General features: G+C 63.9%; 872 protein-coding genes, 1 tRNA gene, 2 other RNA genes, 10 pseudogenes and 2 riboswitches (2 of these 887 cut by a window edge). Of the genes and pseudogenes, 345 read left to right on the forward strand and 540 right to left on the reverse strand.

All coding sequences use genetic code 11. The features are described from left to right. From AAFG13_RS10615 to AAFG13_RS10625, 3 genes are all read left to right on the forward strand, one after another. Window positions 1-146, forward strand: partial view of a response regulator transcription factor gene (locus AAFG13_RS10615; RefSeq protein ID WP_342711969.1) — the end only. The gene continues 520 nt to the left of window position 1, outside the view; 146 of the gene's 666 nt are visible here — the last part of the coding sequence; the start codon falls outside the window, past its left edge; its stop codon occupies window positions 144-146. Window positions 147-310: 164 nt separating this feature from the next. Beyond that, complete coding sequence (gene purB, locus AAFG13_RS10620; protein WP_212309958.1) at window positions 311-1,618, forward strand: adenylosuccinate lyase; 1,308 nt, start codon at window positions 311-313, stop codon at window positions 1,616-1,618. Window positions 1,619-1,802: 184 nt separating this feature from the next. Continuing rightward, window positions 1,803-2,975, forward strand: coding sequence for a M20 aminoacylase family protein (locus AAFG13_RS10625; RefSeq protein WP_342711970.1), 1,173 nt, complete (start codon window positions 1,803-1,805; stop codon window positions 2,973-2,975). 67 nt (window positions 2,976-3,042) lie between these two features. Here the strand turns inward: AAFG13_RS10625 and AAFG13_RS10630 are convergent, their stop codons facing one another. Together AAFG13_RS10630 and AAFG13_RS10635 are read right to left on the reverse strand one after the other, a co-directional pair. Next, the gene (locus AAFG13_RS10630; protein WP_212309960.1) at window positions 3,043-4,044 is read right to left on the reverse strand and encodes an agmatine deiminase family protein; all 1,002 of its coding nucleotides are present in this window, start codon (window positions 4,042-4,044) and stop codon (window positions 3,043-3,045) included. 113 nt (window positions 4,045-4,157) lie between these two features. Next, window positions 4,158-4,730 (reverse strand): cytochrome b, encoded by a 573-nt coding sequence (locus AAFG13_RS10635; protein ID WP_212310740.1) that lies wholly within the window; start codon window positions 4,728-4,730, stop codon window positions 4,158-4,160. A 172-nt stretch (window positions 4,731-4,902) separates the two neighbouring features. Between AAFG13_RS10635 and murI the strand changes: the two genes are divergently transcribed. The 8 genes from murI to AAFG13_RS10675 all read left to right on the forward strand — a co-directional run bounded on the left by murI (window position 4,903) and on the right by AAFG13_RS10675 (window position 10,767). Continuing rightward, on the forward strand, window positions 4,903-5,700 hold the full coding sequence (murI, locus tag AAFG13_RS10640) for a glutamate racemase (RefSeq protein WP_212309961.1): 798 nt from the start codon (window positions 4,903-4,905) through the stop codon (window positions 5,698-5,700). 60 nt (window positions 5,701-5,760) lie between these two features. Further along, the gene (locus AAFG13_RS10645) at window positions 5,761-6,537 is read left to right on the forward strand and encodes an aldolase/citrate lyase family protein (RefSeq protein WP_342711971.1); all 777 of its coding nucleotides are present in this window, start codon (window positions 5,761-5,763) and stop codon (window positions 6,535-6,537) included. A 307-nt stretch (window positions 6,538-6,844) separates the two neighbouring features. Continuing rightward, window positions 6,845-7,234, forward strand: coding sequence for a cupin domain-containing protein (locus AAFG13_RS10650; RefSeq protein WP_298374840.1), 390 nt, complete (start codon window positions 6,845-6,847; stop codon window positions 7,232-7,234). A gap of 117 nt (window positions 7,235-7,351) precedes the next feature. After that, entirely contained in the window at window positions 7,352-8,137 is a 786-nt protein-coding gene (locus tag AAFG13_RS10655) for an acyltransferase (RefSeq protein ID WP_342711972.1), read from the forward strand. Between the two features lie 268 nt (window positions 8,138-8,405). Beyond that, a complete protein-coding gene (rpsD, locus tag AAFG13_RS10660; RefSeq protein ID WP_092115295.1) occupies window positions 8,406-9,023 on the forward strand; it encodes a 30S ribosomal protein S4 in 618 nt (205 codons plus the stop codon). 133 nt (window positions 9,024-9,156) lie between these two features. After that, window positions 9,157-9,384, forward strand: a complete 228-nt coding sequence (locus AAFG13_RS10665; protein ID WP_212309964.1) for a hypothetical protein — start codon at window positions 9,157-9,159, stop codon at window positions 9,382-9,384. Further along, window positions 9,381-9,659: a type II toxin-antitoxin system RelE/ParE family toxin gene (locus tag AAFG13_RS10670; protein WP_312011458.1), complete on the forward strand. Its 279-nt coding sequence runs from the start codon at window positions 9,381-9,383 to the stop codon at window positions 9,657-9,659. The genes AAFG13_RS10665 and AAFG13_RS10670 overlap by 4 nt, the downstream gene beginning before the upstream one ends. Before the next feature lie 40 nt (window positions 9,660-9,699). Beyond that, window positions 9,700-10,767, forward strand: coding sequence for a threonine aldolase family protein (locus tag AAFG13_RS10675; RefSeq protein ID WP_342711973.1), 1,068 nt, complete (start codon window positions 9,700-9,702; stop codon window positions 10,765-10,767). A 20-nt stretch (window positions 10,768-10,787) separates the two neighbouring features. On the opposite strand, the gene AAFG13_RS10680 is transcribed toward AAFG13_RS10675, so the two are convergent. From AAFG13_RS10680 to grxD, 4 genes are read right to left on the reverse strand one after another with little or no spacing between them, the layout of a single operon-like run. Then, complete coding sequence (locus AAFG13_RS10680; RefSeq protein WP_342711974.1) at window positions 10,788-12,050, reverse strand: serine hydrolase domain-containing protein; 1,263 nt, start codon at window positions 12,048-12,050, stop codon at window positions 10,788-10,790. Window position 12,051: 1 nt separating this feature from the next. Then, on the reverse strand, window positions 12,052-13,338 hold the full coding sequence (locus tag AAFG13_RS10685) for a serine hydrolase domain-containing protein (RefSeq protein ID WP_212309968.1): 1,287 nt from the start codon (window positions 13,336-13,338) through the stop codon (window positions 12,052-12,054). 49 nt (window positions 13,339-13,387) lie between these two features. Continuing rightward, window positions 13,388-13,939: an O-acetyl-ADP-ribose deacetylase gene (locus AAFG13_RS10690; protein ID WP_212310741.1), complete on the reverse strand. Its 552-nt coding sequence runs from the start codon at window positions 13,937-13,939 to the stop codon at window positions 13,388-13,390. Next, window positions 13,936-14,268, reverse strand: a complete 333-nt coding sequence (gene grxD / locus AAFG13_RS10695) for a Grx4 family monothiol glutaredoxin (RefSeq protein ID WP_212309969.1) — start codon at window positions 14,266-14,268, stop codon at window positions 13,936-13,938. The genes AAFG13_RS10690 and grxD overlap by 4 nt, the downstream gene beginning before the upstream one ends. 292 nt (window positions 14,269-14,560) lie before the next feature. Between grxD and egtB the strand changes: the two genes are divergently transcribed. Genes egtB through AAFG13_RS10710 form a run of 3 tightly spaced genes read left to right on the forward strand, consistent with a single transcriptional unit; the run spans window position 14,561 to window position 17,260 of the window. Then, on the forward strand, window positions 14,561-15,814 hold the full coding sequence (gene egtB / locus AAFG13_RS10700) for an ergothioneine biosynthesis protein EgtB (protein ID WP_342711975.1): 1,254 nt from the start codon (window positions 14,561-14,563) through the stop codon (window positions 15,812-15,814). Window positions 15,815-15,867: 53 nt separating this feature from the next. Next, entirely contained in the window at window positions 15,868-16,836 is a 969-nt protein-coding gene (gene egtD, locus AAFG13_RS10705; RefSeq protein ID WP_212309971.1) for an L-histidine N(alpha)-methyltransferase, read from the forward strand. 28 nt (window positions 16,837-16,864) lie between these two features. Next, window positions 16,865-17,260 carry a DUF4345 domain-containing protein gene (locus AAFG13_RS10710; protein ID WP_342711976.1) on the forward strand — a complete coding sequence of 132 codons (396 nt, stop codon included), beginning with the start codon at window positions 16,865-16,867 and terminating at the stop codon, window positions 17,258-17,260. Between the two features lie 9 nt (window positions 17,261-17,269). Here AAFG13_RS10710 and AAFG13_RS10715 read toward each other — a convergent pair whose 3' ends face one another. Both AAFG13_RS10715 and AAFG13_RS10720 read right to left on the reverse strand, forming a co-directional pair. Then, window positions 17,270-18,451, reverse strand: a complete 1,182-nt coding sequence (locus tag AAFG13_RS10715; protein WP_212309973.1) for a low temperature requirement protein A — start codon at window positions 18,449-18,451, stop codon at window positions 17,270-17,272. A gap of 28 nt (window positions 18,452-18,479) precedes the next feature. After that, window positions 18,480-18,716 carry a BolA family transcriptional regulator gene (locus AAFG13_RS10720; protein WP_021077843.1) on the reverse strand — a complete coding sequence of 79 codons (237 nt, stop codon included), beginning with the start codon at window positions 18,714-18,716 and terminating at the stop codon, window positions 18,480-18,482. 222 nt (window positions 18,717-18,938) lie between these two features. Between AAFG13_RS10720 and AAFG13_RS10725 the strand changes: the two genes are divergently transcribed. Next, the gene (locus AAFG13_RS10725) at window positions 18,939-19,298 is read left to right on the forward strand and encodes a DUF427 domain-containing protein (protein ID WP_342711977.1); all 360 of its coding nucleotides are present in this window, start codon (window positions 18,939-18,941) and stop codon (window positions 19,296-19,298) included. A 126-nt stretch (window positions 19,299-19,424) separates the two neighbouring features. On the opposite strand, the gene AAFG13_RS10730 is transcribed toward AAFG13_RS10725, so the two are convergent. Further along, window positions 19,425-19,598, reverse strand: coding sequence for a DUF1328 domain-containing protein (locus AAFG13_RS10730; protein ID WP_342711978.1), 174 nt, complete (start codon window positions 19,596-19,598; stop codon window positions 19,425-19,427). Window positions 19,599-19,784: 186 nt separating this feature from the next. Between AAFG13_RS10730 and AAFG13_RS10735 the strand changes: the two genes are divergently transcribed. Continuing rightward, complete coding sequence (locus AAFG13_RS10735) at window positions 19,785-20,969, forward strand: acyltransferase (RefSeq protein WP_342711979.1); 1,185 nt, start codon at window positions 19,785-19,787, stop codon at window positions 20,967-20,969. Between the two features lie 130 nt (window positions 20,970-21,099). Beyond that, on the forward strand, window positions 21,100-21,360 hold the full coding sequence (locus tag AAFG13_RS10740) for a GlsB/YeaQ/YmgE family stress response membrane protein (protein ID WP_092115308.1): 261 nt from the start codon (window positions 21,100-21,102) through the stop codon (window positions 21,358-21,360). 106 nt (window positions 21,361-21,466) lie between these two features. On the opposite strand, the gene purL is transcribed toward AAFG13_RS10740, so the two are convergent. After that, window positions 21,467-23,698 carry a phosphoribosylformylglycinamidine synthase subunit PurL gene (gene purL, locus AAFG13_RS10745; RefSeq protein ID WP_212309976.1) on the reverse strand — a complete coding sequence of 744 codons (2,232 nt, stop codon included), beginning with the start codon at window positions 23,696-23,698 and terminating at the stop codon, window positions 21,467-21,469. A 186-nt stretch (window positions 23,699-23,884) separates the two neighbouring features. Between purL and AAFG13_RS10750 the strand changes: the two genes are divergently transcribed. Both AAFG13_RS10750 and AAFG13_RS10755 read left to right on the forward strand, forming a co-directional pair. Continuing rightward, the gene (locus AAFG13_RS10750; RefSeq protein ID WP_212309977.1) at window positions 23,885-24,376 is read left to right on the forward strand and encodes a PaaI family thioesterase; all 492 of its coding nucleotides are present in this window, start codon (window positions 23,885-23,887) and stop codon (window positions 24,374-24,376) included. A 344-nt stretch (window positions 24,377-24,720) separates the two neighbouring features. Next, window positions 24,721-26,955, forward strand: coding sequence for an alkaline phosphatase family protein (locus AAFG13_RS10755; protein WP_342711980.1), 2,235 nt, complete (start codon window positions 24,721-24,723; stop codon window positions 26,953-26,955). A 68-nt stretch (window positions 26,956-27,023) separates the two neighbouring features. Here the strand turns inward: AAFG13_RS10755 and AAFG13_RS10760 are convergent, their stop codons facing one another. Next, a complete protein-coding gene (locus tag AAFG13_RS10760) occupies window positions 27,024-27,515 on the reverse strand; it encodes a hypothetical protein (RefSeq protein WP_342711981.1) in 492 nt (163 codons plus the stop codon). Between the two features lie 233 nt (window positions 27,516-27,748). On the opposite strand from AAFG13_RS10760, the gene AAFG13_RS10765 reads away from it, so the two are divergent. Further along, the gene (locus AAFG13_RS10765) at window positions 27,749-28,702 is read left to right on the forward strand and encodes a DMT family transporter (protein ID WP_212310743.1); all 954 of its coding nucleotides are present in this window, start codon (window positions 27,749-27,751) and stop codon (window positions 28,700-28,702) included. A gap of 13 nt (window positions 28,703-28,715) precedes the next feature. On the opposite strand, the gene AAFG13_RS10770 is transcribed toward AAFG13_RS10765, so the two are convergent. From AAFG13_RS10770 to purC, 6 genes are all read right to left on the reverse strand, one after another. Further along, window positions 28,716-29,453: a tetratricopeptide repeat protein gene (locus tag AAFG13_RS10770; protein ID WP_212309979.1), complete on the reverse strand. Its 738-nt coding sequence runs from the start codon at window positions 29,451-29,453 to the stop codon at window positions 28,716-28,718. Window positions 29,454-29,642: 189 nt separating this feature from the next. Then, window positions 29,643-30,623, reverse strand: a complete 981-nt coding sequence (locus AAFG13_RS10775) for a tripartite tricarboxylate transporter substrate-binding protein (RefSeq protein ID WP_342711982.1) — start codon at window positions 30,621-30,623, stop codon at window positions 29,643-29,645. A 5-nt stretch (window positions 30,624-30,628) separates the two neighbouring features. After that, complete coding sequence (gene purQ / locus AAFG13_RS10780; protein ID WP_092115316.1) at window positions 30,629-31,330, reverse strand: phosphoribosylformylglycinamidine synthase subunit PurQ; 702 nt, start codon at window positions 31,328-31,330, stop codon at window positions 30,629-30,631. 4 nt (window positions 31,331-31,334) lie between these two features. Beyond that, on the reverse strand, window positions 31,335-31,910 hold the full coding sequence (locus AAFG13_RS10785; RefSeq protein ID WP_249131607.1) for a hypothetical protein: 576 nt from the start codon (window positions 31,908-31,910) through the stop codon (window positions 31,335-31,337). A gap of 12 nt (window positions 31,911-31,922) precedes the next feature. Further along, a complete protein-coding gene (purS, locus tag AAFG13_RS10790; protein ID WP_029083848.1) occupies window positions 31,923-32,165 on the reverse strand; it encodes a phosphoribosylformylglycinamidine synthase subunit PurS in 243 nt (80 codons plus the stop codon). A 15-nt stretch (window positions 32,166-32,180) separates the two neighbouring features. Continuing rightward, entirely contained in the window at window positions 32,181-32,948 is a 768-nt protein-coding gene (gene purC / locus AAFG13_RS10795) for a phosphoribosylaminoimidazolesuccinocarboxamide synthase (protein ID WP_016843454.1), read from the reverse strand. A gap of 349 nt (window positions 32,949-33,297) precedes the next feature. On the opposite strand from purC, the gene AAFG13_RS10800 reads away from it, so the two are divergent. Then, complete coding sequence (locus tag AAFG13_RS10800; protein ID WP_342711983.1) at window positions 33,298-33,621, forward strand: DUF1476 domain-containing protein; 324 nt, start codon at window positions 33,298-33,300, stop codon at window positions 33,619-33,621. Between the two features lie 26 nt (window positions 33,622-33,647). On the opposite strand, the gene AAFG13_RS10805 is transcribed toward AAFG13_RS10800, so the two are convergent. Together AAFG13_RS10805 and AAFG13_RS10810 are read right to left on the reverse strand one after the other, a co-directional pair. Further along, window positions 33,648-34,040 carry a hypothetical protein gene (locus tag AAFG13_RS10805; protein WP_342711984.1) on the reverse strand — a complete coding sequence of 131 codons (393 nt, stop codon included), beginning with the start codon at window positions 34,038-34,040 and terminating at the stop codon, window positions 33,648-33,650. A 103-nt stretch (window positions 34,041-34,143) separates the two neighbouring features. Beyond that, entirely contained in the window at window positions 34,144-35,100 is a 957-nt protein-coding gene (locus AAFG13_RS10810) for a LysR family transcriptional regulator (RefSeq protein WP_342711985.1), read from the reverse strand. Window positions 35,101-35,213: 113 nt separating this feature from the next. Between AAFG13_RS10810 and AAFG13_RS10815 the strand changes: the two genes are divergently transcribed. Together AAFG13_RS10815 and purB (AAFG13_RS10820) are read left to right on the forward strand one after the other, a co-directional pair. After that, window positions 35,214-36,038: an isocitrate lyase/phosphoenolpyruvate mutase family protein gene (locus AAFG13_RS10815; protein WP_342711986.1), complete on the forward strand. Its 825-nt coding sequence runs from the start codon at window positions 35,214-35,216 to the stop codon at window positions 36,036-36,038. 213 nt (window positions 36,039-36,251) lie between these two features. Beyond that, window positions 36,252-37,685 (forward strand): adenylosuccinate lyase, encoded by a 1,434-nt coding sequence (gene purB, locus AAFG13_RS10820; RefSeq protein WP_342713316.1) that lies wholly within the window; start codon window positions 36,252-36,254, stop codon window positions 37,683-37,685. Between the two features lie 70 nt (window positions 37,686-37,755). Here the strand turns inward: purB (AAFG13_RS10820) and cynS are convergent, their stop codons facing one another. The 7 genes from cynS to AAFG13_RS10855 form a co-directional block, all read right to left on the reverse strand. After that, complete coding sequence (gene cynS, locus AAFG13_RS10825; protein ID WP_092115321.1) at window positions 37,756-38,244, reverse strand: cyanase; 489 nt, start codon at window positions 38,242-38,244, stop codon at window positions 37,756-37,758. Between the two features lie 19 nt (window positions 38,245-38,263). Beyond that, entirely contained in the window at window positions 38,264-39,175 is a 912-nt protein-coding gene (locus tag AAFG13_RS10830) for an ABC transporter ATP-binding protein (protein ID WP_342711987.1), read from the reverse strand. A 2-nt stretch (window positions 39,176-39,177) separates the two neighbouring features. Further along, a complete protein-coding gene (gene ntrB, locus AAFG13_RS10835) occupies window positions 39,178-40,017 on the reverse strand; it encodes a nitrate ABC transporter permease (RefSeq protein WP_342711988.1) in 840 nt (279 codons plus the stop codon). Window positions 40,018-40,177: 160 nt separating this feature from the next. Then, window positions 40,178-41,569 carry a CmpA/NrtA family ABC transporter substrate-binding protein gene (locus AAFG13_RS10840; RefSeq protein ID WP_342711989.1) on the reverse strand — a complete coding sequence of 464 codons (1,392 nt, stop codon included), beginning with the start codon at window positions 41,567-41,569 and terminating at the stop codon, window positions 40,178-40,180. Between the two features lie 106 nt (window positions 41,570-41,675). After that, entirely contained in the window at window positions 41,676-42,554 is an 879-nt protein-coding gene (locus tag AAFG13_RS10845) for a sulfurtransferase (protein WP_212309986.1), read from the reverse strand. A 125-nt stretch (window positions 42,555-42,679) separates the two neighbouring features. Beyond that, complete coding sequence (locus tag AAFG13_RS10850; RefSeq protein WP_212309987.1) at window positions 42,680-43,807, reverse strand: acyl-CoA dehydrogenase family protein; 1,128 nt, start codon at window positions 43,805-43,807, stop codon at window positions 42,680-42,682. Window positions 43,808-43,842: 35 nt separating this feature from the next. Next, on the reverse strand, window positions 43,843-44,385 hold the full coding sequence (locus AAFG13_RS10855; RefSeq protein WP_097675679.1) for an OsmC family protein: 543 nt from the start codon (window positions 44,383-44,385) through the stop codon (window positions 43,843-43,845). Between the two features lie 267 nt (window positions 44,386-44,652). Here AAFG13_RS10855 and AAFG13_RS10860 point away from each other — a divergent pair, with 267 nt between their 5' ends. After that, the gene (locus AAFG13_RS10860) at window positions 44,653-45,312 is read left to right on the forward strand and encodes a TetR/AcrR family transcriptional regulator (protein ID WP_342713317.1); all 660 of its coding nucleotides are present in this window, start codon (window positions 44,653-44,655) and stop codon (window positions 45,310-45,312) included. A gap of 253 nt (window positions 45,313-45,565) precedes the next feature. Further along, on the forward strand, window positions 45,566-46,783 hold the full coding sequence (locus tag AAFG13_RS10865) for a GGDEF domain-containing protein (RefSeq protein WP_342711990.1): 1,218 nt from the start codon (window positions 45,566-45,568) through the stop codon (window positions 46,781-46,783). A 37-nt stretch (window positions 46,784-46,820) separates the two neighbouring features. On the opposite strand, the gene AAFG13_RS10870 is transcribed toward AAFG13_RS10865, so the two are convergent. The 3 genes from AAFG13_RS10870 to AAFG13_RS10880 form a co-directional block, all read right to left on the reverse strand. Further along, window positions 46,821-48,407 (reverse strand): tetratricopeptide repeat protein, encoded by a 1,587-nt coding sequence (locus AAFG13_RS10870; RefSeq protein ID WP_342711991.1) that lies wholly within the window; start codon window positions 48,405-48,407, stop codon window positions 46,821-46,823. A gap of 125 nt (window positions 48,408-48,532) precedes the next feature. Then, window positions 48,533-49,261: an SDR family oxidoreductase gene (locus tag AAFG13_RS10875; RefSeq protein WP_342711992.1), complete on the reverse strand. Its 729-nt coding sequence runs from the start codon at window positions 49,259-49,261 to the stop codon at window positions 48,533-48,535. A gap of 94 nt (window positions 49,262-49,355) precedes the next feature. After that, a complete protein-coding gene (locus AAFG13_RS10880) occupies window positions 49,356-50,246 on the reverse strand; it encodes a LysR family transcriptional regulator (RefSeq protein WP_342711993.1) in 891 nt (296 codons plus the stop codon). An 85-nt stretch (window positions 50,247-50,331) separates the two neighbouring features. Between AAFG13_RS10880 and AAFG13_RS10885 the strand changes: the two genes are divergently transcribed. From AAFG13_RS10885 to AAFG13_RS10900, 4 genes are all read left to right on the forward strand, one after another. Then, a complete protein-coding gene (locus tag AAFG13_RS10885; RefSeq protein ID WP_342711994.1) occupies window positions 50,332-50,793 on the forward strand; it encodes a PACE efflux transporter in 462 nt (153 codons plus the stop codon). 241 nt (window positions 50,794-51,034) lie between these two features. After that, window positions 51,035-52,258, forward strand: coding sequence for an ABC transporter substrate-binding protein (locus AAFG13_RS10890; protein ID WP_342711995.1), 1,224 nt, complete (start codon window positions 51,035-51,037; stop codon window positions 52,256-52,258). A 118-nt stretch (window positions 52,259-52,376) separates the two neighbouring features. Continuing rightward, on the forward strand, window positions 52,377-54,041 hold the full coding sequence (locus AAFG13_RS10895; RefSeq protein WP_342711996.1) for a thiamine pyrophosphate-binding protein: 1,665 nt from the start codon (window positions 52,377-52,379) through the stop codon (window positions 54,039-54,041). 11 nt (window positions 54,042-54,052) lie between these two features. Continuing rightward, the gene (locus AAFG13_RS10900; RefSeq protein ID WP_342711997.1) at window positions 54,053-54,823 is read left to right on the forward strand and encodes a glucose 1-dehydrogenase; all 771 of its coding nucleotides are present in this window, start codon (window positions 54,053-54,055) and stop codon (window positions 54,821-54,823) included. Window positions 54,824-54,858: 35 nt separating this feature from the next. Here the strand turns inward: AAFG13_RS10900 and AAFG13_RS10905 are convergent, their stop codons facing one another. Then, window positions 54,859-55,704, reverse strand: a complete 846-nt coding sequence (locus AAFG13_RS10905) for a cytochrome c (RefSeq protein ID WP_342711998.1) — start codon at window positions 55,702-55,704, stop codon at window positions 54,859-54,861. A gap of 576 nt (window positions 55,705-56,280) precedes the next feature. Next, a complete protein-coding gene (locus AAFG13_RS10910; protein ID WP_342711999.1) occupies window positions 56,281-57,480 on the reverse strand; it encodes a TrmJ/YjtD family RNA methyltransferase in 1,200 nt (399 codons plus the stop codon). A gap of 316 nt (window positions 57,481-57,796) precedes the next feature. On the opposite strand from AAFG13_RS10910, the gene AAFG13_RS10915 reads away from it, so the two are divergent. From AAFG13_RS10915 to AAFG13_RS10925, 3 genes are all read left to right on the forward strand, one after another. After that, window positions 57,797-59,521: an alpha/beta fold hydrolase gene (locus AAFG13_RS10915; RefSeq protein ID WP_342712000.1), complete on the forward strand. Its 1,725-nt coding sequence runs from the start codon at window positions 57,797-57,799 to the stop codon at window positions 59,519-59,521. Between the two features lie 125 nt (window positions 59,522-59,646). Then, window positions 59,647-60,861 (forward strand): NADP-dependent isocitrate dehydrogenase, encoded by a 1,215-nt coding sequence (locus tag AAFG13_RS10920; RefSeq protein WP_092115336.1) that lies wholly within the window; start codon window positions 59,647-59,649, stop codon window positions 60,859-60,861. A 37-nt stretch (window positions 60,862-60,898) separates the two neighbouring features. Beyond that, window positions 60,899-61,399, forward strand: a complete 501-nt coding sequence (locus AAFG13_RS10925; RefSeq protein WP_212309996.1) for a DUF3455 domain-containing protein — start codon at window positions 60,899-60,901, stop codon at window positions 61,397-61,399. Between the two features lie 45 nt (window positions 61,400-61,444). Here AAFG13_RS10925 and AAFG13_RS10930 read toward each other — a convergent pair whose 3' ends face one another. Beyond that, complete coding sequence (locus AAFG13_RS10930) at window positions 61,445-62,695, reverse strand: cyclic nucleotide-gated ion channel (protein ID WP_212310748.1); 1,251 nt, start codon at window positions 62,693-62,695, stop codon at window positions 61,445-61,447. Between the two features lie 11 nt (window positions 62,696-62,706). Then, the gene (gene alaS, locus AAFG13_RS10935) at window positions 62,707-65,394 is read right to left on the reverse strand and encodes an alanine--tRNA ligase (protein ID WP_342712001.1); all 2,688 of its coding nucleotides are present in this window, start codon (window positions 65,392-65,394) and stop codon (window positions 62,707-62,709) included. A gap of 203 nt (window positions 65,395-65,597) precedes the next feature. After that, window positions 65,598-65,686, forward strand: a riboswitch (glycine riboswitch). Between the two features lie 145 nt (window positions 65,687-65,831). Between alaS and gcvT the strand changes: the two genes are divergently transcribed. The 4 genes from gcvT to AAFG13_RS10955 all read left to right on the forward strand — a co-directional run bounded on the left by gcvT (window position 65,832) and on the right by AAFG13_RS10955 (window position 70,871). Next, a complete protein-coding gene (gene gcvT / locus AAFG13_RS10940; RefSeq protein ID WP_212309998.1) occupies window positions 65,832-66,977 on the forward strand; it encodes a glycine cleavage system aminomethyltransferase GcvT in 1,146 nt (381 codons plus the stop codon). 20 nt (window positions 66,978-66,997) lie between these two features. After that, on the forward strand, window positions 66,998-67,363 hold the full coding sequence (gcvH, locus tag AAFG13_RS10945) for a glycine cleavage system protein GcvH (protein ID WP_021077888.1): 366 nt from the start codon (window positions 66,998-67,000) through the stop codon (window positions 67,361-67,363). A 22-nt stretch (window positions 67,364-67,385) separates the two neighbouring features. Then, window positions 67,386-70,259, forward strand: a complete 2,874-nt coding sequence (gcvP, locus tag AAFG13_RS10950; protein WP_342712002.1) for an aminomethyl-transferring glycine dehydrogenase — start codon at window positions 67,386-67,388, stop codon at window positions 70,257-70,259. Between the two features lie 180 nt (window positions 70,260-70,439). Next, window positions 70,440-70,871 carry a thioesterase family protein gene (locus AAFG13_RS10955; RefSeq protein ID WP_212310000.1) on the forward strand — a complete coding sequence of 144 codons (432 nt, stop codon included), beginning with the start codon at window positions 70,440-70,442 and terminating at the stop codon, window positions 70,869-70,871. A 32-nt stretch (window positions 70,872-70,903) separates the two neighbouring features. On the opposite strand, the gene AAFG13_RS10960 is transcribed toward AAFG13_RS10955, so the two are convergent. From AAFG13_RS10960 to recA, 3 genes are all read right to left on the reverse strand, one after another. Then, complete coding sequence (locus tag AAFG13_RS10960) at window positions 70,904-71,353, reverse strand: hypothetical protein (RefSeq protein WP_342712003.1); 450 nt, start codon at window positions 71,351-71,353, stop codon at window positions 70,904-70,906. 39 nt (window positions 71,354-71,392) lie between these two features. Next, a complete protein-coding gene (locus AAFG13_RS10965) occupies window positions 71,393-71,944 on the reverse strand; it encodes a hypothetical protein (RefSeq protein ID WP_342712004.1) in 552 nt (183 codons plus the stop codon). Between the two features lie 89 nt (window positions 71,945-72,033). Next, a complete protein-coding gene (gene recA / locus AAFG13_RS10970) occupies window positions 72,034-73,122 on the reverse strand; it encodes a recombinase RecA (RefSeq protein ID WP_212310002.1) in 1,089 nt (362 codons plus the stop codon). A gap of 422 nt (window positions 73,123-73,544) precedes the next feature. Between recA and AAFG13_RS10975 the strand changes: the two genes are divergently transcribed. Further along, complete coding sequence (locus tag AAFG13_RS10975) at window positions 73,545-73,718, forward strand: RNA polymerase sigma factor region1.1 domain-containing protein (RefSeq protein ID WP_342712005.1); 174 nt, start codon at window positions 73,545-73,547, stop codon at window positions 73,716-73,718. Between the two features lie 100 nt (window positions 73,719-73,818). Here AAFG13_RS10975 and AAFG13_RS10980 read toward each other — a convergent pair whose 3' ends face one another. Continuing rightward, the gene (locus AAFG13_RS10980) at window positions 73,819-74,400 is read right to left on the reverse strand and encodes a hypothetical protein (RefSeq protein ID WP_342712006.1); all 582 of its coding nucleotides are present in this window, start codon (window positions 74,398-74,400) and stop codon (window positions 73,819-73,821) included. A 484-nt stretch (window positions 74,401-74,884) separates the two neighbouring features. On the opposite strand from AAFG13_RS10980, the gene AAFG13_RS10985 reads away from it, so the two are divergent. The 3 genes from AAFG13_RS10985 (at window position 74,885) to AAFG13_RS10995 (ending at window position 78,261) form a co-directional block, all read left to right on the forward strand. Then, entirely contained in the window at window positions 74,885-75,007 is a 123-nt protein-coding gene (locus tag AAFG13_RS10985) for a hypothetical protein (protein ID WP_283815065.1), read from the forward strand. An 885-nt stretch (window positions 75,008-75,892) separates the two neighbouring features. Continuing rightward, on the forward strand, window positions 75,893-76,105 hold the full coding sequence (locus AAFG13_RS10990; protein ID WP_212310003.1) for a hypothetical protein: 213 nt from the start codon (window positions 75,893-75,895) through the stop codon (window positions 76,103-76,105). Between the two features lie 1,949 nt (window positions 76,106-78,054). Then, window positions 78,055-78,261 (forward strand): hypothetical protein, encoded by a 207-nt coding sequence (locus tag AAFG13_RS10995; RefSeq protein ID WP_092115349.1) that lies wholly within the window; start codon window positions 78,055-78,057, stop codon window positions 78,259-78,261. Between the two features lie 30 nt (window positions 78,262-78,291). On the opposite strand, the gene AAFG13_RS11000 is transcribed toward AAFG13_RS10995, so the two are convergent. The 3 genes from AAFG13_RS11000 to AAFG13_RS11010 all read right to left on the reverse strand — a co-directional run bounded on the left by AAFG13_RS11000 (window position 78,292) and on the right by AAFG13_RS11010 (window position 79,231). Then, the gene (locus tag AAFG13_RS11000) at window positions 78,292-78,522 is read right to left on the reverse strand and encodes a hypothetical protein (protein WP_212310004.1); all 231 of its coding nucleotides are present in this window, start codon (window positions 78,520-78,522) and stop codon (window positions 78,292-78,294) included. Window positions 78,523-78,719: 197 nt separating this feature from the next. Then, window positions 78,720-79,025, reverse strand: a complete 306-nt coding sequence (locus AAFG13_RS11005) for a hypothetical protein (RefSeq protein WP_092115351.1) — start codon at window positions 79,023-79,025, stop codon at window positions 78,720-78,722. A gap of 74 nt (window positions 79,026-79,099) precedes the next feature. Further along, window positions 79,100-79,231, reverse strand: a complete 132-nt coding sequence (locus AAFG13_RS11010) for a peptidylprolyl isomerase (protein WP_171947645.1) — start codon at window positions 79,229-79,231, stop codon at window positions 79,100-79,102. A gap of 206 nt (window positions 79,232-79,437) precedes the next feature. On the opposite strand from AAFG13_RS11010, the gene AAFG13_RS11015 reads away from it, so the two are divergent. Beyond that, the gene (locus AAFG13_RS11015) at window positions 79,438-80,913 is read left to right on the forward strand and encodes an amidase (protein ID WP_342712007.1); all 1,476 of its coding nucleotides are present in this window, start codon (window positions 79,438-79,440) and stop codon (window positions 80,911-80,913) included. A gap of 43 nt (window positions 80,914-80,956) precedes the next feature. After that, window positions 80,957-81,418, forward strand: a complete 462-nt coding sequence (locus tag AAFG13_RS11020) for a PaaI family thioesterase (RefSeq protein ID WP_342712008.1) — start codon at window positions 80,957-80,959, stop codon at window positions 81,416-81,418. On the opposite strand, the gene AAFG13_RS11025 is transcribed toward AAFG13_RS11020, so the two are convergent. From AAFG13_RS11025 to AAFG13_RS11040, 4 genes are all read right to left on the reverse strand, one after another. After that, window positions 81,419-81,712, reverse strand: coding sequence for an HdeA/HdeB family chaperone (locus AAFG13_RS11025; RefSeq protein WP_342712009.1), 294 nt, complete (start codon window positions 81,710-81,712; stop codon window positions 81,419-81,421). 199 nt (window positions 81,713-81,911) lie between these two features. Further along, the gene (locus AAFG13_RS11030; RefSeq protein WP_342712010.1) at window positions 81,912-83,936 is read right to left on the reverse strand and encodes a pyrroloquinoline quinone-dependent dehydrogenase; all 2,025 of its coding nucleotides are present in this window, start codon (window positions 83,934-83,936) and stop codon (window positions 81,912-81,914) included. Between the two features lie 72 nt (window positions 83,937-84,008). After that, the gene (locus tag AAFG13_RS11035) at window positions 84,009-85,439 is read right to left on the reverse strand and encodes a caspase family protein (protein WP_342712011.1); all 1,431 of its coding nucleotides are present in this window, start codon (window positions 85,437-85,439) and stop codon (window positions 84,009-84,011) included. Window positions 85,440-85,568: 129 nt separating this feature from the next. After that, window positions 85,569-85,796: a hypothetical protein gene (locus AAFG13_RS11040; RefSeq protein WP_212310011.1), complete on the reverse strand. Its 228-nt coding sequence runs from the start codon at window positions 85,794-85,796 to the stop codon at window positions 85,569-85,571. 160 nt (window positions 85,797-85,956) lie between these two features. Between AAFG13_RS11040 and AAFG13_RS11045 the strand changes: the two genes are divergently transcribed. The 3 genes from AAFG13_RS11045 to AAFG13_RS11055 all read left to right on the forward strand — a co-directional run bounded on the left by AAFG13_RS11045 (window position 85,957) and on the right by AAFG13_RS11055 (window position 88,737). Beyond that, on the forward strand, window positions 85,957-86,409 hold the full coding sequence (locus AAFG13_RS11045; protein ID WP_212310012.1) for a hypothetical protein: 453 nt from the start codon (window positions 85,957-85,959) through the stop codon (window positions 86,407-86,409). A 224-nt stretch (window positions 86,410-86,633) separates the two neighbouring features. Beyond that, a complete protein-coding gene (locus AAFG13_RS11050; protein ID WP_342712012.1) occupies window positions 86,634-87,818 on the forward strand; it encodes a GNAT family N-acetyltransferase in 1,185 nt (394 codons plus the stop codon). A 148-nt stretch (window positions 87,819-87,966) separates the two neighbouring features. Then, window positions 87,967-88,737, forward strand: a complete 771-nt coding sequence (locus tag AAFG13_RS11055; RefSeq protein ID WP_342712013.1) for a transglutaminase domain-containing protein — start codon at window positions 87,967-87,969, stop codon at window positions 88,735-88,737. Window positions 88,738-88,980: 243 nt separating this feature from the next. On the opposite strand, the gene AAFG13_RS11060 is transcribed toward AAFG13_RS11055, so the two are convergent. From AAFG13_RS11060 to AAFG13_RS11070, 3 genes are all read right to left on the reverse strand, one after another. Next, window positions 88,981-89,619 (reverse strand): NIPSNAP family protein, encoded by a 639-nt coding sequence (locus tag AAFG13_RS11060; RefSeq protein ID WP_229169821.1) that lies wholly within the window; start codon window positions 89,617-89,619, stop codon window positions 88,981-88,983. A gap of 85 nt (window positions 89,620-89,704) precedes the next feature. Further along, entirely contained in the window at window positions 89,705-90,370 is a 666-nt protein-coding gene (locus AAFG13_RS11065; protein WP_342712014.1) for a DsbA family oxidoreductase, read from the reverse strand. Between the two features lie 62 nt (window positions 90,371-90,432). Then, window positions 90,433-91,257, reverse strand: a complete 825-nt coding sequence (locus AAFG13_RS11070; RefSeq protein ID WP_097676035.1) for a helix-turn-helix transcriptional regulator — start codon at window positions 91,255-91,257, stop codon at window positions 90,433-90,435. Between the two features lie 100 nt (window positions 91,258-91,357). On the opposite strand from AAFG13_RS11070, the gene AAFG13_RS11075 reads away from it, so the two are divergent. Both AAFG13_RS11075 and AAFG13_RS11080 read left to right on the forward strand, forming a co-directional pair. Further along, on the forward strand, window positions 91,358-91,576 hold the full coding sequence (locus tag AAFG13_RS11075) for a hypothetical protein (protein WP_342712015.1): 219 nt from the start codon (window positions 91,358-91,360) through the stop codon (window positions 91,574-91,576). A 30-nt stretch (window positions 91,577-91,606) separates the two neighbouring features. Further along, on the forward strand, window positions 91,607-92,005 hold the full coding sequence (locus AAFG13_RS11080; RefSeq protein WP_342712016.1) for a hypothetical protein: 399 nt from the start codon (window positions 91,607-91,609) through the stop codon (window positions 92,003-92,005). Between the two features lie 59 nt (window positions 92,006-92,064). Here the strand turns inward: AAFG13_RS11080 and AAFG13_RS11085 are convergent, their stop codons facing one another. After that, window positions 92,065-92,223, reverse strand: coding sequence for a hypothetical protein (locus AAFG13_RS11085; RefSeq protein WP_212310019.1), 159 nt, complete (start codon window positions 92,221-92,223; stop codon window positions 92,065-92,067). Then, on the reverse strand, window positions 92,220-92,681 hold the full coding sequence (locus AAFG13_RS11090) for a group III truncated hemoglobin (RefSeq protein ID WP_212310020.1): 462 nt from the start codon (window positions 92,679-92,681) through the stop codon (window positions 92,220-92,222). The genes AAFG13_RS11085 and AAFG13_RS11090 overlap by 4 nt, the downstream gene beginning before the upstream one ends. Window positions 92,682-92,764: 83 nt before the next feature. On the opposite strand from AAFG13_RS11090, the gene AAFG13_RS11095 reads away from it, so the two are divergent. After that, entirely contained in the window at window positions 92,765-93,199 is a 435-nt protein-coding gene (locus tag AAFG13_RS11095; protein ID WP_212310021.1) for an Rrf2 family transcriptional regulator, read from the forward strand. Window positions 93,200-93,228: 29 nt separating this feature from the next. Here AAFG13_RS11095 and AAFG13_RS11100 read toward each other — a convergent pair whose 3' ends face one another. Beyond that, entirely contained in the window at window positions 93,229-93,966 is a 738-nt protein-coding gene (locus tag AAFG13_RS11100; protein ID WP_342712017.1) for an SET domain-containing protein, read from the reverse strand. Between the two features lie 165 nt (window positions 93,967-94,131). Between AAFG13_RS11100 and AAFG13_RS11105 the strand changes: the two genes are divergently transcribed. After that, window positions 94,132-94,734, forward strand: coding sequence for a hypothetical protein (locus AAFG13_RS11105; RefSeq protein WP_342712018.1), 603 nt, complete (start codon window positions 94,132-94,134; stop codon window positions 94,732-94,734). A gap of 25 nt (window positions 94,735-94,759) precedes the next feature. On the opposite strand, the gene AAFG13_RS11110 is transcribed toward AAFG13_RS11105, so the two are convergent. Beyond that, window positions 94,760-95,482, reverse strand: a complete 723-nt coding sequence (locus tag AAFG13_RS11110; RefSeq protein WP_342712019.1) for a WHG domain-containing protein — start codon at window positions 95,480-95,482, stop codon at window positions 94,760-94,762. 112 nt (window positions 95,483-95,594) lie between these two features. On the opposite strand from AAFG13_RS11110, the gene AAFG13_RS11115 reads away from it, so the two are divergent. The 4 genes from AAFG13_RS11115 (at window position 95,595) to AAFG13_RS11130 (ending at window position 98,789) form a co-directional block, all read left to right on the forward strand. After that, window positions 95,595-96,998, forward strand: a complete 1,404-nt coding sequence (locus tag AAFG13_RS11115) for a carotenoid oxygenase family protein (protein WP_342712020.1) — start codon at window positions 95,595-95,597, stop codon at window positions 96,996-96,998. Window positions 96,999-97,238: 240 nt separating this feature from the next. After that, window positions 97,239-97,814 carry a hypothetical protein gene (locus AAFG13_RS11120; RefSeq protein WP_342712021.1) on the forward strand — a complete coding sequence of 192 codons (576 nt, stop codon included), beginning with the start codon at window positions 97,239-97,241 and terminating at the stop codon, window positions 97,812-97,814. 44 nt (window positions 97,815-97,858) lie between these two features. Continuing rightward, entirely contained in the window at window positions 97,859-98,413 is a 555-nt protein-coding gene (locus AAFG13_RS11125; protein WP_212310026.1) for a septation protein IspZ, read from the forward strand. A gap of 79 nt (window positions 98,414-98,492) precedes the next feature. After that, complete coding sequence (locus AAFG13_RS11130; RefSeq protein ID WP_092115378.1) at window positions 98,493-98,789, forward strand: hypothetical protein; 297 nt, start codon at window positions 98,493-98,495, stop codon at window positions 98,787-98,789. Window positions 98,790-98,799: 10 nt separating this feature from the next. Here AAFG13_RS11130 and AAFG13_RS11135 read toward each other — a convergent pair whose 3' ends face one another. Then, on the reverse strand, window positions 98,800-99,474 hold the full coding sequence (locus tag AAFG13_RS11135; RefSeq protein ID WP_342712022.1) for a DUF429 domain-containing protein: 675 nt from the start codon (window positions 99,472-99,474) through the stop codon (window positions 98,800-98,802). 9 nt (window positions 99,475-99,483) lie between these two features. After that, window positions 99,484-101,139, reverse strand: a complete 1,656-nt coding sequence (locus tag AAFG13_RS11140; protein WP_342712023.1) for a fumarate hydratase — start codon at window positions 101,137-101,139, stop codon at window positions 99,484-99,486. Between the two features lie 234 nt (window positions 101,140-101,373). Here AAFG13_RS11140 and AAFG13_RS11145 point away from each other — a divergent pair, with 234 nt between their 5' ends. The 4 genes from AAFG13_RS11145 (at window position 101,374) to AAFG13_RS11160 (ending at window position 103,454) form a co-directional block, all read left to right on the forward strand. Next, window positions 101,374-101,691, forward strand: a complete 318-nt coding sequence (locus AAFG13_RS11145) for a Kazal-type serine protease inhibitor family protein (protein ID WP_342712024.1) — start codon at window positions 101,374-101,376, stop codon at window positions 101,689-101,691. A 123-nt stretch (window positions 101,692-101,814) separates the two neighbouring features. Then, window positions 101,815-102,258 (forward strand): hypothetical protein, encoded by a 444-nt coding sequence (locus AAFG13_RS11150; RefSeq protein ID WP_223970351.1) that lies wholly within the window; start codon window positions 101,815-101,817, stop codon window positions 102,256-102,258. 152 nt (window positions 102,259-102,410) lie between these two features. Beyond that, window positions 102,411-103,085 carry an isoprenylcysteine carboxylmethyltransferase family protein gene (locus AAFG13_RS11155; protein WP_342712025.1) on the forward strand — a complete coding sequence of 225 codons (675 nt, stop codon included), beginning with the start codon at window positions 102,411-102,413 and terminating at the stop codon, window positions 103,083-103,085. Window positions 103,086-103,094: 9 nt separating this feature from the next. Beyond that, the gene (locus AAFG13_RS11160; RefSeq protein WP_223970270.1) at window positions 103,095-103,454 is read left to right on the forward strand and encodes a GFA family protein; all 360 of its coding nucleotides are present in this window, start codon (window positions 103,095-103,097) and stop codon (window positions 103,452-103,454) included. 118 nt (window positions 103,455-103,572) lie between these two features. Here AAFG13_RS11160 and AAFG13_RS11165 read toward each other — a convergent pair whose 3' ends face one another. Continuing rightward, the gene (locus tag AAFG13_RS11165) at window positions 103,573-104,280 is read right to left on the reverse strand and encodes a glutathione S-transferase (RefSeq protein ID WP_342712026.1); all 708 of its coding nucleotides are present in this window, start codon (window positions 104,278-104,280) and stop codon (window positions 103,573-103,575) included. Between the two features lie 153 nt (window positions 104,281-104,433). Here AAFG13_RS11165 and AAFG13_RS11170 point away from each other — a divergent pair, with 153 nt between their 5' ends. Beyond that, complete coding sequence (locus AAFG13_RS11170) at window positions 104,434-104,841, forward strand: DUF3606 domain-containing protein (RefSeq protein WP_342713318.1); 408 nt, start codon at window positions 104,434-104,436, stop codon at window positions 104,839-104,841. 181 nt (window positions 104,842-105,022) lie between these two features. Here AAFG13_RS11170 and AAFG13_RS11175 read toward each other — a convergent pair whose 3' ends face one another. The 9 genes from AAFG13_RS11175 to flgB all read right to left on the reverse strand — a co-directional run bounded on the left by AAFG13_RS11175 (window position 105,023) and on the right by flgB (window position 113,369). Continuing rightward, window positions 105,023-105,649 carry a lectin gene (locus AAFG13_RS11175; RefSeq protein WP_342713319.1) on the reverse strand — a complete coding sequence of 209 codons (627 nt, stop codon included), beginning with the start codon at window positions 105,647-105,649 and terminating at the stop codon, window positions 105,023-105,025. Between the two features lie 201 nt (window positions 105,650-105,850). After that, entirely contained in the window at window positions 105,851-106,810 is a 960-nt protein-coding gene (locus tag AAFG13_RS11180) for a TIM44-like domain-containing protein (RefSeq protein WP_212310036.1), read from the reverse strand. 249 nt (window positions 106,811-107,059) lie between these two features. Next, complete coding sequence (locus tag AAFG13_RS11185) at window positions 107,060-109,639, reverse strand: ATP-binding protein (protein ID WP_342713321.1); 2,580 nt, start codon at window positions 109,637-109,639, stop codon at window positions 107,060-107,062. Between the two features lie 141 nt (window positions 109,640-109,780). Further along, the gene (flhB, locus tag AAFG13_RS11190; RefSeq protein ID WP_212310037.1) at window positions 109,781-110,854 is read right to left on the reverse strand and encodes a flagellar biosynthesis protein FlhB; all 1,074 of its coding nucleotides are present in this window, start codon (window positions 110,852-110,854) and stop codon (window positions 109,781-109,783) included. Between the two features lie 113 nt (window positions 110,855-110,967). Continuing rightward, a complete protein-coding gene (gene fliR / locus AAFG13_RS11195; RefSeq protein WP_092115392.1) occupies window positions 110,968-111,738 on the reverse strand; it encodes a flagellar biosynthetic protein FliR in 771 nt (256 codons plus the stop codon). Between the two features lie 18 nt (window positions 111,739-111,756). After that, the gene (fliQ, locus tag AAFG13_RS11200; RefSeq protein ID WP_050401183.1) at window positions 111,757-112,020 is read right to left on the reverse strand and encodes a flagellar biosynthesis protein FliQ; all 264 of its coding nucleotides are present in this window, start codon (window positions 112,018-112,020) and stop codon (window positions 111,757-111,759) included. A 63-nt stretch (window positions 112,021-112,083) separates the two neighbouring features. Further along, window positions 112,084-112,395 (reverse strand): flagellar hook-basal body complex protein FliE, encoded by a 312-nt coding sequence (gene fliE, locus AAFG13_RS11205; protein WP_342712027.1) that lies wholly within the window; start codon window positions 112,393-112,395, stop codon window positions 112,084-112,086. Window positions 112,396-112,421: 26 nt separating this feature from the next. After that, window positions 112,422-112,847: a flagellar basal body rod protein FlgC gene (gene flgC / locus AAFG13_RS11210; protein WP_097675999.1), complete on the reverse strand. Its 426-nt coding sequence runs from the start codon at window positions 112,845-112,847 to the stop codon at window positions 112,422-112,424. A gap of 111 nt (window positions 112,848-112,958) precedes the next feature. After that, window positions 112,959-113,369, reverse strand: coding sequence for a flagellar basal body rod protein FlgB (gene flgB / locus AAFG13_RS11215; protein WP_207831093.1), 411 nt, complete (start codon window positions 113,367-113,369; stop codon window positions 112,959-112,961). 371 nt (window positions 113,370-113,740) lie between these two features. On the opposite strand from flgB, the gene AAFG13_RS11220 reads away from it, so the two are divergent. The 4 genes from AAFG13_RS11220 to AAFG13_RS11235 all read left to right on the forward strand — a co-directional run bounded on the left by AAFG13_RS11220 (window position 113,741) and on the right by AAFG13_RS11235 (window position 117,598). Then, complete coding sequence (locus AAFG13_RS11220; protein WP_342712028.1) at window positions 113,741-114,670, forward strand: flagellar biosynthetic protein FliO; 930 nt, start codon at window positions 113,741-113,743, stop codon at window positions 114,668-114,670. Beyond that, window positions 114,667-115,419: a flagellar type III secretion system pore protein FliP gene (gene fliP / locus AAFG13_RS11225; RefSeq protein WP_092115397.1), complete on the forward strand. Its 753-nt coding sequence runs from the start codon at window positions 114,667-114,669 to the stop codon at window positions 115,417-115,419. The genes AAFG13_RS11220 and fliP overlap by 4 nt, the downstream gene beginning before the upstream one ends. Window positions 115,420-115,507: 88 nt before the next feature. Then, window positions 115,508-116,395 carry a hypothetical protein gene (locus AAFG13_RS11230; protein WP_342712029.1) on the forward strand — a complete coding sequence of 296 codons (888 nt, stop codon included), beginning with the start codon at window positions 115,508-115,510 and terminating at the stop codon, window positions 116,393-116,395. A 51-nt stretch (window positions 116,396-116,446) separates the two neighbouring features. After that, complete coding sequence (locus tag AAFG13_RS11235; RefSeq protein ID WP_342712030.1) at window positions 116,447-117,598, forward strand: aminotransferase class V-fold PLP-dependent enzyme; 1,152 nt, start codon at window positions 116,447-116,449, stop codon at window positions 117,596-117,598. Here the strand turns inward: AAFG13_RS11235 and AAFG13_RS11240 are convergent. The 5 genes from AAFG13_RS11240 to AAFG13_RS11260 form a co-directional block, all read right to left on the reverse strand. Further along, on the reverse strand, window positions 117,595-118,836 hold the full coding sequence (locus AAFG13_RS11240; protein ID WP_342712031.1) for a YbfB/YjiJ family MFS transporter: 1,242 nt from the start codon (window positions 118,834-118,836) through the stop codon (window positions 117,595-117,597). The two genes, AAFG13_RS11235 and AAFG13_RS11240, sit on opposite strands and share 4 nt — an antisense overlap. 122 nt (window positions 118,837-118,958) lie before the next feature. Then, window positions 118,959-119,210 (reverse strand): 4-oxalocrotonate tautomerase family protein, encoded by a 252-nt coding sequence (locus tag AAFG13_RS11245; RefSeq protein WP_342712032.1) that lies wholly within the window; start codon window positions 119,208-119,210, stop codon window positions 118,959-118,961. Window positions 119,211-119,232: 22 nt separating this feature from the next. Then, the gene (locus AAFG13_RS11250; protein ID WP_212310043.1) at window positions 119,233-119,943 is read right to left on the reverse strand and encodes an SDR family oxidoreductase; all 711 of its coding nucleotides are present in this window, start codon (window positions 119,941-119,943) and stop codon (window positions 119,233-119,235) included. An 88-nt stretch (window positions 119,944-120,031) separates the two neighbouring features. Next, a complete protein-coding gene (locus AAFG13_RS11255; RefSeq protein ID WP_342712033.1) occupies window positions 120,032-120,991 on the reverse strand; it encodes a LysR family transcriptional regulator in 960 nt (319 codons plus the stop codon). A gap of 26 nt (window positions 120,992-121,017) precedes the next feature. Next, window positions 121,018-121,254 carry a hypothetical protein gene (locus AAFG13_RS11260; RefSeq protein WP_092115402.1) on the reverse strand — a complete coding sequence of 79 codons (237 nt, stop codon included), beginning with the start codon at window positions 121,252-121,254 and terminating at the stop codon, window positions 121,018-121,020. 270 nt (window positions 121,255-121,524) lie between these two features. Between AAFG13_RS11260 and AAFG13_RS11265 the strand changes: the two genes are divergently transcribed. Further along, window positions 121,525-122,370 (forward strand): glyoxalase superfamily protein, encoded by an 846-nt coding sequence (locus AAFG13_RS11265; protein ID WP_212310046.1) that lies wholly within the window; start codon window positions 121,525-121,527, stop codon window positions 122,368-122,370. 12 nt (window positions 122,371-122,382) lie between these two features. Here AAFG13_RS11265 and AAFG13_RS11270 read toward each other — a convergent pair whose 3' ends face one another. The 5 genes from AAFG13_RS11270 to fliL form a co-directional block, all read right to left on the reverse strand. Continuing rightward, on the reverse strand, window positions 122,383-126,252 hold the full coding sequence (locus tag AAFG13_RS11270; protein WP_342712034.1) for a tetratricopeptide repeat protein: 3,870 nt from the start codon (window positions 126,250-126,252) through the stop codon (window positions 122,383-122,385). 466 nt (window positions 126,253-126,718) lie between these two features. Continuing rightward, window positions 126,719-127,531, reverse strand: a complete 813-nt coding sequence (locus tag AAFG13_RS11275; RefSeq protein ID WP_342712035.1) for a flagellar protein FlbB — start codon at window positions 127,529-127,531, stop codon at window positions 126,719-126,721. Next, entirely contained in the window at window positions 127,528-127,989 is a 462-nt protein-coding gene (locus AAFG13_RS11280) for a DUF6468 domain-containing protein (protein ID WP_212310049.1), read from the reverse strand. The genes AAFG13_RS11275 and AAFG13_RS11280 overlap by 4 nt, the downstream gene beginning before the upstream one ends. After that, the gene (gene fliM, locus AAFG13_RS11285) at window positions 127,986-129,188 is read right to left on the reverse strand and encodes a flagellar motor switch protein FliM (protein ID WP_092115408.1); all 1,203 of its coding nucleotides are present in this window, start codon (window positions 129,186-129,188) and stop codon (window positions 127,986-127,988) included. Before fliM ends, AAFG13_RS11280 begins: the two co-directional genes overlap by 4 nt. Window positions 129,189-129,206: 18 nt before the next feature. After that, window positions 129,207-129,695, reverse strand: a complete 489-nt coding sequence (gene fliL / locus AAFG13_RS11290; protein WP_050403480.1) for a flagellar basal body-associated protein FliL — start codon at window positions 129,693-129,695, stop codon at window positions 129,207-129,209. Window positions 129,696-130,078: 383 nt separating this feature from the next. Here fliL and flgF point away from each other — a divergent pair, with 383 nt between their 5' ends. The 7 genes from flgF to AAFG13_RS11325 all read left to right on the forward strand — a co-directional run bounded on the left by flgF (window position 130,079) and on the right by AAFG13_RS11325 (window position 135,391). After that, window positions 130,079-130,843 (forward strand): flagellar basal-body rod protein FlgF, encoded by a 765-nt coding sequence (gene flgF / locus AAFG13_RS11295; RefSeq protein ID WP_092115410.1) that lies wholly within the window; start codon window positions 130,079-130,081, stop codon window positions 130,841-130,843. Between the two features lie 16 nt (window positions 130,844-130,859). Continuing rightward, window positions 130,860-131,648 (forward strand): flagellar basal-body rod protein FlgG, encoded by a 789-nt coding sequence (gene flgG / locus AAFG13_RS11300; protein ID WP_092115411.1) that lies wholly within the window; start codon window positions 130,860-130,862, stop codon window positions 131,646-131,648. A gap of 2 nt (window positions 131,649-131,650) precedes the next feature. Further along, window positions 131,651-132,706, forward strand: a complete 1,056-nt coding sequence (gene flgA / locus AAFG13_RS11305) for a flagellar basal body P-ring formation chaperone FlgA (RefSeq protein WP_212310050.1) — start codon at window positions 131,651-131,653, stop codon at window positions 132,704-132,706. Between the two features lie 5 nt (window positions 132,707-132,711). Next, complete coding sequence (gene flgH / locus AAFG13_RS11310) at window positions 132,712-133,464, forward strand: flagellar basal body L-ring protein FlgH (RefSeq protein WP_092115413.1); 753 nt, start codon at window positions 132,712-132,714, stop codon at window positions 133,462-133,464. Window positions 133,465-133,892: 428 nt separating this feature from the next. Further along, window positions 133,893-134,327 carry a hypothetical protein gene (locus AAFG13_RS11315; RefSeq protein ID WP_342712036.1) on the forward strand — a complete coding sequence of 145 codons (435 nt, stop codon included), beginning with the start codon at window positions 133,893-133,895 and terminating at the stop codon, window positions 134,325-134,327. Window positions 134,328-134,423: 96 nt separating this feature from the next. Next, a complete protein-coding gene (locus tag AAFG13_RS11320; RefSeq protein ID WP_092125805.1) occupies window positions 134,424-134,717 on the forward strand; it encodes an antibiotic biosynthesis monooxygenase in 294 nt (97 codons plus the stop codon). A gap of 266 nt (window positions 134,718-134,983) precedes the next feature. Next, window positions 134,984-135,391 (forward strand): hypothetical protein, encoded by a 408-nt coding sequence (locus AAFG13_RS11325; RefSeq protein ID WP_342712037.1) that lies wholly within the window; start codon window positions 134,984-134,986, stop codon window positions 135,389-135,391. A gap of 48 nt (window positions 135,392-135,439) precedes the next feature. On the opposite strand, the gene AAFG13_RS11330 is transcribed toward AAFG13_RS11325, so the two are convergent. The 6 genes from AAFG13_RS11330 to AAFG13_RS11355 form a co-directional block, all read right to left on the reverse strand. Then, the gene (locus AAFG13_RS11330) at window positions 135,440-136,339 is read right to left on the reverse strand and encodes a phosphatase PAP2 family protein (protein WP_342712038.1); all 900 of its coding nucleotides are present in this window, start codon (window positions 136,337-136,339) and stop codon (window positions 135,440-135,442) included. Between the two features lie 361 nt (window positions 136,340-136,700). Beyond that, the gene (locus AAFG13_RS11335; RefSeq protein WP_342712039.1) at window positions 136,701-137,201 is read right to left on the reverse strand and encodes a GNAT family N-acetyltransferase; all 501 of its coding nucleotides are present in this window, start codon (window positions 137,199-137,201) and stop codon (window positions 136,701-136,703) included. Window positions 137,202-137,241: 40 nt separating this feature from the next. Then, window positions 137,242-137,676, reverse strand: coding sequence for a DUF1801 domain-containing protein (locus tag AAFG13_RS11340; RefSeq protein WP_342712040.1), 435 nt, complete (start codon window positions 137,674-137,676; stop codon window positions 137,242-137,244). Between the two features lie 33 nt (window positions 137,677-137,709). Next, window positions 137,710-137,940, reverse strand: a complete 231-nt coding sequence (locus AAFG13_RS11345) for a hypothetical protein (RefSeq protein WP_212310056.1) — start codon at window positions 137,938-137,940, stop codon at window positions 137,710-137,712. A 178-nt stretch (window positions 137,941-138,118) separates the two neighbouring features. After that, the gene (locus tag AAFG13_RS11350; protein ID WP_092115418.1) at window positions 138,119-138,550 is read right to left on the reverse strand and encodes an SRPBCC domain-containing protein; all 432 of its coding nucleotides are present in this window, start codon (window positions 138,548-138,550) and stop codon (window positions 138,119-138,121) included. Then, window positions 138,547-138,870 carry a metalloregulator ArsR/SmtB family transcription factor gene (locus tag AAFG13_RS11355; RefSeq protein ID WP_050403489.1) on the reverse strand — a complete coding sequence of 108 codons (324 nt, stop codon included), beginning with the start codon at window positions 138,868-138,870 and terminating at the stop codon, window positions 138,547-138,549. The genes AAFG13_RS11350 and AAFG13_RS11355 overlap by 4 nt, the downstream gene beginning before the upstream one ends. Window positions 138,871-139,368: 498 nt before the next feature. On the opposite strand from AAFG13_RS11355, the gene AAFG13_RS11360 reads away from it, so the two are divergent. Then, window positions 139,369-140,121 (forward strand): carbonic anhydrase, encoded by a 753-nt coding sequence (locus AAFG13_RS11360; protein WP_212310058.1) that lies wholly within the window; start codon window positions 139,369-139,371, stop codon window positions 140,119-140,121. Between the two features lie 96 nt (window positions 140,122-140,217). Next, window positions 140,218-140,577: a ClpXP protease specificity-enhancing factor SspB gene (locus AAFG13_RS11365; RefSeq protein ID WP_342712041.1), complete on the forward strand. Its 360-nt coding sequence runs from the start codon at window positions 140,218-140,220 to the stop codon at window positions 140,575-140,577. Between the two features lie 36 nt (window positions 140,578-140,613). On the opposite strand, the gene AAFG13_RS11370 is transcribed toward AAFG13_RS11365, so the two are convergent. Both AAFG13_RS11370 and AAFG13_RS11375 read right to left on the reverse strand, forming a co-directional pair. Then, complete coding sequence (locus AAFG13_RS11370) at window positions 140,614-141,399, reverse strand: fumarylacetoacetate hydrolase family protein (RefSeq protein WP_212310060.1); 786 nt, start codon at window positions 141,397-141,399, stop codon at window positions 140,614-140,616. A 109-nt stretch (window positions 141,400-141,508) separates the two neighbouring features. Then, complete coding sequence (locus tag AAFG13_RS11375) at window positions 141,509-142,537, reverse strand: aldehyde reductase (RefSeq protein ID WP_342712042.1); 1,029 nt, start codon at window positions 142,535-142,537, stop codon at window positions 141,509-141,511. A gap of 98 nt (window positions 142,538-142,635) precedes the next feature. On the opposite strand from AAFG13_RS11375, the gene AAFG13_RS11380 reads away from it, so the two are divergent. Beyond that, complete coding sequence (locus AAFG13_RS11380; RefSeq protein ID WP_342712043.1) at window positions 142,636-143,064, forward strand: helix-turn-helix domain-containing protein; 429 nt, start codon at window positions 142,636-142,638, stop codon at window positions 143,062-143,064. Window positions 143,065-143,094: 30 nt separating this feature from the next. Here AAFG13_RS11380 and AAFG13_RS11385 read toward each other — a convergent pair. The 3 genes and pseudogenes from AAFG13_RS11385 to AAFG13_RS11395 all read right to left on the reverse strand — a co-directional run bounded on the left by AAFG13_RS11385 (window position 143,095) and on the right by AAFG13_RS11395 (window position 145,346). After that, a pseudogene (locus AAFG13_RS11385) lies at window positions 143,095-143,891 on the reverse strand (phytanoyl-CoA dioxygenase). A gap of 255 nt (window positions 143,892-144,146) precedes the next feature. Then, window positions 144,147-144,512: an RNA polymerase-binding protein DksA gene (gene dksA / locus AAFG13_RS11390; RefSeq protein WP_021077973.1), complete on the reverse strand. Its 366-nt coding sequence runs from the start codon at window positions 144,510-144,512 to the stop codon at window positions 144,147-144,149. 222 nt (window positions 144,513-144,734) lie between these two features. Beyond that, complete coding sequence (locus AAFG13_RS11395; protein ID WP_212310063.1) at window positions 144,735-145,346, reverse strand: NAD(P)-dependent oxidoreductase; 612 nt, start codon at window positions 145,344-145,346, stop codon at window positions 144,735-144,737. A gap of 102 nt (window positions 145,347-145,448) precedes the next feature. On the opposite strand from AAFG13_RS11395, the gene AAFG13_RS11400 reads away from it, so the two are divergent. After that, a complete protein-coding gene (locus tag AAFG13_RS11400) occupies window positions 145,449-145,835 on the forward strand; it encodes a helix-turn-helix domain-containing protein (RefSeq protein WP_342712044.1) in 387 nt (128 codons plus the stop codon). Between the two features lie 45 nt (window positions 145,836-145,880). On the opposite strand, the gene AAFG13_RS11405 is transcribed toward AAFG13_RS11400, so the two are convergent. After that, window positions 145,881-146,294: a flagellar assembly protein FliX gene (locus tag AAFG13_RS11405; protein ID WP_342712045.1), complete on the reverse strand. Its 414-nt coding sequence runs from the start codon at window positions 146,292-146,294 to the stop codon at window positions 145,881-145,883. Window positions 146,295-146,559: 265 nt separating this feature from the next. Here AAFG13_RS11405 and AAFG13_RS11410 point away from each other — a divergent pair, with 265 nt between their 5' ends. The 4 genes from AAFG13_RS11410 (at window position 146,560) to AAFG13_RS11425 (ending at window position 149,110) form a co-directional block, all read left to right on the forward strand. Further along, window positions 146,560-147,684 (forward strand): flagellar basal body P-ring protein FlgI, encoded by a 1,125-nt coding sequence (locus tag AAFG13_RS11410; protein WP_342712046.1) that lies wholly within the window; start codon window positions 146,560-146,562, stop codon window positions 147,682-147,684. Between the two features lie 32 nt (window positions 147,685-147,716). Continuing rightward, on the forward strand, window positions 147,717-148,040 hold the full coding sequence (flgJ, locus tag AAFG13_RS11415) for a flagellar assembly peptidoglycan hydrolase FlgJ (protein WP_249131788.1): 324 nt from the start codon (window positions 147,717-147,719) through the stop codon (window positions 148,038-148,040). A 23-nt stretch (window positions 148,041-148,063) separates the two neighbouring features. Further along, on the forward strand, window positions 148,064-148,561 hold the full coding sequence (locus AAFG13_RS11420) for a hypothetical protein (RefSeq protein ID WP_212310067.1): 498 nt from the start codon (window positions 148,064-148,066) through the stop codon (window positions 148,559-148,561). 162 nt (window positions 148,562-148,723) lie between these two features. Continuing rightward, window positions 148,724-149,110 (forward strand): hypothetical protein, encoded by a 387-nt coding sequence (locus AAFG13_RS11425; protein WP_212310068.1) that lies wholly within the window; start codon window positions 148,724-148,726, stop codon window positions 149,108-149,110. Between the two features lie 17 nt (window positions 149,111-149,127). On the opposite strand, the gene AAFG13_RS11430 is transcribed toward AAFG13_RS11425, so the two are convergent. The 3 genes from AAFG13_RS11430 to AAFG13_RS11440 all read right to left on the reverse strand — a co-directional run bounded on the left by AAFG13_RS11430 (window position 149,128) and on the right by AAFG13_RS11440 (window position 151,260). Then, window positions 149,128-149,490, reverse strand: coding sequence for a hypothetical protein (locus AAFG13_RS11430; RefSeq protein ID WP_212310069.1), 363 nt, complete (start codon window positions 149,488-149,490; stop codon window positions 149,128-149,130). Between the two features lie 28 nt (window positions 149,491-149,518). After that, a complete protein-coding gene (flaF, locus tag AAFG13_RS11435) occupies window positions 149,519-149,884 on the reverse strand; it encodes a flagellar biosynthesis regulator FlaF (protein ID WP_212310070.1) in 366 nt (121 codons plus the stop codon). A gap of 206 nt (window positions 149,885-150,090) precedes the next feature. Further along, window positions 150,091-151,260 (reverse strand): flagellin, encoded by a 1,170-nt coding sequence (locus AAFG13_RS11440; RefSeq protein WP_212310071.1) that lies wholly within the window; start codon window positions 151,258-151,260, stop codon window positions 150,091-150,093. 363 nt (window positions 151,261-151,623) lie between these two features. Between AAFG13_RS11440 and flbT the strand changes: the two genes are divergently transcribed. Then, a complete protein-coding gene (gene flbT, locus AAFG13_RS11445; RefSeq protein WP_342712047.1) occupies window positions 151,624-152,055 on the forward strand; it encodes a flagellar biosynthesis repressor FlbT in 432 nt (143 codons plus the stop codon). 134 nt (window positions 152,056-152,189) lie between these two features. Here the strand turns inward: flbT and AAFG13_RS11450 are convergent, their stop codons facing one another. From AAFG13_RS11450 to AAFG13_RS11470, 5 genes are all read right to left on the reverse strand, one after another. Continuing rightward, window positions 152,190-154,070, reverse strand: a complete 1,881-nt coding sequence (locus tag AAFG13_RS11450) for a flagellar protein (RefSeq protein WP_342712048.1) — start codon at window positions 154,068-154,070, stop codon at window positions 152,190-152,192. Window positions 154,071-154,077: 7 nt separating this feature from the next. Further along, complete coding sequence (gene flgK / locus AAFG13_RS11455; protein WP_342712049.1) at window positions 154,078-155,955, reverse strand: flagellar hook-associated protein FlgK; 1,878 nt, start codon at window positions 155,953-155,955, stop codon at window positions 154,078-154,080. Window positions 155,956-156,001: 46 nt separating this feature from the next. Continuing rightward, complete coding sequence (locus AAFG13_RS11460; protein WP_342712050.1) at window positions 156,002-157,837, reverse strand: flagellar hook-basal body complex protein; 1,836 nt, start codon at window positions 157,835-157,837, stop codon at window positions 156,002-156,004. Window positions 157,838-158,162: 325 nt separating this feature from the next. Then, window positions 158,163-158,663: a peptide-methionine (R)-S-oxide reductase MsrB gene (gene msrB, locus AAFG13_RS11465; protein ID WP_212310076.1), complete on the reverse strand. Its 501-nt coding sequence runs from the start codon at window positions 158,661-158,663 to the stop codon at window positions 158,163-158,165. 78 nt (window positions 158,664-158,741) lie between these two features. Then, a complete protein-coding gene (locus tag AAFG13_RS11470) occupies window positions 158,742-160,238 on the reverse strand; it encodes an FAD-binding oxidoreductase (RefSeq protein ID WP_342712051.1) in 1,497 nt (498 codons plus the stop codon). A 94-nt stretch (window positions 160,239-160,332) separates the two neighbouring features. On the opposite strand from AAFG13_RS11470, the gene AAFG13_RS11475 reads away from it, so the two are divergent. Both AAFG13_RS11475 and AAFG13_RS11480 read left to right on the forward strand, forming a co-directional pair. Continuing rightward, on the forward strand, window positions 160,333-160,875 hold the full coding sequence (locus AAFG13_RS11475; RefSeq protein ID WP_342712052.1) for a histidine phosphatase family protein: 543 nt from the start codon (window positions 160,333-160,335) through the stop codon (window positions 160,873-160,875). Window positions 160,876-161,031: 156 nt separating this feature from the next. Next, on the forward strand, window positions 161,032-161,457 hold the full coding sequence (locus AAFG13_RS11480) for a universal stress protein (RefSeq protein WP_021077991.1): 426 nt from the start codon (window positions 161,032-161,034) through the stop codon (window positions 161,455-161,457). A gap of 394 nt (window positions 161,458-161,851) precedes the next feature. Here AAFG13_RS11480 and rpoH read toward each other — a convergent pair whose 3' ends face one another. The 7 genes from rpoH to AAFG13_RS11515 form a co-directional block, all read right to left on the reverse strand. Then, the gene (gene rpoH, locus AAFG13_RS11485; RefSeq protein ID WP_212310079.1) at window positions 161,852-162,799 is read right to left on the reverse strand and encodes an RNA polymerase sigma factor RpoH; all 948 of its coding nucleotides are present in this window, start codon (window positions 162,797-162,799) and stop codon (window positions 161,852-161,854) included. A 20-nt stretch (window positions 162,800-162,819) separates the two neighbouring features. Continuing rightward, the gene (locus tag AAFG13_RS11490; protein WP_212310080.1) at window positions 162,820-163,329 is read right to left on the reverse strand and encodes a hypothetical protein; all 510 of its coding nucleotides are present in this window, start codon (window positions 163,327-163,329) and stop codon (window positions 162,820-162,822) included. A 16-nt stretch (window positions 163,330-163,345) separates the two neighbouring features. Then, entirely contained in the window at window positions 163,346-163,666 is a 321-nt protein-coding gene (locus AAFG13_RS11495) for a hypothetical protein (protein WP_342712053.1), read from the reverse strand. A 72-nt stretch (window positions 163,667-163,738) separates the two neighbouring features. Next, window positions 163,739-164,194 (reverse strand): Hsp20 family protein, encoded by a 456-nt coding sequence (locus AAFG13_RS11500; protein WP_212310081.1) that lies wholly within the window; start codon window positions 164,192-164,194, stop codon window positions 163,739-163,741. A 443-nt stretch (window positions 164,195-164,637) separates the two neighbouring features. Next, window positions 164,638-165,123: an Hsp20/alpha crystallin family protein gene (locus AAFG13_RS11505; protein ID WP_212310082.1), complete on the reverse strand. Its 486-nt coding sequence runs from the start codon at window positions 165,121-165,123 to the stop codon at window positions 164,638-164,640. Between the two features lie 134 nt (window positions 165,124-165,257). Continuing rightward, window positions 165,258-165,488, reverse strand: a complete 231-nt coding sequence (locus tag AAFG13_RS11510; protein ID WP_342712054.1) for a hypothetical protein — start codon at window positions 165,486-165,488, stop codon at window positions 165,258-165,260. A gap of 17 nt (window positions 165,489-165,505) precedes the next feature. Then, window positions 165,506-165,829: a hypothetical protein gene (locus AAFG13_RS11515; protein ID WP_212310084.1), complete on the reverse strand. Its 324-nt coding sequence runs from the start codon at window positions 165,827-165,829 to the stop codon at window positions 165,506-165,508. Between the two features lie 535 nt (window positions 165,830-166,364). On the opposite strand from AAFG13_RS11515, the gene AAFG13_RS11520 reads away from it, so the two are divergent. From AAFG13_RS11520 to AAFG13_RS11545, 6 genes are all read left to right on the forward strand, one after another. Continuing rightward, complete coding sequence (locus AAFG13_RS11520) at window positions 166,365-166,574, forward strand: hypothetical protein (protein ID WP_212310809.1); 210 nt, start codon at window positions 166,365-166,367, stop codon at window positions 166,572-166,574. 236 nt (window positions 166,575-166,810) lie between these two features. Next, window positions 166,811-167,818, forward strand: coding sequence for a MarR family transcriptional regulator (locus AAFG13_RS11525; protein WP_249131627.1), 1,008 nt, complete (start codon window positions 166,811-166,813; stop codon window positions 167,816-167,818). Window positions 167,819-167,962: 144 nt separating this feature from the next. Beyond that, complete coding sequence (locus AAFG13_RS11530; protein ID WP_342712055.1) at window positions 167,963-168,268, forward strand: hypothetical protein; 306 nt, start codon at window positions 167,963-167,965, stop codon at window positions 168,266-168,268. Between the two features lie 36 nt (window positions 168,269-168,304). Further along, window positions 168,305-168,673: a hypothetical protein gene (locus AAFG13_RS11535; RefSeq protein ID WP_212310086.1), complete on the forward strand. Its 369-nt coding sequence runs from the start codon at window positions 168,305-168,307 to the stop codon at window positions 168,671-168,673. Next, window positions 168,670-169,221 carry a hypothetical protein gene (locus AAFG13_RS11540; protein WP_342712056.1) on the forward strand — a complete coding sequence of 184 codons (552 nt, stop codon included), beginning with the start codon at window positions 168,670-168,672 and terminating at the stop codon, window positions 169,219-169,221. Before AAFG13_RS11535 ends, AAFG13_RS11540 begins: the two co-directional genes overlap by 4 nt. Window positions 169,222-169,942: 721 nt before the next feature. After that, entirely contained in the window at window positions 169,943-170,623 is a 681-nt protein-coding gene (locus tag AAFG13_RS11545) for a Crp/Fnr family transcriptional regulator (RefSeq protein WP_342712057.1), read from the forward strand. 440 nt (window positions 170,624-171,063) lie between these two features. On the opposite strand, the gene AAFG13_RS11550 is transcribed toward AAFG13_RS11545, so the two are convergent. Next, window positions 171,064-171,198: a hypothetical protein gene (locus tag AAFG13_RS11550; RefSeq protein WP_283815068.1), complete on the reverse strand. Its 135-nt coding sequence runs from the start codon at window positions 171,196-171,198 to the stop codon at window positions 171,064-171,066. A gap of 655 nt (window positions 171,199-171,853) precedes the next feature. Between AAFG13_RS11550 and AAFG13_RS11555 the strand changes: the two genes are divergently transcribed. Further along, a complete protein-coding gene (locus AAFG13_RS11555; RefSeq protein ID WP_212310088.1) occupies window positions 171,854-172,072 on the forward strand; it encodes a hypothetical protein in 219 nt (72 codons plus the stop codon). A 65-nt stretch (window positions 172,073-172,137) separates the two neighbouring features. Here AAFG13_RS11555 and AAFG13_RS11560 read toward each other — a convergent pair whose 3' ends face one another. Next, window positions 172,138-174,579, reverse strand: coding sequence for an EAL domain-containing protein (locus AAFG13_RS11560; RefSeq protein WP_342712058.1), 2,442 nt, complete (start codon window positions 174,577-174,579; stop codon window positions 172,138-172,140). 377 nt (window positions 174,580-174,956) lie between these two features. After that, window positions 174,957-175,193: a DUF1127 domain-containing protein gene (locus AAFG13_RS11565; protein WP_342712059.1), complete on the reverse strand. Its 237-nt coding sequence runs from the start codon at window positions 175,191-175,193 to the stop codon at window positions 174,957-174,959. Window positions 175,194-175,374: 181 nt separating this feature from the next. On the opposite strand from AAFG13_RS11565, the gene AAFG13_RS11570 reads away from it, so the two are divergent. Further along, complete coding sequence (locus tag AAFG13_RS11570; RefSeq protein WP_342712060.1) at window positions 175,375-176,718, forward strand: PLP-dependent aminotransferase family protein; 1,344 nt, start codon at window positions 175,375-175,377, stop codon at window positions 176,716-176,718. A 104-nt stretch (window positions 176,719-176,822) separates the two neighbouring features. On the opposite strand, the gene AAFG13_RS11575 is transcribed toward AAFG13_RS11570, so the two are convergent. Beyond that, on the reverse strand, window positions 176,823-177,179 hold the full coding sequence (locus AAFG13_RS11575) for a hypothetical protein (protein ID WP_212310092.1): 357 nt from the start codon (window positions 177,177-177,179) through the stop codon (window positions 176,823-176,825). A gap of 89 nt (window positions 177,180-177,268) precedes the next feature. Further along, window positions 177,269-177,889, reverse strand: coding sequence for a hypothetical protein (locus AAFG13_RS11580; RefSeq protein WP_249131633.1), 621 nt, complete (start codon window positions 177,887-177,889; stop codon window positions 177,269-177,271). Between the two features lie 71 nt (window positions 177,890-177,960). Here AAFG13_RS11580 and AAFG13_RS11585 point away from each other — a divergent pair, with 71 nt between their 5' ends. Then, a complete protein-coding gene (locus AAFG13_RS11585) occupies window positions 177,961-178,395 on the forward strand; it encodes a hypothetical protein (protein WP_212310093.1) in 435 nt (144 codons plus the stop codon). Here the strand turns inward: AAFG13_RS11585 and AAFG13_RS11590 are convergent. The 3 genes from AAFG13_RS11590 to AAFG13_RS11600 form a co-directional block, all read right to left on the reverse strand. Continuing rightward, window positions 178,392-180,794 (reverse strand): EAL domain-containing protein, encoded by a 2,403-nt coding sequence (locus tag AAFG13_RS11590; RefSeq protein WP_212310094.1) that lies wholly within the window; start codon window positions 180,792-180,794, stop codon window positions 178,392-178,394. The genes AAFG13_RS11585 and AAFG13_RS11590 overlap by 4 nt on opposite strands. Before the next feature lie 147 nt (window positions 180,795-180,941). After that, window positions 180,942-182,948, reverse strand: a complete 2,007-nt coding sequence (locus AAFG13_RS11595; RefSeq protein ID WP_342712061.1) for a S9 family peptidase — start codon at window positions 182,946-182,948, stop codon at window positions 180,942-180,944. Window positions 182,949-183,026: 78 nt separating this feature from the next. Beyond that, on the reverse strand, window positions 183,027-184,445 hold the full coding sequence (locus AAFG13_RS11600; protein WP_342712062.1) for an MFS transporter: 1,419 nt from the start codon (window positions 184,443-184,445) through the stop codon (window positions 183,027-183,029). Between the two features lie 616 nt (window positions 184,446-185,061). Here AAFG13_RS11600 and AAFG13_RS11605 point away from each other — a divergent pair. Together AAFG13_RS11605 and AAFG13_RS11610 are read left to right on the forward strand one after the other, a co-directional pair. Further along, window positions 185,062-186,138, forward strand: a complete 1,077-nt coding sequence (locus AAFG13_RS11605) for a YbhN family protein (RefSeq protein ID WP_212310097.1) — start codon at window positions 185,062-185,064, stop codon at window positions 186,136-186,138. Between the two features lie 119 nt (window positions 186,139-186,257). Next, window positions 186,258-188,219, forward strand: a complete 1,962-nt coding sequence (locus AAFG13_RS11610; protein WP_342712063.1) for a hypothetical protein — start codon at window positions 186,258-186,260, stop codon at window positions 188,217-188,219. Window positions 188,220-188,283: 64 nt separating this feature from the next. On the opposite strand, the gene AAFG13_RS11615 is transcribed toward AAFG13_RS11610, so the two are convergent. Then, window positions 188,284-188,859, reverse strand: a complete 576-nt coding sequence (locus tag AAFG13_RS11615; RefSeq protein ID WP_342712064.1) for a DUF2147 domain-containing protein — start codon at window positions 188,857-188,859, stop codon at window positions 188,284-188,286. Window positions 188,860-188,986: 127 nt separating this feature from the next. Continuing rightward, on the reverse strand, window positions 188,987-190,015 hold the full coding sequence (locus AAFG13_RS11620; protein WP_212310100.1) for an NAD(P)/FAD-dependent oxidoreductase: 1,029 nt from the start codon (window positions 190,013-190,015) through the stop codon (window positions 188,987-188,989). Window positions 190,016-190,178: 163 nt separating this feature from the next. Here AAFG13_RS11620 and AAFG13_RS11625 point away from each other — a divergent pair, with 163 nt between their 5' ends. Further along, a complete protein-coding gene (locus AAFG13_RS11625) occupies window positions 190,179-190,640 on the forward strand; it encodes a thioesterase family protein (protein WP_028337718.1) in 462 nt (153 codons plus the stop codon). Between the two features lie 105 nt (window positions 190,641-190,745). Here the strand turns inward: AAFG13_RS11625 and AAFG13_RS11630 are convergent, their stop codons facing one another. Then, entirely contained in the window at window positions 190,746-191,066 is a 321-nt protein-coding gene (locus AAFG13_RS11630) for a 2Fe-2S iron-sulfur cluster-binding protein (RefSeq protein WP_092115454.1), read from the reverse strand. A gap of 162 nt (window positions 191,067-191,228) precedes the next feature. Then, window positions 191,229-191,606, reverse strand: a complete 378-nt coding sequence (locus tag AAFG13_RS11635) for an Hpt domain-containing protein (protein WP_342712065.1) — start codon at window positions 191,604-191,606, stop codon at window positions 191,229-191,231. A gap of 380 nt (window positions 191,607-191,986) precedes the next feature. Between AAFG13_RS11635 and AAFG13_RS11640 the strand changes: the two genes are divergently transcribed. Next, a complete protein-coding gene (locus AAFG13_RS11640; RefSeq protein ID WP_212310102.1) occupies window positions 191,987-197,917 on the forward strand; it encodes a negative regulator of septation ring formation in 5,931 nt (1,976 codons plus the stop codon). Window positions 197,918-198,023: 106 nt separating this feature from the next. After that, window positions 198,024-198,386, forward strand: coding sequence for a hypothetical protein (locus AAFG13_RS11645; RefSeq protein WP_212310103.1), 363 nt, complete (start codon window positions 198,024-198,026; stop codon window positions 198,384-198,386). Window positions 198,387-198,424: 38 nt separating this feature from the next. Here the strand turns inward: AAFG13_RS11645 and AAFG13_RS11650 are convergent, their stop codons facing one another. From AAFG13_RS11650 to AAFG13_RS11660, 3 genes are all read right to left on the reverse strand, one after another. Then, window positions 198,425-199,300 (reverse strand): MlaD family protein, encoded by an 876-nt coding sequence (locus tag AAFG13_RS11650; protein WP_176530188.1) that lies wholly within the window; start codon window positions 199,298-199,300, stop codon window positions 198,425-198,427. 121 nt (window positions 199,301-199,421) lie between these two features. Continuing rightward, window positions 199,422-200,192: an ABC transporter ATP-binding protein gene (locus AAFG13_RS11655; protein WP_212310104.1), complete on the reverse strand. Its 771-nt coding sequence runs from the start codon at window positions 200,190-200,192 to the stop codon at window positions 199,422-199,424. Window positions 200,193-200,194: 2 nt separating this feature from the next. Continuing rightward, on the reverse strand, window positions 200,195-201,328 hold the full coding sequence (locus AAFG13_RS11660; RefSeq protein ID WP_212310105.1) for an ABC transporter permease: 1,134 nt from the start codon (window positions 201,326-201,328) through the stop codon (window positions 200,195-200,197). 134 nt (window positions 201,329-201,462) lie between these two features. On the opposite strand from AAFG13_RS11660, the gene dgcA reads away from it, so the two are divergent. Then, entirely contained in the window at window positions 201,463-202,464 is a 1,002-nt protein-coding gene (gene dgcA, locus AAFG13_RS11665; protein WP_212310106.1) for an N-acetyl-D-Glu racemase DgcA, read from the forward strand. Here the strand turns inward: dgcA and AAFG13_RS11670 are convergent. Continuing rightward, on the reverse strand, window positions 202,434-203,633 hold the full coding sequence (locus tag AAFG13_RS11670) for an MFS transporter (RefSeq protein ID WP_212310107.1): 1,200 nt from the start codon (window positions 203,631-203,633) through the stop codon (window positions 202,434-202,436). The two genes, dgcA and AAFG13_RS11670, sit on opposite strands and share 31 nt — an antisense overlap. Window positions 203,634-203,708: 75 nt before the next feature. Between AAFG13_RS11670 and AAFG13_RS11675 the strand changes: the two genes are divergently transcribed. Then, window positions 203,709-204,998 (forward strand): hypothetical protein, encoded by a 1,290-nt coding sequence (locus tag AAFG13_RS11675; protein ID WP_342712067.1) that lies wholly within the window; start codon window positions 203,709-203,711, stop codon window positions 204,996-204,998. 138 nt (window positions 204,999-205,136) lie between these two features. Continuing rightward, window positions 205,137-206,696, forward strand: a complete 1,560-nt coding sequence (locus AAFG13_RS11680) for a caspase family protein (protein WP_342712068.1) — start codon at window positions 205,137-205,139, stop codon at window positions 206,694-206,696. Window positions 206,697-206,770: 74 nt separating this feature from the next. Here the strand turns inward: AAFG13_RS11680 and AAFG13_RS11685 are convergent, their stop codons facing one another. The 4 genes from AAFG13_RS11685 to thiD all read right to left on the reverse strand — a co-directional run bounded on the left by AAFG13_RS11685 (window position 206,771) and on the right by thiD (window position 210,833). Next, a complete protein-coding gene (locus tag AAFG13_RS11685; RefSeq protein ID WP_092115464.1) occupies window positions 206,771-207,760 on the reverse strand; it encodes a threonine/serine dehydratase in 990 nt (329 codons plus the stop codon). A gap of 42 nt (window positions 207,761-207,802) precedes the next feature. Beyond that, window positions 207,803-208,894, reverse strand: a complete 1,092-nt coding sequence (locus AAFG13_RS11690; protein WP_342712069.1) for a glycosyltransferase family 1 protein — start codon at window positions 208,892-208,894, stop codon at window positions 207,803-207,805. Next, window positions 208,891-209,703: a UDP-2,3-diacylglucosamine diphosphatase gene (locus AAFG13_RS11695; protein ID WP_342712070.1), complete on the reverse strand. Its 813-nt coding sequence runs from the start codon at window positions 209,701-209,703 to the stop codon at window positions 208,891-208,893. The genes AAFG13_RS11690 and AAFG13_RS11695 overlap by 4 nt, the downstream gene beginning before the upstream one ends. Window positions 209,704-210,035: 332 nt before the next feature. Next, window positions 210,036-210,833 carry a bifunctional hydroxymethylpyrimidine kinase/phosphomethylpyrimidine kinase gene (thiD, locus tag AAFG13_RS11700; protein ID WP_212310112.1) on the reverse strand — a complete coding sequence of 266 codons (798 nt, stop codon included), beginning with the start codon at window positions 210,831-210,833 and terminating at the stop codon, window positions 210,036-210,038. Window positions 210,834-211,026: 193 nt separating this feature from the next. Between thiD and AAFG13_RS11705 the strand changes: the two genes are divergently transcribed. Next, entirely contained in the window at window positions 211,027-211,272 is a 246-nt protein-coding gene (locus AAFG13_RS11705) for an Lrp/AsnC ligand binding domain-containing protein (RefSeq protein WP_016845986.1), read from the forward strand. Between the two features lie 359 nt (window positions 211,273-211,631). On the opposite strand, the gene AAFG13_RS11710 is transcribed toward AAFG13_RS11705, so the two are convergent. Further along, window positions 211,632-212,561 (reverse strand): cytochrome c, encoded by a 930-nt coding sequence (locus tag AAFG13_RS11710; protein WP_212310113.1) that lies wholly within the window; start codon window positions 212,559-212,561, stop codon window positions 211,632-211,634. Between the two features lie 166 nt (window positions 212,562-212,727). Here AAFG13_RS11710 and AAFG13_RS11715 point away from each other — a divergent pair, with 166 nt between their 5' ends. Further along, the gene (locus AAFG13_RS11715) at window positions 212,728-213,150 is read left to right on the forward strand and encodes a CHRD domain-containing protein (RefSeq protein WP_342712071.1); all 423 of its coding nucleotides are present in this window, start codon (window positions 212,728-212,730) and stop codon (window positions 213,148-213,150) included. Between the two features lie 90 nt (window positions 213,151-213,240). On the opposite strand, the gene AAFG13_RS11720 is transcribed toward AAFG13_RS11715, so the two are convergent. The 6 genes from AAFG13_RS11720 to AAFG13_RS11745 form a co-directional block, all read right to left on the reverse strand. Beyond that, window positions 213,241-213,687: a cytochrome c gene (locus AAFG13_RS11720; RefSeq protein WP_342712072.1), complete on the reverse strand. Its 447-nt coding sequence runs from the start codon at window positions 213,685-213,687 to the stop codon at window positions 213,241-213,243. Window positions 213,688-213,790: 103 nt separating this feature from the next. Beyond that, a complete protein-coding gene (locus AAFG13_RS11725) occupies window positions 213,791-216,100 on the reverse strand; it encodes a xanthine dehydrogenase family protein molybdopterin-binding subunit (RefSeq protein WP_212310115.1) in 2,310 nt (769 codons plus the stop codon). 128 nt (window positions 216,101-216,228) lie between these two features. After that, window positions 216,229-217,758 (reverse strand): murein biosynthesis integral membrane protein MurJ, encoded by a 1,530-nt coding sequence (gene murJ / locus AAFG13_RS11730; protein ID WP_342712073.1) that lies wholly within the window; start codon window positions 217,756-217,758, stop codon window positions 216,229-216,231. Window positions 217,759-217,801: 43 nt separating this feature from the next. Next, complete coding sequence (locus AAFG13_RS11735) at window positions 217,802-218,953, reverse strand: DegT/DnrJ/EryC1/StrS family aminotransferase (protein ID WP_212310117.1); 1,152 nt, start codon at window positions 218,951-218,953, stop codon at window positions 217,802-217,804. A gap of 50 nt (window positions 218,954-219,003) precedes the next feature. Continuing rightward, complete coding sequence (locus AAFG13_RS11740; protein ID WP_212310118.1) at window positions 219,004-220,020, reverse strand: Gfo/Idh/MocA family oxidoreductase; 1,017 nt, start codon at window positions 220,018-220,020, stop codon at window positions 219,004-219,006. Window positions 220,021-220,269: 249 nt separating this feature from the next. Next, a complete protein-coding gene (locus tag AAFG13_RS11745; RefSeq protein ID WP_229168856.1) occupies window positions 220,270-221,682 on the reverse strand; it encodes a mannose-1-phosphate guanylyltransferase/mannose-6-phosphate isomerase in 1,413 nt (470 codons plus the stop codon). 352 nt (window positions 221,683-222,034) lie between these two features. Here AAFG13_RS11745 and AAFG13_RS11750 point away from each other — a divergent pair, with 352 nt between their 5' ends. Next, window positions 222,035-223,021 carry a lysylphosphatidylglycerol synthase transmembrane domain-containing protein gene (locus AAFG13_RS11750; RefSeq protein ID WP_212310120.1) on the forward strand — a complete coding sequence of 329 codons (987 nt, stop codon included), beginning with the start codon at window positions 222,035-222,037 and terminating at the stop codon, window positions 223,019-223,021. Window positions 223,022-223,031: 10 nt separating this feature from the next. Next, window positions 223,032-224,042, forward strand: a complete 1,011-nt coding sequence (locus tag AAFG13_RS11755; RefSeq protein ID WP_212310121.1) for a glycosyl transferase — start codon at window positions 223,032-223,034, stop codon at window positions 224,040-224,042. Window positions 224,043-224,109: 67 nt separating this feature from the next. Here AAFG13_RS11755 and AAFG13_RS11760 read toward each other — a convergent pair whose 3' ends face one another. The 6 genes from AAFG13_RS11760 to rfaD all read right to left on the reverse strand — a co-directional run bounded on the left by AAFG13_RS11760 (window position 224,110) and on the right by rfaD (window position 232,068). Then, window positions 224,110-225,051, reverse strand: a complete 942-nt coding sequence (locus AAFG13_RS11760) for an NAD-dependent epimerase/dehydratase family protein (RefSeq protein WP_212310122.1) — start codon at window positions 225,049-225,051, stop codon at window positions 224,110-224,112. Next, window positions 225,048-226,262, reverse strand: a complete 1,215-nt coding sequence (locus AAFG13_RS11765; protein ID WP_342712074.1) for a glycosyltransferase family 4 protein — start codon at window positions 226,260-226,262, stop codon at window positions 225,048-225,050. Before AAFG13_RS11765 ends, AAFG13_RS11760 begins: the two co-directional genes overlap by 4 nt. Window positions 226,263-226,310: 48 nt before the next feature. Then, entirely contained in the window at window positions 226,311-228,224 is a 1,914-nt protein-coding gene (locus AAFG13_RS11770; RefSeq protein WP_212310124.1) for a nucleoside-diphosphate sugar epimerase/dehydratase, read from the reverse strand. An 83-nt stretch (window positions 228,225-228,307) separates the two neighbouring features. Beyond that, complete coding sequence (locus AAFG13_RS11775; protein WP_342712075.1) at window positions 228,308-229,588, reverse strand: O-antigen ligase family protein; 1,281 nt, start codon at window positions 229,586-229,588, stop codon at window positions 228,308-228,310. 8 nt (window positions 229,589-229,596) lie between these two features. Then, window positions 229,597-231,069, reverse strand: a complete 1,473-nt coding sequence (rfaE1, locus tag AAFG13_RS11780) for a D-glycero-beta-D-manno-heptose-7-phosphate kinase (protein WP_342712076.1) — start codon at window positions 231,067-231,069, stop codon at window positions 229,597-229,599. 18 nt (window positions 231,070-231,087) lie between these two features. Continuing rightward, window positions 231,088-232,068 carry an ADP-glyceromanno-heptose 6-epimerase gene (gene rfaD / locus AAFG13_RS11785; protein ID WP_212310127.1) on the reverse strand — a complete coding sequence of 327 codons (981 nt, stop codon included), beginning with the start codon at window positions 232,066-232,068 and terminating at the stop codon, window positions 231,088-231,090. Window positions 232,069-232,203: 135 nt separating this feature from the next. Between rfaD and waaF the strand changes: the two genes are divergently transcribed. Next, on the forward strand, window positions 232,204-233,268 hold the full coding sequence (gene waaF / locus AAFG13_RS11790) for a lipopolysaccharide heptosyltransferase II (protein WP_342712077.1): 1,065 nt from the start codon (window positions 232,204-232,206) through the stop codon (window positions 233,266-233,268). Here the strand turns inward: waaF and AAFG13_RS11795 are convergent. After that, the gene (locus AAFG13_RS11795) at window positions 233,250-234,290 is read right to left on the reverse strand and encodes a glycosyltransferase family 4 protein (protein ID WP_212310757.1); all 1,041 of its coding nucleotides are present in this window, start codon (window positions 234,288-234,290) and stop codon (window positions 233,250-233,252) included. The two genes, waaF and AAFG13_RS11795, sit on opposite strands and share 19 nt — an antisense overlap. A gap of 137 nt (window positions 234,291-234,427) precedes the next feature. On the opposite strand from AAFG13_RS11795, the gene galE reads away from it, so the two are divergent. Both galE and AAFG13_RS11805 read left to right on the forward strand, forming a co-directional pair. Beyond that, window positions 234,428-235,441 carry a UDP-glucose 4-epimerase GalE gene (gene galE / locus AAFG13_RS11800; protein ID WP_342712078.1) on the forward strand — a complete coding sequence of 338 codons (1,014 nt, stop codon included), beginning with the start codon at window positions 234,428-234,430 and terminating at the stop codon, window positions 235,439-235,441. Between the two features lie 108 nt (window positions 235,442-235,549). Then, the gene (locus AAFG13_RS11805; protein ID WP_342712079.1) at window positions 235,550-237,361 is read left to right on the forward strand and encodes an ABC transporter ATP-binding protein; all 1,812 of its coding nucleotides are present in this window, start codon (window positions 235,550-235,552) and stop codon (window positions 237,359-237,361) included. A 9-nt stretch (window positions 237,362-237,370) separates the two neighbouring features. Here AAFG13_RS11805 and AAFG13_RS11810 read toward each other — a convergent pair whose 3' ends face one another. Continuing rightward, a complete protein-coding gene (locus tag AAFG13_RS11810) occupies window positions 237,371-238,546 on the reverse strand; it encodes a dipeptidase (RefSeq protein ID WP_342712080.1) in 1,176 nt (391 codons plus the stop codon). A 153-nt stretch (window positions 238,547-238,699) separates the two neighbouring features. Here AAFG13_RS11810 and AAFG13_RS11815 point away from each other — a divergent pair, with 153 nt between their 5' ends. After that, a complete protein-coding gene (locus AAFG13_RS11815; protein ID WP_212310131.1) occupies window positions 238,700-239,401 on the forward strand; it encodes a fumarylacetoacetate hydrolase family protein in 702 nt (233 codons plus the stop codon). 61 nt (window positions 239,402-239,462) lie between these two features. Here AAFG13_RS11815 and AAFG13_RS11820 read toward each other — a convergent pair whose 3' ends face one another. Next, window positions 239,463-239,729: a hypothetical protein gene (locus AAFG13_RS11820; RefSeq protein WP_176530158.1), complete on the reverse strand. Its 267-nt coding sequence runs from the start codon at window positions 239,727-239,729 to the stop codon at window positions 239,463-239,465. Window positions 239,730-239,909: 180 nt separating this feature from the next. Further along, window positions 239,910-240,143 carry a hypothetical protein gene (locus tag AAFG13_RS11825; RefSeq protein WP_176530157.1) on the reverse strand — a complete coding sequence of 78 codons (234 nt, stop codon included), beginning with the start codon at window positions 240,141-240,143 and terminating at the stop codon, window positions 239,910-239,912. A 207-nt stretch (window positions 240,144-240,350) separates the two neighbouring features. Between AAFG13_RS11825 and AAFG13_RS11830 the strand changes: the two genes are divergently transcribed. After that, a complete protein-coding gene (locus AAFG13_RS11830; protein ID WP_249131640.1) occupies window positions 240,351-240,635 on the forward strand; it encodes a hypothetical protein in 285 nt (94 codons plus the stop codon). 16 nt (window positions 240,636-240,651) lie between these two features. Here the strand turns inward: AAFG13_RS11830 and AAFG13_RS11835 are convergent, their stop codons facing one another. The 3 genes from AAFG13_RS11835 to AAFG13_RS11845 form a co-directional block, all read right to left on the reverse strand. Beyond that, a complete protein-coding gene (locus AAFG13_RS11835; protein ID WP_342712081.1) occupies window positions 240,652-241,011 on the reverse strand; it encodes an SPW repeat protein in 360 nt (119 codons plus the stop codon). 25 nt (window positions 241,012-241,036) lie between these two features. Next, window positions 241,037-242,395: an MFS transporter gene (locus AAFG13_RS11840; protein WP_342712082.1), complete on the reverse strand. Its 1,359-nt coding sequence runs from the start codon at window positions 242,393-242,395 to the stop codon at window positions 241,037-241,039. A 200-nt stretch (window positions 242,396-242,595) separates the two neighbouring features. Continuing rightward, window positions 242,596-244,293, reverse strand: a complete 1,698-nt coding sequence (locus tag AAFG13_RS11845; RefSeq protein ID WP_212310133.1) for an NAD-dependent malic enzyme — start codon at window positions 244,291-244,293, stop codon at window positions 242,596-242,598. 464 nt (window positions 244,294-244,757) lie between these two features. Here AAFG13_RS11845 and AAFG13_RS11850 point away from each other — a divergent pair, with 464 nt between their 5' ends. Beyond that, entirely contained in the window at window positions 244,758-244,913 is a 156-nt protein-coding gene (locus AAFG13_RS11850) for a hypothetical protein (RefSeq protein WP_198964751.1), read from the forward strand. 88 nt (window positions 244,914-245,001) lie between these two features. Here AAFG13_RS11850 and AAFG13_RS11855 read toward each other — a convergent pair whose 3' ends face one another. Continuing rightward, window positions 245,002-245,931, reverse strand: a complete 930-nt coding sequence (locus AAFG13_RS11855; protein WP_212310134.1) for an aspartyl/asparaginyl beta-hydroxylase domain-containing protein — start codon at window positions 245,929-245,931, stop codon at window positions 245,002-245,004. A 362-nt stretch (window positions 245,932-246,293) separates the two neighbouring features. On the opposite strand from AAFG13_RS11855, the gene AAFG13_RS11860 reads away from it, so the two are divergent. The 4 genes from AAFG13_RS11860 to AAFG13_RS11875 are packed head-to-tail and all read left to right on the forward strand — an operon-like array spanning window position 246,294 to window position 250,807. Further along, entirely contained in the window at window positions 246,294-247,493 is a 1,200-nt protein-coding gene (locus AAFG13_RS11860) for an ABC transporter substrate-binding protein (RefSeq protein WP_342712083.1), read from the forward strand. Window positions 247,494-247,503: 10 nt separating this feature from the next. Next, window positions 247,504-249,222: an FAD-dependent oxidoreductase gene (locus AAFG13_RS11865; protein ID WP_342712084.1), complete on the forward strand. Its 1,719-nt coding sequence runs from the start codon at window positions 247,504-247,506 to the stop codon at window positions 249,220-249,222. After that, a complete protein-coding gene (locus AAFG13_RS11870) occupies window positions 249,219-249,983 on the forward strand; it encodes a glucose 1-dehydrogenase (protein ID WP_342712085.1) in 765 nt (254 codons plus the stop codon). Before AAFG13_RS11865 ends, AAFG13_RS11870 begins: the two co-directional genes overlap by 4 nt. Before the next feature lie 29 nt (window positions 249,984-250,012). Continuing rightward, the gene (locus tag AAFG13_RS11875; RefSeq protein WP_212310137.1) at window positions 250,013-250,807 is read left to right on the forward strand and encodes an IclR family transcriptional regulator; all 795 of its coding nucleotides are present in this window, start codon (window positions 250,013-250,015) and stop codon (window positions 250,805-250,807) included. 354 nt (window positions 250,808-251,161) lie between these two features. Here the strand turns inward: AAFG13_RS11875 and ahcY are convergent, their stop codons facing one another. The 3 genes from ahcY to AAFG13_RS11890 all read right to left on the reverse strand — a co-directional run bounded on the left by ahcY (window position 251,162) and on the right by AAFG13_RS11890 (window position 255,329). Then, entirely contained in the window at window positions 251,162-252,589 is a 1,428-nt protein-coding gene (gene ahcY / locus AAFG13_RS11880) for an adenosylhomocysteinase (RefSeq protein WP_092115494.1), read from the reverse strand. Window positions 252,590-252,716: 127 nt separating this feature from the next. Then, window positions 252,717-253,913, reverse strand: coding sequence for a methionine adenosyltransferase (gene metK, locus AAFG13_RS11885; protein WP_212310138.1), 1,197 nt, complete (start codon window positions 253,911-253,913; stop codon window positions 252,717-252,719). Between the two features lie 60 nt (window positions 253,914-253,973). Beyond that, window positions 253,974-255,329 (reverse strand): hypothetical protein, encoded by a 1,356-nt coding sequence (locus AAFG13_RS11890; protein WP_092115496.1) that lies wholly within the window; start codon window positions 255,327-255,329, stop codon window positions 253,974-253,976. 184 nt (window positions 255,330-255,513) lie between these two features. Here AAFG13_RS11890 and AAFG13_RS11895 point away from each other — a divergent pair, with 184 nt between their 5' ends. Beyond that, a complete protein-coding gene (locus AAFG13_RS11895) occupies window positions 255,514-257,244 on the forward strand; it encodes a caspase family protein (protein WP_342712086.1) in 1,731 nt (576 codons plus the stop codon). A gap of 118 nt (window positions 257,245-257,362) precedes the next feature. Here the strand turns inward: AAFG13_RS11895 and AAFG13_RS11900 are convergent, their stop codons facing one another. The 6 genes from AAFG13_RS11900 to AAFG13_RS11925 form a co-directional block, all read right to left on the reverse strand. Then, entirely contained in the window at window positions 257,363-258,481 is a 1,119-nt protein-coding gene (locus tag AAFG13_RS11900; RefSeq protein ID WP_212310140.1) for a cobalamin-independent methionine synthase II family protein, read from the reverse strand. 19 nt (window positions 258,482-258,500) lie between these two features. Beyond that, complete coding sequence (locus tag AAFG13_RS11905; protein ID WP_342712087.1) at window positions 258,501-259,217, reverse strand: ABC transporter ATP-binding protein; 717 nt, start codon at window positions 259,215-259,217, stop codon at window positions 258,501-258,503. After that, window positions 259,210-259,962, reverse strand: coding sequence for an ABC transporter ATP-binding protein (locus tag AAFG13_RS11910; RefSeq protein WP_342712088.1), 753 nt, complete (start codon window positions 259,960-259,962; stop codon window positions 259,210-259,212). Before AAFG13_RS11910 ends, AAFG13_RS11905 begins: the two co-directional genes overlap by 8 nt. Beyond that, a complete protein-coding gene (locus AAFG13_RS11915; RefSeq protein ID WP_342712089.1) occupies window positions 259,959-260,990 on the reverse strand; it encodes a branched-chain amino acid ABC transporter permease in 1,032 nt (343 codons plus the stop codon). The genes AAFG13_RS11910 and AAFG13_RS11915 overlap by 4 nt, the downstream gene beginning before the upstream one ends. A 7-nt stretch (window positions 260,991-260,997) precedes the next feature. Further along, entirely contained in the window at window positions 260,998-261,867 is an 870-nt protein-coding gene (locus AAFG13_RS11920; protein WP_342712090.1) for a branched-chain amino acid ABC transporter permease, read from the reverse strand. Between the two features lie 103 nt (window positions 261,868-261,970). Next, a complete protein-coding gene (locus AAFG13_RS11925) occupies window positions 261,971-263,152 on the reverse strand; it encodes an ABC transporter substrate-binding protein (RefSeq protein WP_212310145.1) in 1,182 nt (393 codons plus the stop codon). A gap of 378 nt (window positions 263,153-263,530) precedes the next feature. On the opposite strand from AAFG13_RS11925, the gene AAFG13_RS11930 reads away from it, so the two are divergent. After that, the gene (locus tag AAFG13_RS11930) at window positions 263,531-263,809 is read left to right on the forward strand and encodes a hypothetical protein (protein WP_342713322.1); all 279 of its coding nucleotides are present in this window, start codon (window positions 263,531-263,533) and stop codon (window positions 263,807-263,809) included. Here AAFG13_RS11930 and AAFG13_RS11935 read toward each other — a convergent pair. Together AAFG13_RS11935 and purU are read right to left on the reverse strand one after the other, a co-directional pair. After that, complete coding sequence (locus AAFG13_RS11935) at window positions 263,799-264,599, reverse strand: phosphodiesterase (protein ID WP_342712091.1); 801 nt, start codon at window positions 264,597-264,599, stop codon at window positions 263,799-263,801. The genes AAFG13_RS11930 and AAFG13_RS11935 overlap by 11 nt on opposite strands. 65 nt (window positions 264,600-264,664) lie before the next feature. Beyond that, window positions 264,665-265,528, reverse strand: coding sequence for a formyltetrahydrofolate deformylase (gene purU, locus AAFG13_RS11940; RefSeq protein WP_173637658.1), 864 nt, complete (start codon window positions 265,526-265,528; stop codon window positions 264,665-264,667). Window positions 265,529-265,663: 135 nt separating this feature from the next. On the opposite strand from purU, the gene AAFG13_RS11945 reads away from it, so the two are divergent. Then, window positions 265,664-266,506 carry a uroporphyrinogen-III synthase gene (locus tag AAFG13_RS11945; RefSeq protein ID WP_342712092.1) on the forward strand — a complete coding sequence of 281 codons (843 nt, stop codon included), beginning with the start codon at window positions 265,664-265,666 and terminating at the stop codon, window positions 266,504-266,506. A gap of 112 nt (window positions 266,507-266,618) precedes the next feature. On the opposite strand, the gene AAFG13_RS11950 is transcribed toward AAFG13_RS11945, so the two are convergent. From AAFG13_RS11950 to AAFG13_RS11960, 3 genes are all read right to left on the reverse strand, one after another. Beyond that, window positions 266,619-267,575, reverse strand: a complete 957-nt coding sequence (locus AAFG13_RS11950; RefSeq protein WP_342712093.1) for a GDP-L-fucose synthase — start codon at window positions 267,573-267,575, stop codon at window positions 266,619-266,621. Further along, complete coding sequence (gene gmd / locus AAFG13_RS11955) at window positions 267,556-268,656, reverse strand: GDP-mannose 4,6-dehydratase (RefSeq protein ID WP_342712094.1); 1,101 nt, start codon at window positions 268,654-268,656, stop codon at window positions 267,556-267,558. The genes AAFG13_RS11950 and gmd overlap by 20 nt, the downstream gene beginning before the upstream one ends. Before the next feature lie 142 nt (window positions 268,657-268,798). Continuing rightward, a complete protein-coding gene (locus tag AAFG13_RS11960) occupies window positions 268,799-269,473 on the reverse strand; it encodes a Crp/Fnr family transcriptional regulator (RefSeq protein WP_092115508.1) in 675 nt (224 codons plus the stop codon). Between the two features lie 401 nt (window positions 269,474-269,874). Between AAFG13_RS11960 and AAFG13_RS11965 the strand changes: the two genes are divergently transcribed. From AAFG13_RS11965 to AAFG13_RS11990, 6 genes are all read left to right on the forward strand, one after another. Beyond that, window positions 269,875-270,696: an ABC transporter ATP-binding protein gene (locus AAFG13_RS11965; protein WP_106328397.1), complete on the forward strand. Its 822-nt coding sequence runs from the start codon at window positions 269,875-269,877 to the stop codon at window positions 270,694-270,696. Then, complete coding sequence (locus AAFG13_RS11970) at window positions 270,693-272,621, forward strand: long-chain fatty acid--CoA ligase (RefSeq protein WP_342712095.1); 1,929 nt, start codon at window positions 270,693-270,695, stop codon at window positions 272,619-272,621. Before AAFG13_RS11965 ends, AAFG13_RS11970 begins: the two co-directional genes overlap by 4 nt. A 136-nt stretch (window positions 272,622-272,757) precedes the next feature. Further along, window positions 272,758-273,651 carry a branched-chain amino acid ABC transporter permease gene (locus AAFG13_RS11975; protein WP_092115511.1) on the forward strand — a complete coding sequence of 298 codons (894 nt, stop codon included), beginning with the start codon at window positions 272,758-272,760 and terminating at the stop codon, window positions 273,649-273,651. A 3-nt stretch (window positions 273,652-273,654) separates the two neighbouring features. After that, window positions 273,655-274,728 carry a branched-chain amino acid ABC transporter permease gene (locus AAFG13_RS11980; RefSeq protein WP_342712096.1) on the forward strand — a complete coding sequence of 358 codons (1,074 nt, stop codon included), beginning with the start codon at window positions 273,655-273,657 and terminating at the stop codon, window positions 274,726-274,728. A gap of 50 nt (window positions 274,729-274,778) precedes the next feature. Further along, window positions 274,779-276,062 (forward strand): ABC transporter substrate-binding protein, encoded by a 1,284-nt coding sequence (locus AAFG13_RS11985; RefSeq protein ID WP_342712097.1) that lies wholly within the window; start codon window positions 274,779-274,781, stop codon window positions 276,060-276,062. Between the two features lie 158 nt (window positions 276,063-276,220). Continuing rightward, window positions 276,221-277,060: an ABC transporter ATP-binding protein gene (locus AAFG13_RS11990; protein WP_212310154.1), complete on the forward strand. Its 840-nt coding sequence runs from the start codon at window positions 276,221-276,223 to the stop codon at window positions 277,058-277,060. Window positions 277,061-277,124: 64 nt separating this feature from the next. On the opposite strand, the gene AAFG13_RS11995 is transcribed toward AAFG13_RS11990, so the two are convergent. Next, window positions 277,125-278,273 (reverse strand): AGE family epimerase/isomerase, encoded by a 1,149-nt coding sequence (locus AAFG13_RS11995; protein ID WP_212310155.1) that lies wholly within the window; start codon window positions 278,271-278,273, stop codon window positions 277,125-277,127. A 95-nt stretch (window positions 278,274-278,368) separates the two neighbouring features. On the opposite strand from AAFG13_RS11995, the gene AAFG13_RS12000 reads away from it, so the two are divergent. After that, window positions 278,369-279,592, forward strand: coding sequence for an AMP-binding protein (locus AAFG13_RS12000; RefSeq protein WP_342712098.1), 1,224 nt, complete (start codon window positions 278,369-278,371; stop codon window positions 279,590-279,592). Window positions 279,593-279,691: 99 nt separating this feature from the next. Beyond that, window positions 279,692-280,222, forward strand: coding sequence for an HAD family hydrolase (locus AAFG13_RS12005; protein WP_212310157.1), 531 nt, complete (start codon window positions 279,692-279,694; stop codon window positions 280,220-280,222). A 32-nt stretch (window positions 280,223-280,254) separates the two neighbouring features. Here the strand turns inward: AAFG13_RS12005 and AAFG13_RS12010 are convergent, their stop codons facing one another. Genes AAFG13_RS12010 through AAFG13_RS12020 form a run of 3 tightly spaced genes read right to left on the reverse strand, consistent with a single transcriptional unit; the run spans window position 280,255 to window position 282,888 of the window. Then, entirely contained in the window at window positions 280,255-281,352 is a 1,098-nt protein-coding gene (locus AAFG13_RS12010; protein WP_212310158.1) for a DegT/DnrJ/EryC1/StrS family aminotransferase, read from the reverse strand. 10 nt (window positions 281,353-281,362) lie between these two features. Then, entirely contained in the window at window positions 281,363-281,830 is a 468-nt protein-coding gene (locus AAFG13_RS12015; RefSeq protein ID WP_212310159.1) for an acyltransferase, read from the reverse strand. Further along, window positions 281,827-282,888, reverse strand: a complete 1,062-nt coding sequence (locus AAFG13_RS12020) for a Gfo/Idh/MocA family oxidoreductase (protein WP_173637672.1) — start codon at window positions 282,886-282,888, stop codon at window positions 281,827-281,829. Before AAFG13_RS12020 ends, AAFG13_RS12015 begins: the two co-directional genes overlap by 4 nt. Window positions 282,889-283,252: 364 nt before the next feature. Between AAFG13_RS12020 and AAFG13_RS12025 the strand changes: the two genes are divergently transcribed. Further along, entirely contained in the window at window positions 283,253-284,614 is a 1,362-nt protein-coding gene (locus AAFG13_RS12025) for a hypothetical protein (protein WP_342712099.1), read from the forward strand. Window positions 284,615-284,660: 46 nt separating this feature from the next. Here AAFG13_RS12025 and AAFG13_RS12030 read toward each other — a convergent pair whose 3' ends face one another. The 30 genes from AAFG13_RS12030 to asnB (AAFG13_RS12175) form a co-directional block, all read right to left on the reverse strand. Then, complete coding sequence (locus AAFG13_RS12030; RefSeq protein ID WP_342712100.1) at window positions 284,661-285,965, reverse strand: nucleotide sugar dehydrogenase; 1,305 nt, start codon at window positions 285,963-285,965, stop codon at window positions 284,661-284,663. 209 nt (window positions 285,966-286,174) lie between these two features. After that, a complete protein-coding gene (gene wecB / locus AAFG13_RS12035) occupies window positions 286,175-287,224 on the reverse strand; it encodes a UDP-N-acetylglucosamine 2-epimerase (non-hydrolyzing) (RefSeq protein ID WP_342712101.1) in 1,050 nt (349 codons plus the stop codon). Window positions 287,225-287,232: 8 nt separating this feature from the next. After that, window positions 287,233-288,144, reverse strand: coding sequence for an NAD(P)-dependent oxidoreductase (locus tag AAFG13_RS12040; protein ID WP_342712102.1), 912 nt, complete (start codon window positions 288,142-288,144; stop codon window positions 287,233-287,235). 7 nt (window positions 288,145-288,151) lie between these two features. Beyond that, window positions 288,152-289,339, reverse strand: coding sequence for a class I SAM-dependent methyltransferase (locus AAFG13_RS12045; protein WP_342712103.1), 1,188 nt, complete (start codon window positions 289,337-289,339; stop codon window positions 288,152-288,154). Beyond that, on the reverse strand, window positions 289,300-291,162 hold the full coding sequence (asnB, locus tag AAFG13_RS12050; protein ID WP_342712104.1) for an asparagine synthase (glutamine-hydrolyzing): 1,863 nt from the start codon (window positions 291,160-291,162) through the stop codon (window positions 289,300-289,302). Before asnB (AAFG13_RS12050) ends, AAFG13_RS12045 begins: the two co-directional genes overlap by 40 nt. Before the next feature lie 350 nt (window positions 291,163-291,512). Further along, the gene (locus AAFG13_RS12055; RefSeq protein WP_342712105.1) at window positions 291,513-292,460 is read right to left on the reverse strand and encodes a formyltransferase family protein; all 948 of its coding nucleotides are present in this window, start codon (window positions 292,458-292,460) and stop codon (window positions 291,513-291,515) included. Continuing rightward, on the reverse strand, window positions 292,461-293,075 hold the full coding sequence (locus AAFG13_RS12060) for a hypothetical protein (RefSeq protein WP_342712106.1): 615 nt from the start codon (window positions 293,073-293,075) through the stop codon (window positions 292,461-292,463). Between the two features lie 120 nt (window positions 293,076-293,195). Next, window positions 293,196-293,399 carry a hypothetical protein gene (locus tag AAFG13_RS12065; protein WP_342712107.1) on the reverse strand — a complete coding sequence of 68 codons (204 nt, stop codon included), beginning with the start codon at window positions 293,397-293,399 and terminating at the stop codon, window positions 293,196-293,198. Between the two features lie 6 nt (window positions 293,400-293,405). Continuing rightward, complete coding sequence (locus AAFG13_RS12070; RefSeq protein ID WP_342712108.1) at window positions 293,406-294,584, reverse strand: hypothetical protein; 1,179 nt, start codon at window positions 294,582-294,584, stop codon at window positions 293,406-293,408. A 12-nt stretch (window positions 294,585-294,596) separates the two neighbouring features. Further along, window positions 294,597-296,144 (reverse strand): glycosyltransferase family 4 protein, encoded by a 1,548-nt coding sequence (locus AAFG13_RS12075; RefSeq protein WP_342712109.1) that lies wholly within the window; start codon window positions 296,142-296,144, stop codon window positions 294,597-294,599. A gap of 22 nt (window positions 296,145-296,166) precedes the next feature. Beyond that, window positions 296,167-297,564 (reverse strand): glycosyltransferase, encoded by a 1,398-nt coding sequence (locus AAFG13_RS12080; protein ID WP_342712110.1) that lies wholly within the window; start codon window positions 297,562-297,564, stop codon window positions 296,167-296,169. 56 nt (window positions 297,565-297,620) lie between these two features. After that, complete coding sequence (locus AAFG13_RS12085; protein ID WP_342712111.1) at window positions 297,621-299,039, reverse strand: glycosyltransferase family 4 protein; 1,419 nt, start codon at window positions 299,037-299,039, stop codon at window positions 297,621-297,623. Window positions 299,040-299,086: 47 nt separating this feature from the next. Continuing rightward, window positions 299,087-301,033, reverse strand: a complete 1,947-nt coding sequence (locus AAFG13_RS12090; RefSeq protein ID WP_342712112.1) for a glycosyltransferase — start codon at window positions 301,031-301,033, stop codon at window positions 299,087-299,089. A 78-nt stretch (window positions 301,034-301,111) separates the two neighbouring features. Then, window positions 301,112-302,572: a glycosyltransferase gene (locus AAFG13_RS12095; protein ID WP_342712113.1), complete on the reverse strand. Its 1,461-nt coding sequence runs from the start codon at window positions 302,570-302,572 to the stop codon at window positions 301,112-301,114. Between the two features lie 21 nt (window positions 302,573-302,593). Further along, window positions 302,594-303,727, reverse strand: a complete 1,134-nt coding sequence (locus AAFG13_RS12100; RefSeq protein WP_342712114.1) for a DegT/DnrJ/EryC1/StrS family aminotransferase — start codon at window positions 303,725-303,727, stop codon at window positions 302,594-302,596. A 64-nt stretch (window positions 303,728-303,791) separates the two neighbouring features. Continuing rightward, on the reverse strand, window positions 303,792-304,946 hold the full coding sequence (locus AAFG13_RS12105; RefSeq protein WP_342712115.1) for a class I SAM-dependent methyltransferase: 1,155 nt from the start codon (window positions 304,944-304,946) through the stop codon (window positions 303,792-303,794). Between the two features lie 51 nt (window positions 304,947-304,997). After that, the gene (locus tag AAFG13_RS12110; RefSeq protein ID WP_342712116.1) at window positions 304,998-306,053 is read right to left on the reverse strand and encodes an ATP-grasp domain-containing protein; all 1,056 of its coding nucleotides are present in this window, start codon (window positions 306,051-306,053) and stop codon (window positions 304,998-305,000) included. Then, window positions 306,050-306,745, reverse strand: a complete 696-nt coding sequence (locus AAFG13_RS12115) for a metallophosphoesterase family protein (RefSeq protein ID WP_342712117.1) — start codon at window positions 306,743-306,745, stop codon at window positions 306,050-306,052. Before AAFG13_RS12115 ends, AAFG13_RS12110 begins: the two co-directional genes overlap by 4 nt. A 2-nt stretch (window positions 306,746-306,747) precedes the next feature. After that, window positions 306,748-309,285, reverse strand: coding sequence for a GNAT family N-acetyltransferase (locus AAFG13_RS12120; protein ID WP_342712118.1), 2,538 nt, complete (start codon window positions 309,283-309,285; stop codon window positions 306,748-306,750). Then, window positions 309,282-310,109, reverse strand: coding sequence for a class I SAM-dependent methyltransferase (locus AAFG13_RS12125; protein WP_342712119.1), 828 nt, complete (start codon window positions 310,107-310,109; stop codon window positions 309,282-309,284). Before AAFG13_RS12125 ends, AAFG13_RS12120 begins: the two co-directional genes overlap by 4 nt. Beyond that, window positions 310,109-311,428: an ABC transporter ATP-binding protein gene (locus AAFG13_RS12130; protein ID WP_342712120.1), complete on the reverse strand. Its 1,320-nt coding sequence runs from the start codon at window positions 311,426-311,428 to the stop codon at window positions 310,109-310,111. The genes AAFG13_RS12125 and AAFG13_RS12130 overlap by 1 nt, the downstream gene beginning before the upstream one ends. Further along, window positions 311,412-312,275 (reverse strand): ABC transporter permease, encoded by an 864-nt coding sequence (locus AAFG13_RS12135; protein WP_342712121.1) that lies wholly within the window; start codon window positions 312,273-312,275, stop codon window positions 311,412-311,414. Before AAFG13_RS12135 ends, AAFG13_RS12130 begins: the two co-directional genes overlap by 17 nt. A gap of 27 nt (window positions 312,276-312,302) precedes the next feature. Next, entirely contained in the window at window positions 312,303-314,174 is a 1,872-nt protein-coding gene (gene asnB, locus AAFG13_RS12140; protein ID WP_342712122.1) for an asparagine synthase (glutamine-hydrolyzing), read from the reverse strand. Window positions 314,175-314,228: 54 nt separating this feature from the next. After that, the gene (locus AAFG13_RS12145) at window positions 314,229-315,224 is read right to left on the reverse strand and encodes an NAD-dependent epimerase/dehydratase family protein (protein ID WP_176530103.1); all 996 of its coding nucleotides are present in this window, start codon (window positions 315,222-315,224) and stop codon (window positions 314,229-314,231) included. A gap of 5 nt (window positions 315,225-315,229) precedes the next feature. Further along, window positions 315,230-315,823, reverse strand: a complete 594-nt coding sequence (locus tag AAFG13_RS12150; protein ID WP_342712123.1) for an acyltransferase — start codon at window positions 315,821-315,823, stop codon at window positions 315,230-315,232. After that, window positions 315,820-316,758 carry a Gfo/Idh/MocA family oxidoreductase gene (locus AAFG13_RS12155; RefSeq protein WP_342712124.1) on the reverse strand — a complete coding sequence of 313 codons (939 nt, stop codon included), beginning with the start codon at window positions 316,756-316,758 and terminating at the stop codon, window positions 315,820-315,822. Before AAFG13_RS12155 ends, AAFG13_RS12150 begins: the two co-directional genes overlap by 4 nt. A 115-nt stretch (window positions 316,759-316,873) precedes the next feature. Further along, a complete protein-coding gene (locus AAFG13_RS12160) occupies window positions 316,874-317,383 on the reverse strand; it encodes a transcriptional activator RfaH (protein WP_342713323.1) in 510 nt (169 codons plus the stop codon). Window positions 317,384-317,388: 5 nt separating this feature from the next. Continuing rightward, complete coding sequence (locus AAFG13_RS12165) at window positions 317,389-318,027, reverse strand: winged helix-turn-helix transcriptional regulator (RefSeq protein WP_342712125.1); 639 nt, start codon at window positions 318,025-318,027, stop codon at window positions 317,389-317,391. A gap of 136 nt (window positions 318,028-318,163) precedes the next feature. Next, the gene (locus AAFG13_RS12170) at window positions 318,164-319,381 is read right to left on the reverse strand and encodes a glycosyltransferase family 4 protein (protein WP_342712126.1); all 1,218 of its coding nucleotides are present in this window, start codon (window positions 319,379-319,381) and stop codon (window positions 318,164-318,166) included. A gap of 76 nt (window positions 319,382-319,457) precedes the next feature. Then, complete coding sequence (gene asnB, locus AAFG13_RS12175; protein ID WP_342712127.1) at window positions 319,458-321,272, reverse strand: asparagine synthase (glutamine-hydrolyzing); 1,815 nt, start codon at window positions 321,270-321,272, stop codon at window positions 319,458-319,460. A gap of 297 nt (window positions 321,273-321,569) precedes the next feature. Between asnB (AAFG13_RS12175) and AAFG13_RS12180 the strand changes: the two genes are divergently transcribed. Both AAFG13_RS12180 and AAFG13_RS12185 read left to right on the forward strand, forming a co-directional pair. Continuing rightward, a complete protein-coding gene (locus tag AAFG13_RS12180) occupies window positions 321,570-322,874 on the forward strand; it encodes a glycosyltransferase (protein WP_342712128.1) in 1,305 nt (434 codons plus the stop codon). Window positions 322,875-322,919: 45 nt separating this feature from the next. Then, window positions 322,920-324,068, forward strand: a complete 1,149-nt coding sequence (locus AAFG13_RS12185; protein ID WP_342712129.1) for a hypothetical protein — start codon at window positions 322,920-322,922, stop codon at window positions 324,066-324,068. Between the two features lie 219 nt (window positions 324,069-324,287). On the opposite strand, the gene AAFG13_RS12190 is transcribed toward AAFG13_RS12185, so the two are convergent. The 8 genes from AAFG13_RS12190 to AAFG13_RS12225 form a co-directional block, all read right to left on the reverse strand. Then, window positions 324,288-325,535 carry a glycosyltransferase family 1 protein gene (locus AAFG13_RS12190; protein ID WP_342712131.1) on the reverse strand — a complete coding sequence of 416 codons (1,248 nt, stop codon included), beginning with the start codon at window positions 325,533-325,535 and terminating at the stop codon, window positions 324,288-324,290. Beyond that, a complete protein-coding gene (locus tag AAFG13_RS12195; RefSeq protein ID WP_342712132.1) occupies window positions 325,469-326,404 on the reverse strand; it encodes an NAD(P)-dependent oxidoreductase in 936 nt (311 codons plus the stop codon). Before AAFG13_RS12195 ends, AAFG13_RS12190 begins: the two co-directional genes overlap by 67 nt. A gap of 3 nt (window positions 326,405-326,407) precedes the next feature. After that, window positions 326,408-327,259, reverse strand: coding sequence for a methyltransferase domain-containing protein (locus AAFG13_RS12200; RefSeq protein WP_342712133.1), 852 nt, complete (start codon window positions 327,257-327,259; stop codon window positions 326,408-326,410). Next, window positions 327,249-327,818: an acyltransferase gene (locus AAFG13_RS12205; protein ID WP_342712134.1), complete on the reverse strand. Its 570-nt coding sequence runs from the start codon at window positions 327,816-327,818 to the stop codon at window positions 327,249-327,251. Before AAFG13_RS12205 ends, AAFG13_RS12200 begins: the two co-directional genes overlap by 11 nt. Further along, entirely contained in the window at window positions 327,815-328,654 is an 840-nt protein-coding gene (locus AAFG13_RS12210; protein ID WP_212310196.1) for a methyltransferase domain-containing protein, read from the reverse strand. The genes AAFG13_RS12205 and AAFG13_RS12210 overlap by 4 nt, the downstream gene beginning before the upstream one ends. A gap of 148 nt (window positions 328,655-328,802) precedes the next feature. Continuing rightward, complete coding sequence (locus AAFG13_RS12215; protein WP_342712135.1) at window positions 328,803-329,900, reverse strand: glycosyltransferase; 1,098 nt, start codon at window positions 329,898-329,900, stop codon at window positions 328,803-328,805. A gap of 3 nt (window positions 329,901-329,903) precedes the next feature. Beyond that, window positions 329,904-331,742, reverse strand: a complete 1,839-nt coding sequence (gene asnB, locus AAFG13_RS12220) for an asparagine synthase (glutamine-hydrolyzing) (RefSeq protein ID WP_342712136.1) — start codon at window positions 331,740-331,742, stop codon at window positions 329,904-329,906. 2 nt (window positions 331,743-331,744) lie between these two features. Continuing rightward, window positions 331,745-333,298: an oligosaccharide flippase family protein gene (locus AAFG13_RS12225; protein WP_342712137.1), complete on the reverse strand. Its 1,554-nt coding sequence runs from the start codon at window positions 333,296-333,298 to the stop codon at window positions 331,745-331,747. Between the two features lie 306 nt (window positions 333,299-333,604). Between AAFG13_RS12225 and AAFG13_RS12230 the strand changes: the two genes are divergently transcribed. Next, the gene (locus AAFG13_RS12230; RefSeq protein ID WP_342712138.1) at window positions 333,605-334,798 is read left to right on the forward strand and encodes a CoA transferase; all 1,194 of its coding nucleotides are present in this window, start codon (window positions 333,605-333,607) and stop codon (window positions 334,796-334,798) included. Between the two features lie 69 nt (window positions 334,799-334,867). On the opposite strand, the gene AAFG13_RS12235 is transcribed toward AAFG13_RS12230, so the two are convergent. The 9 genes from AAFG13_RS12235 to AAFG13_RS12275 all read right to left on the reverse strand — a co-directional run bounded on the left by AAFG13_RS12235 (window position 334,868) and on the right by AAFG13_RS12275 (window position 345,252). Next, window positions 334,868-336,379: a tripartite tricarboxylate transporter permease gene (locus tag AAFG13_RS12235; protein WP_212310201.1), complete on the reverse strand. Its 1,512-nt coding sequence runs from the start codon at window positions 336,377-336,379 to the stop codon at window positions 334,868-334,870. Between the two features lie 23 nt (window positions 336,380-336,402). Then, a complete protein-coding gene (locus tag AAFG13_RS12240) occupies window positions 336,403-336,945 on the reverse strand; it encodes a tripartite tricarboxylate transporter TctB family protein (RefSeq protein WP_342712139.1) in 543 nt (180 codons plus the stop codon). 76 nt (window positions 336,946-337,021) lie between these two features. Continuing rightward, a complete protein-coding gene (mtnA, locus tag AAFG13_RS12245; RefSeq protein WP_342712140.1) occupies window positions 337,022-338,122 on the reverse strand; it encodes an S-methyl-5-thioribose-1-phosphate isomerase in 1,101 nt (366 codons plus the stop codon). Continuing rightward, complete coding sequence (locus AAFG13_RS12250) at window positions 338,119-338,994, reverse strand: S-methyl-5'-thioadenosine phosphorylase (protein WP_342712141.1); 876 nt, start codon at window positions 338,992-338,994, stop codon at window positions 338,119-338,121. Before AAFG13_RS12250 ends, mtnA begins: the two co-directional genes overlap by 4 nt. Window positions 338,995-339,244: 250 nt before the next feature. Then, window positions 339,245-340,231 carry a tripartite tricarboxylate transporter substrate-binding protein gene (locus tag AAFG13_RS12255; RefSeq protein WP_342712142.1) on the reverse strand — a complete coding sequence of 329 codons (987 nt, stop codon included), beginning with the start codon at window positions 340,229-340,231 and terminating at the stop codon, window positions 339,245-339,247. Window positions 340,232-340,552: 321 nt separating this feature from the next. Then, entirely contained in the window at window positions 340,553-341,350 is a 798-nt protein-coding gene (locus AAFG13_RS12260) for an enoyl-CoA hydratase/isomerase family protein (protein ID WP_342712143.1), read from the reverse strand. A gap of 46 nt (window positions 341,351-341,396) precedes the next feature. Then, window positions 341,397-342,593, reverse strand: coding sequence for an aminotransferase class V-fold PLP-dependent enzyme (locus AAFG13_RS12265; protein ID WP_342712144.1), 1,197 nt, complete (start codon window positions 342,591-342,593; stop codon window positions 341,397-341,399). A gap of 129 nt (window positions 342,594-342,722) precedes the next feature. After that, window positions 342,723-344,006, reverse strand: coding sequence for an MFS transporter (locus AAFG13_RS12270; protein WP_342712145.1), 1,284 nt, complete (start codon window positions 344,004-344,006; stop codon window positions 342,723-342,725). A 43-nt stretch (window positions 344,007-344,049) separates the two neighbouring features. Beyond that, window positions 344,050-345,252 carry an alanine--glyoxylate aminotransferase family protein gene (locus tag AAFG13_RS12275; RefSeq protein WP_342712146.1) on the reverse strand — a complete coding sequence of 401 codons (1,203 nt, stop codon included), beginning with the start codon at window positions 345,250-345,252 and terminating at the stop codon, window positions 344,050-344,052. Window positions 345,253-345,384: 132 nt separating this feature from the next. Between AAFG13_RS12275 and AAFG13_RS12280 the strand changes: the two genes are divergently transcribed. From AAFG13_RS12280 to AAFG13_RS12290, 3 genes are all read left to right on the forward strand, one after another. Then, entirely contained in the window at window positions 345,385-346,137 is a 753-nt protein-coding gene (locus AAFG13_RS12280; RefSeq protein WP_342712147.1) for a GntR family transcriptional regulator, read from the forward strand. A gap of 95 nt (window positions 346,138-346,232) precedes the next feature. Then, a complete protein-coding gene (locus tag AAFG13_RS12285; RefSeq protein ID WP_212310211.1) occupies window positions 346,233-349,211 on the forward strand; it encodes an FAD-binding and (Fe-S)-binding domain-containing protein in 2,979 nt (992 codons plus the stop codon). After that, window positions 349,204-349,632, forward strand: a complete 429-nt coding sequence (locus AAFG13_RS12290; RefSeq protein ID WP_212310212.1) for a heme-binding protein — start codon at window positions 349,204-349,206, stop codon at window positions 349,630-349,632. Before AAFG13_RS12285 ends, AAFG13_RS12290 begins: the two co-directional genes overlap by 8 nt. A gap of 131 nt (window positions 349,633-349,763) precedes the next feature. On the opposite strand, the gene AAFG13_RS12295 is transcribed toward AAFG13_RS12290, so the two are convergent. Further along, window positions 349,764-350,369, reverse strand: coding sequence for a hypothetical protein (locus tag AAFG13_RS12295; RefSeq protein WP_212310213.1), 606 nt, complete (start codon window positions 350,367-350,369; stop codon window positions 349,764-349,766). A gap of 840 nt (window positions 350,370-351,209) precedes the next feature. Here AAFG13_RS12295 and AAFG13_RS12300 point away from each other — a divergent pair. Next, window positions 351,210-352,985: a hypothetical protein gene (locus tag AAFG13_RS12300; RefSeq protein WP_342712148.1), complete on the forward strand. Its 1,776-nt coding sequence runs from the start codon at window positions 351,210-351,212 to the stop codon at window positions 352,983-352,985. Between the two features lie 81 nt (window positions 352,986-353,066). On the opposite strand, the pseudogene AAFG13_RS12305 reads toward AAFG13_RS12300, so the two are convergent. The 4 genes and pseudogenes from AAFG13_RS12305 to AAFG13_RS12320 form a co-directional block, all read right to left on the reverse strand. After that, window positions 353,067-353,264 (reverse strand): annotated as a pseudogene (locus AAFG13_RS12305) (hypothetical protein); the annotation flags it as partial. Window positions 353,265-353,669: 405 nt separating this feature from the next. Beyond that, window positions 353,670-354,449 carry an enoyl-CoA hydratase/isomerase family protein gene (locus tag AAFG13_RS12310; RefSeq protein WP_342712149.1) on the reverse strand — a complete coding sequence of 260 codons (780 nt, stop codon included), beginning with the start codon at window positions 354,447-354,449 and terminating at the stop codon, window positions 353,670-353,672. A 79-nt stretch (window positions 354,450-354,528) separates the two neighbouring features. Continuing rightward, window positions 354,529-356,628, reverse strand: coding sequence for a molybdopterin oxidoreductase family protein (locus AAFG13_RS12315; RefSeq protein ID WP_342712150.1), 2,100 nt, complete (start codon window positions 356,626-356,628; stop codon window positions 354,529-354,531). A 123-nt stretch (window positions 356,629-356,751) separates the two neighbouring features. Further along, on the reverse strand, window positions 356,752-357,822 hold the full coding sequence (locus tag AAFG13_RS12320; protein WP_342712151.1) for an extracellular solute-binding protein: 1,071 nt from the start codon (window positions 357,820-357,822) through the stop codon (window positions 356,752-356,754). Window positions 357,823-357,973: 151 nt separating this feature from the next. Here AAFG13_RS12320 and AAFG13_RS12325 point away from each other — a divergent pair, with 151 nt between their 5' ends. The 4 genes and pseudogenes from AAFG13_RS12325 (at window position 357,974) to AAFG13_RS12340 (ending at window position 361,399) form a co-directional block, all read left to right on the forward strand. Continuing rightward, window positions 357,974-358,945, forward strand: a complete 972-nt coding sequence (locus AAFG13_RS12325; RefSeq protein WP_342712152.1) for a tripartite tricarboxylate transporter substrate binding protein — start codon at window positions 357,974-357,976, stop codon at window positions 358,943-358,945. Window positions 358,946-358,985: 40 nt separating this feature from the next. After that, window positions 358,986-359,684 (forward strand): substrate-binding domain-containing protein, encoded by a 699-nt coding sequence (locus tag AAFG13_RS12330; RefSeq protein WP_212310219.1) that lies wholly within the window; start codon window positions 358,986-358,988, stop codon window positions 359,682-359,684. 11 nt (window positions 359,685-359,695) lie between these two features. Beyond that, window positions 359,696-360,121: pseudogene (locus tag AAFG13_RS12335) on the forward strand (TRAP transporter large permease subunit); the annotation flags it as partial. A 186-nt stretch (window positions 360,122-360,307) separates the two neighbouring features. After that, on the forward strand, window positions 360,308-361,399 hold the full coding sequence (locus AAFG13_RS12340; protein WP_212310220.1) for an amidohydrolase family protein: 1,092 nt from the start codon (window positions 360,308-360,310) through the stop codon (window positions 361,397-361,399). Between the two features lie 15 nt (window positions 361,400-361,414). On the opposite strand, the gene AAFG13_RS12345 is transcribed toward AAFG13_RS12340, so the two are convergent. The 7 genes from AAFG13_RS12345 to AAFG13_RS12375 form a co-directional block, all read right to left on the reverse strand. Next, window positions 361,415-361,684, reverse strand: a complete 270-nt coding sequence (locus AAFG13_RS12345) for a hypothetical protein (RefSeq protein WP_212310221.1) — start codon at window positions 361,682-361,684, stop codon at window positions 361,415-361,417. 139 nt (window positions 361,685-361,823) lie between these two features. Next, the gene (locus tag AAFG13_RS12350; protein ID WP_092115577.1) at window positions 361,824-362,561 is read right to left on the reverse strand and encodes a Crp/Fnr family transcriptional regulator; all 738 of its coding nucleotides are present in this window, start codon (window positions 362,559-362,561) and stop codon (window positions 361,824-361,826) included. 296 nt (window positions 362,562-362,857) lie between these two features. Next, window positions 362,858-363,697 (reverse strand): phosphodiesterase, encoded by an 840-nt coding sequence (locus AAFG13_RS12355; RefSeq protein ID WP_212310222.1) that lies wholly within the window; start codon window positions 363,695-363,697, stop codon window positions 362,858-362,860. Between the two features lie 9 nt (window positions 363,698-363,706). Continuing rightward, window positions 363,707-364,765: an ABC transporter ATP-binding protein gene (locus AAFG13_RS12360; protein WP_342712153.1), complete on the reverse strand. Its 1,059-nt coding sequence runs from the start codon at window positions 364,763-364,765 to the stop codon at window positions 363,707-363,709. Beyond that, window positions 364,762-365,547: an ABC transporter permease subunit gene (locus AAFG13_RS12365; RefSeq protein WP_212310224.1), complete on the reverse strand. Its 786-nt coding sequence runs from the start codon at window positions 365,545-365,547 to the stop codon at window positions 364,762-364,764. The genes AAFG13_RS12360 and AAFG13_RS12365 overlap by 4 nt, the downstream gene beginning before the upstream one ends. Window positions 365,548-365,551: 4 nt before the next feature. After that, window positions 365,552-366,367 (reverse strand): ABC transporter permease, encoded by an 816-nt coding sequence (locus AAFG13_RS12370; RefSeq protein WP_342712154.1) that lies wholly within the window; start codon window positions 366,365-366,367, stop codon window positions 365,552-365,554. Window positions 366,368-366,404: 37 nt separating this feature from the next. Then, a complete protein-coding gene (locus tag AAFG13_RS12375) occupies window positions 366,405-367,409 on the reverse strand; it encodes an ABC transporter substrate-binding protein (RefSeq protein ID WP_212310226.1) in 1,005 nt (334 codons plus the stop codon). Between the two features lie 331 nt (window positions 367,410-367,740). On the opposite strand from AAFG13_RS12375, the gene AAFG13_RS12380 reads away from it, so the two are divergent. Continuing rightward, window positions 367,741-368,754: a zinc-binding dehydrogenase gene (locus tag AAFG13_RS12380; protein WP_342712155.1), complete on the forward strand. Its 1,014-nt coding sequence runs from the start codon at window positions 367,741-367,743 to the stop codon at window positions 368,752-368,754. 45 nt (window positions 368,755-368,799) lie between these two features. On the opposite strand, the gene AAFG13_RS12385 is transcribed toward AAFG13_RS12380, so the two are convergent. The 8 genes from AAFG13_RS12385 to AAFG13_RS12420 form a co-directional block, all read right to left on the reverse strand. After that, window positions 368,800-369,504 carry an ABC transporter ATP-binding protein gene (locus AAFG13_RS12385; RefSeq protein WP_212310228.1) on the reverse strand — a complete coding sequence of 235 codons (705 nt, stop codon included), beginning with the start codon at window positions 369,502-369,504 and terminating at the stop codon, window positions 368,800-368,802. 4 nt (window positions 369,505-369,508) lie between these two features. After that, complete coding sequence (locus AAFG13_RS12390) at window positions 369,509-370,279, reverse strand: ABC transporter ATP-binding protein (protein WP_342712156.1); 771 nt, start codon at window positions 370,277-370,279, stop codon at window positions 369,509-369,511. Beyond that, complete coding sequence (locus tag AAFG13_RS12395; RefSeq protein ID WP_342712157.1) at window positions 370,276-371,262, reverse strand: branched-chain amino acid ABC transporter permease; 987 nt, start codon at window positions 371,260-371,262, stop codon at window positions 370,276-370,278. The genes AAFG13_RS12390 and AAFG13_RS12395 overlap by 4 nt, the downstream gene beginning before the upstream one ends. 7 nt (window positions 371,263-371,269) lie before the next feature. Then, window positions 371,270-372,154 (reverse strand): branched-chain amino acid ABC transporter permease, encoded by an 885-nt coding sequence (locus tag AAFG13_RS12400; protein WP_176530056.1) that lies wholly within the window; start codon window positions 372,152-372,154, stop codon window positions 371,270-371,272. Window positions 372,155-372,208: 54 nt separating this feature from the next. Continuing rightward, complete coding sequence (locus AAFG13_RS12405; RefSeq protein WP_212310231.1) at window positions 372,209-373,462, reverse strand: ABC transporter substrate-binding protein; 1,254 nt, start codon at window positions 373,460-373,462, stop codon at window positions 372,209-372,211. A gap of 65 nt (window positions 373,463-373,527) precedes the next feature. Beyond that, window positions 373,528-375,918, reverse strand: a complete 2,391-nt coding sequence (locus tag AAFG13_RS12410; RefSeq protein WP_342712158.1) for a xanthine dehydrogenase family protein molybdopterin-binding subunit — start codon at window positions 375,916-375,918, stop codon at window positions 373,528-373,530. After that, window positions 375,915-376,400 carry a (2Fe-2S)-binding protein gene (locus AAFG13_RS12415; protein WP_207831432.1) on the reverse strand — a complete coding sequence of 162 codons (486 nt, stop codon included), beginning with the start codon at window positions 376,398-376,400 and terminating at the stop codon, window positions 375,915-375,917. The genes AAFG13_RS12410 and AAFG13_RS12415 overlap by 4 nt, the downstream gene beginning before the upstream one ends. Further along, entirely contained in the window at window positions 376,397-377,278 is an 882-nt protein-coding gene (locus AAFG13_RS12420; protein WP_342712159.1) for a xanthine dehydrogenase family protein subunit M, read from the reverse strand. The genes AAFG13_RS12415 and AAFG13_RS12420 overlap by 4 nt, the downstream gene beginning before the upstream one ends. Before the next feature lie 168 nt (window positions 377,279-377,446). Between AAFG13_RS12420 and AAFG13_RS12425 the strand changes: the two genes are divergently transcribed. After that, window positions 377,447-378,541 (forward strand): LLM class flavin-dependent oxidoreductase, encoded by a 1,095-nt coding sequence (locus AAFG13_RS12425; protein ID WP_212310234.1) that lies wholly within the window; start codon window positions 377,447-377,449, stop codon window positions 378,539-378,541. A gap of 15 nt (window positions 378,542-378,556) precedes the next feature. Then, window positions 378,557-379,432 carry a polysaccharide deacetylase family protein gene (locus AAFG13_RS12430; RefSeq protein ID WP_212310235.1) on the forward strand — a complete coding sequence of 292 codons (876 nt, stop codon included), beginning with the start codon at window positions 378,557-378,559 and terminating at the stop codon, window positions 379,430-379,432. Between the two features lie 6 nt (window positions 379,433-379,438). Here AAFG13_RS12430 and AAFG13_RS12435 read toward each other — a convergent pair whose 3' ends face one another. From AAFG13_RS12435 to AAFG13_RS12470, 8 genes are all read right to left on the reverse strand, one after another. Continuing rightward, on the reverse strand, window positions 379,439-380,125 hold the full coding sequence (locus AAFG13_RS12435) for a TetR/AcrR family transcriptional regulator (protein ID WP_212310236.1): 687 nt from the start codon (window positions 380,123-380,125) through the stop codon (window positions 379,439-379,441). After that, entirely contained in the window at window positions 380,122-380,676 is a 555-nt protein-coding gene (locus AAFG13_RS12440) for a flavin reductase family protein (RefSeq protein WP_212310237.1), read from the reverse strand. Before AAFG13_RS12440 ends, AAFG13_RS12435 begins: the two co-directional genes overlap by 4 nt. Window positions 380,677-380,686: 10 nt before the next feature. After that, window positions 380,687-381,913, reverse strand: coding sequence for an acyl-CoA dehydrogenase family protein (locus tag AAFG13_RS12445; protein WP_212310238.1), 1,227 nt, complete (start codon window positions 381,911-381,913; stop codon window positions 380,687-380,689). 371 nt (window positions 381,914-382,284) lie between these two features. After that, entirely contained in the window at window positions 382,285-382,713 is a 429-nt protein-coding gene (locus AAFG13_RS12450; RefSeq protein WP_212310239.1) for a GNAT family N-acetyltransferase, read from the reverse strand. A gap of 87 nt (window positions 382,714-382,800) precedes the next feature. Continuing rightward, the gene (locus tag AAFG13_RS12455) at window positions 382,801-383,094 is read right to left on the reverse strand and encodes a hypothetical protein (RefSeq protein WP_212310240.1); all 294 of its coding nucleotides are present in this window, start codon (window positions 383,092-383,094) and stop codon (window positions 382,801-382,803) included. 4 nt (window positions 383,095-383,098) lie between these two features. After that, window positions 383,099-383,482 carry a hypothetical protein gene (locus AAFG13_RS12460; RefSeq protein ID WP_342712160.1) on the reverse strand — a complete coding sequence of 128 codons (384 nt, stop codon included), beginning with the start codon at window positions 383,480-383,482 and terminating at the stop codon, window positions 383,099-383,101. Between the two features lie 3 nt (window positions 383,483-383,485). Beyond that, on the reverse strand, window positions 383,486-383,842 hold the full coding sequence (locus tag AAFG13_RS12465) for a hypothetical protein (RefSeq protein ID WP_342712161.1): 357 nt from the start codon (window positions 383,840-383,842) through the stop codon (window positions 383,486-383,488). Between the two features lie 2 nt (window positions 383,843-383,844). Further along, the gene (locus AAFG13_RS12470; RefSeq protein WP_342712162.1) at window positions 383,845-384,549 is read right to left on the reverse strand and encodes a hypothetical protein; all 705 of its coding nucleotides are present in this window, start codon (window positions 384,547-384,549) and stop codon (window positions 383,845-383,847) included. A gap of 133 nt (window positions 384,550-384,682) precedes the next feature. Here AAFG13_RS12470 and AAFG13_RS12475 point away from each other — a divergent pair, with 133 nt between their 5' ends. The 3 genes from AAFG13_RS12475 (at window position 384,683) to AAFG13_RS12485 (ending at window position 387,338) form a co-directional block, all read left to right on the forward strand. Continuing rightward, window positions 384,683-384,931, forward strand: a complete 249-nt coding sequence (locus tag AAFG13_RS12475) for a hypothetical protein (RefSeq protein ID WP_342712163.1) — start codon at window positions 384,683-384,685, stop codon at window positions 384,929-384,931. Between the two features lie 187 nt (window positions 384,932-385,118). Continuing rightward, entirely contained in the window at window positions 385,119-386,474 is a 1,356-nt protein-coding gene (locus AAFG13_RS12480) for an MBOAT family O-acyltransferase (RefSeq protein WP_342712164.1), read from the forward strand. Between the two features lie 9 nt (window positions 386,475-386,483). Further along, window positions 386,484-387,338 carry a hypothetical protein gene (locus AAFG13_RS12485; RefSeq protein ID WP_342712165.1) on the forward strand — a complete coding sequence of 285 codons (855 nt, stop codon included), beginning with the start codon at window positions 386,484-386,486 and terminating at the stop codon, window positions 387,336-387,338. Between the two features lie 143 nt (window positions 387,339-387,481). Here AAFG13_RS12485 and AAFG13_RS12490 read toward each other — a convergent pair whose 3' ends face one another. The 8 genes from AAFG13_RS12490 to AAFG13_RS12525 form a co-directional block, all read right to left on the reverse strand. Then, on the reverse strand, window positions 387,482-388,474 hold the full coding sequence (locus tag AAFG13_RS12490; protein ID WP_342712166.1) for a tail fiber protein: 993 nt from the start codon (window positions 388,472-388,474) through the stop codon (window positions 387,482-387,484). A 60-nt stretch (window positions 388,475-388,534) separates the two neighbouring features. After that, complete coding sequence (locus tag AAFG13_RS12495; RefSeq protein WP_342712167.1) at window positions 388,535-388,735, reverse strand: hypothetical protein; 201 nt, start codon at window positions 388,733-388,735, stop codon at window positions 388,535-388,537. Next, window positions 388,692-389,198 carry a hypothetical protein gene (locus AAFG13_RS12500; protein ID WP_342712168.1) on the reverse strand — a complete coding sequence of 169 codons (507 nt, stop codon included), beginning with the start codon at window positions 389,196-389,198 and terminating at the stop codon, window positions 388,692-388,694. The genes AAFG13_RS12495 and AAFG13_RS12500 overlap by 44 nt, the downstream gene beginning before the upstream one ends. 8 nt (window positions 389,199-389,206) lie before the next feature. Beyond that, entirely contained in the window at window positions 389,207-389,470 is a 264-nt protein-coding gene (locus AAFG13_RS12505; protein ID WP_342712169.1) for a hypothetical protein, read from the reverse strand. An 843-nt stretch (window positions 389,471-390,313) separates the two neighbouring features. Beyond that, window positions 390,314-391,501, reverse strand: a complete 1,188-nt coding sequence (locus AAFG13_RS12510; protein WP_342712170.1) for a hypothetical protein — start codon at window positions 391,499-391,501, stop codon at window positions 390,314-390,316. Continuing rightward, complete coding sequence (locus AAFG13_RS12515; protein ID WP_342712171.1) at window positions 391,491-392,063, reverse strand: hypothetical protein; 573 nt, start codon at window positions 392,061-392,063, stop codon at window positions 391,491-391,493. Before AAFG13_RS12515 ends, AAFG13_RS12510 begins: the two co-directional genes overlap by 11 nt. Then, window positions 392,063-393,133 (reverse strand): tail fiber domain-containing protein, encoded by a 1,071-nt coding sequence (locus AAFG13_RS12520; RefSeq protein ID WP_342712172.1) that lies wholly within the window; start codon window positions 393,131-393,133, stop codon window positions 392,063-392,065. Before AAFG13_RS12520 ends, AAFG13_RS12515 begins: the two co-directional genes overlap by 1 nt. Window positions 393,134-393,240: 107 nt before the next feature. Further along, complete coding sequence (locus tag AAFG13_RS12525; RefSeq protein ID WP_342712173.1) at window positions 393,241-394,182, reverse strand: hypothetical protein; 942 nt, start codon at window positions 394,180-394,182, stop codon at window positions 393,241-393,243. Window positions 394,183-394,210: 28 nt separating this feature from the next. Between AAFG13_RS12525 and AAFG13_RS12530 the strand changes: the two genes are divergently transcribed. Further along, on the forward strand, window positions 394,211-394,759 hold the full coding sequence (locus AAFG13_RS12530; RefSeq protein WP_342712174.1) for a hypothetical protein: 549 nt from the start codon (window positions 394,211-394,213) through the stop codon (window positions 394,757-394,759). A gap of 1 nt (window position 394,760) precedes the next feature. On the opposite strand, the gene AAFG13_RS12535 is transcribed toward AAFG13_RS12530, so the two are convergent. The 17 genes from AAFG13_RS12535 to AAFG13_RS12615 form a co-directional block, all read right to left on the reverse strand. Beyond that, the gene (locus AAFG13_RS12535) at window positions 394,761-394,934 is read right to left on the reverse strand and encodes a hypothetical protein (RefSeq protein WP_342712175.1); all 174 of its coding nucleotides are present in this window, start codon (window positions 394,932-394,934) and stop codon (window positions 394,761-394,763) included. 278 nt (window positions 394,935-395,212) lie between these two features. Next, window positions 395,213-395,836 (reverse strand): tetratricopeptide repeat protein, encoded by a 624-nt coding sequence (locus tag AAFG13_RS12540; RefSeq protein ID WP_342712176.1) that lies wholly within the window; start codon window positions 395,834-395,836, stop codon window positions 395,213-395,215. 999 nt (window positions 395,837-396,835) lie between these two features. After that, a complete protein-coding gene (locus AAFG13_RS12545) occupies window positions 396,836-397,150 on the reverse strand; it encodes a hypothetical protein (RefSeq protein WP_342712177.1) in 315 nt (104 codons plus the stop codon). Continuing rightward, complete coding sequence (locus AAFG13_RS12550; RefSeq protein WP_342712178.1) at window positions 397,147-398,622, reverse strand: hypothetical protein; 1,476 nt, start codon at window positions 398,620-398,622, stop codon at window positions 397,147-397,149. Before AAFG13_RS12550 ends, AAFG13_RS12545 begins: the two co-directional genes overlap by 4 nt. A gap of 144 nt (window positions 398,623-398,766) precedes the next feature. Next, window positions 398,767-399,405, reverse strand: a complete 639-nt coding sequence (locus tag AAFG13_RS12555) for a hypothetical protein (RefSeq protein ID WP_342712179.1) — start codon at window positions 399,403-399,405, stop codon at window positions 398,767-398,769. A 120-nt stretch (window positions 399,406-399,525) separates the two neighbouring features. After that, the gene (locus AAFG13_RS12560; protein ID WP_342712180.1) at window positions 399,526-400,344 is read right to left on the reverse strand and encodes a hypothetical protein; all 819 of its coding nucleotides are present in this window, start codon (window positions 400,342-400,344) and stop codon (window positions 399,526-399,528) included. A 1-nt stretch (window position 400,345) separates the two neighbouring features. Next, window positions 400,346-400,777 carry a hypothetical protein gene (locus AAFG13_RS12565; protein ID WP_342712181.1) on the reverse strand — a complete coding sequence of 144 codons (432 nt, stop codon included), beginning with the start codon at window positions 400,775-400,777 and terminating at the stop codon, window positions 400,346-400,348. Between the two features lie 13 nt (window positions 400,778-400,790). Beyond that, window positions 400,791-401,444 carry a hypothetical protein gene (locus AAFG13_RS12570; RefSeq protein WP_342712182.1) on the reverse strand — a complete coding sequence of 218 codons (654 nt, stop codon included), beginning with the start codon at window positions 401,442-401,444 and terminating at the stop codon, window positions 400,791-400,793. Beyond that, window positions 401,441-401,773: a hypothetical protein gene (locus AAFG13_RS12575; RefSeq protein WP_342712183.1), complete on the reverse strand. Its 333-nt coding sequence runs from the start codon at window positions 401,771-401,773 to the stop codon at window positions 401,441-401,443. Before AAFG13_RS12575 ends, AAFG13_RS12570 begins: the two co-directional genes overlap by 4 nt. After that, the gene (locus AAFG13_RS12580; protein ID WP_342712184.1) at window positions 401,773-402,084 is read right to left on the reverse strand and encodes a hypothetical protein; all 312 of its coding nucleotides are present in this window, start codon (window positions 402,082-402,084) and stop codon (window positions 401,773-401,775) included. The genes AAFG13_RS12575 and AAFG13_RS12580 overlap by 1 nt, the downstream gene beginning before the upstream one ends. Further along, window positions 402,084-402,446 carry a hypothetical protein gene (locus AAFG13_RS12585; protein WP_342712185.1) on the reverse strand — a complete coding sequence of 121 codons (363 nt, stop codon included), beginning with the start codon at window positions 402,444-402,446 and terminating at the stop codon, window positions 402,084-402,086. The genes AAFG13_RS12580 and AAFG13_RS12585 overlap by 1 nt, the downstream gene beginning before the upstream one ends. Window positions 402,447-402,509: 63 nt before the next feature. Continuing rightward, the gene (locus tag AAFG13_RS12590) at window positions 402,510-403,472 is read right to left on the reverse strand and encodes a DUF5309 domain-containing protein (RefSeq protein WP_342712186.1); all 963 of its coding nucleotides are present in this window, start codon (window positions 403,470-403,472) and stop codon (window positions 402,510-402,512) included. Window positions 403,473-404,360: 888 nt separating this feature from the next. Further along, window positions 404,361-405,281, reverse strand: a complete 921-nt coding sequence (locus AAFG13_RS12595) for a hypothetical protein (RefSeq protein ID WP_342712187.1) — start codon at window positions 405,279-405,281, stop codon at window positions 404,361-404,363. Between the two features lie 211 nt (window positions 405,282-405,492). Continuing rightward, window positions 405,493-405,927 (reverse strand): hypothetical protein, encoded by a 435-nt coding sequence (locus tag AAFG13_RS12600; protein ID WP_342712188.1) that lies wholly within the window; start codon window positions 405,925-405,927, stop codon window positions 405,493-405,495. Between the two features lie 69 nt (window positions 405,928-405,996). Then, window positions 405,997-406,302 carry a hypothetical protein gene (locus tag AAFG13_RS12605; RefSeq protein WP_342712189.1) on the reverse strand — a complete coding sequence of 102 codons (306 nt, stop codon included), beginning with the start codon at window positions 406,300-406,302 and terminating at the stop codon, window positions 405,997-405,999. Between the two features lie 477 nt (window positions 406,303-406,779). Next, the gene (locus AAFG13_RS12610) at window positions 406,780-406,980 is read right to left on the reverse strand and encodes a hypothetical protein (RefSeq protein ID WP_342712190.1); all 201 of its coding nucleotides are present in this window, start codon (window positions 406,978-406,980) and stop codon (window positions 406,780-406,782) included. A gap of 396 nt (window positions 406,981-407,376) precedes the next feature. Beyond that, window positions 407,377-407,814, reverse strand: coding sequence for a DUF4279 domain-containing protein (locus AAFG13_RS12615; protein WP_342712191.1), 438 nt, complete (start codon window positions 407,812-407,814; stop codon window positions 407,377-407,379). A gap of 552 nt (window positions 407,815-408,366) precedes the next feature. On the opposite strand from AAFG13_RS12615, the gene AAFG13_RS12620 reads away from it, so the two are divergent. Next, window positions 408,367-408,639: a hypothetical protein gene (locus tag AAFG13_RS12620; protein WP_342712192.1), complete on the forward strand. Its 273-nt coding sequence runs from the start codon at window positions 408,367-408,369 to the stop codon at window positions 408,637-408,639. Here the strand turns inward: AAFG13_RS12620 and AAFG13_RS12625 are convergent. The 5 genes from AAFG13_RS12625 to AAFG13_RS12645 all read right to left on the reverse strand — a co-directional run bounded on the left by AAFG13_RS12625 (window position 408,604) and on the right by AAFG13_RS12645 (window position 413,423). Continuing rightward, window positions 408,604-409,008 (reverse strand): hypothetical protein, encoded by a 405-nt coding sequence (locus tag AAFG13_RS12625; RefSeq protein WP_342712193.1) that lies wholly within the window; start codon window positions 409,006-409,008, stop codon window positions 408,604-408,606. The genes AAFG13_RS12620 and AAFG13_RS12625 overlap by 36 nt on opposite strands. Before the next feature lie 116 nt (window positions 409,009-409,124). After that, complete coding sequence (gene comJ / locus AAFG13_RS12630; protein WP_342712194.1) at window positions 409,125-409,604, reverse strand: competence protein ComJ; 480 nt, start codon at window positions 409,602-409,604, stop codon at window positions 409,125-409,127. Between the two features lie 2 nt (window positions 409,605-409,606). Then, window positions 409,607-410,365 carry a NucA/NucB deoxyribonuclease domain-containing protein gene (locus AAFG13_RS12635; RefSeq protein ID WP_342712195.1) on the reverse strand — a complete coding sequence of 253 codons (759 nt, stop codon included), beginning with the start codon at window positions 410,363-410,365 and terminating at the stop codon, window positions 409,607-409,609. 165 nt (window positions 410,366-410,530) lie between these two features. After that, window positions 410,531-412,186: a hypothetical protein gene (locus AAFG13_RS12640; RefSeq protein WP_342712196.1), complete on the reverse strand. Its 1,656-nt coding sequence runs from the start codon at window positions 412,184-412,186 to the stop codon at window positions 410,531-410,533. Window positions 412,187-413,048: 862 nt separating this feature from the next. Further along, window positions 413,049-413,423, reverse strand: coding sequence for a hypothetical protein (locus tag AAFG13_RS12645; protein ID WP_342712197.1), 375 nt, complete (start codon window positions 413,421-413,423; stop codon window positions 413,049-413,051). A gap of 452 nt (window positions 413,424-413,875) precedes the next feature. Between AAFG13_RS12645 and AAFG13_RS12650 the strand changes: the two genes are divergently transcribed. Further along, window positions 413,876-414,052 carry a hypothetical protein gene (locus AAFG13_RS12650; RefSeq protein WP_342712198.1) on the forward strand — a complete coding sequence of 59 codons (177 nt, stop codon included), beginning with the start codon at window positions 413,876-413,878 and terminating at the stop codon, window positions 414,050-414,052. Between the two features lie 175 nt (window positions 414,053-414,227). On the opposite strand, the gene AAFG13_RS12655 is transcribed toward AAFG13_RS12650, so the two are convergent. Continuing rightward, a complete protein-coding gene (locus AAFG13_RS12655; protein WP_342712199.1) occupies window positions 414,228-414,800 on the reverse strand; it encodes a hypothetical protein in 573 nt (190 codons plus the stop codon). A 204-nt stretch (window positions 414,801-415,004) separates the two neighbouring features. Further along, window positions 415,005-415,934 carry a M23 family metallopeptidase gene (locus tag AAFG13_RS12660; protein WP_342712200.1) on the reverse strand — a complete coding sequence of 310 codons (930 nt, stop codon included), beginning with the start codon at window positions 415,932-415,934 and terminating at the stop codon, window positions 415,005-415,007. A 95-nt stretch (window positions 415,935-416,029) separates the two neighbouring features. On the opposite strand from AAFG13_RS12660, the gene AAFG13_RS12665 reads away from it, so the two are divergent. Further along, on the forward strand, window positions 416,030-416,941 hold the full coding sequence (locus AAFG13_RS12665) for a hypothetical protein (protein ID WP_342712202.1): 912 nt from the start codon (window positions 416,030-416,032) through the stop codon (window positions 416,939-416,941). A 56-nt stretch (window positions 416,942-416,997) separates the two neighbouring features. Here the strand turns inward: AAFG13_RS12665 and AAFG13_RS12670 are convergent, their stop codons facing one another. The 6 genes from AAFG13_RS12670 to AAFG13_RS12695 form a co-directional block, all read right to left on the reverse strand. Then, the gene (locus tag AAFG13_RS12670) at window positions 416,998-418,284 is read right to left on the reverse strand and encodes a phage terminase large subunit (protein ID WP_342712203.1); all 1,287 of its coding nucleotides are present in this window, start codon (window positions 418,282-418,284) and stop codon (window positions 416,998-417,000) included. A gap of 116 nt (window positions 418,285-418,400) precedes the next feature. Further along, window positions 418,401-418,901: a hypothetical protein gene (locus AAFG13_RS12675; RefSeq protein ID WP_342712204.1), complete on the reverse strand. Its 501-nt coding sequence runs from the start codon at window positions 418,899-418,901 to the stop codon at window positions 418,401-418,403. A 316-nt stretch (window positions 418,902-419,217) separates the two neighbouring features. Then, the gene (locus AAFG13_RS12680) at window positions 419,218-419,535 is read right to left on the reverse strand and encodes a hypothetical protein (protein ID WP_212310243.1); all 318 of its coding nucleotides are present in this window, start codon (window positions 419,533-419,535) and stop codon (window positions 419,218-419,220) included. Between the two features lie 618 nt (window positions 419,536-420,153). Next, on the reverse strand, window positions 420,154-420,450 hold the full coding sequence (locus AAFG13_RS12685; RefSeq protein WP_342712205.1) for a hypothetical protein: 297 nt from the start codon (window positions 420,448-420,450) through the stop codon (window positions 420,154-420,156). A 249-nt stretch (window positions 420,451-420,699) separates the two neighbouring features. Then, window positions 420,700-420,954, reverse strand: a complete 255-nt coding sequence (locus AAFG13_RS12690; RefSeq protein ID WP_342712206.1) for a hypothetical protein — start codon at window positions 420,952-420,954, stop codon at window positions 420,700-420,702. Window position 420,955: 1 nt separating this feature from the next. Further along, window positions 420,956-421,117, reverse strand: a complete 162-nt coding sequence (locus AAFG13_RS12695) for a hypothetical protein (RefSeq protein WP_212310246.1) — start codon at window positions 421,115-421,117, stop codon at window positions 420,956-420,958. 710 nt (window positions 421,118-421,827) lie between these two features. Here AAFG13_RS12695 and AAFG13_RS12700 point away from each other — a divergent pair. Beyond that, window positions 421,828-422,013 (forward strand): hypothetical protein, encoded by a 186-nt coding sequence (locus tag AAFG13_RS12700; protein WP_173637755.1) that lies wholly within the window; start codon window positions 421,828-421,830, stop codon window positions 422,011-422,013. Window positions 422,014-422,113: 100 nt separating this feature from the next. Here the strand turns inward: AAFG13_RS12700 and AAFG13_RS12705 are convergent, their stop codons facing one another. Next, window positions 422,114-422,401 carry a hypothetical protein gene (locus tag AAFG13_RS12705; protein ID WP_212310764.1) on the reverse strand — a complete coding sequence of 96 codons (288 nt, stop codon included), beginning with the start codon at window positions 422,399-422,401 and terminating at the stop codon, window positions 422,114-422,116. 211 nt (window positions 422,402-422,612) lie between these two features. On the opposite strand from AAFG13_RS12705, the gene AAFG13_RS12710 reads away from it, so the two are divergent. Next, window positions 422,613-422,873 carry a hypothetical protein gene (locus tag AAFG13_RS12710; RefSeq protein WP_229164047.1) on the forward strand — a complete coding sequence of 87 codons (261 nt, stop codon included), beginning with the start codon at window positions 422,613-422,615 and terminating at the stop codon, window positions 422,871-422,873. A 29-nt stretch (window positions 422,874-422,902) separates the two neighbouring features. Here the strand turns inward: AAFG13_RS12710 and AAFG13_RS12715 are convergent, their stop codons facing one another. Next, window positions 422,903-423,256 (reverse strand): phasin, encoded by a 354-nt coding sequence (locus AAFG13_RS12715; RefSeq protein WP_021080362.1) that lies wholly within the window; start codon window positions 423,254-423,256, stop codon window positions 422,903-422,905. Between the two features lie 254 nt (window positions 423,257-423,510). Here AAFG13_RS12715 and AAFG13_RS12720 point away from each other — a divergent pair, with 254 nt between their 5' ends. Further along, window positions 423,511-423,696, forward strand: coding sequence for a hypothetical protein (locus tag AAFG13_RS12720; RefSeq protein WP_212310248.1), 186 nt, complete (start codon window positions 423,511-423,513; stop codon window positions 423,694-423,696). Window positions 423,697-423,709: 13 nt separating this feature from the next. On the opposite strand, the gene AAFG13_RS12725 is transcribed toward AAFG13_RS12720, so the two are convergent. The 3 genes from AAFG13_RS12725 to AAFG13_RS12735 all read right to left on the reverse strand — a co-directional run bounded on the left by AAFG13_RS12725 (window position 423,710) and on the right by AAFG13_RS12735 (window position 426,380). Next, window positions 423,710-423,913: a hypothetical protein gene (locus tag AAFG13_RS12725; RefSeq protein WP_212310249.1), complete on the reverse strand. Its 204-nt coding sequence runs from the start codon at window positions 423,911-423,913 to the stop codon at window positions 423,710-423,712. Window positions 423,914-424,061: 148 nt separating this feature from the next. After that, complete coding sequence (locus AAFG13_RS12730; RefSeq protein WP_212310250.1) at window positions 424,062-425,195, reverse strand: alpha-hydroxy acid oxidase; 1,134 nt, start codon at window positions 425,193-425,195, stop codon at window positions 424,062-424,064. Between the two features lie 165 nt (window positions 425,196-425,360). Next, window positions 425,361-426,380 carry a DJ-1/PfpI family protein gene (locus AAFG13_RS12735; protein WP_342712207.1) on the reverse strand — a complete coding sequence of 340 codons (1,020 nt, stop codon included), beginning with the start codon at window positions 426,378-426,380 and terminating at the stop codon, window positions 425,361-425,363. Between the two features lie 42 nt (window positions 426,381-426,422). Between AAFG13_RS12735 and AAFG13_RS12740 the strand changes: the two genes are divergently transcribed. The 4 genes from AAFG13_RS12740 to AAFG13_RS12755 are packed head-to-tail and all read left to right on the forward strand — an operon-like array spanning window position 426,423 to window position 429,547. Next, a complete protein-coding gene (locus tag AAFG13_RS12740) occupies window positions 426,423-427,157 on the forward strand; it encodes a hypothetical protein (protein ID WP_249131648.1) in 735 nt (244 codons plus the stop codon). After that, complete coding sequence (locus AAFG13_RS12745) at window positions 427,157-428,449, forward strand: MFS transporter (protein WP_342712208.1); 1,293 nt, start codon at window positions 427,157-427,159, stop codon at window positions 428,447-428,449. The genes AAFG13_RS12740 and AAFG13_RS12745 overlap by 1 nt, the downstream gene beginning before the upstream one ends. Window positions 428,450-428,474: 25 nt before the next feature. After that, window positions 428,475-429,230 (forward strand): YqcI/YcgG family protein, encoded by a 756-nt coding sequence (locus tag AAFG13_RS12750; RefSeq protein ID WP_342712209.1) that lies wholly within the window; start codon window positions 428,475-428,477, stop codon window positions 429,228-429,230. Further along, window positions 429,227-429,547 carry a cupin domain-containing protein gene (locus AAFG13_RS12755; protein WP_212310254.1) on the forward strand — a complete coding sequence of 107 codons (321 nt, stop codon included), beginning with the start codon at window positions 429,227-429,229 and terminating at the stop codon, window positions 429,545-429,547. Before AAFG13_RS12750 ends, AAFG13_RS12755 begins: the two co-directional genes overlap by 4 nt. Window positions 429,548-429,570: 23 nt before the next feature. Here AAFG13_RS12755 and AAFG13_RS12760 read toward each other — a convergent pair whose 3' ends face one another. From AAFG13_RS12760 to AAFG13_RS12780, 5 genes are all read right to left on the reverse strand, one after another. Continuing rightward, entirely contained in the window at window positions 429,571-429,753 is a 183-nt protein-coding gene (locus tag AAFG13_RS12760; protein WP_092115610.1) for a hypothetical protein, read from the reverse strand. 361 nt (window positions 429,754-430,114) lie between these two features. Further along, on the reverse strand, window positions 430,115-431,377 hold the full coding sequence (locus AAFG13_RS12765) for a CoA transferase (protein ID WP_342713325.1): 1,263 nt from the start codon (window positions 431,375-431,377) through the stop codon (window positions 430,115-430,117). A 295-nt stretch (window positions 431,378-431,672) separates the two neighbouring features. Beyond that, entirely contained in the window at window positions 431,673-432,095 is a 423-nt protein-coding gene (locus tag AAFG13_RS12770; protein WP_212310255.1) for a GFA family protein, read from the reverse strand. A 361-nt stretch (window positions 432,096-432,456) separates the two neighbouring features. Beyond that, on the reverse strand, window positions 432,457-433,032 hold the full coding sequence (locus AAFG13_RS12775; RefSeq protein WP_342712211.1) for a DUF6456 domain-containing protein: 576 nt from the start codon (window positions 433,030-433,032) through the stop codon (window positions 432,457-432,459). A gap of 95 nt (window positions 433,033-433,127) precedes the next feature. After that, a complete protein-coding gene (locus AAFG13_RS12780; protein WP_212310256.1) occupies window positions 433,128-433,688 on the reverse strand; it encodes a GcrA family cell cycle regulator in 561 nt (186 codons plus the stop codon). Between the two features lie 127 nt (window positions 433,689-433,815). On the opposite strand from AAFG13_RS12780, the gene AAFG13_RS12785 reads away from it, so the two are divergent. The 3 genes from AAFG13_RS12785 to AAFG13_RS12795 all read left to right on the forward strand — a co-directional run bounded on the left by AAFG13_RS12785 (window position 433,816) and on the right by AAFG13_RS12795 (window position 436,212). Beyond that, entirely contained in the window at window positions 433,816-434,454 is a 639-nt protein-coding gene (locus AAFG13_RS12785; RefSeq protein ID WP_092115615.1) for an XRE family transcriptional regulator, read from the forward strand. A gap of 161 nt (window positions 434,455-434,615) precedes the next feature. Then, on the forward strand, window positions 434,616-434,891 hold the full coding sequence (locus tag AAFG13_RS12790) for a hypothetical protein (protein ID WP_212310257.1): 276 nt from the start codon (window positions 434,616-434,618) through the stop codon (window positions 434,889-434,891). Window positions 434,892-435,057: 166 nt separating this feature from the next. Then, entirely contained in the window at window positions 435,058-436,212 is a 1,155-nt protein-coding gene (locus AAFG13_RS12795) for an OpgC domain-containing protein (RefSeq protein WP_342712212.1), read from the forward strand. A gap of 10 nt (window positions 436,213-436,222) precedes the next feature. On the opposite strand, the gene AAFG13_RS12800 is transcribed toward AAFG13_RS12795, so the two are convergent. Next, window positions 436,223-437,527, reverse strand: coding sequence for a glycoside hydrolase family 3 N-terminal domain-containing protein (locus AAFG13_RS12800; RefSeq protein WP_342713326.1), 1,305 nt, complete (start codon window positions 437,525-437,527; stop codon window positions 436,223-436,225). Window positions 437,528-437,772: 245 nt separating this feature from the next. On the opposite strand from AAFG13_RS12800, the gene AAFG13_RS12805 reads away from it, so the two are divergent. The 8 genes from AAFG13_RS12805 to AAFG13_RS12840 all read left to right on the forward strand — a co-directional run bounded on the left by AAFG13_RS12805 (window position 437,773) and on the right by AAFG13_RS12840 (window position 447,140). Continuing rightward, window positions 437,773-439,260, forward strand: a complete 1,488-nt coding sequence (locus AAFG13_RS12805; protein ID WP_342712213.1) for a DUF4173 domain-containing protein — start codon at window positions 437,773-437,775, stop codon at window positions 439,258-439,260. Window positions 439,261-439,288: 28 nt separating this feature from the next. Next, the gene (locus AAFG13_RS12810; RefSeq protein WP_342712214.1) at window positions 439,289-439,993 is read left to right on the forward strand and encodes a response regulator transcription factor; all 705 of its coding nucleotides are present in this window, start codon (window positions 439,289-439,291) and stop codon (window positions 439,991-439,993) included. Continuing rightward, entirely contained in the window at window positions 439,990-441,582 is a 1,593-nt protein-coding gene (locus tag AAFG13_RS12815) for an ATP-binding protein (protein ID WP_342712215.1), read from the forward strand. Before AAFG13_RS12810 ends, AAFG13_RS12815 begins: the two co-directional genes overlap by 4 nt. A 346-nt stretch (window positions 441,583-441,928) precedes the next feature. Continuing rightward, window positions 441,929-442,960: a TRAP transporter substrate-binding protein DctP gene (gene dctP, locus AAFG13_RS12820; RefSeq protein WP_342712216.1), complete on the forward strand. Its 1,032-nt coding sequence runs from the start codon at window positions 441,929-441,931 to the stop codon at window positions 442,958-442,960. A 17-nt stretch (window positions 442,961-442,977) separates the two neighbouring features. Beyond that, on the forward strand, window positions 442,978-443,538 hold the full coding sequence (locus tag AAFG13_RS12825) for a TRAP transporter small permease (protein ID WP_342712217.1): 561 nt from the start codon (window positions 442,978-442,980) through the stop codon (window positions 443,536-443,538). Next, a complete protein-coding gene (locus AAFG13_RS12830; protein WP_342712218.1) occupies window positions 443,535-444,824 on the forward strand; it encodes a TRAP transporter large permease in 1,290 nt (429 codons plus the stop codon). Before AAFG13_RS12825 ends, AAFG13_RS12830 begins: the two co-directional genes overlap by 4 nt. A gap of 40 nt (window positions 444,825-444,864) precedes the next feature. Further along, window positions 444,865-445,908, forward strand: a complete 1,044-nt coding sequence (gene dctP / locus AAFG13_RS12835; RefSeq protein ID WP_342712219.1) for a TRAP transporter substrate-binding protein DctP — start codon at window positions 444,865-444,867, stop codon at window positions 445,906-445,908. Further along, the gene (locus tag AAFG13_RS12840; protein WP_342712220.1) at window positions 445,905-447,140 is read left to right on the forward strand and encodes a CoA transferase; all 1,236 of its coding nucleotides are present in this window, start codon (window positions 445,905-445,907) and stop codon (window positions 447,138-447,140) included. The genes dctP (AAFG13_RS12835) and AAFG13_RS12840 overlap by 4 nt, the downstream gene beginning before the upstream one ends. On the opposite strand, the gene AAFG13_RS12845 is transcribed toward AAFG13_RS12840, so the two are convergent. The 9 genes from AAFG13_RS12845 to AAFG13_RS12885 all read right to left on the reverse strand — a co-directional run bounded on the left by AAFG13_RS12845 (window position 447,141) and on the right by AAFG13_RS12885 (window position 455,287). Then, the gene (locus tag AAFG13_RS12845) at window positions 447,141-447,995 is read right to left on the reverse strand and encodes a CoA ester lyase (RefSeq protein ID WP_342712221.1); all 855 of its coding nucleotides are present in this window, start codon (window positions 447,993-447,995) and stop codon (window positions 447,141-447,143) included. Window positions 447,996-447,998: 3 nt separating this feature from the next. Further along, entirely contained in the window at window positions 447,999-448,454 is a 456-nt protein-coding gene (locus AAFG13_RS12850) for a MaoC family dehydratase (protein ID WP_018272840.1), read from the reverse strand. Beyond that, the gene (locus AAFG13_RS12855) at window positions 448,455-449,231 is read right to left on the reverse strand and encodes an enoyl-CoA hydratase/isomerase family protein (RefSeq protein ID WP_212310269.1); all 777 of its coding nucleotides are present in this window, start codon (window positions 449,229-449,231) and stop codon (window positions 448,455-448,457) included. It abuts the gene before it with no gap. Beyond that, complete coding sequence (locus tag AAFG13_RS12860; protein ID WP_342712222.1) at window positions 449,228-450,454, reverse strand: CoA transferase; 1,227 nt, start codon at window positions 450,452-450,454, stop codon at window positions 449,228-449,230. The genes AAFG13_RS12855 and AAFG13_RS12860 overlap by 4 nt, the downstream gene beginning before the upstream one ends. Window positions 450,455-450,539: 85 nt before the next feature. Beyond that, window positions 450,540-451,256, reverse strand: a complete 717-nt coding sequence (locus tag AAFG13_RS12865; protein WP_212310271.1) for an ABC transporter ATP-binding protein — start codon at window positions 451,254-451,256, stop codon at window positions 450,540-450,542. Beyond that, window positions 451,253-452,011, reverse strand: a complete 759-nt coding sequence (locus tag AAFG13_RS12870) for an ABC transporter ATP-binding protein (RefSeq protein WP_342712223.1) — start codon at window positions 452,009-452,011, stop codon at window positions 451,253-451,255. The genes AAFG13_RS12865 and AAFG13_RS12870 overlap by 4 nt, the downstream gene beginning before the upstream one ends. A gap of 2 nt (window positions 452,012-452,013) precedes the next feature. Beyond that, window positions 452,014-453,033 (reverse strand): branched-chain amino acid ABC transporter permease, encoded by a 1,020-nt coding sequence (locus AAFG13_RS12875; RefSeq protein ID WP_342712224.1) that lies wholly within the window; start codon window positions 453,031-453,033, stop codon window positions 452,014-452,016. Further along, window positions 453,030-453,932, reverse strand: coding sequence for a branched-chain amino acid ABC transporter permease (locus tag AAFG13_RS12880; RefSeq protein WP_342712225.1), 903 nt, complete (start codon window positions 453,930-453,932; stop codon window positions 453,030-453,032). The genes AAFG13_RS12875 and AAFG13_RS12880 overlap by 4 nt, the downstream gene beginning before the upstream one ends. 95 nt (window positions 453,933-454,027) lie before the next feature. Next, window positions 454,028-455,287: an ABC transporter substrate-binding protein gene (locus tag AAFG13_RS12885; protein ID WP_212310275.1), complete on the reverse strand. Its 1,260-nt coding sequence runs from the start codon at window positions 455,285-455,287 to the stop codon at window positions 454,028-454,030. 169 nt (window positions 455,288-455,456) lie between these two features. On the opposite strand from AAFG13_RS12885, the gene AAFG13_RS12890 reads away from it, so the two are divergent. The 5 genes from AAFG13_RS12890 (at window position 455,457) to AAFG13_RS12910 (ending at window position 461,432) form a co-directional block, all read left to right on the forward strand. Continuing rightward, window positions 455,457-456,953, forward strand: coding sequence for an AMP-binding protein (locus AAFG13_RS12890; RefSeq protein WP_342712226.1), 1,497 nt, complete (start codon window positions 455,457-455,459; stop codon window positions 456,951-456,953). Then, window positions 456,950-457,594, forward strand: a complete 645-nt coding sequence (locus tag AAFG13_RS12895) for a TetR/AcrR family transcriptional regulator (RefSeq protein ID WP_342712227.1) — start codon at window positions 456,950-456,952, stop codon at window positions 457,592-457,594. The genes AAFG13_RS12890 and AAFG13_RS12895 overlap by 4 nt, the downstream gene beginning before the upstream one ends. Then, a complete protein-coding gene (locus AAFG13_RS12900) occupies window positions 457,591-458,364 on the forward strand; it encodes an SDR family NAD(P)-dependent oxidoreductase (protein ID WP_342712228.1) in 774 nt (257 codons plus the stop codon). Before AAFG13_RS12895 ends, AAFG13_RS12900 begins: the two co-directional genes overlap by 4 nt. A 9-nt stretch (window positions 458,365-458,373) precedes the next feature. Next, the gene (locus tag AAFG13_RS12905; protein ID WP_342712229.1) at window positions 458,374-460,296 is read left to right on the forward strand and encodes an NAD(P)/FAD-dependent oxidoreductase; all 1,923 of its coding nucleotides are present in this window, start codon (window positions 458,374-458,376) and stop codon (window positions 460,294-460,296) included. Window positions 460,297-460,802: 506 nt separating this feature from the next. After that, entirely contained in the window at window positions 460,803-461,432 is a 630-nt protein-coding gene (locus AAFG13_RS12910) for a DsbA family protein (protein WP_342713327.1), read from the forward strand. Between the two features lie 39 nt (window positions 461,433-461,471). Here the strand turns inward: AAFG13_RS12910 and AAFG13_RS12915 are convergent, their stop codons facing one another. Together AAFG13_RS12915 and AAFG13_RS12920 are read right to left on the reverse strand one after the other, a co-directional pair. Continuing rightward, window positions 461,472-462,482 (reverse strand): glutathione S-transferase N-terminal domain-containing protein, encoded by a 1,011-nt coding sequence (locus AAFG13_RS12915; protein WP_212310280.1) that lies wholly within the window; start codon window positions 462,480-462,482, stop codon window positions 461,472-461,474. After that, window positions 462,479-463,975, reverse strand: coding sequence for a M81 family metallopeptidase (locus AAFG13_RS12920; protein ID WP_212310281.1), 1,497 nt, complete (start codon window positions 463,973-463,975; stop codon window positions 462,479-462,481). Before AAFG13_RS12920 ends, AAFG13_RS12915 begins: the two co-directional genes overlap by 4 nt. Before the next feature lie 188 nt (window positions 463,976-464,163). Here AAFG13_RS12920 and AAFG13_RS12925 point away from each other — a divergent pair, with 188 nt between their 5' ends. From AAFG13_RS12925 to AAFG13_RS12955, 7 genes are all read left to right on the forward strand, one after another. Further along, a complete protein-coding gene (locus AAFG13_RS12925) occupies window positions 464,164-464,958 on the forward strand; it encodes a class II aldolase/adducin family protein (RefSeq protein WP_342712230.1) in 795 nt (264 codons plus the stop codon). Window positions 464,959-465,070: 112 nt separating this feature from the next. Then, window positions 465,071-466,009, forward strand: coding sequence for a GAF domain-containing protein (locus tag AAFG13_RS12930; RefSeq protein WP_342712231.1), 939 nt, complete (start codon window positions 465,071-465,073; stop codon window positions 466,007-466,009). A gap of 422 nt (window positions 466,010-466,431) precedes the next feature. Next, a complete protein-coding gene (locus AAFG13_RS12935) occupies window positions 466,432-468,021 on the forward strand; it encodes an ABC transporter substrate-binding protein (RefSeq protein WP_342712232.1) in 1,590 nt (529 codons plus the stop codon). 61 nt (window positions 468,022-468,082) lie between these two features. After that, the gene (locus tag AAFG13_RS12940; protein ID WP_212310285.1) at window positions 468,083-469,018 is read left to right on the forward strand and encodes an ABC transporter permease; all 936 of its coding nucleotides are present in this window, start codon (window positions 468,083-468,085) and stop codon (window positions 469,016-469,018) included. Window positions 469,019-469,085: 67 nt separating this feature from the next. Beyond that, window positions 469,086-469,907, forward strand: a complete 822-nt coding sequence (locus AAFG13_RS12945) for an ABC transporter permease (protein WP_229163981.1) — start codon at window positions 469,086-469,088, stop codon at window positions 469,905-469,907. Further along, on the forward strand, window positions 469,904-470,884 hold the full coding sequence (locus AAFG13_RS12950) for an ABC transporter ATP-binding protein (protein WP_342712233.1): 981 nt from the start codon (window positions 469,904-469,906) through the stop codon (window positions 470,882-470,884). The genes AAFG13_RS12945 and AAFG13_RS12950 overlap by 4 nt, the downstream gene beginning before the upstream one ends. Then, the gene (locus AAFG13_RS12955; protein ID WP_342712234.1) at window positions 470,877-471,890 is read left to right on the forward strand and encodes an oligopeptide/dipeptide ABC transporter ATP-binding protein; all 1,014 of its coding nucleotides are present in this window, start codon (window positions 470,877-470,879) and stop codon (window positions 471,888-471,890) included. The genes AAFG13_RS12950 and AAFG13_RS12955 overlap by 8 nt, the downstream gene beginning before the upstream one ends. On the opposite strand, the gene AAFG13_RS12960 is transcribed toward AAFG13_RS12955, so the two are convergent. Then, a complete protein-coding gene (locus AAFG13_RS12960) occupies window positions 471,875-472,549 on the reverse strand; it encodes an invasion associated locus B family protein (protein ID WP_342712235.1) in 675 nt (224 codons plus the stop codon). The two genes, AAFG13_RS12955 and AAFG13_RS12960, sit on opposite strands and share 16 nt — an antisense overlap. A 422-nt stretch (window positions 472,550-472,971) precedes the next feature. Between AAFG13_RS12960 and AAFG13_RS12965 the strand changes: the two genes are divergently transcribed. Both AAFG13_RS12965 and AAFG13_RS12970 read left to right on the forward strand, forming a co-directional pair. Then, window positions 472,972-473,436 (forward strand): GNAT family N-acetyltransferase, encoded by a 465-nt coding sequence (locus AAFG13_RS12965; RefSeq protein WP_342712236.1) that lies wholly within the window; start codon window positions 472,972-472,974, stop codon window positions 473,434-473,436. A gap of 215 nt (window positions 473,437-473,651) precedes the next feature. Next, window positions 473,652-474,686 (forward strand): AI-2E family transporter, encoded by a 1,035-nt coding sequence (locus AAFG13_RS12970; protein ID WP_342712237.1) that lies wholly within the window; start codon window positions 473,652-473,654, stop codon window positions 474,684-474,686. On the opposite strand, the gene AAFG13_RS12975 is transcribed toward AAFG13_RS12970, so the two are convergent. The 7 genes from AAFG13_RS12975 to xoxF5 form a co-directional block, all read right to left on the reverse strand. Continuing rightward, the gene (locus tag AAFG13_RS12975) at window positions 474,683-476,401 is read right to left on the reverse strand and encodes a metallophosphoesterase (RefSeq protein WP_342712238.1); all 1,719 of its coding nucleotides are present in this window, start codon (window positions 476,399-476,401) and stop codon (window positions 474,683-474,685) included. The genes AAFG13_RS12970 and AAFG13_RS12975 overlap by 4 nt on opposite strands. Before the next feature lie 49 nt (window positions 476,402-476,450). Next, window positions 476,451-477,593 (reverse strand): epoxide hydrolase family protein, encoded by a 1,143-nt coding sequence (locus AAFG13_RS12980; RefSeq protein ID WP_212310293.1) that lies wholly within the window; start codon window positions 477,591-477,593, stop codon window positions 476,451-476,453. 76 nt (window positions 477,594-477,669) lie between these two features. Next, window positions 477,670-478,623, reverse strand: a complete 954-nt coding sequence (locus tag AAFG13_RS12985; protein ID WP_342712239.1) for a hypothetical protein — start codon at window positions 478,621-478,623, stop codon at window positions 477,670-477,672. A gap of 153 nt (window positions 478,624-478,776) precedes the next feature. After that, a complete protein-coding gene (gene gfa / locus AAFG13_RS12990) occupies window positions 478,777-479,340 on the reverse strand; it encodes an S-(hydroxymethyl)glutathione synthase (RefSeq protein WP_092115643.1) in 564 nt (187 codons plus the stop codon). Window positions 479,341-479,373: 33 nt separating this feature from the next. Beyond that, window positions 479,374-480,483, reverse strand: coding sequence for an S-(hydroxymethyl)glutathione dehydrogenase/class III alcohol dehydrogenase (locus AAFG13_RS12995; RefSeq protein WP_050405342.1), 1,110 nt, complete (start codon window positions 480,481-480,483; stop codon window positions 479,374-479,376). A 49-nt stretch (window positions 480,484-480,532) separates the two neighbouring features. Then, complete coding sequence (locus AAFG13_RS13000; RefSeq protein ID WP_212310769.1) at window positions 480,533-481,009, reverse strand: c-type cytochrome, methanol metabolism-related; 477 nt, start codon at window positions 481,007-481,009, stop codon at window positions 480,533-480,535. Window positions 481,010-481,133: 124 nt separating this feature from the next. Then, window positions 481,134-482,936 carry a lanthanide-dependent methanol dehydrogenase XoxF5 gene (gene xoxF5 / locus AAFG13_RS13005; RefSeq protein ID WP_212310296.1) on the reverse strand — a complete coding sequence of 601 codons (1,803 nt, stop codon included), beginning with the start codon at window positions 482,934-482,936 and terminating at the stop codon, window positions 481,134-481,136. Window positions 482,937-483,358: 422 nt separating this feature from the next. Here xoxF5 and AAFG13_RS13010 point away from each other — a divergent pair, with 422 nt between their 5' ends. Both AAFG13_RS13010 and AAFG13_RS13015 read left to right on the forward strand, forming a co-directional pair. Further along, window positions 483,359-484,333: a helix-turn-helix domain-containing protein gene (locus tag AAFG13_RS13010; protein ID WP_092125863.1), complete on the forward strand. Its 975-nt coding sequence runs from the start codon at window positions 483,359-483,361 to the stop codon at window positions 484,331-484,333. A 29-nt stretch (window positions 484,334-484,362) separates the two neighbouring features. Then, window positions 484,363-484,779, forward strand: coding sequence for a YkvA family protein (locus tag AAFG13_RS13015; RefSeq protein ID WP_212310297.1), 417 nt, complete (start codon window positions 484,363-484,365; stop codon window positions 484,777-484,779). Here AAFG13_RS13015 and AAFG13_RS13020 read toward each other — a convergent pair. Further along, window positions 484,776-486,140 (reverse strand): histidine kinase, encoded by a 1,365-nt coding sequence (locus AAFG13_RS13020; RefSeq protein ID WP_342712240.1) that lies wholly within the window; start codon window positions 486,138-486,140, stop codon window positions 484,776-484,778. The two genes, AAFG13_RS13015 and AAFG13_RS13020, sit on opposite strands and share 4 nt — an antisense overlap. Before the next feature lie 181 nt (window positions 486,141-486,321). Between AAFG13_RS13020 and AAFG13_RS13025 the strand changes: the two genes are divergently transcribed. Both AAFG13_RS13025 and fghA read left to right on the forward strand, forming a co-directional pair. Continuing rightward, a complete protein-coding gene (locus AAFG13_RS13025; protein ID WP_092115647.1) occupies window positions 486,322-486,942 on the forward strand; it encodes a response regulator transcription factor in 621 nt (206 codons plus the stop codon). Window positions 486,943-486,966: 24 nt separating this feature from the next. Further along, complete coding sequence (gene fghA / locus AAFG13_RS13030; protein ID WP_212310299.1) at window positions 486,967-487,812, forward strand: S-formylglutathione hydrolase; 846 nt, start codon at window positions 486,967-486,969, stop codon at window positions 487,810-487,812. A 151-nt stretch (window positions 487,813-487,963) separates the two neighbouring features. On the opposite strand, the gene AAFG13_RS13035 is transcribed toward fghA, so the two are convergent. Continuing rightward, window positions 487,964-488,443 carry a DUF3280 domain-containing protein gene (locus AAFG13_RS13035; protein WP_212310770.1) on the reverse strand — a complete coding sequence of 160 codons (480 nt, stop codon included), beginning with the start codon at window positions 488,441-488,443 and terminating at the stop codon, window positions 487,964-487,966. A 169-nt stretch (window positions 488,444-488,612) separates the two neighbouring features. Between AAFG13_RS13035 and AAFG13_RS13040 the strand changes: the two genes are divergently transcribed. The 6 genes from AAFG13_RS13040 to AAFG13_RS13065 all read left to right on the forward strand — a co-directional run bounded on the left by AAFG13_RS13040 (window position 488,613) and on the right by AAFG13_RS13065 (window position 493,445). Next, window positions 488,613-489,794 (forward strand): ABC transporter substrate-binding protein, encoded by a 1,182-nt coding sequence (locus AAFG13_RS13040; protein WP_342712241.1) that lies wholly within the window; start codon window positions 488,613-488,615, stop codon window positions 489,792-489,794. 5 nt (window positions 489,795-489,799) lie between these two features. Next, window positions 489,800-490,777, forward strand: a complete 978-nt coding sequence (locus AAFG13_RS13045; protein ID WP_342712242.1) for a YVTN family beta-propeller repeat protein — start codon at window positions 489,800-489,802, stop codon at window positions 490,775-490,777. Then, the gene (locus AAFG13_RS13050; RefSeq protein WP_342712243.1) at window positions 490,774-491,589 is read left to right on the forward strand and encodes an ABC transporter ATP-binding protein; all 816 of its coding nucleotides are present in this window, start codon (window positions 490,774-490,776) and stop codon (window positions 491,587-491,589) included. Before AAFG13_RS13045 ends, AAFG13_RS13050 begins: the two co-directional genes overlap by 4 nt. After that, complete coding sequence (locus AAFG13_RS13055; protein WP_342712244.1) at window positions 491,586-492,434, forward strand: ABC transporter permease; 849 nt, start codon at window positions 491,586-491,588, stop codon at window positions 492,432-492,434. Before AAFG13_RS13050 ends, AAFG13_RS13055 begins: the two co-directional genes overlap by 4 nt. A gap of 38 nt (window positions 492,435-492,472) precedes the next feature. Continuing rightward, window positions 492,473-493,051 carry a hypothetical protein gene (locus AAFG13_RS13060; protein ID WP_342713328.1) on the forward strand — a complete coding sequence of 193 codons (579 nt, stop codon included), beginning with the start codon at window positions 492,473-492,475 and terminating at the stop codon, window positions 493,049-493,051. 103 nt (window positions 493,052-493,154) lie between these two features. Further along, window positions 493,155-493,445, forward strand: a complete 291-nt coding sequence (locus AAFG13_RS13065; protein ID WP_342712245.1) for a copper-binding protein — start codon at window positions 493,155-493,157, stop codon at window positions 493,443-493,445. Between the two features lie 36 nt (window positions 493,446-493,481). Here AAFG13_RS13065 and AAFG13_RS13070 read toward each other — a convergent pair whose 3' ends face one another. Genes AAFG13_RS13070 through AAFG13_RS13080 form a run of 3 tightly spaced genes read right to left on the reverse strand, consistent with a single transcriptional unit; the run spans window position 493,482 to window position 495,198 of the window. Next, complete coding sequence (locus tag AAFG13_RS13070; RefSeq protein ID WP_342712247.1) at window positions 493,482-494,036, reverse strand: PQQ-dependent catabolism-associated CXXCW motif protein; 555 nt, start codon at window positions 494,034-494,036, stop codon at window positions 493,482-493,484. Next, complete coding sequence (locus tag AAFG13_RS13075; protein ID WP_342712248.1) at window positions 494,033-494,914, reverse strand: substrate-binding domain-containing protein; 882 nt, start codon at window positions 494,912-494,914, stop codon at window positions 494,033-494,035. Before AAFG13_RS13075 ends, AAFG13_RS13070 begins: the two co-directional genes overlap by 4 nt. Continuing rightward, the gene (locus AAFG13_RS13080; protein WP_342713585.1) at window positions 494,911-495,198 is read right to left on the reverse strand and encodes a hypothetical protein; all 288 of its coding nucleotides are present in this window, start codon (window positions 495,196-495,198) and stop codon (window positions 494,911-494,913) included. Before AAFG13_RS13080 ends, AAFG13_RS13075 begins: the two co-directional genes overlap by 4 nt. Here AAFG13_RS13080 and AAFG13_RS13085 point away from each other — a divergent pair. Next, on the forward strand, window positions 495,082-496,008 hold the full coding sequence (locus AAFG13_RS13085; RefSeq protein WP_342712249.1) for a quinoprotein relay system zinc metallohydrolase 2: 927 nt from the start codon (window positions 495,082-495,084) through the stop codon (window positions 496,006-496,008). The genes AAFG13_RS13080 and AAFG13_RS13085 overlap by 117 nt on opposite strands. Window positions 496,009-496,051: 43 nt before the next feature. Next, window positions 496,052-496,876: a quinoprotein dehydrogenase-associated SoxYZ-like carrier gene (locus AAFG13_RS13090; RefSeq protein WP_342712250.1), complete on the forward strand. Its 825-nt coding sequence runs from the start codon at window positions 496,052-496,054 to the stop codon at window positions 496,874-496,876. Between the two features lie 123 nt (window positions 496,877-496,999). Here the strand turns inward: AAFG13_RS13090 and AAFG13_RS13095 are convergent, their stop codons facing one another. Continuing rightward, a complete protein-coding gene (locus tag AAFG13_RS13095; protein WP_342712251.1) occupies window positions 497,000-497,359 on the reverse strand; it encodes a hypothetical protein in 360 nt (119 codons plus the stop codon). A 134-nt stretch (window positions 497,360-497,493) separates the two neighbouring features. On the opposite strand from AAFG13_RS13095, the gene AAFG13_RS13100 reads away from it, so the two are divergent. Genes AAFG13_RS13100 through AAFG13_RS13115 form a run of 4 tightly spaced genes read left to right on the forward strand, consistent with a single transcriptional unit; the run spans window position 497,494 to window position 500,261 of the window. After that, a complete protein-coding gene (locus AAFG13_RS13100; protein WP_342713329.1) occupies window positions 497,494-498,426 on the forward strand; it encodes an ABC transporter substrate-binding protein in 933 nt (310 codons plus the stop codon). A 2-nt stretch (window positions 498,427-498,428) separates the two neighbouring features. Further along, the gene (locus AAFG13_RS13105; RefSeq protein ID WP_342712252.1) at window positions 498,429-499,166 is read left to right on the forward strand and encodes an ABC transporter permease subunit; all 738 of its coding nucleotides are present in this window, start codon (window positions 498,429-498,431) and stop codon (window positions 499,164-499,166) included. Beyond that, a complete protein-coding gene (locus AAFG13_RS13110) occupies window positions 499,156-499,866 on the forward strand; it encodes an ATP-binding cassette domain-containing protein (protein ID WP_342712253.1) in 711 nt (236 codons plus the stop codon). Before AAFG13_RS13105 ends, AAFG13_RS13110 begins: the two co-directional genes overlap by 11 nt. A 41-nt stretch (window positions 499,867-499,907) precedes the next feature. After that, window positions 499,908-500,261, forward strand: coding sequence for a hypothetical protein (locus AAFG13_RS13115; RefSeq protein ID WP_342712254.1), 354 nt, complete (start codon window positions 499,908-499,910; stop codon window positions 500,259-500,261). Window positions 500,262-500,264: 3 nt separating this feature from the next. Here the strand turns inward: AAFG13_RS13115 and AAFG13_RS13120 are convergent, their stop codons facing one another. The 4 genes from AAFG13_RS13120 to AAFG13_RS13135 all read right to left on the reverse strand — a co-directional run bounded on the left by AAFG13_RS13120 (window position 500,265) and on the right by AAFG13_RS13135 (window position 502,514). Continuing rightward, window positions 500,265-500,501, reverse strand: a complete 237-nt coding sequence (locus AAFG13_RS13120; protein WP_212310312.1) for a hypothetical protein — start codon at window positions 500,499-500,501, stop codon at window positions 500,265-500,267. A gap of 102 nt (window positions 500,502-500,603) precedes the next feature. Continuing rightward, window positions 500,604-501,452, reverse strand: coding sequence for a hypothetical protein (locus AAFG13_RS13125; RefSeq protein ID WP_342713330.1), 849 nt, complete (start codon window positions 501,450-501,452; stop codon window positions 500,604-500,606). 242 nt (window positions 501,453-501,694) lie between these two features. Continuing rightward, complete coding sequence (pqqA, locus tag AAFG13_RS13130; protein ID WP_009031067.1) at window positions 501,695-501,775, reverse strand: pyrroloquinoline quinone precursor peptide PqqA; 81 nt, start codon at window positions 501,773-501,775, stop codon at window positions 501,695-501,697. Between the two features lie 340 nt (window positions 501,776-502,115). Further along, complete coding sequence (locus tag AAFG13_RS13135; protein ID WP_342712255.1) at window positions 502,116-502,514, reverse strand: EF-hand domain-containing protein; 399 nt, start codon at window positions 502,512-502,514, stop codon at window positions 502,116-502,118. A 200-nt stretch (window positions 502,515-502,714) separates the two neighbouring features. Between AAFG13_RS13135 and AAFG13_RS13140 the strand changes: the two genes are divergently transcribed. From AAFG13_RS13140 to AAFG13_RS13155, 4 genes are all read left to right on the forward strand, one after another. After that, complete coding sequence (locus AAFG13_RS13140; protein ID WP_244549542.1) at window positions 502,715-502,960, forward strand: hypothetical protein; 246 nt, start codon at window positions 502,715-502,717, stop codon at window positions 502,958-502,960. A 229-nt stretch (window positions 502,961-503,189) separates the two neighbouring features. Then, window positions 503,190-504,854, forward strand: a complete 1,665-nt coding sequence (locus tag AAFG13_RS13145) for a methanol/ethanol family PQQ-dependent dehydrogenase (RefSeq protein ID WP_342712256.1) — start codon at window positions 503,190-503,192, stop codon at window positions 504,852-504,854. A gap of 70 nt (window positions 504,855-504,924) precedes the next feature. After that, window positions 504,925-505,218, forward strand: a complete 294-nt coding sequence (locus tag AAFG13_RS13150; protein ID WP_342713331.1) for a cytochrome c — start codon at window positions 504,925-504,927, stop codon at window positions 505,216-505,218. After that, complete coding sequence (locus AAFG13_RS13155) at window positions 505,215-506,156, forward strand: transporter substrate-binding domain-containing protein (RefSeq protein WP_342712257.1); 942 nt, start codon at window positions 505,215-505,217, stop codon at window positions 506,154-506,156. Before AAFG13_RS13150 ends, AAFG13_RS13155 begins: the two co-directional genes overlap by 4 nt. A 19-nt stretch (window positions 506,157-506,175) precedes the next feature. On the opposite strand, the gene AAFG13_RS13160 is transcribed toward AAFG13_RS13155, so the two are convergent. The 11 genes from AAFG13_RS13160 to AAFG13_RS13210 all read right to left on the reverse strand — a co-directional run bounded on the left by AAFG13_RS13160 (window position 506,176) and on the right by AAFG13_RS13210 (window position 516,328). Then, window positions 506,176-507,084: a flagellin gene (locus AAFG13_RS13160; RefSeq protein WP_342712258.1), complete on the reverse strand. Its 909-nt coding sequence runs from the start codon at window positions 507,082-507,084 to the stop codon at window positions 506,176-506,178. Window positions 507,085-507,100: 16 nt separating this feature from the next. Beyond that, window positions 507,101-508,873, reverse strand: coding sequence for a flagellar hook-associated protein FlgK (gene flgK, locus AAFG13_RS13165; protein WP_342712259.1), 1,773 nt, complete (start codon window positions 508,871-508,873; stop codon window positions 507,101-507,103). 27 nt (window positions 508,874-508,900) lie between these two features. Continuing rightward, window positions 508,901-509,356 carry a flagellar protein FlgN gene (locus tag AAFG13_RS13170; protein ID WP_212310318.1) on the reverse strand — a complete coding sequence of 152 codons (456 nt, stop codon included), beginning with the start codon at window positions 509,354-509,356 and terminating at the stop codon, window positions 508,901-508,903. Between the two features lie 19 nt (window positions 509,357-509,375). Then, a complete protein-coding gene (locus AAFG13_RS13175; RefSeq protein ID WP_342712260.1) occupies window positions 509,376-509,630 on the reverse strand; it encodes a hypothetical protein in 255 nt (84 codons plus the stop codon). Next, the gene (gene flgE, locus AAFG13_RS13180) at window positions 509,627-510,916 is read right to left on the reverse strand and encodes a flagellar hook protein FlgE (protein WP_342712261.1); all 1,290 of its coding nucleotides are present in this window, start codon (window positions 510,914-510,916) and stop codon (window positions 509,627-509,629) included. Before flgE ends, AAFG13_RS13175 begins: the two co-directional genes overlap by 4 nt. A gap of 19 nt (window positions 510,917-510,935) precedes the next feature. Further along, on the reverse strand, window positions 510,936-511,607 hold the full coding sequence (locus tag AAFG13_RS13185; protein ID WP_097675462.1) for a flagellar hook capping FlgD N-terminal domain-containing protein: 672 nt from the start codon (window positions 511,605-511,607) through the stop codon (window positions 510,936-510,938). A gap of 225 nt (window positions 511,608-511,832) precedes the next feature. Next, window positions 511,833-512,354: a hypothetical protein gene (locus AAFG13_RS13190; protein ID WP_342712262.1), complete on the reverse strand. Its 522-nt coding sequence runs from the start codon at window positions 512,352-512,354 to the stop codon at window positions 511,833-511,835. Between the two features lie 94 nt (window positions 512,355-512,448). Next, entirely contained in the window at window positions 512,449-512,892 is a 444-nt protein-coding gene (locus AAFG13_RS13195) for a flagellar export chaperone FliS (RefSeq protein WP_176529962.1), read from the reverse strand. Continuing rightward, entirely contained in the window at window positions 512,892-514,598 is a 1,707-nt protein-coding gene (gene fliD / locus AAFG13_RS13200) for a flagellar filament capping protein FliD (RefSeq protein WP_342712263.1), read from the reverse strand. The genes AAFG13_RS13195 and fliD overlap by 1 nt, the downstream gene beginning before the upstream one ends. A 63-nt stretch (window positions 514,599-514,661) precedes the next feature. Beyond that, window positions 514,662-515,486, reverse strand: coding sequence for a flagellin (locus AAFG13_RS13205; protein WP_029080085.1), 825 nt, complete (start codon window positions 515,484-515,486; stop codon window positions 514,662-514,664). A gap of 140 nt (window positions 515,487-515,626) precedes the next feature. Further along, window positions 515,627-516,328: an RNA polymerase sigma factor gene (locus AAFG13_RS13210; protein ID WP_342712264.1), complete on the reverse strand. Its 702-nt coding sequence runs from the start codon at window positions 516,326-516,328 to the stop codon at window positions 515,627-515,629. Between the two features lie 667 nt (window positions 516,329-516,995). On the opposite strand from AAFG13_RS13210, the gene AAFG13_RS13215 reads away from it, so the two are divergent. Genes AAFG13_RS13215 through AAFG13_RS13225 form a run of 3 tightly spaced genes read left to right on the forward strand, consistent with a single transcriptional unit; the run spans window position 516,996 to window position 521,520 of the window. Continuing rightward, window positions 516,996-519,341 (forward strand): hypothetical protein, encoded by a 2,346-nt coding sequence (locus AAFG13_RS13215; protein ID WP_342712265.1) that lies wholly within the window; start codon window positions 516,996-516,998, stop codon window positions 519,339-519,341. A 58-nt stretch (window positions 519,342-519,399) separates the two neighbouring features. After that, entirely contained in the window at window positions 519,400-520,758 is a 1,359-nt protein-coding gene (locus AAFG13_RS13220; RefSeq protein ID WP_342712266.1) for a hypothetical protein, read from the forward strand. Window positions 520,759-520,794: 36 nt separating this feature from the next. Then, window positions 520,795-521,520, forward strand: coding sequence for a formyltransferase family protein (locus AAFG13_RS13225; RefSeq protein WP_342713332.1), 726 nt, complete (start codon window positions 520,795-520,797; stop codon window positions 521,518-521,520). A gap of 93 nt (window positions 521,521-521,613) precedes the next feature. On the opposite strand, the gene AAFG13_RS13230 is transcribed toward AAFG13_RS13225, so the two are convergent. Further along, window positions 521,614-524,667 (reverse strand): adenylate/guanylate cyclase domain-containing protein, encoded by a 3,054-nt coding sequence (locus AAFG13_RS13230; protein ID WP_342712267.1) that lies wholly within the window; start codon window positions 524,665-524,667, stop codon window positions 521,614-521,616. 365 nt (window positions 524,668-525,032) lie between these two features. Between AAFG13_RS13230 and AAFG13_RS13235 the strand changes: the two genes are divergently transcribed. Beyond that, complete coding sequence (locus AAFG13_RS13235) at window positions 525,033-525,449, forward strand: hypothetical protein (protein ID WP_342712268.1); 417 nt, start codon at window positions 525,033-525,035, stop codon at window positions 525,447-525,449. A gap of 106 nt (window positions 525,450-525,555) precedes the next feature. Here AAFG13_RS13235 and AAFG13_RS13240 read toward each other — a convergent pair whose 3' ends face one another. The 3 genes from AAFG13_RS13240 to AAFG13_RS13250 form a co-directional block, all read right to left on the reverse strand. Next, window positions 525,556-525,759 carry a hypothetical protein gene (locus AAFG13_RS13240; RefSeq protein ID WP_249143258.1) on the reverse strand — a complete coding sequence of 68 codons (204 nt, stop codon included), beginning with the start codon at window positions 525,757-525,759 and terminating at the stop codon, window positions 525,556-525,558. Window positions 525,760-526,132: 373 nt separating this feature from the next. After that, window positions 526,133-527,587, reverse strand: coding sequence for a TIGR00366 family protein (locus AAFG13_RS13245; RefSeq protein WP_342712269.1), 1,455 nt, complete (start codon window positions 527,585-527,587; stop codon window positions 526,133-526,135). 51 nt (window positions 527,588-527,638) lie between these two features. Further along, entirely contained in the window at window positions 527,639-531,040 is a 3,402-nt protein-coding gene (locus tag AAFG13_RS13250) for a molybdopterin-dependent oxidoreductase (RefSeq protein WP_342712270.1), read from the reverse strand. A 133-nt stretch (window positions 531,041-531,173) separates the two neighbouring features. Here AAFG13_RS13250 and AAFG13_RS13255 point away from each other — a divergent pair, with 133 nt between their 5' ends. Next, entirely contained in the window at window positions 531,174-531,851 is a 678-nt protein-coding gene (locus tag AAFG13_RS13255; protein WP_342712271.1) for a GntR family transcriptional regulator, read from the forward strand. 38 nt (window positions 531,852-531,889) lie between these two features. Here AAFG13_RS13255 and AAFG13_RS13260 read toward each other — a convergent pair whose 3' ends face one another. From AAFG13_RS13260 to AAFG13_RS13280, 5 genes and pseudogenes are all read right to left on the reverse strand, one after another. Continuing rightward, complete coding sequence (locus AAFG13_RS13260; RefSeq protein ID WP_342712272.1) at window positions 531,890-533,050, reverse strand: acyl-CoA dehydrogenase family protein; 1,161 nt, start codon at window positions 533,048-533,050, stop codon at window positions 531,890-531,892. Between the two features lie 127 nt (window positions 533,051-533,177). After that, window positions 533,178-533,945, reverse strand: coding sequence for a crotonase/enoyl-CoA hydratase family protein (locus AAFG13_RS13265; RefSeq protein ID WP_212310333.1), 768 nt, complete (start codon window positions 533,943-533,945; stop codon window positions 533,178-533,180). 26 nt (window positions 533,946-533,971) lie between these two features. Continuing rightward, a complete protein-coding gene (locus tag AAFG13_RS13270) occupies window positions 533,972-534,754 on the reverse strand; it encodes an SDR family NAD(P)-dependent oxidoreductase (RefSeq protein WP_342712273.1) in 783 nt (260 codons plus the stop codon). An 18-nt stretch (window positions 534,755-534,772) separates the two neighbouring features. Further along, window positions 534,773-536,023: an acetyl-CoA C-acetyltransferase gene (locus AAFG13_RS13275; RefSeq protein ID WP_342712274.1), complete on the reverse strand. Its 1,251-nt coding sequence runs from the start codon at window positions 536,021-536,023 to the stop codon at window positions 534,773-534,775. Between the two features lie 263 nt (window positions 536,024-536,286). Then, a pseudogene (locus AAFG13_RS13280) lies at window positions 536,287-536,550 on the reverse strand (helix-turn-helix domain-containing protein); the annotation flags it as partial. Between the two features lie 225 nt (window positions 536,551-536,775). On the opposite strand from AAFG13_RS13280, the gene AAFG13_RS13285 reads away from it, so the two are divergent. Then, the gene (locus AAFG13_RS13285) at window positions 536,776-536,946 is read left to right on the forward strand and encodes a hypothetical protein (protein WP_212310337.1); all 171 of its coding nucleotides are present in this window, start codon (window positions 536,776-536,778) and stop codon (window positions 536,944-536,946) included. A gap of 838 nt (window positions 536,947-537,784) precedes the next feature. Here AAFG13_RS13285 and AAFG13_RS13290 read toward each other — a convergent pair. Then, window positions 537,785-538,582, reverse strand: coding sequence for a MetQ/NlpA family ABC transporter substrate-binding protein (locus tag AAFG13_RS13290; RefSeq protein ID WP_342712275.1), 798 nt, complete (start codon window positions 538,580-538,582; stop codon window positions 537,785-537,787). A gap of 33 nt (window positions 538,583-538,615) precedes the next feature. Further along, the gene (locus AAFG13_RS13295; protein WP_342712276.1) at window positions 538,616-539,941 is read right to left on the reverse strand and encodes a PLP-dependent transferase; all 1,326 of its coding nucleotides are present in this window, start codon (window positions 539,939-539,941) and stop codon (window positions 538,616-538,618) included. A gap of 402 nt (window positions 539,942-540,343) precedes the next feature. On the opposite strand from AAFG13_RS13295, the gene AAFG13_RS13300 reads away from it, so the two are divergent. Continuing rightward, entirely contained in the window at window positions 540,344-541,747 is a 1,404-nt protein-coding gene (locus AAFG13_RS13300; RefSeq protein WP_212310340.1) for an LLM class flavin-dependent oxidoreductase, read from the forward strand. Between the two features lie 43 nt (window positions 541,748-541,790). On the opposite strand, the gene AAFG13_RS13305 is transcribed toward AAFG13_RS13300, so the two are convergent. From AAFG13_RS13305 to AAFG13_RS13325, 5 genes are read right to left on the reverse strand one after another with little or no spacing between them, the layout of a single operon-like run. After that, window positions 541,791-542,573: a MetQ/NlpA family ABC transporter substrate-binding protein gene (locus AAFG13_RS13305; RefSeq protein WP_342712277.1), complete on the reverse strand. Its 783-nt coding sequence runs from the start codon at window positions 542,571-542,573 to the stop codon at window positions 541,791-541,793. A gap of 60 nt (window positions 542,574-542,633) precedes the next feature. Next, entirely contained in the window at window positions 542,634-543,299 is a 666-nt protein-coding gene (locus tag AAFG13_RS13310; protein ID WP_342712278.1) for a methionine ABC transporter permease, read from the reverse strand. Further along, complete coding sequence (locus tag AAFG13_RS13315) at window positions 543,289-544,413, reverse strand: methionine ABC transporter ATP-binding protein (RefSeq protein WP_342712279.1); 1,125 nt, start codon at window positions 544,411-544,413, stop codon at window positions 543,289-543,291. Before AAFG13_RS13315 ends, AAFG13_RS13310 begins: the two co-directional genes overlap by 11 nt. Window positions 544,414-544,463: 50 nt before the next feature. Further along, window positions 544,464-544,784: a ferredoxin family protein gene (locus AAFG13_RS13320; RefSeq protein ID WP_342712280.1), complete on the reverse strand. Its 321-nt coding sequence runs from the start codon at window positions 544,782-544,784 to the stop codon at window positions 544,464-544,466. Next, on the reverse strand, window positions 544,781-546,409 hold the full coding sequence (locus tag AAFG13_RS13325; RefSeq protein WP_342712281.1) for an FAD-binding protein: 1,629 nt from the start codon (window positions 546,407-546,409) through the stop codon (window positions 544,781-544,783). The genes AAFG13_RS13320 and AAFG13_RS13325 overlap by 4 nt, the downstream gene beginning before the upstream one ends. A 312-nt stretch (window positions 546,410-546,721) precedes the next feature. On the opposite strand from AAFG13_RS13325, the gene AAFG13_RS13330 reads away from it, so the two are divergent. Then, complete coding sequence (locus tag AAFG13_RS13330) at window positions 546,722-548,062, forward strand: LLM class flavin-dependent oxidoreductase (protein WP_342713333.1); 1,341 nt, start codon at window positions 546,722-546,724, stop codon at window positions 548,060-548,062. Window positions 548,063-548,066: 4 nt separating this feature from the next. Here the strand turns inward: AAFG13_RS13330 and AAFG13_RS13335 are convergent, their stop codons facing one another. Together AAFG13_RS13335 and AAFG13_RS13340 are read right to left on the reverse strand one after the other, a co-directional pair. Then, the gene (locus tag AAFG13_RS13335) at window positions 548,067-549,155 is read right to left on the reverse strand and encodes an LLM class flavin-dependent oxidoreductase (RefSeq protein ID WP_342712282.1); all 1,089 of its coding nucleotides are present in this window, start codon (window positions 549,153-549,155) and stop codon (window positions 548,067-548,069) included. Continuing rightward, window positions 549,152-549,346: a hypothetical protein gene (locus tag AAFG13_RS13340; RefSeq protein WP_342712283.1), complete on the reverse strand. Its 195-nt coding sequence runs from the start codon at window positions 549,344-549,346 to the stop codon at window positions 549,152-549,154. The genes AAFG13_RS13335 and AAFG13_RS13340 overlap by 4 nt, the downstream gene beginning before the upstream one ends. 70 nt (window positions 549,347-549,416) lie before the next feature. Between AAFG13_RS13340 and AAFG13_RS13345 the strand changes: the two genes are divergently transcribed. The 3 genes from AAFG13_RS13345 to epsC are packed head-to-tail and all read left to right on the forward strand — an operon-like array spanning window position 549,417 to window position 552,242. After that, window positions 549,417-550,646, forward strand: coding sequence for an acyl-CoA dehydrogenase family protein (locus AAFG13_RS13345; protein WP_342712284.1), 1,230 nt, complete (start codon window positions 549,417-549,419; stop codon window positions 550,644-550,646). A 39-nt stretch (window positions 550,647-550,685) separates the two neighbouring features. Then, entirely contained in the window at window positions 550,686-551,258 is a 573-nt protein-coding gene (locus AAFG13_RS13350; protein ID WP_342712285.1) for a flavin reductase family protein, read from the forward strand. Between the two features lie 18 nt (window positions 551,259-551,276). Further along, a complete protein-coding gene (epsC, locus tag AAFG13_RS13355; protein WP_342712286.1) occupies window positions 551,277-552,242 on the forward strand; it encodes a serine O-acetyltransferase EpsC in 966 nt (321 codons plus the stop codon). Here epsC and AAFG13_RS13360 read toward each other — a convergent pair. The 5 genes from AAFG13_RS13360 to AAFG13_RS13380 form a co-directional block, all read right to left on the reverse strand. Further along, entirely contained in the window at window positions 552,239-553,105 is an 867-nt protein-coding gene (locus tag AAFG13_RS13360) for an ABC transporter permease (RefSeq protein ID WP_342712287.1), read from the reverse strand. The two genes, epsC and AAFG13_RS13360, sit on opposite strands and share 4 nt — an antisense overlap. Then, entirely contained in the window at window positions 553,098-553,967 is an 870-nt protein-coding gene (locus tag AAFG13_RS13365) for an ABC transporter ATP-binding protein (RefSeq protein ID WP_342712288.1), read from the reverse strand. The genes AAFG13_RS13360 and AAFG13_RS13365 overlap by 8 nt, the downstream gene beginning before the upstream one ends. Next, the gene (locus tag AAFG13_RS13370; RefSeq protein ID WP_342712289.1) at window positions 553,964-555,019 is read right to left on the reverse strand and encodes an ABC transporter substrate-binding protein; all 1,056 of its coding nucleotides are present in this window, start codon (window positions 555,017-555,019) and stop codon (window positions 553,964-553,966) included. Before AAFG13_RS13370 ends, AAFG13_RS13365 begins: the two co-directional genes overlap by 4 nt. A gap of 28 nt (window positions 555,020-555,047) precedes the next feature. Further along, the gene (locus AAFG13_RS13375; RefSeq protein WP_212310353.1) at window positions 555,048-555,977 is read right to left on the reverse strand and encodes a TauD/TfdA family dioxygenase; all 930 of its coding nucleotides are present in this window, start codon (window positions 555,975-555,977) and stop codon (window positions 555,048-555,050) included. Between the two features lie 98 nt (window positions 555,978-556,075). Then, complete coding sequence (locus AAFG13_RS13380; protein ID WP_342712290.1) at window positions 556,076-557,512, reverse strand: FAD-dependent oxidoreductase; 1,437 nt, start codon at window positions 557,510-557,512, stop codon at window positions 556,076-556,078. Here AAFG13_RS13380 and AAFG13_RS13385 point away from each other — a divergent pair. From AAFG13_RS13385 to AAFG13_RS13395, 3 genes are read left to right on the forward strand one after another with little or no spacing between them, the layout of a single operon-like run. Continuing rightward, on the forward strand, window positions 557,511-557,936 hold the full coding sequence (locus AAFG13_RS13385; protein WP_342712291.1) for a hypothetical protein: 426 nt from the start codon (window positions 557,511-557,513) through the stop codon (window positions 557,934-557,936). The genes AAFG13_RS13380 and AAFG13_RS13385 overlap by 2 nt on opposite strands. Beyond that, window positions 557,920-558,735, forward strand: coding sequence for a methyltransferase domain-containing protein (locus AAFG13_RS13390; protein ID WP_342712292.1), 816 nt, complete (start codon window positions 557,920-557,922; stop codon window positions 558,733-558,735). The genes AAFG13_RS13385 and AAFG13_RS13390 overlap by 17 nt, the downstream gene beginning before the upstream one ends. Before the next feature lie 28 nt (window positions 558,736-558,763). Continuing rightward, the gene (locus tag AAFG13_RS13395; RefSeq protein WP_342712293.1) at window positions 558,764-560,104 is read left to right on the forward strand and encodes an LLM class flavin-dependent oxidoreductase; all 1,341 of its coding nucleotides are present in this window, start codon (window positions 558,764-558,766) and stop codon (window positions 560,102-560,104) included. A gap of 867 nt (window positions 560,105-560,971) precedes the next feature. Here AAFG13_RS13395 and AAFG13_RS13400 read toward each other — a convergent pair. The 6 genes from AAFG13_RS13400 to AAFG13_RS13425 form a co-directional block, all read right to left on the reverse strand. Further along, entirely contained in the window at window positions 560,972-562,204 is a 1,233-nt protein-coding gene (locus AAFG13_RS13400; protein WP_342712294.1) for an ABC transporter substrate-binding protein, read from the reverse strand. A gap of 77 nt (window positions 562,205-562,281) precedes the next feature. Continuing rightward, complete coding sequence (locus AAFG13_RS13405) at window positions 562,282-563,061, reverse strand: fumarylacetoacetate hydrolase family protein (protein WP_212310359.1); 780 nt, start codon at window positions 563,059-563,061, stop codon at window positions 562,282-562,284. Next, on the reverse strand, window positions 563,058-563,867 hold the full coding sequence (locus tag AAFG13_RS13410) for an alpha/beta fold hydrolase (RefSeq protein ID WP_212310360.1): 810 nt from the start codon (window positions 563,865-563,867) through the stop codon (window positions 563,058-563,060). The genes AAFG13_RS13405 and AAFG13_RS13410 overlap by 4 nt, the downstream gene beginning before the upstream one ends. Window positions 563,868-563,893: 26 nt before the next feature. Then, on the reverse strand, window positions 563,894-565,408 hold the full coding sequence (locus tag AAFG13_RS13415; protein WP_342712295.1) for an AMP-binding protein: 1,515 nt from the start codon (window positions 565,406-565,408) through the stop codon (window positions 563,894-563,896). Between the two features lie 5 nt (window positions 565,409-565,413). Continuing rightward, window positions 565,414-565,896: a hypothetical protein gene (locus tag AAFG13_RS13420; protein WP_212310362.1), complete on the reverse strand. Its 483-nt coding sequence runs from the start codon at window positions 565,894-565,896 to the stop codon at window positions 565,414-565,416. Continuing rightward, window positions 565,889-566,920 (reverse strand): amidohydrolase family protein, encoded by a 1,032-nt coding sequence (locus AAFG13_RS13425; protein WP_312011474.1) that lies wholly within the window; start codon window positions 566,918-566,920, stop codon window positions 565,889-565,891. Before AAFG13_RS13425 ends, AAFG13_RS13420 begins: the two co-directional genes overlap by 8 nt. 143 nt (window positions 566,921-567,063) lie before the next feature. On the opposite strand from AAFG13_RS13425, the gene AAFG13_RS13430 reads away from it, so the two are divergent. The 8 genes from AAFG13_RS13430 to AAFG13_RS13465 all read left to right on the forward strand — a co-directional run bounded on the left by AAFG13_RS13430 (window position 567,064) and on the right by AAFG13_RS13465 (window position 573,713). After that, a complete protein-coding gene (locus tag AAFG13_RS13430) occupies window positions 567,064-568,317 on the forward strand; it encodes an FAD-dependent oxidoreductase (protein WP_342712296.1) in 1,254 nt (417 codons plus the stop codon). 14 nt (window positions 568,318-568,331) lie between these two features. Then, window positions 568,332-569,624 carry an aromatic ring-hydroxylating dioxygenase subunit alpha gene (locus tag AAFG13_RS13435; RefSeq protein WP_342712297.1) on the forward strand — a complete coding sequence of 431 codons (1,293 nt, stop codon included), beginning with the start codon at window positions 568,332-568,334 and terminating at the stop codon, window positions 569,622-569,624. A 10-nt stretch (window positions 569,625-569,634) separates the two neighbouring features. Further along, a complete protein-coding gene (locus AAFG13_RS13440) occupies window positions 569,635-570,120 on the forward strand; it encodes an aromatic-ring-hydroxylating dioxygenase subunit beta (RefSeq protein WP_212310366.1) in 486 nt (161 codons plus the stop codon). Window positions 570,121-570,163: 43 nt separating this feature from the next. After that, a complete protein-coding gene (locus tag AAFG13_RS13445; RefSeq protein ID WP_342712298.1) occupies window positions 570,164-570,895 on the forward strand; it encodes an SDR family oxidoreductase in 732 nt (243 codons plus the stop codon). Further along, on the forward strand, window positions 570,892-571,215 hold the full coding sequence (locus AAFG13_RS13450) for a non-heme iron oxygenase ferredoxin subunit (protein ID WP_212310368.1): 324 nt from the start codon (window positions 570,892-570,894) through the stop codon (window positions 571,213-571,215). Before AAFG13_RS13445 ends, AAFG13_RS13450 begins: the two co-directional genes overlap by 4 nt. 154 nt (window positions 571,216-571,369) lie before the next feature. Next, entirely contained in the window at window positions 571,370-571,948 is a 579-nt protein-coding gene (locus tag AAFG13_RS13455) for a TetR/AcrR family transcriptional regulator (protein ID WP_212310369.1), read from the forward strand. Window positions 571,949-571,986: 38 nt separating this feature from the next. Continuing rightward, entirely contained in the window at window positions 571,987-572,847 is an 861-nt protein-coding gene (locus tag AAFG13_RS13460; RefSeq protein ID WP_342712299.1) for a VOC family protein, read from the forward strand. Window positions 572,848-572,891: 44 nt separating this feature from the next. Further along, window positions 572,892-573,713: a VOC family protein gene (locus AAFG13_RS13465; RefSeq protein ID WP_342712300.1), complete on the forward strand. Its 822-nt coding sequence runs from the start codon at window positions 572,892-572,894 to the stop codon at window positions 573,711-573,713. Window positions 573,714-574,136: 423 nt separating this feature from the next. Here AAFG13_RS13465 and AAFG13_RS13470 read toward each other — a convergent pair whose 3' ends face one another. From AAFG13_RS13470 to AAFG13_RS13505, 8 genes are all read right to left on the reverse strand, one after another. Beyond that, window positions 574,137-574,883 carry a 3-oxoacyl-ACP reductase family protein gene (locus AAFG13_RS13470; RefSeq protein ID WP_342712301.1) on the reverse strand — a complete coding sequence of 249 codons (747 nt, stop codon included), beginning with the start codon at window positions 574,881-574,883 and terminating at the stop codon, window positions 574,137-574,139. A gap of 48 nt (window positions 574,884-574,931) precedes the next feature. Then, on the reverse strand, window positions 574,932-575,894 hold the full coding sequence (locus AAFG13_RS13475) for a sugar kinase (protein WP_342712302.1): 963 nt from the start codon (window positions 575,892-575,894) through the stop codon (window positions 574,932-574,934). Window positions 575,895-575,926: 32 nt separating this feature from the next. Continuing rightward, window positions 575,927-576,619 carry a class II aldolase/adducin family protein gene (locus tag AAFG13_RS13480; RefSeq protein ID WP_342712303.1) on the reverse strand — a complete coding sequence of 231 codons (693 nt, stop codon included), beginning with the start codon at window positions 576,617-576,619 and terminating at the stop codon, window positions 575,927-575,929. Window positions 576,620-576,716: 97 nt separating this feature from the next. Continuing rightward, window positions 576,717-577,373, reverse strand: coding sequence for a hypothetical protein (locus AAFG13_RS13485; protein ID WP_342712304.1), 657 nt, complete (start codon window positions 577,371-577,373; stop codon window positions 576,717-576,719). 126 nt (window positions 577,374-577,499) lie between these two features. Beyond that, window positions 577,500-578,069, reverse strand: a complete 570-nt coding sequence (locus tag AAFG13_RS13490) for a peroxidase-related enzyme (protein WP_342712305.1) — start codon at window positions 578,067-578,069, stop codon at window positions 577,500-577,502. Between the two features lie 15 nt (window positions 578,070-578,084). Beyond that, on the reverse strand, window positions 578,085-580,397 hold the full coding sequence (locus AAFG13_RS13495; protein ID WP_342712306.1) for a molybdopterin-dependent oxidoreductase: 2,313 nt from the start codon (window positions 580,395-580,397) through the stop codon (window positions 578,085-578,087). Continuing rightward, on the reverse strand, window positions 580,394-581,152 hold the full coding sequence (locus tag AAFG13_RS13500; protein ID WP_342712308.1) for a CoA transferase: 759 nt from the start codon (window positions 581,150-581,152) through the stop codon (window positions 580,394-580,396). Before AAFG13_RS13500 ends, AAFG13_RS13495 begins: the two co-directional genes overlap by 4 nt. Then, window positions 581,152-581,961, reverse strand: coding sequence for a CoA transferase (locus AAFG13_RS13505; RefSeq protein WP_212310379.1), 810 nt, complete (start codon window positions 581,959-581,961; stop codon window positions 581,152-581,154). The genes AAFG13_RS13500 and AAFG13_RS13505 overlap by 1 nt, the downstream gene beginning before the upstream one ends. A gap of 247 nt (window positions 581,962-582,208) precedes the next feature. On the opposite strand from AAFG13_RS13505, the gene AAFG13_RS13510 reads away from it, so the two are divergent. The 5 genes and pseudogenes from AAFG13_RS13510 to AAFG13_RS13530 all read left to right on the forward strand — a co-directional run. Next, complete coding sequence (locus AAFG13_RS13510; protein WP_212310380.1) at window positions 582,209-583,363, forward strand: ABC transporter ATP-binding protein; 1,155 nt, start codon at window positions 582,209-582,211, stop codon at window positions 583,361-583,363. Beyond that, window positions 583,360-585,150 (forward strand): ABC transporter permease subunit, encoded by a 1,791-nt coding sequence (locus tag AAFG13_RS13515; protein ID WP_212310381.1) that lies wholly within the window; start codon window positions 583,360-583,362, stop codon window positions 585,148-585,150. The genes AAFG13_RS13510 and AAFG13_RS13515 overlap by 4 nt, the downstream gene beginning before the upstream one ends. Next, window positions 585,147-586,277, forward strand: coding sequence for an extracellular solute-binding protein (locus AAFG13_RS13520; RefSeq protein WP_249131672.1), 1,131 nt, complete (start codon window positions 585,147-585,149; stop codon window positions 586,275-586,277). Before AAFG13_RS13515 ends, AAFG13_RS13520 begins: the two co-directional genes overlap by 4 nt. A 120-nt stretch (window positions 586,278-586,397) precedes the next feature. Next, entirely contained in the window at window positions 586,398-587,147 is a 750-nt protein-coding gene (locus tag AAFG13_RS13525) for an IclR family transcriptional regulator (RefSeq protein WP_212310382.1), read from the forward strand. A 124-nt stretch (window positions 587,148-587,271) separates the two neighbouring features. After that, window positions 587,272-587,372 (forward strand): annotated as a pseudogene (locus AAFG13_RS13530) (oxidoreductase); the annotation flags it as partial. Between the two features lie 96 nt (window positions 587,373-587,468). On the opposite strand, the gene AAFG13_RS13535 reads toward AAFG13_RS13530, so the two are convergent. The 8 genes from AAFG13_RS13535 to AAFG13_RS13570 all read right to left on the reverse strand — a co-directional run bounded on the left by AAFG13_RS13535 (window position 587,469) and on the right by AAFG13_RS13570 (window position 595,797). After that, a complete protein-coding gene (locus tag AAFG13_RS13535) occupies window positions 587,469-588,593 on the reverse strand; it encodes a mandelate racemase/muconate lactonizing enzyme family protein (RefSeq protein ID WP_342712309.1) in 1,125 nt (374 codons plus the stop codon). A gap of 39 nt (window positions 588,594-588,632) precedes the next feature. Next, window positions 588,633-589,670: a tagatose 1,6-diphosphate aldolase gene (locus AAFG13_RS13540; RefSeq protein ID WP_342712310.1), complete on the reverse strand. Its 1,038-nt coding sequence runs from the start codon at window positions 589,668-589,670 to the stop codon at window positions 588,633-588,635. Further along, the gene (locus tag AAFG13_RS13545; RefSeq protein WP_312011468.1) at window positions 589,667-590,560 is read right to left on the reverse strand and encodes a sugar kinase; all 894 of its coding nucleotides are present in this window, start codon (window positions 590,558-590,560) and stop codon (window positions 589,667-589,669) included. Before AAFG13_RS13545 ends, AAFG13_RS13540 begins: the two co-directional genes overlap by 4 nt. Window positions 590,561-590,622: 62 nt before the next feature. Continuing rightward, window positions 590,623-591,696 carry a sn-glycerol-3-phosphate ABC transporter ATP-binding protein UgpC gene (gene ugpC / locus AAFG13_RS13550; RefSeq protein ID WP_342712311.1) on the reverse strand — a complete coding sequence of 358 codons (1,074 nt, stop codon included), beginning with the start codon at window positions 591,694-591,696 and terminating at the stop codon, window positions 590,623-590,625. A 6-nt stretch (window positions 591,697-591,702) separates the two neighbouring features. After that, window positions 591,703-592,707, reverse strand: coding sequence for a zinc-binding dehydrogenase (locus tag AAFG13_RS13555; protein ID WP_342712312.1), 1,005 nt, complete (start codon window positions 592,705-592,707; stop codon window positions 591,703-591,705). A 7-nt stretch (window positions 592,708-592,714) separates the two neighbouring features. Then, a complete protein-coding gene (locus tag AAFG13_RS13560) occupies window positions 592,715-593,542 on the reverse strand; it encodes a carbohydrate ABC transporter permease (protein WP_342712314.1) in 828 nt (275 codons plus the stop codon). A 4-nt stretch (window positions 593,543-593,546) separates the two neighbouring features. Next, a complete protein-coding gene (locus tag AAFG13_RS13565; protein ID WP_342712315.1) occupies window positions 593,547-594,434 on the reverse strand; it encodes a sugar ABC transporter permease in 888 nt (295 codons plus the stop codon). Between the two features lie 61 nt (window positions 594,435-594,495). After that, window positions 594,496-595,797 carry a sugar ABC transporter substrate-binding protein gene (locus AAFG13_RS13570; protein ID WP_212310389.1) on the reverse strand — a complete coding sequence of 434 codons (1,302 nt, stop codon included), beginning with the start codon at window positions 595,795-595,797 and terminating at the stop codon, window positions 594,496-594,498. A 193-nt stretch (window positions 595,798-595,990) separates the two neighbouring features. Between AAFG13_RS13570 and AAFG13_RS13575 the strand changes: the two genes are divergently transcribed. After that, window positions 595,991-597,031, forward strand: a complete 1,041-nt coding sequence (locus AAFG13_RS13575; protein ID WP_212310390.1) for a LacI family DNA-binding transcriptional regulator — start codon at window positions 595,991-595,993, stop codon at window positions 597,029-597,031. A gap of 10 nt (window positions 597,032-597,041) precedes the next feature. After that, entirely contained in the window at window positions 597,042-597,776 is a 735-nt protein-coding gene (locus AAFG13_RS13580) for an SDR family oxidoreductase (protein WP_212310391.1), read from the forward strand. 1,468 nt (window positions 597,777-599,244) lie between these two features. Here AAFG13_RS13580 and AAFG13_RS13585 read toward each other — a convergent pair. The 9 genes from AAFG13_RS13585 to AAFG13_RS13625 form a co-directional block, all read right to left on the reverse strand. Next, on the reverse strand, window positions 599,245-600,093 hold the full coding sequence (locus AAFG13_RS13585; protein WP_342712316.1) for a copper chaperone PCu(A)C: 849 nt from the start codon (window positions 600,091-600,093) through the stop codon (window positions 599,245-599,247). A 13-nt stretch (window positions 600,094-600,106) separates the two neighbouring features. Then, window positions 600,107-600,352 (reverse strand): biotin/lipoyl-containing protein, encoded by a 246-nt coding sequence (locus tag AAFG13_RS13590; RefSeq protein ID WP_212310393.1) that lies wholly within the window; start codon window positions 600,350-600,352, stop codon window positions 600,107-600,109. 46 nt (window positions 600,353-600,398) lie between these two features. Next, a complete protein-coding gene (locus AAFG13_RS13595; protein ID WP_342712317.1) occupies window positions 600,399-600,734 on the reverse strand; it encodes a helix-turn-helix domain-containing protein in 336 nt (111 codons plus the stop codon). A 25-nt stretch (window positions 600,735-600,759) separates the two neighbouring features. Next, complete coding sequence (locus tag AAFG13_RS13600) at window positions 600,760-602,589, reverse strand: ABC transporter transmembrane domain-containing protein (protein ID WP_342712318.1); 1,830 nt, start codon at window positions 602,587-602,589, stop codon at window positions 600,760-600,762. A 134-nt stretch (window positions 602,590-602,723) separates the two neighbouring features. Beyond that, entirely contained in the window at window positions 602,724-604,148 is a 1,425-nt protein-coding gene (gene ccoG, locus AAFG13_RS13605; protein ID WP_342712319.1) for a cytochrome c oxidase accessory protein CcoG, read from the reverse strand. Between the two features lie 5 nt (window positions 604,149-604,153). After that, entirely contained in the window at window positions 604,154-604,468 is a 315-nt protein-coding gene (locus AAFG13_RS13610; RefSeq protein ID WP_212310397.1) for a metal-sulfur cluster assembly factor, read from the reverse strand. Further along, window positions 604,465-604,977: a DUF2249 domain-containing protein gene (locus tag AAFG13_RS13615; protein WP_249131674.1), complete on the reverse strand. Its 513-nt coding sequence runs from the start codon at window positions 604,975-604,977 to the stop codon at window positions 604,465-604,467. Before AAFG13_RS13615 ends, AAFG13_RS13610 begins: the two co-directional genes overlap by 4 nt. Before the next feature lie 3 nt (window positions 604,978-604,980). Then, entirely contained in the window at window positions 604,981-606,318 is a 1,338-nt protein-coding gene (locus AAFG13_RS13620; RefSeq protein ID WP_342712320.1) for a hypothetical protein, read from the reverse strand. A gap of 2 nt (window positions 606,319-606,320) precedes the next feature. Next, window positions 606,321-607,499, reverse strand: a complete 1,179-nt coding sequence (locus AAFG13_RS13625) for an NnrS family protein (protein WP_342712321.1) — start codon at window positions 607,497-607,499, stop codon at window positions 606,321-606,323. Window positions 607,500-607,658: 159 nt separating this feature from the next. Here AAFG13_RS13625 and AAFG13_RS13630 point away from each other — a divergent pair, with 159 nt between their 5' ends. Beyond that, window positions 607,659-607,841 (forward strand): hypothetical protein, encoded by a 183-nt coding sequence (locus AAFG13_RS13630; RefSeq protein WP_212310400.1) that lies wholly within the window; start codon window positions 607,659-607,661, stop codon window positions 607,839-607,841. Between the two features lie 18 nt (window positions 607,842-607,859). After that, a complete protein-coding gene (locus AAFG13_RS13635) occupies window positions 607,860-608,075 on the forward strand; it encodes a hypothetical protein (RefSeq protein ID WP_342712322.1) in 216 nt (71 codons plus the stop codon). 279 nt (window positions 608,076-608,354) lie between these two features. Here AAFG13_RS13635 and AAFG13_RS13640 read toward each other — a convergent pair whose 3' ends face one another. Further along, complete coding sequence (locus AAFG13_RS13640) at window positions 608,355-608,813, reverse strand: pseudoazurin (RefSeq protein ID WP_342712323.1); 459 nt, start codon at window positions 608,811-608,813, stop codon at window positions 608,355-608,357. Window positions 608,814-609,001: 188 nt separating this feature from the next. On the opposite strand from AAFG13_RS13640, the gene AAFG13_RS13645 reads away from it, so the two are divergent. After that, window positions 609,002-609,724, forward strand: coding sequence for a Crp/Fnr family transcriptional regulator (locus AAFG13_RS13645; protein ID WP_212310403.1), 723 nt, complete (start codon window positions 609,002-609,004; stop codon window positions 609,722-609,724). Here AAFG13_RS13645 and AAFG13_RS13650 read toward each other — a convergent pair. Further along, window positions 609,721-609,897 carry a DUF1858 domain-containing protein gene (locus AAFG13_RS13650; protein WP_342713334.1) on the reverse strand — a complete coding sequence of 59 codons (177 nt, stop codon included), beginning with the start codon at window positions 609,895-609,897 and terminating at the stop codon, window positions 609,721-609,723. The genes AAFG13_RS13645 and AAFG13_RS13650 overlap by 4 nt on opposite strands. Before the next feature lie 202 nt (window positions 609,898-610,099). Between AAFG13_RS13650 and nirK the strand changes: the two genes are divergently transcribed. The 4 genes from nirK to hemN all read left to right on the forward strand — a co-directional run bounded on the left by nirK (window position 610,100) and on the right by hemN (window position 614,170). Next, a complete protein-coding gene (gene nirK, locus AAFG13_RS13655) occupies window positions 610,100-611,227 on the forward strand; it encodes a copper-containing nitrite reductase (protein ID WP_342712324.1) in 1,128 nt (375 codons plus the stop codon). Window positions 611,228-611,285: 58 nt separating this feature from the next. Beyond that, window positions 611,286-612,149, forward strand: coding sequence for an SUMF1/EgtB/PvdO family nonheme iron enzyme (locus AAFG13_RS13660; protein WP_212310405.1), 864 nt, complete (start codon window positions 611,286-611,288; stop codon window positions 612,147-612,149). A 109-nt stretch (window positions 612,150-612,258) separates the two neighbouring features. Then, the gene (ccmE, locus tag AAFG13_RS13665; RefSeq protein WP_342712325.1) at window positions 612,259-612,699 is read left to right on the forward strand and encodes a cytochrome c maturation protein CcmE; all 441 of its coding nucleotides are present in this window, start codon (window positions 612,259-612,261) and stop codon (window positions 612,697-612,699) included. 118 nt (window positions 612,700-612,817) lie between these two features. Then, the gene (gene hemN, locus AAFG13_RS13670) at window positions 612,818-614,170 is read left to right on the forward strand and encodes an oxygen-independent coproporphyrinogen III oxidase (RefSeq protein WP_212310407.1); all 1,353 of its coding nucleotides are present in this window, start codon (window positions 612,818-612,820) and stop codon (window positions 614,168-614,170) included. Between the two features lie 635 nt (window positions 614,171-614,805). Here the strand turns inward: hemN and AAFG13_RS13675 are convergent. The 6 genes from AAFG13_RS13675 to AAFG13_RS13700 form a co-directional block, all read right to left on the reverse strand. Further along, entirely contained in the window at window positions 614,806-616,722 is a 1,917-nt protein-coding gene (locus AAFG13_RS13675) for a VWA domain-containing protein (RefSeq protein ID WP_342712326.1), read from the reverse strand. Between the two features lie 4 nt (window positions 616,723-616,726). Further along, a complete protein-coding gene (locus AAFG13_RS13680) occupies window positions 616,727-617,539 on the reverse strand; it encodes a CbbQ/NirQ/NorQ/GpvN family protein (RefSeq protein WP_342712327.1) in 813 nt (270 codons plus the stop codon). Window positions 617,540-617,601: 62 nt separating this feature from the next. Continuing rightward, a complete protein-coding gene (locus AAFG13_RS13685; protein ID WP_212310410.1) occupies window positions 617,602-618,948 on the reverse strand; it encodes a cbb3-type cytochrome c oxidase subunit I in 1,347 nt (448 codons plus the stop codon). A gap of 37 nt (window positions 618,949-618,985) precedes the next feature. Further along, a complete protein-coding gene (locus AAFG13_RS13690; protein WP_212310411.1) occupies window positions 618,986-619,438 on the reverse strand; it encodes a cytochrome c in 453 nt (150 codons plus the stop codon). Between the two features lie 105 nt (window positions 619,439-619,543). Beyond that, complete coding sequence (locus AAFG13_RS13695) at window positions 619,544-619,807, reverse strand: hypothetical protein (protein ID WP_342712328.1); 264 nt, start codon at window positions 619,805-619,807, stop codon at window positions 619,544-619,546. 1 nt (window position 619,808) lies between these two features. Continuing rightward, on the reverse strand, window positions 619,809-620,384 hold the full coding sequence (locus tag AAFG13_RS13700) for a cytochrome c oxidase subunit 3 family protein (protein ID WP_342712329.1): 576 nt from the start codon (window positions 620,382-620,384) through the stop codon (window positions 619,809-619,811). Between the two features lie 137 nt (window positions 620,385-620,521). Between AAFG13_RS13700 and AAFG13_RS13705 the strand changes: the two genes are divergently transcribed. Continuing rightward, window positions 620,522-620,677: a hypothetical protein gene (locus AAFG13_RS13705; RefSeq protein ID WP_212310414.1), complete on the forward strand. Its 156-nt coding sequence runs from the start codon at window positions 620,522-620,524 to the stop codon at window positions 620,675-620,677. Window positions 620,678-620,729: 52 nt separating this feature from the next. On the opposite strand, the gene AAFG13_RS13710 is transcribed toward AAFG13_RS13705, so the two are convergent. The 9 genes from AAFG13_RS13710 to AAFG13_RS13750 are packed head-to-tail and all read right to left on the reverse strand — an operon-like array spanning window position 620,730 to window position 632,489. Further along, window positions 620,730-621,305 carry a DUF2478 domain-containing protein gene (locus AAFG13_RS13710; protein WP_342712330.1) on the reverse strand — a complete coding sequence of 192 codons (576 nt, stop codon included), beginning with the start codon at window positions 621,303-621,305 and terminating at the stop codon, window positions 620,730-620,732. After that, window positions 621,274-621,843: a molybdopterin adenylyltransferase gene (gene mog, locus AAFG13_RS13715; RefSeq protein ID WP_212310416.1), complete on the reverse strand. Its 570-nt coding sequence runs from the start codon at window positions 621,841-621,843 to the stop codon at window positions 621,274-621,276. Before mog ends, AAFG13_RS13710 begins: the two co-directional genes overlap by 32 nt. Next, entirely contained in the window at window positions 621,840-622,178 is a 339-nt protein-coding gene (locus AAFG13_RS13720; protein WP_212310417.1) for a hypothetical protein, read from the reverse strand. Before AAFG13_RS13720 ends, mog begins: the two co-directional genes overlap by 4 nt. 9 nt (window positions 622,179-622,187) lie before the next feature. Beyond that, a complete protein-coding gene (locus AAFG13_RS13725; RefSeq protein ID WP_342712331.1) occupies window positions 622,188-623,012 on the reverse strand; it encodes a peptidylprolyl isomerase in 825 nt (274 codons plus the stop codon). 4 nt (window positions 623,013-623,016) lie between these two features. Next, window positions 623,017-623,745 carry a respiratory nitrate reductase subunit gamma gene (narI, locus tag AAFG13_RS13730; RefSeq protein WP_342713335.1) on the reverse strand — a complete coding sequence of 243 codons (729 nt, stop codon included), beginning with the start codon at window positions 623,743-623,745 and terminating at the stop codon, window positions 623,017-623,019. 8 nt (window positions 623,746-623,753) lie between these two features. Further along, window positions 623,754-624,464, reverse strand: a complete 711-nt coding sequence (gene narJ, locus AAFG13_RS13735; protein ID WP_212310419.1) for a nitrate reductase molybdenum cofactor assembly chaperone — start codon at window positions 624,462-624,464, stop codon at window positions 623,754-623,756. After that, entirely contained in the window at window positions 624,464-625,984 is a 1,521-nt protein-coding gene (gene narH / locus AAFG13_RS13740) for a nitrate reductase subunit beta (protein WP_212310420.1), read from the reverse strand. The genes narJ and narH overlap by 1 nt, the downstream gene beginning before the upstream one ends. Further along, window positions 625,981-629,733 (reverse strand): nitrate reductase subunit alpha, encoded by a 3,753-nt coding sequence (locus AAFG13_RS13745; RefSeq protein WP_342712332.1) that lies wholly within the window; start codon window positions 629,731-629,733, stop codon window positions 625,981-625,983. The genes narH and AAFG13_RS13745 overlap by 4 nt, the downstream gene beginning before the upstream one ends. Before the next feature lie 11 nt (window positions 629,734-629,744). Next, window positions 629,745-632,489, reverse strand: a complete 2,745-nt coding sequence (locus AAFG13_RS13750; RefSeq protein ID WP_342712333.1) for an MFS transporter — start codon at window positions 632,487-632,489, stop codon at window positions 629,745-629,747. Between the two features lie 164 nt (window positions 632,490-632,653). On the opposite strand from AAFG13_RS13750, the gene AAFG13_RS13755 reads away from it, so the two are divergent. Beyond that, a complete protein-coding gene (locus AAFG13_RS13755; RefSeq protein ID WP_342712334.1) occupies window positions 632,654-633,379 on the forward strand; it encodes a helix-turn-helix domain-containing protein in 726 nt (241 codons plus the stop codon). 641 nt (window positions 633,380-634,020) lie between these two features. Beyond that, window positions 634,021-634,194 (forward strand): annotated as a pseudogene (locus tag AAFG13_RS13760) (IS630 family transposase); the annotation flags it as partial. A 203-nt stretch (window positions 634,195-634,397) separates the two neighbouring features. On the opposite strand, the gene AAFG13_RS13765 reads toward AAFG13_RS13760, so the two are convergent. From AAFG13_RS13765 to AAFG13_RS13805, 9 genes and pseudogenes are all read right to left on the reverse strand, one after another. Then, window positions 634,398-634,473, reverse strand: a tRNA-Lys gene (locus tag AAFG13_RS13765). Between the two features lie 165 nt (window positions 634,474-634,638). Continuing rightward, a complete protein-coding gene (locus AAFG13_RS13770) occupies window positions 634,639-635,220 on the reverse strand; it encodes a Spy/CpxP family protein refolding chaperone (protein WP_212310423.1) in 582 nt (193 codons plus the stop codon). 211 nt (window positions 635,221-635,431) lie between these two features. Further along, window positions 635,432-636,715: a TRAP transporter large permease subunit gene (locus AAFG13_RS13775; protein ID WP_092115778.1), complete on the reverse strand. Its 1,284-nt coding sequence runs from the start codon at window positions 636,713-636,715 to the stop codon at window positions 635,432-635,434. Continuing rightward, window positions 636,715-637,287: a TRAP transporter small permease gene (locus AAFG13_RS13780; protein ID WP_092115779.1), complete on the reverse strand. Its 573-nt coding sequence runs from the start codon at window positions 637,285-637,287 to the stop codon at window positions 636,715-636,717. The genes AAFG13_RS13775 and AAFG13_RS13780 overlap by 1 nt, the downstream gene beginning before the upstream one ends. A 225-nt stretch (window positions 637,288-637,512) precedes the next feature. Further along, complete coding sequence (locus tag AAFG13_RS13785) at window positions 637,513-638,517, reverse strand: TRAP transporter substrate-binding protein (protein WP_207831615.1); 1,005 nt, start codon at window positions 638,515-638,517, stop codon at window positions 637,513-637,515. 1,102 nt (window positions 638,518-639,619) lie between these two features. Continuing rightward, a pseudogene (locus AAFG13_RS13790) lies at window positions 639,620-640,048 on the reverse strand (HlyD family secretion protein); the annotation flags it as partial. Between the two features lie 221 nt (window positions 640,049-640,269). Further along, window positions 640,270-640,896, reverse strand: a pseudogene (locus AAFG13_RS13795) (biotin/lipoyl-binding protein); the annotation flags it as partial. An 853-nt stretch (window positions 640,897-641,749) separates the two neighbouring features. Next, window positions 641,750-642,961 (reverse strand): ABC transporter substrate-binding protein, encoded by a 1,212-nt coding sequence (locus AAFG13_RS13800; RefSeq protein WP_342712335.1) that lies wholly within the window; start codon window positions 642,959-642,961, stop codon window positions 641,750-641,752. Window positions 642,962-643,184: 223 nt separating this feature from the next. Continuing rightward, window positions 643,185-643,772: an exopolysaccharide biosynthesis protein gene (locus AAFG13_RS13805; RefSeq protein ID WP_342712336.1), complete on the reverse strand. Its 588-nt coding sequence runs from the start codon at window positions 643,770-643,772 to the stop codon at window positions 643,185-643,187. A gap of 89 nt (window positions 643,773-643,861) precedes the next feature. Here AAFG13_RS13805 and AAFG13_RS13810 point away from each other — a divergent pair, with 89 nt between their 5' ends. Further along, window positions 643,862-644,398 (forward strand): hypothetical protein, encoded by a 537-nt coding sequence (locus AAFG13_RS13810; protein WP_342712337.1) that lies wholly within the window; start codon window positions 643,862-643,864, stop codon window positions 644,396-644,398. Window positions 644,399-644,448: 50 nt separating this feature from the next. On the opposite strand, the gene AAFG13_RS13815 is transcribed toward AAFG13_RS13810, so the two are convergent. The 5 genes from AAFG13_RS13815 to glp form a co-directional block, all read right to left on the reverse strand. Continuing rightward, complete coding sequence (locus AAFG13_RS13815) at window positions 644,449-645,183, reverse strand: substrate-binding domain-containing protein (RefSeq protein WP_342712338.1); 735 nt, start codon at window positions 645,181-645,183, stop codon at window positions 644,449-644,451. A 31-nt stretch (window positions 645,184-645,214) separates the two neighbouring features. Beyond that, on the reverse strand, window positions 645,215-646,009 hold the full coding sequence (locus AAFG13_RS13820; protein WP_249131681.1) for a dienelactone hydrolase family protein: 795 nt from the start codon (window positions 646,007-646,009) through the stop codon (window positions 645,215-645,217). A 61-nt stretch (window positions 646,010-646,070) separates the two neighbouring features. Further along, entirely contained in the window at window positions 646,071-648,857 is a 2,787-nt protein-coding gene (gene fdhF / locus AAFG13_RS13825) for a formate dehydrogenase subunit alpha (RefSeq protein WP_342712339.1), read from the reverse strand. A gap of 35 nt (window positions 648,858-648,892) precedes the next feature. Beyond that, window positions 648,893-650,605, reverse strand: coding sequence for an NADH-ubiquinone oxidoreductase-F iron-sulfur binding region domain-containing protein (locus AAFG13_RS13830; RefSeq protein WP_342712340.1), 1,713 nt, complete (start codon window positions 650,603-650,605; stop codon window positions 648,893-648,895). Between the two features lie 208 nt (window positions 650,606-650,813). Continuing rightward, a complete protein-coding gene (glp, locus tag AAFG13_RS13835) occupies window positions 650,814-652,067 on the reverse strand; it encodes a gephyrin-like molybdotransferase Glp (RefSeq protein ID WP_342712341.1) in 1,254 nt (417 codons plus the stop codon). 195 nt (window positions 652,068-652,262) lie between these two features. Between glp and AAFG13_RS13840 the strand changes: the two genes are divergently transcribed. After that, window positions 652,263-653,147, forward strand: coding sequence for a formate dehydrogenase accessory sulfurtransferase FdhD (locus AAFG13_RS13840; protein WP_212310430.1), 885 nt, complete (start codon window positions 652,263-652,265; stop codon window positions 653,145-653,147). Next, window positions 653,140-653,772, forward strand: a complete 633-nt coding sequence (gene mobA, locus AAFG13_RS13845; RefSeq protein WP_212310431.1) for a molybdenum cofactor guanylyltransferase MobA — start codon at window positions 653,140-653,142, stop codon at window positions 653,770-653,772. The genes AAFG13_RS13840 and mobA overlap by 8 nt, the downstream gene beginning before the upstream one ends. A gap of 55 nt (window positions 653,773-653,827) precedes the next feature. Here mobA and AAFG13_RS13850 read toward each other — a convergent pair whose 3' ends face one another. Both AAFG13_RS13850 and AAFG13_RS13855 read right to left on the reverse strand, forming a co-directional pair. Further along, entirely contained in the window at window positions 653,828-654,820 is a 993-nt protein-coding gene (locus AAFG13_RS13850; protein WP_212310432.1) for a LysR substrate-binding domain-containing protein, read from the reverse strand. A gap of 350 nt (window positions 654,821-655,170) precedes the next feature. Further along, window positions 655,171-656,307, reverse strand: a complete 1,137-nt coding sequence (locus tag AAFG13_RS13855; protein WP_212310433.1) for a helix-turn-helix transcriptional regulator — start codon at window positions 656,305-656,307, stop codon at window positions 655,171-655,173. Window positions 656,308-656,535: 228 nt separating this feature from the next. Between AAFG13_RS13855 and AAFG13_RS13860 the strand changes: the two genes are divergently transcribed. Next, window positions 656,536-657,918 carry an FAD-binding oxidoreductase gene (locus AAFG13_RS13860; protein ID WP_342712342.1) on the forward strand — a complete coding sequence of 461 codons (1,383 nt, stop codon included), beginning with the start codon at window positions 656,536-656,538 and terminating at the stop codon, window positions 657,916-657,918. Between the two features lie 106 nt (window positions 657,919-658,024). On the opposite strand, the gene AAFG13_RS13865 is transcribed toward AAFG13_RS13860, so the two are convergent. Beyond that, window positions 658,025-659,587: a 2-isopropylmalate synthase gene (locus AAFG13_RS13865; RefSeq protein ID WP_342712343.1), complete on the reverse strand. Its 1,563-nt coding sequence runs from the start codon at window positions 659,585-659,587 to the stop codon at window positions 658,025-658,027. Window positions 659,588-659,993: 406 nt separating this feature from the next. After that, window positions 659,994-660,563 (reverse strand): Ada metal-binding domain-containing protein, encoded by a 570-nt coding sequence (locus tag AAFG13_RS13870; protein ID WP_212310436.1) that lies wholly within the window; start codon window positions 660,561-660,563, stop codon window positions 659,994-659,996. Window positions 660,564-660,688: 125 nt separating this feature from the next. Between AAFG13_RS13870 and AAFG13_RS13875 the strand changes: the two genes are divergently transcribed. Together AAFG13_RS13875 and AAFG13_RS13880 are read left to right on the forward strand one after the other, a co-directional pair. Further along, window positions 660,689-661,114, forward strand: a complete 426-nt coding sequence (locus AAFG13_RS13875; RefSeq protein WP_342712344.1) for a nuclear transport factor 2 family protein — start codon at window positions 660,689-660,691, stop codon at window positions 661,112-661,114. A 360-nt stretch (window positions 661,115-661,474) separates the two neighbouring features. Then, window positions 661,475-663,694: a hypothetical protein gene (locus tag AAFG13_RS13880; RefSeq protein WP_342712346.1), complete on the forward strand. Its 2,220-nt coding sequence runs from the start codon at window positions 661,475-661,477 to the stop codon at window positions 663,692-663,694. Window positions 663,695-663,727: 33 nt separating this feature from the next. Here the strand turns inward: AAFG13_RS13880 and AAFG13_RS13885 are convergent, their stop codons facing one another. The 11 genes from AAFG13_RS13885 to AAFG13_RS13935 all read right to left on the reverse strand — a co-directional run bounded on the left by AAFG13_RS13885 (window position 663,728) and on the right by AAFG13_RS13935 (window position 676,188). After that, window positions 663,728-664,672 carry a polyphosphate kinase 2 family protein gene (locus AAFG13_RS13885; RefSeq protein ID WP_212310439.1) on the reverse strand — a complete coding sequence of 315 codons (945 nt, stop codon included), beginning with the start codon at window positions 664,670-664,672 and terminating at the stop codon, window positions 663,728-663,730. Then, window positions 664,638-665,648, reverse strand: coding sequence for a branched-chain amino acid ABC transporter permease (locus AAFG13_RS13890; RefSeq protein WP_212310440.1), 1,011 nt, complete (start codon window positions 665,646-665,648; stop codon window positions 664,638-664,640). The genes AAFG13_RS13885 and AAFG13_RS13890 overlap by 35 nt, the downstream gene beginning before the upstream one ends. Continuing rightward, window positions 665,645-666,526 carry a branched-chain amino acid ABC transporter permease gene (locus tag AAFG13_RS13895; protein WP_342712347.1) on the reverse strand — a complete coding sequence of 294 codons (882 nt, stop codon included), beginning with the start codon at window positions 666,524-666,526 and terminating at the stop codon, window positions 665,645-665,647. The genes AAFG13_RS13890 and AAFG13_RS13895 overlap by 4 nt, the downstream gene beginning before the upstream one ends. Window positions 666,527-666,730: 204 nt before the next feature. Continuing rightward, window positions 666,731-667,435 carry an ABC transporter ATP-binding protein gene (locus AAFG13_RS13900; protein ID WP_212310785.1) on the reverse strand — a complete coding sequence of 235 codons (705 nt, stop codon included), beginning with the start codon at window positions 667,433-667,435 and terminating at the stop codon, window positions 666,731-666,733. A 5-nt stretch (window positions 667,436-667,440) separates the two neighbouring features. Next, entirely contained in the window at window positions 667,441-668,214 is a 774-nt protein-coding gene (locus AAFG13_RS13905) for an ABC transporter ATP-binding protein (RefSeq protein WP_342712348.1), read from the reverse strand. A gap of 21 nt (window positions 668,215-668,235) precedes the next feature. Next, window positions 668,236-669,546: an ABC transporter substrate-binding protein gene (locus AAFG13_RS13910; RefSeq protein WP_212310443.1), complete on the reverse strand. Its 1,311-nt coding sequence runs from the start codon at window positions 669,544-669,546 to the stop codon at window positions 668,236-668,238. 168 nt (window positions 669,547-669,714) lie between these two features. Further along, window positions 669,715-672,825, reverse strand: coding sequence for a multidrug efflux RND transporter permease subunit (locus AAFG13_RS13915; RefSeq protein WP_342712349.1), 3,111 nt, complete (start codon window positions 672,823-672,825; stop codon window positions 669,715-669,717). 11 nt (window positions 672,826-672,836) lie between these two features. Beyond that, window positions 672,837-674,012: an efflux RND transporter periplasmic adaptor subunit gene (locus tag AAFG13_RS13920; RefSeq protein ID WP_342712350.1), complete on the reverse strand. Its 1,176-nt coding sequence runs from the start codon at window positions 674,010-674,012 to the stop codon at window positions 672,837-672,839. Window positions 674,013-674,269: 257 nt separating this feature from the next. Beyond that, window positions 674,270-674,722, reverse strand: a complete 453-nt coding sequence (locus AAFG13_RS13925) for a hypothetical protein (RefSeq protein WP_342712351.1) — start codon at window positions 674,720-674,722, stop codon at window positions 674,270-674,272. Between the two features lie 209 nt (window positions 674,723-674,931). Then, complete coding sequence (locus tag AAFG13_RS13930) at window positions 674,932-675,813, reverse strand: NAD(P)H-binding protein (protein ID WP_342712352.1); 882 nt, start codon at window positions 675,811-675,813, stop codon at window positions 674,932-674,934. A 138-nt stretch (window positions 675,814-675,951) separates the two neighbouring features. After that, window positions 675,952-676,188 carry a DUF2798 domain-containing protein gene (locus tag AAFG13_RS13935; protein WP_092115815.1) on the reverse strand — a complete coding sequence of 79 codons (237 nt, stop codon included), beginning with the start codon at window positions 676,186-676,188 and terminating at the stop codon, window positions 675,952-675,954. Between the two features lie 72 nt (window positions 676,189-676,260). Between AAFG13_RS13935 and AAFG13_RS13940 the strand changes: the two genes are divergently transcribed. Continuing rightward, window positions 676,261-676,812 (forward strand): TetR family transcriptional regulator, encoded by a 552-nt coding sequence (locus AAFG13_RS13940; protein ID WP_092115816.1) that lies wholly within the window; start codon window positions 676,261-676,263, stop codon window positions 676,810-676,812. Window positions 676,813-677,139: 327 nt separating this feature from the next. Then, window positions 677,140-677,706 carry a RidA family protein gene (locus AAFG13_RS13945; protein WP_244549558.1) on the forward strand — a complete coding sequence of 189 codons (567 nt, stop codon included), beginning with the start codon at window positions 677,140-677,142 and terminating at the stop codon, window positions 677,704-677,706. 65 nt (window positions 677,707-677,771) lie between these two features. On the opposite strand, the gene AAFG13_RS13950 is transcribed toward AAFG13_RS13945, so the two are convergent. Next, on the reverse strand, window positions 677,772-678,473 hold the full coding sequence (locus AAFG13_RS13950; protein ID WP_212310448.1) for an NUDIX hydrolase: 702 nt from the start codon (window positions 678,471-678,473) through the stop codon (window positions 677,772-677,774). A 16-nt stretch (window positions 678,474-678,489) separates the two neighbouring features. Beyond that, window positions 678,490-679,515: an ABC transporter substrate-binding protein gene (locus tag AAFG13_RS13955; protein WP_342712353.1), complete on the reverse strand. Its 1,026-nt coding sequence runs from the start codon at window positions 679,513-679,515 to the stop codon at window positions 678,490-678,492. Window positions 679,516-679,682: 167 nt separating this feature from the next. Here AAFG13_RS13955 and AAFG13_RS13960 point away from each other — a divergent pair, with 167 nt between their 5' ends. Together AAFG13_RS13960 and AAFG13_RS13965 are read left to right on the forward strand one after the other, a co-directional pair. Continuing rightward, window positions 679,683-680,132 carry a cupin domain-containing protein gene (locus AAFG13_RS13960; protein ID WP_223975587.1) on the forward strand — a complete coding sequence of 150 codons (450 nt, stop codon included), beginning with the start codon at window positions 679,683-679,685 and terminating at the stop codon, window positions 680,130-680,132. Window positions 680,133-680,357: 225 nt separating this feature from the next. Then, window positions 680,358-681,683, forward strand: coding sequence for a 4Fe-4S binding protein (locus AAFG13_RS13965; RefSeq protein WP_342712354.1), 1,326 nt, complete (start codon window positions 680,358-680,360; stop codon window positions 681,681-681,683). 215 nt (window positions 681,684-681,898) lie between these two features. On the opposite strand, the gene AAFG13_RS13970 is transcribed toward AAFG13_RS13965, so the two are convergent. Both AAFG13_RS13970 and AAFG13_RS13975 read right to left on the reverse strand, forming a co-directional pair. Next, complete coding sequence (locus AAFG13_RS13970) at window positions 681,899-682,624, reverse strand: SDR family oxidoreductase (protein WP_342712355.1); 726 nt, start codon at window positions 682,622-682,624, stop codon at window positions 681,899-681,901. A 19-nt stretch (window positions 682,625-682,643) separates the two neighbouring features. Further along, window positions 682,644-683,534: an SDR family oxidoreductase gene (locus AAFG13_RS13975; protein WP_342712356.1), complete on the reverse strand. Its 891-nt coding sequence runs from the start codon at window positions 683,532-683,534 to the stop codon at window positions 682,644-682,646. Window positions 683,535-683,626: 92 nt separating this feature from the next. Here AAFG13_RS13975 and AAFG13_RS13980 point away from each other — a divergent pair, with 92 nt between their 5' ends. Next, window positions 683,627-684,475 carry a helix-turn-helix transcriptional regulator gene (locus AAFG13_RS13980; RefSeq protein ID WP_342712357.1) on the forward strand — a complete coding sequence of 283 codons (849 nt, stop codon included), beginning with the start codon at window positions 683,627-683,629 and terminating at the stop codon, window positions 684,473-684,475. A gap of 465 nt (window positions 684,476-684,940) precedes the next feature. Here the strand turns inward: AAFG13_RS13980 and AAFG13_RS13985 are convergent, their stop codons facing one another. Continuing rightward, window positions 684,941-685,726 carry an ABC transporter permease gene (locus tag AAFG13_RS13985; protein WP_212310455.1) on the reverse strand — a complete coding sequence of 262 codons (786 nt, stop codon included), beginning with the start codon at window positions 685,724-685,726 and terminating at the stop codon, window positions 684,941-684,943. After that, window positions 685,726-686,541 (reverse strand): ABC transporter ATP-binding protein, encoded by an 816-nt coding sequence (locus AAFG13_RS13990; RefSeq protein ID WP_342712358.1) that lies wholly within the window; start codon window positions 686,539-686,541, stop codon window positions 685,726-685,728. The genes AAFG13_RS13985 and AAFG13_RS13990 overlap by 1 nt, the downstream gene beginning before the upstream one ends. A gap of 207 nt (window positions 686,542-686,748) precedes the next feature. On the opposite strand from AAFG13_RS13990, the gene AAFG13_RS13995 reads away from it, so the two are divergent. Further along, window positions 686,749-687,672 carry a 2-dehydropantoate 2-reductase gene (locus tag AAFG13_RS13995; RefSeq protein ID WP_249131686.1) on the forward strand — a complete coding sequence of 308 codons (924 nt, stop codon included), beginning with the start codon at window positions 686,749-686,751 and terminating at the stop codon, window positions 687,670-687,672. Window positions 687,673-687,705: 33 nt separating this feature from the next. On the opposite strand, the gene AAFG13_RS14000 is transcribed toward AAFG13_RS13995, so the two are convergent. Together AAFG13_RS14000 and AAFG13_RS14005 are read right to left on the reverse strand one after the other, a co-directional pair. Then, entirely contained in the window at window positions 687,706-691,479 is a 3,774-nt protein-coding gene (locus tag AAFG13_RS14000) for a C2 family cysteine protease (protein WP_342712359.1), read from the reverse strand. Window positions 691,480-691,869: 390 nt separating this feature from the next. Continuing rightward, window positions 691,870-692,679, reverse strand: a complete 810-nt coding sequence (locus AAFG13_RS14005) for an IclR family transcriptional regulator (RefSeq protein ID WP_342712360.1) — start codon at window positions 692,677-692,679, stop codon at window positions 691,870-691,872. 135 nt (window positions 692,680-692,814) lie between these two features. Between AAFG13_RS14005 and AAFG13_RS14010 the strand changes: the two genes are divergently transcribed. The 7 genes from AAFG13_RS14010 to AAFG13_RS14040 are packed head-to-tail and all read left to right on the forward strand — an operon-like array spanning window position 692,815 to window position 698,718. Continuing rightward, on the forward strand, window positions 692,815-694,038 hold the full coding sequence (locus AAFG13_RS14010) for an ABC transporter substrate-binding protein (RefSeq protein WP_342712361.1): 1,224 nt from the start codon (window positions 692,815-692,817) through the stop codon (window positions 694,036-694,038). Window positions 694,039-694,096: 58 nt separating this feature from the next. After that, window positions 694,097-695,446, forward strand: coding sequence for an aromatic ring-hydroxylating dioxygenase subunit alpha (locus tag AAFG13_RS14015; protein WP_212310460.1), 1,350 nt, complete (start codon window positions 694,097-694,099; stop codon window positions 695,444-695,446). After that, a complete protein-coding gene (locus tag AAFG13_RS14020) occupies window positions 695,443-696,249 on the forward strand; it encodes an SDR family oxidoreductase (RefSeq protein ID WP_212310461.1) in 807 nt (268 codons plus the stop codon). Before AAFG13_RS14015 ends, AAFG13_RS14020 begins: the two co-directional genes overlap by 4 nt. 31 nt (window positions 696,250-696,280) lie before the next feature. Further along, window positions 696,281-696,874 carry a 3-phenylpropionate/cinnamic acid dioxygenase subunit beta gene (locus AAFG13_RS14025; protein WP_212310462.1) on the forward strand — a complete coding sequence of 198 codons (594 nt, stop codon included), beginning with the start codon at window positions 696,281-696,283 and terminating at the stop codon, window positions 696,872-696,874. Between the two features lie 15 nt (window positions 696,875-696,889). Next, window positions 696,890-697,084: a hypothetical protein gene (locus AAFG13_RS14030; RefSeq protein WP_212310463.1), complete on the forward strand. Its 195-nt coding sequence runs from the start codon at window positions 696,890-696,892 to the stop codon at window positions 697,082-697,084. A 23-nt stretch (window positions 697,085-697,107) separates the two neighbouring features. Continuing rightward, window positions 697,108-697,503, forward strand: coding sequence for a hypothetical protein (locus AAFG13_RS14035; protein WP_342712362.1), 396 nt, complete (start codon window positions 697,108-697,110; stop codon window positions 697,501-697,503). Window positions 697,504-697,509: 6 nt separating this feature from the next. Then, window positions 697,510-698,718 (forward strand): FAD-dependent monooxygenase, encoded by a 1,209-nt coding sequence (locus AAFG13_RS14040; RefSeq protein WP_342712363.1) that lies wholly within the window; start codon window positions 697,510-697,512, stop codon window positions 698,716-698,718. A 33-nt stretch (window positions 698,719-698,751) separates the two neighbouring features. Here the strand turns inward: AAFG13_RS14040 and AAFG13_RS14045 are convergent, their stop codons facing one another. The 4 genes from AAFG13_RS14045 to AAFG13_RS14060 all read right to left on the reverse strand — a co-directional run bounded on the left by AAFG13_RS14045 (window position 698,752) and on the right by AAFG13_RS14060 (window position 701,082). Next, complete coding sequence (locus AAFG13_RS14045; RefSeq protein ID WP_342712364.1) at window positions 698,752-699,021, reverse strand: DUF3551 domain-containing protein; 270 nt, start codon at window positions 699,019-699,021, stop codon at window positions 698,752-698,754. Between the two features lie 75 nt (window positions 699,022-699,096). Further along, on the reverse strand, window positions 699,097-699,369 hold the full coding sequence (locus AAFG13_RS14050; RefSeq protein ID WP_212310467.1) for a DUF3551 domain-containing protein: 273 nt from the start codon (window positions 699,367-699,369) through the stop codon (window positions 699,097-699,099). A gap of 41 nt (window positions 699,370-699,410) precedes the next feature. Further along, a complete protein-coding gene (locus tag AAFG13_RS14055) occupies window positions 699,411-700,121 on the reverse strand; it encodes a hypothetical protein (RefSeq protein WP_249131691.1) in 711 nt (236 codons plus the stop codon). A gap of 124 nt (window positions 700,122-700,245) precedes the next feature. Beyond that, window positions 700,246-701,082: a metal-dependent phosphohydrolase gene (locus AAFG13_RS14060; RefSeq protein ID WP_212310468.1), complete on the reverse strand. Its 837-nt coding sequence runs from the start codon at window positions 701,080-701,082 to the stop codon at window positions 700,246-700,248. Window positions 701,083-701,309: 227 nt separating this feature from the next. On the opposite strand from AAFG13_RS14060, the gene AAFG13_RS14065 reads away from it, so the two are divergent. From AAFG13_RS14065 to AAFG13_RS14075, 3 genes are all read left to right on the forward strand, one after another. Beyond that, on the forward strand, window positions 701,310-701,525 hold the full coding sequence (locus tag AAFG13_RS14065; protein WP_074131807.1) for a hypothetical protein: 216 nt from the start codon (window positions 701,310-701,312) through the stop codon (window positions 701,523-701,525). A 168-nt stretch (window positions 701,526-701,693) separates the two neighbouring features. Further along, complete coding sequence (locus AAFG13_RS14070; RefSeq protein WP_212310469.1) at window positions 701,694-702,482, forward strand: ATP-binding cassette domain-containing protein; 789 nt, start codon at window positions 701,694-701,696, stop codon at window positions 702,480-702,482. Continuing rightward, window positions 702,479-704,032: an ABC transporter permease/substrate-binding protein gene (locus AAFG13_RS14075; protein ID WP_342712365.1), complete on the forward strand. Its 1,554-nt coding sequence runs from the start codon at window positions 702,479-702,481 to the stop codon at window positions 704,030-704,032. The genes AAFG13_RS14070 and AAFG13_RS14075 overlap by 4 nt, the downstream gene beginning before the upstream one ends. A gap of 11 nt (window positions 704,033-704,043) precedes the next feature. Here AAFG13_RS14075 and AAFG13_RS14080 read toward each other — a convergent pair whose 3' ends face one another. Continuing rightward, a complete protein-coding gene (locus tag AAFG13_RS14080) occupies window positions 704,044-705,756 on the reverse strand; it encodes a sulfatase-like hydrolase/transferase (protein ID WP_342712366.1) in 1,713 nt (570 codons plus the stop codon). A 167-nt stretch (window positions 705,757-705,923) separates the two neighbouring features. Beyond that, the gene (locus AAFG13_RS14085; RefSeq protein WP_342712367.1) at window positions 705,924-706,625 is read right to left on the reverse strand and encodes a TetR/AcrR family transcriptional regulator; all 702 of its coding nucleotides are present in this window, start codon (window positions 706,623-706,625) and stop codon (window positions 705,924-705,926) included. A gap of 110 nt (window positions 706,626-706,735) precedes the next feature. On the opposite strand from AAFG13_RS14085, the gene AAFG13_RS14090 reads away from it, so the two are divergent. Further along, entirely contained in the window at window positions 706,736-707,356 is a 621-nt protein-coding gene (locus tag AAFG13_RS14090) for a hypothetical protein (RefSeq protein WP_342712368.1), read from the forward strand. A gap of 12 nt (window positions 707,357-707,368) precedes the next feature. Here the strand turns inward: AAFG13_RS14090 and AAFG13_RS14095 are convergent, their stop codons facing one another. Then, on the reverse strand, window positions 707,369-707,602 hold the full coding sequence (locus AAFG13_RS14095; RefSeq protein ID WP_092115842.1) for a hypothetical protein: 234 nt from the start codon (window positions 707,600-707,602) through the stop codon (window positions 707,369-707,371). 27 nt (window positions 707,603-707,629) lie between these two features. Then, window positions 707,630-708,028, reverse strand: coding sequence for a lysozyme inhibitor LprI family protein (locus AAFG13_RS14100; RefSeq protein WP_342712369.1), 399 nt, complete (start codon window positions 708,026-708,028; stop codon window positions 707,630-707,632). A gap of 131 nt (window positions 708,029-708,159) precedes the next feature. Between AAFG13_RS14100 and AAFG13_RS14105 the strand changes: the two genes are divergently transcribed. Both AAFG13_RS14105 and AAFG13_RS14110 read left to right on the forward strand, forming a co-directional pair. Further along, a complete protein-coding gene (locus AAFG13_RS14105; RefSeq protein ID WP_342712370.1) occupies window positions 708,160-709,179 on the forward strand; it encodes an adenylate/guanylate cyclase domain-containing protein in 1,020 nt (339 codons plus the stop codon). Window positions 709,180-709,361: 182 nt separating this feature from the next. Next, on the forward strand, window positions 709,362-710,468 hold the full coding sequence (locus tag AAFG13_RS14110; protein WP_342712371.1) for a DUF2336 domain-containing protein: 1,107 nt from the start codon (window positions 709,362-709,364) through the stop codon (window positions 710,466-710,468). A gap of 158 nt (window positions 710,469-710,626) precedes the next feature. On the opposite strand, the gene ilvC is transcribed toward AAFG13_RS14110, so the two are convergent. From ilvC to miaA, 8 genes are all read right to left on the reverse strand, one after another. Then, complete coding sequence (gene ilvC, locus AAFG13_RS14115) at window positions 710,627-711,646, reverse strand: ketol-acid reductoisomerase (protein WP_028342350.1); 1,020 nt, start codon at window positions 711,644-711,646, stop codon at window positions 710,627-710,629. 150 nt (window positions 711,647-711,796) lie between these two features. Further along, window positions 711,797-712,405, reverse strand: coding sequence for a LysE family translocator (locus AAFG13_RS14120; RefSeq protein ID WP_212310476.1), 609 nt, complete (start codon window positions 712,403-712,405; stop codon window positions 711,797-711,799). A gap of 7 nt (window positions 712,406-712,412) precedes the next feature. Further along, complete coding sequence (locus tag AAFG13_RS14125; RefSeq protein WP_212310477.1) at window positions 712,413-713,291, reverse strand: EamA family transporter; 879 nt, start codon at window positions 713,289-713,291, stop codon at window positions 712,413-712,415. A 44-nt stretch (window positions 713,292-713,335) separates the two neighbouring features. Then, window positions 713,336-714,031: a class I SAM-dependent methyltransferase gene (locus tag AAFG13_RS14130; RefSeq protein WP_212310478.1), complete on the reverse strand. Its 696-nt coding sequence runs from the start codon at window positions 714,029-714,031 to the stop codon at window positions 713,336-713,338. 3 nt (window positions 714,032-714,034) lie between these two features. Next, window positions 714,035-714,577 (reverse strand): acetolactate synthase small subunit, encoded by a 543-nt coding sequence (gene ilvN, locus AAFG13_RS14135; RefSeq protein ID WP_016841057.1) that lies wholly within the window; start codon window positions 714,575-714,577, stop codon window positions 714,035-714,037. Window positions 714,578-714,598: 21 nt separating this feature from the next. Next, window positions 714,599-715,585, reverse strand: a complete 987-nt coding sequence (locus AAFG13_RS14140) for a threonine dehydratase (protein ID WP_342712372.1) — start codon at window positions 715,583-715,585, stop codon at window positions 714,599-714,601. 14 nt (window positions 715,586-715,599) lie between these two features. Then, the gene (locus tag AAFG13_RS14145; protein WP_212310480.1) at window positions 715,600-717,375 is read right to left on the reverse strand and encodes an acetolactate synthase 3 large subunit; all 1,776 of its coding nucleotides are present in this window, start codon (window positions 717,373-717,375) and stop codon (window positions 715,600-715,602) included. 391 nt (window positions 717,376-717,766) lie between these two features. Then, window positions 717,767-718,696: a tRNA (adenosine(37)-N6)-dimethylallyltransferase MiaA gene (gene miaA / locus AAFG13_RS14150; RefSeq protein ID WP_342712373.1), complete on the reverse strand. Its 930-nt coding sequence runs from the start codon at window positions 718,694-718,696 to the stop codon at window positions 717,767-717,769. Here miaA and serB point away from each other — a divergent pair. After that, window positions 718,695-719,600, forward strand: coding sequence for a phosphoserine phosphatase SerB (gene serB / locus AAFG13_RS14155; protein WP_212310482.1), 906 nt, complete (start codon window positions 718,695-718,697; stop codon window positions 719,598-719,600). The two genes, miaA and serB, sit on opposite strands and share 2 nt — an antisense overlap. Window positions 719,601-719,759: 159 nt before the next feature. Here serB and AAFG13_RS14160 read toward each other — a convergent pair whose 3' ends face one another. The 12 genes and pseudogenes from AAFG13_RS14160 to AAFG13_RS14215 all read right to left on the reverse strand — a co-directional run bounded on the left by AAFG13_RS14160 (window position 719,760) and on the right by AAFG13_RS14215 (window position 730,336). Beyond that, window positions 719,760-721,256 (reverse strand): Do family serine endopeptidase, encoded by a 1,497-nt coding sequence (locus AAFG13_RS14160; RefSeq protein WP_212310483.1) that lies wholly within the window; start codon window positions 721,254-721,256, stop codon window positions 719,760-719,762. A gap of 186 nt (window positions 721,257-721,442) precedes the next feature. Then, on the reverse strand, window positions 721,443-721,643 hold the full coding sequence (locus AAFG13_RS14165) for a DUF2065 domain-containing protein (RefSeq protein ID WP_092115850.1): 201 nt from the start codon (window positions 721,641-721,643) through the stop codon (window positions 721,443-721,445). Window positions 721,644-721,749: 106 nt separating this feature from the next. After that, window positions 721,750-722,649 carry a protease modulator HflC gene (gene hflC / locus AAFG13_RS14170; protein ID WP_212310484.1) on the reverse strand — a complete coding sequence of 300 codons (900 nt, stop codon included), beginning with the start codon at window positions 722,647-722,649 and terminating at the stop codon, window positions 721,750-721,752. Then, window positions 722,646-723,788 carry an FtsH protease activity modulator HflK gene (gene hflK / locus AAFG13_RS14175; protein ID WP_212310485.1) on the reverse strand — a complete coding sequence of 381 codons (1,143 nt, stop codon included), beginning with the start codon at window positions 723,786-723,788 and terminating at the stop codon, window positions 722,646-722,648. Before hflK ends, hflC begins: the two co-directional genes overlap by 4 nt. A 144-nt stretch (window positions 723,789-723,932) precedes the next feature. After that, a complete protein-coding gene (locus AAFG13_RS14180; RefSeq protein ID WP_342712374.1) occupies window positions 723,933-724,445 on the reverse strand; it encodes a dihydrofolate reductase in 513 nt (170 codons plus the stop codon). Then, a complete protein-coding gene (locus AAFG13_RS14185) occupies window positions 724,445-724,930 on the reverse strand; it encodes a GNAT family N-acetyltransferase (RefSeq protein WP_212310487.1) in 486 nt (161 codons plus the stop codon). The genes AAFG13_RS14180 and AAFG13_RS14185 overlap by 1 nt, the downstream gene beginning before the upstream one ends. An 8-nt stretch (window positions 724,931-724,938) precedes the next feature. Then, window positions 724,939-725,733 carry a thymidylate synthase gene (locus AAFG13_RS14190; protein WP_050401897.1) on the reverse strand — a complete coding sequence of 265 codons (795 nt, stop codon included), beginning with the start codon at window positions 725,731-725,733 and terminating at the stop codon, window positions 724,939-724,941. Between the two features lie 175 nt (window positions 725,734-725,908). Continuing rightward, entirely contained in the window at window positions 725,909-726,889 is a 981-nt protein-coding gene (locus AAFG13_RS14195) for a tripartite tricarboxylate transporter substrate-binding protein (RefSeq protein ID WP_212310488.1), read from the reverse strand. 186 nt (window positions 726,890-727,075) lie between these two features. Further along, window positions 727,076-728,590, reverse strand: coding sequence for a tripartite tricarboxylate transporter permease (locus tag AAFG13_RS14200; RefSeq protein WP_342712375.1), 1,515 nt, complete (start codon window positions 728,588-728,590; stop codon window positions 727,076-727,078). A 10-nt stretch (window positions 728,591-728,600) separates the two neighbouring features. After that, a pseudogene (locus AAFG13_RS14205) lies at window positions 728,601-729,050 on the reverse strand (tripartite tricarboxylate transporter TctB family protein); the annotation flags it as partial. A 144-nt stretch (window positions 729,051-729,194) separates the two neighbouring features. After that, window positions 729,195-729,728 (reverse strand): chromate transporter, encoded by a 534-nt coding sequence (locus AAFG13_RS14210; protein ID WP_212310490.1) that lies wholly within the window; start codon window positions 729,726-729,728, stop codon window positions 729,195-729,197. Beyond that, on the reverse strand, window positions 729,725-730,336 hold the full coding sequence (locus tag AAFG13_RS14215) for a chromate transporter (protein WP_212310491.1): 612 nt from the start codon (window positions 730,334-730,336) through the stop codon (window positions 729,725-729,727). Before AAFG13_RS14215 ends, AAFG13_RS14210 begins: the two co-directional genes overlap by 4 nt. A 100-nt stretch (window positions 730,337-730,436) precedes the next feature. Here AAFG13_RS14215 and ssrA point away from each other — a divergent pair. The 6 genes from ssrA to AAFG13_RS14245 all read left to right on the forward strand — a co-directional run bounded on the left by ssrA (window position 730,437) and on the right by AAFG13_RS14245 (window position 734,205). Continuing rightward, window positions 730,437-730,802, forward strand: a transfer-messenger RNA (tmRNA) gene (gene ssrA, locus AAFG13_RS14220). Between the two features lie 143 nt (window positions 730,803-730,945). Continuing rightward, window positions 730,946-731,467, forward strand: coding sequence for a ClpXP protease specificity-enhancing factor SspB (locus tag AAFG13_RS14225; protein WP_173637958.1), 522 nt, complete (start codon window positions 730,946-730,948; stop codon window positions 731,465-731,467). A 177-nt stretch (window positions 731,468-731,644) separates the two neighbouring features. Beyond that, a complete protein-coding gene (gene fumC / locus AAFG13_RS14230; RefSeq protein WP_342712376.1) occupies window positions 731,645-733,060 on the forward strand; it encodes a class II fumarate hydratase in 1,416 nt (471 codons plus the stop codon). A gap of 275 nt (window positions 733,061-733,335) precedes the next feature. Next, a complete protein-coding gene (locus tag AAFG13_RS14235; RefSeq protein WP_097674527.1) occupies window positions 733,336-733,524 on the forward strand; it encodes a DUF4169 family protein in 189 nt (62 codons plus the stop codon). After that, the gene (locus AAFG13_RS14240; RefSeq protein WP_066499077.1) at window positions 733,521-733,796 is read left to right on the forward strand and encodes a ribbon-helix-helix domain-containing protein; all 276 of its coding nucleotides are present in this window, start codon (window positions 733,521-733,523) and stop codon (window positions 733,794-733,796) included. The genes AAFG13_RS14235 and AAFG13_RS14240 overlap by 4 nt, the downstream gene beginning before the upstream one ends. Window positions 733,797-733,851: 55 nt before the next feature. Further along, a complete protein-coding gene (locus AAFG13_RS14245; protein ID WP_212310493.1) occupies window positions 733,852-734,205 on the forward strand; it encodes a VOC family protein in 354 nt (117 codons plus the stop codon). A gap of 69 nt (window positions 734,206-734,274) precedes the next feature. Here AAFG13_RS14245 and AAFG13_RS14250 read toward each other — a convergent pair whose 3' ends face one another. Further along, window positions 734,275-737,985: an AsmA family protein gene (locus AAFG13_RS14250; RefSeq protein ID WP_342712377.1), complete on the reverse strand. Its 3,711-nt coding sequence runs from the start codon at window positions 737,983-737,985 to the stop codon at window positions 734,275-734,277. A gap of 211 nt (window positions 737,986-738,196) precedes the next feature. After that, window positions 738,197-739,429, reverse strand: a complete 1,233-nt coding sequence (locus tag AAFG13_RS14255) for a cytochrome P450 (RefSeq protein ID WP_342712378.1) — start codon at window positions 739,427-739,429, stop codon at window positions 738,197-738,199. A 170-nt stretch (window positions 739,430-739,599) separates the two neighbouring features. On the opposite strand from AAFG13_RS14255, the gene AAFG13_RS14260 reads away from it, so the two are divergent. Then, window positions 739,600-740,211, forward strand: coding sequence for a TetR/AcrR family transcriptional regulator (locus tag AAFG13_RS14260; protein WP_342712379.1), 612 nt, complete (start codon window positions 739,600-739,602; stop codon window positions 740,209-740,211). A 4-nt stretch (window positions 740,212-740,215) separates the two neighbouring features. On the opposite strand, the gene AAFG13_RS14265 is transcribed toward AAFG13_RS14260, so the two are convergent. After that, window positions 740,216-741,508 carry an MFS transporter gene (locus AAFG13_RS14265; RefSeq protein ID WP_342712380.1) on the reverse strand — a complete coding sequence of 431 codons (1,293 nt, stop codon included), beginning with the start codon at window positions 741,506-741,508 and terminating at the stop codon, window positions 740,216-740,218. A 139-nt stretch (window positions 741,509-741,647) separates the two neighbouring features. On the opposite strand from AAFG13_RS14265, the gene AAFG13_RS14270 reads away from it, so the two are divergent. Continuing rightward, window positions 741,648-742,202, forward strand: a complete 555-nt coding sequence (locus tag AAFG13_RS14270) for a hypothetical protein (RefSeq protein WP_212310498.1) — start codon at window positions 741,648-741,650, stop codon at window positions 742,200-742,202. 15 nt (window positions 742,203-742,217) lie between these two features. After that, complete coding sequence (locus tag AAFG13_RS14275) at window positions 742,218-742,895, forward strand: class I SAM-dependent methyltransferase (protein WP_342712382.1); 678 nt, start codon at window positions 742,218-742,220, stop codon at window positions 742,893-742,895. Here AAFG13_RS14275 and AAFG13_RS14280 read toward each other — a convergent pair. The 8 genes from AAFG13_RS14280 to AAFG13_RS14315 form a co-directional block, all read right to left on the reverse strand. Then, window positions 742,810-745,947 (reverse strand): adenylate/guanylate cyclase domain-containing protein, encoded by a 3,138-nt coding sequence (locus AAFG13_RS14280; RefSeq protein ID WP_283815079.1) that lies wholly within the window; start codon window positions 745,945-745,947, stop codon window positions 742,810-742,812. The genes AAFG13_RS14275 and AAFG13_RS14280 overlap by 86 nt on opposite strands. Before the next feature lie 135 nt (window positions 745,948-746,082). Beyond that, window positions 746,083-746,829: an ABC transporter ATP-binding protein gene (locus tag AAFG13_RS14285; protein WP_342712383.1), complete on the reverse strand. Its 747-nt coding sequence runs from the start codon at window positions 746,827-746,829 to the stop codon at window positions 746,083-746,085. Then, window positions 746,810-748,609, reverse strand: coding sequence for an ATP-binding cassette domain-containing protein (locus tag AAFG13_RS14290; RefSeq protein ID WP_342712384.1), 1,800 nt, complete (start codon window positions 748,607-748,609; stop codon window positions 746,810-746,812). Before AAFG13_RS14290 ends, AAFG13_RS14285 begins: the two co-directional genes overlap by 20 nt. Further along, window positions 748,609-749,466 carry a branched-chain amino acid ABC transporter permease gene (locus AAFG13_RS14295; RefSeq protein ID WP_212310503.1) on the reverse strand — a complete coding sequence of 286 codons (858 nt, stop codon included), beginning with the start codon at window positions 749,464-749,466 and terminating at the stop codon, window positions 748,609-748,611. Before AAFG13_RS14295 ends, AAFG13_RS14290 begins: the two co-directional genes overlap by 1 nt. A 19-nt stretch (window positions 749,467-749,485) precedes the next feature. Continuing rightward, complete coding sequence (locus AAFG13_RS14300) at window positions 749,486-750,682, reverse strand: ABC transporter substrate-binding protein (protein ID WP_212310504.1); 1,197 nt, start codon at window positions 750,680-750,682, stop codon at window positions 749,486-749,488. A 162-nt stretch (window positions 750,683-750,844) separates the two neighbouring features. Next, complete coding sequence (locus tag AAFG13_RS14305; RefSeq protein WP_342712385.1) at window positions 750,845-751,828, reverse strand: NAD(P)-dependent oxidoreductase; 984 nt, start codon at window positions 751,826-751,828, stop codon at window positions 750,845-750,847. 12 nt (window positions 751,829-751,840) lie between these two features. Further along, window positions 751,841-753,697 carry a TRAP transporter large permease subunit gene (locus AAFG13_RS14310; protein WP_342712386.1) on the reverse strand — a complete coding sequence of 619 codons (1,857 nt, stop codon included), beginning with the start codon at window positions 753,695-753,697 and terminating at the stop codon, window positions 751,841-751,843. A gap of 9 nt (window positions 753,698-753,706) precedes the next feature. Continuing rightward, the gene (locus AAFG13_RS14315; RefSeq protein WP_212310507.1) at window positions 753,707-754,738 is read right to left on the reverse strand and encodes a TRAP transporter substrate-binding protein; all 1,032 of its coding nucleotides are present in this window, start codon (window positions 754,736-754,738) and stop codon (window positions 753,707-753,709) included. 159 nt (window positions 754,739-754,897) lie between these two features. Between AAFG13_RS14315 and AAFG13_RS14320 the strand changes: the two genes are divergently transcribed. After that, on the forward strand, window positions 754,898-755,644 hold the full coding sequence (locus tag AAFG13_RS14320; protein ID WP_342712387.1) for a FadR/GntR family transcriptional regulator: 747 nt from the start codon (window positions 754,898-754,900) through the stop codon (window positions 755,642-755,644). Between the two features lie 384 nt (window positions 755,645-756,028). Here the strand turns inward: AAFG13_RS14320 and AAFG13_RS14325 are convergent, their stop codons facing one another. Further along, on the reverse strand, window positions 756,029-758,074 hold the full coding sequence (locus tag AAFG13_RS14325) for an adenylate/guanylate cyclase domain-containing protein (RefSeq protein ID WP_342712388.1): 2,046 nt from the start codon (window positions 758,072-758,074) through the stop codon (window positions 756,029-756,031). Window positions 758,075-758,264: 190 nt separating this feature from the next. Here AAFG13_RS14325 and AAFG13_RS14330 point away from each other — a divergent pair, with 190 nt between their 5' ends. From AAFG13_RS14330 to AAFG13_RS14370, 9 genes are all read left to right on the forward strand, one after another. Beyond that, entirely contained in the window at window positions 758,265-758,996 is a 732-nt protein-coding gene (locus tag AAFG13_RS14330; RefSeq protein ID WP_212310509.1) for a cytochrome c biogenesis protein CcdA, read from the forward strand. A gap of 135 nt (window positions 758,997-759,131) precedes the next feature. Continuing rightward, the gene (locus AAFG13_RS14335; protein WP_342712389.1) at window positions 759,132-759,596 is read left to right on the forward strand and encodes a DoxX family protein; all 465 of its coding nucleotides are present in this window, start codon (window positions 759,132-759,134) and stop codon (window positions 759,594-759,596) included. Window positions 759,597-759,693: 97 nt separating this feature from the next. Further along, window positions 759,694-761,484 (forward strand): DUF255 domain-containing protein, encoded by a 1,791-nt coding sequence (locus AAFG13_RS14340; protein ID WP_342712390.1) that lies wholly within the window; start codon window positions 759,694-759,696, stop codon window positions 761,482-761,484. A 302-nt stretch (window positions 761,485-761,786) separates the two neighbouring features. Further along, window positions 761,787-762,050, forward strand: coding sequence for a hypothetical protein (locus AAFG13_RS14345; RefSeq protein ID WP_342712391.1), 264 nt, complete (start codon window positions 761,787-761,789; stop codon window positions 762,048-762,050). A gap of 184 nt (window positions 762,051-762,234) precedes the next feature. Further along, window positions 762,235-762,492 carry a hypothetical protein gene (locus tag AAFG13_RS14350; RefSeq protein WP_021077200.1) on the forward strand — a complete coding sequence of 86 codons (258 nt, stop codon included), beginning with the start codon at window positions 762,235-762,237 and terminating at the stop codon, window positions 762,490-762,492. A 103-nt stretch (window positions 762,493-762,595) separates the two neighbouring features. Then, window positions 762,596-763,495: a DUF692 domain-containing protein gene (locus AAFG13_RS14355; RefSeq protein ID WP_342712393.1), complete on the forward strand. Its 900-nt coding sequence runs from the start codon at window positions 762,596-762,598 to the stop codon at window positions 763,493-763,495. Continuing rightward, window positions 763,492-764,277 carry a DNA-binding domain-containing protein gene (locus AAFG13_RS14360; RefSeq protein WP_342712395.1) on the forward strand — a complete coding sequence of 262 codons (786 nt, stop codon included), beginning with the start codon at window positions 763,492-763,494 and terminating at the stop codon, window positions 764,275-764,277. Before AAFG13_RS14355 ends, AAFG13_RS14360 begins: the two co-directional genes overlap by 4 nt. A 20-nt stretch (window positions 764,278-764,297) precedes the next feature. Continuing rightward, window positions 764,298-765,287: a hypothetical protein gene (locus AAFG13_RS14365; protein ID WP_342712396.1), complete on the forward strand. Its 990-nt coding sequence runs from the start codon at window positions 764,298-764,300 to the stop codon at window positions 765,285-765,287. Between the two features lie 162 nt (window positions 765,288-765,449). Continuing rightward, window positions 765,450-767,138 carry a SulP family inorganic anion transporter gene (locus AAFG13_RS14370; protein WP_342712397.1) on the forward strand — a complete coding sequence of 563 codons (1,689 nt, stop codon included), beginning with the start codon at window positions 765,450-765,452 and terminating at the stop codon, window positions 767,136-767,138. Window positions 767,139-767,265: 127 nt separating this feature from the next. On the opposite strand, the gene AAFG13_RS14375 is transcribed toward AAFG13_RS14370, so the two are convergent. Beyond that, entirely contained in the window at window positions 767,266-767,658 is a 393-nt protein-coding gene (locus AAFG13_RS14375) for a hypothetical protein (protein ID WP_342712398.1), read from the reverse strand. A 32-nt stretch (window positions 767,659-767,690) separates the two neighbouring features. Beyond that, window positions 767,691-769,115, reverse strand: a complete 1,425-nt coding sequence (locus AAFG13_RS14380; protein ID WP_342712400.1) for an FAD-linked oxidase C-terminal domain-containing protein — start codon at window positions 769,113-769,115, stop codon at window positions 767,691-767,693. Window positions 769,116-769,275: 160 nt separating this feature from the next. On the opposite strand from AAFG13_RS14380, the gene AAFG13_RS14385 reads away from it, so the two are divergent. Further along, complete coding sequence (locus AAFG13_RS14385; RefSeq protein WP_342713336.1) at window positions 769,276-769,764, forward strand: thioesterase family protein; 489 nt, start codon at window positions 769,276-769,278, stop codon at window positions 769,762-769,764. A gap of 11 nt (window positions 769,765-769,775) precedes the next feature. Here AAFG13_RS14385 and AAFG13_RS14390 read toward each other — a convergent pair whose 3' ends face one another. Next, complete coding sequence (locus tag AAFG13_RS14390) at window positions 769,776-769,949, reverse strand: DUF1328 domain-containing protein (protein ID WP_212310518.1); 174 nt, start codon at window positions 769,947-769,949, stop codon at window positions 769,776-769,778. A gap of 293 nt (window positions 769,950-770,242) precedes the next feature. On the opposite strand from AAFG13_RS14390, the gene AAFG13_RS14395 reads away from it, so the two are divergent. The 5 genes from AAFG13_RS14395 (at window position 770,243) to AAFG13_RS14415 (ending at window position 776,162) form a co-directional block, all read left to right on the forward strand. Then, complete coding sequence (locus AAFG13_RS14395; protein WP_342712401.1) at window positions 770,243-772,846, forward strand: UvrD-helicase domain-containing protein; 2,604 nt, start codon at window positions 770,243-770,245, stop codon at window positions 772,844-772,846. 89 nt (window positions 772,847-772,935) lie between these two features. Next, a complete protein-coding gene (locus AAFG13_RS14400; RefSeq protein WP_092115892.1) occupies window positions 772,936-773,349 on the forward strand; it encodes a hypothetical protein in 414 nt (137 codons plus the stop codon). Continuing rightward, the gene (locus AAFG13_RS14405; protein WP_212310520.1) at window positions 773,346-774,038 is read left to right on the forward strand and encodes an OmpA family protein; all 693 of its coding nucleotides are present in this window, start codon (window positions 773,346-773,348) and stop codon (window positions 774,036-774,038) included. The genes AAFG13_RS14400 and AAFG13_RS14405 overlap by 4 nt, the downstream gene beginning before the upstream one ends. A 442-nt stretch (window positions 774,039-774,480) precedes the next feature. Next, entirely contained in the window at window positions 774,481-775,404 is a 924-nt protein-coding gene (locus AAFG13_RS14410; RefSeq protein ID WP_342712402.1) for an ABC transporter ATP-binding protein, read from the forward strand. Then, complete coding sequence (locus tag AAFG13_RS14415; RefSeq protein WP_212310522.1) at window positions 775,401-776,162, forward strand: ABC transporter permease; 762 nt, start codon at window positions 775,401-775,403, stop codon at window positions 776,160-776,162. The genes AAFG13_RS14410 and AAFG13_RS14415 overlap by 4 nt, the downstream gene beginning before the upstream one ends. A 102-nt stretch (window positions 776,163-776,264) precedes the next feature. On the opposite strand, the gene AAFG13_RS14420 is transcribed toward AAFG13_RS14415, so the two are convergent. Continuing rightward, window positions 776,265-776,594: a hypothetical protein gene (locus AAFG13_RS14420; protein WP_212310523.1), complete on the reverse strand. Its 330-nt coding sequence runs from the start codon at window positions 776,592-776,594 to the stop codon at window positions 776,265-776,267. A 290-nt stretch (window positions 776,595-776,884) separates the two neighbouring features. Between AAFG13_RS14420 and AAFG13_RS14425 the strand changes: the two genes are divergently transcribed. Next, complete coding sequence (locus AAFG13_RS14425) at window positions 776,885-777,676, forward strand: L,D-transpeptidase (RefSeq protein WP_212310524.1); 792 nt, start codon at window positions 776,885-776,887, stop codon at window positions 777,674-777,676. A gap of 261 nt (window positions 777,677-777,937) precedes the next feature. Further along, on the forward strand, window positions 777,938-778,783 hold the full coding sequence (locus tag AAFG13_RS14430; protein ID WP_229169895.1) for an alpha/beta hydrolase: 846 nt from the start codon (window positions 777,938-777,940) through the stop codon (window positions 778,781-778,783). 48 nt (window positions 778,784-778,831) lie between these two features. Here AAFG13_RS14430 and AAFG13_RS14435 read toward each other — a convergent pair whose 3' ends face one another. Beyond that, window positions 778,832-779,389, reverse strand: coding sequence for a DUF308 domain-containing protein (locus AAFG13_RS14435; protein ID WP_342712403.1), 558 nt, complete (start codon window positions 779,387-779,389; stop codon window positions 778,832-778,834). Window positions 779,390-779,526: 137 nt separating this feature from the next. On the opposite strand from AAFG13_RS14435, the gene AAFG13_RS14440 reads away from it, so the two are divergent. Continuing rightward, on the forward strand, window positions 779,527-780,114 hold the full coding sequence (locus tag AAFG13_RS14440; RefSeq protein WP_342712404.1) for a TetR/AcrR family transcriptional regulator: 588 nt from the start codon (window positions 779,527-779,529) through the stop codon (window positions 780,112-780,114). Window positions 780,115-780,232: 118 nt separating this feature from the next. On the opposite strand, the gene AAFG13_RS14445 is transcribed toward AAFG13_RS14440, so the two are convergent. The 3 genes from AAFG13_RS14445 to AAFG13_RS14455 all read right to left on the reverse strand — a co-directional run bounded on the left by AAFG13_RS14445 (window position 780,233) and on the right by AAFG13_RS14455 (window position 783,720). Then, window positions 780,233-782,497, reverse strand: coding sequence for a fused MFS/spermidine synthase (locus AAFG13_RS14445; RefSeq protein ID WP_342712405.1), 2,265 nt, complete (start codon window positions 782,495-782,497; stop codon window positions 780,233-780,235). A 110-nt stretch (window positions 782,498-782,607) separates the two neighbouring features. Next, window positions 782,608-783,003: a hypothetical protein gene (locus AAFG13_RS14450; RefSeq protein WP_212310528.1), complete on the reverse strand. Its 396-nt coding sequence runs from the start codon at window positions 783,001-783,003 to the stop codon at window positions 782,608-782,610. A gap of 6 nt (window positions 783,004-783,009) precedes the next feature. Next, complete coding sequence (locus AAFG13_RS14455) at window positions 783,010-783,720, reverse strand: hypothetical protein (protein ID WP_342712406.1); 711 nt, start codon at window positions 783,718-783,720, stop codon at window positions 783,010-783,012. Window positions 783,721-783,903: 183 nt separating this feature from the next. On the opposite strand from AAFG13_RS14455, the gene AAFG13_RS14460 reads away from it, so the two are divergent. Next, on the forward strand, window positions 783,904-785,511 hold the full coding sequence (locus AAFG13_RS14460; RefSeq protein ID WP_342712407.1) for an NAD(P)/FAD-dependent oxidoreductase: 1,608 nt from the start codon (window positions 783,904-783,906) through the stop codon (window positions 785,509-785,511). Between the two features lie 277 nt (window positions 785,512-785,788). Here the strand turns inward: AAFG13_RS14460 and AAFG13_RS14465 are convergent, their stop codons facing one another. After that, window positions 785,789-785,953, reverse strand: coding sequence for a Flp family type IVb pilin (locus tag AAFG13_RS14465; RefSeq protein ID WP_212310531.1), 165 nt, complete (start codon window positions 785,951-785,953; stop codon window positions 785,789-785,791). A gap of 171 nt (window positions 785,954-786,124) precedes the next feature. On the opposite strand from AAFG13_RS14465, the gene AAFG13_RS14470 reads away from it, so the two are divergent. After that, window positions 786,125-787,009, forward strand: coding sequence for a 50S ribosomal protein L11 methyltransferase (locus tag AAFG13_RS14470; RefSeq protein ID WP_342712408.1), 885 nt, complete (start codon window positions 786,125-786,127; stop codon window positions 787,007-787,009). A 1-nt stretch (window position 787,010) separates the two neighbouring features. After that, on the forward strand, window positions 787,011-787,517 hold the full coding sequence (locus AAFG13_RS14475; RefSeq protein WP_342712410.1) for a hypothetical protein: 507 nt from the start codon (window positions 787,011-787,013) through the stop codon (window positions 787,515-787,517). An 18-nt stretch (window positions 787,518-787,535) separates the two neighbouring features. Here AAFG13_RS14475 and AAFG13_RS14480 read toward each other — a convergent pair whose 3' ends face one another. Further along, window positions 787,536-787,721 (reverse strand): hypothetical protein, encoded by a 186-nt coding sequence (locus tag AAFG13_RS14480; RefSeq protein ID WP_212310534.1) that lies wholly within the window; start codon window positions 787,719-787,721, stop codon window positions 787,536-787,538. A gap of 187 nt (window positions 787,722-787,908) precedes the next feature. Here AAFG13_RS14480 and AAFG13_RS14485 point away from each other — a divergent pair, with 187 nt between their 5' ends. Together AAFG13_RS14485 and AAFG13_RS14490 are read left to right on the forward strand one after the other, a co-directional pair. Continuing rightward, complete coding sequence (locus AAFG13_RS14485; RefSeq protein ID WP_342712411.1) at window positions 787,909-789,738, forward strand: aminopeptidase P family protein; 1,830 nt, start codon at window positions 787,909-787,911, stop codon at window positions 789,736-789,738. 300 nt (window positions 789,739-790,038) lie between these two features. Next, a complete protein-coding gene (locus AAFG13_RS14490; RefSeq protein WP_342712412.1) occupies window positions 790,039-791,316 on the forward strand; it encodes a multidrug effflux MFS transporter in 1,278 nt (425 codons plus the stop codon). Window positions 791,317-791,479: 163 nt separating this feature from the next. On the opposite strand, the gene ligA is transcribed toward AAFG13_RS14490, so the two are convergent. From ligA to murB, 10 genes and pseudogenes are all read right to left on the reverse strand, one after another. After that, window positions 791,480-793,633 carry an NAD-dependent DNA ligase LigA gene (gene ligA, locus AAFG13_RS14495; protein WP_342712413.1) on the reverse strand — a complete coding sequence of 718 codons (2,154 nt, stop codon included), beginning with the start codon at window positions 793,631-793,633 and terminating at the stop codon, window positions 791,480-791,482. 7 nt (window positions 793,634-793,640) lie between these two features. Then, the gene (gene recN / locus AAFG13_RS14500) at window positions 793,641-795,311 is read right to left on the reverse strand and encodes a DNA repair protein RecN (protein ID WP_212310538.1); all 1,671 of its coding nucleotides are present in this window, start codon (window positions 795,309-795,311) and stop codon (window positions 793,641-793,643) included. Between the two features lie 13 nt (window positions 795,312-795,324). Next, the gene (locus AAFG13_RS14505) at window positions 795,325-796,218 is read right to left on the reverse strand and encodes an outer membrane protein assembly factor BamD (protein WP_092115914.1); all 894 of its coding nucleotides are present in this window, start codon (window positions 796,216-796,218) and stop codon (window positions 795,325-795,327) included. A gap of 273 nt (window positions 796,219-796,491) precedes the next feature. Then, window positions 796,492-797,454, reverse strand: coding sequence for a UDP-3-O-acyl-N-acetylglucosamine deacetylase (gene lpxC / locus AAFG13_RS14510; protein ID WP_212310539.1), 963 nt, complete (start codon window positions 797,452-797,454; stop codon window positions 796,492-796,494). 350 nt (window positions 797,455-797,804) lie between these two features. After that, window positions 797,805-799,589 carry a cell division protein FtsZ gene (ftsZ, locus tag AAFG13_RS14515; RefSeq protein WP_212310540.1) on the reverse strand — a complete coding sequence of 595 codons (1,785 nt, stop codon included), beginning with the start codon at window positions 799,587-799,589 and terminating at the stop codon, window positions 797,805-797,807. 89 nt (window positions 799,590-799,678) lie between these two features. Next, window positions 799,679-800,995: a cell division protein FtsA gene (ftsA, locus tag AAFG13_RS14520; RefSeq protein WP_342712415.1), complete on the reverse strand. Its 1,317-nt coding sequence runs from the start codon at window positions 800,993-800,995 to the stop codon at window positions 799,679-799,681. After that, window positions 800,992-801,999 (reverse strand): FtsQ-type POTRA domain-containing protein, encoded by a 1,008-nt coding sequence (locus AAFG13_RS14525; protein WP_342712416.1) that lies wholly within the window; start codon window positions 801,997-801,999, stop codon window positions 800,992-800,994. Before AAFG13_RS14525 ends, ftsA begins: the two co-directional genes overlap by 4 nt. Further along, window positions 801,939-802,261 (reverse strand): annotated as a pseudogene (locus tag AAFG13_RS14530) (D-alanine--D-alanine ligase); the annotation flags it as partial. The pseudogene AAFG13_RS14530 and the gene AAFG13_RS14525, both read right to left, overlap by 61 nt. A 71-nt stretch (window positions 802,262-802,332) precedes the next feature. After that, a complete protein-coding gene (locus AAFG13_RS14535; protein WP_212310543.1) occupies window positions 802,333-803,319 on the reverse strand; it encodes a D-alanine--D-alanine ligase in 987 nt (328 codons plus the stop codon). Then, window positions 803,319-804,236, reverse strand: a complete 918-nt coding sequence (murB, locus tag AAFG13_RS14540) for a UDP-N-acetylmuramate dehydrogenase (protein ID WP_342712418.1) — start codon at window positions 804,234-804,236, stop codon at window positions 803,319-803,321. Before murB ends, AAFG13_RS14535 begins: the two co-directional genes overlap by 1 nt. A gap of 20 nt (window positions 804,237-804,256) precedes the next feature. On the opposite strand from murB, the gene AAFG13_RS14545 reads away from it, so the two are divergent. Further along, window positions 804,257-804,592, forward strand: a complete 336-nt coding sequence (locus tag AAFG13_RS14545) for a GIY-YIG nuclease family protein (RefSeq protein WP_342713337.1) — start codon at window positions 804,257-804,259, stop codon at window positions 804,590-804,592. Between the two features lie 56 nt (window positions 804,593-804,648). Here the strand turns inward: AAFG13_RS14545 and murC are convergent, their stop codons facing one another. The 11 genes from murC to rsmH form a co-directional block, all read right to left on the reverse strand. Then, a complete protein-coding gene (gene murC / locus AAFG13_RS14550; protein WP_342712419.1) occupies window positions 804,649-806,052 on the reverse strand; it encodes a UDP-N-acetylmuramate--L-alanine ligase in 1,404 nt (467 codons plus the stop codon). 187 nt (window positions 806,053-806,239) lie between these two features. Continuing rightward, window positions 806,240-807,079 (reverse strand): class I SAM-dependent methyltransferase, encoded by an 840-nt coding sequence (locus tag AAFG13_RS14555; protein ID WP_342712420.1) that lies wholly within the window; start codon window positions 807,077-807,079, stop codon window positions 806,240-806,242. A 37-nt stretch (window positions 807,080-807,116) separates the two neighbouring features. After that, window positions 807,117-808,217, reverse strand: coding sequence for an undecaprenyldiphospho-muramoylpentapeptide beta-N-acetylglucosaminyltransferase (gene murG, locus AAFG13_RS14560; protein WP_212310548.1), 1,101 nt, complete (start codon window positions 808,215-808,217; stop codon window positions 807,117-807,119). Window positions 808,218-808,321: 104 nt separating this feature from the next. Continuing rightward, window positions 808,322-809,473 carry a putative lipid II flippase FtsW gene (ftsW, locus tag AAFG13_RS14565; protein ID WP_342712421.1) on the reverse strand — a complete coding sequence of 384 codons (1,152 nt, stop codon included), beginning with the start codon at window positions 809,471-809,473 and terminating at the stop codon, window positions 808,322-808,324. Between the two features lie 433 nt (window positions 809,474-809,906). Next, window positions 809,907-811,307: a UDP-N-acetylmuramoyl-L-alanine--D-glutamate ligase gene (murD, locus tag AAFG13_RS14570; RefSeq protein WP_342712422.1), complete on the reverse strand. Its 1,401-nt coding sequence runs from the start codon at window positions 811,305-811,307 to the stop codon at window positions 809,907-809,909. A gap of 109 nt (window positions 811,308-811,416) precedes the next feature. Further along, window positions 811,417-812,523 (reverse strand): phospho-N-acetylmuramoyl-pentapeptide-transferase, encoded by a 1,107-nt coding sequence (mraY, locus tag AAFG13_RS14575; RefSeq protein WP_016846578.1) that lies wholly within the window; start codon window positions 812,521-812,523, stop codon window positions 811,417-811,419. 10 nt (window positions 812,524-812,533) lie between these two features. Beyond that, window positions 812,534-813,967, reverse strand: coding sequence for a UDP-N-acetylmuramoylalanyl-D-glutamyl-2,6-diaminopimelate--D-alanyl-D-alanine ligase (locus tag AAFG13_RS14580; RefSeq protein ID WP_342712423.1), 1,434 nt, complete (start codon window positions 813,965-813,967; stop codon window positions 812,534-812,536). After that, window positions 813,964-815,421 carry a UDP-N-acetylmuramoyl-L-alanyl-D-glutamate--2,6-diaminopimelate ligase gene (locus tag AAFG13_RS14585; protein WP_342712424.1) on the reverse strand — a complete coding sequence of 486 codons (1,458 nt, stop codon included), beginning with the start codon at window positions 815,419-815,421 and terminating at the stop codon, window positions 813,964-813,966. Before AAFG13_RS14585 ends, AAFG13_RS14580 begins: the two co-directional genes overlap by 4 nt. A gap of 49 nt (window positions 815,422-815,470) precedes the next feature. After that, window positions 815,471-817,228 carry a penicillin-binding protein 2 gene (locus AAFG13_RS14590; protein WP_212310792.1) on the reverse strand — a complete coding sequence of 586 codons (1,758 nt, stop codon included), beginning with the start codon at window positions 817,226-817,228 and terminating at the stop codon, window positions 815,471-815,473. 11 nt (window positions 817,229-817,239) lie between these two features. Continuing rightward, complete coding sequence (locus AAFG13_RS14595) at window positions 817,240-817,692, reverse strand: hypothetical protein (protein WP_212310553.1); 453 nt, start codon at window positions 817,690-817,692, stop codon at window positions 817,240-817,242. A gap of 2 nt (window positions 817,693-817,694) precedes the next feature. Further along, window positions 817,695-818,690 carry a 16S rRNA (cytosine(1402)-N(4))-methyltransferase RsmH gene (gene rsmH, locus AAFG13_RS14600; protein WP_342712425.1) on the reverse strand — a complete coding sequence of 332 codons (996 nt, stop codon included), beginning with the start codon at window positions 818,688-818,690 and terminating at the stop codon, window positions 817,695-817,697. Between the two features lie 479 nt (window positions 818,691-819,169). On the opposite strand from rsmH, the gene AAFG13_RS14605 reads away from it, so the two are divergent. Continuing rightward, on the forward strand, window positions 819,170-820,021 hold the full coding sequence (locus tag AAFG13_RS14605; RefSeq protein WP_342712426.1) for an N-acetylmuramoyl-L-alanine amidase: 852 nt from the start codon (window positions 819,170-819,172) through the stop codon (window positions 820,019-820,021). 253 nt (window positions 820,022-820,274) lie between these two features. Continuing rightward, entirely contained in the window at window positions 820,275-820,499 is a 225-nt protein-coding gene (locus AAFG13_RS14610; protein WP_092115929.1) for a hypothetical protein, read from the forward strand. A gap of 81 nt (window positions 820,500-820,580) precedes the next feature. Here the strand turns inward: AAFG13_RS14610 and AAFG13_RS14615 are convergent, their stop codons facing one another. Then, the gene (locus tag AAFG13_RS14615) at window positions 820,581-821,816 is read right to left on the reverse strand and encodes an RNA polymerase sigma factor (protein ID WP_212310793.1); all 1,236 of its coding nucleotides are present in this window, start codon (window positions 821,814-821,816) and stop codon (window positions 820,581-820,583) included. 69 nt (window positions 821,817-821,885) lie between these two features. Next, the gene (locus AAFG13_RS14620; RefSeq protein WP_021077249.1) at window positions 821,886-822,245 is read right to left on the reverse strand and encodes a YciI family protein; all 360 of its coding nucleotides are present in this window, start codon (window positions 822,243-822,245) and stop codon (window positions 821,886-821,888) included. 147 nt (window positions 822,246-822,392) lie between these two features. Between AAFG13_RS14620 and rnpB the strand changes: the two genes are divergently transcribed. Further along, window positions 822,393-822,807, forward strand: an RNA gene (gene rnpB / locus AAFG13_RS14625) — RNase P RNA component class A. A 109-nt stretch (window positions 822,808-822,916) separates the two neighbouring features. Here rnpB and AAFG13_RS14630 read toward each other — a convergent pair. Continuing rightward, a complete protein-coding gene (locus tag AAFG13_RS14630; protein ID WP_342712427.1) occupies window positions 822,917-824,368 on the reverse strand; it encodes a GntP family permease in 1,452 nt (483 codons plus the stop codon). A 4-nt stretch (window positions 824,369-824,372) separates the two neighbouring features. Beyond that, window positions 824,373-825,392 (reverse strand): patatin-like phospholipase family protein, encoded by a 1,020-nt coding sequence (locus tag AAFG13_RS14635; protein ID WP_342712428.1) that lies wholly within the window; start codon window positions 825,390-825,392, stop codon window positions 824,373-824,375. Between the two features lie 229 nt (window positions 825,393-825,621). Between AAFG13_RS14635 and AAFG13_RS14640 the strand changes: the two genes are divergently transcribed. Next, window positions 825,622-825,801 (forward strand): hypothetical protein, encoded by a 180-nt coding sequence (locus AAFG13_RS14640; protein WP_212310558.1) that lies wholly within the window; start codon window positions 825,622-825,624, stop codon window positions 825,799-825,801. Between the two features lie 153 nt (window positions 825,802-825,954). Then, window positions 825,955-826,482, forward strand: a complete 528-nt coding sequence (locus AAFG13_RS14645; protein ID WP_342713338.1) for a hypothetical protein — start codon at window positions 825,955-825,957, stop codon at window positions 826,480-826,482. Window positions 826,483-826,551: 69 nt separating this feature from the next. Here AAFG13_RS14645 and AAFG13_RS14650 read toward each other — a convergent pair whose 3' ends face one another. Continuing rightward, window positions 826,552-827,283, reverse strand: a complete 732-nt coding sequence (locus AAFG13_RS14650) for an alpha/beta hydrolase (RefSeq protein ID WP_342712429.1) — start codon at window positions 827,281-827,283, stop codon at window positions 826,552-826,554. Window positions 827,284-827,474: 191 nt separating this feature from the next. Between AAFG13_RS14650 and AAFG13_RS14655 the strand changes: the two genes are divergently transcribed. Together AAFG13_RS14655 and AAFG13_RS14660 are read left to right on the forward strand one after the other, a co-directional pair. Continuing rightward, window positions 827,475-828,218: a sulfite exporter TauE/SafE family protein gene (locus tag AAFG13_RS14655; protein WP_212310794.1), complete on the forward strand. Its 744-nt coding sequence runs from the start codon at window positions 827,475-827,477 to the stop codon at window positions 828,216-828,218. Window positions 828,219-828,528: 310 nt separating this feature from the next. Then, the gene (locus AAFG13_RS14660) at window positions 828,529-828,891 is read left to right on the forward strand and encodes a DUF1330 domain-containing protein (protein ID WP_342712430.1); all 363 of its coding nucleotides are present in this window, start codon (window positions 828,529-828,531) and stop codon (window positions 828,889-828,891) included. 152 nt (window positions 828,892-829,043) lie between these two features. Here the strand turns inward: AAFG13_RS14660 and AAFG13_RS14665 are convergent, their stop codons facing one another. From AAFG13_RS14665 to AAFG13_RS14675, 3 genes are all read right to left on the reverse strand, one after another. Beyond that, window positions 829,044-830,843, reverse strand: coding sequence for an ABC transporter ATP-binding protein (locus tag AAFG13_RS14665; RefSeq protein WP_212310561.1), 1,800 nt, complete (start codon window positions 830,841-830,843; stop codon window positions 829,044-829,046). A 365-nt stretch (window positions 830,844-831,208) separates the two neighbouring features. Next, entirely contained in the window at window positions 831,209-832,798 is a 1,590-nt protein-coding gene (locus AAFG13_RS14670) for a DHA2 family efflux MFS transporter permease subunit (RefSeq protein ID WP_212310562.1), read from the reverse strand. 49 nt (window positions 832,799-832,847) lie between these two features. Further along, a complete protein-coding gene (locus tag AAFG13_RS14675) occupies window positions 832,848-834,179 on the reverse strand; it encodes an HlyD family secretion protein (protein ID WP_212310563.1) in 1,332 nt (443 codons plus the stop codon). Between the two features lie 190 nt (window positions 834,180-834,369). On the opposite strand from AAFG13_RS14675, the gene AAFG13_RS14680 reads away from it, so the two are divergent. Continuing rightward, window positions 834,370-835,017 carry a TetR/AcrR family transcriptional regulator gene (locus AAFG13_RS14680; RefSeq protein ID WP_212310564.1) on the forward strand — a complete coding sequence of 216 codons (648 nt, stop codon included), beginning with the start codon at window positions 834,370-834,372 and terminating at the stop codon, window positions 835,015-835,017. Window positions 835,018-835,155: 138 nt separating this feature from the next. Next, entirely contained in the window at window positions 835,156-836,226 is a 1,071-nt protein-coding gene (locus AAFG13_RS14685) for a helix-turn-helix transcriptional regulator (RefSeq protein WP_212310565.1), read from the forward strand. 97 nt (window positions 836,227-836,323) lie between these two features. On the opposite strand, the gene AAFG13_RS14690 is transcribed toward AAFG13_RS14685, so the two are convergent. After that, a complete protein-coding gene (locus AAFG13_RS14690) occupies window positions 836,324-836,680 on the reverse strand; it encodes a PKD domain-containing protein (RefSeq protein ID WP_212310566.1) in 357 nt (118 codons plus the stop codon). A gap of 85 nt (window positions 836,681-836,765) precedes the next feature. Then, window positions 836,766-839,702: an Ig-like domain-containing protein gene (locus AAFG13_RS14695; protein WP_342712431.1), complete on the reverse strand. Its 2,937-nt coding sequence runs from the start codon at window positions 839,700-839,702 to the stop codon at window positions 836,766-836,768. Between the two features lie 369 nt (window positions 839,703-840,071). Here AAFG13_RS14695 and AAFG13_RS14700 point away from each other — a divergent pair, with 369 nt between their 5' ends. Both AAFG13_RS14700 and AAFG13_RS14705 read left to right on the forward strand, forming a co-directional pair. Next, a complete protein-coding gene (locus AAFG13_RS14700) occupies window positions 840,072-840,914 on the forward strand; it encodes a GNAT family N-acetyltransferase (RefSeq protein WP_342712432.1) in 843 nt (280 codons plus the stop codon). A gap of 164 nt (window positions 840,915-841,078) precedes the next feature. After that, window positions 841,079-841,372 (forward strand): hypothetical protein, encoded by a 294-nt coding sequence (locus tag AAFG13_RS14705; RefSeq protein ID WP_212310569.1) that lies wholly within the window; start codon window positions 841,079-841,081, stop codon window positions 841,370-841,372. 77 nt (window positions 841,373-841,449) lie between these two features. On the opposite strand, the gene AAFG13_RS14710 is transcribed toward AAFG13_RS14705, so the two are convergent. Beyond that, the gene (locus AAFG13_RS14710; RefSeq protein WP_212310570.1) at window positions 841,450-844,122 is read right to left on the reverse strand and encodes an alpha/beta hydrolase fold domain-containing protein; all 2,673 of its coding nucleotides are present in this window, start codon (window positions 844,120-844,122) and stop codon (window positions 841,450-841,452) included. Between the two features lie 378 nt (window positions 844,123-844,500). Between AAFG13_RS14710 and AAFG13_RS14715 the strand changes: the two genes are divergently transcribed. After that, a complete protein-coding gene (locus AAFG13_RS14715) occupies window positions 844,501-845,334 on the forward strand; it encodes an IS5 family transposase (protein ID WP_342708636.1) in 834 nt (277 codons plus the stop codon). Window positions 845,335-845,381: 47 nt separating this feature from the next. On the opposite strand, the gene AAFG13_RS14720 is transcribed toward AAFG13_RS14715, so the two are convergent. The 3 genes from AAFG13_RS14720 to AAFG13_RS14730 all read right to left on the reverse strand — a co-directional run bounded on the left by AAFG13_RS14720 (window position 845,382) and on the right by AAFG13_RS14730 (window position 846,866). After that, window positions 845,382-846,086, reverse strand: coding sequence for an SDR family oxidoreductase (locus tag AAFG13_RS14720; protein ID WP_342712433.1), 705 nt, complete (start codon window positions 846,084-846,086; stop codon window positions 845,382-845,384). Window positions 846,087-846,163: 77 nt separating this feature from the next. After that, window positions 846,164-846,484: a DoxX family protein gene (locus AAFG13_RS14725; protein WP_342712434.1), complete on the reverse strand. Its 321-nt coding sequence runs from the start codon at window positions 846,482-846,484 to the stop codon at window positions 846,164-846,166. 1 nt (window position 846,485) lies between these two features. After that, entirely contained in the window at window positions 846,486-846,866 is a 381-nt protein-coding gene (locus tag AAFG13_RS14730) for a DUF4267 domain-containing protein (protein WP_212310573.1), read from the reverse strand. A gap of 122 nt (window positions 846,867-846,988) precedes the next feature. Here AAFG13_RS14730 and AAFG13_RS14735 point away from each other — a divergent pair, with 122 nt between their 5' ends. Further along, window positions 846,989-847,579: a TetR/AcrR family transcriptional regulator gene (locus AAFG13_RS14735; RefSeq protein ID WP_342712435.1), complete on the forward strand. Its 591-nt coding sequence runs from the start codon at window positions 846,989-846,991 to the stop codon at window positions 847,577-847,579. Window positions 847,580-847,665: 86 nt separating this feature from the next. On the opposite strand, the gene AAFG13_RS14740 is transcribed toward AAFG13_RS14735, so the two are convergent. From AAFG13_RS14740 to AAFG13_RS14750, 3 genes are all read right to left on the reverse strand, one after another. Further along, entirely contained in the window at window positions 847,666-847,860 is a 195-nt protein-coding gene (locus AAFG13_RS14740) for a hypothetical protein (protein ID WP_342712436.1), read from the reverse strand. Between the two features lie 140 nt (window positions 847,861-848,000). Next, on the reverse strand, window positions 848,001-848,384 hold the full coding sequence (locus tag AAFG13_RS14745; protein ID WP_212310576.1) for a response regulator: 384 nt from the start codon (window positions 848,382-848,384) through the stop codon (window positions 848,001-848,003). A 111-nt stretch (window positions 848,385-848,495) separates the two neighbouring features. Next, window positions 848,496-849,713 carry an extensin family protein gene (locus AAFG13_RS14750; RefSeq protein WP_342712437.1) on the reverse strand — a complete coding sequence of 406 codons (1,218 nt, stop codon included), beginning with the start codon at window positions 849,711-849,713 and terminating at the stop codon, window positions 848,496-848,498. 207 nt (window positions 849,714-849,920) lie between these two features. On the opposite strand from AAFG13_RS14750, the gene AAFG13_RS14755 reads away from it, so the two are divergent. Next, complete coding sequence (locus tag AAFG13_RS14755) at window positions 849,921-850,199, forward strand: hypothetical protein (RefSeq protein WP_342712438.1); 279 nt, start codon at window positions 849,921-849,923, stop codon at window positions 850,197-850,199. A gap of 135 nt (window positions 850,200-850,334) precedes the next feature. On the opposite strand, the gene AAFG13_RS14760 is transcribed toward AAFG13_RS14755, so the two are convergent. Both AAFG13_RS14760 and AAFG13_RS14765 read right to left on the reverse strand, forming a co-directional pair. Further along, a complete protein-coding gene (locus tag AAFG13_RS14760) occupies window positions 850,335-850,877 on the reverse strand; it encodes a hypothetical protein (protein WP_342712439.1) in 543 nt (180 codons plus the stop codon). Window positions 850,878-850,980: 103 nt separating this feature from the next. Beyond that, window positions 850,981-851,826: a DUF2147 domain-containing protein gene (locus AAFG13_RS14765; protein ID WP_342712440.1), complete on the reverse strand. Its 846-nt coding sequence runs from the start codon at window positions 851,824-851,826 to the stop codon at window positions 850,981-850,983. Window positions 851,827-852,009: 183 nt separating this feature from the next. Here AAFG13_RS14765 and AAFG13_RS14770 point away from each other — a divergent pair, with 183 nt between their 5' ends. The 5 genes from AAFG13_RS14770 to AAFG13_RS14790 all read left to right on the forward strand — a co-directional run bounded on the left by AAFG13_RS14770 (window position 852,010) and on the right by AAFG13_RS14790 (window position 857,000). Continuing rightward, entirely contained in the window at window positions 852,010-852,786 is a 777-nt protein-coding gene (locus AAFG13_RS14770) for a DUF2147 domain-containing protein (RefSeq protein ID WP_342712441.1), read from the forward strand. A 163-nt stretch (window positions 852,787-852,949) separates the two neighbouring features. Continuing rightward, on the forward strand, window positions 852,950-854,053 hold the full coding sequence (locus AAFG13_RS14775; protein ID WP_342712443.1) for a helix-turn-helix domain-containing protein: 1,104 nt from the start codon (window positions 852,950-852,952) through the stop codon (window positions 854,051-854,053). Between the two features lie 144 nt (window positions 854,054-854,197). Next, window positions 854,198-854,812, forward strand: coding sequence for a septation protein IspZ (locus AAFG13_RS14780; RefSeq protein ID WP_342712444.1), 615 nt, complete (start codon window positions 854,198-854,200; stop codon window positions 854,810-854,812). Window positions 854,813-854,967: 155 nt separating this feature from the next. Beyond that, window positions 854,968-855,294, forward strand: coding sequence for a hypothetical protein (locus AAFG13_RS14785; RefSeq protein ID WP_244549566.1), 327 nt, complete (start codon window positions 854,968-854,970; stop codon window positions 855,292-855,294). 71 nt (window positions 855,295-855,365) lie between these two features. Beyond that, window positions 855,366-857,000, forward strand: coding sequence for a FecR domain-containing protein (locus tag AAFG13_RS14790; RefSeq protein ID WP_342712445.1), 1,635 nt, complete (start codon window positions 855,366-855,368; stop codon window positions 856,998-857,000). Window positions 857,001-857,122: 122 nt separating this feature from the next. Here AAFG13_RS14790 and AAFG13_RS14795 read toward each other — a convergent pair whose 3' ends face one another. From AAFG13_RS14795 to AAFG13_RS14805, 3 genes are all read right to left on the reverse strand, one after another. Further along, the gene (locus AAFG13_RS14795; protein WP_342712446.1) at window positions 857,123-857,950 is read right to left on the reverse strand and encodes a class I SAM-dependent methyltransferase; all 828 of its coding nucleotides are present in this window, start codon (window positions 857,948-857,950) and stop codon (window positions 857,123-857,125) included. 112 nt (window positions 857,951-858,062) lie between these two features. Beyond that, window positions 858,063-858,587, reverse strand: coding sequence for a hypothetical protein (locus tag AAFG13_RS14800; RefSeq protein WP_342712447.1), 525 nt, complete (start codon window positions 858,585-858,587; stop codon window positions 858,063-858,065). Next, window positions 858,553-858,858, reverse strand: coding sequence for a nickel-binding protein (locus AAFG13_RS14805; RefSeq protein WP_212310798.1), 306 nt, complete (start codon window positions 858,856-858,858; stop codon window positions 858,553-858,555). The genes AAFG13_RS14800 and AAFG13_RS14805 overlap by 35 nt, the downstream gene beginning before the upstream one ends. 199 nt (window positions 858,859-859,057) lie before the next feature. On the opposite strand from AAFG13_RS14805, the gene AAFG13_RS14810 reads away from it, so the two are divergent. Further along, complete coding sequence (locus AAFG13_RS14810) at window positions 859,058-860,824, forward strand: winged helix-turn-helix domain-containing protein (RefSeq protein WP_342712448.1); 1,767 nt, start codon at window positions 859,058-859,060, stop codon at window positions 860,822-860,824. Here AAFG13_RS14810 and AAFG13_RS14815 read toward each other — a convergent pair whose 3' ends face one another. Both AAFG13_RS14815 and asd read right to left on the reverse strand, forming a co-directional pair. Next, window positions 860,825-861,709 carry an NUDIX domain-containing protein gene (locus tag AAFG13_RS14815; protein WP_342712449.1) on the reverse strand — a complete coding sequence of 295 codons (885 nt, stop codon included), beginning with the start codon at window positions 861,707-861,709 and terminating at the stop codon, window positions 860,825-860,827. 134 nt (window positions 861,710-861,843) lie between these two features. Beyond that, window positions 861,844-862,713, reverse strand: coding sequence for an archaetidylserine decarboxylase (asd, locus tag AAFG13_RS14820; RefSeq protein WP_212310799.1), 870 nt, complete (start codon window positions 862,711-862,713; stop codon window positions 861,844-861,846). 34 nt (window positions 862,714-862,747) lie between these two features. Here asd and AAFG13_RS14825 point away from each other — a divergent pair, with 34 nt between their 5' ends. Continuing rightward, window positions 862,748-864,412 (forward strand): aminotransferase class III-fold pyridoxal phosphate-dependent enzyme, encoded by a 1,665-nt coding sequence (locus AAFG13_RS14825; protein WP_342712450.1) that lies wholly within the window; start codon window positions 862,748-862,750, stop codon window positions 864,410-864,412. Window positions 864,413-864,733: 321 nt separating this feature from the next. On the opposite strand, the gene AAFG13_RS14830 is transcribed toward AAFG13_RS14825, so the two are convergent. The 3 genes from AAFG13_RS14830 to AAFG13_RS14840 form a co-directional block, all read right to left on the reverse strand. Continuing rightward, window positions 864,734-865,351, reverse strand: a complete 618-nt coding sequence (locus AAFG13_RS14830; protein WP_212310589.1) for a hypothetical protein — start codon at window positions 865,349-865,351, stop codon at window positions 864,734-864,736. Window positions 865,352-865,591: 240 nt separating this feature from the next. Then, window positions 865,592-866,281: a methyltransferase domain-containing protein gene (locus AAFG13_RS14835; RefSeq protein ID WP_092115972.1), complete on the reverse strand. Its 690-nt coding sequence runs from the start codon at window positions 866,279-866,281 to the stop codon at window positions 865,592-865,594. 35 nt (window positions 866,282-866,316) lie between these two features. Then, a complete protein-coding gene (locus AAFG13_RS14840) occupies window positions 866,317-867,372 on the reverse strand; it encodes a glycosyltransferase family 1 protein (RefSeq protein WP_173638043.1) in 1,056 nt (351 codons plus the stop codon). Window positions 867,373-867,510: 138 nt separating this feature from the next. Here AAFG13_RS14840 and AAFG13_RS14845 point away from each other — a divergent pair, with 138 nt between their 5' ends. Together AAFG13_RS14845 and AAFG13_RS14850 are read left to right on the forward strand one after the other, a co-directional pair. Continuing rightward, the gene (locus AAFG13_RS14845) at window positions 867,511-868,896 is read left to right on the forward strand and encodes a TAXI family TRAP transporter solute-binding subunit (protein WP_342712451.1); all 1,386 of its coding nucleotides are present in this window, start codon (window positions 867,511-867,513) and stop codon (window positions 868,894-868,896) included. Between the two features lie 91 nt (window positions 868,897-868,987). After that, on the forward strand, window positions 868,988-869,770 hold the full coding sequence (locus AAFG13_RS14850) for a sulfite exporter TauE/SafE family protein (RefSeq protein ID WP_342712452.1): 783 nt from the start codon (window positions 868,988-868,990) through the stop codon (window positions 869,768-869,770). A gap of 25 nt (window positions 869,771-869,795) precedes the next feature. Here the strand turns inward: AAFG13_RS14850 and AAFG13_RS14855 are convergent, their stop codons facing one another. Next, window positions 869,796-871,010, reverse strand: a complete 1,215-nt coding sequence (locus tag AAFG13_RS14855) for an acyltransferase (RefSeq protein ID WP_342712453.1) — start codon at window positions 871,008-871,010, stop codon at window positions 869,796-869,798. Between the two features lie 248 nt (window positions 871,011-871,258). Between AAFG13_RS14855 and AAFG13_RS14860 the strand changes: the two genes are divergently transcribed. The 3 genes from AAFG13_RS14860 to AAFG13_RS14870 all read left to right on the forward strand — a co-directional run bounded on the left by AAFG13_RS14860 (window position 871,259) and on the right by AAFG13_RS14870 (window position 875,227). Then, window positions 871,259-871,948 (forward strand): L,D-transpeptidase, encoded by a 690-nt coding sequence (locus AAFG13_RS14860; RefSeq protein ID WP_342712454.1) that lies wholly within the window; start codon window positions 871,259-871,261, stop codon window positions 871,946-871,948. A gap of 222 nt (window positions 871,949-872,170) precedes the next feature. Next, entirely contained in the window at window positions 872,171-873,739 is a 1,569-nt protein-coding gene (locus AAFG13_RS14865; protein ID WP_342712455.1) for a DUF4403 family protein, read from the forward strand. Window positions 873,740-874,012: 273 nt separating this feature from the next. Then, on the forward strand, window positions 874,013-875,227 hold the full coding sequence (locus AAFG13_RS14870; protein ID WP_212310596.1) for an ABC transporter substrate-binding protein: 1,215 nt from the start codon (window positions 874,013-874,015) through the stop codon (window positions 875,225-875,227). 143 nt (window positions 875,228-875,370) lie between these two features. On the opposite strand, the gene AAFG13_RS14875 is transcribed toward AAFG13_RS14870, so the two are convergent. Continuing rightward, on the reverse strand, window positions 875,371-875,523 hold the full coding sequence (locus AAFG13_RS14875) for a hypothetical protein (protein ID WP_212310597.1): 153 nt from the start codon (window positions 875,521-875,523) through the stop codon (window positions 875,371-875,373). 159 nt (window positions 875,524-875,682) lie between these two features. After that, window positions 875,683-875,985 carry a hypothetical protein gene (locus tag AAFG13_RS14880; RefSeq protein WP_342712456.1) on the reverse strand — a complete coding sequence of 101 codons (303 nt, stop codon included), beginning with the start codon at window positions 875,983-875,985 and terminating at the stop codon, window positions 875,683-875,685. A 590-nt stretch (window positions 875,986-876,575) separates the two neighbouring features. On the opposite strand from AAFG13_RS14880, the gene AAFG13_RS14885 reads away from it, so the two are divergent. The 4 genes from AAFG13_RS14885 (at window position 876,576) to AAFG13_RS14900 (ending at window position 882,453) form a co-directional block, all read left to right on the forward strand. Beyond that, entirely contained in the window at window positions 876,576-877,547 is a 972-nt protein-coding gene (locus AAFG13_RS14885) for an efflux RND transporter periplasmic adaptor subunit (protein WP_342712457.1), read from the forward strand. Next, window positions 877,544-879,895, forward strand: a complete 2,352-nt coding sequence (locus AAFG13_RS14890) for an ABC transporter permease (protein ID WP_342712458.1) — start codon at window positions 877,544-877,546, stop codon at window positions 879,893-879,895. Before AAFG13_RS14885 ends, AAFG13_RS14890 begins: the two co-directional genes overlap by 4 nt. Then, window positions 879,882-880,853 carry an efflux RND transporter periplasmic adaptor subunit gene (locus AAFG13_RS14895; protein WP_342712459.1) on the forward strand — a complete coding sequence of 324 codons (972 nt, stop codon included), beginning with the start codon at window positions 879,882-879,884 and terminating at the stop codon, window positions 880,851-880,853. The genes AAFG13_RS14890 and AAFG13_RS14895 overlap by 14 nt, the downstream gene beginning before the upstream one ends. Before the next feature lie 202 nt (window positions 880,854-881,055). Further along, entirely contained in the window at window positions 881,056-882,453 is a 1,398-nt protein-coding gene (locus AAFG13_RS14900) for a glycerophosphodiester phosphodiesterase family protein (RefSeq protein ID WP_342712460.1), read from the forward strand. 90 nt (window positions 882,454-882,543) lie between these two features. On the opposite strand, the gene AAFG13_RS14905 is transcribed toward AAFG13_RS14900, so the two are convergent. Together AAFG13_RS14905 and AAFG13_RS14910 are read right to left on the reverse strand one after the other, a co-directional pair. Beyond that, window positions 882,544-883,062, reverse strand: coding sequence for a PRC-barrel domain-containing protein (locus tag AAFG13_RS14905; protein WP_342712461.1), 519 nt, complete (start codon window positions 883,060-883,062; stop codon window positions 882,544-882,546). Window positions 883,063-883,441: 379 nt separating this feature from the next. Continuing rightward, complete coding sequence (locus tag AAFG13_RS14910) at window positions 883,442-883,819, reverse strand: PRC-barrel domain-containing protein (protein WP_212310602.1); 378 nt, start codon at window positions 883,817-883,819, stop codon at window positions 883,442-883,444. Window positions 883,820-884,106: 287 nt separating this feature from the next. Between AAFG13_RS14910 and AAFG13_RS14915 the strand changes: the two genes are divergently transcribed. Further along, window positions 884,107-884,844: a response regulator gene (locus AAFG13_RS14915; protein WP_021079973.1), complete on the forward strand. Its 738-nt coding sequence runs from the start codon at window positions 884,107-884,109 to the stop codon at window positions 884,842-884,844. A 2-nt stretch (window positions 884,845-884,846) separates the two neighbouring features. Next, window positions 884,847-886,202: an ATP-binding protein gene (locus AAFG13_RS14920; protein WP_342712462.1), complete on the forward strand. Its 1,356-nt coding sequence runs from the start codon at window positions 884,847-884,849 to the stop codon at window positions 886,200-886,202. Window positions 886,203-886,247: 45 nt separating this feature from the next. On the opposite strand, the gene AAFG13_RS14925 is transcribed toward AAFG13_RS14920, so the two are convergent. Further along, a complete protein-coding gene (locus tag AAFG13_RS14925; RefSeq protein WP_212310604.1) occupies window positions 886,248-886,442 on the reverse strand; it encodes a hypothetical protein in 195 nt (64 codons plus the stop codon). Between the two features lie 362 nt (window positions 886,443-886,804). Here AAFG13_RS14925 and AAFG13_RS14930 point away from each other — a divergent pair, with 362 nt between their 5' ends. From AAFG13_RS14930 to thiC, 6 genes are all read left to right on the forward strand, one after another. Beyond that, window positions 886,805-887,344 carry a lytic transglycosylase domain-containing protein gene (locus AAFG13_RS14930; RefSeq protein ID WP_342712463.1) on the forward strand — a complete coding sequence of 180 codons (540 nt, stop codon included), beginning with the start codon at window positions 886,805-886,807 and terminating at the stop codon, window positions 887,342-887,344. 124 nt (window positions 887,345-887,468) lie between these two features. Beyond that, window positions 887,469-887,612: riboswitch (TPP riboswitch) on the forward strand. Further along, entirely contained in the window at window positions 887,600-888,613 is a 1,014-nt protein-coding gene (locus tag AAFG13_RS14935; protein WP_342712464.1) for an FAD-dependent oxidoreductase, read from the forward strand. It overlaps the preceding riboswitch by 13 nt. Then, a complete protein-coding gene (gene thiS, locus AAFG13_RS14940; protein WP_342712465.1) occupies window positions 888,604-888,801 on the forward strand; it encodes a sulfur carrier protein ThiS in 198 nt (65 codons plus the stop codon). Before AAFG13_RS14935 ends, thiS begins: the two co-directional genes overlap by 10 nt. A gap of 179 nt (window positions 888,802-888,980) precedes the next feature. Next, on the forward strand, window positions 888,981-889,763 hold the full coding sequence (locus tag AAFG13_RS14945) for a thiazole synthase (RefSeq protein WP_342712466.1): 783 nt from the start codon (window positions 888,981-888,983) through the stop codon (window positions 889,761-889,763). Further along, window positions 889,750-890,376, forward strand: coding sequence for a thiamine phosphate synthase (locus AAFG13_RS14950; protein WP_342712467.1), 627 nt, complete (start codon window positions 889,750-889,752; stop codon window positions 890,374-890,376). The genes AAFG13_RS14945 and AAFG13_RS14950 overlap by 14 nt, the downstream gene beginning before the upstream one ends. A 168-nt stretch (window positions 890,377-890,544) precedes the next feature. Further along, window positions 890,545-892,443, forward strand: coding sequence for a phosphomethylpyrimidine synthase ThiC (gene thiC, locus AAFG13_RS14955; protein ID WP_342712468.1), 1,899 nt, complete (start codon window positions 890,545-890,547; stop codon window positions 892,441-892,443). A gap of 939 nt (window positions 892,444-893,382) precedes the next feature. Here the strand turns inward: thiC and AAFG13_RS14960 are convergent. Together AAFG13_RS14960 and AAFG13_RS14965 are read right to left on the reverse strand one after the other, a co-directional pair. Continuing rightward, the gene (locus AAFG13_RS14960) at window positions 893,383-893,811 is read right to left on the reverse strand and encodes a VOC family protein (protein ID WP_342712469.1); all 429 of its coding nucleotides are present in this window, start codon (window positions 893,809-893,811) and stop codon (window positions 893,383-893,385) included. Between the two features lie 127 nt (window positions 893,812-893,938). Next, window positions 893,939-895,612: an NAD(P)/FAD-dependent oxidoreductase gene (locus AAFG13_RS14965; RefSeq protein ID WP_342712470.1), complete on the reverse strand. Its 1,674-nt coding sequence runs from the start codon at window positions 895,610-895,612 to the stop codon at window positions 893,939-893,941. Between the two features lie 202 nt (window positions 895,613-895,814). Between AAFG13_RS14965 and AAFG13_RS14970 the strand changes: the two genes are divergently transcribed. Genes AAFG13_RS14970 through AAFG13_RS14980 form a run of 3 tightly spaced genes read left to right on the forward strand, consistent with a single transcriptional unit; the run spans window position 895,815 to window position 897,272 of the window. Continuing rightward, complete coding sequence (locus tag AAFG13_RS14970; protein ID WP_342712471.1) at window positions 895,815-896,210, forward strand: hypothetical protein; 396 nt, start codon at window positions 895,815-895,817, stop codon at window positions 896,208-896,210. 29 nt (window positions 896,211-896,239) lie between these two features. Beyond that, window positions 896,240-896,719 carry an NUDIX domain-containing protein gene (locus AAFG13_RS14975; protein WP_342712472.1) on the forward strand — a complete coding sequence of 160 codons (480 nt, stop codon included), beginning with the start codon at window positions 896,240-896,242 and terminating at the stop codon, window positions 896,717-896,719. Between the two features lie 37 nt (window positions 896,720-896,756). After that, window positions 896,757-897,272 (forward strand): mismatch-specific DNA-glycosylase, encoded by a 516-nt coding sequence (locus tag AAFG13_RS14980; RefSeq protein WP_342712473.1) that lies wholly within the window; start codon window positions 896,757-896,759, stop codon window positions 897,270-897,272. Window positions 897,273-897,365: 93 nt separating this feature from the next. Here the strand turns inward: AAFG13_RS14980 and AAFG13_RS14985 are convergent, their stop codons facing one another. Continuing rightward, window positions 897,366-897,800 (reverse strand): hypothetical protein, encoded by a 435-nt coding sequence (locus AAFG13_RS14985; protein WP_092116023.1) that lies wholly within the window; start codon window positions 897,798-897,800, stop codon window positions 897,366-897,368. A 207-nt stretch (window positions 897,801-898,007) separates the two neighbouring features. Here AAFG13_RS14985 and AAFG13_RS14990 point away from each other — a divergent pair, with 207 nt between their 5' ends. From AAFG13_RS14990 to AAFG13_RS15000, 3 genes are read left to right on the forward strand one after another with little or no spacing between them, the layout of a single operon-like run. Then, complete coding sequence (locus AAFG13_RS14990) at window positions 898,008-898,445, forward strand: YeeE/YedE thiosulfate transporter family protein (RefSeq protein WP_212310616.1); 438 nt, start codon at window positions 898,008-898,010, stop codon at window positions 898,443-898,445. Between the two features lie 2 nt (window positions 898,446-898,447). Beyond that, window positions 898,448-898,927, forward strand: a complete 480-nt coding sequence (locus AAFG13_RS14995; RefSeq protein WP_342712474.1) for a DUF6691 family protein — start codon at window positions 898,448-898,450, stop codon at window positions 898,925-898,927. 4 nt (window positions 898,928-898,931) lie between these two features. Then, complete coding sequence (locus tag AAFG13_RS15000; RefSeq protein ID WP_229168840.1) at window positions 898,932-899,318, forward strand: RidA family protein; 387 nt, start codon at window positions 898,932-898,934, stop codon at window positions 899,316-899,318. Window positions 899,319-899,622: 304 nt separating this feature from the next. Here AAFG13_RS15000 and AAFG13_RS15005 read toward each other — a convergent pair whose 3' ends face one another. After that, on the reverse strand, window positions 899,623-900,384 hold the full coding sequence (locus tag AAFG13_RS15005) for an SOS response-associated peptidase (RefSeq protein WP_212310619.1): 762 nt from the start codon (window positions 900,382-900,384) through the stop codon (window positions 899,623-899,625). 62 nt (window positions 900,385-900,446) lie between these two features. Here AAFG13_RS15005 and AAFG13_RS15010 point away from each other — a divergent pair, with 62 nt between their 5' ends. From AAFG13_RS15010 to AAFG13_RS15030, 5 genes are all read left to right on the forward strand, one after another. Then, window positions 900,447-900,947, forward strand: coding sequence for a hypothetical protein (locus AAFG13_RS15010; RefSeq protein ID WP_212310620.1), 501 nt, complete (start codon window positions 900,447-900,449; stop codon window positions 900,945-900,947). 38 nt (window positions 900,948-900,985) lie between these two features. After that, window positions 900,986-901,405 (forward strand): NUDIX hydrolase, encoded by a 420-nt coding sequence (locus tag AAFG13_RS15015; protein WP_212310621.1) that lies wholly within the window; start codon window positions 900,986-900,988, stop codon window positions 901,403-901,405. Window positions 901,406-901,490: 85 nt separating this feature from the next. Next, on the forward strand, window positions 901,491-901,868 hold the full coding sequence (locus AAFG13_RS15020; protein ID WP_050424352.1) for a TIGR02301 family protein: 378 nt from the start codon (window positions 901,491-901,493) through the stop codon (window positions 901,866-901,868). Further along, complete coding sequence (locus tag AAFG13_RS15025) at window positions 901,858-902,514, forward strand: HAD family hydrolase (RefSeq protein ID WP_212310622.1); 657 nt, start codon at window positions 901,858-901,860, stop codon at window positions 902,512-902,514. Before AAFG13_RS15020 ends, AAFG13_RS15025 begins: the two co-directional genes overlap by 11 nt. Before the next feature lie 155 nt (window positions 902,515-902,669). Next, window positions 902,670-902,936, forward strand: coding sequence for a hypothetical protein (locus tag AAFG13_RS15030; RefSeq protein WP_342712475.1), 267 nt, complete (start codon window positions 902,670-902,672; stop codon window positions 902,934-902,936). Between the two features lie 83 nt (window positions 902,937-903,019). Here the strand turns inward: AAFG13_RS15030 and AAFG13_RS15035 are convergent, their stop codons facing one another. Then, on the reverse strand, window positions 903,020-903,575 hold the end of the coding sequence (locus AAFG13_RS15035; protein WP_342712476.1) for a dihydroorotase. The gene runs 779 nt beyond the window's last position; the window shows 556 of its 1,335 coding nt (coding positions 780-1,335); its start codon lies beyond the right edge, outside the window — the gene reads right to left on this strand; the stop codon is at window positions 903,020-903,022.

A 903,575-nucleotide genomic window follows, 5' to 3' on the forward strand; every position in this document is an offset into this window, starting at 1 on the left:
ACACCAAGGAGCAGATCGCTGAAAACCTCAACCTCAGCACCAAGACCGTGCAGAACTACCACTATCTGATCAAGGCCAAGACCGGCATGCGGACCGACGCCCAGCTGGTCCGCCTGGCCGTCGAATGCGGGCTGGCGAATTTGTAGCCGCTTTGTAGCCCGGGTGAGCGCAACGACACCCGGGAGCGGCCGCGAGGCCCCGGATATCGCTGCGCTCATCCGGGCTACGGCCACCACGCCGGCTATTTTGGCCGGATTTCCGCACTATATTCCTTGTGAGCGGCCACGCCCCGCTCGATTCGGAGCCCTCGATGATCCCCCGTTACACCCGCCCGGAAATGGCTTCCATCTGGGAGCCTCAGACGCGTTTCAAGATCTGGTTCGAGATCGAGGCGCATGCCGCCGACGCGCTCGCCGAGCTCGGCGTGATCCCCAAGGAAGCCGCCAAGACGATCTGGGCCAAGGGCAAGGATGCCACCTTCGACGTCGCGCGGATCGACGAGATCGAGCGTGAGACCAAGCACGACGTCATCGCCTTCCTGACCCATCTCGCCGAGATCGTCGGCCCCGAGGCGCGCTTCGTGCACCAGGGCATGACCTCCTCCGACGTGCTCGACACCTGCCTCAACGTCCAGCTCAAGCGTGCCGCCGACCTCTTGATCGCCGATCTCGACCGGGTGCTGGCGGCGCTGAAGACGCGTGCCTTCGAGCACAAGATGACGCCGACCATCGGCCGCTCCCACGGCATCCATGCCGAGCCGGTCACGTTCGGCCTCAAGCTCGCCTATGCCCATGCCGAGTTCGCACGCGCCCGCGCCCGCCTGGTCGCGGCGCGCGACGAGATCTCGACCTGCGCGATCTCGGGCGCGGTCGGCACCTTCGCCCAGATCGACCCGCGGGTCGAAGAGCACGTCGCGAAGGCGATGGGCCTGCGGCCGGAGCCGGTCTCGACGCAGGTGATCCCGCGCGACCGCCACGCGATGTATTTTGCCACCCTCGGCGTGATCGCCGCCTCGGTCGAGCGGCTCGCGGTCGAGGTGCGCCATTTGCAGCGCACCGAGGTGCTGGAAGCCGAGGAGTTCTTCTCCGAGGGCCAGAAGGGCTCGTCGTCGATGCCGCACAAGCGCAATCCGGTGCTGTCGGAGAACCTCTCCGGCCTGGCGCGCATGGTGCGCGCCTATGTGACGCCGGCGCTGGAAAACGTCGTGCTGTGGCACGAGCGCGACATCTCGCACTCCTCGGCCGAGCGCATGATGGCCCCCGACGCCACCGTCACGCTCGACTTCGCGCTGGTCCGGCTCGCCGGCCTGATCGAGAAGCTGCTGGTCTATCCGCAGAACATGCAGAAGAACCTCGACCGGCTCGGTGGCCTGGTGCATTCGCAGCGCGTGCTGATCGCGCTGACCCAGAAGGGCGCCAGCCGTGAGGACGCCTACAAGTTCGTGCAGCGCAACGCGATGCCGGTCTGGCGCGGCGAAGGCGACTTCCAGACGCTGCTGAAGCAGGACGCGGACGTGAAGAAATACCTGACGGATGCCGAGATCGAGGAAAAGTTCGACCTCGGCTATCACCTCAAGCATGTCGACGCGATCTTCCAGCGGGTGTTCGGGGAAGCGTGAACATTCTGTAGCCCGGATGGAGCGCAAGCGAAATCCGGGAGTCTTGCCGCGGATGCAGACCCCGGATTGCGCTGCGCTCCATCCGGGCTACGGGCTGCGGATTCGGTGCCATTCCCGCGTGACAAGTCGGCGGGTTAGGCTACGCTGCCCGCCCTACAAAGCTCACAAGAAACGGACGCTCCCTATGCCCATCGTCAATCGCGTTGCCGCCCTCTCGGATGAAATGGCCGCCTGGCGCCATGACTTCCACGAGAACCCCGAACTGCTCTACGAGGTCCACCGCACCGCCGGCATCGTCGCCGACAAGTTGCGCGAGTTCGGCTGCGACGAGGTGGTGACGGGGATCGGGCGCACCGGCGTGGTCGGCGTGATCCGCGGCCGCAAGTCCGGATCAGGCAAGACCATCGGGCTGCGCGCCGACATGGACGCGCTGCCGATCGCCGAGGCCTCGGGCGTCGCCTACGCCTCGAAGATCCCCGGCAAGATGCACGCCTGCGGCCATGACGGCCACACCGCGATGCTGCTGGGCGCTGCGAAATACCTCACCGAGACCCGCAATTTCGACGGCACCGCGGTCGTGATCTTCCAGCCCGCCGAGGAAGGTGGCGCCGGCGGCAAGGCGATGGTCGACGACGGCTTGATGACCCGCTGGGGCATCCAGGAGGTCTATGGCCTGCACAACATGCCCGGCCTGCCCGAGGGCTATTTCGCGACCACGCCCGGCCCGATGCTGGCCTCGTCGGACACCTTGAAGATCGTCGTCCGCGGCAAGGGCGGCCATGCCGGCGCTGCCCCGCACGAGGCGGTCGACAGCGTGCTGATCGGCGCCCAGATCATCAATGCGCTGCAATCGATCGTGTCGCGCAATGTCGATCCGCTGAAATCGGCGGTCATCTCGATCACCATGTTCGAGGCCGGCGCCGCGTTCAACGTGATCCCGGAGACCGTCACGCTCGGCGGCACCGTGCGCACGCTGGATCCCGGCGTTCGCGATCTGGTCGAGCGCCGGATCGGCGAGGTCGCCTCCAACATCGCCAAGGCCTATGGCGGATCGGCAGAGACCGACTATGGGCGCATGTATCCGGTGACGCTGAACCATGCGCGCGAGGCCGGCATCGCCGCCGAGGTCGCCCGCGATGTGGCCGGCGCCGACCGTGTCAACGACAATCTGGTGCCGGTCATGGGCGCCGAGGATTTCGCGTTCATGCTGGAAGCGCGCCCCGGCGCGTTCGTCTTCCTCGGCATGGGCGACGGCCCGATGTGCCACCACCCGGCGTACAAGTTCAACGACAACATCCTCGGCCACGGCGCGTCCTACTGGGTGCGGCTGGTCGAGAAGCAGATGCCGGCGGGCTAGCACCGCTTGCGTCATTAACGAACGGCGAACGGCCCGGCCGCGATCTGTCGCGGCCGGGCCGCTCACATCACGAACGCGGCTGCTGTTGCGTGGTGCAGTGAATGCCGCCACCGCCGGCAGCGATGCCGTCGATGTTGAGCTGGATGATCTCCCGGCCCGGATACAGCTCGCGTAACCTCTCGCACGCGTTGCGGTCGGCTGCCGGGTCGCCGAACTCCGGGGCGATCACCGCACCATTGCAGACATAGAAATTAATATATCCGGCGGCGAAATCGTCCTCATTGCCGTATTTTGGACGGACCGTCGTTGGACCTGGCAGCTCCACAACCTTCAGGCGTCGACCTCTTGCATCCGTCGACGCGCGCAGCATTTTCAGGTGCTCTCTCGTGACCCCGTAGTCGTCGTCAAACGACGGGTCCATCTCAAGGCCTGCGACAACAACGCCTGGGCTGGTGAAGCGTGCATAGAAGTCGGTATGGCCGTCGGTGATCTCCTTGCCGGCGATGCCGGGCAGCCAGATGATCTTGTCCAGCCCAAGCAGGCGAGACAGCTCGGCTTCGCATTTGTCCTTCGACACACCGGGATTGCGATTTGGGTTGAGGACGCAGCTCTCGGTGATGATAGCTGTTCCTTCACCGTCGACTTCGATCCCGCCGCCTTCCAGCACCAGATCGGCTTTCAAGAAGGTTGCCTGCGCGGCTCCAGCCAGATGCTCTGCTACCCTAGCATCACGTGCATAAGGTTGCGGCTTGTTGCCCCAGCCGTTGAAATTGAAACCGACGGCGCCGAGTTGCCCGGCAGGATTGCTCACAAAGACCGGTCCCGTGTCGCGCAGCCACACATCATCGAGCGGTTGAACGACGAGGCCGACCGAGGGACCGCACAGTCGCGCGGCGATGTGGTAATCCTCCTCGCGCACGAGCATCTTCACCGGCTCATAGACCGCGATCGCCTTGGCAACGCTGGCGACATTATTTCTGACGATGGGAAGGAGCTTGGTGCCCCAGAGCTCCACCTCGGCGCCAAAGGCCATCCAGGTGGCAGCATGCGGGGCGCCTTCGTCTGGCATGCGCCATCGTGTTTGATCTCTTACAGTATCATTCATAGGCCCTCCCGCCGAGATAGCCGTTCCATATTCATCGCAAGATTGGCGCAATTCCGCAGCCTTGGCGCGGTGCCGCGCTAGCGGGCCTCTTGAGCTCGATCGGCCTCGCCCGCCCCCAGCATCCGCGCCGCGACCCGGTCGCGCTTGACGAAATGATGGAAGGCGACCGCGGCGAGGTGCAGCACGATCAGCGCGAGCAGCACATAGGCGAAGAAGATGTGGCGACCTTCATAGGCATCCGCCGCCGCCTTGTCAGGCGAGGTGATCTGGGGAACGTGGAACAGGCCGAAGAAGCTCGAATAATCCTGCGCGCGTGATCCGGAATGCGCCCAGCCCAGCATCGCGACCAGGATGGTGACGGCATAGAGCGCGCCATGGCTGACGTGGGCGGCGATCCGCTGCCAGGAGGGCATGTCGGCCGGCAGCGCCGGCGTCGGATTGACGCCGCGCCAGAGCAGCCGCAGCACGGTCAGCAGCAGCACCAGATAGCCGATATCGGCATGGATCGACCGGTAGAAAAACTTGTCCGCCCGTGCCGGGAAGTGGTTCATCCACCAGCCATAGGCCAGCATGCCGATGATGGTGATGCCCAGCACCCAGTGGAACGCGCGGGCGAGCGAGCCCCAGCTCGCGGTCGTATTGCGGATCATGGTCGAGTTGCCCCGTTTGGATTTCGCACGTCGCAGCAATAGTTTGCCGTGATACTTGCAGGGATTGGTCAAGGCCATATGAAATTCCCGGCTTCACCGCCTTTTGTCGGCCGCAGAGGCCGGGTAGCCAAAACAACTGAATGGTAACCCTGCTTCGGATAGACTTTTCACCGTGTCCAGTCCCCCGACCATCCTCATCTTCGATTCCGGCCTCGGCGGCCTCACCGTACTGCGCGAGATCGTTCGGGCCCGGCCCGACGCGCACTATGTGTATGTCGCCGACGACGCCTTCTTCCCCTATGGCCACCATACCGAGGACGAGATCATCGCCCGGGTGGTACCGCTGGTCGGCGAGCTGATCGAGGCCCACGCGCCCGATCTCGTCGTAATCGCCTGCAACACGGCATCGACCCTGGTCATGTCGCACCTGCGCGATGCCTATCGCCTGCCCTTCGTCGGCACGGTGCCGGCGATCAAGCCGGCCTGCGCCTCGTCGAAGACCAGGCGCGTCTCGGTACTCGGCACAAGAGGCACCGTGAAACGGGAATATACCCGCAAGCTGATCTCGGATTTCGCGCAGGGCTGCGAGGTGACGCTGGTCGGCTCCGGTGAGCTCGCTTCGCTCGCCGAAGCCGCGCTCAGCGGCGAGAAGGTGCGCGACGAGGACATCGTGGCCGAGCTCGCGCCCTGCTTCGTCGGCGACGGCGCCAATGACCCCGCCCGCACCGACACCGTCGTGCTCGCCTGCACGCATTATCCGCTGTTGCTGGAACGCCTGACCAGGCTCGCGCCCTGGCCGGTCGACTGGATCGATCCGGCGCCCGCGATCGCCCGCCGCGTCGCCGATTTGCTCGGCCCGGCCGGCATGGAGAGCGATGAGGCCGGCGCCGAGATGATCTTCACCTCGAAGCGCCCGCACAGACTGACCGAAGCGCTGACGCCCTTCTTCGGCGGCCGTGTCCCGGCCTGATCCTTTTCGCCGTCGCCATGTGCTGCTAGCTTCCCCTCGCCTCATCGAGGGAGCACTGCATTGACCTCAGCACCGCTGACGCCGCTCAACCGCCTGCGCAAGGCGTGGCGCGACAAGCGCCCGACCTTCGGCGCGATCGCGACCATTCCGAGCATCCAGACCGTGCAGATCATGGCGCAGTCGCTGGACTGGATCATCGTCGATCTCGAGCATGGCCCGATCGATCTCGGCACCGCGCATGGGATGATCGTGGCCACGTCAGGCACGCCATGCGTGCCGATGGTGCGGATCGCCGCCAACGAGCCGCACCTCGCCAAGGCGCCGATGGACATCGGCGCGCTCGGCATCAACTTCCCGATGATCTGCAACCGCGGCGACGCCGAGAAGGCTGCGCGCAGCGTGCGCTATCCGCCGAAGGGCGACCGGCTCTGGGGCCCGTTCCATGCGCCGTTCCGTTGGGGCGTCTCGATGAACGACTACATGGCGACCGCGGACGACGACATGATCTGCATGATCACGATCGAGCATGTCGATGCCGTCAACCGGATCGACGAGATCATGGCGACACCAGGCATCGACCTCGCGGTGATCGGGCCCGGCGATCTCGCCACCTCGATCAACAAGCGCGGGCTAGCAGACGATCCCGAAGTGGTCGCGCTGATGCAGCGCGCCGAACAAGGCATCATGAAGAGCGGCGTGCCGATCGGCGGCGTCGCGCGCACCGCCGAGCAGGCCAATGCGATGATCGAGCGGGGTTACCTCGCGCTCGCGCTCGGCTTCGACTGGTCGTTGTTCCAGCGCGGCATCGCCGCCGCGTTCGCCGGGATCAAGCGGTAGGCGTGACGCGTGGCTGACCACGCGCTTCGCGCGCTCACCTGCCGACGAGCGGGTTCCAATCACGTCATCGAGGAGCCACAGCGACGCTCAGCGGCGTGCCTTCAGCATCGTGCCTGTGGGTGAGCACGGCAATTGCCGAAGCAGCTTGTAAGCCCCGCGTAATCAAGGCCGCGCATGATTCCACGATAGCCTGCGCTATTGGATGAACGGACTAACTAATCCCAATGTCGAAACCGCAGATCACACAACGCTTGCTTTCCGCCGCAATTCCGCGCTGCTAGGCTTTCGCGCCTTGGGAGGAAAATGCATGTTCAGGAAGTTGCTGCTTGGTCTTACCGTGATTGCCTTTGCCGGTGCCGGCGCTGCCTTTGCGCAGCAGAGCGGCATCAAGCGGACACCGCTGCAGAAGGTCGATTTCCCGGCGGGCTACAACACGGTCACGGCGATTGCCGAGGTTCCAGCGGGGGGTGCGTCGGGTCGTCACAGCCATCCCGGCGCTGAAACCGGCTATGTGCTCGAGGGCGAGCTGGAACTTGTGATCGACGGCAAGCCGCCGTTGAAGCTGAAGGCAGGCGATTCCTACCAGATCCCGGAAGGTGCGGTGCACGATGCCAAAACTTCCGGCGACAAGCCGCTCAAGGTGCTAGGGGTCTACGTGGTCAAGGCCGGCGAGCCCTTGGCCAAACCGGCGCCGTGAGCCGAACCTGTTGGCCTCCGACCAGTTGGTTCATGTTGGCTTCAGGTGCGGCGAGCAACCATCCGCGCTCGCCGGGCTTTTGATTTTTGCCTGATTGCAGGGATATGAACCGAACAGATGCGCGGTAAATTTCGTCGGATTTCATTGCCGCGCCGTCTCGTCGCCGATCTGATGTACGCGTCGGCCGGCGTGCCGTTCGTCTCCCTGACACGCTCGCTGAACGTTCGTACGCTGGTGGAGGCCCGCGCACGCGTGGCGCAGGCGCCAGGCTGGGCCTCGATCTTCGTCAAGGCATTCGCGCTGGTCGCCAAGACCGAACCGACCCTGCGCACGCTGCACGTCAAATGGCCCTGGCCCTGTCTCTACGAGCTGCCGTGCAGCGTCGGCATGGTGGCCATTGCGCGCGTTGAGAAGGGCGAGGAATGCGTGCTGTTCGAACGCGTCCGGGGCGCCGATAAGATGGCGCTTGGCGATGTCGATGCGCTGATCCGGCGCGCCAAGACCGCGCCGCTCCACGAAATCCCCTCCTTCCGCAAAATACTCTGCGTGACGCGCCTGCCGTTTCCGCTTCGACGCCTGGCTTGGGCGATCGGGATGAATTTCGGCCGGCAGCGCGCCAATTTCTGCGGCAACTTCGGCGTGACATCGGTCGCGGCCTACGGCCCGGGCGAATTGCACGCGCTGAGCCCCGGGCCATTCCTGCTGAGCTATGGCGTGATCAAGCCGGACCTGACCGTCGATGTGGTGCTGCGCTGGGACCATCTGGTCTGCGACGCCGCCCTGATCGCCAAAACCCTGACCCGGCTCGAGCAGGTGCTCGGCGGCGAAATCGCCGCGGAACTGGGCGCGATCCGGCCGCAAGCCGACGCCCGACCGGTCCGGGCCGTCGGAACCCGGCTTTGAGCTGTGAAACCGGCTAATTTTGACGCCGATTCGGCCCAAATCGGCCTGCGTTTTGTTTGACAGAGCCGGACTTTCTCCTTAAGACCACCCTTGCTCGCGGGCCGGTTTCGGCCCGCGATGCGTTTCGCGACCCGTGGTTCTCCCCGAGCTTTCGAGGCGGACCTGTCGGTACGGGCCTTTTGGCCGGTACACAGGAGGGCGCGTCTCCTCAAACCTGAAACTGACAAAACGCCGGGCGCTTCGTGCGACGGCTATCAAAGAGGACGCGATGACAAAGCGCAGTGAGGCGAAGTACAAGATCGATCGCCGCATGGGCCAGAACATCTGGGGCCGCCCGAAGAGCCCTGTGAACCGCCGCGAATACGGCCCCGGCCAGCACGGCCAGCGCCGCAAGGGCAAGCTCTCCGACTTCGGCGTGCAGCTCCGCGCCAAACAGAAGCTGAAGGGCTACTACGCCAACATTTCCGAGCGCCAGTTCCACGGCATTTATGTCGAGGCCAGCCGCCTGAAGGGCGACACCGGCGAGAACCTGATCGGCCTGCTCGAGCGCCGTCTCGACACCGTGGTCTATCGCGCCAAGTTCGTCGCCACGATGTTCGCTGCGCGCCAGTTCATCAACCACGGCCACGTCAAGGTGAATGGCCGCAAGGTCAACATCGGCAGCTACAAGCTGAAGGTCGGCGACACCATCGAGGTCAAGGAAGCCTCCAAGCAGCTGACCCCGGTGCTGGAAGCCGCCCAGCTGCCCGAGCGCGACCTGCCCGACTTCCTCGAAGTCGATCATGGCAAGATGACCGCGAAATTCGTCCGCATCCCGGCGCTCGGCGACGTGCCGTTCCCGGTGCAGATGGAGCCGCATCTGATCGTCGAATTCTATTCGCGCTGATCACAGCAGCGTTGCGAGATCCGAAAGGCCCCGGTTTTGCCGGGGCCTTTTTGTTTGAGCGTGAGACGACTATTATACCGAGGACTTGCATGCGCACGACTTGGCAGATCGCTGCCCACGGAGATTCTTGCCGATGACCCGGTTACTCGAACAGGCGTTCGACACAGTCTCAAATTTGCCTGACACGGAGCAGGACGAGCTCGCGCGTATCATGCTGCAGCTTGCCGGTGTCGACCAACCGCCGCTCCAGCTGACGCCGGAAGAGGACGCCGATCTGGCCGAGGCCGACGCCGAGATTGCGCGCGGCGAATTGGCAACGGCCGAGGAAGTTCGTGCGATGTGGACCAAGCACGGGCTGTGAACGTCCGCTATACGCAACGCGCACTTGTTCAGATTGATCGAGCGCTGTCCTATGTCGAGGCACGATCGCCTCAAGGGGCAATCCACATTCGCGACCGCATCCTGGACCTTGTCACGCTGCTGCAGGAACAACCCCGTGCGGGGCGCGCGACAAGCCGTCCAGGCGTCCGCCGGCTGCCGGCCACGCCATATCCGTACCTGATCGACTATCGCGTGACGCCGACCGAGATTATCGTTATGCGGTTTCGTCACGCTGCACGGAGACCAATACGCTAGCAGCGAATCCGCCCACCCAGCGCGGAGCGATGAGGAAAGCATGCACTACACCCCTGCCCGGCCCGATCCCAAGGCGCCCGCCGTCCGCATCAACCTGTTGTCGGACACGCAAACCAAGCCGACGCCGGCAATGCGCGAGGCGATGGCAAAGGCCGAGGTCGGCGACGAGCAAGTCGGTGACGATCCGACCACCAATGAGCTCAACGCCCGCGTCGCCGATCTGCTCGGCAAGGAAGCCGCCGTCTTCATGCCGTCGGGCACGATGTGCAACGTCGCGGCGACGCTGGCCTATTGCCGCCCCGGCGACGAGATCCTGGCGCACGCGACCGCGCATATCATCGCCCGCGAGGGTGGCGCGCATGCCGCGCTCGGCGGTTTCCAGATCACGCAGCTGCCGGGCGACGACGGCCAGTTCACGCCGGAGACCTTCCGCGCCGCACTGCACCCGCGCACCCGCTACCAGCCGCCGCAGGTGCTCGTCAGCGTCGAGCAGACCGCCAATATCGGCGGCGGCACGATCTGGAAGAAAACCGCGCTGGATGAGGTCGTGCGCATCGCCAAGGACCACGGGCTTGTGACCCACATGGACGGTGCGCGCCTCCTGAACGCGACCGTCGCCTCAGGCATCGCGCCGCGCGACATGACGGCGGGTTGGGATTCCGCCTGGATCGATTTCTCCAAGGGACTCGGCGCACCGATCGGCGGCGTGATCGCCGGCACCCGCGCCTTCATCGACGACGTCTGGCGCTGGAAGCAGCGGCTCGGCGGCTCGATGCGGCAGTCCGGCGTCTGTGCCGCCGCCTGCATCTACGCGCTCGATCACCATGTCGACCGCCTCGACGACGACCATGCCAATGCGCGGGCGCTGGCGCGAGGACTGGCGCAGATCAACGGCATCGCGGTGCAGGCGCCCGAGACCAACCTCGTCTTCTTCAGGCCCGACGGCGCCGGCGTCTCCGGCGACAAGATGGTCGCGGAGCTGCGCAAGCGCGGGGTGACGCTCGCAATGATGGACGGCCGGATCAGGGCCTGCACGCATCTCGATGTCACGGCCGCGATGATCGAGGAAGCGGTCGGTCACGTCAGAGATATCGTCCGCGGGGCGTAGATCCGTAGCCCGGTGAGCAGCTAGCGCCCCATCGCCTGATAGATCAGCGTCTTCAGCTCCTGCTGGATCCGGCCGCGCTGTGACGGCGTCTGCACCATGAAGATCCCGAACAGATCGTCGGCGGGGTCGATGAAGAAGAACGTCCCGCCGACGCCGTCCCAGCGATATTCGCCGAGCGGCCAGGACGTGTTCGGCGGCACCGAGGTACGGACCGCGAAACCGAGGCCGAAGCCGGAGTTCGGCCCCGGATAATAGTTCTTGTCGCGCACGACACCGGTTTCGGGACCGATGTGATCGGACGCCATCAGCGCGATGGTTTCCGGTTTCAGGTAGCGCTTCCCGCCATAGCTGCCGCCGTTCAACAGCATCTGCGAGAAGCGCGCATAGTCGCCGACGGTGCCGACCATGCCGCCGCCGCCGGATTCCCGTCGCAGCGGCTGGCGCGGGTCGCTGACGTCGGCGACCGGACTGATGATGCGATCCTTCGGCATCGGCTCGGCGATCAGCGGCCACTTCGCCCGGTCGGCAACATAGAATGCGGTCTCGTTCATGCCGAGCGGGCCGAGCAGCCGCTCCTTCTCGACCTGAAACAGGGATTTACCTGTGATCACCTCGATGATGCGGCCGAGCACGTCGGTGGAATGGCCGTAATCCCATTGCGTGCCGGGTTGCTCGGCGAGCGGCAGCCCGGTGAGCCGCGCCGCGAATTCGGCATTGTCGGGATCGTTGTCGAGCAGGCCGGCATCGGCGTAGGTCCTGTTCACGAGACCGCCGCCATAATAGCCGTAGGGCAGTCCTGCCGTGTGGCGCATCAGGTCTTCGATCGTCACCGGACGCTTGAGCGGCTCGAGCGTCATCGTCGCCTTGCCCTCATCGCCGCGCTTTTCGACGCCGACCTTCATGTCGGCAAAGGCCGGGATGTATTTCGACACCGGATCGCTGAGAGCGAGCCTGCCCTCCTCCACCAGCATCATGGCGATGACTGACGTGATCGGCTTCGACATCGAATAGAGACGGAAGATGGTTTCCGCGCTCATCGACAATTCGGTTGCGACGTCGCGAACCCCGAAATTCTCGTAGTAGACCGGCTTGCCGTGCTGCTGCAGCAGCAGGATCGCGCCGGGGATCTTCCCGCTCGCGATCTCGTTCCTGACATAGTCGGAGACCTTGGCGAGGCCATCCGCCGAGAAGCTGTGCGCGGCCGGCCCCGGGGAGCCGGCCTGCGCAACCGTTGCGACGAGGGCGACCGCGAGTGCCGCGATGAGCGCACGGCACCCATGCATATCAATTCTCCATGGCTTCATAGACGAGCTGCTTCAGCGTCCGCTGGATGCGCTGACGCTCGGTCGGCGTCTGCTCCAGGAGGACGAAGAAGAAGTCCTGCTTGCGGTCGATGATGTAATAGCAGCCGCTGGCGCCGTCCCATTTCAATTCGCCGAGATCGCCTGGAGGCGGCGGCTTGGCATTGCCCGGATCGGTGCGCACCGCGATCCCGAGCCCGAAGCCGAAGCCGTCGCCGGGGAAATAGAACACGTCGCGCGCAACGCCGGAGCCCGGGCCGACACGATCGGTCGTCAATTCCTTGAACGTCTCGGGCTTCAGGATGGTCTTGCCGTCGAGGGTGCCGCCATTGAGCAGCATTTGCGCGAAGCGCGAATAATCCGCCATGGTCGAGACCATGCCGCCGCTGGCGGATTCCCATTTCTTGACCTTGGTCGGATCGTTGACCCGGCCGACCCGGAAGTCGCTGTCGTTCGGCATCGGCTGTGCCATCAGCTTCTGCTTCTCGGGATCGGTGACGAAGAAGCCGGTGTCCTTCATGCCGAGCGGGTCGAGCAGCCTTTCGTGCTCGATCGTCGAGAGCTTCTCGCCGGTAGTCACCTCCATCACGCGCGCCAGAATGTCGGTGGAATGGCCGTATTGCCAGAGCGCGCCGGGCTGGTTGTGCAGCGGCAGCTTGGCGATCCGCTCGGCGAATTCGGCGAGATCGAAATCTCCGCCGTAGATATCGGCGTCCTTGTAGGCCTTGCGGACCAGGCTATCACCATAGAACCCGTAGGTGATGCCGGACGTATGCGTCATCAGATCGAGGATCGTCATCGGCCGCTCTGGCGGCACCAGTTCGAGCGTCTTGGTGCCGTCCTCCGCCTTCTTCTCGACGCCGACCTTCACATTGGCAAAGGACGGGATGTACTTCGAGACGGGATCGTCGAGCTTGTACTTGCCCTCCTCCAGAAGCTGCATCGAGACCACGGCGGTGATCGACTTGGACATCGAGGCCAGGCGGAAGATGGTCTGGTCGGTGATCGGCGCCTTGCTGACCACGTCCTGCACGCCGAAGGCCTCGTGATAGATCGGCTTGCCGTGCTGCTGGATCAGGACGATGGCGCCGGGAATTTTTCCGGTCGCGACCTCGTTCTTGAAGAACTCGCTGATCTTGGCGAGCTTGTCGGGGTTGAAATGCGCGCCCGCCGGAATCTCGTAGGTGCCCTCGGTGTGTGCGTACGCCAACGATGCCGCCAGCAACACCGCGGCTGCTGCGGCGGCGCACGTCAAACGAAATGAATGCATTTGAACTATCCCTCCCCGGAAATCACGGGGAAGTGTAGCGGCGGTATCATCAGGCACAAGGGCTCCCGAAGGCGTCCAGGGCCTCCTGATGCAGCTCGCCGCTCTGGGCCGAGAAGCAGCAGAAGATCACCAGCGTGACGCCGGGTGCGGTTGCCAGGGCGTCGACGACAGTCTTGACCGCAATGCCGGCGGCGCGATCCGCGGGGAAGCGGTAGATGCCGGTGGAGATCGCAGGGAAAGCGACGGACTCAAGCCCGTGCTCTTCGCACAGCTCTATCGAGCGGCGATAGCAGGATGCAAGCAGACTGTCCTCGTCGAGCTTGCCGCCATTCCACACCGGGCCGACCGTATGGATGACGTGCCTGGCAGGCAGCCGATACCCTTTGGTGATCTTGGCCTGGCCAGACTTGCAACCGTGAAGCATACGGCATTCGGCGACCAGGTCCGGCCCCGCGGCGCGGTGGATCGCGCCGTCGACGCCGCCGCCCCCAAGCAGCGACGAATTGGCCGCGTTGACGATGGCGTCAACGCGCAGGGTCGTGATGTCGGTAACGATGACTTCGAGCCGCGCCTTGCCGATCTGGCGCGCCGTCAAGGTCAGGCAACCACGTCGACCGGGATGCCCTTGTCGGCAAACAGCTGCTGCAATTCACCGGCCTGGAACATCTCGCGGATGATGTCGCAACCGCCGACGAACTCGCCCTTCACATAGAGCTGCGGAATCGTCGGCCAGTTCGAATAGACCTTGATGCCGTCGCGCAGCTCGGCCGATTCGAGAACGTTGAGGCCCTTGTAGCCGACACCGATGTGGTCGAGGATTTGCACGACCTGACCGGAAAACCCGCACTGCGGGAATTGCGGCGTGCCCTTCATGAACAGCACGACGTCGTTCGACTTCACTTCGTTGTCGATGAATTGCTCGATGCTCATTTTCGCTTCCTTCGGGGGCGGCGCTCTCAAGCCTTGTGGGCCGGCCCACCCTTCTAACCCGTGACTGGCTATATATGTAGCTCAAACCATTGTGCATCCAAAGCAAAATGGCGGAAATCTGGCATGCGGCGGGGGCCGGACGGCACCGCAAAAAGGGCCGGGATTATCTGACGGGCCCAATATCATCATGGGGGAGGCTTTTTTCCCGTAACGGAGCCCCTATCTAGGACGAACTGTCCGTCTGGAACCAGATTACCGAAGCAACGTTCTCCCCTTGAATCGGAGACCATCGTTGACGAAACCAGCCTCTGCCGCGGCCGCCATTCCCGGCACCTCCCCGTCATTGTCTTCCGAATCCGGATCGCTCGCGCAGCGGCTCGTGGACGCCTATCGCGCGGTCCGCGACGAGACCGAGCGCCGGGCCGCGCCGCTGTCGGCGGAAGACCAGCTGATCCAGTCGATGCCGGATGCGAGCCCCGCCAAGTGGCACCGCGCCCACACGACCTGGTTCTTCGAGCAGTTTCTGCTCGGCGAGCACGACAAGGGCTACACGCCGTTCCACCCGGACTACGCCTATCTGTTCAATTCCTATTACGTCAGCGCCGGCCCCAGGCATGCCCGCCACCAGCGCGGCCATCTGACCCGCCCGACATCAGACGAAGTCACCGCCTACCGCCGCCATGTTGACGACGAGGTGGTGAAATTCTTCCAGGCTGCCCCGACGGACAAGCTCGAGGCGCTGGTGCCGCTGGTCGAGGTCGGCCTCAATCACGAGCAGCAGCATCAGGAGCTGATGTACACCGACATCCTGCATGCCTTCGCGCAGAACCCGATCCCGCCGGCCTACGATCCGGCGTGGCACTTCCCGGCATCGCAGCGCGGGCCCGAGGAATGGGTGACGCTCAACGAGGGCATCCACACCGTCGGCCACGCCGACGACAGCTTCCATTTCGACAATGAGAAGCCCGCGCATCGCGCGCTGGTCGGCCCGGTCAAGCTCGCGAAAAACCTCGTCACCAATGCCGACTGGCTCGCCTTCATGAAGGACGGCGGCTATTCCACCGCCACGCTGTGGCTGATGGATGGCTTCGGCACGGTGACCAACGAGGGCTGGCAGGCGCCTGGTCACTGGCGCGAGATCGACGGCGAGTGGAAGATCATGACGCTCGGCGGTCTGCAGCCGATCGATCCGCAGGCTCCGGTTTGCCACGTCAGCTACTACGAAGCCGACGCCTTCGCCCGCTGGGCCGGCAAGCATCTGCCGACCGAGATGGAATGGGAGGTCGCCGCCCGCGCCGGCCTGCTCAACGACGCCTACGGCATCGTCTGGCAATGGACCCGCAGCGCCTATGCGCCCTACCCCGGCTATCGCGCCATCGAAGGCGCGCTCGGCGAATACAACGGCAAGTTCATGGTCAACCAGCTCGTGCTGCGCGGCTCGTCGCTGGCGACGCCGGCCGGTCACAGCCGTGTCACCTACCGCAACTTCTTCTATCCGCACCATCGCTGGCAATTCACGGGGTTACGCCTCGCCGACTATGCCTGATTGAGTCCTGTCGACATCGATGACGCGTCGGTAAGCGCGTTCGGGAGAGTATCATGAATGTGCATGCCGCCGCTTTGGCCAAAGCGTATCCGTTCGACGAAGCGACCTCGGCGTTTGCCGGCGATGTGATCGGCGATCTCGCCCGTCACCCGAAACGGCTGTCGCCGAAATATTTCTACGACGCCACCGGCTCGGAGCTGTTCGAGCAGATCACGGTGCTGCCGGAATATTATCCGACGCGCACCGAGCTCGGCATCCTGCGCGACCGCGGCAGCGAGATCGCCGCGATCATTCCGAACGGCGCGGCGCTGGTCGAGTTCGGCGCCGGCGCGACCACCAAGGTGCGCCTCTTGCTCGAGCACTGCGAATTCGCAGCCTACGTGCCGGTCGATATCTCCGGAGATTTCCTGAAAGCCCAAGCCGATGGGTTGCGCCGGGATTTTCCGGGTCTCGGCATCTATCCGGTCGCGGCCGATTTCACCACGCCGTTCGCGCTGCCCGAGGCGGTCGCGGACATGCCGAAGGTCGGCTTCTTCCCGGGCTCGACGCTCGGCAATTTCGAGCCAAGCGAGGCCTTGGCCTTCCTGCGCAGCGCGCGCAAGATCCTCGGCCACGGCGCGCAGATGATCATCGGCGTCGATCTCGAGAAGGACGAGCGCGTGCTGTACGACGCCTATAACGACGCGGCCGGCGTCACCGCGCGCTTCAACCTCAATGTGCTGGTTCGGATCAACCGCGAGCTCGGCGGCAATTTCGACCTGTCGGGCTTCACCCACCGCTCGATCTACAACCGCGACCGCCATCGCATCGAGATGCACCTGATCAGCCGCAAGGCGCAGACCGTGCGCATCCTCGGCAACACCTTCGCGTTCCGTCCGGGCGAGAGCATTCACACCGAGAACAGCTACAAATACTCGCTCGAGCGTTTCACCGCGCTCGCCCGCAGCGCGGGCTGGACGGTGCGCGACAGCTGGACCGACGCCAACACCATGTTCTCGGTGCACGCTTTGGTCGCGGACTAAAACCAAAACCGGGGGATGGGGCATAGTCATGGGCCGGCGTGCGCTGCAGATCGCAACAGTGCTGCTCGCCCTCGTCCCTGTCCTGACCGGCATCATCACCATGCTCGGCGTGAGCGACCCGCTCTACGCCTCGTCAGGCGTTCCGGCGCTGCCGGTGCTCGACAGCAATCTGCGCTTCTTCGGCGGGGTCTGGCTCGGTCTCGGCCTTGCTCTGCTCTGGTTGGTGCCGCGCATCGAAAGCGAGAGCGTGCTGTTCCGCGTGGTCTGGGGCGGCATCTTCCTCGGCGGCATCGGCCGGCTGCTGTCGATGGTGATGGTTGGCCTCCCGCCGCTGCCCTTCGTGGGCTTCACCGCGCTCGAAGTGATCGGCGCCCCGCTGTTCGTCTACTGGCAGCACCGCGTGGCCACGGCCGGTCGCAGGTAGCGACCCGCGCTATTCTTCCTCCCCGCTCGACCGCAGCGAGATCGATTCCCACGCCGCGACCACGATCATGATCGCGGTGGTGACGATCGAGAGCACCAGCGGCGACATCTCGCGGGCGAAATAGGCCGTGATCGCCAGTGCCGCGATGCCTATGCCGTGCGAGAGCTGCAGGAAGTTGCGGATCACGTATTTGAACAGGATGGTCCCGACCAGGAACAGCGCGGGGCCGCCGACCGAGCTCACGATCGTCTTCAGGTCGGAATGGCCGGACGGGTGCTTCAGCACCAGCTCGTCGGCGACTGCGGTGAGGATGATGCCGCCGACGATCGGCATGTGCAGATAGGTGTAGGCGATCCGCGCCACGCGGCCGGATTCCTCCGACCTGGAGATCATGTCCGCGCCGGCCTCGGCGCCCTTGTGGAAATAGATCCACCACATCGCGATGCTGCCGACCAGCGCCGAGATGAACGCCGCGACATTCTCCGGCGTCCAGGTCAGATCGGCAAAGGTCGCGCCGTCGACCACGATCGCCTCGCCGAGCGCAATGATGATGAAGCCGGCGCAGCGCTCGGCCATATGGCCGCCCTCGACCGACCAGGCCTCCATCGAGGAGAAGCCGAGCCCAGGGGTCCAGAACCGCAGAGCCGGCGCGACGTACTCGATGGCCAGCGCCGCGATCCAGAGCCACATCCGCGTCTCGTGCTCGGCAAAGCCACCGAGAACCCAGAGCACGGCCGAGCAGGACAGCCAGGTCAGGATACGGATTGCGTTGTGGCGCACCGCGGTCCGGTGCCGCGGCGTCGCCAGCAGCCAGAACGCGGTGCGGCCGACCTGCATCGCTGCATAGGTCCCGGCAAACCACAGCCCGCGGCCCTCGAAGGCCGACGGGATCGAGGTCGACAGCAGCAGCCCGCCCAGCATCAGCACGAACAGCAGCAGGCGGACCGGCGTCAGGTCAGGATTGAGCCAGTTGGTGACCCAGGTGGTGTAGACCCACACCCACCACACCGCGAGGAACAGCACCGTGACCTGCACCGCGCCCAGCGGGGTGAAGTGGTGCAGCAGCGTGTGCGACAGCTGCGTGACGGCGAAGACGAAGACGAGGTCGAAGAACAGCTCGGCATTGGTGACGCGGCTGTGCTGGTTCGGCACGATAACGCGAAACATCGCGCCGCGCGGATTATCTGCCATCGCTTGGGCCCCCGCGCGGTTGCCGGGGCTAGCCTTCCGGCACGCCGGTCTGCAGGGCCAGCGCGTGCAACACGCCGCCCATCTGGCCCTTCAGCGACTGGTAGACGATCTGGTGCTGCTGAACGCGGGACTTGCCGCGGAATGACTCGGAAACGACAGTGGCCGCGTAGTGGTCGCCGTCGCCGGCCAGATCACGGATCGTCACCTCGGCATCAGGGATCGCTGCCTTGATCATCGATTCGATATCACGGGCGTCCATCGGCATCCCAGTCCACCTCCGTCAGGTCATTCGAATCAGGGCCGATTCGGCCAGGAAAACCAAGACAAAACCCAAGATAAAACCCAAGATAAAACCTCAGATAAAACCCGGCGCTTGAGGTCTTCTAGGTCATCCTGGGGCACACTATATTCCCATTCCTAGCGATTTAAACCTGCATCAATCGGTCACAAGCCATCACGCCGAAATGACCAGAAGAGGCGCAGAATCATGAAGCTCCCCGGCCCCGACCATCCGATCACGATCACGCCCAATGCCAGGCGCGTCCGCATCACCGCCGACGGCGTCGTCATCGCCGAGACCATCCATGCGCTGACCTTGAAGGAAGCGAGCTATCCGGCCGTGCAATACGTCCCCCGGCAGGACGCCAACATGGAGCTGTTGACCCGCACCGAGCGGACCACGCATTGCCCCTATAAGGGGGATGCGAACTATTTCAGCATCAAGGCCAACGGCAAGACGCTGGACAATGCGATCTGGACCTATGAGGAGCCCTTTCCGGCCATGACCGAGATCGCCGGCCACCTCGCCTTCTATCCGGACAAGGTGAAGATCGAGGAAGTCGCCTAGACCGTCACGCCTGCCGCAAACCGCCGGGCCTCGACCGGCGGTTTTGGCTCGTGCCATCCAAGCTGAAAACGGAAATGCCCGGGCGAGGCCCGGGCATGACGACGGAAGCGTTCGGCCGGATCGCCGCTAGGCCCTGAATATCGTGAGCCCAAGGATCAGCAGCACCAGGAAGATCACGACGAACACGTAGAACAGGAAACGCGCGATGTCGGCGGAGGCGGCAGAAATGCCGGTGAAGCCGAGCAGGCCCGCGATGATCGAGACGACAAGGAAGACAAACGCCCATTTCAGCAGTGTCATTGCTCGCTCCACAAACCGCGCGCGCCTTGCGCGTCCGCCCGACAACGCCCGCCACCGACCCCGGTTCCAGAACGAAACAGATCCACTGAAATGACCGACCTCGACACCACGGAATCGGGACGATTGGGCCTTGCTGAATCGGGTTCCGGATTGCAACATCCGGCTGCAGACCCGGCTGGGGGCACCATGAAATCGATTGCTCACGCGGCTCCGGCCGTCGACGTGCAGGCAGCACCGAAGCTCCACAAGCGCAACGTCGCCCTGGACCGTGCACGCACCTTCCTGACGCTGGTCGTGCTGCTGCATCACGCGGTGATCCCCTACACCCATTTCGGGCACACCGACCCGACGTCCTGGATCGGCTTCGACTGCGTGGTGCTCGCCACCGACAGCTTCTTCATGGCGATGTTCTTCTTCCTGTCGGGGCTGTTCGTCTGGCCCGGGCTCGGCCACAAGCCGTGGCTGATCTTCCTGCGCGACCGGCTGCTGCGGCTCGGCCTGCCCTTCGTGATCTGCGCGTTCACCGTGATTCCGATCGCCTATTACGCGATCGCGCTGCGTGCGACGCCGGAGCTGACCTTCTCCGAATTCTGGTGGAAGACCATGATTTTCGGGCCCTGGCCGAGCGGCCCGATCTGGTTCGTCTGGGTCTTGATGACCTTCGACGTGACGGCGAGCGTGCTGTACCGGGTGTCGTCGCACCTGCTCGAGCCGATCAACCGTCTGTCGATCAAGGGATTTGAACGTCCCTCGAAGTTCTGGCTGTTCCTCGTCGTCGTCAGTGCCGCCGCCTATCTGCCGATGCTGGTCCATTACGGCCAGAACTACTGGTTCGAGCTCGGACCGTTCTCGGTGCAGGCGAGCCGGGTGCTGCTCTATGCGTCCTACTTCTTCATCGGTGCGGGGATCGGGGCGGCGAACCTCGAGGGCGGCCTGCTCAGCGCAAACGGACGGCTGACCGAGCGGCGCTGGTTCTGGACCGGCATCACGCTGATCCCCTACTGCTTGATGTGGGTGATGATCTACATCAAGCGCGGGGTCATCGGTAACCCCGACCCGCTGCCGGGCTGGTATCTCGCGTCCTACGGCACCTTCTACGTGCTGTTCAGCGCCTCGATCCTGTTTGCGATCCTTGCCTACTTCCTGCAATCGAAGGCGCAGGGACCGACGCTGCTCGACCGCATGCAGGGCGACGCCTACGGCATGTTCCTGGTGCACTATCCGATCGTGCTGTGGCTGCAATACTGGCTGTTCGATATGGAATTGCCGGCAATCGCCAAGGCCGCGATCGCGTTCTTCGCCACCGTGGCGCTGAGCTGGGCCGCCACCGCCGTGCTGCGCAAGGTGCCCGGCTCGAAATACGTGCTTTAGCTTCGGTTACGATGCGTCGTCGCATCATGACCTCGCGGCCGACAAGTTGCGCACAACCTGCCATTGGTCACATGCCGCGACGTGATTCTCGGTTATGCTGGTCGAACTGCTGACCTCAAGGAGTCCTCGGATGAACGACCCTCAAGTTGGATGGATCGCCGCAATCATCGTCGGCGGATTGGCCGGCTGGCTCGCCGAGATGTTCATGAAGACCGGAACCGGCATCTTCATGAATATCATCCTCGGCATCGTCGGCGCCACGCTGGCGAACTGGCTATTGGGTCTGCTCGGCGTGTCGCTCGGCGGCGGATGGATCGGCTTTCTCGTCGCCGGCTTCATCGGCGCCTGCATCATCATCTTTGCGTGGCGCGCGATCCGCGGCGCGACGTAGGCTTGATCCGCAGGGATCGCGGTCGAACAGAAGAAAATAGCGCGACGATGGATTCATCGCGCTATTGAAAGGGTTGCTTCGCGCCGCAGCGCCTGATCCTGCCGGATCAGGCGGCGGTGTTGTGCATATAGTTCGGCAGCCAGTGCTCGAAGGCGCGGGACAGGCTTTCGATCGTCACAGGCGGCTCGCCGGCGACCGCAATCGCGTCGCCGCCGGTGGTGCCGATGCGCGCGCAGGGCACGCCGGCGCCCTTCATCTTGGCCAGCACGAGACCGGCGTCGGCCGCGGGCACGGTGACGATGTAACGGGCCTGGTCCTCACCGAACCAATAGGCATGCGGCACGATCGAGGACGGCGCCGCCAGGAGCTGCGCGCCGATGCCGCTTGCGATCGCCATCTCGGCGAGCGCGATCAGCAGCCCGCCGTCGGAGACGTCATGCACCGCGGTCGCGGTGCCGGCGTGGATCATGCCGCGCACCACGTCGCCGTTGCGCTTCTCGGTGGCGAGATCGACCGGCGGCGGGGCGCCCTCCTCGCGGCCGCAGACGTCGCGCAGGTAGACCGACTGGCCGAGCCAGCCTTGGGTGTCGCCGACCAGCAGGATCGCCTCGCCGGCCGCCTTGAAGGCCAGGGTCGCGGATTTGGTGAAGTCGTCGAGCAGGCCGACGCCGCCGATCGAGGGCGTCGGCAGGATGCCGCGGCCGTTGGTCTCGTTGTAGAGCGAGACGTTGCCGGACACGACCGGGAAATCCAGCGCGCGGCAGGCTTCCGAAATACCCTTCAGGCAGCCGACGAACTGGCCCATGATCTCGGGCCGCTCCGGATTGCCGAAGTTGAGATTATCGGTGATGGCGAGCGGCCGGCCACCGACCGCGGTGATGTTGCGCCAGGCTTCCGCCACCGCCTGCTTGCCGCCCTCGAACGGATCGGCCTCGCAATAGCGCGGCGTGACGTCGACGGTGAGCGCAAGCCCCTTCGGCCCGTCCTCGACGCGGACCACCGCCGCATCGCCGCCGGGGCGCTGCATGGTATTGCCCAGGATGACGTGGTCGTACTGCTCCCAGACCCAGCGCTTCGAGCACAATTCGGGCGTACCGATCAGCTTGGTCAGCGCCTCTGCGATCCCGAGCGGCGGCTTGACGTCCTGGCCGCGGATCACCGGCAGCGCAGTTGATGCGACGTGCGGACGGTCATAGACCGGCGCCTCGTCACCGAGCTCCTTGATCGGCAGATCGGCCATCACGTCGCCGCCATGCTTGACGACGAAACGCTTGCTCGGCGTGGTGTAGCCGACGATGGCGAAATCGAGCCCCCATTTGCGGAAGATCGCTTCGGCCTCTTTCTCCTTCTCGGGCTTGAGCACCATGAGCATCCGCTCCTGGCTCTCCGAGAGCATCATCTCGTAGGCGCTCATGCCGGTCTCGCGGGTCGGCACCGCATCGAGATCGAGGTCGACGCCGAGATCGCCCTTGGCGCCCATCTCGACCGCCGAGCAGGTCAGGCCGGCCGCGCCCATGTCCTGGATCGCGACCACGCAATCGGCCGCCATGATCTCGAGGCAGGCTTCCAGCAGCAGCTTCTCCGCGAAGGGATCGCCGACCTGCACGGTCGGGCGCTTCTCCTCGGAGGCGTCGTCGAATTCGGCCGACGCCATCGAGGCGCCGTGGATGCCGTCGCGGCCGGTCTTGGAGCCGAGATAGACGATCGGCATGTTCACGCCGGAGGCCGCCGCGTAGAAGATCTTGTCGGCGTCGGCGAGGCCGACCGCCATCGCGTTGACCAGGATGTTGCCGTCATAGCGGGTGTGGAAGCGCACCTGGCCGCCGACCGTCGGCACGCCGAATGAATTGCCGTAGCCGCCGACGCCCGCGACCACGCCGGACACCAGATGCCGGGTCTTGGGGTGCTCGGGCGCGCCGAAGCTCAGCGCGTTCAGGCAGGCGATCGGGCGGGCGCCCATGGTGAAGACGTCGCGCAGGATGCCGCCGACGCCGGTGGTCGCGCCCTGGTAGGGCTCGATGTAGCTCGGGTGGTTGTGGCTCTCCATCTTGAAGACCACGGCCTGGCCGCCGCCGATATCAATCACGCCGGCGTTCTCGCCGGGGCCCTGGATCACCCAGGGGGCCTTGGTGGGCAGCCCGCGCAGATGGATGCGCGACGACTTGTACGAGCAATGCTCGTTCCACATCGCCGAGAAGATGCCGAGCTCGGTGAAGGTCGGAACCCGCCCGATCAGCTTCAGAATGCGCTCATACTCGTCCGGCTTCAGCCCGTGGGCGGCGACCAGTTCGGGGGTGATCTTGGGTTCGTTCTTAGGCTCGTTCTTGGGCGCGGTCATGGGACCCTTAATAGGTAGATCGAACGGGGGCGAAAAGGCCTTTTACGGCCCATTTCCGGCCTGTCCAGAGCTTTGCGGCGGTTGGACGCGGCCCGGGATTTGCAGCCCGGAATTGCACCTGGGATTTGCACAATGGGGATGGATCGGATTTAAGGTCCCGAACCCGATAATTGAAGGCCAGATTTCGTGAACGAGCTCGCCAAGACCGCACTCACCACGGCATTCAACCGCCGCCCCGACCTGCACGTCGAGACCGAAGGCGAATTCGCCGGCTGGCGAACCTGGACCCGGGACAGTTACGAGACCCATACCGGCCCATTCTACCACCGCATGGACGAGAACGGCCGCATCGCCTGCGCGTTCCGCGTCGGCCCGAAGCACCTCAACGGCTCCGGCAACGTCCACGGCGGTTGCCTCATGACCTTCGCGGATTACTGCCTGTTCGCGCTCGCCTCCCCGGTGCTCCAGGGCCCCGGGGTCACGGTCTCGTTCGCTTCGGAATTCCTCGACGCCGCCCGCGAGGGTGCCTTGATCGAATGCACCGGCGAGGTCACGCGCGCCGGCGGATCGCTGATCTTCGTGCGCGGCATGCTGACATCGGCCGAGCGGCCGCTGTTCAGCTTCTCCGGCACCATCAAGCGGACGAAGCGCAAGGCGCCGGCGGCGACGACAGCCTAAAGCGCGCTAGCAGGCCGTTCCGATTGAATCGGAACGGGCTCCAGATTTTTCGTCGACGCGTTTTCTTTACGCGAACCGCTACCCACTTCGCGCGAAACGCTTCGTGTCTGTGGACACCCGCCGTCATCCAACCGTTACATCGCCGCGGGTTGAATCGACAGCATCGCGCTAGCGCGTTGTGTTCACGCGCGTTCTTCGCGTGAAGCATTCAAACGCAGGTTGTGACGCGACGACCTGCTGTCGTTGCGTCGTCGCGCGCGCGTCACATGCACGTCAGCCAAGCCCTCGAAGATTGCTGAACGGTTTCTGTTTGTGCATTCGCGCAGCGAGGTTGGGGCATTCTCATGAAATTGAAAACGTTTGTTTCCGTCACGTCGGTGATGTCGCTTGTCGCATCGCTGGCGTGCGTTGCAACTCCGGCGCGCGCCGGCCAGGACGGCGACAATGGCGATCGCGGCGTCGGCGAGTCGCGCGGTCACGATCAGGATCAGGACCAGGACCATGATGGCGACCATCATGGCCGCAAGCCGCGCGTGGTGATGATCTCGCTCGATGGTGCCAAGCCCGATTTCATTCAGAAATTCATCGAGGAAGGCGTGCTGCCGCGCGACGGCGGCCTCGCCCGGCTCAGCCGGCGCGGCGCAGTGGCGCTGCAGAACGTGACGGCGTCACCGTCGCTCACCGCGGTCTCGCATATTGCGATCGCGACCGGTTCGACGGCGGTCCATAACGACATCCCTTCCAACACGTTCGAGCCGATCGTCGGCCCGATCTCCAGCAGCATCAGCGGCTTCGCGGCGCCGATCGGCGGCTACAACGAAAGCCCGCTCGGGCCGTCGGCGCACCCGACGGCACAACCGCTGTGGGTGCAGCTGCGCCAGCAGGGCAAGAAGGTCGTCACCGCGACGTGGCCCGGCGGCGACGGCGCCGACATCTCCATCAACAAGACCGTGGTGCAGCCGGCCCAGCCCACCCGCGTGACCGACTTCACGGTGCCGTTCGGCGCGTTCGGCGGCATCGGTGCGCAAGGCTTCTCGCTGTCGCGCAGCGACTTCACGACCGATCCGGGCATCGTGGCGGCGCTGCAGGCTGCCGGCCGTTTCTCGTTCAGCCCGGTGCTGGTGACCTCGGCGCCGATCGAGACGTTCTCATGTTCCGCGGCGGCAACCGCGACCTGCACCAATGCCGCGACGCTCGACGTCAAATATTCGATCCGCGTCGCCGCCATCGACACCACCAATGACCGCAAGGTGAACTACGACACGCTGGTGTTCTTCGATGCGAACAGCGGCATCACCGCAGGACCGTTCCACGCACCGTCGACCGGGCCGGCCTACGTCAAGTTCGGCGGCGAGAACGCACCGTTCTTCTTCGAAGGCAGCGGCGCGAAGGTCGGCGCCGCCTACTTCGTCTCGGCGCTCTCGCCGGACCTCTCGGTGGTGCGCTTCGCCCGCTACGGCGCCAACTTCATCCCGCGCAACACGCCCGTGCTGGCCGATGTCGACGACATCAACAACAATATCGGGTTCTGGCGTCCGCAGGCCGACTTCCGCATTCCGGAGCGCCTGAGCCCGGGCTTCACCAATTTCCCCGACGTCGAGATCGAGACGATGTACGAGGACATGGTGAAGACCTTCGTGCGCTACCAGGCCAATATCGGCGAGCGCGCGATCAAGACCCATCCGGACGCCGACCTCGTCATGGTCTATATCGAGCAGCCCGACGGCTCCGAGCACCAGTTCCTGCTCACCGATCCGCGCCAGGGCACCAACCCGACCGACCCGAATTCGATCGGCGCCAACCAGGATCCCGCCAAGGTCAAGCGCTACGCCTCCTACATCCGCTTCGCCTACCAGACCGCCGACAGGGCGGTGAAGCAGATTGCCGACGCGGCAGGCCGTGACAGCAACGTCGTCGTGGTGTCGGACCACGGCTTCGCGCCGTTCCACACCTCGGTCAATCTCACCAACATCCTCCGCAACGCCGGCATCGACACCAGCAAGGTCGGAATCCGCACCTCCGGCCCGGCCGCCGACATCTACGTCAACCTGCAGAACCGCGAGCTCGGCGGCACCGTCGATCTGGCGACCTACCGTAGCCTGGTGGCGCAGATCACCGATGCGGTGAAGAACGCGGTCGACCCCAATGCACGCTTCAACTACTCACTCAAGGAGCAGCGCATCTTCACCGTCGTCGAGACCCGGCCGCTGCAGTGCGACACCGGTACCGGACAGTGCACCAGCAAGACCGTCGGCCAGGACTATGGCGACGTGTTCGCGCTGATGGCGCCCGGCTACAATTTCGACGGCGTGCAGAATCCCGGCGTCGCGCGCCAGGGCGACGCGCCGTTCAATGCGGCAACCACCGCGCTGTCGATGCCGAATTTCTACGGCGCCCACGGTCACGATCCCGAGCTTCCGGTAATGAGCGCGACGTTCATCGCCGCGGGGCCGCAGATCCGAAAGGACACCGTGGTGCGGCACATGCGCAATATCGACGTGGCGCCGACCGTCATGCGGCTCCTCGGCACCACACCGCACCAGGTCGATGGCGAGGTACTGAGCGAGGTCCTGCGCTAGGATCCTTCGGCAAATGTCACGCGATGGACGCCAAGCCGGCGTCCATCGTTGTTTCCTCCATGTCCAGCCTACGGCGACCCCGTCGCCGTCCCCAGCAACTGCCGGAGCGGATTGAGCGGGCCGACAGGGATCAATTCGAAGCTCATCAGATGCGCCTGCCCAAGCGGCAATTTCTCCAGCATCTCGTGGGCCGCCGCGGTGTCGGTCATGTTCAGGATGAAGACCACGCCGGGACGTCCCTGCAGCGAGAACCACTGGTCGATCTTGCCATCCAGATGGAGCTTGACGGTCTCGCGGACCTCGCTCGGCAGGATCGCGCGCGCGGCCGCCGGGTCAACGCCCGGGTTCAGGGTCCCGATGGCAAGGATATGCGTGGTCGGTACCGGCGGGACTCCGGATTGGGCGCGAGCGACGCCCGCTGCCATCAAGCAGATGACCACTGCGGCGAAGCCGCAAACGAGAGCGTTCTTCATGCTGTGCTCCTTGTCAGTCGTTCGCAGAATGCGGTGCCGTCCGGACTGCTCCCTGCGCGTTGCAAGGAGCGGCTGCGCCAGCACCATGCTAGTTCGAATTCGCTGCGGACGCGTGTGATTTAAGCCCTTGAACGGTGTTGTGATCGTTTCCAAACGCCCTAGCCTTGCGGCGCGGCGCCGCGCTACATTGTACCCGTCGCGCGCCAATGCGCGGGGGAGACAATCAAGGTGCCGAAGAGCACAGCCAGAGCATGATCCGGAAAAGTGTGAAGCGGTTTTCCGAAAGGATCATGCTCAAACAAAGAGCCAAGACGGGCGGCATGACGGCTCCAGCGATAACGCCGATCCTGTCCACCGCGCCGGGCGCGCGCGGCTGGCGCGACTATGCGCTGCTCCTGGCGCTGGCCTGCTGCTGGAGCTCGACCTATCCGCTGACCAAGATCGGGCTCGGCTCGATCCCGCCGGTCACCTTCATCTCGGCGCGCTCGCTGGTCGCCGCGCTCTTCCTGCTCGTGGTGCTGAGGGTCCGCGGCATCCGCATCCCGACCGACATCAAGGCCTGGAAGCTGTTCGCCTTCCAGCAGACCATCAACTCGACGATCCCGTTCCTGGTGATCACCTGGGCGCAGCTCTACGTGCCGGCGTCCAACACCGTGGTGCTGGCCTCGACGACGCCGATCTTTGCCTTCCTGATCACCTGGGCGATCACGCGACACGAGCCGGCCTCGCCGCTCAAATTCGTCGGCGCGATCCTCGGTCTCGCCGGCACGGTCGCGATCATCGGCCTCGACGCGCTCTCGGGCTTCGGCAAGGAGATTGTCGCCGAGATCGCGATCCTGCTCGCCACCGTCTCGTTCGCCTGCGCCACGATCTTCGGGCTTCGTCTCTCCGACTATGACCCCATGGTGGTGGCCGCCGGCTCGCTCTTGTTCGGCGGCACCGTGCTGCTGCCGGTCGCCCTGATCGTCGACCATCCCTGGACGCTGCACCCGACACCGCAGGCGCTGGTCGCCACCGTCGTGATGGGCATCTTCTCGAGCGCGTTCGGCCTGATGCTGTTCTATATGTGCCTGACGCGGCTCGGCACGCTCACGACGAACGCGCAGGGTTACTTGCGGATTCCGATCGGCGTCGCGCTGTCGGTGATCCTGCTCGGGGAATCCGTGCCGTCGAACCTCGCGCTCGGCCTGCTGCTGGTCATGGCCGGCGTCGCCGCGATGACGGTGCCGGGCGAGGCGTATAAGCGCGCGCTGAGCCGATTGCAAAACCGCTAGCCTGTGTCGCGGCTCAGGCTGACAATTGCTTCTCGGCGATCGACAGCCATTCGGCCTGCGCATCGCGCAGGTACTTCGGTGCGCGCCGCATCTGGATCAACAGTTCGTTGAACACGATGCGCGCTTCGGCGGTGCGGCCGACCAGCTGCAACAACAAGCCATAGCGGACCCGCGCCTCGGCGCCCGGAAAATACTGCGACACCGCCTGATATTCCTCCAGCGCCTCGTCGAGCCGGCCCAGCTCGGCGAGCGAGCGGGCGTAGAGCAGATGCCCTTCGGCGGACTCGAAATCGGGCCAGCGCTCGCGCAACGCATCGAGCGTCGCCAGCGCCTCGGCCGGTAGCTTGCGGGCGAACTGGGCCTGCGCCTTGGCCAGTGCGTAGGCCGGATCGTCACCCTGCGGCAGTCGCAAGACGTGATCGTAGTGGCTCTCCGCCTCCTCGAAGCGCCCGACGGTCTGGCACTCCGCGGCCAGCGCTGCACGGTTGGCGATCGTGTCGGATGTCGCGAGCCGGTCGGACAGTTCGCGATACCGCTTCTCCGGATCGATACGGTTGGCGACGCGCTTGCGCGCCTGCGCGGCAGCCGGTCCGCCCCACCATTCCGGAACGAGCTCGACGACGATGTAGGCGAGTGCGCCGACCAGCGGCACCATCAGGATGATGAAGGCCCATGGCTGCAGGCGCCCGGTGCGCGAGGCGTGATAGATCAGCGTGATGTCGAGCAGCAGTACGACCAATGCAACGGGCATGCGAATTCCAGCGAACCAGACCAATCATCCAAATCGCTTCCGTCATAGCGTACCCGGCACGCTGCGACAATCCCAGGTTGCCACTCAAGCGGCGCTAGCGTGACGAGATTATGAAATGGAAGCGGCTATCCCTGCGTTGGTGTCTGCCGGAGCGGATCAGGTTCATGATCCGCGCGCATCGCGAAGCCGCTACTTCTTGTCGTCCGCGAGCAACGCGCGGTATTTCGCGACGTCACGGGTCACGAGCTGCTGCAGCACCTCGGGTGCGAGCTCATCGGCGTCGGGCGCAACGGTCGACAGCTCGACGAAGCGCTTCTTCACCGCCTCGCTCGCGACCGCGGTGCGCGCGGCGGCGTTGAGCTTGGCAATGATCTCGCCCGGGGTGCCCTTCGGCGCGAACAGGCCGTTCCAGCCCTGTGCCTCGAACTCGGCCAGGCCAGCTTCAGTCGAGGTCGGCAATTCCGGCAGCGAGGCGAGCCGCACGGTCGAGCCGACCACGACCGCCTTCACCAATTTGTCGTCGATCGCCTGCGACACCGAGGCAGCCGCATCGCAGACGCCGTCGATCTGGCTGCCGATCGCGTCCGTCAGCGCGAGCGCCGCGCCGCGATAGCCGACCAGCTGCACGTCGATCCCGGCGGCATGCACGAAGCTCTTGCAGATCAAGTAATTCGAGGAGCCGACGCCGGCATGGCCGAGATTGACCTTGCCTGGATTCTTCTTCGCGTAGTCGATGAATTCCTTGAGGTCCTTGGCCGGAAAATCCTTGCGCAACGCGACGATGCCGAAGGTCTTGGCGACCACGGCGATCGGCGCGAAGGAGTCGGGCGTGAACGACAGCTTTGGATAGATCGTGTAGGTCGCGGCATTGGTGCCGGCGTTGCCGATCGCGATCGTGTAGCCGTCCGGCTCGGCGCGCGCGGCGCGGGTCAGCGCGGTCGAGCCGCCGGCGCCGCCGACATTCTCGATGATGATGGTCTGGCCGAGCGCGGCGCTCATCTGGTCGGCCACTGCGCGGGCGATCACATCCGAGGTGCCGCCGGCCGTGAACGGCACGATCATCGTGATCGGACGCTTCGGGAAGTCCAGCTTCGAGGTATCTTGGGCGTTGGCCGCCGTCGCAAGCAGCAGGACCGCGGCTGTCGCCACGGCAAGGCACCTTCCAAACATGGTGGTTACGCCGCCTTGTCGAACTGCTGGACCAGCCCTGCGAACAGGCCGCGGCCGTCGGTGCAGCCCATGATCTCTTCGACGTGGTTTTCCGGATGCGGCATCATGCCGAGCACGTTGCCGCGCTCGTTGACGATGCCGGCGATCGAATGCGCGGCGCCGTTGAAGTTGGAGGTTTCGTCGACCACGCCCTCGGCGGAGCAGTAGCGATACAGCACCCGCCCGTCGCCCTCGAGCCGCTTCAGCGTCTCCTCGTCCGCCTCGTAATTGCCCTCGCCATGCGCGACCGGCACGCGGATCACCTGGCCGGCATTGTAGCCGCGGGTGAACGGCGTGTCGGAGCGCTCGATTCGCATATGCACGTCACGGCAGACGAATTTCAGCCCGGCATTACGCATCAGCACACCCGGCAACAGCCCGGATTCGCAGAGGATCTGAAAACCGTTGCAGACGCCGAGCACCAGCCCGCCCGAAGCTGCGAAGTCGCGCACCGCGTCCATCACGGGCGCGCGGGCCGCGATCGCGCCGCAGCGCAGATAGTCGCCATAGGAGAAGCCGCCGGGCACCACCACGAGGTCGGTGCCCTTGGGCAGCGCAGTCTCGGCGTGCCAGACCATCGCGGTCTCATTGCCGGATGCAAGCTTGAGCGCGCGCGCCATGTCACGCTCGCGATTGATGCCGGGGAAGACGAGGACGGCTGATTTCATTGCATCACCTGGTTTTGGGCGCCAGCACGAGCTTAACTGCGGCGGCAAACTTCGCGTAATTGTCGTTGCTGGCCTTTTCGTCACGCGCCGAGCTGATCAGGCTGGCGGAGCCCTGTCCGGCAAGCAGCAAGCCGCTGACCTGATACTCGCTTGCGCCGTTGGCTGTCACGGTCAGGCGCCGTGCCTTGAACATGCGCGGCCCCGCGGTGCCCTTGTCGCCATCAACGCCGAGCAGCGTAATGCGCTGCCCCGGCGTCCGCTGCTCCAGCGCCTTGATGATCTGCTCCTGCCCCTCGCGGAACTGGTCGAGCGTCATCTGTTTTCCGCCGGTATAATACCGGTAGCTCACCTTGGAGCCCGCACCGCAGGACGATTGCGCGCAGCGGAACATATGCACATCGGAGCCGCGGCGCTCGTAGCTCCATCCGCTGACCGTGAACGGCGGCGGCTGCGTCGTCGCGGCAGGCGCAGCCGGTTGAGCCGAGGCCCCGCCGATACCGGCTGCGGTCAGCAGGCCAACCAGGAGCGCTCCGACGAAGATTCGGTCACGGCGAGCAGCGGCGGGAGCGGCAGATGTCATTTGGCTCGCTCGCTAGCTCAGAACCTCGACCCGGTAGTTCTCGATCACGGTGTTGGCCAGCAGCTTGTCGGCGGCGGCCTTCAGCGCCGCCTCCGCCTTGGCCTTGTCGGTCGCAGCAAGCTCGATGTCGAACACCTTGCCCTGGCGAACGCTGGCGACGCCGTCAACGCCGAGCGATTTCAGCGCGCCCTCGATCGCCTTGCCCTGCGGATCGAGGATGCCCGACTTCAATGTCACAGTTACACGTGCCTTCACGGTCGCCCCTTAAGCTTAGCTCTTCACCAGCACCGGGCCGCTGCCGGCCGGCCGCTCGTTCTCGATGAGAATGCCGAGCCGCTTCGCGACCTCGGTGTAGGCTTCAAGCAGGCCACCCAGATCCCGGCGGAAACGGTCCTTGTCGAGTTTCTCGTTCGACTTGATGTCCCACAGCCGGCAGGAGTCCGGCGAGATCTCGTCGGCGACGATGATCCGCATCATTTCGTTCTCGAACAGCCGCCCGCACTCCATCTTGAAGTCGACGAGGCGGATGCCGATGCCGAGGAAGAGACCGGTCAGGAAGTCGTTGACGCGGATGGCGAGCGCCATGATGTCGTCGATCTCCTGCGGCGTGGCCCAGCCGAAGGCGGTGATGTGCTCTTCCGACACCATGGGGTCGTTGAGCTGGTCGTTCTTGTAATAGAACTCGATGATCGAGCGCGGCAGCTGGGTGCCCTCCTCGATCCCGAGCCGCTGCGACAGCGAGCCGGCGGCAACGTTCCGCACCACCACCTCGAGCGGCACAATCTCGACCTCGCGAATCAGCTGCTCGCGCATGTTGAGGCGGCGGATGAAGTGGGTCGGCACCCCGATGTCGTTGAGGTGCTGAAACAGGTACTCCGAAATCCGGTTGTTGAGGACGCCCTTGCCCTCGATCACCTGGTGTTTCTTGGCATTGAACGCGGTCGCGTCGTCCTTGAAGTGCTGGATCAGGGTTCCCGGCTCGGGGCCTTCGTAAAGCACCTTGGCCTTGCCTTCATAAATACGGCGTCGACGGCTCATTGGGATGTACCGTGTTTTGTTGAAATCCATGGATTTGGGTGCTCCGGATGACTTGGGGTTACGACCCACGACGGAGCTGCCGCGGAGGCCTGGAACCTGGGCAATCCAATTGGAAACAGAACAAGAACCATGCCTGTTGGCAACCTATCCGATTGGCCCATCCAGCACAATCGATAGTGCCCCCTCCGGGGCACTTATACCGCGCTATCAAAAGGGCCCGATTCCGCCTGTTTTGCCTGCGGCTTAACGGCTCGTTGTCTTGCCGATTCCTCCTATCTATCTAGGCACTCATCAGGGCTGCCGCAACGAGCAGCAGCCCGCCATTCATCAGGGGATTGGAACTTCGGCCATGAACGAATTCAACAAGCGCGAGGAAGGTTTCGAGAAGAAGTTCGCCCTCGACGAGGAGCAGAAGTTCAAGGCCGAAGCCCGCCGGAACAAGCTGCTCGGCCTGTGGGCCGCCGAGAAGCTCGGGATCACGGGCGATGCCGCCGGCGCCTATGCCAAGGAGGTGGTGGCCGCCGACTTCGAGGAAGCCGGCGACAATGACGTCCTGCACAAGGTTCTGAAGGACCTCACCGCCAAGGGCCAGGCCGTCACCGAGCGCGACGTCCGCGCCAAGATGGACGAACTGCTGGCCGTGGCTGCGGCTCAGGTGAAGGCGGGGGCGTAAGTCCCCGCGACAGCGATTCCCGACATCTATTTCAACGTGATCTGCATGCTCATCGAGCCGTTCACGTTGAAACCGTCCTGCTGCTGGCCGTATTGCCGGGCGACGTTGATATTGACGTTGATCGATTCGAGCCGGCAATCCTTCGCGATCACCTCGCGCAACAGGTCGCATTCGTGCGCCGCCATTTCATAGACGGTGCGGCGGGCGCGGTCGCGCAGCTTCTGTGCCTCCTCGCCGTCACCGCTCGGCCCCGGCAGGAACAGGTTGACGTTGCTTTGGACGCGGACCGTCCCTTCCTGGCGGATCGGAACGGGTTGCTCGACCAGGGTGATGCGCCCGCCCGGAGTTTGAGGGAAAGCAGGAGCCGTCAGGAGCAGCAGGCTGATGGCCGTTGCAGACAGGCGTGTCATCGAGGTCATGGCGGATCCTTGCACCGAGGGAACGTGACGGGTTTCTAACCACCTCCGGTTGCAACAAGACAAACCGCGGCCGGCAAAAACCCCGATGGCGCTTTATCTGATGTTAACGGTGACGTTGTGGCGACGGACGCGGCGGCTTCGCGGCCGGCGCGGCCGATTCCACCTTGCTGAAGTCAGTGCGGACGATGTCGAGCAGGCGGCGCGACGCGGCGCTGAGGAAGCCGCCATGCCGCGTGACGGCGACGACCTCGTGACTTGCGGTGAGATTGCCGACGCGAATCGCAGCGATCGAGCCGGCGCGCAGCTCCTCCGCCGCGTTGCTTCGTGACAGCAGGGCGATCCCGAGCCCGGCCTCGACCAGCCGCTTCTGCGCCGTGAGGCTGTCGACCGGCGTCCAGTCGACCTCGCCGAGCCCGTGGGTCAGGAACAGGGCGAACACGTGCGAAGCGGTGATCTCGCGCCGTCCGGGTACCTCGGGAAAGGCGATCCAGCGCTCGTCCCTGAGATCGGCAAGACGGCCGACCCGGCGTCCCGCCAGCGGATGGTCCGGCGCGCAGACCACCCCGAGCGGCTCGGCGAACAGCACCTCGCAATCGAGATCGCCCGAGCGGTCGCGGTCGTAGCGCAGCCCGATCGTCGCCTCGCCACGCCGGATCAGATCGCTGACCTCGGCACTGGTCGCGGTGCGCAGCGTCAGCGCGACATCCGGATGCCGGCGGGCAAAGCGCTTCAGCACCTTCGAGAGCCGCTCGCCCGCAAGCGTGCCGGTCACCGCCAGCGCCACCGGACCGGAATTGTCGCGCAGCAGCGCGCGCACCGCATTCTCGGCATCCTGTGCCGCCGCCACCGCGCGTTCGGCATACGGCACCATCACCCGCCCCGCATCGCTCAGCCGCGTCTTGCCGGCGATCCGCTCGAACAACGGCACGCCGAGCTCCTGCTCGAGCAGCGCGATGCGCCGCGAGATCGCCGGCTGCGAGCGGTGCAGCGCCTTCGCGGCATTCGAGATTCCGCCGCGGCGATGCACCACCAGGAACGTGTTGAGCGCGTCGCTGTCCATCCCTCACCTCATGCAAAAAGCTGATGATGTCGAGAGAAATAACAAATTTGTCTGATGGGCGAAACCGCCCTATCGCTGCTGCCAGTCGCTTTTTCCAATCATCAGGAGTTCACATGCGCACCCAGGCAGACAAGGCAGCACGGTTTCGCGAGCTGCATCAGCGCCCCGGCGCCTTCATCATCCCGAATCCCTGGGATGCCGGCACGGCGAAGCTGCTCGCGGCGATGGGTTTCGAGGCGCTCGCGACCACCAGCCTCGGCCTTGCCAACACGCTCGGCAGCGCAACCGTCAGCCTCGATGCCATCATCGAGAACTGCCGGGTGATCGCCGCCGCCACCGACCTGCCCGTCAATGCCGATCTGGAGAATTGCGGCGCGGACGATCCGAGGACCGCGGCAAAGGCGATCACCCGCGCCGCCGAAGCCGGCGCCGTCGCCGGCTCGATCGAGGACTCGACCGGGAATCCGCAGCGCCCTATCTACGACTTCTCGCTCGCGGTCGAGCGGGTTCAGGCCGCCGTCGAAGCCGCGCGAGCGCTGCCATTCCCATTCACGCTGACCGCCCGCGCCGAGAACTTCCTGCACGGCCGCAAGGATCTCGACGACACCATCAAGCGGTTGCAGGCGTTCGAGGCCGCCGGCGCCGACGTGCTGTATTCGCCTGGTCTGTATGACATCGGCACCATCAAGACCGTGGTCGCGGCCGTGAAGCGGCCGTTCAATCTCGTGATGGGCTTTGCCGATCCGACCCTGACGGTCGAGCAGTTGTCCGCCGCCGGCGTCAAGCGCATCAGCGTCGGCGGCGCGATGGAGCGTCACGCGCTGGCTGCGTTCCTGCGCTGTGCCCGCGAGATGAAGGATCAGGGATCGTTCAGTTTCGTGCGCGACATGGCGCCGGTGAAGGAGATAAGGGATATGTTTGCAGCTGGTCAGGCATGACCTAACCGCCGGCGGTCATCGCAGGGGCGCTGGCGACGAGCCGTTGGCCAGCGCGAAGCAGGCCGGCGCCGCCCCGGATCGCCCGAGGCGGCGGCTGCAAGGATCTGGTATGGTAGCGCCAACACCGCAAGTCCGGCCAAGGCGCCACCAGACCTGACGATTCGTCACAGGTCACGACTTGCAGGCAGCCTCGGGCAATGCCAAGAGAGCGGGATCATGTCCCAGGATCACATTTCCAACGTTCTCGCTGAACGTTACGCCTCACCCGCCATGCGCGCCATCTGGAGTGGCGAGGGCAAGGTTCGCCTCGAACGCGACTACTGGATCGCCGTGCTGAAGGGCCAGCGCGATCTCGGGATTCCGGTTCCGGACGGCGTGATCGAAAGCTACGAGCGCGTCAAGGACCAGATCAACCTGGCCTCCATCATGCAGCGCGAGCGCGTCACCCGCCACGACGTCAAGGCGCGCATCGAGGAGTTCTGCGATCTGGCCGGTCATGAGCACCTGCACAAGGGCATGACCAGCCGCGACCTCACGGAGAACGTGGAGCAATTGCAGGTCTACCGCGCCTTGCAGCTGGTCGAGACCAAGAGCATCGCCGCGCTGATTCGGTTTGCGAAGCGTGCGCAGCAATTGCGCGACATCCCGTTCACCGCACGCACCCACAACGTGGCCGCGCAAGTCACGACGCTCGGCAAGCGCATCGCCATGTTCGGCGAAGAAATGCTGCTGGCGCATCAGAGCCTGGTCAATGTGCTGCAGACCTACCCCGCTCGCGGCCTGAAGGGCGCAGTGGGCACCCGTCTCGACCAGATCACCCTGTTCAATGGCGATGCCGGCAAGGCGCGCGCGCTCGAGGAGCGCATCCTCGTTCACCTCGGCTTGCCGAAAGCGCTCGACGCCGTCGGCCAGGTGTATCCGCGCAGCCTCGACTTCCGTGCGGTCAGCGTCCTCACCGAGCTCGCCAGCGGTCCCGGCAACTTCGCCAAGACCATCCGCCTGATGGCGGGCCATGAGCTCACCAGCGAAGGCTTTGCCAAGGGCCAGGTCGGTTCCTCGGCCATGCCGCACAAGATGAACAGCCGCTCCTGCGAGCGCATCAATGGCCTGCATGTGATCCTGAAGGGCTATCTCGCCATGGCCGCAGGGCTCGCCGGCGATCAGTGGAACGAGGGTGACGTCTCCTGCTCCGTCGTCCGCCGCGTCATGCTGCCCGATGCCTTCCTCGCCACCGACGGCCTGCTCGAGACCTTGCTCACCGTGCTCGATCAGATGGAGGTGTTCGAATCCGTCGTCGCGACCGAGCTCAACCGCTATTTGCCCTTCCTGCTGACCACCACGGTCATGATGGAAGCGGTGAAGAAGGGCGCCGGTCGTGAAGGCGCCCATGAGGCGATCAAGGAGCACGCCGTCGCCGCCATTGGCGACCTGCGCACCGGCAAGATCGTGCAGAACGACCTGCTGCAGCGTCTCGCGGCCGACCAACGGCTTGGCTTGAGCGAAGCCGAATTGCAGCTCGTGCTCGAGCAGGGTCGCGCCAATTCCGGCGACGCCGGCGCCCAGGTCGACTACTTCGCCCAGCAAGTCGAAGCGCTGGCCCGCGCCAAGCCGGAAGCCGCGAGCTACAAGCCGGGTACGATCCTGTAGCGAATGGTGAGTAGCGAGTAGCGAATGGACAAGAATCCATTCGCTACTCGCGATCCGCCCTTCGTGTCCTTCACTCCTCCTTGAAGCCGTATTCCGGCACGTTGCCGCTGGCGCCGTAATATTTGTAGGGCAGGAACTTGCCCGACATCGTGATCTTGACGCGATCGCCCTTCGGATTGGCGACACGCTCCATCGCCATGTCGAAGTCGATCGCCGACATGATGCCGTCGCCGAATTCTTCCTCGATCAACGCCTTCCACGCCGGGCCGTTCACCATGACCATCTCGTAGAAGCGGTAGATCAGCGGATCGGTCGGCGGCATCGGCGTGCCGGCGCCGCGCATCGGCACCTCGTTGAGCATGGCGGTCTCGGCCTTCGACAGCCCGAACAGTTCGCCGGCATTCGCCGCCTGTGGTTTTGTCAGCTTCATCTGGCCGAGGATCGCGCCCACGATCAGCACTTCGGAATAGCCGCCGATCTTCTCGCAGATGTGCTTCCAGCTCCAGCCCTTCTCGCGCTTGATGTCGAGCAGCTTTTCGGTGAGGTCTTCGCGTTTCATGGGGTTTCCTCCTCAGGCTTCAGCGCGCAACGCTCTGCGCGGGATTGGGTTCGACGAGGCGCGGCGGCGAGACGATCACCGGCTCGCCGACGCCGGGCCGCACCGTCGGCACGTGGCGCGGATCGTGTTCGGTCACCTCAGCGGCAAAGCTCTTGCTGCGGCTAACCAGGAAATCGACGATATGGTTGCGCAGCGCATAGTAATAGGGATGGCGGTGCAGGTCGATGCGGCCGCGCTCCTTCGGCAGCGGGTTCTCGACGATCTCGGCCAGCACCGCGCCGGGCCCGTTGGTCATCAGGAAGATCTTGTCGGCGAGGAAGATCGCCTCATCCACGTCGTGGGTGATCATGAAGGTGGTCTGCCCGGTCTCCAGGCAGATGCGCCGCACCTCGTCCTGCAGCGTGCCGCGGGTCAGCGCGTCCAGCGCCGAGAACGGCTCGTCCATCAGCATGATCTTCGGCGTGATCGACAGCGCCCGCGCAATGCCGACGCGCTGCTTCATGCCGCCCGACAGCTCCGACGGGTGCTTGTGCTCGGAGCCGGTCAGCCCGACGAGATTGATGAATTTCTGCGCGTGGGCCCTGACCCGGGCGCGGTCCCATTTGCGCCATTTCGAGCTCACGGCATAGCCGACATTGCCGATCACCGTGCGCCACGGCAGCAGCGCATGGCTCTGGAAGATCACGGCGCGGTCGAGGCTGGTGCCCTCGATGCCCTGCCCGTCGACGATGACAGTCCCCTCGCTCGGCTCGTCGAGGCCGGCGAGGATGTTCAGCACCGTGGTCTTGCCGCAGCCGGAATGGCCGATCACGCAGCCGAACTCGCCGCGCGTCATCGACAGCCAGAAGTCCTCGAACACCGTGGTGGTGCCGCCGCCGGCGCCGGGATAACGCCGGGCGATTCCCTCGATGGAGATGAACTTGTCGGTCATCGCTACTCCGGAAACGTCACCATGCGCGTGAAGCGCGCCAGCACCTGGTCGAGCAGCATGCCGACGAGGCCGATCAAAAGGATCGCGATGATCACATTGGTGATCGACAGATTATTCCACTCGTTCCAGACGAAATAGCCGATGCCGGTGCCGCCGACGAGCATCTCGGCGGCGACGATCACGAGCCAGGCGATCCCGATCGAGATCCGCATGCCCGTGAGGATCGTCGGCGCCGCCGCCGGCAGGATCACGGTGAAGGCGCGCCTGATGGTGCCGACCTCGAGCGTCCGCGCAACGTTGATCCACTCCTTGCGCACGCCGGCGACCCCAAACGCGGTGTTCAACAGCATCGGCCATACCGAACAGATGAAAATGACAAAAATCGCCGAGATCGAGGAATCCTTGATGGTGTAGAGCGCGAGCGGCATCCAGGCCAGCGGCGAGATCGGCTTGAGCAGCTGGATGAAGGGATCGAGCGCTCTGCTGAACAGGGGCGACATGCCGATCATGAAGCCGAGCGGGATCGCGACGACGACCGCGATGAGATAGCCGAGCCCGACGCGCCCGATCGAATAGGCGAGCTGGATGCCGAGCCCCTTGTCATTCGGCCCATTGTCGTAGAACGGCCGCTTCAGATGCTCCCACAGCTTGGCACCGACATCGAGCGGCCCGGGCATCGCCGACTTGCCCTGCGTCGCGGTCAGCCCCATCAGCCTGGCGTATTCGGGGCTCATGGCCGCCGTTGTGCCGCTGCTGCGGGTCGCGAGGTGCCATGAGCCGAGGAAGACGGCGAGCAGTGCGATCGAGACGATGGCGGCGCGGAGACGGAGGGAGAGCGTCATCGCGCGCACTCTTTCAACCCGTCTTCCCGGCGAAGGCCGGGACCCATACGCCGTGCTCTCACCGTGAGGCACGCGGGGAGACGCCGTGCCCAATCATTGGCGGTAGTGGTTATGGGTCCCGGCCTTCGCCGGGACGACGTGGATAGGTAGGCGCGCCCCCTCACGACGACTTCCTGATCTTGAAGCTCGCGAGATAATCGTCGGGCTTGGCCGGATCGAAAGTCTTGCCCATCACCGAGAACGACTTGTACGAGCTCGTCGGCGGCGTGAGCCCCATCTCGGCCATCACCTTCTTGGTGTCGGTGGCGAGATAGACCTGCTCGGCGACCGCCTTGTAGTCGACGTCGCCCTTGATCTGGCCCCAGCGCTTCATCTGCGTCAGCATCCACACCGCAAAGGACTGCCAGGGGAACGGATCGAAGTCGACGCGTTTCGGATCGGTCTTCACGCCGCCGAGGCCGTCGGCATAGGTGCCGGTCAGGACCTGCTCCAGCACCGTCACCGGCGCGTTGATGTAGTTGGCCGGCGCGATCGCCTCCGCGATCTGCTTGCGGTTCTCGGCCTTCGCAGCAAAGCCGGTGGCGTCCACGATCGCGCGGGTCAGCGCCGCGAAGGAGTTCGGCGCCGTCGTGATGAATTCGCGGCTCGCGGCAAAGCTGCAGCAGGGATGGCCGTCCCAGATCTCCTTGGACAGGATGTGCAGGAAGCCGACACCGTCATAGATCGCGCGCTGGCAGATGTTGTCGGGCGCGAGGAAGCCGTCGATGTTGTCGGCGCGCAGATTGGCGACCATTTCCGGCGGCGGCACCGAGCGGAGCTGCACGTCGGTATCCGGATCGAGCCCGTGCTCGGCGAGATAATAGCGCAGCAAATAATTGTGCATGGAGTAGTCGAACGGAATGGCGAACTTCATGCCTTTCCAATCCTTCGGATCGCGCTTGTCCTTGTGCTTGATGGCAAGCGTGATGCCCTGCCCGTTGATGTTCTCGATCGCGGGCACGGTGAAGGGTATCGCGTTGGCGCCAAGGCCGAGCGAGATCGCGATCGGCATCGGCGCCAGCATGTGGGCAGCGTCGTATTCCTTGTTGATGGTCTTGTCGCGAATGACAGCCCAGCCGGCGGTCTTCACCACCTCGACGTCGAGGCCCTGCCTGGCATAGAAGCCGAGCGGCGCCGCCATGATGATCGGAGTGGCGCAGGTGATCGGGATGAAGCCGACCTTCAAATCCTTCTTCTCCGGTGGTCCGGCGTCGGCGAACGCCTCCGTCGCCGTCTTCAGCGGGACGAACTGCGACAGTGCGGCAAGCGCGGTCGCAGCGCCAACCGATTTCAGGAAGGCGCGGCGCGCGACATCCTGCGGAAACACGGCCCGCATCACCGCCGACGCTACGATGCCTTCGTAGCGCTTCTGCTCGCTGAGATCGGCGACCGGCTCGCAGCGCGGCGTGCGCGCGGCACGCACATGCTCGGCGGCTGAGCGATGCCGGCCACAGGCGCAGCCGGATCGCAGGAGCGCGCGGTCGGCGTCGAAGGGATCATCAAAGGTAGACATGCTGCGCCCCATTGTCGCACCGAACCAAGAAGAGCTCCGCGATCCCGTGCATTGATCGGCGTCCGGCCGCGTTTTGCGCCGCCGGACGCCGACAAACATGCAGGTTCTATGCCGCCTTGTCCGTGACGACAGCCGCGGTCGGCAGGCCTTCATCGATCGGCAGCGACGGGTCGCGCGACCATTCGTTCCATGAGCCGAAGTACATCCGCACGTCCTTCACGCCGGCGTTCTTCAGCGCCAGGAAGGTGTTCGAGGCGCGCGCGCCCTTGAAGCAGTAGAGATAGACCGGCGTGGTCTGCGAGATGCCGACGGTGGCGCACTCCGCCAGGATCTCGTCCTTCGACTTGAAGCGCGGGCCTTCGCCGGTCGGCTTCATCATCCGGTACCATTCCAGCCAGACGGCGCCGGGGATGCGGCCCTTGCGCGGGCAGAAATCCTTGCCGTAGGGCGAGGAGCTCTCGCCGATCCACTCGTCGACATCGCGCACATCGAGGATTGCGACGCCGGGCTTGCCGACCGCGGCCAGCATTGCCTTGGCGTCGATCATGATGTCACCGGCCTCCGGCACGATCGCAAAGGAGGCCTTCGGCGGCACCGTCACGTCGGTGGTGACCGGCAGATCGGCGGCTTTCCAGGCATCGAAGCCGCCATGCAGCACCTTCACCTTGGGATAGCCGAGCATCGTCAGCAGGTAATAGCCGCGGCAGGACTGGCCGAAGCCGGAATTCATCGACTGCTCGTAGATCACGGCGGTCTCCTTGCCGGAGAGACCGGCGGCGCCAAACGCGTCGGCGAACTTGGTCTTCAGCTCGTGGATGCCTTCCGGCGTCGAAGTCGCTAGGAATGTGAAGATGTCATGCACGTTGACGGCACCGGGCAAATGGCCGGCCGCATAGGCATCCGGATTCCGCGTGTCGATGATGACACATGGTTCTTTCTTGACGAGCTCGGCAAGTTCGCCGGCGGTGATCAGAACGTCCGTCATGGCAGCCTCTCCTGTTTGTGGTTGCAGTTGTGGTGGTCCCGAACCTGTTTGAGCATGATCTCCGCGCAAACGCGTTCCGCGTTTGTCGCGAGGGAAAACCGGTTCCCACTTTTCCGGATCATGCTTCAGCCGTCCGCCAGCATCTTGCGCAGCTGCTTGGTGGCGGGCGTGACGATCGCGACGAAATAGGCTTCGCGCAGCCTGCGCTGTGCGCGATGGCTCATCAGGTAGCCGCGCGCGCCGCAATGGAGCATCGCCGCATGCGCGAACGCGACGCTGGCATCGCCGATCCGCAGGCGCAGCGCGACGACACGGCGCCAATAGCTGTCATCGGTGTTGTAGGGATCGCTTGCCAGCGTCATCGCCTCCTTCTCGAACTCGGCATAGAGCTCGCGGAATTGCAGCGGCTGCTGCGGCAGATAGCGGTTGACGTGACCGAGCGGTGCATGGACCTCGTCCATGATGTTGATGCAATCCTTCATCAGCCCGAGGCCCATGCCGGCCTGCAGCAGGATGAAGCCGGCGCGGATCTTCTTGACGAACGGCGCAGCCGGCTCGGCCAGGATCAGTTCGTCCGGCACGAACACGTCGCGGAACTGGACGCCGTAGGTGCCGGTGCCATCCATCGCCAGGAACGGCTTGCACGGCGTCAGCGTGATCGCGGGATCGGAGCAATCGGCAAGAAACATCACTGTGCTGCCCGACTCGCCGTTGGTGCCCTCGTCCTCGCGCTCGAAGATCGTGCCGAAGTAATGGTCGGGCCCGAGATTGGACACCCAGGGCAGCGCGCCGCGGACAATGTAGCCGCCATCGACCTTGCGGCCTTTCAGCTTCAGCCGCTCGATGCCGAAGAAGCTCTTCATCGGGTTGGAGAGCCCGGTGCCGCCGAGCGCACGCCCGCTGGAGAAGCAATTGCCGAAGCGCGCGGCGAGCTTCATGTTGGTGGAGTTGGCGACGTACCAGACCAGCGTGTTCTGGCACCACGCCATGAAGGCGGTGGCGCCGCAGACCTCGCCAAGCGCGGCCATCGACTGGATCGCCCAGCGCAGGTCGGCAGGCCCCTCCTGCGGCACGTGGCTGCTCCACGCGCCGACCTTGCCGAGCCGGCGTAGGAATTCGCCGGGATAGACCGAGCCGGCATCGATCGCGGATGCGAGCGGTGCCAGCTCCTGACGGGCGAGGCGCGCGACCTCGTCCGTGATCGTCGGTGCGGGATCTTGAGCTGCGACCCGCGATAAAGCCAGTGAACCCATGGTTGGTCTCCGCACCTTGAATTGCCGGTCGAGCCTTACGCGCTGACCTCGAGATTGACGGGGCGGGTGAAGGTGTTGGCGACCGGCGACCACTTCTTCACATGCGCCACCAGCGCGTCGATCTCGGTCTGCGCGACACCCTCGCATTCCATGTCGACCTTGACGCGGACATCGGTGAAGCCGACCGGCTTCTCGCTGACGTCGCCGGTGCCCCACACCGCGGTGATGTTGAGATCGCCCTCGAGCTCGAGTTCGAGCTTGTTGACGATCCAGCCGCGATGCACCGCGTTGGCGTGCAGGCCGACCGCAAGGCAGGAGCCGAGCGCGGCGAGCGAGGCCTCCGACGGATTGGGCGCGGTGTCGTCACCGAGCAAGCCCGGCGGCTCATCGACGATGTAGGGCGCGAGGTTGCGGATGTAGTTGGCATGACGGAACTTGCCCTCGGCCACCGTTCTGCACTTCAAGGTCTTGATGACCTTCGGGTTGGCCTTGCCGTTGGCAATCAGCTGCTCGAGCCCGCCTCTATCGATCGGCGCGAGGCAGCCGGTCAGTGCGGTTTTTTGAGCGACAGCGGTCATCAGTTTTCTCCCTGGGAGCGATGGATTGGGTCAGGATACCGAACGGTCTGTTTCCTGCACGAAGCGTGCCAGTCCCGCCCCAAATCAAAAGGCGAAATCCCGCAGACGCTTAGCTGTGCCTGCCTGCGGATTGATCAGGGCGCGGCTGCTCAAACGCGGTGCATCTGCCGCGCCGCAGCGATTATTTTGAGCGCAGGACGGCGCACATGCCCGCCCCCGTGAAGATGCGGCTTGATGATTTCGCCGCGCTCCGATTTACTGCCGCGCATGGTCAAATCGATTGCGAAGAAAAAACCTGCCGCCGCGTTCGCCGTTGGCGACGACGAATCCGCGCGCGGCCGCCTGCTCAACGCGGCGACACATCTGTTCTGCAAGAACGGCATCAACGCCACTGGCATCGATGCGATCATCGACGAGGCCGGAACCGCCAAGACCACGCTCTACAAGCTGTTCGGCTCGAAGACCAACCTGGTCCACGCCGTGCTGGAAAGCGAAGGCAAGCAGTGGCGCGAGTGGTTCATCGGCGCGATCGAGGCCGGCGGCGGCGATCCGCAGACCAAGCTGGCACGGATCTTCCCCGCCCTGAAGAGCTGGTTCGCCGAGGAGCGCTTCTACGGCTGCCCCTTCATCAACGCGGTCGCCGAGCACGACAAGGACGCCAAGCAGTTCCGCAACATCGCGCTGAAGCACAAGAAGGTGGTGCTGGCGCATATCGAGAAGCTCGCCGGCGAGATGGGCGCGACCGAACCGGCCGTGCTCGCGCACCAGCTCGCGCTGTTGATCGACGGCGCCATCGTCGCCGCCATGGTGTCGTGCGATCCCGGTGTCGCCGACACCGCGGGCCTCGCCGCCAGCAATCTGTTCGCGCCGGCCAAGCTGAAGAAGGCGAAGCGCACGGGCCGCGCGGACGAACTTATGGCAGTCTAGGCGCCGCGATGGAGCGACGCCCCCGATCACCTCGTTGCCCGCCTTGATCGGCACGCCCGCCCGAAACTCAACCGCCGGCCGAACGGACCGTCGCGACCAACGGCCGCATCGCAGCCTCCGGCATCGGTATTCGGCGGCGCGATCGCCCGCCGGATTTACCTGTCGTCAATCACACCGGGCGATCCGCCGCGGCCTTAAACGCCTGTTAGCTCCGGCCGGGTCAGTTGCCACGTGAAAGTACGGGGCAAGAACAATGCAGTCCGAAAAAGGACGATACAGCCAGCCGCGCTGGGGCGTGACGCGCTGGCTCGCCGATGCGGGTCCGGGCGTGCCCGATGACATCCGCTCGGCGCTGATCGGGGATCTCTATGGCTCGCTGCCGGTGTTCGCGGCCGGCGCGGTCAATACGGTCGCCGTCGCAGCCGTGATTGCGATCCGCGAGCCGACCGCGCCGTTCATCGCCTGGGTCATCCTCGAACTCGTCATCTGCCTCTCGCGACTGACGGTGCTCGTGGCTGCGCATCGCGCGGCACGCGAAGGGCGGCCGACGCCGACCGACCTGCACCTCGTCCTCGCGGTCGCCTGGAGCGCCAGCGTCGGCTTCGGCATCCTGATCAGCCTCGCAAGCGGCGATTGGGTGGTTGCGATGCTGGCCGCGCTGTCGGCGGCGGCGATGGTCGGCGGCATCTGCTTCCGCAACTTCAGCGCCCCGCGCCTTGCCGGAACCATGATCCTGCTCAGCCTCGGTCCGATCGTCCCGGGCGCGGCGCTGGCCGGCGAGCCGCTGCTGTTCATCGTGTTCCTGCAGGTGCCGATGTATCTCGCGGCGATGACGGTCGCGGCCTTCCGCCTCAACAAGATGCTGATCGCGACCATGCGCGCCGAGCGCGAGAACGGTCATCTTGCCCATCACGACACCCTGACCGGCCTGCGCAATCGCGCCGGTTTCGTCGCCGCGCTGAATACGAAGCTCGCGGCTCCGGCCGGACATGGCAGGCCGTTCGCGCTGCTGTTCCTCGACCTCGACAGTTTCAAGCCGGTCAACGACACCTATGGCCATGCGGCCGGCGACCAGGTCCTGATGCTGGCCGCCGAGCGGCTGCGGCGCGCTCTGCCCGAGACCGCGGTGATCGCGCGGCTCGGCGGCGATGAATTCGTGGTGCTGGCGAACGGCGCCACCGCCGAGCAGGCGCTCGGGATCGGCCAGCGCATCATCCAGGCCGTCACGATGCCGTACCGGCTCGCCGACGGCATCTTCGCCAAGGTCGGCGTCAGTGTCGGCGTCGCCGTGTCGCCCGAGCACGGCACCGAGGCCGAGGAGCTCCTGGCCGTTGCCGATGCCGCGCTCTACGAAGCCAAATCGGACGGCAAGGCACAGTGCCGCATGGCGTCCGTCGCCACCAATGTCGCGGCGCTGCGCCGGCTGACGAAAATGGACCCCACGCCGGCTCTCGATCGCGGCGCCGCCTGAGACGAAATCCGGCAGGCCCAGCAACCGGCAAACGCCGTCAGTGTCTTGTGTCGAGCTTGCGCAATTCGGCATTGGCTGGCGCCCATTCGACGTAGGTCTTCGGGCATCCGTCCACGGCGAGGCGAAGCAGCCGCACGGCCTCGTCAGTCGCACCTTTCGCCAGCGCCAGCTCACCACCATAGAAATACGCTTCGCAGAGCTGCCCTCGCATCCTGACCTGATTGGCATCGTCGGCGGCCTTCACGACATCCTCCAGCGTTGTAGCGCCGAGGAACAGGCGAACGATCGGCGCCGGCCAATTCGACAGGTCAAGCCGCCCGGAGGCCTCATCAAGTCCGCTCGGTTGGCCGGTCTTCTGGCGCACGAGGTCGAGCCAAAGCTGCGTGTAGAGATTTTTCCGGTCGAGCTCGCCTGCGCGGACGAGATCGTCGCGCGCCTCCGGCAAGAGGCCGCCCTGGAAATGAGCGACCGCGGCCACACGGTAGAGACCGGGGGCATCTGGAGCCAGCTGGATCCCCTGCTTGATATCGGATAGCGCGCGTTCGAGGTCGCCACGCGCGAGAAACACGGCGGCACGGCCTTCATAGGGTCCGGGAGTTTTCGGACTAAGCTGGATAACCTGATCAAAGTCTGCCAAGGCAAGCTCAAAATCACCCTTGGCGACGTGCGCGTGGCCACGACAGAGCAGCCCAGCAGCCGCCCCGCGCTGCCCGCCGATCGCGATCGCCCGATCGCAGTCGGCAAGGGCACGGTCCGGTTCGTCCTTGAAGTCGTAGGCCCGTCCGCGACCGACATAGGCGTCGACATTGTCCGGATGAAGTGCAATGACCTGGCTGTAGTCGGCGATCGCGCTATCGATATCCCTCCTCATTATATGGGCGGCGGCGCGTGTCAGGTACGCACCGGCGTCCTTTGGATTGAACTGGATGGCCTGGTTGAGGTCGGCCAGCCCAAGTGCAAAATCGCCGTTGGTGATACGCACCCTGGCGCGGCAGATGAGCCCGGCGCCAGCGCCCCGCTCCGGGCTGATCTCGATCGCGCGATTGCAGTCGGCGATGGCACGGTCCGGTTCGCCCTTGAAGTCGTAGGCCAGCGCGCGGCCGAGATATGCGGCGACATTGGCCGGATGAATGAGAAGCACCTGCCCATAATCGGCGATTGCGCGGTCGGCGTCTCTTTTCATGATATGGGCGCCAGCCCGTCCCAGGTACGCGTAGGCATCCTTTGGATTGAGTTCTACCGCTCTGCCGAAGTCGGTAAGTGCCTCATCGACATCGCCCTTCCGTTGGTACGCCCATGCCCTGCGCACGAAGGCGATCTGATTGTTCGAATCGTGCTCGATGACATGCGTGTAGTCTGCGATTGCCCGGTCCACCTCGCCCTTTTCAAGCAGGAACATGGCCCGCCGAAAATAGGCAAAGGTCGTACCTTGCAGATTGCCTGGTGTCGCCTCGATCACGGCCGTGCAACCTGCGATGCGATCATCCGGGCTGATATTTGCGGTCCCGTTGCATTTGGCCGCCTGCGAAGACTGGGCGCGGACCGTTGGAATTGGCGCCAGCAACACGCCAAGCACCATCATCAACGCCTTGGCGGCGAATACACACTTCAACTGTTTCGTCACGTCGTCCCCCGCGCCCACTAGGGACTATTAGCAAAGCTCGCGCTTGCAACACAACCCTCCGTTGCTTAAGCGGCAACGGGCGAGTTGGTGACGTGCTCCGCGCGGCAACGCGCGAAGCCGCCGCGCTACAGATCGAAGTTCGTCGGCAGCATCACGACGTCGCGGATGGTCATGCCGCGCGGCCGGGTCAGCATGAACATCACGACCTCGGCGACTTCGCTCGCCTCCAGCAGGCTGCCCGCCGCCTTGGCCTCCTCGAGCTTCTCCGTCGGCCAGTCCGCGAGCAGCGCGCTGATCACGGGCCCGGGCGAGATCGAGCCGACGCGGATGCCGTGCTTGAACACCTGGCGCCGCACCGTCTGCACGAAGCAGTTGATCGCCCATTTCGACGACGCATAGACCGGCTCCCACGGCGTCGGGAAATGCGCGGCGAGCGAGCTCGTCACGATGATGTCGCCGGTGCCGCGCGCGATCATGTGCGGCAGCACGTCGTGCACGTTCTTCATCACGACGTTGACGTTGAGGTTCAACATCCGGTCGATCGCGCTGGTGTCGGCATCGACGAGATCGCCGCCGACATAGATCCCCGCATTGGCGTGCAGGATGTCGAGCTGGCCGGCCTTCTCGAGGATTTTTGGCAGCAGCGTCGCGCAGGCTTTCGGGTCGAGCAGGTCGATGACCAGCGGGATCACCGCATCGCCATGCTTGCCGGCGAGCGCTTGCAGCGCGGCCGCGTCGCGGTCGACCATCACCACGCGCGCGCCCGCAGCCAGCATCGCCTCGCTGCTCGCAAGTCCAATGCCTGACGCCGCCCCGGTCACGGCCGCGACCTTGCCTTCCAATTGCTTCGCCATCGTCTCCACCCTGTCCGGTCAGTGCGGCACGCATGGCAACACATCGCGGCCGCGATGTCAGCTCCCATGCGATGAACGGCGGCGCGCATGTCTGTCACATGCGGAGCATTGGCGGTCGCGTAGCGAAGCGGCGACGCAGCCATTTTGCCGCCGGTCCGGCCGGCCGCTGCTTGTGCCAGACCACCTCGAGCGCGACGGGATGCGCGCCCTCGTCGAATTCCAGTTCGGGAACGGCCAGTTCGTCGGCAATTTGCGAGCTCGCCATGATGTGGGCCGGGATCAGCGCCCAGCCGACGCCCTGCTTGAGGATCTGCAGGATCACCCAGTGACTCTCGACCCACCACACCTCCGCTGCGACACGGAGCCGGTGCCGCTCGGTACCTTCGTTGCGCACCGTGACCATGATCTGGCGATGCCGCTTCAGCTCCTCCCAATCCACCCGCCCATGCGCCAGCGGATGGTTCTTGCCGCAGACGAGTTGCAGCGGCACCCAGCCGATGGTCTTGAAGCCGAGTTCGGGCGGCAGATGCTCCTGCCGCCACATCACGCCGACATCGGCCTTGCCGTCGAGCACGAGGCGGCTGACGTCCTCCATGATCGGAAACAGCAGCTCCACTTCGACATGAGGAAAGCGCTTGGCGAATTCCGCAAACAGCTCGCCGACCGCGCTCTCCGGATAGAGCTCGTCGATCGCCGCCACCAGCCGCTTCTCGACATGCGCCTCGAAACTGCTGGCAACACCGATCAGATGCTCGCGACGATCGAGGATCAGTCTTGCTTCCGGCAACAGCCGCGCCCCGGCTTCGGTCAGCACCGGGTTGCGCCCGGTCCGATCGAACAGCGCAATCCCGAGGTCGATCTCCAGATTGGCGACGTGGGTGCTGACGGCCGATTGGGCTTTCTTCAGCAGCCGTGCCGCACCGGAGAACGAGCCCTGCTCGGCCGCCGCCACGAAGGATTCGAGCTGGTCCATGGAGACGGCCATCTATCTCTTTTCCAGATATTATCTAACTTTCTAATCCCACAATATCAGATAGAAACCCGGTCACAACGACAGAAAGGGTTTCAAAATGTCTATGCGTTCCTTCTCCGACCGGATCAGGCACGCAGTCCTGTTCGAACTGATCGGTATCGCCATCTTCACGCCGGCGGCCGCCTGGCTGTTCAATCAGCCGGTCGCCCATATGGGCGTCATCGGCGTCGTCTCGGCGACGGTGGCGACGATCTGGAACTTGCTGTTCAATCTCGGCTTCGACCACGCGCTGGTCCGCGTCACCGGCCGTGTCATCAAGACGATGCCGATCCGTGTCGCGCACGCGATGCTGTTCGAGGCCGGCCTGATCGTGCTGCTGATCCCGTTCGTCGCCTGGTATCTCGGCGTCTCACTGTGGGCCGCGCTGATGATGGATATCTCGATCGTCGCGTTCTATCTGGTCTACGCGTTCGTCTTCAACATCGCTTACGACCGCGTGTTTCCGGTGCGCGAGCTCAGCGCGCACGGTCGCACGGCAAGCCGGGCCCTCCCGGCCTGATCGGCCTAGGTGCCCCGGCGCGGCGCTTCGGATCATTTGATCTGTCGCGCCGCGCCGGACCCTGACACCGCAGCAATATTCCTAATGGTAGCGACTGCGCACAAGTTCCGCTGTGCCGCGCTCATACACTGGCTTGATCCGGTTCGGGCGCGGTACGATGCTTGAAGCCGACATGCCCGTCAGAGGCTGCCAAACGGCCAACAATGCCAAAACGGCCAACAAGAAGAAGCGGAGGACTACATTGACCAGCAACTCGCCCCAGCTCACCCGCCGTCATCTCATCAAGGGCACTGCTGCCACATCGGCCACGCTGCTGCTCGGCAAGCCCGCGATTGCCAAGGGCAAGACCGAGATCGTGATCGGCAACATCGACGCCTATTCGGGACCGGCTGCGGTCTATTCGTCGATCGGCCGCACGCCCGGCGGCTATTTCAAGATGATCAACGAGCAAGGCGGCATCAACGGCCGCATGATCAAGTACATCACCTATGACGACGCCTACAGCCCGGCCAAAACCGTCGAGCAGGCGCGCAAGCTGGTCGAAGGCGACGAGATCGATGTGCTGTTTGCGCCGCTCGGTGCACCGACCAACGCGGCGATCATGAAGTACATGAACCAGAAGAAGGTCCCGCACCTCTTCATCGCCTCGGGCGCCACCAAGTTCGGCGACTACAAGAACTTCCCCTACACGATGGGTTTCCAGCCCTGCTACCAGATCGAGGGCCGGGCCTTCGCGCAGCATGTCCTGTCGACTCAGAACGACCCCAAGATCGGCATCGTCTACCAGAACGACGATTTCGGGCGCGACGTGCTGAAGGGTTTCAAGGACGGACTTGGTGCCAAGACCTCTGCAATCGTGGCGGAGCTGTCCTATGAGACCGCGGATCCTACCATCGACAGCCAGGTGGTCCGCTGCAAATCCGCCGGCGCCAACGTGTTCATGAGCATGACCACGCCGAAATTCGCCGCGCAAGGCATCAAGAAGATCGCCGAACTCGGCTGGCAGCCGGCGCATTACATCGGCAACAACGCTTCCTCCGCCGGCTCGACACTGAAGGCCGCAGGCTTCGACGTGTCCAAGGGGATCATTTCCAGCGCCTATCTGAAGGATCCCGTCGATGCCGCCTGGGACAGCGATCCCGCCATCCAGAAATGGCGTGCCTTCCTCGACAAATACGATCCGGCCGCGGCCAGGAACGACATCTATGCGGTCACCGGCTATCTCACCAGCCAGATTCTGGTTCAGGTGCTCAAGCAGTGCGGCGACGACGTCTCGTCGGAAAACATCATCAAGCAGGCGGCAAATCTCAGGGATGTCGAATCCGACATGCTGCTGCCGGGCATCAAGATCAACACCTCGCCGACCGACTATTATCCGCTCGAGCAACTGCAACTGACGCGCTTCAGCGGCGAACGTTACGAGCCGCTGGGCCCCGTGATCGACAGCGGCATCTCGAAGGCTTGATCGTCCACGGCGTTCCGCGAAAACCAGCGCCGCATGCGCGAACCGTCTCGCAGTTGCCATCGGCCTTTCATCGGCCGATGATGCGCGAAACAGATCCGAGCCAACCGGGAGGAAGTGAATGCGTGGACGCCGTGTGCTGATGGCATCCTTCGTGTCGCACGGCGTGCGTCACATCTTCGGCAATCCCGGCACGACCGAAACGCCGCTGCTCGACAGCCTGCCGGCATTCCCCCAACTCGAATACATCATGGCGCTGCATGAAGGCGTCGCCGTCAGCGCCGCCAGCTTCTATGCGCAGGCATCGGGACGCGTCACCGTTGCCAACCTGCACGTCGCGCCCGGCCTTGGCAACGGTATCGGTTCGCTCTATGGCGCGCTGAAAGCGAATTCGCCCGTGGTCGTGACGGCGGGTCAGCAGGACACGCGTATGCGGCTCAACAATCCGCTGCTCGGCCACGACCTCGTTGCGATGGCAGCGCCCGTGACAAAGTGGAGCGTTCAGATCGAGCGCGCCGACGAGATCGCTCCGATCGTGCGCCGCGCGTTCAAGGTGGCGACCGATGCGCCGCAAGGCCCGGTGTTCGTATCGCTCCCGATCGACGTCATGGATCAGGAGACCGCGGTCGATGCATCGACGCCGGACAATCTGTGGCGGTCGACACGCCCCGATCCGGCAGGCATCGAAGCGCTGGTCGCGCTGCTTCTGAAGTCAGGTAATCCAGCCATCATCGCCGGCGATGACGTCGCGAGATCCGGCGGCGAGCAGGCGTTGGTCGCACTTGCGGAAACGATCGGTGCGACCGTTTGGTTCGAAGGGTTGCGGCATCACGCGCCCTTCCCGACCAGCCATCCGAGCTATCGTCAGTCGCTCCCTGGCGACGCCCGGCAGGTGCGCAAGGTGCTCGGCGATACCGATCTCGTGCTGCTGATCGGCGGCCCGTTCTTCGAGGACATCTGGTTTGCGCCTGATAACCACGCTCCCCACGGCGCGTCCGTGCTCCAGATCGAAGCCTCAACCGAGCGTCTCGCGCTCAACAACCGGCTCGATGCCGGCATCGTCGGTGACATCGCCGTCAGCATCAGTGCATTGACGGAAGCGCTGCGTGCCAAGGCGAGCGCGGACTTCAGGCAGGCTGCGCAAACCCGCAACGCAGCGCTGGCCGAACTGCAAGCGAAAGAGAAGGAAGCCTATCGCGCGCGCGTTGAGAAGAGCTGGAACCGCGAGCCGAGCTCGATGCCGCGCGTCACCGCGGAACTGCGTCGCGGGCTGCCTGACGATGTGGTCATCGTCGATGAGAGCATCACGGCGAGCCTCGATCTCGCGCGCGCCTTCGACTATCGCGGCTTCGGCGATTATTTCGGCGGACGTGGCGGCGGCATCGGCCAGGGTCTTGCCGGCGCGATCGGCGTCAAGGTCGCGATGCCGGATCGTCCCGTTGTCGCGATCTCCGGCGACGGCTCGGCGATGTATGCGATCCAGGCGCTATGGACCGCCGCGCACCACAAGCTCGCGATCGTGTTCGTGGTGCTGGCGAACCGCGAGTACCGCATTCTCAAGCACAATGTGGACGTCTGGCGACAGAACTTCGAAGCCGGCACCCAGCATCCCTATCAGAACATGGATATCACCGGTCCCGCGCTCGACTTCGTGCATCTCGCGGCCGGCATGGGCGTCGAGGCGGTCAGGGTCGAGAAGGCGGACGACATCGCCGGCGCAGTCGCAAAGGCTGTCGCGGCGCAGCGCCCGTACCTCGTCGAGATCGCAATCGAAGGCAAGCGCTAGAGGAGCTTCTGATGGCAGGCATTCTGGACGGGAAGGCTGCGTTGGTGACGGGCGGCGGCTCCGGCATTGGCCGGGCAACAGCGATTGCCATGGCGCGCGAAGGCGCGCGCGTCGCGGTGTCGGATCTCTCGAAGGATGGAATCGAACAGACGGTCGCGCTCATCAACGCCGCAGGCGGCCAGTCGATCGCGATCCAGGGCGACGTCACCGACGAGGCCGATGTCGCCAACATGGTGGCAAGCACGGTGTCGGCGTTCGGGCGCATCGATTGCGCGTTCAACAATGCCGGCGTGGCCGGGCGCTCCGTCGGCCCGCCCGGCCAGCGCATCCATGAGCTCACGCTGCCCTCGGTGGCGAAGATGTTTTCGGTGAATCTGATGGGCGTGTTCCTGTGCCTGAAATACGAGGTCGCGCAGATGCTGAGGCAGGGCGGCGGCGGCGCGATCGTCAACACCGCCTCGATCGCCGGGCTGGTCGGCCTTGCCACGTCGGCCCACTATGTCGCGACCAAGCACGGCGTCGTCGGGCTGACCAAGTCTGCTGCGATCGAATACGCCCAGGACGGCATCCGCGTAAACTGCGTCAATCCGGGATACATCAAGACGCCGATGACCAAGGAGACGATGGACGAACGTTACGACGAGATCATCGCCAAGGTGCCCGCACGTCGCCTGGGGGTACCAGAGGAAATCGCGGAGGCCGTGGTCTGGATGTGCTCGGACAAGGCGTCCTTCATGACAGGCGCATCGCAGGTGGTCGACGGCGGCTACAGCGCCGCCTGAGGTGCGCTTCAGCGGGGCGCGGCGCGGCTTTCAGGCTATTCCTTTGGCGGCACCGTGCGCAGATAGGCGACAATGGCGTCGAGATCGGCAGCTGACATAGTGGCGTAGTAATGGAAGCCCATCGGCGGATTGAGCTTGCTGCCGTCCTTGCTGACGCCCTGCGTGATGGCACGTTTGATCTCGTCATCAGTCCAGCTGCCAATGCCTTTCGTCTTGCTGGAGCTGATGTTCCGAGAAACCGAGACGCCCCAAGGTCCATGAAACTTGCCGCCGCCGGTGCCCATGCTGGTTGCAAATTCTCGCCCTTGCGGGCCCATCGGGGTGTGGCACTCCATACAGTGGGCAATCGTGGCAAGGTAGAATCCCTGCTGCACCTTGTCGCCCAACATCGCTTCGGTGTACGGGCCTTCACCGCCCGGGGGAACAGGATGTCCTTGTGCCATCTTGTAGACCGGCTCCGGCACCGCATTCCTGATCGGCTTGATCGTGCGCAGATAAGCGATCACCGCATCGAGATCGCGATCAGTCATGATCTCGTAGAAGCCGCTCGGCATGATCATGGCGACCCGCGCGCCGTTGCGCTTGATGCCCTTGCGCAGCAATTGTCTGAGTTCGGCGTCGGTGTAATTGCCGATGCCGGTTTCCGTGTCTTGGGTGATGTTCGGGGCCGTCACCTTGAACGGTGGCTCATCCCATGACGCGCCGCCGGAAAAAGCCTTGTCGCTGATCTCCCCTGACGGTCCCTTCGGAGTGTGGCAATTGCCGCAGGTCAGGATGCCATTGACGAGGTAATCACCGCGCGCGACCAATTCCGATTCTGCGCTGACCGGGCCGGTCAATAGCACGCCGACAACGAGCGCTAGCGATCCGATGCGGATCATGACGACGCCTCCAATTAATTAAGTATTGCGATAGGACTCAGATCGATTTCTGGCTTCAAAAACGTACGTCAGCGAAATGTGCACACCGGTGTTCAACGGTGCGAAGGCCATGTGCAAAATTACGTAGCTGGCGCGCAAGAAATGCCGCGCGCGGATCGATGGTACGATCGCAGCCCTCTCTTCTACAGATCCGATTGCCGGAGGGCTGGCCAGGCAAAATCTAACAGATTTCACGCGCTTGAGAAGGCAGCATGACCATTCCGACATACGAGGCGCTGGTTATCGGGATCAACACCTCGCCGACCAATCGCTACTGCTCGAGAACTGGTGCAGGTCAGCAGGCAAACAGAAGGGCCGCGCCCCGGATGCGTGACTCACAAGTGGCGCAACAAATTCAGTGTCGTCCCGGCGCGGGCCGGGACACATTACCCCAAATCTCAATTGTTGCGCGACGCTGGGGCCGCGATCCCGATCATCACCGAATGCGGTGGTTATGGGTCCTGGCTTTCGCCAGGACGACGTGTGGAGAGGCCCGCGATCGATCTCGACGCCATCAGACTCTCAGCCGGCGAAAGCTCACCGCTCCTGCTGCAAGCTCCCCTCCAGCCGCGCCAGCTCGCCGTCGAGGTCGCGCTCGACATTGGCCACCTGCATATCGACCACCCGATAGTCGCGCGCCTCGAGCCAGGCGCGGCGATTGGCGCGGTCGGCGGCGATGGCGTCGCTCTCGCCAGCGTTGACCAGCTCGATCGCGAGCCGGTGCACGAAGGAGACGAAGTCGGGGATGTGACGGCCGACCGGGGTCTGGCGCTTGAACTGGCCGGCGAAGCGGCGGTCCCGCGTCAGCGCCTGCCACAGGATCCGCTCGGCGTCGGTCGGGTTGCGGCGGAGCAGCCGGGCGAGGCCGCGCACGGTGCTGGAGTTGTCGGCGGCGGCACCGCCCCCTCCCTGCTCGGCGAGCAGCGCCCGCAGCCGGGTCGCCTGCGCGCCGTCGAGCACGCCGCCCTTGGCCGGGCCCTTGCGGCCCTCGGCGATCGCCATCACGACTCCATGGAGCGTGTGCATGTCCTGTTTGGTCGGATCCATCCGGGTGAAGATGTTGCGCAGGTTCACCAGCATGGTGTCGCGCTTCTCGGCCGGCCGCAGGAACTCGACCTTGTCGAGCTCGGCGACGAGGTTGTCGAAGAACGCCTGCATCTGGTGCTGGGAGGCCGGCTCGGACCGCTCCGGCATCGCGAACGGCAGCGCGCCCGCGGTCGAAAGCTTGAACCATTCATACCCCATCAGCAGCACCGCCTGCGCCAGGTTGAGCGAGGCGAAGCCCGGATTGACCGGAAAGGTGATGATGCGGTTGGCGAGCGCGACTTCCTCATTGGTCAGGCCGGAGCGCTCCCGCCCGAACAGGATGCCGGCCCCGCCGCCGGAGGCGACATGGCCGACGATCTGGTTTGCCGCGCCTTCCGGCCCGACCACCGGCTTGGCCTGGTCGTGGGCGCGCGCGGTGGTCGCGAACACCAGCGTGAGATCGGCGATCGCCTGCTCGACCGTGTCGAACAGCTCGACGGAACCGATGATGTGGTCGGCGCCGGCGGCGGCGCGTTGCGCGGCGACATTCGGCCAGCCGTCACGCGGATTGACGATGCGCATCCGGGTCAGCGCGAAGTTGCCCATCGCGCGCGCGGCCATGCCGATGTTCTCGCCAAGCTGCGGCTCTACCAGGATGACGACGGGACCGGCAAGGTCGTGCCCTGCCTTGGTCTTGTCGGTGCCGGACATCTCACTTCACTTTCTGATTCAACATCTGAAGATTTTGAATCAGCTTCCGAAGCGGCTGATTCAAACTCTCATGCAGGGCGGCGCAACCAGCTTTGCACCGGTTTTGCGCGGGACCATTTTCTCCAAGGAGATAACAGGGTTAGCGGCGTTTGCGAATCCTCAATCGGAATCCCAATCGCACGGAGCGAAGACTGCCGCTTGCGCGCGCTTCGCCTTCGGATAGGCTATCAACCACAACCAAAGCGAAGCTGTAAAGGCACGCTTGAGACGCCGCTTGAACGGCGAGGCACTTGGGTCGAAGCACTTGGGGGGGACGATGCGGGGCAGATGGACGCTGGCGATTGTGGGCGTGGTCTTGATCGTGGCGGGGGGCCTGCTCGCCCACCTCACACAGACCGCAGGCGGCGTCCGGATCGACGATGTCAGGTTCAAGGGCGCCAAGGGCAACACGATGAGTGCCCTGCTCTACGTCCCGCCGAATGCGACGCCGCAGATCCCGGCGCCCGGCATCCTCGCCGTGCACGGCTACATCAATTCGCGCGAGACCCAGGACGGCTTCGCCATCGAGTTCGCGCGCCGCGGTTATGTCGTGCTGGCGCTCGACCAGACCGGCCACGGCTATAGCGACCCGCCCTCCTTCGCCAACGGTTTTGGCGGACCTGACGGTCTTGCCTATCTCCGCAGCCTGCCATTCGTCGACAAGGAGAACATCGGGCTCGAGGGCCATTCGATGGGGGGCTGGACCGTGCTGGCGGCGGCCGCAGCTCAGCCCAACGACTACAAGTCGATGGTGCTGGAGGGCTCGTCCACCGGCAAGCCGTTCGCCGCCGAGGGCACCGCGAGCTGGCCGCGCAACACCGCGCTGGTGTTCGCCCAGTACGAGGAATTCCCCGAGCTGATGTGGGGCGTCGACCTCGCCCGCGACGTCACCATGAGCCCGAAGCTCTGGGCGCTGTTCGGCACGCAAGGCGCGATCGAACCGGGCAAGGTCTATGGCGATCCGGCCAACGGCTCCGCGCGGGTGCTGTACACCCCGGCGATGACCCATCCGGCCGAGCACATCTCGCATGAGGCGATCGGCGACAGCCTCGACTGGTTCGCCAAGACGTTGAAGGGCGGCACCCCTCGTCCGGTCGACGACCAGATCTGGTTCCGCAAGGAGATCGGCACCCTGATCGCGCTGCTCGGCTTCGTTGCCCTTGTGATCGGGACGTTCGACGGGCTGCTGGAGGCACCGATGTTCTCGCGCCTGCGGCTGCCGGCGGTTGCCGACGGCACCATGCCGCACGAGGCCGCCAAAGGCCGGCGCTGGACCGCGGCGTTCACTCTGTCCGCCCTCATCCCGGCGCTGACCTATTATCCGGCCCTTGCGCTGGGCGGCACCTTCGTGACCCCGAGCGCGTTCCTGCCGCAGGGCATCACCAACCAGATCCTGGTCTGGGCCATCATCAACGGCCTGATCACGCTGGCGCTGATGTGGTTCGTCCCGAAGCGCGCCAGCCGGGCCGGCCTCATCGGTCAATCCGTCGTGATCGCGGTGGCCTCGGTTGCGGTCGGCTACGCCGCGCTCTGGCTCGCCGACCTCGCCTTCAAGATCGACTTCAGATTCTGGATCGTCGCACTCAAATTGATGAGCGCGAAGCAATTCCTCATCTTCCTGATCTATCTGATTCCGTTCACGGCGTTTTTCGTGGTGGCGCTCCACATGCTGCACCGGAATTTCTCGACCATGGGCGCCCCGCGCGCGGCACTCTATCTGACCAACATCCTGGCGCTGACGCTCGGTTTCATCGTGTTGCTGGTGCTGCAATACGGCACGCTGTGGCTGACCGGAAAGCTGTTCAACCCGATCCCGGACCCGGGTTTCGTGCCGCTCTCGACCATCGTCGCGATCCAGTTCGTGCCGCTCCTGGCAATCGTCGCCGTGATCGCGACCTTCACCTGGCGGCGGACCGGATCGAGCCTGCCGGGAGCCCTGATCGCGGGCCTGTTCGTGACCTGGTACATCGTGGCCGGGACCGCCACGCAGGTCCCATTTTAGGTGAAAAGATGGGCTGAAAGTGCATAACCGGTGCGCTTCCGCCCGTCCCCGGGCGGTGCTATAGCGCAGGCGTATTCCACCCCCCGCCGTCAAAAGCGCGCCGTTCCCAAGAAGGCCTCCCCGTCATGGCAAAAATCAAGGTATCCAACCCCGTCGTCGAGCTCGATGGCGACGAGATGACCCGGATCATCTGGCAGTACATCAAGGACAAGCTGATCAACCCGTTCCTGGATGTCGAACTGCTCTATTTCGATCTGGGCATGGAATACCGCGATGAGACCAATGACCAGGTGACCATCGACGCTGCCGAAGCCATCAAGAAGGTCGGCGTCGGCGTCAAATGCGCCACCATCACCCCCGACGAGGCCCGGGTGAAGGAGTTCGGCCTGAAGCAGATGTGGAAGTCGCCGAACGGCACCATCCGCAACATCCTCGGCGGCGTGATCTTCCGCGAGCCGATCATCTGCAAGAACGTGCCGCGCCTGGTTCCCGGCTGGACCAAGCCGATCATCATCGGCCGCCACGCCTATGGCGACCAGTACCGCGCCACCGACATCAAGTTCCCCGGCAAGGGCACGCTGTCGCTGAAGTTCGTCGGCGAGGACGGCACCGTGATCGAGCGGGAAGTGTTCAAGGCACCCGGCGCCGGCGTCGCGATGGAGATGTACAATCTCGACGACTCCATCATCGATTTCGCCCGCGCCTCGCTCAACTACGGCCTACTGCGCAACTACCCGGTCTACCTCTCGACCAAGAACACCATCCTCAAGGTCTATGACGGCCGCTTCAAGGACATCTTCCAGGACATCTACGACCGCGAGTTCAAGAAGGAATTCGAGGCCAAGGGCCTGACCTATGAGCACCGCCTGATCGACGACATGGTCGCCTCGGCGCTGAAATGGTCCGGCGGCTATGTCTGGGCCTGCAAGAACTATGACGGCGACGTGCAGTCCGACACCGTGGCCCAGGGCTACGGCTCGCTCGGCCTGATGACCTCGGTGCTGCTCACCCCGGACGGCAAGACGGTGGAAGCCGAAGCCGCCCACGGCACCGTGACCCGCCATTACCGCGAGCACCAGAAGGGCAAGGAGACCTCGACCAACTCGATCGCGTCGATCTTCGCCTGGACCCGTGGCCTCGCGCACCGCGCCAAGCTCGACAACAACCCGGAACTGGCGAAGTTCGCCACCACCCTGGAGAAGGTCTGCGTCGCGACCGTCGAAGAGGGCTACATGACCAAGGACCTCGCGCTCCTGGTCGGCGCCGACCAACGCTGGCTCTCCACCACCGGCTTCCTCGACAAGGTCGCCGAGAATCTCGGAAAGGCGATGGCGGCCTAACGGCCGCCTGTTGCCGAACACAATAGCGAGCGTGACCATGACCTTTCCCGGCCGGGTGACGCTCGCATCCTTGTTGCTGACCGGATCGGCGGCACTCGCTGCCGATCCGCTCCCCACCCCCGTTGCGGCGCCCGACGAGACCGCGGTCCTCACCGCCCATGCCGAGGGCGTGCAGGTCTATGAGTGCAAGCCGGTCACCGACGGCAAGCTCGCCTGGTCGTTCCGCGAACCGGTTGCCACCCTGATCGCCGGTGGCCGCACCGTCGGCCGGCACTATGCCGGTCCGAACTGGGAGCATGTCGACGGCAGCGCCGTGACCGCTCGCACCGCCGGCAGCGCGCCCGGCGCAACGCCAGCGGACATTCCCTGGCTGAAGCTCGAGGTGATCTCCCACCGCGGCAACGGCCTGCTCACGAGCGTTGCGACCGTGCAGCGGATCAACACCTCGGGCGGCGAGCTCAGCGGCGCCTGCGACAAATCAGGCGCACTGAAGAGCGCGGCGTATTCGGCGGATTACGTGTTCCTGCGGAGAGACTAGAGCGTTTTCGAGCGAAGGTTCTGATTCAATCAGAACCGAAATGCTCTAGTCGCGGATGCCGCCGTCGGTCTCGTTCGGCGCCTGGGCGATCTCGCTGGCGGCAAGGTCGCCACCGGCCGCGAGCGGATCGGCGAGTCGCGCCTCCGCCGTCTCCCTGACATGCGCGGCGAGCGCCGGCATCCGCTCGATCAGGGCATGGAAGTCCTGCGCATCGAGCAGCAGCAGCTTGGCCTTCCGCGTCGCCGTCACCGTGCCGGAACGGTTGGTCCGCCTGAGCAGGGCGATCTCACCGAAGAACGAGCCGTCGGCAAGCCGCACCCGCTGGCTCGGCAGGTCGATCTCGACCTCGCCGGCGGTGATGAAATACATCGACGACGCCGGATCGCCACGCCGCACCAGCACCTCGCCGGCCTCGATGGTCTGCGACCGCAAGAGCCGCATGATGTCGGCGATCTCGGCGGCGTTGAGATGCGAGAACAGCGGCACCCGCGCCAACATGCCCCAGGTCACGACGAAGTCGCGGCGCCGCACCTCATCGGCGAACGCCGTCGAGACGATCGCGACAGGCAGTGCGATCATCGCAAAGCCGACCACGATCGCAACCACCGTGACCATCCGGCCGAGTGGCGTCACCGGGACGACATCGCCGTAACCGACGGTGCCGAGCGTCACGATCGCCCACCACATCGCCTGCGGCATGGTGCCGAACTTGTCCGGCTGCACCTTGTGCTCGATCGCATAGAGCAGCGAGGCGAACAGCAGCACCGCACCGGTCAGGATCACGACGCAGCCGAACAGCGTGCGCCGCTCGGCATGCAGCGCCGCCAGCAGCGAGCGCATCGCGGTCGAATAGCGCACCAGCTTGAGGAACGGCAGCATGCCGAACAGCACCAGCGCGGTCTTGTCACCGATCGCAAGCGCGATGGCCGACGGCAGGAAGGCGAGCAGGTCGATCACGCCGAGCGCCGAGCAGGCGTATTCCAACCGCGCCTGCAACGGCGTCATGTCGCGCAGCGAGCGGCCGACCACGCTCCAGAGCCGCGCGGCATATTCCAGCGCGAAGGCGGTCACCGCGGTGATCTCGATCGCCGTGAACAGCCACCAGAACTGGGCATCGATCTCGGGCACCGACGCCAGGATCGCCGCCAGCACGTCGACGGTGATGATCGCGACGACAAGCCGGACAAATCGCGCGCCGACCGAATATGGCAGGTGGTCCTGCTCGAGCAGCTCGTAGAGACGCTCCCGCAGTCCGGGATCGCTGATCGTGGGCCTACCCGGAGCCGTCGCCACGATCAGCCTCTCCGTCAGGCGCCGGCCGATGCCTGTTGAGTCATGGCCTGCTCGATCGCCGATAGCGCGGCATCGGCCTTGGCGCCGTCGGGCCCACCAGCCTGCGCCATGTCGGGCCGGCCGCCGCCGCCCTTGCCGCCGAGCACTTCGGAGCCCTTGCGAACCAGCTCGACCGCGTTGAAGCGCGAGGTCAAGTCAGCGGTGACGCCGACCACGATGCCGGCCTTGCCGTCCTCGGTGACGCCGACGATCGCGACCACGCCGGAGCCAATCTGCTTCTTGCCATCGTCGACCAGGCTCTTCAGGTCCTTGGTCTCGACGCCTTCGACCGCGCGCGCGAGCAGCTTGACGTTGCCGACCTCGCGAACGCCGGAGGCCGCGCCGTTCGACGACGCTCCGCCGCCCATCGCGAGCTTCTTGCGGGCATCCGACAGGTCGCGCTCGAGCTTCTTGCGCTCCTCCATCAGAGTCGCGATGCGCGCCGGCACATCCTCGATCGTAGTGCGCAGCTCGGCCGCCGCGGTCTTCGCCAGCGTCATGGTGTCATTGGCGTGCTTGCGCGCATGATGTCCGGTCAGCGCCTCGATGCGGCGGACGCCGGAGGCGACCGCGCTCTCGCTGGTCACCGAAATCAGGCCGATGTCGCCGGTGCGGCGGACGTGGGTGCCGCCGCAGAGCTCGACCGACCAGCCGAGCGCGTTCTGGCCGTGCTCGCGGGCGCTCTTGCCCATCGAGACGACGCGAACCTCGTCGCCATACTTCTCGCCGAACAGTGCGCGCGCACCGGCCTCGCGGGCGTCGTCGACACCCATGACGCGGGTCGTCACCTCGTCATTCTCGAGCACGACGTCGTTGGCGATGTCCTCGACCCGGGCGAGCTCTTCCGGCGTGATCGGCTTCGGATGCACGAAATCGAAGCGCAGGCGATCGGGCGCGACCAGCGAGCCGCGCTGCGCGATGTGATCGCCGAGCACCTGGCGCAGCGCCTCATGCAGCAGATGCGTCGCCGAGTGGTTGGCGCGGATCGACGAACGCCTGGCGTGGTCGACCTCGAGCTGCAGGGCGGTGCCGACGTTCAGCGTGCCCTGCTCCACCGTGCCGACATGCACGAACAGGTCGCCGGCCTTCTTCTGCATGTCGGTGACGCGGAATTTGACGCCCTCGCCCGTGAGGATGCCGACGTCGCCGACCTGACCACCGGACTCGGCATAGAACGGCGTCTGGTTCAGCACGATCGCGCCGCTCTCGCCGGCCTCGAGGCCGTCGACCTCGGCGCCGTCCTTGACCAGCGCCGTCACCACGCCTTCCGCGCTCTCGGTCTCATAGCCAAGGAATTCGGTTGCGCCGAGCTTCTCGCGCAGCGGGAACCAGATGGTCTCGGTCGCCGCCTCGCCAGAGCCTGCCCAGGAAGCGCGCGCCTTCTCGCGCTGGCGGTTCATCGCATCGGTGAACGATGCCTGGTCCACGCTGATGCCGCGCGACTTCAGCGCGTCCTGTGTCAGGTCCAACGGGAAGCCATAAGTGTCGTACAGCGTGAACGCGGTGTCGCCGTCGAACATGTCGCCCTTCTTGAGGCCGGCGCTCTTCTCATCGAGGATCGACAGGCCGCGCACCAGCGTCTTGCGGAAGCGGGTCTCTTCCAGCTGCAGCGTCTCCTCGATCAGCTTCTCCGCGCGCACCAGGTCCGGATAGGCCTGGCCCATCTCGCGGACCAGCGCCCAGACCAGGCGATGCATCAGCGGCTCGCTCGCGCCCAAGAGCTGTGCGTGACGCATCGCGCGGCGCATGATCCGGCGCAGCACATAGCCGCGGCCCTCGTTCGACGGCAGTACGCCGTCGGCGATCAGGAACGCCGAGGAGCGCAGATGGTCGGCCATCACCCGATACGACGCCACGTTCTGCTCGTTCGGCCCATGGCCGAGGGCCGATGCGGCCGCATCGATCAGATGGCGGAACAGATCGGTCTCGAACACGCTCTCGACGCCCTGCAGGATGCAGGCCATGCGCTCCAGCCCCATGCCGGTGTCGATCGAGGGACGCGGCAGCGCCACGCGCTCTTCCTTCGTCACCTGCTCGTACTGCATGAACACCAGGTTCCAGAATTCGAGGAAGCGATCACCGTCCTCCTCCGGGCTGCCCGGAGGTCCGCCCCAGATGTGCTCGCCGCGATCGATGAAGATCTCGGAGCACGGACCGCACGGGCCGGTATCGCCCATCGCCCAGAAATTGTCTGAAGTCGGGATGCGGATGATGCGGTCATCCGAGAACCCTGCGATCTTCTTCCAGTAGCCGGCCGCCTCGTCGTCGGTGTGGTAGACGGTGACGAGAAGCTTGTCCTTCTTCAGCCCGAAATCCTTGGTGATCAGATTCCACGCGAGCTCGATCGCGCGCTCTTTGAAGTAGTCGCCGAACGAGAAGTTGCCGAGCATCTCGAAGAAAGTGAGATGGCGCGCGGTGTAGCCGACATTGTCGAGGTCGTTATGCTTGCCGCCGGCGCGCACGCACTTCTGCGACGTCGTGGCGCGCTGATAGCTGCGCTTCTCGACACCGGTGAAGACGTTCTTGAACTGCACCATGCCGGCATTGGTGAACATCAAGGTCGGGTCGTTGCGCGGAACCAGCGGCGACGACGCCACGATCTCGTGGCCGTTCTCCTTGAAGAAGTTCAGAAATGTCGACCTGATGTCGTTGACGCTGCTCATGTTCATCCAATCGGAAAAAGGGGCCGGCCAGCCGCAAAAAGGCGTCATTTTCCGGCCGAACGCTTTTAGACATTGCCAGCTGCGGTGTCCAGAAACTGTGCAGGCGGATCATGGGCTTGCCGCGGCAGCACAAAGCCCCATTGGATAGTTGCTGCAGCTGCGTTGACAGTCTTGGTGGCGCCGTGTTTTCTACCTACCTGTTACTAGTCACGTCGGGAGAGACCGGCCTTACCGCCGGCGCCGAAGGAGCAACCGCCCCGGAAACTCTCAGGCAAAAGGACCGCGTGACGTCTAACATCTGGAAAGAGGCGCTGGGGTTGGTTCTCCCCGATGCGTCCGCCGACGGGATAATACTCTCAGGCACAGCGACAGATGGGGCTTTCTGCAGGTTTCTCAAGGGGAAATAGGTCCCCTGCGGGAACCGCGAGGGCCCTGTGATGTCTGCGCGCGAAACCTCCCCGCTGAAACAGACCCCGCTGCACGCGCTGCATCTGGCACGTGGGGCCAAGATGGTGCCGTTCGCCGGCTACGACATGCCGGTGCAATACACGGCCGGCGTGCTGAAGGAGCATCTCCACACCCGCAAGGAAGCCGGCCTGTTCGACGTGTCCCACATGGGACAGCTCGTGCTGAAGGCCAAATCCGGCAAGGTCGGCGACGCGGCGCTCGCGCTGGAAAAACTGGTGCCGCAGGACATCGTCAGCATCGCGCCGGGACGGCAGCGCTACGCGCAATTCACCAACGACGACGGCGGCCTGCTCGACGATCTGATGGTGGCGAATTTCGGCGATCACCTGTTCCTGGTGGTCAACGCCGCCTGCAAGGCCGAGGACGAGGCGCATCTGCGGGCGCATCTCTCCGATGCCTGCGAGATCGTGTCGCTGGCCGACCGCGCGCTGATCGCGCTGCAGGGGCCGAAAGCCGAATCGGCGCTGGCGAAACTCTGTCCAGATGTCAGTTCGATGAAATTCATGGACGCAGGTCCGCGCCGCCTCAGTGACATCGACTGCTTCGTCTCGCGCTCCGGCTATACCGGCGAGGACGGTTTTGAGATTTCCGTGCCTGCAGACAAGGCGGAAGCCCTGGTCAGTGCGCTATTGGACAATCCCGACGTGCTGCCGATCGGGCTCGGCGCCCGCGACAGCCTGCGGCTCGAGGCCGGGCTTTGCCTCTATGGCCACGATATCGACACCACGACGACGCCGGTCGAAGGCGCGCTGGAATGGTCGGTGCAGAAGATTCGCCGCAGCGGCGGCGCCCGCGCCGGCGGTTTTCCGGGCGCCGACAAGATTCTCGCGCAATTCGCCGACGGCGCCGCTCGCCGCCGCGTCGGCCTGAAGCCCGACGGCCGCGCGCCGGTGCGCGAAGGCGCTGCCCTGTTCGCCGATCCGACCTCGACCGAGCCAATCGGCAAGGTGACCTCGGGCGGCTTTGGCCCAAGCCTCAATGCGCCGGTTGCGATGGGCTATCTGCCCACCACGCTCTCCGCCGTCGGCACCACGGTTTTCGCCGAAGTGCGCGGCCAGCGGCTGCCGCTCAAGGTCGCCGCCACGCCCTTCGTTCCCAATACCTACAAACGCTAAACGCCAAAGGATCTATCCCCATGACGACGCTGTACACGTCCGACCACGAATGGCTCCGCATCGAGGGCGACGTCGCCACGATCGGCATCACCGATTACGCGCAGTCACAGCTCGGCGACGTCGTGTTCGTCGAGCTGCCTAAGGTCGGCCGCAGCCTGAAGAAGGCCGAGGCCGCCGCGGTTGTCGAATCCGTCAAGGCAGCCTCCGACGTCTACGCGCCGATCACCGGCGAAGTGATCGAGGTCAACGAGGCGCTCGCGGCCGAGCCCGCGCTGGTCAATTCGGATGCCGGCGGCAAGGCCTGGTTCTTCAAGCTGAAGATTGCCGACAAGGGCGAACTCGGCGGCCTGATGGATGAGGCCGCCTACGCCGCGCACACCGCCTGAGGATCACCCCAAGGATTAGCCCATGAACGCGCCCTTCAAGCCGATCAACGAAGCCGCCACCGATTTCGTCCGCCGACACATCGGACCATCCCCGCGCGACATCAACGCGATGTTGGAGACGGTCGGCGCCGCGAGCCTGCAGGCGCTGATGAATGAGACGCTGCCGGCGTCGATCCTTCAGAAGGCGCCGCTCGATCTCGGCCGGGCGCTGAGCGAAACCGAAGCGCTCGCGCATATGAGCGAGCTCGCCGCGCAGAACCAGGTGTTCACCTCGCTGATCGGCCAGGGCTATTCCGGCACCATCCTGCCCGCGGTGATCCAGCGCAACATCCTGGAGAACCCGGCCTGGTACACCGCCTATACGCCGTATCAGCCGGAGATCAGCCAGGGCCGGCTCGAGGCCCTCTTCAATTTCCAGACCATGATCTGCGATCTCACCGGGCTCGACGTCGCCAACGCCTCGCTGCTCGACGAGGCGACCGCGGCCGCCGAAGCGATGGCGCTCGCGGAACGCCACTCGCAGGTGAAGGCAAAGGTGTTTTTCGTCGACAAGGAGGTGCATCCGCAGACGCTGGCGGTGATGCGCACGCGCGCCGCCCCATTGGGTTGGGCACTGGTGGTCGGCGATCCCCTGACCGAGCTCGACAAGGCCGACGTGCTCGGCGCGCTGCTGCAATATCCCGGCACGACAGGCGCAGTGCGCGACCTCCGGCCGGCGATCGCATCGCTGCGCGCCAAGGGCGCGCTTGCGATCGTCGCCGCGGACCTGCTGTCGCTGGCTTTGCTGACCTCGCCCGGCGAGCTCGGTGCGGACATCGCAATCGGCTCGGCGCAGCGCTTCGGCGTGCCGATGGGTTATGGCGGACCGCACGCCGCCTACATGGCGGTGCGCGACACGCTGAAGCGCTCGCTGCCCGGCCGCATCGTCGGCCTTTCGGTGGATTCGCGCGGTGCACCGGCCTATCGCCTCGCGCTGCAGACCCGCGAGCAGCATATCCGCCGCGAGAAGGCGACCTCCAACATCTGCACCGCGCAGGTGTTGCTCGCCGTGATCGCCTCGATGTATGCGGTGTATCACGGCCCCGAAGGCCTGACCCATATCGCACGCGGCGTGCATCGCCGCGCCACCGTGCTCGCCGCGGGCCTGCGCAAGCTCGGCTTTGCGCCGACCAGCGAGGCGTTCTTCGACACAGTAACCGTCGAGGTCGGAGCGAAGCAGATCGAGATCGTCTCCCGCGCGCTGACGGAGCGGATCAATCTGCGGATCGGTGCGACCACGCTCGGCATCGCGCTCGACGAGACCACGACGCCGGAGACCGTCGAGGCGGTGTGGCGCGTGTTCGGCGGCAAGCTCAGCTTTGCCGAGATCGAGGCGGCCGCGCGCGAGGCGCTGCCGAAGGAGCTGCGCCGCACCAGCGCATTCCTCACCCACCCGGTGTTCAACACCCACCGTTCGGAGACCGAGCTGCTGCGCTACATGCGCAAACTCAGTGATCGCGATCTCGCGCTCGACCGCGCGATGATTCCGCTCGGCTCCTGCACGATGAAGCTCAACGCCACCACCGAGATGATCCCGCTGACCTGGCCGGCGTTCGGCAATCTGCATCCGTTCGCGCCGGCGGATCAGGCCAAGGGCTATCACGCGCTGTTCAAGCGGCTGGAGCAGTGGCTGTGCGACATCACCGGCTATGACGCGATCTCGCTGCAGCCGAATTCCGGCGCACAGGGCGAATATGCCGGGCTGCTGGCGATCCGGGGTTATCATCTCGCCCGCGGCGAGCCGCACCGCAAGGTGTGCCTGATCCCCTCCTCCGCGCACGGCACCAATCCGGCGTCGGCCGCGATGGTCGGCATGGACGTCGTGGTGGTCGCGTGCGACGCGCGCGGCGATGTCGATGTCAATGATCTCCGTGCCAAGGCGGAGAAGCATTCCGCCAATCTCGCCGCGGTCATGATCACCTATCCGTCGACCCACGGCGTGTTCGAGGAGCATATCAGCGAGATCTGCGACATCGTGCATGCGCATGGCGGCCAGGTCTATCTCGACGGTGCCAACATGAACGCGCAGGTCGGGCTGTCGCGGCCCGGCGATTACGGCGCTGATGTCAGCCATCTCAATCTGCACAAGACCTTCTGCATCCCACATGGCGGCGGCGGCCCCGGCATGGGCCCGATCGGTGTGAAGGCGCATCTTGCGCCCTATCTCCCGGGTCATCCCGCAACCGACGGCGCGACCGCACACGCCATCGGCCCGGTGTCGGCCGCGCCGTTCGGCTCGGCGTCGATCCTGACCATCTCCTACATCTACATCCTGATGATGGGCGGCGAAGGGCTCACGCGCGCCACCGAGGTTGCGATCCTCAATGCCAACTACATCGCCGCACGGCTGCAGCCGCACTTCCCGGTGCTGTATCGCAACGAGCGCGGCCGCGTCGCGCATGAGTGCATCGTCGACCCGCGGGCGCTGAAGACGACCAGCGGCGTCACCGTGGACGACATCGCCAAGCGGCTGATCGACTACGGCTTCCACGCGCCGACCATGAGCTTCCCGGTAGCGGGCACGCTGATGATCGAACCGACGGAATCGGAATCGAAGTTCGAGATCGACCGCTTCTGCGACGCCATGATCGCGATCCGGGGCGAGATCGCGGAGATCGAGAAGGGCCGCTGGAAGGTCGAGGCGTCGCCGCTGCGCCACGCGCCGCACACCGTCCACGACATCGCCGACGATGCCTGGAACCGGGCCTACAGCCGCGCCGAGGGCTGCTTCCCGGCCGGCGTGTCGCGCTCCGACAAATACTGGAGCCCGGTCGGCCGCGTCGACAATGTCTATGGCGACCGCAATCTGGTGTGCTCGTGCCCGCCGATCGAGGATTACGCGCAGGCGGCGGAGTAAGGCGGCCATTGCTCTGGCCACTATTGTAGGATGGGTAGAGCGCAGCGAAACCCATCAATTGCATCCGGACTGTGAAGTGATGGGTTTCGCTTCGCTCTACCCATCCTACGATCCGGCCACCATAACGTCCCCGCTGGCGGCGGACGAACGATAAGAAGCAGCGCCGCGGCAGGAGGAAACATGCGCGAGCAATTCTGGTTTCATTTCCCGTTCCGCGTCCGCTATTCCGAGGTTGACGCGCAGGCCGTGGTGTTCAACGCGCACTACCTGACCTACTTCGACACCGCGATAACAGAGTATTTCCGCGCGCTCGGTTACGACTATCTCGGCGAGGTCGCGCGGACCGGCATCGACTTTCACACCGTGAAATCAGTCGTCGAGTACAAGGCGCCGATCCGGTTCGACGAGGACATCGAGGTCTGCGTGCGGGTCGCCAAGATCGGCCGTTCCTCGATCGTGCTTACCCTCGAGATCTTCGCCAAGGGCTCCGACGACCTGCGCGCCACCGGCGAGATCATCTGGGTCGCCACCGACCAGAAGACCCATCAATCGGTCGCCGTGACGGAAGACTTGCGCGCGCTGATTGCGAGCCGGGAAAAGGCGCTGGCGTAACGCGGCGCCTACCGGCGTCACGCGATCAAGCCTTACGGCGCGACCAAGGTGCGGCTCTCGGAGTCCCAGCGCCACAGCCGCTCGTTGGTCAGCTCGGTGCCGCCCCACCAGCGATGGATCGGGTTGTGCTGGCTGAAATCGCCGGAGCCCGCGACGATTGCCCTGCCGAGGCCGGTCAGCGCGAGCCGGCTCCGCTTGTAGCGTTGGTGACGTTCCGGGTCCTCGTGCATGTCGAGATCGAACGGCCCGTCATCGGGGCCGGAGATGGCAGGCATTGGACAGTGAGCCAGCCCGTCCAGCAAGACCCCCGTTTCCCAATAACCGAACGTCCGCCGACGATTGGGTTTCTCGTGCCCGGGAAACAGATCGTACGGATGGACCTGTCCCGCTGACAGCAGCTCCAGCATTCGCATTTCCGTTGCGCCGAGCGCGGAGCTACGCCCGAGAAGTTCTTCCAGCAGCGCGACGACTGAGCTGCGCAATTGCGGAAGTGCTCCTGGATCCTGAGTCAACAGATTGAACTAGGCTTCCGGTGTTGACGCACCCCAAGCCGCCCACGCAGCGCCGGCGACTTCGAGATGATGCCCGCGGACGGGAGCGAGGCGCAGCTGCCAAGCGGCCAATTCGGCCGGCTGTCGCTCGCCGATGATGTGATCGGTCTGCAGCATCGCAAGCCTGGACGTGACGCTCGCATGCGGGCGCAGGTAATCCAGCAGCCAGATCAATTGCAGTTGTGAGTTCGGATCGGGATCGACCCAAAGATCGACGGCGTCGAAGCGCTCGTAAAATTCGACCAATCCAAGACCCTGACGATGCGCGTCCTCAAGCAATCTGCCGGTAAGATTGTCCAGCCAGTGTGCCCCGGCGCGGTGCGAAGCCGCGCGCGGCGAGAGCAAGGCATCCAGTTCGCTTGATGGCGGCAATTTTCCGCACACGAACCGCAGCTCGACGCCAACAACGCAATCGGCGAGCCGTGCGGCCTTCAGGGCGCCAGCGCCGCTATCAGTGAATGTGAGGATAAGCCGGGTCATAACGGGTCGTTCATTCCGCAACAGGTGGCCCAACAGCATCACGGACGGCACAAAACCAAACGGACGCCGAAGACGTCGGCAACTCAACGTCCTCAGCGCCCGCTTGCAGCGAAATGATTGAGCCTTGAGGCTTACTCCTCGGCGGGCTCTTCGCCCTCGGCGTCGCGCTCGGGCGTACCGGCAAGGATCTGCTCGGCGATCAGGCCGGAGTTCTGGCGGATCGCAGCTTCGATCTTGGCGGTGATGTCGGGATTCGCCTTCAGGAACGCCTTGGAGTTCTCGCGGCCCTGGCCGAGCCGCTGGCTGTCATAGGAGAACCAGGCGCCGGACTTCTCGACGATGCCGGCCTTGACGCCGAGGTCGAGGATCTCGCCCATCTTGGAGACGCCCTCGCCGTACATGATGTCGAACTCGACCTGCTTGAACGGCGGTGCCAGCTTGTTCTTCACCACCTTGACGCGGGTGGTGTTGCCGACCACCTCGTCGCGCTCCTTGATCGCGCCGATGCGGCGGATGTCGAGGCGGACCGAAGCATAGAATTTCAGCGCATTGCCGCCGGTCGTGGTCTCCGGCGAGCCGTACATCACGCCGATCTTCATGCGGATCTGGTTGATGAAGATCACCATGGTGTGGGACTTGTTGATCGAGGCGGTGAGCTTGCGCAGCGCCTGGCTCATCAAGCGCGCCTGCAGGCCCGGCAGCGCATCGCCCATCTCGCCCTCGAGCTCGGCCTTCGGCACCAGGGCCGCAACCGAATCGATCACCAGCACGTCGACCGCACCGGAGCGCACCAGCGTGTCGCAGATCTCCAGCGCCTGCTCGCCGGTGTCGGGCTGCGAGATCAGGAGCTCGTCGATGTTGACGCCGAGCTTGCGCGCATAGACCGGGTCGAGCGCGTGTTCGGCGTCGATGAAGGCGCAGATGCCGCCCTTCTTCTGGCCTTCCGCCACGGTGTGCAGCGCCAGCGTGGTCTTGCCCGACGATTCCGGCCCGTAGATCTCGACGACACGTCCCTTCGGCAGACCGCCGACGCCGAGCGCTATGTCGAGCCCCAGCGATCCCGAGGACACCGTCTCGACATCCATCGAACGGTCGTTCTTGCCGAGCTTCATCACCGAGCCCTTGCCGAACTGACGCTCGATCTGGGAGAGCGCGGCTGAGAGGGCCTTGGACTTGTCCATGGAGGATCCTTCGACGATACGCAGTGCAGTAGCGGACATTTGGGATGTGCTCCTTATGGCGGGGATTCGCTAGCGGGAAAAACGGGCGATGCGATCAGGCGGAACGCGTTGTTGATAGGAACCTCGTACCACGTTTGTTCCGTGTTCGCAATATGTTCTTTTTGGCTTGTTGGTGCTGGCCTGTTTTATCCCCTAGTGGCCTAAGTTGAATTTGGGAGTGGCCTGTTTTGAATTAACCGAGCGGCAACCAAGGCTTGGCCGTTGTTCTCGGTAGGACTACTGAGAGACCCTATTCCCTATTCTGGGCTTATAAATTTCGATTGGACGCCATCCGTTCCTGATCCACAGGTCAGGCGGATTACCGGGGTTCTCCGTGGGTGAACGGAGTCCCAGTAAGACTCTGAGAAAAACTGACTCTCCAGCCAATGGGTAGAGGCAAAACTGAAATTCAGGAGAGCTAAATGGATTGGTCGGAATTGGTCCGGAAAGCCATCGAGTTGGGTGAAAAGACCGGCTACGTGACCTTCGATCAAATCAACGATTTGATTGAGCAGCCTGCGGAGGTCGAGCCGAAAGATATCGAGACCCTCATAATTGCACTCAGCGACAGGGGCATTGATCTCGTGAATGAGTAAGGCCGCCTCAGTTGGCGGCCTCTTTCAATTTGCAGGCACCAGCAATTTTCTAGTTAGTTGTCTGTCGTCGCCAGCCTTCCAAATAGCGCCCGCTTCAAACCTAATTCAGAAATTCTGGCTTCCGTCCATGGGCGGTGCAAAATCGCTTGAGCTGATCGGCATTAATTATCGTGTTCTCATCCGGACGATATTGACCGCCATATGTATTGCGTGGGTCTTGAGCTTTATCCGGAATGCGCTCGATTTCCTTGAGCTTCACTGCTTCGCAAAGAAGCGAAAGCCATGCCTTGGAATTTCCATCCATCACTGAGTACGAATGAACAGGCTCGACGTTGGCAAGCAGACAAGCTGCTTCATCCAACCTGAACTCTTTTCTGTGCCGCCAGATTGAATGGTCGGGCCTTGGGTTCACTCCAAGGTGAACCAATTTCAAAAAGGCTGGAAACATTAGTCCGTAGGCGACAGTCACCATAGTGACAATGCCAAGTGTAACGATTACCGGCCAAGCCAGGTCTTTCACGAAGGACCATCCGACCATGGCAAAGCCGGACAAAATCGATATGACCTGCTTCTTCCAATCGAAATAATCCAAAACCGGCTCGATCCACGGCACGGCTTTGGCGATGCTATTTCTGATTGTCCCCATGTCCCGCAGACTGCCCTGAGTCGCGGTGGGTTCCAAGGGAGTGGCCTATTTCGCATCTGCGAGTGGCCTATTTCGGCCAGTACCGGCTTGTTGGGTGCTGTCCGTATTTAAGCCCCCGTGTCCTAAGTTGATTTTGGGACTGTCCTAATTCCGATTAAGCGAGCCGAAACCAAGGCTTGGCCGTTGTTCTCGGTAGGACTACTGAGTCGGCAATCCAACGTTCTACCCATAGCAATCGTTATGGTCCGACAACTGTTCTCAATCCACAGAGTAGAAGTGTTACCGGGGTTCTCCGTGGGTGAACGGAGTTCCTTGCGTGAATCCGCTCTGGAGCCGCACGCCTGCCTTCCGGGTCTCGGCAGTCGCGCCCAAATCGTTAGTTTTCTTTTCGAGAGTGATCAAAGTTGACCAGCCTTGGAACGTCGGCTGTTCCAAGCTTCGGCCATCACCGCCCTGTAACGGCGTCTGCCGGTGACTGAGAGCCGTTCGCGCTCCCCGCCCAGAAACAAGGGAGCGGGGCATGATCGAACAGCCCCATTTCGATTCATATTCAATTCCAGCCCGCGTCAGTCTTGGCATTGCTATTTTCGGCGGCTCACTGCTTATCGCGGTGATGCTATTGGGTGCCTTCATCGCGCATTAATTGAAGCGTTACCGGGGTTTCTCTCTGTGGGTGAACCGAGTTCCCAGCCTGGTCCTGGTTTGTGGTAACTAGTGACCTAATCCGGGTCTGGGTGCAGCACTACGGAGGAGGACACAAGTCATGAGGACTGCGTTGTTCACGGTGACCGCGCTGGTTGCCTTGTCGTCTCTGGCTATCGCGCAAAATCAGCCTTCCGCTACTACGGCTCCCAGGGCGAATGACGTGGTTGATTCCACGATGCCAAAGGTACGGGCGAACGCCCCAGGCGGCAGACTGCACTATGACGTGCCTTGCCGAGTGTCGTCGGTGGGCACATGCATCACGGAACCGCCGCCATATCCGCGATATCGGCCAAGACCCTGACTCAAACATTATCGCGGAGGCCGCCTCAGTTGGCGGCCTCTTCCTCAAAATTCCATTTCGAGTTGTTGACCGAAGATCCGTTTGACGTGGCCTTCATCCGTTCTTCCGCGTTAGCGCATGTCACTCGCCACCGGCACGGATTGGGAAATGTCGCCTCTTTGAAAGTCATTAACTCTTGCCGATGTGGTCTGTATTGACCAGCATGTCGGCTACCTGACATGCGAAAGTTACCCGATCGCCGCACCGCCTTGTTGGCCCCTATCGGTGATGAGAACGCCATCACGCGCTCCCGCCTTCTGCAAACAGAGGAGCAGCGCCATGCAGCAACGCCGCCGTTACCAGCCCGAAGCCGAACCTCTCTACAACCGCCTTGCTGATGAGGCAGAGCGACTTCGCAAGCAAGCGAGGGGCACTCCGCCAGGTATCGAGCGTGAGAGGTTGATCCGGAGAGCACGCCAGATTGAGACCACATCGCACATCAGCGAGTGGCTTTCCTCGCCCGGCCTTAGGGCTCCGACCTAAATGCGCAGCTCATTCAGCGATAACTACACGTTGGGCAAGTTCAACCCGCCCTCTTACGCGAGCTGGCTCGCCGAACTTCGCGCCCTGTTTCCTGTGCCGGATGAATTCCTTCTAGCGGATGCGATCTTCAGTTTCGAAAACGCATTCAAGGAAGGAAAGACGCCGCAGCAGGCTTACGAGGCGTTCGATATTTTCGTCGGCGCGGAGGCTTGAACGACAATAGCTAGGCCGCTTCAGTTGGCGGCCTCTTTCGCGTCCCGTTCCAGCCGCTTCTTCTGGCGTTTCACCTAATCCTCAAATGCCTCCGGCATGGTCTCAACGATCTCGCCACGCGATCAGCTTGAGGTAGTTCTGAGGGTTGGAAGGCGTCTTGACTTCAATCCAAAGAAACGGCCCCAGCGCCCTTGGAGATCGATGCTGGGGCCGCTTCGCCGCTCCGCCGAATCGAAAGGGGCCGCTCACGCCGCGACCCCTTACCGGGAAAATTCTCCAAATAAGATCGGGATGAAAGGTCCAGCCCCGGCAACGATGAGACTAGAGTTTTCCACAATCTATGTGGACTCCGGAAGAACACGGTGTTCCGATGCCGGAACCACGACTGTCCTCATTTGCCATCGCTAACGTCCTGATTGGGAGACACCAGGACGCAGGTGCTGGCCCGTGTTACCCCTTGGTGGCCTAGACCGAATTTTTGGAGCGGCCTGATTTGTTTCAAGCATAGGACGCTATCTGTTCTCCCCCGCTTTACAGCCGGAACAATTTCCGCCGCCTTGAAGTGCCATTCGTTCCACGAGTTGCGACAAAAGGCCTGAAATAGATAGCTCGCTATTCCCCCCAGACAGGTACACGGTAAGTCCATCACCGCCCCGCCCGTGGCTTTCATCGGTGATGAGATCGCCCGGCAGCGCTCCCGCCTTCCTCTAACGGAATGGAGCGCGCCATGGTCATGAAGCGACCGCGTCTCATGCAGGCAGGATCACTTGAAGAGCGTCTCAACATCGAGGCACAGCGGCTCCGGAAGGAGGCCTCGGGAACTCCCCCCGGTGTCGATCGCTCCAGCCTTATCCGCAGAGCTCGTCTGGCCGAAACCACCTCACAGTTGAGCGAGTGGCTGCGGACGCCCGGTTTGCGAGCGCCGACATGATGGGCCGATACCAGGCCCAGGCGCATATCGGCGTGAAAAGAGTAGTCAATTTCCGTAGGCGATGGGCCGACAAGAGCGATACGGCAATCAAGGCGGTCCTGAATCACTTCTGGCGCCGGCAGACCGACAGAAGTGCTGCCGCCATCCAGAAGGAGGATAGGCTCCGCCACTAAAGAGGTTATCGCCCTCCAAAAAGTGCCAAATATCCGGGATTTTGTTCGTACCCTCTCGGGGCTAGAGAAGCGCCGTCCGCATTTATTTCAAGCGGGCGGCGTAGCTTTGTTTAGGCCGCCTCAGTTGTTGCCCTCTCCGTTGTATTCTGGCGCGTGACGCCAGCGCCATCGGTGGCGTCAACATGGCGAAGCGCTGAGGCCGAGCCATCCCGACCGATCGCCGTGATAGCCAATTTGGGACATGTGCTGTGGCACAAATTGTATAGGCTCCCGGCTATCAGGATTTTGCACACCTTCCTGGGGCTAGGGCCAGCGCCGTCCGCAAGCATTTCAAGCGGGCGGCGTTGTGCTGTCAGGCATCAGCCCGAATGAGACCGGGCGGATCCGAGCACGGCGACGGAAGCCATTGTCGAAGCGTTTGGGCGGCGGCCCAGCGCGATCCGTAGTTCTCCGGGGCAGAACAAAGTTCCGCGAGCAGGCTGCTCGGCCTTCGTCTCGACTTCATCAGATGATCAACGAGTTGCCGGAGGATTTGGCGACGCCGGATCACGATTGGCACAATCTGCATACTACCTTGGTACCCCTCCTGACGCCCAAAAAAACTACGTAGCGTTCAAGGGAAGACTTGGGTTCCGGCAGTGTTCGTAACATTGGCTTGTCCGACCGACGCACTGATTGCGCGTCGCGAGGCAAGGCGACGCCTCCCGCGAACGGATCCACTTCGGGATCCACAACGACGCCCGAACGGGCGCGCAGGTTCACTCATCCTTTGACGGGTGTTAATTATTACTACAACTTTTGATTTAAATATCGACGACCGCCATTCATTCGCGGAACCGTTCCAGATGATTCACAAGGGCGTCGAATTCAGCGTCACGCAGCTCATGCCCGGCGTCTGGAAATGGCGTTTCCAGATCGGCGATCGGGTCTTCACGGGCAAGACCGAAGCAAAGCTCGACCTGTTGGCGATCCGCCGCGTGCAGCTGCGGATCGACCGCGAGCTGAACAATCTCGGGCTCGGACGGACCCGCGGGCACCGCGATCAGGATTGAGGCGCAGTCTGTCCGGCAAGTCGGCAAGTCTCAGTCCGCGCTTGCCAGCCGCCGCATCGTGAACTCGATGTCGCCACCGGGCAGTTCGCGCCAGCTCTCGACGGAGCTCATATAGGCGGCCTTCGGGTAGCGCTTGAGAAAGTCGCGCGCCCGCAGGCGGGCCTGATCGCGCGGCAGGCTGAAGGTCTCGCGCAGATAGCCGTCATCCGGCTTGTGCCGTGCGGCCATCCGGCTGGCGAGATCGCGCGGACGAAACACCATTGCCGCAACTCCGGAATAGAGCCCCGTTCCGATTGAATCGGAACCGGGCTCTAGATTCTAGTTTTGACGCGTTTTCTTCACGCGAACCGGTATCCACTTCGCTCGAAAACGCTCCAACTGACGACACCCCAAATATAGGGGCGGCGCCACAAGAATCCGAGTCTGCGGGAAACCGGCGAGGCCGGCCCGAACGGGGCTTACTGGCTACGCTGCGCGGAGCCTCCGGGCTGGGCGGAGCTCCCGGTCTTGGTCTTCGGCTTGGCGGGAGGATGGGCTGCCGCCTTCGGCGCATCGCTGCGCACCGCGCCCCAGGGATCGGCCGATCCCTTGGCATCCGGAATCTTGCTCAGCGAGTCCTTGTAGGCCTTGTCGTTGATCGCGTCCCGATCCTTCTCCTCCTGGGTCTTGGTCTTGACCTCAGGCATCAGATTGACGTTCGGCATTTGCGCATAGGCCGGCGCCGACAGCAGCACCGCAACCGCAACTGCGCTCAAAACTCTCATAAGAACGCTCCTTGCATTTTCGTCAGCGGTATATCACCCCAGGAAAGCCGCCGCCAAGCGCGCCCGTCCCTGCCCTAGAGGTGGTCTGACTTGCAGGATTTCGGCGACTGCATCCAGTCGTCCCAGATCGGCCCGCACCGCGTGCAGCCGGCAAGCGCAAGCCCGATCGCGATCACGCCGCCCAGCAATACCAACCTGCGGAACATGGACGCCCCCACCACTGACGAGGGGCAATTGGAGCCGAAACTGGGGCATTTTCAAGCCGGGCACGGCGCTTGCAACGCCGCGCAAGCGCGTCGGACAGCAGCGCCCGCGCGCCCGAGCACAGCGCCGGCGCAGCGCCCGCGCGATGGTTTGACCGGACGGCCCCCCAAACTACACTGCGCAACAAAGCAGAAAAGGAATCGACGACATGACTTTGGCGATGAGCTGGGACGAGTGGACGCGGCACGACGGGACGGCGCTCGCCGAGCGCGTCCGGAACGGCGAGCTGACGCCAAGGGAGCTGGCGGCGCAGGCTGCCGCCGCCACAGCCAAGGTCGATCCCGCGCTCTCCGGCGTGGTCGAGCTGTTCGACGACATGATCGCCGATCCCGCGCGCGACGGCGCCGATCTCAACGGCCCGTTCGCCGGCCTGCCCTTCCTGATGAAGGATCTCGGGCCCACGCTGAAGGGCCGGCTGCAGGAAATGGGCTCGCTGATGATGCGCGGCAACCGCGCCGCGGCCGACACCTTCCTGACCACGAAGCTGCGGAAGGCCGGTCTCAATCTGATCGGCCGCACCACCACGCCGGAGTTCGGGGTCTGCAGCTCGGCCGAAAACCCCGCGGTCTATGTCACGCGCAATCCCTGGAACACCGACTACACCACCTGCGGCTCGTCGGCCGGCAGCGCGGCGATGGTTGCCGCCGGCGCCGTTCCGATCGCGCATGCGACCGACGGCGGCGGCTCGATCCGGATTCCCGCCGGCGTCAACGGCAATATCGGGCTGAAAGTGTCGCGCGGCGTGTTCTCGCTCGCACCGCATCTGTCCGATCTCACCGGCCTCGTCTCGATCCAGGGCTGCCAGTCGCGCTCGGTGCGCGACACCGCAGCCTTCGTCGATAGCTGCCGTGGCCCGGCGCCTGGCGAGTTCATGCCGTTCTGGACACCGCCTGAGCCCTATACAGCGATGATCGCGCGCGACCCGGGCCGGCTCAAGATCGCGCTGTCGCACACCTGGGGCGACTATCGCGCGACACCGCACATCGCAGCCGAGCTCGAGCGGGTCGGACGTTTCCTCGAAGGCCTCGGCCATCAGGTCGATTACGCACTGCCGTCGATCGACTACGCGGAAGCCTTCGCGGCGCAGACCACCTGCTACATCAGCAATTTCGCCGTCGTGATCGGCAACATGCTCGCCGCGCGGGGACTGACGCGGCCACCGGCGGACCTGATCGAGCCGATCAACATCCGGATCTGGGAGCATGGCCGCGACTTTAGCTTCGCCGACCGCGCCCGCATGCAGGCCGTGTTCAACACGACGGCGCGCGGCTTCGGCGCCTTCTTCGAGGATTGGGACATCATCCTGAGCCCGGTCACGGCGCTGCCGACGCCAAAGATCGGCACCACCGAATATCTCACCATCAGCGACAATCCGTCGGTGCTGGACTGGTTCGGCAATCTCTGGCGCAACTTCGCCTTCACGCCGCTCGCCAATCTCTGCGGCATCCCGGCGATCTCGCTGCCGCTCGCGACCAACGAGCACGGCCTGCCGCTCGGCATCCAGGCGATCGGCAAGCAGGCCGATGACGGCCTCCTGCTGCAACTCGCCGCCCAGATCGAACGGGCGATCGACGGCAAGTGGAATGACGGCAAGCGGCCGGCCGTGCATGTCACGCGGAACTAGGCAATAAACGGCAAACAAGACTCAGCGGAGGGAACGGAACGTCATGCAGCAGGCCGGTGAATTCGGGATCGACGACGCGAAACGCGTGCTCGGCGACGTCTTTGCGCCATGGGTGCAGGACCTCAATCTGTCGATCGAGCAGTTCGACATCGCACCACCGGCGGGCGGCGATGCCGACTGGCAGCCCGGCGCCATCCTGCGCATGCCGTTCTCGGAGCGGCTGTGCCGCAATGGCGGCATCGTCTGCGGCCAGGCACTGATGGCGTTCGCCGACACCGCGATGGTGCTCGCCAATCTCGCGGCCAACAAGGGCTATCGTCCGATGACGACGGTCGACCAGACCACGCACTTCATGCGCGCGGCGACCGCCTCCGACGTGCTGGCCGACGCGCGTGTGGTCCGGCTCGGCCGCACCATGAGCTTCGGCCGCGTCACGCTGCTCTCCGCCACCGACAACAAGCCGGTGGCGATGGTATCGAGCGCGTTCGCGATGCTGCCGGGATAACTACTTGCCGAGCACCGCCTCGGCGGCGTTGACGATGCTGATGGTCGGATTCTTTCCGCAATAGGTGCCGAACTTCTTGGCGTTCTCGACGAACACCTCGGTGTCGATGATCGCCTCGTCGGAATCGCCCTTGTACCAGCCGTCCATCCAGACCAGCACCATCTTGATGGTGTCGTCGCCGCCTTCGACGAACTGCTTGCAGGTCATGGTCGAGAGATCGAGGACGGTGGCATTCGCCGGCGCGGACGACAGCGCGAGTGCAGCGGCAAGCATGATCGAGGCAGTGATCTTCATCGCAATCTCCAAGGGCAATGATCTGAAAAATGAACAGGCGCCGGAAGCCCGGCGCGCCCGCTCGCGACTTCGTAAGCGAAGCGTCGAGGCAAACGCAAGCGAGACATCGCGCAAGTTTGCCTGCACGTCGTTTCGGTGCGCGGATTGAGAATCGATGTCGCCGATTGTCATGCGGCGGCGCGACGCGCGCGCCGCCGAACTACGCCGCCTTGACGCGACGCCTCCTGCGCCAACGCCAGAGCAGTGCGACGAGCACGATCAGCACCACGCCAGCAGCGAGTGCCTTCGCAGCGAACCGTCCGCCGGGACGATCGATCAGGCGCGTGAGAAGCGACACACCCTCGCCCTGGCGCGGCAGGCGAAATGCCACCACGCTGTCGCCGATCGATGTGCCGCCCTCGGAATGACCGCCGGCGCCGATCACGACATACTGCTCGCCCTTCCAGAGGTAGGTCATCGGATTGGCGACGCCCGGCACCGGAAGCCGGCCGAGCCATAACTGGCGGCCCGACTTGACGTCGAACGCGCGCAGATAGGCATCCATCGCGCCGGTGAACACCAGTCCGCCCGCAGTGATCGCGACGCCGCTGAGCAGCGGCGTGCCGGTATTGAGCGCGATGCCGAGCGGCGCGAGATCCTCGCTGGTGCCGACCGTCGCATGCCAGAGGATCTTGCCGGCCTTGAGATCGACCGCCACCGTCTCGCCCCACGGCGGCTTGTTGCACGGCGACCCGACCGCCGATTTCGCGAGTGCCCGCGACATCGCAAACGGCGCGCCCTGCTGCTGGCCAAAATCATGGCCAGGCGGCGGATTGAAACCCTTGGCCTGGTCGCGCGGAATCAGCGTGATGACATGCGCCGCGTGGCTGACATTGGCGAACAAGATTTGGTTGACCGGATCAAAGCCCGCACTGCCCCAGTTCACACCGCCGCCGGTCATCGGATAGACGATCGTGCCCTGCGTCGACGGCGGCGTGTAAAGCCCCTCATTGCGTGATTGCGCCAGCAGCTTCTCGCACGCCGCGCTCCCGACGCCCGGCAGCAGGCCGCCGACATCGTCGGCCGTCATCCGCTGCGTCAACAGCGGCGGCACATGGGTCGGGAACGGCTGCGTCGGCGACAGTTGCTCGCCCTCGGCGCCGTTCTGCGGCACCGCGCGCTCTTCGACCGGCCACACCGGCTTGCCGGTGTCGCGATCGAGCACGAACACGAAGCCCTGTTTGGTCGGCTGGATCACGACGTCGCGCATGCCGTTGCCAGTGTCGATCCGCGCCAGCGTCGGCTGTGCCGGCAGGTCGTAGTCCCAGACGTCGTGGTGCACGGTCTGGAACGCCCATGCGAGCTCACCGCTCTCGATACGCAGCGCGACGACGGAATTGGCGTGCTCGTCATTGCCGGGACGCTTGCCGCCCCAGAAATCGGGACTGGGCGATGTCGTCGGCAGGAACACCAAGCCCCGCTCCTCGTCGACCGACATCGGCGCCCAGACGTTGCTGTGGCCGGCCTCGACGCTGTCATGCACGAGCGGATCGAAGGTCCAGCGCGGCTGGCCGGTCCGCGCATCGAAGGCGCGCACCGCGCCGACCGGCGCGTCGACCCGCCGGTTGTCGCCGATCGCGGACCCGACCACGACCACGCCGCGTCCCGTCACCGGCGCCGACGTGATCTGAAACTCGCCCGGCCATTCCAGCTTCATGCCGGCATCGATCTTGATCTCGCCATTGTTGCCGAAATCGGCGCAGGGTTTGCCGGTCCGGGCATCGAGCGCGATCAGGCGGGTGTCATTGGTGCCGGTGAAGATGCGCGACTTGCAGGCCGCGCCTTCAGCAGCACCATCATCGGTCCAGTGCGCGACGCCGCGGCAGACAAAGCGATTGGCCGGCCGCTGCGCCATGCTGATCTTCGGATCGAACCGCCATTTCTGCGCACCGGTGCCGGGATCGAGCGCGATCACCTCGTTGAACGGCGTGCAGAAGATCAGGCTGTCCTCGACGAACAGCGGCGTCACCTCGAACTTGGTGCGCTTCATGACCTCGGGCGGACGCGCGTCGAGATCGCCGGTGCGGAATTCCCAGCCGCGCACCAGCGTGCCGACATTGTCCGATGTGATCTGCGTTAGCGGCGAGAAGCGCTGTCCGCCACGGTCACCGCCCCAATACTCCCAAGCGAGCGCCGGCTGTACACACAGCACCAGCGCGGCAAGCAGGCGAAACAGCGACCGCATTGCGTCCTCCCGCGAGATGCGACCATCAAACGCCGCATCTCATGCGGGAAAACCCTTTACGCGATTAGCGCGTCAGTATCCACCCCTGCGATAGCCGCCGCCGTAATGGCCGCGATAACCACCGCCGCCGATGCCAATCCCGATTCCGATCGGCGGCCCGACCGGCTCGTAGACCACGGCCGGAGGCGGCCGGCGCACCACCACGACATCGTCCTCGACCACGACGCGCGGCGGGCGTTTGCCAGCGCGGCGCGGCGGATCGGGATCGGCCCGTTTCTTCACGGGCGCTGCGGCCTTCTGCTGCTCCTGCGGCGCGGCGTTGCAGGGACAGGTCGGGGCCGCCAGTGCGACGTTGGTCGCGGGCACGCTGAGCGCAGCGGCCGGTGTCAGATCGGGACGGTAGCGCAACCGTTCGATCATCTTGCGCGCGGTCGCTGTCAGATCGCTATCGGGGTACAGCACGAGGAAGCTGCGATAGCCCGCCGCCGTGTTGGCGAGGATGGCATCGTTCCAAGCCACCATGCGGCGATGCCGGTCGAGCCAGTCGCGCGCCTGCAGGCCGCGCGGCGTGCCGGCGAAGATCGCGGCGAAGGCTTCATAGGCTTCATCGGTGCCGTCGACCACCATCATCTCGTTTGCAACCTCGATCGGCTTGCCCTGCAATTCGCGCTTCCATTCGTCGACGGTGCGCTTGGCCGCGGCCGGCGCCGGCTTGGCCGCGGGCGACGCTGACGACGCACCTGCCATGAAGCGGAAGTCGTCGGTGAGCGACGAGGAGTCCCACGGTGTCTGGCGGCCGTCGGTCGCCTTGTTTACCGCAAGACGGACGCGCTTGAAGGTGTCCTCGATCGGAATCCCCGGCTCCTTCGCCGAAGCCAGCAACGCGGTCGTATAAGGGCTGTTGGCGCCGCTGCCGTCCTCGGCCTCGGCACCCGGTGACGTCGAGAACGAGACAAAGGTGCCAGGCGCGCCGATCTTGGCATCGATGATGGCAAGCCCATGCCCGGCGGTCTTGCTGAGCTCCGGGAAGGGATTGTTGCGGCAGGCATCGAGCAGCACGATGCGCATCCGGCTCGGCACCGAAGTCAGCGTGTTCAGGATGTCGTTGAGGCGAACCGCCTGGATCGGGATATCAGCCTCGCGCTTCGGATCGACATCGACCGGCACCAGATAGTTCTCGCCATCGATCTGCAGGCCATGCCCGGCATAGAACACCAGCGCCACGGTATCAGCGCCCTTCGCCGCCACCTGGCCGGCGAAGTCGCTGATCCTTGCGCGCATCTCGTCCTGGGACAGATCCGATGCCGTCGTCACGGCAAAGCCGGCATCGGTCAGCATCTGTGACATGGCCCTGGCGTCGTTGGCCGGATTGGGCAGCGCGGGCACCGACTTGTAGGCGGACTGCCCGATCACCAGCGCCAGACGGCTTTCCGCCAGTGCCGGCACGGCACCGAACAGGATCGCAGCCGGAACGATCAGGCCGAGGAGCGAACGGCGAAGCATGACGGCCTCCGACAATGACATCGGAGATGGGTCGATAGCCGTCAGGTGAAGGTTCATGCCGTGCGGCAATCTGCTGCCGCCGGCGCCGGTTCTTCGGCCCGAATGGTCGCGGGGATCAGGTGAGCCCGGCTATTTCGGCTTCTTGGCTGGATCGGCGGCCGGCTTGGTGACGCCCCAGGGATCGTATTTCTCCTTTGGCTCGGGGATACGATCGAGTGCGGCCTTGTAGGCCTTCTCGTCGACCTGGGGTTTCTTCTCCGCCTTCCTGTCGTCGCCCCCGCCGCCTCGCCGGCCCTGGGCCAGGGTCGGTGTCGCAATCAACGCCAGAATGACGGCAGCAACCGTGAAGCTTTTCATGTCAGTCTCTCTCCCCCGCAGCCGTAGAAACATCCGGCAACACCTCTACCGCGAACATAGCTTGTCGCTCGACATTTGTTGATCGACAAAGCGCCGCGCGATGCGGATTCAGCCCCACCAGGGGGGCGCAATGTGGGCGGCGGCACATTAAATTGGTTGGATGGGACAGGGACAGGTACAAGTGGTGGCGCTGCTGGCGGGCGCCGCCTTGATGTTGAGCGGCTGCGGGCTGGCGGACAGCCACGCGGTATGGCCTGACATGCTGAAGGTCAAGGCCACCGAGCCGGCGCCGCTCGAAACGCCTCCGGATCTCAAGCGGCTGGTGGCCGGCAAGCTGGATTCGGTGTTCACCGCCGGCTCGCAGCCGGCCCATGTGCGGGTCTCCGCTCCGCTGCACGACCCGCGCGGCACCGGCTGGACCGCCTGCGTGCGCGCCGAACTGACTTCGGTGATCGGCAAGCCGCTCGGGACGCAGACCTATCGCGTCTTCATCAATGACGGCGCGATCTTCGATCGCCGGCAGGTCGAGGCTGACGACAATTGCGTGACCGAGACTTATGAGCCGGTCGAAAGCTCCGTTCAGCTGGAAGCACAACGAAGTCCCAAGCCGTAGCGTCCTGATGCTCACCGCTGTCAGTGCATCGTTGTGAGCTCTCGCGATCTCCGGTGCCACGTTGTCGCAACACCAAGCGCACAACCGCGGTATGCTGAATGCCCCATTAACCTGATCGCTCAAATTGCCGGATGGCCTCAACGGCATTTTCCATCTCTCTCCGCTAGCGTTGCCCGCGATGAACGCAAGGCCGATCAGCCTCGCAGACCGGGGAAACATGGGACGTGGCCGATATTGCTGACCAGGCAATGATCCGCCGTGCATCGCGCAAGGATGCCACGGACGATCGCGCGTTGCCGCCGCTGTCGGCCGCGCCGGTCGGCGCATGGCGGGCGCTTGCCGAGCGCGCGATCGAGGCCAATGGCTACTACCAGCCCGACTGGGAATTGGCGGTCGATGCCTCCGCGCGCGGCCGCACCGGCGCATCGCTGCTCAGCGCCACCGGCGATGCCGGGCAATTGATCGGGCTGTTGCCGGTCGTGCCGTTGCGGCGAATCTACCGGATCCCCCTGCCCGCGCTGGTCGGCGCCGAACCCTACGGCACGCTGTGCACGCCGTTGCTCGACGGCAATGCCGCCGAGCAGGCCGCCGGCAAGATGCTGCAGCAGGCACGCAATGCGGGCGCGCACGCGTTGATCCTGCGCACCATGTCGCTCGAGGGCCCGGCCATGGCGGCGATCCGCGCGGTGCTCGCGCGCGACGACTTGCAGCCGCGCCTGCTGAGCACCTATCAGCGCGCCCAGCTCGATGCGACGCGCGATGCCGATGAATTGCTGCGCGACGCGCTCGGGCCCAAGAAGCTGAAGGAGCTGCGCCGGCAGCGCCATCGCCTGTCCGACCACGGCGCGGTGCGCTTCGATGTCGCCCGCACGCCGCGCGACGTCGCGGCGGCGCTCGAGATTTTCCTTGCGCTCGAAGCCGGTGGCTGGAAGGGCCAGCGCGGCACCGCGCTCAGCCAGCATGCCGGCGACGCAGCCTTCATCCGCCGCGCGACGTCGGCGCTGGCCGAGACCGGCCGCTGCGAGATCGTCATGCTGCATGCGGGCGGCACGGCGGTTGCGGGCGGCATCGTGGTGCGCCATCAGGACCGCGCCTTCTTCTTCAAGATCGGCATTGACGAGCGCTTTGCGAAGCATTCGCCGGGCGCACAATTGACGCTGGAGCTGACGCGCCATCTCTGCGCCGATCCAGCGATCAATTCGGCCGATTCCACCGCGGCGCCCGGCCATCCCATGATCGACCCGATCTGGCGCGGCCGCTTCGCGATCGGCGACGTGCTGCTGCCGTTGAGGCGGCGCGATCCGCTGGTCGCCGCGGTTCACGCCGCATTGACCCTGAACAATTTCGCCTACGAGGCCGCGCGCGGCACCGTCCACTTCATCCGCAGCCGGCGCGGCAAGCCCGGATAACACGGTCCCCCTTACGCGAGCCCGCGCGGATCGATAGGCTGCGCATGACGGCCTCGAGCCGATGACGTCGTGATCGGGCGGGAACGTGACGATCCAAGAATGCTACGTCCGGCAGGACGCATCGACCGACCCCGGCGAGTTGGCCGGCGTGTATGACGATTTGCCCGCAACGGTCTCCGGACTGTGCGAGGTCGTCTCGGGGCTGATCGTTCACGTCGCCTGGGCCGAGCGGTACGGCATTCCGCCTGATTTCACGATGGTCCGGCAAACCCAGCCGGTTGCAGATCGGTTGAAGCTGATCCAGGCGTCGTTCGCCGGTCGGCTCACCACGCCACGCCCGCCGCGCAGCCGCACGTTCGGCACCTGTCGCGACTACGCGCTCCTGCTGTGCAGCATGCTCCGAAGCCGATCGATCCCGGCGCGGGTCCGCTGCGGCTTTGCGACCTACATCGGCGACGACATCTATCATGATCATTGGATCTGCGAACATTGGTCACCGGGCGACCGGCGCTGGCTGCAGGCCGACGCGCAGCTCGATGCGCTTCAGATTGAACAGTTGCAGATCACGTTCGACGGCGCGAACCTGCCGCGCGATGCGTTTCTGACGGCATCGCAGGCGTGGCGGATGGCGAGAAGCAACGCGGTGGCTGCCGGAGCGTTCGGACACGGCGCGGCCAGAGGTCTGTGGTTTCTTCACGTCAACGTCTACCGCGACCTGCTGTCGCTCACGAATCGGCAAATGTCGGCCTGGGATAGCTGGCGCGACGCTGCGCCGGCGAGCAAGGTCTTGAAGGTCGACGCCCTTGCCGAACTCGACCGGCTCGCGGACGTCGTCACGGCGTTCGAGGCTGGCTCGGACCGGATCGCCGCGCTGGACGAAGCGGCATCACGCAACTTGGTGCCGCCCTGGTCTCTGTAAGTGCGGCGGGCGGCCCGGCACAACGGCACACCAAGCTCCTTCACCGTGACCAATGGTTTACCTTTTCGTAGCCATGCAGACATATCGGGAAACAACAAGTTCCCCCCGTCAGATTGGTGTCAGCTAGCCCTTCTAGCGTTGCGGCGCGCTGTTTCTCAGGCAGTGCATGCCCTTGCCTGGAAAGCCTCATCCGATGGAAACATCGGGTGAGGCTTTCTGCCGTCGTTCTAGGCGCGGCTTGCCTTACTGCAGCGGCGAGTGCGGGGCCGGCAGCATGATGGTCGAGTGCATCTCCTCGAGCAGCTGCGTGCCCTTGCCGAGGAATTCCAGCCAGGCCGGATCCTTCATCGCACCACCGCGCGCCGCGGCGCGGGCGTTGAGATCGGGATAGGCCCAGATGTGGCAGACCTCGTTGGGCTGCCCGGAATCGGTGTGCCAGAGGCCGACGATCTTGGAATATTTCTCGCGCTCCGGCAGCACGCCTGTGATCAGGTCGAGCCATTGCTTGACGCCGCCGAGCGGCTTGGCGCGATAGTTGCGGAATTCGTAGATGTTGCCCTTGGTGGCAGGCGCCACCGGCGGAATGATCGCATTCAGCAGCCGCACCTCCTGGCGCACCAGGAGCGGACGGATCGCCGGAATGTACTCGCCGGTCCAGCGCGGATTCTTGGCAAGCTCGGCGCGCAGCCGGGCCCGCTCGTTGAGATCGGCGTAGCTCCACATGTGCATGACCTGATTGAGCGGCCCGATCTCGGTGATCCAGTAACCTTCCAGCTTGCCGAAATTGTCGGCACGGATGTCGCGCGAGATCGTGCTCGCCGCCTTGACCATCTCGCCGACGGTCCCTGGACGTACCGTGTAGGTGCGCAGCTCATAGATCATGGTTGTCTCCCTGGTTGTTTCCGATGGATCGTGTGGGCAAACGAAAAAGCCCGGCATGTGCCGGGCTTTCGTGAAGGACTTCGGACTACTCGGCCGCCTGCGCGTTGATCTCGGCCGAGACCTCGCGGATGGCGCGGGCGAGCTGCTCGGCCGGCTGGGCGCCGGACACCGCATATTTCTGCGCGAACACGAAGGTCGGCACGCCGGAGATGCCCTTCTCGGAGGCTTCCTGGGCCTGCGCGGAGACCAGCGCCACGTCCTGGTCGGTGGCAAGACGCTTGCGCACGTCGTCGGCGTCGAGCCCGACATCGGCGGCCGCCTGCACCAGCACGTTGGTGTCGGTGAGATCGCCGCCGTCGCGGAAATACAGCTCCATCAGCCGCTGCTTCATCTCGGCCGCCTTGGCCTTGGCCTCGGCCCAGTGGATCAGGCGGTGGCAGTCAATCGTGTTGGGCTGCCGCTTGACGAGCTCGGGATGGTAGGTCAGCCCCTCCTCATTGGCGGCCGCGACCACACGGCCGGCGATGCCCTTGTAGGCCTCGACCGAGCCGAATTTTGCCGTGAGATATTCGTCGCGGCTGATGCCCTCGCGCGGCACCCAATTGTTGAGGAAGAACGGCCGCCAGTGCACCTCGACGGGCACGTCGGGCACCAGCTTGAGCGCATCCTCGATGCGATGCTTGCCGATGTAGCACCAGGGGCAAACGACGTCGGAGACGATATCGAGGCGAAGCGGCTTCAGATCGCTCATGGCAGGGTTCCCGGCGGAATTGGAACCCCAAAAGTAGGCCGAAAGCGCCCCGAGACAAGCCGCTATTTCATACTGGCTGCCATCTGCCGCATCCGCTCGGCGGTCAGCTCGTCGGCCGGGAAGAACGTCTCCAGCGCCAGTTCCTGCAACGTGATGTCGACCGGGGTGCCGAACACCATGGTGGTCGAGATGAAGCTCAGGATCTCGCCATTGAGGCGGAGCTTGAAGGGAAGCGCGACGTTGTTGTCGGGGGTGATCGGGGCCGACCGCGCCGGGATCGGATAGGACTTCAGGTCCTGATAGAGCTTGAGCAGCTCCGGATCAGCCGTTGCCTCGCACTGCCGATGCAGCCGCTCCAGGAGATGCGCGGCCCATTCCGCCAGGTTCACGGTGCGCGGCGCGAGGCCCTCCGGGTGGAAAGCCAGCCGCAGGATGTTGAAGGGCTGGCCGAGCAGCCGCTGCGGCACGCCCTCGAGCAGCGGCGCCACCATGCGGTTGGCCGAGACCAGATTCCAGTGCCGGTCATAGGCCAGCGCCGGATTGGGCTCATGCGCCTTCAGCACCAAATTGATCGCCTCGCGCGCCGATTTCAGCGCGGGATCCTCCAGCGAGCGTTGCGGGAATGCGGGTGCGAAACCCGCGGCGACCAGCAGCACGTTGCGTTCGCGTAGGGGCACGTCGAGGCGCTCCGCCAGTTTGAGGACCATGTCGCGCGACGGCGCCGAGCGGCCGGTCTCGACGAAGCTCAAATGCCGCGCCGAGATCTCGGCATCGACGGCGAGGTCGAGCTGGCTGAGGTGGCGGCGCTGCCGCCATTCGCGCAGGTGCTCGCCGATCAGGACGGGTTTTGCGGGCTCGGCCCGCGCCAGGGATGCATGTGCGTTCATGGTGCAAAACCTACCATGCGAAATTCGCCCGTTCCATTACGCCTGAGGTAATCGAATTGGCGCGCGGGCCGGCTCATCTTCCACGGCACAGGAGATGACCATGCTGATGCTGTCCATTATCCGCGCCCTCGCCGTCCTGATTCCGTGGCTGGTCCATCTGGCCTCCTGGCTGGTCGCGCGATCGCTCAACATGCCCCAGCCGATCGTGCACGCGACCAGCATGTTCGTGTTCGCGCAGGTCTATGCGGTGGAGATGAGGGTCGGCAAGGCGCTGTGTCCGCTCCGGCTGTGGCGCCAGCTGCAATCCCTGATGCGCTGAAAACCCATCCCAACCCGAGGAGACACTGCCATGATCCATTCGTCCCAGCTGCTGCGACGCGCCTTGCTTGCCGATGCGGTCTTCAGCGGCGTATCCGCCATCGCGATGGTGCTCGACGCCGGAGCCCTGGCCTCGCTGCTCGGCCTGCCGGAAGCGCTGCTGCGCGAGACCGGGCTGTTCCTGATCGCCTACACCGCGCTGGTCGGTTGGCTCGCCGCGCGAACCTCGCTGCCGAAAGGACCCGTGATCCTCGTGGTCGCCGGCAATGCGGCCTGGACGCTTGCCAGCATCGGGCTGCTGCTCTCGGGCGCAGTGTCGCCGAACCTCTTCGGCACCATCGTGATCCTCGCTCAGGCGATCGCCACCGGCGTGTTCGCCGAGCTGCAATATATGGGCTTGCGCCGCAGCGGCGAAACGGTCGCAGCGTAAGGCGAGTACAGCACGCGATGAGCGGCCGTCGCGGCAAGCGTGGCGGCCGTTCCCTTCGGTCAGCTCAGAGCCATCGCGACAATCATGCCCGCGAAGGTCAGCGCGAGGCCGATGATCAGCATCGGCACGAGGCTGCTACCGGAAAACGGATCGGCTTGATCCTGTTGAAACCACGCACTGTCGATCGCACGCGCGATCGCTTTCGCCCTGTTCCTCATTGCACCGCTCCTGCTTCGCTTCGCCTGTAACGTTCCCCAACCCCAAGCATCACGCCCTGCCCGCTGGCGACGCCCAACTCGAGGCTCGCCGCGATGCGCCGCGCGCGCTCGATGAAATGAAGCGCTGCGACCGGCGGGCACAGTTCATGCGCCGTCGCCTCGAACAGTTCGAGCCAGCGGTCGAAATGCGCGGCATCGACCGGCAGCTTCATGTGCTTGACCATCGGCGTGCCGTGATAGCGGCCGGTCATCAGCGCGACCGACGACCAGAACGCGCACATCTGGGCCAGATGCGGCTCCCAATTGGTGATCCTGGCCTCGAACACCGGCCCGATCATCGGGTCCTTGCGGACCTTGGCGTAGAAGCCGTGCACCAGCTGCTCGATCATGGCCTCGGTGATCCCGGTCCGCGCGACGATCTCGGCGGTGATCTGCTCGCGGCGCTCTGCTCCTGTCATGCCTCACATCCTAAATAGGTATTTCAAATGCCTATTTAGATTGCTATAGCGGATCCGCCAAGTGCTGATTTCGAAGGGCTTCCATGCGCCTGACATCATTCACGGATTTTGCGCTGCGCGCGCTGATGCGGCTGGCCGGTGAGCCGGACCGCTCATTCGCGACCAGCGAGATCGCGGCCGAGTTCGGCATTTCCCGCAATCACCTCGCCAAGGTGGTGCGCGACCTCGGCGAGGCCGGCTTCATCGCGACCCAGCGCGGTGCCGGCGGCGGGTTTTCGCTGGCGCGCGCCCCGCAGGCGATCACGCTCGGCGAAGTGGTGCGCGCGCTCGAAGGCGGCAGCGCGCTGGTCGAATGTTTCAGGGATGATGGCGGCGATTGCGTGCTGCTGCCACGCTGCCGCTTGAAGGCGAGGCTCGCGGCGGCCCGCGAGGCCTTCATGCGCGAACTCGACGGAACCACGCTCGCCGAATGCGCCTATCTGCCGCGTCCCACGCGCCATCCGGCGCGCGCGTCATGACGATCGTCGAACCGGATGGGTTTCGGAATTCAGGCCTGCAGCACGCGCGCGGCGCCTCGCTTTGAAGGGACCGCCCGCTTGCCGGCCGCGGCCGTCAGGCTGTGGCCGTTGAGGTGCTTGCCGTTCAAGGCCTTGCTATTCAGAACCTTGCCGTTCAGGGCGTTGCCATTCAGAGCCGCGCCATTCAGCATCTTGCCGTTGCCGAGCTTGCCGTTGGCTTTGGCAGCTTTCTTCGCGCTGGCCTTCCTCTGCCTCGCCCGCATTTCAGCGAGCTTCTCGGCCTCACGCTTGGCTTTCCGCTCGGCCTTTTCCTTCAGCCGCAGCCGCTCCGCCCTCGCCTCCGCGCGCTTCTTCTTGCGCTTCTTCTCGCAAGCATCGCACTTGCAGCCGATCGGCTTCAGATAGGCTTTGAAATAGTCGGTTCCGTAATCGTAGTTGATCTCGTCGCCCGGTTCGATGTCCTTGATGGCGCGGATGAAGACCTTGCGCTTGCGCGGCTTGACGTCGGATTCCGCGTTCGGCCGGCAGGCATGGTTGATGTAGCGGGCGACGTTCTCGCGGATCGAGCCGTCGATGGTCCATCGGTTGGTGAGCTCGAACAGATATTTGTTCTCGATCGCGTCCTCATCCTTCTTCTTCGAGTCGAGCAACGGCCCGAAATAACGGATGATCTTGGTCCCTTTCTTGATCGGCTTGGTGGCGAAAAGGCCAAGGCCAGTACGGGAACGGCCGACACGATAGGGCTTTTGCGATGATGATGCGGGCATGACGATCGAGGCTAAGGCACGCAAGGTGCACGCGACAGAAGTTGCGAAGCCGCCCTTCTAGGACGATTCCGCGCGCCTGTCAGGTGTTTCCCGCGTGTCTGTTGAACCTTCCCCAGATTGCATATGTCAGACACAAAGTAACGTCCGGATCCCAAGTTTCCCCCGATGAAATACCCTGCTTTTGCAACAATCGTTGTGGCGCTCGCCAGCGCAAATCCTGGTCAGGCTGCCTCCGAGACGATCAGCAGCTTCTATACGTCGACCGCGCCGAAGGCCTGCCGGATGATCGGCAAGCCCAACGAGGAGTACGGCAGCAGCACGCGGGTCTGCCCGGGGAAATCCGGCCTTGTGGTGCTGATCAACGAGGGCGATCTGCGCGAAGTGGTCTCGGTCGGCCGAAACCGCGCGGCAGCAGCCAGGGAACCGGCGGCCCAGGCCTGGTTCGGCCCGTTCAGCTCGACCGGCAATACGGTCGAATGGCGTGCCGCCGGCAGCAAGCCCTTCGCGATCATCCAGCGCTGGCAGATCGCCGACAGCAGCGAGCAGGACAAGCGCGGCGGCCCGGTCTCACGGGCGATGCTCGCCGTGACGCGGCTGCCGCCGGGCGAGGTCTGTCACGTCGCCTATGTCGACGTTGCCGCCAATCCCAACGCCAACGCGCTGGCGCGGCAGGCCGCCGACGATTTCGCTCGCGATTTCAAATGCGGCGCGGACACGGTGAAAACGATCGGCCAGAGCGGCCGCTCGACGTTGCTGACGAAACGCTAGAACGCCGCCGCAGGCGCAATATCGGTTACGGCCGCGCTGAGCGGCCCGCAGACAAACGCAGCATCGCGGTCAACAACGCTTCCACTGATGTGCCCTCGGGCGACCGATCCAGAATCGTCTTGAGGCGGCCGTCGAGCAGCAGCATGGTAAAGCCATGCACCAGCGACCAGGCCGACGCGATCGCGGCCGCCTGGTCCAACGTAAGCTGCTCCTTGGAAATCTGCTCATGTCGGCTGGCGCCGACGCCGCGGGTCAGCCCGGCGAACGACGCCTCGGACGCCTCGTGCAGCGACGGCCGCTCATGATCGAGCCGCTCGCTGCGGAACATCAGCCCATACATGCCGGGATGCGCCTGCGCATAGGCGACATAAGCCTTGGCGCTCGCCACTCCCTTTTCGGGCGGTGTCGCCGCTGAAGCGTCCGCCGCTGCCATCGCCTGGCCGAATTGCCGGAAGCCGATCGCCGCGAGCTCACTGAGCAATCCGGTGAGATCGCCGAAATGATGCGTGGGCGCGGCATGCGACACGCCGGCGTCGCGCGCCACCGCGCGCAGTGTCAGTCCGGCCAGTCCATCACGCTCGAGCACGCGCTCGGCGGCCTTCAATAGCGCTTCATGCAGATCGCCATGATGATACGGCGTGTCATTGGTCCGGCGCCGCGGTGCCGAGCGATCGGCCACCCGCGCAACCCGGCGCCTCGGAGCCCGCGTTGGACGAGTCGCCTTGTTTTCTTTGGATAATCTTGCCATGCGGCCCTTATATGTCGCAATTTTTACACTGTAAAGATTTTGCTTGACGATCGATGGCGTCATCCCTACTGCTATCTTTACGATGTAAAGATCATATACAGGGAGATGCGGAATGCTTGACCAGGTCACGTCCAACACGGCGCGAACCAATTTGGCGCCGATTCCATTTGAAGCCGACGCGCCGTTTCTGAAGATCACAGGCGAATTGCCGCGCGAGCTGAACGGCACGCTGTACCGCAACGGTCCCAATCCGCAGTTCGAGGCGCCGGGCGCGCACTGGTTCGTCGGCGACGGCATGCTGCACGCCTTCCATCTCGAGAACGGCCGTGCCAGCTATCGCAACCGCTGGGTCCGCACCGCGAAATGGCAGGCCGAGCATGACGCCGGCCGCGCGCTGTTCGGCGGCTTCGGCCGCAAGCTGCCGGACGCCCCCGCCGACATCACGACGGACGGCTGCGTCGCCAACACCAACATCATCTTCCACGGCGGCAAGCTGCTCGCGCTCGTCGAGAGCCATCTGCCGACCGAGATCGAGCCCGGCACGCTCAATCGCCTCGGCTATTGCGACTACAAGGGCGCGATCTCAGGCCCCTTCACCGCGCATCCCAAGATCGATCCGGTCACCGGCGAGATGGTGTTCTTCGGCTATAACGCCGCGGGTCCGCTGACGCCGGCGCTGTCGTACGGATCTGTAAGCTCATCCGGCGTGGTTACGCGCTTCGAGCGCTTCGAGGCGCCCTACGCCAGCATGGTGCACGACTTCATCGTCACCGAGAACCATGTGCTGTTTCCGATCCTGCCGATCACCGGCAGCATGCAGCGCGCGATGCGCGGACAGGCGCCCTACGCCTGGGAGCCCGAGAAAGGCGCCTATGTCGGCGTGATGAAGCGCAGCGGCGCCTCGAAGGACATCGTCTGGTTCCGCGCCGAGACCTGCTACGTCTTCCATGTCATGAACGCGTGGGAAGACGGCAACCGCATCATCGCCGACGTAATGCAGTTCGAGGAAGCGCCGCTGTTCAACCATCCCGACGGCTCGCAGACCGATCCGAAAAAGAACCGCGCGCGCTATTGCCGCTGGACGTTCGATCTCTCCGGCAATACCGATCGCTTCACGCAAACCTACCTCGACGATCTCACCGGCGAATTCCCCCGCGTCGACGATCGCCGCGCGGGATTTGCCAGCAATCACGGCTGGTACGCCTGCGCCAACCCCGATCTGCCGATGTTCGGTGCGCTGTCGGGCATCGTGCATGTCGACGGCCGCGGCAAGCGGCTCGGCCACTATCTCCTGCCCGCCGGCGACACCATCTCCGAGCCCGTGTTCGTCGAGCGTAGCGCTGACGCGGCCGAAGGCGACGGCTGGCTGCTCGCGGTGGTCTGGCGTGCCCGCGAAAACCGCAGCGACCTCGCCGTCTTCAACGCTACCGACATCGAGGCTGGTCCGACCGCGCTGGTTCATCTCGGCCACCGCGTGCCGGATGGATTCCACGGCAATTGGGTGGGGGCGGAGTAGCTGCACGTCACTCCAGGCGTGAGAATGCCCGGTCCTTCCACTCGTCATGCCCGGGCTTGTCCCGGGCATGCCGGCTGGCGGTATAAGAAGCGACCCACGATCGCTTAAGTATCAATCTGAATTCACTCACTTTCTCGAGATCACATCGCGATTTTGACACTGTAAAGATTTCGCTTGACGCTCGCTCTGCTCGCCTTTAGGGTATCTTTACGGTGTAAAGATTAGCCTTCGAGGCCCCCCATGACGATCTTCTTGATCCTCGCCCCTTACGGCGCCTACGCCACGCTCATGCTGGTGACCTCGGCCACGGTGAGCTTGCTCGCTGCCGCGCTGATCTGCCTTGGCGTCATCGCGTTCGACATCGCGCGCGGCCGCAGCATCAAGATCCTCGGCGTCGGTTCGGTGATCGTGTTCACCGCGGTCGGCAGCTACCTCACCTTCATCGATGCGACGCCAAGCACCATCGCGGTGAAGATCGCTGTTGATGCCGGCATCCTGCTGGTGTCGTTCGCCTCGATCCTGATCGGCCATCCCTTCACGCGACAATATGCGCTCGAACAAATCGACGCCGAGATCGCGAAGCAGCCGGGCTTCCTCACTGCCAACTACCTGATCACCGGAGCCTGGACCGCTGCGACGCTGTTGATGTTGATCGGCAACATCGCGGTGCTCTATGTGCCGGCCCTGCCGCTGTGGACCGGCCTCTTGATCGCCTTCGCTGCGCGTAACGCCGCGGTGTGCTTCACGCGCTGGTATCCGCAATATCGCGCGGCCAAGTACGGGACGCCGCCGGCCGGCGCGCTGCCGGCGCGCTGAACATCACAACGATGATCCTGCCTGAGGAAACGGAAACCACGACAATGAAGAGCGTATTCGCCAGGCTCGCGAGCGACTTCCTCTCCACCATCGTGTTCCTGGTGGTCTATCTCGCCACCGACAATGTCCTGATCGCCACCGCTGTTGCGATCGTGGGTGCGATTGCGCAAGTGGTCTATGCGCGCGTCAAGGGACAGGCGCTCGGCTACATGACCTGGGCGAGCCTTGGGCTGGTGATCGTGCTCGGCGGAGCGACGCTGCTCACCAACGATCCGCGCTTCGTGCTGGCGAAGCCCGCGATCGGCCACATCGCGATCGGCGCGATCATGCTCAAGCGCGGCTGGATGCTGCGCTATCTGCCGCCGATCGTGACCGAGACCATTCCGGAATACGCTACCCTCGCCGGCTATGCCTGGGCCGGGCTGATGTTCATCCTCGCCGCCGGCACCATCGCGATCGCGGCGACCGGCGACATCAAGCTGTGGGCGTTCTACGTGTCGGTGGTGCTGGTCGGCGCCAAGATCGCCGCGTTCGCGATCCAGTACGTCGCTTTCCGCTTCCTGGTCGGCAACCGGCTGCGCGCCGCCGCCCGCGCCTGATCGCCGCAGCCGCGAACTAGGCGCGCGCGCCAAGATAGGCTATACCCGCGCACGCTTTTTTACCGGAGGGGAGACATCAATGGCGGTGGACGGAAACTGGAATCTCACGATGACGACGCCGATGGGCGAGCGCAAGGCGACCTTGTCGCTGGCGAGCTCCGGCGGCACGCTCACCGGTACGCAGGGTGCCGAGGGCAACTCCACCGAAATCTTCGACGGCACCGTGAACGGCGACAGCGTCGCCTGGAAGGTCTCCATCACCAATCCGATGCCGCTGACGCTCGAATTCTCCGGCACGGTCGCAGGCGATGGCATCTCCGGCGAGATGGGCATCGGCCCGATGGGCAGCTTCCCCTTCACCGGCACGCGGGCGTAACCGTCCCCGTCTAGAACCAGATCTGCATCGGCAGATCATACGCATCCAGCGGCTGCGGTCCCCCAGGAACGCAGCCGCTTGGTTGATGAGCAGCCAAAGCCACCGCGCAGGCATCCAGCACATCGTCACGCTTCGCGCCGGTGCCGATCCGCGCTTCGGTCAGCCAGCGATCGATCTCGCTGAAGCCGGCGCGCGTCAAGAGCTTGCGGCGAAGGGCGTTGCCCTCCTCCGACTTCTTGCGCGGCAATGGCGTGCCGCCGTTCAGCCGCAGGAAAACCAGTTCGGGATGCACCTCGCAGATGTCGCGTGCGGGGGTCGCGCGCACGAACGCGTCGACCTCCATGATCTTGTTGCCGAGATGCCAGAGCTGGCGCGAGACGCGGGTCTGACCGCGGCGCAGCGCTTCACGGTTCGCCGCGTCAGGATCGCCAAACTCCTGCCACAGCCAGCGCCGGGCGCCGGTGAAGACGCGTGAGGTGTGCGGACGCAGCCGCGCGCGGGCAAGCAGGTCGCAATCGCGCTTGCCGTCATCGGTCATGCCGATCGGGATATCGATCCCGGCACGATCAAACGGACCCGTCAGCGCGTCAGCAATGTCGCCGTGAAAGGAAATCGTGCGCTGGTCGCCGTCGATGGTGACGGCGACCCAGCCTTTGGAGAATCCGTCGAGGCCGACCGCCCTCAACCCGGCTCCTCAACCCAGATTCAATTCCTTGAAGAAGTCGTTGCCCTTGTCATCGATGATGATGAAGGCCGGGAAGTCGACCACTTCGATGCGCCAGATCGCTTCCATGCCGAGCTCGGGATACTCGACCACCTCGACCTTCTTGATGCAGTGCTCGGCAAGGTTCGCCGCCGCGCCGCCGATCGAGCCGAGATAGAAGCCGCCGTGCTTCTTGCAGGCCTCGCGCACCGCGACCGCGCGGTTGCCCTTGGCGACCATCACCATCGAGCCGCCCGCGGCCTGGAACTGGTCGACGAAGGAATCCATGCGGCCGGCGGTGGTCGGGCCGAACGCGCCGGAGGCGTAGCCGTCGGGCGTCTTGGCCGGGCCGGCATAGTAGACCGGATGGTTCTTGAAATAATCCGGCAGCGGTTCGCCCTTCTCCAGCCGCTCGCGCAGCTTGGCGTGGGCGGAGTCGCGCGCCACAATCATGGTGCCGGTCATCGAGACGCGGGTCTTGATCGGATATTGCGACAGCGTCGCGAGGATATCCTTCATCGGCTGGTTGAGGGCGATCTTGACGACATCGCCGCCGAGCGACTGCTCGACCGCGGGCAGATACTGCGCCGGGTTATGCTCGAGCTCCTCGAGATAGACGCCGTCTTTGGTGATCTTGCCGAGCACCTGGCGGTCCGCCGAGCACGAGACGCCGAGCCCGATCGGCAGCGAGGCGCCGTGGCGCGGCATGCGGATCACGCGCACGTCGTGGCAGAAATACTTGCCGCCGAACTGCGCGCCTACCCCCAGGCTTTGCGTCATCTTGAGGATTTCCTGCTCCATCTCGAGATCGCGGAACGCGTTGCCGTCAGCCGAGCCGTGGGTCGGCAGCGCATCGAGATAGCGCGCGGAAGCAAGCTTCACGGTCTTCATGCAGAGCTCGGCCGAAGTGCCGCCGATCACGATCGCGAGGTGGTACGGCGGACAGGCCGCGGTGCCGAGCGTCAGCACCTTCTCCTTCAGGAAGGCGAGCAGCCGATCTTTGGTCAGGACCGAGGGCGTCGCCTGGAACAGAAAACTCTTGTTGGCCGAGCCGCCGCCCTTGGCCATGAACATGAACTTGTAGGCGTCGTCGCCCTCGGCATAGATCTCGCACTGCGCCGGCATGTTGTTGGCGGTGTTCTTCTCCTCGTACATCGACAGCGGCGCGACCTGCGAATAGCGCAGGTTGCGGCGCAGATAGGCGTCGCGCGCGCCTTCGGAGAGCGCGGCCTCGTCGTCGCCGTCGGTGATGACGTTGCAGCCCTTCTTGCCCATGATGATCGCGGTACCGGTGTCCTGGCACATCGGCAGCACGCCGCCGGCGGCGATGTTGGCGTTCTTCAGGAAGTCGAAGGCGACGAACTTGTCGTTGTCGCTGGCTTCCTTGTCCTCGAGGATCGAGCGCAGCTGCTTCAGATGGCCCGGCCGCAGATAGTGGTTGATGTCGCCGAAGGCGGCCTCGGACAGCGCCCGCAGCGCCTCGCGCGACACCACCAGCATGTCCTTGCCCAACACCTTCTCGACCCGGACGCCCTCGCTCGTCACCTTCTTGTAGGGCGTGCTGTCGGCACCCAGCGGGAACAGCGGGGTGTGCTTGTAGGGCGGAACGGGCTTCTGCTGGTCGGGGAAGGCTGAGGGGGCGTTCATGAGCTGCTCTTTGGCTTGCAGGTCGGGTTCGTAAGGCCGGTCCGGCCGCGGGGGGCTGCCGGCAATGTAGAGCCGTTCTAAGCCTTTTTCGGACAAAGGAAAGGGAAGCCGGCCGCCTTCCAGCCATGCGCAGGACCGGCAATGCGCGTGCTATGTTTCATCCCTCCGTAATCTCTGGTTGCCACAACGCTTCAGCAATCCGCGAAACGGCCAGGAAGCCATCAGGAGACCATCATGAAGACAGCGCTTTTGATCTGGTTCGCGGCGCTGGCCTTGTTGATCGCGGTCCCGACCGGCGCCGATGCTGCCCGCCTCGGCAAGTCGTGCGGCGGCCTTGCCGGCATTCAATGCAGCCGTAGCGGCCAGTTCTGCCAGTTCAAGCCGGGACAGTGCGGCCGTGCCGACCAGACCGGCAGCTGCGCGTTCCGGCCGACGATCTGCAACAAGATCTTCAAGCCGGTGTGCGGCTGCGACGGCAAGACTTATGGCAATGATTGCGAACGCCGCGCCGCCGGCGCCTCCAAGGCGCAGGACGGCAAGTGTGCATCCTGACGGACCGGCCGTATTGACGCGCTGCGCGGGAGCCTGCATGTAGCTTCGCGTATTTTCATACCGCGGGGGTATTTCGTGACAGCACCGTTGCGCCGACGCTTTCCCTTGAGCATCCGCTCCATCATGCCGGCCGCCCTGATCGCGCTGGCGACAGCCTTCACTGCCGCGCCGGCGCATGCCGATCCCTGCGAGGACATCGCCAAGCAGCTCGCCGGCCAGATCGACGGGCTGAAGGTCAATTTCAGCGCCGCCAACATCACATACCTCACACATCCGGCGGCGAAGGAATTGTCGCTCGGCTGCCGCGGCAAGGACTATTCGATCGAGCTCTTTGCCAAGACCGATCGCAAGATGAAGCCCGAGTTCTTCAACCTGGTCGGCTCCGCCACCGCGCTGGTCTTCACCGTGCCGAAGGACGACGCCGCCACCGGCACCTCGCGCTGCCTGAAGCGCATGGGCATCCTGCGCGGCAACACCATCACGATGCGCTATCGCCGCCTCAACCTCGAATGTACGCGCAACCGGACCGATGCCTCGATCACGGTGCGTCGCGGCAAGAACGAGTGACCGGCCGCATCGCGGCACGCCAATGTTGCCTATATAATTGTCAATGCAGGGGCCGCACCGGAACGTTCCTCCCGCTCCGAAAGTTGATAATTGCGGTCGCATGTTTGCTGGAAAACGGTGCGATAATCACGGCCGGAATCACGGAGCCGCCCATGATCGCAAAGCTCCTCCTGCAGAATACTTTCTTCGTCGTCGCAATGGCCGCGCTGCTGTTTGCCTTCGCCGGCACGCTGCACTGGCCTGGCGCGTGGGCTTATCTGATCGCCTCGGCGCTGATCGGCCCGGCCTGCGGACTGTGGCTTGCCAAGGTCGATCCCGGCCTGCTGGCCGAGCGCATGCGGCTCACCGCGCGCGAAGGCCAGCCCGCCGAGGACAAGCGCTTCATGCTGGTGTTCCTCGTCATTGCCGTGCTGTGGTTCGTCGCGATGGGCCTCGACCGTCGGTTTGGCGGCGCCAATGCCGGCGTGGCGCTGATCGTGCTCGGCCTCGTGCTGTATCTGATCTCGACCGCGCTGATCCTGTGGGTGTTCCGCACCAATTCGTTCGCAGCCCCAGTCGTGAAGGTACAGACCGAGCGCGACCATCACGTGATCTCGACCGGACCCTACGCGCTGGTGCGCCATCCGATGTATGCGAGCGTGATGCTGTTCTTCATCGGCGTGCCGCTGACGCTCGGCTCCTGGTGGGGCCTTGCCTTCGTGCCGGTGTTCTTCGCGATGTTCGCGTTCCGCACCGGGATCGAGGAACGCACGCTGGTGGCGGGATTGTCAGGCTATGCCGATTATGCGGCACGGGTGCGCTATCGCCTCGTGCCCGGACTGTGGTGAGGGACCATCATGGCAGAGAGCAAGACCTACACCGGCGGCTGCCATTGCGGCCAGGTGCGCTTCGAATGCACCACCGACATGGCGATGGTGACCGCCTGCAACTGCTCGATCTGCACCAAGAAGGGGCTGCACTTCGTGTTCATGCCGCCGTCGAGCTTCCAGCTTCGCGCCGGCGCCGAGAACCTGAAGGAGTACCTGTTCAACCGCCATGCGATCCGCCACCAGCTCTGCGTCGATTGCGGTGTCGACGTGTTCGCGCGCGGCAAGAAGCCCGATGGCGCCGACATCGTCGCGCTCAATGTCAACTGCATCGACGGCATCGACCTGTCGAAGATCGCGATGACGCCGGTGGATGGGAAGAGCCGGTAGTTTCCTATCCACCCTTCGTCATTCCGGGATGCGCCGAAGGCGCAGGCCCGGAATCCATACTCACGATCGTGGTTATGGATTCCGGGCTCGCGCTTAGCGCGCCCCGGAATGACGGTCGTCACAAATCCAGCGCCTTGTAGCGCCGGAAAATCCCCTCCTCGTTGAACGGAATCCGCCGCTCGCTCGCCAGATAGGCCTTGATGTTCGGCCGCTCCGCAACGCGATCGCGCAGTGCGATCAGGCGCGGGACCTTCTTCTCGAACCCGGCCATCCGCTTCGGAAACGCGTAGCGCAGGCCTTCGACGATCTGGAACAGCGACAGGTCGACGTAGGTCAGCCGGCGTCCGGCGACGAAGCCGCCGCCATTCGCCTGCACGAGATCCTCGAAATAGCCGAGATATTTCGGCACCCGCGATTTCCAGAACTCTTCCGTGCGTTTCTTCGCCGGCGCCTTCTGGTCCTCGTAATACAGCGACGGCCCGAGCGGGTGGTGGGTGTCGTGGATCTCCAGCACGAAGTCCGCAATCGTCAGCTGCAACTCGTGCACCCAGAGCTTTCCCGCCTCCGCCTTCGGCGCGAGGCCGTGGCGCGCGCCGAGATAGAGCAGGATGTTGGCAGTCTGTCCGATCACGAGTTGGCCGGCCTTCAGGAACGGCGGCGCAAAGGGCGGCGTGCCCTTGCGCGCGTCCATCATCTTCATCACGGCGCCGGTGCCGCCCTTGCCGCGCGCGACATCGGTATATTCAGCGCCGGCATCCTCGAGTGCGAGGCGGACATATTCGCCGCGGCCCTGGATCATCGGCCAGTAGTAAAGCTGATAGTGCATGCACTTACCTCCACAAACTTCACCGCATCGCCTCGATTCACGGTGATCGTAGCCGTGCCGCGGCCAGATCGTCTACCGCGCACCGGCCGCCTGTCCGAACCACGCGCGGACTGCTAAGATTACAGCATCGAGTCTTCGATGAAGGATCAACTTATGGCGGACAACAAGAAGAAGCGGGGCGCACAAGATCGCGCCCTGATCGCGTTGAGCGAGTCCTACGAAGTTGCGTACTGGTCCAAGAAGTTCAAGGTCACGCCGGCAAAGCTCAAGGCGGCCGTCAAGAAGGTCGGGCACTCCGCCAAGAAGGTGGAAGCCCACTTCAAGGAGCAGCGGCACATGGCCGCCGACCGCGCGCGGATCGCGATCAGCGAGCCCTACGAGGTCCGCTACTGGTCGAAGAAGTTCAAGGTGACCCCTGCCCGCCTCAAGGCCGCGGTGGCCGAAGTCGGACATTCCTCGAAGAAGGTCGAGGCCCATTTCGCGAAGAAGAAGAAAACCGCGAAGAAAAAGAAGGCGGCCAAGAAGACTCTCAAGAAGGCCGGCAAGCGCAAGAAGAACTGAGCGGTCGAGGGTACGCCGCTCTCGCCTCGTCATTGCGAGCCAACGGGTCGGCGCGCAGCGCCGCCCGATGACAGGCTCCGCGAAGCATCCACCGCACCGCATTTGCGGAAAGATGGATTGCTTCGTCGCTATCGCTCCTCGCAATGACGGGGGACGGGCTCCGCCCCGTTCGCCGCTCCCCTCAATTCGCCGCGAAGCAGTACAGCAGGCCGTCGCCGCCGGTGCTCTTCAGATCGGCTTGCGAGCAGCCGCCGTCAGGACCGCGCGAGGGATGCGACATGTTCCAGGATTTTGACGGCTCGTCATCCCGCAGGCCCTTGCGGTCGAAGTGCCCGACCATGGCGGCGCCCTGCGTACTGCTTGTCCAGTTCTTGCAGGTGCGGTCCTCACCGGCTGCAAACGCCGTACCATCGGCCTGCGATCCCGTCAGCACGTCGTGGCGGTTCGGCGTGTCGCCGGCACCGTTGATGACGTCGCCCTTCTCGGACAGCGCGGTCTGCTTGGTGAGATTATTGCCGGCGCTGTGCAGATCGGCGACATCCTTGGCGACCACGACGCCCTTCACGTTCTTCCACGGGCCCTTGCCGATGCGATCGCGCGCATTCACCGCGGGCTTTCCGTCGGCCGCCTGGGTCGAGAGATAGGCGCGCCATGTCTTCGGCGCTCCGAAGCCCGCGGCCTGCGCCAGGGTCTGGCAATGATTGTCGGCGCCGGCGAGCCCGCCGAGATTGCCGCCATTGCCGATGCCGTTGCTGGTCACGAAGAAGCTGGTGTCGGCGGTCTGCGCCGTTGCCGGCGGCGCGGCCATGACGACGAACGCAAGACAGGCAGGAACCGCGATATGTGCAGTGAACTTCATCTCGTTCTCCCGATGGTTGCTTTAGCCCGCTGACATCAACCCGCAGGTAGTCCGGATATTCCGGCGCCACGACACGCGAATGAAGCCCACAAAACAAAAGCGCCGCGGTTGATGCCGCGGCGCCTTGTACTTGTCGTGACCGGCTGTCGATCAGTTGGTCTGCTGGATCGCCGAAAGCTCCCAGTTGCCGCCGCGCTGGCGCACGAAGGTCCAGACCTCGGTGATCTCCTCCGGCTGCCCGCCGCTGACCTGACGGCCGGTGCCGCGCTCCAGCATGGTGTCTACGAGCGAGTAGCGCATCGCGACCGTCGCATATTCGCTGTCGCCTTCGCGCCAGGCTTCCGCCAGATCGCCCTGCAAGAGCTTCACATTGGAGGTCTTGTTGGTGACGTTGCGCGCCTTGTTCTCCTCGAGATCCTTCGAGAAGTACGACACCATTTCCGGCGTCGCGAGCGTGTGCAGCTTCGCAATGTCCTCGTTCGACCACGCGGCCTGGATGTCGCCGAGCAACCGCTCGAACGTCTCGTAGTCACCAGGTGTGATCTCGACCGGCGCATTCGATCCGCCGCCGAGGCCAAAGCCGAAGCCCGAACGGGCGTTCGCCTGCGGACCAGGGCCGACGTCGGGGCCCCCCGCGTAGGCGGCGGCCGGCGCATTGCGCCGCTGCCACCACGACATCGCGAGCCGAACCACCAGCACGATCAGACCGATCTGCAGCAGCAGGCCGAACATCGACGACAACCCGCCGAGGCCCGAGAACAGGCCGCCGCCGAACAGCATGCCGAACAGGCCGGCGCCAAGGAAGCCCGCGGCCAGGCCGCCGAGCAGGCCGCGACCCATTCCGCCGCGGCCGAACAGGCCGCCGGAATTCGCCGCCGCCGGCGAGCCCATGCTGGGGCTACCAGGCTGGCTGAAGGTACGGTTCATCGGAGCAACCGAGCCCGGCGCGGTGCTGGTCGAGGGCGGCGCGGAGAATGTCCGCGAGCCGCGCGAGCCGCCGCCGCCAACGCGGGCGTCGGCCGCCGAAACGGTCATCATCACGGGCAGCGCCAGCGCCATCGCGACGGCGATCGCCCGGACAATTCCACGCGTGCGTTGCGAGAAATTCATGTTGGTTTCCTCAAAGGATTCCCCGGCATGGGGAAACACCCCTAACATGGGCAGGGCCCGATAAAAGTGAAGCGGGAAACGGGAACCGCGGCTGCGGCCCTCGGTCGCGGCGATGTGACACAATGGTCCTTGTGGATGCGACAGCGCGTCCTAGCGCGAGATGGGGCTCAGGTTCAACCGCGAGACCGCATTGCAACATTGCCCCTGCCCTGCAGGAAGCGAAGGGGTATCATGGCTCGTCACCCGGGCCTAGTTCGCCGTCATGGTTTCCTTCACCGCGGCAACCAGCTGCGTCAGCGTGAACGGCTTCGGCAGGAACGCGAACTGCTGGTTCTCCGGCAGGCTCTTCTCGAACGCGTCCTCGGCATAGCCCGAGACGAAGATGATCTTCAGCTCCGCATTGCGGCTGCGCATTTCCTTCAGCAGCGTCGGCCCGTCCATCTCCGGCATCACGACGTCGGACACCACGAGGTCGACCTTGCCGTTGTTCTCCTCGAACGCCTCCAGCGCCTCGACGCCGTTCGCCGCCTCGATCACGCTGTAGCCGCGCGAACGCAGGCCACGCGCATTCAGCGAGCGCAGGCCGTCCTCGTCCTCGACCAGCAGGATGGTGCCCTGCCCGGTGAGATCAGGCTTCGGCTTGGTGGCATCCGCGGCGGCGGTTTCCTTCGCCGCGCTGTTGCCGGCATGCGCCTCCGGTGCAACCTCTTGCTCCTGGTGATGCCTCGGTAGATAGATCCGGAACGTGGTGCCGCCGCCCGGCACGGAATCGACATAAACGAAGCCGCCGGTCTGCTTGACGATGCCGTAGACCGTGGACAGGCCGAGGCCGGTGCCCTTGCCGACTTCCTTGGTCGAGAAGAACGGCTCGAAAATCTTGTCGATGATCTCGTGCGGAATGCCGGTGCCGGTGTCCGAAATCTCGATCTTCACATAATCGGCCGCCGGCATGCCCTTGTTGGCGAGCTGCGCGGCTTCCTCGGTCGGCACGTTGGTGGTGCGGATGATCAGCTTGCCGCCGTCGGGCATCGCGTCGCGCGCGTTCACCGCGAGATTGACCACCACCTGCTCGAATTGCGAGACGTCGACCTTGACCGGCCACAGGTCGCGGCCATGCACAAGGTCGAGCTTGACCTTCTCGCCGATCAGCCGGCGCAGCAGCATGGTGAGGTCGGAGAGCGCATCGCCGAGATCGAGCACCTGCGGCCGCAGCGTCTGGCGGCGCGAGAACGCAAGCAGCTGCCGCACCAGCGTCGCGGCGCGGGTGGCGTTCTGCTTGATCTGCATGATGTCCTGGAACGACGGATCGGTCGGCTTGTGCGCGTTCAGCAGGAAGTCGTTCGCCATCATGATGGCCGACAGCACGTTGTTGAAGTCGTGCGCGATGCCGCCGGCGAGCTGGCCGACCATCTCCATCTTCTGCGACTGGTTGATCTGGTTCTCCAGCGCGTGCCGCTCGGTGGTCTCGAGCATGTAGACGATTGCGGTCTCGGCGTCGCGCTCGTCCTTCTCGACGGTGGTGACGAAGAACTGGGCGGAGCGCTCCTTAGGCCCGTCGAGCATAACCTCGACCGGCGCAATGTCGCCCTGGCCTTCGGCAGCCTGGTTGATCGCGGCGATCAGCAGGCCGCGGTCGCGCGGATTGACCGCGCGGAAGATCGACTTGGCCGCGCCGCCGTCGCCGTTCAGCCCCTGCGCCAGCTTGGCATAGCGGGCATTGGCGCCGACCACATTGCCGCCGCGATCGACGGTCGCGATCGCCATCGGCGTATGGTCGAAGAAGCGCATGAAGCGCACCTCGGCGGCACGCTCCGGATCGGAATGCTCGTCGCGGGCGCGGCTGATCACCAGCGTGCGCGAGGCGCCCGCCGCGCCGTCGGCGCCGAAGGCGAGCTTGTGATAGAGCCGCACCGGCACGGTCTTGCCGCCGCGCATCCGCAGGTCGATGTCGAACACCTCGGTCTTGACCTCGCCGGGCACCGCCGCGATCGAGGTCAGCAGCGCCGCGCCGTCGCCCGAGACGATGTCGGTCAGCTTCAGGCCGCCCGAGCCGATCTCGGCGAGATCGTAGTCCAGCCAGTTGGCCAGCGTGGCGTTGATATAGGCGATCTCCCCGGCCGGATTGACCGAGAAGAAGCCGCACGGCGCATGATCGAGATATTCGATCGCGTGCCGCAGTTCCTGGAACACGTCTTCCTGGCGCTCGCGGTCGCGGGTGACGTCGGCGATCGACCACACCGCATATTTCGCGTCGCGCTTGCCCTCGCCGAGCGGGCGTACCCGCAGGCGCAGCCAGCGGCCTTGTCCGCCACCTTGCCCGGCCTCGTGGGCGGCGACGCGGACCTCCTCCTGCTGCCGCTTGCCCTCGCGCGCCGCCTTCAACAGGCGGAACACCGCCTCGGAGACGTCGGGGTTGCCGATAAAGACGCGTTCGACGGGACGGACGTCCTGCGGGCCTGCCGCGCCGGTCAGCGTGAGATAGGCGGCGTTGGAATAGACCACGTGGCCGCGGGAGTCGGTGACGACGAGCCCTTCATGGGCGTGGTCGGCGATCCGGCCCATCACCGGGTCGTCGCTCGTGCGGTCGGAGAAGCGGATGATGCCGGCGGCAAGGGCGAACAGGTTGAACAGCCCCACGGTGGCGAGCAGCGCCAGCACAAACAGGATATAGGGCTGCGCCTGGGTCCGGCCGATGGTCATGAGCCAGACCGCCACCGCGACGATGCCGGTGGCGATCAGGAGCACCAGCAGGATACTGCCGCTCCGCCGCGCTGGCCCGTGAGCCACGAACGGCTCGGTCGCGGGAGGATCGTTGCTATCGGCGGTCATCTGGAGAGACATGGCTCGTCTGCATCACGAAGGCGACCGGCCGGCCACCTCGCCCCTGAGTGCCTGAATCGGACCCGAAAACGCAAGTCCATCAGGCGGCAATTTCGCAAGTTACGCGCATTTCAAGCGGTTTTCCGCCCCTTACTGGCGCAGGCCGGACAGGCCGCGCCTCAACCGCATCACGTAGCCGATGATTTCGGCAACCGCATGGTAATGCTCGACCGGGATTTCCTTGTCGATTTCGACGGTCGCATAGAGCGCCCGGGCCAGCGGCACGTTCTCCACGATCGGAATGTCGTGCTCCTTGGCGATCTCCCGGATCTTGAAGGCGAGGTTGTCGACGCCCTTGGCGACGCAGATCGGCGCCGACATGCTGCGGTCGTAGGCCAGCGCCACCGAATAGTGGGTCGGGTTGGTGATGATCACCGAGGCCTTCGGAACCTGGGCCATCATGCGCTTCTTGGCGCGCTGGACCCGCAACTGCTTGATCCTGCCCTTGACGTGCGGGTCGCCTTCCGACTGCTTGAACTCCTCCTTCATCTCCTGCAGCGACATCTTGTGACGCTCGTACCAGGTCCGGTACTGGAAGAAGTAGTCGGCGATCGCAACCACGGCGAGGAGGGCGACCACCGCCGCCAGCAGGTGCACCGTCATGCCGGTGATGGCGGGCAGCAGCTCGGCCGGATCGACCCGCAGGAACGATTCCATCCGCAGCCGATCGGGCCACAGCACCATGACCATCACGACGCCGAGCGCGATCACCTTGAACAGGCCTTTCAGGAAGTTCGCCACCGCCTGCTTGCCGAACAGCCGCTTGAAGCCGGCCGCCGGCGAGATCTTGGAGAATTTCGGCTTGAGCTGCTCGCCCGACCAGACCAGCTGATGCTGGATCATGTTGCCCGCGATCGCGGCCAGCGCCAACATCAGGAACGGCACGCCGATCGCGGCGACCACGGCGTAGCCGAGCGTCTGGGTCAGCTGAAGCAGGCCGGCACCGTCGGTGCGTATCATCCATGAATTGGCGATCAGATTGCGCAGCGGCACCAAGATGCCGCCGCCGATCGAGCCGGAGAAGGTCGACAGCACCAACGTGGCGCCGGCGATGATGAACCAGGTGTTGACCTCCTGGCTTTTGACGACGTCGCCTTTCTCAAGGGCGTCATCGAGACGTTTTTGCGTAGGGTCTTCTGTTTTGTCTTCGGTATCGTCGGCCATCTCTTCTCCCTAGAACATGATGCGACTTGATCGCATCATGTTCTGCGGCCCCTATCTTTGACGCGTTTTCTTCACGCGAACCGGTTCCCACTTCGCTCGAAAACGCTCACTCATCAATTCATTGGAGCGAGTTGGCGCATGACGCCGTTGAAGTAGTCGAAATAGGTATTCATCATCGCCGCCAGCACGACGCCGAAGATCAGGAAGCCGACCACGATCGAGAGCGGCACGCCGACGAAGTAGACCTGCATCTGCGGCATCAGCCGCGCCAGCACGCCGAGCCCGATGTTGAAGACGAGGCCGAACACCAGGAACGGCGCCGACAGCTGCAGGCCGATCTTGAAGGCGGCGGAGAACGCGGAGGTCGCAAGCGCGGCGACGTCGCCGGTCGGCATGATCTCGCCCGGCGAGAAGATGCGGTAGCTTTCGCTCAGCGCCGCGATGACGAGATAATGGCTGTCGGTGGCGAACAGCAGCGTCAGGCCGAGGATGGTGAGGAAGTTGCCGACGATCTGGCCCTGCTGCCCCTGGGTCGGGTCGACCGCGGTGACGAAGCCGAGCCCGAGCTGCTGCGCAATCACGGAGCCCGCGACGTTGAGCGCCGACAGCGTCACCCGCGCGGTCGCGCCGAGCACGATGCCGATGATCAGCTCATGCACCATCAGGACGCCGAGCGAGGAGATCGACGTCAGGTCGACATGATAGGCGTTGCGATGCAGGGGAAGGATGATCAGCGTCAGCAGCAGCGCGATCGACAGCTTGACCCGTGCCGGGATGTTGCTCTCGCCGAAACCGGGCAGCAGCATCACCATCGCGCCCACGCGCGCGAAGACCAGCACGAAGATTGCGGCCAGCGCCGGAAGCAGGGAGACATCGATGCGCATGACCGCGGCATTAGTGCATCAACCGCCGATGATTCGCGACGAAATCCGCATCATGTGGCTACTGAGCGCGTCCGCCATGAAGGGCAGCGCCAGCAGCAATGTGACGAAGATCGCGAGAATCTTCGGCACGAAGACCAGCGTCTGCTCCTGGATCTGGGTCAGCGCCTGGAACAACGACACCACGACGCCGACCACGAGGCCGACCACCATCAAAGGCGACGATACCAGCACGATGGTCCAGATCGCGTCGCGTGCCACGTCGAGAGTTTCAGGGCCGGTCATTGTTGTGTTCTCGCTTTTGCAATCTTGCTTCACATCGCCCCCGGGATGACGTCCTGATGGACGTCAGATCGGCATCTTCATGATGTCTTCATAGGCCTGGATCACGCGGTCGCGCACCGAGACCAACGTCGACACCGCAACGTCGGTGTCGGCGACCGCCGTCACCACATCCATCACATTCGCCTTGCCGGAGGCCATCGCCATGGTCTGCGCGTCGGACTTCTTGCCGGCTTCCAGCACGCTGCCGACGGAGTCCTTCAGCAGCGCGCTGAAGGACGGGCCGGCGACGGCCTGCCCGGCCTTCTCGACACCGCCGCGCTCCATCAATTTCGCGAGGTTGGCGTAGGCGTTGGCGGCGACTTTCGGTGTAGCCATGATTTGCGTTCCCTGTTCTCGTTGCGTCAGGACTTGAGGATGTCGAGCGTGCGCTGGATCATCCGCCGCGTTGCGCTGATGATGTTGAGGTTCGCCTCGTAGGAGCGCTGGGCGTCGCGCATGTCGGTCATTTCGACCATCGAATTGACGTTCGGATATTTGACGTTGCCGGAGGCGTCGGCCGCCGGATTGCCCGGCTCGTGCTTGATGCGGAATGACGACTGGTCGGGGCGGATCCGGCCGAGCGTCACGACCTGGGCGTCGAGCGAACGATCGAGCGCGGAGGAGAAGGTCGGCACCTTGCGGCGGTAGGGATCGCCGCCCGCGGTCTGCGCCGTCGAATCGGCGTTGGCGATATTTTCCGAGATCACCCGCATCCGCCCCGCCTGCGCGCGCAGGCCCGAGGTCGCGATGCTCATCGAGCGGGTGAAATCGCTTGTTCCATCTGCCATGGGATCCTCCCGCCGCCGTCAGGCTTTTGCTGGTTTGGGCATGATCTCCGCGCAAACGCGTTCCGCGTTTGTCGCGAGGGAAAACCGCATCACACTTTTCCGGATCATGCCCTAACCCTTGCCGATCGCGGTTTTCAGCAGATGCAGGCTCTTGCTGTAGAGGGAGGTGACGGCCGCGTAGTCCATCTGGTTGGCCGACACTTTCAGCATCTGGTCCTCGAGATTGACCGCATTGCCGGCCGGGCGGGTCTGGAACCCGCTCTTGCCGCGATCATTGTCGAATGTGTCCGGCGCACCGGACGCCGCCATGTGGGTCGCGCTGGTCTGCATCATCGGCAGCGTCCCCATGCCGCCGCCGACCGTGGTGCCGGCCCGGTCGAACTTCGGCTCGACCAGGTCGCGCGGCCGGAAGTTCGGCGTGTCGGAATTGGAAATGTTCTCGGCGAGCACCCGCTGGCGCTCCTGGTGCCACTGCATCTTGCTGCGCAACGCCGACAGGATCGGCAGATCGTTCATGGACATCGCCGCGGCTCCGTTAACCTCTTGGACGACCCTTGGGCCTTCCGAGGTAGGCAGAATTTGCCCGGTGTATGGTTAACGGGTGGTTAAAATGTCGGACGGAGCCGTGGAGAACGCCGCAACTGCGGCCGGCGAGCGCATTTTCGCCACGAATGCTGCGTTAACCAGCACAAACCAAGACAGCATGGGGCGCTGAGAAGTCGTTTTGGGACAAGCGATTCTTGGTTTATTAATAGAACAGTCGGCTGCAAGCCGCTGGGAATTAAGAAATAAGGCGAATCTCGGGCGCGATTCGCTGCGCAAAACCGCACCTATCAATCCGCGCTCGTTGATGGCGGAAGCTGAGGAAGGCCACGATGGCCGGGGACTCCAATATGCAGGTCATTACATTCGTCTTGGCATTCGTTGTCGTGCTGGCGCTGATCGGCGTCACCGCATGGCTCGTCCGCCGCTTCGCCGGGAACCGCCTCGGGGCCAACGCCAACCGCGGACGGATGCCGCGACTGGCCGTGATCGACGCCGCGGCCGTCGATGGCCGCCGCCGGCTGGTGCTGGTCCGCCGCGACAACATCGAGCATCTCCTGATGATCGGTGGTCCCACCGACATCGTCGTCGAGCCGAACATCGTCCGGGCGATGCCGGGGCGCGATCAGATGTCGACCCGCCCCGCGGTCGCAGCCGATGCCGCGCCGCCGCGCGTGGCGCCGCTTCCGGATGCCGCCTGGAACGAGAGCGAAGCCGCCCGATCCGACAATTTCGACCTTCCCGAGCCGGAGCTGCCGCCGCGACAAGCGCGGCCCTCCTTCGCCGACGAGCTGCGCCGGCCCCCGCCGCCGATCGCCGAGCGTCGCAACGATCCGCTGACGGGCTTTACGGCCGAGCGCAGCGAACCGCGGCCCGATCCGATGCCGCCGCGCCTGCCGCCGCGCTCCGAACCCGTCATCCCGCGTCCGCCGCGCGCTGCCGAGCCGCCGAAGGCGCCGCCGCGGGCGCCCGAGCGCGCCGTCACGCCGCCGCCTCCCCCTGCTCCGCCGCCGGTCGCAACCCAGGCGCCTCCGCCGGTGCCGCCGGCATCGAACGCCGATGCAAATTTGGCCGAGATGGCGCAGCGGCTCGAGGCGGCACTGCGCCGCCCGACCGGCGCCGGCGAGACCGTCGCCCCGCCGGTTGCTCCCGAGGCGCCGCCGGTTCGCGCGCCGCGTAGCGAGCCGCCTGCCCCACCGGCCGGCGGACAGAAGAGCGGCTTCGAGAATCTCGAAGACGAGATGGCATCGCTGCTCGGCCGACCGAAGAATCCTTCGTGAGATCAGGGACCGTCCCGCGTAGAGTTTTTTTCATCGCTGTCCTGATCGCCGCCGGATCCTTCGCCGATCCGGCGATGGCGCAGGATATCAGCATCAATCTCGGCGGCGGCAATGGCGGCGTGACCGAGCGCGCGATCCAGCTGATCGCGCTGCTCACGGTGCTGTCGATCGCGCCGTCGATTCTCGTCATGATGACGTCGTTCACGCGCATCGTGGTCGTGCTGTCGCTGCTGCGCACCGCGCTCGGCACCGCGACCGCGCCGCCGAACTCGGTGATGATCGCGCTCGCGATGTTCCTCACCGCCTTCGTGATGGGGCCGGTGCTGCAGAAATCCTATGACGACGGCATCAAGCCGCTGGTCGCCAACCAGATCGGCGTCGAGGAAGCGCTGCAGCGCGCTTCGGTCCCCCTGCGCGGCTTCATGCAGAAGAACGTCCGCGAGAAGGATCTGAAGCTGTTCATGGACCTTTCCGGCGAGCCGCCGCCGGCGACGCCGGAGGAGATGTCGCTGCGCATCCTGGTGCCGGCCTTCATGATCTCCGAGCTGAAGCGCGCATTCGAGATCGGCTTCCTCCTGTTCCTGCCGTTCCTGATCATCGACCTCGTGGTCGCCTCGGTCTTGATGTCGATGGGCATGATGATGCTGCCGCCGGTGGTGGTCTCGCTGCCGTTCAAGCTGATCTTCTTCGTGCTGGTCGACGGCTGGGCGCTGGTCGCCGGCAGCCTGGTGCAGAGTTACGGGGGGTAGCAGCCCCGCGAAACATTCATGGCCTCATCGCTGGATCGGCCGTGCCGTTGCACTATCATGCGCGGCACCGCATCCAGGGAGCCGCGCCGTGCAGCAGCCATTCGACCGCGCCGCAGAAGACCTCGGCAACGCCATTCATCTCGAGCACGTCAACGTGCAGGTGCCGGACCAGCGCCTCGCCACGCTGTTCTACGTCGCCGGCATCGGACTGACCCGCGATCCCTATCTGATGGTCTCCGACAGCAACATGTGGGTGAATGCCGGCCGCAGCCAGTTTCATCTGCCGAGCGGACGGCCGCAGGTGCTGCGCGGCCACACCGCGATCGTGATCGCCGGACGGCAGGCCCTGCTACAGCGGCTCGCCGCGGTCGCGCCCAAGCTCGAGGGCACCGCGTTCGGCTATCGCGAGCGCAACGATCACGTCGAGGCTACCTGCCCCTGGGGCAACCGGCTGCGCTGCTTTGAACCGGACGCCGCGCGGTTCGGGCGCATCGCGCTCGGCATACCCTATGTTGAATTCGAAGTGCAGCACGGCACGGCCGAGGCGATCAGCCGGTTCTATCCCGAAATCATGGGCATCCCCGCCGGCGTCGTGAACGGCGACGGTGTCGTCGCGCGCGCCAAGGTCGGCAAGGACCAGTATCTGCAATTCCGCGAGACCGACCAGGCGCAGGGCGAGTTCGACGGCCATCACGTCCAGATCTACATCACGGACTTCTCCGGCCCCTACAAGCGGCTGCGCGAGCGCAACCTGGTGTCCCGCGAGGACAATCAGTATCAGTACCGCTTCTGCGACATCGTCGATCCCGCCAATGGCCGGCACCTGTTCACCGTCGAGCATGAGGTGCGCAGCGCCACCCATCCGATGTATCTGCGGCCGCTGGTCAACCGCAATCCGGCGCAGACCAACCGCTCCTTCGCCAACGGCTACGACCAGGCGCCATGGGCGATGGCGCCGGACCAGTATGACGGATGAGCGCGCTCGCCCGCATCGCGACATCATCAGCACTCCCAGCCACGAGACGACATGCTTCCCTCCCAGCGCCATCTGTTCGAGATCCCACGTGAGGTCTGCTACCTGAACTCCGCGTCCTACAGCCCACTGCCGCTGAAAACGCTCGACGCCGGCCGCGCGGCGGTCGGACGCAAGGGCCAGCCCTGGACGATCGACGCCGGTTTCGCCGGCCGCCAGCATGAACGCGCGCGCACCGCGGCGGCACGCCTGATCAATGCCGATCCTGATGACGTCGCGCTGATCCCGGCGATCAGCTACGGCATCGCGACCGTGGCGAAGGCGCTGACCATTCCGCGCGGCACGCGCGTTATCGTGCTGGAGAACGATCACTCCTCGCCGGTGCTGGAATGGCACGCCCGCGCCGAGGCGCAGGGTTTCGTCGTCGACACCGTGCGCCAGCCCGCCGACGGCGACTGGACGTCGGCGGTGCTCGCGACGATCGAGCGGCCGGGCGCGCCGCCCGTCGGCCTCGCCTCGATCTCGTCGGTGCATTGGGCGGACGGCGGCATCATCGACGTCGACCGGGTGCAAGCAACGCTGCGGCGGCATGGCGCGATGTTCGTGATCGACGCGACGCAGAGCGCGGGTGTCGTCGCGATGGATGTGACAAAACTCGACCCCGACGCCGTGATCTTCCCGACCTACAAATGGCTGATCGGTCCCTACGGCCGCGCTTTTCTCTACGTTGCAAAACGTCACCAGAACGGCGTGCCGCTGGAGCAGACCTCCGCCGGCCGCCGCGACGTCAATTCCGAGAAGCCGGTCTATTTCGGCGATCTCGCCTATGTCGACAACGCCCGGCGCTATGACATGGGCGAGCGCGATCATTTCATCACGTTGGAGATGGCCTCGATCGGCATGGAGATGATGGCGGAATGGGGTGCTGTCGCCGTCAGCGCGCGGCTCGCGATGCTTAACGAGCGGATCGCCGATGGCGTGCGCGATCTCGGGCTCAATTTGTTGGCGCGCAGCGTGCGCGCGCCGCATATCCTCAGCCTCGGCATGGCCGGCGGCATCCCGAAGGAATTGATCGCGCGGCTCGCCGCCGAGAACATCCACGTCGCGCTGCGGCTCGGCCGGATGCGGATCTCGCCGCACGTGTTCAACGACGAGGCCGATGTGGATCGCCTCGTCGCAGGCTTGACCAAAGCGCTGCGCGGCTAACTCCGCTTGCGCCCCAGCGCGACGACGCTGACCAGTTCGATCGCCAGCGCGACAGCGACTCCGGCCGCGCCGATCACGAACAGCAGCGCATAATCGCCGCTGCTGTGCGCGAACAGCCAGGACAGGCCGTAGGCGCCTGCCGCCTGGAACAGCGCGAAGGTCGTGGTCGCCCGTGCCCATGCGGAGCGCTGGCTCGCGGCCGAATGCGGGATCAACTCGTGGATGCGGCCGATCACCAGTGGCACGATGCCCGGCGTAAAACCGCCGACAATGAGGCTCGACACGATCAGCGCGGCTGGCGACTTCGTCACGGCGGGCAGCGCGACCGCGACCGTCTCGATCAGGAACGCGGCACGCAGCGCCGCAGCGAAGCCGGCACGGTCGGCGAGATGCCCCGTCAGCAGCGGTCCGATCACGGCGCCGATGCCGTACAGCACCCAGTAGTACGATCCTGCCGCGATGCCCTGCCCGAGGCCGCGGGCGACGAAATCAACCAGGAACACCATGTGCGGCACCAGCGCCAGCGCATTGAGGCCATATTCCACGCACAGCGCGATCACCAGCGGCGAGCGCACACTATGCGACGCGACCTGCGGCTCGGCAGCAGCATGCGCGGCTGGCACTTCCGCCGGCCACGCCTTCCAGCTGATCAATGTCAGCACCGCCGACAGCACGCCAAGGCCGTACCAGGCCTGCTTGACGCCCTGCTGCAGCAACAACGGCACCAGCGTTCCCGACGCTGCGACACCCAGTCCGACACCGGCGAAGATCACGCCGCCGATCAGGCCGCGCTTGCTAGGCGCCGTGTGCGGCAGGATCGCAGTCGCCGCCAGCACCATGATCACCCCGCCCGTGATGCCGGCAAGGAAGCGGAAACCGAAGAACCAGATGAAGGAGATCGGCACCGCGCAGGCAAAGCAGGTGACGGCAGCCAGCAGCATCATTCCGCGCAACGCCCACACCGAGCCGATGCGCGCGCCGAGATCGCGGGCGATCAGCGCGCCGGCGAGATAGCCGGCAAGGTTGGCGGCGCCGAGATAGACGGCTTCCGCCGGCGTGAACCATTTGGCCGCGATCAGCGCCGGGATCAGCGGCGTGTAGGCAAAGCGCGCCAGCCCGAGCCCGACCAGCGAGGCGCACAGCCCCGCGGCCGCCGATAGCCACAGCGGCCCGCCAGCATCGCGATGCGATCCGGCGTGATGGCCCCGATGATGATCGACATTGGCTGACATGGACATGGCAGTAGGCCCTCCGGCCGTTCGTGAAAAATGATTAGTTGCGATCGCAGCAATCGCTCGCAGCGATCACAGCTCACCTCTCCCGATCGGGAGAGGTGCCCAGTTCGACGTGGCAGGGGCCGTCAGCGGGAAGATTTCAACGCCGTAGCGGCAGCGAGTTTCTTGCGATAGTCCAGCGCGGGCAGCCCGCCCCAGCCCCAATTATCGGTATCGACTTCCTCGATGATGACGAAGGTCGATTCCATCGGCTTGCCGAGCACGTCGCGCAGCAATTCGCTGGTGCCCCTGATCAGCGCCGCCTTCTGCTCAGGCGTGGTGGACGACACACCCGGCGTCGTCCCCTCACGCGTGACCTGGATGGTGACAACAGGCATCACACGCTCCCGATCGTGCTCGTCAGTGACCGGCGCTCTGGCCGCCGTCGACATGCAGGATCTCGCCGGTGACGAAGCCCGCGCCTTCCAGGAACAGCACGGCGTCGACGATGTCCTTCATCTCGCCCATGCGGCCCACCGGATGCAGCTTGGCGAGGAAGTCGTGGGTCTCGGGGGCGTGCATCGGCGTCTTGATCACGCCGGGCGCAACTGCGTTCACGCGGATGCCGTTGGCGGCATATTCGATCGCGAGCGACTTGGTCGCCGCGCTCAGCCCGCCCTTGGTCAGGGACGCCAGCACCGAGGGCACGTTGCTGTTGGCGTGGTCGACGAGGCTCGTCGTGATCTGCACGATATGCCCGGACCCCTGCTTCACCATCTCCTTCGCCACGCGGCGGGTGATGTAGAAGAAGCCGTTGAGGTTGGTTGCGAGCACCGACGCGTAGTCCTGGTCGGTGTGATCGGTGAACGGCTTGGCGACGAAGATGCCGGCATTGTTCACCAGCGTGTCGACGCGACCGAAGCGCGCGAGGGCCTGCTTGACGATGCGATCGGCGACCTCGGGATCGCCGATATCGCCCGGGACCGCCAGCACATCAGCATCGGTCGACGGCTTGATGCTGCGGGAATTGGCGACGACGCGGTAGTTGCGATCGCGGTAGCCCCTGACCAGTGCCTCGCCGATCCCCTGCGACGCACCGGTGATGATGGCAACCTTTTGCTCTGCACCCATGATATCTCTCCATCTGTTGCTGAAGCGGCATCAGCACCGCCTCGATGGAGCGCAAGCTAGATACATCCGCATTTCGTGCGAATGCCCGCTATTCGGCAGACACTCTTCCGCGGCGCGAACGACTGGCCTGGCTGGCCTCGCGCGACAGCCGCTCGAAATAGCGCTTCAGCCGCGGCGCCGCGAAATCGACGAAGGCGCGCACCTTCGGCACGTCGAAGCGACCCTGCGGCGCCAGCAGATGCACCGGCAAGGCCGGATGCTCGTCCTTGGCAAGCAGGATCTGCAATCGCCCGTCACGGATTTCCTCGGCAATGTGATACGAGAACAGCCGGGTGACGCCGTGCCCCTCGCTGGCCGAGGCGACCGCCGCCCGCACCGTGTTGACGGACAGGCGCGGCGCGAACTGGACCGCGCGCGCCACCTTCGACTTCGCGGCCGGCGGAAAGCTCCAGGAGTCGAGCCCGAAATGCGTCATCGCAATGATCTGGTGTTTTGCGAGATCAGCCGGCTCGCTGATATCAGGGTGCTGCGCAAGATAGCCGGGCGACGCCGCGACCACACGGCGCACCTCACCGAGCTTGATCGCGACAAAATTGGAATCGGCGAGCTGCGCGATGCGCAGCGCGACGTCGATGCCCTCGTCGATCAGATTGACGGTGCGATCGAGCATCACGAGCCGCACCGTCACCGCCGGATATTCGGTCATGAAGGCGTCGAGCAGCGGCCGCAGCACGTCCTCGCCGACGACGACGGGTGCGGTGATGGTCAGCGTGCCGCGTGGCGCCGACCGCTCGCCGCCGGCCGAGATGTCGGCCTCCTCCAGCTCGCTGAGGATTCGCCGGCACGCCGCCGCGTAACGCTGGCCGGCGTCGCTCAGCTTCAGCGACCGCGTGGTGCGATGAAGCAGTTCGGCGCCGACATGATGTTCGAGGAATGCGATCGCCCGGCTGACCGCCGCCGGCGAGCGCCGCAGTTTCCGTCCCGCACCGGCAAGGCTGCCCTCGTCGACCGCCGCGACGAAGACCTTCATGGCGTCGATGCGGTCCATCGCTCTCCCCGGGCTCGCTGCAGCCGCTAGCCCTCTACGTCATACTGCTTGCTGAGGTGATCGCCGATCTGCACCAGCATCGCGACGCATTCGGGGTAGCCGGGCCGCGCCACCGTGGCTTCGTTGGCGCTGGCGCGGAATTCCCAGCTGTCGCCGTCGCGCAGCACGGAGATGTCGATGCCGTCGGGGCAGTCGGCATGAACTTTCAACTCGGCCCGCGCCATCGCGATGAGTTCGGCTTCAGTCTTGATCGGCTTGCTCATGTGACGGCGTCCTCCCGGCTGGCGACATCAGCCATGGTTGCCGATTTGGCAGCGAAATGTCGAGAGGACGCACCCGATCACGGGCTGTTGCAATTGACAAATTGCAGGTCCCCGGCGAACATCGGGCCGGGTCGATACCACCCGCCGCTTGCACCCCGCCCGGGGACGGTGAACGTATCAAGCCAGGTTTCAGGCTTCCTTTGCCCGCACGAACGGGTCAGCAACGCAAGCCCCTGACGCTTTCCGTTCGTCGATGCAAAGGTTGATCCCATGCGCGACTTTCGTGATGCCAAGGCCATGGCGCAGACGCTGCGCGAAGCGCTCGCCGCCAAATCGATCCCCCTCACCCACAGCGACAGCCTGGAGCTGGTCGCCAGATTGTTCGGTCAGCGCGACTGGAACACGCTGGCGGCGCGGATACAGGCCGCCGGACCGCCAAGCACGCCGGCACAGGCTGCAGACTCCACTGCAGAATCACCGCCGATCGCCGCGCGGCAGGAAATCGCGGTGGATTCCGCCGTGCTCGACAATTATGCCGGCTTCTACAAGCTCAGCGACCGCGCCGTGTTCACGGTGACACCCGACGAACATCATCTGGTGATGCAACTGACCGGGCAGCGCTCGGTGCGGTTCTTTGCGGAGAGCGTGACCGAATTCTTCGCCAGGATTGTCGACGCCCAGGTCAGCTTCGTCGTCGGACCGGACGGACGAGCCACCTCGCTGATTCTGCATCAGAACGGCAGCGATATTGCGATGGCGCGTATCGATGCCGCGGCGGCAGGCAAGATCGCCGATCAGACGGCGGAGCGCGTCAAGAACCAGTCGGCCAGTCCTGGAACCGAGGCTGCGCTGCACCGCCTGATCGATGGGATCGCCTCGGGGAATCCCAACTACAATGAGATGAGCCCGGCGCTGGCGGCGGCGACCCGCAAGCAGATGACGTGGCTTCAGCCCCTTGCGGACCTCGGGACGATCCAGGCGATCCGCTTTCTTGGTGTCGGCGAGCAAGGTGAAGACGTCTATAGCGTCAGACAGGCGAACGGCGCCGCGCACTGGCGCATCGCGCTCGACGACAAGGGCATCATTTCAACCGCGTGGGTGACTCCCGGCCCGTAACAGCCCGTGCCGCTACGGCGTCGCGCCGGCGCGGCGCTCGCCCTTGATGACCGGGAGCGTGCTGACCGGCGCGGCCCTTGGCCCGTCGGCCAGCGATCCGGTCGTGACCGGATCGGGCAGCGGCGCGCGGGCGGTGGCGTCCGGGAAGCGGGTCTTCATCTCGCGGATGAAGCCGTCGAGCGTGTCGACGCTGGCGGCCATCCGCGCGATCTGGGCGAATTCGGCGCTCGAGGTCGCTACCGGCTTGCTGGCCGCGTCGAACGCCAGTCTGTCGGCATCGCCGGACATCAGCGGCGCGTATTTCTCGCGGAACCGGGACAGCCCGATGGCGTCCTCGGCGAGCGCGTAGCCGACCACGGCGCGGATGATGTCGGCCTTCTCGCTCGGGTTGAGCGGCGTGAAATCGCGCCAGCGGTCGCCGTAATAGAGCTCGATCTGCTCGGACGCCTCGCGCCAGTGCCGCGACGCCCAATAGATGTCCGAACGCAGCCGGATCGCCTCGCGGCCGGTGATGTTCGAGATGATGTCGAGCGCGAGGTCGTGCCGGCCGACGTCGCTCTGCGCGCGCGCCTCGAGCAGCAGCCGCTGCTGGCGCAGTTCGCCGGAGAGATCCGCGATCCGGGTCGAGCGCAGCGCGCCAATGGCGCGGTCGGGCTTGCGGTTCATCAGATAGACCATCGCAAGCCGCGCGGCGACCTGCGCGCGCGCCGCGCCTTCGAGCCGCTTGTCGACCTGGTACTGCAGGAGGTCGGCGGCCTGGTCGAGCAGATCGACGCCGACGAGACGGTCGGCGAGACGGCGGATCATCTCGTCGCCGCGGCGGCCGATCGGCGTCAGCTCGCGATAATCGTAGAACGTGCCGAGCGCATCGATTGGCGCCATCTCGTCGCCCTTCGGGCCGAGATAGAGCTGCACGAACAACGCCGAGGCGGCATCCTGCGCCTGGCGCGATTCCGGCGCGTTCGGCTGCAGCCGGGTCGCCGCACGGGTCACCGCGAAGGCATCGGCATAGCGCGCGGTCTCGGCATAGATCTGCGACAGCACATACAACGTCTTCAGCTCGATATTGTCGCCGCGCCACAGCATCGACAAGAGCTCGAGCTCCTTCAGCACATCGTCGCGGCCGATCTCGCCGCGCTTCTGCCGCAGCAGCGTCTCCAGCAGTCTGCCTTCGGCGGCGGCCTGCCGGTCGGGCGAACCGGCGGCGAAGCGATAGGCGTCGAGCGCATCCTTCTCCTGGCCGAGCGCTTCGGCGAGCCGGCCGCGCAGCACCGCAACCGCGGGCTTGAGCGCGTCGGGAATGCCGACCACGTCGAGATCGCTCTTGCGCCGCGCGGCGCCGGCATAGTCCTTGACCTCGAGCGAGGCCTTCATCGAGTCGATCGTGACGATGCGCTGCAGATCGGGCGGCAGCGTCGCGACCGCGAATTCGGCGTTCTTGAACTTTTCGCGCGCCTCGGGCCATTTGCCCTCGCGGGCGAAGGCGAGCCCCTTCCACAATTGAGAATCGTAACCGTTGCCGATCACGGGATTGGCGAGGTCCTTGAGGCCCTGCGCCGGGTGCCCGATCAGGATGCTGGCAACCGCGTGCACCATCACCACGGAGGCCGCCTCGCTGCCGCGCTTGCTTTCGGACAGTATCAGATTGGCGACACCATGGGCTTCCTGGTACATGGCGCGTGCCATGTAGAAATCGGCGAGATCGAGCCGCGCCTGCGGCAGCTGCTCGGCATTGGCCGTCGAAGCCGCCGCGATCAGGCCGTCGAGCTGCTTGAGGAAATTCTCCGACTGGTTCTTGCGCCACTCGTCCGGATCGAACAGCGGCTTCACCGCCGCGGTCGCGCGCTCGGCGGCGACGTCGGCCGACGACAGCGTCAGGCCGCCGGGCCGGCCCAGCGTCACCTTGTCGGCGCCGACCTCCGCCTTGACGTCGTCGGCGTTCGGATGAACCACGACGCCGTGGATCGATTCCAGCAATGAGAGCTCGACAAAGTCCTGCCGCTTGATGATGCCGCGGGTCGGCGGCGGCGCGGTCACGACCCAGAGCGTATCGCCCGCGTCGGGATCGATCAGTCTGTGGAGCTGGCCGGAATTGGCGAGCGGCACGCTGACATTGGCGAGCGAGGGCTCGCTGATGTTGCGCACCACGCTGAGCGGCAGCGGCGGCTTCTGCACCCGGTCGGCGAAGGTCAGCGTCCAGCTCACGCCGCGCGAGCGATCGTCGCTCTCGAGTGACGGCATCTGCGGCCTGTTGAGGCGGAAGCGCACCGCCTGCCCTTTCTCCAGCGCGATCCGGCTGACGTCTGATATCAGCGAGCCGGCCTTGGCGCGGATCGGATCGACGTCGATCGCCTCAGGCGTGTCGAACACCATCCACACCGTGTCGGCGCGACGGAACAGCGCCGCCGGCGTCACGCCGGGGAATGAGAACGTCACCCGCAACCCGTCGCTGTCGCGCTGGGCTTCGACCGCGGAACTGGCAGCAGACTTGGCGTTGGCGCGGGCTTCGGCAGGCGGCGATGGCGCCGCCGCTGGCTTCGGCGCCTCCATGGCCGGCGCGGTCGCGACAGCAAGCGCAGGCTTTGGCGCGTCGCTCTGTGCCGTCGCAGCGCTGCCCTCGCGCGGCGCGGCCGGTGCAGCGGCTTTCTCGACGTCAGCCGCCGGCGCCGCGGCGATCTTCGGCAGCTCCGAATTAGGCAGCTCGGATCTCGGCTGTTCCGATTTGACGGGCGCGGGCGCCGGTTGTTCGGTCGTGGCCTGTTCGGGCTTGACCGGCTCCGACTGCACCTGTTCGGACTTTACCGGCTCGGACTTTACCTGTTCCGACTTGGCCGGCTCCGCCTTGGGTTGCTCTGCCTTGGATTGCTCGGACTTGGATTGCTCAGATTTGGGTTGCTCGGACTTGATCTCGATCTTGGCCTGCTGCGCGATGCTTTCCGACGTCACCGGCGCGATCGCAGCCGCACCCTTCGGTTTGCCGCGCGGCGTCGGCAACAACGAGCTCAGCGAGGGCTTCGCCGCCGGCTGCTGCTCGCTCTGCTGGAAGGCGACATCGACAATGTAGTTCTTTTCGTCGCGGAACGAATGCACGTCGACATCGCCAATCAGCGTCACGTCGACCGCCGAGGTATCCGTGTCGGCGCGCGAGCTGATCGACGCGACGTTCGGGGGAGCGGCAACCTTGGCATCGGCTAGGTCGAAGCTCAGGACCGAGTTGAAGGACAGCGTCAGCTTCTGCTCGTTCAGCACCGAGGAGACGCTGACCCCGTCGGGAACCTCGAACACGAAACGGACGAAGGTGGGCTGCACCAGTGCGCGAACCCGGATCGGCGGCTTCTTCTTGGCGGCATCGGCGGCGCGCTGGATGCGCAACAGACGCTCGGCGGCACGGGCGCGCTCCGCCAGTTCGCGGATCACTTCCTGCGGCAGCGACGGCGGCGGGCCGGTCCAGCCGTCGGGGAGAAAGTCGACGAAGATGCGCTCGCCGGCGGTCATGGTGTTGATGGTGACGCGCCGCGCCAGCGACAGGCGGATCGCCGAACCGTCGGGATCGCGGCGCGCGGCGCCGACATAATCGGGCACCGCATCCGAGAGTTTCTCGACGGGGATATCGACTGGACGCTTGAAGCGGATCACGATGATCGAGCCGGCGGTCGTGACCTCCGACTCGACATCCTCCTTCAGCTTCAGCACCAGCCGGGCATAGCCGTTCGCGGCCGAGAATGTCGCCTCGCCCGGCACGGGCGGCAGGTCTTGGGCCCGCACTGTGGCTGGATATGTGAGGTTTGTGAGGGCAAGGCCAGTGGCGAGCAGGCACAGACGGGCAGTCCGCGCCCAGGCGCGGCCTAGCGACCATGTTTCAGCGGCAGCCGTTCGCGCCATCTCGAAACGTCTTCTCGGACCTCTGCCATACCAGCGCGAAGCGCCCTCGCCCACGCGTCCCGATCTTGGATCGGGCGGCGTTAAGGAGCTGTTAACGTCAATGGATTGTTTCAGAGGACGCTACGAGGGGACCAGGAAGGTGTCTTTGAAGCGGGTTTCGGAGGCGGCTTCGCCCCTGCGGTAATCTGTCAGTCGAACGCGTTTGTAGTATGGTTAAAGAATACTTGCCATCACATTGGAACGGCTCGCGGAAATGGGTGGTTCAAGCTGCCGCTCACTACGGCGAGATTCGACATCCAGAATCATCTGAAAGCAGTTGAGCAGCAAACCGCTTGTATTGCAGCGGCGCTGGATGAAGACGATCCATCTTTCGTCGCTACGGCTATCGCCGACGTCGCGAAGGCGCGGCGCCTGGCTTGCGGGCGCAAACCCGCCGAAAGTCAGCCTCTGAAGCTCACGCGGTCCGTCAATTCGTCTTCGGCGTGAGCATCTTGCCTTCGATCTTGGGAAGATCGTCTGTTGATACCGACTTGTCGCCGCCGGCGCGGCGGGCGAGTTCGACCGTGAGCCGTTCGGCGGCCTCGGGCTGCATCAGGCCGAGGATGTCGGACATCTTGCGAGGCTGGATCTGCGAGGCGATCTGGTAGAGCACGGTCATCTCCAGCCGATCGAACACTTTTGCGGCGTCCTTCGGCTTCATGTTCTCGTACATGGTGACGATGCCCTTGAAACGGGCGGCGTCGGCTTCTGCCTTTGCCGCCGCATCGGCATTCGTCTTCGCGTCATTGGCCTTGGCCTCCTCGACCTTGGCCTCGATGCGCTTCTCCGCGGCCTTCAGGAGGCTTTCGCGAATCTCGACCTCGCGGGCACGCGTCTCGAGTTCCTGGCGGCGCGACTGCAGCCGTTCCAGGATCGCGCGTTCGGAGGCCGACACCGGCGGCGGCGCATCCAGATTGACCACCACGCCGTCGGGCTTGGGCGCCTCCGCGGCCGGTGCGGCCGGTTTCGGTGCCTCGTCCTTCTTCGCGTCCTTGCCCTCGACCGATCCCGTGATGTCGCCGGGATCGGCCTTGAACTTGCCGTCGGCAACCGTCTTGGGAGCGCCGGGGAAGTTGAAATTCTGCTGCGCCCAAGATGGACCGGCCGGGCCGGCCGGCGGCGCGTCGTCGGCAAACACGTAACCGCCATCGAGCACGAGGCCCGCGACCTTCAGCACCATCAGGCCGAAGATCGCAACCAGCACCACGGGCATCACTCTGATGTCACGAAGCAACTTCATGCAGCGAGGCCGCCGGCCCTCCTGCGCTCGGTGAAGGCTTCAGCCGCCGCGGCAACCGCGCGCGCGGCCGAAACCCTGGGCGCCTGCGCCACCGGCGCGGCGGGTGCCGGCGCATGCGCGGGCTCCGGCGGCCGCGCGGCCATCGCGATCTTGGACAGGCGGCGCACCACGTGGTCGCCTTCCGCCAGCTGATTCTTCAGCTGCGCCGACATCTGCACCGCCGCGTCGAGCTGGTTGCCGAGGTTCTCGTTGACGTCGCGCACCGCGTGCTTCAACCCGCCGATCGCCCGCTCGGCGATCTCGGTCGCGGTGATCAATTCGGCGATCGTCGCCTTCAGCGAATGCTCGTCCGCCTTCAGCCGTTGCAGCCGCTTGTTGAGCAGCCAGCAATAGCCGATCGTCAGCATCAGCAGCACGGCTACCAGACTCTCGATTGCTAGTCCAAGCACATGACTCATGGTGCCTCCATCATCTTGGTCCGCTCGTCCGCCTTCTCGAACATCGCGAAGGTGGTTTGGGGTTTACGCAAATTCTTGGTGACGCGGATCGCGACGCGGTCGCCGACGCGGCCCATGCGGCCCTCCGTCAGGGTGACATTGCCGCAACGGACCGAGACCAGCGCGTCGGAACGGATATCCAGCGGCAGCGTGTCGCCGACCTTGAGCTTCATCAGTTCCTTGAGCGGGATATCGGCCTCGTACAGCACCGCATCGACCGCAATCTCGGCCTGCGCCACTTCGGTGGCGAAATGGCCTTCCCAGATCGGATCGCGGCCGAACTTTTCGCCCATGAACATCTGCAACAGAACGTTGCGGATCGGCTCGATGGTGGCGTAGGGCAGCAGCAATTCGACATTGCCGCCGCGGTCTTCCATGTCGATGCGCAGGCGCACCAGGATCGCCGCGTTGGCCGGGCGGCTGATCGCGGCAAAGCGCGGATTGGTCTCGAGCCGGTCGATCGTGAAGGTCACCGGCGACAGCGGCCGGAACGCCTGCTCGGCATCCGACAGCACCACCTCGACCAGCCGCTTCACGAGGTTGGTCTCGATCGTGGTGTAGGGCCGGCCCTCGATCTTGAGCTGGGTCTGGCCGCGGCGGCCGCCGAGCAGCACGTCGATCATCGAATAGATCAGGTTGGAGTCGACCATGGCGAGGCCGAAATTCTCCCACTCCTCCGCCTTGAACACCGAGAGCACCGCCGGCAGCGGGATCGAGTTCATGTAGTCGCCGAAGCGCACCGAGGTGATGCGGTCGAGCGAGACCTCGACGTTGTCGGAGGTGAAATTGCGCAAGCTGGTCGTCATCAACCGCACCAGGCGGTCGAACACGATTTCGAGCATCGGCAGACGCTCGTATGACACCATCGCGGAATCGATGATAGCGCGGATGCCGGAATGATCGTCGAGGCTGACGTCGCCGACCGTGAAGCCGAGGAGATTGTCGATCTCCTCCTGCGACAGCACGCGCTCGCCATTGGTGTTCTTGCCGCCGAAGTCGCGGCTGCCGTCCTCGACCATGGCGGCCCATTGCAGCGCCATGTTCTCGGTCAGCTCGTTCTTGGCAGCTTCCGCCGCGGCCGCCGCGGGATCCTCGGAATCGAGCGAGGCTTCCCATTGGGCCGCAATGGCGTCCTGGTCCATCTGGTCGTTGCCGGCCATGGCTTTACATCCGCCCCGTCACTGGATCACGACTTCCTTGAACAGCACCGCGTTGACCTGGTTGGGCGCCAGCGCGAGGTTGACGCGCTTGGTCAGCTCTTCCTTGAGACGGAACAGGCCGGCCGAGCCGTTGAGATCGCTCGGGCGCAGTTCGCGCATGTAGGTCTGGAACAGGTCGGTGACGCGCGGCAGCGCCGGCTTGATCGCCTCGACCTGCTTCTCTTCCTTGATCTCGAGCACGAGCTTCAGCTTGAGATATTGCACCCGCTCGCCGGGCGCGCCGACCAGATTGACCAGCATGTCGGGCACGTCGACAAAGCTCGGCGGCTTCGGCGGCGGCGCTTCGGCGTGCTGCTCCTCGCCGTGACCGCGCATGAAGAAGAACCATCCGCCCGCCCCCGCGCCGAGCACGACGAGGAAGCCGACGACGGCGATGATCAGCTTGAGCTTGCCCTTCTTCGGAGCGGCCGCGCCCTCGCCGCTATCCGTCTTTTCCTCGTCCGCCATCGTCCGCTCGCTTCAACCTGAAGGATGCGAACGCGATTTGCCCCAGCTTTGGCTTGAAGACGCGATACAAAGGCCGCCGGCGCACACGCGCCCCAATGCCGGCAACACTGGGGTCATAATGGTTAACGGAAGATTAGGATTTACCTTCAACTAGGAAAAAACTGCCGGGCAAACATGGTCAACAAGACCTTTCTGCCGCCCGGCACGGCTCCCTGCAAAACACCTAACCCATTCAAATATCTGATTATTTCAAGTTGGCACGGGTTTCGCTGAGAGGACGACGTGACCGGCGGGTTTGGGAGAACCCAATGGTTACCGACGGTCCGGCGTGAAGGTTTGGGAGAACCTTTCGCATCGGATCACCTCACAGGGGAGAACCACCGATGCAGAATACGCTTCTGGTCGGACTATCGAAGCAGATGGTGCTGGAACGGCAGATGGATGTCGTTTCCAACAACATCGCGAACATGAACACCAACGGCTACAAGGCCGACCGGTCGCTGTTCCAGGAATATCTGTCCTCGAACGCGCATGAAGACAATTTCGCGTCCTCCGACCGCCGCGTCTCCTTCGTGCAGGACCGCGCGACCTTCCACGACTTCTCGCAGGGCCCGACCGAAGAGACCAAGAACCCGCTCGATGTCGCGATCGACGGCAACGCCTTCCTGGTGGTGCAGACGCCGGGCGGCGAGCGCTACACCCGCGACGGCAACCTTCAGATCAACAATCGCGGCCAGCTCGTCACCGCCTCAGGCTACCAGGTGCTCGGCACCGCCGGCCCGATCACGTTCCAGCAGACCGATCACGACGTCAACATCGCCCCCGACGGCAACGTCAGCGTGCTCGAGGGCACGTCCCGCCTCGACTCGATCCGCGGCAAACTGCGCCTGGTCTCGTTCGCGCAGGCCCAGCGCCTGCTGAAGGAAGGCTCCAACCTCTATGTGCCGGGCGAAGGCGCGGTGCCGCAGCCGGACACCAAGGCGCAGATCCGCCAGGGCTTCATCGAGAAGTCGAACGTCAATTCCGTCGTCGAGATGAGCCGCATGATCGAGATCACGCGGACCTACACCCAAATCGCCTCGCTGCTCCAGCAGCAGAGCGACCTGCACAAATCGGCGATCGAGAAACTCGCCGACGTGCCGAACTGATCCGGGGGATTGAACGATGCGCGCACTTTATACCGCGGCGACCGGAATGGCGGCACAGGAACTCAGCGTTCAGGTGATCTCCAACAACATCGCGAACCTGCGTACCACCGGCTACAAGAAGCAGCGCGCCGCGTTCCAGGACCTGATCTACGACCATGTGCGCCGGGTCGGCGCGCAGGCCTCCGACCAGAACACCATCATGCCGATGGGCATCGACCTCGGCGGCGGCGTCAAGACCGTCGGCACGCCGCGGATGATGACCCAGGGCACGCTGTCGCCGACCGGCAACGATCTCGACATCGCGATCCGCGGCGAAGGCTTCTTCAAGATCCTGATGCCGGACGGCACCTTCACCTACACCCGCGACGGCTCGTTCCAGATGGACAACCAGGGCCGCATCGTCAACGCGCAGGGCAATTTGCTGCAGCCGACGATCACGATCCCGCAGAACGCCTCCGGCCTCACCATCAATGCGCAGGGCCAGGTCTCGGTGACGCTGCCGGGCCAGACCGCATCGACCAACATCGGCCAGGTCGGCCTGACCCGCTTCATCAACAAGGCCGGCCTGATGCCGATCGGCGACAACCTGTTCCAGGAAACGCCGGCCTCCGGCCAGCCGCAGGACGGCATCGCCAACACCGACGGCTATGGCGACATGCAGCAGAGCAACCTCGAACAGGCCAACGTCGAAGTGGTCTCGGAAATCTCCGACCTGATCGCCGCGCAGCGCGCCTATGAGATGAACTCGAAGGTGGTCTCCGCGGCCGACCAGATGATGCAGTCGACCTCCAACCTGTTCCGCTGAGGATGATGTCGATGATCGCCCGCTCATTCCTGATCGCAGCCGCGCTGCTCGCGGTGACCGCGCTGCCAGCCGCCGCGCAAAGCCGCGGCGAGAGCATCGCAGTGCCGACACTGCGCGCCAGCGTCACGGTCGCGGACGACATCGTGCGGGTCGGCGACCTCATCGACAACGCCGGCAGCGCCGGCAGCATCGCGATCTACCGCGCGCCCGACCTCGGCACCACAGGCACGCTGCCGGTCGCGCAGGTGCTGAACGTGCTGCGCACCCACCAGGTGATCGGCGTCGACACCCGCGAGCTGAAGGAGATCACCGTCACCCGGCCCGCGCGCATCATCGACAGCAAGGAGATCGAGCAGCAGGTATCGCGCGCGCTGGAGGGCCGCCACGGGCTCGGCAGGGCCGGCAGCATCGCGCTGACCTTCGACCGCGATCCCGGCGATATCCGCCTCGAGGCAACCAGCACCGGCGCGATGCAGCCCGTCGCCGTGCGCTACGACCAGCGCTCGACGCGCTTCGACGTCACCTTCGAGGTCAGCAACGAAGCCGGCACGGCTCCGTACAAGCTGCGCCTCACCGGCACCGCGATCGAGACCATCGAGGCCGCCGTGCTGACGCGCAATGTCGAACGCGGCGACGTGCTGAAAGCCTCCGACGTGGTGGTCGAGCGCCGTCCGAAAGCCGAAATCGGCAACGACGCCGCGGTGCGCGACGGCGCCGTCGGCATGCAGATGCGCCGCCAGATCCGCGCCGGCCAGGCGCTGCGCACGGCCGACATGGCAAAACCCGATCTCGTGACCCGCGACCAGAACGTCACGCTGGTCTACCGCACCTCCGGTCTCTACCTCACGATCCGCGGCAAGGCGATGGATGGCGGCGCCGAGGGCGACGTCGTCAACGTGATGAATTTGCAGTCCAAGCGCGCCGTCTCCGGCGTCGTCACCGGCCGCGGCGAGGTTTCGATCTCGGTCGCAACCCCGCGCGCAGCGCCGGCCGCCGACGCCGCCTCGTCAGATTCCGCTCCCGTCAAGCTGAGTTCAGTCGCACCAAACGCCGAGTAAAGTTCATGTCCCAGTACCGCATCAACCGCCTCATCCTGACCGGTGCGCTGCTCGCACTCGGAACGATCGCCAGCGGTTGCTCGTCGATCGACCGTCTCTCCCAGATCGGCGAAAAGCCGAAGCTGACCGAGATCGAGAACCCGACGGCGCAGCCCGGCTACAAGCCGGTGCAGATGCCGATGCCGAAGCCCGAGGTCGCCTCCTACAGCCCCAACTCGCTGTGGCGCAGCGGCTCGCGCGCCTTCTTCAAGGACCAGCGCGCCGCGCGCGTCGGCGACATCCTGACGGTCACGGTGAACTTCACCGACAAGGCCGCGATCGCCAACGAAACCCAGCGCAGCCGCAGCAATTCCGAAGATTCCGGGGTGACCAACTTCCTGGGATCGCAGACCATCACGCAAGCCAACAAGATTCTGCCCGGCAAGATCCTGACCGCCGAATCCACGGCCTCGAGCGACGGCAAGGGCTCGGTCAATCGCCAGGAAGCGCTGCAGACCAGCGTCGCCGCCGTCGTCACCCAGATTCTCCCGAACGGAAACCTTGTCGTCGAAGGCAAGCAGGAGATCCGCGTCAACTACGAAATCCGCGAGCTGATCGTGGCCGGCATCGTGCGCCCGGAAGACATCCAGAGCGACAACACCATCGACTCCTCGAAGATCGCCCAGGCCCGCATCGCCTATGGCGGCCGCGGCCAGATCACCGACGTGCAACAGCCGCGCTACGGCCAGCAGGTTCTCGACGTGCTCTTGCCCTTCTAACGGCATGATCCCGAAAAGTGGAAACCGGTTTTCGGATAAGGACCATGCCTAAGTAAGATTTTTTCGAGCTCCCACATCTCGTCGCGAACCTAGGCGCGGCGCGGTGTACCAACGCGGCCCTCGCTAGCTCCCCTGGCGAGGGCCGTGGCATTCTTGTGACCGGTCGAATGCACTAGCGTGTTTTCGAGCGAAGCGGACACCGGTTCGCGTGAAGAAAACGCGTCAAGACAACAATCGAGAGCCCGTTCCGATTCCATCTGAACAGAAAAGGTCTCTCGCGCGATCGTCGCGCACCAGTCCGATACCGCTTCGCGCAAGTCGCGCGATCGGCTTCTCGGTTCGTTAACCGTTGGGCGAAGGTTAAGTAGCAGTCCCTCCGCTTGCAACGTAGCTAGACGACAACGCAGGGTTTGCAGTTCGTGACGGTCATGCAAAGAGACGGTCAATATGCGGCGTGGTTTCGCACGCCGCGCGGCGAAGGCACCGGAATAGTCCAGCTCGCAAACGGCAGGATCACAGGCGGCGACGCCATGTTCACCTATGGCGGCTCCTATCAGCTCGATGAGGACCGCTTCACGGCGGTCCTGACGACGCACAGATATGCCGACGGCCCGTTCACCACCGTGTTCGGATGCGACGAGGTCGAGGCGCAGCTGACCGGTACCTTCAACGGCAATCGCGCGGTGTGCTCGGGCACCGCCAAGCAGGCCCCCGGCGTGTTGTTCGAAGCCACGCTGTTTCTGCAGCAACAGGAGCAGGCGCCCGCCCCCGGTCCAAAAACCACGGCAACGCGCGCGGATGTGACGAGGCTGCCGAAGCTCCCCGACCGCCGTACGACCGTCGTGACCCGGCGCTTCAGCTGATCCGTCCGCAATCCCGATGGCATCTCCGCCCCTTCAGGCGTAGCATCGCGCATGCGCGAAGCGCAGCCCGATCGATACAGCCGGAAGGAGGAACGCATGTATGCCGCCATCCGTCACGCCAAGGCGAAGACTGGTAGCGCCGAAGAACTCGCGCGCCGGATCAAGGAAGGCGCAATTCCGATCATCAGCGATGTCGAAGGCTTCATGGCCTATTACGTGGTCTATGCCGGCGACGACACGGTCACCGCGATCAGCGTCTTCAACAACCATGCCGGCGCCGAGGAAGCCAACCGCCGCGCACTGGCCTGGATCGATGACAATCTCGGCCCATTGCTGATCGGGCAAGTCACCGCAATTGCCGGTCCGGTGATCGTGCACACCAAGGCGTGATGAGTTCGTCATGCCCGAGCTTGTCCGGGGCATCTACGTCTTCGTCTCCTTGCGAAGAAGGACGTGGATGGCCGGGACAAGCCCGGCCATGACGGTGCGAAAAGCCCGGTTGATGCCAGATGCGATAGCTCTGGGGTTACAGGCGTCCGGACGAAAGCTCCCGATCCATGCGACAATCGCCGGGGTTCGCGGTAGGATGCCGCGAACGCCACATGAGCGGAACGAGCACGGACACGACCGCAATGGGCACCAGGCCGACCACGGTCATGAAGCTCGTCGCGCATGCTTCCTGCGGCGCCGTCGGCGCCTTTGTGTTCGGCTTGTGCCTCGCAAGCACGATCAAGCGCTTCGATGGCCTCTCGCTCGCCGTCACGATTCTACTCGCGGTCCCCGTCATCTCCGACTGGTTCTGGACGCGCCGCGAGGTTCGCCGGCTCGCTGCCGGCGATATGGCCAATCAGCAGGCAACTCAATTCCTCTGGTCTTATCTTTTCTTCGCCATGCTCTCGTCGGGTTTTGGCATCGCGGTGATGGCCGTGATCTTGCAGTCGGCAGACTTCACGCGGACATTCGGCGCAATCGTGTTCGGCGTGCTGACGTGCATCGGAATCTACCCGCTTGTCCGCGACGCGAAACGCCTTGCCGATACAGTGGAGCCGCGGACGATACTTTGATCTCGGCAGGCCTTGATCTCAGCAGGCCTTGCCGCCTCGCCTCGATCGCTAGGCGGACACGGCTTCCGGCATCGGCATTCCGCGCAAGGTCATGAACGAACTGCCGAGCATCGCCTCGATCCTCATCGCCGCCAGCCACAGCAGCGCACCGCAGGTCAGGTCGATGACGTAATGGCCGCCGATCGGAAGCGTCGAGACGAGGACGAGGAGATTCCAGATCAGCGTGATGCCGAACAGCCACCGTGTGCCGATCGTTGCGAAGACCGTCATCAAGGCAAGACAGGTGTGGAACGACGGAAAGGTCACGACGCCCTGCAAATTGCTCAACGACAATTCCGGAGATACGCCGTTGCGGAAGTACTCGAACTTCGCGAGGTGATAGATCCCCGCGTGCTCGGGCAGCGCATCGAGGATCGCGACGGGATGATCGAAATAGACAAAGGCCCCCTTGGCGGGCCAGAACACCGAAAACATCGTCGATGCAACGATCGTCAAGGCGAACACGAATGCAAGTTGCCAAAGCTTGTCGAAGCGCTTTGTCGCCGCCAAGAGCACGAACAGCACGGCCACCTGGACGAATGAGCTGCAATAGGCGGCGGCGAGCAGCTCGGTCAGCCAGGGATGGTTTGCAAACCACAGGATGATGGACGGCAAATCGATCCCGATGAAGCGATCGGCATCGGCGAGACTGCCATCGATCAGGGGGAACTTGTATCTCAGGCCAACGAGGCTGATTGTTGCTGCCGCCGCGGCCGACCAGAAGAAGACGGCAACCGCTCCTGCCAGGTTGGACAGAACCGGCGCGGACCGCCATCTGCCATAGACGATATGGACGGCAAGGAGAAACCCCATCAGGCCCGAAAACAGCGCCAGGCTTTCGGGCTCGACTGCGATCTCGAATCTCCAGAGCAGGAAGCCGGCGAAACCGCTCGCGGTGATGCCAATCAACCATGCGCCACGCTCGACCCGCTGATGGGGTTGCGGGATGCGAGTTTCCTCGCTCGTGGCTGCTGTTCTCGGGGAGGCCTGCTGTGCGACATCGGTGTCGGCCGACGACGCGGCCCGTGACGGACCAACCAACTGACTGAACATTGCGACTGCCATTCCAGCGGGCGCCTCGACACGAGACCCGCTCATTCCACAGCCACAGGTTTAGCCGCCACGCCTCCAATTGCGTTGGTAAGCCAATACAACCTGTGGCAGGTCGCCGGTCATTCGCATCCGATGGTGAACGATTTATTTCCCGATATTGCTGACAACGGGACTGGAGTTCCCGTGCGCAGAACTCAGGTTCCCGGCGCGATCCAGGCTATTCGGAGTCGGGCCTGTCGCTCAGGACCACGAAAACCTTGCCGCCGAAGTCGTATCGCGCGACCGCGCGCATGCCGAGCCGCAGATGCGCCTTGAGCGAGCGCGGATTGTCTTCCCTGATGAACAGGATCGCTTCGCGGCCGGGAAACGTGGCCTGAAGCCTGGCGTAGAGCGCGTCGAGGACGCCGCAGCCGCGCGCGTCCGGGGCGACGCACACGGGGCCATACACATACGCACCGGGGCCGCCACGCCAGGCCTTCAGCATGGCCTGCACCGGCGGGGCCTCGCCGAATCCTTTGTCTGACGTCAGGAGCGCACCGAGCAGCCTGCCCTCATCGCCGATCGCGATGACGATCGATTGCCCGCGTGCAATGCGCGTCTCAATCACCTCGCGCGGCCATTGCCCGAGCAGCATGCCGCCGCGGTCGCCGGCGTTGGCCGTCAGCAGCGCTGAGATCGCTTCCGCATCCGACGATGTGGCGAGCCTGGTCTCGATCATCTCGGACGGACCGGATCGGCAGGCCGCATGCCGGCGCAGCTCATGCCTTCTTCTTCGCGGTTGCGCGAGCGCCCGCGGCGGCCTTCTTCGCCGGCTTCTTCGCAGTTTTGCTGGATTTGGCCTGGTTGAGCTCGATCGCAGCACGGATCAGGGCCTTCAGCGCGCGGTCGTTGATCTTGTCGCCCTCGAACAGATCGATCGCGCGCCGCACATTGCCCTCGAAGCCGGTGTTGAACAGCTTGTCGGGATCCGGAAGCTGGGCGCCATACATGAAGGTCAGCTTCACCTTGCCCTTGTGGGCGTTGCCGACCGCGATGATGCCGTCGCGCGACCACACCGGGCTGCCCATCCACTTCCATTCCTCGATGATTTCCGAGTCGGCGGCGAGGATGCTCTTGCGCAGGCCGGCGAGCGTCTTGCCGCGCCAGTCGGTGAGATCCTCGATCATCTGGTCGATACGTTCCGATGCCGTCATTGCTGCCTCGTGGTCCCAGCCTGTCCCATGCAATCACATTTGTGATGCGGAGGTCGATCCTCCCTGCATCCGCGGCGCCAGATAGGGCAACGCGAACAGATACAGGCCGCTCAACAGCATCAAGATCAGCGGGAACAGCGCCAGCAGGCCGATCCAGACGGCTTGCTGCTGCAGAACCATCGCGACGATGTTGATGATGACGGCAACCGTAAAGGCGATCGAAAGCCAGCGGTGAAATTGCCTGATCCAGTTGTTCCAGTTCATGTGACCTCCTGTTGGGTGTGATGGTGTCGTTAGACCGTCATTGCGAGGAGCGAAGCGACGAAGCAATCCATCTATCCGTGCATGCGGCACGATGGATTGCTTCGCGGAGCCTGTCATCGGACGGCGCTACGCGCCGACCCGTTGGCTCGCAATGACGGGGATGGAGCGGTAGCAATTCTCACTCCGGCCGCACCAGCAGCTGATCGAGATTCTCCAGGAACTGCTTCCACCCGGCATGGGCGCCGCCATAGGCCTGCTTCTGATGCGGCTGGAAGCCGGACTGCTCGACGCGCAGATGGGTGCCCTTCGCTGTCGGCGTCAGCGTGAAGACCACCACGCTCTCGAGATTATAGGCGGCATCCGCATGCGCGAAATTCCAGGTGTAGGACAGCGTCTTGTGCGGCTCCACAGTGAGCACCTTGCAGTCCAGCACGCCGCCCCACTCGCCGCGCAGATTGAAGCTGTGCCCGACTTCGGGCTTGAAGTCGTTCTTCATCAGCCACTCCTCCATCAGATGCGGTTGCGTCAGCGCGCGCCAGAGCTTTTCCGGCGGATGGGGAAACTCGCGCTCCACGATTGCGGAGCGCGTTTCAGCGGTGGTCTTGTTCATTGGTCCATCCTTTTGAGAAGATCTTCGAGGTGATCGAACCGGTTCTGCCAGAAGCCCGCCATCTGGCTGGTCCAGTCGATCAACGGCGCCAGTGCGCCGAGTTGCGCGCTGTAATGCGTCTGCCTTCCTTCATGGCGGTCGCGCACCAGCCCGGCCTGCTTCAGCACGCCGAGATGCTTTGACACCGCCGGCTGCGAGATCTTTGCCCGCGCGGTCAGCGCACCGACGGTCTGCTCGCCCTCGCGGCACAGGCGCTCGAATATCGCCCGGCGGGTCGGGTCTGCGAGGGTTCGAAACAGCACGTCGTGAGCGTCCGGCATTTTGCGATCAATAACCCGTTGGCTATGGATCAACGTATAACTGAGCAGCTATGGATTGGTCAAGTGAAAGTTGAGGAAAGCACACTGACGCTCTGGCTCGCCGCCTTACACGGCTTGATGCAACGTCGGCCACCTCGATAAACCCATATCCAACTGGTTATGTGTTTGCCGTTGATTTGCCCGTCGGGACGAAACGAGATGCAAAGCTCAAACAGATTAGGTCGCGAGAATGCGGAAGCATGACTCATAGCCCGCGCAACACACTCGGTGTCGTCCTGGCGAAAGCCAGGACCCATTACCCGAAATTTCAATTGTTGCGCGAAGCTGGGGCCGCGATCCCGTTCATCACTGAATTCGGTGGTTATGGGTCCTGGCTTTCGCCAGGACGACAGTGACGAATGTGGCGCCCACCAGCCTACGCATGCGCCTCGTTGCGACGGCGCTGCGCATGACCTACACATATCGCGCGGATGCGGTCCCTGTTCACGGAGAACCTTGATGTGCCAGCTCTGCGAAATCACGCCTCCCAGCCGAACCTCCCGGCGTGTCTTCCTCGCTGGCGTGGCGTGCACCGCGGCCAGCCTCGCCCTTGCGCCGGCTGTGACGGCCAAAGAGACAAAACCGCCGCCGAAGCCGCAGAACGTGCTGCCGCCGGACGCCGCGCTCGACCGGCTGGTGAAGGGCAACCTCCGTTATGTCGAAGGCGTTTCGCGGCGGCATGATTTCAAGCACGAGCGCGAGGCGCTGTCCGGCGGACAGAACCCGTTCGCCGGCATCCTGAGTTGCGCGGACTCCCGCATCGCACCGGAATACGCGTTCGATACCGGCCGCGGCGATCTGTTCGTCTGCCGCGTCGCCGGCAATTTCGCCAGCGACGAGATGATCGCAAGCCTCGAATATGCGCAGTCCGTGCTCGGCGTGCCGCTGTTCATGGTGCTCGGTCATGACAGTTGCGGGGCGGTCGACGCTGCGATCAACTCGCTGAAGGACAACACCACCCTGCCCGGCCATCTGCCCTCGCTGGTCACCGCGATCGCGCCTGCGGTGAAGGCGACCGAGGGCAAGCCGGGCGACCGGCTCGCCAACGCCATCAGGCAAAACGTCATCGACAACGTCGCGAAGCTCAAGACGGCGACGCCGATCCTCAGCGCCGCGGTCGATCAGGGCAAGCTCAGGATCGTCGGCGCGGTCTATCGGCTGACCGACGGCAAGGTCGAGCTCGTCACGGACGCCCGGCGACCGGCGACTTGAACCTCGGCGCGGCCTGCGACCACTGAAGCCAAGAACGACATCGCGTGAGCGACATGGAGAAGGCGGATGGGGCGCCGGCGCGGGTGGATTGCTGGAGTGCTGCTTCTGGCCGTTGCCTCGTTGCCGGCGCGCGCCGGCGTCGAGCCCTGCAACACGGCGCAGAAGCGGATCGAAATGACCGCGTTGCTCCGCCATGCCGCGGAGGACCGCCCGGTCAACATCACCTTCGCAACCCGGGCCGATGGCGTGAAGCTGCCCGCCGCCGTGATCGAGCAATATCCCGAGGAGATCACGATCATCCTGCAGCACGAATTCGATCGCCTCGTGATGAGGGATGACGGCTTCGAGGTCGGCGTCTGGTTCAATCGCAAATATGCCAGGCTCGCCGTGCCGTTCGACGCGATCAGGAGCCTGTGGGACGGCAAGGTTCTGATGTGCACGAGCAATCAACCGTAGGAAACAGTGACGTCGCGGCGCAGAAAGCACGCAAAGTCACGTGAACGTCGCTTCCACGTTGCCGAGCCCATCGAGCTCCATCACGACCATGTCGCCCGCCTTCAGCCACACCGTCTTGACCAGGCTGCCGGTCAGCACGATCTGGCCGGCATGCAGGCCACGGCCTTCGGCGGCGAGATGATTGGCGAGCCAGGCGAGCGCGTTGTGCGGATGGCCGAGCACGTCGGCGCCGGTGCCGCGCCCCTCCTCCTTGCCGTTGACGAGCGCGCGTCCGGTGACCTTGCGCAGATCGGGCACGGTGATGCGCGACACGGCTTCGCCGAGCACGCAGCCGGCGGCGAAGAAGTCGTCGGCGATCAGCGTCGGCGCGCCGAGTGTCTCCCATTTGACGTAGCGGTCGTCGACGATCTCGATCGCCGGATGGTAGGCCTCGATCGCCTCCGCGACCCATTCGGCGGTGAACGGCGCTTCGCCGGGCGCGAGGCTGCGCGCCAGCCGCACCGCGATCTCGCATTCGACGCCGACATGGACGAAATCGGCCGCCGGCAGCCGCACGCCGCTGTCATGCACGACCTTCTCGAACACGCCGCCGCCACAGGGGTGCGGGATGTTGATGTATTCCTGCATCACCGCGCTGGTGCAGCCGATCTTGTAGCCGACGAGGCTGCCGATGTGTGGCTGCAGCAGATCGTGCAGCGCGTATTGCACCTGATAGCCTTCGGCCTCGTCGCGCGGCACGATGTCTTTGGCGAGCGCCTTGAGCGGCGCGCGGCTGCGGCGCGCGCTGGCAATCGCCTTTGCGGCCGCGAGGATCCGTTCCATCTGCGCAGCCTCCCTGAAATTCTCCGGCGGCGCGGTGGCGCCTCCGTCTGCTCACAGCAATTCAGCACTCGCCGACGCATCTGGCAAGCACGCCGGACGGGAGGGGCCGTCAGGCCTTGACCAGACCGAGCCTGATCAGACTCTCCGCGGTCGCGACGATCATCTCCTCATTGCCGCGCGGACGCCAGCCGAGCAGGTTCTGCGCCTTGGCGCTGGTCGAGCGGCGCACCTTGCCGAGCAGCGGCAGGGTGGCGCGGGCCAACGGGTTGCGCCGCGCGGCGAGCCGAATCATCCAGTCCGGCGCCTGGAACCGGGGCACGCGCCGCGCCTTGCTGCCGAGTTTCCTGCGCAGCACCCGGGCCACCTGCAGCACCGACAAGGTCTCGCCGCCGACCGCGAGGAACCGCTCGCCGCTGGCCTTGGGCGAAGTCATGGCGCGCAGATGCAGGTCGGCGACGTCGCGCACGTCGACGAGGCCGAAATGGATCCGGGGCACTGCCGGCATCGCGCCGTCGAGCAGCGCCTTGATGATGCCGATCGACTCGGAGAAATCGGGCCCGAGCGCCGGGCCGAACACCGCGGTCGGATTGACCACGGCAAGCTCGAGGCCATTGCCTTCGCGCGCCACGAAATCCCAGGCGGCGCGCTCGGCCAGTGTCTTGGATTTCGGATAGGCTTGCACATCGGGGCCATCGAGGTTCGACCAGGTGGTCTCATCGAACGGCTTGGCTTGCGGCGGATGGCCATAGCCGATCGCCGCAAACGACGACGTCACGACGACGCGCTTGACGCCGGCGTCGCGCGCCGCGCGCAACACCCGCAGCGTGCCTTCGCGCGCCGGAACGATCAGCTCGTTCTCGTCCTCCGGCACATGCGCGCCGAGCGGCGATGCGACATGCAGCACGTAGTCGCATCCCGTGACCGCCTCGCGCCAGCCGGCATCGCGCAGCAGGTCGGCGGTGGCAAAGCCGACCTGGTCGGCCGCGAGCGCACCCCCCTCGCGCAGCATCGCGATCACGTCCTTGCTGCGATCCGGATTGCGCAGCGTGGTTCGCACCGTATGCCCGTCGGCGAGCAGCTGCAGGATGGTATGCACGCCGATGAAACCCGATCCGCCCGTGACCAAAACCGTGCTCATGTTCCTAGCCTCTTCATGGTTCGGCAGATGGGGCACACATTGCACCGCCCACCCTGCACAGGCCGCATCTGGTCACTATCTGATGTCAGACAAGTAGAATGAAATTCGAGACCGGTATGGAAAACAATACCAGCGAGCTATGTGACGGCGGTGAATGCGAGAGCTGCCCGACCGACCCCAATCTGCTGATCGAGTTCAAGCACGCGATCCACGCACTCGGCGGCAAATGGAAGCTCGAGATCCTGTTCACGCTGATGAACGGCGGCGTGCGGTTCGGCGCGCTGCGCCGCGCGCTGGTGCCGGTCACCCAGCATATGCTGACCGCGCAACTGCGCGAGCTCGAGCACGATGGGCTGGTGGCACGCAAGGTGCTCGCCGAAAGGCCGCTGCAGGTCGAATACGAGCTGACGGATTCGGCCTGGGGCCTCATGCCGGCCTTCCGCGAATTGCTGGCGTGGTCGAAAATCCACGGACCGCGCCGTCACGAGGAGGCAAGCGAGACGACACTCGGGGCCGGACTGGCCTGAATGTCGTCTCGCCTTCAGGTCGGCACGCGATCAACCCATGCCGAGCGCGCGCCGGATCGCGATCTCGACCGGCGAGTAAACGCCCTCGTCGCGCTCGAGCCGGTACGGCTCGGCAGGACTGAGCGACGGTTGCGCCATGAAGCGCGGCCTGGTGCCCCGATGCTTCTGCGCGGCATGCACCAGGAACGGATGGCACAGATAGACCGTGCCTGCTTCACCCGTCGCCAGCGCAAGCTCGCACTCGGCGCCCATTTGCGCGAGGTTCATCCGCACGCGTCCGGCCTCGCCCGCCGGCGCCAGATAACGCGCCATCGGAAAGTGCGAACCGGGTCGGCGCATCGTCCTCGCCGACATCGGAGAACAGGAACAGCATCAGCAGCGCCCGGCCGCGCGAGTTGACGTTCACTCGCCATGCCGAGAAGTCGCTCCGTTCGTTCGGATCGCAATCGTCGCCGGGAAAGCCGGCATCGACATGCCAGCCGGCATCGCCGGGATCGTCCGGATGCGGGAACCGCACCGGGAAGGTCCCGATGTTGTGGCGTGGAGACCAGCGGCCGGGGCCTGCGATCTGATCGAACGCCCGATACAGCAGCGCCGAGTTGATCGCCTGCCGGAATGGTTCCTCGCCATAGCCCGGGCTGCCGCACCACCGGGCGCGTCCATGTCGAGGGATCATGCTCGCTGCACGGCAGGTCGCGCCACATGATGGCACGTCCCGCATCGGCGAGTTCGCGGGGAAAGGTGTTGTCGATCCGGACAAAGCCCTGTTCGATGAATTGCTCGATTTGCGCGTCGCTGAGCGCACGCGTGTCGTCTCGATCGGTCATGATTGTCTCTCAAATCGTCGCCAGCCGTCGATGCTCCGCGAGGCGCGGAGTTTGGCCGGCTCATTCGGCTCACTGGAATCCCGCGAGCCCAGGCGCGCGGGGACGATCAGCGCTTCCGCGTGGAAGCGTGTTTCCTGGCGGAAACGAGATCAGCCCAGGAAGAAAACCGATGCGATGTTGAGAGTACGTGTCATCATGGCGGCGCGAACGTACGACCGGTGCGCGCCGGAATCAATCTGTAGCGGTCCACCGCCACTATTCGTCGCGATAGACCTTCTCGCGCTTCTCGTGGCGTTCCTGCGCCTCCACCGACAGCGTCGCGATCGGGCGGGCTTCGAGCCGCTTCAGCGAGATCGGGTCACCGGTCTCTTCGCAATAGCCGTAGGTGTTGTCTTCGATGCGCTGGAGCGCCGCGTCGATCTTGGAAATCAGCTTGCGCTGACGATCGCGGGCTCGAAGTTCGATCGCGCGGTCGGTTTCCGAGGAAGCTCGGTCCGCGAGGTCGGGGTGATTGACGTTCTCTTCCTGCAACGTCTGCAGCGTGACCTTCGATTCGCGGAGGATCTCATCCTTCCAGGCCAGCAGCTTGGCGCGGAAATAGTCGCGCTGCCGCTCATTCATGAAAGGCTCTTTTTCAGTCGGCCGGTAGTTCTTCAGCTTTTCCAAAGGCAGCCATGTCCCTGTCAGGCGGAGGGAACAAGAGCCCTCCGCGCGGCGCCTTATATAGCCACGTCATGTGACAGACAATATCTGCCACCGCGAAAGGCGGCCTGCCCCCAAGGCCTTGCACAGGCAAACTTATCCGTGCTGCCCCGGGGCCGGCTTTTCCCCTCTCCTGGCCCGTCAGTAGCCGACCGTGAAGCGCTGGCGGATATGGGCCGGGCGCTCGATTTCGTCGGCGAGTGCAACTGCGAAGTCCTCGAACGAGATCGAGCTTTTCCCGTCGGCCGCGGTCAAAAGCTGGTCGGTCCCGAGCCGGAACTTGCCGGTCCGCTCGCCTGCCACGAACAGCGCCGAGGGCGACAAAAAGGTCCAGTTCAGGTCCTTTTCCTGGCGCAGCAGGTCGAGGAACTCGGCCCCCTTCGAGGCCTCGGCCTTGTACTGGGCCGGGAAGTTCGGCGTGGTCACCAGGCGGACGCCCGGGGCCACCTCGAGGCTGCCGGCACCGCCGACCACGAGATAGCGCCCGACGCCGGACGCCCTGGCCGCCCCGATCAGCTTGACCGGGTCGCTGACGGTGAAATGGACGGAACTGATCGCGGCATCGTGCCCGGCCCACAGCGCAGTCAGGGCGGCTTGGTCGTTCACATCCCCCTTCACGGCGGTGACACCAGGCAGGGTTGCGATCTTCTCCGGGTTGCGGGCGATGGCGGTGACGGCATGGCCGCGGCGGGCGAGTTCCGCGGTGAGGCGCGAGCCGGCCTGGCCGGACGCGCCGGCGATGGCGATCTTCATCAAAGTCTCCGATTGGTAGTTTCCAATGGTGACTAGATAGCGAAATGGATGTAAGTGTGAAGAAGGCACTCTTGTCTCACCTGATTACGCCGGAGTAACCCGATGAAAGCCGCCAGCCTGAAGCCGGACGCCTATGCCGCCAATTGCCCGACGCGCCAGATCCTCGACCGGGTCGGCGACAAATGGGCGGTGCTGATCCTGCTGCTGCTGCGCAGCGAGCCGATGCGCTTCAACCAGCTTCGCCGCGCCATCGAAGGCATCTCGCAGAAGATGCTGTCGCAGGTGTTGAAGAGCCTGGAGCGCGACGGGCTGCTGCGCCGCCGTGCGATCGCAACCGTTCCGGTCACCGTGGAGTATTCGATCACGCCGCTCGGATCGACGCTCGCCGAAGCGGTCGATCCGCTGCGCGACTGGGCCGAGCAGAATCTGAAGGAGGTGCTGACCGCGCAGCGCCGCTACGACACGCAGCGCAAGGCACTGGCGGCCTGAGGCACTGCCTGCCAGCGTGAGATAGGTCAGGTGATCGAGAGCGGCCTAATACTGCCCGGCCTTGGCGAGCTCGACTTCGACGCGCAGCTCGATCTCGCCCAGCACGGCATCGAGGCCGGGGTCACCGGAGGATTCCTTCAGGCTCGCCGCAGCATCACGCAGCCGGTTCACGGTGGAGGAATCGAAATTGCCGGACAGCAATCCGAGCTTCAGCGCATCGAGCACGTCGAGGGCGCCCTTGCCGCGCGCCACCGAGCGCTTGCGGCGTTCGGTCGGGTCTTCGACGCCCTGCAGCGCGAGCAGTGCATCCAGGCTGGTGGCGGCCTTCGGCGCAGCGGCGGAGCGAACCTCCTCCTGCGCGCTGGTCGCATCCGGCAGCGAGAAGCCGCTCGACGAGGTGCGCCGCGTCGAACTGGTCGACGTGCCAAGCGTGGTGCCGTTCGGTCCGTAGATGCGCATCGTCATGATCCCGCAGGCCTGAATGCCGCGAGCATCGCCGTTTTATGGTTAACGGTGCGTAAACGACCCGGCAATTTCTGCCGCCGCACGGCAGTTTCGCGCTCCCTGGCGAACCGGAACCGAACGGCGGCCCGACAATTTCGATAAATATATCAATACATTGCCCCGGCAAAACGAAGTGGCACGCGACTCGCATGGTTAATGGCGGATCGCCGTCATGGGAGTGTCGCGTGATCCGCGAGTTGAAGTTCGAGGGGAGCACTGGATGCCCGGCATCCGCATCGTAAGCATATTCGGGTTGGCCTGCGCCGCGCTGCTGGTGCTGGCGGCCTCCGTCATGCCCGCTGCCGCGACGTCGCGGATCAAGGATCTCGCCAACATCGAGGGCGTGCGCCAGAACCAGTTGATCGGCTACGGCCTGGTGGTTGGCCTCAACGGCACCGGCGACACGCTGAACAACATCCCCTTCACCAAACAGTCGCTGCAGGCGATGCTCGAGCGCATGGGCGTCAACATCCGCGGCGCCACCATCCGCACCGGCAACGTCGCCGCCGTGATGGTCACCGGCAATCTGCCGGCATTCGGCACCCAGGGCACCCGGATGGACGTCACCGTCTCCGCGCTCGGCGACGCCAAGGATCTGCGCGGCGGCACCCTGCTCGTCACTCCCCTGCTCGGCGCCGACGGCAACGTCTACGCGGTCGCGCAGGGCACGCTGGCGATCTCCGGCTTCAACGCCGAGGGCGAGGCCGCCAAGGTGGTGCGCGGCGTGCCGACGGTCGGCCGCATCGCCAACGGCGCCATCATCGAACGCGAGATCGAGTTCGCGCTCAATCGCCTGCCCAATGTCCGCCTCGCGCTGCGCAACGCCGACTTCACCACCGCCAAGCGCATCGCCGCCGCGGTCAACGACTATCTCGGCGTCAAGACCGCCGAACCGCTCGATCCCTCCACCGTGCAGCTCTCGATCCCGCCGGAGTTCAAGGGCAACGTCGTCGCCTTCCTGACCGAGATCGAGCAGTTGCAGGTCGATCCCGACCTCGCCGCGAGGATCGTGATCGACGAGCGCTCCGGCATCATCGTGATGGGCCGCGACGTTCGCGTCGCCACCGTCGCGGTGGCGCAAGGCAACCTCACCGTCACGATCTCCGAGAGCCCGCAGGTCAGCCAGCCCAATCCGCTGTCGCGCGGCCGCACCGTGGTGACGCCGCGCAGCAATGTGCAGGTCACCGAGGACGGCAAGAAGTTCGCGGTCGTCAAGGACGGCGTCTCGCTGCAACAGCTCGTCGACGGCCTCAACGGCCTCGGCATCGGACCGCGCGATCTGATCAGCATCCTGCAGGCGATCAAGGCCGCCGGCGCGATCGAAGCCGACATCGAGGTGATGTGATGGGAAGCCTGATCAACAGCACCACCGGCAGCATGCCGAACAAGGCGCTGATGCCGATGTTCAACGGCCGCCCCGATCCCGTGCTGCAGGACGCGATGAAGAAGGTCTCGCCGCAGCAACTCACCAAGGCGAAGGCGACCGCGACCGACTTCGAATCGATGTTCCTCAATACGATGTTCTCGCAGATGACCACCGGCCTGAAGGGTGAAGGCCCCTACGGCGACACGGTCGGCACTGGCGCGTGGCGGTCGATGCTGACCGACGAATATTCGAAGAACTTCGCCAAGGCCGGCGGCGTCGGCATTTCCAACGAAGTGTTCCGCTCGCTGATCCTGCAGCAGGCGAACAAGAGCTAATTCGGTTCTCAAGGAGCAGCGCGATGAATCAGCGTCCACAGCAGCATCGGCCAGCCGCCCCCGTGGTGCGGCCCGCGACGACGACGCCCCCCGATGTCGCACGTCTCGCCAACGAGCTGACCGAAGTGATGAGCGCGCTGCTCACCGTCGTCGAGCAGGAGACCGAGTTCGTCCGCGCCGGCAAGATCCGCGAGGCCATGCGGCTCGAGGCGCAGAAGTCGGACCTGTCGCGACGCTACATGCTCGCGGTGGAGCACCTCAAATCGATGCAGAAGATGCTGTCGCAGACCGAACCCGAACTGCTCGCCACGCTGCGGCGTCATCACGAGACGTTCCGCGCGATGCTGCAGGTCAACCTGACGGTGCTTGCGACCGCACACGCGGTTTCCGAAGGCATCGTGCGCGGCGTCAATGCCGAGGTGCAGCGCCGCAACATCCCGAACACCTATACCGCGAACGGACAGCGCGCCACGCCGGGCCCGCGCAACATGACGCCGATCGCCGTCAGCCGCACGCTCTGACGCACGCACGCCGACAATTTAGCTCAATTCGGCGCGCTCCCGGCAGCGCGGCATTCAGCGTGTTCCCTAACAGGCTGTTGAGAGGTTCCCCGTAGAGTTGCGGATCGTGAGGGGTTGGGATTTGACTCAAGCAAACTAGTGCCTGTGCACTACGAGGCTGCCATGAGTACAGATTTCAACATCAAGCCGGTGGGGGCACCGGTTGCAGCGCCGATGATCACTCCCGTGAGCGATACGGCGCAGAAGGCGGTGAAGACCGAATTGCCCGCGAGCCAGAGCGTCACCGCTCCGGAGCCGAGCGTGCGCGTCACGATCGACCCCAACTCCGTCAATGCGTCGCTCTCAAATCAGGCGCCATCGGTCACCGACCAGGTCATCATCGACCGCGACGCGCGCGCCGTGGTCTACCAGGTGGTCGACAATCGCACGAATTTGGTGGTGAGACAGTTTCCGGAAGAAGCCGTATTGCGCCGCCGCGCCTATTTCCACGCGCTCGATCTCAGCAAGGACGCGCCGACGCGGGCGCGCGCAACCGACCGCCGCGCGTAACGCAAGCGATCGGACCCTCACTTCTGTGTGGCGTAGGCCTTGTCGAGATAGGTCGATCCGGTGGCCGGATCGGTCACGACATTGGCGATCAATGCCGTCCCCTGCTGCACCAGCGAAAACTTGGTATCGCCGACCCGGAACGAGCTGTCCTTGATCAGCACGTCCTGATATTTGCTGGTGCCGTCGCTCTGATAGTGGACCTTGGCGCGGAAGCCATCGACGTTCGACACCGAGATGTTGAACGACTTGTTGTTGGCGTATTTGCCGCTCCAGCTGCCCTCATAGAGCTTCGGATCGACGGCCACATAGGGCGTCTTCGACGGAACCGTCAGGCCGGCGGCCTTGTAGTTGGCCGACAAGATGCTCAATACGTCCGCCATGCCGGGGGCTCCGTCGTGAACCGGTCGATCAGGCGCGGCCCGAGAGGCCAGCGGCGATATTGCAGTTGATGTCGATCAGCGACTTCAGCTTCGCCGGGTCCGGATTCATCTGGATGTCGATGGTCTGCTTCATCACGAACACGCTGATGTTCGCGATCTTCTGACGCACCTCGAGCGGTTGCGGATTGTCGGCGCCCTCTGCGGCGCTGAGGAAGATCGACCACAGGCGGCGATTGAACAGCAATGCATGATCGAGCGCCTTGTCGAGGCCATTCCAGTTTGCCTGGACTTCCTGCAGCTGCCGCGCGGCCTTCAACAGCGCCTGCGCTTCGATTTCACGGGGGGAGGCCGTCGTCGTTGACGTACGGGCGTAGGCCTGGGCTGCATTCGACATTAATGACCTCGATGGGATGCGGATTTCTCGGGCCGCGGAGACGCAATTCTAGCGCTCGATATTTATGCATCCGGCGCCTTTAAATATGGTTAGCAGGCGTTACGAAATGCGCCGTTCTGACGGCAGGGAAAGATACCGTAATATCCCGGAGACAAAGAAAAACGGCGGGGTTTCCCCCGCCGTTGTCGAAGTGCTTGTCGGCGCGTTTAGCGGAGCAGCTGCAGCACGCTCTGCTGCGACTGGTTGGCCAGAGCAAGCGCGGACACCGCGATCGACTGGCGGGTCGACAGCGCCTGGCTGTTGGCCGCTTCCTCGTTGGTGTCGGCCAGCGTCAGGTTCGACGAACCGGTCTGCAGCACGTTGATCAGGTTCTTCGAGAAGTCCTGGCGGATCTGCACGATCGACAGGTTCGAACCCAGCGTCGAGGCTTCGCTGCGCAACGAGGAACTCGCCGAGCTCAGCGACGCAATGACGCTGTTCGCCGAGTTGTTGTCGAGGAAGTCGGTGCCGGCGGCCAGCGATTTCAGGCCGAGGCCGGTGGCATTGAAGGTGACGCCGCTGATCGCGAGCGTCGACTTGCCGGTCTCGTTGAAGGTCAGCTTCAGGTTGTCGCCGTTCAACAGGTTGATACCGTTGAACGAGGCGTCCTGCGCCGTGGTCGTGATCTGCGCGATGGTGTTGTTGTACTGCGTCACCAAGGCGGCGCGCGCCGACTGCGAGGCCGGATCGGCAACCGGAGCCGTCCCGGCTGCGCTGAACGTCGCAGTGCCGCCGCCGGTGTTGGTGAAGGTCACCGCACCGATCGTCGAGGACGCCGCGTCGTTGGTCGTGGTGATCACGAGCTTGTTGGAGCTGTCGAGGCTCGCAGTCAGGTTGCTGGCCGCAAGCGACGCATTCAGCTGCGTCAGCGAGCTGCTGGCCCCGAAGGTGAAGCTGAAGGCGGGCTGACCGGCCGAGGCCGCGATCGCCAGCACGTCGCCGCTCTTGATCGTGGTGCCGTCGACGAGGTTGGCGGACGTGCCGCCGAGCGCCGCGGTGGAGGTGACCTGCGACCTCGTGGTGTAGCCGGTCGGGCTCTGCAGCACCTGGTTGGCGATCGACTTTGCGGTATCGACCAGCTTCTGCAGCGAGGTGATGCCGGTGTTGGCAGCCTGCAGCACCTGCACACCATTGCCGATGCCATCGAGCAGGTTGTTGATGTCGCTGGCGCGGTTGTCGAGCGACTGTGCGGTGAAGAAGTTGGTCGGGTTGTCGAGCGCCGTGTTGACCTTCTTGCCGGTGGCAAGGCGGTTCTGCGTGGTGGAGAGCAGATCGGCGGTGGACTGGAGGGAGAGGAGGTTCTGACGAACGGAGGAGGAGAGAATGATACCGGACATTTTCATACCTTTCTGGTGTGAAACTGAGGAAAAAACCGCGCCAATCCTTTCTGATCGGGCGGATGGCCGATCCTGCCGGTCAAGCCTCGAAGGAAAAAGAAATCTCCAACGCGGCATTTAAGGCAAATGCCGAAGAATAAAATTGTCGCCATTGGGCGAAGTTCGCCGCGAAAACTACTGAGACGACTGCCGATTTCGGCCGAGGGCTATTACTCGCGCGGCCCCGCCGTTCACCAAGCGTTAACCATCATGGGAAAGGATCGCTGTCGCATCGGCCCCGGGCCGCAACGGCGGCTGCTAAGCAGCGCCGAACATGTTCCGCTAGCGGCGACATCGCACGACTGCCGGCAAAGGAGAACGGTCATGGCCCTGAAGGTTGAACTCAAACCGAACGAGCGCATCATCGTCGGCAATTGCGTGATCACCAACACCGATCAGCGCGCCCGCCTGTTGATCGACGGCGACCGCATCCCGATCCTGCGCGAGAAGGATATCCTGACGCCGGAGACCGCGGACACGCCGGCGAAGCTGATCTATCTCGCGGTGCAGCTGATGTATCTGTCGCCAGACCCGATGGCGCACCACCCGACCTATTTCAGCCTGGTGCGCGACATCATCACCGCGATGCCCAGCGCCTGGCCGTTCATCGAGAGCGTCAACAACCTCATCCTCAACGGCGATCTCTATCACGCGCTGAAGGAATCCAGGAAGCTGATCGCGCACGAGGAGAAGCTGCTGGAAACCGCGCGCGGTCAGCGAAACGGCAATCAGGACGATACCCGCAAGAGCGCGTAGCGCTTCCTGTCTTGACGCGTCTTCCTCACGCGAACCGGCATCCACTTCGCTTGAAAACGCTCTAGCCCTCGCCTGAACGAAAAAGGCCTCCCCGAGGGAGGCCTTTTTGCTGGCTGGAGATGAGGGGCAAGCGATCAGGCGATCGGCAGATATTTCAACAGCGTGGTCTGATACAGCATCGACGTGGTCTGATACGACGCCTGCAGGCTGGTCTGCAGCGCCAGGATCTTGGTCGCGACCTCGTCCTGATTGACGCCCTCGACCGAGTCGAGCATCGTTTCCGCCATGGCCTTGAGCTGGGTCTGACGATCGGTGGCCGCCTTGGTCGCCGTCTGCGCGCCGGCGAACTCGGCCTGCACGTCCTGGATCTGCTGCTGGCCGTTCTGCGGCGCAAGATTCCCGCTGACGCGCTGCGCGAGCGCCGTCACCTGCGCGCTTGCATTCGGGTTGCTGGCGTTGGTGGTCACCGCCGCATACACCGCGACGTTCTGCAGCAGGTAGCGGAAGGCCTGCTCGTTGGCGCGCGCGCCATACTGCACGGTGATCGACTGATCGACCTGCGCGACGGCGGTGCCGCGCGCCGATCCCGGGCCGTTCTCGCCGGTGTACCAGTACACGGTGTTGTCAGGCGTGCCAGCGACCAGGTTGGTCGCGGTATCGAACGGCGGTCCCCCTACCCTGAGCGGCGCCGGGGTCGCGGTCGTGTTGTTGGCGATGCCGAGCGCGCCGAGTGCGGCCGCATTGGAGCTCGAGATCGAGAGGCTCGCGCCGTCGGCGCCATGCAAGGTGATCGCACCGTTGCTGATGGTCGACGGGTTCTTGGTGCCGCTGACCTGGTCGATCTTCGCCATCAGCGTCTGCACGCTGTCGGTGATGTTGAGCTGGTTGCCGGTGGCGCCCGAGGCAACGAAGGTGATCGGGGTGCCGTTGACCGTGATGGTGTCGCCGGCCGCGAAGCTCGTCGACAGCGAGTTGGTGCCCGCCGCGCCCGAAAGGGCCGTGGCACCGCTGATCGGCGCCGGCGGCGCGTTCTGGTTGTTGACGGCGGCGCCCGCGACGGTCGCGACCGGATTGAAGAAGTTGTTGGACGCCGCGACCGCGGACGCCGCGACCAGCGACGTGTCGCTCAGCGTCTTGATCGACGACGTCAGTGTCGATTGAAGGTTGGCCGTCGTCGCCGTTGTGTCGGCACCGATCAGGAACGAGCCGGCCGGCGGCGGGTTCGTGGTCGTCGCCGTGAGCTCGATCGCATCGGTGGTGCCGTCGGGCAGCGTGAAGTTGAACTTGATCTTGTCGCCATCCTTCGGATTGACGGCGCCGAGATCGACCGAGGTGGACTTCGGCGTTCCGGCCGGCTGCGTCACGGTGGCGCCGGTCAACGACGACTGCACCGACAGCAGCTTCAGGCCGAACGGCGAGCCGTCCTCGGCGACGCTGGTCACCGTCGTGGTCGCCGGCGGCGACGAGACGCTTAGGCGTCCCATCAAATTGGTGCCCTGATCGGCTTGCTTGCGTTCGTTGATGAGCTGAGTGAGGCCAGCCTGGGTTGCCGTGCCCTTCAACATGGTGTCGGCGGACACCGTGGCCGGCGTATCCATGGCGCGGCCGGAGAACAGATAGCGGTCGCCCGACTGGCTGTTCAGCATCGCAACCGCATTGGAGAACGCGGCCTGCGCCGTGATCTGGCCCGACGTCTGCCCGCTGTTGTTGAGCGTCAGCGTCGCGGTCGTCGCGGCGTTCTTCACCTGGCTCCCGACGTCGGACAGCCCCTGCAGTGTGAGGTTGGCGACACCCAGCCGCGTGTTGAGGTTGGTCGCAGTATCCGAGAACGCGTTGATGCCGCTGATCTGGGCGCGCAGGCTGAGCGCGAAGCCGCGATCGAGCCCCTGCCCCGCATAGGTCGTCGATACCTTGCCGGTCGCAAGCTGCGTCGTCAGGTCATTGAGCTGACTGCGCAGGTTGAGGATCGTGGTGCCGATATAGGAAGTTCTGCCGCTTACGCCGTCGATCGACATGTTACCCTCACGTGAGCTGCAGCAGCGCGTCGTACATCTGCTTGATCGACGACATCACGCGCGCGTTGGCGGAATAGGCATTCTGCAGCGACAGCAGATGCGCCATCTCCTCGTCCATGTTGACGCCGGAGGTCGAGTCCATCTTGGTCTGCAACGTATTCAGCACGACGTCCTGACCGTCGGCCAATTGCTTGGCCGCCGTCGCCGATTCACCCTGCTGGCTGATGAACTGCTTGGCAAAGTTCAACAGCGTACCGGTGAACGGCGCGCCTGATGTGCCAAGGCCGGTCTTCGGCGAATAACTGTACGACGCGTTCGACAGCTGGTTCAGAATGAGGTTCGCGCGCGTGGTGTCGCCGGCCGGTGTCTGCGGATTGGTCGAGTACACGACCATGCGCGAGGGATCGCCGACCAGGGCGGTGTTGACACTGATGCGCGCGGCAAGGCCGGTCGACTGCGAGCCGTTCGCGGTGATCGCGCCGGTGTAGAGCCCGCCATTGTCGGTGAACAGCGGAAGCTGCGGATCGCCCGACGTCAGCGACGAAGCGGTCGATGTGACCGATGCCGCGGTCACGTCGGCCTTGTTGGCGGCGCCGTCGTCGAGCACGCGCAGGGTCGACCCGGACGGATTGGAGAACTGCAGACCGGTTCCGCCGAGCGCACCGTTGAGCTGCGACAGCACCGAGCTCATGCCGCCGGAGAAATCCACGCCCAGCACCTCGTCGTTCGGATTGACGGTTGCGGTGTTGCTGAGCGGCAGCACGCTCGGATCGTCGACGCGGACGAGCGACAGATTGTGCGTGACGCCAGTGGTGTTGTCCTTGTAGGAGACGTGGATGGTGTTGCCGCTCTGCAGCCCCGAGAGATCGAGGTCGAAGCCGGTCTGCGCCCCTGCCGTCGCCGCGGTGCCCGCCGTCGTCTTGTCCGACAGCGCGCTCGACATCGCACCGGCGAACTGGTCGATCTGCGTCTGGGCCTGCGCCAGCGTGTTGTCGCGCAGCTCGAGATAGGCGGCGATCTTGCCTGACCGGATCGAGTTGGTCGACACCATGTCATAGGTGCCGCCATGCGGGAAATTGATGGTGATGGTGCCGACAGTGCTCTTGGTCGGGTCGGTGTTGTACTGCGTGTTGGGCGTCATCGTGCCCTGGGCATTGAAGCTGAGCGTCGCCGCTTCGGTGCCGACCAGCTGCACGCCGGAGTTGGTGAACACGGTCACCTGGTTCTGGCTGTTGGTGACGGTGCGGATGTCCATCAGCTGCGAAAGCTGAGTGACGTAACGATCGCGCTGATCGAGCAATGCCGCGGTCGACGCATCGGCTGTGCCGCCGTTGGCCTGCAGCTGCACATTGAGGCGCGCGATCTGCTGCATCGCATTGTTGGCGGTATTGACGGAATCGCTGATGCCGGCCTCGGCGTTGGCGCGCAGCGTCTGGATGCCCTGCGAGGTCGCGTTGAGCTGCTGCGCCATGGACTGCGCGGCGTTGACGACGCCGATCCGGGCTGACTGCGAGTCCGGGCTGGTCGACAAGCCCTGCACCGCGGTCAGGAACTTGTTGTAGGCGTCCTCGATCGTGCCGGTGGAGTCGGGATTGCCGTAGACGCCCTGCAGATTGGCAAGGAAGCTCGAGCGGACGTCGGCGTAGGACGCGCCCGACGTCTCGGTGCGAAGCTGGGTCTGCAGGAATTCGTCGAGCTGGCGGTTGACGCCGGTGATGAGAACGCTCGACCCGAACTGGCCGGTGGTGCCGGTATCCTGGTTCAGCGTCTTCCTGACGTAGCCCGGCGTCTCCGCGTTGGCGACGTTCGACGACACGAGCGAGAGCGAGGCCTGCGTGGCGCGCAGGCCCGACATCGCGGTGGAAAGGGCTTGGCTCAAACCCATGATGTGTACTCGCCTTTACTGCTTCACACGCGCATGTCTGATGCGATCAGCGCACGACGTTCAGGAGGTCCTGCACCATCGAATTGGTTGTCGTGATCACCTTGGTGTTGGCCGAATAGGCTTGCTGGGTCACGATCAGCTTGGTGAACTCGTCGGCGATATCGGTGTTCGAGCTCTCGAGCGATGAACCGACGATGGTGCTACCGCCCTTGCCGAACAGCGCGCCGCCGGATTCGTCGGTCGCCTCGAACGCACCACCGTCGATGCGCTTGAGGAAGTTGGTGCCGTTGAAGGTCGCCACCGAGATCTCGGCGAGGTCGATGTTGCGGCCGTTGGTGTAGTTGCCGACGATGCGGCCGTTGGTGGAAACGCTGACCGACTGCAGCTGGCCGGCTGGGAAGCCGTCCTGCTGGATCTGGTTGACCTGGACGTTGCCGTTGGCGTCCGCGAACTGGGTCACGCCGCCGGAGCCGAAATTGATCACGGGGCTGCCGAGCGACACGCCGTTGACGACGGCATTGTTGAGCGCGACCGAGGAGATCGCCGGCGACATCTGGCCGTTCGCCCCGAAAGTGAAGTTGATGTTGGCGTTCTGCCAGGAGACCTGCGTTCCGGTTGCATTGGGATTGACCTGATAGAACAGGTTCCAGCTATCGGTATGTCCGGAGCCCAGCGAGGAGCTGTCGGTCTTGGCCCAGCGGAATTGCAGGTTCACCGGCGCACCCGACACGTCGTAAGCCGTGACGGCGCCGCCCGAGACGGATTGGTTCAGGAAGGTCGAGTTGTCGTTGCCGACCACCTGACCGGTGCCGACCGTGCCGCCGCCGCCGCGGGTCGCAACCGCCGAGCCGGTGAAGCCGAGCGCCGCGAGCGCGGTCGAGTTCGAGCTGGTCACGTTGAGATCGGCCGACGTGCCGGAGTGCAGGGTGATCTTGCCGCCGCTGATCGTCGATGGCGTCGCGGTACCGGTAATCGCGTCGATCTTGGCGAGCAGCGTTCCGATGCTGTCGGTGACGTTCAGCTGGTTGCCGGTCGCCCCCGAGGCCACGAAGGTGATGACGGTGCCGTTGACCGTGATCGTATCGGCGGGCACCACCGGCGGGCCGGCGGAGCCGGCGCTGAAGCTGGCATTGATCGAATCGCTGCCCGCAGCGCCCGAAAGCAGGGTCGCGGCGGTATTGGCGACCGACGGCGTCGCCTTGTTGTTTTGCGCGGTACCGGTGACGGAGGAATCGGTGTACGGCGCGGCCGGCGTGCCCAGCACCAGCGGGTTATGTCCGGCGCTGAATGCGCCCGGCCGGATCAGCTCGGAGCCCGGAACCGAGGTGTCGTGCGCGGTGGTCAAGGGATAGGACGCGAGGTTGGCGCGATAGTCGATCTTGGTGGTCTGCTGCGCCGGCAGGAAGTCGTTCTTGAACCGCAGCGTTTGCGGCGAAGAGCCCGAGGGGTTGCCGGTGGTCGGATCGATCGGGACGCCCTCGAGATAATAGCCGGCGCCGTTGACGAGGTAGCCGTCCTTGTTGAGCTGGAAATCGCCGCGGCGGGTGTAGCGGTCGACGCCGTCGAACACCGGCGAGCCGTCGGTGAAGCCGCCGGGCTTTTGCACCGCGAAGAAGCCGTTGCCGTTGATCGCCATGAAGGTCGCGACCGACGCCGATTGCACGTCGCCCTGCACCGAGTTGGTCGAACGCGACTGCGCCGTGACGCCGCCGGCGAGCTGCGCGGTCAGCGCGGTCTGCGGAACGAGGTCGAGAAACGAGGTATCGATGCGCTTGAAGGCCGTGGTCTGCGAGTTGGCGATGTTGCCGGAGATGTTTTCGAGCGCGTACGACCCTGCGCGCAAGCCACCGACAGCCGTCGTAAGAGCGCCGAAGATACCCATGACATGTTCTCCAATTCGATTCCCGGCGGCTGGCGATCACAGGAATGGCCGCATCGGCGGAGCATGTCGCAAAGGTCGTGCCACGAAACGAAACGTAACAAAATCATGCGCTTGAAAAAAAAGCCCCGGCCGTTTAACCGGGGCACAATTGCCGGGCAGGCAACAATTGCCGGGACAGAGCGCAGGCCTGGCCGCGCTCATTCGTCTTGGTCGGACGCGCTTTCTTGACGCGAGCCGGTACCCACTTCGCTCGCAAACGCTTCCTAGTTTGACGCGTTTTCCTGGCGCGAGCCGGTACCCACTTCACTCGCAAACGCTGTGGGCGTCAGGTCGCCGAGGGTGCGGCCGGGTGAAACACCAGCGCAAAACCGTCCATGCAGTAGCGCAGCCCGGTCGGCTTCGGGCCGTCGTCGAAGACATGGCCGAGATGGCCGCCGCAGCGGCGGCAATGCACCTCGGTGCGCAGCATGCCGAAGGTGCGGTCCGACGTGGTGCCGATGGCATTGTCCAGCGGCTTCCAGAAGCTTGGCCAGCCGGTGCCGCTCTCATACTTGGTCTCGGACGAGAACAACGGCAGGTCGCAGCCGGCGCAGGCGAAGGTGCCCTTGCGGTGCTCCTTGAGCAGCGGGCTCGATCCCGGCCGCTCGGTGCCCTCCTTGCGCAGGATCTCGTATTGCTGCGGCGTGAGTTGCGCGCGCCATTCGGCGTCGGTCTTCTCGATCTCGAATTTCTCGGCGGCCTGCGCCGGCGAGGCGCGCAGCCAGCGGAAGGCGGCGAGGCCGAACAGGCTGGCGACGGAAGCAAGCAGGATGCGGCGATCGATCATCAATCATCTCCGATGCGGGCGGCCAAAGCTGGCGAACAAGACTGGCTTGCCACCAAATACGAACCCCGCCGCCAGACGTTACATCCGCCCGTCGGATATCCGCTCACTTTCTTGCGAGGGATGAGCAGACGGCTGCTCACCGTCCTCAACCTGCCGGGGCGCGGGCGCCAGCACCGGCCGCACGGCGGATGGCGGCGGACGGCGGGGCGCCGGCCCCCGGGTTCCCGCCTTGAGATTGGCCTCGGCCAGCCGCGCCTCGCGGCGGCGCTCCTTCGCACGTGCACCCTCGCGGTAACGCGCCAGAACGCCCGCTGCGGATGCGGCGCCCCTCGTCCACAGGCCGATGAAATGACCGGCGACGCGACCGGTGGTGCCGCCGGCCCAGACCAGCTCGAACGGCGAAAACAGCCGCCAGCGGTCGTCGCCCCACAGGATGCTGCGCGCGATCAACTGCCCGGCGAGCGCCGAGGTGTTGAGCCCCTGCCGGCCGAAGCCGCTCGCCACCCACAGGCCCCTGCGCAACTGGCCGATCTGCGGCATGCCATGCACGGTGACGCCGACTGCGCCACCGAACGTGTCGGCGATCGGAACCTTGCCGAGCTGAGGAAACACCGTGGCGATGCGACGCTGTACCGCCGCACCGAGCCGCTTCGGTCGCGCGTCCCAGGTGGTTTCGGGACTGGCCCACAACAGGCGATCGCCATCGACGACACGGAAGTGGTCGATGCCGTCGCTGTCGACGACCGAGCCGGAAAAGGCGATCGCCTCCGCCAGTCGTTCCCCGAGCGGTTCGGTCAACGCCGCATAGCGCCACACCGGCAGCAGTGTATCCGACAAACGCTTGAGCGGCGCACCGAGATGGATATTGCCGGCGAGGACGATATGGTTGGCACGCAACCGCGCCGTCGGCGTCACGATGCGCTTGCGAATGCCGGAAAAATCGATGCTGACGACCGGCGTCTCCTCGAAGATCCGCACACCCGCCCGCATCGCCAGCGCGGCGAGACCGTGCACATATTTGCGGCCGTCGATCTGGAACGCCTTCGGATAATAGATGCCGTGGAAATAGCGCCCGGTCCTGAGCACGCTGCGCACCCGATCGACCTGCCAGCCTTCGACTTCGGTGGCGAATTCCTCGCCCAGCGTCTGCAGGCGGCTGATCAGCGCTTCGCCGACATCGACATTGGAGACCTCCAGCGCGCCGTCGCTTGGGCTGATGCCCGGGATCAGCTCCTCGGTGGCGGTGGCGCGGACATACTCGGCGCCCTCCTTCGACAGCGCCCATAACTCGCGGGCATCATCGAGGCCGACGCGCTCGATCACATCCGATATCGGCAGGCCGAAACCCGGCATCACGGTGCCGAGATGGTGGCCGGAGGCGTTCCAGCCGACCTGGCGGCCCTCGAGCACGGCAACGCTGGCGCCAAGCCGCGCCGCCTCGCGTGCCACGGTCAGGCCGGCCAGCCCCGCCCCGACCACGCAAATGTCCACGTCGAGGTCGAACGCCAGACGGTCGCGGAACGGCGAGGCCGCCTCGTCGGGGCCGTCTGCCGCACTTGTGGAAGTCTCGCTCATGTCGTTTCTTACGAACCGCTGCGGCGCTTGTCACCTTGTCCAGGGCATGCGCCTGTAGAATTAATTCGACCAGACCGAATCGAGATGGAAGTCCATGCGCCGTTTGCTGCTGCTGCGTCACGCCAAGACCGAAACCGACGCGCCTTCGGGGCACGACCAGGACCGTCGTCTCGACGAGCGCGGCCACCGCGATGCGGCGGAGATCGGCGGCTGGATCGCCCGCCACCCGCCCCTGCCCGATCTGGCGCTGGTATCGCCGGCGGCCCGCACCACGCAAACCTGGGAGATCGTGCGCGAGGCGCTGAAGGGCGCCGGACCTGCCCCGAAAGTCGAATTCGTGCCGGAACTCTACGGCGCCGATCCGGCGCAATTGCTCACCGCGATCCGGATGGCCTCCGTCACCGACCCGAAGCGGCTGATGCTGATCGGCCATAATCCCGGCATGCACGAGCTCGCGCTGACGCTGACCGGCAGCGGCGACGAGGCCGCCAAGCGCGCGCTCGGCGACAACCTGCCGACCTCGGGGCTCGCCGTCTTCGACTTCGCGACCGACGACTGGAACGAGGTCTCCTTCCGGCGCGGCAAGCTCGTGCTGTTCGTTAGCCCTAAACTGTTGAAGCAGGCCTCGCGCGGCTGACGCAAGCGGACAACGCAGCTCTGCCATGCTATATTGATGTTGGCGCGACAGGGGGACCGGTTCGCGGCGACACGACGAGCTACCGAAGAAAAAGAAGGCGCGCGTCCCGGCACAGGGACCAAACGGCTCCAGACCAATCGCGGACAGGAGGCGCAGATGTACAAGTCAATTCTCGTGCCGATCGACCTCGCCGATACCGATCTGGCGAAGCCTGCGATCGCAACCGCTGCGACGCTGTCGCAAACCTGGAACGGGGCGGTGCGTCTGCTCAACGTATTGCCGATGACGCCGGTGATGCTCGCCGAATATGTCCCGGCGGATTTCGACAGCCAGCAGCGTGAGACATCGGAAGAAGCGCTCGCCATCGTCGCGCGCGAATCCGGCATCGCGCCCGGGCGCATCTCCGGCGTGGTCCGCCAGGGCGGCATCTATCACGAGATCCTCGAAGAGGCCGCGACCATGAAGGCCGACCTGATCGTGATGACCTCGCACCGCCCGGCGATGCGCACCTACTTCCTCGGCTCCAATGCCGGGCACGTCGTGCGCTACGCCAAATGCTCGGTGCTCGTGGTGCGGCACTAGCGGGATAAGTTATGGGGCCGTCGCAGGCGGCGCTGCCAAAATATCGAAAACAACCCCATGCACAGTAGCCGGCCGGCGCGGCGAGGCGACAACGCGGCTTGACACGTCGGGCAACTCAAGGATTTTCTTCTAATAATCCGAAATTGCGCTCGAACACCCCGCGCGTCGCAGGGGGAGAGGAAACGCGCACTATTTGCGGCCGCGACCTGATCTCATCCTGCCTTGATCCGACCAGGACGCGGACTCACTCGCCTACGGCCGTGGTGGAATTGCGCCTGCGGTCATGGTGGAATTGGCCTGCACGGGTCCTCAAGGGCGCAGATTAGCCCTGCCGCAAAGGCAACTCCAGTTGCGGCCATGGCATTTGCAATCAGCAGGGAGAGAACGACAGGCGTTAACATGTGCGTCTCAGACCTAGCGAGTCAGACTGGCGAGCGAACTGCGTGTCGGTTGATTTGGCTGAGCGCTGCGTCCGGCAGGTTTCTCCTTGCTGCATCGCGGATTTGACTTTCTGGAATGCCCGCGACTCTATTTGGCGGACGCGCTCGCGCGAGATGCCATACTCGATCGCGAGCGCGTCAAGTTTGGGAGGAGCCTCGGTGAGTTGGCGCACCGTGAAGATATGTCTTTCGCGCGGACTGAGAGTTTGAATGGCAGCTTTCAAGGCTGCGCGACGTTGCGCCAGTTCTTCGTCTTCAGCGAACTTGATGTCATGGCAAGGTGAAGGATCGACCAGTCGTTCGAGTGCATCACCCGCCTGCGGCGCGTCGTTGAGCCGGGAATTCAAGGAGACGTCGCCGCGCAAGCGACGATCCATATCCACGACGTCACGTTCAGATACTTTGAGGCGTTCAGAGATTGTCTTGGCTTGATCAGGTCGCAGATCCCCATCATCGAGCGCCGAAATCGCGCTCCTGGTTCGCCTCAGTTTGAAGAACAGCTTCTTCTGTGCAGAACTCGCCGAAATCTTCACCAGCGACCACGACCGAAGGACATATTCCTGGATTGTCGCCTTTATCCACCACATCGCATAGGTCGAAAGCCGAATCCCGCGCTCTGGATCAAAGCGCCGCACCGCCTGCATCAAGCCAACATTTCCCTCGGAAACGATGTCGGCGATTGGCAAGCCGTAGCCCCGGTAGCGCATCGCGATCTTCGCAACGAGGCGCAGATGACTGGTGACGAGGCGATAGGCTGCATCGCGGTCGCCGTGCTGACGCCAGCGCCGTGCGAAGCGGGTCTCCTCCTCCTGAGTCAGGATCGGAAACTTGCGAATTTGGCCGAGATAGTGCGTTAGCCCGCTGCCGATGGATGGCTGCAGTTGAGAGACGGTTTGATGCATTTGCCCCTCGCAAGAGCTTCCTAGACGTCAATGGAAACAGTGTCCGGACCATCGCGCCCCTGCTGACGTCCAGATCCGTTACCGTGATCGGTGGCGGCCTCCGGCTCCGGCTCTACAAGGTGCAGGGCATCAACGATGTCGTCGAAGCTGACGGCATTATCCTGAGAGGGCTGGCTTGGTCCCGCAACCGCGCAACCGTTTGCGGCCCAGGATGACAGGATTGCCCGCTTCTCGTACGGCGTCAGATCGCAGTCGTCGACGACGTCCATCGGATGAGCGAATGCACCGGCCGGGTCCAGCAGCGCGGCCATTTCAAGCGTTGTCGTGCGTCCCTCGATCCTCGGCAGCAGCGCGCAGAGGCGGTCGGGGAACGCGTCTCGCAGAAGTCCTGTCGCAGAGGCCTGCTCTTCGCTCAATCGGCGCTCGATATAGCGGCGTTCAAGGTCCGAAAGACGCGTTGCGAGCAGCCTGCGATAGCGGTCGATATTCCTTCGGTGCGCGCGCAGCCGTTGCAGGTTCGCTTCGAGCATGATCCACCCCCCGGCCTCAGGCAGCGATGGCACGTTCGGTAGAGCGCAATCGGCAGGGCTTGCCTCCGGGAGAATTCCGGGGACCGCCATCGAGATCGCACAGCGCTTCCAGTATCTCGTCGATCGAAACCGGCTTCTTCAGTCCGGCAGGCGAACGCATCGAAGGGCAGGATGCGATTGCAGAGGCATCCGACGCCCAGGATGCCAGAATTGCTCGCTTCTCGGCGACTGTGAGGACCGGGTGATTCACCACATCCTTCGGGTGCTCGAAGACGGTGCCGGGATGAAGCAGCGCGTTGAAGTCGAAAACATTGTCGTCGGCGGTCGTCGGCCGCATGGTATCCTCCTTTTCATTGACGACGAGCGGCGGCCGCGCAACGCGTCGCGCGGCTGCCAACCGGAGCCTTGACTAGGCTGCTTTGGCTTCAAGCTTCTGGACGTTGTCGGCCGGTGCGCCGTTGATCGCGATCCGGCGCGGCTTCATGGCTTCCGGGATTTCCCGGACCAACTCGATCTTGAGCAGGCCATTGTCGAACGCGGCGCTCTTGACCTGGACATAGTCCGCCAGATTGAACTGGCGCTTGAAGTTGCGGGTCGAGATTCCGCGATAGAGGAAGTCCCGCTCGGCCTTGTCGGACTTGCTGCCTTCGATCGTGACCACGTTCTGCTCGGCCGTGATCGTGATATCGCCGGGCGCAAAACCGGCAACCGCCAGCGAAATCTGATAGCGGTCCTCCGCCAGCCGTTCGATATTGTAGGGGGGATAGTTGTCCTCGCCGGCCCGCTGGGCCATTTCCGCGAGGTCGAACAGGCGGTCGAAGCCAACGGTCGAGCGCCACAAGGGAGAGAAGTCGTAAGTGCGCATAGCCAAATCCTCCTAAGAGCAAGATGGATACGAGCGACACCGGACACTACCGGTGCCCGCCTCAGTGCCCGGGCCCTTGCGGCGCCCAGACGCCACCGCTTGGTGGCGACAAAAAAATTAGCAAGGTCGCTTTTGGTTTCAAGAGGGGGGCAGAAAATTTTCTGGAGACCGTCAGCGGCGGCCCGGCGCCTCCGGCTTTCGTTAACAAACACCGAGGGAGCTCCGTCGGCCCCGGTTGCGCCGATGAAGACTGCGGCCCGGTGCATTGGCCAGGGAAACGCCCGTTCACCAAGGGCGCAGCAATGCGGGCGGCGCCTTCAGCGCTGCCCGCATGATTTGGCCTGGAGTACGATCCGGAAAAGCGGGATGCGGTTTTCCGAAGATGTCCATGTTCAGACAAGAAGCCAAAGCGCGATGGCGATCCAGCACGATCTCGTCGCCCGCTAATGGGTGTTGATAGCAATGCGCTTGACGCCTTCTCGCGGTTTGTCGGATTTCGGCAAGGAGATCGTCAGGACGCCGTTCTTGAACGATGCCTCCGCCCTGTCCTCGTGCACGCCCTCGAGCGGGATCTGGCGCTCGAAAGAGCCGTAATAGCGCTCGGTGAAGTATTTGCCCTCGCCGTTGCGCTCGGCTTTCTTCTCACCGCGGATGGTCAGGACGCCATTGGCAATTTCGACCTGGACGTCCTTCTCCGTCATGCCGGGCAGCTCCGCCGAGATGGTCAGGTTCTTGTCGCCATCGTTCAGCTCGAGCCTTGGCCAGCCGAAGCGGCCCTCCATGAGCGGACCGGTGCCGCCGAAGCCGCGAAACACATCGTCAAACAGACGATTCATCTCCCGATGCAACGTCATGAAGGGATCGTAGGTATCGCGCACGGGCGCAAGCTCCTGGTTCTTTGTCCAGGGAATGAGATCACGAATAGCCATGTTTCTTCTCCTGCTGATACGGGTTTGTTCTCCTGTTGATACGGGGCGGTGCGGGCGCACGTGCCCACACCCGGCGTCCCGATACTGTGGCTGCGGTCAAGATCTGCGGTTCTTTCAAGCGCCTCCTTTGATTTTTAAGCTGCTTTGATCTCGTGCGCGCCTGCAAGGCGTTGCATCTGGTCCTCGGCTGCCGCGGCCAGGCGGAGCAACCTCTGCCGGAGTTCACCCGGCAGGTCATGCTGCGCCAGCTGCTTTTGGCAGTGCGACACGACGCGACGTTCGCTGTCGACGAGAAAAGCGCGCACGTTCTGCGGAAGCGGCCGCCCGCCCTGCGATACGGGCGGCCAGGATGCAGGCTTGGACATCTTCGGCCTCGTCGGCTTCAGCTGACACGGGGCAGGTCCCGCTCGTCATCCCAGGGAAGGCGGAACATGCCGGGGTGGCTGCTGTCCGGCAGCAGCAGGGTGTCGACCTTGAACAGCGGCGCGCCGGGCTTCCAATCCATCCAGCGCATCGAATCGAGATAGCGGACGGGTGGGAGCGGCAATACATGGCCGGCTCGATCGGACATAGCTTTGGGCGTGCTGTCCATGGCAATGGCGCCGGTCGGCGACAACATCGCCAATGCGAAGGTGCCGGCGATAAATCTCCGGCTACGGCTGAAAGTCTCGAGCGTGGCGGAGACGGGTTTTTGATTCCTGGCCATCTCATCCTCCTGTCGGTACGAAGCTGATCCATCCGATCGTCAGAAAGCTGAGGACGAACATGAGCCAATGCAGTACAGCCGTCCCGCTTTTGCGCGATCGAGTTTGCATGCGTCTGCTCATCTTGGGTCTCCTGGTATGTCTCTCCTTTCTCCTTCGAGCGTGAGCCGGCCATCGTCGTGATGGCCTCATCGGAAGTCCATCGCCGGCGCCGCTGTGTCGGGTTTTGACCTCCACGGCCTCCCGGCGGCAACCGACTTGGGAATCGAAAAAACGCCGTTCAAGGGCTCGGGCAAAATTTTTTGCGACCTTCCAGCCGGTGCGTCGGTTCACTTTGAACGATCGTCGCTCTGAACGGTTGAGGCTTCAGGCCGCCCAGTCAGATTCAGCCGGTGCCAATCGCCGGTTTTGCCGTAACGACCTTCGCCACGCTCTTTTGTGGCCAGCGGGCAGGTCGACACTGCGCCGGTGTTCGGCGGCTGACCGGAATCCGAGATGCACGAATCCTGAGCGTGAACTGAGACAGCAAGAAACAGGATGGACGATTACCGAGACTTGGTTGCCGCCGGTTTCACCATTCTCTGCGCAGCCCTGATGCTGGTGGCGGGGCTACTGTTGCTGGGTGACCGGCCCGAACCCGCCAGTTCCGATCGGCACATCGAGCCGCCGGCCGCAGCGCCGCAGTCGATTTCAAGCATCGAACCGGTTTCGCGGCCGTGCGATCCGATGCGGACGAGACTGTTCTGATGCGACGGCCGATGCCCTCGGACGGCACGGCCCTTACCGCCGTCGCCTCCCCGGCTGACCTTCTTGACCTGCGGCGGGAGGCTGCCTTCTCGTCACTATCAGGCAAAGGACGTCAAGCGCCAGAGCCTCACCGGCGCTCAGCCTCAACAAGGCGGTCACCGACGGTGACCGGTCGCCACGCACTCCACAGCGGCCCCTTGTGCTCACATCGAGTTCAGCTTCTGACCGTTACGAGCTTGGAGGCCAAAATTGCAGGAGAGACATTGCTAGCCTCGGGGTGGCCTTGTACTCTCGCAACTTCAAGACTGGGGGCAGCCTTGGAAAAGGACGAACTCGAGCGCCTCGCGGGCCGCAAGTTGCGGCTGAGCTTCGAGGAGATTGTGAGCCATCCCGGCCTCCCGGAAGCGCGACGCGCCTATGTCGCGGCTTTCTGTGATTTGTACGAGGGTGATCCGTTCTTGGTTCGCCTGCTGCTACAGGCCGGCCGATTCCTCGTCTTCCTGAGCGCAGCGGTGCTCGAAGCCGCGCAGGATCCGGCGCGACGCGAAACATGGTTCACGGTCTCGGCCCTGAAGCGGCAACTCAATATGCACGGACAGGTGAGCGACCGCCAGGTCGATCATCTCCTGGCACGGCTGTGCGAGGTCGGCTTTATCGAGCAGAGCCGCGCGCCGTCCGACCGACGCGTGCGGCTCCTGGCGACCACCGACAAGCTGCGCTCGCATCACGCCGAATGGCTTGCGACGCATTTCGTGCCGCTTGCAAAGCTGTATCCCGATCATGATTACGGCCCGGTGCTGTCGCGAGATCAGGCCTTCAACGTGACCCATTGCCGCGTGGGCCTCGCATTCTTTCCGGTCTCAGTTCGCCTCATGATGACGCTGCCCGACACGATGCTGTTTTTTTCCCATGCCGCGGGGCCGCTGATTCAGAATGCGGTCCTGAGGGCCGCCATGGATGCAGGCGACCCGACCGCGGCGATCCCCTACATGGATGTGGCGGATCGCTTCGGCGTTTCACGAACTCATATCCGCAACCTGATGAACGCCGCGCAGGCGGCCGGTCTTGTCAGGATCATGGGACGCGGTGGGAGGAGCATCGAAATCACGCCGCGCCACTGGGTGAGCTACGATCATGGCCTTGCAGTTGGAATGTACCTGCATGATGCGGTCAATCTCGTGGCGATGCGCAACTGGACGGAGGCTCGGCGCAGCTCCGCCGACCAGCTTTTGATCGCGGACTGATCCTGCCGGCGACTTTTCTTTGCGCATTCGATAGGCGCAAAGTTTTCCGACTGCACTTTGCTTGGAACGGCTAGACTCAATCCGCGGCCAACCATTGCCCAATGGCCATATTTTCAGTTTCCATTCTTTTTGAGGACGATTTTGATGACCGGGATTGATAGCGGCGCGCGCGGCTCAACTGCCGTGCCGCTCCGTCCGCTGGTATGCGGCGCGTTCATTGCGATATTGGCCGCTTTTGGCCTCTACGCCGCCTTTATCTCAGGTCCCGCCATGCGCGCCGCCGCACATGATGACGTTGTGCGGATGGTTGCCGAGGAGGATCGCCGGTTCTGTAAAATGTTCGGACTGGGCGCGGGCACGGACACGTTCGCTGCGTGCAGCAGAGAGCTGTCGACCGTCGGGCAACGGCAGGTCGATCGCGACAATGCCGCCGCCCAAGGTCTGCTCTAGCGCTTCCTCGATATTTCTCCCGAAAAGGATTTGGCTATGATCAGACGTTCGATGTTCGGACTAAGTGTTGCGGCTATCTGGATCGGTTCGGCCGCGGCGCAGAACGCTCCTCCCTCCTACCAGGCCGACCCGACGGTCTATAAGGTCATCTTCGAAGATCAGAACTTTCGTGTGATCGCGGCCACCTGGAAGAAAGGTGCGACGGACAAGGCGCACTCGCACCCTCTTCCTTTCGTGGTCTACGCGCTCGATGACTGCACCGTGCGGGTCCACAATCCGGACGGCACGACGCGCGAACTGAAGAACAAGGCCGGAGTGGCCAGCGCGGGCCCTGTGACTTCCTCGCATACGGCTGAAAATGCTGGCGAATCGGACTGTCGAGCCCTTCTGGTGGAGCGGAAATGATCCGGCACCAGACGATGTTCACCGCGGCGAACGGTCCATCGCCTCTTATCGGCTCTATCATGCGCGGCGTTAATCGAAGGACTAGCAGCATGCGTTACCGGATCGCTCCGATCGTCATCGCCGTTCTTGCATTGCTTGGCGCAATTGCGTGTCCGGCAGGGGCTGAGCAACCGACCGATACACGAGAGCCGGTGCAACGAACGGACGCGGAGAAAGCCTTCGTGCTGGAGCAGATGCGACTGTTCCTGGCCACCGTCGTGGAAGTCGAGGAAGGGCTTGGCTCGGGCGATCTGGATCTGGTCGCACGCGAAGCAGCGGCACGCGGCCGCAAGGCCAATGCCGCGCTGGTCCGGCCTCCCACCCTGGCGGCCAAGGAAAGCGACGCCTGGAAGGCGATGATCGGCTCGGTCCGTAGCGGCTTTGACCAGATCGCCGAGCAGGCGGCTGCGCGCGCGCCGGCGGCGAAGATCAACAAGACCCTTGCCGATACGATGAGGAATTGCGTTGCCTGCCATCAGGCCTATCGCATTTCCGCGGAAGCGCGCTAGGCTCGGTGATCGAGATCGACTTGTGCTCTAGTCGGCTTCGGCGGGGTCACGTTCCTCGGCCGGGGCATCGGCATGCAGCGCGGCTGCATCCGTGTGCCGGACGCGGTGTCCTGCGCCACCCGGCTGCCTCGCAGGGCGCAAATAGAGTCAGTCGATAAGAGGTTCCTGCGACAATGGATTTATTTCATGTGCGGGTTGGAGTTGATTTCGTGCGCCTTCGTTTAACTTTTCCGATGTGAGCAATATTGACCAGCCTCGCATTGGCGCATTGGGCTAGACCGGCTTCATCGCCGTCCGAATAGGCAGTTACCGGCGACGGAGATAATGCTCCCGCCCAATACAGGGGAAAGCATGATGTCATCTGTCCAACCAAATCCGCTATTCAGTCGCGCGGAGATCGGAATTCTTCCGTGCTCCAGGTGTGGCAAGCCTATGCGGTTGGCTTGCATTGAACCTGCTCAACCCGGTCATGAAGTCCGCACCTTCCAGTGCCCGGAATGCAAGACGACTGGAAGTTTTGCAGCTGCGATCTAGCCGCCACTCTAGTCGGTGTTTGCGATCTGGGGTCCGGCTCGGACTTCGCCTGCTGACCGCTCCATCAGCTTGTCGGCAGCCCGGTGCTCCCATTCCGGCTGCGCTTCCACTGTGCGGCACTTTTACTTCGAAAGCCGGCGGCTGAATGGTAAGCTGGGCGTCCCACCGCGCGGGGACGAAACGGGACATGCCAGAAAATGCCAACCACGCCATATTTGATCCCAAGGAGTTTCTCGCCAAGGTAGGCGAAGGGAAGACCATTCTCGCGTTTCGCAAGGATGAGATCGTCTTTGCGCAGGGCGACGTGGCAGACAAGGTTTTCTATATCCAGAAAGGCCGGGTCAAGGTTGTTGTCATATCCGAGCAAGGCAAGGAAGCCGTGGTCGGCATTTTGGAGCCCGGCCAGTTCTTTGGCGAAGGCTGCATGAACGGCCATTCGCTGCGTATCGCGACGACGACAGCGATGGAGGAATGCCTAGTGACCGCGATAACGAAGACCGCCATGGTCGCGGCATTGCACGATGAACCCAAATTTTCCGAGCTGTTCATGGCCTATCTGCTGACACGCAACAGCCGGATTGAAGAGGACCTGATCGACCAGCTCTTCAACTCCAGTGAAAAACGGTTGGCGCGCCTGCTGCTCCTACTGGCGAATTTCGGCAAGGAGGGCAGCCCTCAACCGATCAGTCCAAATATCAGCCAGGAGACATTGGCCGAAATGATTGGAACGACGCGATCCCGCGTCAGCTTCTTCATGAACAGATTCCGCAAGCTCGGCTTCATCAGCTACAACGGAAAAATCGAGGTCAACAGTTCATTGCTGAACGCGGTCTTGTACGACAAGCCCGAGATCAAGCGCGAATTGTAAGAGCGGGAGGACGTACGTGAAGATTCTCCCGGCCAGAAACGACCTGTTCGCCTGAAAAGAAAAAGGACCGCGTCACGCGAATGAGGATCCTTTAGAGCGCCTTGCGCGTTGAGGCTCTATCGAGGGGTGGACCTGAAGGTGGGTTATGAGCGACGTTCCTCGCGATATTCAAAGAAAGTTCGAACGGCGGTGGGCCGCCAGATTTGCGCGGCCAGTGGAAGCGGGCCGGCCCGAAAGGCATCAATCTAAAAAGCCGGATCAGCCCCTCGCCGTTTCCCCCAAAACCGACAGAAAAACCCGCCGAATTGAACCGGCGGCCTTGAGGCGTGCGAGCGCGGAACCGTAAGCCGCACCGTTGTACCGCTTGCCAGCTGGCAGCTGTTGGTCGAGCGGTCGAGAAAGCGCCGCAGATGAAACCTCTTCGCATTCGCCGCTCGGCCTTACTTTTTCGGTTCGGGATGGAGCTCGCGCTTCTCGGCTTCGTACTGCTCGATCAAGAGCGAGAGGCCGCTTAGGGTCAGTTGATCCGTGATCCGGATCCTGAGCGAACGGTAGTGCGCGATCTTCTCGTCCAACTCCGAGCACTTGTTACACATAACCGGACTTCCGAACTGACACCAATAATGAAAAACCAACTCAATTTGAGTTAGTTCCGCCATTGGCTCGCGCAACCGATTACCTGGTTGCCCCGTAACTTGGGTGTCAGCCCATTCTTCCCATTTTAGTACTGTGGGCTGGCTGGGGCCGTTCGGTCCGTCCCGGTCACGAACGGCCCTATTTTTTGTTCATCCATACTGGCGAAGACGAGGATTAGGATCAGCAAGGTAAGTGCGATCGAGACGCAACCGGCTATCGTTATGGCGTCCTATTTCATGTGCGCCGTTAACTTCTGTCGATGTGGTCAATATTGACCAGTATGTCGGCTACCGGACATGCCAGATTACCTCGATCACCGCACCGCCTTATTGGCCCCACGGTGATGAGAACGCCATCACGCGCTCCCGCCTTCTCCAACAGAGGAGCAGCGACATGCAGCGACGCCGTTACCAGCCACAAGGCGAACCTCTATACAACCGCCTTGCCGATGAGGCAGAGCGACTTCGCAAGCTAGCGAGGGGCACTCCGCCAGGTATTGAGCGTGAGAGGTTGATCCGGAGAGCACGGCAGATTGAGACCGCCTCGCACATGACCGAGTGGCTTGCCTCGCCCGGCCTGAAGGCTCCGACCTAAATGCGCACCTCATTCAGCGATAACTACACCTTGGGTAAGTTCAACCCACCCTCCTACGCGAGCTGGCTCGCCGAACTTCGCACCCTGTTTCCTGTCCCGGAAGAATTCCTTTTGGCGGACGCGATCTTCAGTTTCGCAAGCGCATTCAAGGAAGGAAAGACGCCGCAGCAGGCTTACGAGGTGTTCGATGTTTTCGTCAGCGCAGAGGCTTCAACCTGAACGACAATAGATAGGCCGCCTCAGTTGTCTTCCGTGATCTTGCCCTTGGCTTCGCAGGCCTTCGCCTAGAGGCGATTCCGTTTTGGCTGGATCCGGCACGCCTCGCGCTCGATGCTGGCCGCCACCAGCGGCGCCTTGTCGGCGGCGACGGGCGGGGAAAACACGAAGCCCTGCACCAGGTCGCAATCGAGCCCGCCGAGCACGTCCACTTCGGCCGCCAATTCGGCCCCCTCCGCCACGACGGTCATGCCGAGCCCGTGCGACAGCGCGATGATGCCGCCGAGCAGCTTGCGCTTCTCCGGCGCGGTGGAAATGCCATCCACGAAGGCGCGGTCGACCTTCAGCCAGTGGAACGGCAGGCGCGTCAGATAGCCGAGCGAGGAATAGCCCGAACCGAAATCGTCGAGCGCCAGTCGGACTCCGAGACCGGAGAGCGCCGTCAGCGTGCGGCTGATGCGCTGCTCGGTATGATCCACGAACAGGCTTTCGGTCAGCTCCAGGCAGAGCAGCTTCGCCGGAAAGCCGGTCTCCGCCAGCACGGCCGCGACGGCCGCATCGAAATCCACGTTCCAGATCTGCGCCGGCGAGACGTTGACCGAGACGGAGCGCGGCGGCAACCCGGCATCGAGCCAGGCGCGGCCCTGCCGGCAGGCCTCGCGCAGCACCCACAGGCCTAGATCGACGATGAGCCCGGAGCTTTCGGCGATCGGGATGAACTCTGCCGGCGAGATCGGCCCGCGCTCGGGATGGGTCCAGCGCAGCAGCGCCTCGAAGCTGGTGACGCGGCCGGTCCTCAGGTCCACTTGCGGCTGGTAATGCGCCTGAAGGGTGCCAGCCTCCACGGCGTGGCGCAGATGCCGGCCGAGATCGAGCCTTTGATCGACGGCCTGGGCATAGACCGGCTCGAACAGTTGCGCCCGGCCGCGCCCGGCCTCCTTGGCCATATAGAGCGCGAGGTCCGCGTTGCGTACCGCGGTCTCCGCCGTCGCCCCATGCTCCGGCAGGCGGGCGATGCCGATGGTGGCGCCGACGAAGGCCTCGCCCTCGGCGAGATCGACGGGGACCGACAGCTTGCCGATGAGCCGATCGGCAAGTCCCGTCAGCGCGGCGTCGGACATGCCGCATCCTTCCGCCAGCACCCCGAATTCGTCACCGCCGAGCCGGGCGATGAAAGCGCGCGGCCCCAGCTCCTGCCGCAGCGCAGCCGCCACCTGGATCAGCAATTTGTCGCCGGCGGCATGGCCGAGGGAATCATTGACCTCCTTGAAGCGATCGAGATCGATGAGCAGCAGCGCGGCGCGTCGGTCTTGCCGCGTGCAGCCCTCGATCAGGGCGGCGAGCTGGCGCGTGAACAGCGCACGATTGGCGAGGCCGGTCAAAGGGTCGGTATAGGCGAGCTGCTCGAGTTGGCGCTCAGCCTCCTTGCGCTCGGTGACGTCCTGCACGGTGCCGATGATGCCGATGACCTTGTCGTGGGCGACCTCCGCCTTGCAGATGACAGCCAGATCGCGGGCCGTGCCGTCCGCGTGCAAGATGCGGAGGTCGGTGGCCTCGGTCCTGCGGGTGCGGACGACCCTCCTCTGCAGGTCCTTGAAGCGGTCGGCGTCGCCGTCCAGGAAATAGGGCCTCATGCTCTCATCGGTCGGCTCGAACGTGTCGGGGTCGAAGCCGAGCAGCTGGTAGAGTTCGGGCGCCCAGGTCGTGCGGGCGGTGTCCAGGCGGTAGCTCCAGGTGCCGATCTTGCCGAGCCGGTGGGCTTCCTCCAGCGCGCGCGTGCGCTGGTCGAGCAAGGCCTTGGCCGCCCTGAGCTGGGTGATGTCGCTGGACGTGCCGCGATAGCCGAGAAAGCTGCCGTCATCGGCGTAGATCGGCTTGCCGCTGGTGCAGATACTGACGCGCGAGCCATCCTGGCCGATCAGCGTATAGGTGAAGTCGCGAAAAGGGCGATGGGCCTCCATGTCGGCCCGGTGCCGCGCCATGGCCTCGCCGTCCTCGGGCGCATAAGCCAGTTCCCAGCGCGCCTTGCCGCCGGACGCCACCGTCTGGAAGGCCGCATTGCCGGCCAGCGATTTGGGATAGGGCAGTAGCCGGTGGGCAGCGTCGCTCTCCCAGCACCAGTCCGAGGCGGTCGAGACAAAATCGGCCAGCCGTTGCTCGCTCTCCGTCAGGCGCCGCAGCGCGGAGGTCTCCTCCGTGACGTCGCGGACAATGCCGGACACGCGTCGGACCTGACCGCGCGCGTCGAATTCCGGCTCGCCATGGACCACGCAGTCGAGCAGGCTGCCATCGGGACTGCGGAGCCGCGTCCGCACCGCATAGGGCTGCCCCTCCGCCCAGCAGGCCGCGTAATGCGCCTCCAGAACCTTCCGGCTTTCAGGAAGATAGCGCTCGCGCACCGTAGCGATGGGAATGAAGCCGTCGACCGTCTCGAATTCGTAGAAGGCAGCAAGCTCGGGCGATATCCAGAGATCGGTCGCGGCGGCGCTCTGCGACTCCCAGTAACCCATGCGGGCCAATCTGATGGCGCACCGCAGCGACCGCTCCTCATGCCAGCGGCGGCGCGCTTCCCGGGTCGGGGCCTGCCCTTGCGACAATTTGCGAGCGGCCATCGGTCCCCAACTACAACGCTAGCGCATGCAACCAATACGCTAGCATGGAGCGTCACAACCTTGGAGCGATGGCGGCGACAAACCGGGGTTCTTCCGCTTCTTTGGTGTAGTTTCGGTGAATTCCGCAACCGGCACCAAGTGTCCGGACGCGACCTAACCTGAACAGTTCTTCGCCACGCTCAAATACTGGTTGGTTAAAGCCGCGCAGCGAGCCATCGCGGCCGTCCGCGATGCGACCGCTCCGATCACGCGAAGCCGTCGCACCACGCTTCTGTTCAGCGGATCCGCACCAGCTCGATATCGAGGTCGCCGGCGACGGCTGGCTCGATCTGGCAGCGCGAGATTCCGATATCGCGTAGCGTCCGGTCATCGAGCTGGCGCAGCGTCTTGATCGCCTCCCGGCGCACCCAATAGGTCGCAAGTGCATCGCCCCACACTCGGAGCAATCGGAGCAATCCGCCCATCATGCTGGACCGCACGGGCGATGCCGCAGCTGAGTATATCGTCGTCATTGTCATCTCCTTCGATGCCCGAACGGCAAAGCTATGCCGTTGACGCGAATGCCGTTTCGACACCTGCGCCGTCGTAACCTCGGATCGCTTGCGCGCTCCTCGGTGCAATCATGGGCTTGTTCCCTCTTAAATGATCCGGTACATTACTCGGAGCAAGTAAAACATTGCTCTCGGTGCAATAATGTCGAGGTTCGAATATCTGAAGCTGGCGGATGCGGTGGCCGCCGAGATCGCCAGCGGCGCGCTGAAGGCGGGCGACCGCCTGCCGCCGCAGCGCCATTTCGCCTATGACCGCAACATCGCGGTCTCGACGGCGAGCCGGGTCTACACCGAGCTGTTGCGGCGCGGGCTGGTGGTCGGTGAAGTCGGCCGCGGCACCTTCGTGTCCGGCGAGGCGCGCTGCGGCATCGCCGCTCCGACCGAGCCGCGCGGCGCCCGCATCGATCTCGAATTCAACTATCCGCTGCTGCCGCATCAGGCGACGATGATCGCCAAGAGCCTCGAAGGGCTGGAGCGGCCCGAGGTGCTCGAGGGTGCGCTGCGGCCGGCGACCAGTTTCGGCACGCGGGCGGCGCGCACGATCTCCGCGGAATTCCTGGCGCGCAAGAGCTGGGCGCCGAATCCCGACCAGATCGTGTTCACCGCCAATGGCCGGCAATGCATCGCCTCCGCGCTTGCCGCAGTCGTACCGCCCGGCGGCCGCTGCGGCGTCGAGGCGCTGACCTATCCGTTCGTGAAGGGCATTGCCGCGCGGCTCGGCATCGCGCTGGTGCCGCTTGCGATGGACGAGCACGGCGTACGCCCCGACGCGGTGCAGAAGGCGCACCGCGAGGCGCATCTGTCCGCGATCTATATCCAGCCTACGATCCAGAACCCGCTCAGCATCACGATGCCGGCCGAGCGCCGCGCCGAGCTGTTGCGCGTGGTGGAGAAGCTCGGCCTCGTCGTCATCGAGGATGGCGTCTACGGATTCCTCGACGATGAGGTGCCGCTGGCCGCGCTCGCGCCGGACAGCTGCATCGTGCTCGACAGCCTGTCGAAGAAGGTCGCGCCCGGCCTTGCGCTCGGCTTCATCGTCCCGCCGCCGCGGCTGCGCGAAAGCATCATGGCCGCGGTGCGCTCGGGCGGCTGGACGGCATCGGGTTACGCCTTCGCCGCCGGACAGCGGCTGATGGCCGACGGCACCGCCGCCGAACTGTCACGGCTGAAGCGGATCGACGCCGGCCGCCGCCAGCAGATCGCGGCCAAGCATCTGGCCGATTTCGAGATCCAGACCAACCCGAAATCCTATCATCTGTGGCTGACCTTGCCGCCGCACTGGCGCTCGCAGACCCTGGTCGCGGCCGCGGCCCGCCGCGACATCGCACTGACGCCGTCGACCACCTTCGCCGCCACGCCGGGACACGCGCCCAATGCGGTGCGGCTCGCGCTTGCCGCGCCGCCGATGGAGCAACTCGACCTCGGCCTGCGGACCCTGGCGGGAATGCTGAGCGCGACCGAGGAGGATTTCGATTCGACGGAATGACGTCGCACGCTCACTCCGAAGCGGCGCAGTAGTCCAGAATCGAATAGCACTCGCGATCGCTGCACTCGCAGCGGCCTATTCTCGTTGATCCGAGCGCCAGAGCATCAAAAGCCACAGGCCGCATACGTCTTTCTCACGAGACGAAAATGCGCGCGGTCGGCTACGAAATCCACATCCAGGCACTGGTTGCCTCGGCGATATTCCCCGATCACGCCGCATTGCAGATACTCGAGGTTGATCCGCCAGCGCTTTTCTTGCGGTGAGTAGGTCGCAAAGTCGTGCTGCGCGACCGGCGTTCCCTTGCAAATTCCGGCAACGTATTGCCGCACGTCGGGCGGCAGATTGTCGACGTGATTGTGATCAAGCGGATCATGCTTGTTGCCTACGCTGCCCTTGGAAAGCGCCGGGGAGATGCTCAAGAGCACAAGGCATAGAGCCAGAAAGGGGGTCCGGATTGTCATCTGACACTCCAGCTTGAAGCAAATCGGTTGCGGAGCTTACAGCGTGTTGCTTACAGCCCGCTTACAGTCCGGTCGCGAGAGCGGCCGTCTCACTGATTGCGAACCGCCTTCGGCAAAAGCCCATCAGGCAATTGATCGAAGTTGTAGCGCCGCGGGCGGTTGCGGGTGACGAAGCCGCCGACCTGCCAGGTGAACAGCGCGGCAAAGCCGACCAGGAACAGCGCGCCCATCCAGTTCGCAGCCAGCAGCGCCATCACCAGCAATCCGGTCATTGCCACCGCAAGACACGCCAGCAGCGCCAGCGCCGCGGTGTATGTCTTCGGCCCGAGGCCTCCGACCAGCCTGGCCGTGCTGCCCGCCGCCTGCATCCGGCGATGCAGCTCGACGATGAAGTCGCGGTAGAGATGGCCTTGCGGCGCGACCAGCGTCGCGGTCTGCCAGGTGGTCGACAGGATCGCGATCCGCCCGCCTTTGGCATTGTCGATATCGGCGCGAAACCGCTGCTGCTGCATCGAGACCGGGCGGTAGGACAGTTTGACGGCGGAGATGTCCTTGTAATCCCACACGCCCGACCTGCCGGCGATCCGCCACGACAATCCGTCGTCGGTCAGCTCGAACTGGTGCGCCGAGCCGATCAATGAGGCCTTGTAGGCATAGCGCACCGCTGCGCCCTCGCCTGCCTCCGGCCGGTCCTGCAACGTTGTTGGCAATCCGCCGTTCCACCTGTTCAGACACATCCGCGCGCTTGCATGGGATGTCACGCCTATCCTACAAGCGAGCCATGCCCGAGACGACCTATTTTCCGCGTTACCTCATTCTCGGCGGCGCGATGATATCCGGCGTGCTGCTGGCGCTTGCCGTGCACATGCTCGGCGCGCGGTATGGGCTCGATCTCGGTGGCCTGTGGCGATCCGATACCCACGAGTTCATGCCGGCAGGCGCGGCGATCGCGTGGTGGCTGATCGCGAGCGTCGGGTTTTCGGGCGGCTACTTCACCGCCAATCTGATGCACAGCGCGGTGGCCGGCCAGATCCCGCAGCGGATGCGCCAGTTCCTGATCGTCGTCGGCGTGCTGATGCTGGCCGGCGCCGGCCAGGCCGCGGCAGCGCCAAGCACGGTTTCGACCATTTCCGCCGTGCTCGCCGGTCTCGCCGCGCTGTGCCTCGGCGCCGTGATGGCGTTTTGCGGCGCCTATTTTGCCCAGCGCAGGAGCTAGGCGACCGACCGTTCCGGCGCCCGGCGCAGCATCTTGGCGACGTCAGCCGCCGGCCGCGGCGGGCTGAACAGGTAGCCCTGCGCCTGCGTGCAGCCTTCCTGACGCAGCAGGTCGAACTGGGTATCGGTCTCGACCCCCTCGGCGGTGGTGACGATGCCGAGGCTTTTGCCAAGACCGGTGACGGCGCGCACGATCGCCATCGAGTCCTCGCGCGTCGCAAGGTCGGTCACGAAGGAACGGTCGATCTTGATCTTGTCGAACGGGAAGCTGCGCAGATAGCTCAGCGAGGAATAGCCGGTGCCGAAATCGTCCAGCGAGATCCGGACGCCGAAACCGCGCAGCTCGTGCAGCACCGCGAGCGTCGCCTCGCTGTTCTGCAGCAGCACCGATTCGGTAATCTCGAGCTCGAGCCGATCCGCCGACAGGCCCGACGCCTCCAGCGCCGCCTTCACCGACGGCACCAGATTCGGGTTCTTGAACTGCACTGGAGACAGGTTGACGGCGACCGCGACGTCCGCAGGCCATCTCACCGCCTCGGCGCAAGCCTTGCGCAGCACGATCTCGCCCAGCGGCACGATCAGCCCGGTTTCTTCGGCGACCGGAATGAAATTGTTCGGTGCGATCAGCCCGCGCAGCGAATGATTCCAGCGCACCAGCGCCTCGAAGGCGACGACCCGATCGCCCACGACATCGCGGATCGGTTGATAATAGACCTCGAACTCGTCGCGCTGCAGCGCGAGCCGCAGGTCGCGCTCGAGCAGGCGGCGCGCCTGCGCACGCGCATCCATCCCGGTCTCGAAGAACCGATAGGTGCCGCGGCCGTCGGCCTTGGCGCGATATAGCGCCAGATCGGCCTTTTGCAGCAGCTCGTCGGGATCCTTGCCGTCCTCGGGCGCGAGCGAGATGCCGATGCTGACGCCGATCACGAGCTGATGGCCCCCGATCTCATAGGGTGCGGCGATCCGCTCGACCACCGCACTTGCCAACGACGCCACCACGGACGGCTCGCAGTTGCTGCAGAACTGCACGATGGCGAATTCGTCGCCGCCGAGCCGCGCCACGGTGTCGTGCTCGGTCACGCATTCGCCCAGCCGGCGCGCAACCTCTCGCAGCAGCGCGTCGCCGATCGGATGTCCGAGCGTGTCGTTGATCTCCTTGAAATGATCAAGATCGAGGCAGAGCACCGCGAGCTGGTCGGAGCGCTTGGCCAGTCTCGAAGCCTTCTCGAGCTGCTCACGGAACAGCGTCCGGTTCGGCAGGTTGGTCAGCGCGTCATGCCGCGCCATGTGTGAAATCTGTTCCTGGGCCTGCTGCCATTCGGTGATGTCCTCGAAGGTCGCGACCCAGCCGCCACCCTTCATCGGCTGATCGACGACACGAATCGCGCGCTCGTTGCGGCTGACGATCCGCGTCGCGCTGTGGCCGGCCTTTGCCTCGGCGAGGAGCGCGTTGCAGAATTCCTCGGGATCGCCGTCCCACTCGCCGATGCAATGGAGGTCCTGCAGGACGTCGATCAAGAGACGCCCTTGCAGCGGCACGCGATTGCGCCCCATGATCTCGGTGTAGCGCTCGTTGAACAGCATGATGCGGCCATCGGCATCGAACATGCACAGTCCCTGCGACATGTTCTCGAGCGCGGTATCCAGCACCACCTTCTGCTTGTGAAGTTCGGTCTTGGCGCGACGATCGAGGATGGAGGCGATCAGCGAGAGGCCGAGGATCGCGAAGGCCGCAACCGCGGTCATGAAGGAGAGCACGCGCGGCGAGACCGAGAGTCCGTCGGGAACGATCGTCGGATCCGGGACCAGCGTCACCGCACCCATCCCGGTGAAATGATGCGAGACGATCGCAACCGTCAGAAGACCGGTCGCAGCCGCTGTGGTGCCAAGGCGTTCGCCGCGCGTGGCAACGACCAGCGCAAGCGCGCCAAACAGGCTTCCGAATACGATCGATGCGATGACGATGCCGGGCGCCCAGACGATGCGCGCGGGCAGTTCCAGCCCCAGCATGCCGGTGTAATGCATCGCCGCGACACCGACGCCGACGATCGCGCCGCCGGCCGCGACCGTCTGCCAGCGTTCGTTGAGCGTTGCGACCGCCAGGCCGACGGCCAGGATCGCAACCGCGAGCACCAGCGACAGCAGCGTGATCGGAATGTTGTATCCGGCCTCGATGCCGGGATCGTACGCCAGCATGGCGACGAAATGGGTGGCCCAGATGCCGCAACCGCCGACTGCCGCATCGAGACCGATCCAGATCTCGCGGGCTCGGCCTTCTGCGGCGCGAGCGCGGTGAAACAGGCTGATCGCGACGGCGCTGGCGAGCAGACAGATCACGCCACCGAGGACGACCAACCGCCAGTCATGTTCCAGGGTGAGACAGGTTAGAACGCGATACATTATAGGCCCCATTTATGGACCCATAAAAACAAGCGCATTCGTGTACGAACGGTAACCGCACCGCAACAAGGCTTCACGCATGGTGAAAAAGCCTTGAATGCACGCGAGACGATCGGGGAAAACCGCAATCCGCTGGCGCAGTTCGTCTTAGCCGCGCAACCCGGGCACCAGTTCGGCCCCGGTCTCGACCTTGAGCGACGAGCCGGCGAAATCGTTTCCGATCGGCTGGCAACCACCGCCGAGATGCTTGGCGAGGAACGCTTCGGTGACGCCGTAGAAGGCAAGCCGATTTTCCGGCCGCACAAAGCCGTGCCCCTCGTCGGCGAATGTGATGTAGGTCACGGGCACGCCACGCTGCTTGAGCGCATTGACCATCTGCTCGGACTCGGCCGCCACAACCCTCACGTCACGCATGCCCTGCGCGATCAGGATCGGTTTCACGGCACGCTCGATGTGGGTCAGCGGCGAACGTTCGACCAGGAACGCGCGACCGGACTCGGTGGCGGGATCGCCGAGCCGATTTTTCCAGACGCTGATCCACGGACCCCAATAGGGCGGGATCGTCGCCATGAAGGTGACGAGATTGGAGATGCCGAACAGATCGACGATGCAGGCGAAAACGTCGGGCGTCTTGGTCGCGGCGACCAGCGCCGAATAGCCGCCATAGCTGCCGCCGAAGAAGCCGACCCGCTTCGGATCGGCGATGCCTTGCGCGATCGCCCAATCGACCGCATCGATCAGGTCGTCATGCATCTTGCCGCCCCATTCGTGGTCGGCGGCCGTGATGAAGGCTTTGCCGAAGCCGGTCGAGCCGCGGTAGTTGACGGCAAGCATCGCATAACCCCGGTTGGCGAGCCATTGATGGACCGGGCTGAAACCCCAGGTGTCGCGGTAATACGGCCCGCCATGGATCACCAGCACCAGCGGCACCACCCCGGCCGCGGCCTCGGCCGGCCGGGTCAGGTAGCAGTTGAGACGCAGGCCATCGCGCGAGGGGATCACGACCGGCTCGAGCTTGCGCAACGCGAGACCGTCGAGCGCACGGTGCTGGGTGTAGAGCTTGCGCACCTCGCGCGTCTTGCGGTCGAGCAGCGCATATTCACCGCTCTCGGTGTCGCGCTCGAAATGGATCGTGCCCAGCCGAAGATCGTCGCTGTTGCTGACAAAGCTGATGTCGCCGGCGCCATAGCGGCTGAGATCGGCGAGGTCGTTGGCGACGCTTTGATCGACGGCGTGCCAGCGCATCCGGTCTGTGATCGCCAGCGCCGCCAGTGGCCGGCGATTCTCGTCGAAGACCGCGCGCACGATGTCGGCATCGTCATCGGCGGCAAGCAGCGTGGTCTGGCGCGTCGCCATGTCGAGGGCGAACAACGCCGCCTTGTCGCGGCCGCGCGAGTCGATCAGGTACAGCGTCTTGCCGTCGGCGCTGAAATCCAGCAGCTGGGTCGTATCGGTCTCGGCGATCGGCACCGTCATGAACGGGGTCCAGCTGCCGTCCGGACCGCGCTCGAACATCTCGGCGGAGCCGTCGGCGATCAGGCGCGACGCCAGGCGGAGCTGGAATGTGCTGTCGGTAATCAGCGCGATATAGTCGTGGTTCTCGTAGACGAGCTCGCTGGCGCCGGTCACGATGTTGACGCGGTACATGTCGAAGTAGCGCTTGTCGCGCTGGTTGTGCCGCAGCAGCATCTCCTCGGGGAATTTGCGATCGGACTCCTGCAGGAAGGCCTTGACGCCGGTCTCCGGCGTCAACGGCACAATCTTCCCGTCGGTGATGTCGACGCTGGCGGCACGCCAGTTTTCGTCGCCGTCGCGCTCGCGGAAGAACACCACATGGCGGTTGGTATGCGCCCAGCGATAGCCGGCCGAGATGTTGCGATCGGTGACGCGGGTCACCGGCCGCGCCGCCTTGAGATCGGACAGCGGGGCGACCCAGAGGTTGTTCACACCGTCGAGCGGCGCGACATAGGACAGCTGCGTCCCATCCGGGCTGAGGCGGACGTTGATGTAGTCGGGATTGTCGAAGAACACCCTGCGCGCGATCAGGCCGGGCGCCTCGCCGCGGGCCGGACCGATCAGGTTGGCAAATGGCAGCGAGGCGCCGAGCATGGCGGCGCGGCGCAGCAACAGACGACGGTCGATTGGCGCAGGCATCTGATCAGCCCCCTCGGCGACAGTCCCCGACGGCGCAAGGTTAGATGCCGCGCCGCGACCGCGCAACGACCGCCTCGCTCATTGCCGCGCTTGTGATGATGCGCCGATCCAGATCAGCGCAGCGGCGGCAAGCAATACGCCGGCGGAGATCACGAGTGCCGCATGCAGGCCGGAAATGAAGGCCGCGGACCGGCCGACCATCGAGCCGAACAGCGCGACACCCAGCACGCTGCCGGTCTGCCGGGTCGCATTCAGCACCCCGGCCGCGATCCCGGCATGCTGTGGCTCGGCACTGCCGAGCAGCGCCGATGTCAGGGGCGGCACCAGCAGGCCGAGGCCGCCGCTGATTGCCAGCAGTTGCAGGCAGATCGCGAAATAGCTGGTACCGGGACCGATGAACAGCATCGCCAGACATCCGGCGGCCGAGATCGCGGCGCCGAGCGCGATCGTCCCCGGCGCGCCAATCCGCTCCGCGACATGCGGCGCGATCAAATTGGCGGGCAGCACGGCGCCGAGCATCGGCACGAATGCGAGGCCGGTGGCGAACGCCGACAGCCCGTTGACTTGCTGGAAGTAGAGGCTGAGCACGAAGATCAGCCCGTAGAACGCAACGTTCACCAGCAGGCCGACCAGCGAGGTCAGGGCAAACATCCTGTTGCTGAACAGCGAGAGCGGCAGCATCGGCTGCGCGGTGCGCGCCTCATGCCAGATGAACAGCACGGAGAAGACGGCCCCCAGAGCGAAGCCTGCGACCACGAACGGGCTATCCCAGCCGAGCGCTCCGCCCTCGATGAGCGCGCCGGCCAGCGTGCCGAGCGCGGCGATCGCCGCAATTTGTCCCGGCAGATCGAGCCGGTGCTGGAGATGGCGCGTGGTTTCGCCGGCAAAGCGCCAGGCGAGCCACAGCCCGGCCAGGCCGATCGGCAGATTGACCAGGAAGATCGCGCGCCAGCCGACCAGCGTGATCAGCCCGCCGCCGACGAACGGGCCGGCGGTCAGCGCAAGGCTCGCTCCGGCGGCCCAGACGCCGACCGCGCGTCCGCGCTCCTTGTCGTCCGTATAGGCGTGGCGGAGCAGCGCGAGCGAGTTCGGCACCAGGATGGCCGCGGCCAGCCCCTGCACGCAGCGCGCGGCGATCAGCGTCACGGCATCAGGCGCGACGGCGCACCCAACCGACGCCGCGGTGAAGATGGCAAAGCCGGCCATGAAAACGCGCTTGGCGCCGATCCGGTCGCCGAGCGCGCCCGCGGTCAGGATGAAGGCGGCAAAAGCGATGGTGTAGGCGCTGACCACCCATTGCAGCTCGGCAACGCCGCCGCCGAGCGAGCCGCCGATGGCGTTGAGCGCCGTATTGACGATGGTGACGTCGAGCTGCACGACGCCGTACCCGAGGCTCATTGCGGCGAGCGTCAACGTCGCCGCAAGCCCGGTCGGCTGCTGATGCGACGCCGCGCGCTGATCCGGCACGCGCCGGAGGTTCAGGGATGTCTGTTGCATGGTCTTGACCTCGCTCTGCGCAACCAATGCGAGAGATAGGTCTTCGTTTCTCAATGATACTTCGCTGTGGATCGAAGTGTTCTATCGCCATGCCGGCCGGGGCCGCGTCGCCGCGCGCTGTTGCGCGGCGTTTTGCCTCAATAGACCTACGGACCGCCCACAGGGCGCCTCATTCCGGCCCGAACCGCGGTCCACAGCCGGATCACGCAGATGCGCACATCGACTTCACGCTTTGGTAAACGCCGCAGCCGGCCCGGACCTCCCCCACGCTGATGCATATCGTCTATTCGCTCCGCTCCGACGGCCCCGCAGTGGCGCTGCGACGGCGGCAAAAACGGCAGAAATATCGACGAAATCGCCTGGAACGGCTGAAGGATGGCGGAACATGCAGTGGTCCCGTCGTGGACGATGATATGGCTGCGACTCACATTCCGCAGCGCGAGAACATATGTAGCCAGTATGACAACAACGCTGGACGGGAGCCGAAGGTTGCCTTGTCAAGGGCTGCACAACGCATCGGTTTTGCCTTATGGGTCATCGCGTACGGTGCGTTTGCCCGTCACCCGTCGCCGTCCGTGACTGGGTCCCACTGAAATTGTCCCTGCCGGGAGGATGAATGCTTCGGCTGCTGACCACGCTTGGGCGTGGCTTCAAGGAAAAGATCGGCTGGAAACGGCTCGGGATCGCTGCGAGCGTGCTCATCATCGCGTTCGCGGTCGCGACGCTTGTCCACACCCTGAAGGGCGTCGATACCGGTATCATCCTCACCGCGCTGACCGACATCGCGCCGCACCGGATCGCGCTGGCGGCGCTCTGCGTGGTCGGGGCGTTCTGCACGCTGACCTTCTATGACTTCTTCGCGCTGCGCACGATCGGCAAGACCCACGTCCCCTACCGGATCGCAGCGCTGTCGAGCTTCACCAGCTACACGATCGGCCACAATATCGGCGCCACCGTCTTTACCGGCGGCGCGATCCGCTTCCGGATCTATTCCGATTACGGCCTCTCCGCGATCGACGTCGCCAAGATCTGCTTTCTCTCGGGCCTGACCTTCTGGCTCGGCAATCTGTTCGTGCTCGGCTTCGGCATGGCCTGGCACCCCGCGGCGGCGTCGGCGATGGACCTGCTGCCGCCGGCGATGAACCGGCTGATCGCGCTCGGCTGCCTTGCCGGCATCGGCGCCTATTTCGTCTGGCTCCTGACCGGCGAGAAGCGCCGCGAGCTCGGCCAGAACGGCTGGAAGGTGGTGCTGCCCTCGGCCAAGCTGACGCTGCTGCAGATCGTCATCGGCGTGGTCGATCTCGGCTTCTGCGCGCTCGCCATGTATCTCCTGATGCCGACCGAGCCGCATATCGACTTCGTCTCGCTGGCGGTGGTGTTCATCCTGGCGACGCTGCTCGGCTTTGCGAGCCACGCCCCCGGCTCGATCGGCGTGTTCGACGCTGCGATGCTGGTGGCGCTGCCGGAGTTCAGCAAGGAGCAATTGCTGGCGACGCTGGTCGTGTTCCGTATCCTCTATTTCCTGATCCCGTTCGGGATTTCGATCTCGATCATGGGCATGCGCGAGCTGTGGCTCAACGTGGTGCGGCCCTGGCAGGAACGAAAAAGACTCAGCCAAGCCTGCACGGCTTCGGCGACCGTGCGGCAACCGATCGAAAGCCGGCAGCAGCAGATCAGGCGGCTGAGACGGTAACAGCGAACGTTATCGGCCCCAAGGTCCCCTGCTTTCAGTCCCGGTGTTTCGATCCCGGATTGTTGGTCTCTGCAGCCGCTTCTCTTATTTTCGCCGTACCACTCGCGTCAAACCGCGCCATGATTGGCTTTCTGGTTCGATTTTCGTTTCGTGTCACGGTCTGCAGCGTGCTGCTCGGCAGCGCGCTCGCGGCGGTATTGGCGTCAACCGCCGACGCGCAGGATACCCAGCTCTCGATCTCCTGGGAGGTCCGCAACCGCTTCCGACTGTTCCGCGAGGAACGCGACTTCCGTCTGCATGTCGAAAGCGGGCTCGGCCGCAGCGTGCTGGCCTCGGAGCAGGCGCTGGAACTGCAAAGCGACGGCCGCGGCTGGGCGCGCAACACGGTCAACCGGCTCTGCATCGACCTGCAGGGCCGCGTCAGCGAGCCTTGCACCCGCGACAACGTCAAGGAAAGCTATCTGACGCCGATCGATCACCCGATCGTGGTGCGGCTCACGGGTCCGGTTCCGGTCGGCGCGACCTGCGCCTGGTCGTTCGACGACGGCGACGGGCCGCAATCCTCGACATTCGATTGCGCCGAGCCGGTCAATCTGCGCGTCCGCTACGGCCGCACCACGGTCGCGACCGTCGATGTCGCCAGCGGCTCGGATGCCAACCAGCGCGTGACGACCCAGATCGCGGTGCGCGATTTGCTGATCGCCGGCCTCGGCGACAGCATCGCATCCGGCGAAGGCAATCCCGATCGTGCGATCGCACTTTCCGACGAGGGGTTCTGCTTCCGCTCCTATCTCGGCGGCGCGCAATACTACCGGCCGAGCCGCGCCGGCTACAAAGGCGGCCGCGCCTGCGAAGCGCCCGACACCCTGACCAACTGGCAGCGCCAGAGCGCGCTGTGGCTCAACTCGGCCTGTCATCGTTCGCTGTACAGCTACCAGACCCGCACCGCGCTTGCGCTCGCCGTGCAATATCCGCACATCGCGGTGACCTATCTGCCGCTGGCCTGCACCGGCGCCACCATCGCCGACGGCCTGCTCGGCTCGCAGCAGGCGCGGGAATGTCTGCCGACGAAGACCGCCAACACCTGCTCGGGCACCGTCAGCGGCCAGATCGCGGAGCTGCGCACGGCACTCACAGCCGCCAAGCGCCGACAGCCGGACCGAACGCTCGATCTCGTGCTGCTGTCGGTCGGCGCCAACGACATCTACTTCTCCGGCCTTGTCGCCAACGTGATCGTCGACACGCCGACCGAACGCGCGCTGTTCAGCCAGGGCGGCTCGATGGCCAGCGTCGACGATGCCCGTTCGGCACTGGCGCGCGACCTGCCGGCCGACTTCGCCAAGCTGCGCGATGCGCTGAAGCCGTTGGTCGGCGGCGACCTCTCGCACGTGGTCTACACGGCCTACGCCAATCCGGCGCTGGCCAATGGCGGCGCGCCCTGCCCCGGCGGCCGCGCCGGCTTCGAGATCCATCCCTCGTTCAACGCCGATCCGAAGCGGCTCGCGGCGGTCTCGGGCTTCGTGCAGAACGAGTTCCTGCCGCAGCTCAAGGCGATCGCGCAGTGCCAGTCCGGCATCATCTGCCGCAATCCGCAGGCCGACCGCATGACCTTCGTCGATGCGCATCAGGATGCGTTTGCAAGCCACGGCTTCTGCGCACGCGCGTCGACCGATCCGGAGTTCGACCGCGACTGCTTCGCCGCCAACGGCGACAGCTTCGTCTCCGACATCGTCGCCGCGGCCAACCAGCCGCTCAAATGCGGCCGCAGCGCCGGCGAATACCGCGCCTATCTGCCGCGGGCGCGCTGGATCCGCGACGCCAATGACAGCTATTTCGCGGCGATGACCTACCCGCAGGGCCTGCCGTCCTCGATGCAGCCAACCGACATCCACGATGCGACATGGGGCATCCTGTCGGCTGTGTATGGCGGCGCGGTGCATCCCAGCGCCGAAGGTCATGCGGCGATGGCCGATGCCGCGGTCCCCGCAGCCGCCACCGTGCTTCAGTTGAACACGACAGTGCCTGAGGTGATCTCCGAGCCGGTCGCGCCATTGCCGCCGACGGCACCGGTGCAACGCTGAACGCTGCACGCTCGCGACGCCGCACGCGTGCGGCCGCGAACCAACGTGATCCCAATGAGGGTGTCTAGTGCCGCTTCGTCGCGGGCAAGGGCGCCGGTGGCGGCGGCGGCTTTATCGCTGCGGCTTGCGCCGGCAGATATTTGGCGACGATTGTGGGATCGAGCTGCGCCATCGCCGTGTCCGGCAGCCGGGTCCAGACCTCGTCCTTGCCGAACAGCGAGATGCCGAGATAGCCGCGCATGGTCAGCGTCTGTCCATCGGCGCTCAGCGTCATCTTGGCCTTGTAGACCTTGCCGTTGCGCGGATCGAGCACGTTGCCGCCTTCATAGGCGAGCCCGTTGCGCTTCATGTCGCGGATCAGGGGAATGCCAAGCCACGGCATGTCCTTGCGATCGTCGGTGCATTTCGTGCAGACCGGATTGGGCGGATCGCCGGGCGCTGAGAACATCTTTGCGATCATGCCTTCGAACAGGCCGTTGCGCTCGATCACCAGGAACCAGCCTTCGGGCTTGCCGTCTTCGATCTTCTGCCAGAGTCCGGCCGCCGATAGCTCGGCCGCGGAAGCTGCAAGCGGAGCAGCTAGCGCAAAGGCCGTAGCGATCGCCAGGATCAGCCGAAGTCTGGATAGCGTGTTCCGCATCATCATCACCTGATCAATCGACAAACTCGATTACGAGCAGACTACGGCCATTTCGCGGAGTGTTCCAGTACCCGCGCCGCACGGGCAATGCCCCATGCCCCCGGCATTGGTCGCTGCTGAAGTGGAATCAGTTCACCCCAAGCTTCTTCTGCAAACTTGATGACGAGGTTGTGTACTGGAACACCAGCCGCTTGTCCGGATACACGTAGCGGTGCGCTTTCTGCGCCATCAACGCGCCCTCGTGGAAGCCGGAGAGAATGAGCTTCAGCTTGCCCGGATAGGTGTTGATGTCGCCGATCGCGAAGATGCCTGAAACGTTGGTCTCGAACGCTGCGGTGTCGACCGGCACCAGATTGTTCTCCAGCGCCACGCCCCAGTTCGCGACCGGACCGAGCTTCATGGTGAGCCCGAAGAACGGCAGCATCGTATCGCAGGTGATCGTCGACATCGCATTGTCGTTGCCCTTCAGCGCGGCGCCCGAGAGCTGACCGTTGGCGCCTTCGAGCCCGGTGACCTGGCCGATCTTCAGATCCATCTTGCCGTCGGCAACCAGCGAGCGCATCTGCTCGACGCTGTGCGGCGCTGCGCGGAAATCGTCGCGCCGGTGCAGCAGCGTGATGCGCTTGGCGATCGGATGCAGATTGAGCGTCCAGTCGAGCGCGGAGTCGCCGCCGCCGACGATCAGGATGTTCTTGTCGCGGAACTGCTCCATCTTGCGCACGGCATAGAACACCGACGTGCCTTCATAGGCCTCGATGCCCGGCACCGGCGGACGCTTCGGCTGGAACGAACCGCCGCCCGCGGAGATCACGACGACCTTGACCTCGAACTCCTTGCCGGCATCGGTCTTCACGCGGAACAGGGGATCGCCGATCTTCTCGATGCTCTCCACCATCTCGTTGAGGTGGAAGGTCGCGCCGAACGGCTTGATCTGCTCCAGCAGCTGCTCGGTCAGGCCCTGGCCGGTGACAAAGGGAATCCCGGGAATGTCGTAGATCGGCTTCTCCGGATAAAGCTCGGCGCACTGCCCGCCGATTTTGTCGAGGATGTCGACCAGATGCACCTTCATGTCGAGCAGGCCCAGTTCGAACACGGCGAACAGTCCGCAGGGGCCCGCGCCAATTATCAGCACATCGGTTTTGATCGCTTCGCTCATATCCGCTTCTTTTCAGTTGAGATCGACTGGACGGCTTTCGCCTGCCCAGCCAAGTATGGCCGGATCGGGACATGCATAATAGGGACAGCGGCTGGCGCGGCAACCCCTTGCCGAGCCTGCGCAACTCGGCTGTATGGGCGGGAAACCGATGGAGATCCCCCTCGTGAATGCCCCTGTCCGCGCCGACGATGCACCGCGCCTGGAAGACTTTCCCTATCGCCTGTCCGACAATGTGCGCTTTGCCGATCTCGACCCGAACGGGCACGTCAACAACGCCGTCTATGCGAGCTATTTTGAGACCGGCCGCGTCACGCTGGTGAAGGACCTCAGCATGGGGCTGATGCCGGCCGGGCTTGGCTGGATCATGGTGCGGCTCGACATCCATTTCCGCGCCGAGCTGCACTGGCCGGGACAGATCGAGCTCGGGCTGGGTCTCGTCAAGTTCGGACGGACGTCGACCACTTTCGATCAGGTGGTATTTTCGGAAGGGAGATGCGTGGCATCGGCGAAGGCGGTCACCGTGATGATCGATGAGGCCACGCGCAGACCGACGCCGCTGCCGGCGGAGGTCAAGCAGAACTTCCGCCGCTGGGTCCGTCGCGGGGTGAACCCGGACGGCGAATAGGGGACGACAGAGCGCTTTCGAGCGAAGTGGATACCGGTTCGCGTGAAGAAAACGCGTCAAAACAAAATCTAGAGCCCCGCTCCGATTCAGTCGGAACGAAGGGCTCTAGGCCTGCCGCTCCGGCGTTGACACGACCAGTCCGTCGAGATCGTCGGTCACCTTGATCTGGCAGGACAGCCGCGAATTCGGACGCACGTCGAAGCCGAAATCCAGCATGTCCTCTTCCATCGGCGACGGCGCGCCGACCTTCTCGCGCCACGCGTCATCGACATAGACATGGCAGGTCGCACAGGCGCAGGCGCCACCGCATTCGGCTTCAATGCCGGGAATGGCGTTGCGGATCGCACCTTCCATCACTGTCGCGCCGTTCTCGATATCAATGGAGCGTTTCTCTCCGGAATGGTCGATAAAGTGTATTTTGGCCATGATTGCTCGTGCTGCCGGAATGCGCCGGACGATGGTTGGAAAGGTCCCGGGCAGTCGTATAACGGGTCGATCCGTACAGCGCTAGCGCGGAGACCGAAAACCTGCCGGCCGGCCGGGACGGCGCCCAGACCGTTGCCGCAGGCCGTGGAGGTGCTGGAAAGCCTAGGAGCGGCCCAGAATCAGCTCGATCGCCGTACGCGCCTCGGCGATCGCGGCCCCGAGCGCGGCGAGCGGCTGGGCCGGGTCGGAACCCGCAGTCAGCGCGGTTTCCAGGTTGGCGGCAGCCTCGGCGACACCGAAGGCGCCAATCGCCCGCGCCGATCCTTTCAGGGTGTGGGCGTGGGTCGGAGCCTCGGGCCGCAGGGCAGCCAGTTCGCCGAGGATCCGGGCCGACTGGGTCGAGAACATCGCCAACACTTCCCGCTCCAGGCCCGGGTCGCCCAGCGTCATCCGTCGAAGGTGATCGACGTCGATCGGCCCGTCGCCCGGCGCGAGCGGCGGCGATTGCGTCCATTCAACCCGTTCGAGATGAAGCGGCATGGCCTGTCCCTGTCGTCTCTGCCGGGCTTCACCGGCGGACCGTTCGCCCAGCCAATCACGAAACTGGTTAACGAATTGTTGTCGGGATGATCGGCAAAACCGCCCGATTCTGGACAATTTCCGGACACAATCGGCCCTCGGCGGCAGGAATTTCGAGTACCCATAAGGCCTTATGGCGCAAAGCTGTTAACGATGATTAAGAAAGTATTAATCGCAAGCATTTCATTCGCATCGCTCTCCCAATAGGATGTTTGCGGATGTAGCGGACAAGCCGCCGAGGGGGCGCTTGCGCTCCGCTTGTGGGCACCGGCTTCGAGCTTGCGCGGGGACGTTTCGCAGGCTCGCCGACGCGTAAAGTAGTGAGAGGGCTCAGACTGAACATGGCGAACACTCCCAAGAAGGTCAAAGATCCCACCGAAGTCGCGCTTTCTGCCATCCAGGAAGCCCTCAACATCGGCGAGCAAGGCGCGGAGAGCCGCAGCTCCCTCAACGAAGGCGCCGCGGCGCCGAGCCTGCCGCCTTCAGCTCCGGATTTTTCAGCCGCATCGTTCGAGTCCCGTACGAATACCGATCGTTCGGTGTTCGAGCCGATCGAGGAACCGCGCGCGCCGCGCCGCGCCGCCAATGATGATCGCGAGACCATCGGCCAGATGCTGCAGACGCTGCAGGGAGGGCGCGCCCGCAACGCCTTTACGCTGTTCTTCGTCTGCTCCGGCGCTTGGCTGCTCGGCGGCGTCATCCTCACCGTCGCGTTCTGGCCGGCCCTACAGGCTTCGATGGCCCAGGGCACCGGCGTCCTGGTGCTCGCCGGCCTCGCCGCGCTGTTCGCCGTTCCGGTGCTGCTGTTCTATTATCTCGCCAGCCTCGCCTCGCACGGTCAGCGCATGCAGATGATCGCGCAATCGATGGCGCAGGTCGCGATGCGATTCTCCGAGCCGGAAAACGCCGCCGCCGATTCCATGGTGACGGTCGGCCAGGCGATCCGCCGCGAGGTCGCGGCGATGGGCGACGGTGTCGAACGCGCGATCGCGCGCGCCGGCGAACTCGAGACCCTGGTTGCCAACGAGGTGGCGGCGCTGGAACGCGCCTATTCCGACAATGAAGTGCGCATCCGCGCGCTGCTGCAGGACATCGCCCACCAGCGCGACAATCTGGTCGGCCAGGCCGAGCAGGTGCGCAGCGCGATCTCCGGCGTGCAGATCGACCTGCGCCATGACATCGCGCTGATCTCGGACGCGATTGCCTCGCGCGTCGACGAGGTCGCCAAGAGCATCACCGGCGCGCTGGAAGAGCGCGGCCAGCACATCACGACCGCACTGAGCCATGCCGGCGACAACATGATCCTCGCGCTCGGCGAGCGCGGCGGCGACCTGCTCGACCGCCTCGAGGAAGCCAGCGCCGAGACCACGCGCGCGGTGATGGACGCCTCCGAGCGGCTCACCACCAGCCTCAACTTCAAGACCGGCCACGTCCATGACGAGTTCGTCGATCTCGCCGATCGCGTCCACGAGATGCTGAACGAACGCGTCGACCGCATCACCGGCGAGTTCGAGCAGCGTTCGTCTGCGATCGTCGACGGCATCTCCGACCGCACCGAAGAGGTTCACGACTCCCTGAAGAATTCCGCCGACTCGCTGCTGCTCGAGCTCGAGCTGCGCAGCAACGACCTCGTCAGCAAGATCGACGACGCCGGCAACCGCCTCGCCGGCCAGATCATGACGTCCGGCGACAGGGCGAGCGAGGCGCTCGACGTCACCGTCAATTCGCTGGTCGCCAAGGTGGTGGGCCAGACCGAGACCGCGCACGACTCGCTGTCGCTGCAGATGAGCGCGTTCGACGACCTGGTGAAGAACCACGGCAGCGAGCTCGCCGAGAAGTTCGCCCGCGACTCCGGCACGCTGGGCGCGCTGATCACCCGCCACATCTCGGAATTCGACCGCACCGTGAAGACGTTCGGCGGCGACATCGTCGAGCGCATGGGCCAGCGGACCCAGGACATCGCCGACAGCCTGAAGACCTATGTCGACACCTTCGACAATCGCGTCACCACGAATAGCGGCGAGATCACCGCTTCGCTCGACCAGCGCCTGCTGCAGTTCGAAACCACGCTCGGCAGCCGCGTCACCCATCTCGACGCCTCGCTGACCGACAAGCTGTCGTCGTTCGACAATTCGCTCGCCACCAAGATCGGCACGTTCGACGGCCGCCTGCAGTCGCTGGATGACGCGATCGACGGCCGCATGCGGACGCTCGAAGTCACCTTCGAGAGCCGCGCCAAGTCGGTCACCGACACCATCGACGGCCATCTCGGCACGCTCGCGACCCAGCTGACCGAAGGCGCCACCCAGGCGATCCACTCGATCGACTCGCGCCTCGGCCTGCTCACCACCACCCTGACCGAGGGCACCGTGCAGGCGATCGCCGCGGTCGACCATCGCATCAACGGCGTCACCGAAACCATCGACGGCCATAGCAACCGCCTGGTCGACACCATCAACGGCCACAGCACTCGCCTCGCCGATACCATCAACGGTCACAACAGCCGCCTCGTCGAGACCATCAGTGGCCATAGTTCGAACGTGACCGACACCATCTCGGCGCGCTTCGCCGATATCCAGCAGGGCATCGAGAGCCGCGTCGGCGTCATCGCCGGAGACATCGACACCCGCGTCGCGCAGTTCGAGGACCTGCTGGGCTCGCGCGTCGAGGCCGTCGCCGGCCGCATCGAGAGCAGCGGCCGCCAGGCGAGCGAGGACCTGATGTCCCGCGCCGAAATGTTGTCGTCGAGCATCAAGTCCCATGTCGAGGACGCCGAGCGCTCGCTGACCAACCTCGTGGTCAACACCAGCGAAACCATCCAGACCGGCGCGCGCACCGCGCAGCAGGCGCTGCTCACTGTGTCCGCGGATGTCGGCAACCAGCTGAAGCAGAGCTCCGCCGAGGTCGAGAGCGTGCTGACCGCGGTCGGCACCAGCGCCGCTAACTCGATCCTCACCAGTGCCCGCGACGCCCAGGTCTCGCTGGTCTCCGCATCCGGCGACGTCGCCTCGCAGATCAAGGCGCTGTCGGAGGACGTCGAGCGCACGCTGCAGGCGGCCGGTAGCGCCACCGCAGCCTCGGTGCTGTCCGGCGCCCGCGACGCGCAGACCACGCTGGTCTCGGCCTCGATCGAAGCCGCAAGCCAGGTCAAGTCGCTGGCCGCTGACGTCGAGCAATCGCTGTCGATGTCCGGCTCGGCGGCCGCCGAAGCGATCATGACCGGTGCCCGCGAGGCCCAGACCACGCTGATCGCGACGTCGGCCGACATCACGGGTCAGGTGAAGTCGCTCGCCAGCGACGTCGAGCGCTCGCTCTCGATGGCCGGCTCCGCGACCGCGGAAGCCGTCGTCGCCTCTGCCCGCGAAGCCCAGAGCACGCTGGCCGGCGCGTCGACCGAAGCCACCAACCTCGTCCGCACGCTCGCGGCCGACATGCAGCACTCGCTCTCGACCGCCGGCACCGCGACCGCGGAAGCCGTCGTCGCCTCCGCCCGCGAGGCCCAGAACACGCTGGCTGGTGCGTCGACCGACGCCACCAATCTGGTCCGCACCCTGTCGGCCGACATCGAGCGCTCGCTGTCGATGGCAGGCTCCGCCACCGCGGAAGCCGTCGTCGCCGCCGCGCGCGAGGCCCAGAGCACGCTGGCCGGTGCATCCACCGAGGCCACCGATCTGGTCCGCACGCTCGCGGCCGACATGGAGCGATCGCTCTCGATGGCCGGCTCCGCCACCGCGGAATCGATCACATCAGGCGCGCGTGAAGCCCAGAGCATGCTGGTCAATGCATCGACTGAGTCTGCGACAAAGGTGACGGCGCTTGCCGCCGATATCCAGCGCGCGCTGTCGATGGCCGGTTCCGGCACCGTCGAGGTGCTGACGGCCGGCGCTCGCGAGGCGCAGAACACCCTCGTCACCGCGTCGACCGAAGCGGCCAACCACGTCAAGTCGCTGGCAGCCGATGTCGAGCGCACCCTGACGTCGGTCGGCACCAACACCGCGCAGACGATCCTCGGCAGCGCCCGCGATGCCCAGAACTCGTTCGTGGCGACCTCCAACGAGGCCGCAACCCAGATCCGCGCGATCTCGGTCGAGATCGAGCGCTCGCTGACCACGACCAGCGCGGAGACTGCACAGACCATCCTGGGCAGCGCCCGCGAGGCCCAAAGCTCGTTTGCGGCGACCTCCGCCGATGCCGCCGCCCAGATCCGCACGCTCTCGACCGACATCGAGCGCGCGCTGGGTTCGGTCACGGCCAAGACCACCGACAACATCCAGACCTCTGCGCAGAACGCACAGGCTGCGCTGGTCAACATGTCCAATGAGGTCACGACCAAGGTCAAGACGACCTCCGCCGACATCGAACGTTCGGTGCTGTCCGCTTCCAGCGCATTCGGCTCGGCGATGACCGGCAAGACCGACGAGATCGTCACCTATGTGCAGCAGCAGACCGAGCGGCTGTCGCAGATGGTCGACGGCCGCCGCGGCTCGCTGGTCGAGGCGCTGACCGCCAAGACCACGCAGCTGTCGAACGACATGGATCGCGCCACCGCGGACGCGCTGAAGGCGATCGAAACCCGCGGCCTCGCCTTCTCGCAGTCGATGGCGGCGCACGGCGGCGATGTCGCGCGCAACATCACCTCGGCCGGCGATCAGGCGACCGGCGCGGTGGCGAAGTCGCTCAAGGAGCTCGAGCAGGCCTCGCGCGCGGCGATCGACCAGTCGCGCCAGGTCTCGATCTCGGCCGTCACGGAGATGCAGGAGACCAGCAAGATCCTGCGCACCGATACGGTGGCGCTGTTCGAGCGGCTGCGCGAGGGCAACATCCTGCTGCAGGAAGTGTTGACCGGCGCCCACGACAACCTCAACTCGCTGGAGCGCGCGCTGGTGACCCGCGTGGCCGACTTCGTGTCCGCCATGAACGACGTCACCTCGCGCAACGGCGTGGCGACCCAGACGCTGGAAGACCAGCTCACGGTGTTCAACAGCAAGACCGGCAAGGCGCTGGAAGATCTCGGCGCGCTGTCGAGCCAGTTCGAGACCCATGGCAAGGCGCTGATCGAGGCGGCTGCCGTGGTCGAGCAGGCCAACCGCTCGACGACGGCCTCCGTCAGCGAGCGCAAGTCGGCGCTGGAATCGCTGGTCACCACCATCGACCTGCGCACCACCGATCTCGACCAGCGGCTGTCGCGCTTCACCGGTCTGCTCGATGAATCGCTCGGCGCTGCCGAGGAACGCGCCCGCGACATCGCACGCGTGGTGGCGGAGACCGCAGGCGCCGGTTCGGCTGCGATCAGCAAGCAGTTCGAGGCGGTGCGCATGGCCGCCGAGAACGAGCGTCAGCAGACCGTCGACGCCATGAGCGAACTCTACCAGCAGAGCAACGCCGAGACCGACGCGATGTTCAAGGAATCGACGGAGAAGTTCTCCGCGATGGTCACGGCGATGAAGCAGATGGCGAGCGAGATGCACAGCGAGCTCGAGGCCACCCGCAACGAGCTGCGCCGCGGCGTGCTGGAAATGCCTCAGGAGGCCGCCGAAAACACTGCGCAGATGCGCAAGGTGATCGTCGACCAGATCGAGGCCCTGGCCGAGCTGAACCGCATCGTCGCCCATCACGGCCGCGGGCTCGACGTGGTCTCGTCCAACCGCGCCAGCGTCCGCCACGAGGAGCCGGTGATGGCTGCCGCCGGCGGCCGCGGCGACGTGCGCATGCGCGACAGCGTGCGCGACAATGGCAACAGCGCCTCGACGCTGCCGCCGCCGGATCTCGGCATGGCGACCTCGCGCCGCACCGAGGCCCCGCCGGTCAGCCCGGCCGGCCCCAACAACGGCGATGGCTGGCTGTCCGACCTGCTCAACCGCAGTGACGCGCCGCCGCCCGCCCCGCAGAACCGCGACGCCCAGCAGCGCCCGCGTCCGCAGCAGCAGCCGGCCGCCAATCCGCTGGAATCGCTGTCGCTCGACATCGGCCGGCTGATGGACCGCACGCTTGCGGCCGAGATGTGGGATCGCTACCAGCGCGGCGAGAACAAGGCGTTCTCCAAGCGCCTCTACACGCCGGCCGGCCAGAAGGCCTTCGATGAGGTGGCCCGCAAGTACCGCGCCGACCGCGGCTTCAAGCAGACGGTCGACCGCTACATCGCGGAGTTCGAGCGCCTGCTCGACGAAGTCGCCCGCGAAGGCCGCGGCCAGCAGGAGCTGAGCAGCCACCTGACCTCGGAAACCGGGCTGGTCTACACCCTGCTCGCCCACGCCGCGGGACGGCTGGGGTAAGCGTTCGAACCATCGCAGACCACGAGACGGAGGCAGCGATGCCTCCGTTTTGCTTTTGACCGACGCAAGACTAAGTTTTGCGGGAGAACGAGCGGGGAGGGTTCAGATGGTGCTCGCACGCTGGTGCCCCATCGTCGCGCTGACGATGCTCGGGACGATCGGGGTGGCCGCGATTGCGACGGCGGACCCGATCCAGCCGTCCAAAATCCGGACCATCAAAATACAGGAGCCGAACAAGCCGGCAGCCGACACGCCCCTCGTTCGAACGACGCCCGTCCGGCCGGCCGGCGGTGAGACTCGCGATGCGTCCGGTCGCGAATGGCCGGCGACGAACGGCGTCGTCGATGCGGCATCCGATCCCCACCGCGTGCGCAGCCTGACGATTCACTCCGAGCAGACGTATCCGGACGACCGCTATCGCCGCTTCGTTCCTGAAGCAGCCGAGCCATCTGGGGCAGCGCCCCAGTAGGACTCGACGATCGTCAGGACGAACGGAGGGCGCGTAGCCTATTGCTGCCGGCGCCGCGGCCCGGCCGGTGCTGCGGCCGGAGCCGGCGCGGGCTCGGGTGCGGCGTTGTTGCTGCCGCCGAAAATCACCCGGCTCGGGTTGCGGTCGAAATTGTTCACGGCGCGGCTGATGTCGGACAGCGTGCGGCGGCCGTCGTTGATCAGGAGATTGGACCGCTTGTCGACGTTGTCGGCGAGCTCGCGGATCGACTTCACCATCAGGTTCAGCTCGCTGCCATTGTTGCCGCCCGCGATCGCATTGAGGCCCAGCATCAGATTGTCGGCCTTGCCCATCACGCCGTCGACCTTGAGCATGACGTTGTCGATCTTCTCGGAATTGCGCGCCAAGGCCTGGGTGAAGACCTCGAGATTCTTCAGCGAATTCTTCACCGACTGCTGATTGTCGGCGACGATGCGGTTGACGTTTTGCAGGGTGGCGCGGATCGCCTCGGTGACGTCCTGCAGCGCATTCGGGTCGGCGGTCAGAACCGGGATGCCGTCCTCATCCAGCGGCACCGGCGGGGCGGCCTCCTCGCCGCCCTTCAGCGAGATCGCGGCGACGCCGGTGAGGCCCTGGAATTCGAGGCCGACCAGGGTGTCCTTGCGCAGCGGTGCGTTGTTCTCGATCATCGCCAGCGCGACCACGCGTCGCGGGTTGTCGAGCTTGACGGAGACCACCTCCCCTATCCGGATACCGTTAAAATTGACATTGCCGCCATTGCGCAGGCCCGACGCCGGCCCCTCGAAGATCACCCGCAAGGGGCTGCGCTGCTTGGTGGTGTGCAGGCTCTGGAACCACAGCACGAAGCCGAACGCCGCGGCGATTACCGCCAGCGTGAAAGCCCCGATCAAGACGTAGTTCGCCCGCGTTTCCATCAATTGCTCGCGTTCATTGCTCTTGGGCGCTCGCGCAGTCGGCCTGCGTTCGAGCCCGTCGAATTCCCTGTTGGCGCATGATCTCGTCCGAAAACCGGCCTTTTCGTTTCGGGATCATGGGCTAGGCCACAACGGCTCGGGCGCGCTTGCCGTTGAAATATTGCTGCAGCCAAGGATGCTGCGATGCCTTCATGTCGGCGATCGATCCTGCAGCAATGATCTTACCGTTCCCTAAAACGGCGATACGGTCGCACGCGGTGTATAGACTGTCGAGATCGTGGGTTACCATGAAAACGGTCAGCCCCAAAGTGCGCTGCAGGGTGCGCACCAGCTCGTCGAAATCGCCGGCGCCGATCGGATCGAGGCCCGACGTCGGCTCGTCGAGAAACACCAGCTCGGGATCGAGCGCGAGTGCGCGTGCCAGCGCGACGCGCTTGATCATGCCGCCGGACAGTTCCGACGGATAGCGATCGGCGACTTCAGGCTTCAGCCCGACCATCACCAGCTTCGCCACCACGATCTCGTCGAGCAGCCGCTGCGAGACCCGCAGATATTCGCGCGCCGGAAACTGGATGTTCTGGCGCACCGTGAGCGAGGAGAACAGCGCGCCCTGCTGGAACAGGACGCCCCAGCGCCGCTCGACGGCGCGGCGCTGCGCCGAGCTCGCGGCATCGAGATCGACGCCGAATACTTCGATGCGGCCGGAGACCTTCGGCACGAGGCCGATGATGGTGCGCGTCAGCACCGATTTGCCGGCACCGGACGGGCCGACGAAGCCGAGAATCTCGCCGCGCTTGACGTCGAGATCGAGGCCGTCGAGCACACGCGTGGTGCCGAACTGGACCGTGATGTCGCGGACCCGGATGATGGCGTCGATGTCCTGCTCCGCCATGATCACATCCCGATCGAGGCGAAGAAGATCGCGAACACGCCGTCCATCACGATCACGAAGAAGATCCCTTTCACCACCGACGCGGTGGTGTGCTGTCCGAGCGACTCCGCCGAGCCCTGCACCGCAAGTCCCTCGACGCAGGCGACGATGCCGATCACCGCGGCCATGACCGGCGCCTTGACCATGCCGACGATGAAATGGTCGATCGATATGGCATCACGAAGGCGGAGCAGGAAGGCCTCCGGATCGACGCCGCCGTAGAGCCAGGCCACCAGGCCGCCGCCATAGAGCGCGGCCATCGCGCCGAGGAAGGCCAGGATCGGCAGCGCCAATACCAGCGCCAGCATGCGCGGCAGGATCAAGACCTCGATCGGATCGAAGCCCATGGTGCGCAGCGCGTCGATCTCCTCGCGCATCTTCATCGAGCCGAGCTCGGCGGTATAGGCTGAGCCGGAGCGGCCGGCGACCATGATCGCGACCAGCAGCACGCCGATCTCGCGCAGCACCAGCACGCCCAGCATGTCGACCACGAAGATGTCGGCGCCGAACCTGCGGAAATGGAAGATGCCCTGCTGCGAGATGATACAGCCGATCAGGAAGGTGATCAGCACCACGATCGGCACCGCACGCCAGCACACCTGCTCGAGGTGATGCACCGTCGAGGTCAGGCGGAAGCTGCGCGGATGGATCAGCACCTTGCCGGCGGCGGCCAGCACCGCGCCGAGCATGTCGACGAGGCCGATGATCGTGCCGCCGACCCCGGCCACGGTGCGGCCGATCTGCTCCAGCATGCCCGTGATCGACAGCCGGTCGCTGACGACCCTGGGCGCAGGACCCACGCGGCGCACCTCGTCGACCAGGCTGGAATAATTGGCGGAGAGGCCCGCGATCTCCGCTTCGGCGCTGGCGTCGCTGAGGCTGCGGCGCAGCCGCTCGATCAGCCACGCGCCGAACGTGTCGAGGCTCGCGACCTGCGACACGTCGATGAAGATGTGGGAACGGCTGCCGCGCAGTTTCTCAGCGTCGGAGACGATCCGCTCGAGCGCGGGAGCAAAGCGGGCTGTCCAGTTGCCCGCCGCGCACAACGCCAGTCCTTCGCCTTGGGCTATCCGCTCCAGTGTCGGGTCGCCGCTCACCTTTTGCCTACCCCTCAAGCCGGCTGGCCGTTGATCTCCGGCGGCTTGCCGGATCGGCTTGTCGAATCTGCCGCTAACCAGCCATAGTTGGCTGCGCGTCGCAAGCTACGGTTCAGGAAATAGTAGACTTTAAAATGACTTCCACCCCTCCCGGAGCTATTTCCCTGACCACGCGGATCGAGCGCTGGCCGATCGCCGGGACCTTCACGATCAGCCGTGGCGCCAAGACCGAGGCTGTCGTCGTGGTGGCCGAGGTGAGCCAGGGTGGCCTCACCGGCCGCGGCGAATGCGTGCCCTACCCGCGCTATGGCGAAACGCCCGAGGCGACGCTGCAGGCGATCCAGGCGATGCAGGAGCCGCTCGCCAATGGCATGGACCGCATCGCCTTGCAGGCCAGCATGCCCGCCGGCGCGGCCCGCAATGGGCTGGATTGTGCGCTGGCGGACCTTGAGGCCAAACGCGCCGGCAGGCGGATCTGGAACCTGCTCGGCCGTCCCGCGCCCGAACCGCGCACCACCGCCTATACGATCTCGCTCGGGACATCAGAGGCGATGGCGGAGGCCACCGCGAAGGCCGCGCATCGCGCGCTGCTCAAGATCAAGCTGGGCGGCGATGGTGACGTCGCGCGGATCGCCGCCGTGCGCAAGGCGGCGCCGGCATCCGAACTCATCGTCGATGCCAATGAAGCCTGGACCGAGGACAACCTCGCCGCCAACCTTGCGGCCTGCGCCGATGCCGGCGTCACGCTGATCGAGCAGCCGCTGCCGGCGGGCAAGGACGACGCGCTGATGCGGATCAAGCGCCCGGTTGCGGTCTGTGCCGACGAGAGCGTGCATGACCGCGCCTCTCTCGAGGGCCTGCGCGGCCGCTATGACGCCGTCAACATCAAGCTCGACAAGACCGGCGGGCTGACCGAAGCGCTCGCGATGGCGGACGCCGCCCGCGCGCTCGGATTCGAGATCATGATCGGCTGCATGGTCGCGACCTCGCTCGCGATGGCGCCGGCGATGCTGATCGCGCAAGCCGCACACTTCGTCGATCTCGACGGCCCACTGCTGCTGGCCAAGGATCGCGACAACGGGCTGCGCTACGAGGGCAGCCTGGTCTATCCGCCCGACGCCGCACTCTGGGGATGATGGGTTAGCCGCTTGCGTGCCAGCCACATCACGAACCCGCCCGTCGCTGCCATCGCGGCCATCATGTCGTAAACGCCGAGCCCGAAGCGCGCATAGACCATGCCGCTGACGATTGCCGTGGTGCTCGCGACAATGCCGCCGCAGGCAGTGAGATAGCCCTGCGCGCGCGCCATCACGTGAACCGGCACGTGATGCACCATCAGCCCCATGATGCCGACCTGGGTCAGGCCGAAGCTCAGCCCGTGTCCGAGCTGGACCGCGGCCAGTACGGCAAGCGGCGGATCCTGCGCGGTGATCGCCCAGCGCGCCGCGGCGCTGGCGGCCGCGATCATCACCAGGACGGCCGATGGCAGCGTGAAGCGCGGCGAGGCCGCAAACAGCACGATCTCGGCGATCACACCGAGCACCCAGAGGGCCGCGATCGTCAGGCCGCTGAAGCCGGCCTGCTGCCAGGCAATCGATGCGAAGATGTAATAGGCGCCGTGGCTGCCCTGGATCAGCGCCGAGGACACGATGATGGCGAGGAAGGTCGGATTGCGCAGCAGCCGCGGCGCGCCGGCCGCCGGCGCGGCTGCGGCCGCTGGGCGGCCGAGCGGCCGCAGCGTCAGCCCGACCAGCGCGCCGAGCACGGTCACGGCCGTGATGATCCAGATCAGATCGACCTCGGCGACATAGCGGAGCAAGAACCCGCTGATCAGTGCGCAGACCGCGAAGGCGGCCGAGCCCCAGAGCCGCAGCGGTCCGTAGCTCAGGCCGAATTGCCTGACGCTGCGCAGCGCGTAGGCGTCGGTGAGCGGCACCATCGGCGTCCAGACGCAGCAGGTCAGCGCATAGACCGCGAGCAACACGAACGGCTGGTGCTGGGTACCGATCACGGCAAAGCCCACCGCGGTGGCGAATCCCGTGGCGATCATCGCACCGCGCAGCATCTGGCGGCGCTCCGCGGCCGCGGTGACCAGCGGCAGGACGGTGAAGCGCGTCACCGGCGGCACCGCCGTGATGAGGCCGATCCAGGTGGCATCGATCCCGATCGCCTTCAGCCACACCGTGAAAAATGGCAGGTGGACCCCGGTCATCCCGAACGTCGTGGCGTAGAATGCCGCGAGGCTGCGCGCGAATCGCCGCGGCGCAACTTTTGCTGCGATGGGGATTTGTGATTCGGAAGACATCAATTCAATTGCGATTCGCGCGATATCGTGGTGATCGTTAGCGTAACGCGCAGTGATTTGCGCGGAGAGATTGTGATGGCCGAAGAAGCATTCGCCCTGTCGCCGATTTCCGCCCGCGCGGCCCTGCCGAGCGAGGAGGACTATGCTGCGATCAGCGCGGCCTTCATGGAGACCTCGCGGGGCCGCTGGTTCCTTGGCGAATACGCCAAGCGCAACCGCAATGCCGATACCCGCATGGTGCTCGATGCCGTGGCGCGGATCGAGGACAGCCTCAGCGCGCAGCGGCAAGCCGCCGCAGCGGCCATCAGGGACGAGCAGCTGGCGCAGGCGCTGGGCGCCCTGCGCGGCGCGATCGAGGCCGCCCAGGCCTCCGCCATCGCGGCGCTCGACGGCATCAGCTTCGAACCAAACCTCGCGCCGGTGCGCAAGGGCGTGCGGGTGATTCGGGAAATCTCCTGGCGGCTGCGCGAGATCGGCAATGACGGCCGGATCTGCGACATCATCGATTCGCAGGCCAGCGCGATCGAGGCCGGTGCAACCCAGGTTTCGATGGACGACGCCAAGGCCGTGCTGGATGCCGCCTTCGCGGCGCTGGCCCGCCGGCTCAGCGAATTCGATCCGGACAAGGCGCAAACGCCTGCGGCCGAGCCGGATGTGGCCGAAGCACCGGTTGCGGAACCGCCCGCTGCTGCCCCCTCGCCGCAACCGGTGGCCGAAAGCGCTGCCGCCGAAAGCCCTGCGCCCGATGCCACCATGGCCGCCACGCCGTCGGTGCCGCCTCAGGAGGCCGTTGCAACGCCGAGCACTGAGGGTGGCACGGCCGCGACGCCGGAGCCGAGCGAAGCCTGGCTCAAGGCGGAGGCCGCGCTGGCCGAAGCCGAAGCCGCAGAGCTCGCCCGCGTCACCGAGGCCGCCGCTGACGCCCAGGACGAAGCGGTGCTCGACCTCATCGCGATGGAGATGGGCGCGCCCGATCCGATCGACGAAGAAGCGATCGCCGAAGAGATGCACCTTGCCGAGGAGATGCGCGTCGCCGAGGCGATGGCTGACGAGCCCGAAATGGTTGCACCGGCCATTCAGCCCGAGCCCGCACCGGCGCCCGAGCCGAAGGTCGAGGTCAAGGTCGAGCCGCCACCGATTGCTCCAGCACCGATTGCTGCAGCACCGGTTGTCGTGGCTCCGGCAGCCGTGCCGCGGCCTCTCCCGCCCGCCGTCGAGGCTGCCGCAGCTCCCGCATCGGAAGTGTCACTCGGCTCGACCATCATCGCGAGCGGCCTCCTGAAAAAGCCGAGCGTCGCGGCCAACGATCCTCTCGCGCCGATCCGCCGCATGAGCCAGGTCGAGAGAATAGCGTTCTTCTCGTAGACGCGACGTGTGCGCGCTGCGCACTCACCTCCCATTGACCACCCGCGCAGCGTGACCCAGCTCACGTACGGCGGACGCGTCCGCGCCTAGCTTCGCCGCGACCGGTCCAGCACCGGGACCAGCTTTTGGGAGCGCGCGATGGTCCGCCTGACATCCATCATGATATCGGCCGCATTGCTCGGCCTGTTGAGCCTCGGTGTATCGGGCACAGCATCTGCCGAGACCGACGGCATCACCGTCGGCAATGCCACGCAGGCGCCGGCGCAACCGATCGATCAAGCCGCTTCGCCGACGACGCCTGCTGTGGCACCGCCGGGCGCGCTACGCGGCCCCGAGCAGCGCGTCGCGCTCGTGATCGGCAATGCGAACTACGAGAATGCGCCAAAGCTCGCCAATCCCGGCAACGACGCGCAATCGATGGCCGAGCTGTTGAACGCTGCCGGCTTCGAGGTGATCGCCGCGACCGACCTCAGGCAAGGCGACATGGTGAAGGTGTTGCAGGATTTCTCCGACAAGGTCACGGCGCGCGGCCCCGGCACGGTCGCGATGATCTATTACGCCGGCCACGGTGTGCAGCTCGCCGGCGAGAACTATCTGATTCCGATCGATGCCAGGATCGCAACGCCGTCCGACCTCGACGGCAATGCGGTGCGCCTCGTCGACGTGATGGGCACGCTCGAGAACATCCCGAGCCGGATGCGCATCGTGGTGCTCGATGCCTGCCGCAACAACCCGTTTCCCAACGTCAATGACGCCGGCCGCGGCCTTGCCGTCGTCGATGCCCCGAGCGGCTCGATCGTCGGCTATTCGACTGCACCCGGCATGGAGGCGCAGGACGGTAGCAACGGCCACAGCCCCTACACCAACGCCTTCCTGCGTCTGGCGCGCGAGCCCAACCTGCCGATCGAGCAGCTGTTCAAGCGCGTCCGCCTGGAGGTCAACAGCACGACCGACGGCCGGCAGACACCGTGGGAGAGCTCGTCGCTGACCTCCGACTTCTATTTCTTCGGCGACACCGCCGTCGCGTCGGGCCGTGCGCCTGAAAACGGTCCGGTCGTGCAGATGGCATCGAACCTGCCGAACCGGTCGGTGCGCCAGGCCTATGACTTCGTGCTGTCGGAGGGGCGGCCGGAATACTATGAGGAGTTCATCCGGCTCTATCCGCGCGATCCGCTCTGCGACCCCATTCGCTTCCTGCTGACGAACTGGCTGCAGGTCGCGGCCTGGCACAAGGCGGTGCTTGCCAACACGCCGTTCGCCTACAAGACCTTCCACGACAATTTTGGCAACAGCCCCTACGCGCAGTCGGCGTTGAAGCTGCAGGCGCAGCCGAAAGCAATTCCGCTGATGCAGTTCACGCGGCTCTCTAGCCGTCCAGCCTTCCGGCCGATCAATGCCGGCGCGCAGGGTGCCGTCGGCAAGATCGTGACCATGCCTGCGCCTGCAGCGAAGCCGGTCGGCATGCCAAGCTCAATCGGCAAGGGCAAGGTCGCGAGCCTTCCTGGAGCCAATGCCGGCAACACCACATCGAACCGGATCATGAAGGATAACAGCGGGCAGCACTTCCGCGCCGAGCGGCAGAGCATGCAAGTCAACCGGACGGGATCGGGTGGTAGCCATACAGCGTTCCACCCAAGTCCGTCCGGCTCACATCTCGGCGGAATGGGCGGCAGCCACCGTGGCGGCTTCAGGCACTGATCAGCCGCGCTCCACAACGAAACAGGAGCAGAGCGACGACCGCCCTGCCCCTGTTTCGTTTCAAGATGCTGGTCTCAGGCGACGAGCTTCGCAAACAGGTCGGCATCGACATTGCCGCCCGAGAGCACGATGACGACATTCTTGCCCTTGGCGTCGATCCGTCCCGCCAGCAGCGCCGCGAGCCCGACCGCGCCGCCGGGCTCGACCACGAGCTTCAGCTCGCGATAGGCGAAGGCGACGGCAGCACCGACCTCGTCGTCGGAGACGCTGACGCCATTCGCGAGCAGCTTGCTGTTGATGGCAAACGTGAGCTCGCCCGGCATCATCGCCATCAGTGCATCGCAGATGGTGCGCGCCGCGACCGGATGCGCCTCGCGATGGCCGACCTTGAGCGACAAAGCGTGATCGTCATAGCCCGCGGGCTCGGCGACGATCACCTGGGCCTGCGGATACTTCGCCTTCACGGCGGTGGCGACACCTGCGATCAACCCGCCGCCCGAAGCCGGCGCGACCACGATGTCGGGCACAAGCCCGAGCGCGGCCATGTCCTCGGCGATCTCGCGGCCCGCAGTACCCTGGCCTGCGATCACGAAGGGATCGTCATAGGGGCGCACCAATGTCGCACCACGCTTGCTGGCGATGCCATTGGCGATCGCCTCGCGGTCGTCGCGATCGCGATCGTACAGCACGACCTCGGCGCCGTAGGACTTGGTCCGCTCACGCTTGGTGATCGGCGAGTCCGCAGGCATCACGATGGTCGCCTGCATGTTGAGGATCTTTGCCGCCGCGGCGACGCCCTGGGCGTGGTTGCCCGAGGAGAACGCGACGACGCCCCCGCTCCGCTTGTCCTGCGGAATCGAGGCGAGCTTGTTGAAGGCGCCGCGGAACTTGAACGATCCGGTCCGTTGCAGCATCTCGGGCTTGAGGAAGACCTGGGTGCCGACGCGTTCGTTGAGAACGGGGAAAGTCAGGAGCGGCGTGCGCACCGCGAACGGCGCGACCACCCTTGCAGCGGCATCGATGTCCGCGGCAGCGACGGGTGGATTGAGAGTGATGTCCGTCATCCACGATTTGTATCGCGGCGGCGGGTAACCCGGCAAGACGCTTTAGCGTGAGTTTGGCTGAGGCGCCGGCAAGGCCGCGAAATGGTGCTCTTCGGCGCCGAATTCGAGCGCCTCGCCCTCGCCGTCGGGCGCCACGGGGCGGACGTTCATGCAGCGGTCGATGAACACCCGGGCCGACGCCTGCCAGGTGTGGAGCGCGGCGAAATCGACGCAGGCCTGCCGCGGGATGCTGAGCGCCTCCAGACAGGCGTGGCGCAGATCCTCGTCGAGCACCCCGACCGGCGCCGCGCCGATCACGTCGCGGGGACCGGTGACCGGAAAAGCGGCAACCGGCAGGCCGCTGGCCAACGCTTCAAGCAGCACCAAACCGAACGTATCGGTGCGGCTGGGGAAAACGAACACATCGGCCGCGGCATAGATTTCGGCCAATTCTTCCCCATGGCGGGCGCCGAGGAAGAGGGCTTCCGGATATTTCCGCTCCAGCGCCGCCCGCGCCGGGCCGTCGCCGACCACCACCTTGGTGCCGGGCAGATCGAGATCGAGGAACGCCTCGAGGTTCTTCTCCACCGCCACCCGGCCGACGCTGAGATAGACCGGCTGCGGCAGGCAGAGATCGACATCGCGCGGGTGGAACAGCGCGGTATCGACGCCGCGCGACCACAGCACCACGTTGCGGAAGCCGCGCTGGCGCAGTTCGGCGGCCAGCGCCGGGGTTGCCGCCATCACCGCCCGGCTCGGCTTGTGGAACCAGCGCAGCGCGCGCCACACCCAGGCTTCCGGAACGGGCGTGCGTGCCGAGACGTATTCGGGAAAGCGGGTGTGGAAGCTCGTCGTGAACGGCAGGCCGTGCTTGCGGCAATAGCGGCGAACCGACAGCCCGATCGGGCCTTCGGTCGCGATATGGATGCTGTCGGGCCTGGCAGCCTCGATCAGGCTTGCGACCTTGGCCTGATAGGGCAGCGCCAGCCGGAGATCGCGATAGCTCGGCATCGCGAAGGTGCGGAACTCGTCCGGCGTCAGGAAGCTCACCTCGACGCCGAGCGATTTCGCCGCCTGTGCCATCATGGTCAGCGTGCGGACAACCCCGTTGACCTGGGGATGCCACGCATCGGTCGCGACCAGGATATGCGTCATGCAGCGCGTGCCGTCACTCGCGGAACTGGCGCGATCCGGCGCACCGGGTCGGTCCAGGTGATGATCTCGAAATGGCCGTCCTCGTGCTCGGCGAGCGCCGTGCAGCTCTCCACCCAGTCGCCGCAATTCATGTAGCGGATGCCGTGCTCGTCATGGATCGTCGCGTAGTGGATGTGGCCGCAGATCACGCCGTCACAGCCATGACGCCGCGCCTCGCCGGCCAGCGTCGCCTCGAACGCGCCGATATAGTTCACGGCCTTCTTGACCTTCAGCTTGGCCCATTGCGACAGCGACCAGTAGGGAACGCCGAACATCTTGCGGAAGAAGTTGACGAAGCGATTCATCTGGATCGCTAAGTCGTAGGCCTTGTCGCCGAGATGGGCGAGCCAGCGCGCATTCTGCACCACGAGATCGAAGATGTCGCCGTGGATCACGAGGTAGCGCTTGCCGTCGGCGCCAGTGTGAACGGTATTCTCCACCACGTCGATGCCGCCGAAATGCGTGCCGTAATATTTGCGCAGGAACTCGTCGTGGTTGCCCGGGACGTAGATCACCTTGGCGCCCTTGCGCGCCTTGCGCAGCATCTTCTGCACGAAATCGTTGTGGGTCTGCGGCCAGTACCAGTTCGACTTCAGCGCCCAGCCGTCGACGATATCACCAACGAGGTAGATCGTGTCGGCATCGTGGGAGCGGAGGAAGTCCAGCAGGCGGTCGGCTTGCGAACCGCGGGCTCCGAGATGAACATCGGAGATAAACAAAGTGCGAAAGCGCCGCTCGGGGCTTTCTTCACTCAAGGAGTCACTTCCCATGCCTGTGCACCTAACAGATTCCTGTGACAAGGCGATGACGATCCCCGCGACCCAAGGCCTCACTAACAGTTAACGAGAATCAGCAGCACGCCCCTCCAGTGCGGATAACAGCGGCGTGCGACAATCTGGCGACATGGATGGACGCGGCTGTGCGGAACAGGCGTTGTGTTGCCTGCATATCGCGGGGGGAACAATGCGCATTCAAAGAGGCGATGGATGGGTAGCCCGGATGAAGCGCAGCGTAATCCGGGGTCTTGCGTCCGCGGATGATCTGTTCCCGGATTTCGCTGCGCTTCATCCGGGCTACAAACTTCAGCCGGGCTACAAGAGCGTCAGTAATATTTGTGGAAGTGGTGCACCGGCCCGTGGCCGTGGCCGACGGCGAAGCGATCGGCGGCGGCGATCGCATCCGTGATCCAGGCCTTGCCGTTGCGCACGGCGGTCTCCATCGCCTCGCCTTTCGCCAGTCCGGCGGCGATCGCCGATGACAGCGAGCAGCCAGTGCCGTGCGTGTTGGCGGTTGCGATGCGCGGCGCCGCGAGCGCGATGCTTTGCTCGCCATCGATCAGATAGTCGATGCTCTCCGCGCCGTGCCCATGGCCGCCCTTGACCAGCACCGCGCGACATCCCATCGCCAGCAATTGCCTGCCCTGTCGCTCGACGTCGGCCTCGTTCGAGGCGACCGGCTCGTTCAGCAGCGCCGCCGCTTCCGGCAGGTTCGGCGTGATCAGCGAGGCCAGCGGAAATAGCATGGTCTTCAGCGCATCGACCGCCTCGGCCGCCAGCAGCCGATCGCCCGAGGTTGCGACCATCACCGGATCCAGCACGACATGCCGCGGCGCCCAGCGCTTCAGCCCGTCGGCAATCGCCGCGATGGTCTCGACCTGCGCCACCATGCCGATCTTGACCGCGCCGATTTCGAGGTCGGAGAACACCGCATCGATCTGCGCCGTGACGAACGAAGCGGGCACCGGATGGATGCCGCTGACCCCCGTGGTGTTCTGCGCCGTCAACGCCGTGATCGCGGAGGCGCCGTACACCCCGAACGCGGCAAAGCTCTTGAGGTCGGCCTGGATGCCCGCCCCGCCCGAGGAATCCGAACCGGCAATAGTGAGCGCAACCGGCGTCATTGCGCGGTACCGGCGGTTGGGACGAATGAGATCATGACGAACAAGCTCATGGCCTGTCCTAGCCCGGCCGCCCATCGGCAGCAAGTTCGGCTGACTTTACCGCGAGTTGGCCTTGTTGCCCCGTTGCCTTGCCCCCTTGCCTTGGCGGCCGGTTTTTGGCCTATAGTCGCGGAAATCCCCGGAGACGACTTTGATGGTTCCTTTCTTCGTCCAGATCAAATGCAAGCTCGGCCAGTCCTACACCGTCGCCAACGCGCTGGCGGAAGCCGAGATTGCGTCCGAGATCTATTCCACCGCGGGCAATTACGATCTGCTGGTCAAGTTCTACGTCGACCACGACACCGACATCGGCCATTTCATCAACGAGAAGGTTCAGGTGATCCCGGGCATCCAGGACACCCTCACCATCATCACCTTCAAGGCGTTCGGCGCGAAGTAGGACGCCCCAACACAAGCGTGCTGTAAACTCCTCAACCTGAGAGGATGTGAGGCTATATCCTCGTCCACCGCTGTCATCGCCCGGCTGTGCGCAATTGCGCACATGGACCGGGCGATCCAGTACACCGCAGCCTCTCGGCTCTAGCACTGCGCTCTCTGGAATACTGGATCACCCGCATGCGCGGGTGATGACACTGAGCAAGCTGAGCAATCACCCGTCATCCCCGCGCAAAGGTTTCGCCTTTGTCGCTGGAGGAGCCCGCATGGCGGGCGTCTCGAAGGATGCAGGCCATAGACCTGGGCCTCATGGTTCGAGACGCACGCTCCATGCTCCTCACCATGAGGAGCCGAGGCGCAGGACTACGACTCCTTCTCCTTCTTCACCGGCTTCGGCGGTCCCTCGACCGGCGGCAGCGACTTGATGTATTCGGCGATCGCGTCGCGATCGGTCGGCGAGAGCTGCGAGGTGTTGCGGATCACGCGCACCATCGATCCGCCGGCGCTGTCGCCGTCCGGCGTCTGTCCGCTCTCGAGGAAATAGGCGATATCCTTCGCGCTCCAGTCGGCGATCCCCCGCGGCGTGATGTTGGGCACCCAGCCTTCGCCTTCGGGATTCGGGCCACCGGCGAAGCGCTGCGAAGTGATGATGCCGCCGAGCAAATTGCGCGGGCTGTGACACTCGGCGCAATGGCCGAAGCTGTTGACGAGATAGGCGCCGCGATACCAATGCGCCGAGCGGCTCGCATCCGCGACGAACGGCTTGCCGTCCATGAACAGGAATTTCCAGACACCGACATTGCGCCGGATGTTGAAGGGAAACGGCAGATCGTGGTCGCGCACCTTGCCGGCGACCGGCGGCAAGGTCCTCAGATAGGCGAACAGGTCGCGCACGTCATTGAGCCTGGCGTGCTGATAGGATGTGTAGGGAAACGCCGGAAAATAGTGCGTCCCCGACGGCGAGGTGCCCTTCATGACCGCGGTGACGAAATCAGCCTCGCTCCAGCGGCCGATGCCGTCGTTCGGGTCGGGCGAGATGTTCGGCGCATAGAAGGTACCGAACGGCGACGGTATCGCGAGGCCGCCGCCGAGCCTGGTGCGATCGTCCTGCTTCGGCACCGCATGGCAGGAGGAACATCCTCCCGCATTGAACGTTGTGAGCCCGTTGGCCAGATTGGGCTGGTAGGCGGGCAGCGCGCTCGCGGCAACGGTCGCGGGGATCGTCAGCCACCAGAACACACCGAAGCCGATCAAGCCGGCCAAAGCGGCCAGGAGGAGAATTCGTCGCAACATTCACCGATCCGTCATTGGTCGCGTCAGTTCATCAACCAGTATGATGGCAACCGATCGCACAAGCTCGCATCAAATTTGCCGCACTCACGATCATTTTGGGAATAAATCCGGAGAGCCGCGGTTTGAAGATTTGCAACCATCGTGTGACGTCAAAGGGGAGAGAACCATGCCAAACAAGACCTTGCTTGCCACACTAATATTGGGCGCCGCAATCGCGCTCGCCGGTCCGGCCTTTGCCGAGAAGCTGCAGGCCAAATTGGACGGCAAGTCCGAAGTGCCTGCGACCACCAGCGCCGGCACCGGCACCGCCGACATCGACTACGACGCGGCCACCAAGAAGCTCAGCTGGAAGCTGACCTATTCCGGCCTCTCGGGCCCGGCGACCGCCGCGCATTTCCACGGCCCCGCCGAGGCCGGCAAGAATTCCGGTGTCGCGGTTGCCATCCCGAACGCGACGTCGAGCCCGGTCGAGGGCAGCGCGACGTTGACCGACGCGCAGGCCGCCGATCTTCTCGCCGGCAAGTACTATGTCAACGTCCACACCGCAGCCAACCCGGGCGGTGAGATCCGCGGCCAAGTGACGAAGTAGACCTCACGAAGTAAACTTCAACAAGAAACGGCCGACACAACAAAGGGCGGATGCTTCACGGCATCCGCCCTTTGATCGACCGAATGGCGATCAGCCCTTCTTGAGGCGATAGGTCTCGTGGCAGCCGCCGCACTGCTTGCCGATCACGGTCAGCTCGGCCTTCAGCGTGTCGACATCCTTGATCTTGCCCTTGGCGTCAGCGACGGATTTGGCAAAGCTCGCGATGTGCTGCTCGAAGCCGGCCTTGTCTTCCCAGATCTTGGGCCCGGCGGAGTAATCGCCTTCCGTCTTGAGGCCCTTGCTGCTTTCAGGGAACAGCGTCGGCAGCTTCTTGGCGGTGTCCTCGAACTTCGCCAGCGCGGCCTCGACCGTTGCCTGGTCGTAGGGCTTCTCGCCCTTGATGATGGCGCCGAGCGCACCGGCGTTCTTGCCGGTTTCCTTCATCTGGGCCTGGGTCTGCTTGACCTGATTCTGGTCGGCCACGACCGCACCCGCACTCAACGCAAGCATCGCTGCAACGACGACAATCCGCTTCATCGGCAAAACCCCTCAATCCTGCTCTGTCCCGGTCCGCAGGTACGCGGCCGGCCTGGTTTGCAAACACCGCAGGCGGAATCTTCATTCCGCCTGCGACAATTTATCAGAGATTATGGCGGCGCTGCGCCTCGCGGATCGCGATCCAGACCCGCTCCGGCGTGGCCGGCATGTCGATATGGTCGATCCCGAACTCGCGATGCAGCCCCTCGACGATCGCGTTGACGACCGCCGGGCACGAGCCGATCGCGCCGGCCTCGCCTGCGCCCTTGACGCCAAGCGGGTTGGTCGTGCACGGCACGTTGTGGGTCTCGAACACGAAGGACGGCCCGTCGGCGGCGCGCGGCATCGCATAGTCCATGAAGGTGCCGGTGACGAGCTGACCGTCGGTTGGGCTGTAGACCGCCTGCTCCATCAGCGCCTGCCCGATGCCCTGCATCGCGCCGCCATGAACCTGGCCTGCGAGCATCAGCGGATTGAGCGTGACGCCGAAATCGTCGACGATGACGTAGCTGACGATCTTGATGATGCCGGTGGCGGGATCGATCTCGACCTCGGCGAGATGCGTGCCGTTCGGATAGGTGCCGTCGGCGCTGGCGAAGGTCGCGCTCGAGTTCATCTTCGACGTATCGCCGCCGGGACGCTTGGCGAGATCGGCAAAGCTGACCGAGCGGTCGGTGCCGGCGATGCGGATGCGGCCGTCGGCGATTTCGAGGTCGCCGGCGCCGGCCTCCAGCGCCTGCGCCGCAAGCTCCTTCAGCTTGTTGCCGAGCTCGTGCGTCGCCCGCTGCACGCTGACGCCGCCGGACGGAATCGATGCCGAACCGCCGGTGCCGAGGCCGGTCGCGATCTTGTCGGTGTCGCCCTGCAGGACATGGACGCGCTCCGGCGGTACGCCGAACTGCTCGGCGACGATCTGCGCATAGGCGGTCTGGTGGCCCTGCCCGCTCGACTGCGTGCCGATCAGGATCGAGATGTCGCCGTTGGGATCGAGCGCCACATTGGCGGTCTCCTCGCCCATGGTGCCGCAGACCTCGACATAGCTCGCCATGCCGATGCCCCGCACCAGGCCGTCCTTCTTGGCAGCCTTGGCGCGCTTCGGAAACTCCTTCCAGTTGGCGATCTCCATCGCGCGCTTCATATGCGCGACGAAGTCGCCGGAGTCGTAGACCTTGCCGGTTGCGGTCGTGTAGGGCAGCGACTTCGGCGGAATGAAATTCTTCCGCCGGATGGCATCCGGCGTCATGCCGAGCTTTCGCGCAGCAGCATCGACCAGCCGCTCGATCACGTAGGCGGCCTCCGGGCGGCCGGCGCCGCGATAGGCATCGACCGGCACCGTGTTGGTGAACACGGTGCGGACGCGGCAGTGGAAGGCCTTGATGTCATAGAGACCCGGCAGCATGCCGGCGCCGCCATGCGGAATGTAGGGCGCGAACGTCGAGAGATAGGCACCCATGTCACCCATCAGATCGACATCCATGCCGAGGAATTTGCCGTCCTCGGCGAGCGCCATCTTCGCGGTGGTGAGGTTGTCGCGGCCCTGCGCGTCGCCCATGAAATGGTCGGAGCGCTCGGCGGTCCATTTGACGGACTTCTTGAGCTTGCGCGCCGCGACCGAGATCAGCGCATATTCGCGATAAGGAAACAGCTTGGTGCCGAAGCCGCCGCCGACATCCGGGCAGATCACCCGCATGTTCTCCTTCGGCATCTTCAGGATCATGTCGCAGAGGATCTCGCGCAGACGGTGGCTGCCCTGGCTGCCGATCGTCAGCGTCAGGTGATCCTTCCTGGCGTCGTATTCGGCGACCGCGGCGCGGGTCTCCATGAAATTGGTGATGACGCGCGGATTGACGATGGTGATCTCGGCCACCGCATGCGCCTTGGCGAACGCGGCCTCGGCGGCGCCCTTGTCGCCGATCGAGACGTCGAACAGCAGATTGCCGGGCTTGTCCGGCCACACCTGCGGCGCGCCCTTCTTCACCGCATTGATCAGGCCGGCCACCGCCGGCAGTGGCGTCCACTTGACGTCGATCGCCTCGATCGCGTCGCGGGCGTGATCGACGGTATCGGCGACCACGAAGGCGATCGCGTCGCCGACATGGCGTACCTCATCCTTGGCGAGGATCGGATAAGGCGGTGCGGTGAACGGATCGGTTTCGAGATTGAACAGGCACGGCAGGCCGCCGAGCTCGGCGACATCGGCCGCGGTCAGGATCAGCGCCACGCCGGGCATGCCGCGGGCCTTGCCAGCATCGATCGTGTAGGTCGCGTGCGCATGCGGCGAGCGCAGCATCAGCGCGTGCAATGCGGGAGACGGGGCGACGTCGTCGGTATAGCGGCCCTTGCCGCGAATCAGAGCGTCATCCTCCTTGCGCCGCACACTTTGTCCGACGCCGAACTTGATGGGAGCTGCCATCGTCTCTCCAATTTCCTTGGTTGTTTGCGCGCATATTGGCGTGGTTGTCAGCGAAGCGCAAACCGCTTTCCGCCGCACGCGGCGCTATCCCACGGCCAACTCCTATGCATTTGATTTGACAGGTAAAACTATACGCGCCGCAGCGCGAACAGCCAGCCACGACCGAACAGCGTGAGGATCAGCAGCGCGTAGACGAAGGCGCCGACCGTGATCAGCAACAGCAGGATCATCTCATCGCGAAAGATCTGCATCGGCGCGAACCACACATAGGCGAAATGCGAGGTCAGCCACAGCGCAAGCGCGAGCAGCACCCCGCACAGTGCAAAAGTGCCGAACGAGCGGATCAGTGTGCGATCGAACGCGAGGTAGCCGCGGCGCACGGCGAACAGCAGCACCAGCAGCAGATTGACCCAGGCCCCGACCGCGGTCGCCAGCGCGAGCCCGACCTGCGCCAGTGAGCCGACCAACGCGATCTTCAGCGCGACATTGACCGCGACCCCGGTCAGCGCCGCCTTGACAGGGGTTGCGGTATCCTTGCGGGCATAGAAAGTCGCAACCGCGCTGCGGATCATCACGAAGGGAATCAGCCCAACCGCATAGGCCGCAAGCGTGGCGCCGGCGCTGGCGGCATCGGCCTTCGAGAACGCGCCGCGGGCGAACATCGCGCGCATGATCGGATCAGCCACCGTCAGGAACGCCGCCACGAACGGCACCGAGAACAGCAGCGTGAAATCAAAGGCGCGGCGCTGCGCGGCCATGGCGCCGGCGTGATCGTCGGCGGTCAGGCGCCGCGACATCTCCGGCAGCAGCACGGTGCCGATCGCGATCCCGATGACGCCGATCGGCAGTTGATTGAGGCGGTCGGCATAATACAACGCCGACAGCGCGCCGGCGGGCAGGAAGGTCGCGATGATGGTGTCGGCGAACAGCGCGACCTGCGTTCCCATCGAGCCCAAGGTCGCCGGTCCCAGCGCGCGGAAGAAGGCGCGGACATCCTCGTCGAGCCTCAGCGGCGCGAATCGCGGCAGGCCGCCGTGGCGCCCGAGGTCGCCGGCGAGCAGGAAGAACTGCAGGAAGCCCGAGATCAGGACGCCCCAGGCCGCGGCGTGACCGGCACTCGGGAAGAACGCCGCCAGCGCCAGCGTCATCATCATGGCGAGGTTGAGGAAGATCGGCGCCGCGGCGGCGCTGGCGAAGCGATGCATCACGTTGAGCATGCCGCCATAGAGCGTCACCAGCGTGATCAGCAAGAGATAAGGAAAGGTGATCCGCGTCAGCTCGATCGCAAGCTTGCGCTGGGATGCGTCCTCGGTGAAGCCCGGCGCGAGAATGCTCATCGCCTGCGGCATGAACGCCATCGCCACCACCAGCAGGACCACCTGCGAGGCGAACAGCAGCGTGAAGATGCGGTCGGCGAACAGCCGCGCCGACGCCTCGCCGCGCTCGCCATGAACATGGGCATAGGCCGGCACGAAGGCGGCGTTGAAGGCGCCTTCGGCAAAGATCGCGCGGAAATGATTGGGCAGCCGCAGCGCCACGAAGAAGGCGTCGGCGACCGGCCCGGCGCCGAGGATCGCCGCGAGCATGATGTCGCGCGCGAACCCGGTGACCCGCGATAGCAGGGTATAGCCGCCGACAGTGAAGATGCGCCCAAGCATGCGCTGCTTCTAGCGCATCATCACCCTACGTCAAAATGACCTATCAGGCAGAAAGAGCGCTGCGCACAGCCGCGATGACGCGGTCCTGCGCCGCCTCGTCGAGATAGGGGTGCATCGGCAGGGCGATGACGTCCTTTGACAGGCGCTCGCTGACCGGCAGGCCACCGTCGGCAACCGGATAGTGGCTGTAGGCCGTCTGCTGGTGGACCGACTTCGGATAGTAGATCATGGTCGGCACGCCCTGCGCCTTCAAGGCGGCCGCGAAGGCGTCACGATCGATGCCGTTGGTCAGACGGATGGTGTATTGCGCCCACACCGAGGTGCAGCCGGGAGCCACGCGCGGCACCGCGACGAGATTGCCGAGCGCCCGCGAATAGCGTTCCGCCACCTTGTTGCGCGCGGCGATCTCGTCGTCGAAGATCTTCAGCTTCTCGAGCAGGATCGCCGCCTGCATGGTGTCGAGCCGCGCAGTGAGGCCGAGCCGCACGTTGTCGTACTTGTCCGAGCCCTGGCCGTGGACGCGGATGCTGCGCAGCGTGCGCGCGAGTTCCTCGTCGTCGGTGAAGATCGCGCCGCCATCGCCGAAGCAGCCGAGCGGCTTGGCCGGGAAGAAGCTGGTTCCGGTCGCGAGCCCGAAGGTGCCGAGCTTGCGGTTCTTGTAGGTTGCGCCAAAGCCCTGCGCGGCATCGTCGAGCACGAACAGGCCCTCGGCCTCGGCGACCGCGCCAATCGCGTCGTGATCGGCGCTCTGGCCGAACAGATCGACCGGGATCACGGCAACCGGCTTCAGCCCGCGTGCGCGCGCCGTCGCAATGCCGCGCTTCAGCGAATTGACGTCGATGTTGAAGGTCTCCTCATCGACATCGACGAACACCGGTGTCGCGCCGGTCAGCGTCACGACTTCGCCGGTCGCGCAGAACGTGAAGGTCGGGCAGAGCACCGCATCGCCCGGCCCGACATTCTTTGCCATCAGGACCATCAGGAGCGCGTCGGTGCCGCTGGCACAGCTCACCACATGCTTGGCGCCGCTATAGTCCGCCAGCGCCTTCTCCAGCGCAATGACTTCCGGGCCGTTGATGAACTGGCAATGGTCGAGCACGCGCGCGACCGCGTCATCGATCGACTTGCCGAGCCGCCGGCGCTGCGCGGCGATATCGATGAAGGGAATGGGCTCAAGCTGCATATGCTGGTTCATGGAAGCTCTTTGCACGTGTTGAATGGATTACAATCAGCCAGTGGAGGCAATCAGCCGGCGATGCGGCGCGGTCCCTTGCGCATCGTCGATGCGGCGGGCCGGGCGGGCGATTCCAGGCAGCGGATCGCGATCTCGAGGCTCGCCACGCCCTCGTCGCCGGACACCGCCGGCAGCTTGCCGCTGCGCACGGCATCGAGGAAGGCGATCAGCTCGGCGCGCAGCGGCTCGTCGTGCCCGACCGGCAGATGGCGCATCGAATAGCTGCCATCCGGCTTGAAGCCGAAGCATTCGGTGACCTGGCGCGTGAGCAGGTCGCCCATCACGTATTTGCCGCGGGTCGCGACCGTCACGTTGCGCGCCTTGAACGGCGTCAGCCAGTTGGTGTTGATGTGGGCGAGCACGCCGGACGCCGTGCGGAACTGCAGCAGCGCGATGTCCTCGCGCTCGGCGACCGCGCTCGAGAGCTGCGGCTGCACCTCGACGATGTCGGACTCGGTGAACCAGCGGATCAGGTCGATGTCGTGTACGGCGAGGTCGATCACGACGCCGACATTGGACATCCGCGGCGGGAACGGGCCGACCCGGGTGATGCCGATCGACAGGATATCCTCGCCCGAGATCGCCTGCTTGATCGCGGCGACCGCCGGATTGAAGCGCTCGACATGGCCGACCATCAGCGTAACGCCGGCCCGCTCGGCGGCTGCGACGATCTCGCGGCCCTCTTGGACCGTGGATGCGACCGGCTTCTCGACCAGGATGTGGATGTTGTGCGCGATGCAGGCGAGCGCGATCTCGTGATGCAGGTGGGTGGGTGCCGCGATCGTCACCGCATCGACGCCCTCGGCAAGCAGCTGATCGAGGTTTTCGAAGGCGCGGCAACCGACCAGGTCGATGGCGCGTGCGCGGTGCTCCGGCAGCGGATCGACGATGCCGATCAGCACGACGCCGGGCAGTCCGGCCAGTACGCGGGCATGGTTGCTGCCCATCACGCCGGCGCCGATCACGCCGACGCGCAATGCGCGGCCGATATCGGCCCTCGCGCCGGCTGCGGACACTTTTGCATTCATATCGTAGACCCCAAGTAGCGTTCTGGCGGTTGTCCCGGCTCCTCAGGGAGCCATCCAGGCTCCGAGGGAATCAGACCAAGGCCCCTCGTCCCGATCTGCGCCTCCGGCGCAAATCACCCCGCTTCGTTGGCAGCCGCTATAGCACGGCGTCACAAATGTGGCGAATGCCAAGGACGAAATCCGGACACGTTTTGATTCAAAGAGTTACATCGTCCCGCGCCCGGCGATTGGCGCGGGAACCGGCTCGCCTCAGCTGCGCCGGTAGTCGTCCTCGATGCGGATGATGTCGTCCTCGCCGAGATAGCTGCCGGTCTGCACCTCGATCAGCTCGAGCTGGATCTTGCCGGGATTCTCCAGCCGGTGCACCGCGCCGATCGGGATATAGATCGACTCGTTCTCGTGCACCGTCTTGATCAGCTCGTTGACGGTGACCTGCGCGGTGCCGCGCACCACGATCCAGTGCTCGGAGCGGTGATGGTGCTTCTGCAAGGACAGCCGCCCGCCGGGCTTGACGATGATGCGCTTGACCTGGTGGCGGTCGCCATTGTCGACCGATTGGTAGGAGCCCCAGGGGCGATGCACCTTGATGTGGTTCTCGGTCACCTCGGGCGCCGCCACTTTCAATTTCGCGACCAGCCGCTTCAGCCCGTTGGCGTCCTTCTGGCGTGACACCAGCACGGCGTCCTGGGTCGCGACCACGACGAGGTCGTCGACGCCTTCGAGCGCAACCAGCGCCCGGTCGGTCGAGACGTTGCAATTGCGGGAATCCTCGAACACGGCCGCGCCGCGCGCCGCGTTGCCCAGGCTGTCCTTGTCGGAGAGCTCCCAGACCTGGCGCCACGAGCCGATGTCGGACCAGCCGCACGCCACCGGCACCACCGCGGCATGAGCGGTCTTCTCCATCACGGCATAATCGATCGAGATCGCCTTTGCGGCGCCGAACGCCGCTGCATCGAGCTTGACGAAGCCGAGATCGCGCGTCGCCGACGCAACCGACTGCTCCACCGACGCAATGCTGTCGGCATCGACGTTGCGATACTCGTCGAGCAGCACGCCGGCGCGGAACATGAAGTTGCCGCTGTTCCAGAGATAGCCCGCATCGATATAGCCTGCCGCCGTCGCGGCATCCGGCTTCTCGACGAATTTTGCCACCGCGCGCACCTCGCCGGCGACCACCTCACCCGGGCTGATATAGCCGTATTCGGTCGCGGGCCGTTCCGGCTTGACGCCGAAGGTCACGATGCGGCCGGCTTCGGCAGCCACCAATCCGCCGCGGCACGCGGCGACGAAGGCCGGCGTATCCCGCACCAGATGGTCGGCGGCGAGCGCCAGCACGATCGCTTCGCTGTCACGGCTCTGCGCGAATGCCGCACCGGCCGCGATCGCTGGCCCGGAGTCACGGCGCATCGGCTCCAGCAGCACATCGGCCTCGCGGCCGATCTCGGCCAGCTGCTCCAGCACCATGAAGCGATAGGCCTCGTTGGTGATCACGATCGGCCGCTCGAACAGGCCGGCGTCGGAGACCCGCAGCAGCGTCTCCTGGAAGGTCGAGCGCGCCCCGAACAGGGACAGGAACTGCTTCGGATGCACCTCGCGTGACGCCGGCCAGAGCCGCGTGCCTGCGCCGCCGCACATGATCAGGGGAATAATTCGTCGATCCATCGATGCCTCAAGTCCTGTCGTGCCAGTCCTGTCGTATCCATCCGCGGACGGCACACCAAAATGGCCCGGTGCCGCCGTGGCCGGCAGCCCTGTTGCCTGGGAAGCACGATCCGGGCAGTCACGCGCCCCCACGCGTCTGGTCGGATCTTACCGGTCTCGTAAACTCCCGGCGAACGGCTGGCCGTTCCCCGTCCCGGCATCTTTAGCCGCCCCTTCGCGCCTGCCGCAATAGGGACCAGTACGGGTATTGCCAGATCGGTGCGGAAACCATACCAAGGCGGCGAATTTGGGCGCGCGAAAGCGTTTTGCGCTGTTTTTGACACATCCTGAAAACCTGGCAGCGCGAACGGAAATGCGCCGAATCCTGCTTTCGACCGTCAAGATCCTGATCTCGGCTGCGCTGCTCTATTTCTCGCTGCGCAAGGTCAACCTGTATGACCTCGCCTCCCGCATCCAGGTCGAGAGCCTGGGCTGGCTCGGCCTCGCGATCGCGGTCACCTTCCTGCAGATCTTTCTCGGGGTGCTGCGCTGGCGCGAGATCAGCGTGGAGTGCGGCGCGCCGCTGGAAACCGCGCAGGCGATGCGCTTCAACGTGATCGGCACCTTCTTCAACCAGACACTGCCGTCCTCGATCGGCGGCGACGCCGTGCGGCTTTGGCTCGTCGCGCGCGCCGGTGCGGGCTGGCGCGCAGCCACCTACTCGATCTTCGTCGATCGCGCGGTCGGACTGATCGCCCTGGCCGTCGTCATCGCAGCCACCCTGCCCTGGAGCTATCGGCTGATCTCCGATACCCATGGCTGGATGGCGTTGCTGCTGCTCGACATCGCCGCGCTTGCGGCCGGATTTGGTTTCCTCGTGATCGGCCTGTTGCCGTGGCCGTGGCTGAAGCAGTGGTGGGCAACGCACCACATCCACGCCTGCGCGGTCATCGCGAACCGGGTGTTGTTCAGCCGCAAGCACGGATTGCGGGTCGCGACCCTTTCGATCGCCATTCACGTGGTGACCGTCGTGATCGGCTGGTGCGTGGTGAAGTCGATCGCGGCTCCGGTCACCTTCGGCGAGATATTCCAATTGTTGCCCCCGGTCATGCTGATCACGATGATGCCGATCTCGATCGCGGGCTGGGGCGTGCGCGAGGCCACGATGGCGCTCGCCTTCGGCTATGCCGGCCTGATTGCGAATGAAGGCGTCAACATCTCGCTGCTGTTCGGTGCGGTGTCGTTCGTGGTCGGCGTGTTCGGCGGCCTGGTGTGGATCCTGAGCCCGGAAAAGGCCGCCAAGGGCGCCGAGCCGATCGAAGTCCCGGGATCGCAATCGCGAGTCCCGGGATCGCAGTGACCGGACCAGAATGAGCAGTTTCGAGACCCTCCTGTCATTGATCGCAGCGGTGCTGGCCGCATCGATCTCGGCCGTCCTGATCCGGGCAACGCGGCCTCTGCTGCTGCGCGTGGCACTGGCGAAGCCGAATGCGCGCTCGTCGCACCGCATTCCAACGCCGCAGGGCGCCGGCATCGCGGTCGTCGCAGCCACGCTGCTGGCGGGCGGGATCGTCATCGTGCTAGCGGGATCGCCGGACCTCACGATACCGATCACGGTGTTCGCGGCCTGCCTGTTCATCGCGGTGGTGGGCTTTGCCGACGACATCCGGTCGCTACCCGTCGTCCCGCGGCTGTTGCTGCAGGCGGCCGCCGTTGCGGCCGTGGTGTTTGCTGCGCCGGTCGATCTCAGGCTCGTTCCGGCCTGCCCGCTCTGGCTCGAACGCGGCCTGCTGCTGATCGCCGGCCTCTGGTTCGTGAACCTCGTCAACTTCATGGACGGGCTCGACCTGATGACGGCGGCCGAGGCCGTGCCGATCACGGTGGCCGTCGCCCTGCTCGGCAGCTTCGGCCATGTGCCCGCGGCTTGCGCGCTGGTCGCGGCAGCGCTGTGCGGCGCGTTGCTCGGCTTCGCGCCGTTCAACCGGCCGGTGGCAAAGATATTCCTTGGCGATGTCGGCAGCCTGCCGATCGGCTTGCTGCTGGGCTGGTGCCTTCTCGAGCTTGCCCTGCATCAGCAATTCGCCGCCGCGCTGCTGCTGCCGCTGTATTATTTGACCGATGCGACCGTCACGCTGTTTTGCCGCATCGCGCGGCGCGAGCCGTTCTGGTCCGCGCACCGCTCGCACTTCTATCAGCGCGCGACCGACAACGGATTTGTGGTGTGGCGCGTCGTCGGCGAGGTCTTTGCACTCAACGTGGTGTTGGCGCTGCTCGCATTCGCCTCGGTCGCCCTCAATTCCCTCGCAGCAGACATCGTCCTGCTGCTGGCCGGCGCGCTCGCCGTCGCCTGGCAACTGCGCCGGTTCTCGCGATCGTTCTGATCGGGCCAGAGCGTTTTCCAGCGAAGTTGATACCGGTCCGCGTGAAGAAAACGCGTCAAAATAAGATCTAGATGTCCGTTCGACTCAGCGCGCGTCTCAGCCCCTCGTCGAGGCTGATGGGCTGCTGCCATCCGGTGCTCGCGACCTTGGACAGATCGAGTTCAAGCGAGGCGAACAGGCTGTCATAGGCTTCCTTGCGGCCGCCCACCGTGAGCGACACTTTCAGGAGCGGCGACGGCAGCCAGAACAGACGCGGCGAGGTTTCTGCCGCGCGGGCAAGGCGCTCGACGAACTCCCGCGTCGAGACCTGCTCGCGGTCGGCCACCAGAAACACGTCGAAATCATTTCCCGGTCGCGACAACCGATACAGAATGAACGACGCCAGATTTTCCGCGGACAGGAACGCGCGGCGATTCTTCACAAAGGCGAGCGGAAGCGGCATGCGATTGATCACCGCACGCTTGAGCAGCGCGAAATTTCCTTTCGCACCGGCGCCGTAGATCAGCGGCGGCCTGATCACGGTCACCCTCATGCCGCTGCCCGGCACAATCCCCTTCAGACCGACCTCGGCGGCCGCCTTCGAGTTTCCGTAGAGACCGCGAGGTGTCAGCACATCGTCCTCGCGAAACGGCGGGCGGCCGTAGTTGCTGCGCCCATGCACCAGGATCGTGCTGACAAAAATGAAATCCCGAACGCCCGCCGCGACCGCCGAACGCGCCAGGTGCAGCGTGCCTTCGATATTGACGTTGCGGTAGAGCTCGATCGCCTGTTCATCGGACTGCTGGTGAACGCGAGCCGCAAGATGAACGACGGCGTCCACCCCATCGAGCGCGGCGCGCCAATCGGTGGCCGGACTGAGCGAGCCGATCGCCACGTCGTTTGCATCCTGCAGCGGGGTGCGCACCGCGCGCCGCACCAACCAGCCATTCTGCTCCAGCTCGGGCACCACGTGGCGACCGACAAAGCCGCTCGCACCCGTCACAAGAACCGTCGGGCGGTGATCATTCATGCTGTCCGCTCCACATCGTGATTGGATAACAGCTCCGCAACCAGCGCGGCGTAGCTCGACAGGGCCCGCTCGGGACTGAAGGTTCGCGCGGTCGCCACGGCGCGCTCGGCCATCGCGGCGTCCTGCGATTGCGACGCCATCCTGATCGCATCGGCGAGTTGGTCGGGCCGTCCCGGCGTGACGACCCAGCCCAGCCGATTCTCGCTGACGGTCAGCGCGGCCTCGGCTTCGGGTTCGGAGACCAGGATGACGGGCCGGCCGGCTGCAAGCAGATTATAGAACCGGCTCGGGACCGATACACCGGCAACGTTCTTGCGATAGGGGATGAGCCAGACGTCCGCGCTGGAGAGCAGCGCGTCGAGCTCGCCATCCGCGACGCGCTCGACCAGTGTGACGTTGGCGAGCTGCGCCTCGGCCTGCATCTCCTTCAGCCGCGCAAAGCCCATGCCCCATCCCGACAGCAGGAAATGGATATCGCGTTCGTCACGCAACTGCCGCGCGGCCCCGAAGACGATGTCCGGATCGTGGGTGAAGCCGAGATTGCCGGACAGGCCGACGACGAAGCGGGCGGCGATCGCCTTGCGAAACGGATTATCGGGGCTGACGGGACGATTGCCGGGGTCGAGCGTGGCCCAGTTCGGGATGAACCTGATCTTGTCCGGTGTCATTCCGCGATAGCGCAGCAGCAGCTTCTCGGCATCGCGGCCGATCACGATGACGGCGTTCAAGGCACGGAACATCAGCGCGTTGATCGCGCGCATCGCCCGCGCAACCAGCGAGGACGGCCGCAGCAGCCCGGCCATCACGAGAACATCCGGAAATAAATCGTGCAAGATCAACGCCGACTTGGCCCCCTTCAGCCGCGCCGCGGCGGCAACCGCATAAGGCAGCGCGAAGGGAGCGGTCACCGTCAGCGCCACGTCGCCGCGCTGCAGCCGCGACAACAACGCAAAGAACATACGTGCGGTGAACAGCGCCTCGGCCAGCGCGCGCTTGATCAGCGCCGCTTTTCCCGGCAGCCAGTTCCTGATCTCGACGACGACGGGTCGCCCCGGCGCCGGCGCCCGCGCCGAGCCCGGCATCCCGGAGACCACCACCACGTCGGCCTCCTGCGCGATCCGTTCGGCGATCGCGGACATGATCGCGGCGGTCGTGCTGTGGTCCGGCGGATAATGCTGGCTGGCGACCACGACTTTTCGAGAACTTGGCATCAATGGCTTTCGAAACGGTCCTGCCTGATCACCCGCAGGACGGCGCGGTCAGGCGGCATTCGACCCGAACTCGGGCACGGCGTCCTGAAGGACGGCACGGATGGTCACGCGGTCATCCCTCTCGATCGCATCTTCCAGCGCCGCGAGCCACTTGCGCAGCGTCGACATCGGAGGCTGGTTCGGCTTGGCGGCCATGACGCCGGCAACGCCGATTTCGAGCGTCGGCTCCTGGCTTGCGAACAGGATCTCGTTCAGCCGCTCGCCGGGACGGATTCCGCTGAACACGATCTCGACGTCAGCGCCCGGTTGCAGGCCCGACAGGCGGATCATCCGCTCGGCGAGATCGACGATCTTCACCGGCTGCCCCATGTTCAGCACATAGACCGAGACGTCAGGTCGCGCCGGTGTCATGGCGTGCGTCGCGGCGGTGATCACGAGATCGCAGGCTTCGCGGATCGTCATGAAATAACGGACCATGTCCGGATGGGTCACCGTGATCGGTCCGCCGGCCTCGATCTGGGCCTTGAACTTCGGCACCACGGATCCGTTGGACGCCAGCACGTTTCCGAACCGCACCGAGATCAGCCGCATGTGCGACTTGCCCCTGGCCTCGGCCATCAGGTCATGATCCATCGCCTGACAGTACATCTCGGCGAACCGCTTGGTCAGGCCCAGCATCGACACCGGCTCGATCGCCTTGTCGGTCGAGATCATCACCATGGCGCTCGCGCCCGCGGCACGCGCCGCGTCGGCGACGTTCACGGACCCGAAGATGTTGGTCTTGACCCCTTCGCTCCAGTCGCGCTCCAGGATCGGCACATGCTTGAGCGCCGCGGCATGGAACACGATGTCGGGCTTGAACTCGCTCATCAGGCGCGTGATGCGCTCGCGATCCCTGATGTCCGCGATCCGGCCCTCGATCTCGGGGCCGCTGTCGCGCGCGGACAGCGCCTCGGTGACGGCATAGAGCGCCGGCTCCGAGTTCTCGACGACCAAAAGACGCGCCGCGCCGAAGGTCGCGACCCTCTCGCAGATTTCCGCACCGATCGAGCCGCCGCCGCCGGTCACGATGACGGACTTGCCCTTCACCAGCGTCTCGAGCCGCGCATAGTCGATCTTCTGGCTCGGGCGCAGCAGCAGGTCCTCGACCGCGACATTGGTGAGCCGGGGCGTATCGCCGCCCTCCAGCGACGGCAGGCGGCTGACCATCAGACCGAGCCGCTTGGCGCGCATCAGCACGCTTTCCGGATGCGCATCCGGCTCGAACGCCGAGGGCGTCATGATCACGCGCTTGATCGGCCGCTGGCGGCTCTCAAAATCCCGAATCACGGCTTCGATATCATCGACGCCGCCGACCACGGGAATGTTGCGGATCATCTGGCCGCGGTCCGCGGCCGACGGCGAGAGCACGCCGACCGGCCAGAGCCGCTTGATGGCCCCGTTCTCGATGCCGCGCAGCACGACTTCCGCGTCGGCCGTGCGTCCGACCAGCAGCGCCGACGCGGCATTGTCGGATCGGGCATGAAGTCGCGTGCGCGAATAGCGGAAGTAGCGATAGCCGAGGCGCAGCGCGCTCAGCGCGAACACCTCAAGGAAGAAGAACAGGATGATCGTGACGCGGCCGAGGAACACCGGACTTGGCGAATTCGCTCCGGTGAAGAAGTAGACGTAATCCACCACGACCAGTGCCAGCGTCAGCACCGCGGCGACCCGCAGGATGTTCACCGCGTCCGGCAGCGAGGTGAAGCGCCATTTCGCCGTGGTCAGATTGGAGAAATAGCTGACCACGACGCTGAACAGCACGAACCAGGGCAGAATGCGCAGCAAATGCGGCAGCCGATCGGTAAGCAGGCTGCCCTCGAAGCGCAGATAAAAGCTCGCCAGCAACGCAAACGTCGTCGCGAGTGCGTCATGTGCCAGAATCAGGAAGTTGCGCAGGTGGAATTGTGAAAGGCGCGTCATCTAACGGACGGGTTGCTGGCAACTGGGAGTTGGCGACGAGACATTGGCAGGCTGTAGCGTATCTGCGGAGCCCTTGCCAGCGATCATGGACGGATCGGAGGCTCGGGTTCCATATCCGTCCCCAATCGCCCCTTCAACGCCATACCGCCCGCAACGCCGACGCCCAGCACGTACATCCAGCCTTCATGAAAGTCGAAGATGTGTGAATTAAACAACGAACTTGAAATATTCTGTACCACGACGAGAAGCCCGATCCAGTTGACGAGGCCGTCGCCGCGGAACAGCAACAGGTGCAGCAGCCACATCGCGTACAGTATCGCTACACCCACAATGCCCCACTGCACGGCGACGTTCAACGTTTGATTGTGGGGGTTTCCGATCACTTCGGCGGAAGCCTGGTTCACGCCGCCGGCCGCGACGCGCTCGAACAGGCCCCGCGTCGCGCCGGTGCCGTGGCCGATGACCGGAGCCTCGGCAAAGAAGCCGAGCGACTTGCGCCAGAATTCGAGCCGCAAACCAAGCGACGTCGGCTCGTTACGCTCCATGTAGAGCTTGTAGTCGCGCTGGAATGAATCGGCCGTCGCGCGCAGTTGCGGCGAGGCGTACCACGCCGCCACGAACAACGCGCCAGCCCCGCACAGGATCAGGGCGATGCTGCGCCAGCGCAGATGGAGCAGGGCGAACACCGCGAACATGATCGGAATGGTCACCAGCGCGGTCCGCGACACCACCACGAACGCCATGTTGGCAAGCAGGCTGAGCGCGATCCCGGTCAGCAACACGGCCGGCAGGACGCGATTGGCCCGCAACAGCATCACGATCGGATAAGCCAGCGCGACCGCGCACAGTGTGAATTCCTGGCTCTGGTCGATGTAGTTCTTGACGAAGACGCCCTGCTCGCCGGGTGCCGGCGCCCTCAGCGCGAGATGGGGAAAGGCAAGCACCAGCCACGACATCAACATCAGCAGCGTGCAGGAGACGAGGAAAGCCACGAACACCCACGTCCCGCGGGCCGAGCGCTGAAAGTGATAGAGCAGCACGGGAAGCACCAAGAGCTTTGCGGTCGGCCCGACCGCGTACAATCTCGCGCCCCAGGCGGCGTCCGACCAGAGCGTGCCGGCGAGCGCGAGGCAAAACAGCGCGATCGGCGCCACGCAGATCGGCCGCTTCAGCAGCGTCCAGAACGCCCGCAGGTCGACGGTCGGCGCAATCGAGATCAGCAGCACCACGCCGAAGATGCCGACCAGCGAGGTTGACCACGGCAGCGACAGCGCAATCAGGACCGCGACCACGTCGGTCGTGATCTGCCAGCGCGCCGGATCGCGCCAGGCCGGGCACGCCGCGGCGCCTGCCGGGGATGCCATGCTCGCGCTCACGCCTTGCCCTCGCGAGCCCGGGCAACCAGCGACGTCGTGCTGTGGCCCTGCAGGATCTCGACCAGCACCACCTCGCCGCCGGCGGCCTCGACGATCTCGTGGCCGACCACCTGCTCGCGGGTATAGTCGCCGCCCTTGACCAGCACGCTCGGCCGCACCTTCGTGATCAGGTTGATCGGCGTGTCCTCCTCGAAGATTGCGACGAGGTCGACGGCTTCCAGCGCAGCCAGCACCTCGGCCCGGGCGCGCTCGTTCTGCACCGGACGCCCCTCGCCCTTCAGCCGCTTCACCGAGGCGTCGCTGTTCAATCCGACGATCAGGCGATCACAGGCGCCGCGCGCGGCCGTCAGCACCTTGACGTGGCCCGGATGCAGGATGTCGAAACAGCCATTGGTGAAGCCGATCCGCAGATCCTGCCTGCGCCATTCCTCGAGATAGGCGTCGATATCGCCGCCGGCCGGGACGATCTTCTCCTCGGCCGCCAGCGAGGCGTGCGGCAGAATCTTTCGCCGCAACTCGGCGGATCTGACGATCGCGGTACCGGTCTTGCCGACCGCGACCGCGGCTGCGGCACTCGCGATCCGCAGCGCGCCGTCCCAGTCGGCACCAGCAGCCAGCGCCAGCGCCAGCGCAGCTGCGACGGTATCGCCGGCCCCGGAGACATCGCGCACCTTGACCGGCAGCGCCGGCACATGGATCGAACCGCCGTCCCGCGTCACCAGCGTCATGCCGCGCTCGCCCTGCGTCACCAGCATCGCCTCGCAATCGGCGAGGACCATCGCATCGGGCGCGGCCTGCGCGATGCTGTCCTGGCTGTCGGCACGGCTGCGGGTCGCCTCGGCGAATTCCTTGCGGTTCGGCGTCAACACGGTCGCGCCGCGATAGATCGCGAGGTTGGCGCTCTTCGGATCGACGATCACGCGCTTGCCCGCCTGGCGCGCGGCGTCGATCACGTTGCGGATCACGCGCGCGGTCAGCACGCCCTTGGCATAGTCGGACAGCAGCACGATGTCGGCGCGCGCAAGGCGCGGCAGGATCGCGTCGATCAGCTGCTGCTCGATGGCGGGCGCGGCCGGCGCGGCCAGCTCCCAATCGGAGCGCAGCATGTGGGTCGAGAACTGTTCGGAGACGAAGCGCACCTTGCGCGTGGTCGGGCGCGCGGCGTCGCGCACCAGCACGGTTTCGATCCCCGCCTCTTTCGCCAGCGCCTCGGTCAACACCGTCCCGGCGGCATCCTCGCCGATCAGGCCGACGAAGATGCAGCGGCCGCCAAGCGCGGCGATATTGCGCGCGACGTTGCCGGCGCCGCCGATATTGATTTCGCTGCGCCTGACCGCGATCACCGGCGCCGGCGCCTCCGGCGAGATCCGCGACACCTCGCCATAGACGAACTCGTCGAGCATGAGGTCGCCGACGCAGAGCACGGTCTGGCCGGACATTGCACGCGAGATCGCTTCAAAATCGAACATCAGTCACCGTCATCCGCTCTAGCGATAGCGATCCGCGCGATCGAGAAAGCCGTTCACATAGGCTCCGACCGCGTCTTCCAACTGCGTAAAACCGCCATTGTATCCGGCGCGCCCGAGACGATCGACGACGCTCTGGGTGAAATATTGGTAACTGCCGCGAATCTGCTCGGGCATGTCGACATACTGGATGTTCGGCTGCAGGCCGAGCGCGCCGTAGGCCGAGACGATCAGGTCCTTGAAGCTGCGCGCCTTGCCGGTGCCGACGTTGAAGAGGCCGGAGACCCGCGGCGTCGCGACCAGCCACATCATCACCCGCACGACGTCGTCGACATAGATGAAGTCGCGGCGCTGATCGCCATCGGCGATGCCCTCGCGATGCGACTTGAACAGCTGCACGACGCGGCCCGCTTTGATGTCGTCGAAGCGGCGCGCCAGCACGCTCATCATCGTGCCCTTGTGATATTCATTCGGGCCGAACACGTTGAAGAATTTCAGCCCCGCCCATTGCGGCGGCAGAGGTTCGCCTTTCGCAGCGCGCTCGGCGACGACGAGATCGAACAGGTTCTTGCTCCAGCCATACAGGTTCATCGGCCGCAGCCGCTTGAGCGCCTCAACGGAACCGTCGTCGTCAAAACCCTGGTCGCCGTCGCCGTAGGTGGCGGCCGAAGAGGCATAGATCAGCGGGGTTCCGGTCGCGGTGCACCAATCGAGCAGCCGCTTCGAGAGACGGAAATTGGTCTCGATCACCAGATCGCCGTCGGTCGCGGTGGTCTCCGAGATCGCACCGAGATGGAGGACGGCATCCAGCCGCCGGCCCTGCAGCCAAGCCATCAACTCGGCCGGCGGCACGAAATCGGCGATCTGGCGCTTGGCCAGGTTCCGCCACTTGCCGTCGTCCCCAAGAAGGTCGCAGACCGCCACGTCGCTGCGCCCGGCGTCATTCAACGCGGCCACGACGTTCGATCCGATAAAACCGGCGCCCCCGGTTACCAGAAACATGATGAAATCCCGCCAGATTCCTTTGCAGCCGCCAGCTTTGCCCCACTCCCGCGCCACAGGCAACGACGGCTTTACCTCACTTCGCGAACCGGTTACCGACTTGGCCGCGCCGATCCGGCTTTGGCCTGTTTAGAAATGAATATTGATTCAATATCTGACATCGAAACCCAGGATACCGAGGATACCAGACCGATCCTCGTCGTGCCCTATGTTTGGATCGGCGATTTCGTGCGCGGCCACACCGTGGTCAGGGTGCTCCGCAAGCGCTGGCCCAACCGGCCGGTCGACCTCCTGACCAGCCGGCTTTGCGCCCCTTTGGTGGATTATATGCCCGGGGTCCGCGCCGGTGTCGTGTTCGACCTGCCGCGCAGCCGGCTGGCGCTGGCCCGACAGCGGGCGCTGGCAGCCGAGTTTCGCGCCCGGAATTACGCCACCGCGCTGGTGCTGCCGCGCACCTGGAAGGCTGCCATCGCGCCGGCCCTGGCGGGCATCCCGGAGCGGGTCGGCTTCTTCGGTGAGGCACGGTTCGGCCTGATCAACGCGATGCGATGGGGCGAGAAGAAGCAGCCGCGCTTCATCGACAAGAACGCCATCCTGGCGCTGCCCGATGGCACTCCGCGCCCGCCCGAATGGCCGGTGCCGCAGCTGCGGGTTCCCACCGACGAGGTCGGCCGATGGCGGCAGGCCAACGGCCTCGGCACCGGTCCGGCGATCGCACTCGGACCCGGCTCGGTCGGGGTCTCGAAACGCTGGACCTATTATCCTGAAGCCGCGCGGCTGTTCGTCGAACACGGCTTCGACGTCTGGGTGGTCGGCGGCCCCGGCGAGAAGGCGCTGGCGCAGGAGATCGCCGCTGTCGGCGGTCCGCGGGTCCGCGATCTCACCGGCACCGATCTGCGCAACGGCGTGCTGGCGATGGCCGCAGCCAGCGTCGCTGTGACCAACGACTCCGGGCTGATGCACATCGCAGCCGCGATCGGCACCCCGACGATGGGCATCTTCGGCCCGACCGATCCCTATCTCTGGGCGCCCCTCAACGGCCTCGCCGCCACCGTGCAGCAGACCAGGAGCAAGCTGCCGTGCCAGCCGTGCCAGCGCACGGTCTGCACCATGAACGACCATCGCTGCATGCGCGACATCGCGGCTGAAGATGTCGTCGGGATCGCCGAGCGCGTGTTGGCTCAGATCAGCGTGCGATAGACCGCGGCGATCGCGTTCGCCTCCGCATCGAGGCTGAACTTATCCACAACTCGTTGGCGTGCCCGCGCGCCCATCGCCGCGGCCGCGGCCGGATCGCGCATCAGGGGCTCGAGTGCCGCCACCAGCGCGTCGGCATCGCCTGTAGGCGTCAGCACGCCGGTCGTGCCGTCCTCGACCACGAACTCGGCAGCGCCGGCGCGCGCGGCGACCAGCGCCGCGCCTGCCGACATCGCCTCGATCAAGGTCAGGCCAAAACCTTCATTGCGCGAGGTGAAGGCGTAGATCGTCAGCCGCTGATACCAGCGCACGACATCCTCGATCGGCAATTCACCGGTGATGATGATGCGCGATTGCAGGCCGGCGGCCTCGATCTTCCGCTTCAGCTCATTGGCAAAGGCCAGTTGCTCCGGCACCACCGCGCCGACGATGACGGCGGTGAAATCGGGATAGCGCGGCAGCAGCCTGCACATCGCCTCGACGAACACGTCGCTGCCCTTCTGCGCGCGCACCCGTCCGAAGCAGCCGATCGCATAGCGCCCCGGCAATCCGCTTTCCGCGAAGGCGTTCGCACGGTCGGCCGGCGGCGCATAACTGATGGTGTCGACGCCATGCATCACCACGGTGGCGTCGCGCTTCAGATAGGAGGCCGACAGCGGGCTGGTGGCGATGATAGCGTCCATGTTGCGGATCAGCCAGCGCGTCAGCCAGGTGTGATGACGCTGCGCTGCAGACGTGAACAGCAGCTTCAGCGGCCAGCCGAGCGCGCGCAGCAAAAGCCCGGCAAGCATCTCGTCGTTGCGCCGCGCATGCCAGATCAGCGGCGAGGCGCGCCGCCACAGCCGCATCAGATCGACAAATCCGATCGCGTCGATGCCGTCCGGCCGGTGCGAGCCGAGCCAGCCTGCGCGAAACATTTTGGCAAGCTTCGGCGCGACCATGCGGTTGGTCGCAGTGACACCCGAATAGCGTCGGTGCAGATTGGGCACGATGAGCACGAGCTCGCCGGCAGGTGTGTTCTCGATCGGCACGCAAGTCTCCGTTTCGTGCCAGTTCCTATACGCAACATTAAGCATAGTGGCCAGTTCGGCCGCGGCGAAACCCCCTCTTCACCGCACTCCCGCTAGCATCGCCGGTTAAAGATATCGGGAGAGCTCTATCCATGACCGTGCTTGTGACCGGCGGTGCCGGCTATATCGGAAGTCACATGGTTCATGCGCTGGTCGATGCCGGCGAAAGCGTCGTCGTCGTCGACAATCTTTCCACCGGCTTCTCCGCGTTCCTGCCCGAAGGTGTTCCGCTGTTCATCGGTGACGCCGGCGACGAGAACCTTGTCGAGGGCGTGATCGCACAGCACGGCATCGACAGCATCATCCATTTCGCAGGTTCTGTCTTGGTGCCGGACTCGATGCGCGATCCGCTCGGCTACTACCGCAACAACACCATGACGACGCGCAGCCTGCTCAACGCGGCGGTGAAGGGCGGCGTCAATCGCTTCATCTTCTCCTCGACCGCGGCCGTCTACGGCAATCCGGACCAGGTGCCGGTGCCGGAGATCGCGCCGACGCGTCCGCTATCGCCCTACGGCTCGTCGAAGCTGATGACCGAGATCATGCTGCACGATGTCGCCTCCGCCCATGGCATGAGCTATGTCGTGCTGCGCTATTTCAATGTCGCCGGGGCCGACCCGAAGGGCCGCGTCGGTCTCGCCACCATCGGCGCCACCCATCTGCTCAAGATCGCGGTCGAGGCCGCGACCGGCCAGCGCGCCAAGATCGACGTGTTCGGCACCGACTATCCGACCCAGGACGGCAGCTGCGTGCGCGACTTCATCCATGTCAGCGACCTCGTCGAGGCGCATCGCTCGGCGCTGTCCTATCTGCGCGCCGGCGGGCAATCGGTCACGATGAACTGCGGTTACGGCCGCGGCTATTCCGTGCTCGAGACCATCGAGGCGGTGCGCCGGGTCTCGATGCGCAATTTCGCGGTCGCCTATGCCGCGCGCCGGCCCGGCGACATCATGACCATGGTGGCCGACACCACCCGGATCCGCTCGCTGCTCGACTGGACCCCGCGCTACGACGATCTCGAGACCATCGCGAACCACGCGCTGGCCTGGGAGGAGAAGCTGTTCCGGGAGCGTGGGGGCGCCGCGCGACAGGCAGAATCGGCCTAAAAATCAAGCCGTTATCAAGCTGTTATTGTGCTTGAAAAAGCCCCGCCAAGCGGGCAAGGAGGTCCGCAACCCTGACGGCCGGCGCTGCCCGCCGTCAATGGAACGCGGATGGCTCAGTTTCCAAAGAAAATTACCGACGATCCCTATGGCGCGGCGATCCTGATTCGCCGCCTGGTCACGGAACAGGGGATCACCTACTGGCGGCGCTATCTGACGGCGTTCGCCCTGATGGCTGTTGCGGCCGGCTCGACAGCCGGCGCCACTTACGTGCTCGGCCAGGTGATCAACCAGGCCTATGTCGACAAGAATATCCCCGGCATCGCGATGTTTGCCGGGGTCACAGTGGTGCTGCTGTTCATCAAGGGCGTGGCGACCTACGGCCACATGGTGATCCTGTCGAAGATCAGCAACGCCATCCTGGCGCGGAACCAGCGGCAATTGTTCGCCAAGCTGATGAGCGAAAGCATCGGCTTCTTCTCGCAGCGGCACTCCTCGGAATTCCTGGCGCGGCTCACCGCCGGCGCCAAGTCGATCACCGACGTGCTCAACATGCTGGTCAATGCGATCGGCCGCGACTTCCTGATGCTGATCAGCATGGTCGCCGTCATGGTCTGGCAGGACCCGCTGATGTCGTTCATCGGGCTGGTGGCGGTGCCGCCGGCGATGCTGGTGCTGCGCAAGCTGGTGAAGCGGATCAAGGGCCTCGCCTACAACCAGTTCACCGGCACCGCCGACATCATGGAGACGATGCAGGAATCGCTGCAAGGCATCCGCACCGTGAAGGCGTTCACGCTGGAAGACACCATGCAGCAGCGGATCGACGAGAACATCGCGATCGTCGAGCGCAACGCCAACAAGATGGCGCATGTCGCCAACCGCTCCAACCCGCTGATGGAGATGCTCGGCGGCTTCGCGGTCGCCGGCTGCCTGATGTATGGCGGCTACAGCGTGGTGGCGCTCGGTTCCACGCCGGGCCAGTTTTTCACGTTCCTGACCGCCTTTCTGATGGCGACCGAACCGGCCAAGCGCCTGGCGCGGCTCAACATCGATCTCAACAGCCAGCTGGTCGGCGCGCGGATGCTGCTCGAGGTCGTCGACAGCCCCGCCAGCGAACAGGCCGACGACGACAAGCCGGCGCTCAAACTCTCCGACGCACGGATCGAACTGCGCGACGTCAGCTTCGCCTATCGGCCCGGTGAGCCGGTGCTGAACCGCTTGAGCTTCATGGCCGAGCCCGGCAAGGTCACCGCGCTGGTCGGTCCCTCCGGCGGCGGAAAATCGACGGTGCTCGCCCTGCTGCTGCGCTTCTACGAGACGCGCGAGGGCGACATCCTCATCGACGGACAGTCGATCCTGTCGGTCTCGCGCAAGTCGCTGCGCCGGCAGACCGCCTATGTCGGCCAGGACGTCTATCTGTTCCGCGACACCATCCGCGCCAACATCGCGTTCGGCAAGCCGGGCGCCACCGAGGCCGAGATCATCGACGCCGCCAAGGCCGCTTGCGCACACGACTTCATCATGAGCTTCCCGCTCGGCTACGACACGCCGGTCGGCGAGCACGGCACGCAACTGTCCGGCGGCCAGCGCCAGCGCATCGCGGTCGCCCGCGCACTGGTCAAGAACGCGCCGATCATCCTGCTCGACGAGGCCACCGCCGCGCTCGACTCGGAGTCCGAGAAGCAGGTGCAGGAGGCGATCGAGCATCTCTGCCAGGGCCGCACCACGATCGTGATCGCGCACCGCCTGCACACCATCATGCACGCCGACGCGATCCTGGTGGTCGAGGGCGGCGAGATCGTCGAGCGCGGGCGTCACGAGGATCTGCTGCGCCGCGGCGGCCGCTATGCCTCGTTCTTCCGCCTGCAGCATCACCACGACCCGTCGCCGCTGGCTTTGGCGCCGATCAGCGCCACCGGCTGAGGCTTACCGTCACTTCGCGGCAATGCCTGCGCGCAGTACGCGCAGGACATTGCCGCCCATGACCTTGCGGATGTCGTACTCGGAGAACCCGCTCGACATCAGCGCCTGGGTCACGGCGGCGATCCCGCTCGCATCGAATCCCGTGGTGGTCGAGCCGTCGAAATCCGAGCCGAGGCCGACATGGTCGATCCCGACCAGGTCGCGGGCATGGGCAATCGCCCGCGCCACATTCTTTGGATCGAGCGAACAGACGGCACCCTGCCAGAAACCGATGCCGACCACTCCGCCGGTCCGCGCGACACCCTTGACCTCATCATCGGTGAGATTGCGGTTGACCTTGCAGGTCGCCTGAACGCCGCCATGGCTCGAGACCACCGGACGCGTCGCCATCGCCAGCACGTCGGCGACCGCCGCGTGGCTCGCATGGGCGAGATCGACGATCATCCCCATCGCCTCCATCCGCTGCACCACCTGCCGGCCGAGCGGCGTCAGGCCGCCCTTTGCCACGCCGTGCATCGAGCCTGCGACATCGTTGTCGAAGAAGTGTGCGAGACCAGCCATCCTGAATCCGGCAGTGTGGAGCACATCGAGATTGTCGATGTTGCCCTCGAGATCGTGCAGGCCCTCGATCGACAGCATTCCGCCAACCACCGTCATGCCGTTCTTGCGATCCGCGAGCAGGCGATCGATCTCGGCCGGTGTCGTGATCAGGCGAAGCCGTCCGGCGGATTTGTCGGCGAAGTTGTGCAGTTTCTCGGCATGCCATAGCGAGCGCTGCAGCAACGAGAACCACGTCCGCATCGGCTGCAGATCGATGATGGCGAGGTTCGTGATCGTGTCGGTGTCGCCGGCATTGGCATCATAGTTCTGGCCCTCGGGCGACTTGGTGACCGACGAAAACACCTGCAACGCGTAGCGGCCCTCGATCAGCCGCGGCAAGTCGATATGGCCGCGATCGGATCGCGCGATCAGGTCGCGCTTCCACGACAGGCTGTCCGCGTGCATGTCCTCTACGTCGAGCGTCGCCTGCAACGCCTGCGCGGCGGGCGTGATGTCCACGGCCACGCGCTGGACCTTGTTCTGCCCCCGGTCGATCCGTTCCGGGGTCACGACAAAAAAGCGAACAGCGGAGGCGAACAGGACCGCGGCAACCAGCGCTAGGCCGATCGAAAGCCATCTGCGCATCGGCATCACCGCTCTCGCCCGCCAAGGGCGGCCGCGCCCGGCGGAAGGCTGGCCTCACGTCTGCGCCTGGTGCAGCCGCGGCCCCTAGCCCCCAGCGCCGTAACCGCGTAAATACGGCCCGCGCTCCCTCCTTCAACCCTCCGGGACCCGTTCATGAACGCCGCCTCCACCGTCATTCCGCTTCCCCCGCAGCCCTCACTCCCCGTCGTCGGCGAATCCGGCGTCTATCCGGTCCGCCGCATCTGGTGCGTCGGCCGCAACTATCTCGAGCATATCAGGGAGATGGGCAATGACGAGCGTGCGCCGCCGTTCTTCTTCGGCAAGCATGCCGACATGCTGGTGCCCGACGGTGCGACGATCCCCTATCCGCCGCTGACCAAGGACCTGCATCACGAGGTCGAGCTGGTGGTGGCGATGAAGAGCGGCGGGCTCAACATTCCCGCCGACAAGGCGCTCGAGCATGTCTACGGCTATGCCGTCGGCATCGACCTGACCCGCCGCGACCTGCAGATCGCCTCACGCAAGAAGGAGCGGCCCTGGGAGATCGGCAAGTCGTTCGATTATTCCGCGCCCTGCTCCGCGATCCAGCCGGCCTCGAAGATCGGCCACCCCTCCAGCGGCAAGATCTGGCTCACCGTCAACGGCAAGGAAGCGCAGAAGGGCGACCTCACCGAATTGATCTGGAACGTGCCTGAGATCATCTGGCAGCTCTCGCAGCAGGTGAAGCTCGCCGCCGGCGACATCATCATGACCGGCACGCCCGCCGGTGTCTCGCAGCTGCAGGTGGGCGACAAGCTCGAATGCGGCGTCGACGGCGTCGGCACACTGAAGGTATCGATCGGCAAGCCGGAGTAGACTCCGGATCCGATCCACCAGCAGACCGCGGCCCCGAACCTGGTTCGGGGCCGTTGCTTTTTCAGAATTGCTCGTGGCCGGGATGGTTGGGGTCGCCGAGATATCCGCCGCCTCCGCTGCCACCGGCACTGTCACCGCTGTAACCAGTTCCGAGATAAGGCGGCGGATCGACCGGCTGGCGATGCGGGCCGCCCGAACCGCCCGGGGGCAGTTTTGCGCCCACATTCTTCGGCGGCGCCATGTGAAGTCCGCCGGCATGCGCAGAGCTCAGCGCGGTAACGCCGAACGCGACAACGGCAGCGAAAGCAAGAAGCGAATTGCGTGTCATGCGACGTCTCCTTGAACTCGGGCCGGGACACCATGCGCCGGCTCCGACGCCGCACGCTTCGCACGATCGCACCGGCTTGGCTGTGAGGTGGGTCACGCCCATTCCGCGGCCACTTCCCGGCGACATCGCATCGCCCGGGAAACCCCGGACCAGGGGTCCGGGGCTTTCCGCTGCGCGCGGTCAGCGCATCGTGCCGGGCATGCAGGGCGGCTCGGTGAAGGGCGCGGTTGCGAACGATCCGACGTTCGGCGCGCGCACGCAATCGGTCGTCTTGCTGCTGACCGGTGTCGTCGTTGTCGTCGTCATCGAAGCATGGGCGCGCCGCACCGCAGCATTGTTGCTGGCGGCCGAGGCCTGAGCCGAGAACGCAGCTGCCGCAACCAGAGCAAGCGTCACGAAGGTCAATTTGGTCATCGGGTTTCTCCGCACGTGGATGAAGCCGACCAAGCTCGGCTCCTGTGACCAATGACTGTCGACGCCGGATAATTATTTCATCACGCGCGATCACCGAACCGCGAGCGCCCGATCACATCGGACGGACCGGGGAATACCCGGACGACAGAGACGCTCTATTTCATCAAGGCCGCGCACAAACGCGGCGATGACGGTATGGAGATTCTCATGATCGATCTTCGACGACTCGGCACAGGACTTGTCAGAGGACTTGGCCTGGCTGCAATCCTGTCCGCGGCAGTCACGACCTCCTGCTTCGCACAGGCGATGGCCCAGCAGCCCGGTGCATTTGCCTCAAATGAAACCGCGACGCGGCCATGGTCGGCGCCGGTCGGTCATCGCCAGCCGCGTGCCGCCGACATTCCGGCAGCGGCGTCGGCATCGCAGCAGATCATCGATCAGGAAGACGCGATCGTCGACCGCAAGATCAAAGGCATTTGCCGCGGTTGCTAGAATGCTTTGCTGCGGCCTACGACGCGGCTGGGCCGAAATGCGTCTTCTCGTATTCGAGCCACAGTTCGAGCAGTGCCATGAAGGCGACCACCGCACCCGCCGCGACGGCAAAATGCATCGCGCGGGTGTGCGTGAAGCCGAGCAGCCAGGGCGAGGCGATCAGCCAGCATCCGACGAACAGATTGATCCATTCCTCCCAGATCGAGAACGCGAAGATCGCCGCCAGCGACATGATCGCGATCGCGGCACCGCTGATCCACAGATCGATCGCCGCCGTCGGGTTGGCGTGCGCAAACAGCCACGGCGCTGCGAGCAAGAAGATCGCCGCGACGAGGTTATAGAGATCGAGCGCCGATTCCTTTCGCCATTTCACCATTTGCTCCTCCCGTGCTGTCTCGAACTCACCGCTGATGCGCGGTCGCGGCGTTGATGTCCTTTCCCGTGTAGTCGGTCATCAGCGCGGTTGCGACCAGCGTGATGACGGCGCAGAGCGCGATGTAGGCCGCGATTGCAATCGACGAATGATAGGTGCCGAACAGCCATGCGGCGATCAGCGGCGCGGGACCGCCGGCGATCACCGATGCGAGCTGGTAGCCGAGCGAGGCACCGCTGTAGCGCAGGCGGCCGGTGAAGCTTTCGGCGATCAGGGCGGCCTGCGGCCCGTACTGCATGTCGTGCGGAATGAGCGAGAGAATGATCGCGAGGAAGATGATCGACGCCGATCCGGTATTGAGCATCGCGAAGTAGATGAAGCCGAAGATGCCGGTCACCAACGCGCCGATCATGTACATGTTCTTGCGGCCGATCTGGTCGGACAGATGTCCGAACACCGGGATCGAGACGAACGACAGCACCGAGGCCGAAAGCACCGCGGTCAGCAGGAAGTCGCGCGACATGTGCAGCGTGCCGACGCCGTAGGAGAACACGAAGGCGGTGAAGATGTAGAACGGCGCCTGCTCGGACATCCGCGCGAAGGCGGACAGCAGGATCTCCTTCGGATGGTTGCGGATCACGGTCAGCATCGGCGTGCGGTCGAGCTGACGCTCGGCCACCAGCTTGGCGAAGACCGGCGTCTCCAGAATGCCGAGCCGGATGTAGAGGCCGACGCCGACCAGGATGATGCTGAGCGCAAACGGAACGCGCCAGCCCCATGCCAGGAACTGGTCGCCCGACATCTGGCTGAACGCCAGCACGGCAAGGTTGGCGAGGAACAGCCCGCAGGGCACGCCGAATTGCGGCCATGACGCGATCAGGCCGCGGGAGCGATCGTTGCGCGCCCATTCCATCGACATCAGCACCGAGCCGCCCCATTCGCCGCCGACCCCGACGCCCTGGATGAAGCGCAGCACAGTGAGGATCACCGCGCCCCAGATACCGATGCTGGAATAGGTCGGCACCAACGCGACCGCCGCCGTCGCCAGTCCCATCAACAGCAGCGTCGCGATCAGCGTCGACTTGCGTCCGATGCGGTCGCCAAAGTGGCCGAAGATCGCGGCGCCGATCGGCCGCGCGATGAAGCCGACCGCATAGATGGCGAAAGCCTCCAGCGTGCCGACCCGGGGGTCGGAATTCGGAAAGAACAGCTTTGCGAACACCAGGCCGGTAACCGTGCTGTAGAGGAAGAAGTCATACCATTCGATCGCGGTCCCGACCGTGGAGGCGATGACCGCGCGGCGCATCTGGAGCTGATGTTCGGCTGCCGAGAGCTGGTTGGCGTCGAGGCCAGGGGTTAGGCCGAGTGTCGGGCCGAGCGTTACCATGGGAGCGTCTCCCTCGGACAAGCCCCCGGATGGATTTTGACCGTTTGGGTCGTTTGAACACAAACGACATCGCGCCCCGGAAAGTTCCAACGCAACGGAACGTGGAGGCTAGAACTTTAGTCGGCCGTCGCGACGATCGAAGCCATCGCCTGCCCACGGGTGGCGCGAAGGATCGCGCCACCTGATACGCCCCGCGGACCCTAGGCCCGATCGCTGCGCCGATACGGCACGTAGCGCGGCGTCCAGACCTTGGCCTGGATGCGCGCCTCGACCTGGTCGATCGGAATATCCTTGGCGAGCCCTTCCTTATGCGCCTGCAGCGCGACCGCCAGCGCCACCGTCAGCGACACCTCACGCAGCGCGCTGACCGGCGGCAGCAGATTGTGCTTCGGGTTGTTGCGGGCCGGCGAGACGCTGGCCAGCGCCTTGGCGGCGGCCATGAACATCCCGTCGCTGACCCGACTGGCACCGACCGCGAGCGCACCAACGCCGACGCCCGGGAAGATGTAGGAGTTGTTGGTCTGGTCGACCTTGAAGCGCGCGCCGTCGCGCGTGATCGGCGGGAACGGGCTGCCGACGCCGATCAACGCCCGTCCCTCAGTCCAGGCTTCGATATCGGAAGGCGTCGCTTCCTCGCGCGAGGTCGGGTTCGACAGCGGGAAGATCACCGGCCGCTTGTTGCACACGGCCATCGCGCGGACGATCGGTTCGGAGAACGCGCCGGCCTGCCCGGAGACGCCGATAAGCACGGTCGGCCTGGCGTTGCGCACGACGTCGAGCAACGCGATCTTGTCGGGATGGCTGAGCTGCCAGCCTGCGATCGCCTGCTTGCTCTGCACGAACGGAAGCTGGAACGGGGCGAGCCCGCTCATGCCCTCGAGCAATAGCCCGTCGCGGTCGACCATGAAGAAGCGCTTCGCCGCCTCGCTCTCGGACAGGCCGGCGTCGATCATCGCCGCTCGGATCAGGCTGGCGATGCCGCAACCGGCAGAACCCGCGCCGAACACCGCGACACGCTGCTCGGTCAGCGGCACTCCGGTGACGTTGATGGCCGAGAGCAAGGCGCCGGTCGCGACCGCCGCCGTGCCCTGGATGTCGTCGTTGAAGGTCAGGAGCCGGTCGCGATAGCGCTCCAGCATGCGCGTCGCGTTGTTCTTGGCAAAGTCCTCCCATTGCAGCAGGACGCGCGGCCAGCGCTTCACCACCGCCGAGACGAACGCCTCGATGAAGTCGTCATAGGCCTGACCGCGGACGCGCTCGTTGCGCCAGCCGATATAGAGCGGATCGGCCAGGCAGTCGGGATTGTCGGTGCCGACGTCGAGCAGGATCGGCAGGGTCGTCGCCGGATGCAGGCCGCCGCAGCCGGTGTAGAGCGCGAGCTTACCGATCGGGATGCCCATGCCGCCGGCGCCCTGGTCGCCGAGGCCGAGGATGCGCTCACCGTCGGTCACCACGATCGCCTCGACATGATCGAAGCGCGGATGGGCGAAAATGCGGTCGATCCGGTGCTGGTGCGGAATGCTGAGGAACAGCCCGCGCGGCTTGCGAAACAGCCGACTGAATTTCTGGCAGCCCTCGCCGACGGTCGGCGTGTAGACGATCGGCAACAGCTCTTCCAGGTTGCCGACCAGGAGCGCGTAGAACAGGGTCTCGTTGGTGTCCTGCAGTTCGCGCAGGAAGGCATAGCGCTCGATGTCAGTCTCGTAGCCGCGCAACGCCTCGAGGCGGCGCGAAACCTGCTCGTCCAGCGTCAAGATATTGGGCGGCAGCAGGCCATGCAGGTCGAACGCCTCGCGCTCGGCCTCGGAGAACGCCGTGCCCTTGTTCAACTGCGGATCAGCCAACAGCTCGTAACCGCTCAGCGCAGTCGTCGCAAAAGCTCCAGTAGTCTCCGACATGGCAAGATCCCCTTCAATGCGAAACGCCTGATCGGACTCTATCACGCCCGTGTAACGGATCGGAGCGCGAAGACGTCATGCTGCGCAAAGTTGAACGGCGCCGACGTCGCGGCCGGCGAGATGGACCTCGTAGAAGACTGCATCAGCCCGGTGGAGTTTCGGCCAGGCGGCCATCAGCGCTCATCCGGACTGAGGCAACGCGCTCCCGCTGCGCCTCCGGACAGACATCAACATACCTTGGTATGGCCTCTCTGATTCCTTGTGATGCCCTGTACCTACGCTCGTACAGTTGAGCGATGGCGGGCGATTTTTATACTCGCGGCCACTCCAACGGGCGACCAACGACTGCGGGCGCAAAAAGTGTTCCGACATCTGTGATCGGGATCACTGCACCGAGGCGTGAAGCGCAGGACTATCACGAGTAGTAAGTGTCGACTGGAACGCGGGTATCGAGGAGCACTCACATGATCGTCAACATTCAGAAGCTGAATGGCCTGTGGCACCTCATCGTCGGGTCGTGCACGATCCGCACTCCGTTCCTGGAAACCCAGAACCGGGAGTGGGTTGTCGCCTATGCCCGGCGAGTCTACCCCGGCGCCAAGGTTTTCGAACGCGACTGATGCCGTTGCGCTTCACAGCTCACACCCCAGACAAAAAGCCCCGGTTTGCTCCGGGGCTTTTGCGTTCAACGCGGCGCGGCCGCCGCCTTCACCGCAGCGCCGACACCACGATCAGGCCGAGGATCAGCGCGGTCACGGAATACTTCAGCGTGTAATACACGTTCCGGTTCCACTCCTTGACCTTGCGGCTGGCGAGGTGGATCTCGTAGAGCTTGCCGAACACCTTGTTCAGCGCGCCGACATGCTCGCCATCGACGTTCTGGGTGGCCGACGCCTTGACGATGTTGTGGCTGACCCAGCGATTGATCCGGGTCATGAAGCCGTACTTCATCGGGCGCTCGACGTCGCAGAACAGGATGATGCGATTGACGTCTGTCTTGTTCTCGGCGCTGTGGATGAAGGTCTCGTCGAACATGAAGGCCTCGCCGTCGCGCCAGACGCATTCGACGCCGTCGACCAGGATGCGGCACGCGGTCGAGTTCGGCGTTACCAGGCCGAGGTGATAGCGCAGCGAGCCGGCGAAGGGATCGCGATGCGCACCGAGCTTGCCGCCGGGCGGCAGCATCGCGAACATCGCGCCGTGCACGTTCGGGATCGAGTTCAACAGCTCCACCGTCTTCGGGCACAGCGTGCGCGCCGACGGCAGGAAGTCGTCGTACCATTTCAGATAGAACCGCTTCCAGCCGCTCTTGAAGAACGAGTAGAAGCCCCAGTCGTTGTTCTTGGCCGCGGCGCGGATGAAGCCCTCGTCGAACAGGCGCGTCGCCTCGTCGCGGATCGCCTCCCAATTTTCGGAGAGCTTCTTGAGCTCTGGAAACTGCTCGACGGGGATCACCGGCGTGTTGGGCACGGCCGAGCCCGCATACATCAGCACATTGTAGGGCGCGAGGTAGGTCGAGTGATCGCCGAGCTGGCGGGCGAAGCGCAGCCGTTGCTTGCCGCGGAAGTGGACGTAGAGCGTGGAGGCCACCAGCACGTAGAGAATGACGAGCTGCGGCGCAAAGAGTTGTCTCAACATGGTCCGTCTATGATCGCAGCGCGCCGATGCTCTCCATGCACCGCCCCGTAGCAGCCTGGACCCTCGATGGGCGGCTTAGCCCCGGGGCGGCGAAGCGCAACGCCGACCGCGAAAACTCCCCTTGTTTCATCCTGACTTGGCACTGCGGCGATATCCGGCGTGGGCCGGAAGCCCGCCGCGGTGTCGCCCGGCAAAACGATGTAAGCATTCGCTCACCGATTTGAAGCGCCGCGCCGTTGCAGGATCAACCCTGTGGCATCAAGGACACATTATTCGCCATTGACAAACTGATTAGATAATTACTAATTCTGCGGCCCGCCGGAGAACGGGGACATCCAAGAGGAAATCCAGCAGGAGGAATGATGAGACAATTTTTGGCGGCAGCCATTCTCGCGGCGATGACGACGGCCGCTCACGCCCAGGTTTCCGACGACGTCGTGCGCATCGGGGTGCTGACCGACCTGTCGAGCTGGGGGCGCGACAATTCCGGCCCGGGCTCGGTCGAGGCGGCCAAGATGGCGGTCGAGGAATTCGGCCCCACCGTGCTCGGCAAGCCGATCGAGATCATCTCCGCCGACCACCAGATGAAGACCGACGTCGGCGTTCAGATCGCCCGCGGCTGGTTCGACAACGGCAAGGTCGATGCGATCGCCGACATCCCGAACTCCGGCATTGCGATCGCCGTGCACAACATGGTGCGCGAGCGCAACAAGGTCGCGCTGCTGTCCGGACCCGGCGCGAGCTCGCTGACCGACGAATTGTGCAGCCCCAACACCGTGCACTTCACCTACGACACCTATGCGCTGTCGAAGGTCACGGCCTCGGCCGTGATCGCGGAGGGCGGCAAGTCCTGGTACTTCATCACCGCGGACTACGCCTTCGGCCAGCAGCTCGAGAAGGATGCGACGCGCTTCATCAACGAGATGGGCGGCAAGGTGCTCGGCAGCGTGCGGCACCCGACCAACACGGCCGACTTCTCCTCGTTTGCGCTGCAGGCGCAGAGCTCGAAGGCGGATGTGGTGGCATTCGCCAATGCCGGCCAGGACACCGACAATTCGATCAAGCAGTCCGGCGAGTTCGGCCTCGTGCAGGGCGGCCAGAAGCTGGTCGGCCTTCTGATGTTCGACACCGACGTGCATGCGATCGGGCTCAACGCCGCACAGGGCACCTACATGACGACAGCGTCCTACTGGAACATGGACGAGAAGACCCGCGCCTGGTCGAAGAAATTCTACGCCCGCACCAACGTGATGCCGACCATGATCCAGACCGGCGTCTACGGCTCGGTGCTGCATTATCTCAAGGCGATCCAGGCAGCCGGCACCGATGATCCGAAAGCGGTGATGGCCAAGATGCGCGAGCTGCCGATCGAGGACACCTTCGTGCATGGCGGCAAGCTGCGCGAAGACGGCCGCGTCATCCGCGACATGTATCTGGCGAAGGTGAGGAAGCCCTCGGAATCCAAGGAGCCGTGGGACTATCTCGACATCATCAAGACGGTGAAGGGCGAAGACGCCTATCGTCCGGTGTCAGAGTCCAAGTGCCCGCTGCTCAAGAAATAGGATCGATCGCGTGGCCAACGAAGAAACGTATGACTGCGACGCGCTCGTCGTCGGCTCCGGCTGCGCCGGGCTGTCGGCGGCGGTCACCGCCGGCCATCACGGCCTGAAAGTCCTCGTCGTCGAGAAGGAGCCGCGCTTCGGCGGCACCACCGCGCGCTCCGGCGGCTGGTTGTGGATTCCCGGCACCTCGCTCGCGAAGGCCTGGGGCATCGAGGAGAGCCCCGATCAGGCCAGGACCTATCTGCGCCATGAGGCCGGCAACAGCTTCGATGCCGCGCGCGTCGATGCGTTCCTGACCGAAGGTCCGAAGGCGATCGACTTCTTCACCACGAAGACCGCCGTGCGCTTCGACATGCCGCTGACCTTCCCAGACTATCATGCCGAAGCGCCCGGCGGCGCGCAGGGCGGCCGCTCGATGGTGACGCGGCCGTTCGACGCCCGCGAACTCGGCGACGCCCTCAAAAATCTCGGCAGCCCCCTGCCCGAGCTCACCGTGTTCGGCATGATGCTCGGCTCCGGCAAGGAGATCGTCCATTTCATGCGCGCGACGCGGTCACTGACCTCGGCGGCCTATGTCGCCAAGCGGCTGTCGAAGCACGCGATGGACGTGATGCGCAACGGCCGCGGCATGACGCTGACCAACGGCAATGCGCTGGCCGGCCGGCTGGCGAAATCCGCCTTCGACCTCAAGATCCCGCTCTGGCTCAACTCGCCGGTGCGCGAATTGATCGTCGAGAACGGCGTGGTGCGCGGCGCGGTGATCGCGCGCGAGGGCCGCACCATCCGCGTCAACGCCAAGCGCGGCGTCGTGCTTGCCTGCGGCGGCTTCCCGCATGACGTCGCGCGGCGGCAGAAACTTTTTCCGCACGCGCCGACCGGGAAGGAGCACTATTCGCCGGGACCTGTCGGCAACACCGGCGACGGTCTGCGGCTCGCGGAGTCGGCCGGCGGCCGCGTCGAGGACTCGCTGCCGAATGCCGCGGCCTGGGTGCCGGTCTCGGTCACCACGCGCAAGGACGGCTCGAAGGGCGTGATGCCGCATTTCATCGACCGCGCCAAACCCGGCGTGATCGCGGTGATGCGCGACGGCAAGCGCTTTGCCAATGAAGGCAATTCCTACCACGACTTCGTGCAGGCGATGATCAGGGCGGCGAAGCCCGGCGAGGAGATCGCGGCCTATCTCGTCTGCGATCACGAGACGCTGCGCAAATATGGCCTCGGCTGCGTGCCGCCGCGCCCGATGCCGCTCGGCCACCATCTGAAGACCGGCTATCTCAAGCGCGGCGCGACGCTGGCGGAGCTTGCCGCGCAAGCCGGCATCGATGCGAAGGCGCTCGAGGCAACCATCGCGGCGTTCAACGCAACCGCGGCGGAGGGCCGCGACCCCGCCTTCGGCAAGGGCTCGCGCGCCTATAACCGTTACCAGGGCGATGCGCTGCACGGCCCCAATCCGTGCGTCGCGCCGATCCAGCACGGGCCGTTCTACGCCATCAAGATGGTGGTCGGCGATCTCGGCACCTATGCCGGCATCCGCACCGACGCCAACGCCCGCGCGCTCGACGCCGATGGGCAGCCGATTGCCGGCCTCTATGCAGCCGGAAACGACATGGCGAGCATCATGGGCGGCAACTATCCCGGCGCCGGCATCACGCTCGGGCCCGCGCTGACCTTCGGCTACATCGCAGGCAAGCACATCGCCGGTGCCGCGGCGGAAAGCAGCGCGGCATGAGCACGATGGCGTCCCTGCTCGCGGGCAAGCGCGCATTGGTGACCGGCGCCGCGCACGGCAACGGACGCGCCATCGCGCTTGGCCTCGCGGCGCATGGCGCCGACGTCGTGGTCGCCGACATCGATCGCGCCGGCGTCGAACAGACCGCAGCCGATATTCGCCAGCGCGGCCGCGCGGCCTGGTCGTTCGAACTCGACGTGACCGATGCCGAGGCGTGCTCCGCCCTGGCGCAGGGTGTGGCGCGCGAGGTCGGTCCGATCGCGATCCTGGTCAACAATGCCGGGATCATCATCCGTGAGGGCATCTGTTCGCCCCGTGCGCAGGAGAATTGGCGGCGGGTGCTCGACGTCAACCTGACCGGCACATTCAACGTCACCCACGCCTTCCTGCCGGCGCTGCGCGAGACACGCGGCACGATCATCAACCTCGGCTCGATCGCCTCCTTCCTCGGCGTTGCCGATACGCTGGGCTACGCGCCGTCGAAGGGCGGCGTGAAACTCCTCACCCAGGCGCTGGCCCGCGAGCTTGCCGCCGACGGCATCAGAGTCAATGCGATCGCGCCCGGCGTGATCGAGACCGCGATGACCGAGGCGACCCGCAACGACCCTGCCCGGCTCGCCGGCTTTCTGGGCCGCACGCCGCTCGGCCGCGTCGGACGGCCGGAGGAGCTGGCCGGTCCGGTGGTGTTCCTGGCGTCGGAGCTGGCATCTTATGTGAACGGCGTGACCCTGCCCGTCGACGGAGGGTTTCTCGCCGTATAAGCAAATCGTCGAAGAACTGACAGGGCGACATGACGAGAGAAAGCCGCGGCATACAATCGATCGAGGTCGGCGGAGAATTGCTCCGCGCGCTCGCCCGCAGCGGCGAACCGATGATGCTGCGCGATCTCGCCCGCGAAGCCGGCATGCCGCCGGCCAAGGCGCATCCCTACCTCGTGAGTTTCTCCCGCATCGGCCTGATCGAGCAGGACGAGACCACCGGCCGCTATGAGATCGGGGCGTTGGCGCTCGAGCTCGGCCTGATCAGCCTGCGCCGGCTCTCCGCGGTGCGGATCGCGACGCCGCGGATCGCCGCGCTCGCCGACAGCATCAATCATGCGGTGTCGCTGTCGGTTTGGGGCACCCACGGCGCGACCGTGGTGCGGCTCGAGGAGCCGAGCCATCCCGTGCATATCGCGATGCGCGTCGGATCGGTGGTGGCACTGCTCGAAACCGCGACCGGCCGCGCCTTCGCCGCCTTCATGCCGCCGAACGCCGTCAAGACGGCGCTCGAGAGCGGCCTCGACCGCCTCGGCGTCGGCTACAATCCGAAACGCGAGACCATCACCGCGAAGACCACGGAGATGCTTGCCGAGGTGCAGAGCCGCGGGCTCGCGCGCGCGATCGGCGATCCGCTTCCCGGCGTCAACGCCTTCGCCGCCCCGGTGTTCGATCACGCCGGCCACGTCGCTTTGGTCATCACGGCGATGGGCCCGGAGGGCACCTTCGACGCCAGCTGGGACAGTGCGATCGCAACCGCGCTGCGTGATTGCGCGAGCGACATCTCGCGGCAGCTCGGGCACGGCACGGTGCGGACATCGGCGTGATGGTGAGCCCTCCCCGCCGTCATTCCCCGGTGCGAATGCGAAGCTGCGTCCCAGCCTACATCTGTCGTCGCCCGGTCTTGACCGGGCGATCCAGTACGCCGCGGCCTCTCGGCTCAAGCACAGCCGTCGCTGGAATACTGGATCGCCCGGTCAAGCCGGGCGATGACACCGAGATGAAGTACGCAATGACCGTGCATCGCATCGCGCGAGAACCATCCTCATCGTCGTCCCGGCGAAGGCGGTGGATTTGAGCGACGTCAGAGAACCGCAGCCGACTTGTCACCCACACCACTTCAGCAAAAAGCCCCGGACGATGCCGGGGCTCTTCACTTGATCGATTGCTGCGAGCGCAGATCAGTAGCGGTAGTGGTCCGACTTGTACGGACCTTCCTGCTTGACGCCGATGTAGTCGGCCTGGTCCTTGCGCAGCTCGGTCAGCTTGACGCCGATCTTGGCGAGATGCAGGCGGGCGACCTTCTCGTCGAGCGTCTTCGGCAGCACGTAGACCTTCTTGGCGTACTTGCCGTCCTTGTTGTTGGCGAACAGCTCGATCTGCGCCAGCGTCTGGTTGGTGAACGAGGCCGACATCACGAAGGACGGATGGCCCATCGCATTGCCGAGGTTCACGAGGCGGCCTTCCGACAGCATGATGATGCGGTGCTTGTCGGGGAATTCGATCTCGTCGACCTGCGGCTTGATGTTGGTCCACTTCAGATTGCGCAGCGAAGCGATCTGGATCTCGTTGTCGAAGTGACCGATGTTGCAGACGATGGCGCGATCCTTCATCGCGCGCATGTGCTCGATGGTGATGATGTCCTTGTTGCCGGTGGCGGTGACGAAGATGTCGGCGCGCGGCGCCGCGTCTTCCATGGTCACGACCTCATAGCCTTCCATCGCCGCCTGCAGCGCGCAGATCGGATCGACTTCGGAGACCATGACGCGGCAGCCGGCCTGGCGCAGCGAGGCGGCCGAGCCCTTGCCGACATCGCCGAAGCCCGCGACCATCGCGACCTTGCCCGACAGCATCACGTCGGTGCCGCGGCGGATGCCGTCGACCAGCGACTCGCGGCAGCCATAGAGGTTGTCGAACTTCGACTTGGTGACGCTGTCGTTGACGTTGATCGCCGGGAACAGCAGCGTGCCCTTGTTGGCCATCTCGTACAGGCGATGCACGCCCGTGGTGGTCTCTTCCGAGACGCCCTGGATGTTCTTGGCGATCTCGGCGAAGTAGCCCTTCGGCTTCTCCTTGAGGAGACGCTTGACCAGCGCGTAGAAGATCTCTTCTTCCTCGGAGGTCGGCTTGTCGAGGAAGGCGGTGTCGCCCTGCTCGGCGCGGTAGCCGGCATGCACCAGCATGGTGGCGTCGCCGCCGTCATCGAGGATCATGTTGGGCGTGCCGCCGCCATGCCAGTCGAACAGCTTGGCGGTGTAGTCCCAATACTCGGTCAGCGTCTCGCCCTTCACGGCGAACACCGGAATACCGGCCGCGGCGATCGCGGCGGCGGCGTGATCCTGCGTCGAATAGATGTTGCAGGAGACCCAGCGGATGTCGGCGCCGAGCGCAGCCAGCGTCTCGATCAGCACGGCGGTCTGGATCGTCATGTGCAGCGAGCCCGCGATGCGCGCGCCCTTCAGCGGCTGCTTGGGGCCGAACTCTTCGCGGGTGGCCATCAGGCCGGGCATCTCGGTCTCGGCCAGCGAGATCTCCTTGCGGCCGAAATCGGCGAGCGCAATGTCCTTGACGATGTAGTCGGTGAAGCCGGGCTTCGTGGGGGCGTTCATTTGAGCGTCCTGTTGTTGAACTGGTCATTCCGGGGCGCCGCGCAGCGGCGAACCCGGAATCTCGATGGGATGAAGGAAGGTCTCCGGTTCGCCTCGCAGTCGCGAGCGTCCCGGAATGTCGCAAGCGTCAGAGCGCGCGCTTCAGCGGCTCGACGAGATCGGTCTTCTCCCAGGAGAAGCCGCCCTCATTGTCCGGCGTGCGGCCGAAATGGCCGTAGGCCGAGGTGCGCGCGTAGATCGGGCGGTTGAGGTCGAGATGGGTGCGGATGCCGCGCGGCGTCAGATCCATCGCCTTGGCTGCCGCCTTCTCGAGCTCGTCCTCCGACACCTTGCCGGTGCCGTGGGTGTCGATGTAGATCGACAGCGGACGCGCCACGCCGATCGCGTAGGCGAGCTGCAACGTGCAGCGGTCGGCGAGACCGGCCGCGACGATGTTCTTGGCGACGTAGCGCGCGGCATAGGCGGCCGAACGGTCGACCTTGGTCGGATCCTTGCCGGAGAACGCACCGCCGCCATGCGGAGCCGCGCCGCCATAGGTGTCGACGATGATCTTGCGGCCGGTCAGGCCGGAGTCGCCATCGGGGCCGCCGATGAAGAACTTGCCGGTCGGATTGATGTGCCAGATCGTCTTGCCGTTGATCCACTCCTTCGGCAGCGCCTCGCGCACATAGGGCTCGACGATGTCGCGGATCTGGCTGGACGTGAGGTCCTCGACCAGATGCTGGTGCGACACCACGATCTCGCGGACGCCGACCGGCTTGCCGTTCTCGTACTGGACGGTGACCTGGCTCTTGGAGTCCGGACCGAGCACCTTCTCCTTGCCGGAGTGGCGCGCTTCGGAGATCAGCCGCAGGATCTTGTGGGCGTAGAAGATCGGCGCCGGCATCAGGTCCGGCGTCTCGTTGGTGGCGTAACCGAACATGATGCCCTGGTCGCCGGCACCCTCTTCCTTGACCTCGCCCGGCTGCAGCGCGTCGACGCCCTGCGCGATGTCGGCCGACTGCGGATGCAGCAGGATCTCGATGTCGCAGGTGTTCCAGTGGAAGCCGTCCTGCTCGTAGCCGATGTCCTTGATCGCAGAGCGAACCACGCCCTCGATCTGCTCGTTGGTGACCGAAGCCGGCCCGCGGGTTTCGCCGGCGATCACCACCTTGTTGGTGGTCGCGAGCGTTTCGCACGCCGCGCGGATCTGCCACGGGTCGATGCCCGCCTTCGGCCCCTCGCGATAGAACAGATCGACGATCTCATCCGAGATGCGATCGCAGACCTTGTCCGGATGGCCTTCCGAGACCGACTCGCTGGTGAAGAGATAAGACGCGCGCATCAAGCAAACCCCTTGTTTCGTCGAAGTCCGACGTTGGTTGGTGAATATGTCCCCGGAATGTCAGTCTCGTCGCCGCGAGATGACGTAGGATTCGTCGTAAAACCACAGCCCGTTGTGTTTACGGAGAACCTCGCGTGTGGCCTCGAGAGCTCGTCCGTTTTCGGTCGTTTCAGTCAACCGCTCATCTTCGATCTGCGCGACATACACTGCTGCGTTCCAGGCGGCGAAGGCGGTCGAGGTTCCGATCGAGCCGGTCACCTCATTAGGCAGCGCTTCCATATCATATCGGAAGATCGAACGGTTATCGGCGTAGGCGTTGAAATTCAGCTCGCGGCCGGCCGAGCCCAACTCGTATTTCACCGCGCGCAGTATCTCATGACGGCTGACGGCGAAAGGATTTTCTCCGGGCCAGACGGCTTGAATGATTTCAAGTCCGGGATCGCTTCCGTGGGAGTGGATTCCTATCAGCCGCCCGCCGCCGCGCAGCGCGCGGGCCAGCGGCGCGATGATCCGCTTGGCGCGGAAATTCACCGAGGATTTGGCGCGATAGGGCTGCGAGGCGATCACGAGGTCGAAATTGGCCTCGGTCCGGCCGGCGCGGGGAATGATGGAATCGAGCAGGAACCGGTGATCGTCCCGGTACAGCACCAGCGCCACCGGCCGCTCGTAGATCGGCATCGCATTGCCGGGGCTGAGGTTGGCCCGCCAGTTCTGCTCCAGGAATGGACCGAGTTCCGCGATCTGGGTCTCGAATTCGCCGGAGGAAGCGCCCCGCAAGGCCACCTCGTGCCAGATCATGCTGGCCGCCGCCGCCGAGTTCTTGGGCGTCAGCCAGGGCGCCTCGGCGTAATACATGTTGGTGAAAACGAAGACGCTGGCCGGGTGCTCGAACAGGCGGTCCGGGACCTTGTCCAGAGTGAGGCGGACGTCCTCCAGGCTCAGTTCCTTGCCGGCGACGTAGAACGGCATATGTGGGAAGCGGCCATGCATGGCACGCAGGACCCGCGCCAGCACGGTACCGTCGCCCATCCCGGCATCAAACACCCGCAAAGCCGGCGGCCGCGGGTGGATGGCGGCCAGTTCGAGCGCGACCCGGTCGGCGATCACCCGCTTCTCGCTGCAGGTGTGCACGAACAGCAGATAACGCTGGCGGTTCTCGAAGAAGCGGAAATTGCCCCTCGGATCGCGCTTTTCCGGCGGAACCACGAGGCCGCGCGGCGGCGCCACGCCGCCCGGCGTCGAGGTCGCAATGAACGCATTGATGCGGTCGAGCGTATCGATGGTGATGCGCTTGCCCTCGCGCAGCCGGTGCACCAGCTTGCCGTCGTTCACGGCACGGCGGCCGAACGTCGTCTCCGCCATGTCGGAGTGACGGCAGAAATCCGTGATCTGACTGAGGATTTCGTCGTTCTTCATGGTGCCTGGGGTGGGCAGCGGCCAGTGGGACAAAAGTGGGCAGAGTTAGCGAGCGGCGAGGTCTTACCACCATTTTCCCACCAGTTGAACCCCCCTCCACGGCCGATCACCAAACAGTCATGGATAGCCTCTTGGACCGCCTCGCCGCACCGACCACCGTGACGGCCCTACCCCTGGATGATCGATGCGCCGCCTGCTCCTGATCCCCTGCCTGCTCGCGGCCATCCTGTGGTCGGCGCCCTGCTTCGCCCAGGCGCGCTCCCAGCTCGGCCCACTCTGCACGACCGACACCACGCCGGCCGACCAGATGATCGACGCCTGCACCAAGATCATCGCGTTGAAGGTGTTTTCCGGCGAGAAGCTCGCGACCATCTATTTCTGGCGCGCGGCGGGCTGGAACAAGAAAGGCAACTACGCCCAGGTGATCGCTGACGCCACCGAGGCGCTGCGCCTGAAGCCAAGCACTGCGGTCTACAATTTGCGTGGCTCGGCCTATTACGACAAGGGCGAGTACGACATCGCGATCGCCGACTTCAACGACGCGCTGCGCATAGGGCCGCCGAGCGGCATCATCTTTCACAACCGCGGCAATGCCTATCGCGGCAAGGGCGATTACGCCAAGGCGATCGCCGACTACGACGCCGCGATCAAGGCCGGTCCGAAGTCGGCGTTCTCCTATCAGAACCGCGGCGCCTCGAAGCAGGCGCTCGGCGATCTCGACGGCGCGCTCGCCGACATCAACGAGGCCGTCAGGATCGACCCGTCGCTGCCGCAGCCGCTGATCAGCCGCGCCGTGATCTGGCGCGCCAAGGGCGACATCGCGCGCGCGATTGCGGATACCTCGGAAGCGATCCGGCTCGCGAAGGCGAAGGCGCCCGCCAACATCATGACGCCGCCCGGCAGCGTCTTGATCTCGGCCTACACCCAGCGCGGCCTCGCCTATGAGGCCAAGGGCGATGCTGCGCACGCCAAAGAAGATTACGCCTCGGTGCTCGAGGGCCAGGCCTCCGATGCCGGCAGCAAGGCCAACCAGGCCACCGCCAAGGTGCGGCTCGCACTGCTCAAGGAAGCCGATGCAGCCCCGCGCAAGACCGCGGCGGCGCCTGCCGCCGAAAGCAGCCCTGCGCCCGCACCACCGGCGCCCGCGGCAGCAGCTCCGGCCGCACCCGCGGCACGCGTGCGGGCCGCAGCAACCGGCCGGCGCGTCGCGCTGGTGATCGGCAACGGCGCCTATGCGCATGTGAAGGCGCTGCCCAATCCACCGAACGATGCCCGCGCCATCGCCAAGAGCCTGCGCGACATCGGCTTCACCGTCTCGGAAGGTCTCGATCTCGATCGCGACGCGATGCAAACGACGATCCATGACTTCCTGCGCGAGGCGGCGCGGTCGCAGATCGCCGTGGTCTACTACGCCGGTCACGGCGTGCAGGTCGACGGCCGCAACTACCTCGTGCCGGTCGATATCGAGTTCAAGGCCGGCGGCCGCATGACCGACGCGATGGTCGACATGGACACCATCATGGCCGGCCTCGACGATCAGATCCGCACCAACATTTTGATCCTCGATGCCTGCCGCAACAATCCGATGGCGCCACAGGTGGCATCAACAGGCCCGAGCCGCGGCATCGAAGCCGGCTCAGGCCTTGCCGCGCCCGCCTCGCTCGGATCAGGCTCGACGCTTGGCGCCGGCACGCTGATCGCGTTCGCGACCGCGCCGGGCCAGGTCGCGCTCGACGGCGAAGGCGCCAACAGCCCGTTCTCGGCGGCGCTGTCGCGCCATGTCGGCACGCCCGGCCTCGAGGTGCAGCAGATGCTGACGCGGGTCCGCGCCGAAGTCGTCGCCGCGACCAAGGGCAAGCAGGTGCCGTGGTCGAACTCCTCGCTGCTCGGCGAGGTCTATCTAGCGGAGCAGTGAAACAGAGCTCTCTCCCCGTCATTGCGAGCGAAGCGAAGCAATCCATACCTCCACAACTGGAAAGATGGATTGCTTCGTCGCTAGCGCTCCTCGCAATGACGCGAGGATACGACGGGAGTTACTTCCCCCACACCTCGTTCGCGACCTCGACCGCGAGCCGCAGCTTGGCCCACTGCTCTTCCTCGGAGAGGATGTTGCCCTCCTCGGTCGAGGCGAAGCCGCATTGCGGCGACAGAGCAAGCTGCTCGATCGGGGCGAACTTCGATGCCTCCTCCAGCCGCCGCTTGATGTCGTCCTTCTTCTCGAGCTCGCCGAACTTCGAGGTGATGACGCCGACCACAACGACCTTGTTGCCCTTGGGGAGGAAGCGCAGCGGCTCGAAGCCGCCGGCACGATCGGAATCATATTCGAGGAAGTAGCCGTCGTAATTGGTGCCGGCCAGCATGGTCTCGGCGACCGGCTCGTAGCCACCGGAGGAAATCCAGGTCGAACGGAAATTGCCACGGCAGACATGCGTCGTGATCACCATGTCGGACGGACGATCGGCGATCGCGTAGTTGATGACGCGGGCATAGATCTCCTGCAGGCCATCGGGATTGTCGCCGCGGTCGCGCGACTTCTGCAATTCCTCCTGCGAGCACAGATAGGCCCACACCGTGTCGTCGAATTGCAGGTAACGGCAACCGGCGTCGTAGAACGCCTTCACCGCCTTGCGATAGGTCTTGCCGAGGTCCTGGTAGAACTCCTCAAGGTCCGGATAGACCTCCTTCGAGATCAGCTTGCGGCCGCCGCGGAAGTGCAGCACCGCCGGCGACGGGATCGTCATCTTCGGGGTGACATGCGCCTGGTCGGCGTACTTCTTCAGGAACCTGAAGTGATCGAGCATCGGGTGATGATCGGAGAAGTCGAGCTTGCCGATCACCCGGATGGCGTCGTGCCGGGTCTGCACGCCCGCGAACTGGATGCCCATGTCGGGGTGGAACAGCTCGCAGCCGGTCAGATGGCTGAGGAAATCGAAGTGCCACCAGGAGCGGCGGAACTCGCCGTCGGTCGCAAGCTTCAGGCCGACCGAGGCCTGCTTGTGCACGACCTTCTCGATCTCCATGTCCTCGATCTTGCACAGCTCGTCGGCCGAGATCTCGCCCTTCTCCAGCCTGGCGCGAGCTTCCTTGATCTTCGGCGGACGCAACAGGCTGCCGACCTCGTCGGCGCGGAACGGTGGCTTGGTTCGCTGCATGGTGAACTCCCTGAGGGCGTCAGTGTTTTTTGGTCCCAGCGACGCCGAGATGGCGCTCGAGGACGGAGGGATCGGCCTTCAGCGCGCTGCTTGCGGCATCGTGCACGATCGTTCCGCGTTCCAATATCACAACGCGGTCGGCGAGCCCGAGAATCTTTTGTGCATTCTGCTCGACGATGATCGAACAGATGCCACCCGAGCGCGTGATGGTTCCGATCGCCTTTAACAATTCCTCAACGATGATCGGCGCGAGGCCTTCGGTCGGCTCGTCGAGCAGCAGCACTTTCGGGTTCAAGGTCAGCGCGCGACCGATCGCCAGCATCTGCTGCTCGCCACCCGACAGCTGGTTGCCGAAATTGCCGCGCCGCTCCTTCAGCCGCGGAAACATCTCGTACACCCGCTCGACCGTCCACGGACCGGGCTGCGCCACCGCGGTCATGTTCTCCTCCACCGTCAGCGAGCGGAAGATGTTGCGCTCCTGCGGCACCCAGCCGATCCCGGCGCGGGCGCGCTGGTCGGGCCGCAGTGCCGTGATGTCCTCGCCCGCAAGCGCGACGCTGCCACTGAGGCGCCTGACGATGCCGACGATCGAATTGATCAGCGTGGTCTTGCCAGTGCCGTTGCGGCCGAGCAGCGCGAGCACCTGGCCCTCGGCGAGCGCCAGCGACATGTCGGGCAGCACCACCGCCTCGCCATATCCGGCGCGCAAGCCCTTGATGGAGAGCAGGTCAGACATCGGCCGCCTCGCCGAGATAGACCGCCCTCACCTGCGGATCGCGCGCGACGTCGTCGGGCGCGCCTTCAGTGAGCAAGCCGCCATTGACCAGCACCGAGATGCGGTCGGCGAAGGAGAACACCAGATCCATGTCGTGCTCGATCAGCAGCACGGTGACGTCGCGCGGCAATGCCGCGACCGCCGCCAGGATATCATGGCGCTCGCTTTCGGGTACGCCGGCGGCGGGCTCATCGAGCAGCAGCACCCGCGGCCTGGCGGCGATTGCGACCGCGATCTCGAGCAGGCGCTGCTTACCGTAGGGCAATGTCGAGGTGAGCTCGGTCATCACGTCGAGCAGATGGAAGCGCGACAGTATCTCGGCGATCTCGGCATTGACGTCGCTACGCGTTCCCATCCGCCGCCACCAGTCGCCGCCGCGGCCCATCCGTTCGGAGACCGCAAGCCCGATGGTTTCGAGCGGGGTCAAATCGGCATAGAGCTGGTTGATCTGGAAGGTGCGCGATAGCCCACGCAGCACCCGCTTGTGCACGGAGAGGCCGGTGATGTCGCTGCCTTCGAGCAGGATTTGTCCGCGGTTCGGCGTCAGCACGCCGGTGAGCTGATTGATGACGGTGGTCTTGCCGGCGCCGTTCGGTCCGATCAGCGCGTGGCGGGCGCCCTGCATCACCTTCAGCGAGAGGTCGCGGGTGACGCGAAGCCCGCCGAAGGATTTCTCGAGGCCCCGGGTTTCAAGCGCGATCGTCATGGCGCGTCGCCCTCGGGCATGGCAACGGCGGCCTTGCGACCGGCGACCTGGCGGATGATCAGGTTCGGCACGAACAGCACCCAGCGGTGGATGCGCGCGCGGCCGACCATCACGATCACGACCAGCACGAGGCCGATCCAGAACAGCCAGTATTGCGGGGTGATGCTCTGAAACAGCTCCTGCAGCATCTTGAACACGACGGCGCCGATCAGGCCGCCATAGAGATAGCCGGTGCCGCCGATCACGAGCACCAGCATCAAATCGGCGGAGCGCTCGAAGGAAAACACGTCGAGCGAGGCCAGCGCCGTGGTCTGGGTGAACAGCGCGCCGGCGATCCCGGCATAGAAGGCAGCAAGCGTATAGATCGCGATCAGGCGGCGGTTGACGGGTATGCCGATTGCGGCCGCGCGCAGCGGATTGTTCCTGATCGCGCGCAGCGAAAGGCCGAACGGCGAATGCACCACGCGACGGGCAAACAGGAACAGGACGAACAGCACGATCAGCGAGTAGAACAATCCGGTCTTGCCGAACATGTCGAAGGCAAACAGTCCGAGGATCGGCTGCATCTCGATGCCCTGCAGGCCGTCGGTGCCGCCGGTGATGTCCGAGAAGCGTTCGGCGAGCGCTTCCAGCAGCAGCGCGATGCCGAGCGTTACCATCAGCCGGGTCAGGTCGACGCCGCGGATGACGAGGAAGCTGGTCAGGAAGCCGAGCACCGCCGCAACGAGGCCGGCGGCGACCAGCGCGATGACGGGCTCGTTGATGATGCCGTGCAGCGCCAGCAGCCCGGCCGAATAGGCGCCGACGCCGAAGAACGCTGCATGGCCGAGCGAGACGATGCCGGCATAGCCGAGGATCAGGTCGAGCGAGAGCGCGAACAGGCCGAGCCGCACAATGTCGGTCATGATCAGATAGCGCGACGGGAACAGGAACGCGCAGGCGAGCGCCAGCACCCAGAACGCGACCTCGCTGATCCGCCAGCGCGCGCTGGCCATCGCGTGGGTGGAGACGTCGGACAGCGCGGTCATACCCGCCTCACCGCGCCGCGGTGCGGCCGAACAGGCCGTTCGGGCGCCAGAGCAGGATCACGATCATCACGGTGTAGATCACGAAGGGGCCGACCTTGGGCACGTAATATTTGCCGGCGACGTCGGCGATGCCGAGCAGCAGCGATGCCAGGAACGGTCCGGTGATCGAGGAAGAGCCGCCGACGGTGACGACGATCAGGAAGTAGATCATGAATTTGAGCGGGAAGTACGGATCGAGCCCGAGGATCTCCGCGCTCAGCGCGCCGCCGAGCCCGGCGAGGCCGCAGCCGAAGGCAAAGGTGAAGGCGAACACCTGCGGCACGTTGATGCCGAGCCCGATCGCGGCGCGCGGATCGTCGACCGCGGCGCGCAGGCGGCTGCCGAACCGTGTCTTGGCGAGGATCAGCTGCAGCGCCAGCGTCAGCAGGCCGCAGATCACGACGATCATCAGCCGGTAACGCCCGATGCCGACGCCGAACAGGTCGATCTGGCCTTCCAGCGCCGCCGGCAATTTGATGAAGACCCGCGACGATCCCATGATGTAGTCGACCGCCGCGACCGACATGAACACCAAACCGATCGAGAACAGCACCTGATCGAGATGGCTGCGGGCATAGAGATGGCGGTACAGCATGCGCTCCAGCGCAACGCCGATCGCGGCACTCCCGACAAAGGCGAGCGGCAGGGCTGCGAAGAACGGCCAGCCGGAATTGTTGACCAGCACGGCGCAGATATAGCCGCCGGCCATGGCAAAGGCGCCGTGCGCGAGGTTGACGAAGTTCATCAGCCCGAGTGTCACCGCAAGCCCGCAGGCCAGCACGAACAGCAGCATGCCGTAGGCGACGCCGTCGAACAAGTTGGTGAGGATAGAGGCCATGAAGTCAGCTTAACCGAGAGGACGCAAACGACACCACGTCAACTGGATCGTCATGGCCGGCTGGTCCCGGCCATGACGTGGAGGAAGGCGGCGCTTTCGCGCGTCACTTCTTGGTCTTGCCGGAATCCTTGACGGCCTCGAAGGTCGCGAACTCGACGTTGTAGAGCTCGCCATCGACCTTCTCGACCTTGCGGATATAGATGTTCTGCACGATGTCGCGGGTTTCCGGATCGATCGAGATCGGACCGCGCGGGCTCTCCCACTTCATGCCCTTCATCGCCTCGATCAGCCTGTCGCCGTCGGTCGCGCCGCCCGTCTTCTTCAGCGCCTCGTAGATCAGATGGATGCCGTCATAGCCGCTGACCGCCATGAAGCCCGGACGGTTGCCGTATGCCTTTTTGTAGGCGGCGACGAAATCCTTGTTCATCGCGGACGGATGCGCCGCCGAATAGAGATGCGCCGTCACCGCGCCGAGCGCGGCATCGCCCATGTTGTTGAGCAAATCGTCGTCCATGACGTCGCCGGGGCCGATCACCTTGATGCCGCTCTTGTCGAGCCCGCGCTCGGCATATTGCTTCATGAAGTTGCCGCCCTGCCCGGCCGGCACGAACACGAACATCGCGTCGGGCTTGGCATCCTTCATGCGCTGCAGGAACGGCGCGAAATCCGGATTGGCGAGCGGCACCTTGACCTCTTCCACGATCTCGCCGCCGCCGGCGGTGAAGTGCTGCTTGAAGAAGGTCAGCGCGTCATTGCCCGGCGCGTAGTCGGAGGTCAGCGTCGCGACCTTCTTGATGCCGTTCTTGACCGCCCAGTCGCCGATGATGGTGGAGGACTGCGCCAGCGTGAAGCTGGTGCGCACGATATAGGGCGAGCGCTCGGTGATGATCGAGGTGCCGGCAGCCATCACGACTTCCGGAATCTTGGCCTGCGTCGCCAGCGGCGCCGCGGCGAGCGCCGCGGGCGTCACGCCGAAGCCGGCAATGAAACTGACCTTGTCGTTGACGATCAGTTCCTGCGCGAGCCGCTTGGTGTTGTCGGGCACCGCGGCATCGTCCTTCAGGATGATCTCGATCTTCTTGCCGGCGACGGTGTCGCCCTTCTGCTGCATGTAGAGCTTGATCGCGTTATCGATCTGCTTGCCGGTCGAGGCCTGGCCGCCGGTCATCGGCAGGATCAGGCCGATCTTGACGGCGTCGTCCGCCCGCGCCGGCACGCTGGCGCACAAACCCGGAAGCACGGCCGAAGCGGCGCCCCACAGCAACATTTTGCGACGATTGAACATCGACATCCCTCCCCCTTCCATTGTTCTGCGTCGAGCCGAGTGCCCGGCCCTTGCCTTACCTTAGCCCAAGCATGTCACGGCCGAGCCGCAACGCGAGAAGGCGTTTCCCTGCGCCCTCTGTCAATCGGACGATGGGCGTGGGTCGCGCGCGCTGCGATTTGGCCCCGCCGCGGAAACAAGTATCAGGATACCAGAATCATTCCCCGAAACTCAACGCCCCCACAAGAACCGAACTCGCGCGCTCAGGCCTCCGTTGGCTCGATTGATTTGTACGATCGTGCAAATCAATCTGCAATGTCAACAAACAAGCACAATTGCAGCCGAACGGTCGCGCCTGAGATCATCATCCATAAAGACCAGGGCTGTATGCTGCCGCCAATGCCGATCCTCACACGCCACATCCCTGTCCTGACTGCCCTCGCGCTCGCGGCCTGCGCGCTCGGGGGGTGCAGCACCGTGAACCAAAAGGTTTCGGCCGGCATGGCCGACACCATTCCGGCCTGGGCCGGCGGCCTGCCCGCAGACGCGCCGCCGCGGGCGGGCACCCCCGAATACGACAAGTTCATGCAGGAGCGGGAACGCAAGCGCCTGATGCCGGCGGCCGAGCGCGGCGGCGACGCCAAGCCGGCGGCGCCGGCGCAGAACGCTACCCAATGACTGCCTGGCTGGGCGAATCCTCGCTGAGGATGTCGCCGCGATAGCCGAACTCCACCATATGCACGGTGACGTAGTCCGCGCCGATGAACGCGACGCCATAGGACTCCGGCAGATCGGCGACGGTCAAGACCTCCGCGAACACGGGATAGCTGGCATGGTTCGTTCCGCGCAGCGAGGTCGTGGGGACACCGGCGACCGAACCGCTCAGCACCATGTGGCAGTGACCGAAGAAGATGTGCCGGATCTTGCTCCGGTGCTTCGCGACGATCGACCGGAACGCGGCATCGTCAAGCAGGCCGATCCGGTCCACCGGGGCGATATGCGTCGGGATTGGATTGTGATGCATGAACAGGAAGAACGGACCGTCATGCTCCGATAGCTGCCGCTCCAGCCAGGCCTGCCGCCTCTCGCAGAAATTGCCGGCGGCCGTCTCCGGCTCGTAGGTATCGAGGAGCAGGCAACGGCCGAACGAAGCGTCGTGAACGCCCTGCGCGAAACCGTCCGCGTCGGCGCATTCGGGAAACGCGCCGAGAAACGTCTCGCGGTGGTCGTGGTTGCCGATACAAAGCCGCACAGGGATCGGAAACCGGCTCAGGCGTTCGCGCAGCAATTGATAGTCGGCGAGGTCACCGAGATCGGAAAGATCGCCCGAGATCACCATGAGCTCGGCATCGCGATGATCGGCAAGCACATGATCGAGCGCACGCTCGAAATTGCCGAGGGGATCGCGGCCGAAGATCGTGCGCCCCGGTGCCGTCAGATGGATGTCGCTCATGTGGATGAGTTTCATGCAGCACCTCGATGCAGGGCGACACCAACGCCCGTCAAAGCGCGGCAACCGGGCGAACCTGCGGATCAGTCCACGAACACCACGGTCTTGCGCCCGTTGAGGATGACGCGGTCGGCGAGATGGTAGCGGATCGCGCGCGCCAGCACGCGGCGCTCGATGTCGCGGCCCTTGCGCACGAGATCTTCGGGCGTGTCGCGATGGCTGATACGCTCGACGTCCTGGTCGATAATCGGGCCCTCGTCGAGATCGCTGGTGACGTAATGCGCGGTGGCGCCGATCAGCTTGACGCCGCGCTCATGCGCCTGGTGGTAGGGCTTGGCGCCCTTGAAGCCCGGCAGGAAGGAATGATGGATGTTGATGCAGCGGCCGGACAGCCGCGCCGACATCTCGTCCGACAGGATCTGCATGTAGCGGGCCAGCACCACGAGATCGGTGTTGGTGTCCTGGGCGAGCTTCCACACCGCGTCTTCCTGCTGCCGCTTGGTCTCTTTGGTCACCGGCAGATGATGGAACGGGATATCGCCGAAATCGAGCGATCCGTAGCTCTCGCGCGGATGATTGGAGACGATGGCGGTCGGGATCATCTCGAGCTCGCCGGTGCGCCAGCGATAGAGGATGTCGACCAGGCAGTGATCGGACTTCGACACCAGCAGCATCACCCGGCGGCGGCTGGCGCGATCGCGCATCTGCCATTCCATGCCGAAGCGTTCGGCAATCGCGGCAAAGCCGGTCTGCAGCGCCGGCAGCCCGACCGCGAGGTCGGCCGCGGTGAACACCACGCGCATGAAGAACTTGCCGGTCTCGATGTCGTCGAACTGCTGGGCGTCCAGGATGTTCTGCCCATTATGCGCCAGGAACGTCGAGACCGCGGAGACGATCCCGGGGCGATCCGGACAGGACAGGGTCAGAACGAATTGATGGTCGGGCATGCCAATTGACCAAAGCTTGAGCAGATGCGTGGAACGTTCATTTTCGGCCTCCGTCTACACCGCAGGCGGCCTTGCGCCAATCCCGGCGCGGGGGTCAAATCGAACAAATGACGACAATGTTTGTTAGGGACCATCATGGCTGACCGGCTGAACGGCTACCGCATCCTGATCCTCGAAACGCGCGAGGAGGCGCAGTTTTCCCGCCTGCTCGCCGAGCAGGGCGCCGACGTGCTGCAATGCCCGATGTTCACTATCCACGACGCGCCGGACCCGGCGCCGATCGAGGCCTGGATTCGCCGCGCCATCGAGCGGCCGCTCGACGACCTCGTGCTGATGACCGGCGAAGGCCTGCGCCGGCTGATGAAGGTGGTGCGCCGGATCGGGGTCGAGGCGGAGTTTGTCACGAGCCTCGGCAAGGCGCGCAAATTCGCCCGCGGCCCCAAGCCCGGCCGCGCGCTGCGCGAGATCGCCCTGGAGCCGCAAATGATGACCGAGAAGCCGACCTCGGAAGGCGTCGCCGAGATGCTGTCGCAGCTCGACCTGAGCGGTCATCGGCTCGGCCTGCAGCTCTATCCGGACAAGGATCACGCCACGCTGATTGGCGCGATCAAGGCGCAGGGCGCCGAGGTCGATACGGTGCTGCCCTATGTCTATGACGCGCAAGCCGCCGACGCCAACATCGTGACCGCGATCGAGGAGATGGCGCAAGGCCGCATCGATGCCATCGCACTGACCAGTTCGGGTCAGGTTCGTCGCCTGATCGAGGTGGCCCAGGCGCATCGCTGCGAGGCGCAATTGCGCGAGGGCTTGCAGCAGACCCCGATCGCCTCCGTCGGGCCGGTGGTGTCGGACGAGCTAAAGGCCTACGGCCTATCCACCGACATCTACCCGGCGAACGATGCGTTCTTCATGAAGCCGCTGATCTCGGCGATGGCGACGGCGCTGTCGAAGACGCCGCCGCGCGCGACGGCGAAGTAGTTGCCATAAGCGTCATTGCGAGGAGCGAAGCGACGAAGCAATCCATTTCTCCGGAGCGGCGTGATGGATTGCTTCGCTGCGCTCGCAATGACGGCGTGGAAGTAGTCGAATTCTACTCCGCCGCCTGCTTGATCTCGTTCAGATAGGCCTGGTAGGCGAGCTTGATGCCATCCACGAGCGAAGTCGCGGCGCGCCAGCCGAGCCTGGCGAGCCGGCTGACGTCGAGCAGCTTGCGCGGCGTACCGTCCGGGCGCGAAGTGTCGAAGCTGATCTCGCCGCGATAGCCGACGGTAGCGGCGACCACACGGGCGAATTCGGCGATGGTGATGTCCTCGCCGGTGCCGATATTGACCAGCTCCGGCGAGGAATAGGTCTTCATTAGGTGGATGCAGGCGTCGGCGAGATCGTCGACATAGAGGAATTCGCGGCGCGGCGTGCCGGTGCCCCACACCACGACGCTGCCAGCGCCGGAAACCTTGGCCTCGTGGAAGCGGCGGATCAGCGCCGCGACGACGTGACTGTATTCGGGATGATAATTGTCGCCGGGACCGTAGAGATTGGTCGGCATCACGCTGATGAAATCGGCGCCATACTGGCTGCGATAGGCCTCGGCCATCTTGATGCCGGCGATCTTGGCGATGGCATAGGGCTCGTTGGTCGGCTCCAGCGGGCCGGTCAGCATCGAATCCTCGCGCAGCGGCTGCGGCGCGAGGCGCGGATAGATGCAGGACGAGCCGAAGAACATCAGCTTCTCGCACCCGTTGGCGTGGGCCGCCTGGATCACGTTGCTCGAGATCGCCAGATTGTCGTAGAGGAATTCCGCCCGCAGCGTGTTGTTGGCGACGATGCCGCCGACCTTGGCGGCGGCGAGGAACACGGCCTGCGGCCGCTTTGCGGCAAACCAGGCATTGACCGCGGCCTGGTCGCGCAAATCGACCTCGCTGCGCGACACCGTCAGCAGATCGGCCTGTTCGCGCGCCAGCCGGCGCATCAGCGCCGAGCCGACCATGCCGCGATGGCCGGCGACGAAAACCGTCTTGCCCTTCAGTTCAAACGCCGTGCTTGCCATTGGCCGCATCCTGCCTGGCCTCGACGAGATCGCTGGCGACCATTTCCTTCACCAGTTGCGCGAACGGCGTCTTCGGCCTCCAGCCGAGCTTGGCGCGCGCCTTGCTGGCGTCGCCGATCAGAAGATCGACCTCGGTCGGACGGAAATAGACCGGGTCGATCTGCACCAGGGTGTTGCCGGTCGCCTTGTCGACGCCGATCTCCTCGACGCCCTTGCCGCGCCATTCGATGCTGCGGCCGACCTCCGCAAATGCCAGCTCGACGAACTCACGGACCGAGCGCGTCTCGCCGGTCGCGAGCACGAAGTCGCCGGGCTCATCCGCCAGCAGGATCTTGTGCATGCCCTCGACATAGTCGCGGGCGTGGCCCCAGTCGCGCTTGGCATCGAGATTGCCGAGATAGAGCTTCCTCTCCAGCCCGACCTCGATGCGGGCGACGGCACGGGTGATCTTGCGCGTCACGAAGGTCTCGCCGCGGATCGGGCTCTCATGGTTGAACAGGATGCCGTTGCTGGCGAACATGCCGTAGGCCTCACGGTAGTTCACCGTGATCCAGTAGCCGTAGAGCTTGGCGACACCGTAGGGCGAACGCGGATAGAACGGCGTGGTCTCCTTCTGCGGCACCTCCTGCACGAGGCCGTACAGCTCCGAGGTCGAGGCCTGGTAGAACCGGGTCTCCTTTTCCATGCCGAGGATGCGGATCGCCTCCAGAAGGCGCAGCACGCCGATGGCGTCGGCGTTGGCGGTGTATTCCGGGCTCTCGAAACTGACCTGGACGTGGCTCTGGGCGGCGAGGTTGTAGATCTCGGTCGGCCGGATCTGCTGCACCAGCCGGATCAGATTGGTCGAATCGGTCATGTCGCCGTAGTGCATCAGGAACGGCACGTTGCCGGCGTGCGGATCCTGGTAGAGATGGTCGACCCGCGCGGTGTTGAACGAGGACGACCGGCGCTTGATGCCGTGCACGGTATAGCCGAGGCCAAGCAGATATTCGGCGAGGTACGCGCCGTCCTGCCCGGTGATGCCGGTGATCAGCGCAACGCGCCGCTTTGAGTCCTGAGCCGCCGAATTCTTAACCGCCATGTCATCTCCAGAGAGCGCGAAAACCGCGCGGTCCCGACGAGGCCGGTCTGTAGCATCCGGCCTGCTTCAAGTCTAATGGCTTAATCGTTTGAAATCAGGACTTTAGAGCCTCGAAAAGTGGCATCGTTCGGCGCGGAGCCGGTCACTCCCCGTAGTGGCGCAGCCGGTCGAGCTCGATGATCGTCACCCCACCATATTCGAGCCGCAGCAGGCCCTCGCGCTCGAGCCGTTTCAGGCACTGGTTGGCGTTCTGCCGGGAGATACCCGACAGCGCCCCGATCTCCTCCTGGGTGATCTCCAGGTGCAAGGTGAGCTCGGGGTAGAGAATCGGATTGAACAGCGAGGCGATCGAGCGCGCCAGCCGCGCGGTGGCGTCCAGCGTGCGGCCATATTCGAGCAGCGCGATGAACTGACCGAGCCGCTCGTTGAGCTGTCCCACCAGGAAGCGGTTGAAGCCGACGCTGTTCTCGAATAGCCAGACGAAGGTCCGGCGGTCCATCATCGCGAGGCGCGTGTCGCGTAGCGCGACCACGTCGTAACGCCGCAGCTCGTTCTTGAGCACGGTGCCCTCGCCGAACCAGGCGCCCGCGGTGAGGCCCGCGAAGCTCGCGGCCTTGCCGCCGCGCGAGACGATGCCCATCCGCGCCAGCCCGGTGACAATGCCGGTCCAGTACTGGAAATTGTCGCCGCGCATGAAGATGAATTCGTTGGCGCGGTAAGACTTCTCGGAAATGCCGGCGCGCGCGATTTCGATCTCTTGCTCGCTCAGTTCGCGCGACCAGGCCGCGATGCGCTTCAGGTAATCAGCAGCAATCATTCTAGCGACGGCATCCCACCCCAAGATACTGACACGATATTGCACCGCAGCAACGCCGTGCGCGAAGCCAGTAGCCCGAGGCCTGGAATGCCAGCGAAAATTCCTGACCAAATGTCGGGCACATGACAATTCAACCTATCGCTTTCTCGTATTCAGAGCCACCTCGCCTAACGCCGCGTGCAGCGCCTTGATGGATCGCTGACCGCGGACGACGCGAGAGACGGGCTTGCAGGCGGGGTGCGGCGTTACCGCGCATGACGCAGGCGATCGGGGCGAGCGATGCTCCCGAACGCCGGCTTCATTAGTCGGATGGTCTCACTCCGGCGGCCCATGTAAGATCGAAGTCAGATCGAAGCGAAGATAAAGAGCGCGCCAAAGCGCCCGTATCTGGAGGGAACAGGGTGGCCAACAGTCTCGAGGTGCGCGGAGTCTCATTGCGCTTTGGCGGCGTCCGCGCGCTGACCGAGGTCAGCTTCGGCGTCAACGAGGGCGAGCTGTTCTCCATCATCGGCCCGAACGGCGCCGGCAAGACCTCGATCGTCAACTGCATCTCCGGCCGCTACCGGCCGACCGAGGGCCAGTTGTTCTATCGCGGCCAGGACATTACCGGCCTCACCCCGAACGCTCGGCCTCGTCTCGGCATCGGCCGGACCTTCCAGAATCTCGCGCTGTTCCACCATATGAGCGTGCTCGACAACATCATGGTCGGCCGCCATCACCTCTTGAAGAACAACTTCATCACGGGATCGCTGTACTGGCTGACCGGCGCGCGCCGCGAGGAGCTGGAGCACCGCCGCAAGGTCGAGGAGATCATCGACTTCCTCGATCTGCAGTCGGTGCGCAAGGCGACCGCCGGCACCCTGCCCTACGGCTTGCGCAAGCGCGTCGAGCTCGCCCGCGCGATGGCGCTTGAACCGCAACTGATCCTGCTCGACGAACCGATGGCCGGCATGAACTTCGAAGAGAAAGAAGACATGGCGCGCTACATCGTCGATCTCAACGAAGAGTTCGGCATGACGGTGATGATGATCGAGCACGACATGGGTGTCGTGATGGACATCTCCCACCGCGTCATGGTACTGGATTTCGGCCGCAAGATCGCCGAGGGCGATCCGGCCGCCGTGCTCGCCGACCCCCACGTCAAGCGCGCCTATCTCGGCGAAGAGGACGAGGTGCTGGTCGATCCCGACGACAAGCCGGCGGTGCGGGAGAGCGCGGCATGATGGACTATGCCGGTCGCGCCGTGCAGGCCGACACCTTTCCCAAGATGCTGCGTCTCAACGCCAGGGAGTACGGAGGCGAGATCGCGCTCCGCGAGAAGGATCTCGGGCTGTGGCGCGAATTCACCTGGAACGACTACCAGACCCGCACTCATGATTTCGCGCTCGGCATGGTCGAGCTCGGCCTTGGACGCGGCGACGTGATCGGCATCATCGGCGACAACCGGCCGGACTGGGTCGCGGCCGAGATCGCCAGCCACGCGATCGGCGCGATGAGCCTCGGCCTCTACCGCGACGTGCTGGATGAGGAAGCTTCCTACCTCCTGACCTATGGCGAGGCCAAGCTCGTGTTCGCCGAGGACGAGGAGCAGGTCGACAAGCTGCTCGGCCTTGCCGATCGCGTGCCAAATCTCAAGCACATCGTCTATTCCGACCCGCGCGGCATGCGGAAATACGACGATCCGCGGCTGATGGAGGCCGGCAAGCTCGTCGCACTGGGCCGCGATCGCGCCGCGCGCGAGCCCACCCTGTATGACCGGCTGGTCGATGCCACACGTGGCGAGGACGTCGCGATCCTCTGCACCACCTCGGGCACGACAGCCAATCCGAAGCTTGCGATGCTCTCGGCCGGGCGCGTGCTGCGGCACTGCGCGACCTATCTCGCATTCGATCCGAAGGGGCCGGACGACGAATATGTCTCGGTGCTGCCGCTGCCCTGGATCATGGAGCAGATCTACGCGCTGGGCAAAGCGCTGCTCTCCCGGATGAAGGTCAACTTCGTCGAAGAGCCCGACACGATGATGAACGACTTCCGGGAGATCGCGCCGACCTTCGTGCTGTTCGCGCCGCGGGTCTGGGAATCGATCGCGGCCGACGTCCGCGCCGGCGTGATGGATGCCTCGCCGTTCAAGCAGCGGCTCTACGACCTCGGCATGAAGACCGGGCTTGCGGCGCTCGCCGAAGGCAAGCGCTCTGTCTTCGCCGACCAGGTCCTGTTCCGTGCACTGCGCGACCGGCTCGGCTTCACGCGGCTGCGTTCGGCTGCAACTGGCGGCGCGGCGCTCGGGCCGGATACCTTCAAGTTCTTCCAGGCGATGGGCGTGCCGCTGCGCACGCTGTACGGCCAGACCGAGCTGCTCGGCGCCTACACGCTGCATCCCGAAGGCAAGGTCGATCCCGATACCACCGGCGTGCCGATGGCCGACAACATCGAGATCCGCATCGACAATGCCGACATCAACGGCGTCGGCGAGATCGTGGTGCGGCACCCCAACATGTTCCACGGCTACTACAAGAACCCCGAAGCATCGGTCGCCGACATCAAGGACGGCTGGATGCACTCGGGCGATGCCGGCTACTACAACGACGACCGGCAGCTTGTCGTGATCGACCGCATCAAGGATCTCGCCGAGACCTCGCGCGGCGAGCGGTTCTCGCCGCAATTTATCGAGAACAAGCTGAAGTTCTCGCCCTATGTCGCCGAGGCCGTCGTGCTCGGCGCCGGCCGCGACGCGCTCGCCGCAATGATCTGCATCCGCTACTCGATCATCTCGAAATGGGCGGAGAAGAACCGGATCTCGTTCACGACCTATACCGACCTGTCCTCACGGCCCGAGGTTTACGCGCTGTTGAAGAAAGAGGTCGAGACGGTCAACGCCACCTTGCCGCCCGCGCAACGCATCTCACGCTTCCTGCTGCTCTACAAGGAGCTCGATGCCGACGACGGCGAGCTGACGCGAACCCGAAAGGTCCGCCGCGGCGTGATCAACGAGAAATACGCCGACATCATCGAGGCGATCTACCGCGGCAAGGCCAACATCCCCGTCGACACCGTGATCCGCTTCCAGGACGGCACCACGCAGCGCGTCCGCACCACGCTCGAGGTCGTCGATCTCGGCCGCGCCGCGATCGCGGAGGCTGCGGAATGAGACAACTGGTCACAGGGAATTCGGTCGTCATGCGCGGGCTTGACCCGCGCATCCATCCCCTTCGCAAGGGTCTTCATTCGCGATGGATCGCCGGGTCAAGCCCGGCGATGACGATCTGCAAGGTTGGCAACACCCCATGAACATCCAGTTCCTGATCCAGCTGATCGTCAATGGCCTCGTGGTCGGCACGCTCTACGGCGTGGTCGCGATGTCGTTCGTGCTGATCTACAAGGCGACGCAGGTCGTCAACTTCGCGCAGGGCGAATTGCTGCTGGTCGGCGCCTGGGTGTGCTGGGCGCTGCTGACGAAGTATCAGGTGCCATTCTGGGTCGGCATGCCGATCACGCTGGTGTTCATGTTCATCTTCGGCATCGCGATCCAGGTCGTGATCCTGCGGCCGATGATCGGCGAACCGATCATCTCCGTGATCATGGTGACAATCGGCCTCTCGACCGTGTTCCAGGCGGCGCTGAAATGGATCTTCGGCGTCAACCCGCAGCCGTTCCCGCAGATATTCCAGAGCCAGTCGGTCAGCCTGTTCGGGCTGCAGATCCAGACCGTCTATGTCATGAGCCTCGTGGTCTCGCTCGCCATGATGGTCGGCATGGCCTGGTTCTTCCGTGCCTCCAAGTACGGCCTGGCGATGCGCGCCACCGCTTTCAACCAGCAGGTCGCGCAGTCGCTCGGCATTTCCGTGAAGAGCGTGTTCGCGATGGCATGGGCGATCTCGGCCACGGTCTCGGCGGTCGCCGGCGTCGTGGTCGCCGTGGTCAACGGCGTGTCGTCCGGCCTCTCCGCCTACGGCATCAAGGTGTTTCCGGCCGCGATCCTCGGCGGCCTCGACTCGGTCGGCGGCGCGGTGCTCGGCGGCATCATCATCGGGCTGCTGGAAAACGTCGCCCAGTATGTCGACAGCGAGTATCTGCACTGGGGCAATCTGTACGAGATCGCGCCGTTCTACGTCCTGATCATCATCCTGATGATCAAGCCGTACGGGCTGTTCGGCACCAAGGACATCGAGCGGGTCTGATCAATGGCAACGAGCACCCTCATCCCGTCGGGCGATTTCCGCACCAGCTACGCGGCCGACACCACGATCTTCCCGACCGCGACCAGCCACAACTTCGCGATTCTGGGCATCGCGCTCGCCTGCTTCGCGCCGATGCTGCTGTCCAACTACCTGCTCTCGATCGCGATCCAGATCGGCATCTTCGCGATCGCAGCGCTCGGCCTCAACGTGCTGGTCGGCTTCACCGGCCAGATCTCGATCGGCCACGCCGCGTTCTTCCTGTTCGGCGCCTTCACCTCGGCCTACATCTCCAACAACGCACCGATCCCGGTGTTCTTCGCGATCCCCCTCGCCGGCGTGATCACGGCGCTGGTCGGCCTGGTGTTCGGCGTGCCGGCGGCACGGCTGAAAGGGCTCTACCTCGTCATCGCAACGCTCGCCGCGCAGTACATCCTGCTCGACTTCTTCTCGCGCGCCGACTGGTTCTCGGGCGGCTCGGTGCCGGCCAGCGCCAACCCGTTCTCGATCTTCGGCTACACGCTGCGCGGCGACCGGCAGTATTTCTACGTCGTGCTCGCCTACATGGTGATCAGCTATCTGCTGGTCACCAATTTGATGCGCACCCGCGACGGCCGCGCGCTGGTCGCGATCCGCGATCACTATCTCTCCGCCGAGATCATGGGCATCAACCTGACCAAATACCGGACGCTGTCGTTCGGACTGGCCGCCTTCTTTGCCGGCATCGCGGGCGCGCTCTACGCGCACTATCAGCTGGTGGTCTCCCAGGAAGGCTTTGGCATCGAACGCTCGGTGCTGTTCCTGGCGATGGTCATCATCGGCGGCACCGGGTCGGTGATGGGCACGCTGATGGGCACGGCATTCGTGGTGTTGCTGCCGGAATCGATGGAATGGCTGAGCGCCTGGCTGAAGGGCAGCGCGATCGACAAGGCGCTGCAGCTCAACAACAACATCACCTTCCTGCGCGAGATCGCGATCGGCCTGATCATCATCGGCTTTTTGATGTTCGAGCCGGATGGCCTCGCGCATCGCTGGCGGCAGATCAAGGCCTACTGGAAGCTTTACCCGTTCTCGCACTGACACTTGAAGCAACTCAAATTCGGTTCAACGAATAAAAGGAGGAAACAACAATGACGATTAGATCCCTTTTGAGCTCGGTCTCGCTTGCGCTGCTGGTCAGCAGCGCGGCAGTCGCCGCGCAGGCGCAGATCGCCATCGGCCATCTGCAGGACCTCTCGGGCGGCACCTCCGACGTCGGCACGCCCTATGGCCAGGGCGTCGCCGACACCTTCGCCTGGGTCAACAAGAACGGCGGCGTCGGCGGCAAGCAGCTCAGCGTCGACAGCAACGACTATGGCTACCAGGTGCCGCGCGCGATCGCGCTGTACAAGAAGTGGTCGGCATCCGACGCCAAGGTCGCGGCGATCATGGGCTGGGGCACGGCGGACACCGAGGCGCTGACCGGCTTCCTCGCCCAGGACAAGATCCCCGACATGTCGGGCTCCTACGCCGCCGCGCTGACCGATCCCGAAGGCACCAGCGGCAAGGCCAAGCCCGCACCTTACAATTTCTTCTACGGCCCGAGCTACTCGGATGCGCTGCGCGCCGAGCTGACCTGGGCGGCCGAGGACTGGAAGGCGAAGGGCAAGCCCGGCAAGCCCAAATTCGTCCACATGGGCGCCAACCATCCCTATCCGAACGCGCCGAAGGCCGCCGGTGAGGCGCTCGCCGCCGAACTCGGCTTCGAGGTGCTGCCGCCGCTGGTGTTCGCGCTGTCGCCCGGCGACTACTCGGCGCAGTGCCTGAGCCTGAAGAGCTCCGGAGCAAATTACGCCTATCTCGGCAACACCGCGGCTTCCAACATCTCGGTCATGAAGGCCTGCAAGACCGCCGGCGTCGACGTCCAGTTCCTCAGCAACGTGTGGGGCATGGACGAGAATGCCGCCAAGACCGCAGGCGATGCTGCCGACGGCGTGATCTTCCCGCTGCGCACGGCGGTCGGCTGGGGCGGCAATGCGCCCGGCATGAAGACCGTGATGGAAATCTCGAAGATGTCCGATCCGTCGGGCAAGGTCTATCGCCCGGTGCACTACATCGCCGCGGTCTGCAGCGCGCTGTACATGAAGGAAGCGCTGGATTGGGCCGCCAAGAACGGCGGCGCCACCGGCGAGAACGTCGCCAAGGGATTCTACCAGAAGAAGGACTGGGTGCCGGCCGGCATGGACGGCGTCTGCAATCCATCGAACTGGACCGAGAAGGATCATCGCCCGACGACGAAGGTCGACCTCTATCGCGCCAAGGTTTCCGGCGCGACCGATGGCGACATCAACGACCTGATGGGCAAGGGCACGATCAAGCTCGAGAAGGTGAAGACCGTCGAACTGCCGCGCAAGCCGGAATGGTTTGGCTGGTGAGGCCGTGAGGCTGCCACCAGCGCAGCCTCGACAACAATCGTCATCCCCCGCGAAAGCGGGGGATCCAGTACGCCGCGGCCTCTCGAGAGGTCGCTGATGCCTCTGGGATACTGGGCCACCCGCCTTCGCGGGTGGCGACAGTCGAAGGTGATCGAAGCATGAGCGAAACCGCAACTGCCACCCGCCCGGTGCCGACGGCCGTCCCGCCGCCGCCACTGCTCAGCGTCAACAATATCGAGGTCGTCTATGACGACGTCATCCTGGTGCTGCGCGGGCTCAGCCTCGAGGTGCCGAAGGGCGCGATCGTGGCGCTGCTCGGCGCCAACGGCGCCGGCAAGTCGACCACGCTGAAGGCGATCTCCGGCCTGCTCAAGACCGAGGACGGCGAAGTCACCCGCGGCGAGATCCTGTTCGAGGGCCAGCGCATCAACGGCATCGATCCGGACAAGATTGTCCGCCGCGGCATCTTCCAGGTGATGGAAGGCCGCCGCATCGTCGCCGACATGACGTCGCTGGAGAATCTGCGGCTCGGCGCCTTCACCCGGCGCGACCGCGAGGTCTCGGCCGATATCGACATGGTGTTCAAATATTTCCCGCGCCTGAAGGAGCGCACCGGCCTCGCCGGCTACCTCTCCGGCGGCGAGCAGCAGATGCTCGCGATCGGCCGCGCGCTGATGGCGCGCCCGAAGATGATCCTGATGGACGAGCCGTCGATGGGATTGTCACCCCTGCTCGTCAAGGAAGTGTTCGCGATCATCAAGGAGATCAACCGCGATCTCGGCGTCACGATCCTGCTGGTCGAGCAGAACGCCCGCGCCGCGCTGTCGGTCGCGAGTCATGGCTACATCATGGAACAGGGCAAGGTGGTGCTCGACGGCTCCGCCGACGAGCTGCGCGACAATGAGGACGTCAAGGAATTCTACCTCGGTGGCGCCGGCGACCAGCGCAAGAGCTTCAAGAACCTGAAGAGCTTCAAGCGGCGCAAGCGCTGGCTGTGAGGATATCGAGCGTTTTCGGGCGGTGTTGCGTATGCAGAAAACGCGTCAGACTAGGAAGGCGGTTCTATCCGAGCACCTGCTCGGCCTCAGTGACCGCGCAGAGCACATGGTAGAACGAGGACGCCGGGATCGTGGCGACCAGCGAAGCGCCTTCGCGGTCGAACTGGTCGTACCAGCCGCCGGCCACGGGATGGCTGAGATAGTGCCGCTCCAGCAGCACCAGCGCCGCGCGAGCCTCGTCCGCCGCTCCAGCTTCGCCCGACTCCGCCTGCGCGATCCAGGCCTTCGCCAGCTCGCTCTGCGGCCACAGCCGCCTGCTGTGGCGGCGGATGTTGCCCTCGGCATCGCCCTCGTCGATCAGGCAGCCGGTGGCGTCGCGATAGCGCAGCGCAGAGGCCAGGAGCTCGCCGCGCGGACGCCCGGTGGGGCAGCCGGTGATCCGTTCAAATCCCTTCAGCAGCCAGACCCATTCCGCGAGGTGCCCGGGCTCGACGCTGACCGGCGGGATCTTCGACCAGTCCTCCTCGAAATATTCGCCGAGGGTGTGCGTCTGCTTGTCGTAGAGATTGGCCAGGAACAGCGCGAAGAAGTCGCCGGCGCGGTTCTGGAACGACAAATCGTGGGTCGCGTCGAAGCAGGCGATCATCGCCTCGAACAGATGCATCTGCGGGTTCTGCCGGCGCGGCATCGACGGCGGCAGGCCCTCCTGGAAGCCGCCATGGGGCGAGCGCAGCTGGGTGTCGAGGAACGACAGCAGCGCGTCGATCTCGGCGCGGATCTGGGCGTCCTGGTCGAGGCCGTAGGCGGTCGCCAGCGCGAGCAGGACGAAGGCATGGCCGTAAGTGTCGCGCAGCGGGTCATGCACGCCGCCGTCCGGCGTCAGGCTGAAGACGAAGCCAGGCCGGCCATCCGGCGCCTTGGCCTTGGCCAGCAGGTAGTCCAGCCCTTTCAGCGCGATCGCGCGGCCCTCGGGATACCAGCCCATCTGGGCCGCCTTGGCGTAGCAATAGATCTGGCGCGCCTGCACAAGCAGCCGGCGCGGCGCAGCGTTGTCGGCTGTCCCATCCTGATGCAGCCGGTCGACAAAGCCGCCGGCCTTGCCGTCCCAGCCGACCGTCGACCACAGCGGCAAGGCTTGGTCGATGATGCGGCGCTTCAACCTCGCGACGACGTCGGCGGCCCCGTCCGCCGCAACGCTCTCTGCCTCAGCCATCGTGCTCCCTGGAACCGTCCCAATGTCAGCGGTCACCGTCTGATAGCACGGGCGGACCGGCACGCCACCTGCGCAAATCCTCTCAAGGACCTGCCATGACCGACCATTACGACGCCCTTGAAACGCGCGATCCGGCCGAGCGCGAGGCCGCCCTGTTCGCCCGGCTGCCGGACGTACTGCGCAAGGCGATGGCAGCGCCCGCCTATGCCAACCTGCTGAGGGGCATCGATCCAGCGTCCATCACCAGCCGGGAGGCGCTGGCGGGGCTGCCGGTGCTGCGCAAATCGGAACTCCCGGCCCTGCACAAGGCCGCCCCGCCCTTCGGCGGCTTCGTGGTCGACCAGCCCGGCTCGTTCGCCCGGCTGTTCACCTCGCCCGGACCGATCTTCGAGCCCGAAGGCCGCCAGGCGGACCCCTGGCGCGGGGCGCGGGCGCTGTTTGCGGCCGGCTTTCGCGAAGGGGACGTGGTTCTCAACACCTTCAGCTATCACCTCACCCCGGGCGGCTTCATCTTCGACGCCTCCGCGCGGGCGCTCGGCTGCGCGGTGATCCCGGCTGGCCCAGGGAATACCGAGCAGCAATTCGAGCTGATCGAGGCCTATCGCCCGGTCGGCTATAGCGGCACACCTGATTTCCTGAAGATCCTGCTCGACGCTGCCGCAGCTGATGGCCGCGACGTGTCCTCGATCAAGCGCGCTCTGGTCTCCGGCGCCGCCTTTCCGAAATCGCTGCAGGAGGAGATGAAGTCGCGTGGCGTCGAGGCCTACCAGGCGTTCGGCACGGCCGATCTCGGCCTGATCGCGTTCGAGACGCCGGCGCGCGAGGGAATGACGGTCAACGAGGACTTGATCCTGGAGATCGTCAAGCCCGGCACCGGCGATCCCGTTACGCCCGGTGACGTCGGCGAGATCGTGGTGACCTCGCTCGATCCACATCATCCGTGGATCCGCCTCGCGCTCGGCGATCTGACCGCCGCCCTGCCCGGCGCGAGCCCGTGCGGACGCACCAACATGCGCATCAAGGGCTGGATGGGCCGCGCCGACCAGACCACCAAGGTCAAGGGCATGTTCGTGCGCCCCGAGCAGATCGCGGAGATCGCCAAGCGCCATCCCGAGCTCGGACGGCTGCGCCTCGTGGTCACGCGTGCCGGCGAGGCTGACGCGATGACGCTGAAAGCCGAATGTGCTTCGGCGCCGGATGCCCTGCTGAACGAAGTTGCGGCCACGCTGCGTGCCGTCACAAAGCTTGGCGGCGCCGTCGAGCTGGTCGGCGCAGGCTCGCTGCCGAACGATGGCAAGGTGATTGCGGACGAGCGATAGCCTTGAGGCCACCCGGGGCATGTTCGGTCCGCATTGTCGCACGCGGCATTGTGAACTATTGAGCTGGCTCATGCCTCGTGGAGACGGGATCATCACCTCATGAGCAGTGCTTCCGAAAGTGAGCCGCGACGGCCGGCGGTTTTCTTCGATCGGGACGGCGTCCTGAACCGGGATATAGGTTACCTGTTCGAGAGCCACAGGCTGATCTGGATCGACGGCGCCCGCGAGGCGGTGAAGGCCGTCAACGACATTGGTTATTTCGCATTCGTCGTGACCAACCAGTCAGGCGTGGCAAGAGGCCTCTATGAGGAGGCGCACGTCCAAGAGCTACACGACTGGATGGCTGCCGAGTTCGGCAAGATCGGCGCGCATATCGACGCCTTCGAGTATTGCCCGTTCCATCCGGAAGGGACCGTTGAGCACTATCGGCAGGTCAGCCACCGGCGCAAGCCGTCGCCGGGCATGATCACCGATCTGCTGGAGCGCTTTCCGGTCGATGTCGAACGGAGCTTTCTGATCGGTGATCAGCCGACCGATCTCGAGGCTGCACGCGCAGCGGGCCTGAGGGGCTACCTGTTCTCAGGCCCCAATCTGGAAGCATTCCTGAAGCCGCTGCTGCAGCGAAGCTGAGCCCCCCGCCCGGTGCGAGGACGTCTGCGCGATCAGAACTTGCGAACCAGGTCGATCACCTCATCCTGCTGCTGGCGCGTGATCTCGGCGAAGATCGGCAGCGAGAGAATCTGGCCCTGATCACGATGGGCGTTGGGAAATTGCTCCGGCCGGTGGCCAAACCGTGCATAGGCCGGCAGGAATGGCAGCGCGGTGGGGTAGTTGATCGCGGTCTGCACACCATTGGCGTTCAGATGCGCGGCGAGCGCGTCGCGGCGCGGGTGCCTGATCGTGTAGAGGTGGTAGACGTGGCTGCGCGCGGGCGCCACTTCGGGCACCACGACATCCTCGATCTGGTTGAGGCCGGCGTCGTAGACCTCGGCGGCGGCCTGCCGGGCCTCGGTCCATGCGGTGAGATGCGGCAGCTTGGCCGAGAGGATCGCAGCCTGCATCCCGTCGAGCCGGCTGTTGACGCCCTCGATATGGTGTTGGTGCTTCACCAGCCCGCCATGGCGCGCCAGCATCGCCATCTGCTCGGCCAGTGCCGCATCGTTGGTGACGACCGCACCGGCATCGCCCATCGCGCCGAGATTCTTGCCCGGATAAAATGAATAGGTCGCGGCCTCGCCGAACGTGCCGACCATGCGGCCCTTGTAGCGCGCGAGATGGGCCTGGGCGCAATCCTCGATCACCCAGAGCTTGTGCTTCTGCGCGATCGCCATGATGGCGTCCATGTCCGCTGGCTGGCCGTACAGATGCACCGGGATGATGCCGACGGTGCGCGGCGTGATCGCGGCCTCGATCGCGGCCGGATCGATCGTGAACGTCGCGTCGTCGGTGTCGCAGAACACGACGGTGGCACCGGAATGGGTGATCATCGCCGCAGTCGAGATCCAGGAATGCGCCGTCGTGATCACCTCGTCGCCCGGCTTCACCTTCAGCGCGCGCATGGCGAGGTAAAGCGCATCGGTGCCGTTGGCGCAGGATACGCAATGAGCGACCTCCGCGGCCGCGGCGAATTCGCGCTCGAAGGCGTCGACATAGCTGCCGCGGATGAAGGCGTTGTCGCGGATCACGCCGGCGATCGCGACATCGATCTCGCCCTTGATGGACTGGTATTGCAGTTGCAGGTCGGCAAACGGCACCGGCATCGATATTCCCCTATTGGCTCGCCAGCAGCCGGCGTGCCGGATTGCCGGCATAGGTGCCTGATATCGTGATGTCCTTGGTCACGACAGCCCCTGCGCCGATGACGACGTCGTCGGCGATCCTGACCGGCATGATCGTGGCGTTGGAGCCGATCGACACCCGGTTGCCGATGACAGTCTCGCGCCACAACTCCTTGCGTCCGCGCGCCGGACCGCCGGTGGAGAACGTGTCGTTGACGAACATCACGCCGTGCCCGACGAAACAGTCCTCGCCGATGGTGACGAGCTCGCAGACGAAGGCATGTGATTGCACGCGGGTGCGCGCTCCGACGACCACGCCCTTCTGGATTTCGGTGAAGGGCCCGATGAAGCAGTCGTCGCCGAGCGTGCAGCCGTAGAGATTGCAGGGCTCGACGATCTTGACGCGTTCGCCGAACGCGACGTCGCGCACGCTGGCCTGATGCACTTCCGGCCGGTTCACGAAACGACACCCAGCCGGCTCAACCGCGGCGTGAAGCGCAGCGCAACCTCCTCTCCGGTCTCGATCGACTCATAGAGGGCCGAGATCAGCTCGAGGCTCTTGCGGCCCTCGAGCCCGTCGACCAGCGCCGCACGCTGGTTCTCCAGACAATCGACCACGTGATGATAGTAGGCCTGATGGCCGAAGCCGTAGACGTTGGGCGGGTTGACCGAGAACTTCTCCACGACGTCCTTGTCCGACGGCAGCTCGTTGACGAAGCGCCAGTGCCGGATCTGGTTGACCGCGAAACCGGAGATCTCGACCGTGCCCTTTTCGCCCAGGATCGACAGCGAACCTTCGAGATCGGTCGGGCGCGCCGCGGTGGTCGCTTCGATGATCCCGAGCGCGCCGTTGCGGAACTTCAGCGTCGCGACGGCGGTGTCCTCGGTTTCGATGTTGGCCAGCGCCGTCGTCGCGCGCGCATGCACGCTCACCACGTCACCGAAGAACCACTCCAGCATATCGACATGGTGGCTCGCCTGGTTGGTCAGCACGCCGCCGTCATAGGCCCAGGTGCCGCGCCAATCGTCCTGGTCGTAGTAGGCTTGGTCGCGGCACCAGCGCACCCGGACCGTCCCCAGGATGAGCTTGCCGAAGCGGCCGGCATCGAGCGCCTCGCGTGCCTTGACGACCGGCACGTTGAAGCGGTTCTGCTTGACGATGAACATCTTGATGCCGGCCTCGTCGCAGGCCCGGATCATGTCGTCGGCGTCCTGCAACCGCAGCGCCATAGGCTTCTCGACCACGACGTGCTTGCCCGCCCTGGCACAGGCGATCACATGCGCGGGATGCAGCCCGCTCGGCGTCAGCACGGCAACGGCGTCGATATCCTTGCGCGCCAGGAACTCGTCCATGTCGTAATGGGCGGGAACGGCGAACTTCCCGGCAATCGCATCGGCACGCGCACGAAGCGGATCGCAAACTGCAACCAGGCTCGCTCCCGCGATGTGATTGCCACCCAGGAGATCGGAATGGCGCTTGGCGATACGCCCGCACCCGAGCAGGCCAAATCTGATCATGCAACAGGCCCTGTCTTGTCTCGTGACCAGCCATTGCAGCCAGCCGAAGAGCCGAGGGAACAAGCGGCCTTGCGAGCCGCAGCATAGCGTCCATTACCCAGAAAACTCGGGATAAGGCAAGGCCTTGCCCCGATCGGGCAACACGGCCCGCGGCGGATTTTTTGCACAAGGCAACGCCGCTGCATCACCGGGGCAGGAAAAGCAGCACGAAGCACCAGCCTATCCTTGTCGTCCTACCGGTGCCGTGCCATGTCGTGGGGCCGAGGAGGCGTCATCGTGGGGCGATTGTTCGGGCCCAGCATGCCCGAATACGATCACCAACGAGACAGTCCAAACGCAGGGCCCGGTACGGCAGCAAATGAGAATGAACCATCGCGTCATGCAACTGGAGCCGGATTTGGGCCGGCGCCAAGCCAAGCTTGCCCTGCTGGCCTATGCTCACGTCGCGATTTGCTGCATTTCGCTGTACTGCATCACGATCACGGATTCCTTCCCGGGCGTCATCGGCTTCGACAAATCGCACCTGACATCTGCAATCCTGAACGTTCTGGTATTCAGTCCCGTCGTTATCCTGTTCGCACTCAGCCGCTTCAGCTTCGGCTATCTCGTCGGCTTCTACTTCTACATCATGGTTCTGGGATATCTCTGGCTGATCGAGTTCTCGCTGCTCGACTATGATCACCGCTTGGCGCTCATCTCGATCGTGCTTTCGGCGTTCGCCTTCCTTGTCCCCACGCTGTTTATCACCTCGCCAATGCGGCAGGTCGTCGTCATGCCGGCCCGCGCCTTTCACATGATGCCTTCCGTCATCCTGATCGCCTCGGCTGCGATCATCGGCATCGGCGCCCTCTACAACCTCAAGCTGGTCGACCTCAACGAAATGTACAAATATCGCGCGGAGGTCGCGCTGCCGGGCATCCTGCGATATGCGGTCTGGATCGTCTCAAACGCCCTGTTGCCGCTCGCCTTTGCCTGCTTCGTCACCAGCAAGCGGTTCTGGCAGGCAGGGATCTCGCTCGTTCTGATGCTCCTGATCTACCCGATCATGCTGACCAAGATGGCGCTGTTTGCGCCGGTCTGGCTGCTGTTTATCGCGCTCGTCTGCAAGCTGGTGGAGGCCAGGGTTGCAACGATCCTGTCGTTTTTCCTGCCAGTCCTGATCGGCATGATCCTGTTCGTGCTGGTCAAGACCGACTTGTTTCCACTGACCCCCGGACTGGTCTATTTCGGCACCGTCAACACCAGGATGGTTGCGATCCCGTCGCTCGCCCTCGAAATCTACAACAACTACTTCTCGGCACATCCGCTGACCCATTTCTGTCAGATCAACGCCTTGAAGCTTGTGGTCGCGTGCGCCTACAACGAGCCGATATGGGCCGTCATGGCCAGGTCCTATGATCTCGGTGCTTTCAACGCTTCGCTGTTCGCGACCGAAGGCATCGCTTCGGTCGGCCTCGTGCTCGCCCCGGTGTCCGCGCTGGGCTGCGGCCTGATCATTGCTCTCGGCAATCGTCTCTCGTCCGGGTTGCCGCCGCAATTCGTGCTGCTGTCCGCCGGGCTTCTCCCGCAAGTTCTTCTCAACGTACCGCTTTCGACAGCGCTGCTCACGAACGGCACAGGGCTGCTCTTCCTGCTCTGGTACATCGCGCCGCGGTCGGCCTTCGACCGGACGGCAGCCTCGACGGCCGCGGTGAGCGACCATCGACCAACTACTGAGGCCGCCTAGAGCTGCGGTTCTGGGCGAATGGCAGCCGGAGCGCCCGCGCGGTCGCCTAGGCGCGAATGATATTGTCCGCCGGCTGAGGAAACTTTCCACGGCAATCGACCAGCAGCGGCGCATGCGCGCCGAGCAGTTGATAGTCGAACTTGTCGTGGTCGGTCGCAAGCAGGACGCAATCAAATTGCCGCAGACTGTCCTCGGTGAGCGCGACGCTCGACAGATCGAACGAATGCGCCCGCATCTTCGGGAACGCGGGGACGTGCGGATCGCTGTAGGACACCTTGGCGCCGAGATCGCGAAGCCGCTCCATCAGCGCCACCGACGGCGATTCGCGGACGTCGTCGACATTCTTCTTGTAGGCGATGCCGAGAACCAGGATCGAGCTGCCGCTGATCGATTTGTGCCTCTGATTGAGCGCCAACGAAATCTTCGACACAACGTAGTCCGGCATCGAGGAATTGATCTCCCCGGCGAGCTCGATGAAGCGCGTGTGCATGCCGTATTCCCGCGCCTTCCACGTCAAATAGAACGGGTCGATCGGAATGCAGTGACCGCCGATGCCGGGACCGGGGTAGTACGGAACGAACCCGAACGGCTTGGTTGCCGCCGCACGGATCACCTCGTGAATGTCGATCCCCATCTTGTCGGCGACCATCTTCATCTCGTTGACGAGGCCGATGTTCACCGAACGATGGATATTCTCCAACAGCTTGGTCAGCTCGGCGGCCTGGGTCGAGCTCACCGGGACGACCTTGTCGATCACCTGACCATAGAGCGCGATGCCGGCCTCGAGACATGCCGGCGTGCAGCCGCCGCAGACCTTCGGGATCGAACGCGTCGTGAAGTTCTGGTTGCCGGGATCTTCGCGTTCCGGCGAGAAAACGAGAAATACGTCCTTGCCGACGGTGAAGCCGCACTTTTCGATGCGCGGCTTCAGTTCCTCCTCGGTCGTACCGGGATAGGTGGTGCTTTCCAGCGACATCACCATCCCCTGGTGGAGATACGGCAGCAGCGATTCCGTGGTGTTCAGCACGAAGCTTAGATCGGGCTCGCGATACTTGTTGAGCGGCGTCGGAACGCAAAGGATCAGCGCATCGACCTCGCGGGCGCGCGAGAAATCGGTCGTCGGCTCGAAGCCAAGCTCAGTGGCATTCTTGATGCTGTCGCTCGAGATATGCTCGATATAGGAGCGGCCGGCGCGAAGCGCGTCGACCTTGGTCTGGTCGATATCAAAGCCGATCACCTTGTAGCCGACCTCGCAATAGCGCAGCATCAGAGGCAGGCCGACATAGCCCAAACCGACGATGCCGATCTTGGCCGTTCTGTCGTTGAGCTTCGCGATCAATTCGGAATTCATTTCATCACTCGTACGGGGTTGTTACGGATAATCGGCCTGAAAACCATCTAACTGGGCCTCTGATAGCGCCATAGCGGCAAAGCCACAACCCTGGAAGGCCTGCTGGAGGCCTCCTCAAGCGCCGCGGCACGAAACCGAACGGGACCGTCGCTTGCCACAACTGGCGGCAGCTCCGGACGGAGCGCCTCGTCAAATTCCCCGCGGCAAGGCTACCGCGGGCCGCCCGAACTCAACAGGCGCGCGACATCGTAGGCGGCGCGACCGGTCCCATACTCGTCGATGTCGCGCCGAACCGCCTGCGCCGGCTGCTTCCAGAGCCGGTTCCACCCGTGCGTGATGGTCTCCGTCCACTCGGTCTCGTCACGCAACGTGACGCACGGCACACGATGGAAATAGGCCTCCTTCTGCACCCCTCCCGAGTCCGTATAGACTTCGAGGGCGTTGTGCAGAAGTTTCGCCATATCGAGGTAGCCGACTGGATCGATGACCTTCAGGCCGTCAAGATCGACGCCCATCGCCAAAGCAGCCTGTCGGGTGCGCGGGTGCAGCGGGAGGACAACGGGGAATTTGCGCGATTGATCCTGCAGGAACTGCACGACCGCGAGAAGCTGCTGCCGATCGCCGGTGTTCTCGGCGCGATGGATCGTGGCGAGCGCATATGTCTTCGAGGCCAGTCCGAGATTGCTCAATATCGCCGAGCTCTTCTCTGCCTTGTCGGTCACGAACAGGGTCGCATCGTACATCACGTCCCCGACGTGATGGACGCCTGCCGTCACGCCTTCAGCGGCCAGATTGGTGACGGCGGTGGTCGTCGGACAGAGCTGCAGCGCGGAGAGATGGTCTGTCACGACCCGATTGATCTCCTCCGGCATGCGGCGGTTGAACGATCGGAGCCCCGCCTCGACATGCGCGACCGGAATGTGCAGCTTCGACGCCGCGAGAGCACCGGCCAGCGTCGAATTGGTGTCGCCGTAGACGACGACCCAGTCGGGCTTTTCCTCGAGCAGGATCGGCTCGATCGCCATCAGCATGCGTCCCGTCATATCGCCATGGCCGCCGCCATTGATATCGAGATGATGTCGCGGCTTGGGAATGTCGAGCTCTTCGAAGAAGACGTCGGACATGTTCGGATCGAAATGCTGGCCGGTATGCACCATCACTTCCGAGAGCCCGTCGGTCTCCCGGATCGCGCGACTGACGGCCGCGGCTTTGATGAACTGCGGCCGGGCACCAACTATGGTCAGTATCTTCAGCGTCATGGGCTCTACTAACGGTGTTGCGATTCAGCCAGGCGATGATCCGGTGCGTCGACAGGGCTCGCCGAGATCGTCCTTCGAATTCCTTCCTTGAACTGCACAAAGCGTCGCAAGTCCAAACGAGATGCAAGGCGGCTCAGATCAGGAACAATGTCGACCGAGGGAGTGTTCGGGTGCACGATCTCGAACTTCGGTTCGACACCGAGCTGCTGACCTATCGTGTTCGAGATCTGTCGGATCGAGAGCGTCTCGGAGGCGGCTACGTTGAGCGTATCCGTCCAGGACGACGCAATGCTCGCAAGGATGACTTCAACGATATCGTCGATGTAGGTGGGAGCGAGGCGGATCCCCTCCGTGCCACCGGAAAGCTGGATCGCCCCGCCGTCCTGGATCCTGCGTACCAATTGCGGAATGAGCCGGTCGCGCTGGCCAGGGCCGTAGGGAAAGAACAACCGCAGAATGCTCAAGGAAAAAATGCTGGAGAACGGCTTCGCAACGACTTCGGACGCAAACTTGCTCGCGCCGAGGAAGCCGGGGGGCGCGAGGCCGGCGTCCTCTCTCAGCGCTGCCGCGAACGGCTCATAGACCGCGCCTGACGAGAGCAGGCAAAAGTGCTTGACCGCGGCCTGCGCCGCCCAATCAAGCAGTCGCATTGTCATGCCGACGTTGACGTCGAACATCTCGCGCGAATCCGCGGGGAAGTCGCGATAGCGTCGCGACTGAGCGGCATGAACAACGGCATCGATCGTCTTGGGGAAGCTGGAAGCGTCGATCGAAGCCGCTCCATCCCAAACCACCTTCGTTCCGAAGGCGACCGACGTGCCCGGCCGGCAGACGCAGAAAAGCTCGTGCCCCTCGGCCACCACCCGAGGGCCGAGAGCAGAGCCGACGAAACCGCTACAGCCCGTCAATAATATCCGCATGCGCGTGTCAGACCGTTGGCTTCGTCAGCAAGACTGAAATCCCGTTCGGATTGGAGTCGTTGAAGGCATAGTCCTTCACTCCGAGCTCCTTCATCCAGCCCGCAACCTCGTCGTCACTGTGCTGCCAGGCGTTGTGCGGATGATACCAATCGAAGTTGACCATGTTGTTTGTTTCGTAGTCGAACGCCTCGTTCCAGAAGCATTTCAGGAAGTTATAGTACAGCAATCGCTGGACGTTGTGCGTTCCTGCGGGAATCCCGAGCACCGGAATCGGCTTCTCAAGCGTGATCGTGGCATTCAGCCGCGAAAGCTCCCGGCCCAGCTCCGTGATCCCTTCGCACGCCGCGTAGCATTCCTCCGCGGAGAGCGGCATGAAATTCTGGCGGACGTGGTCGTCGGCGAAGACGCGCACGGCTCCCATCTTCCGATAGACGTAGAAGAAGAACTGGCCGCCGGGCCTGACCTTGCGGTACAGGGCCTCCACTGCCGCTCGGGTGTTGGGTGTGTGATGCAGCACCCCATCCGCGATGATGAAATCAAAGGTGTCATCGGGGAACGGAGCTTCCATCAAGTCGGCCTGGACGACCGAGCAGTTCTCGAGATCGCGGGTGTTCTCGAACGTCGTCAACGCCGCATCAGAAACGTCCAGCGCGAACACCTCGCCCGGGCAGTTCTCAGCGATGAACCTTGTGTTGAAGCCCGACCCTGGACCGACCTCGAGCACGCGCTGCTTGGACCGGTAGAAGGCCTTCAAGGCGTCCAGATCGGGCAGCCCGAGCTTCTTGCAATACCAACCGAACAGGAATTCCTTGTGCTCGGGTTGCAGCCCATACTGCTTGAAGCGGCGCCACTTGTCCGAGAAGGTCTGATTTGTCTTGGCCTGCTCATGGGCTTCCGGCCGGCTCTGCGCGGTCGCCGGCTTCGGCAAGCCGTACCGTGAACAAAAATCGGTCAGGTCGGGCTGCATCGGGCCGCTCAGGAAGCAGGGAACCCCGTGCAGAATCGGATACCACAGCGATGCATCGGGCGTCCGAAGCACGCCTTCGATGACCTGGCCTTCCTGTTGCGTGAAAGCCTCAAGCTGAAGCTCCATTCCATTCGGACGGAGACGTGAAGACGCAACGGTTCGCATAAATCTAGCTCCTACAACTGCAACTAATGGAGGGCGCCGCCATAGGCACCATGTTGCTTGCACCAGGACTCGAAGCTGAGCAAACACCAGATCAACGCGACATGGTTTGCCTTTTGCTCGAAATGCTCGTCCAGAATCCGACGTACGAAATCGTGTTGGAATACGCCTCGCTGCCTAATGCGGGATTCCGAGAGTTGCTCCTCGATCCATGAACGCAGAATCCCTCTGTACCAAGACGCGTCCGGAGGACCAAATCCCATCTTCGGCTTCCGGTAAATTGCGTCCGGGACCAGCGGCCGGACGGCCTCGCGAAACAGGATCTTGCCCGTGCTGCCGTCGGACAGCAGGCCCCAATCCACGCCGAGCAGATAGTCGACCAGTTCGTTATCCAGAAGCGGCACCCTGGTCTCAAGGGAATGCGCCATGGACAGCTTGTCTTCCAGCGACAAAAGACCTGGAAGATAGGTGGTCAGGTCGACGTGCATGACGGCGTCCCAGGGATCCCGCGACGGAACCGACCCGATCGCATCCCCGATCTCCGCGAGCGGATCGAAACCTCCTGCGGCTCGCAGAAACTCCGGCGTAAAGGCCTCGCCGATCTTGTCCGCCGATACCGGGACGTTGAGGCTTGCGCGGTAGAGGGCAAAGGCATCCCGTGAGGCCGCCGGATCTCCCGCCGCGGCGCGAAAACGCTGCATGACACGCTGCATCAAGGAAGCCGGAGCCGCCCTCGGCACGATGGCGTATCTGCCGATATACCCTCCGGTGACTTCGTCACCGCCGGTACCCGACAGCACGACCTTGGCGTCCTGAGCGACGCGTTGCGCGATCAGATAGTTCACATAGGCCATTCCCATGCGAGGATATTCGATCGCGCCAACCGTCGCATCGAGATGACGGACCAAGGCATCCTGCGGTACCATCAGCTCGACACGTTCGATGTTGAGCTGCTTGGCAACCTCCCGGGAGAACTCGCGCTCGTCGACGAATTTGTCGACACCGACATTCTCAAGATCGAAGATGCACGAATAGGCGCGGACGACCGGATCGATCTGATGCGCACCTGCCGTGATCGCCGAGCTGTCGATCCCGCCCGACAGATACGCCATGACCGGCACATCCGCAGCCAACTGCCTGCGCAACGCCGCCTGCAATATTTCGCCGAATTCGCCCGAAGCCCGCGCCAGACCAGGCGCGTATTTGCGATGGTAAGAGGGAGCCCAATAGGTGCCGCTCGAGCTGCCACTCAGCGTAATTCGTTCGAACGTACCAGGCTTGAGGAGACGGACGCCCCGGAATGGCGTGCGCCCTCCCCAATTGTTCATCAGCGTGAAGTACTCCAACGTCGCTGACGCATCGAACTGCTTGTTCAGCAATCCGCTGGCGTACAGCGCACGCACTTCCGAGCCGAATATGAGACCCTTGCCGGGCAACTCCGCGACGTAGACGGGCTTGATCCCGTATCGGTCGCGGGCGATCACCAGCTCGCGCTGGTTTTCGTCCCAGATGGCGCAGGCGAACATGCCGTTCAGCTTGTTGAACAGCCTGTCCTTCCACTGCTCCCAGCCATGGACCAGAACCTCGGTGTCCGAGTGGTCTGTCGCAAAGACATGCCCGGCAGCCTCGAGCTCTTTTCTCAGCTCGCGGTGATTGTAGATCTCTCCATTGAAGACCACCCATACGGTTGCATCCTCGTTGCACATCGGCTGGTTGCCGGTGGCCAGGTCGACGATCGCAAGCCTGCGGAAGCCCAATGCGACGTCTGGCGACAAATGGAAGCCGCTGTCATCGGGGCCGCGGTGTTCGATACTGGCCGCCATATTCCGAATCCGGGCGTTCGCGTCCGGACAGGCGCCAAAATGCAGAATGCCAGCAATGCCACACATTTTTTATCTACCTGGATCAAGGACGCGTGGCGACGGCACGAATTCGTGTGGCACGGCAAATGATCTCCGCATTCACAATATCACCAAGACTGACCCAAAACCTTCGCATAGACCCACAACTGCTCTCCAGCCTGACCACCAGTTCGAAACCTGCCTATCTCATCATGGCCCGTGCACAAGCTTCCCCGCACCGCGAGACTTCCCGATATGAATCCATCGATGCAATGCATTGCCCATTACGACCACGGCCCGCCAAAGTGCGACAGCGCCCGGCATTCAGGCAGAATGTGCAGTTCGGGACGGCGCATACAGGGGGACCGAACCGGGCCCGCGGTCAGTCAATCTACTCGTCAATCAAGATCTACGCCAAACCGTCGTCCGACGATCTCCGGTCGAGACATCGGATCGATGTCTGTCCCGTCGACCGTAGCATGCCTAATCCATACCGGAGCTGCTCCAGTTTGGACAATTACACCGGATGGAAGAACACGCAAAATGCGGCCGGGCACGCGAGGATGATCTCGGAACAAGAAGCGATCGTATCGCTGAACCCTGAGAACTTTCCACTTCTCGGAGCCAAGATACGTAAACGCGCCTGGATACGGCGGCACCTGCGCTCGGACGAAGTCGCAAATTTGGCGATCGGTCATCGCGAAGTCGATCAGTCCGTCTGCCTCCGTCCTCTTCGGGAAGTGAGACAAGAACCGGCGATCCTGGGAGAACCCAGCTTCCCCCGCCGACAGCTTTCGAATTGCCGCCAGAAACAAGTCGGCACCGACATCCATGACCTTTTCGTATAACGTCTTGACGTCGTCATGCTCTGTTATTTCGACGACCTGAGTAGCCATGATGTCTCCGTCGTCCGCATTTGCGGTCAAACGGAACACAAAGACTTCAATATCCGATTGTCCGTGTATGATGCTCCAGACTAGCGGCGCCCGCCCCAATCCGAGCGGAGGATGGCCGGCATGTATCCCCAGCGCTCCCAATCGAGCCAGCGAAAAGACTTCAGAGGGAATCAGTCGATTCCATCCGTTCACGATCAGAAGGTCAAAGTCTACCGCTTCTACGTCTGAAACTTCGATCTTGTATTCTCGGAGGCGAATGCAATTCAATCCGTGCGCTAGGCACCAAGGCGATACATCAACGTATCCAGACACTGCGTATTTTGTACCCAGCGCCGGCGGAATAGTTACAACCGCGGCGACGTCAATGCCGGCCTTGGTCAACTGCCCGAGACCATGCAGGCCGTTTTCGGCGCAGGTCACATAGAGAACCTTCGGGCTGTCGAGCGACATTTAGTTGCCCAATCCATGGAAGTAGGGTCCCTTCAGAAGTAGGTCTTTTTCGAACCACCAATCTGGATGGACCAATACCTGAAAGCGCGAGTGCTTGTTGAAGTGCACAGTCGGATCTCCTTCGCGCCAAAATCCATTCGAGTCCGATAGATATTTCATGTCTCCAAAGAAGCGCTTTTCAAGTGCATAATTCCGGAATCCCGCTTCCAGCGGATCGAAGCTATCGTGATAATTTCCGGTTTGGTGAACGACTTGGCTGATGTCCCGATGCTCGGACGCCGAGTGTATTTCAAGCCCCGTGATTGCCTCGAGCACGGCCTTCTCCTTGCGCAACAACGCAACTGGCGGCATGCCCAAGGCTCGTCCGATGGTCATAGCCTCAAAATGCAAGCCAATTTCATGTCCCATTGCTCGCAAAGCGTGGATGAGGCGATACACGTGCGGGGTGAAGCAATTGTACTCGTGTGCATGAACTCTAAAGAAGTAGGTTGCCGTAATCCCCAGATCCGACTCAATCAAAGCAAGCTGGCTTACTCCATTGAGAGTGTAGTCGACGTCATGCCTCAGAATGAGAGTACGCTCGTTGGCGGCATCATATTTCTCAAACGAAGTCACTCTGTAGTCATTATCGAGAGCTGCACGCAACAGGTGCCGATAGTACTCAAACGTGAACGGCTTTGGGTTGGAGGAGCTAGACATCGAGTTGAACTACCAACGGTTGGAGGGCTCTTCAGATCAACGATAAGGCATTTTCGGGATGCCCGTGCCGGTCGCCAGGTCGACGAGCGCAAGCCTGCGGAAGCCCAATGCGGCGTCTGGCGACAAATGGAAGCCGCCGTCATCGGGGCCGCGGTGTTCGATACTGGCCGCCACATTCCGAATCCGGGCGTTCGCGTCCGGACAGGCGCCAAAATGCAGAATGCCAGCAATGCCACACATCTGAATCTACTCGACCTCGGTGCCCGCCGGCGCCAGCACGAACTTACTGTCAGGGCTGCGATAGGCTTCGATCATCGCCCCGGCAATATGATCAGGATCATGCCATCGCTCGACATAGCGACGAGCCCGCTTCCCCAGCTCCGTCCACTCGGCGCGACGCTCGAGAATAGCCGCGAGATCTTCCGTGAGCCGCCCGGGATCGACGTTCAAGATCGCAAGATCATCCCGCATGGCCGGCGGGACGAACTGCAGGTCGCTTTCCCTGATGTAGCCTACCACCGGCTTTCCCATAGCCATCATCTCGACGGCAAAGCCGCCGTACCAACCCGCAAGCACCTGGTCAATGGCAAGATCGGCGGACCTGTAAATGGCCATCGCCTCTTCATGGGTTTTCTTTTCAACCAGGATCAGCTCGAAGTCGAACCGGGACTTCAGACGCTCCAACGCATCGAGTATCATCTGAGTGCCCTTGATACTCGGATCGCTCGGCGCGTGGACAATTCTCGGCCTGCCTTCAGCGCGAGGATACTCGGGCGAGAAATGACCGATCTCCACGTTGGCGTAAGGCAGGAACTGGCCTCCCGGAACGACGTGCCCCAGTTCCGGATTGAGATAGAACACGCGGTCAAACAGCGGAAGTACGCGATCGATCAGGCGGGACCGGCGCGCATCGAGCGACGTGACGCAAACTTCATAGGCGGAGCAACGCCCGCTGGCGCACATAGTCCACTCGTTTCGCCGATTGCCTTCGCCCGCAAGCCTTGCGTCACATCCCTGCAGGGTCATGAACCGCTTCTTGCCCAACCCCTTGGCCAGCTTGAGATCGATCGTCACGAGCCGATTCAACAGCGGTCCCATCCGGCCGACGCCCTCGAACGCGTAGCCTGGATACAGGAACGTTGTTCCAAAATAGTAGTGGAGCACGTCGTAGCGAAGCAGCGCCGACAACCCGAACAACGCGCTCCGCGCCACTTTCTGAAAGTCAGTTGCCGTGTCGTCATACAGAACCTTGTCGGCCGGGTACCGAAACCAGGTTCCGCTTCGAATGACCAGGTCGCTCCGGTTTCCGCGCCGGCGCTCGGCACGCGAGAGTGACCAGGGCTGATTACCGATATTGAAGGGGCCGTGAAGGATTTTCATCTTGCTGAGCGAATGTGACGATCTGTGCGCGTTGCTGTCATGCATCACGATGGCGGTTCAGGCCGGAACGGATTCGATCTGCCGTCGATACGCTGCCAACTGCAGCTCGACGATTCTCGCCGCAGAATGATACTTTTGGATCCAGGCTGCTCCGGCAGCGCCGAGTCCATGCCGGTCGTCCCGATCCGCGACGATCTTGCGCAGCGCCTCGGCGATCTCACTCTCGGTCGATGCCGACAAGGTGGGAGGCGCTTCGGAAAAGAATTCTTCGGCCATACCCGAATCCACATTGGTGATGACGCGCCTGCCAAGCGCGAGCGCCTCAAAGGTGATTCCACCGAATGATGGAAGAACGAACTGATCCAGCACAGCGTGGCTGCGGAGATATGTCCTCCACAACTCCGGTTTGCGCATCGGCGCAAGCCACTGCACCTTATCGTCGAGCCCCAGACTCCGTATGAGCTCCCGCGAGGCATCAAGGTCGCGTCCCCAGGCGATCATCGCAAGTCGCAGCGTCGGCGCCTGCTGCGCAACGCGCGCGAAGGCGCGGATCAACCGGTCATTCCCCTTTACCAGGCTGGGGTCCGCATCCCGCCAGTCCTGTCGGGTCGGATGAAAAACAACGACCTGGTCGTCGGGCGGCCTGATCGCGCTGTTTCTCGCCCAGAATTCAACGAGCTTCGTATCGTCGAACGCATGCGGAAGCGGCGTGATCCGATCCGGCGGCACGCCAAGCCGTCGTGCGGCAGGCACGCAATCGATGTTGGTGACGAAGACGTGGTCGGCCCCGAGGAACACGGTGGCGGTGAGCCGCCCGAGGCTGTCGTCCTGAAACGGGATTGCGCGCAACGTTCCATGCTCATATGCAAAATAGGGGCGCTGAGCGAGCAGCGGCCAGGCACCATCGGTGGCGTACGCCTGGATGACATCAAACCGATCCAGCAGGCCCGTAAGCGGCGCGAGCCGGGCCCGGTAGCTGCCAAAGTCCGGGGTGCTTGGCGGAGAACCCGGCGCACGCCCCTGCCGCCAGACATCAACAAGCCGCTGCTGCTCCGGGTCATCCTTTGCCAGAACGCGTCGCATGACGATGTCGCGCGCCATCGCGGGGGAGCGACGAATCCTCCGCCTTATTTTCTGGCCGAGACGGATCACGCGGGCAGACACTCTCTGCGAACATACGGACTGCCGGGCTCGATCCAGCGAGCGTCGGAATTCCTCGGCGAGGTCCGGCTGCCCGCCGACTTCAGCGGCGATCATCGAACAACACAAGTTCAGAGGTCCAGAGGCAAACCATCTCGGCCGCTGATAGCCTCCGAGATCGACCCCGGTCCAGTCCGGAAAGAATGGATCTCCGAGATCTCCCTCAAACGTCGCCTCCTCCCATTCCGGGGAAGCCATGATGTGATAGTTTTCGTAGGCGATGACATAAGCGTCGATGCCGTGCTGGCGCTGGATCCTGGCATTGTTGAATGCGTTGTTCGCGATGTTGCCGAGGTGCAGCACACGCAGCGCTCGCCCATGCTGTTCCTGGAAACGCCGATGCCAATCCAGGCCTTGCGGCTGCGGCGAACGCGCGATTACGCCTGGCGTGTCGACCGATGTCACCGCAGATACCCTTGCGACCCGATCATCGGGGTGACGTCCCGGCGAGCGCACTGAGACCTTCTGAAACAGGCTGCCTCGCAATCTGGAATGGATGCTGCCAATTCCCCACGAGGGGAATGGCGTTGCGCCGGGCTTCCTCCTGCTCCTGCTGGGACCGAATGCGATCGACGACACCAGGCGGAAAGCTTGCAGTGTCCCGATAGAGCTGTCCAAGCCGCGCAGCGATCGCCGATATGCCGTGCCATCGCTCGACATAGCGCCGGCCCTGCTCGCCGATCGTGCGAAGGCTATCCCGATTGCGGATCACCCACAGCAATGCCTGCTCAAGTTCATCCGGCGTTGCGTTGATGATCGGACATTCCTCCGGCGCTTCGACCAGATCCGGGCTTCTAACGTAGCTCAGGACCGGCTTGCCGAGCGCCATCGCCTCGAGCGCGGTGTAGCCGTAAGCACCGCCGATAAACTGATCCGCCACGATGTCGGATTGGGCGAAAAGCGCGAGGACCTCGCTGTTGGGAACGCCTTGTATCTTGCAATACTCGATGTCGTGTCCCTGCACCTTCAGCCTGTCTATCGTCCGCTCCAGGTATTTTGAGCCCTTGAAGTGCGTGTGATTAGGCGCGTGAGCGATGCGAAGGGGACCGGATGGCGGCGCATCCGGGAGAACTGCTTTGAACCGATCCAGATCCAACGGCCAGTAGTTGATATGTTTTGCCGCAGGCATGTAGGTGAGCATATCGCCGAGCGAGACCAGGGCCGTTACGGACTTGGTCAATTCGGAAACGTAGTGTTGAGCCTCTGCGTCGTGACACGCGCAATATTTGGGCGGTTCCGTGCAGTCGACGCAGAAATTCCATTTGCCGAGGGCCAGGGTCGCAAGCCTGGTACGAACATCGGCACCATACGCATAGATATAGACCCGCTTGCCGGCTCGCCGCAGAGCCGCAAGCTCCTCGGAATTGATCTGCAAGCGCTCCGTCGAATCAAGCAACCCGCGGTCGGCGAAGAAGTGAAACACATCATACCGAACCAGGGCCCATGCGAGCACCAAACGCTGGAACGCGAGGCCCAGGCCAAACCTGAGCGCCAGCATGTAAGGCCGTTGGAGATTCAGATCGAAGCGCGACGTTATGATATAGGTTACGTAGACAAGAGAGGTCGATCGAAAGCCAAGCTCCCGATCTGCCCTGGATTTAAGCTGCAGGGTCAGGATCGGCGTTACGCCCCATAAGCTCCTGGGCTGCCCGCGCCGCAACCGCACGGCTCCAAGTGCTGGAGCGACGCAAATCGCGAGTGTTAGAATGACAATCGAAAGTGCGGTAGCGACCAGACCCAGAAGCTTTTGCGGCAGCGCCTGCAACTTGTAGCGGACTATTGTCCCCCGCCCCGGCGATCTCGCAATCGACCAGGTCGTGAGCATCCACCTTCGAACGCTCCGCGGCAACACGAGCCGCGCGAGCGATCTCAGTCGATCTCTCATTGCGTGGATCCGCGTTGCGGCGGCTTTCTTGGAGAAAGGCTTTCGTAGAGCGAGACGACCTTCTGCCACTCCGACTTTGCATCCAACCTTGCGAGAGTCTTCCGCGTGCTGGCAGCGAAGGTCGCTCGGAGTTGCTTGTCCTGGACCAGGCGGTTGATCGATTCCGCGATGGAACGCGGATCGTAGGGATCGAACGTCAACCCGACCTCGTTCTCGACGACAAGGCGCTTCGCCTCGGGGTACTGCGCAACGAGGACGGGAAGATCGGCGGCCAAGTATTCAAATATCTTGTTGGGGAGCGCAAAGGTGAAGTTGCGGCACAAGGCCGGCAACGTCCAAATCCCGGCATCCGCTCCTCGGGCGGCCGCGACGACGTCCTTCGACGGCACCGGCGGAGCAAGCACAACCCTGTCCTCCACGCCCGTGCGTTGCGCCAATGCCAGATAGTCGGGCCCAAACAGATCCAGAGAAGGACCCCGAATGACGAAGATACAATCAGGCGCATAGGCAAGGGATTCAATAATCGGCTCGATCAGGCGCGTCGGGCCAGTCCCTCCCTGCCACAGCAGAACGAACGTCGAGTCCGGCAGCCCCAGTTGCTGCTTCAGCGGCGGATACTCGCGCGACGGCGTCACCGCGATATCGGGAATGTTGCGGACCACGACGGGACGGCTGCCGCCGAGCTCGGCCTCCATTGCATCCGCAATTGAGTCACAGACAGTGATCGTGGCGGACGCCTCGTTAAGACAACGAACTTCCAGCTCCTGAAGCGCCCGCTTCCACTCGGAAGGATACGGCGCCCAGGCGGACTGCTTCGTGTTCCAATGAACATTCTCAGAAAACCACTCGTGGAAGTCGACCACTAGGTGCGCGCCCCGGTACTTTGCCGCCGCCATCGCGGCATAGGCGGTGGAGAGATCATGCGCATGGTACGCAAATGGCTTCCTCTTCACCGCTTCCAGGTAAAGCTGTTCCGCAAGGTAACCAGGCTGCTCGCTCATGAACGTCGCTGCCGTCCAATCGGCGTGCTGAATATGAACGTGCGGTCCCCAATCAAGATTGAAGGTTGCCCCTGCACCCTTCGAGGGCTCGGGACAGATCACCGTCACGTCATATCCGGCGGCGCCGAGTGCACGCGCTTCTCTTTCAACCCTTGGGTCCACACGCAGATCGGAGACGACAAGCATCACCACTTCGCGACCAGAGGCAGATCTGCCAATCTGTCTATTTCGCGACTTGGCATCACCCGCAGCAGACATCTTCGGGATTCGAGCCTGCGCGAACTGCGCGCGACGGATCACAAGCTCTGAGACCAACGCATTCCACCGGCCGAAAAGGAAATAGAATACCGGCCGCAACGCGCGAAAAAGAGGAGGATACTGCTTGATGAAAGATGAGATCTGCTTAAGCATCATTCTATGGCAACTCTACGAAATCTGCATCGGTGCTGCGGGAAACGCCATCACCACTGACCCACCAGCAAATTGCTATACGCCTTGCACTGGAGAGCAACAATTCTTTCCGCGGAATGGAACGTCGACATCCATTGAGTAGCAGCCCGGCCTCGGCCTTGGGTATCAAGAGGATCCTGGATGACTTCCCGCATTCGCGCCGCGCATTCAGCGACGTTACCGGCCGCGAGCAACGGCGGCTCTTGACCAAAAAACAGGGCCGTCTGTTGCCGGTCGATGATGGAAATCAGCCGAACACCCAACGCCATCGTCTCGAACCCAACGCCGCCGAGAGCTGGAATAACGAACTGGTCAACGACTGCATGCGACACACAGTAGCGCTGCCACAGTTCCCGCTTGGACATGGTCGGGACCCATTCAACCAGCTTCGACAGACCCAGTTCCTCGATCAACTCCTTGCTATCCGCGACCTCCTGGCCCCATTCGACGAATACGAGCTTAAAGTCGGTCCGTTCTCGTGCAATCTCCGCAGCTGCGCGAATGACGACGTCATTGCCCTTCTGCCATGACACGCTTCCACGCTTCCAATGGTGACGAGACGGGCTGAAGAAAATGACAGGCCCGTTTTTCGCAGGCGCAAGCTCGGGATGCGCCGCACGATATTCTTTCAGTTTCTGGTCGTCGAATGCGTGCGGCAAATGGAACACGCGCTCTGGCTTCAACCCAAGCCGCTCCACCGAAGGAAACACGTCGGAATTCGTGACAAACACCACCGGCGCGCGCTGATACGAGATGCGGCATATCAGGCCGGTCAGATTGTTTTCGAACGGAATGTCACGAAGTGTCCCGTGCTCGTAGCAGCAGAAGTTCTTGACGCCGTTGATCATAGGTATCAGCCCGTCGATGGCATATCCCTGAATGATGTCATAGTGCGAGAGGATATCCTCGAAGGGCCTTGGATGCAGCGTTATATATTCCTCGCGATAGCTGAGCGATTGACCATCAAGTTCGGAAGGATCCGTCCTGATTTCATCGAGCAATGTTTCAATTTCCCTTGCTCGCGTTACTGGATCAGACATCGATCGTCCCACGCAGCCGGAAGCCGAGACCGGAATGAGCTTGAGCATTGCTCGCTCTAGGAGCGACAGGAAGCGGGAGACCAGCAAGCGGGCAAACGAAGACGACCTCTCCAGAATTCCGCCGACGCGGAGCCGATGAACATCCTCCCGTAACGCACTGAGTGCGTCGCGAGCCTCCGCATCAGCTTGCGGACCGCGACGCGTAGTCTTCAACCATGCCGCAGCTGAGATTCGGTCCAGCCAATTCGCCTCGGATCGGCCCGTGTTGGATTCCGGTCCGAGCACGCCATTTGCCACGAACGTTCCAAGCCAGATTCTATACAGGCTAAGAGGTTGCCTGTTCCCGTCCGATGACCGAGCGCGCCCCCTGAGCCAGAGCAGGAATTTCAGATGTTTAGGAACATATTTGGCGAGGAAGCCCTTGTTGTCGCCGGAACGAGCGTCCTGAAGGGCGGTCAATTCCAATTCCAACCATTTCAAATATGCCGTGGTTCTCCAACCCGCGTTCCTGGCGCGAAGGTATTCAATGCAAAGCGCGGATGGGCCCTGAACGAACCAATGGGGTCGCTTCCATCCCTTCAGGCTTGTCGCCCACCAATCGGGCCTGAAATGATCCTGCCCAAGCGCCGAGGACCCCTCTTGCAGCGCGCCATCCTCCCACTCCGGGCACCCCATGATGTGGTAGTAGTTGTAACATAACACGTCGGCCTGGATGCCGAGCTTCCGCTGAATGCGGGCATTGTTGTAGGCATTGTTGGCTATGTTGCCGATGTGAAGAACGCGAAGCGGCCGGCCCATTCTGCGCTGAAAGTCGTCGATCAAACGCAAGGCGCGTGCGTTTTCCGCCTCGATCGCCTGCGTTGAGTCGATTTGATTCAGGCTACTCTCGAGGCCGGTTTCGACATAGGGAATTGACACTGGTTTAGGCGCCCCGCGCACTGGTAACGCGCCCGCAAGAGCAGTTCGAATGTTCGAGCAGGGATCGTTTTGACGGCATCACGAATTCAGCGACTTCGCGCTTTCGGCGATTGTTGCTTTCAGCGGCTTTGGCAAATCCGCGGTCTCCACATATAGATCCGCCAAATGCTTGCCGAGCGCCTCCACAGAGTAGTTCTTCCGGACATAATCAGGGCCGGCGGCTCCGGCTTCCGAAAGCCGTGTGCGGTCCGAGATCAGCCGACCCAAGACTTCCTTGATCGTATCCGGATTTGCCTCAATGACCGGGCAGGTTTCGCGATCGGCGATCGCTACTCCATCGTGCAAATAGCAGATGACGGGACAGCCCGATGCCATTGCCTCAACGGCAGTCAAGCCGAAGGATCCGCTTATGAGCTGGTCGACAAGAACGTCGATCTTCTGCATCGCCTCCAGTATTTCATGGTGCGGCTTTCCGCTCAGTAGCAAGAGCTCGACTGCATGACCTTCAGCCTGCAGGGAGTGGATTGCGCCTTCCAGATATTTTGTCCCCTTGAAATAGCCGTGGTTCGGAAAGTGACCCACAACCAGCTTGCCATCCCCTTGAGACCAGGATCGTCGGGGAGAGAATTTATTAATATCGACCGTCAGGTACGGCACGTTTCGAGCGCCAGGGATAAGCTTCATGGCCAACCCGTGCGCCACCACGGCAGTCGAGTATTCTCTGATGACCTGCAGCATGGCAGCGCCGCCGGCATCGTCGCAGACACAATAAACCCCGGGATCAGGACATTCGGAGCAGAAGTTCCATTTTCCAAGCGCCAGGTTCTTCTCGCGCATTCTGTGGTCGGCACCGTATGCGTAGGTATAGAGCCGCTTGCCAGCCTGGCGATATATTTCCATCTCGCGCACCGCAATTCCAAAGCGGGGACTGCCATAGCCACCGGCCGGTTCGATGATGCCGCGATCATTGTAAAGATGAAAGAAATCGAAGTTGGCAATGGCCCAAACCAGCATGAGCCATCGAAACAGGAACCAATCCTCACCACGCTCAGCTACAAGACGCGCCTGAATTTCCGAGCATACGACATCAAAGTTCGATGAAGTGTGGTAGGTGGTGAACACCAGCGAGCGGGCGTTCACGCCCAGAGCGCGATCTGCAGCAACGCCTGCGCTCAGATTGACGATCGGCGTGACCCCCCAGAGAGAGTTCATCTCGCCTCGCAGCAGTCGATCCGCAGCGATCACGCGACAATCGGCCACCAGAGCATCCCAGAAGTCGCGCGCATCAGGGGATTGATCGGGATTTAGAAACGGTCGCAGCGCATCCAGCATGGTCGTGAGGAGCTCGTAGTCGCCCTCGGCAGCAACCCGGTTCACATTCTCGATGATCGCCTGATCTACGCGTCTTCGCTGCGGTGTCGACGAAAGCGCAGAGACAGCTGCGCCAAAATTGTGGTTCTTTCGCGCGAGCTGGGAGAGCCTGGGAAAGCACGAGCCCCCCAACATGTAACGAACCGACCGAAATAGCTTCGAAGACACCGGCTGCGTTCCGCACTTGCCTCAAGCGCTGGCTCGATTGATGCAATCAACCACCCGGCGCTGATCCTCCTCCGTCATGTTCGGAAAAATCGGCAATGTGATCGTCGTGTCCTCCGCAAGTGCCGCGTTCGGAAACTGCTCAGGGCGCAGGCCATACTTGTTCTTGTAGTAGCCGAGCCGATGCACCGCATGCGTGCCCGGTCGGGTCTGAATTCCTGCGGCAGCCAGCGCCGCCATCACCGCGTTGCGGCGCTCGCGATGCCCGTCAACGATACGAATAACGTAGGATTGAAATGCATGCCCATCGACGTCGCCGCCGAGCGGTCGCACAATCGAATTGTTCCCGGCGAGCAACTCGGAATAGCGATGGCCGAGACGCCTGCGTTCTGCCAGCAGCCGCTCGAGCTTGCCCATTTGCGCGACCCCAACCGCCGCCTGGATGTCGGACAAGCGCAAGTTGAAGCCGAGATTGTCAAACGTCGCCATCGTCCACGGGCCGTGAGGCTCGATCGACGAATCCGGAGCGCCGGTCGAGCCGTGGTTGCGCTGCGACCGCACGCGTTCCGCAAGATCATCGCGGTTGGTGGTTACGGCGCCGCCCTCACCCGTCGTGACGGCCTTACGCGGGTGGAATGAAAAGCAGCCGATGTCGCCAATCGCGCCAACCAGCCTGCCCTTGTAGGTCGTGCCGATTGCGCATGCGGCGTCTTCGATCACCTGAATGCCACGCGGCCGCGCAATGGCCAGGATCTCGTCCATCGGGGCGGCAAGGCCGAACAGGTGGACCGCGATGATGGCCTTCGTGCGTGGCGTGATCGCGGCTTCCAGCCGTTCCGGATCGATATTGAAAGTCGACAGATCGACATCGACGAAGACGGGCTTCGCACCGACATATTCAGCCGAGTGCGCGCTTGTGACCCACGTGAAAGCGGGAACAATCACCTCGTCTCCCGGCCCAAGCTTCAGGGCCATGGTCGCCAGATGCAGCGCGGCGGTGCAAGACGTACACGCAAGGGCATGCTTGACGTCGTGCTTCTCTGCAATGAGCCGCTCGAATCGTTCTGTGAGCGGCCCCTGCGTAACCCACTTCGAGTCGAGGCACTCTCGCAGCAACGCAATTTCAGCTTCGTCGAAACTCGGTTCTGTGATGTTCATTGGATCGCTACTCTCGATGCCAGGAATCCGGCGGTGCGCTGAGGGACAGGTCTTTGACCTGACCTCAGGCCGAATACACTTCCACTCCGTAAGGTGCCAGCTTCGCCTTCACTTGATCGAAATAGACCGGGCTGATCGCCAACGCCACGTGCCGGATCCCCAATTCCTTGATCTTGTCGAGACCGCCCACCGGACGTCCGTTCAAGCCGCTTCCCCACGTGGAACGATTTTCGTCGAGATACGCCGCGATCTTCCCGGCGTCGAAGCCGAGGTAGAACGGCGCAAACAAGCCCGACGACCCCAAGCCGAAAATGGCGAATGGCTCGCCGGACGCATCGGCTGCCTTGCGGCACCGATCGATCGCATCCATCGCAACCTTGGCCACGGTCGAGTTCTGATCAACCGTGTGCCGATTGAGTTCTGCCACGTTCACCGTGTGCGGCTTCGGCGCAGCAATCTTCCTCAGCAGAACAAAGATCGGCACACCTGCCTCTTTCGAGGACACCACATCAAATCCGGCCGCGTGCGCCAGCGATTCCAATGTATGGAGGGTGAGCTTCGAAAGGTGGTCTGCGCAAAACAGATCGTTCGGATTCTTCGCAAAGTTGGGAACGCGAATGTAGAAGAGGCCCGCCTCCTTGAGGTGCCTGTGCGCCCACTTCAACATGTCGAGCGGATTCTCGACGTGCTCCAGGACGCCCAAGGCGACGATCAGATCGAAGCTCGCCGCCTCAGCGTCGAAATCCTTGTAGTCGCAGCGTCGAAGCAGGGCGGAAGGAAATCTTTTCTGCAGCACGTCGAATGCCGAGCTCGGCTCGAATGCCGCCGCGCGCCAGTCGGGAGATTCTTCAACAAAATGCCCCAGGAAATCGCCCTTTCCGGCACCAATCTCCAGCACCGATCCGTCGGCCGGCAGATTGGTCATTTCCCTCAGGATCTGGTGCGTGCGTTCCGCTTGAGAGATGGGAGCCGGACCCGAGAAGCTCTGAATTGCCGCGTCGGGGCTCTTCATCATCAGATTGTAGCTGTCCTTGTAGAAGGCTTCGGCCCGCCCCCGCGTCCCGCCGGCGTTGAAGATGAGGCCGCATTCCTTGCACAGCCGGTTGTCCAGCGATGCCTCACGAAGCACCATCATGTCGGATGTGATGCAGGTCCCGGAGAAGGACGGATAGATATCACCTAGCTGCGTCGATTCGCATACCGGACATTGCGCTGTCATAAGCTCACTCCTTGTTGATCCGCTGCCGCCTGTCGAGTTCAGAACGCTCACTTAGCCAATCGAATGCTCTTGCAAGCCCCGCAGGATCGTCATTTCCTTGTATGGAAACCGCACCGGAATGTTCTCGCCGTAGACATCTCTTCGAACGAGAATGTCCGGCTCGTTGTATCCAGCCATTGCCCTCAGCGAGGTCGTTCCCGAGAATCTGGGATTGATCTCAAACGGAACGACGGCACCGTCCACGACACGGCACTGCACGTTGATCGGAGCTCTCGGTGAAAGGGAGCCGGCGATTTTCTCGCACGCGCTTCGCACATCAGGCCAGTCCGCAATATGTCCCTGCGAAATGCCAGTCGATATCACAAGCCGCGATCCGAGATCGGGACGACCCGACCGATTGGGGACCTGGGTACGGATCGTCAGGGCGTTGTTGATGACCCGCCGGATCGCAATCGAATTGAGGAGGGCACCATCCGCACCGAACAGCACGCCGACCGTATATTCGTCGTCCGAGGTTCCGATGTATTCCTGGATAATGAAGGCTTCAGAAGTCGCAAGCAGATAGCGCGAGAAGGCCAGCAGTTCTTCGCGCGATTGAACGATGAAGACATTCGCCGACCCACCGCCGCCGACCGACGGCTTGAGGATTGCCGGCAGGGTCTCCCATTGGTCGAGATCCGACAGCGTGCGCACTTCCATGAAGCTCGGCGCCGACAATCCGCACGAGGCCAGGTGAGCCATCGTTTTCGTCTTGTCCTGACAAATCTCAAGAACGGTCGGCGGATTTACCGGCACGTACAGGCCGTCAGCCTCGAGCGCGGATCGCGCTCGGCTCAGAACAGCCATCTCGGGTTCTGATCCATGAAAGACGGCAACACATTTTTCCGATAAGGCCAGCGATCGAAGCTCATCCAGATACGCGGGGTGGCTCGCCCGCGGCAATTGCACAAACTTATTGACGAGGTTTCGGTTTGCGCACAGATCGCTCACGTCCGTGCCCACAATGTCGTACTCGAGCTCGCCCAACCGGAGAGCCTTGAGTATTTGTTCGCCGTGACCGCCCCCGCCGATCCCCGTCAGCAGAACTTTTGCGCGTCTACTCTTCAAGATTGCACCTCGTTCGCTTTGAAATCGGCGCACCTCTCAAGCAGCGAAGCGACCGGGGGCGCAAGCGGATAGCGCGACAGGATTCGACGACACGGGCCTGAGATATCGAACCGGATGATCTCTGCGGCCCGCTCGCGTGGATCGTAGATACAGACCGATCCCCGAAGGTCACTTCCTCGCGGTAGGCCGCAACTCCCTACATTGACAAAGAGCTTGTCCGCGTGCTGCCGCACAAAGGGATGGTGTGTGTGTCCCATGAAGACGACGTCTGCGTCGACCTCCGCATAGTCCGACAGGCTGCTGTCCGGATACACGTAGCCGCCCAACGGATCCTTTGGGCTGCCATGAACAAACAGGATCGTTCCACGCTCATCACGGACGGTCAATTTCGACGGCCAGCTGCTGACAAAGTCGCGCTCATCGTCGCTCAGCAGCGCAAACGTCTCGCAATGACGATAGATCGCCTCGCGGTCAGCAACCGTCGTCTGCCGGACCAGCATGTCATCGTGATTTCCTCTCACGATGTGAATGCCGCCGGCCCGAAGTGCGCTGACAACGCCCTTTTCCGGGATGTACCCAACTGCGTCCCCCAGGAAGTAGATCGCATCGGCTTTCGCGTCCGCCAAGATCGCCAGCGCCAGCTCGAACGCCTCGATATTCCCGTGAGCGTCGGACAGAATGCCGAGGCGCATACTCAGCCGCTCCGTCGGCCCAAAAGCCGCGCCCAGGAGAAAGCCGGCCGAACGTCAGCCTGCCGCTGCTCGGGACGGCTCTCGAACCATGCGAGGCATTCGCTCATCGTCCACGGAACGAACCCGTCGTCGACGACCTTGCGAACCGCGTGATGCATCCCTCGGGTCTTGTCGATATTCTCCGGATGCAGATTGACGACGATCACGCCGGGGACGCCGCTCTTGCGAATATCGTCCGCAAGTCCGAAAATGCAATCCGCCGATTGATCATCATTCCAGCCGTGCACGAACACGATCCCGTCGCCGATGGCGGTCAGGATGCTCCAGTGATCCGTGAGCTTGTCATCGAGCAAAAGTCTTCCGGGTAGCAGCGAGCCGTTGAGCATGCGACCATCAAGCCCAGGCAGGTTGGAGCTCCCCTTCACGCCGTGCGCATTCCATGCCTCGGCATGTTTCCAATACCCGTCGTTCAGAAATCCATGGTTTCGGACAGTCCGCGTGTCCTCTCCCGTCAGCTGCTTGAACCAGTTCGCCTGTTCCGAGAAGAGCTCGGCATATTTTTGCGGCTCTTCAAGCGCGTCGGGATGCAAACCAAGTTCGACGCGCCTGCGCGACTTGAGTTGCGCCAACGTCTCCGGTGTATGCTTGGTAAGCGGATGAAGAAAATATGTAACCGGCAGCGAGCCGAGCGCTTCCAGCTGCTCGGCATACCGATCGAGCGCGGCTTGATCGTCATCGCCCGTGATGACGATCGCGCCCGGCGCCCCATTCGGCAACATCGGAAGCCTGGTCTCGCCGCACAGGCGCGTCAGTGCGTCCGACAGGGCTTCGCACCACCAGTCGGCATGCCGCTCACGCGCATCCTCGCCGGCAAGCTGGCCTTCGAAGAGATAGTTTGGCCGCTCACCGGCGAAGCCCCACATTGCATCCGTGGGCCGCCTGTCGGCGGCCGCAGGATCGCCCTGGCGATACCGAACGAGGTCCGAAACGATATCGGTGCCGGCGAATATCATCGACCCGCCCGCGGAGGTGCGTAAGCAGAGCCAGGCGGCCCGCCCCTCGTCATCGGTGACGACAGGCACGCCTTCCGCCGCCACAAATCGCATATACGAACGAAGCGTCCGCAACCTCTTCCAGGGCTTCTGCCCCGCCATTTCGGCCTGCAGGACCCGCGGCGAATCGACGGCCCTTGCTTCCGATCTGACGGCGAATGCCTTCGCAAACCCAACGGCCGGCAATACGGCAACGACGGAGCCGCCGCGACCGAGAAAGTCGGACGCTCGGCTGACATCCTCGCGCTGCGGACGATACAGAACCAGAGGCCTGCCGTCCGGCGACGCCGAGGCACCAGGAAATCCGAAGACGCGCAGAAGGTGGGCAACAAACTCACTGCCGGCTCGCGCGGACACAAAAGACTCCGCTGCGCGATAGCCGACGCCTGTGAGGTTCTCTTCCAACGCGGGCAATTCCCGACGGTATCTTTCCGGGCGACGAAACATACTCCCCTGAATGATCGGCAATGACGTCGATCCGAACTTCGTCTTGAAGTACGACACTTTCGAGATCGGCCAGTCTCGCGGCACTTCCGGAAACCACGGCCCCAGACGATACGTTCGAAACCCGGCTCGCTTGGCCCACAACATCGCGCTCCAATGAAGCAAGTCGTTGGGTCGGAGCTTCAAGGCATCAGATCGGGCGGCTCCGGCCATGAAGTGCACGGCCGTCTTGTCGCTGAGCACGATCAACCCGGCTAACCGGGCGGCTCGTTCACGCACGAAGAGCAGATGCGCCCGGCCTTGTGCGAAAAAGCCATCGAGCACCGCCTCATAGTAGGAAATCGGCGGCAACGCCTCTCCCGTTCTGACGGCCGACTCTTCGGCTATTTCCAGGTAGTCCTTCAGGGCTGATCGATCGGTGGCGACTTCGAACTCGAGGCCCGCCTTGAGCGCCTTCCGAACGGCCCTTCGGCACCCTTCGTCCAAATTCGAGAACATGTCGTCTTCGGACTGGTCAAGCTCGACCAACTGATCGGCATTGACCGTCGAGTGACCCGGGAAAGGGCTCATTCCATTTGGACCGAACGCTATTCCGAGCTGGAATCCAAAGTCTCTCACCCAAAACGGAATTTCCTCACGCGACTCCGCGCGATTGCTCGGCGCAAGATTGTGGGAATTGAGCTGGATCCGATCGACATCGTACAGTTCGGCCAATCGAAATATCTCGTCCATGGCCGCCGTGCGGAGAGCTTTCCTGGTACCGCGGTCGATCCGCCCGCTTGTAGCCAAGCCGGTATGACGATGGATTCCTGAATGCAGAAGGCGCTCACCGAACGGCGTACCGGTCCCGTCGCTCAGGTACAACGGCTGAATACCGACGATTTCGTCGTTCTCAATCAGGGCAAACGACAGGTTCGCATCGACAAAGAAACGCTCCTCGATCGAAACCCACGCCGTATCGTGGTTCAGCCAGGCCTCGGTCGAAGACGCCGCCAGCGCGTTCCAGCGGCCACGATCGACGTCGTGAAATCCGACGATTCTCATTTAGCGACGAAAATGACGTTGAAGCGGGTGCCGAGATAGGGATTGCGCGGGTGGATGTCGACTATCTCTGTCTCGACCCGAAGGCGCTTCCCGAGATCGATGAAGTCCTCCTTGAGGAAGTCATACGATACGATTTCCGGCTTGATCTGCGCGGCGGGCGCGTCTTTGGCGAATCCAAGATAGCTTGCAACCTTGGCCAAAGAATTGGGCTTCCGTTGCTTGACCATGGTTTCCAGCGGCGGGCGAGCGGCTAGCTGTGCGCCAAATCCAGCCGCCAGTTGCGCCGCGATCCGCTGAGACTGTTCAAGCTTGCTCCGGTCGGGCACAGAGCCGACGAGAACGCGCCCGCCAGGGCGCACGACCCGAAGCATCTCTCGAATGATCAGTTCGCCGGTCTGAAACTTCGGAAAGTTCGAGAACACATCATAGCAAAAGGCGGCGTCAAACTCGCGGTCACCGAACTGCAAATTCTCCCCGGCCGCCTGGCGGAAGTCGGCATTGGGAAGCTCAAGCCGTCGCGCAACGCCGAGCGGGGTCTCCGCCAGATCGACGCCCACGTACTTGCCTACGTTCGGCGCAACGAGCAACGCAAGAAGGCCGGCGGCGCATCCCACCTCCAGAACCTTGCAGTTCTGGTCGAGCTGCATCAGGCCCAACATGTGCGATTTCAGATCGGAAAGCAGGTCCTCATCGGTCCAGAGAAACGGATTTCTGCCGGCGACGTAACAGAGGTCATCCAGCGTCGGCTTCTCCGATATCTGCCGTGCGCGAAGCTCAAAGAACGCCTCGAGCTTCTCCTGCCAATCACCGTCCGTCATCGTCATCAGCTTCGCTCGATACTGCAGGTGAATTTCGGATCGTAGAGATAATTGAAATGCCACAGTGAATTGCGCGACACCGAGAACTGCGCCGCCTTCTCGACATAATGCAGGATGGCTTCCGCCCCCTTCGGCAGCATGTGCCGGCACAGAGCGGCAGAGATGTAATATTGTCCTTCGCCAAGAGCGAGCTCGGGCACCTCGTAGAGGACGCTGCCACGTTCCGGCAGACCATCCTCCCCGTCGAGAAACAGGCCACCGTCGTATCCCTCAATTCCGGTCACCGCCTGAAGCCGTGCGGTATCGATCCGCAGACTTGCGTAGATCTGCTTGTGCTCGGAGAAGCCCGACCACGACACCCGGATGCGAAGTGGCTGCCCGTTCTTGACAACGCCGATCGGCTTGCCTTCGACGTCGATCACCTCGACGGCAGTGATCTGCAGGGTGTCGCCGCCAAGCTCGTATTTTCCGGTTTCGGCCGTGCTCTCAATCGATTCGCTCAGCTTCTTGGTTTCCCGGAGATTGCGCGCTTCCTCGATATCCCAAACACTCTGCTCATAGGCCTTGCTGACACGCTGGGCATTTCCGTGCATCAGCACCCGCCCCTTGTCGATCCAGATCGCCTCGTCACACAGTTCGCTGATCAACCCGCTCGAGTGCGAGACGAACAGGACGGTGGCGCCGCTTTCGCAGATCTGACGAACTCGCTTCATGCACTTGTTGACAAATGCGGTGTCGCCGGCAGCGAGAGCCTCGTCGACGATGAATAACTCCGGATCGACGCTGATCGCGGTAGCGAAGGTGAGTCTCGCCTGCATGCCGCTCGAGTAGGTCCGGAACGGCTGATCGATCACCTCGGCAAGCTCGCTGAAATCGATGATCCAGGGAACCTTTGCCTCGATTTCCGCTCTCGTCATACCCAGGCACATGCCGCCCAGCACGATGTTGTCGCGACCCGACACATCCGGATGAAAGCCGGTCCCCAATTCCAGGATCGCGGACAGCTTTCCGGCCACTTCAACTCGCCCGGTTGTGGCATCCAGCAGTCCGGCAATGATCTTCAGGAGGGTACTTTTTCCCGCGCCGTTCGGCCCGATGATGCCGACCACGCGCCCGCGCAACACTTCAAAGGAAACATTCTGGACCGCCCAATGCTCATGGTGCCGGGGCTTTCCGGTGATGATCTCCTTCAGGAAGTCCAACGGCTGCTGATAGAGCCGATAGGCCTTTCCCAGGTCAGTGACACGAATGGCGCACTGCGGGTCCAATGACCCGGCAAGCGCGATCAGGTCGCCGGCGTCTCGATTGTCAGAGAGCATTGCCATAGTACGGTTTCAGCTTTTCAAACATGCGGTATCCGAGCCCCAGACTTAGCAACGCGAACACGATTGTAACCGCCCAGGCGTACGGATGCTTGAACGAACCGAAGAAGAGGACGTCCTGGTAGACCCAGACGAGGTAACTGAAGGGATTCGAATAGATCAATGGACGAAGGGCACGCGGCATCCAGTCGGGCAGGTACACCGTCGGCATCAGATACATTGCGATCGAGGTGAACACCGTGACGATCTCGCGCATATCGCGAAAGAAAGGAGTGACTGCAGCAAGGGCGAAGCTCAATCCGATCGCCAGAATTGCATGAACGGTAAATACGGCCGGCAGCAGCAGGAGCATCCAGCTGAGCCCGCCCACATAAGCCTTATAGAGAATGACGAGCGCAAGCGCCGGCAGATGAGGGACCGTTGCAGCAATGGTTGCCGCGATCGGAAGCAGCTCGATCGGAAACACAACCTGCTTGACGAGACTTGCGCTCCCTATCAGCGCTCCGGGTCCGCGAACAAGCGCGGCCTGCATCATCAGCCACGGAACCAGACTTGCCAGGATGTAGGCAGAGAAATCGCCGGGAAAATCCGCGCTGATCGACAGCTTGCTGCCCAACACGAAGCCGAAGATGAGCAGGTATGTTCCGACGACAACGAGTGGATGAATGAAAATCCACAAGGCGCCAAACCCGTGCCGCGCATGCGCAGCGCTCAGGTCACGATCGACCATCTCCCGCAAGAGATCGGGATATCGCCGGATCTGATTGATCGTGGTCCATAGGGCCTGAGAGTTGCGGTATGGCGAGAGGCCAACCCGCACCCATCTTGCCGCCGGGAAGAGACCGTTCATCTGCAGCGCGCTCCCATTTGTGCGTGCCTAAAAGCTGCTTTCCATGATCTGCTCGAGATTGAGCAAAGACCAGATCAGCAGCCGCCTGTTTTCCCGTCCTTCCAGATGTTCGTCGACCAGTGAGCGAACGGTCTTTCGGTCGACCAGGTCGTAGATGCGGGCCGTGTTGCTGAAGAGCCTCCGTTTGACATACTCGATGCTCTCCCCCTTGAACCAGCTGGCATCCGGCGCGGAGAAGCCCTGCTTCTCGCGCTCCGCCACCTCGTCGGGGATATGCCGGCTCATCATCTTCCGCAAAATCAACTTGCCGTCCTTGGTGCGCTCGTAATAGCGCTGCGCCTTTCCGCCGGGCTCGTTTTCGTTGAGGCGAATGACCTCGGTCAGATTGCCGAGCTTCATCTTGGCGGGAAGCTTCATTGCGAAATCGACGAGATCATTGTCGAGAAACGGCACTCGGCTCTCGAGTCCATGCGCCATCGCCAGCTTGTCCTCGACGATCAGCAGCCCGTTCAGGAACGTCTTGGCCTCGAAGTAGAGCGAGTGATTGACGTAATCCTCGGGCCGCCGCAGCTCCGAGGCGTGCTCCTTGAACACTCCCCTGAAGATATCGATCGGCGAGGTCTGCCTGGCCTCATCCCATACCGGCCCCAGCAGCTTCGGCATCGTTCCGCTCGGAACCATGCGCTGCCAGAATCCGAAGTACTTCTCGATATAATGATCGAAGTCGTCGTTCACGACGGCGCGGTAGTAACGCCAGGGGTATCCGCCGAAGAGTTCGTCTCCCCCGGTCCCGGTCAGGACCACCTTGCCAAACTTGGATGCGAGTTTTGCCGCATAGAAATTCGGATAGGACTGGCCGACGCGAGGCTCTTCCAGATGCCATGCAAGCTGCGGCAGCGCACGCTCCATGTCGCCGGCCTTCAAGACCATCTCGTAGTGCTCGGTCTTGAACAAATACGACATGTGCTCGGCCTTGGTCCGCTCGTCGTATCCGAGTTCGACGCCCGAGGCCGAGTTGAGATCGAAGCCGACCGTAAAGGTCCGCATGAACGGCAGTTGGCTCGATGCCAGCGCGGTGATGGAGCCTGAATCCATGCCGCCGGAAAGATAGCACCCGACCTCGACGTCGCTCACAAGCTGCCGGTTGACCGCCTGCCTGAACAGGCGATCGAGCTCGTCGATCGCCTCATTCTCATCGACGGCGTACTCGGGCTCCTCGAAATGAAAATCCCAGTACTGCACCGGCTCGACGGCCCTGCTGTCCTGCGAAATCTGCAGATAGCAGCCGGCCGGCAACAACTTCACGCCGGCAAACAGTGTCCGCTCAGCGAAGAAGTTCTGAAAGCTGAGATATTCCGACAGCCCCCTGATGTCGACGCGCGACTTGTACTCCGAAAATGCCCGAAAAGCCTTGTGCTCAGACGCGAACACGAATGTCTGCCCAAGTTCGGCATAGTAGAGCGGCTTCACGCCGAAGCGATCCCGGGCCAAGGTGAGCTTCCGCTCGTGATTGTCCCAGATCGCAAAGGCGAACATGCCGTTGAACTTGAGAAGCGCGCCCAGACCCCACTCGGCGAAGGCGTGCAGCAACACCTCACTGTCGCCCGAGGAGTTGAAGACGTGCCCCCTGGCAGAAAGCTCGACCTTCAATTCCTTGAAGTTGTAAATCTCCCCGTTGTAGGTCAGCACAAATCGGCCGTCGCGCATCTCCATCGGCTGCCGCGCGGCGTCGGTCAGATCAATGATCGACAGCCGGCGATGACCGAGTCCAACGGGACCGTTGCAATAGTGGCCCTCGCCGTCCGGCCCGCGATGGGCAATGATATCGGTCATTGCCGTCAACGTGGTGATTGAAGCGGGCCGCCCGTCGCGGTGCAGAATTCCGGCTATGCCACACATGTTATTCTGGCCGATCTATTCAATGATGTCGGGTGCGAGCTCAGATCTGAACCTTCAGATTTGAGCCTTCGCACGACGCTGATCGACCTGATCGATATGGCTTCTGCGCCAGTCGATCAGCCGCCGCAGCCCTTCGTCCAGGTCGATTGCGGCGGTGAAGCCGATCTCCTCCTGGGCCCGCTTCGGCGATCCGATCCGATTGCGCACCAGCGTGGCCTGGCTCCGCGGCGCATAGTTGATCGGCTGATTGGAGCCGGTGAGGTTCAGGAGCTTTTCGGCGATCTGCTTCAGCGAGGTCCGGTGTCCTGTGCCGACATTGTAGAAGCGATCCGTCGCACTCGCGCCCATGGCGCACAGATTGGCGCGCGCGCAATCTTCCACCGCGACGAAATCGAACGCCTCCGAGCCATCCCCCAGGATCGTCGGTCCCTCTCCCTTGTCGATCGCGTCGAGCATCTTCATGATCACCGCGATATAGGCTCCCCGGTAGTCCTGACGCGGTCCATACACGTTCATGTACCGGAGGCCGACATAGTCGAGGCCATAGCGGAAGTGGTAGGCACGGGCCATGGCCTCGCCACAGATCTTGGTCGCACCATAGAAGTTCTTGTTGTTGAACGGATGGTCTTCCGTCATCGGCTCCTCGACGGCATCGCCATAGACGGAGGCCGACGACGACCAGACCAGCCGCTTGACGCCGTTGCGCACGCATCCGTCCAGGACGTTGAACATTCCGTTGACATTGACGTCAAAGGCTGTTCGCGGAAATTCGTGACACTGCAGCAACCAGAGCGCAGCGAACTGAAACACCCCGTCGGCGCCCTTCAGGGCCGCATCGAGGATGTCGACCTGGGTGATATCGCCGCCGGCCTCGAAGATCTTGACGCGAGGGTCGCGCAGCGCGCCCGCGAGGTTCTCATGCGTGCCGCGCACGAAGTTGTCGTAAATGACGATCTCGCCGACGTCAGTCTGCGTCAGCTGATCGACCGCATGCGACCCGATCAGCCCGGCGCCCCCGATAACGACAACCTTCTTTCCGCGAATGTCCATTGTCTTCAACCCTCGATTTCAACCAGCGCTTCATCATGAAGCTCATAACGACGGTGAGTGCGTGGGCAGACCAGATCGCTGCCCAGCCGCTCGCCTGCTCTACTCATCCAACCAATTCGGCGGGCCGGATTGCCTGCCATCAACGAAAATGCGGCGACATTCTTCGTGACGACGGCACCGGCTCCGATGAAGCAGTACTCGCCCAGCGAATGTCCGCAGACGATGGTCGCATTGGCGCCGATGCTGGCTCCGCGTCCGATCGGCGTCTTGCGAAACTCGTCCTTCCGCGACACGCCGGCGCGCGGATTGTTCACGTTCGTGAAGACGCAACTCGGGCCGCAGAACACGTCATCGTCAAGTTCGACGCCATCATAGATCGAGACGTTGTTCTGGATCTTGCAGCCGTTTCCGATCCGAACGTTCGGACCGATCATCACGTTCTGGCCGATCGAGCAATCCTCGCCGATCACCGTCCGGGCCAGAATGTGGCAAAAGTGCCAGATCTTGGTGCCGCGCCCGAGCACCGCCCCATCGTCAACGTAGCTCGATTGATGGATCAGGACGCCCGGAAAGCGCGGATCCTCGCGCATCTCGCTCATTTGTGCATCGCCTTCTGGGCAAAGGCGTGAACGCCGTTGCTTCTGACGATCGGCGCATGGCGAAACGTGGAGACGATATCGATCGAGGGGCGGACTTCGTCCAGCCTGAAGCCGCGCCCGGCGACGATCTCCTCATAGCTGCGCGTATGGAGATCAGTGAATCCTTCCGAGAATTCGACCTCCTCGCCGTCGACGGTGATCGAGCGATAGGTCGTCTTCTTGCCTTTCACGCTGTCGGGCAGGTCGTTGCGGTCCAGCGACAGAAACCAGCTGACATCCGCGCGCTCGCACTCCAGCGAGCCGGCCGCCCTCTCCTCCTCGCGCAGGTGCGCCTCGTTGCGGCTGGCGGGGCCGAACACGAAGCTCAGCATGTCGAAGAAGTGCACCCCGATATTGGTCGCGACACCACCCGACTTGGCGTCTGCTCCCTTCCAGGAGGTGTGATACCAGCGTCCGCGCGAGGTGATGTAGGTCAGCTCGACCTTGTGGCGCTTGCGCGAATTGGCGAAACGATCGCGCAGGGCGATGATCGCCGGATGCAGCCGCAATTGCAGAATGGTCGAGATGCGGCGGCCGGTGTCCTGCTCGATAGCGGCCAGTTCGTCGATGTCGCCGGGATTGAGGACCAGCGGCTTTTCGCAGATGGCATCCACTCCCGAGCGTAATGCAAACCGGCAATGCGCGTCGTGCAGATAGTTCGGCGAGCAGATCGACATGTAGTCAATCTTTCGGCCGCCTCTGCGCAACTGGTCGACATGGCGATCGAACAGCTCGAACTGGGTGAAGAACTCGGCATCCGGAAAATGGCTGTCCATGATGCCCACGGAATCGTTCGGATCGTATGCCACGGCCAGATTGCCGCCAGTCTCGGCCATCGCCCGCATGTGCCGCGGCGCGATGTAGCCGGCAGCGCCGATCAATGCGTAAGTCGTCATGGGCCCCTCTCTCAAACGTTTCTGCCTGCTTCAGGCAAGCTACCGCACTCGGGGTGAATCGAACATCACACCCAAGCCAAACATGTCCATTGCGCCTGCCCGGAGGCAGACGCAGTTACGCCGCAGCGATCAGGTCCGTCCCGACAAGAACACGGACCTTGCGGCCCAACAGGTTCAAGAGAACCGCAACGCGATGCTGATCGCTGGCGTCTTCAACGAGCGCAAGACTGTCGACGAACGCACCTTCGACAATTCGCACTTTATCCCCGGGCGAGAACGCCGGCCTGCGCGCAAGCGTGATGAAGCCGGCGTCGTCCTCGCGCCCCTTCAAGGCATCGATGACGCGGCCTTCCACCACCGCGGGCCGATCTCCCACACACACGAGATGCGACACGCCGAGCGTCGATTGGATGGCGCGCCACCGCTGCGACGCGAGATCGATCCCGACAAAGAGATAGCGCGGAAACAACGGACGCGGCACAGTCTCCACCTTCCTGGCATGGCTGCGGCGCTTCAGGTAGCGGGGGTAATAGATCGAAAATCCCTGCCGCTCGAGGTTGGCGGCCGCCTTTGCTTCGGCATTGACCTGCGTCTGGACGACGTACCAGCGTGAACTGAGCTCCATGGCTATCACGCCCCCACCGATTGCTTTGGACGCAGGCCCAGCAGATCCGGCGCAAGGACTTTCTCCGCCCCGAAATTGCTGACCGCCTGCTCGAATACACTGCGCGCCGCCGTCAGATGCGTCACAACGACCGCGTCAAACGGCTCGTCCACCAGCGCGTAGGAGGAAACGACCTTGACGCCAATGAACCGGGTCGCGGTTGCATCGGGATCAACGATCGCAATGACGGAAATGGGCCCATCGACCGCGCACAGGATCGCGATTTCGCAGAGGTCGGATTGTCCGGCGAGCACCACCCGCCTGAAGCCGAGCGCCTGGGCGCGCTCAAACAGCCTGCCATACTCCTCCTTCGCCTTGCGGAAGAGCGAAAACGAGTCTGTCAGGAATTGAACGGTCAGTCGCGATTTCTCGGAGAAGCCCTGCGGCGTGAGGTAATAGGCATAGCGCCGTGCCGGCGCCTGCCCGACCTTGACGAAGCCCTTCTTGATCGCCCGCTTCAGGTAGGCGTTGACCAGGCCGAGCGCGACGCCGAGATCGGCCGCGATCCGCCGCTGCGACTGCGCACCATCGGCTTCAAGCGAGGTGAGCAGACCGAGCACCAGCCGATCGCTGTCATTCTCATCTGTCGGTAGAATGCCCGCCATCACGCCTATCCCCACTGGAGAGGCTGATAGCGCGTTCACCGGATGAACGTCAAGCGAATTCGTTCACGCGATGAACATTACAAATCATTGATAACAAAGGAATTTACCTAGGACCCATGTGTCGCTACAGCCACACCTAGGCCGAATCCCCGGCCTCGGCCAGGTACCGCGCGGCCAGCGCCGAATAGCTGTACCGCTGCGCGATGGCGACGCGTTCGGCCCGCGATCGCGCCGGACCGTCCAGCGCCGCGCGCAGGGACGCGGCGAGTGCGCCGGGGTCGTCCGGCGCGCATCGCGCAGTCACCAAATCCTCGAGCTCGGCGAGCGCCTGCGCTTCGCAGGCAATGACGCTGCGCGGCGCGAACAGACAGTAGTCGAACAGCTTGTTGGGGCTGATACCGTGGTGGTAGAGCGCGTTCTTGTGGAAGGCGACGACCGCGCAATCGGACGCGTGCAGCATGCCATGCACGATCGACCGATCGACTTCGTCGTGAAACTCCACGTTGGCAAGCCCCGCCGCCCGCTGCTTCAGTTCGGCGAGCGAGGTGCCTGAACCGATCAGAACGAAATTGATCTCGGGGCTTGTGCTGCCGAGGACGGTAGCGGCGTCGAGAACGACCTCCACTGCGTTTGGCGGTCCCATGCCGCCGGCATAGAGGACAACCCGCCTGCCCTGCTGCTTCAGCTGATTGATACGGTCTATCAACGGATGACCGAGAGTTTCGATCGTCAGCGCGCTCTGGATCTCGCCGTCGGACACCCCGTTGGGTATCCAGATGAACTTGCCGGCGCTCAAGCCACGCGCCCGCATATGGGCTTCCGCACCGGCCAAAAGACAGATCACGCGATCCGCGGCGCGATAGGCGGACCGCTCCTTCCAGCCGAGCAACCTCACGAGGGGGTGCCAGGTCGGGGTCATTCCAAGCGCCACGATGCTCTCCGGCCAGAGGTCACGAACCTCCAGCCAGAACCTGGCACCGAAGCGCTGCGCGATCTGACGTGCCGCCGAAATGAAGAACAGATGCGGGCTGGACGCGATCATCAGATCCGGCTCGCCGAATTGCGCGGCGATCGCAGATGTCGCCGAGCGAAAGGCCGGCGCAAAGCTCAGATTGTTGCGAAGCCGCCCCAAATTGCCGCCGTCATAGCGCGGGGTGTCGAGGAACCAGAAGTCGACACCGTTGATCCGCTGCGGCCCCGGAGCGCGCGGCTCCCGGTGCAGGTGATGGAAGCCGGCGCTGACCACCACGACCCGATGTCCCATCTTTCCCCAGGCATCTGCGAGCCAAAACGGACGCCAGTGACGGCCAAGGCCCGGCCCGCCTGCGAACGGATGCAATAGCCAGATGTTCATCGGACCGCCCGGAAAGCAGCGGCCGACAAGCCCGCGGTTATCGACGGCGACGATGACATCCAGGAATCATTAGGCCTCATGGCGCTTCGACCCGAAAGCGCTCACCCCAGAGCGCAACGCAATAAAGCCTCCAGCGCATTCCGAGATCGAGCCGGTGAAATTTCCTCTTGAGCTTCGGCATGTCGACATAGCGGGCCAGGAGTTCGCTTGCGATCACCTTGTCATACATCGCGGCGGAGTGTCGCGTGAGCCAGATCCGGTCGGGAGCAGCAAAACCGATCTTGTCCCTCCGCCATGTGATGCTGGCCGGCAGCAGATCGCTCATGGCTGCGCGAAGCGGCCATTTTGCCCATCCCTTGTTCAGCTTGATGCGTGTGGGAAGCGCCAAAGCAAACTCGACGAAGCGATAGTCGAGGAATGGAAGTCGCGTTTCGATGCCGAACCGCATCGAGTTCTTGTCCTCGAAACGCAGCAGCATCGGCAAATTGGTCTCGGTAATCTCCAGCACTTGCATGGCCTGCGCATCCCTCGTCTTCGACGCAAAGCGGCGAAGCGGCTCCGGCAAGTCGGGATTTCGCAGGAAAGTGTAACGCAAGCGATAATAGGCAGCGCGCAGCCCTGCCGAACCGGCACCGAACAAATACATCAGCAACCGCCGGCGCGAAATACCCGCCCGCGTGGCGGCGCCGAAGGCGGACAGGAATCCACGGACGCCACCGCTGCGAAGATGGTCGAGCAGCCAGGCCGCATAGTAGCGATGGTACCCCAGCAACGTTTCGTCACCGCCCTGACCATCGAGCAGCACGATGACGCCATTCGATCGCGCGGCCTTCATCACCGCATACTGCATCATGATCGAAGGACCTGCGAACGGCTCCTCCTGGACGTCGAGCAAGGTCTCCGCCGTCGATGCAAAGTCCTGATAGGTCGGCTTGGTGCGCAGCCAGTTCAACTCTGCCCGTTCTGCAACCTCCGCCGCGTACGCCTCTTCATTGTTGGACGCCTGCTCGCTCACGGCCGTGATGGCAAAGAAGCGCTCGCTCGAGCCTGGCGCATAGCGCCGCGCGGCCAGCGTCGCGACACTCGAACTGTCCAGCCCACCCGACAGGCAGGTTCCGACCCGAACATCCGAACGCAGCCGCAGACGCGTCGCGTCATCAAGCAGCTCCCGCAACGATTTCGCTGCGCTGCCTTCATCAGACACGGCCAACCCAGGCGCGAGTGAATAGTAGCGCTCGATTTCGACCTGCCCCGTCGACACATCGACGCGCATCCGATGCCCGGGAGGCAATTTCTCGACGCCTTTGAAGAAGGTCCGGCTGGTATGGTCGGTCATGCCGCAAACGAGGAAATCGTTGATCAGATCATCATCCGCGATCGGGCGTTCGATCAGCGGAAGAAGCTGGCGGATCTCCGAGCCGAACGCGAACTGCGTCGCCGTATTGACGTAGTAGAACGGCTTCACGCCGAACCTGTCGCGGGCGCAGAACAGCGTGTTGTCGCGCTCGTCGTGGATCGCAAACGACCACATGCCGTTGAAGCGTTCGAGGCACGCCGCACCCCAGCAAACATAGGCTGTGAGCAGGACCTCGGTATCCGAAGCCGTATGAAAGGTGTATCCGAGCGCCTCGAGCTCCGTGCGGAGCTCGACGTAATTGTAGATCTCGCCGTTGTAGGTGATCCAGATCGGGAGCCGTCTGTCGCGCATCGGCTGTGCGCCGTCATCGGTCAGATCGATGATGGCCAGTCGCCGGTGTCCGATCCCGACGTTCCCGTTGATCCTCACCCCACGCCCATCCGGACCGCGGTGGGCAACGAGATCGGTCATCTGGTCCACTTGGCGGGCATCGACGGGCCCGGTCTTATCTATGAGGCCAAATATGCCGCACACGAAATGCCTATCCAGATTGATTCGATGGCGGAGCTCGGTATAACCGCCGCGTCAGAATATGCGCGCATTTGGAACAAACCGCGGCTGTCTTAACCTGTTCGTGTATTGAACGTCAACGTTCCCGGACCAGTCGAAGCTGTTTTCATACGCGACTGAAACCTGAGATAGCGAGGGCCGGCCGCCAATTCTGCACCGCCTCTCCGGGCCTGCATCGCATGGCCGCTTCGGACCAAACCTGTGCTAGAAGCTGCTGGCTGCTGCTGGCTGATGTTGAGTTGGCATCCATCGGATCCCTGAGTGAGCAAGATCGAACCCATCGGACCGACGTCCCTGACGGAAGCACAGCTTCCCGCCGACGACGTTGCATCTTCCCGGCCGACCCAATCTGCCATCGCGGATTTCGTCACGCGCATGCTTGTTCGCGCGGCGCGGCGCGCCACCGAGAAGCGTCTTGCGAAGGGAAAGGTGCGTACGTTGTGGGCCGCCACCCCGATCCTCACCCTTCCGCTTCTCGCACGCTGCGATCGAATGTTGGGATTTCGCTCCTCGTCGCTGGTGTTCAACACCTACTATGTGACGAGATCATTCGACATCAATCTCATCCTGTTCGAGGGCTTCCTTCGACTGCTGCGCAGCCGAAGAGGCCTCGGCCTGTTTCGTCGCCTGGTTCTGGCGTGGGCCCTGCTGCGCTACGATTTCTTCAACTACTTCTATGACCGCGGCCTGATGCTGAGCGATGGACGTTATGGCATCAACCCTGAGGAACTCGACCTCCTGTTCCAGTCGGGAAAGCGCCTGTATACCTACGCCTACGGCGCCGACGTCCGGGCACGGGAAGCAACACTCGCACTCGGTCATCCGAACCTGTGCGAAGAATGCCCGTCCCCCGGCAAGTTCTGTGTCTGCACGACGGAGATGCACGCCTCATCGATCAACCGCCTCAAGGGCCGTGCGACCGCGCAGATCGCGATGGGGGATATGGTGGCCTATGTGCCCGGCTGCCGGGACATGCACTACTGGCCGATTGACGCCAGCAAGCTCGTCGCGCGGTCGCCAGCCTACAAGGCCGGCGACATGCTGAAAGTGGCACATGCGCCGAACCACGGGCACTTCAAGGGAACCAGGCTCCTGATCGAGGCGATCGATCGGCTGGTGAAGGAGGGAGAGAAGATCGAGCTGGTCTCCGTGCAGGGAGTTCCCAACAAGAAGGTCATCGAGCTTTTCGGCGCCTCGCACGTTGTTGCGGATCAATTCGTCGCAGGCTTTCACGGCTATACGGCCCTGGAGGCGATGGCTATGGCCAAACCCGTTCTTTGCTTTCTGCGTGACGACCGAATGATGATCGATCCGGCAACCTGCCCGATCATCAACACGCGTCCCGACGAAATCTATGATGTGCTGAAGCGATGCTTGAAGGGTGGGTATGACCTGAACGATATCGGCAAGGCGGGGCGCCGCTATGTAGAGGCCCATTACAGCTTGCAAGCGGTCGCAGCGAGGCTCGGAAGGCTCTATTGTGAAACTGCCGATCTGCCTGAGGATCTGCGGGCAAGCTTGACGAGGCATGTCAGCAAGTTCGAGAGCGATGATCATGCCTCGTAGCCCTGTGCGGCCTTCGCGCCCGTCAGCGGATCTGAATACGCGCACATGAGAATCCTGCACGGACCAGTCAATGTCGGAAATCAGCCCTGGGTGCTGTCCCGCGCCGAGCGGCAGCTGGGAGCATCCAGCGACGTGGTCGTTCGCAACGACACGTGGCTCGGATACTCGGCAGACCGGATGCTGTCGGCAAAGGATGCCGGATTTTTTGAGACGGCCATTCGCAGCGCGGCGTTCGGTCTGAAGAACCAGTGGCATTACGATGTTCTTCACTACTATTTTGGACAGACCTTTCTGTCGCCGGGTTTCCCCCTCTCCGCGCCGGGGTCAGTGCTCTCCCGGCCATCGCTGCTAACGGACATCATCAACAGACTGGCGACCGCAGACCTGCACGCCGCCCGCCTGTTCAACAAGAAGCTGTTCATGACCCTGCAGGGTTGTGATGTCCGGCTGGCGAACGAGGGAAACAAGCGAAACGAATGGACGATGTGCGCCCCGCAACACTGCGAGCTGTATCAAAGATGCACGGACGCTCTCGACCATCGGCGGCACTTTCTGATCGAAAAGGTTCTGCCGCTATTCGATCGAGTCTTCTATCTGAATCCGGAACTCGGACACGTCGTACCGAACGGCCAGTTCCTCCCATATTCAAACGTCGAGATCGAGAAGTTCGACGTTGTGCCGCCTTCCGAACAGGGGCGGCTCAAGATCGTTCATGCCCCGACCGCCGGACGGATCAAGGGTACACCGATGATCCTGAAGGCCCTCGAACAATTGCGGTTACGGTACGACTTCGACCTCATCCTTGTCGAAAAGACGAGCCACGAGCAGGCGCTGGAGATTTATCGGTCGGCCGATCTCGCAATCGACCAGGTGCTGGCAGGCTGGTACGGGGGATTCGCGGTCGAGATGATGGCGATGGGAAAGCCGGCCGCATGCTACATCCGGGAAGAAGATATGATGTTCGTTCCGGACGCGATCAGGCGCGAACTGCCTGTCTACCGGCTGAACCCGGGAGACCTTGCAGAGAGCATTGCCGCGGTTCTTGATCGCCGTTCCGAGTGGTCCATGCGCGGCCAAGCGTCGCGACTTTATGTCGAACGATGGCACAACCCGAAGTCGATCGCCAAAGCGATGCTGGATGCCTATCAAGGCCCCGATAGCAGCTTCGAACTGATCCCGAACAAGACGATGTGATCAGAGGTTTGAGCTGGCCCACCCAGCCTGCACACGGACGGCAAGACCTGGGCCTAAGCCTCAATCAAGGCCAGACTGCAATCGCGGCACGACCGCGATAGTTGTGGGCGAAAGGCAGACCGGCCTGACCGCTTCACGCGACCTGCAACCGGACATCAGAGATCTCCGCCTCGGGTTCTCCCGCTGTGGAGATCTTGACCAGTGCCGCTCGGCCTTCTTCTATTTTGCGACGGGTTCACCAGCATTCTGACGAGCGGCCTGCCACACGGTTCTTGAAAAGCTTGCCGCAAACGCCCTCACATTGTCATCCTGGTGCAGGACAACATTTCTAACCACGAGCCCGCGAGCCTCCTGTGAGGCTTGCATCAGATGATCCGCCAGCGCGACCGGATCATCGACGCCGAAATAGCGCGCAGCGCCGGCGGTCTGTTCCCGGTGCACGTCGATGTCGGACAGGATCATCGGAACGCCGAACGACTTCGCCTCCTCGACCGTCGTGCTCCAACCCTCGAAGCGCGACGGGTTGATCAGGGCGGTGGAAGCCCGCAACAGCGCGTAGACATGCGGCAACGGGATCACGCCGAGGTGACGAAAGTGCGTATCGAGGCCGCGCTTCCGGATCTCGGAGTTGACCAGGTCATAGTAGCCCGGCTCACGCCGGTCTTCCGTGCTGCCGGATGCACAGACAACGACCTCGATCCCACGACGCTTCAGGATCGCCAGGGCGTCGACGACAAGCCGATGGTTCTTGTGGCGATAGAACTGATTGGGCAGATAGAAGTAGTTCGTCGGCAGATTGTACGCTGCGATGACCTCTGATGGGCTGATGTCCAGGAATGCGGCCGGTGGCTGGGTCGCGAAGCGAACGACGCTGACCCGGTTGCTGGCGTTTGGGTAGTAGGCCCTGAAATCGCGGAAGGCGCTCTCGCTGCTCAGCATGATGGTCCGCCCTGACGCGATCTGAACGCGAAAGCCAATCTCGCGGCGCCAGCGCGCCGTCCGCGGAAACAGCTGAGGCAGAGAATGGTGCTGCAGATCCGGAATCCACGCCACTGCAGGGATCGCCAGCCGCCAACCAAAGAAGCGCGCGGATTCAACCACAACATCTACATGCGCGGAGCGAAACGCCGCCGCGGCGCCGCGGTCCAGACCAAGCGCGAGTGCCGCAGCGAGACCCGGCTGCCCGTCGAACACCTCCGATCGGACGATCTCGACGCCCGGTATCGCATCAAGTTCCGCGAGTTCACTCTCGTCGGCCCGCGTCCCGGCAAAGACGACCGGGGCGAACTCGCCGGGCAAAAACCGATCGAGCGCCGCGAACAGATTGCGCTGATAATTGTAGCCGCCGGCCCAAATCCGTCGCGAGATGTGATTGAACGCGAACCGCAATGGGCGGGGCGTCACGAAGCCTGCCCCTTGAACCAGGCCACGTAATCGGCGAGGCCCTGATCGAGCGGAATGCGCCAATCGAAGCCGATCTGGCGCAGCATCGCAGCATCGGCCAACAGGCTCATGGGATCACCGGGGCGGCTGACACCTGAGTGCCGCACGACCGTCTTGCTGCCCCACTGTCCGATGAGACCGGCGGCGATGTCGGCAACGCTCGTCCCCCGGCCCGAACCGCCATTGATGACCCGGAAGGCGGTCTCCTGTGACGACGACGTTTCCGCGACGCTTGCAAGCAGCCTCGCGACGTCGCGAACGTCGGTCCAGTCACGTATCTCGTTGCCGGTCCCACCGAGCGTGAGCACCTGCTCCTTGGCGTTGAGCCGCGAGCAGATGTCCCAAAGCAATTGTTTGCGCAGGTTGGGCCCATACACAGAGAACAGCCGCACGACCGTGCAACGCAACCCGAACGACCGCGCGTAACTCGCGCACAATTGCTCCATCATCAGCTTATGCTGCCCATAGGGCGACATCGGAGTTACGATCGCGCTTTCAGCGATCGGGCCGAAATGATCGGCGCCATAGACGGCCGCACTCGACGCAGCGATCACCGCGCAGTCCGGCGCGGATCCGCGCAGCCATTCGAGCAGCCGCGCCGTGCTCGCGACAGTGCGCGAAAAATCCTCGAACGGCCGTTCGATCGAGACGCCGACGGACGATCCGCCGGCCAGATGAAAGACACGCGTCGGCAGCCCGTGCGCAGCCGCAAGCGCGTTGAGATTCGCCGCATCGATCTCGCCGTTGATCCAGCTCTGCAAGCCGAGCCGCCGGGCTTCCGTTGCGTCAAGCGCGCCGTGTCCAATGCCATGCACCGCGTGATCCGCTCCCGCCAACGCATGTGCGAGATGGCGGCCGATGAACCCGTTCGCGCCTGTAACCCAGACGATCATCGCTCAAGCCTTGTGACAGACAAAGGAGTAGAGCCGTCCCGGTCGATGATCGAAACGTTCGGCCATCGACAGCAGCGAGCCGAACAGCCGGGGTGAGGCAAGCGCAGTTCGCCATAGCGGAGCAACCGGAATCTTTTGCGACAATTTGGCCACGATCGCGGCTTTCAGGGTCTCCGACGTATAGGGAAACAGGTTGATCGGGCTTTGCAGCGGCGCCAGCGTGTCGACCGCGGAAAACCCGGCCTTGGTCAGCGCGCCGGTGTAGCGATCGAGCAGGAAGGCATGTTCGCCGCCGTAAAGATGATGCAGCGGATGCTGCGCCAGGAACTGCGAAAGGTCCGCCTCCTTGCTGATGACATGCTCGCGCGCCGCGATCAGCATGCCGCCGGGCCGGAGTACGCGAAACATCTCCCGGCACGCCCCCTCGAGATCGCGCGTATGGTGCAGCACAGCGCGGGCGAAGACGAGATCGAACGTCGCATCGGCGAACGGCAGCCGCTCGGAAAACTCTTCGACCACCTGGATCGGAAGTTGCGTCTGTTGCGCCAGGCCGCGGATCGCCGCCCCTCCCACGATCGCGCTCGAGTCCGGTTCGAGCGCCGTGACGGCAAAGCCGGTTCGGGCGAGCGCGTAGCTCGCGATGCCGCGACCGGCGCCAACGTCAAGCGCGGTACCTGACCGGCCGGCGAGCAACGCGGCGACCGCTTGCCACTCGGAGCTCTGGAAATAGCGCTCGGCAGCGCCAACCAGCGGATCGTCGTAGAACGCGTCGAGCACGAGCTGGCGCTGGTCCGGCTGATTGCGCAGCCAGACCACCGCATCCTCCCAGGTGGTAAACTTGCGCTCACCGTTCATCGGGGCCAAGCTCCCTTACCAGCACGGCCGGATTGCCCGCCACGATCGAAAACGGCGCGACATCCCGGGTCACGACCGCGCCGGCCGCGACGATGGCGCCCTGGCCAACCGTCACACCGCGCAAGACCATTGCGCCCGCGCCGACCCAGGCGTCATCGCAGATCTTCACCGGGCTCTCGTCAAGCGAGATATCGCTCGGATGTCCGCGCGTGAAAATCTGCTGGACCTGCCGGTGCCGCTCCGTCGCCCGGAGCGGATGCGTGAGATTGTCGAAAACATTCGCCGAATGCGAGATCAGAACGCGGTTGCCGATCTCGATCGAGGCCGCCGACCAGATCCGGGTGCCCTCGCCGACGTAGCACCACTCGCCGATCTTGATCTCCCCACCATGCGCGAAGGTCAGGAGCTCGCCCAGGATGCGGCTATTGTGGCCGACGACGATCCTGTCGGAATCGCCACGGATGTTTCTGATCCTGGCATAGCGGCCGAGCGCCGCGTCTGGCTGCAAGCGGCACGTCGCGCGACCGAGCAGACGCTGGATCAGATAATCGAGATTCATGCCGTCAACTGCAGGCACGCGACGGCGCGCGACGACGCCGCAAGGTCGTTGCCTTGCCCCTTGCCGGTGTGGATGTCGAAAACGGTGGCGTCGGCGAGCGCCTCGGCGCTCTGGCGCGACCAGCCTTGTCGCGAATAGCCGAAATAGTCGACATGGTGAGACACCGCGCCGAATGCCTCGATGATCCGCTCGATCATGGCAAGATCGAACACCTGATACCAACCGAGATTCTCGCGTTTGCCGAACGGCACCGAGATCAGGCAGGTGCCGCCGGGCTTGAGAATGCGCTTGAACTCCTGCACCGCCGGAACAAAGCCGTCCCGATCGGTCTCCGCGTCGCGCGGATCGCCCGTGTAAAGCATCTGATTATCGAGGCCGATGTGCTCGATCGTCGAAATGCTTGCGACGGTGTCGAAGACCTGATCGCCGAACATCGTCTTCCGGAGATCGCCGAACACATAGGAGTAACCGTCGTGCCAATAGCACCGCCGCTCCGGTGCCAGCGTCATGATGGTGAGGTCCGCGCCGCGCAACGGCGGACGCTGCAGCAAGAAGTCGTGGTTGAAGGTCGATCCAGCGTCCAGCATCTTGCCGACATTGTTCAATCGGCCATAGACCCAAGGATATTCCACCACGCGCTCGTCCATGGCGACGCCGTAACCCGGTGGAAGCTCCTTTCCTGCCTGAAGCAAGCCGGCGTCGATGGCCGCAGTAATCGTGTCGCGCTTGACCGTCTGATAGCCCGGCCCGAACGGCCGCGGCCGCAACCTGAACAGCGGCACGGCAAGCCCGTCGGCCACCCATTTCAGTTGATGGATCAAGTCACTTGCAGACATCATCTCGGCCCGATCGCCCGCCCGCTGGCCGGCACTGTGCACCGTCTAGAGCCTTTTTCGTTCCGATGGAATCGGAACGGGGCTCCAGATTCTCGTTTCGGCGCATTTTCTTTACGCGAAACGGCATCCACGTCGCTCGAAAAGCCCTCTAGCACGGCTCAATCCGCGCCACGAGATCGGTAAACTGGGCCCATTGCGAGGCCTTGCTGTAGGTCTGCCGCACGCGGCTTCGGCCGGATGCGGCGATCGCCGCCCATTGCGGCCAATCCTGCAGGCTGCCCGAAATCGCCTCGGCTGCCCTTTCGGGAGCGTCGTAGGTGCGCATCGTGACGCCGTCCTGCATCGCCTCCGGATAGTTGCCGGAATCCGACACGAGCAGCGACCCGCAGCCCATCGCCTCGAAGCAGCGCATGTTGCCGCGGTCGTTGCCGGCCATGTCGATTGCGCCGTTGAGCACGATCTTGGCGGATCCGAACAGCTCGTAGAGGTCCCTGCCGAACAGCGGCAGCCGGGCTATTCGCGCGATGACGTCGGGCCGCCGATGCTTTTGCAACGGCAGCAACCGGCCGACCGCGCTTTCGGCAAGGCGTGTCAGCCGCGATGCATCGAGGCAGAACACGATGTTGCGATCGGCGGCCAGAGCCGCGACCTGTTCGAGCGTCCTGCCGCGCGCGCTGTGATGCCGCGAATATCCACCGACAAACGCCACATCGATCGGCCGTTCGCCGTGGCCATACTGCTCCATGACAGGATCAATCGCGGGAAAGAACAGCTCCGCCCGGCAGCCTTTGCTACGCCACGCCTCCAGGATCGACGGGAAGTTTCCAAGCACCGCGCCGTAGGCGGTCAGGTCGGCATTGCCGGAGGGCGCCGCGCGCCAGCACAATGTCTTCTTCACACAGCCCGGAAGCCTGGCGATGAACGCACTCGGATAGCGTACCGGATCGAGATTGTAGAACACGTCGGTCCTGTGATGCTCGATCTGCGCGAGCAGAATGGCGTCGAGCGTCGGCGTCCCCTTCATGCCCTGCTCACGCGCCCACTGGCGCTGCAGCACTTCGTCGTCGCCATTGGTGAAGAAGGCTTCAGGCGCACCGTCGAGCACGGGCTCGAGAAAATGTGCCGCGCCGAAGCGATCGTGCAGGAACACGTCGCGGCGTGCCGCGAAGGTTGACGCTTTTGCCGCAAGCTGGTTCAGCCGCGGCAGATAAGACGGATAGAGACCGCTGTTCTGGAACAGGCGCATTGGTTATACGGACCTTGCCAACATCCATTTCATGTTCAGGTATGGCCAGATCCGGCCGACGGATTCCCAATCCCAGCTCTGCGATGCCGTCAAGTGGTCGACCGTCTTTCGAAGCGGTGCTTCGTCGACGAACTCGGCAAACGCCGGGACATTGCGATTGAGCAGCTCATTGGTCCAGCCCGCCAGCGGCCCGTTCAGCCATTCCGGCATCGGCGAGTTGAAGCCGACCTTGCGGCGCGCGGTGCGGATGCTTTCGGGCATCAGGTTCGCCATCGCCTGACGCGCGACCACCTTGGTCATGCCGTCGGCCGATTTGCTGGTTTCCGGCAGCGCCATCGTGTAGGTCACCAGCCGCCAGTCCATGAACGGCATGCGCACCTCGATCCCGTGCGCCATCGAGAGCCGGTCGAAATTGCGCAGAATGGTCGGCAGCGTGGTCGAGTGGAACATGCGATAGAGACGCCGGTTCAGCGCTCCCCACGCGTTAGGCAGTTCGTCATCCTCGGCGACCAGCGGCAGCGCCGCCGGCATCGCGGTCAGGCCTCCCCGCAGGAAATAGTGCCCCTGGCGCCTGATCATCTGCGCCCGCAGCAAGTCGATGCCGCGCTGCGCCAGCTGCGATCGTGACGCGAGCGCGGCGGCGGCATTGCGGATCCGAAATGCGGTCGACTGCCCCTCCTGCAGGTAGGCGCCCATCAATTCGTCCGCTCCGTGGCCGTCAAGCGACACGGTGACGTTCTGGCGCCGGAGTTCGCGATAGATCAGCCACGGCGCGCTCGGCAGCCCGATATAGACGTCGTCGTTGTCGTCAAGGATCCGATCAAGGTCAGTGAGCGCATCGGCGCGCCCGATCTCGAGAAAGCTCGGCGCCACATCGGCCCACGCGGCCGCTTCCTCCGCCATCGGCCGCTCGTCGTTGCTGGCGCCGGGAAAGGTCGCGACAAAGGCGTGCCGCCAGGCGGTCGAGTCGCGCGGTCCGATACCGGCCTTCTCATGGGTTGCCATCGCGCAGATCACCGCAGACGAATCGAAGCCGCCGGACAGGCAGGTCCCGATCGGAACGTCGCTGCGCATGCGCAGGGCGACGGAATCCTGAAACAGGTCGCGAAAGCGCGCGACGCGTTCGGATTCAGTATCAGGGATCGCGGGCAGATGATCCACGGTCCGCCACCAGCGGCGCACATGCACGCGCCCCTGGCGCAACCACATGCAGTGCCCGCCCTGCAGACGACGCAGTTGCGCGAACAGGGTGCGCTCGCTGCCTTCGATCCCGAACGGGTCAAGCAACAGCCGCCGCGCCACGTCGACATCGAGCGACGTCTCGACCAGCCCGCTCCGCGCGAGCGCCCGCTGCTCGGACGCGAACACGAACCGTTCGGATGACAACGCGTACAGCATCGGCTTGATGCCGAACCGATCGCGCGCAAGGAACAGATCATCCGTGACGGTGTCGTAGATCGCCAGCGCCCACATGCCGTTGAAGCGCAGCAGCATGTCCTCGCCCCACGCCCGCCATGCGGCAAGGATCACCTCGGTGTCGGACTGGCTGCGGAAGACCGCGCCCTTCGCCTCGAGCTCGCGGCGCAATTCGAGGAAGTTGTAGATCTCGCCGTTGTAGACGATCACATGGCGGCCATCGCCTGATGCCATCGGCTGATAGCCGCCCTCGCCGGGATCGATGATGGCAAGCCGGCGATGGCCGAAGGCGACGTTTCGCTTCGCGTTGAACCAGGTGCCCTCGCCGAACGGACCACGATGCGCGATCAGACTCGTGAGCCGCGAGATGTCGGCTGGGTCCACAGGGCCGCCGCGCAGATTGACGATGCCTGCGATACCACACATGTCTAGGCGGCCTTGAGGGGCAAGAAGCGAGTGATGATGACGCGGAGATCCCGCCAGCAGACGGCGCGATAGGGACCAAGCTGCGACACAGCGACGGCGGCGACAAAGATCGCCGCCGCCGACACGCCGTAGAGCGACACTACATACCACCATGACGGCGCGTGGTCGAACGACACATGGCCAAGCTGCGCGCGCAGCACCAGCGCAACGGCGATGCCCGTGCCGAGCGGAATCAAGACGAAATGCAGCATCCGTGACCACATGGCCGAGAGCTTGAAGGTTCGCCGCAGCAGCAGCACCGTGACGACCATCTGGGCAACCATCCCGACGCAGGAGCTCCAGCCGGCCGCCTGCCAGCCGAAATACGGCAGCGCAATGGCGCTGGTCGCCAGCGTGAAGATGCCGGTGACGAGCGAGATCAACGCGTTGAAGCTGGAGCGTCCCTGCGACAGCAGATAGAACGCGAACACGTTGGCGCTCGACCCCAAGATCCCGCTGATCGCAAGCACCACCAGCACCAGCTGCGCCTCGGCGGCGACCTCGGCGCCGGTCCATCGATACAGCAGCGCCCCGGCAACCGGGATCAGGCCACCAAGCGCGCTCGCGGCAAGCACGTTGAGAATCCAGGACGAGCGAAGCAGCAGGTCGACCTTGCGATCGTCATCTTCTTTCTGCAGCGTGCTGAAGAATGGGAACAAGATCTCGCCGATCTTCAACACACCGATATAGACCGCCTCCTCCAGCCGCTGCGCGACGCTGTAGAAGCCGACGAATTGCGGCTGCAGCAGCGCGCCGAGCAGGTAGCGGTCCGCCTGGCCGGCAAACAGCGCGCCGCTTTGCGCCGCGACCTGCCAGCCGCCAAGTTTCACGAGTGCACGCAGCGCGCTGCGATCGAGTGCGGGCCGTGCCAGCCAGTCGCTGACGGCATGCCGCGACCAGGCGAAGGCCATTGCGAAATTCGTCGCGAAGCCCAGGGCCTGACAGCCGAGGAAGGTCGAGGCGCGCGGCGCGTGTGGGATCAGCAGCAGCATCGACATCGTCGTCACCACCGTGCCGGCGATGCTGATCGACGCGATCCGCCGGTAATCCTGGCGCGCCGTGAACAGCGAGAGGAAGACCGCAAACAGGCACTGGAACAGCCAACCGGTACCGGCCAATGCAAAGGCAAGCCCGAGGTCGTCGGACGCCGGACCACCCAGGTGAAATCCCAATCGCGCGAGCGGCGGTCCGGCAAGGATGAGCAATGCTGCGATCAGGCACCCCACGGCGATGGCGAGCGCAAGGGCGGTCGAGAAGAAACGCCGTGCCTCGCCGCGATCGGACGGCTCCAACCGTTGCGCGAGTTCGCGCGCCGTCGAGAGGCCAAGCGCATTGCTGAACATCAGGGCAGGCGCGACGCAGGCAGTCACCAGGCCCGCAACACCGAAGGCGGCTAGGCCGAGCCGGAAGATCACGAATGGCAGAATCGCGAGATTGAGCAGCACCGCGACCGCGAACGCCGTCGCGTTCCACGCCGAATTGCCGAGCAGATGGGATGGACCCTTTTTCACCGCCATGCCCGCTTTCGGTCCATCGCCTTGATGCGCCTCAAGTGCCTCTTCCATAAGGGCAAAAACTCACTCGGATGGCGACGGGCTAGCAGCCGGCGCAGTGATTGTCGAGGGTTGGCGGATGGCGGGGCCTGTAAGCAGGTGTGGGGAAACCTGAAAGACAGCCGTGGCGGAGGCCGATCTGCACGGAACCATGCCTGTTTGTTTCCAGCCCAGTTTGTTGCCCGGGTAACAGTTGGAAAGGTCAGCCAAATTGTCTATGGCAGATAGGCAGTAGCCCCCAGAGCGGCCCGCCAAACAAGAGGTGTCTCAATGCCCTTTCCCCGCGCATCCCAAGCCCTGTCCCGGTTCACCGTGCTGGATTTGACCCGGGTCCGGTCGGGGCCGACCTGCGTGCGCCAGCTCGCCGACTGGGGTGCCAACGTCATCAAGATCGATGCGCTGCTGGAGGACGGCGGCGGCGAGCAGCCGGGCGGCCCCCGCGGCGGGTCGGATTTCCAGAACCTGCATCGCAACAAGCGCGCCATGACGCTGAACCTGAAAGACCCCAAGGGGCTCGAAGTGTTCAAGCGGCTGGCCGAACAGGCCGACGTCATCGTCGAGAACTTTCGGCCGGACGTGAAGGCCAAGCTCGGCATCGACTATGAGAGCGTGCGCAAGATCAATCCGCGGATCGTCTATGGCAGCATCTCCGGCTTCGGCCAGGACGGCCCCTATCACAAGCGCCCGGGCTTCGACCAGATCGCGCAGGGCATGGGCGGCCTGATGTCGGTGACCGGCGCGCCCGGCGGCGGCCCGATGCGGGTCGGCATTCCCGTGGCCGACCTCACCGCAGGGCTGTTCTGCGCGATCGGCATCCTCACCGCCCTCCTCGAGCGCGACGTGTCCGGCGAAGGCCAATGGGTGCAGACCTCGCTGCTGCAGGCGCAGATCTTCATGCTGGATTTCCAGGCGGCGCGCTGGCTGATGGAAAAGGAAGTCGCCAAGCAGGCCGGCAACAACCATCCGACCTCGATCCCGACCGGCGTGTTCAAGACCACCGACGGCTACATCAACATCGCCACCACGGGCGGGCGGATCTGGGAGCGCTGCGCCCAGGCGATCGGCGCGCCCGAGCTGGTCACCGACCCCGACTACGCGACCGCACCGGCGCGCTCGAAGAACCGCGACGCGCTGAATGCACGAATCAACGCGCTGACGGAAAAGAAATCCACCGAGACCTGGGTGCAGGAGCTGAACGCCGCCGGCGTGCCGTGCGGGCCGATCTACTCGATCGACCAGATGTTCGAGGATGCCCAAGTCAAGCATCTCGGCATGGCCCAGCACGTCCCCAATGACGAGAACCGGCACATCCAGCTGGTCAGCCAGCCCGTGACGCTGTCGCGGACGCCGAGCAAGATGGCAGCGCGGCCGCCGGAATTCGGCGAGCAGACCGAGGAAGTGCTGGCCGAGTTCGGCTTCGGCCAGGACGAGATCGCCGAGCTGCGCCAGCGCAAGGTCGTCTAGAGATTCCAGTCTTGACGCGTTTTCTTCACGCGAACCGGTATCCACTTCGCTTGAAAACGCTATAAGGCCTCACGCCTTTGCCGGCCGCACCAGACGTGCGACGCCGGCAAAGGCCCGATCGATCACCGGCCAGAACAGCAGCACGATCGCCAATGTCGTGATGGTGCCGACCAGGCCGTTCGACCAGAACACCTTCATGTCGCCGCCAGAGCCGATCATCGAGAGCCGGAACGCGTCCTCGGCGCGGCTGCCGAGCACCAATGCCAGCGTGAATGGCGCAAGCGGGATGCCGATCTTCTTGAAGATGTAGCCGACGACGCCGAAGCCCAGCATCAGCCAGATATCGAACATCGCATTCTGGATCGCGTAGGCGCCGATCGCGCAGGACACCACGATCATCGGGGCTACGGCCGCGAACGGCACCCGCAGGATCGAGGCGAAGATCGGCACGGTGGTCAGCACCAGCACGAGGCCGACGACGTTGCCGAGATACATCGAGGCGATCAGGCCCCAGACGAAATCCTTGTGCTCGACGAACAGCAGCGGCCCGGGGTTGAGGCCCCACACCATCAGGCCGCCAAGCAGGATCGCCGCGGTCCCCGAACCGGGAATGCCGAGTGCGAGCATCGGCAACAAGGCCGCGGTACCCGAGGCGTGGGCCGCGGTCTCCGGCGCGAACACGCCCTCGATACGGCCCTTGCCGAAACTTTCCGGATCCTTGGCGAAGCGCTTGGCGAGGTTGTAGCCCATGAAGGACGCCGCGATCGCACCGCCCGGCGTGATCCCGAGCCAGCAGCCGATCACCGACGAGCGCAGCAGCGTCACCCAGTATTTCGGCAGGTCCTTCCACACCGAGAGCACGACGCGCAGGCTGATACTGGCGGCGTGCCCGCGCAGCGCCAGGCGCTCCTCCATCGTGAGCAGGATCTCGCTGATGCCGAACAGGCCGATGACAGCAACGAGGAAGTTGATGCCGCGCAGCAGCTCGGCGGAACCAAACGTCATGCGCAGCTGCCCGGACACCGTATCCATGCCGACGCCGGCAAGCAGCAGCCCGAGCGACATCGAGATCACCGTCTTGTGCTTGGCCTCGCGGCCGAGGCCGACGAAAGAGCAGAACGTCAGCAAATAGACGGCGAAGAATTCCGGCGGACCAAATTTCAGCGCGAACGACGAGATCATCGGCGCCAGGAAGGTGATCAGCAGCACCGCGACCAGCGAGCCGATGAAGGACGATGTGAACGCCGCGGTCAGCGCTTCGGCCGCCCTGCCCTGCTGCGCCATCGGATAGCCGTCGAACGTGGTCGCGACCGACCAGGCTTCGCCGGGGATGTTGAACAGGATCGAGGTGATGGCGCCGCCGAACAGCGCGCCCCAATAGATGCACGACAGCATCACGATGGCGGATGTCGGATCCATCGTGAAGGTCAGCGGCAGCAGGATCGCGACGCCGTTGGGGCCGCCCAGTCCGGGCAGCACACCGACGAAGATGCCGAGCACGAGCCCGACCATCATCAACAGCAGCGTCTTCCAGGTCAGCAGGACGGCAAAGCCGTGCAGCAGGAGACCGAAGGCTTCCATGTCTCGAAATCCTGTCGGTTAGCTCAGTAGCCGAAGGCCGCTTCGAGCGGCCCCTTCGGCATGATGACGTCGAATGCGATGTCGAAGGTCACGAACATCGCGGCGGTGAAGATGAAGGCGGTTAAGAGCGACTTCCACAGCGCGATCTTACCGACCAGTCGCATGAAGCCCGCGATCAGGAGAAAGCTCGCGACATAGAGGCCGAGATATTGGGTGGCGAGGCAGAACAGGAATGTGGGCACGAACACCGCCATCACCCGGCGAAACTGAGCGCGGGTGACAAAGGTCTCGGCCGCTTCCCGGCGCGAGACGAAGGCAGCGCCCAGACCATAGAGGCTGGCGGCGCCGAGAATCACTGAGAGATAGAACGGAAAATAGCCGGGCTGCGGCCCGGTCGAATCCCATGATGCGCCGGTGCGCCAATTGTCCCAGCCGAGCACCAAGGCGAGCGCAAGCAGCAGCAGCGAGACGACGACGTCGACGACACCGGTAGAGACGACGGCGGGCGAATTCTCTTCAGGCGCGGTCGGATCGTCGACGACAATCTCAAGTTCGGTATTGGACATGGACTGGACGGTCTGCGTTGCGAGGGCAACGACTGGGATAGCGTGCTGAACCAATCACCGTCAATGCAGCCTTCAGCTAACGCCCGGAACGTTCGGGAAATGCGCTCGCAAGCGCAGCACGATTCGCACCGAGGACGCCGCGCTCGGTGATCAATCCCGTCACCAACCTCGCCGGCGTGACGTCGAAGCCGAAATTGGCCACCGAAGAGCCGTCCGGAACCACGCGCACGGTCTCGATCCGTCCATCCGCCGTGCGCCCGGTGAGGTGCGTCACCTCGCTGGCCGCGCGCTGCTCGATCGGAATCTGCCTGACGCCATCATCGATACCAAAATCGATGGTCGGCGACGGCAGCGCAACGTAGAACGGCACGTCGTTGTCATGCGCGGCGAGCGCTTTCAGATAAGTCCCGATCTTGTTGCAGACGTCGCCATTGGCGGCGACGCGGTCGGTCCCGACGATCGCAAGGTCAACCATGCGATGCTGCATCAGATGGCCGCCGGTGTTGTCGGGGATCACGGTGTGCGGCACACCGTGATGACCGAGTTCCCAGGCGGTGAGCGAAGCGCCCTGATTGCGCGGCCGCGTCTCGTCGACCCAGACATGGACCGCAATGCCGCGATCATGCGCCTGGTAGATCGGTGACGTCGCCGTTCCCCAATCGACGGTTGCAAGCCAGCCGGCATTGCAATGCGTCAGGACGTTCACCGGCTCGCCCGGCTGCTTGGTCGCGGCGATTTTTTCGATCAGGCCGAGGCCGTGGCGGCCGATCTCGCGGTTGATCTCGACGTCTTCATCTGCGATCTCGCGGGCGCGCGCATACGCCGCTTCCGCCCGGGCGGACGCGGCGAGCGGTGCGAGCGCGCGCTGCATCTCATCGATCGCCCACTTCAGATTGATCGCGGTCGGCCGGGTCGCGGCCAGCATCTTGCCGGCCCGGTCGAGCGCCGCATCGGAGGAATCGGCGCGCATCGCGAGCGCCATGCCATAGGCTGCGGTGGCGCCGATCAGCGGCGCGCCGCGCACCAGCATCGAGCTGATGGCCTCGCCGGCCTCGTCCGCCGTCTTGATCTTCGCAACGATGAATTCATGCGGCAATCGTCGCTGATCGATCGCACCGACGGACCAGCCGTCGGGCTCCAGCCAGATGCTACGAAAATGGCGTCCGTCGACTTTCATGCGCGCAAGACCCTTCCGGCGACGGCATCGAGCTTCGCAAGCAGCTGCGGATCGCGGGCCGTGGGCGCCGTGATCAGCGCGGTGTCCAGCGCGCGATCCGAACCGATCGGACACGGCTCGTGCTCGCGCGGGAAATCCCGCGCCAGGCGCGCGACCAGCGCCTTGGCCTTCTCGGCGTTCGAATTCAGCACGCGGATGATATCCTGCACCGTCACTGCATCATGCGCCGGATGCCAGCAATCGAAATCAGTGACCATCGCCACGCTGGCGTAGCAGATCTCGGCCTCGCGGGCGAGCTTGGCTTCCGGCATGTTGGTCATGCCGATCACGGAATAGCCCTGCGCCTTGTAGGTCAGGCTTTCGGCGAGCGAGGAGAATTGCGGCCCCTCCATGCAGAGATAAGTGCCGCCGCGCGCGAACGCCATGCGCTCGGCCTCGGCAGCGGCGGCGAGATGCTTGACGAGCAACGGCGATACCGGATGCGCCATCGAGACATGCGCGACGCAGCCTCTGCCGAAGAACGAGCTCTCGCGCTTGTGGGTGCGATCGACGAACTGGTCGACCAGCACAAAGGTGCCCGGCGGCAGCTCTTCCTTGAACGAGCCGCATGCGGACAGCGCGACCAGATCGGTGACCCCTGCCCGCTTCAGCACGTCGATATTGGCGCGATAGTTGATGTCGGACGGCGACAGCGCATGTCCCGGGCCGTGCCGCGGCAAGAACACGATCGGCAATCCCGCCATCTCGCCACGGCGCAGTGGCGCCGACGGTTCGCCCCACGGGCTTGCGATGGCTTCCTCGCGGACGTTTTCCAGGCCCGGCAGATCGTAGATGCCGGATCCGCCGATGATGCCGAGAACGGCTTTGGTCATGATCGCTCCTCACGGTCCCGCAACGGCGACGGAGGGGTGACCCAGCCCGATCGGGCTCGCCGGACGTTCGGCCATACTGCGGCGCAATATCGATGGGGCGGCGATGCGATGCAAGGCGATTTCGAACGGAAGGTAAAGCAATCACGGCGGTCATTCCGGGGCGCCCAAAGGGCGAACCCGGAATCTCGAGATTCCGGGTTCGATGCTTCGCATCGCCCCGGAATGACGGAAGACGTCACAACCGCGACCGCTATTTCGCGACGAAGCCCGCCGCGTTCATGAGCGAGGCATTGAGCTTGTCGTCATCCTCGAGGAACTCGACCATATCCTTGCCGGTGAGGAAGATCGGCTTCAAGGCCTGCTTCTCCATGTAGTCTTTGTATTCCGCCGTCTGCGTCACCTTCTGGAACAGGTCGGCATAGAATGCCTGCTGCTCCTGCGTGACCTTGCCCGGCAGGAACATCGCGCGCAGCATCAGGTACTGCACGTCCAGCCCCTCTTCCTTGCAGGTCGGGATATCGTTCCAGGATTGCGTGTCGGTGACCTTGGTCTTGTAGGAGATGCGCTCCTTGTCGAACACGCAGAGCGCGCGAACCTGTCCGGCGCGCCAGACTTCGAGGTTCTCGCTCGGATTATTGACGTTGGATTCGGTGTGGCCGCCGACCAGCTGGGTCGCGGCCTCGCCGCCGGACTTGTACGGCAGATAGGAGAATTTCGCGCCGGTCTTCTGCTCCATGAACACGGTCAGCACGTGGTCCTCGCGCTTGGAGCCGGTGCCGCCCATCTTGAACGGCGCGCTCGCTGTCTTCGCGGCCGCGATGAAATCCTTCACGGTCTTGGGGCCCGACGCATTGTCCCACAACACGAACTGGTCGAGCGCGATCACCGACACCGGCGTCAGGTCGCGCCAGTTGAAGGGAATCTTGGCCGAGAGCGGCAGCATGTAGATCAGCGAATAGGCGATCAGCACCTTGTTGGGATCGCCCTCGCTGGACTTCATGTACATCAGCGCTTCCGCACCTGATGCGCCGCCCTTCAGCGACACCACCACCGGCTGCTTCATCAGATTGTTCTTCTGGATCGCCGCCTGCATCATCCGCGCCATCTGGTCGGAGGCACCACCGGCGCCTGCCGCAACCACGATCTCGACCGGCTTGCTCGGCTCCCAGCCGGCGAAGGCCGGCGTGCTCAGCAGCAAGGCCGCGATGGCTGCCGTGGTTTTCACAATCTGTCCCACGTGTTTCTTCCCTATCTATTTGTTCGGCTTCGCAAAACCGTCGAGGTGGCGGGTTCGTGTCATTGTGCCGAGAATGCAGGTGAGTTCAAGCCGCCGAACTGCCGCATGACCTATGACTTTGGAATGAGGTGGGTGTCGTTGCTTCGCTCGCATCGACAAACGGTGTCATCGCCCGGCTTGACCGGGCGATCCAGTATTCCAGAGGCAGTCGTTGTTGAAAGGCAGTCGTTATAGAACCGATGGGCCACGGCGTACTGGATCGCCCGGTCAAGCCGGGCGATGACAGATGAGGATGGGGACGCCGTTGCGTCCTCGCAGCCGTTACTTGCCCTTGAAGCTGGGCGCACGCTTGTTGAGGAAAGCGTCCATGCCCTCGCGGAAATCCTCGCTCATATAGGCGCGCAGGATCAGGTCTTCGCCTTCGTCGCGCGACAGCGTGCGGCGGATGCGGCGCACCGCTTCCTTGGTCACCTCTAACGTGATCGGTGCATGGCCGGCGACAAGTTGCGCGGTTTCGGTGGCACGGCGTTGCAGCGTCTCCACGTCGGGGACGACTTCGTTCAACAGCCCGAGCGCCAGCGCTTCGGGCGCCTCGACCAGGCGCGCCTTGAAGATCAGATCCTTGGTCCGCGCCGGACCGATCAGCGAGACCAACCGCGAGATGTTGGACATCGAGAGGCAGTTGCCGAGCGTGCGCGCGATCGGGAAGCCGATCCGCGTCGCCTCGGTACCGATGCGGATATCGCAGCATGCGGCGATGCCGGCGCCGCCGCCGGTGCACGCGCCGGCGATCGCCGCGATGACAGGCACGCGGCACTGTTCGAGCGTTCCCAGCACACGATCGATCCGCGCCTCGTAATCCAGTGCATCCTGGGCGGTCTTGAACGCCCGGAACTGCGAGATGTCGGTGCCCGAGGCGAATGCCTTGTCGCCGGCACCGGTCAGGATCAGCGCCTTGATCGCGTGATCCTGATTGATGTTCTCGCAGATCGAGGCCATCTGCTCGTACATCGCAAAGGTCAGCGCGTTGCGGGCCTGCGGCCGGTTGAACGTGATGCGCGCGATCCCGTCCGCGACGGAGTAGATCAGGTCTTCGGTCGGTGCGACGGGCGCGTTCATGTCTCGCTCTTTCTGTTCTTTGCGATAAGATTTCAGGCCAGCCTACTCAAGCAACGGCTTTCGAGGCCTGCGACGGGTCGCGTCCCTTGAGGACCTCCATCGCCGCCAGCACGCCGCCGCTGCGATGCGGCACCTTGGCCAGATCAAGACCCATCTCGACGCCGGACAGCGTGCCCATCAACATCAAATCGTTGAAGTGGCCGATATGCCCGATCCGGAACACCTTGCCCTTGACCTTGTTGAGGCCGGTGCCGAGCGACATGTCGAAATTCTCGAGCACGACCTTGCGGAAGTGGTCGGCGTCGTGGCCGTCAGGCACGCGCACCGCGGTCAGCGCCGGCGAATGCGCGCCCTGTTCCTGACACTGCGTCTCCAGCCCCCAGACCTTGATGGCGGCACGCGTCGCTTCGCTGTGGCGCTTGTGGCGGGCGAAGACGTTCTCCAGCCCCTCCTCCTCCAGCATCTTCACGGCCTCGCGCAGGCCGAACAGCAGATTGGTGGCGGGCGTATACGGCCAGGTGCCGGCCTTGTTGATGTTGATGACCTCCTGCCAGTCCCAATAGGAGCGCATCCCCGGATTGGCTTTGGCCACCGCCAGCGCCTTGTCCGACACGGCGTTGAAGCCGAGGCCGGGCGGCAGCATCAGCCCCTTCTGGGAGCCGGCGATCGAGACGTCGATGCCCCAGGCATCGTGTTCATATTCGAGCGAGCCGAGGCCCGAGATGGTGTCGACCATCAACAGCGCCGGATGCTTCAAGGTGTCGAGGATCTTGCGGACGTCGCGCGGATAGGTGACGCATGCAGTCGAGGTCTCGTTATGGACCACGCAGACGGCCTTGATCTTGTGCGCCTTGTCGGCGGCAAGCCTCGCCTCGATCTGCTCGAGGTCGGCGCCGTGGCGCCAGTCGCCCGGAATGAAATCGACGTCGAGCTTGAACTTGTCGGCGATGCCATGCCACAGCATCGCGAACTGGCCGGTCTCGCACATCAGGACCTTGTCGCCCGGCTGCAGCGTGTTGACGATCGCGGCCTCCCAGGCGCCGGTCCCCGACGAGGGGTAGATGATCACGGGCTGCTTGGTGCGGAACACACGCTGCATCGCGGAAAGCACGGCAAAGCCGATCTCTGCGAATTCGGCACCGCGATGGTCCATGGTCGGCATGTCCATCGCCCGCAGCACCCGGTCCGGCACGTTGGTCGGTCCCGGAATCTGCAGAAAATGCCTTCCAGTATGCACGGTCATGAGCGTCTTTCCCGGTCTTGCCTTGGTCTTGGTAAGCCGCTCGCATATCACTATTCGCCCGGTTTGTCCTAGGCCCGGCGGGGGGCCGTCATGCATATCTGACGGCGCTCCGCGGAGGCCGGCAGCCGCTCATTCGGCGGCCACCACCTTGCCCGGCACCACCGATTCGTTTGCCTCCTCGAACGGGCGCTCGGGGTGCATCAGGAACGCCGAGAAACCACCGAGCAGCAGCAGCCCCATCGACATCAGGAACGGCAGGTACCAGTTCCCGGTGGCGTCGATGACGAAGCCGGCAACCAGCGGCGAGACGATCGCCGCAAACGCCGAGCCGCTGTTCATGAGCCCGGCCGCGGTGCCGGAATATTTCGGCGCGATATCCATCGGGATCGACCACATCGGGCCGATCACGAGCTCGGCACAGAAGAAACCGGCCGACAGGCAGAGCGCGACCACCGTGATGTCGTGAACGAACAGGATCGGCATCAGCGAGAGCAGCGCGCCAGCGAAACCCACGACAGTAACGCTAAGTCGCGCCAGCCGCACATTGCCGGTGCGTTCGAGGATGCGGTCGGAGATGACGCCGCCGACGCTGTCGCCGACGACGCCGGCAAAAAACACGCCGGATGCGAACAGCGCCGAGTTCTTCAGATCGAGGCTGTAGTTGTTCTTGAAGAACAGCGGCAGCCAGTTGAGGTAGAGCCACAGGCACCAGCCGTAGCAGAAGTACGTCAACGTCACCGGCCACATCCGCTGCAACAGCGGGCCCCACGGCACCTTCGGCCGCTCGCCTTGCGGCCGCGGCGGCAACGTCGCAAGCTCGGCCGCCGTGATGGAGCCATGGTCGCCCGGCTGGTTGCGGAAGTACCAGACCCACACAACACCCCAGATCAGACTGACAATGCCGAGCACCACGAAGGCGCCGCGCCATGTCAGCCACAGGATCAGGAGCGCGACCACCGGCGGGGTCACCGCGTTGCCGAGCCGTGCAAAGGCGTGCGTCAGGCCTTGCGCGAAGCCGCGGCGGTTCGCGGGCGTCCAGTACTGCATCGCACGCGTCGCGGTCGGGAACGTCGCGCCTTCGCCGAACCCCAGCGCGAAGCGCGCGACGAACAGCGCGGCGAGACCATGGACAAAGCCGGTCATGATGGTCGCCGCAGCCCAGATCATGCCGCACCAGAACAAGGTCTTGCGCGGCCCGAAACGATCGCCGACCCAGCCGCCGATCACCTGGAACAGCAGATACGGATAGGCGAAGGCCGAGAACACCAGGCCAAGCTCGGTGTTGGACAGACCGAGCTCCTTCTGGATCTCGCTGGCCGCGGTGCCGATGTTGACGCGGTCGACATAGGTGATGAAATACATCACGCAGAGCATGGCCAACACGACATGGGTGGCCTTGAACCGAAGCCTCATATCCTTCCCCTCCCTGATCGGCGATTTTTAGTTGTCGGTGTCGCTACGTGCTGACCACCTTCAGATGCGACGACGCGTTGCGTTGATCGCGCTGCTCGAGCAGCCGCATCGCCGCCTCGACGCCGCCCGAGCGGTGCGGCACGCCGGCAACCGACAGCCCCATCTCGACGCCGGTGAGCGCGCCGAGCAGCGTCAGCTCGTTACATTCGCCGAGATGACCGATGCGGAACACCTTGCCGGCGACCTTCGACAGGCCGGCACCGAGCGACATGTTGAAATTGTCGAGCACGGCCTTGCGGAACTGATCGGCATCATGGCCGGGCGGCATCATCACCGCGGTCAGCACCGGCGAGAATTCCGACGGCTCCTGGCAGAGATTCTCGAGCCCCCATTGATCGACGGCCGCGCGCGTCGCGGCGGCGAGCCGCCGATGGCGGGCGAACACGTTGTCCAGCCCCTCTTCCAGCAGCATCGCGATCGCCTCGCGCAACCCGTAGAGCAGGTTCGTCGCCGGCGTATAGGGGAAGAAGCCCTTGGCGTTCGGCTTCAGCATTTCCTCCCAATCGAAATAGGAGCGCGGCATCTTGTTGGTACGCGACGCGGCGCGGGCCTTCTCCGAAATGGCGTTGAAGCCGAGGCCGGGCGGCAGCATAAAACCCTTCTGCGAGCAGCTGACGCTGACATCGACCTTCCACTCGTCGTGCCGGTAATCGACCGAGCCGAGCGAGGAAATGGTATCGACCATCAATAGCGCCGGATGCGCGGTGCGGTCGATGGCGGCACGGATGTCGGCGATCCGGCTGGTCGCGCCGGTCGAGGTCTCGTTGTGGACGACCATCACCGCCTTGATGCTGTGCGCGGTGTCCGCGGCGAGCCTTGCTTCGATCAACGCAGGATCGGCGCCGCGCCGCCAATCACCGGCAATGAAGTCGACCTCGATGCCGAAGCGGCCAGCGAGCTGCCGCCACAGCGTGGCGAAGTGGCCGGTCTCGACCATCAGGACCTTGTCGCCGGGCGACAGCGTGTTGACGATCGCGGCTTCCCAGGCGCCGGTGCCCGACGACGGGAAGATCACCACCGGGCCTGCGGTCTGGAAGATCTTGCCGCTTCCCTCAAGCACGGTGCGGCCAAGCTCGGCAAACTCCGCGCTCCGGTGGTCGATGACCGGCATGTCCATCGCGCGAAGAATGCGATCCGGGACGGGGCTCGGCCCTGGAATCTGCAGAAAATGGCGTCCTTGATGCATGAGAACCTCCCAATCGCCGGATTTCGGCTCCTTGGGTAGCCATTTTGCATTCATTTTTTGTATTTTCAATCCAATTTTGGTATTCGATTGTGGAGATCGACGCGACCGCGCCGGCAAATTATTGTTCAGAATATGAAATCTGCGATTCCCGAGACCGGGGTTCCGATCACCCCGCCCGCCGCCGGCAACGGCAGCGACCGCCAGGAGGCCTCGCTTCACGGCGAGATCCTGCTGCGGCTCCGCGACTACGTCGTGGAAGGCAACATTCCCGAGGGCGCCCGCGTTCCGGAACGCCAGCTGTGCGAAATGCTGGGGATCTCCAGGACGCCGCTGCGCGAGGCCCTTAAGGTGCTGGCCGCCGAAGGCCTGATCGAGCTCTTGCCCAATCGCGGCGCGCGGGTGCGCCAGCTCAGCCAGCGCGACCTCGAGGAACTGTTCGACGTCATGGCCGGGTTGGAGAGCCTCGCCGGACGGCTGGCATGCGAGAGCATTACGGACGAGGAAATCGCCGCGATCGAGCGGCTGCACTACGAGATGTACGGTCACTATCTGCACCGCGACATGCACGGCTATTTCCAGACCAACCAGCAGATCCACGAGCGCATCGTCGCGGCCGCGCGCAACGAGACGCTGAAGACGACCTACGCCAACTTCGCCGGCCGGATCCGGCGTGTGCGCTACTCCGCCAATTTCGCCCGCAAGCGGCAGCGCTGGGCCGAGGCGATGCGCGAGCACGAGGCGATCCTCGATGCGCTGCGCCGCCGCGCCGGAAGCGAGCTCAGCGACATCCTGTTCGCCCATCTGCGCAACAAGCGGGGCGCCGCCCTCGAGCACCTCGCCGAGGCGCCGGACGCCGCCCCAGAGACGACGCCTCAGGGCAGCTAGTTGCTCATTTTGAATTCATAATGTAATTCTCGGCTCAATCGAATGAATAATTCCCGGGCAATATGGATTGCGCCGCGGATCACATCGGATCTGGGATGAAGAACGCCTCCTCGCTCGAACAGCGCCTGCGGTCCGAACTGACCGGCGACGTCTTTTTCGATGCCTTCAACCGCGGCCGCTACGCGACCGATGCCTCGTTCTACCAGATCATGCCGGCCGGCGTGGTGGTGCCGCGCACCGTCGACGAGGCGCTGCGGACGCTGGCGATCGTCCGCGACGCCGGGCGGATCGTCACCCCGCGCGGCGGCGGCACCTCGCAATGCGGCCAAACCGTCAATGACGGCATCGTGGTCGACCTCTCCAAGCACCTGAACCGGATCCTCTCGCTCGACGTCGAGAACCGCATCTGCGTGGTCGAGCCCGGCATCGTGCTCGACGATCTCAACCGTCAGCTGAAGAAGCATGGGCTGTGGTTTCCGGTCGACGTCTCGACTGCGTCGCGCGCCACGATCGGCGGCATGGCCGGCAACAATTCCTGCGGCGGCCGCTCGTTGCGCTACGGCACCATGCGCGACAATACGCTGTCGATGGATGCGGCACTCGCCGACGGCACGCTGCTGCATTTCGGCGAGGTGCCGCGCGACCTGACGCGGATCAATACTCCCGACAGCGGTGAGAGGCTGTTCCGCGACATGCTCGACCTCGGCGAGCGCGAGGCGGCCGAGATCGCAGACAAATTCCCCAAGGTGCAGCGCCGGGTCGGCGGCTATAATCTCGACGCGCTGGTGCCGCGCAACGCGCCGAACAACATGGCGCATCTTCTGGTCGGCTCGGAAGGCACCCTCGCCTTCACGACGCAGGTCGAGCTGAAGCTGTGGCCTGTCATCCGCAACAAGGCACTCGGCGTCTGCCATTTCGGCAGCTTCTACGAGGCGATGGATGCGGCCCAGCATCTGGTGAAGCTGCGGCCGATCGCTGTCGAGCTGGTCGATCGCACCATGATCGCGCTCGGCCGCGAGATCGCGATGTTCCAGCCGATCATTTCCGCCGCCGTGCGCGGCGACCCGGACGCGATCCTGGTGGTCGAGTTCGCCGAGGAAGATCGGGCCGACAACCTCGCCCGCCTGAAGCAGCTCGGCGAGCTGATGGCCGACCTCGGCTTCGGCTGGGACAAGCCGCAGCGCAAATGGGGCGGCGTGGTCGAGATCGTCGAGCCCGCGCTGCAATCCGGCATCGCCGATTTCCGCGCGGCCGGACTCAACGTCATGATGTCGATGAAGCAGGAGGGCAAGCCGGTCTCGTTCGTCGAGGATTGCGCGGTGCCGCTGCCGCATCTCGCCGATTATACCGAACGGCTCAATGCCGTGTTCGCCAAGCACGGCACCCGCGGTACGATGTATGCGCACGCCTCCGAAGGTTGCCTGCATGTGCGCCCGGTGCTCAACCTCAAGCTTGAGAAGGACGTCAAGGCAATGCGCGCCATTGCCGAGGAGGCCTTCGCGATGGTGCGCGAATACAAGGGCTCGCATTCCGGCGAGCACGGCGACGGCCTGGTGCGCTCGGAATTCCACGAGACCATGTTCGGCGCGCGCATCGTGGCAGATTTCCGCGAGATCAAGCAGCGCTTCGATCCGGACAATACGCTCAATCCGGGCAAGATCGTCGATCCGCCCAAGATGGACGACCGCTCGCTGTTTCGTTTTTCGCCGGACTATCGCGTCGGCGAATTGAAGACGGCGCTGGACTGGTCGGCCTATCCCGGCGCCGGCGGCGGTTTCCAGGGCGCGGTCGAGATGTGCAACAACAACGGCGCCTGCCGGAAACTCGAAGGCGGCGTGATGTGCCCGTCCTATCGCGCGACGCGCAACGAGAAGGACGTTACCCGCGGCCGCGCCAACACGTTGCGGCTGGCGATCTCGGGCCAGTTGGGTGCGGACGCGCTGGCCTCCGACGAGATGATGGAGACGCTGAAACTTTGCGTCTCCTGCAAGGCCTGCCGCCATGAATGCCCGACCGGGGTCGACATGGCCAAGATGAAGATCGAGGTGCTGGCCGCCCGCGCCGCGACGCATGGCCTGTCGCTGCGCGACCGGCTGGTCGGCTATCTGCCGCGCTATGTCGATCTCGCCTCGCGCTTCGCGCCGCTCGCGAACTGGCGCAACAAGAGCCCGCTGCTACGCACGCTGTTCGAGAAGCTCGCCGGGATCAGCGCCAAGCGCGCGCTGCCGGCGTTTCGCCGCGACACCTTCCGGCCGGACGCCGAGGTGCTGGGTCCGCCTGAAGGGCGCGAAGTCGTGCTGTTCGCCGATACGTTCAACCGCGGCTATGAGCGGGAAAATCTCGACGCCGCGATCGAGGTGCTGGTCGCCGGCGGCTACCGCGTGCATCTGCCCAAACCGTCGGACGGCCGCCGGCCGCCGTGCTGCGGACGGACGTTCCTGTCGGCGGGTCTGGTGGAGCAGGCCCGAGCCGAGCTCGACCGGCTGGTGGCGACCTACGCGCCGTTCGCGGCGCGCGGCGTGCCGATCATCGGTCTCGAGCCGAGCTGCCTGCTGACCCTGCGCGACGAGCTGCTGTCGCTGCGTTCGGATGACGCCGCGAAGGCCGTCAGCGCGCATGCCCTGCTGTTCGAGGAATTTCTGGTGCGCGAGGCCGAGGCTGGACGCCTCGCCCTGCCGCTCGGCGCGGTCGCGGGCAAGGCGGTCGTGCACGGTCATTGCCATCAAAAGTCTTTCGGCGCGTTCAAGCCGGTGGAGAAGGTGCTGCGCCTGGTGCCCGGTCTCGACGTCAAGACCATCGAGTCGAGCTGCTGCGGCATGGCCGGCGCGTTCGGCTATGGCGCGGACACCTATCAGGCCTCGATCGAGATGGCCGAGCTGTCGCTGCTGCCTGCGGTGCGTGGCGCGGATCAGGACACGCTGATCGTGGCCGACGGCACCTCCTGCCGGCACCAGATCAAGGACGGCAGCGGACGCACGCCGCTGCATGTCGCCAGCGTCTTGGCGATGAGCCTGAAACGTGCGACATCGAAATCCGACCAATCATTGCCGACAAAGGAAGAGGCCCATGGCTGAGCTCACTCTCGAAACCGCCCGCAAGATTCTGGATGCCGCGCTCGCCAAGGGCGTCGAGAAGAAGCTCAAGCCGCTGGTGGTCACCATCCTCGACGCCCGCGGCGCCGTGAAGGTCACGGCGGCGCAGGACGGCACCAGCCTGATGCGGGCGGAGATCGCCCACGGCAAGGCCTATGGCGCGCTGGCGCTCGGGATGGGATCGCGGGCGCTGTTTCAGCGCGCGCAGGAGCAGGCCTATTTCATCGACAGCGTGAACACGCTGGCGCAGGGCCGGCTGGTGCCGGTCCCCGGCGGCGTCCTGATCATGGACGGCTCGACCCTGCTCGGCGCCGTCGGCGTCAGCGGCGACACCTCAGACAATGACGAGATCTGCGCCGTAGCCGGCATCGAAGCCGCTGGCCTGAAGGCCAACGCGGGCTAATCCGCTCCACTTCGCTCCAGCGGTCTTTGGAGTCAGTGAGCCTGGGGAGCTGATGCTGTCGATGATGCCGATAGCTGGCATCATCGTGGTGTTCCGGGGAACCGAGCGAAAATTGTCTCGTTGCTGCTTCCCTATTCGCACCACCCGGACAAAATCATCACGAGCGCGACCGTATCTGGATTTGGCGCCGGTGCGAGCGTCGCGCCCTCGGCTCTCCACGCCATCTCAATATTCGGAACACCGTTCACTAGACCGACCGGTGCATGGACGATCAATGTCGACATGTAGCCGCCATCGAAGATCGGTGAGAGCGCCCATGTCGAACCCGGAGCGCGAAACCAGGCGTAGACCGTCGCGGTCCACTGGTTCGGACCAGTGATGTAGGAGTTACCGGTCAGGATGACCTCCTTCGCTGTGGCGGGAATGTTGAACTGGGGCCAAAGCGGGATTTGTGTCCATGTGTTCGCGCAGGCATCCTTCGGACCTGTTCCATCCGAACAAGTCGCTGGCGTTGTGTTCGGCGCGAAGTTGCATGGATGAAATTCATAGGGAGTGCCGTCATACCCCGGGCACACGCCCCAATTCGGCAAGCTCGTATTGTTGAACACGATGGTCGGGTCGCGGACATTGTTCGGATTGAAGTGCCATGTCGTGCAGGTGTTGGTCCAGTTGGTCTGAGCTGCAAACGCTGGCGCGAAAGCGAGCCACGTGACAAGCGTGACGATCAATTTACGCATCTACGGCTTCCATCCTCGACGATGATGATGCTGACAGAGCCTGTTCTCACGAACAATGCTCGCGAACTGCCTCGTTGACCTCATGACTAGTGCCTTCGTGTCACGGCACCTGCAGGCCTGTCTTCATGGACAAGCAACGTTTTTCGCCGCCGCGTCGACCCAGCGATCCGAGCGCTTGTAGTAGGAATAGCCGTTTGAATTTGCCGCCTGAATGGAGAGATTTCCGGGCTGGGTCGGATCTCCATAGCAAGCAAGCGTCCCCACCGAGTCAGCTGGGTCGCAAGTTGGCCTTGAGCTGCATCAAACTGAGCTTCCGTCGTCTGCGTCGCAGCCGACGCGATCTGATTGAGCTGGTTCGTAGAAAAGAATTGCAGTTGCAAACCTGGTTGCGAACTAGATGGCGCAGACGCCTTCACAGAGAAGCTCAATACGCAAAGCACAAACGTCAGCACCAGCCTGAGCATTGGATCCCTCGCGATGGCTTAGAGAGATTTCAAACTCTTCTTGTTTCGATCCAAATATTCTATCTATAATTGATTGTCTGCACACAATCATCCAAATGTTGTAACAGTATGATGACAGGACAGAAGAGATCGCCGCTGGTTGTCTACATGAGAAGTGGCTCGATCATCTACGAAGCCTTGAGAAGCCAGCGTCGTGGATCTGACATTTGCGTAAACTAGCCGAACGCTCGCGTAGCCTAGTGTCGCACGCGTATTTGGCGATTGAAGTCCCTCCCTCAAATCCTCGTTCTTTATCCTGATCAACTTCTGCTTTGGACAATACGACAAGCGGCTACGCACTTCCGTGCATCAATCCGAGATCTACAGGACAGCAAAAATGAACCAGAATGCCCGCCGCACTCGGCGCAAAATGACGCCTCTGGCCAGAGCCCGATCTCAAATTGCCTTCCTGTTGTCTTCCCTGCTGCTTGCCTTCATCGTTGCGAGTCCAGCGCACGCTCTCAGCTCAGATCCATGCAGATTCCCCGGAGCCGGTCCGACGAGTTGGGATCCGGCAGGAACCATGAACCGGTCGTTCGATCCGGCTTGGGTAAGTGCGATACGGCAGAGCCCCGCCGTGTTCGCACAGTTGGTGGGCGCTCCCGGGGCTTCAAATACCCAATGCCTGAACGCGCTCAGTATGTTCCTGAAGGCCAACAACAGCTCCCTTTGCGGTTCGCTAGCGCCGGACGGCCTCAAGCTGATTGTGGCGACCGCCTTCTCTTATGAGTCCGCATCCTACGGCAGTTCGCGCGCAGCAGGCTCTGCATCGAACCTTCTGAACAACAGCTACGTGTCGCAGAGTGGCGACTATTTGCTGTCTTGCAGCCAGTACGTGTCGCTGGCCATACGTCTTTACTACTGGATTTATCAAGCCTCAGGAATGAGCCCACCCGCCGGGATAAAGATTCACACCGTGGGATGGCGGTCCGACCCGACGACCCCAAACCCCGTCGGCAATCACGCCCAATTTTTTGTGACGGGTGTCGGGCCGAACATGCTCCTCGACCCCACTGCTAATGTCATCGCTAGTACAACACTTAAGAACCACTTGAACGGGACTCTTGTTTCTCCCAATCAGGTCGTGAATGGCATCAGCCTTCGTTCCATAGCGTCGTCGATCCCGAGCTTTCCTGCGACGGTGGTCGGCTCGCTCACGAGTACGAATGGCGGTCACTATCAGGGCGGGAAATTCCTGATGTATTCCCTGCTGACCGCATTCGCGAGCGATCCGACGGAAGCTCAATGGGTGGTCGACGCTGGAACGCCTGCCTTCGTGGACACGGTCGTGCCAGGACCATCGGGCGACTATTACTACAAGACGGGGGCCGGAGTGCTATGGCAGGTTGATAGTACTGGCATCACGTTGGCTGGCCCCGGTGTTGCCGCGATTGCAGCGGGGCCAGGACCATCATCAGTGTTTCAACTGACGAAGGCGGGTGCGCTTTGGCAGCGCACGCCGTCAGGTTGGGTTTTGGCGGCGGGTAGCGGAGTCGCTCAGATTGCGAGCGGCCAAGGTGGCGCCGCCATCTACGAACTGACATCCGACGGTCGCCTGTACGTGCTGACGACCACCGCTAGCTGGACCCAGGTGCGCACCGGTGTGAAGGCAATTGCGACGGGGATGAACGGCCAAGGCCTCTACGTCGTCTATTCATCGGGGCTGTTCTCGATCGTCTCGTCCAGCGGGGAGACGGTAGCCTCCTATTCCGGAATTGTCGGGGTGACGAGCTTGCGGCAAGGAGAGTTCGTCGCATACTGGAGCTCAAATGGCCTCTATCTTCATTCGACCATTGGCGGCGCGTTCGGCCCGATCAACAGCCAGCTGAGCAAATTGCTCGTAGGCGTCGGCCAACAAACTCTTGACGTCCTGCAGACTGACGGACGGGTGTGCACCGGAAATCCAGTCGGCAACCCCACGGGCAGTCCGCCGCAGTACTTCCTGAGCTCCGGGATCAACCTGGGCAGTACTTTTTCGCCTTGCGTGTCGCCACCGAACAATATCGGCGGTTCGGTGTATTCGTCGATTCAGCTTATCAACGACGGTGTCTACCTTCAAGCGACGCCGGCCGGCGGCGGGAATGCGATAATTGGCCAAGCCACCTCTTTTTAGCCGCTCGACACAGCGTTCTGATCAATTGGCTTGGGATTTCGAGAGCGGGTAACCGCTCTCGAACGACGAGTATGACCCTATCTATCGCCCGGTCCAGGTCGGCTTGCGCTTCTCGCCGAACGCCTTGGGCGCCTTCCTTGGCGTATTCGGTCATCGCGAGCAGTGCTATCTAGCTTTCGGTGTAGCGATGCTCTCGTCGAACGGCATCGACGCGATCGCCCGCATCGCATATTTGCCGCGACGGATCGCAGTCGTTCGCGGAGGCTCTTCAACCGGAACGCATCGCGCGGTGCGTTTCGGCTCTCCCCGCAGACGGGCCGTTGCGAGCAAGCGGAGCACTATTTCGGAATAATGGAAATAGAGCACTGATTTGCCCGACGTGTCAAGCTGCCGCGTCGAACGCCGGCAGCCGCCCAGCTACTTTGCATGGGGTTGTTTTCGATATTTTGATACTGCGCGCCTGAGAGGACGTGAAGCTTTGTCCTTATCCACTGTTGTCGTCGCCCGGCCTGTGCGCAATTGCGCACATGGACCGGGCGACCCAGTACGCCGCGGCCTATCGGCTCAAGCACAACCGTCTCTGGAATACTGGATCACCCGCATGCGCGGGTGATGACACTGAGCAAGCCAATTCCGTCACCCTGAGCGGCCGTATGCAGCGAGGCGAAGCGGCACAGTGATGCCTCAGCGCCCCGTCCAGGTCGGCTTGCGCTTTTCGCCGAAGGCCTTGAGGCCTTCCTTGGCGTCCTCGGTCATCGCGAGCAGCGCGATCTGGCTTTCGGTGTAGGCGATGCTTTCGTCGAACGACATCGATGCAATCGCCCGCATCGCGTATTTGCCGCGACGGATCGCCGTCGGTGACTTGTCGACGATGCGGCCGATCAGCCAATCGACCTTGGCGTCGAGCTCAGCTGCCGGCACGACGTAGTTGAGAAGACCCGCGGCCTGCGCCGTCTTCGCATCGAACGGCTCGCCGGTCAGCGCCCATTCGTTGATGAGGCGCGCGGGGGCGATCGATTGCAGCAGGCTCAGCACCTGCATCGGAAACACGCCGACCTTCACCTCCGGCAGGCCGAAGATCACCTGCTCGCCGGCCACCGCCATGTCGGTCATGCACAAAAGGCCCATGCCGCCGGCCATGCAGACGCCGCCGACCCGCGCGATCGCGGGCTTGGTCGCGTTCTGCGACAGCCGCAGCAGGTCGGCGTAGTCGACATTGGGACGCGAGAAATCCATCGAGAATGCCGCGCCACTGTTCTGCAGATCGGCGCCGGCGCAGAACGCCTTGTCGCCCGCGCCCGTCAGCACGATGACGCGCACGTCCTTGTCGTCATGCGCCTCGCGATAGCCCCTGGCGATGCCTGCGATCACACCGGCATTGAGCGCGTTGCGCTTGTCCGGGCGGTTGATGGTGATCCAGAACGCCTGCCCGCGCTTCTCGAGAAGAACGCTGTTGTCGGTCATGTTTCCTGCCTGATTTCTTGCCTGTGCGCTGTTGCGAGCCGACATTTGCGGCAGGATCGGCGCCGACTGCAAGCAGGATTTAAGCGGCGGCGGACGCCTTCCTGATCCAGACCTTGTTGTCATGGAACGCGGCGCCGCCAAGCGGTGCGACGGCCTCCGCCCCGGTCAGCATGTTGATGCCGCGCCCGCCGATGTGAGACTTGTTCGGATGGATCGACTCGGCGATCAGCACGCCGCGGCGAACGCCATCGAACAGTTTTGCGGTCAGCGTGGTCTCGCCGCGCGTGTTGCCCAGCGTCACGGCCTCCCCGTCGGCGATCGACAGCGCGGCCGCATCATCGGGGTGGATCATCACGGTCGGCGCGCCCTCGCGGGCCTGCGACGACGGCGTTTCGTTGAAGCTGGTGTTGAGGAAGCTGCGCGACGGCGACGTCGCGAGCCGGAACGGATGCTGCGCGTCCGCCTCCTCGATGATGGTCCAGTGGTCGGGCAGCGAGGGCATCTTGTCCCACGCGCCCATCAGCCCGCCCGCGCCGACCGGGACCTTGCCCCAATCGACCTTGAAGTGGAACTTCTTGTCGGCATGGGCGAAGCCGTCGAGATAGTGCGAGGTGCGGAAATCCGGTTGCAGGTCGCGCCAAATATCGGCTTCCAGCGTCTCGATATCGCCGTGCCCGCTTTTCTTCAAAGTTGCGTCTATCAGCTGCCGCGGCGTCATGTCGAAGCCGGGATGCACGGCGTTGAGCCGGCGGCCGAGCCCCTGCAGCACCTCGTGGTTGGAGCGGCATTCGCCGGGCGGATCGATCAGCTTCGGGCCGACCGAGATGTGCTGATGACCGCCACCGTAATAAAGGTCGTCGTGTTCCATGAACATCGTCGCCGGCAGCACGATGTCGGCCATCTGGGCCGTCTCGGTCATGAACTGCTCGTGCACCGCGACGAACAGATCCTCGCGGGCAAATCCCTGCCGCACCAGCGCCTGCTCGGGCGCCACCGTCATCGGATTGGTGTTCTGGATCAGCATCGCCTTGACCGGCCCGCCGCCCTTTAGCGCCTCGGCATCGCCGGTCAGGATGCGGCCGATCTTCGATTGATCGAGCACCCGCGTCGAGGGATCGATCGCATCGTGGCCTTCGATGATCGACTCGTCGAAGCGCCAAATTCCGGCATTGTTGAAAAACGCGCCGCCGCCCTCATATTGCCAGGCGCCGGTCACCGCGGGAATGCACAGCGCGGCGTGCATCTGCGCGGCGCCGTTGCGGCTGCGGGTGAAGCCGTAGCCAAGTCGGAAGAACGAGCGCTGGGTCTGTCCGACCAGCCGTGCGAACGCCTCGATCTCCTCGACCGGCACGCCCGAGATCACTGATGCCCATTCCGGCGTGCGGGTCTTCAGATGCGCTTCCAGCTCGCCGGGGCAATCGGTATAGCGCGCGAGATAATCGCGATCGGCAAATCCCTCGCGGAACAGCAAATGCATCACGGCGCAGGCGAAGGCGCCATCGGTTCCCGGCCGCAGCAGGATCTTGATGTCGGCCTGCTTCATGGTCTCGTTGTTGTAGACATCGACCGCCGCAATCTTGGCGCCGCGCTCCTTCCGCGCGCGCGATGCATGCGTCATCACGTTGACCTGGGTGTTCACCGGATTGGTGCCCCAGATCACGACGAGGTCGGAGACACCCATCTCGCGCGGATCGACGCCGGCGATCTTGCCGGTCCCGGCGGCGAAGCCGATGCGCGCGATCGTCGAGCAGATCGTGCCGTAGAAGCGCGAATACTTCTTCACATGCGACAGCCGGTTGAGGCCGTCGCGCATCACGAGCCCCATGGTGCCGGCGTAGTAATAGGGCCAGACCGACTCGGCGCCGAATTCCCGCTCAGCAGCGTCGAATCGCGCCGCGATCTCGTCCAACGCCTCGTCCCAGGAAATCCGCGCGAACTGGCCGGAGCCCTTCGGGCCGGTCCGGCGCAGCGGATGCATCAGCCGCTCGGCGTGGTGAATCCGCTCGGCATAGCGCGCGACCTTGGCGCAGACCACTCCGGCCGTATAGGTCTGCCGTTTCGAGCCGCGCACCCTGCCGATCGAGCGTCCTTCGATCACCTCGACGTCGAGCGCACATGCCGAGGGGCAGTCGTGCGGACAGGTGGAATGGCGGATATCGATCTTGGCATGCTGGTTCATGCCAAATTGGTAACATCAAATATCCGCTCCGCCGAGGGGCATTATTGACCCAGTCCGGGCAAAAACCGCGCATAAGCCATGCGGCAAACGCCCAAATGCTCGGCTCCCGGTCCACTCCGTCCGTCAAACGCGGAAGATGCGGGTGTAGTGCGCCTTGATCGATTCCCCTTCCTTCTCCACCGCGGCGGGGTCGTCCTTCATCGTCTTGATGTCCTTTAACGGCTTGCGCCCGGCTTTCTCTTGAGCCTGCGCGTGGACCGACCTGAGGCCGCCGATCTCGACGTTGAGCTGCTGCCCCTCGCGCCCGAGCGCGAACGATTGAAACAGCCTTGCCGCATTCGGATGCGGACAGTCCTTGAAGATCCCGTTGGGGCCGACAATGATCGGCGACCCTTCGGTGGCGTAAACCGGCTCAACCGGGCGGCCGGCCTCCTTCAGCTGAAAGATGTTGTACTCGTTGCCGTCGGCCATCACCGCGCGCTCGCCGAGATCGAGCTTCTTCGGCGGATCGGTCGAGGACTGCACCTGCATGATGTTCTGCTTCGCGAGCTTCTCGAAGAAGCTCCAGCCAAGATCGCGCTGCATCTGATAGGTCGCGGTCATGATGGTGCCGCTATAGCCGGGGTGCCCCTTCACGATCTTGCCCTTCCATTTCGGATCGAGCAGATCGGCGAAGCTCTTCGGCGCCTCCTCGGCCTTCACGAGATTGGTGTTGTAGGCAATGATCGAGAGCCAGACCCGGAAGCTTGCGAACTGGCCATCCGGGTCGCGATGCTCCTCCGGATAGTATTTCGCGACCTCCTCCGGGACATAGGGCGCCAGAATGCCGTCGCGCTTCCACACGATGAAATGCGCGGCGTCGGAGGAATTGACAACGTCGACCGCGTGAATGTTGCTGGAATATTCCTGGCCGACGCGCTGGAACACACGCTCCGCGCCGGTGCGTTCGACACGCACAGTGATCCCCGCATACTTCGCCTCGAATGCCTTCGCCAGTTTCTCGGCGACCGGCAGATCGGTCGAGGTGTAGTAGACGACCTGGCCCTCTTTCTTCGCCGCCTCGATCAGCGCTGGCGTAACCGGTTCCGCAGCTGGCGCGGCGGCCATCACGCGTGTTGAAAAGGCGGTTCCTGCCAGCACGGCACTGGCGCCCTTCAGCAGATCGCGGCGCGATAGCCCAGGATGTTTCCTCATTTGATTCCCCGCACGCGATGGCGAAGTTTGAGTACACCGTCCTCCCGCCCTTGTTCCGATGCGTGAAGACGATGTCTGTCGTCGACAGATGCTTCAGGTTGCAGCTAGACTTCTGGTCAAGAAAGAAGACTAAAGTTGGGGGAGACGATCAATGGCGGGCTTTCGGTACGCCTTGATGTGTGTCGCGGCATTGCTGAGCGTGTCGATGTCCGGTTCACATGCGGACGCCGAGGGCTACCCTGCGCGGCCGGTCAGGATCATCGTTCCGTTTGGTCCCGGCGGTCCGGCCGATGTCGTTGCGCGCCAGATCGGCAGCATCTTGCAGGAAAACCTCGGCCAGCCCTTCGTGGTGGAGAACCGCACCGGCGCCGGCGGCGTGATCGGCACTCTCGAGGTCGCGAAGGCGCCGGCCGATGGCTACACCCTTCTGATGATGTCGAACACCCAGACCGCCAATGAATCGCTGGTGCCTCAGCGCAAATATGAGCTGATGCGCGACCTGACGCCGATCGCAACCCTGAACACTTCGGATCTGGTGATCGTGGTCCACCCCGCCGTGCCGGCCAGGACGCTGCAGGAGTTCATCGCGCTTGCAACGGCAGAGCCCGGAAAGCTGAACTACGCCTCGTCGGGTCAGGGGACGCCGTATCACATGGCGGGGTTGTTCAAAGCCATGGCCGGGGTCAACATCGTGCATGTGCCATACCGCAACAGTGGTGAGGCCCGCAGCGGCGTCATCGGCGGCCAGGTCCAGATGATGATCGACGCCGTTCCGGCGATGGCACCGAATGTTGCCGAGAACCAGGTGCGCGCGCTCGCAACAACCGGCAAGTCCCGTTCCGCGGTGCTATCAAACGTTCCGACCGTGACCGAGGCGGGCGTTACCGGTTATGAGGCAACGATCTGGCTCGGCCTGATGGCACCAGCGGGTACGCCGCAGCCGATCATCGAGAAACTCAACGCGGCCGTGAATGCCGCGGTCAGGCGGCCGGAGGTCGAGAAGTTTTGGGCCGAGCAGGGCGCGGTGCCGATGACGATGACGCCGGAAGCCTTCGACAAATTTCTGCGCGCCGATATCGTGAAGTGGGCAGATGTCGTCAAAAAACTCGACAAGACCGAATAGGCACGTAGCGGCCAAGACCGTGGTGACGGAACAGGTGCAAATGAAGACGTTGAACATCCTGAGCGGCGGCGCAGCGCAGGGACTGGTCTGCAGTCTTGCGCCAGCGTTTGAAGCCGAAACCGGCCTCGGCATTGCCGGTGATTTTGGCGCGGTCGGCGTCATGGCCGACAGACTGCGTGCCGGCATTCCGACCGACATCGTCATCCTGACCGCCGCGCTGATCGCGAAGCTTGCCGACGAGGGACTGGTTCTGCGCAGCTCGATCATCGACATCGGGCGTGTTGAAACCGCCCTCGCCGTCCGCGCCGGCGATCCGCCGGCAAGCGCAGAGGACGCCGCGGGCCTGCGCGCGGTGCTGCTCGATGCGGACGCCATCTTTGTGCCCGATACCAAGACATCAACCGCCGGAATTCACGTCGCCAAAGTGCTGGCGCAACTCGATATTGCCGACGCCGTCGCCGACCGGCTGAGAATCTATCCGAACGGCGCGACGGCGATGCGGCATCTAGCCGGGTCCAGTGACCGGCGGCCGATTGGTTGCACGCAATCGACCGAGATCATCAGCACGCAGGGCGTCGTGCTATCGGGCACGTTGCCGCCGCGATACGGGCTCGCGACCATGTATACGGCTGCCGTTGCAACGCAGGCCTCGGCTGCATCGCAGGCGCAGCGTTTGATCGCACTGCTGACGTCACCGGCGGCGTCGGAGCTCCGCAGCAATGCGGGCTTTGTCTCCTAACGCGCCAGTTCGTCGGCTACATCATGGCCCTGACGCAGATGCCGGCCAAGATGACCGCCTTCTTCCTGTCGATCTCCGATAACAAGTACGTCATCCTGCTCCTGATCAACGTCTTGCTGCTGGTGCTCGGCACGCTCGTCGACATGGCGCCATCGATCCTGATCGCCACGCCGATCCTGTTGCCTGTCATGAAGAACTTCGGCGTCGATCCGGTCCATTTCGGCATGATCATGCTGCTCAATCTCGGCATCGGCCTGTGCCATCCACCGGTCGGAGCAATTCTTTTTGTCGGCTGCGCGGTCGGCAAGGTCACGATCGAGCAAGTCATGCGCAAGATCTGGCCGTTCTATGCGGTGATGTTCTTTGTCCTGATGTGCGTGACCTATCTGCCGGAGATCCCGCTATGGCTGCCGCGGCAGCTCCAGGTGCTGCACTGAGGGCAAGCGGGCATCTTGCAGAACTGCGGCCGTCACCGGAACCCATCGACATCATCGCCAAGGCCGGGATCAAACCGGTCTGAGCAGATCAACATTGCGCGACACGCACAGCGTGTGACCTTGCGACCGTTCGCCGGCACCCCTAGGCTCCCCGTCCATAACAAAAAGACCAGGGAGACGGTCGTCATGACCACAAGGCGGGATTTCCTGAAAGCGGGAGCAGCGGCGGCAGGCATCGTGTTCTGCGGCTGCGGGCTCGTCCACAATGCGAATGCGCAGCAATCGCGCCAGAAATTGCCGGTCACCGTCGACGGCAAGCGTATCAAGACGATCGATATTCACTCGCATTGCCACTTCCGTGAGGCCGGCGCCCTGCTCGGCGCCGACGCCGGAAAGCTGCAGCTGCCGCCGGTCAACGGCGCCTCTGAGGCCTTCGTCGAAATCGACAAGCGCCTTGCTGCGATGGACGCGCAGGCCGTCGATATGGAGGTGCTCTCGATCAATCCGTTCTGGTACGACCGCGATCGCGAGCTTGCCGGGAAGATCGTGAAGATCCAGAATGAAAAGCTCGCCGAACTCTGCGCTTCGAAGCCCGAGCGGTTCGCGGCCTTCGCCGCGCTGACGCTGCAGGCGCCGGACCTTGCGGTGCAGGAGCTGGAGACGGCCGTGAAGAAACAGGGGCTGAAGGGCGCGGCGATCGGCGGTGTGGTCGATGGCGTCGAATTCTCCGATCCCAGGTTTCATCCCGTGTGGGCCAAGGCCGAGGAACTCGGCGTCCCCCTGTTCATCCATCCGCAGGGCGTGCCCGAGCTCGGCAGGCGGCTCTCCGGCAATGGCTGGCTCGGCAACACCATCGGCAACCCGCTCGAGACCACGATCGCACTGTCCCATTTGATCTTCGAGGGCACGCTCGACCGCTTCCCGGGATTGAGGATCATCGCCGCACATGGCGGCGGCTATCTCCCCTCCTATGCCGATCGCTCGGACCATCCCTGCCTGGTCGGACCCAAGGGATGCAATCCGGAGATCAAGCTCCAGAAGGCGCCGACCGAATATCTCAAGCAGATCTACTTCGACTCGCTGGTGTTCACGCCTGAGGCGATCCGGCATCTCGCCGCCCAGGTTGGCGCCGGCCAGATTGTGCTGGGAAGCGACTATCCCTATCCATGGCAAATGGCACCGGCCGACCACATCTTCGCCTGCTCATCGCTGAGCGACGACGACAAGGCCAACATTCTCGGCCGGACTGCAGCCAAGCTGCTCGGCGTTGCCGCGTGACGACGGTGCCAACGATCAGTTGGCCTTCACCGTCCGCATCTCATTGCGCGGCAGCGCCGTGGGTGCCGGCTGCGCAATCTTGGTCAATGGATCGACATCGACGACGTCGGTTCCCGCGAACTCCGCTTGCGCCGCATCCGATATCCATTTGACCGCGGCGGGGTGGCTGACCAGCATCCCGATCAATGCAACGATCACGAGCACCGGCAAAGCGATCAGCTTGATGCTGAAGCTCCGGTAGTTGCTTTCCGGATCCCGCTGCCGGTTGTCGAAAGAGCCCTGCATGGATTCCTCCACAGTGCGAGTGTGCTCCACCGAAGCGTCACTTACCGCAGGGCACGCACGGCCGATGTGAATGGTTTCACAGGCTTTGTCCGGTTCACCGTTTCGTGAAGTGCGGGACTAACCGCGCAGACGGCAGCGACTACTCGCCGTCATCGGCCCCGGCGTCGACCAGCGCCTGCAGCGACTCGGGCTTCAGCACGACGATCGCGCCATGTTCGAGCCTGACCCAACCGCGTGTCGCCCACGCGCGGAGCTGCTTGTTGATGCTCTCGCGGGTCATCCCGACCATCTCGCTGATCTCCTGCTGGGTGATCGAGATGGTGCGCCCCTGCGGCTTGTGCTTGTCGCTCAGGCGCAGCAGCGCGCTCGCCAGACGGCCCGGCAAATCCTGCAGGATCACCTGCTCGACCTGGTCGCTGGTCCAGCGCAACCTTGCGCAAAGCAGCTCGATGAACTTCATCGCAAGCGTCGGCTGGCTGCGCACGAACGGAATGAACTCGCGCCGGTCGATGACGAACAGCTCGCAATTGGTGTTGGCGGTGGCATCGGCCGTCCGCGACAAGCCGTCGAGCAGCGCGATCTCCCCGAATATCTCTCCTGCCTCGATCAGGTTTAGGATCGCATTGCGACCATCCGGCGACGAGATGCTGATCTTCACCGTGCCCGAGATCACCGCGATCAGGCTGGTGCCCGGATCGCCCTTGGAGAAGATCGTCGTTCCGCGCTTCAGCGTGGTGTGCTTGGCATAGCGGCAGAGCTGATCGAATGCCTCGGGCTCGAGATCGGCAAAGTACGGATGCTTGCGCAGCACCGATAGCTTGTTGTTTGAAAACAACGGCGCGCCGGCAGTTCGTTCTATGGGCAGCGCACCGGTCATTGTGATCCAGACTGATTGTGTTGCGTTCGATCGGCGCGCCAGCAGCGCGACACACCGACAAGCCATCGATCAATGAAAGCGGAAAGGACTATAGCCCCACCGGGGGCCTACAGCAACAAAAGGTCCGGGCCGGTGAGATCGGGCTAGAAGGCATCGAAGGTACAATTTGGAATAAATATGCGGCTAGTTGCAACGCTCAATTGTAGGCAACGGCCGCCCTTGGTCTGGAAAACCCGCCCATCAACCGCAATCTCGCCTGGCAGGACCCGTCCGTGTGACGGGTCAACGCCACCCGCTCACAGCAGTTTGCCGTCCGGTCCAAAGAACGGATGCGGCCCATCGAACTGACCGATGGGGATCTGGTGTGTGACCAGCTGTCCAAAATCCTGCCCGGGAAACCATGTGTGCAAATGAAATGCGGGCGGTTCCACCTTGAACGATGGTTCGCGGAGCTGTCCGAGGTCCAGGTCGACCGCGTGGTTCGGCGCGGGGCATATTGTCACGGCAATCCCGGCGAAGGTGGTCAGCATCGCGCGATGGACGTGCCCGCACCCGATCAACCGCACACGCGGGTGACGCCTGACGATTTCCGCCAATGCGTCGGCATTGAAGAGGTCTTGCCGGTCCATGTGCCAGATGCCGCCCTTGAATGGCGGGTGGTGCAGGAAAAGCAGCGCCGGCCGGTCGACTGCGGTCGCCAGCGCCGCGTCCAGCCATTGCAGCGTGGACGCTTCGAGCATGCCGTGCGGCTTGCCGGCAACGCTTGAGTCAAGCAGCAGCAGATCGAGGCCATTCACTTCGATCTTCTGGTCGAGCGGACCTGTTGCGTGAACATAGGGCGCGGCCGGAAACGCTTCGCGCATCCACTGGCGCGAGTCGTGATTGCCGGGAATGCCGGCAAACGGCAGGCGCAGCGGCGCGAGCAACTGCTTGAGATAGTCGTATTCCTCGACCGACGGCGTATCGACAAGGTCGCCCGAGATGACGACGAAATCGGGCGCCGGCTCGAACGCGCCGAGCGCCGCCACACAGCGCTCAAGCGCCTTCGCGGTATCGACCCGGCCATAGGCCAGCGCTCCCGGCGGCTTGATGTGGAGGTCGGATATCTGTGCGATGAGAACCGGTTTCGGCGGCATCGATCAATCTCAGGGCTCGAAAGGGAGCAGACGAACGGCGTCGGCCGCGATCGAAAGCCCGATTCGATCGCCAACCTTGGCCTGGATTGTGTTAGGCGCGTCGACATTGAGTGGCTTGCTCGATGCACCACTCACGACAATTCGTTGCCGGTCGCCGATGAAGCTGACGGAATCAACTGCTCCCGAGAGCAGCCCTGCCCCGGCGTCCGTCACGCGAATGGTTTCGGGACGGATCATGACGGTCGCGTTCGACGCTGTCGCGCCACCCTCGATCGGCAATCGTCCGCCGGGCAGGATCAATGCGCCGTTCTCAATCGGAGCTTCAACTATATTCGCCGCTCCGATGAACTCCGCCACGAAGCGGTCCTTGGGTGCGAAGTAGACCTCGCGCGGCGTGCCGATCTGGGCGATCGCACCTTTCCGCATCACGACGATGCGGTCGCCCAATTCCATGGCTTCGGACTGATCATGGGTGACGTAGATCGTCGTGATTCCGAGCGCGCGCAGCAACCGGTTGAGCTCGCCTCGCAGCCGATCGCGCAAGGCGGCATCAAGGGCGGTCAACGGCTCGTCGAGCAGCAAGATGCCCGGCCGGATCGCGACGGCACGTGCCAGTGCGACGCGCTGACGCTGGCCGCCCGAAAGCTGGTCGATGCGGCGGTTCTCCAACCCCGTGATGTTCGTAAGAGCAACCAACTCGGCGACGCGCGCGGCACGCTCGTGCCTGGCAACACCCCGGATCTTCAGGCCATAGGCGATATTGTCCGCGACCGTCATGTTGGGAAACAGGGCGTAGGACTGAAACACCATGCCGACATTGCGCCGCTCGATCGGGACCGAGGTCATATCCTTGCCGTCGAACAGCACCTTGCCGCCCGCATCGGGTAACTCGAGGCCCGCGATGATGCGCAGCATCGTGGTCTTGCCGCATCCGGATGGTCCGAGCAGCACCAGCGTCTCACCGCGCGCAATGTCGAGGGTCGCGGGATCGAGGGCCCGCGTCCCATCGGCAAAGGTCTTGCCGCACGCCTCGATCCGCACTGCTGCACCGTGCCCGGTCGTATTCATCGCTTGTGATTCCGGTCGGCCAGCAGCTGCATCGCAACCAGCAGCGGAATGATCATCACGAAGAAGATCAGCGTATAGGCCGAGGCCACTTCGAGCCGCATCGAGGCGTAGCTGTCGGCGAGCCCGATCGGCAGCGTCTTCGTCAGCGGCGTATGCAGCATCCAGGTCAGGTTGAACTCGCCGAGCGATAGCGTGACCACCATCAGTGCACCGGCGAGAATTCCCGGCAGCGCGTTCGGCACGATGACATCGCAAAAGCGTCGCCATGGCGATGCGCCGAGCGAGGCAGCCCCTTCATCGAGCGTCTTGATGTCCACGGTCGCAAACACCGCCATGACCGAGCGCACCATGAACGGCATGGTGAAGATCACGTGGCCGACCAGGATGAAGAACCAGGAGCGGCGAAAGCCGCCAAAGCTCCCATAGGCGAGCAACAGCGCAAGCGCGATCGCAAGCCCGGGGATCGCCAAGGGCAGCGTGATGATCTCCTCGACGATGCGGGCAAGGCGGCCTCCCCGCGCGTGCAGCGCGTAGGCCGCGGGAACGCCGGCGAGCAACGTGACGGCGAGTGTCGCGAAAGCGATCACGAAGGAGAGCAGGATGGTGCCGGCATAGAGTTCCCAGACCTGCACGACCCATTGCAGGGTCACGCCGGACTGAATGCCCCGGAAATAATTCACGGTGACGCCGGCGGAGATCGAAAGCCCTGCGGGCACTACCAGGAACGCCGCAACGAGCAGTGTGAAGATGAACTGGCCGGCAAAGATCAGGCGATCGCGCATGCTTTCACCCGGCCGCCGCGACCGCGCTTCCGCTGAACGTGCGGGCCAGCGCAAGGATGAACCAGGTGATCAAGCCGAGCCCCACCGACAGCGCCGCCGAGGTCGCGAAATTGGCGGCCAGCGTGAACTCGGTGTAGATCAGCATCGGCAGCACGTCGATGTTCGTCGCCAGCGTGAAGGCGGTGCCGAAGGCGCCCATAGCGGTCGCAAATGCGATCGCGCCGGACGCAACGAAGGCCGGCGCCAGTGCCGGCAACACGACGTCACGCTGCACTGCCCACCGGCTTGCGCCGAGCGAACGCGCGGCCTCCTCCAGCCCGATATCGAGCTTTTGCACGGCCGCCATGATGGTGAGGATCACGCGCGGGATCGAGAAGTAGAGATAGCCGAGGAAGAGCCCGTAGATCGAATAGGCGAAAACGAACTTCTCGCCGAAGATCCGGTTCGAGAGATCGCCGATCAGCCCTTGCCGGCCTGCCAACAGAATGATCATGAAGCCGACCACCACGCCGGGAAACGCCAACGGAAAGGTCAGCATCGCGATCAGCACGGCCCGCCCGGGAAAGCGGTGCCGCTGCAGGAACATTCCGGCGATCGTCGCCACGATCAGCGTGACGACCGTGGTTGCCGCCGCCAGCAGCACGGTATTGATCAGCGTTGCGCAATAACGGCCTTCGGTCAGGATTGCGAGGTATCCGGTGAGCCCGTGCGGCCCTTCGGCGCCCGCCACCACCAGCCGCGCCATCGGCAACAAGAAGAACGCCGTCGTCACCAGAACAAGCGGCAGCAGGCAGAGCCAAACGAAGGATTTTTGCGACATCGGAAGATTGGTGCCCCTGCGAGGGCACCATATTGCCTCAGCGGACCTCGGCGAGATAGCGGTCGACGAAGGCTTTTTGCACGTTTTCCATCTCGCCCCAGTCGACGCTCTTCGCGCGGGCATAGTCGCTGTCGGGGAGGAATTTGCCCTTCACGGAAGCAGGCAGCTCGATCGGGCGGGCCGGACGCAGATAGGCATTGGTCCAGATCGCCTGCCCCTTGTCGGACAGCAGATAGTCCATCACCTTCTTGGCCTTCTCCTTGTCGGGCGCGTTCTTCACGAGACCGACGACATAGGGAAACACCACCGAGCCCTCGCAGGGAATCACAAACTCGAAGTTGCCCTTCTCCGAATATTTCGCGCGGTAGGCGTTGAAGTCATAGTCGAACAGGATCGGCATCTCTCCCGAGACGACACGGGCATATGACGTCTGCTTGGGCACGATCGGATCGTTCTTGCGCAGTTCCTTGAAGAAGGTGATCGCCGGATCGAAATTGGTGGGCGAGCCGCCCAGCGCGAGATTGACGGCGACCGCGCCGACATAACCGACCGCCGCGGACGACGGGTCGAGATAGCCGACCATGCCCTTGTAGTCCGGCTTCAGGAGGTCCTTCCAGCAGGCCGGCACCGGCTTGCCGCCAAGCGCGTCCTTGTTCACGAACAGGCCGAGCGTCCCGGAGTGGATCGTGGTCCAGTAGCCGTCCGGATCCTTGAGACCGGCGGGCACCTGATCCCAATGCGCGGGCTTGTATGGCTCGAGCGCGTCCTGGGCCTTGGCCTTCATGCCGAAGGTCACGCCGAAATAGCCGATATCGCCGACCGGATTGCTCTTCTCGGCGAGGATCTGGGCCAGTGCCTGACCGGAATTCTTGTTGTCATGCGGGATATCGTAGTTGAGGTCCGCCTTGATCGCCTTCAGCATCGACGCCCAATCGGCCCATTCCGGCGGGCAATTGTAGCAGATCACGTCGGCCGCCTTGGCGGATTGCCACGGCGCGATCAGTGTCAGCGCCAGCAACGCAAGGACAAGGCGGATCTTCATGGCAGGCTCCGGTCTGGGAGAGGATGCAATGCGGATTTCAACATCAACGGGGGACCAAGTATAGGCCGCGCATGAAGGTTTTGCGACGCGCTTGCTGCCGTGCAGCAAATGCAGCAGTCCGGATGCCAATGACCGGAGGCTCGCGGCAAACCGTCGTTTCGCGCTAGGCTGCGAGCCAAAAGAGGAAGCGTCCATGTATCAGCCGCCCGGCGTCAAGACATCGTCCGACCTTCCCGTCCCCGACCTGATGAAAGCCTGGGTCCTTGGTGACCCCGACCAGCTCCTGCTTCGCGAGAAGCCGACGCCGATCCCGTCGCGCGCCGAAGTGCTGGTGCGCATCGACGCGGTTGCGATCTGCGCCACCGATCTCGAAATCATCCATGCCGGGTCGCCGGCAAGCATTCAAGGCGGCGCGCCCTTCAACAAGAACTTTACGCCGGGTCACGAATACATGGGCACGGTTGCCGCGCTTGGCCCTGATGTCGACGAGTTCAGGATCGGTGAGCGGGTCAGCGTGGAGATCCACGCCGGCTGCGGCCAATGCAAACGCTGCCGCCAGGGCATGTACACATCGTGCCTCAACTATGGAAAGCCGGAGAAGGGTCACCGCGCCAACGGCTTTACGACCGACGGCGGATTCGCCGAATACGCAGTAAACCACATCAATACGCTGGCGCGCGTCCCGGATACCATGAGCGATGCGGAAGCGACGCTCGTGGTGACTGCCGGGACGTCGATGTATGGCTTGACGGAATTGGGGGGATTGGTGGCCGGCGAGAGCGTCGTGGTGATCGGCCCAGGGCCGATCGGACTTCTCGCAGTTGCTGTGGCCAAGGCGCTTGGTGCAAGCCCGGTGATCCTGACCGGCACGCGCAACAAGCGGCTGGCGATCGGCCGGGAACTGGGGGCCGGCCGCGTCATCAACATCAACGACGAAGACGCCGTTGATGTCGTGAAGCAACTAACAGGGGGGATCGGCGCGGACTATGTCGTCGAATGTGCCGGCACCGAAGCGACACTCAACCAGGCCATTCACATGACCAATCGGGGCGGCAAGATCTGTCTGGCCGCGTTCCCGCACAAGGCCGCGACGCTGGACGTTGCGCACCTCGTTCGAAACAACATCTATGCCTATGGCATCCGGGGCGAAGGCCGCAGCGCCACACACCGCGCGATGGAATTGATGGCAGCGAAGCGGTTCGACGCGACCAGGATCCACACGCATACGTTTCCGCTGGCGGACCTGCCGACGGCGCTCAGATATGCACGGGACCGCGTCGATGACGCGATCAAGGTTGTCGTTACCAATCGGAAAGCCGGTGCGATCGCGAGCGCTGCGGAGTAAAGTTCAGTACGTGCCGGTGGCGCGCGCGCTGATCCGGGAGCCTGCTCACACCGAGCAGTAGCGCTCCTTGATCTCGTCGTCGGCGAGCAGCGCCTGCGCCGAGGCCTGGTGCACCACCGCCCCCTGGTCCAGCACATAGGCACGATCGGCGATGCCGAGTGCGAGCTCGACGTTCTGCTCGACCAGCAGAACCGTCGTTCCCTGCGCCTTCATGCTGCTGAACAGCTCGAACATCTCGTCGACCAGGACCGGCATGATGCCCTCCGACGGCTCGTCCAGCATGATCAGGTCGGGCTTTGCGATCATCGCCCGCGCGATCGCTAGCATCTGCTGCTCGCCGCCGGACATCGTGACCGCCTCTTGATCCATGCGCTCGGCCAGCCGGGGGAAGATCGCAGCGATCTCGTCGATCAGCTCAGCTTCCCGCTTCTTCTCCTTCGAGGCCACCAGCCCGAGCCGCAAATTCTCCCGCACGGTCAGTCCCTGCACAATCCGTCGCTCCTCTGGGACGTAGGCGAGTCCCAACGCGAAGCGCACATGCGCCGGCTGGCGCAGCAGCTCTTCACCCTTGAAGGTGACCGAGCCGCGCGCCCGCCCCATCAACCCCATGATCGATTTGAGCGTCGTCGTCTTGCCGGCCCCATTGCGGCCGATCAGGCAGACGATTTCGCCCTTGCTCACCTCGAGACTGATGTCCTGTAACGCGTGACTTGCGCCATACCAGGCATTGAGCTTGCTGATCTGCAGCATCCCGTCAGTGCTCCCGCTGGCCGAGATAGACCCTCTTCACCGCCTCATTCTGCCGGACCTCCTGCGGCGTTCCCTCGGCCAGCAGTTCTCCGTGGTGCAGCACGAGGATGCGATCGCTGATCCCGAGCACCAGCTTCATCTTGTGCTCGACGAGGATGACCGTGCGCTCCCTGGCGAGTTTCACGATCAGGTCCATCATGGTCCGGGTTTCTTCCGGGCTCATGCCGGCCGTCGGCTCGTCCAGCAGCAGCAAACGGGGCTGGCTGGCAAGCGCCATGCCGATCTCCAGTGCCCGCTGCTCACCATGGGCCAGCGTCTTGGCCGCACGTTCCCGGGATTCCCACAACCCGACGAGCGCCAGCATTTCGTCCGCACGCTCGACAAGTTCGGTCAGGCGCGCACGGGGACGCCAGATATCGTATCGCGACACCAGCGCCTGCAGGCCGACGCGGATGTTCTCTCGTGTCGTAAGCTGCGGAAACACGCTGGTGATCTGAAAGGATTTCGCGATCCCCATATGTGCAAAGCGGTGTTGCGGCAGACCGGTGACATCCTTGCCCTCGAACTCAACGCTGCCCTTCGTCGGCGGAAAGGCGCCGCACAGCAGGTTGAAGTAGGTGCTCTTTCCAGCCCCGTTCGGACCAATAATGGAGGTGATCGCTCCTCTGGAAAACTCGGCCGAGATATTGTTGAGGGCGACAAACTTCCCGAACGTCTTGCCGACGCCCCTGGTGCGCAGAATGATTTCTCCTGCGTGGTCTTCTGCGGCGCTCATCGTCTGCCCCGCCCGATCAGCGTGCCCCAGATGCCCGCCGGGAAGAACAGCACGCATGCAATGAAGATGGCTCCAACGATCAGTTGCCAGTGAACGGTCCACACCGAGACCACATTCTCCAGGACCAGGAAGACCGCAGCGCCGACCATCGGCCCAAAGAACGTGCCCATACCGCCCAGGAGAGCGATCATCACGACCAGGCCCGAGGTCTCGTAATGCAGGATTTCGATCGGAACGATTGACAAGTGCAGGGCCTGCAATGCACCCGCAAGGCCGCAGAAGCCGCCCGACAGGACGAAGGTCAGCAATCGCGTCAGGGTCACGTCGTAGCCGGACGCGCGGGCACGCCCCTCGTTCTCGCGCACCGCTTCGATGACGGCACCAAAGGGCGACGCCAGAATGCGCGACATCACGAAGAATGCGGCGATCACGAAAGCCGCGATGACGTAGTAGCGGATCATCGGATTGATGAAATCGATCCGCAGGCCGAACAGATCGATGGTGCGGACGTTGATGCCGCGAAGGCCGTTCTCGCCGCCGGTCAAGTCAACCGCCTGGTAGAAAAGGTAGTAGACACACTGCGACAGCGCCATGGTCACCATGGCGAAGTAGATGCCGCGGGTCCTGATCGCGAGCACGCCAATCAGCAGCGCCATCAACAATCCGCCGGCAACCCCGGCGGGGATCGCCGCATACCATGGCCAGCCGAAGTGCACGATGGCGATACCACAGAGGTAGGCACCGGTCCCGAACAGCGCCGCATGACCGAACGACAACAGACCCAGATATCCAAACACGAGGTTGAAGCCGAGGGCGTACAACCCATAGATCAGGATGTTCACGGCAAGAGCCGTGAAAGGCATCACCAGCGGGAAAACCAGGATGACCGCTGCGACAATGCTGGCACGATGCCGCGTTGCGAACTCGTACCAACTGCCCGTGGTGGCACCGGGCTGTTTGATCGATTGAGTGGTTTCGGTCATGCCGGGCTCAGCTCATCAATCCGGCGCGGCCGAAGAAGCCCTGGGGACGAACGATCAGAACGATCGCCATCAAGGCAAAGATCGAAACCTTGGCCATCTCGGGTGCGAACAGCGAGGTCATGCTGACCACCACACCGACCAGCAGTCCTGCCAGGACGGCGCCGCCGATCGACCCCATCCCTCCTACCACGGTCACGACAAAGGCTTCGGCGAGGATCGTGCCGCCCATCTCCGGAATGACGCCTTGAAGCGGCGCGGCCAGCAGGCCGGCAAAGCCCGCGATCGCAGTACCTATGCCGAACACGATCAACCACACCTTGGAAACGTCAACGCCAAGAACACGGACGATCTGCGGATCGCGTGCCCCGGCGCGGATAATCAGCCCGAAGCTGGTCTTCTCCAGAAACAGCCAGAGCGCAAGCAGCACGACGGCCGTCGCGCCTATCACGAACAGCCGGTAGAGCGGGAAATAGCCGACGCCAATGTCGACGGCGCCCTGCAGAACTTCGGGCGTGTCGAAAGGATAGCCGGTCTTGCCAAAGGCAATGCGTACGCATTCGACCATCACGTAGCTGAGCCCGAAGGTCAGCAGCAGCGGATAGTCGATGCCGCGACCGTAAAGCGGCCGGATCAGCACGCGCTCGACGGCAAGGCCGAACAGTCCGATTGCGATCGGCACCGCCACGAGGCAGATCCAGAAATTGCCCCCGATCGAGATCAGATAGAGCCCGACATAGGCGCCGACCATGTAGAACGCGCCATGGGCGAAGTTGACGACCGTTAACATCCCGAAGATCAGCGAGAGGCCGATGGCAAACAGCACATAAATGGCGCCGAGCGCCAACCCGGCAAACAGTTGCAGCGCAATCAGGTCAAAGCTCAGGCCCGCCATTTGTCCCCCTCAGCACGGCGCGCACCGCCCGGTGGCGCGCGCCGTCGCACAAGCTCAGCTCTTGTGGCCGAGCGCTTCGCAGGTGCGCAGGTACTTCTCGTTGGGCTCTTCGGTCGACAGAACCTCGAACACGTCGGACTCGTTCCTCAGGTCCTTGGACTTCGACTTGATCACGAGCACCGATTGCACCGACTGGTGGTCGCATTTGCGATAGTATTGCGGCCCCTTGTAATCGTCGTACTTCAGAGCTTCCAATGCCGCGACGACCTTGTCGGTCTCGACGCTGCCAGCGCCCTTGACCGCCTCGAGCACGGTCCGAACACCGCCATAGCCGAGCGCACCGTAATCGGTGGGCAGCTTGCCATCGTACATCTTGCGGAACGCATCGTTGAACGCCTTGGTCGAGGCGAACTTGTCCTCGATACCCCAGTAGAACGAACAGCCGCCGACGACGCCTTCGAAGGCCTGGGGACCCGCCGCGACGCGGCTGGCATGTGAAAGCAGCGGCGCGATGATCTGGATCGATTTCTTGATGCCAAAGTCAGTCGCCTGCTTCAGCGCGATCTGCTGGTCCCGGCCGAAATTGCTGATGCAAAGAATATCGGGCTTCAGCGCCTGGAGCCGCGGCAGCAGCGTGGAGAAGTCGGTCGTTCCCAGCGGATGGCGGATGTCGCCGAGGTTCTCGACGTTGAACTCCTTGCCCACCTCGAGGAAACCGCGAACCATCTCGTGACCGTAGGCGTAATCCGCCGTGAGAAACGCAACCTTCTTGCCAAATTTGGCGAAAGCATAGCGGCCGACCGCGCCTGACGTCATGTGCGGGTTCAGCGCTTCGTGGAATGTGTATTTGCTGCAGTCGGCCGCCTCGTTGATGGCGTCGGACTGGCTGATCGAATTGAAGATGACGCCGCGCTCTTTGGTGACGTTGTTGATCGCAAGCTGGACCGCGGCCGACAGACTGCCGACGACGAAATTCACCTTCTCCTTCTCGACCAGTTCCAATGTCCGCGTCGCGGCCTCCCCGGGATTGAGCTTGTCGTCGCGCACGACGAGTTCGGCCTTGCGGCCGTTGAGACCGCCGGCATCGTTGAACTGGGCGACAGCGAGCTGCCCCGCCCGCACCTGATCCTGGGCCTCGGCGCCATACGGACCGGTCAAGGGAACGGGGAAGCCGATCTTGATGGGGGCTTCCTCGGCCTGGAGCAGATTGATCCGAAAAGGCGAGACGGCGAGAGCGGCGCCGGCGCTTGCCATCATCAGCAGACGACGCCGCGATATCGATCCAGCTTTGGTGACCTTGTTCGTCATGACTATTCCTCCCCAAGAACTGTCTGTGTTTTGTTTATCGTTATCTTTGCCGGAACGTCTCCACCTCAGATTCGTCCCAAGGCCGTCAGGATAACCTGAGGCGTGAGCGGAATCTCGGTAATTGTTACGCCGAACGGCCGCAACGCGTCGTTGACCGCGTTGGCAACCGCAGCTGCCGCACCGGCTGTCCCTGCCTCGCCTGCCCCTTTGGCTCCGAGCTCCGATTCCTGCGTCGGAGACACCACGTGGCCAATCTCGATATCGGGCATCTCGCCGGACATCGGGACCAGGTAGTCCGCCATGTTGGCGTTGGTCAGCTGGCCGCGCTCGTCATAGATGCATTTCTCGAACAGCGCCGCGCCCAGCCCCTGCACGACCCCGCCCCGGATCTGCTCGTCGACCAGTTGCGGGTTGATGATGGTGCCGCAGTCTTCGACGACCCAATGCTTCAGCAGCGTCACGAACCCGGTCTCGGTATCGACCTCAAGCCAGGAGGCCTGAACCCCGTTTGTGAATGCGAAGGGATACCGGCGCGGCACGAAATGTCTGGTCGCCATCAACTCAGGCTGGATGCCCGGCGGGAGGGTATCCGGCCGAAAATAGACGATCCGCGCCAATTCGCTCAGCTCGATCCGTGACGCACCGTCGTCGGCATTGACGATGCTGTTGTTGACGATATCGAGCCCGCCCGGCGTCGATTGCAGGATGGCCGCCGCGATACTAAGAATATTCTGACGCAGGGCCTTGGCGGCCTGCAATGCGGCTTCGCCGCCGATGCCGGCACCGCGCGAGGCCCAGGTGCCGCCGCCATAGGGCGTGTTGTCGGTGTCGCCCAGGATCACGCGGACCCGTTCCATCGAAACGCCCAGCACGCTCCCCACGATCTGGGCGGTCAGCGATTCCGACCCTTGCCCCTGCTCCGTGATGCTGGTCTGGCAGATCACCGAGCCTTGCGCGTCGAGGCGAACCGCAACGCCATCCTGCGACGAGATTTTAGCGCCGCCGACGCCGTAAAAGGCAGCACTGGGATTGGTCACTTCGATGAAGCTAGCGATTCCGATACCCCGGTGAATATCTCTGGCCCGCAATGCGGTTTGCTCGGCACGCAATGCGTCGTAATCCATCATCTGCAGCAGCTTGGCCAGCGAGGCTTGATGCGAAAGCCGCTCGAATTTCATGCCGGAGGGCGATGCACAAGGATAGGCGTCGTCGGCAATCAAGTTGCGCCGGCGGATCTCGACGGGGTCCATGCCGATCCTCGCTGCGGCAAGGTCGACCAGACCCTCGGTGACCGAACAGGCAATCGGGTGTCCGACCGCCCGGTACTGACACATCACGTTCTTGTTCTGGAAGACGACCCGCGCTCGCGCCCGATAGTTCGGGGTGACATACGGCCCCCCAACCAGATTGACTACCTGATTGGCCTCGATGGCGCTGGTGCGCGGATACATCGAATAGGGGCCGATCCCCGTCAGGTCGTCGATCTCGAAGGCCGTGATGGTGCCGTCCGGCCTGACGCCGATCCGGCCCCTGCAACGATGATCGCGGGCGTGAATGTCCGTGTTGAAGCTCTCGACGCGGTCGGCCACGAATTTGATCGGCCGCCGTAGCAGCTTGGAAAGTGCATAGGTCGCCATCTCGTCGGCGTAGATGTGGACCTTGATGCCGAACGAGCCGCCGACATCCTTGCAGACCACCCGGACCTGCGCTTCCCTTAGTCCGAGATGCAGGGCTGCAATGTTCTGCACCATGTGGGGCGCCTGTGTGCCCTGATAGATCGTCAGCCGTGCCTCGGCTGCATTCCAGTCGGCAACCACCGCCCGCGGTTCAAGCGTCACGCCGGTGTGGCGCCCGAATACGAAGTCGGCCTCGACCACCTCGGAATCCGACAATGCTTGGTCGACATCGCCGGCATCAAGCGTCCGTTCAAAGGCGAGGTTGTCACCGAGCGAGGCATGAATGACTGGCGTTGCCGGATCGAGCGCGGTGCGCATATCCGTGACCGCCTCGAGTTCCTCGTAGTCGACGGCAATTTGCTCCATTGCATCTTCAGCCACCGCACGGCTGGTTGCGACGATCGCCGCGACTGCCTCACCCTGCCAGCAGACCCTATCGACCGCGATCGCATGCTGCGGCGCCGACTTCAATCCCTTCAGGTGCGAAAGCACACCGACCCACGGCGTGATGACAGCCTCAAGCTCTCGACCCGTGACGATAGAAATGACGCCGGACGTACGCCGTGCCGCGTCGGCATCGATCGCCACAATTCTGGCGTGGGCATGAGGCGAACGCAAGAAAACCACGTGCGCCATCCGCGGCAATTCCAGGTCGCTGACGTATTGTCCACGCCCTTGCAGCAACCTGTCGAGGTTCGGCCGTGGCACCGTCTTGCCGATATAGGAGTTCGGGCGATCGAGCACCGAAAGGGTCTCTGCTGGTGCACGGGTTACCGTCATGCCGGCCGCTCCGCGCGCGTCCTGGCTGTCGCCTCCACCGCATCCACGATGGCTTGATAGCCGGTACAGCGGCAATAATTGCCGGAAAGATGCTCGCGAATTGCTTGGCGATCAGGCACGGGCAAATGCTTCAGCAAGTCTTGCGCCGTCATCAGCATCCCAGGCGTGCAATAGCCGCACTGCAATGCATTGCGTTCGCGAAAGGCCGCCTGAAGATCGGCGATTTCGCCGCTGTCGGACAACCCTTCGATTGTCTCGACTGATGCCCCCTGCGCCTGGACCGTCAGCATCAGACAGGAGCGGACGATCTCGCCATCGATCCGGACCGTGCAGGCACCACAAACGCCGTGCTCGCAACCGACATGGGTTCCGGTCAGCTTCAGATTCTCCCGGAGGAAATCAGCGAGATTGAGACGCGGCAATACAAATGCATCAATGGGCTCGCCGTTGACCAGAAGCGAAACCGACACCGGAGTGCTCATCCGGTCACTCCCGCTGCCAGATCGGGCCGCGCCAGCAATGCGGCCACGCAGCGCCGGAGCAAGACCGTAGCAAGATGTCGGCGCATCGCCGCGGTCGCCTGCTGATCCTCCTGTGGATCGAGTTCATCGGCCAGCGCTGTCGCCGCTTCTGCAAGTAAGGCAGAGGTCACGGATGCATTGATCAACCGACCTGCGGCCGCCGCTAGCAGAGGCCGGTCGCCAATCGCAAAGAAGCCGAGCCGAAGATCCGTGAATCTGCCAGTTGCAACAGCAGCACGCGCGGCGAGACCAACGACGGCGTAGTCACCATGTCGCCGCGCATACTCCTGAAAGAAGAATGTCGAGCCCTGGCCCGCGACTGGCACCTCGATCGCGACAAGCAATTCGTCCGGCGACAGCGCCGTTTCGTAGATGCCCCTGAAAAATTCGGTCGCAGCAATCCGGCGCTCGCCCGTCGGGCCGCGGACAACGATCGTCGCGTCAAGTGCGACAACACAGGCCGGCAGCTCCGACGCCGGATCGGCGTGCGCAAGGCTACCGCCTATCGTTCCGCGATTGCGAATAGCGGGATGGGCAACGTGGGCAACGGCATCCCGCAACAGCGGCGCGTGCAGCGCAATCTCCGACGACCTGAGCAGATCGACATGCCGCGTCAGCGCGCCAACGACCAGCACGCCTGCCCTCACGGCGATGCCACGCAACTCAGTGAGGCCACCGATATCGACCAGAATGTCCGGGGAGATGAGCCGCAGGTTCATGGCCGGCATCAGGCTCTGGCCACCCGACAGAACCTTCGCCTTGTCGCCGTGCGCGGCAAGCAACTCCAGCGCATTCACGACGCTCGTCGCGCGGGCGTAGGCGAAAGCCGCAGCTTTCATGTGGGCGTGGCCTCCCGGCCCAATTTTGGTTTGTCCGATTAGAGGGCCGCCCCCTTCAAAGGTCAAGCTTGTTTATCGAGTGATTATTTGTGCGGCAGGACTTGTCTTCACCTTGGGAAGGCCGCAGGTTCCTTGCCAACTAAGGTTCAACGCGCAGGGCGGCGGATCATGAAGCTCGGATTCTTTACGATGCCGATCCACCCTCTTGATAAGGATTGGCGGCAATCGCTCCGGGAGGATCGGGAGGCCTTCCTGCTTGCGGACGAGCTCGGGTTCGCGGAGGCGTATGTCGGCGAGCATGTCACCGACAAAGCCGAGAATATCACCTCCAGCATTGCGTTCATTGCCTGGCTCGCAGCCGCAACCAAGCAGATCAAGCTTGGAACCGGCACCATCAACATGCCGAACACTCATCCGGCCGCGGTCGCCGCATCCGTCGCCATGCTCGATCACATGCTTGATGGCCGCTTCATACTCGGAATAAGCCCCGGCGGATTGCTGTCCGACGCGGAGGTTTTCGGCAATCTCGATGCCGACCGCAATGCGATGTTCCTGGAGGCGATCAATCAGGTTCTCGATATCTGGGCAGGCAAGCCGCCTTATGATCTGCGGGGCAGATACTGGAATGTCTCGGTCCAGCGAACCTTGATCGAGGACATTGGCCAGGGATTGATTGCCCGTCCATTGCAAACCCCTCACCCGCCGATCGTGGTGACCGCGGTCGCGCCGTTCTCAAAAGGCGTTACGGAAGCTGCTGCGCGCGGCTGGGATCCGATCTCGGCGAATTTCCTGATGCCTGCCTGGGTGAAGAGCCACTGGCCCAAATACGTCGAGGGTTGCGAGCGTGTGAACCGGGTCGCCGACCCCGCCAACTGGCGCGTTGCGAAGAGCGTGTTCGTTGCAAAGGACGCAGCAACCGCGAAGGCCTATGCCACGTCGCCCGATAGCCCCTACGTGTACTATTATCACCAGTTGTTCACGAAGCTGAAGCGCGGCGGCCGGCTCGAACTGTTCAAGACGGGGCGAGACCAACCTGACACGGAGGTCACGCTGGAATCGATCTGCGACAAGCTGATCGTCTATGGCACGCCTGAAAGCGTGGCCGATCAGCTACTGGCATTCCGGGAAGAGATCGGCACCTTCGGAACCTTGCTCTATGCTGGCAAGGACTGGAAGGATCGCGAGCTTGGCCGTCAATCGATGATCCTGATGGCCGAGAGGGTCTTGCCGCGGATCAACACCGCCGCCGGATCATCCGCGTGACCAGGGAGTTTCGACGTGGCTTTCACTGACCGCATTCCGTACCAGGCTCAGGTCGACCGACCGAAACTGACGTTGCCTGATGGCAAGAAGCTTGCTGTCTGGGTTATCCTCAATGTCGAGGAATGGCGTATCGAAAGTGCGATGCCACGCACCGTGCTGAGTCCACCGATGGGCCAGCCGCTGCTGCCTGACGTGCCGAACTGGTCGTGGCATGAATACGGCATGCGCGCCGGCTTCTGGCGGCAATTCAAAGCCCTCACCGACCGAAAGATACCGGTGACGCTGGCCGCGAATGCCAACGTCTGCAACAGCTATCCGCGCGTGGCATCGGCGGCGCGCGAGGCGGGCTTCGAATTCATGGGGCATGGGTTCGTGCAGGGCCCAATGCACAAGGTCGAGAACCAGACGGATGCGATCAAGCGTGCTGTCGACACGATCGCCGCATTTGCGGGCAAGCCACCGCGATCATGGGAAAGCCCGGGCCTGACCGAGACCGAAGAAACACTCGATCTGCTGCGCCTCAACGGGATCGAATACGTGGCCGATTGGGTGATCGACGATCTTCCTCAGGACATCGCGACACCGCACGGAACTGTGACGACGATTCCCTATTCCGTCGAGACCAACGACATTGTCATTCACGCGCTACAGCACCTGCCCTCGGAACAGTTCCTGACGCGCTGTACCGACCAGTTCGATCGGCTGTATCTCGAAGGCGCAGAGAACGCGCGGATCATGGCAATTTCGGTGCATCCTTACATCACGGGCGTACCACATCGAATCAAATATCTGGAGGCCCTGCTCGATTACGTGATTGGCCATGATGGCGTCGCGCTCATGACGGCGAGCGAGATTGGAGATTGGTATCGGGACCAGATGGCGGCAAAGTAATCCGGCTCAGCCGACGACCTTAATCGGTGCTCCCCGACGATCGGTCGCGCTCTCCGCCATCCTCTCAAATCCCGCCAGAAAGAGATCCAGCGCATCACTGATCATCTGCGCCTTGTCCTCCAGGACGGGCGCTTCGTAGATGTACTTGCGTACGCCGTAATAGAAGATGCCGCCGTGAAACACCCAGGCCAGCTCCAGTTCGGCCGGGCTGGGCCTGCTCTGCGTGGCAAGACCGGCGTCGTGGCGACATTCCCTGACAATGCGTGTCAGGATCTTGTCCTTGACCATGCCAACATACCAACGATTGATATCGAGGCCCTTCAGTCCAGAGTAGAGATAGATCCGCAGCCATTTTCGGTTGAAGATTGCGTCCGTGTAGCCTTCGTAAAATTCCTGAAGCCGCACGCGGAGTGGACGCGACCGGTCGGAGAGCAACTTTTCCCAGCCGATTTCAAGGGGCTCGAGATAGACCTTGCGGTAGACCTCCTTGATGAGATCGTCCTTGCTCGGAAAGTAGCGATAGAGCAACGGTTGCGTCACGCCGAGCCTGCGAGCAAGGGCACGCGTGCCGCTGCCGAACCCCTCCTCCGCAAAAAGCTCTGTCGCCTTGGTGACGAATTCAGTGCGACGATCGTCGGCCGACAGCCGTCTCTGCTTGGCACGAGTTCGCTTGACGGACGCCTTTCGATTCATGATGCGTTGCCGTCATCGTCGGCCAGAAACCGGCCAAAACCTCCCTGCGCGAACAGCAGCGGATGATTCCGGTTGTAGGCGTAGGCCTCCACCGCCCCAAGGAAAATGACATGGTCGCCGCCGTAGTAGCGGTTGGCTGCCCGGCATTGGAAATTTGCGACCACGTCGGCAAGCACGGGAGCGTTCCCGAGGCCTGGTGACCAACTCACACCGGCGAATTTGTCACCCGATGATCTGGCAAACTTTATCGCCAGCGTCTGCTGCGACGCGTCAAGAACGTTGACCGTGAAATGACTGGCATTCTGGAAGATCGGCAGTCCCTGCGAAAACATCCCCAAGCTCCACAACACGAGCGGGGGGTTGAGCGACACCGACGCAAAGGAATTGCAAGTGATTCCGTACGGACGTCCTTCGGTCGACATCGCGGTGACGATCGTCACACCGGTCGCAAACATACCGAGGGCATTGCGGAAGTCACGTGGATCGATCGTCGAGCTGTCGCTTGAGAGTTCACTGGCTGGATCCGGCGGATGTTTGGGTGAGTGAGGCATGCGGCTCGCCTCAAAGTGTCAGGTTTTCAGACGGCAACCCAAGAGCTACTCGCCCATAGTTGGTGCCCGCCGCGTCGAAATTGAAGGCGAGATGCGCGTTCACTGCATGCGCATCGCGAAATTGGCGCTGTAGTGCACCCGAGGTGAACAGGCTGCGCGCCCCGCTTGCTGCAAACAGAAGAGAAACGGCTTCGGTGCACAAATTGACCGCGAACGCGCCATCGCGCCGGAGCCTCGTCTTCGCCGCAATGCTGGGGACATCACCACGCCGAATCTCTGCAAGCACGTCGACGCAATTCGTGCGCATGATCAGCCGTGCGGCATCTATCTTCGCGGAGGCCTCGGCGATCTTGATCTGTGTGCTCTGCAGATCGCCGAGCTTGGCCCGATTGTATGTCGAGGCACGGTGTCGCGCGATCTCGACGTAATCATCAAGGCAAGCCTGGGCATTTCCCAGACCGACGCCAGACAGCACATAGGGGAACAACGAGAAAACCGGAAGCATGTAGAGCGCGTTCGGATTGACGACGCTGCCTGGCGTTGCACCGCCCGCAAGATCGCTGACGCCAACCGTCATGTGCTCGGGAACGAATGCGTCAGTTACTCGCACATCGTTCGATCCTGTTCCGCGCAGGCCTGCCGCATTCCAGGTGTCGTCGATGCTGTAGTCCCGTCTGTTCAACAGGAAGAGCCGATACTCGACGCCGTCGGCCTCATCATCCGAGGCAACCACGCTCGCGAGCATGTTCCACCCGCACGCCTCCACCCCAGACGAGAACGGCCAATGACCGCTCAGCAAATAACCGCCACTTGTCTTCGTGGCCCGTCCTGCCGGGAAAACAAAGGAAGACGCGATCAGCGTATCGGGATTCTCGCCCCACACGGCGCTCTGCGCCTCGGGCGCGAACATACCCAGCATCCAGTGGTGGCTCGCAAGATTGGCAAAGTTCCAGGAGACCGAGGCGTCGCCCTGCCCCAGGGCGTCGGCGCAATCGACCAGCGCAACATAGTCGAGCTCACTGCCTCCGACGCGCTTGGGCTGCAGAATCCGGAAAAGGCCACTATCGTGTAGATCCCGCTCGGTCTCGGGCGGCAGACGGCGCAGTTCCTCGGTCTGCGCCGCCCGTTCACGCAGAGCCGGTGCCAGCGCTCGGGCTCGTGCGACCATGAGCGAATATTGGTCCCGATCCGACCCTGGCGGCACCTTGGTGTCGAGCCCGCGGCCAACCTCAACCATGGTCTCTTCCTTCGTTCGATCTCCGAAACATTCGCGCGACCGGATCGTTCGGCCCAGTTTATCGAGCGATCACCAGAGATCAAGACGCGCAAACCTGCGTCCGGCGAGTTCAAGGCGCAGAACTCTCAACTCCCGCCACCGGGCGTCCGGTGACGGGAACGCTCTCAGCCATATTTCGTCCGCGCGGGACGCGGCACTCTAGCATTCTCCCGCCCAGGATTCGATGCGCGGCCAAGCTCCGGCCAACGACGGCGGCTTGCCGAAGGGTGCGGCCCACGAACCAGAAACGCCAAAAAGCCCGGTGGCCAATCGACCACCGGGCGCTCTACATCGTCGAACTTTCGGCAACGGTCAAATCCACCTCGCAGGATCTAGACGAGCTGCTTCCGCCAATACAGCGTGTGCTGCCATGCCCAGGGCGAGGCCGGTTCGAAGAGCCGATACCCCTGCCGGATGAAGTTGTTGGCCGAGAAATGATTGTCTGTCGTATCCGAGACGATCGCCTTCCAGCCGGAGCGCCGCGCTCGCGCTTCCAGCGCGCGAGTAAGCCGCACTTGCAGGCCGTGACCGCAGTGCGGCATCACGACCCCAACGCGGCACAGATATCCGGCGTTGACAACATGGGTTGACGGAACGACGCCCGCGAATGCAATCGGCTTTAGCCGATGAAAAGCAATCCACCAATACCCCTGCTCGAAGTCGGGCACACGAGTCCCATCGCAGAAGGTCAGCTGATGAAGCTCGGCGAGCGCATCCGCGACCTCTTCGTCCTGCGGATCAACCTCGCGTATCCTGTACATTCTTCGCACCTCGAAATTCTATTGTCCGCCAACGTACCTGGTTCTCCAGTCTGGAGAGAGATGCGCCCACTCCAGCTGCAACACGAATTACCTTCCGAGCGTGGCTTTGATCCCCAACCAAACGGCGCCGAGAAAGCCGGTAGCGATCACGGTGATCACCGCCTTGAAAGTATAGCTTTGCGCCTGCTCCACACTCTTTCGCCATCGCCGGAGGTGCTGAAAGTCCGCGCGCAATTCTCGTCGGTCCCCCTCCTCAAATCCAAATGAAGTCAAGACTGTCGCGATGGTCTTGACCACAACGGCATCGATGTCGCTTCTGCGCACCCGATCCTGTTCAATCAGCGTTTCCATCACGATTGCTTTGACATCGGCTTCGCGCATGGGATCACCTTCGTATGATGCGGGCGACATTCTCAAACGTACGCTTTCCGAAGTAGAAGCCCATGATCATGCCGGCCCAGGTGCTCACGTCTCCCGCGAGTTGCGGCGTCGTCCCCAGGCCGAGAACCTTGTCCCAGATCACGCATTTGGCGTAGAAAACCAACGTCACGTAGAACGCCAGTTTTTCCGGCTCCCAGGGATGACCGATCTCGGCGATCTTGAGTTGACTATGCGCCTGCGCCTCCGCCACTTGCGCGGCAATCTCACTGGCGGCGAGATCGGCGGCAATCTTGCTGTCGATGTTCCCGGCCTTCAGCCTGGCCTGGTACGCATCGATCAGGCCCTTGATGACAGGACCGCCAAGGAAGGAGAGAATGGTCATCCACATGGATCAGCTCTTACCAACCGACCGCAGACGCGCAACGATCGTAATCGTCGAGATGCCGATCATGGTATAGGCGAGATACCGGGGATTGTTCTTCAATGCCTCCATGACCTGGGCCTTGAGATCAGGATCGCCGAAGGCAGATGCGATCGGATCAAGCCACTGAAAGACAGTTCCAATGCCGGTCAGGAGGAGACCCCAGATCACCGTCACAGATCTCCCGGTGAGCGCCCAGGCCTTGCCCCAGAACGTATCCGCTTCGTCGTAGAAAGATTTGAGGGCCGGAATTGCATGCAGGATCGGCCGCACGACAATGAAATACGCAGAAAGCAATCCGGGCAAAGTCAGGGAAAGCCAGAGCATCGTCATTTCCTTCCGAAGAGAGATTTGAAGAGATCAACAAAAAAGGCTCCGAGGGAGCCTTTGGCGGGAGCGTGGATCGATGGATTGGCCGGCGGTGGTTTCGGCGCCGGCGATGGCGCCCTTCCTGCCGGGACAATCTTCGCTCCGGTAAATGTGATGGTCGGATCGAGCTGCGTCATCGCCCGCAACAGGCCCGCGCAGCCCAACTGCTGATCCACAACGCTCGCATCAAAGACCCCGTCCCGGACGTATTTGCCCGAGACGTACTGATCGGTGCCGGACCAGATGTAAGGCGACGGCTTGCCGCGAGCGGCATAGCCGAGCCCGTTGTACTGCTCGAGCATGGTCAGCGTGCCGCCGACCGACCAGTCACGGTTACGGGCAGCGAAGGGCGCACAGTTGACCAGCGCGTCATAGGCGCCGTCTTCCCAGGTCTTGAACGGACCCCTTCCCTTCGGAACGTGGACAGAGACGCTTCCGAGCGGGTCGCCCTGCCCAAGCTGCGTATTCCAGTTCTGGGAAGCCTCCCGCTCGTGGACGACCGCGATGAAGAACCAGGGAACGCCGGTCTTGGCTGACACAGCCTGATACCGATCCTTTGCTGGCGCCGAGACGAGCCGCGCTGCGACCGTCGAGAAGTTCCGTATCGACTTGGCTTCCGCCCAGCGGGCTGCATTCGCCGCGCTAAGGGCCTTCAGGTCGGTCATAAGTCTCTCTACTGATGGTTTAGGTGGCGATAGGGGACGCCAGGTTGCGCCGTTTGCGCAGACCCTTTAAATTATCGCCGTATGGAGATCGAGAAATGAAGCGTGCCTTGCGAACCTAGTCGCCCAAAGACCGATGGAATTCCATTGGGAAGAAACCGCCGAAGGATGGCTGCTCAATCCGTCAGACCCAACTGTGATCCATCCTGTTGTGATCCAGGAAGGTCATCACTGGAACGTCTATGCGGATAAACGCCGTCTCATGCCCGGCAACTTCAACAGCGAACATTGGGCTAAGGAATGCGCTTGGTCGTTCGTAAAGCAGACCCGAAAATCGGCCTTCGGCGCTTACAACGTGAGGCTCATCGAGGCGCCAATCAAATAATTCTCATGATGTAGTTGCAGCAAATCGTTGGTTGCGCGATCGCGTGGGGTGCGATGCAGAATCGCTTCTACATGTTGTCTATTGTGGGTTCGGGTGGTAAGCGCATCAGCATGCATGTCGACGGCACCCAGTTGGCAGATCGGCCGCCAGTAACTACAAGCGTGGTGCACACGGCGGCGCGCGAGAAATGACTTTCACGACTTGGCAATTCGGAATTTTCGTCAGCGTCGTTTTCGCTGTCTACTATTTACCGTTCTTGAAGCACGCGCAGATCTATATCCTGATCGCGGCAAGCATCTTCTTCTACGGATACGGCCAGCCGGAATTGCTGCCGTTGCTTTTGGTGGCTGTGGTCGGCACCTGGGCATTTTTGGTTTTGTCGTTTCGCAGCTCCATCTGGACTGCGGTCGGCGTCGTCTTCAATCTAGGGCTCCTCGCCTTCTTCAAGTACAAGCTCCTGTTCGTTGCACCACCGGTCGCAACTGGTCACGCTCTTTGTGATTTCCTCCTCAACCTTCCGCTACCGATCGGCATTTCGTTCTTCGTTTTCCACAACATCAGCCTCTTGGTCGACCTGCCTAAGCTCTGGCGGCCAGTGAGCGTGTGGGAGATTTTCCTCTATGTGATCTTCTTCCCGCAGCTGGTTTCGGGACCGATCACCCAAGCTCGCAACTTCTTCCCGCAAATCCAGCCTAAAGAGATCGCGAAAGTTCCGTTCGCGGAGGCCGCACGTTGGCTCGTGCTCGGATATTTCTTCAAGCTCTACTGCGCCAACAATCTGAACGAGATGACGTCCTACATGGATTACCCTCTCTTCGAGACGGTGACGACGGGCGACAAATGGCTTCTGCTCTTCCTGTACAGCTTCCAGATCTATGCCGACTTTTTCGGCTACTCGTCAATCGCGCTTGGACTTGCGCTGCTGTTCGGGTATCGGTTGCCCGAAAATTTCAACAGGCCGTACATCTCGCGGTCGATTGCCGAATTTTGGCGGCGCTGGCACATCTCACTTTCGAGCTGGCTTCGCAACTACCTCTATATTCCATTGGGCGGCAGCCGGCACGGCCTGGCGCGCACCTATTTCAACCTGATCGCCGTCATGGGGCTGGGTGGCCTGTGGCACGGAGCTGCTTTGAGCTACTTGGTCTGGGGTCTTATGCACGGAGTGCTCTTGGCAATCGAGCGTCCCTTCGCCGAGAGGCTGGACGGCGTGAAGTCGCCGGCTGTCCAAGCATCCCGCGCCGCCGTGGTCTTCCTGGCCGTCTCGATGCTCTGGATCTTCTTCAAGCTCCCCGATTTCAATCACGCGGCGGCCTACTTCGCTGGGCTTTTCACGGAGAGCGACATTCAGAACTCGCCGAAGATCTACCGCAGCTTGGCGTTGGCATACTCTCTGCCAGTCATCCTTCAGCACTTCATCCTACCACGGCAGCCGCAGCGCGCCTGGGTTCGAGCGATCGAGCCGTTTGCTTACGGCGCACTCGTTGCCTTAGCGTACGCTGAGGCCGGACCTGAATCGGCCTTCATTTACTTCCAGTTCTAGGACGGACCGATGCTTTGGATGCTCAAGTTCGTGACCACGGCTGCTGCCGCGATCGCCGTGCTCAAGCTGGCTGGCAATCACGATGTCCAGCCGCTCTCCACGACCACTGATGCGCAGAACTACGCTGTGGCGGCGAAATATATCAACGGATGGTCACACAAGACCGTGTTGGTCGGTAGCTCGCTGACGTTCAGATTATCTGAGAACTACTTCGAGTCCACGAATATCGAGAACCTGTCGCTCGCCGGCGGGTCTCCCATCACAGGCCTGGAGATCATCGCGAGTGCGGCAACGCCAAGGCTGGTTCTAGTCGAGGCGAACGTTCTGAACCGTGTCTTGGATGAGGGTCTCATCACCAAATTGAAGGATCGTGGCTCTTCCGTTTTCCGGCCAGTGCGGTCGGCCGCCGCCTACTACGAAACGTTGATGCACCCTCCTCTGAAGAAGGAGCAGGTCAGGTCTAGGATCGATAGCTTGATTGCGCAGCCACCGTCTGACACTGTCGATGCCGGCCTGGCCGAACGAACAATGCATGAAGCGAGGGTTATGCCCTCAATGGAGGCTATTCGTCAGGGATTGTTCGCCATCCAAACGTACAAAACACTGCTCGAGTCCAGGGGAGCGAAGGTCCTGCTATTCCACATGCCCTACTCGCCGCAGTTCGAGGCGACCCCTTTTGCTGCCGCAAGCACGCGGATGGCTGCGGACGCGTTCCCCGACGCTGGGTCCTGGCTGACGATAGGCATTGATCCGTTGCAACTGCGGTGGACGGACGGTGCTCATCTCGACATCCGATCGGCCGCCATGGTCGCACGAGCAATCGAGGCCGCATCTGGCGTTAACTCAACCGGCATAGCGCAATAGACGAAGTTACCTTTCGGATCTGATCCTAGCCGCTTCGCCAATGCAGTTGAGACCGGATGAGCGGGTGAATTGGCTTGCGGACCCATTTGCCTTCTTCTGACCTTCGTGCGCCTTTTCGGTGATGCCGATCGAAGTGTCACCCATCAGAGTATCCTCAGGATGTAGTTGCACACGATCGACGGCTGGACGTTCGGATGCGAACCGCCGCTGCCCGACGCAGTACCGGAGCCAGAAATCGTGCCCGACACCGGAATGTTTGAAACAAAGTTGATGGGTGTCGCCAATGCGCCGGCAGCACCACCGGCGACGGCGGACGAAACGTTGTTGGCGAGTACAAATCCACCGCCCGACTGGGTCGAATTGCCGGAGAATGTGCCCGTGACAGAGACCGAGAGGCCAGCTGGAATCTGTGAAGTCGTCAGCGTCTGACTTTCGATACCGCCGACGCCGCCCGGTAACACCGAGTTAAAGACGGCTCCACTAATACGCCCAGCGCTCGCATCCGCCGCTACTGAGGTGCGGCCCCGCTTGTCAGGCAAGTTGAACGTGGTCGAACCATCACCAACGCCATACGTCGTCCCTATCGCGGCGAACAACGTCGCATAAGTCGTGCGCGAAATCGCTTGACCGATCGGGAACACGAAAGAGCTGTTCGGCGCGGTCAGGAGCCAATAATCCATTCCAGCTCCAAGCGGCACGTTGTACGGATTGCCAAAAAAGCCTTGCAGGTACCACACTCCGTCGGAGTTATTGTAGGTCGCCGTGTAAGGCGTGCCCTGGATGATAACTCCGGCCAGCAGTTCCACACCGGGCGCGGTTCTTAGCGGACGGGTACCGAGCCCATCCACGTTGATGACGGTTATTCCGCCGTTCGTTATGTGCGGTGTGAACGCGATCATCGCCCCGTTCATGCTCGTGAAGCTGTCGAATTGCTGATAGCTTGAAAGCAAATAAGATGTGCTCGATCCGCTTGTGACGATCGCGCCGGCGATATCGTCGCGATACTTTGCGGTGGCCGCCATCATTGCGCGGGCGGAGTCGTTGACGCTCGAAGGCGCCTGCCCCTCCTGCCAATTGATCGAGCTGTCGGCGGTCGCGTCCGAGGCCGCGACCCGCGACCACTTGTAGAGAGTCATGGCATTTTCCCTTGGTGAATTTGCGAGGCCGGACCTCGTCGATGAGTGACTGATCCGCCGCTATTCCGCGCGACCGAGTTGGAGATATTGCGTGCACGGACAAGCCGGAGCTCGCGCGATCAGCAGGTTGCGGATCACGCCGATCGGCACGCCCGGGCTTTCCCCGGCTACAGCCTGCGCACGCGCATCAATGATAGCTTCAATTTCCGCACGAAGTTCATTGATGCGGCTTTCGATTGGCAGTGTGCGAGCTTGCTTCATCACGTATCCTTTCAGACTCTGCGCTGGGTATTCGCTGCAGCGCTTCAAGTTGCTTCAATGCTACGGCGGCCGCGTTTTGAGCGCGCCGCAGTGCCTTGTCGCGACGCGCCTCGTGGGCTGCGATGAAGATCTGCAGATCGTAGGGCAGCGACCAAAAGTGCCTCTTGCGATCGTCCGGCCAGGATCGCGGTGGTTCAATTCCAGCAATGTAGGCGATTGCGGAAGCAACCGGCCCCCCGAGCGTGGGGTCGGCAAGCCCCGCCGCCACATGCAGCTTCGATATCTCCTGCACGGCCGGCCACAGCCGCTCGATGCCGAGGGATGCACAATCGGCCACGAACCGCGCAACAACGGCCGGCGCGGCCGGACATGGCGCCACACGGTGCAACTCGCACCAGCGAACAAATATCGGTGCCGCGCGTAGGCGAGCCTGCGCGAGCGTCGCCAACACAGGATTGACCATCGCTCTTTTCAGCGCTTGGCCTTGCGCAGTGCGTGATGGAGATCGGTCATCCTCCGTCGCAGCTGCTGGAGGCGCACGTGGCGCCGAAGGCTATGCGCGCCTGAATCGATCTCTCCGCTGAGCTCAGCATCGAGCTTATCCAAAGCGGCCACTCGCTTGCCCAGTCCATAAAGAGCGAAATTGTCTGCGATCTCGCCAACGGTGGCGGGCTGGCCAGCGGCCTTTTCCAGGGTCGACTCGACGCGTTCAAGATAATCCCGAGTATCCGTCATTTCGAAAATCCAAATTGGAATGAGTTGGGTGGCACTCTCGGGTTCCGGCTCCGGCCCTGACGATACTCGGTTGCTTTCCCACGCTACCGGGCAGTTCAAGACAGGGAGAATATCGGGAGACCGGTCGGCAACCATCGCATTGGCTTTCCGCTAACGAGTCCACGTTGAGCGCTCCCAACCAACGAGCGCGACGAAGCCCTATCGATGCCTTCCGATGGAGGTGAAGCCCGGCGTTCTCAGTGTTCGATGGCTGTCGAAAGAAGCGACACTGGACTTCGGACTCGTGGCTCAACCAGCCCGTCCTATTCCAATTCAGAAACCCGCAAGAACAGCACGCCAAAATGTACGTTCTCAACAAATTCGCTTCGCCAGCGTGTATGTCCTTCATAAAGGTAGAGACCGATCAAGGATTCGAAGTCCCGTGATACCACTCTCTCTCCATCGTAGAAAAAACAGCAACTTGGTTGCGAGCCGTAGATTGATACGCGTATCCTTCGAGCGCGCGCATCGAAGGAAAGCACAAGCGTTATGGCTTGCGTCTTAAATCTGATGTCGCACCCATACCGCCTATCGCATCTGTCTACGACGCCCGTCTCTTGGCGACCTCCGACATCGACCGCATAAGCAACCGCGTAGTCACTCGCGTGCACCGCCGGAAGGTAAAGGAGGTAGAAGGCCGCCAGGAAGCTGGCCCATCCAAAAACCTCATCGCCCGACCTGGAATCTTGCCTTGCATTCCGCTCTCACTGCGGGCCGAGATGACAAACCGGTCGGCACCTAGAACATATCATGAACATTTGTCAATCGAGGAAGCGCAACCATTCTCGACTGTGACGCACACGATTACCGCATGGTGGCTTTCCGCGCGTGATAAAGCGCCACGGCGTCCTTGATATCACCGGTACTCGAAAGCCTTGCATTGAGCGCCCGAAGATCCGCGTTCGCGCGCTCGCCACGCGGTGTCGCGGCGCCGGGGCGCTGCACCGGCGGCAGTGGCCTGGTGGTCACGGCATCCTTCGCTCTCATCATCAGGCGGTATTTTCCCGCATCGTACATCATCCGCTGGAAGGTGGCGTTGCGCATGAGCGGCTCGGTGTTGAGCAGACGAGTCAATTGGGCGGCCTCGATCCCGCTTGCCTTCGCCGATGCGATGATTTCCTGCATCACGGCGCGCTGGGTTTCGACGGGCTCTCCCTTCAGCATGGCGTCGAAGCGCGCGTCCTCTGATTTCGCGTGAGCGCGAAAGGCGTGGTGCGCGGCTTCAGTCTGCCGTTGGCTCTCTTGCTGATGTTGCGCAAGAAGCTGATCCGTTGCCGTGATCGCGCTCTGAACACGTGCGAATTTGGCTGGATCCTGCCGCGACATCTGTTCGAGGACACCAGGCAGGTTCTCGAGAGGAACGCCTACGAGCTCAGGAAATTGATTGATGAAGCTCGCTTGTGCGATCTGCGTCGCGCCAGCGAGGGCATCAAGATAGCCCTGCCGGATCTTGTGCGTCTCCGCAATCTCCTCATCGATCGCCTGACGCACCTGTGGGTGCTCCAGTGCTTTCGCCAGGGCGGGATCAATATCTGCGCCGAAGTCGGCGTTTTGCACATCCACATCGCCCGCGCCTCGCTCGACGCCATCGGCATCTGCTTGCGGCAAATCGAAACCGTAGAAGTCGGCCGCCTCGGGATCCCTTGCAAGCGCCTCCGCACGCAGTGCGTCGACCCGCTCTGCCAATCGTTCGGCGTCTTCATCGTCGGCTGTCAGTTTCTCGGCCGCGACCGCCGCCGCGTAGTCACGGCTCGCACGCTTTAGCGTCACGGCTTCATTTGCCGCCGCGGGCTTCCCCTCCGCGTCACGATACTGCCTGACAACCACATCTTCGGGCTGTTCGGAGATCTTCTCTGCAGCCTCGCGAAGGGACGCATTGTCGCTCCCGATCGCCTCCTCTTCATCCGAGGTACGGTCCGGCATCGCCTTGTAGCCGGCCATTGCAAGATCGTGAGCAGCCCCGGTCAGATCGTCGCGTGATTCATCGGCCATTATTCAATCCCCTTCTCCGCGGGCCCACGACGGGACCTCCACGAGGCGTAATTCCCAATGTCCACCCGCCTTGATCATCAGGATTCCCTGGAGCCAGTTGACCATTCTGCTCAGCCGAACGCTGCCCTGTGTTAAATCCCGTAATGCCATTGGCTAGTGCCGCGAACGGATTGCCGAGCGGGGTATGTGCCCAGCTCTGGAAGCCGGCATTCAATCGATCGCCGAAGGTCGGCACGGCAGCCGGCGCGGGAGGCTCTGCGCGGCCGAACTGCGGCATCCAGTAGTCTCCAATACGCATGTTGAGCGTCTGCCCATCGTCGCGTGGCCAGCTCGAAGGCATTCGAGGCGCGTCAGGTCCGCTCGCCCCGTCCGGCGGAGCCGGGCTGGGGTTGCCCGCCGGCAGGCTCGCGTTCGCCACACCGGCCACGGGCGGAAATGGCGATCCCTGCGTGGGTTGATCGAAAGTCAGCTGCGGCTGCAGGGAGACCAACCGACCGTACAACCCTCCACCCGCCTCAAATTGCTTCGGATCAAAGCCGAGATAGTCGTCAAAGAATCCCATCAGCGGACCTCACCGAGCTTGCGAGACGTCTCAGTCGCCGCGCGATAGTCGACAGCCTTAAAGCCGTTGATGTCGAGGACGGCATGCGGTGCGGTCCGTTCCACGTCCTGCGCCATCAGGCCGATGTGGTAAGCGGGCGCTCCCTTGTAGCGATAGCCATAGACCGGCGTGCCATCGAACAGCATGCCGACAGCCGCGATATCCTCCTTCAGCCGCATGTCAGACGGCGTGAACTTGAACAGGCTTCCGATGCCGTTGGCGATCGCCCCGAACTGCTGCGCCCCGGACATCTGCTGGGTGGTGTTCGTCGTCCCATTGCTCTGCTGGCCGAGTTGCGCGATCGGCACGCCGATCTGCGCAAGCAAGCTCAGCGCTTGCACCGGAATTCCGCGCCGTTGCGCCTCCGCGGCCAGCGTAGCGTTGGCGCCGTAGTTCTGCGCGTCTAGCGCGGATTGCGCCGCCGTGACGCCCTGCCCCTGATTGGCGAGATAGCTCTGCTGCATGCCGCTCAACGTATTCGCGGTGGTGTTGCCGGCGCCGTAGAGCGCATTTGCGGCATTGAGCTGGTTGGTCACATCCTGGTTGTACTGTGCGGCGATCACCGGAGCTGCGGCCGCAGCGACCCCGCGGCCATAAGCCATCTGGTTGGCTCCGCTGAGGTCGCGGCCGGCCGCAGCAAACTGCGAATTGATGCTGTTGCCAACATCGCTCTGGATCTGCGCCAGCTGGGCCGCAAGTGCCGGATTATTTCCGACCATACTGCCGTTGGCATAGGGCGTCAGTTGCCGTTGTAGCGTGGCAAGATTGTCCTGCAAGTTTCCGGCCTGCGCATTGGCGCCACCGCCGTTCAAAAGCGATTGCGCATACCCCCCGATCTGCCCCGCGTATGGATTGCCTGCCGCGGCGTTGCTCTGCAGCGTGTTGAGCGCGCCGGTCTCCGCTGTCGTCAGCCCTGTGTTGTTCAGGCCCGTGCCTAGCTGGCCGAGGATACTCTGCAACATCGGCTGTGCAGCCACCCAGGGCGTCGTCTGCGATTGCTGGGTCTGGGTCGATGACGATTGTCCGCCCATCGGATCTGGTCCTTTCTATGAAATGATCGGCCGTGGTCAGGCGCACGCGAGCGCGTGCGTACGCGATACGGGCGACATTGACGCACTGCTGGTGACTGTTTCTTGAGCTATCGGTCCGTTCCGAAGATCGGGATCGGCCAATACTGCATCGGCAAACCGCTCGCCAAGCCAGGAAGCGACCGCCCTGCTGGCTCCTCCGCGTTTGCGGCATCGTCTGCGGGAGATATCGGCGGCACCATGCCACCAATCCGCCTTCCGATCGGTGATGGCACAGGCGCGGCACGCGGTGGCCGAGGAAATATCGGATCCGCCGATGTGGGGAAGGGTTTCGGTGCAGCCGTCGGCTGTCTCGCCGGCTTTCCTTGCATTTTCCTATCAGCCCAAGCCCGAAGGTCGCCCGCTGTCATGCCTTGCAGGAACGGATTTGAGTTCATCGCATCAGAACTCAGGAGTTGAGATACCGGCGTGGACGGATCAGCCTGCAATACGGAAATCGCACCATCCGGACCGGCAAAGTGGGCCAGATATGTCGTGCCCGAAGTGACTGGTAGCCCAACCTTTGCCAGGCGGCGCCCATTGTCGGCCGCATAGGCCTCGATCATTTCCCTGGACAGATCCGGGTTCGATTTGAGCGCAACGAGCTCATCGTCGGACTTGCCGATAGCGAGATCCGGCCGGTGCTTGCGCAACATCGATACCCACGTACCGTTTATGAACTGGCCGACGCCGCTAGCCGATGACCGACGATTGACGGCATTGGGATTGCCGCTGCTTTCGGCCGTCACAATTCGGCCAACGAGCGGATTTCGGTCTACAGCTGTGCCGGGTGCATAGCTCGCCTGTCCCTGCAGGGCGTCAAGTAGTCGCCCGATCAACCCACTTTGTGAACCGGCGTAGGTCGACGGCGCATATTCAGGTCGATCGAAATCCGAGGTGGACCCAACGCGTTGGTCACGCCCTATCATCGTATTCAGCGCATCGAGCAGACCGCCGCTGCCCTGAGCGCCATAAGCTTCAGGGTCGAACCCATACGTGTCACGGACATTCATAAGTTGTATTCTCCTGTACGGCGCGACGATGCCGCTCGGCGATATTGAAAATTTCACCAGCCAATCTATAGATATCGATAGACTTGAAAGGATCTGCCGGATGAAGCGGATGTTGATCGCGGCGTGCTTGGCTCTGGTTGCTACCCCGGCCATATCGGTCGATTATCGATGGACAACTGGCTACAACCAGGGAACGCTCGAGGCGATCATCCGGAACCGCAACGACTCAAACGTCAACATCTACTGCCCGAGCGGCCAGGAAGATAAGACGCCGGGAATGTATGTTCAGGTGAACGGCATCAAGCCGGTTTACAACGAGCAGGTCACGGTCCAGATCATCGTCGATGGCAACAACTACTCCTTCTACCTTCGGGAGATCGAATTCAAGCCCGTCTCACGACAGGATTGGTGGGACTTCAAAGCGCTCATCAAAGCTCTCGCTTTGAGCAAACAGAAGTCGTTTGTCGTCGAGCTTCCGAAGTACAACAAGTCGGAAACCTTTTCGCTGCTCGATGCACGAAAAGCGCTTGGGCTTGGCAAGAACGGCGTTCTGTGGGGCTGCGACAAGGAGAGCTAGGCTAGGCGGCCGGTCGCCGCGAGCAGGCTAGATCTTTATCCAGTATGACGTGCTTTTCCCGATACCTATCGAGCACACGCAGCCAGCCCTTGCGACCGTAGATCCGCACGCGCACGCAGCCCTCATCTCTCGCATAGGCCTCGATCCCGTCGAGCAGCGGCAGCCAGCGCTTCATCCCGTGGCCGCCACACGCAGTGATGACGCAGACCTTGCCGATCTCGGAGTTGATCAGGACTGTGGTAGCTGCCGCCTCAATCGCCTGGCCGTTCCAGGCGAGCCACAGAAGGCTGCGCCCAGAGAGAACGTCCGCCTCGATGTCAGCGAAGGCGTTGAGCGCCGTCCGGCGACAAGCAACTCTCAGCAGTGGTATTGCATAGGGCCAAATCTTGCAGACTTGCGCCGGATCGACGCAGACGAGCGCAGATGACTGACATCCATTCGTGGACCACGCTCTCACCTTCCGCGGTCCGGCCGCCCGAGTGGCGGAGGCTCCTCAGCTGAGCCACCTCCCGCGCGCTTTGGACAAAATTCGTTGTAGCGATCGAGAACATTTTTCCGAATGAATCCCGGTGGCGCGCGATCAACGAAGTCTCGTTCGCGACCGATGTCTGGCGTGCCCGCCACTATTTGCACAGACATGATTTCTTCAAGCACATCTGACAGCTCCTCGCCCCGCCCCAGCGTTAGGAGTATTCGAGCCTTTTCGCCAAGCGCTTCTCTTCGAAAAAAGAGGGTTCGATTCGCTCGCCCCAAGGCGACATCGATCCAAGTCAGGGCTTGTTCGGCTTGATTGAGAGAGTAGAAGTAGATATTCGCCTTGCCGATTGCAGAACGAACATCAGTCGGGTAACGCTGCAAAAGCTCGTCAAGGATCAGCAACGCATCCAGATGTTGTCCAGCTTCGCGCAGCAGCAGCACCAACTCACCACCTAAGAAACGATAATTATCGCCTTGCGCCGTCGTCAAACTATCCGCGACGGCGTGAATGACCTGGCTGAGCGGTCTCGTACGCCGCAGGCGCTTGATCCACTCATCCACGTCATGAAATGAATTCGGCGGTCCAGTCACCACAAGCACAACACCATCGCTAGGCCGCCTGATCGAAACAAACGAGCAACCCGTTGTCAACTCGATGACACGGCCTCGAACAAACGCTGACTGGAGTTATCGACCGTAGTTCCTGTAGACTTCCTCGTCGGGATCCAAGCTCCACCTAGCAGGTTCGGAGGGGTCGGGTCGACCGCCGTTCCGATTGCACATATCCCATCGGGTGACAGCTCGTTGCTTACATCCATTATAATGATCGGGATGAGCGAACTCGCCATCTCGCCACCGTTGATGACACTCTCCCTCTTCCTCATACTTGCGCCTCGTGCAGTAATCATCGTCGTCGCCTCCACCCGTGGGTTTGCCACCGTTGTTACCCCACCCAGCACCACCCGAGTTGCTCTTGTTACGGGTACCCCCCTTGGCGATAGACGGCGATCTGGTTGGAACGCGCACCAGCTCTCTGGAATCTTGGTTTGGCAAGCTCGGTGAACTCGCGCTTTCATCGCCTGAAATCGATCGCTGCAGCTGACCGTATTTCAGAATGAGACCCAGCAGCCCTGCCACCGGGCCTGGCGGGCGATACGGCGGCTGCTCCCCACTAGGACCCGGCGGCGCCCCCACGGGACCCCGAATCGAATCGCCCAAGCTGCGCAGCAGCGCCAGATCGCTGCTGTCGGGGGCCCACGGCTTGCCCGTCAACCGTTGCTGAAGGAGTTGCGGTCCGAGTTTGAGCGCTAGCCATGTTTCCCGGAAAGAGTCGGGTATCGGCGGCATCGGAATCTTCGGAGCGGGCTCAGGTTGTTCAGTAGGCAGCGAGAACGGGTATGACCAGGGGTACGGAAAGAATCTAGACGACCCCGGAAATGGAGGAGGCATTCGTAACTCCTTGCTCAAAATGAAAGTGCGCGTCGCCTCGGACCCAACGCGCCGCGACACGACCGCTCGGCACCCCGGGATGAGGTATCTGTCAACTTGTGTTGTGGGAGCAGTCGCGTGCGTGACGCGATTCGATAGCCGTTGCGAAGTTTAGCCAAGCACCGCGTACAGGAACGTCCGCCCCGCCGTTGCCGAGTTGGCATGCGTGATCGTGAACGATCCATTCGCTACGGCGCTGACGTAGAGCGTTCCGTTGCCGAGCTCAGTCGCGGCGCTTGCCGAAGCCGGCGTCAGGATCGGCGTCGAACCGGATGCGGCGTTCGGTGTCGAGACGGTTGTCGTCGATACGCCGGTTACGAGCGTCACCGTCCCGACTGCGTTCGAGCGGCCGGCGGCCAGACCCTGGATGGCGAGCACGATCTTCTTCAGGTCGGTCTCGGTGATGCCCGGAACGTACGCCGTCATAGCGCGCCGCTCGTGATCACGTCCGGCACGACGCCGGCGCAGAAGGTCCATTGTGTTGCCGCAGGGATCCGCACCTTGAATCGCGAGTAGCGCGTATCCTGCATCATGTCGCAGCGGCCGGTCCTGGCGTTCACGAGGACCTCGGCGCCCGGGACCACGGTCGCGGAAGGCGTATCGCGGGACGAGACGGAGCCATAGAGCGTGGACGCGTCGGTGATCGGCCTGAAGCCGCGGATCGTGATCCGGTTCTCATCGCTCCCCTGCTCCGCGCTCTCCAGCGTCGCTTCCAGATTCTGACCGCGGAAAAAGCCGAGCACATGCGAATTGTTGAACTGGGCGATCTCAGGCTGCACTGCCGTGGCATAGGCATCGAGGCTCAAGGTCATGGCGTCGATCGAGGACGAAATGGTGTCGAGGTTCTCCAGGGTCAGACCAGTCTGCGAGACGCCCAGCAAATACTCTCCGGCCATCGAGACCGGAAAAAAACGGTCGAGCAGAAAGTCGTAGCCGAGCAGCTTGTCATAGGTATTTCCAACGGCGCCGGAGACCGATTTGTAGGCCCAATACACGCGGGTGCTGCGCGGATCTGCGGCGCCCATGAAGAGTTGCAGATTGCCCTTGTCGAGATCCGCCAGGAACGTTCGATCGACCTTCTCGCGGCCGATCTGCTCCGGCACGCCGCCCGGCTCGATCTTGTGGAAGCCCTGGCCCGCGTAGAAAAAGATGCGCTCGCCGGCGCGGATGATCGAGTACGGCGCGTAGAGACCCTTGTCCTGCGTGATGCGATCGATCTGGAACACGATCGGCGAACCCGGCACGTAGGACATCCGCCGGATCGCCTGATCCTGAAAGATGATCCCTGCCTCGCCGCCGGCGACGCCGCGAACGATGCCGCCATCGGGGAAATCCTGAAAGTCGGATGACTTGATGCCGCTGATCCAGCTGTCGGCCGCGTTGAAGTTATTCAGCCCCGACCATTGAATCCGGTAGGGGTTCGAGAGCAGCCCGGACAGCACCAGGAACCTGCCGACGACCCCGATGTAGGCCGCCTGCGGCGGCGAGCCGAGCGCGTTGCCGAACGTCGACGCCGACGACAGGTCGAACATCTGCAGCGTTGTGTTGGCCTGCGTGGCGAAGACGAAATTTCCAGTCTGCGCGAATTGCCACTGCGCGTTAGCGCTCAGCACGCTGTACGTTCCGCCTCCTGACGACACATCGGCCCAGGTAAAATCAGTGTTGTTGAGCTTGTAGAGCTTGTTGCTGGTTCCAGCGAAGGTGACCACCGTGCCGTCGGACTTCAGCGCGTAGAAGGCTCCCCTGCAAGCAGCCGGTAACGGCGCCGCGTAAGCCGACAGGCTCGGGAATGGTCCATATCCGTCACCACGTGGGATCACGTTCAGGATGTTTCGCGTGGCCTGACCTTCATAGTCGCTGACATCGGGGCGATATTCGCCAGTAGCAAGCAAGGGCATCGTTCAATCATCTCCAGAATATTTGGCAGCCGGCCCAGCGAACGGCATCACCGGCCTCCGCCCAGCGACGAGATCGGTCGCGGCGCATCTGGCTCCGGGCCATGATCGGCAATGCCGGACGCCACCGCGCCCATGCAAAATGGACTAGTGCACAACTGGATCCGGGATGACTTGCGTCGGATCAGCAGTCCAGGCGCCCGCCGGACCTCGCTGGACCGTCCAGGCCGAGGTTGCCGGAGCGTCCGCGGTCCATGCAGGCGAGATCGTCTTGCTGATCACCCAGCCGGATGATGGCGTGCTCTCGCCGGCCCAGTCGCTTGCGATAGGTTGGGCCGGCCACCAATTCACGTAATCGCGGCCGATCGATGCGGTGTTGCCTGTCACCTGGTAAGCGGCTATCCCGCCGTTCAATGCGACAACTCCGGCCACCAGATTATAAGTGGCAGTGAAGCTTCCCACGGCTACCGTGAGCGCCATGGTGGTCTTCACGGAATTGCCGGTGAGCGCGTAGCTCGTCCCGCTCAGTATCGCACGAATGGACAACAGAGCGGCGTTACCGCTCTCGTTGTAGCTTGCTACCGCTCCATTCAGCCTTGGAACAAAGGCGATGGCATTGGCGGCGAGCAAGTAGCTTGCCGAACCCGTCGTCTCGAGGAGATTGAGGATCACTCCGCTTCCCTGGACCGCGTATGATCCGGCCCCACCGAACACAACATTGGATCCGCTTACGCGCGTCTGTCCCAGAGCGAGGCGGCCGATTGCATCGAATCCAAGCAGCGACATTTGCTAGAACTCCCCTGCCGCTCGAAAAGGCACGCCGCCGCCCTGTTTCCCGATAGTGAATTTGATCATGCTTCGAGGAACTCCGTCACCAAGTCGCGCGCAACCATGCCGATCGGTGAACTAGGCTCCAATCCTGAAGCCTTGAAAATGCGTATTTGACGCTGCGCCGAGCAATGTCGTGACGCCGTTTGGCATATAGACATATGCCTCAACGTAATCAGTGCTTCCGTTCATCGGGACAGCGCAAACGAGCAGCTTGTTGGAGTCGCCCGACATGCCGTTCGAAACTGCCGTATAGGCACCGTTCTTGATGCGTGTACCGTTCTTGTAAAGCGATGCTTGACAGCTCTCGGTTGGAGACGTTCCTGTCGCGGTCGTGCAATCCAAGATGAAGAGATACGTGCCGGCAGTCTGGGGGGTGTACCTTCCGGTCGAGGTATCGAACCAGGTTTCATTGTCGACCTGCTTGTTCGTCCACGTGATCTTGTTATACGCCGAGGCCGTCAGTCCGGTCTGGTCGACGCCATTTCGGTCTACGATGAAGATTCCGTTTTCAGACTGGTTGGCTCGGATGTTGGCCCGAGCCTGAGCACGCTGTGTCGCCGTGAAGCTGTTGGCTTCCTCGATCGAGATCAGATCCTCTTTCAGCGCCACGACCGCGACTTGCGGCGATGCGGTGAAATTGATCTTCGATGTCGTCCCGGACGAGTTGAACAGCACCGTGGTTCGAGACAGAACGCCGGTCGAGGCGTTCCAGATACCCTCGCCGAGCTCCCATTGGGAGAGGTCCGCGCTTTCCGCGCGGTACTTGTATGCGCGGCCATTGACCGCTCCTGCCGCCGAGGGCGTCAGGTAGCCTCCGACAGGACCCGCGACCAGCCAATCTGCAGTGCCGCCGGTCGATGGCGAAAACCTGCACGCGTCGAGAAATGCTGCCATGTCAGGTAATCGTCAGAACGCCGTTGATCTGGTCGAGGGCAACCGTGAATGTGTTGCCGTTGGTGAGCACCAGGCCTGTGCCGTAGTCCCACCACCCGATCAAAGGCCTGGTTGGAGAAGTCGAGTTGTAGAGGACGGCATATTGAAACGGACCGATCGACCCGCCGGCCGCCGTCCATGCCGGATTTGTGGCGCCGAAGAACCTGAACGTGCCCGAGGTCTGCGACCCCGCGATCGTTCCGATCGATACTCCACCCGCCGCATAACCATTGCCGGCCGAAAGATCGGCGGGCACGTTGTAGACAGTGTTGGTCGCGGCAGGCGGCGCGTTAGTGAGATACACCTTGTAGACCTGTACTGTGCCGGTCTTCATGTCATGCAACGCGTTGGCGACATCTTGTACGAAACAGTTGAACTTGTTGAAGGCGGCCATTTGTATTGGTTTCCTAGATGATCTGACCGGAAGCGCGTACCGTCATCGGCCCGGCGTTGAAGGTCGAGGTCAGCCCCAGATTGTTGAGGCTGCTGAGTGCGGCCGAGAAGCCGAGCGCCCAGGTCTGGATGCGTCCGTCGTCCTTCAGATACGGCGCGGCCTCCAGGAGTGCGCCGTAGAGATACAGATCCGGCGCAACCGACAGCAGCCAGTTTGGATCATTGCTGGCGAGCGGCGGGACCAGCCGCCGATAGACCATTTCGATCGTGTAGGCCTTGTCCGGTGTCGGAGCGATCTCAAGTTCGTTACCAAAGATCGTGAAGTATCGCGGCTGCCCTGCAACGTCGGAGATGCCGAACCGGTATTCGTCGAGCTGCGTGCCCGACCTGAACTCGAGACAAGGCTTACCGGCCACACCCGACAACCGCATCCGGCGCATCGACTGGAAGTCTGTCGGCAGCGCAACGAACTCGGGTTCGCTGGAGGTGATGTCAGTGATCGCGATGGCGCGCTGCTCCATCTGGCGAACAAAGAGCTCTCGATTGAGCTTCGCCTCGGAAAGCTGGATGAAGGTCGGAATCCGCGCGATCAGGACCGCATCCTGATCGCGCGCCAGATATTCGGTGACCGCCGACTGCAGCGAGGCATAATCCACGATTTGTGTCACGATACCCCCGCTGTCCATCCGGCCTGCAGCTTCGGTCGATCGGTGCGCAGATAGGCCCATTCGGGATCGTGAAGCTTGCGCTGCACGATGCCGTCGAACTCGGGCGAAAACATCCGGACCGACGTGTTGCCCTTCGCGTGCTCCTCGTTGAGCCACTTGACGTAGATCACGTTGGGGATGCGCGCGACATGTCGGCCCCATTCGTTGCGCTGTTCGTCACGCCGCGCCTCACGATTCCATTGCAGAATTGGCTCGACGTCCTGCACATGCTCGATCGCAAGATCGCGCCCGTTGCTGTCGAAATGCGGCCGGATCAGGATGCCGTCCATCACGACATCTCCGCGACCCAGAGAGTGCCGGCAGTTGCCGTGACCAGACCATTGGTCGCCGCCTTGATCGCTGCGATCCGCTGGCCGGGGCTGACAATGACGTATTCGATGACGTTCGGCGGCAGATAGGTGTCCGCGGTCGTCGCGGTCTGGGCGCCGTCGCCAATTCGATAGCAACAGGCGGAGTTGGCGACCAGGCGCAGCTGGTAGGTCTCGGCACCGAACGCGTTGGTGGCCCCGACGCTTGAATCGTAGGCGATCGTCTGGGTGACACCAAGGCGCGACGCCGGCTGCTTGGGAAAGAATGACATCAGGCCGTCCTCACCGAGACTGAAAAGTACATGGGAATGGCCGCGCCCGACGCGCCGGACGGCGTGAGCACGATGACATCGTCTTCATTGAGATAAGTTGGCGACGGCGGCAACGCCGAGAACAACTGCCCGGCGGCCGATCCGGCTTGAGGCAGCGTGAAGGTCGCCAGCGTGTTGCCACTGGCCGCGACCGTGACGGTGCCGTCGGTGGTGGTGATGGCGCCGCCGAGAATTCCGGTCGCTTTCAGAAAACGGCAACGAAAGGGAACACGAATATAGGCGGCAGCGGGAGACGCACCGCACGACGGCGTATAGGCCGTCAGGTGTTCGGTATTGAGGGTGTGATTACCGGGAAGTGGCATGAAGGCCTCCTGAGACAGGGGAAAGCGGGCAACAGAAGTTGCCCGCAGAGCGCAATGACCGGGTTAGGACGTGGTGTTGTCGAACACGCCGCCGGAGGCCTTCTCGTTACGCGCGACCAGCGCGTACTCGGCAAGCACCTGACGTCGATCGGAGTCGCCGGTCTTGGCCAGCGGGATCGAGATCATGTTGCGGCCGTTGAGATAGGCGACGGCCCACTTGTCCATCTCGAGCACCAGAACGTCGCGCGGTCGCTGGAAGCGATTGGCAACGACTTTCAGCTTGCCAAAGTCGGATTCGTAGGCGTCGACCGAGGCCACGATCTTCTTCGACTTGGCCTCCTCGATCGCGGTGGAGCGGCCGGTGAAGGTCGAGAATACCTGCTTATTGAAGGCGCCGGTCATGATGGTGCCGGGCTTGCCGCCATTGGTCCAGATCGACGACAGCACGGTCTTCAGCCGCACTTCGGTGAACGCCAGCTGGGTGCCGTCGGTGCGCGTACCGGTGCCGTCGGCTGCGGCCGGATCGGAGGCGCCGCCGGCGGTTCCTTTCGACGTATTGCTCACGATCCACGACAACACCGACGCCGTCTTGCGCGGCGTGCTGGTCGAGCCGGCAGTCTTTGCCTGGCTGCTGCCGACCAGGATCGTCTCGATGTCGCGCTTGAGCTCAAGGCCACGCAGCATCTCCTGGTAGGCGAGCTCGTTGTCACGGCCGGCGTGGTCGACCGCCTGCTGGGTCCCTGATACCTGCGCCATTTTGTAAGAGATCTGACACAGATTTCCGAGCCGCACGGTCGGCACCAGCGCGTTGGCGGTGGGATCGTCACCCTCGAGCTGGGCGTTGGCGTTGGAGGCCGGCGCCAATGCCTGGGTCTGCCATTCGTGGTTGACGGCAGAGGCCTTCTCCTTGTCGACGCCACTCATGAACGGGGTGTCGGTTGGATCAATTCGATAGATCATATCGCTGAGGTCTTCACGGTTTCCGATCGCCTGGTAGGTCGTCACCGTGTTAGTGGGCAAAGCCATGTGCTGGTCCTTGTGCTGTCCGAAAACGCCTGCGGCCGCGCCGCCAATTGGCGGACGCGTTCGTCATGTGATGAGCGGACGTGATGGTCTTGGGTGGTTGAGCGCTCGGCTGCGCGATGGCGCGGAAGCTCGCTTCCGGTTCGGCCCGCCTTCGTCTCCGCCGTGGCGCCCGCGTGTCGCGCAGGGTCGGCGTTATGAAAAAACCCGCGGCGGCTTCCCGGCGCGGGCTCAAAACTTTCGATGGTGAGATTATGCTAGTGAGTTGCCCGACGTGTCAACATGCATGATGATGTTTTCTTCGTCGGACACGAAATTCAATTTTGCGCGACGATCGCGCGCATCACGGCCGATCCCATCGCGACGACAATCGCCGAACCGATGACTTTTCGGCCAGGCCTTCGGCAAATGAGCCGTCGCCGTATCGCGGCGACAAACCGGCATCGAGAGTTGAACTCCGGACCTGTGCTGGCTGCACGATTTGTCCTCGGACGTAATCCTCGAGCATGCCGGCCAATCCCTTCGGCCTTACTGGAGAACGAACGATAAGCGGCGGACCAAATAGCCATTCCGGAGGACGAGCCGGCGGATCAACTTCGACGGGCGCCGGCTCGTTCCGATTCCTGGGTGGCGGCGGCGGTGCGGGCCCCCGCCTTTCCTCTGGCAGACTCGGTATTGGTCCCCAATCTGGGAACGCAAAATTGGGAAACTCCCCGAGAATCGTCGAAAGAAACCAGGGAGGCAAATAGCCCGGATATTCAAGAAGCGGATTCGGAGGGAGATTGTCTTTGGGTGTCTTGATCATGTTGAAATGTGCGCGTTCTCGCGAACGGGAAACCGATTTTCCGTTGGGTCGCAGCGAGCCACGACTCGTTGTCGAGCAGATCGGATCTATGGATCGAAGATGACCTTTAGCGGCAGTTGCAGCCGGCTCACCATGTCATCGATCTCGGTCTGGCCTCGTGGATAATCTTCATAGACAATCTTTGTCTTGAACAACTTTGCGAAGTATTTGGGATGTAGTGTCCACGCGATGTGGTGCCTCTCGAAGGAATCAGCGTACAGGTTCTTCGTAACCTTTCTCAGATAGCGATTGTCAGGCGGTGCCTCGAACAACGGATCGACCACTCGCTGTTTGAAGAATTTGTTCTGTGCTAACACCACACGCCGCCAGTCCGCCTCTTTTTCCGGCATAGGCCGACAGGAACCGCGCTGCATACGGAACTCCCCGCTGGGCATTCTCACCGACGCATACCGTGAACAGGATGGCAGCGCGGGATCGGTGCTCTCGTAGTCCCAGGCGACAAGGGCTCCCTTGAGCACATATGCCTGGTCAGATGCGATGAGCAGATAGTTTGCGCAGCTCGCCAAACAGTAGTCGTACACGACGACTGTCGCACGCCGGCCGCCAAGCAGGTTGGACAAAGCAACCGCGGAAGCAATGTCGCCCCCGGTGCTTCGAACGACAAAGAGCCCGTCATCTCTCAGGCTCTCGACCGGCGCAAGATCCGTCTCTTTTTCAATCTTGCCGTCAAGGCAAACGGTCGTTCGGTCGGCATTGAGTGCGATTGGCCGAGCGACAGCACCGCGGCAAAATTCAACAGCACGATAGTAGTTCTCTTTGTCGAGCCCTTCCCGTTGAGCGCGGGCCTGGCTTGAGCAGAGAAAGAGGAAGGTGAAGACAAGCAACGGCGCTGCAAAGCCAGGCCATGGCGACCGCTTGGTAAGCAACCCATTAGCCCTGCCAAGGTTTTCACTGGCCTCCTCGAGTTCTTGCAGATACCTCTCGTGATTGCTGATTGGATTGGTCATGAGAAATGCGCGGGACGCGAGATAGACAACATGTAGCGCCCCAGCGGAACGACAGAGCATTGATCGCAACACCACAACAAAACTCCCAACCGGCCGAGTCTACGGGACGCAGATAACCTTCAGCTCCAGGTCCAACCTGCTTACTATGTGTCGATCTCCGGATTGCCCTCATGGATGACCTTTTGTCCGCGGAGAGATCGACAGCAGTCGATCAAGCTCGAAGCTCGGCGATACCCAGGAGACCGCCGGTGGCGGTGACAAGCAGAACTGGCACCAGATTGGTGACAGCCACGATCGCGCTCAGCAGGATGTGATCCAGGACATTGCCCGAGACGGACAAGACCGCAGCGAAACTCACGATGAAGAAGAGGTTGGCGAAGATCAGCATGAGCACGAACTTCAAGGGACGGCTGCGCTGAACGGTCGCAGCTTGAAGCGATCCCACAAACCTGTTGCCAAAGAAGAGGCAAAGAAAATGAAGGCTCGAAAGCGATGCAGCCACCAAAATGAAGGGAATCAAAGACTCGAAACCCTGAAGGGCAATCATGCCAAGAGTAACGAGAGCAGCCTGCCAATAGAAAAGTGCGGCTTTGATCAGGACGTCCAGGACGAAGGCTATCCACCATTGCGATGCAGAGAGATTCATCCTGAAGCCTGCAGGAAAACAAACGTCAGCCCCAATTTGGAACATAACAAGAACGCTGTCAAGCGTATCTCACAGGATGCCAAACCGCCTCCTTCGCTCCGCCGTCTGGGCCAGTTCTTTCAGCTCGGCTTTCGCCAGCTTGCCGTTGGTGACCGCAGCGGTCAGGTGATCGCGCACCTTCCCAACCACATTGATGGCGAGAAACAACTTCTCGCGGCCGGAGGCATCGTCGATCGTCGTCGATCGCCACGCAGCCGTGTACGCCTGCTCGAGCGCATCGAATGCTTCGACCAGCAATTCATCGGCAAGCAGACGTTCGGCCCTGACACCGCGGCCTACGGCCTGGTCTAGTCTCGATTCATCGGCATTCGTCATTGCGAAGGTTCTCCAGCGAAGGGATCGTGTTCGGCAGGTTCAAAGCAGCCCGTCATTTGCTGTCGGCGCCCTGCTCGTCTTCGCCGGCAAGAAAAAACGGAGCCGCGGATGAGGTCAGGCGCTGAGCCAGCAACGCTAAGCGAGGTGAAGCCGAAGGTTTTGCCGACGCGTGAAGCCAGATCGTTCGCGGCATACGACTTCATGGCCACGTTCTGCGCGCGCCGCCGTTGCGGCCGCGCCTGATGCGTAACAATCGCGACACCGACCCGTGTCGCACCTGCACCACCATCGTTGTCGGGATTGTCGCTGGCGCTATCTATGTTCAGCTTCCCACACTACCTCAATAATTTTCATCGAGGCATCTTCGGGATGACATCGGAAACCACATGCCGAAAGTATCTATTTGTCATTACCTCGCCAAAGGCCGTACCGGTTACGTATCCACGTCCCAAATCCCAAATGAAGTGAGATTAGATCCTATTTCTTCATAAGCATGAATCTGAGCTTCTCGAGCAGGGAAAGCCGCGGCAGAAGATCGTGTACGGTCTCTTCCACTGTGACGGGCCAGTTTTCCGGACCAAGCAGTTCTGGGCCTGTTTCGGTTCTTGCAGTTGCAATCCACATGAATGCCAAGGAGGCCACCACAAGGATCAGAAGGCCGCTGAGTGCTAATTTCACTTGACGATCTCTCGAGTGTCCATCATTCGCCTGCCTCGCATGCGAGAACCTTCATCTTGTGGTGACAAGAGCAACTACATCCGGCCGGACTCTAGCGCCGCCCCGGTGATTGGTCATATGGACCGCTCGTCTTGCCAAGTACGGAGATGCGCCCCTGAGATGGCTGATCCGGAATGGGCGAGTATTTATAGATGGTACCGCTAGGCGCGCCTGGATATGAGGGGGCTCCCTCAGAATCGCTGCCTTGTTTGTCTTCCGACGAATAATTCTCGTTGAGAGCTGGGTCAGCTCCGCGCGTATGCCAAGGCTGTCCTGGCAAGTGGATTCATGATCGGAGCGTTGGCGCCATAGATTTCCGGCACGTGGTGCCGACGTCACCCCGCCGGCGCCAGCGCATCAGGAATTTGGAAAAACCTCGATGCCCAGGTTGACGTGCAGAGCGGAAAGGCGCGCCATGTCCTGCCACGACAAGGTATCGCCGATGTTCATCTCCCCGGACAAGTGTATGATCAATTCAATGGTGCCGCCGCCGTCGGATATCTCAGCTAGAAAGGCTTTATTAGATTCCAGTTTGTCCAACACTTCTCCAACATCCGAGAAGAACGGCCGCTTTCCCTCGACATCGTAGGAATGCCCCCAACCGCTGACTTTATGCACGCCGGAAAGAATAATCCCCGTCGGGGTCTTTCGTACGCCGCCAGCGATTGCCGTGTATCTAGGCTCCAGGCCAAGGACCGATGTTATGCGCGCGGGATCGATGCTTGGATGCTTGATCAGTATCCGGACCGTATATCTCAGCATATGCTGCATGTCGTCCGCTTCATCCTCGGTCATCGTCGGTCCCTATCCTTTCCTCGTCTACCGCTGGGCTGACCAGAACCCGTAAAGGTGCCCGCGGGCCCGTGGTTTGTCCAGCTGCCGTCAGGGCTCCTTGACCAAACCTCATCTGTCGGCGAAATCCTGACATCGCCCGTCGCTGCAGCTCCTATCGCATCCTTAATCTGACCATGATCGCCCGACCATGGTGTCTGATCAATAGGGCGAGATCCGGCGGGCGGTCTGCCCGCATCATCGCTATTCAGGACGTTGCCGATTACGTTTCCGACTGCGCGACCGGCCTTGATTGTCGAGCTGACAAACGCGTCATTTTCGGGCGTACCAGGCAGGAAGACGGGAGGCAGCGGCGGCATGCCCAGCCTCCCGGGAGCATACTGCGCGTATTGTTGACCCACACGTATCCGGTCTGACTCGGCACCCGCCGCGGGCAAATTCGTTCCGGATTGCGGACCCAAGCCACCTGCGTCGAATGGATCGTGCTCAATCGGAACCAATGTAACGTCGTCGAAATCCGGCTGATGGTCGACGGGCACCAGCGAAAAATCAAACATGATGAACGACCATCAGGAATTCGCCGGGCCGCTTCGGGTCCGGAACATAGTGTTGGCCGTCCCTGGCCTTTCGTGCGCCCGGCACATCGGAGCGCTCCGATTTGCGCGCCTCCGTCGCCGCCTTCAGATGCGCGTCGAACACCTTGATCTGGGCATCGAGCTCGGCCTTGATCTTCGCCAGTTCGATCTCCGCTGCGGCCTTGAGCTTTTGATGGATCGCATCGGCCTGTGTCTTCTACTGCTCGACTTGCGCACGATGGGCGACCGCTAGCTGATCGGCCTGCGCTTTGGCATGCAGCGCCAGCACCCGTGGATCGGGCGGCGGTGTTGGCGGCGCCGGCGGCGGATACAATAGCTGGCCGGTCTGCGGATTGACGGCGGTCGGGTCGTTGAAAAACCGGCCCGGGTTCTTGTGACCCATGATCCGAGTCAGCTCGACGGCGGTGTTATAGAGCTCGCGGTCACCGACCATGTTGACCTTGCCGCCGCCAATCAGCTCCTTCTGCACATTGGCAAGCGCCATCACCTGTGCGAATTGCTGCGCCTTGCCGCCGGTGCCGAGGCCGACATTGATCGTCATGTCGTCGCGGGTCTTCCAGTTGCGTGGATCGACCGTGATCCAGGCATTGCGCAGCCGCACGGTTTGCTGCTTTGGCTAGATCGCCGTTGCGGCGTTGAACCTTGTCGTTGCATCAAACTACGGCGCCGTCGAAGCTATGCCCTTCCGAGCTCACATTAGTGCCGGCGACCGCTCAACTAGATGGCTGGCCGCGCAGTCGTCAGCAACTCCTCACTGACCGACAGTTCCGGATCTGCACGAACCACCGCGAAACGAGGAGCGTCCTTCCTTGCAAAAGTCAGTCGCACGCGCTCGTCTTCATCGGTGTCAAAAGGTTGCCAGAACTCGCAACGCAACAGAAAAGGTCCAGCTGGCAGCGACAGCGGAACAGTCTCTGCAATGCTTCCGACTTCAATAGCCCCGTCAGCCGGAACCTCGAAGGGAACCTCGATCACACGCACAGCGTCGGGATGAACGGGACCGGCGTGATTCACGACCTCAATCTTGACCGAGTGCCAACCAGCTGCGACCATCGAGCGGAACGACACGCTGCCAGGTCGCCATGTGAAGCCCTGTGCGAAATGTTGATCAGTCCAGTCGTTGTATGGATCCTGCAACGAGCTCGCGAACACCGCGAGTTGCCCATGAGAGATTCCAAAATCAATCGTGGTCATCATCGTCAATCTCCAACAATAATCTTGATCTGGGCTCCGTCCGGCAATCCACGACATAAATTGCCGACGCGCGCACCGGCCGACGTGTTGTGACTTGGATTGATCGGCCGAACACTGGCCCCGAAACCGCCTTCTCTGAACATTGCGGGAGGATACTCATCCAAGTGCTTGCCAGCAACCTTGTCCGGCTTACCGGTTGCCAACCAGCTGTTCGTGTCCTTGCCAGGCCGATCAATCGTCAGGACGCTCGGGTGACCTGCATTGATGGCGTCCGCCGCATGCTCTGCTGCCTCACCGTGAACCGAGCGCGAAAGAGTGATCTCCTTCGCAATGTTTCCGGCCTTCGCACCCAGCTTCTTTGCGCCCGGTATCATTCCGGCCGCCGCTGCTATGGCACCAGGCAGGTCGTCGCGCCGCTTCGCATCGATTAGGTCCAGCGCAGAGCCGACAACGCCAAGCGGTGTTAAGCCGAGCACATTGCCAACGCGCGAAGTCAGATCGTTCGCGGTGTATGGCTTCATACCCAGACCCATCAGCGCGTTGGCTGCGAGATAGCCAATACGCTGCGTGGGTGTATAGGTCGCCGCCTTTAATTCACCGAGCGGCCGGTAGGACGTCCGCCAATCATAGGTCGATCCGGAGGGAGGGGATATCGGCGATGCAGTTAGCTTTTGTACGTCGATCTGGTTTGCAACATCGCGGCTCACGAAATCTGGATCGAAGGACTTGCCGGACGTCGCTGCCGGTACGCCGACGAGAGGCACACCGACTTGTGGTGACGCTACGCTAGATCCGCTTGATTGTTGTTGATGCTCCGATTGCGTCCCAGCCGCTTGGACTACTCCGATCGGTCTGAACGGATCATGGTCAACGGGCACCAACGAGACGCTTGGAAATCCGGCTGATGATCAACCGGCACCAGAGAAAAGTCAGACATGATGAACGACCATCAGGAATTTGCCGGGCCGCTTCGGGTCCGGAACATAATGGTGGCCGTCCCTGGCCTTTCGTGCACCCGGCACATCGGAGCGCCCCGATTTGCGTGCCTCCGTCGCCGCCTTCAGATGCGCGTCGAACACCTTGATCTGGGCATCGAGCTCGGCCTTGATCTTCGCCAGTTCGATCTCCGCTTCGGCCTTGAGCTTTTGATGGATCGCATCGGCCTGCGTCTTCTGCTGCTCGACTTGCGCACGATGGGCGACCGCTAGCTGATCGGCCTGCGCTTTGGCCTGCAGCGCCAGCACCCGTGGATCGGGCGGCGGTGTTGGCGGCGCCGGCGGCGGATACAATAGCTGGCCGGTCTGCGGATTGACGGCGGTCGGGTCGTTGAAGAACCGGCCCGGGTTCTTGTGACCCATGATCCGGGTCAGCTCGACGGCGGTGTTGTAGAGCTCGCGGTCGCCGACCATGTTGACCTTGCCGCCGCCAATCAGCTCCTTCTGCACATTGGCAAGCGCCATCACCTGTGCGAATTGCTGCGCCTTGCCGCCGGTGCCGAGGCCGACATTGATCGTCATGTCGTCGCGGGTCTTCCAGTTGCGTGGATCGACGGTGATCCAGGCATTGCGCAGCCGCACGGTTTGCTGCTGCTGGCCGTGTTTGCGGATCGTGCCATGCAACAGCGCGAAGATGTCGCGCACGCCCTCAGCCATGATCCGCGCGATCAGCTTGATCCGCATCTGCGAGGCCGAGAACACCTGAGCCACCGCAGTTGCCGACTGGTTCTGCAGCGCGTTGGCGTCAATGCCCTGGGACTGCCGGCTGAGGCCGGTGCGGCTCTCGAGCTCGGCGTCGAGATACTGCATCATCGGATAGATTGACGAGGTGATGTCGGGCACCACCTGCCAGTTCAACCCGCCCGCAGTCTTGGTGCGCACCACGCCGCCCGGCCGCGAGACCAGCAGGTCATCGAGCGTATTGGGTCCGGCATTGCTCTCGGCCACCTCGACGCGCGGATTGTTGTGCAGATAGAGATTGTCCAATGCACCGCGCTTCAGTGCCGTTTTCTCCCGCTGTAGCGGGATCACGAGATCGGCGATCGAGCGCCCGAAGAAGCGATGCGTCATCGGCACCGGCGTGGTCGCCGCGAACGGAATGGCGTCGAACGCCGTGATGCAGTCGCGACCATCCTTGCGCAGGATCTCGCTCTGGTCGCCACCGGTGATCACCTGGTACAGGCACGGCCGGCCGTTGCCTTCATAGTCCATCCGCACATAGTGCTCGGTGATGCGCACCAGCCGCGCCGCCGAGTTGATGCCACCAGCACCAGTGCCAAAATGCTCGTCCGCGGTGTCGCGCGCCAGCGTCTCGATATTGGCGTAACCGGTATAGTCGTTCAGCGACTTAATCTGCGTGGCATCGAAGCCTTCGGCAATGAGTCGCGCTTCCGTCTTGGTCACCACCTCATGGAAGCAATAATTGCAGTCGCGGATGCTGCGCGCGCCGCGCTCGATACCGAATTCCTCCGGCGGAACGCCCATCACCCTCGCCTGGGCGAGCTTTCGCGTGGTGACGATGGTGACATCGTGCGTAATTGGTGAGCCAAGCGGCATCGCCGCCGACCCCTGAAGCATGGGAACAGCCATTTTCGTTGAGCTCATCTATTGGAGGTTTGCGACGGCTTGAGCGCCTGACTGGCGGTCGTGCAACGCGCCGGCCGTCTACTTGCCCGGATAATTGTCGTGCGCGTAGCTTTGCAGAAGATCAGCCAACCCGTGGTGCGGCAACTCGGGATACCGCAGATCGGAAAACATCAGCCTAACGCCAGGGAGGACCGGAGACCCTCTCGAGAAATCGCACGGGAGGCGCCCCCTCGCTGAAAGCCTTGCCTGATGACGGGGACGCGATCGCCGGCGTCCGCCAATCCGCACTGTCCGCGCCGTTGTCAGTCAGAGCGGCGATCCGTCCCAGAAATCCCCCACTCGCACCCGACCGCGTAGCCGCACCGTCCGCGGACGTCTCCGGATATCCATACTCACGCGGCGAACGGAATCTCGCGGCGGCGCCGGAATCGCCGGGCGGCGCAACTGGACGTGATCCGGCGTCGGGATAGTCATACTCCCAAACATTGCTTCTGCTTGGGATTCCGGCAGCCACCGCGCTATCGCGGATAAGAGGTCTCTTCCAAGGCTGCGAGTAATCGTCGGACAGTTCGTAGGGCCCAAATCCGTACGTCACACCGGCGCCAGGCGTCCCGAAGCCAACACCGTTGGCGCCTCCGCTTGTCCCGACATTTGCGCGAACCGGTCCGAATCCGATGCTGCCTGATGCCGACGGCCCAGTCAGCAATCCTTCAAGGTCTGGCGTATATCCCGCAGACAGGCCCCAGCGAGGTGTGCCCGCATACACCTGGGGATAGAGTCTGCCGTGATTGTCGATGTAGAAGCCGCCTCCAATACCCCATAGCCCCCCAAAGGTGCCTCCGCCATACGTTCCTGCTGTCATCGGTTATCCTTTCCCTACTTCATTGACCGCCAGCGCGCAGTTCTTTCGATAGGTGTTCCGGGACTTGAATGTCTGGTAGGTGGACCAGAAGAATCCGACCAGCACGAAGCAGCCGAACGCCACATTCCCGGCCGCGAAGAATCCAAGCGATCCGCTCAAGACAGCGGCGCACCAGCCGTACAAGGTCTTCATGTACTCGGCTTGCAGCGGCAACGACGTCGAAGGCGCGAGCGCATAGGTGTGAAGCGCGTATCGCGACATGTCGTAGTCCTGGAACTGTGGAGGAAACGAATTGACAAGCTCGCGACGAATGACCTCGGACTTGACGGCCGACCATATTGCGACAATCACGGCGACGGCAAAGAAGGCGACAGACATGGCAATTCCCCGAACATTTCGACGACAGTCGAGACTATGCACCGAACTCCGTGCGCTTCGCCATCCCGCCTGGAAGCCGTCAGCGGTCCGAGGGGTAGTTGTCGCGCAAGTAATCGAGCATCAGACGGTACAAGCCACCGGGGCGCGGTGATGATGCCGCTGGGGCCCTCCATGGTGGGACCGGTGCAGCCGATGTTCGCCAATCACCCATACCGTCCCCAAGCGGATCTTGCTGGCTCCGACTGAGATCCAGCAGAGCCGACGATGCGGGAGAGCGACGGTCCAGGACAACAAAAATCCATCTGGCCAGCGCACCTTTTTATCAGATTGAGTCACTTAATTTCTCCTCAGATAGCAGTCTTCGCGCGGATACCCTAAGATGTACCGGGGGTTGACCCAGCAAAGCGATCGGGCGCGGCGCCGATGGCCACGACGAACCCAAGAGATGGTGAATGACTTATCTCGCAGGCAGCCTTGTCGCACTTTGGTTTTGCGGGCTGCTCTTCTTTGCCGGACGCAGTCTAAATCTCACTCGCCGAGTGATGAACAACCTCGCGCCGGGAGAGTCCTATTGGGGAAGCGGAGACGTCAAATCGATCACCCCTTTGGGCGGCGAGTTCAGAATTTAGGCCACGGCGATTGACCCGGCCCGGCTTACCGAGCTCGGCAAGGTCTACTACCGGCAAGCGCGCCAGAACGATCGCATGATGATCGGATGAGGCATCGGCGGCTTCATTTTGGTTGCAGGCTTCCTCGCATATCTCAAGATGTGAGGCGCCTCGCACCGAAACCCCGCCGGCGCTGTCAGCTCGTCGCCTCCGTCCCCGCCTCGCCAGTCGCACCATGCACAGTGTGCTCGACGATCTTCATCGCACCGTCCGACTCCATCACGGCCTGCGCCAGCAACGCAAACTGATCGTCAGTGAGATCGTAATAGGTGTCCCGGCTAACCTCCTCACTTTCCTCCCACCACACCTTGACGATGCCGACCTTCGACAGCAGCGCGTCCTTGATGAAGGAATAGAGCGTCATGAAGCCCGGATTCTGCTGCATGAAGACATGATTGACGTAGTCAGTCTCCTGCTGCGCAGCGGCCTCGTCTTCGGGGCCGACCGGTTCGAAACGCACGACCTCGTCGGAGCCAGCGAAGATATCCATCAGCGAGGGCATCAGCCCCTCGATGGTATCGGCGACGTCTGTCGAGACCGCGCGCGAGCGGCCGTCCTGTGCCGGCATGTCCTTGCGCATGTCACCGAGATAGTAGTCCATCGCATCCGCCCGCTCCTCGGCGAGCCGCGCTGTCGATAGCGCCGCCAGCGCGTCGGCCCTTTCGGAGGCGAGCATCGCCTTGAGATCGGACGTCGACATTTTTGCCATTGCTGAATCCTCTGGTTTATGGGCGCGATCGTGAAGCCGGTTCGCTGGCGGGCAAGCGCCCACGCATCACGCCCAGCCCTGGTCGCGATATCTGATCCCCCGGTTGAAACTCCCTGCGCAGCCCGGCGCCTCGTGGCAGGGCGCAATCAGGCCGTTCGCACCGGCGGCGCGGCTTGACCAGCCATGCTCCGGGCCAACATCGAGCTACTGTGTTCTCTTCCAGTTGGGCGACCGTAACCTGCCACCAGCCCATTCGTCCGGGGCACCAGCCTCGTTCGCAAAGCCCCGGATCGATGTCGGAAACGGATAATTCGTCGTGGGATTGCCAAGGACGATCCCAGACTGCGAGTAGACGTTCGGTGATATCGCCTGATAGGGACCACGCGGTGCGACTGCCGGTCCCGAAGACGTCCAATTCCCGAAGCGGCTTTCGAACGAGGCGGGTTGATCGTCGGGTAGCTCGTTGGGCATGGTGGCCGGTCTCGCCATTCGGTCGGAGAGGATCGCCGCGGTCTGCGGTGATACCCGCACCAGGCGACGAACATCCTCGTTGTCGTCGGGGTCGGCGCCCGGGGCATCGCGACCTTGTGCGGCAGCCGCAGCGGATCTGCTGGTCTCTCGCAGATAACGCCGGTAGTCGTCGACGTGAGCTGGTGGTGCCGGGTTGGGGTCAAACGGCCCTTGTTGATCCCAGAAAGCGCTCGGGTCGATCACCCGCCCCGCGGGATCTCTAAGTTGGTAATGGACGTGATTTGCCTTTTTGGGATCACTTGATGCGCCTGTATTGCCCATCGTCCCAATAAATTGGCCTGCGGCGACGGGATCGCCAACAGAGACATGCTGTGAATGGCTATGGAGAATTTCGTGAGAGAAGCCATCTGCATCTCGGATGGCTATCGTTCCGTACCGACCTCCGCCTGCCTGCGTAACGACACCCGCCACCGGTGAACGCAATGCCGGGTTGATTAGATTGAGGCCAAGTTGCCCCGGGATGTTGTAGTTAAAATCAACGCCTCTGTGCGGGTTCGTTGAGCCCAGTGGCCGGTTCGTTACCTCGCCATACCGGCTAGTGACATGAGAATCGATCCCAACCAGTGGAGGCAATATTCTTCGCATCGTATCTTGCCATGACATATCCGAACTCCATAATCGGTCATTCTATTGATCAACCTTGAATTGATCAGGTATCTTCAGTTCAACAACTCTTCGATGTTGACGGAGCAGGCGCCGTGAGAGAGACACTCGGACTAGATGTAAAATCGATGTTTGGTCAGCGCGTGACATACGCCGTTTTGGCGCTCACCTGCGTTGCCGGCCAAATCACAGAAGCCTCGGCGCAGAACAAGATCAACTCGGCCGTTGAAAAGTGGCGTCCGGCGGATGGCCTTTACGCCAGTCCCGGCAAGGATTTCGAGGCGCAATGTTTGGAGTACGGCGACTTCATTATCGAGCTTTCGCGAAATTCAGTCGGCGGAAACGAATGGGGCTGCAAGATCAGAACGGTTTCCGACATAGCCGATGGTACCGTCAGACTTGACATGAGCTGCAACGATTACAATCTCGCAGAAACTCTCGGCTCGCGGGGCCGCAAGGCTGAGGACCGGCGATTCCAAGAAACCATGCTGGTCAGGCGGATTGACGAGAAGGCGATCTCGGTCCGGAAAACACTCGATGGAAAGTTCAAAGGAGCGGCCTGGAGGGCCGACTATTGCCCCGCGAATGCTCAGCGCCTATACGCCGACAACAAGGCGCAAGAGGAACGGAAGGCCGCAGAGCAAAAAGCGATGCAACATCCTTGGCGACCGAAGCCTGGCGTCTACGCGACCCCTGGCAATGATTTCAGCGAGCGTTGTCTGCAGTCAGGAAACACCATTATCGATCTCGATCAGCGATCAATTGCCAGCGGCACCGACAAGTGCGGCGTGACCTCCATCCGAGATAATCTGGACAACATCCAGGTTTTCGTCGCCTGCAACACGCCACCGAATCCAGAAACCGTGATCTTGAAATGGATCGACGACAAGACCCTGCTCCTGCAGAAAAGCGTGAACAGGGAATTCAGGGACGATGGCGGTCCACTTGCTTACTGCCAGGAAGCCGCGCAGCACATGTACGCCGCGACTTCAAAACGCCGCAAGTAGCTTACCTTGGTATCCGACCAGTCTCATTCGTCAGACACCTTTAGACAATTACTGACTTATACCCACCCCTGCTCCCGGTACTTGATCACTCGATTGAAGCCCCCCACCCTGCCTGGCGCCTCATAGCAAATCGCCATCAAGCCGAGTGCGTCGGCGGCGTGGCTTGACCAGTCGTGCTCCGGGCCGAGCCCGACATTGCGCACCTCGTCCTTGCGCTCGTGGTAGAAGCCGATCGCATCGCGGCCGGCTTCCGTGCTCGCTTCGTTCCACCAGATCTGCGGCCCGAGCCGGCGCAGTGCCTCGATCCGCATCATCGCCGCGCCGCGGCCCTGGTTCTTCACCGGCGGCTCGACCGTGAAACCGGCATCACGCAGATGGTCCTCGTAGCGCTTGCCGGTGATGTTGTTAGTTGCCATGCCGTCATGCGGCAGATAGAGAACCGCGTTCTGATAGCCGCGCGAGCGCAGCCAGTTGACGTGATACGCCAACACCTGGCCGGCGCTCTCATAATAGTCCAGTATCCTGATTTCGCTGCCGGCCCACTGCACGATCCACATCGTGAAGGCGTCGGCGGTCGCACCGGCGCCGCCGATGTCGATAAAAGCGCGCAGCGGCAACAGCGGATCTGTGGCCACCTTGCAGATGCGGCCGTCCTTGTGCGCCTGGGTCAGGAGCTCCGCGAAGTACGCGCCTTCGAACGCCTGCACGTACCCTCCTTCCCAGATGTGATTGTAGCGATCGGGATAGAGCGAAAGATCAGTGCGCCGCTCTTCGTCGAGCACCGTGGGAAACCACGGATTGTCGCGCCAGTTCGCGTTGACGACGATAGCCCCTGGCGGCTCGCGCACCCGGAGGAAATCATCGACCGCGTCCGACTTCCGTCGCGGATTCCAGCTCGCCCACAATTCCGAGCCTGGCGCACGGATCGTCGGCCGCAGCAGCGCGAGACTGTGCGCGCTCAGCGACTGCGCTTCGTCGATCCAGGCGACCTTGAACCCCTCGAGGCTTTTGATCGAGTCCGCCGTATGATCGCGCATACCCCGGAAGATCATCACGCCGTCACCGGGCGTCGCAATCCTGTCCGAATAGCTCTTGAACCCTTGACCGACACCGAGCGATGCAATCTTGCTCTCGATCAGCCGCTTCGATGATTGCGCCAGCGTTCGCTGCGCCTCGCGGATGCAAACCGCCAGCGTGCCGCGCTCGGCCTGACACATCTCGACCAGGAGCTCACCGAAGAAATGGGACTTTCCCGATCCCCGGCCGCCGAATGCCCCCTTATAGCGCGCCGGCCGAAGCAGCGGCTCGAACACTTTTGCGGTTGGAATTTTCAGGATCGACAAGGCTACTCTCGATAGGGCAAATCGGGTCGAACGCCCGCCTGCCATCTTACGGCGCTCATCGGGCTTGAACTGTCATTGGCGAGGGCGCGCTCCGGTCAGGCCGGCAAGCCAGTCGGTCAGATTGCTATTTCGCCGTGCTGGAGGCTTCCGGAACACCAAACACCGACGGCGGCAAATATCGCATTGGCTGCCCGCTGAACGGGCTCGACGGTCTCATCGCTGGGTATGAGCGATTTCAGATCAGCCGATCGATGCTTACAAAGCAATCCTGAAAGAACAGACAGTCCCGCCCAATCGAATATGACGCACGCCAAGACGACCGTACTCCATAAGCCTACGCGGGCAATCCGGCGGATCGCAGCCAGGATCGCGACCAGAACAACGTTCAGCGGCGCAAATATTGCGACCGCGAAGGTTCCATTGAAGTACGGACAGGAGATTTCTCTTGTGAACGCGAATGCCAACGTCGATAGGGCGAAAACGATAGCCAGTGACAGGATCGTTCTGGCCTGAGGGCGGAGATGAAGAAAATATGTTGGTAACACGCACCCAATAGAGGCGATTGTAGAAAGGTCGTTGATCAGAGGTGTCAGTCCGATAACTTGACAGGCATCCATCGATCGTCTCTGCAGAAATCGTAGGCAGCGGCACGCAATTGGCACGGACCTGATTTTCCTTCGTCCGGCCAGGCAAGCTCAAGTCCGCAAGCGCGATAAACTACGCTCACGGACAGATGTAGCAGAGTCTCTCCGAACTTCGCCGGTGATTTGCCGCGCACGATTGTCAGCATTTCCTGTGCAGAGCTTTTGAAGTCTGCGTTGGGTCAAAAGCCGCAAATGGCTGCCAGATCGGTCAGCGTCCGCCCATCTCCGATGAGCCGACCCTGCAGCGACCAAGGAGACTTTCGTATATAAGTCAGAAGCGGACATTCGATCATTTGACTGGCGCAGCGTTGACGCTCCACGTTCCGTCCGAACCTTGGGTCAACACCACGGGCTTCTTGTCGGGGCTCCCAAGCTTGATCGTCTTGTCATCGATCCACGCGACGAAGGTCGCTCTTGCAGGTAAGGGAGTCTTGCTTTCTTTCGACTTCCAAACTAGACGCTGCTTTTTGCCTCGAACGTCGAGAATCGCAAAGCTTGTTTCGTCCTCGCCGCCTTCCTCGGTGAGCACTAAATTCCCGTCTGGGGAAAATTGAGGAAACACATTTCCGAAATCGAGCTCGCGACCTGTTCTTCCCTCGATAGCCATGCATTGACCACCGTCCGCTCCATGGTCACAAGCGACGAAAATACGTGTCGATGGATAGAAGTCGGCAAGGCCGTAACCAAATCCTCCTTCACTCCTTCCGAATCTGTTCTTGTTATCGAATATTTTTGCGACTGCTGTTATCCATGCGAAGAACGAGAGTGTTGCCTCGCATTGCGGCCAGCGGCCCCGCCAACGCCACACACCGTGCATTGAATTCCGCTGTAGCGTCGCGTGAAAACGACTCGTTGCGGGTTTTGGCTCTCGACGCCGGCGCACCTGTTTGTTCAGAAGATTGCTCGGCACTCGCCGGCAAGGGCGCATCGACAAGAACGACGAGACTTGCAAACAAGAGAACGAAATTTCGCATGGCTGCCCCCGCTTTGCAGCGATTTACCACCAACTCATGCCCGGTTCGTTGGATCGCATTTCCAGATCATCGAGCACGCGGCGGCACTGGCCAAAAGCAGCGCACCAATAACAAGAGCATCGAGACAAGTCCTCCTCGCAACATCAATCCACACTTCATTGAAGTCACCTTACCGACATTCACCAACCTAGTGGCTCCGATGCGGGCACGTCATGGTAGAGTGTGAGAAAAAATCCGACCGGTGATTCAGCTCAGTGAACGAAGAACAGAATCACCATAAGCCCGGTGCAAGAGGCCAAGAGCCCGATCAAGGTGGCGAAAGTAGCTTCGATTTCCAGGTGGCCGTCTTCGCGATACCGATAGCCGAGCCAGTTGAATTTGTGACAATCGAGGAATGAGTCGACGCGGACCTTACCAAATGAGACGATCGGCAAGATCAGCCGAGCCATGGCGTAACCCAATAGCCACCAGATCGATTCAAAGGTCGAGAGGAGCACTGTGATACTCTCCGCCCGGAGTGCACGAAGACGCCTATCGGCCATGGCCATCGACATCCACCGATATGAGATCAGACGCTACCGACGGACCAGGCCGCATCATCGCACAATGGTACCGTTCCGCTCGGGCACGCCATGGTAGATATCATGCCGGGCAACGCGTTGGTAGAGCGGTCCCGTAGAACGAGGCCCACGATGCCGAGAGTCGGCCGCGATAGCGGTTCGGCTTCGCATCGACGTGATTGAACGTTTTGGCGGGGTCGTCGACAAAGTCGGCCCAAGTCGGACGGCCCGCGGCTGTCAGGTATCTTCGCCCTCAACTTCCGCGGGCTCAACGATCACTCGTTCGATGCGGTGCACAAGTTCGAACGCTCCATCTCCGTTCTCGATCGCCTGCGGCGCTTTGCCCCAGCCGCGATCGAGGATGGCATTGGCAGCCGAGACGCGGGCAGCCGGAGTTGCACTGGTCGATCGCATCACGCCGACCAGTGCGTTGAGTGCGCTTCTTGTATGGCTCCGCGCAAGTGAGCGGATCTGCGTGATCGTCTTGGCCAAGCTATTTCTCCTCCCAATCGGACGGGAGATATTCGCTCGGAGCCGTATCGACATCATAGATATCGGGATCGGGCACTACCGAGCGAAATGCGATCGTGGGAAAATCCGTTCGGTCGTGCTCGTAACGCGGACGGGGGATGAACTGTATGATCTCTGCGCTCATGCAAACTCCGACAATGCAATCGTGATCAGGCCCGCGAGCGCGAGCGATATGAGATAGGCGGTCATGCAACCTCGTTGATCGGCCGTCCGCGCGATGCGGCTATGGAATGAATGTGCGGCAGATCGCGCAGCGGGCGGCGATCTTTGGGGCGCGAACCTTATCCCTGACGAGTGGGGCCGCGGGCGGCGCCGGCTTTCGCCGCGCCGCAGGACCGGCGCGTTCGCGCGCACCGGCCAATTTCGTGCTCGTTTCAATGGGTTCGGACGGCGGCTCGCTTGCGACGCTCAGGCGACGGGCTGGGAGGATGTGGCGTCGTGACGTTGCGGCCGCCGTCCGATTGGTGAAACGGCAAAGAAAAAGCCCGCCGTGGATTGCTCCGCGCGGGCTCAACAATTTCTGATTTTCGGATTATGCCCCTGAGTTGCCCGACGTGTCAAACGTTTTTGCGAGCTGAATGCGATCGGTAAAATGTGATGCGTCGGCTTCGACGGAGGGAAACCGCTTTGACCGAAAGTTGGCGCATGATCCGGAATCGCAACACGAGCCGGCGCCGATCGGCCGTATGCTTGTTGCGATGATGTCAGTGTGCCGCTGAGTTGCCCGACGCGTCAAGCGGGCAAGCGGCTCACAACATTTGGATCGACATCAGGACAGTTTTGGCTCGCGTCGGTCGACCCGCGCCGCAGTTAGATTGCAAGGAGGAAGCGCCGATGTATTTCGTTGCTGCCGTGCTCGCGGTCCTGTCTGGCCTGTTCTATGCAGCGGGCCATCATGAGATCGGCTCGATCGGTGCCACCATGTGCCAGTATGGCGGTATCTTCTGCGACAGTCCGGTGCTGGTTCTCGTCGGTGCCGGGTTCGCCGCGGCGTGGGGCATGCTCGTCAGCGTGCGCTGATCGTCCCGCAGTATTTCAACTATAGCTTTGTGCCGCTGATTTGCCCGACGAGTCAATTCCTGCACTTTGCGTCGGATGCAATCTCAGGAACGCCCCGCATCTATTGCGGCGTGCTCGGATTTGCCGGCTGAGCGGGCTTTGGGCCGGGCGGATCAGGCTCAATCGGTGTCTTGGGCTCGGTCGGCATCACCTTTGCGCCCGCCGCGCGTGCCGCCTCGCCGGTCGTTGAGTAGTTGGCGGAAGCGGCCGGCTGCACCTTCGGCTTGCTCCACGGACCGTGGTCGACCATCAGCATGCCCAGCACGCCGAGGATCGCAACCAGGGCCGCGATCAGCAGCGGCGTTCCGCCGTGCCGATTTCGATGCTTGACCGAACGGCCATCCGCCATGCCATGCGCCTGCATTGTCATCATCGTCTCCTCCACGGAAACAAGCCGCAACCGGCGCGTAAGTTTCCTGTTCCCCGATGCGAAAGCGAGGCATGTTGGTGGAACCAATCCCCAACTGTTGAATTTCCCCGATATGTGGCCGTCACCACGCGCACGCGCGGATAGCCAGGGTAACGGCCACCCCACCTTTAGTGAAATCGCGGCACGGCACATGAGCTCTGAAACACCCGAGTCTCCGCTTCAGCCCACACTCGGTGAGCGGGCGATCGACACCGCGACGGACGTCTCGCGTACCATCACGGAGGTGTCGGACGGACTTCGAGCGGCGGCCGATCGCCTCAGCGACGCGATCGCAACCTCGCGCCGGCCGGGCGGCGTCCTCGCCACCGTGAGCGCGGTCGCGCGCGAAGCGCCGCTCGCAAGCCTGTTCGTCGCGTTTCTGCTCGGCGTCGCGGTCGCGCGCCGGCGCTAGACGCCGACGCGCCGCGAAGGCCGCCTGCCCTAGAACTTGCCCTTCGTGGCGTCCTTGGTGGCTGACATCACGCTTCCGCTGATCTGGCGCATATGTTCGCCGGCATTGGTGAACTGGCTGCGCAGAAATTCCGACTGGATCCGCATCGCCTCCTGCAGATCGGTCGCGTGCACGAGCTTGCGCGCGTGCTCGAACGCCGCCTTCATATTCTGCTCGGTGAACGACAGCGCCTGTTTGGAAATCTCGGTCCCGGTGCCCGGCATCGCCGTCATCGACTTGCTCGCGGCATCAAAGAACAGGCTGAAGGCCTGTTCGGCCTGGTCGATGGTCTTTTCCGCCAAATCGCGCAACTCGGCGGGAACTTCAAGCTTCGGCTCAATCATGATCGCGCCCCCTGAAAAAAGCGTCTGCCAAGGTTAGCATAGATTGTGACGGCGTCAGCGTCGTATCGCCAAACCATGAGAGGCCCACTCATCCTTGCAGCCGAGGAAAATTTACCTAGCAGCGACCGGACTGCACCGCAGGCCGATTCCAATCATGTCAGCACTGTGGCATAGTGATTCGGCCTCGTCGTTGGTCGCGTTCGCGTCTCTTGTGGGGGAATTCGCGTCTCTTGTGGGGGAATTAAGGGGATCCGATGCTGCGCGCCGTTCGTCCAACACCGACCTGCACCCGCTTCAAGACCAGCATAGAGATGCCGTGCATGAAGTGCGGCACGCAAATGCGGCTCGCCTTGATCGAGCCGCGCGACCAAGTCTACGACGTGCTGACCTATCAGTGCGCGCCGTGCAATGCCGGCGAAAGCTTCCTGAACGCGCGCTAGGCTATCGGCCCGTTCAGTCGTTCAGCACCGCGGCCCCCGCCTCCGTCAGCTCGGGCTGGTCGTCATGCAGTTCGACCAGACCGAGTTCGATGAGGACGCCCAGATCCTCGTCACTGACCGGTGACAGTTTGAGCCGGCCGGCCTGGATATCACGGAGGGTCCAGCGCAAGGCGATCGCGCGCTCAAGTGAAAATTCAGCGAATGGATTGTTTGCCATTCGCTTCGACTAGTGCGGCATTTGGATCAGACTTTGTCTTTGCCGCGGCGGCTTCATGGACACCACAGATAGACGGCGAGCCGGCGCGATCGAGCTACCCGGCGCCCCGATCGCGTCATCACTCCATGTGTCTTCGCAGCGGCGCGGCTCAGTAGCGGTAGGGATCTATATCGAGCAGCGGGAATGCGCTGAACACGCTCGGCAGATTGGTCGGCGTCGCCGGATGTAGATAGGACTTGTCCAGTTCGGCGAAGCTGGTGACGCCGAGCAGCCCAAGGCAGCGGATCACCTCGTCCTCCAGCAATTCAAGCATCCGGACGATGCCTGCCTCGCCCGCCGCGGCAAGCGCCCAGCATTGCAGACGGCCGATCCCGACGAGATCGGCCCCCGAGACGATGGCCTTCACGATATCAGTGCCACGGCAGATCGAGCCATCGACCATGATCTTGGCGCGGCCTGCGACGGCCTGAACGATCTCGGGCAGAACGTGCATGGACCCGCGGCCGTGGTCGAGCTGCCGTCCGCCATGATTTGAGACGTAGATCCAGTCGACGCCGTGATCGAGCGCGATCTTGGCGTCTTCCGCGGTGGCGATTCCTTTGAGGATGAGCGGTATCTTGAACTTGTCCTTGATCAACTTCACCGTCCGCCATTCCAGCCCCTTCTGGAAATCGCCGCCGGTGGCGCGGATGCGGCTTTCGCGGACATAGCGCTTGGCGATGTCGCGCTCGCGCCGGCTGTAATGCGCGGTGTCCACGGTGAGGCAGAACGCGGCGTAGCCGTTGTCGATGGACCGGCTGACCACATCCTCGACGAACGCATCATCGCCGCGCACATAGAGCTGGAATATGCGCAAGGCGTCGGGCGCCGACTTGGCGGTATTCTCCAGCCCCGGCTCCGACACCGAGCTCAGCATATGCGCCGCGCCGAACGTTCCCGCTCCGCGCGCGACGGCTGCGCCGGCATCCGGATCGAAGATCTCGAGCGCGCCGACCGGCGCGATCATCACGGGAAGCCGGAGCTTGCGGCCGAATACCTCGGTGGATGGATCCACATTGATGACGTTGCGCAGCACGCGCGGCCGGAACGCGATCTCGTCGAGCGCCATTCTGTTGCGGCGCATCGTGGTCTCGGTTTCCGAGGCGCCGACGATATAGTCCCAGGCGTTCTGATTCAGCCTGGCGCGGGCCTTTTGCGCGAATTCGTGCAGATTCTGGAATTCCTCGCCGCTGGCGCCGAGTTCGACATTGCGCGCCTGCTGAATGGGGGTCCCGTCATTCATGGTCGTTTCTTCTCCCGATTTGGCCGGCACATTAGCCGCAGACAAACCGGAAAAGCTACCACCTTGACCGACGAATCCGGCCAGCGAAGGCCAGCTATTCGCTTGTGAGATGGATCGAGTTTCGAAACGAAGCGGCCGGCTCCGAACTGAGCCGTCCGACACGCGCTAGCTGCCCGAAAACCGGTTTCGGTACTCGGTCGGCGACACGCCGAGGTGGCGCAGGAAGGCCCGCCGCATTCGTTCGTCGTCGCCAAATCCCGCGCGCTTGGCAACCTCGACCACGCCGCCGATCTGGCGGCTTTCGAGCAGCAAGCGCGCGGTCTCAACGCGCAGCGCCTCGACACCGCTAGCAGGTGTCATGCCGGTGCGGCTGACATAGGTCCGGGCAAAGGTGCGTGGCGTCATCCCGGCCTTTTCCGCGAGGGTCTCGACCTTGAGGTCGCTCGTGATGTTCTCGATGATCCAGGCATGCAGCGCGCTGAAGCGTCCCTCGACGTCCGACGCCTGGGCCGCAAGGACGGTCGAGAACTGACTCTGACCGCCCGGCCGCTTCAGAAACACCACAAGTCTGCGCGCAACATCGAGCGCGATGGTGTGGCCGAAATCCTCCTCGATCATTGCGAGCGCCAGATCAATGCCGGCGCTGACACCCGCCGACGACCAGACATGTCCGTCCTTGACGAAAATCGCGTTGGGCTCGACGCGGATGTCGGGAAAGCTGTCCTGCAAACGCGGACAATAGCGCCAGTGCGTTGCAGCACGCTTGCCGTCCAGGATCCCGGTCCAGGCCAGCGCAAACGCGCCGAGGCAGACTGATGCGATACGGCGCGCCTTCGGCAGCGCCTCCGTAATCCAGTTCATCAACTCGGCGTCGTTGCGGATCTTCCAGATACCGGGCCCGCCGGGGATTACCAGCGTGTCGACCTGGGCGGGCGCAACACTGGCGATCGGCGCCGTGTCGATCATCATACCGACATCGGTCGGCACCAAGCCGCCTGAAGTCGACAGATAGGATAGCGAATAGTCCGGCCCGGGCAGTTCGATCGCCTCCAGCTCCGCGAACACCTGAGCCGGCCCCGAGATGTCAAGCAAGGTCACGCCCGGAAAGGCAACGATCGCGATCCGCCGTGTCGCTTTCTTGTCGCGCGGCTCGGGCCGGGGCGGCTTGGCAGTTTTCGAGGGCATATTGTCCTTTAAGCCATTCGAGGCTGCCCTGTATAGCTTGCAATGGAATTCTGGAGTTCTGCCATGTCGCGAAATCTGGGCAGCGGATACGAGGCGATCAAATCGCCTTGGGCGGATTACGCGATCTACAGTCTACCCAATGCCTCCCGGGTCGAAGCCCGCGACCGCCAGCCGCTGATGGACGCCATGAACGGCATCATTGCCGTCAACTGGCAGGCCACCGAGCCGCATTGGACGGCAACCTCCTCACCCTTCGACCAGAAGTACAGCCTGATCCTCGTCTATGACGGCTCCGGCCTCGTGGCCTTCTCGGTCTACCGCATCCTGCAGATGTCGGCCGGACTTGGAATTTATCGCAGCGGGACAGAAGTACTCCCGGCGCATCAGGGCCGCGGCCTCTACGGCTTCTTTACGGCGGAAGTTCTGAAATGCTCCGGCGCCGCCGAGAGGGCCGACGGCAACGTGCTCTACGGCTGGCGGACCCGCAATCCGATCGTCTGGGCAGCGAACGCTAAAATTTGCGAGAAAGTTTCTCCATCGTTGCTCGATGATGCGCAGGACTCTGCGTTGCAGGCGGCCTGTGTCGAGATGTGCACCTCACTCTATCCGGGCAAGCCGCTCGAACTGCCCGACATGATCATGCGTGGCGCTTACGGCCACATTAAACACCATCGGCAGGCCTATCGTGGCACCGCGTCGCTGGTCGATGCTGCGATGTCGCGGAAGATTCCGAATTCAGCGGATGCCCTGTTCTCTGTGGGTTACGCGAGGGTGTGATGTCGATGCTCGGACAACAAGCCGTTTACGCCCCGACGACCCGCTTCACCGACCGCGCCTATCTCGCCTGGACGGCGGTGGCCATCGCCTACGCCATTGCCTTCCTGCAGCGCGTGTCACCGCAATCGGTAAGCCTCAGTTTCCTGCACGACTTCAACACCGATGCGGCCGGTGTTGCGATGCTCGCCTCGAGCTATTTCTGGGGCTACACCTTGATGCAGATTCCGGCCGGCCTTCTGGTCGACCGCTACGGCGTCAAGCGCGTCGTCCTCCTCAGCATGATCGCCTCATCGCTCGGCAGCGCAGCGTTCGCGCTGGCGCCGAACCTGCTCGACGTTTTTGCTGCGCGCCTGATTGTCGCCTGCGGCGATGCACTGGTCTTCACGGCACTCCTGAAGCTCGTGGCACAAAGTTTCGCTGATGAGCGGTTCGGCATGATGTCGGGTATTTCGCAGGTCTCCGGCTATGTCGGAGGCGTGATCGCGACCACGCCGCTCGCAGCCGCCGTCTCGGGGTTTGGCTGGCGGGCCTGCTTCCTGTTCATCGCCTGCATTGGCCTCGCCAACCTCGCCTACGCCAAGCTCGCGCTCAAGCCTGATCCGGCATCGCACAGCAACAAGACGCTGAAGGGCGTCGTGATCGCTGCGCGGCAATCGCTGGCCCATATCGCGAACTGGGGCTGTGCGATGACGTTTGCGTCGCACTTCGCGGTCGTGACGACGCTGTCGGGCGTCTGGGGCATTCCGATGGTCGCCCACTTCTTCCATATCTCCCCGACGGCCGCCGGCACGCCGCTGCTCGCCTTCATGATCGGCAATGCGCTCGGCTCGATCTTCCTGGGTCACGCCGCCGATCGTGCCGCGGCGGCGCTCGACCGCGCATTGATCGGCATTTGCGTGTTGCGCATGCTGCTGATCGCGATGCTGCTGCCGCAGGTCGCCCGGACATTTGGTCTCGCCTACGTCACCGTCGTGTTCACGGCCTTGGGGCTCGTCGCCGGCGGCACCGTCCCGCTGGTGCTGAAATGCGTGAAGAAGCTCTACACCTCCGAACTGATCGGTGTCGGCGCTTCTGTGAACACCACTGCTGCCGGGATATTCGCCGGCGTCTCGCAGCCGATCATCGGCTTTGCGATGCTTGCAGCCAGCAACGCCTCCGGAACCGACGCCGTGCACAACACGGCCGCGATCGGTGACGGCGGCTACAGCGCCTTGATCGTCATTCTCCTTCTCATGTCGCTGCCGGGCATTGCCGGGCCGCTATTGATGAGAAGCAAGTTGATAGCCCGTTAGTGTCGTTATGAGTGTAGGGGGTGTTATGGAGCGCTTGTTCTTGAGAAAAGGTGAAGTCGCGTCAAACTTTCCGGTCAGCAGCTGGCAGAGCGTGATGTTCTCCGAGTTTGAAGCGCAGATGAGCAGCGAGGCAAGGCCGTTCCCTTGCGTGTTCGGGGTGACCGGACATCGCCAGGATCAGCTCCGCTATCTTTTCCTCGACCCGTATGACGTTGCTGTGCTCGGCGAGCAGCTCGCACAATATGTCTCAGAGGCGCGCTCGTTCGGCCCCAATACCTCGTTGATCGTGTTCACGCGTCCCCGCCCCGTGCAGACGCTCGATGCCTACTATCGCAAGATGTGGCTGACGCTCGACCAGCTCGCACGCCTGGACAAGAACCCGTGGCCATCAGAGATTCCGGAACAGATCGACCACCCGATGTGGGAGTTCTCGTTTGCCGGTGAGCCCATTTTCGTCGTGTGCACGACGCCCGCTCATGTGATGCGCCAGAGCCGCCGATCCAGCGCCTTCATGCTCACGTTCCAGCCGCGCTGGGTGTTCGACAAGATCCTCGGGACGGAAAAGGCCGCGACTGCCGCATTCGCCGAGGTGCGCAAGCGCCTGATCCCGTACGACAGCGCGAGCCCCTCTCCGCTTCTTGGCCGCTACGGCGCGACCGATGGCCGCGAATATCTGCAGTACTTCCTGCACGACGACAACAATGCGAGCGGAGGCTGCCCCTTTGCCAAGCTCGCGCAGAACAAGACGCCAGCTATCGCGAACAAGGAACAGGCAGCATGACCCAAATCATTGCGGGCACGAAGACCGAATTTGCCATCGATCCGGAGATTCTCAACCTGCTCCCGGCCCAGGGGTCCGTCGAGCTGCAGCATGATGCAGCCGGCAAGGTGCATCACTTCCATACCCATCCGGTCGATGAAATCCTGATGATCATCAGCGGCCGGTTGAACTTCATCTGGGACGGCGGTGAGCGGGTCGTCGGTGCCGGCGACACCATCCTGCTGCCTGCCGGCACCCGGCATCAATCCGAAGCGCTCGAGGGTGGTGCAATCTACGTGATCGCGACACAGCCGCCCGCTAGGTCAATGAACAACTGATATCCAGGAAAAACGCGAACACCTCAGGACAGTGAGGGATCGCGCGGCGGCTCAACCGCCAAACGTTCGACCAGCTCGATGACCTCGGAACGCTGGTCGGGCGCAAGTCGAAGGAAAGCCTTCAACAGTCGCAGGCTTTCCAGTGTTTCGCTCGATGGAGCTCCGAGCTTGTTCTGCAGCTCTGCAACGTATGTGGGATTTTTCATCTCGCACCTTAAGTGAGGATTACGAATGGCATACCCAGGTAAACGTGAAGGCTTGGCCCAGAAGGTCGACACCGCAGCGCAAGAGGCCGAACGCCTTGGCCTGACCACGGCAACCCTCATACTCCGGATGGCCCGTCTCGAGATTGATCGGGCGGAGCCCGAGGAAGTTGAAAGTATGCCAAGGAACAACTTGCGCAGCAAGCCGAACTGAGGTCCTGAACGGGCCAGTTCCGGGTCGAAGGCCGCCGGCACGCGGTGGGGGCCCGCGACGTCTGAACGACATCTTGCGAGGCGAGAGGCTTCCCTCTCGCCTCAGGTCAGGTGGTTAGCGCTTATCTGATCTTTGGTTCAGACCAAACGGCTAGCCGGTGTTACCTGGCTTGCCGAACGCGCCTGCCTCGGCCAAAGCGGCGATGCGCCGGTCGTCGTAGCCAAGCGTCTTGCTCAACACATCCCGGGTGTGCTGACCGAGCAGCGGAGCCGCAACGGGATCGACCGTAGGTGTCAGGCTCATATTGACCGGCGACTCGATGTTCGGAACCGAGCCGGCGGTCGGATGCGCGATTCTGCTCAGGCGATGACGATCGCGCACCTCGGGTGCGTTGAAGCCTTCCTCGACCGTACGCAGATAGCCAACCGGAATATTGGCCTTCTTCATCTTTGCCATCCAGTGCTCGAGCGTGTCGCTTGCAAACACGCTGGCGATGATGGCGCGCAGCTTCTCCTTGTTGGCGGTCCGCGCCTTGCGGTGAGCAAACTCGGGGTCGGTGACGAGATCCGGGCGATCGAGTACGTCGGTCACGAGCCGGCGATAGAGCCGGTCGTTGGCGCAAGCCATATAGAGCGGACCATCGGACGCCCGGTAGACGCCGACGGTCGGCGAACCGTTCGGTGAGTTGCCGAAACGGCCGGGGTTGTTGCCGTTGATGAGATAGGCCATGCCGTAGAAGCCGGTCATCGACACTGCGGTGTCGATCAACGCGACCTCGACCTGCTGCCCGCGACCGAGCCGATCCCGCGCAATCAAGGCGAGCAGGATGGCGTTGCAGGCCGACATACCGGTTGCCATGTCCACGATCGGTGGCCCGGTGCGCACCGGTTCGCCATCCGGAAAGCCGTTGAGCGACATGAAGCCGCTTTCGGCCTGCGTAATCGGGTCGAAGCCCGGGCGCAGCGCGAAATCACCCTTGCGGCCATAGGCGGAGATCGAGCAATAGATCAGCCGCGGATTGGACGGCGACACCGACGCATAGTCGAGACCGAATTTCTTCATCACGCCGCCGGAGAAATTCTCCACCACGACGTCTGCCTTGGCAACCAACGCGCGCGCGACTTCGAGCGCGGCCGGATTGTTGAAATCGAGCGCAATGCCGCGCTTGTTGCGGTTGAGGCTCAGATACGCTGCGCTTTCGCCGCCGATTTCAGCGTGCTCGTAAGCTCGCGTGTCGTCCCCACCGTCCGGATTCTCGATCTTGATGACCTCGGCCCCGAAATCGGCCAGCGTTTGGGTGCAGGCCGGGCCGGCGACGACGCGGGTGAAGTCGACCACCAGCAGGCCATCGAGCGCCGTCGGAACTCCCTCCCCGCGCGGCGCGCGCCCTGGCAACTCTGGTTTGGTCATGATCTGACGCTTCCTCTGTTATTTTGTCAGGCGAAATACGACGGCCCTTGCCAGGACCGGCACTGCCTGCCTTTTAGCGGAAGCCCGTCACCAGAACCAAACCCGGATTTTGCAGGGCGGGACCTTCGCCTGACATGGCTGTCACCGGCAAGGGGGTCCCGCAGTGCCGACACGGTCAAACGATTCGAATGTCAAGGAAACCCGCCGGATACCGGATCCGTCAGCGCGTCAGGCGAGCGGAAGAATGGACATCGGCGGGTAGCGACGCTTCGTCGCCACCCGCTCGAGAACCGTCGCACTATTCGGCGATCATTTCGCCGGAGCCGCCGAACTCGGCCGGAAAGTCCTTCAGCTTCGGCAGGCCATCGCGTATCGGCAGCACTGCCTCGGAATAGTTGACGTGAACGCCGGGGCTGAACTTCAGCGTCGGGATCGTCGCCGTGAACACGTCGACGAGCCCAAGCGTCGGGTGGTTCGTCATCAGGTGACCGCCGCACTTGGTGCAGTATTTGCGCTGGCTCATCGCGGTCTTCTCGAACGTCCCGACATGATCGGCGCCCTTGGTGACTTCGACCGCCTCGGGCTTCCAGAGGCTGAACGCATTCACTGGGCCGCCGGACCAGGAACGGCATGAACGGCAGTGGCAGTAGCCCATCGCCTCAGGCTCCCCGGTGACCTTGAGTTCGACGGCGCCGCAAAAGCAGGTTCCAGTGTGATTCATCGCTCGGTTCTCCCTTGGGTGAATTGATCGGAGGGTGAATTGATCAGACTCCGCGCCGGCATCGACCCACGTTACTCGTGATGTTCACGATGCAGGATAAGATCAAGGCGGGCATAGCCGCTGCGAACTCCCTTGTGGACGTACAGACCATTCCTCGCACGGGAGGCAATCACGCTGCGCTCCAATGCAGACAGGTCGTCGACGCGAGCGAAGTTACATGAGAGTCCGCGCTGCTGTCGACCGTCTTCGACGCAGATAGGGATGAGCTCAGTGTGAGGCAAAGCACAGTGCCGCAACATGATGAATCACTGCCGCGCCAGATGCCTGAGCGGCACCCGGCACGTGAGCACATCACTTCAGATCAGCATTGACGGTGCTTCACCGGAACCTTGTTCGGCGTGGCAAGCCCGTACATCAGCGCCAGCCGATCCAGGCATTCCTTGAGGCGCCGCGCAAAATAGTCCTGCCAGCGCTGCGTACGCAAGCCGCGCCGCTGCCCCAGCTGCTCCATGGTCATGCCGAGGATCAGGACGTCGTGCACCAGCGCCGAACCGTCGGCACCAAGCTCATGCTCGGCACGATTCAGGCGCAAGGTCGCCTGGCGCTGTCCCTCCGTGATCGGCTCTCGTTGCTGACCGCCGTCAACATATTCACGCGTCGTATCCACCGCGCGAGGGCCGCGCTCGGCCTTCTCCCAATCGTTCTGGAAGGCCCGGCCGCTCCGGTACTGTGTGTCGTCGATCTGCCGGTGTGCATGCAACCGGCCGAGCGGGTCGTTGCGTATCGAGCGAAAGGCAACGATCTTCTCGCCCGGCTCGAGCGCGAGGGGATCGTCGATCTCGACGGTCGCCACCTCGGCGTTGACGAGCAGATCCTGGGAGCGCCGATCATGTGTTCCAGCGGGATCGTACGGTTTCCGGCGTTTTGCACGCGGCATTGGTGACCTCCGAAATGTGTGATGAAAGCGCGCGGCGGCGTCCGCGCGACCGTGGTTGTGTGGACCGACATCGATCGGTCGGGAGGTGAGCGGCCTCAGATGGCCCCGATGGCTTGAAGCCAGGCGTCGTTCAGTACCGGCCTCGTCGATGCCTCGGGATCGCGGCTCAGGTGAAAATGCGGCGTGCAATAGCTCGCGCCCGGCCGGCACGGGTGACCACAGAAGGTCATGGTTTCGCCGTCGGCATCCCCGCCATAGGGATAGCGGCAGTCTCCGCGCTTGAGGTCGAACAGTGAAAGGTGCCGTGGCGCGACCGCCGCGCAACGAAGTTGGGGCAGCTCCACCGTTTCGGTGAAGCTTTTCGGCCAGCGAAGCAGATCGGGCTTGAGCTCGGCCCGCCCTTCACGCAGGCGCCCGATCCTCGGTGGCTCCGGCAAGGCCGGCTTGGGTGGATCGAGATGCCCTGGCAGGGACGGCTCTGGCCGATCGAGGCCCGCCAGCCCCATGCGCTGCGCCCGGCTGAGGGCCGCGTTGCGTGTATAGGCCGTGCTGAAGGTTGCGTTGATCGTGTCAGCGATTTCCGAATAGGACAAGCCGCGGGCGCGCAGGTCCTGCAAGGCAGCCGAATGCTCCGGCAGCCAGTTCACCATATCCATTCCAAATTCCCATTTTTGTCATTCCGCCGGCGCCTCGCACACCTTCCGATATTCAGAAGAAAAAGTCAAGCTTGAATTCTGATAATCGTAACGGTAAGAGTATGTCCAGCTTTGGAGAGGATGAAACATGCTGGACGCGGCACTTATCGAACGAGCTCTGGAAAAGACGGGAAAGAGCAAGGGCGGGCTTGCCCGCGCAATGGGGGTTCGGGCCGGGGCGGTGTCCGAAATCCTGTCGGGAATCCGCTTGATCAAGGCATCGGAGATCGCCCCGATCATGGAATATCTGGAGCTGAACGCGGTGCCGATCGTGGGCCGGGTCGGCGCCGGCGCCTCGATCCAGCCGGAACTTGAGCAGGTCCCGCCGGAGGGTCTCGGCGAGATCGAGCTTCCCTTCCCGATGACGGAGGAAACCGTCGCTTTCGAGGTTTCGGGCGATTCGATGCTGCCGAAATACGAGAACGGCGATGTCATCGTGGTGTATCGCGAGCAGCGCTATCCGCTGTCGAGCTTCTACGGAGAGGAGGCTGCGGTCCGGCTGAAGAGCGGCGAGCGCTATCTGAAGACGATCGAGCGGGGCAGTTCGTCCGGCACGGTCAACCTCAAGAGCTTCAATGCCAAGCCGATCAACGGCGTCAAGCTCGAATGGATCGGCGAGATCTGCGTCACCCTGCCCCGCGGCCAGATCGAAAGGCTGCGCGGCAAGACGGCGGCGAAGGGCCGCAAATCAGCCCGGGCGCAGGGCGGACGGTCGTCCGAGAAATAGCCGCCCGGCTTCAGGGGCTGGCCTGACCGATTCGGGTGCCTTCGGCCCGAATCGGTTGGTGCGACCGCGCCCGAGTTCCGATTATCGTCAATTTCCCTTGACACAATTCCGATTATCGGAAATAATGGACAACGAAAGTCAACGCATCGAACCGCCAGGCAATGCAGTATTTTGTTGTGATGATCGACTATGGCCGCCGTGGCCGCGAGGCGATCGTCGATCCCGAAATGACGCGGCGCGAGGTCATCTCACGGGTCGCGTCGGGGGAATACACCAACATCAGCTTCATCCACGAGGTTGCCGAGTGCTCGGTCGAGGATATCACGGACGATATCCTCGCGGAGGCTGCCCTGCCGGAGGTCGCCCCGACCGGCGCGAACCTGCAAGCCAGTACACTGGATCACGCCCGCGACCTGCGCAAACACGAGCCGGTCTGACCGCGCTCACGCGGTGATTGCGAAAACGTGATCTTTCTTGAACCGGCCACTTGGCCGGAACCCGAAACAGACTAGATAGGGTTCACGCAGAGTCTATTCGGACCGGGCGTGGGTTCCCACTAGATTCGCGAACTCGTTTTCTCGGGCCGGCAGATTTCACCTTCAGATGACTTCGACAACAAACGCCGAGATCGCGAGAGCCGGTGGCGATCTCAGGATCGCACTGCTGCTTGGCATCGCAAACTGGTTTCTGTTCCTGGATCACGTGCCGCACAACGTCGTCAGTGCGCTGACCATGCGCAATTTCGGCTTTAGCGGCGCGACCGATCTTTTTGTGTTCATCGGCGGCTATGCGGTGACGCTCATTTACGCCCGGATGGCGCTGGAGCGCGGATTCGTGGTGGCTGCGACCCGGATCTTCAAGCGCGTATGGCAGCTCTATGCTGCCTATATCGTCCTGTTCGTGATCTATGTCGAGTTGATCAGCTATGTCGCCACGCGGACCGCGGCGCCCGAGATCATCAGCGAGTTCAACATCACCGGATTCATCGACCACCCGATCCGGACGCTGATCTACGGCTTGTTCCTGCAGGCCAAACCCCTCAATCTCGACGTGCTGCAACTCACTATCGCCCTGATGGCCTTCCAGCCGTTCGTCGTACTCGGATTGCTCTACGTGCCGAATGCAACGCTTCTCGCGTCAGTGGCGCTTTACGCTACCGCCCGCGTGTTCGACTGGAACCTGACTTCATATCCGTACGGAGATTGGTACCTTAATCCGTTCTGCTGGCAATTGCTGTTCGTAATGGGTGGCTGGCTCGCGCTCATCGGCACGCGCTATGCACCCGCGATCCGCGCGATGCAGGCCGTTGCCGCGCTGCGCGCCACGGCGTTGCTGTACCTGCTGTTCGCGCTGACGATCGTCTCCAGTAGCGATATCCCCGCACTCGCCCAAATGATGCCGAGCGGACTGAGCGACATGCTGCTGCAGAACGACCGGGAGGATGTCGCACCTCACCGCATCCTGCATTTCCTGACCCTGACATTCCTGTTCACCTGGTTGGTGCCGCGCGACTGGGGATATTTGCGATCTTACGCCCTGCAGCCGATCATCAAGTGCGGCGAGGAATGGCTGGCCGTGTTCTGTGCAGGCGTGTTCCTCTCCTTCGCCGCGCACCTGATTTTGATCACCGGCCCTTACTCACTGACAAGGCAGGTCGCGGTCAGCCTCGCCGGTCTCGCGGCGATGACGGCTGTCGCCTACTACGTCTCGTGGTCGAAGCAGCAGGACAACAAATCTGCGGTCGGCGCTCATTCCTGAATCCATCGATCTAGTCGACAAGCAGCGCGCGCCTTAGCCGCGTCTCACTGTCGTGCAGCATGGCGGTGTCGACGCCCCCTCGCGCAGCTGCATCCGTCGCGCAAGCGAACAGGCGGTAGAACTGCAACCCGTCATAGGCGACCAGCAACAGATCGACGCCCGCGTTCAACGCCTCAACGACTGCGGTGCAGACATCGTGCTGATAGATCGCGCCCATCACCAGATCGTCCGTCATGACGATGCCCTGGTAGTTCCAGCTCTTCCGGATCAGGCCGCCGACCACGGCCTTTGAATGCGACGCCGGCCGCCCTCGGTCGAGCGCATTCACCGCGACATGCCCAACCATCAGGCGCGCATCGGTCGACGACAGCACATCGCGGAATGGGCGCCAGTCCGTCGCCTGCAGTTCGTTGACCGGCGTATCGAGATCGGCGTTGAAATGATGCGTGTCGGCGCGCACGCGGCCCAATCCCGGAAAGTGCTTCACGGTGGCATTGACGCCCGCGGACTCGAGGCCAAGGATGTAGGCGCCCGCGATCGCGCTCACCTTGGCCGGATCATCGGAGATCGCGCGCTGATTGATCAGCGTATTGAAATCGAGCCGGTTGTGCTTCGCCGCCGGCCGCAGGTCGAGCACCGGGGCAAAATTCAGGTTGATGCCAAGCGATGCCAGCTCGCGCCCATGGGTGCGCCCGAACTCCTCGGCTTTCGCCTTTTGCTCATCCGGCGCCAGCTCGGCCAGGGAGGCCAGTGCGGGCAGTCTCGTGAGCGGCGGTGCCAGATGCGAAACGATGCCGCCCTCCTGATCCGTCGCGACCATCAGCGGCGGCAGCCCCGCGGCCCGCCGCCTCGCCTGCAGTGTGGCGATCTCCGCCTTCAAGGCGTCAGCCGTCCTGCCGGCTATGTTGCGCCGGGCGACATAGATGCCCGCAACGAACCCCTTCTCCACAAGCGGTGCGACCTCGTCGAACGACCGATAGCCGACGATAAAATGCTGCCCCAGCGACCGCGCGAGGACCGGCTCAGTCTGGAGAACGCGGTGCTTCCGCACCTCGAACACACCATGCGCGGCGAGCATCGCGAGCGGCGGCAGACACCACAGGATCACCAGGAGCCTTCCTGACCGCGTCCGCCCCCGCCACGTGGCGCCGCGAACCAGCATGAACGCGACGACGATGCTTGCGAGCACAAGAAGAAGATTGCCCGTCCCGCGCAACGGGACCAGATACGGATCGTTGTTGTTGACGCCGGCCAAGACGAATACGAGCCCGAAGATCCAGGCCAGGGCGATGCCGACGCGCTTGATGATTTGCATGGAGACGACGGGTGAACGAACCGAACGTATCGTCCGTATCAGACCGGACTCGCCGCAGCGAGTGGATAAGACCGCTCTGCACGCAATCTGCATAACAATCCTGAACTCCTGCTGATCGCCTTCCCGCCGTCTGCACGCGGCCAACCCAAGGTGCGCCCTGCCGCAACCAGGATCGCGTTCGCACACCCGTCGATGACTTCAGCGCGACCGCCGAAGTCCATACGTCCTTCAGTCCTGAGGTCATGATGACAAGCCTAGAGTCACCGGAAGCCGAGACCCCTTCGATTGCCAATGGTTTGCCGCCGGCCAAGGCCGCCGCCGCGCTTGCGCTCGCCGCGCTGGCCGATTGGTTGTTCTATGATCAGAATGCCGGACTCTCGGTGGTCCTCTTCGCCTTCGCGCTGGCCAGCGTGTCACTGGCCGCCAACGTCGGTCACGTCGCTCGCCACAGGCGGCCGATCGCCGGCGCGATCGTTGTGGCCGGGCTACTCCCTGCCCTGGAGGAGGTCAACGCAGTCTCGCTGGCCTTCGCCATTCTTGCGCTCGGCACCGCGCTTGCTCTGACGACCAATCCCTGTCTCGACAGCGTAATCAGGGGAGCTGCCTCGCTGGTGGATCTCCTTCTGATCAGCCCTTTCAGGTTGTTTCGGGACGTCGTCAGCGCATTCGACCTGCCGGGCCTCACCAGGGGGTTCATCCTATGGTTCGTGCCGCTGCTGCTCGGAACCGTGTTTGTCTTTCTGTTCGTCGCAGCCAATCCGGTGCTGGAGGTATGGATCAGCCAGCTGAACCCCGGCAATCCCGCGGCCAGCCTCAGCCTCGGTCGCACGCTGTTCTGGATCCTCGTATTGGCGCTCGTCTGGCCATTCGTCCATGTCAAATGGCGGCGCTACACCAATGTCGCGGCCAGCGGACCGCGATCTTCCGCGCAGGGTCCAGCTGAACCCGATCATTTCATCGACTTGCTCGGCGCAGGCACCATCCTGCGCTCTCTGATCCTGTTCAACTTGCTGTTTTCGATTCAGACAATTCTCGATGCGATCTATCTCTGGGGCAACGCAACGCTTCCCGCCGCCATCACTTACGCGTCCTACGCCCACCGTGGCGCCTATCCGCTGATTGTCACGGCGCTCCTGGCCGCGGCCTTCGTTCTGGTCGCGATGCGGCCGGGCGGCCCGGCCGAGCAATCGCGGGTGATCCGACCGCTCGTCTACCTCTGGGTCGGGCAGAATGTTCTACTGGTGATCTCCTCAATGCTCCGGCTTGATCTCTATGTCCAAACCTATCTGCTCACCTACTGGCGCGTCGCGGCATTCGTCTGGATGCTGCTCGTCGCCGTCGGGCTGATCCTGATTCTGGTGCGCATTGCCCTGCGGGCATCGAATGAATGGCTCGTCCGCGGCAATCTGTTGGTACTGACCATCGTGCTCTATGTCGGCTCTCTGATCAATTTCGCCGCCGTCGTCGCCGACTATAATGTCAGTCACAGCCGCGAAGCCTCGGGCAGCGCCGTTAGTTTGGATATGGACTACCTGATCCAGCTCGGCCCGAACGCGCTTCCGGCCATCGACCAGGCGATCCAACTGCGTTACGCCAACCCGGTCCTTGTCTCTCGCCGCAATAGCCTTGTAGAACAGCAACGCCAGCAGATGGCCTCATGGCGCGGCTGGAGCTTTCGCGGCTGGCGGCTTCAGCGTTTCCTGGACGGGCGGCAGAGCAACGCGCCGGGGTAGCCGAAGCGCCGGTTTTCGGAGACGACTCGTGACGCACCGCATCCTCATCGTCGACGACGACCTGCATATCCGCGAGGTTATCCGCGTCGCGCTCAAGAAAGCCGGCATGAACGTGGCCGAGGCCCGCGACGGCAAGGAGGCGCTGACCCGGTTTGCCGGCGAGCGGCCGGACCTGATCGTGCTCGATATCGGCATGCCGGAATTCGATGGCCTCGAGGTTTGCCGCGAGATCCGCAAATCGTCCGACGTGCCGATCCTGTTCCTCTCCGCCCGTGACGACGAGATCGACCGCGTCCTCGGCCTGGAGATCGGCGGTGACGACTACGTGACCAAGCCGTTCAGCCCGCGCGAGCTCGTCGCGCGGGTGAATGTCATCCTGCGGCGCCTGACTCCGCGGAAGGCGGAGACAAGGAAAGAGACCGGCGTGCTCTCCCGGGGACATCTCTCGGTCGATCCCGAGCAGCACGTGGCGGCATTCGCAGGCGTGCCGCTGCGCCTGACCGCGATCGAGTTCGGAATTCTGCGCGCCTTCCTGACGCGGCCAACAGCGGTGTTCAACCGCGAGCAGATCATGAGCGCGGCCTACCAGCTCAACATCCAGGTCTCCGACCGCACCATCGACAGCCACATCCGCAACATCCGGGCCAAGCTCGCGGCCGTGAACTGCGACAACGCTATCGAAACCGTTCACGGCGTTGGCTTCAAGCTCGGTCGCTGCGAGCAGCAAGCATGACATCGTTCCGCGCCCGCCAGAAGTGGCGACCGTCGCTTGGCCTGGTCATCTTCACCGTGCTTGCCTCGGTCGCGGTCCTGCCACTGATGGGGCTGTTTTTCTTTCGCCTCTACGACAATCAGCTGATTCACCAGACGCAAGCCGAGCTGATTGCGCAAAGCCGTGTGCTTGCCGCGATCTACGCCGAACACGTGAAGGCACGGCTTGGCGATGGCATCCCGCTCGGCGCTACAGTCCCTCAAGAGGCCTTGCCCGACCCCGACGACCAGGTGACGCCGATCCGGCCCGCGCTCGATCTCGCCGGCAACGACCTGCTGCGGCGACGGCCCGATGCGTTGCCGGCGGCGAAGCCGGCGGATCCGGCCTATGTCGAGATCGGTACCGCGCTCATGCCCATCATCCTGGAGACCCAGAAGGTCACGCTGGCGGGCTTCCGTATTCTCGATCCGCAAGGCGTGGTGATCGCCGGACGCCAGGAGGTCGGGCAGTCGCTTGCCCTTATCGAGGAAGTGGCCGCGGCGCTTGGAGGCCAGTATAGCGCCGCGCTCCGTATCCGCATGCCGGACAAACCTCCGCCACCGATCTATTCGATCAGCCGCGGCGTCGGTGTCCATGTCTTCTCCGCGATGCCCGTGATCGTCAACGATCACGTCGCCGGCGTGATCTACACGTCGCGGACGCCGAGCAACATCTTCGATCATCTCTATCAGGAGCGCGGCAAGTTCCTGCTCGCCACATTGGCCGTGCTGCTGGCGACCATTGCGATCGGGCTGATGTTCTCACGAACAGTCACGCGTCCGATGCGCGAGCTCGTCGATCGAGCCGTGCGGATCGGCCGCGGCGAGCGCAATGCGTTTCAGCCCTTGCAGCACTATGGCACCCGCGAGCTGGCCCAGCTCTCCGACAGCTTCCTCGACATGGCCCAGCAGCTGTCGCGGCGTTCCGACTACATCGCCACCTTCTCGGCACACCTGACGCACGAACTGAAATCGCCGCTGACATCGATCAGGGGCGCGGCCGAGCTGCTGCAGGATTCGCTTCAAAGCAAGTCGGATACGCTGACCCGATCCGAGCAACAGAGCTTCATCTCGAACATCCTTGGCGACGTCGCGCGGCTCGATGCGATGAGCCAGCGGCTGCGCGAGCTGGCGCGCGCGGAGAGCGCTCCGCAGAACGAGCAGACCTCACTCTCTGGCGTCATCGCGAACCTGAAGAGCCGCTTGGCGCAGCGAACAATCGTGGCCAGCGGCGACCTCGACCGCCCGATCGGGATGTCCGGCGAGAAGGCGCTGATCGTGCTGGCGCACCTGGCCGACAACGCGTTCCGTCACAATGCCAAATTGGTGCAGCTCGAAGCGACTGCCGAAGCCTCGACCGTCAGGGTGACGGTGAGCAACGATGGCGACCCGATCTCCAACGCCAACAGCGACAAGATCTTCGATGCCTTCTTCACCACCCGCCGCGATAGCGGCGGCACCGGCATGGGCCTCGCCATCGCGCAAGCCGTCATGGTGAGCCATGGCGGTACGATCCGTCTCCTGCCCGCCAGCCAGGGCGTCGCTTTCGCGCTGGAGTTTCCCGCGGTCTAACCGGCGTCAGCCCGCTCGATGATGATCGCGGTCGCTATGCCGCCGGCGGCGGCGCTGAGCCGTCGAGCACACCGGAGGAATTTCCCGCGTGGTGGATAAAATTGATCGAGATCTGATTGCCTCTCAGCATCGGCTTCCAGCCGATTGGCCGTCGCGCGCTTACGGCCCGAAATCAAGGGCATCGACGTCCTCGTGTGATCCCTTCCGCCCTCGCAATCGCGTGGGCGCATGGCGGCCCGCGCTCTCCGGTTGCCCGATCAGGCTTGCTCAGCCGAGCCATGCTTGACGGGCAAATTCGTTTGTGCGCAGCTGCTCAAAACAACAAGGCTACTCAGGGGCAGGACATATGGGCGGGCTTCGGCGGGCGCTGGCCGGTTACGGCTTCCTCATCGCATCGATCAATCTGGCGGCAGCGGCCGAGCCGATCAAGCTGCGGGTGGCCGACTCTTTTCCGAAGGGGCATTACCTCGTCCGCCTCGTGCTCGAGCCCTGGATGACCGAGGTGCAGAAGCGCACCAACAACGCCGTGACGTTCGAGCACTATCCGGCCCAGCAGCTCGGCAAGGCCGCCGACATGCTCAAGCTGACGCAAACCGGCGTCGCCGACATCGGCTATGTCGCGCCCGCCTACGTGTCCGACAAGATGCCGGTCTCCGAAGTCGCGATGCTGCCCGGCGCGTTCGAGCATTCCTGCCAGGGCACGCTCGCCTATTGGAAGGCCGCGCGAAGCGGCGTGATTGCAGAGCAGGATTATACCGCAAACGGCATCCGCCTGCTGCTCGCGGTGAGCCTGCCGCCCTATCGTATCCTGACCGTGAAGCAACCGGTGAAGGATGTCGCCGACATCAATGGGCTGAAGCTGCGGTCGACCGGCGGCGCACAGGACCTCACTTTGCGCGCGATCGGCGCGGTGCCGGTGCGGATGGCTGCCCCCGATGCCTATGAATCGCTGTCGCGCGGCACGATGGACGGTCTGCTGTTTCCGCTCGAGAGCGTCGTCGCCTATGGCGCCGACAAGCTCGTGAAGCATTCCACGAGCGGCTTTGGCTTCGCGAGCTTCGTGGTCGCCTATTCGATCAGCGAGAACGCCTGGAAGAAACTGTCGCCGGAGATCCAGAAGGCGATGATCGACACCGCCGAGGAAATCCTGCCGTCTGCCTGCAAGGAAGTGCAGAAGCAGGACACCGAGACGATGAAGTCGATGGAAGCCGCAGGCGTCCACTTCGACACCTTACAGCCTGACGTCGTCGCCAAGCTCAAGGACCTGACGAAGGGCGTGGGCAAGGCATGGGCCGCCGGGCTCGATGCCCGCGGCAAGCACGGCAGCGACGCTCTGAAGGAATTCAGCGCCGCCGTTGCGGCCGTGCCGGCCCAGTAACGCGGACGGAGCCCAACGTGATCAAGACAGGCCTGAAGGCTCTGACCGCCATCGAAAAGGTGACCTCGGCCATCGCCGCGGCGATGATGTTCGCGATCATGATCATCGTCTTCTCCGATGTCGTGATGCGCTACGTCTTCAACCGGCCGTTCTCCTGGGCCTATGATCTGATCTCGCTCTACGTGATGGCCGGCGTGTTCTTTCTCTCCCTTTCCGGCACCTACGCGGTCAACGGCCATATCAGCGTCGATATCCTACTGCCACGCTTCTCGGCGATTATCCAGCGCCTCTGCGTCATCATCTCCAACCTCGTTGGCCTCGCGATCTTCGTTCCAATCGCCTGGCTCGGTTATCAGCGCGCGCTCGACAATTATGTGTCGAGCGATGTGATGGCCGGTGCGATCCCTTGGCCGACCTGGGCGTCCTCGATCTTCGTGCCGGTCGGTGCGGGAATTCTCGCGTTGCGCCTTGCCGTTCATCTCATTGCCAATACCGCAAGCCTCCTGACCGGCGAGAATTTGTTGCCGCTGCCGGCCATCTCCGGTCATTCGGACAAGGCTGCCGGAGGTTTCGAATGATCCCGACCTTCATCCTCGCGCTGCTGTTCTTCCTGCTCGCGATCGGAACGCCGGTCGCGTTCGCCATGGCATTCTCCGGCGGGCTCGGCCTCTATCTGACCGGCGGCCTGCCGATCCTGCTCGGCGTGCTGCAGACCACGCCGCTGTCGGCCGTCACCTCCTACGAGCTGATCACGATCCCGATGTTCCTGTTGATGGCAGACCTGGTGCTGCTGTCGGGCGTCGCCGACGATCTGTTCAAGACCGCCGCAGCCTGGGTTGGACGCATCCCCGGCGGTCTCGGCATGGCGACCGCGTTGGCCGGTGCGGGCTTCGGCTCGATCTGTGGTACCAGCACAGCCTCCGCCGCGACGCTCTCTTCGACCAGCCTGCCCGCGATGATCCGCCAGGGTTACGAGCCCAAAATGGCCGCCGGCGTCGTCGCGATCTCGGGCACGCTGGCGATGCTGCTGCCGACCTCGGTGGCGCTCGTGATCTTCGGCCTGCTTGCCGAGGTGAACATCGGAAAGCTCCTGATCAGCGGCATCATCCCGGCGATCTTCGTCACCATCATCATCATGTCGACGATCTATATCCTGGTGCTGCTCGATCCCAGCCGTGCGCCGACGATATCCGCGGTGACATGGTCGGAGCGATTCAGCCTGCTCTGGCAGGTCAGCCCGATGGTGGTCCTGTTCTCGATTGTCACAGGCACAATCTATCTCGGGATCGCGACGCCGACGGAGGCCTCGGCGTTCGGCGCATTCGGCGCCTTCTGTCTCGCCTGCTGGAAGCGCAAGATCAACCTGACCTCGCTCTACACGACGTTACGGCATGCCGCCCAGGGCACCTGCATGATTGTGCTGATCATCATGTGCGCGCACATCTTCGGCTATTTCTTCACCCTCACCCAGGTCACGCAGAACATCGTCGGGTGGGTCGGCGGGCTCGACGTCTCGCGCTGGATCATCATCACGCTGATCCTGTGCGGCTACATCGTGCTCGGCTCGTTCATGGATCAGATCGCGATCCTGGTGCTGACGGTTCCGATCGTGCTGCCGCTGATCAAATCGCTCGGCTTCGACCCGATCTGGTTCGGCGTGATCAAGATCGTGACCGCCGAGGTCGGCATGATCACGCCGCCGATCGGATTGAACTGCTTCATCGTGGCGCGTTACGCACATCGTCCCGTGGGCGAGGTGTTCCACGGCACGTTCCCGCATTTCATCGCCCATCTGATCGCGATCGCCATTTTCGTGGCATTTCCGGAGATCATCCTCTGGCTGCCGAACCACATGCAGCAATGAAGAAGCCGTCGGTCGAGACGGCCATCTCTGGGAGACTGTTATGAATTTCTATTCCCGTTTCCTCGCCGGCGCAGCTGTCGCCACCGCCTTGCTGGCGGCTTCCGCATCATCGGGCCTTGCCCAGGAGAAGATCACCCTGCGCCTTGCCGACAGCCTGCCGTCCGGCCACGTGATCCATGAGCTCGTCGGCAAGCCTTTTTCCGAGCTCGTCACCAAGCTGACCAACGGCCAGGTCACGTTCCAGCACTTCCCGGCGGAGCAGCTCGGCAAGGCCAAGGACATGGCCCAGCTCACCGCGCTCGGCGTTGCCGACGTCTCCTACATCGTGCCGTCCTATTCGTCGGACAAGTTTCCGCTGACGGCCGTCGCCGAACTGCCCGGCATCTTCGACAGCGAATGCCAGGGCTCGCTCGCCTTCTACAAGGTCTCGCACAATGGCGGCATCCTGGAGACGAAGGAGTTTGCGCCGAACCAGCTTCGGCCGCTGGTGACGCTCGCGCTGCCAGCCTACCAGGTCCAGCTTGCGACCAGCCGCGATGTGAAGACCGCGAAGGACCTCGAAGGCCTGAAGATCCGCACCACCGGCGGCGCCATGGACCTGATGATGCGCTCGATCGGCGGCGTTCCGGTGCGGATGGCCGCGCCCGAGATCTATGAATCGCTGACCCGCGGCACGCTCGACGGGCTGATCTTCTCCTACCAGAGCTCGGCATCCTACGACTTCGGCAAGATCCTGAAGTCGGGCACCGAGGGGCTCAACTTCGGCACCGCGATCTTCACCTATTCGATCGGCGAGCTGAAATTCAAGTCGCTGCCCGAGAATGTGCGCAAGGCGCTGGTCGAGGCCGGCGAGCAGACCACGCGCGAGGCCTGCAAGCGGTTCGAGGACGGAGAAAAGGCCGCGGTCGACAAGATCAAGTCGCAGGGCATGAAGGTCATCAAATTCAGCGCCGACGACAAGGAGGTGTTCGACATCGCCTTCAAATCGGTGGCGCAGGATTGGGTGAAGGACGTCGACAAGCGCGGCAAGCCCGGTACCGACGTCTTCAAGGCCTTCACCGAAGCACTGGCCGCTACCCATTGAGCCAGGCATCGACGAGAGACAAACCATCCGCGCCGGCGGGCCCGCTCGCCGGCGTCAGGATCATCGACCTCACCAGCGTGATGATGGGGCCCTACGCGACCATGATCCTCGGCGACTACGGCGCCGACGTGATCAAGGTCGAGAGCCCCGATGGTGATGTGATGCGCCACGCCGCCCCGATGCGCCATCCCGCGATGGGCGCGATGTATCTGCAGGGCAATCGCAACAAGCGCTCGATCGTGCTTGATTTGAAGAAGGCTGGCGGCCGCGCGGCGCTGCTGCGTCTTGCCACCGATGCCGATGTGTTCGTCCACAACGTCCGTCCTGCGGCGATGGCGCGGCTCAAGCTCGGTGCCGACGATCTCCTCGCCACCAACCCGCGGCTGGTCTACGCCAGCCTGCACGGCTTCGGCGAGACCGGGCCCTACGCCGGCCGGCCCGCCTATGACGACCTGATCCAGGGGCTGACCGCCCTGCCCGCGCTGACAGGTAGGATCACCGGCGAGCCGCGCTACTCACCGGCGACCATGGCCGACCGCATCGTCGGCCTCAATGCCGTCCACGCTATCCTCGCGGCGCTGTTCCACCGCGAGCGCACCGGCGAAGGCCAGGCGATCGAAATCCCGATGTTCGAGACTATGGCGCAGTTCGTGCTCGGCGATCACATGGCCGGCCGCAGCTTCGCGCCGCCGATCGGCCCGCCGGGTTATTCCCGGCTACTGTCGCCCGACCGCCGTCCGTATCAAACCAGCGACGGCTACATCTGCGCGCTGGTCTATTCCGACAAACAATGGAACGCGTTCTTCGCCAAGATCGGCCTTGCGAACGAAGCCGACCGCGACCCGCGGCTGAACAGCATCTCTGCGCGAACCCGGAACTACGACTTCGTCTACGGCTGGTTCTCGCAGATGATGAAGACCCGCAGCACCGCCGACTGGATGCGCTTCTTCGAAGAGGCCGACATTCCGCATGCGCCGCTGCACGACCTCGACAGCCTGATCGACGATCCGCATCTTGCAGCCGTCGGGCTGATCCAATCAATGGAGCATCCGACCGAAGGCACGCTGCGCGTGGCCGGCCCGGCCGCCACCTGGAGCAAGACGCCGCCATCGATCCGGACCTATCCGCCGAGCCTCGGCGAGCATGGCCGGGAGATCCTGCGCGAGGCTGGACTTGCGGATGCGGAGATTGCGGCCCTCCTCACGGAGGGCGCGCTGATCGAACCCGACTGACTATTTCCTGCGCGACGCCAGGATTTTCTCGGCGGCGCGCAGATGCGGCTTGTCCAGCATCTTGCCGTCCATCTTGGCGACCCCGGACGGATTGTCGGCAAACGCAGCGATCACCCGCTCCGACCACGCGATCTCCTCGTCGCTCGGCATGAAGGCCGCGTTGACGACATCGACATGCTTGGGATGGATCACGGCCTTGGCGAGGAAGCCGTCCTGCCGCGCGGCAATCGCCTCCGCCTTCAGCGCATCAAGATCGTTGATGTCGGTGGCGATGGTGTCGATCGCGACCACGCCGGCCGCGGCCGCGCCGATCAGGCAGAGATCGCGGGCAAGGATGAAGGGCGAATGATAGCGGCCGTCGGTGCGGTTGCGCGTTGCGCCGAGCGAGGCCGCAAGGTCCTCCGCACCCCACATCATGCCCCAGAGCCGCGGGCTCATGTTCTCGAAGTCCAGGATCTTCAGCACCGCCCGCGCCGTCTCGGTTGCGACCGTAACGATCCGCGTGGTGCCTTGCGCGATACCCGAGGCGGCCTCGAATGCATCAAGATAGAGCGCGAGCTTGTTGACATCGGCGGCGCCGGCGCATTTCGGCAGCACGATGCCATCAGGCTTTCCGGGCATCACGGCCGCGAGGTCACCGAGCGTCAGATCGGTGTCGAGCGCGTTGACGCGGATATAGAGCTTCTGGTCCGGATTGCGCGCATCGAGCATCTCGCGCGTGATGCCGCGCGCAACGACCTTTTGCTCGGGTGCAATGGAGTCCTCGAGGTCGATGATCAATGCGTCGGCCGCGGTCTTCTTCGCGCTCTCATATTTCCGGGTGCTGTCGCCGGGAACGAACAGGAACGATCGCATCGTCTATGCCTTCGGCTTGCAGTGCATCAGGCCGGTGCGGCGGCAGCTTGCCACCACCTCGCCGCGCTGATTGGTCATGGTGTGTTCGAATTCGACGATGCCCTGGGTCGGCCGCGACTTGCTGGCGCGCTTGCCGATGATCCTGGTATGCGCTTTCAAGGTATCGCCGTGAAAGACTGGTTTCGGAAACTTGACGTCGGTCATGCCGAGGTTTCCGACCGTGGTTCCCAAGGTCGTGTCGTACACGCTCATGCCGATCATGATGCCGAGCGTATAGAGGCTGTTGAACAGCCGCTGGCCGAACTCGGTCTTCTCTGAGAAATGCGCATCGATGTGCAGCGGCTGCGGGTTCATGGTCAGGAGGCTGAACATGGTGTTGTCCATCTCCGTCACGGTCCGGCTGAACTCGTGATGGAATTCCTGCCCGACCTCGAACTCTTCGAAATACAATCCAGCCATTTAACGTCCCTTGTAGTTGGGCGTTCGCTTCTCAACGAACGCATTCAGCCCTTCCTGACAGTCTTCCGTCGACGCGACCACCACGAAGCTTTCCGCCGTGTTCTCCACCGAACGGCGGAAATCGGCATCGACCGCGCGCATGAAGGCGTCGCGGCCGATCTTCATCACGATCGGCGATTTCGCGGCCAGCTTCCGCGCGATCTCGCGGGCCCGCTCGAGCGCGGTGCCCTTCGGCACAACTTCGCTGAGCAGCCCCATGCGATAGGCGGTGGCGGCATCGAAGGGCTCGCCGAGGAACAGCGGGCCGAACGCCTGGTGCTTCCCCACCAGCTGCGGCAACTGCACGAAATGGATCGCCGGGATCAGGCCGACATCGATCTCGGGATAGCCGAAGGTCGAGCTGTCGCCCGCGATAATCATGTCGCAGGAGATCGCGATCGTCATGCCGCCGGCGCGCACCGCGCCGTCGATCGCCGCGATGGTCGGCTTACCCATGCGGTACTGCGTATCGTTCAGCGCGAAATATAGCCGCTCGAGAAATGCCTTGGTCTCGATCGCGGGCTTGCCCCTGACGATGTCGAGGTCGAGGCCGGCGCAGAACACCTTGTGGGCGCTGCTGATGATGACGGCGCGCACCGCATCATCATCGCGTGCTTTCGCCAGCGCCGCCAGCAACGCGTCGATCAGGGGGATGCTGAGCGCATTCACCGGCCCGCGGTCCAGCACAATCTCCGCAATCTGGTTGCTGACCGAGTAACGAACGAGGTCCGTGCTCATGATGTCTTGCCTCCTGTCATCGCTTTGGCCTGCCGCACCGCGCCCGACAGCAGCAAGCCGTCGATCTCGACCGAACCAAAGCCAGCCTCTGTCAGTACCGCGCGGCTATCCTGCCCAACGTCCGGCGCAGGACAAAGATGATCCTCGGACAGGCTCGCGATCCCCGGCGTCCGCGGCGAATAGACCGCGCCGACGCCCGGCGTATCCTGGCGGACCGACGCGCTGGTCGCCTCGACGTGAGGGTTGCGCAGCCATTCGCCGGGATTGAAGATGCGCTCCGCGATGATATCGGCACTGTGCAGCCGCGTCAGCCAGACATCCGTCGGCTGCGTCAGGAGCACCTCGCGCAGCTGCGGGATCAGCGTGTCGGCCGCATCGGCGCGCCGGGCGAAGTCGGCGAAGCGCGGATCGGCGGCGAGATCCTCTCGGCCGATCGCACCGCACAGCCGCTTGTATTGCGGCTCGTTCACCAGCGTCACCATCATCCAGCCGTCCTGGGTCTGGTAGGTGCCGGCCGGCACATTGAGAGCGCGCGGCGCACCGCCCTCAAGGATGAACTCCGCGACCTTGTGCCCGAGCAGTGCCGACGTCGACTGGCAGAGATTGACGTCGATCCAGCGTCCGGTGCCGACCGTCGCACGCGCGAACAGCGTCGTCGCAATGGCCTGGAACGCGTAGACGCCGGTGACGACGTCGGAGATCGTGGTGCCGACCCGATGCGGCACACCATCGGTGCCGATATTGACCGAGACCAGCCCCGAGAACGCCTGCGCCACGGAATCCGAGCCCGGCCGCTTTGAGTATGGCCCGCTCTGCCCGAAGCCGCTAACCGACAGATAGACCAGGCCCGGATTGTCGCGCGACAGGCTCTCATAGCCGAGCCCGAGCCGCTCCGCGACACCGGGGCGAAATCCTTCAATCAGCACGTCGGCTTCCCGCGCCAGAAGCTGCGCGATGGCGATCCCATCCTTGTGCTTCATGTCGAGGCACAGGCTGCGCTTGCCGCGATTGTAGACCGCCGACAGGGTCGTGTGATTGCCGTAGGTCGTGCCGAGATAGCGCGACCAGTCGCCCTCAGGCGGCTCGACCTTGATGACGTCGGCGCCATAGATCCCGAGCAGCATCGCGCAATAGGGCGAGGCGATCCCCTGCCCAAAATCCAGCACTTTCAGCCCGCGATACGGCGCCTCGTGCGTCGGCATCAGCTTGCGTTCGCCCGCCATTTGTCCTCCCACAGCTGTCGAAGAGCCCTATTCTCTTGGGTATGATCTTATCGGAAAACCGCTGCGCACTTTTCCGGATCATGCCCTACAGCGCTAGATAGCGCTGCCGGATGTTATCGTTGGCCTTCAGCTCATCGATGGAGGATGTGTAGACGATTTGTCCCTTGTCGATAACCGTCGCGTGGCTCGCAAGGCCAAGGCAAAAATGCATGTTCTGCTCGGCGATCAATACTGTGGCACCGGTGCCGCGGAGCTGCCGCAGCAGTTCGCCGATGCGCTGCACGATGATCGGCGCCAGCCCCTCGCTCGGCTCATCGAGCAGCAGCAGCACCGGATTGCCCATCAGCGTGCGGGCGATCGCCAGCATCTGCTGCTCGCCGCCGGACAGCCTGCCGGCGATCCGGTGCCGCAGCGGCTCCAGCAGCGGGAACACGTCATAGACGCGGCGGATCGACCACTCGTCCTCGCCGTCGGGCCCCTTCTTCTGGCCGATGACGAGGTTGTCCTCGACCGTATGCTCGGGAAAGATCTGGCGGTCCTCCGGCACGAAGCCGAGCCCGGCCCGCGCAATGTGATGCGGCTTCATTCCGGACACCACCCGGCCGCGCAGACTCACCTTGCCGCGGCGCGCCGGCGCCAGCCCCATGATCGCCTTCATGGTGGTCGACTTGCCGGCCCCGTTGCGGCCGAGCAGCGCCATCGTTTCGCCCTTCCGCACGGAGAGGCCGACGCCGAACAGGATCTGGCTGGTGCCGTAGTAGACGTCGAGGTCCTCGACCTGCACCACCGGCTGCGTGCTCATACCACCGCTCCCGCGTGGTCGTCGCTGCCGAGATAGGCCTCGATGACGGCTTCATTCCTGCGGATCGCATCAGGCGTCCCGGTCGCCAGGATCCGGCCGTAACACAGCACAACGATCTCAGGTGCGATCTTGAACACGATATCCATGTCGTGCTCGATGAACACGACGGTGATCTTCTGCTTCTCCCAGAGCTCGCGCACCTTGTCGATCATGCGCCAGCGCTCCTCGGTGCCCATGCCGGCTGTCGGCTCATCGAGCAGCAGCACCTTGGGATCGAGCACCAGCGCGAGCGCGATATCGAGCAGCTTCTGGTCGCCATGCGATAGCGTCGCCGCGGTCCTGTTGCGCTTACCGGCGAGGCCGAGCAGCTCCATCGCATGCTCGGCGCGGTCGCGCGTCTCGGCCAATGGAAAGCGGCGATGCATCACACCAGCGCGGCGCTGATCGGCACAGACCGCCGCCAGCATCGTCTCCTCGACCGTTAGCGACGGGAAGATGCTCGCGACCTGGAAGGCGCGGCCGATGCCGTGGCGCACGATCTCTGGCGGCGTCTTCCCCGCCATGTCGACGCCATTGAGCAGGATCTGACCGGCATCCGGCCGCAGCGCGCCGGTGATCAAGTTGAAGAAGGTGCTCTTGCCGGCCCCGTTGGGACCGATCACGGCGGTGAGCGAACCGTCGGCGAAGTCGAGCGAGACGTTGTCGGTCGCCTTGACGCCGCCGAAGGATTTCGAGAGGGCGCGAATTTCCAGCATGGCTAGCCGCGCCCCTCGCCACGACGCTGCGCGAACCATTCGACAACGAAGTCCATCAAGCCCTTTCGCAGACCGATGGCGAAGAACAGGATCACGATGCCGAGTACGATACCGTGATACTCGGTCAGGCGGGTGACGGTGTCGTTGAGGATCAGCAGCAGCACCGTTCCGACCATCGGCCCGAGGAAGGTCGTGACGCCGCCGAGCATGTTGATGAAGATGCCCTCGCCCGAGATTGTCCAGTAGGCGAATTCGGGATAGGCCCCGGAGACGAACAGCGCCATGATGATGCCCCCAGTCGCCGCGAACAGCGCCGCTAGCACGAAGATAGTCAGCTTCGCGCGCCAGACATCGATGCCGATGAAGCTCGCCCGCGTGGCATTGTCGCGGATCATGCGCAGCGTGTAGCCGAACGGCGACTGCGCGATCTGGCGCATCAGGAACAGCCCGATCACCAGCAGCGCGCAGCTCGTGATGTAGAGATGCAGATGGTTCGAGAGGTCGATGCCGAGAAACGGCGGCCGCGGAATGCCGCCGCGCAGTCCCTGGTCGCCGCCGGTCAGCGACTGCCACGACAGGATGGTCGAATGAATCAGCATCTGGAACGCCAGCGTGACGAAGGCGAAATAGATCTCCTTCAGCCGCACGCAGATCGCGCCGATGACGACGGCGACGACGAAAGTCATCGCCAGCGTGGCGACGAAGGCCACCGGGATCGGCACACCGGTCTTCTGCATCATGAGGCCGAAACCATAGGCGCCGAGGCCGAAGAACATGCCATGCCCGAACGAGATCAGTCCGGTGTAGCCGACCAGAAGGTTGAGCGACGTCGCGAACAATCCGTAGGCTGCGCAGCGGATCACGAAGTCGAGCAGCTGCTTGCTGCCGAACGCCATCGGCAGCAGCGCGAGCAGCACAAAGGCCGCGAGCGCGATCAGCACATCGCGATAGCGCTGCGGCCTGGCGTCGATCCGGGGCACCTCGAGGGGCTGCGCGCCCTGCCCGGCCTGCAACTCGGTCATGCGACCTCCTTGCCGAACAGGCCGGTCGGACGCGACACCAGCACGATCACCATGAAGAGATACATCAGCCCCTCGGTGAACAACGGGAAGCCGAGCGATCCGAAGGAACGGATCAGGCCGATCAGGAGCGCACCGATGAGCGCGCCCAGGATCGAGCCCATGCCGCCGATGACGGTGACGATGAAGGACTCGATCAAGACCGAGAAACCCATGCCCGGCGTCAGCGAGCGCACCGGCGCGGCAAGCGCTCCGGCCAGCCCCGCCAGCATGCCGCCGAGCGCGAACACGCCGCCATAGATCAGCCCGGTGTTGATGCCGAGCGCCGACACCATCCCGGGATTGTGCGCAGCCGCACGGATCACCTTGCCGATCCGGGAACGCGCCAGCCCCAGCCCGAGAACCGCCGCGGCCACGAGCGCCACCCCGATCAGCAGAAGATAGTATGGCGGCACTACGCCGCCGGCGATGAACAGCGGCGGCACCTGGAACGCTGCCGGCATACCCATTGACCTGAATTCAGGCCCCCAGATCATGCGGACGACATCGTCGAAGATCAGCACAAAGGCGTAGCAAACCAGAAGCTGCATCAGCACATCGCGGCCGTAGACGCGGCTCATGAAGGCGCGTTCGAAAATCAGACCGAGGAGCGCGGTGCCGACGGCGCCGCTCAGGATCGCCAGCGCAAAGCTGCCGGTGAGCTGGTAGGCCGTCATCGCGAAATAGGCGCCGAACATATAGAAGGCGCCGTGGCTGAAATTGACCACCTTGAGCACGCCGAAGATCAGCGTCAGCCCGACGGCGACAAGAAACAGCAGCATGCCGATGATCAAGCCGCTGGTGGTCTGCGTCACCAGGCATGCAGGACTGCTGAGGCAACTGGCGAGCGCGTCGAGGTCCACGGGAATCATCCATTACGGCGGGCCGCAACGCCGGCGCGCGACAAACATCAGATGCAAGGCGGAGACAGCACGCGGCCTCCGCCCCCGCATGCGGATCAGGTGTAGCCCTTGCTCTTCTTCCACTCGGCTTCGAGTTCGAAGATGGTCTTCCAGTCTCCGGCCTTGACGTCGGGCACGTAGGGCTCCTGCGGGATCGTGGTGCCCCAGCCGATCGCGTAGCCGACCAGCGTGTGGTCGTCGGCGCGCATTGTGACGGTGCCGTCGGCACCGAACGGGCATTTGATGGTGAGGCCCGTGAGGGCCTCTGCGACCTTCTTGCCGTCGGTCGAGTTCGCCTTCTTGACGGCCTCGGTGAGGAACATGACCGCCGTCGCGTTCTGCCAGGACCAGTTGGTCGGATACTCGTTGTACTTCGCCTTGTAGGCATCGCCCCAGGCTGCATTCTCCGGCGTTGGCGGGAATGTCTTGATGTAACGGTCGCCGGAGTGGATGCCCTTGGGCAGGTTCTTCACCACCGTGAGCGCGGTGTAGTCGGCCATGTTGACCGCGAACACCTCCATCTGGTTGAACATCGCGTAGATGTTGGCCTGGTCGATGTAGGACGTGAGATCGCCACCCCACAGGCAGGAATAGAGCGCCTGCGGCTTGGCCTGCAGGATCTTGGTCACCACCTCGGTGTAATCGGGCTGGAACAGCTTCGGCCAGGATTCGCTGATGATCTCGACATCGGGCGCGAACTTCTTCAGGTACAGCACGAACTCGCCGGTCGTATCGCGGCCATAGGCGTAGTCGGGCGAGCAGGTCGCCCACTTCTTCAGGCCCTTGGCCTTGGCGATCCCTGCCGCATAGCCGGCGCCGACGATCGAGTCATGAATGCCCTGCCGCACGCAGCGGAAGGCGTTCGGGATGTGCTGCTTGGGATCGGCCGTCAGCGACGATGCTTCCGAGCAGGTGTGGATGCAGAGCACGCCGAGATCGCGCGCCACCTCGTGGACCGCGAACGATCCCGACGATGCCTCGCCATCGAGCAGCATCTCGCAGCCGTCGGTGTTGACGAGCTCGCGCGCAATCCGCGCGGCTTCCTGCGGCTGTCCCTTGGAATCGCGGATCACCATCTCGATCTGCCGCCCGGCAAGGCCGCCTGCGGCATTGACCTTCTCGACTTCCAGCATCACCGCATTGCGCGAGGACGTCCCGAGTTGCGCGACGCGACCCGACAGAATGGTCGGCATGCCGATCTTGATGGTCTTGGCCTGTGCGCGCGCCGCCCATGGCGCAGCAAAGCTCACCGCACCGGCGCCCATCAGCGCAAGCGTCGAGCGCCGGCTGATGCCCGGTTTCCGGGTCCTCGTCATATTCCCCTCCCTGTCGGGTTCGCGTTCCCAAATCCCTGTCGGAGATCGTTTCGTCTCCATGGCCGCGATGTTTTCAGAGCAAGGGGGGTGACGTCAAGCCAAAGATGAACTACGACTCATAATTCATCCAGGGAGAAAACGGCGCCGGAATCGGCCCGACGGACGGCAAATGATCAATCTTTCCAGCTTCATCGCATTTCATGCCAGGCGGACTCCGGACCGCTGTGCGCTGAAATATCGCGGCGAAGACGTCTCCTATGCAGATTTCGATCTGCGGATCCGGCAGGTCGGCAGCTGGCTCGCGACACGCGGGATCGCGCCCGGCGACGTCGTCGCGGTCCTGATGAAGAACAGCACGGCGTTTCTCGAACTGGTGTTCGCCACCAGCCATATCGGCGCGGTATTCCTGCCGATCAATTATCGTCTGTCGGCCGATGAGATCGGCTACATCGTCGGCAATTCCGGCGCGCGGCTGCTGGTCGCCGACGAGGAATTTGCCGCGATCGCAGCCGGTGACGCTCCGGTCGTGCTGCTCGGTGAAGTCGCGCAGTCCAGCATCACCAACCTTGCGCCCGACATCGCGCCGGCGCCGATCCATGTGCGCCAGCCGCGCGACCTGATGCGGCTGATGTACACTTCGGGCACGACGGATCGCCCCAAGGGGGTGATGCTCACTTACGAGAACATCTACTGGAAATCCGCCGACCAGACCCTGGTGCTCGGGCTTAGCGCCGATACGCGGCTGCTTGTCGTCGGCCCGCTCTATCATGTCGGCGCGCTCGACCTGCCCGGCATCGCCGTGCTCTGGCACGGCGGCATGCTGTGCATTCATCGCACCTTCGAGCCTGAACCGGCGCTGGCCGCCATCGAACGCGAGAGGCTCAACGCGGCGTGGTTTGCGCCGGTCATGACCACGGCCCTCCTCACCTGCCCCAACCGCGAGCGTTACGATGTCTCCAGCCTGCAATGGGCGATCGGCGGCGGCGAGAAGACGCCGGAAGTCCGCATCCGCGCCTTCTCTGACCATTTCAAGAACGCGCGCTACATCGATGCCTATGGCCTCACTGAGAGCTGCGGCGGCGATACCTTCATGGAGGCGGGCCGCGAGATCGAGAAGATCGGCTCGACCGGCCGCGCCATCGCCCATGTCGAGATCGAGATCCGCGACGACGCCGGCAAGCGCCTGCCCGCTGGCCAGAACGGCGAGATTTGCTTGCGCGGACCGAAGGTCACGCAGGGCTACTGGAAGGATCCCGATAAAACCGCATCCGCCTTCTTCGGCGACTGGTTCCGCACCGGTGACGTCGGCTATCTCGATGACGATGGCTTCCTCTATCTGACCGACCGCAAGAAGGACATGATCATCTCCGGCGGCGAGAACATCGCCTCCTCCGAGGTCGAGCGCGTCATCTATGAAATCCCCGGAGTGCGCGAGGTCGCGGTGATCGGCCTGCCGGACGACCGCTGGGGCGAGAAGCCGGTCGCCATCGTGGTGCTGGCCGATGACGCAGGGCTCGACCTGCCCCACCTCACCGAATTCTGCCGAACACGTCTCGCCGGCTTCAAGGTGCCGCGGCAGTTGATCATCCGCGACAGCCTGCCGCGCAATCCATCCGGCAAGGTGCTCAAACGCGTGCTCCGCGCTGAACTCGAGGCCACCGCATGACGCAAGCGACATCCGCCAAAGTGACAAAACTCAACCGGGTCGAGCGCAACGCCTGGACCAAGCAGAAGATCTTCGACGCCGCGACCAAGGTCGTCGGCAAATACGGCTATGCCGAAGCCTCGGTTGCGCGCATCACCGAAGCCGCCGGTGTGGCGCAAGGCACGTTCTACAATCATTTCGAGAACCGCCAGGAGCTGCTCGATCAGCTGCTGCCGAAGATCGGCCTCGACATGGTCCGCTTCATCCATGCACGCACCGGCACTGCCAACGAAGCACGGCAGGAGGTCGAGCGCTTCAGTGCCTTCTTCGACTTCATCCGCGAGGTGCCCGAGTTTCTCCGCATCCTCAACGAGGCCGAGTTCTTCGCGCCGATCGGCTACCAGAAGCATTTCGACAATATTTCGAGCGCCTATGTCCGGATCCTGCAGCGCGCGCGGGCCGCGGGCGCCACCAACACCTTCAGCGACGAGGAGTTCGAGGCCATCGTCCAGGTCTTGATGGGTGCGCGCGGCTATCTCAGCCGCCGCTATTCCTACTCCGAGCAAGGCGTCACCGCCGTGCCCGACTACGTCATCACGGCCTACCAAAAGCTGGTGACGCGCGGCCTGTTCACCACGAGCGACAAGGGAAGAAAGTCATGAGCGCCGACGGCATCATCCTCGTCACCGGCGGCAGCCGCGGCATTGGCGCGGCGACCGCAACGCTGCTTGCCGATGAGGGCCATCGCGTCGTCATCGTCGACATCGCGCCCGAGCCGCTGGTCGGAGCGGCCGCCATCCTCTGGCCGGCGCCGTTCGACGTCGCGAGCGAAAGCGCCGTCATTACCGGCATCGCCGATATCGAGAAAGCGCACGGACCGATCACCGGCCTCGTCAACGCGGCCGGCGTGTTCGGCAAGATGCACCCGATCGAGCAGGTGCGGATGGAACAATGGGACCGCGAGGTCAATATCGACCTGCGCGGCACCTTTCTGGTCGCGCGCAGCGTCGGCATCGGCATGGCGAAGCGGCGGCATGGCGCGATCGTCAACGTCGCCTCGGTGGCCGGCATGACGTCGGGCCCGATCCACGCCTATACCGCGGCGAAGGCCGGCGTCATCCAGATCACGCAGACGCTCGCCGCCGAATGGGGCCGTTCCGGCGTTCGCGTCAATGCGGTGTCGCCCGGCTTCACCCGCACCGTGGCGCTCGAGGCCGGCATCGCGTCGGGCGCCCTGAACAAGGATCTGCTGGCCCGCCCGACCGCAATGAACCGGCTGGTCGAGCCGATGGAAGTGGCTCAGGCGATCGCCTGGCTGCTCTCGCCGCAGAGCAGCGGCGTGACCGGCATCAACCTGCCGGTCGATGCCGGCTACATCGTGGGCACCACCTGGGCCGCCTATGGTGGCCTGCCGGACGCACCGGCGAGCTGAGGACAACGCATGAATATCGAGCTTTCGCGCAAACACCTCGATCTGTCCTCCGCCATCGCCGAGGGCGACATCCGCGTACTGCTGATGGTGCTGGTGCACATGACCGGCGACGAGAAGTGGCTCGAGCCGCCGTACAAGCCGAAGCGCGACGTCCGCCTGATCCCCGATCCGGACGCCGGCGTGCCGAAGGAGATCAAGGACGAGATCCGCGCCGCCGTCCTGAACCTGTTCGCGAACGGAACGCCGAAACCCGTCATCACCGATCCCGGCGATGAGCTGATGCTGCGGATGATGCGCGCGACGCTCGGCGAGAACGTCGCGCCGGAATATGCCCCGCTGATGCGCGAGGAGATGGGATTCGTTCCCCGCGATGCCAGATGGCGCGAGCGCCCTTCCGACGAACGACTGGCGCAGCAGCATGTGCTGATCGTCGGCGCCGGGGTCTGCGCGATCGCGCTCGGTGTTGCGCTCGGGCGGCTCGGCATTCCCTACACGATCGTCGAGAAGCAGGACGAGATCGGCGGCACGTGGTACGTCAACCGCTATCCCGGCTGCGGCGTCGATACGCCGAACCACTCCTATTCGTTCTCGTTCGGCGCCCGCAATCCGTGGACCCGCTATTTCGCACAGCGCCAGGAATTGCTCGACTATCTGCTCAAGGTCGTGCGCGAATACGGCATCCGCGAGCACGTCCGCCTCTCGACCGAGCTCGTCGCTTCGCGCTGGGATGAAGCCAAGCGCCGCTGGATCTCGACGCTGAAGACCGCGAACGGCGAAGAGACGTTCGAGTCCACCGCGCTGGTCAGCGCGATCGGGCAGCTCAACGATCCCTTGCCTGCCCGCTTTGAGGGAGACGAGGATTTCAAGGGCCTCAAGGTTCATTCGGCGCTGTGGTCGGACGATGTCAAGCTGGACGGCAAGCATGTCGCCGTGATCGGCACCGGCGCGACCGCGATGCAGCTGGTGCCGTCGATCGCAGACCGTGTCGCCTCGGTCACCGTCTACCAGCGCACCGCGCAGTGGGCGCGGCCGGTGAAGGGCTATTCCGATCCGATCACCGACGGCGCGCAGTGGCTGCTGGCGCACCTGCCGTTCTATGTGCAGTGGTATCGCTTCAACATGTTCTGGCGTTACGGCGACGGATTGTTGCCGTTCCTCCGCAAGGATCCGGCCTGGCCGCATCCGGACCGCGCCGTCAACAAGGGCAACGACCGGCATCGCCAGGAGCTGGCCGAGTTCATCCTCTCCGAGCTGAAGGACCGCCCTGATTTGATCGAGAAGTGCATGCCGACCTATCCGCCTTACGGCAAGCGCATCCTGCTCGACAACAACTGGTTCAAGACGCTCACCAGGCCGAATGTCGAGCTGATCACTGACAAGATCGACCATTTCGCTGCGGACGGAATCGTCACGGCCGACGGCACATTCCGGCCGCACGACGTCATCGTGATCTCGACCGGCTTCAAGGTCTCGGAGATGGCGGCGCGTCTCAACATCACTGGCCGCGACGGCAAGAACCTCAAGCAGGCGTGGCGCGACGACAATCCGACCGCGTATCTCGGCCTCACCGTGCCTGACTTTCCCAACCTGTTTCTGATGCTCGGCCCCAACTCGGGACCCGCGCATGGCGGCAGCGTGATCTTCCAGTCGGAATGCCAGAGCCGCTACATCTCCGCCTGCCTCGTCGAGATGATCGAGAACGATATCGCCGCGATCGATGTGCATCCCGACGCGCACGACGAATACATCCGCAACGTCGATGCCGAACATGAGCAGCTGATCTGGACGCATCCGGGCATGACGACCTACTACCGCAACAGAAGCGGCCGCGTGTTTTCGGCAATGCCGTGGCGGTTCGTCGACTATTGGAAAATGACGCACGATCCGGACTTCACCCAGTATCGAAAGACCAAGTCGCGACAGGAGTCCTGACCTGAATTACCCCGCTCGTTAACTTGACAGCAGGCCATATCTGCCGCAGCATTTCGCTGACTGCACCTGTTGGGGTGCGGGAGCGCCTGCTCCCTGCTTCGCAGGAATTGACGGACGATTTTGGAATCGGCCGTCAGGCAGAGAAGCGGACAGAGGTCCGTCGGCCCACTCTTGGAGAGGAGCATGACGCCACCGGCGAAAGCCAGCGACCTTGCTCAGCGGCAAGGTCTCGGTGCACGTTGAGGCGAACAGCAGCTGCTAGCCGCGTGCACTGCCGACAATCTGAACATATCCGCAGGACGAGAGCGCAAAGGCCAAGCGCTTTTAGGTCCCGAAACACCACTGGTCTACACCAGAGATCCTTCGCTAAAACGAAGTAGCAGGGCCCCGCGATGCTTGAATGCACCGGGGCCCATTCGTTTGCGCGCCATCTCTCCCTCGTCGCACCGCATTGCGTCACCGCGTGGGATCGGGAACAATTGTCCCGACAGGGTGAAGGAACGATGATCGAAAAGCCGCGCGTACGCATCTACACCGACTACAAGTCTCCCTATGCCTATGTCGCCAACAAGCGACTGTTCGAGCTCGAGGAGACCCTTGGCGTCGAGCTGGAATGGCTGCCCTACACGCTTCGCATCCCTGAATTCATGGGCACGGTCGAGGCGCGCACGCCGCATTTCTGGCGCAAGGTGCGCTACTCCTACATGGATGCGCGGCGGTTCGCGAATGCGCAGGGACTGATCATGAAGGGCCCGCGCCGAATCTATGATGCCTTCTACGCCAGCGCCGGGATGTTGTTCGCGCAGCGCCACGGGCTGTTCCGGCCCTATCATGACATGGTGTTCCGGGGGTTTTGGAACCACGAGCTGGAGATCGACGAGTTGTCGGAGATTGCGGGCGTGATCGCCGCGATCGGCGGTTCCACTGAGGCGTTCGAAGCCTATGTTCGCGGCCCTGCCCGCGCGGAACACGATCGCATCATCGACGAGGCCGAAGCGCTCGGCGTTTTCGGCGTGCCCAGCATGGTGTTCAACGGCGAACTGTTCTGGGGCGGCGACCGCATCGACATGCTGATCGAGCGGATCAAGAAGCCCGAGACGATCTCGGTCGCGCTCGGCAGCAGGCACCGGACCTAAGCTCTCGCCGTTTTGAACCTGGTTGCCGTCCCCGATCGATCAGCCTCCATTCAGGATCGCCCAGCATCCGGTGCGTTCCAGCACGGGCTTCAACGCCGCACGATCGCCCGCATCGAGCGCTGCAAATTTCTCGCGCAGCTGCTGCAGGCACTTGACCTGATATTTGAACGGCGCCAGCGCGTAAGGCAGTCGCCAGACGTTGATCTCAAGCCGTTCGAGGCCCTTCCCAAATGCATCCGCATTGGCGGCCAGGAACGGCAGATAGAGCTCGCCCGCGATCCGCAGCAGCGCCTCGGCGAACCCGCCGAGCGCCTGCTCGCGCGGATACCAGTTTCCCTCCACACCGGACGCATCATCGAGCCGCCGCACCCAGTGATCGGTGAACGGCGCGTGTTCCCGCATGATCCGCATCGGGGTCGGGTCGGTCGCCATCTCGCTGAGCTGCCCGAACCAGGCGAAATCCGCCAGCGACGGTCGGCTTCCGAACAGGTAATTCGTCATGCCGACATGCGGTTCGAACGCCGCAAGCGTCCGGCGATAGCTCTCCTCCAGCAGCGGACGATTCTCCTCGGTGGCGCCGAGAATGACCATGCGGGAAATCTGCCGCTGCCGGAACTCCTCGGTCTCCTCGCGGCTGCCGGCCGCGGCGTCCGACGTCGACCACTCCTCTCCCGCCCAGCGCGAGACATAGGTCTGATCTTCCGGATCCCACCAGCGATAGAGAAACAGCGGCTTCACCGCCCATTCGTCGGCGAGATCCTCGAGCAGATCGCAGACGAAGGCTGTGGCCTTATCCTCCGGGATCACCGAGCGCCCCTGGTGACGCGCTTCCAGATCATAGGCCAGCGTCGTGGTCTCGCCGCGGTAGCTGCCGTCGGGATATTGCAGCACCGGAATCAGCATCGGCTTCAGATGCGCAGTCGCCGCGCGCAAGATCTTGGTCATGATCACCCAGTCGTGCGGGATCCGCCGGTAGCGCATCAGCGCCCGCAACTTGATCGCATAGGGCGACGCGGTCGAACCGATCAGGCGATAGCGGCCCTCCGTCATGACGACGCCTCCGGGAAAGCCGGATTGCCGTAGGGATAGAACTGCGCAAGATCGACATTCCTGTAGGGCAGCTTGTCCAGCCGCGTCGTGCCGAGGAACGGCTGATCCGGCTCGACCAGCAGGATCGTCTTGGCAAAGCCATTGTCGTCGAAGCCGCGCCGAAAGTGCACCCGCGACTTGATCGCCATGACCTCGAATCCACCGATGTCAGGCACCAGCGCTTTCAGCGAGAACGGCTCCATGATCTGCACCAGATAGGTGGAGAGGATCAGCACATTGTTGCGGCCGAAGCGCACGCAGACCCAGAACTGCCCGTAGCCGTCACCCGCAGCCGAGATCGTGCCCTGAATGCGAACCGGATCGCCCGCCGACTCGTCGGCACGGCCGCCGATCTCCATATCGAAGGCATCGCCAGCCTTCGCGCCGGCCGCCTTCAGGCTTGCCGTCGCCCTGGCGTCGGCAATGGTCGCGATGACAGTGTTGGCGAGGTCCTGCGCGATGATCTCGCGCAGCAGCCAGGTCGCCGATCCCGAGCGGTCGCTGTGATCGGCCAGCACCACGGGCGTGTTGCCATCGGCGACGGCCTGCTTGGCCAACGCGACGCCCTCGGCAATGCTGTGCAGCCTGGTCGATTGCAGCAGCGCCTCGCGCAGCCGCCAGATCGTGCCGGCGAGATCGCGCGCGACCTGCTCGGCGAGCTTTGGGTTGTCGTTGGTCAGGACCTGCACGGTCATGCCGGCGTCGGGAACATCGGCGAACGGAAAGCCGAAGAAGATGTTGACGTAGACGTCGACCTCGCGGGCCTCCCACACCAGCGCGCGCTGCACGAGATCCATCCACGGACGCGCGCCGGTCCATTGCAGCACGGTGGGAGAGATCACGGGAACCTTGATGGTCTTGTGCGCCGGTCTGTAGTCGCCGCGGATCGCCCGCACCAGCATGCGCGCTGCCCGTTCGCCTTGCAGATGCGCGTCATAATGCGGGAAATATTTGACGGCGAACGCCATGTCCGCCTGTTCGAGGAACGCCTCATCCTCATTGCCGTGAGGATCGAAGGTCGCGGCGATGAAGGCGGAGCGGCCGACCACCTCGCGGACCTGCCGCGCCAGATCGGCCTCGGGCCGCGGCACGTCGCGCACGGCCATCGCGCCATGCAGGCACAGATAGACGCCGTCGAACGGCCCCTCTTCCTTGAGCCCGGCAATCATCTTGCCGGTGAAGGTCCGGTAGGCCTCCTGGGTGATCCAGCCCGATCCGGTGTAGGTCCTCGGCCAGAGCGGAGACTCGATGCCGACCAGTTCGACCTCCGAGAACTCGCGCGCCACCCGCACGAAGCCGCCCATGTAGTTCTTCGGATCGAACTGCAGCAGCGCTTCACCTTTGGCCGGCGAGCCCGGATAGATGAAGTCGTCGAGCGTGGTCTCGTTCGGCAGGAACGAGACGGTTTCGTGGGAGAAATGCAGGACGGCAATACGAATCTTGCGTTCGCTCATTTTGTGCGCCTCGGCTGTTTTATCGTATCCTGACATCGAAGGCTCGGGGCGCCAATGCCGCATTCGGTTTTTGCCCGCCAGATCTGCAAATAAGCAGACGCGCCGCGGCTTGCCGCCGTGCCGATTCTGCTATGGTCCACACCAACGATCGGGCCCTGGCTCCGCAGATGTCTCAAGGAGAGAACGCCATGAATCCCCCCGTCAGCTCGCCCGCGATCAAGGTCGTGAAATCCGTTCGCGAGCAGGTGAGCGCCGAGGAGTGGCAGGCCCGTGTCGATCTCGCCGCCTGCTATCGGCTGACTGCGATGTACGGCATGACCGAGATGATCGCGAACCACATCTCCTGCCGCGTGCCCGGCACCACCGACCAGTTCCTGATCAATGCCTACGGCATGCTGTATGAGGAGATCGACGCCTCCAGCCTGATCAAGGTCGATGTCGAGGGCAACACGCTGCTCAACGCCACCGACTACGACGTCAACGTCGCGGGCTTCGTGATTCACAGCGCCATCCACATGGCCAAGCACGATATGGACTGCGTCGCGCACACCCACACCCCGGCCGGCATGGCGGTCTCCGCGATGGAATGCGGCCTGCTGCCGCTGGCGCAGACCTCGATGCGCTTCCTGCACATCGCCTATCACGACTTCGAAGGCATCGCCGACAATGTCGACGAGCGCGAACGGCTGGTCCGCGACCTCGGCGACCACGAGGCGATGATCCTGCGCAACCATGGCCTCCTGGTCGTCGGCCGCACCGTGCCCGCCGCCTTCAACGTGCTGTTCCGGCTCGAGCGCGCCTGCCAGACCCAGGTGACGGCGCTGTCCTGCAACACCAAGCTGATCTATCCGCCGCAAAACATCCTCGAAGACACCTATGAGCGGATGCTGCCCAAGCCCGGCCGCGCCGCGCGCAACGGCGAACTCGCCTGGCCGGCGCTGCTGCGCAAGCTCGATCGCGCCGATCCGTCGTACCGGGACTGAGACGAAATCGCGCCTTCGCATCAACTTTGGGCGTCGCTTGCCCGCTATTTGAGCGCACATTTTGCCGTGACATCGCCGATGCTAGCCGTCGGCGAGACGGCAGGTGCGTGCGATGAAAACCTTCATTCGCGTTGTTGAGCTCTGGGTGCCCGATCCAACACGGACGCGGCTGGAATTCGGCGGCAGCCTACACAGCTCCGAGTTCGCCGAGTTCAACGCGGTCAGCGAGAACGCGCTGTTCGCCTATGACGAGGGCCTGCCCGGCAAGGCCTGGGCGAGCGGCCATCCGGTCATCCTGACCGAATTCGCCAACTCCTATTTCAAGCGAACCGACGAGGCGCGCGAAGCCGGCCTGACCTGCGGCGTTGCGCTTCCGGTGTTCGCCGGCGAATTCCTGATGGCGGTAATGGTCCTGCTCTGCGGTGACGACAGGAAGCATGTCGGCGCGATCGAGCTTTGGCACAACGATCCCGAGAAATCCCACGAGATGGCGCTGGTCGACGGCTACTACGGCACCGCTGACATGTTCGAGTTCAACTCGCGCCACACCAAATTCCCGCGCGGCTTCGGCCTGCCCGGCCGGACCTGGAAGGCCGGCAGGCCGCTGATCATCAAAGACCTGCACAATTCCAAGGGATTCCTGCGCTGGGAGGACGCATCCGAGATCGGCATCAATTGCGGTGTCGGCATCCCCTACACGACTGGCGACCAGACCTGGGTGGTGACATTCCTGTCGGCCCAGGCGACACCGATCGCACGCCGGTTCGAGATCTGGGTGCCGAACGAAGAGCGGTCGGCACTGGTGTTTCACTCCGGCGACTGCAGCGAGCAGTCCGATCTCGCCACGCTCTATGCGGCCAAGACGATCGGTCGCGGCGAAGGCTCTATCGGCGGCGCATGGGCCACCGGCATGCCCACGCTCACCGAGCATCTGAAGCAGGATGAATCGATCGCGGCTACCCTGGCGCGTGGCTCCGGCATGAACCAGCTGGTCGCGCTGCCGGTGATCGAGAACGCCCGGCTCAAGGCGGTGCTGGCCTGGTATTTGTGATGGTCGTGTTTGCAATTGCCGGCTTCCCGACATTCGTCGTCCCGGCGAGAATGCGTGCGAGGCCGCCTGCGACTGTCATGCGGTCCGGAACCCTGGCTCCGCGATTTCCGGACGAAAGCCGAAATCCGTTCAATCGCAACTGCTTATGTGCTCGCGCAAGTTGCAGCCAAGGTTCGGCGCCTGCCCGGTGAGAGCCCTCCTCCCGCCTGTTCTGTCTGACGCGTGTCTTTCGATCAGCCCGTCGGAGCCATTTGGAGCAGGCGCTCACCACGCACAATGCTTCCATGGTCCTGCTCCACGCATCGCGGCGACACAAATTATTTGGTGCCGGTCGCCATCGACACCACGTGAGGACCTTGCGCTGGACGTGCTGCCGATGATCAACTCGCAGTTCGGAATGTTCCTGCGCCGTTGGGGGAAGCATGAAGTTCAAGATGATTGCGATCGCGGTTGGCCTCGGGCTCGCACTCGCCGCCTCGGCGGAGGCCCAGACACCGCGCAAGGGCGGGACCATTCGCATGACGGCGCCCTACGGCTCCAGCTTCACCAGCATGGACATCCACACGACACCGCGCGCCCAGGACGAGATCTACGCCAAGGCCCTGCACCGCTCGCTCTATATCTGGGACTCGACCGAGGGCAAGCCGGTGCTGGAGCTTGCCAATGAGGTTGTCGTCTCGGGCGGGGGCCTCATTCATACCTTCAAGCTGCGCGACGACGCGTATTTCCACAACGGCCACAGGATGACGGCCGATGACATCATCTGGTCCTACAATCGCATCATGGACGGCACCAAGGCCTATCCCGGCGCGCGCTTTGTCCGCATGATCGAGGGCGCGGCCGAGGTCGAGAAGGGCCAGGCCACGGAAATCTCCGGCCTGAAGAAGATCGACGACTTCACCCTCGAAATGAAGCTGACCGAGAAAGTCGATCCCGCCTTCTATTTCTTCACCGCGCTGACCTCGATCTATCCTGCCGATGAGGGCGGGAAGGAAAGCTTCCTCCAGAAGCCGATCGGTCTTGGTCCATTCAAATTCGTCGAGCACGTGCCGGGATCGCGCATCGTGCTAGAACGCTGGGACCGTTTCTACAAACCCGGCAAGCCGTATGCCGACAAGATCGTGGTATCGCTGATGGGCGAAGCCGCGGCACGCGATGTCGCCTTCCGCAACAAGGAGATCGACACCTCGGTGCTTGGGCCCGCACAGTATGTCGCCTATCAGGCCGATCCCAACCTCAAGGGCACCATCGTCGAGGTCGCCGAGGTCTTCACCCGCTACATGGGGATGAACCCCGCGTTCAAGCCGTTCTCCGACAAGCGGGTTCGGCAGGCCGTCAACTACGCGATCGATGCCGATCTGATCATCAGCAAACTGGTCAAGGGCAAAGCCTATCGCGCCACGAGCTGGCTGCCTTTGACCTCGCCGGCATACGACAAGGCGATGAAGCCCTACCCTTACGATCCAGCGAAGGCGAAGCAATTGCTTGCGGATGCGGGTTATCCTAACGGCTTTGAATTCGAATGGACCACCAGCCAGAACGAAAGCTGGGGCTTGCCGATCGTCGAAGCCGCGATACCGATGCTGGACAAGGTGGGCATCAAGGTCAAGGTCAAGCAGGTCGAGACCGCGGTGCTGGCGGAGGTCATCCGCAAGGGCGACTTCCAGGCGTTCATCTATTCCCAGGCGACCGGCCCGGATCCGCAGGCAGCGCTCAAATGCTTCCATTCGGCGACGCCGCAATCGGCCTGCAACTACACGACCTTCAAGAACGCGGAGTTCGACAAGATGATCGATGCAGCCGGCCAGACCGACGATGCCGAAAAGCGCGTCCAGCTGCTGCAGAAGGCCAATGCGCTGCTCCAGGAGGAAGCGCCGATCTGGTTCTTCAACTACAACAAGGCGGTCATGGCGGTGCAGCCCTGGCTCAAAGGAATCCAGCTGGACGCGACGGAACTGACCCATCAAAACGTCGAAGACCTTTGGGTCGACGACACCTCGCCGGCGAAGTGACAGGTCCCAATCGCTCTCCCTCCATCATGCGAAATGATGGAGGGGATGAGGAAAACGTCCAATGCTCTCCTTCGCGATCCGTCGAGTCCTGCAAACCATTCCGACCGTGCTGGCCGTCGTGCTGCTGATCTTTGTGCTGTTCAGCATCGTACCGGGCAGCATCGCGTCGAGCATGGGCGATGACGGCCGGGGTCCGACAGACCCGCAGGTCGTGGAACGCATGAAAAAGCAGCTCGGCCTCGACGATCCCGTTTACGTGCGGTTCGGCTCTTATGTCGCCAAGCTCACGACGGGAGATTTCGGGACCTCGTTCCGGACCCGCGAGCCGGTCACGACCATGGTCGCCAAACGGATGTGGCCAACGCTGCAGCTGATCTTCGCAGCCCTGGCGTTCGCGATTGCGGTCGGCGTTCCCCTCGGTTTCATCGCCGCGCTGAAGCCGGGCAGCATTGTCGACACGCTCTCGATGGTCCTGGCGGTGTCCGGCCTCTCGATGGCCAAGTTCTGGCTCGGGCTTTTGCTGATGTATCTGTTTGCATTGAAGCTCGGCTGGCTGCCGAGCTTTGGCTATGGCGATGGCAGCCTCAAATATCTGCTCCTGCCTGCCGTGACCCTCGGCGTCTCGCCGATGGCGCTGCTGGCGCGGACGACGCGGGCAGCGGTGCTCGAGATCATGACCGCGGATTTTGTCCGGACGGCGCGTTCGAAGGGCATGAGCGAGACCCGGGTCGTGACGTGGCACGTGATGCGCAATGCCCTCGTCATCATTCTCACGGCGATCGGCCTGCAATTCGGCGTCGTGATGGGCCAAGCGGTCGTCGTCGAGAAATTGTTCTCCTGGCCGGGCATCGGCTCGCTGCTGGTCGACAGCGTCCTGCAGCGCGACATCCCCGCCGTCCAGGGCACCATTCTCGTGGTGGTGCTGTTCTTCCTCGCCGTCAATACATTGGTTGACCTGCTCTACGGCGTGATCGATCCCAGGATCAGATACGCATGAGCGGCGGCCAGTCTCATCACGTCAGCGCACGATCGACCATGCAGCCTGCCACAGCGGAGCGGCCGCGATGAAGCTTGGAACCAGCGCGATCATCGGCGGCGTGCTATTCGCGCTTGCGATCTTCGTTGGCCTGTTCGCGCCCTGGCTGGCACATACCGACCCGGTCATGGGCGCCAACCTCATGAATGCCGAAGAACCGCCGAGCTGGATCTGGTGGTTCGGCACCGATGCGCAGGGTCGCGACATCTATTCCCGCGTCGTGCACGGCGCGCGCATCTCGCTGACGGTCGGCATCGTCTCGCAGCTCGTCAATAGTGTGATCGGCGTGACGCTGGGCCTGACCGCGGGCTATTGGGGCGGCTGGTGGGACGATGTCGTCAACGGGCTGACCAATTTGATGCTCGCGATCCCCTCGCTGATCTTCGCACTCGCCATCATGGCGGTGCTCGGCCCCGGCCTGACGAGCCTCCTGATCGCGCTCGGATTGACCAATTGGTCCTTCACCTGCCGGATCGCACGCGCCTCGACGCTGTCGCTCAAGAGCCAGGGCTATGTGCAGGCTGCGCGAGTGCTCGGCTATGGGGATTTGCGCATCATGATCACGCAGCTGCTGCCGAACATGGTCGGCCCCATCATTGTCATCGGCACGCTCGGCATGGGCGGGGCGGTACTGGCAGAGGCTTCGCTTTCATTCCTCGGCCTCGGCATCCGTCCGCCCTATCCGAGCTGGGGCAGCATGCTGTCGGAGGCGCGCGACCAGATCACCACGGCGCCATGGCTGTCGGTATTCCCCGGCCTCGCCATCTTCCTGACGGTACTGGGCCTCAATCTGCTCGGCGATGGCCTGCGTGACGTGCTGGATCCCCAGTCGCGGAGCCGGCGCGCATGACGGCCGCTCCGCTGATCGAAGTCGAGGACCTGCGCATCGATCTCGACAACGGCGCCAACCATGTTGCGGCGGTCGAGGGCGTTTCATTCCGCATCGATCGTGGCGAAACATTCGGCCTTGTCGGCGAGTCCGGCTGCGGCAAGAGCATCACCGCACTCGCCTTGATCGGCCTGCTGCGCCGGCCGCTCTCGGTCGCCGCCGGCGCGATACGGTTCGAGGGCCGCGAGATTCAGGGACTTTCCGCGGCCGAGCAGCGGGCGCTGCGCGGCAACCGCATCGCCATGATCTTCCAGGAGCCGATGACGGCGCTCAATCCGGTGTCACCCGTCGGCCGGCAGATCGCGGAGATGTTCGTGCTGCACAAGGGCAAGAGCTGGCGCGAGGCAAACCAGCTGGCTGTCGAGGCGCTGGCGAACGTGCGCGTCCCGGCACCGGAGCGGCGGGTGAAGGATTACCCGCACCAGCTTTCGGGCGGCATGCGCCAACGCGTGATGATCGCCATCGCGCTTGCATGCGATCCTGATCTTCTGATCGCCGACGAGCCGACCACCGCGCTCGACGTGACGGTGCAGGCGGAAATCATCGAGCTGATGCGTAATCTGTGCGCCGAGCGGGGCACGGCGATCCTGATGATTAGCCACGATCTGGGCCTGGTCGCCAACGTCTGCCGCCGCGTCGGCGTCATGTATGCCGGCCGCATTGTCGAGGAACGCGGCTCGGACGACATCTTCCGCGCCTGCGCGCATCCCTACACGCAAGGCCTGGTCGACTCGCTGCCGCGGCTAGGGAGTCGCGCAGCGCTCGGCCGGTCGCGGCTCAGGGAGATCGCCGGCGTCGTCCCGGCGATCGCGGACTTTCCGAGCGGCTGCCGCTTCAATCCGCGTTGCGCACAGGCGACCGAGATCTGCCGGACCACCGCACCGGAAACGACATGGCTCGGTGCAAGCGGCCTCGTCAGGTGCCACCACCATGCATGAGCCCGCGGCGAAGCCTGACGACGATGTCATCCTCAGCGTCGAGGATCTCGCGGTTCATTTCCCGCTCGGCGGCGGCTTGCTGGGCGGCGGCCAGCGGCTGCTGCGCGCAGTCGACGGCATCGATCTCGAACTGAAGCGCGGTGAGTGCCTCGGCCTCGTCGGCGAATCCGGCTGCGGCAAATCGACCGTCGCGCTTTCGCTGCTTGGGCTGCTGACGCCGACGCGCGGCAGGATCGTGCTCGACGGACACGTCGTGACGGGCCAGCGATCGATCGATCGAAAGCTGCTGGCTCGCACCGCCCAGATGGTGTTTCAGGATCCCTACGCCTCGCTCAATCCGCGTCAGACCGTTCGCCGCACGCTGGAAGACCCGCTGCGGCTGCACGGCGTGACCGCCCAAAGCGAGATCGACGGACGCATTGCCGCCATGCTCAAACATGTCGGCCTGCGGCCCGAGCAGGCCGGCCGCTACCCGCATGAATTCTCGGGTGGCCAGCGCCAGCGCATCGGCATCGCCCGCGCGTTGATCCTCAATCCCAAGATCGTCATCTGCGACGAACCGGTATCGGCGCTCGATGTCTCGATCCGGGCCCAGATCATCAATCTGCTGCTGGAGTTGAAGGAGACTCTCGGCCTCTCCTACATCATGATCAGCCACGACCTCGGCGTGGTCGAGCACATGAGCGACAGGGTCGCGGTGATGTATCTCGGCCGCATTGTGGAGACCGGCGGCTGGCGCGAGATCTTCGAACGGCCGGCGCACCCGTATACGCAGACCCTGATCGCCGCGATTCCCGATCCGCTACGCCGCGCACCGCTCGCGACGACAAGGGGCGAGCTTCCCAATCCGCTCAATCCGCCGGACGGATGTGCATTCAGTGCACGCTGTCGCTACGCCGAAGCGGTGTGCCAGCGCGAGCCCGGGCCTTCACTTCAAACGCGCGCCGACGGGCACGCGGTCCGGTGCTGGCGCACTGACGAGATTGCCGGTCAACCTCCAAGCTGAATGGTGCGTTCCAGCGCAGCGGCGAAGCCGTTGAGGGGGACATTGAAGACGACGGCCTGTCCGTTGCCGATGTTCTGCGCGACGACGGTGAGCATTTTGGCCTTGCTGATGGTGTCGGTCACAACCGTGGGAAAGGAAACCGGAAGCAAACAGCCTTGCGCGGTGCAGGTGGAGAATCGGGTCTGCTCCAGATCCTTGCCGTCGAGCTTGAGGACGGCCCCAGCGTCGAACTTCAGTCCGAACGGCATCAGGATGTTGCCTTCGGCCTTTCCGTCCCTCGGAATCAGTTCGATGGCGAAGATTTGCTGATTGGTCTCCTTGGAGGTCTGTGTCTGTCCCAAGGTGCAGAGCTTGGCACCGCCGTCGAGCAGGCATTTGACGATCCAGTCTCCGTAGGTCTCGCTGACCGCGGAAGCGCCCTTGGGAAGCTGGACGGGGCGCACCACGCCCTCCATCGCGGACGTCTGGCTCCTTGTGTCGATCGGAATAGCGACCGAGCCCCCGCTGGCATCCGATTTATCAGAGGTTCGAGCAGCCTGCGCCGAACCGATGCCGGCGATGACGACGAGAGCAGCGATCGCCCGAAGACGCCTGCCTGCTGTGTTGTCTCTCGCCATGCATGCGCTCCGCCTCTTTACGTCCCGAAACCGACCTGCCATTTCGTGGGCATATTTCCCACGTATGTGAGAAACGTGTACTTGGAAAGCCGCCGACATGCAAGAGATTATCGCCGCCGCCGTGATTGTTGCGATTGTTGCATTCTGCGGCGGGTATTTCTGGGCCGTTGCGCGTGAAGCCAGGATCGAGAACAAGCAACGGCGGAAATGACAGCGGTGCTCGACGCTCCGCACTGCGGTAAACTATCGCGACAGATCCGTCATTCCGGCGAAGCGAGAACCCGGAAATCGATTCATCCACAAAGCCAGCGGCCCGATGGATTCCGGGCTCGTGCTTCGCACGCCCCGGAATGACGAGGCCCACCCGTGTCATGGGTGGATTAACCACCCGCTACGCAGCTAACCCGCCCCACCCTTCCTCCCGTGATTTGCCCGAGGGCCGCGTTTTCAACTAAGGTCGCGGGATGGACATGCTCGTCAAGCTCTACGCCCTGCCCAATTCCCGGCCGGCCTATGATCGGTTGGTCAAGGCCGGAGTTGTCATGCGCCGGGCGCTCGCGCCCGAAAAGCACAAAGTGGTGGCCTGGGTGCGGGAAACGTTCAGCGAGGCGTGGGCCAGCGAAACCGAGGTCGCGTTCAGCCGCCAACCGGTCTCCTGCTTCATCGCGATCCAGCAAAAGAAGATCGTGGGATTCGCCTGCCACGACGCGTCCTGCCGCAACTTCTTCGGCCCGACCGGCGTCGCGCCGAAGGCGCAGCAGGGCGGCATCGGCAAGGCGCTGCTGTTCGCCTGTCTCGAGGACATGAAGCACCAGGGCTTCGGCTACGCCATCATCGGCGGCGTCGGGCCGGCAGAATTCTATTCGAAGGCCGTCGGCGCGGCGGCCATCGAAGGCTCTACGCCGGGGATTTATCGTGGACTGCTGTAGCCCGCCGCAGTATCGCGCCGGTTCGTAGAAATGGATGGGCGCGCCTGGCGGTCGCTGCAGTCTTGCGCACCTAGCAGTGCGCGTCGGAACATGGCACACTTGCGATGGGTCGCAGCTTTCGTGAGGTCTCCGACAGCCTGACGGGGCATACCGTTTTGTCGCGCAGCGAGACAGACTGACAATCCTTCTGTTCAAGAAGGTCGGATAACCCAAAGATGGGCGGCGGGTTGAAGATCACGACCGGCATCATCGCCGCGGTGCTGGTCACTGCGGCGGTAGCTCAGGCACGCAGTGTGCTCGCTCCGCTCGCGGCCGCCCTGTTCATCATTGCGATCGTCTGGCCCATTCAGGAACGGCTTCAGTCGTGGCTGCCGAAACTCCTCGCGCTCGCCATCACGGTCGTTGTGACGACCGCGACCTGCGCCGCGTTTGCCTCACTGGCGGCGTGGGGATTCGGCCGCGTCGGGCGCTACCTGATCGCGGATGCGGCGCGGTATCAGGCCTTCTACGACGCCGCGGTGATCTGGCTGGATGGCCATGGCGTCTCCTTCGCCGGCCTTTGGGCGGAGCATTTCAATGTCGGCTGGCTGCTGCGCACCACGCAATACGTCACGGGCCGCATCAACACCACGTTGAGTTTCTGGCTCATCGCGCTGGTCTATGTTGTGCTCGGGCTTCTCGAGGTCGAAGACGCGGGTCGAAGAATCCGGCGGCTGGAGAACCGCACGGCTGCGCGCGTGCTGCTCAAGGGCAGCGAGGCGACGGCCGCCAAGTTCCGGAAATATATGTTGGTGCGGACGCAGATGAGCGCGGTCACGGGTCTCTTGGTCGGCCTGTTCGCTGCCGTGACCGGACTGCCTTTCGCATTCGAATGGGGCGTGATCGCATTTGTCCTCAACTACATTCCTTTCATCGGCCCTTTCATCGCGACCCTGTTCCCCACCCTGCTGGCCATGACGCAGTTCGAGAGTTGGCCCGCGGTGTTTGGTGTCTTCGCCTGCCTCAACGTCATCCAGTTCGTGGTCGGCAGCTATATCGAACCGCGGGTCGCCGGCTCGACGTTGTCGATCTCGCCGTTCCTGGTGCTGTTTGCGATCTTCTTCTGGAGCTCGCTTTGGGGCCTGTTCGGGACTTTCATCGGCGTGCCGATCACGCTCGCTATTCTGACCTTCTGCGCCGAGAGCCCATCGGCCGCTTGGATCGCCGATCTGTTCGGCGGATCGCATGAAGATAAGCCGGGAACATCCTAGCTCTTGGCAATTTCCACCCGCTCGGGCTCCGCGAGGCAGAGCCTCCCGTCCGGCCCGACCGTCATTCTATGGATGTACAAGTAGGTGACTGCATCATCGGCGCCCATCACCGGCGACGGGGCCGAGACGATCTTCGACGCGCCACATGTACCGATCCAATCGATATGACGGTGACCGTGCATCACGACCGAACGATCGGAAAACTTTTGCAACCTGCGCACAAACCAGCTGCCGTTGATCAAGGCCGTCCCGATGCGCTCGGCGAAGGTCTTCACCGGCATGGGATATTCCATCAAGTGATGATGTAGCGCGATGGTCCAGTACGCCGTCGGAAAATGACGGATCGCAGCCTCCAATCGCCGCGTTTGCGCTTCCGAAACCAATCCGAGCGCGTTGGTGAAGGAGAAGTGAGTTTCGGCATTGGAGTTGAGAATAGCGATCCCTAGGCCGCCGTCCTGGTCCGGCGGCAGGATCATTGGAAACTGATCATCGAACAAGCCGCGGAGCGCAGCTGCGCGGCGCACGCCGCCGTGCTGCGCGAATTGCGTTATCCGATCATGATACGGCGCCAGCGCCTGGTTCAGCGTCACCGATGGTTTGCCGGAACCGTCGATGACGCGGACGCGATCGCCCTGGACAGCCGCGATCGCCGACAGGGTACGCATCTGCCGTAGCCGCTTGCCTGGGCTGAACGGCAGGTCGAGGCGGGCGGGATTGGCGCGGTCCACGACGTTAACGTCATGATTTCCCGGAAGCATGACGACGCGTGCGGCGAGTTCGGGATGACTTGCCAATGCATCAAGAAATTCAGCCCATTCGCCGGGCCGGCCGGCATCCGTCATGTCGCCGCTGATCAGCACGTGGTCGAGCGGATCAACAGCGTGAATTTCGGCAAGCTTCGACAGCACGCGATTGAAGCGTTCGTTTCCCTGCGGACCAGCCGTCCCGCTTTCGATGCGGAAGCCGTATCGCTCGCCGACCACGTGGAGATCGGACAGATGTGCAAGGCGCCAGAAGCGGCCTCCGGGTGGCGTCGCGTCGAACGCGGCAAGATCAGCCGGTTGGTCCATGCTGGCGTCGGCCACGCTCCAGGCCAGTGATGCGACCGCAAGATAGCAGGACACCAGCACCACAGCGTTAGCGAACGTCGGCGTCACAAGACGATGGATCAGAACTAGATCGTTGATGGTCGCAGTCCATTGCGAAGCAGGCCAAGCCAGGGCCGCGACCAATGCCGCACCTGCAGCGAGCAGTATGCCAGCACCGACAGAGCAGCCGCGACGCAGCCTCATGCGAGAGGCGGGAGTTGCGCCGGTGCGCCAGAGCAGCTCCGCCAGATGGCCCAGCGCCTCGCGCGCGAACGCGTAGCTCGGTTGGACCGCGAGCGCGTTGAGTGACCAAAAGCTGGTTTCCGCGATTTGAACCAGCGGTCGCCCGCCGAGCCATCCTAACGCCGCGATCGCAACCAGCGCCAGCACGGCGCCCACTTCGGACAGTGCAAGAACGTGTTGCGAAAGGCTCGAAATCCAGACGGACGCGACCAGCGGCGCAAGGCCGAGCAGCACGCCCGGAAGCAGGATCGAAATCGTCCAGGCAAATAGCAGTTTCGCCGGGCTTATCTCGACGAGAAGGCTGCCCACGATCGCGAACAACGACCGCTGCTCGGGGCTGGCGGCATTGTCCTCAAAGTCGCCGTGGCGGGGGTCCAGCAGCACGCCGACGTCCCTCCATTGGGTTTCGCTTCGCTCCACCTATTCTACACGGCTAGCGCAACTTCCCGAAAAACTCGCGCACCTCGCCGACGAACAGGTCGGGCTGCTCGAACGCCGAGAAATGTCCGCCCTTCGGCATCTCGCGCCAGTGCTGGATGTTGGTGAAATTCGTCTCCATCCATTTGCGGACCGGCGTGACGATCTCCTTGGGGAACACGGCAACACCGGTCGGCACGCTCACCTTGTGCGGGGTTCGCTTGCCGGGCCCAAAGCTTTCCCAATAGAGCCGCGCCGACGATGCGGCCGTCTCGGTCACCCAGTACAGCATGACATTGTCGAGCAGTTCGTCGCGGCTGAGGATGTTTTCCGGATGCCCGTCGCAGTCGGTCCAGGCCCAGAACTTTTCCAGGATCCAGGCCGCCTGCCCGCTCGGCGAATCCGTCAGCGCGTAACCAAGCGTCTGCGGCCGAGTGGACTGTTGCTTGGAATAGCCGGAATCCCAGTCGGCATAGTATTTGATGCCGTTGAGCGCGCGGGTCTCCTCTGGCGTCGGCTGGCCCTCGACATTGGGCCGGGTCGACATCGCAAGCGTGATGTGGATGCCGGCGCAGTGCGCCGCGTCCTGCCCGCCGATCGCGGTCGTGACCGCGGAGCCCCAGTCGCCGCCTTGCGCGAAATACCTGGCGTAGCCCAGCCGCTCCATCAGGACGGCCCAGGCCTTGGCGATGCGGTCGACGCCCCAGCCTGTTGCGCCCGGCTTGGCCGAGAAGCCGAAGCCCGGCAAGGACGGGCACACCACATGGAAGGCATCGGCCGCGCTGCCGCCATGCGCCGTCGGATCGGTCAGCGGTTCGATCACCTTGTGGAATTCGACCACCGATCCCGGCCAGCCATGGGTGATGATCAGCGGCCGCGCCTCCGGGTGCTTTGAGCGGACATGGACGAAGTGGATGTCGAGCCCGTCGATCTCGGTGGTGAACTGGCTGAATCGATTGAGCTGCGCCTCGCGCTGCCGCCAATCATAGGCCTCGGCCCAATAGTGGCAGACGTCCTTGATCCATTGCAGCGGCGCGCCCTGGCTCCAGTCGTCGACCAGTTCGGCCTCGGGCCAGCGGGTCCGGCGCAGCCGGATGCGGAGATCCTCGAGGACATCGTCGCTGACGGCGATGCGAAACGGACTGATGGCGGTATTCATGGCGTCTCCCCGGGGCTCGAAATCTGCCTGGGGAACATAGGGTCGGACCGTCAGCCGATCAAACCGTCAGGCGACGCTATTTGCCAAGCGCCGTCTCCAACAAAGCCTGTGCCTGCTTGGTGGCTTCAGCGAATGCCGGCTGTTCCGGGGCGTGCTGAACGAAACAGCGCTTGAATGCATCCTCGCCCTGCTGGCGCAGGTCGCCGAGCTTGTCATAAGCCTTCTTGTCGATCCGCTTCTGACGTAGCTTCTCGTCCGCTTCATTCGCCCGCTTGTTGTAGTCGGTGCGGATCGCGGCGCAGGCCGGCACCTGCACGGTCGGCTCGATCTCGCCATAGGCGATGTAGAACTTGCCGTTGACGAGTGCCGCGACAAATACTTCGTCCGCGGCCTCAGGGGTCGAGTCCTGGGTGCGGCCGGCCAGGAAACCGTAAGTCAGGGTGGCCGACGCCGGTTTGACGACCGGCAGCTCGTTGAAGTTGATCACGGCGGCGTCGGTCGAGATCGCCTGCGTGTAGAGGCCCTCGAACTTCAGGGCCGGTTCGATCTGCTGCGGCACATTCTTGCTGCCCTTGTCCCACCAGGTCTTGTGCTCGTGCAGCCAGCGCGTGAACAGGGCTTCGGAGGTGACGATGATATGGGCCTTCGGTTCGACGAAGGTGCCGTCGGCGCGCTTCTCGCCGATCTTGCCGCCGTCCCTGCCGGTGTCGGCATCGAAGCGCAGGCCGTCCAGCATGCCGAACCCCATATCGCCTTTATATAGAGTGTCGAGGTTGAGCTGGGCGGAGGCAAAGCCAGGCCGGGCGGGCTGGGACAGGATTGCGATCAGCTGCCCTTTCAGTTCGTCGCGCGCGGCCGCTTCTGCCTTGTCGACAGCCTCGTCGATCTTGCCGTCCTTCTCCTGCTTGGCGAACTTGGCGATCGCAGCGTCGCGCGCGGCGATGTAGCGGTCCTCCGGCGACGCGGCGCGGGCCGGCGAAAGGACCAGGATCGGGGATAGGACGAGGGCAAGGCGGAAAATAAAATGCATGCCCTGTGGTCGCCCGCAGGGCATGCAAGGTTCAAGGTCACGGGTACTACCAGCATATCCGTCGTCGGCAGGCCCTCTGCCGACGCCGGATCTCGTCAGGGCCGGCCAGTCGTGCCGCCCTTGTCAAGGCTGCCGCGGTCAGGCTGCCCTTGATCAGGCTGCCTTGGATTTCGCCACGTGGGTGGCAATCGCGTCCATCAACGCCGGCGACAGACAGTCATAGGGCTCGAGCCCAAGCTCCTTCAGCCGCGACCTGATCCCAGCCATATCGGCCGGCTTGACGCCGGACTCGATCACCGACGACACGAAGGCCGCAAATCCCGGAGCCGCCGAGCCGGACTCCTGGAACAGCTCGGGATGGATGAAGTCGAGGCCATAGAACGGATGACCCTTGTTCTCGATCCGGCCGTACATGTGGGTGCCGCATCCGGTGCAGGCATGGCGCTGGATCACCGCCGCGGCGTCGATGATCTTCAACTTGTCGCCGTTCTCCAGCACGGTGACGTTCTCGCGCGGGACGACCGCAACCACCGAGAAGGTGGCACCGGAAGGCTTCCAGCATTTGGTGCAGCCGCAGGCGTGGTTGTGGGCGACGTCGCCCTTGACCCCGACCTTGACCTTCTTGTCCGCGCATTTGCAGACCAGCGTACCCCCGGCAAAACTGCCGGAGCCTTGCTTGACGCCATTGTCGACTGACGGGTGGATATGAACAGTCATTGACCTATCCTCCTAGTGCTTGGTGTTTTGATTTTAGAACACGACGACCGAACGGATCGATTTGCCCTCGTGCATCAGGTCGAAGCCCTTGTTGATCTCGTCGAGCTTCAGCACGTGGGTGATCATCGGATCGATCTGGATCTTTCCGTTCATGTACCAGTCGACGATCTTTGGCACGTCGGTGCGGCCGCGCGCGCCGCCGAACGCGGTGCCCTTCCAGACACGTCCGGTGACGAGCTGGAACGGCCGGGTCGCGATCTCCTTGCCGGATTCCGCGACGCCGATCACGACCGACACGCCCCAGCCGCGGTGGCAGGCTTCCAGCGCCTGGCGCATCACGTTGGTGTTGCCGGTGCAGTCGAAGGTGTAGTCGGCGCCGCCGTCGGTCAGGCCAACCAAGTGTTGCACGATATCGCCGCTCACCTTGGTCGGGTTGACGAAATGCGTCATGCCGAACTGACGGCCCCAATTGTCCTTGGAGTCGTTGATGTCGACGCCGATGATCTTGTCGGCGCCCACCATCTTGGCGCCCTGGATCACGTTGAGGCCGATGCCGCCGAGGCCGAACACGACGACGTTGGAGCCCGGCGTCACCTTGGCGGTGTTGACGACGGCACCGACGCCGGTGGTGACGCCGCAGCCGATGTAGCAGCTCTTGTCGAACGGCGCGTCTTCGCGGATCTTCGCCACCGCGATCTCGGGCAGCACGGTGAAGTTCGAGAAGGTCGAGCAGCCCATATAGTGGAAGACCGTCTTGCCCTTGTAGCTGAAGCGCGAGGTGCCGTCCGGCATCACGCCCTTGCCCTGCGTGGCGCGGATCGCGGTGCAGAGATTGGTCTTCTGGCTGAGGCAACTTTTGCACTGGCGGCATTCGGGCGTGTAGAGCGGGATCACGTGATCGCCAGGCTTCACCGACGTCACGCCGGCGCCGACCTCGCGAACGATGCCGGCGCCTTCGTGCCCGAGGACCGAGGGAAAGATGCCTTCGCTGTCGAAGCCGTCGAGCGTGTAGGCATCGGTGTGGCAGATGCCCGTCGCCTTGATCTCGACAAGGACCTCGCCGGCCTTGGGGCCTTCCAGGTCGAGCTCGACGATCTCAAGCGGCTTCTTGGCTTCGAATGCGACTGCGGCGCGGGTCTTCATCTTGGTCTCCACAAAACATCAAACAGGTTGTCATTCGCGCCGGTCACGCTCAGTTCTTGTTGCCCATGCAGGCGTCTTCCGCCTTTCCATAGGCATCCGACTTGTCTTCGTGCTTGGCCGGCCGAACGCGCCCAACCGCATCATTGGCGCGGGCGCGCAGGTACACATAGAGGTCGTCCATGTAGCAGGCAACGTTCGGATTATCGCCGAATGCCGGCATGACGTTTTCCTGCGACGTCGACACGTTCTTGCGCCCGCTCGCGACCACGCCCATGAAGTCGGGATAGCTCATGGTCTTCAGCGAATCCTTCAAAGCCGGCGCGTAAGTCGAGCCCATGCCGTCGGGTCCGTGGCAGACGTGGCACTCCGAATGATAGCGGCGGTAGCCCGAGTAGGTGTACCAGTCCACCGTACCGTCGGACGCGACCTTGAACGTCGGGTTTCCATCCTTGTCGAGATACTTGCCGTCCTCGGACTTGACAGCGGCCGGGTCACCTACGTCCTCGGCGGAGGCAACTCCTCCCATTGCCACGACGAAGATCGCGGCAGTCACAAACCAGATCTTACGCAAAAGCATATCCTCGCGTGCGGATTGAAGACGGACCGGCGCATGGAGATCGCTCCATGCGCCGGAACGAGGGCTGCTCAACTCACTGCGGCAGCGCGAACACGGTGAGCGTTCCGCCGAGCGCGGTGTAGTTGCTCAGCGCTGCGTAGCCGCCGACTGCACCGAGACCGGCCGTCGGATCGGTCAGACCGGCCGCGAGGCCGATGCCTGCCCAACCGCCAACACCCGACAGCACGGCGACGTACTGCCTGCCGCCGTTCTCATAGGTGGTGACGTTGCCGATGATGCCGGACGGAGTCTTGAACTTGTAGAGCTCCTTGCCCGTCTTGGCGTCGACTGCCTTCAGGTAGCCTTCCAGCGTGCCGTAGAACACCACGCCGCCGGCGGTCGCGAGTGCACCCGACCAGACCGAGAACTGCTCCTTGTTCGACCACACGATCTTGCCGGTCTTGCCGTCCCAGGCGATGAAGTTGCCCATGTTGGTCTCACCGGGAGGCGGATACATCGACAGCGTCGCGCCGACATAGGGCTGACCTGCGGTGTAGCTCACCTTGAACGGCTCGTAGTCCATGCAGACGTGGTTGGTCGGCACGTAGAACAGCTGCGTATCCGGCGAGTAGGCCGCCGGCTGCTCGTCCTTCGAACCCAGCGCCGCCGGGCAGATGCCCTTGACGTTGTGGTCTTCGCCGGCCTTGTCGGTCGACGCTGAGTCAAGAACCTTCGGACGACCATAGGTCGGCGAGCTCTTGTTCATGTCGACGCCGGAGGTCCAGTTCACCTTCGGATCATACTTCTCGGCGACCAGCAGTTCACCGGTGACGCGATCGAGCGTGTAGCCGAGGCCGTTACGATCGAAGTGCGTCAGCAGCTTCCGCGCCTTGCCGTCGATGCTCTGATCCGAGAGGATCATCTCGTTGACGCCGTCATAGTCCCATTCGTCATGGGGCGTCATCTGATAGACCCACTTGGCAACGCCGGTATCCGGGTTACGCGCCCAGATCGTCATCGACCACTTGTTGTCGCCGGGACGCTGCTTCGGATTCCAGGTCGAGGGGTTGCCCGATCCGTAATAGACGAGGTTGAGTTCGGGATCGTAGGAGATCCAGCCCCAAGTCGCGCCGCCGCCGATCTTCCACTGATCGCCTTGCCACGTCTTCAGGCTCGAGTCCTTGCCGATCGGCTTGCCAAGCTCGGTGGTCTTGTCGTCGACCAGGATCTGGTCATCCGGACCTTCCGAGAAGCCACGCCAGACCAGCTTGCCGGTCTTGAGGTCGTAGGCCGTCATGTGGGCCTGAACGCCGAACTCGCCGCCGGAGATGCCGACCAGGACCTTGTCCTTGACGACCATCGGCGCCGACGTACCGGTCGATCCCTTGCTCGGATCGCCGTTCTTGACGCTCCACTCCACCTTGCCGGTCTTCGCATCGAGCGCGACCAGCGTAGTGTCGGCCTGATGCAGGATGATCTTGCCGTCGCCATAGGCGACGCCGCGATTGACCGTGTCGCAGCACATCACCGGAATGACGTTCGGATCCTGCTTCGGCTCGTACTTCCAGACGATCTGATTGTCCTTGGAAAGGTCAATAGCGTAGACCTTGTTCGGGAACGGCGTATGCACGTACATCATGTTGCCGATGATCAGCGGGCCGCCTTCGTGACCGCGCAGCACGCCGGTCGAAAACGTCCACGCTACCTGCAACTTTCCGACGTTCTGGGCGTTGATCTGATTCAGCTTCGAATAGCGCTGATTGGTGTAATCGCCGGTCGGCATCACCCAGTCTTTCGGGTTCTGCGTCATCTTGTGGAGTTCGTCATTGGCGTTGGCAGCTCCGGCGGCGAACACCGCCATTGCCCCAAGGCTGGTCGCGTAAAGCAACTTGCGCATCGTGGATTTCCTCCCAGGTTCATGAGCTCAAGGGTTTCCGCCGAAACGGCCCCACTTCTTCCATTTTGGTACCTCACTGGTAGTCCCATCGAACCGCGCTGACTTGCCCAGCAGCGAAGCGCCGTTTGCTCAGAAGCGAAGCATTGTCAGATTTTTGCGGTCGGACCGCGAATTGGCAGGTAAGGCTGCTTCATGTTGCAGGGCATCAAACGTCTTCAGTGCTGTTCCTGCGTCGGAGTAGAACCGGCCCAAGGTTGCGCTTGACGCGCCCAGAACTAAGTCCGAGGATCACCCGACATTATCCGGGAAGAAGTCCCGCCGCCTCCCTAAGCTGTTCAGAATCAGGGAGAAGGCGCATCATCCCGGGCCAGATTTCAGCTCGGTGAGCAGTCACGTTGGGGATCGAATCGGTGGCTGGAAAGATGTCCGATACAGTCCATTCACTCAGCACGAACGGATTGACGCCCAAGCGGCAAATCCAGCGCTGGTCGGATGCGCTCACTGACCTTTGCGGTCAGTTCGACGTCGATGCGCTGGAAGGATCCTCGCTCGAGGGCCGGATCAATTTCACGACGGTATCGCGATTGAAGCTGTGCCAGATCGAGGCAAGCCAGCATCGCATCGCCCATACCGTCTCGCGAATCAGGCTGAGCGAGCATCCCTACATCAAGATCGTTTTCCAGACGCACGGCGTCTCGCATTTCGAGCAGGACGGCCTGCACTTCGACATCATGCCGGGCGACTGCTTCGCCTACGACGTGTCGTGTCCGCATACAATCATCAGCCCGTCCCTGACGCGTCACGAGGTTGTCATCGTTCCGAAGGACCTGCTCAAGGAGCGCGGCTTCCAGCTCTCCAAGATGGCGCCGTGCAAGCTCTCGGCGCGCAACGGCACCGGCCGCATCGCCTATGATTTCGTGCATGCCGCGTTCGGCGAAGCGCCGACGCTGACCCCGGTCAACGCCGTCGGCGTGGCCGATGCGCTAATCGACCTGCTGCTGCTGCCGCTGCGCGAGACCGGCGCGATGTTCGACCGCGGCAGCGCCGAGGCGACCTACGTGCGGGCCCAGGGCTTCATCCGCGAGCATCTGCGCGATCCCGATCTCTGCATCGACCGCATTTCCGCGGCGCTCGGCTGCTCGAAGCGCTATCTGCACATGCTGTTCAGCGATCGCGGCATGACGGTCAGCGACTACATCTGGAAGGCCCGGCTGCAAAATTGCCGGCAGGAGCTGGAATCCCAGAACGGTAAGACCATCACGGACGTCGCGTTCTCCTGGGGCTTCTCGAGCTCATCGCATTTCAGCCGCGTATTCCGGAAGTATTTTGGCATCGCCCCCTCCTCCGTGCACAAGGGTCTGCACGGCGGCATGCCGGTCGATGTGGTACTGGAATAGCGATTCGCCTGGCGTGCAGGCGCCACGCCATGCCGTCCATCAAGCTATCCTCAATCAAACTTTCCTCAATCAAGGCTTGGGCGCGCGACCTGAAACGAGACAGCGTTGCACTGTATCTCGCGTCACGTGATCCGCGCGTACCGTGGTACGCAAAGGCGCTCGCCGTCGCCATCGCGGCCTATGCGCTCTCGCCTCTCGATCTGATTCCAGATTTCATCCCGGTCATCGGCTATCTCGACGATCTGATCCTGCTGCCGTTCGGCATCTGGCTTGCGATCTCGCTCGTTCCGGATGAGGTGATGGCCGAATGCCGCGCCAATGCCAGTGCCGTCTTGCAGCGCCCGATCAGTCGAGCGGGAATGATCGCGATCATCGTGCTCTGGATCGCCGGTGCACTCGCGCTGGCATGGGCCGTCTTCACATACTGGCCGCGAACCACGCCCTAAGCCTGTGCGGCCTTTGGCACCAGCGCCTCGACCGTCACGCCATCGTCGCTGGAATTGATCTTGAGCGTGCCTCCGAGCGCGAGGATTCGTTCCTGCATGCCGGTCAAACCGCGGCCAAGCCGGTGATCCCTGAGCAGCCCGCGGCCGTTGTCGCGGACTCGCACCAGCGCGCAGCCGCGGCTGCCGCGCAGGCTGGTCTGCCGCTCCGCAGGCTCGATCGTGATATCGACTGCCGTTGCGCCGGCGTGGCGGAACACATTGGTGAGCGCTTCCTGGACGATGCGATAGATCGTCAGATCGGCCATCTCGCCGGTCTCGCCGAGATCAGGCGATATGCTGCTCTCGATCTCCACCTCCGGGTGCGTCTCGCTCCACAGCCGCACCAGCGCGCCAAGCGCTTCCGCAAGCCCAAGCTCCGCCAATCCCACCGGCCGCAATCGCTCCAGGATGCGGCGGGTGAACTGCTGAAGCGCGTTGACTTGCTCGAGGATGGCATTGCCGTGCTTGCGTAGCGCAGCAGGATCCGGCTTTTCGACCTCCGACAGCCGCGTCAGTGCGCCGGCATGGGCGCGCAGCGCGAACAGATAGGGCCCGAACTCATCGTGCAATTCGCGCGCGATCTCCTTGCGCTCGGAATCCTGCAGCGAGACCGCGCGTTCGGCCAGCTGCCGCTTGCTGTCCACGGCTTCGCCAAGCGTCACCGCCAAATGGTTCAGTTTGGCACAGATCGCAGCCAATTCAGGCGATCCGCCGGGCTCGACCCGCGCGTCGTAATCCCCAGCCTCGATGCCAGTCATGGCCTGCGACAGCGCTTGCAGCGGCGCAAGTGCGCGGCCGACCACCAGCATGGTCACCAGCAGCAGCGCCACCGCGATCGCGGAGCCGACCTCGAGCTGGGTGACGATGCCGTCCCAGATCTCGGCCATTTCGTCATCAGGATGCGAGGTGATGACAAGCGATTGCGGCTTGCCGTGAACCGAGATCGGCACCCGCACCGAAGTCTGCTCGGGATGAACCAGCGCGACGAACCATTCAGGCGGGGCGCGCGGATCGCCTGCCTCCGCCAGGCGCTCGGCAGACTTTGCGGTCGCGTCATCCTGCCGCGTGATGCTGACATGGCGCAGCCGGCTCAGGTCCTGGACGATCTGGTCGAGCCGCGCATCCGGATCCGGCGCTTCGTCGAGACCGGCCACCATCGTCGCAACAAACTCGCGCGCCAGCCGGATCACGCTCTGGTCCTCGGCCTGGACACGCGGCCCCGCTTCCAGCACGAGCCGTGCAATATTGATGCCCAACCCGAGCGCCAGTATCAGCGCCAGCAGCAGGTTGATCCGTGCGCGCAAGGATAGCTTTTGCCACATGACGTTGCCCCCGACCGCGATCCCTCCTCCGAGAGGATCGTTGACAGCCAAATTTGCCCGGCTATCTAATCGCACCCTATCGCAATCTCGTGCGAGGTGCACAACCGGTCGGAACCGAGGTGTTCTTCGTGCAAATCGATGTAACGATGAGCTAGTCGAAGCAGGTCGCCGGAACAACGCCATGCGCATTCTGATCGTTGATGATCATCCCATCGTTGCCTCCGGTTGTCGCACCGTGTTCGCCGACGATCCCGAGATCATCCTGCTGGAAGCTGCGGATGCCGAAAGCGGCGAACGGGCTTTCGTCGCGGAGAAGCCCGATCTCTGCGTGATCGACATCAACCTGCCGACCGTCTCCGGCTTCGAGCTGGCCCGCCGTATCTTGAGCCGCGATGCATCCGCGCGCCTGATCATGTTCAGCATGAACGACGACCCGGTGTTCGCTGCCCGCGCCATCGACATCGGCGCCAAGGGCTACGTCTCGAAGACCGGCGACCCCAACGATCTGGTGGAGGCGGTGCGCGAGGTCGGCAATGGCGGCGTCTATCTGCCGCCAGCGATTGCACGCAACGTCGCCTTTGCGCGGCCGGGCTTTGCGCAAAATCCACTTTCCAAGCTCACTTCGCGCGAGATGGAGATCCTGCGCCTGCTCAGTTCCGGCAAGAGCCTGTCGGAGATCGCCTGGCTGGTGCATTCGTCATACAAGACGGTCGCGAACACGTCATCGATCATGCGCCAGAAGCTTGGCGTGCGCACCTCGGCAGAGCTGGTGCGCCTCGCGATCGAGAGCGGCGTCGGCTGACGTCGCGCTCCAACACAGAGGAATATGGCAATGCAGACGGTTTCCCAGAACAAGTCGCATGGCGGCACGCAAGGCGTTTACCGGCATCCAAGCCGCGAGACCAAGACCGATATGACCTTCTCGGTGTTTGTCCCCGATCATGCGGCCGGCGCCAGATTGCCCGTCGTCACCTATCTGTCGGGCCTGACCTGCACGCACACCAACGTCACGGAGAAGGGTGAGTTCCGGCAGGCATGTGCCGAGCTCGGCCTGATCTTCGTCGCACCCGACACCAGCCCGCGCGGCGAAGGCGTCCCCGGCGATCCCGCCAATGCCTACGATTTTGGCCTCGGCGCAGGCTTCTATGTCGATGCGACGGAGCAGCCGTTCGCGACCAATTACCGGATGTGGAGCTACGTCACCGAGGAATTGCCCAAGTTGATCGCCGAGCAATTCCCGGTCGACACGAAGCGGCAATCGATCCTCGGTCACTCCATGGGTGGCCATGGCGCGCTGACGGTGGCGCTGCGCTATCCCGATCGGTATCGTGCGGCGAGCGCGTTCGCGCCGATCGTGGCGCCGTCGCAGGTGCCGTGGGGCAACAAGGCGCTAGGCGGCTATCTCGGCAGCAACAAGCAGGCGTGGCGCAAGCACGACGCGGTCGCGCTGATCGAAGATGGCGCCCGCTTCTCCGATCTGCTGGTCGACTATGGCGATGCCGACGGTTTTCTCACCGAACAGCTGCGGCCCGAGCTCCTGAAGGCGGCTTGCGAGAAGGCCAACATTCCGCTCACCTTGCGGCGTCAACCCGGCTACGACCACAGCTATTATTTCATCTCGACCTTCATGGCCGATCATCTGCAGTGGCACGCCGCGCGGCTGAAGGCGTGATGCTTTCCCCAGCCAAGGCGGCGTGATACCAAAATATCGAAAACAACCCCATGCAAAGTAGCCGGCGGCGGCGTTCAACCAGACGAGTTGACACGTCAGGCAACTCAGGGTTGTTCTTCTAATATTCCGAAATCATCCAAGCGCCCGTCGCTCATCGTGCCTGCGGCGCGCCGTAGTTTGGCGCGAGCAGGCGGTTGCGGACGAGGTAATCGGTGGCGCGTGACCAGGATTCGTCGGTATTGCCGCGCATGTCGGCGCTCATTGCTGCCACCAATTGCCCGGAATGGACGTCGCGCAGATAGAAATTGATGTTGAGGATCAGGTTGGAGACCTTCTGCACCACACCGGTCATCGCAAGATCGGCGCCCAGCTCGCCGGCCAGTTTCACGTCGCATCCGCCGCAGGCCTGAAGATTGCTGCCGTGCGCCGCAGCATTGACCGGCGCGATATCGATCACGTGGAACTTGCCGGAATCTGCAAGCTCCTTGCGCACCTGATCGCCAGCGCGCAGCAACCGCGTCTGTTCGTCGCTCCGCGGTCCGTCCACCTCTCCTTGAAGGCTGGTGTCGATCATCTCGAGGTCGAACACCGCGAGCTTGGGCGGTTCGGCGCGCGCCGCAGACATCAGCAGCAAAGACATGGCGAAGACGAACGCTGATCTCATGATTGTGAACCAATCGAAATTTGGTACCGCGCAACGACAAAAAGCGGGGTTGCAAGCCAGGCCAATTCCGGCATCTTGCATGTCAACGCATGGCTCGACAACGCCAGCCGAGTGAAGAATGACTACGGGAGGAGTTATGTTCCGATGGCTGATCGGCACGATCGCGCTCAGCATGGTGGCGACCGGAGCGCTGGCGGCTGATCCCGTCGAGGTCCATATCGGCTATCTCGGCCATGCCGGCATCAAATCGACGCTCTCGCTGGTCGAGCAACCGGCCGACAATGACGGTATCGCCGGCGCACGCCTTGCGATCGAGGACAACAATACGACCGGGAAATTCCTCAACCAGCGCTTCGTGCTTGATGAGGTCAAGGTCAAGGACAGCGACGACGTCGCCAAGGTCGCGACCGATCTCGCCGGCCAAAACGACTATATCATCACCGACCTGCCCGCCGACGCCCTGCTCAAGGTCGCCGACGCGCTGCGCGATCGCGGCACCGTGCTGCTGAATGCGGGCGCGATCGACGATCGCCTGCGCGAGCAGGACTGCCGCGCCAACGTGATCCATGTCGCACCGACCCGCTCGATGCTGGCCGACGCGCTCGGCCAGTACCTGGTGTGGAAGCAGTGGAAGCGCTGGCTCCTGGTGACTGGCTCGCACGATCAGGACAAGCTCTACGCCGACGCGCTGCGCCGCGCCGCCACGCGCTTCGGCGCCAAGATCGTCCAGGAACGGACATTCGAGGACACCGGCGGCGCGCGCCGCACCGACAGCGGCGTGACGCTGATCCAGCGTCAGATGCCGGTGTTCACGCAGCAGGCGCCGGCTTACGACGTGCTCGTCGCCGCCGACGAGAGCGAGGTGTTCGCGAACTATCTGCCCTACCGGACCTGGGAGCCGCGTCCCGTGGCGGGCTCGGCAGGTCTGGTGCCGACCAGCTGGGACGCGGCGCATGACCAATGGGGTGCGGTCCAGATCCAGAACCGCTTCGTCAAGCTGAACATGCGCCGCATGACGGCGCTCGACATGCAGGCCTGGACCGCTGCGCGCATGATCGGGGAAGCCACCTCCCGCACCAATTCGGGCGATCCCAGGAAGGTCATCGCCTTCCTCAAGGGCAAGGATTTCTCGATCGCCGCCTTCAAGGGTACGCGATTGACCCTGCGAGACTGGAATCTGCAGCTCCGCCAGCCGATCCTGCTGGCCGATGGTCGTATGGTCGTTTCGGTCTCACCGCAGGAAGGTTTCCTGCACCAGGTCTCCGAACTCGACACGCTCGGTGTTGACCGGCCTGAAACGAAGTGCAAGCTGCAGTGAGGGAGATGAAACGCATGTGGCGCCGCTGTCTGTTGACCGGGATGCTGGTTTGGCTTGCCGCGACACCGGCGTCCGCCTTCGTTGCCTACGTCTCCAACGAGAAGGGCAACACCGTCACGGTGATCGACACCACTAGCTGGACGGTGACAAAGACCATCAAGGTCGGCCAGCGGCCGCGCGGCATCGAATTCTCGCGCGACGGCAAGTTCGTGATGGTCGCGGTCGGCGACGACGACACGATCCAGGTGATCGATACCAAGACCCAGGAGATCGTCGACACCCTGCCCTCCGGCCCCGACCCGGAATTGTTCACCCAGGATGCCGCCGGCAAGACCATGTATGTCGCCAACGAGAACGACAACACGGTCACCGTGATCGATCTCGAGAAGCGTGCCCGGCTCGGCGACATCCAGGTCGGCGTCGAGCCCGAGGGCATGACGATCAGCCCGGACGGCAAGATCCTGATCAACACGTCCGAAACCACCAACATGGCGCATTTCATCGACACGACCACGCGCCAGATCGTCGCCAACGTGCTGGTCGATTCGCGGCCGCGCTTCGCCCAGTTCAAGCGCGATGGCTCCGAATTGTGGGTTTCCTCCGAGATCGGCGGCACGGTGTCGATCATCGATCCGGTTAAGCGCGAGGTGACCGGCAAGATCACCTTCGAAATCCCGGGCCTGCGCAACGAGGCGATCCAGCCCGTCGGCATCGGCATGACCAAGGACGGCAAGACCGCGTTCGTTGCGCTCGGCCCCGCCAACCGCGTCGCGGTGGTCGACGGCGCGACCCACAAGGTCCTCAAATATCTGCTGGTCGGCCAGCGCGTCTGGCACATGGATTTCACGCCCGACGAAAAATATCTGATGGTCACCAACGGCGTCTCGAACGATGTCTCGGTGATCGACATCGCAGCCCAGAAGGTGATCAAGACCATTCAGGTCGGCGAACTGCCCTGGGGGATCACGATCGCGCAGCCATGACCGCAACCGACGCCCATATCGCGAGCCAGCCCTTGCCGGATACAGGCCCTGTAGCGGCCGTGCCGCCGGCGCTGTCGATCGGCAATGTCAGCCACAGCTACGGTCCGCGGCGCGCCCTGATCGACATCAACTTCACGGTTCAGCCTGCGAGCTTCACCGCGTTGCTGGGCCTCAACGGCGCGGGCAAGAGCACCTTGTTCTCGCTGGTGACGCGACTGTTCGGGATCCAGAACGGCCAGATCAAGATTTTCGGCCATGACATCAGCCGGACGCCGGGTGAGGCGCTGCGGCTGATGGGCGTCGTGTTCCAGCCGCGAACGCTCGATCTCGACCTCTCGCTGACGCAGAACCTGCTGTATCACGCTGCGCTGCACGGTATCTCGCGGCGTGAGGCGCGGCTGCGCAGCGCCGAGGTGCTCGGCCGCATCGGGCTCGCCGACCGCGCCACGAGCAAGGTGCGCGATCTCTCGGGCGGCCAGATGCGAAGGCTCGAAATCGCCCGCGCGCTGCTGCACCGTCCGCGGCTGCTGCTGCTCGACGAGGCCACCGTCGGGCTCGACGTCAAGGCGCGCGCCGACATTCTCGATCATGTCCGCCAGCTCGTTACTGAACAAGGCATCGGCGTGCTCTGGGCGACGCATCTGTTCGACGAGATCATGCCGGGCGACGACCTTGTGGTGCTGCATCAGGGCCGGATGCTGGCGCACGGCCCGATGTCGCGGGTGATCGCGGACGCAGGCGCCCAGGACGTCAACACCGCGTTCATGCGCCTGACCGGAACGGCAACCCTCACCGGAAAACCGCCAACATGAGCAGCACGACGGTCACGCCTGAGCGAAGCGGCTTCTCGGCGTCGGAATACGTCGTCTGCCTGAACGGCATCGTATGGCGCGAGGCGCTGCGCTTCCTGCATCAGCGCGAGCGCTTCGTCTCGGCGCTGGTCCGGCCGCTGGTCTGGCTGTTCATCTTCGCCGCCGGCTTCCGTCAGGTGCTCGGCATCTCGATCATCCCGCCTTATGAGACCTACATCCTCTACGAGGTCTATATCGCACCCGGCCTGATGGCGATGATCCAGCTCTTCAACGGCATGCAATCGTCGCTGTCGATGGTCTATGACCGCGAGATGGGCAACATGCGGACGCTGCTGGTCAGCCCGCTGCCGCGCGGCTATCTCCTGTTCTGCAAGCTGCTCGCCGGCACGGCGGTGTCGCTGCTTCAGGTCTACGCCTTCCTGCTGATCGCGTGGTTCTGGGACATCGCGCCGCCGACCATCGGCTACCTCACCGTGCTTCCGGCGCTGGTGCTGTCGGGCCTGATGCTCGGCGCGCTGGGCATGCTGATCTCGGCCAGCATCAAGCAGCTCGAGAATTTCGCCGGCGTGATGAACTTTGTCATCTTCCCGATGTTCTTTGCCTCGTCGGCCCTGTACCCGCTCTGGCGCGTGCAGGAAGGCAGCCCGATGCTGTATTATATCTGCCAGTGCAATCCGTTCACGCATGCGGTGGAGCTGATCCGGTTTGCGCTGTACGGCAAGATGAACTGGGTTTCGCTCGCGGTGGTCGGCGGCTGCACAGTGGTGTTCATGATCGGCGCGATCCTGGCCTACGATCCATCGCGTGGCCTGGTCTGGCGCGGACCCGGCGGAGGCGAGGCATGACAGGTTGGCGGCCAGCAGGACTGGGCGCGCTGCTCGCGATGGTTTTGTCGAACCAGGTCGCGTTCGGTGCCGACCCGCGTTACCCGGACTGGCCATGCGCGCAGGCCAAGGTGCCCGAGATCTCGCTCGCCGCGGTCTGGGCCGGGCCGCCGCTCGGCGATGCCGAGACCAGGTGGAGGGACGATCCGAAGATCAGCGCACTTGCGACCAAGCTCGCAGCGCGCCGCGTTCCGCTCGAGGATGCGCAGAAGGAGATCACCGAATTCCTGTCGGCCGCGGCGGCCGACAAGGCCAATGCTGGAAAGCTGCTGTTCGCGGGCCTGTTCGATACGCTCAACGGCCAGCGGGCCTCGGTCATGAACGGGCTGGAGCGCGTGATGCGCAAGCAGCGCGAGGCCGCGGAAAAGATCCGCGCCGATACGATCGCGCTGCAGGCGTTGCAGGACGCCACGCCGCCGGACCAGGCCAAGGTCGACGAGCTCGGCAATCAGCTGGTCTGGGAGACCCGGATATTCGAGGACCGCGGACGCGTGGTGAAATTCGTCTGCGAGGTGCCGACCATAATCGATCAGCGGCTGTTCGCGCTAAGCCGGACCATCCAGCAGGAGCTGGATTGAGGCCTGCGACCGATCCCGGCCCCGGGGATCATTAACGCGCCGCCGGAACAAACTGCGGTGCCCGTTCGTTGCCCCCAACTATATCTGAAGTTGGGAGACCTCGATGAGAGCAGCCAAGATCGTCTTGACCAGCCTCGCCGCTGCGAGCCTGATCGCCTCAGCGGCTTTGGCCCAGCAATCCATGTCAGGAATGGTCACCAAGATTGACCGACTGAGTGGAACCATCTCGATCCAGCAGACGCAAACCGGCACGGTGGGCGCGGCCGGCGGCGCAATTCAGGAATACAAGGTGCCCAAGGGACAGTCACTGGAGGAGCTTCACGCCGGTGACAAGGTGACATTCACCACCACGGACGGCGACAAGACCATCAACAAGCTCGACAAGCAGAAGTAGCTCGCGAGAGCATTTCCGAGCCGCGTGAGGGCGGGCTCACTGTTCGCCCTCGCGCGGCTCGGGCTCCGCATCCGCCAGCGGCAGGTTGGCGCGCCCCCACCCGTCGGTTCCCTCCGGATACCACGCCACATTGCTGTAGCCGTAGGAGAGCACGCGCTTGGCGGCGTTCCACGACATCCAGCAATTTTCCTGGCAGTAGATTACGAGCAATCTGGCCTTGTCGTCGCCGGAGGCGCGGACAAGGCCGCGTCGCATATAGTCTTCGGTCGATGCGGCGAGCTTGCCGTAGCCGGTGTCGGGCAGCCAGATGCTGCCGGGAATGTCGCCATGCGGCCGCTCGCGCCATACCGTGCCGGCGGGCAAATTAGGCTTCGGCGCGCGCGGCAGCACGTCGACGAAGGCGCCGGATTTGTCGCGCCAGATCGCTGCCGCTTCCGCGGTCGTGAGAACGCGTGCCCCTGCAAGCGTGATCGGCACCGGCGCGCGATAATCCTCGGTCCGGTAGCCCTCGGGCTCCGCAGGCGGGTCCTGCGCGCGGACAGGCGAAGCGGCGAGCAATATCACCGCAAGCATGGCCGCGAGCCTGATCATGGCGATTTGGTCGCGGCCTCCGGCCCGATCGGACGGTCGTTCTCGTCGAGCAGCGGAACGCCGAAGTCGAGCAGGATCTTGTTGATCGCCGGCTGGTTCTCCTGGATCAGGCGATTGAGCTGCCGCTTCCAGTTCTGATCGGACGCTCGCACGCCCATGCCGATGCGATAGACCAGCTTCGGTCCCGTGGTCTCCTTGAGCAGCGGCGTGACATGCAGCGGCGGGTTCGCCTTCTTGGCGTAAAAGCCGGCCATCGGCCCCCACAGGATGCCGGCGTCGATCTCGCCCTTTTCAAGGTCGTTCATCATCGCCTCGGCCGAGGAATCGTAGCGCGTATCGATCATCAGCGGATATGGCTTCGCGTTGGTCATCAGGCCGTTGATGGCCATATTGGTCGCGGGCGGCGTTCCGGCGACGATGCCGATATGCTTGCCCTTCAGCCGCTCATCCTCGAGCGTCGTGACTTCATCCAATCCACTGCCCGGCTTGGCAATGATCGCATAGGCCGTGCGGTAATACGGATTGGTCCCTTGCGCGAGGTCGTCGCCTTGCGGAAAGCCCATGATCACGTCGCAGCGATGCGAGCCGAGCGTGACCCGCACGAAGCCGGTCGCCTGCGGGAAATACATGTAATCGAGCTTCCTTTGCAGCTTCTCGGCGAACAGCTCGCCGATCTTGTTCTCGAAGCCCTCGCCCTTGTCATTCGAGAACGGCAGGTTGCGCGGATCGGCGCAGATGCGAAGTACCTTGGGATCGACCAGCTCGATGGAGAGTTCGCCCTGCTCATTGACCTGCGCACGCGCGACGTCGCGGCCGGCGAGACAGGTCATGAAGCCGGCAAGCGCGAGCAGAACAGGACGGCATCCGATAACTCTCATTGCGCGGTCTCCTCTTGATCGGACAGATTGCCGCCATCCACCAATTGCCCGGCGCACCATGACGTGCAACAGGGATAATGATCGCGACGGTGCCGCGTTGCTTGTTGCGGCGCAAACTGGAGCGCGACGACATCGATCGCGCGTCCCGGAGAAACTGAGGCGGAAACATGGCTCATGGCGGTTCGGTGCTCGCGCTGCTCCTGATGCTTTGGGCGCCGACCATAGCGCGGGCACAACAGGCGGAATTGCCTGTGAGCGAAGTCGCCCCCGGAATATTCGTTCACACCGGGACGACCTCCTTGATGACGAGCGACAACGAAGGCGCCATCGCCAATGTCGGCTTCGTGGTTGGCGACAGCGCCATTGCCGTCATCGACACCGGCGGCAGTGTCCGCGAAGGGCGGCAATTGCTCGCCGCGGTGCGCAGCCATAGCGACAAGCCGATCCGCTATGTGATCAACACCCACGCGCATCCGGATCATAGCTTCGGCAACGCGGCCTTCGTGGCTGACGGGACCAGTTTCGTCGGCCACAACGCCCTGCCCCGCGCGCTGGCGGCGCGCGGGCAGTTCTATCTCGACGGCTTTCGCCGGACCATGGGCGATGCGTTGATCGACGAGGTGCGGATCATTCCGCCGACCATGCTGGTCGCGGACATGCTGAAGCTCGACCTCGGCGGGCGGACCCTCACCCTGAAGGCGTGGCCGCCCGCCCACAGCGACAACGACCTCACGATCTTCGATGAACGCACCGGGACCCTGTTCGCGGGCGATCTGGTATTCCTCGGCCATATTCCCGTGGTCGACGGCAGCCTCAAGGGCTGGCTGCGTGTGCTCAATGACCTCGCGGCGATTCCCGCCGAGCGCGTGGTTCCCGGTCACGGACCCGTGAGTGCGTGGCCTGCAGCGCTTGCCGACGAGCGGCGCTATCTTGAGACGCTGGCCGCGGACGTCCGCGCGCTGGTCGCAAGCGGCAAGCCGATCACGGCTGCGGCAGAGCACGCCGCGGCAGCCGAGCGGCCGCGCTGGCAATTGTTCGACGATTACAACGCCCGCAACGCAACTGCAGCATTCTCTGAAATTGAATGGGAGTAGCTGTTGGTCCTATAGTGACGCGCCTGCATAGGATCTCGCGAACATGACTGGACATCGCGCCCGCCTGCTTTGCATCGCCAGCCTTCTCACCGTCGCGCTGGGCGTACCAGACGCGTACACGGCCGAGACGTATGATCCCTGGCCGGGCCTCGTCCAGGACATCTTCAGCAATCGTCCGATGAATGACGGCAACGATGTCATCGGCATCGAGATGCCGGCGCGCGCGGAAGATGCCGCGATCGTTCCGGTGACGCTGCGCACCAAGCTGCAGCCCAGCGACAGCCGCCGCGTCGTCGCGATCACGCTTGTGATCGACGAGAACCCGGCGCCGATGGCCGCGAAATTCACGCTGGGGCCGGACGCCAACGTCACCGAGATCTCGACCCGCGTCCGCGTCAACAACTACACCAATGTGCACGCCGTCGCCGAGCTCAGCGACGGCAGGCTCTATGTCAGCAAGGTGTATGTGAAAGCATCCGGCGGCTGCTCGGCACCGGCTGGTAAGAACGTCGAGGAGGCGAACAACCGGCTCGGCCAGATGCGCTACCGGCAATTCACAAAGTCCGAACAAGGGCCGGCGACGAGCACACGGGAAGCCCAGATCATGATCGGGCATCCGAACAACTCGGGCCTGCAGATGGACCAGGTCACGCAGCTCTATATCCCGGCCTTCTTCGTCAACCAGTTGCACATCTGGCAGGACGACAGTCCGGTGCTGGCGATGGAGGGCGGAATCTCGATTTCCGAGGATCCCAACATCCGCTTCACCTATGTCTCGAATGGCGCCAAGCACTTCCGTGCCGAGGCCAAGGACACTGACGGGCACGTCTTCGAGCACGAATGGAAGGTCGAGAATCCCGGGACCTGACGCGCCAGCGATCTCACGCTAGACGCTAGAGCCCCGTTCCGACTGAATCGGAACGAGGCTCTAGCGTCTTGTTTTGACGCGTTTTCTTCACGCGAACCGGAATCCACTTCGTTCGAAAACGCTCTAGAAGCACCTGACTTCGGCCTCGGCCTGGGCACGCCTGAGGTCGTTGAGCGCATTGGCGGCCTGCTCGGACGAGCGGAACTGGCCACCCAGATTGCCGCGCACCTGCGCCATGCTGAGCACGGTCTCGGCGGTGACGTAGCGATCATAGGGGATGATCGAGGCGACCACGTCGATCGAGCAGGAACATTGTTCGATCGACTGTCGGGATTCGCCATTGGACTTCATGCAGCCGAACACATATTCGGCCCGCGCCGAGGTCGGATAGTCGTTGATCTCCTGGGCCCGCACGCGGATGGTCGTCCCGGCAAGCACGGCCAGGACGGCGACAATCGGTCGTAGCATGCCAGCTCCTGCCATGGTCCTGCTTCCTCTTCTCTTTTCGCAAGCTATGCTATGGATGTTGATCAGAAAAGAAAACATTCGGGGAAGTGGCTCAAGAAACGATGATCATCTCTGTACGCACGGTGTTGGCTGCGGCAGTTCTGGCGGTCATGCAGTTCGGCACCTCGTGCAACGCGGAGACCATCCGCGTTGCAGCGCAGAAGACCGGAACGCTGGCCTGGGAACTGGCCGTTATTCGCTCCCATGGTCTCGACAAGAAGGCCAATCTGTCGATCGATGTCGTCGAGCTCGCCAGTCCCGAGGCCGGCAAGATCGCGCTGCGCTCCGGCTCGGCCGACGTGATGGTATCCGACTGGCCCTGGGTGTCGCGCGAACGCTCGCTCGGCGCCAAGCTCCAGTTCTATCCCTATTCGAGCGCGCTGGGCGCCGTGATGGTCCCGGCCGCCTCGCCGCTCAAGACGCTTGCCGACCTCAAGGGGCGCAAGCTCGCCGTTGCTGGCGGCGCGATCGACAAGAACTGGCTGCTGCTGCAGGCCGCATCGAAGCAGGACGGCGTCGACCTGAAATCGCAGGCGACCATCGTCTATGGCGCGCCGCCACTGCTCACCGCCAAGACCCTCGACGGCGAGATGGACGCGACGCTCAATTACTGGAATTTCTGCGCCGCGCTTGAAGCCAAGGGCTTCCGCCGGCTCGCCGGCATGGAAGAGATCCTGCAAAAGCTCGGCAGCAAGGGCCGCATCGCGATGATCGGCTACGTGTTCGACGAGGCCTGGGCCAACGCTAACAAGGATCTAGTGGCCCGCTTCATCGCCGTGACGCGTGCCGCGAAAGAGATTCTGGCGACCTCGGATGCCGAATGGGATGCGATTGCTCCGCTTACCGGTGCGCAGGATGCAGCGACGCTGCACGCATATCGCGACCGCTACCGCGAGGGTATCCCGCGCCGTCCGATCGCCGACGAAGAGGCGGATGCACGCCTGCTCTACCGGGTGCTGGCGCAGCTCGGCGGCCGCGATCTCGTCGGCACTGCGACCGAGCTCGATCCAGGCACGTTCTATCAAGCGATCCCGGGAGACTAGCGGTGCTGCGCCTCCTGTCATTCGTGCTGTTCATCGCGACTTGGTGGATGGCCTCGCTGTTGATCGGCGATGCCAAGCTGCCGGCGCCGCCGGCGGTGCTATCTGTCCTTGCCGCCGAAGCGCGATCGGGTGCGCTGTTCGTCAATCTCGGCGCAACGCTGGCGCGTGTCGCGCTGGCCTTCACCCTCGCCATGGCGCTCGGTTCGGCGATCGGCTATCTGATGGGCCGCGTGTCACTTGCCAATCGCCTTGGCGACCCCTGGCTGATCTTGCTGCTCAACCTGCCGGCGTTGGTCGTCATCGTGCTGGCCTATATCTGGGCCGGGCTTACCGAGGTCGCCGCGATCACGGCCATCGCCATCAACAAGCTACCGACTGCCGTCGTCACCCTGCGCGAGGGTGCCCGTGCGCTCGACCCCGCCCTCGACGAGATGGCAACGGCGTTTGCTTTGCCGCGCGGCCGCGCCTTCCGGCATGTGGTCCTGCCGCAGCTTGCGCCCTACATTGCGGCCGCTGCGCGCTCCGGGCTGTCGCTGGTCTGGAAGATCGTGCTGGTCGCCGAATATCTCGGCCGCCCCAACGGCGTCGGGTTCGAGATCGGGGTCGCCTTCCAGCTGTTCGACATCCCGTTGCTGCTCGCCTACTCGCTGAGCTTTGCCGGTGTCGTGCTCGTCATCGAGACCTTGCTGGTGCAGCCGTTTGAAACCAGGCTAACGCGGTGGCGGCTCCGTGCAGCTTGAGGTCAATATCACAGGCAAGAGCTTTGCGAGCGCGGCCGGAAAGCGGCACGACGTGCTCGACAACATCACCTTCACATTGAATGCCGGCGAGGTTGGCGTGCTGTTCGGACCGTCGGGCTGCGGCAAGAGCACCCTGCTGCGGATTCTCGCCGGGCTCGACGGCAACTACCAGGGCCATGTCGCACGCTCCCCCGGCATGCGCCTCGGCATGGTGTTCCAGGAGCCGCGGCTGTTGCCCTGGCGCACCGTGGAGGAGAACGTGCGACTCGCCGCACCGCATGTCGACGACGGCACGCTGTCGGCGCTGTTCGAGGTGCTCGAATTGAGCGTGCACAGCAACCACTTTCCCGGTGAGCTGTCGCTCGGCCTCGCCCGCCGCGTCGCGCTCGCCCGCGCCTTCGCCATCGAGCCGGATTTCCTCATCCTCGACGAGCCGTTGGCCTCGCTTGACAAGGCACTTGCGGGGCGTTTACGCGACCAGGTCGCCACGCTGGTAGCCAGCCGGAAGATGATGACGCTGCTGGTCACCCACGACCTCGACGACGCGGTCCGGCTCGGCGACCGCCTGTTCTTCCTGTCGCCGCGACCTGCCCGAATCCTTCACGTCGAAACCATCGCCACGCCGCGCGTGACGCGCAGCGAGCCAGAGATCGACGAAATCAAGCGGCGGCTCTCACAGTTGGACCTTGCAAATATGTGAGACGCCGTCATCCTTGGACGAAAGCGTAAGGGAGAGATTGGATGGCGCGTGCGTTGATTGCCGTTGGTGTTGCGTTGCTTGTCCTGCCGGCAACAGCGCTCGCCCAAAGCAAGGGCAAAGGCATCCGGCTATGGAATCTGACCAGCGCCACTATTTCGAGCTTCGAGCTGTCGCCGGCGGGCAAGAACGAGTGGGGTCCAAACCAGACGCTCAACGACAAGGACAAGGAAGTCGACCACGACGAACGCTTGCGTATCACCGGCGTCGAGCCCGGTCGCTACGATGCCAAGATCGGCTACAGCGGCGGCAGGCAGTGCTTCGTTCGTGACATCGAGATCAAGGCCGATGCCGTGTTTTCAGTGTCCGACAAGGATCTGAAGGACTGCAACAAATAGCAGCTAGCCCGCCGGCGGTCTGCCGTCCGCGCCGGCGCGATCGTTGGTGTGCGGATATTCGCAACGCCATCGCACCGCGGTCCATTTCGGATGTTCGCCGACCCATTGCGCGATGTAAGGCGGCGCGGCCATGGCGCATTGCTGGAGCGAACCGTTCCAGTTGAACACCAGATGCTGCTCCTCGCAGGTGGCGGGCGACAGCACGGCACAAACAGTGACGATCAGATCAATCGGGTTCATGCGCGATCCCTAAGCGTGCTCACGAAATAGATAGCACGACGGAATACGTAATCAGCCAGGTCAGGGTTTCACAGGCCCGTGACAAGGCCTGGGAACCCGGCTCTAGAAATTCAGACCGTACACCAGCCGCGCCTGGTGACGCTCGAAATTGACCAGATCGAGGGCGGCATTGCTGCCGGCCCGCTGCCCCCAGGCCTGGACGCTCCAGGTCGCGGTCAGGCGCGAGCGCTCCGAGAGCTGGAAATAGGCGGTGGGACCGATGAACAGCGCCTGCCCGGACAGTTCATCGAGGCCAATCCCCTCGTACTTCCTGAAATAGCGCGCTTCGCCACCGATCAGGATATCCGGCCTCACCTTGGCCATCAGCCCAAACGCGACGCCAATCGTGGCATCCTGCTCTGCAGTGCCGGTGCGCGGCATCCGCGTCCATTCCGGCTCATAGCTGACGTTGAGGGCCGCCACTGCAAAATTCGGGATCACCTCGCGGTCGAACGCCACCGTGAGTTGGGTGCCGTAGCTGCGGACGGCCGCAGCCGTCGTTTCGTCGACGCGACCGGCGCGTGTCTCCAACGCCACCGTCATGCCGAAGGGCGCCGCCTCGCGATCGAGGAAGCGATAGCGAAAATCGACCGAGACGCTCTGCCACGACAGCTGGCGGCGATCATCAATACCCGGGACGCAGTTGATATCGTACGCGCTGAACGACGTGCCGAGCTCGACACGAAAATTCGGCGCCGGAACGAGTTCGAGCTCCATTTCCTGATTGAGCGCGCGATACCGGCCGCCGTCCTTGGCAAAGCGCCCGGTGCTCTGGCTCTGGAATTCCCGCTCGCCGACGTCGCCCACATCGGACCCGATCATGAAGCCGAAGATGTGCTCGGTATCAAAGCCCTCGGCGTAGGCGCCGAGCGGCAGCACCGCTGCGACGCCGGCAATTGCCGCGCACAGCACGCCCACCCAACGCCCTCGCTTGCTTTCGAAACTCATCGTCCCCGGACCACCGCCTCAAGCCGCACTGTAGGACAAAGCAGGACGGCCCGCCAATCGCGCAGGTGGTCTCGATTTCAACGTGTTGTGGGAAGGATCTGCGGGAAATTGTAGCGGCGGCGTCGCGGCCGCGAAAGACGCCTGCCGCGGCTCGATGCAGCAAGCTGCACGAGCCGGGCAGGCTGTCTCGCGTTACTTGTCTCGGATTACTTGCGCGCTGCGCAGGCGTACATGTTGATTTCCATGCCGACCGGCACTTCGACGATCTTCGGTGTTTTCCAGGCCATTTCCTTCTCCCAAGTATAGTTAGGCGCAAGCGTCGCGCCGCGCGGCAAGCTAGGGCTGGCTGTTCCAGGGCGCAAGCCGGCCGGGTAAGGACCCGACTTCGCTGCTGGGCATGCCGAAACGGACGACGGCTCGCTGACGTCCGCCCGGCTTTGAAACGGCTGGGAAACCCCGACGCTGATCTGTCAGGCATTTTCCGGCTGCCGGGCGGCGACGCACCGATAAGCAAACCCGATTGCGCCGGCCGAGTCTTGCCCAAGAGCGAAATCGCAACTTTTTTGTTATGCGCGAGATCCGGCATCAATAGGCGGAATCCGCCCGACACAATTCGCAGGCACGGACCTATTTGAGCAGACGCAGCAGCGCCCGGCCGGCGCGCGACTTCAACTCCTTCGCATCCAGCGTCCCGTCATTGTCGGGATCGGCGGCTTTGAACCGCTGCTCGACGACCGCGAGATACTCGTCGAGCGTCAGGGTGCCGTCGTGATCCGGATCCGCCTTCGCCAGTTCTTTCGCGGTCAGCCGTCCACGCAATTCGCGGATGTCGAGCGTGCCATCATGATCGGGATCGAGCTTCGCGAACAGATCGGCGGCGGCCTTCTTGGCCTCGGCAAGGTCGACCGTGCCGTCATTGTCGGGATCGAGCATCTTGAGCGCGCTGCCACCACCCGATGCGGCGAGAGCGGGACCCGACAGCACGGCAACAGCCAAGGTCAAAGCAAGCGATCGGCGCGAAATCATCATTGGTCTCCCTTGAGTGCCGCTCCGGCAAGGATACGGAGCGCGCCCTGCGATAGAAGCTACCATAGCAGCTTCGACGAGGCTTCCTACAGCCAGAGCAACCAGCGAGACCTGTCGGGTTTCGGGTGGAAAGAAACTGCTTCGCGGATCATCTGTGACGTTCGGCGAATGCCATTGCACCGGAACGAGCGAGGTGACCCATGAGCGATATTTGCAGGACCACGTTGGGCTGCCTCATTGCGCTCGGTCTGACGGCACCTGCGTCCGCGCAGAACAGGGCCCCTGCCCCATCGGCAGAGGCTGTCCAACAGCGCACGCTCACCGGCAAGGAGCGGCTCGGACGCAAATGGACCGACGAGCAGCGCATCGACAATTGCAATGTGCCGCCGGACAAGCGAGGCACCAAGCCACGTCCGAGCGCCTGTCCGCATGCGCCGTCGAGCTGACCGAACCGTTCGCGCTGCGGCATAGCGGCGAGTCACACGTGGCGTTGTGTATTCCATGCCACGGTAAGCTACGGGCGCATCAGCAAAAACCTGAAGCTTTCGACCGGCCTCCAGAGACTGACTGGGGTTCGTTCACGTTTTCGTATTGACCCGTTTTGGTTTCGGGGGGATGGTTCCGTGCGCAACGTCAGGAATAGGCGTGCGGGAAAAGGTTCATTGGGAGGATATGATGAGACGCATTGCGCTGGCCGCAAGCCTCGTGATTCTTGCATCTTATGGTGCAAGCGCTCAGACCAACGAGCAGTTGGTCAAGGGTGCGACTGATACATCGAACGTTCTCAATTACGGAATGGGCTACAATCTTCAGCGCTTCTCGACGCTGAACCAGATCAACAAGGACACTGTCAAGAATCTGGTCCCGGTCTGGAATTACAGCTTGAACGACGACCGCAGCGAGGAATCGCAGCCGCTCGTCTACCAAGGCGTCCTTTACGTCACCACCCACAATGCCACGATGGCGATCGACGCCAAGACCGGCAAGCAGATCTGGAAGACCAAGGTCGAGTATCCCGCCGAGACGCCGCGTATCGTCTGCTGCGGCATCATCAATCGCGGCGCGGCTCTGTATGACGGCAAGCTGTTCCGCACCACCCTCGACGCCAATGTGATCGCGCTCGATGCCAAGACCGGCAAGGAGTTGTGGCGCGAAAAGGCTGCGGACATCAAGGAAGGCTACTCGATGACGGTGGCACCGCTGGTCGCCGACGGCGTCGTGATCACCGGCATCTCCGGCGCCGAATTCGGCACCCGCGGCTTCATCGACGGCTGGGATCCGGCGACCGGCAAACGCCTCTGGCGTACCTACTCGATCCCGACTCCGGACGAGCCCGGTGGCGACACCTGGAAGGGCGACACCTGGAAGCTGGGCGGCGGATCGACCTGGATTACCGGCTCCTATGATGCTGAACTGAACACCGTGTATTGGGGTATCGGCAATCCCGGACCGTTCAACTCTGCGGTGCGTCCGGGCGACAACCTCTATACCTGCTCGGTGCTCGCGCTCGATCCGAAGACCGGCAAGATCAAGTGGCACTACCAGTTCTCGCCGAACAATCCGTTCGACTATGACTCGGTGGCCGAGATGGTGCTCGCCGACGTGAATGTCGAGGGCAAGCCGACCAAGGTGCTGATGGATGCCAACCGCAACGGCTTCTTCTACGTGCTCGACCGCACCAACGGGAAGCTGCTCGCGGCCAATCCTTATGTGAACGTCAACTGGGCCACCGGAGTAGACCTGAAGACCGGCCGGCCGATCGAGACCGACGTCGCCAAGGACGCACGTGACGGCAAGAAGGTCACGGTCTACCCGTCGATCCTCGGCGGCAAGAACTGGGAGCCGATGTCGTTCAATCCACAGACCGGCCTCGCCTACGCCAACACGCTCGCCTTCGGGGGCCGCTACAAGTCCGAGCCGGTGACGTTCAAGCAGGGCGAGTGGTATCTCGGCATGGACCTCACCGATCCCTGGGAATGGGGCACCGGACCGCGCGGCCATCTCAAGGCGATCGATCCGATGACCGGCAAGGCGAAGTGGGAAGCGCCGAGCGATATTCCGCGCTTCTCCGGCGTGCTCTCCACCGCCGGCGGCGTGGTGTTCTCCGGTCAGCTGACCGGCGAATTCGAGGCGTTCGACGCCGACACCGGCAAGAAGCTCTGGCAGTTCCAGACCGGCTCCGGCATCGAAGGACAACCCGTGACCTGGCAGCAGGACGGCGTGCAGTATGTCGCCGTCACCTCGGGCTATGGCGGCGTCTATTCGCTGTTCTCGGGCGACGAGCGGCTTGCCAAGGTCCCACCCGGCGGCTCGCTGTGGGTTTTCGCGGTCAAGAACTGAGCGCGGAGCACACGTGACTGAAAGAGTAACCCTGTTGACGGCGGCGATCTTCGCCGCCGTCGCGGCGGCCTTGATCACGTTGATCCCGGCAGCCGCACAGCAAGCCAGTGCAATCGACCTTCAGGGTCAGGCCGACCAGGGCAAGGTCACCTACGCCAAGAACTGCTCGCATTGCCATGGGCCCAACATGGTCAACTCCGGCACCATCACGCCGGACCTGCGCGCGTTTCCCGACGATAGGACGCGCTTTGTGACCACCGTGAAGCAAGGCAAGAACGGCAAGATGCCGCCCTGGGCCGACATCCTGAGCGAGCAGGAGATCGCCGACGTCTGGGCCTTCCTGGCGAGCCGGAGGCCCCAATGAGAGCGCCGCTGGCGGGTGCCGCGACAGCCTTGCTGCTCGCCATGACGGCGGCAGCACATGCTGCTGCCGGGGAGTCGCTCAAAGTATGCCTCGACGAGGATCTGCCGCCGTTGTCGGCGCATCATCGCGGCAAGCCGGATGCCGGTTTCGACGTCGCACTCGCGCAAGTGATCGCCGAGCGGCTCGGACGGCCGCTCAAGATCCAGTGGTTCGAGAGCAAGCTCGACGAGGATTCGAGCCCCGCTCTGGAGGCCAATGCGTTGCTGTCGGACGGGCGATGCTCGCTGGTCGGCGGCTATGCCCTCACCACGGACTCGCTGAAGGCGCCGGGTGTCGCAACGGCCAAGCTACCGGACTTCGATGGCGCCACCCGCGACGATCGCCGCCGGCGGATTCCGATCGGGGTGCTGGCGCCAAGCCAGCCCTACATCTATTCGCCGATGACCGTGGTGCTCGGCCCCAAGGCCAAGGACCGGGTCAAGGACCGCAAGATCTCCGATATCGGCGATCTCGCCGGCCTTCGCCTGACGATCGAAAGCGGCACGCTGGGCGATGCCATCCTGATGACCTTCGACAAGGGAAAGCTGATCGAAGACATCACCCACCTCGTTCCGGGGCGCAGCGACCTGCTGGGAGAGCTCGAGCGCGGGGAATTCGACGCCACGCTGCTCGACCTGCGCCGGTTCGACGCCTACCACGCTGATCATCCCGACACCAAGATCACCGCCTCCGGCTATTACTATCCGATCGGCGCCAACCGCGGTTACGTCGCTCTCGAGACCGACAAGGCGCTGCTGGAGGCCGTCAACAAGGTGCTGTCCGACCTGCAAGCCAAAGGCACCATCGCCGAGCTTGGCAAGGCAGCGGGCCTCACCTGGCTTCCGCCGCGCGAGCCGATCATTCTCGGCGATGTTTGGCTGAAGATCCTGAACCGATGAGCCGCTCGCCGCGGGCCTGCTATTTCAGATAATTGGCCAGATTCATGCTCTGGATCTTGGCGATCGCCGAATAGGACGCCGTCAGCTGCGCCTGATAGGTCGAAAGCTGCGCCGTCACCGCCGCGACGTCGATGCTGGTGAGATTGGTCGACAGGGTCTTGGCGAAATTCTGGTAGTCGCTCTGGTTCGTGCTGGCGGTCTCGATCTGCGACGCAGAGGTCGAAAGCTTTGCCTGCACCGTTGACGTTGCGTCCAATGCATTGCTGGCGAGATCGAGCGCCTGCGAGATATCGCTCGACGACAAATTCGTGCTGTTGCTGACGTATTTCAACAGCCGCATGACCTGCTCGAAGGCAGGATTATCGGCGGTGACGCCATAGGAAACCGACTGGCTGTCCGAAACGCGCACCGACGCGATCTCGCTGTCACCCTTGTAGTAGCCGGTGTCTGATGTCGTCAGCGAGCCCGTGCCGGTGTCATAGCTCGACATATCCACAGGCGCAGCGTCGGTGCGGGCGCCGCTGAATACGTATTCGCCGTCATACTGGGTGTTGAGCAGCCCCTGCATCTGCGAGATCGCCTGCTGCGCATAGTTGATCACCGATGCCGTCGCCGTGCTGCTGCCGGTCGTGGCGGCGCTGAGCTGGGTCCGAAGCTGCGTGATGATATCGGTCACCGAGCCGACCGCCGAATACATCGCCTGCACCTTGTTGTCGGCGAGATTGCTGGCGTCGATATAGGACTGGGCGCGCGTCACCGAGACCTGCAAATTGATCACGCGCCCGGCGCCTGAGCCGTAGCCGCCGAAATCCTCGGATTGCAGCCCGGAGGACTCCTGCACCTGCTCATTGGCCATCACCGACTGCACGCGCAGCGCGCTTGATATCATCTGCTCCGATTGCGCGAAGGTCGCAACACGCATCATCATGACGAGGCCCTCACACTCAGGCTGCGCTCATTGCGGTCATCAGCGCCGAGAACATGGAATTAATGGCCGTAATGATCTGGGATGCGGCAGCGTATTTGTTCTGCAACGCACTCAGATTCGCGCTCTCTTGGTCAATGTTGACACCGGACTGCGACGACAGCGAGCTCGCATACGTCGACTGCGCGGCTTGCTTGGATGTGTAGGTTGCCGACGCCTGGCTCGCCTTGCCGGCGACGTTGGCAACGATCGCTGCCGCATAATCGGTGAAAGAGCCGGTGGTGGCGCCCAGCCCACCCGCCATGGCGAAGTTGGTCGACCCCGTCAGCGCGATCGAGAGCGCATTCACCACCGTCGCCGAGCCCGACGACAGCACCGAGTTTCCGACAGTCAGGGTGGACGACGCATCGAGCGTCGCCGTCGGCAGTGTCGCCGTGCCACTCAGGATGTCGCTGCGCACAGCGATGTTGGAGGCGCTGGTCCCCGTGATCAGGTCGTTGAGTCCGAAATACTGGGAAAATCCCTCACCGCCGACCGAACTCGTCATCTGGTTGATGGCGATGCCATTGCCCGACCCGGTCGCCGAGATCGACAAATGTCCGTTGGCATCGACCGATGCCGATACGCCGGGGATGGTGTTGATCTTGGCGGCAAGAGCCCCCACCGTGGAATACGCCGATAGATCGATATCCTGATACGATACGAGATTGCCGCTCTTGTCGGCGACTGCGATACGCACCGTGCCGGTGCCCGCGAACGATGTCGAGTTGCTGACAGTCGCCGTGCCGGTCAGGCTCGTCGGCGGCGGCACCGATGTGCCCTGGTTCGAGACCGCATTCACGCTCGAGGCCAACTGCTGGGCAAGCTCGTCGAGCTGCGACTGCGCGGCCGGCAAGGTCTGGTCGCGCAGGGCAATCAGGGCGCTGACCTTGCCGGAGGAGATCTGCGAGGTGATGTCGACCCCGTTGGCGGTGATGCCGCTGAAGCCGCTCGTCGCCGATCCCGCGGTATACGTCGTCGACGCCGTGACGCTGGGCGCCGCTGTATAGCTCAGCGGATGCGCTGTGCTATCGACCAGCGCCTGCCCCGAGCCGGTATAGACCTGCAAGTCACCGCTCGACGTCGTGAAATAGCTCACATTCATTTGCGACGCGAGGTCCTGCAGCGCGCTGTTGCGTTGATCCTCGAGATCGGCGGTCGACTGGCCTGCGGCCGCCTCCTGTTTGATCTGCTTGTTGAGATCGGAGATCTGCTGCAGGTCGGAATTGATGTCGGTGACCGACGACGCAATGTCCTGGTCGGCGTTGGAGCGCAGCTTCTGGATGCCGCTCGAGGTCTGCTGCAGCTGATTGGTGACCGCCGCAAGCGCGCTGACGGCGTTCGATTGCAGCGAAGCGCTGCTCGGCGTGCTGGCAAGCGAGGACAACGCCGACTCGAACGCCGCGATCGTGTTGGCCAGCGAAGTGCCCGTCGTAGAACTGTCGCCGCTCGACGTGCTGCCGTAGAGCTGCTGGAGTTCGGTCAGATAATTGTTGTTGGTGTCGGCGGCGCCGAGATCGGAATCGGCGCCCACCAGCGACTTCAGGAGCAGCTTGTCGACCGCGCTGGTGATCCCCGAGATCGTGACGCCGGTGCCGACGCCGCTGGTGACGCTGCTGCTCTGGTTGGCGGTCTTCTCGGTGTAGCCCTTGGTGTCGGCATTGGAGATATTGGCCGAGGCGACGCTGATCTGCACCTGCGTGGCTGACAGCCCGCTGAATGCGATGCTTCGTGCGATATCGAGCGACGACACGGCCAACTCCCTCCGGCGACGGTCCGATCAGGCCCGCACGTTGGTGCCATAGGACATCGCGGATGTGACGCGACGGCCGCCGGCCCCATAAGGCGATACATTGGCGATCTGCTCGCGGATCGCCTGCATGATCGCCTCGATCCTGCGGTTGCTGGCATCGATCGCCGCGCGGAGCCGCATCACGTTCTCGTCCATCGCGACCCGAAGCTTCAGGATCCGGTCCATCAGCTGCTCGCGCAGTGCGCGATCCTGGACGTTGAGATTGGCGGCCTTGCCGACGGCCTCCGCCACACACTGCTCGAACAGCGTCGCGAGGCGGTTCTTCTCGTCGACTTGCTTCAGCCGAGAGGCCGGCAGGCCCTTGGCGAGCTCGACGTTCTCCTCGTTCACGATCTCGATCAGATTGTCGATCAGTGCGATCAACGACCTGGCGCGCTCGTCATTGCCCGCGGGATTGATCTTGATGTTGCGTTCCGGTGTCATGTCATCGCTCCCGTTCAAGCTAGTGTCCGCGACGCAGGGCGCGAACCGACTGTGCGCTGCGCCCATACGCGGTGATTGCCGTTACCCGGACCGAGGCCCGGTTGAGTTCCTGGTCGAGCCGTGCGCATTCGCGCATCAGCCGGTCCCGCAGCGTTTCGACGTCGTCGAGCAACGCAGTGAGCTGCGCCCGATCGTCCGGCCGAACCGAGGCAGCCCTCGCCTTCAGCCGCTGAAGCCTGACCAGCAGGCGGTCATTCTTCTTTTCCGTCATCATCGCGACACCGCCGAAATCAGCGTATCGAACATCTTGTTGACGGTAGTGATCACCTGTGACGCCGCCGAATAGGCTTGCTGCGCCGAGATCATGTTGGAGAACTGCCCGCTGGTGTCGGTGGTGCTCGATTCCAGCTCGCTGCCGTAGATCGTGCCGGCACCGTTGGCCCCCGAGGTCTGCAGCGTGGCGTTGCCGGAGGCTGCCGTCGCGGAGTACAAGCCGTCGCTGGCCGCGCTCAATCCGTTGGGCTCGCTGAAAGTCGCGACCGCGATCTTGTAGATCGCGATCGTCTGCCCGTTGGAGTAGGTTGCGTCGACCACGCCGCCCTTGCCGATCGCGATGCTGCTCAGCTTGCCGTAAGGCAGGCCGTCCGAGGTGATGCTGGTGAGATCGACGGAGGGCGTGGTCTGCCCCGACGAATATTGCGTCAGGCCGTCGGTCTTGCCGGCCGTACCGAGATTGAGCGTGATGGCCGTACCATTGGCGGTAGAGCTATCGGCCGCGCCGTCCTTCCAGCCGGTCACCGAGATGGTCGGCGGACTCGGCACCGTTGAGGCGAGCGAGCCGTCGGGATTGAAGGTGATTGCCACCGTATCGGTGATCGCGTTGGCGCTCGCCGTGCTGGAGTCCGACGCGAGCTTCGGCTGCTCGAAGCTGGCCTGCCAGGCATTGTCGGCGGTCTTTTTCCAATCGATCTGGATCGTGCTCGCCGTACCAAGCGAGTCGTAGACCGTCATCGAGCTGTTGAACGTCGCGCCGATCGCAGCATCGGCCGGCAGGTTCGCCGCGACGGTGGTCTTGGTGGTGGCGCTGCCGCTGGTCGAGGCCACCTGCGTGTTGATCGGCCCAAGGCTCGCGGCCGACGCATTGCCGAGGATGTTGCCTTGCGCGTCGGTCCGCCAGCCCTCGAGGTAGTTGCCGTTGTTGACGAGATAGCCCGAGTTGTCGGTGGTGAACGCACCGTTGCGCGTATAGGAGGTGGTGCCGCCGGTCGTCGCATTGGTGGTGACGAAGAAGCCGCTGCCCTGGATCGCAACGTCGGTGGCGTTGGTGGTCGCGGCCAGCAATCCCTGCTGGCTGATGTTGGCGCGGCCGGACACGTTGACGCCGCCGGACGTGTACGAGGTGGCGCTGTTCGACGCCGTCACAAGATCTTCGAACATCGCCGACGTGGTCTTGTAGCCCGTGGTATCGGCGTTCGAGATGTTGTCGGAAATCATTGCCAGCGACTGGCTCTGCGAATTGAGCGCCGAGATCGCCGAGGAAAGTGCACCAGTAAGACTCATGATAATACTCCGGAAGCAATCAGGACGTGACGCCGATGATGTTGGCGGCGCTGACGGGGACACCGTTCACGAGCAGCGAAGGTGTCGAGCCGGACGCATCGATCCCGGTCACCGTTCCAGTCATCGTGGTGTAGCTGAGCAGCGAGTTTCCGGCGGAGTCGGTCGCGGTCACCTGGATGGTGTACTGGCCGCCATTGCTGAGCTGGGTGCCGTTCGTGGTCTGGCCGTTCCAGGTGAAAGTGTTCGAGCCGGCGGTTCCGGTCCCCTTGCCGCTCCACACCGTGTTGCCCGAGGAATCCTGGATCGCGATCGCGACGTTGGAAGCGGCCGAAGTGAGCGAGTAGCCGAAGGTCGCCGAGCCGTTGGTCAGCTCCGCCGTGTTGGTCTTCGCCTCGACGGTGTGGCCGATATAGTTGACCGAGTTGAGCGTCACGAGGCTCGAGAACGAGCTCGCCAGCGACGTCATGCTGGCGTTGGTCGACTGCTGCTCGGTGAAGTTCGCGTAAGAGGTGAGCTGATTGATGAAGTCGGTCGTGCTGGTGGCGTTCAGCGGATCCTGGTTTTGCAGTTCGCTGACGAGCAGGTTGAGGAAATCGGTCGAGCTCATCCCCATCGACGCGCTGGTTGACGAACTCGACGACGAGCTCGAGGCGGCGGAGGCTGCAGCAGAGGTTGCCGAGGAAACGGTCATGACAAGGCTCTCTTCGTCGCGGGCTAGGCGACGGAACGCGGTGAAACATTGGGATCGTGAAGTCGTTCGCAGATAGAACGGATGACGCGGCGATTTCAGGCGCGGATTCATCCGCCCGGAATCACTTGATTAATCGGCAGAATTTGCCGATCGGCCGCGGCCCCGCAGCACGCAAACGCGCCCGCCGCGGAAGGGCGCGTTGCGTTGCAAAAGAATGCGGAGGGCTTAGAGCGAGAGGCTGATTGGCAGATCCGGCTCGTCGAGCATCAATGCCGGCGGCGCCAGCGCGGGCAGCAGGCAGAGGGCCAGCAACAGCGCAGGCAGCACCTTGCCTTGCTGTGCGGACTCGCCTTGAGCCTGCGCATCGTTCGGCTGCTCCTCGGGTGCGGCCGGCTCCGAGGCCGGCTCTTGGGGCAGTTCCTGCTGGGGCAGTTTCGCCGCAGCGGTCACGATGCGGTCGAGAAGGCCCTTGGGTGCGCGGACCGGCGGCGCCGTGAGCGCCCGGCGTACCGCGCTCGCCTCCTCATAGAGCGTCCGCGCCTCGACCGAGGATGCGAGCAGCTGGACGGCGGCAAGACGTTGATCATCGGGCCAGCGGGACAGATCCTCCCCCAGCCGGTCGATCAGGTCTTCGAATGTCGCAACGTCCATCCCGCGCACAGATCCAGCCTCGTCGCCAAGGCTGTCATAAAGCATTCGCGGGACGGCGGAAATCAATTTCCGCCGCCGTAGCGTCAGGTCCAGCATGGTGCTCACCGAGCGGCCTTTTTCCCGACAGGACGCCCGCCCGAGCGCCTTGCCCGTTCCCGGCGAAACGGAGTTCGCCGGCCGATTCGCCCGCTCAGCGGCCGGCGGCTGATTCGAGCGTCTTGTCGAGCGTCCTGGCCTTGGCGGCCTTGCCGGCGGTCGCCTCGACGAACTTCCAGGCGTCGCGGAGTTCCGTCAGGCTGGCAATGATGCGCCGGAAATTCTCCCTGGCGTGCGGCCGACCGTAGGAGCGGAGGCACGCCATGATCAGGGCGTTGTAGGTCCGGAACAGGCGATCGGCCATCGCGCCACCGCGGGTGACGTCGAGATGGTGGCTCAATCCGCGCAGGATCGCGGTCGCCCGCGTCAGATAGGTGTGCCCTTCCTCGAAGCGCTTCGCCTCGTGCGCATCCAGCGCCTTCTGCAGCAACGTGATGGCGCCGTCGCACAGCATCACCACCGCCTTCAGCGGTGGGACCGCCACCGCGGCGGAACGATAGGCGTTGTTGGCGAGGTAGGCCGTAGCATTCTGTGTCATTATTTACTCGATGATGCGTTCAGGAGGGCACTCAGGTAGCCCAGCGTGCTGTTCGCGCTTTCGATGGCGGCCTGATAATTGGCGTATTGAAGCTGCAGCTGCGCCTTGAACGTCGCCGCATTGCTCTGGATGTCGCTGACCTGGGACTGCAGATCGGTATCGCGCGACTGCAGGTTGGTGATCATGGTCTGTAGCTGACCGCTGGTCCCGGAGTTGGTTTGCGCGAGCTGATAGAGTTGTGCCGCAAGCCCGGACGATGACGTCACGGTGATTGATTGCGAGGTCGAGCCGGTGTAGGTGAATGCCATGCCGGCGTAGATCGTGCCCGAATTGCCGATGATGGTGTTGCCGACCACCGAAAAGCCGGAACTGTCGCCGCCGACCGAGGCACCAGTCAGCGTGCCGGTCGAATCCACCGTCACATCGAGCGTGAACGATTGCGGCGACGTGCCGGTGTTGACGACGTTGAGCTGGCTGGACGAGGTCGTCGTCTGCGCGGAGAGCAGCTTGGTGACGCCGGCCAGATTTTGCGTCAGCACGGTCGACAGCGTACCGGTATCGAGCTGCAGCTCATTGTTCTGGTTGAACGACAGGCCGAGGTCGGCCATCGTCATGCCGCCGACGGAGCCGCTGAGCACCTGCTGAAGCTGGGTCATGATATCGCGCATCGTGCTGTCGCCGAACAGCACCGCGCTCGATGCGGCGGTGCCGTCGGAATTCTGCGCGGACTGCGCGATCACCTGGTCGCGAAACGCGTTGTAGTTGGTCACGAAGGTCTGCAGCGCTGACGTGATCTGGCTGGTGTCGGTCGAGATGCTGATGTTCAGGCTGGTGCCGCTCGGCGTCGGCTGCAGCAAATCGAACGTGACGCCCGAGAGCACGTCTGAAATATCGTTGGTGTTGCGGGTGAGCGCGATGCCGTCGAGGGTGAATTCCGCGGATTGCGCCTTCTGCAAGACGTCGGTGAACGCCCCCGAAGTGTCGGTGACGCCGAGCTTATTCAGGATGTCGTCGCCGGATGTCGATGAATAGGTGATGTTTGCAGCGTCCTGGGTCCCCGTCAGCACCATCTCATAGGACCCGCCCGACACCTGGACGATGGAGGCCTGGACATTGGTCGCCGAGGTCTGGGCGTTGATGGTGTCGACGATATCCTGCATCGACATGCCGCTGGTGATCGAGATCGCCGTGCTGCTGCCGCCGGCGAGGCCCAGCGAAAACGTCCCGGAATAGCCGAGTGCGGTCGAACTGCTCGACTGCGAAGTGCCGATCACCTTCTGCGCTGTTGCGAGCTGCGTGATCTGTAGCGCGTGATCGCCCGTCGCCGAGCCGCTGTTGACGCTCATCGACAGCGCCGAGGAGGCACTGACGTCGCCGGTGGACGAAATCGTCGCCGAACGTGTGGCGAACGCGTTGGTGGCGATCGAGTTGATAATCGACGAGCTGAGCGACGACAGCCCGGTTGCCAGCGTCGACAGCTCGGTCTGCAGCGACTGGTAGGCGGTGACCTTGGCCTGGTTCGCGGTAATCTTGGTGGTGATCGTGGTCGCCGCCGTGAGTTTGGCGTTGACTTCGGCATCGATCAGGGCAGTCCAGTCGATACTGGCCGAATTGGTCGTGCCGGTCGTGGTCACCATGCTGGCAGAGCTGGCGGAACTCGACGATGTCGCGCCTGATGTGCCCGAGGTGGCGCTGCTAACCGTCATGTCGACACCTCCGCCGTCGTGAGAATCGGGCCGGCACGATACCGGCCCGATCTATCGTTCGAATTAGCCGAGCAGCTTGAGCAGGTACTGCGGCATCTGGTTGGCGGCGGTTTCCGCCGACACCGCGGCTTGGGTCTTCACTTCGGCCGACGACAGCGTCGCCTGCTCGGAAGCGATATCGACGTCCTTGATCGCCGAATTGGCGGACTGCAGGTTCTGGGTCTGAGTCGAGATCGAGTCGGCGCTGAAGTTGAAGCGCGATTCCTGGGCACCGATCTCTGCGCGGGCGGACGACACGGTGTCGATCGCGCTGTCGAGGGCCGACATCGCACTGGTGGCGCTGGACAGGCTGGAGACGTCGAGCGAGGTCACGCCGAGCGAGGATGCCGTCAGGCTGGTCAGGGTGATCGTGATGGTGTCGGCCGAGGTCGAGCCGACCAGCACCGAGACGCCGGAGGAGAACACGCTCGAACCGTCGAGCAGGCTCTGGCTGCTGTAGCGGGTGCCGGAGGCGATCGAGTCGATTTCGCCCTTGAGCTGCGTGAATTCCGAGTTGATGTAGGCGCGGCTGGAGTCAGCCACGGTGCCGGAGGCGGACTCCGAGGCCAACGACTTCATGCGGGCCAGGATGTCCGAGATGTTGGACGCGCCGCCGTCGGCGGTCTGCAGGATCGAGGTCGCCTGCGCCGCGTTGGTGGCAGCCTGCTGCAGCGTCGTGATGTCGGAGGAAATGCGGGTCGAGATCGCGAGGCCGGCCGCGTCGTCGGAAGCGGAAGTGATGCGCGAGCCGCTCGACAGCTTCGACAGCGCGCTGGTTTCCTGCTGCGAGTTGATGTTGAGGTAGCGGACCGCGGAGTTGGCGGCTGTGTTGGTGGAAATTGCGGGCATGATTAGCTCCTGTGCTGATGGGGCATGGCATGCCGCATCGTGAGAAAGTGAGGTGACGCGGATCCAGCCCCCGTCCGACCGATCAAACGGAGCGGCCGCCGGTGGTCAGGCGCGAAATCTTCAGAAGCCGAAATTTATGGTTAACAGTCGGTGAACGCACCGCGCAGGTCGCGCTCGTGCCGCTTGAGCAACTCGCGCAACTGTTGCCGCCCGCGCTTCAGCAGCGACTCGACCGCGGCCACGGTCGTATCCATCACCTCGGCGATCTCGCCGTTGCTCATGTTCTCGTGGTAGGAGAGGATCACCGCGACGCGCTGCTGCTCGGGCAGCCGCTGCATCGCGAGCTCCAGAAGATTGCCGATCTCGTTGCGCTCGATGACGGTAGAAGCGTCGAGCTGGGTGTCGGCGACCTCGGGCACGACATCGACATTCTCGGTGCGCGGCTTACGGCGCAGATCGATGCAGCGGTTGCTGACGACGCGATAAAGCCAGGTCGAGAACTTGGCGCGGCCATGTTGCCAGCGGCCGCGATGGGTCCAGACCTTCAGCATGGTGTCCTGCACCACGTCTTCAGCATCTGCGGCGTTGCCGACGATGCGCAGCGCGATCGCGTAGGCGCGATCGACATGGCGTTCGACGAGAGCACGAAACGCCGCCTCGTCGCCGGCGGCGAGGCGGTCGAGCAGCTCCTTGTCCTCGTCCTGGATCTCGACGGTGTCGAGTGGGCCTGCATCGGCAACGGTAGGGACGTTGCTCCAGGAAGCAGCCACTTCGACCGGCGCAGCCGCGGCCGCCGTGGCCTCCACCTCGACCGCTGCCATCACATCAAGCGCGTAACTCATCCGCCGCTCTCCAACCAACGCCGCAAGCACACATCGCATGCGGCTTCTGAGCGTTGAACGGAGGGGCCAGACAAACCAGGCGAACTTTTTTCGTTATTTTTCAAATTCTTAGCTGGATTGTTTTGCCGACCGCCCGGCAAAAGCTGCCGCTGCGCGGAGGCGCAGGGAAAAGTTCGACGGAATCTGGAGCAGTCGTTCAGCATCGCCTCGCATTCCCGCGGGAGAGTTCGTCGCGCCGGAAAGCGCTGTTGTCACATCAACTAACGCCACGCGAACACATGCATGCGCGGAGCATGCGAGTGATCCATCGCCGTTGGTCGCCATCTTGCATTCCACGGTTGCGACTAGGCAATTTTTTCCGAATCACCATTTCGACGTTATCGGATTTTTTGAATCTGTCAGTCGCGAAGCGCGCGTTTTCGAATCTCGCATCAACTTTTTTGAATCATCGCGCCTGATTTGTCTCACGCAGGCGTTCAACGCATGAGGACTGGCGGGAATCTTGCGCATGACGATCATGACGGTCGACGCAACGCGTCGAGCGCAGAATGTTTCTGCATGTTCATTCGATGTTTTCGATACATTTCTGCTGCGCGCCTGCACGACGCCAGATGGCGTATTTGAAAGGGTTTTTCAGCTTTCTCGCATTGCTGAAAAATTTCCGAACATGTCCGTCAGTTTCGTTCAGCATCGAATCCAGGCTGAAGCGCGCGCGCGCAAGCTCGTGCTGGAGCGGTGCGGCTCCACTGAAGTGCGCATCGCCGACATCTATAAGTACTTTCCGTTCAGGCTGTTCGGCCTGAGCCGCGATGCGTTGGACGATCTCGCGCAGATCGAATTCGACGCCGAGCTCGAGCTGTGCCGCGCCAATCCGGAAATGCTCGAGCAATATCTGGACATGAAGCGCGGCGGCTTTCGCACTGGCTTCATTTCCGACACCTACTGGAACAGCGACCAGCTCGCGCAGCTGCTGCGCTCCTGCAGCCCGGGACTGAGCTGGGATTTCCTCTACGCATCCTGCGATCACGGCTCTAGCAAGAGCGAAGCGCTGTTCGAGACCTATCTCGCCGAGCAGGGCATCGATGCGGCAAGCTCGTTCCATGTCGGCGACAATCACAACGCCGATATCAAGGGCGCCCGCCGTCACGGCATCCGACCGCGCTATTATCCGCAAGCCAGCGCGCCGCTGGCGTCGAGGTTTCAGCGCGAGACATCGATCTTCGAACTGCTGTGTCCCGATCAGCCGTCGCGGCTCGATGGCGGCGCGCGCACGCTGCGGCGCGCGGTGACGGCGCGCAGTGCTGAGCACTCTCCCGCCTTCAATCTCGGCGTGACCGTGCTCGGCCCGGTGATGGCGGCGTTCGACGCCTTCATCGAAGCGCGGCGCGCTGCGCTGGCGTGCGATGGCGCGCGCGTTGCGATCGGATTCCTCGGCCGCGACGGTCTGCTGCCGTATCGCGTCTGGCAGGCAAGCCATGGCGAGACCGGCGCCTATGTCGAGATCAATCGTCGTGTCAGCCTGGTCGGATCCGCCGATACGCTCGAACCTCTCAGCGAGTTGTTGAGCCGGGTCGTCAAGATCGACGCGGCCACCTTTGTCAATATCGTCAAGGTGCAGCCGCCGGCGGTGATGAAGTTCTTTGCGCAATATCCCGACGGCATTGCGAGCGGCCGTGAACTCGCCGACGCCCTGCCCGATCTGATGGATCCGCGCGAGATTACCGACATCGCGGCCGGCGTGCGCGCGCGCCTGCTCGCTTATCTTCGGGCGACGATCGCGGATTTCGACGGCTGCACCGACCTGATCCTCGTCGACCTCGGCTACTCCGCAAGCGTACAGAAGTCGCTGCGGCGCATCTTCGATCGCGAGGGCATTCGCATTCGCCTGCATGGCGCCTACCTGCTGACGCTTGATGATGCCTTCGACGACATCGCCGACAACGACACCGCAGAGGGCCTGATCTCGGATCGCATCGTCACGCCGCATGTCAAGCGCATGCTGATCCGCAACGTCGCGTTGCTGGAGCAGCTTTGCTGTTCCGATGAAGGATCGGCGCGGGACTACCGCGGCGGCGAGGTGTTACGCGAGGGCGATCAGCGCCCGGCCGCTCAGCTGGCGCTGGCCAACGAGGTGCAATCCGGAACGCTGGCCTATGCGTCGCGCGTCCGCGAGCTTGCGCCGCACTATGCATTGCAGCCCGACGCCGATCCCGTCGTTGCGGCACGCTGGGCCGCCGCCGTGCTCGGGCGCCTGCTGCTGCTGCCCGACGATGATGAACTCGTGCTGCTCGGCGGCATCAAGCATGACGTCAACCTCGGCACGCAGGCGCTCACGCCGCTGCTCGACGCCGGCTTCATCAATGATTGCATCGTCGCCCGCGGCCTCTTGACCGCCTGCACGGCGCCGGCGCCGCCGATGTGGCTGGCAGGCAGCTTTGCCGCGTTGTCGCCCTCGCACGCCTACCTCTACACACTGTTCGGCGCCAATCGCCTACCGGCGAACGTGTTCGGCGAGGCGCAATGCGGGACGCTGCAGGTCGGCCTGTTCGGGCCGGACGGCCAGGCGTCGCTGGAAGCCGTCAGCGTCTATCATACCGGGCTCGGCGACCTCCGCCTGCGGATTCCATTGTCGCGCCGCATGGCGGTTGCGACCATCGCGCTGCCGCTGGCAAAGCTCAGCCGCGCCGGGATGCTCCACGGCATCACGGTCCAGTACGGCGAGAGCGCGGCTAAGGCTGCGGAGAGTTCGAACGTGAAGGCGATCGCCGAGGGACGGCTGATCGATGCCGGCCTGGAGCGAAGCGGCCGTCAGTTCCGCGCCACCACCGGGGACGGCATGCTGCTGATCCCGGTCGACGGCTTCGAGGACGATGTTGCGATCTACACCGTCGCGCTGACCGCCCTCGACCATGACCGCATCCTGGCGGTCGAGGACCGCGACGGTAACGGAGTCCCCTCGGCCACACTGACCTGGCGCAACGCCAGCGCTGCGCAGACAGCCAACGGCAGCTGATTTGTCCGCCTGATCTGGCCGCCCCGCTCGTAGAAGGTTAACGAGGGGTAATGCGGGCATGATTTCGGCTGACACGGTGCAAGCGGACGGCTTGCAGACGAATTTCGACCAGTTGCTGGCGACCAACAACATCCGGATGAGCGCTGCACAGCGCCGGCGGCTCGCATGGCTGTCCGAACGGCTCGGACGCGCAACCGTCCACCAGGCCGGTACGGTGCCGGGGCGGGACCATGGCGTCATCATCCTCGTCGAGCCGCCGAGCGGCCCCGCCGCCGAAATACTCTACCGGTCGCTTCGCGCCGATTGTGCGGTCGTGATCCCCTTCGGCGAGAATCCCGCCTTCGATTTCCTGAAGTCCAAGCTGACCGACTTCGGAACCGTCGGGCCGAGCTTCGACGGCCCGCACGAGATGTGGTGGGGCGGTCTCACCTGGCGCCCGATCGCGCCCGCGGAAGGTGCCCGATCCGAGGCAGCGCTGCGCGTGGTCTCCTGCTATCCCCGCGCCTGCGGCGACGATCATGCCCGCGCGCTGCAAGAGAAGCTGGCCGAATTCGAGATCGCCGCCGACGTCGTGCCGATCGACACGGCCGACGGCGCGCACATGCAGGCGTCGGAGAAATCCGCCTTCTTGCTGCGGATGTGGCAGGAGCATCGCGAGCCGCTGCTCTTCATAGAGGCCGATGCAGCGCTCAGCGAACCGCCACTGCTGCCGTCATCCCTCGCATGCGACATCGCACTCCACAAGTGGAACCGGTGGGAGATGTCGGCGCGCACGCTCTATCTCGGCCGGACTCCGGCCGCCGAAGCGCTGCTGCGCAACTGGCATCACATCGCGACCGCCTATCCCGCGGTCTGGGAGGGCTACCTGCTCGACCAGGCCTGGAGCCTGACGTCGTCGCAGATGGCGGTCGACACCGCGTGGCTGCCGCGCTCGTACCATGCGCCTGCTGAAGATGCCGGCACACCCCGCCACACCACGGTCGTCCACAATCTGCCGACCGACAACAGCGACCTTGGGCCCGATGCCGAATTCGGCGTCACGATGCGGGCCGCGCGGCGCGCCAGCCGCAGCGGCGGCCGCGACGCCATGATCGTAATCAAGTCGCCGGCCTCCTCGAACAACGCGATCACCGTGATCATGCGCGACATCGCGACCAGCGACGCGCGCGAAATGGCTGCCAGCATCGAGGCGGTCACCGGCGCGTTCGCCGCCGATTGCGGCGGGTTCGGCCGGCTCGAGCTCGCGCTTTGCCCCTGGCAGGACGATATCCGCGCGGCGAAATCGGCGGCCGCCAGCGCGAACAACCGGATCATCGAGATTGCGCCCTGGCAGGCATTGCCGGCCGATCTGTTCCGCACCGTGGGTCAATCCCGCGATGCCGGCAGCGTCCTCGTCATGACCGGGCAGCGCGGCTGAAACGACACAATAACCAGGCAAGAGAAGGACATCGACATCATGAAAACCATCATCCTTCTCACCGGCGTCGCCGACCAGCAATTCGCGCTCACCGAGCTGTTGAAGGCGCACAATCCGGCGCTGTCGTTCCGCTGCGCGGTGACGGCCGAGGACCTCGCGGCGATCGAGCCCGAGGTATTGCGCGAGGCCCGGCTGCTGGCGTTCACCACCAGCGTCATCGTGACTGAAACCATCCTGGCGGCGCTCGGCCACGGCGCCTATAATTTCCACCCCGGCCCGCCGCAATATCCCGGCTGGGCGCCGGCGCATTTCGCGCTCTATGACGGTGCACGCACGTTCGGCGCGACGGCCCATGTGATGGCCGCGCGCGTCGATTCCGGCCCGATCGTCGGAGTCGAGTCCTTCATCATTCCCGACAAGATCAGCGTGCGCGGGCTCGAGCAGATCGCCTATGTGCGGCTTGCCCATCTGTTCTGGCGGATGTCGCGCGATCTCGCATGCGATCCCTCGTCGCTGCAAGAACTGGAGATCGCCTGGTGCGGCATCAAGAGCACCCGGCAGATGTACCGCGACATGTGCGAGCTTCCCGCCGGCATCAGCGCCGGCGAACTGGCCCGCCGGATCCGCGCCTTCCACGACGACTTCCGCGCCATCCCGCTGACCGTCTCCGTACACAGCATCCGCTTCGAGCTGGCGACGACCGCCACGCAGGCGCCCGAGGCACCGCAGGTGGTCTCACCGCCGCTCGCTGCTGCCTCCTGAAGCGCGACGAGATCAGGTTGAAGCATCACCGCGCTTGCGCTGTTTAGGCATGATCCTTTCGGAAAGGCGCGCCACACCTCTCTGGATCATACTTTAATGCCGCCAGGGCTCTCCCTGGGGATCGGCAAGCATTCCGTTCACGAGCGCTTCGGCCCGATGCAGCAGCGGCTTCGTGCCACTGCTCGATGCAATCGCAATCGCTGCGCGCAACTTATGCAGAATGGAAGTCCTGTCGTTCTCGTTTGACGCCGGCGATACCGTCGCCTCTGCGAACAGCGCCTCGGCTTCGAGGCCGGAGAATCCTTGCTGCCGCGCGGTATTCCGAGCCTCTCGCAGCATGTTCAGCGCAGCCTGCACGTCGCCGAGCCGACTGAGAGCGAGTGCCAAATAGATCGAGGTACGTAGCACGATCGAGGTATAGCTCACCGACCTGGCGACCTCTCGGGCTTCGAGAAGCGTAACCCGCGCGTCTGAGAGACGTCCCTGTTCCAGATAGGCAATACCGAGATGGCAGGTGATGACCGGCACAAAGAGGCGAATTCCATACTTTTGTGTAATGGCAAAAGCGTCCTCCAGGATCGCCGCTGCTTCGCCAGGATTGCCCCGCCCGAGCGCCAGACAACCGCCGCTATAGCCCGCGCCAACGCGATCAAATGGCCTGTTGCTCTCATTGGCGATTGCTGACGCGCGTTGATGAAACTCGGTCCCGGTATCAATTTCTCCCAAGGTCGTGTGGGTCACGCTCTTCATCATGCAGGACAGCAGCTCCAGGGTTTTCGGCGTCGTCCCAGGCGGCGCGCTGGCATCCGGCCCGGACAGGCGGAGGCACGCCTGTCCCAGCATCTGCTCTGCGTCGCGATAACGCCCGGCAATGAAATAGGCTTGGCCAAGGCTGTATTGAGCGAGGTTGAGCCAACCGGGATTGCCCCACTCTGCCGCCAAGCGAGCAACCTCCTCGCCGGTTTCGATGGCCTCGATCGGCGTGCCGTAGAAGTTCTGCGCCCCCGACCTGACCGCCATCGCCGCGACCTTCCGCCCGATATCATCAATCGCGTTGGCGCGTCCCTCCGCGTCCCTTCCAAGGTCGAACCACTCGGCGACCTTGCCTGCGCTCATGAAGGCCGTGCGCGCCTCGATGCGAAGGTCGACCGCATCCGCTTCGCGCGAGCGAGCGAACGGCGTCTTGTCGAGCGCGGTCATCGCGATCTCGAAGTAGTTGGCTGCGTCGGCAAATGCCGATCTTGCCAGGCTCTTCCGCGCCGCAGTTCGGCCGTAGCTGAAAGCTTTCTGCCAGTCCTTTGCTCGCATTGCGTGATAGCAGAGCCTGTTCGGCTCATCATGCCAGCTTCCACTGCCCTCCAACGTCGCAAGAATGCGTGCGTGGACACCTTCACGCACTTTTTCGACCATCGAGTCGTAGATGACCTGGCGGACCATCTCGTGCGGAAACTCGAGCAATCGATCCGGCTCGATATCGATCTTCACCAGAAACTCCGAGCGGTCGAGAACCGCCAGGCAGCGCTGCAGCACGGGTTCGGGGAGGCCCGACGCCTCGCGCAGGATAGCTTCCGTCGCGCGGGGGCCTAGCGCTGCCGCTATCTGTAACAGGGAGCGCTCCTCCCTCGATACCCGATCCAGACGCGCTGCGATCACGCCCTGGATGCTGCTCGGAATTCCGAGATCGCCGACCGGACGCGCCAGCGCCAGATCGCCCCAATGCCCCCGCAGAATCCCGCTGTCCTTGAGGCCCCGGCAGACCTCTTCAATGAAGAGCGGCACGCTGGCCGTATGAAGCACGACGCGGCTCTTCAAATCGGCCATGTTCGCGGACCGCCCCAAGATGTCGTCCAGCATCTCCCGTCCTGCGTCCTCGCCGAGCGAACGCAACGCCGCAATTTCAGCGTTACAGCGCGCAACCCAATCCGGCATTCCGTTCGGCCTGCTGGTCAGAAGCACAAGAAGCCCGGGTACCTGCTGCGAAGCGAGTGCCGCCATGACGGTCTCGCTCGCGCGGTCGATCCAGTGCAGATCCTCGATGAGGATCACCGTGCGTCGGCGAACAACAAGGCTTTCAACAATCGCACAGCATGCTTCGCTGATCGTGCGGCCGCGCGCGTGCGGCTCCAACTCGCCCCATTCAGGATCCGATATCGAACGGTCCAGCACCGCGTCGATGGCCGAGCGCTGAACCCCTGTTAGGCGTGTCAGGACGTCAGTGTCGGCCGCCGTGCCCTCCAGGATCGAGAGCATCAGGGCCTTTAGCGTACTGAACGGCGCGCCTTGAAGATTTGGGCTGCATTCGGCGTGGAACGGTAGCCAGCCCTCCCGGGTGAGCTCATCGACGAACTCGTGCACCAGCCGCGATTTCCCGATACCGGGGTCACCAATCAAGAGCGCCGTTTGCCGGTTCGGGCCGGCGTCCTGCGCCAATCGCCTGAGCAGCGCGGTCTCATTCAGCCGGTTGACGAACCGCGCAACGCTTCGTGCCCTGCGTACCCGCCAACTGGAGACGTCGGTTGCACCCGTCACGCGATAGATCGGCAAAGCCTCACTAAACCCTTTGAGCTGCCTGCGTCCGAGAAACTCGAACTGAACGTTACCTTCAGCGAGCTTCTGGCAGGCTTCGGATGCGTAGATCTGATTCGGTCCAGCAGCCGCTTCGAGGCGCGCGGCCAGATGCTGTGCGGCGCCCCCGATCTCATAAACCTTGGAATATTCGCTGGCGACCATGTAGGCCACGACACGCCCCGAATGGAGCCCGACCCGAACCTGGAGCCCCGAATCGCCCAAAGCGGCGACGCGTCGAACGAGCTCGATCGCAGCATGGCACGCAAGCGGCGCGTGGTTGTCATCAGCAATCGGGGCGCCAAATACCGCGGCGAGCCCATCACCCAATTCCTTGCTGACGATTCCGCCAAACTGGCGCACCGCGCCGCGCATGGCGGCCAGGGCCGGCTCCAGGCGGGAGACCGCCTCTTCCGGATCCAGGTCTGCTACGAGCCCCGTGGAGTCGACCACGTCGGCGCGAAGGATCGTCACAAATCGCTGTTCGCTGTCGGGATCGACGCGCTTGGCTACGGCGGCACCGCATTGGGCGCACCAATTGTCGTTCGCTCCGATCGTCGATTGGCATGCAAAGCAAAGCATTCCTGCTCTCAAAGGCTGCTGCGGTCTCGCCAGCTCAGCATCCCGGTGAGCAGCTTAGAGTAGAGATTACCCATCGGGACATGCTTATCAATCCGGACGTGCAGTCCGTCTGCACCCGCGCCAACCCGAGAGGTTGCTCAACTGGACGAAATACAGTCTTGAGTGGTAGGTCGAGACGCGAGAAATCAAACGGCGCAACTCGAGCCGTGCGACAGATTTCGTTCGACGTCCCCCGCGTTGCATAACTTATGTATAGCCAGAACAAGCCAAAGTTGTAATGAAAGGGAAATCCTATGGGCGGAAGAGTATACAATAACCAGCAGTTCAAAGATCATATCAACGCGCACTACTATCCTTTGGACAACATGATCAAGAGCGTCGCTATACTTAAGGCGTCGGATCTCATCGACATCGAGACGCTGGAATATGGTCAATACCAGCCGATCCTGTCGCCCAGGCACCAGTGGCCGGGCGGGAGCGGCAAGCTGTGGCAGAAGGAGATGGGCAAGGCGCGCCTTGACCTTGCCACTCAAGCAAGCACCGCAGCCCTCTCCAAGGACGAGGCCGGCGTCGTACCGCTGACGAAATGCGCGCTGATGGATGCCGCCGTCCGCAAGTGCTTCAACTCCCAACCTCCGATCCCGATGAAGATCGATGTGAAGGAGAAGGACAAGAATGCGCCGAACGCCGATCGACACGACATTCTACTGACCTGGGAGCACGCCAACGGCGACAATCAGCCGCCAACGCTGCTGCTGCTGACGATGGTCTGCCCGGCCTGATCCGCGATCGCAGGCGGCACTTTCCGCGCGACGGTATTGCACCTCACGCGGCTGCCTGCTGGCAGCCGCATCAACCTTGGCCCACCGCCGATGCCGTGGGGATGATCTATGACGCCGGGCGGCGCTGCTGCAACAGCGCCCTCACCGCACGCTCCGCGGCGCGAGCGGAGCCGAAATAGCCTCCGTCGAGGCCATCAAAGGCGCGATCCGAGGAGAAGAAGCAGAAGCCTCTGGCGTCGCTGACGACAATACCCGCGGTTCGATCCGATACTTCGATGACGTAAGCTTGGGACATATGGGCTTGGGACATGCGTGCTCGATCGCCGGATGACGGCGCTCCTGTCTGATTGTCGGGTGCTTTGGATTTTTCTTAAGCGATCAACAACAGACGCCGGTCGCCGCCGAGACGCAGCGATGCTGCATGCGGCTTCGCATGTCGGACATCAAGCTGCGGTGGTAATGTCTCATGGCAGTGACCTTGAACAACGCGGGTTAGCGCGGATCAATATCCGGCCGAATCGCACCGCGGTCAATGAAATGACCGACCAAAGATCACGGCCCGGCGCGATGCCTCATTCGCGACGACCGGGAAAACAGCATGGTTTTGGTGATGACGGTCGCGGTCCGCCGAATTGGCCGACCTTGGCCGGGTACCGTGCGTCCTGGTGCCCGGCCGCGCTCGCTCAGGGCAGGATCGGCGGGTGATAGGTGAAGGTCGCCATCAGGATCGCGGCCAGCAGCATCACGATCGGGAAGTGGATGAAGAACTGCACCGACGTGTAGCCGATCAGATCCTTCGACTTCAGGCCGAGGATGCCGAGCAGCGGCAGCATCCAGAACGGGTTGATGAAGTTCGGCAGCGTCTCGGCGATGTTGTAGACCATCACCGTCCAGCCTAGATGCGCGCCGATGTCGTTGGCCGCCTTCATGATGTAGGGCGCCTCGATGATCCACTTTCCGCCGGCCGACGGCACGAAGAAGCCGAGCAGCGCTGAATAGATTCCGACCAGGAATGAGAACACGGTAGAATTGCTGGAGGCGCCGACGAACCAGTGCGCGATCGTGTCCGACAGCGTGGTGCCGCTGCTGTTCGGCACCTTGGTCAGGATTTGCGCGATACCGGCGTAGAACGGAAACTGCAACAGCACGCCGGAGACGCTCGGCATCGCCTTGGAAAAGGATTCGATCAGGCTGCGCGGCCGCCAGTGCAGCACAATGCCGAGAATGAGGAAGACGAAATTATAAGTGTTGAGCCCCGACAGCGTGATCAGCGGATTGCCCGACTGGAACGTCTGCCACAGCCAGCCGGCGGCAAGCAGCGCGATCAGGATCGTCAGCAACGGACTGAACTCCAGCCAGTCGCCCGGACGGGCCGGCTTCCTGGCCTCGATGCGATCATCGCCGAGCGCGACGCCGAGGTCTTCCGCCGTCTTGGCCTGCTCCGGCGCCGGCGTCGTGAAATAGCAGATCGCCGCCGACACGACGCTCACCATCGCGACGGTGACCATGTTCTGCCAGGTCAGGATGGTTTCCGAGAAACCGATCACGCCGGTGATCGGCAGAAGCGATGCCGGAATGCTGCCGGCATTGGCCTGGAGCTGCGCGGCCGATGACGTGATGCCGAGGGTGAAGCCGCAACCGAGCCCGAGATAGCCGGCCGCACCGGCTGCGCGATAATCGAGCCGGATATCCGTGCGCCGCGCGATCTCCCGCACCAGCAGACCGGAAAAGATCAGGCTCAGGCCCCAGTTCAGCAGCGAGAGGAAGATGCTGAGCATCCCGACAAAAACCACCGCGCCGCGTCCGGTCTTCGGCACGTTCGCGAGCCGCGCCAGCACGGCCGCGACCGGTGGCGACATCGCCACGACGTAGCCACCGATCGCGACCAGCGCCATCTGCATCGTGAACGGAATCAGATTCCAGAACCCATCGCCGAACGCACGGCTGACGGCGAGCGGCGAACCGCCATGCAGGATCGCGCCTGCGGCAACCGCGATCACGGCGATCAGGACGAAGACATACGCATCCGGAAACCAGCGCTCGGCGAACACCACCAGCGCCTGCGAAAAGCGCGCCATGATGTTGTCAGCGACAGGTTTTCGCAGGTTCATGGTCTGGTCGTGCGTTGCATTCGTCATCAATCTGATCCCCTTCCGGTGATGCGGTTGGCCTTCAATCGTGTTTGGTCATCAAAGCGCGAGCGTGAGATCGGTGAGCGGCACGGCCTGGCAGGTGAGGCACTGGCCCTCGCTCGCATCGACTGGGCCGAGATGGGTGAACTCCCCATCGACGACCTCGACCGCGCAGCTTTCGCATTGCCCGACACGGCAGCCGCTCGGCAGCGCAACGCCTGCCGCACTTGCGGCGTCGAGCAGCGTCCCCTGCTCCGGTCCCCACGAAAAACTCTGCTTGCTGCCCGCAAGCCGGATGGTTCGTGGCGCAAGGTCGCTCGGTACCGACGGCGGCGACACGAAGCTTTCGGCGAAAATGTCGAACCGCGGGATACCAAGCACCACCGCGGCCTCGATCTGGGCCGTAACGAAGTCCGGCGAGCCGCAGATGTAGACCAGCGGCCGGCGCGCCAAGAGCGGCTTGACTTGTTCGAGATCGACCCGCCCCTTGCGCAGCGAATGCGCGTCGACCGGGTCTTGCGCGAGCGGGGCCGAATAGAACGTCATTCGCGTCAGCTCCGGCGTGTAAGCTTCCAGCTCGGCGAGCCGCTGCGCGAACGGATGCTCGCGGCTGCTGCGGCAGCCGTGCAGCAGCAGGACCTCGGCAACGCGGTCCTGTTGCGCCACCTGTTGCAGCGTCTCGAGATGGCTGATGAACGGCGTGATGCCGATGCCGGCAGCGAGGAAGACCAGCGGCCGCGGCCCCTTCAATGGCGGCGTGAAAATGCCGCCCGGCGGCTCCAGCAGAACCTCGTCTCCAACAGCGAGACCATGCAGCCGATCCGGCATGAAGAACGGTGCATCGCCGCCCCGCGCCTCATTGAGGAAACGTCCCTTCACTGCGATCGACAGCGCTTGCGGCAGGTTGCCCGATCCGGTCAGCGAATAGGCCCGCGCCTCGGTTGCGCCGGGCAATGCGGTCATCACATGTTGCCCCGGCAGGAAATCGGGCAGCGGACCGCCGTCAAGCGGCCGCAGGCTGAGGGCGATGACGTTATCGGCCTCGGCCATGCGCTCGCCGACCACGAACCGCCGCTGGCCGCTCCAGACGCCGCGGCTGGCCACGTCGTCCCGCCTGATATCGCAGACAATCGCACGCAGCGGAACGGAGCCGCTGACTGGATCGCGCGCATCGTCGTGCAGCACCGCGTTGATGTTGTGCGTGAGGATACCTGATGTCGCGGAACGATCGCGGCCGAGCGGCGGACAATCTTCCCACCAGCCGAATTCGGCGACGACGACCCGCGCGTCGAGCGCCGCATTGAGGCGTACCTTCAAGCGCACGGCACCGCCTTGTGTTTCCACCACGGCCCAGTCGCCTTCCACAAGTCCGCGCCGCTCGGCGAGTTGCGGGCTGATCTCGACAGCCGGATCGGGCGACTTGCGCCGCAGCGAGGCGACGTGCCGCCAGGAGGAGTGAATGAACCAGCCGCTCTTGGCGGTGGAGAGTACGAGCGGAAAGCGTTCGTCCGCCGCTGTCGTGAGCGGGCTGCCGACCGGTTCGACATGATCGGGCAATGGGTCATGCCCGTGTCCCAGCATCAGCTCCGAATAGATCTCGACACGGCGTGTCGGCGTCGCAAAGCCCGCCGCCGTTCCGTCCTCGCGCGTGATGGCGTATTTTTCATCGCGAAAGACCTGCGGGAAGCGGCGTCCTTCAGGATGTTCGCGCAGATCCTCGACATCGATGCCGAGCGGTGCCAGCTGATAATTCCAGCCGGCCTTGATGTCGCCGCCGAAGAACAAGTTCCCCATGCCGAGCTTGAGCGCGAGTGCGGCGGCGATCTCGTAATCGGCCTTCACTTCACCGATCGGCTTGACCATGCGCGGACGAAACTGCACGGTCTCGACAGCTTGCTGCGTGATCTCGAACCCGATCTTGAGCGCGTCGCGTTCCCACGGCGTGCTGGCCGGCAGCACGAAATCGGCGCTCTCCGCGGTCGGGTTCATGAACATGTCGACATGAACCTGGAATTCCAGCGCGTTCAGCGCCGCGCGATTGCGCTCCGAATGGCCCTGCGACACGACGAAGTTAGTGCCGAAGGCGACCAGTGCGCGCACCCGGTAAGGCTCGCCCTCGAGCACGGCGCGGCTGAAATCGCGCGCCGTGATCCAGCCCTTCGCCGGCGGGCCGAGCGGCAGTTCGGCAAGGCCGAGCGCCTTGGCCTGCTGCTCCGGCGGGAGGATGTTGTAGTCGTTGAGGGGGCGTGTCGGCGGCGGCACCGGCCAGCGGTTGCCGCCGGGCCGATCGCACGCGCCGGTCAGCGCATAAAGCGACGCAATCGCGCGCTCGATCGCGGTGGCGTTGGTGTGCTGGCCGACGCCGGTCCAGGAATGATAGGCAAGCCGCGGCCGGGCGGCGAGCAGCGCATTGAAGGCGTCGATGTCCTCGACACGCAGCCAGGTCAGTTCCGCCACGCGCGCCGGCGTATAGGGCGCGGCGCGCTCGGTCAGCAATTCGAACGCGGTTGCCGCCGATATCGTCCGGCCGTCGCGCGCACGGATCGACAGCGCGCCGCGCAGCTGGCCGCCGCGCTCCGGTGCGTAACGGGTGTCGCAAGGCGCCGGCGAGCCCTGTGCATCGAGACGAACGAAGGCCTCAGGTGCGCCATCCGGCCATAGCGCGTCGGCGCGCAGGAAGCGCCCGGTCGCGCGATCGACCAGCAGCGATCCATTGGTCCATGCATCGACGAAATCCGCATCGAAGCTGCCGGTCGCGATGAGATGACGGATCGCCCCCATCGCAAGTGCGCCATCGGCGCCGGGTCGAATCCGCAGCCAGAGATCGGCCTGCTGACCCGAGCCGTTCGGTTTGGGATCGACGACGACGACCTTGGCGCCGCGCCGCCGCGCGTCGGCGATCCGTGTTGCCTGGGCGAGCCAGGTGCGCGCGGGATTGTGGCCCCACAGGATGATCGCATCGGCATTGTCGTAATCAGGAAAGCCGATGCCGCGACCGAAGGTCAGCGCGTGCGCGTAGTCCTTGTGCCAGCCGCAGATCTCGACCGCGTAGATCAGGTTGGGACTGCCGAAGCCGCGGATGAAGCGCTCGACCCACTCAAAGCTGTCGACCATTGGCGTGCCGCTCGGCGTAGTGACGCCGAACGCCACCGCCTCCGCGCCGCTCTCGGCCCGGATCCTGCCGAGCCGGTCGGCGATCTCGGTCAGTGCCTCGTCCCACGACACCTCGACCCAGTCCGGATCGGCGGCATCACGCGGCCGGGTCCGCTTCAAGGGCACGGTCAGACGACGCGGGCTGGCGACGATTTCGGGGGCGGCCCGGCCCTTGGCGCAAAGCGCGCCGCCGGTCGGGTGGTTATTTAATACCTCCACGCCGACAACGCGTCCGTCCTCGACCACGGTGACGGAACCGCAGCGCGAGCGACAAAGTGTGCAATAGCCGGATAGCCGCTGTTTCACCGCCGTCTCATCATCAAGTCAGCCGTTGTGACGCATGCTTGTAATGCGTTACACATTTACGTCATACGCTACCGGCCGCGTCAAGGCTAAGTAATAATCAGGGACGAATCGGAGCTCCCGGCGAGAGGCACCCATGGACCAGAATTTGCGCGAACAGGTGCTGCAGCGGGTGCGCGCCGAGATCATCTCCGGGCAGAGCCTTCCCGGCACGATGTATTCGGTGCCGTCACTCGCGGCGAGCCTCGGCGTCTCCTCGACGCCGGTGCGCGAAGCGCTGCTCGAGCTCAGCCGCGGCGGCCTGGTCGAGCCGATGCGCAACCGCGGCTTCAAGGTCGTGGAGCCGTCGCTGACCGAGTTGCGCAATTTGTTCGACATGCGCGAGGTGCTGGAGCTGCACGCCGCCGTGCTGGTCGCCGCCAATCCTCCAAAGGATCTACCGGCCGTGCGCGGCTGGGCCGACCAGATCGCGAAGGCCGTCGAGACCGACGACGTCCAACTCTATCTCGAAGCCGACCGCAACTATCATCGCGAGTTCATCGCAGCCGCCGGCAACGAGCTCTTGACCGACATGGTGATGGGCCTGCGCGACAAGATGCGGCTCTATGGCATCAGCTCACGCGCCGGTCTCGAGCGGCAGCAGGCCTCGGTGCCCGAGCACTACCGGCTGATCGAGCTCGCGCTCGCCGGCGAGACCGAGGCGCTGCCGACCCTGCTTCGCAGCCACATCCGCTCCTGGGAGCCGATCTTCGTCGACGCATTGATGCGCTCGAAGGAATATGCGCGCGAGCCGCTGCGGCAGGCGCGCGGGTAACGCGTGGAGTGCGGTCGACAGCCGGTTGCAGTGAACCGCTAGTCCAGAATGCTCTTGTAGTGCTCCGAGAAGACATCGCGGCCGATGATCAGCCGCATCACCTCGGAGCTTCCCGCCAGGATCCGATTGACACGCGCATCGGTGAACATGCGGCTGATCGGATATTCATCCATGTAGCCCGCGCCGCCGTGCAGTTGCACGCCGAGGTCGAGCATCTTCCACTCGACTTCCGACGACATCATCTTGGCCTTGGCGCCCATATTGCTGGTCAGGCGTCCGGCATTGTGCTCGGCCACGCAGTGATCGACATAGACCTGCACGAGGTCGATTTCGGCATCCATCTCCGCCATGCGGAACTGGGTATTCTGCTGTTCGGCGAGCGGCCTGCCGAACAGCTTGCGATCCATCACGTAGGCGCGCGTGATGTCGAACGCCTTGCGGCCGTTAGCGATCGATCCGACCGCGGAGATCAGCCGCTCCTCGGCAAGGCCTTCCATGAGGTAGTAGAAGCCCCTGCCCGGCTCTCCCAGCACGTTGGCCTTGGGCACCTTGACGTTCTGGAAGAACAGTTCGGCGGTGTCCTGCGCCGGCATGCCCATCTTCTTGAGATTTCGGCCGCGCTCGAAGCCCTCCATGCCGCGCTCGACGATCACGAGCACCATCGCGTGCTTCTTCTCGGCGCCTGCGAGCCTGGCGGCCACGATCACCACGTCGGAATTGATGCCGTTGGAGATGTAAGTCTTCGAGCCGTTGAGCAGGAAATGATCGCCCTTGTCTTCCGCCGTCGTCCGCATGCCTGCGAGGTCCGAGCCGGCGCCGGGCTCGGTCATCGCGATCGCCAGGATGGTCTCGCCGCTGACGCATTTCGGGAGGAAGCGGTCGCGCTGCTCTTCGGTGCCGAAGCGCTTGAAATAGGAGCCGACCAGGCGGCTGTGCAGCGTGTTGAACCAGCCCTTGCAGCCGGAGCGCGCGGTCTCCTCGATGATGATCTGCTCATAGCGGAAGTCCTCATCGCCCATCCCGCCGTATTTCTCCTCGGGCCAGATCATCAGGAAGCCGAGATCGCCGGCCTTCTTGAACGCGCTGCGGTCGACGATGCCGGCCTCCCGCCACGCTTCCATATGGGGCGTGATCTCGCTGGCGAGGAACTTGCGATAGGAGTCGCGGAAGATGACCTGGTTTTCGGTAAAGCTGCGCATCATTCACCCAATAGCGCTCTCAAGCGACGTGCAAACCGGCGCGTGCGGCGAAGCACTGACAAAAAAATCGGAGCGCCGGTTCTGCTTCAATCAAAACCGACGCTCCGTCATTGAAATAGGCGGCGCCTTACTTGCCCTTCCAGTTCGGCGCGCGTTTTTCTGCAAAGGCCGCCGCACCCTCGCGGGCATCTTCGGATACGAAGACGGGAGCGACGATCTCCTGCTGCTTCTTCCACATCTGGTCTTCCGGCCAGAGCCGGGATTCCACGATCACCTGCTTGGATGCCTTGACGGCAAGCGGGCCATTGGCACCGATCGCGGCGGCAAGCTCGAGCGCGGCGTCGAGCGCCGGGCCATCGGTCACGCGATTGATGATGCCGAGCTCGTAGGCGCGCTGTGCGCCGAAGAACTCGCCCGTCAACGCGAACTCCATCGCCACGCGGAACGGCATCTGGCGCGGCATCCGGATCAGCCCGCCAGCCGCAGCAGCCAGCCCGCGCTTCACCTCGGGAATCCCGAACTTGGCGTTGCGGTTCGCGACGATCATGTCGCACGACAGCGCGATCTCCATCCCGCCGGCGAGCGCGTAGCCGTCGACGGCCGCGATCAGCGGCTTCTTCGGCGGCGCCTCGGTGAGTCCGGCGAAGCCACGGCCCGGGATGGAGGGCCGCTCGCCCTTCAGGAACCCCTTGAGGTCCATTCCCGAGCAGAATGTGCCGCCGGCGCCGGTGATGATGCCGACGCTGAGGGCATCGTCGGCGTCGAGCCGGTCGATCGCCGCGGCCACGCCCTTGGAGAGGGCGAGGTTGGCCGCGTTCTTGGCTTCCGGCCGGTTCAGCGTGATGATCAGGATAGGTCCGCGGACTTCAGTGAGGACCGGAGTTTCTTCGGACATCGCTTTCGTCTCCTGTTGCCGTGCGCTTAGCGCGGAGCCATGCGAATCGCGCCATCGAGGCGGACGTCTTCACCGTTGAAGTAGCCGTTGGTGATCATGGTCAGCGCCAGCTGGGCATATTCCTCCGGCATGCCAAGACGCTTCGGGAACGGCACCGACGCGCTGAGCGCGGCCTTGACGTTCTCCGGGGCGCCCTGCAGCAGCGGCGTGTTGAAGATGCCCGGCAGGATGGTGTTGACGCGGATGCCTTCGGCCATCAGGTCGCGCGCGATCGGCAGGGTCATGCCGACGACGCCGGCCTTCGAGGCCGAATAAGCCGCCTGTCCCATCTGGCCGTCCTCGGCCGCGACGGACGCGGTGTTGACGACAGCACCGCGCTCACCGTGCTCCAGCGGGGTCAGCGACAGCATGCCCTGCGCCGACTTGGCGATGCAGCGGAAGGTGCCGACGAGGTTGATCTGGATGATGCGGTTGAAGGCGTCGATCGGGAAGTGGGTGGGTTCACCGGTCTTCTTGTCCCGGCCGGCGGTCTTCACCGCGTTGCCGGTGCCGGCGCAGTTCACCAGGATGCGCTCCTGGCCGTGGGCTGCGCGGGCCTTGGCGAAGCCCGCATCGACCTGCTCGTCGGAGGTGACATCGACCTTGCAGAACACGCCGCCGATTTCCTTGGCGATGGCTTCACCCTTCTCTTCGTTGAAGTCGAAGATCGCGACTTTCACGCCTTGTGCAGCCAGCGCCCGCGAGGTGGCTGCGCCGAGGCCGGAAGCGCCGCCGGTGACGACGGCGGCGACCGATGAATCGAGTTTCATGGCAATATCCTTTCGCGATCAGATGCGTTCGATGATGATGGCCGGTGCCATGCCGCCGGCGGCACACATGGTGACGAGACCATAACGTCCGCCGCTGCGCTCGAGCTCGTCGAGCGCCGTGCCGATCAGGATCGATCCGGTCGCGCCGATCGGATGGCCGAGCGCGATCGAGCCGCCGTTGATGTTGACCTTCTCGCGATCCAGCTCAAGGTCGCGGATGAACTTCTCGGCGACGACCGCGAAGGCCTCGTTGATCTCCCAGACATCGATGTCGTCCTTGGTCAGGCCGGCCTTGGCGAGAACCTTCTTGGCCGCCGGAACCGGCGCGTTGAGCATCAGCGTCGGATCGTCACCCTGATTGGCGTAAGCCACGATCCGGCCGCGCGGCTTGAGGCCGTGCTTCTCGGCATATTGCTTCGACGTGATCAGGACCGCGGCGGCGCCGTCCACCACGCCCGAGCTGTTGCCGGCATGATGCACGCCCTTCCACTCGAGGCCGGGATAGCGGCGCTGGATCTGCTTCTTGAACGTCACGCCGTTGCCGAGGTCGAAATCGGAAAGCTGCTCGAAGCTCGGCTTCAGCGAAGCAAGGCCTTCGGCCGTGGTCTCGGGGCGCGGGAATTCTTCGCGGTTGAGGGCGACGCTGCCGTCGTCGTTGAGGACGGGGATCACCGACTTGGCGAAGCGGCCTTCATCGATCGCCCGCTTGGCGCGCTGCTGGCTGACCAGCGCCAGAGCATCGCAGGCCTCCCGGCTGATCCCCTCACGCGTGGCGATGGCGTCGCCGCATACGCCCTGGTGCGACTGCGGGTGAATCTCGTCAAGCGCCGGATTGCCCGAACCCATCATTCGCGCCGGCTGCCCTGCCTTGGAGCGCTCGGCTGCGAGGGTCTGCTGATAGCTCATCATCTCGGTACCACCGGCGATGACGCAATCCTCCATCCCCGACATCACCGAGGCTGCCGCGAGGTTCACCGAGGTGATGCCGCCGCCGCAGAAGCGATCCAGCGTCGTGCCGCTGGCGTTGATGTCGTAGCCGGCGGCGAGCGCCGACATGCGTCCGAGATCGCCGCCCTGCTTGCCTTCCTGGGTCGAGGTCGACCAGATGATGTCATCGACGGTCGACGTATCGAGCTTGTTGCGCTCCTTGAGCGCGCCGAGCACGGTTGCGGCCAGTTGCTGCGGATGCAGATGCGACAGCGCACCCTTGCCCGGCTTGCCGATGCCGCGCGGCGTGCGGACCGCGTCAATGATGTATGCTTCAGACATGCGTTTCCCTTTGCTTTGGATGTTTCTTGACTGTGGGCTCGTGCCGATTGGTCCCGACCGTTTGCGCTGGGTCTTCTGCCCCGGAACAAGCCGAGGCGTCAGCGGTGTGGCGTGACCGAAAGCGGCACGGCAACCGGCTTGCGCTGATCTTCGAAGTATTCGAAGCGCGAGTTGATCAGCATGGACGGTTGTGCCGTTGCGCGCTCCCGCTCGTCGGCGCAGACGGGCTTGTCGCACCCCTCCGCAAACAACGGGGCGCCGGGCGCGGCGGCGTGCGGACCGAGAGCATATTTCTGCTCTTGCGGCAGGTAGATCAGTTGGCCGATCTGGGTGAGCGTCAAGGTGAGACGGGAGACCGTCGATCGGGGAAGACCGCAGCGATCGGCGATGTCGCGATTGCCCAGGCGTATGCTTCGACCTTCGAAGCAACGCACGATGTCGAATGCGCGCGATACCACCTGTATCACGCGCCGGTTGTCCGTGCCGGCGGTGTCTTGCGCCATCAGTACCTCAGATCGACGTCCCATCGTTTACGCCTCACTCCTCATTTGTCGTACGGGTGAATGAAGCCCACCCTGGCTCGGGCAGGCCGCGCCGATCCGCGACATCGCTGTCGAGCGCGCAACGCCGAGCGGCGCACGCGTGAACGGAACTGCATGCGGAATCTGACGGCAGCGATCGGCGCACGCCGCGTCGCCGCCCGTGAGGATCGAGCCGGCGCTGTGCCATGCCCGAGCGGCAACGAATGCGGCATGCTGGACAAGGCCATTTCCGCCCTGTTCGAGGCCGATCCGCATGGCGCCGACGGGCGCCTGGTATTCCAGCCCGGTGAAGCCGCAACCGCGCGGGGCAAGCAGCTTCGGATATCGACGGCCGGCCGGCATCAGGCGGATTCTTTCCCTAGGGTTTCAGACCTTAATTAATTGATTAATTAGTCAGGTGATTAAAGTGGCCGCTCCCCCCTGTCAACCGTCCTCGCCGCAGGGCGCCCCGCGCTCGGGTCGCACCTCACGCATCGCTCAAGCTGCTCGGGCCGGTTTATCGGAACAGCAGCTGCCGATCCGTTCGTGCCGAACGTCGGACCGGTGCTGGACGGTGATCGAGCGAGATGCCCGGTACAAGCGACCGCCCACAAGCGCCGAGACGCAAATGGGGCGTGCGACAGACCAGCTTTCGTCGTTCGATGTGGCGCGCCCATGCGGCTCCCGCTCCGCAAGCACCGCTCAGATCGAAATGCCGTCGCTGATCGGGGATCGCTCCGAGAATGAATTTCCGTTGTCGGTTCGACGAGCGAAGCAACCGTTCAACCGGCATGGTTCGACTCATTGATTGCAAACTGGACGCGTCGATCATGGTTCGCGTTCGAGATGGGCAAAGACGTGCTATCTTAGCGGGACGACTATTCGACGGAGGCTTTATGCGTCTCGCATCCTCTTGGCTTCACACCCTCGGTCGCATGACCCGACAACTGCAGCGGTGGCGCAGGAAGCTCGCCCACGCCGCACATCCCGATGGACAGCGCGATCTACACGAGCTCTTCCTGTTCAGGCCGCATGGCTAGTTGAGCCGGTCGCGCACGGCGCGTGCTGCGGTTTCAGCTGAGCCAAGACACTTGCTGAAGACACACGCGGCCAACGTTCTCGCCGTGGCCGCCTGTCCACGTTTCCCCGGCATCCACAACCAATGCGCCGAACTCGCTGCCCTGCTCTCCCGCACCGAAGAGACAGGGCAGCACCCGCTCCGCCGTGAACTGACGCGCGTTTAGCTGCTGAAGCCGGCCGGAATGAAGGCCGGCAGCTTGTCCTCGATGAATTTCTTCACCTCGGGCGAGTCGAAGACCTGGATGAAGGCCTTGAGGCGCGGATCATCCTTCTTGTCCGGCCGCGCCGTGAAGCGCAGCACCAGCCCGTCATCCACCGTGCGATCGATCAGCAGCGCCGATTTCGGATCGCCGCCCGCGGGGATCAAGTAGGTGATGTTGACGAGTGCGAGCGTGACGTCGTCGAGCGAGCGATAGGTCTGCGCAGGATCGAGCTCGACGATCTTCAGATTCTTGGGGTTCTCGATGATGTCGAACCGGCTCACCGCGAAGCCCTTGCCCGGCGTCAGCTTGATCAGGCCGGCCCGCTCGAGCAGGATCAATCCACGTGCGCCGTTGAGCGGCTCGTTCGGGATCGCGACGCTGTCGCCGGATTTGATCTCGTCGAGCGACTTGATCTTCTTCGAGAACAGCCCGACCGGTGCGATCACGCCGACCTTGTCGACCTGGACCAGATTGAAACCGCGCTGCTTGTTCTGAATCGCAAGATAAGTTCCGTGCTGGAACAGGTTGGCGTCGACGTCGCCGCTGTTGACCACCTCGTTCAAGGCGACCCAATCGGACAGCTCGATGACCTTGACGTCCTGCCCTTTGTCCTTGGCCAGTTTGGCGGCGAACGCCGCGAGTTGGCCGACCGGACCGGCGCTGGTCGCGATCTTGAGAGGTTCGTCGGCGACGGCGCTCGCCGTCAGGGCAAGGAGAACGCCTGCCGCGTGCGCCAGGCGCAACAATGTCTTCATCATCACAATCCTGTTTCGATTTACCAAATGCGATCACGCCGCCTTGCGGGCGCTGCTGCCTGCCTCGGCCTGGGCTAATGCCTGAACGAGGTCGGCGATGATGTCGTCAGGGTGCTCGATCCCGACCGAGAGCCGCACATAGCCGGGCGTGACGCCGGCCGCGATTTGCTCCGCACCGGTAAGCTGCTGGTGGGTGGTCGACGCCGGATGGATCGCGAGCGACCGCGCATCGCCGATATTGGCGACATGATAGAACAGCTTCAGCGCATCGATGAACCGGCGACCGGCCTCGACACCTCCCTTCAGCTCGAAGCCGACCAGCGCGCCATAGCCGCCCTTCAGGTAGGTGTCGGCGCGGCGGCGATTCTCCCCGTCCTGCAATCCCGGGAAGATCACATGGGAGACGCTGGGGTGCCTGGCCAGGTACTCCGCGACCTTGACGGCATTCTCATTGTGCTGGCGCAGCCGCAGCGGCAGCGTCTCGAGCCCCTGGATGAACTGGAAGGCATTTTGCGGCGCGATCGCTGCGCCGAGATCGCGCAACAGCTTGACGCGCGCCCGCAGGATGTAGGCGATCGGACCGAGCGGCTTGGCGGCCTCCGTCCAGATCGCACCGTGATAGGCGGCGTCCGGCTGCGCCAGCAGCGGAAAGCGCTCGGCGTGCGCCGCCCAGTCGAAATTGCCGCCATCGACGATCGCGCCACCGATCGACGTGCCGTGGCCGCCGATATACTTCGTCGTCGAATAGACCACGATCGCGGCACCATGCTCGAACGGACGTGCGATCAACGGCACCGCCGTGTTGTCGAGGATCAGCGGCACGCCGAGCGAGCGGCCGATATCGGCCACTTCCCTGATCGGGAACACGTTGAGCTTGGGATTGGGCAGGGTTTCGGCAAAATAGGCGCGGGTCTTCGCATCGGTGGCGCGGCGGAAATTCTCGGGATCGGCCGGATCGACGAACCGCACCTCGATGCCGAACTGCTTCAGGGTTTGCGACAGCAGCGTCCAGGTGCCGCCATAGAGATCGGTCGAAGAGACGATGTTGTCGCCGGCCTGAGCGATATTGAAGATGGCAAAGGCTGACGCGGTCTGGCCTGACGCCACGGCAAGCGCGCCGACGCCGCCTTCCAGCGCAGCCAGCCGCTCCTCGAAGACGTCCGCCGTCGGATTCTTGATCCTTGTGTAGATCTGCCCGATCGCTTCCAGCGCGAACAGCCGCGAGGCATGGTCGGTGTTCTCGAACTGGAACGAGGTGGTCTGATAGATCGGAACCGCCACCGCACCGGTCGCGGGATCGGACCGGTAGGACCCGCCATGCAGGGCGAGCGTCTCGAGATTCTTCGTTTCGACCGGCATTTCGCACTCTCCTGGGATCGGTGAACCACGCGTTGCAAAGGCGCGAAATGATGCGCAGCGACTTTGCTGCTGTCGAGATGTCCAGGAAAATAGCGATGGACGTGCTGACGTCTCGCGGAGCGACATCCTGAATTTTTCAGACGAGACATCCTGCACGACGCATTTGTTTCGTGTGCCGGCGGCCGGTGCGGGCGCGTGAGATCGCGGCTCGCACGGTGAGTGATGGCGCGCAGTTGGAGCTGCATCAACGCGTCCACCCCGCCTGCGCGTATCAATGAGCGTAACTTGCTATCGGAGAATTCCGCCGCAGCAGGATTCTTGCGCAGACCGTTCGAATAGAAAACAAAGTCGCGCAGGCAAACTGTTACGTTGTCCCGACACGATCACTGTCGGAACAGGTCGATGGCAAAATCGAGAGAGCTTCGCTTCAACGCGTTCAACATGATGGCGCCAAGCCACAACTGGGCCGGCCTGTGGTCGCATCCGCGCGACACCTCGCTCGACTACAACTCGCTCGATTACTGGGTCAATTATGCGAAGACCGCCGAGCGAGGACTGCTCGACGGCATCTTCCTGGCTGACGTGTTCGGCATCTATGACGTCTACGGCAACAATCCGGACACAGCACTCCGTCACGCCGTTCAACTGCCGAATGCAGAGCCGACCTTGCTGGTGTCCGCCATGGCGCTGGTCACCAGGCATCTCGGTTTCGGCATCACGTCCAACCTCACCTATGAACACCCCTACCAGCTCGCGCGCCGCTTCTCGACGCTCGATCATCTCACCAACGGGCGGGTCGGCTGGAACATCGTGACCGGCTATCTCGATAGCGGCGCCCGCGGCATGGGCCTCGAGGCGAACCGCGCCCATGACGAACGCTACGAGGCGGCCGAAGAATTCCTCGCTGCGAGCTACAAATTATGGGAGGGCAGTTGGGAGGATGACGCGGTGCGCCGGGACCGCGCGGCTCGCATCTTCACCGATCCCTCCAAAATCCATCCAGTCCGTCATCAAGGGCCTCACTACAAGGTCGACGGCATTCACCTTGCGGAGCCCTCCCCGCAACGCACGCCGCTGCTGTACCAGGCGGGCACCTCGAAACGCGGCCGGGCCTTCGCGGCACGGCATGCCGAGGCAATCTTCCTCAACGGGCAGACCAGGCCTATTCTCGCCAGCGCGGTCCGCGACATCAGGAGCGCCGCTAAGGAGTTCGGGCGCGATCCCTATGATATCCGTCTCTTCGCCGGCGCGACCGTGATCGTCGCGCCGACCCGGGCAGAAGCCGAAGATCTGCTCGCCGACTATGCCGCACATGTCGACCAGACCGGGCAGCTCGCACTGCTCTCGGGCTGGACCGGCATCGATTTCTCGACCTATCGCCCCGATCAGGCGGTGCAATATGTTGAGAGCAACGCGATCCAGTCGATGGTGGAGAACTTCACCCTGCGGAGCGATCGCCCGGTCAAGGTCGGTGATCTTGCGACGCTGAGCCGCGTCGGCGCCCGATCCCCCTTCGTGCTCGGATCGCCCCAGGATGTGGCGGACGAGCTGATCGCCTGGGCGGAAGACACCGACGTCGATGGCTTCAACCTGTTCCGCCTCGTCGCGCCCGAATCGCTCGACGCCTTTGTCGACCTCGTGGTGCCGGAACTGCAGTCACGTGGCGTGTACAAGACGGCCTATCGCGAAGGCACGCTGCGGGAAAAGCTGTTCCCGGAGCGCGGACCGCGCCTTCATGCCACGCATCCCGGCGCAGGCTACCGGCACTTGCCCTCGAACGCAGTCCGCTCCGACGCCGCCGAATAAGGTCACGGCCTGACTTCGGCCGGCGCGTTGTCGCCGGCCGCGGCTACCAGCTCGGCAGCACGGCGCCCTTGAATTTGGTCAGGACAAATTCCTTGACCTCCGCCGTGTGATAGCTGTCCACGAGGATCTTGACCCACGGCTTGTCCTTGTCCGCGGCGCGAACCGCGATCAGGTTGACGTAAGGCCCCTTCGGGTCCTCGCGCAGGATCGGGTCCTTGACCGGATCGAGGCCGGCCTGGGTCGCATAGTTCGTGTTGATCACTGCGGCATCGACATCGTCGAGCGCACGAGGCGCCTGGGCCGCATCGACTTCGACGAATTTGAGCTTCTTCGGATTGTCGGCGACATCCAGGACTGTCGGCTTGAACCCGACGCCGTCCTTCAACTTGATCGCACCCTTGTCGCGCAACAGCAGCAGAGCGCGGCCGCCATTGGTGGGATCATTCGGGATCGAGATCTTGCCGCCGTCCGGAATCTCCGCCCAGTTCTTGTGCTTCTTGGAATAGACGCCGATCGGGAAGTTGACCGTCAGCCCCACCGCCTCGATCTTGTAACCGCGATCGGCCTTCTGGTTGTCGAGATAGGGCTGGTTCTGGAACGAATTGGCCTGGATATCGCCGGCGTCGAGCGCGGCGTTCGGCACCACATAGTCGGAGAACTCGACCAGCTGGATGTCGAGCCCGTTCTTTGCCGCGATCGGCTTCACGGCCTCGAGGATTTGCGCATGCGGCCCCGGCGTCACGCCGATCTTGATGGTCTCCGCCGCGACAGACGCCGACCAGAGCGCAAGCACGCTGGCAAACGCTACAATGGAACGAAACGACATTTGGGTCTCCACTGGAATTGTCAGTATTGCAAAAGGGCGCCGAAGAGATCGTGGCCGGTCTCAGCGATGGCGCAGGCGGCGGTTGACGCGGCGGGCGAGATAGTCGCCGGCCGTCTGCACCGTCTGCACCAGCGCGATCAGGACGACAACGACCGCGAGCATCATTTCGGGCATGAAACGCTGGTAGCCGTACCGGATGCCGAGGTCGCCCAGCCCACCGCCGCCGACCGCTCCGACCATCGCCGAATAGCCGAGCAGGCTGACGACCGAGAGTGTCAACGCAAGCACCAGGCCGGGCAGCGCCTCCGGAATAAGGACCTTGAGCACGATTTGCAAAGGGCTGGCGCCAAACGATGACGCGGTTTCGATCAAGCCGGCATCGACCTCACGGATCGCCGCCTCGACCAATCGCGCGATGAACGGCATCGCGGCAATGGTCAACGGCACGATCGCCGCGCCCGAGCCGATGGAGGTGCCCGCGATCAGACGCGTGAACGGGATGATGGCAACCACGAGGATGATGAACGGCGTCGAGCGTGTCGCATTGACGATGATGCCCAGCACGCTGTTGACCGCGGGCGCCGCGAACAACTCCCCTTTGCGGCTGGTGGCCAGGAAGACGCCGATCGGAAGCCCGAACGCGGTGGCGATCAGCGCAGCAATCGACACCATGAACAGGCTCTCGCCGGTGGCCTGAACGATCAAGTTGAGGAGTTCACGCGACATAGCCGAGACGTTCCACCGGGAGATTGTTCTGGGAGAGATATGACGCTGCCTTGCTGGCCGCGGCCTCGCCGCCGTGAATACCCAGCGACAGCGAGCCGACATGTTGCCCGCCGATCTCATCGATCCGGGCCGCCAGCAGCGCGACGTCGATCGAGAGCTCGCGCGCAAGGCGGGCGACGATGGTGTCGCCGGCATCGGCGCCGCGAACCTGGACGCGAATGACGGCGTGACCACCGGCAACCGGCTGTGGCTGCAAGCGGCTTGCAAGCGACACCGGAACGCTGTCGCCGATCACCTCGGAGAGGAATGCCTGCGTGACCGGATGCGCGGGATGCGTGAAGATGTCGGCGACGTGACCACGCTCGACGATATGACCGCCGTCGATCACCACGACTTCCTTGGCGAGCTGACGCACCACCGACATTTCGTGGGTGATCAGGACGATGGTGACGCCAAGCTCGCGATTGATGTTGGCCAGGAGATCGAGGATCGAACGGGTCGTTTGCGGATCGAGCGCCGACGTCGCCTCGTCCGACAGCAGGACGTTCGGCCGCGTCGCCAGCGCGCGGGCGATGCCGATGCGCTGCTTCTGGCCGCCCGACAGCTCGGACGGGTAGCGATCATATTTGTCTGCGATGCCGACGAGCTCGAGCAGCTCCGCGACGCGGGCCGCAATGTCGCGCCGCGACCAGCCCGCAATCTCGAGCGGCAGTGCGACATTGTCGGCGGCCGTGCGCGACGAGAGCAGATTGAAATGCTGAAAGATCATGCCGATCGAGCGCTGCGCCAGGCGCAGATCACGCCCCGAAAGTCCGGAAATATCGCGGCCGTCGACGACGACACGACCGGTCGATGGTTTCTCCAGCCCGTTGATCAGCCGCACCAAGCTGGACTTGCCGGCACCGGAACGCCCGATCACACCGGTGATCGAGCCACGCGGAATTGCGAAGTCGATGTCTTTGAGCGCCTGCACGCTCGGCTTGTCGCGATAAGCCGGGTAGGCTTTCGAGACCCGCTCGAACCGGACCATGGCATCGGCCGTGGTCGGCGGATGCGCCAATGGCGACAGCGTCTCGACAGGTTCCGCTGCCGTCAGGGATTGATGCACGTTCATTCAGTCAGTCCATAAGGTCGTCTTGGTGGCCACGCGCGCGGCCGCGCGCCTCAATGACCAAAGAGCAAATAGCTGCGGTCGACGCCGCGGCGCTCGCTGGTCTCATCGGTCCAGCCCACGGCCCGGCGATAGCTGCCCATGCTGTCCGTTTGCTTGAGCGCAACGAGGTCGATCGGCTGCGCCTGATCCGCAAAGGGCGAAACATACAGCGCATCCTCGGGACAATAGAGCTCGCAGAGGAAGCAGGTCTGGCAGTCGCCTTGCCGGGCGATTACCGGAATTCCGTCCGTCTTGTCAAACACGTTGGTGGGGCAGACGTTGACACAGATATCGCAGGACGTACAGCGCTCGCCGTCGATAACCTCGATCACTCCGCAGCCTCCGCATAGCTGGCCTCGGCATGAGGCCGGGCCGAGGTCCAGATCTCGTCGAGGCCGCCGGTCGTCACATAATGCCGCTGCCGGTTGTCCTGATCGGGGAAGTCGTCGCGGCGATGCATGCCGCGGCTTTCCTGTCGGGCGAGCGCGCTGCGGTACATCCACCGCGCGGTCGCGAGCATCGCTGCGGCCTCGCGCGCCCGCACGATCTCGGATGTGTCGGCGGCGTCCGCTTCCGACACATCGCGCCACGCCGCATCGAGACGCCCGAGCGCGCTCTGCAAGCGCGATGCCTCCCGGAAGTAGTTCAACTCGTAGGGGAAGACCTCGGCCTGAACCGCCCTCGCCAGCGCGGCCGGCGCGAATGCACGGCGCTGCCGGCTTCGAAACGCCACGGCGCCCGCGGACGACAATGTGCGCCTGGCAGCTGGTCCGATCTGAGTGGCATAGTCAGCGGCGCCCTGCCCGGCCCAGGCTCCCGACGACATCGCCCAGGCGGCATTGTGGCTGCCGCCACCGGTGAAGCCACCGCAGATCAACTCGCGCGTCGCCGCGTCGCCGGCGGCATAGAGCCCCGCCACGCTGGTGGCGCAACTGTCGTCAACGATACGAAGGCCGCCGGTCCCCCTGACGGTGCCCTCCAGCCGCAACGTCACGGGAAAGCGGTCCTTGAATGGATCGATCCCGGTGCGATCGAACGGCAGGAAGAAATTCGGCTGCGACACCCGCATATGATGCCGCACATCGTCATCCGCCTTGTCCAGCCGGGCATAGACCGGGCCCTCGAGCAGGGCACGCGCAATCGCCGATCGCCCGCCCTTCGACGCCGCGCCGGGCACCACGCTGCCGTCGTCATAGGTGAAGCTGGCCCAGCCGTAGAACAATGTCTTGGTCACCGAGCCGAACGCCGGTGAAATCGCGTAAGGGTTGGAGAACTCCATGCTGGTGAATTCGGCACCAACCTCCGCGGCCATCAGATAGCCGTCGCCGGTCAGCACGTTCGATCCGAGCGTCTTGCTGAGGAATGCACAGCCGCCGGTGGCGATCACGACCGCCTTGGCCTGCACCGTCCAGCGATCCTGCTTCTGCCGGCGCACGCCGCTGGCGCCGGCGACAGCCCCGTCATCGTCGACGAGCAGTTCAAGTGCCGGGCTGTGGTCGAGAATGGTGACGCCGGCCTGCTTGGTATGCTTGCGCATCAGGCGCATGTATTCGGGGCCCTGCAGCGAGTTGCGCTGCGACTTGCCGCGGCCGTCCACCGGATAGGGATATCCCCAATCGGCCAGCCGATTGCTATGCTGATAGGTGCTGTCGAGCACGCGCGCCATCCAGCGGCGATCCTGGAGATAGCCGCCCATCTTCTCGCGATTGGCCATCGCGGCCTCGCGCAGGGCCGGATCCGGATCAATGTACCAGACGCCCGTTCCCGCCGCGGCGGTGGCGCCCGAGGTGCCGCAAAATCCCTTGTCGACGAGCACCACCCGCGCGCCGCGCTCGGCGGCGCTGACCGCAGCCCAGGCCCCCGCGGGGCCGCCACCGATCACCAGAACGTCGGCCTCGAACGCGACCGAGCCCTCAGGCGCGGACACGCGTTCGGCGCGATGAGTTGGGTTCGGCATGATGGAAAGCTCCAGGCGGATCTGTCGCGGCGCAAGGCGCGCCACGACACATCGTTGCGCGCGCGAGCCCGCCTGGCAATTTCAGATATTTGCGGAGAGTTGGACGAAGCTTTCACCTGACTTGCCGCGCAAAGAAAATTCGTGTCGCCGCATGCCGGATGTTGCGTCATCGGCGGACAACGCGACACGAGCTTGCACGCAAGGCTCGTCGGCGGGACGGATTTTTCTTTTTGCCGCTCCGGGCCGCAACGCATTTTCCCGCGCGCAGCGTGCCGATATCTAGCGACAAGCATCATCGCAGATACGGCCGCCATGTCTCATCGTCAGCTTCACCTCAACGTCAACCTTTTGCACTCCGGCGTCTATGCGTCGGCCTGGCGACTGCCCGACAGCGACCCGCGCGCCTGTTTCGACGTCGGCCACTACCTGCGCGTCGCCCAGATCGCGGAGCGCGGCAAGCTCGATGCGATCTTCCTGGCCGACACGCCAGCCATCACCGATCGCATCGATTACCGCTCGTTCATGTCGCTGGAGCCGACCATCGTGCTGGCAACCGTCGCCGCCGCGACCAGCCATATCGGACTGATCGCGACTGCGTCGACGACCTATAACGAGCCCTACAACATCGCGCGCCGCTTCGCGACGCTGGATCTGGCGAGCGGCGGCCGCGCCGGCTGGAATGCGGTGACCACCGCCGATGCCTCAGCCAGCCGCAACTTCGGCCTTCCCACCGTGCTCGAGCACAAGGCGCGCTACGACCGGGCCAAGGAGTTCGCCGAGGTCGTCCATGCATTGTGGGACAGCTGGGAGGACGATGCCTTTGTCGGCGACAAGGAGGCGGCGCGTTTCGTCGACACGACCAAAGTCCACCCGATCGGACATCGCGGCACCCACTACAGCGTGGCCGGCCCGCTCAACGTGCCGCGCTCACCGCAGGGACGCCCCGTCACCGTTCAGGCCGGCGGATCGAGCGACGGCCGCGACCTCGCCGCCGCGCAGGCCGAAGCGGTGTTCACGCTGGCACAAACCATCGACGAAGGCGTCGCCTATGCGCGCGACCTGCGTGCCAGGGCTGCCGCGTACGGCCGCGCTGGAAGCTCCATCGTGATTCTGCCGGGGCTCGCGACCGTCATCGGCAGCACGGAAGCGGAAGCCAAGCGGCGCCAAGACGAGCTCTGGGAGCTGGTTCCGATCGAATACAGCCTCGCGCGACTGGCCGGCACGTTGCAGGTCGATCCAGCAATCCTCGATCTCGACAAGCCACTGCCCGATCCTCTGCCGCTGCCGGCCAACGCAAACCACACCATGTTTCAGGGAACGGTCAACATCGCGCGCCGCGGCAATCTCACCGTCCGTCAATTGCTGCGCGCGCTCGGTGGCGGCGTCGGCCACCGGATCATCGTCGGCACGCCCGAGCAGATTGCCGACGACATCGAGGCTTGGTTCAAGGCGGGCGCGGCCGACGGCTTCAACCTGATGCCGGACGTGTTGCCGACCGGGCTCGACGTGTTCGTCGACACCGTGGTGCCAATCCTGCAGCAACGGGGGCTGTTCCGGTACGATTACACGGGCACCACCCTGCGCGAGCATTTTGGATTGCCGCGGCCGGTCAGCCGTTTTGCTCGACAACCGGCGACCGCCACGAGCGCCTGACGCATCAGCGCGAGGCTGTTAGATGTGCCGGATTGTCACCGGCGAGTGACTGTGCACGAACGCGCGGGATGATCTCCTTCGCAAAGCGCTCCATCTCGGCCTCGAACGGCTGGAACTGCAACATGAAGAGCTCAATGCCGGCGGTATGGAAGCCCTGGATGCGAGCCGCCACCTCGTCATAGGACCCGACCAATCCCGCAGCCGTCCCGCCATTGCTGCCGACCCGCGCCGATTTCTGCATGGTCTGCATCATCACCACCTTGGGATCGGTGTTTTGCTTCTGGATCGCCTTCATCGGCGCATCCTTTTTCGAGAGATCTAACAGCCGCTGGTAGGCCGCCTCGGCCTCAGCCCGGGTCTGGCGCGCAATCACGAAGGCGGACAGCCCGAAGCGAAGTGGTGCCGTGGCTCTCGGCCGGGCGGCCACGTCGGCGATTAGGCCAGCGACGTCGTCGAGCGGCTGTCCATTGATGAACCAGACATCGCCGTGATCGGCGACCAGGGCGCGCGCCTGCTCGGATTCACCGCCGACATAGATCAATGGCCGCGGCCGGTAGAGGCTGCCGGGCCGCAACACATAGTCCCTGACATCGAAGTGCTCACCCTTGTAGGTCAGCCGCTCGCCCTGCATCAGGCGCGACACCACGGTGATCCACTCGCGACCATAGGCATAGCGGGCGTCATGCTCCGCAAAGCCGATGCCGGCCTTGTCGAGCTCGGGCCGGTTCCAGGCATTGACCAGATTGATCGCAAAGCGGCCGCGGCTGATGTTCTCGATCCCGAGCGCGAGCTTCGCCAGCACGACCGGGTGATAGAGATAAGGCTTGATGGCGGCGATGATCTCGATCCGGCTGGTCAGCGCGGCAAGTGCGGCAGCGGCGCTCCAGGCCTCGAGCTGATCAAGATCCTCCTGATGCGGATTGATGGTGTGCTGCGCGATGAGCGTGGAGTCGTAGCCGAGCCTTTCGGCCGCGATCACGATGTCGCGATTGCGTTCCCATGATGCATCATAGGGTTCCTCAGGATCCTGATAGGCAGCGCGCGAACCGTGCACCAGCGCCCAGATCCCGAAGCGAAGCGGTCGTATCGTCATGGGCGATCTCCGAATTGCGCTTTGTCGCTTTGCTTTTCACGAAGACGCGGCTGGAGATCAAGCAACGTCACATCAAAAGATTTTCCTTGCCGCGCCACGCGCGCGGACAAACCAGAAAACTCCAAATCTCGCGACAATTGAAAAACCGCTCTATTTCTGTTGGCGAAAAATCGTGGGACAGTTTGCGTCATCTGAACGATCCCAGTTCGAACGCAGTCGAATGCGCAACTGAGCAACGATCATCACTCCAGGCCGACACTCATGAACAAGCCCGTATCCGCCACTTCCCTGCAGCCGTCCGACCGCCTGGATAGCCAGTCCCCTGACATCGATGCGCTGCTGAGCCGTATCGCCGAGGGGGCAGCTCATCGCGAGCGTGAACGCATCCTGCCATTCGCCGAGGTCGATCTCATTCGCAAGGCGCGCCTAGGCGCACTGCGGCTTCCGGCGGATGTCGGCGGCGCGGGTGCGTCGATCCGCACGCTGTTCGAACTTGTGATCCGGCTCGGCGCGGCCGACGCCAACGTCGCGCATATCCTGCGCAACCATTTCAGCGTGGTCGAACGGCTGGTGCGTCGTCCCAAGGACGAGCAGCACCGGCAATGGCAGAAGGCCGTCGCCGACGGTGCGATCATCGGGCTTGCGGCCACCGAACTCGATACCCCGAAGGTCGGCAATGTCACGCCGAACACCACACTGACCGCCGACGGCGACGATTATCTGCTCAACGGCACCAAATACTACAGCACCGGCACGCTCTATTCCGACTATGTGCTGGTGCGCACGGCCGATACGACAGGCGCCAATGCGGCGGTGCTGATCCCGGTCAACCGCGAGGGTATCGAGCTGATCGACGATTGGGACGGGCTCGGCCAGCGGTTGACCGCAACCGGCACCACGCACTTCCGCAACGTGCGCGTCAAGCGCCAGGAGGCGGTGTTCGACGCCCCTGACGCCGGCTACGGCATTCCCTATTCCAACACATTCGCGCAGCTGTTCCTGACCGCGATCAACGCCGGCATCGCGCGCGCGGTGCTGCAGGACGCCGCCGAACTGGTGCGATCGCGCAAGCGGACGTTCTACTATGCACCGAACGAGATACCGGCGGACGACCCGTTGCTGCAGCAGACTGTCGGCCAGATCGCCAGCGGCGCGTTTGCGGCCGAGACCGTGGTGCTCGCGGCGGCAGAGGCCCTCGACGCCGCCACTGATGCGTTCGACGCCGGCGATGCCAGTGCCATCGACGCCGCGCAAAAGGCCGCGTTGTTGTCGGCAAAAGCCAAGATTGTCGCCGATGAGCTCGCGATCCGCAGCGGCAGCCTGCTGTTCGATGTCGGCGGAGCGTCCGCCACCAAGAAGGCGACCAATTTCGACCGCCACTGGCGCAACGCGCGGACCCTGGCCTCGCACAACCCGAACACCTTCAAGGCCCGCTCGATCGGGCAATATGAGATCAGCGGCACGCCGCTACCCGCCAAGGGCTTCTTCTGATCGGAAGCAGATCCGGCGGCGACGAGAGGGAGAGACCCGATGAGCAAGCCGGACATCCATTTGGTCGATGCGGATCACGAGATCGAGCTGCAGTTTCGGCTGGTGATGCGCCGCCTCGCCGGTGGCGTCTGCGTCATCACAGCGGGACGCGGCGATGACATCACCGGGATGACCGTCACCTCGCTGACGGCGTTGAGCGCCTCGCCGCCTCGGCTCCTGGTCAGCATCAACCGGCAGGCCTCCTCTTTTGAGCCGATCGCCCGCCACCGGCTATTCGGCGTCAACATCCTCGGCTCAGACCAGCAAGCGCTGGCGGAACGGTTCAGCGACAGCGGCCTGAAAGGCAGGCAGCGTTTCGAAGGTGCGGCCTGGACCCCTGGTGCTTCCGGCGTCCCGCTGCTGGAACATTCGCTTGCCGCGGTTGAATGCCAGGTTGAGGAGATCATCGAACGGCACTCTCACGGCATCATCGTGGGTCGCCTTTCCAGCATGGACGTATCGCACCGCCTGTCCGGCCTCACCTACTGGAACGGACGGTATGTGCAGATCGATCACGAGGCTGACCTCGATCTACTCGCCGAAGTCAGTATTCCGCTGGCTCACGTCCGCTAGGACAAGGAGAGGCACGCCATGAAGCGCGAGTTGCCGCCACAGTCGCCACCATCATCGGCCGGCGTTGCCGGCAGCCCGCCGGGCCGCTGGCAGCTCGACCGGATCGTCGCCGAGCTGCGCGTCTCCAGGGAGGAGACCCACAGCATCCGGCGCGACTGCGATCCGCGCCGCGCCCCATCGCGCGATGCGCTGGAAGCGATCCTTGACGGCCTCACCGAGGCGCTGTTCCCGCGGCACTATGGCCAATCGGATCTCGACGGAGAGAACATCGACTATTTCGTCGGCAACACCTTGAGCATCGCGCTGGATTCGCTCAACGCGCAAATCCACCGCGCCGCGCTGCTCGTCGGCGACGAACTCGAACCGGGTTTCCAGCGCCATGACGCCGTCGAACTGACGCGCGCATTCGCCGCGCAATTGCCGCAAGTGCGCGGGCTTCTTGTCAACGATCTGCGCGCGGCCTTCGTCGGCGATCCGGCGGCGCGAAACTTTCCGGAGATCCTGATCGGCTATCCCGGCATGACCGCAATCATCCACCACCGCCTTGCTCATCTCCTGTACCGGCTCGGCGCGCGGCTGGTGGCACGCCTGATGGCGGAGATCGCGCATGCCCGGACCGGCATCGATATTCATCCCGGCGCCAGCATCGGCTCGGGCTTCTTCATCGATCACGGCACCGGCGTCGTGATCGGGGAAACCGCGATCATCGGCGACAATGTCCGCATCTACCAGGCCGTTACGCTCGGCGCGCGGCATTTCCCGACCGACGACGAAGGCAGCCTGATCAAGGGCGACGCCCGTCATCCGATCGTCGCGGACGACGTGGTCATCTATGCCGGCGCCACCATCCTGGGCCGCATCACGATCGGCCGCGGCTCGACTATCGGCGGCAATGTCTGGCTGACCCGGGACGTCCCGCCGAACAGCGTGGTGACCCAGGCCACCGTGCGCAACACGCCGGGCGGCGGCAACGCTTCCGCCTAACCAGCCACCGGCGCCTTCCAGCGCATGAAGTGCCGTTCGATCGCCTCGAGAACGGCATTGCATGCCAGACCGATCACCGTGATTCCGAGAATGCCGAAATACATCTGCGGGATCAGGAAGCTGTACTGGCTGTTGATGATGAGATAGCCGAGGCCGGCCTTGGCGCCGACCATTTCGGACGCCACCAGCACCAGCATGGCCGATGCGCTGGCGAGGCGAATGCCGACGAAGATGGTCGGAAGCGCGGCCGGCAAGATCACCTTGCGGAACAGCTGCTGCGGCGTCGCGCCCATGGTCCGCGCCGACTTGATCAGCAGCGGATCGACCTGCTTCACGGCGGCAATGGTGTTCAGCAGCAATGGCCAGGCGCAGCTATAGATCACCATCGTGATCTTGGACAATTCGCCGATCCCGAGCAGCAGAATGAACACGGGCAGCAGTGCCAGCGGAGCCGTGTTGCGGCAGATCTCGATGAACTGGTTCAGGAGATCGCCGAGCCGGCTGTACCAGCCGACGACGAGCCCGAGCGGGACGATCAAGACAACCGAGATCAGAAATCCGCTCAGCGCGCGCAGCAGGCTGGCAGAGACGTCGTCGTAGAGTTCGCCGGTTTGCGCAAGCTGCCAGCCGGCCGCGATCACCTCCGAGAATGGTGGCAGGAACACAGCATCGATCAGCCCGAGCCGCGGCACCGCCTCCCAGGCGGCCAGCAGGATGATCACCAGCAACGAGCGATGCCCGAGTGTGGCCAGGCCGCGAAGCGCCCTGCGCAACCGATCGGTGAATGGCGGCCGGCGAGCCTGGAACTGCTCGCGCCGCCCGTGCCCGAGCTCCAGCAGTGCCAACACTTCGAGACTAGACATGAGCAATCTCCGCCACTTCGTGACCCGGACGACGCACACCGGCGGCGTCAGCCAACTGGCCCTGCTGGGCCCTCTGCACCTCGTCGCGGAGCAGGCTCCAGACCTCGTGCCTCACCTGACCGAACTCCGGCAGCGCGCGAACGTCTTCGGAATCGCTGCGCAAGCGCTCGGGAATATCGATGATCTCCTTGATCCGGCCCGGGCGCGACGTCATCACCGCAACCCGTTGGCCAAGCACGACAGCCTCATCGATGCCATGGGTGATGAAGACGATGGTCTTGCCGGTGGCGCGCCAGATCCGCAGCAGCTCACCCTGCAGCGTTTCCCGCGTCTGCGCATCGAGCGCGGCGAACGGCTCGTCCATCAGCAGGACTTCCGGATCGTAGGCGAGGCTTCGCGCGATCGCGACACGCTGCTTCATGCCTCCGGAGAGTTCGTGCGGATAGCGATCGGCAAAGCCGGAGAGGCCGACCAGATCGAGGAAATGCCGCGCGACCTCACGCCGCTGCCCGGCCTTGAGGCCGGCGATATCGAGCCCAAACTCGACATTCTGCGCCGCGGTCCGCCACGGAAACAGCGCGTATTGCTGGAACACGATGCCGCGATCGCGTCCCGGCCCCGTGATCGGATGGCCGTCGAGCAGAATGCGGCCGCTGGTCGGCGAGGTGAGCCCGCCCAGGAGATCAAGCAAGGTGGATTTGCCACAACCGCTCGGGCCGACCAGCGCCAGGAATTCGCCCGAGCGAACATCCAGCGTGATATCTTCCAGCGCCGTGAAGCGGCCCGCCGGCCGGCCGCCCTCGCCCCTTGTCACGAATTCCTTGCGAACCTGCTCGAACCGGATCTTGACCGAGCTCGTCATCGCGCCTCCGCCGTCTTGCCAGGACGGAAATAGTTGAACTCGTTGGTATAGGTATCGGACACCTTGAGCTGCCCCGGCTTGAACAAGCCGTCCTTGACGAGCCAGTCGATCCAGATCTGGATTTCACCGTCGGAGATCAGTCCGCCCTTCGACGCCACGCCGGTGCTCTTCCAGTATTTGATCGCGGACGCATCCTCATTGCGCTTGCGTTCCGCGACGATCTTCTCGAACCGGGCCCGCACCTCCTCCGGCGGCGTGGTCTGGGCCCATTGGATCGCGCGCGAGATGCCCTCAACCAGCTTGCGCGACGCATTGGGATTGTCCTTGATGAATTTGTCCCGCAGCACATAGGCGCCGCCGGTGAACTGGCCGAACAGATCGGTATCGTTGAACAGCGAATGGATGCCGCCCCGCTCCAGCGCCTTGTCGCGCAGCACGCCGCTGAGCGTACTCACCTCAACCTGGCCTTGGCGCAACACCTGCTCACCGGTCACCGGCGGTATCGCCACCAGCGTCACCTGCCTCGCCTCGCTGGCGCTGAGGCCATTCCGTGCCAGATATTCGCGGAGCACGAATTCGAGATGGGCGCCCAGCGTATTGACGGCAACCTTCTTGCCGATCAGGTCGCGCGCCGTCCTGATCGGACTGTCGTCCTTGACGAAGTAGCCCTGATAGGTGTTGGCGTCGGAGCCGTAATAGCCGATCACCGCCTTGATCGGCGCCTTCGCAGCGATCAGCTTGAGAATTGCGCCATAGAACGCACCGCCGATGTCGGTATCGCCGGTGACGACAGTCTGGATGTCCTGCGGCCCGCTGATCGTGTTGCCGACCCATTTGAGCTTCAGCGGCGCGAGATAGCCGAGGTCTTCGGCAAGCTCAGTGAACGTCACCTGGCCGGCCCAGCCCTGGTAGCGAATCTCGGTCTTTTCGAGCGGCGGCTCGGCAAAGGCCGGAGCCGCCAGCCCGAGCGCCACGGTGCCGGCCAGCATGAGGCGCGCGGCCGCGCGTGCGGCGAAACGCCGGGCGCGCAGGATTCGGATCAATGCATTCATGTTCACAACGCCCCTCGATCCGGCCGGATCATGCCGCCTTCGCGGCCTGCTGCTTCGGTGCCTTGATGCGCGTCACGCTGTGGCGACCGTCGATCGATACCGGCACTTCGCCGTCGATCGTGGCGCGGCGCACCACGCGGTGCTGATCACCGTAGTCATTGACCGCATAGTGCTGGGTCGCCCGGTTATCCCAGATCGCAACGTCGCCGGCCTTCCAGCTCCAGCGCACGGTGTTCTCCGGCGCCGTGATGTGCGACTGGAACAGGTCGAACAGCTTCTGGCCGTCATATTTCGGCAGACCGACGAAGCGCTGCACGAAATTGCCGAGCACCAGCGTCCGCTCGCCGGTCTCGGGATGAACGCGCACCACGGGATGCTCGGTCTCGTAGATCGTGCCGGTGAACACTTCATCGAAATGCTTGCGGTCGGCCTCGCTTGCGCGCGCCTTGACGGCATAGTCATAGGCGTTGCTGTGAACGGCCCAAAGCTCGTCGGCAAGCCGCTGCAGCGGCGCCGGCAGGTCGAGATAGGCCGCGGCTGTATTCGACCAGATGGTGTCGCCGCCATAGGGCGGAATCACCACCCCGCGCAGCACCGAGATCTTCGGATAGGCATCGACGAACGTCACGTCGGTGTGCCATTGGTCGGCCCGGCCGCCGCCGCGTCCCGAATCCAGCTCCAGGATCGAGGATGTCCCCTTGATCGCTCCGACCGTCGGATGCGGCACCAGCTTGCCGAGCCGCACGGCAAAACGTTCCTGCTCGGAATCGTCGAGATGCTCCTGGTCGCGGAAGAAGACCACCTTGTGCTCGAGCAGCACCTGGTTGATGGCGCGGATAACCTCATCGGACAGATCACCGGACAGCTGGACGTTCCTGATCTCTGCTCCAAGCCTCGCCGCACGCTTGACGATATCGGCGCGCGGAATGACGTTATCGATGACAGTCGTGTTGCTCATGATCGTGCTCTCACCGCGATCTCCCAGACAAGGCTCCGCCATGCGCCGGTCGCGGGAACGACAGCGGAGACAAACGAACCGGCTTGATGGTGCAGGCGCTACTCGGCCGCGACGTGCTCCGGTGGGCGCCAGACCGCCGGCGCATAAAGCTCGGCACCAAAATCGTCGGCGATCGGTCCATTGATCCGCGCCTCATGAGCCGCCAGATCGGCCAGGAACAGATCGCGGCTGATCCGCGCCACTACAGAGGGAATGTCGCGCTTGAAGCTCGGGACATCGCCGACCGGCAGGCCGAAGCTGACGAAGGCCGCCGGGTTGAAGACATGGATATTCTTCAGGAACGGCGCACCACCGGGCTCCTTCTCCAGATATTCATGGCCCGATCCCAGATAGGGATACGCCGCGAGCGTCTCATCCCTGTCCTGGTCACGCGGCGTGAAGCGGTCGCGCCACAACAGGATCTCATCCGCAAAGTCGCGAAGCTCGGTCTGCGCGCCGAGGTCCACGGCATATCCGGTACTGGCGATGGCAAAGTCGAACCGGAATGCGCCCTGCGGCGTCACCGCAACGGGACGCCCGCCCTCGAGCCGCACCGCGGTCCACGGCGCGCCCAGATGGAGATGGAAATTTGGAAACGCGACGGCGCGCGAGATTGCATCCGGCGGCGGGGTCGAGCCTGCCCCGCGGAAGCGGATCGCCTGCTGCCAGCGCACGGCATCCGGCAGAGCCCCGTAATTGTCGTAGGCCCCCGGATAGCCGCGGATCCGGATCACCGGAAGCGAGGCCAACGTCTCGCGCCGCGCATAGAGGTGGACGTCGCGCGCTCCGGCCTCCAGCGCCACGGCAGCGGCATCGAACGCCGACGCGGCGCTTCCAATCACCGCCACCGATCGGCCTCGGAGCGTCCGGAAGTCGATCCTCTCGGAGCTATGCGCATGAATTTGTTTCGGCAGATTGCGCAGCGCGTCCGGATTGATGGCGCCCCCGCTTCCGGCAAAGCCGGTCGCAAGCACCAGTTTTCGCGCAGTCTCGACCGTGACGCGGCCGCCTTGCTCCAGATGCAGCCGCAGATGCTCGCCCGCCGGCTCGATCCGAACCAGCCGCGTCGCGTAACGGACCGCTACACCGGTGACCTTGCGATACCAATCGAGATAAGCTGCCCAGTCGAGCCGCAGAATGCGATCAAGCGCGTCATAGGCAGCTGCGCCGTAACGCGCCTCGTACCACGCCTGGAACCCGAGACCGGCCAGACCAAGCTCCGGGCCCGGCAGGGACTTCGGCGTCCGAAGCTTGTGCATGCGGGCACTGGTCAACCACACGCCCGACTCGGTGCCGCCGGCCGCAGCATCGATCACCGAGACCTTCCCGATCCCTGCCCGCCGAAGCGCGAACGCAAACGCCGAGCCGGATTGTCCACCGCCGACGACTACCACATTGTGATCGATCCCATCCAGATCGGGCACCCAGTTTTGCGGATCGGGTCCGATCAGGCGCAACGCCTCACGGGCAACACTATCGGGGTCGGATTGCGGCATGATGATCGGCCTCGCTTTGACGTTGCAAATCGTAAAAGCGATCGATCGCCAGTCAATGAAACGAAACCAGCTTTGTTTTCCGGGGCAAGCAATGATCGCTTCGTGGCCGACGCTGGCGTTGAAATATTTGCGACGATTGTCGCTTTCCTCGCCGTTTCAGCGGGCGAGACCAGAACGACTGAAGCGCTTGACACGCAAGAACGGCACGAGTGGCCTTCTGATTTCTTCGCGACGGATGCACTCGTCTATCATCGCCGATCAACTCACAAGCTTCATGCTGGCTTCCGACGCAACAATGCAAGTTCATTTCATCGACAGGCTTGCGATCACCGACGTAGAGTCAAGGCGTCGCTCGCACGCCGACGTACACATAGCGCCGCAATCATCGACGACAGGACACGCCGCAAATGAGTGGTGTCATTAGCCTCGAACACGATACGCCTGAGCTGGCTCGCTCCTATGATGAAGCGGGGCTGGTTCAGTTCCGTCACGGCAAGTTCCTGATCGGGCCATTAGCGATCAGGACCGGCGAGCATGTCCTCGATATCGGGACGGGCACCGGCCGGCTCGCCGAATTCGTCGCCGGCCTGGTCGGACCGAACGGCCGGGTGATCGGCATCGACCCGCTCCCCGGCCGCATCGAGATCGCGCGACTTCGGCAGTCGGATCATCTTCAATTCAGCACCGGTCGGGCCGAAGACCTCTCACGCTTCGACGACGGCCAATTCGATGCGGTCTATCTCAACAGCGTCTTCCATTGGATTGCCGACAAGCGCGACGCCCTGCAGGAAATCCATCGTGTGCTCAAGCCCGGCGGCCGCCTCGGGCTCAACGTGCAGGACCCGACCCGTCCGCATCAGTCCCGCGCGCTGCTGCGCCGGGCCATCACGGAGACCGGACTCACCGATCATCGCCAGGATTCCAATCCAGTGCTCGGCCTGACCGATGAAGAGCTCAGGTCACTGTTCGCGGCCGGCGGCTTCGTCGCATACCGCAGCGAGCTGCGCACGCTGACCGACGTGCACGAGGACGTCAATTCGCTGCTCCGATGGTCGGAAGCCAGCGCCTTCGGCAACTTCCTCGAGGCGTTCTCACCGCCCGAACGCGAACAGATCCGCGGCGCGTTTGCCCGCCTCGTCGAAACGAAACGAACACCGGAAGGGCTGCCTCTGGAGCGTTACCTGCGTTTCGCGTTTGCACACAAGCCGTCAACCGGCAACTGACCACCCCAACATTCCGCGAGCCGCAGGCATGAGCGATCGACAGCTGTCTCTCAATCTCTTCATCTATCCGGGCGGCCATCACGAGGCGGCCTGGCGCTACAAGGGCTCCGCTGCGGGGCGGATCCTCGACGTCACCTACTATCAGGAACTGGCGCAGAAGGCCGAGGCGCACAAGTTCGACGCGATCTTCTTTGCCGATGGGCCGGCTCTCGCCGACAACATCCGCTATGCGCAGCGCTTCCGCTTCGAGCCGATCACCTGGCTTGCCGCTATCGCGGTCGCCACCAGTCGCATCGGCCTGATCGCAACCGCGTCGACGACCTACACCGAGCCTTACAATCTTGCGCGTCTATTCGCCTCGCTCGATCATCTCAGCGGTGGCCGGGCCGGCTGGAACATCGTGACGACGAGCACGGCGCAAGCGGCACAGAACTTCGGCCTGCTCGAGCATCCTCCACATCACGAACGCTACGAGCGGGCGCGCGAATATCTCGATGTCATCACCAGGCTGTGGGACAGTTGGGAAGACGACGCACTGATCAACGATCCCGTCTCGGGCGTCTTCGCCGACACCGACAAGATCCACGCCGTCAATCACGTCGGAAAGCACTTTCGCGTCCGCGGCCCGCTCAATATCTCGCGGACGCCGCAGGGACGGCCGGTCTATGTGCAGGCTGGCTCGTCCGACGACGGCCGCGCCTTTGCCGCACGCTTTGCCGAAGCCATTTTCACGGCACACCAGACCCTGGCGAGCGCCCAGGAGTTCTACGCCGATATCAAGCGGCAAGCCCGCGCCTTCGACCGCAGCCCCGATCAGATCAAGGTCCTGCCGGGCATCAGTCCCTTCATCGCCAGTACGCAAGCCGAAGCGGATCGGCTGCAAGAGGAGTTCAACGAACTGATCCAGCCGGAATATTCGCTGACCCAGCTACGCCAGATGATCGGGCTCGATCTCTCCGGCTTCGACCTCGACGGCCCGTTCCCGCGCCATCTGATCGACACCAACGCTGCGTGCGGCGTGGCCAGCCGCTTCAAGCTGGTGGTCGACATCGTCGATCGCGAAAAACCGACGATCCGCCAGCTCGTCCAGCGCCTGGCCGGCGCGCGCGGCCACTGGGTGATTGCAGGGCCGCCGGAGAAGATCGCCGACAGCATCCAGACCTGGTTCGAGAACGGCGCCGCCGACGGCTTCAACGTCATGCCGCCCTGGCTGCCCGGTGGATTTGACGTCTTTGCCGAGCAGGTCGTCCCGATCCTCCGCAAACGCGGCCTGTTCCGCGACGACTACGCGGGCACGACACTGCGCGACCATTATGGTCTGCACCGGCCGCCGAGCCTCTTCTCCAGCTCCATTCAAGCGATCGCGTGATCGCCTGACGTTCACCAAGTGAAGCAAATCGGAATGAAGCGGCGCACGCGATGCGTTTAGCGGTCGACCGCGACCGCGATCCTGCGAAGGTGCTGGAAGAGAAGGTCCTTTCCGTGGTGGGTGCACCAGGGCTCGAACCTGGGACCCGCTGATTAAGAGTCAGCGATAGATCGAGAACAATCAATGACTTAGCGATCACACAACTGTGCCTATCCGACCGAGAATGGGTATTCGTCGCACGATCATGGGGCATCTTTTCTTCAGGCCGATAGCCTCCTTTGACGCGTGCCTAGAAATAACTGGGGCACAATGAAGACACACGCGTCATCTCTAGGCGCTGAAAGGAGATACCCTCACAACATCTACTGCGCCCCAGATCGTAACGAACTAACCTTGCGCAGCTCGACGGCTTATGGCTCCTATCTTCGCCATTCAGAAAGCTAGCCGCCGCCGGCCCGGCTCTTGAGCCATACGACGCCCGTCAGAGCTGTCAGCGCACCACTCCACCAGATTGACCGCGGCCGTGCCGCGCTGATCGAACTGAGGTACAGGAATGCTCCGAGCACGACACCATAGTGCTTGCGAAACTCACCACTTCTGCTTGCGATTTCAACGAGGTCCGAGGACCTGACCTGCGGATTTGCCATCACGACCACCCAACCGTCGGAAGGCACCATGTACACTTTGGCCGTGGCCGAGGAATTTCGATCGTTTGAGACCCGGTGACTACGCACCGTTAGAACTCTGCGGATCGCCACATTTGACGGCGTCAGCGAGTCTCTGATTGGCGACCAGCTGCCCGCCGACTGAAAAGCGTTAGCGAAATCCTCCGGTGAGGTTCTCGCCGCCCCGAAATGCCGTCCGGGCCTAAGATGCAATGCCGTCAAGATCGACCATGTCTCCGATCGGCGTCCAGTTGGTGCCGTCAAATTGGGTGATTTGGAGATTATGTATGGCGCGATAGTCTGTCGCCGAATTGCTGACCTTGATGCCGTCCAGGAAGAGCGGCGGCTGCTCATTGCTGAGCGAGGTCGCATGCTTCAGCAGATTTTCTCGCGTCAGTTCGTTACCGCATCGCCTAAGGACCTGCTCGATCATGTAAGCGTTGTTGTAGCCCGGAGTCGCCGTGTTGTCGTCGATGCTCACCGACGGCATATACCTCTTCATAAAATCAACATAGGCTTTGACACCAGGCTTGTCTCGCTGGTGTGGATCCGTCGCTATGACTTCCCACCAGGCCGAGACCAGCCCCTTGGCATTATCGAGGCCGGCCGGCGCCAACGTACCTCCGATCGAGCTGCAATTCGAATTGACAATGTGCAGGGGCTTCCAGCCGAGTGCAGCAACCTTTCGGATACCCTGCGCCGCGAACTTGGAATAAGTGAGCTGCACAAAGACGTTGGCGCCCGCCCCCTTGCAATCGGCGACCTGGTTGTCGATCGTCGGTTCAGTGATCTCGTGACTGACTTCCTTGACGATGGCGCTGACGTTGCCGCCGAGCCCTTTCTTGAGACCGCGAAGGAAATCCTTACCGAGATCGTCGTTCACATATTGGACGGCGATCTTGGCATCCGGCTTCTGGTTCAGGATGAATGTGCCCAGCGCCGCTCCCTGCGCGACGTAGATCGGGTAGAACGGTACGATCCAGGGAAATTCCTTAGGGTCATTGAAGCGCTCGGCGCCCGACGTCAGGAACAGGTTCGGCACCTTTTTGGCATTGAGATACTTCTGCACGGCGGCATTGGTTGCCGTACCGAGAAATCCCGCGATCGCAAAAACTTCCTCCGACTCGATCAGCTTGCGGGTTTGCTCGACCGCTTTCGGCGGCGAGAATGCATTATCGAGCGAGATCAGGTTGATCTTCCGACCGTTGATGCCACCATTGTCGTTGATCATCTGGAAATAGGCGGTTTGCGCCTGTCCATAGACGCCGTAGCCGGAAGCCGGTCCGCTGTAAGGTGCAGTGGTCCCAAGCTTGATCTCCGTGTCGGTGACACCGGGTCCATAATTTCCTGCGGCGCGCGCCCGCGAGCCGCTCCCCAATACGAGCGCGCTGGCTCCCAGGCCCGCGACCGCAGATCTTCTCGAAATCAATCCCATGTTCAGCTCCTCCCCTTTCGATTGCTGGTAATCTTGAAGCTCTTGAACGGCTCCAATGATCTGTCGCGCGGGCTCGGCTACGTGAACGTCACGCTGACGGGGCCGAAACCGGAGATCCTCGCCTCGTAGACTTCGCCTACCGAGACCGGGCACACCGGGCCAAGGGCGCCCGTCAGTACGACGTCCCCGCTCCGCAACGGTTGGCCAGCGCGCGCCATGGCCCGCGCCAGCCAGAGTGCGGCACGGAGCGGGTGACCGAGACAAGCCGAGCCGCAGCCGATGGATGCGATCGCGCCGTTGCGGGTCATCGTCATGCCGCAGGCCCCGAGATCCACGTCGGTCAATCGTCGCGGCGATGCGCCGAGCACGTACCGCGCGCTCGAGCCGTTGTCTGCCACGGTATCGAGAATGCTGATCTTCCAATCCCGTATCCGACTATCGACCACTTCGAGCGCAGCCACGGCATAAGCGGTCGATCGCATCAGCTCGCCGAGCGTGAGGTCTTCGCCAGCGAGATCGCGCTCGAGGACGAGCGCAATCTCGGCCTCAACGCGGGGCTGGATCAGCCGTGTCGTCGCGATCGCCTCTCCCGTCGGAACCTCCATATCCGCGAACAGGGCGCCATAGTCTGGCTGATCGACGCCAAGCTGCTGCTGCACGGCTTTCGACGTGAGGCCGATCTTGCGGCCAACCAATCGTCTCCCGCCTGCGATGCCCCGCCGGGTCACCTCGGACTGGACCGCGTAGGCAGCCTCGACGTTGCCCTCGCCGATCTCGCCTGCAATCGGATCGATCGGTTGCCGGGCCGATTCCGCCTGCTGCAAGCGTGTTGCGAGCCTGTCAACGACCGCGTTCATGGCCGATCCAGGAAGTCGGCGACCAGCGCGTTGAACTCGTCGGCCTTTTCCCACTGCGCCCAGTGACCGCATTTGGGATAGACGTGAAGCTGCGCGTTCGGCATGGTCTTGAGTAGAATGAAGGCAGAATCGAGTGGCACGACGCGATCGTCACGTCCCCAGACGATCAGTGTCCGGTGCTTCAGTCCGGCGAGATTCTCGCGCCAAATGTCGAGCGGCGGTCGCTTGAAGATGTCGATGACGTCATTGCGCATTGCGGCCTTCAATCGTTCCTCGAGCAATGCGTCCGTGATCGATTTCGAATCGAATACCAGGAGCTCGATGACGCCCCTCAACTTCTGCATCGAGGGTCCCTCGCCGCCGTGGAACATCGCCATGCGACGCAGGCCTTCCGTCGGCATCGGCGTAAAGATCGCCTGGCTGCCGCCCGTTCCCATCAGAACCAGACGATTGACCCGTTCAGGGGCGCGCAGCGCGACTGCAAGCGACGTCGCGCCGCCCAGCGAGTTGCCGACGAAGCTTGCCGTCTGAACGCCAATCGCATCCATGAAGGCGCGAACGAACTCGCCCATCGCCTCGAAGATCGGTCCGTCCTGCAACTTGCCTTCGGTTTCGCCGAAGCCGGGCAAGTCGACGACGATAACACGGCGCCCGGCCGCGAGCGGCTCCACATTCTTGCGGTAGTTGCTGAGGCCGGATGCGCCGGGCCCACCGCCGTGGATCAAGATCGTCGGCTCTCCGTGTCCTACATCGTGGTAACGCGTGCGGGTCCCCGCGACGTCGACAAACTTATCACTCAGGTCCACTCTCGATCTCCTACTGGTAAAGTTGCTCAGACCGGCGCGACGCCGGATTGAAGGTAGCCGTCTCGCAATTTCCGCTTGAATATCTTGCCGCTCACCTCGCGCGGCAGCGCGTCGTGGAAAACGAAGCGCTTTGGCACCTTGAAGCGCGCGAGACGCTGCTCGAGGAATACCTTAATGTCGGCCACCGCGGGCGTAGCGTCCTGCTCGGCTTCGATCGCTGCGATCAGGCTTTCGCCGAACTCCTCATCGGGGACGCCGAACACCGCGCAGTCCCGCACACCGGGACAATTGACCAGAACGCTCTCGATCTCGGCCGGGTAGATGTTGACCCCGCCCGAGATGACCATGTCCCGCCTGCGATCGCAGATGTAGAGGAAACCGTCGCCGTCGAGATAGCCGACATCTCCGCAGGTCACGAGCCCGGCGCGATCGACCTGCGCGCGCTGATCCGGACGGCCGTGATAGGTGAAATCCGAATAGGCTTCGGTGCGCAGGTAGATCTCGCCGATACCACCGGGAGCAACTTCGCTGCCGGCCTCGTCATAGATCCGCAGTTCAGTCCCCACCATCGGCCGGCCGACCGTACCGGGATGAGCAAGCCATTCCTCCGCGTTGCAGCCCACGGCGGCACCGGTCTCGGTCGCGCCATAGGTCTCGTGAATCACCGGCCCCCACCACTCGATCATCCCCCGCTTCACGTCCGGCGGGCAGGCCGCGCCGGTGTGCGTCACCCATCGGATCGACGACAGGTCGTAGCTCCGTCGCGTCGCGTTGCTGAGCCGCAGCAGCCGGACAAACATCGTCGGCACCATCGTCAGATGCGTGATCCGGTGCTGGGCGATGACACGCAGCAGATCCTCGGGATCGAAGCTCTGCTGGAGCACCGTCAGGTCGGCATGCTGGAAGGCCTGTCGCGCGAAGGCGCCAGGCGATGCGTGATAGAGCGGCCCGCAAACAAATGCCCGCATGCCATCCTCGATGCCGTAGATCTCGCGCAACAGCGCCGCGTTCTTCCCGATCTGCTCGGGCGTCATCGGCGCACGCCGAACACCCTTGGGACGTCCTGTCGTGCCTGAGGTGTAGATCATCGTTCCCCTGGGCGCGCGCGCAGGCTGCTTCCATCGTGCGCCCCTGTCACGGAACTCGGGCCACGCCTGTGCGTGAGGCGGTGAGGCCGACAGCGACGGAGTGCCCGCGGCTGGATCGTCGATGACGAATGTCGGCAGTTCGGCAGGAACGACGCGTTCGACCGCCGCGACCAGATCACGATGCCCGATCAGGACCCTCGGGGTGCAGTCGGCGAGAATGTAGGCGATCTCGTCGGCTTTGCCGTGCCAATTCAGTGGAACCACGTAAGCCCCGAGCAACGCGGCGGCATGCAGGATTTCGAAGTAGCAGGGGTCGTTTCGGATCAGCAACGCGATCGCGTCGCCTTCGCGGACGCCGACCTCCTCAAGAACAGTGGCGGCACGACTGCCCTGGTCGAGCAAAGTCTGGCGCGCAACATGGTGCTCCCCAATCACGATTGTGCTGTCATGCATCGCGCTCACTCCAGACAAACCGTCACCTCGGCGCGTGCCGGGGGCAGCAAAATGCTGTCGAGCAAGCCAAACTCCTCGTCCGTCAACGCGAGCGGAGTTGAAAACGTCAGCGCGTCCATGTGACCGCTGAGGACGGCCGGGTACCACCATTGAGCTCTGGTAACCGTATGACCTCGACCGCGGAATTCGATCGCGAGCGGCCCGGGTAAGCTCGCACCGTGACCGCTCTGATAGCCGTCTCCGATCGCGTAGACCTCGCATTCGAAGACGCCGGGAGCCCGACGCTGGACCGCAATCTCGATGTCGAGCAAACCGAATGCAGGATTGGTTGCATCGCCATTCTGGTAGAAATAGACGAACGGTATCCGTCCGTATTTGCTTGTGCCCCTCGCCGCGTCCGAAGGCACCTGCGCATCGCTGCGGCCAGGCGTTCGCGGCGGGATGGGACCGAGCAGGCACATCTGAGGCAGTGAGCGGCAATCAGCCATGGGATGGCCTCGCCTGTCCGCCCGTCGCTTGCGCCACTGCAAGTCCGAGCGGCTCCACGTCGTATCGCCGGCCGAGGAAGCCAAAGGAATTTTCCGCGAGCACCGCATCACTGCTCAGCGCGCGCTTTGCCAACGCGCCCGGCTGTTTCTGTCGTATTGCAAAGGGGTAGTCCGATCCGACAACGATGCGGCCCTCGCCCACCGCATTGCCAAGGAACGACAATGAAACCGAATCGTAGAGGATGCTGTCGTACCAGAATTGCCGGGCAAGCTTCGAAGGCGCCCGCGTCATCTTGCCTTTCGCGCCGAGCGACCAGCCAAAATCCATCCGCGGCAGAATCCACGGCAGCGCTCCCCCGCCATGGCTGAGCAGGATCCGTAGCCGCGGAAATATCTCGGGGACGCCAGCCGCGAGCAGCGATACGGCAGCAAGCGCCGTTTCGAGCGGAAACACCGCCGTCGCAGCGAACTCTGGGCTGCCGCCCACGCGATCCATGCCGGCCGGATGCAGCGGATGCACAAAGATGCCGAGGCCGAGCGATTGAGCCGCTTCGTACACCGGAAACAGGCGCTCGCTGCCAAGCGCCACACCGTCGATGTGCGTACCGATCTCGATCCCAGCCAGGCCGAGCGCTCTGACCTTCTCGAGCTGCCGGACGGCGCGCGCCACATCCTGCATGCACACCATCCCGATGCCGGCGAAGTTGCGTGGCGCGTACGCGATCATGGCCGCGATCTGGTCGTTCATGACCTCCGCGAGGTATTCCGCATCGTCAGCGGGCAGCCAATGCGACAACAGTTCGGGCATCGGCGAGAGCACCTGCATGTCGGTGCCATCCTCGGCCATGTCTGCAAGGCGTCGCTCGACATCCCACGATCTCGTATCGATCTTTCGGAACACCTTGCCGGCGATCATCACCGCGGCCTGATCCCCCATCGAATGATCGACGCTTGGCCAGCGCACGTCCCGCCTCGGGTCCGCGGCCAGCCGCGGAGGCACAATATGCGTGTGAATATCAATCACCGTGCCCAAGGCGCTCTCCCTGTCGCTCTATTGCGAGCTTCTTTGCGTGAACGCTGCCTGCGCTCGCGCGCGCCGCAGAATTCACTTTACAAACAGGAATGATTGTTTTTATTGTCGCTGTCAAGACGCCTCGGAGCGTCGTGATGGCGCAGCACGGAAAAGCCGCGCCAAGGGAGCGAATGACGTTGAACCCTCAGCAAGCGCGCATCGTGATCATTGGCGCCGGACAGGCAGGCGCCCGGGCCGCCGAGGCATTGCGCGCGGCCGGCCATCGCGGGTCGATCACCCTCGTTGGCGAGGAAGAGCACCCTCCCTACGAACGCCCGCAATTGTCGAAAGCCATTTTGATCGACCGGGTCCCTAATCCGACACTGATCCGGCAGAGTCCGGAGTGGAATGAACTCGATGTCGCACTGCTCACGTCGTCGCGCGTGGTGGCAGCCGATGGGCAGAAACGCATCGTCGGCCTTGCGAACGGACAGGAATTGGCATTCGACTGCCTGCTGCTCACGACCGGGACCCGCGTGCGGCGCTTGATTGAACTCGACAATGCTCCATTCTCGGTCCGCTACCTGCGCGGCATGGGCGACGCGCTCGCGCTGCGCGAGGAGTTGCAGCCCGGGCGCAGGGTCGCGCTGGTTGGCGGCGGGGTCGTCGGCCTCGAAGTCGCGTCGGCCGCGATAGGGCGCGGCTGTCTCGTCACGATCGTCGAGAAAGCCGACCGGCTGCTGCCTCAAATCGGCTCCGCGTCGCTTGGCCGATATCTTCAGCATCTGCATGCGTCGCGAGACGCCGAGATCATTTGTGGCGGCTCAGTCAGGCAGGCGACATCTCGCGGATTGGAGCTCGGCGACGGTCGCTTCATTCCGGCCGATCTTGCTTTGGTCGGCGTCGGCGTCGAACCAGTCACCGAGCTTGCGCGTCAATTGGGCCTCGATGCCGAACGCGGCGTCCGCGTCACGTCGACCGGCGCAACCGCCGCGGATGGCATTTTTGCCGCTGGTGACGTCGCCGAGCAGTGGAGCCGAAGTCACGACCGCTGGATGCGCGTCGAGAACTGGGCCAACGCGCAGAACCAGGCGATCGCCACCGCAAAATCCATGGCTGGCGTCAGTACCGCCTATGATGCCCCGCCCTGGTTCTGGTCCGACCAGTACGACGCCAACATCCAGGTGGTCGGCAATCCGGCCGGCGGAGACGAGATCGTCAGGGGAGACGTTGCGGCTGGATGCTTCGTCAGCATCAGCGTCCGTGACGGCGAAGTCATCGGCGGCATCACCGTCAATTCCGCGCGAGACATGGCGGTGCTGCGCCGCCTCGTCGCCTCGCGCAAGCCCGTTCGAAAAAGCGACCTGGAAAATCCTGCATTCGAACTGAAGCGCTCACTCGCCGCCTAGGGAAGAGGACCCCAATGAACGCACAACACCAGCCCGCACTGCTCGTCGATCCGGCACAGCGCATTTTCAAGGTGGCGCGACGCAACTTCGTTGACCCCGATATCTTCAGGGCCGAAAAGGAAATGATCTTCGACCGCTCGTGGCTCTACCTCGGGCATTCGTCCGAACTGCCGAAGCCGGGTGACTTCATCACCCGCAAGGTTGCCGGCCGCGGCGTCTTGTTTACCCGGGACAGCAAGGGCCAATTGCGCGCCCTGCTCAATACTTGCCCACACCGTGGCGCCCAGGTGTGCCGCGAGCGCAAGGGCAACGCCAAGTCGTTCCAGTGCTTCTACCACGGCTGGGTGTTCGGCGCAGACGGCAAGCTGCGCAGTCAGCCCGGTGAAGCCTCCTACCCCGAGGGCTTCAAAGGCCGCGACACCTCGAACATGCAGCCGGTGCCGCGGTTCGAAACCTATCGCGACTTCAACTTCATCTCGTTCGACAGCAACATCGTTCCGCTCGTCGACTATCTCGCCGGCGCCAAAGAATTCCTCGACGTCATCTGCGATCAGACCGATGCGGGAATGTCGATCGTCGCCGGAAGCCAAGAATATTCGATCCGGGCGAACTGGAAGCTGCTCACCGAGAACAGTATCGACGGCTATCATGCCGCAACCACCCATGCGACGTACTTCGACATCCTGATGAGCTCGACCGATAATCTTGCTGGCGGCATGGGCGGTGGCGGTTACGGATACGATCTCGGCAACGGCCACGCCGTGCTCGAATACGGCGCCCCATGGGGACGCCCGGTTGCGCAATGGATTCCCGGATGGGGTGAAGCCGGAAAATCGGAGATCGACCAACTCTACGACAACCTCGTCAAGCGCCACGGCCAGGAACGCGCCGATCGGATCGCGCGCAAGAACCGTAATCTGTTCATTTTTCCGAACCTTGTCGTCAACGACATCATGGCGCTGACTGTGCGCACCTATTTCCCGGTGGCCCCCGACTACATGGTCATCAACGCCTGGGCGCTTGCGCCAAACGATGAATCGGCGTGGGCGCGGAAGTATCGTCTCAACAACTTCCTGGAATTCTTGGGCCCTGGCGGTTTCGCGACACCTGACGACGCCGAGGCGCTGGAACATTGCCAGCGCGGCTTCGAGAACTCCAAGGAAGCCCTCTGGAACGACATCTCGAAGGGAATGGGCAAGGACAAGGCGCATCACGACGACGAGTTGCAGATGCGGGCATTCTGGACTCAGTGGAACAAGCAGATGTTCCCTGCCCCGGCATCCGGCATCAAAGGCGTCGCGGCCTGAGGAGGACAACATGCAATCCCTGAGCCGAACCGAAGTGGAAGACTTCCTGTTCAACGAGGCCGAGTTGCTCGATCAATGGCGTCTGCCGGAGTGGCTCACGCTGTTCACGGACGATGCGAAATATGAAGTGCCCTGCACCGATCTGCCAGCCGACGCCTCGTCGGAGAGCAACCTGTTCTACATCGCGGACGATCGCGTCCGGCTCGGCGAGCGGGTCAAGCGGCTGATGAAACGCACGGCGCACGCGGAGTTTCCGCATTCGAAGACAAGCCGTATCGTTGGCAACGTCCGGATCCAGGCAAGACGCGAGGACGAGATTGACGTCAGTTGCGTTTTCCAGACCCTGCGGACCAAGGATGGCGTCACCGATCTCTACTTCGGAACCAGCAGATATCGGCTGGCGGTCGACGGCGAGGGCCTCCGCATCCGGGAAAAGCGCTGCCTCCTCGCCGGTGACGGACTGCGCCCGAGCGGTCGCATCAGCATCGTGCTCTGACGGGTAAAATTACATGGCTTTACGGTTCGAAGGACAATCAATCGTGGTGACCGGCGCTGCCAGCGGCATTGGCGCAGTCATCGCCCGCCATTTCGCCGACGCCGGAGCCAAGCTCGTGCTTTCGGATATCGACGAGGGACGCCTCGGCACCGTTGCGGATGACATCGCCGCGAGCGGCGCCGGGCGGCCAATCATGAAAGCCGGCGACCTGTCCCGGGAAGACGTCGCACGCGGCGTGATCAAGTCGGCGGTGGATAATTTCGGGGGTCTCGACATTCTGGTCAACAACGCCGGCGGTGGGATCATCAAGCCGTTTCTGGACCACACGCCCGACACGTTACGGACGACGATCGATCGCAATCTCTGGACCGCGCTGTGGTGCACCTGGCACGCCGTTCCGGTCATGAAAGCCCGGGGCTATGGACGCATCGTCAACATCGGCGCCGATTCGGTCCGCAACGGACTTTGGGATCACGCGGCCTATAATGCCGCCAAAGGCGGCGTGCATGCGATGGCGACCGGATTGGCGCGCGAGTTTGCCAAGGACGGCATCACCGTGAACGTCGTCGCCCCCTGTATCGTCGACACGCCCCAGGTGCGGGAGGCCACCCTCAGGGCGCCGAAGGCGTTGCAACGCTTCGTTGACGTTGTACCGATGGGGCGCGCAGCCAAGATGGACGAGGTGGCCTCGATGGTATGTTATCTCGCGTCGAAAGAGGCCTCGTTCGTCACCGGACAGGTCATCAGCGTCAACGGCGGAAGCACCATGCTATGACGACCACGATCAATGGTGTCCTCGTTGGCACGGTTCAGGACTTTCCGGAAGGTGAAATTCGTCCCGCGGCGATGCCCGACGGCACCAATCTTGCCATCTACAATGTGGAAGGAACGATCTACGCGACGGCGGACCTGTGCACCCATGGCGAGGCTTCGTTGTCCGAAGAGGGTATTCTGGCCGGAAACATCGTCGAATGTCCCTGGCATTTTGGTACATTCGACGTCACAAGCGGCGCGCCGACCGGCATGCCGTGTACGGTTCCGTTGAAGACCTTTCCGGTCAGGGTGATAGCAGGCAGCGTCTATGTCGAATTCTGACGACCCCAAGCCCAGGACCCGGCGTGCCGCCGGCACGTCGCGGGGGCCCGCAACCCGACAGAAACTGAGATCGCGCCGCGACAGCACGGCGGAGCCGACATACGCGCCGCGGCGAACCCAGGCAGAGCGCAGCGAGACCACGCGCAAGCAGCTCATGGACGCAGCCGTCAAGCTGATCCGCCAGAACGGCTTCGGCGGCCTGCGAACCGTGGAGGTCGCCGACCTCGCCGGCGTTTCGCGCGGCGCGCTGATGCACCATTTCCCAAGCAAGCACGAGCTTGTGGTCGCCGTGCTGACCTACGTCAACGAAATTACGTTCACCCAGAGTACACGCCGTGCGCAATCGGCGCGACACGATGGCGGCGATCCGATCGACAGTATCATCAAGGACGCCCAGGACTTCTTCTTCGGCGACTACTTCTTCATCGAGCTCGCCATCGGCATGAGCGACGAAAGCACGCGGCGGCTCAAACGAGAGACCCAGCAGTTTGCCCGGCAGACCCGCTTCTCGATCGAGGCAACCTGGCTCGACACGCTTATATCGTCGGGAATCCCGGAACAGCTCGCCAGGGACGTGCTCGCGCTCACGCTGAGCGTGGTTCGCGGCTTCTCGGTCAGAATGCTCATCGAGAATGATCCCGAGCACTTCTCGCGTCTGCTCGCGGTCTGGCGCAAGATCGTGCGGCAGCACATCGAGGATTCGATCCCCAAGCAGCTGAGAAGGCGGACATGACGGGACTAAATTCAGCTGACAGAGGTCCCCAAGGCCCTTTGATCGCCCTCTGCTACGTCAGACTCGCGGTCCGTGAGCCGCTTTCGGCGGCCGCCTTCGCAACCGACATTCTGGGCTTGCAGCCGGTGCCCGACAAACAGGCCCTGCTGTTTCGCTCGGACGATCGTTATCACTCGCTGTCGCTGGTGCCGGCGCCGACGGTGGCGTCGTCAATCGGGATCGAGATATCAGACGAAGCCGCTCTCGAACGCATTGAACATGCGCTGCAGATGGACGGTTTCGCCGTCCGCCGGAGCAGTCGGGACGAATGCAAGCAGCGGTTTGTGCGCGACACTCTCATCGCGCAAGACGCCAGTGGCAACGAGATCGACTTGGTGTTGCGCCCGGCGCAAAGCGGCCGACGCTATTTTCCAAGCCGCGACGCGGGCATCACTGGACTACAGGGCGTGGGGCTACGCAGCTCACAGTTGCGGGATGACCAGCGATTCTGGACGTCAATCCTAGGCGCCCGGATCAGTGACTGGGCTGGCGACATCACATATCTGAGGATCGACCAAAAGCACCACCGCATCGCGCTCTATCCATCCGACCGCCCAGGAATTCTCTATGTAAGCTACGGCGTCGAGAGCCTGGATGCGATCATGCAGAGCCGCTATTTCGTGCAGGATCGTCAGATCAGGATCCTGCACGGTCCCGGACGCGAGCCCGCGTCGGGACAGATCTTTCTGAGGTTTGAGGGACCCGAGGGACACGTCTTCTCGTACAGCCACGGCCTCAACGACGTCGAACCCGATCATCGCCCCCGGCAGTTTTCCACCCATCCTGACTCGCTCTGCGAGTGGGGCAGCCAATGCCAGGGCATCCCGGAACTGCAGCCAGCCGCCACTGATCAACGCTGAAGACGACGGAGCGCCAGATGATTGAATTGCGAGATCTCGCTTATGTGCGGCTGGGCGCCTCCGACCTCGAGGATGCGCAGAGTTTCGCGACCAGGAGCCTCGGCCTGCAAATTGGCGAGCAGGCGAAGACGGCGCTCTATTTGCGATCCGACGACCGCGCTCATACGCTCTGCTATTTCGAAGGCGATCCGCGGGACCAGACGGTCGCCTTCGAGGTCACCGATGAGGACAAGCTCAACGCCGCCGGCGCGACGCTCGACGCTCTCGGCCATGCCGTCCACGCCGGCACGCCGGACGAGTGTATGCTCCGCAAGGTCAAGGCCTTCATCGGCTTCAAGGATCCGACCGGCAATCAGATCGAACTGGTCGTGCGGCCCGAGCGCAGCGGCAAGCGATATTTTGCCACCCGCGATGCCGGAATTACCGGCTTCAGCCATGTAGGTCTGTTTACCACCGATCCGCTGCGGGACGAGCGGTTCTGGACCCAGGTCTGCAACGCACGGGTCAGCGACCGCATCGGCGACATCGCACTCATGCGGGTCAATGCTATCCACCACACCGTGGCCCTGGCACCAGGACGGGGGCCAGGCGTTCAGCACATCAACCATCAGGTCGAGAGCAACGACGATGTATTGCGCTCGTACTACCATTTGTCCGGTCAGCGCGTCCCGATCGTCTTCGGTCCCGGTCGTCACCCGACGTCCGGCGCGCGCTTTCTGTATTTCCAAGGTCCGGACGGCATGGTTTTTGAGTATTCCGTCGGCGTCGACGAAATCGAGGATGAGGAAACCCATAGGCCCCGACAGTTCGGCTTCGAACCATCAAGCCTTTGCATGTGGGGCGCGAAATCAGCGCGTCCACGTTAGCTCGTCCGGCAGCAACGACACCTCCGTATCAACGCCCCCGATCACCTCGGAAAGCCCATTCACGTTGGCCGTAGCGAGATTCTCCTGGACCTCCCGGCGCACACGTCGTGCACACGCCGCCTTCTGACCACTTGGAAAACTTGAACTCTCTGTCCAATCCATCATGGGCCAGTTTGGGATAGCTCCAGCTACCGATCTCCAATTCGATCCAATCAGAGATAGTGTCATCTCACCAATGACTGAACAGAAGACCGCCCGTTCATCCCTGCACGCGACCGATCACACCGCCGCAGGTTCAAATCGTGGAGGTGCGATCACCGATCGCCGACATTCGGTGCAGGTGGCGATCAAACCGAGGTTTTTCGTCTCTTTTCGCGCCCAGTGCACGCAAATAACAATGTCCTCTGGCAACCGACCCGGTTTCTAGCTGTAGAAGATACCTCCGTCGACGTTAAGGGCTTGGCCGGTCACAAACGCAGAATCATCTGAAGCAAAAAACGCCACGGGACCGACGACATCCTCCGGCTGCCCGAGCCGGTGCAGGTCCGTGACCTTCTCGAAATAAGCGACCCGCTCCGGATCGTGGAGATTGTTGAGCCCCATCTCCGTCACGATGATGCCCGGACATACGGCATTGACCGTAATGCCGTGGCCTCCGAACTCCATGGAAGAAACCCGCGTAAAGCCGACCACGGCCGACTTCGATGCAGCGTAGTGGGACTGCCCTGGACCGCCGGTTCGGGCGGCGAGCGAAGCGATGTTCACGATTCGCCCGTATCGACGTTCCTTCATGTGCGCTACGACAGCCTGGGTCATCTGGAAAACGCCACGCGTGTTTACGGCAAATGTCTGATCCCACGTCTCCGGCGTCAGCTCGTCGATAGTCGCCAACCTGAGTATCCCTGCATTGTTGACGAGGACGTCGATATGCCCGAGACCTCGCACGGCTTCAGCCACAGCCCGCCTGCAATTGCTGATATCGCTGACGTCGCCCAACACCGGGATGCAACGGCCACCAAGTCCCCTGATCTCTGCAACTGTCTCCAGGAGGACCTTCTCCTGCGCTGCTATGTCGTTCAACGCCAGATCGTAGCCGCGCCTGGCAAGGCCAATGGCAATCGCGCGACCAATTCCGCGGCTTGCTCCCGTCACGACCGCATGTCGGGCCATATTGTGTTCTCCCCTGTTGTTCGGATGACGTCGTTTGATATTGTGAAACTACAAGCGACCAGCGTTACGAACCGGTAGCGTATTCATCGCCCTTACCGTGTCTTCGAACGATGCGAGATTGGCGCCGGAGCCAAGACCCGTTGCGACGATCGCCGCCGTTGCAGTCGCAAGCTTCGCACAGTCCAGCAGATCCCAGTTGCGGACCAGACCGGCAATGAAGCCGCCCGTGTAGGAATCGCCGCATCCCGACGTATCGCGTACCGCGACCTCGAAAGCGGGCACTGTGAACTGACGACCGTCGCGTGTCATCACGAGCGATCCGTCGGCCCCAAGTGAGATCGCGCAGGCCCCTGCTCCCTTGTCGATGAAGAACCGCGCACAAGCCGCGGGATCGTCGGTTCCGACCATGGCCTTGGTCTCATCGATGCTCGGCATGAAGAAGTCGACAAAAGGCAGCAATGGCTCGACCAGCGCGAGCGTCTCGCTTCGCGCCTGGATGAGGTCGAGCGTCGTTGTACACCCGGCCTCTTTTGCATCCCGGAGCAAGGATACGGAGGGCGCTCCGTCCATCGAGAGCAGAGAGCCAACCCCGCCGAGATGCAAAATCCTGCTTTGACAGGCGATCTTTTGCGTTTCGGGTGCGATACGCCAGCGGGCGGAAGCCCCCCGTGCATGCATGACCGGACGCGAGCCATCGGGCCGGATCGGCAAGATCGTGGCCGACGTCGGACAGTCGGCCATTCGTTCCATCACGGAAGTATCGATGCCTTCGCGTTCCAACGCGCTCAGCATCCAGTCAGCTTTCTCGTCGGAGCCAACCGCACCCACCGCGAGCGCCTTCAGACCGAGACGCGCACAGGGGACGACCGTCCCGCCGGCGGTTCCGGCGACAGCGAGCCGAATTTCTTCGATCAGCAACCTGCCGCCACCAGGCGGAATTTCGGTAACTGGCACCCCCAATATATCCAGAATGTACGTACCGCAGACGCTGACGTCGTGAGTGTGAGCCATGAGTTCTCGCAGGAAAGTGGTTTGACCGGAATCTAGCTTGACCGCTGGGGACTCTTGGGCGCGCCGTCGCTATCGCGCAGGCCGTACTGCCCCCATCGCCTCAAGATGCTGTCGATCTCCTCGTCCGGCAGGAGCGGAGGAGAGCCAAGTTGAAGACAACCGTGGTACTGCTTGGCGAGCACTTCGACCTCCACCGCGAGCCACATGGCCTTGCGCAGGTCGGGACCTATGGCAATCAGCCCGTGATGCGCGAGCAGGCAGGCGCGCCGAAAGCGAAGCGCGTTCAGGGCCGCCTGCGAAAGCTCGGCCGTGCCGTATTGAGCGTAGGGCGCACACGGGATGTCGTTACCGCCGGCAGCGGCGATCATGTAGTGAATTGCGGGGATCGAGCGGTTCATGATCGCGATGATCGTGCAGAAGATCGGGTGCGCGTGAACGACAGCGCCGACCTCCGGCTTCGATTTCAGGATGTCGAGATGAAAGCGCCATTCCGTTGACGGAACGCTGCCTGCCGACGCGGACCATGACCCGTCCCACTTCATGGCCACGATGTCCTCGGGCTTCATGCGGTCGTATGGAAGGCCGGACGGCGTGAGCAGGATGCCCTCGTCGGTTCGAACGCTGATGTTTCCTGAGGTGCCCTGGTTGATACCTTGCGCCGCCATCTCACGACACGCATCGATGATGGACTGACGAAGTTCGAGTTCAGCATCACGGTTGGTCATCTGCGGAATCCTCCGGCCGCGTATACATAGATTCTGCCAAGATGCCGGCCGGCGGCAGTTCTCTCGGCGCAGGTCATGCGCTGCCCCCACGTCGCGTTCATGTCCTCGCTCCGAGCTGAACCTGTCGGTCGACCAGTAGCCACGTGGTTCGTGCGACGGCCAACACATCCTGCTCCGGACTCAGCAAGGCGCTCTCGGCAAAGAGCTTGCGCCCCTCTCGCCCGGTCGGCCAAGCCGCCACCACACAGCGATCCCCAGGACTTAGCCGGTGATCGATCCGCGCGGCCATGCGCCCGAGCAGGACGGTTTCGTTACCGTTCAACCCCAAGTGACCTGCGCCCACGCTGCAATAACCCGTCGGGCAATCGAGCGCGGCCCAAACGAATTCGGACGCGACATAGCCATCCGCGTCGGCAAGGCTGCCATGAGGGACCCAGGAAGCCGCGAACACGGCGGGTCTCCCCGAGATCGGCGTCTGCAACGGACCTGCGAAGATCCGAAGACCGTCGCCATGGGCACGCGCGGGGCCGCAGACGAAGCATGTCGGGAGGTTATGGGTCCGTTCATCGTACGGCGTTCTGCCGACCGCCTCTTCAGCCGCTTCGTAGCTCACCCTGGGAACGTCCGGAGCATCAATCCTCACGGCACGCGCCGTCGCCAGCAGCCTGTCCTCCTCGCGCAGTTCGACGTCGCCGTCAGTCCCCATCAGGACATCGAGCGACCGCTCCAGCGGTGGCGGCGCATGCAAGGTCACTTCGGCATCTCCGGCAACGTGCTTTGCGAAACATCCGCAGACATAGCCTCCGTTGCCGGAATTAGGCGGACCTCGGAAGCGACTGTCTATGACAAGCGACACCATTTGATTCCTTGCCCGAAGCGTTCAGCGACCCATCGCAAAGAACTCGTCGTTCGGACGCATGCTGGTGACGTTGGCAAGACGGTTCGACATGCCGAAGAATGCCGCAATCGCCGCGATGTCCCATGCATCATCCTCCGTGAATCCGTGAGCCTTCAGATCCTGGATGTCGGCGTCGCCCACTTCATAGGCTCGCGCCGAGACCTTCATCGCGAAATCGAGCATCGCCCTTTGTCGCTCGGTAATATCGGCCTTGCGATAATTGACGGCGACCTGGTCCGCGATCAGCGGGTTCTTCGCTCGTACGCGCAGGATCGCGCCGTGCGCGACCACGCAATACTGACATTGATTGACGCTGCTCGTCGCCACGACGATCATCTCACGCTCGGCCTTGGTTATCGGACCGGGCTTGTCCATGAGGGCGTCGTGATAGGCGAAGAATGCCCGAAACTCGTCGGGACGATGCGCGAGCGTCAGGAAAACGTTGGGCACGAAACCGGACTTTTCCTGAACCGCCGCTATCCGCGCGCGAATATCCTCGGGGAGCGTAGCGATGTCGGGGACAGGAAAGCGGCTGATGGCGGGCGCTGACATGTTGTGAAGCTCCTCTTATATTGCCGCGAGCGCGACGAGCGTTTCTTGATATGCTTCAAACGCATCGCGCCGATCGGGCGCATACGGCTCGACCCTGACAAGGCAGGTGTGGGCCGAACAGCCCTGGCCGAATTGGGACGTGCCGATGTCGAGCGTGAGCACGTTCGGATTGCCGGCGACCTCCAGCCCGCTATTGCCGGCCGGCGTGAACCACGCACCGGTTGGGAGCACCAGCACACCCTGACGGACCTTGTCGGTGACCTCTGCGGTCGCAAGGCACTCTCCCCGGCCGTTCCAGATGCGTATCGTCTGGCCGTCCTCGACGCCGAGAGCGGCTGCGTCATCTGGATGAACGCGCGCCTGTTCTCGGCCGTTGCGCTTCATGGCTCGGCTCGATGCACCCGTTTCGAGCTGGCTGTGAAGACGGCCGGCCGGCTGGTGCGAGATGAGGTGCATTTGGCCGGTATCGGCAACGTTGCCGAGCCATTCAGCCGGTTCGATCCAGGCGGGATGCGAGCGGCAGTCGGCGTAGTCCAGCTTGGCCAGGGTTTCGCTGCCGAGCACGATCTTCCCACTTTCCGTCTTGAGCGCGTGCTCGTCCGGCTTATTGCGGAAATCGGCCAGGAACGTGTGCTCGGCCTTGACCGGGCAGCGGGCGTAGCCGGCTTCCCAGAAAACATCGAAATCCGGCATCGGAAAGCCGAAGCGCTCCGACGCGTCGCTGCGGCAGGCTTCGTAGAGATGCCGAAGCCAGCCCATCTCGTCACGGCCTTCATTGAAGCGATCGGCCACCCCGAGCTTGCCTGCGATCTCGTTGAATATCTCGAAGTCCGAACGGGCCTCGCCCAGCGGCTCGATCGCCTTTTTCATCGCCAGGATGAAGTCGGAGCGCCTGTTGCCGGCAAGATCGTTCCGCTCGATCGACGTGGTCGCCGGCAGCACGATGTCGGCCCGCTGCGCTGTCGCCGTGAACATCGGGTCCTGTACGACAATGGTTTCGGGCCTCGTCCAGGCTTCCGACAAGCGATTGAGGTCCTGATGATGATGGTAGGGATTGCCGCCAGCCCAATAGACCAGCCTCGTATCCGGATAGGAGCGGATCGTTCCTTCGTAGCTGAATGGCCTGCCGGGATTGAGCAGCATATCGCTGATCCGGGCGACCGGAATGAAGCTGTCTATCGGCCTCGTCAGTTGCGAGACCGCCGGCGACTTGCTGACGTTGAACGGCGCCCCCACGCCTCCCAGAGAAGCGTATCCGTAGCCCACCCCGCCGCCCGGCAATCCGATCTGGCCGACGATCGACGCAAGCCCGAGCGCAGCCCAAAACGGTTGCTCCCCGTGGTGGGCCCGTTGCAGACTCCAGCTCACAGTCAGCATGCTCCGCGTGCCGACCAAACGGCTTGCGAGCGTGGCGATCTTGCCCGCGTCGAGGCCGCAGATGCTCGCGGCCCACGCAGCCTCCTTGCGTCCGCCATCCGCCTCGCCCTCGAGATAGCGAACAAACTGATCCGCACCGCTGGTGCAGCGGGCGAGGAAGTCCCGGTCGTGCCGGCCGGCCTTCACGATCTCGCCCGCAAGGCCGAGCATCAGTGCAGTGTCGGTGTTCGGGCGGATCGGCCACCACTCCGCGTTGCCCCAGTCGGGCAGATCGTCCTTCAGCGGCGAGACATGAATGACCTTGACGCCGCGCTCGACGATCTGTCGGAGATAGGTTTCAAGCCGGTGGCTGCCGATTCCTCCGGCCTCGTTTTGCGCGGTTCGAGGCGACAGGGCGCCGAACACCACCAGCGTCTCGGTGTGCTGCGCGATGGTGTCGAGCGTATTGGCTCGGCCGCCGCACGCGTCATCGCTACCCAGCGTGTGCCGCAAGATTACGGGACCTGCCGCGATGGAATATGTGTCGACATGTCTCGTGAAGCCGCCAACCAGGTTGAGCATGCGCTTCAGAAGCGATGAGGCATGGTGCAGGCGGCCCGAGTTTGTCCAACCATAGGAGCCCGCAAATATCGACGCATTGCCGAAGGTGCCGGCCGCGCGGCGGACTTCTTCTGCAACCAGCGTCGTTGCCTCGTCCCAGCTGACTGGCACGAACTTTTCCCGGCCGCGTCCCCGGCGATCGCTCCTCTCGCGCTTGTCCAGCCAGCCGGAACGGACCATCGGTCGCAGCACGCGGCGCTCCGGGTTCGCCCATTCGGTGATCGAATGGATGATCGGGGAAGGCGCCGGATCGTGCGCGAACGGCTCCACGCCTATGATGCGACCGTCCTCGACGAGAATTATGTACGCGCCCCAATGGCTGCAATGCGGTACCCGCGCAATCCTGCTCATGCGTCAACCGCCCCAAGATCGCGCCGCATCTGCGCGGCGAATTCGGGATAGGTCTCGGCGAGTTCGTCGAACACGCGGCCGCGGAGCAGCTCCAGCGTCGATCCATCGGGCAAGGCGGTCTGCCGCGGCTCGGCGTCGTGCTCGAACCGAAAGCCAGTCGCCTCCTTGATTTCCGCAAGATCGTGCCCGGGATGCACACTCTCCAGCGCAAAGCCAGGCCGCGCCTTGTCGAACCGGAAGAGTCCCTTGCCGGTCAGGAGGGCGATGGGACCGCCGCTGCGGAAAACTCCCTCCTGACTGATACCGGGGGCACTGATGAAGTCCACCTTCTCGACGAACACGCGCGGCGTGTGCTCCTCCCGAAACAGGATCACCCGCGGCACGACGAAGTAGAGATAGGCGGATCCGAATGAGCCGGGCCAGCGCACGCTCGAATGCGGATAATCGCCCGTTCCGACGAGATTCACGTTGCCGAGGCCGTCGATCTGACCCCCACCGAGAAAGAACGCGTCGATCCGGCCCTGACCGGCGCAATCGAACAGTTCCGCCGAACCGTTGGTGAAGAAATTGTGCTCGACAGAACCGAGGATGGAAATGCGTGGGCCGAGGGCACCGCCCGCTTCCTTGACCGCACGCAGGAGCATCGCGCCAGCGGCGGGAATCGGAGAGGACGCCCCGACGGCAACATGCCTGACACCGTCGAGCAGCCGCGCGATCATGCAGATCAGCACTTCGCGAGGGAGAACCTCGGCCATCACGCAGGCTCCATCTGCACCTGGGCCATATAGGCAGCGAAGCCGTCGGCGGTCCGCGCGGCCTTCGCATAGCGGGCGATCTCCGCACCGTCGGATGGGTACTCGCCCCATAAACCGTAGGGCCACGCGCCATTTGGAGCGCGCGCGACCGCCGTGACGTAGAGTGCCGGCAGCACACCGGCAGCGCTCATCTCATCCGCAAGCAGGCTTTCCTCGACCACCCGCTCCACCGTGACGAGAACGATGCGCGAGGCGTAAGCCATTGCGGCAAGCTCGCGGCGCCGCCCGATCCAGACGTTGCCGAAGCGATCAGCCATCGGCACGTGGAAGATCGTGACGTCGGGCTGGATGGCCGGAATCAGCACGATCGGGTCGCCTCCGTCCGCCAGCGGATTGTCGACGACGCGCCAATCGTCGCGATGGCGGAGCAGATCCGTTCCGATCAGCCCCCGAAGCGGCATGAAGGGACTGCCCTTCTGCGCCGCCATCAGGCCGGCATGGATGGCAGGACACGTCGCGTCCTTCAGTCGAACTGCGCCTTCCTTGACGGCAGCGTTGAACCGGGGCGCTCCACCCGCTTCGCCCAGCGAGACGGCGCTGGTCTCCACCGACCGGACCAGACCCGCACCGACAAGCTGGTCGACCTGCAATCCGCCGGTCGGCACGCAGACGAGATCGAGATTGCCCGCGCCATGCTCGATGATCGCCCGCGTCATGGTCATGGAGACGCCGGCGTAGTCGACCGGCAGCGCGACCCGCATGCCCGGCTCGATGTGCTTCGCCATTACGCGGGGCTCGCTCAACACCATCATCCTCCCAACGTGTTCTATATTGTAGAACACTATTCTAAATTTATGTTAGGCGGATTTGGACGGCACTGTCAATCTGGCTTCGCCGGCGAGGTCTTTGTTTGCAGAGGTTCGCGCTTGCGCAACCGATCGCAGCGGCGCGCCATTGCGCCGCGATCGGTCGGCTCGACTTGACAAGACGACGCGCCGCGCCAACAATAATTGGAATAACGTTCTACATTATAGAACAACTGGGAGGGGAGAAGAGATGGGTGAGCCCGCGGCTCTGCGCGCAACGCGCTCCGGCGATGCGAACGTTCGGACGTCGCCGACCGGCCGCCTCCGGGAACGTGACGCCATCGGTTCGAGCATCGCCGTTCGCGAAGCGGTGAAAAGATACGACAGCTTCCATGCCGTCGACCGGATCAGCATCGACATCGAGCCGGGCGAATTCATCACGCTTCTTGGCCCGTCCGGCAGCGGAAAGACGACGCTGCTCAACCTCGTGGCCGGATTCCAGAGCCTCGATAGCGGCGAAATCCTCGTCGACGGAAAGCCGGTCCACAATGTGCCCACGCACAAGCGCGGCTTCGGCATGGTCTTCCAGAGCTACGCGCTCTTTCCGAACATGACGGTGAGCCAGAACGTGGCGTTTCCACTTCGCATGGCGGGCGTCGATCGAGCGACCGCGGAGCGACGCGTCGCCGAAACGCTCGAGATCATGCGGCTGACGGAGCATGCGGCGAAATCCCCCTCCCAGATGTCGGGGGGACAGCAACAGCGCGTCGCCATCGCCCGCGCCATCGTCAGGAGGCCCAAGGTCGTGCTGATGGACGAACCCCTCAGCGCCCTGGACAGGCGGTTGCGCGAGTCGATCCAGATCGAAATCCGCGACCTTCATCAGACCATCGGCAGCACGATCCTGTTCGTCACGCATGACCAGGGAGAGGCGCTGACCATGAGCGACCGTATTGCGGTGCTCAACGCCGGCCGGATCGTCCAAATCGGCCGTCCGCTGGAGATCTATCGACATCCCACCGATCGTTTCGTCGCCTCGTTCGTCGGCGAGAGCAATCTGATCGATGCGGACATTCTCCAAAAGCGCGGATCGACGCTGACGATGAAGAACCGCACGGGATATGTCTTCTGCGCGGAAAGCCGCGTCACGATCGACGTTGGACGCGCGACAGTGCTGGTACGTCCGGAACGCATTGCTGTGTCAAACGAGCCAACGGCGAATTCCGCCCCGGTCAGCGTCACATCCGCGATCTTCCTCGGCGAAATCCTGCGGATCGAGGCGCGAATGGAGGGCGGAGAGCCGCTCCTGATTCGATGTACGGATATGGCCGATCGGCCCCTGCCCGCGGTCGGGGATCGCCTCCACGTGAGCTGGGGCGCCGCGGACTGCTGGGTGCTTGCATGACCTCCGCATCCAACGGTGTCCGGTCCGGCTATCCTGCGGAGCTGGATCTTGCCAGGAGGCTGAAGGATCCGGCGCTGCTGCTCGTGCCCGCGCTGGCCTTTCTGGCGTTCATCTACCTTCTCCCGCTGATCGACCTCATCCGTATTAGCCTGAGTGGGCCAACGTGGTCGTCGTATTTCCAGCGGGTGTTCGCGATACCGCTCTATTGGGATTCGCTCGTCCGCACGATGCAGATCTCGGTCACGGTCGCAGGCCTGTGTCTGCTGTTTGGATATCCGACTGCGCTGCTCATTCACCGCAGTCGCGGCATCGTCCAGATATTGGTCGCAACCGCGATCGTGCTGCCCTACTTCATCGCCATCCTGATCCGGACCTATGCCTGGATGGTCCTGCTTGGTCGCAACGGGCCGGTTAACAAGCTGCTGGTTTCCCTCGGGATATTGAGCGAGCCCGTGCAGCTTCTCTTCAACCGGGGCACGGTGCTTCTCGGCATGACGGCGGTGCTTCTGCCGCTCATGGTGCTTACGATCTATTCCAGCGTGGCGCGCCTGGATCAAAGCCTAACTCGTGCGGCGCTGGCGAGCGGCGCCGGGCCCATCGCCGCATTCTGGCGCGTGCTGCTTCCGCTGACCCTGCCTGGCATGGGCGCCGGTTTCCTGCTGGTCTTTGTTGCGGCGATCGGCTTCTTCATTACACCGACCCTGCTCGGCGGACCCGGGGACCAGATGTTCGCCATGCATATCACCCAACAGGCGGACTCGGTCACGTCGGAGGGATTCCTGCAGGCATTGGGCGTCGTGCTGCTGACGATTACGCTCGCAGTGGTCGCGGTGGCCGGACGCTTCCTCGGCTTCGAGTTCATTTGGGGCGGTCGCAAGCTGACGGAGGCCGCGCCAAAAGCGACTGACCGTCACGCTGCGGATGTCGGCCGCCGCAGTTTCGGCGCCTCGCTCGCCGACCTGATCGGTTGGCCGCTCCTGAGGCTATTCGGGCGTCTGCCCGCGAGTTGCGGAACCTGGACTATTCGCCTCATGGGCGGCCTGGTCATCGCCACTCTCATCCTGCCGATCATCGTGGTGATGATCATTTCCTTCAGCAGCGCAAGCTATCTGACGTTCCCGCCGCCGGCCTTTTCACTCCGCTGGTATGAACAGTTCTTCTCCGATTCCAACTGGATGCGGGCGTTCTGGACATCATTGATCGTCGCGGCGATGTCGGCCGGTATTGCGATCACGCTTGGCGCGTCGGCGGCCCTCGGTATCGTCAGGAGCAGGATTCGCGGCAAATCCGCCATCATGCTGCTTCTCGTGAGCCCGATCATCGTTCCCCCGGTCGTGCTTGGCCTGTCGCTCTACAGCCTGTTCCTGCGTTTCGATCTAGTCGGCTCCGTCTTTGGCCTCGCCGCTGCGCACGCGATCGGCGGCCTTCCCATCGTCGTGGTCATCCTGTCCGCTTCGCTTCAAGGCGTCGACACCAGGCTTGAACAGGCGGCCGCCGTACACGGCGCATCGTCCTTGACGGTGTTCCGGCTGGTGACGCTCCCGGCCATCATGCCGGGGCTGGCTGCAGCGACGTTCTTCGCCTTCCTGCACTCGTTCGATGAGCTGGTGCTGACGCTGTTCCTGTCGAGCGCGCAGTTGAAGACGCTCCCGCTCATGCTGTGGGGCGACATCAATTATCGGCTCAATCCGGTGCTGGCCGTGGTCTCGACGCTGGAGGTGCTGCTGGTCGTCGCAGGGCTCGTCCTTGCGCGCCCCGTTCTCGCTACGTCACGAAAAGCGGCATGACACGGATCAATTTCAGATGGAGGAAAGAGAAAATGCTGGGAATGAAACGCTTGCGCCTATCGGCTTCGGTACTGGCCTCGGCCCTGTTCGTCGCGATGGGTACGGGTCTCGCCGAGGCGCAGAGCAACGTCGTGATCATGCAGGATCCGGGCGGCGGATACGGCGATGCATTGCGCAAAGTCATGTACGACCCGTTCGAGAAGGAGACCGGCATCAAGGTCGTGACCGTCCAGGAGGCCCGCAGCGGTCCGCGCATCAAGGCTCAGGCCGAAGCCGGAAAGGCGCAATGGGACCTGACGTTCATCTTCGACCAGGAGACGAAGCTCCTCGGCGACTGCTGCTTGGCCGATATCGACTATTCCAAGCTTTCCGACGCGGCGAAGCAGACGCTGACGGCAATGCCGGACAACCTGAAGCGCAAGAAGGGCGTCGCATTGCAAGTGATCGGCGTCGGCCTCGTCTACAACAAGGACAAGTACAAGGGGGAAAATATACCGACAAGCTGGGCCGACTTCTGGGACGTGAAGAAATTCCCAGGGCGGCGCTGCATGCCCGCCTGGCCTCGTTTCGTGTTCGAAGCGGCGCTGATGGCTGACGGAGTGGAGAAAAGCAAGCTCTACCCGATCGACATGGAGCGAGCGCTGAAGAAGATCAAGGAGATCAAACCCCATATTGCAAAATGGTGGACGACGGCCGCACAGCCGCCGCAGCTCCTGCTCGACGGCGAGGCCGACATGTGCATGGCTTACACCGGCTCGATGAGCAAGCTCGCACTGGAAGGCGCCCCAATTGACCTTACCTTCAATCAGGGCTTCGTCTACTATGACTTCTTCTCGATCCCCAAGGGAGCGCCGAACTACGACAACGCGCTGAAACTGCTTTCCTGGCGGCTTGACGCCAAGCGCGCGGCGCAGCTTACCTCGACCTTCCCGGTCGCCCTTCCCTCCCCGGTTGTCTTCGAGGCGGCGACTGACAAGAAGCTCGCCCGCTACTGGGCAAACAATCCGGACAACGTCTCGAAAGCGATCGAGTGGAGCCCGGACTATTGGGGCGCAACTTCGCCGGCGGGAAACTCCACCAACGAAGAGTACGGGCAGGAGAAACTCAACGCCTTGCTGGCCAAATAGGCAACTGATCGGCAGGTGGCCCCGTTTCCGGAAGGATTCGGGGTTGCCCCTGCTGCGGGCTATGGCCGATCGCCCGGCCATGCTAGATCGGGTGAAAGATCATTCTATTTTGGTTGTTGGATGGATAAGGCCTTCACCAAGGGACTGCGTCTCCTGGAAACACTTGCTCTGAGCGAGCAACCTCGTGGGGTCACGGACCTTGCGAGCGAGCTGAAGTTCACCAAGAGCAACGTGCATCGACTGCTCATGACTTTGCAGTCCCAAGGGTACGTGCGCCAGATACCCCCGCACAGCACGTATGAGCTCACGACCAAGATTTGGGCGCTCGGCAGCCATGTCATTCACCGGATGGACCTCATTAACGTGGCGCGACCGGCGATGACGAAACTTGCCGAGATAACCGGCGAAACCATTCATCTTTCTGTGCTCGAGGATACCGACGTCGTCTACGTCGACAAGATCGAAAGCGCTCACCATATCCGCGCCCATACGAGCGTGGGCATGCGCGCGCCCGCCTTCACCATGGCGACGGGAAAGGCGATGCTCGCACATATGCCGGACGACTATCTGGAGCGATTTCGGCCGCATCTCAGGCGCTACACCGAGACGACGCGAACGACGATCAAGGAGCTGCGCGAAGACATCGAGCTGGCACGCGCGCAAGGTTATTCATCCGTGCTGCATGGCGAGTGGCGCGAGGGCATCGCGGCCTGCGCTTGCGCGATCCTTGGCCGCTCCGGCGAACTCGTAGGAGCGATCGGCATGTCCGGACCGGACACGCGCATCAAGCGCAAGCAGATCAAGGAGTATTCGGCTCACGTGATGGATGCGGCCCGAACCATCGGCGCCGCGCTTGGCTATTCTCGATAGGCCTGCGGCCTGCCCCGCCGTCAAAAACGATTCGCCAGATCCTGCGCCTTCTCATCAATCACGACGCCGCGCCTTGTTCTTGCCAGCCACGATGTCCGCCGCAAGCGGCGTCGACGGGCGTGGCGCCGCCTGCGGTCCGGCCGGGGGATGGACCTGCCTGCCTCCGTCGCGTCTCACATTGCTCGCAACGTGACGTTGATCGGAATCGATAGCGTATTCGCGCCAGCCCATGGGCCAGTTTGAGCAAGCCGCGGCCAGGGGTCCGCGGTCACTCAAGCGAGAACCATTGTAGCCGGAGGTCAACAGCCCTCCCTCTCTCCTCTAGACGCGGCGATAGCATTCGATAGAGAGAAGATCGGGCACTATTCCGAGCCCGGGCTCCTCGCCCAGTTCGACGGTGCCGTCCCTCACTTTGCCGATCGGGCCACAGAACAGCTCGCGCAAGAGATTATTGTTGGCATCGACTTCGAGCCAGCCGTCGCCGCCGACCCCGGCGAGCAGATGCGCCGGGGCAAGCAGTCCGATGCCGCCGCCAAGGTAATGTGGGCAGAATGTCTTGCCCGATTTCAGAATGTCTAGCGCGAGACCGGCGCAGGCGCTGAGCCCGCCCCATTTCGCGATGTCGGGCTGAACCACGCCGAGAACGTCTTCCGTGAGAACTTCCTTGAATCCTTCAACGCTCGAAATGTTCTCGCCCGCGGCAATCGGCATCTTCGCGATCGCGCGCAGCCTGCGCCATTCCGCGCGGGGCCTGTCGGCTCGGATCGGCTCCTCCAGCCAGCGCAGATCGAATTCGGCGAGCCGCGGAAGCATCTCCAGCGCCTGATCCACCGGCCAGCCCTGATTGGCATCGATGGCAAGCATGCCCGCGCCCACGATCGCGCGCAGCGCGGCAAGGTTGGCGAGGTCGGTCTCGGCACCGAACCCGACCTTCAGCTTCAACGCGCGATGGCCGCGCTTGAGCGCACCTTCGGCCGTCTGCGCAGCGCCACCGGGATTGATGCCGCTGGCATAGACCTTGATCCTGCTGGAATGGCCACCGAGCAATCGCCACAGCGGCACGTTCAGACGCCGCGCGAAAAGATCCCACAGCGCGAGATCGATGCCGGAAATCGCCTGCGCGAATGGACCGAGCTCGCCGCATTGAAGTGCGAGGACCTCGGTACCGTCGGTCAGAGCCTCGAAGGCCCGAGCGGGACTGTCGAACTTGCGCCCGACGAGGCCCGGTGCAAGCACTTCATTGACGAGTCGTGCGCGATGCTCCGCGCCCGGTGCTGGAAAGTTGGACCAGGCTTCACCCCATCCCTCGACGCTGTCTTCGTCGATCACGCGAACAAAGACGGCAGAACGGTTGAGCATCTTACCGAACGACGTCACCACCGGCGTCGCTAAGGGATAGCGATGGCAGAACGCCTCGATCGAGCGTATGGTGAAGCTATCAGTCATGTTGCAGATCCTGCGAGACCACGCGGAACCGCTACCAACTTAGTAGGCGCGCGCGAAGTCACCTTCCTGCTTGATATCAGTGAACACCGGATAACGCGCCGTCCACGGCGTGCCCTTGGCCGTAGTCAGCTTATTGAGGCTCTCCAGCACACCAAGGCCATCCTTGCGCAGGCTCGCCGAAACCGCCGCGCGGTCCGGGAAGTTCTTCAGGACGGCATCGAGCCAGATGGTGCGGCCCGCGAGGAACCCGCTTGCGCCCGCGGCATAGGAGTAGTCGAGCACCCGCTCGAATTTTTCAGGCTCAGCGCCGCCCGACAGCAGCACCCAGGGGATGCTCCGCTCGCGGCAGATATTGCCGATCGCGTCGAACTCCTTCTGCGCGGCTTTCGCCTCCGCGCTGCCGTCCCGGGCCGGCAGGCCGTTGGCCGCCAGCGGGCTTTCCAGCTTGAGGAGATCGACTCTATATTCCGGCTTGGCGAACTCGCGCACGCTGTCGATCACGAGGCCGGGCAGCTTGCCGGGCGATTCCACATAGTCGGCGGTGTGGTTGGCGCTGCCGAGAAACGGATAGACCAGCAGTTCCAGAACATAGGGAATGTCGTGGCGGGCGCAGTCCTCGCCGATCTCGCGCACAAAGCGCCTCTGGTGCTCGTTCACCGCGGCATCGGCATCCGGCCGGTACCAGGCCAGCACCTTGACGGCATCGCCGCCCATGGCGCGGATCTTCTCCACGCTCCAGTTGGCGATCGCGCGCGACCTGCGGCCGCAAGCGGTTTCCTCGACGCGGTGCTCTTCCAGAGTCATGATCAGGCCACAGCGCGGCGGCAACAGATCGATCGCAGCGGGCACCGCGAAGTTCGGGTCGAACAGCATCGAGCTGCAATGCGGCGCGAGGTTCTCGACGAGGAGGCGCTTGGCTGCCGTGACGTCGGAATATTCGACCTGGTCCCGCGTGATGCCTTTTGCTTTCGCGATGGCATCGAACAGTGGCGGCCGCTGATCCAGCGCGACCATGCGAAAGTGGCCATCCGCGTCAGCAAGCCGTGCCAGGCCGCGGTTCTTTCCAATCGTTCTCATGGCTTCGTCCTCATGAATACAAGACACTCGTTGATGGTGGGGATTCCATTGCGGCCGCGGGCATGCCGGCATTTCATGGCGGCCGTGGCCGCCGAAAACGCCATGGCGGTGCGCACGTCGAGGCCGGCGCCGATCGCCAGCGCATAGGCGCCATGGAAGACATCGCCCGCACCTGTCGTGTCGACGACCTCGACGGCATAGGCAGCCTGCCGATGCAGCTGGCCGTTCTCGTACCAGCTCACGCCGCCCTCGCCGCGCGTGACGGCGATGACACGGCAACCAAAGCGCGCCAGCGTTGTGAGAAACTCGTCCTTGGCTGAGCCCGCGAAGGCGGTGAGCGCAGGCTCGGAGAAGATCGCGTGGTCAGCCAGCGGCAGCAGCCGCTCGAACACCTCGGCATCGGCCATGTCACCGTCGAGCACCGTCGGAATGCCGCGCGCTCGAGCCTCGCGGAACAGCGTCGCGGCACCCTCGACCCAGCGCGGGTCAGCCAGCACGGACGATGCGCGCGTGACTGCGTCGAGCGGAAGCCAGTCTGCCGCTTCCGGATAGAGGCCGCGGAAATTGACGATCTGCCGCTCGCCGCTGCTGTCGACGATGATCCCGGAGACCGACGAGCGGCCATCGGGAAACAGCCGGAAGTTCTCGACATCGACGCCTTCAGTCACCAAGGCCAATTTCATCTCGTGGCCGGCGGCATCATTCCCTGCCCGTCCCCAGAACGCGACGGACGCACCGAGCTTTGCCACAGCGACGCTCGCATTGGCGGCCATGCCGCCGCCGAGCGTGCCGTACTCGACGGCCTTGATCTTCTCGCTTCCACCCGCAAACGGCCGATCGACGCGCCAGACCTGATCGAGCGCCGATAGTCCAAGGCAAATCACGTGCACAGGCCTCGCCCCTGACGCAACATCCGCGAGCGAGGAGAGATCTCCGATGTTTGCCGATGCACTCACCGCAAAACCTGTCCGTTGGTGGCATCGAACAAATGCGTCTTGCCCGGTTGCGGGCGCAGGCCGAGGCGGTCGCCGACCTTCGGCCGCAGCGCCGGGTCGACCCGCGCGATGGCGGAGCCGCCGGCGAGATCGAAATGGATCAGCGTGTCCGAGCCCAGGGGTTCGACCAGCTTGACGTTGATGGCAATGCCATCGGCGACATCCGAGGCGACTGCGAAATGTTCGGGACGAATGCCGAGTACGGCGTTACCGGCCTGACGTAGCTGGCCTGCGGTCTCGCCGTCCAGTGGCACCACCGTTCCTCCTTGCGAGAGGATCGCACGCTCCTGGCGCCATCCGATCGGGAAGAAGTTCATAGCCGGCGAGCCGATGAAACCGGCGACGAACTGGTTGGCCGGCCGCTCATAGACCGTCTCCGGCGTGTCGTATTGCTGGATGGTGCCGCTCTGGAGCACCACGATGCGGTCGGCCATGGTCATGGCCTCGATCTGGTCGTGGGTGACGAAGACCATGGTGGTCTTCAGCTCCTGCGACAGCGCCTTGATCTCCGCCCGGACCTGCCCGCGCAGCTTTGCATCGAGATTGGATAGCGGCTCGTCGAACAAAAAGGCCTTGGGATTGCGCACGATGGCACGGCCCATGGCGACGCGCTGGCGCTGGCCGCCGGACAACTCCTTCGGCTTACGGTCGAGATAAGGTTCGATGTGCAAGAGCGCGGCAGCCCGCTTCACCCGGACATCGATCTCCGCTTTCGGCGTTCCGCGCAATTCCAGCGCAAACGACATGTTGTCGTAGACGCGCATATGCGGATAGAGCGCGTAGTCCTGGAACACCATGGCGATATCGCGCTGGGCGGCCTGCACGCCGTTGACGCGCTTGTCGCCAATATAGAGGTCGCCGGACGAAATCGGCTCGAGGCCCGCGATGATTCGCAGCAAGGTCGACTTGCCGCAGCCGGACGGGCCGACGAAGACGACGAACTCATGGTCCGCAATCTCAAGATTGAGATCGGGGATCACGGTGTAATTGCCGTAGCGCTTCACGAGGTTGCGGATCGAGATCGAGGCCATGATCGCTCAGTCCAGCGCCAGCACAGGCTTGATCAGCTCGCCCTTGGCGAAGCGGGCGAAATTCTCTGGCAAAGCCTGCAGGCCGAACTCGCCGTCGACGAGGACGCGGTATTCGTCCTTGTACGTGCGCAGCAGCTCGACGTTCGGCTCGAAATCCGAGACCGGGAAGTAGAAGGTCCGGATCATGTAAAAATCCTTGCGGCGGAACACCTTGCCTTCCTCGATGGTCCACGGCGCCGCGTTCTCGCCGACCAGCACCAGCGCGCCGCGCGGCAGGACCAGCTCGATGCCGAGGTTGCGCGCCGCATGCGCGCCCGAGCATTCCATGATCAGCGCGAAACGCTTCGAGGTATCACCGACGGTGTGCGCCTTCGCACCGAAGGATTGCGCGATCTTCAGGCGTGTGGTGTTCGGATCGGCGACGTAGATGTCGTAGTAACCGAGCGCGCGGAGCGCCAGCACGACGCCGAGACCGACAGGCCCCGCTCCCATCACGAGGACCGCGCCTGCCTCGCTCGGCGGCACCACACGGCTGGCGAAGCGCACGGCGTGACCTGACGTCCCGATGGTGTCGAGCAGCAGCGGCGCGAGGCTGTCCTCGATATCATCGGGCACCGGCAGCAGGCAGTTTTCCGGCACCGGAACGTACTCGGCGTAACCGCCGGGCCTGTTCCAGCCGATCAGGCTGGAGACTTCCAGGCACATCTGAGTGTCACCGCGCTTACAGGCGGCGCAGCGATCGCAGTGCAAGGGGATGTAGACCGCGCAGCGGCAACCATGCAGGCGGTGACCCGGCTGCTCGACGACGCCAAAAATCTCGTGGCCGGCGGTGAACTCGGCGCCCTTGTGCCAGAGCTTGAAGTCCGAGCCGCATAGCGCGGTGCGCGAGACGCGGACCAACACCTCACCTGCGCCGACGTCGGGCAGCGCGACACGCTCGATAGTGATGCGGTCGTTGCCATGGAAGACCGCGGCCTGCATGATCGCATTTGGACGGAGTGATAAATTCATCAGATACCTAGCCTTTCACCGCACCGAGCGTCAGCCCGGACACGAGCCAGCGCTGAACCAGGGCGGCCAGCACCAGCGGCGGCAAGGCGATCAGCGCCGCCGCAGCCATAAGGGCGCCCCATTGCGTCGAGCCTTCGCCGATGAAGTTAAAGGCAGCCGCGATCAGCGTCTTGGTGTCGCCATTGGAGAGCACCAGCGCAAACAGGAAATAGTTCCACGAGAAGACGAAGGCGAGGATCGCCGACACGGCGACGCCGGATGCCACCAGCGGCAGCGCAATGCGCCAGAGAATGCGTGTGACGCTGCATCCATCGACCTGCGCCGCTTCGAACACGCTGCGCGGGATGCCGTCGAAAGACGGCAGCAGAACCCAGATCACGATCGGCAGCGTGATGACGGCGTGGCTGAGAATCAACGCGGTGTAGGAGCCGATCATGCCGACCTGCCGGAACATCACATACCACGGCAGCAGGAACAGCGTGCCAGGCGCCATGCGCGCCGCGAGCGTCAGGATGGCCGGCCAGGAAATCCGCGTCCAGGAGACGGCAAAGGCGGCGGGAATTCCGAACAGAAGTCCAAGCGCGGTCGAGCCGACGGTGACGATGAGGCTGTTGAGCGCATAGCTCAGGAACGGCGTGGTCCTGGTCAGCTCGACATAGTTGTCCAGCGTCGGCGTGAAGAACAATGTCGGCGGATAGGCCGTGACCTCGAAGGACGGCTTGAATGAGGACAGCACCATCCAGACCGTCGGCGCCATGATTAGCAAGCCGGCGATCACGAGCTGCACCGTGTTGAGCCAGCGGATCCAACGGTCGGTGGTGGCGGCATCGTTCATGACATCACCACGCCACTGCGCCGCGCAGGCGGTTGAAGGCAAGCACGGCGCCGAACACGATCGCCGTCAGCGTCAGCATCAGGGCGCTGGCATAGCCGATGTTGAAAAACTCGAAGCCGACCCTGAAGCCGTAGATGTTGAGCGTGTTCGAGGCGTTGCCCGGGCCGCCCTGGGTCGTGATGTAAATGATGTCGAAGAAGCGCAGCAGATCGACGCTGCGCAGGATCGCCGCGGTGACGATGGTCGGCAGCAGCAGCGGCAGCGTGATGCGCTGGAAAGTCCTGAATGGAGACGCACCGTCGATCTGCGCGGCCTCGTAGACGCTCGACGGCAGGGATTGCAGACCGCCCAGCACGATCAGGGCGACGTAAGGCGTCCACTGCCAGCTGTCGATCAGGGCCACGGTCGGAATGACCCAGGTCGGCGAGGCCAGCCAAGTCGACGGCGGCAGGCCGAACGACTGGAGGATATAGTTGGCAGCACCGAGCGACGGATCGAGGATCACCAGCCACATCATGCCCGCCACCACCGGCGGCATCATGAAGGGCGAAATGAACAACGAGCGCACGATGCCCGGCAGCCGCTTGGCGTGGAACAGCACCAGCGCCAGCCAGACGCCGAAGACGAGTTGCAGCACCAGCGACAGCACGAATAGCGCAATGGTAATCCACAGCCCGTGCCAGAATTCGTGATCGGAGATCAGCTTCGAATAATTGGCGAGGCCCGCGAAAGACTGCTTGCCGGTCGATGAAAAAGTCTGGAAACCGAGCCAGATCGTATAGACCACCGGAAACGCGATCATTGCGACCGTGAAGATCACGGCCGGCGCCGAGAGCGCCGCCATTTCCAGCTTCTGCCGGTCCTGCGTGAGTGTCGCAGCGGTAGCCGACATGAGTTCGTTTCCTTATCGTGAGGAGATGCCGGCAGGCAGCAAGCCCGCCGGCATGAAGCCGTTACTTCTGGGCGATCAGCGTATCGAGCGCCTTGTCGGCATCCGCGCAAGCCTGGTCGATCGGCTTCTGCTTCAGGATCAGCTCCTGCACGGCCTGGCCGATGAACTCACGTGATTCCGGGTTGGCGACGATGGGATAGCCGACCTCGGAGGAGCCCTTCGTTGCGAGCACGTCGAGCGCGGCCTGCCATTCCTTGCGGACCGGCTCCTCGTCGATCCACTTGCGGTATTCAGGATCCTTGGCGACCGACGGACGCGGCGGGGCAACGCCCTGGAGCGCCATCTTCTTCTGCACCTCCGGGCTGGTCGCCCACTGCACGAAGTACCAGGCCGCATCCGGCTGCTTGCTGTGCGAGGACACCGCCATGCCCCAACCGATCGTCGTCGGCGCCTGGCCGGCATCGCCCGCGGGGAACGGCAACAGGCCGGTGTCCTTGAGGCGCGCGCCGCCTTCCATCACGGTGCGCAATTCATTCGAGGATTCGAACGCCATTGCGGCGCGGCCGCTGCGATAGAGTGCCGAAATCTGCTGGAAGCTGTAGTTGACAACGCCGGGCGGGCCGAAATCGCGCAGCAGGCGACTATAGGTATCGAGCGCTTCCTTGCCCTTGGCCGAGCAGAGATTCGACTTGCCGTTGGCGATATAGCTGCCGCCGATATTGTGCAGCATGTTGCTGAAGGTATAAGCAATCGCTGGCTTGAGGCCGCGCGAGACGAACGGCGTCACGGTGCTGTCGCAGCTCTTGATCTTCTCGGCAGCGGCCTCGACGTCCTTGATCGTCTTCGGCGCCTCGAGGCCGCACTTCCTGAAGATGTCAGTACGGTAATAGAAGATCGGGCCTTCTATGTTCATTGGCATGCTGGTCAGCTTGCCGCCGAAGGTTGCGGCCTTCAGCAGGGCCTGGCTCAATCCGTTGGGATCGTATTCCTTGGCCACGTCGTTCTTGGCCATCGCAGTGAGATCGCCGTACCAGCCGGCAGCGGCGAACTGCTCGCCCTCTCGCGAGGGCAGCGTCATGAACACGTCCACTTCGTCGCTGTTCGCATTCATGACGGTCACCAGACGCTGTCGCATCTGCTGTTCCTGATAGCCGTCGACCTTGAGGGTCATGCCGGTCAGCTTCTCGAAATCTGCCTTGTAGGTCAGCAGCGCTTGCGCGACCGGATTATTGTTGGCGAGAAAGGTGACGGTCTTGCCCTTGAACTTCATCCAGTCGAAATCGGCGGCGTGCGCCTGCGCGGTCGCCGCAGCAATCGCGAGAACGGGCAACGCGACGTGGGTCGCGAGCATCCTGGCCTTCATCAAACTCTCCTCCCGGCTGACCGCCTTAAGCTGGCGGACCATTTTTGAACACGTTTGAGCACGGTCTGAAAACGGTTACAAATTAGACCATACGACCGCCGTGTCAAGCGATGGACATGCAACACAATATACTGCAAACTTACGACATAACCGCTACTTTGCCGCCCTCGGCACCAGATGTAACGTTACATCCATGAGACTGACAAACGCCCGGTCTGTGAAACAGGGTATCCGCGCCGTGGCTGCTCGCGCCGGCGTCTCGACGGCATCGGTCTCGCGCGCCCTCAATAATCCCGATGCGGTGAGCCCGTCTTTGCGCGCCCGCATCGAACAGGCCATCGACGCGCTCGGCTACATCCCACATGCGCCGGCGCGCATCCTGTCATCCCGGCGTTCGCGCACCCTCGGCGCGATCGTGCCGACCATCGACAACACGATGTTCGCGCGCGGCATCGCCTCGCTGCAGCAATATCTGTCGTCGGTAGGGTACATGCTGTTCCTCACCACGAGCGGATATGATCTCGACGTCGAGCTTCAGCAGGCGCGCAATTTGATCAGCCGCGGTGTCGACGGACTCGTGTTGCGCGGCGACTGCCATCACGAAGGACTGCGCAAGCTGCTCGCGGACAACGCCGTGCCTTTCATCAATGTCGGCATCTACCAGCCGGATCGACCTTACCCCTGCGTCGGCACCGACAACGAAGCCGCCGCCCATCGCGCGGCAGCACATGTCATCGAGCTCGGCCACCGCCGCATCGGGATCGTCTCGGCACTTCAGCGCAACAACGACCGCGCCAGCGCGCGCGTCGCCGGCTTTCGCCGCGCGCTGACCGAAAACGGGCTTGAGCTTCCCCCGCAATGGCATGTCGAGGTGCCGTATACCTTGGACGACGCGCGGGAGGCGGCGCGCCATCTTCTCAATCTCAAGGACCGTCCAACGGCCGTGGTGTGCGGCAACGACGTCATCGCCTATGGCGTGTTGCTCGAGGCGGAGCGCGACGGGTTCTCCGTGCCGCGCGATCTATCGGTCGTCGGATTCGACGACCTCGACTGGAGCCGCCATTTGCGGCCGAGCCTGACCACGATCCACGTTCCGACTGGAGAAACCTGGCAGCGCGCCGGAGAATATCTGGTGCGGAGCCTCGCCGGTGAGCAGACCATCATGCATCGCGAGATCGATTTCTCGCTGGTGGTCCGCGAATCGACGGCCCCACCTCCGAAATCCCTGAAGTGAGCCCGCCGCGATGAATTTCAATTTCTCCCTCGCATACGGCTTTCATGCCGTCGTGATCGGTGGCGCCGGTGACATTGGCGCGGCGATCAGCAACCAGTTTTGCGACCTCGGCGCGACGGTGACCGCAACCGCCGCGAACGAGGCTGATCTTGCTCGCACCCTGCTCAAGCCACGCACCGGGCTCGCGCTCGCGACGCTAGACGTCACGGATGACGAAGCCGTCGCGTCCTTCGCCCGGCAGCATAAGCGCGTCGATGCGCTGGTCAATTGCGCCGGGATTCTCGCACGCGACAAGGAATTCGAAATCGAGACCTTCGTGAAGGTGCTCGACGTCAATCTCACCGGCACGTTCCGGACCTCCATGGCGTTTCGGCCACTGCTTGCGGCGACGAAAGGTTCGATCGTCAATATTGCCTCGATGAATGCCACGCTGGCGCTGCCGCGCATCCCTGCCTACTGCGCCAGCAAAGGCGGCGTCGTCATGCTGACCAAGGCGCTGGCCTTGAAATGGGCCGAGGAAGGCATCCGCGTCAACGCGGTCGCGCCTGGCTATATAGAAACCGCAATCAACGCGGCGGGCCGGACCGACCGCGCGCACTATCAGCGCATAGCCGACCGCACGGCGTTCAAGCGCTGGGGGAAGCCGGAAGACATTGCAGGCGCCGTTGCCTTCCTCTGCATGCCGGCCTCGCAATATGCGACGGGCACCGTCGTTGCCGTGGACGGCGGATTTCTGGCAGGATGACGCCAACGGGAACCAAGACGCGACTCGGCCGGTGGCCTCCATCTTTGCGGAACTAAGTCATGACTGCGAGCTTGCGAGACTCGCCTCCGGCGGCGTGACTCATCTTCGCCTGCCAATCGCACGCGAGAGCAGATGATCCCACACCATATCGACTGCCGCTGCTTCAGATTGGCTGAAAGGGGATATCGACATACCGTCAGCGGCGATGGAGAAGGATTTCGACGTGTAGTGCGGCAGTGAGTGAGATTTCTTTGAGGTGGGTTGCCGGGGCGGGATCTGAAGCGATGTCAAGGTTCGCGAGGTCTGCCGGACGAAAAGCGGAACCTTCGGCGGAGGAACAAAGGGCCACTTAGCTCAGCGTTCACAACCGTGTAGCGTGTGAGATCGTGAACAATCGTAGTTTGGCGTGGAAAGTCGTGTGGTCGCGAGGGGACGAATCGCCTCCCGGACAATCCGATTCTGATTCTTCAGCAAACGGTACCCGGTGGCGACGAGCAGAACAGACTGTCCGTTCTGCTCGCCCTGATATCCTATTCTACGACGAGCACGTAATCGACCTGTACCGGCGGATCAGCGCGCTGTATCGAATGGGGGAAGATACAAAAACAAAGAGAAGGTCGCACAGCAATCTGGCTGCACCACGTCCTTCCGCAAAAAAACGTCGCACGAGACCCATTTTGTTCTCGGCGACCACTCCGCAAAGGTCTTGGAAAATAAGGATCTTCCTTTGGTGGGCGCACCAGGGCTCGAACCTGGGACCCGCTGATTAAGAGTCAGCCCCGGGTTGAGAACAATCAATCACTTACTGGTCGCACCACTGGGCTTATCCGACTGAAAGTGGGCATTCGTCGCACGGTTATAGTGATTGCACTGCCTGATATCCGAACACGCGCTACTCGGACTTTACGGGGGCAATTGCGACTACAACGCCATCGATCGATAGGTTCAAATCGGGGACATGCAACCATCTCAAATTGCTATTTCAGGCGGTCGCCTAGGCGTGGCCAGCACTGCTTGCCATACTTCCGCTACTGGTCGCTCCAGTTCTTCGACGTAGATGCTCAAGACGACGAGGTAGGGTCCCGAATTTCGTGAACGATTTCGTCTGCTAAGGTTCTCCGCATAGTGTTCTTCATCGCGAAATCCGTCCTTTGACCCCACGCTTAAGAGCTACGGTTTGCGGGGTGACCGGCGGTAACATCACGGAACCAAGCCGCGACGGCCTTGTCGCGCCACTCGTTGCTTTGCTGTCGCCCGGGGCATCAGGACGGTATTGGTTGGAGCGAAACCGAGCTACGACGAACGCTATGCTGCTCGGGGCCAAGAGGCAGTCCGAAAACTGGTAGCTCGGGTGTTGGCCCATCCCGTCCGCAGTAGCTCCGGCCCGCCGCTCGAACTCGCTGACGTCGGCGGAGAGCTTTATCGGCATTTCGCTGGCACAGATGCCAGTCCGACGAGTCACCCATCATCACTCGATGATGATCGGAGCCGCGATGTCGATGCGATCGTCCTTCGCCATGTCGATTCCGAGAGACAACGACCACTTGCCGTCTACCGCGGCCGTCATGCGGACGCGCCAGCTGTCCGCCGCGATCCGTTCGGCCGTCGCCTTGACCGGAGCGATGTGCTTGTCCGGATTGGACAAGACCACAGAGAGACCATCGACCGCGAGCGGCTTCTCATCGCCGTCCTCCAGCTTCACGTCGATCTCGACAGGCCCGCTGCGGCCGGGCGTGACCGTGACGTCGGCCATCACCCGCGTTCCGCAGATGTGGGTGAAGAAGGGCTCGCCGCGCGGGACCGCGCTTGCCGCCAACACCGTCAGCGGTGCTGGATCGCCCGAAACGATCTGCAGCCGCGGCCCCTTTGCGCCAACGCTGACGACCTCGAACGCGACCTCGACCTTGCCTGCGCGTTCGAAATTCAGCGACACCGGGATACGTTGTCCCTCCTCGAACGGCGTGGTCAATCCGACGAACATGATGTGATCGCCGCCTGGCGCGAGAGTGACCGTCGCATCCGGAGGGATCGCCAGCCCGTCGTCGAGGGGACGCATCGTCATGATGCCGTCCTGCATGGTCATGCTGTGAATTTCGACCTTGCCGGCGGCGGGGCTTTCCGCCGACAGCAGGCGATCGGCGCGAGTACCGCGGTTCTCGACGGTGAGATAGCCGCCCGCGACCTTGGCACCCTTCGGCGTGGCACGGGTCCAGGCTTGGCTGACGGCGACACGTTCATGCTCAGCAAGCGAGGGAGCGGAGCTTGTGAATGCGAGCAGCGCCACGGCGACCAGGGTGATGCTTGCGACCTTCAGCATGGCGTTTCTCCCGTCAGGCGGGAACGAGCGTGGCGAGTAGCGATCCGGGCTCGATAACGTGATTGACGCCCGTCTCGATCTTCACGCGGCCGTGGCACGGAGCGACGATATCGTGCAGCGCGCCTTCGATACGGACAACGGCGATGCCGTGCCCTTCTTTTGCCAGTTCGCCGTCGGCAACTAGCCACTTCGTCACGAAGCCTTCAGGCAGCATGGTATTGCGCCAGAGGGTCTCATCCGCCTTGATATCGATATTCATCGTCCATCTCCGTTGGGCTCACGCCGAAGCCTTCCTGAAGAAGGTCTCACATACCGCCCGCCAACTGCTTGTTGCAGCGCAAATTCGTCTCGATATCCCCCGCCGGCTGAACCGGTCGTTGACGAAAAGCCGAAGCCAGACGCCGTAGCAGGAGGATCGTGACGTTGCCCTTGCCGCTCTCGATCCGCGCGATCCAGCGTTCGGACACTCCCGAGGCGCCGGCGAGCTCGCGGCGCGACATGCCGCGAGCCGTGCGGAGTTCGCGAAGACGTTCGCCCAATGCAGTCAGAAAATCGAGATCTGAACACGACGACGACAACACGCTCGAGTCGAACGACCGCGAGCTTCGATATCGCGCCCGCTCTTCATCTTCGATGTTCACAGCCTCCGACATCCGAAGCGTCGGCTCAGTTCGTTCCGAACTGCAACCGCGCAAGGCGGGCGTAAAGACCGCCGGCCGACGACAACTCCTCATGGGTGCCCTGTTCGACGATCCTGCCGCGATCCAACACCAGAATGCGGTCGCAGGACAGGACGGTGGCAAGACGGTGCGCGATGACAAGAGTGGTCCGTCCCTTCATGAGCCCCTGGAGCGCGGCCTGGACCGCGGCCTCGCTCTCGGAATCGAGCGCCGAGGTGGCCTCGTCGAGGAGCAGAAGGGGGGCATCGCGCAGGATCGCGCGCGCGATGGCGATACGCTGGCGCTGCCCACCGGACAGCATGACGCCACGTTCGCCTAGTCGCGTGTCAAGTCCTTCCGGCAGCATGGCCAGAAACCCGGAAGCTGAGGCCAGGTCGGCGGCGCGCTCTACCTCGGCATCCGTCGCGGAGGGGCGCCCGAAGCGGATGTTGTCTCGGGCTGAGGCGGCGAAGATGACCGGATCCTGCGGAACCAGGGCGATGCGCGAGCGGATTTCTTCGGGGTCGGCCTCGTGGACGGCAGTTCCGTCGAGCGAGACCAATCCCGAACTCGGATCGTAGAACCGCAGGAGAAGGTGAAACAACGTACTCTTGCCGGCCCCGGACGACCCGACGATGGCGATTTTCTCACCGGAGCGCACGGAGAACGCGACGTCGTCGAGGACCCGGACGTCCGGCCTTCCCGGATAGGCGAAGCTGACGCCTTCGAATGCCACGCTTCCCTGACAGGCCAGCGGCAGGTTCAACGGCCGGTTCGGGGCTGCGATCTCGGGCTTGAGGCGAAGTATCTCGAACAGGCGCTCCGCTGCGCCCGAAGCCGCGGACACCTCGCCCCAGACTTCGCTGAGCTGGCCGAGGCTCGTCGCAGCCAGGACCGCGTAGAGTATGAATTGACCGAGACGTCCGGCGCTCATGGCTCCCATCGCCACGTCGCGAGAGCCGGCCCAGAGAATGACCACAACACTGCTGAACACGATGAAGATGACGATCTGGGTCAGAACGGCCCTCGCCCTGGTCGAAACGCGAGACGCCTCATAGGCTTCGTCCACCTCGCGACCGAAGCGATCGGTCGCGATCGCCGCGCCGTTGTAGGCCTGTACCGTTCTGATCGCGCCGATCAGCTCCGAAGCGTAGGCGGTTGCATCGGCGAGCGTATCCTGAGCGTTGCGGGACAGCCGCCGGACCCATCGACCGCATGCAATCAGGGGGATCACGACGGCAGGGATGACGAGCAGGACCATTGCGGAAAGCTTCGGGCTTGTGACCGTCATCATGACGATTGCCCCGAGCAGCATGATCAGGTTGCGCAAAGCCACGGAAGCGGATGCGCCGACCGCCGCCTTGATCTGCGTGGTGTCTGCCGTCAGCCGCGAGGTGAGATCGCCGCTGCGCGATTGATCGAAGAAAGAAGGCGACAGTCGGAGCAAATGACCGAAGACATCCCGCCGGACGTCAGCCACCACGCGCTCACCCAAAGTCGCCACGAAATAGTATCGGCAGGCGCTGGCGCAGGCCAGCACTGCCACGACCGCGATCATGGCCGCGAAGTAGCCGTCGATCGCCGAAAGGCCGTCCGGATCGAAGCCGAAATCGACCATTCGTCGTGCCGCCACCGGGATAGCGAGCGTGGTGACCGCTGCGACCGTGAGCGACAGGAATGCGAGCATCGCGCGTCCGCGATAGCGGGCCACGTAGGGAAACAGCGAAACCAGAGGACGCAGGCCGCTGCGCTTCGTCGAGATCGCATCGCGCTTCTTCGCGACCCCGCCTGACCGGGAGGAGGCGGCGTACGGTTCGAAGTGTTCGACAGTCGTCATGCGCATGCTCCAAGTGGTGACCGACTTAGGTCCGTTACGACGGGGCTTGCAAATCCGGTAAAGCCCTAATCCGGGTTTCTACGGTCTCCGAAGTAATCGAACTCGGCGCGGATCGGATCGGCCGAGAGGCGCGGTCATCGATCGACGAATCTGTCCTTTGCCGAAAGGACGGCACCGGTCTCGTCCCGGGCTGCGAATACGACGTCACCCTGACCGTCCGCCGACCCCGTCAAAGTGACCCGCAACGCTTCGGAAGTCTCGGGCCCGACCACGACGGACGAACCTGTCTGGACGCCCACGATGGCGAGTTTGGCGTCGACGCTGCTGACGGACAGCGCGTAGGTGTGCGGAGCCGACGACTTGTTCAGAAGCTTCACCGTGTAGGCGTTACGCAGCGAGCCGCCCGAGAGCTTGACCGCCACGGGATCCCGGTCGTGCTGGACCGAAAGGATAGCCGTGGTCTTGGTCGCGAACGCGACCATGATGATGCCGGCAAGCGCGAGGCTTGCGGCCGTCAGGCCGATCGTCTTCGGCCGCACCAGACGGTTGACCGGCGCCTCCTTCCGACGGCCTCGCTCGATGTTGGTCCAGCTTTCGTAGTCGATTAGACCACGGGCACGGCCGAGTTTGGACATGACCCCGTCGCAGGCATCGACGCAGAGCCCGCAGTTGATGCATGCGAAGTTCGGTCCCTCGCGGATGTCGATACCGATCGGACAGACGGCGACGCACTGGCCGCAATCGACGCAGTCGCCGGCGGGCTTGCCCTCGAGCCGGACTGCCGCAGCCTTCTTCGCAGACGTCCGCAGTTCACCGCGATAGTCGCGATAATTGACAGTGTACGCCTCCGGATCCCAGATCGCGCCCTGCAGCCGGGGCCACGGACACATGAAGGTGCAGACCTGGTCGCGCGCGAAGCCGGCCAGGCCGTAGGTCGTGCCGGCGAAGACGACGATCCAGGTCAACGCGTTCGTGGACACCTCTCCGGAAGCGAAGCCCCGCAGCAGGCCCGGCGCATCGGTGAAGTAGAAGATCAGCGTACCGCCGGTCGCGAAGGAGATCAGCAGCCAGGCCCCGTGCTTCGCGACGATCTGAGCCGCCCGCTTCGGAGTCAGGGACGCACCTCTGTTCTTCAGGCGCAGGCGGCGATCACCTTCGATCAGCCGCTCGACCAGCAGGAACAGGTCGGTCCAGACCGTCTGCGGACAGGCGAAGCCGCACCACAGGCGACCCGCAAGCGCATTGGTCAGGATCAGGATGGTGGCCGCGAACACCAACAGGCCGGTGACGAGATAGAGGTCCTGCGGCCAGATCTCGACGAAGAAGGCGTAAAGGCGGCCGTTGGCGAAGTCGAGCAGGACAGCCTGGTCCGGTGCGTTGGGCCCGCGGTCCCAACGGATGAACGGCGTGACGTAGTAGATCGACAACGTCAGGAGCAGGACGCCCCACTTGATCCGGCGGATCGTGCCCCTGACGGACTGGGGCACGACCGGCTGGCCGGCGGCGGCCGCGGCCTTCGCGCGGGTCTTGGCGTGATCGATCTCGATGGTAAGGGCCATGGCGGTCAGTTCACTGCGGCGAAGCCGAGAGAGGCCCGGACGGCGGGTTCGATGTGGGATGGGTCCCAGGCCGGCTCGAACGTCATCGTCACGTCGGCAGAGACGACCCCTGAGACGGCGGACGCGGCAGCCTGTGCCCCTTCCCTCAGGAAACCGGTCGCCGGGCATCCCGGGGTCGTCGCCGTCATCGTGATCCGGACCGCCCCTGCCTCGGCGGTGATGTCGTAGACGAACCCGAGATCGACGATGTTCTCGCCGAGTTCCGGATCGATCACGACCCGCAGCGCATCGCGCACGCGGTCGACGAGTTCGCTGGTCATGATGGGGCCCGGACGGTCAGTTCGTAGGCGGTGCCGTCCGAAGTGAAGCCTCCGAGCCAGCGGAAACCACGCTTTTCGAGTTGCGGAAACAGGAACACCGGCTCCCGGCGCAGCAGTGCCGACAATGTCTCGCCGGGCCCGAGTTTGTCCGCTTCCGCGAGGATCCGGACCATCGGCTCCGGAGGGTCGAGATCCCGGTTGTCCAGCGTGACGGCGGGGTCTGGCCAGTTGTCGAAGTTCGATGCCGCCGCCGCGGGCTCATCGGGCTGCGTCTCGGCTGGAGTGAAGAGGACTTCCCACTCGCCGCCTTCGAGAGCCTGTTCGGTGTGCGCGAAACCTTTCTTCTGCATCACCGCGAACAGAGGAATCGGCTTGAACGTCGCGTAAAGGCGCAATCCCTGCCCCGGCGCGAGGTTCTCCAGCGCCGACATGATCACCGAGAACGGCTCGCCTCCAGCGCGCAGGATCGGACGGACGTCGACGTCGATGTACTGGGTCATGATGCTCATCTCTCATTTTCTTGCGAACAGAAGGTGCGGCGCGACCGCGCCGACGGGTAGCCGCAGCGGTCTAGCGACGTCGGCAAGCCGACGGATCCGAACGATTTCGTGGACGATGCCGACCACGCAGACCGTCATTGCCGCTGCGGCCACGCGCAACGCCGCCGGTTCGCCGCCCAGCAGAGCCGCCGTACCGGTCCAAACGGCCGCATAGTAGATAACGAACCATTTCGTCGCCCGGTCCTCGGCAACGAGATCCTGGACGCGCGGGGTCGGAGCGCGCCCCATCACGGGGCCATAGGTCTCCAGCCAGGTCAGGAACGCGACGATCTTGTAGAGTTTCGCGAGGACCAGACCCGACAGCCAGCCGAAGATCGCGAGGAAAGCGAACGCGCCCACATTCGCGAGAAAGGCGTCGAACGTGACGAGCGCGATTCCGAGCAGTGCCATGCCTGCAAGGCTCGCGAACGACAGCGTCGCCATCCGCATGTTGAGCTCGAGATGGCGACGCTTGCGGTTGCTGAAGATGCCGGCGACGTCTCGCCCGTAAAGGGCAGCCGATGCGATGCCAAGGACCGCAGCGATCGACAGCACGATCTGCAGACCGGCGGCGAGCCCAATCGCAAGCGCTCCGCCCGCCACGGCGAAGGCAACGGCCAGCGCCCCCACGGCGAGCGTGACGCCGCTTTGCCGGTCGTCGACGTCGGGCGCCAGCATGAACATTGCCAGAAGACGGTAGCTGACGCCCATGGCGGTCAAGGTAAGCCAGCCGCCGAGACCGGCGATGGCGTGCAGCGGGATGCCGCTTGAGAGAACCACTCCCCCCGCCGCTCCCGCCCACCCGGCGAGCGCGAACGCGAAAATCGCACCGAACGCCATGGTGGCACACAGTGAAGCCAGTCCCACAAGGACGAAGCGAGCCGGCCCGGTTGGACGCAGCCAAGCCGTCAAACCGAGATCCAGGACAACCAAACCGAAGCCTGCGACGAGCAGAATGGCGCCGAGTGGCAGCAACCAGAGCGCTGGCGGGAGACGGCCGCCCAAGCAAAGAAATCCTCCGAGCAGCGACAGAAGCCCCACCGTCAACAAGGCAAGCGCCGGCAAGGCCCATTTGTCGGAAAACAGCGGCTTGGCAACCAGGACAGGCACGAATTGGAACAACGCTCCGCACATCGCAAGGCTCAACCATCCGACGCAGATCACGTGAACGAGAACGAGAGTGTCGGGCGACGCGATGTCGCCAGCGGGATAGCCGACGCCCGCGACCAGCAGACCAAGCGCGACGAACAGCCACGCGAGCGCCGCCGCGAAATAGGTCATCGTCCATCGGGATATGTTCGAGCCGATCATGATCAGAACTTCCGTGCGCAGCAGAGAAGCGGCGCGTAGGCGACCACGAAACCGAGGAACGCAGACGTCCATGCGATGCCGGACACCATCAGAAGGGGAACGGAGTGGCTCGGCTCGATCGCGGCGCAGACACGTGCGACGGCGGCGATCACGATGGCGGCGTAGACGGCTTGAACGAGCCCTGAAGCCTTGAGCGCCTGTCCCGTATGTCCGAGCGATGCGCGCGTCATTACCGCGATCGTCATCGAGCCAATCGCGCCTCCGGTCCAGGCATGCAGGCCCGCACCGGGGGCGACGAAATCGACCGCGGAAAGTCCGCAGAGGAAGAAACCAACAGGCACGAAGGCGTAGGCAACATGCAGGATCAAGACGAGGCGATCGGAGAAGGTCCGGTCTCCGGCCCAACGCACCAGACGAGCAAAATGCAATAGACCGGCGGCTGCAAGAGCGCAGGCCGTTGACCGACCCGTCGGGAATATCACCCATGCAGCCATAGCGCAGACGCCGGCGACCATCGCGATCGCGTCGAACCGGTTGAAAGGAACTGGTAGTCGTCCGGGGGCGCGGCGCGCGAGCCAGTTGCGCGTGAAGCTCGGCACGATCCGGCCGCCAATGACGCAGACCAGCGTGACGACCAGGGCCACACCGGCGCGCGTCGAATACTCCGCAAGCCCGGTGATATGAGCTTCGATATGGAAGGCGATGTTCGCGCCGGCAAGCAAGGAGACGATCGCGACGACCTTCAGGTTGTTCCACTTGCGCCCGACGACGATTTCCCGCGCGGCCGCCGCCGCGAGTAGAACCAGAAAAGCGGCGTCGATCGTGAGCGCGGCTCGCCAGCCGATTATATCGGAGAACGACGTCGCGGCCCGTCCGGCGACCCAGGATCCGAACAGCAGCGCGAGCGGCACTCCCTGGATCGGCAGCCGTCCCGTCCAATTGGGGATCGCGGTCAAGAGAAAGCCCGCAACGACGGCGCCCACGTAGCCGAACAGCATCTCATGGACGTGCCAGTCTCGCGGCGCGAACGCCGTCGGCAGCGAAACATGGCCGGCAAAGATCGCAAGCCACAACGGAATCGCCGCGCCGGCATAGATGGCGGCGAACAGGAAGAACGGTCGGAAGCCATGCGACAAGAGCGCCGGGCCTCTGTAGTTCCTCAACTTCTGCATCGTGGCCATGGTCGCCGCTCCCGATCGAATAGACGCCAGATTAGATGCGTGCCGTCGGCCTCTCTTTGTCGGGGCGCAAACTAGCTCCTCATTCGCCGATCCGTTTGATCCACGACAAAGATCGGATCGGCACTCGGGCTATTTTCGGACCGTCAAACGGAGGGCGAGATGCGGATTTTCGAGAGACTACGCGGCAAGGGCCGGAACGACAGCGGCATCGAGCGGCGGCTCGTCGAGACCGTCGTCACGGACCTCCTCCGCCACGTCGACGATGAAGCTCCCGTAACGATCTTGACCGGCGCCAAGCCGAACTGCTGCACCTGCTGCTCGGCGGAGGCAGAGAATCGATAGCTCAGCAAGGAGACAAAATTGTCCGCTTCGGATATCGCCAGGTATCACTTCGATGCCGCCCTCAAGCAAGCCGATGCCACGGGCCTCGACCGTGATGGTCTATGCCGCGCGTTACTCGGTTTGGTCGTGTCCCAGTATCTGGTCACCAGAGGCGTCGCCGATGTGCAGTCCGAACTGCACTTCGTCGCCGACAACTGCGATCCGGACACCGATTTCATGTTCATGCGGCCGTAAGCTCGATCGATGGCGCACTTGCGCCAGATCAATGCGGCCTCCGTTTCTTCGAGACGAGCACTACTCGATGTGCGTCTCCTCCCCGCGCGCCGGATGGTTCGGATCGCGCTCGCCCCTGAAGATTGCAAACGTGAACTCGGCAACATACACAGCCGGAATCGAACACGCCTTCGCTTCCCGAACCGGCGCCGTTCCGGCGTTTAGCACAATGCATGGACGGACGAGGCAGTCCTCGTCCATCCGGCGCACTGGGGCGTATGGCGGCGATAGCCGCAGCGGTCACTTGGCCGCGGTCTTGCTCGCTTCGAGCTTGTCGAACAGCGTCGCGAACACCTGCTTCGCCTTGCCGACCTGGGGCACAGCCCTGGCCTGATCGAGATTGGTGGGCGACCCGACGACGATCATCGCCACCATGCCCATTCCGTAGTGGGGCAGGCACTTCACCCCGTAGATGCCTTCCTGATCGAACTTCACGGCGATGTCCTCGCCGTTCTTGCCCTGGAACGCAGCCGCGCCCTCGGGCAGCATGCCCTTGATGGTCTCGGCATTGTGGCCTTTGTCGGTCGCCACGAACTTCACGGTGTCGCCCGGTGCAACTTTCACCAGCGCCGGCTCGAACACCATCATGGCGCCCTCGCTTCCCTTGTTGAGCAGTTTGACTTCGACCTCGGCTCCGCGTGCGGCGCCCGTGGCCAGAACGAGGGCCGCCGCGGCAGCCATCGTCGCAATCTTTCTCATCTTCGAGTTCCCATGAAACCTTCAGCCCGGGATGGCCGGGTGCCGCAGCAGGACATAGGCCGCTTCGAGGTCCCAGAGATTGCGCCAGCGCAAGTTTCTGGACGGTTTGCCGGGGTAAGAAGCAGGCGAGCATGTCGAGGCTTGCTCCCAGGCGGGTAGTCTCCCGACCTTATCTGAGGGGGTTTCTTATGGCCGCAGTCGACCGGTCGCTGGTCGCTAATCTGCCCATGTTCGCGGGGTTGTCTCCCCCCGAGCAGGACGAATTGCTGCGCGAGGCACGTTCGGTCCGTTACATCAAAGGCAGCGCGGTCTTCGACCAAGGCACTCAAGCCGACCGCTTCTTTCTACTGCTGCACGGCCACCTTCGCGTCGAGAAGACGACACCGCAAGGCCAGCAGACCGTCGTGCGCTACGTCTCCGCCGGCGAACTCTTCGGCGTGGCGCAGGCCATGAACATGACGCACTATCCGGCGACGTCTGTCGCCGCCGTCGACAGCATCGCGTTGGCGTGGCCGTCATCGTCGTGGCAGCGCCTGATCGTCAAGTATCCGACGCTTGCCGCGAGCGCGCTACAGACGGTCGGCAGCCGCCTTCAGGACACCCAGGCACGTGTGATCGAGATCTCGAATGAGCAGGTGGAGCAGCGGGTGGCGCATGCGCTGCTGCGCCTGGCCAAGCAGGCTGGAAAGAAGGTCGATGCCGGCGTCGAGATCGACTTTCCGATCAGCCGACAAGACATCGCCGAGATGACCGGAACGACGTTGCACACCGTCAGTCGGATCCTCAGCGCCTGGGAAAGCGAGGGGCTGGTCGAGGGCGGCCGGCAGCGCATCGTGCTACGCGACGCGCATCGGCTGCACGGTCTCGCCGAAGGCGACGAAGCCATCCAGGTACGCCGGCGCGGACCCTAGGCAGCCGCGTCCAGTATCCTTGGCAGAAAGACTTCGGCATCAACGGAGTGCTCGGCGCACGCCTCGGCGATCGAGTGAAATGATGCGATCGGACAGCCGACGCATCGCATCCTAAAATCCAGGAAAACGCGGATCGTGAGCGGCCAACGGTGCACCACGTCGTCGACGGACATCTCGGTGCTTGGGATTGCATTCTTTGCCAAGCAGCCACCATAACCGGTCGCGCTCAAGCTCTGTTTGCTCCTGCGCAAATTCTCCGCCGAAGAACTGTTTCGCAGATCCATCGCGAACGTTGTTCCGGCACAAAGAGCTTCGCGTCCGCATGGTTCATCATCCACCCATCGAATTGCAGAGATCAACCGATGGAGAGCGATCATGCTCACGCGAAGGACTGCTTTGATGGGCGCCGCGATCGCGGCGTTGATGATGACGGCACCGGCCGTCGCGGAGACTGCGGACGACCTGAAGCTTCCGCGCGAGAAGGTGACGCTGGTGGCGCCGCCCGCCGTGCATCCTCACGAACAGGCAACCAAGTCAGGCCCCAAGATCGTCGAGTTCAAGCTGACGATCCGCGAGAAGGAGGTCGTGATCGATTCTGCAGGGACCAAGTTCTGGGCGATGACCTACGACGGCTCGATGCCGGGCCCGATGATGGTGCTGCACGAAGGCGACTACATGGAGCTCACGCTGGTCAATCCCGAGACCAACTCCATGCCGCACAACATCGACCTGCATTCGGCGACGGGAGGCCTCGGCGGCGGCGCGTTGACGAAGGTTAATCCGGGCGAGCAAGTAAAGCTGCGCTGGAAGGCCACGCGTCCCGGCGTGTTCGTCTACCACTGCGCGCCCGAAGGCATGATCCCCTGGCACGTCGTGTCGGGCATGCACGGCACCGTCATGGTGCTGCCGCGCGACGGTCTGAAGGACGGCGCGGGCAGGTCGCTACACTACGACAAGATCTACTACATCGGCGAGAACGATCTCTACGTGCCGAAGGACGAGAATGGCAAATACAAGACCTATGAGACGGTCGGTGAATCCTATGCCGACACGACCGAGGTCATGCGCAAGCTGATTCCGACGCATGTCGTTTTCAACGGCAGCGTCGGCTCGCTTACCGGCAAGAACGCCATGACCGCGAAGGTCGGCGAGACCGTGCTGATCGTGCACTCGCAGGCCAATCGCGACACCCGTCCGCACCTGATCGGGGGCCACGGCGACTACGTCTGGGAGACCGGCAAATTCAACAATCCGCCGGAGAAGGACCTCGAGACCTGGTTCGTCCGGGGCGGTTCGGCCGGTGCCGCCCTCTACACTTTCCGCGAGCCCGGAATCTACGCCTATGTGAACCATAACCTGATCGAGGCGGTCGAACTGGGTGCCGCCGCACACTTCAAGGTCGAAGGAAAGTGGAACGATGACCTGATGAAGCAGGTCACCCCTCCCAGCCCCGTCCCCCCCGACAAGGTCGGCGCCGCCGATCCGGTGGCCGTCACCCGGTAGGTGGCGTCGAGCGCGGCCCGCGGTTCGCCGCGGGCCGTTCTTCTCAAGGAGACCCGTGATGCTGATGCTGATGAAGATCAAGATCGCGATGCTCGCCGGCGCGCTGGCCGCGCCCGTGCTCGCGACCGTTCTTGCGCCTCCGCCCCAGGTCGATCCGGAGGGGATCAGCCGCTTGGCGCCCGCCTCCTTCAGCTACCGCGCCGCCGGCGACTTCTCGCGAAGCGGCAAGCCAGTGGAAGGGCCGCTGCGCGGGCTCGGCTTGCCGGCGGACCTGCTCGTCATGAAGCGGCAGGTCACGGTCGCGGAATATGACCGATGCGTCGAAGAAGGCGCCTGTCCGCGCGTCGGATCTCAGTCCGGACGGCGAGACGTTCCGATCGTCGGCGTCAGCTGGCACGACGCTTCAACTTACGCAGCCTGGATCTCTCTGAAGACAGGTGTCACGCATCGGCTGCCAACCGATGAGGAATGGACGTTCGCCGCGGCCGAAAAGGCGCGCGACGAAGCCCTGCCGCTCGTCGATCCCGCCGACCCCGCCCAGGCATGGATCGCGCGCTACGAAACCGAATCGAACCGTTCGAGACCGGCCGAGACCGCTCCGCAGCCCGGCGGCACATTCGGGACCAATAGCAAGGGCCTCGACGACCTGGCCGGCAACATCTGGGAGTGGACGGATACTTGCTTCATCCGCGCCTCGTTGGATGGGAACCGCGAGCAGGTGACGAACACCAATTGCGGAGTACGCGTCGTCGAAGGGGCCCATCGCGCCTACATGACCGACTTCATCCGCGATCCGAAGTCGGGCGGTTGCGCGGCCGGGGTTCCGCCGACGAATCTGGGCTTCCGTCTGATCGTCGAGCGTCCCGGAGCTGCCGTCACCGACGCTTTCCGCAAAGCCGTGAAGCTGCTGCGGCGGGCATAGACAATTCGGACCCATCTTGAGCTGGCGCAAGGTCCCGCCGCGGCTCAGCCCCTAGAAGGGCTGTCGCAAGATCCTCCGAGCGCACGGCGCAAACCGATCGCGGCAAGGCATGAAACGTAGACAACGACGGATGCTGATGATCGGAAGTTCGCTCGCGGTGCTCGCCATCGCGGCGGGACTTGTCCTCAACGCGCTCCGCGACTCCATCGTGTTCTTCACCACACCCACGATGGCAGCGGAGAGGCACATCGCAGCGGGCAAGCGCTTCCGCCTCGGCGGCCTGGTCCAGCCGGGCTCGCTGACGCGCGGAGACAGTCTGGCCGCCACATTCAGTATCGCTGATGGAGGAGGCAGCATCCCGGTGAGCTTCAGAGGCACCCTCCCCGATCTGTTCAGGGAAGGCCAAGGCGTCGTGGCCGAAGGCGTTCTGGACGGGGCCGGCGTGTTTCGCGCCGACATTGTTCTGGCGAAGCACGACGAAAACTACATGCCCAGGGAGGTGGCCGACGCTCTGAAGAAGCAGGGTCATTGGAAGAACGACACGCCTTGACGCGAGATACACAGCCTCGACCTGTCCGGCGTCCGTTCCAGCTGCTCCGAAGTTGACCTGACGCAACGTTCGGGAACGCCGCATCAGGCAATGTCCTCGCACAATGGAAAGGCAGACGATGCGCTCGGATCTCGCAAGACGGTACGGTCAGGACCGGCTCCCCCGCTACACCAGCTATCCAACGGCCCCGCATTTCAATCCGTCGATCGGCGAAGCCGAATATCGCGGATGGCTGAAGTCGATCTCCCCACGACGGCCGGCCTCTATCTACCTGCACGTGCCGTTCTGCCGATCCATGTGCTGGTACTGCGGCTGCCACACCTCGGTCACGAAGAAGGACGATCCGATCGCCATCTACGCCTCGGGCCTGCGCACCGAGGCGCATCTGGTTGCGGAGAGCATCGGCCATCGGCAGCCGATCTCGCACATACACTTCGGCGGTGGCACGCCGACGATCATGACGCCCGAGACCTTCGCCGATCTGGTCGGCGCGCTGCGCTATTCCTACTTCGTGGTGCCCGAAGCCGAGATCGCCGTCGAGATCGACCCGCGCACGTTGACCGAGCCGATGACTGAGGCTCTGGGCTTCAGCGGGGTCAATCGCGCCAGCCTGGGCGTGCAAAGCTTCGACCCTGCGGTCCAGCGCGCCATCAACCGCTTACAGAGCTTCGACCAGACTGCCCGGTGCGTCGAGGGCCTGCGAAGGAACGGCATCGGCAAACTCAACTTCGATCTGCTGTACGGGCTGCCGCTTCAGACAGTGAGTTCCTGCCTCGACACCGTCGCGAGGTGCATCGAGCTCCGGCCGGATCGGTTCTCCGTGTTCGGCTACGCGCACGTCCCCTCGTTCAAGAAACACCAGCGCAAGATCGACGAAAGCGCATTGCCTGACAGCACCGAACGACATCTGCAGTCCGAAGCGATCGCCGAGGCGCTCGTCGATGCTGGCTACGTACGCATCGGCTTCGATCACTTCGCGCTCCCCTCGGACGAGCTCACTGTTGCGAAGCGGGAGGGCCGATTGCGGCGGAACTTCCAGGGCTACACCAACGATGCCGCCGAAACGCTTGTCGGCCTGGGCGCAAGCGCCATCGGTCGGATGCCGCAGGGCTTCGTTCAGAACGCGGTCGCGACACGCGACTACCTGGCGCGCATCGCCGAGGAGCGGCTCGCGACCGTCAAGGGCTACGCGTTCACCGGGGACGACCGCTTCCGCGGCGACATCATCGAGCGGGTCATGTGCGACATGGCCGTCGATCTCTCGGAGATCGCCAGGTCGCACGGCCGCGATCCGGATGCGGCCATCGTGGATCGCTCGCGACTCGAAAGCCTCGTCGCGGACGGAGCGGTGACCATGAGTGACGATCTGATCTCGGTAAGCACTGGCGCTGAATTTCTGGTCCGGAGCTTGGCTTCCGCATTCGACGCTCATCTCGCCCGGTCCACGGCGATCCACAGCCGCGCCGTCTGAGAAGCGCAATCTGCAAGGACGCTGCCGTTTCTGCTGATCGAACCGGCTAACGACGTTCGTCCGGACCCTGATCCGTTCTGGCGGTCCTTTCCTCAAGACAGTTGGCCATGATCCGCCAGCGCATCCGGGCCTCCGATCCTCAACAACGCCCTCAACAGACGCAGAACCTGCATATCTTCGCAAATGCTCATAGTCTGGCCTGTCGCCCGTATTACCACGGCCATCACTTCTTGCGCCACGTCAACCATAGCAAAGCGGTGACGGGTTCTCATGACCGAAACACGAGGACCAAGGTTGCTCTCCAGTTCCGCGATTCGCCTTCGGGCCAGGCGTCGCCGACAACGGCTTGCCTGGAAGACTTCGTTCGTTGCGGCCGATTTCGCAATGCCGATGCGTCCATCGGTCGATGATCGCGCCGACCCGCTCGAAGACGATCTGCGCGACGAAAACACCCCGAATTGGGAGCGCGCTCCGGGTGAACAAGGATCGTAGGTTTAGTTTGCGCTGGCTCAAATACGATCGAGCCGCAGCGTGCTTCAATTGCACCGTTCAAGACGAGCGACCCATTCCTCCCTTTGGCGTTGTCTCGATACTCAGAGCCCGGCCGAGTTGCCGGGCTTCCTTTTTCCCGCCGCTTACTGTGTCAGTTGGCGATAGATCGCAGGCAGCGCCGCCGGCAGCCGCCTGATGTTGCCGACGATGGCGTAGCCGCCGCGCCCGAACAGCGTCGGAAAGTAGCTCTGCGCGGCGGCATCGATGGTGACGCCGAACACGGCCGTTCCCAGCCGCCGGGCTTCCTGGATCGCCTTACGGGTGTCTTCGACGGCGAACCGACCTTCGTAATGATCCACATCGTTGGGCTTGCCATCGGTGAGTACGATCAGCAGCTTCTTGCGATGCGGCTGGGCGGCGAGCTCCAAGGCGGCATGTCGGACCGCAGCACCGATGCGAGTGTAGTATCCCGGCTTGAGTGCCCCGATTCGCTTCTCGACCTGCGTTGTCATCGGTTCGCCGAAGGCCTTGACGGTCTCGAGCCGGACCCACGAACGACGGCGTGAGGTGAACGTCAGAATGCTGTGGTAGTCGCCGCACGCCGCGAGGCCGTTAGCCAGCACCAGTAGTGCCTCTTTCTCGACGTCCAGTACGCGATGTCCGTCCACCCAGGCGTCGGTCGAGAGCGATACGTCGACCAGCAGCGTGGCGGCCAGGTCATGACCCTGCGGGCGCATCGCCAGATGGACGCGCTCCAGCGAGCCGCTGCCCGCGCGGAGGTCGCATCGCGCGCGGACCAGCGCGTCGAGATCGAGGTCGTGCCCATCGGGCTGCGCTCTCACCAGTTCATGACGGGGCCGCAGCGTTTCGAACTGACGGCGCACCTGCCGGATCCGCCGCAACATGGCGTCGTCCGGCTGCCAGTCTTCTCCGTTCTCGCTCGCCTCCGAGGTCAGAACGCGGCAGTAATCCGGCATGTAGCTGCCGGTGCGATAATTCCATTCCGGATAGAGCCGCCCCGCCTCGAGCCGCGCGGCATCGACGGCTTCCGGCGGCAGGTCGAGGTCGAACCTCAGCTTGCTTGCGGGCTTGCCCTTGCGTCGCGAGATCGCGAGTTCGTCGAGGTCGTCGGCTGCCTTGCGGGCGTCATCCTCATCGCCGTCGTCGGAAGGGCGGTCGACGTTGACCATCTCCGCCATCGCCAGGATCTTCTCGAAGCGGTTAAGGATGAAGGGATCGCGTTGAGCTCTGCTGTCCTCCTGCTCCCGGACCGCGAAACGTTTGCGGGTGTCGGGACCGGCTTCCTCTGCCGCGCCGGACGGCTGCTCGTCATCGTCTGCTTGGGGCGCGACCGCTTCCCGGATCCAGCAATCGCCCCACAGCGGGCAAGGCAGCATCGGGCGATATCCGGACGGTGCCTTCTCAGGCGGCTCGCCGGCGCCGACGACAGCGGTCCAGAGCTCACCCTTCGGAGTCTCGCCGGCGCCGAGCAGCGCCATAACGACGGCCTCCACATCCCGCTCAACACGCGGCAATGGGCGCTGCGGACGGGCGATCACCATCGCGCCGGCGAGCCGTCGGTAGGTCTCGGCGAGTCCTGGGAACCGGGCAGTGACAAGGGCGGACGTCTCGCATACCCGACGCAGCGTCAAGAGATCCCGCTGCAACGGATCGACCGCTTCGATCGGGGCGACCGGCTGAACGGCGAACCAAGCCGCCAGCCAGCGGTACAGCTTGGCGTTAAGCTCGCGATCGGCGAAAACGGCGATGCTCTCGGGCAGGAATATGGTGGCGCCGTCGCGGCCGGGATGATCGAGGGTTTCGTCGCCGAGCCCGATACGCTGCCGCCATCCGAGCCGATGACCCGACTTGCGCGCCTTACAACCAGCGATCTGTACGCCCTTCTCGCCGCCGAGGGCGCGGAACATCACCGCGATCTGGCTTCGAACGTCGGCGAGCGCCACCGCATGCTCGGGATGAACCGGATAGGATGCGGTCGAGCCGACCAGCCGGTGCCAGGCTCGCCCGACGGTCTCCTCGAGTTCGAGGAAGTCGAGCATGCGATCACCCGATCACGGCACGTGCGACTTCAACCAGCGCCGCCTTGACGTCGGCATCGTCCGTCAGAGGCTCGATCATGCCGGCGCGAACGGCGTCGCCCACCGAAACACCGGCGGCGATGAGCGTGGCGCAGTAGACGATGAGGCGGGTCGAGACACCTTCCTCCAGGTCGTGGCCCTTCAACGCGCGCAGTCGCCCTGCAAGCTGCACCAGCGGGCGCACGCGATCCGGCGGAAGCTCGCTCTCGGCGGAGACCACCGCGATCTCCTGCTCCGCGGGCAGGAAGTCGAATTCGAGGGCGATGAAACGCTGCCGGGTCGAGGGTTTGAGCGCCTTCAGGAGGCTCTGATAACCGGGGTTGTACGATACGATCAGCATGAAACCTGGAGGCGCGCGGAGTTCCTCCCCGGTGCGCTCCAAAGGCAGGATGCGTCGGTCGTCGGTCAGGGGATGCAGCACGACGGTGACGTCCTTGCGCGCTTCCACCACCTCGTCGAGATAGCAGATGCCGCCCTCGCGGACGGCGCGGGTCAGAGGCCCGTCCGTCCAGACCGTGTCACCTCCCTTGAGCAGGTAGCGCCCGGTAAGATCCGCCGCAGTGAGATCGTCATGGCACGCGACGGTGTGCAGCGGCAGGTCAAGGCGGGCCGCCATATGGGCGACGAACCGCGTCTTGCCGCAGCCGGTCGGACCCTTGAGCAGAACGGGCAGCCGACGACGCCAAGCGTGCTCGAACAGAGCGCATTCGTTGCCGCTCGGCGTATAAGCTGGAATAGCTGGCGAGGAGCGGGCGATCGCGTGAACCGATGATTTCATGATAGCTCTCCGAGGGGATTCGATGGAAGGGGCGGCAGCACGTGCGGCCGCCCCTGTTCGCGCTATTCGGCCGGCTGAAGCGCGGACGAGATCGCGGGTTGCCTCGCGCGGCCGGGCACGAGCACCGCCCACACGAACATCGCGGCGGAGATGACCACGAATACGCCGGAACCGAGGCGCACCCAGTAGAACATCGCAAGCTGGTCCTGCACTTCCATGTAACTCTGGCCGAGCACCCTCTGCAGATGGACCTGGATGATCCCTGCGAAGGTCAGCGCGAACGTCATCACCATCATGGCCGTGGTCATGATCCAGAAACTGGCCATGCTGAGCCACTGGTTGTACGGAGCGCGCTCCTTCAATTGCGGGATCGCGTAGGCCATCACCGCCAGATTCAGCATGACGTAGGCGCCGAAGAAAGCGAGATGCCCGTGCGCCGCGGTCACTTGGGTGCCGTGGGTGTAGTAGTTCACCGACGACAGCGTGTGCAGGAAGCCCCAGACGCCGGCACCGAGGAACGCCATCACCGAGCAACCGACCGACCACAGCAGTGCCGCGCGGTTCGGGTGTTTCCGGCCGGCCTTCCAGGTCATCTGCACCGTGAAGATCACCATCGTGAAGAACGGCGCAACCTCGAGCGTGGAGAACAGCGAGCCGATCCACTGCCAGTAGCCGGGAGCGCCGATCCAGTAGAAGTGATGTCCGGTGCCGAGGATGCCGGAGAACAGCGCGAGACCGATGATGACATACAGCCACTTCTCGACGACCTCGCGATCGATGCCGTTGAGCTTGATCATCAGGAAGGCCAGCACGGACGCCATGATCAGCTCCCAGACGCCTTCGACCCAGAGATGGACGACGTACCACCAATACATCTTGTCGACCGCGAGGTTGGCCGGGTTGTAGAAGGCGAACAGAAAGAAGATTGCAACGCCCCACAGGCCGAACAGCAAAATATTAGTGACCGTCGTCTTTCGTCCCTTGAGCGCCGTCATCGTGACGTTGAACAGGAACATCAGGCAGACAACGACGATCCCGACCTTGATCGGGAACGGCTGCTCGAGGAATTCGCGGCCCTCATGATAGTGGAAGAGATAGCCCACGACCGCGACGCCCGCGGCGCCGAAGAACATCCAGAACTGGATCTTGGCGAGAAGTGGGCTGAACAGTTCGTTTTCCGTTTCCTCCGGAAGGAGATAGTAGGTCGCTCCCATGAAGCCGATCAGCGACCACACGATCAGTGCATTGGTGTGGATCATCCTGACGATGTTGAAGGGAAGCAGGACGGACAAGGTGTTCGGAAGAACGTAGATGGTCCCGGCAACCAGGCCGAACGCGACCTGTGCCAAGAACAGTGTCAGCGCGCCGTAGAAGTACAGCATCGCGACCTTCTGGGTCTGGTATTTCATGAAGGATTCCTCTTTGAAAGCTGTCGGAATGCTGTGATCAGCCCGCCTTGTTCGGCGGCCAGTTCTGACGCTTGATGCTGTCGGTCCACTGCAGGAAATCGGCGAGGTCGTTGAGTTCCTGGTCCGTCAGGTTGAACTGCGGCATCTGCCGACGGCCGGGCGCGCCGCTCGGCTGTGCCTGCATCCAGGCCTTCACCATCTCCTTGGCGGAAGCGGGATCTTCCCTGCCGCCCCAGCGGTCCCAGACGTTGCCGACCTCGGGGGCGAAATAAGCGCCCTCGCCCAGCAGCGTATGACAATTGATGCAGGAATTCTTTTCCCAGACGTGTTTGCCGCGTGCGACGGAATCCGTCAGCGTTACGGTGTCGGTCGATTTAGTCACCATGTAGTAGTGACTGTGGGCGGTGAGCGCGACAAAGATCGCGAAGAAGAACGCGGAGCCGCCGTAGAAGACGTTCCGCGCAGCCGTTTTCGTGAGGCGTTCAGCCATCACCTGTCCTTTCGGTGCGGTTGCGGTTATTGCGAGCGTCGCGATAACCTACGCAGTCCGTCGGACGGTTCTTTGTGCCGCAGCAAACAGGGGAGCGGTCGTCAGCTAGACGAACAGCCTGACTACGGAAGCGGCCCAGGCGAACGAGGCGATGCCGACGACCCAGACGGTCGCCAGGCTCCGCCAGACCGGCGACACCGCCCGCAGTCCGAGGAAATCCAAGAGGATTCGGCGGCCCTTCAGCGCCGCGAGCCCCAGCACGACCCCGGTCGCTGATGGCCCCGCCATCAGATGCCATGAGGTAAGCAGCGTCGCGACCGCCAGGCCGATCAGGACGAACAACGTCGTCTCGAGAGGATGTCGGGACATGTCAGCGCACCAGATAGACGATCGGAAAGATCAGGACCCATACGAGGTCGACCATGTGCCAGAACGAAGTCCCGGTCTCGACCGCATGAGGGTCTGCGCCCCGCAGAACTACGGCCAAGATTGTCATCCCGAGCACGACATGCAGCAGGTGGAATCCAGTCAGGAGGAAGTACAGCGTGAAGAACGTGCTGGTCTCCAGACCGGCACCGGAAGCGACCTCGCCGCAATACTCGGATAGCTTGATGGCGACAAACGCCGCGCCTAGAGCGATCCCCAGCGACAGCCAGCGCCGGCAATCGGCCCGCCTCCCTTCGCGCGCGGCCAAGACGCCGCGTGCGGCCGCCCAGCCGCTCGTCACCAACACCAGCGTGTTCAAGCCGGCGAGGCCCGGATCGAGCAGCTTCTGCCCGTCAGCAAAGCCCGAGGGGTCCACCGCTCGCGCGACCGAAAAGGCTCCGAGGAGGAGACCGAAGACCGCGAGTTCGCTGAAAATCAGCACCCACATCATCGGGTCGCCCGGCAACTCGGCGAAGACTTCCCATTCGCCTTCCCGCGGTTCGAAATCCCGCGCCGACATCGACATCCTTCAACAGTTTGCGTTCATCAACCCGTAACCGGGATCCAGCGTCCGATCTTTGTCCCCCGACAAAGACGGACGCTGGCCGCCGGACTAGGTTCGGACCGTCACCTATCGTCTGCGGGATCTGGAGTTTCATGAGCGAAGCGCAGCTAGGCCTTCTCACGGCAACGCCCGTTATCATCGCTTTCGCCGGCATGCTGCGGGCAATGGGCGTGCTTTCGACCGTCGCGACGGTCTCGGCGATCCTTCTGTCGGCCGGGATCGCCACCGTTCTGTTCACGACCCAATGACTCGAACGGGGCCTCCGCCATGAACGCTCGCAGCTTCGACGTCGACGACATCCTATCCAATACGTGGGACCGCAAGCTCGCGCAGGCCCTCCACCCATCTTTCGATCTCGCCGATGTCGGCAGACAGCTCCGTTCCGAAATCACCGGCAAAACCGCGCCACGCGGGCAAATTGTTCTGGGGAACGCCGATCACGACGGTGATATTGTACTCCATCGCCTTGGCAATGAGGTCGAGCAGTCCGCCACCACCGCATTCGGCCTTGCCGAATTTGTTGAGCACCAGCACATCCGGTGCATCGGCCAGGCCACTTTCGATCCGCGCAGCGACCTCTGCAAGCGCCGACTCGTCGAGCCGGCAGCCCGACGCGCCGGCACCGCGATCCTCATAGATCGACGTGCGATGACCGGTGCTTAAATCCTCCAGGAGGACATCGCATCGTCGCTCCGACGCCGCGTCAACCAAGTGCTGCAAGACGCCGGCAAGCGACAATCTGTTGCGACGACACGCTGCGACCAGCGCCTCAAAGGCCGTCGCAGGGTATATGTTCTGCGGATAAACGATCGCCGCCAGCGATGGCGTGCGCGGCGGGACGACTTCAGGCGTCCGGGCGGAAAGCGCGACAGACATCTTGATTCACCTCAATGGGACGTGCGCCTATCAGATCAAGGCAATAGGGAATGGCCGGGAAGACGGCGCCGAGACAGATGTCGATCGACGATGGCCGCCCGGGCAGATTGACAATCAGACACTGGCCTCGTGTCCCAGCGGTCTGCCGCGAGAGGATCGCGGTCGGAACCTGCTCCAGGCTGACCCGGCGCATCAGTTCGCCGAAGCCGGCAAGCTCGCGCGTGATCACGCTGCGTGTGGCCTCCGGTGTCAAATCGCGCGGCGCCGGCCCTGTCCCGCCGGTCGTCAATATCAGGTCGCAGGTCTCCCGATCCGACATTTCGATGAGTGCGCCGGCAACGCTTTCAACACCATCCGGGATGATCTTGACGATCGTGATCCAGTTGGATCGGATGGTTTTGGCCAGGAAGCTGTTGATTGCCTCCTCACCCTGGTCCTTGTATTCGCCCCGGCTGGCGCGGTCGGACACCACGAGAATGCCAATCCGCGCAAGGCTGCGGGAGAAGCCCGTGCCACCGATTTCACGTTGGTCGATCATGTGCATCCCCCGCTGCCTCCACATGAGCATCCCACGTGCGGTTCGACGCTCTGGGCTTCGTCCCGCTTCAGCGACCAGTGCAGCATGTGCGTCAGGCAGCGGAAGCCCGGATCATCGGCGCGTTCGACCGTATTCATCAACGCAAGCCAGTCCTCGCTCGATGCTAGGTTGGCAAAACGCCGCACCGCGCCTGCGGCGTATTCTCCGACCGTCTCGTCAAAGCGATCAGCCGTGGAACCGATGCGCGCCACCAGAGTGAGATCACCACAGCTGAGCAGCGCATCGGCCGCGGCAGCCTCTTCGCTGAAATTCCTGATGATTTGCCCGAGCTGCATGGTGTTTCTCTATTGCAGAAGCGGCGAGCTGGCGCCCGCGATTGCAATTCCGGTGATCTCTGCACGGCCGGCCAGCACGGCGACATATTGGGCGAGTGAACGGTGCTGCACACTTGTTGCGAGGTAGTCGGCGATGCGGTCGCGAGCGAGCTCAAACGGCAGGATCTGCCCCGGCGCGTGCCGATCGAGCCGAACGATGTGGAAGCCATAGCGGGTTTCGACGATGGCGAGCTCGCCCTCGTGCATGCGAGCCAGCGCCACCTCGAATTCCTCGATCGTCTGGCCACGCGTCACCTGGCCGAGGCGGCCTCCGTTCTCGGCGGAGGTCCGGCAATCGGAACGGCTGCGCGCCAATTGATCAAACAGGGCGGGGTCTTCTCGCACGGACAACAGTATCTTCTCCGCAGTCTCGCGGGCGCTACTTCGGGCAGCAGCATCATTCGGCGGAGCCGCGATCAGGATATGAGCGGCCTCGTAGAGATCACCGGTCCTGAAACGACGCTGGTTCTGTTCATAGAAGCGCAGGCATGAGGCATCGTCCGGCTCGGGCGTGACGACCTCCCGTTCGATCAGTGCGCGCATTGCCGCCTCTTCGGGGGTTTCGCTCCGACCTTCGGCGTCCCGCAGCGGCTCCGCGGAAACTTCGAGGCGCCGTGACTCCTGCAGCAACAATTCCCGCACGACCAAAGCCCGTGCTGCTGCCTGCCAGGCCAGGATCGGCTTTTCCGCCGGATGGTTCTGCACCTCGCGCGCGATTGCCTCGCGCGGAATGACGGTGCCATTGACGCTGACGGTCTTCGGCTTGGGGAGGCTGTCGGCGAGCGAGCAATCCATGGCTCTACTCCGCAGGTTGCAGAGGACGGTCGGCGGCGCGCGAGGCGGCGTCGCGGCGGCGCACGACCTGATAGCCGCGGCGGCCAAGATACCAGACCGGCGCGCTCCAGATATGGACCAATCGCGTAAAGGGAAAGATGAGGAAGATCGTCATGCCCAATACGAGGTGCGCCTTGAAGAGCGGGTGCACGTCCAGAATGTTGGCGGCGATGCCCGGCTGCAGCGTCAGGATGCCCTGAGCCCATCCCATGAACTTCACCATCTCATGCCCATCGAGATGCCCGAGCGATACGGGAATGGTCGCAAGGCCGAGAAGCAGCTGGGCGAACAGGATCAGGAGGATTGCGGTGTCGCCGAAGGAGGAGTTGGCGCGAATGCGCGGATCGAACAGCCTCCGGTGCGTCAACAGCGAAATCCCGACTAGGCACATCAATCCGGCGGCGCCGCCCGCGACGATCGCCAGCATCTGCTTGAAGCCATGCGAGACGCCGAGCATGTCGAATACCCAGATCGGGGTCAGCAGTCCCACGAGATGGCCGAAGAAGATGAAGAGAATTCCGACGTGGAATAGGTTCGAGCCCCAGACGAGCTGCCGTCGCCGCAGCAACTGGCTGGATCCACTGCGCCAGGTATATTGCTCGCGGTCGAAGCGGACTAGGCTGCCGAACAGAAAGACGGTGAGGCAGAGGTACGGATACCAGCCGAAGACGATGGCATTGAGCGTCTGCATGATCTGGCCCTCTATTGCGGGTGTGACGGCGCCGGCCCGACGGCGCGACGGGCGTGCCGAAGCTTTGCGATCAGGGTTTCGTGGCCGCAGGCGCTCTGCCCCTGCGAGCCGGGCCCGAACCGGACTTCTTCCTCTTCCCAAGCCGCGTCGAGCGCCACCAGATCCATCGGGTCGGTCTCGGGCGCCTTCAGAAGCTCGTCGACAATATCGCGGCGCGGCGCTTCGGCAGCGATCTTGACCAGCGTGTCGAAAACACCCTTGTAGCTCGACTCGCGTCGCCCGAGCCGTTCGGCGAGCGCCGCGAAAATATGCGCAGTCTGCCCGAGGAGCTCACGCGCCTCCGCAAACGGTTGCGTCGCCAGGAATTCGAGGAACAGCGGCACGTAATCCGGCAATTCGTTCGCCGCGATCGCCAACCCCGCATTTTCGTACATGGCTTTGAGATCGACCATGGCCTGGCCGCGATCGCGGCTTTCACCGTGGACATGCTCGAACAGATGCAGCGCAAGCGTCTTGCTGCGATCGAACAGCAGGCCGTAACGCTCCTGCAGGTCGTAGAGATCGCCGATGGCGATTTCCTCGATCAGCACGTCGACCGCACCGCGGCACGCCGCCGGCACCAGCCTCTCGGCATCGAGCACCGCCGCAAACTCCGGCGCGGCTTCGATCAACGCCTCGGTCGGATAGCTCAGAAGGGCCGAGAGGACCTTGAACGTCTTCATCACGCGATCTCCATCGGATTCTTTGCCTTGCGGGGCGAACCGAACAGGTTGGTCTCGGTCTCGCCGCCGGAGCAGCCATTGCCGAAGGTGAAGCCGCAGGAGCCGCGGATGTCGAAGGCGTCGGCGCCGAGCTCGCGATGCGCGGTCGGGATCACGAAACGATCCTCGTAGTTGGCGATCGCCATGATCTGGTACATCTCGTCGATTTGGGCCGGCTTCAGACCAACCCGGCGGGCGATGGCTTCATCGACGACGCCGTCGAGCGTCTTGGCCCGCATATAGGCGCGCATCGCCATCATGCGTTCGAGTGCCAGCGTCACCGGCGCTTCATCGCCCGCGGTCAGAAGATTGGCCAGGTAGCGCATCGGAATCCGCAGCGACTTGACGTCCGGCATGCCGCCGTCAAGACCGATCTTGCCGGCGGAGGCGGCCGAGGTGATCGGCGACAGCGGCGGTACGTACCAGACCATCGGCAAGGTGCGGTATTCCGGATGCAGCGGGAATGCGACCTTCCACTCCATCGCCATCTTCCAGATCGGCGAGGTCTTCGCCGCCTCGAGCCAGGCATGCGGAATGCCCTGCCGCTCGGCCTCGGCGATCACCTGCGGATCGTTCGGATTGAGGAAGATGTCGAGCTGGGCCTGATAGAGATCACGTTCGTCAGGCTTGCTCGCCGCTTCCGCGATGCGGTCGGCGTCGTACAGCACGACGCCGAGATAGCGGATACGGCCGACGCAGGTCTCCGAACACACCGTCGGCTGACCGGCTTCGATGCGCGGGTAGCAGAAGATGCACTTCTCCGATTTTCCAGACGACCAATTGTAGTAGATCTTCTTGTAGGGGCAGCCGGAGACGCACATGCGCCAGCCACGGCACTTGTCCTGGTCGATCAGGACGATGCCGTCCTCTTCGCGCTTGTAGATGGCGCCCGATGGACAAGCCGCGACGCACGCCGGATTGAGGCAGTGCTCGCACAACCGTGGCAGGTACATCATGAAAGTGTTTTCGAACTGGCCGTAGATATCCTTCTGAACGCCCTCGAAATTGTAATCCTGTGAGCGCTTTTCGAACTCGCCGCCAAGGATTTCTTCCCAGTTCGGGCCCCACTGGATCTTCTCCAGCCGCTCGCCGGAGACCAGCGAGCGCGGGCGAGCTGTCGGCATCGCCTTCATTTCCGGCGCCTGCTGCAGATGCTGGTAATCGAAGGTGAACGGCTCGTAATAATCGTCGATCTCGGGCAAATCAGGATTGGCGAAGATGTTCGCCAGCACCCGCCACTTGCCGCCGATACGCGGCTGGATCGAGCCGTTGCGGTTGCGCTTCCAACCGCCCTTCCAGCGCGCCTGGTTCTCCCAATCCTTGGGATAGCCGATACCGGGCTTGGTCTCGACGTTGTTGAACCACGCATATTCCATGCCTTCACGGCTGGTCCACACGTTCTTGCAGGTGACGCTGCAGGTGTGACACCCGATGCATTTGTCGAGGTTCAGCACCATTGCGATCTGGGCGCGGATCTTCATTGTGCGGCCTCCAGCCGGGACGTGCCGGGTTGATCTGCGGCGGGCGTGTCGAGCCAGTCGACTTTCGACATCTTGCGAACGATGACGAATTCGTCGCGATTGGCGCCAACCGTGCCGTAATAGTTGAAGCCGTAGGCTTGCTGTACGTAGCCGCCGATCATGTGGGTCGGCTTGAGCACGGTACGGGTAACGGAGTTATGGATGCCGCCGCGCTGGCCGGTCTGCTCGGAGCCCGGGACATTCACGATCTTCTCCTGTGCATGATACATCATACACATGCCTTGCCGGACGCGTTGCGAGACCACCGCGCGTGCGACCAGCGCGCCGTTGGTGTTGTAGGCCTCTATCCAGTCGTTATCGACGATGCCCGCCGCCTTGGCGTCGAGTTCGCTGATCCACACGATCGGACCGCCGCGCGACAGCGTCAGCATCAGGAGATTGTCGGTGTAGGTGGAGTGAATGCCCCACTTCTGGTGCGGCGTGATGAAGTTCAAGACCACGGAGTCGTTGCCGTTCGGCCTGCGGTCGATCACCGGCTTGACCGTCTTGGTGTCGATCGGCGGCCGGTAGACGCAGAAACCCTCGCCGAAAGCGCGCATCCACAGATGGTCCTGATAGAGCTGCTGGCGACCGGTCAGCGTGCGCCACGGGATCAACTCGTGAACGTTGGTGTAGCCGGCGTTATAACAGACCTTGTCGGACTCCAGGCCCGACCAGATCGGCGAGGAAATGATCTTGCGCGGCTGTGCAACCACGTCGCGGTACCGGATCTTCTCGTCCTCCTTGGGGACGGCCAGATGGGTGTGATCTCGCCCGGTGAAGTTTCCGAGGGATGACCACGCCTTGACCGCGACCTCGCCGTTGGTTTCCGGAGCGAGGCTCAGGATGACTTCGCAGGCGTCGATCGCGCTCTCGATGCGAGCAAGTCCTTTGGACGCGCCTTCCTCCGTTACGACGCCGTTCAGCTTCTTGAGCAGTTCGACCTCATGATCGGTGTTCCAGCTCATGCCCTTGCCGCCATTGCCGAGCTTGTTCATCAGCGGCCCGAGCGAAGTGAAACGCTTGTAGAGGTTCGGGTAGTCCCGCTCGACCACGGTCACCGCCGGCATGGTCTTGCCGGGGATCGGATCGATTGCTCCCGTCTTCCAGTCCTTGACGTCGAACGGTTGGGCGATCTCGCCGGGACTGTCGTGCATAATCGGGGTGAGGACGACGTCCTTCTCGACGCCCAGCACCTCGGGTGCGACCTTCGAGAAGGCTTCCGCGATGCCCTTGTAGATGTCCCAGTCGCTCCGCGATTCCCACACCGGATCGATCGCCGCCGACAGCGGGTGAATGAAGGGATGCATGTCGGAGGTATTGAGATCGTTCTTCTCGTACCAGGTCGCGGTTGGCAGCACGATGTCCGAGTACATGCAGGTCGTGGACATCCGGAAGTCCAGCGTGACCAGCAGATCGAGCTTTCCCTCCGGGGCGTCTTCGTGCCATTTGACCTCAAGAGGCTTCTTCCTGCCGTCCTCGCCGAGATCCTTACCCAGCACGCCGTGCTTGGTGCCCAGCAGATGTTTCAGGAAGTATTCATGCCCCTTGCCGGACGCCCCCAGCAGGTTCGAGCGCCAGACGAACATGTTGCGTGGCCAGTTCTTCGGACCATCGGGATCTTCGCACGACAGCTTCAGTTCGCCAGACTGGAGGGATTTGGCGACGTAATCCTTCGGCTCCAGCCCGGCGGCAGCCGCAAGCTTCGAAACTTCCAACGGGTTGGTCTCGAGTTGCGGTGCAGAAGGCAGCCAACCCATCCGCTCGGCGCGAACGTTGTAGTCAATCAGCGCGCCGTCCCACGGACCTTGCGGCGCCGTCGGTGACAGAATTTCCTTCACATCGAGCGTCTCGTAGCGCCATTGATCGGTATGGGCATAGAACGCCGAGGTCGAATTCATCTGCCGCGGCGGGCGGCCCCAGTCGAGACCGAAGGCAAGCGGCGTCCAGCCGGACTGCGGCCGCAGTTTCTCCTGACCGACGTAATGCGACCAGCCCCCGCCGGACTGTCCGATGCAGCCGCACATCACCAGCATGTTGATGATGCCGCGGTAGTTCATGTCCATGTGATACCAATGATTCAACCCGGCGCCGAGGATGACCATGGAGCGGCCGCCGGTCTTCTCGGCATTGGCGGCGAATTCGCGCGCCACCGCGATGATCTGATCGCGCGGCACGCCGGTGATTCTCTCCGCCCACGCCGGCGTATAGGGCTGGACGTCGTCGTAGCTGTTGCCGAGATGCTCGCCGCCGAAGCCGCGATCGACGCCGTAATTGGCGACGAACAGGTCGTAGACCGACGCCACCAGCGCCTCGCCGTCCTTCAGCTGGATCCGCTTGGCGGGGATCTTGCGCGTCAAGACGTCCGGATGGTCGGTTCCCTTGAAATGGTCGTGCTCGCGATTGCCGAAATAGGGAAACGCCACATCGGCCAGTTCATCCCTGATATCGCTGAGCGACAACCGGAGCTTGGTGTTGCGGCTCATTGAGTCCCGCTCCTCCAGATTCCATTTGCCCTGCTCGCCCCAGCGGAATCCGACCGAGCCGTTCGGGACCACGATCTCTCCGGTTTCCTCGTCATAGGCCACCGTCTTCCACTCCGGATTGTTGGCCTCATCGAGCGAAGTGGCGAAATCCGAGGCGCGCACGAACCGCTCAGGTACGAGCCGTCCCTCGGATTTCACCAGCCGCACCAGAAATGGCATATCCGTATACTGGCGCGTGTAGTCGTTGAAATATCTGGCCTGCCGATCGACGTGAAATTCCTTGAGGATCACGTGCCCCATGGCCATCGCCAGCGCCGCGTCGGTGCCTTGCTTGGGCGACACCCAGAGATCGGCGAATTTCGAAGCTTCCGAATAGTCCGGACAGATCACGACGCTCTTGGCGCCCTTGTAGCGGACCTCGGTATAGAAATGCGCATCCGGCGTGCGGGTCTGCGGGACGTTCGATCCCCACAGGATCAGGAAGCCGGAATTGTACCAGTCTGCGCTTTCGGGCACGTCGGTCTGCTCGCCCCAGGTCTGCGGCGAGGCCGGCGGAAGATCGCAATACCAGTCGTAGAACGACATGCAGACGCCGCCGAGCAGCGACAGGTAGCGCGCACCTGCCGCGTAGCTCACCATCGACATCGCTGGAATCGGCGAGAAGCCGAACACGCGGTCTGGACCATAGGTTTTCGCGGTGTAGGCGTTTGCGGCGGCGACGATCTCGTTGACCTCGGTCCAGCTGGCGCGGACGAAGCCGCCAAGGCCGCGCTTCTGCACATAAGCCGCTCGTTTCGTCGGATCTTCGACGATCGATTTCCAGGCCGCGACCGGTGCCATCACAGTGCGCGCCTCGCGCCACAGCTTCAACAGCCGCGAGCGCACCAGCGGATATTTCACGCGATTGCCGGAATAGAGGTACCAGCTATAGCTGGCGCCGCGCGCGCAGCCGCGAGGTTCATGGTTGGGAAGGTCCGGGCGTGTGCGCGGATAGTCGGTCTGCTGGGTTTCCCAGGTGACGATACCCCCCTTGACGTAGACCTTCCACGAGCAGGAGCCGGTACAGTTCACGCCATGTGTCGACCGCACGATCTTGTCGTGCTGCCAGCGCTTCCGGTAGCCGTCCTCCCAGGAGCGGTCCTCGGTTGTCGTCACGCCGTGACCGTTGGCAAAATCCGGCTTGGCGCGCGTGAAGAATGTCAGCCTGTCCAGGAAATGGCTCATCCCTCGTCTCCTTATTCCGCGGGCTGGGTGGCGGGCGAAATCTGAGCGCGCCGTTCGATGTCATGAAGCAGGCCGCCCTTGCGGGTATAGACAGCCCAGGTGATGACGATGCAGGTCACATAGAAGATGAAAAATCCCCACAGCGCCGCCTGAACGCCGCCAGTGAGATCGATCGAGGTACCGAACGACTTCGGAATGAAGAACGCACCGAACGCGGCGATCGCCGAGGTGAAGCCGGTGATGGCGGCCGATTCCTTCTCGGCCTGGCGCAGCCGGGTCGCGGGATCGGCGGTCGGCATCAGCCGGTCCATCTCCCGCCGCATGATGTTGGGAATCATTTGGAAGGTCGACGCGTTGCCGACGCCGGTCGCGAAGAACAACAGCAGGAACATCGCGAAGAAGCCCCAGAACGCGCCGGGTTGATCCTTGATGCCGAGGAAATAGAGCACTCCGAGCACGCCGATCATCATCAGCGCGAACACGCCGACGGTCACGCGGCCGCCGCCCCATTTATCGGCCATCCACCCCGTGGCCGAGCGCGAGAGCGCACCGACCAGCGGGCCCAGGAAGGCGAATTGCAACGCATCGACGGCGGGAAATTGGGTCTTCGTCAGCAGGGGGAAGCCGGCCGAGTAGCCGATGAACGAACCGAAAGTGCCGGTGTACAGCCAGCACATGATCCAGTTGTGCTTACGCTGGAAGATTACCGCCTGGTCGGCAAAGGAGGCTTTGGCGGACGCAATGTCGTTCATGCCGAACCAGGCCGCAAAGGCGCTGGCGACGATGAACGGAACCCAGACGAAGCCGGCATTCTGCAGCCAGAGCGGCACATCGGTGCTCCCGCTCTTGACCGCGGTCGGATCGCCGCCGAACCAACCGAACACGCCCACGGTGATCACGATCGGCACGACGAACTGCACGACGCTGACGCCGAGATTGCCGAGGCCTGCATTGAGCGCGAGCGCGTTTCCCTTCTCCGCGCGGGGGAAGAAGAACGAGATGTTGGCCATGGAGGAGGCAAAATTGCCGCCGCCGAAACCACACAACAGCGCAAGCCCAAGGAAGACCGGATAGGGCGTCGCCGGATTTTGCACGGCATAGCCGATACCGACAGCGGGCAGCAGCAGCGACCAGGTGGCGAGCGTGGTCCACAGCCGGCCGCCGAAGATCGGCACCATGAAGGAGTAGAAGATCCGCAGCACCGCGCCCGATATGCCGGGCAGCGCCGCAAGCCAGAACAGCTGGTCAGTCGTGAACCTGAATCCGACCGAAGGCAGCTTGGCCACCACCACCGACCAGACCTGCCAGACCGCGAAAGACAGCAGCAGCGCGGGGATCGAGAGCCAGAGATTGCGCCGGGCGATGGCACGGCCGCCGCCCTCCCAGAACGCAGCATCCTCCGGCCGCCAGTCGGTGAGGACGGCGCCGGACAGAGCGCCGACATGCTGTGGTCGGTGAATCTCCTGCATCTCCGGCAGTTCGGGAAGCTTCTTGAGTGCTTCGCCGACCACGCCGCGCTCCATCTGCCTGATGGAGACGTGCATCCAGACCAGCGCGATCGTGACCAGCAGGAACAGCAGCATGAAGCAGCTGGTCCGGAGCCCGGTCAGATCGACGAGCGCGCCGAAGGCGATGGGCAGCACGAAACCGCCGAGACCGCCGATCATGCCGACCAGACCGCCCACCGCGCCGACATTCTGCGGATAGTAGACCGGGATGTGCTTGTAGACCGCAGCCTTTCCGAGCGCCATGAAGAAGCCCAGAACGAACACTGTCACCACGAACGGCACCAACCCCATCTCCAGATGGAAGCCGACGGTGCCGTTCACGGTCTTCACGAGATAGTCGGTCGGCGGGTAGGACAGCACAAAGGTTGCCGCTACTCCGACCAGGAACGTCCAATACATGATGCGGCGCGCGCCATAGCGGTCGGAGAGATGGCCGCCATAGGCGCGAAAAACGCTCGCCGGAAACGAAAACATCGCCGCCAGCATCCCGGCAGTCTTGATATCGACGCCGTAGACCTTGATCAGATATTGCGGCAGCCACAGCGAGAGTGCGACGAAGGCGCCGAACACGAAGAAGTAATAGAGCGAGAAGCGCCACACCTGGATGTTCTTCAGTGGCTCGAGCTCAAGCCAGGCGCTCTTCGGCTTCTCGTTCCTGGCACGCCGCTCGCGCACCACCGGGTCTTCCTCGGAAAGGAGCCAGAACAAGATGCCCATTACGCCGATCGCAGCCGCCCAGACCTGCGCGGTCGTCTGCCAGCCATAGGCAACCAGAACGAACGGAGCGAGGAATTTCGTGACCGCGGCGCCGACATTGCCTGCGCCGAAAATGCCGAGCGCCGTGCCCTGCCTGGCGGTCGGGAAAAAGCGGGACACGTAGGCGACGCCGACCGCAAAGGATCCTCCGGCGACACCGACGAAAAGTGCGGCGACCAGGAATTCAGGATAAGTGTGCGCCCACGTCAGCAGGTAGGTGGCGACCGCGGCGGCGAGCATCACCACCGTGTAGACCCGCCGCCCGCCATACTGGTCAGTCCAGATACCAAGCACGAGGCGGATTAGCGAGCCGCTGAGGATCGGGGTGCCTACCAGCAGCCCGAACTCGGTGTCGTTCAGACCGAGCTCCTGCTTGATCCGGATGCCGATGATCGAGAATATCGTCCAGACCGCGAAGCAGATGGTGAAGGAAATTGTCGAAAGCCAGAGCGCTCGACCGCTATGCGAAGAGCTTGAACCAGTTGCGCCCATTGAAGTCTCCAATCACCCACCGGCATTGGAGGCACTCATGCGCAAAGATCAGCGCGTCCGTGGTTGTTCCAGATCAATGATCCCGTCGATGGTGTGAGAAAGGCACCCTGAATTTGCAAAAAGACGCCCTTCCGATTGCATTTTGTGGCATCGTGATTTGATATTTGTCACACGTCACGGAGATCGACCAGTTGCGCTCTGATGATTTCGATCGGGTGAAGTCCTTGCCTCTGTTCGCGCGGATGACCGAGCAGAGTCTCGATAACCTGTTGCAAGGCGCGCTGCTGCAGCAGTTTCCGGTCGGTGTGCATCTCATTCACGAGGGCGATGCTCCCGACTTCCTGCACGTCTTGATCGATGGTCTGGTCGAAATCTTTACCGAACAGGACGGAGTCGAGTGGGGAATTTCCCTGCTCGCGCCAGTCTCGACCTTCATTCTTGCGGCCGTCGTGGGCGACCAGCGCTACCTGAACTCGGCAAGAACGTTGAAGGAATCCCGCATTCTGCTGATCCCGGCACAAGGCGTGCGGACGATCCTGGGGCGGGAGATCGAATTTGCCCAGACCGTCACAAGCGAGCTTGCATCGGCCTATCGCGGCGCAGTGAAGAAATTGAAGGGCTATGTGGCGCGATCGAGCGTCGAACGTCTGGCCAACTGGATCCTGTCAGAGGCGCAAAGCGCGGCATCAGGCAAGCATCTCGTCCTGCCATTCGACCGCGCCACCCTGGCATCCCACATCGGCACGACCCGCGAGAATCTTTCACGCAATCTAGCGCATCTGACCGAGCATGGCGTGCGTATCCGTGGCCGGGAAATCATCATAGACCGAAGAGACCTGCTGGAGGCTTTTGCGCGTCCACAAAGGTTCATAGACGACCCAAACTCCTGAGTGTGGATTCAGGCCCAAGGGGTTGCGAGCGGCTGATTGGTTGATCAAAGAGGCACGTCATCTCGGGGCCTCCCGTGCAGGCGGCTCCTCCACCATATCCCGCGGCCGCTGTTGGGCTGCATGATCGAACCGGCAGCGAACGCAATCCGACTGACGGCGGAGAGGTTAAGGATTAACGGACGCATGACGCTCTCGCCGGACTAGCTAGGGCACTCTTCACTGAGCAACGCATCGGCAGAGAGACGCCGTTCGTCTCTCGGGAATGGTGTGGCGATGTTAACTTCGCTTCGGACCACCTTGACGGTGTTAGCCAGCATTCTGATGCTGGCTAACACCGCAGTCCCTGCTCAGTCAGCGGATGCAAGCCCGCTTCAGCTCGAGACCAGAATTGTGCTGGGCGACGTGCGTGGCCGCGTCGACCACATGGCCATCGATTTGAAGAGGCAACGTCTCTTCGTTGCCGAGTTGGGCAACGATAGTGTCGGAATTGTCGATCTCGCCAATCGCAAATTGATCCGCAGAATATCAGGACTTAAGGAACCGCAGGGCGTCGGCTACGAACCGTCGACCGACATGCTCTATGTCGCGAATGCCGGAGACGGGTCAGTGCGACTGTCCTCACGGCCATTGGAAAACAACAACCTGTCGAGAATGCCTTCGCGAAGCTCAAAGCAAATCTGCGAAAGGCCGCCGAACGCACCGTCGGCGGCCTCTGGGATGCTGTCGGGCGCATCATCGACACTTACACGCCCGCAGAATCCTCAAACTACTTCGCCGCCGCCGGCTACTTGCAACCCGATAGGCTAACGCTCTAGTGCTTTGCTTCAAACCTGAGGAGGGGCAGTCTCTACAACCCTGGTCATAGACGATGCTGTGTATCGGATCCCGCTTAGAACGCTCCCGGAACATCACGACTCGTCGCATGGCGTGCGACGTACGACCACAAAAACGTCGCACGAGACCGGGTTTGTTCTGTCCGGAAAATTAAAAAAGCCCCGCAGGGCCAACCTCTTGAGGGTGGTGGGCGCACCAGGGCTCGAACCTGGGACCCGCTGATTAAGAGTCAGCTGCTCTACCAACTGAGCTATGCGCCCGGAACTTGTCCGGAAATGACCCTCGCAAGAGAGGCCGTCGTTTAGCAAAGCGATTCCGCGATGTCCAGCAAGCTGGCGCAACTTTTCCCGACTTTCTGACAGCCGAAAGGCCGCCGGATTCCGGCAGCCTTTCATAGGCTTGGCGAGGATGCCGGTGGCTGGCCCTCAGAGCCGGCCGGAGCGTTCCTGATCCGGACCGTCGTCGCGGTCGAAATGATGGTCGCGGCCGCCGCGCTCCCAGCGGTCCATGCCGCGCTCGAGGCGATGGCGGCGCCAACCCTCGGCGCCGAAGCCGCGCCCTTCCATGTGGGTGAGCATGGTCAGCCTCCGCTTCTGGTTGTCGTCGAGCGTCTTGTAGAGCGGGTCGGCGGCATCGGCGATCTTCTTCAGCGACGTCGCGGTCGCGGCCATGTTGTCGGCGCGCTCGCGCAGCCGCGCGACCGGATCATCCGGCGTCCCGGCCTTGTCCGCATCGGTCTTCTCCGCGGCCATCCGGGCGTTGGCGCGATCGAGCCGCATCTTGGCGAAGTCGCGCACCGCGGTTTCGACCGGCGGCCACAGCTTCTCCTGATCGGCGGTCAGCTTCAGCCCGGCGTGCACCGCAGCAATGCGCGCGTCGAGGAAGGCGGCCCGGTCCTCGGGGCTCATCCGCATCTGGCCATGGAACCACGGGCGATGCTGCGCATAGACCGCGGTCGAACCGGCAATCGTGAGCGCCGCGATGCCGGCGAGCAGAACTTTCTTCATCCAAACCTCCTTTGAAGTTTGCCTGAGGATGATACCGCCTGCTGCGGCCTTCAACTTACGGATTGGACAGAGAGACCTTTCTTGCCAAGATGTAATCCGCTTCATTGCCCGTCAGAAACATCCAAAGCGCGAGGTCGCGCTTTGGTTTTCTGATTGTTTGCGCATGATCTTATCGGAAAGCCGCTTCACACTTTTCCGGATCATGCGCTGGCTAGATCATTCCCAACAGCCGCGGCAGCCACAGCGAGATCTCCGGCACGTAGGTGATCAGGCCGAGGAACACCAGCATCGCGCACAGCCACGGCAGGACCGAGATCGTGATCTCGCTGATGCCCATCTTGGCGATACTGCTCGCGATGTAGAGATTGAGGCCAACAGGCGGATGGCACAGCCCGACCTCGGTGTTGACGATCATCAGGATACCGAGATGCACCGGATGCACGCCGAGCTTGGTCGCCAGCGGAAACAGGATCGGCGCCATGATCAGGAGGATCGACGACGGGTCCATCACGTTGCCGGCGAGCAGCAGGATGACGTTGACCACGAGCAGGAACATCCAGACCGAGAAGTTCTTGTCGATGATCCAGGCCGCCATCTCCTGCGGGATCTGCTCATGCGTCATCAGGAACGAGAACAGCACCGCGTTGGTGATGATGTAGAGCAGCATCGAGCTCATGCTCGCCGCCTGCAACAGCACCTTCGGCACCTCGGAGAGCTTCAGCTCCTTGTAGACGAACACGGTGATGAAGAAGGCGTAGGTCGCGGCGACTGCCGCGGCTTCCGTCGGCGTGAAGATGCCGCCATAGATGCCGCCGAGCACGATCGCGATCAGCGACAGGCCCCAGATGCTTTCGCGGAACGCCGTGAACTGCTGGCCGATGGTCGCGCGCGGCATCTTCGGGTAGCCGTTGCGCTGCGCCACGAAGAAGGTCACCGCGGCCAGCATCAGCGCGAGCAGCACGCCCGGGACGATGCCGGCCATGAACAGCGCGCCGATCGAGGTGTTGGTGGAGACGCCGTAGAGCACCAGGATGATCGAGGGCGGCACCAGGATGCCGAGCGCGCCCGAGGTCGAGATCACGCCGACGCCGAAACGCTTCGGATAGCCGTGATCGACCATCGCCGGCATCATGATCGAGCCGATCGCGACCACGGTGGCGACGCTCGAGCCCGAGATCGCCGCGAACATCGCGCAGGCCGCGACGCCGGCGAGCCCAAGGCCGCCGGGCAGATGCCCGACCAGCGAGGTCGTGAACGCGATCATGCGGCGCGCGACGCCGCCGCGGGTCAGGAACGTGCCGGCCAGGATGAAGAACGGGATCGCCATGATGCCGAAATTGTCGAGGCCCGAAAACAGCTTCAGGCCGACGCTCTCGATCGGCACCTCGGTCATGGTGAACAGGAAGGTGAGCACGGTCAGGCCGAGCGAGATCGAGATCGGCATGCCCGTCAGCATCAGGGCAAACAGCAGTCCGAAGATAAGTGCGGCGCTCATCACGCTTCTCCAAGCGCAACGGGCGCGGTCTTGCTGGTCTCGACGCCATCGACGTGGGAGGCGTCATGGTGCGGCAGCTCGTCGGTCCACCAGTAATTCCAGCACACCTGCAGGAAGCGGAAGCACATCAGGTAGGAGCCGAGCGGGATGCAGGCATAGACGATCCAGCTCGGGATCTCGAGGTCGGGCGAGACCTGGTCGGTGTGCATCAGCTCGAACACGAATTTGGCGCCCATGGTGCCGACGATCGCGGTGAACAGCGCGCCGCCGAGCAGGCCGAAGCTGATGGTGCGCTTGCGCCAGGCGTCATTGAGGCGGTTGATCAGCACGTCGACGCCGACATGGATGCCGGTGCGCACGCCATAGGCGGCGCCGAACTTCGCCATCCAGATGAACATGTAGATGCAGAGTTCCTGCGACCATGCGAGATTGATGCCGAACAGATATGGATAGAGCACCGGCACGTCGACCAGGAAGCGGTGCACGACCGTGACGAAGGTCAGAAGCGTCGCGGCGCCCATCAGGCTCGCGATGATGATTTCCTCGAGCCGGTCCAGAATTTTCAGCAGCATTGATCTCCCCTGTCATGGCCGCCCCCTGCGGCCAGAGCACTAATCTCCCTCTCCCCGTTCTTACGGGCCGGGACGAGCGAAGCTCGCCCCAAGAGGGTTGGTTGAGGGGCTCCGTCCGCGCACACGTTGATAGTTGCGTTCGCGGAAACTCCCCCTCACCCGAAATTCAAGCTGCGCTTGAATTTCGACCTCTCCGCGCACGCGAGGCGAGGTGCAAACACCGCCTTAGTTCATCGGGCTACGGCCGGTTTCCTTCAGGAATTCGTCGATCAGCGGCTGGCCGACGCGCGAGGCAACGTCCTTGTAGACCGGCATCATCGCCTTGCGCATCGCCTCGTCCTGCTCCGGCGTCAGCGAGATGATCTCGGTCTTGCCGGCCTTCTTGATCTCGGCGAGCGCGTCCTCGTTCTCCTTGGCCGACTGGTTGTTGCCGAACTCGGTGGCTTCCTTCATCGCCTTGTTCAGTTCGTCGCGGATGTCGGCCGGCAGGCCGTCCCAGAACTTCTTGTTCACGACCACGACGTAGCCGATGTAGCCGTGATTGGTGACGGTCGCGTACTTCTGCACCTCATGCATTTTCTGGGTGTAGATGTTCGACCAGGTGTTCTCCTGGCCGTCGACCACGCCGGTCTGCAGCGCCTGGTAGACGTCGGAGAACGCCATCACCTGCGGAATCGAACCGAGCGCGCGGAACTGGGCCTCCAGCACCTTCGACGACTGGATGCGGAATTTCAGTCCCTTGTAGTCGGCGGGCGCGACCAGCTTCTTGTTCGCGCTCATCTGCTTGAAGCCGTTGTCCCAATAGGCGAGACCGGTCATGCCCTTGGAATCCAGCTTCTTGAGCAGCTGGGCGCCGAGCGGACCGTCGGTCACCTTGCGCAGCGATTTCAGGTCGGGGAGGATGTAGGGCAGATCGAAGACTTCGAATTCCTTGATGCCGATCGGGCCGAACTTCGAGTTCGACGGCGCCAGCATCTGCACCGCGCCGAGCTGCAGCGCCTCGAGTTCTTCCTTGTCCTTGTAGAGCGTCGAGTTCGGATAGACCTCGACCTTCACCTTGCCGCCGGTGTACTTCTCGGCGAGTTCCTTGAACTTGTCGGCCGCCTTGCCCTTCGGCGTATCCGAGGCCACCACGTGGCTGAACTTGATGACGATCGGCGACTGCGCCGAGGCCTGCCCGACAAAGGTCAAGGCCGCGATCGACGCCGCGGCCAAAATGAACTTACGCATGTTTCCTCCCGCGTATTGCGGAGCACGAATACCGGCCCCGAGACATCCGGTCGCACCATTACAGACAAGCCACGCCGATTGCCATTGCCCCTTTAGCAGGGGCTAAATTGCGCCGTTGCTGCACTGCAAAATCCGATGCGGCGGTATCCCTTTCGGCTCTTGCGACCGTTCATTGACACCGCCCGCACGCTGTGCCCGGCCATGGCGGCGCGGTCAATACGAGGTTTGGCAATGGCGAGTTCGCCGGGCGCGAATGCTGGCGCCCATCTCCGATGTCGTCCCTGCGAAAGCAGGGACCCATACTCCGCAGCGAGAATTGTGAGCGGGACTTGTCGTTTGTCGTCCCGGCGCAGGCCGGGACGACGATGAGGGTGGGTCGCAATTCAAGATGTCAAACAGTGCGGTGTCATCATATGCGCATGCGCATGCGGGTGATCCAGTATTCCAGAGACAGCAGTGCTTGAGCCGAGGGGCCACGGCGTACTGGATCGCCCGGTCGAGCCGGGCGATGACAGGTGAGGATGAGGATACAGATTCTCGTTCTCGCGACATCATCTGTCCGAAGTTTTGCATCTCATTCCGCCCTCGCTCTTGAAGAGGGCGCAGGGAAAGCCGGGTGCCGATCGCACCCATGGGCCCCGTGCAAAAGGTAGAAAGCACGGGGGTAGGACCACAGGTGTAACCGGAAACAACCCGGCTTTCCCTGCGCGGTGGGTTACGGCTTACTTCGTGCTCTCCCCGGCGAGACTGGGCTTGCTTGTCACCGCCCTCGCAACACGCATTGCATCTTGCGAGAGGACACCTGCCGCTAGGGCGTCAGGACCACACGACTTCACCGTCCGCTTCAGCCACACTCGTCAGCCGTGACATCAGCGTCCACCGCATCTCAACCCACGTTCGTGACGATCGCGAAGCGCCCCTCGATCGGGTGAGATGGATGTATTGAACATCTGAGTTGGGTGAAACGCCAAGCGGAATATTTTCTTATGGCGATATTGACAGCTTTTGCTGAGTTGCCCGTCGTGTCCAACCGGCAACAGCGGGGAACAAGAGAGAGAGATTGAACTGAACCGTCATCGTGCCTTAGCCGCTAGTTGCAATCTCAGTGACCGCTGAGCACCAGCGTCTTGACCGGTAGCAGCAGGGCCTGGATGCGCAGCAGGAGCGCGTGTACGAGCCCCGTTACGTCGACGACATGCAACGCAAATCCCTTGAGCGTGCCGGTCTTCGGATCAGCGATCACATCGTGGTTGCTCGTATAGGCATTGACGATGCAGCTGGAGCCTGGCGTGACGCCTTCAAGGCCGCCGGTGTAGAGCGGCTCCAGAAACGTGAGGATCGAGCCCGGTTGGCGCAGGGCTTGCGGATCGATCAGCTGCTCGCCGGAGCGGAATTGACCGGTGGCGATGTAGTCCTGCACACCGGTGACGACGAGCGGAATGATCGTCCAGTGCTTCGAGATGCAGGTTGCCTCCGCGACCATGCCGGGCTTCATGACCTGGGCCTCGATCTGGCCAAAGCCGGCCTGCAACGGGCCAGCTTTCGCGGCTGGCTGATCGCCATGGCTGCGTTTGCGCCTATGGCGCTGATACAGCTGTTTTCTGTCCCCGGGCTTGATTTGAGCGCCGGAAGGATGGCGAGCAGCAGGCCGGCAATAGGTGACGAACCGACGTCCGGTCTATGGGGTGCTGAAGACGGTGCAAATCAATACGCCGTCCGAGGTCCTGTTGAGCATCAGTGAGCTCTCACGCTCCGGCCCGCGCCCTCAGGTATCAATATGCCCGCCGGGCGCATCATCTGATTGACGACATCGCCCGTCCGAAGCGTGAATTGCTCGACCCGCCCGTCAACACCGGCGCGGATATAGGTCTTGTCGAGATCGACCTGCGCCTCGGCCATCGCGGCCTCTGCGCTCGCCTTCTCGGCGGGCAGCAGCGTGGAGATGCGCAGCACCGCGGTCTCCCGCACCGCGTTCGCGGCATCGATGCCTGCCTGTCTGTGATCGACGGCGACCTGCAGCTTCTCGATATCGCGCTGCGGCACGATGCCGGGATTACGGCGCTGCAGTTCGCTCTTGGTGTCCAGTTCGTCCTTGGCCTGCTGCCAGGACGCCTTGGCCTCGCCGGCCTGCGCTTCGGCCTTGACCACATCGGCCCGCGCGCTGGTCAGCGACGCATCGACCTCGGTGACTTTCCGCTTCGCCGTCTCCAGCGCGGCCTGCTGCTTCGAATTATCGAGCCTGAACAGAACATCGCCCATCTTCACGGGGGCGCTGTAGCCGACATTCACTTCGGCGACGCGGCCGGCCACCTCAGGCAGGATGGGCACGGTGCGGAAGTAGATCGCCGCCGAGGTGGTGGAAGGATGATAGTAGAAGATCTGGCGACCGCTGCGGGCGCGAGCTCCACATCGTCCCTCGCAACCATGTCAAGGGCGGTCATCGGCAGAAGTTCTCTTGCCCCTCAGTGGCCAAGTTCTGGAATTTCGGCTAGTTGAATCTGCGTGGCAATGCAATTAGGACGGCATGTCCGTCCTCGAGAGGACAAGGTCATGAAATTGTCGTCAAGGTTTGTCGCGCCCTCCGCCATAGCTTTCCTGTCAACTGTCTTGCTGAGCGGCCCTGCTGCGTCGCAAACCGCAACTGGCTCCAGCGCCCCGCTTCCCTCCATCACGGTCGACGCGCCGAAGCAGGCGGCAAGGCCAATCAGGCCGAAGGAGGTCGCAAGCAGCAGGGTGGCTGCTCGCCGGACATCGTCAACCGGTCACGCGTCATCCTCAGGCGCGCGAACGCCGTCGCCTGCGCCGGATACAGTCTTGGGGCGGATCGCCAGTCTGGAGAAGGTCGCCAGCAACTGCAACGGTGGTTGCGAGTCCAGCCTCCCCCACGGCAAAGACCCCTGGGTTGGGTGCAGCGAATCGGCGGGCGGACAAGCCTATGGACCCTTCTCGTCAACGTGCAGGGACAACCTCACCTACAAATCCTACGTGGATTGCGTCGAGACGAAATGGTTCCTGGGCGAGTACCGAAATAGAGCCTACTGGCTTTGCAGCAGCCTCCAGGCCGCCGGGAAGTTTCAAGTCGCCGACCTCAAGCGATCAAGACGTCCGCACTAGAACGTTTTCGAGCCGTTGATCGCGTGGGCCAACGACGACATTGTAAATGCTTCACATGGACGCAGCAAACCCGCTGCGTCCATGGATGGCAGCCAGCATGGCCGCCGCTCGCCTGTCCTCACCGCGATGCGGTGCTGATGTTCTCGCCAAAGAACTTCCATGTCTTGCCGTCGAACTTCGCGAGCTTGAACGTGTCGAAGGTGGAATAGTCCGTCGGCGACACCGATACCGTGATGCCGGGAAGCAGTAGCGGCAGCGAGACCTTGCTCAGGTTGGTGGCCTGCTTCAGCAGATTCTCGCGCGTCAGCACGTCACCGCAGTTCTTCAGGATGATGGCCGTGAACTGCGCGGACAGATAACCGATCTGGTTGCTGCCATCGATCGGATTGCCTTCGGGATACCACTGCTTCATGAACGCGAGATAGTCCTGCACGCCCTTGTCGGTGTCCCACGCGGGGTCACCGACCACCTTGGTCGCCAGCGCCGTCATGAGGCCGGTGGATGCTTCGAGGCCGGCAGGCTCGAGCACACCGCCGATCGAGCTCGCGACGGACACGATGAAGTGCGTCGGCTTCCAGCCGAGATCGGCAATCTTGCGGATCGCCTGCGCGCCGAACTTCGGCGTCGTGATCGTCATCAGTACGTCGGCGCCCGCGGCTTTCAGATTGACGATCTGGGAATCGATCGTGGGATCGGTCACCTCGTAGCTGAGCTCCTTGACGATGAGACCGGCCTTCTCTCCCAGCCCCTCCTTGAAGCCCTTCAGATAGTCCTTACCGAAGTCGTCGTTCTGGTAGATCACGCCGATCTTCGCGTTGGGTAGCTCCTTGGCGATGTACTTGGCGTAGATCTTCGCTTCCTGCGCATAGGGCGGATAGAACGGCGTGGTCCACGGGAATTCCTTCGGATCGTTCCACTTCGAGGCCCCGGTGGAGATCAGCAGATGCGGGATCTTCTTGCCGTTCAGATATTTTTGGATCGACGAATTCGTCGGCGTGCCCAGTGAGCCGATATTGGCAAGGATCTCATCCTGCTCCACTAGCTTGCGTGTCTGCTCCACCGTCTTCGGCGGGCTATAGCCGTCGTCCATGCTCAGCAGCGTGATCTTCCGGCCGTTGATTCCGCCCTGGCTGTTGATCATCTTCCAGTATGCGGCTTCGGCCCTGCCCTGCGTGCCATACGCCGAAGCCGGACCGCTGTAGGGCATGGTCTGCCCGATCTTGATTTCGGTATCGCTGGCGCCGGGATCGTATTTCTTGTCGGCAGAAAGAACCGCCGACGTGGAAACAAGGCTGAGCGCGGCGACGGCCGCGAGCGTGATGCAACGCATGTGTTCTCCCCATTCGCGTCGCTGTTTGCCGCGACGTCCGGCGAGATCATGATCAAGCCCGCGTGAGATGTCGACCCCTGAAGTCGGGACGTTGACCTGCCTTTGGACCTGCCCTTGGCGCTTTAGCTTGTTGTGTGAGCATGATCTCCGCGCAAACGCCTTGCGTTTGTCGCGAGGGAAAACCGCTTCGCACTTTTCCGGATCATGCTCTAGGCGTCGAGCGTCACAGCCCCATCCAACCAATCACGGCTCCGAACGTTGCCCAGAGCGTCCATCCGAGCCCGAGCAGGCAGATCAGTGCAGCCGCCATCGCAATCGTCAGCAGCAGGCCGTCCTCCTGCAGGTAGGCGACCGCGATCAGGACGACCACCATTCCCGGAATGACGTTCACCAGAGGCAGCGGCCAGCCTGCCGAGAAGGCGAGGAGAAACACCACCAATCCGACGAGGCGGTCGATCACGTCGCGACGCGCGTCCCAGCGCGGCCGGCTGACGCGCTCGATCGCCTGCAGCATCGGACGGACAAGGACGGTGAACCGCTTGAAGCGCTTGAAGTCGAACTGTCGCTTCGACAGGAAGCGCGGAAACGATGGCGCGCTGCGGCCACGCATCATCTCGACCGCCGGAAACAGCAGCGCCAGCGTCGCAACCGTCGCGACGCCGGGGATGATGACCAGCAGCCCCAACAGCAGCAGGAGCAGGCCGAACGACCGCTTGTCCAGGTTGCTGAGGAGCCATTCGAGATCGACGGGGCCGTCCGGTGCTTGAGCGACGAGTTCCTCAAGAAGTTGGGACGTGTGCGTGGGCGCCAATGGGGCTCCGGACGAAGGGGACATAGCTGCCAAAGTGGTCAGACTCGGCATCGATTGCAACAGCTGCCGAAGCAGACTAGGAAGCATGGGTGACCAACGATTCCGACCAGGCATGGCAGCACCATGCGCCGTCAAGCCCGATTCCCGCCACGCGGCGCCGCTGGCCGTGGTTCCTGCTGATCGTCATCATCGCCTGTGCGGGCGCCGGGGGTGTCTACGCCTGGCCGCAGATCGCGCCGCTGGTCCCGTCCCTGGGCAACGCTGCCGCCAGCGACAGGGTGGCCGCAGGCGACAAGGAGACGTTGCCGGATCTGCTCGCCACCCAGCAGAAGCTCGAGGATGACATCGGCGCACTCGGCAAGTCGGTGGCGGACCAGCAGGAGCAGCTGAAGGCCGTCGTCGACCAATTGGCCAGCCTGACGTCGAAGGTCGACGCGCTCCAGCGCCCGGCTCCGGCTCCCGTGCCGTTGCCGGCCACGGCAGCGGCCGACCAGCCGCATGCACCGGTCGCGCAGGCTGTCCCGAAGCCCCGAAAGCCGCCGCCGGTTCGGGCGCCAAAACCCGCTGGTCCGATTTCAACCGGTGGCGCGCCGCTCAACGTGGCACCCGGCGCCAGGGATCGCTGAGCCGCGCTGCGATCAGCGCAAGATCAGCGCAACCAGTTGGTGATGGCGGCCTATCCGCTGGGCCGCTCCATGCCCGCCCGCTTGATTGCTGCGCGCAGGATAGCGGTATCCGAGGAAAGAAAATCGATCAGGCGCCTGGCTGCGTCAGGCGCCTTTGAGTCGCTGACGACAGCGGCGGTGAAGGTCTGGACAAGCTGTAGCTCTGCAGGCAGCAGGCCGACGACCTCGATGCCGGTCTCCTGCACCAGCTCGCTGGTCGGCCCAATCGAGAAATTCGCCTTGCCCGCGCGGAGCGCTTCGGCGGCCTCGGTTCCACGCGCCTCGAGGGTGAGTTGCACCGTGTCCGGCAGGTTCAGCCTGGGGAAGACCTTGTCGCGAACGAACTGTCCGCTCGTGCTGCTTGGCGCCACCACCTGGCCCGCATCGATCAAAGCCTGTCTCAGCGCAACAGCGTTGCCGATGTCCGGCTTCGGAGCGCCTGAGCGAACCGCGGCCGCCAAGGGCGCCGTCGCGAGGCCGATGTCGGATCCCGCGCGAATCCGCCCGTCCTCGTTCAGCGTGCGCAGTCCCTCTCGCGAAAGGATCACCACGTCCGCCTTCGCGCCGTGCGCGAGCTGGTGCCTGATCGTTTTCGGACCGGTGCCCTCCGATGCGCCGGATCCGGTTTCCACCTTGATGCCGGTGCTGCGCTCGAATTCGGGCAGGACTTCCTGGTAGACCGCCGCGAAGCCGCCGGAAATGATGACCTTGATCGTGTCCGGGGTATCGGCGATTGGCAGCGTCAAGGCAGCAGAACCATGTCGGCAGCCCGTTGGCTCATTTCTGAAGGTTTGCGGCGAAGAGCTTGGCCGCCTCGGCCTTCGATTCCTGATCGGCCTTGGCGTCGTATCTGAGCGGCAGGTTGAACTTCTTGCCGAGCTCGGTGGCTTCGGGGTTCGTGAACGCGTGCACGGCGCCGGGATACTCGATGATCCGGTAATTGGCCTTCGCTGCGTCAAAATCCTTCTTCAGCGCATCGTACTCCTCGCGCTTCACGAACGGGTCGTCCGCGCCGTTCAGGATCAGGATTTTCGCCTTGACGGTGCCCGGCGCCGGTGCGGGAGTATTGAGACCGAGCGTAGCGTGAAAGCCGGCAACGGCGGCGAGATCGGCGCCCGTGCGCGCCATGTTCAGAACCACCGCGCCGCCGAAGCAGTAACCGACGGCGCCGATCCGCTGCGGATTGACCGAGGCCTGCTTGGCGAGTTGCTCCCGCGCGGCGTTGAAGCGCTGCTCCATCACCTTCGCATCCTTCATCACCGACCCCGCGAGCGTGCCGGCGTCCTTCGGGTTGTCGGCGGTCTTGCCGTCGCCGTACATGTCCGCAATGAAGGCGACGTACCCCTGCTCCGCGAACTTCCGCGCCTCGCTATGGATATGCGGGGTGATGCCCCACCATTCGTGCACCATCACGATGCCGGGCCGCTTGGCCTTCGTCGCGTCGTCATAGACGACGAAGCCCTTCATCGTGGTCTCCCCGTCCGAGTAGGTGACCGGCTCTTCCTTGACCGCGGCGTGTGCGCTCGCGACCATTGCGATGGCGCAAAGTGCTCCGACGATGATCGTTCGCATGCTGATCTCCCCGCGGGTTGGCGTCGCCGCGTTGCATTTGTTTCTTGCGTAGCCCGGACGGCTATTCCGCCGCCGTCCGGATATCGATTTTCTCGGCGCGGACGGCGCAGAACTTGAACTCCGGAATCTTGCCGAACGGATCGAGCGCCGGGTTGGTCAACAAATTCGCCGCCGCCTCCGCGTAGCAGAACGGCATGAAGACCATGTTCTCGGGCACGTCGCGGTCGGCGCGCACCTTGACCTCGACCGCGCCGCGGCGCGTCTCGAGGCGGATGAAGTCGCCCGGCGCGAGCCCCTTCTTGCGCATGTCCTTCGGCGTCATGAACGCGACCGCTTCGGGCTCGATCTGGTCGAGCACCTGCGCGCGGCGCGTCATCGACCCGGTGTGCCAGTGCTCGAGCACGCGCCCGGTCGACAGCACCATCGGGTACTCGTCGTCGGGCAATTCGTCAGGCGGGATCACCTTGGCCGGCACGATCTTGCCGCGGCCGCTCTCGGTCGGGAAACCCGTGGTGAAGATGATCTCATTGCCCGGCTTGTCGGGATCGTCGACCGGATAGGTCACCGCGCCCTCGCGGACCAGCCGCTCCCAGGTGATGTTCTTCAGTGACGGCATCAGCTGCGCCATCTCGGTGAACACCTCTCCCGGCCCGGCATAATTCCAGGGCAATCCCATCCGCTTGGCAATTTCCTGGATGATCCAGAGATCCTGCCTTGCATCGCCCGGCGGCTTGATCACCTCGCGCGCCAGCTGGACGCGGCGGTCGGTGTTGGTGAAGGAGCCGGACTTTTCGGCGAACGCCGAGGCCGGCAGGATGACGTCGGCATGGAACGCCGTCTCGGTGACGAACAGGTCCTGCACCACGAGATGATCGAGCTTGGCCAGCGCCTGGCGCGCGTGCTGCAAATCCGGATCGGACATCGCCGGATTTTCGCCCTCGACATACATGCCGTGGATTTCGCCGGCGTGGATCGCGTTCATGATCTCGACGACGGTCAGCCCGCGCACCGGATCGAGCTGCTGCCCCCACAGCTTCTCGAAGGCGCCGCGCATGTCGTCGCGGCCGACCGGCTGATAGTCCGGCAGGAACATCGGGATCAGGCCGGCGTCGGAGGCGCCCTGCACGTTGTTCTGGCCGCGCAGGGGATGCAGCCCGGTGCCGGGGCGGCCGACCTGGCCGGTGATCAAAGCCAGCGCGATCAGGCAGCGCGCATTGTCGGTGCCGTGGACATGCTGGCTGATGCCCATGCCCCAGAAGATGATCGACGATTTGGCGCGGGCATAGGCACGCGCCACCTCGCGCAGCGTCTCGGCGGGAATGCCGCAGATCGGCGACATGCGCTCCGGCGTGAACTCCTGGATCTTCGCCTTCAGCTCGTGATAGCCCTCGGTGTAGCCGGCGATGTACTGCTCGTCGGTCAGGCCTTCGGTGATGATCGTGTGGATCATCGCGTTCAGCATCGCGACGTCGCTGCCCGGCTTGAAAGCGAGGTGCTGCGTGGCGTGGCGCGACAGCGCCTGCCGGCGCGGATCCATCACGTAGAGCTTGGCGCCGCGCTTGGCCGCATTCTTGATGAAGGTCGCGGCGACCGGATGGTTCACGGTCGGATTGGCGCCGATCACCCAGATCACCTCGGCGTCGGCCGCGGCCGAGAACGGCGCCGACACCGCGCCGGAGCTCAGTCCCTCGAACAAGGCCGCCACCGACGAGGCGTGACACAGCCGCGTGCAGTGATCGACATTGTTGGAGCCGAAGCCAGTGCGGACCAGCTTCTGGAACAGATAGGCTTCCTCGTTCGAGCCCTTGGCCGAGCCGAACCCGGCGAGCGCCTTGGCGCCCTTCTCATCGCGGATTTTCTTCAAGCCGGCCGCGGCAAGATCGAGCGCCTCTTCCCAGGATGCCTCGCGGAAATGGGTGTAGGGATTGGCCGGATCGACCTGGTCGTTGGCATCCTTCTGCACGCCCGGCAGCCGCACCAGCGGCTTGGTCAGCCGGTTCGGGTGGTGGATGTAGTCGAAGCCGAAGCGACCCTTGACACAGAGCCGGTTGTGATTGGCGGGACCATCACGGCCTTCGGCGTAGATCACCTTCTCGTCCTTGACCTCGTAGGTGACCTGGCAGCCGACGCCGCAATACGGGCACAGCGAGTCCACCTTGCGGTCGGGATAGACGACGCGCGTCTGCTTGTCGTCGAGCATCACTGCCGGCATCAGCGCGCCGGTCGGACACGCCTGGACGCATTCGCCGCACGCGACGCAGGTCGATTCGCCCATCGGATCGTCGAAGTCGAACACGATTTTCGAGCCGTGACTACGATAAGCCATGCCGATGACGTCGTTGACCTGCACCTCGCGGCACGCCCGCACGCACAGGCCGCACTGGATGCAGGCGTCGAGATTGACGCGCATCGCCGGGTGGCTGGTGTCGGCGTGCCAGCGTTCCGTGGCGGGGAAGCGGCTTTCGGTGACGCCGGTCTTCTCGGCCCAATGCCAGAATTTCGAGTCCGGATCGTGCGAGGTCTCGCGCGCCGGCTGATCGGCGACGAGCAGCTCCATCACCATCTTCTGCGCCGCGACGGCGCGCTGGCTGGCCGACTTGACCTTCATGCCGACCGAAGGCGTCCGCTTGCAGGAGGCCGCCAGCACGCGCTCGCCTTCGATCTCGACCATGCAGGCGCGGCAATTGCCGTCCGGCCGATAGTCCGGCTCCGGCGAATAGCAGAGATGCGGGATCTCGGTGCCCTGGCGCTTGGCGACCTGCCAGATCGTTTCGCCGGCCCGTGCCTCAACCTGGTGCCCGTCGAGCTCGAACTGGATCGTCTGGCCGGAGTTGTGATCGTTGCTCATTCAAATCCTCGTGGAAGTTCGCCTGCTCGACCCGCCTACTCGGCGGCTTGCTGCGGACGAAACCCGTCCGGAAAATATTTGATCACGGAGGTCAGCGGATTGGATGCCGCCTGACCGAGCCCACAGATCGACGCGTCACGCATCGCCTGGCTCAATTGGTCGAGCAGCTCCTTGTTCCAGACGGGTTGCTGCATCAAGAGCGCCGCCTTCTCGGTTCCGGCGCGGCAGGGCGTGCATTGCCCGCAGCTCTCGTCCTCGAAGAACTTCATCAGGTTCAGCGCGGCCTCCCTGACGTCATCGGCCTGCGAGAGCACGATGACAGCGGCGGAGCCGATGAAGCAGCCGTATTTCTCCAGCGTGCCGAAATCGAGCGGGATATCGTCCATCGAGGCCGGCAGGATGCCGCCGGACGCGCCGCCCGGCAGATAGGCCTGCAGGGTATGGCCGTCGGCCATGCCGCCGCAGAACTCGTCGATCAGCTGGCGCAGGGTGATGCCGGCCGGCGCGAGCTTGACGCCCGGATCCTTGACACGTCCCGACACCGAGAAGCTGCGCAGGCCGTGGCGCTCGTTGCGGCCGTGGCTTTTCCACCAGTCGGCGCCCTTCTCGACGATATCGCGCACCCACCACAACGTCTCGATGTTGTTGATCAGCGTCGGCAGGTCGAATAGCCCGACCTGGAACGGATATGGCGGCTTGTGCCGCGGCAGGCCGCGCTTGCCCTCGATCGATTCCAGCAGCGAGGATTCCTCGCCGCAGATATAGGCGCCGGCACCGCGCCGCAGATGCAGCACTGGACCACCCGGCGGAAGTTTTGCGATCTCGCGCGCAAGGATCTCGCGGCAGGCCGGGTACTCGTCGCGGATGTAGATGTAGACTTCGGGCGCCTCGACCACGTGGGCCCCGATCAGCATGCCCTCGAGGAAACGATGCGGATCGGTCTCGAGATAGTAGCGGTCCTTGAACGTGCCGGGCTCGCCTTCGTCGCCGTTCACCGCCATCAGCCGCGGCCCGGGCTCGCCGAGCACGGCGCGCCACTTGCGACCGGTCGGGAAACCGGCGCCGCCGAGACCGCGCAGCGACGCATCGTCGAGCGCCTTCAGCAGGTCTTCCCGCGGCAGCTCGCCCGAGCGCAGGCGCGCCAGCAGTTTGTATCCGCCGTCGGCGACATAGGCGTCGTAATCGACGTAAGGCGGGAGATGCACATGGGTGTCGCCGCTCTTCGCCGCCGCGAGCACGTTGCTGACGGTCGCATGATCGACGAAGTTGTGGCCGACCTCCGCGGTGGGTGCGGTGTCGCATCGGCCGACGCACGGCGCCCGCACGACGCGAATGCCGGGGCCGGCGCGGCTCTGGAGATCCCTCAGCAGCTTCTCGCCGCCGAGCATCGCGCAGGTCAGCGAATCGCAGACACGCACGGTAAGCGGCGCAATGTCAGGCTCGCCTTCCTTCACGATATCGAAATGCGCATAGAAGGTCGCGGTCTCGAACACTTCGGCGAATGACAGCCGCATCTCGTCGGCGAGCGCCGCAAGATGCGCCGCCGAAATCTGATGGTATGTGTCCTGGATCAGATGGAGGTATTCGATCAGCAGGTCGCGACGCCTCGGCCGGTCCGCGAGCAGCGCCTCGATCTCATGTGCGGCCACGGGGTCGACCTGGCGCCCCTTGGGCGTGGCTTTCGCCCGCTTCCTGCCTTGTCCGGGATGCTCGAACGCGCGGACCTTGTGAACGTCGTCTCCACTCATGAAACCTCGCCTAGGAACCCGGCTTTGCGCAAGTTGCGCCGGTTCAACCCAACTCTATTCTCTGGCATGCCACAGGCAAGCATATTTAGAACGCCTCTAGCAGCGTCGGGTTGCCGCGCAGGCCGTTGTTAATGTTTGCCTATCGGTCGATCTGAATTCCCAATCGCGCGAGCGGCCGGCTCGCGCGATCTCGACCGCGTCTGCGGCCTCAGAACAGGTCGGCGTAGCCGAGAAAGCCGACCGCATCGCCCGGCTCGACCCGCACGATGGACTCGCCGAGCTCGATCAGCCCATCCGTCTCGATCAGCGACGACAACAGGCCGGCCCCTTCGCGGGGAAACTTGGTCGCCTCCAGCGCGCCGTCCGCCGCCCGGCGCAGCGAGGCGCGGACATATTCGCGGCGGCCGCTCTTCTTCTTGTAGCTGAAGGCGGCCCGGACCGGCGTCGGCAGCAAGGCAGACGGCACGGCGCCCGACAGCGCCAGCACGGTCGGCCGCACGACATGGACGAAGGTGACGAAGCTCGCCACCGGATTGCCGGGCAAGCCGATCAGCGGCGTGCCCTCGATGATTCCCATCGCCACCGGACGGCCCGGCTTGATCGCCATCCGCCACAGCACCAGCGAGCCGGCCTGCTCGATGCCGGCCTTGACGTGATCCTCTTCGCCGGTCGAGACGCCGCCGGTGGTCAGGATCAGGTCGTAGCGTCGCGCGGCCTGCTTGAGCGCATCGGCGAGCCCGACACGTTCGTCGCGCAGGATGCCGAGATCGCCGACCTCGCAACCGAGCCGCCGCAACATCGAGATCAGCATGAAGCGGTTGGAATCGAACAATTGAGCTTCAGCGCGCGGGCTCCCCGGCGCGGCCAGCTCGTCGCCGGTCGAGAACACCCCGACACGCAGGCGCCGCACCACATCGAGCGTGGTGAGCCCGAAGGCCGCGGCGACCGCGATGTCCTGCGGGCGCAGCCGCCGGCCCGCCGCCAGTGCGATATGGCCGCGCGGGATATCTTCGCCGGCCGGACGCACATTGGCGCCGGCCTTCAGGCCTGACGGCAGGATCACGTTGCCCGCATCGTCGATCCGCACGTCCTCCTGCATGAACACGGTGTCGGTGCCGTCGGGCATCGGCGCACCGGTGAAGATCCGCACCGCCTGGCCGGGCCGCGCGGCCGTTGCCGGCACTCCCGCCTGCACACGCCCGGCGACGGGAAACGCGCGCTCACCGCTCGCCGGCAGGTCCGTGCCGGAGACCGCGTAGCCGTCGACGGCGGAATTCATGAAAGGCGGCAGCGGCAGCGGCGCGGCCACGTCGTGGCTGAGGATGCGTCCGTCGGCGTCGACCAGGGCAACGGCTTCCGTCTCGCCGACAGGTTTCACGCGCGAGGCAATGATCGCGACGGCCTCGTCAACCGACATCATCGGTCCGCCGAACGCGAAGCAGTCGTCGGAAAGCTGCGCCATGATGTCCCTCAGTCCTCGGCCATCGACAAGATTTGTTCGACCCACATCGCGAACCGCGGCATTATCCTCAAAGCCGGACCATCCGTGACGAATCCCTGGCAGTTCCGGCGAAGCGGCGGAGAGTGGCCAGTCCGTCTCCGATCGTGCTTATATCCCCTGCTTCGCTGCCATGTGAACCCATTGGGACGCCGACCTGTGACCGAGACGACCACCGCTCCCATTATTGTTCCGGACCCGGACGCCCCGCGACTGACGGAGCGCGTCATCGGCATCGATCAGACCGGCGCGCCGATCGAGATCAGGGTACCGGTCGAGCGGCCGCTGACGCTGTACCTCAACGCGCAGGAGATCGTCACGATGATGACGATCAACGACTATCCCGAATACCTCGCGCTCGGCTACCTCCTGAACCAAAACATGCTCAAATACGACGACGTCGTCACCGAGGTCGAATATGACGACGACCTCCAGGTGGTGGTGGTCCGCACCGCGCACCACACCAATTTCGAAGCGAAGCTGAAGAAGCGGACGCAGACCTCGGGCTGCGCCCAGGGCACGGCGTTTGGCGACCTGCTCGAAGCCGTCGAGAAGGTCGCGCTGCCGAAGGCCGAGCTGCGGACCTCGTGGCTCTACCAGATGACGCACACCATCAACACGATGCCGTCACTCTATCTGGAAGCGGGCGCCATCCACGGCTGCGTGCTGTGCAAGGAGAGCACGCCGGTCTGCTACACCGAGGATGTCGGCCGGCACAACGCCGTCGACAAGATCGCGGGCTGGATCTATCGCCACAATGTCGATCCGGCCGACAAGATCCTCTACACCACCGGACGGCTGACTTCCGAGATGGTGATCAAGACGGTGCGGATGGGCATCCCGATCCTGGTCTCCCGCTCCGGCTTCACCGCCTGGGGCGTCGATTTGGCGCGGCAGGTCGGATTGACCTTGGTCGGGCGCGCGCGCGGCAAGCGCTTCATCGCGCTGTCGGGCCAGGAGCGGATCGTCTACGATCAGAACCTCGACTATGTCGAAGAGGAATCGATGCGGCACAAGCGCAAGGGCGAGGCCGACAATGACTGATATCCCGGGGACCGACATCCCGGGCGTGCTGCTGGCCGGCGGCCTCGCGCGGCGGATGGGCGGCGGCGACAAGCCGATGCGCAAGATCGCCGGCCGGACCATTCTGCAACGGGTGATCGACCGTCTCGCCCCGCAATGCACCGGGCTGGTCATCAACGCCAATGGCGACCCCGCGCGCTTCGCCGCCTTCGGCCTTCCGATCGTCGCCGACGATGTCGCCGATTATCCAGGCCCCCTCGCCGGCATCCTGGCCGCGCTCGACTGGACCGCGGCCAACCGGCCGAATGCGAAATGGGTGCTGAGCGCGGCGGGCGACTGTCCGTTTCTCCCGCGTGATCTTGTCGCACGCCTCGAGCAGGCGCGCGCAGCAGAGAATGCCGAGCTCGCGGTCGCCTCATCCGGCGGGCAGGTGCATCCGGTCATCGGTCTCTGGAGCGTGCGCTTGCGGAACGAGTTGCGCCATGCGCTCGTCGAGGAGGACGTGCGCAAGATCGATCGCTGGACCGCGCGCTATCCGCTGGCAACAGTCGAATGGCCGACCGAGCCGCTGGATCCGTTCTTCAATGCCAACACCGTCGAAGACATCATGGAAGCCGATCGCCTCGCCGCACTCGACGGCGGCTGAGACGCGCGCCGCTTGCGTCCGGAACGGACATCCCCGGCTGCGAGCACGCACGCAGCTAGCCGAGCTGTCCGCCGGCCCACCCTCTCCGACCCGTTTCCACGGCGCGCAGATAGTCCAACATCAGGCGGCCGGTTCCGGACAAATGCGCGGCATCGCGGACCACGATCTTCAGCTCGCGCCGCCCCCAATCGTCCCGCAGGGGGATGGCACGAAGACCCATGCCGGCGCCGACGACCGCGAAGGCGCGATCGGGGATCAGGCCGAGCCCCATATTGGCCTGCACCATGCGGCAGACCGCATCGAAGCCGGGCACGTTGATGCGCAGCCGCATCGTCTTGCCGGCTTGCGTCGCCGCATATTGCGAGCGCAGATAGATCGAGCTCGCAGTGTGCAGGCCGATGTGGTCGAAATCGAGCGTCTCGGTGAACAGCAATTTTTCGCGACCGGCCAGGGGATGGTCCGGCCGCATCACGACCACCAGATTGTCGTAGCGATAATGGAAGGCTTCGAGCGCGCGGCTGTCGGCCTCGGCCGAGCAGATGCCGATTTCGGCCGCGCCCTCCTCGATGCCACGCACCACCTGCCCGCTCGGCCGCTCCTGCAGATCGACGCGGAGCAGCTCATGCGCCGCGAAGAATGCTGAGAGGTCCTCCGGCAAATACTGCACGATCGCCGAGAGGTTGGCGAGCATGCGGACATGGCCGCGCACGCCTTGCGAGTATTCCGACAGTTCGACGGCGATCTTCTCGACATTGAGCAGCGTGACCCGGGCATGATGCAGCAGCGCCTCGCCGGCCGGCGTCAGCGCCATGCCCTTGGCGAGCCGCTTGAACAGCGTGACGCCGAACGCGAGCTCGAAATCGTTCATCCGTTTCGACACCGCCGACGCCGCGATCCCCTCGCGCTGCGCGGCGCGGGTGAGGTTCTGCTCGTCGCAGACGGCGACGAAGAGGCGGAGCGTGGTGAGGTCCACCCGGCGCGTCAGCGCGGTCTCCGCCGGCGTGGCGGCGCGCGAAATGTTGTCGACGTCGATGGAGGCAAGCGGCATGGGCGGCGTCCCCGGGAAAGACCGCAGGGTAGCGCTGGAGATGGCGCGGAAGATTCCAAAGCAGTGCGAAATGAGACGGATCGTTGGGAAATGATTCCAACAATGAGCTTGGTGGGCAGATTCTATCCTAAGCTGATCCGTCAGGCGACGAAAGCGCTATATTCGGTTCATTCTTTTCGCGCGCGAAGAGGTGGACGCGCTCTTGCAGCGCATCGATGATGCGATCCAACTCCTCTGTTCCAAATATCTCCATTCTTTCGCAGCGAGACAGCCAGTCCCACTGCGTCTCTGATCACGCGGACAAGCACAAACCCCTGAATCTTTGTCGATAAATGCCGCGGCGGATTGACTCAGAGCCGTCCGGAATAGCTCGCGAGCAGCTTCACGAGATCGGCCTGTCGCTTCGTGGCGGTCTTTTCATAGATGCGATGCAGATGAGTCTTGACGGTTTGCTCGGAAATGCCGAGCACCGGGGCGACTTCGGGCACGCCGCCGATCTCGACGATCGCGAACATGACCCGAACCTCCGCTGGCGTCAGCCTGAACTCGTCGGCGATAGCCTCGGGCGGTGACGGCAAATCCAGCTCGGCCTTGCGGACGAACACAGCCGCCGCTGCCGAGTAGGAAACTCCGGCCTTGCGGCGCGCGCCCGAGGTCAAGGGCAGCACATGAGCGACGTAGCGCTCGCCGGTGCGCGCGGTCAGCGGCATCGCGATCCCCTTCTTTCCGACGGCCGCATCGCCCGCCTGGGCCGCCGCGAATATCTCAAGCAGATGCCGGTTGCCCTCGGGATCAAGCGCTGCGATCCGGCCGCGGTTGGAACGCAGCACATTGGCCTCGGCGATCAGGCGATGGGCGCTGGCATTGGCATGGATGATGCGGCCGGTCGAATCGACAATGAACATGCTCGAGACGAGTTCGTCGAGACTGTCCGCCAGCGCCGCTGCCTCGACGCGATGGAGATCGATGACCTTGCCAATCAGCATGGCGCGCCGGACGTGCGGCGTGATCAGTTCGAACCGTTGGCGCATGCGGTCGTCGACCTGGCCCTGCCCGGCGTGACGCATGGCGGTGAACAGTGCGCAGCTCGTCACGCCCTTTTCCAGGTTCGAAAACAGGCCGTCGGTCAGGCCTTGCGGCAACAGCCATTCGCGAAAGAAGCGCGTCCGAACGAACTCCTCGCAGGAAATCACGTCGGGGACGGCGACCGGCTGCTCCACTTCGAAAAAGACGACGCCCGGAAAGATCGGATTGATCTTGCCGTACCCCTCCCGATAGAGCTTGAAATAGTGCGGCGCGTCGGACTCGCGGCCCCACCAGAACAGCGCGTCCGTTGCCCTGCTGACCGAGTCCTGCGAATGCAGGCTGGCGGAGGCCGCGCCGATATAGCCGCAGATACTTTCAAACGCGCTCGGCCACAGTGCCGGGTCGAGCGAAGCATCGTAGATGTCGCCGATGACCCGCGACAGTTCGTCAGCTTCACGCATGTCGGTGGCTCCAGCCTGCTGAACCGACCCCTGCATCGTAGCACGTCCGGGGAGCCGGCAGCCAGCACCTCAATCGATCGGGTGACGCGGCGACCGCACGGATCCGGCAAGTTACGACCGTCGGGTAACCCGCATAACGCCAGCGACTGGTAGGGCTGAGTTCCGACACGGACGGGAGCACAGGCCCTGTAGGGCAACCCAACTGACCCGTGAGATCAGGAGAGGATCATGCGTGACGAAGCCAAGATCAAGTTGCGTGAGAGCCTGCGCGGTACCGTCATCGAACGTGGCGAGGCCGACTACGACGAAGCCCGTGCGCTCTATAATGGCATGATCGACAAGCGGCCATTGCTGATCGCCCGCTGTGCCGATGTCGCCGACGTGATCGCTGCGGTGACGTTCGGCCGCGACAATGACCTGCCAATCGCGATCCGCGGCGGTGGCCATAACGGGCCCGGCCTCGCCAGCGTCGATGACGGGCTGGTCATCGACCTCTCCGCCATGAAGGGCGTTCGCGTCGACCCGGTTACTCGCCAAGCGCGGGTCGGTGCCGGATGCACCCAGGGCGACGTCGACCATGCCACGCACGCGTTCGGCCTTGCGGTGCCGGCCGGCATCATCTCGACGACCGGGATCGCCGGCCTGACCCTGAGCGGTGGCCACGGCTATCTCACCCGCAAATACGGCCTCACCATCGACAATCTGGTCGAGGCCGACGTTGTGCTCGCCAATGGCAGCTTCGTCGTCGCCAGCAAGGACAACAACCCTGATCTGTTCTGGGCGCTGCGCGGCGGCGGCGGCAATTTCGGCGTCGTCACCTCCTTTGTGTTCCAGCTCCACCCCGTCAACATGGTGTTTGCCGGGCCGATCGCCTGGGACCAGAAGCAGGCGCGCACCATCATGCAGCGCTATCGCGACTTCCTGCCGGCAGCACCGGAGGAACTCGGCATTTTCCTCGGGCTCAAGACGGTTCCGTCCAGTCCGCCGTTTCCGGAAGAGCTTTGGGGAAAGCCCATCTGCCTCCTGATGTGCTGCTATGACGGCCCAGAGGATGCGGCCAAGAAGGCTCTGGCGCCGTTGCTCGATGCACTGCCGGCACCGTGGCTAAACTGGATGGGGACGATGCCGTATCCGGCGGTGCAGAGCATGTTCGACGGGCTCTACCCCAAGGGCATGCAATGGTATTGGCGTGGCGATTTCGTCAAGACGCTGCCGGACGCCGCGATCGACATCCATCTCGAGCAGGCCGCGCAAGCGCCCAGCGAATTGTCGCTCATGCATCTCTACCCGATCGACGGCGCGGTGCATCGCGTCGGCAACGGCGAGACCGCATGGAATTGCCGCGATGCGACCTGGTCGATGGTGATCGCCGGCATCGATCCGAATCCGCAAAAGGCGGGGCCGCTCACCCGATGGACCAAGGCCTATTGGGAAGCGGTTCACCCGTTCGACCTCGGCGGCGCCTACCCGAATTTCATGATGGATGATGAGGGCGACGGCCGCCTCAAGGCAACCTACGGGTCCAACTATGCGCGACTGGCGGCGGTGAAGCGCAAATATGACTCCGCCAATCTGTTCCGGGTCAACCAGAACATCAGGCCTGCTGCCTGATGCAGCGGCCGGCGATATTGCGAAGGTGAAGGCTTCGCGAAGGTGATCCAACAAAAAACGCGGCGCCGAGGCGCCGCGTTTCCGAATGCTTTGATCGCGCGAACCGTCAGCCCGCGACCTTGGACGCCGGCACGTCGCGCTGGCGCTTCATCACGATCTTGTTCAGCGCGCCGAGATAGGCCTTGGCGGATGCGACCAGCGTGTCCGGATCGGCGGCGCGCGCGGTCATCGAACGGCCTTCATGGGCGAGACGCACCGAGACTTCGGCCTGTGCGTCGGTGCCTTCGGTCACCGCGTGGACCTGGTAGAGCTCCAGCTTGGCCTCGTGCGGCACCAGACGCTTGATGCAGTTGAAGACGGCATCGACCGGGCCGTTGCCCTCGGCTTCCTCGATCTTGATCTGGCCGTCGACGTCGAGCTTCATGGTCGCGCGCTGCGGGCCATGGGTGCCGGCGATCACGGTCAGCGAGGCCAGCTTGATGCGGTCGTGCGCGGCCGCCATCTCCTGGTCGACCAGCGCCTCGATGTCCTCGTCGTAGATGTCCTTCTTGCGGTCGGCCAGCGCCTTCATCCGCGTAAAGGCATCCTCCAGCTGGTTGGCGCCGAGCTTGTAGCCCATCTCCTCCAGCTTGTGGATGAAGGCGTGGCGGCCGGAATGCTTGCCGAGCACCAGCGAGGACTGCTTCAGGCCGACCATCTCGGGCCGCATGATCTCGTAGGTCGAGGCATCCTTCAGCACGCCGTCCTGATGGATGCCGCTCTCATGCGCGAACGCGTTGCGGCCGACGATCGCCTTGTTGTACTGCACCGGGAACGAGGTGGCAGCCGACACCACCTTCGAGGCGCGGGTCAGCTGCGTGGTGTCGATCTTGTTCCAGTACGGAAACTTGTCGTTCCGCACGTTGATCGCCATCACGATCTCTTCCAGCGCGGCATTGCCGGCGCGCTCGCCGATGCCGTTGACGGTGCATTCGACCTGCCGCGCGCCGCCGAGGATGCCGGCCAGCGAGTTCGCCACCGCCATGCCGAGGTCGTTGTGGCAGTGGACCGAGAAGATCGCCTTGTCGGAGTTCGGCACCCGCTCGATCAGCGTCCGCATGAAGTGGGTGTATTCCTCGGGCACCGTGTAGCCAACGGTGTCGGGGATGTTCACCGTGGTGGCGCCGGCCTTGATCACGGCTTCGACGATCCGGCACAGATAGTCCATCTCGCTGCGGGTGCCGTCCTCGGCCGACCATTCGACGTCGTCGATCTGGTTGCGGGCGCGGGCGACCATCGCGACCGAAGTCTCGATGACCTCCTCGGGGGTCTTGTTCAGCTTCACGCGCATATGCAGCGGCGAGGTCGCGATCACGGTGTGGACGCGGCCGCGGCGAGCGAACTTGACGGCTTCGGCGCAGCGGTCGATGTCGGCCGGATGGGCGCGGGACAGGCCCGCGATGACCGCGTTCTTGGAGCGGCGGGCGATCTCGCTGACCGCCTGGAAGTCGCCTTCCGAGGTGATCGGGAAGCCGGCCTCGATGACGTCGACGCCCATATCGTCCAGCAGCTCGGCGACCTCGAGCTTCTCCTCGAAGGTCATGGTGGCGCCGGGGCACTGCTCGCCGTCGCGCAGGGTGGTGTCGAAAATGATGACGCGGTCCTTCTCGGACTTGTTCACGGTGGCCATGTGAGAAATTCCTTTAAGCTTTGCGCCCGTCATGTTGCTTGGGCGATATCAGGGTCCGGTGATCTCGTACAAACCCCTGAGTGCCCAGGCGCAAACGCCCAGCCGGCCCTCAGGGGCAGGTAAGAAGAAGGCCGCCAATAAGCAGGGTGGGCGCCGCGGCCGGGATCGCGGCGGTAGCCTGGGCTACCTCCCTCGAAATCCCATCGATTTGGCCGCGAATCAGCATTGCCAGACCCTGTTGAGCGCCGAAATCCTCGGTCAAAACCCTTGACGGTTGGTTGCCGGGACGCGCTATGCGCCGTCGTTCTAGACGATTATGGCAAGCCGCCGCAATGGGTAAAGATGGTCAACGGGGTTGACCTATCGTGCCGCATGGCTCGGCGCGCCCGGCCCCGTCCCTGTCCCCTCACCTCCGCCCGCGCGAAGACGCGCGCAGGCTCGACGGCGAGCGGCCGTAGAGACCGGCGAAGGCGGCGTTGAAACGGCGGACGCTGCCGAAGCCGGCGCGGAAGGCGATCTCGGTCATCGCGTCGTCGGTGGTGTCGATCAGCCGCTTGGCGCGCTGCACGCGGCGGGTGGTCGCGACCTGCTGCGGGCTGGCGCCGACGTGGCGCTCGAACAGCCGCCCGAGGTGGCGCGAGGTGATGCCGAGCCGGTCGGCCAACGCAGCAACCGAGCCGCGCTCCAGCGCGCCGCCGTCGATCAGCTTCAGCGCACGCGCAACCGTGGAGCGCGTGCCGTTCCACGCAGGACAGAACGGCGCGGTTTCGGGACGGCAGCGCAGGCATGGCCGATAGCCCGCCGCTTCGGCCGCGGCGGCCGTCGGGTAGTAGGTGACGTTGCGCGGCAACGGGTGCTTCACCGGACAGACCGGGCGGCAATAGATCCGCGTGGTCTTCACCGCGGTGAAGAAACGGCCGTCATAGCGCGCGTCGCGCCGCAGCCGCGCAGCGTTGCAGACCTCGAAGCTGAGCATGGCCGCACACTAGCGCATCGCGCGATCGGCGAAAGTGGCCGGCGGTGATGAGGTCCGATTCCGGCCAGCGTGAACCGCAGCGCTGACCTAGATCAAGCCGATCGATCACCCCTGGAGACATCGCAATGACGAACCCGACCAACAAGCAAACCGTCCTCAACGCCTGGCAGACGTTCAGGACCCGCGACGCCAACCTGATCGCCGCATTGTTCGCGCCGGATGCCGAATGGATCGCGCCGGCCCGCAACGCCACCGCGGTCGCGCTCGATCACACCGATCACATGATCGGCGCGGAGGCGATCGCGCGCTTCATCTCGACCGAGACGCATCGCCTGTTCTCCGAGATCGACATCGCGTTCCGCGCCGTTCATGCCGACGGCGACAGCGTGATCGTCGAGGAGCGCATGCGCGCGACGCTGCCGGACGGCCGGCGCTATGACAATGACTACTGCTTCGTCTTCGTGGTCGAGGCAGGCCGCATCAAGCAGGTTCGGGAATACATGGACACGCGCAAGGGCTGGCAGATGGTGTTCGGAGAGGCTGCGGCGTGACGACGGCGGCGTGCGGCGCGATTCGAGCGTGACTTCGCCCGCCTTCTCGCGAGGGGAAGGCTTCCTTTCCCTTGCGGGTCGCGCAGCCTGATTGGCACCGACTAACCTATCCGCACCGCCATGGCCGGGCTCAGCCGTCCGAAGCACGGCGTCGCTTCCGCTCGCCTATGTCCCGGCCAAAACACGAACGCAGCGAAACCTTTCCTACACCATGACAGCATCTGCGGCATCGACCGGCGACAGCTGTGGCGCTTACGCGGCCGGGTAAATCAATCTTTGCTCAACTGGTTGCATCTAGTGTGCCGGCGGCGACCGGGTGTTAGGGCGCGTCCTTTGGTTGGTTAAGGAGATATCAGGATCATGCCCACGACGAACCTGGCCGATGGACCCCATCAGCGCCAAGCCGGCTTCAATCTCTTCCTGGTCGGATTCCTGATCCTGTTCCTCGAACTGGCCTGCATCCGCTGGTTTTCGGCCAAGGTCGTGTTCCTGCAATTCTTCACCAATATCGTGCTGCTCGCGGCCTTCCTCGGCATGTCCTGCGGCTGCCTCGCCGCGCGGCGGACCACCAACTGGCTTGCGCTGTTCCCGGGGCTCGCCCTCGTGACCTTCGCCGCCGTGGCCACGATCATGGCGCTGTATTCCAACTGGGGCCAGTTCGCGGTCGACGTCGGCCATCAGGCCTCGCCCCAGGAGGTGTTTTTCGGCACCGAGTATCGCAACCCGGATCTCGCCAAGTTTGTCGTGCCGATCGAGGCGATCGCCGGGCTGTTCTTCGTGCTGATCGCGCTGATGTTCGTGGGCCTCGGCCAGACGCTCGGCCGCGCCTTCGACGCCTACCCGAACCGCGTCGCCGGCTATTCGCTGAATATCGGCGGCAGCCTCGCGGGCATCGTCGGATTCTCGCTGCTGTCGTTCGCGCAGGCGCCGCCGGTGGTCTGGTTCGGCATCAGCTGCGCCGGCATCGTCTACCTGCTTTACCAGGACAAGGCGCTGTCGATCCTGCGCCTTGCAACGATCATCATCGTGGTGGGATTTACCGCCTACTACACCGATCGTTCCGGCAGCCACGACATCCGCTGGTCGCCCTACTACGCCGTCGACCTCAACAAATCGAACGGCGTGATCACCGTCAACAGCATCGGCCATCAGGAAATGATGCCGTTCAGCGAGCGCGGCTCGTCCTACTCGCTGATCCATCTGCTGCAGAAGCACAGCGGCGGCGCGCCGTTCAAGGACGTCATGATCATCGGCGCCGGCTCCGGCAACGACCTGTCGCACGCCTTGCGCTTCGGCGTCGAGCGCATCGATGCGGTCGAGATCGATCCGGTGATCCAGAACATCGGCATCCACAACCATCCCGACAAGCCCTATCAGGACCCGAGGGTGGTGCCGCATCTCGACGACGGCCGGCATTTCCTGCGCACCACCGAACGCAAATACGATCTGGTGGTATACGCGCTCGTCGACTCGCTGATCCTGCACAGCGGCTACGCCAACATCCGCCTCGAAAGCTATCTGTTCACCGAACAGGCGTTCCAGGACGTCCGCCGCGTGCTGAAGCAGGACGGCGTCTTCGTCATGTACAACTACTATCGCCAGGGCTGGATCGTGCAGCGCGTCGCCGAGATGGCCAAGCAGGTGTTCGGCTGCGATCCGCTAGTGCTGCCGCTGCCCTACAAGGAAACGCTGACCTCGTCCGAAGCGGTCGGCTTCACCACCATCATCGCGGGCTGCAATCCGCGCATCTCGACCGCGTTCCGCGACCGCGGCCAATTCTGGTTGAACAGCATTCCGCCGGAGAACCTCGCGGTCAACGGCTTCGACAAGCCGCAAGAAAAGGGACAGGACAAGGGACAGGACAAGGCTGCCGCCCAGCACGGCGACTGGGTGCCGCTGGCGCCGGCGAAACTGGTGGTCGACAATGAAGGCGCCAGGCAATCGACCAGCGACGACTGGCCGTTCCTCTATGTCAGCGGCAGGCTGATCCCCGATCTGACCGTTCGCTCGATGATCCTGCTCGGCGTGCTCGGGCTTGGCCTGGTCTATCTGTTCAAGCCGAAGGGCGCCTGGCGGCCCAACAACCGGATGTTCTTCCTCGGCGCGGCATTCATGCTGCTCGAAACCAAGGCGGTGGTGCAGATGGCGCTGTTGTTCGGCAGCACCTGGCTGGTCAACTCGGCGGTGTTCTTCACCGCGCTGCTGCTGATCCTCGCCGCCAATTTGTACGTGATCAAGGTGCCGTCGACCCGGCTGGCGCGGCACTATGCCGGGCTGCTGGCGCTGCTGGCGGTCTCGGTACTGGTGCCGCTGGACACGTTCCTGAGCGGCGGCATCGTCTGGCGCTACGTGATCCCGTGCGCGCTGGCGCTCGGCCCGATGTTCTTCGCCGGCGTGATCTTCGCCCGCTCGTTCCGCGACGAAGCCAATCCCGATCAGGCGTTCGGATCCAACATCGCGGGATCTGTCATCGGCGGCCTCGCCGAATCGTGCTCGACCCTGCTCGGCTTCCGCTATCTCCTGATCGTCGCGATCGGCTTCTATCTGCTGTCCGCCTGGATGCCGTCGCGCAAGGGATAGCGATCGCGCGGCACGAACGGCAGACGGCGCGCGCTACTTCTTGGCGGGCGCCTTCTTCTCGGTCGCCGCGCCCTTGCCTTCCGCCTCCAGCGCCGCGCGGACGCGCTTGAATTCGCTGAGGTCCGCCTTGTCGACCTCGGGGAATTTCAGCTCGAGCCTGTCGAGCGCATTGACGATGGTCGAGCCGATCACGACGCGGGCAAACCATTTGTGATCGGCCGGCACGATGTGCCAGGGCGCGTCCCCGGTCGCGGTGTGGTGGATCATCTCTTGATAGGCGGCCTGATATTTGGCCCACAGCGCACGCTCGGAGACGTCGGCCATCGAGAACTTCCAGTTCTTGGCCGGCTCCTCGAGCCGGTCGAGGAAGCGCCGGCGCTGCTCCTCCTTGGAGACATGCAGGAAGAATTTCAGGATCACGGTGCCGTTGCGCGACAGATAGCGCTCGATCGCGGAGATGTCCTCGAAGCGCTCGCGCCAGATGTTCTTGGTCACCAGCCGTTTCGGCAGCTTCTGCTTGGCGAGCACATCGGCATGAACGCGCACGACAAGGCATTCCTCGTAGTAGGAGCGGTTGAAGATGCCGATGTGGCCGCGCTCCGGCAGCGCGATCATGGCGCGCCACATGAAATCGTGGTCGAGCTCCTTGGTCGAGGGCTGCTTGAACGAGAAGACCTCGCAGCCCTGCGGGTTGACGCCCTCGAACACGCTCTTGATCGCACTGTCCTTGCCGGCGGCATCCATGCCCTGGAAGATCAGGAGCAGCGACCAGCGGTCCTGGGCGTAGAGCTTCTCCTGGAAGTCGTTGAGCCGCGTGCGGTTGGCCTCGATGATCTTGCCGCCGACGTCCTTGTCGATGCCGCCCTTCTCGGCGGTCGGATACGACTTCAGGTGAAATTCGCCCGAGCCGTCGAAGCGGAACGGCGCGACAAAGGGTTTCAATTCATCGGCGAGCGATGGGGACGGTTTGCTGCTCATGGCCTCTCGACGGCTTGCGTGGCGATTTGATCCGGTCGATCACGCTACCAAGAATGCCCTTGGGCAGGAAGATAATGAACAGCACCAGCAGCACGCCATAGACCAGATTGTCCCAGCCGACCGCCTTGGTGCCGAACGAAATGCGCAGTACCTCGGCCAGCACGATGGTGATGATGGCGCCGACCGTCGGCCCCAGCGCGACATAGACGCCGCCGACGATCGCCGCGAACACCATCTGCAAGGACACCGCGATACCGCTCACCGTGTCCGGCGAGATGAACATCTGGTACTGGCAATAGAGCGCACCGGACAGCGCGGTCATCAACGCGCTGATCAGGGTGATCTTGAGCTTCTCGGCAGTGACGTTGACGCCGGCCGCGGCGGCGGCGTCCTCATCTTCGGAGATCGCCTCCATGGCATGGCGGATCATGCTGCGGTCGATCGCGCGCCAGATCACGAGGCCTGCGACCCAGACCGCGAGCGCGATCAGATACCAGGTGGTCTTGTCGTCGAATTGCAGCGCCAACAGCCCCTTGCCGCTCGGCGCGCGCTGCGGCGTGTAGCCGAGCGAGCCGCCGGTATAGTCGCGGGTCGCGGTGATGACTTGCAGCACGATGCCGGACAGCGCCAGGGTCACCAGCACGAAATAGTGCCCGGTGATGCGGAAGCGGAAGCAGGGATAGGCGACGACGAGCGCGAGCACGCCGGCGGTTGCCATGCTCAGGGGAATCCCGATCCAGGGCGAGACGCCGAGATGATTCCAGAGCAGCGCGGTGACATAGGCGCCGATGCCCATGAAGCCGCCATGGCCGAGCGAGACCAGGCCGAAGCGGCCCATGATCGACCACGACGTATAGGCGAACGACCAGATCAGGATCAGCACCAGCACGTGCAGGTGATAGGGATCGCGGTGCACGAAGGGCAGCGCGACGAGCGCGAGCAGCGCGATGATCCAGCCGGCGGCCTGCCTGTTCACGAGCGCCTCGCCAGGAGGCCCGCGGGCCGGATGAACATCATGACGATGAAGAAGGCGAATGCCAGCACGTAGCCCCATTCGAGATCGGAGAACAGGCCGCCGAGCGAGATGATCTCGGCAAACACGAAAGCGGCAATGAAGCCGCCGATGAAATTGCCGAGGCCGCCGAGCACGCAAATCAGGAAGGTGATCGGCCCGAACGACAGCCCGACGAACGGATGCACGTCATATTGCAGCACCAGCAGGCACGCCGCGAGCCCGGCGAGCCCGCCGCCGATCGCCGAGGTGACGAGATAGATGCGCTTGGGATCGACGCCCATCAGCGGCATGATCTGGCGGTCCTGCGCGATGGCGCGGATCGCGGTGCCGGTGAAGGTGCGGGTCAGGAACAGATAGACGCCGACCATGCCGACCAGCGCCGCGCCGAACGACAATAGTCGCGCGTAGCTGAAATTCATCTCGCCGAGCGCCAACACCGGCAGGCGGATGCCGAGATTGCGGAAGTCGATGCCGAAGGCGACGGTGGCAAAACTCTGCAGGATGAACAGCACGCCGCCGGTGGCGAGCAGCTGGTTGATCGGCGGCGCCGTCAACAGCGGCGCGATGACGAAGAAATGCAACGCGGCGCCGAGCAGCGCCACCAGCAGGATGACGAGCGGCGCGGCCGCCCAGTACGGCAAATGAAAAACCTGCACGAGATAATACATGCCGTACATGCCGATCATCACGAGCTCGGCATAGCAGATCCAGGTGACGTCGATGACGCCGAAGATCAGGTTGAGCCCGAGCGCTAGGAGCGCCAGCACGCCGCCGAGCAGGATGCCGTTGATCACGGCCTCCAGCAGGTAGATGTCGAAAATGTCGAGGAAGGATTGCATGGCTACACCGGAGACCGTGACGTCATTATCCAGTTAGCCGTCATCCTGAGGTGCGCGCTCTCGCGCGCCTCGAAGGATGCACGGCCCGTCTGTGGCCGATTCATCCTTCGAGGCTCGTCCAGCGGCGCAAGTGCGCCGCTGAGCTCGCACCTCAGGATGACGGGGAAATATGTGAGCGCACTCGCACGGCCTGCTGTCATCATCCTACACCCCGAGATACGCCTGCTTGATGGTGTCGCTCGCCGCGAGTTCTGCCGCCGTGCCGGCGGCGCGGATGCTGCCGGCTTCCAAGAGATAGGCGCGGTCGACCACGCGCAGCACCTGCTGCACGTTCTGCTCGACGATCAGCACGGTCAGCCCGCTGGCGCGGATGCGCTTGACCAGCTCGAACACCTGCTGCACCACGACCGGCGCGAGCCCGGCCGAGGGCTCGTCGAGCAGCAGCAGTTTCGGGTTCGACATCAGCGCGCGGCCGATCGCGCACATCTGCTGCTCGCCGCCCGACATGGTGCCGGCCATCTGGTGACGTCGCTCCTTCATGCGCGGGAACAGCTCGAACACGAAATCGAGCCGCTCGGCGTAATGCGCGCGGGCGCCGGGCATGTAGGCGCCCATCTTCAGATTGTCGTCGACGGTGAGCCGCGGAAACAGCCTTCGGTTCTCCGGCACATGCGCGATCCCGAGGCTGACGATGCGATGCGCCGGCGTCCTGACGACGTCGACCCCCTCCATCGATATCTTGCCGTTACTCGGGCGGATCAGGCCGGAGATCACACGCATCAAGGTGGTCTTGCCGGCACCGTTCGGACCGATCACACCGACCGCCTCGCCCGCCTTGACGTCGAGGCTGACGTCGAACAGCGCCTGGAAGCTGCCATAACCCGCGTCGATCGATCGGAGCTCCAGCATGCCGGTCACGCCCCGATCCGGCGGCGCGCCTGCTCGGCGACGGCGGCAGCCAGGCTCGCATCCGCATCGGTGCCGAGATAGACCTCGATCACCCTGGCATCGCCGGCGACATCGGCCGGCAGACCTTCGGCGATCTTCTCGCCGTGATCGAGCACCATCACGCGGTCGACCACGCGCATCAGCACACCCATGATGTGCTCGACCCAGATGACGGTGATGCCGAGCTCGTCGCGGATTCGGCGCAGCATGTCGGCGGCCTGGTCCATCTCGGTCTCGTCGAGACCGCCGAGGCTTTCATCGGCGAGCAAGAGTTTCGGGCCGGTGGCGAGCGCCTTAGCGAGCTCGAGCTTCTTCAACCCGGCCGCGCCCAGCCCCTCGACACTGCTATGCCGATCGGTCGGCAGGCCGACCATCGCCAGCGCGCGCTCGGCCGCCTCCTCGGCGTTGCTCCGGCTGTGGCGACCCTGGCCGTAGAAGCCGGCGAGCACGACATTCTCGAAAATGCTCAGCCGATGGAACGGCCGCGGGATCTGGAAGGTGCGGCCGATGCCGCCAACGATGATCCGGTGCGGGGCGAGGCCCGCGATCTCCCGGCCGTCGAACAGGATCGAGCCCTCGGTCGGCGGCAGCGTACCCGAGAGCATGTTGAAGATCGTGCTCTTGCCCGAGCCGTTCGGGCCGATCAGGCCGAGGATCTCGCCCTGCTCGACGCGGAACGACACGTTGTTGACGGCGCAAAAGCCGCCAAACCGCTTGACCAGGCCTTCGACGGCGAGCACGGCGTCCCTTTCGCGAGCGAGCTATTTGTAGCTGTAGGTGGTGCCGGCCGGCAGCGGCAGCACGGTCTCGCGCTGCATCTGGCTCTTCGGCCACACCACATAGGATTTGTCGTCGATGTATTGCAGCACCACGGGGAACGAGCGCGCGTTCTGCCCGGCGTACTGCTCGCCCTCGCCGTAGAACTTCACGCCGTAGCCGAGCATGGTGCCGCCCTCGGGAATGTCGGTGTCGAGTGCCGCCTTGCGCAACGCATCCGGATCGATGCCGCCATACTTCTTGATCGCGCGCGGCAGCACGTCGTCGAGGAACACGTAGGCGTTGGCTGCGCCGATGCCGACATGAGCGGAGCGGATCGGTACACCGGGCTTCAGTCGGTCAAACTCCTCACCGACCATCTTGATCACCGGCGGCAGCTTGGCATCCATGCCGTTCTGGTTGGCGAGCCAGATCGAGATCGGGTCGGTGTTGAAGAGATAGTTGGCGTCGGCGCCGAGGCCTTCCTTCAGCTTCTCATAGACGCCATAACCGGCGCCATGGCCGACGATGGCGCCGAACTTCAGCCCCTGCTCGCGCGCCTGGCGGAATAAGAGGGTAATGTCCGGATTGTAGCCGGTGTGGAAGATCACATCGGGCTTGGCGCGCTTCAGCTTGGTGACCAGCGCCGACAAATCGGGCGCGGTTGCCGAATAGCCCTCCTTGAGCACGATGTTGAAGCCGGCCTTCTTTGCACCGGCTTCGTTGCCCTTGGCGACGTCGACGCCGTAGGCGCCGTCCTCATGGATGATGGCAACGCGGAGGTCTTTCGGCTCCTTGCCGAACTTGGACATGGAGTATTGCGCGATGAAGTCGGTCGTCATCATGCCGTACTGGTTGCCGGCGGCCTGCGGGCGGAACACGTATTTGTAGTTCTTGCCGTCGAATACGCCCGAGGAGATGCAGGTCGTGATCCACATGAACCTCTTCATCTGGTCGACCCGGGCCGCCACCGGCACGCATTGCGCCGAGGAGAAGAAGCCCATCACCATGTCGACCTTCTCCTGCTCGAGCAGGCGGACGGCCTCGTTGATCGCGATGTCGGGCTTGCTCTGCGCGTCGGCGTAGACGGCCTCGACCTTGTAACCCTCGACGCCGATCTTGGCGTAATGGTCGAGCATGATCTTGACGCCGGTATATTGCAGCTCGGAGCCGCCACCGGCTAGCGGGCCGGTCAAATCGAAGATCACGCCGATCTTGATCTTCTTGTCCTGCGCATGCGCGGCACCGGCCACGCCCAGCGCCGCAAGCGCGACAGACAGACCCGCGAGCCAGCGGGCGGCCTTCCTGACCGGCATGAATCCCTCCCCAGAGATTGTGCACTGCATTTTTTGTTTTCGTTCGGCCCTATCACATGGGGAGCGGCCGATGATGTCAAGCGCGATGGCTGCGTCCGCACGGCGCAGGCGTGATCAAAGCTTCAGCAAATGGTCGCGGACGCACGGGCGGGTCGATAGCCAACCATTTCATTCCGCCGCGATTGCCGGTTCGACCGGGCGGGGAACGACCTTACGGGCTCGGCTGCGGCTGAAGCGGTGCAGCGCAAGGTAGACCACCGGCGTCGTGTAGAGCGTCAGGAATTGCGACACCAGCAGGCCGCCGACGATCGCGTATCCGAGCGGCTGGCGGATCTCCGCGCCGGTCCCGTGCCCGAGCGCAAGTGGCAGGGCGCCGAGCAGCGCTGCGAACGTCGTCATCATGATCGGGCGGAAGCGCTTCAGCGCCGCCTGGAAGATCGCCTCCTCCCGGTCCATAGCCTCGATCAGCTCGGCATGGATTGCAAAATCGATCATCATGATCGCGTTCTTCTTGACGATGCCGATCAACAGGATGATGCCGATCAGCGCGATGACGCTGAGCTCGAGGTTGAACGCCATCAGGATGAGAAGCGCACCGACGCCAGCCGAAGGGATCGTCGAAAGGATCGTGATCGGATGGATCAGGCTCTCATAGAGCGCACCGAGGATGATATAAACCGCGATCAGCGCCGCGAGGATCAGGAGTGGCTGGGTCTTGAGCGAGTCCTGAAAGGCCTGGGCATTGCCCTGGAAGGTGGTGATCAATGTGGCCGGGACGTTGAGCTCACGCTTTGCCTTCTCGATCGCCTCGACGGCCTGTCCGAGCGCGGCGCCTGCAGCCAGATTGAACGACAGCGTGATCGCCGGGAACTGGCCCTGATGGCTGACCGATAGGGACCGTACGGTGCGCTTTTGTTCGACCAGCGCGCTCAGCGGCACCTGCCGCCCGCTGCTGGACGGCACGTAGATCAAATCGAGCGCGCCCGGATCGAGCTGGAATTGCGGATCGACCTCCAGGATCACCCAATAACTGTTTTGCTGGGTGAAGAATTGCGCGACCTTGCGCTGTCCGAATGCATCGTAGAGCGTATCGTCGATCGCCTGGGTGGCAACGCCGAGCCGCGATGCCGTATCTCGATTGATCTCGAGCCGCAGGGTCGGACCGGCGATCTGCTGGTCGGTCGCGACGTCGCGCAACAACGGAATTCCCTGCAAGGTGCGAAGCAGGATCGGCGCCCAGTGATCGAGCTCGTCGAGATCGCTGTCCTGGAGCGTGAGTTGATACTGCGTGCGGCTCGCGCGTCCGCCGACATTGATGTCCTGCGACGCCTGCATGAACAGCGCAATTCCCTGCACGGCGGCAAGTTTCGGCCGCAGCCGGTCGATGATCTGGCTCGCATTTGCATCGCGCTGGTCGCGGGGCTTGAGATTGACGAACATGCGGCCGTTATTCATGGTCTGGTTGACGCCGCCGACGCCGACCGCCGACATCACGCCGTCGATGCCCGGGTCAGCCAACAGAATGCGCTCCAGCTGCGACTGCCGCTCCAGCATGGCTGGATAGGAAACGTCCTGCGAGGATTCCGAAACGGCGACGATGAATCCGGTGTCCTGCTGCGGAAAGAAGCCCTTCGGAGTCAGGACATAGAGATAGCCGGTCAGGATAATGGTCGCGATGGTCGCAGTCAGCGTGAGCCGCCGGTGACGCAGCACCCGGCGCAGGCCGGATTCGTAAACCGCGAGCATGCCATCGAAGAACCTCTCGCTCAGCGCATAGAGCCGGCCGTGCCGCTTGCCTTTTTCCTCCTGCAACAATTGCGCGCACATCATCGGCGTCAGCGTCAGCGAGATGACGGCCGACACCAGGATCGCCACGCTCACCGTGACAGCAAATTCGCGGAACAGCCGCCCGATAATGCCGCCCATCAGCAATACCGGAATGAACACCGCGATCAGCGACAGGCTCATCGAGATGATGGTGAAGCCGATTTCGCGCGAACCCTTCAGCGCAGCCGCAAGCGGCGAGTGGCCCTGCTCCAGGTACCGCGCCACATTCTCGACCATCACGATGGCGTCGTCGACGACGAATCCCGTCGCGATCGTCAATGCCATCAGTGAGAGGTTGTCGAGGCTGTAGCCGAGGACATACATCACCGCGAATGTGCCGACCAGCGACAGCGGAACGGTGATGCCGGGGATCACGGTGGCCCAGGCGTTGCGCAGGAACAAGAAGATCACCATCACCACCAGCGCGATGGTGAGCATCAGCGTGAACTGAACCTCCTCGACCGAGGCGCGGATGGTCTGGGTGCGGTCGGTAACGACATGGACGTCGACGGCCGACGGGATCGAGGCCTTCAGTCGCGGCAACGCCGCCTTGATGTGCTCGACGGTGTCGATGACGTTGGCGCCGGGTTGCCGCTGAATGATGAGGATGGCCGACGGTTGTCCATTGAAGGTGCCGGACCCGCGAATGTTTTCGGCGCCATCCACCACGGTGCTGACGTCGCCGAGCCGGACCGGCGAGCCGTTGCGCCAGGCGACGATGACCGGCCGATAGCCCGCAGCATTGAACAATTGATCGTTGTTCTCAAGCGTGAAGCCCTGGTGCTGGCCGTTCAGCGTGCCCTTGGGGGCGTTGAGCGTGGCGGTCGCGATGGCCGACCGCAGATCTTCAAGGCTCAGGCCGCGGCCCGCGAGTTCGAGCGGATTGGCTTCGACGCGCACGGCGGGCTTCTGTGCGCCGGCGATCAGTACGGCACCGACCCCGTCGACCTGGGAAAGTTGCTGCGCGAAGATGTTGTCGGCAAGATCGCTGACCGTCGTCATCGGCAGGGTGTCCGAGGTCATCGCCAGCACCATCACCGGCGGGTCCGACGGATTGGTCTTCCGATAGGTCGGCGGTGACGGCAAATTCTTCGGCAATTGCCCACCGGCGGCGTTGATCGCGGCCTGCACATCCTGTCCGGCGGCGTCGATATTGCGGGCAAGGTCGAACTGGATCGAGATCACCGATATTCCAATGCCGCTCACGGAGGTGAGCTGGGCTACGCCCGACATCTGCGCCAGCTGCCGCTCCAGCGGGCTTGCCACCGAAGAGGCCATCGTCTCCGGGCTCGTGCCTGGCAACTGGGCCGTCACCTGAATGGTGGGAAAGTCGACCTGCGGCAGCGGCGCGACCGGCAACAGCAAATAGGCGACGAGGCCGACCATTGCGAGACCCGACATCGTCAGCGCAGTTGCGATCGGACGTCGGATAAAGGGCTCGGAAATATTCATCACGTGTCGCCTTATTCTCGGCCCTGGGCCGTGGACGCGGCGCGCTCCCGCGAGGGAGCCACCGGCGCGGTCACGACGCGGGCGCCGGGCCGGAGCTTGTAGTGGCCGTCGACGACGATGGTTTCATGGGCAGCGAGGCCGCTCTCGATCAGCGCCTCGCCGTTGCTGCTGGCGGCGATCCGCACGAGGTGCGGTTCGACCGTGGAATCCTGCCGGACGACGAACGCGTAGCTGCCGTTAGGTCCCGATTGCAGCGCGGATTCCGGCACGACCGGTCCGCGGCGGACGCCGAGCAGCAGGCGGGCGCTGACGAATTGGCCGGGCCAAAGCCGCCCGTCGAGATTTTGAAAGATCGCCTTGAGTCGGATCGAGCCGGTGCCTTGATCGATCTGGTTATCGATCAGTTCGAGACGGCCTTCGGCAAGCCTGATGCGGTCGTCCTGATCATACGCCGATACGACAAGCGCCCCGCCCTGCATCGCATCGACGATCTCCGGGAGATATTTCTGCGGCAAGGTGAAGATCACGCCGATCGGCGCCACTTGCGTGATCACGACAAGTCCGCCCGGATCGGAGGCATGAACAATGTTGCCCTGATCGATCAGGCGAATGCCGGTGCGGCCGGCGAGTGGCGAGACGATCGTTGTATAGCCCAGCTGCACGCGCGCATTGTCGATCACCGCCTGATCATGCGCGATCGCAGCCTGATATTGCGCGACCAGCGCTTCCTGGGTATCGACGCTCTGGCGGGTGGCGAACTCCTTGACCACGAGCTTGCTGTAACGCTCCAGGTCAAGCCTGGCATTGGCGAGCAGCGCTTCGTCACGCGCCTTGTCGGCCTCGGCCTGATGCAGTTGCGCCTGATAGGGGCGCGGATCGATCTGCGCTATCAGGTCGCCGACCTGTACATCCTGGCCTTCGCGAAAGGCGATCTTTTGCACCTCGCCATCGACGCGCACTTTCACGGTCACGGTGTTGTAGGCCTGGACCGTGCCGAGTCCTACGCGCGAAATCGCGAAGTCCTGATCCTTCACCACACCGGCCGTCACAGGCACAGGCCGCGCAGGTGCGGTATTCGCGGCCGGTTTCATGACGCTGGACGGAATGCCTTCGCGCCACAGATAAGTGCCTGATACCGCAAGCACGGCTGCAGACAGGCCCGCAATCCACAGTTTAGGAGCGTTCATCGTGTTGTCCTGTCATGGAAGGGGCTGACTTGTCCTTCCGCTGGCGCGTCCCCCGGAACGGGATTATTATTTATACGACGTATAACTTATACGGCGTAAAAGCAAGGGCTGATGCCGTGGAACGCCGATCGGGGGGCTTGGCTCACAGGATCTTGAAGGCCGCCGACGCCCGGTGGCAGTCGGACGGCGAGAAGGCGGAGCGCGACTACGCTGTGCACCAGACCGAAGACCGAGCATGGCCGCTCGGGGTTTCAGAACTAGTCTACCGAGAAAAGAAAAGGACTGACTGAAACGAGCGGCGTTCCGTCGCTCGTTTGCTTCACTCGAAATTCTATTTCCTTTTCCGCGCTCGTATCCAGAACGCTAACGGACAGTATCGCAATGCACGTGACTTCTCGCGTTGCCTTGTCCCTTGACTTCACGAGTATCGTGCCGTCCAGGCTGTAGGCGGCGCTTTTCCTTGCACCGTCCAAGATCGCCGATTTTTCAGTATCCGATTTCGCAGCATTCATCATTGCTTCAAGCGAACTCGAGTATTTGAGAGTAAAAGTCACCAGCTTGTTATTTTGATCGTCCGAAAATGTCTTGAGTACCGAACTGCGGGCATTCAAGGAACGACACTCCTGCTCCGCAATTTGGTCCGCTTCGCCACAGCCGCTCAACAAGAGCAGCAGAACGAAGCGTGCCAGAAGCGCCTGCCCTTCCCTCATCGGTCTCATTGGACTGCCTGTGTCGGATTGCCCCGATACGCTTTGCGCCAGACCGGCGACAGAGCGTGACCGCGGGCAGATAGTTGCGCCGGAGTTTCGGTCGGCCGAGCCATTGCACGGCCTCGATCCAAAGCGCGCCATCCTGGCGCCGCAACGGTCGGATTCCGCTTCGGTCGGTGCCGAGCACCTCATCAAAGCGCCGCTCTATACTAATTGAATTCGGCGGCATGGAGCTTCACGAAATCGCGCGTGTTCACCGGTGCTTTGCCCGTGAGCTTGTATATGGTGTCCGTCATGCGGTCGTAACGCCCCTGCCGGTTCAACTCGGTCATGGCCGAGAGATGGCTGACGACGTGCTCGGGAAACCCCGCCCGCCGAAGGCCTTCGCTCCACGCCGCGAGCGGGACGTCGCGATATCGGATGGGCCTGCCGAGCGCCTCGGAGAAAGCACGCGCATAGTGGTTCAGATCGGCGGATTCCGGCCCCGTCAGATCGTAGATTCGTCCGATATGTGGTGCGGGATCGTCGAGGATCGCCGCGACCGCGCGCGCCACATCGACCGCCGAGATCGGCGAGGTCTTGCCATCGCCCATCGGAAGCGCCAACTCGCCGGAGGCCCGCACGCCGGCGGCGGCGAGCATCAGAAAGAAGCCCTCAAGGAACACCGTCGGCCGCACCGTGACGACAGGCAGTCCCGACCAGGCCAGAGCCTGCTCCGCCAGCCAGTGCAGCCTGTGCTGCGGGCTGTCGGTGGTCTCGTTGATGCTCATCTGCGAGACCGTCATCTGCGACATGTTCACGAAAGCCTCAACGCCGTGGTGCCGCGCCACCGCGGCAGTGTTGATCGTAGCTTCCAGGTAAGCCGCCGAGACAGACATACCGAAATAGATACGCCGGCAACCTTCGATCGCGCGGTGCATCGAGGCGAGGTCCGTCAGGTCGCCCTTTACGACCTCTGCGCCGAGCCGCCGCAAGGCTTCGGCGCGCGCGTCCTCCCGCCGAACCAAGGCGCGCACCTTGTGGCCATTCTTGAGCAGGAATTCGGTGAGGCTGCGGCCGACGCCGCCCACAGCGCCGGCTGCTCCGGTCACGAGAATCGGCTTGTCGTGCTTGTGTTTCGTCGTCATGTTGCTGACCCTTGGGTTGCGTTCAAAGGACGAACTGCGTGATATCTGTGATGCCCGGGGGCTCGAACCCGGAGATGGTGCGCATTGTGCTGCGACCCGACCTCAGCGCGTCGGCAACCCGGCCTGCCGCATGACGAAACGCTGGATCCGCGGGATGACGATGATCAACATCGGGACGATCACGACGTAGCTCGTTGCTGCGGCCTTCAGCCAGCGCAGGGCGAAATCGGGCTGGAACCCATAGTTCATGGCGAGACCGACGAACGACATGCTGGTCGACGTGATCAGGCCGGTGATCAAGGAGATCGAGGGTCCAATCAGTTTCGGGGAAAGGGCCATTTGCTTGCTCCTGGGTACGGGGTTATTATTTAGACGACGTATAACTTATACAATGTAAAAGCAAGAGGGCCGATGCCGAGAACTGCCGATCCGGAGCTGCCTCACAGGATCTTGAAGGCCGCCGACACGCTGTGGCAGTCGGGCGGCGAGGAGGCTGTGACGATCCGCGGCGTCGCCGCGGAAGCAGCCACCACGACGCCGACGGTCTATAGCTACTACGCCGACCGGGAGGCGTTGCTGACGGCGTTACGCGCGCTGGCTTTTCAGCGCTTCTCGGCCTACCTCGCAAAATCCCGCGACTTTCAGGACACCTGCGTACGGCATCTCGAGTTCGGCAGCACCCACCCCCGCGATTATGAATTGCTCTACGGGCGTGGCTGGATGGAGCGCGTCACCACGGGTGCGCAGGCCGGCGAGATCGAACGATACACCACCCATATCGTGCGTGCCGGTGTCGATGAAAGCAGGGCCGCGCACATCGCCTATCCGATCATGATGATGCTGCACGGCGTGGTGATGCATCGGCTGTTGAACAAGAAGCCGGGTCCCCTCGGCCGGACGATTGCAGCAGCCTGTCTCGACGCCTGCATGACCCTGCTTGAAAGTGCGCGGCAGGGGAAATAGCAGATTGCGATTTAGAACCCGCGGAGACGATTGAAGAAACCCATCACCATGTCGACCTTCTCCTGCTCGAGCAGGCGGACGGCCCTCCTGACCGGCATGAATCCCTCCCCAGAGATTGTGCACTGCATTTTTGCTTTCGTCCGTCCTATCACAGGGGGAGCGGCCGATGATGTCAAACGCGATGGCTGCGTCGCCACGGCGCAGGCCTGCGCAAAGTCTCGGCGAAGCGCTGCCGACGACCTTTCAGACCGGAGAACTACGGAAGGAACCTTCGCTATTTCTGACTTATCCTGAGGCCTGCGAAGTAGCTGTCATTGGAGGCGACACATGACTCATATGCTTTGCAGAACGAGACTCATCTCGTGGTTCGGTGCGTGCGTGCTTGGATTGGGAGCGTGGCTTGCCGCTTCGTCGGCTGCGGTGGCGCAGAATTCACCTTCTGCCGAGGCCAGGCTGAAGGAGTTGAATATTACGCTGCCGCCCGTGCCTGTTCCCGTCGCCAACTACGTCGATGCGGTCCGGGTTGGCAATCTGCTCTTTCTCGCGGGAAACACCCCGGCAGCTGACTGGAAGTACAAGGGCAAGGTGGGGAAGGACCTCACCGTGCAGGAAGGCTATGACACGGCCCGTCAGGTCGGCCTGATCATGTTGGCGAAGGTGCGCGTCGCACTTGGGAGCCTCGATCGCGTCAAGCGCGTGGTCAAGGTCTTCGGAATGGTCAATTCGGCCGAAGGCTTTGGTGATCAGCCGAAAGTCGTGAACGGCTTCTCCGATTTGATGGTGGAGATCTTCGGCGAGGCGGCCGGCAAACACGCGCGATCTGCTGTTGGAATGGCGGGCCTTCCATTCAACAACGCTGTGGAGGTCGAGATGATCGTTGAAGTGGCCGAATGATCGGCCGTTGCATCGAGTCAAGGTCCGTCGATTACCGACGATCCCCCGTCAGAAGCGCTCACGCCCTACGCAGGCAGCTGCGTTTCGATGAACGCGGTGACGAAGCGCGGCATTGCGGCCGAGAGATCGGCACGGCTCCGCACCAGATGGATGCCGGCGAGTTCGGGATTTTTTTGAAGCGCGAGATTGGATTCGATGCGCGCACGCAGCGTGTCAGCGGGCATGTCGACGCGCAGGATCTGCATCATTGCGAGCGCAACGCCGGTGTAGATGCAGTGCCAATCGGCATCCGCGCGGCAATCCGCGGCGGTAAGACCGGTCTCCTCCTCGAGCTCCCGCATCACGCTGCCGGCGATATCGACCGTCTCGCCGCTGATGTCGTCGAGATCGGGCGTGCCGGAGGGAAAGTAGATCCGTCCGGCATTCGCGGTCCGCTCGCCCATCACGCCGCACACGAAGGCGCCGTCGCTCGAGAGCAGCGCTCCCATGCCGAAGCCGTTGAAGACCTCATTGTCCGGAAAGCCCCAGTCGCGCCAGGCGAGGAAGCTTGCGAAATCGGTCTCGAAATAGCGCGCGCTAAGCCGCTCGCCGGCAAACACCGGATCGCGCCCGAGCAGGACGCGGCCGTTCCACAGGTTCGGGTTCAGCCGCTGCTGCTCGGCGAAATGCGCGTCGATCTCGTCGCGCCGCTCGTCCGCGAACGGCCAGGGACGCTGCTGCAATGCCAGATCGAGCGTGGTGACGCGGCAAATCAGCGGAGACTGCATGTCGGGCACAGCGCGCTTACTTCGCGCTTCCGGTCGTCTTCTTGACCTGATCCACGAACTTGTTGGTGTAGGTCTTGGTGACGTCGATGCCGGCCTTTGCGACCTCCGGCGAGCCTTCGCTGAACACGGCGAGCACCGCTTCGGCGCCCTTGGGATCCATCTTGCCGGTCTCGGAATACATCGGGATCGTGTTCTTCAGCGCGGCCAGATATTGCTCCTTGTTCTTGCCGACAAGCTCCTCCGGCATCTTGGCCATGATGTCCTCGGCCGAATGCGAATGGATCCAGGCCAGCGTCGCCATGATGGCATTGGTCAGCGCCTGCACTTCCTTCTCGTGGCCGTTGACCCAGGCCGTGGTCGAATAGAGCGCGCCGCCGGGATATTCGCCGCCGAACACCGCGAGCGTGTCGTGCTGGGTGCGGGTGTCGCTGAGAATCTTGAGGTCGGCGTGGCTGCCTTGCAGCACGGTGACAGAGGGATCGAGCATCACGGCGGCATCGATCTGGCCCTGCTCCATTGCGGCCACCGCGGTGGCGCCGAGGCCGACGCCGATCACGGCGGTGCCTTGGGGATCGAGGCCGTTCTTCTTCAACATGTATTTCAGGAAGAAGTCGGTCGAAGAGCCCGGCGCGCTGACGCCGACCTTCTTGCCGGCAAGATCCTTGATCGAGTTGATCTCGCCGGTATGCTTCGGCGAGACCACCAGCACCAGGCCGGGATAGCGGTCATAGACTACAAAGGCCTGCATCTCCTGCTTCTTGGCGGCGATATTGACGCAGTGGTCGAAATAGCCGGAGACGACGTCGGCGCTGCCGCCGAGTACGGCCTTCAGCGCATCCGAGCCGCCCTTGAGATCGACCAGCTCGACCGCTAGCCCGGCCTTGTCGTATTCGCCAAGCTGCTTGGCCAGCACGGTGGGCAGATAGCACAGGCAGGCGCCGCCCCCGACCGCGATGGTGATCTTGCTTTGCGCCGCGGCAAGGCCCGTGGACAGGGTCAGCGCCAGCAGCGTTCCGGCAAGCTTGCCCAGCAGTTTGTTCATGACGTCCTCCGTTCGACTGGCCGGCACGATAGAGGAGCAAGCCTGCCTTGAGAAGGCGACTTTCCGGTTACTGGTCAAGCCTGCGGCCACGGCATAGCATCGCGGATGCAGGAAAACGCCGAACAGGCACCAAGAATATTTCAAGGGAAACATCAAGGGAGGCCTTCATGAATCGTCTTGCAACCGCGCTGTCGATTGCCACTGCCTTTGCGGCCGGCTGTGGCGTTACCCATTTGCTGCGGCCGGCGCTCGCCGCCGAGAGCATCACCGCGCAGGTCATCCATACCGGCGAGATGGAGGGCGACAAGCTCGGCGACGCCAACAAGGTCGGCTTCCGCTCCAAGACGTTCGTCTCGGCCGATGGCGCCACCGTCTCGATCCAGGACGGCAATGTGCCGAAGCACATGCACCCCAACACCAACGAGATGCAATTCGTGCTCGAGGGCACCGGCACGGTCTGGCTCGGCGACAAGGAAGTGACGGTCAAGCCGGGCGATTTGATCGTGATCCCGAAGGGCACGCCGCATGGCGGCAACAAGCCGAACGGCCGCGCCATCAAGTCGATCGCGATCAAGACGCCGCCGCAGGCGCCTGACGATACCAAGCTGCTGGATTAACGACGGTCCGTCAGCCGTCATCGCGAGGCGCGTCCGACCGTGCAAGCACCGTCACCCCAGCGACAAAGGCGAAGCCTTTGCGCGGGGATGACGGTGCTTGCAAGGGCTCATAGCTGTCAGGCGCGCAACTGACGGTTCCATGACACCACGATCAACGGATTAATCACTTGCCTCACCTCCGCTCGCTCCATAATATGATGATCGTCATTTTATAGAGAGCGAACCATGAGCCTGGACGATCACCCCACGGTCAGGGCGGTGCGCGCGCGCAGCAGCCAGCACGTTCACGACGTCCCGGTCTCTTCGGAACTGCTCAAGCGGATCGCGCGCGAGTGCGGAGCCGATGACGTCGGCATCATCGAGTTTGACCGGGCGGCCATCGCATCGCAACGCGACTTCATCCGCAAGGTCTACGGCCGGACGCGTTCCCTGCTTGCGATCGTGTGCCACATGAACCGCGAGCCGGTGCGCTCGCCTTCGCGCTCCGTCGCCAACGAGGAATTCCACGGCACCTACGATCACGTCAACGAAACCGCACGTGCCATCGTTCGCGCGCTCGACGAGCACGGCATCCCGGCCTGCAATTCCGTCGCCGCGTTCCCGATGGAGATGGACCTGCCCCGGATCATGATGGTCCAGCACAAGCCGATCGCGGTGGAAGCAGGCCTCGGGCGGATGGGAATCCATCGCAGCATCATCCACCCGAAATTCGGCAGCTTCGTCCTGCTCGGCACCGTCCTGCTCGGATGCGAGGTGGACGCTTATGACCAGCCGATCGACTACAATCCCTGCCTGGAGTGCAAGCTGTGCGTGGCCGCCTGCCCGGTCGGCGCCATCAAGCCGGACGGCGGCTTCGATTTCCTGTCCTGCCACACCCACAATTATCACGACTTCCTCGGCAACTTCACGCAGTGGGTGGAGAAGGTCGCGGATTCCAAGGACGCCAAGGATTATCGCGCCCGCGTCCCCCGCACCGAGACGTTGAACATCTGGCAATCGCTGTCGTTCAAGCCGGGCTACAAGGCGGCCTATTGCATCTCGGCCTGTCCTGCCGGCGAAGACGTGATCGGCCCATTCCTGCATGATCGGGACGCGCATTTCGCCGACGTCGTGCAGCCGCTGATCGACAAGGACGAGTTCGTCTACGTGATCCCGGATACCGACGCCGAGGACACGGTGACGCGGCGCTTTCCGCACAAGAAGGTCCAGCATGTCACGTCCGGCCGCCATACCGGCAGCATCCAGGCCTACACCTTCTCGCTCTCGCTCGGATTTCAGCGCGGCAGGGCGCGCGGTCTCGATTTCGTGACGCATCTGCGCTTCACCGGGGCAAGCGCGCTGGACATGACGGTCGTGATCAAGGGCAAGGAGTTGCAGGTGGTGCCGGGGCGTCATGTCGGCGATGCGGCGCTGAACATCACCGCCGACACCCAGGCATGGCTGCGCATCCAGAACCGCGACCTCGACCTGGCCGACGCGATTGCCTCAGAGCTGGTGAGCTACAGCGATGAGAGGCTGTTCGCGGCCTACATGCGATGCTTCCCGCTGTAAGTGGCCGCGTAGGGTGGGTTAGCCGAAGGCGTAACCCGCCATCTTTCATTGCCGCACAAAGTTGGCGGGTTACGCGGCGCCAACCCGCCCTACGATCTTTGACCCGCCTTACCTCTCCACGTCATTGCGAGCGAAGCGAAGCAATCCATCTGTCCGTGTACGCGGATGGATGGATTGCTTCGTCGCTTCGCTCCTCGCAATGACGGCGTCGTGCGTCACACCAACAGACCACCGCCATCCACGGCAAGAATCTGCCCGGTCACGTAGCTGTTCAGCATCAGATAGACATAAGCCGCGGCCGCCTCGCTCGGCGATGCGGCGCGCGGTAACGGCAAGCCTGCCACGTAGCCGCGCACCCTCTCCTCCGGCATCTGCTTGACGCGCTCGGTGAGAATGAGCCCCGGGCAGACGGCATTGACGCGGACCGGCGCGAGATCGACGGCAAGGCCGCGCGCCAGGCTCTCCATGGCACCCGCGGCCGCGGTAACAAACGGCATCCCCTTTTGCGGGCGGTGTGCCAGCAGGCCGCCGGTCAGCGTGATCGAACCGCTCGCAGCGATCACACGGCTGGCGTGCTTGACCGCCGCGAGCGAGCCCCAGAAACGAAGAGTGAGGGCCTCGCGCGCGGCGACGAGATCGAGATCCCGCGTGGCACCGAACGCCGGAAGGCCCTGATCGCCGGCCGTGATCGCGAGGTGATCGAAGGCGCCGACCTGCTCGAAGAAGCGCGACACGCCGGCTTCGTCGCGCAGATCGACGGTGCTGCCCAAAGATCCCGGCAGCCGCGCGACCGCCGCATCGACATTGGCCGGCTTGCTGGAAGCAATTACCACCTCCGCGCCCTGCTCCCGCGCCAGCGCAGCGACCGCGAAGCCGATCCCCGACGATCCTCCGATTGCGATCACGCGCTTGCCGTCGAGCGACATCTTGGCGTCTGTCATGGTCCGTCCTCCGCCGCAGCTACGCGAAATAGGCAGGGTGATCGATGTCAGCGATCAGCCCGGGCTGCTGCGGCTGCCAGTCGAGCCGCGCGCGCGTCCGCGCACTCGAGGTCGGCACATCGAAGGCGACGAACCTGCCGAACATGCCGAAATGCTCGGCCGCCTCCTCTGAAGATTTCGACACCAGCGGAACGTTGAGCCGGCGGGCGATGACCTCGGCGATCGCCTTGAACGGCACGCCCTCGTCGGCGACCGCATGGAATGGGCCGCCTTCGACGCCGCGCTCGAGCGCGAGCCGGTAGACACGCGCCGCATCCAGCCGATGCACACCGGGCCAGCGATTCTGCCCCTCACCGATATAGGCCGAGACGCCCTTCTCGCGCGCAAAGGCGACGAGGCGCGGCACGAAGCCGTGGTCGCCATGACCATGCACCGAGGGCGGCAGCCGCACGACGGCCGCAGGTACGCCGCGCGATGCCACGGCCATCGTCGTCGCCTCGGACGCACGCGGATAGGCCTCGGAGACTGGAATCGGCGGATCGTCTTCGGTTGCGACGCGGCCCTGCGCCACCCGCGCGACGCCCGATGTCGTGATCAGCGGACGTTTCGAGCCTTCGAGTACGGCACCGAGCGTCTCGATCGCGCGCCGGTCATCCGCGCAGTTCTGCGCAAACTTCGAGAAGTCGTGGTTGAAGGCGCAATGGATCACAGCGTCGGCCCGCGCGGCGCCGCTCTTCACGCTGTCGAGATCCTCCAGCGTTCCGTAGTGAACCTCGGCGCCGGCGGCGGCGAGCGTTTGCGCGCCCTTGTCGGAACGGGTCATGCCGAGCACCCGATGGCCGGCGGCAATCAGATCGTCAGTGACGGCCGAGCCGACCCAACCGGTGGCTCCAGTGACAAACACGCGCATCAGCAAGTCTCCAGGTTTTGCAGGCGACAAATCTGGGTCGTTGCGCTATCGTGGTAAAGTAGTGACTTTATCATGGTATAATGGCTAACAGGATGAGCGAGCCGCTCGCGCAAGAGAATCTGCTCGGCGCCTATCTGAAGGACCGCCGCAGCAAGCTCGATCCGGCGACGTTTGGATTTCCGCCGGAGCGGCGACGCACGCCGGGCCTGCGCCGCGAGGAAGTGGCGCAGCGCGCCAACATCTCGGCGACCTGGTACACCTGGCTCGAACAGGGCCGCGGCGGCGCGCCGTCGGCCGATGTGCTCGACCGCATCGCGCGTGCGCTGATGCTGACCGATGTCGAGCGCGAGCATCTGTTCCTGCTCGGCCTCGGCCGCACGCCCGAGGTGCGCTATCAGAAGAGTGAGGGCGTCTCGCCGCGGCTGCAGCGCGTGCTCGACGCGCTGGAGCCACGCCCGGCCATCATCAGGACCGCGACATGGGATGTCGTCGCCTGGAATCGGGCGGCGACCGTGATGCTGACGGACTACGGATCGCTGCCACCGCGCGAGCGCAACGTGCTGCGCTTCATGTTCCTCGATCGGCGCGTCCGCGCCGCGCAACATGACTGGGCCAGCGTGGCGCGCTTCGTCGTTGGCGCCTTCAGGGTGGACGCGATGCGCGCCGGTGCGGCCGCCGAGGTGCAACCTTTTGTCGATGAGCTCTGCCGGCTCAGCCCGGAATTCGCGGCGCTCTGGCGCGACAACGACGTGCGAACCCATGGCGAGGGCGTCAAGCAGCTCCGCCATCCGGTCCTCGGCCCGGTCAAGTTCGAATACTCAGCGTTCGCGGTCGATGGCCGGTCCGACCTCAGCATGATCGTCTACAATCCTGTTGACCCGGAGGTGATGGAGAAGATCCGCGGGCTGATGGAGGCCGCGCCGGCAGACGAACGGAGATGACCGGTGCGCGCTTCTCACAAAACGAAACGCAAATTGCGTCGCTTCTCTGACACGACGTCAGGTACAGTCGCCCCACCACCGAGCTAACGGTGGGATTTGGGAGAAGATAGCCATGAAAGCCTCGTTACTCCTCGCGGGCCTAGCTGTCGCGATCGTGTCGATTGCCCCCCGCAAATGCTGAGAACAAACCCAAACTCGCTAAGCAAGCGGCCTCGGGACCGGCCTGCTCAGTCTCCGGTACCTGGCCCAATCCTACGCCGGTGGTTTGCTGGCCAGAGGGCGTCAAGCGCTTCCACAACTTCAACGAATGCAGGGAATCCTTTCTGAAGCTTGGCTTCGATACCAATGGCATCTCGTGGTTCTGCACCAGCCAGGGATACAAGAGCTGACGGTTTCGCACCCGGAATGCATAGAAGCCGCCTTCGTTCGCGGCCTCCTTCGTTCCGGACGTGCCAAGCTTGTGTGTTAATCCCGCGTCACCGCTGTCGGCCGCCACACCAGCAGCCGCTTCTCCACGACAGTCACCGCCATGTCGATCAGGATGACGAAGGCCGACAGCACGAACATGCCGGCGAACACGCCGGCGACGTCGAACACGCCCTCGGCCTGCTGGATCAGATAGCCGAGGCCGGCCGCGGAGCCGAGATATTCGCCGACCACCGCGCCGACCACCGCAAAGCCGACCGAGGTGTGCAGCGAGGAGAACATCCACGATAGCGCCGAGGGCCAGTAGACGTGGCGCATCAGCTGCCGCTCGTTCATGCCGAGCATGCGGCCGTTGTCGAGCACCGTGGTCGGCACTTCCTTGACGCCCTGATAGACGTTGAAGAACACAATGAAGAACACCAGCGTGACGCCGAGCGCGACCTTGGACCAGACGCCGAGCCCGAACCACAGCGCGAAGATCGGCGCCAGCACCACGCGCGGCAGCGCGTTGACCATCTTCACATAAGGATCGAACACCGCGGCGACACGCGGCTGTCGCGCGAACCAGAAGCCGACCAGGATGCCACCGCCCGAACCGATCACGAAGGCGAGGATGGACTCCCACAGGGTGATCGCAAGATGCTTCCAGATCACCCCGGTCGAGAACCATTTTACAATCTGGCTGAAGACGTCGACCGGATTGGAGAAGAAGAACGGCGGCAGCAGCACCTTGCCGAACACCGGAACGGTTGAGAAGAACTGCCACAAGGCCAGCGTGACGACGGCGACCAGGACCTGCAGGGACAGCAACGTCAAGCGTGACATCAGGCGGCTCCCGCCTGCGTCGACTGGACATAGCCCTTCATCACCTCGTCTTTCAGCACGCCCCAGATTTCGCGGTGCAGGGCATGGAAATCCTTCTCCATCCGGATTTCAGCGATATCGCGCGGCCGCGGCAGCGTGATGCGCCAGTCGCCGATGATGCGCGCGGAAGGACCGGCCGACATGATCACGACACGGTCGGCAAGCGCGATCGCCTCCTCGAGATCGTGGGTGACGAACAGCACCGCCTTGCGGTCGGCGGTCCACAATTCCAAGAGCAGATTGCCCATGATCTGCCGCGTCTGGGCGTCGAGCGGGCCGAACGGCTCGTCCATCAGCAGGATCTTCGGATCGCGGATCAGGACCTGCGCGAGCGCGACGCGCTTGCGCTGGCCGCCCGACAGCATGTGCGGATAGCGGCCGGCGAAGGCGCCGAGCCCGACCGAGGTCAGCCACTGCTGCGCGCGTGCGAGCGCATCCGTGCGCGGCGTACCCCGGATCTCGAGCCCGATCGCGACATTGTCGATCGCGGTCTTCCACGGGAACAGCGCATCGGCCTGAAACAGATAGCCGGCGTCGCGGTTGAGGCCACTGAGCGGCCTGTCGAAAATCCGCGCCGACCCGGCGGCCGGTTTCAACAGCCCCGCGGTGACGTTGAGCAGCGTGGATTTTCCGCATCCGGTCGGGCCGACAATGGCGACGAACTCGCCATGCGCGACCGAGAGATTGGCCTGCTCGACCGCGGTATAGACGCGTCCATCCGCCAACCGAAACGCCACTGTCGCACCGTCAAGCGCGACCGCCGTCGGCTCCGTCATCGCCACGCATTCCTCCCGAATATCAGGCAAATGGCTTAGCGGTTCGCTCGGGCAAGTTCAACGCAGGAAGATGGCGCAGGACGCGTGCTGAGGGACCGCGGTCACGCGATTTTCAGACACGCCCGGTGGCGCACTGCGCAACCGGGGTTGCGCATCGCACCGACTTCGTCGAGGCTGCGGGCCAAGACGGTGGACAAGGAGACAATCATGCGGATCGCAGTGGTCGGCGCCGGAGGTGTCGGCGGCGGCTTTGGAGCGGCGCTGGCGCATGCCGGCGCCGACGTCACCTTTATCGCGCGCGGCGCGCACCTCGCCGCCATGCGCAGCGAAGGCCTGAAGGTTCAGGGCGGCCGCGGCGAAACCCACCTGGTCCCGACCCAGGCGACCGACGACCCCGCAAGCGTCGGCCCGGTCGATATCGTGCTGTTCTGCGTCAAGCTGTGGGACGTCGAGAGCGCCGGCGCGCACATCAAGCCGATGGTCGGTCCCGACACCGCGGTGATCCCGCTGCAGAACGGCATCGACGCGCCGGACAGGCTGATCCCGATCCTCGGGCGCAACGCCGTGATGGGCGGCGTGGCGCAGATCTCTGCCTCGATCATCAAGCCCGGCGTGATCAACCAGGTCGGCACCTTCATGCGGATGATCTTCGGCGAACTTGATGGCCGCATCACGCCGCGCGGCAAGGCGCTGCTCGCGCTCTGCCTGAAGGCCGGCTTCGACGCCACGCTGAGCGAGCAGATCAACACCGAGCTGTGGATGAAGTTCGTTGGCCTCGCCACCAATGCCGGGATGACTGCGGTCACGCGTCAGCCGATCGGCAGGCTGCGCGACGATCCCGACCTGCGCCCGTTCTTCGTATCGGCCTGCGAGGAGATCATCGCCATCGCCCACGCCAGCGGCGTCAAGCTGCCACCGGACCCGCTTGCGAAAGTGCTCGACTTCATCGGCCACGCGCCGCCGGCGATGAAGGCGTCGATGGCGCTCGATCTCGAGCGCGGCAACCGGCTCGAACTGCCCTGGCTAAGCGGCAAGGTGGTCGAGCTCGGCCGCAAGCTCGGCGTGCCGACCCCGACGCACGACTTCCTCTATGCCGTGCTGAAGCCCTATGCGATGGGTGCGCCGTCGTAGGCAGGCGGCCGCGCGTTGCAGCAGCGGCGCCGCTCAGGCATGTTGCGGCGGGGCAAGGGTGGCGACCTGATCAGCATGCACCGTGATGGCCGTGCCGCCATGTCCATCGCTCGCGGCGACGAAGGTGGATGCCATGTAGTTTCCGAGCAAGGCGATGCTGGCGGCGTGGACGCCGTCCGAAACCGAGAGCGATCCGCCTGCGGTGTTGCCGGCAAAGCCCACGGTTTGCCCAGCCGCAAAACTGATATTGGCGAAATCGATCGCGTCGGCTCCCGTCATGCCGGCGACGGTGCCGGAGAAGTCGGCGGGATCGTCGAGCTTCAGTGTCCCGGAGCCTGATGCGAAGGAGATTTGCGCCGAGCTCGGGGACGCAAGCTCGAGGGTCTGTCCGGCTGGAATGATCGGGGGATCACTGATCTTGAAGGCGCTGGACCAGGCGCCCCAGACGGTCCCGTCATTGGCCTTGATCCAGAGCGTGTCCGTGTCAGACCCGACGTGATACGCAAGCTGGGAGAGCTGCGAGGCCGCGACGACGTTGTCCTGATTTGCTCCGAGCGCAACACCGTTCAGCGTGAAGTAGCCGTTGCCGCCTCCGCTATTCCAGACATCATATGATGTCGCGGAACTGCCGAACGGATCCGAATAGGTGAAGAGCGAGGACACCGAGAACGTCTGGCCTTGAACGGACAGCGTGCTCGAATTGGTCGGGGTCACCACCGGACCCGTGTCCACCGGCGCAGTCACGGTGAAAGCACTTGACCATGATCCCCAGACGGTGCCGTCGTTCGCGCGGACCCACAGCGTGTCCGCGCCCGAGCCGGATTGATAGCTCAGCGACGCCAGCTGGGCCGCGGTGAGGTAATTGTCCTGGTTGGGCGCAAGTGCCACCCCGCTCAAAGCAAAATGCCCGCCACCTGTGCCGGTGTCCCAGACGTCATATTGGGTCGCGGCGCTGTTGAACGGATCGCTGTAGGTGAACAGCGACGAGACCGCATAGCTCTGACCGTGAGCCGCAACGATGCTCGACACCGCTTCAACGGGCCCGCTGTCAAGGGGAGCATTGACGGTGAAGGCGCTCGACCACGCCCCCCACAGCGTGCCGTCATTGGCCCGGATCCAGAGCGTGTCGGTCCCCGAGCCGGATTGATAGGTCAATGACGACAGCTGCGCGGCCGTGACGTAATTGTCCTGATTGGCCGACAGCGCCGACCCGTTCAGAAGGAAGCGTCCGCCGCCTGTGCCCGTATCCCAGACGTCGTATTGGGTCGCAGCGCTGTTGAACGGATCGCTGTAGGTGAACAGCGACGAGGCAGCATAGCTCTGGCCGTGGGTCGCAATGATGTTCGACACCGTCTCAACGGGTCCGCTGTCGAGGGGAGCATTGACGGCGAACGCGTTCGACCACGCGCCCCACACAGTGCCGTCATTGGCGCGGATCCAAAGCGTGTCGATGCCGGACCCGGATTGATAGGTCAATGACGACAGCTGCGCGGCCGTGATGTAATTGTCCTGGTTGGCGGGCAGCGCCACGCCGTTCAGGAGGAAGTGGCCGCCGACGGTGCCGCTATCCCAGACATCGTACACGGTCGCAGCGCTGTTGAACGGATCGCTGTAGGTGAACAGCGACGAAGCCGCATAGCTCTGGCCATGCGCCGCGACGATGTTCGACACCGTCTCAACGGGCCCGGTGTCAACCGGCGCATTGACGGTGAAGGGGCTCGACCACGCTCCCCACACGGTGCCGTCATTGGCGCGGATCCAGAGGGTGTCGATGCCGGAGCCCGATTGATAGCTCAACGAGGCCAGTTGCGCGGGCGTGATGTAGTTGTCCTGGTTGGCGGGAAGCGCCACCCCGTTCAGAACGAAGTGTCCGCCACCGGTTCCCTTGTCCCAGACGTCATATTGCGTTGCAGGATTGTTGAACGGATCGCTGTAGGTGAACAAGGACGAGGCCGCATAGCTCTGGCCATGCGCCGCGACAATGTTCGACACCGCCTCGACGGGACCGGTGTCGACCGGCGCCGTGACAGTGAAGGCGTTCGACCACTGTCCCCACACCGTGCTGTCGTTGGCCCGGATCCAGAGCGTGTCCGCGCCGGAGCCGGATTGATAGGTCAATGACGACAGCTGCGCGGCCGTGATGTAGTTGTCCTGATTGGCGGCAAGCGCCACCCCGTTCAGAACGAAGTGGCCGCCACCGGTGCCGCTGTCCCAGACATCGTATTGGGAGGCCGCGAGGCCGAACGGATCGTAATAGGTGAACAGCGAGGACACGGCAAAGCTCTGGCCGTGCGCTGCCGTCATGTTTACGCCCGTCACCACGGGCCCTTCAGGGGTTGCCGTAAATTCGGTCCAGGCGCTCCAGAATACGCCGTTGAACGCCTCCACCCACAGCTGGTCGCTCCCGGGACCGAACTGATAGGCAATGCTGGACCACTGTGAGGCAGCGACGTCGATCTCGACCCCGTTCGCCTGCGCCACCCCGCCCACAGTGAAGTGGCCGTTACCGGTGGAGTCCCAAAGCGCATATTCGATGATGGGCAGAGTACCGCCCGTCGTATAGAACATGGACGACGCTGCAATCGAGGTTTGCACGCGGCCGGTTATGTTTGACGCGACCACCGTGGGCGCGACGTCGACGGCGCCGGAATTGTCGATGACGAAGTCGCCGCCCTCACTGGCGATCTGTGTCAGCGAAACCTCAAATTGCACATCCCAGTTCTGGCCGGGATAGCTGTTTCCCCATGGATTACGAACGATGAAATTGCCCGTCGCGCTGTCATAGCCGACGATCCCGAACGCGTGATCCGGGACCAACTGGATGTTTCCGGCACTGTCATACGTGTACGGCGACGTTGAAGGAATCTCGAGGGTGACGTCGTCGTGGCTGGAGAGTGCCGCGATATAGACGGACTTGTTGCTGTACCAATTGGACGCGCTGCTCAGATAATAGTTGACGCTCGTCGCGTCGGTCAGATTCTCGAAGACATTCGTCGGGGGATCAGCGGAGATATTGTTGTAGCTGTTGACGGCCGGGTGCCCGATCTGCCCCGTTGCGCTGAGCTGCGCGTAGGCCTTTTCCACCACGGCAACCCACATCGCAGTGGGTTGCTCATTGTAGTTGTGGCCATAGTCAAGTTCGGTGCCACTGACGACCGGAAACTCGTCATTGACGGTTTCCCATGTCTCCTGACCATTGACATAGAAGCGCACGCCATAGGTGCCGTTTCCATTGTCCACGATCATGGAACTCATGACCTGAGGATGAAAGACGACGACGTCGATCAATCCCGACATCAACTCGCAATCGCCGTCTGCGCCCTGACAAATGTCGTTGACGGTGGCCGCGCCCGCCGAAGAATACAACGGCCCGACAACCGCGCTGTAGCCCTGCAATGTCCAGCCGCTCCCGCCTGCATCGGGCGGCAAAGTCGGATCCGGAAGATCGGTCCCCTGAAACCACTTTCCGATCAGTTCAGACATCTGCGTCGACGTCGTGCCAACCTGCAGATTGCCGAGCGTGATGTGAGCAGTGCCGCCCCCTGTCCAGGTGGCGTTCGCCGGATTCCCATCTACGAGCTGGACGAAGAGATGGGAGACATAGTCCGATGTGTAGAGGCCGCTGTTCAGATTGGCCGCAATCAGCTGCAGCGAGTTCAGCTCATTCGCGGTGACACTCCCGCGATTGGCGACATCCGCCAGCAACTGGATGGCTTCCGCGTCGGTGAAAACGCCGTCCGCAGCAAAGTTGAGCATGTCGGACTTGATGCCGCTGTCGACCAGGGAATTGACCCAGCTTGCCGTCATGGAATTCCTTCGCAAATCTTGACGCGATGCGATTGCTGTCGGCCAGGCCTGTCCTGCCGAGGTTGCGCGCGTTCCGTCGCGACGAATCCAGCAATAGATTGCGTAACTATCGCCATAGTTGTGAACGAATTCGGGACCCGTGTCGATCTTGCCGACCGCGGCCAAAAGCCAAAGCAGCCCGCATGATCGTGAAGATTCGTTAACGTCTGCCTGATGCGCGGCCCGCCACCCGGGATCGAGGCGGGGTTTGGCCCCGACCGCAGCGCCGGGTCCCCAGGGAAGCCGAACCTGGTCCGGGTTCCCTGCAGCGCATCAGCCGCGCCGCCGTCCCTTCGATGCCCCGGCTCGCGCGGCATAAAGGCAGGGCTGAGCGCCGCCGGCCCGCTCGCATCACGCGCGTTCGAGAGCAGCCGGCTCGGCACCCTGAAATCCCAGCAGAACTGAAATCTGCCGGCCGGCCTCGCGCACGAGCCTTGAAAATTCCAGCAGCTTCTGCTCGTCGATACGCGCGCCCGGTCCGTAGAGGCCGACCGAACCGACGACGTCGCCGCGGTGATCGAAGCAGGGCGCGGAGACCGCGACCGTGCCGGCGAAGATCTCGCTGTGGCTGGTCGCGTAGCCGTTGCGCCGCGCAAATGCCAGGGCTTCCTCCAGCCGCGCACGGTCGGCGCTGTTCGGTATGGTGGCGAGGAGTTCGGCCTGCCGCGCCGGGTCCATGAAGGCCAGCATCGCCTTGCCGGTCGAGCCCCGGGTCAGGCTCAAACTGTCGCCGACGCCGCGGCTGATCGAGAGCACGTGACGGCTCTGGCATTCGAGGATGCAGATGCCGCGATCCTCCTGCACGCGGAACAGCGCCGCGGTCTCACCGGTCGCCTCGCGCAGGCCTTCGACGACGGGGCGTGCGATCGCGACGACCTCGAGCCCCGTCAGCCAGACATGGGACAACTTCATCACGCCGTGGGACAGCCGAAAGCGCTGCGGGTCGCCTTCGGCCTGAATCAGGTCGCGCTGCGCCAGCGTCTGCAACAGACGATAGAGCGTCGGCCGGCTCAGCCCGACGCGCTTCTGGATCTCGATCACGCTCATCGCCGGCTGATCGGGCGTGAAACATTGCAGGATCGCGATCGCACGGTCGACCGCGCGCACGCCTGACACCCCCTGCTCCGCGTCGTGAGCTTCCGCCTTCGGTTTCTTCGCCATCCGTTCACATCCGCAAATTCGGCAGGGCGCGCTGCAACCAGCGCGCTTGACCAATCGGGCCGCATGGATACTATCTCATATTATGAGAATAATGTCCACTAAATGGACATATCAAAAATGACGGGAGGATTGGAATTGCTTCAGACAGACGCCACGCGCAGCTGGTCCGCGATCGCCGTGCTGATGCTCTCGACGTCGCTGGCGTATGCCGCGCCCGATGGTTCGGGCATCTCCGACGGCGTGGTGCGGATTGCGGTCCTGGGCGATTACGGCAGCGGCCGCGATCTCGGCGGGCCGGGCTCGGTGACCGCCGCCAGGCTTGCCGCCGCGGATTTTCACAACAAGGTGCTGGGCAAGCCGATCGAGATCATCTCGGCCGATCACCAGAACAAGCCCGACGTCGCGGTCGGGATCGCCCGGCAATGGTTCGACGTCGAGCATGTCGACGCGGTGACCGATCTTGCGGTGAGCTCGGTCGGCCTCGCCGTCGCCGGGCTCGCAACGCAGAGCAACCGGACCGCGCTGGTCTCGGGCGCCGCGACCTCCGATTTGACCGGCGACAAATGCTCGCCGGTTATCACGCATTGGGCCGACGACACCTACGCGCTGTCGGCCGGACTGGTCGGCGAGCTGAGCCGCCGCGTCGGCAAGGAATGGTTCTTCGTCGCGGTCGACTATTCGTTCGGCACCGCCATGGTGAAGGATGCTTCGCGCGCGGTGACCGATGCCGGTGGGAAGGTCGTCGGCGCGGTGCGCTATCCCTTCAACACCACCGACTTCTCGTCCTTCCTGCTGGCGGCGCAGAATTCCGGCGCCAAGGTGGTGGCACTGGCCGGCACTGGCGCCGACACCGTCAACGCGGTCAAGCAGACCCACGAATTCGGCCTGCAACAGGGCGGGCAGACCATCGTCGGCATGCTGACCTTCATCTCCGACGTCCATTCGATCGGCCTGCGCGATGCGCAGGGCATGTACATCGCGTCTCAATATTATTGGGATGACGACGACGGCACCCGCGCCTTTGCCAAGCGCTTCATCGAGATCGAGAAACGCGAGCCGACCAAGCTGCAGGCCGCGACGTACGCAGCCGTGCGGCACTATCTGAAGGCGATCGAGGCCGGCGGCAGCGACGAGGCCAAGGCGGTGAATGCCGAGATGCGCAAGCTGCCGGTCGATTTCTTCGGCCGCCCCGCGCACGTCCGCAAGGACGGCCGTGTCGTCTACGACCTGTCGCTCTATCGCGTGAAGAAGCCGGACGAGAGCAAATATCCCTGGGACTACTACCAGAAGATCGCGGTCATTCCCGGCGATAAGGCATTCCGCCCCGAAGGAACGGGCGGCTGCAAGCTCGACAAATAGGACGCACCACCATTCGCCGCGACGCACGGTCGCGCATGCGAGAAACAAGGAGGAGCCGATGCCGCTTCGCAACGATTTCGATCAGCTTGTTGACGTCAAGGGTGGCTTCATCAGCCGCGAGATCTTCGTGGACGCCGATATCTACCGGCAGGAACTCGACAAGGTCTTCACCCGCGCCTGGCTGCTGGTCGGCCACGAAAGCCTCGTGCCCAATCCGGGCGACTTCTACACCTCGCGGATGGGCGAGGAATCCGTCATCCTCTGCCGCGACAAGAAGGGCGAGATCCACGTCTTCCTGAATTCGTGCCGGCACCGCGGCATGAAGGTGTGCCGCTACGAGCAGGGCAACACCTCGCTGTTCACCTGCCCGTATCACAGCTGGACCTACACCACCGACGGCAAGCTGCAGGGTGTTCCGCTGCACCGGACGCTTTATGACGGCGTGCTCGACCGCGAGGCCAACTCGCTGGTCTCGGTGGCGAAGCTCTGCAACTACAAAGGCTCGATCTGGGCGACCTGGGACAAGGATGCGCCCGACTTCATCGCCTATCTCGGCGATGCCAGGATCCATCTCGACCAGGCGCTCGACTGCCGCGACGGCCGCGAGGGCGGCTCCGAGGTGATCGGCGTCCACAAATGGGTATTCCCCGCCAACTGGAAATTCGCCGCCGAGAACTTCCTCGGCGACACCTATCACAATCCGAGCCACCGCTCGGTCGATCTGATCGGCATCGGACCGAGCGCAGCCGCCGGCAAGAAAGGCCGCCGCGACGACGAACTGGAGAAGGCACAGCACGTCTGGATCAGCTTTCCTGGAGGCCACGGCGTGCACAGCGCGATCCAGCCGGAAGCCAACGAATACACCGAGTCCTTCCTCGACAATCCGATCCTCGAACAATACTTCCGGCACTGTTTCGAGGAGCGCAAGCGGCGGCTCGGCGAAGGCGCGCGGCTGCTGCCCTTCGTCGGCACGATCTTCCCGAACACCTCCTATCACGGTCGTCAGCCGCGCGGACTTTGCGCCTGGCATCCGCACAGCCCGACCTCGACCGAAGGCTGGCGCTTCTTCCTGGTGGACAAGGACGCGCCACAGGAAGCCAAGGACTATCTGCGCCACTACTACATGCGCTACTCCGGCCCGGCCGGCATGACCGAGCAGGACGACATGGAGAACTGGCTCTATGCGACCGCCGCGAGCACCGGCACGGTCGCGCGGCGCTATCCCTTCAACTATCAGCAGTCGATGGGCGCCTACGTCACCGATCATCCGCTCGGCGGCGATGTCTCCACGCAAGTCACCGAGCAGATCGCGCGCGGCTTCTACCGCCGCTGGTCCACCTACATGCAGGGCGGCGGCTGGCACGAGCTGCTTGGATCCCCTGCCGGCAACCGGGAGGCCGCAGAATGACCGCGCCCCGAAAAACCATCCTCGTCAGCGGCGGCACCTTCGGCATCGGCCGCGCGATCACACTCGGCCTCGCCCGCCGCGGCCATGCGGTGGTGGCGTTCGGCCTCGAGGCGCCTCAGGTCTCGAGCACCGCGCAGAACGCCATCCCAGCTCTACGCGAAGAGCTCGATCGCGAAGGCCTGTCCGCCGAATTGATGGAAGCCGATGTGTCGCAATCGGGTGATGTCGGCAAAGTGGTCGCGCAGGCCATGGCGCGGTTCGGCCGCATCGACGGCGTCGTCAACAATGCCGCGATCGGTCCGCTCGGCACCGTGCTCGACACCGACGAGGCGCTGTTCGATCGCATTATCGCCGTCAATCTGAAGGGACCATACCTCACCAGTCGCGCGGCAATTCCCCATATGATCGCACAGGGCGGCGGCTCGATCGTCAACATCGGATCCGGCGCCGGCTGGGGCAAGCCGAACATGGCGGTCTACAGCGCGAGCAAGGGCGGCGTTGTCGCGTTGAGCGCCGCGATGGCCTACGACTTTTTCCACCAGCACATCCGCGTCAACACCGTGATCCCCGGTGGTGGCGGCATCGTCAGCGGCATGAGCCTCGGCCGGGTCGGCGGCGACGCCGCGCGCTTCGGCAAGGGCGCGCCGGGCACCGCCGCGGGCCGGGTGGCCGCCGGCGACGACATCGCCAATGTCGTGGCCTTCCTGCTGTCGCCGGAAGCCGAAACGCTGTCCGGCACCGTGATCGACGTCGGCTGCTTCGCGCAACAGGGCGGACCGATTCCGCCCGCTCCGGCGGCCTGACAACCCCGCGATCCCCGATGAGGAGATACCGATGACGACGACGGTTCAGGATCATGACAAGCAAGCGCAGGCTGCCGGCGCCACGATCGAACGATCGGCGGCCTATTACCGCCTGAAGGCCGATGTCGAGGATTTCTACTACCGCGAGGCCGACCTGCTCGATGACCGGCGCTTCCGCGACTGGCTCGAGCTGCTCGCCGAGGACGTCAGCTACTTCATGCCGATCCGGCGCAACGTGAAGTTCGGCCAGCAGGCCGCACGCGAGAACACCAAACGGGGTGAAGGCATCAGCTGGTTCGACGAGGACAAATGGACGTTGACCAAACGGGTCGAACAGATCCTGACCGGCGTGCATTACGCCGAGGAGCCGCTGTCGCGGATCACACACATGGTCAGCAACGTGCAGATCAAAGGCGCGCGGCCGGATATCGCCGCGGCGCGCGAGCTCGATGTCACGAGCCGCTTTCTCGTCTACCAGAACCGCGTCGAGTACGAGACCTACATCTTCGTCGGCCGCCGCAACGACACGCTGCGCCTGACCGACGACGGCTGGAAGATCGCGAGGCGCGAGATATTGCTTGAACAGAATATCCTGCTGGCCAAAAATCTCACCACGTTCTTCTGAGCAAGGTGTGGTGCGATGATTGACGTGACGGCGATCAAGGTCGGGACGCGGCTGAAACTGGAGGCGGGCGTCGTCGCCGAGGTGGTGGAGAACATGGACGATGGCCAGTGGCTGCAGGTGCGTTATCTGGAGTCCCCTGCCCGTCCGGGCGATGTGGGCACGGTGGAGCTTTGCCATGCCCAGGACGTCGTCGATGTGCTCAGCGACTAGTTCCAGCCAACGGACGATCGATCATGCTGCGATTTGAATACATGCCGAGCGATTTCCATCCGCTGTTCCTGTTCCTCGGCGAGGCTGTCGATCTTGCCGCGCTGGCAAGTCTGTTGCGGCGCTTTGCCGAGAATCCGCAAGCCGTTGGCGTGGCGGAGCGCATTCCCGGCGCGGTCTCGCGCAACGAGCTGGTGCTCGTGCCCGCCGACGAGGAATTCGGCATGCGTGATCTCGGCGGCCGGTTTGCCTGGAAGCTGACGGATTGGCAGGCCGAACGGATCGCCGAGCGCATCGAACTCCTGACGCCTGAGGATAACAAGTCCGGCTCGGAGCTCGTCGAGATCGGTAGCGAGGGCGAGATCCCGGTCAAGGTCTCGCGCGGCGAGTTCACCGATGACTTCCTTGTCACGCGCAGATAGCGGCGGATGGATCGCGTGAGCGCAAACCGCAGGCCAAAAGTCCTGATTGCCGGCGCCGGGATCGGCGGCCTCGTCGCGGGGCTGGCGCTGCTGCAGCGTGGGATCGAGGTCGAGATCTTCGAGCAGGCATCGGAGCTGCGCGAGCTCGGCGCCGGCGTCCAGCTCAGCGCCAACGGCACAAGGGTCCTGATTGCGCTCGGCTTCGAGCAACACGTGCAGGCGATCGCCTGCGAGCCCTCGGGCAAGGAGATCCGGCTGTTCAGCACCGGGCGGACCTGGAAGCTGTTCGACCTCGGCGCCTCCTCGCGGGCAATCTATGGCGCGCCCTACTGGATGGTGCATCGTGGCGACTTTCACCGCGTGTTGGTCGACGCATTCAGTGCACGGGCACCGGGACGCCTGCATCTCAACAGCCGTTGCGCAGGCTTTGACAAGGATGGTGACGGCATCTGGCTGCATCTCGCCAATGGCGAGCGGCGTCGCGGCGACGTCGTGATCGGCGCCGACGGCGTGCACTCCGAGATCCGCCGGCAGATCGGTGGCGACACAAAACCGTTCTTCTCGGGTGTGGCCGCCTGGCGCGGCCTGGTCCCGATGCAGCGGCTACCGGCGAGCCTCAGGCGCGACGTCGGCACCAACTGGGTCGGTCCCGGCGGCCATGTCATCACCTATCCGGTTCGCCGCGGCGAGTTGTTGAACTTCGTCGGCATCTTCGAGGGCGGGAGCTGGTCGGTCGAGTCATGGACCGAACGCGGCACGCGCGAGGCCTGCGGCGATTCCTTTGCCGGATGGCATCCGGACATCCACACCATCATCGACAACCTCGATATTCCCTACAAATGGGCATTGCTTGGCCGCGATCCGCTCGGTCGCTTCGCCGCGGGGCGGGCCTGCGTGCTCGGCGACGCCGCGCATTCGACGCTGCCGTTCCTGGCCCAAGGGGCCAACATGGCGATCGAGGACGGCATGGTGCTGGCACGCTGCCTCGAATGCTTCCCGCCCGAGGAAGCGCTGCAGCGCTATCAGGCCGCGCGGCTGACGCGGACGAATATGATCGTGATGAAGTCCGCCGAGAATGCCAGGCGCTTCCACAATCTGGCGCTCGCCGACGCCGAAGGCGCCGACGCCTATGTCTCGCGCGAATGGCAACCGGACCGGGTGCGCGAGCGCTATGATTGGCTGTTCACCTATGACGCCTTGAGCGTGCCGGTCTGACGGCAGGCATTCGAGCTGCCTGGTGTTCCTACATCAGTGGGCACGATGCCGTCCGCGGTGCGCCCGGCGCGTCGGAGGTGGCGGCAGCGCAAAGAAGGGATTCTCCGAGCACATCGCACCCCGGCCCGACGCCGACGCCTGGCACTGCGGGATCGAGGTAAAGCTGCAATCGATGTAGCTGCCGCCGAATTTGCCCTGAAAGACGTGCATGCACACCGGATAGTTCGGGTCATAGGCCTGCCCGGCGGCAGGTCCGGCCAGGGCGACCGCAGCTGCGGCGATCGCGAACAGTTTCAGGCGCATCGGTCTCTCCTTCGCTCGGAAGGTTTCCCCACAACAACAGGAGTTAGTCAACAGCGCCAGCGACGCGACGGCGCGCTAGTTGACAGTCTGACGCTGTCGTTGACCCCGCTCCCTGGTCGGCTTTTTTGGACCTTTGTAGAAGGGATTGACCGAGCATGTCGCCGATCGTCCCGAGGCCGTTGCCTGGCATTGCGGAAGCGACGTGAAGCTGCAATCGATGTACTCGGGCGTCAGCCGTCCGCCATAGACTTCCATGCAGACCGGATAATTCGGATCGTACATTTGCGCAGCGGCGGGCCCGGCGATGCCAACGCCGATGGCGGCGATGATGGTGAATTTCAAGCGCATCGAATTCTCCTCAAGCTTGCTCCGGGACGCCGGGCGCGCGGCTATCGCTGCTCGCCGGCCGGCTTGCCGTCGTCCTCACCAAGACAACGGATCATGAAGGCCGTGGTGTCCCGCGGCAGGACCTGCGCGGCCCGCGCCTTGAGGCGGCATTCGAGCTGTGCGATCTGGCGCGCCCGTTGCCGTTCCGACGGCAGCGTCGATTGCCGCAGCCGGCGCAAGGTCATCGGCGAGCCATCCGACTCGAAGCTCAGCTCGTACCGCTTGCCGCTCTGGTCGGTGGCGGCGCAGGTGATGGTCGACACCTGCCGCGTGATGAAGCTTCCGACCTGGCGGCAGGAGCCCGTCGACATCTCGACCAGCGGCACCGGCAGGCCATCGACGCGCGGACGGTCGCTCGACTTCAGCAACATGCGGTCGACCGCGAGCTCGAACAGATTGTCCTGGGTACGCTCGGTGCTCTCGCCCGAGAACGAGACGATGTGGCTCTTGTCGGCGGGATCGTCGAGCACGACGGTGAATTCGGAACGGCCGCGCAGGGTGTGGAAGTAGGCCACCGCCTTGCAGGTATAGCTGCGGCCGGCGACCGTGACATTGCGGCAGGTGCCGGACATCAACGCATACAGGTCGACGTCGTAAACCGGCCCGGCGGCAACGGCGAGCGCAGGCCAGCACACGATAGCAACCGCAATCAATTGAGCGAAACGGGAGATCATGCTGAAACGATCGAGAACACGGTCGATGGAGAGGTCCATGGCGCAAGGTCGCCGATTTCCATGGACTGTGCAACGATGAAGCAGGCCGAAATGTGGACGTCCCGCAAACGACCGGGGAACGCAGGCGAGCCGTGCTGAAAGGCCGCGCCGCTGGTGCCGTGCGTCAGATTTGCGGGCCGGACAGGGTGACCTCGCGCTCGGCGCGGAAGACGTTGCTATAGAGGTTCGCGATCCACTGACGGCCGCTTGCCGTCATGTTCAGGCAGTTGATGGCGCCCTGGATGTGCGGCGCGACCATATTCCAGTAGAATTGCGGATAGCGGTCGACGATATCGGCCGGCGATTCATAGCCGAGCTGGCGGTTGATGCCGACTTCCTCGAACTCGTGATAGAGCGCGTTGGCTTTCCTGATGTAGTTGGGATCGCCGAGCTGTCCGATGAAATCGGCGGCCCGGACGATCGCCGCCTCGTCGTCATATTGCTGGCCTTCGGGTGCCGGAAACCGCGTGCCTTCGATGTTGCGTGCAACGCGCTCGCGATCGAGCGGAAGGACGGCCTCGAGCCTGTCGAGCACATAGAGCTTCGAGCGGTCGACGTGATACGGCATCAGGCCGGCATCCGACGAGCCGCGCGGCAGCACGACCTTCTTGCCGGAGGAATCGATGACATAACCATCCGGTCCGTCGCCCTTCAGCAGGCCGCGCACATAGCCGATGTCGTGCGTCAGGCAGGCGATCATCGTGTGGGTGTAATCCTCCGCGGTGACATGGGTGTGCAGCGCGCGACCGCGGATGATGTCATGCCCGGCCAGCGTGACCAACATGGTGTGCTCGACATTGTGGTAGAGCGCATCGCTGTTGCCGATGCATTCCAGCGCGATGCGCGCAGCGGCGGGCAGCAGTTCGCCAAATCGCGCCTGCGAAGCCCCAAAGGTGCGGCTGACCCATGTGGCGAGAAACTTCTCCAAAGCACCTGCCGCCAACTCAGGTAACGTCATCATCGATGCAGCCCCCGACCGCGCAACGTTCCTCGCTCGCCCCGATCTCACGTCGTAGTTGGGGAGAACTATAGCGCATCTGCGGGCGTGCGGCTACGCGTCGGCGCGCGCGTGATTCGTTCCGCCGTACTTTCCCGGTCTTGCCGGCTGTGACACCAAAGCCGCTGATAATGGCATGAACCGTGCATGATTCGGTTCAGACCGGGTTAATCTTACGGATAAAGACCATCATGCTTGTTACGCTCGTCGCCATCCTTTGCAATGCTCAGCTCTGCATGGAAAAGGTCGTCACCAACAGCGACCAATCCGGCATCACCATGGGCGCCTGCGCTGTGAGTGCCCAGATCGGCATCGCCGACTGGCTCGCCAAGGGGCCGTATCACGATTGGCGCTTGCAGAGCTATAAGTGCATCATGGGCAAATACGTACCCAAGAACGAAGTGTGATGTGTGCTCACAGCCCCCGAAGGGGCTGACCCGCTTCGCGAGCCCAGCTGGAACAGCCTGCGAAACCGCGTGATGCAGGCGCGTGCACCTCGAGTCAAAGTCCATTTTATGGGCTATCACTGTCGTTCACGATGGTGAGACGTGAAGTCGCCCAGGAATGGCCCGAGAATGCCCGCAACGCCGCTGATCGCCTACGCGCATGTCGGCAAGAGCTTTGACAATGGTCGCGTGGTGGCGGTCGACGACGTCTCGCTTGACGTGGCCGAGGGTGAATTCCTGGCTGTTGTCGGCGGCTCGGGCTCCGGCAAGACGACGCTGCTCAGGCTGGCCAACCGCCTGATCGAGGCCGACCGCGGCCGGATCGCCGTCGAGGGCGAAGACGTCAGCCGCATCGACCCGATCCTGCTGCGCCGCCGCATCGGCTATGTCTTCCAGAGCGGCGGACTGTTTCCGCATCTCACCGTCGCCGGCAATGTCGGCATCACGCCACAGCTGCTCGGCTGGCCGCAGGCCGAAATCTCGGCGAGGGTCGACGAACTGCTCGACCTCGTGCGGCTCGACCGCGCGCAACATCGCGACCGCCTGCCGCACGAACTCTCCGGCGGTCAGCGCCAACGCGTCGGCGTCGCGCGTGCGCTGGCTGCGAAGCCGCGCATCGTGCTGATGGACGAGCCGTTCGGCGCGCTCGATCCGTTGACCCGCGACGCGCTCGGCGACGATTATCGCACACTGCACCGCGAGCTCGGACTGACCACCGTCATGATCACCCACGACATGACCGAGGCGCTGCTGCTGGCCGATCGTGTCGCAGTGATGCGTGGCGGCAAGCTGCTCGCTTTGGGCACGCCGGCGGAGCTTGCGGCCAACACCGACGCCTATGTCGGCGAACTCTTGCGTACGCCGCGTCGACAGGCGGAGCGGCTGGGCGCATTGCTGCCGCGGGACGGCACGGCATGAGCGATCCACGCTGGAGCGAGGCGCTTGCGCATCTGCCCGACTATCTCGGCAACCATGTCCGGGTCAGCGTCGCCGCGCTGGCGCTCGGGCTTCTGATCAGCCTGCCGCTTGCGCTCATCGCGCGCAACCGGCCGGTGCTGCGTGGCACGCTGCTCGGGCTTGCCAGCATCGTGCAGACGGTGCCCGGTCTCGCTTTGCTCGCGCTATTCTATCCGTTGTTGCTGGCGCTCACGGCGCTGACCGCGACGTGGCTCGGCTTCAGCTTCTCCGCCTTCGGCTTTCTGCCGGCGGTGCTGGCGCTCGCGCTCTATTCGATGCTGCCGGTGCTGCGCAACACCATCACCGGCCTCTCCGGCGTCGATCCGGCGGTGCTGGAGGCCGCCCAGGGCGTCGGCATGACGCCGCGGCAATCGCTCACCATGGTCGAGCTGCCGCTGGCGCTGCCGGTGATGATGGCGGGGATCCGCACCGCCGCGGTGTGGGTGATCGGCACCGCGACGCTGTCGACGCCGATCGGCCAGACCAGCCTCGGCAACTACATCTTCGCGGGCTTGCAGACCCAGAACTGGGTGTTCGTGCTGTTCGGCTGCTTCGCCGCCGCCGTACTCGCCCTTATCGTCGACCAATTGCTGGCGCTGATCGAGAATGGCCTGCGCAATCGCAGCCGCGTCCGGACCGCACTCGGCGGGCTCGGCATTGCCGCCCTGATCGCGGCGACGCTGGTGCCCGCGATCGCGCGGCCACAGGCGCGCTATGTCGTCGGCGCCAAGACGTTCACCGAGCAATATGTGCTGTCGGCGCTGATGGCGCAGCGGCTGCAAGCGGCCGGACTGCCGACGGCGACCCGCGCCGGCCTCGGCTCCAACGTGATCTTCGATGCGCTCGCGGCCGGCGACATCGACGTCTATGTCGACTATTCCGGCACGCTGTGGGCCAACCAGTTCCACCACACCGACATCAGGCCCCGTGCCGAGCTGCTGAGCGAACTGAAGACGACACTGGCCAGGCAGGACATCACGCTGTTCGGCGAGCTCGGCTTCGAGAACGCCTATGCGCTGGTGATGCCGAAGAAACGCGCCGATCAGCTCGGCATCCATTCGATTGCCAACCTCGCATCTCACGCCGCGACGATGTCGATCGCCGGCGACTATGAAATCTTCTCACGGCCGGAATGGGCCGGCATCCAGAAGGCCTATGGGCTGACGTTCCGCGCCCAGCGCCAGATGCAGCCGGATTTCATGTATGCCGCGGTCGCCTCCGGCGAGGTCGATGTCATCGCGGGTTACACCAGCGACGGGCTGATCGCGAAATACGACCTGGTTGCGCTCGCGGACGACAGGCACGCGATCCCGCCCTATGACGCGATCGTGCTGCTGTCGCCAAAGCGGCGTGATGACGAGACGCTGAAGGCCGCGTTGCGCCCGTTGCTCGGCAAGATCGGCATCGCCGAGATGCGCGAGGCCAACCTGCGCGCGTCGGGCAACGACGCATCATCATCGCCCGACGCCGTGGCGCGCTGGCTGTGGGAGAAGATTGGCGGAAAATCGTAGGATGATCGCCGCTAAAGTCCCTTGATGATCCCCGCGTCGATCAGCAGTCGGTTGAAGCGGCGCGCTTCCGCGCCGTCCTTGCAGGCGTAGAACGCGCCGTTGCAGCGAAGCATGATCGCTTTCTGCTCCTCGAACGACGGATCGAGCGGAATGCCCGCGGCTTCCTGGATCACCAGCGGCAGATAGGCGGCGTCGATCGTATCCATCACCGTCGGACTCTTCACCGGTTCGAAGTTGATGGCGTCGATTGCGTAATATGTCGCGTAGTAGCGTGGATCGTAATCCATCAGCTTCTTGCCGATGCCGGCCTCGTCGAGCCCGGGATCGAGCAGCTGCGGCGAGAACTCCGGCTGATGATCGCCGTAGCGCACGATCAGGAACGGCTGCGCCGGAAACTTCTTCTTCAGCGCCGCGACGAAGCCGGCATAGTCGTTGGCGCTCATCGCCTGCCGGCGCAGATATTCGTCGACCGACGGCGTGTTGCCGGGCCGCTTCCATGCCGGCAGCAGCTCGGGGCGGAATTTCGTCTCCCACGGGAAATGATTGGCGGCGAGATAGACGAAGGTGAACAGCGGCGTGCTGAGCGTCTTCTGCTCGGCCATCAGCTTCAGCGCCTTGTCGTAGAAGAAGCTGTCGGGCTCGACGTCCTTCGCATGCAAATCATGCGCGTCGTAGAATTGCAGGATGCCGGTCGTGGTCTGGAAGCTGCGCGCGCTCATGAAGGCGCCGAACGCCGGATAGAGCGACAGCGTGTCGTAGCCGCAGCGGCGCAGCGCCTGCGGCAGGCCGCGCTCGACCCGGCCCGATGCGATGCGGGTGACGAAATAGGCGAACCGGCCGAACGAGCGCGAGGACAGTCCCGCCAGCACGTTGTACTCGGTGAACCAGCTCGGCCCGCCATTGCTCTCGGCGAGGAATTTTCGTTCGACACCGTCGTAGGATTTGAACTGGCTGCCATAGCCCGGCGGAACCTTGACGCCGGACGCGGCGCGAATGTCGAAGCTCGACTCATCATGGATCATGATGATGTTCGGCCGCCGCCCGGCGGGATGGCAGGCGTCGACCAGCGGCATCTTGAGCTGGTCGCTCGCACTCGGGTCCGACTCCATGAAGCCATAGGCGACGAAGTCTGACACCGCGGTCACGCCGGAGCGGGCGAATTTCGACAGATAGCCGTCGTCGTAATAGCCGCGCCAGGCCTCGTCCGGCCAGGCGAAGGCATAGCCCGAGAGCGCCGCGGTGCAGGCGAGGCAGGCCGCCGCGGCCGGCAGGCGGCGGATGCGGAACGGATCGAGCCACCACAGCGCGTACATCAGCGGCAGCGTGACTAGGCCGGCGCCGATGATCGACCAGCGCAGGTTCGGAAAGATCGTGAGCAGGAACGCCGCGGTGTCGCGATCGATCACCATCAGGTCGACGAAGTTCGCGGTCATTTGCACCACGTCGTGCTTGAACCGCGACAGCAGCACCAGCACCACGACCAGCGTCAGCGACAGCGCGCCCGACAGCGCCGGCCGGCGCAGCAGCGCGACGAACAGGAAGTTGAGGATTCCCCAGCTGAGCAGGAAGCAGAGCCGCGAACCGAAATCGGTCTCGGTCCGCAGCATCAGGATCAGCGCGCCGAGATGGGGGGCGGCGACCGCCAGCAACCGCCAGATGCCGATCGCGGCGAGACCGCCGGCCAGCGCAGAAACGGACGAGTTTTGCTGAGGCGCGGTCGCCATGGGCGGGACGCAATACAACCCGGCGCAATGCCACCGCCTTGACTGGCAAAGGCCAGGAGGCACACCGCACAGCCGGAGTCTGCGCCGTGTCATAAAAACGTAATTGAATCGTCATGAACGCGCAATGAATTTGCCCGCCTGAGCACGCCCGGCCGGCGCGGCGCGCCTCAGACCTTCGCAGCAGGCCTCGCGAGGCCGGCGATGAAGAGGTCGACGATGTCAGCGGCCATCTGCTCAATCTCGGCTTCGGCGACGCCCCAGCGCGGCAAATGGCCGTCGATATGCATCCGCGCAAAACCATAGACCAGCGCGCGGCCGGCGATCTGGACCTGCTTCAGGTCGCGCGCCTCGAGCTGACCGGCTGAAAAGGCCTCCGCCAGCGTGCGCTCGGTCAGGCCGATCAACTCCGCATTGTCGCCGGAAACGCCGGCCGAGCGGTCGTGGTCGAAGAAGCGGCGGCTGGAGATGATCTCGAAATGGGTCGGGTTCTTCATCGCCCAGCGCAGATAGGCGATCCCGAGGCAGCGGAAGCGGCCGAGCGGATCGCCTGACGGCGCATCGGCCAGCGCCGTCTCGATCTCGGCGCGGAAGCGGCGCTGCGCCTCCTCGGCCACCGCATTCATCAGGGCGTCCCGGCTCGGGAAATGTCGGAACGGCGCGCCCGGCGAAACCCCGGCACGGCGGGCGGCCTCGCGGACGCTGACCGCCTCCGGCCCGCCCTCGCCGACCAGCTGCATGGCGGCATCGATCAGGACCCGGCGGAGGTCGCCGTGGTGATACGGCTTGGCCGCCGGCGCCCGCGTCGCGACGGCCGGACGCGGCTTGGCGGGCCGGCGTCCGATCGGCGATTTTTTAGCGGGGCGGCGCATGGCGCCTCTCTAGCATCACCTGCTTGTGAATGTAAGCGGTGATTACACAGATTGACCGCACTCCATCGCGAAATGTAACTGGCGATTACATCAACGATGGAAGGCAGGATATGGCGACGCGTCGGAACTGGTTCGAGGGCTGGCGGCTGTTCGGCCTGCTCACACTGACCCTGATCGGGCTTTCGATCTGGATCGCCGCAATGCGGCAGTTCGAAGTCGAGGGCATGCGGATGGTGATCCGCTTCACGGCGCGGACCTCGCTGCTGTTCTTCTGCCTCGCCTTCTCCGCGGCGGCGCTGGCGCGGCTCCGGCCGAATGCCTGGACGCACTGGCAGCGCCGCAACCGCCGCTATCTCGGCGTCACCTTCACCGCCTCGCACACCATCCACGCGGTCGCGATATCAGCGTTCGCAATGCTCGATCCGGCCGGCTTCGCCGCCGCAACCTCTATCGTTTCCTATATCTTCGGCGGTATCGGCTATCTCGTCATCATCGCGCTGACCGCGACCTCGTTCGATCGCACCGCTGCGTTGCTGGGCGCGCGCGCCTGGCGCAGGCTGCATCTGATCGGCGGCTACTATCTGCTGCTGCAGTTCACGGTCTCGTTCGGCAAGCGGATTCCCGAGATGCCGCTCTACGCGCTGTTCCTCGTGCCGCTCGCCACGGTGTTTGCGCTCAGGATGATCAGCATGGCCGCGCGGCCTGCGCCACGTCAGGCACAGGCGAGCTGAAATCAGGCCGCCTCACACCAGGTGAAACTGGCGGCCGAGCCGGCGATGCACCGACAGCACCGCGCGGTCGACGTCGCTGATCAGGCTGTCGCCGAGCACGACGTTCGGAATCTCCCAGTTGCGCCCGACCTGCCCATCGGGCAGCGCAGCGACCGCCGGCACGCGGGCGGTCTCGCAGCCGGGCTGGGCACGCAGCGCCTCCTCCGCAAGCTGGGTCAGTTCGTTCTGGCTCTTTCCGTCAGTCATGACCAAGTCCTGGCACCGGAAGATGGCTCACTGATGGCCGAGACTCTCCAGTTCCTTGGCACGGATTTCGGTCATGCTGCGCATGCATTCGCCGGCATCGAGGCGGGCGATGGTGCCCTCGCCGAGGTCGTAATACAGGCAATTCGCGTCACGGTACTGGATCCACAACCGTTGCGCGGTGCGCAGCTGTTCGCGCTGCTTGTCGCCCGCGGCATCCTTCAGCGCCTGCTGATAGGCGACGTTCATCCGCTTGTCCCATTGCGCGGTCTTGGTCTTGAGGCACTCGACCATCTGGTAGGTATTGCCATCGCAGGACTGTTCGGGATCGCCCTGATCGCCGGCCCAGGCCGACGAGGTGGCGATGATGAAAATGGCCGCAACCAAGCGCCCGAGCCTGCACACACCTGTCGTGAGAGCCGATTTCATGCCGCCTTCCGCTTCGATGGATCCCATAGCGCCATACGTTAGTGCCGCCGTAGCCCATCCCGTTCATATCAGTCGCACCGCGGCTGGCCTTGCCGAACCGCGCAGGATATTTCAGGGGTATGGAGGGATTCATGCGGCGGACCGTGACGCCTGCAATCGTTTTGGCCGTGTTCGGCCTGCTCGTCGGTGGGCTGTTTCGGTACGCCTTCGACCAATCCGACGAGGCCTCCGTTGCGAACTATGCGCGGAGCGCGCTCGAAGGCGCCGTCATCACCCTGATCGTCTGGGCCACGCATCTCTATCTGACCACGCGCAGCGGCTGGCTGCGGCGTCTGCCGCTCGTTGTCGAGCTGGTCGTTCGCTCCGTCAGTATCGCCGTCATCGTCGCAGTTGCCGCGATGGCGCTGGAGATCATTCTGTATGGGCATGGGCTCGAGGCGAAGTGGGTTCGCGAGACCTTCCTGAAGATCGTCGGCCTGTCCCTGCTGCTCTCGATCCCGATCACGACGATCTACGAACTGGTCCGGATGATCGGTGGGCATACGCTGCTCAACATCGTGCTCGGACGCTACCGCCAGCCGGTCCGCGAGGAACGCGTGCTGCTGTTCCTCGACCTGGTCGGCTCGACGACGCTGGCGGAAGCGATGGGCGAGCTGCGCGTGCAGGAGCTCTTGACGCGCTTCTTCTTCGACATCGACGAGCCGATCGTGGCGCATGGCGGCGAGGTTCATGCCTATGTCGGCGACGAGGTCATCGTGACCTGGCCGGCCGGCACGGGCCAGCCGTCGCGGCGCTACCTCGACTGCGTGTTCGCGATCGAGGACCGCCTCGCCAAGCGGGCCGACCACTATCGCAAGGAGTTCGGCGTGGTGCCGGCGTTCCGCGCCGGGATGCATGCCGGCCCTGTCGTCATCGGTGAATGCGGCGACTCGCGGCGGCAGATCGCCTATTTCGGCGATACCGTGAACGTCACGGCGCGGCTGCAGGCGCATTGCAAGGAGGCCGGCCGGCCGCTGCTGATCTCGGGCGAGCTGCTTCGCCTGCTGCCCTCGGACCTGGATTTTTTCATCGAGCCGCTCGGCTCGACGCAGTTGCGCGGGCGCGCCGCTTCGATCGACATCTTCGCCGTCACACGGCGCGCGTCGTCCTAAATAATCCCTTAAGACGCACTGCCATTGTCGCGAAAGCACCAATTGAGTCCTGTCCGGTCGCGGCCCGTTAAGGATGCGATGCACCCGTATTTGCACCGGGTTCCTCCTTAACGCAGGTGTAAGACGACGCCCTGCATGGTGCACGGACAGGTGTCATTCAACAAAAACAAGGTCGCCCATCGATGGCGCAACAGGCGTCACAATCGATTATTGCCGAACTCGAGGATGCGGTCCGGGACGGGACATCCGCCAAACGCGTGCAGACGCTGCGGCAGGTCACCGATCTGTTCCTGAACGACGGCGACCGCCTCAACGATGAACAGGTCAAGGTGTTCGACGACGTGCTCTGCCTGCTCGTCGCGCGTGTCGAGACGCGTGCGCGGGCCGAGCTCAGCAAGCGGCTCGCGCCGCTCGACTACGCGCCGTTTGAGGTGATTCAGCACCTCGCCTGGGACGACGACATCAGCGTCGCCGGCGACGTGCTGACCCACTCCAGCCGCCTTTCAAACGACGCACTGCGCGAGATCGCCGCCAGCAAGGGCCAGGACCATCTGTTCGCAATCTCGGCGCGGGAGAACCTGCCGGCTTCCGTCACCGACGTGATCATCGACCGCGGCGAGGACAAGGTGATCCGGCGGCTTGCCAAGAACGCCGGCGCGCAGTTCTCCGAGAACGGCTATTCCTCGATCGTCGCCCGCGCCGAAGGCGACGACGAGCTGGTCGAGATTCTCGGGCTGCGGATCGATATTCCGGCCAAGCTGCTGCGCGACCTGCTGCAGCGCGCCAAGGATACGGTGCGCGCCCGCCTGCTCGCGATCGCATCGCCCAGGGCCCGCGAGGAGATCAGCCAGGTGCTGAACGACATCGCGCAGGAAGAGGCCGCGGCTCCCCGCCGCAACTACGGCATCGCCGAAGAGCTGGTCAAGCTGATGAAGCAGCTGAACGAGCTCGATGACGCGGCGGTCTACAAATTCGCCGAGGACGGCAAGTTCGACGAGGTCACGGTCGCGCTCGCCGTGCTCAACGACATGCCGATCGCGATGATCGAGCGCCTGATGCTCGGGCTGCGCTCCGACCTGCTCCTGATCCCGTGCCGCTCGGCGCGGCTCAACTGGCCGACGGTCGAAACCATCCTGCGCAAGCGGCCGCTGCCGCATCCGCTCGATCATGCGACGCTCGAGGTCGCGCACCGCGATTACCGGCGGCTGTCGCTGGAAACCGCACAGCGCACCGTGCGGTTCTGGCAGCTGCACAACAGGATCGAGAAGCAGCCGATGGCGGCCGGTTAGCCCGGCGACGTCTTCGTGACAAAGAAAAAGGGTGGGCAACGCGCCCACCCTTTTTTGATTCGATGCCTAGGGTGGGTTAGCGAAGCGTAACCCACCGCGTCTCCGCGGAACGAATTGGTGGGTTACGCCTTCGGCTAACCCACCCTACACGCCCGAGCTTAGTTCTTGCTCTTGTCGACCAGCGCGCCCTTCTTGATCCACGGCATCATGTCGCGCAGCTTGGCGCCGACTTCCTCGATCGGATGCTGGGCGAGCTTGGCACGGGTCGCCTTGAACGAGGTCTGGTTGACCTTGTTCTCCAGCATCCAGTCGCGGGCGAACTTGCCGCCCTGGATGTCGGCGAGCACGCGCTTCATCTCCGCCTTGGTCTCGGCGGTGACGATGCGCGGACCGGTGACGTACTCGCCGTATTCGGCGGTGTTGGAGATCGAGTAGTTCATGTTGGCGATGCCGCCTTCATAGATCAGGTCGACGATCAGCTTCACTTCGTGCAGGCACTCGAAATAGGCCATCTCGGGCGCGTAGCCGGCCTCGACCAGCGTCTCGTAACCGCCCTTGATCAGCTCGACCAGGCCGCCGCAGAGCACCACCTGCTCGCCGAACAGGTCGGTCTCGCACTCTTCCTTGAAGGTGGTCTCGATGATGCCGGCGCGGCCGCCGCCGATCGCCGAGGCGTAGCTGAGGCCGAGGTCATGGGCGTTGCCCGACGAATCCTTGGCGATCGCGATCAGGCAGGGCACGCCGCCGCCGCGCTGATATTCCGAACGCACGGTATGGCCGGGGCCCTTCGGCGCGATCATCAGCACGTCGAGGTCGGCGCGCGGATCGAGCAGGTTGAAGTGCACGTTGAGGCCGTGGGCGAACACGAGCGCCGCGCCCTTCTTCATGTTGTCGTGCAGGTGCTCGCGATAGATGTCGCCCTGCAGTTCGTCCGGGGTCAGCATCATGACGAGGTCGGCCCACTTGGCGGCTTCGGCGACTTCCATCACCTTGAAGCCGGCGTTCTCGGCCTTCTTGGCCGAGGCCGAACCCTTGCGCAGCGCAATCGCCACTTCCTTGACGCCGGAATCCTTCAGGTTCAGCGCGTGGGCGTGGCCCTGGCTGCCGTAGCCGACGATGGCGACCTTCTTGCCCTTGATCAGGTTCAGGTCGGCGTCGCGATCGTAGTAAACTCGCATCGTGTTTTCCTCGTTTGAAGGGGGCCAAAATCGGCCGATGAGTCAGGCTTTCGGAAGGTCAGAACCGCCGGGCGCCCGCGAATTTCCGGCGTTGTCTAGAGCATTTTTCCCCTCAGGGGAAACCCCCATCTCGCATGGCGCGGTGCGGCATCATGCGTCCATGAAGACCGGGTAGAGCGAGGCCAGCAGCAGGACGGCCATCACCACATTGAAGACGCGGATCGCCCGAGGCGAGGTCAGGACCGGCCGCAGGGCGGTGCCGAACAGCGCCCAGACGATGCAGGACACCGTCCCCAGGGCCAGGCTCAGGCCGACCTGGATCGCGATGTTCCAGGGGAAGGCGGCGATCGCCGCGTAGGCCGTGATGGTGCCGATCACCATCACCCAGCCCTTGGCATTGATCCACTGGAACATGGCCGCACCCCAGAAGGTCATCGGGCCGCGGCCGGGCCCGTCGTCCTTGTCCGCCGAGGGCGGCTCGGCCATGGCGATGACCGCGGCGAGATAGACCAGATAGGCGACGCCGCCATATTTGAGGATCGTCTGCAGCACCGGATAGGCGATGAAGACCGCCCCGAGCCCGACGCCGACCGCGCCGACCATGAAGGCGAAGCCGACCGTGATGCCGGCGATGTGGGGCACCGTGCGGCGGAAGCCGTAGGTCAGCCCCGAGGACAGCAGCATGATGTTGTTGGGGCCCGGCGTGAAGAACATCACGACGGCAAACACGACAAAGGCAAACAGCAGCGAATTCGACATAGTGCCCTCACGCGACTTTCGGCAGAGCTTTTGGCCGCTTCGACAGCAGCATCACGGCGATGCCGGCGATGACCGTAAGCATGCCGGCGAGCCGCAGCGGCCCGAACCTCTCGCCGAACACGATGCTGGAGGCGGCGGAGCCGACGAACGGCACCAGCAGCGCGAACGGCACCACCTGCGCCGCCGGATAATCCCGGAGCAGCCGGCCCCACAGCCAATAGGCGATGCTGGTGGAAACGGTGCCGACAAACAGCATCGAGACAATGCCGGCCGGCGACAGATGCAACAGCGCCTGCCACATCGGCTTCCCGCCCAGCGTCAGCAGCGACAGGCCGAACAACGGGATCGCGGCACACAGGCACAGCCATGCGAACAGGTCGAACATGCGCGCGCCCTGCGCCGGCCGCAGCAGCAGGTTTCCAATTGCGAACGAGATCGGCGAGATCATCAGAATGGCAAAGGCGGCGACGCTGAAATCGTATCCGACGGTGCCGCAGATCATCAGCAGGCCGATCGCGGCGATGGCGATGCCGACGGTCTGCAAGCGCGACGGCAATTCGCCGAACAACACCGCGGCAAAGCCGATGGTGAACAGCGCCTGGCTCTGCACGATCACGCTGGTGAGCCCGACCGGCATGCCGTGGGCGATGGCGATGGATTGCGCAAGGAACTGACCGAGGAACAAGGTGAGGCTGATTCCGACCAGAAGCGGCCACGACACCTGCGGCGGCCTGGGCAGGAACAGGCACGGCACCGCCGCGATGCCGAAGCGCAGCGCCGTCATCAATTCGGGCGGCAGCTCATCGAGCGCGATCCGGCTGGCGACGAACGCAAGTCCCCAGATCACCGCGACCATGACGGCGATGCCAACATCGGCCGGCTTCATTGTTCTTCTTCTTTGGTTCGGTTTGGCTCTGTCGATGCGAGGATCTAGATCTGTTCGTCCGGCTTCGGCTTGCGCAGCAGATAGGTGCCGTGCAGCGGCGCGTGGTAGTCGGCAGCGACCAGGGTGAACCCGGTCTCGGTTAGCATGCGCTCCATCACCCAGCCGAAGGTCGAATATTCGTCGCGCATATGGGTCATCACGCTTTCGCGCTCGAAATCGTGATTCTTGATCGAGAAATCGGCCCAGCCCTCGACATCGCGATCGACCCCGTCGGGCATGCTAACGAACACCATGTCGCGCAGGTAGAAGTTCGCGCCGGGCTTCAGCGCGTTGAAGATCCGCGACAGCGCCACCGCCTTCCAGAAGTCGGGCAGGTGGTGCAGCGTGAACTCGCTGACGATGACGTCGTAGGAGTTCGGCTGATAGGCAAAGGACAACAGCCCGGCCGGCTGGGTCCGGATCTTCGCCTTGCGGTCGCGCGCATAAATCTCGGCAAGCCCGATCATCGCCGGCGAGATGTCGATGGCGTCGACCTCGGCGCCCATCAGCGCCGCCTCGGTCGCCAGCACGCCGTTGCCGCAGCCGATATCGGCGATACGCCAGCCCGGCTTGACGCCGAGCATGGTCAGCGCCTGTCGGGCACGGACATCGCTGTCCTCGCTGACGTCATAGATCGAGGCAACCGCGGTATCGAGACCGACCTGCCGCCGTTGCGTATAGTACCAGTCGCGCGCCAACATGATTCACATCCCTTCCGGCCCACGCGTGATCGCGGCCACCCCGGTTCGTGACACCTCGACCAGGCCCAGCGGGCGCATCAGGTCGATGAACTGACTGATCTTGGACGAGTTGCCCGTGATCTCGAACACGAAGCTCTCGGTCGTGGCATCGATCACCCGGGCGCGAAACGCATCCGCCAGCCGCAGCGCCTCGACGCGGTGATCGCCACCGCCCCTCACCTTGACCATCGCAAGCTCGCGCTCGATCGAGCTGCCGGTCAGCGTCATGTCGACGACGCGGTACACCGGGATCATGCGGTCGAGCTGATGCTTGATCTGCTGGATCACCATCGGCGTGCCCGTGGTGACGATGGTGATCCGCGAGAGGTGTTTCTGGCTCTCGGTTTCCGAAACCGTGAGACTCTCGATGTTGTAGCCGCGGCCGGAGAACAGCCCGATCACGCGCGCGAGCACGCCGGGCTCGTTCTGCACGAGGACGGACAGCGTGTGCGTCTCGTTCGGGTCGTGACGTTCCTCGAGGAAGTAGGCGGATGCGGGCTGGTTCATGGTCGTCCCCTTACATTCTTTTCACGCCACCGCCCGCTGGGCGGCCGGCGCAGCATCCGTCCCGATCCAGGTCCGGAACAGATCGAAATCGATATTGCCGCCGCTCAGGATCAGGCCGACCCGCTTGCCGGCGAGCTTGCTCTTTTCCTGCAGCGCGGCCGCGAGCGCCGCGGCGCCTGCGCCCTCGGCGAGATTGTGGGTGTCGGTCCAGTAGGCACGGATCGCCTGCCCGACCTCGTCGTCGGTGACCTGCACGATGCGCGCGGCGCCCTTGCGGATCAGGGCGAATGCATCCGCGTCCGGAATCCGCGTCGCCATGCCGTCGGCAAGGGTGTTGCTGGTCTCGGTGGTCACGATCTTGCCGGCAGCAAACGACAGCGCATAGGACGGCGCCTCGGTCGACTGCACGCCGACGATCTCGGTCTTCAGGCCGAGCAGGTCGCGCGCCATGATGCAGCCGGAGATGCCGGAGCCCTGCCCGATCGGCACATAGAGAATGTCGAGGTCGGGCGCCGATCGAAACAGTTCCAGCGCATAGGTCGCAACGCCCAGCACCAGGTCCGGGTGAAACGACGGCACCATGTGCAGGCCGGCGAACTGGGCACGGCGCTCGGCCTCTTCCCGCGCGGCCTGGAAGTCCTCGCCGTGCTCGACGAGCTCGGCGCCGAACGCATGCATGGCACGGTTCTTCTCGACCGAGTTGCCGCGCGGCACGTAGATCACCGCGGGCACGCCGTGGCGGCTCGCGGCAAACGCCAGACTCTGGCCGTGATTGCCGCGCGTCGCCGAGATGATGCCGGGTACATCGGGCCGCTCGCGCTTCAGCCGCTCGAGATAGACCAGGCCGCCGCGCACCTTGAAGGCGCCGATCGGTGTGTGGTTCTCATGCTTGACCACGACCTCGGTGCCAAGCCGCTCGGCCAGCAACGGCCAGGCATACGCCGGCGTCGCCGGCACCGCGGTGCCGACGATCCTGTGCGCGCGCTCGAGCTCGCTGAGATCAAACATGATCCACCCTCACCTCACACCAGCGCCTTGCCGCCGGCGAAGGCCTTCGCGGTGGCCTCATCGGTTGCTTCTTCCGGCAGCAGCATCTCGTTGTGCGCCTTGCCCGACGGGATCATCGGGAAGCAGTTCTCCAGCGCGGCGACGCGGCAGTCGAACAGCACCGGGCGTTTGATCGAGATCATCTCCTTGATCGCGCCGTCGAGATCGGACGGCTTGGTCGCCTGCAGGCCGACGCAGCCATAGGCTTCGGCGAGCTTGACGAAGTCCGGCAGCGCTTCGGAGTACGAATGCGACAGGCGGTTGCCGTGCAGCAGCTGCTGCCACTGCCGCACCATGCCCATGTACTGGTTGTTCAGGATGAAGATCTTGATCGGCAGCTCGAACTGAACCGCGGTCGACATCTCCTGGATCGTCATCTGCACCGAGGCGTCGCCGGCGATGTCGATCACCAGGCTGTCCGGATGCGCCACCTGCACGCCGACCGCGGCCGGCAGGCCGTAGCCCATGGTGCCGAGACCGCCTGATGTCATCCAGCGGTGCGGCTCCTCGAAGCCGAAGAACTGCGCGGCCCACATCTGGTGCTGACCGACTTCGGTCGTGATGTAGGTGTCCTTGCCGCGGGTCAGCTCGAACAGCCGCTGGATCGCGTATTGCGGCAGGATGATATCGTTGTTCTTGCGGTAGGACAGCGAGTTGCGCGCGCGCCATTGCGCGATCTGCTGCCACCACGCCTTGATGTCGGGCTTCTTGGCCTCCGCCTTGAACACCTGCAGCAGGTCGCCGAGCACATTGCCGGCGTCGCCGATGATCGGCACGTCGACGCGGATGTTCTTGTTGATCGAGGACGGGTCGATATCGATGTGAATCTTCTTCGAGCCCGGCGAGAACGCATCGACGCGGCCGGTGATGCGGTCGTCGAAGCGCGCGCCGACGCACAGCATGACGTCGCAATCATGCATGGTCATGTTGGCTTCGTAGGTGCCGTGCATGCCGAGCATGCCGAGCCAGTTCGGCCCCGACGCCGGATAGGCGCCCAGTCCCATCAGGGTCGAAGTGATCGGAAAGCCGGTCGCCTCCACCAGCTGACGCAGCAGTTGCGAGGCCTCGGGACCGGAATTGATCACGCCGCCGCCGGAATAGATCACCGGACGTTTGGCATTGGCGAGCAGCGCCACCGCCTTGCGGATCTGGGTCGCATCGCCCTTGACGCGCGGCGTGTAGGAGATGTGAACGTCCGACTTGCGCGGCGGATGATAGGTGCCGGTCGCGAACTGCACGTCCTTCGGCACGTCGACCAGCACCGGACCGGGGCGGCCGGTGGTCGCGACATAGAAGGCTTCGTGCAGCACCCTGGCAAGGTCGTTGACGTCGCGCACCAGCCAGTTGTGCTTGGTGGCGGGCCGCGTGATGCCGACCGTGTCGCATTCCTGGAAGGCGTCATTGCCGATCAGATGGGTCGGCACCTGGCCGGTGATGCAGACCAGCGGGATCGAGTCCATCAGCGCGTCGGTCAGCGGCGTCACCATGTTGGTGGCGCCGGGCCCCGACGTCACCAGCACAACGCCGGGCTTGCCAGTCGAGCGGGCATAGCCTTCGGCGGCATGACCGGCGCCCTGCTCGTGGCGGACCAGGATGTGCTCGACTTCGCTCTGCTGGAAAATCTCGTCGTAGATCGGAAGCACCGCACCGCCGGGATAGCCGAAGACATGCTGCACCCCGTGATCGATGAGCGCGCGCACGATCATCGCGGCGCCGGTCATCTGATTGGGATCGTGGCTCTTGTCGGTCATGGTTCGCTCCGGATGCGCTTGTTTTTGCGCGGCTTTTGTCAGTTCTCGTCAGTTCTGTTTCGGGCAATAAAAAGGGGCCCCAGAGGCCCCATGCACACCGCCCGAATTTGGATGGCCGCTAGCCATCCCCGGCGGTGTGCCTGGGTACGACGGCGATAAGCAGTTTGGTAATAATGTTGCGCACGAGGTGACCCAGTCTTCCCAAAGGTTGCGCGAACATAGCGGCCAAAGCCCGAATGTCAAGGCAAGGCAAGCAGTTTCGCGATTTTTGAAGTGTAACGGGGTTCCAGCCGTTCGGCGAGTGTTTTTGCGCGGCGCAACGCGCATGGCAGACGGGCGCGCGGCGGCGCCGCAGTCCGAGAGGCCGTAGCCCGGATGGGGGCCAACGGGGCTACGGGATTTGCGCCTCCAGCCACCCCTTCGCCGCCTCGGGCGCGACCCATTCGAATTCCGGGAGCTGGTGGCGAAACCAGGTGAACTGGCGCTTGGCGTAGTGGCGGGTGTCGGCCCGGCCGATCTCGGCGGCCTCCTCACGGCTGATCTCCCCCTTGAGGTGCCGGATCAGCGCCGGGACGCCATGAGCCTTCATGGCCGGCAGCAGCGGATCGAGCCCGCGAGCTGCCAGCGCCGCGACCTCGTCGAGCGCGCCGGCATCGAGCATCGCGCCGAACCGCGCATCGATCCGCGCATAGAGCCGCTCGCGCTCCGGCGCCAGAAACAGCGCGTGGAATTGGCCCGGCGGCAACAGCGGCGGCAGGCCATCGCGATGCCAGTCCGGCAGCGGGCGGCCGGTGGCCTCGACGACTTCGAGCGCCCGCGCGATGCGGGTGCGGTCGCGCGGCTTCAGCCGTTCGCCGGACACCGGATCGCGTGCCGCAAGCTCGGCATGCAGCGCCTCGACGCCGTGCTGCTCCAGCCTTGCGCGTACGCTGTCGCGCACATCGGCGGGGATCTGCGGCACCGCCGACAGACCGCGCGTCAGTGCCTTGAAATACAGGCCCGAGCCGCCGATGAAGATCGGCAGGCGTTTGTCCGCCCGGGCCTCGCCGAGCATCCTGGCCGCGTCAGTCACCCAGGCACCGGCGGAGAAATTCACGCCGGCGTCGACATGGCCATAGAGCCTGTGCGGAACCTGTGCCTCCTCGGCAGTGGTCGGCCGCGCGGTGATGATCCGGAGGTCGCGATAGACCTGCATGGAGTCGGTGTTGATCACGACCCCGCCGGTCCGCTGCGCAAGCTCGAGCGCCAGCGCCGACTTGCCGCTGGCGGTCGGCCCTGCGATAAGCACTGCCTTGTCCAACAATCCTGAATGCGCCTGCATGTCCCTCGTTGCCACGCTGATCTGCAATCCTGCAAGCCCCGCGCTCGACTCCACCATCGTCGACGGTGCGCGGGCCGTGCTGCCCTCACCGGGCCCGGCGCAGTGGCTGTTCAACGAAGTCGCCGTCGACATTCCGTTCGAGCGTCAGGACGCCAGCAGAGACGAGATCAAGGCCATCGAGGAGCGGCTGCGCCAGGCCCGCGGCGACCTGCCGATCGACATTGTCGTGCAGCCTCGGCTCGGCCGGCGCAAGAAGCTTTTTCTGGCCGACATGGATTCGACCATGATCGGCCAGGAATGCATCGACGAGCTCGCCGATTTCGCCGGGCTGAAAGCCCATGTCGCCGCCATCACCGAGCGCGCGATGCGCGGCGAGATCGAGTTCGAATCGGCGCTGCGCGAGCGGGTGGCGCTGCTCAAGGGCCTGCCGGTCGGCGTCGTCGACGAGGTGCTGGAGAAGCGCATCACGCCGACGCCGGGCGGCCGCGCGCTGGTCATGACGATGCGCGCGCACGGCGCCCATACCTGCCTGATCTCCGGCGGCTTCACCCTGTTCACCACGGTGGTCGCGGAGAAGATCGGCTTCCAGGAGAACCGCGCCAACCAGTTGCAGGTCGCGGACGGCAAGCTGACCGGCGAAGTGGTCGAGCCGATCCTCGGCCGCGCGACCAAGCTTGCCACCCTGGTCGAGCTGACCGAATCCTTCGACCTCGACGACATCGACACGCTGGTCACGGGCGACGGCGCCAACGATCTCGGCATGATCCAGGCCGCGGGTCTCGGCGTCGCCTATCACGCCAAGCCCGCGGTCGCAGCCGCCGCGGCGGCGCGGATCGATCACGGCGACCTCACCGCGCTGTTGTATGCGCAGGGCTATCGGCGGGATGAATTCGTCGAGGGGTAGTCTACGGTGTCGTCCCGGCGCAGGCCGGGACCCATAACCACCGACGCAAGTTACCTGGAAAAGCCGTTGCCCACTTCCTCAACAAGAACGACCGCGGCGTACTGGATCCCCCGCTTTCGCGGGGGATGACAGTGACGGGTGAGGCGTGAGCGCGCGCCTCTACTGCACACCGAGCGCGACGAAGCGCAGTTCGCCGTCGCCGTTCGAGACCAGCAGCAGTACGGACTTCTTGCCGTCCTTCTTCAGCTGATCGAGACGCTTCTTGATGTCGGCGGCGCTGGACACCGCCTCCTGCGCCACCTCGACGATGACGTCGCCGGCCGACAGACGCTTCTCGGCAGCATCGGAGTTGCTGTCGACGCCGGTGACGATAACGCCCTTCACGCTGTCCTTGATCTTGTACTTGGTGCGCAGATCCTTGCTCAGCGCGGCCAGGTCGAGACCGAGCGCCTTCTGGGTCACCGGTTTCTCGGCGGTGTCGTCCTTGGGCTTGGCGTTGGCCTGCTGAACCTTGTCGTTGTCCTCGAGCCGGCCGAGCGTGACCTTGCGGGTCTCTTCATTGCCCTTGCGGATGACGACGACGTCGACTTCCTTGCCGACCGCGGTATCGGCGACGATGCGCGACAGATCCTTCGGATCCTTGACGTCCTTGCCGTCGAACTTGACGACGACGTCGCCCGGCTCGATGCCGGCCGGCTTGGCCGGCCCCTTGTCGTCGACGCCGGCAACCAGCGCGCCGCGCGCCGGTTTGATGTTGAGGCTGTCGGCGATCTCGTCGGTGACCTGCTGGATGCGAACGCCGAGCCAGCCGCGGCGCAACTCGCCGAACTTCTGCAGCTGGTCGACGACGCCGGCCACCGTCTTCGACGGCACGGCGAAACCGAGACCGATCGAGCCGCCGGTCGGGGAGATGATCAGCGTGTTGACGCCGATCACCTCGCCTTCGAGGTTGAACAGCGGACCGCCGGAATTGCCGCGGTTGATGGCGGCGTCGGTCTGGATGTAGCTGTCATACGGGCCCTGGCTGATGTCGCGGTTCTTCGCCGAGACGATGCCGGCAGTCACGGTGCCGCCGAGGCTGAACGGGTTGCCGATCGCGACCACCCAGTCGCCGAGGCGGATCTTGTCGCTGTCGCCGAACTTGACCGCGGTGAGCGGCTTCGGCGGCTTGAACTTGAGGACCGCGAGGTCGGTCTTCTTGTCGACGCCGACCAGCTCGGCCTTGATCTTGGTGCCGTCGTTGAGGATGACGTTGATCTCGTCGGCGTCGGCGATGACGTGGTTGTTGGTGACGACGATACCCGCGGTGTCGACGATGAAGCCCGAGCCGAGCGAGTTGGTCTTGCGCGGCTGGAACTCGCCGCTCTTGTCGCCGCCCTTGCCGGGCGGGCCGCGGCGGTTCTTGAAGAAATCGTCGAAGAACTCCTCGAACGGCGAGCCGGGCGGCAATTGCGGCATCGTCCGGTCCTTGGCCTCGATCGTCTGCGACGTCGAGATGTTGACGACGGCGTCGATCACCTTCTCGGCGATGTCGGCGATACCCTCGGGGCCGCGTGCGAACGCCGGCACGGAGCTCAGCATGCTCGCAGCACCGATCGAGATCGCAGCTCCCATCATGCGGAGGCGACGGGTCAGGGCTGGTCTGGCAGCGATCATGTCGGAGTTTCTCCAGGCAAGCGGGTTCAAATTAGCTGGTCGCAGTATGCGCCCGTGATCACAGAGTGCGCCCGAACGGGCATATGGCGCAAGCATCTCACCCGGGCATTTCGGCGAAAAACCGGCTGCGAGAGGCTCACGATTATGTTCATTCTGGCGCGATCTGCGCACTGGAACAGGCAATGATCAGCGCCGCACCAGCCAGATCAGGATCAGTCCCGCAACCGCCGAACCGATGCCGACGATGCGCAGGATGTTATCGGGCGTGGCCAGCGCGCTCTTCATCGCCCGGCGCATCCAGGCGGGGCTTGCCGCAAACAGGATACCTTCGAGCACGAACAGGATTCCCAACCCGATGAGGAAGTCGCCGAACGCTATGGACTTCATCGGATGGCAGCCTCCCGCTCGATGCTTATTGTTGTTGAGTGGCGGCGACGCGGTGTCCGCATCGCCGCCAAGTCTTGATACTTAAGTCGTGGTGTTCGTCGTGACGTTACTGTTTCGGCGCGGCGGCCGCCTCAGGCGCCTTGCCGTTCGCATTGCCGAAGTATCTGAAGAATTCCGAGTCCGGCCGCAACAGGAAACGCGTGTCGCCGGAGCGCAGACTGTTCTCATAGGCCGTCATCGAGCGATAGAACGCGAAGAAGTCCTTGTCCTTGCCATAGGCCTCGGCGAACAGGCGGTTGCGCTCGGCATCGCCCGCACCGCGGGTTTGCTCCGCGGTCGAGTTCGCCTCGGCGACAATCACCGTTGCTTCGCGGTCGGCCTTGGAGCGGATCTCCTGCGCCTTCTGGTCGCCCTGGGCACGGAACTCGGCCGCTTCGCGCTGACGCTCGGACTTCATCCGGTCGTACACCGCCTGGCTGTTCTGCTCCGGCAGGTCGGCGCGGCGGATCCGGACGTCGACGACCTCGATGCCGTAGCCGTCGGCCTCCTTGTCGAGCTGCTCGCGAATCCGTGCCATCAGCTTCTCGCGCTCGTCACGCACCACCGTGATGAAGGTGACCTCGCCGAGCACGCGGCGCAGCGCCGCGTTGAGCAGCGTCGTCAGCTGCAGATTGGCGGCCTGGATAGAGCCGACGCTGGTGTAGTAGCGCAGCGCATTCTTGATGCGATAGCGCGCGAAGGCGTCGACCACCAGCCGCTTCTGGTCGGAGGCGATCACCTCCTGCGACGGGTTTTCGAGATCGAGGATGCGCTTGTCGACGTTGATCACCGAATTCCACGGCGCCTTGAAGTGCAGGCCGGGATCGGTGACGACCTCAACCGGCTCGCCGAACCGAAGCACGATGGTCTGCTCGGTCTGCTGCACGGTGAACATCGAGCTGTAGCCGACGGCGAGCACGATGAAGAGGACGATCAGGGACACAATGCCGGTGACAGGGGACCTCATCGGGTGGCTCCCTGCTGCTGGCCGGTCGTGGCCGGCGCTGCTGCCGGACGCCGCGGCGTCAGTTCGCCGAGCGGAAGATAGGGCACGATGTTCTGGCCCTGGCCGCCGTCATAGACCAGCTTCTCGGAGCTACCGAGCACGCGTTCCATGGTCTCGAGATAGATGCGCTCGCGCGTCACTTCGGGTGCCTTCTTGTATTCATCATAGACTTTCAGGAAGCGTGCGCTCTGGCCCTTGGCCTCGGCGACCGCCTGCTCCTTGTAGCCCTCGGCGGCCTGCAGGATCTGCGCGGACCGACCACGCGCTTCCGGCACGATCCGGTTGGCGTAGGTCTGCGCCTCGTTCTGCTTGCGCTCGAGGTCGGAGCGCGCCGCCTGCACGTCGCGGAATGCGTCGATCACCTGCGCCGGCGGATCGACCTTCTGCATCTGCACCTGGGTGATCTGGATGCCCGCGCTGTAGTTGTCGAGCGTCTTCTGCATCAGCTCCTGGACGTTCTGCTCGGTGACGTTGCGCGCCCCGGTCAGGATCGGCTGGATCTGCGAGCGCCCGATCACCTCACGCATCGCGCTTTCGGCGACCGCCTTCACGGTGCCTTCGGGATTCTGGATGTTGAACAAATAGGCGCCGGCCCCGCCCGGCTTGATCCGCCACAGCACGGTGAAGTCGACGTCGACGATGTTCTCGTCGCCGGTCAGCATCAGGCTCTCTTCCGGCACGTCGCGCATGGTGCGGCCGCGCCGTGCGGGATCGTCGATCAGGGTCATGCCGATCGAGATCGTGTTGACGCGCAGCGCCTTCGGCAGCAGCACCGTCTCGATCGGATACGGCAGGTGATAGCGCAGGCCCGGCTGCGCATCGCGGACGTATTTGCCGAAGCGCAGCACGACGCCGAGCTCTTCGGACTGGACGCGGAAGATCCCGGTGGCGAACCAGATCGCCAGCGCGGCGACCAGCACCAGCGCGATGCCCATGCCGCTGAAATGACCGCCGGGCAGCCACTGCTGCAGCCGGTCCTGGCCGCGCCGCAGCAGATCCTCAAGATCCGGCGGCCTTGGCCCGGCCGACTGCGGACCTGTGCCCCATGGCCCTTTCGGACCCGAGCCCCACGGCCCCCCGCCTTGATTTTTCCACGGCATCAAACGTCTCCTCGACAAGTCCGGACGGGACGCCCGGCCTCGAATGTCCGGCCCGGTTATAGGGGACCGCTCAGGCCCTTACAACGCAAGCTTCCTGGCCGGACGAGCTATGCGCCGGGCCACAATTGTCAATGCAAACATTGGTTAACCCCGGCCGCGCCGACGATATGTCACATAGGAGAAGTCGGCGCTGTCGTCCGGACCGGCCGGATTTCGCACGCGCGCGACCTCGTCCCACTCCTTTGCGTCGATTATGTCGAACCGTGTATCGCCGTCCGGCCGGGCGTGAACCTCGGTGATCTCCAGCCGGTCAGCCGTGCCCATCCATTGCGCATAGATCTCCGCACCACCGATGACGGCAATTTCAGTGGCGAAACGCCGCAGCGCGTCACCAAGCGCAATTGCGCGGGCGTTTTCGAACGACGACGTGACGATCGCGCTGCGCGCGCGATAGTTCGCATCGCGCGTCACCACGATATTGGTGCGGCCCGGCAGCGGCCTGCGCAGGGATTCGAACGTCTTGCGCCCCATCACGACGGGCCGGTTGATGGTGATGGCCTTGAAGCGCTGCTGATCGGTCTTCAGCCGCCACGGAATTGCGTTGGCATTTCCGATCACGCCGTTCTCGGCGACCGCAACGACGAGCACGATCTCCATCAGCGCGCTCCTTCCGCGAGCGCCGACAGCGCCTCGCCGGAGACGCGGCAAATCGTCCACTCGTCCATCATCTCGGCGCCGAGCGACTTGTAGAAGGCGATCGACGGTGCGTTCCAGTCGAGCACAGCCCATTGCAGGCGCGACCAGCCATTGGCGAGGCATTGCTTCGCCAGATGCACCAGGAGCGCCTTGCCGATGCCCTTGCCGCGCAGTGCCGGGCGGACGAAGAGGTCCTCGAGATAGATGCCGTGGCGGCCGGCGAAGGTCGAGAAGTTGACGAACCAGACCGCGAAGCCGGCCGGCTCGCCGTTCCATTCGGCGATGTCGCAAGTAAGCCGCGGGTTCGTTCCGAACAGCGCGTCAGCGATGTCAGCCTCGCTGGCGTGCACCTCGTGCAGGAGCTTTTCGTAGTCGGCGAGCTCGCGGACCAGCGAGAACACCAGTCCAGCCTCATCGGGCCGCGCGCGGCGGATGGTCAGCGACATGCAATCCCTCAGACCGCGACTTCAGCCTTGATGTGCGGATGCGGGTCGTAACCCTCGAGTTTGAAGTCCTCGTAGCGGAACGCGAAGATATCCTTCACGTCGGGATTGATCGCCATCGTCGGCAACGGCCGCGTCGGCCGCGTCAATTGCAGCCGCGCCTGCTCGAGGTGGTTCGAGTAGAGATGTGCGTCGCCGAGCGAGTGCACGAAATCGCCGGGCTTGAGCCCGGTGACCTGCGCGACCATCATGGTCAGCAGCGCGTAGGAGGCGATGTTGAAGGGCACGCCGAGGAAGACGTCGCCGGAGCGCTGATAGAGCTGGCAGGACAATTTGCCGTTCGCGACATAGAACTGGAACAGGCAGTGGCACGGCGGCAGCGCCATCTTGTCGACCTCGGCCGGATTCCAGGCGCTGACGATCAGCCGCCGCGAGTCCGGATTGCGCTTGATCATCTCGATCACGTTCGTGATCTGGTCGATGCTGCGGCCATCAGGCGCCGGCCACGACCGCCATTGCGAGCCGTAGACCGGGCCGAGATCGCCATTGGCGTCGGCCCATTCGTCCCAGATCGTGACGCCATTGTCGTTGAGATATTTGATGTTGGTGTCGCCGGCGAGGAACCAGAGCAGCTCGTGCACGATCGCCTTCAGCGGCAACCGCTTGGTGGTCAGCATCGGAAAGCCGGCCGAGAGGTTGAAGCGCATCTGGTGGCCGAAGATCGACAGCGTGCCGGTGCCGGTGCGGTCGTGCTTCTCGGCGCCGTCGGCGAGGATGCGTTCGAGCAGGTCGTGATACTGGTTCATGGCGTCTGTTTCGGGCTCTCTGGGCGGAGCGGCAATTTAGCGGCCGGGGCGATCGGTCGACACGCCGATTCGGCTGGATGCAGCGATTATACCCTGAAAAATGAACACTCTCGCGCCAAACGACAAGGGCGGAACTCGCGTCCCGCCCCTCCCCTATCCAGTTGATCGCGCTGGCTTAACTGGCCGGCTTAAGCACCGGGGTCCACTTCGCGATCTCATTCTTGACGAGGGTCGCGAGCGCCTCCGGCGTGCGGTTGGCGGACGCCGGGATCACGCTACCGAGCTCGAGCAGGCGCTTGCGCACGTTTTCATCGTCGAGCGCCTTGATGGCCGCCGCGTTCAGCGTGGCGATGATCGCGGGCGAAGTTCCCTTCGGCGCGAAGATCGCGTTCCAGGCCTGGGCCTGGAACGCCGGCAGGCCGGCCTCTGCCGTGGTCGGGACATTGGGCAGCGACGGATTGCGCTCGGGGGTGGCAACCGCATAGGCCTTGATGGTGCCGGCGTTGATCTGCGGCACCGCGTTGACGATCTGGTCGCACATGTAATCGACCTGGCCGGCGACCAGCGCGTTCATCGCAGGGCCGGTGCCGTTGAACGGCACGCCGACCGGCTTGACGTCGAGGATCGAGTTCAGCAGCTCGCAGGAGGCATGCGAGACCGAACCGATGCCGGCATGCGCGGCGTTGACCTTCTCGACATTGGCCTTCACGTAGGCGACGAATTCCTTCAAATCCTTCGGCGGGAAATCCTTGCGGGCAAGGATCAGGATCGGCGTGCCCGCGAGCAGCGCGACGGGTTCGAAATCCTTTTCCGGGTGATAGGCGAGCTTCGGATAGAGCGGCACGGAAGCCGCGTGCGTGCCCATATGTCCGGTGACCAGCGTGTAGCCGTCATTGGCGGCGCGCGCGGCACGCGTCGTCGCCGTGGTGCCGCCGGCACCGACCACGTTCTCGATGACGATGCTCTGTCCGAGCGTCTGCGCCATGTGCGCGGTGACGATGCGCGAGATGACGTCGGTCGGACCGCCGGCCGCGAACGGCACGATCATGGTGATGGTGCGCGTCGGATAGTTTTGCGCGGAGGCCGGCACGGCGAATGCGCCCAGCGCGGCAAATGCCGAAAGGCATGCGCCCGCAAGCGAGCGAATGGACATCATCTCAATTCCTCCCGGGAACGTTTTGACCAAATAAAAATGCCGGCCAAATCGGCCGGCATTTTCATTTCATGAGACGACATCGAGTGTCGATTCGACTTCCGCCTGCGGCGCGCCGACGCAGGGCCGGCGCTCCCTGTTTGAGCATGACTATCCGGAAAACCGCTTCGCACTTTTCCGGATCATGCTCTAGCCCTCGGACTCCACGAACACTTCGTCGCGCTTCGCACGCAAGGTCGGCAGCACGGCGAGCACCAGGAGTCCCGCCGCGATCGCCAGCAGCACAGCCGACAGCGGCCGCGACAGGAATACGCTCCAGTCGCCGCGCGAGATCAGGAGCGCACGGCGCAGATTCTCTTCCATCAGCGGGCCGAGCACCATGCCGAGCAGCAGCGGTGCCGGCTCGAAATCGTGCTTGATCAGCCAGTAGCCGACCAGACCGAACGCGCCTGCGAGCACGACGTCGACCGGCGCGTTGTTCACCGAGTAGATGCCGATCGCGCAGAAGATCACGATCGAGGGGAACATCAGCCGGTACGGCACGCGCAGCAGACGGACCCAGATGCCGACCAGCGGCAGGTTGATGATGATCAGCATCAGGTTGCCGATCCACATCGAGGCGATCATGCCCCAGACCAGGTCTGGCTGCTTCACCATCACCTGCGGACCCGGCACGATGCCATGAATGGTCATCGCGCCGACCATCAGCGCCATTACCGCATTCGGCGGGATGCCGAGCGTGAGCAACGGGATGAACGAGGTCTGCGCCGCGGCGTTGTTGGCGCTTTCCGGTGACGCCACGCCCTCGATCGCGCCGCGGCCGAACCGCGACGGATCCTTGGCAATCTTCTTCTCCAACGTATATGCGGCAAACGACGCGATCACGGCGCCGCCGCCCGGCAGGATGCCAAGGATCGAGCCCAGGATGGTACCGCGCACGATTGCCGGCGTGGAATCCATCAGGTCCTTCCTGGTCGGCATCAGACCAGTGATCTTCTGCTGCACCAGATCGCGGCTCATCTCGGCGCCGGCGTCGAGATTGCGGATGATCTCCGCGAAGCCGAACACGCCCATCGCCACCGTCGCGAAGCCGAGGCCGTCGGCAAGCTCGGGGATGTTGAAGGCCATGCGCGAGGCGCCGGTCTCGATGTCGGAGCCAACCATCGAAAGCAGCAGGCCGAACACGATCATCGCGATCGCCTTCAGCACCGAGCCCTTGGCGAGCACCACCGCGAAGATCAGGCCGAGCACCATCAGCGAGAAATATTCGGCCGGGCCGAACGCCAGCGCGAGCTTGGTCAGCGGCGCGCCGAGCACGGCGATCAGCACGGTCGCGACGCAACCGGCGAAGAACGAGCCGATCGCGGCGATCGCGAGCGCCGGGCCGGCGCGGCCCTGTCTTGCCATCTGGTGGCCGTCGAGCGCGGTGACCACCGAAGTCGCCTCGCCCGGAATATTGACCAGGATCGAGGTAGTCGAGCCGCCATATTGCGCACCGTAATAGATGCCGGCGAGCATGATCAACGCGCCGACCGGCGGCAGGCCGAAGGTGATCGGCAGCAGCATGGCGACGGTGGCGATGGTGCCGATGCCCGGCAGCACGCCGACCAGCGTACCGACCAGAGCGCCGATCAGGCACATCAGAAGATTGATCGGCGAAAGCGCAACGGCAAAACCGTGGGCGAGATTGGCGAACAGTTCCATTGCGCCGCCCTCACTGAATCAGGAAACGAGGGAACATCGGCATCGGAAGTCCCAGCACGTAAGGAAACAACAATGCGCAGCCCAGCGTGAGACAGGCACCGACGATGGTCGCCTCCAGCCACTTCGTCTCCTCCGAGCCGAGTGCCGCGATCATGAAGCTGGCAAATGCCGTGACGACGAGCCCAAGCGGCCGGATCGACACCGCAAAGAACACGATCGCTGCCGATACGAACAGCGGCCCGCGCCATGAATAGGCCGCGATATGGGGGCCGTCGCTCAGGATCCCCATCAGCGCGACAGCGCCGCCGAGCAGCAGCAGCAGCACGGCGAACATGCGCGGCGCGGTTCCGGCACCAAACGAGAATCCGTGCATGCCCTGCAGATCGCTCGAAGCCCACAACGCAAACAGGGCAACCGCCATCATGACAAGCCCGCCGACAAAGTCCTGCGGACCGCGCACCCATTTCGGCAAGATCGATTTGACCGGCGCCTCGCTTGGCGTATCGCTCATGACTTCGCTTCCCCCGTCAGGGCTGTCCCGCCCGTTGTGATTGAATGGCTTGGCTTGTGGTGCGTTGACCGAAAGCCTTGCTAGCGATTTTCGTCAGACAACGCCAGCAAAACCCAAGAGACCTCCGGCAAGCAACATCCATAAGGGATTGATCCGTGTCGCAAAAGCAAGCGCAGCTGCGACAATGGTGATCAGGATCGCGATCCAACTTTGGTCTGATGTCTGCGCCACGATCAGGCCGGAGGCGGCCATCAAGCCGATCGACAGCGGAACCAATGCAGCCTGAATGATCGCCGGCCAACGCGCGTCGCGCGAGCGATCGAGGAAGCGGCTCACATAATAGGCAAGCAACGCGGTCGGTCCGCACATCGCAACCGTCGCGGCCAATGCCCCGGCGACGCCTGCGACAGAATAGCCTATCAGCGTCACGATCAGCACGTTCGGTCCCGGCGAGAGCTGCGAGATCGCGAACACGTCGGCGAACTGCTTGTCGGTCAGCCAGTGATGCACGTCGACGGCGGCGCGGTGCATTTCGGTGATCGCCGAGTTGGCCCCGCCGACAGCAAACAGCGACATCAGACCGAAGGTCCAGACCAGCGCTGCGATCGGGCTGGACTCCGTATTCATGCCTTCACCATGCGTCGCGCCAGGACCGTCGTTGCGATGCTGAGCGGGATCGCCACCAGCAGCACGATCTGGAGCGGCCATCGGATCAGACCGATCGCGACGAAAACCGCGGACAGAATGACGAGGCCTGTGACATCGCGCCGTTTCAACAGCGGCATCATCATCTTGAGGACAACGGCGAACAGCAGCCCGACCGCGGCACAGGCGACGCCGGCGAGTGTCCGGCGCAGGATGTCGATATCGCCGTAGCGGGCATAGAGTGCGGCAAGGACGGTCGCGATCACCATCGGCGGTCCGACCAGCCCGGCGAAGGCCGCAAGCCCGCCGGCGATGCCGCGAAAGCGCGAGCCGAATACGACCGACAGGTTGACGATGTTCGGACCTGGCAGGAAATGGCACAGCGCGAAGGTCTCGTTGAACTCCTCCGCCGTCATCCAGCGGTGCTGCTCGACGATCGACCGCCGGGCCCAGACCAGGACCCCGCCAAAGCCGGCCAGCGACATCTTGGCAAAGGCCAGGAACAGCTCGAGCAGGCCGGGCTGGAGGGGCGGAGACGGTGCGGAGGCATCCGGCGCCGGGGCGGCAGCCGGCGGGGATTCCGGGGGCATGGGCAAAATCTAGAACGGCGCCAGGACAGTGCCAAGACACAGCACCAGGACGGCGGCCACCCCAAATCGGCGTGTTTCACACCTGAACAAGCCTGAATCGGCTCTATTTTTCTTCGTTCGCGCCGCCTATATTGGGGGTGCCGGTTCGCCGGCTATGGAAATAAATGGCCGTCGCAATAAACCATTCGGACCCGGGGGCGGTACCCGGCGCCTCCACCAAAACCCATCCGAGCCCCTGGCTTTGGTGGCTTTTGGCGGGGGCGAAATAGGATCGACGAGGGCGTAAAGGGCGTGTTTTTTCTCGGTATGGTTCCGCCGTTATCGGGCTAATGCAATAGTTGCCAACGACAACTTTGCTCCGGTTGCTCAGGCTGCGTAACGCAGTTTGAAAGACCATCTTAAAGTCCTAACGGGTTAAGCTCCGTTAGGCGGGGTTCGGAGGCACCTGGCAACAGAAGCCTCCACTTTATTTCCCTATGGGGCGTCCGCCCGCATTTTCAGCTGCCAGCCCTGCTGATTTCCACGTCCCGGCGGAGTAGCATGGCCAAAAGGGCGAGTCGGACGGGTCCGGCGGTGCCTTGCCGGCATTTTCGAGGCGACAGGAATACGATGGCGACCGATCACATCCGATATGACGTGCTGGCGCGCGACGCGCTGCGCGGGGTGCTGCGCCGGGTCTTGTCCGACGCCGCCGAACATGGCCTGCCAGGTGAACACCATTTCTACATCACCTTCCTCTCGCACGGTGACGGAGTGAAACTGTCGCCGCGGCTGCTCGCGCAGTATCCGGAGGAGATGACCATCATCCTGCAGCACCAGTTCTGGGATCTGGTGGTGACCGAGGACCGGTTCGAGGTCGGCCTGTCGTTCGGCGGGATTCCCGAGCGGCTGAACGTGCCGTTCGCCGCGGTGACGCGCTTCCTCGATCCGTCCGCACCGTTCGATCTGCGGTTCGATGTCTCGGAGGCATTGTCGGAGGAGGCCCCGCCCGCGACGGCACCGGCCTCTCCCCTTCCCGCACCGGCCGCCCGGGCGGCAGTCGAGACCGAGACGGCCGAGACCGAGCAGGAGCCCGCGAAGCCCAGCGAGGGCGCCGAGGTCGTGCGGCTGGACCGCTTCCGCAAGAAATAATCTAAACACCGATCGATCCTCGACCTTGTAGGATGCATTCGAGGGCCGGGATGACAGATCGTCATACCGGACTATCTTCTGCATTGAACGTGCTTCCGCGCGGACGCTGTCGCGTTCCCGCGGCGAAAACCTGGCGCACCGCCGGATCACGTTCTGATGACGCAACGGAGAGCATCCATGGCTCAATCGACGACACCATCCAACGCCGCCACCCGTAGCGAGACCGACAGCTTCGGTCCGATCGACGTCGCCGCCGATCGCTACTGGGGCGCGCAGACCGAGCGCTCGCGGCAGAATTTCAAGATCGGCCACGACCGGATGCCGATCGCGATCATCCATGCACTCGCCATCGTCAAGCTCGCGGCAGCCGAAACCAATCGCGAACTCGGCCAGCTCGATGCACGCCGCGCCGACGCCATCATCAGCGCCGCCAGGGAAGTGATCGAAGGCAAGCTCGACGATCATTTTCCGCTGGTAGTCTGGCAGACCGGCTCGGGCACGCAAACCAACATGAACGTCAACGAGGTGATCGCAAACCGCGCCAACCAGATGCTCGGCGGCGAGCTCGGCGCCAAGCAGCCGATCCATCCGAACGATCACGTCAACATGAGCCAGTCGTCGAACGACTCGTTCCCGACCGCGATGCATATCGCTGCGGCGGGCCGCATCATCGCCGACCTGATCCCTGCCCTTGCCGAGCTGCATCAGGCGTTGCACCAGAAGCAGGAAGCGTTTGCCAAGATCGTGAAGATCGGCCGCACGCATACCCAGGACGCGACACCGTTGACGCTCGGCCAGGAATTCTCCGGCTACGCCGCGCAGGTCGAGAGCGGCATCGCGCGGCTGCGCACCGCGGTGAAGGAGCTGTTTCCGCTGGCGCAAGGCGGCACTGCTGTTGGCACCGGCCTCAACTCGAAGCCGGAATTCGCCAACGCTTTCGCCAGGCATGTCGCCGAGATCACCAGGCTCCCGTTCACCAGCGCGGCAAACAAGTTCGAGGCACTCGCGTCCAACGACGCCTATGTGCTTGTGCACGGCGCGATCAATTCGGTGGCGACCGGCCTGTTCAAGATCGCCAACGACATCCGCTTCCTCGGCTCGGGCCCGCGCTCAGGCCTCGGCGAGTTGATCCTGCCCGAGAACGAGCCGGGCTCGTCGATCATGCCGGGCAAGGTCAACCCGACCCAGTGCGAGGCCATGACCATGGTCTGTTGCCAGGTGTTCGGCAATCAGACCACGATCACCGTCGCCGGCAGCCAGGGCCATTTCGAGCTCAACGTGTACAAGCCCGTGTTGGCATATTGTATGATAAATTCCATTCAGTTGCTGTCTGACGTTGTCCGCTCATTTACTGAGCATTGCGTTGTCGGAATACGCGCCGACGAAAAGCGCATCAACGAGCTGATGCAGCGCTCGCTGATGCTGGTGACGGCGCTCGCGCCGAAGATCGGTTACGACAACGCAGCCAAGGTCGCGAAGTCGGCGCACGCGCACGGAACGACGTTGAAGGAAGAGGCTTTGCGGCTAGGATTCGTAACTGCCGACGAATTTGATCGCCTCGTGCAGCCGGACAAAATGACACACCCTGGCTGAAGCGAAGCGCGCAATGTCCGGATAATTACGGTCAGCGCGCGTGATATAATTATGGATCATAACGCCTAAAGGCTAAGGCTGTTTGCCTATCAGCTCTGCGCTGGCGCATGGTACAGACGTCTAGTTTTCGCAGAGCGAAACGGATTCTTTGATGCTATCACAAGCATCAAATGGGGATTCGGGATGGATATCGAGCCGGGCGCTTAGCGCGATCGCTCTTGCTTTCGTCACGATGCATCACCAATTCCGCTCTGGGGACGATGAGGACGACGAGCATGGGCGACGTGGTCAACCTGAAACGATTCAAGAAGCGCGGTGAGCGCGAACAAGCAGCAAAGCAGGCCGAAGCCAATCGTGCGCTATTCGGTCGCACCAAATCCGAACGAGCGCGTGACGAATTTCTCGGCGAGCGCAGTGAGCGCGTGCTCGATCAGCACCGCATCGAAAGTGGTGACGCATCATGAAGTCTCCCGTCGTCAAGCGGTCGATCGTCGTCGCCGGTCACAAGACCAGCGTCAGCCTCGAAGAAGCCTTCTGGAACGGCATGAAGGAGATTTCCGGTCTGCGGAACATGACGCTGTCGGAATTGGTCGGCGAGATCGACAGCAATCGTCAGCAGGGCAATCTGTCCTCGGCGATCCGGCTTTTCGTGCTCGACTATTTCCGCTCGCGCGCCACCCCCGCGGTGCCGGCGGATGTCAGGCCGCAACAGGTCGACACGCGCCAGCAAGCCTGATTGCCTTGCCGACCGTCGCTTCGGCAGACGGTCGTTCCGCCACGCGGACTTCAGCATGAAGGTCAATCGCATCGTCGCGAACGTTGCCGCATCAGATGTAGCGGCAGCGAAGTCGTTCTATCGCGACATCCTCGGCCTCCAGCCGCTGATGGATTTCGGTTGGATTGCGACTTACGGTTCATCCGAAACGATGCAGGTTCAAATCAGCTTCGCTTCCGAAGGCGGCTCCGGCACGCCGGTGCCCGATCTCTCGATCGAGGTCGACGACCTCGACGAAGCGCTGCACCGTATGAGGGCCGCCGGCATCGCGATCGAATACGGACCGGCGAACGAGCCATGGGGCGTGCGGCGCTTCTTCGTCCGAGATCCGTTCGGCCGGCTGATCAATATTCTCCAGCACCGCTCGTAAGCGCTGGATTCCCGTTCCGACGGGTTTTCATCACGCGAACCGGTGACCTACTTCGTCTGAAGGCGCTTCCTAGTTCTGCACCGCCGGCCGCGGCGGCGGATTGGCGACCTGCGGCGTCAGCGACAGCGGCGGCCGCAGCGGCCTCGACCTGGCCGCGCCGGGCACCGGCTTGACCTCGATCGGCGGCGGCAGCGGCGCCAGCTGCGGCTGGCTCGCAACCGGCGCAGGCGGCACAGCGGCAGGTGCTGTGGCAGCAGGCGGGATGATCGGCGGCCGTGGCGCAACGATCTTCGGCTTCGCCGGCACGCGGCGCGGATCAGGGCCGGGCACCGGCAGATTGGCAGAAGGCGCCCCCGGCGAACTTTCGCCGGGCGCATCAGGCGCCGGTCCCGCAGGCGGCGGAAGGGCCGCCGGGGTCGGCGGCGGCACCGGTTCGCCGCGCTCGATCGCGTCGAGCCGCTTGGTCTCCCGGTCGATCGCGCGCACCGCCAGCCACGACGACAACGCCGCAATGTCGATGCTGCGCGACAATCCGTCGGGTGTGCCCACCGCCAGCAGCTGGATTTCCGGGCGGCTGGTGGCGGTGCCGATCTGCGTCGATGTCAGCGCGGTGCGGATGTCGGCCTGGTCGGCCGGAATGTCGTAGCCGCCGGACACGATGACGTTGGCACCGCTCGCCGCGAGCGTGGTGACGCCGATCCGGACGCGGCCGTCACGAATGTTGAAGGGAATTTGCGCCGAAGCGACCGACAGCCCGCCGGCTGCGAGCGCCGGTTCGACGATCTGCCTCAGCCGCGTGTCATCGGTCGCCTGCCCGGAATCGCTGGCGCGGATCGCAACGTCGAACGCGCGCGGATCGAGCCCCGGAAGGTTCAGCCCCTCGAGCGTCACGGCGCCGCTGCCGGACAGTGCACCGATCAGCGCCGAGGCGCTGCGGCCCTGCGTCAACAACGTCATCTGCAGCGAAGTGCGTGCCTTGGGCATCGCGAGACTGCGGTAGCGCAAGGCCGCGCCGTCGACGCCCGCAAGCTGCACATTTGCATTTAAGGCGAGTCCATTGACGCCCTGCCGCGCATCGATGGAGGCGGTCACCTCGCCGCCGCCGATCTTGCCCTTGACGCCGTCGAAGGTCAGCGACTGCCCATCCGACCTGATGGTGCCGCGGACCGGCTGCAGCTCGGCGCCGCCCGGCAGCAGACCGTGCAGCGCTTCGAACGTGACCTTGCCACGCCAGGCGCTTGTCAGCCCCTGGCCGAGCGGCTCCGTCGCATCGTGACCGGCCGCGCCGATCGCCGCTGCGAAAATCGGCGCCAGCGCGATCTGATCGAGGCCGACTTCGCCGTCGATGCTCTTCTGATCGGCGAGTGTCAGCGCCAGCCGGCCGCGCAGCCGCGAACCGGCGACGATGCTGTCGAGATCGTCAAAGGTCAGCCTGTCACCCGCAAGCGTGAGCCGCGACGACAAGCGGATGTTTGCCGCTGGATCGGATGATTTCAGATTGAGCAGCGGACTGATGTCGGCGCTGCGGACACGGAGGCTGATGTTCGATTTGCTCTCCCCGGCCCCGTTCTTGGACCACGGCTCCGCGGTCCCTTCCGCATCCGCATCGAGCCCGGCGCCCCAGAGCCTCGCCTTGAGCCGCAACGGCGCCTGCCACGCACCGCTCACGTTGCCCTCGAATTGCGTCGGGCCCGCACCGGCTGCGACCGCACGGTCAAGCCCAAGCAGCGCCAGCAGCGCATTGCCCTCGCTGGCGGAGAATTTCGCTTCGGCCGTGACGTCGCTGTTGCGAAGTGCGTCGAAATCCAGCGCACGGATCGCAGCCACCGGCGGCGTCGCCGAGATCACCGTATTGCCCTTGAGTTGCGGCGTGTCGAGATCGACCGTCGCGCGCGCGCTGACGCGATCGGCGACCTTGCCTTTGCCGAGGTCGAGCGCGAGCCTGGCACGGACCGGACCGGCATCCGCGCGGAGCACGCCGAGCCGCGCGGCAAGCGCCGGTGCGAACGGCTGAACCACGGCCGTCAGCCGGCCAAACGACGCGGCGGCCGCATCGACCGCGAGCTTGCCGGTCGAATTGACACGATCGAAATTGCCGCTGCCATCCAGCGTGACATTGTCGGGCTGACCGATCTTGACGCGCTCGAGCACGATGTTCTTCGGGCTATAGGCGATCTTCGCCAGCAGCGGCCGCAATTCCTGCCCCGAGGAGATCGCGCGCCCGACATCGAGCGACAACTGTGCCTCGTCCGGCCATTCGGCTTGCGGGCCGGCCAGCGAGCGGATGAAGGCCGTGGTCGCATCGAGATCGAGCCGCTCCGCCTTCAACTGCGCCTCGACCTTGGAGCCGCTCGTCGCCTCGCGATGCGCGACCGCGACGCGGCCCTCGACCGCGCCGCCCTCGATCTCCGCCTTCATCGCGTCGATCGAAAAGCCTGATGGCGACACCGTGACGTCGCCGCGCAACCGCAGCGGCTTCTGGCTGCGATAGGCGATGTCGGCCCGCCCCTGCAGCCAGCTCATCAGCGTATCGGGATCGGACGATTCGATGTTGAGCGCGGTCTTGAAGCTGTTCGAGGCTCCCCCTTGCGCGCTGGCGCCGCTCATCGAGACCCGCGTCGATCCCGGCGCGCGAAACTCCAGCCGGCGCACGGTCCATGATTTCGCATCCGATTGCAGCTCTGCCGAGACGTCCTGCAACGGACGGCCGCCGAGCATGATCTGTTCGGAGGTGAGCTCGACCTGCGCCGGGATCGGGCTTTGCGGAAGGCCCGACAACACAGCGCGCATCGCCGGCAGCACGCGCACCGGCTCGACATTGCCGTTGTTGGCGTCCTTGGCGGCGAACTTGTCGCCATCGAGCTGCCGTGCCGAAAGCGCGGCGCGCAGCAGCGGCGACGCGCCGAACCGGAGATCGCCATTCCCTGCGAGCTTCAGCGCGCGCTCCTCGCCGCCGTAGCTCACCTCGACCTGGTCGAGACGTGCCGCCGAATAATCCGATTTGATCTTGGCCGTGATCCGCCAGGGCGGCATATCGCTGCCGCCACGCTGGCCAGGTGTGCCCGCCAGCGCCACGCTCCCCTCGAACCGCGGTGCGCGGGCCTCGAAGGTCAGGATGCCGTCGAGATCGGCCGATATCGGGCGCTGGCCGGGATCGATGTTGAAGTGCAGGCGGGTGCCGCTACCGTCGGCGCTTTGCCCCGAGGAAATGCGGAACGGGTAGCGGTTGCCGTCGAACATGAAATTGCCGTCGCCGCGGACTGCGCCGGCAAGCGAGCGAACATCGCCGCTGAAGGCTATGTCGTTCAGCTCGAGCGTGCTGCTGCTTGCGGCATCGTGCAGTGCGATGCGGCCGGTCAGATTGAGGCGGTCGATCGCCAGCGAAGCCAGGTTGAAGCTGCCGCTCGACGGCGACCAGTCGATCCGCCCTTTCGGATCGAGCCCGAGATCGAGCGACATGCCGTTGATGGTGAGTTCGTTGGCGCGCCACTCGCCGCGCATCAGCGAGCTCAGGCTGAGCTCGACGTCGAGATTGGCGGCGCGGACCTTGCCACGGTCGTTGGCGCCGCCGACGGTGACGTTTTTCAACCGCAGCGAGGGCGCGGGCAGCAGACGCGCGTCGAGATTGCCGGCAACACGAACCGGCATGCCGATGATCTTGGACGCCTCCGTCTCGAACTGCGGCCTGAACTGGTTCCAGTCAACGAAATACGGACCGACCAGCGCGGCCACCAGCGCAAGAATGAAGGCGATTGCCAGGCCGAGCAGCGTCGTCTGCACGGTGTCTCCCTTTGAGCCCGCTCCGCGGCAGCCTCCTTATGCTGAACCCTTTGCCAACCCTTGGCCGGAGCAACCCAAATATAGAGACAAGTATGGCGAAGTCACAGCGGCATTACCGCTGCGGCGTCAGACGGATGACGGTTTTCCGCTCAAGCGTGCGTGCACACGGGCCGTCGCGGCAGGGTTACTGCCCTGCCGCACGTCCGGAATGTCACCAGCTCGCGGGGAGCCGCTTCAGCCCGCGCAGCACGAAGGTCGGCCGCCACTCCGGATTTTCCGCGTCATCGAGCCGCAGGTCGGGGATCCGGCGCAGCAGCGTCGAGATCGCGATCTCGGCCTCGATCCGTGCCAATTGGGCGCCGAGGCAGAAATGGATGCCGCCGCCGAACGACAGCGGCTTCACGTTCGGCCGCTGGATGTCGAGCTTCTCGGGATGGTCGGGATAAACCGCCTCGTCGTGGTTGGCCGAGCCTAGCAGGCACAGCACGCTCTCCCCCTTCGGGATGCGCTTGCCGCCGAGATCCTCGATGTCTTCCAGCGCGACGCGGCCGGTCAGCTGCACCGAGGAATCGTAGCGCAGGAACTCCTCGATCGCATTGGTGATCAGACCGGGATTGGCTTTCAGGAGCGCGAGCTGGTCCGGGTTGCGGAACAGCGCGAGCAGGCCGTTGCCGATCAGGTTCACGGTCGTCTCATGACCGGCGCCGAACAGCAGGATGATGTTGGCGGTGAGCTCCTCGTTGGTGAGCTTCTGGCCGTTCTCCTCGGCCTGCACCAGTTGCGTGGTGAGGTCGTCGCCGGGCTGCTTGCGGCGCAGCTCGAACAGCTGGTGGAAATACATCGCGGCCATCGCGTTGCCGGCGTTGCCCTGCTTGATCTCCTCCGCCGACAGCGGCACCGGCTCCAGCAGACGGCCGCCGTCGCGCGAGCCGTTGTAGAAGGCCTCGCGATGCTCCTCGGGAATACCGAGCATGTCGCAGATGATCGTGACCGGCAGGCGGAACGCGAAATCCTCGATCAGGTCCATCTTGCCCTGCGGAATGATGCGATCGAGCGTCTCGTCGACGATGTGCTGGATGCGCGGGCGCATGTCCTCGACCCGGCGCGCAGTGAATGCCTTGACGACGAGGCCGCGCAGGCGGGTGTGGTCGGGCGGGTCCTGCTGCAGCATCCAGTGGCTCATGCTGCGGATGACCGGCTCCTCCATGATCTTGGGGCCGTAGCGGCGGATCGAGCGCTCGACATAGTCCTTGCCGAACCGCTTGTCGCGCAGCACGAGGCTGGCTTCCGCGTGACGGCTGGCGACGAAGGCGCCGTGCGCGTTGACATGCATCGGATCGAGGCGGCGTAGCCGCTCATAATACGGATAGGGATTGCGAATGAATTCGGGCGCCAGTGGATTGAAAAGCGGCTCGCCGCTGGCCGGCTGAACTTGCTCGTTCATGGTGACCTCGTTCGTGCGCTACGCCGGTGCCTGCACTCTGGCGCGCCTTGGTGTCATCCTCAAGACCGCACCAACACGGGTGCGACCATTCTGATTTTAGCACTCTGGATCTAGCAAATGCAACTCGATACACTCTTGTATCGAGTTGCATTGTGCCCTAAACTGCGCCGATGTCAAGGGTTCGAACCAGACCGACACGGGACGACACCTGCGAGAAGCTGTTCGAGGCGGCGGCGCGGGTGTTCGAGGAACAGGGAATCGGCGGCGCCAGCATCGAGGCGATCGCGGCTGCGGCCGGTTTCACCCGCGGCGCCTTCTATTCGAACTTCAAGAGCAAGGACGAGCTGATCTTCGCAATGCTCGAGGATCACGTTGAGCAATCGATCCGGCGCAATCTCGATTTGCTTGCCAAGCACAAGGACCTGGCCGACTTCCTGGAGGCATTGCGCACCCTGGACCGCAGCCGGCAGGATCCGCTCGGCCGCTCGCCTCTCCTGCATATGGAGATGATCCTGTTCGTGGCGCGCGCCGAGAAGCGCCGGCCCGAACTCGCCAAGCGCCTCCGCGCGCGGCGCAAGCTGATCGCCGACATCGTCGAGACCGCGCAGAAGAATAGCGGCAGGAACGCCAGACTTAATCCGGACTGGACCGGCGCGATCGTGCTGGCGCTGGAAGATGGTTTCCGCCTGCACCGCCTGATCGATCCGGAGACCACACCCGCCGACAGTTGCCTGCGCGCGATCACCGACCTGCAGCGGGCAATCGGCGTTTCATCCGCCTGATGTGTCAGGCCGCGCTGGCGGCCTTGTGCATCTGGCCGGCGACGGCGCGGACCTTGCGCGGCGAAGCCTGCCAGATCGCGAATGCCGACAGGAGGCTGACGGCAATGCCAAGCAGGAACGCGCTGGTATAGCTGCCCGAGAGATCGTAGAGCTGGCCCGTGATCCAGGGGCCGGCGGCTCCGCCGGCGAGCGCGGCCAGCATCACGGTGCCGAAGATGCTGCCGTATTGTTTGCCCTGGAAGATCTCGAGCACCACCGGTCCCATCACCGATGTCAGGCCGTAGCCGAGCGCGCCCTGGGTGAAGACCATGAGATAGATCAGCGTCATGCTCGGCCAGTATTTCAAGGCGGCAAGCGCGGCAAAGCAGATCACGAAGCCCAAGCACGAGATCGCCCACACCCATTCGCGGCCGATGCGATCGGAGAGATGCCCGAGCCAGATCTGGCCGGGGATGCCGAGCAGGCTGACGACGCCCAGCGCCCAGACGCCGACATTGGAGCTGAAGCCGATGTCGAGCAGGAATTTGGTCTGGTGCACCTGCACCCCATACCAGATGTACAGGCCGCAGAAATAGCCGGTCGCGATCCACCAGAACCGCGCAGTGCGCAGCGCACGCGACAGCGTCCAGTCGGTGCCGGCCCATACCGGATCGACGATGTTCGATGCCGGCCTGGCCGACGTCGCCGTCGGCGCCGCATCGCCGTCCGGCTGCAGGCCGATGTCCTCCGGCTTCTTGTGCAGCAACAGGTTGATCGGCGCGAGCACGACCAGCACCACGATCCCCATCGCGGTGCAGGCGGTGCGCCAGCCGGTGTGCTCGATCATGTGCTGCACCCATGGCAGCAGCGTCACCGAGCCGATGCCGACACCGGCGAAGGCGAGCCCGATTGCGAGGCCACGGCGGCGGATGAACCAGTTCGGCACGAACAGCGATTGGCCGGAATAGCCGAGGCAGACGCTGCCGGAACCAACCAGCACGCCGATGGTGAGATAGAGATGCCAGGGTTGCGTGGTCAGCGGCGCCAGCAGCAGGCCGGAGCCCATCAAGAGCACACCAAGCTCCATCACGGCGCGCGGACCGCTGCGGTCCATCAGCCGCCCGATCAGCGGGCTCGCGACCGCGGAAGCGACAAAGCCGAACGAGAATGCGCCGGCGGTAACACCACGCTCCCAGCCGAATTCGGAGATGATCGGCGGATAGAACAGCGAGAATGCCGTCCGCGCGTTGACGCCGATCGCCATGGTGACGAAGGTCACCGCGACGATGACCCAGCCGTAGAAGAAGGGAAGCCGCATGGCATGACCATCGTAAGGGCGCAACCGGACGGGTGCGACCGAGCAAGAGGGGAAACACGTTCTCTTGCATAATGCACGGCCAAATCTGTGAAGCAATTCATAGACAAATGTACCTACCGATGATTGTAGGATCATCGGATTGTCACTTCGCGTCTGGCCGGAGACCGCGAAGCGGGTTATCATCTTCTTTTCAGAAGGAATACTCAGGAGGAATACTATGGGTGGATTGGTTGCAGACGGCTACGTTCCGCACGTTCAGGAGCAGTTGAACTCCCGGTTCATTGGCGAAGCGCTAGACGAGATGGTCCAGTTTCAAAAGGAGTTCAAGGTATTCTCGTCGCAGCACACGCTGCAGATGTCCTTTGGACTTCTCAACATTGCGCCGGTCGGCGAAGCCGATCGTCAGGGATTTTTCAAGTATCTGAAGCTGCTGAAGCGGACGGGTTCATCGATTGACGGCAAGGCCTCGCGGAAGAACGGGCACGATCAGATCATTGCGTCGCTGCAGGCCAATCTCGAAAGCGGCAGGGCGATGCCGGTGTTCTTCACCTGGCATCCCGGGGAGCACCCGAAAGGAATCGTGCAGATCACAAGCGGCGATCGCGCCCTGAGCTTCTCCAGCAAGGGGTTTCTCACGATCTCGGTCCCGACGATCGGCGCCCACCGTCCCAAGGCCGGCAAGCGCAAGAAGTAGCGCGACGCCGGCGCGATGCGCGCACTGCAGGCCAAGGTTCGCGAATACTATTCGGGAACGCTGCAACGCCACGGCCCGACCCCGCTCGGGGTCGATTGGCCGAACGTGGTCTCGCAATATCTGCGCTTCGTGCAGCTGTTGAAGCTTTGTCGCTTCGGGCAACCGTTCAGCCTGAACGATTTCGGCTGTGGCTACGGCGCGCTGCTGGAGTTCCTGGCGATACGCCATGGCGATGCGGCTGTGACTTATCGCGGCATCGACATCTCGCCGGCCATGATCGCGGCTGCCCGCACCCGCTGGGCCGCCAACAAGCGGGCCATGTTCGCCGAGGGTTCGCAGTGCGGCGCGCTCGCCGACTACTCGCTCGCGAGCGGGACCTTGAACGTCCGGCTCGGTCATCCGGTCGCGGAATGGGAAGCTTATATCGAGGCGATCCTCGCCGATCTCGACGCCAGCAGCCGGATCGGATTTGCCGTCAATTTCATGTTGCCTCGCGATGAGGCGCCTGCCGAGGCGGGACTGTATCGCACCGCGCCGGAGCGCTGGACGCCGCTTTGCGAGCGGTTCGGCCGCGTCGAATTGATCACCGGCTACGGACTTCGGGAATTCACGCTTCTTGTCCGCAAGACGCCGTCGGCGACGGCGCGACCGGGAACAGGCTCTCGTAAGGCCGCGCGCCGGTCTCCTCGATGAGCTGACGGGCGCGCGCAAGCAGTTCGCTCAGCTGATACTGCGGATAGCGCAAACTATCCGCGTTGACCACCTGCGCCAGCACCAGCGTCGAGCGGCACTCGGCCAGTCGCGCCCGCCGTTCCCGCGCGAGCGCGACCCCCTGTTCAGCAGCGCTGAAGGCGGCAGCCAGGCTGTTACCCTTCAGATGAATTTCAGCAAGGAATGCCAGCATGTCGCTTTCATATTCGAGGCCGGTGAAAGCCTCCCGCGCCAGCCGGATCGCCGATCCAAGCTTCTGGATCGCTGCAACGTGGTCCCCCGCCAGCGACAGCGCCAGTCCGCGGCAGACGCTCGCATACACCGCAACATAGGGAGTGTTGTTTCTCCTGGCGATCTCGTCGATCCGCAGGCTGTGATGATCGGCAAGCTTTTCGTCCTGGGTGAGCCAAGCCATTTCAACTCCGGCATGATGCGGAATGAACAGGACCGCCGGATCGGGATGACCGCTCTCGCTGGCAACCAGTTTGGCGATGCTCTCCCGCGCAATATCGAAACTGCCCGTCCGCACCAGCAGCCGCGCGTGCAGGCCCCCAACCCATCGTTCCACATTGAAGCCGAGCTGTGCTTCGTGGGACTTCTCGATGCTCGCAACCTGCTTGAGCGCGGTCTCGCCTGCCGCGAGCGCTTCCCGAAGCTTGCCGGCATAGCCGTAGGCCTGACACATGAACACCTGCAGGATAGTCTTGATGCTCGGGTCCTCGCAGACCTCCATCGCATGCAGCAGTTGCGCTACGTATTCGTCCGCCGAGCCGGTGCAGGCCATCACCCGCCCATAGCCGGCCAGGATCAGGACTTCCGAAACGGAGTCCTTCAATTGCCGCGCCATATCCAGCGCCTCGGCGTGGAATGGCGCAGCTTCCTCCGCGCTCATTCCCTCGCGCCAGCCGTGATTCACGATCTGTCCCGACGCGTGCATGCGCAACCGGTCGGTCTCGACCGAGCGGGGAAGCGATTGTACGAGCAACCTCACCTTCAACCATGCCTTCATCGCCAGGCGCGAATTGGTGGTCCCGATCCAGGCCGCCGCGCGTGCGGTGTAGGCGGCCGCTGGCCCAAATTCCTTGGCTGCCTCGAAATGATGGGCGATCGGGCCGGCGTATTCGCTCAGCTGGTTGTGGTGGAAGCGTTCGAGCGCCCTGGCTACTGCGGCATGCAGCTCGACGCGGCGGGTGCGCAGTTGCATGGCATAGGCAACCTCCTGGATCAGCGGATGGCGGAAGGCAAAGCGTTCCTGTTCACTCTCGCCGGGCACATTCTCGATCAGTTCAACTTCCAGCAGGCGGCCGAGAATGTCGGAGAGATTGGACGCATGGGCCCGGGCGACCTCGGCGAGCACCGGCAGCGGAAACTCCCGGCCGATCGTCGCGCCTATCTGCAGGACCTCCTTGTCTGCCGGCGCGAGCCGATCGATGCGCGCGCCGATCACGGTTTGGACTGTCGCCGGCAAGGTCTCGGTCGGCGATTGCCCGAATGCCTCGTAGTGACCCGGCCGGCCGTCGAGCTCGCCGCTATCGACCAGCGAGCGGATGAGCTCCTCGGCAAAGAACGGATTGCCGCCGCTTCGCTCGACGATGCGGTCGCGAAGCGGGGCGGTCGACGGGTGATCGCCGACCAGATCGCACGTCAGGGCGGACAGGTCCTCATCGCGGAGCTCATCGAGCCGCAGCTCCCGAAACGCAGCGCCATCGGTCCAAGGCGCCTGATAGGTCGGCCGATACGTCAGGATGATCAGGGCGCGGCTGATATGTGCGATATTCACCAGCGCCGAGACGAACTCGATGCTCGCCTCGTCCAGCCAGTGAATGTCCTCGATGATGATCACCGATGGCGTCCGCGTACCGTCGCGCACGAGACTTGCGACCAGATTGACGAGCCGCGCGTGCCTCACCTTCGGGTCCATCGCTGGCGCCGGCGCGTGCGCGTCACGAATGCCGAGGAAATCGACCAGCAACGCGACGTCGTCCATCAGATGCGGGACCGCGGACTCGATCCTTACCGCGATCTTGGCGCGTGCCGTTTCCGCATCGTCGGTGGAAGCGATCCGGAAGAAGTTGCGGAAGAACTCCAGCAGTGGCTGCAACGGACCGGAATGATCGTAAGGCGATGCCCGCGCCTCCTGCACCGGAACCAGACGTTCCTTGACGGTCCGGGTAAATTCGAAGCACAGGCGGCTCTTGCCAAGGCCAGGCGGCGCCGAGATGCCAATCGCCTTGCCCTCGCCTTGCTCGGCCCCGGCGAAGGCGTCGTGCAGGACGGCAAGTTCGGCATCACGGCCGCGATAGGCGCCGACGACGGCATCGCGGAAGGGCGCTCGAGCCGGCTTCATTCCGACCAGCCGGTAGACAGCGATCGGCCGCGGAAACCCCTTGACGTCCTGGTGGCCCAGTGCGCGCCCATCGCAGGACGCCTGCACGAGTCTGAATGTCGACTCCGTGATGCAGATGTCGCCCGGCTGGGCCATGTGTTCGAGGCGGCTCGCAAGGTGCACGGCAGCGCCATAGACGCTCTGCTCTTTCGTGAACTTGTCCGGCACGCCGGCGACGATCTCCCCGGAGTGGATGCCGACCCGCAGCACGATGCCATTGTCGCGCGATGACTGGACCATGGCGAGCGCGGCCTGGCAGGCGCGCAACGCATGATCCTCCTGCGCATGAGGGACGCCGAAGATCACCATCAGCCCGTCGCCCATGCTGCGCATGATCGTGCCGTGATACTGCTGGACCGCATTGCCCATGCGCTCCAGCGCGGGCGGCAGGCGGGCCAGCGCGAGTTCGGGGTCATTGTCGCCGATGAGCTCGGTTGAGCCGACGATATCGGCGAACATCACGGTGACCACCTTGCGCTCGCCAACCGGCTGGGCCTGGTCCAGACGTTCGCCGCAGGCGCCGCAAAAGCGCGCGGTCTCGAGATTCGGATGCTGACAATTCGGACAGACGGAAGAGAAGCTCAGCCCGCACGACCGGCAGATACCGTCCTCTGCCAAGGTCTCGGATTGACAGGCCGGGCACAGCATGAACACCACCTTCCCGATACACTGTCCGCTTGCGGATTCCGGTGCACTCTAACAAGGCCAGCCTCACCGGGCAATCGAGCCAGAAACGGCGCCACGCGCCAAGCCCGAGTTTTGAGCGCGCGGGGAAAGGCGGCCTCAGGCCCCCAGCGCGTGGCTTTCATGGCCGAAATAAGCACGCTCGAGCCGGCGCGCGAGGTCGCCCTCGCCGGTCAAGGCCTCCAGCGCGATCGTCCCCTGCACCAGCCCGTAGACCCGATCGGCGCACGCCAGCGCCTTCTCGAGCAGCTGCTCGACCAGCAGCACCGAGGTGCCCTGCTCGCGCAGCCGGCCGATGACGTTGAGGACGCGATCGACCAGCACCGGCGATAGTCCGGCGGAGGGCTCGTCGAGCATCAACAGCCGCGGGCGGCGGACCAGGCCCTGTGCCACCGTCAACATCTGCTGCTGCCCGCCCGAGAGTGCGCCGCCGCGCTCGTGCCGCTTCTCGGCGATCTCGGGAAAGAACGAGAGCGCCTCCTCGACGCGCACGGCGCGCTCGGCGCGCGGCAGGTCATAGCCGGCGAGCAGCAGATTGTCGGTGACCGATATCTGCGTGAACACGCGATGGCCTTCGATCACATGCACGAGCCCGACACGCGCAGCGTCACGCGGCGTGGCGTTGGTCATGTCGCGTCCGCCGAACCGGACGTGCCCGGCATTGACCGGCAGCAGACCCGACATCGCGCGCAGCAGCGTGGTCTTGCCGGCGCCGTTCGGACCCAGCAATGCGACGACCTCGCCGGCGGAAATCGTCATGTCGATGCCGTGCAGCACGCGGATCTTGCCGTAGCCGGACTCCAGCGCGTGCACGTCAAGCAGAGGTTCAGCCGCCGAGGTAAGCACTGACGACCTCCTTGTGGACGCGGATCTCTGCCGGCGTTCCCGCAGCCAGCGTGCGGCCGAGATTGAGCACGGTGACCTGGTGACAGATATCGAAGATCAGGTCGGCATGATGCTCGACCAGCAGCACGCCGGTGCCGCGGGCGCAGACCGCCTTGATCAGGGTCGCCAGCCGCTCGATCTCGTCATTTGAGAGACCCGCCGCGGGCTCGTCGAGCAGCAGGAAGTCCGGATCGAGCATCAGCGCGCGCGCGATCTCGATGAAGCGCAACTCGCTGTGCTGCAGGCGATCGGCGCGCGCATCAGCGAGCGCTTCGAGGCCGACGACGCCAAGCAGCGCCCGCGCCTTGGCGGCGAGCAGACGTTCGTCCGCGCCGTTGCGCGGCAGTGCGAGCATCGCCTCGACGAAGTTGGCCCGCCCCTCTATCGAGCCGCCGATCATGACGTTCTCCAGCACCGAGGCTTCCCCGATCACGCGCGGTGTCTGGAAGGTGCGCGCGATGCCGCTGGCCGCGCGCGTGACTGGCTGGCCCGCGGGCAACATCGCGTCGCCGAGCATCATGGTGCCGGCCTTCGCGGCGTAATAGCCCGAGATCACGTTCAGCGTGGTGGTCTTGCCGCTGCCGTTCGGTCCGATTAGCCCGTGGATCTGGCCGGGCGCGACATCGAGATCGAGACCGTCGATCGCCTTCACATTGCCGAAGCTCAGCGCGATGCCGCGCAACTGTAACGGCTTGCCGCCGTCGCGCCGGCGCACGATCTCGGCGAGCGCCGCCGGGCGCGGAACGATGGCGCGATTGCTGGCGAGCGGACGGCGGTTGCGGAAATCGAGCAGCGCCGCGATGCCGCCGGGCATCACCAGCACGATCAGCAGCAGCAGCACCGCGTAGAGGAAGGTCGACCATGCCGCGAGCGGCGCCGCGATCTCGGGCAGGATGGTCAGGATGATGGTGCCGAGCATCGGTCCGAGAATCGAGCCGCGGCCGCCGATCAGGATCGCGATGAAAAACAGCACCGAGAGATCGAAGGTGAACGCATCGGGCGTGATGTAGGTCTGCAGGGTTGCGAACAACCCACCGGCGATCGCCGCCAGCGCACCGGCGAACAGGAAGATCGCAATCAGCATCTTCGGCTTGGAGATGCCGCTGGCCTCGGCCGCGACCTCGGCATCACGGACCGCGATCAAGGCACGGCCGAAGCGGCTGCGCGCGACATTGGCGCTCATCCAGGTGGTGAACGCGGCAAATGCGATGCAGAGGCCGTAGAAGCCCCACGGCGTATTGAACGGCGCCGGGAATTCCGGACCGGCAATACCGATGCCGCCGCCGGTCACGCTCTGCCAGGCCAGCGCGATCTGGGTCACGATGGTCGCAAAGCCGAGCGTCGACATCGCGAAGTAGAAGGTGCGAAGGCGCAAGGCCGGCAGGCCGACGATCACGCCGAAGACCGCGCCGATCAGGCCTCCGATCGGCAAGGCGGCAAACACCGGAATCGCCGGTATCACGTTGCCGGCGACCAGCACGCTGGTCGTGTAGGCGCCGAGCGTCAGCAGCGCGACATAGCCGATCGCAAGGTGGCCGGCGAAGCCGACCACCAGATTGAGGCCTGACACCAGCACCCAGTAGATCGCGGCGCGGGTGCCGATCAGCACCCAATAGTCATTGCTGACGAAGGGCAGCAACACCGCTGCGACCAAGATACCGATGAACGGCAGGATGTGCGGCAGCGCGGCGCGCCAGGCGCCGCTGTCGGTTCGGGGCGGAGAGGCTGCGACCGACGTCATCACACTCTCCGCGCGGTCGAGGCGCCGAACAGCCCTTGCGGCGCTGCGAGCAGCACCACGATGAACAGCGTGAACACCGCGACCGAGGAGAAGATGCCGCCGACCAGGAAGTTCGCCGCCTGCTGGAACAGGCCGAGCGCCAGCCCGCCGATGATCGCGCCTCGGTTGTTGCCGAGCCCGCCGAGCGCCACCGGCACGAAGCCGTAGAAGTTGAGCAGCGCACCATTGGCGAAGAAGGCGAGCAGCAACTGCCCGCCGGAGAATCCGGCGATACCGCCGACCACGCCGGCAAGCGCGTAGCTCGCGACGCGCAGCTTGCGCTCCGGCAGGCCGAGCGCCCGCGCCGCGAAATTGTCCTCCGCGATGGCGAGGAACGCGCGGCCGACCAGCGTGCGGCGGTAGAGATATTCAAGGCCGATGATGGTGACGGCGCAGGCGGCGACCGGCAGCCAGAACTTCTCGTCCCAAACGCCCTCGCCGAATCCTGCGATGCGCGGGAACGGTTGCGGCTCGGTGCCCCATTTGATCGCGGTGACCTGCTGGATCATCAGCGCGACCGCCAGGGTCGAGAGCACGTAGAGATGCTGGTCGAGGTTCTTGAGCACCGGCCGCACCGCGACGAATTCGGTGATAATCCCGATCACCGCGCAGCACAGCAGCGTCAGCACGAAGCCGACAACGATCGGCAGGCCGAGCTTCAGCGTGAACATCGAGCCGAATACGCCGCCCAGCATCGCAAGCTGGCCGGCGGTGAAGCTCATCACCCGCGAGGTCGAGAACATCGTGTTGTAGGTCACGCCGACCAGCGCGTAGATCGCGCCCGCCGCGAGACCGGATGCAAAGATCGAGGCCAGCATCGGCTGCGCCCTCGCCCTGCTATGTGTATCCCGGCGCCAGTGCGAAGGTGCCGTCCTTGGCGGTGGAGGCTTCCGACATCACGATCTCTTCGGTCAAATAGCCGTTGTGCTGGGTCGGCGAGAAGCGGTAATTGCCGAAATAGCCGGGATAGGTCGACAGCGAGTTCCAGTAGTTGACGATGCCGGCGCTGTCGGTCGAGCCGCTTTCCGCGACCGCCTTGGCGATCAGCTCGATGCAATCGATGCCGCCGGCGATCCACCACAGCAGCGTGTCGTTCAGCGCGATGTTGGCCTTGGTCAGCCGTGCGACCAGATCCGCGCTTTTCGGCGGCAGCTTGCCGGCGCTGTCATAGCTGCAGCTCTTGTAGCCGATCGCATAGACCTTCTTCCAGTTCTCCGGTTTTGCAACGAGGCTCGCAAGCTCGCCCGATGCGAGCGAGGGGTGTCCGACGAAGGGAACATCCCAGCTCATCGCGGCGCGGGTGTTGAACATGCGCGCCTCCATGCCGGTCGACACGCTCCACACCACGATCGCCTCGGCGCCGGCATTCTTGGCGCGCAGCATGTCCGGCGTCATGTCGGGCTGCGTGGCGTCGATATTGGCCTGATAGACCACTTCGGCGCCGTCCTTCTTGAACGCCGCGACGGAGGCGCCGACCGCGGTGACGCCATAGCCGGTGGTGTCGCCGATCACGGCAACCTTCTTCACCTTGAGGATCTTCAGGCAATAGTTGCGCACGGCGTCATCCCATTGATTGTTCGACGGCGCGATGCGGAACGCATTGGGGAACTTGACCGGATCGATCAGGGTCTCGACGACGCAAGGATGCAGGTCGGGCATCTTGGCGCGCGCCATGATCGGCGTCGTCGCCAGCGCCTCGCCTGAATTCAACGGCCCCCAGATCGCGTGCACCTTGGCCTGGCTGATCAGCTCCTGCGTGGCGTTCACCGCCTTGGTCGGGTCGCCCTGGGTGTCGCGCATCACGAGCTCGATCTTGCGGCCCTTCACCCCGCCCGCGCCGTTGATGGCATCGACCGCGAAGTTGACGCCGCGGTTGAACCCGACGGTCGGCGCCGAGCTCGGGCCGGTAATCGCCGCGAGACAGCCGATCTTGATCAGTTCCGATTGCGCGATGGCAGGAGCCGGGAAGGAAAATGATGCGGCGCCGAGTGCACTGGCACTGCCCAATAAAACGTCACGGCGTGAAATGGCCATGTGATGCACTCCCTGTTTCCCTCTCGGCGCCCGTCGTTTGCTGCGGGACGTCCGTTGATTGATTGTCCGCGCGCTCTGCGGCCGCGGTTTGACGGGCTCAAGTTTGAGCTGGATGTGAAGGTCTTGTCCAGCCCCTCCGCGACATTGAGATCAGCGGAACGTTCATGGCTTCGGTCGCCGCGTCCAGTGCTCGGCATTGACGGCGCCGACCGGGATCTCGCCGGCGATGATCTTCGCGACCTGGCGCACGGTCTCCGACGATTGATGCTCGATGGCTTGCGGCGTCAGGCCGCCGACATGCGGGGTTGCAATGACATTGTGCAGCTTCGCGAGCTCCGGCGCCGGCATCTGGTCGGGCGCGCGGCCGACATCCATCGCGGCGCCGGCGATGCCGCCATCGCGCAGCGCGGCCGCCAGCGCCGCCTCATCGACGAGGTTGCCGCGCGACAGATTGATGAAGAACGCGTGCCTCTGCATCCGCGCCAGTGCGGCCTGCCCGATCAGGTTCTCGGTTTCCGCATTGGCGATCGCGAGACAGACGACGTAGTCGGCGCGCGCCAGGAGATCGTCGAGCGGCACATGCCGGATCGCGGCATCGTCTGATTTCACGAAGGGATCAGCGACCAGCACGTTCATGCCGAGCACTTTGGCGATCCCGGCAAGATAGCGCCCGATGCTGCCATAGCCGATGATGCCGATCGTGCTGCCCGCGAGCTGGCGGCCCATCACGACCTCGGGCACCCTGCCCGCGTGATAGTCAGCGGTGGCACGCGAGACGCCGCGCGACAGATCGACCATGAAGCCGAGCGCGAGTTCGGCGACCGACTGGACGAAGCCCGCGCTCGCCTGCGTCACCAGCACGCCGGCGGCGGATGCAGCCGCCACATCGATATTGCGGATATCGACCGCACAGCGCACGAAGGCCCAGAGCTTTGGCAGAAGGGGAAAGATTTCGCCGGGCCCCGGCGTCATGCGATCGGCGACGATGATGTCGACATCGGCTGCGGCCTCGACCAGGGCAACCGCGTCGAGCGCCTCGTCACCCTCGTGCAGCGAGACGTCGGCGACCGCGCGCAGCCCGTTCAGGCTGCGCTCGCCGTAATAGTCGCGGCGCATCTGCGGCGTGTGGGTGAGGAGGACTTTCACGTTTCTATCCCCCTAATAACCGAGCGCATGCGGCAAGGCCGTGCTGATGGCGGGCACGAAGGCGATCACCAGCAGGCACAAGAGCAGCAGGCCGAGATAGCCTGAGATCGGCTTGATGGTCTGCTCGATCGGCACATTGCCGATCAGGCAAGCGCCGTAGAGGCCAAGACCAAGTGGTGGCGCAAAGAGCCCGAGCCCCATCGCGATCACAAGCACGACGCCGAAATGCAGCGGATCGATGCCGAGCTTGACGGCGACCGGCAGCAGCAGCGGCCCGAAGATGATCAGCGCCGCGGCGCCCTCCAGCACCGAGCCCATCACCACCAGCACCAGGATCGACAGCAGCATGAACAGCCAGACGCCGTGGCTGCCCGAGATCGCCAGCATGAGGTCGCCGACCGCGTGCGGCACCTGTTGCAGCGTGAGGATGAAGGCGAGCGACTGCGCCGCCGCAACGATGAACAGCACGAGGCCCGAGCGCGTCGCCGATTGCACGAAGCAGTGCGCGAGGCTCTTGGCGCCGAGTTCGCGGAACAACAGGCTGCCGACGGCGATGGCGTAGACCGCGGCAAACGCGGAGATTTCGGTTGCGGTGGCAAAGCCGCTCTTGAAGCCGAAGAAGATCATGAAGATCAGCCCGAACGAGGCGATCGCGCCGGTCCACAGGCCAGATACTGCGGCGCGCGGCTCGGCCTCCACATTCGCGGCAGGACGCTTGCCGAAGATGATCGACACCGCGATCAGCGCCAGCGCCATCAGCGCAGCGGGCAGCATGCCGGCGACGAACAGTCCGCCGATCGACAGATTGGCGACGAAGCCGAGAATGATGAGGTTGATGCAGGGCGGAATGGTCTCCGCCATGACCGCGGAGGCGGCGAGCAGCGCCACCGCGCCGCCCGGATTCTGCCGCGAGCGGCGCGCCGCCGGGATCAAGACCGAGCCGACCGCGGCAACGTCGGCCATCTTGGAGCCGGAGATGCCGGAGAACAGCACCATCGACATCACCATCACGACGTTGAGCCCGCCGCGCATGCGTCCGACCGCACGCTGCAACAGCTCGATCAGCCGGACCGACATGCCGTTGGCTTCCATCAGATAGCCGACCAGGATGAAGAACGGGATCGCCAGCAGCACGAAATTGTCGATGCCGCGCGCCATCTGCTGGGCGAAGATCACACCGGGCAGCGTGCCTTCCACCCAGATGAAGATCAGCGCCGCCAGCGCCAGCGCAAAGCCGATCGGCAATCCGCCGAACAGCGTGAGGAAGAAGCCGATCAGCATCAACGCCTGCGACGACGGCACCGACGACGGCGCAAGCGCGTCCCAGGCCAGATAGAGGCCGGCGATGATTGCGGTCGCGACGATGCCGGCCACCATGTCGCGCAGCGGCCGGCCACAGAACGTCTCGAGCGCGAAGATCGTCATGAACGCCGCGCCGACGCCCATCGGATAGAACGTCCATTCCAGCGGCAGGCCGGAGCCGGAGGTCTGGCCGGTGGTCAGCCAGCCCATCTTGACGGCGTTGAACGCGACATAGCCTGCGATGATGGTGACGAGCAGCGCACCGACCGCGTCGACGACGCGGCGCACGCCCGGCGGCAGCATGTCGACAAAGAAGGCGACACCGAGATTCTCGCTGCGCGCGAGCGCGCTCGCCGCGCCGAAGAAGCTCGAGCCGACCATCAGGCCGCGGGCGACGTCGTCGGACCATTCGACCGGCGCATTGAACAGGAAGCGGGCCAGCACCGAGACGCACACCACCACGAGATCGGCGGCGAGCAGGACCGCAGCGATCGCGTCACTGACGGCGAGCAGCGGCGCCGTGATCCGATCGGCGCTGCCTCTCGTCGCAACTGCAGCGACTGACATGCGCCGACCTCAGGCTTGGGTGGCGCGGATCAGATCGACGACGGCCTTCGCCTCGGGCCGCGCCTTGATGAAATTGTCGGTCTGCGGCAGCACGCGCTTGCGGAACGCCTCCTTGTCGCATTCGACGACCGTGACGCCCTTCTCGACCAGGGTCGCCAGTGCCTCCTTCTCCACCGCGAGCCCATGTGCGCGGGTTTCGGTCGCGGCCTGCTTCGCCGCGTCAAGGAAGCCCTCGCGCAGCTTGGGGGCCATGCGATTGAAGGTGGTGTCGCTGAAATAAACCGCGAGCGGCGAGAAGATATGCTGGGTCAGCGCGTAGTGCTTCGCCGTCTCGTAGAACTTGCTCGCCAGGATGGTCGGCGGATCGTGCTCGAGGCCGTCGAGTACGCCGGCCTGCAGCGCCGTATAGATCTCGCCGAACGCCAGCGGCGTCGCCGCGGCCCCCATCAGGCGCAGGCATTCGGTGATGATCGGGTTGGGCAGCGTGCGGATCTTCAGGCCGGCGAGGTCTTCCGGCCTCTTCACCGGCTTCTTTGTCAGCACGCTGCGGGCGCCGAAATTGTAGGCCCAGGCGATGATGTGGATGCTGCCGCCCTTGAGCAGCGCATCCTCGATCGGCTTCGCCGCGCCGGCATCGAACGCCTTGGTCTGCTGCTGGTAGCTGGTGAAGAGGTAGCCGAGATCGAACGTGCCGACCAACGGCACGAGGTTCGCCGAGATCGACGAGCCCGAGACCATCAGGTCGATCACCCCGAGCTTCACCGAGTTGATGACGTCGATCTCCTGGCCGAGCTGGTTGTCGGGGAAGAAGGTGACCTCGATCTGCTCGCCGAGCCCGTTCGCCTTCAGGCTCTTGACGAGGTTGTCGTAGTAGACGCGGCCGTTGGCATATTTGGGATCGTTCGGAAGCGACGACGAGCACCGCATCTTCATGGTCGCGGCCTGCGCGCGGCCGATGATCGCCGGCGCGGCGGCGAGCCACGCCGCGGCAGCAGCCGACGACCGCAACACGATGCGGCGGTTCACATGCTTCGAGATCATGATGATGCTCCTCCCCAGGAACGGATCTTGTTGTCTCAGCCACCCGCCTTGTTGGTGCGAGCTTGGCAGCGCTTTTGTCATAATGTATGACAAAAGACATTCGGTTGTGCAAGAGTGCCGCGGCGGCGGCGCAGACAACCAACCGCAGCGAGGCTTCCGATGTTCCAGACCTCCAACGCGTTGCGCCGGAGCGTGCACAGCCAGGTCGCCGACCGCGTCGGCAGCAGCATCGTGCGCGGTGAGATCCGCGTCGGCGAGACGTTGCCGCCGGAAATGCGGATCTGCAAGATGATGGATGTCAGCCGCACGGTGGTGCGCGAGGCGATGCGGACGCTGACCGGCAAGGGGTTGATCGAGTCGCGGCCGAAGAGCGGCACGCGGGTGCGGCCACCCGAGCAGTGGAATCAGCTCGATCCCGACGTGCTGCGCTGGCACCTCGAGACCGCGGAGATCGATCGCTATCTGGCCAAGCTGTTCCAGCTGCGCTCCGCGGTCGAGCCCGCCGCCGCAGCGCTGGCAGCGACCCATGCCGGGGAAGACGACATCGCCCGCATCCGCGCCGGATGCGACGGCATGGACGCGGCCAAGACCAACGACGACTTCGTCGCCGCCGACATCATCTTCCATCAGGCAATCTATTTCGCGACCCGCAACGAGTTTTTCTGGCCGATCGCGCAGATGTTCGAGATCACCCTGCGCCAGAGCTTTACGATCGCAGCCCCCGGCTCGCACCGCCCCCGCGCGCTGATCGAGCACCGCGCGGTGCTGGACGCGATTGTCGCCGGAGATGCCGAGGCTGCACGCGAGGCCACGGTGGTGCTGCTGACGCATTCCGCCGACGATCTGGTGCGAATTCGGGGGCGGGAGTTCGAGACGCCGGCGAACAAAGGCGCGCGCAAGCGGTGATGAGCGCACAACTCTCTCCCCATCGTCGTCCTGGCGAAAGCCAGGACCCATACGCCGCGGCGGATGTTGTAGGCGGGACTCGTCGTTCCAGCGGTGCATAACAATCGGCATTCGGGGTAATGGGTCCTGGCTTTCGCCAGGACGACATCGAGTAGGTGGCGCGATCTCGGGCAAGTTCGGTGTCATCACCCGCGCATGCATGCGCGGGTGATCCAGTATTCCAGAGACGCCTGTGCTTGAGCCGAGGGGTCGCGGCGTACTGGATCGCCCGGTCGAGCCGGGCGATGACAGTTGTGGTGGGGACGCAGCTTCGCATTGAGTTGCCCGTCGGTCTGCTTTGCCGCACCTGACGGACTCTTTGCACACGCCGCTGCGCAGCTCCCGCTATTTCGACCGCGCCACCGTGGTGCCGTCCCAATCCTCATCGCTGGGATTGGCGAGCTGATGCCTGCATCGCGCGATCATCTGCGTCGAAGCCACGTCCGTGCCGCGGAGTTGCAAGGACCTCTCGAACGCTGCGATCGCTGCGGTGAAGTCGCCGGCGCGCCAGGCCGCAAGCCCGGTCTCATAGGACGCGATCCAGTCGCGCACGATCGCGCCCTCGTCGGCCATGGCGATCAACTCGTAGATTTCCAGCCCGCCGGCGCGGCCGTAGACGGCGAGCCGGTCGAGCTCGCGGACGACAATGCGGTCGCCGGCCAGACGCCGCGTCTCCGGACCGATGATGATGGTCGATCCATAGACCTTGTTGGTGCCCTCGAGGCGGCTCGCGATGTTCACGGCGTCGCCGATCACGGTGTAGTTGAGCCGCACTTCCGAGCCGATATTGCCGACCAACATGTCGCCGGAATTGATGCCGATCCGGATCCTGACCGGCTCCCCCTTGTCATCGGCGAGGCCGGCCTGCGCGACCGCGCGCTGGCAGGCGAGCGCCGCCCGGCAGCAATCCGCGGCATGATCCGGATTGGCCGCCGGCGCGCCCCAGAACGCCATCACGGCGTCGCCGATGAACTTGTCGATGGTGCCGTTCTCCTGCTGGATCGCCGCGGAGACGATGTCGAAGTAGTGCGACAGCAACGGGATGATGCGGTCGCCGAGCCGTTCCGACATGCCGGTGAAGCCGGCGAGATCGACGAACATCACGCTCATCGGCCGCACGGCGCCGCCGAGCCGCGCACCGTTGCCGTCGCTGACCAGCCGCCGCACCAGATCGGCCGGAATGTATTTGCGGAACGCGGCGAGCCCCTGCGCCATGTCGCCGATCGCGCCCGAGAGGTTCTCGATCTCGGCAAGGCGCGACGGATGCCGCTCGACCTTGTCGAGATCGAAACGCTCGACATGCCGGATCTCGCCGACCACCTTGATCAGGGGCGCCGCGATCAGGCGCTGCGCCAGCCAGGCCGACAACAACCCGGCGGCCGCGATCAGCGCCGCGAGCCCGATCAGCAGGTTGCGGATCGTCATCCGCACCGGGCCGAGGAATTCGGATTCCGGCACCACCGTCACCAGCGACCAGCCCGGGAACGAGATCGGCGTCAGCACCGCCTGATAGGCCTGCCCGTCCAGCGTCACCTGGGACCGGTACGCCTCGCCCTCGCCGGGATCGTAGGCCTTGCCGGCCTGCCTGACCGCGGCGACCGCAACCGGCAGCAGCGGGTGGTCGGTCTTCAGCGCATTCAGCTCGTCGGCGTCAGCATCGGGCGACGCGATCACGCCGCCGTCGCGATCGAGCAGGAAGGCGCCCGCGGACTTGCCGACCGTGAGCTGCGAGAGGAAGTTCGACACCCGGGTCAGCTCGATGATGATGGCGAGCACGCCGGTGCGCTCGCCGTCGACGTCGATCGGCACCGCCAGCATCGCGGCCAGCCGCTCGCCGCGGGGCAGCGTCGTCAGCGTCGACCATTGCTGGTCGCGGGCCGCGATCGCATCGCGAAACCAGGGCTGCTCCGTGACCAGATATTTGCCGTCCTCGACAGTGCTGCCCTTCGGCTTGATGTCGATGCCGGCATAGTCGTATTGATCGGCCCGCAGCTTGCGGTCGGGCGAGATGGTCAGCATCTCGAGGCCGGCGTCGCCGAGCTTGTGGGCGCCAAAGAACGAGCCGTCCGGCCAGCCGAAGACAACCCACGAAATGGTCGGTTGCGACTGCAGCTGCGACAGGAACACGAACTGCCGCTTGCGCGCGTCGCGGGCGTCGAGCACCTTCTCGGTCAACAGCGTCCGCACCGCAGTCATCGACGAGCGCGCTTCGGTCGTGATCGACTGCAGCTCGTCGCCGACCGCGGAGACGATCTGGTCGTTGATGGTGTCGGCGAGCGTCTGGCTCACCCGTTGTGCGGTGCGCCACCACAACAGATGCACGCCGACGGCGCTGACCACGATCGAGGTCAGGACGAGGGCGGAGATGGCGCTGCGGATGCCGATGCGCATCGATGAGGTCCGGATCAGCGGTTGCTTTACCGCATTACGGAACATATCCGGGATTGTTTCACCAGCCCGGGACGCAACGCAGCCCCCGGACACGGGCCTGTGACCATAGTTGAATGCATCTGCGACGAAACTTCTGGATTGTTGGCAGCGTACACGCCAAGACAGGACAGCTATCCTCGAAGGTTCCTTGATGCACGACGTCACGATCCCGGCCGCCTTGATCGCCGGTCTAGTCAGCTTCCTGTCGCCCTGCGTGCTGCCGCTGGTGCCGCCCTATCTGATCTACCTGACCGGTGCGACCATCGAGCAGGTCAACCAGGACGGCGACACCGCGGCCTCCAAGCGCGCGGTGATGATCTCGGCGGTTATGTTCGTGCTCGGCTTCTCGACCGTGTTCGTGGCGCTCGGCGCCAGCGCGTCGATCGTCGGCGGGCTGGTGCGCGCCTGGTCGGCCGAGCTCTCGATCCTGGCCGGCATCGTCATCATCATCATGGGCCTGCACTTCCTCGGCATCACCCGGATCGGCCTGTTGATGCGCGAGGGGCGGCTGACCGCACCCAAGCCGGTCGGGCTGTGGGGCGCCTATGTCATGGGGCTTGCGTTCGCCTTCGGCTGGACGCCCTGCATCGGGCCGATCCTCGCCGCGATCCTCTCGATTGCGGCCGCGGAGGCCACGGTGACCAAGGGCGCCAGCCTGCTCGCGGTGTATTCCGCCGGGCTCGGCATCCCCTTCCTGGTCGCCGCCTTTCTGGTCGAGCAGTTCTCCTCACTGTTCGCGCGGATGAAGCGCCACCTCGACACCGTCGAGCGCGTGATGGGCGTGCTGATGGTGATCACCGGCATCGGCTTCCTGACCGGCGCGGTGTCCGGCGTCAGCGTCTGGCTGCTGGAAACCTTCCCGGCGCTGCAAAATATCGGCTAGGGCCCGTAACAAGCCCGCCATGTCAGGCGAAACTCCCACCATGACGCGGCCGTAGCTTTTGGCTCGTGCCGGTTGACGTGCGTTCGCACCGAACGCCGGCGCAGGCTGCGTGGCGGAATATTGGGAGGGTTTCGCATGAACTTCATCGTCAACCTGCTGATTCTGCTCCCGGCGCGGATCGCCTCGCATTTCTCCTGGGCCGGGCCGCTGATCATGCGGATCATCGTCGGCTACACCTTCATGCTGGCCGGCTGGGGCAAGCTCACCAACCTCGCCCAGGTCACCGAGAACTTCGTGGGCTGGGGCATTCCCTTCCCGACCATCCTCACCCCGTTCGTGTCCGGCGTCGAATGCTTCGGCGGCGCGATGCTGATCCTCGGCCTGTTCACCCGCATCCCCGCCGCGATGCTCGCGGTGGTGATGATCGTCGCGATCAAGTCGGCGAAATGGGGCGACGTCGACTCGCTGGAGACCCTGCTCGGGTTCGAGGAAGCGACCTACTTCGCCGCCTTCATGTGGCTGGCGATCGCAGGTCCCGGCGCCGCCTCGCTGGACCGCCTGCTGGTCAACGCGGTCGAGGGCCGGAAGGCGCCGACCTGAGATTAGCCCGGAAGGCCGGCTCACAATGCCGTGACATCGCGAGCCCCGATGCCGGCGGCCCCGTAGCTCAGACAACCCTCGCCTCCGGGAGCGCGCCATGAGACTTGTCCGCAGCATCGCAATTCTCATGGCGTTGAGCGCGTCGCCCTCACTCGCGGCGGACGCCCCGGCATGGACCGGCTGGAGCCACGATCTGTTCGCGCGCGCCACGACCGAGCAGCGCTTCGTCATCCTCGATCTCGAAGCGGTGTGGTGCCACTGGTGCCACGTGATGGAGAAGACGACCTACGCCGACCCCAAGGTGCAGGAGCTGCTTGCAGCGAAATATCTCCCGGTCCGCGTCGACCAGGACGCCAATCCGGATCTGTCGAGCCGCTACGGCGATTGGGGCTGGCCCGCGACCATCGTGTTCGCGCCCGACGGCAGCGAGATCGCCAAGATCAGGGGCTATATCGAGCCCGAGCGGATGCAGGCGCTGCTCAAGGCCATTATCGACGATCCCTCGCCGGGACCGTCGGTCGGCGAGGCGTTCGAGATCAAGCCCGCCACCTCGGCCTTTCTCGGCAAGGCGCAACGCGCTGAGCTGACCAGGACGTTCGACGAATCCTACGACGACAAGCTCGGCGGCTGGGGCGAGAACCAGAAATATATCGACGCCGACAGCCTCGACCTTGCGATCAGCCGGGCCGAAGCCGGCGACGCGACGGCAACAAAGCGCGCAAGGCAGACGCTCGATGCCGCGGTCGCGCTGATCGATCCGGTGTGGGGCGGCGTGTTCCAGTATTCGGAGGCCGGCTCCTGGAGCCATCCGCATTTCGAGAAGATCATCTCGTTCCAGTCGCAATATCTGCGGCAGTACAGCCAGGCCTATGCGCAGTGGAAGGATCCGAAATATCTCGCGGCCGCGCACGACGTCGCGCGTTACCTGACGGATGTCCTGCTGAGCCCCGACGGCGCCTTCTATGTCAGCCAGGACGCCGATCTCAATCATGACGTCGACGGCCACGTCTATTATGCGCTTGATGATGCCGCGCGCCGCAAGCTCGGCCTGCCGCGCATCGACAAGAACCTCTATGCGCGCGAGAACGGCTGGGCGATCTCGGGCCTCGTCGCCTATTACGACGCGAGCGCCGATCCCAAGGCGCTTGCGATCGCCGAGCGCGCAGCCAAATGGGTGCTCGCCAATCGCGCGCTGCCGGACGGCGGCTTCCGCCATGGCGACAAGGATCGCGGCGGCCCGTTCCTCGGCGACTCCATCGCGATGGGACAGGCGCTGCTCGATCTGTACGCTGCGACCGGCAATCGCGACTGGCTGACATCCGCGGTGAAAGCCGGCGACTTCGCCGCGACGTTCCGCGACGACGCCGGCGGCTTCTTCACCTCGAAAACGTCGGAAGGCCAAGCCGGCGTCTTCGCCAAGCCCGCCAAGCTGATCGACGACCAGATCCAGGTCGCGCGCTTCATGAACATGCTCAATCGCTATGTCGGCAGCGACGGCACCCGCGAACAGGCGGCGCATGCGATGCGCTATCTCGGCGCGGCTTCGGACGAGACGCCGCGGCCGATGCCCGGCGTGCTGCTCGCCGATGAGGGGCTGGCCACGGAGCCGACGCATGTCACCATCGTCGGACACAAGGACGACGGCCGCGCGCAACGCCTGCATACGATCGCCCGCGCGCTGCCCGCCCGCTACAAGCGGCTCGAATGGCTCGACCCGCGCGAGGGCAAGCTGCCCAACCCGGACGTCGACTATCCGGACCTCGGCGAGCCCGCGGCCTTTGCGTGCAGCAACCGCATCTGCTCGTTCCCGGCGTTCAGTGCCGAGGAATTGCAGGCGAACGTGGCGCAGATGGCGAAGCTGAAGCCGGCACGCGCCGCGCAAAACTGATTAAAATGCGCACAGTGCGATGCAGCAAACCGATCGGCCCGGCGCAATGAAATACTCTTTGGCCGACGGTGTTTGACATGGAGCAGGCGTCAGACCCGGCCCAAACAAGATTTTCTTTTGAAACGCTGTAACCAAATCGCCTGATACCCCGTAGCTGATCTTGGACGAGCACTCAAATCGCGGGAACCCTGCGATCTGATTGCTCTCCGAATATCCACCCGTTGTGCGGTCCGGGATCGAACGATCGAAGGATGCTCACGGGCCATGTTCTTTGCTTTCAAACAATCACCGAGGAGATCGTCATGAAGTTGAGTTCGAAGTCCGGCGCAACGCTCGCCGTCGCTGCGGCCACCCTGTTCCTCGCCGGCTCCGTGGTTTCGACCACCTCGACGCCCGCGAATGCCGCCATGGGCAAGTGCATGGCCGGCAATGCCTGCAAGGGCCAGAGCGCCTGCAAGGGCGGCGCGAATTCCTGCAAGGGCCTGAACGCCTGCAAGGGCACCGGCTTCTCGCTGAGCTCGGAAAAGCAGTGCAACGCGACGGGCGGCAAGTTCGTCAAGGGCTGATCGCATCGCCCCAGGAAGGCCCGGCGACCGCGCCGGGCCTTCTCACGCCAAGGCGCGGATAAATGATCCCGGCATTGGTAACCAAAGCAGACCACATCCGTAGCTAACTTTGGGTGCAGCCTTCGGCCAACTCACACGGCTTGCGGGCGGCGCACCTTCAACCATCTTGCACAAGGAGACGCCCATGAAGCTTACAACCAAGTCCGGTGCCACCCTCGCCGCCGCTGCAGCGACGCTTTTCCTGGCCGGAGCCGTGGTGTCGACGCAGTCCTACGCTGCGAGCGAAGGCAAATGCGTTGGCGCCAATGCCTGCAAGGGCCAGAGCGCCTGCAAGGGCGGCAACCACGCCTGCAAGGGTCAGAATGCCTGCAAGGGCCAGGGCTTTGCGGAGATGACGAAGGCCGACTGCACCGCGGCGAAGGGCAAGTTCAAGGCCGGGTGAACGGATCGGACCAAGCGGGGCCCGGTGTAGGCCGGGCCTCGTTTCCATGATAGTTCTTTTAAGTTGGGCGCCACGATCCTGGCGCCGGAAGCGCGGAGCCGCCATGAACGTTGCGAGCCGATCACCGGACAAGTCGGTGCTCGCAGAGCGCCCGCTGCAGTCGGCCAAGCCGCCCTTCCTCGGCTTCGGCCTCGGCCTGCGTGCCCAGCACTACGACGAGATATTGAACGGCAATCCGCCGATCGACTGGTTCGAGGTGATCAGCGAGAACTACATGCTGCCGGGCGGCCAGCCGCTGCGCATTCTCGACCGGATCTGCACGCGCTATCCCGTGGTGATGCACGGCGTCTCGCTGTCGATCGCCTCCACCGCGCCGCCGAACTTCGACTATCTGCAAGGCCTGAAGGACCTCGCAACGCGCGTGCAGCCGAAATGGGTGTCCGACCATCTGTGCTGGACAGGCGTGCACGGCAAGAACCTGCACGATCTGCTGCCGATCCCCTATACGCAGGAGGCGCTCGATCACGTCGTGAGCCGGGTGCAGCTGGTGCAGGATTTCCTCGGCCGCGCCATCGTGCTCGAGAATGTCTCGACCTATGTGCAGTTCAACAATTCCGAGATGACGGAGTGGGAATTCCTCTCCGAGCTGTCGCGCCGCTCCGGCTGCTGGCTGCTGTTCGACATCAACAATGTCTATGTCAGCGCCTTCAACCACGGCTACGATCCGATGGCCTTCCTCAACGGCATTCCCGCCGATCGCGTGGTGCAATTCCACATGGCGGGCCACAGCCATATGGGCACCCACATCATCGACACACACGACCATCCGGTGTGCGAGGATGTCTGGGACCTCTATGTTGCGGCCTTGAAGCGGTTCGGACGCGTCTCGACCATGATCGAGCGCGACGACAACATCCCGCCGCTCGACGAATTGCTGCACGAGGTCGACCGCACCCGCGAGATCGCCGAGCAGGTGCTGCCCGTGGGCACGCCGGCGGCATGAGCGACTTCGCGCGCCAGCAGAGCGAGTTTCAGCACGCCATCCTCAGCGGCGACGACGGCATCCTGACCGAAATCCTCGACAGCCCCAAGGAGACGCGCGCCACGCTGTTCGGCGTTTATCGCCATGCCTACGGCTCGCGGCTGGTCGAGGCGATGCGCAACGACCACGAGCTGCTGCATCGCTATCTCGGCGACGAGATGTTCGACGAGATGGGCCATGCCTACGTCAAGGCACGGCCGTCCGAGCACCCGAACCTGCGCTGGTTCTCGCAGGGATTGCCGGACTTCCTGAAGGCCACCCCACCGTACAGCAACCATCCGGTGCTCGCCGACCTCGCCGCGCTGGAGAAGGCATTGAACGACGCCTTCGACGCCGCTGAAGGCGCCGTGCTGGCGCTGGAGGCGATGGCCGGTTTCGCGCCCGAGCAATGGAACGACCTGGTGTTCCAGCCGCATCCGAGCGCTGCGAGGCTCGACCTGTCGACCAATGCCGCAGCGGTCTGGATGGCACTGAAGAACGACGAGACGCCGTCCGAGGCGGAGACGCTCGCCGAACCCGCGCGTCTCCTGATCTGGCGTCAGGACACCACGTCGATGTTCCGCGAGCTGCCGACGGAGGAAGCGATGATGTGGGACGAAGCCTCCGATGGCGTTCCGTTCGGCGTGCTCTGCGAGATGCTCGCGACCTACGACGATCCCGACAATGCGGCAGCGCGCGGCGCCGGCTATCTGCATGGCTGGATCACGGCGGGACTTCTAATGGCGGCTTCCATCCGCAAATAGAGGGCCCGCGGCATGACGCGATGAAGAGCATCCCGACATATCGCGTAATCGCCGCCGCGATGCTGGTCGCGGCAATCCTCATCGGCATCGCATCGTGTCACGTCAAGGCGCAGTCCGAGTTCATGCGCGGCGAGGGCATGCCTTACGACGCCTTCGACCGGCTGCCCAAGACCGATCTCGACGTCGCCGGCGCCACCATCCATGTTGGGTTCGCACCCGGCGAGATGGCGCTGCCGAAGGACAGGATATTCGACTGGATCAAGGCGTCCGCCCGCGCGGTCTCGATCTATTACGGCCGGTTTCCCGTCAGCTCGTTGCGGCTCTTGATCGTGCCGGTCGACGGTTCGCGCGTTCGCGGCGGCACCACATGGGGCTATCGCGGCGCTGCGATCCGGCTGCCGATCGGCCGCGACGCGGGCACCGGCGATCTCAAGCGCGACTGGGTGATCGTGCACGAGATGGTGCACACCGCCCTGCCCGATCTCGACGACCGCTATGCCTGGCTGTCGGAAGGGCTTGCGGTCTATGTCGAGCCGGTCGCGCGGGTGCAGGCCGGCGATCTCACGGCGCGCGAGATCTGGCTGGCGATGCTGCGCGACATGCCCAAGGGCCTGCCGCAGGCCGGCGACGAGGGCCTCGACCATACCGACACCTGGGGCCGGAAATACTGGGGCGGCGCGATGTTCTGCCTGTTCGCCGATGTCGAGATCCGCAAGCGCACCGGCAACAAATTCGGCCTGCAGGATGCGATGCGCGGCGTGCTCGCCGCTGGCGGCAATCACGAGAAGGACTGGCCGATCGCGCGGGTGCTCTCGACCGCCGACAGGGTGGTCGGCGTCGACGTGCTGACGCGGCTGCACGGCGAATGGGGATCGAAGGCGGTGACGCCCGATCTCGCCGCGCTGTGGCGCGACCTCGGCGTCAGGCTGCAGGGCGACAGCGTCGAATTCGACGACCGCGCACCGCTGGCCGATATCCGCAAGGCGATCACCGAAGCACGCGCGCGCTGAAGCGCGCTTTCTTGAGCATGATCTGTTCGGAAAACCGCTTCGCACTTTTCCGGATCATGCTGTAGCAACCCGCTTCGCGGCTGCACACGGCCCAACTGCGCTGGATTTTGCCGGCGCGATGTCGGACTATCGGCGAATCGCCGCAATCCTCACGGGAGACCGATGGCCGACGTTCATCAGACACGCGCCAACTGGCCGATCTTCCGTTCACTCAGCGCGTTCCGGCCGGGCGACTTGCCGGGCGATCTGATCGCCGGGCTGACGCTCGCCGCGATCGCGATCCCCGAGCAAATGGCGACCGCGCGGCTCGGCGGGTTCTCGCCGCAGATCGGCTTCTTCGCCTTCATGGCCGGCTCGCTCGGCTTTGCGATGTTCGGCGCCAACCGCTTCCTGTCCTGCGGCGCCGATTCCACGATCACGCCGATCTTCGCGGCCGGCCTGGCGCTGATGGCGACCGCTGGGACACCCGACTATCAGTCGCTGGCGATGGCACTGGCGCTGATGGTCGGCGCGATCATGATCGCGGGCGGCCTGTTCAAGCTCGGCTGGATCGCCAATCTGCTGTCGACGCCGGTGACGGTCGGCTTCCTCGCCGGCATTTCCGTCCACATCCTGGTCTCGCAGCTGCCCGGCGTGCTCGGCCTGACCACGCCGGACGGGCCGACGCTCTACAAGCTCGGGGTCCTCGCCGAGAAGATCGGCCAGACCAACTTCTACACGCTGGCGATCGGCCTTGGCGTGCTGGCGCTGGTTGCCGGATCGGAGAAGATCAGCGCGCGGATTCCGGGCGCGCTGATCGGCCTTGTCGTGGCCACCATCGCGGTTGTCGCCGGCCATCTCGAAAGCAAGGGCGTCAAGGTGGTCGGCACCGTGCCCGGGTCGCTGCCGACACCATCGTTTCCGGACATCGCGCCGGAGCGATGGATCAAATTGTTGTCGCTGGCGATCCTGATCGCCATTGTCGTCATGGTGCAGACCGCGGCGACGACGCGTTCGTTTCTATCAGATCCGGACAAGCCGGCCGACGTCGACCGCGACTTCCTCGGCGCCGGTGCCGGCAGCCTGCTCGCCGGCCTGTTCGGCGCCTTCCCCGTCAACGCCAGCCCGCCGCGCACCGGCATCGTCTCGGAGACCGGCGGACGCACGCAGCTCGCCGGGATGTTTGCCGCGGCCATCGTGCTCGCGCTGTTGGCGTTCGGCGCGACGCTGCTGCAGCACGTGCCCGACGCGGCGCTCGGCGGCGTGCTGCTGTTTGTCGCGCTGCGCATCATCCGCGTAAATCAGATCGTCACGATCTTCCGCCAGTCGTTCTACGAATTCCTGCTGGTGGTGGCGACGGCCGCCGCGATCATCGTGCTGCCGATCGAGCAAGGCGTCGCGGTCGGCATCGCGCTGTCGCTGCTGCACGGCATCTGGACCACGACGCAGGGCCAGCTGGTGGAGCTCGTCCACGTGCCCGGCACCACGATCTGGTGGCCGACCGGCCCGCACGTCACCGGCGAGCGCAGGCCCGGCACTGCCGTGGTCGGCCTGCAGGCGCCTTTGTCGTTCCTCAACGCGGAAGGTTTTCACAGCGGCGTGCTCAAGACCATCGGCCGCGCGACGCCCAAGCCGCGGTTGCTGGTGATCGAGGCCAGCGGCATGATCGAGATCGACTTCACGGCGGCACAAGCGCTGCGCGACCTGTTTCGCGAGTGCCGCGATGACGGCCTGACCGTGGCCGTGGCGCGGCTCGAATCCTCCCGCGCCCAGGAGGCGTTCGAGCGCTTCGATCTCTACACCGTCCTGCCGAGGGACCACGTCTTCCACAGCGTCGATGAAGCGGTCCGCACGCTGGGCGCGCAGAGCTAAAAATTGGTGAGATCGGGAGCTGCGTAGCCCGGATGAAGCGAAGCGCAATCCGGGATTCTTTCGCGCGTTGATGAACTCTCCCGGATTGCGCTTCGCTCCATCCGGGCTACTGGGACTCGCCTTCAACTCAAGCCTGCTCGCCCTCGAGCGTCGGATGCTCCTTCAGCACCTCGGCCTTGATCGAGCCGGCGTGGATGGCGCGGAACAGCGCCCGCCCGGTCTTGATGTTGTTGGCCTTCATGCAGAGGCCGACGATCTCGCGCACCGCGGAATCCCGCACCAGCTCGTCGGAGATCTTCATCGCGGTCTGCATCGCGACCTTGGCGGCACGCTCGTAGCGATCGCGCTCGATCTGCTGCTTCTCCGGCGAGCGCTTGCCGGGCGAGCCGATCGCCTCGGCGCAGCCGGACGCATCGCGGCAGATCGCACGAATCCGCTGCGCAGCCTCGATGTCGCCGAGCGGCTGCACCACGGGATCGTCCCAGATATCCTTCCGCTTGGCCTTGCTGAACCACGACATTGCAACGCCCTGTGGCCGGAATATCCGATCGGTTAAGCCGCAGGAACGATCTTGCCGGGATTGAAGATATTCTGCGGATCGAGCGCCTGCTTCAGCGCCCGCATCGCGTCGAGCGCCTCCGGGCCGAGCTCTGCCTTCAGATATTTCTGCTTGCCCTGGCCGATGCCGTGCTCGCCGGTGCAGGTGCCGCCCATCGCCTGCGCCCGTTCGACCAGCCGATGCATGAACTCCTCGCCGCGCGCCATCTCGTCGCTGTTGTTGATGTCGCAGACCAGCGAGCAGTGGAAATTGCCGTCGCCGACATGGCCGACGATCGGCGACAGCAAATTGAGCCGCTTCAGATCGTCCTCGGTCTCGGTGACGCAGTCGGCAAGCCGCGAGATCGGCACGCAGACGTCGGTTGCGACCACGCCGATGCTGTCGCCGGGACGGATCGCCTTGACCGACCAATAGGCATCGTGCCGGGCCTGCCACAGCTTGGTGCGGTCCTCCGGCTTGGTGGTCCAGGTGAACTCACCACCGCCGCACTCGGCGGCGATGTCGCGGAAATTCTTCGACTGCTCGGCGACCTCGACCTCGCTGCCGTGGAATTCCAAGAGCAGCAGCGGCGTCTCCGGCAGCGACAGCTTCGAATAATTGTTGCAGGCCTTCACCTGCGCGGCATTGAGCAGCTCGATCCGAGCGACCGGGATGCCGGTCTGGATCGCGAGGATGGTGGCCTGGCACGCGCCGCGCACCGTCTCGAACGAACAGGCGGCGGCCGCGATCGTGTCGGGGATGCCGCGGAGGCGGATGGTCAGTTCGGAGATGATGCCGAGCGTGCCTTCGGCGCCGATGAACAGATGCGTCAGGTCGTAACCGGCCGACGACTTCTTGGCGCGCGTGCCGGTCGTGATGATCTCGCCGTCGCCGCGCACCACCTTCAGCGCCAGCACGTTCTCGCGCATGGTGCCGTAGCGCACCGCGTTGGTGCCGGAGGCGCGGGTCGAGGTCATGCCGCCGAGCGAGGCATCGGCGCCGGGATCGATCGGGAAGAACAGGCCCTGGTCGCGCAGATGCTCGTTCAGCGCCTTGCGGGTCACACCGGGCTGGATCACACAGTCGAGGTCCTCGGCATGCACCGCGAGCACCTTGTTCATGTCGCGCAGGTCGATGCAGACGCCGCCGGCGGGCGCGTTGACCTGGCCTTCCAGCGAAGTTCCGGTACCGAACGCGATGACGGGCACGCCATTGGCGGCGCAGATCCGCACCACGTCCTGGATGTCGGCGGTTTCCTGCGCCATCACCACTGCGTCGGGCGGCTGGGTCGGCAGCCAGGTGGTGGTATGGGCGTGCTGCTCGCGCACGGCTAAAGACGTCACGAGCCGGTTGCCGAACCGCGCCGCCAGCGCGTCGATCGCGCGCTTCAGGGCCTCCGGCTCAGGTCGCGTCAGATTGCTCGAAATCGTTGTCGCCACGTCGAATTTCCTCCCGGCTTTAGCCGACCGTGGCAAAGCTTGTATAAGGGGTCAAGAGAGCCTGACTTGAAAAAGTGGACGCGGGAGTCACAGAAAAGTTCATGCTCGAACGCCAACGGACCGGGGATGGATGATGACTTCAGCGACTGCCACGAGCGAGATGCCACTACCGGCCGCCCCGTTCAAATCTTCCGTGATGCAGATCGAGCCGCAATGGATCGATTATAACGGCCACCTCAACATGGCCTACTACAATGTGATGTTCGACCGTGCCATCGACGAGATGTGGCTGCAGCTCGGCATCGGGCCGGCCTACATGAAGGAGCGGCAGTGCTCGACCTTCACCGCCGAGTGCCACGTCCGCTACTTGCGGGAAATCCATCTCGGCGATCCCGTGCAGGTCCAAGTCTTCCTGCTCGGCGCCGACGAGAAGCGGCTGCACACGTTCGAGGAGCTGCGCCACGCCACCGAAGGCTGGCTTTCCGCGACTTCGGAAAACCTCACGCTGCATATCGACATGGAGGCGCGCAAGGTGGCGCCGTTTCCACCTGACATCCGCACTCGCATTCAGAAGATCGTGGATAGCTATGCGGGTGTGTCGCGTCCCGAGGGCATCGGCCGCAACGTGGCGATGCCCTCGAAGAAATAACGAGCCCTTCGCTATACCCTCGTGCGGCCGCGCGCCAATCCGACCACCGCCGACACCAGGAACAGGATGATGGCGATGAAGAAGATCGCCTTGGCGATTTCGATCGAGGCGCCGGCGATGCCGCCGAAGCCCAAAATGCCCGCGATCAGGGCGACGACCAGGAATGTGACGACCCAGCTCAACATGATCAAACCTCTCGCTTCGTTTCCTTGTTCGATTCCTGGCGCGGGCGTTTAGCCGGCGCCGCATTTGTTGAAACAATCCTGCGGGGAAACGCTGGTTCCTGATCGCGAAACCGGGAAATTTTCGCCGATTTCAGGAACCGGGCCGGTTGTGCACTGCTGCCAAAACCGTTCCAGGCGGCGGCGATAAAACCTGTCAAAACGGCCGATCAGGCCCTATATGGCCTTCAATCCCTGTTAAGAAGGCTCCCCTTCACCGTCCCACGGTGCCATCGTGGGGCCGAGACGATTCGCCAATGACCGAGCCGAGCAAACTGCCCCATCACGGCGTTCCCGAGCACCAGCCGGTGGCTGGCGGCATCGCCGCGCGTGCGCGGGCTGCGGCCGGCGCTCCGCAATATCTCAACGGCCTCAATCCGGAGCAGCGTGAGGCGGTCGAGACGCTCGACGGCCCCGTACTGGTGCTCGCCGGCGCCGGCACCGGCAAGACCCGCGTGCTGACCACGCGCATCGCGCACATCCTGAGCCAGGGCCGCGCGCGGCCGCAGGAAATCCTGTCGGTGACCTTCACCAACAAGGCGGCGCGCGAGATGAAGCTGCGGCTCGGCCAGATGCTGGGCCAGGCGGTCGAGGGCATGCCGTGGCTCGGCACCTTCCACTCGATCGGCGGCCGTATCCTGCGCATCCATGCCGAGCTGGTGCAGCTCAAATCCAACTTCACGGTGCTCGACGTCGACGACCAGGTGCGGCTGCTGAAGCAACTGTTGCAGGCCGAGAACATCGACGACAAGCGCTGGCCGGCGCGGATGCTCGCCGGCCTGATCGACAGCTGGAAGAACCGCGGGCTGTCGCCGTCACAGGTGCCGGCGGGCGAAGCCGCCTCGTTCGGCAACGGCAAGGGCGGCAAGATCTACGCGACCTACCAGGAGCGGCTGAAGATCCTCAACGCGGCCGATTTCGGCGATCTCCTGCTCGAAAATATCAGGCTGTTTCGCGAAAATCCTGACGTGCTGCGGCAGTACCAGAACCGCTTCAAGTTCATCCTGGTCGACGAGTACCAAGACACCAACGTAGCGCAGTATCTTTGGCTGCGGCTGCTGTCGCAGGCGCCGTCGCGGCCGGGGCGATCGCTCGCTGATGTCATTCCGGGTGCCGTCAATTCTCCCGTCGTTCCGGGGCGCATCGAAGATGCGAACTCTGGTGCGCAATTGCGCACCGGAGAATCTCGAGGAGAAGAGGACTCATCTCGAGATTCCGGGTCTGCGCCTGCGGCGGATCCCGGAATGACGGAGAATGGTCCGCTCAAAAACATCTGCTGTGTCGGCGACGACGACCAGTCGATCTATGGCTGGCGCGGCGCCGAGGTCGACAACATCCTGCGCTTCGACCACGATTTCCCCGGCGCCAAGGTGATCCGCCTCGAACGCAATTACCGCTCCACCGGCCACATCCTGGCTGCGGCATCGCATCTGATCGCGCACAATGAGGGCCGGCTCGGCAAGACGCTGCGCACCGAGGATGTCGACGGCGAGAAGGTCACCGTCACCGGCTCCTGGGATTCGGAAGAGGAAGCGCGCGCGATCGGCGAGGAGCTCGAAGAGCTGCAGCGCGCAGGCGAAAACCTCAACAACGTCGCCATCCTGGTCCGTGCCTCGTTCCAAATGCGCGAGTTCGAAGACCGCTTCGTTACGCTCGGCCTGCCCTACCGCGTGATCGGCGGCCCCAGATTCTACGAGCGCGCCGAAATCCGCGATGCGCTGGCCTATCTGCGCACCATCAACTCGCCTGCCGACGACCTCGCCTTCGAGCGCATCGTCAACGTGCCCAAACGGGGGCTCGGCGATGCCACCGTACAGCTGCTGCACGACCATGCCCGCAAGCGCCGCATCCCGCTGTTCGAGGCGGCGCGTGCCGTGGTCGAGACCGACGAGCTGAAGCCGAAGGCGCGCGGCTCGTTGCGCGATCTCGTCATGCAGTTCGACCGCTGGCGCGCCCAGCGCGAGGTCACCTCGCATACCGAGCTCGCCGAGATCGTGCTCGACGAGAGCGGCTATACCGAGATGTGGCAGAAGGACCGCTCGGCGGACGCCGCGGGCCGGCTCGACAACCTCAAGGAGCTGGTGCGTTCGATGGAGGAATTCGAGAACCTGCAAGGGTTTCTCGAACATATCTCGCTGGTGATGGACCGCGACGGCGAGGCCGGCGACGAAGCCGTGTCGCTGATGACGCTGCATTCGGCCAAGGGCCTCGAATTCGACAACGTGTTCCTGCCGGGCTGGGAGGAAGGCCTGTTCCCGAGCCAGCGCACGCTGGACGAACAGGGCCGCGCCGGGCTCGAGGAGGAGCGCCGCCTCGCCCATGTCGGGCTGACCCGCGCCCGCCGCCGCGCCAAAATCTATTTCGCGACCAACCGCCGCATCCATGGCACCTGGTCGACCACGATCCCGTCGCGCTTCCTCGACGAGCTGCCGGCGCACAATGTCGAGATCACCGAATCCAAGGGCGGATCGGGCTGGGGTGGCAGCGGCGGCTATGGCGCCTCGCGCTTCGACAACCTCGAATCATTCGGCTCGAGCTATTCGACCCCGGGCTGGCAGCGTGCCCAGGCCAACCGCAATCGCGGCGGCGGGGGGCGCAGCGGCGGAGGCGGCTTCGAGGAGCGGCAGTCCTCCTTTTCGTCCGACAGCTTCAGCCGCACCAAGCGCGGCCCCATGGTGATCGAGGGCGAGCTGGTGGCCAAATCCACCGGCGCGGTGTCGGAATTTTCACTGGATGACCGGGTGTTTCACCAGAAATTCGGCTACGGCCATGTGGTGAAAGTCGACGGCAACAAGCTGACCATCGCCTTCGAAAAGGCCGGCGAGAAGAAGGTCGTCGACAGCTTTGTGGAACGGGCGTGAGATAGCGGCCTTCCTTTCCGACCTTCCTTGGCGGCCTTCTCTGTTCGTAGCCCTTGACCATCGCTGATTTCACGGGTTGAGATGGCCGCATGGTCCGGGGTGGGTTTTTCCTTTTTGTCATTGCGCTCACTGCGCCGTCGCTGGCGGTCGCGGAGACGATCAGCTTTGGCGATTCCGCAGCGCAGCTCGCCAAGGCCTGCGGCGCAGACATCACCGCCAATTGCCGCGGCGTCAATCTCGACTCCACCCGCCTCAAGGAGTGCCTGTCGCGCAACCGCGACGTGATCTCGCCGCAGTGCAAGGAGAGCTATTTCTCCACCCTCGATGCGATCCAGAAGCGGATCGCGGCGCGCGTGACCGTTGCCAACGTATGCACCCGCGAGATCGTCAAGGTCTGCGGCGGCTCGACCAAGGAGACCAGCAAATCGGTGCCCTGCCTCGTCGGCGCCAAGGGCCTCAGCCGCAATTGCGCCCAGGCGATCAATGACGCGGGGTATCAATGATGCGCCTGAAGACGCGAGGCTTGCGCGAACTTGACCTTTTGGCCGTGCTCGGCACGCTGGTCTTGCTGGCGATGTCGCTCGCCCCTGCACAGGCGCAGACCGCCATCACGCGCGACGACGTCATCGCCAAGCTCAATCACTACGAGACGGACGCAACGATCGACGTCCCCGCATTGCGCCAGCAAGTGCTCGAACGATCGCGGTCGCGATCGAAGAACGAGCCTCCGCCGCAAAAGCGGCCGCCGATCGCCCCCGACCTGACCAACCTGCCGACATTCAATGCCGACATCCAGTTCGATGTCGACACGCCGATCGTGCTGCCCGACTCCTACCAGTCCGTCGGGCGCATTGCCGATGCGCTGACGCACGCTTCGCTGTTGCCGTATACGTTCCTGATCGTCGGTCACATCGAATCGACCGGACGGCGCGAGAACAACGTGCTGCTGAGCCAGCGGCGCGCCGACGCGATCCGCGACATCCTGGTCAACACCTTCAAGATCACGGCGAAGCGCCTGCAGTCGGTCGGACTCGGCGAAGAGCAATTGCTCGACCCCGCCCGCCCCAACGCGCCGGTCAACAACCAGGTGCAGATCATGCTGGTCGGCAAGGTCGCCGATACCGCGCCGCCCGCGCACCCCGCCCCGGCGGCGGCCGCCAAGAAGCCGGCGAAACCGGCGAAGCGGCACTGATTGGATTGAATAGCGGGCGTCGGAACTGCGTCCCCTCCCGCCCATATGCGATGGCCCCGGAGCGAAGGGCGCCTCCACGACTTCGGAATACTAGAAGAGTACCGCTGATTTGCCCGACTGGTCAAATTGCAATGTCCGCCGCCAGCCGCCGGCTCCTTTGCATGGGGTTGTTTTCGATATTTTGGCCGTGCGCCCCTAAGGCGGCAGGCCATCAGCCTCGTTCGATAGGCCACGATACGTGGACACGTCAGTTGCAGAAGCCGCAAGCGCCGTATGCGATGGCCCTGCCCGCAAGCGGGAGCGGTGAATGCCGCAGAATAAATTTCTCCCTCGCCGACCGATTGCAGAACGGACCGTGCGTTCCTATCTGGGCTGAACCCGCATCACGCCCCCGCCCGGGCTCCAATCCGCGCGCGCCCTTCCCTCACGCTTCCGATCCTCCATGTCGCCGATAATCTCCGTATCCAATCTTTCAAAGACCTATGGCTCCGGTTTCAAGGCGCTGAAGGGCATCAATCTCGATATCGTCAAGGGCGAGATCTTCGCGCTGCTCGGACCGAACGGCGCCGGCAAGACCACGCTGATCAGCATCATCTGCGGCATCGCCAATCCTAGCGAGGGCCGTGTTTCGATCGGCGGACACGACATCATCGCCGACTATCGCGCGGCGCGGTCGATGATCGGGCTGGTTCCGCAGGAACTGCACACCGATGCCTTCGAGACGGTCTGGGCGACGGTCAGCTTCAGCCGCGGCCTGTTCGGCAAGCCGAAGAACCCTGATCATATCGAGAAGGTGCTGAAGGACCTGTCACTGTGGGACAAGAAGGACAGCAAGATCATCACGCTGTCCGGCGGCATGAAGCGCCGTGTGATGATCGCCAAGGCGCTGTCGCACGAGCCGCAGATCCTGTTCCTCGACGAGCCCACCGCCGGCGTCGACGTCGAGTTGCGCAAGGGGATGTGGGAAGTGGTCCGCACGCTGCAGGCGGCCGGCGTCACCATCATCCTGACCACGCACTACATCGAAGAAGCCGAGGAGATGGCCGACCGCATCGGCGTCATCAACAAGGGCGAGATCATCCTGATCGAGGACAAGGCGACGTTGATGCAGAAGCTCGGCAAGAAGCAGCTGACGCTGCAGTTGCAGAGCAAGCTCGACGCCGTTCCGCCGGCGCTCGCCGCCTACAGCCTCGAGCTCTCCGACGACGGCCACGCGGTGACCTACGACTACGACACCAAGGGCGATCGCACCGGCATCACCAGCCTGCTCAACGATCTGCGCAATGCCGGCGTCCGGATCTCCGATCTCGATACCAGGCAGAGCTCCCTCGAAGACATTTTCGTCAGCCTCGTGAGGGCGCCATGAACTACCGCGCAATCCGGGCGATCTATCTGTTCGAAATGGCGCGCACCTGGCGCACGCTCCTGCAGAGCATCGTCTCGCCGGTGGTCTCGACCTCGCTGTATTTCGTGGTGTTCGGCGCCGCGATCGGCTCGCGCATCACGGAGGTCGAGGGCGTCAGCTACGGCACCTTCATCGTGCCGGGGCTCGTGATGCTGTCGGTGCTGACCCAGAGCATCTCGAACGCCTCGTTCGGCATCTACTTCCCGAAATTCGCCGGCACGATCTACGAGATCCTGTCGGCGCCGATCTCCTATCTCGAGATAGTCATCGGCTATGTCGGCGCGGCCGCCACCAAGTCGATCATCCTCGGCCTGATCATCCTGGCCACCGCCGGACTTTTCGTACCTCTGCACATCCAGCATCCGGTCTGGATGCTGACCTTCCTGGTGCTGACGGCCGTCACCTTCAGCCTGTTCGGCTTCATCATCGGCATCTGGGCCGACGGCTTCGAGAAGCTGCAGATGATCCCGATGCTGGTGGTGACGCCGCTCACCTTCCTCGGCGGCAGCTTCTACTCGGTGAACATGCTGCCGTCGGCCTGGCGCACCCTCACGCTGTTCAATCCGGTGGTCTATCTGATCTCCGGCTTCCGCTGGAGCTTCTACGAGATCGCCGATGTCAGCGTCGGGCTCAGCCTCGGTATGACTGCGGGCTTCCTGATCGCCTGCATGGTGATCGTCGCCTGGATCTTCAGGACCGGCTACCGGCTGAAGAACTGACGTCTGTAGCCCGGATGAAGCGCAGCGAAATCCGGGACCTTTATCGCCAAGCCTGCAGAACCCGGATTTCGCTGCGCTCCATCCGGGCTACGCACCTCCCAATCAGTAGCAATGGAAATGGCCGTGGCGGTAGTAGCCGCGGCAGCGGTGGCCACGGCGGTAGCCGCGATCCGGGATACCGAACACGCCCTTGACCGCGCCCATGGCGCCGCCGACGCCAGCACCGACGGCTCCGCCGACCACGCCGCCTATCGGACCGGCGGCCCGGTTGCCCTCATAGGCACCTTCATGCGCCCCGCGGACGATGCCCTGGGCATGGCCGGCTTGGGGGACAGTCATCAGGGCCAAAGCGAGAGCTGCGGCCGCAAGCAGGAGCCGCGCGGAGAGGCCGGCTGGGACGACGGCCGCGGTCTTAACCTTGGTGTTGTTCATCTTGATTCCTTGATGCGCGGCACGAATGCGCCGCCGGGGCGGGATTGTGAAACGCCCATGCGGCCAAATGGTTGCGTAGCGGTGACCAACTGGGGCCGTTGTCGCGGCCTTGCTCGCGAAAATGTCAGTCCGCAGCGACAGGCCAGCCCGGCTTCGGCCTTGTTTGCGCCGCGTGCGGGATTAACGATGCACCAGGTCCGCCACTGGAACCAAATTTCGATTCCGGGCATATTGTTTGCCGGGGACGGAGAGCCACGGCTTTGTAATCAGGCCTGGAGGCCAAAGATAAAATGCGTTCGTTCCTTATTGCGTTCACTTCCGTGATGCTGTTCACGGCCGGCGCCGCGCAGGCCAAGGTCGATATCACCATTGACAAGGACAACCAGCAGATGACCGTCGCGGTCGACGGCGTCGCGCGCTATCACTGGCCGGTCTCGAGCGGCATCCCCTCGCGCGAAACGCCGAACGGCACTTTCCGCGCCTTCCGCATGGAAGAGGATCACTACTCCAAGGAATTCGACGACGCGCCGATGCCGCACTCGATCTTCTTCACCAAGATCGGACACGCGATCCACGGCACCGACTCGGTCAACCGCCTCGGCACACCGGCCTCGCATGGCTGCGTGCGGCTGTCGCGCGACAACGCATCGACGCTCTACGCCCTGGTCCAGAAGGAAGGCGTGCTCAACACCACCGTGACGCTGACCGGCTCGGCGCAGGTCGCGCTGGCGCGCAATCCGCGCGGGCGCAACGGCACCGCGGTCGCCCGCCGCGCGCCGCAGCAGGACGAGCAGTATGGTACCGCCGCCGCCGGCGACCCGGTCGTCCTGACACCGCAGCCGCGCGAATATCCGGCGCAGGCCCGCGCCGATGACGGCTACATCTATCCGGCCGACGGCAGCTCGACTGCGCAGCGCTACCCGGCGCCGCCTTCAAGCCGTCGCGTCTACGACGCGCAGGCCTATGGCCAGCAGCAATACTACGGCAATCAGGGCTACGCGGTGGCGCCGCAAGGCACCTATCAGCCGCGGCCGTACTACCAGCAGCAGCGCAGCTTCTACGGCAACAACTATCAGGACTGAGACGCAGTTTCTCCTGATCCACTGACGGCGCCGCAGCCGCCGCGCCGTCAGTTCACGCTCCCCTCACCCGCTTGTGACCGTCGCAAAAGGCCCGCGTCGTCGTGCGCCGTGGCCCGTCGTCGCGCCGTCATCTGATTGTAAAATTAGCCCGATATTCGGCGGCAAGAGCGCCCGCCCGGCCCCTGGAGGCCGATTCACGCGGAATGCCCCATGAAACCAGGGCGAGAAGCGCGGGTCGCGTAGGCAATATCAGAGGTCGACATGAAACGGGGCATCATTGTCCTTTGCCTGTGCATCGTGGCGATGGCCGGCTATTTCACGACGGACAGATGGGCCATCCGTCACACGACGCTGACGTTCCACGACGTTCTGCGCGACGATCGCGACGTCACGGTCGAGGTCGCCGTGCGGCGCGACCGGCAAATGCAGGCGATGGCTGAGATGATCGAGCTGCCGGTCGCGATCCTGAGCCACGGCAACACCGTCAGGAACACCGAGTACTCGTTCCTCACCAATGTGTTCGCGTCACGCGGCTATCTCGTGGTCAGCATCCAGCACGATCTCGACAGCGATGCGCCGATGGTGACCAAGGTCGGCGAGGAATATGTCGGCCGCCGCATGCAATATAATCGCGGCGTCTTCAACATCATGTATGCGATCGACGAGCTGAAGAAGCTCTATCCGAACGCTAACTATCGCGCGCTGACGCTGATCGGCCACTCCAACGGCGGCGACATCTCGATGTTCTTCGCCAGGCAGCATCCCGACCTGGTCAAGAAGGTCGTGACGCTGGACAATCTGCGCGTCCCATTCATCACCGACAGCAAGATCAAGATCCTGTCGTTCCGCTCCAGGGATCCGGTGTTCAAGGCCGATCCGGGCGTCGTGCCTGACGACGAGACCTGCGCGAGACTCGGCATCAAGGTGGTCAGAACCGAATTCCAGCACAACGACCTCAGCGACCGCGGCCCTGACAGCGCGAAATCGTCGATCCAGGCCGGCGTGGAGCAATTCCTCGACGAGGACGGCGGCGAGAGCGCGCCGACGATGCCACTGCTTGCGGCTTCGACACCCGCCTCCGCGACGACAGCACCGGAGAAGAAATAGCCATCGCGGTGACGTCGACTGGCGCTCTCCGATGCCGCCGGGCAGTGCTTACGCACGCGCGCTGCGGTGGGCCCTGGCAACGAGCCAGATCGCCGAAAGCAGGAAATAGAACGCGCCGAATCCCGCATAGGGAGCAACGTCCAGAATCGTCGGCGCGACGGTGCCGATCGATCGGCTGATCATGTAGCCGCCGGCCAGTACCGACTGCGCACCACTGAGGATCATCGCCCATTGCGCCCCAACATGACGCCAGCGCCTGACGCCGGTGGACAATTGCAGCATACCCGCAAGGATCGCCCAAACCCCGAACACCGCCAGAACCGCATAGGTGTTGCGGCCGATCGCCACGATCACGGCGAGCGTCGTGATGGCACTGACCACGACATTCAATGCCTGGGACGGGTTGGCCTTCAGCCCGCCGTTGACGCGCCCGTCCGCCAGATTGGCGATGGCGTCCCATGCCGGGTAGATCACAAGCAGGAATGCGGCAGGGCCCGCTTGTCCACTGAAAAGAACGGCGGCGGCGACCCAGGCGATCGAGAAGAGAGCGCGCCCGAAATAGTAGGATTGCAGCCAGCTGGATTGGGCCGAAAGTCGGCTTTGCATTGATTGACTCCCATGTTTACCTACCTACTAGTAGGTATGTAAACGTCCCAGGTCAATCGGGCACAGGGACACCTTCTTGTGTCGAACAGGTGCGCCACCCGCCTTGACAACTTACCTATCGGAAGGTAGGCGCCGGCATGAACCCAATGATTTCGACTTCAGAGCGGATTCTCGACGTCGCGCAGTCTCTCATCGTGGCGGGCGGCTATAACGGGTTCAGCTATGCCGACATCTCGGATGCGATCGGCATCAGGAAGGCGAGCATCCACCATCACTTCCCGACCAAGGCCGAGCTGGTTTCGGCGCTGGTCGATCGCTACCGGCAGCAGACCGAGCTGGGGCTGAAGTCCCTGCTGGAGCAGTCCGCCAGCCCGGCCGACCAACTGCAGTCCTATGTGAGCTTCTGGCAGGCGTGCATTCGAGATGCCACGCTGCCGTTCTGCGTCTGCGCGATGCTTGCCGGCGAGATGCCGATGTTGCCGGACGAGGTCGCATCGCGCGTCCGCGCCCATTTCCATCATCTTGCGCGATGGCTTACGTCGGTGCTGCAGGCTGGCGCAGAGCAGCGCCTGTTCCGGCTGGACAAGCGGCCGGAAGATGAGGCCCAAACGCTGATGGCATCGGTTCATGGCGCGATGCTCTCTGCGCGGGCTTTCAACGACCCCGAACTGTTCACCGCGATCGTCAGCTCAGGGATCGCGAAGCTGCTGGTAGCGGAGCGCTAGAACGTTTTCGAGCGAAGTGGCCACCGGTTCGCGTGAAGAAAACCCGTCAAACAAAAATCTAGAGCTTCGGTTCTGATTCAATCAGAACCGAAATGCTCTAGAGCAAGACCGCTAGAGCCTACTGCTCGCCGTCGCGCAGGCGCCGGTAGACCGCGCCCAGCACGTTCGAATAATCGTCGGTCCAGACCCACTGCTTCTCGTTGGCATCGGTCTCGGTCCAGACGTCGGACGACGCGAGCTTGCCGACATCGGCGTCCTCGCGCGCGGAGACCACGACCGAGGTCGAGAAGATGTATTCGTTGTCGCGCCCGGAATCCTCGCTATAGACCCAGCTTTTCATGTCGTTGGCATCGGCGATGCCGACCACGACGCTGGCAAGTTCGAGATGCCGGTTGGAGACGTGCATCACGACCGCGCCCCGCGGCGCCAGCTTCTCCTTGTAGATCGCCATCGCCTCCTCGGTCGCGAGATGGATCGGGATCGCGTCCGACGAATAGGCGTCGACGATGATGAGATCGTAGACGCCGTCCGGCTCCTTGGCGAAGGTCAGCCGCGCGTCGCCGATCACAGGCTTCAGGTTCGGCTCGCAGCTCTGGATGTAGGTGAAGTATTTCGGGTCGCGCGCGGTATCGACCATCGACTGGTCGATCTCGAAGAATCGCCAGTCCTCGCCGGGGGCCGATGCACAAGTCAGCGTCCCCGAGCCGAGCCCGATGACAGCCACTTTCAGCGGCGCACCCTTGCGCTCGCGCATTGCGGTGATGGCCTGCCCGATGCCGCCGTCCTTGTGATAGTAGCTGATCGGCTCCGGCTTTCCGCTGACCGGCGTGCCGTCGTCGTTCTTGAACTTCTCGGCGCCATGGATCGTGGTGCCGTGCATCAGCACGTGATACTGCCCGTTCGGCGTCACCACGATCTTGTGCACGCCGAAGAAGCTGCGCACGGTTTCGACGCGGCCGTCGTCGGATGGATAGGCGCGCAGCACCACCAGCGCGACCACGACGGTGGCGAATATCTTCCAGCGATTGGCATTCAGTGCGAGCGCGAGCAGCGCCGAGAGCACGCCGACCGCGCCGATCACCCACACCCGGTGGTCGTCAAACCAGTTGAAGATGTCGCCGGCCGAATAGCTCGGCGCGATCAGCGCCACCGCCAGCACCGCAAGGAACGGCCAGTACCAGGCGCTCCAGCGCGGCAGCCGCTCCGCGCCGCCGGGCGGACGGCACAGCGCCGCGAGCGCCAGCAGGATCGGATATTCGGCGATCCATGAGAAGGTGAACGGCGCGATCAGCCCCGCGAACAGGCCGCCGACCATGCCGCCGAACGACAGCGCGACATAGAAGCCGGTAAGATATTTCGCCGCCGGGCGGGTGCGCGCGAGCTCGCCATGACAGGCCATCGCGATGATGAAGAAGCAGAGCTGATGGCCGCCGAGCGTGAGGAGCAGGTTCTGCTCGCCGCCGACCGCGAGCAGGATCACGACGCCGGCGATCGCCAGCGGCTGCGCCAGCAGCATCCATTTGTGCGGCAGCAGCGGCCGCGACTGGAACACCAGCACCCAGGTCAACAGATACAGCGACAGCGGCAGCACCCAAAGCAAGGGAGCGGCCGCGACGTCGGTCGAGATATGCGCGGTCACTGCGATCAGCAGGCCGGACGGCACGGCTGCCAGGAAGATCCAGCGCGCCCGCCGCGACCAGGACGGCGCCGGTGCTTTCGCGTCGTCAACCTGCCCGTCGAGCGCGGCGGCATAGGCCGGCGAGCGCAACAGCAGCACGCCGCAGCTTGCGATCAGAACGATCAGCAGCCCATAGCCGCCGGTCCAGATCAGGTTCTGGGTGCGCAAGGTGAACATCGGCTCGAGCAGCACCGGATAGGACAGCAGCGCCAGGAAGCTGCCGATGTTCGAGGACGCATAGAGAAAATACGGGTCGGGGCCGTTGGGATGGCCGGTGCGCACGAACCAGGCCTGCAGCAGCGGATTGTTGGCGGCGAGCGCGAAGAACGGCAGGCCGATCGACACCGCGAACAGGCCGAGCAGCCAGACCGCGTAGCCCGAGGTCGGCGGCTCGCCCCAGCCGCTTTTGATCGTCAGCGGCAATGTCAGCAGCGCGATGACGAGGAGCACGAGATGCACCACGATGGGCACCACGCGGCTGTTCAGCTTCATCAGCAGATGTGCGTAAGCGTAACCGCCGAGCAGCAGCGACTGGAAGAACACCATCGCCACCGACCACACCGCCGGCGAGCCGCCGAGCCGCGGCAGCACCATCTTGGTGAACAGCGGCTGCACCGAGAAAAGCAACAGCGCGCTGACGAAGATCGCGGCGGTGTAGACAACCAGCACCAGCCGGTTTCGCGAGGCGGACGGCTCAGACGACATGAATACTCCCGGTCACGATCCGGCAGATCAACACCGGGCAGATGCATTGCATTGAATCATAGCGCCACGCAGCGGGCAACACGGCCACCGATGCCAATCGCTTGAGCGGCTCAGCCGGTCAGGACATCATCGGTCGAACCTACCGCGCCGGTAAGCGGCGCAGCTTCGTCCATCTGCGGCCGGAACGGCGTTCGTCCCATCCAGGGCTGCATTTCCAGATGTTGCAGCCAATCCTTGACCGACGGGATCCAGCCGAGATCGTCCTTGACGTGCTGCTCGCCGACCGTCCGCACCGGCACCTGCTTGCCGGCGCTGTTGGTCAGCGTCGCACCGAAGATCTTCTCGCAGAGGAAGATGCCTTCGCTGTGATGACGCAGCGCGCGGTGCCGCACGTCGGCGAGATGCGCCTTGCTCTCGTCGAACCAGTCGTGGATCGGCAGGTAGTCCTCGGGAACACCGCCGAACAGGCGCGCCGAACGCACGGCATGATGATAGGGATGCGCCATCGCGGGCTACCTCGTGATCTCTGCGTTGCGGGTCACCGGATCGGCGGCGGGGTCGTCGGTCACGGTGCCGGCGTCGAGATCGACCGTGAACGCGCCGTACAGGACATGCTCGCCGGTGCCATAGCCGCTGCCGAGCAGCATGGTCGCAAACTCCGTGCACAGCCAGTCGTGAACAAAGGAGTCGATCTGGTTGTGCTCGCTCCTGCCGTCGTACCGGCGCGTCACCCCGCGCGCGACCAGCCGGTCGAGCAGCTTGCGCGCGACGAGTTGATCGACCAGTGCAGCGGTGTCGATGCGCGTGCCGTCCTGAAGCGTGGCACTCTCAAGCCAGGTGAATCCCTCGTCATTGCCCCCGTCATAGCGACAGTAGAGCTGCCGCACGCCGAGATCGGTGAGCACCGGAACGACCGCGGCGAGCAAACGCTGCCGGACAAAGACGGCCTGCGTGGCGCGTGCGGTATGCCAGGCTGCCGTCGCCTGCGGACTTGGCGCAGCCGGAGTCCTGCGGCCACGCAGGCGGTCCCACAGGCTTGGTCGCGAAACCGGCACCTTGTCCGGCGGCGGTTCGGGCGGGACGTCCAGAGAAAAATGCACGGGGTCGTGCTGCCCGCCATATTCCGGCGCCGGCAGATAGACGAACTGGTCGGCACGCGGCGGCGGCAGATCGGAATCGTCGTCGGGCCACTCGATTTGAGTTTGATCAAAAACAAACGGCATTTGCACTCCACGGTTTGGCAAGACTGAACGAACGAGGCGCCCTGCCTGCCCCGCTGGGGGTTCACGGCCCCCGACAATCGCGGTCGAACTATCGTATCCGGATCGGTACGGTTTTGTGACCCGCCGGATGCGAGGGCATCGCGGACGGTGGCCGGATGAGATCATCCGGCCTATAGAAGCACCATGTCCAATCATGAAGTCGACGTCGTCATCATCGGTGCGGGGCACAACGGCCTCACCTGCGCGGCCTATCTCGCGATGGCCGGGCTCAAGGTCAGGGTCGTCGAGCGCCGCAAGGTGGTCGGCGGCGCCGCCGTCACCGAAGAGTTTTGTTCGGGCTTCCGCAATTCGGTCGCCGCCTACACGGTGAGCCTGCTCAACCCGCAAATCATCTCCGACCTGAAACTTGCCGAGCAAGGCCTCAAGATCGTCGAACGCCGCGCGCAGAACTTCCTCCCCGCACCCGACGGCAGTTACCTGCTGACCGGCGAAGGCCGCACCCAGCAGTCGGTCGAGAGACTGAGCCAGCGGGATGCGGCAACGATCGGCGTGTTCTCGGGGGAACTCGAAGCGATCGCCGATGTGCTGCGCCAATTCGTGCTGCGCGCGCCGCCGAACCTGGTCGAAGGCTTCGGCCTCGGCGCCATGAGTGAAGCCTTCAACGCGCTTGGCACCGCCAACATCCTGCGCCGGCTGTCGCTCGAGCAGCAGCGCAATCTGCTCGACCTGTTCACACGCTCGGCCGGCGAGATGCTCGACGAGCGTTTCGAGAACGACCTCGTCAAGGCGCTGTTCGGCTTCGACGCCATCGTCGGCAATTATGCCAGCCCCTACGCGGCCGGCTCGGCCTATGTGATGCTGCACCATGCGTTTGGCGAGGTGAACGGCAAGAAGGGCGTCTGGGGCCACGCGATCGGCGGCATGGGCGCGATCACCCAGGCGATGGCGCGTGCCGCGCGCGGCCATGGTGTCGAGATCGAAACCGATGCGCCTGTCCGCGAGGTGATCGTCGAGAAGGATCGCGCCACCGGCGTCATGCTCGACAATGGCGAGACGATCAGCGCCAAATATGTCGTCTCCAACGTCAACCCGAAGCTGCTCTACACGCGCCTGGTGCCGGAAGGCGCACTGGCAAGCGAATTCCGCACGCGCATCGGTCGATGGCAGAACGGCTCCGGCACATTCAGGATGAATGTGGCGCTTGATACCCTGCCCTCGTTCACGGCGTTGCCCGGCCCGGGCGATCACCTCACTGCGGGCATCATCATCGCGCCTGGTCTCGGCTACATGGATCGCGCCTGGCGCGACGCGCGTGAATTTGGCTGGAGCCGCGCGCCGGTCGTCGAGGTGCTGATCCCCTCGACGCTCGACGACAGTTTGAGCCCGCCGGGTCAGCATGTCGCGAGCCTGTTCTGCCAGCACGTCGCGCCGCAATTGCCCGACGGTAAATCATGGGACGACCATCGCGAGGAAGTCGCCGACCTGATGATCGCAACCGTCGACACGTATGCCCCCGGTTTCGCGGGCAGTGTGGTCGGCCGCCAGATCCTGTCGCCGCTCGACCTCGAGCGGCAGTTCGGCCTGCTCGGCGGCGACATCTTCCACGGCGCGCTGACACTGAACCAGCTGTTCTCGGCGCGTCCCATGCTCGGCCATGCCGATTACCGCGGACCGCTGCGCGGTCTCTACCATTGCGGTTCCGGCGCCCATCCCGGCGGCGGGGTCACCGGCGCCCCCGGCCACAACGCCGCGCGGGCCGTCCTCGCCGACCATCGCGCGCTGTTCGCATAGAGCAGAGGGCGCATCGCGGGCCGCGGTCGGCGCCGGGCCAAGTTGTGGACAGGTCTGTTGAGAAGCTGTGGGTCGACCGTAGCCAGAGGTGGTGTGCCTTGGCGGGACAATCGGTGAGTATCCCGGTCGACTGCCGGTGGAACGGAAGCCGACGACCCCGGGGACAATGCGCTTGATGTCTTGTGGACAGGCTGCGTGAGGCTCTGTGGACAACCTGTCAAAAAGAAAACACCGGGCCTCGTTGCCCGGTGCTTGCTCGAGAACGCCGTCTGCGAAATTACTTGAGCGAGCTCGCGACCGTGCTGAACGTCCCGCTCAAGTTCGTGCCGACGCCATTCACCGCAGCGATGATGGCGATGGCGATGCCGGTCGCAATCAGTCCGTATTCGATGGCGGTCGCGCCGGATTCATTCTGTAAAAACCTAACGAAAAGAGTTCTCATTGCAGCCCTGCCCTGGGTTGTGATGCCTTGGAACGAAGGGTGTTCCCTAGTTCCACCTCCGTAGTAGTACGGCGGTATCTAAGGTTGTCTGAATCGGGAACCTATCAATTCTCGCGATATTCGATTGAATACGGCTTGAAACTTTAACAAAAACCGCGCTACCGGCCTCCGATGACCCCGTCCACACACCGCGCCAGCATCACCCTTCCAGACGAACCGACCGCAAAGCGCGTGGTCGACGCGCTCTCCGAGATGTATTTCGAGGATCAGGCGGCATTTGCGGCCTTCGAGCGGCCGGATGGCCGATGGGATGTCACCGTCCATTTTGCCGAGCCGCCGGACCAAACCTTGTTGCGCGAGCTGGTCGGACAGACTGTGCGGCCCGATGTCGCATCGACTTTGGTATTTGACACCGTCGAGGCAAAGGACTGGGTCAAGGCCAGCCTGGAAGATCTGGTCCCGGTCGCGGCCGGCCGGTTCATCGTCCATGGCCAACATGACCGGCACAGGATACCGCCGAACAAGCTCGGGATCGAGATCGAGGCGGCGCTCGCCTTCGGCACCGGCCATCACGGCACCACGCGCGGCTGCCTGCTGCTGCTCGATCACGTGCTGAAGGCCTATCAGCCCCGCCGGGTGCTCGATCTCGGCGCCGGGACCGGCGTGCTGGGAATTGCCGCCGCCAAGGCGCAGCATCGCAAGGTGCTGGCGAGCGACATCGACCCGCCGTCGGTCAAGGTCGCCGCCGAGAATGCCCGGCTGAACGGGGCAGGACATCTGGTCGATGTGATCCGTGCCACCGGCTTTGCATCGCCGCGGTTTGCCGAGGACGGGCCGTTCGATCTGGTGCTCGCCAACATCCTCGCCAATCCGCTGCGCCAGCTGGCGGGGCCGATGGCCCGGCACCTCGCATCGTCGGCGCAGGTCATCCTCTCGGGCCTGCTGACGCATCAGGCGCCGGCGGTCGTTGCTGCTTATCGCGCCCGCGGGCTGGTGCCGCTGCGGCATCTGAAGATCGAGGGCTGGAGCAGCCTGCTGCTGCGCTCGGTCAGGTGAAATGGCCGCGACCGGCAGACAGTGCGGCGACTGCACGCTCTGCTGCAAGGTGATGGCGATCGAGCAGCTGGCGAAGCCGGCCAACGCATGGTGTGCCCATTGCAAGCCAGGGCGCGGCTGCCGGATCTATCCAAGCCGGCCGGCAGAGTGCCGCGCGTTCAGCTGCGTCTGGCTGGTCAACGAGCTGCTGGAGGAGCACTGGAAGCCCTCCCGATCGAAGCTCGTCCTGACCACGTCGGACGACGGGCTCGAGGTCAGATGCGATCCGGGCTTTCCGGATGCCTGGCGCAGGGAGCCGTTTCGCAACGAGCTGAGGGAATGGGCGATATCCGGCGAGCCGCTCGACATGACCGTCGTCGTGATCGCCGGTCAGCGCGTGACGCTGCTGACGCCGGAGCGCGAATTCGATCTGGGTGTCGTCGGCCCCGATGAGCGGATCGTGCGTGAACTCGAGGGCACCAGGGTCGTCAATGTAACCGTGGCGAAGGCGTCCGACCTCGCACCGTAAACGCGATCTGCGGGCTGGCTATTCAGGTGCTGCGGAATCGCGGCCGGCCGTGTCGGCCTTGTCCTGACCGGCTGCACGCCTGGCACGCGCCTCGACCAAACGGTCGAGCATCTGCACGATGACGCCACGTTGCTTCTGCTCAACCGGCGCGATCGGCCCGCGGCGAACCGGTGGCGAGATCTTCTCAAACGTGAATGCAGGCATCGTGCATCTCCTCACCGTTGAGTTGAGACACTCCTGGACGCCCCCCGTACGCTCGATCGGCGATGGTGGACATCGTCCGGTCACTTCCACTATGCCATGATTCAAGCATAAGTTATGCCAAAAATGTGGTCATGCCTCAGCGCGTCGGCGCGAAGCTCATGCTGCATCCGAAGAGAGTGCAAAGGCGATGTTCGAAGCCCATTTCCAGACGTTCGAAGAGCCCGAAGGCGGCGTGGCGCTGACCGCGCGCTTAAGCGCGCTGCGCGAGGAATTGGCGCGGCGCAAGCTGATCGGGTTCGTGGTTCCGCGCGCCGATCAGCAGCAGAATGAGTATGTTGCGGCGTCCGAGGAGCGGCTGGCCTGGCTGACCGGCTTCACCGGATCGGCCGGGCTCGCGATCGTGCTGAGCAAGGAAGCCGCCCTGTTCGTCGACGGGCGCTACACGCTGCAGGCCGGCAAGCAGGTCGATCGCAAGGCCTGGCAGGTCGAGCCGCTGGTCGAGCCGCCGCCGGAGCACTGGCTGACCCGGCACCTGGCAGCCGGCGACCGCCTAGGATTTGACCCCTGGCTGCACACTTCTGCGGCAGCCGAACGGCTGGCGGCGGCCTGCGCCAAGGCCGGCGCCGAACTGGTCGCCGTCGACGGCAACCCGGTCGATACGGTCTGGCACGAGCGGCCAGCACCGCCGCTCGGCCCGGTCGCGATCCACGGCGCGCAGTTTTCCGGCGAGATCGAGGCCGAGAAGCTGAAGCGCATCCGGCTCGAGATCAACAAGCTCGGGGTCGATGCGCTGGTGCTCTCCGACAGCCACGCGGTGGCCTGGACCTTCAACATCCGCGGCGCCGACGTCTCGCATACGCCGCTGCCGCTGTCCTATGCGCTGGTGCCGAAGGAAGGCCGGCCGCTGGTGTTCATCGATCACCGCAAGCTGTCCAACGCGACCCGCGACCATCTCGAACAATCCGCCGATGTCGAAGAGCCGGCGGCGCTGACGCCAAAACTGACCGAGCTCGCCAAGCGCGGCGCCTCGATCGCGCTCGACAGCGCGACCGCGGCCGACGCGTTGAGCCGCCTGATCTCCGGCGCCGGCGGCAAGCCGGTGCGCGGCAACGATCCGGTCAGCCTGCTGAAGGCGGTCAAGAACCTCACCGAGATCGACGGCACCCGCACGGCGCACCAGCGCGACGCGGTGGCGCTCGCGCGCTTCCTCGCCTGGGTCGACCGCGAGGCGCCCTCCGGCCACCTCACCGAGATCGACACCGTCGAGGCGCTGGAAACCTTCCGCCGCCAGACCGGCGCGCTGAAGGACGTCTCGTTCCCGACCATCGCCGGCGCCGGACCGAACGGCGCCATCGTGCATTATCGCGTGACGCGCAAGAGCAACCGCCGCATCGCGCCCGGCGATCTGCTGCTGATCGATTCCGGCGCGCAATATGAGGACGGCACCACCGACGTCACCCGCACCATCGCGATCGGCCAGCCGACCGACGAGATGCGCGACCGCTTCACCCGCGTGCTGCGCGGCCATATCGCGATCGCCCGCGCGATCTTCCCCGACGGCACCACCGGCGCACAGCTCGACAGCTTCGCGCGGCAACATCTCTGGCAGGCCGGGATCGATTTCGAGCACGGCACCGGCCACGGCGTCGGCAGCTATCTCAGCGTCCATGAAGGGCCGGCGCGGATCTCCAAGCTCGGCACCACGCCGCTGAAGCGCGGCATGATCCTGTCCAACGAGCCCGGCTACTACAAGACCGACGCCTATGGGATCCGGATCGAGAACCTCGAGCTGGTGATCGGCACCGACATTGCCGGCGCCGAGAAGCCGGTCAACGCATTCGAGACCCTGACGCTGGCGCCGATCGATCGCCGCCTGATCGAGGTCAGCATGCTGAGCGAAGCCGAATTGAGCTGGCTCAACGACTACCACGCCCGCGTCGCGCGCGTGGTGCGCCCACATCTCGACGACAACGCCACCAAGCTGTGGCTCGACGAGGCGACGGCGGCGCTGACGTAGCGGCGCGTTCAAGCATCCACACATTCGGTGTCATCCCGGTACTCGGTGTCATCCCCCGCGAAAGCGGGGGATCCAGTACGCCGCGGCCCATCGGTTCAAACACACCTGCCTCTGGAATACTGGGTCCCCCGCTTTCGCGGAGGACGACTGTGGAATTTGTGGCTGACGACAGCGGTGCTTGTTGCGCGAGGCGAAACTACCTCGCTTCGCCGCCCGAAATGCATGGGCGTATGCCGAAACACCCGTATTCCGCGCGGACGGGCACGCTACAGTCGTTCCACAATGCTGGATCGGACCTGAATGCACGGCGTGATGGGCAAGCCGCCCGGCGCGGCCACAAATAACATCGCGACATCGAAGGTCATGTTGCTGATGCTCGTCGTGATGACGGGCGTCGCGCCGATCTCGCTCTACATGCTGGTTCCGGCGCTGCCGGTGCTGGCGACCACGTTCAGCCGCGACATCGGGATCGCGCAGATGACCGTGTCGCTCTACATGGTCGGCATCGCGCTCTCGCAGCTGATCATGGGACCGCTGTCCGACAAGTTCGGCCGTCGCCCGGTGCTGCTCGCAGGCCTCGGCCTGATGGTGGTGGCCGGCATCGGCTCTGACTTCGCCGAGACCCTGCCGCAACTGATCGCGGCGCGCTTCTTCCAGGCGCTCGGCGGCGCCAGCGGCATGGTGATCAGCCGCGCCATCATCCGCGATCTCTATCCGCGCGAGCGTGTCGGCGCCATGATCAGCCTCGTCGTCGCCGCGCTGATGATCGCGCAGATGGTGAGCCCGCTCACCGGCGGTCTGCTGGAGACCACATTCGGCTGGCGCGCGATCCTCTATCTCATTACCGCGGCGTCGCTGATCACCACGATCTTCATCGCGCTCGCATTGCCTGAAACCCGCCGCGACCGCGCCGACAGCTCCAGCTTTCGCGGCGACCTCGGCAAACTGATGCGAAGCCGCGCCTTCGTCGGCTATCTCTTGTGCCAGGTGCTGGCCTCGCAGATCATCTTCGCCTTCGCCGGCGGCGGCCCCTATATCGTGGTCACCCAGATGGGCCGCAGCAGCGCCGAATACGGCGCGTGGTTCGCGATGACCGGGTTCGGCTACTTCATCGGCAATCTGCTGTGCGTCCGCTTCGCGCCGCGCCACTCGCTGGAGAAGCTGATCTGGTTCGGCCTCGCGCTGCAGGTCGGCGGCAGTCTCTTGAACCTGATCTGGAGTTTCGCCGGGCTGAACCAGGCGCCGCTCTGGCTGTTCGGCACCCAGATGATCGTGATGGTCGCCAATGCCTTCGTGATGGCCAATTCCGCCGCCGGCGCCATCAGCATCCGCCCCGAGGCCGCCGGCACCGCCTCCGGCGCCATGGGCTTCCTGCAGCAAGGCATCGGCTCGCTGATCTCGCAGTTCGGCGCCTATCTCGGCGGCCACTCCACCACCACACTGCCGCTGACATCGGCGCTCTTCGCGATCTCGCTCGCCTGCGCCTGCACCATGATCTTCGTGGTGCCGCGGCGGAACGTGGTGGTCAGCGAAGAGCTGATCGCGCAGGCCGAGGAGGATGAGCAGGGGATGATGTGAGGCGTGCGCTCGTACCGCGCTCTCGCCTCGTCATCCCCCGCGAAAGCGGGGGATCCAGTACGCCGCGGCCTGTCGGGTGAATCACTGCGGCCTCTAGAATACTGGGTCCCCCGCTTTCGCGGAGGACGACAGCGGAGAATGCGGCGACGACGCTGCGCGCACCTCACTCCTCAATCAGCTTCAGCCAGTCGTCTTCGGTCAGCACCGCAACGCCGAGCTCGCGCGCCTTGGTCAGCTTTGAGCCGGCCTCTTCGCCGGCGACGACGTAATCCGTCTTCTTTGAAACCGAGCCCGCGACCTTGGCGCCGAGACGCTCGGCCATCGCCTTGGCTTCGTCGCGGGTGAACTTGGTCAGCGATCCGGTGAACACCACGGTCTTGTCCGAGACCGGCGAGCTCTTGCGCGGCTGCTCGGCGGGCTTCACCTCGATCTGCTGCAGCAATTCACCGAGCGCCTTGACGTTGCGCGGCTCGGCAAAGAACTCGACCACCGCATCTGCGACGATCTCGCCGATGCCATCGATATCGTTGAGGTCCTGGTAGGCCTCGGTGGTGTTCTCTTCGTCCGTGCTGCCTTTGGCGGCGGCCAGCATCGCCTCACGGAAATTCTCGATCGTGTGGTAGTGCCGCGCCAGCAGCTTGGCATTGCCTTCGCCGACATGGCGAATGCCGAGCGCAAAGATCAAACGGTGCAGGTCGATGTTGCGGCGGGCGTCGATCGCGTCGAACAGGTTGCGCACCGAGGTTTCGCCGTAGCCTTCGCGCTCCATCAATTTTCTGGTCGAACGTTGGTCCCGCTCGCGAAGCGTGAAGATGTCGACCGGCGACATCACCAGTCCGTCCTCGTAAAACTCCTGGATCTGCTTCTCGCCGAGACCGTCGATATCGAAGGCAAGGCGCGACACGAAATGCTTCAGCCGCTCGACCGCCTGCGCCGGACAGATCAGCGCACCGGTGCAGCGGCGCACCGCCTCGCCCTCCTCGCGAATCGCGTGACTGCCGCACACCGGGCAAGTGTCCGGAAACTTGTAGGGCTTTGCACTCTTCGGCCGCTTGTCCAGAACGACATTGACGACCTGGGGGATGACGTCGCCAGCGCGCTGCACCACGACGGTGTCGTCGATGCGCAGATCCACGCCATCCCGAATCGGATTGCCGTCGTTGCCGATGCCCTTGATGTAGTCTTCGTTGTGCAGGGTCGCGTTCGAAACCACGACGCCACCGACCGTCACCGGCTCGAGCCGCGCGACCGGCGTCATCGCTCCGGTGCGCCCCACCTGGATATCGATGCCCTTGAGAATTGTCGTTGCCTGTTCGGCTGCGAATTTGTGTGCGATGGCCCAGCGCGGGCTGCGCGACACGAAGCCGAGCCGCTCCTGCCAGTCGAGCCGGTCGACCTTGTAGACCACGCCGTCAATGTCGTAGCCGAGCGAAGCCCGCTCCTCGCCGATCTTGTTGTAGAATTTCAAGACGTCGTCGATGCTCTTGCAGAGCGTGATCAGCGGATTGACCACAAAGCCTGCTCTGCCCATCCACTCCAGCATGCCGTGCTGGGTGTCGGCGGGCGGCTCGCTCATCTCGCCCCATGTGTAGGCGAAGAATTTCAGCGGTCGTGACGCGGTGATCGACACGTCCTTCTGACGCAGCGAACCCGCCGCCGAATTGCGCGGATTGGCAAACACCGTGTCGTCGGCCGCGGCCTGCTTCTTGTTCAGCTCAAGGAAGTCCTTCTTGAGCATATAGACTTCGCCGCGCATTTCGCAGGCTGCCGGAACGTTGCGTCCCTTCAGGGTGTGCGGGATGTCCTTGATGGTCCGGACGTTGGCGGTGACATCCTCGCCGGTGAAGCCGTCGCCACGGGTCGCGGCCCGGACCAGTTCGCCATTTTCGTAGCGCAGCGAGAGCGACAGGCCGTCGATCTTCGGCTCGGCGACCAGCGCCGGAATATGGTCGGCATCCAGCTTGAGAAAGCGCCTGATGCGTTCGACGAATTCGGTGACGTCCTCGTCGCTGAATGCGTTGCCGAGCGACAGCATCGGAACGACATGCTGCACCTTGGCAAAGCCACGGGCCGGCGCGGCGCCGACCGTCTGCGTCGGCGAGTCCTTGCTGACGAGATCGGGAAACCTGGCCTCGATTGCCTCCAGGCGCCGCCGCAAAGCGTCGTAGGCCGCGTCCGATACGGTCGGCGCGTCCTTCTGATAGTAGCGCTCGTTGTGCCCCTCGATCTCGAGTGAAAGCCGCATGTGCTCGACCTTGGCCTGGGCCTTGGTGAGCTTGTCGACGTCGACCAGCGCTTTCGTCGCCTTGGCAGCCATGGGCAGACTAGCTCGCCGCCCTGAGCAGCCGTTCCGCCGCGGCCCTCGCCTCCGCGGTGATCTCGGCGCCGGCCAGCATGCGTGCGATCTCCTCGCGGCGGTGATCGGCGGCGAGCGCGTTGACGCGGGTGGCGACCCGCTTGCCCTTGTCGAGCGCATCCTTGGAGATCAACAGATGCTGGCTGGCGCGGGCTGCGACCTGCGGCGCATGCGTCACCGCCATCACCTGCACCTTGCCGGCGAGGCGTGCCAGCCGCGAGCCGATCGCATCCGCCACCGCGCCGCCGACACCTGTGTCGATTTCGTCGAACACCAAAGTCGGCGCCGAGCCGCGATCGGCCAGCACGACCTTCAGCGCCAGCAGGAAGCGCGACAGCTCGCCGCCGGAGGCGACCTTCATCATGGGCCCCGGCTTGGTGCCCGGATTGGTCTGGACCCAGAACTCGACGCGGTCGATGCCCTGCGGCCCCGGCGCGGCGGCATTGGCCTCGACCTGGGTCATGAATTTCGCACGCTCGAGCTTGAGCGGCGCGAGCTCGGCATTGACGGCCTTGTTGAGCTTCTCGGCCGCCTTGGTGCGCGCCGCCGACAGCTTTGCCGCCGCAGCAGCATAGCGCTTGTCGGCCTCGGCGGCCGCCGCTTCCAGCTTCTTCAACTGATCGGCGCCGGCATCGATCAGCGCGACGTCACCAGCGTATTGCGCAGCCAGCGCGGCCAGCAGATCGACCGGCGTCGAATATTTGCGCGAGGCGGCACGCAACGCGAACAGCCGTTCCTCGATGCGCTCGAGCTCGGCCGGATCGAAATCGGTCGCCGCCAGTGCCGCGTGGAGATGCTGGTCGGCCTCTTCCAGCGCGTTGATCGCGATATCGATCGCCTTGACCGCCGGCTCGATCAGGCTGGGCGCATTGGCGGCACGCCGCTCCAGCCGCCGCACTGCGGCCGACAGCGCCGACACCGGCGAATGCGAGCCGCCGATCGCCTCCTGCGCCTCACGCAGATCGGTCGCGACCTTTTCGCCCTGCATCATGGTGGTGCGGCGGTTGGCGAGCTCGGTCTCCTCGCCCTCCTTCGGCGCCAGCGTCTTCAGCTCCTGGGAGGCATGGCGCAGATAATCGGCCTCGCGCGCGGCGCGCTCCATGCCAGCGCGATGCCCGTCGAGGTCGGCGTTGGCGGTCCGCCTGATTTCCCACAGCGCCTCCAGCGCGGCGACGTCCTTCTCGTGGCCGGCGAAGGCGTCGAGCAGCTGGCGGTGGGTGGAGGCGTCGACCAAAGCGCGCTCGTCGTGCTGGCCATGGATTTCGACCAGAACAGCGCCGACCGCCCTCAGGGTCTGCACGCTGATCGCCTGGTCGTTGATGAAGGCGCGGGTGCGGCCGTCGGCCAGTTGCACGCGGCGCAGGATCATTTCACCGGTGTCGTCGAGGCCGTTCTCGGCAAGAATCCTGGCGGCCGGGTGCCCCTTCGGGACATCGAAGGTGGCGGTGACCTGGCCCTGCTCGGCGCCATGGCGCACCAGTCCGGCATCGCCGCGGCCGCCGAGCGCCAGCGCAAAGGCATCAAGCAGGATGGATTTGCCGGCGCCGGTTTCGCCAGTCAGCACCGCCAGGCCACGGGAAAATTCGATATCAAGCCGTTCGATCAGGACGATGTCACGGATCGATAGACGGGCCAGCATGCGAGGACAATTCCTAGCCGAGACCTATCTTCTTGAAGGTCCTGCTGATCCAGGATCCCTGATTCTCGCTCGGCTCGAGACCGCCGGACTTTACTAGATTATATGCGTCCTTGTACCAGCGGCTGTCCGGAAAATTGTGGCCGAGCACCGCGGCGGCGGTCTGCGCCTCGCCGGCGATGCCGATCGCCATATAGGCCTCGGTCAGCCGGTAGAGCGCCTCTTCGACGTGGCGGGTGGTCTGGTACTGGGTGACCACGGTCTTGAAGCGGTTGATCGCGGCGGTGAAGTCGCGCTTCTCGATGTAATAGCGCCCGACCGCCATTTCCTTGCCGGCGAGCTGGTCGCGCGCAGCCTGGATCTTGGCCTTGGCCTGGGTGGCGTATTCCGAGGTCGGATATTTGCGCACCACTTCTTCGAGCGCCGCGATCGCCTTCTCGGTGCGGCTCTGGTCGCGCGAGATGTCCGGTATCTGGTCGAAATGCGATGCCGCGATCAGGTATTGCGCGTAGGACGCGTCCGGGCTGCCGGGATGCAGCGTCACGTAGCGGGTGGCGGAGCCGATGCAGCTATCGTAGTCGCCCGCCTGATAGTACGAATAGGCCGACATCAGGAGCGACTTGCGCGCCCAGTCCGAATAGGGATGCTGACGGTCGACTTCCTCGAACTTCTTCGAAGCGGCCTTCAGGTCCTTCTTCTCGTTCATCATGTACAAGCCCTCATTGTAGAGCTTGTCCGCGGGCTCATCGACGAACGTGTCGTCCTTGGCCATGAACTTGTCCCACAGCGCGCCGGTGCCGCAGCCGCTCAGCGGCAGTGCGAGCACGATCAGGCCCGCCGCGAAACGCAGCGTGCGCGCGGCCTTGGTCAGGCCGGAGACGTCAGAAGAATTGCGTTGTTCGAGCGCCATACGCATTGCCGACATGGATTGTAAAACCTGACGCCTTTGAGGCGGTTAACGGCGACCCCACTCCACCCATGAACCGCGATCACGGATGCAATATCTCTCGTGCCGTTGGCGCCGGATCAAGGCAACCGCGGGCCTGTTTAACCGAAAAATGACCGTCGACCAACCGAATAGGGAGCCAATCCGCCGGGAATAAGGCGACCCGGCGACGCTCACAGCCTGCTGTGGTTATTACGGAAATTGGGCTGACCGGCCAGGCGATCAGGACTTGGGCGATCAGGACACGTCCGGACCGTAGGCCGGGGCGACCAGGCCGCCCACCGTGCTTGCACCGGCTTCGACATGGCCGCGGACCGGCCGCCGGGCGGTCTCCGATTCGACCACGCGCCAGGCGCTGCGGTCGGCGAGCAGCGCCTTCAGCACTGCGTTGTTGAGCTTGTGCCCGCCGCGGACCGAACGGTAGCTGCCGAGCAGCGGCAGGCCGGCCAGCGCCAGATCGCCGATCACGTCGAGCACCTTGTGGCGGGCGCACTCGTCGGCGTAGCGCAGGCCCTCGGCGTTGAGCAGGCGGGCCTCGTCAAACACCACGGTGTTGTCGAAGGAGGCGCCGAGCGCGAAGCCGGCGCCCCACAGCCGCGCCACGTCATTCATGCAGCCGAACGTACGGGCCCGCGCGACTTCGCGGCGGAAGCCTTCCGGCGACAGATCGAAGGAGTAGGTCTGGTGACCGATCACCTTGTTGGCGAAATTGATTTCGACTTCGGCGCGGAACCCGCCGGCGAACGGACGCAGCTCGCCCATCGCATCGCCGATCTTGACCTGCACCGGCTTCAGCACCTGAATGAAGCGGCGGACGCCGGGCTGGGTCACAATGCCGGCCTGATCGATGGCCGCGACAAACGCCGCAGCGCTGCCGTCCATGATCGGAACTTCTGCAGCGTCGACTTCGATCGTGGCGTTGTCGACGCCCATGCCGCGCAGCGCGGCGAGAACATGCTCCGCGGTCGAAACCAGCGGCCCTTCGCGGTCACCCAGCACCGTCGCGAATTCGGTTGCGATCACAGCGTCGGCGGTGGCGGTAACTTCGCGGTCGGCACCGTCGAGACCGGTGCGGACAAAAATAAAACCCGCATCAACGGGTGCAGGTCCCAGCGTGAGACTGACAGGAAGACCGGAATGAACGCCTACGCCAGTCACGGTGGCTTGCGACCGAAGCGTTGTCTGACGGCTGAACTTCATTCGATAATGCCCACTACCCGACTTCGCTCACTTCAAGTGGCCAAACTTCCCCAAGGCCGACTCGCATGAGCTCCCCAAGTCCCGGCAGACCATAGTCACAGCCCTAAAGCGCGCCAACTCACGCTTCTTTACGGATTGTTACCCCATCTCCGCCGCATTCGCGCCCAAGGTTAACCCAATTGCGGCAGCGAAAACGGCCCTCGGCGAGTGGCCATCTGACCACCGAAATGATAATTAATCATTTAAAATCAGTTGCTTGTTTACCCGATGCAACTGCCTGCCCGCCAAGAGGAGAAGGCCCCGGCGGTTCCCCGCCGAGGCCTTCTTCGTCGCCAAGGTTGTAACAAACTTCAGTTTGCCTGCCGGCGCAGGAAGGCCGGGATATCAAGATGGTCGTCACCTTGTGGCGCCGGGGCAACAGGCGCCTGGCGGCCATGGGCGTCCAATCCCTGCGGTGCCGGGCGCTTCGCATATTCCGATACCGGCGATTCGTTCGCCGAGATCTGCTGGGCGACGCTGCGGGCCGGCTTGCGGTCGGGCAGCGGTGGCATCGTCGGCATCGCAGGACCCGAGGCACGGGCCGCGATCGGCGGCTCGGTCTCTTCGTCGCGGCGGCCGAGGCCGACATTGGCCAGCCGCTGCAGCAGCGACAGCCGGGTCTTCTGCGGGTGCTCCGCCTCGCCGTCACCGCTGGCCTGGCGGATCTCGGCCTGCGCCGGCATCGGCAGATCCTCGAACTTCGGCATCCGCGGGGCACGGACCGGCGACCGCTCCGCCGCCTGCGGGATGAAGGTCTCGGGCGGCATCGGCTCGTGCTGCTCGGCGCGGGCCGCCTCGTGGTCCGGGAACAACGTCGGCTTCTGGGCGATCGGGCGCACGGTGACGTCACCGTACGACCCCGGCTGCATCGGCGCCTGAGCCGGTGCGCTGTCCGGGGCAACCGCGGCAGCGATTGCCGCGAGCGCGGCGCGCTCGACGGCCGGACGCTGCTGGGCTGCGGCGGCAGCTGCAATCGGAGCAACCGTCACGCCGGTCGGCGGTTCCAGCTTCTGGGCGCGCTCGGCCATGCGCTGATTGTCGGCACGCAGGCGAGCGGTCAGATCGGCCAGCCGGCTCTCGGGCGAGCCGCCCGGCTGCTGTGCGGGAGCCTGGGCACGGGAAGCGATCGCGGCCTGCTCGATACCGGTTGCGACCACCGAGACGCGAATGACGCCGTCGAGCGATTCGTCGAAGGTGGCGCCGACGATGATGTTGGCGTCGGCATCGACTTCTTCGCGGATGCGGGTTGCGGCTTCGTCGACCTCGAACAACGTGAGGTCCTTACCGCCCGTGATCGAGATCAGCAGGCCGCGGGCGCCCTTCATCGAGCTATCGTCGATCAGTGGGTTGGCGATCGCAGCTTCGGCGGCGGTCAGCGCGCGCTTCTCGCCGGTGGCCTCGCCGGTGCCCATCATCGCCTTGCCCATTTCCCGCATCACGGCGCGGACGTCGGCGAAGTCGAGGTTGATCAGGCCTTCCTTGACCATCAGGTCGGTGATGCAGGCGACGCCCGAGTACAGCACCTGGTCGGCCATCGCGAACGCGTCGGCGAAGGTGGTCTTCTCGTTGGCGACCCGGAACAGGTTCTGGTTCGGGATGATCAGCAGCGTGTCGACCACCTTGTGGAGCTCGGAGATACCGTGCTCGGCGGTGCGCATGCGGCGCTGACCCTCGAAGTGGAACGGCTTCGTAACCACGCCGACGGTGAGGATTCCCATCTCGCGGGCAGCCTTGGCGATCACGGGCGCAGCCCCGGTGCCGGTGCCGCCGCCCATGCCGGCGGTGACGAACACCATGTTGGCGCCGGTCAGGTGATCGCGTAGTTCGTCCATCACCTCCTGCGCGGCCGCAGCGCCGACATCGGGCTGCGAACCGGCGCCGAGGCCCTGGGTGACCTGGGTGCCCATCTGGATGATGCGCTGCGCCTTCGACATGGTCAGCGCCTGCGCGTCGGTGTTGGCGACGACGAAGTCGACGCCCTGCAACCCGGCGGTGATCATGTTGTTGACGGCATTACCACCCGCGCCGCCGACGCCGAAGACGGTGATCCGCGGTTTCAGCTCGCTGATGTCAGGGGGTGTCAGATTGAGTGCCATGGTTGCCTCTCTCGATTATGCGCGCGTTGGTTCGTCCCGGCCGCTGGCCGCAGGAGCTGGTGAAAATGCAATGAGCCGGGGTGTGGTCATCAGAAGCCCTCGCGAAGCCATCGTCCGACCTTTCCGAAGTAACCGTCTGTCCCTGTCCTGAGCTGCCGCGTACGCCGCGGTTCGACATGTTCAAGATGTGCGTATTGCGGATAGACCAGGAGGCCCGTCGGCACCGAGAACGAGGCGCCCTTCGCCTCGTTCGGCAACCGGCCGAAGCCGAGCGGGCGGCCGATGCGGACCTGACGGTTCAGGATACGGGTGGCGAGCTCGACGGTGCCGGTGAGCTGCGACGCGCCGCCGCTCAGCACGACGCGCGCCCTCGGCTCTGCCGCAAAGGGAGAATCCGCGAGCCGGTCACGGACCATTTCGAAAATCTCCTCGGCGCGATGCCGGACAATGTTGGCGATCGTGGCGCGGGACACGATTTGCGGAGTCTCCCGATCATCGCCTGCAGTGGGAACGGACATCAGCTCGCGCGAGTCCGAACCGCCGGTCAGCACCGTGCCGTATAAAGTCTTGATTCGCTCGGCATCCGCAATGCACGCGCCGATGCCGCGCGCAAGATCCATCGTGATGTGTTGCCCGCCGAGCGCAAATCCGGATGCGTGCACGAGGCGGCCGCCGGAATAGGTCGCGATCGTCGTCGAGCCCGCGCCCATCTCGACGACGGCAGCGCCGAGATCGGCCTCGTCATCGGTCAGGACCGACAGGCCCGCGACATAGGGGCTCGACGCCATGGCTTCGACGTTGAGATGGCAGCGCTCGACCACCAGCATCAGGTTCTTGGCGACCGTCGCGTCGGACGTCACCACGTTCATGTCGACGCCGAACTGGCGCGCCACCATGCCCCTGGGATCGCGGATGCCCTTGACGCCGTCGAGCGCGTAGCCGACCGGCAGCGCGTGCAACACGGTGCGACCGGCGCCGGCGGCGTGGCGCATGCCGGCCGAAGTGACGCGGCTGATATCGTCCGCGGTCACCGAGCCGCCGTGGATATCGGCCGCGGCTTCAACCAGTTGGCCATGCAGCCTGCCGCCGGAAACCGACAGCAGGACGGATTCGACACGGACCTTGGCCATGCGCTCGGCCAGCGCCACGGCATGGCGCACCGCCTTCTCGCATTCGGCGAGATCGACGACGGAGCCGGCCTTGACGCCGCGCGACTGGATCTGGCTGTAGCCGATCAATTCGACCGCGTGGGTGCGGCCGCACAGCGCCTCGTTCGGCGGCGACGGCCTGAGCCGCGCGATCATGCAGGCGATCTTGCTGGAGCCGACGTCGAGCGAAGCCACCATCGCGGTGCGCTTCTGCATCGGACGGGTCTTCGGGGTCAAATTGCGATCGAGGCCGGTCATGCGGAATCACCGGCCTTCTTCTTGGACTTCTTGTCCTTGAACAGCTCGTCGCGCGCCTTGCCGGCTTCCTCGGACAATTGCACGATCAGCCGATCGGGCAGGCGCACGTCGACGGCGACGATGTCGCGCGAGAACAGCTTCTCGTCCTTGTCGAGCTTGGAGAGCGCGGCCAGCGCGTTGCCGACGTCGTTCTCCGGCAAGCGGATGTCGAGGCCGTCCTTGAGGCGCAGGTTCCAGCGCCGCTCGCCGACGAAGATCGCGGCCTTGGTCACCGAGCGCACCTGCGGATAACGGTCGAGCAGCGCCAGGAAGTCCTGGGCGCGGGTGTCCGCGCCCTTGCCCACCACCAGCGGCAGATTGAGGAAGCGGCGCGAGACGTAAGGCTCGAGCACCGCGCCGTCGGAGGCGATCACCGACAGGCGGCCGTTCTGCTGCCACAGCGCGAAGGCGGTGCGCTCGACGATGTCGATCTGCAGCCGGCCCGGATAGAGCTTGAGGATCGTGGCGTCGGCGATCCAGGGATTGGCCTTCAGCTTGGCGCGCACGGTGTCGGCGTCGAGGAATAGCAGCGAGGAGCGGCCGTTGACGCCGCCGATCGCAAGCACCTCATCCTGGCTCAGCTGCTTGCGGCCGTTGATGCCGACGGTGGTGATGCGGAAGCCCGCGGAATTGGCCAGCGCATTGCGGGTGTCGCTCAGCGCCGTGGTGAACTCCTCGAGATGGCCGCCCCGGACGATGCCGAAGCCCAGGCTGCCGAACAGGATCGCGAGCGTCGCGACCAAGCCGATGCGGCGCGGCAGATAGCGTTCGACCATCAGGATGTAGCGGTTCGGCGGCTCGCGATCGATCATCTGCGGCGGCCTGGCGGGACGCCGGCGGCGACGCGCGAGATGGGCGCCGACATACTCGCGCAGCAGCATTGCCGCTCCAATAGCGGCTGCTTTCAGGTCAGCTTGAGGCCCCAGCGATCGCAGCGATCGGGTGAGGCGTCCTGCACGATCCATTGCACGAGCTCGTCACATGTTGCGCCCGCAAACCCTGCGGGGTCCCGGCACAAATCACGTCTCGGCTAGACCGGTGGGATTAGAGAGGCCCCCTGTTCCCTGGTTGCGATCCTCGAAGCGGTAATCCGCGACAGCTCACGCCCCGGCAGCCAAGCGCTACATGCGCCGCCAGCGTTAACCTTCGGGCTTCCTGGTAAACAAATGGTAAAGGAGTTCAGCCTGGAGTGTATTTTGATCAACGCTCTGAATACTTTGCCGCGAACCCGTTAGCATTTTAGCAACAGCGTCCGGGTTCCATCCGGCCGAGTCGGGCGGGTTCCCGCCCGGTTGGCCTTAACTCCTGGCGCGGCGGCGGCCGAGCTCGATCTGGTCACGCAGGAAGTCGGCAAAGGCGATGCCCTGTGCTTTCAAGGCCTTAGGGTAAAGTGATGCCGCGGTGAGGCCGGGCAGCGTGTTGGTCTCGAGGTAGACCGGGCCATTGGCCGACACGATGAAATCGCTGCGCGAATAGCCGGTGCAGGACAATGCGCGGTGCGCCCGCAGCGCATGGTCCATGATCGCGGCGCTGACCTCGGGCGCGAAACGGCCGGGGCAGATCTCCTGGGTCGACTTCAGAAGGTATTTGGCTGTGTAGTCGAAGCCCCCCTCCGCCGGCACGATCTCGATCGGCGGCAGCGCGAACACCGTGCCGTCGGATTGCTCGAGCACGCCGCAGGTCGCCTCGACGCCCGACACGAACGGCTCGATCAGATAGTCTTCGTGCTTGGCGGCATTGCGGACCGCGACAAGGTCCTGCTGTGCGTTGACGAAGATCAGCCCGTAGCTCGATCCGTCCTTGGCGGGCTTTGCGATCAGCCTGCCGTGCTGGGCGAACGCCTCATCGAGCTGTGCGACCGATATGCCCTGTGGCGCGTTGAGGCCTGCGATCGCGGCGAAGCGCTTCGCCGATGGCTTATCGAACGCCAAATGCGACGACGCCGAGCCGGAGCCGGTGAACGCGACGCCGCGCATCTCGCACATTGCCTGCAATTCGCCGTTCTCGGCGCGGCCACCGTGCAGGCCGAGCACCAGCACGCGCTGCTCGGCACTGGCTTTGTCGAGTGCCCGGTCGAGCGCGATGCCGCGACCATCGGGCTTGAAGTCGACCTCGAAGGGCCGCGTGTGGCCGAGCAGCTGTTCGGACGTCACCGCGTGCACGGTGTCGTCGACGTCCCAGAACCAGAGCTCCGCGTCGGGCAGCGCGCGGTGCAGCGCCTGCGCGCTCGCCACCGAGACCAGCCGCTCCTTGTTGGTGCCGCCGAACAGAATGGTCACCTGCATCAGCTTTTCCCGATCCGCTTGATTTCCCAGTGCAGCTCAATTCCGCTGGTCTGCTTGACCCGCTCGCGCACCGTCTCGCCGAGGGTCTCGATGTCATGCCCGGTGGCGTTGCCGGTGTTGATCAGGAAATTGCAGTGCATCTCCGACACCTGTGCGCCGCCGACCTTGAGGCCGCGGCAACCGGCGGCGTCGATCAGCTTCCAGGCGCTGTTGCCGGGCGGATTCTTGAAGGTCGAGCCGCCGGTCTTCTCGCGGATCGGCTGCGCGGTCTCGCGATGGGCCTGCACCTCGTTCATGCGGGTGCGGATCGCCTCAGTATCGGTGATCCTGCCGCGGAAGCGCGCCGAGGTGAACACGATGGACGGATCGACGCCAGAGTTGCGATAGACGAACTTCATGTCGGCATTGCCGAACGTATGCTTCGTACCGTCGCGGCCAACGCCGGTGGCCTCGATCAGCACATTCTTGGTCTCGCCGCCATTGGCGCCGGCATTCATGCGCAGCGCGCCGCCGACCGTGCCGGGAATACCGAAGAAGAATTCCATGCCGCCGATGTTTGCAGCAGCCGCCGTCTCGGCGACGCGCTTGTCGAGCGCCGCGGCGCCGGCGGTGACGACATCGCCGGCTGCACTGGTTTCGCCAAAGGTGCGCGGCGCCAGTCGGATCACGACACCGGGCATGCCGCCGTCGCGCACGATCAGATTGGAGCCGACGCCGACGACATAGACCGGCAACTCCTGCGGCAGCCGCTTCAGGAAATAAGCCAGATCATCCTCATCCGCTGGCGTGAACAGCACCTGCGCCGGACCGCCGACACGAAACCAGGTCAGCTCCGCCAGCGACTGGTTAGCCAGCAGCCGCCCGCGCAGCTCCGGCATCGCGGTTTTCAGGTCGGGCGTGATGTCGGGGAAGGTCATGCGTGACCTCTCCGTCCGTCATGGCCGGGCTTGTCCCGGCCATCCACGTCTTGCAGTATCTCCACATGGCAGGGGGATACGTCTATTTTCTGACCAACCGACCGAACGGCGTGCTCTATGTCGGCGTAACGAGCGATCTCGTCCGCCGGATATTCGAGCATCGTTCTGGATTCGTCGATGGATTCACCAAGCGCTACGGCTTGAAGCGGCTGGTTTACTTCGAGCAATTCGACGACATCCGCACCGCTATCCAACGTGAACACACCATCAAGCATTGGCCACGCGCTTGGAAGGTTCGCACAATCATCGCAGCGAATCCGAACTGGGACGACCTGTACGACACGATAGTGCGGTGAAGACGTGGATGGCCGGGACAAGCCCGGCCATGACGTGGTGAGATACGAGGCCTCCATCACCCCAGCGCCTTCAATTCGTCGGGCAGTGCGTAGGCCCATTGCGTGATGTTGCCGGCGCCGAGGCAGACGACCAGGTCGCCGGACTTGGCAATACCGTGAACAATCTTCGCGAGGTCGCCGGCGTTCGGCAGCGGGACAACGTTGCGATGGCCGTGGGCGCGCAGGCCGGCGGCGAAATGGTCGCGGTCGATGCCTGCGATCGGTGCTTCGCCGGCCGGATAGACCTCCGCGACCACGACCGCATCGGCATCGTTGAAGCAGGTGCAGAATTCCTCGAACAAGGATTGCAGGCGGGTGTAGCGATGCGGCTGCACCACGGCGACGATCTTGCCGTTGGTGGATTCCCGCGCCGCCTTCAGCACGGCCGCGATCTCGACCGGATGATGACCGTAGTCGTCGATCACGGTGATGCCGTTCGTCTCGCCGGTCTTGGTGAAACGCCGCTTGACGCCACCGAAGCCCGCCATGGCCTGGCGGATCACGTCATCGGACACGCCGAGCTGATGCGCGACCGCGATCGCCGCCGTCGCGTTCGACGCGTTGTGGGGCCCCGGCATCGGCAGCATGATGTCAGCGATCTCGTGCGTCGCGCCTGACTTGCGATCGCGGATCGCGACCTTGAATTTCGAGCCGCCGCCCATCGGCGTCAGATCCAGGAGCTGCGCATCGGCCTGCGGATTCTGGCCGTAGGTGACGATGCGGCGGTCCTCGATCTTGCCGACGAGGGCTTGCACCACCGGATGATCGGTGCACATCACGGCAAAGCCATAGAACGGAACGTTCTCGACGAAATTGCGGAACGCGTCCTGGATCGCCTCGAAGGTCTTGAAGTGATCGAGATGCTCGGGATCGATATTGGTGACGATGACGACATCGGACGGCAGCTTCAGGAACGTGCCGTCGCTCTCGTCGGCCTCGACCACCATCCAGTCGCCTGCCCCGAGCCGCGCATTGGAGCCATAGGCATTGATGATGCCGCCATTGATCACGGTCGGATCGAGCCCGCCGGCGTCGAGCAAGGTCGCCACCATCGTGGTCGTGGTGGTCTTGCCATGGGTGCCGGCGATCGCGACGCAGCTCTTCAGCCGCATCAATTCCGCCAGCATCTCGGCGCGCCGCACCACGGGAATGCGCCGCGCGCGCGCCGCCATCAGCTCGGGATTGTCGCGCTTGATCGCAGTCGAGACCACGACGACATCGGCGCCATCGACATTCTCGGCGGTGTGGCCGACCGATATCTTGGCGCCCTTCTTGCGCAGCCGGTCGAGGTTGTAATTGTCCGACGCGTCGGAGCCCTGCACGGTATAGCCGAGATTGATCAGCACCTCGGCGATGCCGCTCATGCCGATGCCGCCGATCCCGACGAAGTGAATGGGTCCGATCTCGCGCGGCAGTCTCATGATCCGGTTCCTGATATCATCGTCCGTGCGCGCCTCACAATGGTCGCACTGAGTACTGGATGCCCCGCTTTTCCCATGCGTGACAAGGGCTTTTTCCACCCCGCAGCCGCGGAAATGTCGCTGTTGTCAGCTACCGGCCGGTGCTGGTGATCTGACGTCACAGACATCTCCATCTCGGCCCCGGCGGCTACGCCGCTCCCGGCCGCACGGCGCGCGCGGCGAACTCATCCTGCATCTCGATGACGCGAAGATAATTGCGCAGGCGGTTGGTCTCGAGCGCGCGCAGCAGCTTGTTCTGGTGATAGGGCAGCACGAGCTCGGCGAGCTGTGCACTCCAGGCAGCGTTCATGTCGAACAGCACGCCGAGGCCGAACACGGCGGGGATCTCGGCGAAGCCGAACTCCCTGCCCTGCGCCAGCTCTTCAGCCAGGAAGTCATCGATCGCGGTCATCACGCCATTGCGCGCACCGCCGGCGGCGTTCGCGAATGCGGCGAAGCCGGCGCCGCGAAATCCACGCCCCTCGACCAGCAGCGGGCGATCCAGCGTGGCACCGGCGTTGAAACTGTGCGGGTGACGAAACTCGGCGGGAATCTGGCTTGGCGCGTAATACATGTCGCGGCGCCCGCAGGGCCAGCCGACATCGTGGAGGAAGACCAGTACGGGCTTGCCGGCACGGCGGCTGATCGCCTCGATCTGCCGGAGCTCGTGATACACGGTGTACCAATTGTGGTCGCCGTCGACGATCCAGGCGTCGGCGGCATCAAGTTCGCCGAACGCATCGAGGCTGGTCTTCGCGACGTGACGCACATCCGGATTGGCGCTCACCCAATCGAGGAATTCGCGCTTCGGCGCCGGATCGACGCTGGTGAACTGGCCGCCGCGGGCCCGGCAGTGATTGGCGAGCAGCGCCGACATGCCGCCATACTCCGCACCGATCTCGACGATGTCTTGCGCATCCGAAAGGCGCAGCGCTTCGAGGATCAGGTCCGAGAATTCCGAGACGGAGTGGATCAAAAGACCCGTCATGATCTAGTCTCCCCCGACGTCCTGCCGGATTGGCGCATCAAATCCCGGCCACTTTCGCGACCAGATCGGCCAGCCGCTCGGCGGCATCGAGCCGGCCGACACTGCGCGCAGCGTCCGCCATCACAGTCAGTCGCTCGGGCTCGGCGGCGAAGGCCGAGATCTCGGCGGCGAGCCGTTCCGGCGTGAAGTCGCCCTGCGTGATGCGCAGCGCGCCGTTCGCCTGCGACAGCACGCCGGCATTGGCGAACTGGTCTTGATCGATCGCGCCCGGCAGCGGCACCAGGATCGAGGGCCGGCCGATCGCGGCGAGCTCGGCGACGGTACCGGCACCGGAACGCGAGATCACGAGCTGGCTCGAGGCCAGCCGTGCCGGCAGGTCAGCGAAGAACGGCGCGAGCTCGGCATCGATCTTGAGCCGGTCATAGACCGCGCGCACCCGCGCCATGTCCTCTTCGCGCACCTGCTGGGTGATGATCAGCCGGCTCCACAGCGCGGGCGCGAGCTTCTCGATCGCCGGCGGCACGATGTCGCTCATCACCCGCGCGCCCTGGCTGCCGCCGACGACCAGCAGGCGCAGCGGCCCGTTCACCTCGGGCGGGGTGTATTTCACCGCGGCGGCGGCGAGGATCGCCGGCCGCATCGGCGTGCCGACGGTGGTGGCCTTGCCGGCGAGCGCGGGATCGCGGTCGAGCACGCCGGGCAGCGAGGTCGCGATCGCATTGACGCGGCCGGAGAGGAAACGGTTGGCGCGGCCGAGCACCGCGTTGGCATCATGGATGATGCCGGGAACGCCGAGCATCCGCGCCGCGATCAGCGGTGGCAAGGTCGGGTAACCGCCGAAGCCGACGACGGCCGACGGCTTCAGCCGGCGCACCACATTGGCGGCGACCAGCGTGCCGTAGCCGAGCATCAGCACCGTCCGCGCCAGCGAGATCGGATTGCGGCTGCGCACGGTCGCGCTCGGCACGAGCTCGATGCTCTCCCTGCCGAACAGGCCGGAGTAGCGCAGCGCGCGGCCGTCGGTCGCCAGCCGTACCCGCAGGCCGCGCCTGATCAGTTCCACGGCGAGTGCTTCGGCCGGGAACAGATGGCCGCCGGTGCCACCGGCCGCCAGCAGAATCAGGGGGGACTCAGCCATGGCAACAATTTATACCGTCATTGCGAGCGAAGCGACTTGTCCGCCGAAGCCTTGGCGAAGGCGGAAGCAATCCATGGCGCTCCCCGCAATGACGATGGGAAGCCTCATGCGTAGGCGCGCCGGGCGCTGGCGCCTTCCATTGATTCGATCTCGGTACGCGGCCGCTGCCGCGTCAGCGCCAGCATCATGCCGACGCCATAGGCGAGCGAGACGAACGAGGAGCCGCCATAGGAGATGAACGGCAGCGTCATGCCCTTGGCCGGGATCAGTTGCAGATTAACCGCCATGTTGATGGTCGCCTGCACGCCGAACAGGATCGCAAGCCCCGACGCGGCGAAGCGCGAGAACATGTCCTCGGTGGCATAGGCGCGGGTCAGCGTTCGGATCACGATGAAGCCGAACAGCGCGACCAGCATCAGGCAGAGGATGATGCCGAATTCTTCCGCCGCGACCGCGAATACGAAGTCGGTGTGGCTGTCCGGCAGGCTGCGTTTGGCGATGCCCTCGCCCGGCCCGAGCCCGAACCAGCCGCCGTTCCAGAACGCTTCCATCGCGGTGTCGACCTGGAAGGTGTCGCCGGAGGCCGGATTCATGAAGCGCTTGATGCGGCCCGCAACGTGCGGCACCAGGAGATAGGCGCCGAACAGGCCGGCGCCGGCCGCACCGGCGAGCCCGAACACCCAGATCATCCGCATGCCCGCGATGAAGAACAGCGCGCCCCACACCGTGAGGATCAGCATGGTCTGGCCGAAGTCGGGCTCCATCACCAGCAGCGTGACCAGCGTCATCAGGAGGACCAGCGCCATCGAGGTCGCCGGCATCTCCGGCCGCTTGGTCGATTCCGCAAACAGCCAGGCCGCGACGATGACGAAGGCGGGTTTTGCGGCTTCGGAGGCCTGGATGTTGACGCCGAGCAGCGTGATCCAGCGCCGTGAGCCCTTGACCTCGGGCCCGATCAGCAGCGTCAGCACGATCAGCACGATCGACACCGCGAACACGACCAGCGCGGTGCGCCGGATCTGCCGCGGAGTCATGAACGACACCCCGATCAGCACGATCAGCGACGGCACCAGGAACATGACGTGGCGATTGAAGAAGTGGAACGGATCGAGCCCGATCCGGGTCGCAACCGGCGGGCTCGCCGCCAGCGACAGGATGACGCCGGCCAGCATCAACGCGGCGATCGCCACAAGCAGCAGCTTGTCGACGGTCCACCACCAATCCGAGAACGGGGTGCGTTGGTCACGGGCGAGCATGGGCGTCCCCAGATGGCAGAGATAACGTTCATTCGTGGCGCAGGATGGTTTCCAAGGGGTTAACGGGTTGGGTAACTTTTGAGGGAGGTGTTTGGGGGCTCGCGACACGTTCGGTGTCGTCATCCGGGCATGCAGAGCCTCACACACAACCGTCGTCCTGGCGAAAGCCAGGACCCATAAACACCGCTTTTGATTGTGAACGTGATCGCGGCCCCAGCGTGGCGCAACAATTGAGATTCGGGGTACTGGGTCCTGGCCTTCGCCAGGACGACACCGAGTGTGTTGTGTCGTACGTGAGGCACAAGTTCGTATTCTCGCGACATGAAGCGCCCAAGCTTGAGGTCTCGTTCCGCCCTCTTTCTTCCTGGGCATCGCGCAGCGATGCGCCCTCAGGTTCGCAATTGCGCACCGGGGAATGACGGCGAGATTGTGCCTACACCACCGGCTTCACGCCCGGCATCGCCTGGACGATGTCGCGGAAGGCGGTGCCGCGGATTTCGAAATTGCGGTACTGGTCGAACGACGCACACGCCGGCGACAGCAGCACGACGGCCTCTGCTAGCCCCGACGCCTCGGCATCGCGCGCGGCGCTGGCGATCGCGACGTCGAGCGTGCCGGACATCTCATGCGCGACTCGGTCACCGAGCGTGCCGGAGAATTCGGCCGCCGCCTCGCCGATCAGATAGGCCTTGCGGATGCGCGGGAAATAGCCGGTCAGGCCCGTGATGCCACCGGCCTTCGGCTTGCCGCCGGCGATCCAGTAGATGTCGGCGAACGACGACAGTGCGTGCGCGGCGGCATCCGCGTTGGTGCCCTTGGAGTCGTTGACGAACAGCACATTGCCGCGGCGGCCGACCTGCTCCATGCGATGCGCCAAGCCCGGGAAGCTGCGCAGGGCGTTCTGCAACACATCGGTCGCAATCCCCATCGCCAGCGCACAGGCCGAGGCGCAGGCTGCGTTCTGCGCATTGTGCAGGCCGCGCAGCGAACCGATGCCCCCTAACCGCGCGACCTCGCTGCGCGCCGCGCCGGAGGCGCGCACGATGGTCTCGTGCTCCACATAAAGACCGTCGGGCAGCGGGTTCTTCACGGAGATGCGCACCACGCGCTTGCCGGCGCGATCGAGCCGGTCGGCGATGTCGCGGCACCAGCCGTCGTCGACGCCGACGATCGCGGTGCCGCCCTCCTGCACCCCGGCAACCAGCCGCTCCTTGACCGCAGCGTAATGCGCCAGCGTGCCGTGGCGATCGATGTGGTCCTCGCTGATGTTGATCAGGATGCCGACCGAGGGATCGAGCGACGGCGCGAGGTCGATCTGGTAGGACGACATCTCGATGACATGGACGCGGCCCATCCACGGCGGCTCCAGCGACAGGATCGCGGTGCCGATATTGCCGCCCATCTGGGTGTCGTAACCTGCCACCTTCATCAGATGCGCGATCAGCGCGGTCGTGGTCGACTTGCCGTTGGTGCCGGTGATGGCGACGAACGGCGCGTTCGGCGCGTGGCGGCGCCGCTCGCGGCAGAACAGTTCGACGTCGCCGATCACCTCGACGCCGGCCTCGCGCGCCTTCAGCACGCTCCAGTGCGGCGCCGGATGGGTCAGCGGCGCGCCGGGGGTCAGGATCAGCGCGGCAAAATTCGCCCACGAGACGGTGCGCAGATCAGCGGTGGTAAAACCGGCCTGCGCCGCCTTGGCGACGTTATCGGCACTGTCGTCGGCCGCGATCACCTCCGCGCCACCGGCCTTCAGCGCGTGGCAGCTCGCAAGCCCGGAGCCGCCGAGCCCGAACACCGCGACCGTCTTGCCCGAGAAGGAGGTGACGGGGATCATGATTGTCTCCCTGTCATTCCGGGGCGTGCGAAGCACGAACCCGGAATCTCGAGGTTCCGGGTTCTCGCTACGCGAGCCCCGGAACGACGGTGGTTGTGATTCGACATCATCAGCGCAACTTCAACGTCGAGAGGCCGGCGAGCGCCAGCATCACCGAGATGATCCAGAACCGGATCACGATCTGCGGCTCGGTCCAGCCCTTCTGCTCGAAATGATGGTGCAGCGGCGCCATCCGGAACACGCGTTTTCCCGTAAGCTTGAACGAGGTGACCTGCACGATGACCGAAACCGCCTCCAGCACGAACAGGCCGCCGATCACCGCGAGCACGATCTCGTGCTTCACCGCGACCGCGGTGGCGCCCAACATGCCGCCGAGCGCGAGCGAGCCGGTGTCACCCATGAAGATCGAGGCCGGCGGCGCGTTGAACCAGAGGAAGCCGAGGCCCGCGCCCAACACCGCGCCGCATAGCACCGCCAGTTCGCCGGTGCCGGCGACGTAATTGATCTGCAGGTAATCCGAGAACACCGCGTTGCCGGTCAGATACGAGATCATGCCGAAGCTCGCAGCCGCGATCATGACCGGCACGATGGCAAGGCCGTCAAGGCCGTCGGTGAGATTCACCGCATTACCGGCGCCGACCATCACGAAGGCGCCGAAGATCACGAAGAACCAGCCGAAATTGATCACGAGGTCCTTGAAGAACGGAATCACGAGCGACGTCGAGGACACGTCGCGCCCAAGACGAACGAGCGCGTAGGTGGCGGCAAGCCCGATCGCCGCCTCGATCAGCAGCCGCAGCTTGCCGGCGAAGCCGCTGTGCGACTGCTTTGTGACCTTCAGATAATCGTCATAGAAACCGACGAAGCCGAAGCCGAGCGTCACCGCCAGCACGATCCAGACATAGGGATTGAGCGGATTGGCCCAGAGCAGCGTCGACACCACGAGCCCGGACAGGATCATCAGCCCGCCCATGGTGGGCGTGCCCTTCTTGGAGATCAAATGCGACTGCGGACCATCGGTGCGGATCGGCTGGCCCTTGCCCTGCCGCAGCCTTAAGTGATCGATGATCCAGGGCCCGAACAGGAACACGAACAGCGCGCCGGTCACCATCGCGCCGCCGGTACGGAAGGTGATGTAGCGGAACACGTTCAGAGCGCTGCGGAATGCCCCAAACCCCGGAACGGTGTTGGACAGTTCGATCAACCAGTAGAACATTCAAAAAGTCCTATACCGCTTCTTCGTGCGCGGCCTTGTCGGGGAAGCGTTTTTCCAGCGCGCTGACAATGAGCTTCATCTTCGATCCCAGCGAGCCCTTCACCATGATCACATCACCGGCACGGACCGCGGCGACCGCCTGCGCTTCGAGCGCCGCCGAACTCTCGGCATAGCCTCCCCGCTTGCCGGTGGAAAGGGCATCCCACAGATTCCGCATCAGCGGACCACAACAATATACGAGGTCGATGCGGTTGGCGGTCACGGCTTCGTTGAGGCCGCGGTGCAATTCGGGCCCGGTCGGCCCGAGCTCGAGCATGTCGCCGAGCACGGCGATGCGGCGGCCATGCGGCCCGGTCGGGGCCTGTCCGAGCACATTGAGCGCGGCGCCCATCGAGGCCGGGTTGGCGTTGTAGCTCTCGTCGATCAGCGTCGCCTCGCCATGGCCGACCTCGAGCGTGCGGCGAAGACCGCGGCCGGTCGGCGCCTCGAGCTGCGACAGCGACAGCGCCGCGCGCGCGATATCGGCACCGAGCAGCGAGGCGCCCGCGAGCACCGCGAGCGAGTTCATCGCCATGTGGCGGCCGGGCATGCCGATCTTGTAGGTGATGTCATGGTCCAGAATATCGGCATGCACCGCCGAGCAGGTCGCGTGCAGCGAGAGGTCGATCAGCCGCGCCTCGGCGCGCTTGTCGGCGCCGAACGAGACGATGCGCGAGATGCCGGCCTTCTTGGCCTGCTTCTGCAGCCGCGCGAATTGCCCGTTGTCGCGGTTGAGCACCACCGCGCCTTTGGGCTCCAGCCCTGCGAAGATCTCCGCCTTGGCGTCGGCGATCGCCTCGATGCCGGCGAAGAACTCCAGATGCACCGGCTCGATCGTGGTGATGACGGCGACATGCGGCCTCACCATCTTGACCAGCGGCGTGATCTCGCCGGCATGGTTCATGCCGATCTCGAACACCGCAAAACGCGCGCTCGCCGGGCAGCGCGCCAGCGACAGCGGCACGCCCCAGTGGTTGTTGAACGATGCGACCGAGGCATGGGTCTCGCCCTGCGCCGACAGCACGCGGCGCAGCGCCTCCTTGGTCGAGGTCTTGCCGACCGAACCGGTCACCGCGATGATCTGCGCCTTGAGCCGCGCCCGCGAGGCATGCGCGAGCTCGACGAGGCCGGCGAGCACATCGTCGACCACCAGCAGCGGTGCGTCGGCGGGAAATTTGTCGCGCTGCGCGGTCTCGACCACGGCGAGCCCGGCGCCGGCCTTTAGCGCGGTCTCGACGAAGGCATGGCCGTCATGGACGTCGCCCTTGATCGCGAAATACGCGTCACCCGGCGCGATGGTGCGGCTGTCGATCGAAAGACCGGTCACCCCGTCTGGCAGCGTGCCTTGCGTGGCAGCGCGCATCGCCGTCGCCATCGCATCCGAGGTCCACAACATCGTGCTCATGCGCCCTCCTCGGCCAATGCACTCGCGACCGCTTCATGATCACTGAACGGCAGCGTCGTGTTGCCGACGATCTGCCCGACCTCATGGCCCTTGCCGGCCACGACCAGTGCGTCGCCCGGCTCGAGGCCGGCGATCCCGGCGCGGATCGCGGCGGCGCGGTCGCCGATCTCGCGCGCGCCCTTCGCGGTCGCCATGATCGCGGCGCGGATCGCCTCGGGCTTCTCGCTGCGTGGATTGTCGTCGGTGACAATGATCTGATCGGCATTCTCGGCGGCGATCGCGCCCATGATCGGACGCTTGCCGGCGTCGCGGTCGCCGCCGGCGCCGAAGATCACGACCAGCCTGCGCTTCGCATAGGGCCGCAGCGCCTGCAGCGCCTTGGCGAGCGCATCGGGCTTGTGGGCGTAGTCGACGAAGATCGGCGCGCCATTACGCTCGCCGACGAATTCGAGCCGACCCTTGGCGCCTTCGAGATGTTCGAGCGTGCCGAACACGTCATCGGCGGCGCTGCCGGTGCCGATCGCAAGGCCCGCCGCGACCAGCGCATTCTCGATCTGGAATTCGCCGACCAGCGGCAGCCGGATCGCGTGCTTGCGGCCGCGGTGCTCGATCGCGAGCTGCTGGGCAAAGCCTTCGATCGCGGCATCGGTGAGCCTGATGCCCTCGCCCGTGTCAGCGTTGCGGCCGACCGTGATGATGCCCAGGCCGCGCGTCCGCGCCGCATCGATCACCCCTCGCGAGCAGTCGTGATCGGCGGAGATCACCGCAGTGCCACCGTCGGCGACGAGATCGCGGAACAGCCGGAGCTTTGCGTTCAGGTAATGCGCGACATCGGGATGATAATCCATGTGGTCGCGCGACAGATTGGTGAAGCCGCCGGCTGCAATGCGCACGCCGTCGAGCCGATACTGGTCGAGGCCGTGCGAGGAGGCCTCGAAGGCGAGATGCGTGACGCCATCGCGCGCGATCTCGTCGAGCTGGCGATGCAGCGCGATCGGATCGGGCGTGGTCAGCGAGCCGTAGACGGTGCGCTTGTCCGAGACCAGACCGATGGTGCCGATGCTCGCGGAGGAGTGACCGAGCCGCTGCCAGATCTGGCGCGTGAACGCCGCGACCGAGGTCTTGCCGCTGGTGCCGGTCACCGCCGCGATCGTCGCGGGCTGACGCGGATAGAATTTCGCGGCGGCGAGCGCCAGCGCGCGGCGCGGATTGGGCGTGATGACAAACGGAACGCGTCCGTGACCTTGCGGCAGATGGTCGCTGGCGACCGCGACCGCGCCCGCAGCAATCGCCGCATCGACGAAGCGCGCGCCATCGGTCCTGCTACCGGTCAGCGCGAAGAACAGGTCGCCCGGCTTCACCGCACGGCTGTCGACCGCAAGCCCTCCGACAACGATCGCGTCGGCACTTGGATCGATCGTGGCATCGGCGCTGAAGAGGTCGCGAAGTCTCATGATCTTCCAGTCTGGCCGGCGCCGTTCTGGCGCCGCGTGATTATACGCCTTACTGGGTTGTTCTGGATGCCGCAAGAATAAGGCGGTCGGACGGCGGCAGATCGAAGCGCGGTTCAACGCCTAAAAGCGGCGCAATTCGGGCGATCACATTGCCGCCGGTCGGCACCGCATTCCAGCCCGAGGTGATGAAACCATAGGTCTCCTTCAGGGGCTGCGGCTCGTCGAGCATGATCAGCAGCTGGTATTTCGGATTGTCGGCAGGCAGGATCGCGGTGAAGGCGTTCAGCACGCGCTTCTTGGCGTAGCGGCCGTTGATCACCTTCTCCGCAGTGCCGGTCTTGCCGCCGATATAGTAGCCCTTGACGTCGGCCTTCTTCGCGGTGCCGATCTCGGCGTTGAGCCGCATCAGATAGCGCATCTTGTCCGAGGTCTCGGGCTTGATGACGCGCTTGGCCAGCGCCATCGCCTCCTGCTCGGTGCGTTTCAGGAAGGTCGGCGGAATCAGATAGCCGCCATTGACCAGCGCGTCGATGCCCATCACCGCCTGCAGCGGCGCCACCGCGATGCCGTGACCGAACGAGATCGTGACGGTGTTCAGTTCGCCCCACTTCTTCGGCACGATCGGCGAGGCGCTCTCCGGCAATTCGGTGCGCAGCCGCTCGAGCTGGCCCATCTTGCGCAGGAAGGCCTTGTGCGCGTCCACGCCCATCGCTAGCGCAATGCGTCCGGCGCCGATGTTGGAGGAATAGTAGAACACCTCCTTCATGTTGATCATGCGGCCCATGTTGTGATCGTCATGAATCGCGAACTTGCCGTAATGAAGCGGGCCGCGCGCATCCCACATCGAGTTGAGATCGAACCGGCCGCTATCCAGCGCCATCGCCAGCGTGAACGCCTTGAAGGTCGAGCCCATCTCGTAGACGCCGGTGGTCAGGCGGTTGATGCGATCGGGGTCGTGCGCCTCCTTCGGATTGTTCGGATCGAAATCCGGCAGCGACACCATCGCCACGATCTCGCCGGTGCGCACGTTGGAGACGAGGCCGGAGGCGGCCTTGGCCTTGAACTTCTCCTTCGCCTTGATCAGTTCGTCGCGCAGCGCGTGCTCGACGCGCAGGTCGACCGACAATTCAACCGGCTTCTGCAGCCGGTCGGTGGCGAAGCCCGCGCGATGCAGATCCGCCAGACCGTTGTTGTCCAGCCACTTCTCCATGCCGGCGATACCCTGGTTGTCGATATTGACGAGGCCGATCAGGTGGGCGACCTCGTTGCCGGTCGGATAGACGCGCTTGTTCTCGCGCAGGAAGCCGACGCCGGGAAGGCCGAGGCGGTGGATGTCGAGCTGCTGCTTCGGCGTGATCTCGCGCTTCAGCCAAACGAAGCCCTTGCGCGACGACAGGCGGTCGCGCACCTCGCTGGTGTCGAGATCGGGCAAGGCCGCGGTCAGAAGCTCGATCGCCTCGTCCTTGTCGATGAGGCGGCGCGGCTCGGCGAACAGGCTCGGCGCCTTGACGTCGGTGGCGAGAATTTCGCCGTTGCGGTCGGTGATGTCGGGCCGCGCAGTTGCGATCGCGTCCTGCGAGGCGGTGCGCCGCGCGCCATGGCTGTCGGCGCCGACGGCGAACAGCACCAGCCGTCCGGCCAGCACGCAATAGACCGCGGCAAAGGCGAGGATCGCAAGACCGACGCGCGCGCGCGCCTTCGCGGCGCGGTCGACATTGCTGCCGTACAGCAGCGTGCGGATCAGCCGCGTGCGCCAGGGTTCAGCGGATTTTGCGGCCGGCTTGCTGGCGGGTGCCGGATCGGTCATGGCAGGTCCCGTCATTGCTGATCTCCCCCGCCCTGCTCGGAATCTTCTGCGGGCGCAGGCTGGTCGGCGGCCGGCTGGTCGGTCGCCGGCTTGTCGATCGATCCGGTCGTGCTGTCGGGCGCGGCGGCGGCCTCGATGGTGTCGATCATCGCGCCGATCGGATCGCGCGAACCCGGCCGCGTGAAGCTCGGCGGCCGCTCCGGCAGGTTCTTCAGGGAATCGTACTGGTTGGCGTTGACCGGTTTCAGCGGCAGATGCCGTTCGGCAAGCCCCTGCAGTCGCAGCGGCGCGTCGAGCTTGGCCCACTGCGCGCGCAAGGCGGCGATCGCGTTGCGCTGTTCGCGGATCTCGGCATTGAGCTGCAGCACGCGTTCGACGCGCGCGGTCGATTCCATCTTGATGCGGTAGACATAGGATGCCGCGAAGATCAGCATGCCGATGACGAGGAGATGGAGGAGGCGCATCGTCAGCCTCCCCGCTTCAGGTCTGATAGACGCGGCCATGACGGCAGGTCGTCGTCCGCATGCGCCGGCGCCGCAGTGCGCTCGGCCGCGCGCAGCTTGGCCGATCGGGCGCGCGGATTGGCCGATATCTCCGCCTCGCCGGGCGTCACCGGCCGCTTGGTCAGGATATGAAAGCTCGGCGCGGATTGCGCCACTTCGGGCCGATGCCGCGAGCCGCCGGAAACCTTGCCGCGCTCGGTCAGGAAATTCTTGACGATGCGGTCTTCCAGCGAATGGAACGAGACCACGGCAAGCCGCCCGCCCGGCTTCAGCACCCGCTCGGCCGCAGCGAGCGCCAGGTAGAGCTCATCGAGCTCTTCATTGACGAAGATACGCAGCGCCTGAAAGGTCCGCGTCGCCGGATGAATCTCGTTCGGCTTGGCGCGCACGACTTTCCCGACGATGTCGGCGAGCGCCTGGGTCGTTGTGATCGGCGCGTCCTTGCGCGCGGCAACGATGGCGCGGGCGACACCGCGCGCATGGCGCTCCTCGCCGAAGATATAGATGATGTCGGCAAGTTGCTTCTCGGAGGCGATTGCGACCACATCGGCCGCGGTCGGGCCGCTTTGTGCCATCCGCATGTCGAGAGGACCGCCCAAGCGGAACGAGAAGCCCCGCTCAGCCTGGTCGAGTTGCATCGAGGAGACGCCGACATCCATCACGACGCCGTCGACCTGATCCACCCCCTGCGATGCGCAGACCTGGGCGAGATCAGAGAAGCGGTCCTCGACCAGCGTCAGGCGGCCGCCCGCGCCGTCGACCAGATCGAAGCCGCCTGTAATCGCGGTGCGGTCACGGTCGATGCCGATGACGCGCGTATCGGCGACATCGAGAATCATGCGGCTGTAGCCGCCGGCCCCGAAGGTCGCGTCGACATAGATGCCGCCGGCGCGCAGATCGAGATAGGCGACCGCCTCGCGGCCCAGCACGGAAATGTGACGGGGAGCACGTTCGCTCATGCGCCGCCCCCGGAGAGGGCCGCGTTGCTGGCATGCAAGCTGGCTGCGCGCCGACTCATTGCGTCTCGAATCCTCGCGCTGGCTGTTCCGGCAAAAAGGCCGCTGCGTGATCCCAGCGCCAACTCCCGTCCTCGGCCGCAAATCCTGATATCCGACCGGAATTGGGAGGGTTTCCATGGGATTTCGCGCAACAACGGACCTTGGCCGTCCCCCGAAACCCGGTTCGGCACTTCACCTCTCAGTAACGGCACTTAACGTTAAGAAAACGTTGATGATCGGTTAGCGGAATCCCACGACTTTGATCCGCATTCGAGTGATATTCTCGGCCCTCGCTCCGGCATCATTGCGCGGCTCATGGAGCGGACCCTGGAACCGGCAGGCCGATTGCGGCGGCCCTCACGGTAAAGGAATAGTAAACGCCTATTTGTTTATCCATATGTCAAAATGCTTTCTCCTGGTTCGGGTTTTGAGTGATTCGTATGGCTTCTGGTTCGTCCTCGTCCGGCAACGCTGATTCGAAGCGTCAGCGCGTCCTTCCTGTTCCGAAGGGCGTGGCCGACGTGGAGACGTTCACGCCGGATTCCTCGATCGCCTCCGACGTGATCCCGTCGGTGAATTTCGGCGACCGCGCCAACAACCGGCAGCCCGACATGATCGTGCTGCACTACACCGGCATGCCCGACGTCGAGGGCGCGATCACCCAGCTCTGCACCGCCGGCACCGAGGTCTCGGCGCATTACATCGTGCTGGAGGACGGCCGCATCGTGCAATGCGTGCCGGAGAGCAAGCGCGCCTGGCACGCCGGCGTCTCCGCCTGGGCCGGCGAGGACGACATCAATTCCTGCTCGATCGGCGTCGAGATCATCAATCGCGGCCACGATTGGGGCTATCCCGACTTCCCGCTGCGGCAGATCGCAGCCGTCATCGCGCTGTGCCGCGGCATCATGCTTCGGCGCAAGGTGGTCGCGCATCGCGTGCTCGGCCATTCCGACGTCGCGCCGGGGCGCAAGAAGGATCCTGGCGAGAAATTCCCCTGGCACTCGCTGGCCAATTCCGGCGTCGGGCATTGGGTGCAGCCGGCGCCGATCGTGCGCGGCGACGCGCTGCAGCTCGGTGCGATCAGCGACAGCGTCTCCAACATGCAGGCCGCGTTCCGGCGTTACGGCTACAACATCCCGACCAACGGCAAGTTCGACGGCCCGACCATGGAGGTCGTCACCGCCTTCCAGCGTCACTTCCGCCCCGAGCGCGTCGACGGGATCGCCGACCGCTCCACCATGGCGACGCTGCACGCGCTGCTCGAGAGCCTGCCACCCGATGCGGCGAGGTAGGCTCGGTCTTTCCATCGTCATTGCGAGGCGCCAACGGGTCGCGCGAAGTGCGCGCCCGATGACAGGCACCGCGACGACTTGTCCGCCGAAGCCTCGGCGAAGGCGCAAGCAATCCACGTTTCGGCGTGCGGCGCGATGGATTGCTTCCGCCTTCGCTCGCAATGACGCTTCCGGCCAAATCCTCGCGCGCAAACTGGAACTTTTTTCCGTGTCCCGTCTTCTTATTTGGGGCGGTCTGAGTGGAGATTCGTCCATGTTCAAAGCACTCATCAGCGGAGCTGTCGCCATCGGCCTCATCGCAGCTCCAGTAGCCGCAGGTGCGATGTCGACCCAGGACAAGTCCATGTCGACCCATCACAAGACCCACAAGGTCCATCATGCGCAGAAGAAGATGATGGCGCCCGGCACCACGACCGGCATGTCAAGTGGAACGACGACCGGGCAATCGACCGGCGCCAAGGCCAAGACAGGGTACTAAGCGTTCAACGCCGCGCGGCGCGCTGACGACCGTTGACGTGAACGGCGCGCCTTCACGGACCACACACGAGATGAGGCGATGTCAGCCCATCTCGGCGATCCGGCGTGCGTAGAGCCGTCGCAGCGGCTCGAGCTGCGTCGCCGCGGTGGCGGCAAGATAGGCCTGCCGCGCCTCGTCCTTGCGGCCGAGGCGGCGCAGCAGATCGGCGCGCACCGCAGGCAGCTGGTCGTATCCCTTCAGGCTGCCGCGCGCGTCCAGCGCGTCGATCAGATCGAGCGCGCGCGCCGGGCCGTCGACCATCGACACCGCAGCGGCATGATTGAGTTCGATCACCGGTGACGGGCTGATGCGAAGCAGCACCTCATAGAGACCGGCGATCTGCAGCCAGTCGGTATCCTCATAGCTGGGAGCCCGCGCATGCAGCGCGGCGATCGCAGCCTGCACCGCGTAGGATTGCGGCCGGCCCGGCATCTGCAGCGCCTCCTCGACCAATCTCACGCCTTCGGCGATCTGCTGAAAATCCCACAGCGAACGGTTCTGCTCCTCGAGCAGAACGATGTCGCCGCCTGCGGTCTGACGGCCGGCGCGGCGCGCGTCGTGCAGCAGCATCAGCGCAAGCAGGCCCTTGATCTCGCCGCGCGCCGGAATCAACCGATCGAGCAGCCGCGCCAGCCGGATCGCCTCGCGCGCGAGGTCGGGCCGCATCAGATCCTCGCCGGCAGTCGCGGCATAGCCCTCGGTGAAGACGAGATATATCACGGCAAGCACGCCCTCAAGGCGCGGCTCCAGGGCCTCGCGCTCCGGCACCTCATAGGGAATGCCGGCGAGCTTGATCTTCTGCTTGGCGCGCAACAGCCGCTGCGCCATCGCGTCCTCGCTCACCAGGAAGGCGCGCGCGACCTGCGCCGTGGTCAGGCCGCACACCGTGCGCAAGGTCAGCGCAACCTGCACCTCGGCGGCAAAGGACGGATGGCAGCAGGTGAAGATCAGCCTCAGCATGTCGTCGTCGAGCGTCGCATCGGCCGGCTCCGGCGACGCCTCCGCATCCAGCAACAAGTGATGCGTCAATTGCTGCTGCTTGCCGCGGAACGAAACCGCGCGGCGGACGCGGTCGATCGCCTTGTTGCGGCCGACATTGACCAGCCAGGCGCGCGGATTGGCGGGGAATTCGCCGATCGGCCAGCGCTGCAGCGCCACCGCGAAGGCATCCTGCAGGGAATCCTCGGCCAGATCGAAATCGCCGACGAGACGGATCAACGTTGCGAGCGCCCGGCCCGCCTCGTCGCGGAAGATTTTCTCGATCTGGCTCGGGGTCATAGCCATCAATCGTCGTTCAGCGGCCGCGCCAGGTGACGCGGCCGCTGCATTCATGTTGCGATAACGGCGTCATCGCGGGTTGTCATAGATCATCACCGGCCTGACCTCGATCGAGCCGGTCTTGGCGCCGGGAATCCGCGCCGCAAGGCCGAGCGCGGTGTCGAGATCCTTGGCCTCGACCAGATAGTAGCCGCCGAGCTGTTCACGGGTTTCCGCGAACGGCCCATCGGTCGTCAGCGTCTTGCCGTCACGAACCCGCACGGTAGTGGCCGTCGACACCGGCTGCAGCCCGTCGCCCGCCTTGAAGTGCCCGCTCTGGATGATGGACTGGGTGTAGGCACCGTACTCCGCCGTCACGGCCTTGCGGTCGTCGGCATTCATACGGCCATATTCCGCGTCGCTCCGGTAGATCAGCAACAGGTATTGCATCTCATCTCTCCTCTTGATCGGCTGGATCGCCGACACCCAGTCGAACGGGCGGCAGGTCAAACGACATCTTCAGGATAAATTATTTTGGCCGCCTTGGCCGCCGTTATCCGCTTGACGGATCGGGCGGAAACGCCCATGCCGTGGGGGTCAGTCGGCCGGACGGCCGCTCCCGCTGGTGCCGAAAGGCCGCGGGGGAGGAAAGTCCGGGCTCCATCGACATGCGGTGCCGGATAACGTCCGGCGGGGGCGACCCCAGGGAAAGTGCCACAGAGAACAAACCGCTCCCTCCTCGGAGGTAGCAAGGGTGAAAAGGTGCGGTAAGAGCGCACCGCGTTTCCGGCAACGGAGACGGCATGGCAAACCACACCGGGAGCAAAACCGAATAGGGACGGCAACGCGGTTAGTTCGCGCACGCGCGATAACACCGCAGGGCGATGTCAGGCCCGCTGTCCGGGTAGGTTGCTCGAGGCAAGGTGCAAACCTTGTCCCAGAGGAATGGCCGTCGCGTACCATTCGCGAGAATGGTGCCCTACAGAACCCGGCTTACAGGCCGGCTGATATTTTGGAGTATGAGGGGCTCGGCGCAACACGCCGGGCCCTTCGCCATTTTCAGTAAACTTCATTCCAGCTACGCGCGCCCGCGGCCGGTCGAGCCGACCCATCGTCTTGCGTCAGAACGACCCGAACGCGGTGCCGATTGCAATCACCGCGGCGAGAGCAATGACGGAACTCGCAATGCCGACCATGACGATGTCGAGATAGCTGTCGCGATGCCTGAGCCCGCAGATCGCAAGCAGGCTAACGACCGCGCCGTTGTGAGGCAGAATGTCCAGTGTCCCCGAACCGATCACCGCGACGCGATGCAGGAGGCCGGGTTCAATACCCGCCTCCGCGGCAAGACCCATATAGGTCTTGCCCAGCGCATCGAGCGCAATCGTCAGGCCGCCAGAAGCCGACCCCGTCAGCGCGGCAAGGATGTTCGTCGCGACCGCGAGCGACACCAATGGGCCGCCCTCAATTCGCAACACCCACTCCCGCACCACGCCGAAAGCCGGAAGCGAGGCGATAACGGCGCCGAATCCGACAAGGCTTGCGACACTCAGCGCCGGCAGGACCGACGCATTCGCACCGGCATCCATGGTTCGTCGCAGTGCAGGCAGTCGCGTCCAGTTGCAGAGTATGACCGTCACGATCGCTGCCGCCAACGCCACGACAACCGACCAGACACCGGCCACGGCAGCCAGCGATGTATTTCCCCATCGCTGTTCGGCCAGGAATGAGAAATCAAGCCGGGGCAGGACGACGAGCGACATCAGCAGATTGACTGCGACAACGACGATCAGGGGAAGGATGGCGTTGAAGACCGGGACGGCGGCGTCGCTGTGATGTCCATGGCGGATCTCCGCCGGGTCAAATTCTCGCGCCGTCGTCGCCCGCTCGCGCAACAACTCATCGTCGGCTGCATCCGCCGAAACCGGCGGCTCGTCGCCATAGCCCTCATTTGCGCGACGCGCCGCTTGCTCTGCGCGAAGAAGCCACCACAGCCCGACACCAAGCATGATCATCGACGCGACAACGCCAAGGCCCGGTGCGGCAAACGGAGTCGTGCCGAAGAAAGGCATCGGTATCGCATTCTGTATCGACGGCGTGCCCGGCAGCGCCGACATGGTAAAGGTCGAAGTCCCGAGAATAACCGCCGCCGGCACCAAACGACGCGGAATCCCTGCCGTGCGAAACAGCGACTGCGCCATCGGAACGATGACGAAGAACGCGACGAAGAGGCTGACGCCGCCGTAGGTGACCAGTGCACCGGCGAGCACGACCGCGAGGATGACACGGCGTTCGCCCAGACATCGGGAGATGAAGCCCGCGACCGCAGCGACCGCGCCGCTGTCATCCATGAGTTTCCCGAACACGGCGCCAAGCAGAAAAATAGGAAAGAACTGCGCGAGAAACTCCGACGCGCTGGCCATGAAGGTCTGCGTCCAGTTGGCAAGCAACGGCTCGCCACCGAAGGCTGCGGCCACCGACGCGCAGAGCGGCGCGAGCAGCAGGACGCTCCAACCGCGGAACGCAAGACCGACCAGCAGTCCAAGCCCGACGAGAATGCCGAGGAGACCCATCGGCTCAGCACTCCGCCAGCAGAATATCCAGATCGGCGGTCGAGCGCTCACCGATATCGGCGCCATGCGCGTCGAGGAATTCGCCGGCGGCACGCCGCCCCTCCTCGTGCAGCTTGGTCACGAACGCCCATTCGGCATTGAGCTTGGATGATGAACCGAACGTCGCAAGCATGTCGCTCTTGATCCGATGCGTTTTCATCTGGGCCCAGCGGGCGCCCTCTCCGGTGCCGGGGTCGGCGACCTGACGAAGCAGCGCGATCATCCGCAGCTCCTTTGCCAGCGGAGAATTGAACGAGATCTCGTTGAGCCGGTCGAGAATGTCAGCGGCCGTGCGCGGCTGCTCCGGCCGCTCGGTCGGGTTGATCTGGACCACGACCGTATCGTGTGCATCGGTCTCGCGGACCAGCGGCGTGACCGTGGGATTGCCCGCATAGCCGCCGTCCCAATAGGGCTCGCCATCGATCTCGATCGCACGAAACATCGTTGGCAAGCAGGCCGACGCGAGCAGGACATCCGCGGTAATCTCCGCGTTGCGAAAAATCCGCCCCCGCCCCGTACGAACCCGTGTGGCGGTTATGAAGAGCTTGATCGGCGCGCGTGCAAGACGCTCGAAATCGATAGTATCGTTCAGTATGTCGCGCAGCGGATTGAAGCCGAGGGGATTGAGGTCGTAGGGTGAAAGCATCCGCGACATCAAATCCGTGAAGAGATAGGCCGGAGAGCTGTCGAGCGACCAGCGTCCCATCAGACGGTCGAGCGGCGACCGTTGCAGCGGACTGAATGCGGCGGCGCGTGAGACGCTTCGCCAGTATTTTTCAAGCGCTTCACGTGCGCCCGCAGCGCCACCCGCGGTCCAGCCATCCGCCAGCACGGCAGCATTCATCGCTCCGGCCGATGTCCCGGATATGCCCGCGATCTGAAACCATGATTCTTCGAGGAGCCGATCCAGGACACCCCATGTGAACGCGCCATGCGAGCCTCCACCTTGGAGCGCCAGATCAACGAGCACGGGGCTGCGGTTCATGAGGCCATGTTCACCAGCACGTGGGGCTCTGATTATGTCGCGGTTTGGCGGAACGTGCGAGACAAAGTTGCGGTCACCGTCCGGTTCCGATAGCGGACTTCACCAAGGATGTTGCCTCATCGTTGGCGGCACCAACGCGATTGGTTCGCTTCGCGGCGTAGGCACGTTTCTTAAAAGGCGACATAATGGGTTGGCGGGGGTAGGATGTGTGCCTCGCGGAGGATCGCAGATGGACCTTCAGAAGATCATGGCGAAGGCAAGAGACATCGCCAGGAGCACCGGCACGATCACAACCGAGCAACTCAACGGGATGTGCCCCAACAACATGGAGCCCGAGGACATCGCGGCTCTCTTTGCGGCTCTGCGGACCGAGGGGATTCGTCTCAAGGACGACAAAGCAGAAAAGTAGGAGTTCCGTGCCCGCACACTACGGCAAAGCGGGCGATCGTCGTGACCGAAGTGCTAGCCGAATTTGGGTCCTTGGCGGCACCGGAGCTATGATCTGCTGAAGCTGGACGTGTCCTTCTGCCCGCGATTCAAGAAATCAAGAGGAGGAATGGTAGTGTCGGTCGCCTGCAAGTTCGAGCGCAGCATTCTTAGCCACGAAGAATATGAGGCAATCCGCCTGACGCATCATCCCGCCATCTATGGCGTCGAGGTATCCGAGCTTGAAGCCATGCGCCCCCGCCTGCGCAAGATGCGCGACAAGGAGCGAACGGTCGGCCGGCAAAAGCAGCGAGAGAGCCGCGGAAAAGCTGAGGCTCGCGGGACAAGCTTTCCGGGAACCGCCAAGCATGCTTCAGAGCGGAAGCAAGTGTTCGCAGCGGCATTGAAGCGGGTGAACACGGAGCTCAGGCGTCAGCACAATTTGGCGACCCGGACCGCGCATGTCGAAGCAGCTCGAAAGGCCCTCGCGCTGCACCGAGCCGCGAACTTCACGACCCGTCCCCCGGCCGGAGCGACCGCAGGCGAAGGCATGGCGTCGAAGCCGAGCGAACTCCGAAGAAAGATCATTGCAGGCGCGAAAATCGGACGCGTGTCGCAGGCGACGAAAGTCGCTCAGGCGGTGCGCGATACGCGTGGCGCATGACCGCGGGCGAACAAGCGCACCCGGTCGATTCCGGGACGATGCTTCGCATCGCCCCGGAATGACGGCGCGTCAGGAAACGATCTCCTGCAGCAGCGCCATCAACGCCTCCGGCGCGGTGACGTTCGGCGAGTGGCTGGCGTCGATCTCGAAATAGCGCCAGCCGGGTTCATTCTTGATGCGCCTGGCGAATTGGCCGAACGTATCGGCTTGGGTGGTGCGGGTGGCGTAGATGTAGCTGCGCGGCAAATTCGTTTCGCCGTGTTGCAGCTTCAGCTTCTGCTCGAAGCATTTGATCGGCATCTCGACGCGGCGCGCGGTGAGCCATTCGACGTCTGCGGGAGACGTATCCGGCGGCGTCGGCATCGGCGGGATGCGCCAGCCGTCGCCGTCGCTCGCGAGCTCGCGCATGGTCTCGATGGCCGGCTCGTTGAGGTCGAAAAGGGACTGGCCGTCGCGCGGCACGAAGGCATCGATATAGATCATCTGCGCGATGCGCTCACGCACCCGGTCGGCGACGCCGGTCGCAACCATGCCGCCATAGGAGTGACCGACCAGCACGATGTCGCGCAGATCCTCGTACGAAATGACGCTGAGCATGTCCTGGATATGCGCCTCCAGGTCGAGCCCTTGATGCGCAAGGTGCGCGCGCTCGCCGAGCCCGGTGTAGCTCGGTGTGACGAGCCGGTGCCCGGCGGCCTGCATCAGGGGATGCATTTTCTTCCACGCCCATCCGGCCGACCAGGCGCCGTGACAGACCAGAAAGGTTTTGGACGAATGCGCAGTGGACGAACTCGCAGTCATGGGGATGCTTCCATTCCGATTATCGTTGATGAGCCGCGATTTTGAAGTGTACCCGCCGCCCGCGTCGTGTAAACGTCGCCGCAAAATACGACCGTCATTCCGGGGCGATGCGTCAGCATCGAACCCGGAATCTCGAGATTCCGGGTTCGATGCTTCGCATCGCCCCGGAATGACGACGAAGGAGAAAGCAACTGAACCCGGCAAGCTACGCGGTCCTGTTCTTCGGCGCGCTTGCCGGCGGTTTCGTCTCCGGTCTTGCCGGCTTCGGCACCGCGCTGATGGCGCTCGGCATCTGGCTCTATGTGCTGCCGCCGACGCTTGCAGTGCCGCTGGTGCTGGTCTGCTCGGTCATCGCGCAGGTGTCGACGCTGCCGTCGATCTGGAAGACCATCGACTTCCGCCTGGTCTGGCCGTTCGTCATCGCGGGCCTCGCCGGCGTGCCGATCGGCATTTTGCTGATCGCCCGCGCCGACCCCGAGGTCTTCAAGCTGACGATCGGCGTCTTCCTGCTGGTGTTCCCGACCCTGCTGTTCCTGCAGCGCAAGCCGATGTCGATCGCCTTCGGCGGCAAATGGGCCGACGGCGCGATCGGATTTGCCGGCGGCATCCTCGGCGGCCTCGCCGGACTGTCCGGCCCGCTCCCGATCCTGTGGGCGAGCGTGCGCGGCTGGGGCAAGCAGCAGCGCCGCGGCGTGTTTCAGATCTTCAACTTCACGATCCTGGCGGCCGCGCTCCTGGTCCAGATCGCGAGCGGCCTGGTGAAGCCCGAACTGATCTGGTTGACGGCCTGTGCGTTTCCAGGAACGCTGCTCGGCGCCTGGCTCGGCTCGCGCCTCTACCACGCGCTCAGCGACCGCAATTTTTCCGACGTCGTGCTGGTGCTGCTGTTCCTGTCCGGCGTGGCGCTGGTGTGGAACGGGCTGGCGCCGCGGTAGCGCGCGGATCGCGCAGCAGAAAATGGCCCGTGCTCGCAAGGACTGAAGATGATCGAACCGCGCGGCGGCGACCTTCTTGAAAGGTGCGGCTGCGCGGGCGGCCGCAAGGTTGTTTCTGAATTGGCAAGTAGAGAAACTTTGTGACTGAGAAACAATTTTCGAAGCGCCTTGGATCCGACATTGACCTGCATCGCGTTCATTGAGAGGCTTGAGTGGATGGTGGGCCACAGAAGGCCCGTCATTTCGACGTGAACTGTTCGATTCCTTTTGCCAATCATTTTTTGCTGGAGGAAGTCAAAACACGTTGGTAATGGCGTTATTCGCCGGTGTCGCAATTGGCGGTATCGCAGTTGAGGGGCTGCACGCCCAAGCCAAGCTGAAGGCTTACAGTGTCGCCGAGATCGAACCGGTTGCTGGAGCGAAAGTCTCGCCCACCTACCTCGAAGCTGCTCGAAAGGCGATTGCCAGTCATCATGGTCGTGCCTTGCGCACGGTGAACGGACGGGTCCAGGGAATCGAAGGCACGCCTCCCAAGAACGTCGCCATTGTTGAGTGGGACAGCGTGGACGACGCCGTGGCATTCTACAAGTCGAAGGACTGGTCCGATCTTGCCGCCGAGCGCGAGAAGTCTCAAAAGACGTTCCGACGGTATGTCGTCGAAGTCGAGCAATAGCCAGCCACTTCGCTGGGCGTTGCTTGATAGACACGCGCATGGGGCCGCCTCAGTCGGCGGCCCCGTCATTTCATGCAGGTCGTGACCCGCACGACACAACCTCCGCGGCGCGTGGCTAGCGGAACATCGCCCGCCAGCCACGCGCCACTGCCCTACTCCGCCGCCGCCTGGCCGAACTCGGTCGCCTGCCGCTCGAACAGGCCGCGGTAGATGCCGCCCTGCCGTGCCGCAAGCACCTCATGCGTGCCCTGCTCGACGATCTCGCCGCGATCGAACACCAGGATGCGATCCATGCTGCGCACGGTCGACAGCCGGTGCGCGATCACGATCGAGGTGCGGCCCTTCATCAGCCGCTCCATCGCCTGCTGGATCAGCGCCTCGGACTCCGAATCGAGGCTCGAGGTCGCCTCGTCCAGGATCAGAATGGGCGCATCCGCCAGGAAGGCGCGCGCCAGCGCCACGCGCTGCCGCTCGCCGCCCGACAGCTTGACGCCACGCTCGCCCACCAGCGTGCCGTAATCCTTCGGCAGCCGCATGATGAACTCGTGCGCATTGGCAAGCCGCGCCGCCTGCTCGATCGCCTCCATGCTGGCGCCCGGCCGGCCATAGGCGATGTTCTCCGCCAGCGTGCGGTGAAACAGGATCGGCTCCTGCTGCACGATCGCGATCTGGCTGCGCAGCGATTGCTGCGTCGCCTTGGCGATATCCTGACCGTCGATCAGGATTTTGCCGCCGGAGACGTCGTAGAGCCGCTGCACCAGCTTGACGAAGGTCGTCTTGCCAGAGCCGGAGCGCCCGACCAGGCCAACGCGCTCGCCGGCATCGATGTCGACCGACAGCCCGTCATAGAGCGGCAAGCGATGGCCGCCATAGTGGAACGTGACGTCGTCGAACACGATGCGGCCGCCCTGGATGTCGATCGTCCTGGCATCATCCGCGTCGGCGATGCCGAGCGGCTCGCCATGGATCTGCACCAGCTCCTCCATGTCGTTCACCGAACGCTGCAGGTTGTTGATGTGCATGCCGACATCCCGCAGATAGGCGTGGATGATGTAGTAGCTGGTCAGCACATAGGTGACGTCGCCCGGCGTGGCGTGGCCGGCCGCCCACAGCAGGATCGCGCCGCCGATCACCGAGGCGCGGAAGCACAACAGCACCAGCAGCTGCGCCGTCGAGGTGTGGTTGTAGCGCAACCAGGTCCGCCGCACCCGCCGGCGCCAGCGGCTGATGACGCCGTCCAGCCGCATGTCCTCGCGCGTCTCGGCGCCGAACGACTTCACCACCGCGTTGCAGGTCAAGGCGTCGGCCAGCGTGCCGCCGACCTTGGTGTCCCACGCATTGGAGACGCGCGCGGCCGGCGCGACGTAGCGCACCTGGAACACCATGGTCATCGCGACATAGATCACCGAACCCACGGCAATCACCGCGCCGAGCGATGGCCAGTGCAGCCCGAGCAGGATCATCGAGCCGAGCAGCACGACCAGCGACGGCAACAGCGCCATCAGGATGGTGTCGTTCAGCAGGTCGAGCGCCCACATGCCGCGCGTGATCTTGCGCACGGTGGAGCCCGCGAACGAATTGGCGTGCCAGTCGGTCGAGAAGCGCTGCACGCGCATGAAGGCCTGCTGCCCGACATCGGACATCGTCTTCAGCGTGAACGGCACGATGGTCTGGATACCGACCAGCCGCAGCATCAGCGACAGCGCGCCGAGGCCGACGATGGCACCGAATGCCAGCATCGCCCCATGGCGCGCGGCGGCATCGGTGGCACCCGCGGTCAGCGCATCAACCAGATGGCCAGAAAAAACCGGCATGAACAGGTCGGCCGCGGTCGCACCGAGGAAGCCCGCCGTCACGGCGAAGGCGCGCAGCGGCTGCTCCAGCCAGTGGTGGAACACGAATGGCAGGACGATCCGGATCGCGGCCGGTCGCTTGGTCGTCAGAGAGGTCATGGCACATTCCGGCCACGCTTCTGCAGCGCAAGCCGGCTCCATCTGAGGCGACATGCGGACGGAATCCGGCCGCTGATGTCGCTGGAAATTGTAGATAACGTGTTGGGAAGTTTGGGTGATCGGGGATCAGGCCCGATCAGCGTCGGGAGCTAACGCGAAGCCGCGTCAAGCACCATCGAACGTGGGCGCGCGATCTGCGAAATAAACGACTTCATGCGCATCTCCCGGGTTCGAGTAAGGAATGGGCTGCTTATAAATGCATCACGCGCGATTGGCAAGATGACAAGCGCGTGAGTGCGGCAATGTGTCGATGATGCAACGCTCTGCACGCGACCGGGCGCACATCGCGCGCGAAGCCGATGCGTTCAATGCGCGTCGCCGCCGCCCGCGGTCATCGACGGCGGCTTGTTGACGAACAGCACCAGCAGGCTGAGGCCGACATAGAACAGCGACAGCATGAAGAAGGCGTCGCCATAGCTCATCACCTGGGCCTGGCGGTGCACGAGCTGCGAGAGCTGCTTCATCGCCATGGTGGCGGAATCGCCCATGCCCTGCAGGCGCTGGGTGAAATTGTTGAGGGTCTCGACCGCGGTCGCGTTGCCCCAGGTCACCCGGTCCTGCAGCCGCGAGATGTGCAGATCCGTGCGGTCGTTGAGCGCTTCGTTGATCAGAGCGAGCCCGACCGCGCCGCCGAGATTGCGCATCAGGTTGAACAGGCCGGAGGCGTTCTTGACGCGGTCTTGCGGCAGCGTGGCGAGCGCGATGTTGTTGGTCGGCACCATCGCGCACATCATGCCGATGCCGCGCAGGATCTGCGGCACCAAGAGCTCGTAGAAATCGTACTCGCGCGTAATCCAGGTCATCTGCCAGGAGCCGAGCGCGAAGGTGACGAGGCCGAAGGCGATGATGTAGCGCAGATCGACCTTCTGCATCAGCCGGCCGACCACCGGCGCCATGAAGAACATCGTCATGCCGGAGATGAACATGGTCTCGCCGATCATCAGCGCGCTGTAGCCGCGGATCTCAGCGAGATAGCGCGGATAGACGTAGGTCAGGCCGTACAGCCCGATGCCGATGCAGAACTGCAGCACGCAGCCGACCGCGAAATTGCGGTTGGAGAAGGCATAGAGATCGACGATCGGCTCCTCCGCGGTCAGCACCCGCCAGAAGAAGGCGACCGCCGAAACGAAGCCGATCGCGGCGCAGATCGCGACCGAAGTGTCCTGCAGCCATTCATATTGCGGGCCTTCCTCGAGCACATATTCGAGCGAGCCGAGGAAGCCGCCCATGAAGATCAGGCCCCACCAGTCGAAGCGCTCGAGCAGCGCGAAGTTCGGCTGGTCGAAATCGACCAGCGCCAGCACGCCGATGGTGATGATGACACCGGGCACGATGTTGATGAAGAACAGCCAGTGCCACGACATCAGATCGGTGATGTAGCCGCCGACGGTCGGCCCGACGGTCGGCGCCAGCGTCGCGACCAGCCCGATGATCGGCGCCACGATGTAGAACTTGGAGCGCGGGAAGATGGTGTAGGCCGAGGCGAACACCGTCGGGATCATGCCGGCGCCGAGGAAGCCCTGCAGCGCGCGCCACAGGATCATCTGCTCGATCGAGGAGGCAAAGCCGCACAGCAGGCTCGAAACCGTGAAGCCGAACGCCGAGATCGCAAACAACAGCCGGGTGCCGAGCGCGCGCGACAGGAATCCCGACAAGGGGATCGCGATCACCTCGGCGATCAGATAGGCGGTCTGCACCCACGAGACTTCGGTCGAAGACGCCGACAGGCCGGCCTGGATCTCGGTGAGCGAGGCCGAGACGATCTGGATGTCCAGGATCGACATGAACATGCCGAACACCATGATGATGAAGGCGACCACCCGCTTGGGCTGGAGCCGCTCGGTCTCCGAGGCGCCGGTCATCATCGAGGGAGAGGCAGTGGTCGCGTCGGCCATGGGCTCATCAGGCTCCGCGCTTCGAACCCGCGGTCCGAAGCTTCAAGCATCACTGCGGATGGATCATCATCGGCGCGTCGAGGTCGGTATCGGCATCGGCATCGGCCGCGCCCTCTCGCGTGTCGACGGTGGTGTAGACCGACATCCCGGCGCGCAGCATGCCCTGCTTGGCGACGCTGTTCGGCACCCGGATGCGGACCGGCAGGCGCTGCACGATCTTGGTGAAGTTGCCGGTGGCGTTGTCGGGCGGCAGCAGCGTGAACACCGAGCCCGCGGCCGGCGAGATGCTGTCGACGATGCCGGTGAACTTGCGGAAGCCGTAGGCGTCGACCTTGATCGTTACCCGCTGCCCGGTGCGGATGCGCTTGAGCTGGGTCTCTTTGTAGTTGGCGTCGATGAAGACGCCGTCGAGCGGCACCACATTGCCAAGCCGCTGGCCGACATTGATGTAATCGCCGGTGTTGACGAGACGGTTGGAGAAGGTGCCGTCCACCGGCGCGCGCACCTGGGTGAAATCGAGATCGCGCTCGGCCTTGGCGAGCTGGGTCTGCAACTCGGCGAGCTGGGCGCGGGCCTCGGCCTGCTGCGCCTTGGTGACATCGACGTTGCTCTTTGCGGCGGCGTAGGCAGCCTGCGCCGACCGCACGGCGGCCGCGCCCTGATCACGGCCGGCTTCAGAGACTTCGAAGGTGGCGCGCGAGGCAAAGCCCTTGGTGCTCAGCGCCTGCTGGCGATCGAAATCGAGATCGGCGCGCTTCAGGCCGGCTTCGGCGGAGACGAGCTGCGCCTGCGCCTGCTCGACCGAGCTTTCGGCCGCCGCGACCTGGCGACCGATGCGCTCGATCGTCGCCTGCTGGGTCGCGATCCGCGTGCGCGCGGCGTCGACCGCGATGCGATAGTCACCGTCATCGATCCGGAAGATCACATCGCCTGCACGCACCAGCGCGTTGTCGCCGGGCAGGATCGCCGCGATATGGCCCGCGACGCGCGCGCCGAGCATGGTGTTGTTGGCGCGGACATAGGCGTCGTCGGTCGAGATGTAGAAGCGCCCAACCATCAGGTAATAGGCGGCATAGCTCGCGCCGGCGAGCGCGAGCAGCCCGAGCACGCCCATCATCACGAATCTGCGCTTGCCGGATTTCGGCGCCGCGGCAGCGGGCGACGCCGCCGGCTGTTCGGGCGCAGAAGCGGGCGGCGCCTCGGCGGGACGCTTGTCACCGGGACCCTTTTCGCCGGGACTCTTGGCTTCGTCGGCCCTTTTGGCTTCGTCAGTTCTGGCCTGCTCGCCGAGATCGGCGGATGCGTCGCGCGCCACCGCGTCCGCGGCCATCTCGGGCCCGGAACGAACAATGCGTGCAGCCTGATCCCGTGCTGCGGCCATAACCGAGGCTCCCCACCAAAATTCTTGACGCGCGCAATGGCGGAAGAACGGCCGTGCGGCGCATCGTCACTCCCACCAATACCATTGACCGAACGGTTCGGTCAATCTACATTCCCGCCCAGCGGATTATAAGGCTTCGATTCTTCCCGGACTGATTCTGGGTTGGGTTCTTTGGTGAGAAGCTAAATCAATGGTTGCAGCGCCCCCAAACCCCCTCCACCTCGTCGTCGGCGATGAGGAGTCCTCGAAGCGCCGCCAGATCCTGGACGGCGCCCGCAAGGTATTCCTGGAGCTCGGCTTCGACGGCGCCAGCATGGGCGAGATCGCCCGCGCCGCGGGGGTCTCCAAGGGCACCCTATACGTGTATTTCCCCGACAAGGCCGGGCTGTTCGCGGCGATCGTCGAGGAGGAGAAGCGCGAGCAGGGCAAGGTCGCCTTCAACTTCGATCCGGCACGCGACGTCGACACCACCCTCCCCGAATTCGGCCGTGCCTATGTCGCGGTGCTGTGCCGGCCCGGTGGCGGCTCCGCGATCCGCACCGTGATGGCGATCGCCGAGCGGATGCCCGAGCTCGGCAGCCGGTTCTACACCCATGTGATCGCCCACACCGTCGACCGCTTCGCCGCCTATCTTGAGGCGCGCGCCGCGCTCGGCGAGCTCGTGATCGACGACTATCAGCTCGCGGCCTGGCAATTCATGCAGATGTGCCAGGCAACGCTGTTCCAGGCGTTCATCTTCCAGGCCAATCCGTCACCCTCGCCGGAGCGGATCGCAACCGTCGTCGACAGCGCGACGCGCGTGTTCTTCGCGGCATACCGGCCGAAGCAGGCGAATTGATCCCCCGCCGTCGCAGGACAGGCGAGTGACGATCCAATACGACTATTTCCTTTGGCAGGACCGCAACTTGGCGCTTGTCGCGCGACGCCACCTCGCGCGACAATTCCCTGGATGAACCGGCATATCGACCCAGATCAAATGTCCAGCGTGATGGCACGGCTGGGGGACGCCGTGGTCGACCCGGCGGCGTGGACCGGCATCATGACGTCGATCTGCGAGGCGGTGGGCGCAACCGGCGCCGTGCTGCTGCAAAGCGACGTGCGGACCCCGGACGTGCCGCGCACCGCGTCGACCGAAGAGATGGTGCAGCACTACTTCGCACACAACTGGCATGAGCAGGATTCGCGCGCTCCAGGCGTTCCGCGAGCAATGGCCGGCGAAGTGATCACCGATCAGGACTTGCTGACGCCCGAGCAGATCCGGTCGGATCCGATGTACAATGAGGTGCTGTATCCGTTCGGCTTCAAATGGTTCGCCGGCATCGGCTTCTGGGCCGACAGCGCGCCGTGGGTGCTGACGTTGCAACGCACCGGGGAGGAAGGACATTTCGAGACACGCGAGACGCGGCTTCTGGCTCAGCTGGGGCCGCGCCTGACGGAGACAGCGACGCTGTCGACTGCGGTCGGCCGCATCGCGCTCGCCTCCATGACCGGCATTCTCGACCGGGTGCGGCAGCCGGCCGTCGCACTCGATCGCACAGGCCTCGTGATCGATCGCAACGAAGCCGCCGATGCCGGCTTCGATGCGGACATCAGGATCAGGGATCGCCGGCTGATCGTGCGCGACAAAGCAGCACAGGCGCGGCTTGATCAAGTCATCGATCTGATCCGCGCCGCACCCGAGCGCGCGGCGCTGCCGATCGAGCCGATCCTGATCCGCCGTACGCACAAGGGACCGGTGGTGTTGCGCGCGTTGCCGATCGACGGTGCGGCACGCAACGTCTTCCTCGGCGCGCGGGCGATGCTGGTCTTCGTCAATTTGACGCCACGCGCGATGCCCGAGCCCGGCATGATCGCGCAGGCATTCGGCCTCACGCCGGCAGAAGCGCGGCTGGTGGCGCTGCTCGCGGGCGGCCTCTCGATCGCCGACGCTGCCGAACGGCTCGGGATCGTTCGCGACACCGCACGCAACCAGTTGAAGTCGGCCTTCGCCAAAACCGGCACGCACCGCCAGCCCGAACTGGTCAGCCTCGTCCTTCGGATCGCTTGAGCATGGCGCCGCACCGGCGCGGCGCTTACCCTTCGAGACGCGCTGCGCGCGCCGTAGCGTCACGGGAGAGAGAGAGAGAGAGAGAGAGAGATTCGACTCAATCCACAATGATGGTTACCCGCCCGATTTCGCCCAGCACGGCCGGGCGTTGACCGCCGTACGCGCCGCTCTTGAGCACGGCCGTATACGATCCAGCCGCGCGATAGACGTGCGTCCGCCGAAAGCCGCGGATCGGTGAGATCGTGTCATCGGTCCGGCCGTCGCCGAAATCGAGCACGACCACCCCCTCCGGCATCCCCGGCCCCATGCCGGTGAAGGTCACCTCAAGCGGCGCGGCGCCCGAGATCGGCGAAGCGGCAAGTGCACTTGTCGCGTTCATCTGCGTCGTCGCGGTCATGTCGATCACACCAAGGGTGATTGCGGAGATGGCAAATATCGGCAAACGCCACGTCATTTCGAATGTCCCGATCACCCACCCGCCGCAAGCAGATTGCGGCGGGTGGTTTTATGAATCAAGCCGCAGGACGCCCTCCTCCGGCTCAGACCAGATGGAAATCGCCTGCGTGCGCTTGCAGCTCCGCCGCCTTGATCCCGGCAAAGGTGATCGTATCGCCGAACGCGTCCGTTATGACAGCGCCGGCGGCGGTATCGGCCGTGTGATTGGATAGCATGTCGTTCACGCTGGCGAAGATCGACTTGTCGAGTTGCACGGCGTCATTGTGCGCAACGAAATCGGTGATCACGTTGGTGCCGAAATGCGGGCGGAACAGGAACGTGTCCGGCCCGTTGTTGCCGGTCAACGTGTCACCATCGCCGCCGATCAGCACGTCCGGGCCATTGCCGCCGATCAGGATGTCGTGCCCCGCCGAGCCGTCGAGCACGTCCTGGCCGTTGCCGCCGTTCAGTGTGGTATGGCTTCCGGCCTGGTAGTTGACGCCGGGATTGAACACGACGATGCTCAGCGTCGACGACGCCGTTGCGCCATGCGGATCGGCAATCGTGTAGGCGAAGGTGTCCTGCGCGACGATCTGCGACGGCAAGCCCCCCTTGTTGGCGACGTAGACATAGCTGCCGTCGGCATTCAGCGTCAGCGAGCCGTAGGTGCCGGCGATGGTGTGCCCGACATTGCCGGCCGCCCCGTCGACGGCGCTGACCACCGAGTGACCCTGATCGTGGATGTCAGGATCGGTGTCGTTGGACAGCACACCGTGCGACGCGTCAACCGACAGCGTCGACTTCTTGGCCGTGCCGTTGCTGTCCGCGACCGCGATCGGCGCGTCATTGGCGCCGTTGATGGTGAGGACGACATCCTGGGTGACGGCCCCGCCATGCGCATCGTCGATGATGACGGGCACCGTGACGGTGAGGCTCTCGCCGACCGACAGGAAATCGAGATCCTTGTCGACGATGCTGTAGCTCCAGTCGATCTTGCCTGCGTTGGTGTTGCCGGCCTCGGGCATGATCGTAAAGGCTGCCTCGAGCGAGGCGATCTGCGTCGGCGTGAGTTCCGACGTGTAGTCGTGCGTCGAGTCCTGCCAGGTCACCGTCTCGCCGGCGGTATTGATCGTCGCAGTCGGCCGGTCGTTGAGGTCGGGATCGGTGAAGGCGATCGTGCCGGCGGTCGCATCCGGCGTCGAACTTCCTGTGACGCCGGGCAATTCGCTGATCGTCCCCGTCAAGTTGGACAGTGCCGGCACTACCGACACGGGATCATTGGTGCCGGTGAAGACGACCGTGATCTGTTGGGTCGAAGCGTCACTGACGCTCGAGCCGGTGTGGTGGTCCGCCACCGTGACGTCGTAGACCACAGTCAGCGTCTCACCAGCCGCCAGGAAGTCCAGATTCTTGTCCGCCAGGTCGAACTGCCAGTTGAGCGTCCCGCTGGTACCGTCGACGCCAATCGTGTCGGTCAGCGCCGTTGCGAGCGCCGCCTGCGTGGCGAGCGGAATCGTGACGCCGCCGGACCAGGTCGCGGTATCAAACGACTCACTCGCGGTGTGCGTGTCGCCGGCATTCGCATCGGTCAACGTCAGCGTGCCGAGAAGTTCCTGCAGCGAGGCGGAATTGGTGGTGTTGGCCAATTCGGTCAGCGGATGCGGCGATCCCGGATCGGGCGACAGCACCGGCGGACGGTTCAGCACTTCGGTCTCGTTGAACGTGCCGTCGGCGAACTGGAAGTTCTGAATGTTGGTGACGGTGTCGGTCCCGTCAGGTGACCCGCCGCGCTGGTCGGCGATCTGGATTGCGCCGCTGCCAAGCAGTGTCGCGATATATTGCAGCCGGGTGCCGCTGTAGACGACCGTGTTGGTGCCGCCTCCGCCATCGATCGTGTCGTTGCCGCCATTGCCGCGAAGCACGTTGTCGGCGGCATTGCCGACGATCGTGTCGTTGCCCGACCCGCCATTGGCGTCCTCGATCAGCGACGCGGTCTCGGTCGGGTGGCTCGGATCGATCAACGCGTTGGCGATGTTGCCGCGCGCGAAATACTCGGCGCCACCCGCGCCGTTATTGCCGAGATCGGCGCGCTGCGCGTGCGCCGCGCTGGTGTCCAGAATGGTCCAGGCGCCGGGATTGAGATCGATCGAGAGGCTGGTCGTGTAGTTGGAGAAGTCGTAGGTATCGGTGCCACCGCCATCCCACAGCGTCATCAGCACGAAATTGCTTTGCGGCGCGCCCTGCCCGACGCCATCGATGAACTCCTCGCCGGTGGTCGGGCTCCAGGTGTAGGTGGTGTTGCCGTTGTGCGCCGTGGCACCATAGTTCGCGCCGTACATGTACTGCAGCGCGGCGATGTCGTCCTGCATGTAGGTGGTCGGATGATCGGGCGCGTTGTCGCCATTGGTGGCGTTGTCGCCAGGAAACTGGCTGTAGGTCATCACCGAGTATTCGTAGGAATTGTGATCGGCCGGCAGCGCGGGGAACGTCACGCCGTGCCCGTCCTGCGTGACGTGGCCGTGCTTCAATCCGAGATTATGGCCGGTCTCGTGCATGATTCCGGCGGCATCCTGGAAGCTGCCGAGCACCGGATTGGTGTAGCCGCCGGTGACGAACCATGCGTCGCCTTGCGCGCCCATCGCGGAGAACGGCGCGCTGCCGTTGTAGCCCAGTTCAGGCGGATTGGCCTCCGCAGTGCCGGGCGCGTTGCCGGGGACGTGCAGTCCGGTGTGCAAGGCGACACTGCTGTCGTCGGTGTAGTCGATCTTATCAGCATTGGCGTAGCGCAGCGTCGCGCCGGCGCTCGTCGTCTCGGTGAAGGTGAGATTGGTGAAGCTTGCGATGTTGGTGAGCGCGGTACGTACTGCCGTCTGCTGTGCCGCCGTGAACGCGCTGAAATTGTCGATCTCCTGGTAGCCGTATTCAGCGGTGCCAGTGGGGAACGAAAACGTCAGATTCTGCGCGCCGCCCGAACCCCACTCCCATCCCCAGAGAATGCCATCGATATCTGGATTACCGGACAAATTAACAACTTGAGTCATGGGAAAACTCCGTTTTGGGTGAAATGAAAAACGTCCCCAATTCCGTTCAGTTGTCTTGCTGACGCGAGATGCAATCCTTTCTGCTGAGGGTGATTCCGATTTCGAAATTTGCGACGCAAAGGTCGCCGGATCTGGAATTCACCTGCACCGCGCCCGACGTCCGCGGCGGGCGCGATTGTTAGGCTTGTGGCAACTACAAGTCAAACGTGTTTCTGATTGTAATAAAACCATAAATTGTTAGACGAATTCGTCGAAAATTTTGTGCGTGCTCAAGCACTGTCTGTGGGCAGTCACATTCTGTGAGGGTAGTGTGATCTTCGCAGACAAGGAGGCACGGTCCGTGACTCCAATCACACGGGATCATCGTCGATGAACGACCTCATCATCCGACATATGCGGCCGGACGAGATCGCGCTCGCGGTGGATTGGGCCGCGGCGGAAGGATGGAATCCCGGTCTCGCCGATGCGCCCTGCTTTGCCGCCGAGGATCCGTCGGGATTTTTCATCGGCGAGCTCGACGGCCAGCCTGCCGCGGTGATCTCCTGCGTCAATTACGGCGCAGGTTTCTCCTTCCTCGGCTTCTACATCGTGCGCCCGGATCTGCGGGGCCGCGGCCACGGTCTGAAGATCTGGAATGCGGCCATCGCGCATGCGCATCCGCGCGTGATCGGGCTCGATGGCGTGGTGGCGCAGCAGGCGAACTACCAAAAGTCCGGCTTCGCGCTCGCTTACGCCAATGTGCGCTACGGCGGCACGGTCACCGCACCACCAGCGCCGAACGCCGGCATCGTCGCGCTGACCGAGGTGCCTATGGCGCTGGTCGAGGCCGACGACGCCACGGTGTTTCCCGCGCCGCGTCCGGCCTTCCTGCGCGCCTGGATCAATGCGCCGGGCCATGTCGGACGCGCGCTGATGCGCGACGGCAGGCTGGCCGGCTGGGGGGTGATCCGTCCGTGCCGTACCGGCCGCAAGATCGGTCCGCTCGTCGCCGACGACCGCGCCGGCGCCGAGACCATTCTTTCGGCGTTGCTCGCGAGTGCAGGCAGCGGCGACATCTTCCTCGACGTTCCCGCGGTCAACCGCGACGCCGTGGCGCTGGCGCAAGGCCTCGGGCTGTCGCCGGTGTTCGAGACCGCGCGGATGTACACTGGCGCGATCTCGCCATTGCGGATCGATCGCGTGTTCGGCGTCACGACGTTCGAGCTCGGTTAGAGAAACCTCTGCGTTCAAATGCCGCACGATCGCGGACCCGATTCCTGTGAAGCGGCTCATAACGCGTTTATTCAATAATGAAATACACCTCTGGTTGAGCGAGAGAGCCAGTTCAGTGCACTTCCGCACGCGCTGCGCTCGTCCGCGACAGAAGGAGGTGTCGCATGGCGTTCCTGTTCTTCAACTTCCGCAGCATGGGCCTCAGCGAGGCGCTCGCCAATGTCGGCGAGCTCAAGGGCGTCGTCGCCAACACGCTGAAGCAGAACGGCTTCACCGATGTCGTCAATACCCAGTCAGAGGTTGCCGGCAACAAGAACGGCGTTCGCGTGTCCATCCTGCATCTGCACAATGTCGATCGGCAGTTCTGGCAGGTGTTCATGGCCGGCGGCGATACCGCGGCCACCAAGCAGACGCTCGACGACGTCGTGCACAAGGTGGAGCATCTCGCCTTCCTCTAGAGCTTCCGGTTCTGATTGAACCGGAGCTCCGAAGTCGTGCGAAATCCCCGCGGGCAAGCCGCGGGGGTTTGCGCCCCCTAGTTCGCCGCCGCGTTGACCCGCGGGGTGGCGACGTTGTCCTGCTCCAGCTCCTCGGGCAGTCCGGCGAAACGCCTTAGCGCCTTCGCCATTTTCACGCGGCCGGCGACGCCGGTGATGATGACGTCGACCATCACGAACGACGAGTGGAAGTGGCCCTGCGCCTTGAGCTGCTCGACCTTGACGCCGGCTTTCGCGAGCGCGTCGCCATAGGCATTCCCCTCGTCGCGCAGCGGATCGAACTCCGCAGTCGCGATGAACGCCGGCGGCAGGCCTTCGAGCTTGCCGCGCAACGGCGCGACGCGCGGATCGGTGCGGTCGGCCGGCGAGCAGTACAGGTCCCAGAACCAGAACATCAGCCCGCGGGTCAGGAAGTAGCCGGCCGCGTTGTCGACATAGGACTGCCGGTCGAACGAGGAGTCGGTGACCGGGCAGATCAAGAGCTGGCCTGCGATCTCGGGCCCGCCGCGATCGCGCGCGAGCTGGCAGGTCACGGCCGCGATGTTGCCGCCGGCGCTCCAGCCTGCGACCAGCACCGGCCCTGCCCTGCCGCCGAGCTCGGCGGTGTGGGCTGCGATCCAGCGCGTCGCCGCATAGCCGTCCTCGGCCGCAGCCGGGAAGCGATGCTCGGGCGCGTGGCGATAGCCGACGCTGACGATGATCATGCCGGTGCGCCGGCACAGATCGCGGCAGAACGGATCATCCGACAGCTCGTCGCCGAGCACCCAGCCGCCGCCGTGGAAATACACCACGATCGGGTGCGGCCCCGGCGTCGCCGGACGATACAGCTTGTACGGCAGCGGACCATCGGCGCCCTGCAGCACGCCGGTGCCGACCTCGCCGACCGGACGGCCGGCAGGACGGCCCTTGTTGAACTCGTTGAGGAAGTCGCGTGCGCCCTGCGCGCCCATCGTCTCGATCGGCGGCAGGTTCATCTCACCGAGCATATTGAGCACCAGCCGCACATCCGGCTGCAAACGCACCACCTCGCCGTCATTGCACTGCTCGGCAACACCGGGACCCGAGAGCTTGAAGCCGAGCATGCCGCGCCCGACCACCTCGTTGCAGATGCTGCGATACGGACCGACGCCGCCGGTATAGGGCATCACGCCCTGCGGCTTGCCGGGCACGTTGGCGCCCGTGTACCAGGTGTTGGCGAGCCGGTGCAGCGTCAGGGTCGCACAATCGGCCATATGGCGTTCCCAGCCGGCCTGCGCGGTCTCGGTGGCTTCCATCGTCGTGAAGCCGGCGTCGCGCAACGCGGCGATGCGGTCGACCACCCAGTCGACATGCTGCTCGATCGATACCGCCATGTTCGACAGCACCGACGGGCTGCCGGGACCGGTGATCATGAACAGATTGGGGAAGCCAGCGACGGTGACGCCGAGATAGGTCTGCGGTCCGTGCGCCCAGACATCCGACAGCGACTTGCCGCCGCGGCCGGAGATCGGATGCACCGCCATGATCGCGCCGGTCATCGCGTCGAAACCGGTGGCGAACACGATGACGTCGACATCGAAGCTGCGCTTGTCGGTCGAGATGCCGCCGGCGGTGATCGCCTTGATCGGCTCCTGCCGCAGATTGACCAGCGTCACGTTCGGACGGTTGTAGGTCGCGTAGTAATTGGTATCGAGGCAGGGACGCTTGGCGCCGAACGGATGATCGTGCGGGGTGAGCGCCGCGGCCGTCTCCGGATCCTTGACCACGGCACCGATCTTCTCGCGGATCAGATCGCCGACCAGCCGGTTGCCGTCGACATCGACCGCCTGGTCGGCCCAGAGCTGGGTCAGGATGTGGACGAGGTCGCCCGCCGCCCACGCCTTCTCGAACCGCTCGCGGCGTTCGGCGTCGCTCAATTGCCAGCTCACCACGGTCTGCTGCGGATACGGCACCCCGGCCATCGACCAGCGCGCCTGGTCGCGATAGGCCGCACGGTCGGTCTCGAAGAAGGTCTTGCGATCTTCCGGCGCCGGACCGTTGCCGGCCGGCAGTGCGAAATTCGGCGTGCGCTGGAATACGGTGAGTTGCGCGGCCTGTTCGGCGATCAACGGGATCGACTGAATGCCCGACGATCCGGTGCCGATCACGGCAACGCGCTTGCCCTTCAGGTCGACGCCCTGGTGCGGCCAGCGGCCGGTGAAATAGATCTCGCCTTTAAAATCCTTGACGCCGTCGATCTCCGGCGGCTTCGGCGACGACAGGCAGCCGGTCGCCATGATGTAGTAGCGGCACGAGACGTTGGCGCCGTTGTTGGTCGCAATCTGCCAGCGCGAAGTCGCGTCGTCCCAGGTCGCCTGCGTGACCTTGGTGCCGAACCTGATGTCGCGGCGCAGATCGTACCGGTCGGCGACGAAGCCGAGATAGCGCAGGATTTCCGGCTGGGTCGCGTATTTCTCCGACCAGGTCCACGCCTGATCGAGTTCTGGATCGAACGTGTAGCTGTAATCGATGGTCTGGATGTCGCAGCGCGCGCCGGGATACCGGTTCCAGTACCAGGTGCCGCCGACATCGCCGCCCTCTTCGAGCGCAACCGCCGAGAAGCCCGCCTTACGCAACCGATGCAACAGATAGAGACCGGCGAAACCGGCGCCGACGACTGCGACGTCAACCTGCTGCGTGGTTCCGCTGTGCGTGGAGTCCGAAGCGCGTGCTGCAACTGCTGCGTCTGGCATGCCATTCCTCCCGTATGTTTTGATTTGACGGAAGGCTAGCCCTGCGCTTTCAGTTTGTCATCACGACAAACGCAATCTGAGGTCGCCGCAATTGTGGCGTGCGCGGCCTGGGGTGCGGCGCGCAGCGCGTAGACGCAAGTGCTGAGCTGGCACGTTGCGGCAAGGCCGTGTCAAAGTCGAGCGCTCGAATCTAGACCCGTCACCCTGAGGTGGCCGCTTCTTCAGCGGCCCTCGAAGGGTCGACGGCCCGATTGTGGCCGTGCATCCTTCGAGACGCGCGCAAGAGCGCGCTCCTCAGAGCCTGACTGATAAATGGGGGTGAGTGATCCCAGCGAGGTGTGATTCCATCGGATTTGCAAAGATTCGAAGGAGATCACGATGCCCTGGACTGAAATCACTCGAAAGCAATATCGGCGGGACGACCTGCGTTATGCAAGCGATATGACAGATGCGGAATGGAGGCTGATCAGGCGCCTTCTGCCGCGAGCACACCGGCGTGGCCGACCGCGCCGAACCGATCTTCGTAGTGTTGTGGAGGCGGTTCTCTACATTCTATCGACAGGATGCCAGTGGCGGGCACTGCCGCAGGAGTTCCCACCCTATTCGACGGTGCAGGGTTATTTTTACGCGTGGCGAGATACGGGTCGATGGCAGAAGATCGCCAGCGTTCTTGTTCAGCGGGCGCGAAAAAAGCTGGGACGTGCTTCAAAGCCGACAGCTGCCGTGATCGACAGCCAAAGTGCGCCGACCACGCAGGCCGGCGGGCCTCGTGGCTACGACGCGGGGAAGCGCATCTACGGCCGCAAGCGGCACATTGTGACCGACACCAATGGCCTGCTCCTCGGAGTTCATGTGCATCCGGCCAACGTCCAGGACTGCCATGGTGCGGTACCGTTGCTGAAGATGGTACGGACGCAATTCCCTCGGCTGGGACACGTTTTTGCCGATCGGATCTATCGTGGGAAGCAGCTTCTCGACGCCCTCTCGGACTGCGGTCCATGGACCATCGAGATCGTCGAGCGGCCTCAAGGCGTCAAAGGCTTCCAGCTGCTGCCGCGACGATGGGTTGTTGAACGGACATTCGCTTGGTTCGGCAGATGTCGACGTCTCGCCAAGGACTTCGAGGCCGCCACAGCCACCGAAGTCGCATGGTTACTCCTCGCCCACATCAGGCTCCTGACCCGCAGACTTGCCGCCGCTCATAGCGATTGACGGCATTATGAGTCAGACTCTCAGGATGACGGATTCGCAGTCCTGCCTTACACGGACCGCATCAAGCCGCCATCGACGCGGATGTTCTGGCCGGTGATGTAGCCCGCGCCGTCGGAGACGAGGAACGCGATCGTCGCGGCGATCTCCTCCGCCTTGCCGTAGCGCTTCATCGGCACGCTGTCGCGGCGCGCGTCGGTTGCCGGCAGGCTGTCGATCCAGCCGGGCAGCACGTTGTTCATGCGGACGTTATCGGCCGCGTAGCTGTCGGTGAACAGTTTTGTGAACGCGGCGAGCCCGGCGCGGAACACCGCAGAGGTCGGAAACATCGCGCTCGGCTCGAAAGCCCAGGCGGTGGAAATGTTGACGATCGCGCCCGACTTCTGCGCCTGCATGTGAGGTGCGACGAGACGTGTCGGGCGGATCACGTTCATCAGATAGACGTCGAGACCGGTGTGCCACTGCTCGTCGGTCAATTCCAGCACGCCTGCACGCGGGCCGTGGCCGGCGCTGTTGACCAGCGCATCGATGCGGCCCCAGCGCGCCATCACGCCGTCGACGGCGCGCTTCAGATCGTCGTTAGAACGATTCGAGCCTGTGAAGCCGATCCCGCCGAGCTCGCCGGCCAGCGCCTCGCCCTTGCCCGACGACGACAGGATCGCAACGCGAAATCCATCTGCGGCAAGCCGCCGCGCCGCCGCCGCTCCCATGCCGCTGCCGCCTGCGGTGACGAGTGCGACCTTTTCCGAAGCCATGACCTGATATCCCTTGATGACGAAGCTGACGCAAGGTCTATCATCAGGGATCGCGCCGGGCGACACCCGGGCGGCGGTCAGGACGAGGTCGCGGCAAGAGCGATCAAGGTGACAAAGACGCCAAGTGGCGCCAGGTGCGAAAAATCACGGTGGCGCAGAACGGTGGAAACCGCGGCCGCAATGATGGCCGCCCCAAGCACCAGGCCGACAACCCGACTGACGGGAATTGCGATCAGAACAGCGCTTATCATCTCCAGTCCACCGGTCAAAATGCCCCACCAGCGCGGGTAGCCCCACCGAGCGAAATCGCCTTGGGTCGCTGACGTGCTGATCGCATTGAAGAGGCCTGCGCCAAAGAAGCCGGCAGCGAGCAGCCAGATCGAAAGAGCATGCATCATCTCAGGGCACTCCAATGATCAGCGGCACAGCCGCAAGGACCATGATCACCGCCGTGAGACCGTGAATGCCGAAGGCGCTTTTGGTGGAGCCTTTCGCTGCGAGAATCAGCAGCATGTCCCCGATGGGGATGATGGCTTCAACCAGCAGGATGATGCCGACCTCGCGCGGCGCGCCGAACACCATGAACGCCAATACGGCCAGTCCCGCCACAATGTCGCGCACCCCCTTGAGGCGAAGCCACCAAGCGATGTTGGTGCCATTTTCAGGAAGCGGCAGGCCGAAACTGCGTGTCGCGGTTGTCGGGCTCGCGACATAGAGGGTGCCGATCGCGATAATTCCCAGGGCCAGGAGCAATCCCGTTCCGAGCGCAAGCCAATGCATCACACGTCCTCATCTAGCTTAAGAACAATATCTAGCGATGCTAGATAAATAGCATTACTAGAATGTCAAGCATCGGTATGATATTGATATATTTGGGCCTTCCAGGTGCGGGAGATCGAGGATTGGGTACCGCTGAACGGAAAGGCAGGGACCGGGCTGCGCGCGAGCATCGCATTGTCGCGGCAGCGCGGGTGATCGCAGAGCGCGAAGGATGGGATGGCGTTACAATCCGCCGCCTCGCCGACGAGATCGAATATAGCCAGCCCGTGCTCTACTCACATTTCAAGAACAGAGATGCGATTGTTGCGGCAGTTGCAGTCGAGGGCTTCAAGGAACTCACGGTCGCACTTCGCGAAGCAGCGAGCGGATCGACAGGACGAAACGCCCTCAAGAATGTCGCCCTGGCCTATCTCGCTTTTGCGCTGGATCGTCCCGCGCTTTACGACGCCATGTTTGTCCTGCCAACGGATTTGCGGTTCGCCGAAGCTGGCACCAGACCTGAACTGCGGGCCGGTTTCGAAGCACTCGCGGCGGTCGTCGCGCCGTTTTGCGTCGAGGTAGCTGATGTGACCGAGACTTTTTGGGCAGCCCTTCATGGGCTCGCTGCACTCGAACGTTCGGGCCGAGTTAGGCCCGGCGCGCGCAACCAACGCATCGCACTCGTGGTCCGGGCGATCGTCGTTTCCGGAGACAGCTCGCGTGCTCGCGGCTGAGACGCTCAGTTAAACGACTGCTTCGGCGGATCGAGACTGGCCGCCCGCTTGTGAGTCTGCGCGCTGGTCTGCTGCGCGGTGTCGCACTACTTCCGGAACACCTGCTTCGAACAGGCGTCGAACCTGGCCACCGGCCGGTCCATCTGCCACAGTTCGACATCATGGCGGTCGACAAGACGGCTGGCCGATGTGACGGCCTGATCGTCATCGCTGCACTCCATGTTGACCACGCCGATGGATCGGCTGTGCGGTCCGACGATATAGGCGCGATAGGTCGTCATCTTCGTTCTCCGGCTGTTGCAGCGAAGATGAGCGCGAGGACGTATGAATACGAGACGAACCGCGACGAGATCTTATAAAGGCGGAATAAGCGCCTGCCCCGAACAGCCCACCATGCGCGGCAGGCCGCTCAAGACCGCCGTCAGGCCGGCGCGCCGTTCTTGAGCAGCTTCGTCAGGGCCGCGACCAGTTCGTCGGGCGAGAACGGCTTGTTGAGGAGCACGCTGTCCGGCACGCCCCGGGTCGGCCACTCGTCGCCGCCGCCGCCGGTGATGTAGAGCACAGGGAATGACGGATCGATCTCGCGGGCGCCGCGCGCCACCCGCCAGCCGTCGAGCCGGCCAAGCAGGCGGATGTCGGTGACCAGCGCACTGTATTTGGTTCGGAACGCCTTCAGCAGCGTCAGGGCTTCCTCACCCGAGCCTGCGATCGCCGGCTCATAGCCGCCGTCTCTCAGGGCGTCCTCTACCATCATCTGAAGATCACGATCGTCTTCGATGACGAGAATGATCGGCACGTCTTGCAAAGCTATCCCCCAGAAATCAACCGGGTGCGCCCGGCTCAGCGAGCATATGCAGCAAATAGTGGCTACCGTTTGCACGGCACCCCCAGTAATAATACGGGTATCAGACGCGTCCTATTCGTCGGCGAATTCGTCTTCTTCGTTGACCCCCGCCTTACCCCGCGGAGCCGGCCTTCTGCCGCCAAGCGATCCTGTGACATAAGGTTCGCGCGCTGCATAGGGGCTACGGCCGCCGGCGCGCGCCGCGACCTCTTCGCCGGAGACGGCAGCGGGCTGGCAGATCAGGCGCCGGCTGGCCCGGCGCATCAGATCCACATGGATGTGGTCGTAGTGATAGACGTTGGAACCCGGCGCCAGCACCGTGGTGAATTGCTGGCAGGCAGCGGCCTGGACATCGCGCAGAAAGCCCTGCTCCTCCGGCAGGCCCTTCCAGCCATCCTTCACCGAGATGCGCCGGCCATCAGAGAGCGTGAAGGCCGCGATATCGAGCGCATTGCCGAAGGCGTGCTCGGAAATATGCGCGTGCGAATTGCCGTTCATGCCGCGGCAGGAATAGGCCGAGATCTGCTTGATCTCGACGACGCGCGCGCCGAACCAGCGCTGCGCCGCCGGCTGCACGGAATCGGCGAGCCAGCGCTCCAGCACCGAGACGATCGGGCACGCCAGCGTTGCGGCAGGCTTCACTGCGACCGGGCCGACCGTCATCACCGGATTGCCGTTCGACGGACCGAGCCGTGGCGGCAGTGGCGCGCCTGGCGGTTGCTGCGAATACGGCGCAGGTGAATAGGGCGCGGTCGCGCCCTCGCGCTGCGGATTACTGCGCAGGCCAGGATAATAAGGTCGCTCGCCGCTGGCATCGGGCGAGCCGTCCGGCGGCAGGTCGATCTCGCCCTGCTGCGGCGGGACGCCGGGCGCCGACAGCGACACCGGTCCGTTAGGCTGGCCGCCATAGTTCGGCTGCCCGACGGCCTGTTCGGAGTACGGCGCCTGCGCGGGCGGCGGGCCCGGCTGACGATTGATCGGCCAACGCGGCTGGTTGCCGACGGACGCCGGTGGACGCAGGCTGTCGTCGGCAAATCCGTAAGCCGAACTGGTTTCGCCGAGCGCGGCGACCTTGAGCGGAAACTCGGCGCCGCAGACGCCTGGGCCGGAGATCGGATCGATGCGGACGAGGTCCGGGCCTTCCTTGACTGCGCCGGATTTCAGGCATGCGGCCTCGGCCTCGGCCCGCCACGGTTCGCGCTCGGCAGTCTGGAACAGACCGCGGCCGCAACCAGCAAGCGACACAAGGACAAGGGAGCCGACGAGATACAAACGAACTCCACGCGTCATGGCGCGGAGGTTCTGCGAATTTGATTAAAGACTCTTCAACGCATTTCGACTGCTTGATTTCAGGTGCCTTTAACCATGCGGCGGAACCCGGCAGGGCAATTCGCGCGACCGCATCGATCTCGTTGTGTCATCAACTGTGGCGAATGCTCCGCATACGTCGCAGCGGAGCGACGCCACCGCATTGTTGTGGTCGAGAAGGCATCGAGGTTGGACATCCTGCGGCATCGTCATTCACCTTTCGATTGTGTTTCAAAGCACAACAACCTTTCTGAGGCCCGACAGACGGTATCCGGGACCGGCAGCCTGACCGCAACCCGCAACGCCGCGGAATTTATTTGCGTGCGCTTCAACGTCTTGATTCGCCGCCTGTTTGAGCCACGCATCGCAATGCGGCATCGCATGGGAACATCGAGCTTGGCAGCAAGGCTGACTTTTTCGGCCAGGAACCTCTTGCTAGCTTTCGTGTTAATGCGGGCAGCGTTGTGAGCCAAGGGAGCTTCCCAATGGATTTCGCGAGTCCTCTGCTGAGCAAGCTGAGCATTGTGGCCGCGTACATCGCGTTCGCCTTCGTCGGCGCCATCATTCTCGGCGTGTTCTAAAGCATTCGACCAGGCCATGAGTTCAGCGCCCGGGCGGCCGCCCCCGCCGGGCGCTTTGTTTTTCTCTCAGCCCGTCATCCCCGCGCAAAGGCTTCGCCTTTGCCGCTGGAGGTGCGAGCGGAGCGAGCCTCGAAGGATGCACGGCCACCAGCGGGGCCGTCGACCCTTCGAGACGCGCTTCGCGCTCCTCAGGGTGACGGACCAGGAAGCGCCTCGCCATCATCTCAAAAATTCGAACAGCTCGATCCGGTGATGCCGCCGATCGTAAAATCGTGGCAGACGAGGCCGGGATTGTCGGGATCTGGATAGCCGTCGTCGTGCCGGCGCAGCGTGCGAATGGTGTGGCTGAAGCGCCAGCCGCGGGCGCGCATGCAGCTCTTGTATTGCCGCACGTCGGCGTGCCGTTCTGCGGCGCGCCAAACTGCGCATCGCACACCGCGGCGTCGGCATGCAGCGCGTCGTCGCCGCGCTTCTGTTTTGACATGTTGGTGTAGATGTCGTTGTCGGCACGGGCGGCGGCGACGCTGCCGAAGAGCAGCAGCGCGACCAGGCTCAGGCGTTTCATGTTTGCCTCCATCGCTTGCGAGGACAGTGCTGACCTCTATCGGTCGCGCACGAGGCGGCAAACGGTTCGAGGGCATCCGGTTACAAATTGGACAGCTGCGCGTTCAGGAGCGCGGCTCGCCCCGGAACTGGCCCTGCGTGATCACGCGCTGCCGTGCGTGCGAGACGCGGACCCAGTCGGCACCGGTGCAATAGACGCGGCCGAGCGCGCAGGACGAGACCCGCAGCCTGTCAGCGCCCTTCAACTCGATCGTGCCGTAACGGATGTTGCCGCTGTCCTGGCTGTAGACGCCGCCGTTCCAGCGCGCGTCCGTCTTCGGCTTCATGTTGATCAGCACCGCTTCACCGAGATCGCGCGTGGTCCTGTCGAGCGCATAACCGCACAGCGCCATGCCGCAGAGCCGGATGCGCACCAGATTGTTGGCTTCGGTCTGCCAGTCGCCGATCGGACCGTCGTCCGGTTCGTCGGCCTCGCGCGAGACACGTATCACCGACGGCGCCGGACGCGCAGGCGCTGCGGCCGCCGCGGCCGGCGGCGGAGGTGGAGGCGGAGCTGCGACGTTCGGCGGTGGCGGGGGCGTCATCACGCGCGGCGGCGACGGTGCCGACGGTGGCGGAGCGGCAGCGGGCGCGGCTGGGGCGGGCTTGTACACGATGATCGGTGGCGGCGCAGGAGGCGCTGCCGGCACGGGCGCGGGCAGCGCGCTTGCGGCCGGCGCAGCAGGGATCGCTGCCGTCGTCGCCGGCGCGGACACCGGCTTGAGCGTGCGGCCGTTGTCACCGCCGTCGTCGCGCCTGGGGCCGCCAGAGACCGAGACGCAGGACAGCGAGCGGCAGCGCGTCGAATCGAGATGGACGCGATGGCCGCCAATCGAGAACGTGATGCCCTCACCGGCATGGACGAAGGGCGTGAACAGCATCAGTGCGACGAGCAGGCAGAAGCGCTTCATCGAAGCCTCCAGAACATCCGATGACGCTTAAGGCCGCCGTGCTCGCGGCGCAGTGATCTCCGTCACCGTGGCGAGCCATTCGGCTCAGCCCGCAACGTGACGCACATCACGGAAACGGGAGCCGGCGGCGGGTAGCGTCCAGACCAATCGATCCAGCCCCGCTCAACGCCATGGAGACTTAAGATGAAGAAGCTCGTTGCGATCGCCGCGCTGCTGATGGCCACCACATCGGCGCATGCCGGCGGCACCGGCATCACCTTCCAGATCGACGGCCAGCGCATCCATGTCGAGGCGCCGCGCAATTGCAGCGCGCTGTCCTGCATCCGCATCTCGGCGCCGGGCTATAGCGGCACGATCGGCGGCATCAGCAAGAACCTCGGCTCGAAGTCCGACGACGATGACGATGTCGCCTCGACGAGCTCGCCGTCACCCGCGCCGCCGGCCGCGCCCGCACCTGCACCTTCACCTGCGCCGGTTCAGGCCGCCGCGCCGCAGCCGGCCGCGCCAGCCGCTGCCGCGGTCCCGCCGCCTCCGCCGCCCCCTGCGCCACCGGCGACGGTTGCGACCACGGCCCCCGCGCCGGTTGACGCCGCGCCCGTTGCGCCGGCCCCGGTCGCCGCACAGCCCGCGCCGCAGCCGCAAGCCGCTCCGACTGCGGCTGCACCAGCGGCGGCGCCAACCGGACCGATCGGCGTCTGGGCCACCGAGGAAAACAAGGGCAACGTCCGTGTCGAAGCCTGCGGCACCAATCTCTGCGGCTATTCGATGAAGAGCAACGAGCGCATCCTGATCAACATGAAGCCCGACGGCAGCAAGTGGAGCGGCCGCATCCACGATCCCGATTCCGGGCGCAACTACGACTCGACGATCGCGATGAAAGGCCCGAATGCGATGCGCGTGCAGGGCTGCGCCTTCGGCGGCATGTTCTGCGGCGGCCAGACCTGGAAGCGGGTCAGCTAGGGCCTGACATCTCCGGATCGTTCTGATGTCCGCTGCCGCGCAAACGGCGAGCGGACATCAGGTTTTCTGCCAGTGCGGCGGTCGCTTCATGTCGATCGCCGGACGCGCTATAAGTGCCGCCGTGTCGAGGTTGAATCGAACCTGCGGGCGGCTTGCGATGGCGATGACGGCTCTTGAATTCGGTCTCCGGGGCGCGGTGGTCGCATTGTTCCTGGTGGTTTGCGCGGTGCTGCTGCTGCGCTACGCGGCGGTGCATCGCGCTGCGCATCTCGGTGCCGCGATGGGCGTGGCCGGCGCGGCCTACGCGATCACCACTGCGCCGTTCTTTCCCGCATCGTCATTCGGCTGGAGCTCTCCGTTCATCGCCTTCGCGATGGGCTCGCCGGTGATCTTCTGGCTGTGGGCGCGCGCGATGTTCGACGAGCGGTTTGCCCTGCGGCCCTGGCACGCGGCGGTGTGGACGCTGCTCGCCGGCCTTGGTGTTGTGAGCCATAATTGCTGGACGATCTGGCCCGATCTCGCCGGGCCGTGCGGCCGCGCCCTGGCGCTGGCGACGATCGCTTTCGCCGTGCTCGGGATCGCGCAAATTCCGAAGGGATGGCGCACCGCCGTGACCACGGCACGCGGCCGGATCCTGATCGCGCTGCTGATCGGCATCGGCCTTCAGATGATGTTCGCCGCGGCGGCCGGGCTCGCCGCGATTCCGACCCGCTCGATCAGCCTCAGCGCCGTGCTCGCGCTTGGCGCATTCGCGCTGATCGCGATCTGGATGATGCTGTTCGATCCGCCCGAGAGCCAGCCGGCGGTTGCCGGCGCCCGCGGCGGAAATGGCCAGGCCACACCGGTCGCGCGATCGCTCACCAATGCCGGTCCGCCGCCTTCCAGCCAGGCCGCGCTCAATCACCTCAAGCACCTGATGGCGACCGAGCGGACCTATCGGCAGGAGGGGCTGACCATCGGCGTGCTGGCAGTCAAGCTCGGCATGCCGGAATACCGGCTGCGGATGCTGATCAATGACGGACTTGGCCACCGCAACTTCAACGCCTTCCTCAACCGCTACCGGCTCGACGAAGCCAAGGCGGCGCTCGCCGATGTCGGCCAGGCCGAGGTGCCGGTGCTGACGATTGCGCTCGATGCCGGGTTCCAGTCGCTGGCGCCGTTCAACCGCGCCTTCAAGGCGGACACTGGGCTGACGCCGACCGAGTTTCGGCGCCGGGCGACGGCCGCGCAAACCACGAACACTGCGGAAATCGCTCGATCGGAGTGAGAATTCACTCCTCGATTTCAGAAATCGATAGGCTTGCGGCCCGACAATCTGCCTAGCTGTGCCGACACGGGCGCGGATCGCGCCAAGGCGTGACATGACAACTTGACCTGGCAACGTGATCTGGCAAGCGGAGTTCGACGGCCGATGAAGCACTTTTTTACCGCGGCAAAGCTGCTGGCCCTCGACCTGGCATCGACCCTAGTCTTTCTGGTTCTGTTCCTGCTGACGCACAACACCGCGCTCTCGGTCGGTATCGGCATCGCGTTCGGCGTCACGCAGATCGGCATCCAGATCGTGCGCCGGAGGCGGATCGACACCATGGAATGGCTGAGCCTGTTCCTGGTGGTCACCGCCGGCACTGCGACATTGCTTACGAATGACCCGCGCTTCGTGCTGTTCAAGCCGAGCGTGATCTACGCAATCGTCGGCGTCGTGATGCTGAAGCGAGGCTGGCTCAACCGCTATCTGCCCGAGATCGCGCAGACCGTCGTGCCCGATGTCGCCGTGATGGTCGGCTACGCCTGGGCAGCCCTGATGTTTACCTCCGCCGCCGTGAATGCCTTCGTCGCGCTGACCTGCGAGATCACGACATGGGCTGTGGTGATGCCGATCTTCGGCATCGTGAGCAAGATCGCGGTGTTCCTCGGCGGCTTTGCCGCGATCCGCCTCATCGCCAAGCGCCGCATCCGCGCCATGCCCGAAGCCCAGCGCGAGGCCGTGCTCGCGCTCGAGGGGGCTCCGGCGGCGGCGACACCATAGGCGCTGACGTTACCCGTCGGCGTGTGGTTAACGAAACAAACCGGCGTGCGACGAAACCATTTTGCCATGCGCACGAAGAACTGCCGAAACCAAGCCTCCCTAGTGATGACCTCGACGACGCGCTGCAACGGCGCGCTCACCACAAGGGGGACATCATGGCTTTCACCGCTTCGACGCTTCGTCACGGCAAACTGCTGGCGGCAACCGCGTTCACGCTCGGACTGTTGACGTCGGCGTCCTATGCCTACACCGACGAGCAGCAGCAGATGTGCACCGGCGACGCCATGCGGCTGTGCAGCTCGGAAATCCCCGATGTCGATCGCGTCACCGCCTGCATGGTTCGGCAGCGCGCGCTGCTCAGCGATGGCTGCAAGGCGGTGTTTCACTACGTGCCGCCCGCAACCGCCGCGCAGCCTGCAAGCTATGCTCCCGCGGCCAAGCCGGCGAAGCCACTCAACATCACTCCTCACAAGCGCGGCTAACCAAAACCCCAACAACGACCAAGCGCCGCGCTTCCTTCCGGGAGTGCGGTGCTTGATCGTTCGGGGCCGCCATGACAACAAGGCAGGACCGTTCATTCGGCATTCAGCCTGACGCGGCTCAATTGCCGATCCCCAATGCCTTCCGGGAATCGATGGTGATGCACCGCGCCTTCCTCTATGCGCTTCTGCTTGGTGCCGGCGTCACGATCGGTTGGCATGCAACGGCCAATGCCGCGCCGGACCTGACGCAAATCGCGCAAGCGCAGCCTGCACAGGCACCCTCACCCGCCCCGGCGCCGAGTGCGACACCGTCAACGCCCGCGCCTGCCACGCCTGCCCCCGCTCCGGCCACCGCGCCCGAGCCGATCGGCAACGTCGCGACATTGACCGGCACCGCCACCGTCACGCGCAACAACACCACGACGCCATTGCAGATCCGCGACGACATCTTTGCCAATGACGACGTCGCCACGTCGGCGACCTCCTCGCTCGGCATCACCTTCAACGACGGCACCACGTTCAACCTGCGGGCCAACGCCAGGATCACGATCGACAATTATGTCTACGAGGACGGCGGCCAGCAGAACAGCGCGCTGTTCAACGTCGCCAAGGGAACGGCGGCGTTCGTCGCCGCCGCCGTCGCCAAGACCGGCGACATGAAGATCTCGACGCCGACCGCAACGCTCGGCATCCGCGGCACCACCGGCCTTGTCGAAGTGCCCGAAGGCGCGACCGCGACCAGCAACAATGTCGGCATCAAGCTCTATCCCGACGCCGACGGACATGTCGGCCGCATCGAGGTCAACGACCGCGGCGGCGCTTCGCTCGGCGTGCTGACCCGCGGGGCGAGCGGGTTTGCGATTCGTCCAGGCACCGGCGGCGCGCGCTTCGCCGCGGTGCCGCTGACGATCTCGCCGCAACAGATGACGCGCGACCAGGGCTTCGTGCGCGCGGTGCATTCCGCGCAGACGTTGGGCCGTCAGGTCGTGACCGAGCAGCGTGACTTCCGCCGCGCCAATCCCGACTTCCGCAGGGCCAATCCGGCCGCGCCCTATCCGAATCGCGGCCAGCCGGTGCAGCCGACCCCGCAGCGCCAGAATGGCCTGCCGGGCCAGAACCGCAATGCGCCGCAGCAGCCGGGTCAGCAAAACCGTCCGGGCCAGTTGCAGCAGCCCGGCCAGCCGAACCGTCCGGGCCAGCCGCAGCAACCGGGCACGCCTGGCCGGCAGGGCTCGCAGCAGCAGCAGCCCGGCACGCAGCAGCAAGGCGGCGCACAACACGCGCTGCCCGGCCAGCCCGGCGGCCCGACGCTGCCGCACACGCCCGGTGTCCAGACGCCAGCCGGACAGCGGCCTGCGGGACAACAGCCCGCGCACCAAGAACCCGCGCGTCAGGGCGGCGCGACACCACCCGGCGGACAACAATCGCCTGCACGTCAAGGCGGCCTGCAATCCGGACGCACGCAGGTGCCGGGCGGCGTGCGCCAGCCGGGACAGCCAGCTCAGCCGGGCGTGCCGCGACAGGGCGCGGCCCAGCCTGCGCCGCAGGCCCCTGGCCAGGCGCGGCCCGGCATTCAGCAGGCCGCGCCTAGCATCCGCCCCGGCATGCAACGGCCCGCGGTGCAGGCACGCCCCGCCTTCCAGCAACGGCGCGCACCACCGCCGCGCGCCGCGAAGCCGCCGCCCAAGGACAAGCGTCACAATTGACCGATCGCAGCAACGCATGCTCACCTGAGCTTCGCTGACGAGCTTCTGCGATCCAACGCGCGAGCGTGGCGCCGGCGAGAACGCCGGCACCACACTCCAATCGACGAATTGCGAACGGCAGGTCAGCCCCGCCTGGTAATCACGGCCTCCAGATATTCGCTGGGGATGACCAGCGTTCCATCCCTGGCGACATTAAACCGGTCCATCAGGCCGAACAGGTCGGCGGCGAGCAGTTGCTGCTTGACGGCATCGATCGACCCGAAGGCTTTCAGCACCGGACCGTAGTAGGTTCGGAATATCTCGAGAAAATGCTCGCGCGACCTGTAACGGAAATTGAAGTGCCTGCGTTTGGCGTCAACCGTGGCCTGCGGGCCGAACAGGGCGGCGAGATGCGCCTCGGTGCCCCATAGCGCGGGAGATTTGACGCCCGGCGCCGGCGGCACATATTTGCCGATGGTCTTGAAGACCTGGCCGATGAATCCTTCCGGCGTCCAGCTCGCAAGGCCGATCTTGCCGCCGATGCGGCAGACACGGCGCAGTTCATTCGCCGCCTGCTGCTGGTCGGCGGTGAACATGACGCCGAAGGTCGACAGCACGACATCGAAGCTCGCATCGGCGAACGGCAACCTCTCCGCGTCCGCTTCCTGGAACGTGACCGGCAGCCGCTCCGCGGCCGCCCGCTCACGGCCGCGCTCGAGCAACGCTCCGACGTAATCGGTCGAGACCACGTCGGCAAAGCGCCGCGCCGCGGCCAGCGTCGCATTGCCGTTGCCGGCGGCGACGTCGAGCACCATTTGATTGCTGCGCAGGTCGACAGCCTCGCAGAGCGTTTCGCCGACGATTTGAAGCGTGGTGCCGACGATCGCGTAGTCGCCCGAGCTCCAGGTGGCTTGCTGGCGCGCCTTGACGGCGGCGAGATCGACGGCAGGCATTTCGGTCTGAACGTTCATGTGAATCTCCTTTGAAAATGTGTTGTGCGGCCGGCGGCGAAGCCGCTGGCTTCGCCTGATGTCCGCGAGTTGCGCCAAAGGGCGTCGTGCAATGACTTCAATGTGCTGCGAGCTAGCTGCGACGGTCGAGAAGGACCGGGATGGTGGACGCGGCAACAATGCTCCAATCCGAACGATGCCTGCAGCCGTGCCCACCGCGCTGAGACCAAACCGCCCGCTGCGCCTGAGCTGCACCATGCTCCCGAACGGCAGGCTCCTCTGCTCGCGTGAACACGGGTGACGACAGACCCGCGATCATCAGCCCGAGCAGCGCGCTTCGAATGATCGGCCGAGAGCCGCGGTTGCCGGCGCCTTTCGACCGCCCGCCGCCGAGATCGCGCGACGTCAGACAATTTGCCTGCCGCTCGCGACGTGCAAGCATCCCCGCGACCGACTGATTGACGATCCGGCGGATGCACAAAAGCAGAATGGAAAAATGCCTTCGCACCGGATTGTAGAAGGACTCCGTGAATGAAATCGGCATAATCGTTTCCTTGATCGAAGTGTGATGGCGCTCCGGATAATGGTTTGGCCGGGACGCGCCATGCGACGCCTCGCAGGCGTCATTCGGCTGCAATGGGCGGTTGGACGGGATCACCACGCACCACCACTGTGGTCGCGACCTTGTAGAATTCCTCACCCGGCATGCCGACGCAGCGCGCATGATCCCGGATCGAGTCACCGTCACGCGCCTCGTAGATGCAGAAAGTGCCAATGCGACCATCTGCCTCATGCACCACGTAGCTGCGGATCCAGCGGACGCGGTCCGGCATCTGCTCGTCGCCGATCCTGGCGGACGTTGCGCCGGCGAGTTCCAGCTCACCCATGTTTGCCCAGGCGCTCGGACGGCGAATGACGTAGAGTTCCATCGAAATCTCCTCAGTTGCGACGGTTGAACGACAGGCTGCGGTGATCGCGGCCATGCTCAGCTATAGGCGCAGTCAACGCCAACTGTCCTTACCGCGGACTGATCATTGCCTGATCTTTGCCTGAACCTTTTCCGCCGAGCCCGAACTCATACACATGGCATTCTCATTTGGACTGTTCGAGCTTGATGAAGCTGGACGCGTGCTGCTGTGCGCGCGGCAGGAAGTCGCTTTGCAGCCGCGTGTGTTCGATCTGCTGGTCTACCTTGTCCACCACCGCGACCGGGTCATCTCAAAAGACGAGCTACTCGAGGCCGTCTGGCCAGACGTCACGGTCACCGACAACTCGCTGCAGCGGGCGGTGAGTTCGTTGCGCGCCGCGCTACGCAGGGGTGGCATGGAGGGAGCGATCCGGAATCTGCCGGGCAAAGGATATCGGTTCTTCGTTGATTCCGAGATCAGGCCGCCGGAACGTGCCGATCGCAATCAAGACGGAACACGCGGTGCAATCGGAGCAATCGGCCTCGCCCGACGTGCGGCGGTCGGACATTTATGGCTGCAGGCGGCAACGCTCTTTCAGAGCGCCGACGGAGACGGCCAGCTCAGCGCCGAAGATTTCCACGATTGGGCTCTTGCCCTGCAATGCCTCGGCAGGACAGCGGCAGCCATTCCCATTCTGGTCCGCGCGGTCGCCGCGCGCAGCGAGGCCGGCGACGCTGCCGGAGCAGCGGTCGATGCGATCGCCCTCTCGGGCCTGCATTTCGAGAGCGGCCAGGCCGCGATCGGAAAGGGCTGGCTCGCGCGCGCGGAAGATTGGGCCTCGAGGCTCGACGATCCTCCGACGACCGCCCTGCTGTTATGGATGAAGTCCAAACTGGCCGCCTTCGATGGCGAGCCGGAACAGGCGCTCGCGCTGGCCGACGCGGCCTACACCGCCGTCAGATACAAGGATGCGCTCAACATCGAAGCTCTGAGCCTGGCCTATCGCGGCTTCTATCGCCTGTGCCTCGGCGACACGCATGGCGGACTGGCCGATCAGGACCATGCCGCCGCGGTCGCACTGTCCAGCAACAATCTGGATCCGGTCATGGGCGGCAGCCTCTACTGCAACATTCTCTGGGCAGCCCGGATGTTCGGAGATTGGGCGCGGGCCGACCAGTGGACGCGGAGCTACCAGAATTTCTGTTCGAGCAGCGGCATGGAACTGACAGGTTCATGCCAGCTGCATCGCTCCGAGGTGCTCGGCATCAGAGGCTCGCTCGACGAGGCACTGGCTCGGATTCAGGACGCGCTCGCGCGCCTGACCAGCGATGCGCCATGGTCGATGGGCGATGCCAACCGGGTGCTGGGCGATATCCTGGCTGCAATCGGCAATGACGACGCAGCGCTTGAAGCCTACGACAGGGCTTACACGATGGGTTGGTGCCCGGAGCCTGGCCGCGCGATGTTGCTGCTCGCAAGAGGCGAAGCTGAGGCTGCCCATGCGAGCCTCGAACGGAGCTTGATCGGCAAGACCTGGTGGACCCTGCAGCGACGGGGAATCCTGCTCGCACATCTGGCACTGGTTGCAGCACACACGCATCGGAGCGGCCAGGCCAAGGCATTGATCTGCGAACTTTCGGGAAGTCCGGATCGCTGGCCGATGCCCTCGATCCGCGCGCTCACCAACGAAGCGCAGGCGATCCTCGCGCTTTCCCGGCAGGACCATGAAGCAGCCATGCGACATCTCCATCTCGCCCGCCAGCTGTGGTCCAGCATCGAGGGACGGGTCCAAATCGTGCGGCTGAGGCTGCAGATTTCCAGGCTCCAGCTGGAGCGCGGGGACGTTCGCGGCGCCACGGCGGAAGTTCACGCGGCACAGCTTCTGGCAAATGAGTTGGGGTCGCCCAAGCGCGTTGCCGACTGCGTTGCCTTGCAGCACGACATTGACGCCTGGCAACCAACCGCACGACGTCAGATGTGCGGGTGATCAGGCCGCGCGACGCAGCCAGTCGCGCACGCGCTCGATCAGATTCTTGCGCGGGACCGGCCGAACGGCCGTGGCAACGGGTTCGATCCCGCGCGCGGATGGCGGCGGCTGTTCGGATGCCGCCGACTCCACAACAGCCGCTGTCTCGACCGCTTGGCCGGCATCCACAGCGACTTGCTCCGGCGCGATGGCCGGCTGATCCGGTTCGGCTTCCGCCACCGGCGTCTCCGCGATATCGAACGGGTCAGCTATGACCGGCAGCTCAACAGGTGCCGGCGCGTCCACGACGATCGGCGTCCCGGCATCCCCGGTCACTTCGGTGACCCCGGTCGCCTCAGCGACCACGGGCGCCTCGGCGGCAACGGGCGCATTTGCGACCTCAGGCACCTCAACGACCGGCTCTTCTGCAAGCCGCGCGCGCCGTCGTTCCGCGGCCGCAACCCGCAACCGCGCGCGCCGCTCGCGCATGGCGTTCGCCGCGGCCTGCAACGCGATCGGGCCGACATTCTCCAGGAATGCACGTTCATAGCCGCGCGACAGGCGATCGAGCGCTTCATCGAGCGGCAGCCAGTCGACTTCCCTGATGTCGCTCATCAACGCGCGCACCGGCTTGCCGCCGGCATCCATGCGCCAGTAATGCACCACCTTGGAACGGCCGCCTGAATCATAGACCAGCATGCCGAGGAATTCGTGCACCTCGACGTCGTGGCCGGTTTCCTCTAGCACCTCGCGCTCGGCGGCGTCGCGCGGCGTCTCACCATCGTCAAGCTTGCCCTTGGGCAGCACCCACTCATTGCGCTTGCGCAGGCGCACAACGGCAAAGCGCTGCGGCGCGTCCCGCCGCAGCACAATGCCTCCCGCCGCCAGAACAGGCGTCCGCGCCATCTCGTGTCCATCAGGTTTGCGATTTAGGATCGTCGCGCGACGATCCCGGCTACTCTAAAGCATGTTCCTGAAAAGTGGAAACCGGTTTTCCGGGCAGATCATGCTCAAAGAATGGCGCGCAGGAAACAGCGAGATCAGTTCGTAGGCTTTTTCAACAGCGGTTCGCCGCATTTGATCCGCGTTCCCTCCGCGACATTGTCGCAGAATTCGAAACTGCCGGGCGCGAGCACAATGATGGTCGAGCCGTGCTCGAACCAGCCGAGTTCGTCGCCCTTCTTGACATGCGCGTTACAGGGGAAATCCACCGGGCCCCGCGACTGCGCGTTCAGCGTGACGTCGAGGAAATGCAGGCGCAGGCTCGCCACCAGGATGGCGGCGACCGGAACCAGCGTCAGCGCCTCGCCGGTTGGAAGCTTCGCGCGCAGCACCGCGCGCTCGTTCTTGCAGAACAGCCGCTCGATCCGCTTCAGCGCGATCGGATTGACGTTCCAGACGTCGCCATGAATGAACGTGACCTTGTCGATCGCAAGATCGTACGGCGCGTGGAACCGGTGATACATGCTCGACGTCAGCCGCAGCGTGACGAAGCGGCCGTTGCTGTGCTGCTCCACCAGCGCGGGATCGCCGACCAGATCGAGCAGCGAATAGGGCGCGCCCTTGACCTGGAACAACTGCCCATCCTCGATCCGCCCATGCGCGCCGATGATCGCATCCGACGGGCTCACGATGATGGCGGGATCGGCCACCGCCGGGCGCAGGCCGGGCTTGAGCTCTCGGGTAAAGCAATCGTGCAAACTCTTGAACTCGGTCTTCTTCGCCTCGGACAGATCGAGGTCGGAGAACAGCTTCCAGCAGGCGATCGAGGCGTCGCGCACCAGGGGGTTCTCGACCTTGGAGAACCAGCCCATGAAGCGGGTGATCGCCGCCCGCGGAATCCGGTTGGTTAGCAGGAAATTGAGGTCTTCCTGCTGGGTGAATGCCGAGATCAGGCCCTTGACTGTCATGAATTTGTTAGGTGCCGAGGCTAGCGCTTCTGTCATGGAAACATCCCTTCCGATTCTCTCGCTGTCCGCCGCCGCGCTTGCCGGCGCCGCCGCAGCTTTCCCCAAAATTCAGGCCCGCCTCGCGCTGTCGCGGGCCAAGCACCGCTCGCTGACCGGACATTCCAAGATGTCCAAGATGGTGGCGCGCATGGTGCCGCACTACGAATTCGACATCGACGACTTCTTCCGCTCCGACGGCGCGCCGAAGGACGTCGCGATGCAGCGCCAGGACGGCTTCTTCCGCCTCGCCGGCCTCTACGCGGATCGCTATCCCAAGGGCCGCGCGCTGACCGCCGAGGTGACGGAGCGGATCTCCGACCTGCAGTTCACCGAAACCTACCGCGTGCCGTTCCAGTACAGCCGCCTGGTGCGCGAGCATCTTGGCACCTCGGCCTTCGTCGAGGCCTCGAGCGGCGTCACCGTCACCGACCTCGACGGCAATGTGTCCTACGACCTGACCGGCTCCTACGGCGTCAACATCTTCGGCAACGACTTCTACAAGGAGTGCATCGCCGAGGGTGAGAAGCGGGCGCACGCGCTCGGCCCCGTGCTCGGCCCCTACCACCCGATCATTGCCGACAACGTCAAGCGCCTCTGCGAGATATCCGGCCTCGACGAGGTCTCGTTCCACATGTCCGGCACCGAGGCCGTGATGCAGGCGGTGCGGCTCGCGCGCTACCACACCAAGCGGACCCATCTGGTCCGATTCGCCGGCGCCTATCACGGCTGGTGGGGCGAGGTGCAGCCCGGCGTCGGCAATCCGGTCTCGCCGCACGAGACCTTCACGCTCGCCGACATGTCGGAGAAGACCCTGCATGTCCTGCGCACCCGCAAGGACATCGCCTGCGTGCTGGTCAATCCGCTGCAGGCGCTGCATCCGAACGGCAACGCGCCCGGCGATTCCGCGCTGGTCGATTCGTCGCGCTCCTCGGGGTACGACCGCACCGCTTACACCGAATGGCTGAAGAAGCTGCGCGAGGTCTGCACCGAGCGCGGCATCGTGCTGATCTTCGACGAGGTGTTCGTCGGCTTCCGCCTCGCCGCCGGCGGCGCCCAGGAATATTTCGGCGTCAAGGCCGACATGGCGACCTACGGCAAGAGCCTTGCCGGCGGGCTTCCGGTCGGCGTGGTGTGCGGCCGCAAGGACCTGATGCGGCGTTTCCGCGACGACCGGCCGGCCGACATCTGCTTCGCCCGCGGCACCTTCAACTCGCATCCTTACGTGATGACGGCGATGGACGAGTTTTTGAGCCGGCTCGCCAGCCCGAATTTCCGCTCGATCTACAACGGGCTCGACGAGACCTGGAACGGCCGCGCCAAATCGCTCAACGACCGCCTCGAAGCACAAGGCCTGCCGGTTCGGGTCGGCAACATCTCGTCGATCTGGACGGTCTATTACACCGAGCCGTCCCGCTACAACTGGATGCTGCAATACTATCTGCGGGCCGAGGGACTGGCGCTGAGCTGGGTCGGCACCGGCCGGCTGATCTTCAGCCTGAACTACACCGACGCCGATTTCGCCGAGGTCGCCGACCGCTTCGCTGCGGCAGCCGAGAAGATGAAGCGCGACGCCTGGTGGTGGCACAAGGAAGGCCTCACCAACAAGAACATCAAGCGGCAGATACTGAAAGAGATGGTCGCCGTGAGGTTCGGGCGTTAAGCGCCGGTACCCCCCTCTCGCTCCCTCGCCCCGCGCTCTTGTCCGCCGAAGCCCGCCTTCGGGCGAAGGCGGATGCGGGGAGAGGGTTGGGGTGAGGGGCCGCATCCACAAAATCGGTAACAGACGGACTCGCGGTGAGCCCCCCTCACCCGGATTGCATCTGGCGATGCAATCCGACCTCTGCCCGCACGCGGGGCGAGGTGAAGAGAGTGCACAGACGAGAAGCTTCAAGACGAGACCTTGTTGTTGCGACGTCTCAAGACGTAGATGCCCGGGACAAGCCCGGGCATGACGCATATCGGAAAGATATTGGAGCAACGATCAGGCGTGCTTGACGTGCTTCTCGAGACCCGGATCGATCAGCTCGCCCTTCATCAGGAACAGCGGCGCCTTGTGATAGAGCTTCAGGTCATGGAAGGGGTCGGTGACGATCTTGGTCATCCAGACGAGGCCGGTCTCGATGTCGCGGATGAAGAACAAATGGATGGTGCGGAACAGGAGACCGCCGATGCCGACCACGAGCCAGACCTTGGCGACCTGACGGGTGAAGTCGCTCATCGTGACCCAGGGCTTGAACAGGCCGAACAGCGTCGGATCGAAGTACAGCACCATCGGCGACAGCGCCCAGATCGCCATCAGCACGACCTTGCGCTGCAGGTTGTAGCCGACCTTGATGTCTTCCTTGTGCTCGTGGGTCGCCTGGTTGACGTGGTCATACCCCTTCGGCTCGAAGAAGAAGTGACCGGCCTGGCGCGAGGTCATCGAGACCAGCCAGCCGACCAGTGCCGACACGACCGGATCGAAGAACAGCATCACATAGGCGAACAGGAAGCTCAGCGCGCTGACGAAGTGCAGGCTCTGGTTGATCCGGCTGTGATGGTAGAAGCGATGGTCATCCCAGCGCTGGGTACGCAGCTCTTGCAGAAAATTCTTGATCATTGGTTCCCCCAACATCTTTCGGGACAGGATTTACAGGGATTCGATGTATCGCGTGTGACATCATCATAATGACATATGACAATGCGGAGCGACGCCTTGACGCAACCGGAGAAGGGTCTCGCCTCATCCCGGCGCGGTTTGCGGGGATGAGGCGAAGGAGATCGTAGCCTCCTGGCTAGGGGCGCGCTGTGCACCACCTCACCCGGAGGATCGGCGGGCTGAGCCGCCTGGCCAACCGCCTCAGGCGGCTTTGGCGACGTCCGCCTTGCGGAAGCGGACCAGCGAGAAGTGGCCAAGCGGCGGGATCAGGCGGCGTTCCGCGAGCTCCATGCCGCGCGCGCCAGCCAGCCATTTGGTGTAGCGCGACCAGGCGAATTCGGCGGTCCGGAACCCGAGCGGGCGCACCACCGGCTGCAGCTTCTGCTCGATGAAGCGGCGGACGCCGGCATCGGCGCTGACGCGGGTCAGGATGATCAGCTCGCCGCCCGGACGCACCACGCGGGCGAACTCGTCGAGCGCGGCCTCCGGGTTCGGCACCGCGGACAGCACGTACTGCGCCATCACCACGTCGAACGAATCGTCGGGGAATTCGAGCTTCTCGGCGTCCATCACCGCGAGGCCCTCGACATTCTTCAGGCCCTGCTCGGCCACCCGCTTCTTGGCCTTCTCGAGCATCGCCTCGGAGATGTCGGTGCCGAAGATGCGCACATTCTGGCTATAGAGCGGCAGCGAGATGCCGGTGCCGACGCCGACCTCGAGCACGCGGCCACCGATCTTGTTGGTGGCCTGGATCGCAGCCTGCCGGCCCTTGCTGAACACGCCGCCGAACACGAGGTCATAGATCGGCGCCCAGCGATCATAGGCCTGCTCGACCGTTTCGCGGTCGAAGTCCATGGAACGGTCGGCGCCCAGCTTGATGATTTCAGCCATAGATTAAGTCTCTCGTCTTTCATTCGTTTGAGCTGTTAATTCGGAACCGCACTGCGGCCGGCAACGCGGCGGGCGGGCCGCGGCGCGCGGCTCGGCTGCAACGTGGCCAGATTGCCGATGAACTGACGCGCACTGTTTTCCCAGGAACGCTCCAACGCAAAATTGCGGCAGTCGGCGCGCGACATGTTCAGCGCGCGCAGGCAGGCGCTGCGCAGATCGTTGTCGATCGCGCCGATCGGATGATCCGCGATGACGTCCTTCGGGCCGGTGACCGGGAACGCCGCGACCGGCGTGCCGCAGGCCAGCGCCTCGAGCTGCACGACGCCGAAGGTGTCGGTCAGGCTCGGGAACACGAAGACGTCGGCGGCGGCGAGGTGGGAGGTCAGATCCTGGCCCTTCTTCTCGCCGAGGAAAATCGCGTCGGGATATTTCTGTTCCAAGGCCGCCCGTTGCGGGCCATCGCCGACCACGACCTTGGAGCCCGGCAGATCCAGCGACAGGAAGGCGTCGAGATTCTTCTCCACCGCGACGCGGCCCATGGTCATGAAGATCGGCCGCGGCAGGTCGAGCAGCGCCGGCTGGTCGGGATTGAAGATCTTGGTATCGACGCCGCGGGTCCAGAAGCCGAGCTTGCGGAAGCCGCGCTCGGCAAGCTCTGATCGCAGCGAGTCGGTCGCGACCATCGTCATCGATCCGGCCGCGTGGAAGTGGCGCAGGACGGCATAGCCGACGCTGTCGGGAATTCCGGTGCGCACTGAAACATATTCGGGGAAGCGCGTTGTATAGGATGTGGTGAAGGCGAGCTTGTTGCGCTGGCAATAGCCGCGCACCGCCCAGCCGATCGGTCCTTCGGTCGCGATGTGGATCGCCTCGGGCGCGGCCTCCTCGATCCGACGCGCGATCTCGCGGCGGTTCGGCAGCGCCATGCGCAGGCCCGGATAGGTCGGCACGCCGACGGAACGGAAGCCGTCGGGGGTGAGGAATTCGATCTCGGCGCCGAGGGTCGCTGCGCTGCGCGCAAGCGACGTCAGCGTCCGGACCACGCCGTTGACTTGCGGATGCCAGGCATCGGTCGCAACGAGTATGCGCATCGCAGGAGACCCAAATCGTTAATCTTGATTCTGCTCGCACGACGTTCTGACATGGATGTTTCAAACGTATGACGTCATCGAAATGTTAGGTTGTTTTTCACGGCGAACTGCCGGTTTTTCGTGTAACATGACAGCCAGATGTCAGAGCAGCAGAGTGAACATCCCGGCACCACGCGCCGCAGGCTCAAACGGCGAAACTCGTCGCTCCTGATCCTGGCGGCCGGCATCTTCGTGTTTGCCGTCGCCGCAGGCCTGCTGTTCTACGGGCTGCGTCCGGTGACGCTGAAGATCGCGGTCGGCCCGACCGGCAGTGACGACGTCAAGCTCATCCAGGGCTTCGCGCAGGCCTTTGCGCGTGACGGCAATTCGGTGCGGCTGAAGCCGGTCACGACACAGGGGGCCGCCGAAAGCATCGCGCTGTTCACCGCGAACAAGGTCGACCTCGCGGTCGTGCGCGGCGATCTCAGTCTGCCGGCGAGCGCCGAGGCGGTTGCGGTCCTGCGCAAGAATGTCGTTGTGCTGTGGGCACCGTCGGGCGGGAAAGGCAAGCCGCGGTCTGCGAAGATCAAGAGCATCGACGATCTCCCCGGCCACAAGGTCGGTGTCGTCGGCAGCACCCAGGCCAACGTCACGCTGCTGCGCGTGATCCTGACCGAGTCCGGCATCAACCCCGACAAGGTCACGATCAGCCAGTTCGCCGTCAACAAGGTCGCCGATCTCGCGCGCGATCCCTCGCTCGACGCCTACATGACCGTCGGGCCGCTCGACAGCAAGATCACGGCGGATGCGATCGCGGCGACGGCGGCGGCGCGCGGCGAACCGAAATTCCTCCCCGTCGATGTCTCGGAAGCGATCGCGCAGAAGCATCCGCTCTATGAGTCCGAGGAAATCGCCGGCAGCATCTTCTCCTCTTCGCCGGCCCGGCCCGAGGACAAGATCGAGACCGTCGGCGTCAATCACCTCATCATCGCGCAACATGCGCTGCACGAGGCAACCGTCGGCGCACTCGATCGGCAGTTGTTCACGCAGCGGCTCCAGGTCGCGCGCGACGTGCCGGCGGCGGCCAAGATCGAGAAGCCGGACACCGACAAGGATGCCGCGCTGCCGGCGCATCAGGGCGCGGCGGCCTATATCGACGGCACCGAACGCACCTTCCTCGAAAAATACTCCGACTACATCTGGGGCGGCATCCTGCTGGTCTCCGGCCTCGGCACGGCGGGAGCCTGGTTGCGCCACTACGTGAAGCGCGACGAGCGGGAGCGTTACATCACCCATCGCGACGGTCTGCTGACGCTGATCTCGCGGGTGCGCGGCGCCGAGACGCCGGAGGAGCTCGCGGCAATGCAGAGCGATGCGGACGCGCTGCTGCGGGAGGCGCTCGATTGCTACGACGACGGCGCGATCGAGGACGGCGATCTCTCGGCGATCGGACTGACGCTCGAGCAATTCCATCACGCCGTCTCCGATCGCCGCGCGGTGATCAACGGCGACAGGTCGGGCGTGCCGAGGATGCGCGCCGGCTAGGCGCGTACGCCGATTGCACCGAGAGCAATGTGCACCGAGAGCAATGTTTGGATTGCGCGTGCATGCGTACGCCCCCATGCTGCGCCACACTATGATCGCATCCCTCATCGCAGACCTGCCCGCGCCGTTCGTGCTCGCGGTCGCGCTGGCCGGCGTGTTCCTGATCGCCTTCATGAAAGGCGCGTTCGGCGGCGGCTTTGCCATTATCGGCATCCCGCTGCTCTCGCTCGCGATGGACCCGATTGCGGCCGGCGCGCTGCTCGCGCCATTGTTCATCGTCATGGACCTTACGGCGCTGCGTTTCTGGCGCCCGAGCACCTGGTCGCGCGTCGACCTCGCGATGCTGCTGCCGGCGCTCGTGGTCGGCATCGTTCTCGGCTATTTCGCGCTGCGCGATCTCGACCGGCATGCCGTCGAGATCGTGATGGGCCTGGTGACGCTGGTGTTCGCCGCACTGTGGTTCATCGGCGGCGGCGAGATCAAGCCGCGTCCGCGCTCGACGATCAAGGCGACGTTCGCCGGGCTCTCCTCCGGCGTCACCACGATGGTCGCGCATTCAGGCGGGCCGCCGCTTGCGATCTATCTGCTGCCGCTCGGCATGTCGAAGGCGCTTTACGCCGGCACCACCAGCCTGTTCTTCACGGTCGGCAATTTGCTGAAGGCCGGCCCGTGGCTCGTGCTCGCCACGCCGTCGCGCAGCCTGTGGATGCTGATGGCGCTTTGCGTGCCGGCCGTGCCGGTCGGCGTCTGGGCCGGTTGGCGGCTGCACGAACGCCTCGACCAGCGCGCGCTGTACCGCGCCTGCTACGCCATTCTCGTCATCACCGCGGCCAAGCTGCTGTGGGACGGACTGGCCGGATACGTTCGGCTCTGAGCGCAGGCGACGTTGTTGCTGCTCGTCAGGAAGATCGCCTGCTGCCGCTGACGCTGATGGCTAGCGGCCCGATCCCCTCGAGCATCTCGACCATATCCTCCGGCTCGAGCCGCTTGCGCGCCACGAACGAGAAATGGCGGCGCAGCTTCAGGACCGGCTTCTCGATCCAGTGCCAGGAGGACGCCGCGAACGCCGTGATCAGCACCAGCGCGACGGCGAACTGGACAATCAACGACGCGTTCGGCAGCCACACCTTCACCACCTGCTGCATCGGGAAACCGTACAGATAGATCCCGTAGGAATAGTCGCCCCTTGAAAACAGCGGCAGCCGCGGCAGCTTCGAAACACCGAGGAACACGGTGATGTAAACCAGCGCCGGAGCAATGACGGCATTGAGGACGGGCTGGGTGATCCAGGCGGCCGGTCCGAGCAGTGCTGCTCCGAGGCAGAGCGCGCAGCAGACGGCGAGAATGCGCCCGTCATAGGGAATGCGGTCGCGGTAAAGGTAGATCGCGATCCCGAGCAGGCAGGCAACCGGCAGTTTCGCGCCGCGCCCGAGGAACAGCGCCGTGCTGAAGATCTTGTCATACAGCGAGCCGGCGACGCCGGGAGGCAGCTGCGACGGCGTTGCGGCATGCCCGGTGATCTGCACGGCAAAGCCGATACCGGCCAGGACGACAGCGCCGAGCACGATCAGCGCCGGCCTGCGCAGCAGCCCCAAGGTCATGATGACCGCCATCACCGCGTAGCAGCCATATTCGAACGGCACGGTCCACAGCGAACTGTTGACCTCCGGCGCGGGATTGCTGCTGAATACGCCCGGCAGGGTGTAGTTCACGAGGCCGACGACATTCGTGAAATATTTGTAGGTGCCGGCGCTGGTGAAATAGTCCCAGAGCGGCAGCGTGGTGAAGATCGGTCCGAGGATCAACGCCGACAGCACGATCTCGACCGCGAGCGCCGGAACGATCCGCATGCCGCGATTGATCAGGAATTCCTTCAGGCTGAGCCGCAGCCCGCTTGCGGCGATCAGGAATCCGCTCAATGCGAAAAACATCACGAGGATGGCAAATTGCGGAAACCAGAAGATCCCCGTCAAATCGGAGTCGCCGCGCCCGGTGGCAAGATAGGACGTATGCCCGGCGACGACCGAGATCGCGAGCGCAACGCGGAGAAAATCGAACCCGGGACCAAAGCCTTTCTGCTGATCCAGCATGCTTCCGATCGAAGGCGCTGGCATGAATTCCACTCCATTCCAAACCACGCCTTCGGACAGCAAGCGCCGTGCCAGGAACGATGTCTCGGGACGGGACAGCGCCCGGCAACGTGCCCTTAACCGTGCGACGAAACACCGACGAAACAAATCCCTAACCGCACGAAACCATTTTGGCGATTTCGTGCAAACGTCCTGAAACGCCTCACCTGTACTGGTTTGACCCAACGACGCGCCGGAACTGGCGCGCAGGGCGCAAACAACAGGGGTCGACAATGTTCAATTCCATCAAGCTGAACGCACGTCTCGCTGCCGCCGCCTTCGGTGCGCTGGCGATTGGCACCGTCGCTTTCTCGGGCTCCGCCGCGGCCGCTCCGCTGCCGATGTTCCCCTTCATCCTGACGCCGCCGACCGAGGCGGTGCAGCCGCCGGTGCAGTCGATGCCGCAGGCGCAGGAGGAAGACCGTTCCGTCGAATTGCCCGCCCGCCTGCGCCGCCAGGTCGTCGCCTATCCGACCCGCGAGGCGCCCGGCACCGTCATCATCGATACCCCGCACACCTATCTCTATCTCGTGCTCGGGAACGGCCAGGCCATGCGCTACGGCATCGGCGTCGGCCGCGACGGCTTCACCTGGTCGGGTACCCAGACCATCACCAAGAAGGCGGAGTGGCCGGATTGGACCCCGCCGCCGGAAATGATCGCCCGCCAACCCTATTTGCCGCGCCACATGGCCGGCGGCCCCGGCAACCCGCTCGGCGCCCGCGCCATGTATCTCGGCGGCACCGTGTACCGCATCCACGGCACCAACGCGCCGGAGACGATCGGCACCCACGTCTCCTCCGGCTGCCTGCGCCTCACCAATGGGGACGTCACCGACCTCTATTCGCGGGTCAACGTCGGCACCAAGGTGATCGTGCTGCCGATGACCGACCGCCGTGCCGACCTCGGTTCGGCCGTCCGCTAGGCCCGACACATTCAGACATTGGCGAGCAGACATTGACGACGGCTCCGGCACGATGCCGGTGCCGTCGTCGCGTTCATAATCGTTAACGTCCAGATCGTTAACTTACAGGTGATCTCGGGCGACCGGCCCGCCTCCGCCCCCGAAGCAGCTTGATCCCGCCACACTGGCGCCCTCGTCGGCGGGCCTGTACAACCCGTCAAGTTGATTTCATCCGGGGGAATGATGCGTCTACCGATGCATCCAAGAACGATCGCGCTCGGGCTGACGGTGGTGCTGGTCTCGTTCGCGATCAGCCTCAAGGCCATGGACTGGCTCGCGCCGAGCGTCACGGTGCAGACGCCACCGCTGGTGCAGCTGCCGCCGCTGCCGCCGGCGCCGCGCTCCTCGACGGTCGTGGCGCAGGTCTCGGTCGCGCTGTCGGCGATCCGCGATGCCGCCGAACACGGCGCACCGAAGACCTTCGGCGGCAAGGCCGACAATCCGGTCCAGCAAATCCTGCAAAATGCCGACATCGGCTGGACCGCCTCGCGCGGGCCGATCGCGGCCACCGGCGCGCAGGACGTGCTGACGCTGACGACCCCGATCAACGGCACGCTCAAGGTCACCGGCTCGCTGTCGGCGAAGGCGACCGGCGCGGTCAGCGACGCGCTCGGCAGCCTGCTCGGCGGCAACGTCGCCAAGCAGATCGGCGCCGTGAACATCAAGAACATCAACGCCAATGCCGACATCAAGGGCAGCGTCACGCTGACCGCGCGGCCGAAGCTCGGCGCGTCCTGGCGGATCGAGCCGAACCTGCAGGCGCAAGTCAATCTCGGCGACACCAGCCTGTCGGCCGCCGGCGTCCGCATCAGCGTGCCGGCCCAGGTCAAGCCGGTCATCGACAAGGCGGTCGCCGACCAGATTTCCGTGGTCGAGGCGCGGTTGCAGAACAACCCGGTGTTCCAGAACGCCGCCCGCACGCAATGGGTCAAGGCCTGCCGCTCGATCCCGCTGCAGGGCACCGGCGGCACCGCGTCGATGCCGCCGATGTGGCTCGAGCTGCGGCCGACCCGCGCGATCGCCGCGCAGCCGAAGGTCGATGCGTCCTCGCTGATCCTGACCATGGGGATCGAGGCCGAGACGCGGATCACGGAGACGCAGACCACGCCGAACTGCCCGTTCCCCGACAAGCTCTCGATCGTCCCGCCGATGCCGAGCCAGGTCTCGGTCGGCCTGCCGGTCGACATGTCCTTCACCACGCTGACGCAGCTCGTCGAGGCGCAGTTGAAGGGCAAGACCTTCCCCGAGGACGGCTCCGGCCCGGTCGACGTGACCGTCAAGAGTGCGAGCATCGCCGCCTCCGGCGACCGGCTTTTGATCTCGCTTCTGGTGCACGCCAAGGAGAAGAAGAGCTTCTTCGGCTTCGGCGCCGAGGCGACCGTGCACATCTGGGGCCGGCCGCGGCTCGACCAGGCGGCGCAGACGCTGCGGCTCACCGACGTCGAGCTGGCGGTCGAGTCCGAGGCCGCGTTCGGCCTGCTCGGCGCCGCCGCGCGCGCGGCCATCCCGCATCTGCAGCAGGCGCTCGCCGACCGGCTGGTCGTCGACCTCAAGCCATTCGCGACCAACGCGCAGCGGAAGATCACCGCCGCCATCGCCGACCTGCAGAAGAACGAGGAAGGCATCCGCGTCGACGCCGACGTCAACAGCATCCGCCTCGCCGGCATCGCGTTCGATTCGAAGACGCTCCGGGTGATCGTGGAGACCGACGGCAACATCAAGGCCGCCGTCACCGCGCTGCCGGCGCTGTAGTCTTGCCCCTCTCCCCGCCCTTCGCGGGGACAGGGCTGGGGTGAGGGGCTTTTTCCACGGGTCGCGAATGCAGTGAGACCTGTACCCCCTCACCCGGATTGCTCCGCAATCCGACCTCTCCCCGCAAGCGGGGCGAGGTAAAGGAGCCGGCACGCCACCGCGGGCCGCGACTCACGCATGCCCAAAAAGTCGTCTTTGCGACAGGTTGCCGCACCGGATAGAAGGTGCCTCGTGGAAGCAACCCCCAAGGAAAAGATCAGGGAGAGAAACACGATGAAATCGCTCTTGGCCGCAGCAGCGGCCGGCCTCGCGCTGGCGGTCTCCGGCACCGCGGCGAACGCCCAGATCTCCGACGACGTCGTCAAGCTCGGCGTGCTCACCGACATGTCGAGCCTCTATGCGGACGCCACCGGCAAGGGCTCGGTCGCCGCGGTCGAGATGGCGGTCGCAGACTACGGCGGCAAGGTGAAGGGCAAGCCGATCCAGGTCGTCGTGGCCGATCATCAGAACAAGCCCGACGTCGGCGTCAGCATCGCGCGCAACTGGTACGACAACGACAAGGTCGATGCGGTCCTCGACGTGCCGACCTCGTCGGTCGCGCTGCCGATCTCGGCGCTGACGCGCGAGAAGAACAAGATCCACATCAATTCCGGCGGCGGCTCCTCCGATATCACCGGCACTGCCTGCTCACCCAACACCGTGCACTGGACCTACGACACCTACGCGCTGTCGAACGTCGCCGGCAAGGCGATGGTCAAGCGCGGCGAGGACACCTGGTTCTTCGTCACCGCCGACTACGCCTTCGGCATGGCGCTGGAGCGCGACGCCGCCAACGTCGTCAAGGAGACCGGCGGCAAGGTCTTGGGTGACGTGCGCCATCCGCTCAACTCGTCGGACTTCTCGTCCTTCCTGCTGCAGGCGCAGGCTTCCAAGGCCAAGGTCGTGGCGCTGGCGAATGCCGGCGGCGACACCACCACCGCGCTGAAGCAGGCCGCCGAGTTCGGCCTGACCCAGGGCGGCCAGAAGCTGATCGCGCTGCTGATGGAAATCACCGACACCCATGCGCTGGGCCTGAAGGCGACACAGGGCCTGATCGTCACCGACGCCTTCTACTGGGACATGAACGACGAGACCCGCGCCTTCTCGAAGCGCTTCAACGAGAAGGTCGGCCACATGCCGACCATGATCCAGGCCGGCCTCTACTCGGCGACGATGCATTACCTGAAGGCGATCGAGGCGATCGGCACCGACGAGGCGCCGAAGGTGATGGAGCAGATGCGCAAGACGCCGGTCAACGACTTCTTCGCCAAGAACGGCCATATCCGGATCGACGGCCGCATGGTGCACGACATGTACCTGTTCGAGACCAAGAAGCCCGAGGAATCCAAGGGCGAGTGGGATCTCTACAAGCTGATCGCCACCGTGCCCGGCGACGAAGCCTTCCGTCCGCTCGACAAGGGCGGCTGCCCGCTGGTGAAGTCGAACTGACGAGCACGCTGCCGCGGGCCGGGTCCCCCGGATGTGCGCCTGATGACAGCCAACAAGAAATGCGCCCGGCCGGCACCGGGCGCATTTTTCTTTCCGCGTCTCTTTCCGCGGCAGGTCCCGGTAATCGCCCGCGTCAGCCGGCGCTATTCGCCATTCGGGCGTGGGATCATCCAGGTCGAATACGTCTGCCAGACGCCGTCGCCCTGATTGCGTTGATAGGCGATGAAATCGGCATGGTCGCCGTGCACGAGCTCATAGCGATAGTACCTTGAGAGGTCGTCGATCTGCTTGGTCATGGAACGTCTCCGTCATAAGGGAAAGCTACTGCATTTCGACGTAGTCGAGCCGCACCGGCGATCAATAGAATGATTGTTATCATTCAATCACGGTCGCGAGAGCTGGTCTGATCCGGTTTGAGGATGTGGGTCGATCGACGCACATCCCCGTGTGGGGCCTCAGCGCCGGGCACGATGCGTACTGCGGCGCGGCACGTGAACGACGCCGATGCCGCTCTCCTGCGCTTGCAGCGCCTGCAGCACCGCGGGCGGCAGCAACACCAGCCTGGCCGCCGGCGTCGGCGCGCCGTTGTTGAGCACGTCGCGATACGGATACAGCGCCTGGTAGGCTGCCGGCTCGGAGATCGCGGCCTGGGCCGAGGCCGCCGTAGCCGTGATGGCCGACAGCGCTGCCGCCAGCGCGATGGTTCTGAACGTCGTCGTGCTGAACGTCCTGGCGACGTGGGAAACCCTGGTAGTCATGGCAACGCTCCCGCGATTTACATCGCATACGATTAATTCGCTCGCGCCTGATAAAGGCATGGCGCGACCGGTCTTCAAGTGTCCCGATTTAATCGGATGCGATTTATTCGGGCGCGGGGCTTCAAATATCCGTGTGACCGGCGATGCCATGCGCGGCCCGCAATGGCGGCCTGCTCGGGCCACGCGGCAGCGGCGCGAAAGTCAGCGGGCACGCTGGTGCTCGCAGGCGCGAACCTGGGCGGAACCTGGGTTCACTGCAGGATGGTTCGTCACATGCAGCGAGCACGCGGGCTACGCGCTCAAAGCGCCCGCCGCTGGAATTGTGCATGCAACCGCGCGTCGATGCGGCGCACATCGAAGCGAGATGGCTTGCGCAGCACCGGACGCGGTTGCTTCGGTCAAATTCAAGCCGGATCGGACAGGCTGCCGAGGTTGGCAGGATTTAACATCCACGCCATAGTGAATGACTATCCTGGTCGTGAGCCAATGTGGGGTCAGCTATGGACGTGTCACCTTCTGGTAGTGAGAGCCGAAGCACGTCGGAGCCACCACAAGCACCGCGCCAGGACAATGCGCACGCGGCAACGCGCATGCCGGCGATCATTGTCGGCGTCGTTGCAGCAATCATCGTTGCGCTGTCGATCTATTATCTGCTGCGGCCCGAGCCGCTGCTCGTGCAGGGCGAGGTCGATGCAACGCGGCTGGATATCGCCGCGCGCGTCGACGGACGGGTCAAGGACATCCTGGTCGAGCGCGGTCAGAACGTGGCGGCGGGCGCCGTGCTGGTGAAGATCGACAATCCGGAAACGCTGGCAAAGCAAGATCAGATGCGCGCCGCCAAGGCGGTCGCGGACGCGCAACTCGCCAACGTCATGGTTGGAACGCGGGTGGAAACCATCGCCGCGCGGAAGGCGGAAATGGAGCGCGCGGAGGCCGCGCAGGTGCTGGCGCAGAAGACCTTCGATCGCGCCAAGACACTGACCGAGCAAGGCAACGCGCCGCAGGCGCGCCTCGATCAGACCACCGATGCGCTGCACGAAGCCGAGCGCGGGCTCGATCAGGCGAAATCGGCCTATGAGCAGGCGGTCAACGGCTACACCAAGGAAGAACGCGCGATCGCGAAAGCCAATGTCGAGAAGGCCGAAGCCGACATTCAGAGCGTCCAGTCGGTCATCGATCAGCTCGCGGTCTACGCGCCGGTCGCCGCGCAGGTCTATCAGCGCAACGTCGAGCCGGGCGAGTTCGTCTCGCCGGGCGTGCCGCTGGTGACGCTGATCAATCTCGGCGACCTGTGGATCCATTTCGATCTGCGCGAGGATCTGGTGAAGGGCCTGAAGGTCGGCGATAAGTTCGACGTCCGGATTCCGGCGCTCGACGACCGTCATGTCACGGTCGAGGTCAAGCTGATCGCCACCAAGGGCGAATATGCGAGCTGGCGGGCGACCCGCGCCACCGGCGATTTCGACTTGCGGACATTCTCGATCCGCGCCTATCCGGTCCAGCCGGTGCCCGATCTGCGGCCCGGAATGAGCGCCTATCTCGACTGGCGGTCGCGGCAATGAGGCTGGCCTCAAAGCCCGGATTCTGGCGGGTCGCACAGCGCGAATGCCAGTGGCTGGTGCGCGACCGCGTGGCATTGCTGCTGATCTTCGGCGTGCCGCTGTTCGCCTTCGTGGTGCTCACGGCCGTGTTCAGCCAACCGGTGATCCGGGGCCTTGGCGTCACCATCGTCGACACCGACAAGTCGGATACTTCGCGCGCGCTGACGCAGCAGGTCGCGGCGTCGCCGAGTCTGCGGATCGTCGACGATTCCGGCTCGCCGTCGTCAGCCGTGCAGGACATCCGGTCCGGCAAGGCGATCTCGGCGATCTTCATCCCGCCGAACTTCGAACGCGACCTGAAGGCCGATCGCCGTCCGCAGGTGGTCGGCTTCTACAACCAGCAATTCCTGACAGCGGCCGGCATCGCGTCGTCGGGCCTGAACGATGTGCTGTCCGCCGCGGCGAGCGCGGCAGCTCCCGCCAACCGCGCCGCCCCCGCCCCGGCATCGATGGGAACGCTGTCGGCGGAGACCATCGCGCTGGTCAATCCGCAGAAGAACTACGCGCAGTTCCTGCTGCGCGCGCTGCTGCCGACGATCATCCATGTGGTGATCACGCTCGCCGCGGGCTATTCGGTCGGCTCCGAATTCCACCGCCGCAACGCGCGCGAGTGGCTCGAAAGCGCCGGCGGCGATCCGATCGCCGCGCTCGCCGGCAAGCTGGCGCCGCTGTTCGTGATCTTCATCCTGATCATGCTGGCCCAGCCGCTGATCCTCGAAGGCGTGCTGCAGATTCCCTTCAAGGGCGACGTGCTGCTGATGATTGCCGCGGGCCTGCTTCTGATCATCGCCTACCTGTCGCTCGGCGCGCTGCTGCAGCTTTTGGTCGGCGACCTCGCGACCGGGCTCGGCCTTGCCGGCCTGATCGCCTCCCCCGCCTTCGGCTATGCCGGTGTCGGCTTTCCCACCATCGGCATGAATACGTTTGCGCAGGTCTGGAGCGCGATCCTGCCGCTGCGCTGGTACATGGCAGTGCTGATGGGACAGGCGGCGCGTGGATTGCCGGCATCGGAATCGGCGATCCCCTTCGCCGCGCTCGCAGGCCTTACGCTGCTGTTTGCCGCGCTCGCCTTGCTGCGCATGGCGAGCCTGACGCGCAGGGGCTGGTTTGCGGCGGCGCGGCCGGCCGAACCGCCGGTCAGCGAGCCGGCGCCATCAGGCGTCGACGGCGCCTTCACGGCGGAGTGGCGGCGCGTGCTCGGAACGCGCAGCGCCTTCAGCCTGCTGTTCCTCGCGCCGCTGGTCTACGGCATCTATTATCCGCAACCCTATCTGAACCAGATCCTGCGCAAGCTGCCGATTGCGGTCGTCGACAATGATCTCAGCGATCTCTCGCGCCAGATCGTCGAGACGCTCGATGCCAGTGGCACATTGAGCGTGACGGTTCGCGCCCGCACCCTTGCGGAGGCAAGCACCGCGATCGACCGCGGCTATGCATTTGCCGCGGTGCAGATCCCGCCCGGCACCGAACGCGACGTGCTCAAGGGCCTCACCGCGCACATCCCGGTCTATGCCGACGCCACCTATCTGTTCATCTTCCGCTCGACCGCAGGCGCGGTCGCCACCGCGATCGGCACGCTGACATCCGAACTGGTGTCGCGGGGCGCCCGCGCCGACGGAAGTCTGGTCAAGGCGAAGCTCGCAAGCCTCAGCCCGGCCAACGTCCTGCTGCAACCGATCTTCAACCCGGTCGGCGGCTATGCGAGCTACATCGTCCCGGCGGCGTTCATGCTGATTCTGCAACAGACGCTGCTGATCGGCGCGGCGATGCTGACCGGCACGGCGCTGGCGAATTCCCGCAGCACTGTTGCGAACTCTCGCAACTTGGTCGCGGGCGTGTTCGGGCGCGGCGTGGCCCATCTGACCATCTACCTGCCGGCGCTCGCGCTCTATCTGATCGTGCTGCCGCGGATCTATGGTTTCTCGACGCTCGGGCATCTGCCGCAGATCTTCGCGCTCGCGACCGTCTTCCTGCTGGCGACGAGCTTCATGGGACAGGCGATCGGCGCCTGGTTCACGCGGCCGGAGAACGCCACCATTTTGCTGCTGGCGACCAGCCTGCCGCAGTTCTTCACCGCCGGCTTCGCATGGCCGCGCGAGGCCATCCCCCCTGCGGCCACGGCACTCGGCCGGCTGTTTCCGGCCGACTCGGCGATCGACGGCCTCGTGCGCATCAACCAGCTCGGCGCCAGCATCTGGGAGGTCTCGCATGACTGGCTGAGGCTGTGGTGCCTGGCACTGGGCTATTTCGTGCTCGCCGTGATCTCCGCGCTGGTGTTCAAGAGAGGACAGCAAGATGCCCAACGCTAGGCGCATCGCCATTGTCGCGATCCCGCTTGGGCTCGTCGCGGGCGCGCTGATCTACGCCGAGAGCCGCGCAACGCCGGCCCCTGCAATCGTCGGCGTGGTCCGCTCGACCGAGGTCAGGATCGAGCCGGAAGTGAACGGCCAGCTGGTGTCGATCGCAGTCGAGAAAGGCGCCAAGGTGCACGCGGGCGACGTCCTCGCCAAACTCTCCGCGGTCGAGTTGAGCGCGCAGGCCGACCAGGCGCGGGCCGCGCATGCCGCCGCGGTGGCGAACCGCAACAACGTCTATGCCGGCGTACGCCGCGAGCAGATCGACTCGCTGAAAGCCGCGATCTCCAAGGCCAATTCACGGCTCGACTATGTGGAGACCCAGCTCAAGCGGATCACCACGCTGGCGAGCCAGAGCTTTGAAACCCAGCAGGCGCTCGACCAGGCCGAGAACGACGTTGCCGCCGCGCGCGCCGGCGTGGCGGCGGCCCAGGCGAATTACGATGCCGCCATGGCGGGGCCGACCAAAGAGGAGCGCGCCATCGCCGACGCACAGGTGCAGGCGGCCGCGGCTGCCGTCGCGGTGCTCGAGCGCCGTCTCGACAAGATGGTGCTGCGCGCGCCGGTCGACGGCGTGGTCAGCGTGATCGCGGCGGAAGTGGGCGAGAACGTTCGTGCGGGTCAGCCGATCCTGATGATCGCGGCGGCCGGCAAGCAATGGCTGTCGTTCAACGTGCGCGAGGACCATCTCGACGGTCTTGCGATGGGCAAGACCGTGAGCGTGATACCGAACGGTTCCGGCGCCGCCGCCAAGGCTGCCATCACCGAGTTGCGGCCGCTCGGGGTGTTTGCCACCTGGCAGGCCGAGCGTGTGATCGGCGATCACGACCGCAACACGCTGCGCCTGCGTCTCGACCCCGCAGGCGCCGCGGAAGGTCTCGAACCCGGCATGAGCGTCCGGATCGAGCGTTGACAACGCGCCGCGCCCGGTCGCGAGCCGCAATGAGGTGCGTGCTGTCGCCCTCCGGCCCGACGCGGAAGCTTGTGTCTGCCGGCCTCGCCGAATAGTCATCGGACTGTCAGAAGATTGCGACAAGAAGACAACAGCGTCGGTCCTGTTGGGCTCGGCCCTCATGGCATCGCCCCGATGCCGCGCAAAAGATGGAGACTTGGCCGTGAGGCAGATTCGTTCGCGACGGAAGATGCATGTTGGCGCGATGCTGCTCGGCGCGGCGGCTTTGGCGGTCCTGCTGCCGTCGATGGCGTCAGCGCAAACCCGCCCGGCGCCGGCCGGCGCCAAGCCGTTCCTGACCGTCGACGGCAAGCAGCCGCTCGTGATCGGGCATCGCGGCGTGCCGGGCCTGGTGCCCGAGGAGACCGAGGCCTCGTACGAGCTGGCCGCCGACCTCGGCACCGACGCGCTCGAAGAGGACCTGCATCTGACCAAGGATTGCGTGCTGGTGGCGCGCCACAATCCGTGGCTCGGCGACAACACCAACGTTGCCGAAGCGGCGAAGACCAATGCGGAAGTCGCGAAGCGCAAGCGCACCGCGCCGGGCGTTCCCGTCAAGGTGAAATGGGCGCAAACGCCGACCAGCGGGCCGGCCGAATATCCCACCGACCTCATCGATCCGGCCGATCCCAAATCGGTGCTGAAGGCGCTCATCGTCGATGGCGACGACCACACCAATGATTGGTCGATCACCGATTTCACCATGGACGAGCTGAAGACCTGGATCGCCGGCACCACCTATGATGCCGCCAACGAACGGCCAAAACTGTTCAACGGCAAGTTTCCGATCATCAGTTTCCAGGACATCATCGACATCGCCAAAGCCAAGAGCAAGACGACGGGACGTTCGATCGCGGTCTATCCGGAAACCAAGAATCCGACCTGGAACAATGCCCAGGCGATCGCCAATGGCTGCGGCGCGCCCGGCAGCCACCCGCTCGAGGATGCCCTGATCAAGATCATCAGGGATAACGGCCTCAACACGAAGGACGCGCCGATCATCGTTCAGAGCTTTGAGCCCGGCAGCCTGAAATATATGCACAGCCACGGACTCGAAACGCGGCAGGTCCAGCTGATCGACGGCAACGGCGTCGACTTCAAGACCGGCAAGGTGCTGCTCAACAACATCGCCAATTCCCGTCCGTACGACTGGACGGTCGCGGGTGACGGCCGCACCTTCGATGCGATGCTGACGCCTGCGGGCCTCGCGGAGATCAAGACCTATGCCGACGGCATCGGTCCGTGGAAGGCCTATATCGTCCCCTACAAGATCTCACCGTGGAAGGACACCAACGCCGACGGCACGCCCTACAAGGGATCGACGGCGGATGCCTCGACGCAGGACGCCACCAGCGTCATTGCCGACGCGCACAAGCTCGGCCTGTTCGTGCATGTCTTCACGTTCCGCAACGAGAAGAAATATCTGGCTGCCGACTATCGCGGCGACCCTGGCCTGGAATATCTGAAGTTCTTCCGTCTCGGCGTGGATGGGGTCTTCACGGACTTCACGCACACCGGCGTCGCCGCCCGCGCGGCCTATCTGCGCGAACTCGGCTGGTGACGCTGGCAACAGACGCGGATTTCATGCGCCTAACGACAAATGCGCCCGGTATCGCCGGGCGCATTCGTCTTTCACACAGGGCGATCCGCGTTACTCGGTCGCGTACTTGAACTCGGGCATCGCCTTCAGCTCGTCCTTGGTCGCGCTGAACACCGCGTGATCCGGATACCAGGGATTCGGCTTCGACGCCGCCGCTGCGGGCGCCGCGCCGGTGGTGGTCGTCGACTTGGTCGTGCTGCCGGTGTTCGAGGCGCCGGTGTAGGCGACCGGCTCGCTTGCGAATTTCACCTTGTCGAGCGGCACGGCGACCAGATGCTCGCCGACGCCAAGGAAGCCGCCGACGCCGATCACGACAGCCTTGATGGCGCCGCCCTTGTCCATCAGGAGATCGTTGATCGAGCCGACGCTCTCGTTCTTGTCGTTGTACACGCTGAGGCCGACGACCTTGGACGCGCGCCAGTTGCCTTGATACGAGGTCGATGACGTGGTCGTTGTCGTCGATGCCGCAGGAGACATCTTGTCGCCCTTGTCGGTGGGGGTCTGTGCAATCGCGACGGTTGCAAGCAGGGCGGAGCCGGCCACGCCGGCGATGATGGATTTGACCAACATAGTTGCGCTCTCCTCAGTTCGCAAAATCGATGCTGGGAAAACCCGTGATGTCCGCGACCGTTCCTAACGAGCCTGCGCTCAAAAGCCGCCCCAATGCTTGGGAACGCCATGCCGGGAACGCCATGGAAGCGATGCGGCAAGCCCGAGGGTTGCGCACTTTCCGACACATGGAACGCTGCGGTGCTTGACGAAAGCGATCGTGATCTCTCAAGTAGGCTGCGGTTGAGCCTCACGACTGCGCCGGACGCGCAGTCCCTGATGTGACGATGTTTGGCTCACTAAGTCGTCCCGGCGAACCGCGCTTGCCCAAAATCATCCGCACGCGCATGTCGCAGCGCGCCTCGCGCCACGGAAGCTGATTGCGCGTGACTTGCCGCGCTCAGAAGCCGCCCCAATAGGGCGGTACGCCGTAGAAGCGATGCAGCTCGACTTCCTGCGAGCGGTCGCCCCAATCGAAATCCTTGTCGGCACGGAACGACGGCGCGCGCTTCAATTCGTCGTCCTCGATGTCGAGCTCATAAGCCTCGAACTTCGTATTGTAGTGCAGCCGGCCCCACGGCAGCGGAAGCAGATTGGTTCCGATACCGAGGAAACCACCGAAGCTCAGCACCGCGTACGACACCTTGCCCGAGATCTTGTCGATCATCAGCCGCTCGATATGGCCGATCATGTCGCCATTGGCCCGGCGCACCGCCGTGCCCTCGACGCGATCGCTTGCAATGAGCTGATGCGGCCTTGCACTGACCTCGACAGCCATCTCACCCTCCTGGCCTGAAAGAGAAATAACGCGTCGCCGGGGGAACGGGTTCCGGCCCTGGTTATGACAGCCGCCCTTCCCTTTTTCGGGCCGCCAAGGCAGCTCGGGGCCGCGGCGCAGCCTTGGAAAGTTCTATCCGTATTTCAAAGCATTAGGCTTGATGACAGAACGATAACTTTTCTCGACAGCACCGATCTGTAAACTCGTTCTGCCGGGCAAGATTTCAGAAATACACTGAAACAAAATTCCTGAGCCGCTTCCCCCGAATCACGGACAAAAGAGTCGGTATGACCCAGGCTGCGCCCAATATCCTTGTCGTCGAGGACGACCGCGAGACGCGGTCGCTCATCGCAAAATATCTCCGTACCAATTCCTGTCATGTCACGACCGCCTCCGACGGCCGCGAGATGGCCAAGGCCATGACCGACCACCGCGTGGATCTCCTGGTGCTCGACGTCATGCTGCCGGGCGAGGACGGCCTTAGCCTGTGCCGCAAGGTGCGCGCGGAGTCGCAGACGCCGATCATCATGCTGACCGCACGCGGCGAGGACGTCGACCGCATCCTCGGCCTCGAGATGGGCGCCGATGATTACCTGGCCAAGCCGTTCAACCCGCGCGAGTTGCTCGCGCGCATCAACGCGGTGCTGCGCCGGCAGGCCGCCGCGCGCAACGCCAGCGCGATCGAGGGGGCGACCACGCTGACCTTCCTCGGCTGGCGCATCGACATCCGCCTGCGCGAGCTGCGCAACCCCGAAGGGGCGCGCGTCGCCATGACCAGCGCCGAGTTCGACCTGCTGCGCACATTCTGCGAACGGCCCGGCCGCGTGCTGTCGCGCGACAGCCTGCTCGACCTGACGCAGGGCCGCAGCGCCGGCTCGTTCGAGCGTTCAATCGACGTGCTGGTCAGCCGTATCAGACGCAAGATCGAACCCGATCCGCAGGAAGCCACCATGATCAAGACGGTGCGGTCCGGCGGCTATGTGTTCACTCCCAGGGTGGAGGCGGTTGCCGCCACGAGCAACTGACCATGAAGCTGCTGCGTGTGCTGAGTCTGCGGGGGATCGGCGCCCAGATGGCGGCGCTGGTCGTCGTCTCGATCGTCACGCTGCACCTGATCATCACCGCCACCTTCCTGATCCATCGCCCGGACCGGCCGGAGCCGTCCGACCGCTGGCACACCCAGCTCGCCGCCGCCGCGCAACTGCTCGGGCACGCGCCGGCATCGGAGCGGCCGCGGCTCCAGGCCGACGTCATCAGAGCCTTCCCGCAGCTTGCGATCGCTGACTTCACGTCCGATACCAGCGCCCTCACCGAGACCGACCCGCCGAGCCTGCACGCGCTGCGCCGGCTCGGCGCCGGCTATCACGTCTTCTCTCTGCCGCGCGAGGCGGGCAGCACGCCGCATGACGGCGAGATCCGCCGCGTCGCGATCCGCCTGCCTGACGGCACCATGTTCGCCGCGAACCTGATGCCGGACCAGCACATGCGGCCGTTCTGGGGCGGGCCGTGGATGATGACGGTGCTGTTCGCCGTCATCAGCGTCACCCTGCTCGGCCTGTGGGCGGCATGGGCGCTGACGGCGCCGCTGTCGTCCTTCGTCAAGGCCGCGGAGACCTTCAGCCTGAACGGCGCTGCCGCGCCGCTGCCCGAACGCGGCCCCGAGGAGATCCGCTCGCTGGCCAAGGCGCTGAACCGGATGCGCGAGCGGATCACGGCATTGATCGATGACCGCACCAAGATGCTGGCCGCGATCAGCCACGACCTGCGCACGCCGATCACGCGGATGCGGCTGCGCGCCGAATTCATCGAGGACGAGACCCATCGCCACCGCATGCTGCGCGATCTCGACCAGATGCGCTCGATGCTGGAATCGGTGCTGTCGTTCCTGCGCAACGACCGCAAGCTCGAGGAGATGACGCTGGTCGACATCGCGAGCACGCTGCACCTCGTCACCGACCAGTTCGCCGACATGGGACATAAGGTCCGCTACGAGGGTCCGCAGCACGCGATGGCGACCGCGCGGCCAGCCGACCTGCATCGCAGCATCACCAATCTGGTGGACAATGCCGTGCGCTTCGGCGGCGAAGTCGCTGTTCGCCTCGACGTCAAGCCGGATCGCCTCGTCATCGACATCGAGGATGACGGCCCCGGCATTTCGGACGCGCACAAGGCAAGCGTGCTGGAGCCGTTCGTGCGCGGCGACCAGGCGCGCAACATGGACGAGGCTGAAGGCTTTGGCCTTGGCCTGTCGATCGCCAACGCCATCGTGCTCGCGCATGGCGGCACGCTGTCGCTGCACGATCGCAAGCCGCACGGGCTCGTGGTCCGGATCGAACTGCCGGCGCGGCAGCAACAGTTGCAGCCGCGGAAATCCGCAGCCTGATCAGCCGGGGCTGATCGGCGACGAAGCTGACCGATAACCAAAGCGTCAGGCGGCGAGCGGCGTGAGCTGCGCGGTGTCGTAGATCGCGATGGCCTCGAAGCGGTAATTGCAGACGCGGCAATTCCACAGGAACGACGTGCGCCCCTCGCTGTGCTCCACCCAATCGGGGCGGGCAATCGGCTTGCCGCATTGCGCGCAGGGATTTTCGCGAGGCATGTAGCCGGTGTCCTGCCGGACCATGGCGCATCTCCCGAATGTTGTTTCTTGCGTGCTTTTGAACGGACAGACGTGCTGACACGCGCGCTGTCGCCGATCAGTGTAGACCTTCATCGAGTCGTTTGCACGACAATCCGCTGTGGATAGTGTGCGGCAAAAGGCGGCCGCAAGAATCGGACGCAAAAACAATTTTCGGCTGCGACGTTTGAAGCAAACAATTTGAAGCATCTGTCTCCGCAAGCGCATCGTCCGCTTCAGCCGCACCCAGACGATCACGGACGCGGAACGTTTCGCTGATGCGAAGGTTTTGCCACATTCCTGCCCGCTCGCCGTACCAATGAGACCGCAGAACCGACGCGCGTTTGATCACCCCCGGGCGACCCGAGATGAAGACCCTTCAGAGCCTTAGCTGCCTTGCTGCCGTCATCGCGGTGCTGGCGTCTTGCGCCAGTGCGCAGGCACAATCGCGCGCGCAATATGAGGCGATGGTGGCGGCCGAGGCCCAGGCCAACCTGGTGCCGGAAGAGCTGGTGCATCGCGTCATCGTCCGCGAGAGCAAGTACCATCCGCAGCTGATCGGGCGCGGCGGCACCATCGGGCTGATGCAGATCAAGCTCGGCACCGCGCGCGGCCTCGGCTACACCGGTACCGCCGAGGGTCTGCGTGACCCCGGCACCAACCTCAAATACGGCGTCAAATACCTCGCCGGCGCCTATCGCGCCGCCAATGGCGATCACGACCGAGCCGTGCGTTATTTCGCGGGCGGGTATTACTACGTCGCAAAGCGGCAGCGCGGTGGTCACCTCAAGGAGGCGCTGCATGGCGGCGCGGGTGCGCCACCGAAGGAACTCGCCAGGCAAGGCCAGATGCAGGACCAAATGTCGGCCGATATCGCCGAGCCGAAGCCGGAACAGGCTCCTAAATAGGTGCTTGCGTGTTCCGGACACGATGCAACGCGCAGCGTTGCGACCGGGGCACGAGCGCTTTGCGCACGCCGCGGCGCCGCTCCTGGCATACAAGTTGACACATCCGCCCATCCGCCTACATTGGGGGCGTTCCGAGGGGTGCTCCGAAGGAGGAGCTGAGATACCGCAAGCTTGGACTTCGCCGTCACGGCGATCAGTTCGGGACCGCGGTGACCCTTTGAACCTGATCCGGGTCATGCCGGCGAAGGGACAGGGATGTACCAGACGTCAAGACCGCGGGGGGATTCCCCCGTCTCCATCATCGGCGCAGGCATAACCGGCGCCTGGCATGCGTTGTTGCTCGCAGAGGCCGGACGTGCGGTCACCCTGCATGAGCGCAGTGACGCTGCGATGACGCAATCCACAAGCCACTGGGCCGGCGGAATGCTGGCGCCCTGGTGCGAGGCGGAAGCCTCCGAGCCTGTGATCTCGCGGCTCGGCATTCGTTCGCTCGACCTATGGCGGCAGCATCTCCCGGAAACGGCGTTCAACGGTTCGCTGGTGGTGGCGCATCCGCGCGACCGCGCCGATTTCGAGCGCTTTGCCCGCCTCACGTCAGGTTATCGCCGGCTCGACGCCGAGGGCGTCCGCGAACTCGAACCGTCGCTCGAGGGCCGCTTTCGTGACGGTCTGTTCTATCCCAACGAGGGCCATGTCGAGCCGCGCCGCGTGCTGCCGCGGCTGCATGCCGCGATCGCCAAGGCCGGCGGCGCCATCAAGTTCGGCAGCGACGCCGAGGCAGATGATCTCGACGGCCTGGTGATCGACTGCCGCGGGCTTGCCGCGCGCGACCGCGAGCCGAGCCTGCGCGGCGTCAAGGGCGAGATGATCGTCATTGAGACCGCGGAGGTCGAATTGTTGCGCCCGGTGCGGCTGATCCATCCGCGCTGGCCGCTTTACGTGATCCCGCGCGGCGACGGCCGCTTCATGCTGGGCGCGACCTCGATCGAAGCCGAGGACAACGGCGTCAGCGTGCGCTCGGCGCTGGAACTGTTAGGGGCCGCCTATGTGGTGCATCCGGCGTTCGGCGAGGCGCGCATCGTCGAATTCGGCGCCGGCCTGCGCCCGGCCTTCCCGGACAATCTACCCAAAATCAGCATCGAGCAGGAACGCATCACGGTGAACGGACTCTACCGCCACGGCTTCCTGCTGGCGCCGGCGCTGGCCGAGCTGACGCTCGCCTATCTCGCACGCGGCGAAATCGACAATGAGGTGATGCAATGCGCGTGATCGTGAACGGCGAGCAGCGGGAGATCGCGGCTTCCAGCGTCGACGCGCTTTTGGCCGAGCTCGATTACGAGGGCACGCATTTCGCGATCGCAGTGAATTACGACGTGGTGCCGAAGAGCCGCTGGGCCGAGACCGCGCTCAAGGCCGGCGACGAGATCGAGATCATCACGCCGCGGCAGGGAGGGTGATGTGATGGCATTTCATGCAAGCCTTCTCCCCTCGTCGTCCCGGCGAAAGCCGGGACCCATACTCCGCGGCCCTTCCGTGAAGCACGCGGGGAGACGTTCCCTGCGGCAATTGCCGGTCGTGGTTATGGGTCCCGGCCTTCGCCGGGACGACAGATTGATTTGAGGAGACACCACGGATCATGGTCACCTTCTACGGCAAATCCTTCCCGTCCCGCCTGCTGATCGGCACGGCGCTGTATGCCTCGCCGGCGATCATGCAGGGCGCGATCCGCGCCTCGGGCGCCAGCATCGTTACCGTATCGCTCCGCCGAGAAGCCGCGGGCGGCAAGACCGGCGATGCGTTCTGGGCGCTGATCCGTGAGCTCGGCGTCACCGTGCTGCCGAACACCGCGGGCTGCCGCAGCGTGCGCGAGGCGGTGACCACCGCGAAGCTGGCGCGCGAATTGTTCGGCACGCCCTGGATCAAGCTCGAGGTGATCGCCGACAACGACACGCTGCAGCCCGACGTGGTCGGCCTGGTGGAGGCCGCCACGATCCTGATCAAGGACGGTTTTGAAGTGTTCCCCTATTGCACCGAGGATTTCTCGGTGGCGTCGCGGCTGGTCGAGGCCGGCTGCAAGGTGGTGATGCCGTGGGCCGCGCCGATCGGCAGCGCCAAGGGCATCACCAACCGCGACGCCTTGAGGCTTTTGCGCGACCGCCTGCCCGACATCACGCTGGTGGTCGACGCCGGCCTCGGCGCGCCCTCGCATGCGGCCGAAGCGCTCGAGCTCGGCTACGACGCCGTGCTGCTTAACACCGCGGTGGCGAAGGCCGCCGATCCCGTTGCGATGGCCAATGCCTTCCGCCTCGGCGTCGAGGCCGGCCGCACCGCCTATGAAGCCGGGCTGATGGAAGCCCGCGACTTCGCCTCCCCCTCCACCCCTGTCGTTGGGACCCCGTTCTGGCATGCCGTATCCTGATCGCCACGCGTATCCTGATCCGTTCTATCCCGTCGTCGACAGCATCAAATGGGTCGAGCGACTGACCAAGCTCGGCGTCGGCACCATCCAGCTCCGCGCCAAGGACCTCGACGATGCCGAGGCGCTGCAGATCGTCACCGACGCGCTGGCGGTGACCAAGGGCACGGGCACAAAGCTCGTCGTCAACGATTACTGGCGCGCGGCGATCGTCGCCGGCGCCGAGCATCTGCATCTCGGCCAGGAAGACCTCGCTGACGCTGATCTCGCCGAGATTCGCAAAGCCAGGCTGACACTCGGCGTCTCCACCCATGACGATGCCGAACTCGACGCCGCGCTCGCAGCGAAACCCGACTATGTCGCGCTCGGCCCGATCTTCTTCACCACGCTGAAGTCGATGCGGTTCGCGCCGCAGGGCATTCCGAAGATCACCGAGTGGAAGAAGCGCATCGGCGCCATTCCGCTGGTCGCGATCGGCGGCATCAAGTTCGAGCACGCCGCCGAGATCTTCGCCGCCGGTGCCGATTCGATCGCCGTCGTCAGTGACGTCACCCAGAACGCCGACCCCGACGCGCGGGTGCGGCAATGGCTCGGCATCCGTGCGGAGGCTGCATGATGCTGCCCAGCACACGCTGTCCATACCGTCACCCTGAGGTGGCCGCTTCTTCAGCGGCCCTCGAAGGGCGACGGCTCGGCTCGTCGACCCTTCGAGGCTCGCTTCGCGAGCACCTCAGGGTGACGAGAACAACGACATTCACGCACACGAATTAAACCGGAGGATCTCATGAACATCCGCTCCAACCCCGACACCACGCTCCCCGCCGTCACCACAGGCTCGCTGCCCTCATCGCGCAAGATCTTTGCGACCCCGGAGGCCGCACCCGACATCCGCGTTCCCTTGCGCGAGATCATCCTGTCCGAGGGCGCCGGCGAGCCGAACCTGCCGGTCTATGACACCTCGGGCCCCTACACCGATCCCGCCGTCACGATCGACGTCAACAGCGGCCTGCCGCGCAATCGCCTCGCCTGGGTCAAGCAGCGCGGCGGCGTCGAGGAATATGAGGGACGCACCATCAAGCCGGAGGACAACGGCAATGTCGGCGCATCCCACGCCGCCAAGGCGTTCACCGCGCATCACAAGCCGTTGCGCGGCCTGGACGGCCACAAGATCACGCAGCTCGAATTCGCCCGCGCCGGCATCATCACCAAGGAGATGATCTACGTCGCCGAGCGCGAGAACCTCGGCCGCAAGCAGCAGCTCGAGCGCGCCGAGGCAGCCCTCGCCGACGGCGAGAGCTTCGGCGCCGCGGTGCCGGCCTTCATCACGCCGGAATTCGTCCGCAGCGAGATCGCGCGCGGCCGCGCCATCATTCCGTCGAACATCAACCATGCCGAACTCGAGCCGATGATCATCGGCCGCAACTTCCTCACAAAAATCAACGCCAATATCGGCAACTCGGCGGTGACCTCGTCGGTCGAGGAAGAGGTCGACAAGATGGTGTGGGCGATCCGCTGGGGCGCCGACACCGTGATGGACCTCTCGACGGGGCGCAACATCCACACCACCCGCGAATGGATCCTGCGCAACTCGCCGGTGCCGATCGGCACCGTTCCCATTTATCAGGCGCTGGAGAAGTGCGAAGGCGATCCCGTCAAGCTGACCTGGGAGCTCTACAAGGACACCCTGATCGAGCAGTGCGAACAGGGCGTCGACTATTTCACGATCCACGCCGGCGTGCGGCTGCCCTACATCCACCTCACCGCCAACCGCGTCACCGGCATCGTGTCGCGCGGCGGCTCGATCATGGCGAAGTGGTGCCTCGCGCATCACAAGGAGAGTTTTCTGTACACGCATTTCGATGAGATTTGCGATCTGATGCGGAAATACGATGTCTCATTCTCGCTCGGCGACGGGTTGCGCCCCGGTTCGATTGCGGATGCGAACGATCGAGCCCAATTCGCAGAGCTGGAAACGCTCGGCGAACTGACAAAAATCGCGTGGGACAAGGGCTGCCAGGTCATGATCGAGGGCCCCGGCCACGTGCCGATGCACAAGATCAAGATCAACATGGACAAGCAGCTCAAGGAGTGCGGCGAGGCGCCCTTCTATACGTTGGGCCCGCTGACCACCGACATCGCGCCGGGCTATGACCACATCACCTCGGGCATTGGTGCGGCAATGATCGGCTGGTTCGGCTGCGCGATGCTGTGCTACGTCACGCCGAAGGAGCATCTCGGCCTGCCCGACCGCAACGACGTCAAGGTCGGCGTCATCACCTACAAGATCGCGGCCCACGCCTCCGATCTCGCCAAGGGCCACCCCGCCGCGCAGCTCCGCGACGACGCATTGAGCCGCGCCCGCTTCGACTTCCGCTGGCAGGACCAGTTCAACCTCGGCCTCGACCCCGAGACCGCGAAGAACTTCCATGACGAGACCCTGCCAAAGGAAGCCCACAAAGTCGCGCATTTCTGCTCGATGTGCGGCCCGAAATTCTGCTCGATGAAGATCACCCAGGACGTCCGCGACTACGCCGCGACGCTCAACGACCCGACCGGCGTCGGGGCATCGATCTCAGGCACCATCGAGGACGGCATGGCGACGATGAGCGCCAAGTTCAAGGAGATGGGCGAGAACTTGTATCTCGATGCGGAGAAGGTGAAGGAGAGTAATCGGGTGCTGTGATCCTTCCGCTCGTCATGCCCGGGGCCTGTCCGGGTATCCATCAAATTGAGAAGCCGGGCGAGAGCCCGGCTTTCTTCCTTCTAGAGGATGATGAAATTAGATTGAAAAGCCACCACGAAGGTGGTGCCCCTCTCCCGCTTGCGGGGAATGGCTGGGCTGGGAGCCCTCTTCACGAACCATGTCGTGGAGAGAGCCCGCATCCGTATCGCATCTTCGATACGAAACGGCCTAAGAGCAGGCTTCGCTTGTCTCGACCTCGCGAGCATGAGAGGCGCGACCAGTCTGCCGCGAGAGCGCTTCAACTCGACTTTATCCAGCTCTGGAGGCGTGTGATCATCATCACGCGCGTGCAAGGTGGCAATGTCCTTTCAACGCCGACATTGACTGGGAATAAGTTGAGTATCAGCTAAGGGCCGAAAGCAGAATTCAACCATCCCTCGCACTGGTCTAAAAGACAGGGCTGTGCGAGGTCGCGCAAATGGCATAACAAATGCACTTGACGACGAAAGCACTGACAATAGTCGGTATTCCGCTTCTAGGGATTCCGGCACTCATCATTGCATTCACCGGCCTATATTATAGCTTACAAGCAGCCGATAACCTTAAGCCGGATTCCAATTGGCCAAAGTTTGGGAGCATGGCCAAGGGGTCGCTCCCCTTAATCCCGCGTAGCGAATTTACAGAGTTGGGTCTCTCGTACCGCCGTCGTGCATATATCTTAGCCTTCATATTTGTTGCTTGGTACCTCGTGATCGTATCGTATATGTTTATTGCGGTTTGGATGACTTCATGAGGACGGTGAGCTTCTCGCCGGCAAGCGTTGCACGGATGAGCGAAGCGACATCCGGGGTTGCACTGTTCCCGCATGTCGCTGCGCTCATCCGGGCTAGCAACTAACCGACCCCTACGACGCTCCGTGCGTATGCGGGCCACGACTTACTATCCGGCACGCTTGGGACTCCACGCTTTGTGCACGAACTCAAGACGGTTGCCGTCGAAGTCGGCGACGTTGGCGGCGTAGTAACCGGGGGCGAAGTAGGTGCGATCCGCCGGTTTACCCTCGTCGGTGCCACCAGCCTTGATTGCAGCGGCGTAGGCGGCGTCAACGAGCTCATTGGTGTCGCAGACAATCCCGAGATACAGCCCGGTCTCGCCGGGGTTGCGTTGCCGAAGCCAGATGCTCGATCCGACCGCCTTTCCGCTGCCGTACATATCGTCAACGATGCCGTAAAGATCGGGGACGCCCTTGGGGCCCGAAGCTGAGTCGTAGTTGCCGAAGACCTTCCAGCCGAGCGGCTTCAGGGCTTCAGAGTAGAAAGCCAGCGACTTCTCGATGTTGGTGACGGAGATGTAGACGTGGTCGATCATTTGGTCACCTTCGATGTGGATCGTGTTGTCCGTTCAGGACAATGTTTTATGTAGGGTGGGTTAGCCGAAGGCGTAACCCACCGACTGGGCGGCGAGAAGATGGTGGGTTACGCTGCGCTAACCCACCCTACGGCGCCGACGCGCCAACAGTTGCCATCTGCGCGCCGCCGTGCGCCCTCGCCCCAAACTCAATCTCCCGATACCCCTCCGCCGCCACGCCATTGATGATCCCCAAGAACTTCGGCGTCCCGCCGTTGTAGACGAAGTACCGCACGGTGCCTTCCTCGTGGCCGGCGACGTTGGAGTTGTAGCCGGTGAACCATGACTTGGCTTTGCGCATCAGCATGATCTCGTACATTTTCGCGACGTGCGCGGTCCAGCGCTCTTGCGCTTCCAAGGTGGCGTCGGCGCGGGTCAGGCCGCGGTCCCACATGTATTGCAGCAGGTTGGTGCACCAGTTGACGCCGTTCTCGATGCCGCGCGGGAAGTTGGTGGACGCGGAGGCGCTTTGCGGGCCCGTGGGCATCAACAGGTTCGGGAAGCCGTGCACGAGCATGCCGAGGAAGGTCGACGGCGCCTGCTTCCATTTGTCGGCGAGCTTCGCGCCACCGACGCCTGATATGTCGATCAGATCATAGGCGCCGGTGATGGCGTCGAAGCCGGTGGCGTAGACGATGATGTCAAAGTCGTAGTCGCGCGCCGTGGTGCGCAGGCCTGTCTCGGTGACGCGCACCAGCGGCGTCTCGCTGAGATCAACGAGATGCACGTTGTCGCGATTGTAGGCCTCGAAATACCGGGTCTCCAGCGGCAGGCGCTGCACGCCAAAGCCGTGGTCCCGCGGGATCAGCTTTTCGGCGACCTTGGGATCGTTCACACGGCGGCGGATGCGACCCGCGATATATTCGGACAGTTCGGCATTGGCGGCCTCATCCATGAAAATCTCGCGGAAGTTCGCGAGCCAGATGCCGAAGCCGGGCTCGTCGTAGAGTCTGTCCCATAGCTTAAGCCGCTCCTCGCGGCTCACCTCGTAGAAGCCGCGCTTGTCGGGACCGTGCACGAAGCTGCCCGGCGTCAGCGCGCAGGCGGCGAAGATCTCGTCGTAGCGCGCGCGGATGTCGGCCATTTCCGCTTCCGAGATCGCGCTGTTGTTGAGCGGCGCGCTCCAGTTCGGCCGGCGCTGGAACACCGTGAGCTCGCCGACCTTGCCCGCAATCTCGCCGATCACCTGAATGCCGGTCGCGCCGGTGCCGATCACGGCGACCTTCTTGCCCGCGAGATCGACCGGCTCGTGCGGCCAATAGTAGGTGTGAAAGGAACGCCCCTTGAAGTCCTCGATTCCAGGCACGCGCGGCATGGTCGGCGCCGAGAGCAGGCCGATGCCCAGCACGACGAAGCGGCAGGAGAGCCGGCGGCCGTCGCTGAGCTTGAGCTGCCAGAGGTCGCGCGCCTCATCGAACCGCATCGCCTCGACCTTGCAGCCAAACTGCATGTGCCGGCGCAGGTCGAACTTGTCGGCGACGTAATTGAGGTAGCGCAGATTCTCGGGCTGGCCGGAGAAGCGCTCCTTCCAGTGCCACTCGTCGAGCAGCTCGCGCGAGAACGAGAAGCCGTAGGTATAGCTTTCGGAATCGAAGCGGCAGCCCGGATAGCGGTTCCAGTACCAGGTGCCGCCGAGATCGGGCGCGGCTTCGAGCACTGTAGCGTCGATGCCGAGATCGGCGAGCCGCTTGATCTGGTAGATGCCGGCGACGCCGGCGCCGACCACGATCACCTCGTAATGGGTTTTCGCCTCTCCCGTCATGTCCGCTCCCAAAATTCTTCTTGATCTGTTGGATGGGATTACAGACCCTTTTGCTGGTGCAGGCAACTGCGCGCGAGCGGGCGCGACTTGCGTTGAGGCGCTGCGAACGCCACATCGTAGCCCGGATGAGCGAAGCGACATCCGGATTTGCGAGCGCCCCGCATATCGCTACGCTCATGCGGGCTACGCAGCTAAGGCTACCATGACCGACAATCTCACCGGCGTCTGGGACGGCAGCTATGTTCAGCCAGGCGGCATGGTCACCTTCCTGGCGACGCTGATCGACGCCGGCGGCGCGCTCGGCGGCAGCGTGACCGAGCCGTGCATGGCGGCGGGCTGCCCACTCAGCACCCACAACGCCTCGCTGGCAGGTCACCGCTCCGGCAGCGCGGTGTCGTTCGTCAAGCGCTACGAGCCGCGAGGCTACGGCTATGACACGGTGCACTATGAAGGCGCCGTCAATGCCGATGCGACCGAGATCGACGGGCGCTGGAGCATCCGCGGCACGGCGTACTCGGGAGCGTTCCTGATGGTGCGATCGACGGGGCCGGCGCAAGCGGTGGCGGCGGAAAACGAGGTGAAGGAGCCGGTGCGCTAGCGCGCAGCCGTACATCTTCGGAATTGATCATGCCCCAGCGCAGCGCCGGTTTGCTGATGTTTCGCCGCAGACGCGGCAGCGCGGAAGTGCTGCTGGTGCATCCGGGCGGCCCGTTCTGGACGAAGAAGGATGATGGGGCATGGTCGATCCCGAAGGGTCTCTATGAAGAGGGCGAAATTCCCCTGAGCGCCGCGAAACGCGAATTCGAGGAGGAGACGGGACAGCGGCCAGTCGGCACCTTCATCGAGCTCGGCGTGTTCAAGCAACCGAGCGGCAAGCATGTCAGCGCATGGGCGTTCGAGGGCGAGTTCGACCTCGCAGCGTTCAAGAGCAACACGTTCGCGATGGAGTGGCCGCCACGATCCGGCCGCCTCGCGGAATTCCCCGAGGCGGACCGCGCGGGCTGGTTTACATTGAAGGAGGCGTTCAGGAAGGTTACCAAGGGACAGCTGCCTGTCCTGAACAGACTGGTCGAGAAGCTTGGCCTGCCGAAAGACGATTTCATGTAGGCAGGATCGCCCCGCTGCTCTGCTCCCTCCTTCCGCGATGCCCGATAACAATCCCCACCGCCTCCCCGACCAGCTCCGCGCCAACCTGCGGCTGGTGTTCGTCGGCACCGCGGCCAGCACGCGCTCGGCCGCGGTCGGGCATTACTACGCGCATCCCGGCAACCGGTTCTGGCGCGCGCTGCATGAGGCCGGCATCACGCCACGGCTTTATCGGCCGGACGAGTTCACCGCATTGCTCGAACTCGGCATCGGCTTCACCGATCTCTCCAAGACCGGCGCCGGGATGGATCACGAGATCGCGCGGGGCTCGTTCGATGTCGCGGACTTCAGGACGAAGATCGAGATGGTTCGGCCGAAGAGCATCGCTTTCACCAGCAAGAAGGCGGCGAGCCTGTTTTACGGCAAGCCGACCAGCGCGCTTGCGCTCGGGCGGCAGCCGGCCACGAGCGGCTTTCCTGATGTGTTCGTATTGCCGTCGCCATCGGGTGCGGCGTCCGGGCACTGGACGTTGCAGCCGTGGCGCGAGCTCGCCGAGAGGATCGCAGAATCGTAGGGCGGGTTAGCGCAGCGTAACCCGCCATCTTCAATCGCGGATATAAGTCGGTGGGTTACGCCTTCGGCTAACCCACCCTACGCACCGCGCCCCTCACTCCTTCAACGTGATCGCAAGCCCGCTGAGGTCGACATTGGCCATCAGCCCGATCTGCTTGCCGCTCAGTTCGAGCACCGCGCCGTTCTGGTTGGTCAAGAGGATGCCGCGCACGCCGGCGCCGAGCGCAACGCCCATGCCCGCCGCGGCATAGACGCCGGCGATATCCTGGGCGCGGCGGATGTTGCGCACCCGCCCCTGCAACGTGGTCTGGGAGCCGCCGAACACGAGGCCGTAGTCCAGCCCGCCGGCGGTGAGCCCGTAGGTCTGGCCGTGGAAGGTCAGGACGCCTTTGCCGGCGGAGCCGCCGAAGAACCAGCCGCCCTTGAAGATGACGAGCGTCACCGCGCCCTCGTCGGCCAGTGCAGCGGACGATCCGGTGAGCAGCGCCAGCGCAAACAGCACGGCGCGGGCGGCGGATGACAATCTCATGGGGGGTTCTCCGGACGAAGTGAAGCGAATCGCTGGCAATCCAATCGGGCGGCGGCACGTCGAAATGCCGGCAAAACACGCGGGATTGCGCTTGTTCCTGTTATTGCGGAGTCTATCATCGCCCATGTAGTCGCGCGACCATTGGCGCATGCGCTGCCACCGCTTTGCGCCATCGCTGAGGAGTTTGCGCAACAGGGACCCGCACCGATGCACGATTTCACCCCACTTTCCGGCCTTCTCGGCGGCGCGCTGATCGGCCTGGCCGCGGCGCTGCTGATGCTGCTGACCGGGCGGATCGCCGGCGTCACCGGCATCGTCGGCGGCCTGCTCCAGCCCGATACCGCCGACCGCACTGCCGACCGCGCCTGGCGCATCGCGTTCATCGCGGGGCTGATCGCGGCGCCCTTGATTGCGGCGCTATTCGGCGCGCCGCTGCCGCGGCCTGCGATGAATGGGAGCCTTGTGGTGATCGCGATCGCGGGCGTTCTGGTCGGGTTCGGCACAAGGATGGGCAATGGCTGCACCTCGGGCCACGGCGTCTGCGGCTTCGCGCGGCTGTCCGGGCGCTCGATTGCCGCCACGTTCATCTTCATGACGGCGGCGATCGTCACCGTTGCCATCGTCAGGCACGGGATCGGGGGTTAGCGATGCGCCTTCTCGCAAGCTTCCTCTGTGGCCTGATCTTCGGCGCGGGCCTTCTGATCTCGGGCATGACCGATCCGCAGAAAGTGCTCGGCTTCCTCGATCTGTTCGGCGCGTGGGATGCGACGCTTGCCTTCGTGATGGCGGGTGCGGTTGCGGTCGCGGCATCCGGCTTTGCGATCGCGCGGCGGCGCACCGCGCCTGCCTTCTCGGCGCGCTTCCTCTGGCCCGACCGCAACGACATCGACGCGCCGCTCGTTGGTGGCGCAATCCTGTTCGGCATCGGCTGGGGCCTCGCCGGCATCTGCCCGGGGCCCGCGCTGGTCAACCTTGCCGGTCTTTCGCTGCCGATCGTGGTGTTCGTCGTCGCGATGCTGGCAGGCATGATCGGCCAGGATCTCTTCGGCAAGAATCTCTGGCGGCAGCGTACGCTGGCGCCGAGCGCCGTCGAAACCACTTCCCTTCCATCTCGCGCAGACGGGTGACCCCATGACTGAGATCAAGCACTTCCCTCCTCCGCCCGGCGTCACGGCGCCGCCGCTCTCGTTCGGCGCCCGCGTCGGCGACCTCCTGTTCATCTCAGGCATTCCCGGCTTCGACGCCAACCGCGAGCTGCCCGACGGCTTCGAGGCGCAGTTCGCCAATGTCGTCACCAATTTCCGGCGCGTGCTGACCGAGGCCGGCGCGACGATGCGCGATCTGGTCAAGGTCAACGTGCTGCTGACCCGCGCCAGCGACGTTGCGACGATGAACGTTCTGTATGCCGGCGCGTTCGGCCCTGCACCCTACCCCGCGCGCACTACCTGCGTCGTGGTGGCGCTGCCCAATCCGAAGATGCTGATCGAGATCGAGGGCGTGGCGTCCGTGAAGGGGTGATGGCTCTTTTCGTCATTCCCCGATGCGCAATTGCGAACCGGGGAATGACGAGTAGAGGACGAATAGAGAGAGCGCCCGCCTGCGACAAGACAAGCTGATTGAATCTGGGCCGCGCAACACATTCAGTGTCGTCCCGGCGAAGGCCGGGACCCATTACCCCAAATCTCGATTGCTGCGCGAGGCTGGGGCCGCGTTCCCGTTCACAATTAAATTCGGTGGTTATGGGTCCTGGCTTTCGCCAGGACGACGATGTGGAGAGAGCTGGGCACAAATCCACGCTGCACCGCGCGTGTTCAGTCAGCCCCTAGAACAACGACCCCTGCCCGTCGTCCTCGCGCACCGGCGCCTTTCGCACTGCCGCCTTCTTCAGGGCCGGCGCGTCTTCGGCGGCGATCTCTTCCGCGGTCATCGGCAGCAGCAATTGCGCGTCATCGTTGGCGACGGCATTCACGCGCATCGTCACCTGGTGCCAGGCGAACTCGCCGACATCGGGACCTTTCAGCATCGGCATCACGTCGTCGACATCGTTAGGCAGGCAATCGAGCCAGCGCGCGAATTGCTCGGGCTTGATCGTGACGGGCACGCGGTGATGCAGTTGCGCGAGGTCGGGGCTCGCAGGCGCAGTGACGATCGCGACCGTGTCCTGCTCCTCGCCGTTCGGCCCCATCCAGGTCTCGGCCAGCGCGGCGAAAGCGAGCGGATGGCCGTCGCGGCGATGGATGAAGAACGGCCGCTTGCGGCCACCGGCGTCCTGCCATTCGTAATAGCCGTCGGCCGGGATCAGTGCGCGGCGCCGCTTGATCGCGTTTTTGAAAGCCGGCTTCTCCCGCACCGTCTCGGAGCGGGCGTTGATGAGCAGCGAGAACGTGCGGGGATCCTTGACCCAGGACGGGATCAGGCCCCAGCGCATCAATTGAAAATGCCGGCCGCCATTTTGCAGCAGCACGACCGGGATCGGCTGGGTCGGCGCAACATTATACCGCGGCGGAAAATTCGGCTGCTCGATGTAGCCGAACATCTCTCGCAAGGCCGCCGGCGGTGAGGTAATGACAAAGCGTCCGCACATATCCTGTCCAGGGTGGTATCCGTTTATTCCGCCTTAACTTGGACCGTTAAAGACTGCGACCAATGACCTCAACGGCCGCCATAGCGGGCTCTTCCCCGCGACCGACGTACCCCGACGAGGCGCGGGCGGCGCTGTTGCGCGCCGCCAACATCAATCCCCGCACCGGGCTTGCGACCGACTACCTCAATCACTTCAACGAAGCCATCATGCTGCTCGAGATGGTGCCGGACTTGCCGGAATGCGCCAGCGATTTCCTGGAATGGCAGCCACTGTCCTATGCCGAGCATTTCACCGCGTCCAACTTCAAGGCGCGCGACCTCGCGATCGAGGCCTATGAGACCGCGGACGCCCGAATCCGGGCCGAATTCGACCAGCTCACCGCCAGCATGACCAGTATCCTGACCGAGGTCGGCGCCGCTATGCGGCAATTGCATCAGGATAGGAGCCGGGTCGCGCTCGCCGAGCAGGCCATCGTCTGGGTCAAGCCGCTGGTGATGCAGACCGCCGGTGTCATCAACGGCGCCGCCGAGGCCGATGTCGAGAGCATCATGGCGGGCGCCTGATTTATCGGGCATGATGGTTGTCAAAACTGGTTGTCGTCTTGAGCTCTCCCGAACCTCCGATCCGCCCGCAGCTCGCCGTCTCCGGCGTGATTTTCCGCGACGGCAAGGTGCTGCTGGTGCGCCGCGCCCGCTCGCCCGGCAAGGGCTTCTATTCGCTGCCCGGCGGTCGGGTCGAGTTCGGCGAAACGCTGCACACCGCCCTGCACCGGGAGATCGACGAGGAGACTGGCCTCAGGGTCGAGATCCTGGGGCTGGCCGGCTGGCGCGAGGTGCTGCCGACCGGGCCCGGCACCGGGCACTATGTGATCATGACGTTCGCGGCGCGCTGGGCCTCCCGCGACCCCGTGCTGAACGACGAGCACGACGATTTCAAATGGCTGGCGCCGGAGGAGATCGGCAACCTCAAGGTCACCGGCGGTCTCCATGAGGTCATTGCGGCCGCCCGGCGGCTGGTTTGAGGCCTGTTCGGGGACGGTATTGAAGCCTTGCCGCCTTGCCTCGGGCGCATTGAGGGGGCATACCACGGCGATCCCGGAACCCCTGATGATCAGAGCCTTTCTCGCCGTTGTGATCCTGATGTCGGCATGCCTCGCGACGCCCGCCCGCGCGCAGGACGCGGCTGCGCCGTTCGACGGCGACCTGCAGCGGCTCGCCGAGATCCTCGGCGCCCTGCACTACCTGCGCGGCATCTGCGGCTCCAACGAGGGCGCCAAATGGCGCAACGAGATGCAGGCGCTGATCGACGCCGAAACCCCCTCCGGCGACCGCCGCGCCCGCATGGTCGCGGGCTTCAACCGCGGCTACAACGGCTTCCAGCAGACCTACCGGACCTGCACCCCCGCGGCCTCCGTGGCGATCCGCCGCTACATCGAGGAAGGCTCGAAGATCTCGCGCGACCTGACGGCCCGCTATGCCAACTGACCGCGCGATCTTCTTCGACCTCGACGGCACCCTGACCGACCCGAAGCCCGGCATCACCGGCTCGATCCAGTATGCGCTGGGCAAGCTCGGCCGCCCGGTTCCCACGCAGGACGAACTGACCTGGTGCATCGGGCCGCCGCTGCGGGCGAGCTTTGCGATGCTGCTTGGCGGCGAGGAGCTCGCCGACCGCGCCGTCGAGCTCTATCGCGAGCGGTTCGGCGATGTCGGGCTGTTCGAGAACAGCGTCTATCCCGATATCGCTGATGTGCTGGCGGAGCTGCGGCAGGCGCCGGGGCGCATCTACGTTGCGACCTCGAAGCCGCATGCGTTCGCGACGCGGATCGTCGCGCATTTCGGCCTCAGCCGGTATTTCGACCACGTGTTCGGCTCCGAGCTCGACGGAACCCGGGTCAACAAGGTCGACCTGCTGGCCTATGCACTGGCGCAGACCGGGGCCGACCCGGGCAAGGCCCTGATGATCGGCGACCGCAGTCACGACGTTGTCGGAGCGAATCGCAACGGCATCCGCGCGATCGGCGTCACCTATGGCTACGGCACGCCGGAGGAACTGATCGAGGCCGGCGCCAGCCATCTGTGCGCCTCGCCGCGCGCCGTGCTGGACCATATCCACAGCTCATTTGGCTGATCGCGGCGGCGCTATCCGGAATTCCCCTTTAAATGCCGTGACGGGCGTTAACCTTTTCGAAAGATGTGGGCTAGGCGGTACCCGCATGCGTGATAAATCTCGCGCGTCGCAGTGGTTCGCTCCTCGGACCGCGCGCATTCATTTTGCAGAGTTTCATGCGCCATCCAGCGTCCTTTCTCCATCACCAAGACCCCCGTCCCGATCACGAGCAGAAGCAGGCGGCGCTGGGCTACCTGAACGAGGCCTGGGCGGAAGCGCGTCACGACGGCGTCGATGGCGACTGCCTGGCGCAGGCGAGCCTGTTCGCGGCGCTCGCTGAGCTCGTCGGCACCTATGGCGAGGACGCGGTGGCGAAGTTCGCCGAGGGCCTCGCCGCGCGCGTGCGCAACGGCGAATTCTCGCTGGCATTGGCCCGGCAGTAATCCCGCAAAGCGCTTTCGAGCGAAGTGGGCACCGGTTCGCGTCAAGAAAACGCGTCAAACAAGAATCTAGCGCATTTGATGCGCTAGGCCTTCAGCGTCTCGAGGAACCGGACCGGCTCGCCCGTCGACGGCGTCGTGACCTCTCCCTGCCACATCACCCGCTTGCCGCGCACGAAGGTGCCGACCGGCCAGCCCTGCACCCGCACGCCGTCATAGGGCGTCCAGGCTGCGCGCGAGGCAATCCATTTGTTGGTGATGGTCTCGCTGCGCTTGAGATCGACCACGGTGAAGTCGGCATCATAGCCCGCCGCGATGCGGCCCTTGCAGGCCATGTTGAACAGCCGCGCCGGCCCGGCGCTGGTGAGATCGACGAACCGCTGTAGCGACAGCCGACCCGCGTTGACGTGATCGAGCATCAAGGGCACCAGCGTCTGCACGCCGGTCATGCCCGACGGCGAGGCCGGATAGGTCTTGGCCTTCTCCTCCAGCGTATGCGGCGCGTGGTCGGAGCCGAGCACGTCGATGATGCCCTGCTCGATGCCGTACCAGATGCCGGCGCGGTGATCGGCCGATCGCACCGGCGGGTTCATCTGCGCCAGCGTGCCGAGCCGCTCGTAGCACTCCGGCGCCGCCATGGTG

Origin of the sequence: Bradyrhizobium sp. B124 (assembly GCF_038967635.1) — a bacterium.
Taxonomy (GTDB): domain Bacteria; phylum Pseudomonadota; class Alphaproteobacteria; order Rhizobiales; family Xanthobacteraceae; genus Bradyrhizobium.

Bases quoted from the DNA above. Each gene is read 5' to 3' on its own strand.
- AAFG13_RS13880 (WP_342712346.1), top strand. From the start codon at position 661,475: ATGCCCACGACGAACCTGGCCGATGGACCCCATCAGCGCCAAGCCGGC.
- AAFG13_RS13585 (WP_342712316.1), bottom strand. From the start codon at position 600,093: ATGCTGAAGGTCGCAAGCATCACCCTGGTCGCCGTGGCGCTGCTCGCA.
- AAFG13_RS12210 (WP_212310196.1), bottom strand. From the start codon at position 328,654: ATGTCTGCAAGTGACTTGATCCATCAACTGAAATGGGTGGCCGACGGG.
- AAFG13_RS11905 (WP_342712087.1), bottom strand. From the start codon at position 259,217: ATGTCTGACCTGCTCTCCATCAAGGGCTTGCGCGCCGGATATGGCGAG.
- AAFG13_RS12740 (WP_249131648.1), top strand. From the start codon at position 426,423: ATGGAATTCTGGAGTTCTGCCATGTCGCGAAATCTGGGCAGCGGATAC.
- AAFG13_RS11645 (WP_212310103.1), top strand. From the start codon at position 198,024: ATGGTGCTCGCACGCTGGTGCCCCATCGTCGCGCTGACGATGCTCGGG.
- AAFG13_RS14090 (WP_342712368.1), top strand. From the start codon at position 706,736: ATGGCGACGCGTCGGAACTGGTTCGAGGGCTGGCGGCTGTTCGGCCTG.
- AAFG13_RS13610 (WP_212310397.1), bottom strand. From the start codon at position 604,468: ATGACCAGCGAACTCGTCGACCGCGTGCGCGATGCGCTGCGGGTCGTG.
- AAFG13_RS14590 (WP_212310792.1), bottom strand. From the start codon at position 817,228: ATGACCGATCCGGCACCCGCCAGCAAGCCGGCCGCAAAATCCGCTGAA.
- AAFG13_RS12470 (WP_342712162.1), bottom strand. From the start codon at position 384,549: ATGACCGACCTGAAGGCCCTTAGCGCGGCGAATGCAGCCCGCTGGGCG.
- AAFG13_RS12415 (WP_207831432.1), bottom strand. From the start codon at position 376,400: ATGAGCACTCCGGTGTCGGTTTCGCTTCTGGTCAACGGCGAGCCCATT.
- AAFG13_RS12955 (WP_342712234.1), top strand. From the start codon at position 470,877: ATGCATGAGCCCGCGGCGAAGCCTGACGACGATGTCATCCTCAGCGTC.
- AAFG13_RS13725 (WP_342712331.1), bottom strand. From the start codon at position 623,012: ATGGATTGCTCGCTCGCCGACAGCCTCCCCAAGCCGAAGACCGTCAGC.
- AAFG13_RS14280 (WP_283815079.1), bottom strand. From the start codon at position 745,947: ATGCTGTGCCCGGCCTGTCAATCCGAGACCTTGGCAGAGGACGGTATC.
- AAFG13_RS12425 (WP_212310234.1), top strand. From the start codon at position 377,447: ATGAAGCTCGGATTCTTTACGATGCCGATCCACCCTCTTGATAAGGAT.
- mtnA (WP_342712140.1), bottom strand. From the start codon at position 338,122: ATGAAAGTCGACGGACGCCATTTTCGTAGCATCTGGCTGGAGCCCGAC.
- AAFG13_RS13260 (WP_342712272.1), bottom strand. From the start codon at position 533,050: ATGCGCAGCTTTACCGAAAACCAGGTCATCTTCCGCGACTCCTATCGC.
- AAFG13_RS12185 (WP_342712129.1), top strand. From the start codon at position 322,920: ATGAGAATCCTGCACGGACCAGTCAATGTCGGAAATCAGCCCTGGGTG.
- AAFG13_RS11870 (WP_342712085.1), top strand. From the start codon at position 249,219: ATGAGCACGATGGCGTCCCTGCTCGCGGGCAAGCGCGCATTGGTGACC.
- AAFG13_RS11220 (WP_342712028.1), top strand. From the start codon at position 113,741: ATGCAGGTCATTACATTCGTCTTGGCATTCGTTGTCGTGCTGGCGCTG.
- AAFG13_RS14770 (WP_342712441.1), top strand. From the start codon at position 852,010: ATGAAGAAGCTCGTTGCGATCGCCGCGCTGCTGATGGCCACCACATCG.
- AAFG13_RS14315 (WP_212310507.1), bottom strand. From the start codon at position 754,738: ATGATCTCGAAGCATGTGAACCGCCGCATCGTGTTGCGGTCGTCGGCT.
- AAFG13_RS11180 (WP_212310036.1), bottom strand. From the start codon at position 106,810: ATGAATTTCTCGCAACGCACGCGTGGAATTGTCCGGGCGATCGCCGTC.
- AAFG13_RS13505 (WP_212310379.1), bottom strand. From the start codon at position 581,961: ATGGTGTTGAGCGAGCCCCGCGTAATGGCGAAGCACATCGAGCCGGGC.
- ilvN (WP_016841057.1), bottom strand. From the start codon at position 714,577: ATGAACCAGCCCGCATCCGCCTACTTCCTCGAGGAACGTCACGACCCG.
- AAFG13_RS13175 (WP_342712260.1), bottom strand. From the start codon at position 509,630: ATGATGACGGAAAAGAAGAATGACCGCCTGCTGGTCAGGCTTCAGCGG.
- AAFG13_RS11015 (WP_342712007.1), top strand. From the start codon at position 79,438: ATGACTTTGGCGATGAGCTGGGACGAGTGGACGCGGCACGACGGGACG.
- AAFG13_RS13185 (WP_097675462.1), bottom strand. From the start codon at position 511,607: ATGACCGTTTCCTCGGCAACCTCTGCTGCAGCCTCCGCCGCCTCGAGC.
- AAFG13_RS12340 (WP_212310220.1), top strand. From the start codon at position 360,308: ATGACCACAAGGCGGGATTTCCTGAAAGCGGGAGCAGCGGCGGCAGGC.
- AAFG13_RS12870 (WP_342712223.1), bottom strand. From the start codon at position 452,011: ATGCTGGAAATTCGCGCCCTCTCGAAATCCTTCGGCGGCGTCAAGGCG.
- AAFG13_RS11605 (WP_212310097.1), top strand. From the start codon at position 185,062: ATGCTTCGGCTGCTGACCACGCTTGGGCGTGGCTTCAAGGAAAAGATC.
- AAFG13_RS12700 (WP_173637755.1), top strand. From the start codon at position 421,828: ATGTATTTCGTTGCTGCCGTGCTCGCGGTCCTGTCTGGCCTGTTCTAT.
- AAFG13_RS14850 (WP_342712452.1), top strand. From the start codon at position 868,988: ATGATCGCATCCCTCATCGCAGACCTGCCCGCGCCGTTCGTGCTCGCG.
- AAFG13_RS13380 (WP_342712290.1), bottom strand. From the start codon at position 557,512: ATGCCGCAATCCGACCCCGATAGTGTTGCCCGTGAGGCGTTGCGCCTG.
- AAFG13_RS13435 (WP_342712297.1), top strand. From the start codon at position 568,332: ATGAACGCACAACACCAGCCCGCACTGCTCGTCGATCCGGCACAGCGC.
- AAFG13_RS11105 (WP_342712018.1), top strand. From the start codon at position 94,132: ATGAAATACCCTGCTTTTGCAACAATCGTTGTGGCGCTCGCCAGCGCA.
- AAFG13_RS13965 (WP_342712354.1), top strand. From the start codon at position 680,358: ATGAGCCTGGACGATCACCCCACGGTCAGGGCGGTGCGCGCGCGCAGC.
- AAFG13_RS13560 (WP_342712314.1), bottom strand. From the start codon at position 593,542: ATGAACGATGCCGCCACCACCGACCGTTGGATCCGCTGGCTCAACACG.
- AAFG13_RS13615 (WP_249131674.1), bottom strand. From the start codon at position 604,977: ATGAGCATCATGACCCAGTACATCGACGTCGACGTCCGTCCGATCCTG.
- AAFG13_RS11565 (WP_342712059.1), bottom strand. From the start codon at position 175,193: ATGACGACGATATACTCAGCTGCGGCATCGCCCGTGCGGTCCAGCATG.
- AAFG13_RS11765 (WP_342712074.1), bottom strand. From the start codon at position 226,262: ATGCCAAGTTCTCGAAAAGTCGTGGTCGCCAGCCAGCATTATCCGCCG.
- AAFG13_RS13375 (WP_212310353.1), bottom strand. From the start codon at position 555,977: ATGAGCAACACGACTGTCATCGATAACGTCATTCCGCGCGCCGATATC.
- AAFG13_RS14465 (WP_212310531.1), bottom strand. From the start codon at position 785,953: ATGAGAACTCTTTTCGTTAGGTTTTTACAGAATGAATCCGGCGCGACC.
- AAFG13_RS13575 (WP_212310390.1), top strand. From the start codon at position 595,991: ATGAGACTGACAAACGCCCGGTCTGTGAAACAGGGTATCCGCGCCGTG.
- AAFG13_RS11495 (WP_342712053.1), bottom strand. From the start codon at position 163,666: ATGCGGCCGACGACCGCCGACGACAATGTTTTCGACTTCAACGCGCTG.
- AAFG13_RS11595 (WP_342712061.1), bottom strand. From the start codon at position 182,948: ATGCCTGCGCCAATCGACCGTCGTCTGTTGCTGCGCCGCGCCGCCATG.
- AAFG13_RS12270 (WP_342712145.1), bottom strand. From the start codon at position 344,006: ATGAGGCTTCGGTTCAAGGCCACCCATGTCGTGTTGGCCATGCTCTGC.
- AAFG13_RS10985 (WP_283815065.1), top strand. From the start codon at position 74,885: ATGATCGAACAGCCCCATTTCGATTCATATTCAATTCCAGCCCGCGTC.
- AAFG13_RS11340 (WP_342712040.1), bottom strand. From the start codon at position 137,676: ATGACGGCATCGGAACGTATCGACCAGATGATCGAGGATCTCACCGAC.
- AAFG13_RS14365 (WP_342712396.1), top strand. From the start codon at position 764,298: ATGAAGAGCATCCCGACATATCGCGTAATCGCCGCCGCGATGCTGGTC.
- AAFG13_RS14535 (WP_212310543.1), bottom strand. From the start codon at position 803,319: ATGCAGGTGACCATTCTGTTCGGCGGCACCAACAAGGAGCGGCTGGTC.
- dksA (WP_021077973.1), bottom strand. From the start codon at position 144,512: ATGAATGAGCGGCAGCGCGACTATTTCCGCGCCAAGCTGCTGGCCTGG.
- AAFG13_RS10895 (WP_342711996.1), top strand. From the start codon at position 52,377: ATGCGTGGACGCCGTGTGCTGATGGCATCCTTCGTGTCGCACGGCGTG.
- AAFG13_RS12970 (WP_342712237.1), top strand. From the start codon at position 473,652: ATGGGCGGCGGGTTGAAGATCACGACCGGCATCATCGCCGCGGTGCTG.
- AAFG13_RS11270 (WP_342712034.1), bottom strand. From the start codon at position 126,252: ATGGCGCGAACGGCTGCCGCTGAAACATGGTCGCTAGGCCGCGCCTGG.
- flgH (WP_092115413.1), top strand. From the start codon at position 132,712: ATGTCCCAGTACCGCATCAACCGCCTCATCCTGACCGGTGCGCTGCTC.
- AAFG13_RS13285 (WP_212310337.1), top strand. From the start codon at position 536,776: ATGCTGGACAAGGCCATTTCCGCCCTGTTCGAGGCCGATCCGCATGGC.
- AAFG13_RS13885 (WP_212310439.1), bottom strand. From the start codon at position 664,672: ATGAGCAGCAAACCGTCCCCATCGCTCGCCGATGAATTGAAACCCTTT.
- AAFG13_RS12355 (WP_212310222.1), bottom strand. From the start codon at position 363,697: ATGCCGCCGAAACCGGTTCTCATCGCACAGATATCCGACCTCCACATC.
- AAFG13_RS12850 (WP_018272840.1), bottom strand. From the start codon at position 448,454: ATGGCTGGATTGTATTTCGAAGAGTTCGAGGTCGGGCAGGAATTCCAT.
- AAFG13_RS10955 (WP_212310000.1), top strand. From the start codon at position 70,440: ATGCGCGAGCAATTCTGGTTTCATTTCCCGTTCCGCGTCCGCTATTCC.
- AAFG13_RS11460 (WP_342712050.1), bottom strand. From the start codon at position 157,837: ATGGGTATCTTCGGCGCTCTTACGACGGCTGTCGGTGGCTTGCGCGCA.
- AAFG13_RS12390 (WP_342712156.1), bottom strand. From the start codon at position 370,279: ATGAGCGCCGCAGAAGACCACGCAGGAGAAATCATTCTGCGCACCAGG.
- AAFG13_RS12760 (WP_092115610.1), bottom strand. From the start codon at position 429,753: ATGAAAAATCCCACATACGTTGCAGAGCTGCAGAACAAGCTCGGAGCT.
- AAFG13_RS13690 (WP_212310411.1), bottom strand. From the start codon at position 619,438: ATGGCTGAACGCCTCACGAAAACGGCTGCGCGGAACGTCTTCTACGGC.
- AAFG13_RS11980 (WP_342712096.1), top strand. From the start codon at position 273,655: ATGGCAACGAGCACCCTCATCCCGTCGGGCGATTTCCGCACCAGCTAC.
- AAFG13_RS11360 (WP_212310058.1), top strand. From the start codon at position 139,369: ATGTGCCAGCTCTGCGAAATCACGCCTCCCAGCCGAACCTCCCGGCGT.
- thiS (WP_342712465.1), top strand. From the start codon at position 888,604: ATGCGCGTGATCGTGAACGGCGAGCAGCGGGAGATCGCGGCTTCCAGC.
- AAFG13_RS12560 (WP_342712180.1), bottom strand. From the start codon at position 400,344: ATGGCAGCATTTCTCGACGCGTGCAGGTTTTCGCCATCGACCGGCGGC.
- AAFG13_RS14070 (WP_212310469.1), top strand. From the start codon at position 701,694: ATGCCCGCAACGCCGCTGATCGCCTACGCGCATGTCGGCAAGAGCTTT.
- AAFG13_RS14920 (WP_342712462.1), top strand. From the start codon at position 884,847: ATGAAGCTGCTGCGTGTGCTGAGTCTGCGGGGGATCGGCGCCCAGATG.
- AAFG13_RS14025 (WP_212310462.1), top strand. From the start codon at position 696,281: ATGACGACGACGGTTCAGGATCATGACAAGCAAGCGCAGGCTGCCGGC.
- AAFG13_RS10900 (WP_342711997.1), top strand. From the start codon at position 54,053: ATGGCAGGCATTCTGGACGGGAAGGCTGCGTTGGTGACGGGCGGCGGC.
- ccmE (WP_342712325.1), top strand. From the start codon at position 612,259: ATGAAACGTAGACAACGACGGATGCTGATGATCGGAAGTTCGCTCGCG.
- AAFG13_RS12120 (WP_342712118.1), bottom strand. From the start codon at position 309,285: ATGAGAATCGTCGGATTTCACGACGTCGATCGTGGCCGCTGGAACGCG.
- AAFG13_RS13010 (WP_092125863.1), top strand. From the start codon at position 483,359: ATGTCCGATACAGTCCATTCACTCAGCACGAACGGATTGACGCCCAAG.
- AAFG13_RS12770 (WP_212310255.1), bottom strand. From the start codon at position 432,095: ATGAATCACACTGGAACCTGCTTTTGCGGCGCCGTCGAACTCAAGGTC.
- AAFG13_RS12300 (WP_342712148.1), top strand. From the start codon at position 351,210: ATGAACCAGAATGCCCGCCGCACTCGGCGCAAAATGACGCCTCTGGCC.
- AAFG13_RS12930 (WP_342712231.1), top strand. From the start codon at position 465,071: ATGAAAACCTTCATTCGCGTTGTTGAGCTCTGGGTGCCCGATCCAACA.
- AAFG13_RS10885 (WP_342711994.1), top strand. From the start codon at position 50,332: ATGTCTATGCGTTCCTTCTCCGACCGGATCAGGCACGCAGTCCTGTTC.
- AAFG13_RS11085 (WP_212310019.1), bottom strand. From the start codon at position 92,223: ATGAGGAACAGGGCGAAAGCGATCGCGCGTGCGATCGACAGTGCGTGG.
- AAFG13_RS14665 (WP_212310561.1), bottom strand. From the start codon at position 830,843: ATGACCTCTCTGACGACCAAGCGACCGGCCGCGATCCGGATCGTCCTG.
- AAFG13_RS13745 (WP_342712332.1), bottom strand. From the start codon at position 629,733: ATGAGCCATTTCCTGGACAGGCTGACATTCTTCACGCGCGCCAAGCCG.
- AAFG13_RS11275 (WP_342712035.1), bottom strand. From the start codon at position 127,531: ATGAAGTTGCTTCGTGACATCAGAGTGATGCCCGTGGTGCTGGTTGCG.
- AAFG13_RS12775 (WP_342712211.1), bottom strand. From the start codon at position 433,032: ATGCCGCGTGCAAAACGCCGGAAACCGTACGATCCCGCTGGAACACAT.
- AAFG13_RS12865 (WP_212310271.1), bottom strand. From the start codon at position 451,256: ATGAGCACGCAGCCGGTGGTGCAGGTCGAGGACCTCGACGTCTACTAC.
- AAFG13_RS14125 (WP_212310477.1), bottom strand. From the start codon at position 713,291: ATGAAGCCGGCCGATGTTGGCATCGCCGTCATGGTCGCGGTGATCTGG.
- AAFG13_RS12170 (WP_342712126.1), bottom strand. From the start codon at position 319,381: ATGAACATCTGGCTATTGCATCCGTTCGCAGGCGGGCCGGGCCTTGGC.
- AAFG13_RS13520 (WP_249131672.1), top strand. From the start codon at position 585,147: ATGACACGGATCAATTTCAGATGGAGGAAAGAGAAAATGCTGGGAATG.
- AAFG13_RS11115 (WP_342712020.1), top strand. From the start codon at position 95,595: ATGCTTGACCAGGTCACGTCCAACACGGCGCGAACCAATTTGGCGCCG.
- miaA (WP_342712373.1), bottom strand. From the start codon at position 718,696: ATGCAGGCGCATTCAGGATTGTTGGACAAGGCAGTGCTTATCGCAGGG.
- AAFG13_RS13090 (WP_342712250.1), top strand. From the start codon at position 496,052: ATGACTGGACATCGCGCCCGCCTGCTTTGCATCGCCAGCCTTCTCACC.
- AAFG13_RS14605 (WP_342712426.1), top strand. From the start codon at position 819,170: ATGGCTTCTGGTTCGTCCTCGTCCGGCAACGCTGATTCGAAGCGTCAG.
- AAFG13_RS11640 (WP_212310102.1), top strand. From the start codon at position 191,987: ATGGCGAACACTCCCAAGAAGGTCAAAGATCCCACCGAAGTCGCGCTT.
- purB (WP_212309958.1), top strand. From the start codon at position 311: ATGATCCCCCGTTACACCCGCCCGGAAATGGCTTCCATCTGGGAGCCT.
- AAFG13_RS13970 (WP_342712355.1), bottom strand. From the start codon at position 682,624: ATGACAGACGCCAAGATGTCGCTCGACGGCAAGCGCGTGATCGCAATC.
- narH (WP_212310420.1), bottom strand. From the start codon at position 625,984: ATGAAGATCCGCGCCCAGATCGCAATGGTGCTGAACCTCGACAAATGC.
- AAFG13_RS12725 (WP_212310249.1), bottom strand. From the start codon at position 423,913: ATGGCAAACAATCCATTCGCTGAATTTTCACTTGAGCGCGCGATCGCC.
- AAFG13_RS14460 (WP_342712407.1), top strand. From the start codon at position 783,904: ATGTCCAATCATGAAGTCGACGTCGTCATCATCGGTGCGGGGCACAAC.
- msrB (WP_212310076.1), bottom strand. From the start codon at position 158,663: ATGATCGATCGCCGCATCCTGCTTGCTTCCGTCGCCAGCCTGTTCGGC.
- AAFG13_RS10800 (WP_342711983.1), top strand. From the start codon at position 33,298: ATGAACGAATTCAACAAGCGCGAGGAAGGTTTCGAGAAGAAGTTCGCC.
- AAFG13_RS12950 (WP_342712233.1), top strand. From the start codon at position 469,904: ATGACGGCCGCTCCGCTGATCGAAGTCGAGGACCTGCGCATCGATCTC.
- AAFG13_RS14895 (WP_342712459.1), top strand. From the start codon at position 879,882: ATGCCCAACGCTAGGCGCATCGCCATTGTCGCGATCCCGCTTGGGCTC.
- thiC (WP_342712468.1), top strand. From the start codon at position 890,545: ATGAACATCCGCTCCAACCCCGACACCACGCTCCCCGCCGTCACCACA.
- rpoH (WP_212310079.1), bottom strand. From the start codon at position 162,799: ATGCATCAAACCGTCTCTCAACTGCAGCCATCCATCGGCAGCGGGCTA.
- AAFG13_RS11160 (WP_223970270.1), top strand. From the start codon at position 103,095: ATGGCAGAGAGCAAGACCTACACCGGCGGCTGCCATTGCGGCCAGGTG.
- AAFG13_RS11025 (WP_342712009.1), bottom strand. From the start codon at position 81,712: ATGAAGATCACTGCCTCGATCATGCTTGCCGCTGCACTCGCGCTGTCG.
- AAFG13_RS11650 (WP_176530188.1), bottom strand. From the start codon at position 199,300: ATGGAAACGCGGGCGAACTACGTCTTGATCGGGGCTTTCACGCTGGCG.
- AAFG13_RS13495 (WP_342712306.1), bottom strand. From the start codon at position 580,397: ATGAGCAGGATTGCGCGGGTACCGCATTGCAGCCATTGGGGCGCGTAC.
- AAFG13_RS11120 (WP_342712021.1), top strand. From the start codon at position 97,239: ATGACGATCTTCTTGATCCTCGCCCCTTACGGCGCCTACGCCACGCTC.
- AAFG13_RS11345 (WP_212310056.1), bottom strand. From the start codon at position 137,940: ATGAACTGGAACAACTGGATCAGGCAATTTCACCGCTGGCTTTCGATC.
- AAFG13_RS14855 (WP_342712453.1), bottom strand. From the start codon at position 871,010: ATGCCAGCGCCTTCGATCGGAAGCATGCTGGATCAGCAGAAAGGCTTT.
- AAFG13_RS12965 (WP_342712236.1), top strand. From the start codon at position 472,972: ATGGACATGCTCGTCAAGCTCTACGCCCTGCCCAATTCCCGGCCGGCC.
- AAFG13_RS14695 (WP_342712431.1), bottom strand. From the start codon at position 839,702: ATGACTCAAGTTGTTAATTTGTCCGGTAATCCAGATATCGATGGCATT.
- asnB (WP_342712104.1), bottom strand. From the start codon at position 291,162: ATGTGTGGCATTGCTGGCATTCTGCATTTTGGCGCCTGTCCGGACGCG.
- AAFG13_RS13865 (WP_342712343.1), bottom strand. From the start codon at position 659,587: ATGGCCACCGTGAACAAGTCCGAGAAGGACCGCGTCATCATTTTCGAC.
- AAFG13_RS13450 (WP_212310368.1), top strand. From the start codon at position 570,892: ATGACGACCACGATCAATGGTGTCCTCGTTGGCACGGTTCAGGACTTT.
- AAFG13_RS12925 (WP_342712230.1), top strand. From the start codon at position 464,164: ATGAATCCCCCCGTCAGCTCGCCCGCGATCAAGGTCGTGAAATCCGTT.
- AAFG13_RS14440 (WP_342712404.1), top strand. From the start codon at position 779,527: ATGAACCCAATGATTTCGACTTCAGAGCGGATTCTCGACGTCGCGCAG.
- AAFG13_RS13510 (WP_212310380.1), top strand. From the start codon at position 582,209: ATGGGTGAGCCCGCGGCTCTGCGCGCAACGCGCTCCGGCGATGCGAAC.
- AAFG13_RS12490 (WP_342712166.1), bottom strand. From the start codon at position 388,474: ATGACTCTCTACAAGTGGTCGCGGGTCGCGGCCTCGGACGCGACCGCC.
- AAFG13_RS12920 (WP_212310281.1), bottom strand. From the start codon at position 463,975: ATGAGCGAACGCAAGATTCGTATTGCCGTCCTGCATTTCTCCCACGAA.
- AAFG13_RS12535 (WP_342712175.1), bottom strand. From the start codon at position 394,934: ATGAAGCGCTGGCTGCCGCTGCTCGACGGGATCGAGGCCTATGCGAGA.
- AAFG13_RS12705 (WP_212310764.1), bottom strand. From the start codon at position 422,401: ATGGCGGATGGCCGTTCGGTCAAGCATCGAAATCGGCACGGCGGAACG.
- AAFG13_RS11070 (WP_097676035.1), bottom strand. From the start codon at position 91,257: ATGAACGCACATGCATCCCTGGCGCGGGCCGAGCCCGCAAAACCCGTC.
- AAFG13_RS14935 (WP_342712464.1), top strand. From the start codon at position 887,600: ATGTACCAGACGTCAAGACCGCGGGGGGATTCCCCCGTCTCCATCATC.
- AAFG13_RS12405 (WP_212310231.1), bottom strand. From the start codon at position 373,462: ATGACGAACAAGGTCACCAAAGCTGGATCGATATCGCGGCGTCGTCTG.
- AAFG13_RS12290 (WP_212310212.1), top strand. From the start codon at position 349,204: ATGGCTGAGCTCACTCTCGAAACCGCCCGCAAGATTCTGGATGCCGCG.
- AAFG13_RS10740 (WP_092115308.1), top strand. From the start codon at position 21,100: ATGAACGACCCTCAAGTTGGATGGATCGCCGCAATCATCGTCGGCGGA.
- AAFG13_RS14785 (WP_244549566.1), top strand. From the start codon at position 854,968: ATGGCTTTCACCGCTTCGACGCTTCGTCACGGCAAACTGCTGGCGGCA.
- AAFG13_RS13160 (WP_342712258.1), bottom strand. From the start codon at position 507,084: ATGATGATGCGTGTTGCGACCTTCGCGCAATCGGAGCAGATGATATCA.
- AAFG13_RS14020 (WP_212310461.1), top strand. From the start codon at position 695,443: ATGACCGCGCCCCGAAAAACCATCCTCGTCAGCGGCGGCACCTTCGGC.
- rpsD (WP_092115295.1), top strand. From the start codon at position 8,406: ATGACAAAGCGCAGTGAGGCGAAGTACAAGATCGATCGCCGCATGGGC.
- AAFG13_RS11720 (WP_342712072.1), bottom strand. From the start codon at position 213,687: ATGAAGCGGATTGTCGTCGTTGCAGCGATGCTTGCGTTGAGTGCGGGT.
- AAFG13_RS15010 (WP_212310620.1), top strand. From the start codon at position 900,447: ATGACCTCAACGGCCGCCATAGCGGGCTCTTCCCCGCGACCGACGTAC.
- AAFG13_RS15020 (WP_050424352.1), top strand. From the start codon at position 901,491: ATGATCAGAGCCTTTCTCGCCGTTGTGATCCTGATGTCGGCATGCCTC.
- AAFG13_RS11420 (WP_212310067.1), top strand. From the start codon at position 148,064: ATGAATCAGCGTCCACAGCAGCATCGGCCAGCCGCCCCCGTGGTGCGG.
- AAFG13_RS14455 (WP_342712406.1), bottom strand. From the start codon at position 783,720: ATGCCGTTTGTTTTTGATCAAACTCAAATCGAGTGGCCCGACGACGAT.
- AAFG13_RS14845 (WP_342712451.1), top strand. From the start codon at position 867,511: ATGTCAGAGCAGCAGAGTGAACATCCCGGCACCACGCGCCGCAGGCTC.
- wecB (WP_342712101.1), bottom strand. From the start codon at position 287,224: ATGACGCTGAAGATACTGACCATAGTTGGTGCCCGGCCGCAGTTCATC.
- AAFG13_RS14680 (WP_212310564.1), top strand. From the start codon at position 834,370: ATGGTTGCAGCGCCCCCAAACCCCCTCCACCTCGTCGTCGGCGATGAG.
- AAFG13_RS13570 (WP_212310389.1), bottom strand. From the start codon at position 595,797: ATGAAGGCCAGGATGCTCGCGACCCACGTCGCGTTGCCCGTTCTCGCG.
- AAFG13_RS11540 (WP_342712056.1), top strand. From the start codon at position 168,670: ATGATCCGGCACCAGACGATGTTCACCGCGGCGAACGGTCCATCGCCT.
- rfaE1 (WP_342712076.1), bottom strand. From the start codon at position 231,069: ATGTTCGATTTTGAAGCGATCTCGCGTGCAATGTCCGGCCAGACCGTG.
- AAFG13_RS13020 (WP_342712240.1), bottom strand. From the start codon at position 486,140: ATGTGGCAAAAGCTATCCTTGCGCGCACGGATCAACCTGCTGCTGGCG.
- gfa (WP_092115643.1), bottom strand. From the start codon at position 479,340: ATGACTGTTCATATCCACCCGTCAGTCGACAATGGCGTCAAGCAAGGC.
- AAFG13_RS11960 (WP_092115508.1), bottom strand. From the start codon at position 269,473: ATGATTGCTGCTGATTACCTGAAGCGCATCGCGGCCTGGTCGCGCGAA.
- AAFG13_RS14610 (WP_092115929.1), top strand. From the start codon at position 820,275: ATGTTCAAAGCACTCATCAGCGGAGCTGTCGCCATCGGCCTCATCGCA.
- AAFG13_RS14470 (WP_342712408.1), top strand. From the start codon at position 786,125: ATGACCCCGTCCACACACCGCGCCAGCATCACCCTTCCAGACGAACCG.
- AAFG13_RS10845 (WP_212309986.1), bottom strand. From the start codon at position 42,554: ATGACGGACGTTCTGATCACCGCCGGCGAACTTGCCGAGCTCGTCAAG.
- AAFG13_RS14055 (WP_249131691.1), bottom strand. From the start codon at position 700,121: ATGGACCTCTCCATCGACCGTGTTCTCGATCGTTTCAGCATGATCTCC.
- AAFG13_RS12595 (WP_342712187.1), bottom strand. From the start codon at position 405,281: ATGACCAATCCAATCAGCAATCACGAGAGGTATCTGCAAGAACTCGAG.
- AAFG13_RS12475 (WP_342712163.1), top strand. From the start codon at position 384,683: ATGGAATTCCATTGGGAAGAAACCGCCGAAGGATGGCTGCTCAATCCG.
- AAFG13_RS14730 (WP_212310573.1), bottom strand. From the start codon at position 846,866: ATGCATTGGCTTGCGCTCGGAACGGGATTGCTCCTGGCCCTGGGAATT.
- fliR (WP_092115392.1), bottom strand. From the start codon at position 111,738: ATGCGCATCGATGTCTCCCTGCTTCCGGCGCTGGCCGCAATCTTCGTG.
- AAFG13_RS14905 (WP_342712461.1), bottom strand. From the start codon at position 883,062: ATGTTGGTCAAATCCATCATCGCCGGCGTGGCCGGCTCCGCCCTGCTT.
- AAFG13_RS14265 (WP_342712380.1), bottom strand. From the start codon at position 741,508: ATGCGGCTTCCCTTCTTCTACGGCTGGGTCATCGTCGCGGTGACCTTC.
- AAFG13_RS14835 (WP_092115972.1), bottom strand. From the start codon at position 866,281: ATGGCTGAAATCATCAAGCTGGGCGCCGACCGTTCCATGGACTTCGAC.
- AAFG13_RS12620 (WP_342712192.1), top strand. From the start codon at position 408,367: ATGATGAACGACCATCAGGAATTCGCCGGGCCGCTTCGGGTCCGGAAC.
- AAFG13_RS12455 (WP_212310240.1), bottom strand. From the start codon at position 383,094: ATGCGCGAAGCCGATGTCAAAGCAATCGTGATGGAAACGCTGATTGAA.
- galE (WP_342712078.1), top strand. From the start codon at position 234,428: ATGACCGTGCTTGTGACCGGCGGTGCCGGCTATATCGGAAGTCACATG.
- AAFG13_RS12205 (WP_342712134.1), bottom strand. From the start codon at position 327,818: ATGAATCTCGATTATCTGATCCAGCGTCTGCTCGGTCGCGCGACGTGC.
- AAFG13_RS10715 (WP_212309973.1), bottom strand. From the start codon at position 18,451: ATGGCAGATAATCCGCGCGGCGCGATGTTTCGCGTTATCGTGCCGAAC.
- asd (WP_212310799.1), bottom strand. From the start codon at position 862,713: ATGACAGTCAAGGGCCTGATCTCGGCATTCACCCAGCAGGAAGACCTC.
- AAFG13_RS12055 (WP_342712105.1), bottom strand. From the start codon at position 292,460: ATGTCGCTCGACAGCCCGAAGGTTCTCTATGTGACCTGCGCCGAAAAC.
- AAFG13_RS12280 (WP_342712147.1), top strand. From the start codon at position 345,385: ATGAAATCTGCGATTCCCGAGACCGGGGTTCCGATCACCCCGCCCGCC.
- AAFG13_RS12265 (WP_342712144.1), bottom strand. From the start codon at position 342,593: ATGACCGTGCATACTGGAAGGCATTTTCTGCAGATTCCGGGACCGACC.
- AAFG13_RS12040 (WP_342712102.1), bottom strand. From the start codon at position 288,144: ATGCGGATATTATTGACGGGCTGTAGCGGTTTCGTCGGCTCTGCTCTC.
- AAFG13_RS10685 (WP_212309968.1), bottom strand. From the start codon at position 13,338: ATGCATTCATTTCGTTTGACGTGCGCCGCCGCAGCAGCCGCGGTGTTG.
- AAFG13_RS11670 (WP_212310107.1), bottom strand. From the start codon at position 203,633: ATGTCTTCCGAATCACAAATCCCCATCGCAGCAAAAGTTGCGCCGCGG.
- AAFG13_RS13075 (WP_342712248.1), bottom strand. From the start codon at position 494,914: ATGAGAGTTATCGGATGCCGTCCTGTTCTGCTCGCGCTTGCCGGCTTC.
- flbT (WP_342712047.1), top strand. From the start codon at position 151,624: ATGGCCCTGAAGGTTGAACTCAAACCGAACGAGCGCATCATCGTCGGC.
- AAFG13_RS10630 (WP_212309960.1), bottom strand. From the start codon at position 4,044: ATGCCAGACGAAGGCGCCCCGCATGCTGCCACCTGGATGGCCTTTGGC.
- AAFG13_RS12605 (WP_342712189.1), bottom strand. From the start codon at position 406,302: ATGACGAATGCCGATGAATCGAGACTAGACCAGGCCGTAGGCCGCGGT.
- AAFG13_RS14750 (WP_342712437.1), bottom strand. From the start codon at position 849,713: ATGACGCGTGGAGTTCGTTTGTATCTCGTCGGCTCCCTTGTCCTTGTG.
- AAFG13_RS12550 (WP_342712178.1), bottom strand. From the start codon at position 398,622: ATGCCCTTGCTTGCTACTGGCGAATATCGCCCCGATGTCAGCGACTAT.
- AAFG13_RS12645 (WP_342712197.1), bottom strand. From the start codon at position 413,423: ATGTCTGTCGCCTTCTTTGCCGTCGCCGTGATTGTCGCAATATGGTCG.
- AAFG13_RS12450 (WP_212310239.1), bottom strand. From the start codon at position 382,713: ATGTACAGGATACGCGAGGTTGATCCGCAGGACGAAGAGGTCGCGGAT.
- AAFG13_RS11145 (WP_342712024.1), top strand. From the start codon at position 101,374: ATGAAGACAGCGCTTTTGATCTGGTTCGCGGCGCTGGCCTTGTTGATC.
- AAFG13_RS12115 (WP_342712117.1), bottom strand. From the start codon at position 306,745: ATGCGCCTCGGCATTCTGTCCGACGCTCACGGGAATATCGAGGCGTTC.
- AAFG13_RS10915 (WP_342712000.1), top strand. From the start codon at position 57,797: ATGCGGGGCAGATGGACGCTGGCGATTGTGGGCGTGGTCTTGATCGTG.
- AAFG13_RS12815 (WP_342712215.1), top strand. From the start codon at position 439,990: ATGACATCGTTCCGCGCCCGCCAGAAGTGGCGACCGTCGCTTGGCCTG.
- AAFG13_RS11395 (WP_212310063.1), bottom strand. From the start codon at position 145,346: ATGAAGATCGCCATCGCCGGCGCGTCCGGCCAGGCCGGCTCGCGCCTC.
- AAFG13_RS14475 (WP_342712410.1), top strand. From the start codon at position 787,011: ATGGCCGCGACCGGCAGACAGTGCGGCGACTGCACGCTCTGCTGCAAG.
- AAFG13_RS13170 (WP_212310318.1), bottom strand. From the start codon at position 509,356: ATGACACCGGAACGCAACATCAAGATCAATCCCGCGGGCAATGACGAG.
- AAFG13_RS13940 (WP_092115816.1), top strand. From the start codon at position 676,261: ATGCCGAGAACTGCCGATCCGGAGCTGCCTCACAGGATCTTGAAGGCC.
- AAFG13_RS14700 (WP_342712432.1), top strand. From the start codon at position 840,072: ATGAACGACCTCATCATCCGACATATGCGGCCGGACGAGATCGCGCTC.
- narJ (WP_212310419.1), bottom strand. From the start codon at position 624,464: ATGAAGACGTTCAAGGTCCTCTCGGCCCTTCTGAGCTATCCGACCGAG.
- AAFG13_RS11370 (WP_212310060.1), bottom strand. From the start codon at position 141,399: ATGGAACGGATCCTCGCGGCCGCAAAGGCGATTGCCAGCGCGCGCCGC.
- fliL (WP_050403480.1), bottom strand. From the start codon at position 129,695: ATGGCGGACGAGGAAAAGACGGATAGCGGCGAGGGCGCGGCCGCTCCG.
- recA (WP_212310002.1), bottom strand. From the start codon at position 73,122: ATGTCCGCTACTGCACTGCGTATCGTCGAAGGATCCTCCATGGACAAG.
- AAFG13_RS10905 (WP_342711998.1), bottom strand. From the start codon at position 55,704: ATGATCCGCATCGGATCGCTAGCGCTCGTTGTCGGCGTGCTATTGACC.
- AAFG13_RS13770 (WP_212310423.1), bottom strand. From the start codon at position 635,220: ATGAAGAAAGTTCTGCTCGCCGGCATCGCGGCGCTCACGATTGCCGGT.
- AAFG13_RS10735 (WP_342711979.1), top strand. From the start codon at position 19,785: ATGAAATCGATTGCTCACGCGGCTCCGGCCGTCGACGTGCAGGCAGCA.
- AAFG13_RS12195 (WP_342712132.1), bottom strand. From the start codon at position 326,404: ATGATCGTCTGGGTTACAGGCGCGAACGGGTTCATCGGCCGCCATCTC.
- AAFG13_RS14710 (WP_212310570.1), bottom strand. From the start codon at position 844,122: ATGCCAGACGCAGCAGTTGCAGCACGCGCTTCGGACTCCACGCACAGC.
- AAFG13_RS14165 (WP_092115850.1), bottom strand. From the start codon at position 721,643: ATGAAGTCCATAGCGTTCGGCGACTTCCTCATCGGGTTGGGAATCCTG.
- AAFG13_RS14485 (WP_342712411.1), top strand. From the start codon at position 787,909: ATGTTCGAAGCCCATTTCCAGACGTTCGAAGAGCCCGAAGGCGGCGTG.
- AAFG13_RS14445 (WP_342712405.1), bottom strand. From the start codon at position 782,497: ATGTCGTCTGAGCCGTCCGCCTCGCGAAACCGGCTGGTGCTGGTTGTC.
- flgG (WP_092115411.1), top strand. From the start codon at position 130,860: ATGCGCGCACTTTATACCGCGGCGACCGGAATGGCGGCACAGGAACTC.
- dgcA (WP_212310106.1), top strand. From the start codon at position 201,463: ATGACTTCCACCCCTCCCGGAGCTATTTCCCTGACCACGCGGATCGAG.
- AAFG13_RS13645 (WP_212310403.1), top strand. From the start codon at position 609,002: ATGGCCGCAGTCGACCGGTCGCTGGTCGCTAATCTGCCCATGTTCGCG.
- AAFG13_RS10995 (WP_092115349.1), top strand. From the start codon at position 78,055: ATGATTCACAAGGGCGTCGAATTCAGCGTCACGCAGCTCATGCCCGGC.
- AAFG13_RS14705 (WP_212310569.1), top strand. From the start codon at position 841,079: ATGGCGTTCCTGTTCTTCAACTTCCGCAGCATGGGCCTCAGCGAGGCG.
- AAFG13_RS12640 (WP_342712196.1), bottom strand. From the start codon at position 412,186: ATGGCTGTTCCCATGCTTCAGGGGTCGGCGGCGATGCCGCTTGGCTCA.
- AAFG13_RS13070 (WP_342712247.1), bottom strand. From the start codon at position 494,036: ATGATCAGGCTCGCGGCCATGCTTGCGGTGATATTGCTCGCCGCTTCG.
- AAFG13_RS12480 (WP_342712164.1), top strand. From the start codon at position 385,119: ATGACTTTCACGACTTGGCAATTCGGAATTTTCGTCAGCGTCGTTTTC.
- AAFG13_RS14970 (WP_342712471.1), top strand. From the start codon at position 895,815: ATGACCGACAATCTCACCGGCGTCTGGGACGGCAGCTATGTTCAGCCA.
- AAFG13_RS13535 (WP_342712309.1), bottom strand. From the start codon at position 588,593: ATGACTGATAGCTTCACCATACGCTCGATCGAGGCGTTCTGCCATCGC.
- AAFG13_RS14670 (WP_212310562.1), bottom strand. From the start codon at position 832,798: ATGGCCGACGCGACCACTGCCTCTCCCTCGATGATGACCGGCGCCTCG.
- AAFG13_RS12385 (WP_212310228.1), bottom strand. From the start codon at position 369,504: ATGCTGCAGATCAGCAAGCTCAATGCCTGGTATGGCGCAAGTCACGCG.
- AAFG13_RS10910 (WP_342711999.1), bottom strand. From the start codon at position 57,480: ATGTCCGGCACCGACAAGACCAAGGCAGGGCACGACCTTGCCGGTCCC.
- AAFG13_RS11500 (WP_212310081.1), bottom strand. From the start codon at position 164,194: ATGCGCACTTACGACTTCTCTCCCTTGTGGCGCTCGACCGTTGGCTTC.
- AAFG13_RS14240 (WP_066499077.1), top strand. From the start codon at position 733,521: ATGAAGTCTCCCGTCGTCAAGCGGTCGATCGTCGTCGCCGGTCACAAG.
- AAFG13_RS15030 (WP_342712475.1), top strand. From the start codon at position 902,670: ATGCGCCATCCAGCGTCCTTTCTCCATCACCAAGACCCCCGTCCCGAT.
- AAFG13_RS14865 (WP_342712455.1), top strand. From the start codon at position 872,171: ATGCGTCTACCGATGCATCCAAGAACGATCGCGCTCGGGCTGACGGTG.
- AAFG13_RS14410 (WP_342712402.1), top strand. From the start codon at position 774,481: ATGTCGCCGATAATCTCCGTATCCAATCTTTCAAAGACCTATGGCTCC.
- AAFG13_RS11405 (WP_342712045.1), bottom strand. From the start codon at position 146,294: ATGCGCATCTACGGACCGAACGGCACCACGCTTGGCACGTCGACCAGT.
- AAFG13_RS11920 (WP_342712090.1), bottom strand. From the start codon at position 261,867: ATGGCCTCTATCCTCACCAACTTGTTCGACGGCGTCGCCTACGGCATG.
- AAFG13_RS13315 (WP_342712279.1), bottom strand. From the start codon at position 544,413: ATGAACGTGCATCAATCCCTGACGGCAGCGGAACCTGTCGAGACGCTG.
- AAFG13_RS14015 (WP_212310460.1), top strand. From the start codon at position 694,097: ATGCCGCTTCGCAACGATTTCGATCAGCTTGTTGACGTCAAGGGTGGC.
- AAFG13_RS13660 (WP_212310405.1), top strand. From the start codon at position 611,286: ATGCTGATGCTGATGAAGATCAAGATCGCGATGCTCGCCGGCGCGCTG.
- AAFG13_RS11235 (WP_342712030.1), top strand. From the start codon at position 116,447: ATGCTTCCCTCCCAGCGCCATCTGTTCGAGATCCCACGTGAGGTCTGC.
- AAFG13_RS11995 (WP_212310155.1), bottom strand. From the start codon at position 278,273: ATGGCTGAGGCAGAGAGCGTTGCGGCGGACGGGGCCGCCGACGTCGTC.
- AAFG13_RS12915 (WP_212310280.1), bottom strand. From the start codon at position 462,482: ATGACGGAGGGCCGCTATCGCCTGATCGGTTCGACCGCGTCGCCCTAT.
- AAFG13_RS14375 (WP_342712398.1), bottom strand. From the start codon at position 767,658: ATGTCGTGGTTCAGCAAGGCCAAGCGGAAGGATATCTGGGACGATCCC.
- AAFG13_RS13195 (WP_176529962.1), bottom strand. From the start codon at position 512,892: ATGACACAGAATGCTACGGCCTACCTCGCCAACAACGCCTATCGTTCC.
- AAFG13_RS10805 (WP_342711984.1), bottom strand. From the start codon at position 34,040: ATGACCTCGATGACACGCCTGTCTGCAACGGCCATCAGCCTGCTGCTC.
- AAFG13_RS13625 (WP_342712321.1), bottom strand. From the start codon at position 607,499: ATGGCCACGATGCAGAAGTTGAGGAACTACAGAGGCCCGGCGCTCTTG.
- AAFG13_RS12315 (WP_342712150.1), bottom strand. From the start codon at position 356,628: ATGAACCAGCATGCCAAGATCGATATCCGCCATTCCACCTGTCCGCAC.
- purC (WP_016843454.1), bottom strand. From the start codon at position 32,948: ATGAGCCGTCGACGCCGTATTTATGAAGGCAAGGCCAAGGTGCTTTAC.
- AAFG13_RS10925 (WP_212309996.1), top strand. From the start codon at position 60,899: ATGACCTTTCCCGGCCGGGTGACGCTCGCATCCTTGTTGCTGACCGGA.
- AAFG13_RS13235 (WP_342712268.1), top strand. From the start codon at position 525,033: ATGATCAAGAGCGTCGCTATACTTAAGGCGTCGGATCTCATCGACATC.
- flgA (WP_212310050.1), top strand. From the start codon at position 131,651: ATGATGTCGATGATCGCCCGCTCATTCCTGATCGCAGCCGCGCTGCTC.
- AAFG13_RS13630 (WP_212310400.1), top strand. From the start codon at position 607,659: ATGCGGATTTTCGAGAGACTACGCGGCAAGGGCCGGAACGACAGCGGC.
- AAFG13_RS11430 (WP_212310069.1), bottom strand. From the start codon at position 149,490: ATGGCGGACGTATTGAGCATCTTGTCGGCCAACTACAAGGCCGCCGGC.
- AAFG13_RS13120 (WP_212310312.1), bottom strand. From the start codon at position 500,501: ATGAACCCGATTGATCTGATCGTCACTGTTTGTGCCGTGCTGTCGCCC.
- AAFG13_RS12745 (WP_342712208.1), top strand. From the start codon at position 427,157: ATGTCGATGCTCGGACAACAAGCCGTTTACGCCCCGACGACCCGCTTC.
- AAFG13_RS10815 (WP_342711986.1), top strand. From the start codon at position 35,214: ATGCGCACCCAGGCAGACAAGGCAGCACGGTTTCGCGAGCTGCATCAG.
- AAFG13_RS13265 (WP_212310333.1), bottom strand. From the start codon at position 533,945: ATGTCCGAAGAAACTCCGGTCCTCACTGAAGTCCGCGGACCTATCCTG.
- AAFG13_RS12365 (WP_212310224.1), bottom strand. From the start codon at position 365,547: ATGCGCGATCGCCTGATCTTTGCCGGCCAGTTCATCTTCACACTGCTC.
- AAFG13_RS13720 (WP_212310417.1), bottom strand. From the start codon at position 622,178: ATGCAGCTCGGGCAAATCATCAGGAATTTCAGCGAAGAGGCTGCCGCG.
- AAFG13_RS11750 (WP_212310120.1), top strand. From the start codon at position 222,035: ATGCGCCGAATCCTGCTTTCGACCGTCAAGATCCTGATCTCGGCTGCG.
- AAFG13_RS13895 (WP_342712347.1), bottom strand. From the start codon at position 666,526: ATGCAATCCTTCCTCGACATTTTCGACATCTACCTGCTGGAGGCCGTG.
- AAFG13_RS14260 (WP_342712379.1), top strand. From the start codon at position 739,600: ATGTCAAGGGTTCGAACCAGACCGACACGGGACGACACCTGCGAGAAG.
- AAFG13_RS11830 (WP_249131640.1), top strand. From the start codon at position 240,351: ATGATCGATCTTCGACGACTCGGCACAGGACTTGTCAGAGGACTTGGC.
- AAFG13_RS14295 (WP_212310503.1), bottom strand. From the start codon at position 749,466: ATGCTGGCCTCGATCTTTGCATCCGGTCTCGCGGCGGGCGCGATCTAC.
- AAFG13_RS11975 (WP_092115511.1), top strand. From the start codon at position 272,758: ATGAACATCCAGTTCCTGATCCAGCTGATCGTCAATGGCCTCGTGGTC.
- AAFG13_RS11970 (WP_342712095.1), top strand. From the start codon at position 270,693: ATGATGGACTATGCCGGTCGCGCCGTGCAGGCCGACACCTTTCCCAAG.
- flaF (WP_212310070.1), bottom strand. From the start codon at position 149,884: ATGTCGAATGCAGCCCAGGCCTACGCCCGTACGTCAACGACGACGGCC.
- AAFG13_RS10730 (WP_342711978.1), bottom strand. From the start codon at position 19,598: ATGACACTGCTGAAATGGGCGTTTGTCTTCCTTGTCGTCTCGATCATC.
- AAFG13_RS14100 (WP_342712369.1), bottom strand. From the start codon at position 708,028: ATGAAATCGGCTCTCACGACAGGTGTGTGCAGGCTCGGGCGCTTGGTT.
- AAFG13_RS14630 (WP_342712427.1), bottom strand. From the start codon at position 824,368: ATGGGTCTCCTCGGCATTCTCGTCGGGCTTGGACTGCTGGTCGGTCTT.
- AAFG13_RS12325 (WP_342712152.1), top strand. From the start codon at position 357,974: ATGGCGGGCTTTCGGTACGCCTTGATGTGTGTCGCGGCATTGCTGAGC.
- AAFG13_RS12105 (WP_342712115.1), bottom strand. From the start codon at position 304,946: ATGACAGCGCAATGTCCGGTATGCGAATCGACGCAGCTAGGTGATATC.
- AAFG13_RS13590 (WP_212310393.1), bottom strand. From the start codon at position 600,352: ATGAATATCGATATCAAGGCGGATGAGACCCTCTGGCGCAATACCATG.
- AAFG13_RS14450 (WP_212310528.1), bottom strand. From the start codon at position 783,003: ATGGCGCATCCCTATCATCATGCCGTGCGTTCGGCGCGCCTGTTCGGC.
- AAFG13_RS11985 (WP_342712097.1), top strand. From the start codon at position 274,779: ATGACGATTAGATCCCTTTTGAGCTCGGTCTCGCTTGCGCTGCTGGTC.
- AAFG13_RS13325 (WP_342712281.1), bottom strand. From the start codon at position 546,409: ATGCCGAACCCAACTCATCGCGCCGAACGCGTGTCCGCGCCTGAGGGC.
- AAFG13_RS11090 (WP_212310020.1), bottom strand. From the start codon at position 92,681: ATGACAGGAGCAGAGCGCCGCGAGCAGATCACCGCCGAGATCGTCGCG.
- AAFG13_RS12100 (WP_342712114.1), bottom strand. From the start codon at position 303,727: ATGAACATCACAGAACCGAGTTTCGACGAAGCTGAAATTGCGTTGCTG.
- AAFG13_RS10760 (WP_342711981.1), bottom strand. From the start codon at position 27,515: ATGGTGCTGGCGCAGCCGCTCCTTGCAACGCGCAGGGAGCAGTCCGGA.
- AAFG13_RS11130 (WP_092115378.1), top strand. From the start codon at position 98,493: ATGGCGGTGGACGGAAACTGGAATCTCACGATGACGACGCCGATGGGC.
- AAFG13_RS12750 (WP_342712209.1), top strand. From the start codon at position 428,475: ATGGAGCGCTTGTTCTTGAGAAAAGGTGAAGTCGCGTCAAACTTTCCG.
- AAFG13_RS11560 (WP_342712058.1), bottom strand. From the start codon at position 174,579: ATGGGTTACTGGGAGTCGCAGAGCGCCGCCGCGACCGATCTCTGGATA.
- AAFG13_RS12130 (WP_342712120.1), bottom strand. From the start codon at position 311,428: ATGGCAATGCTCTCTGACAATCGAGACGCCGGCGACCTGATCGCGCTT.
- AAFG13_RS13925 (WP_342712351.1), bottom strand. From the start codon at position 674,722: ATGAGGGAAGGGCAGGCGCTTCTGGCACGCTTCGTTCTGCTGCTCTTG.
- ftsZ (WP_212310540.1), bottom strand. From the start codon at position 799,589: ATGGCACTCAATCTGACACCCCCTGACATCAGCGAGCTGAAACCGCGG.
- flgF (WP_092115410.1), top strand. From the start codon at position 130,079: ATGCAGAATACGCTTCTGGTCGGACTATCGAAGCAGATGGTGCTGGAA.
- AAFG13_RS13270 (WP_342712273.1), bottom strand. From the start codon at position 534,754: ATGAAACTCGATTCATCGGTCGCCGCCGTCGTCACCGGCGGCGCTTCC.
- AAFG13_RS12145 (WP_176530103.1), bottom strand. From the start codon at position 315,224: ATGGACATTCGCGGAAAGAAGGTTGTCGTTATCGGGGGCGCCGGGCTG.
- flgC (WP_097675999.1), bottom strand. From the start codon at position 112,847: ATGGCAGATGGAACAAGCGATTTCACCCGCTCGATGAGCATCGCGACC.
- AAFG13_RS13515 (WP_212310381.1), top strand. From the start codon at position 583,360: ATGACCTCCGCATCCAACGGTGTCCGGTCCGGCTATCCTGCGGAGCTG.
- ugpC (WP_342712311.1), bottom strand. From the start codon at position 591,696: ATGGCCTCGATCTCGATCCGCAACCTCGTGAAGCGCTACGGCAATTAC.
- AAFG13_RS11815 (WP_212310131.1), top strand. From the start codon at position 238,700: ATGAACGCCGCCTCCACCGTCATTCCGCTTCCCCCGCAGCCCTCACTC.
- AAFG13_RS11575 (WP_212310092.1), bottom strand. From the start codon at position 177,179: ATGACAATCCGGACCCCCTTTCTGGCTCTATGCCTTGTGCTCTTGAGC.
- AAFG13_RS10810 (WP_342711985.1), bottom strand. From the start codon at position 35,100: ATGGACAGCGACGCGCTCAACACGTTCCTGGTGGTGCATCGCCGCGGC.
- murD (WP_342712422.1), bottom strand. From the start codon at position 811,307: ATGATCCCCGTCACCTCCTTCTCGGGCAAGACGGTCGCGGTGTTCGGG.
- AAFG13_RS11010 (WP_171947645.1), bottom strand. From the start codon at position 79,231: ATGTTCCGCAGGTTGGTATTGCTGGGCGGCGTGATCGCGATCGGGCTT.
- AAFG13_RS14360 (WP_342712395.1), top strand. From the start codon at position 763,492: ATGAGCGACTTCGCGCGCCAGCAGAGCGAGTTTCAGCACGCCATCCTC.
- AAFG13_RS10855 (WP_097675679.1), bottom strand. From the start codon at position 44,385: ATGACCGCTGTCGCTCAAAAAACCGCACTGACCGGCTGCCTCGCGCCG.
- AAFG13_RS13000 (WP_212310769.1), bottom strand. From the start codon at position 481,009: ATGGGAGGAGTTGCCTCCGCCGAGGACGTAGGTGACCCGGCCGCTGTC.
- AAFG13_RS11705 (WP_016845986.1), top strand. From the start codon at position 211,027: ATGGTTCCTTTCTTCGTCCAGATCAAATGCAAGCTCGGCCAGTCCTAC.
- AAFG13_RS11950 (WP_342712093.1), bottom strand. From the start codon at position 267,575: ATGGCAAGCACGGCGTTTGAACTGAAGGGCAAGACGGTTTTCGTCGCC.
- AAFG13_RS15025 (WP_212310622.1), top strand. From the start codon at position 901,858: ATGCCAACTGACCGCGCGATCTTCTTCGACCTCGACGGCACCCTGACC.
- AAFG13_RS11990 (WP_212310154.1), top strand. From the start codon at position 276,221: ATGAGCGAAACCGCAACTGCCACCCGCCCGGTGCCGACGGCCGTCCCG.
- AAFG13_RS14545 (WP_342713337.1), top strand. From the start codon at position 804,257: ATGGCCGGGCTTGTCCCGGCCATCCACGTCTTGCAGTATCTCCACATG.
- AAFG13_RS14325 (WP_342712388.1), bottom strand. From the start codon at position 758,074: ATGCGCATCGGCATCCGCAGCGCCATCTCCGCCCTCGTCCTGACCTCG.
- AAFG13_RS14910 (WP_212310602.1), bottom strand. From the start codon at position 883,819: ATGGCTGTCGAGGTCAGTGCAAGGCCGCATCAGCTCATTGCAAGCGAT.
- AAFG13_RS14385 (WP_342713336.1), top strand. From the start codon at position 769,276: ATGCCACTACCGGCCGCCCCGTTCAAATCTTCCGTGATGCAGATCGAG.
- AAFG13_RS14980 (WP_342712473.1), top strand. From the start codon at position 896,757: ATGCCCGATAACAATCCCCACCGCCTCCCCGACCAGCTCCGCGCCAAC.
- AAFG13_RS12240 (WP_342712139.1), bottom strand. From the start codon at position 336,945: ATGTCCAATACCGAACTTGAGATTGTCGTCGACGATCCGACCGCGCCT.
- AAFG13_RS12615 (WP_342712191.1), bottom strand. From the start codon at position 407,814: ATGACCGAGGATGAAGCGGACGACATGCAGCATATGCTGAGATATACG.
- ftsW (WP_342712421.1), bottom strand. From the start codon at position 809,473: ATGCTCGCCCGTGACCAACGCACCCCGTTCTCGGATTGGTGGTGGACC.
- AAFG13_RS12515 (WP_342712171.1), bottom strand. From the start codon at position 392,063: ATGGGATTCTTTGACGACTATCTCGGCTTTGATCCGAAGCAATTTGAG.
- AAFG13_RS12675 (WP_342712204.1), bottom strand. From the start codon at position 418,901: ATGGATGCCTGTCAAGTTATCGGACTGACACCTCTGATCAACGACCTT.
- AAFG13_RS13085 (WP_342712249.1), top strand. From the start codon at position 495,082: ATGGCTCATGGCGGTTCGGTGCTCGCGCTGCTCCTGATGCTTTGGGCG.
- AAFG13_RS13640 (WP_342712323.1), bottom strand. From the start codon at position 608,813: ATGAGAAAGATTGCGACGATGGCTGCCGCGGCGGCCCTCGTTCTGGCC.
- AAFG13_RS14120 (WP_212310476.1), bottom strand. From the start codon at position 712,405: ATGTCGAATTCGCTGCTGTTTGCCTTTGTCGTGTTTGCCGTCGTGATG.
- murJ (WP_342712073.1), bottom strand. From the start codon at position 217,758: ATGCTTGGGCGCATCTTCACTGTCGGCGGCTATACCCTGCTATCGCGG.
- AAFG13_RS14995 (WP_342712474.1), top strand. From the start codon at position 898,448: ATGCGCCTTCTCGCAAGCTTCCTCTGTGGCCTGATCTTCGGCGCGGGC.
- AAFG13_RS12310 (WP_342712149.1), bottom strand. From the start codon at position 354,449: ATGACCGACAACAGCGTTCTTCTCGAGAAGCGCGGGCAGGCGTTCTGG.
- murC (WP_342712419.1), bottom strand. From the start codon at position 806,052: ATGAGACTGCCGCGCGAGATCGGACCCATTCACTTCGTCGGGATCGGC.
- AAFG13_RS12445 (WP_212310238.1), bottom strand. From the start codon at position 381,913: ATGGTTGAGGTTGGCCGCGGGCTCGACACCAAGGTGCCGCCAGGGTCG.
- AAFG13_RS14870 (WP_212310596.1), top strand. From the start codon at position 874,013: ATGAAATCGCTCTTGGCCGCAGCAGCGGCCGGCCTCGCGCTGGCGGTC.
- AAFG13_RS14000 (WP_342712359.1), bottom strand. From the start codon at position 691,479: ATGACGGCAAGCTGGGTCAATTCCCTGGTCGACAGCGGCATCAAGTCC.
- AAFG13_RS13245 (WP_342712269.1), bottom strand. From the start codon at position 527,587: ATGACGAATGCAACGCACGACCAGACCATGAACCTGCGAAAACCTGTC.
- AAFG13_RS11685 (WP_092115464.1), bottom strand. From the start codon at position 207,760: ATGACGGACATCACTCTCAATCCACCCGTCGCTGCCGCGGACATCGAT.
- AAFG13_RS14660 (WP_342712430.1), top strand. From the start codon at position 828,529: ATGGCGTTATTCGCCGGTGTCGCAATTGGCGGTATCGCAGTTGAGGGG.
- AAFG13_RS11760 (WP_212310122.1), bottom strand. From the start codon at position 225,051: ATGAATGATCACCGCCCGACGGTTCTTGTGACGGGTGCGAGCGGCTTT.
- AAFG13_RS11710 (WP_212310113.1), bottom strand. From the start codon at position 212,561: ATGTTGCGACGAATTCTCCTCCTGGCCGCTTTGGCCGGCTTGATCGGC.
- AAFG13_RS14585 (WP_342712424.1), bottom strand. From the start codon at position 815,421: ATGAGACTTCGCGACCTCTTCAGCGCCGATGCCACGATCGATCCAAGT.
- AAFG13_RS12895 (WP_342712227.1), top strand. From the start codon at position 456,950: ATGACGCAAGCGACATCCGCCAAAGTGACAAAACTCAACCGGGTCGAG.
- AAFG13_RS13525 (WP_212310382.1), top strand. From the start codon at position 586,398: ATGGATAAGGCCTTCACCAAGGGACTGCGTCTCCTGGAAACACTTGCT.
- AAFG13_RS14355 (WP_342712393.1), top strand. From the start codon at position 762,596: ATGAACGTTGCGAGCCGATCACCGGACAAGTCGGTGCTCGCAGAGCGC.
- AAFG13_RS11845 (WP_212310133.1), bottom strand. From the start codon at position 244,293: ATGTCGGAGACTACTGGAGCTTTTGCGACGACTGCGCTGAGCGGTTAC.
- AAFG13_RS10655 (WP_342711972.1), top strand. From the start codon at position 7,352: ATGCGCGGTAAATTTCGTCGGATTTCATTGCCGCGCCGTCTCGTCGCC.
- AAFG13_RS14815 (WP_342712449.1), bottom strand. From the start codon at position 861,709: ATGGCGCGGACGCCTGTTCTGGCGGCGGGAGGCATTGTGCTGCGGCGG.
- AAFG13_RS14145 (WP_212310480.1), bottom strand. From the start codon at position 717,375: ATGACCGACAAGAGCCACGATCCCAATCAGATGACCGGCGCCGCGATG.
- AAFG13_RS14370 (WP_342712397.1), top strand. From the start codon at position 765,450: ATGGCCGACGTTCATCAGACACGCGCCAACTGGCCGATCTTCCGTTCA.
- AAFG13_RS14040 (WP_342712363.1), top strand. From the start codon at position 697,510: ATGGATCGCGTGAGCGCAAACCGCAGGCCAAAAGTCCTGATTGCCGGC.
- AAFG13_RS11545 (WP_342712057.1), top strand. From the start codon at position 169,943: ATGCCAGAAAATGCCAACCACGCCATATTTGATCCCAAGGAGTTTCTC.
- AAFG13_RS13395 (WP_342712293.1), top strand. From the start codon at position 558,764: ATGAGCGATCGACAGCTGTCTCTCAATCTCTTCATCTATCCGGGCGGC.
- AAFG13_RS11425 (WP_212310068.1), top strand. From the start codon at position 148,724: ATGAGTACAGATTTCAACATCAAGCCGGTGGGGGCACCGGTTGCAGCG.
- AAFG13_RS11255 (WP_342712033.1), bottom strand. From the start codon at position 120,991: ATGGACCGCATCGACGCCATGAAGGTCTTCGTCGCGGCGGTCGACGAG.
- AAFG13_RS11505 (WP_212310082.1), bottom strand. From the start codon at position 165,123: ATGGCTATTCGTGATCTCATTCCCTGGACAAAGAACCAGGAGCTTGCG.
- AAFG13_RS12155 (WP_342712124.1), bottom strand. From the start codon at position 316,758: ATGACGACTTACGCATTGATCGGCGCTGCCGGCTACATCGCGCCGCGG.
- AAFG13_RS13295 (WP_342712276.1), bottom strand. From the start codon at position 539,941: ATGCCGGTCGAAACGAAGAATCTCGAGACGCTCGCCCTGCATGGCGGG.
- AAFG13_RS13205 (WP_029080085.1), bottom strand. From the start codon at position 515,486: ATGCCCGCAATTTCCACCAACACAGCCGCCAACTCCGCGGTCCGCTAC.
- AAFG13_RS12710 (WP_229164047.1), top strand. From the start codon at position 422,613: ATGAGCTCTGAAACACCCGAGTCTCCGCTTCAGCCCACACTCGGTGAG.
- pqqA (WP_009031067.1), bottom strand. From the start codon at position 501,775: ATGGCCTGGAAAACACCGAAGATCGTCGAAGTGCCGGTCGGCATGGAA.
- AAFG13_RS14345 (WP_342712391.1), top strand. From the start codon at position 761,787: ATGAAGTTGAGTTCGAAGTCCGGCGCAACGCTCGCCGTCGCTGCGGCC.
- AAFG13_RS12360 (WP_342712153.1), bottom strand. From the start codon at position 364,765: ATGAATACGACCGGGCACGGTGCAGCAGTGCGGATCGAGGCGTGCGGC.
- AAFG13_RS14390 (WP_212310518.1), bottom strand. From the start codon at position 769,949: ATGTTGAGCTGGGTCGTCACATTCCTGGTCGTCGCCCTGATCGCGGGC.
- hflC (WP_212310484.1), bottom strand. From the start codon at position 722,649: ATGAGGTCCCCTGTCACCGGCATTGTGTCCCTGATCGTCCTCTTCATC.
- AAFG13_RS13095 (WP_342712251.1), bottom strand. From the start codon at position 497,359: ATGGCAGGAGCTGGCATGCTACGACCGATTGTCGCCGTCCTGGCCGTG.
- AAFG13_RS13870 (WP_212310436.1), bottom strand. From the start codon at position 660,563: ATGCTCAGCTTCGAGGTCTGCAACGCTGCGCGGCTGCGGCGCGACGCG.
- AAFG13_RS12510 (WP_342712170.1), bottom strand. From the start codon at position 391,501: ATGGCCGATGAATCACGCGACGATCTGACCGGGGCTGCTCACGATCTT.
- AAFG13_RS13480 (WP_342712303.1), bottom strand. From the start codon at position 576,619: ATGACCAACCGTGATGCTGAACTCGAACTTCGTCAGTCCATCATCGAT.
- AAFG13_RS14960 (WP_342712469.1), bottom strand. From the start codon at position 893,811: ATGATCGACCACGTCTACATCTCCGTCACCAACATCGAGAAGTCGCTG.
- AAFG13_RS14925 (WP_212310604.1), bottom strand. From the start codon at position 886,442: ATGGTCCGGCAGGACACCGGCTACATGCCTCGCGAAAATCCCTGCGCG.
- AAFG13_RS10725 (WP_342711977.1), top strand. From the start codon at position 18,939: ATGAAGCTCCCCGGCCCCGACCATCCGATCACGATCACGCCCAATGCC.
- flgK (WP_342712049.1), bottom strand. From the start codon at position 155,955: ATGGGTTTGAGCCAAGCCCTTTCCACCGCGATGTCGGGCCTGCGCGCC.
- AAFG13_RS14275 (WP_342712382.1), top strand. From the start codon at position 742,218: ATGCGCGCACTGCAGGCCAAGGTTCGCGAATACTATTCGGGAACGCTG.
- AAFG13_RS12785 (WP_092115615.1), top strand. From the start codon at position 433,816: ATGCTGGACGCGGCACTTATCGAACGAGCTCTGGAAAAGACGGGAAAG.
- flgJ (WP_249131788.1), top strand. From the start codon at position 147,717: ATGCCGAACAAGGCGCTGATGCCGATGTTCAACGGCCGCCCCGATCCC.
- AAFG13_RS12905 (WP_342712229.1), top strand. From the start codon at position 458,374: ATGAATATCGAGCTTTCGCGCAAACACCTCGATCTGTCCTCCGCCATC.
- flhB (WP_212310037.1), bottom strand. From the start codon at position 110,854: ATGGCCGACGATACCGAAGACAAAACAGAAGACCCTACGCAAAAACGT.
- AAFG13_RS12400 (WP_176530056.1), bottom strand. From the start codon at position 372,154: ATGGCGGGCCTGAGCTTTGACCTGATTGCGCTGCAACTGTTTGCCGGG.
- AAFG13_RS11470 (WP_342712051.1), bottom strand. From the start codon at position 160,238: ATGAGCGAGACTTCCACAAGTGCGGCAGACGGCCCCGACGAGGCGGCC.
- AAFG13_RS14060 (WP_212310468.1), bottom strand. From the start codon at position 701,082: ATGATGACGTTACCTGAGTTGGCGGCAGGTGCTTTGGAGAAGTTTCTC.
- AAFG13_RS13055 (WP_342712244.1), top strand. From the start codon at position 491,586: ATGAGCAGCACGACGGTCACGCCTGAGCGAAGCGGCTTCTCGGCGTCG.
- AAFG13_RS13210 (WP_342712264.1), bottom strand. From the start codon at position 516,328: ATGAGTTACGCGCTTGATGTGATGGCAGCGGTCGAGGTGGAGGCCACG.
- AAFG13_RS12160 (WP_342713323.1), bottom strand. From the start codon at position 317,383: ATGGAGCTCAGTTCACGCTGGTACGTCGTCCAGACGCAGGTCAATGCC.
- AAFG13_RS13580 (WP_212310391.1), top strand. From the start codon at position 597,042: ATGAATTTCAATTTCTCCCTCGCATACGGCTTTCATGCCGTCGTGATC.
- AAFG13_RS12225 (WP_342712137.1), bottom strand. From the start codon at position 333,298: ATGGCGGTGAAAAAGGGTCCATCCCATCTGCTCGGCAATTCGGCGTGG.
- AAFG13_RS11155 (WP_342712025.1), top strand. From the start codon at position 102,411: ATGATCGCAAAGCTCCTCCTGCAGAATACTTTCTTCGTCGTCGCAATG.
- AAFG13_RS14875 (WP_212310597.1), bottom strand. From the start codon at position 875,523: ATGACCAAGCAGATCGACGACCTCTCAAGGTACTATCGCTATGAGCTC.
- AAFG13_RS11530 (WP_342712055.1), top strand. From the start codon at position 167,963: ATGACCGGGATTGATAGCGGCGCGCGCGGCTCAACTGCCGTGCCGCTC.
- AAFG13_RS14420 (WP_212310523.1), bottom strand. From the start codon at position 776,594: ATGAACAACACCAAGGTTAAGACCGCGGCCGTCGTCCCAGCCGGCCTC.
- gcvP (WP_342712002.1), top strand. From the start codon at position 67,386: ATGAACGCGCCCTTCAAGCCGATCAACGAAGCCGCCACCGATTTCGTC.
- murG (WP_212310548.1), bottom strand. From the start codon at position 808,217: ATGGCTGAGTCCCCCCTGATTCTGCTGGCGGCCGGTGGCACCGGCGGC.
- AAFG13_RS14095 (WP_092115842.1), bottom strand. From the start codon at position 707,602: ATGACTGACGGAAAGAGCCAGAACGAACTGACCCAGCTTGCGGAGGAG.
- AAFG13_RS11260 (WP_092115402.1), bottom strand. From the start codon at position 121,254: ATGAGCAAGCCGATCAAGACTGAAGCCGAACTCATCGCGATGGCGCGG.
- AAFG13_RS14885 (WP_342712457.1), top strand. From the start codon at position 876,576: ATGCCGGCGATCATTGTCGGCGTCGTTGCAGCAATCATCGTTGCGCTG.
- AAFG13_RS10840 (WP_342711989.1), bottom strand. From the start codon at position 41,569: ATGTCTACCTTTGATGATCCCTTCGACGCCGACCGCGCGCTCCTGCGA.
- AAFG13_RS12985 (WP_342712239.1), bottom strand. From the start codon at position 478,623: ATGCATTTTATTTTCCGCCTTGCCCTCGTCCTATCCCCGATCCTGGTC.
- AAFG13_RS11755 (WP_212310121.1), top strand. From the start codon at position 223,032: ATGAGCAGTTTCGAGACCCTCCTGTCATTGATCGCAGCGGTGCTGGCC.
- AAFG13_RS14690 (WP_212310566.1), bottom strand. From the start codon at position 836,680: ATGACGTGGCGTTTGCCGATATTTGCCATCTCCGCAATCACCCTTGGT.
- AAFG13_RS10990 (WP_212310003.1), top strand. From the start codon at position 75,893: ATGCGCAGCTCATTCAGCGATAACTACACGTTGGGCAAGTTCAACCCG.
- AAFG13_RS12600 (WP_342712188.1), bottom strand. From the start codon at position 405,927: ATGAATCTCTCTGCATCGCAATGGTGGATAGCCTTCGTCCTGGACGTC.
- AAFG13_RS14795 (WP_342712446.1), bottom strand. From the start codon at position 857,950: ATGAACGTTCAGACCGAAATGCCTGCCGTCGATCTCGCCGCCGTCAAG.
- AAFG13_RS12545 (WP_342712177.1), bottom strand. From the start codon at position 397,150: ATGACGGCGTACGTTCCGGGCATCACCGAGACCGACCTGAAGAAGATC.
- AAFG13_RS12375 (WP_212310226.1), bottom strand. From the start codon at position 367,409: ATGAAGATCCGCCTTGTCCTTGCGTTGCTGGCGCTGACACTGATCGCG.
- AAFG13_RS13255 (WP_342712271.1), top strand. From the start codon at position 531,174: ATGGACCAGAATTTGCGCGAACAGGTGCTGCAGCGGGTGCGCGCCGAG.
- AAFG13_RS12000 (WP_342712098.1), top strand. From the start codon at position 278,369: ATGACCGACCATTACGACGCCCTTGAAACGCGCGATCCGGCCGAGCGC.
- AAFG13_RS12860 (WP_342712222.1), bottom strand. From the start codon at position 450,454: ATGGCGGGCGAACGCAAGCTGATGCCGACGCACGAGGCGCCGTATCGC.
- AAFG13_RS13685 (WP_212310410.1), bottom strand. From the start codon at position 618,948: ATGAAATACCAGACCCAGAAGGTCGCGATGCTGTACTTCTACGGCGCG.
- AAFG13_RS13960 (WP_223975587.1), top strand. From the start codon at position 679,683: ATGAATCGTCTTGCAACCGCGCTGTCGATTGCCACTGCCTTTGCGGCC.
- AAFG13_RS13950 (WP_212310448.1), bottom strand. From the start codon at position 678,473: ATGCAGTCTCCGCTGATTTGCCGCGTCACCACGCTCGATCTGGCATTG.
- AAFG13_RS11150 (WP_223970351.1), top strand. From the start codon at position 101,815: ATGCCGGCCGCCCTGATCGCGCTGGCGACAGCCTTCACTGCCGCGCCG.
- AAFG13_RS14775 (WP_342712443.1), top strand. From the start codon at position 852,950: ATGACGGCTCTTGAATTCGGTCTCCGGGGCGCGGTGGTCGCATTGTTC.
- AAFG13_RS11825 (WP_176530157.1), bottom strand. From the start codon at position 240,143: ATGACCAAATTGACCTTCGTGACGCTTGCTCTGGTTGCGGCAGCTGCG.
- AAFG13_RS13985 (WP_212310455.1), bottom strand. From the start codon at position 685,726: ATGTCACGCTTGACGTTGCTGTCCCTGCAGGTCCTGGTCGCCGTCGTC.
- AAFG13_RS13915 (WP_342712349.1), bottom strand. From the start codon at position 672,825: ATGAATATTTCCGAGCCCTTTATCCGACGTCCGATCGCAACTGCGCTG.
- AAFG13_RS11535 (WP_212310086.1), top strand. From the start codon at position 168,305: ATGATCAGACGTTCGATGTTCGGACTAAGTGTTGCGGCTATCTGGATC.
- AAFG13_RS13335 (WP_342712282.1), bottom strand. From the start codon at position 549,155: ATGACGATACGACCGCTTCGCTTCGGGATCTGGGCGCTGGTGCACGGT.
- AAFG13_RS13675 (WP_342712326.1), bottom strand. From the start codon at position 616,722: ATGCTCGACTTCCTCGAACTCGAGGAGACCGTCGGGCGAGCCTGGCAC.
- AAFG13_RS12845 (WP_342712221.1), bottom strand. From the start codon at position 447,995: ATGCGATCGTTCCTGTTCGTTCCCGGCGACAGCACCCGGAAATATGAG.
- AAFG13_RS14430 (WP_229169895.1), top strand. From the start codon at position 777,938: ATGAAACGGGGCATCATTGTCCTTTGCCTGTGCATCGTGGCGATGGCC.
- cynS (WP_092115321.1), bottom strand. From the start codon at position 38,244: ATGAAACGCGAAGACCTCACCGAAAAGCTGCTCGACATCAAGCGCGAG.
- AAFG13_RS12875 (WP_342712224.1), bottom strand. From the start codon at position 453,033: ATGACCGAGTTGCAGGCCGGGCAGGGCGCGCAGCCCCTCGAGGTGCCC.
- AAFG13_RS14255 (WP_342712378.1), bottom strand. From the start codon at position 739,429: ATGAACGAGCAAGTTCAGCCGGCCAGCGGCGAGCCGCTTTTCAATCCA.
- AAFG13_RS13785 (WP_207831615.1), bottom strand. From the start codon at position 638,517: ATGCGTAAGTTCATTTTGGCCGCGGCGTCGATCGCGGCCTTGACCTTT.
- AAFG13_RS11510 (WP_342712054.1), bottom strand. From the start codon at position 165,488: ATGTCCAAGCCTGCATCCTGGCCGCCCGTATCGCAGGGCGGGCGGCCG.
- AAFG13_RS13820 (WP_249131681.1), bottom strand. From the start codon at position 646,009: ATGCGAACGATCATCGTCGGAGCACTTTGCGCCATCGCAATGGTCGCG.
- AAFG13_RS13555 (WP_342712312.1), bottom strand. From the start codon at position 592,707: ATGAATTTATCACTCCGTCCAAATGCGATCATGCAGGCCGCGGTCTTC.
- AAFG13_RS11695 (WP_342712070.1), bottom strand. From the start codon at position 209,703: ATGGGAAGTGACTCCTTGAGTGAAGAAAGCCCCGAGCGGCGCTTTCGC.
- AAFG13_RS11740 (WP_212310118.1), bottom strand. From the start codon at position 220,020: ATGAATGCAAAAGTGTCCGCAGCCGGCGCGAGGGCCGATATCGGCCGC.
- AAFG13_RS12260 (WP_342712143.1), bottom strand. From the start codon at position 341,350: ATGAACGCGCCCGTCGCACCGACCGAAGACCTGATCTACTCCGTCGCG.
- fumC (WP_342712376.1), top strand. From the start codon at position 731,645: ATGGCTCAATCGACGACACCATCCAACGCCGCCACCCGTAGCGAGACC.
- epsC (WP_342712286.1), top strand. From the start codon at position 551,277: ATGAAGCGCGAGTTGCCGCCACAGTCGCCACCATCATCGGCCGGCGTT.
- dctP (WP_342712216.1), top strand. From the start codon at position 441,929: ATGGGCGGGCTTCGGCGGGCGCTGGCCGGTTACGGCTTCCTCATCGCA.
- AAFG13_RS11930 (WP_342713322.1), top strand. From the start codon at position 263,531: ATGCCGATCCTCACACGCCACATCCCTGTCCTGACTGCCCTCGCGCTC.
- AAFG13_RS11185 (WP_342713321.1), bottom strand. From the start codon at position 109,639: ATGACCGCCGATAGCAACGATCCTCCCGCGACCGAGCCGTTCGTGGCT.
- AAFG13_RS14210 (WP_212310490.1), bottom strand. From the start codon at position 729,728: ATGAATACGGAGTCCAGCCCGATCGCAGCGCTGGTCTGGACCTTCGGT.
- AAFG13_RS14780 (WP_342712444.1), top strand. From the start codon at position 854,198: ATGAAGCACTTTTTTACCGCGGCAAAGCTGCTGGCCCTCGACCTGGCA.
- recN (WP_212310538.1), bottom strand. From the start codon at position 795,311: ATGCTGGCCCGTCTATCGATCCGTGACATCGTCCTGATCGAACGGCTT.
- AAFG13_RS14595 (WP_212310553.1), bottom strand. From the start codon at position 817,692: ATGCGCCTCCTCCATCTCCTCGTCATCGGCATGCTGATCTTCGCGGCA.
- fliQ (WP_050401183.1), bottom strand. From the start codon at position 112,020: ATGACCGGCCCTGAAACTCTCGACGTGGCACGCGACGCGATCTGGACC.
- AAFG13_RS11900 (WP_212310140.1), bottom strand. From the start codon at position 258,481: ATGCAGCGAACCAAGCCACCGTTCCGCGCCGACGAGGTCGGCAGCCTG.
- AAFG13_RS14425 (WP_212310524.1), top strand. From the start codon at position 776,885: ATGCGTTCGTTCCTTATTGCGTTCACTTCCGTGATGCTGTTCACGGCC.
- AAFG13_RS12795 (WP_342712212.1), top strand. From the start codon at position 435,058: ATGACTTCGACAACAAACGCCGAGATCGCGAGAGCCGGTGGCGATCTC.
- AAFG13_RS14640 (WP_212310558.1), top strand. From the start codon at position 825,622: ATGGACCTTCAGAAGATCATGGCGAAGGCAAGAGACATCGCCAGGAGC.
- AAFG13_RS12715 (WP_021080362.1), bottom strand. From the start codon at position 423,256: ATGATTGAGCCGAAGCTTGAAGTTCCCGCCGAGTTGCGCGATTTGGCG.
- AAFG13_RS14035 (WP_342712362.1), top strand. From the start codon at position 697,108: ATGCTGCGATTTGAATACATGCCGAGCGATTTCCATCCGCTGTTCCTG.
- AAFG13_RS14180 (WP_342712374.1), bottom strand. From the start codon at position 724,445: ATGGAGATCGTGCTCGTCGTTGCGGTCGCCGAGAACGGCGTGATCGGA.
- AAFG13_RS11890 (WP_092115496.1), bottom strand. From the start codon at position 255,329: ATGAAGAACGACGAAATCCTCAGTCAGATCACGGATTTCTGCCGTCAC.
- AAFG13_RS11850 (WP_198964751.1), top strand. From the start codon at position 244,758: ATGATCGTCAACATTCAGAAGCTGAATGGCCTGTGGCACCTCATCGTC.
- AAFG13_RS12125 (WP_342712119.1), bottom strand. From the start codon at position 310,109: ATGACGATGACGGACGGTGATTGGCAGGAGAAGCTCGAGGCGTTCTTT.
- AAFG13_RS14985 (WP_092116023.1), bottom strand. From the start codon at position 897,800: ATGAGATTGTCATCCGCCGCCCGCGCCGTGCTGTTTGCGCTGGCGCTG.
- AAFG13_RS14085 (WP_342712367.1), bottom strand. From the start codon at position 706,625: ATGCGCCGCCCCGCTAAAAAATCGCCGATCGGACGCCGGCCCGCCAAG.
- AAFG13_RS14505 (WP_092115914.1), bottom strand. From the start codon at position 796,218: ATGGCGCTCGAACAACGCAATTCTTCTGACGTCTCCGGCCTGACCAAG.
- AAFG13_RS13290 (WP_342712275.1), bottom strand. From the start codon at position 538,582: ATGAAGACATTGTTGCGCCTGGCGCACGCGGCAGGCGTTCTCCTTGCC.
- gcvH (WP_021077888.1), top strand. From the start codon at position 66,998: ATGACGACGCTGTACACGTCCGACCACGAATGGCTCCGCATCGAGGGC.
- AAFG13_RS14860 (WP_342712454.1), top strand. From the start codon at position 871,259: ATGTTCAATTCCATCAAGCTGAACGCACGTCTCGCTGCCGCCGCCTTC.
- AAFG13_RS14350 (WP_021077200.1), top strand. From the start codon at position 762,235: ATGAAGCTTACAACCAAGTCCGGTGCCACCCTCGCCGCCGCTGCAGCG.
- metK (WP_212310138.1), bottom strand. From the start codon at position 253,913: ATGCGCGCGTCTTATCTCTTCACCAGCGAGTCGGTCTCGGAAGGCCAT.
- AAFG13_RS11725 (WP_212310115.1), bottom strand. From the start codon at position 216,100: ATGGCAGCTCCCATCAAGTTCGGCGTCGGACAAAGTGTGCGGCGCAAG.
- AAFG13_RS14725 (WP_342712434.1), bottom strand. From the start codon at position 846,484: ATGATGCATGCTCTTTCGATCTGGCTGCTCGCTGCCGGCTTCTTTGGC.
- waaF (WP_342712077.1), top strand. From the start codon at position 232,204: ATGAATATTGATTCAATATCTGACATCGAAACCCAGGATACCGAGGAT.
- AAFG13_RS14335 (WP_342712389.1), top strand. From the start codon at position 759,132: ATGAACTTCATCGTCAACCTGCTGATTCTGCTCCCGGCGCGGATCGCC.
- rsmH (WP_342712425.1), bottom strand. From the start codon at position 818,690: ATGAGCGAACGTGCTCCCCGTCACATTTCCGTGCTGGGCCGCGAGGCG.
- ftsA (WP_342712415.1), bottom strand. From the start codon at position 800,995: ATGACCGGCCTCGATCGCAATTTGACCCCGAAGACCCGTCCGATGCAG.
- AAFG13_RS11375 (WP_342712042.1), bottom strand. From the start codon at position 142,537: ATGAGCACGGTTTTGGTCACGGGCGGATCGGGTTTCATCGGCGTGCAT.
- AAFG13_RS10755 (WP_342711980.1), top strand. From the start codon at position 24,721: ATGAAATTGAAAACGTTTGTTTCCGTCACGTCGGTGATGTCGCTTGTC.
- AAFG13_RS11715 (WP_342712071.1), top strand. From the start codon at position 212,728: ATGCCAAACAAGACCTTGCTTGCCACACTAATATTGGGCGCCGCAATC.
- AAFG13_RS13370 (WP_342712289.1), bottom strand. From the start codon at position 555,019: ATGAATGCATTGATCCGAATCCTGCGCGCCCGGCGTTTCGCCGCACGC.
- AAFG13_RS13750 (WP_342712333.1), bottom strand. From the start codon at position 632,489: ATGGGCGCAACTGGTTCAAGCTCTTCGCATAGCGGTCGAGCGCTCTGG.
- AAFG13_RS12150 (WP_342712123.1), bottom strand. From the start codon at position 315,823: ATGAGCGAGATGCGCGAGGATCCGCGCTTTCCGGGCGTCCTGATCCAT.
- AAFG13_RS12900 (WP_342712228.1), top strand. From the start codon at position 457,591: ATGAGCGCCGACGGCATCATCCTCGTCACCGGCGGCAGCCGCGGCATT.
- AAFG13_RS10920 (WP_092115336.1), top strand. From the start codon at position 59,647: ATGGCAAAAATCAAGGTATCCAACCCCGTCGTCGAGCTCGATGGCGAC.
- AAFG13_RS13695 (WP_342712328.1), bottom strand. From the start codon at position 619,807: ATGTCCCGACATCCTCTCGAGACGACGTTGTTCGTCCTGATCGGCCTG.
- AAFG13_RS14195 (WP_212310488.1), bottom strand. From the start codon at position 726,889: ATGATGTCCATTCGCTCGCTTGCGGGCGCATGCCTTTCGGCATTTGCC.
- AAFG13_RS14715 (WP_342708636.1), top strand. From the start codon at position 844,501: ATGCCCTGGACTGAAATCACTCGAAAGCAATATCGGCGGGACGACCTG.
- AAFG13_RS10775 (WP_342711982.1), bottom strand. From the start codon at position 30,623: ATGTTTGGAAGGTGCCTTGCCGTGGCGACAGCCGCGGTCCTGCTGCTT.
- AAFG13_RS13540 (WP_342712310.1), bottom strand. From the start codon at position 589,670: ATGAGAACGATTGGAAAGAACCGCGGCCTGGCACGGCTTGCTGACGCG.
- AAFG13_RS13340 (WP_342712283.1), bottom strand. From the start codon at position 549,346: ATGACGCAAACTGTCCCACGATTTTTCGCCAACAGAAATAGAGCGGTT.
- AAFG13_RS15000 (WP_229168840.1), top strand. From the start codon at position 898,932: ATGACTGAGATCAAGCACTTCCCTCCTCCGCCCGGCGTCACGGCGCCG.
- AAFG13_RS13275 (WP_342712274.1), bottom strand. From the start codon at position 536,023: ATGTCTGAAGCATACATCATTGACGCGGTCCGCACGCCGCGCGGCATC.
- AAFG13_RS11280 (WP_212310049.1), bottom strand. From the start codon at position 127,989: ATGAGTCATGTGCTTGGACTAGCAATCGAGAGTCTGGTAGCCGTGCTG.
- AAFG13_RS10765 (WP_212310743.1), top strand. From the start codon at position 27,749: ATGACGGCTCCAGCGATAACGCCGATCCTGTCCACCGCGCCGGGCGCG.
- fliE (WP_342712027.1), bottom strand. From the start codon at position 112,395: ATGGCTACACCGAAAGTCGCCGCCAACGCCTACGCCAACCTCGCGAAA.
- AAFG13_RS13190 (WP_342712262.1), bottom strand. From the start codon at position 512,354: ATGCTGGACCTGACGCTACGGCGGCGGAAATTGATTTCCGCCGTCCCG.
- AAFG13_RS12350 (WP_092115577.1), bottom strand. From the start codon at position 362,561: ATGACCGGTGCGCTGCCCATAGAACGAACTGCCGGCGCGCCGTTGTTT.
- AAFG13_RS14685 (WP_212310565.1), top strand. From the start codon at position 835,156: ATGTCCAGCGTGATGGCACGGCTGGGGGACGCCGTGGTCGACCCGGCG.
- AAFG13_RS14200 (WP_342712375.1), bottom strand. From the start codon at position 728,590: ATGGAACTGTTCGCCAATCTCGCCCACGGTTTTGCCGTTGCGCTTTCG.
- AAFG13_RS13220 (WP_342712266.1), top strand. From the start codon at position 519,400: ATGATTTCGGCTGACACGGTGCAAGCGGACGGCTTGCAGACGAATTTC.
- AAFG13_RS13155 (WP_342712257.1), top strand. From the start codon at position 505,215: ATGAGAGCGCCGCTGGCGGGTGCCGCGACAGCCTTGCTGCTCGCCATG.
- AAFG13_RS11110 (WP_342712019.1), bottom strand. From the start codon at position 95,482: ATGGCAAGATTATCCAAAGAAAACAAGGCGACTCGTCCAACGCGGGCT.
- AAFG13_RS13980 (WP_342712357.1), top strand. From the start codon at position 683,627: ATGAGCGAGCCGCTCGCGCAAGAGAATCTGCTCGGCGCCTATCTGAAG.
- AAFG13_RS12030 (WP_342712100.1), bottom strand. From the start codon at position 285,965: ATGAATTCCGAATTGATCGCGAAGCTCAACGACAGAACGGCCAAGATC.
- AAFG13_RS12505 (WP_342712169.1), bottom strand. From the start codon at position 389,470: ATGACGGATACTCGGGATTATCTTGAACGCGTCGAGTCGACCCTGGAA.
- fliD (WP_342712263.1), bottom strand. From the start codon at position 514,598: ATGACGGTTAGCAGCGCCACCTCGGGCACATCAGGCGCGACATCGTCG.
- AAFG13_RS12275 (WP_342712146.1), bottom strand. From the start codon at position 345,252: ATGCATCAAGGACGCCATTTTCTGCAGATTCCAGGGCCGAGCCCCGTC.
- AAFG13_RS10770 (WP_212309979.1), bottom strand. From the start codon at position 29,453: ATGCCCGTTGCATTGGTCGTACTGCTGCTCGACATCACGCTGATCTAT.
- comJ (WP_342712194.1), bottom strand. From the start codon at position 409,604: ATGATGACCACGATTGATTTTGGAATCTCTCATGGGCAACTCGCGGTG.
- AAFG13_RS11410 (WP_342712046.1), top strand. From the start codon at position 146,560: ATGCCCGGCATCCGCATCGTAAGCATATTCGGGTTGGCCTGCGCCGCG.
- AAFG13_RS12855 (WP_212310269.1), bottom strand. From the start codon at position 449,231: ATGAGCACGGACCTCGTTCGTTACTCGGTCAGCAACCAGATTGCGGAG.
- AAFG13_RS12285 (WP_212310211.1), top strand. From the start codon at position 346,233: ATGAAGAACGCCTCCTCGCTCGAACAGCGCCTGCGGTCCGAACTGACC.
- AAFG13_RS13350 (WP_342712285.1), top strand. From the start codon at position 550,686: ATGAGCAAGCCGGACATCCATTTGGTCGATGCGGATCACGAGATCGAG.
- AAFG13_RS11820 (WP_176530158.1), bottom strand. From the start codon at position 239,729: ATGACACGCAATTCGCTTCTTGCTTTCGCTGCCGTTGTCGCGTTCGGC.
- AAFG13_RS11335 (WP_342712039.1), bottom strand. From the start codon at position 137,201: ATGATCGAGACCAGGCTCGCCACATCGTCGGATGCGGAAGCGATCTCA.
- AAFG13_RS12830 (WP_342712218.1), top strand. From the start codon at position 443,535: ATGATCCCGACCTTCATCCTCGCGCTGCTGTTCTTCCTGCTCGCGATC.
- AAFG13_RS10650 (WP_298374840.1), top strand. From the start codon at position 6,845: ATGTTCAGGAAGTTGCTGCTTGGTCTTACCGTGATTGCCTTTGCCGGT.
- AAFG13_RS15005 (WP_212310619.1), bottom strand. From the start codon at position 900,384: ATGTGCGGACGCTTTGTCATTACCTCACCGCCGGCGGCCTTGCGAGAG.
- AAFG13_RS12995 (WP_050405342.1), bottom strand. From the start codon at position 480,483: ATGAAGACCCGCGCCGCAGTCGCATTCGAAGCCAAGAAGCCGCTTGAG.
- AAFG13_RS14950 (WP_342712467.1), top strand. From the start codon at position 889,750: ATGCCGTATCCTGATCGCCACGCGTATCCTGATCCGTTCTATCCCGTC.
- AAFG13_RS14185 (WP_212310487.1), bottom strand. From the start codon at position 724,930: ATGTCGCTGACCATCCGCCGCGCGCGGCCCGATGAGGCTGGACTGGTG.
- AAFG13_RS14290 (WP_342712384.1), bottom strand. From the start codon at position 748,609: ATGACGTCGGTCGCAGCCTCTCCGCCCCGAACCGACAGCGGCGCCTGG.
- AAFG13_RS13775 (WP_092115778.1), bottom strand. From the start codon at position 636,715: ATGAGCGCCGCACTTATCTTCGGACTGCTGTTTGCCCTGATGCTGACG.
- AAFG13_RS12585 (WP_342712185.1), bottom strand. From the start codon at position 402,446: ATGCCACTTCCCGGTAATCACACCCTCAATACCGAACACCTGACGGCC.
- dctP (WP_342712219.1), top strand. From the start codon at position 444,865: ATGAATTTCTATTCCCGTTTCCTCGCCGGCGCAGCTGTCGCCACCGCC.
- AAFG13_RS14880 (WP_342712456.1), bottom strand. From the start codon at position 875,985: ATGACTACCAGGGTTTCCCACGTCGCCAGGACGTTCAGCACGACGACG.
- AAFG13_RS12735 (WP_342712207.1), bottom strand. From the start codon at position 426,380: ATGCCCTCGAAAACTGCCAAGCCGCCCCGGCCCGAGCCGCGCGACAAG.
- AAFG13_RS11355 (WP_050403489.1), bottom strand. From the start codon at position 138,870: ATGCCGGACGCTCACGACGTGCTGTTTCGAACCCTCGCAGACCCGACC.
- murB (WP_342712418.1), bottom strand. From the start codon at position 804,236: ATGACCTTCCCCGACATCACGCCCGACCTGAAAACCGCGATGCCGGAG.
- AAFG13_RS14320 (WP_342712387.1), top strand. From the start codon at position 754,898: ATGTTCCAGACCTCCAACGCGTTGCGCCGGAGCGTGCACAGCCAGGTC.
- AAFG13_RS14050 (WP_212310467.1), bottom strand. From the start codon at position 699,369: ATGCGCTTGAAATTCACCATCATCGCCGCCATCGGCGTTGGCATCGCC.
- AAFG13_RS11480 (WP_021077991.1), top strand. From the start codon at position 161,032: ATGTACAAGTCAATTCTCGTGCCGATCGACCTCGCCGATACCGATCTG.
- AAFG13_RS11030 (WP_342712010.1), bottom strand. From the start codon at position 83,936: ATGCGGTCGCTGTTTCGCCTGCTTGCCGCGCTGGTGCTGTGTGTACAG.
- AAFG13_RS14245 (WP_212310493.1), top strand. From the start codon at position 733,852: ATGAAGGTCAATCGCATCGTCGCGAACGTTGCCGCATCAGATGTAGCG.
- AAFG13_RS13390 (WP_342712292.1), top strand. From the start codon at position 557,920: ATGAGTGGTGTCATTAGCCTCGAACACGATACGCCTGAGCTGGCTCGC.
- AAFG13_RS14400 (WP_092115892.1), top strand. From the start codon at position 772,936: ATGGTCCGGGGTGGGTTTTTCCTTTTTGTCATTGCGCTCACTGCGCCG.
- AAFG13_RS12235 (WP_212310201.1), bottom strand. From the start codon at position 336,379: ATGGAAGCCTTCGGTCTCCTGCTGCACGGCTTTGCCGTCCTGCTGACC.
- AAFG13_RS10865 (WP_342711990.1), top strand. From the start codon at position 45,566: ATGCAGTCCGAAAAAGGACGATACAGCCAGCCGCGCTGGGGCGTGACG.
- AAFG13_RS11475 (WP_342712052.1), top strand. From the start codon at position 160,333: ATGCGCCGTTTGCTGCTGCTGCGTCACGCCAAGACCGAAACCGACGCG.
- AAFG13_RS12680 (WP_212310243.1), bottom strand. From the start codon at position 419,535: ATGGCTATCGAGGGAAGAACAGGTCGCGAGCTCGATTTCGGAAATGTG.
- AAFG13_RS12755 (WP_212310254.1), top strand. From the start codon at position 429,227: ATGACCCAAATCATTGCGGGCACGAAGACCGAATTTGCCATCGATCCG.
- AAFG13_RS13565 (WP_342712315.1), bottom strand. From the start codon at position 594,434: ATGTCGGCTACCGCTGCGACACTCACGCAGGACCGGCAGAAGCTGGAA.
- AAFG13_RS13420 (WP_212310362.1), bottom strand. From the start codon at position 565,896: ATGGCTGATTGCCGCTCACTGCCTCAGATGTGCCTGCTCGGTCCCATC.
- AAFG13_RS12410 (WP_342712158.1), bottom strand. From the start codon at position 375,918: ATGACGGTAACCCGTGCACCAGCAGAGACCCTTTCGGTGCTCGATCGC.
- AAFG13_RS12165 (WP_342712125.1), bottom strand. From the start codon at position 318,027: ATGGCGGGCATTCTACCGACAGATGAGAATGACAGCGATCGGCTGGTG.
- AAFG13_RS10710 (WP_342711976.1), top strand. From the start codon at position 16,865: ATGGGCCGGCGTGCGCTGCAGATCGCAACAGTGCTGCTCGCCCTCGTC.
- AAFG13_RS14620 (WP_021077249.1), bottom strand. From the start codon at position 822,245: ATGCAATACCTGTTGCTGATCTACCGGAGCGACGCGGAATATGGCCGT.
- AAFG13_RS12485 (WP_342712165.1), top strand. From the start codon at position 386,484: ATGCTTTGGATGCTCAAGTTCGTGACCACGGCTGCTGCCGCGATCGCC.
- AAFG13_RS14965 (WP_342712470.1), bottom strand. From the start codon at position 895,612: ATGACGGGAGAGGCGAAAACCCATTACGAGGTGATCGTGGTCGGCGCC.
- AAFG13_RS12580 (WP_342712184.1), bottom strand. From the start codon at position 402,084: ATGTCATTCTTTCCCAAGCAGCCGGCGTCGCGCCTTGGTGTCACCCAG.
- AAFG13_RS14650 (WP_342712429.1), bottom strand. From the start codon at position 827,283: ATGACTGCGAGTTCGTCCACTGCGCATTCGTCCAAAACCTTTCTGGTC.
- glp (WP_342712341.1), bottom strand. From the start codon at position 652,067: ATGGCGCAGCTTTCCGACGACTGCTTCGCGTTCGGCGGACCGATGATG.
- AAFG13_RS10720 (WP_021077843.1), bottom strand. From the start codon at position 18,716: ATGCCGATGGACGCCCGTGATATCGAATCGATGATCAAGGCAGCGATC.
- AAFG13_RS11350 (WP_092115418.1), bottom strand. From the start codon at position 138,550: ATGAACAAGACCACCGCTGAAACGCGCTCCGCAATCGTGGAGCGCGAG.
- AAFG13_RS12230 (WP_342712138.1), top strand. From the start codon at position 333,605: ATGCCCTTTCCCCGCGCATCCCAAGCCCTGTCCCGGTTCACCGTGCTG.
- AAFG13_RS11925 (WP_212310145.1), bottom strand. From the start codon at position 263,152: ATGTTCAATCGTCGCAAAATGTTGCTGTGGGGCGCCGCTTCGGCCGTG.
- AAFG13_RS13330 (WP_342713333.1), top strand. From the start codon at position 546,722: ATGTCTCATCGTCAGCTTCACCTCAACGTCAACCTTTTGCACTCCGGC.
- AAFG13_RS12655 (WP_342712199.1), bottom strand. From the start codon at position 414,800: ATGGCAAAAATGTCGACGTCCGATCTCAAGGCGATGCTCGCCTCCGAA.
- AAFG13_RS11380 (WP_342712043.1), top strand. From the start codon at position 142,636: ATGAAATTCGAGACCGGTATGGAAAACAATACCAGCGAGCTATGTGAC.
- AAFG13_RS11315 (WP_342712036.1), top strand. From the start codon at position 133,893: ATGCAAAGAGACGGTCAATATGCGGCGTGGTTTCGCACGCCGCGCGGC.
- AAFG13_RS12885 (WP_212310275.1), bottom strand. From the start codon at position 455,287: ATGACGAGGACCCGGAAACCGGGCATCAGCCGGCGCTCGACGCTTGCG.
- AAFG13_RS11910 (WP_342712088.1), bottom strand. From the start codon at position 259,962: ATGACGATCGCGCTTGAAACCCGGGGCCTCGAGAAATCCTTCGGCGGG.
- AAFG13_RS11555 (WP_212310088.1), top strand. From the start codon at position 171,854: ATGCGCACCTCATTCAGCGATAACTACACCTTGGGTAAGTTCAACCCA.
- AAFG13_RS12465 (WP_342712161.1), bottom strand. From the start codon at position 383,842: ATGCTCTGGCTTTCCCTGACTTTGCCCGGATTGCTTTCTGCGTATTTC.
- ntrB (WP_342711988.1), bottom strand. From the start codon at position 40,017: ATGACGCTCTCCCTCCGTCTCCGCGCCGCCATCGTCTCGATCGCACTG.
- AAFG13_RS12530 (WP_342712174.1), top strand. From the start codon at position 394,211: ATGCCGCTCGGCGATATTGAAAATTTCACCAGCCAATCTATAGATATC.
- ilvC (WP_028342350.1), bottom strand. From the start codon at position 711,646: ATGCGAGTTTACTACGATCGCGACGCCGACCTGAACCTGATCAAGGGC.
- AAFG13_RS13100 (WP_342713329.1), top strand. From the start codon at position 497,494: ATGCAGTTCGGCACCTCGTGCAACGCGGAGACCATCCGCGTTGCAGCG.
- AAFG13_RS14065 (WP_074131807.1), top strand. From the start codon at position 701,310: ATGCTTGTTACGCTCGTCGCCATCCTTTGCAATGCTCAGCTCTGCATG.
- AAFG13_RS13875 (WP_342712344.1), top strand. From the start codon at position 660,689: ATGACGAACCCGACCAACAAGCAAACCGTCCTCAACGCCTGGCAGACG.
- AAFG13_RS11520 (WP_212310809.1), top strand. From the start codon at position 166,365: ATGGACGATTACCGAGACTTGGTTGCCGCCGGTTTCACCATTCTCTGC.
- AAFG13_RS13470 (WP_342712301.1), bottom strand. From the start codon at position 574,883: ATGGCCCGACATGCGGTCGTGACGGGAGCAAGCCGCGGAATTGGTCGC.
- xoxF5 (WP_212310296.1), bottom strand. From the start codon at position 482,936: ATGCGCAAGTTGCTTTACGCGACCAGCCTTGGGGCAATGGCGGTGTTC.
- AAFG13_RS14635 (WP_342712428.1), bottom strand. From the start codon at position 825,392: ATGAACCGCAGCCCCGTGCTCGTTGATCTGGCGCTCCAAGGTGGAGGC.
- AAFG13_RS14990 (WP_212310616.1), top strand. From the start codon at position 898,008: ATGCACGATTTCACCCCACTTTCCGGCCTTCTCGGCGGCGCGCTGATC.
- AAFG13_RS13900 (WP_212310785.1), bottom strand. From the start codon at position 667,435: ATGCTGGAGCTCCGATCGATCGACGCGGGTTATGGCAGCTTCCAGGCG.
- AAFG13_RS12520 (WP_342712172.1), bottom strand. From the start codon at position 393,133: ATGGGCGGACAATCGTCATCGACCCAGACCCAGCAATCGCAGACGACG.
- AAFG13_RS14525 (WP_342712416.1), bottom strand. From the start codon at position 801,999: ATGGATCGTGCAGGACGCCTCACCCGATCGCTGCGATCGCTGGGGCCT.
- AAFG13_RS12565 (WP_342712181.1), bottom strand. From the start codon at position 400,777: ATGGCCGCCTTCAACAAGTTCAACTGTTTCGTACAAGATGTCGCCAAC.
- AAFG13_RS11140 (WP_342712023.1), bottom strand. From the start codon at position 101,139: ATGAACGCCCCCTCAGCCTTCCCCGACCAGCAGAAGCCCGTTCCGCCC.
- AAFG13_RS12420 (WP_342712159.1), bottom strand. From the start codon at position 377,278: ATGAAAGCTGCGGCTTTCGCCTACGCCCGCGCGACGAGCGTCGTGAAT.
- AAFG13_RS10875 (WP_342711992.1), bottom strand. From the start codon at position 49,261: ATGGCGAAGCAATTGGAAGGCAAGGTCGCGGCCGTGACCGGGGCGGCG.
- AAFG13_RS14580 (WP_342712423.1), bottom strand. From the start codon at position 813,967: ATGAGCACGATGTTGTGGACCTCGGATGCGATGGCGACGGCGATGCGC.
- AAFG13_RS12005 (WP_212310157.1), top strand. From the start codon at position 279,692: ATGAGCAGTGCTTCCGAAAGTGAGCCGCGACGGCCGGCGGTTTTCTTC.
- AAFG13_RS11005 (WP_092115351.1), bottom strand. From the start codon at position 79,025: ATGAGAGTTTTGAGCGCAGTTGCGGTTGCGGTGCTGCTGTCGGCGCCG.
- AAFG13_RS11630 (WP_092115454.1), bottom strand. From the start codon at position 191,066: ATGGCCAAAATACACTTTATCGACCATTCCGGAGAGAAACGCTCCATT.
- AAFG13_RS13710 (WP_342712330.1), bottom strand. From the start codon at position 621,305: ATGTCTGTCGCGCTTTCCGCCCGGACGCCTGAAGTCGTCCCGCCGCGC.
- AAFG13_RS12960 (WP_342712235.1), bottom strand. From the start codon at position 472,549: ATGGCAGGTCGGTTTCGGGACGTAAAGAGGCGGAGCGCATGCATGGCG.
- AAFG13_RS13040 (WP_342712241.1), top strand. From the start codon at position 488,613: ATGTTCCGATGGCTGATCGGCACGATCGCGCTCAGCATGGTGGCGACC.
- AAFG13_RS12720 (WP_212310248.1), top strand. From the start codon at position 423,511: ATGCTGCGCGCCGTTCGTCCAACACCGACCTGCACCCGCTTCAAGACC.
- AAFG13_RS12575 (WP_342712183.1), bottom strand. From the start codon at position 401,773: ATGGACGGCATCCTGATCCGGCCGCATTTCGACAGCAACGGGCGCGAT.
- AAFG13_RS11805 (WP_342712079.1), top strand. From the start codon at position 235,550: ATGGCTCAGTTTCCAAAGAAAATTACCGACGATCCCTATGGCGCGGCG.
- AAFG13_RS12065 (WP_342712107.1), bottom strand. From the start codon at position 293,399: ATGTGTGGCATTGCTGGCATTCTGCATTTTGGCGCCTGTCCGGACGCG.
- grxD (WP_212309969.1), bottom strand. From the start codon at position 14,268: ATGAGCATCGAGCAATTCATCGACAACGAAGTGAAGTCGAACGACGTC.
- AAFG13_RS11165 (WP_342712026.1), bottom strand. From the start codon at position 104,280: ATGCACTATCAGCTTTACTACTGGCCGATGATCCAGGGCCGCGGCGAA.
- AAFG13_RS11585 (WP_212310093.1), top strand. From the start codon at position 177,961: ATGCCCGAGACGACCTATTTTCCGCGTTACCTCATTCTCGGCGGCGCG.
- AAFG13_RS14555 (WP_342712420.1), bottom strand. From the start codon at position 807,079: ATGACGGGTCTTTTGATCCACTCCGTCTCGGAATTCTCGGACCTGATC.
- fdhF (WP_342712339.1), bottom strand. From the start codon at position 648,857: ATGAGCAACGATCACAACTCCGGCCAGACGATCCAGTTCGAGCTCGAC.
- AAFG13_RS11615 (WP_342712064.1), bottom strand. From the start codon at position 188,859: ATGCGGAACACGCTATCCAGACTTCGGCTGATCCTGGCGATCGCTACG.
- AAFG13_RS13405 (WP_212310359.1), bottom strand. From the start codon at position 563,061: ATGAACGCGGTCGTTGACAGGCTCGCAACACGCTTGCAGCAGGCGGAA.
- AAFG13_RS13050 (WP_342712243.1), top strand. From the start codon at position 490,774: ATGACCGCAACCGACGCCCATATCGCGAGCCAGCCCTTGCCGGATACA.
- AAFG13_RS13620 (WP_342712320.1), bottom strand. From the start codon at position 606,318: ATGATCGGCTCGAACATATCCCGATGGACGATGACCTATTTCGCGGCG.
- AAFG13_RS10625 (WP_342711970.1), top strand. From the start codon at position 1,803: ATGCCCATCGTCAATCGCGTTGCCGCCCTCTCGGATGAAATGGCCGCC.
- AAFG13_RS13945 (WP_244549558.1), top strand. From the start codon at position 677,140: ATGACTCATATGCTTTGCAGAACGAGACTCATCTCGTGGTTCGGTGCG.
- AAFG13_RS11590 (WP_212310094.1), bottom strand. From the start codon at position 180,794: ATGTATCGCGTTCTAACCTGTCTCACCCTGGAACATGACTGGCGGTTG.
- AAFG13_RS10635 (WP_212310740.1), bottom strand. From the start codon at position 4,730: ATGATCCGCAATACGACCGCGAGCTGGGGCTCGCTCGCCCGCGCGTTC.
- AAFG13_RS12780 (WP_212310256.1), bottom strand. From the start codon at position 433,688: ATGGATATGGTGAACTGGCTGCCGGAGCATTCGGCTGCCTTGCAGGAC.
- AAFG13_RS11875 (WP_212310137.1), top strand. From the start codon at position 250,013: ATGACGAGAGAAAGCCGCGGCATACAATCGATCGAGGTCGGCGGAGAA.
- AAFG13_RS12685 (WP_342712205.1), bottom strand. From the start codon at position 420,450: ATGGCCATGGCCGATAGGCGTCTTCGTGCACTCCGGGCGGAGAGTATC.
- AAFG13_RS10850 (WP_212309987.1), bottom strand. From the start codon at position 43,807: ATGGGTTCACTGGCTTTATCGCGGGTCGCAGCTCAAGATCCCGCACCG.
- AAFG13_RS13400 (WP_342712294.1), bottom strand. From the start codon at position 562,204: ATGGGATTGATTTCGAGAAGATCTGCGGTCGCGGGCCTGGGAGCCAGC.
- AAFG13_RS12330 (WP_212310219.1), top strand. From the start codon at position 358,986: ATGAAGACGTTGAACATCCTGAGCGGCGGCGCAGCGCAGGGACTGGTC.
- serB (WP_212310482.1), top strand. From the start codon at position 718,695: ATGTCCCTCGTTGCCACGCTGATCTGCAATCCTGCAAGCCCCGCGCTC.
- AAFG13_RS13345 (WP_342712284.1), top strand. From the start codon at position 549,417: ATGAACAAGCCCGTATCCGCCACTTCCCTGCAGCCGTCCGACCGCCTG.
- AAFG13_RS13060 (WP_342713328.1), top strand. From the start codon at position 492,473: ATGGTTTTGTCGAACCAGGTCGCGTTCGGTGCCGACCCGCGTTACCCG.
- AAFG13_RS12940 (WP_212310285.1), top strand. From the start codon at position 468,083: ATGCTCTCCTTCGCGATCCGTCGAGTCCTGCAAACCATTCCGACCGTG.
- AAFG13_RS14075 (WP_342712365.1), top strand. From the start codon at position 702,479: ATGAGCGATCCACGCTGGAGCGAGGCGCTTGCGCATCTGCCCGACTAT.
- asnB (WP_342712136.1), bottom strand. From the start codon at position 331,742: ATGTGTGGTATCGCAGGCATCGTCAATCTGCGCGGCGGCCCTGTGGAC.
- AAFG13_RS14840 (WP_173638043.1), bottom strand. From the start codon at position 867,372: ATGCGCATACTCGTTGCGACCGATGCCTGGCATCCGCAAGTCAACGGC.
- AAFG13_RS11250 (WP_212310043.1), bottom strand. From the start codon at position 119,943: ATGGGTGCAGAGCAAAAGGTTGCCATCATCACCGGTGCGTCGCAGGGG.
- AAFG13_RS13135 (WP_342712255.1), bottom strand. From the start codon at position 502,514: ATGATTTCGCGCCGATCGCTTGCTTTGACCTTGGCTGTTGCCGTGCTG.
- AAFG13_RS12010 (WP_212310158.1), bottom strand. From the start codon at position 281,352: ATGCCGGTGCCGTTTGCCGACCTGCAACTGCAATACCAGTCCATCAAG.
- AAFG13_RS12800 (WP_342713326.1), bottom strand. From the start codon at position 437,527: ATGCAAATCATCAAGCGCGTCGGCATCGCCCTGGCCTGGATCTTCGGG.
- AAFG13_RS12935 (WP_342712232.1), top strand. From the start codon at position 466,432: ATGAAGTTCAAGATGATTGCGATCGCGGTTGGCCTCGGGCTCGCACTC.
- AAFG13_RS12890 (WP_342712226.1), top strand. From the start codon at position 455,457: ATGATCAATCTTTCCAGCTTCATCGCATTTCATGCCAGGCGGACTCCG.
- AAFG13_RS14490 (WP_342712412.1), top strand. From the start codon at position 790,039: ATGCACGGCGTGATGGGCAAGCCGCCCGGCGCGGCCACAAATAACATC.
- egtD (WP_212309971.1), top strand. From the start codon at position 15,868: ATGAATGTGCATGCCGCCGCTTTGGCCAAAGCGTATCCGTTCGACGAA.
- AAFG13_RS11840 (WP_342712082.1), bottom strand. From the start codon at position 242,395: ATGGTAACGCTCGGCCCGACACTCGGCCTAACCCCTGGCCTCGACGCC.
- AAFG13_RS14405 (WP_212310520.1), top strand. From the start codon at position 773,346: ATGATGCGCCTGAAGACGCGAGGCTTGCGCGAACTTGACCTTTTGGCC.
- AAFG13_RS13045 (WP_342712242.1), top strand. From the start codon at position 489,800: ATGAAACGCATGTGGCGCCGCTGTCTGTTGACCGGGATGCTGGTTTGG.
- AAFG13_RS11040 (WP_212310011.1), bottom strand. From the start codon at position 85,796: ATGAAAAGCTTCACGGTTGCTGCCGTCATTCTGGCGTTGATTGCGACA.
- AAFG13_RS14760 (WP_342712439.1), bottom strand. From the start codon at position 850,877: ATGAAACGCCTGAGCCTGGTCGCGCTGCTGCTCTTCGGCAGCGTCGCC.
- AAFG13_RS14825 (WP_342712450.1), top strand. From the start codon at position 862,748: ATGGAAACATCCCTTCCGATTCTCTCGCTGTCCGCCGCCGCGCTTGCC.
- AAFG13_RS14930 (WP_342712463.1), top strand. From the start codon at position 886,805: ATGAAGACCCTTCAGAGCCTTAGCTGCCTTGCTGCCGTCATCGCGGTG.
- AAFG13_RS14225 (WP_173637958.1), top strand. From the start codon at position 730,946: ATGGCGACCGATCACATCCGATATGACGTGCTGGCGCGCGACGCGCTG.
- AAFG13_RS12500 (WP_342712168.1), bottom strand. From the start codon at position 389,198: ATGGTCAATCCTGTGTTGGCGACGCTCGCGCAGGCTCGCCTACGCGCG.
- AAFG13_RS13310 (WP_342712278.1), bottom strand. From the start codon at position 543,299: ATGTCGCGTGAACTCCTCAACTTGATCGTTCAGGCCACCGGCGAGAGC.
- AAFG13_RS14740 (WP_342712436.1), bottom strand. From the start codon at position 847,860: ATGACGACCTATCGCGCCTATATCGTCGGACCGCACAGCCGATCCATC.
- AAFG13_RS13415 (WP_342712295.1), bottom strand. From the start codon at position 565,408: ATGCATGACAGCACAATCGTGATTGGGGAGCACCATGTTGCGCGCCAG.
- AAFG13_RS13215 (WP_342712265.1), top strand. From the start codon at position 516,996: ATGTCCGTCAGTTTCGTTCAGCATCGAATCCAGGCTGAAGCGCGCGCG.
- AAFG13_RS13700 (WP_342712329.1), bottom strand. From the start codon at position 620,384: ATGTCGGCGCGGGATTTCGAACCGCGGGAAGGCGAATGGGAAGTCTTC.
- fghA (WP_212310299.1), top strand. From the start codon at position 486,967: ATGGCAATGCAGACGGTTTCCCAGAACAAGTCGCATGGCGGCACGCAA.
- AAFG13_RS14890 (WP_342712458.1), top strand. From the start codon at position 877,544: ATGAGGCTGGCCTCAAAGCCCGGATTCTGGCGGGTCGCACAGCGCGAA.
- AAFG13_RS11745 (WP_229168856.1), bottom strand. From the start codon at position 221,682: ATGGATCGACGAATTATTCCCCTGATCATGTGCGGCGGCGCAGGCACG.
- AAFG13_RS10860 (WP_342713317.1), top strand. From the start codon at position 44,653: ATGGTCAAATCGATTGCGAAGAAAAAACCTGCCGCCGCGTTCGCCGTT.
- mraY (WP_016846578.1), bottom strand. From the start codon at position 812,523: ATGTTCTACTGGTTGATCGAACTGTCCAACACCGTTCCGGGGTTTGGG.
- AAFG13_RS13975 (WP_342712356.1), bottom strand. From the start codon at position 683,534: ATGCGCGTGTTTGTCACTGGAGCCACCGGTTGGGTCGGCTCGGCCGTC.
- AAFG13_RS11855 (WP_212310134.1), bottom strand. From the start codon at position 245,931: ATGTTGAGACAACTCTTTGCGCCGCAGCTCGTCATTCTCTACGTGCTG.
- AAFG13_RS13305 (WP_342712277.1), bottom strand. From the start codon at position 542,573: ATGTCGTTTCGTTCCATTGTAGCGTTTGCCAGCGTGCTTGCGCTCTGG.
- AAFG13_RS14330 (WP_212310509.1), top strand. From the start codon at position 758,265: ATGCACGACGTCACGATCCCGGCCGCCTTGATCGCCGGTCTAGTCAGC.
- AAFG13_RS11100 (WP_342712017.1), bottom strand. From the start codon at position 93,966: ATGCCCGCATCATCATCGCAAAAGCCCTATCGTGTCGGCCGTTCCCGT.
- AAFG13_RS12805 (WP_342712213.1), top strand. From the start codon at position 437,773: ATGACAAGCCTAGAGTCACCGGAAGCCGAGACCCCTTCGATTGCCAAT.
- purQ (WP_092115316.1), bottom strand. From the start codon at position 31,330: ATGAAATCAGCCGTCCTCGTCTTCCCCGGCATCAATCGCGAGCGTGAC.
- AAFG13_RS14105 (WP_342712370.1), top strand. From the start codon at position 708,160: ATGCGGCGGACCGTGACGCCTGCAATCGTTTTGGCCGTGTTCGGCCTG.
- AAFG13_RS11490 (WP_212310080.1), bottom strand. From the start codon at position 163,329: ATGCTCGAAGCGAACCTGCAACGGCTGCGCGCGCACCGAAGGAATATC.
- AAFG13_RS14130 (WP_212310478.1), bottom strand. From the start codon at position 714,031: ATGTTGGCGCGCGACTGGTACTATACGCAACGGCGGCAGGTCGGTCTC.
- AAFG13_RS11000 (WP_212310004.1), bottom strand. From the start codon at position 78,522: ATGGTGTTTCGTCCGCGCGATCTCGCCAGCCGGATGGCCGCACGGCAC.
- AAFG13_RS12395 (WP_342712157.1), bottom strand. From the start codon at position 371,262: ATGACCGAAACCACTCAATCGATCAAACAGCCCGGTGCCACCACGGGC.
- AAFG13_RS14720 (WP_342712433.1), bottom strand. From the start codon at position 846,086: ATGGCTTCGGAAAAGGTCGCACTCGTCACCGCAGGCGGCAGCGGCATG.
- AAFG13_RS13015 (WP_212310297.1), top strand. From the start codon at position 484,363: ATGCCGTCCATCAAGCTATCCTCAATCAAACTTTCCTCAATCAAGGCT.
- AAFG13_RS14215 (WP_212310491.1), bottom strand. From the start codon at position 730,336: ATGCCCCCGGAATCCCCGCCGGCTGCCGCCCCGGCGCCGGATGCCTCC.
- AAFG13_RS14160 (WP_212310483.1), bottom strand. From the start codon at position 721,256: ATGATCGCTGCCAGACCAGCCCTGACCCGTCGCCTCCGCATGATGGGA.
- AAFG13_RS11860 (WP_342712083.1), top strand. From the start codon at position 246,294: ATGAGACAATTTTTGGCGGCAGCCATTCTCGCGGCGATGACGACGGCC.
- purU (WP_173637658.1), bottom strand. From the start codon at position 265,528: ATGCCCGACCATCAATTCGTTCTGACCCTGTCCTGTCCGGATCGCCCC.
- AAFG13_RS14110 (WP_342712371.1), top strand. From the start codon at position 709,362: ATGGCGCAACAGGCGTCACAATCGATTATTGCCGAACTCGAGGATGCG.
- AAFG13_RS13115 (WP_342712254.1), top strand. From the start codon at position 499,908: ATGGCGCGTGCGTTGATTGCCGTTGGTGTTGCGTTGCTTGTCCTGCCG.
- AAFG13_RS13800 (WP_342712335.1), bottom strand. From the start codon at position 642,961: ATGCGTTGCATCACGCTCGCGGCCGTCGCCGCGCTCAGCCTTGTTTCC.
- AAFG13_RS13025 (WP_092115647.1), top strand. From the start codon at position 486,322: ATGCGCATTCTGATCGTTGATGATCATCCCATCGTTGCCTCCGGTTGT.
- AAFG13_RS14300 (WP_212310504.1), bottom strand. From the start codon at position 750,682: ATGGCCATTTCACGCCGTGACGTTTTATTGGGCAGTGCCAGTGCACTC.
- AAFG13_RS11045 (WP_212310012.1), top strand. From the start codon at position 85,957: ATGGGACAGGGACAGGTACAAGTGGTGGCGCTGCTGGCGGGCGCCGCC.
- AAFG13_RS11400 (WP_342712044.1), top strand. From the start codon at position 145,449: ATGAAAGCCGCCAGCCTGAAGCCGGACGCCTATGCCGCCAATTGCCCG.
- AAFG13_RS11680 (WP_342712068.1), top strand. From the start codon at position 205,137: ATGGTCCGCCTGACATCCATCATGATATCGGCCGCATTGCTCGGCCTG.
- AAFG13_RS14235 (WP_097674527.1), top strand. From the start codon at position 733,336: ATGGGCGACGTGGTCAACCTGAAACGATTCAAGAAGCGCGGTGAGCGC.
- AAFG13_RS14415 (WP_212310522.1), top strand. From the start codon at position 775,401: ATGAACTACCGCGCAATCCGGGCGATCTATCTGTTCGAAATGGCGCGC.
- AAFG13_RS13360 (WP_342712287.1), bottom strand. From the start codon at position 553,105: ATGTCTAGTCTCGAAGTGTTGGCACTGCTGGAGCTCGGGCACGGGCGG.
- AAFG13_RS13705 (WP_212310414.1), top strand. From the start codon at position 620,522: ATGAGCGAAGCGCAGCTAGGCCTTCTCACGGCAACGCCCGTTATCATC.
- AAFG13_RS11450 (WP_342712048.1), bottom strand. From the start codon at position 154,070: ATGTCGATCGACGGCGTAAGCGGCAGAACTTCCTATATCGGCACCACG.
- AAFG13_RS11245 (WP_342712032.1), bottom strand. From the start codon at position 119,210: ATGCCTGTTGTCACCATCCAGGTCACGCGTGAGGGGACGACGCCGGGT.
- AAFG13_RS13475 (WP_342712302.1), bottom strand. From the start codon at position 575,894: ATGGCTCACACTCACGACGTCAGCGTCTGCGGTACGTACATTCTGGAT.
- AAFG13_RS11770 (WP_212310124.1), bottom strand. From the start codon at position 228,224: ATGACGCGCCTTTCACAATTCCACCTGCGCAACTTCCTGATTCTGGCA.
- AAFG13_RS11035 (WP_342712011.1), bottom strand. From the start codon at position 85,439: ATGCTTCGCCGTTCGCTCCTCGGCCTGATCGTTCCGGCTGCGATCCTG.
- AAFG13_RS11095 (WP_212310021.1), top strand. From the start codon at position 92,765: ATGCGCCTGACATCATTCACGGATTTTGCGCTGCGCGCGCTGATGCGG.
- ccoG (WP_342712319.1), bottom strand. From the start codon at position 604,148: ATGGCCCTTACCATCGAGATCGATCACGCCAAGACCCGCGCGAAGGCC.
- AAFG13_RS14830 (WP_212310589.1), bottom strand. From the start codon at position 865,351: ATGATCAAGAATTTTCTGCAAGAGCTGCGTACCCAGCGCTGGGATGAC.
- AAFG13_RS10665 (WP_212309964.1), top strand. From the start codon at position 9,157: ATGACCCGGTTACTCGAACAGGCGTTCGACACAGTCTCAAATTTGCCT.
- AAFG13_RS11610 (WP_342712063.1), top strand. From the start codon at position 186,258: ATGATTGGCTTTCTGGTTCGATTTTCGTTTCGTGTCACGGTCTGCAGC.
- AAFG13_RS10830 (WP_342711987.1), bottom strand. From the start codon at position 39,175: ATGACCGACAAGTTCATCTCCATCGAGGGAATCGCCCGGCGTTATCCC.
- AAFG13_RS12370 (WP_342712154.1), bottom strand. From the start codon at position 366,367: ATGTCGCAAAAATCCTTCGTTTGGCTCTGCCTGCTGCCGCTTGTTCTG.
- AAFG13_RS12435 (WP_212310236.1), bottom strand. From the start codon at position 380,125: ATGAATCGAAAGGCGTCCGTCAAGCGAACTCGTGCCAAGCAGAGACGG.
- AAFG13_RS14140 (WP_342712372.1), bottom strand. From the start codon at position 715,585: ATGTTTGATCTCAGCGAGCTCGAGCGCGCGCACAGGATCGTCGGCACC.
- AAFG13_RS14080 (WP_342712366.1), bottom strand. From the start codon at position 705,756: ATGGCGACCGCGCCTCAGCAAAACTCGTCCGTTTCTGCGCTGGCCGGC.
- AAFG13_RS11810 (WP_342712080.1), bottom strand. From the start codon at position 238,546: ATGCGCAGATGGCTTTCGATCGGCCTAGCGCTGGTTGCCGCGGTCCTG.
- AAFG13_RS12660 (WP_342712200.1), bottom strand. From the start codon at position 415,934: ATGTCATGGCAAGATACGATGCGAAGAATATTGCCTCCACTGGTTGGG.
- hflK (WP_212310485.1), bottom strand. From the start codon at position 723,788: ATGCCGTGGAAAAATCAAGGCGGGGGGCCGTGGGGCTCGGGTCCGAAA.
- AAFG13_RS12070 (WP_342712108.1), bottom strand. From the start codon at position 294,584: ATGCATGACAGCAACGCGCACAGATCGTCACATTCGCTCAGCAAGATG.
- AAFG13_RS12250 (WP_342712141.1), bottom strand. From the start codon at position 338,994: ATGACCAAAGCCGTTCTCGGCATCATCGGCGGATCCGGCATCTACGAT.
- AAFG13_RS14975 (WP_342712472.1), top strand. From the start codon at position 896,240: ATGCCCCAGCGCAGCGCCGGTTTGCTGATGTTTCGCCGCAGACGCGGC.
- fliM (WP_092115408.1), bottom strand. From the start codon at position 129,188: ATGGCCGGCAACGACCAGATGGACCAGGACGCCATTGCGGCCCAATGG.
- AAFG13_RS10675 (WP_342711973.1), top strand. From the start codon at position 9,700: ATGCACTACACCCCTGCCCGGCCCGATCCCAAGGCGCCCGCCGTCCGC.
- AAFG13_RS11325 (WP_342712037.1), top strand. From the start codon at position 134,984: ATGAAGCTCGTCGCGCATGCTTCCTGCGGCGCCGTCGGCGCCTTTGTG.
- AAFG13_RS11440 (WP_212310071.1), bottom strand. From the start codon at position 151,260: ATGTCCGGTATCATTCTCTCCTCCTCCGTTCGTCAGAACCTCCTCTCC.
- AAFG13_RS11600 (WP_342712062.1), bottom strand. From the start codon at position 184,445: ATGCAACAGACATCCCTGAACCTCCGGCGCGTGCCGGATCAGCGCGCG.
- AAFG13_RS13830 (WP_342712340.1), bottom strand. From the start codon at position 650,605: ATGAGTGGAGACGACGTTCACAAGGTCCGCGCGTTCGAGCATCCCGGA.
- AAFG13_RS13385 (WP_342712291.1), top strand. From the start codon at position 557,511: ATGATGATCGGCCTCGCTTTGACGTTGCAAATCGTAAAAGCGATCGAT.
- AAFG13_RS12790 (WP_212310257.1), top strand. From the start codon at position 434,616: ATGCAGTATTTTGTTGTGATGATCGACTATGGCCGCCGTGGCCGCGAG.
- AAFG13_RS11515 (WP_212310084.1), bottom strand. From the start codon at position 165,829: ATGGCCAGGAATCAAAAACCCGTCTCCGCCACGCTCGAGACTTTCAGC.
- AAFG13_RS11635 (WP_342712065.1), bottom strand. From the start codon at position 191,606: ATGCCGCTTCATCTCGAACGGGTTGAATGGACGCAATCGCCGCCGCTC.
- AAFG13_RS13910 (WP_212310443.1), bottom strand. From the start codon at position 669,546: ATGCCGGTCAGGAAGGCCGCCCGCTGGCTCGCGGGTCTGTCTGTCGCG.
- AAFG13_RS11065 (WP_342712014.1), bottom strand. From the start codon at position 90,370: ATGAGCGATCTGAAGCCGCTTCGCCTCGATATCGTCTCCGACGTCGTT.
- AAFG13_RS13500 (WP_342712308.1), bottom strand. From the start codon at position 581,152: ATGGCCGAGGTTCTCCCTCGCGAAGTGCTGATCTGCATGATCGCGCGG.
- thiD (WP_212310112.1), bottom strand. From the start codon at position 210,833: ATGACGCCGGTTGCGCTCACTATTGCCGGTTCGGATTCCTCGGGCGGG.
- AAFG13_RS13600 (WP_342712318.1), bottom strand. From the start codon at position 602,589: ATGACGACTGTCGAACACTTCGAACCGTACGCCGCCTCCTCCCGGTCA.
- AAFG13_RS14005 (WP_342712360.1), bottom strand. From the start codon at position 692,679: ATGGCGAAGAAACCGAAGGCGGAAGCTCACGACGCGGAGCAGGGGGTG.
- AAFG13_RS11060 (WP_229169821.1), bottom strand. From the start codon at position 89,619: ATGATCTATGAGCTGCGCACCTACACGGTACGTCCAGGGACCGTCGGC.
- asnB (WP_342712122.1), bottom strand. From the start codon at position 314,174: ATGTGTGGCATAGCCGGAATTCTGCACCGCGACGGGCGGCCCGCTTCA.
- AAFG13_RS14045 (WP_342712364.1), bottom strand. From the start codon at position 699,021: ATGCGCCTGAAACTGTTCGCGATCGCCGCAGCTGCGGTCGCCCTGGCC.
- AAFG13_RS13145 (WP_342712256.1), top strand. From the start codon at position 503,190: ATGAGACGCATTGCGCTGGCCGCAAGCCTCGTGATTCTTGCATCTTAT.
- AAFG13_RS11675 (WP_342712067.1), top strand. From the start codon at position 203,709: ATGGCCGAAGAAGCATTCGCCCTGTCGCCGATTTCCGCCCGCGCGGCC.
- AAFG13_RS14340 (WP_342712390.1), top strand. From the start codon at position 759,694: ATGAGACTTGTCCGCAGCATCGCAATTCTCATGGCGTTGAGCGCGTCG.
- AAFG13_RS13990 (WP_342712358.1), bottom strand. From the start codon at position 686,541: ATGACGGAGCCGACGGCGGTCGCGCTTGACGGTGCGACAGTGGCGTTT.
- lpxC (WP_212310539.1), bottom strand. From the start codon at position 797,454: ATGAAGTTCAGCCGTCAGACAACGCTTCGGTCGCAAGCCACCGTGACT.
- AAFG13_RS11945 (WP_342712092.1), top strand. From the start codon at position 265,664: ATGGCTGACCGGCTGAACGGCTACCGCATCCTGATCCTCGAAACGCGC.
- mobA (WP_212310431.1), top strand. From the start codon at position 653,140: ATGACTGATATCCCGGGGACCGACATCCCGGGCGTGCTGCTGGCCGGC.
- AAFG13_RS12555 (WP_342712179.1), bottom strand. From the start codon at position 399,405: ATGTCGCTGCTTGGATTCGATGCAATCGGCCGCCTCGCTCTGGGACAG.
- AAFG13_RS11320 (WP_092125805.1), top strand. From the start codon at position 134,424: ATGTATGCCGCCATCCGTCACGCCAAGGCGAAGACTGGTAGCGCCGAA.
- purL (WP_212309976.1), bottom strand. From the start codon at position 23,698: ATGACCGCGCCCAAGAACGAGCCTAAGAACGAACCCAAGATCACCCCC.
- AAFG13_RS13935 (WP_092115815.1), bottom strand. From the start codon at position 676,188: ATGGCCCTTTCCCCGAAACTGATTGGACCCTCGATCTCCTTGATCACC.
- AAFG13_RS12200 (WP_342712133.1), bottom strand. From the start codon at position 327,259: ATGAACGGTGAGCGCAAGTTTACCACCTGGGAGGATGCGGTGGTCTGG.
- AAFG13_RS13850 (WP_212310432.1), bottom strand. From the start codon at position 654,820: ATGCCGCTTGCCTCCATCGACGTCGACAACATTTCGCGCGCCGCCACG.
- gmd (WP_342712094.1), bottom strand. From the start codon at position 268,656: ATGGCGGTTAAGAATTCGGCGGCTCAGGACTCAAAGCGGCGCGTTGCG.
- AAFG13_RS10975 (WP_342712005.1), top strand. From the start codon at position 73,545: ATGGATTGGTCGGAATTGGTCCGGAAAGCCATCGAGTTGGGTGAAAAG.
- gcvT (WP_212309998.1), top strand. From the start codon at position 65,832: ATGTCTGCGCGCGAAACCTCCCCGCTGAAACAGACCCCGCTGCACGCG.
- AAFG13_RS11735 (WP_212310117.1), bottom strand. From the start codon at position 218,953: ATGAACCAGCATATGCAGCTTGAGCCCATTCCCTTCATCGATATCGCC.
- AAFG13_RS14190 (WP_050401897.1), bottom strand. From the start codon at position 725,733: ATGAACCAGTATCACGACCTGCTCGAACGCATCCTCGCCGACGGCGCC.
- AAFG13_RS13300 (WP_212310340.1), top strand. From the start codon at position 540,344: ATGGCAAAATCGAGAGAGCTTCGCTTCAACGCGTTCAACATGATGGCG.
- AAFG13_RS12695 (WP_212310246.1), bottom strand. From the start codon at position 421,117: ATGAGCGCAGAGATCATACAGTTCATCCCCCGTCCGCGTTACGAGCAC.
- AAFG13_RS13440 (WP_212310366.1), top strand. From the start codon at position 569,635: ATGCAATCCCTGAGCCGAACCGAAGTGGAAGACTTCCTGTTCAACGAG.
- AAFG13_RS14030 (WP_212310463.1), top strand. From the start codon at position 696,890: ATGATTGACGTGACGGCGATCAAGGTCGGGACGCGGCTGAAACTGGAG.
- AAFG13_RS14675 (WP_212310563.1), bottom strand. From the start codon at position 834,179: ATGGCCGCAGCACGGGATCAGGCTGCACGCATTGTTCGTTCCGGGCCC.
- AAFG13_RS12945 (WP_229163981.1), top strand. From the start codon at position 469,086: ATGAAGCTTGGAACCAGCGCGATCATCGGCGGCGTGCTATTCGCGCTT.
- AAFG13_RS14805 (WP_212310798.1), bottom strand. From the start codon at position 858,858: ATGGAACTCTACGTCATTCGCCGTCCGAGCGCCTGGGCAAACATGGGT.
- AAFG13_RS11690 (WP_342712069.1), bottom strand. From the start codon at position 208,894: ATGACGCATATCCTGGTCGCGACCGATGCGTGGCATCCCCAGGTCAAC.
- AAFG13_RS10680 (WP_342711974.1), bottom strand. From the start codon at position 12,050: ATGCATGGGTGCCGTGCGCTCATCGCGGCACTCGCGGTCGCCCTCGTC.
- AAFG13_RS11265 (WP_212310046.1), top strand. From the start codon at position 121,525: ATGCGCGACTTTCGTGATGCCAAGGCCATGGCGCAGACGCTGCGCGAA.
- AAFG13_RS12020 (WP_173637672.1), bottom strand. From the start codon at position 282,888: ATGATCAGATTTGGCCTGCTCGGGTGCGGGCGTATCGCCAAGCGCCAT.
- AAFG13_RS11775 (WP_342712075.1), bottom strand. From the start codon at position 229,588: ATGGCATCCCCGGCAGGCGCCGCGGCGTGCCCGGCCTGGCGCGATCCG.
- AAFG13_RS11570 (WP_342712060.1), top strand. From the start codon at position 175,375: ATGTCGAGGTTCGAATATCTGAAGCTGGCGGATGCGGTGGCCGCCGAG.
- AAFG13_RS14790 (WP_342712445.1), top strand. From the start codon at position 855,366: ATGACAACAAGGCAGGACCGTTCATTCGGCATTCAGCCTGACGCGGCT.
- AAFG13_RS12980 (WP_212310293.1), bottom strand. From the start codon at position 477,593: ATGAATACCGCCATCAGTCCGTTTCGCATCGCCGTCAGCGACGATGTC.
- AAFG13_RS13855 (WP_212310433.1), bottom strand. From the start codon at position 656,307: ATGCGTGAAGCTGACGAACTGTCGCGGGTCATCGGCGACATCTACGAT.
- AAFG13_RS12135 (WP_342712121.1), bottom strand. From the start codon at position 312,275: ATGAACGGTCTCTTCCCGGCGGCAAGATGGGTGCGGGTTGGCCTCTCG.
- AAFG13_RS12460 (WP_342712160.1), bottom strand. From the start codon at position 383,482: ATGTGGATGACCATTCTCTCCTTCCTTGGCGGTCCTGTCATCAAGGGC.
- AAFG13_RS11915 (WP_342712089.1), bottom strand. From the start codon at position 260,990: ATGACCGCGCTGTCCGACGTCTCCACCCACGCGATGGCCAGCGCGCGC.
- AAFG13_RS13065 (WP_342712245.1), top strand. From the start codon at position 493,155: ATGAGAGCAGCCAAGATCGTCTTGACCAGCCTCGCCGCTGCGAGCCTG.
- AAFG13_RS12345 (WP_212310221.1), bottom strand. From the start codon at position 361,684: ATGCAGGGCTCTTTCGACAACCGGCAGCGGGATCCGGAAAGCAACTAC.
- AAFG13_RS12440 (WP_212310237.1), bottom strand. From the start codon at position 380,676: ATGCCTCACTCACCCAAACATCCGCCGGATCCAGCCAGTGAACTCTCA.
- AAFG13_RS11170 (WP_342713318.1), top strand. From the start codon at position 104,434: ATGGCGGACAACAAGAAGAAGCGGGGCGCACAAGATCGCGCCCTGATC.
- AAFG13_RS11935 (WP_342712091.1), bottom strand. From the start codon at position 264,599: ATGAAACTCATCCACATGAGCGACATCCATCTGACGGCACCGGGGCGC.
- AAFG13_RS11240 (WP_342712031.1), bottom strand. From the start codon at position 118,836: ATGTCCATGTCAGCCAATGTCGATCATCATCGGGGCCATCACGCCGGA.
- AAFG13_RS12320 (WP_342712151.1), bottom strand. From the start codon at position 357,822: ATGAGGAAACATCCTGGGCTATCGCGCCGCGATCTGCTGAAGGGCGCC.
- AAFG13_RS14395 (WP_342712401.1), top strand. From the start codon at position 770,243: ATGACCGAGCCGAGCAAACTGCCCCATCACGGCGTTCCCGAGCACCAG.
- AAFG13_RS12650 (WP_342712198.1), top strand. From the start codon at position 413,876: ATGACTTATCTCGCAGGCAGCCTTGTCGCACTTTGGTTTTGCGGGCTG.
- AAFG13_RS13230 (WP_342712267.1), bottom strand. From the start codon at position 524,667: ATGCTTTGCTTTGCATGCCAATCGACGATCGGAGCGAACGACAATTGG.
- hemN (WP_212310407.1), top strand. From the start codon at position 612,818: ATGCGCTCGGATCTCGCAAGACGGTACGGTCAGGACCGGCTCCCCCGC.
- AAFG13_RS13780 (WP_092115779.1), bottom strand. From the start codon at position 637,287: ATGCTGCTGAAAATTCTGGACCGGCTCGAGGAAATCATCATCGCGAGC.
- flgE (WP_342712261.1), bottom strand. From the start codon at position 510,916: ATGAGTCTTACTGGTGCACTTTCCTCGGCGATCTCGGCGCTCAATTCG.
- AAFG13_RS13430 (WP_342712296.1), top strand. From the start codon at position 567,064: ATGGCGCAGCACGGAAAAGCCGCGCCAAGGGAGCGAATGACGTTGAAC.
- AAFG13_RS13455 (WP_212310369.1), top strand. From the start codon at position 571,370: ATGGACGCAGCCGTCAAGCTGATCCGCCAGAACGGCTTCGGCGGCCTG.
- AAFG13_RS11620 (WP_212310100.1), bottom strand. From the start codon at position 190,015: ATGAGCGAAGCGATCAAAACCGATGTGCTGATAATTGGCGCGGGCCCC.
- AAFG13_RS11020 (WP_342712008.1), top strand. From the start codon at position 80,957: ATGCAGCAGGCCGGTGAATTCGGGATCGACGACGCGAAACGCGTGCTC.
- AAFG13_RS13860 (WP_342712342.1), top strand. From the start codon at position 656,536: ATGCGTGACGAAGCCAAGATCAAGTTGCGTGAGAGCCTGCGCGGTACC.
- AAFG13_RS12295 (WP_212310213.1), bottom strand. From the start codon at position 350,369: ATGCGTAAATTGATCGTCACGCTTGTCACGTGGCTCGCTTTCGCGCCA.
- AAFG13_RS14915 (WP_021079973.1), top strand. From the start codon at position 884,107: ATGACCCAGGCTGCGCCCAATATCCTTGTCGTCGAGGACGACCGCGAG.
- rfaD (WP_212310127.1), bottom strand. From the start codon at position 232,068: ATGTTTCTGGTAACCGGGGGCGCCGGTTTTATCGGATCGAACGTCGTG.
- alaS (WP_342712001.1), bottom strand. From the start codon at position 65,394: ATGAGCAGCGTCAACGACATCAGGTCGACATTTCTGAACTTCTTCAAG.
- AAFG13_RS13140 (WP_244549542.1), top strand. From the start codon at position 502,715: ATGAGCGATATTTGCAGGACCACGTTGGGCTGCCTCATTGCGCTCGGT.
- AAFG13_RS12215 (WP_342712135.1), bottom strand. From the start codon at position 329,900: ATGCGCCTGTTCCAGAACAGCGGTCTCTATCCGTCTTATCTGCCGCGG.
- AAFG13_RS13680 (WP_342712327.1), bottom strand. From the start codon at position 617,539: ATGAAATCATCGGTTCACGCGATCGCCCGCTCCTCGCCAGCTATTCCA.
- AAFG13_RS12080 (WP_342712110.1), bottom strand. From the start codon at position 297,564: ATGCTCACGACCTGGTCGATTGCGAGATCGCCGGGGCGGGGGACAATA.
- mog (WP_212310416.1), bottom strand. From the start codon at position 621,843: ATGATCGACCAACGTGAAATCGGTGGCACGGGCTTCTCCCGCAGCCTT.
- AAFG13_RS11080 (WP_342712016.1), top strand. From the start codon at position 91,607: ATGATCCATTCGTCCCAGCTGCTGCGACGCGCCTTGCTTGCCGATGCG.
- AAFG13_RS14945 (WP_342712466.1), top strand. From the start codon at position 888,981: ATGGTCACCTTCTACGGCAAATCCTTCCCGTCCCGCCTGCTGATCGGC.
- AAFG13_RS12525 (WP_342712173.1), bottom strand. From the start codon at position 394,182: ATGAATGTCCGTGACACGTATGGGTTCGACCCTGAAGCTTATGGCGCT.
- AAFG13_RS11835 (WP_342712081.1), bottom strand. From the start codon at position 241,011: ATGGTGAAATGGCGAAAGGAATCGGCGCTCGATCTCTATAACCTCGTC.
- AAFG13_RS14480 (WP_212310534.1), bottom strand. From the start codon at position 787,721: ATGCCTGCATTCACGTTTGAGAAGATCTCGCCACCGGTTCGCCGCGGG.
- AAFG13_RS11895 (WP_342712086.1), top strand. From the start codon at position 255,514: ATGCGCCGCCTGCTCCTGATCCCCTGCCTGCTCGCGGCCATCCTGTGG.
- AAFG13_RS13650 (WP_342713334.1), bottom strand. From the start codon at position 609,897: ATGTCCGTCGACGACGTGGTGCACCGTTGGCCGCTCACGATCCGCGTT.
- AAFG13_RS11125 (WP_212310026.1), top strand. From the start codon at position 97,859: ATGAAGAGCGTATTCGCCAGGCTCGCGAGCGACTTCCTCTCCACCATC.
- AAFG13_RS13490 (WP_342712305.1), bottom strand. From the start codon at position 578,069: ATGTCAGCGCCCGCCATCAGCCGCTTTCCTGTCCCCGACATCGCTACG.
- ligA (WP_342712413.1), bottom strand. From the start codon at position 793,633: ATGGCTGCCAAGGCGACGAAAGCGCTGGTCGACGTCGACAAGCTCACC.
- AAFG13_RS10880 (WP_342711993.1), bottom strand. From the start codon at position 50,246: ATGGCCGTCTCCATGGACCAGCTCGAATCCTTCGTGGCGGCGGCCGAG.
- AAFG13_RS13365 (WP_342712288.1), bottom strand. From the start codon at position 553,967: ATGACGAGCTCGGTCAAGATCCGGTTCGAGCAGGTTCGCAAGGAATTC.
- AAFG13_RS11655 (WP_212310104.1), bottom strand. From the start codon at position 200,192: ATGGCGGAGCAGGACATCGACGCCATCATCCGGGTCCGCGACATCACG.
- AAFG13_RS12085 (WP_342712111.1), bottom strand. From the start codon at position 299,039: ATGATGCTTAAGCAGATCTCATCTTTCATCAAGCAGTATCCTCCTCTT.
- AAFG13_RS14435 (WP_342712403.1), bottom strand. From the start codon at position 779,389: ATGCAAAGCCGACTTTCGGCCCAATCCAGCTGGCTGCAATCCTACTAT.
- AAFG13_RS12025 (WP_342712099.1), top strand. From the start codon at position 283,253: ATGAACCATCGCGTCATGCAACTGGAGCCGGATTTGGGCCGGCGCCAA.
- AAFG13_RS11175 (WP_342713319.1), bottom strand. From the start codon at position 105,649: ATGGCCGCGCCGCCGGCAACGGCGCAGACCGCCGACACCAGCTTCTTC.
- AAFG13_RS14310 (WP_342712386.1), bottom strand. From the start codon at position 753,697: ATGTCAGTCGCTGCAGTTGCGACGAGAGGCAGCGCCGATCGGATCACG.
- AAFG13_RS14615 (WP_212310793.1), bottom strand. From the start codon at position 821,816: ATGACCCCGAGCCAGATCGAGAAAATCTTCCGCGACGAGGCGGGCCGG.
- AAFG13_RS13240 (WP_249143258.1), bottom strand. From the start codon at position 525,759: ATGTCCCAAGCCCATATGTCCCAAGCTTACGTCATCGAAGTATCGGAT.
- flgB (WP_207831093.1), bottom strand. From the start codon at position 113,369: ATGTCCATGAACGATCTGCCGATCCTGTCGGCGTTGCGCAGCAAGATG.
- AAFG13_RS13920 (WP_342712350.1), bottom strand. From the start codon at position 674,012: ATGAACGCTCCTAAACTGTGGATTGCGGGCCTGTCTGCAGCCGTGCTT.
- AAFG13_RS12590 (WP_342712186.1), bottom strand. From the start codon at position 403,472: ATGGCTTTGCCCACTAACACGGTGACGACCTACCAGGCGATCGGAAAC.
- AAFG13_RS12730 (WP_212310250.1), bottom strand. From the start codon at position 425,195: ATGAATGACGGGACCCCCATTCAGCAGGCGCGCAATGTCGAACTCGGC.
- AAFG13_RS13955 (WP_342712353.1), bottom strand. From the start codon at position 679,515: ATGAACAAACTGCTGGGCAAGCTTGCCGGAACGCTGCTGGCGCTGACC.
- nirK (WP_342712324.1), top strand. From the start codon at position 610,100: ATGCTCACGCGAAGGACTGCTTTGATGGGCGCCGCGATCGCGGCGTTG.
- AAFG13_RS10785 (WP_249131607.1), bottom strand. From the start codon at position 31,910: ATGACATCTGCCGCTCCCGCCGCTGCTCGCCGTGACCGAATCTTCGTC.
- AAFG13_RS14765 (WP_342712440.1), bottom strand. From the start codon at position 851,826: ATGAAGCGCTTCTGCCTGCTCGTCGCACTGATGCTGTTCACGCCCTTC.
- AAFG13_RS13995 (WP_249131686.1), top strand. From the start codon at position 686,749: ATGCGGATCGCAGTGGTCGGCGCCGGAGGTGTCGGCGGCGGCTTTGGA.
- AAFG13_RS12495 (WP_342712167.1), bottom strand. From the start codon at position 388,735: ATGAAGCAAGCTCGCACACTGCCAATCGAAAGCCGCATCAATGAACTT.
- ahcY (WP_092115494.1), bottom strand. From the start codon at position 252,589: ATGAACGCCCCCACGAAGCCCGGCTTCACCGACTACATCGTCAAGGAC.
- AAFG13_RS11075 (WP_342712015.1), top strand. From the start codon at position 91,358: ATGCTGATGCTGTCCATTATCCGCGCCCTCGCCGTCCTGATTCCGTGG.